Origin of the sequence: Spirosoma sp. SC4-14 (assembly GCF_037201965.1) — a bacterium.
Lineage (GTDB): Bacteria > Bacteroidota > Bacteroidia > Cytophagales > Spirosomataceae > Spirosoma.
Genome location: NZ_CP147518.1, coordinates 6,415,693 through 7,338,438, shown reverse-complemented (window position 1 = coordinate 7,338,438; position 922,746 = coordinate 6,415,693). Strand labels below are relative to the sequence as shown.

The 922,746-nt window shown below is 48.0% G+C and carries 755 protein-coding genes, 1 tRNA gene and 1 pseudogene (2 of these 757 cut by a window edge); 402 read left to right on the top strand and 355 right to left on the bottom strand.

The features are described from left to right. The 7 genes from WBJ53_RS30300 to WBJ53_RS30270 all read left to right on the top strand — a co-directional run. On the top strand, nucleotides 1–33 hold the end of the coding sequence (locus WBJ53_RS30300; protein WP_338873346.1) for an HlyD family efflux transporter periplasmic adaptor subunit. 1,068 nt of this gene lie to the left of the window's left edge; only the last 33 of its 1,101 coding nucleotides appear in the window; its start codon lies off the left edge, out of view; it ends in the stop codon at nucleotides 31–33. 1 nt (nucleotide 34) lies between these two features. Next, nucleotides 35–1,279 carry an FtsX-like permease family protein gene (locus tag WBJ53_RS30295; RefSeq protein WP_338873344.1) on the top strand — a complete coding sequence of 415 codons (1,245 nt, stop codon included), beginning with the start codon at nucleotides 35–37 and terminating at the stop codon, nucleotides 1,277–1,279. 79 nt (nucleotides 1,280–1,358) lie between these two features. After that, complete coding sequence (locus tag WBJ53_RS30290; protein WP_338873342.1) at nucleotides 1,359–2,051, top strand: ABC transporter ATP-binding protein; 693 nt, start codon at nucleotides 1,359–1,361, stop codon at nucleotides 2,049–2,051. Nucleotides 2,052–2,069: 18 nt separating this feature from the next. Then, nucleotides 2,070–2,561: a DUF6515 family protein gene (locus tag WBJ53_RS30285; protein ID WP_338873340.1), complete on the top strand. Its 492-nt coding sequence runs from the start codon at nucleotides 2,070–2,072 to the stop codon at nucleotides 2,559–2,561. 67 nt (nucleotides 2,562–2,628) lie between these two features. Then, nucleotides 2,629–3,522, top strand: a complete 894-nt coding sequence (locus WBJ53_RS30280) for a TonB-dependent receptor (protein ID WP_338873338.1) — start codon at nucleotides 2,629–2,631, stop codon at nucleotides 3,520–3,522. 65 nt (nucleotides 3,523–3,587) lie between these two features. Next, nucleotides 3,588–4,952 carry a TonB-dependent receptor gene (locus tag WBJ53_RS30275; RefSeq protein ID WP_338873336.1) on the top strand — a complete coding sequence of 455 codons (1,365 nt, stop codon included), beginning with the start codon at nucleotides 3,588–3,590 and terminating at the stop codon, nucleotides 4,950–4,952. A 17-nt stretch (nucleotides 4,953–4,969) separates the two neighbouring features. Beyond that, the gene (locus WBJ53_RS30270) at nucleotides 4,970–5,782 is read left to right on the top strand and encodes a DUF4249 domain-containing protein (protein WP_338873334.1); all 813 of its coding nucleotides are present in this window, start codon (nucleotides 4,970–4,972) and stop codon (nucleotides 5,780–5,782) included. 1 nt (nucleotide 5,783) lies between these two features. Here the strand turns inward: WBJ53_RS30270 and WBJ53_RS30265 are convergent, their stop codons facing one another. Next, complete coding sequence (locus WBJ53_RS30265) at nucleotides 5,784–6,263, bottom strand: group II truncated hemoglobin (RefSeq protein ID WP_338873332.1); 480 nt, start codon at nucleotides 6,261–6,263, stop codon at nucleotides 5,784–5,786. A 178-nt stretch (nucleotides 6,264–6,441) separates the two neighbouring features. Between WBJ53_RS30265 and WBJ53_RS30260 the strand changes: the two genes are divergently transcribed. After that, nucleotides 6,442–8,085, top strand: coding sequence for an amidohydrolase family protein (locus tag WBJ53_RS30260; RefSeq protein ID WP_338873330.1), 1,644 nt, complete (start codon nucleotides 6,442–6,444; stop codon nucleotides 8,083–8,085). A 70-nt stretch (nucleotides 8,086–8,155) separates the two neighbouring features. On the opposite strand, the gene WBJ53_RS30255 is transcribed toward WBJ53_RS30260, so the two are convergent. Beyond that, on the bottom strand, nucleotides 8,156–9,058 hold the full coding sequence (locus WBJ53_RS30255; protein ID WP_338873328.1) for a Nif3-like dinuclear metal center hexameric protein: 903 nt from the start codon (nucleotides 9,056–9,058) through the stop codon (nucleotides 8,156–8,158). A gap of 170 nt (nucleotides 9,059–9,228) precedes the next feature. On the opposite strand from WBJ53_RS30255, the gene WBJ53_RS30250 reads away from it, so the two are divergent. The 3 genes from WBJ53_RS30250 to WBJ53_RS30240 all read left to right on the top strand — a co-directional run bounded on the left by WBJ53_RS30250 (nucleotide 9,229) and on the right by WBJ53_RS30240 (nucleotide 12,403). After that, entirely contained in the window at nucleotides 9,229–11,124 is a 1,896-nt protein-coding gene (locus tag WBJ53_RS30250) for a YgiQ family radical SAM protein (RefSeq protein ID WP_338873326.1), read from the top strand. A 207-nt stretch (nucleotides 11,125–11,331) separates the two neighbouring features. Then, on the top strand, nucleotides 11,332–11,844 hold the full coding sequence (locus WBJ53_RS30245; protein WP_338873324.1) for an RNA polymerase sigma factor: 513 nt from the start codon (nucleotides 11,332–11,334) through the stop codon (nucleotides 11,842–11,844). After that, nucleotides 11,834–12,403 (top strand): hypothetical protein, encoded by a 570-nt coding sequence (locus WBJ53_RS30240; RefSeq protein WP_338873322.1) that lies wholly within the window; start codon nucleotides 11,834–11,836, stop codon nucleotides 12,401–12,403. The genes WBJ53_RS30245 and WBJ53_RS30240 overlap by 11 nt, the downstream gene beginning before the upstream one ends. A 211-nt stretch (nucleotides 12,404–12,614) precedes the next feature. Here the strand turns inward: WBJ53_RS30240 and WBJ53_RS30235 are convergent, their stop codons facing one another. Beyond that, entirely contained in the window at nucleotides 12,615–14,156 is a 1,542-nt protein-coding gene (locus WBJ53_RS30235; protein ID WP_338873320.1) for a YifB family Mg chelatase-like AAA ATPase, read from the bottom strand. Between the two features lie 222 nt (nucleotides 14,157–14,378). Then, on the bottom strand, nucleotides 14,379–15,284 hold the full coding sequence (gene rsmH, locus WBJ53_RS30230) for a 16S rRNA (cytosine(1402)-N(4))-methyltransferase RsmH (protein ID WP_338873318.1): 906 nt from the start codon (nucleotides 15,282–15,284) through the stop codon (nucleotides 14,379–14,381). Nucleotides 15,285–15,409: 125 nt separating this feature from the next. Between rsmH and WBJ53_RS30225 the strand changes: the two genes are divergently transcribed. The 3 genes from WBJ53_RS30225 (at nucleotide 15,410) to WBJ53_RS30215 (ending at nucleotide 19,893) form a co-directional block, all read left to right on the top strand. After that, entirely contained in the window at nucleotides 15,410–16,663 is a 1,254-nt protein-coding gene (locus tag WBJ53_RS30225) for a TlpA disulfide reductase family protein (RefSeq protein ID WP_338873316.1), read from the top strand. Nucleotides 16,664–16,855: 192 nt separating this feature from the next. Further along, a complete protein-coding gene (locus WBJ53_RS30220) occupies nucleotides 16,856–17,326 on the top strand; it encodes a MarR family transcriptional regulator (protein WP_338873314.1) in 471 nt (156 codons plus the stop codon). 131 nt (nucleotides 17,327–17,457) lie between these two features. Continuing rightward, nucleotides 17,458–19,893 (top strand): 3-hydroxyacyl-CoA dehydrogenase/enoyl-CoA hydratase family protein, encoded by a 2,436-nt coding sequence (locus tag WBJ53_RS30215; RefSeq protein ID WP_338873312.1) that lies wholly within the window; start codon nucleotides 17,458–17,460, stop codon nucleotides 19,891–19,893. A 69-nt stretch (nucleotides 19,894–19,962) separates the two neighbouring features. On the opposite strand, the gene WBJ53_RS30210 is transcribed toward WBJ53_RS30215, so the two are convergent. Beyond that, the gene (locus WBJ53_RS30210) at nucleotides 19,963–20,604 is read right to left on the bottom strand and encodes a VTT domain-containing protein (RefSeq protein WP_338873310.1); all 642 of its coding nucleotides are present in this window, start codon (nucleotides 20,602–20,604) and stop codon (nucleotides 19,963–19,965) included. A 101-nt stretch (nucleotides 20,605–20,705) separates the two neighbouring features. After that, complete coding sequence (locus WBJ53_RS30205) at nucleotides 20,706–22,598, bottom strand: ABC-F family ATP-binding cassette domain-containing protein (RefSeq protein WP_338873308.1); 1,893 nt, start codon at nucleotides 22,596–22,598, stop codon at nucleotides 20,706–20,708. Between the two features lie 390 nt (nucleotides 22,599–22,988). Here WBJ53_RS30205 and WBJ53_RS30200 point away from each other — a divergent pair, with 390 nt between their 5' ends. From WBJ53_RS30200 to WBJ53_RS30180, 5 genes are all read left to right on the top strand, one after another. Further along, nucleotides 22,989–23,993: a formylglycine-generating enzyme family protein gene (locus WBJ53_RS30200; protein ID WP_338873306.1), complete on the top strand. Its 1,005-nt coding sequence runs from the start codon at nucleotides 22,989–22,991 to the stop codon at nucleotides 23,991–23,993. A gap of 86 nt (nucleotides 23,994–24,079) precedes the next feature. After that, complete coding sequence (gene folK / locus WBJ53_RS30195; RefSeq protein ID WP_338873304.1) at nucleotides 24,080–24,562, top strand: 2-amino-4-hydroxy-6-hydroxymethyldihydropteridine diphosphokinase; 483 nt, start codon at nucleotides 24,080–24,082, stop codon at nucleotides 24,560–24,562. A gap of 78 nt (nucleotides 24,563–24,640) precedes the next feature. Then, nucleotides 24,641–25,858, top strand: a complete 1,218-nt coding sequence (locus WBJ53_RS30190) for a pyridoxal phosphate-dependent aminotransferase (protein ID WP_338873302.1) — start codon at nucleotides 24,641–24,643, stop codon at nucleotides 25,856–25,858. Nucleotides 25,859–26,280: 422 nt separating this feature from the next. Next, a complete protein-coding gene (locus tag WBJ53_RS30185) occupies nucleotides 26,281–26,475 on the top strand; it encodes a hypothetical protein (protein ID WP_338873300.1) in 195 nt (64 codons plus the stop codon). A 344-nt stretch (nucleotides 26,476–26,819) separates the two neighbouring features. Further along, nucleotides 26,820–27,851 carry a fatty acid desaturase gene (locus WBJ53_RS30180; RefSeq protein ID WP_338873298.1) on the top strand — a complete coding sequence of 344 codons (1,032 nt, stop codon included), beginning with the start codon at nucleotides 26,820–26,822 and terminating at the stop codon, nucleotides 27,849–27,851. An 86-nt stretch (nucleotides 27,852–27,937) separates the two neighbouring features. On the opposite strand, the gene WBJ53_RS30175 is transcribed toward WBJ53_RS30180, so the two are convergent. Both WBJ53_RS30175 and WBJ53_RS30170 read right to left on the bottom strand, forming a co-directional pair. Next, nucleotides 27,938–30,037: a cytochrome c biogenesis protein CcdA gene (locus WBJ53_RS30175; protein WP_338873296.1), complete on the bottom strand. Its 2,100-nt coding sequence runs from the start codon at nucleotides 30,035–30,037 to the stop codon at nucleotides 27,938–27,940. Nucleotides 30,038–30,184: 147 nt separating this feature from the next. After that, the gene (locus WBJ53_RS30170; RefSeq protein ID WP_338873294.1) at nucleotides 30,185–31,018 is read right to left on the bottom strand and encodes a phytanoyl-CoA dioxygenase family protein; all 834 of its coding nucleotides are present in this window, start codon (nucleotides 31,016–31,018) and stop codon (nucleotides 30,185–30,187) included. A gap of 142 nt (nucleotides 31,019–31,160) precedes the next feature. Between WBJ53_RS30170 and WBJ53_RS30165 the strand changes: the two genes are divergently transcribed. Further along, nucleotides 31,161–32,030 (top strand): AraC family transcriptional regulator, encoded by an 870-nt coding sequence (locus tag WBJ53_RS30165; RefSeq protein ID WP_338873292.1) that lies wholly within the window; start codon nucleotides 31,161–31,163, stop codon nucleotides 32,028–32,030. A gap of 52 nt (nucleotides 32,031–32,082) precedes the next feature. On the opposite strand, the gene WBJ53_RS30160 is transcribed toward WBJ53_RS30165, so the two are convergent. Further along, entirely contained in the window at nucleotides 32,083–32,388 is a 306-nt protein-coding gene (locus WBJ53_RS30160) for a hypothetical protein (protein WP_338873290.1), read from the bottom strand. Nucleotides 32,389–32,674: 286 nt separating this feature from the next. Here WBJ53_RS30160 and glyA point away from each other — a divergent pair, with 286 nt between their 5' ends. The 3 genes from glyA (at nucleotide 32,675) to WBJ53_RS30145 (ending at nucleotide 35,541) form a co-directional block, all read left to right on the top strand. Beyond that, nucleotides 32,675–33,964 carry a serine hydroxymethyltransferase gene (gene glyA / locus WBJ53_RS30155; protein ID WP_338873288.1) on the top strand — a complete coding sequence of 430 codons (1,290 nt, stop codon included), beginning with the start codon at nucleotides 32,675–32,677 and terminating at the stop codon, nucleotides 33,962–33,964. Nucleotides 33,965–34,065: 101 nt separating this feature from the next. Next, nucleotides 34,066–34,923 carry a twin-arginine translocase subunit TatC gene (tatC, locus tag WBJ53_RS30150; protein ID WP_338873286.1) on the top strand — a complete coding sequence of 286 codons (858 nt, stop codon included), beginning with the start codon at nucleotides 34,066–34,068 and terminating at the stop codon, nucleotides 34,921–34,923. Nucleotides 34,924–35,322: 399 nt separating this feature from the next. Then, nucleotides 35,323–35,541 (top strand): hypothetical protein, encoded by a 219-nt coding sequence (locus tag WBJ53_RS30145; protein ID WP_338873284.1) that lies wholly within the window; start codon nucleotides 35,323–35,325, stop codon nucleotides 35,539–35,541. 84 nt (nucleotides 35,542–35,625) lie between these two features. On the opposite strand, the gene WBJ53_RS30140 is transcribed toward WBJ53_RS30145, so the two are convergent. The 8 genes from WBJ53_RS30140 to WBJ53_RS30105 form a co-directional block, all read right to left on the bottom strand. Next, complete coding sequence (locus WBJ53_RS30140; protein ID WP_338873282.1) at nucleotides 35,626–36,987, bottom strand: DUF58 domain-containing protein; 1,362 nt, start codon at nucleotides 36,985–36,987, stop codon at nucleotides 35,626–35,628. Continuing rightward, nucleotides 36,984–37,802: a tetratricopeptide repeat protein gene (locus tag WBJ53_RS30135; protein WP_338873280.1), complete on the bottom strand. Its 819-nt coding sequence runs from the start codon at nucleotides 37,800–37,802 to the stop codon at nucleotides 36,984–36,986. The genes WBJ53_RS30140 and WBJ53_RS30135 overlap by 4 nt, the downstream gene beginning before the upstream one ends. Next, nucleotides 37,799–38,911, bottom strand: a complete 1,113-nt coding sequence (locus WBJ53_RS30130; protein WP_338873278.1) for a hypothetical protein — start codon at nucleotides 38,909–38,911, stop codon at nucleotides 37,799–37,801. Before WBJ53_RS30130 ends, WBJ53_RS30135 begins: the two co-directional genes overlap by 4 nt. A gap of 18 nt (nucleotides 38,912–38,929) precedes the next feature. Continuing rightward, on the bottom strand, nucleotides 38,930–39,904 hold the full coding sequence (locus tag WBJ53_RS30125) for a MoxR family ATPase (RefSeq protein ID WP_338873276.1): 975 nt from the start codon (nucleotides 39,902–39,904) through the stop codon (nucleotides 38,930–38,932). A gap of 123 nt (nucleotides 39,905–40,027) precedes the next feature. Then, complete coding sequence (locus tag WBJ53_RS30120) at nucleotides 40,028–41,215, bottom strand: DUF4350 domain-containing protein (RefSeq protein WP_338873274.1); 1,188 nt, start codon at nucleotides 41,213–41,215, stop codon at nucleotides 40,028–40,030. A gap of 23 nt (nucleotides 41,216–41,238) precedes the next feature. Beyond that, nucleotides 41,239–41,979, bottom strand: coding sequence for a DUF4129 domain-containing protein (locus WBJ53_RS30115; protein ID WP_338873272.1), 741 nt, complete (start codon nucleotides 41,977–41,979; stop codon nucleotides 41,239–41,241). Beyond that, complete coding sequence (locus tag WBJ53_RS30110; RefSeq protein WP_338873270.1) at nucleotides 41,963–42,862, bottom strand: hypothetical protein; 900 nt, start codon at nucleotides 42,860–42,862, stop codon at nucleotides 41,963–41,965. Before WBJ53_RS30110 ends, WBJ53_RS30115 begins: the two co-directional genes overlap by 17 nt. After that, nucleotides 42,855–43,799 carry a stage II sporulation protein M gene (locus WBJ53_RS30105; RefSeq protein ID WP_338873268.1) on the bottom strand — a complete coding sequence of 315 codons (945 nt, stop codon included), beginning with the start codon at nucleotides 43,797–43,799 and terminating at the stop codon, nucleotides 42,855–42,857. The genes WBJ53_RS30110 and WBJ53_RS30105 overlap by 8 nt, the downstream gene beginning before the upstream one ends. Before the next feature lie 146 nt (nucleotides 43,800–43,945). On the opposite strand from WBJ53_RS30105, the gene WBJ53_RS30100 reads away from it, so the two are divergent. The 12 genes from WBJ53_RS30100 (at nucleotide 43,946) to WBJ53_RS30045 (ending at nucleotide 60,048) form a co-directional block, all read left to right on the top strand. Continuing rightward, nucleotides 43,946–44,641: an RDD family protein gene (locus WBJ53_RS30100; RefSeq protein WP_338873266.1), complete on the top strand. Its 696-nt coding sequence runs from the start codon at nucleotides 43,946–43,948 to the stop codon at nucleotides 44,639–44,641. Nucleotides 44,642–44,697: 56 nt separating this feature from the next. After that, nucleotides 44,698–45,897, top strand: a complete 1,200-nt coding sequence (locus WBJ53_RS30095; protein WP_338873264.1) for a M20 family metallopeptidase — start codon at nucleotides 44,698–44,700, stop codon at nucleotides 45,895–45,897. Nucleotides 45,898–45,911: 14 nt separating this feature from the next. Next, a complete protein-coding gene (locus WBJ53_RS30090) occupies nucleotides 45,912–46,499 on the top strand; it encodes a YdeI/OmpD-associated family protein (protein ID WP_338873262.1) in 588 nt (195 codons plus the stop codon). Nucleotides 46,500–46,757: 258 nt separating this feature from the next. Further along, complete coding sequence (locus WBJ53_RS30085; RefSeq protein ID WP_338873260.1) at nucleotides 46,758–47,399, top strand: gluconate 2-dehydrogenase subunit 3 family protein; 642 nt, start codon at nucleotides 46,758–46,760, stop codon at nucleotides 47,397–47,399. A 116-nt stretch (nucleotides 47,400–47,515) separates the two neighbouring features. Continuing rightward, nucleotides 47,516–49,234, top strand: a complete 1,719-nt coding sequence (locus WBJ53_RS30080) for a GMC family oxidoreductase (RefSeq protein WP_338873258.1) — start codon at nucleotides 47,516–47,518, stop codon at nucleotides 49,232–49,234. Between the two features lie 224 nt (nucleotides 49,235–49,458). Next, nucleotides 49,459–49,962, top strand: coding sequence for a hypothetical protein (locus tag WBJ53_RS30075; protein ID WP_338873256.1), 504 nt, complete (start codon nucleotides 49,459–49,461; stop codon nucleotides 49,960–49,962). 69 nt (nucleotides 49,963–50,031) lie between these two features. Beyond that, nucleotides 50,032–51,429, top strand: a complete 1,398-nt coding sequence (locus WBJ53_RS30070; RefSeq protein ID WP_338873254.1) for an ATP-binding cassette domain-containing protein — start codon at nucleotides 50,032–50,034, stop codon at nucleotides 51,427–51,429. Nucleotides 51,430–51,776: 347 nt separating this feature from the next. Next, complete coding sequence (locus WBJ53_RS30065) at nucleotides 51,777–53,849, top strand: gliding motility-associated C-terminal domain-containing protein (protein WP_338873252.1); 2,073 nt, start codon at nucleotides 51,777–51,779, stop codon at nucleotides 53,847–53,849. A gap of 80 nt (nucleotides 53,850–53,929) precedes the next feature. After that, nucleotides 53,930–56,380 (top strand): carboxypeptidase regulatory-like domain-containing protein, encoded by a 2,451-nt coding sequence (locus tag WBJ53_RS30060; RefSeq protein ID WP_338873250.1) that lies wholly within the window; start codon nucleotides 53,930–53,932, stop codon nucleotides 56,378–56,380. 102 nt (nucleotides 56,381–56,482) lie between these two features. Further along, complete coding sequence (gene ispE / locus WBJ53_RS30055; protein WP_338873248.1) at nucleotides 56,483–57,313, top strand: 4-(cytidine 5'-diphospho)-2-C-methyl-D-erythritol kinase; 831 nt, start codon at nucleotides 56,483–56,485, stop codon at nucleotides 57,311–57,313. Between the two features lie 76 nt (nucleotides 57,314–57,389). Beyond that, on the top strand, nucleotides 57,390–57,998 hold the full coding sequence (locus tag WBJ53_RS30050) for a heme-copper oxidase subunit III (protein WP_338873246.1): 609 nt from the start codon (nucleotides 57,390–57,392) through the stop codon (nucleotides 57,996–57,998). A 73-nt stretch (nucleotides 57,999–58,071) separates the two neighbouring features. Then, on the top strand, nucleotides 58,072–60,048 hold the full coding sequence (locus WBJ53_RS30045; protein WP_338873244.1) for a M1 family metallopeptidase: 1,977 nt from the start codon (nucleotides 58,072–58,074) through the stop codon (nucleotides 60,046–60,048). 67 nt (nucleotides 60,049–60,115) lie between these two features. On the opposite strand, the gene WBJ53_RS30040 is transcribed toward WBJ53_RS30045, so the two are convergent. The 4 genes from WBJ53_RS30040 to secA form a co-directional block, all read right to left on the bottom strand. Then, the gene (locus tag WBJ53_RS30040; RefSeq protein ID WP_338873242.1) at nucleotides 60,116–61,054 is read right to left on the bottom strand and encodes a ketoacyl-ACP synthase III; all 939 of its coding nucleotides are present in this window, start codon (nucleotides 61,052–61,054) and stop codon (nucleotides 60,116–60,118) included. A gap of 136 nt (nucleotides 61,055–61,190) precedes the next feature. Next, nucleotides 61,191–62,324 (bottom strand): glycosyltransferase, encoded by a 1,134-nt coding sequence (locus WBJ53_RS30035; RefSeq protein WP_338873240.1) that lies wholly within the window; start codon nucleotides 62,322–62,324, stop codon nucleotides 61,191–61,193. Nucleotides 62,325–62,366: 42 nt separating this feature from the next. After that, nucleotides 62,367–63,446 carry a hypothetical protein gene (locus WBJ53_RS30030; protein ID WP_338873238.1) on the bottom strand — a complete coding sequence of 360 codons (1,080 nt, stop codon included), beginning with the start codon at nucleotides 63,444–63,446 and terminating at the stop codon, nucleotides 62,367–62,369. A 147-nt stretch (nucleotides 63,447–63,593) separates the two neighbouring features. Then, nucleotides 63,594–66,983 (bottom strand): preprotein translocase subunit SecA, encoded by a 3,390-nt coding sequence (secA, locus tag WBJ53_RS30025; RefSeq protein ID WP_338873236.1) that lies wholly within the window; start codon nucleotides 66,981–66,983, stop codon nucleotides 63,594–63,596. Nucleotides 66,984–67,207: 224 nt separating this feature from the next. On the opposite strand from secA, the gene WBJ53_RS30020 reads away from it, so the two are divergent. The 10 genes from WBJ53_RS30020 to WBJ53_RS29975 all read left to right on the top strand — a co-directional run bounded on the left by WBJ53_RS30020 (nucleotide 67,208) and on the right by WBJ53_RS29975 (nucleotide 79,141). After that, entirely contained in the window at nucleotides 67,208–69,595 is a 2,388-nt protein-coding gene (locus tag WBJ53_RS30020; RefSeq protein ID WP_338873234.1) for an SLBB domain-containing protein, read from the top strand. Nucleotides 69,596–69,612: 17 nt separating this feature from the next. Further along, complete coding sequence (locus WBJ53_RS30015) at nucleotides 69,613–70,689, top strand: GNVR domain-containing protein (RefSeq protein WP_338873232.1); 1,077 nt, start codon at nucleotides 69,613–69,615, stop codon at nucleotides 70,687–70,689. Then, entirely contained in the window at nucleotides 70,686–71,642 is a 957-nt protein-coding gene (locus tag WBJ53_RS30010; protein ID WP_338873230.1) for a GDP-mannose 4,6-dehydratase, read from the top strand. Before WBJ53_RS30015 ends, WBJ53_RS30010 begins: the two co-directional genes overlap by 4 nt. A 232-nt stretch (nucleotides 71,643–71,874) precedes the next feature. Continuing rightward, nucleotides 71,875–73,170, top strand: coding sequence for an oligosaccharide flippase family protein (locus tag WBJ53_RS30005; protein WP_338873228.1), 1,296 nt, complete (start codon nucleotides 71,875–71,877; stop codon nucleotides 73,168–73,170). Nucleotides 73,171–73,181: 11 nt separating this feature from the next. After that, the gene (locus WBJ53_RS30000; RefSeq protein ID WP_338873227.1) at nucleotides 73,182–73,853 is read left to right on the top strand and encodes a class I SAM-dependent methyltransferase; all 672 of its coding nucleotides are present in this window, start codon (nucleotides 73,182–73,184) and stop codon (nucleotides 73,851–73,853) included. Between the two features lie 14 nt (nucleotides 73,854–73,867). Next, nucleotides 73,868–74,728 (top strand): glycosyltransferase, encoded by an 861-nt coding sequence (locus tag WBJ53_RS29995; protein WP_338873225.1) that lies wholly within the window; start codon nucleotides 73,868–73,870, stop codon nucleotides 74,726–74,728. After that, nucleotides 74,721–75,740: a glycosyltransferase family 2 protein gene (locus tag WBJ53_RS29990; protein ID WP_338873223.1), complete on the top strand. Its 1,020-nt coding sequence runs from the start codon at nucleotides 74,721–74,723 to the stop codon at nucleotides 75,738–75,740. The genes WBJ53_RS29995 and WBJ53_RS29990 overlap by 8 nt, the downstream gene beginning before the upstream one ends. 154 nt (nucleotides 75,741–75,894) lie before the next feature. Then, nucleotides 75,895–77,106: a hypothetical protein gene (locus WBJ53_RS29985; RefSeq protein ID WP_338873221.1), complete on the top strand. Its 1,212-nt coding sequence runs from the start codon at nucleotides 75,895–75,897 to the stop codon at nucleotides 77,104–77,106. Between the two features lie 71 nt (nucleotides 77,107–77,177). Continuing rightward, a complete protein-coding gene (locus WBJ53_RS29980; RefSeq protein ID WP_338873219.1) occupies nucleotides 77,178–77,825 on the top strand; it encodes an IS5 family transposase in 648 nt (215 codons plus the stop codon). Nucleotides 77,826–78,013: 188 nt separating this feature from the next. After that, on the top strand, nucleotides 78,014–79,141 hold the full coding sequence (locus tag WBJ53_RS29975) for a glycosyltransferase family 1 protein (protein ID WP_338873217.1): 1,128 nt from the start codon (nucleotides 78,014–78,016) through the stop codon (nucleotides 79,139–79,141). A 93-nt stretch (nucleotides 79,142–79,234) separates the two neighbouring features. Here WBJ53_RS29975 and WBJ53_RS29970 read toward each other — a convergent pair whose 3' ends face one another. Continuing rightward, nucleotides 79,235–80,206 (bottom strand): IS30 family transposase, encoded by a 972-nt coding sequence (locus WBJ53_RS29970; RefSeq protein ID WP_338873215.1) that lies wholly within the window; start codon nucleotides 80,204–80,206, stop codon nucleotides 79,235–79,237. Nucleotides 80,207–80,415: 209 nt separating this feature from the next. Here WBJ53_RS29970 and WBJ53_RS29965 point away from each other — a divergent pair, with 209 nt between their 5' ends. The 10 genes and pseudogenes from WBJ53_RS29965 (at nucleotide 80,416) to WBJ53_RS29920 (ending at nucleotide 94,520) form a co-directional block, all read left to right on the top strand. Beyond that, nucleotides 80,416–82,278: a hypothetical protein gene (locus WBJ53_RS29965; RefSeq protein ID WP_338873213.1), complete on the top strand. Its 1,863-nt coding sequence runs from the start codon at nucleotides 80,416–80,418 to the stop codon at nucleotides 82,276–82,278. 215 nt (nucleotides 82,279–82,493) lie between these two features. Beyond that, a pseudogene (locus WBJ53_RS29960) lies at nucleotides 82,494–83,688 on the top strand (IS3 family transposase). A gap of 97 nt (nucleotides 83,689–83,785) precedes the next feature. Continuing rightward, on the top strand, nucleotides 83,786–85,654 hold the full coding sequence (locus tag WBJ53_RS29955) for a TMF family protein (RefSeq protein WP_338873211.1): 1,869 nt from the start codon (nucleotides 83,786–83,788) through the stop codon (nucleotides 85,652–85,654). A gap of 1 nt (nucleotide 85,655) precedes the next feature. Then, entirely contained in the window at nucleotides 85,656–86,180 is a 525-nt protein-coding gene (locus WBJ53_RS29950) for a T9SS type A sorting domain-containing protein (protein WP_338873209.1), read from the top strand. An 88-nt stretch (nucleotides 86,181–86,268) separates the two neighbouring features. Further along, nucleotides 86,269–87,417, top strand: coding sequence for a glycosyltransferase (locus tag WBJ53_RS29945; RefSeq protein WP_338873207.1), 1,149 nt, complete (start codon nucleotides 86,269–86,271; stop codon nucleotides 87,415–87,417). 52 nt (nucleotides 87,418–87,469) lie between these two features. Beyond that, nucleotides 87,470–88,999 (top strand): capsule assembly Wzi family protein, encoded by a 1,530-nt coding sequence (locus tag WBJ53_RS29940; RefSeq protein WP_338873205.1) that lies wholly within the window; start codon nucleotides 87,470–87,472, stop codon nucleotides 88,997–88,999. 181 nt (nucleotides 89,000–89,180) lie between these two features. Beyond that, nucleotides 89,181–90,560: a sugar transferase gene (locus WBJ53_RS29935; protein WP_338873203.1), complete on the top strand. Its 1,380-nt coding sequence runs from the start codon at nucleotides 89,181–89,183 to the stop codon at nucleotides 90,558–90,560. A gap of 41 nt (nucleotides 90,561–90,601) precedes the next feature. Continuing rightward, nucleotides 90,602–92,146: a capsule assembly Wzi family protein gene (locus WBJ53_RS29930; protein WP_338873201.1), complete on the top strand. Its 1,545-nt coding sequence runs from the start codon at nucleotides 90,602–90,604 to the stop codon at nucleotides 92,144–92,146. A 140-nt stretch (nucleotides 92,147–92,286) separates the two neighbouring features. After that, a complete protein-coding gene (locus tag WBJ53_RS29925; protein ID WP_338873199.1) occupies nucleotides 92,287–93,528 on the top strand; it encodes a serine hydrolase domain-containing protein in 1,242 nt (413 codons plus the stop codon). Between the two features lie 65 nt (nucleotides 93,529–93,593). Further along, nucleotides 93,594–94,520 (top strand): alpha/beta hydrolase, encoded by a 927-nt coding sequence (locus WBJ53_RS29920; RefSeq protein ID WP_338873197.1) that lies wholly within the window; start codon nucleotides 93,594–93,596, stop codon nucleotides 94,518–94,520. A gap of 79 nt (nucleotides 94,521–94,599) precedes the next feature. On the opposite strand, the gene WBJ53_RS29915 is transcribed toward WBJ53_RS29920, so the two are convergent. Both WBJ53_RS29915 and WBJ53_RS29910 read right to left on the bottom strand, forming a co-directional pair. Continuing rightward, a complete protein-coding gene (locus tag WBJ53_RS29915) occupies nucleotides 94,600–95,505 on the bottom strand; it encodes a prohibitin family protein (protein WP_338873195.1) in 906 nt (301 codons plus the stop codon). 300 nt (nucleotides 95,506–95,805) lie between these two features. Further along, nucleotides 95,806–96,246, bottom strand: a complete 441-nt coding sequence (locus WBJ53_RS29910) for a DUF1573 domain-containing protein (RefSeq protein ID WP_338873193.1) — start codon at nucleotides 96,244–96,246, stop codon at nucleotides 95,806–95,808. A gap of 245 nt (nucleotides 96,247–96,491) precedes the next feature. Between WBJ53_RS29910 and WBJ53_RS29905 the strand changes: the two genes are divergently transcribed. From WBJ53_RS29905 to WBJ53_RS29895, 3 genes are all read left to right on the top strand, one after another. Next, the gene (locus WBJ53_RS29905) at nucleotides 96,492–98,900 is read left to right on the top strand and encodes a thiamine pyrophosphate-dependent enzyme (protein ID WP_338873191.1); all 2,409 of its coding nucleotides are present in this window, start codon (nucleotides 96,492–96,494) and stop codon (nucleotides 98,898–98,900) included. Between the two features lie 69 nt (nucleotides 98,901–98,969). Next, complete coding sequence (locus WBJ53_RS29900; protein ID WP_338873189.1) at nucleotides 98,970–100,412, top strand: 4Fe-4S dicluster domain-containing protein; 1,443 nt, start codon at nucleotides 98,970–98,972, stop codon at nucleotides 100,410–100,412. 18 nt (nucleotides 100,413–100,430) lie between these two features. Further along, on the top strand, nucleotides 100,431–100,979 hold the full coding sequence (locus WBJ53_RS29895; RefSeq protein ID WP_338873187.1) for an NADH-quinone oxidoreductase subunit J: 549 nt from the start codon (nucleotides 100,431–100,433) through the stop codon (nucleotides 100,977–100,979). Between the two features lie 168 nt (nucleotides 100,980–101,147). Here WBJ53_RS29895 and WBJ53_RS29890 read toward each other — a convergent pair whose 3' ends face one another. The 8 genes from WBJ53_RS29890 to WBJ53_RS29855 form a co-directional block, all read right to left on the bottom strand. Then, a complete protein-coding gene (locus WBJ53_RS29890) occupies nucleotides 101,148–101,981 on the bottom strand; it encodes a TPM domain-containing protein (RefSeq protein WP_338873185.1) in 834 nt (277 codons plus the stop codon). Nucleotides 101,982–101,988: 7 nt separating this feature from the next. After that, nucleotides 101,989–102,426 (bottom strand): TPM domain-containing protein, encoded by a 438-nt coding sequence (locus WBJ53_RS29885; RefSeq protein ID WP_338873183.1) that lies wholly within the window; start codon nucleotides 102,424–102,426, stop codon nucleotides 101,989–101,991. Between the two features lie 68 nt (nucleotides 102,427–102,494). Then, nucleotides 102,495–103,076 (bottom strand): LemA family protein, encoded by a 582-nt coding sequence (locus WBJ53_RS29880; protein ID WP_338873181.1) that lies wholly within the window; start codon nucleotides 103,074–103,076, stop codon nucleotides 102,495–102,497. A gap of 74 nt (nucleotides 103,077–103,150) precedes the next feature. Then, nucleotides 103,151–104,614 carry a DASH family cryptochrome gene (locus tag WBJ53_RS29875; RefSeq protein ID WP_338873179.1) on the bottom strand — a complete coding sequence of 488 codons (1,464 nt, stop codon included), beginning with the start codon at nucleotides 104,612–104,614 and terminating at the stop codon, nucleotides 103,151–103,153. A 142-nt stretch (nucleotides 104,615–104,756) separates the two neighbouring features. Continuing rightward, nucleotides 104,757–106,133: a DUF3748 domain-containing protein gene (locus WBJ53_RS29870; RefSeq protein ID WP_338873177.1), complete on the bottom strand. Its 1,377-nt coding sequence runs from the start codon at nucleotides 106,131–106,133 to the stop codon at nucleotides 104,757–104,759. Nucleotides 106,134–106,233: 100 nt separating this feature from the next. Continuing rightward, nucleotides 106,234–106,881: a gluconate 2-dehydrogenase subunit 3 family protein gene (locus tag WBJ53_RS29865; RefSeq protein WP_338873175.1), complete on the bottom strand. Its 648-nt coding sequence runs from the start codon at nucleotides 106,879–106,881 to the stop codon at nucleotides 106,234–106,236. Next, nucleotides 106,878–108,623, bottom strand: coding sequence for a GMC family oxidoreductase (locus tag WBJ53_RS29860; protein ID WP_338873173.1), 1,746 nt, complete (start codon nucleotides 108,621–108,623; stop codon nucleotides 106,878–106,880). Before WBJ53_RS29860 ends, WBJ53_RS29865 begins: the two co-directional genes overlap by 4 nt. Nucleotides 108,624–108,988: 365 nt before the next feature. Next, nucleotides 108,989–109,786 (bottom strand): DUF547 domain-containing protein, encoded by a 798-nt coding sequence (locus tag WBJ53_RS29855; protein ID WP_338873171.1) that lies wholly within the window; start codon nucleotides 109,784–109,786, stop codon nucleotides 108,989–108,991. A gap of 89 nt (nucleotides 109,787–109,875) precedes the next feature. On the opposite strand from WBJ53_RS29855, the gene WBJ53_RS29850 reads away from it, so the two are divergent. Next, the gene (locus tag WBJ53_RS29850) at nucleotides 109,876–110,664 is read left to right on the top strand and encodes an SDR family oxidoreductase (RefSeq protein WP_338873169.1); all 789 of its coding nucleotides are present in this window, start codon (nucleotides 109,876–109,878) and stop codon (nucleotides 110,662–110,664) included. Between the two features lie 53 nt (nucleotides 110,665–110,717). On the opposite strand, the gene WBJ53_RS29845 is transcribed toward WBJ53_RS29850, so the two are convergent. Both WBJ53_RS29845 and WBJ53_RS29840 read right to left on the bottom strand, forming a co-directional pair. Then, complete coding sequence (locus WBJ53_RS29845) at nucleotides 110,718–111,377, bottom strand: response regulator transcription factor (protein ID WP_338873167.1); 660 nt, start codon at nucleotides 111,375–111,377, stop codon at nucleotides 110,718–110,720. A gap of 127 nt (nucleotides 111,378–111,504) precedes the next feature. Then, nucleotides 111,505–112,314, bottom strand: a complete 810-nt coding sequence (locus tag WBJ53_RS29840) for a sensor histidine kinase (protein WP_338873165.1) — start codon at nucleotides 112,312–112,314, stop codon at nucleotides 111,505–111,507. A gap of 479 nt (nucleotides 112,315–112,793) precedes the next feature. On the opposite strand from WBJ53_RS29840, the gene WBJ53_RS29835 reads away from it, so the two are divergent. The 3 genes from WBJ53_RS29835 to WBJ53_RS29825 are packed head-to-tail and all read left to right on the top strand — an operon-like array spanning nucleotide 112,794 to nucleotide 116,367. After that, nucleotides 112,794–113,165: a BlaI/MecI/CopY family transcriptional regulator gene (locus WBJ53_RS29835; protein WP_338873163.1), complete on the top strand. Its 372-nt coding sequence runs from the start codon at nucleotides 112,794–112,796 to the stop codon at nucleotides 113,163–113,165. After that, nucleotides 113,162–115,003 (top strand): TonB family protein, encoded by a 1,842-nt coding sequence (locus WBJ53_RS29830; protein ID WP_338873161.1) that lies wholly within the window; start codon nucleotides 113,162–113,164, stop codon nucleotides 115,001–115,003. The genes WBJ53_RS29835 and WBJ53_RS29830 overlap by 4 nt, the downstream gene beginning before the upstream one ends. Beyond that, nucleotides 115,000–116,367: a M56 family metallopeptidase gene (locus WBJ53_RS29825; RefSeq protein ID WP_338873159.1), complete on the top strand. Its 1,368-nt coding sequence runs from the start codon at nucleotides 115,000–115,002 to the stop codon at nucleotides 116,365–116,367. Before WBJ53_RS29830 ends, WBJ53_RS29825 begins: the two co-directional genes overlap by 4 nt. 67 nt (nucleotides 116,368–116,434) lie before the next feature. Here WBJ53_RS29825 and WBJ53_RS29820 read toward each other — a convergent pair whose 3' ends face one another. The 7 genes from WBJ53_RS29820 to WBJ53_RS29790 form a co-directional block, all read right to left on the bottom strand. After that, nucleotides 116,435–119,725 carry a M4 family metallopeptidase gene (locus WBJ53_RS29820; protein WP_338873157.1) on the bottom strand — a complete coding sequence of 1,097 codons (3,291 nt, stop codon included), beginning with the start codon at nucleotides 119,723–119,725 and terminating at the stop codon, nucleotides 116,435–116,437. Nucleotides 119,726–119,756: 31 nt separating this feature from the next. Next, complete coding sequence (locus WBJ53_RS29815; RefSeq protein ID WP_338873155.1) at nucleotides 119,757–120,254, bottom strand: FAD-binding oxidoreductase; 498 nt, start codon at nucleotides 120,252–120,254, stop codon at nucleotides 119,757–119,759. A gap of 194 nt (nucleotides 120,255–120,448) precedes the next feature. Next, nucleotides 120,449–120,955 (bottom strand): phosphoglycerate mutase family protein, encoded by a 507-nt coding sequence (locus tag WBJ53_RS29810; RefSeq protein ID WP_338873153.1) that lies wholly within the window; start codon nucleotides 120,953–120,955, stop codon nucleotides 120,449–120,451. Nucleotides 120,956–121,057: 102 nt separating this feature from the next. Then, nucleotides 121,058–123,934, bottom strand: a complete 2,877-nt coding sequence (gene carB, locus WBJ53_RS29805; protein WP_338873151.1) for a carbamoyl-phosphate synthase large subunit — start codon at nucleotides 123,932–123,934, stop codon at nucleotides 121,058–121,060. A 281-nt stretch (nucleotides 123,935–124,215) separates the two neighbouring features. Continuing rightward, nucleotides 124,216–125,058: an endonuclease/exonuclease/phosphatase family protein gene (locus WBJ53_RS29800; protein ID WP_338873149.1), complete on the bottom strand. Its 843-nt coding sequence runs from the start codon at nucleotides 125,056–125,058 to the stop codon at nucleotides 124,216–124,218. Nucleotides 125,059–125,185: 127 nt separating this feature from the next. Further along, nucleotides 125,186–125,584: a RagB/SusD family nutrient uptake outer membrane protein gene (locus tag WBJ53_RS29795; RefSeq protein WP_338873147.1), complete on the bottom strand. Its 399-nt coding sequence runs from the start codon at nucleotides 125,582–125,584 to the stop codon at nucleotides 125,186–125,188. Nucleotides 125,585–125,692: 108 nt separating this feature from the next. After that, on the bottom strand, nucleotides 125,693–126,031 hold the full coding sequence (locus WBJ53_RS29790; RefSeq protein ID WP_338873145.1) for a hypothetical protein: 339 nt from the start codon (nucleotides 126,029–126,031) through the stop codon (nucleotides 125,693–125,695). A gap of 376 nt (nucleotides 126,032–126,407) precedes the next feature. On the opposite strand from WBJ53_RS29790, the gene ffh reads away from it, so the two are divergent. Then, nucleotides 126,408–127,727 (top strand): signal recognition particle protein, encoded by a 1,320-nt coding sequence (ffh, locus tag WBJ53_RS29785; protein WP_338873143.1) that lies wholly within the window; start codon nucleotides 126,408–126,410, stop codon nucleotides 127,725–127,727. 128 nt (nucleotides 127,728–127,855) lie between these two features. Here the strand turns inward: ffh and WBJ53_RS29780 are convergent, their stop codons facing one another. Then, entirely contained in the window at nucleotides 127,856–128,632 is a 777-nt protein-coding gene (locus tag WBJ53_RS29780) for an aquaporin (RefSeq protein ID WP_338873141.1), read from the bottom strand. Between the two features lie 331 nt (nucleotides 128,633–128,963). Between WBJ53_RS29780 and WBJ53_RS29775 the strand changes: the two genes are divergently transcribed. Further along, the gene (locus WBJ53_RS29775) at nucleotides 128,964–129,401 is read left to right on the top strand and encodes a hypothetical protein (protein ID WP_338873139.1); all 438 of its coding nucleotides are present in this window, start codon (nucleotides 128,964–128,966) and stop codon (nucleotides 129,399–129,401) included. Nucleotides 129,402–129,494: 93 nt separating this feature from the next. Here the strand turns inward: WBJ53_RS29775 and WBJ53_RS29770 are convergent, their stop codons facing one another. Beyond that, on the bottom strand, nucleotides 129,495–131,225 hold the full coding sequence (locus WBJ53_RS29770; protein ID WP_338873137.1) for a S41 family peptidase: 1,731 nt from the start codon (nucleotides 131,223–131,225) through the stop codon (nucleotides 129,495–129,497). Nucleotides 131,226–131,470: 245 nt separating this feature from the next. Between WBJ53_RS29770 and WBJ53_RS29765 the strand changes: the two genes are divergently transcribed. Then, nucleotides 131,471–131,929: a regulatory protein RecX gene (locus WBJ53_RS29765; RefSeq protein WP_338873135.1), complete on the top strand. Its 459-nt coding sequence runs from the start codon at nucleotides 131,471–131,473 to the stop codon at nucleotides 131,927–131,929. Between the two features lie 67 nt (nucleotides 131,930–131,996). Further along, on the top strand, nucleotides 131,997–133,049 hold the full coding sequence (locus WBJ53_RS29760; RefSeq protein ID WP_338873133.1) for a glycosyltransferase family 1 protein: 1,053 nt from the start codon (nucleotides 131,997–131,999) through the stop codon (nucleotides 133,047–133,049). A gap of 191 nt (nucleotides 133,050–133,240) precedes the next feature. Here WBJ53_RS29760 and WBJ53_RS29755 read toward each other — a convergent pair whose 3' ends face one another. Further along, nucleotides 133,241–134,290 carry a ribonucleotide-diphosphate reductase subunit beta gene (locus tag WBJ53_RS29755; RefSeq protein ID WP_338873131.1) on the bottom strand — a complete coding sequence of 350 codons (1,050 nt, stop codon included), beginning with the start codon at nucleotides 134,288–134,290 and terminating at the stop codon, nucleotides 133,241–133,243. Between the two features lie 371 nt (nucleotides 134,291–134,661). Continuing rightward, nucleotides 134,662–135,069, bottom strand: a complete 408-nt coding sequence (locus WBJ53_RS29750; protein ID WP_338873130.1) for an Hsp20/alpha crystallin family protein — start codon at nucleotides 135,067–135,069, stop codon at nucleotides 134,662–134,664. 412 nt (nucleotides 135,070–135,481) lie between these two features. On the opposite strand from WBJ53_RS29750, the gene hemC reads away from it, so the two are divergent. The 6 genes from hemC to WBJ53_RS29720 all read left to right on the top strand — a co-directional run bounded on the left by hemC (nucleotide 135,482) and on the right by WBJ53_RS29720 (nucleotide 141,624). Further along, nucleotides 135,482–136,408 carry a hydroxymethylbilane synthase gene (hemC, locus tag WBJ53_RS29745; RefSeq protein ID WP_338873128.1) on the top strand — a complete coding sequence of 309 codons (927 nt, stop codon included), beginning with the start codon at nucleotides 135,482–135,484 and terminating at the stop codon, nucleotides 136,406–136,408. Then, on the top strand, nucleotides 136,405–136,842 hold the full coding sequence (locus WBJ53_RS29740) for a GNAT family N-acetyltransferase (RefSeq protein ID WP_338873126.1): 438 nt from the start codon (nucleotides 136,405–136,407) through the stop codon (nucleotides 136,840–136,842). The genes hemC and WBJ53_RS29740 overlap by 4 nt, the downstream gene beginning before the upstream one ends. A gap of 50 nt (nucleotides 136,843–136,892) precedes the next feature. Beyond that, nucleotides 136,893–138,104 (top strand): FtsX-like permease family protein, encoded by a 1,212-nt coding sequence (locus tag WBJ53_RS29735; RefSeq protein WP_338873124.1) that lies wholly within the window; start codon nucleotides 136,893–136,895, stop codon nucleotides 138,102–138,104. A 142-nt stretch (nucleotides 138,105–138,246) separates the two neighbouring features. Next, nucleotides 138,247–139,893 (top strand): M1 family aminopeptidase, encoded by a 1,647-nt coding sequence (locus WBJ53_RS29730; protein WP_338873122.1) that lies wholly within the window; start codon nucleotides 138,247–138,249, stop codon nucleotides 139,891–139,893. 67 nt (nucleotides 139,894–139,960) lie between these two features. Further along, nucleotides 139,961–141,064 carry an AAA family ATPase gene (locus WBJ53_RS29725; RefSeq protein ID WP_338873120.1) on the top strand — a complete coding sequence of 368 codons (1,104 nt, stop codon included), beginning with the start codon at nucleotides 139,961–139,963 and terminating at the stop codon, nucleotides 141,062–141,064. Further along, on the top strand, nucleotides 141,061–141,624 hold the full coding sequence (locus WBJ53_RS29720) for a hypothetical protein (protein ID WP_338873118.1): 564 nt from the start codon (nucleotides 141,061–141,063) through the stop codon (nucleotides 141,622–141,624). The genes WBJ53_RS29725 and WBJ53_RS29720 overlap by 4 nt, the downstream gene beginning before the upstream one ends. Nucleotides 141,625–141,672: 48 nt before the next feature. On the opposite strand, the gene WBJ53_RS29715 is transcribed toward WBJ53_RS29720, so the two are convergent. After that, nucleotides 141,673–142,068, bottom strand: coding sequence for a hypothetical protein (locus WBJ53_RS29715; RefSeq protein ID WP_338873116.1), 396 nt, complete (start codon nucleotides 142,066–142,068; stop codon nucleotides 141,673–141,675). A gap of 360 nt (nucleotides 142,069–142,428) precedes the next feature. Between WBJ53_RS29715 and WBJ53_RS29710 the strand changes: the two genes are divergently transcribed. The 3 genes from WBJ53_RS29710 to WBJ53_RS29700 all read left to right on the top strand — a co-directional run bounded on the left by WBJ53_RS29710 (nucleotide 142,429) and on the right by WBJ53_RS29700 (nucleotide 144,472). Next, nucleotides 142,429–143,820, top strand: coding sequence for a cystathionine beta-synthase (locus WBJ53_RS29710; protein WP_338873114.1), 1,392 nt, complete (start codon nucleotides 142,429–142,431; stop codon nucleotides 143,818–143,820). Between the two features lie 157 nt (nucleotides 143,821–143,977). After that, entirely contained in the window at nucleotides 143,978–144,205 is a 228-nt protein-coding gene (locus WBJ53_RS29705) for a hypothetical protein (RefSeq protein WP_338873112.1), read from the top strand. A gap of 21 nt (nucleotides 144,206–144,226) precedes the next feature. After that, entirely contained in the window at nucleotides 144,227–144,472 is a 246-nt protein-coding gene (locus WBJ53_RS29700; RefSeq protein ID WP_338873110.1) for a hypothetical protein, read from the top strand. 123 nt (nucleotides 144,473–144,595) lie between these two features. Here the strand turns inward: WBJ53_RS29700 and rsgA are convergent, their stop codons facing one another. Together rsgA and WBJ53_RS29690 are read right to left on the bottom strand one after the other, a co-directional pair. After that, nucleotides 144,596–145,522: a ribosome small subunit-dependent GTPase A gene (rsgA, locus tag WBJ53_RS29695; protein WP_338877253.1), complete on the bottom strand. Its 927-nt coding sequence runs from the start codon at nucleotides 145,520–145,522 to the stop codon at nucleotides 144,596–144,598. 68 nt (nucleotides 145,523–145,590) lie between these two features. Continuing rightward, nucleotides 145,591–146,868: a glycosyltransferase N-terminal domain-containing protein gene (locus WBJ53_RS29690; protein ID WP_338873108.1), complete on the bottom strand. Its 1,278-nt coding sequence runs from the start codon at nucleotides 146,866–146,868 to the stop codon at nucleotides 145,591–145,593. 63 nt (nucleotides 146,869–146,931) lie between these two features. On the opposite strand from WBJ53_RS29690, the gene WBJ53_RS29685 reads away from it, so the two are divergent. Next, nucleotides 146,932–147,240: a phosphoribosylpyrophosphate synthetase gene (locus WBJ53_RS29685; protein ID WP_338873106.1), complete on the top strand. Its 309-nt coding sequence runs from the start codon at nucleotides 146,932–146,934 to the stop codon at nucleotides 147,238–147,240. Between the two features lie 54 nt (nucleotides 147,241–147,294). Further along, nucleotides 147,295–147,624: a bacillithiol system redox-active protein YtxJ gene (ytxJ, locus tag WBJ53_RS29680; protein WP_338877252.1), complete on the top strand. Its 330-nt coding sequence runs from the start codon at nucleotides 147,295–147,297 to the stop codon at nucleotides 147,622–147,624. 81 nt (nucleotides 147,625–147,705) lie between these two features. Here ytxJ and folB read toward each other — a convergent pair whose 3' ends face one another. From folB to WBJ53_RS29665, 3 genes are all read right to left on the bottom strand, one after another. After that, nucleotides 147,706–148,056, bottom strand: coding sequence for a dihydroneopterin aldolase (gene folB / locus WBJ53_RS29675; protein ID WP_338873104.1), 351 nt, complete (start codon nucleotides 148,054–148,056; stop codon nucleotides 147,706–147,708). 27 nt (nucleotides 148,057–148,083) lie between these two features. After that, complete coding sequence (locus WBJ53_RS29670; protein ID WP_338873102.1) at nucleotides 148,084–148,977, bottom strand: DivIVA domain-containing protein; 894 nt, start codon at nucleotides 148,975–148,977, stop codon at nucleotides 148,084–148,086. 119 nt (nucleotides 148,978–149,096) lie between these two features. Beyond that, on the bottom strand, nucleotides 149,097–149,996 hold the full coding sequence (locus tag WBJ53_RS29665; protein WP_338873100.1) for a WD40 repeat domain-containing protein: 900 nt from the start codon (nucleotides 149,994–149,996) through the stop codon (nucleotides 149,097–149,099). 76 nt (nucleotides 149,997–150,072) lie between these two features. On the opposite strand from WBJ53_RS29665, the gene WBJ53_RS29660 reads away from it, so the two are divergent. Then, nucleotides 150,073–150,699: a 4'-phosphopantetheinyl transferase superfamily protein gene (locus WBJ53_RS29660; protein ID WP_338873098.1), complete on the top strand. Its 627-nt coding sequence runs from the start codon at nucleotides 150,073–150,075 to the stop codon at nucleotides 150,697–150,699. A 67-nt stretch (nucleotides 150,700–150,766) separates the two neighbouring features. Here WBJ53_RS29660 and WBJ53_RS29655 read toward each other — a convergent pair whose 3' ends face one another. Then, nucleotides 150,767–151,642 carry a transglutaminase-like domain-containing protein gene (locus WBJ53_RS29655; protein WP_338873096.1) on the bottom strand — a complete coding sequence of 292 codons (876 nt, stop codon included), beginning with the start codon at nucleotides 151,640–151,642 and terminating at the stop codon, nucleotides 150,767–150,769. Between the two features lie 130 nt (nucleotides 151,643–151,772). On the opposite strand from WBJ53_RS29655, the gene galE reads away from it, so the two are divergent. From galE to WBJ53_RS29635, 4 genes are all read left to right on the top strand, one after another. Then, a complete protein-coding gene (gene galE / locus WBJ53_RS29650; RefSeq protein ID WP_338873094.1) occupies nucleotides 151,773–152,804 on the top strand; it encodes a UDP-glucose 4-epimerase GalE in 1,032 nt (343 codons plus the stop codon). 102 nt (nucleotides 152,805–152,906) lie between these two features. Next, nucleotides 152,907–153,974 (top strand): dTDP-glucose 4,6-dehydratase, encoded by a 1,068-nt coding sequence (gene rfbB / locus WBJ53_RS29645; RefSeq protein WP_338873092.1) that lies wholly within the window; start codon nucleotides 152,907–152,909, stop codon nucleotides 153,972–153,974. Nucleotides 153,975–153,999: 25 nt separating this feature from the next. Continuing rightward, a complete protein-coding gene (gene rfbA / locus WBJ53_RS29640) occupies nucleotides 154,000–154,860 on the top strand; it encodes a glucose-1-phosphate thymidylyltransferase RfbA (protein WP_338873090.1) in 861 nt (286 codons plus the stop codon). Nucleotides 154,861–155,304: 444 nt separating this feature from the next. After that, entirely contained in the window at nucleotides 155,305–155,601 is a 297-nt protein-coding gene (locus tag WBJ53_RS29635; RefSeq protein WP_338873088.1) for a hypothetical protein, read from the top strand. A gap of 1,014 nt (nucleotides 155,602–156,615) precedes the next feature. Here WBJ53_RS29635 and WBJ53_RS29630 read toward each other — a convergent pair. After that, a complete protein-coding gene (locus WBJ53_RS29630; protein ID WP_338873086.1) occupies nucleotides 156,616–157,320 on the bottom strand; it encodes a LytTR family DNA-binding domain-containing protein in 705 nt (234 codons plus the stop codon). A 1,321-nt stretch (nucleotides 157,321–158,641) separates the two neighbouring features. Here WBJ53_RS29630 and WBJ53_RS29625 point away from each other — a divergent pair. After that, nucleotides 158,642–159,052 (top strand): hypothetical protein, encoded by a 411-nt coding sequence (locus WBJ53_RS29625; RefSeq protein ID WP_338873084.1) that lies wholly within the window; start codon nucleotides 158,642–158,644, stop codon nucleotides 159,050–159,052. A gap of 98 nt (nucleotides 159,053–159,150) precedes the next feature. Then, nucleotides 159,151–159,393, top strand: a complete 243-nt coding sequence (locus WBJ53_RS29620) for a hypothetical protein (protein WP_338873082.1) — start codon at nucleotides 159,151–159,153, stop codon at nucleotides 159,391–159,393. A 347-nt stretch (nucleotides 159,394–159,740) separates the two neighbouring features. Here the strand turns inward: WBJ53_RS29620 and WBJ53_RS29615 are convergent, their stop codons facing one another. After that, nucleotides 159,741–159,878: a hypothetical protein gene (locus tag WBJ53_RS29615; RefSeq protein ID WP_338873080.1), complete on the bottom strand. Its 138-nt coding sequence runs from the start codon at nucleotides 159,876–159,878 to the stop codon at nucleotides 159,741–159,743. Nucleotides 159,879–160,847: 969 nt separating this feature from the next. Here WBJ53_RS29615 and WBJ53_RS29610 point away from each other — a divergent pair. From WBJ53_RS29610 to WBJ53_RS29570, 9 genes are all read left to right on the top strand, one after another. Next, nucleotides 160,848–161,705 carry a gliding motility-associated C-terminal domain-containing protein gene (locus WBJ53_RS29610; RefSeq protein WP_338873078.1) on the top strand — a complete coding sequence of 286 codons (858 nt, stop codon included), beginning with the start codon at nucleotides 160,848–160,850 and terminating at the stop codon, nucleotides 161,703–161,705. 70 nt (nucleotides 161,706–161,775) lie between these two features. Further along, nucleotides 161,776–162,753, top strand: a complete 978-nt coding sequence (locus WBJ53_RS29605) for a type IX secretion system membrane protein PorP/SprF (RefSeq protein ID WP_338877251.1) — start codon at nucleotides 161,776–161,778, stop codon at nucleotides 162,751–162,753. Between the two features lie 417 nt (nucleotides 162,754–163,170). Next, nucleotides 163,171–163,992, top strand: coding sequence for a hypothetical protein (locus WBJ53_RS29600; RefSeq protein WP_338873076.1), 822 nt, complete (start codon nucleotides 163,171–163,173; stop codon nucleotides 163,990–163,992). Between the two features lie 777 nt (nucleotides 163,993–164,769). Continuing rightward, entirely contained in the window at nucleotides 164,770–167,040 is a 2,271-nt protein-coding gene (locus tag WBJ53_RS29595; RefSeq protein ID WP_338877250.1) for a TonB-dependent receptor, read from the top strand. Between the two features lie 388 nt (nucleotides 167,041–167,428). Beyond that, nucleotides 167,429–167,839, top strand: coding sequence for a hypothetical protein (locus WBJ53_RS29590; protein ID WP_338873074.1), 411 nt, complete (start codon nucleotides 167,429–167,431; stop codon nucleotides 167,837–167,839). Nucleotides 167,840–168,056: 217 nt separating this feature from the next. Next, a complete protein-coding gene (locus WBJ53_RS29585; RefSeq protein WP_338873072.1) occupies nucleotides 168,057–168,521 on the top strand; it encodes a hypothetical protein in 465 nt (154 codons plus the stop codon). Between the two features lie 691 nt (nucleotides 168,522–169,212). Continuing rightward, nucleotides 169,213–169,974: an IS5 family transposase gene (locus WBJ53_RS29580; RefSeq protein WP_338868759.1), complete on the top strand. Its 762-nt coding sequence runs from the start codon at nucleotides 169,213–169,215 to the stop codon at nucleotides 169,972–169,974. A gap of 277 nt (nucleotides 169,975–170,251) precedes the next feature. After that, the gene (locus WBJ53_RS29575; protein WP_338873070.1) at nucleotides 170,252–170,683 is read left to right on the top strand and encodes an Rrf2 family transcriptional regulator; all 432 of its coding nucleotides are present in this window, start codon (nucleotides 170,252–170,254) and stop codon (nucleotides 170,681–170,683) included. Between the two features lie 34 nt (nucleotides 170,684–170,717). Further along, entirely contained in the window at nucleotides 170,718–171,338 is a 621-nt protein-coding gene (locus WBJ53_RS29570) for an HAD family phosphatase (RefSeq protein WP_338873068.1), read from the top strand. A gap of 15 nt (nucleotides 171,339–171,353) precedes the next feature. Here the strand turns inward: WBJ53_RS29570 and WBJ53_RS29565 are convergent, their stop codons facing one another. Further along, nucleotides 171,354–171,809: a hypothetical protein gene (locus WBJ53_RS29565; protein WP_338873066.1), complete on the bottom strand. Its 456-nt coding sequence runs from the start codon at nucleotides 171,807–171,809 to the stop codon at nucleotides 171,354–171,356. A 128-nt stretch (nucleotides 171,810–171,937) separates the two neighbouring features. Between WBJ53_RS29565 and WBJ53_RS29560 the strand changes: the two genes are divergently transcribed. The 6 genes from WBJ53_RS29560 (at nucleotide 171,938) to treY (ending at nucleotide 183,699) form a co-directional block, all read left to right on the top strand. Next, the gene (locus tag WBJ53_RS29560) at nucleotides 171,938–172,234 is read left to right on the top strand and encodes an SCP2 sterol-binding domain-containing protein (RefSeq protein ID WP_338873064.1); all 297 of its coding nucleotides are present in this window, start codon (nucleotides 171,938–171,940) and stop codon (nucleotides 172,232–172,234) included. Nucleotides 172,235–172,320: 86 nt separating this feature from the next. Then, entirely contained in the window at nucleotides 172,321–173,751 is a 1,431-nt protein-coding gene (locus WBJ53_RS29555; RefSeq protein ID WP_338873062.1) for a Gfo/Idh/MocA family oxidoreductase, read from the top strand. Between the two features lie 301 nt (nucleotides 173,752–174,052). Further along, nucleotides 174,053–176,767: an alpha-amylase family glycosyl hydrolase gene (locus WBJ53_RS29550; protein ID WP_338873060.1), complete on the top strand. Its 2,715-nt coding sequence runs from the start codon at nucleotides 174,053–174,055 to the stop codon at nucleotides 176,765–176,767. Nucleotides 176,768–177,013: 246 nt separating this feature from the next. Next, on the top strand, nucleotides 177,014–178,912 hold the full coding sequence (locus WBJ53_RS29545; RefSeq protein WP_338873058.1) for a 7TM-DISM domain-containing protein: 1,899 nt from the start codon (nucleotides 177,014–177,016) through the stop codon (nucleotides 178,910–178,912). Between the two features lie 211 nt (nucleotides 178,913–179,123). Next, nucleotides 179,124–180,977, top strand: coding sequence for a malto-oligosyltrehalose trehalohydrolase (treZ, locus tag WBJ53_RS29540; protein WP_338873056.1), 1,854 nt, complete (start codon nucleotides 179,124–179,126; stop codon nucleotides 180,975–180,977). Continuing rightward, nucleotides 180,970–183,699 (top strand): malto-oligosyltrehalose synthase, encoded by a 2,730-nt coding sequence (treY, locus tag WBJ53_RS29535; protein ID WP_338873054.1) that lies wholly within the window; start codon nucleotides 180,970–180,972, stop codon nucleotides 183,697–183,699. The genes treZ and treY overlap by 8 nt, the downstream gene beginning before the upstream one ends. Before the next feature lie 63 nt (nucleotides 183,700–183,762). Here the strand turns inward: treY and WBJ53_RS29530 are convergent, their stop codons facing one another. From WBJ53_RS29530 to WBJ53_RS29520, 3 genes are all read right to left on the bottom strand, one after another. Next, a complete protein-coding gene (locus WBJ53_RS29530) occupies nucleotides 183,763–183,933 on the bottom strand; it encodes a DUF1059 domain-containing protein (RefSeq protein WP_338873052.1) in 171 nt (56 codons plus the stop codon). Between the two features lie 170 nt (nucleotides 183,934–184,103). Then, a complete protein-coding gene (locus WBJ53_RS29525; protein WP_338873050.1) occupies nucleotides 184,104–185,468 on the bottom strand; it encodes an NAD-dependent succinate-semialdehyde dehydrogenase in 1,365 nt (454 codons plus the stop codon). A 111-nt stretch (nucleotides 185,469–185,579) separates the two neighbouring features. After that, complete coding sequence (locus WBJ53_RS29520; RefSeq protein ID WP_338873048.1) at nucleotides 185,580–186,065, bottom strand: MarR family transcriptional regulator; 486 nt, start codon at nucleotides 186,063–186,065, stop codon at nucleotides 185,580–185,582. 177 nt (nucleotides 186,066–186,242) lie between these two features. On the opposite strand from WBJ53_RS29520, the gene WBJ53_RS29515 reads away from it, so the two are divergent. The 4 genes from WBJ53_RS29515 to acpP all read left to right on the top strand — a co-directional run bounded on the left by WBJ53_RS29515 (nucleotide 186,243) and on the right by acpP (nucleotide 190,849). Further along, nucleotides 186,243–187,355: an HlyD family secretion protein gene (locus WBJ53_RS29515; RefSeq protein ID WP_338873046.1), complete on the top strand. Its 1,113-nt coding sequence runs from the start codon at nucleotides 186,243–186,245 to the stop codon at nucleotides 187,353–187,355. 112 nt (nucleotides 187,356–187,467) lie between these two features. Further along, complete coding sequence (locus WBJ53_RS29510; RefSeq protein WP_338873044.1) at nucleotides 187,468–189,048, top strand: DHA2 family efflux MFS transporter permease subunit; 1,581 nt, start codon at nucleotides 187,468–187,470, stop codon at nucleotides 189,046–189,048. Nucleotides 189,049–189,143: 95 nt separating this feature from the next. Beyond that, nucleotides 189,144–190,472: a TolC family protein gene (locus WBJ53_RS29505; protein ID WP_338873042.1), complete on the top strand. Its 1,329-nt coding sequence runs from the start codon at nucleotides 189,144–189,146 to the stop codon at nucleotides 190,470–190,472. Between the two features lie 137 nt (nucleotides 190,473–190,609). Then, the gene (gene acpP / locus WBJ53_RS29500; RefSeq protein ID WP_338873040.1) at nucleotides 190,610–190,849 is read left to right on the top strand and encodes an acyl carrier protein; all 240 of its coding nucleotides are present in this window, start codon (nucleotides 190,610–190,612) and stop codon (nucleotides 190,847–190,849) included. Between the two features lie 113 nt (nucleotides 190,850–190,962). On the opposite strand, the gene WBJ53_RS29495 is transcribed toward acpP, so the two are convergent. The 6 genes from WBJ53_RS29495 to WBJ53_RS29470 form a co-directional block, all read right to left on the bottom strand. Further along, nucleotides 190,963–191,673, bottom strand: a complete 711-nt coding sequence (locus tag WBJ53_RS29495) for a 2-phosphosulfolactate phosphatase (RefSeq protein ID WP_338873038.1) — start codon at nucleotides 191,671–191,673, stop codon at nucleotides 190,963–190,965. Nucleotides 191,674–191,797: 124 nt separating this feature from the next. Beyond that, on the bottom strand, nucleotides 191,798–192,889 hold the full coding sequence (gene gcvT / locus WBJ53_RS29490; RefSeq protein ID WP_338873036.1) for a glycine cleavage system aminomethyltransferase GcvT: 1,092 nt from the start codon (nucleotides 192,887–192,889) through the stop codon (nucleotides 191,798–191,800). 106 nt (nucleotides 192,890–192,995) lie between these two features. Further along, entirely contained in the window at nucleotides 192,996–194,462 is a 1,467-nt protein-coding gene (locus tag WBJ53_RS29485; RefSeq protein ID WP_338873034.1) for a TonB family protein, read from the bottom strand. Nucleotides 194,463–194,511: 49 nt separating this feature from the next. Next, nucleotides 194,512–195,963 (bottom strand): TonB family protein, encoded by a 1,452-nt coding sequence (locus WBJ53_RS29480; protein WP_338873032.1) that lies wholly within the window; start codon nucleotides 195,961–195,963, stop codon nucleotides 194,512–194,514. Nucleotides 195,964–196,033: 70 nt separating this feature from the next. Further along, the gene (locus WBJ53_RS29475; RefSeq protein ID WP_338873030.1) at nucleotides 196,034–196,675 is read right to left on the bottom strand and encodes a deoxyribose-phosphate aldolase; all 642 of its coding nucleotides are present in this window, start codon (nucleotides 196,673–196,675) and stop codon (nucleotides 196,034–196,036) included. A gap of 79 nt (nucleotides 196,676–196,754) precedes the next feature. Next, the gene (locus WBJ53_RS29470; protein ID WP_338873028.1) at nucleotides 196,755–198,551 is read right to left on the bottom strand and encodes a pseudouridine synthase; all 1,797 of its coding nucleotides are present in this window, start codon (nucleotides 198,549–198,551) and stop codon (nucleotides 196,755–196,757) included. A 264-nt stretch (nucleotides 198,552–198,815) separates the two neighbouring features. Between WBJ53_RS29470 and WBJ53_RS29465 the strand changes: the two genes are divergently transcribed. Next, a complete protein-coding gene (locus WBJ53_RS29465; RefSeq protein WP_338873026.1) occupies nucleotides 198,816–200,792 on the top strand; it encodes an acetoacetate--CoA ligase in 1,977 nt (658 codons plus the stop codon). Between the two features lie 49 nt (nucleotides 200,793–200,841). On the opposite strand, the gene WBJ53_RS29460 is transcribed toward WBJ53_RS29465, so the two are convergent. Further along, nucleotides 200,842–202,407, bottom strand: a complete 1,566-nt coding sequence (locus WBJ53_RS29460; RefSeq protein WP_338873024.1) for a DUF4394 domain-containing protein — start codon at nucleotides 202,405–202,407, stop codon at nucleotides 200,842–200,844. A gap of 230 nt (nucleotides 202,408–202,637) precedes the next feature. On the opposite strand from WBJ53_RS29460, the gene WBJ53_RS29455 reads away from it, so the two are divergent. Then, complete coding sequence (locus WBJ53_RS29455; RefSeq protein ID WP_338873022.1) at nucleotides 202,638–203,456, top strand: aldo/keto reductase; 819 nt, start codon at nucleotides 202,638–202,640, stop codon at nucleotides 203,454–203,456. 54 nt (nucleotides 203,457–203,510) lie between these two features. Here WBJ53_RS29455 and WBJ53_RS29450 read toward each other — a convergent pair whose 3' ends face one another. From WBJ53_RS29450 to WBJ53_RS29440, 3 genes are all read right to left on the bottom strand, one after another. After that, nucleotides 203,511–204,212 carry a porin family protein gene (locus WBJ53_RS29450; protein ID WP_338873020.1) on the bottom strand — a complete coding sequence of 234 codons (702 nt, stop codon included), beginning with the start codon at nucleotides 204,210–204,212 and terminating at the stop codon, nucleotides 203,511–203,513. Nucleotides 204,213–204,357: 145 nt separating this feature from the next. After that, complete coding sequence (locus tag WBJ53_RS29445) at nucleotides 204,358–204,762, bottom strand: hypothetical protein (RefSeq protein ID WP_338873018.1); 405 nt, start codon at nucleotides 204,760–204,762, stop codon at nucleotides 204,358–204,360. A gap of 43 nt (nucleotides 204,763–204,805) precedes the next feature. Continuing rightward, nucleotides 204,806–205,399, bottom strand: coding sequence for a sigma-70 family RNA polymerase sigma factor (locus WBJ53_RS29440; RefSeq protein WP_338873016.1), 594 nt, complete (start codon nucleotides 205,397–205,399; stop codon nucleotides 204,806–204,808). A gap of 195 nt (nucleotides 205,400–205,594) precedes the next feature. Here WBJ53_RS29440 and WBJ53_RS29435 point away from each other — a divergent pair, with 195 nt between their 5' ends. Both WBJ53_RS29435 and WBJ53_RS29430 read left to right on the top strand, forming a co-directional pair. Further along, nucleotides 205,595–205,891 carry a hypothetical protein gene (locus WBJ53_RS29435; RefSeq protein ID WP_338873014.1) on the top strand — a complete coding sequence of 99 codons (297 nt, stop codon included), beginning with the start codon at nucleotides 205,595–205,597 and terminating at the stop codon, nucleotides 205,889–205,891. A gap of 72 nt (nucleotides 205,892–205,963) precedes the next feature. Next, a complete protein-coding gene (locus WBJ53_RS29430; protein WP_338873012.1) occupies nucleotides 205,964–206,296 on the top strand; it encodes a hypothetical protein in 333 nt (110 codons plus the stop codon). A gap of 98 nt (nucleotides 206,297–206,394) precedes the next feature. On the opposite strand, the gene WBJ53_RS29425 is transcribed toward WBJ53_RS29430, so the two are convergent. The 10 genes from WBJ53_RS29425 to WBJ53_RS29380 form a co-directional block, all read right to left on the bottom strand. Beyond that, nucleotides 206,395–206,724: a hypothetical protein gene (locus WBJ53_RS29425; protein ID WP_338873010.1), complete on the bottom strand. Its 330-nt coding sequence runs from the start codon at nucleotides 206,722–206,724 to the stop codon at nucleotides 206,395–206,397. Nucleotides 206,725–206,747: 23 nt separating this feature from the next. Next, nucleotides 206,748–207,266, bottom strand: coding sequence for a hypothetical protein (locus WBJ53_RS29420; RefSeq protein WP_338873008.1), 519 nt, complete (start codon nucleotides 207,264–207,266; stop codon nucleotides 206,748–206,750). Further along, nucleotides 207,247–207,804 (bottom strand): hypothetical protein, encoded by a 558-nt coding sequence (locus WBJ53_RS29415; RefSeq protein ID WP_338873006.1) that lies wholly within the window; start codon nucleotides 207,802–207,804, stop codon nucleotides 207,247–207,249. The genes WBJ53_RS29420 and WBJ53_RS29415 overlap by 20 nt, the downstream gene beginning before the upstream one ends. 213 nt (nucleotides 207,805–208,017) lie before the next feature. Next, nucleotides 208,018–209,202 (bottom strand): DUF748 domain-containing protein, encoded by a 1,185-nt coding sequence (locus tag WBJ53_RS29410; protein WP_338873004.1) that lies wholly within the window; start codon nucleotides 209,200–209,202, stop codon nucleotides 208,018–208,020. A 130-nt stretch (nucleotides 209,203–209,332) separates the two neighbouring features. Beyond that, entirely contained in the window at nucleotides 209,333–210,163 is an 831-nt protein-coding gene (locus WBJ53_RS29405) for a pentapeptide repeat-containing protein (protein ID WP_338873002.1), read from the bottom strand. A gap of 115 nt (nucleotides 210,164–210,278) precedes the next feature. Then, complete coding sequence (locus WBJ53_RS29400; protein ID WP_338873001.1) at nucleotides 210,279–212,816, bottom strand: DUF4132 domain-containing protein; 2,538 nt, start codon at nucleotides 212,814–212,816, stop codon at nucleotides 210,279–210,281. Nucleotides 212,817–212,832: 16 nt separating this feature from the next. Further along, nucleotides 212,833–213,228: a hypothetical protein gene (locus WBJ53_RS29395; protein ID WP_338872999.1), complete on the bottom strand. Its 396-nt coding sequence runs from the start codon at nucleotides 213,226–213,228 to the stop codon at nucleotides 212,833–212,835. Nucleotides 213,229–213,352: 124 nt separating this feature from the next. Beyond that, a complete protein-coding gene (locus WBJ53_RS29390; RefSeq protein ID WP_338872997.1) occupies nucleotides 213,353–213,700 on the bottom strand; it encodes a hypothetical protein in 348 nt (115 codons plus the stop codon). 25 nt (nucleotides 213,701–213,725) lie between these two features. Beyond that, nucleotides 213,726–214,535, bottom strand: coding sequence for a PD-(D/E)XK nuclease-like domain-containing protein (locus WBJ53_RS29385; protein WP_338872995.1), 810 nt, complete (start codon nucleotides 214,533–214,535; stop codon nucleotides 213,726–213,728). A gap of 84 nt (nucleotides 214,536–214,619) precedes the next feature. After that, nucleotides 214,620–215,279, bottom strand: a complete 660-nt coding sequence (locus WBJ53_RS29380) for a hypothetical protein (protein ID WP_338872993.1) — start codon at nucleotides 215,277–215,279, stop codon at nucleotides 214,620–214,622. 281 nt (nucleotides 215,280–215,560) lie between these two features. On the opposite strand from WBJ53_RS29380, the gene WBJ53_RS29375 reads away from it, so the two are divergent. The 9 genes from WBJ53_RS29375 to WBJ53_RS29335 all read left to right on the top strand — a co-directional run bounded on the left by WBJ53_RS29375 (nucleotide 215,561) and on the right by WBJ53_RS29335 (nucleotide 224,773). Further along, a complete protein-coding gene (locus WBJ53_RS29375) occupies nucleotides 215,561–215,920 on the top strand; it encodes an XRE family transcriptional regulator (protein ID WP_338872991.1) in 360 nt (119 codons plus the stop codon). A 135-nt stretch (nucleotides 215,921–216,055) separates the two neighbouring features. Then, nucleotides 216,056–216,532, top strand: a complete 477-nt coding sequence (locus tag WBJ53_RS29370; RefSeq protein WP_338872989.1) for a hypothetical protein — start codon at nucleotides 216,056–216,058, stop codon at nucleotides 216,530–216,532. A gap of 163 nt (nucleotides 216,533–216,695) precedes the next feature. Continuing rightward, the gene (locus WBJ53_RS29365; RefSeq protein ID WP_338872987.1) at nucleotides 216,696–217,691 is read left to right on the top strand and encodes a GHMP kinase; all 996 of its coding nucleotides are present in this window, start codon (nucleotides 216,696–216,698) and stop codon (nucleotides 217,689–217,691) included. A gap of 64 nt (nucleotides 217,692–217,755) precedes the next feature. Next, complete coding sequence (gene galU, locus WBJ53_RS29360; protein ID WP_338877249.1) at nucleotides 217,756–218,622, top strand: UTP--glucose-1-phosphate uridylyltransferase GalU; 867 nt, start codon at nucleotides 217,756–217,758, stop codon at nucleotides 218,620–218,622. 224 nt (nucleotides 218,623–218,846) lie between these two features. Further along, complete coding sequence (locus tag WBJ53_RS29355; RefSeq protein ID WP_338872985.1) at nucleotides 218,847–219,557, top strand: DUF1080 domain-containing protein; 711 nt, start codon at nucleotides 218,847–218,849, stop codon at nucleotides 219,555–219,557. A gap of 113 nt (nucleotides 219,558–219,670) precedes the next feature. Then, nucleotides 219,671–220,543 (top strand): TIM barrel protein, encoded by an 873-nt coding sequence (locus tag WBJ53_RS29350; protein WP_338872983.1) that lies wholly within the window; start codon nucleotides 219,671–219,673, stop codon nucleotides 220,541–220,543. A 104-nt stretch (nucleotides 220,544–220,647) separates the two neighbouring features. Further along, nucleotides 220,648–220,959 carry an NADH-quinone oxidoreductase subunit NuoK gene (gene nuoK / locus WBJ53_RS29345; protein WP_338872981.1) on the top strand — a complete coding sequence of 104 codons (312 nt, stop codon included), beginning with the start codon at nucleotides 220,648–220,650 and terminating at the stop codon, nucleotides 220,957–220,959. Nucleotides 220,960–221,128: 169 nt separating this feature from the next. After that, nucleotides 221,129–223,036 carry an NADH-quinone oxidoreductase subunit L gene (locus WBJ53_RS29340; RefSeq protein ID WP_338872979.1) on the top strand — a complete coding sequence of 636 codons (1,908 nt, stop codon included), beginning with the start codon at nucleotides 221,129–221,131 and terminating at the stop codon, nucleotides 223,034–223,036. 57 nt (nucleotides 223,037–223,093) lie between these two features. Further along, nucleotides 223,094–224,773, top strand: coding sequence for an NADH-quinone oxidoreductase subunit M (locus WBJ53_RS29335; RefSeq protein ID WP_338872977.1), 1,680 nt, complete (start codon nucleotides 223,094–223,096; stop codon nucleotides 224,771–224,773). A 5-nt stretch (nucleotides 224,774–224,778) separates the two neighbouring features. Here WBJ53_RS29335 and gldG read toward each other — a convergent pair whose 3' ends face one another. Beyond that, nucleotides 224,779–226,443 (bottom strand): gliding motility-associated ABC transporter substrate-binding protein GldG, encoded by a 1,665-nt coding sequence (gene gldG / locus WBJ53_RS29330; protein ID WP_338872975.1) that lies wholly within the window; start codon nucleotides 226,441–226,443, stop codon nucleotides 224,779–224,781. A gap of 66 nt (nucleotides 226,444–226,509) precedes the next feature. Then, complete coding sequence (locus WBJ53_RS29325) at nucleotides 226,510–226,749, bottom strand: hypothetical protein (RefSeq protein WP_338872973.1); 240 nt, start codon at nucleotides 226,747–226,749, stop codon at nucleotides 226,510–226,512. Nucleotides 226,750–226,912: 163 nt separating this feature from the next. Between WBJ53_RS29325 and WBJ53_RS29320 the strand changes: the two genes are divergently transcribed. The 11 genes from WBJ53_RS29320 to WBJ53_RS29270 all read left to right on the top strand — a co-directional run bounded on the left by WBJ53_RS29320 (nucleotide 226,913) and on the right by WBJ53_RS29270 (nucleotide 235,868). After that, nucleotides 226,913–227,758, top strand: a complete 846-nt coding sequence (locus WBJ53_RS29320; RefSeq protein WP_338872971.1) for a hypothetical protein — start codon at nucleotides 226,913–226,915, stop codon at nucleotides 227,756–227,758. A 56-nt stretch (nucleotides 227,759–227,814) separates the two neighbouring features. After that, the gene (locus WBJ53_RS29315; protein ID WP_338872969.1) at nucleotides 227,815–228,393 is read left to right on the top strand and encodes a sigma-70 family RNA polymerase sigma factor; all 579 of its coding nucleotides are present in this window, start codon (nucleotides 227,815–227,817) and stop codon (nucleotides 228,391–228,393) included. Next, nucleotides 228,374–229,939, top strand: a complete 1,566-nt coding sequence (locus tag WBJ53_RS29310) for a hypothetical protein (RefSeq protein WP_338872967.1) — start codon at nucleotides 228,374–228,376, stop codon at nucleotides 229,937–229,939. The genes WBJ53_RS29315 and WBJ53_RS29310 overlap by 20 nt, the downstream gene beginning before the upstream one ends. 85 nt (nucleotides 229,940–230,024) lie before the next feature. Further along, nucleotides 230,025–230,543, top strand: a complete 519-nt coding sequence (locus tag WBJ53_RS29305) for a Rieske (2Fe-2S) protein (RefSeq protein WP_338872965.1) — start codon at nucleotides 230,025–230,027, stop codon at nucleotides 230,541–230,543. Nucleotides 230,544–230,566: 23 nt separating this feature from the next. Beyond that, nucleotides 230,567–231,244: a hypothetical protein gene (locus WBJ53_RS29300; protein WP_338872963.1), complete on the top strand. Its 678-nt coding sequence runs from the start codon at nucleotides 230,567–230,569 to the stop codon at nucleotides 231,242–231,244. A 121-nt stretch (nucleotides 231,245–231,365) separates the two neighbouring features. After that, nucleotides 231,366–231,923 carry a YceI family protein gene (locus WBJ53_RS29295; RefSeq protein ID WP_338872961.1) on the top strand — a complete coding sequence of 186 codons (558 nt, stop codon included), beginning with the start codon at nucleotides 231,366–231,368 and terminating at the stop codon, nucleotides 231,921–231,923. 73 nt (nucleotides 231,924–231,996) lie between these two features. Continuing rightward, entirely contained in the window at nucleotides 231,997–233,490 is a 1,494-nt protein-coding gene (locus WBJ53_RS29290) for a serine hydrolase (RefSeq protein ID WP_338872959.1), read from the top strand. 114 nt (nucleotides 233,491–233,604) lie between these two features. Next, on the top strand, nucleotides 233,605–234,681 hold the full coding sequence (locus tag WBJ53_RS29285; protein WP_338872957.1) for an MFS transporter: 1,077 nt from the start codon (nucleotides 233,605–233,607) through the stop codon (nucleotides 234,679–234,681). Nucleotides 234,682–234,707: 26 nt separating this feature from the next. After that, entirely contained in the window at nucleotides 234,708–234,884 is a 177-nt protein-coding gene (locus WBJ53_RS29280; protein WP_338872955.1) for a hypothetical protein, read from the top strand. Between the two features lie 10 nt (nucleotides 234,885–234,894). Then, nucleotides 234,895–235,563, top strand: a complete 669-nt coding sequence (locus WBJ53_RS29275) for a hypothetical protein (protein ID WP_338872953.1) — start codon at nucleotides 234,895–234,897, stop codon at nucleotides 235,561–235,563. Next, a complete protein-coding gene (locus WBJ53_RS29270) occupies nucleotides 235,563–235,868 on the top strand; it encodes a hypothetical protein (protein WP_338872951.1) in 306 nt (101 codons plus the stop codon). The genes WBJ53_RS29275 and WBJ53_RS29270 overlap by 1 nt, the downstream gene beginning before the upstream one ends. Here the strand turns inward: WBJ53_RS29270 and WBJ53_RS29265 are convergent. Together WBJ53_RS29265 and dnaN are read right to left on the bottom strand one after the other, a co-directional pair. Next, nucleotides 235,840–237,093, bottom strand: coding sequence for a TCR/Tet family MFS transporter (locus WBJ53_RS29265; protein ID WP_338872949.1), 1,254 nt, complete (start codon nucleotides 237,091–237,093; stop codon nucleotides 235,840–235,842). The two genes, WBJ53_RS29270 and WBJ53_RS29265, sit on opposite strands and share 29 nt — an antisense overlap. Nucleotides 237,094–237,169: 76 nt before the next feature. Then, a complete protein-coding gene (gene dnaN, locus WBJ53_RS29260) occupies nucleotides 237,170–238,291 on the bottom strand; it encodes a DNA polymerase III subunit beta (protein WP_338872947.1) in 1,122 nt (373 codons plus the stop codon). 190 nt (nucleotides 238,292–238,481) lie between these two features. Here dnaN and WBJ53_RS29255 point away from each other — a divergent pair, with 190 nt between their 5' ends. The 10 genes from WBJ53_RS29255 (at nucleotide 238,482) to WBJ53_RS29210 (ending at nucleotide 251,093) form a co-directional block, all read left to right on the top strand. Then, a complete protein-coding gene (locus WBJ53_RS29255; RefSeq protein WP_338872945.1) occupies nucleotides 238,482–238,997 on the top strand; it encodes a DUF2480 family protein in 516 nt (171 codons plus the stop codon). Nucleotides 238,998–239,187: 190 nt separating this feature from the next. After that, nucleotides 239,188–241,107, top strand: coding sequence for a nucleoside-diphosphate sugar epimerase/dehydratase (locus WBJ53_RS29250; RefSeq protein WP_338872943.1), 1,920 nt, complete (start codon nucleotides 239,188–239,190; stop codon nucleotides 241,105–241,107). Between the two features lie 165 nt (nucleotides 241,108–241,272). Next, nucleotides 241,273–242,172, top strand: coding sequence for an ABC transporter ATP-binding protein (locus WBJ53_RS29245; RefSeq protein WP_338872941.1), 900 nt, complete (start codon nucleotides 241,273–241,275; stop codon nucleotides 242,170–242,172). A gap of 65 nt (nucleotides 242,173–242,237) precedes the next feature. Then, complete coding sequence (locus WBJ53_RS29240) at nucleotides 242,238–245,885, top strand: M1 family aminopeptidase (RefSeq protein WP_338872939.1); 3,648 nt, start codon at nucleotides 242,238–242,240, stop codon at nucleotides 245,883–245,885. Between the two features lie 3 nt (nucleotides 245,886–245,888). Then, on the top strand, nucleotides 245,889–246,848 hold the full coding sequence (locus WBJ53_RS29235; RefSeq protein ID WP_338872937.1) for a c-type cytochrome: 960 nt from the start codon (nucleotides 245,889–245,891) through the stop codon (nucleotides 246,846–246,848). 27 nt (nucleotides 246,849–246,875) lie between these two features. Next, entirely contained in the window at nucleotides 246,876–247,337 is a 462-nt protein-coding gene (locus tag WBJ53_RS29230) for a DsrE family protein (RefSeq protein ID WP_338872935.1), read from the top strand. A 149-nt stretch (nucleotides 247,338–247,486) separates the two neighbouring features. Beyond that, nucleotides 247,487–248,383 (top strand): LysR family transcriptional regulator, encoded by an 897-nt coding sequence (locus WBJ53_RS29225; RefSeq protein WP_338872933.1) that lies wholly within the window; start codon nucleotides 247,487–247,489, stop codon nucleotides 248,381–248,383. A 68-nt stretch (nucleotides 248,384–248,451) separates the two neighbouring features. Beyond that, complete coding sequence (locus WBJ53_RS29220) at nucleotides 248,452–249,993, top strand: M20/M25/M40 family metallo-hydrolase (protein ID WP_338872931.1); 1,542 nt, start codon at nucleotides 248,452–248,454, stop codon at nucleotides 249,991–249,993. Between the two features lie 109 nt (nucleotides 249,994–250,102). Further along, nucleotides 250,103–250,336, top strand: coding sequence for a DUF4834 domain-containing protein (locus WBJ53_RS29215; RefSeq protein ID WP_338872929.1), 234 nt, complete (start codon nucleotides 250,103–250,105; stop codon nucleotides 250,334–250,336). Nucleotides 250,337–250,589: 253 nt separating this feature from the next. After that, nucleotides 250,590–251,093: a Rieske 2Fe-2S domain-containing protein gene (locus WBJ53_RS29210; protein ID WP_338872927.1), complete on the top strand. Its 504-nt coding sequence runs from the start codon at nucleotides 250,590–250,592 to the stop codon at nucleotides 251,091–251,093. Between the two features lie 83 nt (nucleotides 251,094–251,176). Here the strand turns inward: WBJ53_RS29210 and WBJ53_RS29205 are convergent, their stop codons facing one another. Continuing rightward, nucleotides 251,177–251,572, bottom strand: coding sequence for a hypothetical protein (locus WBJ53_RS29205; RefSeq protein ID WP_338872925.1), 396 nt, complete (start codon nucleotides 251,570–251,572; stop codon nucleotides 251,177–251,179). Next, nucleotides 251,569–252,153 (bottom strand): phosphoribosylglycinamide formyltransferase, encoded by a 585-nt coding sequence (gene purN / locus WBJ53_RS29200; protein ID WP_338872923.1) that lies wholly within the window; start codon nucleotides 252,151–252,153, stop codon nucleotides 251,569–251,571. Before purN ends, WBJ53_RS29205 begins: the two co-directional genes overlap by 4 nt. Nucleotides 252,154–252,297: 144 nt before the next feature. Here purN and WBJ53_RS29195 point away from each other — a divergent pair, with 144 nt between their 5' ends. Genes WBJ53_RS29195 through WBJ53_RS29175 form a run of 5 tightly spaced genes read left to right on the top strand, consistent with a single transcriptional unit; the run spans nucleotide 252,298 to nucleotide 255,236 of the window. Continuing rightward, complete coding sequence (locus WBJ53_RS29195; protein ID WP_338872921.1) at nucleotides 252,298–252,924, top strand: ATP-binding cassette domain-containing protein; 627 nt, start codon at nucleotides 252,298–252,300, stop codon at nucleotides 252,922–252,924. A gap of 32 nt (nucleotides 252,925–252,956) precedes the next feature. Then, the gene (locus tag WBJ53_RS29190) at nucleotides 252,957–253,658 is read left to right on the top strand and encodes a peptidylprolyl isomerase (protein ID WP_338872919.1); all 702 of its coding nucleotides are present in this window, start codon (nucleotides 252,957–252,959) and stop codon (nucleotides 253,656–253,658) included. Between the two features lie 16 nt (nucleotides 253,659–253,674). Then, a complete protein-coding gene (locus tag WBJ53_RS29185; protein ID WP_338872917.1) occupies nucleotides 253,675–254,583 on the top strand; it encodes an SDR family oxidoreductase in 909 nt (302 codons plus the stop codon). After that, the gene (locus tag WBJ53_RS29180; protein ID WP_338872915.1) at nucleotides 254,580–254,969 is read left to right on the top strand and encodes a tautomerase family protein; all 390 of its coding nucleotides are present in this window, start codon (nucleotides 254,580–254,582) and stop codon (nucleotides 254,967–254,969) included. The genes WBJ53_RS29185 and WBJ53_RS29180 overlap by 4 nt, the downstream gene beginning before the upstream one ends. Before the next feature lie 3 nt (nucleotides 254,970–254,972). Then, on the top strand, nucleotides 254,973–255,236 hold the full coding sequence (locus tag WBJ53_RS29175) for a DUF167 domain-containing protein (RefSeq protein ID WP_338872913.1): 264 nt from the start codon (nucleotides 254,973–254,975) through the stop codon (nucleotides 255,234–255,236). Nucleotides 255,237–255,256: 20 nt separating this feature from the next. Here the strand turns inward: WBJ53_RS29175 and WBJ53_RS29170 are convergent, their stop codons facing one another. The 3 genes from WBJ53_RS29170 to WBJ53_RS29160 all read right to left on the bottom strand — a co-directional run bounded on the left by WBJ53_RS29170 (nucleotide 255,257) and on the right by WBJ53_RS29160 (nucleotide 259,341). Next, nucleotides 255,257–255,682, bottom strand: coding sequence for a response regulator (locus WBJ53_RS29170; protein WP_338872911.1), 426 nt, complete (start codon nucleotides 255,680–255,682; stop codon nucleotides 255,257–255,259). Continuing rightward, complete coding sequence (locus WBJ53_RS29165) at nucleotides 255,648–256,811, bottom strand: ATP-binding protein (RefSeq protein WP_338872909.1); 1,164 nt, start codon at nucleotides 256,809–256,811, stop codon at nucleotides 255,648–255,650. Before WBJ53_RS29165 ends, WBJ53_RS29170 begins: the two co-directional genes overlap by 35 nt. Nucleotides 256,812–257,271: 460 nt before the next feature. Beyond that, complete coding sequence (locus tag WBJ53_RS29160) at nucleotides 257,272–259,341, bottom strand: tetratricopeptide repeat protein (protein WP_338872907.1); 2,070 nt, start codon at nucleotides 259,339–259,341, stop codon at nucleotides 257,272–257,274. A gap of 235 nt (nucleotides 259,342–259,576) precedes the next feature. Between WBJ53_RS29160 and WBJ53_RS29155 the strand changes: the two genes are divergently transcribed. From WBJ53_RS29155 to WBJ53_RS29135, 5 genes are all read left to right on the top strand, one after another. Then, nucleotides 259,577–261,280: a trypsin-like peptidase domain-containing protein gene (locus WBJ53_RS29155; protein ID WP_338872905.1), complete on the top strand. Its 1,704-nt coding sequence runs from the start codon at nucleotides 259,577–259,579 to the stop codon at nucleotides 261,278–261,280. A 62-nt stretch (nucleotides 261,281–261,342) separates the two neighbouring features. Then, the gene (locus WBJ53_RS29150) at nucleotides 261,343–262,545 is read left to right on the top strand and encodes a serine/threonine-protein kinase (RefSeq protein WP_338872903.1); all 1,203 of its coding nucleotides are present in this window, start codon (nucleotides 261,343–261,345) and stop codon (nucleotides 262,543–262,545) included. Between the two features lie 13 nt (nucleotides 262,546–262,558). Beyond that, a complete protein-coding gene (locus tag WBJ53_RS29145) occupies nucleotides 262,559–263,560 on the top strand; it encodes a Stp1/IreP family PP2C-type Ser/Thr phosphatase (RefSeq protein WP_338872901.1) in 1,002 nt (333 codons plus the stop codon). 5 nt (nucleotides 263,561–263,565) lie between these two features. Continuing rightward, nucleotides 263,566–265,347 (top strand): protein kinase, encoded by a 1,782-nt coding sequence (locus WBJ53_RS29140; protein WP_338872899.1) that lies wholly within the window; start codon nucleotides 263,566–263,568, stop codon nucleotides 265,345–265,347. Nucleotides 265,348–265,456: 109 nt separating this feature from the next. Beyond that, on the top strand, nucleotides 265,457–266,086 hold the full coding sequence (locus WBJ53_RS29135; RefSeq protein WP_338872897.1) for a hypothetical protein: 630 nt from the start codon (nucleotides 265,457–265,459) through the stop codon (nucleotides 266,084–266,086). A 75-nt stretch (nucleotides 266,087–266,161) separates the two neighbouring features. Here WBJ53_RS29135 and WBJ53_RS29130 read toward each other — a convergent pair whose 3' ends face one another. Then, a complete protein-coding gene (locus tag WBJ53_RS29130; RefSeq protein ID WP_338872895.1) occupies nucleotides 266,162–267,514 on the bottom strand; it encodes a Gfo/Idh/MocA family oxidoreductase in 1,353 nt (450 codons plus the stop codon). Nucleotides 267,515–267,945: 431 nt separating this feature from the next. Between WBJ53_RS29130 and WBJ53_RS29125 the strand changes: the two genes are divergently transcribed. Together WBJ53_RS29125 and WBJ53_RS29120 are read left to right on the top strand one after the other, a co-directional pair. Further along, nucleotides 267,946–270,963, top strand: a complete 3,018-nt coding sequence (locus tag WBJ53_RS29125; protein WP_338872893.1) for a TonB-dependent receptor — start codon at nucleotides 267,946–267,948, stop codon at nucleotides 270,961–270,963. Nucleotides 270,964–271,196: 233 nt separating this feature from the next. Further along, the gene (locus WBJ53_RS29120) at nucleotides 271,197–272,585 is read left to right on the top strand and encodes an APC family permease (RefSeq protein ID WP_338872891.1); all 1,389 of its coding nucleotides are present in this window, start codon (nucleotides 271,197–271,199) and stop codon (nucleotides 272,583–272,585) included. A gap of 12 nt (nucleotides 272,586–272,597) precedes the next feature. Here the strand turns inward: WBJ53_RS29120 and WBJ53_RS29115 are convergent, their stop codons facing one another. Continuing rightward, nucleotides 272,598–275,150: a GEVED domain-containing protein gene (locus WBJ53_RS29115; RefSeq protein WP_338872889.1), complete on the bottom strand. Its 2,553-nt coding sequence runs from the start codon at nucleotides 275,148–275,150 to the stop codon at nucleotides 272,598–272,600. A gap of 223 nt (nucleotides 275,151–275,373) precedes the next feature. Next, nucleotides 275,374–278,334 (bottom strand): FAD-linked oxidase C-terminal domain-containing protein, encoded by a 2,961-nt coding sequence (locus tag WBJ53_RS29110; RefSeq protein WP_338872887.1) that lies wholly within the window; start codon nucleotides 278,332–278,334, stop codon nucleotides 275,374–275,376. Nucleotides 278,335–278,840: 506 nt separating this feature from the next. On the opposite strand from WBJ53_RS29110, the gene WBJ53_RS29105 reads away from it, so the two are divergent. The 7 genes from WBJ53_RS29105 to WBJ53_RS29075 all read left to right on the top strand — a co-directional run bounded on the left by WBJ53_RS29105 (nucleotide 278,841) and on the right by WBJ53_RS29075 (nucleotide 295,122). Then, a complete protein-coding gene (locus WBJ53_RS29105; protein WP_338872885.1) occupies nucleotides 278,841–281,999 on the top strand; it encodes a TonB-dependent receptor in 3,159 nt (1,052 codons plus the stop codon). 21 nt (nucleotides 282,000–282,020) lie between these two features. Further along, nucleotides 282,021–283,499: a RagB/SusD family nutrient uptake outer membrane protein gene (locus WBJ53_RS29100; RefSeq protein ID WP_338872883.1), complete on the top strand. Its 1,479-nt coding sequence runs from the start codon at nucleotides 282,021–282,023 to the stop codon at nucleotides 283,497–283,499. A gap of 203 nt (nucleotides 283,500–283,702) precedes the next feature. Further along, complete coding sequence (locus WBJ53_RS29095) at nucleotides 283,703–287,170, top strand: VCBS repeat-containing protein (protein ID WP_338872881.1); 3,468 nt, start codon at nucleotides 283,703–283,705, stop codon at nucleotides 287,168–287,170. Nucleotides 287,171–287,289: 119 nt separating this feature from the next. Further along, the gene (locus tag WBJ53_RS29090) at nucleotides 287,290–290,694 is read left to right on the top strand and encodes a VCBS repeat-containing protein (protein WP_338872879.1); all 3,405 of its coding nucleotides are present in this window, start codon (nucleotides 287,290–287,292) and stop codon (nucleotides 290,692–290,694) included. 111 nt (nucleotides 290,695–290,805) lie between these two features. Further along, complete coding sequence (locus tag WBJ53_RS29085) at nucleotides 290,806–292,161, top strand: vanadium-dependent haloperoxidase (protein ID WP_338872877.1); 1,356 nt, start codon at nucleotides 290,806–290,808, stop codon at nucleotides 292,159–292,161. 109 nt (nucleotides 292,162–292,270) lie between these two features. Beyond that, a complete protein-coding gene (locus WBJ53_RS29080) occupies nucleotides 292,271–292,930 on the top strand; it encodes a hypothetical protein (protein WP_338872875.1) in 660 nt (219 codons plus the stop codon). Nucleotides 292,931–293,076: 146 nt separating this feature from the next. Next, nucleotides 293,077–295,122 (top strand): glycoside hydrolase family 65 protein, encoded by a 2,046-nt coding sequence (locus tag WBJ53_RS29075; protein ID WP_338872873.1) that lies wholly within the window; start codon nucleotides 293,077–293,079, stop codon nucleotides 295,120–295,122. A 77-nt stretch (nucleotides 295,123–295,199) separates the two neighbouring features. On the opposite strand, the gene WBJ53_RS29070 is transcribed toward WBJ53_RS29075, so the two are convergent. From WBJ53_RS29070 to fabD, 3 genes are all read right to left on the bottom strand, one after another. Beyond that, nucleotides 295,200–295,877 (bottom strand): helix-turn-helix domain-containing protein, encoded by a 678-nt coding sequence (locus WBJ53_RS29070; RefSeq protein WP_338872871.1) that lies wholly within the window; start codon nucleotides 295,875–295,877, stop codon nucleotides 295,200–295,202. A gap of 435 nt (nucleotides 295,878–296,312) precedes the next feature. Beyond that, nucleotides 296,313–296,383 (bottom strand) — tRNA-Gln (locus tag WBJ53_RS29065). A 114-nt stretch (nucleotides 296,384–296,497) separates the two neighbouring features. Further along, nucleotides 296,498–297,388: an ACP S-malonyltransferase gene (fabD, locus tag WBJ53_RS29060; RefSeq protein ID WP_338872869.1), complete on the bottom strand. Its 891-nt coding sequence runs from the start codon at nucleotides 297,386–297,388 to the stop codon at nucleotides 296,498–296,500. A 607-nt stretch (nucleotides 297,389–297,995) separates the two neighbouring features. On the opposite strand from fabD, the gene WBJ53_RS29055 reads away from it, so the two are divergent. From WBJ53_RS29055 to WBJ53_RS29040, 4 genes are all read left to right on the top strand, one after another. Continuing rightward, on the top strand, nucleotides 297,996–298,691 hold the full coding sequence (locus WBJ53_RS29055) for a succinate dehydrogenase cytochrome b subunit (RefSeq protein ID WP_338872867.1): 696 nt from the start codon (nucleotides 297,996–297,998) through the stop codon (nucleotides 298,689–298,691). Nucleotides 298,692–298,779: 88 nt separating this feature from the next. Next, the gene (locus WBJ53_RS29050; protein WP_338872865.1) at nucleotides 298,780–300,717 is read left to right on the top strand and encodes a fumarate reductase/succinate dehydrogenase flavoprotein subunit; all 1,938 of its coding nucleotides are present in this window, start codon (nucleotides 298,780–298,782) and stop codon (nucleotides 300,715–300,717) included. Between the two features lie 44 nt (nucleotides 300,718–300,761). Further along, nucleotides 300,762–301,514 (top strand): succinate dehydrogenase/fumarate reductase iron-sulfur subunit, encoded by a 753-nt coding sequence (locus tag WBJ53_RS29045; RefSeq protein ID WP_338872863.1) that lies wholly within the window; start codon nucleotides 300,762–300,764, stop codon nucleotides 301,512–301,514. A 244-nt stretch (nucleotides 301,515–301,758) separates the two neighbouring features. Continuing rightward, a complete protein-coding gene (locus tag WBJ53_RS29040) occupies nucleotides 301,759–302,139 on the top strand; it encodes a Dabb family protein (protein ID WP_338872861.1) in 381 nt (126 codons plus the stop codon). A gap of 83 nt (nucleotides 302,140–302,222) precedes the next feature. Here the strand turns inward: WBJ53_RS29040 and prfA are convergent, their stop codons facing one another. Then, the gene (prfA, locus tag WBJ53_RS29035; RefSeq protein ID WP_338872859.1) at nucleotides 302,223–303,296 is read right to left on the bottom strand and encodes a peptide chain release factor 1; all 1,074 of its coding nucleotides are present in this window, start codon (nucleotides 303,294–303,296) and stop codon (nucleotides 302,223–302,225) included. Between the two features lie 217 nt (nucleotides 303,297–303,513). Between prfA and WBJ53_RS29030 the strand changes: the two genes are divergently transcribed. Together WBJ53_RS29030 and WBJ53_RS29025 are read left to right on the top strand one after the other, a co-directional pair. Then, a complete protein-coding gene (locus tag WBJ53_RS29030) occupies nucleotides 303,514–304,095 on the top strand; it encodes a hypothetical protein (protein WP_338872857.1) in 582 nt (193 codons plus the stop codon). A gap of 32 nt (nucleotides 304,096–304,127) precedes the next feature. Then, on the top strand, nucleotides 304,128–304,769 hold the full coding sequence (locus tag WBJ53_RS29025; RefSeq protein WP_338872855.1) for a Uma2 family endonuclease: 642 nt from the start codon (nucleotides 304,128–304,130) through the stop codon (nucleotides 304,767–304,769). On the opposite strand, the gene mnmH is transcribed toward WBJ53_RS29025, so the two are convergent. Then, a complete protein-coding gene (gene mnmH, locus WBJ53_RS29020; protein ID WP_338872853.1) occupies nucleotides 304,742–305,791 on the bottom strand; it encodes a tRNA 2-selenouridine(34) synthase MnmH in 1,050 nt (349 codons plus the stop codon). The two genes, WBJ53_RS29025 and mnmH, sit on opposite strands and share 28 nt — an antisense overlap. A gap of 76 nt (nucleotides 305,792–305,867) precedes the next feature. Beyond that, the gene (locus WBJ53_RS29015) at nucleotides 305,868–306,626 is read right to left on the bottom strand and encodes a pyridoxine 5'-phosphate synthase (RefSeq protein WP_338872851.1); all 759 of its coding nucleotides are present in this window, start codon (nucleotides 306,624–306,626) and stop codon (nucleotides 305,868–305,870) included. A gap of 132 nt (nucleotides 306,627–306,758) precedes the next feature. On the opposite strand from WBJ53_RS29015, the gene WBJ53_RS29010 reads away from it, so the two are divergent. The 4 genes from WBJ53_RS29010 (at nucleotide 306,759) to WBJ53_RS28995 (ending at nucleotide 310,529) form a co-directional block, all read left to right on the top strand. After that, on the top strand, nucleotides 306,759–307,208 hold the full coding sequence (locus WBJ53_RS29010) for a GatB/YqeY domain-containing protein (protein WP_338872849.1): 450 nt from the start codon (nucleotides 306,759–306,761) through the stop codon (nucleotides 307,206–307,208). A 100-nt stretch (nucleotides 307,209–307,308) separates the two neighbouring features. After that, complete coding sequence (locus WBJ53_RS29005) at nucleotides 307,309–307,842, top strand: CvpA family protein (protein WP_338872847.1); 534 nt, start codon at nucleotides 307,309–307,311, stop codon at nucleotides 307,840–307,842. A 92-nt stretch (nucleotides 307,843–307,934) separates the two neighbouring features. Then, on the top strand, nucleotides 307,935–308,981 hold the full coding sequence (gene rlmN, locus WBJ53_RS29000) for a 23S rRNA (adenine(2503)-C(2))-methyltransferase RlmN (RefSeq protein WP_338872845.1): 1,047 nt from the start codon (nucleotides 307,935–307,937) through the stop codon (nucleotides 308,979–308,981). Between the two features lie 126 nt (nucleotides 308,982–309,107). Beyond that, nucleotides 309,108–310,529 (top strand): inorganic phosphate transporter, encoded by a 1,422-nt coding sequence (locus tag WBJ53_RS28995; RefSeq protein ID WP_338872843.1) that lies wholly within the window; start codon nucleotides 309,108–309,110, stop codon nucleotides 310,527–310,529. Between the two features lie 64 nt (nucleotides 310,530–310,593). Here the strand turns inward: WBJ53_RS28995 and WBJ53_RS28990 are convergent, their stop codons facing one another. The 5 genes from WBJ53_RS28990 to WBJ53_RS28970 all read right to left on the bottom strand — a co-directional run bounded on the left by WBJ53_RS28990 (nucleotide 310,594) and on the right by WBJ53_RS28970 (nucleotide 316,352). Continuing rightward, nucleotides 310,594–311,289 carry a DUF1080 domain-containing protein gene (locus WBJ53_RS28990; protein WP_338872841.1) on the bottom strand — a complete coding sequence of 232 codons (696 nt, stop codon included), beginning with the start codon at nucleotides 311,287–311,289 and terminating at the stop codon, nucleotides 310,594–310,596. Between the two features lie 19 nt (nucleotides 311,290–311,308). Then, on the bottom strand, nucleotides 311,309–312,145 hold the full coding sequence (locus WBJ53_RS28985) for a formylglycine-generating enzyme family protein (RefSeq protein ID WP_338872839.1): 837 nt from the start codon (nucleotides 312,143–312,145) through the stop codon (nucleotides 311,309–311,311). 25 nt (nucleotides 312,146–312,170) lie between these two features. Beyond that, nucleotides 312,171–314,486 carry a HEAT repeat domain-containing protein gene (locus tag WBJ53_RS28980; RefSeq protein WP_338872837.1) on the bottom strand — a complete coding sequence of 772 codons (2,316 nt, stop codon included), beginning with the start codon at nucleotides 314,484–314,486 and terminating at the stop codon, nucleotides 312,171–312,173. Between the two features lie 65 nt (nucleotides 314,487–314,551). After that, the gene (locus WBJ53_RS28975) at nucleotides 314,552–315,370 is read right to left on the bottom strand and encodes a lysophospholipid acyltransferase family protein (protein WP_338872835.1); all 819 of its coding nucleotides are present in this window, start codon (nucleotides 315,368–315,370) and stop codon (nucleotides 314,552–314,554) included. 199 nt (nucleotides 315,371–315,569) lie between these two features. Continuing rightward, complete coding sequence (locus WBJ53_RS28970; protein WP_338872833.1) at nucleotides 315,570–316,352, bottom strand: DUF3050 domain-containing protein; 783 nt, start codon at nucleotides 316,350–316,352, stop codon at nucleotides 315,570–315,572. Between the two features lie 155 nt (nucleotides 316,353–316,507). Between WBJ53_RS28970 and WBJ53_RS28965 the strand changes: the two genes are divergently transcribed. Beyond that, nucleotides 316,508–317,212: a porin family protein gene (locus WBJ53_RS28965; protein WP_338872831.1), complete on the top strand. Its 705-nt coding sequence runs from the start codon at nucleotides 316,508–316,510 to the stop codon at nucleotides 317,210–317,212. A 144-nt stretch (nucleotides 317,213–317,356) separates the two neighbouring features. On the opposite strand, the gene WBJ53_RS28960 is transcribed toward WBJ53_RS28965, so the two are convergent. From WBJ53_RS28960 to WBJ53_RS28920, 9 genes are all read right to left on the bottom strand, one after another. Then, a complete protein-coding gene (locus tag WBJ53_RS28960; RefSeq protein WP_338872829.1) occupies nucleotides 317,357–318,088 on the bottom strand; it encodes an RluA family pseudouridine synthase in 732 nt (243 codons plus the stop codon). A 40-nt stretch (nucleotides 318,089–318,128) separates the two neighbouring features. Further along, the gene (gene panB / locus WBJ53_RS28955) at nucleotides 318,129–318,947 is read right to left on the bottom strand and encodes a 3-methyl-2-oxobutanoate hydroxymethyltransferase (RefSeq protein ID WP_338872827.1); all 819 of its coding nucleotides are present in this window, start codon (nucleotides 318,945–318,947) and stop codon (nucleotides 318,129–318,131) included. Between the two features lie 157 nt (nucleotides 318,948–319,104). Then, nucleotides 319,105–320,523 carry a peptidoglycan DD-metalloendopeptidase family protein gene (locus WBJ53_RS28950; RefSeq protein WP_338872825.1) on the bottom strand — a complete coding sequence of 473 codons (1,419 nt, stop codon included), beginning with the start codon at nucleotides 320,521–320,523 and terminating at the stop codon, nucleotides 319,105–319,107. A gap of 18 nt (nucleotides 320,524–320,541) precedes the next feature. Further along, the gene (locus WBJ53_RS28945) at nucleotides 320,542–321,426 is read right to left on the bottom strand and encodes a DUF4292 domain-containing protein (RefSeq protein WP_338872823.1); all 885 of its coding nucleotides are present in this window, start codon (nucleotides 321,424–321,426) and stop codon (nucleotides 320,542–320,544) included. Between the two features lie 113 nt (nucleotides 321,427–321,539). Beyond that, on the bottom strand, nucleotides 321,540–323,342 hold the full coding sequence (locus WBJ53_RS28940) for a tetratricopeptide repeat protein (RefSeq protein WP_338872821.1): 1,803 nt from the start codon (nucleotides 323,340–323,342) through the stop codon (nucleotides 321,540–321,542). A 203-nt stretch (nucleotides 323,343–323,545) separates the two neighbouring features. Beyond that, entirely contained in the window at nucleotides 323,546–323,845 is a 300-nt protein-coding gene (locus WBJ53_RS28935; RefSeq protein WP_338872819.1) for a Dabb family protein, read from the bottom strand. A gap of 89 nt (nucleotides 323,846–323,934) precedes the next feature. Further along, the gene (locus tag WBJ53_RS28930; RefSeq protein ID WP_338872817.1) at nucleotides 323,935–324,657 is read right to left on the bottom strand and encodes an RluA family pseudouridine synthase; all 723 of its coding nucleotides are present in this window, start codon (nucleotides 324,655–324,657) and stop codon (nucleotides 323,935–323,937) included. A 173-nt stretch (nucleotides 324,658–324,830) separates the two neighbouring features. After that, nucleotides 324,831–325,070 (bottom strand): 50S ribosomal protein L28, encoded by a 240-nt coding sequence (rpmB, locus tag WBJ53_RS28925; protein ID WP_338872815.1) that lies wholly within the window; start codon nucleotides 325,068–325,070, stop codon nucleotides 324,831–324,833. 60 nt (nucleotides 325,071–325,130) lie between these two features. Next, nucleotides 325,131–325,301 (bottom strand): DUF5522 domain-containing protein, encoded by a 171-nt coding sequence (locus WBJ53_RS28920; protein ID WP_338872813.1) that lies wholly within the window; start codon nucleotides 325,299–325,301, stop codon nucleotides 325,131–325,133. Nucleotides 325,302–325,456: 155 nt separating this feature from the next. Between WBJ53_RS28920 and rocD the strand changes: the two genes are divergently transcribed. Continuing rightward, nucleotides 325,457–326,704: an ornithine--oxo-acid transaminase gene (gene rocD, locus WBJ53_RS28915; protein ID WP_338872811.1), complete on the top strand. Its 1,248-nt coding sequence runs from the start codon at nucleotides 325,457–325,459 to the stop codon at nucleotides 326,702–326,704. A 99-nt stretch (nucleotides 326,705–326,803) separates the two neighbouring features. On the opposite strand, the gene WBJ53_RS28910 is transcribed toward rocD, so the two are convergent. Beyond that, nucleotides 326,804–327,886 (bottom strand): hypothetical protein, encoded by a 1,083-nt coding sequence (locus WBJ53_RS28910; protein WP_338872809.1) that lies wholly within the window; start codon nucleotides 327,884–327,886, stop codon nucleotides 326,804–326,806. A 254-nt stretch (nucleotides 327,887–328,140) separates the two neighbouring features. On the opposite strand from WBJ53_RS28910, the gene WBJ53_RS28905 reads away from it, so the two are divergent. From WBJ53_RS28905 to WBJ53_RS28895, 3 genes are read left to right on the top strand one after another with little or no spacing between them, the layout of a single operon-like run. Beyond that, nucleotides 328,141–328,692: a 2Fe-2S iron-sulfur cluster-binding protein gene (locus WBJ53_RS28905; RefSeq protein ID WP_338872807.1), complete on the top strand. Its 552-nt coding sequence runs from the start codon at nucleotides 328,141–328,143 to the stop codon at nucleotides 328,690–328,692. Next, a complete protein-coding gene (locus WBJ53_RS28900) occupies nucleotides 328,685–329,692 on the top strand; it encodes a xanthine dehydrogenase family protein subunit M (protein WP_338872805.1) in 1,008 nt (335 codons plus the stop codon). The genes WBJ53_RS28905 and WBJ53_RS28900 overlap by 8 nt, the downstream gene beginning before the upstream one ends. Before the next feature lie 28 nt (nucleotides 329,693–329,720). Next, nucleotides 329,721–331,955 carry a xanthine dehydrogenase family protein molybdopterin-binding subunit gene (locus WBJ53_RS28895; RefSeq protein ID WP_338872803.1) on the top strand — a complete coding sequence of 745 codons (2,235 nt, stop codon included), beginning with the start codon at nucleotides 329,721–329,723 and terminating at the stop codon, nucleotides 331,953–331,955. A gap of 117 nt (nucleotides 331,956–332,072) precedes the next feature. On the opposite strand, the gene WBJ53_RS28890 is transcribed toward WBJ53_RS28895, so the two are convergent. Beyond that, on the bottom strand, nucleotides 332,073–333,014 hold the full coding sequence (locus WBJ53_RS28890; RefSeq protein WP_338872801.1) for an NAD(P)-dependent alcohol dehydrogenase: 942 nt from the start codon (nucleotides 333,012–333,014) through the stop codon (nucleotides 332,073–332,075). A 320-nt stretch (nucleotides 333,015–333,334) separates the two neighbouring features. Between WBJ53_RS28890 and WBJ53_RS28885 the strand changes: the two genes are divergently transcribed. Continuing rightward, the gene (locus tag WBJ53_RS28885) at nucleotides 333,335–333,832 is read left to right on the top strand and encodes a cupin domain-containing protein (RefSeq protein ID WP_338872799.1); all 498 of its coding nucleotides are present in this window, start codon (nucleotides 333,335–333,337) and stop codon (nucleotides 333,830–333,832) included. A gap of 8 nt (nucleotides 333,833–333,840) precedes the next feature. Here the strand turns inward: WBJ53_RS28885 and WBJ53_RS28880 are convergent, their stop codons facing one another. Further along, a complete protein-coding gene (locus WBJ53_RS28880) occupies nucleotides 333,841–334,821 on the bottom strand; it encodes an AraC family transcriptional regulator (RefSeq protein ID WP_338872797.1) in 981 nt (326 codons plus the stop codon). A gap of 335 nt (nucleotides 334,822–335,156) precedes the next feature. Here WBJ53_RS28880 and WBJ53_RS28875 point away from each other — a divergent pair, with 335 nt between their 5' ends. The 4 genes from WBJ53_RS28875 to WBJ53_RS28860 are packed head-to-tail and all read left to right on the top strand — an operon-like array spanning nucleotide 335,157 to nucleotide 338,332. Further along, on the top strand, nucleotides 335,157–336,113 hold the full coding sequence (locus tag WBJ53_RS28875; RefSeq protein WP_338872795.1) for an aldo/keto reductase: 957 nt from the start codon (nucleotides 335,157–335,159) through the stop codon (nucleotides 336,111–336,113). Next, nucleotides 336,106–337,143, top strand: a complete 1,038-nt coding sequence (locus tag WBJ53_RS28870) for a zinc-binding alcohol dehydrogenase family protein (RefSeq protein ID WP_338872793.1) — start codon at nucleotides 336,106–336,108, stop codon at nucleotides 337,141–337,143. The genes WBJ53_RS28875 and WBJ53_RS28870 overlap by 8 nt, the downstream gene beginning before the upstream one ends. Then, the gene (locus tag WBJ53_RS28865) at nucleotides 337,143–337,955 is read left to right on the top strand and encodes a sugar phosphate isomerase/epimerase family protein (protein WP_338872791.1); all 813 of its coding nucleotides are present in this window, start codon (nucleotides 337,143–337,145) and stop codon (nucleotides 337,953–337,955) included. The genes WBJ53_RS28870 and WBJ53_RS28865 overlap by 1 nt, the downstream gene beginning before the upstream one ends. A 29-nt stretch (nucleotides 337,956–337,984) precedes the next feature. After that, nucleotides 337,985–338,332, top strand: coding sequence for an L-rhamnose mutarotase (locus WBJ53_RS28860; RefSeq protein WP_338872789.1), 348 nt, complete (start codon nucleotides 337,985–337,987; stop codon nucleotides 338,330–338,332). Nucleotides 338,333–338,379: 47 nt separating this feature from the next. On the opposite strand, the gene WBJ53_RS28855 is transcribed toward WBJ53_RS28860, so the two are convergent. From WBJ53_RS28855 to WBJ53_RS28840, 4 genes are all read right to left on the bottom strand, one after another. After that, nucleotides 338,380–339,405, bottom strand: coding sequence for a YCF48-related protein (locus WBJ53_RS28855; RefSeq protein WP_338872787.1), 1,026 nt, complete (start codon nucleotides 339,403–339,405; stop codon nucleotides 338,380–338,382). A 68-nt stretch (nucleotides 339,406–339,473) separates the two neighbouring features. Continuing rightward, entirely contained in the window at nucleotides 339,474–339,977 is a 504-nt protein-coding gene (locus tag WBJ53_RS28850; protein ID WP_338872785.1) for a hypothetical protein, read from the bottom strand. A gap of 14 nt (nucleotides 339,978–339,991) precedes the next feature. Next, a complete protein-coding gene (locus WBJ53_RS28845) occupies nucleotides 339,992–340,444 on the bottom strand; it encodes a hypothetical protein (RefSeq protein ID WP_338872783.1) in 453 nt (150 codons plus the stop codon). A 250-nt stretch (nucleotides 340,445–340,694) separates the two neighbouring features. Beyond that, entirely contained in the window at nucleotides 340,695–341,495 is an 801-nt protein-coding gene (locus tag WBJ53_RS28840) for a DUF2520 domain-containing protein (RefSeq protein ID WP_338872781.1), read from the bottom strand. 129 nt (nucleotides 341,496–341,624) lie between these two features. Between WBJ53_RS28840 and WBJ53_RS28835 the strand changes: the two genes are divergently transcribed. The 4 genes from WBJ53_RS28835 to WBJ53_RS28820 all read left to right on the top strand — a co-directional run bounded on the left by WBJ53_RS28835 (nucleotide 341,625) and on the right by WBJ53_RS28820 (nucleotide 346,442). Further along, nucleotides 341,625–342,311, top strand: coding sequence for a glycosyltransferase family 2 protein (locus WBJ53_RS28835; RefSeq protein WP_338872779.1), 687 nt, complete (start codon nucleotides 341,625–341,627; stop codon nucleotides 342,309–342,311). 165 nt (nucleotides 342,312–342,476) lie between these two features. Next, complete coding sequence (locus WBJ53_RS28830) at nucleotides 342,477–343,997, top strand: cellulose synthase family protein (RefSeq protein WP_338872777.1); 1,521 nt, start codon at nucleotides 342,477–342,479, stop codon at nucleotides 343,995–343,997. After that, complete coding sequence (mptB, locus tag WBJ53_RS28825; protein ID WP_338872775.1) at nucleotides 343,994–345,328, top strand: polyprenol phosphomannose-dependent alpha 1,6 mannosyltransferase MptB; 1,335 nt, start codon at nucleotides 343,994–343,996, stop codon at nucleotides 345,326–345,328. The genes WBJ53_RS28830 and mptB overlap by 4 nt, the downstream gene beginning before the upstream one ends. Nucleotides 345,329–346,151: 823 nt before the next feature. Then, nucleotides 346,152–346,442, top strand: coding sequence for a hypothetical protein (locus WBJ53_RS28820; protein ID WP_338872773.1), 291 nt, complete (start codon nucleotides 346,152–346,154; stop codon nucleotides 346,440–346,442). Between the two features lie 300 nt (nucleotides 346,443–346,742). Here the strand turns inward: WBJ53_RS28820 and WBJ53_RS28815 are convergent, their stop codons facing one another. The 4 genes from WBJ53_RS28815 to WBJ53_RS28800 form a co-directional block, all read right to left on the bottom strand. Further along, nucleotides 346,743–348,215, bottom strand: a complete 1,473-nt coding sequence (locus WBJ53_RS28815) for a SusD/RagB family nutrient-binding outer membrane lipoprotein (RefSeq protein ID WP_338872771.1) — start codon at nucleotides 348,213–348,215, stop codon at nucleotides 346,743–346,745. A 12-nt stretch (nucleotides 348,216–348,227) separates the two neighbouring features. After that, entirely contained in the window at nucleotides 348,228–351,449 is a 3,222-nt protein-coding gene (locus WBJ53_RS28810) for a SusC/RagA family TonB-linked outer membrane protein (RefSeq protein WP_338872769.1), read from the bottom strand. A gap of 202 nt (nucleotides 351,450–351,651) precedes the next feature. Further along, complete coding sequence (locus WBJ53_RS28805; protein WP_338872767.1) at nucleotides 351,652–352,785, bottom strand: hypothetical protein; 1,134 nt, start codon at nucleotides 352,783–352,785, stop codon at nucleotides 351,652–351,654. A 162-nt stretch (nucleotides 352,786–352,947) separates the two neighbouring features. Then, on the bottom strand, nucleotides 352,948–356,460 hold the full coding sequence (locus WBJ53_RS28800) for an SdrD B-like domain-containing protein (protein WP_338872765.1): 3,513 nt from the start codon (nucleotides 356,458–356,460) through the stop codon (nucleotides 352,948–352,950). 527 nt (nucleotides 356,461–356,987) lie between these two features. Between WBJ53_RS28800 and WBJ53_RS28795 the strand changes: the two genes are divergently transcribed. The 4 genes from WBJ53_RS28795 to WBJ53_RS28780 all read left to right on the top strand — a co-directional run bounded on the left by WBJ53_RS28795 (nucleotide 356,988) and on the right by WBJ53_RS28780 (nucleotide 362,329). Beyond that, the gene (locus WBJ53_RS28795; protein WP_338872763.1) at nucleotides 356,988–358,433 is read left to right on the top strand and encodes a GntP family permease; all 1,446 of its coding nucleotides are present in this window, start codon (nucleotides 356,988–356,990) and stop codon (nucleotides 358,431–358,433) included. 69 nt (nucleotides 358,434–358,502) lie between these two features. Continuing rightward, on the top strand, nucleotides 358,503–360,035 hold the full coding sequence (gene garD, locus WBJ53_RS28790) for a galactarate dehydratase (protein WP_338872761.1): 1,533 nt from the start codon (nucleotides 358,503–358,505) through the stop codon (nucleotides 360,033–360,035). A 41-nt stretch (nucleotides 360,036–360,076) separates the two neighbouring features. Then, nucleotides 360,077–360,988: a 5-dehydro-4-deoxyglucarate dehydratase gene (gene kdgD, locus WBJ53_RS28785; protein WP_338872759.1), complete on the top strand. Its 912-nt coding sequence runs from the start codon at nucleotides 360,077–360,079 to the stop codon at nucleotides 360,986–360,988. Between the two features lie 36 nt (nucleotides 360,989–361,024). Further along, nucleotides 361,025–362,329 carry an enolase C-terminal domain-like protein gene (locus WBJ53_RS28780; protein WP_338872757.1) on the top strand — a complete coding sequence of 435 codons (1,305 nt, stop codon included), beginning with the start codon at nucleotides 361,025–361,027 and terminating at the stop codon, nucleotides 362,327–362,329. A gap of 65 nt (nucleotides 362,330–362,394) precedes the next feature. On the opposite strand, the gene WBJ53_RS28775 is transcribed toward WBJ53_RS28780, so the two are convergent. Next, nucleotides 362,395–364,518, bottom strand: coding sequence for a S9 family peptidase (locus WBJ53_RS28775; RefSeq protein ID WP_338872755.1), 2,124 nt, complete (start codon nucleotides 364,516–364,518; stop codon nucleotides 362,395–362,397). A gap of 135 nt (nucleotides 364,519–364,653) precedes the next feature. On the opposite strand from WBJ53_RS28775, the gene WBJ53_RS28770 reads away from it, so the two are divergent. The 25 genes from WBJ53_RS28770 (at nucleotide 364,654) to WBJ53_RS28650 (ending at nucleotide 390,711) form a co-directional block, all read left to right on the top strand. Further along, nucleotides 364,654–365,349 (top strand): DUF3431 domain-containing protein, encoded by a 696-nt coding sequence (locus tag WBJ53_RS28770; protein WP_338872753.1) that lies wholly within the window; start codon nucleotides 364,654–364,656, stop codon nucleotides 365,347–365,349. Nucleotides 365,350–365,535: 186 nt separating this feature from the next. Continuing rightward, nucleotides 365,536–367,035 (top strand): M20/M25/M40 family metallo-hydrolase, encoded by a 1,500-nt coding sequence (locus tag WBJ53_RS28765; RefSeq protein WP_338872751.1) that lies wholly within the window; start codon nucleotides 365,536–365,538, stop codon nucleotides 367,033–367,035. Nucleotides 367,036–367,158: 123 nt separating this feature from the next. After that, the gene (locus tag WBJ53_RS28760; protein WP_338872749.1) at nucleotides 367,159–367,557 is read left to right on the top strand and encodes an FtsL-like putative cell division protein; all 399 of its coding nucleotides are present in this window, start codon (nucleotides 367,159–367,161) and stop codon (nucleotides 367,555–367,557) included. Beyond that, nucleotides 367,547–369,673 (top strand): penicillin-binding protein, encoded by a 2,127-nt coding sequence (locus WBJ53_RS28755; protein ID WP_338872747.1) that lies wholly within the window; start codon nucleotides 367,547–367,549, stop codon nucleotides 369,671–369,673. Before WBJ53_RS28760 ends, WBJ53_RS28755 begins: the two co-directional genes overlap by 11 nt. A 92-nt stretch (nucleotides 369,674–369,765) precedes the next feature. Further along, nucleotides 369,766–371,244 (top strand): UDP-N-acetylmuramoyl-L-alanyl-D-glutamate--2,6-diaminopimelate ligase, encoded by a 1,479-nt coding sequence (locus WBJ53_RS28750; protein ID WP_338872745.1) that lies wholly within the window; start codon nucleotides 369,766–369,768, stop codon nucleotides 371,242–371,244. 100 nt (nucleotides 371,245–371,344) lie between these two features. Then, nucleotides 371,345–372,553, top strand: coding sequence for a phospho-N-acetylmuramoyl-pentapeptide-transferase (gene mraY, locus WBJ53_RS28745; protein WP_338872743.1), 1,209 nt, complete (start codon nucleotides 371,345–371,347; stop codon nucleotides 372,551–372,553). 126 nt (nucleotides 372,554–372,679) lie between these two features. Further along, nucleotides 372,680–373,123, top strand: coding sequence for a 50S ribosomal protein L13 (rplM, locus tag WBJ53_RS28740; protein ID WP_338872741.1), 444 nt, complete (start codon nucleotides 372,680–372,682; stop codon nucleotides 373,121–373,123). A gap of 6 nt (nucleotides 373,124–373,129) precedes the next feature. Further along, nucleotides 373,130–373,516 (top strand): 30S ribosomal protein S9, encoded by a 387-nt coding sequence (gene rpsI / locus WBJ53_RS28735; protein WP_338872739.1) that lies wholly within the window; start codon nucleotides 373,130–373,132, stop codon nucleotides 373,514–373,516. 162 nt (nucleotides 373,517–373,678) lie between these two features. Then, nucleotides 373,679–374,512, top strand: coding sequence for a 30S ribosomal protein S2 (gene rpsB, locus WBJ53_RS28730; protein ID WP_338872737.1), 834 nt, complete (start codon nucleotides 373,679–373,681; stop codon nucleotides 374,510–374,512). A gap of 175 nt (nucleotides 374,513–374,687) precedes the next feature. Next, nucleotides 374,688–375,521 carry a translation elongation factor Ts gene (gene tsf / locus WBJ53_RS28725; protein ID WP_338872735.1) on the top strand — a complete coding sequence of 278 codons (834 nt, stop codon included), beginning with the start codon at nucleotides 374,688–374,690 and terminating at the stop codon, nucleotides 375,519–375,521. A 252-nt stretch (nucleotides 375,522–375,773) separates the two neighbouring features. Further along, entirely contained in the window at nucleotides 375,774–376,379 is a 606-nt protein-coding gene (locus WBJ53_RS28720; RefSeq protein ID WP_338872733.1) for a sigma-70 family RNA polymerase sigma factor, read from the top strand. Between the two features lie 18 nt (nucleotides 376,380–376,397). After that, entirely contained in the window at nucleotides 376,398–376,571 is a 174-nt protein-coding gene (locus WBJ53_RS28715) for a hypothetical protein (RefSeq protein WP_338872731.1), read from the top strand. A gap of 35 nt (nucleotides 376,572–376,606) precedes the next feature. Then, nucleotides 376,607–377,434, top strand: coding sequence for a hypothetical protein (locus WBJ53_RS28710; protein WP_338872729.1), 828 nt, complete (start codon nucleotides 376,607–376,609; stop codon nucleotides 377,432–377,434). A gap of 50 nt (nucleotides 377,435–377,484) precedes the next feature. Beyond that, nucleotides 377,485–378,480, top strand: a complete 996-nt coding sequence (locus WBJ53_RS28705) for a DUF3078 domain-containing protein (RefSeq protein WP_338872727.1) — start codon at nucleotides 377,485–377,487, stop codon at nucleotides 378,478–378,480. Between the two features lie 74 nt (nucleotides 378,481–378,554). Next, complete coding sequence (gene mscL / locus WBJ53_RS28700) at nucleotides 378,555–378,887, top strand: large-conductance mechanosensitive channel protein MscL (RefSeq protein ID WP_338872725.1); 333 nt, start codon at nucleotides 378,555–378,557, stop codon at nucleotides 378,885–378,887. 91 nt (nucleotides 378,888–378,978) lie between these two features. After that, nucleotides 378,979–380,334, top strand: coding sequence for a UDP-N-acetylmuramoyl-L-alanine--D-glutamate ligase (gene murD / locus WBJ53_RS28695; protein WP_338872723.1), 1,356 nt, complete (start codon nucleotides 378,979–378,981; stop codon nucleotides 380,332–380,334). Nucleotides 380,335–380,387: 53 nt separating this feature from the next. Beyond that, on the top strand, nucleotides 380,388–381,509 hold the full coding sequence (locus WBJ53_RS28690) for an FtsW/RodA/SpoVE family cell cycle protein (RefSeq protein ID WP_338872721.1): 1,122 nt from the start codon (nucleotides 380,388–380,390) through the stop codon (nucleotides 381,507–381,509). A gap of 112 nt (nucleotides 381,510–381,621) precedes the next feature. Further along, nucleotides 381,622–382,713, top strand: coding sequence for an undecaprenyldiphospho-muramoylpentapeptide beta-N-acetylglucosaminyltransferase (gene murG, locus WBJ53_RS28685; protein WP_338877248.1), 1,092 nt, complete (start codon nucleotides 381,622–381,624; stop codon nucleotides 382,711–382,713). 74 nt (nucleotides 382,714–382,787) lie between these two features. Further along, nucleotides 382,788–384,173 carry a UDP-N-acetylmuramate--L-alanine ligase gene (murC, locus tag WBJ53_RS28680; protein WP_338872719.1) on the top strand — a complete coding sequence of 462 codons (1,386 nt, stop codon included), beginning with the start codon at nucleotides 382,788–382,790 and terminating at the stop codon, nucleotides 384,171–384,173. Nucleotides 384,174–384,210: 37 nt separating this feature from the next. Further along, the gene (locus WBJ53_RS28675) at nucleotides 384,211–384,984 is read left to right on the top strand and encodes a hypothetical protein (protein WP_338872717.1); all 774 of its coding nucleotides are present in this window, start codon (nucleotides 384,211–384,213) and stop codon (nucleotides 384,982–384,984) included. Beyond that, nucleotides 384,981–386,366: a cell division protein FtsA gene (gene ftsA / locus WBJ53_RS28670; protein WP_338872715.1), complete on the top strand. Its 1,386-nt coding sequence runs from the start codon at nucleotides 384,981–384,983 to the stop codon at nucleotides 386,364–386,366. Before WBJ53_RS28675 ends, ftsA begins: the two co-directional genes overlap by 4 nt. A gap of 83 nt (nucleotides 386,367–386,449) precedes the next feature. After that, complete coding sequence (ftsZ, locus tag WBJ53_RS28665) at nucleotides 386,450–387,907, top strand: cell division protein FtsZ (RefSeq protein WP_338872713.1); 1,458 nt, start codon at nucleotides 386,450–386,452, stop codon at nucleotides 387,905–387,907. A gap of 95 nt (nucleotides 387,908–388,002) precedes the next feature. Next, nucleotides 388,003–388,701 (top strand): DNA alkylation repair protein, encoded by a 699-nt coding sequence (locus tag WBJ53_RS28660; protein WP_338872711.1) that lies wholly within the window; start codon nucleotides 388,003–388,005, stop codon nucleotides 388,699–388,701. Between the two features lie 102 nt (nucleotides 388,702–388,803). Next, the gene (gene accD, locus WBJ53_RS28655) at nucleotides 388,804–389,646 is read left to right on the top strand and encodes an acetyl-CoA carboxylase, carboxyltransferase subunit beta (RefSeq protein ID WP_338872709.1); all 843 of its coding nucleotides are present in this window, start codon (nucleotides 388,804–388,806) and stop codon (nucleotides 389,644–389,646) included. Between the two features lie 87 nt (nucleotides 389,647–389,733). Continuing rightward, nucleotides 389,734–390,711: a radical SAM protein gene (locus tag WBJ53_RS28650; protein WP_338872707.1), complete on the top strand. Its 978-nt coding sequence runs from the start codon at nucleotides 389,734–389,736 to the stop codon at nucleotides 390,709–390,711. Here WBJ53_RS28650 and WBJ53_RS28645 read toward each other — a convergent pair whose 3' ends face one another. Continuing rightward, nucleotides 390,712–391,830 carry a T9SS type A sorting domain-containing protein gene (locus WBJ53_RS28645; RefSeq protein WP_338872705.1) on the bottom strand — a complete coding sequence of 373 codons (1,119 nt, stop codon included), beginning with the start codon at nucleotides 391,828–391,830 and terminating at the stop codon, nucleotides 390,712–390,714. It lies immediately after the preceding gene. A 107-nt stretch (nucleotides 391,831–391,937) separates the two neighbouring features. On the opposite strand from WBJ53_RS28645, the gene WBJ53_RS28640 reads away from it, so the two are divergent. Then, nucleotides 391,938–392,771, top strand: coding sequence for an enoyl-CoA hydratase-related protein (locus WBJ53_RS28640; RefSeq protein WP_338872703.1), 834 nt, complete (start codon nucleotides 391,938–391,940; stop codon nucleotides 392,769–392,771). Here WBJ53_RS28640 and WBJ53_RS28635 read toward each other — a convergent pair whose 3' ends face one another. The 6 genes from WBJ53_RS28635 to WBJ53_RS28610 form a co-directional block, all read right to left on the bottom strand. Further along, complete coding sequence (locus WBJ53_RS28635; protein WP_338872701.1) at nucleotides 392,772–393,236, bottom strand: nuclear transport factor 2 family protein; 465 nt, start codon at nucleotides 393,234–393,236, stop codon at nucleotides 392,772–392,774. It abuts the gene before it with no gap. 119 nt (nucleotides 393,237–393,355) lie between these two features. Beyond that, nucleotides 393,356–394,108 carry a hypothetical protein gene (locus tag WBJ53_RS28630; protein WP_338872699.1) on the bottom strand — a complete coding sequence of 251 codons (753 nt, stop codon included), beginning with the start codon at nucleotides 394,106–394,108 and terminating at the stop codon, nucleotides 393,356–393,358. Between the two features lie 69 nt (nucleotides 394,109–394,177). Then, a complete protein-coding gene (locus WBJ53_RS28625; protein WP_338872697.1) occupies nucleotides 394,178–394,636 on the bottom strand; it encodes a hypothetical protein in 459 nt (152 codons plus the stop codon). 363 nt (nucleotides 394,637–394,999) lie between these two features. Then, complete coding sequence (locus tag WBJ53_RS28620) at nucleotides 395,000–395,104, bottom strand: DUF433 domain-containing protein (protein ID WP_338872695.1); 105 nt, start codon at nucleotides 395,102–395,104, stop codon at nucleotides 395,000–395,002. A gap of 106 nt (nucleotides 395,105–395,210) precedes the next feature. Further along, nucleotides 395,211–396,689, bottom strand: coding sequence for an FGGY family carbohydrate kinase (locus WBJ53_RS28615; RefSeq protein WP_338872693.1), 1,479 nt, complete (start codon nucleotides 396,687–396,689; stop codon nucleotides 395,211–395,213). Between the two features lie 173 nt (nucleotides 396,690–396,862). Beyond that, nucleotides 396,863–397,714: a M23 family metallopeptidase gene (locus WBJ53_RS28610; RefSeq protein WP_338872691.1), complete on the bottom strand. Its 852-nt coding sequence runs from the start codon at nucleotides 397,712–397,714 to the stop codon at nucleotides 396,863–396,865. 152 nt (nucleotides 397,715–397,866) lie between these two features. On the opposite strand from WBJ53_RS28610, the gene WBJ53_RS28605 reads away from it, so the two are divergent. Further along, nucleotides 397,867–398,862: a bifunctional ADP-heptose synthase gene (locus WBJ53_RS28605; protein ID WP_338872689.1), complete on the top strand. Its 996-nt coding sequence runs from the start codon at nucleotides 397,867–397,869 to the stop codon at nucleotides 398,860–398,862. A gap of 55 nt (nucleotides 398,863–398,917) precedes the next feature. Here the strand turns inward: WBJ53_RS28605 and hemE are convergent, their stop codons facing one another. Continuing rightward, the gene (hemE, locus tag WBJ53_RS28600; protein ID WP_338872687.1) at nucleotides 398,918–399,952 is read right to left on the bottom strand and encodes a uroporphyrinogen decarboxylase; all 1,035 of its coding nucleotides are present in this window, start codon (nucleotides 399,950–399,952) and stop codon (nucleotides 398,918–398,920) included. A gap of 166 nt (nucleotides 399,953–400,118) precedes the next feature. On the opposite strand from hemE, the gene WBJ53_RS28595 reads away from it, so the two are divergent. From WBJ53_RS28595 to WBJ53_RS28580, 4 genes are all read left to right on the top strand, one after another. After that, complete coding sequence (locus tag WBJ53_RS28595) at nucleotides 400,119–401,195, top strand: glycosyltransferase family 1 protein (protein WP_338872685.1); 1,077 nt, start codon at nucleotides 400,119–400,121, stop codon at nucleotides 401,193–401,195. Between the two features lie 135 nt (nucleotides 401,196–401,330). Then, nucleotides 401,331–403,163 (top strand): ABC transporter ATP-binding protein, encoded by a 1,833-nt coding sequence (locus WBJ53_RS28590; RefSeq protein WP_338872684.1) that lies wholly within the window; start codon nucleotides 401,331–401,333, stop codon nucleotides 403,161–403,163. Between the two features lie 312 nt (nucleotides 403,164–403,475). Next, entirely contained in the window at nucleotides 403,476–404,222 is a 747-nt protein-coding gene (locus WBJ53_RS28585; protein WP_338872682.1) for a ferritin-like domain-containing protein, read from the top strand. A gap of 12 nt (nucleotides 404,223–404,234) precedes the next feature. Then, a complete protein-coding gene (locus tag WBJ53_RS28580) occupies nucleotides 404,235–405,005 on the top strand; it encodes a ferritin-like domain-containing protein (RefSeq protein WP_338872680.1) in 771 nt (256 codons plus the stop codon). A gap of 70 nt (nucleotides 405,006–405,075) precedes the next feature. On the opposite strand, the gene WBJ53_RS28575 is transcribed toward WBJ53_RS28580, so the two are convergent. The 3 genes from WBJ53_RS28575 to WBJ53_RS28565 all read right to left on the bottom strand — a co-directional run bounded on the left by WBJ53_RS28575 (nucleotide 405,076) and on the right by WBJ53_RS28565 (nucleotide 409,770). Continuing rightward, nucleotides 405,076–406,509, bottom strand: coding sequence for a hypothetical protein (locus tag WBJ53_RS28575; protein WP_338872678.1), 1,434 nt, complete (start codon nucleotides 406,507–406,509; stop codon nucleotides 405,076–405,078). A gap of 263 nt (nucleotides 406,510–406,772) precedes the next feature. After that, nucleotides 406,773–408,479, bottom strand: coding sequence for an amidohydrolase (locus WBJ53_RS28570; RefSeq protein ID WP_338872676.1), 1,707 nt, complete (start codon nucleotides 408,477–408,479; stop codon nucleotides 406,773–406,775). A gap of 100 nt (nucleotides 408,480–408,579) precedes the next feature. After that, entirely contained in the window at nucleotides 408,580–409,770 is a 1,191-nt protein-coding gene (locus tag WBJ53_RS28565) for an outer membrane beta-barrel protein (protein WP_338872674.1), read from the bottom strand. Nucleotides 409,771–409,984: 214 nt separating this feature from the next. Between WBJ53_RS28565 and WBJ53_RS28560 the strand changes: the two genes are divergently transcribed. Both WBJ53_RS28560 and WBJ53_RS28555 read left to right on the top strand, forming a co-directional pair. Next, nucleotides 409,985–411,205, top strand: coding sequence for an NADP-dependent isocitrate dehydrogenase (locus tag WBJ53_RS28560; RefSeq protein WP_338872672.1), 1,221 nt, complete (start codon nucleotides 409,985–409,987; stop codon nucleotides 411,203–411,205). Between the two features lie 181 nt (nucleotides 411,206–411,386). Then, entirely contained in the window at nucleotides 411,387–411,794 is a 408-nt protein-coding gene (locus WBJ53_RS28555) for a Dabb family protein (RefSeq protein WP_338872670.1), read from the top strand. Between the two features lie 87 nt (nucleotides 411,795–411,881). Here the strand turns inward: WBJ53_RS28555 and WBJ53_RS28550 are convergent, their stop codons facing one another. From WBJ53_RS28550 to WBJ53_RS28540, 3 genes are all read right to left on the bottom strand, one after another. Continuing rightward, on the bottom strand, nucleotides 411,882–412,466 hold the full coding sequence (locus WBJ53_RS28550) for a Uma2 family endonuclease (RefSeq protein WP_338872668.1): 585 nt from the start codon (nucleotides 412,464–412,466) through the stop codon (nucleotides 411,882–411,884). Nucleotides 412,467–412,574: 108 nt separating this feature from the next. Continuing rightward, complete coding sequence (locus WBJ53_RS28545) at nucleotides 412,575–413,162, bottom strand: YcxB family protein (protein ID WP_338872666.1); 588 nt, start codon at nucleotides 413,160–413,162, stop codon at nucleotides 412,575–412,577. Nucleotides 413,163–413,259: 97 nt separating this feature from the next. Then, entirely contained in the window at nucleotides 413,260–413,664 is a 405-nt protein-coding gene (locus WBJ53_RS28540; RefSeq protein WP_338872664.1) for a DUF4783 domain-containing protein, read from the bottom strand. 154 nt (nucleotides 413,665–413,818) lie between these two features. Between WBJ53_RS28540 and WBJ53_RS28535 the strand changes: the two genes are divergently transcribed. After that, entirely contained in the window at nucleotides 413,819–414,331 is a 513-nt protein-coding gene (locus WBJ53_RS28535) for a phosphoribosyltransferase family protein (RefSeq protein WP_338872662.1), read from the top strand. 55 nt (nucleotides 414,332–414,386) lie between these two features. On the opposite strand, the gene WBJ53_RS28530 is transcribed toward WBJ53_RS28535, so the two are convergent. Together WBJ53_RS28530 and WBJ53_RS28525 are read right to left on the bottom strand one after the other, a co-directional pair. After that, complete coding sequence (locus tag WBJ53_RS28530; protein ID WP_338872660.1) at nucleotides 414,387–414,563, bottom strand: hypothetical protein; 177 nt, start codon at nucleotides 414,561–414,563, stop codon at nucleotides 414,387–414,389. 92 nt (nucleotides 414,564–414,655) lie between these two features. Then, on the bottom strand, nucleotides 414,656–417,628 hold the full coding sequence (locus WBJ53_RS28525; RefSeq protein ID WP_338872658.1) for a DEAD/DEAH box helicase: 2,973 nt from the start codon (nucleotides 417,626–417,628) through the stop codon (nucleotides 414,656–414,658). Between the two features lie 758 nt (nucleotides 417,629–418,386). Between WBJ53_RS28525 and WBJ53_RS28520 the strand changes: the two genes are divergently transcribed. Continuing rightward, nucleotides 418,387–424,941 (top strand): SdrD B-like domain-containing protein, encoded by a 6,555-nt coding sequence (locus tag WBJ53_RS28520; protein ID WP_338872656.1) that lies wholly within the window; start codon nucleotides 418,387–418,389, stop codon nucleotides 424,939–424,941. Between the two features lie 103 nt (nucleotides 424,942–425,044). On the opposite strand, the gene WBJ53_RS28515 is transcribed toward WBJ53_RS28520, so the two are convergent. Then, nucleotides 425,045–426,067, bottom strand: coding sequence for a LacI family DNA-binding transcriptional regulator (locus tag WBJ53_RS28515; protein WP_338872654.1), 1,023 nt, complete (start codon nucleotides 426,065–426,067; stop codon nucleotides 425,045–425,047). 466 nt (nucleotides 426,068–426,533) lie between these two features. Here WBJ53_RS28515 and WBJ53_RS28510 point away from each other — a divergent pair, with 466 nt between their 5' ends. From WBJ53_RS28510 to WBJ53_RS28460, 11 genes are all read left to right on the top strand, one after another. Continuing rightward, nucleotides 426,534–427,484, top strand: coding sequence for an RraA family protein (locus WBJ53_RS28510; RefSeq protein ID WP_338872652.1), 951 nt, complete (start codon nucleotides 426,534–426,536; stop codon nucleotides 427,482–427,484). Nucleotides 427,485–427,610: 126 nt separating this feature from the next. Continuing rightward, on the top strand, nucleotides 427,611–428,891 hold the full coding sequence (locus WBJ53_RS28505) for a mandelate racemase/muconate lactonizing enzyme family protein (RefSeq protein WP_338872650.1): 1,281 nt from the start codon (nucleotides 427,611–427,613) through the stop codon (nucleotides 428,889–428,891). A gap of 54 nt (nucleotides 428,892–428,945) precedes the next feature. Then, a complete protein-coding gene (locus WBJ53_RS28500) occupies nucleotides 428,946–430,373 on the top strand; it encodes an acetylxylan esterase (protein WP_338872648.1) in 1,428 nt (475 codons plus the stop codon). A 95-nt stretch (nucleotides 430,374–430,468) separates the two neighbouring features. After that, a complete protein-coding gene (uxuA, locus tag WBJ53_RS28495) occupies nucleotides 430,469–431,716 on the top strand; it encodes a mannonate dehydratase (RefSeq protein WP_338872646.1) in 1,248 nt (415 codons plus the stop codon). A gap of 103 nt (nucleotides 431,717–431,819) precedes the next feature. Then, complete coding sequence (locus WBJ53_RS28490) at nucleotides 431,820–433,946, top strand: alpha-glucuronidase family glycosyl hydrolase (protein ID WP_338872644.1); 2,127 nt, start codon at nucleotides 431,820–431,822, stop codon at nucleotides 433,944–433,946. Nucleotides 433,947–434,027: 81 nt separating this feature from the next. After that, the gene (locus WBJ53_RS28485; protein ID WP_338872642.1) at nucleotides 434,028–435,446 is read left to right on the top strand and encodes a Gfo/Idh/MocA family oxidoreductase; all 1,419 of its coding nucleotides are present in this window, start codon (nucleotides 434,028–434,030) and stop codon (nucleotides 435,444–435,446) included. Nucleotides 435,447–435,587: 141 nt separating this feature from the next. Beyond that, nucleotides 435,588–436,973, top strand: coding sequence for a putative oxidoreductase C-terminal domain-containing protein (locus tag WBJ53_RS28480; RefSeq protein WP_338872640.1), 1,386 nt, complete (start codon nucleotides 435,588–435,590; stop codon nucleotides 436,971–436,973). A gap of 106 nt (nucleotides 436,974–437,079) precedes the next feature. After that, a complete protein-coding gene (locus WBJ53_RS28475; RefSeq protein WP_338872638.1) occupies nucleotides 437,080–438,258 on the top strand; it encodes a Gfo/Idh/MocA family oxidoreductase in 1,179 nt (392 codons plus the stop codon). A gap of 81 nt (nucleotides 438,259–438,339) precedes the next feature. Continuing rightward, nucleotides 438,340–439,173 carry a ThuA domain-containing protein gene (locus WBJ53_RS28470; protein ID WP_338872636.1) on the top strand — a complete coding sequence of 278 codons (834 nt, stop codon included), beginning with the start codon at nucleotides 438,340–438,342 and terminating at the stop codon, nucleotides 439,171–439,173. Nucleotides 439,174–439,280: 107 nt separating this feature from the next. Next, nucleotides 439,281–440,096 carry an SDR family oxidoreductase gene (locus WBJ53_RS28465; RefSeq protein ID WP_338872634.1) on the top strand — a complete coding sequence of 272 codons (816 nt, stop codon included), beginning with the start codon at nucleotides 439,281–439,283 and terminating at the stop codon, nucleotides 440,094–440,096. A 155-nt stretch (nucleotides 440,097–440,251) separates the two neighbouring features. Continuing rightward, nucleotides 440,252–441,025: a hypothetical protein gene (locus WBJ53_RS28460; protein WP_338872632.1), complete on the top strand. Its 774-nt coding sequence runs from the start codon at nucleotides 440,252–440,254 to the stop codon at nucleotides 441,023–441,025. Nucleotides 441,026–441,271: 246 nt separating this feature from the next. Here the strand turns inward: WBJ53_RS28460 and WBJ53_RS28455 are convergent, their stop codons facing one another. From WBJ53_RS28455 to WBJ53_RS28445, 3 genes are read right to left on the bottom strand one after another with little or no spacing between them, the layout of a single operon-like run. Beyond that, nucleotides 441,272–443,551 (bottom strand): FAD-dependent oxidoreductase, encoded by a 2,280-nt coding sequence (locus WBJ53_RS28455; protein ID WP_338872630.1) that lies wholly within the window; start codon nucleotides 443,549–443,551, stop codon nucleotides 441,272–441,274. Beyond that, nucleotides 443,526–446,375, bottom strand: coding sequence for a sugar-binding domain-containing protein (locus WBJ53_RS28450; protein ID WP_338872628.1), 2,850 nt, complete (start codon nucleotides 446,373–446,375; stop codon nucleotides 443,526–443,528). Before WBJ53_RS28450 ends, WBJ53_RS28455 begins: the two co-directional genes overlap by 26 nt. 12 nt (nucleotides 446,376–446,387) lie before the next feature. After that, nucleotides 446,388–448,109 carry a sodium:solute symporter family protein gene (locus WBJ53_RS28445; RefSeq protein ID WP_338872626.1) on the bottom strand — a complete coding sequence of 574 codons (1,722 nt, stop codon included), beginning with the start codon at nucleotides 448,107–448,109 and terminating at the stop codon, nucleotides 446,388–446,390. Nucleotides 448,110–448,141: 32 nt separating this feature from the next. Between WBJ53_RS28445 and WBJ53_RS28440 the strand changes: the two genes are divergently transcribed. Together WBJ53_RS28440 and WBJ53_RS28435 are read left to right on the top strand one after the other, a co-directional pair. Next, on the top strand, nucleotides 448,142–448,582 hold the full coding sequence (locus WBJ53_RS28440; RefSeq protein WP_338872624.1) for a hypothetical protein: 441 nt from the start codon (nucleotides 448,142–448,144) through the stop codon (nucleotides 448,580–448,582). 23 nt (nucleotides 448,583–448,605) lie between these two features. After that, on the top strand, nucleotides 448,606–448,761 hold the full coding sequence (locus WBJ53_RS28435) for a hypothetical protein (RefSeq protein ID WP_338872622.1): 156 nt from the start codon (nucleotides 448,606–448,608) through the stop codon (nucleotides 448,759–448,761). Between the two features lie 76 nt (nucleotides 448,762–448,837). Here the strand turns inward: WBJ53_RS28435 and WBJ53_RS28430 are convergent, their stop codons facing one another. The 6 genes from WBJ53_RS28430 to WBJ53_RS28405 form a co-directional block, all read right to left on the bottom strand. Then, nucleotides 448,838–451,360 (bottom strand): glycerophosphoryl diester phosphodiesterase, encoded by a 2,523-nt coding sequence (locus tag WBJ53_RS28430; RefSeq protein ID WP_338872620.1) that lies wholly within the window; start codon nucleotides 451,358–451,360, stop codon nucleotides 448,838–448,840. Nucleotides 451,361–451,397: 37 nt separating this feature from the next. After that, a complete protein-coding gene (locus tag WBJ53_RS28425; RefSeq protein WP_338872618.1) occupies nucleotides 451,398–452,372 on the bottom strand; it encodes an FAD:protein FMN transferase in 975 nt (324 codons plus the stop codon). 22 nt (nucleotides 452,373–452,394) lie between these two features. Continuing rightward, on the bottom strand, nucleotides 452,395–454,203 hold the full coding sequence (locus WBJ53_RS28420; RefSeq protein WP_338872616.1) for an FAD-dependent oxidoreductase: 1,809 nt from the start codon (nucleotides 454,201–454,203) through the stop codon (nucleotides 452,395–452,397). Between the two features lie 2 nt (nucleotides 454,204–454,205). Beyond that, a complete protein-coding gene (locus WBJ53_RS28415; protein WP_338872614.1) occupies nucleotides 454,206–455,291 on the bottom strand; it encodes a hypothetical protein in 1,086 nt (361 codons plus the stop codon). A gap of 175 nt (nucleotides 455,292–455,466) precedes the next feature. After that, nucleotides 455,467–456,942, bottom strand: coding sequence for a RagB/SusD family nutrient uptake outer membrane protein (locus WBJ53_RS28410; RefSeq protein ID WP_338872612.1), 1,476 nt, complete (start codon nucleotides 456,940–456,942; stop codon nucleotides 455,467–455,469). A gap of 131 nt (nucleotides 456,943–457,073) precedes the next feature. Next, the gene (locus tag WBJ53_RS28405; protein WP_338872610.1) at nucleotides 457,074–460,103 is read right to left on the bottom strand and encodes a TonB-dependent receptor; all 3,030 of its coding nucleotides are present in this window, start codon (nucleotides 460,101–460,103) and stop codon (nucleotides 457,074–457,076) included. A gap of 276 nt (nucleotides 460,104–460,379) precedes the next feature. Here WBJ53_RS28405 and WBJ53_RS28400 point away from each other — a divergent pair, with 276 nt between their 5' ends. The 4 genes from WBJ53_RS28400 to WBJ53_RS28385 all read left to right on the top strand — a co-directional run bounded on the left by WBJ53_RS28400 (nucleotide 460,380) and on the right by WBJ53_RS28385 (nucleotide 467,698). Beyond that, nucleotides 460,380–461,402: a LacI family DNA-binding transcriptional regulator gene (locus WBJ53_RS28400; protein ID WP_338872608.1), complete on the top strand. Its 1,023-nt coding sequence runs from the start codon at nucleotides 460,380–460,382 to the stop codon at nucleotides 461,400–461,402. Between the two features lie 388 nt (nucleotides 461,403–461,790). Next, nucleotides 461,791–462,660: a hypothetical protein gene (locus WBJ53_RS28395; RefSeq protein WP_338872606.1), complete on the top strand. Its 870-nt coding sequence runs from the start codon at nucleotides 461,791–461,793 to the stop codon at nucleotides 462,658–462,660. Between the two features lie 53 nt (nucleotides 462,661–462,713). Next, entirely contained in the window at nucleotides 462,714–466,064 is a 3,351-nt protein-coding gene (locus WBJ53_RS28390; protein ID WP_338872604.1) for a TonB-dependent receptor, read from the top strand. Nucleotides 466,065–466,141: 77 nt separating this feature from the next. Next, nucleotides 466,142–467,698, top strand: coding sequence for a RagB/SusD family nutrient uptake outer membrane protein (locus WBJ53_RS28385; protein ID WP_338872602.1), 1,557 nt, complete (start codon nucleotides 466,142–466,144; stop codon nucleotides 467,696–467,698). Between the two features lie 162 nt (nucleotides 467,699–467,860). On the opposite strand, the gene WBJ53_RS28380 is transcribed toward WBJ53_RS28385, so the two are convergent. The 4 genes from WBJ53_RS28380 to WBJ53_RS28365 form a co-directional block, all read right to left on the bottom strand. After that, nucleotides 467,861–468,598, bottom strand: a complete 738-nt coding sequence (locus WBJ53_RS28380) for an alpha/beta hydrolase (RefSeq protein ID WP_338872600.1) — start codon at nucleotides 468,596–468,598, stop codon at nucleotides 467,861–467,863. 109 nt (nucleotides 468,599–468,707) lie between these two features. Then, a complete protein-coding gene (locus tag WBJ53_RS28375; RefSeq protein ID WP_338872598.1) occupies nucleotides 468,708–469,463 on the bottom strand; it encodes an SDR family oxidoreductase in 756 nt (251 codons plus the stop codon). Nucleotides 469,464–469,517: 54 nt separating this feature from the next. Continuing rightward, nucleotides 469,518–470,339: an alpha/beta fold hydrolase gene (locus WBJ53_RS28370; RefSeq protein ID WP_338872596.1), complete on the bottom strand. Its 822-nt coding sequence runs from the start codon at nucleotides 470,337–470,339 to the stop codon at nucleotides 469,518–469,520. Nucleotides 470,340–470,381: 42 nt separating this feature from the next. Next, nucleotides 470,382–471,209, bottom strand: coding sequence for an alpha/beta hydrolase (locus WBJ53_RS28365; RefSeq protein ID WP_338872594.1), 828 nt, complete (start codon nucleotides 471,207–471,209; stop codon nucleotides 470,382–470,384). A gap of 320 nt (nucleotides 471,210–471,529) precedes the next feature. On the opposite strand from WBJ53_RS28365, the gene WBJ53_RS28360 reads away from it, so the two are divergent. Beyond that, nucleotides 471,530–473,839, top strand: a complete 2,310-nt coding sequence (locus WBJ53_RS28360) for a histidine kinase dimerization/phosphoacceptor domain -containing protein (protein ID WP_338872592.1) — start codon at nucleotides 471,530–471,532, stop codon at nucleotides 473,837–473,839. Then, nucleotides 473,836–475,788: a sigma 54-interacting transcriptional regulator gene (locus WBJ53_RS28355; protein WP_338872590.1), complete on the top strand. Its 1,953-nt coding sequence runs from the start codon at nucleotides 473,836–473,838 to the stop codon at nucleotides 475,786–475,788. Before WBJ53_RS28360 ends, WBJ53_RS28355 begins: the two co-directional genes overlap by 4 nt. A 426-nt stretch (nucleotides 475,789–476,214) precedes the next feature. Here WBJ53_RS28355 and WBJ53_RS28350 read toward each other — a convergent pair whose 3' ends face one another. Then, on the bottom strand, nucleotides 476,215–477,690 hold the full coding sequence (locus WBJ53_RS28350; RefSeq protein ID WP_338872588.1) for an amino acid permease: 1,476 nt from the start codon (nucleotides 477,688–477,690) through the stop codon (nucleotides 476,215–476,217). Between the two features lie 170 nt (nucleotides 477,691–477,860). Here WBJ53_RS28350 and WBJ53_RS28345 point away from each other — a divergent pair, with 170 nt between their 5' ends. Both WBJ53_RS28345 and WBJ53_RS28340 read left to right on the top strand, forming a co-directional pair. Further along, nucleotides 477,861–478,415, top strand: coding sequence for a sigma-70 family RNA polymerase sigma factor (locus WBJ53_RS28345; RefSeq protein ID WP_338872586.1), 555 nt, complete (start codon nucleotides 477,861–477,863; stop codon nucleotides 478,413–478,415). Next, on the top strand, nucleotides 478,405–479,013 hold the full coding sequence (locus WBJ53_RS28340) for a cupin domain-containing protein (protein ID WP_338872584.1): 609 nt from the start codon (nucleotides 478,405–478,407) through the stop codon (nucleotides 479,011–479,013). Before WBJ53_RS28345 ends, WBJ53_RS28340 begins: the two co-directional genes overlap by 11 nt. Before the next feature lie 4 nt (nucleotides 479,014–479,017). Here WBJ53_RS28340 and WBJ53_RS28335 read toward each other — a convergent pair whose 3' ends face one another. Together WBJ53_RS28335 and WBJ53_RS28330 are read right to left on the bottom strand one after the other, a co-directional pair. Beyond that, entirely contained in the window at nucleotides 479,018–480,061 is a 1,044-nt protein-coding gene (locus WBJ53_RS28335; RefSeq protein WP_338872582.1) for a histidine kinase, read from the bottom strand. Between the two features lies 1 nt (nucleotide 480,062). Then, nucleotides 480,063–480,827 (bottom strand): LytTR family DNA-binding domain-containing protein, encoded by a 765-nt coding sequence (locus WBJ53_RS28330; RefSeq protein WP_338872580.1) that lies wholly within the window; start codon nucleotides 480,825–480,827, stop codon nucleotides 480,063–480,065. Between the two features lie 196 nt (nucleotides 480,828–481,023). Between WBJ53_RS28330 and WBJ53_RS28325 the strand changes: the two genes are divergently transcribed. After that, nucleotides 481,024–481,278, top strand: a complete 255-nt coding sequence (locus tag WBJ53_RS28325; RefSeq protein WP_338872578.1) for a hypothetical protein — start codon at nucleotides 481,024–481,026, stop codon at nucleotides 481,276–481,278. Nucleotides 481,279–481,369: 91 nt separating this feature from the next. After that, entirely contained in the window at nucleotides 481,370–482,191 is an 822-nt protein-coding gene (gene ubiG, locus WBJ53_RS28320; RefSeq protein ID WP_338872576.1) for a bifunctional 2-polyprenyl-6-hydroxyphenol methylase/3-demethylubiquinol 3-O-methyltransferase UbiG, read from the top strand. A gap of 34 nt (nucleotides 482,192–482,225) precedes the next feature. On the opposite strand, the gene WBJ53_RS28315 is transcribed toward ubiG, so the two are convergent. Continuing rightward, nucleotides 482,226–484,574, bottom strand: a complete 2,349-nt coding sequence (locus WBJ53_RS28315) for a family 20 glycosylhydrolase (protein ID WP_338872574.1) — start codon at nucleotides 484,572–484,574, stop codon at nucleotides 482,226–482,228. Between the two features lie 222 nt (nucleotides 484,575–484,796). Between WBJ53_RS28315 and WBJ53_RS28310 the strand changes: the two genes are divergently transcribed. Both WBJ53_RS28310 and WBJ53_RS28305 read left to right on the top strand, forming a co-directional pair. Further along, nucleotides 484,797–485,405, top strand: coding sequence for a DUF6134 family protein (locus WBJ53_RS28310; RefSeq protein ID WP_338872573.1), 609 nt, complete (start codon nucleotides 484,797–484,799; stop codon nucleotides 485,403–485,405). Between the two features lie 105 nt (nucleotides 485,406–485,510). Next, the gene (locus WBJ53_RS28305; protein ID WP_338872572.1) at nucleotides 485,511–486,806 is read left to right on the top strand and encodes a lytic transglycosylase domain-containing protein; all 1,296 of its coding nucleotides are present in this window, start codon (nucleotides 485,511–485,513) and stop codon (nucleotides 486,804–486,806) included. A gap of 66 nt (nucleotides 486,807–486,872) precedes the next feature. On the opposite strand, the gene WBJ53_RS28300 is transcribed toward WBJ53_RS28305, so the two are convergent. After that, nucleotides 486,873–487,823, bottom strand: coding sequence for a homoserine kinase (locus tag WBJ53_RS28300; RefSeq protein WP_338872571.1), 951 nt, complete (start codon nucleotides 487,821–487,823; stop codon nucleotides 486,873–486,875). Nucleotides 487,824–488,027: 204 nt separating this feature from the next. Between WBJ53_RS28300 and WBJ53_RS28295 the strand changes: the two genes are divergently transcribed. From WBJ53_RS28295 to WBJ53_RS28285, 3 genes are all read left to right on the top strand, one after another. After that, nucleotides 488,028–489,374 carry a M23 family metallopeptidase gene (locus WBJ53_RS28295; protein ID WP_338872569.1) on the top strand — a complete coding sequence of 449 codons (1,347 nt, stop codon included), beginning with the start codon at nucleotides 488,028–488,030 and terminating at the stop codon, nucleotides 489,372–489,374. Nucleotides 489,375–489,450: 76 nt separating this feature from the next. Then, nucleotides 489,451–489,807, top strand: a complete 357-nt coding sequence (locus WBJ53_RS28290; protein WP_338872567.1) for a hypothetical protein — start codon at nucleotides 489,451–489,453, stop codon at nucleotides 489,805–489,807. 116 nt (nucleotides 489,808–489,923) lie between these two features. After that, on the top strand, nucleotides 489,924–490,457 hold the full coding sequence (locus WBJ53_RS28285; protein WP_338872566.1) for a ferritin: 534 nt from the start codon (nucleotides 489,924–489,926) through the stop codon (nucleotides 490,455–490,457). 81 nt (nucleotides 490,458–490,538) lie between these two features. Here the strand turns inward: WBJ53_RS28285 and WBJ53_RS28280 are convergent, their stop codons facing one another. The 4 genes from WBJ53_RS28280 to WBJ53_RS28265 form a co-directional block, all read right to left on the bottom strand. After that, entirely contained in the window at nucleotides 490,539–490,772 is a 234-nt protein-coding gene (locus WBJ53_RS28280; protein WP_338872564.1) for a hypothetical protein, read from the bottom strand. A gap of 12 nt (nucleotides 490,773–490,784) precedes the next feature. After that, on the bottom strand, nucleotides 490,785–491,129 hold the full coding sequence (locus tag WBJ53_RS28275; RefSeq protein ID WP_338872562.1) for a DUF6686 family protein: 345 nt from the start codon (nucleotides 491,127–491,129) through the stop codon (nucleotides 490,785–490,787). 152 nt (nucleotides 491,130–491,281) lie between these two features. After that, nucleotides 491,282–491,545, bottom strand: coding sequence for a hypothetical protein (locus tag WBJ53_RS28270; protein ID WP_338872560.1), 264 nt, complete (start codon nucleotides 491,543–491,545; stop codon nucleotides 491,282–491,284). 102 nt (nucleotides 491,546–491,647) lie between these two features. After that, nucleotides 491,648–492,217 carry a DUF4136 domain-containing protein gene (locus WBJ53_RS28265; protein WP_338872558.1) on the bottom strand — a complete coding sequence of 190 codons (570 nt, stop codon included), beginning with the start codon at nucleotides 492,215–492,217 and terminating at the stop codon, nucleotides 491,648–491,650. Nucleotides 492,218–492,528: 311 nt separating this feature from the next. Between WBJ53_RS28265 and WBJ53_RS28260 the strand changes: the two genes are divergently transcribed. The 5 genes from WBJ53_RS28260 (at nucleotide 492,529) to WBJ53_RS28240 (ending at nucleotide 496,069) form a co-directional block, all read left to right on the top strand. After that, nucleotides 492,529–493,224, top strand: coding sequence for a response regulator transcription factor (locus WBJ53_RS28260; RefSeq protein WP_338872556.1), 696 nt, complete (start codon nucleotides 492,529–492,531; stop codon nucleotides 493,222–493,224). 12 nt (nucleotides 493,225–493,236) lie between these two features. Continuing rightward, complete coding sequence (locus WBJ53_RS28255; RefSeq protein WP_338872554.1) at nucleotides 493,237–494,595, top strand: ATP-binding protein; 1,359 nt, start codon at nucleotides 493,237–493,239, stop codon at nucleotides 494,593–494,595. 136 nt (nucleotides 494,596–494,731) lie between these two features. Beyond that, nucleotides 494,732–495,016: a hypothetical protein gene (locus tag WBJ53_RS28250; protein WP_338872552.1), complete on the top strand. Its 285-nt coding sequence runs from the start codon at nucleotides 494,732–494,734 to the stop codon at nucleotides 495,014–495,016. Nucleotides 495,017–495,271: 255 nt separating this feature from the next. Further along, the gene (locus WBJ53_RS28245) at nucleotides 495,272–495,634 is read left to right on the top strand and encodes a TerB family tellurite resistance protein (protein ID WP_338872550.1); all 363 of its coding nucleotides are present in this window, start codon (nucleotides 495,272–495,274) and stop codon (nucleotides 495,632–495,634) included. Nucleotides 495,635–495,679: 45 nt separating this feature from the next. Further along, on the top strand, nucleotides 495,680–496,069 hold the full coding sequence (locus tag WBJ53_RS28240; RefSeq protein ID WP_338872548.1) for a hypothetical protein: 390 nt from the start codon (nucleotides 495,680–495,682) through the stop codon (nucleotides 496,067–496,069). Between the two features lie 124 nt (nucleotides 496,070–496,193). On the opposite strand, the gene atpG is transcribed toward WBJ53_RS28240, so the two are convergent. Together atpG and atpA are read right to left on the bottom strand one after the other, a co-directional pair. Next, nucleotides 496,194–497,075, bottom strand: a complete 882-nt coding sequence (gene atpG, locus WBJ53_RS28235) for an ATP synthase F1 subunit gamma (protein ID WP_338872546.1) — start codon at nucleotides 497,073–497,075, stop codon at nucleotides 496,194–496,196. A 107-nt stretch (nucleotides 497,076–497,182) separates the two neighbouring features. After that, nucleotides 497,183–498,757, bottom strand: a complete 1,575-nt coding sequence (gene atpA, locus WBJ53_RS28230; protein WP_338872544.1) for a F0F1 ATP synthase subunit alpha — start codon at nucleotides 498,755–498,757, stop codon at nucleotides 497,183–497,185. A 386-nt stretch (nucleotides 498,758–499,143) separates the two neighbouring features. Here atpA and WBJ53_RS28225 point away from each other — a divergent pair, with 386 nt between their 5' ends. From WBJ53_RS28225 to WBJ53_RS28215, 3 genes are all read left to right on the top strand, one after another. Further along, nucleotides 499,144–499,932, top strand: a complete 789-nt coding sequence (locus tag WBJ53_RS28225) for an FKBP-type peptidyl-prolyl cis-trans isomerase (RefSeq protein WP_338872542.1) — start codon at nucleotides 499,144–499,146, stop codon at nucleotides 499,930–499,932. A 98-nt stretch (nucleotides 499,933–500,030) separates the two neighbouring features. Next, nucleotides 500,031–502,127 carry a carboxy terminal-processing peptidase gene (locus WBJ53_RS28220; protein WP_338872540.1) on the top strand — a complete coding sequence of 699 codons (2,097 nt, stop codon included), beginning with the start codon at nucleotides 500,031–500,033 and terminating at the stop codon, nucleotides 502,125–502,127. Between the two features lie 82 nt (nucleotides 502,128–502,209). After that, nucleotides 502,210–502,449 (top strand): hypothetical protein, encoded by a 240-nt coding sequence (locus WBJ53_RS28215; RefSeq protein WP_338872538.1) that lies wholly within the window; start codon nucleotides 502,210–502,212, stop codon nucleotides 502,447–502,449. 7 nt (nucleotides 502,450–502,456) lie between these two features. Here the strand turns inward: WBJ53_RS28215 and WBJ53_RS28210 are convergent, their stop codons facing one another. Next, nucleotides 502,457–503,848 (bottom strand): phosphoesterase, encoded by a 1,392-nt coding sequence (locus tag WBJ53_RS28210; RefSeq protein ID WP_338872536.1) that lies wholly within the window; start codon nucleotides 503,846–503,848, stop codon nucleotides 502,457–502,459. Between the two features lie 161 nt (nucleotides 503,849–504,009). On the opposite strand from WBJ53_RS28210, the gene dnaG reads away from it, so the two are divergent. Next, the gene (gene dnaG, locus WBJ53_RS28205; protein WP_338872534.1) at nucleotides 504,010–506,031 is read left to right on the top strand and encodes a DNA primase; all 2,022 of its coding nucleotides are present in this window, start codon (nucleotides 504,010–504,012) and stop codon (nucleotides 506,029–506,031) included. Nucleotides 506,032–506,203: 172 nt separating this feature from the next. Here the strand turns inward: dnaG and WBJ53_RS28200 are convergent, their stop codons facing one another. Next, entirely contained in the window at nucleotides 506,204–506,590 is a 387-nt protein-coding gene (locus WBJ53_RS28200) for a hypothetical protein (protein ID WP_338872532.1), read from the bottom strand. Nucleotides 506,591–506,821: 231 nt separating this feature from the next. On the opposite strand from WBJ53_RS28200, the gene WBJ53_RS28195 reads away from it, so the two are divergent. After that, on the top strand, nucleotides 506,822–507,517 hold the full coding sequence (locus tag WBJ53_RS28195) for a response regulator transcription factor (protein WP_338872530.1): 696 nt from the start codon (nucleotides 506,822–506,824) through the stop codon (nucleotides 507,515–507,517). A gap of 7 nt (nucleotides 507,518–507,524) precedes the next feature. On the opposite strand, the gene WBJ53_RS28190 is transcribed toward WBJ53_RS28195, so the two are convergent. Continuing rightward, nucleotides 507,525–508,562, bottom strand: a complete 1,038-nt coding sequence (locus WBJ53_RS28190) for a LytTR family DNA-binding domain-containing protein (protein ID WP_338872528.1) — start codon at nucleotides 508,560–508,562, stop codon at nucleotides 507,525–507,527. Between the two features lie 179 nt (nucleotides 508,563–508,741). Here WBJ53_RS28190 and WBJ53_RS28185 point away from each other — a divergent pair, with 179 nt between their 5' ends. Next, on the top strand, nucleotides 508,742–508,912 hold the full coding sequence (locus WBJ53_RS28185) for a hypothetical protein (RefSeq protein ID WP_338872526.1): 171 nt from the start codon (nucleotides 508,742–508,744) through the stop codon (nucleotides 508,910–508,912). A 12-nt stretch (nucleotides 508,913–508,924) separates the two neighbouring features. Continuing rightward, nucleotides 508,925–510,040, top strand: coding sequence for a hypothetical protein (locus WBJ53_RS28180; protein WP_338872524.1), 1,116 nt, complete (start codon nucleotides 508,925–508,927; stop codon nucleotides 510,038–510,040). 101 nt (nucleotides 510,041–510,141) lie between these two features. On the opposite strand, the gene WBJ53_RS28175 is transcribed toward WBJ53_RS28180, so the two are convergent. The 3 genes from WBJ53_RS28175 to WBJ53_RS28165 all read right to left on the bottom strand — a co-directional run bounded on the left by WBJ53_RS28175 (nucleotide 510,142) and on the right by WBJ53_RS28165 (nucleotide 513,329). Then, nucleotides 510,142–511,704: an Rne/Rng family ribonuclease gene (locus WBJ53_RS28175; RefSeq protein WP_338872522.1), complete on the bottom strand. Its 1,563-nt coding sequence runs from the start codon at nucleotides 511,702–511,704 to the stop codon at nucleotides 510,142–510,144. 393 nt (nucleotides 511,705–512,097) lie between these two features. Beyond that, entirely contained in the window at nucleotides 512,098–512,961 is an 864-nt protein-coding gene (locus WBJ53_RS28170; RefSeq protein WP_338872520.1) for a tetratricopeptide repeat protein, read from the bottom strand. Between the two features lie 65 nt (nucleotides 512,962–513,026). Continuing rightward, nucleotides 513,027–513,329, bottom strand: a complete 303-nt coding sequence (locus WBJ53_RS28165) for an HU family DNA-binding protein (RefSeq protein ID WP_338872518.1) — start codon at nucleotides 513,327–513,329, stop codon at nucleotides 513,027–513,029. Nucleotides 513,330–513,503: 174 nt separating this feature from the next. Between WBJ53_RS28165 and mutY the strand changes: the two genes are divergently transcribed. The 3 genes from mutY to gldE all read left to right on the top strand — a co-directional run bounded on the left by mutY (nucleotide 513,504) and on the right by gldE (nucleotide 516,570). Further along, nucleotides 513,504–514,559, top strand: coding sequence for an A/G-specific adenine glycosylase (gene mutY, locus WBJ53_RS28160; protein WP_338872516.1), 1,056 nt, complete (start codon nucleotides 513,504–513,506; stop codon nucleotides 514,557–514,559). Between the two features lie 74 nt (nucleotides 514,560–514,633). Then, nucleotides 514,634–515,185 carry a single-stranded DNA-binding protein gene (ssb, locus tag WBJ53_RS28155; protein ID WP_338872514.1) on the top strand — a complete coding sequence of 184 codons (552 nt, stop codon included), beginning with the start codon at nucleotides 514,634–514,636 and terminating at the stop codon, nucleotides 515,183–515,185. Between the two features lie 38 nt (nucleotides 515,186–515,223). Then, nucleotides 515,224–516,570, top strand: coding sequence for a gliding motility-associated protein GldE (gene gldE / locus WBJ53_RS28150; RefSeq protein ID WP_338872512.1), 1,347 nt, complete (start codon nucleotides 515,224–515,226; stop codon nucleotides 516,568–516,570). Between the two features lie 7 nt (nucleotides 516,571–516,577). Here gldE and WBJ53_RS28145 read toward each other — a convergent pair whose 3' ends face one another. Continuing rightward, nucleotides 516,578–517,687 carry a hypothetical protein gene (locus WBJ53_RS28145; protein WP_338872510.1) on the bottom strand — a complete coding sequence of 370 codons (1,110 nt, stop codon included), beginning with the start codon at nucleotides 517,685–517,687 and terminating at the stop codon, nucleotides 516,578–516,580. A 209-nt stretch (nucleotides 517,688–517,896) separates the two neighbouring features. Between WBJ53_RS28145 and WBJ53_RS28140 the strand changes: the two genes are divergently transcribed. From WBJ53_RS28140 to WBJ53_RS28125, 4 genes are all read left to right on the top strand, one after another. After that, nucleotides 517,897–519,006 carry a DUF3500 domain-containing protein gene (locus WBJ53_RS28140; protein ID WP_338872508.1) on the top strand — a complete coding sequence of 370 codons (1,110 nt, stop codon included), beginning with the start codon at nucleotides 517,897–517,899 and terminating at the stop codon, nucleotides 519,004–519,006. Nucleotides 519,007–519,108: 102 nt separating this feature from the next. Continuing rightward, on the top strand, nucleotides 519,109–520,821 hold the full coding sequence (locus WBJ53_RS28135; protein ID WP_338872506.1) for a GMC family oxidoreductase: 1,713 nt from the start codon (nucleotides 519,109–519,111) through the stop codon (nucleotides 520,819–520,821). Nucleotides 520,822–520,850: 29 nt separating this feature from the next. After that, on the top strand, nucleotides 520,851–521,789 hold the full coding sequence (locus WBJ53_RS28130; protein ID WP_338872504.1) for a sugar phosphate isomerase/epimerase family protein: 939 nt from the start codon (nucleotides 520,851–520,853) through the stop codon (nucleotides 521,787–521,789). Nucleotides 521,790–521,913: 124 nt separating this feature from the next. Further along, nucleotides 521,914–523,515, top strand: a complete 1,602-nt coding sequence (locus WBJ53_RS28125; protein WP_338872501.1) for a S8 family peptidase — start codon at nucleotides 521,914–521,916, stop codon at nucleotides 523,513–523,515. 201 nt (nucleotides 523,516–523,716) lie between these two features. Here the strand turns inward: WBJ53_RS28125 and WBJ53_RS28120 are convergent, their stop codons facing one another. The 6 genes from WBJ53_RS28120 to WBJ53_RS28095 all read right to left on the bottom strand — a co-directional run bounded on the left by WBJ53_RS28120 (nucleotide 523,717) and on the right by WBJ53_RS28095 (nucleotide 525,985). Then, nucleotides 523,717–523,983: a hypothetical protein gene (locus WBJ53_RS28120; protein ID WP_338872499.1), complete on the bottom strand. Its 267-nt coding sequence runs from the start codon at nucleotides 523,981–523,983 to the stop codon at nucleotides 523,717–523,719. Next, nucleotides 523,980–524,753, bottom strand: a complete 774-nt coding sequence (locus tag WBJ53_RS28115) for an HNH endonuclease (RefSeq protein WP_338872497.1) — start codon at nucleotides 524,751–524,753, stop codon at nucleotides 523,980–523,982. Before WBJ53_RS28115 ends, WBJ53_RS28120 begins: the two co-directional genes overlap by 4 nt. 20 nt (nucleotides 524,754–524,773) lie before the next feature. Further along, nucleotides 524,774–525,010 carry a hypothetical protein gene (locus WBJ53_RS28110; RefSeq protein ID WP_338877267.1) on the bottom strand — a complete coding sequence of 79 codons (237 nt, stop codon included), beginning with the start codon at nucleotides 525,008–525,010 and terminating at the stop codon, nucleotides 524,774–524,776. Then, nucleotides 524,970–525,143 (bottom strand): hypothetical protein, encoded by a 174-nt coding sequence (locus WBJ53_RS28105; protein WP_338877247.1) that lies wholly within the window; start codon nucleotides 525,141–525,143, stop codon nucleotides 524,970–524,972. The genes WBJ53_RS28110 and WBJ53_RS28105 overlap by 41 nt, the downstream gene beginning before the upstream one ends. Beyond that, nucleotides 525,061–525,240, bottom strand: coding sequence for a hypothetical protein (locus tag WBJ53_RS28100; RefSeq protein ID WP_338877266.1), 180 nt, complete (start codon nucleotides 525,238–525,240; stop codon nucleotides 525,061–525,063). Before WBJ53_RS28100 ends, WBJ53_RS28105 begins: the two co-directional genes overlap by 83 nt. A gap of 124 nt (nucleotides 525,241–525,364) precedes the next feature. Continuing rightward, nucleotides 525,365–525,985 (bottom strand): Uma2 family endonuclease, encoded by a 621-nt coding sequence (locus WBJ53_RS28095; RefSeq protein WP_338872495.1) that lies wholly within the window; start codon nucleotides 525,983–525,985, stop codon nucleotides 525,365–525,367. Nucleotides 525,986–526,241: 256 nt separating this feature from the next. Between WBJ53_RS28095 and uvrA the strand changes: the two genes are divergently transcribed. The 6 genes from uvrA (at nucleotide 526,242) to WBJ53_RS28065 (ending at nucleotide 534,133) form a co-directional block, all read left to right on the top strand. Further along, the gene (gene uvrA / locus WBJ53_RS28090) at nucleotides 526,242–529,145 is read left to right on the top strand and encodes an excinuclease ABC subunit UvrA (RefSeq protein WP_338872493.1); all 2,904 of its coding nucleotides are present in this window, start codon (nucleotides 526,242–526,244) and stop codon (nucleotides 529,143–529,145) included. A gap of 133 nt (nucleotides 529,146–529,278) precedes the next feature. Further along, a complete protein-coding gene (locus WBJ53_RS28085; RefSeq protein WP_338872491.1) occupies nucleotides 529,279–529,980 on the top strand; it encodes a hypothetical protein in 702 nt (233 codons plus the stop codon). A gap of 20 nt (nucleotides 529,981–530,000) precedes the next feature. Next, entirely contained in the window at nucleotides 530,001–530,393 is a 393-nt protein-coding gene (locus WBJ53_RS28080) for a hypothetical protein (RefSeq protein WP_338872489.1), read from the top strand. A 71-nt stretch (nucleotides 530,394–530,464) separates the two neighbouring features. Further along, complete coding sequence (locus WBJ53_RS28075; protein WP_338872487.1) at nucleotides 530,465–531,751, top strand: amidohydrolase family protein; 1,287 nt, start codon at nucleotides 530,465–530,467, stop codon at nucleotides 531,749–531,751. 162 nt (nucleotides 531,752–531,913) lie between these two features. Next, the gene (locus WBJ53_RS28070; RefSeq protein ID WP_338872485.1) at nucleotides 531,914–533,194 is read left to right on the top strand and encodes a citrate synthase; all 1,281 of its coding nucleotides are present in this window, start codon (nucleotides 531,914–531,916) and stop codon (nucleotides 533,192–533,194) included. Between the two features lie 375 nt (nucleotides 533,195–533,569). Further along, nucleotides 533,570–534,133, top strand: coding sequence for a hypothetical protein (locus WBJ53_RS28065; protein ID WP_338872483.1), 564 nt, complete (start codon nucleotides 533,570–533,572; stop codon nucleotides 534,131–534,133). Between the two features lie 69 nt (nucleotides 534,134–534,202). Here the strand turns inward: WBJ53_RS28065 and recA are convergent, their stop codons facing one another. The 3 genes from recA to WBJ53_RS28050 all read right to left on the bottom strand — a co-directional run bounded on the left by recA (nucleotide 534,203) and on the right by WBJ53_RS28050 (nucleotide 537,422). Next, complete coding sequence (gene recA / locus WBJ53_RS28060; protein ID WP_338872481.1) at nucleotides 534,203–535,297, bottom strand: recombinase RecA; 1,095 nt, start codon at nucleotides 535,295–535,297, stop codon at nucleotides 534,203–534,205. Between the two features lie 239 nt (nucleotides 535,298–535,536). Further along, entirely contained in the window at nucleotides 535,537–536,025 is a 489-nt protein-coding gene (locus WBJ53_RS28055) for a hypothetical protein (protein ID WP_338872479.1), read from the bottom strand. A gap of 155 nt (nucleotides 536,026–536,180) precedes the next feature. Next, nucleotides 536,181–537,422, bottom strand: coding sequence for an ABC transporter permease (locus tag WBJ53_RS28050; RefSeq protein WP_338872477.1), 1,242 nt, complete (start codon nucleotides 537,420–537,422; stop codon nucleotides 536,181–536,183). Nucleotides 537,423–537,721: 299 nt separating this feature from the next. Between WBJ53_RS28050 and ggt the strand changes: the two genes are divergently transcribed. Continuing rightward, nucleotides 537,722–539,533, top strand: a complete 1,812-nt coding sequence (ggt, locus tag WBJ53_RS28045) for a gamma-glutamyltransferase (RefSeq protein WP_338872475.1) — start codon at nucleotides 537,722–537,724, stop codon at nucleotides 539,531–539,533. Between the two features lie 72 nt (nucleotides 539,534–539,605). Here ggt and WBJ53_RS28040 read toward each other — a convergent pair whose 3' ends face one another. The 7 genes from WBJ53_RS28040 to WBJ53_RS28010 all read right to left on the bottom strand — a co-directional run bounded on the left by WBJ53_RS28040 (nucleotide 539,606) and on the right by WBJ53_RS28010 (nucleotide 546,180). Continuing rightward, nucleotides 539,606–540,193: a DUF4142 domain-containing protein gene (locus tag WBJ53_RS28040; RefSeq protein ID WP_338872473.1), complete on the bottom strand. Its 588-nt coding sequence runs from the start codon at nucleotides 540,191–540,193 to the stop codon at nucleotides 539,606–539,608. A 90-nt stretch (nucleotides 540,194–540,283) separates the two neighbouring features. Further along, on the bottom strand, nucleotides 540,284–541,192 hold the full coding sequence (locus WBJ53_RS28035) for a flavin reductase family protein (RefSeq protein ID WP_338872471.1): 909 nt from the start codon (nucleotides 541,190–541,192) through the stop codon (nucleotides 540,284–540,286). Between the two features lie 30 nt (nucleotides 541,193–541,222). Further along, a complete protein-coding gene (fahA, locus tag WBJ53_RS28030) occupies nucleotides 541,223–542,401 on the bottom strand; it encodes a fumarylacetoacetase (protein ID WP_338872469.1) in 1,179 nt (392 codons plus the stop codon). A 14-nt stretch (nucleotides 542,402–542,415) separates the two neighbouring features. Further along, entirely contained in the window at nucleotides 542,416–542,853 is a 438-nt protein-coding gene (locus WBJ53_RS28025) for a MarR family winged helix-turn-helix transcriptional regulator (RefSeq protein WP_338872467.1), read from the bottom strand. 162 nt (nucleotides 542,854–543,015) lie between these two features. Further along, nucleotides 543,016–543,753 carry a phenylalanine 4-monooxygenase gene (phhA, locus tag WBJ53_RS28020; protein WP_338872465.1) on the bottom strand — a complete coding sequence of 246 codons (738 nt, stop codon included), beginning with the start codon at nucleotides 543,751–543,753 and terminating at the stop codon, nucleotides 543,016–543,018. Nucleotides 543,754–543,848: 95 nt separating this feature from the next. Beyond that, a complete protein-coding gene (gene hppD / locus WBJ53_RS28015; protein ID WP_338872463.1) occupies nucleotides 543,849–544,985 on the bottom strand; it encodes a 4-hydroxyphenylpyruvate dioxygenase in 1,137 nt (378 codons plus the stop codon). A gap of 31 nt (nucleotides 544,986–545,016) precedes the next feature. Beyond that, entirely contained in the window at nucleotides 545,017–546,180 is a 1,164-nt protein-coding gene (locus tag WBJ53_RS28010; protein WP_338872461.1) for a homogentisate 1,2-dioxygenase, read from the bottom strand. Nucleotides 546,181–546,462: 282 nt separating this feature from the next. On the opposite strand from WBJ53_RS28010, the gene WBJ53_RS28005 reads away from it, so the two are divergent. After that, nucleotides 546,463–547,359, top strand: a complete 897-nt coding sequence (locus WBJ53_RS28005) for a sugar phosphate nucleotidyltransferase (RefSeq protein WP_338872459.1) — start codon at nucleotides 546,463–546,465, stop codon at nucleotides 547,357–547,359. Between the two features lie 92 nt (nucleotides 547,360–547,451). Here the strand turns inward: WBJ53_RS28005 and WBJ53_RS28000 are convergent, their stop codons facing one another. The 9 genes from WBJ53_RS28000 to nusB all read right to left on the bottom strand — a co-directional run bounded on the left by WBJ53_RS28000 (nucleotide 547,452) and on the right by nusB (nucleotide 555,307). Beyond that, nucleotides 547,452–548,852 (bottom strand): OmpA family protein, encoded by a 1,401-nt coding sequence (locus WBJ53_RS28000; RefSeq protein WP_338872457.1) that lies wholly within the window; start codon nucleotides 548,850–548,852, stop codon nucleotides 547,452–547,454. A gap of 248 nt (nucleotides 548,853–549,100) precedes the next feature. Continuing rightward, nucleotides 549,101–549,673 carry a DUF4136 domain-containing protein gene (locus WBJ53_RS27995; RefSeq protein WP_338872455.1) on the bottom strand — a complete coding sequence of 191 codons (573 nt, stop codon included), beginning with the start codon at nucleotides 549,671–549,673 and terminating at the stop codon, nucleotides 549,101–549,103. Between the two features lie 77 nt (nucleotides 549,674–549,750). After that, a complete protein-coding gene (locus WBJ53_RS27990) occupies nucleotides 549,751–551,412 on the bottom strand; it encodes an amidase (RefSeq protein WP_338872453.1) in 1,662 nt (553 codons plus the stop codon). 43 nt (nucleotides 551,413–551,455) lie between these two features. Further along, nucleotides 551,456–552,070 (bottom strand): dephospho-CoA kinase, encoded by a 615-nt coding sequence (coaE, locus tag WBJ53_RS27985; RefSeq protein WP_338872451.1) that lies wholly within the window; start codon nucleotides 552,068–552,070, stop codon nucleotides 551,456–551,458. A gap of 53 nt (nucleotides 552,071–552,123) precedes the next feature. Continuing rightward, on the bottom strand, nucleotides 552,124–552,834 hold the full coding sequence (locus tag WBJ53_RS27980) for a hypothetical protein (protein ID WP_338872449.1): 711 nt from the start codon (nucleotides 552,832–552,834) through the stop codon (nucleotides 552,124–552,126). Nucleotides 552,835–552,901: 67 nt separating this feature from the next. Further along, nucleotides 552,902–553,222, bottom strand: coding sequence for a preprotein translocase subunit YajC (gene yajC, locus WBJ53_RS27975; RefSeq protein WP_338872447.1), 321 nt, complete (start codon nucleotides 553,220–553,222; stop codon nucleotides 552,902–552,904). A 12-nt stretch (nucleotides 553,223–553,234) separates the two neighbouring features. Further along, nucleotides 553,235–553,687 carry a DUF1573 domain-containing protein gene (locus WBJ53_RS27970; protein WP_338872445.1) on the bottom strand — a complete coding sequence of 151 codons (453 nt, stop codon included), beginning with the start codon at nucleotides 553,685–553,687 and terminating at the stop codon, nucleotides 553,235–553,237. A gap of 94 nt (nucleotides 553,688–553,781) precedes the next feature. Further along, on the bottom strand, nucleotides 553,782–554,084 hold the full coding sequence (locus tag WBJ53_RS27965; RefSeq protein ID WP_338872443.1) for a YtxH domain-containing protein: 303 nt from the start codon (nucleotides 554,082–554,084) through the stop codon (nucleotides 553,782–553,784). Nucleotides 554,085–554,170: 86 nt separating this feature from the next. Beyond that, the gene (gene nusB / locus WBJ53_RS27960; RefSeq protein ID WP_338872441.1) at nucleotides 554,171–555,307 is read right to left on the bottom strand and encodes a transcription antitermination factor NusB; all 1,137 of its coding nucleotides are present in this window, start codon (nucleotides 555,305–555,307) and stop codon (nucleotides 554,171–554,173) included. 329 nt (nucleotides 555,308–555,636) lie between these two features. On the opposite strand from nusB, the gene WBJ53_RS27955 reads away from it, so the two are divergent. Together WBJ53_RS27955 and WBJ53_RS27950 are read left to right on the top strand one after the other, a co-directional pair. Beyond that, the gene (locus tag WBJ53_RS27955; protein WP_338872439.1) at nucleotides 555,637–556,332 is read left to right on the top strand and encodes a hypothetical protein; all 696 of its coding nucleotides are present in this window, start codon (nucleotides 555,637–555,639) and stop codon (nucleotides 556,330–556,332) included. A gap of 121 nt (nucleotides 556,333–556,453) precedes the next feature. Next, a complete protein-coding gene (locus WBJ53_RS27950; protein ID WP_338872437.1) occupies nucleotides 556,454–558,235 on the top strand; it encodes an ABC transporter ATP-binding protein in 1,782 nt (593 codons plus the stop codon). A 90-nt stretch (nucleotides 558,236–558,325) separates the two neighbouring features. Here the strand turns inward: WBJ53_RS27950 and WBJ53_RS27945 are convergent, their stop codons facing one another. From WBJ53_RS27945 to WBJ53_RS27930, 4 genes are all read right to left on the bottom strand, one after another. Then, nucleotides 558,326–559,915, bottom strand: a complete 1,590-nt coding sequence (locus WBJ53_RS27945) for a LysM peptidoglycan-binding domain-containing protein (RefSeq protein WP_338872435.1) — start codon at nucleotides 559,913–559,915, stop codon at nucleotides 558,326–558,328. A 150-nt stretch (nucleotides 559,916–560,065) separates the two neighbouring features. Next, a complete protein-coding gene (gatA, locus tag WBJ53_RS27940) occupies nucleotides 560,066–561,487 on the bottom strand; it encodes an Asp-tRNA(Asn)/Glu-tRNA(Gln) amidotransferase subunit GatA (protein WP_338872433.1) in 1,422 nt (473 codons plus the stop codon). Nucleotides 561,488–561,669: 182 nt separating this feature from the next. After that, nucleotides 561,670–561,873: a twin-arginine translocase TatA/TatE family subunit gene (locus WBJ53_RS27935; RefSeq protein WP_163952094.1), complete on the bottom strand. Its 204-nt coding sequence runs from the start codon at nucleotides 561,871–561,873 to the stop codon at nucleotides 561,670–561,672. Nucleotides 561,874–562,020: 147 nt separating this feature from the next. Further along, the gene (locus WBJ53_RS27930) at nucleotides 562,021–562,482 is read right to left on the bottom strand and encodes a YkvA family protein (RefSeq protein ID WP_338872429.1); all 462 of its coding nucleotides are present in this window, start codon (nucleotides 562,480–562,482) and stop codon (nucleotides 562,021–562,023) included. A 247-nt stretch (nucleotides 562,483–562,729) separates the two neighbouring features. Here WBJ53_RS27930 and mdh point away from each other — a divergent pair, with 247 nt between their 5' ends. From mdh to WBJ53_RS27915, 3 genes are all read left to right on the top strand, one after another. Then, nucleotides 562,730–563,671: a malate dehydrogenase gene (gene mdh / locus WBJ53_RS27925; protein ID WP_338872427.1), complete on the top strand. Its 942-nt coding sequence runs from the start codon at nucleotides 562,730–562,732 to the stop codon at nucleotides 563,669–563,671. 201 nt (nucleotides 563,672–563,872) lie between these two features. Continuing rightward, nucleotides 563,873–564,892, top strand: a complete 1,020-nt coding sequence (locus tag WBJ53_RS27920) for a phytanoyl-CoA dioxygenase family protein (protein ID WP_338872425.1) — start codon at nucleotides 563,873–563,875, stop codon at nucleotides 564,890–564,892. A 154-nt stretch (nucleotides 564,893–565,046) separates the two neighbouring features. Then, nucleotides 565,047–565,496: a DUF2846 domain-containing protein gene (locus WBJ53_RS27915; RefSeq protein WP_338872423.1), complete on the top strand. Its 450-nt coding sequence runs from the start codon at nucleotides 565,047–565,049 to the stop codon at nucleotides 565,494–565,496. Nucleotides 565,497–565,574: 78 nt separating this feature from the next. Here WBJ53_RS27915 and WBJ53_RS27910 read toward each other — a convergent pair whose 3' ends face one another. From WBJ53_RS27910 to WBJ53_RS27860, 11 genes are all read right to left on the bottom strand, one after another. Next, nucleotides 565,575–566,960 (bottom strand): hypothetical protein, encoded by a 1,386-nt coding sequence (locus WBJ53_RS27910; RefSeq protein ID WP_338872421.1) that lies wholly within the window; start codon nucleotides 566,958–566,960, stop codon nucleotides 565,575–565,577. Nucleotides 566,961–567,125: 165 nt separating this feature from the next. Beyond that, the gene (locus tag WBJ53_RS27905; RefSeq protein ID WP_338872419.1) at nucleotides 567,126–570,272 is read right to left on the bottom strand and encodes an efflux RND transporter permease subunit; all 3,147 of its coding nucleotides are present in this window, start codon (nucleotides 570,270–570,272) and stop codon (nucleotides 567,126–567,128) included. 121 nt (nucleotides 570,273–570,393) lie between these two features. Continuing rightward, on the bottom strand, nucleotides 570,394–571,500 hold the full coding sequence (locus WBJ53_RS27900) for an efflux RND transporter periplasmic adaptor subunit (protein ID WP_338872417.1): 1,107 nt from the start codon (nucleotides 571,498–571,500) through the stop codon (nucleotides 570,394–570,396). Between the two features lie 9 nt (nucleotides 571,501–571,509). Beyond that, entirely contained in the window at nucleotides 571,510–572,949 is a 1,440-nt protein-coding gene (locus tag WBJ53_RS27895; protein WP_338872415.1) for a TolC family protein, read from the bottom strand. A gap of 37 nt (nucleotides 572,950–572,986) precedes the next feature. Further along, complete coding sequence (locus WBJ53_RS27890; RefSeq protein WP_338872413.1) at nucleotides 572,987–573,616, bottom strand: TetR/AcrR family transcriptional regulator; 630 nt, start codon at nucleotides 573,614–573,616, stop codon at nucleotides 572,987–572,989. Between the two features lie 164 nt (nucleotides 573,617–573,780). Continuing rightward, nucleotides 573,781–576,261 carry a zinc-dependent metalloprotease gene (locus tag WBJ53_RS27885; RefSeq protein WP_338872411.1) on the bottom strand — a complete coding sequence of 827 codons (2,481 nt, stop codon included), beginning with the start codon at nucleotides 576,259–576,261 and terminating at the stop codon, nucleotides 573,781–573,783. 144 nt (nucleotides 576,262–576,405) lie between these two features. Further along, entirely contained in the window at nucleotides 576,406–577,272 is an 867-nt protein-coding gene (locus tag WBJ53_RS27880) for a tetratricopeptide repeat protein (RefSeq protein ID WP_338872409.1), read from the bottom strand. A 235-nt stretch (nucleotides 577,273–577,507) separates the two neighbouring features. Beyond that, nucleotides 577,508–578,986: a RagB/SusD family nutrient uptake outer membrane protein gene (locus WBJ53_RS27875; RefSeq protein ID WP_338872407.1), complete on the bottom strand. Its 1,479-nt coding sequence runs from the start codon at nucleotides 578,984–578,986 to the stop codon at nucleotides 577,508–577,510. A gap of 12 nt (nucleotides 578,987–578,998) precedes the next feature. After that, entirely contained in the window at nucleotides 578,999–582,184 is a 3,186-nt protein-coding gene (locus WBJ53_RS27870; RefSeq protein ID WP_338872405.1) for a TonB-dependent receptor, read from the bottom strand. 291 nt (nucleotides 582,185–582,475) lie between these two features. After that, nucleotides 582,476–583,414 carry a lipid A deacylase LpxR family protein gene (locus WBJ53_RS27865; protein WP_338872404.1) on the bottom strand — a complete coding sequence of 313 codons (939 nt, stop codon included), beginning with the start codon at nucleotides 583,412–583,414 and terminating at the stop codon, nucleotides 582,476–582,478. A 228-nt stretch (nucleotides 583,415–583,642) separates the two neighbouring features. After that, nucleotides 583,643–585,874, bottom strand: coding sequence for a S9 family peptidase (locus WBJ53_RS27860; RefSeq protein ID WP_338872401.1), 2,232 nt, complete (start codon nucleotides 585,872–585,874; stop codon nucleotides 583,643–583,645). 249 nt (nucleotides 585,875–586,123) lie between these two features. On the opposite strand from WBJ53_RS27860, the gene WBJ53_RS27855 reads away from it, so the two are divergent. Continuing rightward, entirely contained in the window at nucleotides 586,124–589,312 is a 3,189-nt protein-coding gene (locus tag WBJ53_RS27855; RefSeq protein WP_338872399.1) for a SusC/RagA family TonB-linked outer membrane protein, read from the top strand. Nucleotides 589,313–589,330: 18 nt separating this feature from the next. Further along, on the top strand, nucleotides 589,331–590,641 hold the full coding sequence (locus WBJ53_RS27850; RefSeq protein WP_338872398.1) for a RagB/SusD family nutrient uptake outer membrane protein: 1,311 nt from the start codon (nucleotides 589,331–589,333) through the stop codon (nucleotides 590,639–590,641). An 81-nt stretch (nucleotides 590,642–590,722) separates the two neighbouring features. Here WBJ53_RS27850 and WBJ53_RS27845 read toward each other — a convergent pair whose 3' ends face one another. After that, a complete protein-coding gene (locus tag WBJ53_RS27845; RefSeq protein ID WP_338872396.1) occupies nucleotides 590,723–591,787 on the bottom strand; it encodes a Gfo/Idh/MocA family oxidoreductase in 1,065 nt (354 codons plus the stop codon). 71 nt (nucleotides 591,788–591,858) lie between these two features. On the opposite strand from WBJ53_RS27845, the gene WBJ53_RS27840 reads away from it, so the two are divergent. Then, nucleotides 591,859–593,235 (top strand): DUF4932 domain-containing protein, encoded by a 1,377-nt coding sequence (locus tag WBJ53_RS27840; protein ID WP_338872394.1) that lies wholly within the window; start codon nucleotides 591,859–591,861, stop codon nucleotides 593,233–593,235. Here WBJ53_RS27840 and WBJ53_RS27835 read toward each other — a convergent pair whose 3' ends face one another. Then, entirely contained in the window at nucleotides 593,236–594,267 is a 1,032-nt protein-coding gene (locus WBJ53_RS27835) for a galactitol-1-phosphate 5-dehydrogenase (protein WP_338872392.1), read from the bottom strand. A gap of 67 nt (nucleotides 594,268–594,334) precedes the next feature. Continuing rightward, nucleotides 594,335–595,927 (bottom strand): AAA family ATPase, encoded by a 1,593-nt coding sequence (locus tag WBJ53_RS27830; RefSeq protein WP_338872390.1) that lies wholly within the window; start codon nucleotides 595,925–595,927, stop codon nucleotides 594,335–594,337. Nucleotides 595,928–596,111: 184 nt separating this feature from the next. Between WBJ53_RS27830 and WBJ53_RS27825 the strand changes: the two genes are divergently transcribed. Then, a complete protein-coding gene (locus WBJ53_RS27825) occupies nucleotides 596,112–596,975 on the top strand; it encodes a hypothetical protein (protein ID WP_338872388.1) in 864 nt (287 codons plus the stop codon). Nucleotides 596,976–597,338: 363 nt separating this feature from the next. Here WBJ53_RS27825 and WBJ53_RS27820 read toward each other — a convergent pair whose 3' ends face one another. The 4 genes from WBJ53_RS27820 to WBJ53_RS27805 all read right to left on the bottom strand — a co-directional run bounded on the left by WBJ53_RS27820 (nucleotide 597,339) and on the right by WBJ53_RS27805 (nucleotide 602,818). Then, nucleotides 597,339–597,482: a DUF433 domain-containing protein gene (locus WBJ53_RS27820; RefSeq protein ID WP_338877246.1), complete on the bottom strand. Its 144-nt coding sequence runs from the start codon at nucleotides 597,480–597,482 to the stop codon at nucleotides 597,339–597,341. A gap of 116 nt (nucleotides 597,483–597,598) precedes the next feature. Then, on the bottom strand, nucleotides 597,599–600,055 hold the full coding sequence (gene thrA, locus WBJ53_RS27815) for a bifunctional aspartate kinase/homoserine dehydrogenase I (protein ID WP_338872386.1): 2,457 nt from the start codon (nucleotides 600,053–600,055) through the stop codon (nucleotides 597,599–597,601). Between the two features lie 225 nt (nucleotides 600,056–600,280). Further along, nucleotides 600,281–600,784 (bottom strand): DUF4126 family protein, encoded by a 504-nt coding sequence (locus tag WBJ53_RS27810; RefSeq protein WP_338872383.1) that lies wholly within the window; start codon nucleotides 600,782–600,784, stop codon nucleotides 600,281–600,283. A 63-nt stretch (nucleotides 600,785–600,847) separates the two neighbouring features. Further along, entirely contained in the window at nucleotides 600,848–602,818 is a 1,971-nt protein-coding gene (locus WBJ53_RS27805) for a glycoside hydrolase family 97 protein (RefSeq protein WP_338872380.1), read from the bottom strand. 400 nt (nucleotides 602,819–603,218) lie between these two features. Between WBJ53_RS27805 and WBJ53_RS27800 the strand changes: the two genes are divergently transcribed. The 6 genes from WBJ53_RS27800 (at nucleotide 603,219) to sprA (ending at nucleotide 616,034) form a co-directional block, all read left to right on the top strand. Next, nucleotides 603,219–603,938 (top strand): ferritin-like domain-containing protein, encoded by a 720-nt coding sequence (locus tag WBJ53_RS27800; RefSeq protein WP_338872378.1) that lies wholly within the window; start codon nucleotides 603,219–603,221, stop codon nucleotides 603,936–603,938. 14 nt (nucleotides 603,939–603,952) lie between these two features. Beyond that, a complete protein-coding gene (locus tag WBJ53_RS27795) occupies nucleotides 603,953–604,696 on the top strand; it encodes a ferritin-like domain-containing protein (protein WP_338872376.1) in 744 nt (247 codons plus the stop codon). Nucleotides 604,697–604,848: 152 nt separating this feature from the next. Further along, nucleotides 604,849–606,207, top strand: coding sequence for a neutral/alkaline non-lysosomal ceramidase N-terminal domain-containing protein (locus WBJ53_RS27790; RefSeq protein WP_338872374.1), 1,359 nt, complete (start codon nucleotides 604,849–604,851; stop codon nucleotides 606,205–606,207). Between the two features lie 115 nt (nucleotides 606,208–606,322). Continuing rightward, complete coding sequence (gene ruvA, locus WBJ53_RS27785; RefSeq protein WP_338872372.1) at nucleotides 606,323–606,919, top strand: Holliday junction branch migration protein RuvA; 597 nt, start codon at nucleotides 606,323–606,325, stop codon at nucleotides 606,917–606,919. Between the two features lie 90 nt (nucleotides 606,920–607,009). After that, nucleotides 607,010–608,008 (top strand): adenosine deaminase, encoded by a 999-nt coding sequence (add, locus tag WBJ53_RS27780; protein WP_338872370.1) that lies wholly within the window; start codon nucleotides 607,010–607,012, stop codon nucleotides 608,006–608,008. A gap of 349 nt (nucleotides 608,009–608,357) precedes the next feature. Next, nucleotides 608,358–616,034: a cell surface protein SprA gene (gene sprA, locus WBJ53_RS27775; protein ID WP_338872368.1), complete on the top strand. Its 7,677-nt coding sequence runs from the start codon at nucleotides 608,358–608,360 to the stop codon at nucleotides 616,032–616,034. On the opposite strand, the gene WBJ53_RS27770 is transcribed toward sprA, so the two are convergent. Further along, complete coding sequence (locus WBJ53_RS27770; protein ID WP_338872366.1) at nucleotides 616,018–616,419, bottom strand: MerR family transcriptional regulator; 402 nt, start codon at nucleotides 616,417–616,419, stop codon at nucleotides 616,018–616,020. The genes sprA and WBJ53_RS27770 overlap by 17 nt on opposite strands. Nucleotides 616,420–616,553: 134 nt before the next feature. Here WBJ53_RS27770 and WBJ53_RS27765 point away from each other — a divergent pair, with 134 nt between their 5' ends. The 10 genes from WBJ53_RS27765 (at nucleotide 616,554) to WBJ53_RS27720 (ending at nucleotide 625,035) form a co-directional block, all read left to right on the top strand. Then, complete coding sequence (locus WBJ53_RS27765; protein WP_338872364.1) at nucleotides 616,554–617,363, top strand: SDR family oxidoreductase; 810 nt, start codon at nucleotides 616,554–616,556, stop codon at nucleotides 617,361–617,363. 107 nt (nucleotides 617,364–617,470) lie between these two features. Continuing rightward, nucleotides 617,471–618,529 carry an aldo/keto reductase gene (locus WBJ53_RS27760; RefSeq protein WP_338872362.1) on the top strand — a complete coding sequence of 353 codons (1,059 nt, stop codon included), beginning with the start codon at nucleotides 617,471–617,473 and terminating at the stop codon, nucleotides 618,527–618,529. A 78-nt stretch (nucleotides 618,530–618,607) separates the two neighbouring features. Beyond that, nucleotides 618,608–618,991, top strand: a complete 384-nt coding sequence (gene gcvH, locus WBJ53_RS27755; protein ID WP_338872360.1) for a glycine cleavage system protein GcvH — start codon at nucleotides 618,608–618,610, stop codon at nucleotides 618,989–618,991. Between the two features lie 116 nt (nucleotides 618,992–619,107). Continuing rightward, nucleotides 619,108–620,403: a dihydroorotase gene (locus WBJ53_RS27750; protein ID WP_338872358.1), complete on the top strand. Its 1,296-nt coding sequence runs from the start codon at nucleotides 619,108–619,110 to the stop codon at nucleotides 620,401–620,403. Then, nucleotides 620,400–620,951, top strand: coding sequence for a DUF4199 domain-containing protein (locus tag WBJ53_RS27745; RefSeq protein ID WP_338872356.1), 552 nt, complete (start codon nucleotides 620,400–620,402; stop codon nucleotides 620,949–620,951). The genes WBJ53_RS27750 and WBJ53_RS27745 overlap by 4 nt, the downstream gene beginning before the upstream one ends. 57 nt (nucleotides 620,952–621,008) lie before the next feature. Continuing rightward, the gene (locus tag WBJ53_RS27740; protein ID WP_338872354.1) at nucleotides 621,009–621,527 is read left to right on the top strand and encodes a DUF4199 domain-containing protein; all 519 of its coding nucleotides are present in this window, start codon (nucleotides 621,009–621,011) and stop codon (nucleotides 621,525–621,527) included. Between the two features lie 124 nt (nucleotides 621,528–621,651). After that, nucleotides 621,652–622,377, top strand: a complete 726-nt coding sequence (gene gldF, locus WBJ53_RS27735; protein ID WP_338872352.1) for a gliding motility-associated ABC transporter permease subunit GldF — start codon at nucleotides 621,652–621,654, stop codon at nucleotides 622,375–622,377. Between the two features lie 33 nt (nucleotides 622,378–622,410). Next, nucleotides 622,411–622,761 (top strand): VanZ family protein, encoded by a 351-nt coding sequence (locus WBJ53_RS27730; RefSeq protein WP_338872350.1) that lies wholly within the window; start codon nucleotides 622,411–622,413, stop codon nucleotides 622,759–622,761. 81 nt (nucleotides 622,762–622,842) lie between these two features. Next, nucleotides 622,843–623,745 carry a phosphogluconate dehydrogenase (NAD(+)-dependent, decarboxylating) gene (gnd, locus tag WBJ53_RS27725; protein ID WP_338872348.1) on the top strand — a complete coding sequence of 301 codons (903 nt, stop codon included), beginning with the start codon at nucleotides 622,843–622,845 and terminating at the stop codon, nucleotides 623,743–623,745. A 222-nt stretch (nucleotides 623,746–623,967) separates the two neighbouring features. After that, the gene (locus WBJ53_RS27720; RefSeq protein ID WP_338872346.1) at nucleotides 623,968–625,035 is read left to right on the top strand and encodes a fatty acid desaturase; all 1,068 of its coding nucleotides are present in this window, start codon (nucleotides 623,968–623,970) and stop codon (nucleotides 625,033–625,035) included. A gap of 60 nt (nucleotides 625,036–625,095) precedes the next feature. Here the strand turns inward: WBJ53_RS27720 and WBJ53_RS27715 are convergent, their stop codons facing one another. Continuing rightward, nucleotides 625,096–625,959, bottom strand: a complete 864-nt coding sequence (locus tag WBJ53_RS27715) for a DNA/RNA non-specific endonuclease (RefSeq protein ID WP_338872344.1) — start codon at nucleotides 625,957–625,959, stop codon at nucleotides 625,096–625,098. 140 nt (nucleotides 625,960–626,099) lie between these two features. Here WBJ53_RS27715 and WBJ53_RS27710 point away from each other — a divergent pair, with 140 nt between their 5' ends. Continuing rightward, nucleotides 626,100–628,112 (top strand): tetratricopeptide repeat protein, encoded by a 2,013-nt coding sequence (locus tag WBJ53_RS27710; protein ID WP_338872342.1) that lies wholly within the window; start codon nucleotides 626,100–626,102, stop codon nucleotides 628,110–628,112. A 73-nt stretch (nucleotides 628,113–628,185) separates the two neighbouring features. Here WBJ53_RS27710 and WBJ53_RS27705 read toward each other — a convergent pair whose 3' ends face one another. The 5 genes from WBJ53_RS27705 to WBJ53_RS27685 all read right to left on the bottom strand — a co-directional run bounded on the left by WBJ53_RS27705 (nucleotide 628,186) and on the right by WBJ53_RS27685 (nucleotide 632,915). Continuing rightward, on the bottom strand, nucleotides 628,186–628,812 hold the full coding sequence (locus WBJ53_RS27705; RefSeq protein ID WP_338872340.1) for an NAD(P)-binding domain-containing protein: 627 nt from the start codon (nucleotides 628,810–628,812) through the stop codon (nucleotides 628,186–628,188). A 23-nt stretch (nucleotides 628,813–628,835) separates the two neighbouring features. After that, complete coding sequence (locus tag WBJ53_RS27700) at nucleotides 628,836–629,141, bottom strand: Uma2 family endonuclease (protein ID WP_338872338.1); 306 nt, start codon at nucleotides 629,139–629,141, stop codon at nucleotides 628,836–628,838. Continuing rightward, nucleotides 629,125–629,325, bottom strand: coding sequence for a hypothetical protein (locus WBJ53_RS27695; protein ID WP_338872336.1), 201 nt, complete (start codon nucleotides 629,323–629,325; stop codon nucleotides 629,125–629,127). The genes WBJ53_RS27700 and WBJ53_RS27695 overlap by 17 nt, the downstream gene beginning before the upstream one ends. A 74-nt stretch (nucleotides 629,326–629,399) precedes the next feature. Continuing rightward, nucleotides 629,400–631,532 carry a methylmalonyl-CoA mutase gene (gene scpA / locus WBJ53_RS27690; RefSeq protein WP_338872334.1) on the bottom strand — a complete coding sequence of 711 codons (2,133 nt, stop codon included), beginning with the start codon at nucleotides 631,530–631,532 and terminating at the stop codon, nucleotides 629,400–629,402. A 12-nt stretch (nucleotides 631,533–631,544) separates the two neighbouring features. Beyond that, nucleotides 631,545–632,915 carry a methylmalonyl-CoA mutase family protein gene (locus WBJ53_RS27685; protein WP_338872332.1) on the bottom strand — a complete coding sequence of 457 codons (1,371 nt, stop codon included), beginning with the start codon at nucleotides 632,913–632,915 and terminating at the stop codon, nucleotides 631,545–631,547. 313 nt (nucleotides 632,916–633,228) lie between these two features. Here WBJ53_RS27685 and dnaA point away from each other — a divergent pair, with 313 nt between their 5' ends. Together dnaA and WBJ53_RS27675 are read left to right on the top strand one after the other, a co-directional pair. Continuing rightward, nucleotides 633,229–634,638: a chromosomal replication initiator protein DnaA gene (gene dnaA, locus WBJ53_RS27680; RefSeq protein ID WP_338877244.1), complete on the top strand. Its 1,410-nt coding sequence runs from the start codon at nucleotides 633,229–633,231 to the stop codon at nucleotides 634,636–634,638. 59 nt (nucleotides 634,639–634,697) lie between these two features. After that, the gene (locus WBJ53_RS27675) at nucleotides 634,698–635,675 is read left to right on the top strand and encodes a GNAT family N-acetyltransferase (protein WP_338872330.1); all 978 of its coding nucleotides are present in this window, start codon (nucleotides 634,698–634,700) and stop codon (nucleotides 635,673–635,675) included. A gap of 4 nt (nucleotides 635,676–635,679) precedes the next feature. On the opposite strand, the gene WBJ53_RS27670 is transcribed toward WBJ53_RS27675, so the two are convergent. The 16 genes from WBJ53_RS27670 to WBJ53_RS27595 form a co-directional block, all read right to left on the bottom strand. Beyond that, nucleotides 635,680–636,468: a DUF3108 domain-containing protein gene (locus WBJ53_RS27670; RefSeq protein WP_338872328.1), complete on the bottom strand. Its 789-nt coding sequence runs from the start codon at nucleotides 636,466–636,468 to the stop codon at nucleotides 635,680–635,682. A gap of 27 nt (nucleotides 636,469–636,495) precedes the next feature. Then, complete coding sequence (locus tag WBJ53_RS27665; protein ID WP_338872326.1) at nucleotides 636,496–637,542, bottom strand: aminopeptidase; 1,047 nt, start codon at nucleotides 637,540–637,542, stop codon at nucleotides 636,496–636,498. 169 nt (nucleotides 637,543–637,711) lie between these two features. Further along, nucleotides 637,712–639,286: a serine hydrolase gene (locus WBJ53_RS27660; RefSeq protein ID WP_338872324.1), complete on the bottom strand. Its 1,575-nt coding sequence runs from the start codon at nucleotides 639,284–639,286 to the stop codon at nucleotides 637,712–637,714. Nucleotides 639,287–639,413: 127 nt separating this feature from the next. Beyond that, nucleotides 639,414–640,016, bottom strand: coding sequence for an LUD domain-containing protein (locus WBJ53_RS27655; protein WP_338872322.1), 603 nt, complete (start codon nucleotides 640,014–640,016; stop codon nucleotides 639,414–639,416). Beyond that, entirely contained in the window at nucleotides 640,009–641,397 is a 1,389-nt protein-coding gene (locus tag WBJ53_RS27650; RefSeq protein WP_338872320.1) for a lactate utilization protein B, read from the bottom strand. Before WBJ53_RS27650 ends, WBJ53_RS27655 begins: the two co-directional genes overlap by 8 nt. A gap of 15 nt (nucleotides 641,398–641,412) precedes the next feature. Next, nucleotides 641,413–642,147 carry a (Fe-S)-binding protein gene (locus tag WBJ53_RS27645; protein ID WP_338872318.1) on the bottom strand — a complete coding sequence of 245 codons (735 nt, stop codon included), beginning with the start codon at nucleotides 642,145–642,147 and terminating at the stop codon, nucleotides 641,413–641,415. Nucleotides 642,148–642,274: 127 nt separating this feature from the next. Next, nucleotides 642,275–643,309, bottom strand: coding sequence for an L-rhamnose/proton symporter RhaT (gene rhaT / locus WBJ53_RS27640; RefSeq protein WP_338872316.1), 1,035 nt, complete (start codon nucleotides 643,307–643,309; stop codon nucleotides 642,275–642,277). 179 nt (nucleotides 643,310–643,488) lie between these two features. Next, nucleotides 643,489–644,130 carry a cysteine hydrolase gene (locus WBJ53_RS27635; RefSeq protein WP_338872314.1) on the bottom strand — a complete coding sequence of 214 codons (642 nt, stop codon included), beginning with the start codon at nucleotides 644,128–644,130 and terminating at the stop codon, nucleotides 643,489–643,491. A gap of 96 nt (nucleotides 644,131–644,226) precedes the next feature. Further along, nucleotides 644,227–645,510, bottom strand: a complete 1,284-nt coding sequence (locus WBJ53_RS27630; RefSeq protein ID WP_338872312.1) for a serine hydrolase domain-containing protein — start codon at nucleotides 645,508–645,510, stop codon at nucleotides 644,227–644,229. Nucleotides 645,511–645,613: 103 nt separating this feature from the next. After that, entirely contained in the window at nucleotides 645,614–646,174 is a 561-nt protein-coding gene (locus WBJ53_RS27625) for a GNAT family protein (RefSeq protein WP_338872310.1), read from the bottom strand. Between the two features lie 18 nt (nucleotides 646,175–646,192). After that, nucleotides 646,193–647,293, bottom strand: a complete 1,101-nt coding sequence (locus tag WBJ53_RS27620; protein ID WP_338872308.1) for a dipeptide epimerase — start codon at nucleotides 647,291–647,293, stop codon at nucleotides 646,193–646,195. Between the two features lie 51 nt (nucleotides 647,294–647,344). Further along, a complete protein-coding gene (locus WBJ53_RS27615; RefSeq protein WP_338872306.1) occupies nucleotides 647,345–648,475 on the bottom strand; it encodes an amidohydrolase family protein in 1,131 nt (376 codons plus the stop codon). A gap of 20 nt (nucleotides 648,476–648,495) precedes the next feature. Further along, on the bottom strand, nucleotides 648,496–648,975 hold the full coding sequence (ispF, locus tag WBJ53_RS27610; RefSeq protein ID WP_338872304.1) for a 2-C-methyl-D-erythritol 2,4-cyclodiphosphate synthase: 480 nt from the start codon (nucleotides 648,973–648,975) through the stop codon (nucleotides 648,496–648,498). A gap of 35 nt (nucleotides 648,976–649,010) precedes the next feature. After that, on the bottom strand, nucleotides 649,011–649,340 hold the full coding sequence (locus WBJ53_RS27605; RefSeq protein ID WP_338872302.1) for a HEPN domain-containing protein: 330 nt from the start codon (nucleotides 649,338–649,340) through the stop codon (nucleotides 649,011–649,013). Between the two features lie 20 nt (nucleotides 649,341–649,360). Next, nucleotides 649,361–649,603 carry a nucleotidyltransferase domain-containing protein gene (locus WBJ53_RS27600; RefSeq protein ID WP_338872300.1) on the bottom strand — a complete coding sequence of 81 codons (243 nt, stop codon included), beginning with the start codon at nucleotides 649,601–649,603 and terminating at the stop codon, nucleotides 649,361–649,363. Between the two features lie 123 nt (nucleotides 649,604–649,726). After that, the gene (locus WBJ53_RS27595) at nucleotides 649,727–650,962 is read right to left on the bottom strand and encodes a pitrilysin family protein (protein WP_338872299.1); all 1,236 of its coding nucleotides are present in this window, start codon (nucleotides 650,960–650,962) and stop codon (nucleotides 649,727–649,729) included. 102 nt (nucleotides 650,963–651,064) lie between these two features. Here WBJ53_RS27595 and WBJ53_RS27590 point away from each other — a divergent pair, with 102 nt between their 5' ends. After that, nucleotides 651,065–652,177 carry a hypothetical protein gene (locus WBJ53_RS27590; protein WP_338872297.1) on the top strand — a complete coding sequence of 371 codons (1,113 nt, stop codon included), beginning with the start codon at nucleotides 651,065–651,067 and terminating at the stop codon, nucleotides 652,175–652,177. 56 nt (nucleotides 652,178–652,233) lie between these two features. Here WBJ53_RS27590 and WBJ53_RS27585 read toward each other — a convergent pair whose 3' ends face one another. Continuing rightward, nucleotides 652,234–654,132, bottom strand: coding sequence for a DNA polymerase III subunit gamma/tau (locus WBJ53_RS27585; protein WP_338872295.1), 1,899 nt, complete (start codon nucleotides 654,130–654,132; stop codon nucleotides 652,234–652,236). A gap of 204 nt (nucleotides 654,133–654,336) precedes the next feature. Here WBJ53_RS27585 and WBJ53_RS27580 point away from each other — a divergent pair, with 204 nt between their 5' ends. The 4 genes from WBJ53_RS27580 to WBJ53_RS27565 all read left to right on the top strand — a co-directional run bounded on the left by WBJ53_RS27580 (nucleotide 654,337) and on the right by WBJ53_RS27565 (nucleotide 658,747). Further along, nucleotides 654,337–655,653: an extracellular solute-binding protein gene (locus tag WBJ53_RS27580; RefSeq protein WP_338872293.1), complete on the top strand. Its 1,317-nt coding sequence runs from the start codon at nucleotides 654,337–654,339 to the stop codon at nucleotides 655,651–655,653. Between the two features lie 51 nt (nucleotides 655,654–655,704). Then, nucleotides 655,705–656,556 carry a sugar ABC transporter permease gene (locus tag WBJ53_RS27575; protein ID WP_338872291.1) on the top strand — a complete coding sequence of 284 codons (852 nt, stop codon included), beginning with the start codon at nucleotides 655,705–655,707 and terminating at the stop codon, nucleotides 656,554–656,556. Between the two features lie 84 nt (nucleotides 656,557–656,640). Further along, a complete protein-coding gene (locus tag WBJ53_RS27570; RefSeq protein WP_338872289.1) occupies nucleotides 656,641–657,450 on the top strand; it encodes a carbohydrate ABC transporter permease in 810 nt (269 codons plus the stop codon). Nucleotides 657,451–657,460: 10 nt separating this feature from the next. Then, nucleotides 657,461–658,747: a hypothetical protein gene (locus WBJ53_RS27565; protein WP_338872286.1), complete on the top strand. Its 1,287-nt coding sequence runs from the start codon at nucleotides 657,461–657,463 to the stop codon at nucleotides 658,745–658,747. 172 nt (nucleotides 658,748–658,919) lie between these two features. Here WBJ53_RS27565 and WBJ53_RS27560 read toward each other — a convergent pair whose 3' ends face one another. Further along, a complete protein-coding gene (locus WBJ53_RS27560; protein WP_338872284.1) occupies nucleotides 658,920–659,732 on the bottom strand; it encodes an ion transporter in 813 nt (270 codons plus the stop codon). A 508-nt stretch (nucleotides 659,733–660,240) separates the two neighbouring features. On the opposite strand from WBJ53_RS27560, the gene WBJ53_RS27555 reads away from it, so the two are divergent. Continuing rightward, nucleotides 660,241–660,960, top strand: a complete 720-nt coding sequence (locus WBJ53_RS27555) for a GNAT family N-acetyltransferase (RefSeq protein ID WP_338872282.1) — start codon at nucleotides 660,241–660,243, stop codon at nucleotides 660,958–660,960. A gap of 86 nt (nucleotides 660,961–661,046) precedes the next feature. Here the strand turns inward: WBJ53_RS27555 and WBJ53_RS27550 are convergent, their stop codons facing one another. The 7 genes from WBJ53_RS27550 to WBJ53_RS27520 form a co-directional block, all read right to left on the bottom strand. Beyond that, nucleotides 661,047–661,922, bottom strand: coding sequence for an SDR family oxidoreductase (locus WBJ53_RS27550; protein ID WP_338872280.1), 876 nt, complete (start codon nucleotides 661,920–661,922; stop codon nucleotides 661,047–661,049). A gap of 7 nt (nucleotides 661,923–661,929) precedes the next feature. Continuing rightward, entirely contained in the window at nucleotides 661,930–662,928 is a 999-nt protein-coding gene (locus WBJ53_RS27545) for an NAD-dependent epimerase/dehydratase family protein (RefSeq protein WP_338872278.1), read from the bottom strand. Between the two features lie 50 nt (nucleotides 662,929–662,978). Then, nucleotides 662,979–663,671 (bottom strand): TIGR04283 family arsenosugar biosynthesis glycosyltransferase, encoded by a 693-nt coding sequence (locus WBJ53_RS27540; protein ID WP_338872276.1) that lies wholly within the window; start codon nucleotides 663,669–663,671, stop codon nucleotides 662,979–662,981. 79 nt (nucleotides 663,672–663,750) lie between these two features. Beyond that, nucleotides 663,751–664,851: a BamA/TamA family outer membrane protein gene (locus WBJ53_RS27535; RefSeq protein WP_338872274.1), complete on the bottom strand. Its 1,101-nt coding sequence runs from the start codon at nucleotides 664,849–664,851 to the stop codon at nucleotides 663,751–663,753. A 60-nt stretch (nucleotides 664,852–664,911) separates the two neighbouring features. Further along, nucleotides 664,912–665,673, bottom strand: a complete 762-nt coding sequence (locus tag WBJ53_RS27530; RefSeq protein ID WP_338872272.1) for a DUF4397 domain-containing protein — start codon at nucleotides 665,671–665,673, stop codon at nucleotides 664,912–664,914. A 60-nt stretch (nucleotides 665,674–665,733) separates the two neighbouring features. After that, nucleotides 665,734–667,254, bottom strand: a complete 1,521-nt coding sequence (locus WBJ53_RS27525; protein WP_338872270.1) for a SusD/RagB family nutrient-binding outer membrane lipoprotein — start codon at nucleotides 667,252–667,254, stop codon at nucleotides 665,734–665,736. An 83-nt stretch (nucleotides 667,255–667,337) separates the two neighbouring features. Beyond that, nucleotides 667,338–670,505, bottom strand: coding sequence for a SusC/RagA family TonB-linked outer membrane protein (locus WBJ53_RS27520; protein ID WP_338872268.1), 3,168 nt, complete (start codon nucleotides 670,503–670,505; stop codon nucleotides 667,338–667,340). 397 nt (nucleotides 670,506–670,902) lie between these two features. On the opposite strand from WBJ53_RS27520, the gene WBJ53_RS27515 reads away from it, so the two are divergent. Beyond that, the gene (locus WBJ53_RS27515) at nucleotides 670,903–672,045 is read left to right on the top strand and encodes a histidinol-phosphate transaminase (protein WP_338872266.1); all 1,143 of its coding nucleotides are present in this window, start codon (nucleotides 670,903–670,905) and stop codon (nucleotides 672,043–672,045) included. 33 nt (nucleotides 672,046–672,078) lie between these two features. Here WBJ53_RS27515 and WBJ53_RS27510 read toward each other — a convergent pair whose 3' ends face one another. Beyond that, complete coding sequence (locus WBJ53_RS27510) at nucleotides 672,079–673,320, bottom strand: MFS transporter (RefSeq protein WP_338872264.1); 1,242 nt, start codon at nucleotides 673,318–673,320, stop codon at nucleotides 672,079–672,081. Nucleotides 673,321–673,438: 118 nt separating this feature from the next. Here WBJ53_RS27510 and aroB point away from each other — a divergent pair, with 118 nt between their 5' ends. After that, nucleotides 673,439–674,473, top strand: coding sequence for a 3-dehydroquinate synthase (gene aroB / locus WBJ53_RS27505; RefSeq protein ID WP_338872262.1), 1,035 nt, complete (start codon nucleotides 673,439–673,441; stop codon nucleotides 674,471–674,473). A gap of 124 nt (nucleotides 674,474–674,597) precedes the next feature. Continuing rightward, on the top strand, nucleotides 674,598–675,131 hold the full coding sequence (locus WBJ53_RS27500; protein WP_338872260.1) for a DUF4136 domain-containing protein: 534 nt from the start codon (nucleotides 674,598–674,600) through the stop codon (nucleotides 675,129–675,131). Between the two features lie 84 nt (nucleotides 675,132–675,215). Here WBJ53_RS27500 and gldA read toward each other — a convergent pair whose 3' ends face one another. After that, entirely contained in the window at nucleotides 675,216–676,133 is a 918-nt protein-coding gene (gldA, locus tag WBJ53_RS27495) for a gliding motility-associated ABC transporter ATP-binding subunit GldA (RefSeq protein WP_338872258.1), read from the bottom strand. Nucleotides 676,134–676,352: 219 nt separating this feature from the next. Here gldA and WBJ53_RS27490 point away from each other — a divergent pair, with 219 nt between their 5' ends. After that, a complete protein-coding gene (locus WBJ53_RS27490) occupies nucleotides 676,353–678,035 on the top strand; it encodes an amino acid permease (RefSeq protein ID WP_338872255.1) in 1,683 nt (560 codons plus the stop codon). A 6-nt stretch (nucleotides 678,036–678,041) separates the two neighbouring features. On the opposite strand, the gene WBJ53_RS27485 is transcribed toward WBJ53_RS27490, so the two are convergent. Beyond that, on the bottom strand, nucleotides 678,042–678,767 hold the full coding sequence (locus WBJ53_RS27485; protein ID WP_338872253.1) for a class I SAM-dependent methyltransferase: 726 nt from the start codon (nucleotides 678,765–678,767) through the stop codon (nucleotides 678,042–678,044). A 77-nt stretch (nucleotides 678,768–678,844) separates the two neighbouring features. Here WBJ53_RS27485 and WBJ53_RS27480 point away from each other — a divergent pair, with 77 nt between their 5' ends. After that, nucleotides 678,845–679,243, top strand: coding sequence for a phage holin family protein (locus WBJ53_RS27480; protein WP_338872251.1), 399 nt, complete (start codon nucleotides 678,845–678,847; stop codon nucleotides 679,241–679,243). An 85-nt stretch (nucleotides 679,244–679,328) separates the two neighbouring features. On the opposite strand, the gene WBJ53_RS27475 is transcribed toward WBJ53_RS27480, so the two are convergent. From WBJ53_RS27475 to moeB, 6 genes are all read right to left on the bottom strand, one after another. Further along, entirely contained in the window at nucleotides 679,329–679,994 is a 666-nt protein-coding gene (locus WBJ53_RS27475) for a zinc metallopeptidase (RefSeq protein ID WP_338872249.1), read from the bottom strand. Nucleotides 679,995–680,246: 252 nt separating this feature from the next. Then, nucleotides 680,247–680,630: a DUF2147 domain-containing protein gene (locus WBJ53_RS27470; protein WP_338872247.1), complete on the bottom strand. Its 384-nt coding sequence runs from the start codon at nucleotides 680,628–680,630 to the stop codon at nucleotides 680,247–680,249. 291 nt (nucleotides 680,631–680,921) lie between these two features. After that, nucleotides 680,922–681,401: a D-glycero-beta-D-manno-heptose 1-phosphate adenylyltransferase gene (gene rfaE2, locus WBJ53_RS27465; RefSeq protein ID WP_338872245.1), complete on the bottom strand. Its 480-nt coding sequence runs from the start codon at nucleotides 681,399–681,401 to the stop codon at nucleotides 680,922–680,924. Between the two features lie 17 nt (nucleotides 681,402–681,418). After that, nucleotides 681,419–682,471 (bottom strand): lysylphosphatidylglycerol synthase transmembrane domain-containing protein, encoded by a 1,053-nt coding sequence (locus tag WBJ53_RS27460; protein WP_338872243.1) that lies wholly within the window; start codon nucleotides 682,469–682,471, stop codon nucleotides 681,419–681,421. Between the two features lie 109 nt (nucleotides 682,472–682,580). Further along, nucleotides 682,581–682,934, bottom strand: a complete 354-nt coding sequence (gene panD, locus WBJ53_RS27455) for an aspartate 1-decarboxylase (protein WP_338872241.1) — start codon at nucleotides 682,932–682,934, stop codon at nucleotides 682,581–682,583. Between the two features lie 166 nt (nucleotides 682,935–683,100). Continuing rightward, nucleotides 683,101–684,237 carry a molybdopterin-synthase adenylyltransferase MoeB gene (gene moeB / locus WBJ53_RS27450; RefSeq protein WP_338872239.1) on the bottom strand — a complete coding sequence of 379 codons (1,137 nt, stop codon included), beginning with the start codon at nucleotides 684,235–684,237 and terminating at the stop codon, nucleotides 683,101–683,103. Between the two features lie 453 nt (nucleotides 684,238–684,690). Here moeB and WBJ53_RS27445 point away from each other — a divergent pair, with 453 nt between their 5' ends. Further along, nucleotides 684,691–687,006: a TonB-dependent receptor gene (locus tag WBJ53_RS27445; RefSeq protein WP_338872237.1), complete on the top strand. Its 2,316-nt coding sequence runs from the start codon at nucleotides 684,691–684,693 to the stop codon at nucleotides 687,004–687,006. Between the two features lie 20 nt (nucleotides 687,007–687,026). Beyond that, a complete protein-coding gene (locus WBJ53_RS27440; RefSeq protein ID WP_338872235.1) occupies nucleotides 687,027–688,196 on the top strand; it encodes a PepSY-associated TM helix domain-containing protein in 1,170 nt (389 codons plus the stop codon). A 96-nt stretch (nucleotides 688,197–688,292) separates the two neighbouring features. Here WBJ53_RS27440 and WBJ53_RS27435 read toward each other — a convergent pair whose 3' ends face one another. Then, nucleotides 688,293–689,639, bottom strand: coding sequence for a Gfo/Idh/MocA family oxidoreductase (locus WBJ53_RS27435; protein WP_338872233.1), 1,347 nt, complete (start codon nucleotides 689,637–689,639; stop codon nucleotides 688,293–688,295). A 59-nt stretch (nucleotides 689,640–689,698) separates the two neighbouring features. Beyond that, the gene (locus WBJ53_RS27430) at nucleotides 689,699–691,414 is read right to left on the bottom strand and encodes an arylsulfatase (protein ID WP_338872231.1); all 1,716 of its coding nucleotides are present in this window, start codon (nucleotides 691,412–691,414) and stop codon (nucleotides 689,699–689,701) included. Between the two features lie 271 nt (nucleotides 691,415–691,685). On the opposite strand from WBJ53_RS27430, the gene WBJ53_RS27425 reads away from it, so the two are divergent. From WBJ53_RS27425 to WBJ53_RS27415, 3 genes are all read left to right on the top strand, one after another. Continuing rightward, nucleotides 691,686–696,566: a glycoside hydrolase family 9 protein gene (locus WBJ53_RS27425; protein ID WP_338872229.1), complete on the top strand. Its 4,881-nt coding sequence runs from the start codon at nucleotides 691,686–691,688 to the stop codon at nucleotides 696,564–696,566. A gap of 108 nt (nucleotides 696,567–696,674) precedes the next feature. Next, the gene (locus WBJ53_RS27420) at nucleotides 696,675–697,085 is read left to right on the top strand and encodes a hypothetical protein (RefSeq protein ID WP_338872227.1); all 411 of its coding nucleotides are present in this window, start codon (nucleotides 696,675–696,677) and stop codon (nucleotides 697,083–697,085) included. Between the two features lie 163 nt (nucleotides 697,086–697,248). Beyond that, on the top strand, nucleotides 697,249–697,443 hold the full coding sequence (locus tag WBJ53_RS27415) for a hypothetical protein (RefSeq protein WP_338872225.1): 195 nt from the start codon (nucleotides 697,249–697,251) through the stop codon (nucleotides 697,441–697,443). On the opposite strand, the gene WBJ53_RS27410 is transcribed toward WBJ53_RS27415, so the two are convergent. Then, nucleotides 697,440–697,814 (bottom strand): hypothetical protein, encoded by a 375-nt coding sequence (locus WBJ53_RS27410; RefSeq protein WP_338872223.1) that lies wholly within the window; start codon nucleotides 697,812–697,814, stop codon nucleotides 697,440–697,442. The genes WBJ53_RS27415 and WBJ53_RS27410 overlap by 4 nt on opposite strands. Nucleotides 697,815–698,391: 577 nt before the next feature. Here WBJ53_RS27410 and WBJ53_RS27405 point away from each other — a divergent pair. After that, the gene (locus WBJ53_RS27405) at nucleotides 698,392–698,580 is read left to right on the top strand and encodes a hypothetical protein (RefSeq protein WP_338872221.1); all 189 of its coding nucleotides are present in this window, start codon (nucleotides 698,392–698,394) and stop codon (nucleotides 698,578–698,580) included. 79 nt (nucleotides 698,581–698,659) lie between these two features. Here WBJ53_RS27405 and WBJ53_RS27400 read toward each other — a convergent pair whose 3' ends face one another. Further along, on the bottom strand, nucleotides 698,660–699,547 hold the full coding sequence (locus tag WBJ53_RS27400) for a Nif3-like dinuclear metal center hexameric protein (protein WP_338872219.1): 888 nt from the start codon (nucleotides 699,545–699,547) through the stop codon (nucleotides 698,660–698,662). 269 nt (nucleotides 699,548–699,816) lie between these two features. On the opposite strand from WBJ53_RS27400, the gene WBJ53_RS27395 reads away from it, so the two are divergent. The 3 genes from WBJ53_RS27395 (at nucleotide 699,817) to xylA (ending at nucleotide 703,766) form a co-directional block, all read left to right on the top strand. Then, nucleotides 699,817–700,503, top strand: a complete 687-nt coding sequence (locus WBJ53_RS27395; RefSeq protein WP_338872217.1) for an NUDIX domain-containing protein — start codon at nucleotides 699,817–699,819, stop codon at nucleotides 700,501–700,503. Nucleotides 700,504–700,824: 321 nt separating this feature from the next. After that, a complete protein-coding gene (locus tag WBJ53_RS27390) occupies nucleotides 700,825–702,309 on the top strand; it encodes an FGGY family carbohydrate kinase (protein WP_338872215.1) in 1,485 nt (494 codons plus the stop codon). A gap of 125 nt (nucleotides 702,310–702,434) precedes the next feature. Then, nucleotides 702,435–703,766 (top strand): xylose isomerase, encoded by a 1,332-nt coding sequence (xylA, locus tag WBJ53_RS27385; RefSeq protein ID WP_338872213.1) that lies wholly within the window; start codon nucleotides 702,435–702,437, stop codon nucleotides 703,764–703,766. A 456-nt stretch (nucleotides 703,767–704,222) separates the two neighbouring features. On the opposite strand, the gene WBJ53_RS27380 is transcribed toward xylA, so the two are convergent. Then, nucleotides 704,223–708,134, bottom strand: a complete 3,912-nt coding sequence (locus WBJ53_RS27380; protein ID WP_338872211.1) for a PAS domain S-box protein — start codon at nucleotides 708,132–708,134, stop codon at nucleotides 704,223–704,225. Nucleotides 708,135–708,558: 424 nt separating this feature from the next. Here WBJ53_RS27380 and WBJ53_RS27375 point away from each other — a divergent pair, with 424 nt between their 5' ends. Beyond that, nucleotides 708,559–708,951: a hypothetical protein gene (locus WBJ53_RS27375; RefSeq protein ID WP_338872209.1), complete on the top strand. Its 393-nt coding sequence runs from the start codon at nucleotides 708,559–708,561 to the stop codon at nucleotides 708,949–708,951. Nucleotides 708,952–709,072: 121 nt separating this feature from the next. Here WBJ53_RS27375 and WBJ53_RS27370 read toward each other — a convergent pair whose 3' ends face one another. Both WBJ53_RS27370 and WBJ53_RS27365 read right to left on the bottom strand, forming a co-directional pair. Next, a complete protein-coding gene (locus WBJ53_RS27370) occupies nucleotides 709,073–709,528 on the bottom strand; it encodes a transposase (protein ID WP_338872207.1) in 456 nt (151 codons plus the stop codon). A 44-nt stretch (nucleotides 709,529–709,572) separates the two neighbouring features. Beyond that, nucleotides 709,573–709,872, bottom strand: coding sequence for a transposase (locus WBJ53_RS27365; RefSeq protein WP_338872205.1), 300 nt, complete (start codon nucleotides 709,870–709,872; stop codon nucleotides 709,573–709,575). A gap of 198 nt (nucleotides 709,873–710,070) precedes the next feature. On the opposite strand from WBJ53_RS27365, the gene WBJ53_RS27360 reads away from it, so the two are divergent. The 5 genes from WBJ53_RS27360 (at nucleotide 710,071) to WBJ53_RS27340 (ending at nucleotide 713,808) form a co-directional block, all read left to right on the top strand. Continuing rightward, nucleotides 710,071–710,613, top strand: coding sequence for a transposase (locus tag WBJ53_RS27360; protein WP_338872203.1), 543 nt, complete (start codon nucleotides 710,071–710,073; stop codon nucleotides 710,611–710,613). A 99-nt stretch (nucleotides 710,614–710,712) separates the two neighbouring features. Continuing rightward, nucleotides 710,713–710,880 (top strand): transposase, encoded by a 168-nt coding sequence (locus tag WBJ53_RS27355; protein WP_338872201.1) that lies wholly within the window; start codon nucleotides 710,713–710,715, stop codon nucleotides 710,878–710,880. Then, nucleotides 710,846–711,343 carry a transposase gene (locus WBJ53_RS27350; protein ID WP_338872199.1) on the top strand — a complete coding sequence of 166 codons (498 nt, stop codon included), beginning with the start codon at nucleotides 710,846–710,848 and terminating at the stop codon, nucleotides 711,341–711,343. The genes WBJ53_RS27355 and WBJ53_RS27350 overlap by 35 nt, the downstream gene beginning before the upstream one ends. Nucleotides 711,344–711,422: 79 nt before the next feature. After that, a complete protein-coding gene (guaB, locus tag WBJ53_RS27345; RefSeq protein WP_338872197.1) occupies nucleotides 711,423–712,895 on the top strand; it encodes an IMP dehydrogenase in 1,473 nt (490 codons plus the stop codon). Between the two features lie 175 nt (nucleotides 712,896–713,070). After that, nucleotides 713,071–713,808, top strand: a complete 738-nt coding sequence (locus tag WBJ53_RS27340) for an ion transporter (protein ID WP_338872195.1) — start codon at nucleotides 713,071–713,073, stop codon at nucleotides 713,806–713,808. 18 nt (nucleotides 713,809–713,826) lie between these two features. On the opposite strand, the gene WBJ53_RS27335 is transcribed toward WBJ53_RS27340, so the two are convergent. The 4 genes from WBJ53_RS27335 to WBJ53_RS27320 all read right to left on the bottom strand — a co-directional run bounded on the left by WBJ53_RS27335 (nucleotide 713,827) and on the right by WBJ53_RS27320 (nucleotide 717,675). Beyond that, entirely contained in the window at nucleotides 713,827–714,630 is an 804-nt protein-coding gene (locus WBJ53_RS27335) for a polysaccharide deacetylase (RefSeq protein ID WP_338872193.1), read from the bottom strand. Nucleotides 714,631–714,823: 193 nt separating this feature from the next. Beyond that, complete coding sequence (locus WBJ53_RS27330) at nucleotides 714,824–715,555, bottom strand: metallophosphoesterase (RefSeq protein ID WP_338872191.1); 732 nt, start codon at nucleotides 715,553–715,555, stop codon at nucleotides 714,824–714,826. A 99-nt stretch (nucleotides 715,556–715,654) separates the two neighbouring features. Continuing rightward, nucleotides 715,655–716,491: a nucleoside triphosphate pyrophosphohydrolase gene (gene mazG / locus WBJ53_RS27325; protein ID WP_338872189.1), complete on the bottom strand. Its 837-nt coding sequence runs from the start codon at nucleotides 716,489–716,491 to the stop codon at nucleotides 715,655–715,657. 380 nt (nucleotides 716,492–716,871) lie between these two features. Then, entirely contained in the window at nucleotides 716,872–717,675 is an 804-nt protein-coding gene (locus tag WBJ53_RS27320; protein ID WP_338872187.1) for an aminotransferase class IV, read from the bottom strand. 82 nt (nucleotides 717,676–717,757) lie between these two features. On the opposite strand from WBJ53_RS27320, the gene WBJ53_RS27315 reads away from it, so the two are divergent. From WBJ53_RS27315 to WBJ53_RS27305, 3 genes are all read left to right on the top strand, one after another. Continuing rightward, a complete protein-coding gene (locus tag WBJ53_RS27315) occupies nucleotides 717,758–719,260 on the top strand; it encodes a TolC family protein (RefSeq protein WP_338872185.1) in 1,503 nt (500 codons plus the stop codon). 96 nt (nucleotides 719,261–719,356) lie between these two features. Further along, nucleotides 719,357–720,772, top strand: coding sequence for an efflux RND transporter periplasmic adaptor subunit (locus tag WBJ53_RS27310; protein WP_338872183.1), 1,416 nt, complete (start codon nucleotides 719,357–719,359; stop codon nucleotides 720,770–720,772). Between the two features lie 200 nt (nucleotides 720,773–720,972). Beyond that, entirely contained in the window at nucleotides 720,973–721,806 is an 834-nt protein-coding gene (locus WBJ53_RS27305) for a helix-turn-helix domain-containing protein (RefSeq protein ID WP_338872181.1), read from the top strand. A gap of 77 nt (nucleotides 721,807–721,883) precedes the next feature. Here WBJ53_RS27305 and WBJ53_RS27300 read toward each other — a convergent pair whose 3' ends face one another. From WBJ53_RS27300 to WBJ53_RS27290, 3 genes are all read right to left on the bottom strand, one after another. Further along, nucleotides 721,884–722,801: a helix-turn-helix domain-containing protein gene (locus WBJ53_RS27300; protein WP_338872179.1), complete on the bottom strand. Its 918-nt coding sequence runs from the start codon at nucleotides 722,799–722,801 to the stop codon at nucleotides 721,884–721,886. An 82-nt stretch (nucleotides 722,802–722,883) separates the two neighbouring features. Then, nucleotides 722,884–723,837: an alpha/beta hydrolase gene (locus WBJ53_RS27295; RefSeq protein ID WP_338872177.1), complete on the bottom strand. Its 954-nt coding sequence runs from the start codon at nucleotides 723,835–723,837 to the stop codon at nucleotides 722,884–722,886. 1 nt (nucleotide 723,838) lies between these two features. Next, nucleotides 723,839–723,997, bottom strand: coding sequence for a hypothetical protein (locus WBJ53_RS27290; RefSeq protein WP_338872175.1), 159 nt, complete (start codon nucleotides 723,995–723,997; stop codon nucleotides 723,839–723,841). A gap of 54 nt (nucleotides 723,998–724,051) precedes the next feature. On the opposite strand from WBJ53_RS27290, the gene WBJ53_RS27285 reads away from it, so the two are divergent. Both WBJ53_RS27285 and WBJ53_RS27280 read left to right on the top strand, forming a co-directional pair. Continuing rightward, nucleotides 724,052–725,182 carry an NAD(P)/FAD-dependent oxidoreductase gene (locus WBJ53_RS27285; RefSeq protein WP_338872173.1) on the top strand — a complete coding sequence of 377 codons (1,131 nt, stop codon included), beginning with the start codon at nucleotides 724,052–724,054 and terminating at the stop codon, nucleotides 725,180–725,182. 173 nt (nucleotides 725,183–725,355) lie between these two features. Continuing rightward, a complete protein-coding gene (locus WBJ53_RS27280) occupies nucleotides 725,356–726,750 on the top strand; it encodes an alpha-L-fucosidase (protein ID WP_338872171.1) in 1,395 nt (464 codons plus the stop codon). Here the strand turns inward: WBJ53_RS27280 and WBJ53_RS27275 are convergent. Then, complete coding sequence (locus WBJ53_RS27275; protein WP_338872169.1) at nucleotides 726,732–727,964, bottom strand: hypothetical protein; 1,233 nt, start codon at nucleotides 727,962–727,964, stop codon at nucleotides 726,732–726,734. The two genes, WBJ53_RS27280 and WBJ53_RS27275, sit on opposite strands and share 19 nt — an antisense overlap. Then, the gene (locus WBJ53_RS27270; protein ID WP_338872167.1) at nucleotides 727,961–730,450 is read right to left on the bottom strand and encodes a DUF2339 domain-containing protein; all 2,490 of its coding nucleotides are present in this window, start codon (nucleotides 730,448–730,450) and stop codon (nucleotides 727,961–727,963) included. The genes WBJ53_RS27275 and WBJ53_RS27270 overlap by 4 nt, the downstream gene beginning before the upstream one ends. Nucleotides 730,451–730,634: 184 nt before the next feature. Here WBJ53_RS27270 and WBJ53_RS27265 point away from each other — a divergent pair, with 184 nt between their 5' ends. The 3 genes from WBJ53_RS27265 (at nucleotide 730,635) to WBJ53_RS27255 (ending at nucleotide 732,683) form a co-directional block, all read left to right on the top strand. Then, entirely contained in the window at nucleotides 730,635–731,639 is a 1,005-nt protein-coding gene (locus WBJ53_RS27265; protein ID WP_338872165.1) for an NAD(P)H-dependent glycerol-3-phosphate dehydrogenase, read from the top strand. Between the two features lie 5 nt (nucleotides 731,640–731,644). After that, complete coding sequence (locus WBJ53_RS27260; protein WP_338872163.1) at nucleotides 731,645–732,127, top strand: MOSC domain-containing protein; 483 nt, start codon at nucleotides 731,645–731,647, stop codon at nucleotides 732,125–732,127. A 157-nt stretch (nucleotides 732,128–732,284) separates the two neighbouring features. Beyond that, entirely contained in the window at nucleotides 732,285–732,683 is a 399-nt protein-coding gene (locus tag WBJ53_RS27255) for a hypothetical protein (RefSeq protein ID WP_338872161.1), read from the top strand. Nucleotides 732,684–732,708: 25 nt separating this feature from the next. Here WBJ53_RS27255 and WBJ53_RS27250 read toward each other — a convergent pair whose 3' ends face one another. The 4 genes from WBJ53_RS27250 to msrA all read right to left on the bottom strand — a co-directional run bounded on the left by WBJ53_RS27250 (nucleotide 732,709) and on the right by msrA (nucleotide 736,289). Next, the gene (locus WBJ53_RS27250; protein ID WP_338872159.1) at nucleotides 732,709–733,485 is read right to left on the bottom strand and encodes a hypothetical protein; all 777 of its coding nucleotides are present in this window, start codon (nucleotides 733,483–733,485) and stop codon (nucleotides 732,709–732,711) included. 106 nt (nucleotides 733,486–733,591) lie between these two features. After that, nucleotides 733,592–734,254, bottom strand: coding sequence for an HAD family phosphatase (locus WBJ53_RS27245; protein WP_338872157.1), 663 nt, complete (start codon nucleotides 734,252–734,254; stop codon nucleotides 733,592–733,594). 78 nt (nucleotides 734,255–734,332) lie between these two features. Next, the gene (locus tag WBJ53_RS27240) at nucleotides 734,333–735,541 is read right to left on the bottom strand and encodes an MFS transporter (RefSeq protein ID WP_338872155.1); all 1,209 of its coding nucleotides are present in this window, start codon (nucleotides 735,539–735,541) and stop codon (nucleotides 734,333–734,335) included. An 85-nt stretch (nucleotides 735,542–735,626) separates the two neighbouring features. Further along, nucleotides 735,627–736,289 (bottom strand): peptide-methionine (S)-S-oxide reductase MsrA, encoded by a 663-nt coding sequence (gene msrA, locus WBJ53_RS27235; protein WP_338872153.1) that lies wholly within the window; start codon nucleotides 736,287–736,289, stop codon nucleotides 735,627–735,629. Nucleotides 736,290–736,421: 132 nt separating this feature from the next. On the opposite strand from msrA, the gene WBJ53_RS27230 reads away from it, so the two are divergent. Further along, entirely contained in the window at nucleotides 736,422–737,270 is an 849-nt protein-coding gene (locus WBJ53_RS27230; RefSeq protein WP_338872150.1) for an AraC family transcriptional regulator, read from the top strand. 188 nt (nucleotides 737,271–737,458) lie between these two features. On the opposite strand, the gene WBJ53_RS27225 is transcribed toward WBJ53_RS27230, so the two are convergent. Beyond that, nucleotides 737,459–739,294 (bottom strand): hypothetical protein, encoded by a 1,836-nt coding sequence (locus WBJ53_RS27225; RefSeq protein WP_338872148.1) that lies wholly within the window; start codon nucleotides 739,292–739,294, stop codon nucleotides 737,459–737,461. Nucleotides 739,295–739,461: 167 nt separating this feature from the next. Beyond that, nucleotides 739,462–740,475, bottom strand: coding sequence for a hypothetical protein (locus WBJ53_RS27220; protein WP_338872146.1), 1,014 nt, complete (start codon nucleotides 740,473–740,475; stop codon nucleotides 739,462–739,464). Between the two features lie 79 nt (nucleotides 740,476–740,554). Between WBJ53_RS27220 and WBJ53_RS27215 the strand changes: the two genes are divergently transcribed. After that, on the top strand, nucleotides 740,555–741,694 hold the full coding sequence (locus WBJ53_RS27215; protein ID WP_338872144.1) for a VCBS repeat-containing protein: 1,140 nt from the start codon (nucleotides 740,555–740,557) through the stop codon (nucleotides 741,692–741,694). Between the two features lie 79 nt (nucleotides 741,695–741,773). After that, nucleotides 741,774–742,181, top strand: coding sequence for a hypothetical protein (locus WBJ53_RS27210; protein ID WP_338872142.1), 408 nt, complete (start codon nucleotides 741,774–741,776; stop codon nucleotides 742,179–742,181). 86 nt (nucleotides 742,182–742,267) lie between these two features. On the opposite strand, the gene WBJ53_RS27205 is transcribed toward WBJ53_RS27210, so the two are convergent. The 5 genes from WBJ53_RS27205 to WBJ53_RS27185 form a co-directional block, all read right to left on the bottom strand. Next, nucleotides 742,268–743,761, bottom strand: coding sequence for a Gfo/Idh/MocA family oxidoreductase (locus tag WBJ53_RS27205; RefSeq protein WP_338877242.1), 1,494 nt, complete (start codon nucleotides 743,759–743,761; stop codon nucleotides 742,268–742,270). A 383-nt stretch (nucleotides 743,762–744,144) separates the two neighbouring features. Then, nucleotides 744,145–745,428, bottom strand: coding sequence for an acetyl-CoA hydrolase/transferase C-terminal domain-containing protein (locus WBJ53_RS27200; protein WP_338872140.1), 1,284 nt, complete (start codon nucleotides 745,426–745,428; stop codon nucleotides 744,145–744,147). Between the two features lie 154 nt (nucleotides 745,429–745,582). Next, nucleotides 745,583–747,037, bottom strand: coding sequence for a GH1 family beta-glucosidase (locus WBJ53_RS27195; RefSeq protein WP_338872138.1), 1,455 nt, complete (start codon nucleotides 747,035–747,037; stop codon nucleotides 745,583–745,585). A 270-nt stretch (nucleotides 747,038–747,307) separates the two neighbouring features. Continuing rightward, nucleotides 747,308–747,700, bottom strand: a complete 393-nt coding sequence (locus WBJ53_RS27190; RefSeq protein ID WP_338872136.1) for a hypothetical protein — start codon at nucleotides 747,698–747,700, stop codon at nucleotides 747,308–747,310. A 104-nt stretch (nucleotides 747,701–747,804) separates the two neighbouring features. Continuing rightward, nucleotides 747,805–748,833, bottom strand: a complete 1,029-nt coding sequence (locus tag WBJ53_RS27185) for a bile acid:sodium symporter family protein (protein ID WP_338872134.1) — start codon at nucleotides 748,831–748,833, stop codon at nucleotides 747,805–747,807. Between the two features lie 326 nt (nucleotides 748,834–749,159). Between WBJ53_RS27185 and WBJ53_RS27180 the strand changes: the two genes are divergently transcribed. After that, nucleotides 749,160–749,492 (top strand): YegP family protein, encoded by a 333-nt coding sequence (locus WBJ53_RS27180; RefSeq protein ID WP_338872132.1) that lies wholly within the window; start codon nucleotides 749,160–749,162, stop codon nucleotides 749,490–749,492. A gap of 148 nt (nucleotides 749,493–749,640) precedes the next feature. Here the strand turns inward: WBJ53_RS27180 and WBJ53_RS27175 are convergent, their stop codons facing one another. From WBJ53_RS27175 to WBJ53_RS27165, 3 genes are all read right to left on the bottom strand, one after another. Continuing rightward, nucleotides 749,641–751,344: a sialate O-acetylesterase gene (locus WBJ53_RS27175; protein ID WP_338872130.1), complete on the bottom strand. Its 1,704-nt coding sequence runs from the start codon at nucleotides 751,342–751,344 to the stop codon at nucleotides 749,641–749,643. A 195-nt stretch (nucleotides 751,345–751,539) separates the two neighbouring features. Then, on the bottom strand, nucleotides 751,540–755,001 hold the full coding sequence (locus tag WBJ53_RS27170; protein WP_338872128.1) for a methylmalonyl-CoA mutase family protein: 3,462 nt from the start codon (nucleotides 754,999–755,001) through the stop codon (nucleotides 751,540–751,542). A 55-nt stretch (nucleotides 755,002–755,056) separates the two neighbouring features. Then, a complete protein-coding gene (locus WBJ53_RS27165; protein WP_338872127.1) occupies nucleotides 755,057–756,283 on the bottom strand; it encodes an FtsX-like permease family protein in 1,227 nt (408 codons plus the stop codon). Between the two features lie 337 nt (nucleotides 756,284–756,620). On the opposite strand from WBJ53_RS27165, the gene WBJ53_RS27160 reads away from it, so the two are divergent. Then, nucleotides 756,621–757,814 carry a DUF1343 domain-containing protein gene (locus WBJ53_RS27160; protein ID WP_338872125.1) on the top strand — a complete coding sequence of 398 codons (1,194 nt, stop codon included), beginning with the start codon at nucleotides 756,621–756,623 and terminating at the stop codon, nucleotides 757,812–757,814. 22 nt (nucleotides 757,815–757,836) lie between these two features. On the opposite strand, the gene WBJ53_RS27155 is transcribed toward WBJ53_RS27160, so the two are convergent. From WBJ53_RS27155 to WBJ53_RS27145, 3 genes are read right to left on the bottom strand one after another with little or no spacing between them, the layout of a single operon-like run. Next, nucleotides 757,837–758,298, bottom strand: a complete 462-nt coding sequence (locus WBJ53_RS27155) for a hypothetical protein (RefSeq protein ID WP_338872123.1) — start codon at nucleotides 758,296–758,298, stop codon at nucleotides 757,837–757,839. 10 nt (nucleotides 758,299–758,308) lie between these two features. Continuing rightward, nucleotides 758,309–758,746: a hypothetical protein gene (locus tag WBJ53_RS27150; RefSeq protein ID WP_338872121.1), complete on the bottom strand. Its 438-nt coding sequence runs from the start codon at nucleotides 758,744–758,746 to the stop codon at nucleotides 758,309–758,311. A gap of 11 nt (nucleotides 758,747–758,757) precedes the next feature. Further along, on the bottom strand, nucleotides 758,758–762,054 hold the full coding sequence (locus WBJ53_RS27145) for a T9SS type A sorting domain-containing protein (RefSeq protein WP_338872119.1): 3,297 nt from the start codon (nucleotides 762,052–762,054) through the stop codon (nucleotides 758,758–758,760). Nucleotides 762,055–762,434: 380 nt separating this feature from the next. Here WBJ53_RS27145 and guaA point away from each other — a divergent pair, with 380 nt between their 5' ends. Then, nucleotides 762,435–763,967 carry a glutamine-hydrolyzing GMP synthase gene (gene guaA / locus WBJ53_RS27140; RefSeq protein WP_338872117.1) on the top strand — a complete coding sequence of 511 codons (1,533 nt, stop codon included), beginning with the start codon at nucleotides 762,435–762,437 and terminating at the stop codon, nucleotides 763,965–763,967. Between the two features lie 87 nt (nucleotides 763,968–764,054). On the opposite strand, the gene WBJ53_RS27135 is transcribed toward guaA, so the two are convergent. The 4 genes from WBJ53_RS27135 to WBJ53_RS27120 all read right to left on the bottom strand — a co-directional run bounded on the left by WBJ53_RS27135 (nucleotide 764,055) and on the right by WBJ53_RS27120 (nucleotide 776,300). Further along, nucleotides 764,055–769,319, bottom strand: coding sequence for a hypothetical protein (locus WBJ53_RS27135; protein WP_338872115.1), 5,265 nt, complete (start codon nucleotides 769,317–769,319; stop codon nucleotides 764,055–764,057). A 112-nt stretch (nucleotides 769,320–769,431) separates the two neighbouring features. After that, on the bottom strand, nucleotides 769,432–772,419 hold the full coding sequence (locus WBJ53_RS27130) for a sialate O-acetylesterase (RefSeq protein WP_338872113.1): 2,988 nt from the start codon (nucleotides 772,417–772,419) through the stop codon (nucleotides 769,432–769,434). 392 nt (nucleotides 772,420–772,811) lie between these two features. After that, a complete protein-coding gene (aspS, locus tag WBJ53_RS27125) occupies nucleotides 772,812–774,596 on the bottom strand; it encodes an aspartate--tRNA ligase (RefSeq protein ID WP_338872111.1) in 1,785 nt (594 codons plus the stop codon). 237 nt (nucleotides 774,597–774,833) lie between these two features. Then, the gene (locus tag WBJ53_RS27120; protein WP_338872109.1) at nucleotides 774,834–776,300 is read right to left on the bottom strand and encodes an amidohydrolase; all 1,467 of its coding nucleotides are present in this window, start codon (nucleotides 776,298–776,300) and stop codon (nucleotides 774,834–774,836) included. A 357-nt stretch (nucleotides 776,301–776,657) separates the two neighbouring features. On the opposite strand from WBJ53_RS27120, the gene dndC reads away from it, so the two are divergent. The 5 genes from dndC to WBJ53_RS27095 all read left to right on the top strand — a co-directional run bounded on the left by dndC (nucleotide 776,658) and on the right by WBJ53_RS27095 (nucleotide 783,747). Beyond that, nucleotides 776,658–778,004, top strand: coding sequence for a DNA phosphorothioation system sulfurtransferase DndC (dndC, locus tag WBJ53_RS27115; protein WP_338872107.1), 1,347 nt, complete (start codon nucleotides 776,658–776,660; stop codon nucleotides 778,002–778,004). 196 nt (nucleotides 778,005–778,200) lie between these two features. Next, nucleotides 778,201–780,318, top strand: coding sequence for a DNA sulfur modification protein DndD (gene dndD / locus WBJ53_RS27110; RefSeq protein ID WP_338872105.1), 2,118 nt, complete (start codon nucleotides 778,201–778,203; stop codon nucleotides 780,316–780,318). Further along, the gene (locus WBJ53_RS27105; protein ID WP_338872103.1) at nucleotides 780,308–781,897 is read left to right on the top strand and encodes a DndE family protein; all 1,590 of its coding nucleotides are present in this window, start codon (nucleotides 780,308–780,310) and stop codon (nucleotides 781,895–781,897) included. Before dndD ends, WBJ53_RS27105 begins: the two co-directional genes overlap by 11 nt. A 22-nt stretch (nucleotides 781,898–781,919) precedes the next feature. Beyond that, complete coding sequence (locus tag WBJ53_RS27100; RefSeq protein ID WP_338872101.1) at nucleotides 781,920–782,447, top strand: hypothetical protein; 528 nt, start codon at nucleotides 781,920–781,922, stop codon at nucleotides 782,445–782,447. Next, on the top strand, nucleotides 782,434–783,747 hold the full coding sequence (locus WBJ53_RS27095; RefSeq protein WP_338872099.1) for a DNA sulfur modification protein DndB: 1,314 nt from the start codon (nucleotides 782,434–782,436) through the stop codon (nucleotides 783,745–783,747). Before WBJ53_RS27100 ends, WBJ53_RS27095 begins: the two co-directional genes overlap by 14 nt. Here WBJ53_RS27095 and WBJ53_RS27090 read toward each other — a convergent pair. Then, nucleotides 783,707–783,901 (bottom strand): hypothetical protein, encoded by a 195-nt coding sequence (locus WBJ53_RS27090; protein WP_338872097.1) that lies wholly within the window; start codon nucleotides 783,899–783,901, stop codon nucleotides 783,707–783,709. The two genes, WBJ53_RS27095 and WBJ53_RS27090, sit on opposite strands and share 41 nt — an antisense overlap. 177 nt (nucleotides 783,902–784,078) lie before the next feature. Here WBJ53_RS27090 and WBJ53_RS27085 point away from each other — a divergent pair, with 177 nt between their 5' ends. Beyond that, nucleotides 784,079–784,327: a hypothetical protein gene (locus tag WBJ53_RS27085; RefSeq protein ID WP_338872095.1), complete on the top strand. Its 249-nt coding sequence runs from the start codon at nucleotides 784,079–784,081 to the stop codon at nucleotides 784,325–784,327. Further along, nucleotides 784,324–784,743: a PIN domain-containing protein gene (locus WBJ53_RS27080; protein WP_338872093.1), complete on the top strand. Its 420-nt coding sequence runs from the start codon at nucleotides 784,324–784,326 to the stop codon at nucleotides 784,741–784,743. Before WBJ53_RS27085 ends, WBJ53_RS27080 begins: the two co-directional genes overlap by 4 nt. 300 nt (nucleotides 784,744–785,043) lie before the next feature. On the opposite strand, the gene WBJ53_RS27075 is transcribed toward WBJ53_RS27080, so the two are convergent. The 3 genes from WBJ53_RS27075 to WBJ53_RS27065 all read right to left on the bottom strand — a co-directional run bounded on the left by WBJ53_RS27075 (nucleotide 785,044) and on the right by WBJ53_RS27065 (nucleotide 787,758). Continuing rightward, nucleotides 785,044–786,189: a cysteine desulfurase family protein gene (locus tag WBJ53_RS27075; RefSeq protein ID WP_338872091.1), complete on the bottom strand. Its 1,146-nt coding sequence runs from the start codon at nucleotides 786,187–786,189 to the stop codon at nucleotides 785,044–785,046. A 114-nt stretch (nucleotides 786,190–786,303) separates the two neighbouring features. Next, on the bottom strand, nucleotides 786,304–786,861 hold the full coding sequence (locus WBJ53_RS27070; RefSeq protein WP_338872089.1) for a DUF4136 domain-containing protein: 558 nt from the start codon (nucleotides 786,859–786,861) through the stop codon (nucleotides 786,304–786,306). A gap of 294 nt (nucleotides 786,862–787,155) precedes the next feature. Beyond that, complete coding sequence (locus WBJ53_RS27065; RefSeq protein ID WP_338872087.1) at nucleotides 787,156–787,758, bottom strand: isochorismatase family protein; 603 nt, start codon at nucleotides 787,756–787,758, stop codon at nucleotides 787,156–787,158. A 177-nt stretch (nucleotides 787,759–787,935) separates the two neighbouring features. Here WBJ53_RS27065 and WBJ53_RS27060 point away from each other — a divergent pair, with 177 nt between their 5' ends. Then, nucleotides 787,936–788,499 carry an outer membrane beta-barrel protein gene (locus WBJ53_RS27060; RefSeq protein ID WP_338872085.1) on the top strand — a complete coding sequence of 188 codons (564 nt, stop codon included), beginning with the start codon at nucleotides 787,936–787,938 and terminating at the stop codon, nucleotides 788,497–788,499. Nucleotides 788,500–788,519: 20 nt separating this feature from the next. On the opposite strand, the gene WBJ53_RS27055 is transcribed toward WBJ53_RS27060, so the two are convergent. The 4 genes from WBJ53_RS27055 to WBJ53_RS27040 form a co-directional block, all read right to left on the bottom strand. Continuing rightward, nucleotides 788,520–789,620, bottom strand: coding sequence for a hypothetical protein (locus WBJ53_RS27055; RefSeq protein WP_338872083.1), 1,101 nt, complete (start codon nucleotides 789,618–789,620; stop codon nucleotides 788,520–788,522). A gap of 20 nt (nucleotides 789,621–789,640) precedes the next feature. Beyond that, nucleotides 789,641–790,510, bottom strand: coding sequence for a methyltransferase domain-containing protein (locus WBJ53_RS27050; RefSeq protein WP_338872081.1), 870 nt, complete (start codon nucleotides 790,508–790,510; stop codon nucleotides 789,641–789,643). Then, nucleotides 790,507–792,291 (bottom strand): FAD-binding protein, encoded by a 1,785-nt coding sequence (locus tag WBJ53_RS27045; RefSeq protein ID WP_338872079.1) that lies wholly within the window; start codon nucleotides 792,289–792,291, stop codon nucleotides 790,507–790,509. The genes WBJ53_RS27050 and WBJ53_RS27045 overlap by 4 nt, the downstream gene beginning before the upstream one ends. 144 nt (nucleotides 792,292–792,435) lie before the next feature. After that, on the bottom strand, nucleotides 792,436–794,919 hold the full coding sequence (locus WBJ53_RS27040; protein ID WP_338872077.1) for a prolyl oligopeptidase family serine peptidase: 2,484 nt from the start codon (nucleotides 794,917–794,919) through the stop codon (nucleotides 792,436–792,438). 372 nt (nucleotides 794,920–795,291) lie between these two features. Between WBJ53_RS27040 and WBJ53_RS27035 the strand changes: the two genes are divergently transcribed. From WBJ53_RS27035 to WBJ53_RS27010, 6 genes are all read left to right on the top strand, one after another. Further along, nucleotides 795,292–796,923, top strand: a complete 1,632-nt coding sequence (locus tag WBJ53_RS27035) for an alpha/beta hydrolase-fold protein (protein WP_338872075.1) — start codon at nucleotides 795,292–795,294, stop codon at nucleotides 796,921–796,923. 40 nt (nucleotides 796,924–796,963) lie between these two features. Continuing rightward, nucleotides 796,964–798,886, top strand: a complete 1,923-nt coding sequence (locus tag WBJ53_RS27030) for a CocE/NonD family hydrolase (protein WP_338872073.1) — start codon at nucleotides 796,964–796,966, stop codon at nucleotides 798,884–798,886. Nucleotides 798,887–799,150: 264 nt separating this feature from the next. Beyond that, the gene (locus WBJ53_RS27025) at nucleotides 799,151–801,826 is read left to right on the top strand and encodes an ATP-binding protein (RefSeq protein WP_338872071.1); all 2,676 of its coding nucleotides are present in this window, start codon (nucleotides 799,151–799,153) and stop codon (nucleotides 801,824–801,826) included. Nucleotides 801,827–802,005: 179 nt separating this feature from the next. Further along, complete coding sequence (locus tag WBJ53_RS27020) at nucleotides 802,006–802,872, top strand: PE-PGRS family protein (RefSeq protein ID WP_338872069.1); 867 nt, start codon at nucleotides 802,006–802,008, stop codon at nucleotides 802,870–802,872. A gap of 62 nt (nucleotides 802,873–802,934) precedes the next feature. After that, complete coding sequence (crtD, locus tag WBJ53_RS27015; protein ID WP_338872067.1) at nucleotides 802,935–804,446, top strand: 1-hydroxycarotenoid 3,4-desaturase CrtD; 1,512 nt, start codon at nucleotides 802,935–802,937, stop codon at nucleotides 804,444–804,446. Between the two features lie 99 nt (nucleotides 804,447–804,545). Further along, entirely contained in the window at nucleotides 804,546–805,727 is a 1,182-nt protein-coding gene (locus WBJ53_RS27010) for a sodium:proton exchanger (protein ID WP_338872065.1), read from the top strand. 26 nt (nucleotides 805,728–805,753) lie between these two features. Here the strand turns inward: WBJ53_RS27010 and WBJ53_RS27005 are convergent, their stop codons facing one another. Beyond that, nucleotides 805,754–806,086, bottom strand: a complete 333-nt coding sequence (locus WBJ53_RS27005; protein WP_338872063.1) for a hypothetical protein — start codon at nucleotides 806,084–806,086, stop codon at nucleotides 805,754–805,756. A gap of 93 nt (nucleotides 806,087–806,179) precedes the next feature. Between WBJ53_RS27005 and nhaD the strand changes: the two genes are divergently transcribed. Then, nucleotides 806,180–807,475, top strand: coding sequence for a sodium:proton antiporter NhaD (nhaD, locus tag WBJ53_RS27000; protein ID WP_338872061.1), 1,296 nt, complete (start codon nucleotides 806,180–806,182; stop codon nucleotides 807,473–807,475). 168 nt (nucleotides 807,476–807,643) lie between these two features. Here the strand turns inward: nhaD and WBJ53_RS26995 are convergent, their stop codons facing one another. Next, nucleotides 807,644–808,507, bottom strand: a complete 864-nt coding sequence (locus WBJ53_RS26995; protein ID WP_338872059.1) for an SDR family oxidoreductase — start codon at nucleotides 808,505–808,507, stop codon at nucleotides 807,644–807,646. Between the two features lie 15 nt (nucleotides 808,508–808,522). Next, nucleotides 808,523–809,377: an SDR family oxidoreductase gene (locus tag WBJ53_RS26990; RefSeq protein ID WP_338872057.1), complete on the bottom strand. Its 855-nt coding sequence runs from the start codon at nucleotides 809,375–809,377 to the stop codon at nucleotides 808,523–808,525. Nucleotides 809,378–809,523: 146 nt separating this feature from the next. Here WBJ53_RS26990 and WBJ53_RS26985 point away from each other — a divergent pair, with 146 nt between their 5' ends. Further along, nucleotides 809,524–811,236 (top strand): GMC family oxidoreductase, encoded by a 1,713-nt coding sequence (locus WBJ53_RS26985; protein WP_338872055.1) that lies wholly within the window; start codon nucleotides 809,524–809,526, stop codon nucleotides 811,234–811,236. A 30-nt stretch (nucleotides 811,237–811,266) separates the two neighbouring features. Then, the gene (locus tag WBJ53_RS26980; RefSeq protein WP_338872053.1) at nucleotides 811,267–811,728 is read left to right on the top strand and encodes a 3-oxoacyl-ACP synthase; all 462 of its coding nucleotides are present in this window, start codon (nucleotides 811,267–811,269) and stop codon (nucleotides 811,726–811,728) included. On the opposite strand, the gene WBJ53_RS26975 is transcribed toward WBJ53_RS26980, so the two are convergent. Next, nucleotides 811,713–811,925 (bottom strand): hypothetical protein, encoded by a 213-nt coding sequence (locus WBJ53_RS26975; protein WP_338872051.1) that lies wholly within the window; start codon nucleotides 811,923–811,925, stop codon nucleotides 811,713–811,715. The two genes, WBJ53_RS26980 and WBJ53_RS26975, sit on opposite strands and share 16 nt — an antisense overlap. 246 nt (nucleotides 811,926–812,171) lie before the next feature. After that, nucleotides 812,172–813,800 carry an amidohydrolase family protein gene (locus tag WBJ53_RS26970; RefSeq protein WP_338872049.1) on the bottom strand — a complete coding sequence of 543 codons (1,629 nt, stop codon included), beginning with the start codon at nucleotides 813,798–813,800 and terminating at the stop codon, nucleotides 812,172–812,174. Nucleotides 813,801–813,906: 106 nt separating this feature from the next. Between WBJ53_RS26970 and WBJ53_RS26965 the strand changes: the two genes are divergently transcribed. Next, a complete protein-coding gene (locus WBJ53_RS26965; RefSeq protein WP_338872047.1) occupies nucleotides 813,907–815,295 on the top strand; it encodes a TolC family protein in 1,389 nt (462 codons plus the stop codon). Between the two features lie 286 nt (nucleotides 815,296–815,581). Next, a complete protein-coding gene (locus WBJ53_RS26960; RefSeq protein ID WP_338872045.1) occupies nucleotides 815,582–815,929 on the top strand; it encodes a hypothetical protein in 348 nt (115 codons plus the stop codon). A 159-nt stretch (nucleotides 815,930–816,088) separates the two neighbouring features. Here the strand turns inward: WBJ53_RS26960 and WBJ53_RS26955 are convergent, their stop codons facing one another. Next, the gene (locus WBJ53_RS26955) at nucleotides 816,089–817,162 is read right to left on the bottom strand and encodes a DNA topoisomerase IB (protein WP_338872043.1); all 1,074 of its coding nucleotides are present in this window, start codon (nucleotides 817,160–817,162) and stop codon (nucleotides 816,089–816,091) included. A gap of 76 nt (nucleotides 817,163–817,238) precedes the next feature. Then, the gene (locus WBJ53_RS26950) at nucleotides 817,239–817,814 is read right to left on the bottom strand and encodes a hypothetical protein (RefSeq protein WP_338872041.1); all 576 of its coding nucleotides are present in this window, start codon (nucleotides 817,812–817,814) and stop codon (nucleotides 817,239–817,241) included. A 162-nt stretch (nucleotides 817,815–817,976) separates the two neighbouring features. On the opposite strand from WBJ53_RS26950, the gene sucD reads away from it, so the two are divergent. The 8 genes from sucD to gldN all read left to right on the top strand — a co-directional run bounded on the left by sucD (nucleotide 817,977) and on the right by gldN (nucleotide 827,364). After that, on the top strand, nucleotides 817,977–818,852 hold the full coding sequence (gene sucD, locus WBJ53_RS26945) for a succinate--CoA ligase subunit alpha (protein ID WP_338872039.1): 876 nt from the start codon (nucleotides 817,977–817,979) through the stop codon (nucleotides 818,850–818,852). 205 nt (nucleotides 818,853–819,057) lie between these two features. Further along, the gene (locus WBJ53_RS26940; RefSeq protein WP_338872037.1) at nucleotides 819,058–820,218 is read left to right on the top strand and encodes a DUF4271 domain-containing protein; all 1,161 of its coding nucleotides are present in this window, start codon (nucleotides 819,058–819,060) and stop codon (nucleotides 820,216–820,218) included. A 103-nt stretch (nucleotides 820,219–820,321) separates the two neighbouring features. Beyond that, on the top strand, nucleotides 820,322–821,107 hold the full coding sequence (locus tag WBJ53_RS26935; RefSeq protein ID WP_338872035.1) for a uroporphyrinogen-III synthase: 786 nt from the start codon (nucleotides 820,322–820,324) through the stop codon (nucleotides 821,105–821,107). Between the two features lie 203 nt (nucleotides 821,108–821,310). Then, nucleotides 821,311–822,279, top strand: coding sequence for a type IX secretion system membrane protein PorP/SprF (locus WBJ53_RS26930; protein WP_338872033.1), 969 nt, complete (start codon nucleotides 821,311–821,313; stop codon nucleotides 822,277–822,279). Nucleotides 822,280–822,535: 256 nt separating this feature from the next. Beyond that, nucleotides 822,536–823,666, top strand: coding sequence for an SUMF1/EgtB/PvdO family nonheme iron enzyme (locus tag WBJ53_RS26925; RefSeq protein ID WP_338872031.1), 1,131 nt, complete (start codon nucleotides 822,536–822,538; stop codon nucleotides 823,664–823,666). 152 nt (nucleotides 823,667–823,818) lie between these two features. Continuing rightward, nucleotides 823,819–824,631 (top strand): gliding motility protein GldL, encoded by an 813-nt coding sequence (gene gldL / locus WBJ53_RS26920; RefSeq protein WP_338872029.1) that lies wholly within the window; start codon nucleotides 823,819–823,821, stop codon nucleotides 824,629–824,631. 29 nt (nucleotides 824,632–824,660) lie between these two features. Continuing rightward, nucleotides 824,661–826,247, top strand: a complete 1,587-nt coding sequence (gene gldM, locus WBJ53_RS26915; RefSeq protein ID WP_338872027.1) for a gliding motility protein GldM — start codon at nucleotides 824,661–824,663, stop codon at nucleotides 826,245–826,247. Between the two features lie 49 nt (nucleotides 826,248–826,296). After that, nucleotides 826,297–827,364 (top strand): gliding motility protein GldN, encoded by a 1,068-nt coding sequence (gldN, locus tag WBJ53_RS26910; RefSeq protein WP_338872025.1) that lies wholly within the window; start codon nucleotides 826,297–826,299, stop codon nucleotides 827,362–827,364. A gap of 67 nt (nucleotides 827,365–827,431) precedes the next feature. Here the strand turns inward: gldN and uvrC are convergent, their stop codons facing one another. The 3 genes from uvrC to WBJ53_RS26895 form a co-directional block, all read right to left on the bottom strand. Then, nucleotides 827,432–829,240, bottom strand: coding sequence for an excinuclease ABC subunit UvrC (uvrC, locus tag WBJ53_RS26905; RefSeq protein ID WP_338872022.1), 1,809 nt, complete (start codon nucleotides 829,238–829,240; stop codon nucleotides 827,432–827,434). 137 nt (nucleotides 829,241–829,377) lie between these two features. Continuing rightward, nucleotides 829,378–831,729 carry a transglycosylase domain-containing protein gene (locus WBJ53_RS26900; RefSeq protein WP_338872020.1) on the bottom strand — a complete coding sequence of 784 codons (2,352 nt, stop codon included), beginning with the start codon at nucleotides 831,727–831,729 and terminating at the stop codon, nucleotides 829,378–829,380. A 109-nt stretch (nucleotides 831,730–831,838) separates the two neighbouring features. Further along, nucleotides 831,839–834,085, bottom strand: coding sequence for a tetratricopeptide repeat protein (locus WBJ53_RS26895; protein WP_338872018.1), 2,247 nt, complete (start codon nucleotides 834,083–834,085; stop codon nucleotides 831,839–831,841). A 117-nt stretch (nucleotides 834,086–834,202) separates the two neighbouring features. Between WBJ53_RS26895 and WBJ53_RS26890 the strand changes: the two genes are divergently transcribed. The 6 genes from WBJ53_RS26890 to atpH all read left to right on the top strand — a co-directional run bounded on the left by WBJ53_RS26890 (nucleotide 834,203) and on the right by atpH (nucleotide 837,759). Next, on the top strand, nucleotides 834,203–834,475 hold the full coding sequence (locus WBJ53_RS26890) for an AtpZ/AtpI family protein (protein ID WP_338872017.1): 273 nt from the start codon (nucleotides 834,203–834,205) through the stop codon (nucleotides 834,473–834,475). Between the two features lie 99 nt (nucleotides 834,476–834,574). Beyond that, nucleotides 834,575–834,937: a hypothetical protein gene (locus WBJ53_RS26885; protein WP_338872015.1), complete on the top strand. Its 363-nt coding sequence runs from the start codon at nucleotides 834,575–834,577 to the stop codon at nucleotides 834,935–834,937. Nucleotides 834,938–834,956: 19 nt separating this feature from the next. Beyond that, nucleotides 834,957–836,057 carry a F0F1 ATP synthase subunit A gene (gene atpB / locus WBJ53_RS26880; RefSeq protein ID WP_338872013.1) on the top strand — a complete coding sequence of 367 codons (1,101 nt, stop codon included), beginning with the start codon at nucleotides 834,957–834,959 and terminating at the stop codon, nucleotides 836,055–836,057. A 108-nt stretch (nucleotides 836,058–836,165) separates the two neighbouring features. Continuing rightward, the gene (gene atpE, locus WBJ53_RS26875; RefSeq protein WP_083732707.1) at nucleotides 836,166–836,423 is read left to right on the top strand and encodes an ATP synthase F0 subunit C; all 258 of its coding nucleotides are present in this window, start codon (nucleotides 836,166–836,168) and stop codon (nucleotides 836,421–836,423) included. A gap of 246 nt (nucleotides 836,424–836,669) precedes the next feature. Beyond that, nucleotides 836,670–837,164, top strand: coding sequence for a F0F1 ATP synthase subunit B (gene atpF / locus WBJ53_RS26870; protein WP_338872008.1), 495 nt, complete (start codon nucleotides 836,670–836,672; stop codon nucleotides 837,162–837,164). A gap of 55 nt (nucleotides 837,165–837,219) precedes the next feature. Continuing rightward, a complete protein-coding gene (gene atpH, locus WBJ53_RS26865) occupies nucleotides 837,220–837,759 on the top strand; it encodes an ATP synthase F1 subunit delta (protein WP_338872006.1) in 540 nt (179 codons plus the stop codon). A gap of 80 nt (nucleotides 837,760–837,839) precedes the next feature. Here atpH and WBJ53_RS26860 read toward each other — a convergent pair whose 3' ends face one another. Continuing rightward, nucleotides 837,840–838,769 carry a serine hydrolase gene (locus tag WBJ53_RS26860; RefSeq protein ID WP_338872004.1) on the bottom strand — a complete coding sequence of 310 codons (930 nt, stop codon included), beginning with the start codon at nucleotides 838,767–838,769 and terminating at the stop codon, nucleotides 837,840–837,842. Beyond that, a complete protein-coding gene (locus tag WBJ53_RS26855; protein WP_338872002.1) occupies nucleotides 838,769–839,236 on the bottom strand; it encodes a GNAT family N-acetyltransferase in 468 nt (155 codons plus the stop codon). Before WBJ53_RS26855 ends, WBJ53_RS26860 begins: the two co-directional genes overlap by 1 nt. An 81-nt stretch (nucleotides 839,237–839,317) precedes the next feature. Here WBJ53_RS26855 and WBJ53_RS26850 point away from each other — a divergent pair, with 81 nt between their 5' ends. Both WBJ53_RS26850 and WBJ53_RS26845 read left to right on the top strand, forming a co-directional pair. Further along, nucleotides 839,318–840,526 (top strand): DUF6786 family protein, encoded by a 1,209-nt coding sequence (locus WBJ53_RS26850; RefSeq protein ID WP_338872000.1) that lies wholly within the window; start codon nucleotides 839,318–839,320, stop codon nucleotides 840,524–840,526. 342 nt (nucleotides 840,527–840,868) lie between these two features. Next, nucleotides 840,869–843,319: a DUF4965 domain-containing protein gene (locus WBJ53_RS26845; protein ID WP_338871998.1), complete on the top strand. Its 2,451-nt coding sequence runs from the start codon at nucleotides 840,869–840,871 to the stop codon at nucleotides 843,317–843,319. A gap of 32 nt (nucleotides 843,320–843,351) precedes the next feature. Here WBJ53_RS26845 and WBJ53_RS26840 read toward each other — a convergent pair whose 3' ends face one another. Continuing rightward, nucleotides 843,352–844,002, bottom strand: coding sequence for an oxidoreductase (locus WBJ53_RS26840; protein WP_338871996.1), 651 nt, complete (start codon nucleotides 844,000–844,002; stop codon nucleotides 843,352–843,354). 74 nt (nucleotides 844,003–844,076) lie between these two features. Here WBJ53_RS26840 and WBJ53_RS26835 point away from each other — a divergent pair, with 74 nt between their 5' ends. Beyond that, the gene (locus WBJ53_RS26835; RefSeq protein WP_338871994.1) at nucleotides 844,077–846,536 is read left to right on the top strand and encodes a TonB-dependent receptor plug domain-containing protein; all 2,460 of its coding nucleotides are present in this window, start codon (nucleotides 844,077–844,079) and stop codon (nucleotides 846,534–846,536) included. Nucleotides 846,537–846,606: 70 nt separating this feature from the next. Here WBJ53_RS26835 and WBJ53_RS26830 read toward each other — a convergent pair whose 3' ends face one another. Continuing rightward, complete coding sequence (locus WBJ53_RS26830) at nucleotides 846,607–848,280, bottom strand: amidohydrolase (protein ID WP_338871992.1); 1,674 nt, start codon at nucleotides 848,278–848,280, stop codon at nucleotides 846,607–846,609. Nucleotides 848,281–848,549: 269 nt separating this feature from the next. Here WBJ53_RS26830 and WBJ53_RS26825 point away from each other — a divergent pair, with 269 nt between their 5' ends. Further along, entirely contained in the window at nucleotides 848,550–852,638 is a 4,089-nt protein-coding gene (locus tag WBJ53_RS26825; RefSeq protein WP_338871990.1) for a glycosyl hydrolase, read from the top strand. A gap of 60 nt (nucleotides 852,639–852,698) precedes the next feature. Here the strand turns inward: WBJ53_RS26825 and WBJ53_RS26820 are convergent, their stop codons facing one another. Next, entirely contained in the window at nucleotides 852,699–854,126 is a 1,428-nt protein-coding gene (locus WBJ53_RS26820) for a Gfo/Idh/MocA family oxidoreductase (protein WP_338871988.1), read from the bottom strand. Nucleotides 854,127–854,491: 365 nt separating this feature from the next. Between WBJ53_RS26820 and WBJ53_RS26815 the strand changes: the two genes are divergently transcribed. From WBJ53_RS26815 to rodA, 4 genes are all read left to right on the top strand, one after another. Continuing rightward, on the top strand, nucleotides 854,492–855,394 hold the full coding sequence (locus tag WBJ53_RS26815) for an alpha/beta hydrolase (RefSeq protein WP_338871986.1): 903 nt from the start codon (nucleotides 854,492–854,494) through the stop codon (nucleotides 855,392–855,394). A gap of 82 nt (nucleotides 855,395–855,476) precedes the next feature. Beyond that, nucleotides 855,477–856,499, top strand: a complete 1,023-nt coding sequence (locus tag WBJ53_RS26810; protein WP_338871984.1) for an SMP-30/gluconolactonase/LRE family protein — start codon at nucleotides 855,477–855,479, stop codon at nucleotides 856,497–856,499. Between the two features lie 135 nt (nucleotides 856,500–856,634). Then, nucleotides 856,635–858,599, top strand: a complete 1,965-nt coding sequence (locus WBJ53_RS26805) for a penicillin-binding transpeptidase domain-containing protein (protein WP_338871982.1) — start codon at nucleotides 856,635–856,637, stop codon at nucleotides 858,597–858,599. Nucleotides 858,600–858,709: 110 nt separating this feature from the next. Further along, nucleotides 858,710–859,993, top strand: coding sequence for a rod shape-determining protein RodA (gene rodA, locus WBJ53_RS26800; protein ID WP_338871980.1), 1,284 nt, complete (start codon nucleotides 858,710–858,712; stop codon nucleotides 859,991–859,993). 38 nt (nucleotides 859,994–860,031) lie between these two features. Here rodA and WBJ53_RS26795 read toward each other — a convergent pair whose 3' ends face one another. The 10 genes from WBJ53_RS26795 to idi all read right to left on the bottom strand — a co-directional run bounded on the left by WBJ53_RS26795 (nucleotide 860,032) and on the right by idi (nucleotide 873,920). Next, nucleotides 860,032–860,484, bottom strand: coding sequence for a lipocalin family protein (locus WBJ53_RS26795; protein ID WP_338871978.1), 453 nt, complete (start codon nucleotides 860,482–860,484; stop codon nucleotides 860,032–860,034). A gap of 569 nt (nucleotides 860,485–861,053) precedes the next feature. Further along, nucleotides 861,054–862,868, bottom strand: a complete 1,815-nt coding sequence (locus tag WBJ53_RS26790) for a RagB/SusD family nutrient uptake outer membrane protein (RefSeq protein ID WP_338871976.1) — start codon at nucleotides 862,866–862,868, stop codon at nucleotides 861,054–861,056. Between the two features lie 14 nt (nucleotides 862,869–862,882). Continuing rightward, nucleotides 862,883–866,344, bottom strand: coding sequence for a TonB-dependent receptor (locus WBJ53_RS26785; protein WP_338871973.1), 3,462 nt, complete (start codon nucleotides 866,342–866,344; stop codon nucleotides 862,883–862,885). Nucleotides 866,345–866,574: 230 nt separating this feature from the next. Next, nucleotides 866,575–867,639 carry a FecR domain-containing protein gene (locus tag WBJ53_RS26780; protein ID WP_338871971.1) on the bottom strand — a complete coding sequence of 355 codons (1,065 nt, stop codon included), beginning with the start codon at nucleotides 867,637–867,639 and terminating at the stop codon, nucleotides 866,575–866,577. Nucleotides 867,640–867,774: 135 nt separating this feature from the next. After that, the gene (locus tag WBJ53_RS26775) at nucleotides 867,775–868,365 is read right to left on the bottom strand and encodes a sigma-70 family RNA polymerase sigma factor (protein ID WP_338871969.1); all 591 of its coding nucleotides are present in this window, start codon (nucleotides 868,363–868,365) and stop codon (nucleotides 867,775–867,777) included. Between the two features lie 47 nt (nucleotides 868,366–868,412). After that, nucleotides 868,413–869,507, bottom strand: a complete 1,095-nt coding sequence (locus WBJ53_RS26770; protein ID WP_338871967.1) for an endo-1,4-beta-xylanase — start codon at nucleotides 869,505–869,507, stop codon at nucleotides 868,413–868,415. A 699-nt stretch (nucleotides 869,508–870,206) separates the two neighbouring features. Then, a complete protein-coding gene (locus WBJ53_RS26765) occupies nucleotides 870,207–870,953 on the bottom strand; it encodes a LytTR family DNA-binding domain-containing protein (RefSeq protein WP_338871965.1) in 747 nt (248 codons plus the stop codon). A 74-nt stretch (nucleotides 870,954–871,027) separates the two neighbouring features. Next, on the bottom strand, nucleotides 871,028–872,188 hold the full coding sequence (locus WBJ53_RS26760) for an alpha/beta hydrolase-fold protein (protein ID WP_338871963.1): 1,161 nt from the start codon (nucleotides 872,186–872,188) through the stop codon (nucleotides 871,028–871,030). A 299-nt stretch (nucleotides 872,189–872,487) separates the two neighbouring features. After that, a complete protein-coding gene (locus WBJ53_RS26755) occupies nucleotides 872,488–873,075 on the bottom strand; it encodes a YceI family protein (RefSeq protein WP_338871961.1) in 588 nt (195 codons plus the stop codon). Nucleotides 873,076–873,371: 296 nt separating this feature from the next. Further along, on the bottom strand, nucleotides 873,372–873,920 hold the full coding sequence (gene idi / locus WBJ53_RS26750) for an isopentenyl-diphosphate Delta-isomerase (protein ID WP_338871959.1): 549 nt from the start codon (nucleotides 873,918–873,920) through the stop codon (nucleotides 873,372–873,374). 297 nt (nucleotides 873,921–874,217) lie between these two features. On the opposite strand from idi, the gene WBJ53_RS26745 reads away from it, so the two are divergent. The 3 genes from WBJ53_RS26745 (at nucleotide 874,218) to WBJ53_RS26735 (ending at nucleotide 877,007) form a co-directional block, all read left to right on the top strand. Continuing rightward, on the top strand, nucleotides 874,218–874,769 hold the full coding sequence (locus tag WBJ53_RS26745; protein ID WP_338871957.1) for a cupin domain-containing protein: 552 nt from the start codon (nucleotides 874,218–874,220) through the stop codon (nucleotides 874,767–874,769). Between the two features lie 136 nt (nucleotides 874,770–874,905). Next, nucleotides 874,906–875,949 carry a histidine kinase gene (locus tag WBJ53_RS26740; protein WP_338871955.1) on the top strand — a complete coding sequence of 348 codons (1,044 nt, stop codon included), beginning with the start codon at nucleotides 874,906–874,908 and terminating at the stop codon, nucleotides 875,947–875,949. A 5-nt stretch (nucleotides 875,950–875,954) separates the two neighbouring features. Next, nucleotides 875,955–877,007: a histidine kinase gene (locus WBJ53_RS26735; RefSeq protein ID WP_338871953.1), complete on the top strand. Its 1,053-nt coding sequence runs from the start codon at nucleotides 875,955–875,957 to the stop codon at nucleotides 877,005–877,007. 26 nt (nucleotides 877,008–877,033) lie between these two features. Here the strand turns inward: WBJ53_RS26735 and WBJ53_RS26730 are convergent, their stop codons facing one another. From WBJ53_RS26730 to WBJ53_RS26710, 5 genes are all read right to left on the bottom strand, one after another. Next, nucleotides 877,034–877,843: a LytTR family DNA-binding domain-containing protein gene (locus WBJ53_RS26730; protein ID WP_338871951.1), complete on the bottom strand. Its 810-nt coding sequence runs from the start codon at nucleotides 877,841–877,843 to the stop codon at nucleotides 877,034–877,036. A 156-nt stretch (nucleotides 877,844–877,999) separates the two neighbouring features. Next, entirely contained in the window at nucleotides 878,000–879,040 is a 1,041-nt protein-coding gene (locus tag WBJ53_RS26725) for a histidine kinase (RefSeq protein WP_338871949.1), read from the bottom strand. Further along, entirely contained in the window at nucleotides 879,037–880,131 is a 1,095-nt protein-coding gene (locus tag WBJ53_RS26720; protein ID WP_338871947.1) for a histidine kinase, read from the bottom strand. The genes WBJ53_RS26725 and WBJ53_RS26720 overlap by 4 nt, the downstream gene beginning before the upstream one ends. 209 nt (nucleotides 880,132–880,340) lie before the next feature. Then, complete coding sequence (locus WBJ53_RS26715; protein WP_338871945.1) at nucleotides 880,341–881,273, bottom strand: hypothetical protein; 933 nt, start codon at nucleotides 881,271–881,273, stop codon at nucleotides 880,341–880,343. Between the two features lie 137 nt (nucleotides 881,274–881,410). After that, entirely contained in the window at nucleotides 881,411–882,133 is a 723-nt protein-coding gene (locus WBJ53_RS26710) for a VOC family protein (protein ID WP_338871943.1), read from the bottom strand. Nucleotides 882,134–882,361: 228 nt separating this feature from the next. Between WBJ53_RS26710 and WBJ53_RS26705 the strand changes: the two genes are divergently transcribed. Beyond that, entirely contained in the window at nucleotides 882,362–883,699 is a 1,338-nt protein-coding gene (locus tag WBJ53_RS26705; RefSeq protein ID WP_338871941.1) for a histidine kinase, read from the top strand. 48 nt (nucleotides 883,700–883,747) lie between these two features. Here WBJ53_RS26705 and WBJ53_RS26700 read toward each other — a convergent pair whose 3' ends face one another. The 7 genes from WBJ53_RS26700 to WBJ53_RS26670 form a co-directional block, all read right to left on the bottom strand. After that, a complete protein-coding gene (locus WBJ53_RS26700) occupies nucleotides 883,748–883,933 on the bottom strand; it encodes a hypothetical protein (protein ID WP_338871939.1) in 186 nt (61 codons plus the stop codon). Between the two features lie 18 nt (nucleotides 883,934–883,951). Then, a complete protein-coding gene (locus WBJ53_RS26695; protein ID WP_338871937.1) occupies nucleotides 883,952–884,308 on the bottom strand; it encodes a hypothetical protein in 357 nt (118 codons plus the stop codon). A 26-nt stretch (nucleotides 884,309–884,334) separates the two neighbouring features. Then, the gene (locus WBJ53_RS26690; protein WP_338871936.1) at nucleotides 884,335–884,553 is read right to left on the bottom strand and encodes a hypothetical protein; all 219 of its coding nucleotides are present in this window, start codon (nucleotides 884,551–884,553) and stop codon (nucleotides 884,335–884,337) included. 948 nt (nucleotides 884,554–885,501) lie between these two features. Further along, nucleotides 885,502–886,020, bottom strand: a complete 519-nt coding sequence (locus WBJ53_RS26685; RefSeq protein ID WP_338871934.1) for a hypothetical protein — start codon at nucleotides 886,018–886,020, stop codon at nucleotides 885,502–885,504. A gap of 150 nt (nucleotides 886,021–886,170) precedes the next feature. Next, complete coding sequence (locus WBJ53_RS26680; RefSeq protein WP_338871932.1) at nucleotides 886,171–887,514, bottom strand: histidine kinase; 1,344 nt, start codon at nucleotides 887,512–887,514, stop codon at nucleotides 886,171–886,173. Between the two features lie 240 nt (nucleotides 887,515–887,754). After that, entirely contained in the window at nucleotides 887,755–889,074 is a 1,320-nt protein-coding gene (locus tag WBJ53_RS26675) for a nucleotide disphospho-sugar-binding domain-containing protein (protein ID WP_338871930.1), read from the bottom strand. A gap of 66 nt (nucleotides 889,075–889,140) precedes the next feature. Next, nucleotides 889,141–890,121 carry a c-type cytochrome gene (locus WBJ53_RS26670; RefSeq protein ID WP_338871928.1) on the bottom strand — a complete coding sequence of 327 codons (981 nt, stop codon included), beginning with the start codon at nucleotides 890,119–890,121 and terminating at the stop codon, nucleotides 889,141–889,143. A 532-nt stretch (nucleotides 890,122–890,653) separates the two neighbouring features. Between WBJ53_RS26670 and WBJ53_RS26665 the strand changes: the two genes are divergently transcribed. Continuing rightward, nucleotides 890,654–891,469, top strand: coding sequence for a methyltransferase domain-containing protein (locus WBJ53_RS26665; protein ID WP_338871926.1), 816 nt, complete (start codon nucleotides 890,654–890,656; stop codon nucleotides 891,467–891,469). An 88-nt stretch (nucleotides 891,470–891,557) separates the two neighbouring features. On the opposite strand, the gene WBJ53_RS26660 is transcribed toward WBJ53_RS26665, so the two are convergent. The 4 genes from WBJ53_RS26660 to WBJ53_RS26645 all read right to left on the bottom strand — a co-directional run bounded on the left by WBJ53_RS26660 (nucleotide 891,558) and on the right by WBJ53_RS26645 (nucleotide 894,450). Further along, on the bottom strand, nucleotides 891,558–892,277 hold the full coding sequence (locus WBJ53_RS26660) for a hypothetical protein (RefSeq protein ID WP_338871924.1): 720 nt from the start codon (nucleotides 892,275–892,277) through the stop codon (nucleotides 891,558–891,560). Nucleotides 892,278–892,328: 51 nt separating this feature from the next. Further along, nucleotides 892,329–892,700 carry a GntR family transcriptional regulator gene (locus WBJ53_RS26655; protein ID WP_338871922.1) on the bottom strand — a complete coding sequence of 124 codons (372 nt, stop codon included), beginning with the start codon at nucleotides 892,698–892,700 and terminating at the stop codon, nucleotides 892,329–892,331. A 2-nt stretch (nucleotides 892,701–892,702) separates the two neighbouring features. Then, nucleotides 892,703–893,494, bottom strand: a complete 792-nt coding sequence (locus WBJ53_RS26650) for a hypothetical protein (protein WP_338871920.1) — start codon at nucleotides 893,492–893,494, stop codon at nucleotides 892,703–892,705. A 128-nt stretch (nucleotides 893,495–893,622) separates the two neighbouring features. Then, nucleotides 893,623–894,450, bottom strand: a complete 828-nt coding sequence (locus WBJ53_RS26645; protein WP_338871918.1) for an ABC transporter ATP-binding protein — start codon at nucleotides 894,448–894,450, stop codon at nucleotides 893,623–893,625. 343 nt (nucleotides 894,451–894,793) lie between these two features. On the opposite strand from WBJ53_RS26645, the gene WBJ53_RS26640 reads away from it, so the two are divergent. Together WBJ53_RS26640 and WBJ53_RS26635 are read left to right on the top strand one after the other, a co-directional pair. Further along, complete coding sequence (locus tag WBJ53_RS26640; RefSeq protein WP_338871916.1) at nucleotides 894,794–895,054, top strand: hypothetical protein; 261 nt, start codon at nucleotides 894,794–894,796, stop codon at nucleotides 895,052–895,054. 59 nt (nucleotides 895,055–895,113) lie between these two features. Next, a complete protein-coding gene (locus WBJ53_RS26635) occupies nucleotides 895,114–895,566 on the top strand; it encodes an Hsp20/alpha crystallin family protein (RefSeq protein WP_338871914.1) in 453 nt (150 codons plus the stop codon). A gap of 79 nt (nucleotides 895,567–895,645) precedes the next feature. Here the strand turns inward: WBJ53_RS26635 and WBJ53_RS26630 are convergent, their stop codons facing one another. Further along, nucleotides 895,646–898,642, bottom strand: a complete 2,997-nt coding sequence (locus WBJ53_RS26630) for a two-component regulator propeller domain-containing protein (protein ID WP_338871912.1) — start codon at nucleotides 898,640–898,642, stop codon at nucleotides 895,646–895,648. A gap of 241 nt (nucleotides 898,643–898,883) precedes the next feature. Between WBJ53_RS26630 and WBJ53_RS26625 the strand changes: the two genes are divergently transcribed. Together WBJ53_RS26625 and WBJ53_RS26620 are read left to right on the top strand one after the other, a co-directional pair. Beyond that, nucleotides 898,884–899,591: a hypothetical protein gene (locus WBJ53_RS26625; RefSeq protein WP_338871910.1), complete on the top strand. Its 708-nt coding sequence runs from the start codon at nucleotides 898,884–898,886 to the stop codon at nucleotides 899,589–899,591. A 329-nt stretch (nucleotides 899,592–899,920) separates the two neighbouring features. After that, the gene (locus WBJ53_RS26620; protein ID WP_338871908.1) at nucleotides 899,921–902,407 is read left to right on the top strand and encodes an outer membrane beta-barrel protein; all 2,487 of its coding nucleotides are present in this window, start codon (nucleotides 899,921–899,923) and stop codon (nucleotides 902,405–902,407) included. A gap of 218 nt (nucleotides 902,408–902,625) precedes the next feature. Here the strand turns inward: WBJ53_RS26620 and WBJ53_RS26615 are convergent, their stop codons facing one another. Beyond that, a complete protein-coding gene (locus tag WBJ53_RS26615; RefSeq protein ID WP_338871906.1) occupies nucleotides 902,626–902,904 on the bottom strand; it encodes a hypothetical protein in 279 nt (92 codons plus the stop codon). 79 nt (nucleotides 902,905–902,983) lie between these two features. Between WBJ53_RS26615 and WBJ53_RS26610 the strand changes: the two genes are divergently transcribed. The 5 genes from WBJ53_RS26610 to WBJ53_RS26590 all read left to right on the top strand — a co-directional run bounded on the left by WBJ53_RS26610 (nucleotide 902,984) and on the right by WBJ53_RS26590 (nucleotide 906,286). Beyond that, entirely contained in the window at nucleotides 902,984–903,199 is a 216-nt protein-coding gene (locus tag WBJ53_RS26610) for a hypothetical protein (RefSeq protein ID WP_338871904.1), read from the top strand. 141 nt (nucleotides 903,200–903,340) lie between these two features. Next, a complete protein-coding gene (locus tag WBJ53_RS26605; RefSeq protein ID WP_338871902.1) occupies nucleotides 903,341–904,192 on the top strand; it encodes a sigma-70 family RNA polymerase sigma factor in 852 nt (283 codons plus the stop codon). 66 nt (nucleotides 904,193–904,258) lie between these two features. Then, nucleotides 904,259–904,717, top strand: coding sequence for a hypothetical protein (locus tag WBJ53_RS26600; RefSeq protein WP_338871900.1), 459 nt, complete (start codon nucleotides 904,259–904,261; stop codon nucleotides 904,715–904,717). Then, entirely contained in the window at nucleotides 904,710–905,510 is an 801-nt protein-coding gene (locus tag WBJ53_RS26595) for an NAD(P)H-binding protein (protein WP_338871898.1), read from the top strand. The genes WBJ53_RS26600 and WBJ53_RS26595 overlap by 8 nt, the downstream gene beginning before the upstream one ends. Nucleotides 905,511–906,037: 527 nt before the next feature. Next, nucleotides 906,038–906,286: a hypothetical protein gene (locus WBJ53_RS26590; protein WP_338871896.1), complete on the top strand. Its 249-nt coding sequence runs from the start codon at nucleotides 906,038–906,040 to the stop codon at nucleotides 906,284–906,286. On the opposite strand, the gene WBJ53_RS26585 is transcribed toward WBJ53_RS26590, so the two are convergent. The 7 genes from WBJ53_RS26585 to WBJ53_RS26555 all read right to left on the bottom strand — a co-directional run bounded on the left by WBJ53_RS26585 (nucleotide 906,254) and on the right by WBJ53_RS26555 (nucleotide 913,618). Further along, nucleotides 906,254–906,658 carry a LytTR family DNA-binding domain-containing protein gene (locus tag WBJ53_RS26585; protein WP_338871894.1) on the bottom strand — a complete coding sequence of 135 codons (405 nt, stop codon included), beginning with the start codon at nucleotides 906,656–906,658 and terminating at the stop codon, nucleotides 906,254–906,256. The genes WBJ53_RS26590 and WBJ53_RS26585 overlap by 33 nt on opposite strands. A gap of 133 nt (nucleotides 906,659–906,791) precedes the next feature. Further along, on the bottom strand, nucleotides 906,792–906,998 hold the full coding sequence (locus tag WBJ53_RS26580; protein WP_338871892.1) for a hypothetical protein: 207 nt from the start codon (nucleotides 906,996–906,998) through the stop codon (nucleotides 906,792–906,794). A gap of 378 nt (nucleotides 906,999–907,376) precedes the next feature. Then, a complete protein-coding gene (locus WBJ53_RS26575) occupies nucleotides 907,377–908,129 on the bottom strand; it encodes a hypothetical protein (protein ID WP_338871890.1) in 753 nt (250 codons plus the stop codon). 159 nt (nucleotides 908,130–908,288) lie between these two features. After that, nucleotides 908,289–909,839 (bottom strand): choice-of-anchor Q domain-containing protein, encoded by a 1,551-nt coding sequence (locus WBJ53_RS26570; protein WP_338871888.1) that lies wholly within the window; start codon nucleotides 909,837–909,839, stop codon nucleotides 908,289–908,291. 679 nt (nucleotides 909,840–910,518) lie between these two features. Next, nucleotides 910,519–910,959, bottom strand: coding sequence for a hypothetical protein (locus WBJ53_RS26565; protein ID WP_338871886.1), 441 nt, complete (start codon nucleotides 910,957–910,959; stop codon nucleotides 910,519–910,521). Nucleotides 910,960–911,200: 241 nt separating this feature from the next. Next, nucleotides 911,201–911,761 carry an aminoacyl-tRNA hydrolase gene (gene pth / locus WBJ53_RS26560; protein ID WP_338871884.1) on the bottom strand — a complete coding sequence of 187 codons (561 nt, stop codon included), beginning with the start codon at nucleotides 911,759–911,761 and terminating at the stop codon, nucleotides 911,201–911,203. Nucleotides 911,762–911,767: 6 nt separating this feature from the next. Next, nucleotides 911,768–913,618, bottom strand: coding sequence for a gliding motility-associated C-terminal domain-containing protein (locus tag WBJ53_RS26555; protein ID WP_338871882.1), 1,851 nt, complete (start codon nucleotides 913,616–913,618; stop codon nucleotides 911,768–911,770). 178 nt (nucleotides 913,619–913,796) lie between these two features. Between WBJ53_RS26555 and pyrR the strand changes: the two genes are divergently transcribed. Further along, the gene (gene pyrR, locus WBJ53_RS26550; protein WP_338871880.1) at nucleotides 913,797–914,336 is read left to right on the top strand and encodes a bifunctional pyr operon transcriptional regulator/uracil phosphoribosyltransferase PyrR; all 540 of its coding nucleotides are present in this window, start codon (nucleotides 913,797–913,799) and stop codon (nucleotides 914,334–914,336) included. 121 nt (nucleotides 914,337–914,457) lie between these two features. After that, a complete protein-coding gene (locus WBJ53_RS26545) occupies nucleotides 914,458–917,031 on the top strand; it encodes a DUF5686 family protein (protein ID WP_338871878.1) in 2,574 nt (857 codons plus the stop codon). 79 nt (nucleotides 917,032–917,110) lie between these two features. On the opposite strand, the gene WBJ53_RS26540 is transcribed toward WBJ53_RS26545, so the two are convergent. Then, nucleotides 917,111–917,848, bottom strand: coding sequence for a class I SAM-dependent methyltransferase (locus WBJ53_RS26540; protein WP_338871876.1), 738 nt, complete (start codon nucleotides 917,846–917,848; stop codon nucleotides 917,111–917,113). Nucleotides 917,849–918,023: 175 nt separating this feature from the next. Here WBJ53_RS26540 and WBJ53_RS26535 point away from each other — a divergent pair, with 175 nt between their 5' ends. Then, a complete protein-coding gene (locus tag WBJ53_RS26535) occupies nucleotides 918,024–918,431 on the top strand; it encodes a c-type cytochrome (protein ID WP_338871874.1) in 408 nt (135 codons plus the stop codon). 329 nt (nucleotides 918,432–918,760) lie between these two features. Here WBJ53_RS26535 and WBJ53_RS26530 read toward each other — a convergent pair whose 3' ends face one another. Then, complete coding sequence (locus WBJ53_RS26530) at nucleotides 918,761–921,214, bottom strand: outer membrane beta-barrel protein (protein ID WP_338871871.1); 2,454 nt, start codon at nucleotides 921,212–921,214, stop codon at nucleotides 918,761–918,763. A 210-nt stretch (nucleotides 921,215–921,424) separates the two neighbouring features. Here WBJ53_RS26530 and WBJ53_RS26525 point away from each other — a divergent pair, with 210 nt between their 5' ends. Next, nucleotides 921,425–922,492 (top strand): histidine kinase, encoded by a 1,068-nt coding sequence (locus WBJ53_RS26525; RefSeq protein ID WP_338871869.1) that lies wholly within the window; start codon nucleotides 921,425–921,427, stop codon nucleotides 922,490–922,492. Then, nucleotides 922,467–922,746: the 5' end (the start) of a LytTR family DNA-binding domain-containing protein gene (locus WBJ53_RS26520; protein ID WP_338871867.1), read on the top strand. Its footprint extends 425 nt past the window's final position; 280 of the gene's 705 nt are visible here — the first part of the coding sequence; it begins with the start codon at nucleotides 922,467–922,469; its stop codon lies off the right edge, out of view. Before WBJ53_RS26525 ends, WBJ53_RS26520 begins: the two co-directional genes overlap by 26 nt.

The window sequence follows — 922,746 nt, the reverse complement described above, 5'->3', positions numbered from 1 at the left end:
AAACCGGGTGAGCAAATTCTGAAAGCGTTTTAAGATGCATCTGGATATAAACACCGATATCGCGTTTACGTACCTGACGGCCCGACCTAAACAGACGGCGGTGGCGGCCATTGGGGTTATGTTCGGCATTTCGATGTACATCTTCATGAACTCGTTGATTACGGGAACAAACGATTACTTCGAAAAAGTAACCCTGAGTACTACTCCGCACCTGCGCCTGTATGCCGAAAACCCAATGGCTACGACGGCTATGCTGGATCGTTTTTTTGGTACGAAGCGGATCAATCTGCTGAGTAATCCACAACTGGTTCCGGGCGACAACCGGATTTATAATCCCGATGCGCTGATAATCAGTCTGAAACACGATAAACTGGTGTCGGCCGTATCGCCACAGGTGAATGTAAACGTAGTGTATTCGGTCGGAAGCTTTCAGGAAAACGGCAACGTGGCTGGGGTGTCAATTCTGGAACAGGATCGGATGTTCGATATTACGTCGACGATGTTGGCTGGTAACGTTGAGGAACTGGCCAATAATCCGAATGGCATTATCATCGGTGCCGAACTGGCCAAAACACTAAGTCTTCGAAAAGGCGATAATCTGCTGCTGAGTTCATCGCAGGGCGTGGCGCGCCAACTGGAGGTAGTGGGTATTTTTAAGACAACCATCAAGACAATCGATAAAGCTAAAACATATGTCAACGTGCCTGTCGCGCAGCAACTCCTTCGGCAGAATCGAAGCTACATCACCGACATCTACATCAATCTGCACAATTACGCACAGGCTGAAGACGTAAGCCAGCTTTTTGCGCAGCGAACAGGCTATACGGTCGAAAGCTGGCAGGCCGCCAATGAGCAGTCGCTGGCAGCCCGGATGATTCGGGATGTAATTGCCAATGCGGTGGTGATTACCATTCTGATCGTAGCCGGTTTCGGGATTTATAACATTCTGACGATGAGTATCTATGAGAAGATCAAAGAGATCGCTATTCTGAAAGCAACCGGTTTCGATGGGGCCGATGTTGTCGGGATTTTTATCCGGCAGGCTATCATTATTGGGTTGCTTGGAGGCCTATTGGGTGCAACAGTAGGTTGGGGGTTGTCACTACTGGCTTCCAGATACTACATCGGTATGGGCAATATAACCTACCTGCCCATGTCGTTTCACCTGCGGCATTATGTGCAGGGGTTTCTATTCGGTGTTGTCACCTCCTTTTTCGCAGGCTATATCCCCGCCCGAAAAGCCGCCAACGTCGATCCGGTCAGCATTATCAGGGGATAGGTCTTAAATGATGAATTATGAATGATAAATGCCTACTGGCGTATCGCCTATAATTCATCATTCATAATTCATCATTGACATGAGTGTCATTCTCACCGCCCAACACATCAACAAGTACTTCTACACGCCCGACAAATTTCAGGTATTGAACGAGGTTAGTATTTCGGTACAGAAAGGGGAATTTGTGTCGATTATCGGTAAGTCGGGGAGTGGTAAATCGACCATGCTCTATATCCTGTCCACAATGGATACCGACTACGAAGGTCAGTTGTGCCTGAACGGCCAATTGGTTACGGGGCAGTCGCAGCAGACGCTGGCGCATTTCCGCAACGAGCATCTGGGTTTCGTGTTTCAGTTTCACTACCTGCTTCCCGATTTCTCCTGCCTGAAAAACGTCATGATTCCGGCTCTGAGGCTGGGTAAGTACTCATTCGCCGAAATCGAGCAGCGAGCCTATGAGAAATTGACCTTACTCGGCCTGAAAGAGCAGGCACTAAAACCCGCTTCGCAACTGTCGGGTGGGCAACAGCAACGGGTTGCTATTGCCCGTGCACTCATCAACGATCCAATGATTATTATGGGCGATGAGCCAACGGGCAATCTGGATTCGCGCAATACGGCCGTTGTGTTCGATATGTTTCGGCAGTTGACCAAAGATTACGGGCAGACCATCATAACCGTAACCCACGACAACGATTTTGCCGCCAAATCAGACCGGATCATTGAAATGCAGGACGGGAAAGTCATTGCCGGGCCTATACAAGGTCATTAAGTTAAGCAAGCTATAACTATGAAAAAAAAGCAGGAAGTATTTATTGGATTCGTTATCCTATTGGCACTTAATGTTGGCATTTCATCTGCTTCATTCGCGCAGGCAGTAGTACGGGTTGCCCCTCGCAACACAACTGTTGTGGTTCATCGGGGTGTTTCGTATCGCTATGATGGTAGGGTATATTATCGACCGCATCGTCGGGGCTATGTTGTCGTAACGCCACCTGTTGGGTTGCAGGTACGTATGTTGCCCGCAGGCTACACTAGTGTGGTTGTTGGCGGCCGACCATACTTTTATTTTGGAGGAGTGTATTACATCCAACGTCAACCCAGTGTCTATGAGGTTGTGGAAATACCTAAAGATGCCTTTTTGACAACACTCCCCACAGGTACCGAAACGGTTATGATTAGCGGCAAACGCTACTACAAAATCAATAATACGTATTACGAAAAACTGATATCCGAAAACGGAGAAGAACGCTATGTGGTTGCGGGTGAGAGGATTCCGTGAGCTGACCGATTTGTCAACAGTCTTCTATTCATACAACTGGTTTTGGCCGGGTATCAATCATAAACTAATGAACAAACGATTTCTTACGATTATTTTCTACATGCTGGTGCAGGTTGTTATGGCACAGTCTAAATTCACCATTAGCGGCACGGTAAAAGATGCCAAATCGGGCGAGTTGATGATCGGTGCTACGATTCGTGTGCGCGAACTGCCATCAGTTGGTACGGTCAGCAACGAATATGGATTTTATTCGCTTACACTGCCGCAGGGGCAATATACATTACAAACCTCACTGCTGGGCTTTGCCGATCAGGCCATTCCTGTGAATCTGACCGCCAATCAAAGGCTCGATCTGGTGCTGGCCGAATCGACACAAACGCTTCAGGAAGTGGTAGTTAAAACAACGGCGGCTAATGATAACGTTTCGAATCCGACGATGGGTGTCGAAAAACTAGCCGTAAAAGACATCAAAAACATTCCGGTGCTGATGGGTGAACGCGACCCATTGAAGGTGTTGCAGTTGCTACCGGGCATCAAATCGGCGGGCGAAGGCAACAGTGGCTTCAACGTTCGGGGTGGCAACAGCGACCAGAACCTGATTCTGCTCGACGAAGCACCCGTTTATAATGCCTCGCATCTACTGGGTTTTTTCTCGACCTTCAATGCCGATGCCATTAAAGACCTGGCCATCTACAAGGGCGGGATGCCTGCCCAATACGGTGGCCGATTGTCGTCGGTGCTGGATGTGAAAATGAATGACGGCAATAATCAGGATTTTCATGCCAGTGGTGGCATTGGCCTGATTTCGAGTCGGCTGGCATTGGAGGGTCCCATTCAGAAAGATAAAAGCTCGTTTCTGCTGACGGGCCGCCGGACCTATGCCGATGCGTTTCTGAAACTGTCTAACAATTCAGCATCAATCAGAACACGCTTTATTTCTACGATGTCAATGCCAAACTAAACTATACGATTTCTGACAAAGACCGGGTCTATCTGTCGGGTTATTTCGGGCGCGACAAGTTTGGGTTGGGCGATCTGTTTGCCATCGACTGGGGCAATGCAACCGGTACGCTTCGCTGGAATCACCTCTATAATAACAAACTCTTTGGTAATACGTCGCTGATTTACAGTCAGTATGATTATCAGGTTGAGGTAGCCAATGGCAGCAATCAGTTCAGCCTCAAATCGTCGATTAACGACATTAATCTCAAGCAGGAGTTTAGCTATTTCCCGAATCCGAAAAACGCCATGCGCTTCGGTGTCAACGTGATTCATCACAGCATCACGCCCCGCACTCGCACGGCCACCGGTGAGAATTCGAGTATCAACAACACCCACGACCCTGATCGTAGGTCGTACGAAAGCGCGATTTACGTTACCAACAAATGGCAGCCAGTGGAGAAATTTACTGTTGAATACGGAATACGCCTGACGTCGTTTGCCGTAATGGGCGGCAGTAATTACTATACGCTGGATGCCAGTCAGAACATTGTCGATACGTTGAAATACGCCAAAAATCAGGTTGTTCAACACTATTTTAATGCCGAACCCCGACTATCGATGGCCTATGTGATCCGGCCCGATATGTCGATAAAAGCGTCGTATACGCGCAATGTCCAGAATCTGCACCTGCTGTCGACATCCAACGCATCGACGCCCAACGATCGCTGGATTCAAAGCAGCAATATTGTTCGGCCCGAACTTGCCGATCAGGTCGCGTTAGGCTTTTTCAAAAATCTATACGACAACGCCTACGAGTTCAGTACGGAAATCTATTACAAAGCCATGCAAAACCAGATCGACTATAAAAACGGTGCCGATTTTACGTATAGCGACAATCTGGAAACGCAGTTGCTCTTTGGCAAAGGACGAGCCTACGGGGCCGAATTTTTATTCCGTAAGAAAACCGGCCTGCTTACCGGTTGGATTGGTTACACCCTGTCGCGCACCGAAAAGCAGATTAAGGGTATCAACAACAACTCGTGGTACCCGGCCAAACAGGACCGCACACACGATGTTTCGGTGGTGGGCATCTATAAACTGTCGCCCAAATGGACATTGTCGGGAACCTGGGTCTACAATACGGGTAATGCGGTTAGTTTCCCGACGGGTAAATACCGCATCGACGGCACCGTATTTTTCAACTATACTGAACGCAACGGCTACCGAATGCCCGCCTATCACCGGCTCGATCTGGGCGCTACAGTGCAGTTCAAAAAACGACGAAACTTTGAGGCTGATCTGGCTTTTGGGCTTTACAATGCCTACGGACGGGCGAATCCATATGCAATCAACTTCGAGCAAAGCACCGACGATCCATCGGTCACGGAAGTGCAGCGCGTCACGCTATTCAAATATGTGCCCTACGTAACCTATAACTTCAAATTCTGATGGTAAACAGAAAACCGATGAATATCCGTCGCGGTACTTATTCTCGTATTCACTCAATTGCTCATTCACTCATTATACTGTTCGGTCTCACCTCCTGCATCGATACAATTCAGCTAGACCTGAAGGATGTTGGTGATCAGATCGTTATTGAAGGAAAACTGACTGATGACTCAACCGGTAACGAAATTCTGGTGACGAAAGCGGTTGACTTTCAATTGAAAAATGACTTTCCGCCTGTTACCGACGCCACCGTTACCGTGCGTGACGAAACGACAAACCAAACCGAAGTTCTCACCCAAACCTATCCGGGGGTATACAGCATTCAGCAGTTAAAAGGCATCTCGGAACATCAGTACACATTGACGGTTCAGGCCGACGGCAACACCTACACGGCTACCTCAACCATGCCTGCCAGGGTGAATTTCGATCAATTAACCTACGAATCGGTAAAACGGCTGAAAACAGTAACGCAAATGGTGGCTGTTTATCAGGACCCGGCTAGTGTAGATAATTACTACCGATGGGTCCTGGTTGCCAATCGATTGCAGTCCAACAATGTGTTTGTTCGGTCCGATGTTGCCACGAATGGGAATCTGGTCCGGCAAACGATTGTCGATGATGTTGAGATCAACCCCGGCGACACCATTACGGTCGATATGCAGTGTTTGTCAAAAACTTCGTACGATTACTTCAATGGGTTGATGAAATTGCAGGGCAATAACATCAATCAGGGTGCATCGCCTACTAACCCACAAACCAATTTGTCGGGTGGCGCATTGGGCCATTTCAGCGCCTATACATCGCAGAAACGGACGGTAGTAGTTCAGTAAGTTATGATGGCTGATAAGGCCCACCCGGAACGCCCCAACCCCATTTGGGCATGGGTTCGCCCGGCTGAACAGGATTTTCGGCACTGGTTGAGTTCAGTACGGCAATTCGGCTTCCCCATTCCAGATACCCGACCAGCGCCGACCGAAATTCGGGATCGTCGGGTACGCCCAGCTCATCGGCACTTTCCAGCAGCAGAGCCATCCAGCGTTTGCGCATGGGTTCGGTCAGGTGCTTGCCTACATGGTGCGACACCATATCGGCATGGCTACCCTGGTCGGTTTGGGTGTAGGTAGGTGGGCCACCAAATACTTCGCCAATGAAATGGGCTACATGCCGGGTATGTTCAGCCGACATATGCCGAAAGACAGGCTCCAGCAGTTCATCCTGGAAAACCTTACCATAAAACAGGGCGGTTAGCTGCTCCAGACGCTCATTGCCACCAGCCCATTCGTATAATGTTGGAATTGATTTCTGCTCCATATACTCATAGTCGGATTTAAGAAGAAAATAGTGTAGGCTGAAGCAATTTATACGAAAAATAATTCTGATTGAGCTTATAGATGCTTTCTTATTGGCCAATCGATTAGCGCATTAAGCACTGTCTTCGTATTTTTAGGCAATCTGCCAACGTGCTGCTCGTCAATCAACAACTACGCCGATGTTTACGTCCTCTGGTCGCCCGTTATGTATAATTGGAAACGTAGTTGATGCTCAGGGGCAAGAATCGCTCAAGTCAATTCTGGTTCGAAACGGTCGAATCGTTGAGATCCAGAACGGTAAGGGGCCTTTCGATTTGCCCGATTTGATTTTGCTGGAACTAGCTGACGAGGAAGTTGTTTTTCCAGGGCTAATCAATTTACACGTTCATTCGGAATACAACGTATTTCCGATCTGGCGGAGTCCGGCCGTCTGGAGCAACCGGTTTCAGTGGCGAAACAACGATCAGTATATTCGGGATATAAAAAATTTCAAGGAATACATCGATGCGGGCTGGAAGCAGGAATCGTTCGAGTTCATCGAATCGGTGCTTCGGGCGCCAGCCGCCGACAATTGGCCCCCCTTAACCAAAGCCGAACGCGCTACGGCCATGCGTGAGGTTCTGAAACTACATGGTATTGTTACAGAGCTACAGGCAGTGGCTGGTGGCACTACACTTGTTCAGCAAACAATCAGGCTGGAAGACGACGGCAAGCTGCCCAACTTTATTATCCGCGACACCACTGATCCGGGCGAATTGGGCATTCCGCAAACGCAGAAAGTGTTTTCAGTAGTCGATTTCGTACGGCCGGCCCCCAATTTCGATGTGCCCTCGGCACCTGCGCAGGCTAATGCTGATACGAGCAACTGGCCCATGATGCACCATCCTGGTCTTGCCGATTTCCTGAATTCGGTTCAGGAAGGAAACAGTCGCTATTATGCCTGTATTGCCCATATTGCCGAGGGCCGCTCGGGCTACCTTCAGCAGGGGAATCCCGATGGATTTAGTCGCCGGGAATTTAAAGAGTTTCGGCGGGCACTTTCGCAACTTAGCAATGCCCGGTTTATTAAAACGGCGAACCTGACACTGACTCATGCCTGCGGATTGGATTATTCGGACCAGGACACGCTCGATTTCCTGCGCGATAACCACATCAGCGTGGTTTGGTCACCAGTGTCGAATCTGATTTTATATCGTGATACGATTCCTGTTAAAACCTTACTGGATCATGGCATCAACGTTTGTCTGGGGTCAGACTGGGCTCCGAGTGGCAGCAAGCATGTTTGGGACGAATTCAAGTTTGCCCGTCATTTTTGTGATGCCTTATCCTTATCGATTCCTGATGCCGACTTACTGGCCATGATGACACAGAATCCGGCCAATGCATTAGGGAGTCTGAAAACGGGGGCTATCCGACCGGGCTACAATGCCGATTTTTTTATTCTACAGAAACAATCGGCAAAGCAGCCAGCCCTGACCGCTTTGCATACGCAGGACGACCGTTCGGTGCGTTGTACTATCGTGAACGGCCGGATTGTGTATGGCGATAACGAGTTATTTGATCGTACACTATCCGTCGATTATCAGCGAATTCCTCCCAGCGAAGGGCAGGTAGCAACCCAGAAAGTTGTCAGTATCAACTCGAATTTGCATTTTGATCTGATAAAGGCGTTAAGTCAGGTTGACTTGCTGATGCATCGATATACGAACACGATTGTGAATCAGCCCTGGCTTCAGCGAACCCGCATGCTGTCGGCCGATGATTTTGTTTATCAGCACTATATCAAACAACTGAAAACAGATTTTGCAGAGTTAATTCGGTAGGCTTGGATACTGTGAAACCACGACGTACACAACTTTTTGCTCTCGACGTCTTCTTTGTGACTACTTAATTTCATTCATAACTAAACGGGTTGCCCGATGGAATATAGCTGACCTTTACACCGGGAACCTTCGGCTTTAGCCACGAAACCAGCCATTCCATACCAGCGGCTTCGCTCATGATATGCCCCAGCACAACCAGTGAAATCATTTGGCCCTGCTGACGCGCATCCCGGATATATTCAGGAGTTTCCCATTCGCTGGCTTCTCCCAGAAGCACAACATCGGGTTTGGTTTTTTCGATGGCCATAATCTGATTTCGACCACCCGCAGCGCCCGGCAACAGCAAAACACGCTGACATTTCTGCGAAATATCGCCTACCAGCCGTAACTGCTTAATACCCAATTTTTGCTTAGCATGGGCAATAATCTGACCTACGGTTGTTGTTGGCAGAAGCAACACCTGTGGGTTTTCGGGATCTACATTCTTCTCCCAACCCAGTGCCGACAACATCCCGGCCCGAATGCCATCGGGCCGATGCGAATGCCAGTAGTCGTGGAACCGCCAGACGGCAATATTATTTTGGGTCAGTAAGTCGTGTTTATGTTTAAAGACAGGATCGTTGCTAAGCCAGTCGGTTTCGTCAAGGTGGTTGTAGAATGTTGGTTCATGAGCGATGATGAAGTTGGCCCCGGCAGCAATGGTTTTTTCGATCACTTCCACGGTCGTAAACATGGTCGACACAATGCCCGTAACGGTCTGCGAAGGACTGCCCGATTTTAGGGTATCGACGGTTTTTGGAAATGGAGCGCCCGGAATCGTTTTCAAGATCAGGTCCATCACCTGACCAACGGTAAATGTGGCTGTGGTTCGCGCATTGGCTTGAGTTAAAAAAGGCGTATTGATCAGGAACGACGTGCCAACGGCTTTGGTAACGGTTGTTAGAAACTGACGGCGTCCGGGAGCGTTCTTCATGGTTGTTTTCGGTTTAGAAGAGACGATAATACGCAATTTCGGTGAAAAGTGCTCGTCCGCGATTGTATCGCGGACGAGCAGCGGAGCAGTGGATATAATCGCCAACGAGCCGTTTCGATTGAATCATTTCCCTTGTTCGGTGGTTTTCAGAAAGATTAGCTCACGTATTTATGCTCGAAAGACCCCTTACCGATTGGTTGCCTCTGACGAAACAGGAAGTTGAGAAAAGAGGCTGGGATGAAGTGGATATTGTGCTGGTGTCGGGGGACGCCTATGTTGACCATCCGGCTTTCGGAACGGCCGTTATTGGTCGGATCATGGAGAGCGAAGGCTTTCGCGTAGCCATTATTGCCCAACCCAACTGGAAAGACGATCTGCGCGATTTTAAAAAATATGGTCGCCCAAAATATTTCTTTGGGGTAACGGCTGGTTGTATGGATTCGATGGTGAATCACTATACGGCCAACAAACGCCTACGCTCCAACGATTCGTACACGCCCGGTGGCGAAGCGGGTTTCCGACCCGACTACGCGACTATTGTGTACTCCAATATCCTGAAAACGCTGTATCCTGATGTCCCGGTGCTGCTCGGTGGTATCGAAGCGTCGCTACGTCGGGTAACCCACTACGATTACTGGCAGGATAAGCTGATGCCGTCGATCCTGGTCGATTCGGGTGCCGATATGCTGGTATATGGTATGGGCGAACAACCGCTGCGTGAAATTCTGAAACTGGTTCGAAAAAATGTACCGTTTTCGTCCATGCGGAACATCAATCAGGTGGCGTTCATGCACGATGCCAGTACCGAACTCCGCGATTATAACAATTGGAATACGGTTGCGCTGGCGAGCCATGAAGAGTGCCTGACCGATAAAATCAAATACGCAGCCAACTTTAAGATTGTCGAAGTTGAGTCCAATAAGTGGCAGGCTAACCGGATTACGCAGAAAGTTGGCGATCAGGTATTAGTGATCAATCCACCGTTCAAAACGATGGACGAGACTGAAATCGACAAGTCGTTCGACCTGCCCTATACCCGAATGCCCCACCCGAAATACAAAAAACGGGGACCAATTCCGGCCTACGACATGATCAAGTTTTCGGTCAATATGCACCGGGGTTGTTTTGGCGGCTGTAGTTTCTGCACCATTTCGGCTCACCAGGGCAAGTTTATTGCCTCGCGCAGTGAAAAGTCGGTGCTGAAAGAAGTAGACGAAATTACAAAGCACCCAGAATTTAAGGGGTATATTTCGGATTTGGGTGGCCCGTCGGCCAATATGTATAAGATGAAGGGTAAAGACGAGTCGATCTGCGCCCGGTGCCAGAGCCCAAGCTGCATTCATCCGGTTATTTGCTCGAACCTCGATACCTCGCACAAACCATTAACAGAGTTATACCGCAAGGTCGATGCGAATCCGAAAATCAAGAAAGCGTTTGTGGGTTCGGGGGTGCGATACGATTTGCTGGTCGATGATTTCAACAAAAACAACGAAGACGGCAACCACGACGAATACATGGAGCAACTGACCACGCGCCACGTATCGGGCCGGTTGAAAGTGGCCCCTGAGCATACCGCCGACGATACGTTGCGGATTATGCGGAAACCGTCGTTCAAGTACTTCAAACTGTTCAAGAAAAAATACGACCAGATTCAGGAGAAGCACAACCTCAAGCAACCCCTGATTCCGTACTTCATTTCGTCGCACCCTGGCTGTGAAGAACAGGATATGGCCAATCTGGCGGCCGAAACCAAAGACATGGGTTTCCAGCTCGAACAGGTGCAGGATTTTACGCCAACACCCATGACCGTGGCCGAAGTTATTTATTACTCCGGCGTGCATCCGTATACGCTGAAGCCGGTCAAAACGGCCAAAACGCGGGACGAAAAGCAGGCACAAAACCGCTATTTCTTCTGGTATAAACCCGAATACAAAGACTGGATTCGGAACCGCCTGAACAAACTCAATCGTCCCGACCTGGCCGATAAACTGTTGGGTAGTCCGAAAAAAGAAAAAACCGGTAAGCCATCGTTTAACCGCAATTTTTCGAGTAAGAAAAAGCGGTAGAACGATTTTCGAGTCCGCTCGTTCACATTGCTGGCTCATCCGCGATGTAATCGCAGACGAGCGGTGAGCATCCGGCAAAAACAAACAGCGCGAAGTCTTCCGGCTTCGCGCTGTTTGTTTTTGGTCGGTGTATTTTTTATGTTTTTCCCCTCTTCCTGTAAGAAATTAAACCCTGTCGGGTACTAATTAGCATAAACCGATGAGGCTATGACGGAATCAGAGCAGAACCATACGTTCAACCAGTGGCTTCGGCAACATAAGGTGCAGATTTTTAAAGTGGTACGGGCCTATGCTTCGGCTGCGATGGATCAGGACGATCTGTTTCAGGAGATTACAATTCAGGTCTGGCATTCGATTCCGGTTTTTCGGGAAGAGTCGTCGGTGAACACCTGGATTTATCGTATCGCACTCAACACGGCCATTAAATGGGTAAGCAAAGAACGAAAATACCAGACAAAACGCGAATCGCTGGAGAATGTTCAGGCTCTCTTGCAGGAACATAAAGTGCCACCCGATGAGCGTCTTGCCTGGCTCTACGAAGCGATTTATAAACTAGACGAAATAGACCGCTCCCTTACGTTGCTGCTGCTCGATGGATTTAGCTATAAAGAAATGGCCACCATGCTGGGTATCACTGAGTCGAACGTGGGCGTAAAAATTAACCGCATCAAGAAGCAACTGATCGCTAAATCAAAACAACTGACTACGCATGGAATTTGACGAATTGCAAAAAATCTGGGACTCACAAAATCAACAACCCATGTACATGATTAACGAAGATGCGCTGCACAACCGCATTCATACGAAAAAGGCAAAAGCCGGTCATATTACCAATTTTACCGAGCTACTCTTGATAGGAGTAAATGCTGGGGCTGGCTGTTTAGTAGTTGGTCTTAATGCATCTAAGTCGGGTACTAATCTATTTATGTACCTATTGGCAGGCTGGATGCTGATTACGGCTGTGGCCGTTCTGGTAAGTCGAATTCGTAGACTACACCGAGAAAATCGGTTCGACCGGTCATTGTTTGGCGAGTTGGACCATGCCATTGCGATGACAACCTATCAGGTCCGGCTCTCTCAACTGATGCGCTGGAATACGTTTCCTATTGCGCTACTGGTTGTGGCTGGGATGGTGGATGGTGGCAAGTCCCTGTGGATCGCGGTCGCTCTGGTTATTTTCTTCCTACTGGTCAACTGGGCGAGTGGATGGGAGCATCGCTTTTACGTATCCAGAAAAGTGGAGCTGGAAACGTTGCAGAAAAAGCTAGAGCAGGAGTAGACACAGCTCGTCCGCGATGCAATCGCGGACAAACACTAGAAGGCTCATCGGCAATGCGTAGTGTCGATTTGTATTACATGATTTTTCAACCAAGCTTTGGCGCGGTTTCAAAATTGCGCAGTACAAAAAAACAGACGTAAGCATTTCGCTAACTTTCAGGCTGGTGAGCAGGAACAGGTACCCACCTACTGATTATATCGTTTTTGGCTGATTACCCTGCCCAATTCTCGCGGTCGAGGCTGCGGTACTGAATGGCTTCGGCCAGATGTTCGATCCGAATTTCGTCGGTTCCGGCCAGATCGGCGATGGTTCGCGACACTTTCAGAATACGATCGTAGGCACGGGCCGATAGGCCGAGTCGTTCCATGGCTGTTCGGAGCAGAGCCCGTCCCGCATCGCTTATGACACAAATCTCTTTGACCATCTGCGAAGGCATCATGGCGTTGCTATAAATACCCGGGTTTTCGGCAAAGCGGTCTGTTTGTAAGGCGCGGGCTTTCATGACCCGTTCCCGAATTACTTCGCTCGACTCGGCGGGCCGGTTGGCGGTCATCTGATCGAACGAAACCGGCGTGACTTCAACGTGCAGGTCAATTCGGTCGAGGAGCGGACCACTTACTTTGGCGAGGTATTTCTGCACGACGCCTGGTCCGCAAACACATTCTTTTTCGGGATGATTATAATACCCGCAGGGACAGGGATTCATGCTGGCAATGAGCATAAAACTGGCCGGAAATTCGACCGCCCACTTGGCTCTGGAAATACTAACTTTACGGTCTTCGAGGGGTTGCCGCATCACTTCCAGCGCCGACCGTTTGAATTCTGGTAGTTCATCGAGAAAAAGTACGCCATTATGTGCCAATGAGATTTCTCCCGGCTGCGGAAAACTACCACCACCAACCAGCGCGGCATCGGAAATTGTGTGATGAGGGGATCTGTAGGGCCGATTGGCAATCAGAGTAGCCCGGCTTCCGAGCTTTCCGGCAACCGAATGAATCTTGGTTGTCTCTAATGCTTCCTGTAAGGTCAACGGTGGCAGAATACTGGGTAAACGCTTGGCAAGCATCGTTTTTCCGGCTCCTGGTGGGCCAATCATAATCACATTATGACCACCGGCAGCCGCAATTTCCATAGCCCGCTTGATGTTTTCCTGACCCTGAACATGCGAAAAATCGACCTCATAGCTATTAAGCTGGCTCATAAACAGATCGCGTGTGTCGCTCACGACCGGTTCGATGTCTTTCTTGCCGTCAAAAAACTCGACGGCTTCCTGCATGGTCGAAACCCCGATCACATCCAGATTATTGACTATTGCCGCTTCCTGTGTGTTTTCTGTAGGAAGAATAAAGCCTTTATAACCACGTTTTCGGGCTTCGATAGCAATGGGTAATACCCCTTTTATCGGCCTAAGGGTACCATCAAGGGCCAGTTCGCCCATGATCACATAATCGTCAAGATTGCGCTGGGTTGTAATTTGTTCGGATGCCTGTAGTACGCACAATGCAATGGGCAAATCATAAGCCGACCCTTCTTTCCGAATGTCGGCAGGGGCAAGGTTAACGACCACTTTCTGGCGTGGCATTCGGTAGCCGAAAAACTTTAACGAAGCTTCTACACGTTGTTCGCTTTCTTTAACGGCACTATCGGGTAAACCAACCAGATGAAAATGCAAACCCTGTGCGACCACTACTTCGATGGTGATCAGACTGGCATTGACGCCATAAACGGCCGCGCCGAAGGTTTTTGCCAACATAGCAAGTTACGGTAAACAGAAATTAGATGAATTGCTAAAACTACAGGTCATTTGTCAACTGTCATTACGAAACAGTAGAGAAATAATCGAATGGCCAATGACTATTGACGAATGGCCAACTATCAAACCGCCAAATATATCGCTTGTTGGTAAATTTTGTAACGGTTTATTCTTACCAGGATTCCTTATGGGTTGATTATCTGCTCCTGATGAGAGTTAGCCTTATAATTTCTCGGCAATGCGCAGTTTGGCGCTTCGGGCGCGTGGGTTGCGGGCAATTTCGTCGGGTGTAGCCTCAATTGGTTTTCGGGTAATGGCCCGTAGTGGCTTCAGTTCGTTTCCGTATAAATCTTTCTCGACCTCGCCCTGAAATTTGCCTTTGTTAATAAAGTTTTTTACCAGCCGGTCTTCCAGCGAGTGATACGACATAACGACCAGCCGTCCACCCGGTTTCAGTACTTCGGGCACCTGCTCTAAAAACTCTTCCAGCGCCTGAAGCTCTTCGTTTACTTCAATTCGAAGTGCCTGGAAAACCTGCGCAAAGTATTTATTTTCCTTGCCTCGGGGCGCATATCGTTGTAAGGCCGCTTTGAGGTCATTAATCGTATTGAGCGGTCGATTCGATCGGGCCGAGACAATAGCACTGGCCGCTGTTCGGGCATTGGTAATTTCGCCGTACATGCCCAGAATTCGGTGCAGGTCGGCTTCTGAATATTCATTGACCACCTCTCGGGCTGTACGTTCGGCCTGCTGATTCATGCGCATATCGAGGTCAGCCTCGAACCGGGTCGAAAAGCCACGTTCGGGCGTGTCGATCTGATGCGACGAAATGCCCAGATCGGCCAGAATCCCATCGACCTGTTCGGCTTTGTACAGACGCAGATACCGCTTCAGGTTTCGGAAGTTCGAGGCTACAAACGTTAGCCGCGAATCGCCAATCGCCTGTGCATTGGCGCGGGCATCGGCATCCTGATCGAAACCAAACAGTCGACCCCCTTCGAGCTGACGAAGAATTTCCCGGCTGTGCCCTCCTCCGCCAAACGTAACGTCAACATAGGTGCCGCCGGGTTGCAGACCTAGCCCTTCAATGCAGGCTTGTAATAAAACAGGTTCGTGGTAAGTACTCATTCAGAAACTAACCACTCAGCGTGGTCGTTATGGATGACATTGATGCTCATTTAGTGGACGTTATAAGTATATTTGAGGTAATGTCCTGTATGGTAGCTTCAATCGGCATCCTGAATTGTAAAAACATGAAAAAAATCCTTCCTATCGCAGCCATTGTACTATTTACATTACCGTCGGCCTGCTCAGGGCAATCAACTTCGGCAACCGTTAAACCTGGTATCTATCGAGCCGCTCTGAAAACACCCGGTGGCGAATTGCCCTTTGGGTTAGACATTCGGCCCGCTCCGGGCGACGCCAGGACCTATTCGGTTTTAGCAATCAATGGTAATGAACGGCTGCCTATGGACCCCGCTACGGTTGAGGGCGATTCGATTCGTATACCAATGGCACTCTTCGATTCGGAATTAATTGCAAAGATAGAGGATAATATGCTCCGTGGCTTCTGGCGTCGGCGCCGGGTTGGGCAGCAGGTACAGTCGCTACCGTTTGAAGCCCAGTATGGTGTGAAATATCGGTTTAACGTGAGCGATAAAGCACCTACCAGCAATGTAAGTGGTAAATGGGCAACCCAATTTGATTCGAAATCGGGCAAAGTCGATACGGTGAATGCGGTAGGTATATTTGACCAGCAGGGGAATCATCTGGCAGGTACATTTCTGACGCCAACCGGCGATTATCGCTATCTGGATGGTAACGTTGATGGCGACAGCCTGTTTCTGTCCTGCTTCGATGGATCGCATGTCTATCTATTTAAGGCAAAGCACAATCCGACGACAAAAACCCTTACTGGCGGTTTGTGGGCTGGCATCTCGGGCTACGAATCATGGGTAGCTACGTTCGATCCGAAAGCCGACCTGCCCGATCCGGCTTCGCTTACCTACCTGAAACCGGGCGCGAAAACGCTGGCTGTCTCGTTTCCCGAACCAAATGGAAATATGGTTTCGCTAAACGATTCTCGCTTCAAAAACAAAGTCACAATCGTGCAAATTATGGGCTCCTGGTGCCCAAACTGCATGGACGAAACCAACTTTCTGAGTCCGTGGTATAAGCGGAACAAACAGCGGGGTATCGAAATTGTGGGCCTTGCCTTTGAGCGATCGCCCGAAATGGCAATATCCGGCCCAAAAATCGAACGAATGAAGCAACGTTTTAAGATCGATTATCCAGTCATGCTGGCTGGCACAAACGATAAAGCGCAGGCTTCTAAAGCCTTACCCGATCTGAATGCGGTTGTCGCTTTCCCTACTACAATCATTATTGACAAAAAAGGACAGGTTCGCCACATTCATACGGGCTTCTCCGGCCCCGGCACTGGTAAATATTATGATCAGTACGTTGAAGAGTTTAACCGACTGATCGATAAGTTGGTAGCCGAATAGAACCGGGATTTGTGGGATTTATTGGACTGACTTTGATTTTGTTGAATTTCGCTTCTTTGAAGCGCTTTTATAGCTCAAAATCAAAGTCAGTCCAATAAATCCCACAAATCCCGGTCAAACATTATGCATGCATACTAATTTCAAAAAAAATAGTAGATTTACATCCATAAATTGGATTGTGCGACATCTACTATGAAGAAGGAGAAGACAGTAGACTTTCATATAAAGTGGGCCTGGCATGCAATTTCGCGCATGTATAACGCCTACGCAGCCCGTTTCGACATCACAATGGCGATTGGGTATGTATTACTCAACATTGATCTGGACGAAGGGACACCGGCTACTAAAATTGGCCCCTTGCTGGGAATGGAACCGCGCTCGTTGGTTCGAATGCTAAAAAATCTGGAAGAACGGGGCCTGATCCGGCGCGAAGTTGATGGAAACGATAAGCGGTTTGTCCGTATCTATCTTACCGACGAAGGGAAGATTAAGCGCGAAATGGCGCGCGAAGGCGTTATCCAGTTCAATAACATGATTCGCGAAAAAATTCCGCTCGATAAGTTGGTTGTTTTCTTCGATGTGATCAAGGAAATAAACCGGATGGTCGAAGACGAAAATGCAAAAATCAAAGCCGCCGAAACCGAAGAGTTGCCACTGGATTAACCTGTTCTGACGCACATGGCCGTAATCACAATAGGCCGCAGGTTGGCCAAAAGATCTTGGTGATGTTGACGAGTTACTTAAACTAAAAGACCGGAACGCAGACTAAACTGTGTTTCCGTTATTGCAAAACCATGGAAGCAACCCTGGAAAAACCCAAACCACAGACAAAAAACCGTACGATCCGGCGCGTAGCCGTCCTGGGCTCAGGCATTATGGGCTCGCGCATTGCCGCTCACTTTGCCAACATTGGTGTCGATGTGCTCCTGCTGGATATTGTGCCAAGAGAACCGAACGACGCCGAAAAAGCGAAGGGCCTCACAACCGATAGCCCCGCTGTGCGCAACCGGATCGTCAACGATTCGTTCCAGGCCATGCTTAAGGCAAGCCCGGCATCGCTCTACAGCCCTAAGTTTGCCGATCGGATCAAACTGGGCAATTTCGACGATAATCTGAAAGAAATTGCTACCTACGACTGGATCATTGAGGTGGTAGTGGAACGGCTGGACATCAAGCGGTCAGTCTATGAGCGGGTCGAACAGTTTCGCAAGCCCGGAACGCTGATTACGTCGAATACATCGGGTATTCCGATGCATCTGTTGACCGAAGGCCGGAGCGAGGATTTTCGTCTGAACTTCTGTGGTACGCACTTCTTCAATCCGCCCCGCTACCTGCGGTTGCTTGAAATTATTCCTGGTCCTGATACCGATCCGTCGGTTGTCGATTTCCTGATGAACTACGGTGATCTGTATTTGGGGAAAACCACCGTTTTGTGTAAAGATACGCCCGGCTTCATTGCAAACCGGCTTGGTATTCAGTCGCTGATTCAAACTATTCGGGTAGCTGAAGAACTGGGGCTAACCGTTGAAGAGGTCGATAAACTGACGGGACCCGTGGTAGGCCGCCCCAAATCCGGTACATTCCGGCTATCGGATGTGGTTGGTCTGGATACAACCGTCAATGTGGCCAGTAATCTGGTTAAAATGGAGCACGACGAGTCGCGGGCTTCGTTCGAACTGCCTTCATCGGTGCAGAAACTGATGGAGAATAAGTGGCTGGGCGATAAAACGGGTCAGGGGTATTATAAGAAAACGAAAGACGAAAACGGGCAAACACTGATTCTGGCGCTGGACCTGAACACCTTCGAGTATAAGCCGTCGCAGAAGGTTAAGTTTGCCACGCTCGAAAGCACGAAAGCGATTGACAATCTGAAAAAACGGTTTCCGGTATTGATTGCCGGAAAAGACAAGGCCGGTGAGTTTTACCGCCGGACGTTTGCCGATGGATTTCGCTACGCTACCTACCGTATCCCCGAAATATCGGACGAGCTGTACCGCATCGATGCCGCTATTACGGCGGGTTTTGGCTGGCAGATGGGGCTGTTCGAAACCTGGGATGCTATTGGTGTTAAAAAAGGGGTCGAACTGATCGAATCGTTCGGCCAGAAACCAGCTCAGTGGGTTTATGATATGCTGGCGGCTGGTTTTGACTCTTTCTATAAAGTGGAAGGGGGTAAGCGTAAGTATTACGACATCCCGACGAAGAGCTATAAGGCGATCCCTGGAACCGAAGCCTTTACGATACTGGAAAATTTAAGCAACAGTATCGTCTGGAAAAATTCGGGGGCAAACATAGTGGATCTGGGCGATGGTATTCTGAACGTTGAGTTCCGCAGTAAAATGAACACCTTCGGCCCCGAAGTGTCGGAAGCGTTGATGAAAGGCATTTCACTGGCCGAAAAAGACTTTCGTGGACTGATTGTTGGTAACGATTCAACCGAAGCATTTTCGGCCGGGGCTAACCTGGGTACCTTGTTTATGTTTGCCGTAGAGCAGGAGTTCGATGAGGTGAATCTAATGATTGCACAGTTTCAAAAACTCATCACGCGTCTACGTTATTCATCCATTCCGGTTGTGGTAGCACCACATACGCTGACGCTTGGGGGCGGTTGCGAAGCTGTATTGCACTCCGATCGGGCCGTTGCTCATGCCGAAAGCTACATTGGTCTGGTTGAGGTTGGCGTTGGTTTGATTCCGGCTGGCGGTGGCACCAAAGAAATGGCTGCCCGCGCATCGGATCTTTACCAATCGGGTGATCCGGAATTGAATATTTTGCAGAATATATTCATGAACATCGCTACGGCTAAGGTGTCGACATCGGCACAGGAAGCCCGCGAGATGAACTATTTGCGCTCAACCGATCAGATTGTGCTGAACCGAAGCCGTCTGTTATCCGAAGCGAAACAGGCCGCCATTGAACTCGCCGAAAATGGCTATACGCAGCCTAAGCCACGTACGGACATTAAGGTACAGGGAAAAACGGGCATTGCGCTGTTCAAAGCCGGTATTACGGCCATGCGGATGGGCAATTATATTTCGGAGCACGACGCAAAAATTGCCGATAAACTGGCTTATGTGATTTGCGGTGGCGATTTGAGTACGCCCCAAACCGTGTCGGAGCAGTATCTGCTCGACCTGGAGCGCGAAGCATTCCTGTCGCTGACGGGCGAAAAGAAAACGCTGGAGCGCATTCAAAGCTTGCTGACAGGCGGTAAGCCGCTGCGGAATTAAGGAGTTGGTTTATAGTTTATGGTTGCGCTGCTTGTTGAGAACCTAAATGGGCGGAGCAACCATAAACCGTTACACCTTCTCCGCTCGTTTCTCGCGTCGTGCATTCAGGTATCCCCGAATAACGGTATAAGTCGTGATAGCGAGGAAGAAAATAATGATCCAGTGAACGTAGTTGATAATCCATGGGAATCGTTCACCGAAGTAGAAACCACCACCAACCAGAACCAGTACCCAGATAGAAGCTCCGATTATGTTGTAAAGGATAAAGAACCGGGAAGGCATATGGATTAGTCCGGCCAGAATAGGAGCGAACGTTCGAACAACGGGCAGAAACCTTGCCACAATCAGCGCGCCGTTGCCGTAACGAACAAAAGCCTCGCGCGTATCGTCGATGTATTTTTGTTTAAAAAACAGCGAATCGGGCCGGTTTTTGATTCGGGCACCGAAATAGTAACCCGTCAGATAGCCCGTTAGCGAGCCAAACACAGCCGCGCCAAAGATACATAAGAGCAGAAGCCAGAGTGGAACATCCAGTATCTTCGTGCCTGCAAATACGCCTGATAGAAACAGCAAATAATCCCCCGGCAGAAAAAAGCCAAAGATGATACCATTCTCCACGAAAATAATCAGCGTAATCAGCACTAAACCACCCGTTCGGATGATTTCTTCTGAATTTAGGAGATACTGAAAGAAATCAATAATCTGATTCATAGTTAATGATTGAGTGACAGACTGATTGACTGATTGAATTGCAATCGTAATAAATATGAAGCAGCAGCAATTCAATCAGTCAATCAGTCAATCAGTCAATATTACATATATTCTGCCAGCTCGAGCCAGCGGTCCGATTTTTCGGCAATCGTTTGATCGAGTTCTTCGATTTCGCGCGCCCAGGCCGTTAACTGTTCGTGATGACCACCGGTATTGAGAAGACCAATAACTTCGGCTTTCCGTTGCTCGAGCGACTCAATTTCTTTTTCGAGGGTTTCGTACTCCCGAATTTCCTTAAAAGACAGCTTCTTCTTTGTATTACCCGCGTTGTTAACTCCCGAAGAAACCGCCGATTCGGTTGTTTGGTTCTTGCTGGCAGCCAGAACAGGTTTATCATTTTGTGAAGATTGTTTCGGCTGAGAATCACGCCATTCGCGGTAGTCGGTGTAGTTGCCCGGAAAATCGCGGATTTTGCCTGCACCCTCCATCACAAAAACGTGTTCGACGAGCCGATCCATGAAATAACGATCGTGCGTAACAATAAGAACGCAGCCCGAAAAATTCAGCAGAAAATCCTCCAGCACATTGAGCGTTGTGATGTCGAGATCATTGGTCGGCTCATCCAGAATCAGAAAGTTTGGGTTTTGTACCAATACCAGCAAGAGCTGTAACCGACGCTTTTCGCCACCGCTAAGCTTAGCTACGTAGTCGTACTGTTTCGACCGGTCGAATAAAAATCGGCTAAGTAACTGGCTGGCCGTAACCGTGTCGCCATTCGCCAGTTTCATAACTTCGGCTACTTCCTGCACTACGTCAATAACGCGCTGGCTTTCGGGTAGATCCAGTTCGTTTTGGGTATAATAGCCAAATTTGACCGTTCCACCTGTTGTAATCTTACCCGAATCGGGACGTAATTGACCCGTCAGCATATTCATCAGCGTAGTTTTACCCATGCCATTTTTGCCGATCAGTCCAACCCGGTCGAATCGTTTGAAAGTATACGTAAAATGATCGAGCAGAACCTTTTCGCCAAAGCGCTTGCTCAGATTCTCGACTTCCAGAATTTTACTGCCTAACCGGGAAGTTCGCAGATTCAGATCTAATTCACCATCATTACGTCGGCCACTAGTTTTTTCTTTCAGTTCTTCGAAAGCGTCGATTCGATATTGTGCTTTAGTGCCCCGCGCTTTCGGCTGCCGACGCATCCACTCCAGTTCCCGCCGGAATGTGTTCCGATCTTTTGCCAGCTCTGACGCTGCGGCTGTTTCGCGCTCATCTTTCTTTTCCAGAAAATACGCGTAATTGCCTTTATACGTATAAAGCTGGCCACCATCCAGCTCGGCAATCTGATTGCAAACCCGATCCAGAAAATAACGGTCGTGCGATACCATCAGCAACGTGCCATTATTAGTGTTCAGGAAATTTTCGAGATACTCGATAGCTTCCAGATCAAGATGGTTGGTTGGTTCGTCGAGAATGAGCAGGTCGGGATTTTGAATCAGCACCCGCGCCAGAGCTACCCGTTTGCGTTGCCCGCCCGACAATGACCCGACCTGTTGTTCAACGTTCTGAATACCTAACTCCCCCAGAATTTGCCGGATTTGGGCTTCATAATCCCAGGCTTCCAGCTTTTCCATATCGACCATAGCCCGTTCCAGAGCCGCATGGTCGTCGTGCGCAAGAGCATATTCATAGGCCCGAACGGCTTCAAGTGGAGCACTTTCGCCCGCCAGCACAACTTCCATGACGGTCAGCGCATCGTTGAGGTCGGGTTGCTGATCAAGATAACCGATTGTAATGTCTTTGCGATGACTAACAATACCCGAATCGGGGGGAATTGCCCCGGCCAGAATAGAAAGTAATGTTGTTTTACCAGAACCGTTGGCACCAACAATCGCAACCTTATCGCCCCGGTTCACTCCAAATGTGAGGTTGCGGAACAACATGCGGTCGCCGTATGATTTTGTTAAGTTTTCTGCTGAGAGGTAATTCATGAAGTATACGATTCTCCGATTCTTTTAGCGAGGAGGCAGAAGGATCAGATCTAATTAGGGAATGCGCTCAACTGCATTGCCGCCTGTGACAAACGATATCCACAAATAAGCCTGTAGGACTACTCATTCCTTAATTTTCGCTGGTAGGTGAGCACATCTTGCCCCACTTTAATTTACCTGCATATTTTTGAACGTTTAATCCTTTAGTAGACTTCAACTGCTGAAGTTGTTCTGCAATTTCCGCTTTCGTAGCCGCTTTGCTTTGATTAGCTTTATTGTCATTATCGATACAGGCTATACAGAAATAAAACTGTTTGCAGACAAAGGTACAACAAACCAATCGTTTGTACTTTTACACCGCAACGTAAATCCTTTCCTTATAAACTAATAATGTATCTAAAACATCTCAGCGCAGCCGTTACTATTGTCGTTAGTGCAGCAATAAGTACCTCAGCACAAACCACCACTGATTTTAAATCATATACGCAGGTTATTCCGGGCAGTAATCAGGTTTATGCAATGGTTGCTATTCCGGGAGGCTCCTTCATGATGGGTAGCCCTGCTGCCGAAAAAGGCCATAAACCTGACGAAGGGCCACAGCATAAAGTCCAGATCGAACCTTTCTACATGGGTAAATATGAAGTAACCTGGGATCTCTACGATCTGTTTGCGTTTACCAATATGGAAAAGGAAATGGCGGCTAAATACACTCAAACGGATGCCAATCTGGCTAAAACCGATGCCACAACGCGGCCAAGCCCTCCCTATGTCGATATGTCGTTTGGAATGGGTAGGGAAGGCTACCCCGCTATCAATATGACCCAGTATGCCGCTATTAAGTTTTGTGCATGGTTATATGCCAAAACGGGTGTTTTCTACCGGTTGCCTACCGAAGCAGAATGGGAATATGCCTGCCGCGCCAAAACCACTACCCCTTATTCATTCGGGGCCGATGTGAAACAGCTTGGCGACTATGCCGTTTTCAATGGCAATAGTGGTGGTGGCTATAAGAAAGTCGGCACTAAAAAGCCCAATCCATTTGGCCTCTACGATATGCATGGCAATGTGATGGAATGGACACAAGACCAGTACATCGAAGACTATTATCAGCAGGTTGCCAGCGGAAAAGTAAAAGAGCCATATGCCCCAACTACCATGCTATATCCCAACTCTGTGCGGGGCGGTTCGTGGGACGATGGACCTGAAGTGCTTCGGTCGGCAGCCCGGACTCCTTCTGCCCCGGCCTGGAAAGTACTTGATCCGCAGAGCCCCAAATCGGATTGGTGGCTGACATCGGCTTCGTTTGTTGGCTTCCGGCTTGTTCGCCCTGCCAAAACACCCACTGAGGCAGAAATTAAGGCATATTACGATATTAAAGTAATTAAAGACTACTAAGTAGTATAAGGGCGAGAGAGTGTAAGAGCGATACAGATGTTGATCGGTGTCTCTTTCGCTCTTTCACTCGTTCACTTGTTCACTCGTTGAAAACATTCCTTCTTCTTGGTGCTAACCTTGGCAACCGTATTCAAACACTACAACGAGCCGTAGGCTTAATTGCTGAACGGGTAGGTTCCGTTACTCAGCAATCGAGTTGGTATGAAACAGCCCCCTGGGGTGTTACAGATCAGCCTGCCTATGTGAATCAGGTAATTGCTGTTGAAACCGATTTGAAGCCGGACGCCCTGCTCGAACAGACGCAGGCTATTGAGCAGCAATTAGGCCGGGTGCGGTTCGAAAAGTGGGGGGCGCGGTTAATTGATATTGATATTCTGTATTACGACCAGGAAATTGTACTGACTAAATCACTGACAATTCCTCATCCCTATTTACACCAACGGCGGTTTACCCTGGTGCCTCTGGCAGAAATTGCTCCCAATTTCGAGCATCCGGTTCTGCAAAAAACATCACGGGAGCTACTGGCAGTATGTGAAGATGAAAGCGAAGTCGTAATTTTTAATTTCTGAAAAATAACGGCCCTCCGCTGAAAACATAGTACCTTTGCAGTCAGTTTGTTATAATTTTCTCAAAAATAATCACCGATTATGTCTGCCACGCTTGACACCGTGAGTTTGTTAGCCGACCGCATCAACGCGCTGGAGGAATCATCCACGCTGGGGATGACCAAAAAAGCACGTGAATTGGCCGCTCAGGGCCATAAAGTTATCAGCCTGAGCGTCGGAGAGCCGGATTTTAAAACACCTCTACACATTTGCGAAGCAGCTAAGAAAGCCATCGACGATGGTTTCCACGGTTATTCGCCCGTTGCCGGTTATCCTGATCTTCGTAAAGCGATTGCTGATAAGTTCAAGCGCGATAATAATATTGACTGGAAACCTGAAAATATTGTTGTTTCAACTGGCGCCAAGCACTCGCTGGCCAACGTTATTCAGGTATTGATCAACCCCGGCGACGAAGTGATCATTTTTTCGCCGTATTGGGTTAGCTATTCCGAAATGGTCAAATTGGCCGACGGTAAAGCTGTTGTTGTCGATGGGTCGTTTGAAAATAACTTTAAAGTAACACCCGAGCAGTTCGAAGCGGCCATCACCGATCGGACCAAAATTGTGATGTATGCATCGCCCAATAACCCAACCGGCTCGATCTATTCAGAAGCCGAGCTTCGGGCTATTGCCGACGTGGTGGCTCGCCACGAAAATGTCTATGTGCTGGCCGACGAAATCTACGAATATATCAATTTTACCCCAGAAGGCCATTTTAGTATTGGTTCGATTCCGGAAATTGCCGAACGCGTAATTACAGTAAACGGAGTTGCAAAAGGCTATGCCATGACCGGCTGGCGTATTGGCTATATTGGCGCGGCTAAATGGATTGCCGATGGGGTTGAAAAACTTCAGGGGCAAGTTACATCAGGAACTAACTCAATTGCGCAGAAAGCAGCTGTAGCGGCTCTGAATGGCTCCTTAGAACCTTCTATGGAAATGGCGAAAGCATATCACCGCCGTCGCGATCTGGTTGTGAAACTGTTGAAAGAAGTCCCAGGTTTCCGTACAAATGTCCCCGAGGGTGCATTCTACGCTTTCCCCGACATCAGCTTCTATTTTGGTAAATCGGATGGAACCACGGCAATCAATAATTCCGACGACTTTGCTATGTGGTTGTTAAATACGGCTTATGTAGCAACAGTTGCCGGTTCGGGTTTTGGCGCACCAAACTGTCTCCGTATCTCAACGGCGGCCTCAGATGAGGCTCTGGCCGAAGCCATTCAGCGGATTAAGGATGCCGTTGCAACGCTGAAATAAATTAACGAGTAATACTTTACGGAGGCCGGGTAAGTTTCGACTTTCCCGGCCTCTATTGTTTAATGACACTTGCTATTTGTAACCATTTGTGGGTAAATTGTAAGGGGTAGTTTCAGGAATAGGTTAAATTGTTCGAGGTCTTTGTTAGATTGTCCTTATTATTTTGTTAATTAGCAGACAATCAATCATATGGTTGTTTTTCTTTTGGCATCAAAATTGATACCTTCAAAAAAAAAGGACTAAACTGAGAAGAAGGCTAAAAAAAAGGCGATTTGGAACATTGCTGGTTTATTAAACATTTTAATAATAGGCTTGTTTTTGTACTGAATCAAGTTTAATTTTGAATATCAACAGATAGCAGACCTATTGAGTAACTTCTTCTTTTTACTAAAATCAAAAACCGTTAACTTAATCTAAAATTGATGATTGAACCGATGAGAAAATTGCGTTTGTACATGGTTTTCCAGTGGGTTTTCTTCCTGCCTATTATTTTGCCCCTCTGTATAATATTTGGAGCATTGCGTGGTGCAGCTCAAATGGCAGAGCGTGTAATTGAGCAAATAAAGGCAGATGTACTGCCTCAGGGAGAAACACAACCAACGATCGATCAATACTGAACTGACCAAGTCAGATTCGTATAACAAAGAGCCAGATTTCTGCTCAATAGGGAAGTCTGGCTCTTTGTATTAGCTAACAAACAGAAGTGCCTTGCCAGGGTTTACGCATAAGCTGGTATTTGCGGCTTATTATAGTTCAATTTTGTCCGCATCTTTCAGAAAGATACCCGGACTTTTTGCCCCCCAATACCGTCCAGAACCGCGTAGTAGAACCTTCACGAAAATTTTGCCATCAAGCGAGTAGGTAGATAACAATATCGTTTGAATTAGTAGACTGATAGAATCGGAAAATGTGTTAAATTTACCGTTCGTTATTCACCGAATTGTACCGGCGACACTTACCTATGGCAGTATTAACAGATTTTGTCCGCTCTAATGCCTCTGAACCGCATCGTATCCGTACGCGGCAAATCCTGAAAGCCCATCCTGAAATCAAAAAGTTAATTGGTCAGAAAAACCCTACCACATTCTGGGTCATTCTGGGCTGTGTAACCCTCATGACCGGGCTCTCCTATCTGGTTCGGGATCAGTCGTGGTGGGTAGTTATAGCCACTGCGTGGTTTATTGGCGCTTTTCCGGCGCATACGCTCTTTGTCTGTATTCACGAAGCAGCACATAATTTGATATTCCGTAAGCCAACGGCTAATATGTTGGCTGCCATTTTTGCAAATCTGCCAACTGTTTTACCAACGGCTCTATCATTCAAAAACTTCCATATCAAGCACCATGCTTTTCAGGGTGTTCATGAACTGGATGCCGATTTGCCCGACTGGTATGAGGCCCGGCTTATCAATAATTATTCGATCGGCAAAGCATTCTGGCTATTACTCTTTCCGATTTTTCAGGCGATTCGTACCATTCGTTGCCGTGAGCTGGCTGTTATCGATAAATGGGTAGCCCTAAATATTGTTGTCCAACTGGCGTTCGATGCCCTGATTGTAACGTTCTTTGGTTGGCAGTCGCTGGCGTTTCTGCTGCTTTGCCTGTTTTTCTCGGTGGGTCTGCACCCGCTGGGCGCCCGCTGGATTCAGGAGCATTACTTAACACTCGATCCAGAACAGGAAACCTATAGCTATTATGGCCAGTTGAATGGCGTGAATCTGAACGTTGGTTTTCATAATGAACACCACGATTTCCCGTCTATTCCCTGGAATAAACTACCTGAGATCAAAAAAACGGCCCCTGAATACTACGACACCCTAAAATACCATACATCGTATGTTCGCTTGTTTTTCCGTTTTCTGTTCGATCAGGAAATTTCGTTGTTCTCGCGCATTGTTCGTAAAGAACGGGGGCGGGTAACGGTCGACGATCAGTCGAAGCCTGATTTAGAATTTATTCAGACGCAGGATTCTACGCCTAAGGTAACGGCCTAACAGCAAGAATTTATACCAAAGCAGAGCGGCCCGATCAACTGATCGGGCCGCTCTGCTTTGCAAAATGTAAGTAGCAACTAGGCTACCTAAAACTTGGCCTTGCCTGTTTCCAGAAAAGCTACAAAATTCTCAACACTGCGGTCGTAGTTTTTAGGAGCGACCAGCAATTTGCCATTGCTATCGACCAGACAATAGTGTGGTTGAGCATTGTTATTATAGTTGGTGATTTGCAGATCGGCATTTTGCGCACCAATGGTTTTTTTCACCTTCTGGTCATACGTGGAGGTATACCATTCCGATTCGGGTAGTTCGGTTTTATCATCGACGTAGAGCGCCACCACAACAAAGTCGTTCTGTAGGCGCGATAACACCGCCGGGTCAGACCATACCCGTGCTTCCATCTCACGACAGTTGACACAACCATGACCGGTGAAATCGATAAACACAGGTTTGTTCACTTTTTTAGAATAGGCCAGTGCCTGTTTATAGTCGAAAAAGCCCTGCAAACCGTGTGGCAAATGAAACAGGTTCGCATATTTTGGCGTTTCGCCAAGTGAATTGGCAGGGCTCTGGCTGGCCAGCGACTGACGGCCATATAAATTGAAATCCTGCGACGTTTCGGGAGGCAGATAGCCCGATAACGATTTCAGCGGAGCACCCCACAAGCCGGGAACCATATAGACAACGAACGAGAAAGTTACAATGGCCAGAAGCAGTTTCTGAACACTGATATGCTTCACCTCACTGTCGTGTGGGAGCCGGATTTTTCCCAGGAAATAAAAGCCAAGCAAGGCGAAAATGACGATCCACAACGCCAGAAAAACCTCTCGGTCGAGCAAACCCCAGTGGTATACCTGATCGGCAACGCTCAGAAATTTCAGGGCCAGGGCCAGTTCCAGAAAGCCCAGTACTACCTTAACCGAGTTCAGCCAGCCACCCGAGCGGGGCAGATTTTTGAGCCATTGCGGGAAAGCCGCAAACAAGGTGAAAGGCACGGCAAAGGCCGACGAAAAGGCCGCCATTCCCAAAATAGGCTTAATTACTTCGCCACCTGCCGACGCTACCAGCAGGCTCCCTACAATTGGCCCCGTGCAGGAAAACGACACCAGCACCAGCGTGAATGCCATAAAGAAAATACCTGCTATTCCGCCCTTCTCAGATCGGGCATCGGCCTGATTAATGAGCGAGTTAGGTAATACAATTTCAAACAGGCCCAGAAACGAAAGCCCAAATACAAAGAATATAGCAAAGAATAGTACATTGGGCAACCAGTGTGTACTCACGAAATTGGCAAAGGCGGGCCCGTTGATTCGTGATACAACCGTACCCACAATAACGTAAATGCCAATAATGAATCCTCCGTAAAGAAACGCTTTCCACTGACCACCCTGCTGATTGGTGAAGAAACTAACCGTAGCGGGTATAATTGGAAAAACGCAGGGCGTTAACAAGGCCACCAAACCCGACAGAAAGGCTGCCAGCATGAAACCCCATAGTGATCCGCCAGAGGCCGTGGCTCCTTCATCCAGTGCCTGTTCTGGCTCCTTTAGTGCATCGGCAACACTTGGCTCGGTCTGGCTGGTGGCTTTGGCAGTTGTAACGGCAGGGGCTGGCGTTGTGGCAGCAACGGCAGTTTCGGGGACAGGTTGCGTTGCTGTCGATGTTGTGGTGGGTGCCGTAGCAACGGCTGTGGTTGTAGTGGTAGGAGTTGACGCAATGGCTTTCAGCTCCGTCGAAAACTCAACTTCCGTAGGAGGCAGGCAAACTCCGTCTTTATCAGAGCAAACCTGATATTCGGCTGTTCCAGCAAAAACAGCCATTGGTTTTAGCAACTTCACTTTCTGAACAAAAACAGCCTTATTCTTGAATTGACGGACTTTAGCGCCCCATACTTCTTCAAATACTTCTTCAACTCCAATAGGAGTTGCTTTTCCGACAAGCGAATAGGCATCTGAACCGGCAAATTTAAATGATGTTGGTACTGGTCCGATATTAGGATCAAGATCGTTTGAGTAGAGATGCCAGCCATCGGCAATGGTCACTTCAATACGGACACTAACAACATCGCCAGCTTTAGCTGGTTGTTTGTCTGTTTTGGCAGACCAGAGAGTGGGATCTTTGCGAATTTGCGCCGTTGTAGTAAAACTGATAAGCAACCCTACAACGAGTGCTAGTATTGGTTTCATACCGCTTTGGGTAAGTGATGATAATTTTATAAGGAAACAGAAATAGAGCAAAAACATTTCCCTAGTACGCAAATAGTCGCTAATCAGTGGCAGTTAATCTCTTCTTTAACTGCTATCGATTAGCGACTATTGTGTTGAAATCAGTTATTAATAGCTGAATAACACCGGATTTAGCTCATCCTGAGGGTGGCTGCCTACCGCAACGTTGTTGAGCCATTTGGCATGATCGGCTACCTGATACGGATTGCGGGGCTGAGCAATGATCTGATCTTTATCCATATAAATCATGGTCATTACCTTCCGTGGCCGATCAGATGTGTTTGGACCAGCGCGGTGGAACGTCCAGCCGGCGTGGTAGCTCACTTCGCCAAGTTCGAACGGCGTATCGTGAACTGAAAAATTCTGTTTCTGTAGTTCATCGGCCAGGAGTTGTTCGCTTTCATCACTGATTTCAATACCACGCCCGATTTCTACATGCTGACTTCCTTCGGCAAAAGCCAGTGGCCCCATTTCCATCGGTGTGTCCTGTAGCGGAATCCAGACCGTAACGGTTTTCGGCGAAGCCAGGGGCCAGTAGAACTGGTCGGCATGCCAGGGTGTAATGCCGCCCGATGGTTCTTTATACAGAGCCTGATCATGGTAGAGCCGGACGCCTTCGACACCCATCAGGTCGGTGGCAATTTTAGCCAGTCGTTTCGAGAACACAAACTCTTTGGCTTCTTCATCTTCCAGCCACAGATTCATAATTTGCAGAAAAGCCCGCTCGTATGTGGTCCGTTCGTCCATTGGCTTAATGAGCGTATTAAGCCGAAAAACCTGATCGGTAATAATCTCGCCATAATAGTTCAAAGTTGCCGGACTCAGAACGTGTTTGAGCTTGATATAACCGTTCTGCTGGTAAAAGGCAATAGCTGACTGACTAACTTCATACGGTGTATCGAGCTCCTGCCGTAGCTGCTCTTTATTGATCGTAGCCTCCATAAACAAATTCGGTAAGGGGATAAATACTACACAAAAATAGATGATGGCAGGCAGTAGAAAAGAAGCGGTTTTGTCTAATTTATATGTATTTTTGACCAAATTTTAGTTAAAATTCATTAATATGGTTAAAATAGGATGATAAATGAAGGCTTTATTTGAGAAATTACCATTTGGAGAGCAAAGTTCTGTGCTCGTCAGGCGGTTTCGGTTGCCTTATTTCGATGCGCCCTGGCATTATCATCCTGAATATGAGCTGACTTATATCGTCGAAGGCTACGGCCGGCGGTTTGTAGGTGACCATGTCGAATCCTTTCAGGCCGGTGATCTGATATTACTTGGGCCAGATTTGCCGCATTTCTGGCGAAGCGACGACGAATATTATCGGGAAGACTCCACTCGGCAAGTTCAGTCTATTGTTATACAGTTTACGGGTGAGTTTGCTCAACAGGGGCTGGCGAAAGTTCCGGAAGCGACGCTGATCCGCCAGTTGCTCGAACGTTCGCGTTATGGTTTACGGTTTGCGCAACCTATTAGTCGGCAGGTGTTAACAAAGCTGGAGGAGTTGCCCGAAAAAACAGGATTGTTACAACTGTTGGGTTTGTTAGAAATTCTGGATCTACTGGTAGCAGACCGCAATGCTGCCCTGTTAGCTAGCGAAGGGTATCAACTAGCTCCAGGGGCATCGGAAACCGAGCGAATGAAACGAGTGCTGGAGTACACGCTGAGCAATTTTCGGACGGAGATTCGAATGGAGCAGATTGCCTCGGTAGCGGGTATGGCTCCGGCGGCCTTTTGTCGTTATTTTAAGAAACGGACCCGAAAGTCGTTTGTAGAATATTTAAACGAACTCCGAATCAGTCATGCCCGGAAATTACTGGCCGAGCTGGATTTAAGTATTAGTCAGGTTTGTCTGGAGTGCGGTTTTAATAATAATTCACACTTTCATCGGCAGTTTAAACTTTATACGGGAGTTACACCACTTCAGTATCAGGTTATGTCGAAACAGAAGTAAATGAAACAGCCACCCTTGTCTTAATAGGGTGGCTGTTTTGAGTAAATAGAGATTAACGCCAGTGGCCATTGACCCAAACCGGGCCCCGGCGGGTTTGCCGCCAGTGACCAGGTGCCCAGGCTGTGTAGCGAGCCGGGGCAACCCGATAATAACCATTGACCCAGATATAATTGCGACCCCGGCGTACATAATGGCCGGGAACCCAGACATGACGAACAGATGGAGCTCTTGGAATAACCTCAACACGTGGGGGCGGAGGCCCCTGAGTGGTCGCTGTTGCGGTGCAGGCCGTAAAAACAGCCGAAAACAATAGGGCAAATACAAACAGCGCTTTTACTCGATTACTGATAGTTTTCATAGCGTTTTATGTATTTTAGTAAACTCTACATTACAATGACAATCCTAGAATTGTCTTGTTTGCCAATAGGATAAAAGTTAAAAGTGAAGGTTTAATCAGAACACGAAAAACGTATCTATAGCTGTTACAGGCGCTATATTTAATTGTAGTTTAACGGATACCAAAAATCTCCAACATCCTACCGTTTTCCGCCGTACCTTTGTGAGTAACTGCTTGTTTGGTTGCCGATTTGTTTATGTTTTTTGCAACCAGATCTTGAGAAACGAAAGCACAAACCGCTCATAGCATGACTACCGTCACCACCACCCGCGATACGCAGGTATTTGACCTGATTGCCAAAGAAAAACACCGTCAGGAGTCGGGCATTGAATTAATTGCGTCTGAAAATTTTGTGTCACCTGCCGTTATGGAAGCGGCCGGGAGCGTTCTAACTAACAAATATGCCGAAGGATTACCCGGTAAGCGCTACTACGGTGGCTGTGAGGTAGTTGATCAGGTCGAACAAATTGCCATTGATCGGGCTAAAGAACTGTTTGGTGCAACCTGGGCCAATGTGCAGCCGCACTCGGGTGCTCAGGCCAATACGGCCGTATTTCTGGCCTGCCTTCAGCCGGGCGATACCATTTTGGGTTTCGACCTGTCGCACGGTGGTCACCTTACCCACGGGTCGCCAGTTAATATTTCAGGAAAATATTTCCGGCCAACGTTCTACGGTGTAGAGAAGGAAACAGGCGTTATCAACTACGATGTTGTAGAAGAAACCGCTAAGCGCGAAAAACCTAAAATGCTGATCTGCGGTGCGTCGGCCTATAGCCGCGACTGGGATTATGCCCGTTTGCGTGCCATTGCCGACGAAGTAGGCGCGCTGTTGCTGGCCGACGTGTCGCACCCGGCCGGACTGATTGCGAAAGGGTTGCTGAACGATCCGTTGGCTTACGCACATATTGTTACAACAACTACGCACAAAACCCTCCGTGGTACGCGTGGTGGTATGATTATGATGCGTGATGATTTCGAAAATCCGTTTGGTATCAAAACCCTGAAAGGCGAATTGCGGTTAATGTCGTCGCTGCTCGATTCGGGCGTATTCCCTGGTACGCAGGGCGGGCCGCTGGAGCATATTATTGCAGCCAAAGCCGTAGCATTTGGCGAAGCTCTATCCGACGATTTCTACGATTATGCCGTTCAGGTGAAAGCCAATGCGCAGGCAATGGCCAGCGCCTTCCTGAATCGTGGTTACGACATTATTTCGGGGGGTACGGATAATCACCTGATGCTGATCGATCTGCGCTCCAAAGGCCTGACCGGTAAACTGGCCGAAAATACCCTGATTAAGGCAGACATCACCATCAATAAGAATATGGTTCCGTTCGATGATAAGTCGCCGATGGTAACGTCGGGTATTCGGGTGGGAACGGCCGCCATGACAACGCGCGGACTGAAAGAATCGGACATGGAGCAAATTGTCGTATATATCGACAAGGTGCTGATGAATCATGACAACGAAGCGACCTTAGCGACCGTTAAAGAGGAAATCAACGAGTGGATGAAAGCATTTCCGCTCTATAAAAGTTAATTGATGATTGAGGGATTGAATAAATCGTGCTCGCTGATAGGTAGATTTTTCTCATTCAATCATTCAATTATTCAGTCATTCAATCATTCGTAGTTAGAACAATGCCACTAGATCAAATGACCGATGAGGAGATCGAAGCCGATGGCAAGGAGATGTCCTTTCTTGACCATCTGGAAGAGCTTCGCTGGCACATAATTCGGGCCGTTGGCTCCATTTTTGTGTTTGCCATCATTGCCTTTATTTTCATCGAAGAAATTTTTGATGTCGTCATTATGGGGCCTAAAAACCCTGACTTCTGGACATATCGAATGATGTGTAAACTGGCAGACAAAACCGGTTATGCCGATTTATGCGTGAAGAAACTTAATTTTGAGTTGCAATCGCTGGGTGTGTCAGATCAGTTTACGATGGCCATGACATCATCGGCTATTATTGGCCTTTGCTTTGCATTTCCATATGCCTTCTGGGAGTTGTGGCGGTTCATTAAACCCGGTCTGCGATCGGTCGAAAAGCAGGCTGCCCGGGGAGCCGTATTTTATGTGTCGATCCTGTTTTTAATGGGGCTTCTTTTTGGCTATTTTATCGTATCTCCGCTGGCAATCAATTTTCTGGCAAACTTTCAAATCACTCCAGAGATCAAAAACCAATTTGATATAACCTCCTACATTGGGATACTGGTAACGCTTTCGTTAGGGTGTGCCTTAATCTTTCAGATGCCGATGGTAGCCTATGTACTGTCGAAAGTAGGCGTTTTAACACCAAAATTTATGCGTGAATATCGCAGACACGCCTGGATTGTGATTTTGGTGGTTGCCGGGATCATCACACCATCACCCGATATTTATAGCCAGGTGCTGGTAGCGCTGCCATTAACACTACTTTATGAAGTGAGTATCATTGTGTCGGGTCGGATTGAACGGAACCGGCTCAAAGAAGAACAGGAACTGGCAAAATCATAAAAAGAATACCTATTAAACAGGAAGCCCTTTCGTATGAAGGGGCTTTTTGCATTATAGCCGATTCCTGTATCTTTACTTAAAAGCCAAAACTATATGCAGGTTGTAGCGAAAATATGGCTAACCAATGAGCAGTGCTTGGGCCTAGTGAACGGGTCACTATAGCTGCATCCTGGGAGGAATTTGAGGAATTTCTTATTGAGACCGACGGCTAAACGGCCAAACTATGAAAAGGTGGCCACGGCGCGGGAACTGGTGTTTGTAGATTTGTTTACCGACAGACTGAACAACCTAATGGCTGGCTGGAAACACTTCATTGTGTATCTACTGACAGCCTGGTTACCATCGACGGATGTCAGTTTGTATAGAAGAGATTTTACCAATTTGCCTGAAGAATAAACTATGGAGTATAATTTTAAAAAATACCATTATCGGTCCATCAACGCGGTTGATAATGCCGAGCGGGCAGCGATCAATCAGGAATTAAAAGAGCTGTATGCGTCCCTTTCCGACGAAGAAAAAGACGAATTCAATCGACAGCTTCAAGTCTTTCTGGCCAAGGAAATGGGACGAATTAAGTCCGATTACGAATCGGTTAAAGGAAGCCTTGGCGATAATTAAACTGTTTATCTTGCCTTCGGCGTCACTGGTTCTTAGGAAGAGAATTTACAAATGACCAACGGCCGAAGGTAAATCACTAATTCTCTAAATCATTCCCCGCGCTTTCAATTCCAGGTATTTATTGACCGTGTTGGCTGTTAGGTTTTGGGGCGCGGTCAGAATCGTTTGAATGCCATACTGAGCCAATTCTTTCAGAATCTGCTTCTTTTCATAGGCGAATTTCTCGCCAATTGTTTTGAGGTAAATTTGTTCTGTATCGGTAGCTGGCTGATCCAGCAGGCTACGCAGTTCGGTATTCTCGAAAAAAATAACCAGCAGCAAATGATCTTTAGCAAGCCGACGCAGGTAGGGTAGCTGACGGTGCATAGCGTTGACCGTCTCAAAATTGGTAAACAGGAGCAGTAAACTCCGATGCCGTATATGCTGGCGTACGCTGGAATAAAGACTCTCGTAATCGCTTTCCAGAAAGTGGGTTTTCTGTCGATAGAGGAGTTCCAGAATTTTGAGCATATGGCCCGTTCGCCGATCAGCCGGAAGTAACTGACCTACATGATCGGAGAAGGTCAGAATACCGGCCCGGTCCTGTTTCATCAATGCGATATTGCTAAGCACCAGACTGGCATTGATGGCATAATCGAGAAGGGTTAGCCCTTCGAAGGGCGATTGCATCACCCGGCCTTTATCGATCAGGCAATAAACAGGTTGTGAACGCTCGTCCTGATAGGCGTTGACCATGAGCGTAGCCCCCTGCGAATCGGTTCGGCGCGATGTGGCTTTCCAGTTTACCGTCCGAACGTCGTCGCCAGTACTGTAAGGGCGAACCTGTTCAAATTCCATGCTATGGCCGATACGTCGAAGGCGCTTAATACCTACTTCGTTGAGCCGATTGGTGGCGGCCAGCAGTTCGTATTGACGCATTTGTAAAAACGACGGATACACAGCTACCATTTTCCCCTGCTCGAACTGATACCGGCGCTTTAGTAGGCCCAAAGGCGTCAGGACAAAAACATTGACGGCTCCAAAACTATATTCGCCCCGGCGAACAGGACGCAATTCGTAGCGGATCGTTCGGGTCTCCCGAGCATTCAATGTAGTGCGGAAAAGCACATCGCGCCGTTGAAACTGAAACGGAATTTCGTCGATCACCTCTATCTGAACCTGAAATGGATACTGGTTTTCGAGAAAAATGGTCAGTGGGTTCTCGTCGCCATTCGACAATCGTTCGGGCACTTGCCGCCGGGCGAAAAAAGCTCCACGATTCGGGGCAGACTTTGTTCGGAACAATAGCCAGCCATCGATACCGATTAGAATGATGAACATAACAAAACCGATCTGCACCAGCGGAAACAGAATTGGGAAAGCGTAGGCCGCCACAAATAAGAGCACAAAGGCCATAAGCGTGAACCACAGGCGGGCCGAAACAAACAGAGGTCGGAGAAACGTCAACGGTTCAGGGATTTAAGGTTTTGAATAGCTTCGTCAATTTCTGCTTCGTAAACTGGGTTATGATCATCTTCCTGATAGTCGCCGGTGCGTTCGGTCCGTAAGGCTTTGAAGAAAAAGGATGCATCCAGAAAAGCCGTCATGGCTTCGGCAGTCCGGTTCAACCGGAGCAACGCCCGGCCACGGTGATATTGAGCCAGCGCACTACGGTTAAAATTGCGTAAGGCTTTGTCCAAATCGGCCAGGGCTAGTTCGGGTTGCTGTACTTCAATATAACTTACGGCCCGACTAACGAACTGCCGGTAGTTGACCCATTCTGCACCGTGTTTGTTCGCCAGTGAATCGATAGCTATCGAAAATTGTTCTATCGCTTTTCGCTGATTACCCAGACCACGGTAGGCAAGTCCGCGATAATAACTGACCGGATTATGTCGAATAATATCGTCGAAGTTAGGCGTTAAGACATCATAGGCATTAAAATGCTGGATGGCAAGCGTATAATCGTGTAGTTGATCCAGATAAATTTCGCCAACAAAAGCATGTTCTTTAGGATACGTAGCCGCCGTTTTTTCGAGCCAGTAGGACGCTCGCTCATAGTTGCCCTGCCAAAGAGCGTTTAGGGCGCGATAGCGGTCATTTTGAGCGCTGGCCGAAAGGGTATCCAGCCGCCGTTGTTCTCGTTTTTCGGCAAAAAAGAACCTTGTCTGAGCCTTGCGGTTTTCTGCCAGCATGGTCTTCGACCGTTTCAGATAATATTCTCCTTCCTGCGCATAGGCAGAAACCGACAAAAACAGAAAAAGAAAGCTGATCTGTTTCATGGTAGCATGTCGATTAGTCGGCCATCTTTCAGCCGGAAGGTTAACGAAACAGCTATGTCGTTGGAGGAGTTGTCTAATGAAGGAGACCCATCGTCAGTAAAAACGCGGTCGCGGCAAAGCGCTAACAACTGATCGGTAATGCGCGAATCGAAGCGCTTAGGACAATAGTCTTCGCCATAACCACTTACCGAAAACAAGCCACGTTCGCCCTGACAGTTAACAACAAACTGAATACGAATCAGCCCGGACTGCCCAACCTGAAAAACGGGCTGATACTGCTGGAAGAATAGTTTTGTCAAATCATATCGTTTATGCGTACGACTCATTGGCACCTCCCGCCAGATTTGCCTGAAACAAACATCGCAGGTTTGAAAACCGGAAGGCTGGCAAACATCGGTTGCCGATAGCGCTCTCATGAGCTTGAACGACTTTTTATGAACTGCCTCACCATCCCAGCCAATAAGCTGAGCCTGTTGTGGGCTCACACTTGCCACTTGCCACAATGGTTTGTAATTGCCATCGCGATTATACTGATTACCGCGAATCGTCAGAAAGACCGACTGGCCAAATCGGGATAGTTGCCAGAAATGGGCCGTTCGTTGTTTGGTTCTCGTATTTTCAAGACTCACTTTGCCATCTTTATACAAGCTCACCAGTAGGCTGTCGCTCTGCCAGACCCGCCCTGCCAGTTTTTGGTAAACCAGAGCTGAATCAATGGCTATGTCGGTAAATCGTCGGAAGAGCATTGGGTAAGCTGTTCCAATACGTAACAGATCATTTTGCCGGGTAACAAGCCCAGGCGCAAAGTGTATAGTATCCAGACGAACCGAATCGCCCTCAATAGCCCAGGTCGATATGTGCGGACTGGCTGAACCATCGACCATGCCAAGCCGGTAACTACCATCGGCGTTAAGTTGCAGATAAGTTGGTAGCGGGCAAACGAAATCCAGATCCCACTCCGCGTGGACACCAATCCATGTTCCGGTCAATTGATTGCCGCGTGGAGCCTGGGCATACAGAAATGAACAGGACAGAGCGAAAAAAGTATAATGAATGGCCACGCCCCACCACGCTTGTGAGCGAAAGCCGGGAAGAAAACGACGATTCATTGTACGCTATTCATTGAACTATCGGGGAACTTCAATCTTCTGTACCAGTTGCGTAATCACTTCATCGGCGGTGCCGCCTTCCATCTCGCGCTCGGGCGTGAGCAGAACCCGATGCCGAAGTACTGGAGCCGCCAGTTCCTGAACATCTTCGGGCGTAATAAAGTCCCGACCGCGAAGCGTAGCCAGGGCTTTAGCGCTATTCATCAGCGCTACCGATGCACGCGGGGAAGCGCCCAGATATAGTGACTTATTGGCGCGGGTGGCCTGTACTATCTGGGTGATATAGTCGAACAAATGATCTTCAATATGCACCTGATGCACTCGTTGCCGAAGATCATCTAACTGATCGCCGGATAATACCGAACGAATGGCATCGAGGGCGTCGGTCAGGTTTCGGCGCTGGTGATGGCCACGCAGAATGTCGGTTTCAGCCGCCGTATCGGGGTAGCCAACTATGATTTTGAACAGAAACCGGTCGAGCTGGGCTTCGGGGAGCCGGTAGGTGCCTTCCTGCTCGATTGGATTTTGGGTAGCCAGCACCATAAAGGGGTCGCTTAGGTGGTAGGTATTGCCGTCGTTCGTAACCTGCCGTTCTTCCATGACCTCAAACAATGCCGCCTGCGTTTTGGCAGGAGCCCGGTTTATTTCATCGATCAGAACGAGATTAGAGAAAATGGGGCCGTGTTTGAAAACAAAATCACCAGTTTTCGGCATAAAAACCGACGTGCCCAGCACATCGGAAGGCATGAGGTCGGGCGTAAACTGAATTCGACTAAAACCAACGTCGATGGTTTTGGCCAGTAATTTGGCGGTGAGCGTTTTGGCCACGCCAGGTACACCTTCAATCAGGACATGGCCATTGGCTAGCAAAGCGGTTAGCAATAGATCAATGGTTTCGTGCTGACCAACAATGACTTTACCAATTTCGGCGCGAATGGCGTCGACGGCGGTTGTGAGCGGAGTTAGATCTATTCGGGTTTCTAAATTTTCCATAAACTATCCCTGACCGGGATTTATATGATTTAACTGGCTGACTCTGAATTTATTATAAAGTGCTTCTTTGACGCGAAATCAAACAAAATCAAAGTCAGTCAGCAAAATCATATAAATGCCGGTTCAGACGGTTTGGTGTTTAAATCGTTCTATGGCTCCATTGAGCGTTAATAAATCAAATTCTGAGAGCGAAATGCTTTTTTGGGCATCGCGCAGAAGCCGTACGAGTTCGTTGGCTTCACTGGGCGAAATCCCACTTTTTCGGGCCAGAGTTTCTGCAAATTCTTTGTCCAGAACAGTGGTGTTCAGGCCATAGCGTTCGCGGAGGTCGGCCAGAAAGTACAGAATCTTCTTTCGGGTCAGATTTTCGTGATCGCCCTGTTGAAAATACAACCGTCCGATCGTCTTTACAAAGTCCAGCGATGTATTCTGCAACGGCTCCATAACCGGAATAATGCGCTGGGTACGTTTTCCGGCGAAAATTGCGTAGAAAATCAGCCCGAATACTACCAGATAATAGGCCCAGTTTAGGGCTGGCTGGCTTCGAATATACCGGAAAATCGACTGCTGCTCTTCGTCGAACCGACCTTGTTTCTGATACTCGTCCCAATAGGTTGGCAGAGCTGGCAGATACGAAAGTGCTTTGAAGGCATAAGCTGAAGTCTTCGGCGATAGCACATAATAATTCGTAAATGCCAGTGGCAGATTATGAATGAAAAACTGTCCTTTGCCGTATTGCACTTTAATGAAAACCGGCTCTTTACGGGCATTTCGGCCCAGAACGGTTATGTGTTGTTTTGCCGTGATGACCAGAAAATTACGGCCATCGTCATGAAAGAAATTATAGCCTTTTGGCTGGCGGAGTGCTGGATTGACAAAATTTTGCAGCAACGTTGTGTCGCTAAGCGTTGGGTCTTTTACCTCAGCTTTGAAGCCCAGCACCGAGCCGAGCGAATCGGGAATGCCATAGGCAGAAATAAAAACGTTACTACCGTTCCGAACGTAAGAAAGCAGTTGTTTTATATCGTTACCATCGGCATTAAAGTCCCGGCATACCACAATGTAATTACTGCGCCCGGCTGGCTTGCTCTCAGTCAGAAAGTTATAGACGGGCAACCGTACGGTTTTGATCGAAGACTGCTGCACCAGATCAGGCAAAAGCGCATAGAGAACCTTGGTCCCGAACGGGATCTTGTCATCGTTTTCGTACGTTGGTGTCCAGTCAATAGGCTTGGGGCGGTAATACTCAAAAAGTATGTAGGCCGTAAGAGTCGCCAGTAGGACCAGCAGGTATTTATTACGCTTTAACAAAATTATGAGATCGTTTTCTGGAATTAGCGGGCCGAAAATTGTCTGAACTGCTGCTGAATGGTTGCAAACCGGGACTCATCAATTGGGAAATCGCCATACCAGACGAATTCAAACTGACGAGTCAGGTTTTCAAATGCGGTCGGGTCGATGTGCGTTGCCAGTTCATAAACGTATTGTCGATTTGTTTTTTCGGGTTTATACACAATACGACCGGCATCGGCCAGCCGTTTTATGGTCTGTAAATATAATAGCCGAACGGCCAGCCGAAAGTTGTGTTGGGCAACGGCATCGGCAATGGCCGAATCGAAATCAATTTCATGAATGTTTTCGGCCAGACTCTCGTAATCGAGGCTATTTCGTTCGGCTTTTTTAGGAAACAGAAAACCCAGCACTTCGGCTTTCATCAGCAAATAGACAGCAAAGCCAGCTATACAAGCCATCACTACATATTGCCAGATGTTCTGATAGGCTTCACTATTCAGAAAATTAATGAACTTCTGATAGAACCAGCTAAAAAAACGGGCAATTGGATTTTCGGGTGGTGGCGCATCGTGGTCGTACTGATAGTTGCGGTCCTCCTTGAATTCCCGAATTTTTTCGGGAGCAGGATACCGTACCCGCACTGCGGCCCGGTCGTCGGGAACCGCAACCGTTGTTTGCGGTTTAGGTTTAGTTGTCTGCGCCATGGCTGGTTTCCAGACTGCCAGCCATACGCTAAACAATACGACTACTGCCCAACGAAAGAAACTAGAAACTGCCTTCATCCGATGCGCGGGGGTGTGCTGGATTTGTGCCAATCGAATCAATAGCCGAAATCATCCCGCGGCCTTCCTGCCGCTCGACCAGATTGGTATACTGAAATCCAATTGCCGTGTAAAGTACTGCGTTTAATAGCGTTCGGCCGACGAGCGCAATCACATTACCCAGCATGAGCCATACTGTTGGCACATCGGGTAGTAGTTTGCCACCAATCAGAAAGCCAATAATGCCGCTGGGAATTGCGAAAATGAGCCCAACCAGGCCAACAATGATGCCCATGACAACAATCAGCCCAAACGTTGACCACCATTTGTCGCGGATCAGTTTGAAGCACCGTTCAAAGGTGGGGCCAAAATCGGTGCCTTCAAACATAGTCACTGCCAGCGAAAGCGATAAAACAACGGCAACATAAATCCCCGGAATGATAAAAAACAAACAGGCTACAGCCGTAAGAATTGAGCTAAGGATCGAAATAATGATAGCCCGGCCAATGGCAGGCTGTACTTCGGCCCATATGTCCGACACACTTATCGAATCGGTTGTTCCGGTTTCGCTGGCGCGAGCATACACCTTCATGTGGCCATAAGTAGTCAGAATTACGGCCACATTGGCCAGCAGGCTGAAGAACAGCGTCAGCCAAAAGGCTGGTGAGAAAAACTGGGTCATAAGCTGGAGAACAGCCATCGGGTCGTTCGACGAGTCGTTTGCTCTTCCGGCAAGCCGCAGCATGTTCGACTGCATGATACCTGAAGCGATACCAGCTATTAAGGCCATCGGTCCAACAATATAAAGCAGGGCCATGCCGAGCGTTCGGAAATTCTGACCTACATACTGGAACGTAACGTTGATTTTGTTGCCAAAATCGCGCTGCTGAAATAGTTTAATCATGACGGATGCGGTTAAGGGATATTGGGTAGAGTATGAAATACCAGATAATGAAAGCGGCCGATACAACGATAATGCTGCCACTCACCAGCGATGGCAAGGTGAGCCGGGTAACGAAACTTTCCAGAAAACCAGCCATAATAAAAATTGGTACCAGGCCAATGGCGATTTTTAGGCCCTGCTTAACTCCCCGCTTGAACGACTCCAGCCGCGAAAACGTACCCGGAAACAACAGGCTGTTGCCAACTGTCAGTCCGGCGCAACCCGCAATCACAATGGCCGAAATTTCCAGTGTGCCATGAATCCAGATTTTTAGTACAGAATCGAGCAGCAGACCCCGTTCGTAGAAAAAGTATTGAAACGACCCGAGCATGACGCCGTTGTAGAAGAGCATGGCCATTGTGCCAAATGAAGCAAATAAGCCAAAAATGAACGTTCGGAAAGCTACATAAATATTGTTCAACGTAATCTGCACGAACATAGTAGCCTGATCGCGGCTGTCATAAATACCCAATGGATCGCCTTTTTTTATGTTTTCGAGCGTCATATTCACGTATTGATCGCCCAGAATCAACCGCACAAAGGTATTGTCGTGAGCCGCCGACACCCAGCCCAGCAGGCAGGCGACTAAAAAAACGGCTGCCGATACGGCTAATAGCCGGTGCGATTTATAAAACAATAAGGGGAGTTCATACTTCCAGAACGTGATGAACCGGCTTCGGTCGTCGCGCCGGTTCTGCATCAGTCCACGGTGCATCTGGGCTGCCAGGCCGTTCAGGTAGCGGGTTACGTTCGAGTTTGGGTAGAAGGTACGTGCGTACGACAAATCGTCGGTTAATTCGATAAACCGATCAGTGAGTTCGTCGGGGTCGCGCGTTGGGTTTTGTTCAATCTCGCGCCACTTGTCGGTATTTCGTTTTACGAAAAGAGCTTCACGCATGAATCGGGTCCGTTGTGGCAATAAAAGGTTTATGGCTGGTCTGCTTCTGAAAATTGGTCATTAGTTGACAAAGAAGCAAAGAAAGGGTGCTATTTTTACCAGTTAGGAGCCTGTTAAGGTTTCGTATAAATCAATAACCATTACCGATGTCTGTTGCTGTCCGCACTTCCCAAAACGTTTTACTGGAATACGAACCCGCCAGTGTTGGCGAACGGATTCTGGCTGCCATGATCGACTACCTGGTGCTGTTTGGCTGGATTGTGCTGGTTATGGCCGTGCCGTCCCGGTTAGGTATAAAAACGGGTAATGTCTATGTTGTGGCTGTTATGTTTCCGGTTGTTGCCTACGATCTGCTGTCGGAATGGCTCCTCAATGGCCGAAGTATTGGGAAAATAGCGCTGGGCATTCGGGTGGTAATGCTCGATGGTTCGCAGCCGGGCCTGGGTGCTTACCTGATCCGGTGGCTGTTTCGGATTGTTGAGTCGGTAGCCTTTCTGGGTGGAATTGTACCGATCATTACCGTAGCCGTAAATGGCAAAGGACAGCGGCTGGGCGATATTGCGGCTGGAACCTCAGTTGTTAAACTTAAACCAGCCGTTGCGCTCGAAGATATTTTGATTCGGCCGATCGATGAAAATTATATCGTTCAGTTTCCCGACGTTCGCCTGCTCAGTGACCGTGACATAAGTATTATTCGGGAAGCTCTTCGGCTGGGCGATGAAACAATTCTACAGCGAACCGCCGATAAGGTGAAAGACGTGACGGGTCTGCAAAGTACATTGCCCAATCGAAGCTTTCTGGAAACGGTTATCAGCGATTATCAGTTTATTACCATACAATAGTACGGGCAACAACCCGTCGTAAATTTAGATCAGGTGGGTGGCAACCCGCATTACATATGCTCGAATCAATTAAATCACTAGCCCGTCAGTATGCGGCTGATATTGTTCAGACTCGCCGACACTTACATGCTCACCCTGAACTTTCGTTTCATGAGCAAAATACGGCTCGGTTTGTTGCCGATCAACTGAAAGCAATTGGAATCACACCACAGGAGGGGGTAGCCGATACGGGTTTAGTGGCCATCATTGAAGGTCGGAAAAATGGCGCATCAGGAAGCTCGAAAGTGGTTGGTTTACGCGCCGATATGGATGCGCTTCCCATTCATGAAGCCAACGATGTTCCCTATAAATCGACGGTTGAGGGGGTCATGCATGCCTGTGGACACGATGCGCATACGGCCAGTCTGTTAGGCGTTGCGCGTATTCTGCATGTATTACGCGATGAATTCGAGGGAACCGTTAAACTGGTTTTTCAGCCGGGCGAAGAGAAAGCGCCGGGCGGTGCATCGCTGATGATTAAAGAAGGTGTACTGGAAAACCCCGCGCCGGTAAGTATGCTGGGACAGCACGTAGCCCCCAACATTCCCGTTGGTAAGATCGGTTTCCGCGAAGGAATGTATATGGCCAGCACCGACGAAATTTATATGACCGTTCGCGGAAAAGGTGGCCACGCGGCTATGCCCGACAGCCTGGTCGACCCGGTTCTGATTGCGTCGCACATCATTGTATCACTTCAGCAAATCATTAGCCGAAACCGTCCGCCTGCCAGCCCGTCCGTATTGTCGTTTGGGCGATTTATTGCCGATGGCGTTACGAATGTTATTCCAAACGAAGTGACTATTCAGGGAACCTTCCGTTGCATGAACGAAGAGTGGCGGGCCGAAGGCAAACGGCGTATGGTTAAACTGGCTCAGGGTATTGCCGAAGCAATGGGCGGTTCCTGCGAATTTGATATTGTTCATGGCTATCCTTACCTGAAAAATCATCCCGAACTAACCCGGCGCGTTCGGACGCAGGCCGTCGACTATATGGGTGCCGAGAATGTTGTTGATCTGGATCTTTGGATGGCAGGCGAAGATTTTGCATTCTATTCGCAGGTTGTCGATTCCTGTTTTTATCGGCTTGGTACCCGCAACGAAGCTCGCGGCATTGTTTCGGGTGTTCATACACCTACGTTCGATATCGACGAAGCTGCGCTGGAGACAGGAGCGGGCCTGATGAGCTGGCTCGCTGTTCAGGAACTGAAAGTCATTTAAGAGGTCAATTGCAAATGGCTTCCAGCAATTCTAATACTACTTATGCCGAAAGCCAGGCTGCCTGGCGGCAATGGCTTTCGGCCAACCATGCAATCGAAAAAAACGTCTGGCTGATCATCCATAAAAAAGGAAGCCAGACGCCCAGTGTTACCTACGATGAAGCCGTAGACGAAGCGCTGTGTTTTGGCTGGATCGACAGCGCGGTTCGGAAAGGGACCGACAAGTATTATTACCAGTTCTTCGCCCGGCGGAACCCTAAGAGTAACTGGAGCCGTGTCAATAAAGCTAAAGTTGAAAAACTCACTCAGGCAGGTCTGATGACCGAAGCGGGATTGGCAATGGTCGAACTGGCAAAACAAACGGGCACCTGGACCGCCCTTGATGAGTTGGAGGAAGGCGTCTGCCCACCCGATTTACAGGCCCGCCTAAATGCAAATCCAACCGCCAAACAGTATTTCGATGCATTTCCGCGCTCTGTCAGACGCGGCATACTCGAATGGCTTCTCAATGCCAAACAAGCCGAAACCCGCGCTCGCCGTATCGACGAAATTGTAATCCTGGCCGAACGCAACGAACGCGCCAATCAATACAAATCGAAATAGTTTAGCTACTTATCGTCTGTAAGGGTCTGGTTGTAAGTAGGTTGTGGTATGTGGGTATTGTCGGATGGGAGAACAAGTAGTAGCTTTTTCAATAGAATCACTACTAGTAGATGACTAGTGACCAATGTTTTTAGTTTGAGTATAAATTACCGGTTCTGCCAAAACAGAATCTCTAAATTGCACAATCCATTCCTTGATTGTTATACATTTGTATTTCCTAATATCGTTCTATTTGAAAGTCTAACTCACTCAAAGATTATGAACAGAAGAGACGCCCTTATGCGGGTGGCTGCGTTAGCTGGAGTAACCATGTCGTTGCCTGCGCTGGCCGACACCCTCGAGGCCTCAGCAACCCGCCGTGCCCTGACAGGCAAGCCGCTCTTTTTTACGGCCGATCAGGACGCTACCGTTGCTGAACTGGCCGATACAATCATACCAACGACCAGCACCCCCGGCGCTAAAGCCGCTAAAGTCAATGAAGTGATTGATGTTATCCTGAAAGATTGTTACAAGCCCGACGACCAGCAGCGTTTTCTGGAAGGATTAATCCAAACCAATAAGCTGAGCCAGGATGCCTACGGTAAAGCCTTTGTGCAACTCGATCCGACGCAACGGATTGAAATCGTAAAAAAACTGGAAGCCGACGCCAAAGAACAACTCGCTAAAATGGCGGCTGCCAAAGCAGCCACCAAAGTCGAAAATTCGCAGGCAGATTTGCAAATGCCGACCGATTCTAAAAAGATTTATACGCCTTTCTATACCATTCTGAAAGATCTGACCCTTACGGGCTATTTTACGTCAGAAATCGGCTGTACACAGGCGCTTGAGTACGTGGCCGTTCCTGGTCGTTACGATGGTTGTGTACCACTCAAATCGGGTCAGAAAGCCTGGGCTATTTAAAATTAGTTTATTGTTTACGATTTATAGTCTACGGTTGCGTTGCCTATGAGCATATACTCTTCTTAAGCAGAGCAATCGTAAACTATAAACCGTAAGCCACAAACGTATAGAAAGACATGAACCTTAATATAGACGCAAAAAAAGATATGACCTACGACGCTATTGTCGTGGGATCGGGTATTTCGGGTGGCTGGGCCGCTAAGGAACTGACCCAGAAAGGTTTGAAAGTATTAATGCTGGAGCGCGGTCGCGATGTGAAACACATTGAGGGCTATCCTACTGCAACCAATAACCCCTGGGATTTTCCGCATCGGGGACGTATCACAACGCAGGCAGCCGAAGAATACTGGGCCAACATGCGTACAGGCTATACGGCCAATGAAGAGTGGCGCCACTTCTTCGAAAATGACAAAGAAAACCCATATCTCGAAAAACGGAAAGTCGACTGGATTCGTGGCTATCACGTTGGTGGCCGATCGCTGATGTGGGGCCGCCAGAGCTACCGCTGGAACAAAGAAGATTTCATGGCAAATGGCAAAGAAGGCATCGGTGTCGACTGGCCAATTCGCTACGAAGATCTGGCTCCGTGGTATACCTATGTCGAAACCTTTGTTGGTGTTTCGGGCAATAAAGACGGTGTGGATGTATTGCCCGATGGCAACTTCCTGCCTCCTATGCAACTCAACTGCCTGGAACGGGAAGCCAAGAAACGGATCGAGAAGGCGTTTCCGAAGCGGCTCGTAACCATCGGGCGGACGGCTCACCTGACGCAGCCTAAACAACTGCACTACGATCTGGGCCGGGCTGCCTGCCAGTTCCGCAACCAGTGTATGCGGGGCTGCCCATACGGAGCTTATTTCAGCACTCAGTCGGCAACATTGCCAGCCGCTGTTAAAACGGGTCGGTTAACACTACGCCCCGACTCGATCGTGTCGGAAGTGCTTTATGACGAAGCAAAAGGAAAAGCAACGGGTGTTCGGGTTATCGATCAGAATACGAAAGAAGTTCGGGAGTACTATGCCCGGATTATCTTCCTGAATGCATCGGCTTTCGGTAGCACATTCATTCTGATGAATTCGAAATCACACCGCTTCCCCAACGGTATGGGTAATGAGTCTGATCAACTTGGTCGCAACATCATGGATCATCACCTGGCTGCTGGGGCTGCCGGTTCATACGAAGGTATGGAAGATCAGTATTACTTTGGCCGTCGTGCCAATGGGGTATATATACCGCGCTATCGTAACTGGAATGGCGATAAACGCGATTATGTCCGTGGCTTTGGTTATCAGGGCGGTGCTGGTCGTGGTGGCTGGGGACGTGGCAACGGTATGGAAGGGTTTGGCGCAGATTTTAAAGACAGCCTGACCAAACCAGGGCCGTGGACGATGAGTCTGGGCGGTTTTGGTGAAATGATTGCTGATCCGAACAACCGCATGACGCTTTCGCCCGATCAGAAAGATAAATGGGGCCTTCCACTGATTGTATTCGATGCTGCCTATGGCGAAAATGAGCACAAAATGCGGATCGACATGATGAACGATGCTGCTGAAATGCTCGAAGCCGCTGGCTTTAAAAATGTGACCCCCTATAACGACAAGACGAAGCATCCCGGTATCGGTATACACGAAATGGGAACCGCACGGATGGGCCGTGATCCTAAAACGTCAGTCCTGAATGCACATAATCAGATCCATTCGGTGAAGAATGTGTTCAACACCGATGGAGCCTGCATGGTTTCGGCATCCTGCGTGAACCCGTCGTTGACATACATGGCACTGACGGCCCGTGCTGCTGACTTTGCCGTTAAGGAAATGAAGAAAGGCAATCTATAATTGCCTGAAATCTTCGAATAAAAAAGCTGGTAGCTCTTTAGTTACCAGCTTTTTTATTTTTAATTTACGTGGTAAATATCTGATTAGTAGGTAAATATGAAGAGGGGGTTATGGAGTTAAGCACGTTTCTATCATTAAAATAAATAGACGCAGTAAAACAATAGATTTTTAGTTGAGTTGTACTATAGACTATTGGGTAACACAATAGCAATTTAGACTCAACTATGAAAAATGTATTGAAACTGGGATTCATGCTGGCAGCCGGCCTGGCCCTCAACGCGCAAGCACAAACGACCAATTCGGGTACGACCGGGACGACGGGTACCACAAACATGGGAACAACTACCAACTCGAACGGGCAGAACAATCGCACCAATTCGGGAACGTACCAAACACAGCCCATGACCGGTACAAACACCAATCCGGCGCAACCGCCAACCAATACGATGGGTAACCCTACCGGTACCAGTACAATGGGTACGGGGACTAATACGATGGGCACCGGTACTACCACTGGAACAACCACCTATGGTACGGGCAGCACTACAAACAGCACATACTCAACCGGAACAGGTTCGATGAGCACAGGCGCTGGTACGAGTCCTAGTAATTCAACCTACAATTCGGGTACTACAGATCGTATGGGCGCTGGCTCGGTTGGAAATACGCCAACCCGCACAAGAAGCAGATCGGGCACAACAACTAAACCTTCTTCGATGACGAATTAATTGAGCGCAAAACGTCATGAGGATAAGCTGGGTGGATAACTTTGTAACGTTATCCGTCCAGCTTTTTTTATGTCCAGTACAACCGACTTGATTTCTCTGCATAACTTTTCTGTTCGGCGGGGTGGGAAGACCATTCTGACCAATTTAAATTTAACCATTCATGCTGGCGAATGTTGGGCTATAGTTGGGCCAGTAGGAAGTGGTAAAACAACCTTGTTACAGGCTCTGGCCGGACAGTTGCCGACGTTGCCCGGTACGCTTACCCGGTCGCTATCGGCTTCGTTTGTTTCCTTTAAAGAAGACTCCCGACAGTTTTCATACAGTGGCCATTTTTATCAGCAGCGCTATCATGCCACCATGAGCGATTCGAACGATAAAGTGCCTGTCATTACCGTTCGTGAGTATCTGCGTTATGCTGGGTCGCCCGAAGAAACGGCCCTGATTCAACGACTCGGCCTTGAACCTCTGCTCGATTACGCGTTCCTGAAACTATCCAATGGGCAAACCCGCAAAGCCCGTATTGGTCGGGCTTTGTTACAACATCCGCAAGTGCTTCTACTGGATAATCCATTTGTAGGTTTAGATGCTACCTTTCGCGCTGATCTGACAACCTGGCTTGCCGATCTTGTAGAACATGGCTTAACGCTTGTTATTGCTATTGAGCCCGAGAGTTTACCCAGTTTTATCACCCATGTTCTGGTTTTAGAGCAAGGGAAAATGACTTGGGCTGGCCCACGGGAGGAATTTATTCGGCCGGAAAATTCAAGTGCTTTTCCGGCCGTTCCGGTTTTGGAAACGCTTCCAAAGCCAGCCGATTTTTCGGAGGCTTTTCAACTCACAAATGTTAGCGTTCGTTATAATGAGCGTGTTATTCTGGATTCGATAAACTGGACTGTTCATACAAATGAACGATGGGCACTGATGGGCCGAAATGGAGCCGGAAAATCGGTGTTGCTAAGTTTATTATATGGCGACCACCCGCAGGCTTATGCAAACGACGTTCGGGTTTTTGGCAAACGACGCGGCAAAGGCGAAAGCATCTGGGATGTGAAACGTCGGATTGGGTTTGTCTCCCCTGAATTACACCTCTATTTCCCGCAGCACCTGACCGTAGCGCAGGTTGCTTTTACGGGACTAACCGATACAATCACGGTGCCAGCCCGGATTCCGGCCAGTACGGAAGCTGATTTGCGTCAGTTATTAGACTATTTTGGCCTTAGTGAGCTGATTGACCGGCCATTCGGGACATTATCGGTAGGAGAACAACGGCTGGCTTTATTGATCAGGGCATTGCTGAAGAATTCTCCTGTATTAATCCTGGATGAGCCTTTTCAGGCAATGGATGCCCGGAGCATGCAGTTAGCCAGAACGTTGCTGGATTCGTTAAAGGATAAAACAATTCTTTTTGTTACACATGACCGAAGCGAGTTGCCCGACCGCATTGAGAAGATTTTTGAGCTCGTTTAGCGTTAGATAGTATAGTGGCATATTATTCATTTAGAATACTTATAGATACCTTTTGTGTGCTTTAGGTAATATGGTTTTGTTGAATAGGCTGTAAGGTTGGCATGGTTTATGATTGTAATTAAGACGCTTTTTTTGGGGCTTCCTTTACTTCCATCAACTATACTTTAGCAAAATAAGCCGGGCAATATAAACCATATATTGCCGAACTCTCAGTCATGTATTACTTTCTGAAACGCTTGGCATGATATTCGTCTGTAAACGAGTAATCATGCAAGCGTATGGCAAAACGGCTACTAAGTAAATTAATACGGAATAATTTATGGATGCTATTAGTGATAGTAGCATCCATGAATGCTATTGCCAGCGCAACCATTTCTGCCGATACGTGTCAGCATCCTGAACCGCCAGTTATTGCAGGAACGGCCAAAGAAATTTGCCGTAATGACGTTGTTACCTTAACCGCAACCGGTTGTGTTGGCACGGTAGTATGGTCCAATGGTGCTACCGGAAACAGTATTGATGTTCGGCCGCAGCAAACCACAAAATATACGGCCATTTGCCGGGCCCGGCAAGGCTGCATCAGTTGTTTTGCCGATGTCTGGAAAATAACGGTCCATACGCCCGATTCACCTGCTATCACGGCTTCATCGGCACTTATTTGCGCAGGCGATGCTGTTCAGCTAACGGCAACAAATTGCAGTGGCACAGTACGATGGCCCGATCAGACAACTGGGCTAGTCTGGACCGGAAACCTTACCCAAACGTCGGTATTTACGGCTACCTGCCAACAAAACCAGTGTGTCAGTAACCCATCGACAGGGGCTCTGGTTCAGGTAGCCTCACCAGCAATACCCGTTTTGGTTGCCGATAAAACAGAAATTTGTGTGGGGCAGTCGGTTCGATTAACGGCTTCCAACTGTATTGGAACAGTTCGCTGGTCGGATGGAAACGAAGGCATAGTCCATTCGGTGAGTCCGAATCAAACAATGAGTTATCGGGCAGTTTGCCAGATCGGTTCCTGTCGGAGCGATAGTTCGGCAAGCATTCCGATTATTGTTCGGGCGTCTGACCAAAAGCTGCTGGCTACAACCAGCCTTATCAACAAATGTCCCTTTCAAACGGCCGACTTATCCACGGCAATTCAGGGAAATAGTCATGGATTGTATTATTCATTTAGAACCGGAGCCTCTTTCGATTCGCCAATTGTTCAGTCGCCGGGGGCCGTCAAAGCAGGAGTCTATTATATTTTTGGACGTAGCAGCACTGGCTGTTACACGGAGCCAGTATCCGTTACGGTGCGTATTGGCCCATGCCAGAATGCGATAACTCCGTGCATAAGCGATCCGGCTACGGTTGCTATTCGGTTAGATACGCTAAACTGGACAAAAGGCGTTGTGTATTTACGGGGAAAACTGGGCGGTTCGGCAGAATCGGCCAGTTGGTCGAGTAGCGGAGGAGGGTTGTTTACTGATGATGGACTTAATACGCGCTACCTGTTATCGGAAACGGATCGTCAGCGTGGGTCCACTACATTTACGCTAACCGTTTCGGACCCCGATGCCAGTGGGCCTTGTGTGGGTACATCAACACAATTGACAATAGGGGCACCAGCCCTTACGCAGGAAGTGGTAGGATTGAGTAAGAAAGTGAGTAAACCTGTGTGGTTAATAGAAGGAACAACAAAACTGGTAGAGCTAACATACCTGCTAACGGTTGTAAACCTTGGCAAACATGCGCTTACCAAACTCCAGATCTCTGATAATCTGGATGCTGTTTTTACGGCTACAGGAGCCAGATTATACGCCGTTTCGGCAAGAGCCGATAACGGACTGACTATTAATGAAGCCTATACGGGACAGGGTGCCGATACAACATTGCTTGCCGTAAATAACCAGTTACCTGCTGGCGCAGAAGCGCACGTCTGGCTTACAGTTCGCATGGATGTAAGTCAGGCCACAACGCTGACATTTGCCAATAGAGCAGCCGTAAACGCACTGGACACGAATGGGCGCATTTGCCGGGATATATCCACCAATGGAATCAGCACTGATCCTGACCAGAACGGCGATCCTACGGATAACAATGAGCCAACGAGCATAACCCTACATTCCTTACAGCCTGAAGAGGAAGCCACTACCGTGTTTATTCCGGAAGGATTCTCGCCAAACGGCGATGGTATTAACGATTATTTTGTTGTACAACGGCTACCAGCTGGTGTAACCATTCAATTGGAAATATATAACCGTTGGGGGAGCGTTGTTTACCGAAATAACAACTACAAAAACGATTGGGATGGGACTGCCAATCAGGGAATTAAAACCACTACAGCTATGCAAGGTTTACCTGATGGTACCTACTATTATCAGATTAAGCTAAGTGATGGCCGCGAATTCGTCCGGTTTCTGACACTGGCGCGGTAAGTTGCCGATACGAAGTAAGGCAGGGGTGTTTGCCAATTTATAAATAAGTAACCGGAAAACCGGACTTAGAAAAAGTACTGATGAAGACACATTGGTTAAAGCTGATTTTGGGCGTATTGCTGTGGACGAACTGTTCGACAATAGTTTGTGCTCAGGCCGATTCGCTATTGCGGCAGGCCGATCGCCTGCTGAATTATAAGGCGTATGGCCGGGCAATTGATGCTTACTTACAAATTCTGGACGAGCAGGGCGATCAGCTTACGGCCATACAGAAGGCAGCGGTACAACGGCAACTCGCGCAGGCCTATCGTTCGGTGGGCGATGGGGTAAAAGCAGAACGCTATTATCGGGAGGCATTGGTAAACAACCCCGACGAAGACCCCCAACAGGCCTTGCTGTTTGCACAGACACTGGCTGGAAATGGCAAGTTTCAGGAAGCTCAGAAACAGTATGAGCGGTATCTTCAAGTACGCGACAAGGCTGTAGCGAGCACACCCATAGCTGTTCCCGACGATAATACTCCGGCATTAGGGAACCGGAAAGAAACCATCCGCTACCGGCTCGAATACCTGTCTTTGAACTCCAAAGGCGAAGAGTTTAGTCCCGCTTTTTATAAAGAAGGACTTGTGTATGTAGCCGGTAAAAAAGGTGGATCGGCTATTGAGGCAACAGGCAATGGCGGAGGGGCAGGTTATCTCGACTTATTTTATGTGCCTAATCGGAACAACCTGAAGGTGAGCAGCATTATCAATGCCGATGGTAGCATCAGCAAACCAGCAAACGAACACATCAAAACAGAAAGACGCTTAGGCAGCGATGAATATACACGCCCAACGGCTAATGATTCCCGAACGGTTCCGGGTTTTTATGAGGGCATAGCTATTACCGAAGGCTTAGGCTATGAGGCTAAACCTGCCGGTGCAACCCAGCGATTTAGCAAAGCGCTTAATACAAAATACCACGAAGGGCCCGCCACGTTTTCGCACGATGGCAACCGGATTTTCTTCACACGAAATAATTATAATGAAGGCAAATCCAAGAAAAGCGCAGAGGGTATTAACAAACTCAAGATCTATACAGCACGGCAGGATAATGGCACATGGGGCGATGTTGAAGAATTACCTTTCAATAGTGATGAATACTCCGTTGGGCATCCATCCTTAAGTCGCGACGAGCAGTTGCTCTATTTTGTATCCGATATGCCCGGAGGGCTCGGCGGGACCGATATTTATGTTAGTCGTTATCTGAATGGTCAATGGGGCCGTCCGGTAAACCTGGGGCCTACCGTCAACACAAAGGGAAATGAACTGTTCCCCTTTATCGACGATGCCAACAATCTCTATTTTTCGTCCGATGGGCGGGGTGGTTTGGGAGGACTGGATATTTTCTACGCACCACTCTCGAATGGGCTGACAGCTCGTTCTATTGAGCACCTGGATGCACCAATCAACTCTAGGGAAGATGACTTCGGGCTGATTACGGACGCCAGCCGACGTGCAGGCTATTTTAGTAGTAACCGGCAGGATGGCAGCGACGATATTTATCGATTTATTCGTGAAAGTTCCCTGTATGGATGCCGTGATCTAACGATTCGTCTGTACGATTCCAGTACAGATATGCCCTTGGACAGTGTCGATATAGTGGTTAAGTCAAAAGCAGAAGGTCGCCCCGATCAGACCATCACAACCGATCAGAATGGCCTGGTCAGGATATGTCTGGAAGCCAACAACGCCTTCACATTTCAGGCCAGCCGCGATGGCTATATCAACAGCACCGTTGGTTTTACGACCCGCGCACTAACCGACGACCAGCCTTCCCGGCTCGAAATATCGATGATGAAGCCCACAGTCATTATGGATACAATTCCAGAAAGACCGGCTCCTGCCACAGCGCTGACCCGCTCGCGCATTCGTGGAATTGTTAAAAGCGAACGGGATGGGAAGCCAATCGAAGGCGTTACGGTTAGGCTTCGGAACGAATGCAACCGGTCGCAACGGGAGTACGTAACCGGCCCCGATGGTCGCTATAGTTTCGATCTCGATCCAGGGTGCGACTATACGTTGGTGGCCTCAAAACCTGAATTTGGTACGAACACAAACCGAATTAAGCGACTTCCCAAAAAAGAAAAGCCGAAAGAGTTATCGGCCGATCTGCGAATGCTGAGCGTTGGCGACGTGATTACGATCGATAATATTTACTATGATCTGGATCGTTATAGCCTGCGTCCTGATGCATCCCGGGAACTGGACCGGCTGGTAGCCACAATGCGGAAATATCCATCATTAGTCATAGAAATCCGATCGCATACCGATAGCCGGGGCGATGCCACCCATAACAAAATACTATCGACAGAACGGGCGAAAGCGGTGGCCAATTATCTGAATTCGAAAGGGATAAGTCGCAAGCGAATGGTGGCTATTGGCATGGGCGAAACGCAATTGGTGAATAATTGTACTGATGGAGTTATCTGTACCGAAGCCGAACATCAGCGCAATCGCCGAACCGAATTTAAAGTAATTGCTATAAAATAATGAACCGCCCGGCGGTGAAATTATGAATAATGGGGCCGTAGCCTTACATTCATATCATTTATTAGTACGGCGGCTGCGCACTGTCGGTGATCATTTGGGTACATGCTTGCTTTTCCTAACGCAAAAATTAATCTGGGCCTTTTCATTACCGAGAAGCGGCCCGATGGCTTTCATAATCTGCAATCGTGTTTTTATCCGGTCTCATGGACCGATATGCTGGAAGTTGTTCCGGCAACTGATTTCATTTTTAGTAGCAGTGGGTTATTGATTCCTGGCGAGACCCATACGAATCTGTGTGTACGGGCTTATGAGTTGCTAAAGACCGATTTCGATTTGCCGCCGGTTCATATTCATCTGCATAAAATTGTTCCGATTGGGGCAGGCTTGGGCGGAGGCTCGGCCGATGCTGCCTTTACGCTAAGGTTACTGGATGCCTATTTTACGCTGGGGTTACCTACCCACAAGCTGGAAGGATATGCCCGGCGATTAGGTAGCGACTGTGCTTTTTTCGTTCAGAACCGGCCAATGTATTGCCTCGAAAAAGGCGATGTATTTGAGGAAATAGACCTTGATCTGCGCGGGTACTACATCGTTCTGGTTTATCCGAACCTGGCTATATCTACTGCCGAAGCCTACGCAAAAGTGCGACCCCAACTGCCTCAACTACCGTTGCGGGTACATCTGCAACAGTCACTTGACGAATGGCGCCATACCGTGCATAACGATTTTGAAGATAGCCTGTTTCCGAACTACCCCCTGTTAGGGCAACTTAAGCAACAATTATATGATCTGGGGGCGGTGTATGCCAGTATGAGTGGTTCAGGATCAACGATCTACGGAATTTTTAATGCTCCGCCGGTGCTCTTAAACCAATTTGATCAATACAGCGTTTGGCAGGGAGAGCTTGGGCACCGTTTTTCGTTTCCGGCCTAACCCGCAACAGGTTTAAAACGCTCTCAAAATCAATTAGCTGATCAGGTGGCTAAACGTCTGGTTGAAAAAAGGTTAGATGAGTAACTTCATTACGAGACGGCGCGAACCGTTTCGCTTTATGGTTTGGTTGGGTATTGCCAGTAGCGTAATGTTATTTACGATATTGTTGGTAACCTATATCATTCGCCGTACGGGCCCCGGTTGGGTTGATGTAAAGCTACCGAATGTGTTTCTGATCAGCACCGTTGTTATTGTGTTAAGCAGCTTCACACTTCATAATGCTAATCTGGCATTTCGGCATGAGCGTTTTAGTAGCTACCGCATCAACATGGCCTCTACTCTGGTGCTCGGCACATTGTTTATTCTGCTACAGGGTTGGGGGTGGCGGCAGATGATTCTGGCAGGTGTTGGCCTCAAAAGCAATCCCGCGGGGAGCTTTGTTTACATTATTTCGGGTATTCACCTGCTTCATATTTTAATTGGATTAATTTTCCTGGTAATCGCCCTGATCGAAGCCTTACGGAGACGCATGTATGTCGACTCGTTCGTGTATAGTGTAAATCCACCAAACCAGCTTAAAATCAAACTTATTACACTTTATTGGCATTTTGTCGATATTTTGTGGGTAGGCTTATTTCTCTTTCTGCTGGCACATCACAGACTTGATTTGCAGTTGCCAATCTAAGACTGCGTCAAACAACTATCCAGTTTTATCGCTTTATTTCGTTATTTGTAGAAAATCTGTTATTTATTGCTTCATGAGAAAAATTGCTCTAGGGGCGGGGCTTTGGGCGTTAAGTTTGATTTCGTACGCTCAGAATGCTCCGTCGTCGACGTCTACGCCCGGATCGAAATACGACCCTCTTGAATTATTTCATCCGTTGTTCAATATGCAACCCGGCAACGATTATCGGGCCGGGAGTGGTGCTCCTGGCCCTCGTTACTGGCAAAACCGGTCCGATTACCAGATAAACGTTACGCTGGACGATCAGCAGAACACCATTACGGGTGAAGTTACCATCACTTACAAAAACAACTCACCCGAAGCGCTGTCTTATCTGTGGCTGCAACTCGATCAGAACGCCTTTAGTGATACATCGCGGGCCGCCAAAACAACACCTGTTTCGGGAGGTCGTTTTGGAAATATGGGATTTGCCGGAGGACTTACCATTTCGAGCGTGACCGTTGAGCAGGGGCATAACAAGTTTGCAGGTGCGCCTTATGTGATTACGGATACCCGTATGCAGATCCGCCTGGCCGAACCCGTAAAGCCTAACGGTGAGGTGGTGAAAGTGAAAGTAGCCTACTCGTTCAAGATTCCCGAATACGGTTCTGACCGTATGGGACAACTGAAACGTAAAGATGGAATCATCTACGAAATTGCACAGTGGTATCCTCGCATGTGCGTTTTCGATGACATTGAAGGCTGGAACGTATTGCCGTATCTGGGGGCGGGTGAGTTCTACCTCGATTATGGCGACATCGACTACAACGTTACCGTACCCTGGGATCATATTGTGGTGGGGTCGGGAGAACTTCTGAACCCAAACGATGTACTGACGGCCGATCAGATCAAGCGATTAGCGCAGGCCCGCCAGAGCGATCAAACCGTAATGATTCGGACTAAAGACGAAGTAACAAATCCAAACAGCCGCCCGAAAAAATCGGGCACACTGACCTGGAAGTTTCGTTGTGTAAATACACGTGATGTAGCCTGGGCATCGTCGAAAGCGTTTGTTTGGGATGCGGCTAAAATGGATCTGCCTAGTGGCAAATCTGCTCTGGCACAGTCGGTCTATCCGGCCGAAAGTGCAGGAAATGATGCCTGGGGGCGTTCAACTGAGTATGTGAAGGGTGCTATTGAATTTTACTCCAAATACCTCTACGAGTACAGTTATCCGGTTGCTACCAATGTGGCCGGCATTGTGGGCGGAATGGAGTACCCTGGAATTATCTTCTGCGATCATAAAGGCCGTAAGGATGGATTGTGGGGCGTAACCGACCACGAGTTTGGTCATAACTGGTTCCCGATGATTGTGGGCAATAATGAGCGGAAATTTCCCTGGATGGATGAGGGGTTCAATACCTTCATTAATACGCTCTCGACGGCCAATTTCAACAAGGGTGAGTATGATCGGGAGCGGGGCACCATGCACGACATTGCTCCTGCACTGTTCTACCCAACTGAGCCTATCATGACCATTCCTGATGTGCAGCAGGCACGAGTACTGGGAATTCTGGCTTACTATAAGCCCGGAATGGGGTTGAAACTGCTTCGTGAGGTAGTGTTAGGCCCTGAACGATTCGACTTCGCTTTCAAAAACTACGTTAGCCGATGGGCATTCAAACACCCTACTCCTTATGATTTTTTCAGGAGCATTGAAGATGGAGCCGGTGAGGATTTAGGCTGGTTCTGGCGTGGTTACTTCTATGAAACCTGGAAACTTGATCAGGCTGTGAAAGAAGTAAAATACGTAGATGGATCGGCCGAAAAGGGTTCGCTGATTACCATTGAAAACCTCGACAAGTTTGCGATGCCTGCCACAATTGAAGTAACAGAAAGCAATGGTAAAAAAGGTCGGGTGAATCTGCCTGTTGAGGTTTGGCAGCGGGGCGGTACATGGACATTCAAATACAACTCAACATCGCCCTTGAAAACGGTTGTGCTGGACCCGGATGAGAAACTGCCGGATATCAACGAAAAGAACAACGTGTGGCGAGCCGAAGCTCAGTAACGAAAAAAACAAATACGGGCATTGGGGTACTATGGCTCAACAGCCTTAATTACCCCAATGCCTTTTTCTATACCTCGATTAGCATAGCCCCGTAGGAATAGCCTCCGCCAAAAACCGTAACAGCAATACGCTGACCTTTCTGGAATGTATCCCAGCGTTCGGAGAGTGCAATGGCACAACCGGCACAACCCGTATTGCCGTAGCGTTGAATATTCGAAATTAACTTCTCTTCCGGCAGCTCCAGCGTTTTCATCACATTTCGGGAGATGCGCAGGTTTGCCTGGTGAGGCAACACATAATCGACATCAGCAAGCGTAAGTCCGGTTTTATCGAGAACCTGCTGAATAGCTTTAGGCATATACTGGCAGGCATTGATGAACACATCCCGGCCAAAAGGCATCGTAACGCCACCGTCGAGCGGTTTCATCATCACTCCCGTTGTGGCTTTAGGGGTGTGCGCTGCTCCACCGGTCAATAAGGCTTTTATGGTAAAGTCGTTTTCGCTTTGGCGCTCCTTCGTAATCAGCAACGCTGCTGCACCATCGCCCCAGAGGTGGCCCGATACGGTATCCAGTTCATTATTGTAGGCGGTGTTGTGTTCCGACACAATGACCAGTGCTCGCGTGGCTTTATTGAGGGCAAAATAGCCTTCAACCACTTCTATCGCATTCAGCAGCGATGAGCAGGCTGTTGAAACAGACACTACCGGAATATCCGGTATCTGGAGAAGATGCTGCGCTTCATGGGCCAGCGATACAATCGTATCGTAAGGCGTATAAGTGGCCCCAACAATCAGATCAACAGTCGACAGGTCTGCTTTGGGCATCAACCGCCGGATCACGTCGACTGTCATTGTATTTGTATTCTCGCCGGGAGCGGCTTTCCGTCGCTCCTGAATGCCAGTTCGTTCAATTATCCAGTCGCTGGAAAGGCCGTTTAGCCTTGTAAAGTGTTCATTACCAACCACCTCTGTTGGGAGGTAGTGACTTACTGCATGGATGTACATCAGGTCAAAAAAGTAAAGCTAAGACAGGCATCACCTGAATTAACGCCGAAAGTTAAACCCTTCCGGGAAAGTATGGTATTGTGCATTAGAACAATACCGTAAAGTATTGATAAGATTATATTTTAAACCAAATTACTCATTCTATTTCTTTACCAAGAACGCAGGTATAAAAGTTCAATAACTTTTCAGATTCGCTTTGCCAGCAATAATCTGTTTGTACGGCCTGATAGCCCCGTTCGCCCATTACTTTTGCCTGTTCTGGATGCTCAACCAAATATACGAGCGCATTGGCTACCTGAATCGGATTAAGCGGAGAGACGCATAAACCGCAGCGATGCCGCTCTACCACTTCCCTGTATAACGGAAAATCGGATGTTAGAACAGGTATCCCCAATGCCATGTACTCAAACATCTTGGTAGTGTAGGAGTCCATATAATCACCAACGGGCTTGAGCAATGCCAGACCTACGGTTGCATTCGTTATGTAGGGTAAGGCCAGTTGCTGATCGGTATACCCATAAAAACGAAGATTCTTCTCGATTGATGAATAACCGGGCAGAGCGTTCAGCTCCGTTTTTGAAATTCTGCAATCGCCAAACAAATGCACCGTAAAGTTTGGGTAGCGGTTTTTCAACAGCGCCAACGCCGAAACCAGCGTATCGAATGCCCGCTCGAAGCTTATTAAACCAATATAGAAGAATTCTGGTTCGATTTGGTTTGGTGCATAGGCCCGCCGAAATGGATTCAGAAACGATAATACCGGGAAGTTATAAATGACAGCATAAGGCTTAGCTAAGCCTGTATAGGTATCTAAATAACCATGTTCCGTAAAAATCAGGTAGAATCGACGGCGCGCCATTTTATCGGCCCACTGGAAGGGCTTTATGGCCCAGGCTCCCTGATTAGCCGCTTTTCCGGCTATCTTTTTGTGAAAATTCTCATGAACTTCATAGATAACAGGGATATCCAATAATAGCTGAATCAGTCGGGCTAAAGGGAGTAGTTCCGGATTATACAAGTGTAGCAACCTGGGTTGGTAACGCAGAGCATACCAGAGTACAAGTGGCTGACAGAATAAAATCCGGAGCAGTAGCTTTTTGAATTTGGGTAACCATAAGTACTGAACGTTATTTTGCTTACCAGTTGGCACGTGGGGCAAGGCGGCTAGTAACTCATACTGGAAGGATAAGCTAGGAATAACTTTTTGAGCAATTCGTGGGTCTTGGGCTGGATGGGCGGTGCTGATGTGTAAAATGCGCGTTTTTTTCATGAAATACACCGCAGCATTAGCCGATCGGACAGAGACTAACAATTATTTTTTTATCCCAAAACTACGCAATTCTGCATCAATCTTCTGATTCCATCGCTCCTGAACGTCCTGATTGATGCCATGATTGGTTTCGCCATCATACTGTTCCTGCATCCGGTGCATCTCGCGGTATGATTCAATAAATTGATACTGAATAATGCTATTGTAATCTTCCAAGGTTAAGCTGTCGGGATGAATTTTCCGTTTGAAGCGTTCGGCAATAATTTTTGTAATATCGAAATGGCGTTGTTCATGATTAAGAGAATACGCCGTACGAGCTTCCGAACGTCCCCACGACGAGTTTTTCAGCATATAGGTTTTTACAAGAAGATTAATATTGATAACGCCATTTTTAACACTGCTTTTCCCTTCATAAGCAAAGCTGGTAAACACTTCGGCAGCATAATGGCTTCCCTGGCGGGGCACAGCCCGAAAATCGTTCCAGGTGAGCTTGCGGTCAGTATTGTAGTTCACCGTGTCGTCATCCGTAATGCGCGTATCATCGGTAAACGTCACAGTGAGGCTTTTAGCAAGTTTCTCATTTTGCCCTGACTCCCGATTCATGTAGTCGTTCAGACTTCGCAGCGAGGCCACAAGCGCCTGCCGGATGGTTGTTTCAACAACGGCCGTCTGGCCCAGGGGGCGAGTATATTTGGCACTACCCCGGTATTCAGTTAAACGCGTGCTGGTTTCGTTTCCTGCATCATCTTTGCCCAACAGTTCGAATGCGACAGAAAATGTGAACTGCCCATTAACCCGATTGCCCACGGCCGTTTCATGAATCTGACATTCGCGCACACGAAGCGCTAGTGGACGAAGTGAATGGTTTTGTTTTAAGCTTTTGTCGATAAACTGCCTGAAACTACTTGCTATTCCATTTTCCAGATCGACAGGCTGAACAGCTTGATTCGGTTTTAGGGCTAACTGGGCAACCGGGCCTTTAGACGCACGCTGGTCGGTAACAATGGCAATGTAAAACTCTTTTGGGGTGAAAGGGATCGTTTCGGGAGTTAATTTAAGTGGGGGCGCTATAGACTGGAACGAGACAAGTCCAATCAGCAGCCAGCATACTAATTTATTCATCAGAAGGACTCATTGACAGGCGTTATACAGACGGCAATCTGCAAGTGTCAGAGAGGAATTATGAGCTCCCATTCGCGTTTCAACAAATACAAAAAAGCCTCCCGAATATACAATCCGGGAGGCTTTTTATCAACCTTAGTAAACCGATTATTCGATTAGCATTGCCTTACCGCTTGCCAAATCGTTTTCAACGGTCTTATACTTCACATCGCGTTTCACAGAGCCATCGGCATATTGTACGTTAACGCGGGCATTGCGGTCAAGTTTAGCTACCCGTACCGGCTGACGCGGAGGCATAGGGGGCGCGCCAGCTCCCATTGCATTGTTTTCGGCCATTCGGCGGGCATATTCTTCGGGGCCCGTGGCAAGATGATCGTCTTCGAAGTCTTCCATATTGGTATGAAGCTTCGGTTGAGGCTCTGGCCGACGCTGAGCGGGTGCCTGACGAATCTCCTGCTGTACTTCTTCGGCTTCCTGAGCTGGAATATCTGCTTTAGAAAGGAAGCTGATCGTGTCGAAATTAACTTTGCTGAGGAAACGTTTGAACAGCTCGACGGATTCAAACTTATAAACCAGCAACGGATCTTTCTGCTCAAATACCGCATTCTGAACCGACTGTTTCAAATCGTCCATTTCGCGAAGGTGCTCTTTCCACTCCTGGTCAATCACCGAGAGTGTAACGGCTTTTTCCATTTCCGTTACCAGATCGCGCCCACCCGTTTCAACAGCTTTCCGCAGATCACTCACAACAGTTAGTTCATGGATACCATCCGTAAAGGGCACAACAATATTTTTGATCTGATGCCCCTGTTCGGTCAGTACTTGCTGCAACACAGGCAATGCTTTTCCGGCTATGGCCTGATTTTTTGCCTGATAGTTCGCTTCAACCTCTTCGTAGAGCCGATGTGTCTGATCAACGAGCTTCAACCGTCCAAACTCTTCAGCCGATAAGGAAGGTACAAATCCGAGCGTTGTCAGCAACTGAAGTTTCACCTCTTCGTAATTACCCTCTGCGTTATTGACAATTTCTTCAACAACATCAAACATGGTGTTGGCAATGTCGAGCGGGAGCCGGTCGCCAAAGAGAGCATTCCGACGACGTTTGTAAATAGCCTCCCGCTGATAGTTCATCACATCATCGTATTCGAGCAGTCGTTTCCGAATGCCGAAGTTGTTTTCTTCAACTTTCTTCTGAGCGCGTTCGATCGATTTCGTAATCATCGAGTGCTGAATCACTTCGCCTTCTTCCAGGCCCATACGATCCATTACTTTCGCAATGCGCTCGGAACCAAACAAACGCATCAGACTATCTTCGAGCGAAACGAAAAACTGCGACGTACCCGGATCGCCCTGGCGTCCCGAACGACCGCGCAACTGCCGGTCGACCCGGCGCGATTCGTGGCGTTCGGTACCAATGATGGCCAGGCCACCTGCTTCCCGCGATTCGGGTGTCAGTTTAATATCCGTACCCCGCCCTGCCATGTTCGTCGCAATCGTAACCGTACCTGGCAAACCTGCCGAGGCAACAATTTCGGCTTCGCGCTGGTGATATTTCGCGTTCAGGACCTGGTGCTGAATCTTCCGGAGTGTGAGCAGGCGGCTCAGCAACTCGGAGTTTTCCACAGAGGTTGTACCCACTAGCACTGGTCTGCCTTTTTCGACCAGGCTCGTTATTTCGTCAACGACGGCATTATATTTTTCCCGAACCGACCGGTACACTTTATCTTCCTGATCCATACGGCTGATCTTCCGATTGGTTGGAATAACAACCACATCCATTTTGTAGATCTGCCAGAATTCAGAGGCTTCGGTTTCGGCTGTACCGGTCATACCAGCCCGCTTATGATACATCCGGAAGTAATTCTGAAGCGTAACGGTCGCGTAGGTTTGGGTTGCATCTTCGACCTTCACGTTTTCTTTAGCCTCTACAGCCTGGTGTAACCCGTCTGACCAGCGACGTCCTTCCATGATCCGGCCGGTTTGTTCATCCACGATTTTAACCTTACCGTCCATGATAACATATTCGGTATCCTTTTCGAACAAACAATACGCTTTCAGAAGCTGGTTAACCGTATTGATCCGTTGTGTTTTTACGGCATAGTCGCGAACGACGGCTTCTTTATGCAGAATTTTCTCCTGTTCCGATAAACTACCATCTTTATCAATCGCATTAAGGTCTATCGACAAGTCTGGCAGGATAAAGAAATTAGGGTCTTCACCTGATCCGGTAATAAAATCGATACCTTTTTCGGTAAGGTCAATACCATTGTGCCGCTCATCGATCGTAAAATACAAGGGTGCATCGGCCTCAGGCATCAATTTCTGGTTTTCGGCCAGATAAATAGATTCGGTTTTCTGGAGCAGTGCTTTGTTACCGGTTTCGCTCAGAAACTTAATCAGGGGCTTATGTTTGGGTAAACCACGATAAGCCCGGAACAACGACAGGCCTCCCTCTTTTTCGTCGCCAGCAGCTATTTTTTTCTTGGCGTCGTTCAGATAGTCATAGACCAGTTTACGCTGGGCCTCAACCACACGGGCCACGCGCGGTTTCAGTTCAATATAATCCTGTTCATCGCCACGCGGTACTGGTCCGCTGATGATCAATGGCGTTCGGGCATCATCGATCAGCACCGAGTCAACTTCATCGACCATTGCATAGTGGTGCTTTCGTTGCACCAGCTCGCCCGTTTCGCGAGCCATGTTATCGCGCAGGTAGTCGAAGCCAAATTCATTGTTGGTGCCATAAGTAATATCGGCCAGATAAGCCTGTTTACGGGCTGGCGAGTTGGGCTGATGTTTATCGATACAATCGACCCGAAGGCCATGGAACTCAAAAAGCGGAGCCATCCACTCGGAGTCACGTTTAGCCAGATAGTCGTTAACAGTTACAATATGTACGCCCCGCCCTGCCAAACCATTCAGAAACGCCGGGAATGTTGCTACCAGCGTTTTACCTTCACCGGTGGCCATCTCGGCAATCTTACCCTGGTGTAAGACAACACCACCAATAATTTGTACATCATAATGGACCATATCCCATTTAATGGGCGTACCGGCAGCGTCCCAGCGGTTGGCCCAATGGGCCAAATCGCCATCGATCACCACATTTTTCTTTCGAGAGGCAATTTCCCGGTCGAAGTCCGAAGCGGTAACCGTAAGTTGTTCATTTTCAGAGAACCGGCGAGCCGTTTCTTTCACCACGGCAAAGGCCTGAGGAAGAATATCGAGCAATACTCGTTCTAGCTCTGTATTACGGTCAGCTTCGAGTTTATCGATCTGATTGAAGAGTCGCTCTTTCTCATTAACATCCACGTCGGGATGGTTGGCTGCCTCATTAAGTTCGGCCAGCTGGTTGTCAATATCGCCAAGCTCGGTGGCGATCTGAGCTTTTAGTTCGGCCGATATGCGCCGTAACTCATCGTTTGAAAGGTCTTTTAACCGCGCAAACTCGGTATTTACCTTCTCAACGTAAGGAAACAATTCCTTAATGTCACGCTGCGATTTGGTGCCGAAAAACTTAGCTATCAGATTAATCATATATTCTGGAATAAGTAGCGATTTCGGTTTAGTAATTAGTAGAACAATATAAATCAGGGATAGATACTAACTACCAGCCACTTTTTTTCTACAAATTTAGTGCATTACAATGGGACTACAAGGTAAGCATCAGATCGACAGACACTCCTTATTATATGGGAACAGGGATTTAAGGATAATCTATTACTTTTGCGGATCAAATATTGGCCCAACAGCCACTGTTCATGCTTACCACCGACAAATTGTCACGTTTTACTCATCGTATACGACCAGTTTATATAGGTTTAGTACTATTGCTACTGACAGGGATGCAGCAGACTATTGCCCAGGCTCCTCGTTCCCGAGTAGATCAGTTAAGTGATGAAGACGTCCAGAATTTTTATCGGCGTGCCCAGGCTAGTGGTTTAACCGAAGCCCAGATTGAGCAGGCAGCCATGTCGCAGGGATATACACTCGACGATATCGCCAAAATGCGAAAACGGATCAATCAGATCCGTACACTAACTTCGTTGCCCCAAAATCAGACCCAGATCATGGGAGTTGGCCGAACCCTCCCCGACGATCTGTCGCGACGACTAGATTCACTGGCGTTAACCGAAACGGATAAAGACACCAGCAAAAAACTAAAGGTTTTTGGCGCATCGTTGTTTGAGAATGTCAATCTGTCATTTGAACCAAATTTGCGTATCGCTACTCCCCGCAGTTATATTGTTGGGCCCGACGACGAAATCAGAATCGATATAGCAGGAGCCTCTACGGGAGATTTTAATTTAAAAGTAAGTCCCGAAGGAACCGTTAAAGTGCCTAACTTACCTCCCATCTTTGTTGCAGGGCTTACTATCGACCAGGCCGAACAGCGCATTATTGCTCGCTTACGGCAAGGAGGCTACCAGGGACTTGGTCAGGCAGGGAGTGGTACAACCGCGAATATTACTTTAAGCAACATTCGGAGCATTCGGGTAACATTAGTGGGAGAAGTTGTTCGTCCAGGAACTTATACCATATCGTCATTAGGTACAGCTTTTAATGCATTGTATCTGGCTGGTGGGCCAAATCCAGAAACCGGTTCATTTCGTAAAATCAATATTATTCGGGGTAATCGCGTTATACGTACAATCGACCTGTATGATTTTATTTTGCGCGCCGACCAGCGCGACAATATTATTCTGAGAGATCAGGACGTAATCCGGGTTGCTGATTATCAGACCCGAGTTGAATTGACGGGTCAGGTTCGTCGGCCAGCCATCTTTGAAACATTGCCTGGTGAAACCCTTAAAACATTGCTTAGCTTTGCTGGTGGTTTTGCTGATGATGCTTACCGGGCCTCTATTACACTTCGGCGAAATACGGCTCGCGAACGACGAATTGTGACAATAACAGAAGAACAGATCGCGAACTTTGTGCCCCAGGGAGGAGATAAGTATTTTGTGGGTAAGATTCTGGAGCGGTACGAAAACCGTGTTCAGATAGCGGGAGCCGTAATGCGCCCTGGCGATTATGCACTTGAACCGGGGCTGGAGACCGTTAAGCAATTGGTTAGCCGTGCAGAAGGGTTGCGGAAAGATGCGTTTACCAACCGGGCGACCATCATCCGTGAACGGGCCGATATGGATCGGGAGAATTTGTCGTTCGATTTAGGGAAACTGTTGCGCGGTGAAATCGCTGATATTCCGCTTCAGCAACAGGATAGTTTGACCGTATTATCTATTCAGGATTTGCGGGAACCTTATTATGTAACGATTGAAGGGGCTATTAATAAACCTGACACAATCGACTTCGTAAACAACATGAGCGTTGCCGATTTGATTGCTCAGGCTGGCGGCTTTCAGGAAGGTGCTAAACCCAGCCTGATCGAAGTGGCCCGTCGTATTCGGCAGGATTCGGCTGGAATTCGTACCACGATGCTGGAAATTTACCGGTTTTCAGTTGACAGAAATCTGCAAATTGCGCCAATGGAAGGCAATACGCCTGGTTTCCAATTGCAACCATTTGATATTGTTTATGTTCGTACATCGGCAAACTATGAAGCCCAGAAGCAGATAAATGTAGCTGGTGAGATCATGCATCCGGGTAATTACTCTATTTTCAGCCGTGAAGAGCGAATCAGTGATATCATCAAACGAGCGGGTGGGCTTAGACCGGAAGCGTATATTGCCGGGTCGCAACTGAAGCGGAAAGGGCAGATTATCGGTAATGATTTGCGAAATATTCTGGATGATCCGGGTTCGGAAGAAAATCTCCTGCTTCAGGATGGAGATACACTCTTTATCCCACGTCGATCAGAAATTGTGACCATCCAGGGTGCAGTACTGAATCCTTCGTCGGTAAGTTTTAAGTCTGAATATAAATTTGGGGATTACATCAGTGAAGCGGGCGGATTCACCGATAATGCTAGAAAAAGCAAAGCTTATGTGGTCTATTCAAATGGAAAAAAGGACCGAACCCATAAGTTTTTATTTTTTAATTCAAGGCCAGAGGTTGAGCCTGGTTCAACAGTGGTTGTGCCATTTAAACCACTAGACACTAACCGTTTAACCTCGGGCGAACGAATTGGGATTTTCTCTCTACTAGCGACAGTGTCCATTGCCTTAATTAATGTTCTACTTCGTTAACGACTTTCTAAATAAATATGTCAGTTACTGAGGTTAAGAGAAAGAAATCTATTGATGAAGACGAAATTGAAATTCGGCTGAGTGATATTATAAAGTTTTTAAAAACTAGCCGACGCCGAGTAATAATAGGAACACTATTTGGGTTATTGGCTGGCGCTTTATATTCATTTAGTAAACCAGACCTGTATACTTCCAAAGTCACTGTAATGCCGGAAATCCAGTCGAAAGGAACTGGCAGTTTAAATGGGCTAGGGTCATTGGCAGGTTTGGCAGGTATCGATATAGGGGGAATATCCGGAGGGAGCGTTGATGCCATACGGCCAGATATATACCCAGACATATTGCGTAGTGTACCGTTTGGGCTTAAAATTTTAAAGACCCCTGTATATTCTAATCTTTTATCTAAAGAAACGTCTTTACGAGAATTTATAGAGAAGAGCAATGAAAATGTTCTGTGGAGTGGAATGGATTCAGAAAATGACGATAGTGTTAAACTTGATCGTTATAGTAATAAGCTCTTGCAAATAACTAAAGGCCAAGAATCTCTTATTGATTATCTCGATAGGGCAATAGCAGCAGATTATGACACGAAAACAGGCATAATTACAGTTTCTGCAACTTTTCCTGATGCTATCGTTGCTGCTACTGTGGCTCAACATTCGTTAGAATACTTAACGGATTATGTATCTAATTATAGAACAGAGAAAGCGCGCAAACAAGTTGCTTTTTTGGATCAGCAGGTAAGAGAGGCTAAAGAGCGCTATCAGGCTTCTGAATATGCTTTATCTAGCTATAAAGATCGAAATAACAATCTTTATCTAAATACTGCTAAAATAGAAGAACAGCGTCTACAAGCTGACTTTTTACTTGCCCAAAATGTTTTTAACGATTTGTCAAAGCAGTTTGAACAGGCAAAGGTTAAAGTCGCAGAAGAGCTTCCTATATTTAAGGTGCTAGAACCAGCCCAAGTGCCCTTAAGAAAGAGTGCTCCTAAAAGGAGTTTGATAGTAATAGGCTTTACTTTTGTAGGTGCCTTTTTAGGATTAGGGTTCCAAATAGTTCGCCTGCTTTATAATACATCGAAAGGATTGTGAAAACAGCATTAATATGTGGCGTATCTGGTCAGGATGGCGCCTATTTGGCAAAACTTTTACTTGAAAAAGGGTATAAAGTGTTTGGAGGGTCGAGGGACGCGCAAATGTCGTCATTTAGAAACTTAGGCCGCTTAAATATTAAGCAAGATGTTGAAACCGTATCAATAAGTATAAATGATTTTCGATCTGTTTTACAGACTCTTCAACGCACAAAGCCTGATGAGGTTTATAATTTGGCTGGGCAAAGCTCTGTCGGGTTATCATTTGAGCAACCTGTTGAAACCTTAGAAAGTATTAGTGTTGGTACCTTAAATTTACTGGAAGCAATACGGTTTACGGGCGATCCTATTCGATTTTATAATGCTGGTTCGAGCGAATGTTTTGGCGACACAGGGAACATGGCTGCAGATGAAACGACACCATTTCGTCCGCGAAGTCCTTATGGAGTTGCCAAAGCTGCCGCTTTCTGGCAAGTAGCTAATTATCGGGAAGCTTATCAACTACATGCAAGCACTGGAATTTTATTCAACCATGAATCACCGTTACGCCCTGAGCGTTTTGTAACTCAAAAGATAGTGTCTGCTGCTAAGCGGATAGCAAAGGGAAGTAATGAAAAGCTAATATTAGGTAATATTGAGATTGCTCGGGATTGGGGGTGGGCGCCAGATTATGTAGAGGCAATGTGGTTAATGTTACAACAAAGTATGGCTGATGATTATGTAATTGCAACCGGGCATACCAATAAATTGCGGGATTTTATAAAAACAATTTTTGAGATATTGGAATTAGATTGGGAATATAATGTTCGATCAGATACTAATTTATATAGACCTACAGATATTGCAGAAGGGCATGCTAACCCAATAAAAGCCTTTGATAAACTGGGATGGAAAGCAAAGTATAATATGGAGGGTGTTGCAAAAATGATGTTGGAAGGAGAGCTGATGGTTTGAATCGGCTTTGTTGCATGGCTCCTGATTGGACCGTAAGACCATGTTATCTGAGCCTCACACCATACCTATAAAAGGACACAAGGATTCAAAAAAGTGAAAATAGTATATTTGTGTAACCTGAGAGAGGGAGCTACTCAGAACAGTTTTAGGTCCAAATCCGCCTTTTAGGAGCCATGCAACAAAGCCGTTTGAATCTATAAGTACATATATCTTAATAAATAAGGTAGGAGATATGAGCAATTTTGTCTATAGTAAACTATCTAAAATTACTTGGATATCACTCCAAAATAATAAGATAATTGATAATTTTCTGTCCTTAATATTTATCCAAGCAACAAACATACTTATCCCTATTATCATAATACCATATATTTTACAAAAAGTGGGATTAGAAAAATATGGTATTGTGTCTTATGCATTGTCAATATATTCATATATTATATTATTTGTTGATTATGGTTTTAGCTTATCAGCTACTAAAATAATAGCTATTAATCATGATAATAAGGTTATTCTTTCTAAGGTTTTTTCTGAAGTTATGGTAACTAAGCTGCTGCTTTTTATTGCAAGCTATTTATTTTTGTTAATATGTTGTATTACTATAAATAAACTACAGGAGAATTTTATTCTATATATAATCGGCGGTAGTTATGTATTAGGGAATATGTTATTGCCAACGTGGTTTTTTCAAGGTGTTGAAAAAATGAAATACGTAAGTTACCCAAATGCAGTTGGGAAAATATTACAATTGTTATTAATATATATATTAATAAAAAAGCCTGATGATTATATATATATAATAGGCATATTCGGTATTACCACAATAGCCACAGGTATGTTTAGCATTTCACTAGCTTATAATAAATTCTATCTGGATTTTAAATGGCCTTCTAAAAAAAATATATTTGATCAATTACATGAAGGGTTTGATTTCTTTTTGCCGAACCTATCTATCTCAATTGTAAATAGTACTACAATTATTATATTAGGTCTTTTTGTTTCAAATAAAGCCTTAGGGTATTATAGCATAGCTGAAAAAATAATATTTGGAATTTGGACTATTTTAGGAGTTTTCTCACAGGCTATTTATCCAAATGCATGCAGGTTAGCTAGAAAAGGCTTTCTTAATTTAAAAATCTTCTTATTCTTTACTTGCTTCCCATTTATTATTTTGATAGGCGTTTCTTCTGTATTGATATACGTATATGCGGAAAGAATAATTAATCTGATTGCAGGCGCTCCAGAATATTCAACTATCCATTTGTTGAAAATAATGAGTATTATACCCTTAATAGTAAGTCTTAATATTCCTGCTTATCTAATCTTATTAGCCTATAATTTAAAAAATATTTATGCTAAAATATTTAATTATACAGCTATATTTAATTTACTACAAGGCGTTATAATAATTAAATATTTAGGCATAGATGGTGCGGCAATTAATATGATTAGTACCCAGTTTTTTATTACTGTATCACTTTATATTGCCGTGGTTAAAAAAAGTAATGACTTAAACATTTTAACTTGATTAATTAGAATATGCAGTACTACATTGGAAAAGAAGAAAATTACTATATTAATGTGAGAGAAGATTTGATATCCTTGCTGCCGAATAACTCTCAGCAACGTGTATTGGAGATCGGGGCAGGGGGAGGGGATACTTTAGTTGCTATAAAGGAAAGACAGCTAGCAATTGAAGTTATAGGTGTCGATTTGTTTTCCCTTAATAATACGAATCAAACCAATAGTCAAATTGATCAGTTTTTAATTGCAGATATTGAAAAAGACGATTTGCCGTTTTTAAATGGATACTTTGATGTAATTATTTGTGGGGATGTGCTAGAACATTTAGTAGACCCTTGGCTTGCAGTAGAAAAATTATCAAATTATTTAAAACAGGGAGGGAGCTTTATTATTAGCGTGCCAAATATTCGAAATTATAGAGCTTTGTTTAATATAGTATTTAAAGGTACATTTGCTTATGATCCTTCTGGGGGAATTATGGACAAAACACACCTTCGCTTTTTTTGCCGTAAAAATGTATCAGATTTATTTCATAATTCGATTTTTCTGGTAAAGGATGTATTGCCTATTACTAGATTCTCTAAATATAGATTTAGTAAAAAAGTTGAAATATTTAATTTTCTTACATTTAACTTATTAGAAGAGTTTCTTGTAAGCCAATACTTAGGAGTTGCCATACGAAAATAATATAGATGGTTTTAATGATGATGTTATCTAATAAAGTGGCTGCTGCTGTAGTAATGTATAATCCTGAAGAAGATATAGTAGAAAATATATCTTCTTATATAAATCAGGTAGAACGTATATATGTCATTGATAATTCGGAAATTCATAATGAAAATTTAATAAGAATACTCAGCTCCTATGCTAGTGTGAGTTATTATAATAATGAAGGTAATAAAGGAGTTGCAGCGGCCTTAAATCGTGCAGCTCAATTAGCTATTGATGGTGGTTACCAATTTTTGTTGACTATGGATGATGACACTCAAATGCCTGAAGATGGAGTGAAAAAGATGCTACAGTATATAATGGAAACAAAAAAAAAAATAGGCATTGTAGCAGCTCAATCTGACCCTAGATTTTTTTATAAACCTAATAGGTCTGTCTATTTTACAATTACTTCAGGTAATTTATTAAATTTAAGTGCTTACAAAAAAAATGGACCATTTTTAGATGAGTTGTTCATTGATTATGTAGATCATGAATTTTGCTTTAGACTTATTATGAACGGTTATGCAATTATTGAGCTAAATGAAGTGTGTCTTCAGCATAAACTAGGAGAGATAAAAGAAATTAATCTAGGCCCGATTAAAGTAAAATGGACTTCACATTCGCCTTTGAGAGTATACTATAAAACTAGAAATTGTTTTTACGTGCTTAAGAAATATCGTTTTTTGCCAATTACCATACGAATGTATTTTTATAAAGATGTCTTAAGAGACTTAGTGAAAATATTTTTCCTAGAGGATGAAAAATTTCCTAGAATAATTTTGTATGTAAAAGCCATTAGGGATGCGTTTTTTAATGATTTAGGTAAATTAGAGCTTACAAAAAATGCCTAAGACATACATCATAGTACTAAATTACAATGGATGGCGTGATACTATCGCTTGTATAGAATCAATCTTACATCTTGACTATAAGAATTATTCTATTATTATAGTTGATAATAATTCTTTAGATAATTCAGTTAATAATATTATTAAATATTTAGAAGGTGATATTAACCCATATATGGAAGATTTTATCTTAAACGATGTTCCTAAGACCATAATTCCCAAGCCAGTGCCGTACTGTTATTTATCCGAAGATGACGTTAATGGCACTGGTGATGTTAATAATTGTAAGATTACGATTATTAAATCAAATAGTAATGGTGGTTTTAGCGCAGGTAATAATTTAGGGATAAAATATGCTTTATTAAGGAAAGATGCTGAATATATGTGGTTATTAAATAATGATATTATAATTACTCCTAATTCTTTAAGCAGATTAATAGAATATCATATTGCAGTTAATAGCAATAATAAGGTAGGTATTGTGGGTGCTAAATTACTATATTATGGCCATTCAAATACAGTTCAATGTTTAGGCGGAGGAATATATAACAAATACTTAGGAGTATCATTACAATTATATAACGGTAAATTCGATCGGCTAAATTTGCCGAACATGAAGATTGATTATGTTTCTGGAGCATGTATGCTCGTATCGATAGATTATATTAATACGGTTGGGTTGCTTTCAGAAGACTATTTTCTTTATTATGAAGAAATAGATTGGGCTACACGTGGAAGGTTGAAGGGGTATACTATTGATTATACAGACAGAGTAGCTATATACCATAAAGAAGGTGCTACAATAGGTGCGACTTCTAGGAATAGCCAGAACAGAAACATAATGGCAGAGTATTATTATATACGAAATAAATTAATTTATACAGATAAATACTATGGATTTTTACCGAAATTGACTGTTAGAATAGGGCTATTATTAACAATAGTTCGAAGAGTAAGATATGGACAGCTTAATAATGCTAAAACTATATGGGGTATTTTATTAGGAAAACGGTAAGTTTAAATATGAGAAATTTTACCTTTAATAAATACACTTCTGTGTGCATTTTTTTTACTAAAGAACTTTGGTTATAAAATAGTGCTTTGAAAAGCATTATTTTATTGATCATATAGTAGCGTATATAAGATTGTTAGCTATTCATGAAGCTATTATGACAATTAATCTGAACCCAATACTAATCAGAGTTCGACCTCTAAACGAAGAGGTGAAGTATTTTATTGTTGCTTTCTGTATTTTATTTGCTGACTTAAAAATTTTTGAAATAAAGGTATCTGAGTTGTTAATGTTTTTGTTTTTTGTATTGTATATTAATAAATACTTTAATAAAATTTCAACACTATTGTATTTTTTTTCTCTTTTTTTAATTTTCTCTTTATTGATAACTTCATTATTAAAAATAGGCCCTTTATCTAGTATTTATAGTTTTTTGAAAATGCCTTATATTATTTCATTATCTCGTTATGTTGAATATTTATCGTGTATAGGATTTTCTTTATTTTCTTATCATATTCTTTTCAAAAAAAAATATATATACATATATAAAATACTTGACTATACTCTATTGTTTGCTATAATTTTTATTATAGAATTTGTATTAATTTATTTAGGATTTTATTCCATCTCAGAATCTTTGTTCTATTACGGCACATATAGGTTAAGAGGTTTCTATGTCGAAGGTGGACCTTTAGGTTTATGTTATGCTTTTATTATGTCTCTAGTATATCTTTTTGGGGGAAAATATAAACTGCTAAAAATATTCATTTTATTTATTGTTATTATACTTTCTCAGTCAAAAGCAGGTATCCTGTATATATTGTTGTTTGCTATTTTTATTTTATATGAAAAAGTGAAAATACCTAAATTTTACAAGCCGATCGCAATAATAATATTTACTTTTACTTTTATGTATATAGTAAGTATAGTAGTTCAGGGCTATTTATATGAAATTGCTAATGTGTCCACTAATTTGCAGTATAAGCAGAATGATACTAATTATGTTATGGGCAGGATTGCCGGTCTATTTATAATACCTAATATAGTTAAGAGTAATTATTTATTTGGCATTGGCATGGGCAATTATCCATTAGTTAGAAACTTTCCTGCTTATAGGGGGATTTTTCCAGAAGTAGAACTTTGGGATTCTAGCGGATTGGGAGGGTTTATAGATTTGTTGGTAGATGGTGGTTTGTTTTTTGGATGCATTTTTATTTATGTAATAAAAAATATTTATATTCGTTCTGCCATTCAGCATAAAAAATATTTACTATTAGCTTTTGCATTACCTTTTGCTTTAGGCTTACAATTGTATTTTTTGTATCCGTGGTTTATTATAGGTATATTTTTGAATGGTAAAAGTGACTAGTTTAGAGCGTGTTGGGGAATTGAAAAAGACTAGTAGCCGTGTCACCTTTGTGGTCGCCAAACTACAGGCAGATGACCAAACAGTTTACTAAACTGACCAGCTACCAGTGGGCTGCAATATCGCCCTTTTTCCCCCTTAAACGCAAACTTGATCTATGCGAGGTCATGAATACTATCTTATGGTTACTTCGCACGGGTTGTCAATGGCGAAATTTACTCGATGAATATCCCCATTGGCAGGCCGCATATTACTATTTCGACTGTTGGGAAACTAATGGGACGCTTGAAAGAATCAACCGGGAGTTGAATCAGCTGGATCGAAAACAGGAGGAACGCGAAGCGTATCCATCTGTTTTTTGTGTTGATAGTCAGAGCGTTAAATTAGCGCCTATGATTTGTGAATATCGAGGCCTCGACCCGCATAAGAAAGTTAACGGTCGCAAACGACAGTTATTAGTCGATGCGGGCGGGCGGCTGTGGGCGGTTCCTGTGCATGCAGCTAATGAAGGTGATGGGCCCGCTTCATTGGCTTTGGTAAGTGACGTTTTGTGGTACGGTGACCGAGTCGAAAAGGTATTTGGTGATGGAGCTTACGGTGGCGTTTTTGCAAAGGAATTAACCAAATGGGGCATTGATTTTGAGCGAGCTTCACGTCCTGAATCGGCGCAGGGCTTCGTGCCCGTTGCTAAGCGTTGGGTAGTGGAACGAACTATTGCTTGAACTAATGGCTCCGGCCATCCGGTTCTTTCGGCGAATCGTCAAAGATTACGAGTACACACTATCATCTTCGGTTGGCTGGCTACTTTTGGCTAACATTCAGTTGATGTTACAACGTATTGAACCAGTAGACCAACTATAATTCCCCAACACGCTCTTAGGGTAAATTGTTGATTTTCTCTTTTTCATTTATGAACTCTTCTATTAGAAAAACGATATGTATTGATGCTAGAATGATAAAAAACTCTGGCATTGGCTTATATATAGAAAAGTATACTCAGTATATTTTGGAATCTAACAAATGGTATGCTTACATTATAGGATCTAAGTCTACGCTATCTAATTTGTATGGTAATTTTAAAAATTGGACTTTAATAGAGGATGATTCTCCTATCTATAGCATTAGAGAACAGTTTATGCTTTTTAAGAAAATTCCTAGATGCGATATATTATGGTCTCCGCATTATAATATACCATTGCTGTATGTAAATGCTAAAAAAAGAGTTGTGACAATACCTGATATTTTTCATTTAGTTTCTAAAAGCACATATAGTTTTGAAAAAAGAATTTATGCTGAATATGTTTTAAAGAATGCGGTAAAGAAATCTGACATTGTAACCACAATATCTACCTTCTCTAGAGGAGAAATTTTAGAGAAGGTTTGTTCGGACCCCCAAAAAGTTATAGCAATACCGTTAGGAGTAGATTCAAATTACTTTAACCCAAATTCCAGCTTGCTGCATGAAAATAAGGTAATACAAAACTATTCCTTACCAGATAAGTATTTGTTATTTGTTGGTAACGTCAAACCACATAAAAATTTATTAAATCTCTTGAAGGCTTTTCAGAAAATTGCTATCTCCCAAAAAGATGTACATGTGCTTATTGTGGGTAAGAAAGAAGGATTCATTACAGGAGATAAAGAGGTGTTTAAATTTTTAAATGAGAATGCCGATATAAGTAAGCGTGTTCTGTTTACAGGCTATGTAAAGAGTGAAGATTTGCCTATTATATACAAGTTAGCATCTTTATTTGTGTTTCCATCTTTATATGAAGGATTTGGGCTCCCTCCATTAGAAGCGATGGCTTGTGGTTGCCCAGTAGTCGCATCTAATGCTGCTAGTATTCCTGAAACATGTGGAGATGCTGCATATTATATTGATCCAACTAACATTGATAGTATAGCAGAAGGAATTCTAGATGTGCTTGGAAATAGCACTACTTATAATAACCTGATTAAGAAAGGCTATAAGAGAGTAAAATTGTATAAATGGCATGAATCGGCGGCTATATTCGAAGATATATTATTTAAGCTTTAATAAATGTTTGATTGAATGACCTCGTAAACGTCTGATCTTCAACCTTTGAACGATCTATTATTTTAACTCACTTTGCTCAATAAGTACTTGGATTCAAGTTTGAAGTGCAATATTATTCTTAAGAGCAAACTGAGTTGGAGATAAGTACCCAAGCGTTTTGCGAGGCCTGTTGTTTAACTGATCTTCAATCCATTTTACATCACTTTTTTTCACAATAGTAATTGGGCAGGATTTAGGAATATACTGGCGGATTAAGCCGTTTGTATTTTCGTTAAGCCCTCGCTCCCAACTATGATAGGGATTGGCAAAATAAATATCTGCCTTGAGTGAAGCACTAATTTTTTGATGTTTGGCAAATTCTTTTCCGTTGTCAAATGTAATCGTCCTTATGGGTATTCCACATCTGGTCGCCCTAGTAATCAACGCATTAGCTAATTCATTCACATTTTTTGAGTGCAATTTTGCAACAATAGTATATTTAGTAACCCGTTCGACTAAGGTTAGTAATACGCCCTCGTGATTAGCGCCAATTATGGTATCGCCTTCCCAATGACCTACCTGGGTGTTGCTTTCAACAATAGCAGGCCTATGCTCAATGCCGACTCTATTGAGAATTGTACCCCGTTTGCTGGAATTCCCTCGTTTGCCATATTTTTTCTTGTGTCGAATTCGCAAATAGGAAATAAGACTCTCATTACCAGACTCTTTCTGGGCGTAAATGTACTTGTAGATGCTCTCATGGCTTATCTGTTTTGAACCCGCCTGTAAAGCCAGAACACCACTTATTTGTTCGGGGGAATAGCGTTCTTTTAAGAACCTCACTACTTGCTTTTCAAGCGCTGATTTCATTTTATAAGGTTCTCGCTGGCAGCGATTTGCACGCAACTTATGTGCTTCAGTGGCAACGTAATCGCCTGATAATGAAACGTTTTTCTTGATTTCTCTGCTTATGGTAGAATTGCTTACGTTTACAAACGAAGCAATTTCATACTGTTTATACTTTTGTTGTACCAGTGTCTGAATTTGGTATCTTTGCTCCAGGGTCAATTGCTTGTAGTTAGCCATTTGTTTTATGATTAGACACCACAAAACTATGGATTTACTACTTAGCAGTTGGCTCTTTTTCTGCACATACCAATAAGATGGCATTCAATATTGCACTTCAAAGCTGAATCTGCGGTAGGTATTATATTACTAGAAAGTAAATTGCATTTGGATTTTATATTTTATGTATGTTGAGTTATTAACAATTCATTATTGAATTCAGGTTTTATATGACTTATAATACAAATAAAAGGAATAGTTTTTTTTTAAAGATATATTTATTTATATCTTATACTCTTATATTGTTTTTATTTACTTTGGCGTCGCTTGGCCAATCTATCGATGACGGCAAAGACATAAGTTCGTATGCTAGATTTCGACTTAAGCCGCTTACGAAGGAAGATAAACCTTTAAAGGATTTAAAAAGTGTTATCCAAATTGTTGCTGACCACGTAGCAATTCTAGATCAACACATAGTACCTTTACTAAATCTGAGCCAAATCAGATCACTAAAAAAGAAATTGCCTGTAGCTATATACGTAACAGATGCTGGACATCAAGGCCAATTTTTACTTGATAGTATCGATCGTACTTCTCCAGATAATACAGGTACTGTTATACGAACTGCTTCAAATAAGTGTTATAAACGTGTGTTTTCTGGAGGGGTTGATGTAGGATGGTTTGCAAAAGGAGATGGTATAACGGATGATAAACATGCGTTGCAGGCTGCAATAGATTTTGCAGCTAGCCTTGGAACTTATATTTATGATACGGGTAGTGCGAGATATCGTATAACCGGCAGTATTCTTTTGCGAAAGAAGCTTTCAGGAGTTGCACTTAATGGAGTAATCGTTCCTACAGGTAATAGTTATACAGCTGTGATTACTGAAGCTGCTTCTCGTTTTAAAATATTTCAAATTGAAATAAGTGGCGACAATAATACTGTTAACGGGTTGTTATTAAACAATCCGCAAATTAGTAGATTCCAAACTATAAGGGTACACAATCTAAATGGATTTGGCCTAAAGCTTGTTAAGGTGTGGGATTGCATTTTCGAAAATATTTCTGTTGAACTATGCGGAAATGCTTCTAACTATGCTTTTTCGGTAGAAGATGGGGGAGATACAAGCAACATGGTTAGTATATTAAGGTTGCAAGTGGAGCAGTCTTTGGAGAATGCAATTTATATTTCTCCTAAAACACTTTCTTCATCTTTTAATAATGTGCACTCAGAAAGGCAAAGAGTTACAAAGGAGGGTTTAGACACGTGGTTCTTCGGAGGAGCAAGTTGTTCTTATAATAATATACGTATACATGCTTTGGAAACTAAATTGTATGCTAGGAAGGCTATAAGGTGTCATATTGATGGTACAGGTAGTTCGGTTAATGATATTAGAGTAGAAGGGAAAGTGTCTGTTGTAGCAGAATCGAGCTCTGGCGGGGATTTACGTTTGAATGGTGTGTTATTTCCCATGTTTAAAAGGATTAACTCAGGAAGAGTTTATGTTAACAATGGAGAAATAAGCTTAATTGAGGGAAATACCAACACATTATATATTTCGAATGTAAAAAGTGATACTATTAATGTGGGTTTTTCTCCAGATGACAATAATGCTTTAAATTATTCTGGAGGCACTATTGGGCTACTTACTTCTTCTGATCCTACATCTAGAATTCGTGTGATAAATTCATTTATATATAGGGGAAGCTTTGTTCAGGGGGCTACCTTTTTGAACAATACGGTCTTTACTATAGGCTCCACAAAGGCTAACTATAGGAGAGTATATTTAAATAATAGTACTCTGGTTGGAAACCTTGCAACTGATAATGGGCATTTTGAATTTATAAATGGTTCTAAGATTCAAGGAAATTTATTGATAGGGCCATCAAGGTCAGTAGTTTTTGATATAAGTTCTTATGTTACAGGTAATATAACTAATATGGGCCCCCCTGAGAGCAGTTTATATGCAGGAGGGTTTTCTATTGGACAGCGTATATGGAACCCAAAGCCTACAACTACCGATAATGTGGAATACTGGACGTGCGTAGAAGCAGGGAGGGACGGAAAAGCTGGTAAATGGATAGCCCATTGAGTGACCTCCTCCTGACCTCCTCCCAGTAAACAGGCTCTTACGCACTTTGTGTGGTTGACAATTTTAAAACCTTACTAAGTGGTCAAATGTACCATCATTATTGCGGGCATTTCATCGATGCAACACAAAGTGCGTAAGAGCCAGTAAACAGGACCGACCTAAAGTAGAGAGTTCGGGCGATTTTTGATACCTTAAAACCAATCAAACAATCGCTTATGAAGAAGACCAAATTCACCGAAGCGCAAATCGTTTTTGCCCTTCCTCAGGCTGACACCGGAACCGTTGTCGCCGAGATATGTCGAAAGATGGGTATCAGTGAGGCTACGTTTTATAATTGGAAAAAGAAGTATGGCGGCCTGGGGGTTCCCGAACTTCGACGGCTTCGTCAACTCGAAGAAGAGAACCAACAACTAAAGCAGTTAATAGCCGATTTAAGCCTGGACAAACAGATGCTTCAGGAGGTCATCAAAAAAAAGCTTTAGGGCCAATCCAAAAGCGAGCGTTGGCCAAAAGTCTAATGAATGATTATCGGATCTCGCAGCGCCGAGCCTGTGCCGTGCTTCTGTTACGACGCTCAACCTGGTTCTATAAAGCGCATCGTCGAGATGATTCTGTGCTGAGAAAACGTATTCGAGAGATCGCTGAAACACGTGTCCGATATGGTTGCCAACGTATTTTTACCCTGCTTAGGCGGGAAGGCTGGCGCGACAACCATAAACGAGTACACCGCTTATATCGCTTAGAAAGCCTTAATCTACGGAGTAAGCGGCCTAGGTGTAAGCGCTCGGCTGCTCATCGAATGGATTGACCTGAGCTCTCCAGTATTCATCAGTGCTGGAACGGTCCGCCGTAGCGGCCTGGACTTCGTGGCAGATCAGCTCTTCGATGGGCGAAAAATTCGGGCCTTAACTGTAGTCGATACCTATAGCCGCCAATGCGTAGCCATTCATGTCGGACAGTCGTTGAAAGGCGAAGATGTAGTAGCTGTGATGAATCAATTAAAAGTGGTAAATTTATCGATACCAGGCCGTATCCAGGTAGACAATGGCAGTGAACGGTCCGCCGTAGCGGTTTATTTCGAAAGCATTGGACCTAGATGCCTATGACAATGGAGTAAACCTAGACTTTTCACGACCTGGGAAACCCACTGATAATCCGTTTATTGAATCATTCAATGGAAGTTTTCGGGACGAGTGTTTGAACGCCCATTGATTCTTGTCGTTAGAAGATGCTCGCGAAAAAATTGAGTATTGGCGTCAGGAGTATAATTCATTTCGACCTCACAGTTCGCTCGGCGGACTGACGCCGGAAAAGGCCTCGAAAGAAGAACAAATGAACGTCCGATCCTCAATCTTTGAGCGATACAGTAATTGGGAGGACCTCACATTTACTTATTTAGTATTCAGCTAGCTCAATTTGTTTGATATAATTTGATAACCTTTTATATTTAGCCGGTTTATGTAAGGATAAACTCAATATGGAAAGGTTCTCTAACCAGTTACTATAAATGTACTTAGAATTTAAAATGATATTTAAAATGAGAGCATTATTTACTTGTCTGTTTTTTTTGGGAGGGGGCATTACTTGTTTGGCTCAGAGTAATTACGTTTCGACGACCCCCATATCTGTTACACCAGGTTCTGATAACACATTAGTTGGGGTTGGAGCTGGTAATCTTAATATGAGTGGAGCTAGTAACCTAATGATAGGGCGGGGAGCTGGATCTTTAAATATGGCTGGCACTCAAAACGCGTTTGTAGGGGCGCAAGCGGGAGGGCAAAATACATCCGGGCAGGGGAATGCTTTCTTCGGATATAGTGCAGGTTATAATAACACTTCTGGAAATGGGAATACATTTATAGGTGGCTATTCTGGTTATAGTAATACAACAGGTTATAATAATAATTATAGTGGTTATAATGCTGGTAGATACAATAGCACAGGAGCAAATAATTCTTTTTTTGGGGCAGGTGCAGGCTACGGTAACACTCAGGGTAATGACAATAGTTTTTTAGGGGCTGATGCTGGCCAAGCTAATACGCTAGGAAATAGTAACACTTTTATGGGGTCTCTTACTGGCAGTTCTAATACTTCTGGTTCTGGAAACGTGTTTCTTGGTTATAAAGCAGGTACATCAAATTCATCAGGTGGAGATAATGTTTTTATAGGCCAACAAGCAGGTGCCAGTAGTACATCAACAAATGGTAACATATTTATTGGTTCTAGGGCCGGCAGAGATAATACGGGGGCAAGTAATGTGTTTTTAGGTTTAGAGTCTGGAATAAGTAACACTACAGGGGGTAGTAATACATTTATTGGCTTTCAAACGGGTTATCATAATATAAATGGGACGCAAAACTTATTTTTAGGTAATCTAGCAGGCTTTAATAATATAAGCGGTAATTATAATATGTTTTTGGGTAACTTGACAGGGTATTTTAACCAGTCAGGAGGAAATAATGCTTTTATTGGTAGTGGTGCAGGGAATCGAAATCAGAGTGGTTCAAGTAATACTTATATAGGTCAGGATGCAGGGTTTTATGGGACTAATGCTACCGATAATGTTGCTATAGGTAGAGAAGCGGGTGTTCAAAATGTGAGTGGAACTTTTAATACGTTTATTGGTAGGAGTGCAGGAGTATCATCTGCTAATAACAACTTGACGAATGCCACTGCTATTGGTGCTAATACCCAAGTTACGGCCAGTAATAGTTTAATTTTAGGTAACAATGCTAATGTAGGTATTGGGAATACTGCTCCTAACGCTAAGTTAGAAATTACTCAGGGTACGGATGGAAACAGTGGGCTGCGTTTCACTAACCTGAAGAGTACAAATACGGCGACTTTATTAAGCCAGACAAAGTTTTTGACCGTGAATGCGCAAGGCGATGTCGTACTAGGGAGCACTACAGGTAGTGGCGCGCGAACATCGGCAGATGAACTGTGGACGCAAGATGGTGATAATCTGCAAAATACAAACGGTGGTGGCGTAATTATTGGATCGGGTATTCAACAGACGCCAGTAGGTTACCGGTTATATGTTGCTGATGGTATTTTGACGGAGAAAGTTAAGGTTGCTGTTAAAACAACAGATGATTGGTCAGACAAAGTTTTTGAATCTGGTTATAAACTGAAGAGCTTGTCTGAGGTTGAGACATATGTAAAACAAAACCAACACCTACCGGGAGTGCCATCTGCTGAACAGGTAGTAAAAGAAGGAGTTGACGTCGGTAAAATGGAGGCAAAATTGCTTGAAAAGGTAGAAGAGCTGACGTTATATATGATTCAGCTGAAAAAAGAAAATGAAACGCTGAAACGTAAAAGTGAACAGATGGAGAAGCAGATTAAGGCTTTACGACGCTCAAACCGAAACTAATATGCGCTATTTACTGAGTATCTTTATCTGTATGCTTGCTATTACTTCTTTTGCTCAGGAAGTTGATAAACAGCGTTATATCAAGATCAACTACGAACCTAATCAGGTGTATGTTGAAAAGGCTATTGAGAAAATAGAAGCGGTTAGTATTGTTTCTCCTAAAAGTAATGTTGAATACCGGGCCGGGCGATCTGTTGAACTTTTGCCAGGATTTCAGGCAAAGGCTGGCGCTGTTTTTGTTGCTCATATTCGAACAGAGTCGACAACTGATTTACAACTAACGGCTTATCCGAATCCATTTGATCGGTCAACGACAATTGATTTTGTACTTCCAGAATCAGGAAAAATCAATCTGTATGTCATTGATGCTAAAGGGCAGGTTATTGAACGCTTATTAGAAAGTAGCCAGCAAGAGGCTGGTAGACATACTTTAGAATGGAAAGCTGAGAACCAGTCATCCGGCATCTATATGCCTGTTCTAACAACTGAACGAAAGCAGATTAGTAGCCGTGTCATAAAAAAATAAACATTAAAGGGTTCGCAATTGCGAACCCTTTAATGTTTATAAGGAGGCTTCCTTAATTTTGTTGCTGTTTATCTCAGCAAAAATTATCATGAAAATCGCTTTAGTGCAGGATGGGCTAATGTGTAGAGCCGGTGGTGAACAAGTTGCTCTTTGTTTCCATAAAGCATTTCCAGACGCACCAATTTATACTCAGTGTTATCAGCCTGGATTGACGTTTCCAGAGTTTCAGACTTGTGATATACATACAACGTGGTTGCAATACATTGCAAAAACGGACGATACCATGAAAAAGCTTTTTTTTCCATTTGGTGTATGGGCGATGCAATCACATGATTTAACGGAGTATGATGTTGTACTCATGTCGGGTACACATTGTGCAAAGTACGTAAAGCTGAATCCAGATGCTCTGGTTATTAGTTATAGCTTTACACCTTTTCGACTGGCCTGGGATCCTACTTCCTATGCTCAATACGCTAATTCGACTGGCTTGCGCCGTAAACTTTTCGATTTCGTTGTGAAGAGGCTACGTATAATAGATTTTAAGGCTGCTCAACGGCCTGATTTCTTTGTAGCGATGACGGAAGAAACAAAAGAACGATTAAAGACGTCGTATCACTTAAAAAAAGATATACAGATTATTAACCCTCCGGTAAATGTTAATAATTTCTATGTGACAGATAAGCCTAAGGACTATTTTCTGGTGGTTTCCAGATTGGAGTATTACAAAAAAGTAGATTTGGTTATAGACGCTTTTAATGAATTAGGTTATCCGTTAGTAATTGTAGGTAAGGGGCTTCAGGCCGATGAAATTAAGGCACGAGCTAAAAGTAATGTACTGTTTATGAGTGGCTTATCCGCTCAGGAATTAGCCGATGTGTATTCCAATTGCCGGGCATTCATTTTTCCGCAACATGAGGATTATGGTATCACTCCTTTAGAAGCCAATGCGGCCGGTCGACCCGTTATTGCTTATGGTACGGGAGGGGTGTTGGCAACACAAATTCCCGTAAAAGATAATCCCTCAAAAGCAACAGCTATCTTTTTTGAAAAACAGACAACAGATGATTTGATAGCTGCTGTTAAACGATTCGAAGCAATTGAGGATCAATTTGATTCAGCTTTTATTCGCATACATGCGCAGTCATTTGATGAAGCAAAGTTTATTGAGAGTATTAGAGAATTTGTAATAGAAAAATATACTCAGCATCGAAAAGCTGAGGCACTTACAATAAAATAGGTTAGTAGCTATTATTATTGTAAGCGCTTTCAGACCTCTACTAACCTCATCAATGTCTTTTTCTTTTAAGCTACTCTGTTCATTTATTGTTATTAATGCTTTTGGTTTGATTAGGTTATGGGCTCAATCAATTCATAGGCCAGATCTCTATAGCGTAGAGGCTGGTACTTATTTTTCTTCTTCGACAGAAACTCCATTTTGGCTTAGATCGAATCAATATGGTATTGTTCCAAATCAGTCGCCAGTTTCTACCTTCAGAGCGGGTATCTACAGTAGTTACGATTCAACACGTCATAGTACAGGGAAATGGAAGGATTCGAAATATGATGTCGGCTATGGCGTAAATGTAGTTGTCAATACCTCTAAAAATCTACTTTCATACGAACATAATGTCTTATTGCCAGAGGCTTATGTTAAAGTTCGCCGGGGTATCTGGGAACTGTATGTGGGGCGACAACGAGAGAAGTTCGGGCTGGCCGATTCAACGTTATCGACCGGGTCGTATGCCTGGTCAGGGAATGCAATGCCTGTTCCCAAAATACAGATTTCTATTCCGGTCTTCACTCCAATCGGCTTTACAAAAGGCTGGGTGGCTGTTCAGGGTACATTTGCCCATGGGTATCTGGATGCTAACGGATATATCCAAAATACGATGTTACACCAGAAATCGCTTTACCTCCGTTTTGGGCGAGAACGCGATGTTGTCCGAGTTTATGGCGGGCTTAATCACCAGGCCGTATGGGGAGGACATGCTACCGATACAACCGGTATTCCAGGGGTTATTCCTAATGGGGGAAAATTGCCTACTGGATTGGTAAATTACTTCTACGTCGTCTCAACAATAAATAAAGGACGTACTGACACACAGCAGTATACCTATTTTGATTTGACGAATCGGGTTGGTAATCATTTGGGGTCTATTGACTTTGCCACTGAGATCGATCTGGTCCGTCATACCTTATATATATATCGACAGAATCTGTATGAAGATGGCTCATTGTTTTATCTCATTAATATTGCGGATGGCTTAAACGGAATTCGTATTCGACGGAATGACCCAAACGCGGTTGTTCGCGATATTTTGTTTGAATTCTTGAACACAACTAGTCAGGGAGGACCTGAATTTATTATTGATAATCCTGATAAACGAGGTAAAGATGATTATTTCAATCATCAGCAGTATCGGGATGGCTGGGCCTACCGTCAGCATACAATTGGTACTCCGTTTATTCCCCCTGCGTTGGGACCACAGGACCAATACCCTTATGGAACCTTTACACGAAATAACCGGGTATATGTGTTTCACACAGGATTGGCCGGAAATCTACCGGTAAGAAGCTCTTTATTTGCGGGACCAATTGCTTATCAGCTAAAGCTGTCTTTTAGCCGGAACCTGGGCACTTACGATTATCCGTATCAACCTATTCGGAATCAGTTTTCGGGATATGCCAGTATCGTGGCTCCGTTAGACATTCTGGGTGGGATTTTGTTTTCGGGAAGTGCCGCTGTCGATAATGGTACTTTATATCAGAATAATATAGGTGGCTATATCAGCTTAAAGAAAAACTGGACATCACATTAACCGTTTCTGGCTATAGATTTTGTCGACACATATTTATAAATTGGATAAAAATTATTACATTGCAGCCGTTTACTATAAACCGTAGGATAATTTTAAGAAGTGCCAACGGCTTCTGGCATTATCTTAGCCCTGTTAATGTGTATCTACATACCAGGAAAGTTGCACGGTAAATCAATTAAATATGAGGCATCGTTATTCCATATTGTTGTTCCCGCTCCATGTTTTTGTCGATTTCCTGAGCTTAAACATGGCTTTTGTGGGTGCTTATGGAATCAAGTTTGGCTCAATAGACCCAGTTTTTCAGCCACCTTATGCAACATTATGGTGGGTTTTTAACCTGGTGTGGTTAGCCGAGATTTTATTATTTAAGCCTTATATATTCCCTCGCCAGCTTTTTAAAGCAGACCATTTAATCAAAAAGTTGTTGGTGCTGATGGCTTTCCATGTAGCTGTAATCGCTATTTACTGGGTAGCAGTCAAAGGCTATTATTATTCCAGGGAGCATCTGGCATTCACCTATGGTTTGTTCGCCATGCTGGGTATTGCTTTTCGGATTGGTGGGTTGGTTTTTTTGAAGGAATACCGAGCCAGGGGGTATAATAATCGACGTTATATTGTAGTAGGGTACGGTAAATTAGCAACTACCATCCGAGGTTTTTACGATGCCCATCCAGAAATGGGATTTCATTTTTATGGGTACTTCGATGAACCTGCTGATGAAACGGCTGGTTTGCTCAGAGGGACTTACGATGAACTACTGGAGTATGTTCGTCTAAACCAAATCGATTGTGTTTATTGCTGTATGCCATACATTGATAATAAGCGGTTGAAACGCATTGTTGATGATGCAGAAGATGTTGATTATCAGGTAAAATTACTTGTTGACTTTAGGGGCTTTCTGGCTCGTGGGGCTTCTGTCGAATACCACGATTTTTTGCCAGTGTTGAATTTGTCTTCGCAGATGCTGGCCGATTTTCGGATCAATACGCTGAAGCGAGGATTCGATATTGCTTTTTCTGTTGGTATATTGACGGTGGGAGCACCATTTTTTCTATTGGTTGCTTTGATGACGCGGTTAAGCTCCAAAGGCCCCATCTTCTACGCGCAGGAGCGAGTTGGGCGAGATGGAAAACCTTTCCTGATTTATAAGTTTCGGAGTATGTATGTCAACGCTGAGCAGGGGGGGCCTGTGTTGTCGGCAGGCGACCAGGATCAACGGATTACACCCTGGGGACGCTTTATGCGACAGACGCGTCTGGACGAGCTTCCTCAGTTCTATAATGTGCTCAGAGGGGAGATGTCTGTGGTTGGGCCGCGACCCGAGCGACAGTTTTTTATCGACCAGATTGTTGAAGTTGCTCCAGAATATAAAAGCTTACTCAAAGTAAAACCAGGAATTACCTCAATCGGGCAGATTAAGTTTGGTTATGCCTCCAGTATCGAAGAGATGGTGCAGCGGTTGCGGTATGACCTGATCTATCCCGAACGCAGATCATTCCTGTTCGATATGTGGATCATTGCTCAAACGGTTCGGGTGATGGTTCAAGGCCGTGGCAAATAGCCGTACCGATGCCTGCCAGTGGCTTATCTGTTTCTTAATCTATGAGAATCGCTATTTTTTGTAGTTGTACTGTATGGTTCTTATGGATTAGTAATTTTCCTTCTTACGGTCAGCGAATTAATCAGTACTCAATAGAAGTCGGAAGTATGGGGGCGTCATCGCAAACGCCTTTCTGGTTACGTGCAAATCAATATGGGGCGGTTCCATTACAAGCGCCTTCTCTACGACTGAATGCAACGCTACATTCCGACTATCGGGCTGCCGATAGTACGGGGCATCGACCCAAAAGCGATTGGGGATACGGTGTAAATGTTGTAGCTAATGCTGGCCAGACAAGCCAGGTATTACTAACAGAAGCCTATGTGAAAGGCCGAATTGGTGCCTTTGAATTATACGCCGGTCGTCGAAAGGAAATAGTTGGCCTGGTCGATACGTTGTTAACTACTGGTGCCTATGCCTGGTCGGGAAATGCGCTACCAATTCCTAAAATACAAATTGGACTGCCAAACTTTACCCCAATAGGATTTACAAAAGGCGTTGTGTCCGTAATGGGAATGCTGGCTCATGGGTGGTTCGAAAATTCAGACCGAATTGTAAAAGGGTCGTACCTTCACCACAAATATTTCTACCTGCGGCTAGGTAAACCATCCTGGCGAATTCGGTTTTATGGCGGATTCAATCATCAGGTTATCTGGGGTGGTTATGCCGATCCTAAAATATTGGGCCCTGTCGTTGCCGTAGATGGTAAGCTGCCTTCAAGCCTACGTTATTATCCTAATGTATTTTTAGGCACTCGAGGTAATGATTATACAAGTGACAGCAATCTGACCTCGTTTGAGGATAATCGAATTGGTAATCATTTAGGTTCTGTTGATCTGGCAACTGATATAAGTTTTGATGGCTGGAATCTTTATGCTTACCGACAATTCCTCTACGATGATGGTTCGCTATTTTACGGTACTAACATACAGGATGGCTTGAATGGTGTACGTCTAAAAAACCTGAATCAGCCAACAGGGGCTGCTTTTTTTCTTCGCCAGTTTACATTCGAATATCTATTTACGGGTAGCCAGGGGGGCGATGAGTTCGTGATCGATGATCCGAAGCGACGGGGACGCGACAATTATTTCAACCATAGCCAGTTCGTTGACGGATGGACGTATTTTGGCCGTACGATAGGTACTCCCTTTTTGATGCCCAAAGCGGAAGTAAATTCCGAGTTGTCGACATATAGCAGCGCTATTGCCAACAACCGGGTTAGTGTCTTTCATGTTGGAATCAGCGCGTTATTATTCGATAAAATTGATCTGACATCGCGCCTGTCCTATAGCATCAATGCCGGGACCTACGATGTGCCGTTTATCAATCTGCCCCGCCAGTTTTCGGGTCTTTTCACACTTGGTGTTCCGGTCAATATGCTTGGTGGAGCCGTGGTAACGGGATCGCTTGCTGTCGATGCAGGGCAATTATTGCCAAAGAGTGTAGGAGGCTATATTAGTCTCCGTAAAACGGGCGTTCTGAACAGGAATACAGGAAATCGTACCCTTAGCCGTCCGGCTCCAAACAGGCCCAGCCACCGTTGGTAGGGGGCATTTTAGGTGACTCAGGGCCATGCCCTCAGTTTTAATCAGTTTTTATAAAAACAGATACACACCGTAGAAAGCGAATCTCTATTTTTGTAGAAATAGATTTTTTTGAGTACGACAGGAGTGCAAGGCTAGTGTGGATGAAAAAAGTGAGAAGTTGGATAAGTGCAATTGCTTGGGTTTACATCGTTATATCGTGCGGGCAAAGCACAGATAAACAGCTAAATAAATCGGCCAATGCGTTGCGGAATTGTGCCGATGAACAAGCTCTGAGTCCTGAACAGACGCAAGCGGTTCGGCAGCAGATCAATGCCGATGAGAAGACGCAGCAAATTGAGCAAATTATTCACCAGAAAGTTCGGGAAGGGCTCAACGGAAATGTGCTGATTGCACAAAAAGGTATTGTGCTTTATAAGCATTGTTTCGGATTGGGCCACTTTGAACGGGGTGAACGCGATACGCTGGTCGAGGATTCGAAATTTCAACTGGCGTCGCTTTCCAAAACATTTACGGCGGTTGGAACACTGAAATTAATAGAGCTGGGAAAGCTTACTTTTGAGGATACTATTCAGAAATTTTATCCGGATTTCCCTTATCACGGAATCACGATTCGTGAGTTGTTGTGTCACCGAAGCGGTTTGCCCAACTATCAGTATGCTTTCGATGACAGTATGAAGGTGAATTTTTATAAAAAAGAAAAGCCCTATCCAACCAATGCAACTATTATGCACTGGTTTGCAACGGTAAAACCTACGCCAAGAGCTTATAACATTCCGGGAAGGGGGTTCAGCTATAGCAACACAAACTATATGGTGCTGGCGTCGATCATTGAAAAAGTTACGGGTAGAAGCTACGAATCCTATATCCATTCAGCGATCTTTGAGCCACTAGGCATGCATCAAACGTTTGTTGCTACCACTAAGAACGAAGCCTTTAATCACCATAAAACAGCGGGCTATCAATGGAATCGCCGGATTCCGAAAGATTATTACGATGATGTTGTGGGCGACAAAGGCATTTATTCGACGGTCGATGATCTGTTTCGATGGTATCGGGCGCTTAGTGGCAATTGTGTTTTACAGAAAAAGACCCTACAGGAAGCTTTTGTTCCACGAAGTTTTGAACGAAAAGGAGCGAAAAACTACGGGTATGGTTTCCGGATGATGCTGGATGATGATAAGCAACCCGAATATATTTATCACTCGGGTTGGTGGAAAGGGTATAATACCATGTTCTGGTTCAGTCCGAAAGATGAATACGTAATCATTATGCTGGGAAATCGCTATAATAAAACGGTTTATCGGGTTAAAGAACTTATAGAGGTATTGCATGGAGGTCCGAAAGCCGACGATGTATCTGGCGATACCGAAGTTGAAATATGAGTAGAGCCGACCTACTGGTCGGCTTTTTTGTATTCATGAAATGTCCCGCTAATCCTCTTTATTCTATGCGTGCCTTATTTCTTACGATTGGTTTTACTATGCTTCTTACCCAGGTTGCTCGTTCGCAGGAAGTGCTGAACGTATGGCCGGATGGCGCTATCCCCAATGCTATTGCTGGTGTACAAATTGATGAGAAATCAGATCCGGGGAGCGATGGCATTATGCGTATCAGCAATGTTTCAGTGCCAACGCTCACGGCCTATTTGCCTCCCAAAGATAAGGCCAATGGGGTGGCCGTAATGATTTGCCCCGGCGGAGGCTATTCGATTCTGGCATCGGGACATGAGGGCGTCGATATTGCCAAATGGTTCAATGAAATAGGCGTTACCGCTTTTGTACTGAAATATCGCTTGCCCGATCCAAAACTCATGACCAATCAGCAGGAGGTTCCGCTTTTAGATGCCATGCAGGGTATGAAGTTAATCCGGCAGAATGCGGCTAAGTATAATATCGACCCCAATAAGCTTGGTGTAATGGGCTTTTCGGCTGGTGGGCATCTGGCATCGACGCTTTCAACCCATTATCATCGGGGGACTGCCGCCAGCGAACAGGCTAAGCCTAATTTTTCCATTCTGATGTACCCGGTCATTACCTTCGGCGAAAAGGCACATACGGGATCTCGCGATAAATTGCTGGGGAAACTGAATACATCACCCGATATGATTGCCTATTTTTCCAACGAATTGCAGGTATCAGATAAGACGCCACCAACGTTTTTAGTACATTCTGAGGATGATAAGGCGGTTCCCGTTGAGAATAGTATAAATTATTATCTGGCCTGTCTGAAAAACGGAGTTCCGGTTGAGATGCACTTATATCCGAAAGGGGGACATGGATATGGACTTCGGACTGCAAAATTTGGCTCACTAGCTACCTGGCCCGAGGTCTGTAAAGCATGGCTTATGGCGCTTACGATGCCCAGGCAAAACTAAAAGAACATTATAGCCAGAACCGAACTAGCCATAGTAGATAAAGAATAAGACTGTGGCTAGTTCGATTATTCCGGTCGTTTTACTTATCATTGAGAATCAGAGGTACATTTCCCCGGCTCCCCATAATCACAATTTTAGCGTTGGGCGATGCCGCCAGTTCTCGCTGGGCCTTAATTTGCTCATACTGCAATTGCTTGTCACTTAGGCCCGTAGACAGAATTTTCTGGTAATCGGCAATCCCTTGTGCTTCAACCCGTTTCCGTTCGGCTTCCTGACGTTCTTTCTGAAGAACAAACTGCATTTTCTGGGCGTCCTGTTCGGCATTTATTTTTGATTCGATTGTTTTCTTTACGGATGCTGGCAAATCAATATTTCGAATGAGTAGTTGTTCCAGCATTAATCCACGCTTACGAAAATCGGCTTCGATCGTTTTGTAAATTCGCCCCTGGAATTCATCGCGCCGGGTCGAATAAAGCGCAACGGCATCGTAATAAACGGCGTTGTCGCGGATACGGGTACGGGTAATGGGCCGAACAATTTTGTCCATGTAGTCAGTACCTATTTCGCGATAAATTCTGGGTGCATCATCAGGAACTACCCGGTACAATACCGTCAGGTCGATAACTACCTCCAGGCCATCGGCAGTGAGAACCCGAATAGCATCATCGCCCTGTTTCTGGCCTTCATCGCTCGTGGCTGCCATCGTATAATTCTGGGTTTTAATGTCAAACTCTGTAACGTTTGCTACCGGATTAACAAAGTTTAGGCCAGAATTCAGCGTTCGGTCGCTGACATTTCCAAATAGCGAAATAACGCCTACTTGCCCAGCGTCAATTTGTCGAATACTAGACATGAGCATACCAAGAACGATTAGAATAATACCGCCAACTTTTAGTGGCCGGGCAAAGCGCGAAAAAGTCAGCGCAGGTGTATTGATGGCGAACCCGGCAATGAGCGCGAATACGCCTAGAATCATGAAAAACATGGGATATACAGGTAGGTTAAGTTGAAGAATAGGAGACCGACACAGGAGTTAAATCAGGTCAGATCAACGCATTGAACCGCGCGTTCATTTGTCGTTTTCGGTAGGGGGGAGGCATAGCGAATGGGCTTGATTGTCAGGGTGAAAATACGCATTTGCCCATTGCTGGAGAAGGGAATTTACAGGGAAGGGAGCAGGCGGGGCCAGTAGGTTACTGGGTAGGATAAAGTATATGGGCAAAAAAAAAGCATCCGGTAAACTACCTGATGCCTTTCTTGACCACACTATTAACCCTTCAGCGTGTTAACGTGATTTTTTCTTGTCTTTGCTTTTATCAGTTCCTCCTGGAGCAACTGCTGTTTGTGCTTCTTTCTGCGTAACAACTTCACCCTTCAGGTACAGAACAACCGAACCCGATTCGGCATTCGACGTTACGGTAACTGATTTGTTGAATGGTCCGGCGGCAGCCGCATTATAGGTTGCCGATACAGTTCCTGTTTTGCCCGGCATTACTGGTTCGCGCGTCCAGCTTGGCTTGGTGCAACCACAAGACGCCGTAGCATCGTTGATCACAATAGGGTCGGTACCCATATTTTTAAACTCAAAAACATACGTTACCGGCTTGCCTTGTTCAACTTTACCGAAATCATGCGTTTCCTGAGCAAACTTCATGACTCCCTTCTGGGCGTAGCCAACTGCGACGAACACAAATAAAGCTACGAAAAGTGAAAAAAACTTTTTCATTGGACTAAACGGAATTATGGTTTGGTTGTTTTAATTAGATACCTAATAAATCAATACCAGTGCAAAGAGTCTGCCAAATTGTGGTTGGCTATTGATCTCCTAACAAAGAAACAGAAAAAATCGTTTTTTTGAAAGCTGGGTTGTTTTGCATTAAATTTACTTTTGCTTGACGATGGGGAAACCCGACGTTAATCATCTTCACCAACGAAACCAAATGTGAAACTCTTTCAACCCGTAGCTCTGCTGTGATAGCAAACGAACAACTCCGCTCAACAGATATTTTAACCCGCGAAAAAATCCTGGCTGACTATCAGCTGGCTTGCGAAAGCCGACAGGTAAGTTTGTTAGGACGTCGGGATGTTATGGGTGGGCGGGCCAAATTCGGAATCTTCGGTGATGGTAAGGAACTCGTCCAGATTGCTGCGGCTAGTGCATTCCAGCGGGGCGATTTTCGCTCAGGCTATTACCGCGACCAAACGTTCGTAGCTGCTTTGGGAGAGCTTCGATGGAATGAATTTTTTGCCCAGTTGTATGCCCATGCCGATCTGGCAGCCGACCCGAATACGGCGGGTAGAAATATGAATGGCCATTTTGCAACCCGCTGGCTTAATGAACAGGGACTTTGGCAAAACCAGACCGAAATGTTCAATTCGGTTTGTGATATTGCGCCAACCGCCGGGCAAGTTCCTCGATCGCTGGGGCTGGCCTATGCCTCAAAACTTTTTCGAAACAACGAAAACCTTCAATACCTGACTAATTTTTCCCGAAACGGAAACGAAATCGTTTTTGCTACCATCGGCGACGCGTCTACTTCGCAGGGAATGTTCTGGGAAACAATGAATGCCGCTGGTGTGCTTCAGGTTCCCTTGCTAATGTCGGTCTGGGACGATGGCTATGGTATTTCGGTGCCAGTCGAATACCAGACAACGAAAGGAAGCATTTCGAAGGCACTGGCTGGCCTGCAACGCGAAAGTCATGATGAAAAAGGAATCGAAATCATAACCGTAAAAGGCTGGGATTATGTCGCCTTGCTGGAAACTTACCAGCAGGCTGCCCGCATTTGTCGGGAAGAACAGGTACCCGTGCTGGTGCATGTTCAGGAACTTACTCAGCCACAGGGGCATTCGTCTTCTGGCTCCCATGAGCGTTATAAATCGAAAGAACGACTTGGCTGGGAGGCTGCCCACGATTGCAATCGGATGTTTCGAAACTGGATTCTGGAAAATGGCTACGCCACCGACGATGAACTGGATACGATCGAAGCCGAAGCGCTGCAAATTGCTAAAAAAGCACGATCGTCGGCCTGGTCAGCATTCGAACAGTCGATGAAAGCTGATGTGGAGGCTGCTGCCGATTTGATTCAACGGGCAGCACGCCATCATCCTAAGTCGGCTCAGTTGATGGCTATTCGGGAAGAGTTACGCCGAACCGTAAATCCACTACGACGTGATTCTGTTTCGGCTGTTCGGCACGTATTGCGCCTGCTCCGAAATGATTCCGAAAGTCTGCGTCGGCCATTAAAGGACTGGCTTGCGCAAGTCGATACTGAAAATGCAGACCGCTATCATTCGTATCTATACAGCCATTCGCCCGAGTCACCCATGCTGGTGAAAGGTATTCCGGCGCATTATGCAGACGATTTGCAACTGGTAGATGGATACATGCTGATGCAACGCTATTTCGACAGCCTGTTTGCGCGTGATGCCCGCGTGGTGGCGCTGGGTGAAGATGTTGGTAAAATTGGCGATGTAAATCAGGGATTTGCTGGCTTACAGGAAAAATATGGTGAGTTGCGAATCACCGATACAGGCATTCGCGAAACCACCATCATTGGTCAGGGAATTGGCCTGGCCATGCGTGGTCTGCGACCCATTGTTGAGATTCAGTATTTCGATTATATCTACTATGCGCTGGCTACACTGACCGACGATTTAGCAACGTTGTTATACCGGACAAAAGGTGGTCAGAAAGCTCCCCTGATCATTCGGACACGTGGCCACCGGCTGGAAGGGATCTGGCATTCGGGATCGCCCATGAGCGCCATGCTTGGTAGCTTACGGGGTTTACACATTCTCGTACCGCGTAATATGACGCAGGCCGCGGGTTTCTATAACACCCTTATCAAAAGCGACGATCCGGCCTTATTGATCGAATGCCTCAACGGCTATCGGCTCAAAGAACGATTGCCCGATAATCTGGATGAGTTCTGCGTACCGCTTGGCGTACCTGATAAGTTACGGGCTGGTACGGATGTTACTGTTGTAACCTACGGTTCGATGTGCCGAATTGTGATGGAGGCTGCTGTTGAGTTGGTCGAAATGGGAATCAGCATTGAGGTGATCGACGTGCAATCGCTGTTGCCATTCGATGTGCATCAGTCCATTGTTAAGTCGATCCAAAAAACGAATCGCGTTATTTTTACCGATGAAGATGTGCCCGGTGGCGCGTCAGCTTATATGCTGGAACAGGTTGTGGAAGGTCAGAAGGCCTATCGCTATCTGGATTCGGCGCCTAAAACTATTTCGGCCAAAGCGCATCGCCCACCATATGGGTCGGATGGTGATTATTTTTCAAAACCCAATGTTGATGATATTATCGATGGGGTTTACGAAATCATGAGTGAGTGCGAGCCAGACCGGTTCCCTCCTTTATAGGGCGAGCGTGAAAGAGTACTGTTTTCTATTCTTTCGCTCTTTTACGATCGCACTCTTTCGCTCTTTAAAATGTCTTATTTCGACGATATACAGTCCGGTATCCGGACAACGCTGAAGGGGTTAACGCTAACGTTTCGTCACATACGAAACGCAACCCACCGCCGAACGCCCGAAGGCATTGCCAGCGCCAATTATTTTGAGCAGCAAAACGGGCTGGTAACGCTTCAGTATCCGCACGAACAACTACCTATTCCCGACAATGGCCGTTATCGGCTTCGTAATGAAATAGATGATTGTATTGTTTGTGATAAGTGCGCTAAAATATGCCCGGTCGATTGCATTACAATTGATGCCATTAAAGCAACGGAAGAGGTCGGACGGGCCTCGGATGGGTCGCCAATTCGGTTATATGCCGCTAAATTTGACATCGACATGGCCAAGTGTTGCTACTGCGGTCTTTGTACGGCCGTATGCCCAACCGAGTGCCTGACGATGGATAAGAAGTTCGACTATAGTGAGTTCGAACTAGGAAAGCTAACCTACGAATTTTCGAATCTGACGCCCGAGCAAGCCGACGAGAAACGTGCTTTATATGAGCAGTTTCTTCGGGAGAAAGAAGAACAAAAAGCGGCACAGGTGGCTGCTAAAGCTGCAAATCAGGCGGCTTCGGCACCAGCCGCAAACCCCAAACCCGTATTTCGGCCAACAGCAAAACCGACAGTTCCATCGGCACCACCCGAAAATTCAGAAGATTCTTCGATTGAGCATCCATTGACCGATGCGTCGCCAACCGAAATGGAGCAAATTGCTCAAGGTGGACTGGAAACAACCAAACGTCCTGTTTTTCGGCCAACAAAGAAACCTGCCGTTCCTGTACCCGAATCGCCAGTTGAAGCTCGCAAGGAATTGCCAGAGCAGAAGCCGGAGAGCACAACTACTGATGAAGGACTACCCACTGTTGAGGTACTAAAACCCAAACCGGCGCCTTTCCGACCAACCATGAAGCCTCCCAAAACAACCGGAGAGGCCGTAAGGTCGGAACAAGTGGAAGAGCCTAAAGCACAGGATGTAACAGAGCCTAAGCCTACCTTTCGGCCAACCATGAAACCGGCTAAACCACCGGCTGCTGAGCCGCCTGCTCAGGCCGTTTCTGAACCAGCCCCGAAAGCCAAACCAGCGTTCCGACCAACCATGAAGCCGAAAGCAGCGTCGGCTTCGGAATCAGTAGCGGAAAAGTCGGAAAAAGAAAGCTCGCAGACACCAGATGTGCCAATAGATCCACCTGCAGAAGCACCTAAGTCTACAGTTGGTTTCCGGCCAACCATGAAGCCGAACGTTGCTACAACTCCTGCTAAAACACAGGAAATTAACCCTGCGCAGGATACGGCTGTTCGGGCACAGGAAGAGCCGGCTGCTGATACACCCAAGCCTAAGCCCGCGTTTCGACCAACCATGAAGCCTAAGGCCGCACCGCCTAAATCAGACACTGATAATAAAAATCCAACGGAGTAATTTCAGAGTAAGTAACCTGTGATTCAGATCGCTTTTTATGGGTTTGCAGCATTGGCGATAGGCGCTGCCCTTGCTATTTTACTGACCCGGAATGTACTGTATGCGGCCTTTTTTCTGCTCCTTACTTTGCTGGGGGTTGCCGGTCTTTTTGTATTGGCCAGTGCCGATTTTCTGGCAATCGCCCAAATTATGATTTATGTGGGTGGAGTGCTGGTGCTGGTAATTTTTGGGGTTATGCTTACGCATAAAAAAAACACAGGAACCGATATCAATAGTCAGACACCGAATACGATACCAGCCCTGAATCGATCGGGTTCCTATGCGTGGCTGGTAGCTGTTTTGGTAGCGGGTAGTTTGTTTATCGCGCTCTACACCTTATTGGCGCGTGCCAATTTCTCCTTACTGAACGGTTCGGGTTCGGTTGGCTGGCAGAGTAGCATAGGTACTATTGGAAAACAATTGATGACTGAATACCTGATTCCATTTGAGATTACGGGTATTCTACTGCTGGCAGCTTTAGTTGGAGCTACCTATCTGGCGGCACCGCATGTCAGAAAAAATAACTGATTTCAGTAACAACTAGCTTCCTGCATCTACTCCCTAACCATTCGCGATTGTATTGCAAGTGCCAGCGTTGTTAAGGCAAAAAGTTATCCTATCGTTATAGACAAGACCCTCATTTGGCCGCAATACAATCGCGGCCAAATGAGGGTCAAAAAATGAATGGCCAACTGCTTAGTAATCGCCACCGGCACCACCCCCGCCGAAACTACCCCCGCCAAAACCTCCGAAACCACCACCACTACCTCCGCCACTACTCCAGCCCCCACCCGAACTACCCCAGCCAGAGCCTGAAGTTGGGAAGAAGACCGGAGGGAAGAATCCTCCACCACGATTCCGATTGCTTCCCCCGCCATTATTTCGGCGAGATAGGATGAACAGGATAATGAAGACAATAAAAATCCAGATGAAAATTTCGCCCCAGCCACCATCGTCGGATTGTTGGCGCGGGTCGGCTTTGTATTCACCACTGGCTCGCTGAATAATTTCGGTAGTAGCTTCATCCAGGCCACGGTACCATTGCTCCTGTTTGAAGGCTGGTACAATCGTGTTGCTTATAATGCGCTTGGCAATGGCATCGGGAATAGCGCCCTCCAGGCCGTAACCGGTTGCAATAAAAATTTTGCGGGTTTGAGTTGCCCAGGCCAGCACCAGACCATTGTTTTTACCCTTCTGCCCTACACCCCACTTACGCCCAACCTGAAATGCAAAATCGCCAATTGGATAGGGTTCGGTTGTTTTAACGATAACGATAGTAATCTGGGTAGAGGTCGAGTCGTTGTAGGTGCGAAGTTTCTGCTCTAACTGATCGCGTTCGCTACCGCTCAGAATACCAACAAAATCGTTTACCAAACGGGGTGGATTTGGCCGGTCGGGAATAGCCGTACTGGAAGGGGAGTCGGTTGCCGAGTCCTGTGCCAGCAATACGTTGGGTAGTGTTAGGAAAAAAAGAAGTATCGCCAGACCGTAGGTTCGGACAATGCGGGATGAAAAAGTAAGTACGTTCACGGAAGTGTCAGTCAAACGAAATATCGTCGGCAAGTTCGTTGGTGTCGGTTGCTCTATCGTAGGGGAAATACTGTTGCAACTGTACACCCGCCTGCCCAATACCTCGTATTAGTCCTTCAGCATATTGTCCGGCTGAAAAATAGCTACGAAGCAAATTTTTAGTGCTTTCCCAGAAATTGCCGGACACTTTAGCGTCGATTCCCTTGTCGCCTACAATCGCGAATTTCCGGTCGACATGGGCCAGGTAAAACAACACTCCATTCTGCTGTTTGGTCTGATGCATGCCCAATTGCGCAAATACATCAATAGCCCGTTGCACAGGGTCTGGAGTAGAACAATGCGGTTCAACATGCACCCGGATTTCGCCGGATGTTGTGGTTTCGGCCTGCCGAATAGCATTCACAATGCGCTGTTGCTCGTCGGGTGTGAATGGGTTCGTTTTCATAAGAGAGGGCAGGAAACCAGGGGTATGGTGTGTGAAACGATACGCTCCACACACCATACCCCTGCTAATTAAAACTGAACCGTTGGGGCACTTTGGGCCGCTTGTGAAGCCTCAAAGAATCCTTTTACCGGAAAGCCAAAGATACCGGCAAAGATGTTGTTTGGAAATGACCGTACCGACTGATTGTAAACCTTTACGGCTCCATTAAAATCATTCCGGGCAACGGAGATCCGGTTTTCCGTACCTTCCAGTTGTGCCTGTAGTTCCGAAAAATTCTGATTGGCTTTCAGGTTTGGGTAATTTTCGGCAACTGCCAGCAGCCGCGATAGCGAGCCACTGAGCTGATCCTGAGCCGCCTGGAATTTCTTGATATTTTCGGGGGTGAGCTGATCGGCATTCAGGTTAATACCGGTAGCACTAGCCCTTGCCTGAATAACAGCCGTTAATGTACTCTTCTCAAAATTGGCGGCTCCCTGAACCGTTCGAACCAGGTTTGGAATCAGGTCGGCCCGACGCTGATATTGCGTTTGCACCTGTGCCCATTTTTCCTGTACGTTCGTATCGCTCTGAACAAGACCGTTGTAAGAGCTACACCCATACATGCCCAAAATAAGGGCAATAACCACTACAATAATTAATGTTCTTGACATGTCTGTTAAGATGGGAAAGTGTTACTGGCGCTAAAGTTCAACAAAGTTTATCGAATTGTAAACTTAAAACTAGGCTAACGGTTTTTTTCCTCTACCGTCCACTTGTTTGGATTGATGATTGGTAAAGGATACGTTTCGCCCAATAAAACGCCCGATCGGGCCTGATCGTCGGGCGAGAGAGTATAAACAGAATGAATAAATTCGGCAGGAACGTTTGCCAACTCGGGTAGCCAGTGCTTTACATACGCTCCCTGTTGGTCGTAGCGAATACCCTGACCATAAATATTAAAATACCGATGTTCGCGGGGATCGTTGCCGACCCCTGCCTGGTAGTTCCAGTTGCCCCAGTTTGTGCAGGGATCGTAGTCGATCAGTAAGCTTTCGAAGTATGAGGCTCCCCAGGTCCAGTTAAGACCCAGGTCGTTAATCAGAAAGCTACTGACATTTTGTCGTCCCCGATTCGACATAAAACCGGTTGCGTTTAGCTCGCGCATGTTGGCATCGATGAACGGAATACCGGTCTGGCCCTGAGTCCATTTTTTGAATAGATCGAGATCATTGAGCCAAATTTTGTTCAGGTTCAGGCGAATGCCGCTTGGTTTAAAAATTCTTGTTCCGTAGCGTAAGGCCACAAACCGGAAAAAGTCACGCCAGAGCAGCTCGAAAATCAGCCAATAGGTCGACTCATTCTGGACCCGCTCGGCTTCAAACCGTTTTATTTCCTGATAGATGAGTCGGGGCGATAAACAACCCATTGATAGCCAGGCCGAGAGTTTAGATGAATAATCTTCGCCAATTAAGCCGTTTCGGGTGTCTTTGTATGTTTTAATCAGTTCTTTTTCCCAGATGTAACGCTGAAGCCGTTTCAGACCAGCCGTTTCGCCACCTTCCAAGCGGATGGTGGCTCTTGGGTCGGGCTGGCTGGCAGCCTGAATCTGTTCGCTGGTAAAGCCAAGAGTTTCGAGTGTGGGTAATTCGCCCGCATCGATACCGCCCCCGAAAGGAACATGATCGGGCGTCGGTATGGGTGGGCGAACGCTGCTTTTGGCTTCTACTTCGGTGCGAAATTGGCTGAAACTATTCGGCAGACGCGAAACCCAGAAAGGCAAATCGCGGGGATAATACAGGGTTGAGTTCCAGAAGAGTTCCAGGTCAATATTGATCGGCTTCAGCCGTTTGCTTAAATCAGACTCCGTATTGGTTTCTTCCTGCGTAACCTCTTTGCTGGCATAAATGGCTTCGGCTTCACTATCTTCGGCCAGCTGGGCCAGTAGTTTGGCCGAATGCCCAACGCGAATAATCAGATCTGCACCTCTCGCCCGTAACGAATGGCGTAAATCGGCAACGGATTCGAGCAGAAATTTAGCCCGATAGATTCCGGTTTTGCGAAAATCGAGGGTTGGGAGCCCGTCAAACCAGCGGGGTTCAAAGACAAAAACAGGAAGTACTTCATCGCCCGCTTCCATCGCTCGGAAAAATCCATCATTATCGTGTAGGCGCAGGTCGTTACGGAACCAATACAGAATACGTTTAGGCATACCGGCAATATAGCAGGGTTATTTTACAGGAAAAGGCTTATTGTAAGCAATAACAATACTGGAAAAATACAGTTCCGACTGGCTCTGTAAACTGCCTATGGCCTAGTCCGGTAGTGCCTATTAGCTTCTTTGGTTGACATGATTAAAAGCCCGTGACCTGAAATAACTGCACATATCGTCCGGCAGCAGTTGATACATAGCGATTGTAAACAATTTTGTCTCCTTTGTTCGACCACACTACGGCATTTATGGGCCGCTGCTCAGCCGTTGAGCGGGGGGTAAGACGGCGGAAGTGCTTTGTCGCCAAATTGCTCACGAAAATGCTATTATCGGCCGTATAGGCAACCTGTTTCCCATCGGGGCTGAAGTTGAATGGAGTTTGGATCGAGAACGGTTGGTAGGTTAGTTGCTGAATTGGGCCACCATTGGGCGAAACCCCAAAAAGCTGGATCAGTCCAGAAGCATCTCTTGCCAGGAAACCAATGAGAGATCCGTCGGGCAGGCTACGTAGCCAGTGCCGGGGGCCTTCAATTCCATGTCTGGTGAAGGTTATCCGACGTTGCGTAATGCCCGCGGGTGGATTGGGGCGGGTCGTTGCGGTGCCTTCCAGGGGTAGGCCCGGTTTCGCCTGAGTCAGGTTTTCGGGTAAATCAGCGACGAATACTTCCGTAATGGGTTGGTTTTCCTGATTGCGAATATTACCCTGAAACGCTATGGCTCGATTTTGTCTGCTACCATCCGCTTTCTGGTATCCGTTATGACCAATCCAGGTTTCATCAAAAGCTTTCTCAATTTCGTCGCTACCTACCGTTGGGTGCTCGGTTACCTGGGCGATAACGGTAGCAAACCACTCTCCATCGAAACAGTCGGCATCGTTTGGGTCGTGAACCTTTACGGAGTGAATCGGGCTTAAAACCCCCACTGTTCGAAGGTCTTTTACGGTTGTGTTGGTTTGAGAAAGCCGCTCTATGACTTCATCATTATACGTAAAACTGATTCGCTGCCCGTCTGAACTCCACTGATGCGCATGGGTTCCTCCGCGTAAAGCACCCGGAACAAAAGGGGGAGTAGGGCATCGGGCATCCAGAAAATGGGGCTTTTGGGGCTCGCTGACTGCTACCAGCACACCCGTTCGCCGGGTTAGGGCATATGGGTTGCGGGCATCGGCATTTCGCAACCCATGTAGGAACAATACCTTAGGCTCCGTGGGCGAAAAGGTAACCGCGCCAGCCCCTGGGCCGTAGTCAGTCTGGTTAGTGGTATGGTAAAGCAGGTAGGTTTTGCCCTTGCTAACATCGAACAACTCAATGGAACTGTTTTTACCTAAACCCGTATCGTCGTTGCGGGTATCATAGACAATCCAGCGATCGTCGGGCGAAAAAACCTGAATATGATTAAGTGTATGACCTTTCGCTTCGAAAGTTAGTTGGGTTTCAATTGGCATTGTTTGTGGTGTGCCAGCCAGCAAAAGCCCTAAAAAAGCCAGCCAGCCAAGTGTCAGGGTTTCAGGAGGATACATGCAATAAATTTCGATAGGGCTTTTGCACAAAGCGGTGCCAACATTTTTTTAGAACCTATTGAGTAACGGTAGCACCGCTTTGTGCGAATATTTTTAGGCATCAACTCATATCGGCATAGTGTACGTCTGAGTCAAAGCTTAGACCAAACTGGTCCAGCACGTCCTGCGGAGGCCCAGCCCACTGGTGAGGGGTATTGCCCATATAGCCAATATCGGCGATACCGGCCTTGCTGGTGAAATACCCGGCGGCTGTCAGGTTACGCAGGCGCGAAAAGAACGCTACCCCCGGCGAAAATTCAGGTTTGGCTTTGGCTGGATAAGCAATGTCGTCGACTACGGCAATACGCTGGGACGCCGTACAGTCGGTAAAGGGTTTCTCAAAGCGGTGACGACATTCGTGATCCAGCCAGTTCAGCCCTCCTCGGATTGGAGTCTGCATATCGGGCTGATCTTTTGCCATAAACTCAATAAACTGAGGTACGCTTACCTGTGACGCACTGGGTGAATGGGCATCGGCCGGCAGAATAATATCGCATAGCAACGTAATGGTAGCCAGCTCATGGGGCGTCAGAAATTTAGCCGTTTGCAAGGCATTGTCTCTACGCTGTTCCTCGGGCGATCTTCCATTCTTGAACTCAGTTATAGCTGGCTTGGGTAGAGGGCCTGTTGGTGGAGCCTCTGGAGGAGCTGCGGTCGCTAAGCCCAGTGTAGTAAGTGGAATCGATTTTAGGATGTCCCGGCGGTTCATAAGGCTTTCTTTTTGATTTGATCGATGATATAGTCTGACGTACGCATGGATGAGGCCAGAATGGTCCAGGTCAGGTTTTTATCGCCCTGCGATGGGAAAGCAGCCGCATCGACGACAAACAGATTTTTTACCTCATGCGCTTGCTGAAAGGCGTTGAGAGCAGAGGTTTTAGAATCGTTCCCCATCCGAATGGTTCCTGCTTCGTGAATGATCCGGCCGGGCGCTTCCAGACCGTAGTTTCGGTCGGCACCCGGAGCCGGACTAACCCGCTGCCCGCCCATTGCATGAATAATTTCATCGAAGGTCTGCTGCATATGACGAGCCTGCTTGATCTCATAATCCGACCATTTGTAATGAAATCGCAATGTTGGAATACCATATTGATCAACTTTGTTTGGGTCGATTTCGCAATAGTTACTTTCCTGAGGTATGGGTTCTCCACGGCCTGCCATCGACACAAAAGCGCCGTAGTACCGACGATAATCATCCTTTAAACCAGCTCCATACCCACCGGCTTCTTTCTGTTTTCCGCTGGTATCGGCAATACGACCATTATAGGCTTCAATACCGCTCATGAAACCAGCATCGGGCATGCGCATGCCTCCGCCATATTCAATATGGTACCCACGCGGGAAATCCAGCTTTTTGTTGTCGAGCCACCAGGGAGTATAAATATGACAACTCTGAGCACCGTCTTCGTTATAGCGTTTGCGGTTCATCAGGGCCGGTACGAAGCCCGACATAGAAGATCCGGTTGAATCGTTCAGGTACTTTCCGACCACGCCTGAGCCATTGGCCAAACCTTGCTGAAACCGCGACGACTTCGAGTTTAGCAACAGCCGGGCCGACTGGCAGGTACTGGCCGCCAGTAACACAATCTTACCCTTAACGGTTCGTTCCTGTAAACTGACCTTGTCGACATAAGAGACGCCGGTACACAGGCCACTCTGCGGATCGGTCAATACCTCGCGGGCCATCGCATTATTGATAAGTGTGAGTTTACCGGTCTTCAACGCCGGGATCACTAGTGCCGACGACGATGAAAAATCGGCGTAAGCCGAGCAGGCCCGACCGCATTGGGCGCAATAAAAACAGGTTCCCCGTTCCTGATTGATGGGTTTGGTTAATACTGCCAATCGGGAAGGAAATACCGGGACGCCAATGCTGCGAGCTGCTTTGGTGATCAGCATTTCGTGCAGACGCGGTTTTGGGGGCGGCAGAAAAAAACCATCAGGCTCATTAGGCAAGCCAACATTGGTGCCAAACACACCAATGAGCTTATCGACCCGGTCGTAGTAGGGTTTCATATCGTCGTAGCCAATGGGCCAGTCGACACCAATCCCGGAAAGGCTATAGCGACGGAAATCATCGGGGCCAAATCGCAACGAAATGCGTCCCCAGTGATTAGTTCGGCCACCAAGCATCTGTGAGCGAAACCAGTGGAATTCGGTGCCTGCCTGCGCCGAATAGGGCTCTCCGTCAATTTGCCATCCTCCCCATGCTGCATCGAAATCGCCGAAGGCCCGAACGGTATTGGCTCCTCGTCGGGGTGATTCGTAAGGCCATTTGAGCTGGGTAATATACTTGGGATCAGCGGGATCAAAATAGCCTCCGGCCTCCAGCAGGCAGACATTGGCACCGGCTTGGGTGAGCTGATAGGCCGCCATGCCTCCGCCCGCTCCGGAGCCAATGATGATTACATCATACATGGCTAACTCTTTGCCATTCAGGTTACAAGACATAAACTCTTATGGATTTTAATTGGGAAAGCCCCAAGTGTATACGATAATACTCAATTTGTTGCCTGGCGATGCCGATCCTCGTCGGGTACTATGCCCGAAAACCATAAAAAAGAAATAGCCGCCCAGAACATTTTTTGTGAAAAGTCGGGACGGCTGTTGATATTCAGGGTTCTGTTCGACCATGAAAGTTTGAGGATCTAGGACTAATTCATCAGTTTATAGTATACTACTGATATAAGGCCCAATAGTACCTTCCTCTTTCCAAAAAAATAAACAGTTCAGGGGGCGGCCTGTCTGGTCGAATACGTTTCGTTTGATAGTCTGCTGGTCAGATTTGGCTAATCTGTAACTGGTGCTGTTGCCCTTTATTGCTCATTGAGTGCCCAGTTATAATCCAGAAAAGAGATTTGTGTGTCTTTGTTAATTTTGGTTTTTGAGTATTGATTCACCCAATATTCCACCGATTTATTATGCTCTTTCCAATCGCTCTTATACCAATCAAAATATTTCGAGAGGCTGGCTTTTTGCGGAGTGATAGCATTTTTGGCCGGATTATTCAGGAAATCGGTTCCCTGATCGTCGAGTTGAGCAATTAGCTTGCTGCCTTCATATGCTTCGTTGCGCAGACGCGGGCACGACCGGGCTGCACATACGAGTGCAAAGTGAATGCGGGGTTCGTCGAATTTTTTACGCAGTGTTCCATGCTCAATATTGTCGAGACTCATTTCTTCGCCACCAATCTTGAAAAACTTACTGGCCCAGGGAGTGGTTACAAATGGAATCTGAATTTTGGAGCCAATGTCTTTTATGCTGGCTACCGGATAGTGTTTCAGAATCAATTGAATGGTAAAGGCATTGTAGGCATTGATCCAGTACGCCATCTGATCGTTTTTGCTCCATTTATCGGTTGGTGGGTTGCTACTGACCATATCGAGGTACTTTTTCAATTCTTTCTCATCAGCCTTGAACGCTTTATAATTGACCAGTCCTTTATCGTTGACGTATTTTTTCAGCAGCCGCTCGAAAAGGCTATGGTCAATTGGTGCTGTAGTGAGCGGTACTAGATCGGTTACTTCGGGGCGGGGCAGGGTAAATGCCGAAAGAGCTATTAACAAAAAGCTCGTTGTGCTTATCACCATTCCTTTTATAGCGGCGTATTTCATGATTTTTCGTTTGTTTACCAATACATACGCAAGTAATATCGAAAAGTTTTAAGCTCATGTCGGATTACCGACATAATCACACAAACCAGATGAATCTCGATTTAACCGAAAAAACTGCGCTTGTAGGTGGTAGCACACAAGGGATTGGCCGGGCCTCGGCTGTTGAACTGGCATTGCTGGGAGCAAACGTTGTGCTGATTGCCCGAAATGAAGAGGCTCTCAAAGCTACCGTTGCAGAACTGGATACCTCAAAAGGACAAACGCACCGCTATCTGGTTGCCGATTTTAGCCAGCCGGGTGCCGTGTCGACAGCCATTGCGGGCTACCTGGCAGAATACCCTGATCTGCATATACTGGTCAATAACACGGGCGGCCCTGCTGGGGGGGCGCTGATCGATGCGAAGCCAGAAGAGTTTGTTCAGACCTTTCACAATCATTTATTGAACAATCAGGCATTAGTGCAGGCAGTTGTACCCGCCATGAAACGCGCAGGCTATGGCCGGATTGTAAATATTATTTCGACTTCGGTTAAACAGCCAATTGTTGGGTTGGGCGTTTCCAACACCATTCGGGGCGCGGTGGCACAGTGGGCCAAAACGCTATCGCTGGAGATTGCCCGTTTTGGCATTACAGTCAATAATGTACTGCCCGGCTATACGCGCACGGCCCGGCTGGAGTCGGTGCTGGGAATGCGTTCGAAAGCATCCGGGAAAACCGAAGAAGAGGTTTCGGCTCAGATGGAAAGCGAAATTCCGACAGGGCGTTTTGCTACGGCTGAGGAAGTAGCGGCTGCTGTTGCGTTTTTGTGTACACCCGCTGCGGCATCCATCAATGGAATCAATGTGCCAGTAGATGGCGGAAAAACGGGGAGTCTTTGAGTGATGCAGGCTGAGCGGTTACCCATACTTATAGCTAATTGCTCAGCCTGTAGTTAAACGAGGCTATTCTTAAAGGCATAGGCTACCATGCCCGCGGTATTTTTGGTGCCAGTTTTTTCGAGAATGCGTAGCCGATGACCTTCAACGGTTCGGGGACTGAGAAATATTTTTTCGCTAATCTCGTTGGTCGATAACCCTTCGCAAATGAGCCGTAAAACTTCTTTTTCGCGTTCGGAGAGCAGAATCTTACTGTTGTAGAACGCGTTGACTGGTTTAGCGACGGTGGTTTTGTTGGTCATTTTGCGGAGCATTGCTTTCGAAACAAACTCGTTCAGATAAACGCCTTCGTCCATTACTTTTCGGATCGCTTTCTCAACTTCGCCCGCTTCTGCATCTTTCAGCAGGTAGCCACTAACGCCCTTTTCGAGCAAGTGTAATACCATACGGTCTTCGTCGTGCATGGTAAGGACAACAATCTTAATTAGCGGATAGTGTTCGCGTAAAAAATCGGCAGTAGCTGTACCGTCCATTACTGGCATTTGCAGATCCAGTAGGACAACATCGGGCGTTTTGCGAGAAATTCTTTCGATAAGCTCCTGCCCATTACCTGCTTCAAGAATCAGCTCAAAATCGTGTATCTGCCCTAAAATAGTGGACATTCCGACCCGAAACAACGTATGGTCATCGCAGAGTGCCAGTTTGATTTTACGCATGAGAGTGGGAGGTAAGGTTCTGTTCAGTGATTTGTTGATCTGTTGGTCGGGTTATTGGCCCATTAGGCAAACAAACCGAATAGTAAAATAGTACGCAAACAAACAAACAACTCAACAGACAAGCAAATCAACTTAATAAAGTAGCGGGTTGCGGATTCTGTAGACGTATTTGTATGTGAATTTGGGAGCCTCGTCCGGGGGCTACATCAAACGTGGCGTGTCCGTTAACAACACTGAGCCGACTTTCAATATTTCGTAGTCCCAGGCCACCGCGCTCGTTTTCCGTAACGGCGTCGAAATCGAAGCCCACCCCATCATCCAATACCGACAAACGAACATTGTCGGTATGGCAGGCTATCTGAATTGTGATATGATGAGCCCGTGCGTGGCGAATTGCATTATTGACCAGTTCCTGCGCAATCCGGTATAGCATCAGATTGATTGAAGAGGGTAACTGGCTCATGCTTTCCGGGCAATCTAGCTGCACGTCCAGTTCGCCATCATTTGCCCGGTCGGCGAGTTCTTCGAGGGCGGCCAGTAAACCAAAACGTTCGAGGGTGGTTGGTACCAGATCGCGGCTGATGCGCCGAACGTTAGTCATGGTCTCGTCGATCATGGTGCGTGTCTTCTGAATCTGAAGGCTGGCCCGGATGTTGTCCTCATCTAATTGTCTTTCCAGTTGATTGAGGCTCATCTTGGTTACCGAAAGCATGGTGCCAATGCCGTCGTGAAGATCTTCGGCCAGACGTCGGCGTTCTTCTTCCTGCCCGCGAAACGTAGCCGTCATCAGTTCACGCCGATGACGCTCCTGCAATTCGCTCAGAGCCAGTTGTTGTCTGGCCTGTTTTTGCTGATAATAGGCCACAAAGAGGATGATGAACAGAGCCATCACCAACAGTACGGCCGTACCAACAGCTATAACAAAGCCAGAGTCCATTTGTATTCGGTCTGTCTATAAAGTGTAGTCAAATAAAGTAAAGTTGGCTAATCACCTCTTCAATCCCAACCTTTCTGGAGACGATTGAGTAAGTGGTTACGGCAAAAGTCTATATAGAACGAATTTGGCCTGTGCGATATTGGTGAATAAGTCAGCCCGATAGCGACGTTTTTCCTGGTCACTGATCAGGCGTGGAACGTGAGGATCAGGCTACTTTGAAAAATTCATTTATAGGCGTCTGTAAAGCAAATTTTAGTGTTTAGCTTATTTTTTACAACTAATAACTAATTAATTAGTTGTAAAACTAAAGTATTAGTCATACGTTTGTGCAGGGCTCGCTTACAAAAGGCCGAAGTCGGACTGGTCGATGCCACATGACAGAATAGCAAAAAGGCTGGAGTTTTCTTTTTGCCATAAAAAACCACCGCTACGCGGTTATATCCTTTATCAAAAAGCCCTATGGGCAATTAAACAGACAAATGCAGCTACGTGAACTGACAAAAGCCGAAGAAGAAATTATGCGGGTCTTATGGAAGCTTCAGAAAGGCTTTGTAAAAGATGTTCTGGCAGAGCTGCCGGAGCCGAAACCAGCCTACAATACTGTTTCGACGATTATTCGGATTCTGGAGAAAAAAGAACTGGTAGGCTATACAGCCTACGGCAAAACGCACGAATACTATCCACTCATTTCGGAAGAACAGTATCGGCGTTTTCAGACCGAACAACTAATGGTGAATTATTTCGATAATTCGCTTAAAAAGCTGGTGTCGTTTTTCGTGCAGGATAAAAACATTAGCCTCTCCGAAGCCAACGACATCATAAAGCTCCTAAACCAGAAGAAAGACCAATGAATGCACTCGACTATTTTCTGAAAGCGAATCTGTATGGACTTTTGTTTGCGAGCTGCTACTGGCTGTTACTGCGCAAACATACGTTTCTGACGCTTAACCGGAGCTATTTACTAGCGTCGGTTCTTCTAACCTTGCTTTTGCCGTTAATGAGCTTGCCCACACAAACGGTCGATACGTTGTCGATGCCGGTTGGCATTATAGCATTACCGACTACTACAGTTGTTGCGTCGGCCGAAACCGAAGTCGACTGGGAACAACTAGCCGCGATCATTTATGCAACGATTGCCCTGGGTCTGTTCATTCGACTAATTGTTCAGATCAACCGTGTAGCACAATTGATTCGGCAATTGCCCTGGAAGCCATACGGCAATTATGTTTTGGTCGAAGCCTATGATGCCAAAACGCCCACATTTTCTTTTTTTAATTATATCGTTCTTAATCCTGCCGACACTAATAACAGCCTTGTGCTGAAACATGAGTTGGTTCATGTGAAGCAACGGCATAGCATCGACGTAATGGTGGTATCGGCACTAAAAGCGCTGTTCTGGGCGTGTCCGACTCTGTGGCTAATCGACCGTATGCTGCGTCAGGTACATGAGTTTATTGCTGATCTGGAAAGCAATCCTCCTTCGGGCTATGCCCAGTTTCTGGTTGACTATAGTTTAGGCGTTCAGCCGGTTTCCATTGCGAACGGTTTCTTTAAGCCATCGCTACTCCGGCAACGAATCCAGATGCTGCACAGAAGTGCAACCACACGTTGGGCATTAGGCAAATACACGCTGGTTTTACCACTAGCCTTACTGCTATTGGCCATGACCACTGATCAGCAGCAATTGGCAACGGTTGTTGACCGGGTGACGGGCGAAGCGATTACCGTTTCGGGGCAGGTAACCAATAAAATTGATAAAAGACCGCTGCCTGGAGCTACTGTGCTCATTGCCGGTACAGAGAAGGGAGCCTCAACGGATAGCCAGGGCCGTTTCATACTGAAAAATGTACCTAAAGACGCTGCGCTGGTTGTAAGCTTTGTGGGTTTCGCAACACAGGCCGTGGATGTAGAAGCGCGTTCGAAAATTAATATTGCTCTAGCCGTTGCCAGCCCTAATGAGTTGCCTAAAATGGGTGCGACGGCCATGTATAAACGTATTAAGCCCAATTTGGCTATGCCGGTTCGGGTGCCGCCATCGTCCGAAACTATTAATGGAACGGTGTATACGGCTGTTGAAGAACCGGCTGTTTTTCCGACGGGCGTACCGGGGCTGATGCAATACATAGCTCATGCGCTGCATTATCCGGCCACGGCCCGTACGGCTGGCGTTCAGGGTGTCGTATTTGTTGAGTTTATGGTGCTACCGACGGGCCGTGTTGGTTCGGCAACGGTGAAAAAAGGCATTGGCAGTGGCTGCGATGAGGAGGCATTGCGAGTAGTTCGGCAGATGCCCAAATGGATTCCGGCTAAACAGCAGGGCAGAAACGTATCGAGTCTCTACCAGCTACCTATTGAATTTGCTCTCGAAAAAAAAGCTAGAGAAACGGGCTCACTTCATAAGGGCGATACCCTGCCGAATGCTGATAACTACGGTGCTTTTATGAATTCGGTCCGAAGACCGGTGAGCACTGTAACAGTGATTAATGGAAGAGGCCCACTAGGTCCGCTAGGCGAAAAACCACTATATATCGTCGATGAGGTAGAAGTTACTGGCGAGGCAACGGATTCTATTAATCCGAATACCATTGAAAGCGTCGAAGTGTTAAAAGATGCGGCTGCAATCGCTCAGTATGGTGAGAAAGGAAAGTATGGAGTCATTATTATCAAAACAAAGCCTAAGACAAAATGATAACGCTACCGTATCTTCTCTCAGCCAGTCTTTATCTGTTGCTATTTTACGGCTGCTACCGGTTGCTGTTTCGGCGGAATACATTTTTCGGCCTGAACCGGGCTTATTTGCTCGGCTCGATAGTCGGCTCTATATTCCTTCCTTTGCTCGAACTCCCTCAGGTTGCTGAGCCTTTGCCTCTGGGCACGATTACATTGACTGATCTGTCAATTACGCCAGCCGTCAGTAAGACCAGTGGCCTAACGACTTCAGAATGGCTTTGGCTGATTTATGGCGTCGGTACTAGCCTGATGGTTATTCGGCTGGTAGTTATGGTCCGTTCGGTGCTTCGGCTTATTGGTAGCGGTTCTGCCGAAAAGCGGGCCGCTTTTACGCTGGTTCGTTTACCCGACGACTCGTCTCCCTCATTTTCGTTTGGGTCGTATCTGGTTCTAAACCGTACCGATGCTCAGGCTGGCCCGGACTCGTTATTGCGACACGAAGAAGCCCACATTCGTCAGCGACATACGGCCGATGTGCTTTTTGTAGAAATTGTGTTAGCGGCTTTCTGGTTCAACCCGGTCGTGTGGCTTTATAAACGGGCTTTGCAGGAAGTACACGAGTTCCTGGCCGACCGGGCGGTGCTACAAACTCCTCAGCCCGATTACCCGCAACAACTGGTCGCTTATGCGCTCAATATTCCATTAGCTACACTAATAACTCCCTTTGTTTCTAAATCAACCCTTAAACAACGAATCGTTATGTTACAAAAACCCGCATCCAAAAATTGGTCGCTCTTCAGCTATGCACTGGTGTTGCCGCTGGCTGCTTTATTAGTTATGTGTACGCAATCAGAACAGGATTTACCACAAAGCAGCGGATCGTCCCGTAAGTCGGTAAAGGTCGAGGGAGCAGTGTTGACACTGGTTGAAAATAGTCCTCAATTCCCCGGCGGTATGGCGAAGTTGGGTGAATACCTCGGTGAAAATCTCAAATATCCCGAAGCAGCTCAGAAAGCCAAGGTAGAAGGCAAAGTGTTCGTTAGTTTTATTGTTACGAAAACGGGTGAAATTGCCGATATACAGATTCTGAAAGGTATTGGTTATGGAGCCGATGCCGAAGCCGTTCGGGTAGTGAAAAATATGCCAAACTGGACACCCGCTACGCAGGACGGTAAGGCTGTAAATGTAAAGTTTAACCTGCCCATCAATTTTCAACTGACAGAAAAGGCCGATAAGAGCGATGCTTTCCTAAAAGATATAAAGCACGTTTATATCAATGGTAAGGAAGTTGATCGACAAAAGATAAAAACACTTTCGCCAGATGCCATTGCAAGTATGAATGTCAATAAAGCAAAAGGCGTTATTGACATCACAACAAAGTAAAAGCCATTGGTCAGTAGTCATTGGGATGTTTGTTTTATTTTCCAATGGCTACTGACCAATGACCAATTTACTCCTTCACAATCTTCCGATTAGCTGTTCCGTTAGCCGTTTCTACCTGGAGCAGATAAAGCCCTTTAGGCAACTGACTAACATCGAGCGTTAGTGTTTTCTGATGGGCTTTGATGCCGGGTCGCACAACGGTTGCTCCGGTGAGGGCTTTCAGCGAAACAGCATCGAGCGTTTCACTAGCTGGCAATTCGACGGTCAGCGTTGAGTTGACCGGATTCGGGTAAACCGACAACGCATCGGCCCAGGTTGGTTCGGTACCCGTTACGGCCAGAATGCTAAACGTTCGGTCGACAGGTGTTGCGGCTGCATACTGGCTATTGCCATCCTGATAGGCCCGCACCGTAACGGCTCCAATGCCTGTAAATTTCAGCGTACTTCCACTAAGCGTTGCGGGGCCGCTACGTACCGAAAAATTAACCGCCAGATTAGATGATGCTGTGGCTTTCAGCGTCAGATCGCCCTGGTTCAGATAGCGGTCAGCAATAATATCGAACGTGATCGTCTGGGATGTCCTGGTTGGCAAATCGCGCGTTCCCTGCGTATACCATACCGGCCATTTGGCACTGGTATATAAGACCGTTGCATTGCCCGATGGGGTTACCTTATCGCTGGTCAGGTTAATACCAGCCACGTCTTCCCGGCCATTGGTTTCAGTGCTAAATACCATTGAATTATCCAGGCGCGAATAGCTTGGGAAACCCAGTGTATTATTTTTATAGACGTCTTTTAGGTTTCCTGTGCTTAGATCGGCAGCCAGTACATAGTAGCTATCGTCGTTTTCGTTGAAGTAGTCGAATGCAATGATGTCAGGTGAGTTTTTAGAGAACGATGGGTTTCCAACGCTTTCGCCATCTTCCAGATCCGAAAAAAGTTTCTGGATGGTGCCGTCGGAAAAATCGCTGGTTTGACTGTTCCAGACATTGATGAAGCCCACATCCCAGTAGTTTATGATTTCTCCATTACTGTTTGCTAACTCATTATACGCATCATAGACGATGTTTTCGCCCGTAAAATCCCACTCAAATGAGTCGGCATATTTTACGTCGCCAGTGGCTACCCCCTGCGAATAGGTTGGGTTGTAAAGCTTAAACTCTGCCCATTTTTTCTTGCTATAACTGTATACATAAATAGAGCCATCCTGATCGGCGGTGAGCGCGGCTAGTTTAGAGCCATCTTTTGAAATGGCTACATTGTCCCAGATGGTTTCGTCGGATATGATTGTTTCGTTAGGTGTGCCGGTCAGATTAACCGCCCGAATTCGTTTATCGGTCGTAACGTAATAGGCATACTTGCCATCGTCGGTAACACTCGGTCGGTGCACTAGCCCCAGCGATGTTTTAAGGTCGAACTGAGCCGGTTTTATGGCCGTATTAGTTGAGTATAGTTTTGCATCGCTGACATCAGACAGCAACAGCAAATCCTGGCCAGTAGCCACCGGCACATCGGGTTGCTTGCCCGGATCGGGCGATGTCTGGCCATTTTCGACAATACCAACGGCATCGAATGCATTTTTAGCGGCCGTTACTTCAGCACCACTAGCGCCATAAAGGTCGCCAGCAGCTTTAATGACTGCTAGCCGTAAATCGAGAAATTGAGATGTCCGGACCAGATAGGTTGTCAGAGCCCGGTAATAAACTTTCTCGGCTTTGTCTTTCCCGATCGTTGTGGCAAATTTATAGAAGGCAAAATTGGGGATACCACTGTTTGTATGAACGCCACCATTGTCGTCGGTTGTGTTTTCATACTGCGACATTGTTGCTGGCTGATAACCGTTCGGATCTTTGACTTTTCCTCCCTGATTAGGATTCGACAGGTTCCGGACAGCGCCCGAAGGTAATATATTGGGCGTGGCAATGTCTTCGCCCATCATCCAGTCGTCGCGGTCGATCATGGTGCCAAACACATCGGCCATCGATTCGTTAATGGCTCCCGACTGGCTTTTGTACTGAAGATTCGCCGTGTTCTCAATTACGCCGTGTGTCATTTCATGCCCGGCTACATCCAGAGCGCCAGCCAGTGGTTTCAGAAGCTTTCCGTTCCCGTAGGCCATTACTTTACCGTTCCAGTAGGCATTGTCGAGGGCTGTGCCATCATCGTCTTTTACATTGATCAACGAGATCATGGTAGCTCCGTTGCCATTCAGGGCATTCCGGTTAAAGGTGTTGCGGTAGTAGTCGTAGGCAACACCAGCATTGTAATGCGCTGAAACTGCCGTGGGCGACCAGTCGGTATTGTTGCTCGATGTGATCTGATAGATCTTCTGATTATCGCCAAAAGTATTACGGGCATCGATGGTCCAGAGCGCACCGGCCGGGCTGCTCGGCATCTTGGACGTCGATGCATTGAACATCGGCCGCGATGCGTCGATCATGTAGTAACCACTACCGTCCTGATAGGTTTGAAATGAGCGATTTTGACCATTCAAATCGCGACCCGACGCTTTGATGGGGCCAAGAAACGTGCATGTCGTATTATATTTATCGAGTACATTGCCCGTCTGAGCATCAATAATATATTCCCAGCGTTCGAGTATATTAGGCCGAACCGTAAGTTGATAGGCCAGTTTCGCCCCCCCGGTTGATGTGAAAATACACAAATCACCTTCGGTGGGCTTCATGTTGAGGATATTATCGCCGAAGGTCCGTACCTTTACCTGGCTGCGAACATCTTTTAAGGCCCGGTCCGAAGCTTCAGCAAGGGCTAGTTTAGGCGTTGTGGATAACCCGTCGGGAATGGGCTGATACCGGCCGTTCAATACTGTCACTTCGCCATTGGTGAGATGGGCCACAAGTTCGGAACCGAGCACCGGAACTCCAGCATAGGTTTGCGACATACGAACGTGCATTTGTCCCAGATCGTCGGTATCAGTACGCGAAACGGTGAAGGTAGCTTCCGGATTAGTGACTTTCAGGAGTCCTTTCACCTGTCCTAAAAACTGAAATGTTGCCGAAGTGGCTGCAGCCGCCGATAGGCGTGCGCCACTGTTTTTTTGCGAAGTTGTAGAAAGAGAGGCCGCCTTTCGTTCAATAAAAACGGGTAGTCCGGTTTTTTCGTCGTGGATAACCCGTAGGCGAATAGGCTGGATGCGCAGTTGCGAACCGCTGGTAGCCTGGAATGATTGACGAGCCGTTTGGTTTTTGGGAACCGGTACAACTACTGCATTTAACCGGGCCGCTAACCCCTTGCTGGCCGACGAGGTTTTTGCTTTTGGGGCAAAGCCTCCGGTAGGCTGTTGAGCCGCTGCTACTGTAGCCGTCAGAAGTGCTAAAACCAGTACATGTTGTTTCATAACTAATTATGCGTTGCTGTTTCTGTTCTACCTACTTGAGTCGTAGCGAAGCCGGAATCATGGCCATGAACGAATTGTAGAATTTAGGATAATTGGATGGCGCTTTTTTGCCTGTAGCCCCCCAGGTCACTTTATAACTCGTTTTCCCTTTGCGCCACTGAACAAACGTGTAGACGTTGCCGGGATGATCGAACCGCGTTTTTTTGATTTTACAACTGTTCTCGACCTTCGAAAAAATGCGCTTTGTGTTGGTGGTCGTTTGTTTGGCCAGAAACGTAAAGGTTGTATCGTGGCTCCGACGGCCAAACAACTGCCCATTTTCGAGTAAATAATAACTGGTAGATGCGCCCGTAAAACCGCCACCATTGCCTACTACAACCTGCTTTCCGGTATAGGTGGCAGGTGTAATGGCCTTTGCCGTTTTTTTGATTACTACAGGCGCAGCAGTAGCCTCTTTAATCGGTTGCGCTGAGCATAGGGGACCTGGCGAAAGCAGGTTGAGGAACAGGATACTAACAAGTCGTTTCATCCAGCTGGAAAAGTTGGCGATAAATGGCAGAAACAAAGGTATACGTCGGTACTACTGCCGTCTAAGCAGCATCTGTATGATCTGGGTAAGATGCGGGCTGAGACGTCATATAAAAGCGACCAACTGTGCTCCGAATCATATACAACAGATAGTTAGTCAGACGGAAACCTGCCATGAAAGTATCGAACCCCGGCTTATGGAGGAGTAATTTGGCCGTAGGTACTTTGTGAAAGGTCAATGGATTTAGCGAACGGGCCGCGATGAATCCGAACCCGAAGCAGATTGTCGAAATCGCCGGATTCAATTTTAGCCAGGCTAGGCGAAGTGCCAAGACCTTTGGCAATCTCCAGAATCGTGTTGCTATGCCCAACTACCAGAACGGTTTTGTTCCGAATATGTCGGACACGTTCTACAATAGCGTCAACAGGCTTGGCTGGATAGTTGGTAATGGCAACGCCCATGCGTTTGGCCAGTGGTTCGGCAGTTTGGCGGGTACGTCGGTAGGGTGTCGAGAAAATAGAATCGATGCCCCGATTGGCCAGCGTGTCGGCGAGTGCATTGGCACGGGCAAAGCCCGCTGGACTGAGGTTTGTGGAATCGCTTTCGTCTACTTTTTCGCCATGCCGTACAATGTACACCGTTGTGGTCGAACAACCTGCGATAAACGCCAGTAAGGTTAGAAAAAGTAGTGTAAGACGCATGATAAAATCCTGATTATTCGGAAATAACTCTGCAAATTACAGGAAAAACAGTTGAGCCACACCCAACGGGCGTGGCTCAACTGTACAATACTTCTACAAAAATTACCGGCTCAGATACAGATTCCGTTCGGAGTAGACTTTCTGAAAGAAGTCGTCGGTCAAATCATCGATGAAATAAATGCCTTCGCCGGTCGATTTCATTTCGGGCCCCAGTTCTTTGTTGACGTTCGGGAATTTGTTGAACGAGAAGACCGGAATCTTGATCGCATAGCCTTTCTTAACGGGCTTGAACGTAAAGTCTTTCACTTTCTTGTCGCCCAGCATCACCTTCGTCGCGTAGTTTACGTAAGGCTCCTGATACGCTTTGCAGATGAACGGTACCGTTCGGCTGGCCCGTGGGTTCGCTTCGATCACATACACCTGCTCATCTTTGATGGCAAACTGAATATTAATCAGGCCAACGGTCTTCAGTGCAACCGCTATTTTCTTCGTATATTCCTCAATCTGACGAATTACGTTTTCGCTCAAGTCAAAAGCAGGCAACACGGCGTAGGAGTCGCCAGAGTGAATACCGGCCGGTTCGATATGTTCCATGATACCAATGATGTAGGCATCTTCACCGTCGCAGATAGCGTCGGCTTCGGCTTCAATGGCATTTTCGAGGAAATGATCGAGCAGAATATTGTTATCAGGAATGTCGCGCAGGATCTTCATCACGTGCTGTTCCAGCTCGTTTTCATTGATGACGATTTTCATGCTTTGACCACCCAATACATAGCTGGGGCGAACGAGCAAGGGGAAACCTAACTCCCGCGATAGCTCGATAGCGGCTTCGGATTCACGTACAGTGCCGAATTTTGGATAGGGAATCTCAAGCTTACGGAGCATATCGGAAAAATGGCCCCGATCTTCGGCCAGATCGAGGGCTTCCCAGCTTGTACCGATAATCTTGATGCCATAGCGAGTCAATTTTTCAGCCATTTTCAGGGCTGTCTGACCGCCAAGCTGTACGATAACGCCTTCGGGCTGTTCGTGCATGATAATGGCATGAACGTGTTCCCAGAAAACGGGTTCGAAATACAGTTTATCGGCAATGTCGGGGTCGGTCGAAACCGTTTCAGGATTACAGTTAATCATGATGGTTTCATACCCCGCTTCTTTAGCTGCCAATACGCCATGTACGCAGGAGTAGTCGAACTCGATACCCTGGCCTATGCGGTTAGGCCCTGAACCCAGCACTACAATCTTCTTCCGATTGCTACGTACCGACTCGTTGCCGGGCAAATCAGAGACCGGCTCGGGCCGATCCTGCGTGATAGGCAACTGGTTGTTGAAGGTCGAGTAGTAATAGGGCGTTTTAGCCTCAAACTCAGCCGCACAGGTATCAACGCACTTATAAACGCGACGAATATTATGCTGCTGGCGGTACTGATAGATTTTGCTCTCTTTAACCTGCAAAATATGCGCAAGCTGACGGTCGGCATAGCCTTTTTGCTTGGCCATACGCAGCAATTCGGGCGGCAGGTCTTCCAGATCGTACTGTTGAATTTCGCGCTCCAGCTCGATCAGTTCTTCAATCTGATGCAGGAACCAGGGGTCGATTTTGGTTAACTGCTGAATGGTACGGAACGACATGCCCGCCTTGAAGGCATCGTAGATGTGGAACAGACGGTTCCAGCTCGGATGCGCCAGACTTTCGGTCAGCGCATCGCGGTCGGTTAGTTCGCGGCCGTCGGCTCCTAAACCATTGCGCCGGATTTCGAGCGACTGACAGGCTTTTTGCAGGGCTTCCTGGAAGTTACGGCCAATACCCATCGCTTCGCCCACCGATTTCATTTGCAGGCCCAGCGAGCGGTCGGCTCCCGGAAATTTGTCGAAATTCCAGCGCGGTATTTTCACGATCACATAGTCGATAGCGGGTTCGAAGAACGCCGATGTCGTACCGGTGATTGGGTTAATCAATTCGTCGAGATTATAACCGATGGCCATTTTGGCGGCAATCTTGGCAATTGGGTAGCCCGTTGCTTTCGATGCCAGCGCCGACGAGCGGCTAACGCGTGGGTTAATTTCGATGGCAATGATGTCGTCGGTAGCCGGATTGACCGAGAACTGAACATTACAGCCACCCGCAAACTGCCCGATGCCGTTCATCATTTTGATGGACAGGTCGCGCATTTTCTGGTAAAGCGTATCGGGCAGCGTCATAGCCGGAGCAACCGTAATACTGTCGCCGGTATGAATTCCCATCGGATCGAAGTTTTCAATCGAACAGATAATGATGAAATTACCGTTACCGTCGCGTAAGAGTTCCAGCTCGTATTCTTTCCAGCCCATTACGCTTTGTTCGACCAGTACTTCATGCACGGGCGATGCGTGCAGGCCGTTGGTCAGCGCCTTGTCGAAATCTTCGGGCCGTTCTACGAAACCACCCCCTGTGCCACCCAATGTAAACGATGGGCGGATGACGAGCGGAAAGCCAATTTCCTGAGCGATTTCTTTTCCTTCCAGAAACGACCGGGCTGTGCGCCCTTTGCAGACACCAATGCCCAGTTCGAGCATTTTCAGACGGAACTTCTCGCGGTCTTCAGTCGTCTCAATGGCCCGAATGTCGACACCAATAATCTGTACATTATACTTTTCCCAGATTCCGGCTTTATCGCAATCGATGGCCAGATTCAACGCCGTTTGCCCACCCATTGTTGGCAATACAGCATCAATGGGCCGACCCATGTCCTGGTGTTTTTTCAGGATTTCGACGATGGATTTTTTCTCCAGCGGTAACAGATAGACATGATCCGCATTGATCGGGTCCGTCATGATCGTAGCCGGATTCGAGTTGATGAGGGCAACTTCTATTCCTTCTTCGCGCAGTGACCGAGCCGCCTGCGAACCAGAATAGTCGAACTCACAAGCCTGCCCGATAACGATAGGACCGGAACCGATGATAAGAACTGAGCGGAGTTGAGCGTTTTTGGGCATTTTTCAGCGGGACAATGAACCGCGTGGCAAATCTGACCGTGGGGCAGATCGGCCGGGCGGCCCCGAATGAACGATGGACAACGACTGTGACGATTGATGGCTTTTTTTCTGATTAGCCAGCCTGGGGTCGTCAAAAATCCTGCAAAATTAGTGGATTATAAGCGAACGGAAAAGGAGAATCTTAAAAATAGATTCAGCACCAGCTTTAAGTAAACAGAAAAGCGGGTCAGAAAACGCTTGCTACCTGTTTTCTGACCCGCCTGACGAAAGTAGAACACCAATTAGTTCAGAACTACTTTGGCAACTACCGGCTGGTGATCGGATGGGTACCGTTGCTCTTTGGCGTCGGTCAGAACGCCATATTTGAGGACATCGAACTGTTTGCTGACAAAAATGTAGTCGATCCGTTTGTCCATTGGTGCATCGAACTTAAAGCTGTTGAAGGTGCCTTCTGGGCCGTAGGGCGGTTGGGCGCTAACATTATGAGCGTCGCGAAGGAGGGTCTGAATCGTTTGTACCTGTTCGGTGTCGGGCGTTGAGTTGAGGTCGCCAACCAGAATGACCGGATCGTTTTTAGCAATCTCTTTAATCCTGGCTACCATCAGCTTGCCCGACTGCCGACGGGCTTCAACGCCCTGATGATCGAAGTGAACGCTGAAAAAGAAAAATTCTTTTTTGGTTTTCAGGTCCCGAAACTTAGCCCAGGAGCAAATTCGATTGCAGCAGGTAGCATCCCAGCCTTTTCCGGGTTTGTCGGGCGTTTCGCTCAGCCAGAAATTACCCGACTCAAGCATCCTGAACCGATCCTTCCTGTAAAAAATAGCCGAATGTTCACCTGCTTCTTTTCCGTCGTCGCGACCTGCGCCAAAAAAGGCAAACTCGTTCAGTTCGGCAATGTCGTTCAATTGGCCACGAAGCCCTTCCTGCGTACCAAAAATGTCGAACTCATGAAACCTGATCAGGGCTTTTACGAACTCCTTCCGATTGGGCCAGGCATTCACACCGTCGCCTTTGTTGTTGTAGCGAAGGTTGTAGGTAGCCACGTTGATCGGCTCCGATTTCTGAGCAATCGACACCTGTGTACTCAAAACAGTAATCAGTAAAAGAAATGATAGTATGCGCATTATACGTCGGTTTTAGAAACGCTTATACAGGGTAAGGCCACAAGCCGGAAATTCTCATCAATTTTAGTTTTCAGTACTTCGCAGGAGTAGGGCTCTAAATAGGCAAAGCACTGAAAACTGTAAACCTTTACCATCCCGGATTCTGCCCTAGTTTGGGGTTAATTTGCAGATTGGCGGTTGGAATGGGGTACAGATAAAACTTGTCGTCCCATTTCCGCGTGATGTTAGTAAACCACGTTAGTTCGTCGTAGGTATCGTTTTTCAGCCGCTGCGGATTAGGTACACCGTTTACGGTTTCGGCAACGTTGACATACGTAATGCCAGGAACCTGAGTGGTAGGTTTTACTTTGTAGAAAACAACATCGTTCTTGCCATCCAGATCCAGGGGGGTATTCAGTGCCGGAACATAAAAGCCATTCCAGGTCTGCTCCATTAGCGGCCCACGATTCCAGCGAATAATATCTGAAAAACGGAAGCCTTCCAGTACCAGCTCAATACCCCATTCGCGACGAATTTCCAGCAGCACCGGGTCCGAACTATTAGGGAAGTAGTTTGCCAGACCTGATCATTTAATACTAAAAAAAGCCCCATCTACAGTTATGCATAGATGGGGCTTTCCAGTATAAAGAAGCGTTTATTGCTGACGTTTTTGATGGGCGTGGTTAACCTCCCGAACCATCTTCATTAGGCGTTTCCAGCACCGGCCAATTGTCTTTTTATCCTGCGTTTTCTGATCTTTTCCGGCAGTAGGAGCAGGCGTAGCCGTTTCGGGCTTGCTAACGGTGTTTTTGGCCAGAGCAGACGAATTCGTAGGGTTTTCGGTGTCTGATTTGGCATGTGTGTCGGCGTCGGAACGAGCAATAACAGTACCCTGCATGGGCATCGCATAGATCGAGGCCGAAAATGAAGGTAATGCTAACATAGACACGATAGCAACATAAGCTGCTACATGGCTGATTAAGTTGGTTCTCATGAGGTAGTTAAGTTAAAGTTACTCCAGCGCTGTATTAGCAATGTATGCCTGAATATAGCTTATTTGCCAATAAGATCACTAGATTAGTACAATTACCTCATAAATTTGAATTAAAGACCTATTAAATCAACTTTGCTGATAAGCATTATAACAACTATTGTGCCAAACAATATATTGTTTATTGGCAGTACGTTTGACTACTTTTTTTGTGATGGTCAAAATAGCCATTCATTTTATCTGAAGCCAATCTCTCCAGCCTTTATATAAACTGGATACTTAACCCGTAATTCAGAACACGATTTAGCCGCCTTGTTAAGTACTGGCAATTATTGCGCGCCGGAAACTGTTATCTTTGTGCTATTGTTTGTAATAGACTATGTTCGAGAACCTTCAGGATAAGCTTAATAAGGCCATCAAAACCCTCAAGGGCCAGGGCCGTATCACAGAAATAAACGTTGCTGCAACTATCAAGGAAGTGCGCCGGGCGCTCACTGATGCCGACGTAAACTATAAGGTTGCCAAAGACATCACCGACCGTATTCGCGATAAAGCGCTCGACCGGAAAGTTCTTATCTCGGTTGAGCCGGGACAACTGTTCGTTAAAATCGTACAGGAAGAGCTGACAGACCTGATGGGTGGTGAAGCCAAAGGCATTAATATTAAAGGTGACCCGGCCGTTGTGTTGATTGCAGGGTTGCAGGGGTCGGGTAAAACCACATTTTCGGGCAAGTTAGCTTCTTATCTGAAAAAACAGGGCCGGAATGTTTTGCTGGTGGCTGCCGACATCTATCGGCCAGCCGCTATCGACCAGTTAAAGGTATTGGGTGAGCAGGTGGGGGTAGAGGTTTATGCTGAACCGGAGAATAAAAACGCGGTGCAGATTGCGCAGAATGCTATTTCGCAGGCTCGTAAGACTGGCAAAAAAATCGTGATTGTCGATACGGCGGGTCGGTTGGCGGTCGATGAGCTGATGATGCAGGAGATTGAAGCCGTTAAACGGGCCATCACGCCTACCGAAACCTTGTTTGTTGTCGATTCGATGACGGGTCAGGATGCTGTCAATACGGCTAAAACCTTCAACGACCGGCTCGATTTCGATGGGGTTGTGCTCACCAAGCTCGATGGCGATGCACGTGGTGGAGCTGCGCTTTCCATTAAAACAGTAGTCAATAAGCCCATTAAGTTCATCAGTACGGGCGAAAAAATGGAGGCCCTCGACGTGTTCTATCCCGACCGGATGGCAAGCCGGATTCTGGGTATGGGCGACGTGATTTCGCTGGTAGAACGCGCACAACAGGCTTTTGACGAAGAAGAAGCCAAACGCATCAATGCCAAGATGCGGAAAAACCAGTTCGATTTCGACGACTTCCTGAGCCAGCTTCAGCAAATCAAGAAGATGGGTAATGTGAAGGACCTGTTGGCTATGATTCCGGGAATGGGTAAAATGATTAAAGACCTGGATATCGACAACGATTCATTCAAGCCCATTGAAGCGATTATCAGCTCGATGACGCCTAAAGAGCGACAGCGCCCCGACATTATCGACGGTAGCCGTAAGAAACGTATCGCGGCCGGTAGCGGCACGAACATTCAGCAAGTCAATAACCTGCTGAAACAGTTCGATGAGATGCGGAAAATGATGAAGAAAATGAATACCATGCAGGCATCAGGTAAGCTGAACAAAATGATGCGATAGCAATAAGAGTGAAAGAGCCAACTAGGGAAAGAGCAAATAAAGCGGGATGTTTATTTGCTCTTTCCCTAGTTTTTATTTTATAGGAGTACAGCCCCGCCGTATCTGCCTTTTCCGCTGTGCTTTATGAGTCAGATTGTAGCTGGGTGTTTATGTCGGCGAAGAAAACCAGTTGCGTCGTGACTGAAATGGTAAAGTTTGGCAATATCGGTTTTTAGCCACTGAAAGAAAGGGAACATCAACAGAAGCAGGGCTGCGCATGTGCCAGTTAGCGGAGCAAGCCAATATAGCCAGTGATCGGTCCAGATGCCGGTTATAAGAGCTGGCCCAAAACTGCGGGCCGGGTTTGCACTACACCCCGATAAGGGAGCTTCCAGGCCAACGAGTAGGGCAAACAAAAAAGGAATCATGTAAGGCGTATAGGCTTTTAGTCGGTCATGCCCCGTAAAGAGTAGAATCAGGCTAATCAGGCAGAAGGTGCAAACTGTTTCTCCCAGAAAAGCGGCCATTACGCTTTGCCCCGGTAGGGTGATGCCTTCATGCAAACTTTTACCCATATCACCCCAGGCCAATAGTGCTGTGGCACCAACACCAGCCCCCACCAACTGAGCCACGATATAGCTAATCATACCCCGCCAGGTCATGAGACCTCGTCCGAAAAAGGCTAGTGTGACAGATGGATTCAAATGCGCACCACTCAACCGGCCCAGGGGTGAGAGCGTGACCAGACAACCGACGCTTCCGAACAGAAAGCCGGTAATAATTCGGCGAATCAATGCATCGGGTAGCCAATTGCTAATAGGGCTCCCTGCCCCGAAATTCAGGATGACCATTGATATGCCTCCAAAAACTAACAGAGCCGTTCCTGCACATTCTGCTGCCAGTGCTTTCCATTCCTGCTGCTTCATACCAGATGGTTTGACATGAACACCAGAAATGAAATTATCGAATGCAAAAGAATAAGTTGAGTTTTTAGGGCTATTGTCCAGAAAGTTCTGATTATTATTTAATTATCCGGCCTGGAAGTAGATTGACCACCTTAACTGGCGGCATTGTTCTGATAGCCAACAGGATGATATGGGGGCTCATCTGAAAAAACGATCAGCAGACCGATTTATGCCGACTAATTTAGCATTACCAATTTACTCGTACGCCTAAGCCGCTCGCCTTATAAAGCCAATCAGTCGTTTTACCGCACGTTACCTTTGTTTCTGAATAGAAAGTTGTTGTTTTGCGGCCATGAAACACGTCTTGACCGCACTTTTTCTGAGCGTTACTGCTGCTGCCTTTGGCCAGGCTTCTGTAGCCTACTATCCGTTTAACTCTGTTGTGTCGGTCAGCTCCAATGCCGACCGTGCTTTCTGGGTCGATGCCCGATTTCAGACCAATACGGCATTTGAGTCGTTAAGTACAACACTGTGCCCTATGATCAACGTATCCCGGCGCGAACAGGTTAATTACTATACGGGTTTGGGTATCCGGGTTAACTTTCTGAATGGCCTCGATAGCCGTGATGTGCTGGAAGGATACTCCCTGCATGTTGGGGTTCGGGCCAAAGTCCCGTTTGTGCCCAATCTTCGGGCGGCTTTCGAATTGGCACCCTACTCTCGAAAGGATTTTAAATATGGTATTATGCAAACCTATCTGGGGCTGGCCTACCAGTTTAGTAAAAAGTAGTGTTCCGTGTAGAGTTTACAGGTTGCGGTAGCTCCGCCTGGTTAGAACCTCAATGCCGCAGAGCGCTGAAAACTGTAAACTCTACACGGAACACTATTTCTTATCCGGTGCGTTGTAGGTAAACATACCGTGTTCGAGCTTATTGGCTCTGTCGAAGAGTTTTAGCGCCTTCTGGTAGGTATCGTCGGCTTCGCTAATCACACGGAAGAATTCATTGTTCTGCCCGCCTTTGTTATTTTTCTGATAAATAGACCGGGCAACCAGGGCCTTGATCTGAGTCCGGATGTAGTTTTTCGAACGAGTATATTCTTTTTCGTTAAACTTAATTCCTTCGGCAGTAGCATCCTTTACCAGTTTATTCATCTGATCGTCGTTGATGGTCACGGTCCGGTCAAAATCTGAGAACGGCATTTTTTCCAGTCGGCTGCGGTTATCATTGGCGTATTCCATCGCAAACTCACGGATGATGTTTTTGCTGTAGAGTTGCACCAGATAGCTCGTCTGCCAGGTCGAATCACGGGGGATAAAGTAGTCGGGTGTGATGCCGCCACCGCCATATACGATTCGCCCACCATCAGTTTTAAATTTCAGCTTCGGATCATTTTTGATCGAGTCGGCAATGTAATATTCGCCCCGTTTCGAGCGAAGTTCGAGGTCTTTTTCGTAGTCACCTTCGTGACCCGGTACGTAGGGTTTCTGAATGCTACGTCCGCTTGGCGTATAGTAGCGGGATATAGTCAATCGAAGTTCAGACCCATCCGACAGCGTCACGGGCATTTGTACCAGCCCTTTTCCAAACGAACGTCGGCCAGCTATCAGAGCACGGTCGTGGTCCTGCAAGGCACCCGCTACAATCTCAGATGCAGAAGCACTTCCTTCATCGACCAGCACAATCAGCGGGCCTTCTTCAAACTGTCCGGCAATGCGGGCAAACGTCTGCCGGTCGTACCGGTTGTCTTTTCCGTCGGTATAAACCAGCAGTTTGTTGCCCGATATAAACTCGTCGGCAATACTGGTTGCCCGGTCCATATACCCACCCGGATTGTTTCGAAGGTCCATCAGAAGCTGGCTCATGCCCTGAGCCTTCAGTGCCGTAAGTGCCGTTTTAAACTCGTCGTAGGTTGTTTCGGAGAAGCGGTTGATTTTGATATAACCCGTTTTGTTGTCAATCATATAAGCCGCATCGACGGAGTAGGTAGGAATCCGGTCGCGGGTGATTGCAAAAATTTTAGGATCTTTTTCACCCTTTCGTAGAATTGTTAGCCGAACTTCGGTGCCTCGCTTACCACGCAGGGCTTTAAAGACAGCACTGTTTTCAATTTTTTTACCCGCCAGTGGTGTATTGTCGACTTTTATGATCTTGTCGCCACTCTGAATACCAGCCGTTTCGGACGGGCCACCCGCCAGTGGAGTTACTACATACACCGTATCCTTATAGATATTGAATTCAACGCCAATGCCATCGAATCCTCCTTCCAACTGCGACCGGGCGGCAATGGCATCCTGTGGATTCATGTATACCGTATGTGGATCTAACTTTTCGAGCATTTTTTCGATCGAATAATCAACCAGTTCGTCGGTATTGACAGTATCGACGTAGTTATTTTCGATCAACTGTAAGATTTCGCGGTATTTGGTGTATCCTCGCCCAATTGTGTTCAGGCTCTTTGCTCCCCCAAAAAACGTAGCACCAATTAGCACGCCACCAGCTAGTGTAATTCCCAGTAACATGGGTAGCCGGACCGTTGCTTTACTATTCTGAATCGTTGGACGAGCACCTTTAGGCCCCGTCTGATCCGTATTGAAGCGCTCTTCTGACTCCATTCGTTCGTCCCTTCTTAACACATTGGTATATACCCCTAAACGAATCTAATATAGCGAAATGTTTGCCAGAAGGGTGTGTTTGGTTAAAAAATATAGGGAATGTTAAGAAACCAGTAGCTTTAGGCTGATTAAAGCCGGGGAAAATAAAAATTTATTGCCCGTGCCATTGCGGTTTTTGGGCATAAACGAGCAAAAGAACAGGCGGATTTCGCTGCTTTTACGCCGTTTTTTGTTATACTCATACCATGACCGATTATTTGAAAGATGCCCTTCGTAAAGCGGCTATGTTTTGTGCCTATCAGGAGCGAACGCAGCAGGAAGTCAGAGAGCGCCTGAAAGAATGGGGTGTTCTGGGCGACGATGCCGAAGAAGTTATTGCCGAGCTAATCCAGCAGAATTATCTGAACGAAGAACGCTTCGCCAAATCGTTTGCGGGAGGCAAGTTTCGGGTTAAAGGTTGGGGAAAGCGCAAGATCAAGCAGCATCTTCAGCAGCGGGGGATATCCGGTTATAACCTCGACCAGGCTATGAAAGAAATCGAACCCGACGATTACCGCGAAACGCTGGTCGATTTGCTGGATAAAAAACGCCGGAGTCTTCGCGACGATAATCCGCTGATCGTTAAGCAGAAACTGGTTCGGTATGCCATCAGTAAAGGTTACGAAGCGGATCTGATCTGGCAGGTGCTGGGAGCCGAAGAATAAGGAGGATACTAAAAGTTGAGTTATTTATCTGATTTTTGCTCCGGAACCTTCTACCTCAAAAACCACAATGCCCCGACTTTTTCTGGAAACTGAACGAATGTCTAACCTATCAAGCGGATTGGGGCAGGTGTGTCTGCATCTGGGTCGTGAGTTGGTTCGGCAGCGGCCTCCTGGCTGGGAGTTAACCTTTCTGGTTCCGCCCGAACAGGTGGGCGCATTTGGCCCATCGGTCGAATACATTGTTGCTAAAAAATGGCACCGTATCTGGCAACCCCGAAAATTTGATGTCTGGCATTGTTTGCACCAGGGATCTAAATTTTTACCACCCCGATCGACCCGGCTGATTTATACCATTCTGGATCTTAATTATTTAGCACTACCCGAATATTCTGAAAAGCGGAAAAGCCGACAGAAAAAATACTATCAACAGTGTATCGACCAGGCGTATGTTATTACAACTATTTCGAAGTATGTAGCCGAGGATGTACGCCAAAAATTGGTTGTTCCAGCCTCCACCTGTCTTGAAGCTATCTATTGCGGAGTCGATATTCCTGCCATGCATCCGGTAAACCCACCTGCAGTTCGACCCGATGGCCCATTCCTGTTTTTTATAGGAATGCTTCAACCTTACAAAAATGTTCATACGCTGTTACCCCTTCTCGATGCCTTTCCCGACTATCGGTTAGTGCTGGCTGGGCCCGATAAGCCAGCCTATAGTCAGCAGATTCGGCAGCAGGCCGAGCAGATGGGTGTTCTGGATCGGGTGCTAATGCCAGGCCCAATTGATGAACAAACGAAGTGGTGGCTTTATGAGCATTGCGATGCTTTTTTATTCCCGTCGTTGCTGGAAGGTTTTGGTTTACCGGTTGTTGAAGCAATGGCTTTCGGGAAGCCCGTGTTTACGTCTGCTCTTACGAGTTTGCCCGAAGTAGGCGGCTCCGAAGCATTTTATTTCCCATCGTTTGATGCATCGACTATTGTCGAAACATTTCGGAAGGGGATGCAGACGTTTCGAGACGATCCGGCAATGTCCGAACGACTACGTCAGCAGAGTCGGCGGTTTCGCTGGGAAAACGTGGCCGCTGATTATTGGAGTCTCTATGAGCGGGCAATTCGCTGAGCACTCCTCTGCAAGTGTATGACCAAAATGAGTGAGGTTGGCGTCTTCGACCCGCAGGATACGGACGTAAATAGCGTCATCGAAGCGGTGTCTATCCGCAATTGCGTTGTGGGCGAATAGAACTAAACAGCCCTGCGCCAATCCCGGTATGAGATTGGCGCAGGGCTGTTTAATATAAACCGGCGTGTCGATTAAAAATCGGCGTCGAACGTAATACTTTTTGTTTCTTCGACGGTAAGAATAGGAGCCGGATTGTCGGCGTCTGGCAACTGGTTGGCAGACGCTTTTGCTGCTCTGAATTTGGCCATTACCTCGCCACGCTGATACTCCCCAACCCGTTTTTCGAAGAAATTTGTTTTGCCCTGCAATGAAATCATATCCATGAAATCGAATGGATTGGTCACGTTGTAGAGTTTTTGTAATCCCAGCGTCACCAGCAGGTGATCGGCCACAAAGGCGATGTATTGTTTCATCAGGTCGGCATTCATGCCAATCAACGATACCGGTAATGCATCGGCCACAAACTCCTGCTCAATTTCTACCGCATTACGGATAATGTCGTAAACCTGCGATTCGGGCATTTTGTTCTTGATGTGATCGGTATACAGCATGCAGGCAAAATCGCGGTGTAGTCCCTCATCGCGTGAAATCAGTTCGTTGGAGAAGGTAAGCCCCGGCATCAGACCGCGCTTTTTGAGCCAGAAGATAGAGCAGAACGAGCCCGAGAAGAAAATTCCTTCAACGGCAGCAAAGGCAATCAGGCGTTCGGCAAACGATCCATTTTCGATCCAGCGGAGAGCCCATTCGGCTTTTTTCTGCACACAGGGAATTGTATCGATGGCATTGAGAAGCCGATCTTTCTCGGCTGCATCTTTAATGTAGGTATCGATCAGGAGCGAATAGGTTTCGGAATGGATATTTTCCATCATTACCTGAAAACCATAAAAGCATTTGGCTTCGGCATACTGCACTTCTGACAGGAAATTGACAGCCAGATTTTCGTTGACAATCCCGTCGGAAGCAGCAAAAAAGGCCAGAACGTGCGAAATGAAATGACGCTCATTGTCGTTCAGGTTGTTCCAGTCTTTCATGTCCTGACCGAGGTCGATTTCTTCGGCTGTCCAGAACGACGCTTCATGTGTTTTGTAGTACTCCCAAATGTCCCAATGCTTAATTGGGAACAGCACGAAGCGGCCTTTGTCTTCCTCTAAAATCGGTTCGATTGCATCGTTATGAGCCATGACGAAACTAGCGGTTTATGTGGTTTGACCAGTTGGAGAAAACTGGCTGGTGAAGAAATCGGTGAACTATAGATTCCAACAAAATTAGGCGTTTGAGGCACTTCTGCAAGCTAGTTTGAACCCTGAATACAACCAGATAAATTGCCGAAAATGATAAACCAAACGCAATCAGCACGTTGGCTATGGGTGCATTGAGTAAGTTCTTGAAATAATTCTAATTAAATATTCTTCATTGATTTTCAGCAGGTTGCAGATTCTTCGGGTAAGAGGCTGCTGACGATAAGGCATAAAAAAAGGCCGCTTCCGTAGAAGCGACCGCATTCTCATCTATAGGCTACAGGACCCTTATGATCCCGGACAGGAAAACAGTGTCAGAATAAATCTTTAATATCGATCCGGCGGTGTAACTGCTCTTCGTCTTTGAAGGGAAGCATTACCATTACCTGACCATGTTCGTGAACGGCTTCAATATGATCGACATCAACAAACGATGGAATGTCCAGAACGCGAAGGAACATAGGAACGGCTAATCGTTGGCTGTTGCCTTCTTCATCTTTCCGGGCCGATGTACTGACCAGAAGCGTGTACAAAACCAGTTTGCTGCCTTCTATCAGCACATTGAATGCATTTGCACTAACACCCGGTGCCGATAATTTAATGATGAGTCGTTCGTCCTCACGTTCAACGTTCATTGTCGTTTGGCTCGAACCACCGTAGAGGGTATTGAGCAAATCCACTTGACCGCCCGTTCCCTGAAAAACATTTTCTATCGCTTTCATAGGAGTTGCTATTTACTGTCCAAGTACTGATTTATAGACAAACGACGTGCCTAATGGTTTAATGCTCCGTTTTTGCGTCACCCTGTCAGGGATTTAGTGCGATTCTGGGCTGGAGAGTGCCTTTTTGACGTATTGAGAATTGGTGAGCTTTTTTTTATGCCATAACGTCCAATTCCGCAAAGTGGGGAATTATGGTCGTAGTGGTTGTGGTTTTGTGTGGTTTTGCTTCCACAAAAGCCTTAAAACGATTTAACTACCTCATAACCTGTTTTGGTGGCGTCTAAGCCCTACCTTTGCATAGAGGTTTACGGTTTAGGGTTTATAGTTTATGGTTGCGTTGCCAATTAGTATCCCTTCCTGCCAAGCAACCATAAACTATAAACCCTAAACCGTAACCCATTACCTTGAACTCATGCACATCAGAATTGGCACACGCAGCAGCCGTTTGGCCGTATGGCAGGCTGAGCACATACAAACTTTATTAGAGAGCGGAGGTGTTTCGTCCGAACTGGTTTTTATTGAAACCAAAGGTGATCAGGTGCTGGACCGGTCGCTGTCGAAAATTGGTAGTAAAGGGGTTTTTACGCAGGAACTGGAGGACCAGCTTCGGGCGGGCACGATTGATATAGCGGTTCATAGTGCCAAAGATCTACCCTCCAATCTGCCCGAAGGGTTATCGATCGTTGCGTTTACCGAACGCGAACTCACGAACGACGTACTGGTTAGCCGGGATAAAACCCTGTCGTTGACCGGCGGACGCGAGTTTACGATTGGTACTTCATCAACGCGCCGGGTGGCGATGCTGAAGCATTTCTGCCCGCACATAACTACCGTCGATATGCGGGGAAACCTGCAAACGCGCCTGCGCAAGCTCGACGAAGGTCAGTGCGATGCGCTGTTGCTGGCTTTTGCGGGCGTTCATCGAATGGGCTACGACGATCTTATTGTTGAACAGTTGCCCGTGTCTGATTTTACACCAGCCGTTGGTCAGGGAAGCATTGCCATTGAAATTGCCGGTACACTGGCAATTGAGAAAGTCAATGTGGTACGGCGGTTTACCAATCATGCATTAACCGAATCCTGTTTGCGGGCCGAGCGGGCGTTTCTGGCCCGGCTGGAAGGCGGCTGTAGCATTCCGTCGTTTGCACTAGCCCGCTGGACCGATGAGCAAACCATTAGCCTGACTGGTGGGCTGGTTAGCCTGGACGGAAGCCAGCTCCTGCGGGAAACATTTACCGGCACTCCCGAAGAAGCGCCGATGCTGGGCCATGCACTGGCCGAGCGTATTCTGGCGCAGGGTGGCGACGTATTACTGGCCGATATTCGTGCAAACCTATGACTATATCAATTGCCCATTCTGATGCCGATATCCGGCGTTGTTTGCCTGCCATGCTGGCGCTGCGTTCGCACCTGACCGAAGAGCAGGCTCTCGAACAAATTCGTATTCAGCAAAATGAAGATCGTTTCGTGCTGGCTTTTGTCGACGAAGGCGATGCCCCGAAACCGTCGCCTGCCGTAGTTGGCTATCGGTTTATGAATGTGCTCTATAGCGGAAAAACCATTTATATCGACGACCTGTCGACGCTTCCCGAAGCGCGTGGGAAAGGCTATGCCAGTAAGCTGCTTGATTTTGTTATTGAGCAGGCTCGCCAGAACGGTTGTCAGTGTGTCTCGCTTGATTCGGGCCAAAATCCGGCTCGTTATGATGCGCACCGTCTGTATCTCAATAAACGATTTAACATAGTGAGTCATCATTTTAAGCTGGATTTGTAATAAGCCTGTAATTTGCCTTTTTTCTGACCAAACTGCGTTCATCAGCCACCATGAATCTCTTCCGAATTAGTTGGAGCAACCTGAAAGACAAACCTCTGAGCAGTTTCCTGAGTGGGCTGCTAATGACCTTCGGCATCACCATTATTTCGCTGCTGCTGCTGCTGAATAAGCAACTGGACGACCAGTTTCGGAAAAATATTAAAGGCATAGACATGGTGTTGGGCGCAAAAGGTAGTCCGCTGCAACTGATTCTGTCGAGTATCTATCAGATCGATTCGCCAACGGGTAATATTCCGCTCGAAGAAGCCGAGAAGCTATCGCGAAATCCAATGATCAAAACGGCGATCCCGCTGTCTATGGGCGACAATTATCGGTCATTTCGCATTGTAGGTACCAACAAAAAATACCTCGATCATTTTGGCGCCACCGTTGGCCAGGGCCGTATGTTTCAGGGCGATCTGGAAACGGTAATTGGTCCACGGGTGGCCGAAGTGGCGGGGCTGAAAATAGGCGATACGTTTGCCGGGTCGCACGGGCTCGATGCCGAAGGCGAAGAACATGCCGACTCTAAATATAAGGTGGTCGGCATTCTGAATCCCAGCAATACAGTAGCCGATCAACTCATTCTAACTCCGCTTTCAAGTGTCTGGGCGATTCACGAGCACCACGAAGCGCATGGTGAAGAACATCATGAAGAAGGCGAAGCGCACGAGGAGGAACCACGTGAAATCACCAGTATGCTGATTCAGTTCCGCAATCCACTCGGAATGATGATTGCCCGTGGAATCAATACCAATTCAAAACTACAGGCAGCACTGCCCAACATCGAAATCAACCGGTTGTTCTCACTGCTTGGGGTCGGTGTTGAAACGTTGCGCGGGCTGGCTATTGTGATCATGCTCATCTCGGGAGTCAGTGTGTTTGTATCGCTCTATAATTCGTTAAAAGAACGCCGGTATGAAATGGCCCTGATGCTGTCGATGGGCGCTACGCGGGCACAACTGTTTGGTATGCTGGTGCTGGAAGGGTTGGTGTTGGCGTTGCTTGGCTTTGTGCTGGGTATTTTACTGAGCCGCGTTGGTTTGTGGCTGTTTTCAACCAGTGTGTCGTCGGAGTATCACTACAATCTGGCTGCCTTTAGCATTCTGCCCGAAGAGTGGATTTTGCTCGGTATTGCGGTGCTGGTTGGCGTGCTGGCTGCGGCTCTGCCTGCTCTGGGTGTCTATCGCATGAATATTTCCCAGACACTAGCCGAAGATTAAGCCCGGTAGTTCGTTTTTAGACAATAAAATTTTAGTTAAGCTTTATTATTGTCCACAGAGACACAGAGGGCACAAGGTGCATATTGGGTATCTAATACTTTGTGCCCTCTGTGGACAATAATGTGTGTATATCTACTGATCAATGACTCTCTTGCGTTTTAAAATCTGTTTTCTTTTCCTTTGCCTCACAACCGGATCGTATGCGCAGTTGGCAAGCTATGCCGCCCGCTATATGCAGCCCGGCGTTGATGTGCAGAACTATGCCTTTTCGCTTACGTTGAGCGACTCAACCAATCAGATAAAAGGAGAAACAACCATTCGGTTTACCCGTGCCGACGATCGGCAAACGGTTTGGTTCGATCTGATTAGCGGCAAAGCCGATTCCAGCGGTATGACCGTGCGGGAAGTGCATCTGGCCGATGGTAAAACCGCTCCATTCAGTCAGCGCAACGATCGGGTTTTTATCAACCTTCCAACCGCTCAACCCGGTCAGCCGACTGAATTAACGATTCGCTACGATGGAACGCCCGCCCGAGGCTTAATCATTAGCCATAACAAATTTGGCGAACGTACTTTTTTCGGCGACAACTGGCCCAACAACGCACGCAACTACCTGCCCGTGGTCGATCATCCGTCCGACAAAGCAACCTGCTCGTTTGCCGTTAATGCGCCTGCCAGCTACCGGGTCATTGCCAATGGTAAATTTATGGGGGAAACCAACCTGGCTAATGGTCGTAAACTGACCCGCTGGCAGGAGAGTGCTCCCATTCCAACTAAAGTGATGGTGATTGGTGCCGCAAAATTTGCGGTGCAAGAGGTCGGCTCTGTCAATGGTGTGCCAGTACAGAGCTGGCTATACCCAAACGATAGCCAGAAAGGGTTTGTCGATTACCGACCTGCCAAAGAAATTCTCCAGTATTTTATCGATAAGATCGGGCCGTATTCCTACGAAAAACTGGCTAATGTGGAGTCGACTACCATTTTCGGCGGAATGGAAAACGCCAGTTGCATTTTCTACAACGAAAAAGTAATTGTGGGGCATAAAGATTCGGATGTTGAAGCACTGCTGGCCCACGAAATTGCGCACCAGTGGTTCGGCAATTCGGCAACCGAGGCTGATTGGTCGCAGCTTTGGCTAAGCGAAGGGTTTGCTACCTATTTTTCGGCTCTTTATCTCGAACACGCCTATGGGAAAGATACGCTGAATGCTGTGCTGAACCAGAACAAAGGCCAAATTCTACGCTATACGGCTCTGAAACCGAAAGGAACCATTGTCGACTCAACGGCTATGAATCTGATGGATCTGCTGAATCCAAACTCCTATCAGAAAGGGGGCTGGGTACTGCACATGCTCCGGCACGAACTGGGCGACGATGTGTTCTGGAAAGGCATTCGGGCCTATTACCAGAAGTTCCGTAATGCCAATGCGCAAACCAGCGATTTGCAGGCCGTTATGGAAAATGTATCGGGCAAAAAGCTGGGTACGTTTTTTCAGCAATGGCTCTATCAGCCCGGCTATCCCGAAGTGGTTTGGGGCACTAGCTACGACGCAACTAAAAAAGCATTGGTCATCGATGTCCGGCAGGCACAGCGCAACGACACGTTTTTCTCCATTCCGCTTACGTTCAGCATTCGCGATGCGCGTGGCCGCGAAGTCTCCCGCACCGCCCGCCTGACCATGACGGAGCTTAACCAGACCTTTACGGTGCCACTAGCCTCCAAACCCGCACAGGTCGTTATCGATCCCGACAACACGGTGTTGATGCGCGCCGTTCAGATGGGGAAATAGCCCAGATTGCTACAAATTGCTAACTTGCCAAAGCGCCGGACCACACGACGCCCTAACTGCTATTGCCATGCTCAAGCGCGTATCGATCCAGAATTTCAAAAGCCTGAAAGACGTAACGCTCGATCTTCAGAAAGTAAATTTGTTAATCGGCCCGAACAACTCCGGTAAAACCAATTTTCTGAAGGCACTGGAGTTTTCATATTATAATCATAATTTTTTTGAAGTAGAGGATGAAGAGTCTGGTGTGGCTTTTATGGGCTATGATCTTCTAGGAAATCATACGGAATTAGTTTTTAAGAGAAATCAGAATGCTACAATTACTCTAAAATTAGCTTTAGTAGAAGACGATATAGAAAGGGAAGTAGAAATCAATTGGTCTTCAAATAAATCAACTGTAAGACTAACTCCAAGGCATAACTATAATCTTAAGCAGGACGTTGTCAAATTTATTAGGCAATCACTAGGTGAAATAATTATATATAATCCTAATCCTAATACGTTTAACAAGCCGGGTCCGGTTGGAATGGGTGCCCAGGTTATTAATGCTGATGCGTCGAACCTGATAGCCTTTTTCGATTATATCCGTGACGAACATCCCGAGACGTTTGCTCAAATTAAAGCTGATTTGGCAAAGTGTGTTCCAGAATTTACTGAAATAAATTTTCAAAGTGTAAAACCAACAGAGGACCTTATAAAAATATCTGGGCCTGCCACATACAAGCGGATTGGCCTAACGGATGGTCGGCAAAAAACAATTTATTGGGCCGACGAACTTTCTGAAGGTACACTCTACTTTATTGCTCTTCTCTGCATCATCAATCAACCGAATCCGCCTAAATTACTGCTGCTCGAAGAGCCAGAGAAAGGCATTCACCCGCGACGGATACATGAGGTTGTTCAGTTCATTCTGCGTTTAGTGGAAGAAAAAGACATTCAGGTAATTATGACTACCCATAGTCCGGTGGTGCTGGATATGTTTTCAGAAATGCCAGAAAGTGTGTTCATTTTTGACAAAGATGAAGAAGGGGCTACGCATGTTAAGAACCTGCAACATGATGTTATTGAGCCGGATACGGAAAAAAGTAAAGAATTAGGTGTTGAGCCTCCGCATTATACGGATGCGTTAGGTGATTCGTGGACCATTGGTTTTCTGGGGGGCGTACCAAAATGAGCCAGCTTATCACGTATGGGTTTTTCGGTGAAGACATAGCCCAGCGTACCTTTTTAGCCTATTATCTTGAGCAGATACAGCCCAGTACTTTTCTTGAAAATGAAGAGTTTCGCTGGCGGGTAAAAGTTCAGAACCGTGATCAGGTAGACGCGCGTCTTCCAGAGGCTCTTTTGCAAAAAGCAAAGTTTGGATTAGATGTACTTTTTGTTGGACGGGATATTGATACCGCGCATCATCCGACGATTCTTGACCGTCGCGAACAATTTGCCAGCATCTGTCAAAATCACCACCCGGTGGTTTTAATGTTACCCGTGCAATGCATCGAACATTGGTTTTGGTACATCAAGCGTAAGCACGAAGAGCCAGGTAAACGCTCTCTGCTGGAGCCATTGCTGCGTAATGATGCGAAGCAAGCTATTTACGGGGATATTAAATCGGGAGAAAAAAGAATCGAAAAGATAAAAGAGCTACTGACTGATTTTGATGTCGACTGGCTTGAACAGCGCTCGGAAAGTTTCCGCCACTTTCATCATCAGGTTAAGGCGCTCATTGGTCAGTAGTCATTTGTCATTAGCGCTCCCAATGACAAATGACTATTGCTCATACCCTTAATTCAGCGTTAAGGTGCGTGTAACGGCTTGCGAAGGCTTCGTCGTTAGCGTTACCGGATACAAGGCTACGTCGTTGCCGCTAACGACTTCAACCGTATAGTTACCATCCTGCATATCGGACAGGTCGAACTGGAACCGAAACGTGCCCAGTTTTTTGTTGACCAGTTGCTGAGCCAGCCGATTCCCATGCGAATCTTTCAGATAAACCGCCATAGCCTGACCGGGTTGGCGTTCTACAACAACATGCAGCTTCGAGGCATTGAGCGACGGATAAACGGCAGCTTTGTAAGACGACGTTGTTACCGGATTAACCGGTTTGGCCGTTGCGTCGGTAGTGAGAGCGGCTGTGCTCAGGAGCAGAGCCGCAAGCAGTGATTGAGCAATTGTTTTCATGACTTTGTTCGTATTTGTTGTTTTTGGTAAAAGACTGGCTCAAAGGTATAGCTGCTTAAAGCCTTCATAAATAGGTGCTTGTACGAACTGCTCAAAACATGCACTGAATAGCGCAATTTCTCCGATCAAACGTAAGGGTAGGCGGTGTCGTATTCCGCTTCGTTTTAGAACCGTGCCACGGTTCCCAAACGCTCCACGATTCTAAAACGAAGCGGAATATGTGGGCATAACATACTTGAGTTTGTTCGGAAATAAAGCTAAATCGTAAACGATCAATGTCAGAAAGCTGAACGAACAGGCAATCTGCTAGTTAATCGTATGACAGCAGCAAAACCACAGTAAACCTAAAACGGCACTACAATGAACTACTACAACTCAATTATCGATACCATTGGCAACACACCTCTGGTGAAACTCAACAAGGTCACGAAAGGAATTCCGGGGACGATTCTGGCCAAAGTTGAATACTTCAATCCCGGTAATTCGGTCAAAGATCGCATTGCCATTCGGATGATTGAGGATGCCGAAGCGCGGGGCGTTTTAAAACCCGGCGGCACCATTATCGAAGGCACCAGCGGAAACACCGGCATGGGGCTGGCGCTGGCTGCCATTGGCAAAGGATATAAGTGCATTTTTACGATGGCCGATAAGCAGTCGCAGGAAAAGATCGATATTCTGCGGGCGGTAGGGGCCGAGGTTGTTGTTTGCCCTACAAACGTAACGCCCGACGACCCGCGCTCCTATTACTCTGTTGCGAAGAAACTGAACCGCGATATTCCGAATTCGCTCTATCCAAACCAGTACGATAACCTCGCCAATACAGCCGCACACTACGAAACAACGGGCCCCGAAATCTGGCGCGATACCGATGGTAAAATCACCCATTTTGCCGCTGGCGTCGGTACGGGCGGCACTATCTGTGGTACATCGAAATTTCTGAAAGAACAGAATCCCGACATCTTATCAATTGGGCTGGATACTTACGGTTCGGTATTCAAAAAATACAAGGAAACCGGCCAGTTCGACGAAGGTGAGATTTATCCGTATCTGACCGAAGGCATTGGCGAAGACATTCTCCCCCAGAACGTCGATTTTAACGTAATCGATTACTTCGTGAAAGTTACCGACAAAGACGCAGCCATAATGGCTCGTCGGCTGGCTCGCGAGGAAGGGCTGTTTGTGGGCTGGTCGTGTGGTACGGCGGTGCATGGCGCCCTGGAATGGGCCAAAGACCATCTTACGGCCGACGATGTGCTGGTAATTTTGCTGCCCGATCATGGTACCCGTTATCTGGCTAAGATTTACAATGATACCTGGATGAAAGACCACGGCTTTCTGGAAGACCGGGCTTTTAAAACCGCCCGCGACATTATTCACAGCAAGAACGGAAGCGTTTCAAACCGGCAGTCGCAACTCACTACAATTGGGTCGGGTGTATCGGTAGGGCAGGCCATTCAGGTACTGAACCGGCACAGCATTTCACAACTTCCGGTGGTTGACGAAGAGGATCATATAGTGGGTAGCCTGACCGACTCAACAGTACTGAATAAGTTAATCGAAGATCCAACGGTGAAAGACAAACCTGTGCGTGAGGTCATGGACAAGCCTTTTAAGTTCGTGGGGCTCGACAATACCATCGACTCGCTGTCGTCGCTGATCGACCGCGATAACAAAGCATTGCTCGTCCGCGACGAAAAAGAACAGGTTCACATTATTACCCAGGCCGATCTACTGGCCGCCATGACGAGTTGACGGAAAGTGAATTGGTCATTTGTCAATAGTCATTAGTTACTGGTCATTAGTCATTGATGTTGTTAGTTATCAGGCAATTATTCAACTAATGACCAATGACAATTGACCACCATTCAATTTGCTGGAATTTTGTAATATTGTGTAGACACGTACAATTATGGCAACAGAAGCAGCAGTTCCGGCGCTTGACGTCGCCCAGCAAATACCTTCCTATCTGATTTATGAAACGCTCAACGGCCGTCCGCTTTATCGGAAAGGCTACAAGGATGTATTGGCTAAACGGAAAACTCCGGGCGAAATCATCGGATGCAGCGATCTACAGGCAATTATCGTATCAGCATTACACGCTTATTTGTACAACAGCGTTAATCGTAAAAAGTACTGAGTCGTTACAAATGAGCCAGGTTTGCACATTCAGCTAGGCGACAAGCTGTCGAACGATATTGCTATCTACGAAAAAGAAAAAGTTACGGTTAAAGGTAAGTGCTTCGACGTTGCGCCAACGGTTGTGGTTGAGGTCGATATTAAAATCGATCTGGAGGCTTTCCCGGCTATGGAGCAGGACTACGTTTATACGAAAACGCAGTCCTGCTCGATTTTGGAACCGAGCGGGTCATCTGGATTACGACCCAGTCGCGGAAAGTATTTGTAGCCACCAAAGGCGACAACTGGCTTACACTCAACTGGGACGTTACGGTTCCGGTACTCGATGACGTTACGCTGAATGTGGCTGCTCTTCTGACTGAGGAAGGTGTGTTATGAAAATCTGTAAATTCTACCGTCGGTTATCTTCACCTTCTACCATACTCAGATAGCTCAGATAGCGGCTTTCGGCAATGTCGCCTTCTGAAACAGCGTCTTTAATAGCGCAGCCCGGTTCGTTTACGTGCAGGCAGTTATGAAACCGGCACTGGTTCAGACGATCGCGCATTTCGGGGAAATAATGGCTGATTTCTTCTTTCGCTGTATCAATCAGCCCCAGTTCTTTTATACCCGGCGTATCGATAAGAAACGTATCGGGGGCCAGTTCAAACATTTCAGCAAACGTGGTCGTATGAACGCCCTTGTTGGCAAACGTCGATACTTCGTTAGTGCGTAAATTCAGGGTGGGTGCAATAGCATTTACGAGCGACGATTTGCCCACTCCCGAATGGCCCGACAGCAGCGTTACCTTATGATCGAGCAGGTTGCGAAATGCATCGACTCCGTTGCCCTCAATGGCCGATGTCGATAAACACGGGTAGCCAATGCTTTCGTACATATCCATGATTTCCTGCTGATAGGCCAGTCCTTCGTCGTTCAGAATATCTGTTTTGTTAAACACAATAGCTGTCGGAATCCGAAACGATTCGGCCGATACCAGAAAGCGATCAATAAAACCGAGCGATGTGCGGGGCAGCGTAAGAGTTGCCAGCAATACGGCCAGGTCGATATTAGCGGCCAGAATATGCCCATGAGCTGTTTTATGCACCGATTGCCGGATAATATAATTTTCGCGGGGCACAATGTCGTTAATAACAGCCGTATTTTCGGTTTCATCCTCGACCTCAAACAGAACCCGATCGCCAACCGCAATGGGATTAGTGACCTTGAGCCCCTTGATCTTGAACTTGCCCTTTAGCCGCCCCTGATAAATATGTCCGTCTTCGTTCCGAACGTCGTACCAGGAGCCGGTAGAACGCATGATTAAACCGTTTTGCAATGTAACTAGAAGGAAAGACCGCATGGGCGGTCGGTGAAAGAGCGAAAGAACAGCCGCAAAACCAACGTTTAGTTGTTGGTTTGCTTTGCTGGGCTTTGGCCCATTAATTTCTTTACAACCTCCATAACCTGCGCAGTTGCGCCAATGTTCCGCTGCACATAGTTACGGCTAATTTGTTCAGCTTCTGACCGATTGGCATATTGTTTCGAAAAAGCCTCGTTCAGATCGGCTACGCTGCCTATTGGAAACGCAGCTCCTTCATTGACCAGATCGGTCGCTTCCTGAAATTTCTGATAGTCGGGCCCAAAAAATAAAGGCATCCCAAAGGTAGCTGCTTCGAGGATATTATGAAGCCCCTGCTTGAATGCACCGCCGATATAGGCAAATTCGCCATATTGATAAAGAGAGGAAAGCATCCCAACGTTGTCGATAAACAAACAATCGGCCGAGCGAAGTTGTGACTGATCAAACGATGGTACCTGCGTTTCGGAGAACCGTATCGTTTTTTTTGCCAGTTCGGCACGCCATTTCTCAATCGCTGCATCCTGAATTTCGTGCGGAGCAATAATCACTTTCAGGTTTTGGGTAAACTGATTGATAAATGGAATCAGTACGCTCATATCCTCGGGCCACGCACTGCCCACAACCAGAACGGGTTGTTGAGCCTTAAAAAGCCACGCTGTCGGAATCGCTTTCCGGGCCGAGGCTACCTGGGCTACCCGATCGAAACGCGTGTCGCCCGCCAGTGTTACGTTCGTTAACCCAATGTGGTTCAGCAACTGAACCGACTCCGCATTCTGGACCAGAATATGATCGAAATACGTCAGCATGTTTTTATAAAACCCGCCATAGGGTTTAAAAAAAAGCTGATCGGGTCTGAAAATGGCAGAGAACGAAACAATTGGCACGTTGGCTGCTTTTAGCGCACGCAGGTAGTTATACCAGAATTCGTACTTAATAAAAAAGGCCATTTGCGGCTGAACAAGTGCTACAAACTCCTGAGCGTTGGCGGGGGTGTCGGCGGGCAGATAAACAACATAATCAGCTCCTTCATAATTTTTACGGACTTCGTAGCCCGATGGCGAAAAAAAAGTAAGCAAAATTTTGTGTGTAGGATAGGCCTCCCTGAAGGCTTCGATCACCGGCCGACCCTGCTCAAATTCGCCCAGCGAAGCCGCATGAAACCAGACAACAGGTTGCTCATTGTCAGTTAGTTTGTTGCGTAAGGCAGTTGCCCAATGCTGCCGGCCAGCAACCCATTGCCGGGCTTTGGTATTAAAGGGAGCTACCAGCCGCAGTAAAATCTGGTAAGCAACGATGCCAGCATTATAAAATCCCGAAAACAAGCGATTACGTGGTTGGTTATATCTTGCAAAGCTAAACACTTGCTCTAAAACCATTCAAACACTATGCAATCATACGACACACTCTCCGAAGCACTGGACGGCCTCCGCAAGCAGGGATTTACACTCGACTATAATCTGGCCCACGATCGGCTGAAGTGCCGCGAAGGGGATCTGGAATTGCATCCCGAAGATTTTAATATCGTCGACGTCTATCGGTTTGAAGGAGAAACGAACCCAAGCGACGAATCTGTATTGTATGCAGTTGAATCGAAAGACGGGCAGCGCGGTACACTCGTCGACGCTTATGGCCCTTATTCGGAGGCTATATCCTCCGAAATGGCCGAAAAATTGACGATTCGACAGTCTGAATAACGAACTTTTCTGGATTAGAAGTACTTTTACGTCAACAGAATGCGTGTTGATACAATGGACTGGAACAAATTAACTAGCGACGCTCAGCTCGACGTCATTAAAGAAGAGTCGGCGCAGCAACCGGTGCTCATTTTTAAACATAGCACCACCTGCTCAATCAGCGCAATGGCTCTTAGCCGGATGGAACGCAACTGGAGCGACCAACTTGGCGTGAAACCTTATTATTTAGATTTGCTGGCAAATCGGCCAATTTCCAATAAAATTGAGCATGAGTTTGGGATAGAGCACGAATCGCCCCAGGTGTTACTGATTCGGAATGGCGAATGCGTATACGATGCGTCGCACATGGCCATTTCGTTTGCTGGTTTGCAGCAGGCAGTATAGAAATAAAAAAGTTGCCTAAACCCGAACGGGTATGAAAAGAAGCATAAATACCACTTATGCCTTTTCGTACCCGTTCGGGTTTTATTCTTTCAGGGTAATTTTTGCCCGGTGACACACACCGCCTATGGGCGGATTAAATTTGGATACGCTGACTTCAACCGATAGCAAGTCTGGGTACTGGAGCCGAATTTCTTCAATGATTCGATGAGCAATGTGTTCCAGCAACCGGGCAGGTTGTTTCATGACAGTTGCTGTTATCCGGTACAAATCTTCGTAGTTGACGGTTGCACTTAGCCGGTCGCGCCGGGCGGCTTCCGAAAAATCAGCCGTTACAACAATATCGACCGAATATTTATTGCCAATTTTCTGTTCCTCATCATAAAACCCATGATAGGAAAAGAATTCAAGTCCTTCTAACGCAATTGTTCCCATAATCAGCGGGGGATTGGCCCGCATTACTTAAATCTGATCGAAAAACGAACCGCCTTTCTTGGGCTGTGCTTCTTCTACGGTTTCTGTCGAAACAGCATTGGGCTCGTCGGTGTTCACCTCGGCCAGAACAGATTCTGAACCGGTTGTCTCAATAGCTGTTTCGTTAACTGACACCGATTCATGTTCAATCGCTTCGTCCAGTTTGTCGATAACCGGTTCATCGACAGGGATGGCTTCCGGAACCGAGGTTTCCCGTTCGGAGAGCGGAGGCAGTTCGGAAACGGGATCAGTTGTGTTTTCGGCCGTTTTTTCGCCTTCAGCAGCCTTTTGTTCATCGGCCTGTTTTAAATCCTGCTGGATCTGAGTAGACACTTCGTCGATTTTTCCCATCAGATTTTGTCGGGAAAATTTCTTTTCGAAGCGTTCTACGCTATCGATTGCATTGCCTGCCAGCGTCCGGATCTGAGTAGCCAGGTTTTCTTTGTAGCTTTCGAGCGCCTTAAAGTCATGCTCCAGCGTTTTCAGATCATTCAGAATATTATCTTTCAGGAAGCGGGCCTGATTTTCAGCATCCTGAACCATCAATGCTGATTTTTTGCGGGCTTCGGCCAGCATGTCGTCGGCTTTCTGGCGGGCATCGACCAAATACTGTTCAGCGGCTTTATTGGCCTGATCGGTAATTTGAGCGCTCGTATCTTCTGCTGTTTTCAACGTCCGAAACAAGGTCATTTCTACCTCCTTGAGCTTGCCCAATTCTTTTTCGGCCAGTTCAAGCTGCATTTTCAGCATTTTATATTCGTTTGTCACGCGCTCCCATTCCTGAGAGAGGGATACGAGAAATGCATCAACATCTTCGGGTTTGTAACCACGCAGCCCCCGTTCAAATGTGTGCTGCCGGATCTCGATGGGCGTAATTTTCATCGGTGCGCTTGGGTTAAGGTAATTTTGTACATACCTACTAAAGGTGAAGTAACGTCCATTATACGTATTTAACAATAAATAGCAAGAGAAATCCGCTTTTTTGGTCAAAAAACTGCGTATTAGGCTACTTTCCAGACCGAAATTGTGCGGTCGTCGCTGGCCGAAAGAAGCCGGTTCTGATAAGCAGTCCACAGTAATTTATTAACCGAGGTGCCATGACCAGCATGACGGGCCCGATCTACCACTTTCAGTAACCGAAACGTTTCGGCATCCCAAAGTTTAATGGATTTGTCCATACTAGCTGTAGCAAACAACGTACCAGCCGGATTGTAAACAACATGATTAATGGCAAACAGATGCGCAACAATATCCTGAACGGGCTTATAACCCTGCTCCACATCCCATATTTTTAGGTGAGCATCGCGCCCGGCCGTCAGCAGCATTCGAAAATCAGGCGAATAAACGGCCGTAAATACTGAATTCTGATGGGCCGGAATCATCCTTTTAAGTTCGTAGCTCATAAGGTCGAAAATACGAATGCTAGTATCACTATAGCCAACAGCAAACTCCCGCTCTACCGGATTTATGGCTATACACCGAGCCGACTGGTCGGAGGCTTTCAGGTGTTTTTTTATGGCCAGTTGTTCTGTATCTACTATCACCACAACACCGTCGGAAAGTGCTACAAGAGCGTCATTGATGTGAAATTTAATATCGAAAATGGCTGCCGAGGTTAGTTTCAGGGACTTTATCTCGCGCTTTTCCGCCGGATCGATGAGGTGTAAGCCTTCATAGTTCTGACCAACCCATAAAAGCCCCGTTGTTGGGTGCAGTGCCATTGCATAGACCGACGACGGAATGTGGGCTACCAGTTCGCCAAGATCTGGTCGGTCGAGATGCCAGCGAACAATTAACCCATCGGCACCAGCCGAAAAGAACTGGCCCGACCCGGGCCCCCGCTCCAGTGTATACACGCAGTCGCGGTGACCTCCAAACGTATCTAATTTTTCAATATTCACGGGTAGTAAACAAAAAGTAGGTCACCAAAGGTCGCTAATCCTTTCTTTTTCTCGAACGACTTCCGACTTTTGATTCGTGACAGTACCCATTACCATATCCACAGAGTGCGTAGCAGTGCTCTGGCCCATTGCCAACGATGAGGCAACACTCAGGGCCAGCCTTATGCTAACAGTTCCCGAGCAGGAAGATCTGGCCGGTATTAGCCATCCTATGCAGCGGGTCGAATGGCTTGCCTGCCGGGGGGCTATTCGGCAATTAGTTGAAGAACAGGGGCTGGTATATAGGGGGCTTTATAAAGATGAGTTTGGCAAACCACATCTTATTGGTGCGCCCTGGCACATTTCGTTATCGCATACGAGCGGATGGGCGGCAGCCGTTTTGCACCGTACGCGCCCCGTTGGTATCGACATTGAGCCCATTCGCGACCAGTTTCGGCGCGTTGTTCCGCGTGTATTGTCGGAAGCCGAAATTGCCCATGCTGCGGGCGAGCCCAGCCGTTTAGCCGTTTACTGGTGCGCCAAAGAGGCTTTGTATAAATTATACGGAAAACGCCAGCTTAGTTTTCGGGATCATTTGCATGTGGAGCCGTTTGCCGATGGAGCCGAAAAACTGATCGGGTATGTTCGTTTACCCGATCATGAAGCCGAGCTGACCATCTGTTGCTTTCAGGCGGGCCCCGGTTTGCTGGCAGTAGCCTATTAGCTGCCTATTAGCTAGCCATTAGCCACTAAATCCGGGTAGCGTCCAATGTCTGCCATCCACCATCCAGCTACCGTTGTGTATAGTCTGAGAGCGGCAAGCCGTCGCCATCGTCTTTTACCATATCCAGAATTCGTTCAACTTCCCGAACCCGGTCGCTATCGCCGTTTTTTTCGAAAGCCAGCGTCAGATTGCGAAGCACCCGACGAACGATATCGACATTGGTACAGGGTTGATAGAATGTATCGAGCCGTTTCAGATTTAACTGGTCGATGTATTGATCGATGTCTTTTTTAGTGAACACCAGCCCCCGGTTAAACACATTGATGTAGAACTGAACACCACTATCATTTTTATAGGTCAGTACAAACAAATTGGGCAGATTAACGCCATAAACGGGCAGGTTTAATCGCTGCGCAATCAGCATATACAACACACACAACGTAATGGGGTTACCCCGGCGTGTTTCCAGCACCTGATTGATCATCGAGTTGGAAGGCGAATGAAAATGCTTGGTGTTGGGAGCGAATTTTAGTTTGGTAAAAAACGCATTATTCATCGCTCTAATCTGCTCATCGGGGTGCATATCAGGCTTAATGTCGATCCAGACGTCGTAATAGAGCTGTTCAATATCCTGTTTGAGTTTGTCGAGCGAGAGGTCTGGATATTGGTAGGTGGCCACAATCCAGAGCCCTTCGAGCAAATTCATGGCACCCCCGTTTTTCCAGTCACGCATGCGTTCCAGCACCGATTCGTACTGTAAATCATGAATGATTTCTTCAATTCGTTTCTGTAGAGCGGGATTAAAGCTACCTTCCCATTCCGTCTCCAAAAGCGGAATCATTTGGCCGCCTATTCGCCGGATCTGCTGTTCGACATGCTCAACCACTTCCATGTCCTCATCGTCCAGCAACGAGATCAGCGCTTTTAATTCATTGTCGCTCATGCTTTTTTGTCGAGTTTTAGTTCGTCCCTAGAATAAATACTGCTTTCGGAAACCTCCTGAATATACTACTTTTGTCAGGTTTTACGAGCCATTATCCCAAAATAACAACAAAAATTTTATAAAAAACGGTTTGACTCCTACACGCAATTCCCCAAAGATTCTGGTAACTGGTGGAGCAGGGTTCATTGGCTCTCATACGGTTGTTTCCCTGGTTGAAGCTGGTTTCGAACCGGTGATCGTCGACGATTTTTCGAACTCGCAACAGTCGGTTCTCGATGGCCTTCGGACTATTTTGGGCCACGACGTAAGATGTTATACGGCCAACTGTAATGATGCGGCTGTTCTGGAAGAAATTTTCCAGAACGAGTCGGTTTCGGGCGTCATTCATTTTGCCGCTTACAAAGCCGTTGGCGAGTCGGTGGCGAAACCGCTGAAATACTATCGCAACAACCTCGATTCGCTGATGCTGTTGCTGGAACTGATGCCGAAATATGGCGTTAGCAATCTGGTTTTTTCGTCGTCCTGCACCGTATATGGCCAGCCCGAGCAGCTACCCGTCACCGAAAATACGCCAAGGTTGCCCGCGCAGTCGCCCTACGGCAATACCAAAGCCATCAGCGAAGATATTATTCGGGATACCATACAGGCAAACGTGCCCATTAAGGCCCTGGCGCTCCGCTATTTTAACCCAATCGGGGCGCACCCGTCGGCTGAGATTGGTGAACTGCCCCTGGGCGTTCCGGCCAATCTGGTTCCATTCATTACGCAAACGGCCGCCGGTATTCGTCAGAGCCTGACCGTTTACGGAAATGACTACAACACCCCCGATGGAACCTGTATTCGCGACTATATTCATGTTGTCGATCTGGCCGAAGCACACGTTCAGGCATTGCGGAAACTCAGTGAATCAGAAGCCGTATCCAGCTACGATGTGATTAACATTGGTACAGGACGTGGCGAAACCGTTCTGAACATTATCAATACCTTTGAAGCCGAAACGGGGGTCAACTTAAACTATACGATTGGGCCCCGCCGACCAGGCGATGTGGAACAGGTATATGCCGATGTCAGCAAAGCCAATGAAGTGTTAGGCTGGACGGCCCGCCGTTCGCTTGGCGAATCCTTGCGCGACGCCTGGCGGTGGCAACAGAAAATCAGTTAAACCGGGTTGAGGTTTATCGTTTACGGTTGCTCTGCATGAGAAGGATGTAGGTAGGCGAAGCAACCGTAAACTGAAAACTGAAAACTGAAAACTCTATAAAAAATGAAACTTCTTATTACGGGCGGAGCCGGGTTCATCGGATCGCATGTTGTCCGGTTGTTCGTTACAAAATATCCGGAGTATCAAATTTATAACCTCGATAAACTGACATATGCGGGCAATCTGGCCAATTTGTCCGATATCGAAAATGCTCCCAACTACACCTTCATAAAAGGAGACATCACAGACGCGAAATTTCTGGACGATATGTTCGCCGAAATTCCGTTCGATGGCGTTATTCACCTGGCCGCCGAGTCGCACGTCGACCGCTCCATTACCGACCCCATGGCTTTTGTGATGACCAACGTTGTGGGAACCGTCAATTTGCTCAATGCGGCCAAAAATAGCTGGAAAGCCAGCGGGGGAGAATCGGGTTTCGAAGGAAAACGGTTCTACCATGTTTCGACCGATGAGGTATATGGCTCGCTGCATAATCCGGAAGACTTCTTTACGGAAGAAACTGCCTATGACCCGCAGTCGCCCTACTCTGCTTCGAAAGCGGCTTCGGATCATTTTGTTCGGGCCTACGGCAATACCTACAAAATGCCCGTGGTGCTGTCGAACTGCTCAAACAACTACGGCCCCAATCATTTTCCGGAAAAACTGATTCCGCTCATGATTCATAATATCCAGACCAACAAGCCGCTGCCCGTATATGGTAAAGGCGAAAACGTTCGGGACTGGCTCTTTGTTGTCGATCATGCCCGCGCTATCGATGCCGTTTTCCACAAAGGACAACTGGGCGAAACCTATAATATCGGTGGGTTCAACGAATGGAAAAATATTGATCTGGTCAATCTGCTTTGCGCCATAATGGACCGTAAACTAGGCCGCCCCGAAGGCACATCGGCTCAACTGATCACCTACGTAACCGACCGGGCCGGACACGACCTGCGCTATGCCATCGACGCCCACAAGATCATGAATGAACTGGGCTGGCAACCGTCGCTTCAGTTCGAAGAAGGGCTCGAAAAAACCGTCGATTGGTTCCTGGCTAATCAGGAATGGCTCGACAACGTTACGTCGGGCGCTTATCAGTCTTACTACCAGGGAATGTACGCAAACCGATAAATTGCTCATTCACTCATTTCATACTATGAAAGGAATCATACTGGCCGGAGGCTCCGGCACTCGTCTTCACCCGCTTACACTGGCCGTCAGTAAGCAGCTTATGCCTATTTACGACAAGCCAATGATTTATTACCCGCTTTCGATTCTGATGCTGGCGGGCATACGCGATATTCTGATTATTTCTACACCCCACGATTTGCCCCATTTCGAAAAACTGCTGGGCGATGGAACCCGAATCGGTTGCCAGTTCAGTTATGCCGTGCAGCCAAGTCCCGATGGGCTGGCTCAGGCGTTTATCATTGGCGAAGAATTTATTGGCGACGATAAAGTGGCGCTCGTTCTGGGCGATAATATTTTTTATGGTTCGGGTTTATCCAAACTGTTGCAGGCCAACAACAATCCCGACGGGGGCGTTGTGTATGCCTATCAGGTGCAGGACCCCGAACGCTATGGCGTTGTTGAATTTGACGATGATTTCAACGTGTTGTCTATAGAAGAGAAACCCTCAGCACCCAAGTCGAATTATGCTGTACCCGGTTTATATTTCTACGATAACGACGTAGTTGAGATTGCCAAAAATATTAAACCATCGCCCAGAGGAGAACTGGAAATAACAGACATCAACCGCGAGTATTTGAAGCAGGGTAAACTGAAAGTAGGCGTTCTGGACCGTGGAACCGCCTGGCTCGATACGGGTACGTTTGCGTCGCTGATGCAGGCTGGTCAGTTCGTGCAGGTTATTGAAGAACGTCAGGGCCTTAAAATCGGCTGTATCGAAGAAATTGCCTATCGCATGAAATTTATTGACGCTTCGCAACTTGCTGAAATTGCCAGACCGCTCGTGAAAAGTGGGTATGGCCAGTATTTATTGAACCTGCTGAAATAACGAACAGTCTCGGAATAACATATCCGCTTGTTCCATCTAAAACGCCAGATGCATAGCTGGCGTTTTTTTGTGCCTGTCGGGAGATTTATCATCTATTTTCTATAAATTTTGTATACAGTTAAATAGGGGTTGTGTAGTTATGAAAAGAAAAATAACCGTTTAATAAATGCATTTCCGCGTGTTTGATCCCGTTGCTGCCGTTCATTTTTTAGCGATAATAAATGTATTATTTATATGCGGTTGATTTTCAGAGTCTTGACTTATGTTGACAACTTAATATACTTGTTGTAAAATGGCCTGATTACTCTTTTGTAAATTAATAGGGCAAAAATTGATATAACGAGACTACTAATGAAAACAATCGTCAAAAGCAGCAAACTCAAAACAAATAAGCACCTACGTGTAGACGCCCAATCAGTTATTAATCTTATACACGATTTATCTATGAAACACCAGGCAGATGTGCTCTTCAAAGAGCTTGAGCACTTTCGTACTAAAGCAACTGACCTAATTGAAAAGCTGTATCGTGAAAACGTTAAAGATCATAAAGGCAATGTGTTGGCAGAAGTATTGCTAACCGAAGAATGGGAATGGGAAGGGCAGGTGTTTAATGCACTGACCCGGCAGGGATTGGCTTATATTGTCGATGAGAGGCTGATCGATCAGTTTATCTGGAAAGATCTGGATGCGGAGTCGCTGGTAGAAGTCATTCGTATATTAGAAGATAAAGAGTTCGATTAGCAACTCGGCAATCGCCGGGCGCTCAGTAACCCGGTTTTTGTGCCGATTAGCTATATACGACGCGTAAGCTCAGCCTGGGGAAATGCTTATACCAGATTCGCTATTCGCTGACTATCGGCTGGTTAAAATGAAAAAAATAAACAGGGAAATTCGATTATTTACTTAAGTTGAAAGGAGAAAAATAGACTTTCATTTACGAATCAATACCGTGTTTATTTGGGGCGTAAAAATAAAATGATGCATCAATACTATTTCGACTGAATACGGATTCGAATGGGATAGCTGGCAATGGTAAACAGACGCTTCTGTTTATCTGACAGAAAAGAAAAGCACAATGATTGTTAATTGTTTTGGGGTTGATTGCTGATTGTTTTACCACCGTAACTTTTTTAATAATGAACCTGTTTGTGTTTCTTTTGCCGTAGTGGCTTTGGCCTTGCTGCACAACGTTAGCTGAGCATAATTGCCCGACAAGCGTTACATTATAGTGCTGAAATCGCTGCGGTAAAAGAAACCGGTAACTCCTTACGTCCAAAAAATAAATAGCGTATCGATAAAAATAAGCGCGTACCATGGCCCAATTAATACAAATTCAATTGGCCTGGTTTCGCTGGTATTTACATACTAAATCCTGTTAAATAGTAGTATCCGGCGGGAATTTCTTCTGGAAAATAATTTTTTGCCCATGCAGACCATCGGATTTATGTAGGTTGGTTTTTTTTAGGCTAAAATTTGGGGCCCACCCCTGTGGTTTTAGGCCCACTCCGACACCCCTGTAGTAAGCGGATTGTTCCGGCTTATTGAACAAAAAAGGCGCTTTGCAAAGCGCCTTTTTTGTTCAATAAGCTAAAGGGATTTTGCTGCTGCTATATCGTTTAAGCAAGGCATTTACCCGGCTTCGTTTATGAAAAAGGTTGAGTTTTCTTATGAAAATTTACCCCGACCTTTTGTAGGTAAATTTTTATAAGAAAACGCTGGTAGCAAAAGGCAAATAGAGCCAGCGCTATATTGCCCTTAGTCCGTAGACCCAAAAAGCCTGAATAAACCCTCCAACTGGGGCCGATAGGAAATTCCGATCGGAATCTGGTCATTTCCAACATAGAATGACTTATGGTCAAACCCAGTCACTTTATGGATGTTAATTATATACGATTTATGGACGCGTCTGAACTGATTTCGGGGCAATACTTTTTCCAGTACTGAAATCGGTTCATTGACCAGTGTTACCTGATTCTTATAAAAAATCTTGGAGTATACACCGTAGGCCGTTATATAGCTAATGTGCTCATAATCAAAGCGCATTACTTTGCGGGCTACTTTAAAAAACGCAAAATCTTTTTCAATAATAGAGTTCTCGGCAAAGCGGTTTGCCAGGGCACGATTAAGGGCTTTCTTTAATCGTTTAGGCTCTATAGGTTTTACCAGAAAATCGACAATTGAATCGATGTCGTAGGTTTCTGCCGCATATTCGGAATACGACGAATGAATAATTACGGGAGGAAGTCTGTCGAAAATATCAAAAATAGCCAGGCCCGATTCTGCTGATAAATTAATATCCAGAAAAATCAGGTCATACAATTTTTCGCGTATTTTGATAGTTGCGTCTTCAAGATTTTTGCAAACATCTATTTCAAAAAGACCAATTTGCTGAAGCTGATGACTTAAAAACTTGCTGTCGAATTCAGAATCTTCGATGAGGAGACAATTATGAATAGTCATGGTATACGGTGGTTAAATTAGTTTGCGCCCGAGGAAATACTCTGTGTTTGGTTGCGAATGTTTTTTTGCCGTTGCGGTAGCACTTCGTATGGCATTTGCCGGTTGCCGATTCTGTGAACTTTTTACACTGGAAAGTGTGCCCGGATGTGCATCGATAAATCTAGTTTTCAGGTAGTCAAAACAAGGCCGTTTACGACTCAAATTGAGCAATGGGTTCACCTCATTAACCGATAAGCCCGTCGGATAATAGCCAGACTGTGTACAGGTATTTATTTGTAACCCAATTTGCCTGTACGGCTATTTCTAGTAATTTTAAGCCTGTAAACATGAAGAGATACACGCTTACCACTAACTCATTTAAAAACCAGTATTGCGATACCACAGTAAAAAGCCAATTACAACGATTTTTAAAATTATTTAAAATGTAGTTGAGTATTAATTAAAATATGAAGAAAAGTAAACACTTTATTCTATTAAATGTAATATATATCCGTAATCGCTGAGCTAATTGATGTTTTTTTTAACGCTATGCAAGTTTACGGAATGCAGACAGTATTGGCAAATTTTATAGCCGAAAAAAGTCATTTACTACTTGAAAATTCACATTGAATAGGTGTATTTAATTATTGATACATTGAGTCGGTACGGCGCCTGAAATCGGAGGGCGATTTTGGCCTAATTTGAAATTCTTGTCGTAAAAACGTTCACTCAGCTAGTTAATCACAACATTCATTCTTTAAAGGGTTAATTAATGTGACATTGGTGAAAGAATTGCTTCTTAATCTAACCAATGAAACCTGCTAGTTTACAGAATCTGATTTATGGAAAACTTTTTAACGTAAATCATCCGACGAAGTAATTATGTATGGAATTTTGGGTTTTTTGTATATATAATGTCTCTTAGATCGACCATCTACTCATGAATTACCTACAAAAAAATTATCGCTCCTGTCCACCATTGCCTGCAGCACAGAAAGGCGTTGGTCCCGGATGTATAAAAGCACAGCAAGCGATCCGTACTCCTGCCTATTTACACAGAACAAAAACCGTTGCCAGGAGCCGCCCGCATTTGTGCCCTACCAGTTGAGTACCCACCGTGATATATAAATGGTGTTCCTGAGCAGGTCGAACCCGTTTGATTGCTATCGAGTCGATGCAATGTAAATGGGTTCCCTGCCAGGAATAGCCAGCTTTTAGCAACAGATGCCGCTTCTCTCTGTATCACAACTGATTACCAGCCCGAGCAGATCATTGCCCGTTCAACACCAGGAGCACGGTTTTCTATCGAACGCTCAACGTCACTTTTTACCAGTTAACGACTATGGAGCAAATAAAACAACTTATACAATCCTACTTCTACTTCCGGGGCGCCGTATTGCGTAAGCTGGAAGACTACCGGTTTTCAAAAGCCGATTACAAGGCAATTTTTGGCCAGGATAGCAATTCCATATACCGGCGCAGAAATAACGGCAGCTTATGGAAACCCACCGAAATTCATAACCTCGCTCTCCGAATGGGCTTATGGGACGGTAGAGTCAGCCGGTTGCAGAACCTCGCCAGTTTAATTGAACAGTTGCCCGGCCCAGAAAAAAAAGCAATATGTAAAGTGGCTGGACTGACCGATGAAAAGCTACAGCAGCATGTCCACGACCCCGACTCGTGGTGGCCTAAAGAGCTCGAAAAAATTCAGCTATGGTGTTCGCAGAAAAGATCGGCTACCAGCAAAAAGTAACAGTAGCCAACCACTACCGCAAGATCTCATACTTGACCATACATCGGGCAACCGGCAGCTAACGTCCTCATCAAATTCTATTCAATCAAACAGTAATAATGGCCATAGTAGATTTTACCGCCGTTAACCCAAATGGTATATGCAGGGATCAAAGCTATATCGATCAGGATATTGAATCCTGTTTCGAAATCCTGAGCCTGCTGGTACGCCATGGGTGGCAACTGATCAGTGCCCGGGTTTTTATGGATCATACCGAAACCGGGCTTACGCTGCCCGTTGAGGCTTTCGATGGATTGCCCATACGCGAACCGATCAGGCTGTTGCTGCGCGAATGGGAATAAACCGGTTCGTAGCCAGTTGCCCGAAAATGCGGCCGGTTACCTTCTCCTGGAAGCGTCTGCCTGTATAGCTGTTGATGCATTGTATTATTTGGCAATAATGTATAACGGAAAAAAGTAGCTGTTTTGGGTCTTACTTGTGACTTACCGGCTAATACGTTTTCAGTAAAAAAACGTATATAGACAACCGTTCGGGAAGCGAAAACAACGATAAACTGTATACCGGCTTTTGGTTGCGCCAACTGGAACGAATAGGGAAGGGTTTTTTGCTGGCAGGCAGATACGCCACTTTAGTATTTACCTATGAGTAGTCAAAGGTTACAAAATGCATATTGCTGATGATGAGCTAGTTAAGCCAATCGGGCCGGAAACGAGACGCCTGATGCCTGCCAGTACGGTAACAGCTTCATTACACTTTCCCGATTGCTGGCCGTTGTCTTCAACAGTGCCGACCGCTCGTTAACAACGTGTTCCCGGTCTGTTCTCATACACCCCATAATCTGGTTAGATGCGATATAAATTCAGTTAGCCGGTCAGGGGCGCGCCCGGCAGAAACGGTTGCTTGTCTGCGCTGTGCCTGCACACGGTCTGGGGCCAATAATCAGGTTACCACCGGTAGGGAATGAGTAAGTAAAAACTGCAACGGCTGCGGGTGGGACGGCTCAAAGCACAACCGGGTTTTTCAATTGGGGTAGTAGGCGTAAAGATGTTGGTTTCGAGGGGCAATAGCAGCCAATCGCCCGGTTGCATGCGCCTGAATTCGGTACCAGTAAATAAACTATTCAAACATAGTCTACTCATTTGGTGAACTATAAATTGGCGTAAAATTAACTAATAATATGCTTATTTGACTGATTTAATATACTAAATAGGGATTTGTAGTTTCCGGCCTCAAAAGCAGATACAATAACCGCACCAATAGCAGCAGAGCACTAGTGAAGTATTTTACTATACATTGAGCTAACTATATATTTCATTGGCTGATTCCTTGTGTTCGTTGAGTAATTGCTGTAATTGATTACTTATTTGAATATTTATCCTGCGTACAACCCAAAAGTTGGTCGAAAACTCAATTTCCTGTCCTGTAGAAGCTAGTTCTATAAGCTAAAAATCGAATTCGTTCATTTTCAAACTGTCTACTACGACTGTGGTCGAAGAATTGCACCTAATTGTTCAGAATGGAGAAGGTCTGATTGCTGGCATTCCTGTGTTTGCAGCCAACTCACCGGGAGCTAATTGTTAACATCGAACAGGTAGGCACATGAACTGGTCAGGAACCGAAAAAAAGATAATCCTGACTTTGTGCCATGCCTTCCGTCTAAGCAATAATCATTACCAGATCCAGAGAGCTGCGCTGCTGGCTCGTTTTTATACACTATGAACCACCGTTGCATTTCAGTATACATAATGATGGCTACACTATGAAACAAAGGTTTTACTTCCTACTTCTTCTGGTTTTGACTGCTGTTACTAGCTCCTTTGCTCAGAAAGGCCGTTTCTCTGTCCGTTTTTCAGTGAAATCGCTCGACTGCTCAACCGGGAAAGTAGTAATTCGCTTAGATGTTAAGGCCAGTCATCCCGACAGCACGTTCCTGATGGGCGATGCTAACTATCGGTTCGATTACGATTCCAGGGTCATTACTCACCCGCAAATCGTTAGCCAGGAAAACTTCGCCAGCGTGTCGCCCGCCAGCGATACACGCTATAATCCACAAAACCTCAATGGCACAACCGAAGGCCCAACCATCGGAACCGTTTCGCTCAATACAACCTATGGCGGCTCGGGAACCGGTGCTAAACTCGTTGGTACTGACTGGATTACCGTCTCGTGCCTCCAATTCGATATTATCAATACATCGCTCGTTACCAACAATTGCTTTGGCCTGCGCTGGCATACCGATACCGAATTCCCCGTGACGGGCTTGAGTGAAGTTGTCATTAATGCTGGTTCTGGCACAGTGGATGCTTATGTTACCAAAGCGGGGGGCTTATTTCAGAACCTGGAAATTAACTCGTTTGGGGCCATCTGTGGCGGACAGGGAATCGCTAATAATGGTGAATTGATGGTTCCGGAAGGCTTCTCTCCCGATGGAGATGGCGTAAATGATCGCTTTGTGTTATACAACCTCGGCGCCTTGAAAGCGAGTGTTACCGTTTATAATATGAGCGGTAGTGTTGTCTATACAAGTGAAAACTATCAGAACGATTGGGATGGAAAAGCTAGTGGCGGTACAGTACCGGCAGGAACCTATTTCTATAGCATTCGGCTAAGCGATGGGCGTACATTACAGCGATCGCTGACAATCAATTATTGAGTAATGATTGGTCGGGAGAGGAGTGAATGATAAGTGGGTGCTTGACCTGTGATTATTAACCGTAACAATGATGTCGAACTCGTTTTTAGCGAAAAAATGGGCAGCCTTATTCATACTGCTTTTTAGCCTTGATTGTTCTGTATGGGCTCAGCAGGACAAAATGTTCTCTCAATATATGTTCAACATGATGGCTTTAAACCCAGCTTATGCGGGTAGCCGTGAAGTGTTGAGCATGTCGGCTTTATATCGCAGCCAGTGGACCGGCATTCAGGGAGCACCGCAAACCGCAACGTTCACAATGGATATGCCGCTCAATCGGGAGCGCATAGGTGTTGGCCTCCAATTATACAGCGATAAAGTAGGTGTATTTCAGGAAGCTGGAGCATTCGCTTCCTATGCATTTCGCATTCCCGTTGGTGACCGCAGTACCCTGGCTTTAGGTTTACAAGCCGGAGCTTCCAGCTATCAGGCAAATCTGGTAGATGTTTTGGTTAACCCTGGAAATGCGGGACAACCCGATCCGAATTTTGCCAATAACATATCTAAAATGCTGCCTAATTTCGGTACAGGTCTTTATTTGAGTAGCGATCGGGCCTACATAAGCATCTCGGTACCCCGGCTCATTAAAAATAAACTGAACGAATATAATACGGGTGGGTATCGGTCAACTCAGCTTCGACAGGCTTATCTGGGAGCCGGATTTGTGGTAGAGCTTAGCCCGGATGTAAAAATGAAACCATCCACACTACTGCGGTATGCTGAAGGCAGTAATCTGGGCGTCGATGCCAATATCAATTTTTGGTTTGTCGATAAAATCGCTATTGGCGCATCCCTGCGTAAAAATCAGTTCTCTTCCTGGTCTACCTATACAACCGATGCGCTGGTGGGCTTGCTGGAAATACAACTGACCGACCAAATCCGCTTTGGCTATGCCTACGACCGGACTATGAACGCCTTTAAGGATATTGCCCCTAGTTCGCATGAATTTATGCTGCGCTACGAAATCGGGCGTTCTAAAACTCATATTATGACTCCGCGTTATCTCTAGTTGCCCTTCTGCGCAAATGCCAGGTGTTGCTGTTTTTCGGGCCTGGCATTTATTGGGCGAATTAAAGAACTTAATCTATATATAAGCAATTTTTAGGTATAGGTATATATAATCTACAATGAATTGATTGCCAGCTCGTTTTTTAGGCAAAACACCAGAGCAGGCAAAAATAAGAGTTGTGCTGATTGCCCGTATGTATCTATTCTTCCTGAGAACTAAATCCTAATAGGCCGGATGCGGAGGCATTCGGTTTGATTCGAAACGTATATGAGAGTGGCTATGTACAAATGGTTAGCAGGGGTATGTTTGTTGCTAGGTTTACCAAACGCAGGGCAAGCGCAATGGCAAGCCAAAACCCGTTTTATACACTATGATGCTATATCGTTAGGAGTGGGAACGTCAACGTATTTTGGTGATTTGGCAACGTATAGCCACCTGATAAAAGACCTGGCCACCCTACCCCGCTGGAATGTTTCATTAGGCTATACGCGTCAGTTTACGCCTAATTTTAGTGCTCGTGCTATGCTTGCGTGGGCTCGAATCGTAGGTGATGACTATACCTATAGCCGAAAGGATGCTTCAACATATGCCTTTGAGTATTCCCGTAACCTTCATTTTCGAAACGATATAAAAGAGGTGTCGTTTACGGGTATTTATACTTTCATAGCTGACGGCTATAAACCAACAATCCGGGCCAGGTTTACACCCTATCTGTTTGGAGGGTTAGCGGTTATTGCCCATAATCCAGAAGCCAGAACTCCAACCGCCACCAACGGAAATAACGGCGAATTTGCTGCCCGACAGTGGGTGAAACTACAACCATTACATACAGAAGGGCAGGGAGGGGCCGAAGCCGAAAAAGTATATTCGCTGGTGACAGTAGCTGTTCCCGTTGGTTTGGGCATGCGGTATAAACTGAACAATAGCTTCAATATAAATTTTGAAGTAGGTTTCCGCTATACATTTACAAATTATCTCGACGATGTAGGCGGCTCTTATGCACAGGGTGGATTGCAGGGCGTATCGGCATTGATGGCCGACCGTCGGTTCGAATATGATGCCGCACGGGTAAATATGAGTCGCTATGAACTAGCGCAACAGCTCTTCCGGGATCAGCCAACGTTGTTCACAACAACTGATCGGGGGAGTAATGAGCTTCATAAAGACAGTTACTTATTAACCAATTTTTCAATACAATATATATTGCCGGGACGCATAAAATGTCCGCCCGTTCGGTAAGCAGGTCGCTAGTATTCAGCTTGTAGTGGTTGATTGAAGCACTGGCGAAGTCTCTAAAATGGTCGACATTCATTTACCCCAATAGTTGGCTCGTTAACCACTTTTATTCCTGCATTGATGAGTGTTGTTGATACTTTTGTCAGACATCCGATGCATGAATGACTACCTGGTTAAAAGCCCATAACACACAACTACTGATTGGGGCACTTTGGCGGTTCTCTTCTATTTTGTGTACAGTGGCGTAAGCTGGCATTCGTTAAATTCGCATGACCATCTGATCTAGAATGGGTTAGCTTACCTGTTCTGCTGACCTTCTTTTATTTTAACTATACTGTGTTCGTGCCCCGCTGGCCGACCCTCCAATTTTCATGACCCTCCGCCCTTTGACCACAGGTTTGATGAATTTGGAGAGTCTCATTTGCCGGAAGATAGCCCTACGCCTTCAGATCGACGAGGTTCTCGTTTGAACAAATCAGCCTTTACGATGCTGCTTCCGGTGAAGCTCGCCATTTTTTCCTGCTGGGAAGTATCAGTCCGCTCATTTCCATTTCGGTACTTACGGCCAATCGGCTTCGTCGGGTAGAAAACGATCAGTTGCAGGTCGAATCAGGTGTTATGGGCGATTGCTCATGACCAATTTTAGTCGGAAAGCTAGAGTGGGTCAACGCCAACAACTACCATCAAAAAAGCTCGCTATAGGAGGTCTACGTTTCGTTAACTGCGATGAATTTCTCGATTTATGGCGAAAATGGTAACTTTATTCACCTATTTCGGAAAATGAAACGCAAGAATATACGTTCCGCACTTCTCCTTTCTCTATTAACCATCCAGACGGCTTATGCACATTTGGGTACGCTTATCGGTACCGTATTCGATGGCAACACCCATTTGCCTTTGCGAAATGTAACGGTGCAACTGGTTGGGCTGGGCAAAGCTACTCTGACCGATGAACTGGGTCGCTATCGGTTCGATGGGTTGGTAGCGTCGCCCTACAAAGTTGAGTTTTCGCATGTTGGGTATGCTTCTCTCGTGCAGGAAGTTCGGATTACGAATGACCAGACAACTCATGTTCAAACCATGCTGACGGTGGCTCCCGTAACGCTTACTGCCGTAACGGTATCGGCGATGAAAGCCAATGAACAGCAGTTGATCAGTGGATTAGATATTCGCCTGCGACCCATTACTAACTCCCAGGAGATTCTTCGGCTAGTGCCGGGCTTGTTTATTGGCCAGCATGCCGGGGGCGGTAAGGCCGAGCAGATTTTCCTGCGGGGATTTGATCTGGATCATGGCACCGACATTCGGCTAACTGTTGATGGTATGCCGGTTAACATGGTTTCTCATGCCCATGGTCAGGGGTATGCCGATCTGCATTTTGTGATTCCAGAACTGGTAGAAGGCGTCGATTTCAAAAAAGGGCCATATACAACCGATAAAGGCAATCTGGCCACGGCAGGCTGGGCAAATTTTCGGATACGGACTGCCCTCGATCGGTCGTTTGTGAAAGTAGAAGCCGGGCAGTTCGATACCTACCGGGCTGTTGCCGGGCTCAACTTGCTGGGCGAGCGTGGTAAGGCAAAAAATAAGTCGGCCTATCTGGCTTCTGAGTACTCATATTCTAATTCATACTTCGATAATCCGCAGCATTTTAAGCGAGTAAACGTACTGGGCAAATACCACAGCCATATTGCCGAAAATACGAATTTAACCCTAACGGCATCAACTTTCTGGAGCAAATGGAATCATTCGGGGCAGATACCCGACCGGGCCGTCGAATCAGGGCAGATCGGCTGGTTCGGCTCTATCGACCCAACCGAAGGGGGCGAAACAAGTCGTACGAACATAAATGCGCAACTGGTAACGGTGACGCCCAAAAACCATACCATCAAAAACCAGTTCTTCTATAGTAACTACAATTTCGAGCTGTATTCCAACTTCACCTTCTTTCTCAACGATAGTATCAACGGCGATCAGATTCGTCAGAAAGAGCACCGGAATCTGTTCGGCTACAATGGCAGTTATGCTACCCAGACCAATCTGGGCAAAACTATCTTCACAACAACGCTGGGTGCGCAATATAGACAGGACCTGACCCACGGAACCGAATTATCCCATACGCGAAACCGGGTAGAAACGCTGAACCGAATCCAGTATGGCAATGTCAATGAAATAAACGCAGCACTTTATGCGGATGAAGTCGTTCAGGTGTCAGGTCGTTTCAGCATCAATGCTGGTGTACGGGTCGATTACTTCCGTTCTCAATACGAAGACGTGCTGGCAATACCCGCCATAACGACGAAACACGTTACTCAGGCTATTGTATCGCCTAAACTGAACCTTTATTATACGTTTAGCCCTCGGCTTCAACTCTACCTGAATACTGGCAAGGGCTTCCATTCCAACGACGCTCGTGTAGTTACGGCTCAAAACGGCCGCGAAATTTTGCCCGGTGCCTACGGCTCCGATTTGGGAATCATTCTCAAGCCGTTTCCAAAACTGCTTATCAATGCGGCTGCCTGGTATTTGTGGATGGAGCAGGAGTTTGTGTATGTAGGTGACGAGGGCGTAGTTGAACCCAGTGGTCGATCGCGTCGTGAGGGGCTCGATTTATCGATTCGGTATCAACTTACGAAAAGTTTATTTGCCGATGTCGACCTGAATACGGCCCATCCTCGCTCACTTGATGCCGAAGCCGGACAAAATTATTTGCCTCTGGCCCCGGTGTTTACATCGACGGGAGGCTTATCGGTGCAAACGCAATATGGACTAAGTGGTTCACTGCGTTATCGGTACATGGCCAACCGTCCGGCAAATGAAGACAACACGGTTGTGGCCCAAGGCTATTTCGTTACAGATATGCAGGTAAATTATACCCGACACACCTATATGCTGGGCCTGTCGGTACAGAACCTGTTCAATACCCGCTGGAAAGAAACTCAATTCGATACCGAGAGTCGTTTGAAAGGCGAAGCGGCTCCCGTCGACGAAATTCATTTTACGCCCGGTACGCCCTTTTTTGCCCGGCTGAGTCTAACCTATTTTTGGTAAGAATAACACCATCGGCGCGAATTTCCGGTATCCTTACCATGTATGTGTTCGTTTTATTATTGGTTCGCTGGAGAAAATAAAAACACCTGTTAATCAATATGTTAACAGGTGTTTTTTAACCTAACCTATGAGATGAGAAAATAACGTTGCTCTGGATGCCCAGTAGCGACATTACAAAGGTAGACACGCAATGGCTATTCTGTAAGCGCAAAAACCCTGGTTTTAACCATAAAAAAATAAGCAGGCAAAAGCCCGTACTTTACTACGTAAAACTACTTGATTAGCGCTCAATCTGACCGTATAATATACTGCTCACTCTATATTCGTTGACAAGTTCGAGGTTAAATAATAGCTTTCGGAGGTTAACCATTTTCTACAGAATACACTTATGGCTTCTATTTTCACTGAAGATGCTGGCCGCTTCCTTTCCTCTAGCGAAGCTAAATCTATGACCGGTGCCTACCGCGATCGTAAACTAGCCGTTGGGCTATCGGCCGACGATTATGTGCGCTCCGAGTATTTTGGAATCAATCAGGTAAAAGAACTTCTTGCTCAACCCGGTTGTATTGGGCTACGAATTCATCAGGCCAAACGCTGGGAAGACGCCGATGGCAACCCTACCCAGGCTGGTGTTGGCCAACTGAAACCTCGCGTATTGTTAACCGCGGTTGATGCTAATGGACATGATATTGCCATGAAAAGCCATAGCCGTGGCCTGAAAGATATGCCGGGGGATGATGATGGCGGCACCCTGGGCGATGGATGGACATGCCCCAGACAGTGTGCATCAAATCAATAGATAAACAGCAATGTGGGAGAAATTCCTCTATCTGGCCCAGAGATATCCGTTAAGCCTTATTCAGCATATTCTTTTGTTGCTGCCAATTTTTATAAGTGTATATCGGTATAAATTTCTGGGCCAGGAATTAAAGATAATTTCTTTCTTTTTTTTGCTTTCTTTTATTAAAGAATCCTTATTTCTTTATTGCGCAATAAATCGTATCAATACGTTGGGGATGGAAAATGCATTTTCATGCATCCAGGCCATTATTGTCTATATAACATATGCTACTGTAATCCGTAATTCGTCTATTAAGAAAAGGCTACTCGTTGCACTCTTGATTGTTATTGTTGTGAGCATTTTTACGTTTAAAAAAGATGAAATATCGACTATTACCAATACTTTAATTAGAGTGTATTTGATTTTTTCTGTTCTATACTTTTTTGTCTATTTACTTGAAGAACTAAAAGTAGAAAATTTATTCCTCTATGGTTTTTTCTGGGTAAGTGCTGGTATATTGATTTATGCTACAGGAACTTTGTTTACTTACTTATTTAGTGAGTATGTTTTTAGCCCAAATACATCTGATGAGGCTTTTGAACTCTACTGGAATATAACCCAATTGACAAGTATTTTATTCACTTTGCTTGCTTCATTAGGTATATTTGTAAGTAAATTTGAAAACACAGCTATTGCTTAATTGAAATAAGCAGATCTTTCCTCTAAAAACCTTGGATCTGAATGGGTGGTATTTTTATAAGAAAGTCCTTTTGGAATAGTCTATAACGCAGGTTTAAATTTGAAAATAGAAATTCTAAAATTTTACCTCAATATACCGACAAAAATGGTAATAGTAACGGTAGCTGAAAAATTAAAAGATTTATAGATAAATGGGTAGACTGTTGGCAGGCCTTAGCCAAAACAGTATTAATAATTGTTGTGCTTGTTTCTAATTAATCCCCGGAAGAAGTAGATCGATTTTAATCTAAACAAAACCCCTGTTCTCATTAATTCCTGTATTTGGTAGAAAGCCCTAGCTTAATAGAACAAATAGCTCCATTCTATTTTACGGAAGGCGCTGATGGTAGTCTTAGCTTAATGGTTATTGGAACAGATACTCAATTGGATGCTGGCGAAGGGGTTACGCTTCATGCTTGCACCGGTAATTTTGCGGATGCAGGCATGAATGGTTTTCACTGCCCACTGCCTTGTGCTGAATAGCACTTATTTGCCATTTCATATTTTGCAAAAGCGATATGGATTGTATTCTATCGCTTTTTTTGGTTGAATGAATAGCCTACTGAGTGTCTGCTAAGAACGTTTAGAGCGTGTTGGGGAATTGAAAAGAGTTGAGAGTCGTGTCAACTTTGTATCGACCAAAATGCAAAGTGATGACCAAACAGTGGCAACCACTGACCGACCCTCAATGGGACGCAATTTCGCCTTTCTTTGACCTCAAACGCAAGCGAAAACATGAATTGCGCCAGATCATCAACGTTATTCTGTGGCTGCTGCGAACCGGTTGTCAATGGCGGAACCTGCCACCGCAATGGCCTAACTGGCAGGCGGTTTACTATTACTTTGACCGCTGGAAGCAGGACGGCACCTTCGAACGAATCAACGCAGCCTTGAATCAATCAGACCGAAAACGAGTGGGTAAGGAAGCTCAGCCATCTGTTCTATGCATTGATGCACAAAGTGTTAAGTTAAATCCCATGATCTGCGAACACCGGGGTATGGACGTCAATAAACGCGTCAACGGGCGAAAACGAGAGTTCGTCGTGGATACCGACGGCCGCTTGTGGGTGGTCGATGTGCATGCGGCAAATGAAGCAGAAGGACCGGCGTCAATTTCTCTGATTGGGACAATCCTTTGGCGAGTTGGGGAACGCCTGGAGAAGGTTTACGGCGATCAGGCTTACAATGGAGCTTTTGCCCAGGCATTAACCGAGTGGAGCATCGATTTCGAGAAGGCTTCGCGTCCCGAATCAACCCAAGGTTTTGTGCCTGTGGCCAAGCGATGGGTCGTTGAACGGAGCATTGCCTGGACGAATTTCTTCCGGCGCATCGTCAAAGATTACGAGTACACGCTATCTTCTTCGGTGAGTTGGCTGTATTTAGCAAACATTCAGATCATGCTACAACGCCTTTGACTGCTTCACCAAATAAAATTCCCCAACACGTTCTTACTTTTGTACTTTCCTCTAAGTTTGTATATATTGCCACTCGGAGTTATATAGTTGCTATTAAATATAACTATTTCTATAGATTTGATATTCTATTTAATAGTAACCGTAGGTAGGGTTTGTATAAATAAAATGGCAAGTAATTGAAGAAAATCTGCTTATTAATGATATTTTAAGTGAAAAATATAAGCAAAGTGCTTTATTTACAATAACCTAGAGTGAAACCATTCACAGAGAAGTAATAATGATTTCTAAAAAAGCGAAGTATGCGATTAAAGCCTTAAAAGTGCTGACCGAGCAATTTGGCAATGGCCCTGTTCTGATTTCTTATATATCGTCGCAGGAGAACATACCTAAAAAGTTTCTGGAAGCTATCTTGCTTGAACTTCGTAATCATGGCATTCTTCAAAGCCAGAAAGGAAAAGGCGGAGGCTATTTATTACGAATTGAACCCGATCGGGTCAATCTGGCGCAGGTGATCCGGATTATTGATGGCCCCATTGCACCAACTCCTTGTGTGTCATTGAATTTTTATGTCCGTTGCGACGACTGCGATGATGAGGATACGTGTACGATTCGGCCCATTATGGAGCGTGTTCGCGATGCGAATCTATCTGTCTATGAGCAAACCACCTTAAGAAGCCTGACGGCCAATACGCAGCAACAGCTATCATGATTCTACCTTAAATTGCAGCTCATACAATCGGATCATGACTTCACTCCAACCCATTAAAGCACTGTTTTTAGATATAGGTGGCGTATTACTAACCAATGGCTGGGACCGGAATGCCCGCCGACGCGCGGCTGAACTCTTTAACCTGGATTACGAACAGCTTAATGAACGGCATCACCTGACGTTCGATACCTACGAAGCGGGCAAATTAAGCCTCGATGACTATCTGAAACGCATTGTATTCTACGAAAAACGCTCCTACTCTCCACTGGAATTTACGCGGTTCATTATGGAGCAGTCGCAGCCATATGCTGATATGATTCAATTGATCAGTCAGTTGAAGCAGACCTATGGCTTAAAGCTAATTGCGGTTAATAATGAAGGCCGTGAAATTAACTCCTATCGAATTCGTCAGTTTGGATTGGATACGTTTATCGATGCTTTTGTTTCGTCGTGCTATGTGCATCTGCGCAAACCCGATGTCGATATTTTTCAGTTAGCACTCGATGTGGCCCAGGTCGAGCCAGAGCAGGTTATTTACATCGATGACCGGTATATGTTTGTGCAGATTGCCCGAACGGTGGGCATGCACTGCCTGCATCATACCAGCATCGATAGTACGCAGCAAGCTTTGGCATCGTATGGGTTAACGCTATAACCAGCGCATAAGGAACTAATGCATTTCTTTCAGATTTGTCCAGTAGAGTCCGGCAAACAAAACGCTGAAAAATACCCCGAACGACGTATTAAGGGCACCGAAACCCGACAGAGCCACTGGTAAAATGATTCCAGCGGCTACACCGGCAACATAAATCCAGAAACCAATTCGTTGTAAGCGAAACATCAGAATAGCTCCAATGAGCGTAAGGAGCGAATAAATAAACTGAGCGACCGATAACCGACGAATTTCGTCCGGGTCGCCCGGCATGGGTTGATCGCCCGTTGCTGCCCGGTCTTCGAAGTATTGTTTGGGCTTATTTTTTTGTTCCTCGGGCGTATACCGTCGTTTGACATACGACGTTTCGGCTACCGCATTTGTCTGAACAAATGAAATAACGGCGTCAAATAAGCCCCAGGCACAACTGAGGAACGAAAGAATACAGAGTACGGTGAGAAATTGAGAACGCATTACTGGGAAAGAATAAACTGACGGTTCAGTTTTTTTGGGATTGATTTCGAAATAAAAGGCCTAACCACCCTAAAAACCTTATTTTCGCGGCATAGTTTCATAATCAATCCATGAAACCTAATTTAACTATGAATCTACAGGAATTGACCGATCAGATAAGAACCAAAGCAACCCATGCCGATAGTCTTAATGCAACGGCTAAGCTCGTTACCGATCAGGGTGTTGTTTACATTGATGCTACCCAATCGCCGGTAATAGTTTCTAACGACGATAAACCCGCCGATTGCGACCTGCATGTCAGTGTCGACAATCTGGTAAAGATGGGTACCGGCGAACTAAATCCAATGATGGCTTTTATGACCGGTAAGCTCAAGGTAAAAGGCGACATGGGCATTGCCATGAAAATGGGGCAGGTTATGGCCTAAATTTTCATGGCAATTAGATATTAGATATTGGAAGTTATACTTTTTATAGTGTAGTTTAGGCTGTCAACGACCAATATCTAGTATCAATGTCTTCTAATCAGACCGTTTCCCGCCGGAAATTTCTGCAAGGCGGAGTACTGGCAACCACCAGTTTCCTGATTGTTCCTCGCCATGTGTTAGGTGGTAAAGGCTTCATTGCCCCATCCGATAAGCTCAATATTGCTGCCGTTGGATGCGGAGGGAAAGCCGATGTCAACATTCGGCTCGCTTACAATAATGGCACCGACAATATGGTGGCGTTATGCGATGTCGATGATCGTCAGGCTAAAAAATTCCGTGCCAAGTTTCCCAGCGCTCCTTATTTTCAGGACTACCGCGAAATGTTTGATAAGGTTGGTAAAACCTTCGATGCCGTAATTGTCAGCACGCCCGATCATATGCATGCCCCTATTGCAATGGCAGCCATGCAACTTGGCAAGCACGTGTATGTCGAAAAACCACTTACGCACGATATTTATGAAGCCCGGATGCTAACCGAAGCGGCCCGGAAGTATAAAGTGGTTACGCAAATGGGCAATCAGGGTAGTTCAGGCGATGCAACACGTATTATAGAAACGGCTATTCAGACAAATGTGATTGGTCATGTTCATACGGTTTATTGCTGGACCAATCGGCCGGTATGGCCACAGGGTGTAAAATCACCAAAAGATAAGGGCGAGTCGCAACCGGTTCCGCCGGAGGTAAACTGGCCACTCTGGCTCGGCACCGCTCCCTATCGGGACTATCACGAAGCATATATGCCTACGCGCTGGCGGGGCTATTGGGATTTCGGTACCGGGGCGCTTGGCGATATGGGGTGCCACTTCATGGATGTGCCGTTTCGGGCTTTAAAACTAAAATACCCTACCTCGGTCGAATGTAGCGTTGGCTCGGTTTATTCCGACTTTTTTGTGGAAGCCTTCTACGACGACGTATGTCCGCCTTCGTCGGCAATCCATCTGACTTTCCCGTCTAATGATAAGAAAGTAAAAGAAATTAAGCTTTCGTGGTTCGATGGTGGAATTCGGCCTCAGGTGCCCGAGGGCGTCGACTACAACGATATGTTTAGTGAGATAGACGGAGGAATGCTGTTTATTGGAACCAAAGGTATGCTGGCGGGCGGCTTATTTGGCAATAATCCCAAACTGTTTCCTACCAGCAAATTTTCGGACAAAGACCTGCCTGCGCCCCAAAAACCACTGGTCGAGGGAAAAACCGAAGGGCATCAGCAGCAATGGGTGAAAGCCTGCAAACAGGGCTATGGTGCTTATACATCATCGTCATTCGACGAAGCAGGGCCACTGACCGAAACCGTATTGATGGGGAATCTGGCGACGCGGTCGTATCTGGCCCGGGAAAATGATAAATTTATCGGCCGCAAGAAGCTCTTCTGGGATGGCGACAATATGAAGATTACCAATTTCGATTATGCCAATCAGTTTGTGAAGCGAAAGTACAATGGAAACTATTCGTTATAGATCATGCAGAACTAAAGGCGATTGACGAAATACGTTTTCAGTTCACGAAAAAGAAACGGCTGGCACCTTTGTCAGCCGTTTCTTTTTATACGGGTAGGTCAGATTATAATTCTATTGATTTTATAAAATATTATATATAAAAATAGGCTAATTTTGATTTTTAGTGTCATCTGTTAGCTTTTCTACTGCCTGTGCTAACCTAAGCAGGGATCATGCATGTGCTGGTAACACCGCCGGAAACTGTTGATAATTCATTCGTTATCTGTCCTGTTTTTTTACCTGATTATGACCCACCAATACCATGAAAATTGTCCTTAAATTTAGTGCCATACTGATCGTTTACTCAACGCTGATCGCATCGGCAGTTGCACAGCAGGTGCTGATGCAGGGGTTTTATTACGATATTCCTAAAGCACAATGCGGAGCCGCCTGGGCCGATACAATGGCTGCAAAAGCGTCGCAACTGGCCACGTCGGGGTTTACGCATATCTGGACTCCGCCGTTTCAGGGTAATGGGCCTAACAGTGGAGGGTATGATCCTAAAGATTTATATATCGGAACAAACAGTACCCTGACGGCTCTAGGAACGAAACAGACTATAGTGAATATGGTCTCGACTTTCAGCAGTGCCGGAATGCAGGTGGTGGGCGATATGGTGTACAATCACCGTGATGGTGGCTCGGCCGAAAACAACGATCCAGTACTGGACTATATCATCAATCATGCCGGAAATACCAGCAATCAGGGGTGTTACCAGTATTCGTATCCGTCGGATCGTTACCGGATGATTTTGCCCATTGGCGGTTCGAGCGGAAATGGCACCGGAAATTATTATATCAACATCAGTTCCCGAACCAATACTTATGCCGGAAGCCAGTATATGCTGTATGTAACAACCAATAAAATTGGGGGTTCTCGCTGGTCGCCGGTTAATGCCGCTACTGTTGTCGCTCCGGAGCAGAGTGCTGCCTATGCTATTCAGTTAGGAACAAATTACCAGGTAACGATCGACAACAACGGCGATTCGGATGAGTTTCAGGTATCGCTAAACACGGCCGATTTTAATGCGACCGATACGCTGTTTATTCAGATGATCAACATCAATCCGGGCGATATTACGTCCTATTCGAATCATCGTCCCTGGAAAATCTGGTATGACCCGCTGGGATCATCGGGCAATGGCTCGGCCCGCGATCTGGCCGATTATACTAATGTGTTTGCTGCGAGCGGTTTCAATTCAAATTATAAACTTCGGGCGCAAACGTTTACGAATTTCTGTAACCTGCCTGGTGGCGAGCCTTGCATGAACGGTAGTAATTTCCGGCCTAACTGGCTGGGCGATCCGGCGGCCGATGTTAATGCTACCTGTCTGGGGCCTGCCTATAGCCAGCAAAGCATGGATTATTTCTACGATTATGACCATCAGAATCCTGATACCAAACAAAAACTCATCGACTGGACAATCTGGAGTTGGGATCAGGTTGGCATTCGCGGCCTGCGGATGGATGCGATCAAGCACTTTCCGTCGTCGTTTGTTGGCGATATGTTATGCGCCATGCACGCAGCCGGTAAAGATCCGAGCCTGATTGTGGGCGAATGGTATGGGCAGGACCCTGGTTTGCAGGGCAACTGGCTCAATGAAGTATATAGCAAACTGAGTAGCTGCGGAGCCAGTGGGCTGAACCCTAAAGTGTTTGATTTTAACCTGCGCGATCAGCTTAAGAAGGCCAGCGATGGCGGCAACGGCGTTAGTACTTCGTCGGATTGTAACGACTCCGGGTCGTGGGATGTTCGTAATATTTTTACGGGGAGTCTGCATGATGGAAGTGGTTTTAGCGGTAATAATGTAGTTACAATGCTCAACAACCACGATTTTCGGAGTTCTGATCCTACCTACGGCGATGCGTTGGTACACGACCGGGCCGATGCACTCAATAGCTATGCCTATATGCTTACCAATAATCAGTTAGGAGTGCCTACCATCTTCTGGCCCGATTATTACGGTTACCCGTCCAGCGTCATTACCTGGAATGGTTCGTCCTGCGTACCGCAATCGTATAGTTATTTTCCTGCCTGGTCGCAGGGCGGATTAAAGACCGAAATCGATCAACTTATTGGTGTTCTGAAAACATACATCAACGGGTCAACGGGCATCGATTACCTCAATAAGTTTGGTGGGCCTGCCATTAACTATTTCAGTGGTTGTTATAAACGCTCGCTGATTTATCAGAACAATGCTACCGGGAGTGTGGGTGGTAAAGAAGTGTTGAACGTAATCAATTACGGCGATCAGGCTATGGATGTCGAAATACCGGTTATACAGCGTAATGGTGTAGCAATCGGGGTGCCTTTTTCTAACGTTGCCGGTACGACATCGACACCAGCACCCATCGTGTCGAGTGCTGGTGTACTGCGCGTAACAGTACCAGCCCATAGTTTCGGTATTTGGGTACAGGGAGCCGCTTTACCCGTAACGCTGGTTTCATTTGATGCGAAAGCATTGCCGCAAGCCGTGCGGCTGGACTGGAAATCGACTGCCGAAAACGAATTTTCGGGCTATCAGTTACAACGATCTTCCGATGCCCGCGAATTCGCTGATCTGGCCTGGGTGTCGGCCAGCACAATCAACGAACCGACTGGTACTTATAGCTATCTGGACAATACTGCGCCTGTTGGTGTATCGGTATACTATCGACTGAAAATGGTTGATCGGGACGGCAGTGTGACTTATTCTAAAATTCGGTCGGCCCGCATCGACCCAACGGCTTTGCTGACTCAGCTAGTACCAAATCCTGTGCATGGAGCAGCCCAACTGACCATCAACAATCCGATCGAGCAACTAATAACGATTAGCATTACAACTGCAACGGGTCAGCCTATTCGTCAGCATACCTACCCCCTGAAAAAAGGTCTCAATACCGTAACCGTCGATGGAACATTGCTGGCTAAGGGACTTTATCTGGTAATTGTAACGGATGGGGTTAATCGACAGACCGAAAAAATGATTGTTGAGTAAGCTGCAAGGCTGCTATGCCCAATCCACTGTTGATACCGTTAACTAGGTAAAAAGATGCTGAAAGCACTGGTTAGTAGCGATTTTCGGGGAAATGGCTTGCTACGTCTATCGTTTCAGTATGTCTCAAATTCTTAAATAAATCCCTACATTAGTGGTAATTCCTGACCACTGATGCTTCATTGTATACGTCTGATCTTCTTAATGTTGACCTGTTGTTTGGCCACTGTCCGGCTTGTCGGGCAACCCTTGAGCCGCCAGCCAGTAGAGGTCTTGCCAGAGGGAGATGAGCAAATACATTTACGGGAAAAACTCGCCTATTTTCGGGACTCGCTGGGTACTCGGCTCATTACGGATATTCTACAGCTAACAAACACCGACGCTTTTCAACCGGTTGTAACGCCGGTGCCTAATTTTGGCTTTGTTACGGGTGTCCAGGTGGCTAAACCCGTCTGGTTGCGGTTGCGTGTCCAGAACCCATCAGCGCTGCCGCAGAACTGGTTAGTCGAAGTCGACTTTTGGTGCTTTGATGAAATTCAGCTTTTTGTTGTCGATAGTCAGCATCGAATTATTTCAACATCGCCCGTTATCGGCTGGAAAACGCCAGTTGCTGAGCGTCTTCGCCATCATCGATACTATTGGTTTCCGTTCACAATACCGCAAAAGCAACTGGTAACGGCTTACGTGCGAATAGTCAAACGACGTGGAACACAAATTGTACCCATCAGCCTGGTTCGTGAATCGGCTTACGAAGCCATGTCGCAAAGGAATTATCTGTTCTGGGGCGGGGTGCTGTTTACGCTGGCATTTGTATCGGTCATGAGCCTGATTTTTTTTCTGATAACGCTCGACCGGGTCTACTCAAAATACATTTTTTGTCTGCTGGGGCTCATTGGTTTTTTTGTAATCAACGATGGGTTTCTAAATCAGTTTGCGTTCGATGCGCAATTCTGGTTGCCCCGGCAGAACGTTTATTTCCTGTTTCCATTGATTTTATTTTATTCGCAGCTAACGTTTGTACGCACCTTCTTGACCTTACGGCGCACCCCTTCGCATCGATGGCATACAATCGGAACCGTTGTATTGTGGAGCGGACTTGCCTGTCTCTCAACGCTGGTTGTGGAGCGGTTTACATCGTTTTCGTCTGCAACGGAACTAGTTCTGATTCGCATCTTCTCCGTAATTTACTGGTTGCCCATGCCGGTTATTGTTGCGTATATAGTTATCAGTATTATTCGGAACTACCACCGGAAAGAAGCCTGGCTGTATCTGGTAGCGGTTATCCCATTCTATGCGCTGAATTTGGGACAGGTACTTGCCAATTTCGGGGTGATGCCTACTTATGTGCCCGTTGCAAATTTTGTTTATTATGCGCTGGCCGCTCTCCTGGAAGTGCTGGTGCTGACCTTTGGGCTGGCCTATCGCTACAAAATGGATCGTGACCAGACCGAACGATTGATAAAAGAACGAACTGTTCAGCAAAAACGGACCTACGAAGCCGAAGTACAAACACTGGCCGTAAAAAATAGTCTGCTGCTCGAAAAAGAGCGTATTGCCCGCGATCTCCACGACAATGTGGGTGCCCATCTGGCTTTTGTTGTTACTAACCTGACACACATCAGCGATCAGGTTGAAAAGCAGCCTAAACTCAATGGGCGCCAGTGGTCCGATCAGTTGCGGACCATCGTCAGCTACACGCGCGAAGCCGTGAAACTCCTGCGCGAAACGATCTGGGCCATTCATCAGGAAAGTTTTACGGTCGAAGAATTTTCGGATCGGCTTAATCAGTATATCAACCGATACGTTCAGGAAACCGATGGCCTGCATGTCGATGTGCTGGTTACCGGAGCACCAGGCCAACGACTAACCTCGACGCAGGTGCTGAACTTATTCCGAATCGTACAGGAAGCGCTTAATAATGTGATCAAGCATGCCGGTGCTACCCGCGCCATGGTTGGTATGCAGGTTAGTGCAGGCGGCCGCATCAAGCTGCGCGTTCATGACAACGGTAAAGGGTTTACCTGGGCAAACGGAGCCGTTTCGGAGCAGCATTATGGACTCCAGAACATGAAAACCCGTGCCGAAGAACTGGGTGGAACCTTTCGGGTATTTGCCGACGAGGGCACTACGGTTGAAGTGGAAATTTAGTCCTGAAGGATCTCTCTCATAGCGCGCAACCTAACCACGACGCGTCGTATGCTGGCATGGCTTTTTGCGAAAACCCTGTCTCTTTTTCTGTAATAATTGTGTTCTGGTAGCGATAAAGTTAGGCCCGAACACGTTTTTTTCGCCTTCGAAGCCAACACATTAGCCCCATAGGATGTTAATTTCTTCGGGACTAGTTCACCATTCTCAACGTATGAACGAATTATTTACAAGTCAACGAACGCTGGGCGTAACGTTCTCCGATGCGGGAGCCTGCGTACGGGTCTGGGCGCCCCTGGTCGAAAATGTAGCCCTTCATCACTTTGGCCTGAATCAGATCATACCGCTTCAGAACGAAGGTAGTTACTGGAAAACAACAACAGATCTGCTCAAACCCGACGATCGATACACTTTTGTGCTGAACGGCAAAGTTGAACGGCCCGATCCGGCATCGCTGGCCCAGCCAGAGGGAGTTCATGGTCCATCGCAGGCTGTTGATACAACGGCTTTTGTATGGACTGATGCCGAATGGAAAAACGTACCACTGGAAGATTATCTCATCTATGAGCTTCATACAGGCACGTTTACACCCGAAGGTACTTTTGCCGGCATCGAAACCAAACTGGATTATTTGGTCGAACTGGGTATTAATGCGATCGAAATTATGCCGGTGGCTCAGTTTCCGGGTAGCCGAAACTGGGGTTACGATGGTGTTTGTCCGTATGCGGTGCAGAAATCCTATGGAGGGGCGGCTGGGTTGCAGAAATTAGTGGATGCCTGCCATCGGAAAGGATTGGCCGTTGTGCTCGATGTGGTCTATAATCACATGGGACCCGAAGGGAATTATTTTACGGATTTTGGACCGTATTTCACCAGCAAATACCAGACGCCCTGGGGACAGGCCATCAACTTCGACGATAATTATAGCGATAGCGTTCGGCGGTATTTTATCGAAAATCTGTTGATGTGGTTCCGCGATTTTCATATCGATGCGCTGCGGCTCGATGCCGCCCATGCTATCCACGATAACAGCGATTTGCATATTCTGCGCGAGTTTAAGCAGTATACGAACCTGCTCATGACGCAAACAGGTCGGCAGCATTATCTGATTATTGAATCGGATCTGAACGAACCACGTTTCATTCGGCCAATTGCTGCCGATGGCTATGGCATGGATGCCCAATGGAACGATGAGTTTCATCACGCTCTTCGCGTTACGGCTGGCGGAGAACGTAGCGGTTATTATGCCGATTATGATGGTATCCGTCACCTGGCTAAAGCCTATCGCGATGCCTATGTCTACGATGGAGCCTACATGCCCCGGCGCGCTAAAGTTGTCGGAAAATCGACGGCCGATCACCCCGGTCGGCAGTTTATCGTTTTTTCGCAGAATCACGATCAGATCGGTAACCGAATGCTGGGCGAGCGCCCGGCTGAGCTGGTTAGTTTTTCGATGCAGAAACTGATGGCCGGAGCCGTCATGAGTAGTCCATATCTGCCGATGTTGTTTATGGGCGAAGAGTGGGGAGAGCTCAATCCATTCCTGTATTTTGTGAGCCATTCCGACATGGCGCTGATTGAAGCCGTTCGGGAAGGACGTAAGCGGGAATTTGCGGCATTTCATACTACCGATGAGGCTCCCGATCCGCAGGATGAGCAAACGTTTCAGAAATCGAAACTCCAGTGGGATTTGCTGACGAAGGAGCCGCACCAAACGCTCTTTCGCTATTATCAGGCGCTGCTGGCTTTACGGAAACATTCGCCGTTGCGTCATCCAAACCGCGAAACGGTTGCGGTTATTATGGACGAAACCCAGCAAACACTTCAACTGTTGCGCCAACGGCCTCAACAGATTGCCGACGAAGTACCGATTGTATGCCTGATGAACTTTTCGACACAACCGCAGTTGCTAACGCTGCCTGCCAGCCGAGAACCCTGGCAAAAACTACTGGATTCTGCCGATCCGCAATGGCTTGGCCCCGTAGCGGCCCCGTCGCTGGTAGCGGGCGATGCCTCAGTATTTGTTCAGGCCGAATCCATTCTGATCTATAAAAGCTCGCATGTATAATCCAGTTTCCACATATCGTATTCAGTTTAATAAAGAGTTCGATTTTAGCCGGTTGAACGAACTCATTTCCTATTTCAAGGCACTGGGTATATCAACCATATATGCCTCGCCGGTTTTTGCGGCTGTTCCCGGAAGTCTTCATGGCTACGACGACACCGACCCTACCCAACTGAATCCGGAAATCGGGACTGAAGAACAGTTTCTGGCTATCCGGCAGCAATTGAGAGAGGCCGGTATAGGCTGGCTTCAGGATATTGTGCCCAACCATATGGCCTATCACTCCAGCAACGAATGGTTGATGGATATGCTGGAAAAAGGGCCATTGTCGCGCTATGCCAACTTTTTCGATACCGCTCTCATCAGTGCTTTTTTTCATGGCCGAATTCAGGCTCCCGTCATTACCCGACCATTGGATGGGGCGCTCAAAAACGGAGAAATAAAACTCTGCTACGAGCAGATGCGGTTCATACTGGAAGCAAACTGGAATAAATTTCCGTTAAAACCAGGTAGCTACGCTACGGTGTTGAAGGCTAGTGATGAGGTTGCTACCAACGATATTCAGCAGTTTTTACTTCAACTCGACCAACTCCATCATAACGAAGAACCCGAAGCTTATGCCCTTGCCTGGTATGAGCTTCGTGAACAACTGGCAGCTTTGCAGCATACGCAATCGACAGCAAACTATATTCAGAAATGCATCGATACGGTAAACAACGATCTGACTTTGTTGGCGCAACTTGCCAGTGAGCAAAATTATCGGTTTTGCCCAGAGCCCGAAACTCGGCAGGAAATGAGTTATCGGCGGTTTTTTACCGTCAATACGCTGATCTGCCTGAATATGGACGATGAGTCGGTGTTTTTATATACGCACTCGTTGCTTAAAAAATTACTCGAAACCGACGTTGTTCAGGGACTTCGTGTCGATCATGTCGACGGTTTATTCGATCCGACCCGCTATCTCGAACGATTACGCCAACTGGCTGGCAATGAGACATATATTGTTGTTGAGAAGATTTTGCAGGCTACGGAACCGCTGCCCAAATGGCCAATCCAGGGAACATCGGGCTACGATTTTCTGGCACTTGTCAATAATGTACTGACCGACCAGCGCAGCGAAACGGCTTTTCATGATTATTATCATACACTGGTTGGTAGCGATATGGCATTGCCCGATCGAATTCGCTATCGAAAGTCGTTCTACCTATCGCAGTTTATGGGGGGCGAACTGAACAATTTGAATCAGTATTTTCTCGATTTGAATCTGGCCGACGAAACCGCTTTGGCCGAGCTGACGGCTGGCGAACTGAAACTGGCTATTGCCGAACTACTGGTTGCCTGTCCGGTTTATCGGTACTATGGCAATACGCTTCCATTAGATGCCGACGAAACCGAAGCGATTCGTAGTTTGCTCGATAGTATTCGCGAAAATCGCCCTGAATTAAATTCGGCCCTTTCGTTATTAGAGAATGCGCTGTTGACGAAACCGCTGGAAGGCGATGCGTCGTACACAAATCGGGCGATGCATTTCTACAAACGACTGATGCAGTTTTCGGGCCCGCTTATGGCAAAAGGGGTAGAAGATACGTTGCTATACACCTACAACCGTTTTGTTGGGCATAATGAGGTTGGCGATTCGCCGGAGCGATTTGGCATATCGCTGAAAACCTTTCATGAGGCTATGCAGCTTCGTCAGCAAAACTGGCCACTGGCCCAAAATGCTACCTCAACGCATGATACCAAACGCGGAGAAGATGTTCGGGCGCGGCTCAATGTGCTCACCGATCTGGCTAACGAATGGCTGACCGAAGTGCAGGCCTGGAAACAGACGAATGCGTCGTTGAAGCAGGTAGGTGAATCGGGCGATCTTGTGCCTGATGCAAACGACGAGTATTTAATCTATCAGAATTTGCTCGGCGCGTATCCCATGCCCGGTCAGCCCGACGATAATTTTGCCGAACGGTTTCAGGATTATGTAAAAAAAGCACTTCAGGAATCGAAACGCCATGCCGTTGGCTGGGTCGTCGACGATGAATATGAAGAAGGGGTTCGTCAATTTATCGAGACGTTGTTCGACTCGAACCGTCCATTTTGGCGCCGTTTTGATGCTTTCCATCAGCGGATTGCCGATTTTGGCATCGTAAATTCATTGGCCCAGCTTGTTTTAAAGTTTATGTGTCCTGGCGTTCCCGACATTTATCAGGGGGCCGAAGGGTGGGAGTTAAGCATGGTTGATCCCGATAACCGGCGTCCGGTCGATTTTGGACAACGACAGCAGTGGCTGACAAATCTGAGCGCACGCCAGCAGTCGAATGATCAATCGGTCTGGCCCGATCTCTGGCAGCACCGGTTCGATGGTCGTATTAAATTCTGGCTGACACATAAACTGCTTCAGGAACGCCAGCAAACGGCTTCCCTTTTTTTGCAGGGCGATTATATTCCGCTGGCTGTTGAGGGGGCATACCGAGACCATATTCTGGCATTTGCCCGTCAGTACAATAAAGTCTGCTATATTGTGGTGGTTCCCTTACATTCGGCTCAAATTTGTCAGGAGCAGAGAGCCGATATACTGGGCGTTGACTGGCAGGATACAAGTGTTGTATTGCCTGCGACGATAAGCACTAACTGGAGCAATATTATATCGGGCGGAACCGGCGAAGGTACTAAAATCCCGGTGAAGAACGTGTTCACACAAGTGCCGGTTGCGGTGTTACGGGTGGGGTAAGTAGAAACGGGGCCGATCAGCCCGTAAGTTGGTATTGATCGGCCTCGTTCATAAGCGAAGCGCTTATTCTTCCCGGATCAATTCTTTTAACTGACCTGCCAGCTCAGGAGTGACCGTTACGCCGTGAACTTCCTGGGCATGAACAGCCGCCTGCGACAATACTTCCTCCTCCGAAGAAGCTTTAATAACGCCTTCGCAATCGAATCCTGCGTCTCGGCAATGGAGTGTTTTCATGATTGATGGTTTTTATGTGATAACGTAACCTAAAGATTGGCAAATAAGCTGATCGTAGACAGTAACACCTATCGTTAGGGAAATACCATCGGCGTTCTTGAAGGTAACACTTCTTTTGCGTAATCGATTGATTATGTGTATTGTTTGAGCTAACGGTATGATGTGATTCGTCAGCTCTTTTCAATCCATACTGTCTTCATGTTAACAAACTCTTTGATACCTGCTTCCGAAAGCTCGCGACCAAAACCGGATGTTTTAATACCACCGAACGGCACTCGCGCGTCGGAACGCATCAGGCCATTGATGAATACCGAACCTGCCTGAATTTGCCGGGCCAAATAATCGCCCTTTTCCTGATCCTGAGTCCAGATTGCTGAGCCAAGCCCAAAGTCAGACTGATTGGCCAGGCGTATGGCATCGACTTCGTCTTTGGCATCGATCAGCACCGCTAATGGTCCAAACGTTTCTTCATCAAAGGCAGGCATACCGGGCTTTACCTTATCGAGCAGCATTGGCTCAACATTGCAACCTGAGCGTTGAAGTGCACCAGAGGTTAGTGGCTTTGCCCCTTTGACAATGCTTTGGCGGTACTGCTGTTCGATGTTGTCGGCCAGATCGAGCCGGGCCATCGGGCCCATTGTCGTGGCCTCGTTCATTGGGTCACCCTGTCTGATTTGCTGAATATGGTGCATCACCAGTTCTGTAAAAGACTTCTTGATTTTCTTATCGACAATGAAGCGTTTGGCGGCAATGCAACTCTGCCCTGCATTCTGCATTCGGGATTTTACGGCGGTCTCGGCGGCTTTTTCCAGGTCGGCATCGGCCAGAACAACGAGCGCGTCGGAGCCGCCAAGCTCCAGCACTGATTTTTTAATTTGCCTACCGGCAATCGACGCTACCGATGCACCAGCACGTCCGCTACCCGTCAGCGTGACGGCTTTTACCCGCTGGTCTTTCAATAATGTTTCAACAACCGGTACGTCGACCAGCAAGGTTTGAAAAACGCCATCGGGCAGGCCCGATTCCCGAAAGATTTCTTCGATGGCCAGCGCACAACCCGGCACATTAGGAGCATGTTTGAGTAAGCCAACATTACCGGCAATCAGACCCGGAACCGCAAAACGCATTGCCTGCCAGAAGGGGAAGTTCCAGGGCATAATAGCCAGCACAGCGCCCAGCGGCTGATAAGTAATGTAGCTATGAGCCGCATCTGACTCAATAACTTCATCGGCCAGAAAGGCTTCGGCATGATCGGCATAAAAAGTGCAGGTAATGGCGCATTTTTCGACTTCGGAGATAGCTTCCTGAAGGGTTTTGCCCATTTCGGCGGTTATTAGCTCACCATAACGCTGTTTGTTCGTGTGTAAGTAGTTGCCGACTTTACGCAGATAAGCCGTGCGATCTGACAACAACAAAGCCGACCAGTCGGCAAAAGCCCGGTCGGCTTGTTTAAGCTTACGTTCAATACCAGCGGTCGTATCGGCCCGATAGGTTTTAAGTTTACGCTGGTTATAGGGATTTATAGCGGTAAACATGAGATGGATGAATTAGGGTATATGAAGTATGGTATATATATAAGACACAGGAAAGCCTGGACCTTACTTTCTACAGCATACTTCCTATCTTATCATACACCTCAGGTCGGCTTATTGTTCGTCTTTTTCCAGTTCGTTCACCAGTTTCGACATCGTGTCGATAACCTGTTCCATGCGTTCATGTCCCACAATGGTGTCGAATTTAGTGCGGGCATCCTGCATACAGGTTTCCAGTTTTACGAATAATTCTTTACCCCGATCATTCAGGAAAATAATGCTGGAACGCGAATCATTGGGGTTTTTCTGCGTATATATATAGCCTGCGTCTTCCAGTAGCCCAACAATTTTGCTCATCATCTGTTTAGTGACACAAGCTCGTTTTGCCAATTCGTTATTCGTTGTCCCATGTTCGTCAATATTTGACAGAAACATCAGATAACTCATTTTGAAATCAGCATACCCCAGCGCGTGGAGCCGGGGTTCGATATAATTACTAGTAAACCGCTTCAGCCGCCAGAACAGGCGCCCCACCGACCGCTCCCGAATCAGTTGAAACTGGTTAAAATCAAAGGAATTTTTATCTGTTTCCACGATCATGAAGGCAAAATAAAAAATTCTGAAACATTTCGCATCAAAAAATTGTACAAATATAGTCAACCTTCTTGACTTTATAGTCAACCTAGTTTACTTTTGCTGTACAATAGTCAAACAGGTTGACTACTGAAATTGTTCATTACCACAATAAGAATCGATTGAACCTGCATATATACCATCATGGCAACGACAACAACCACAGAAGTAACAACTGAAGAGGCAAGTGGAATTCGAACTTATCTACCCCGCATCATTATTGGTGTAGTGCTGATTATAGGCGGCTACTTTGGCTATCAGGCATATCACCACGGTCAGCTTTATGAGTCGACCGACAATGCACAAATTGAGGGCAACACGGCCCCCGTACTGGCTCGGGTTGCGGGCTACGTAACGTCCGTTACGGTCGACGACTACGCCAATGTGAAGCAAGGCCAGCCACTTGTAACTATTGATCCTCAGGAATATGATGTAGCGTTGGCTCAGGCCGAAGCTGATTATCAGCAATCATTGGCCGATCTGGCAACGGCGCGGGCCGATTTGCAGAACGCCGAAGCGAATGCGCGCAACGTTACACAGAATGCCCGCGTTGCTCAGTCGAATGCACAGGTGCAGGCCGCCCGTCGTGACAAAGCTCAGCAGGATTTACAGCGCGACCAGAATCTTTATAAAGAACAGTCGCTGACCAGAAAGCAACTGGAAGATTCGCAGAGCAATGTTGAGGTGCAGAGCCGTCAGTATTCGGCTAATGTTGAGCAGATTAATCTGGCCAAAACGGCCGAAAGCGTGGCGCAGGCTGGCATCGCCAAAGCACGAGCTAACATTCAGAAAATTGAAGCGCTGATCAAAGTGAAGCAGGCTGCTGTCGACAATGCGAAACTGAAAGTGGGATATGCGCACATTACGGCGCCCATTGCCGGTAAGATTGGCCGTAAAAACGTAGTACCCGGTCAGTATGTACAACCCGGCCAGACGCTGTTTACCATTGCTGCCGATTCAACGTTCTGGGTGGTGGCTAACTTCAAAGAAACACAGCTTGAGAAAATGCAGGTTGGCCAACCGGTCGACATTAAAGTAGACGCTTATCCTGATCTCGATATCAAAGGCCGCGTGGCCTCGCTGTCGGAGGCTACTGGTGCTCGTTTTGCGCTGCTTCCACCCGACAATGCATCGGGCAACTTCGTGAAAATCACCCAGCGTGTTCCGGTTAAGATTGAAATTATAAATCCGGAAAAATACAAAAACCAACTTCGCGCGGGCTTAAGCGTAGATGCCGACGTTCGGGTAGTAAATTAATCAGTAGTAGGAGCGGGGAGCGAGAAGCGAGGGAAGAGGATACAGCCATGATGCAGTATCTGCCAGACGGATTCTCACCGCTTACTACTCGCTCCTGATACTTAAAAAAATCATGGCACAACAAAGTGGCTTTGGTCGATGGATCGTTGTTATTACGGCGGTCTCGGCGGCTATTATGGAACTGATTGATACGTCGATCGTCAATGTCGGATTAAATGACATTGCCGGTAATCTGGGCGCAACAATCGAGGATGTGGCCTGGGTAGTTACGTCGTATGCTATTGCAAACGTTATTGTGATTCCAATGACGAGTTTTTTGCAGCGGTATTTTGGCCGAAAAAACTACTACATAGGCTCTATTATTTTATTCACACTGGCTTCCTACGGATGTGGCTTCGCAAGTGATTTGTGGACACTGGTGTTTTTCCGGTTCCTGCAGGGTGTAGGTGGTGGTGCTTTATTATCTACCTCACAGGGGTTAATGTACGATGCTTTTCCGCCTTCGCAACGCGCTGTTGCATCGGCCCTGTTCGGCATGGGCATCGTGCTGGGGCCAACACTTGGCCCAACACTGGGTGGCTATATTATCGACAATTACCATTGGAGCTGGATGTTCTACATCAATGTCCCAATTGGGATTATTGCCGTGATGCTTAGCTCGACGTTTATCGAAAAAAAGGAGGACGAGATCAATATCGATCGGAAATCGATTCATATTGATCAGCTTGGTATTCTGTTTCTGGCAATTGGAATTGGCAGCTTACAATATGTTCTGGAACGGGGAGAAGCCGATGACTGGTTCGACGACAGCGCCATTCGGTGGCTGACGGCTGTAGCTGCAATTACATTGCCGGCTTTCTTATGGTGGGAGCTACGTGGTACGAAAGAGCCGGTAGTTGACCTGCGGGTCATGAAAAATCGAAACCTGTTTATTGGTTCGATTTTGGTTGTGATTGTTGGTTATGGGTTGTTCACATCCGTATTGCTGTATCCGCTGTTTGCTCAGCGTATTGTTGGTTTAACTGCTACCCAGACCGGAAAATTGCTTATTCCGGGTGGTTTGGTTACGCTTCCCATGTTTGCCCTAACGGGCCGCTTGCTGGCTAAAGGCGTATCGCCCAGGTTGATTGTTAGCCTGGGTTATGTGGCCTTTGGGTCGTTCTGTTTCATTATGTCGACCTACAATATGGATGCCTCAAACGGCGACTTTATTACGGCGCTGATTATCCGTGGTATTGGGCTGGCCCTGGTAAATGTACCGCTAATTAACCAGTCGGTGTCGACCCTGGAGCCGAGTCAGATGCCAACCGGTATTGCCATCGTAAACATGATGCGACAGATTGGAGGAGCCTTTGGCGTAGCGATCACCAACACCTACGTAACGCAGCGCGCGGCCGTTCATCGGGGCGACCTGGTTGCGAACCTGCAACCTGGCGATCCAACAATGACCGAGCGACTAAATATGATGACACAGGGGCTGGTAGCGAAAGGCGTGAATGCTTTCGATGCCGTATCGGGAGCTTATCGAAATCTTGATCTGATTATTACGAAACAGGCATTGATGATTTCCTATCTGGATACGTTTAAGCTGGCTGGCTTTTTCTTCGTGGTTTCATTCCCCTTATTGTTCTTACTCAAAAGTAAAAAAATGGACCCTGCTGCTGCAAAAGCCGTAGCAGATGCCGCTCACTGATTTTGGAAATTGGTTTATGGGTGCTCCGCCTATCAGCCTACATCCTTCGATGGCAGCGCAACCATAAACCAACTACCGCAAACCGATTTCCAACCATGAATCTCAACACCATTGCACTGATTATGCTAGCTGCAACGGGCATTGCTCAGGCGCAGAATCAGGCTATACAGATACCGGACGAGTTACGAACTCTGGTTCAACAGGCCAACACCAATTATCCGATGCTGAAGCAGCAGCAGCAACAACTTCAGGCAGGCGAAGTACGGGTCGATATTGCCCGGACATCTATGCGCCCCAATGTTGCTTTTAATGGGTCTTATGCCTACATCACACCCGTACCACAATTTGCGGTTCCGCTGAACGGGCAGGAAGTGGTGGCCAAACTGGCTCCTAACAATAGTATCAATACCAATATATCGGTAGGCCAGACAATCTATGATTTTGGACGTACTGATGCTGCTGTTCGGCAGGCTACCGACAATGTCCAGATTTTACGGCGTACCTACGAACTAACGCAGCAAACGCTGGCCTACCAGGTAGCGGCTGCCTATTATGGCGTAGGATTCCTGCAACAGGGCATTGCCGTACAGGACTCGGTCATCAAAACAGCCGGGGCCAATGTAAAACTGCTCGCTGCCCGATTAGAAAATGGTGATGCACTCCAGTACGATGTGTTGTCGGAACAGGTACGGGTGAAAATAGCCATTAACCGTAAAATAGAACTGCAGAATCAGTTGGAACGACAACTGGCTACATTGACTTATCTGACAGGGAATGCGCAGCCGGGCACCGACCAGTCGGCTCAGCAATTTCAGTTGGGAACTTCTTCGGCTCCGGTTCAATTGTTCGATCTTAATGGGCAGTTTCAGACGGCCGCAGCCGGAAATAAGGATATTCTGTTAGCGCAGGATCGGGTAAAAGCGGCTGAAACAGATCTGTTGGTAAATCAACGGGCGGGCCAGCCAAGTATTGGTTTCAGCGGGTCGGCTGGGTATAAAAACGGCTATCCGCTGAATGTTGAGCAACTACGGGCCAATATGGTAGCGGGCGTAAACATTGTAGCGCCTATCTATTCGGGCAAACGCTACAAGCTACAGAATCAGGTTGCTCAGTTAAATCTGAATGCCAGCCGGTATGCTGTCGACAACGCGAATGCGCAGTTGCGTCAGAGCATCGCTTTGCTTAATGCTGATATTCGGAGCAACCAGAACCGGCTTGTTAACCTCGAAACACAGGTGTTGCAGGCCCGGAAAGCACTCGAAATTGCCAATGCTCGTTTGCGCAATGGAGTAATCACTAATGTGGAACTTCAGAGTGCCGAAACAGGCGTTGAAGAGGCTGAGCTGGGTCGCCTGAATTTTCAATATCAGCTTCTACTCAACCAACTGGAGTTGAAGCGTTTATTGGGCGAGCCTTTGTTTTAAATAACGAAATTGTCCAAAATGAGAGCAACTGGTATCCCACTTTTGGGGTCCTTCGTTAAAATGTGATTAGTAAAACAACAAAGACAGTGAACCAACCGTTACTAGCCAATGGCAGCGGACCTTATCTCAGATCTATTATGAAAGAGCGTGTTACGGAGATCTTAAAAAACTTTGGCGTAGCAGAAACCGCCATTACCAACGATGTGCACTTTGTTCGTGATCTTGGCCTCGATAGCCTCGATACGGTTGATCTGATTATGCAGTTGGAACAGGAATTTGGTATCCGAATTCCCGATGAAGACTACTCAAAACTAACATCAATGCGGGGGGTGATGGACTATCTGCAGCATGAACAACGGGTGTCGGTGGCAGCCTAACGGCACTCTTTATTGATTAGTCATTACTCACTTGCCAGTAGTGATTAACCAACCATCAACAAACGATCAGCGACCAATGTCAAAAAGCCGACCGCAAAGGGTCGGCTCTTTTTTTACAGTTTCATGCTGACGAGCGAATTGCCCCGCAACACAGGAATAACGTCGTAGAGATCGTGCTGGAGGCAATAGGTAATGTCTTTCTGAATACCCAGCCGCTGCAATCGCCGGATGTGCGATGAGTTGGACAGGTAGCTGGGCAGATTATCTTTCCCCTGGACATAGAGCCGCCATGCCATGATAGCACTGTCTTCAGCCATAGCATAACCGTCTTTTAAGCGATCGACCAGTGCCCCCGCAAACAGCGTATCTTCCATGTTGACGCGCCCTTTCCAGCCCGCACACAAAACCAGTACATCGTAGGGCTCGGTGCGCAGATACCGCGCAACAGCTTCGAGGTTCAGAAACGACCCAACCAGCACTTTTACCGCGCCCCGCGAACGGGTAATGGCCAGGGTTCCGTTGGTGGTTGTCATGGCAATATCGGCACCATAAATCTCGTCACTCATATAGGTGAAGGGCGAGTTATCGAGTTCAAAGCCTTCAACCTTGCGGGCGTTTCGCTCAGCGGCCGCCAGATAGCCGCGTTCCTGCAACAGCCGACACTCATCGACAGTAGCTACTGGAATAATGCTTTTAACGCCATAGGCAAAGGCGGTTACCATACACGAAGTAGCCCGGAATACGTCGGCCACAACCACAATCGTATTCTCAATGGTGTGTAAATTCAGTAAATCTGGCGTTAGGCAAACATCAATTTGTTTCATAAAGAGTGTCTGAACCGGGATTTATAGGATTTATCGGACCGACTTTGATTTTGTTTCGCTTCTTTGAAGCGTTTAGTTAATCAAACAAAATCAAAGTCGGTCCGATAAATCCCATAAATCCCGGTCATTTTTTCACAAAGGGTAATTTCACAACCTGCGCTTTTAGCAGCCGGTCGCGAACTTTTACAAAAATTTCGGAGCCGGGTTTGCTATAAGCAGTGGGCACATAACCCATGCCAATGCCTTTTCCCAGCGTAGGCGACTGAGTGCCCGAAGTTACTTCGCCAATGGTGTTGCCGTCGGCATCAGCTAGTTCGTAATGGCCACGCGGAATACCCCGGTCGATCATTTCGAAGCCAGCCAGTTTTTTCGGAACGCCCTGTTCTTTTTGTTGTTTCAGCACATCGGCATCCACAAAGTCGTGGCTAAATTTAGTAACCCAGCCTAGCCCAGCTTCTATCGGTGATGTCTCATCGGTAATGTCGTTACCGTAGAGGTTATAACCCATTTCGAGCCGGAGTGTGTCGCGGGCTCCCAGACCAATGGGTTTGATGCCATAGGGTTCGCCCGCTTTCATAATGGCATTCCAAACGCCTACGGCCTGCTCGTTTGCAACATAGATTTCGAAACCACCAGCACCCGTATAGCCCGTTGCCGATACAATTACATTCGCATATCCGGCAAAATCGGTTTTTTCGAACGTATAATAATCCATCGAATCGAGTTTGGCCGATGTCAGCGATTGGAGTGCCTGAGCAGCCAATGGTCCCTGAACGGCAAACAGACTCATATCGTCCGACACATTAACCAGGGTTACGTCGTAGTCGGGGGCGTATTGGTTAATCCAGTTCCAGTCTTTTTCGATGTTCGAGGCATTTACCACGAGCATATACTCAGTGGCACTGATGCGGTAAACCAGCAGATCGTCGACAATACCACCGCGACCGTTTGGCAGGTAGCTATATTGTACTTTCCCGTCGAAAAGAACGCTGGCGTCATTGGCCGAAACGCGTTGGATCAATGCCAGAGCGCCATCGCCTTTAAGTATGAATTCGCCCATGTGCGAGACATCGAATATGCCAACGCCATTACGGACGGTATTGTGTTCTTCCAGATCGGAGGAGTAGCGAACAGGCATCTCAAAGCCTGCAAAAGGCACGATTTTAGCGCCTAGCTGCTGATGAATATGATGGAGAGGTACTTGTTTGAGCGACATATGCGCAGGAGTTATCTCGCAAATTTACAAACAGATCAGAGGTTTCAACCAGTCTGCTCATAATTCGCTGTTATCGACGGCTCTTTGAATGGCTGCGAAGAAGCTGTCAATTTAAATGGAAGTTAATGGGGGCGTTGTATTTGACTCGCACCCGTTTTCCGTTACTTACGCCAGGTATCCAGTTCCCCGTTGTTTTTTTGATTACCCGTAAGGCTTCTCGGTCTAACGATGGATGAACTTTTTCGACAACGGTATAATCGCACAGGGTGCCATCTTCACAAACTACAAAACTGACCACAACCTGGCCTTCTGCTCTATCTTTTAGTGCCGACAGTGGGTATTGAATATTCTTGCTTATGAATTCTCTTAAGGCTAACATACCACCTGGAAACACGGGAGGATGGTCGTCGATTCTGTATTCGTTGGTTTCCTGACCTGCTATACTGGATTTACCCGACACCAGTACACCTCTATCGTACTGTTCTTCGTAGGAATAGGAATTGTCGGCATAATGGCCCGTCCAAAGGCCCTGTTTAAGCGAATTTTTGTAAGCTCCCTGCTCTGTAAGCAATGTTTGCTGAGTTGGAGCAGTATATGATTTTACGGATCGATAATAGGTGGCTGTACCATTGCCGTCTTTAACCGATTGTCGGCCCGTGCTGTCCCAAAACGACAGTACCCGATCAATAGTAGGAAAACCAAAGAACCCGCTAGGTGTAGTATCGGCAATAATTTCCTGAATCAGCTTAATCTGACCGTTTGGGTACCAGCCTAAAAAAGGCTGCTTATTGCCTACATACTCACGCTTTTCGGTAAGCACGCCATTCGCATAATACGTAAGCGCTACATCGGTTAGTTGCCCTTTTTCGAAATGGCGTTCTGTCAAAATCTGTCCAGTAGTGCTAACGGTGAACAAAACACCTTTTAGCTTCTGAACCGATAACTGATGCCCTATTGTGTAAACGGCCTCGCCTGCTACATCCGTAGGTTCTAGTTTACGAACCAGCGAATCGCGGGCATACTCTTCCCATTTGTTATTTATAAGCTTATAGATAACATGGTCGCCCGTTGGAATACCCAGTGAGTCAATCGGGTTTAGCTCCTTAAACCTGACGCCAGCCATACTGTCGGGAAGCAGGTTAATGTCGGCGTCAAGGTAGCTAATTTGCGCTCCCTGTTCGTAGTTGAAGGGTGTATTCGGCTTAAACATAATGGGCAAACTGATGGTTTGCCGTACCGCATTACCCTGTTTTTGGGCTGGTTTCCAGGCTCTGAACAGTTTAAATACGCGCATGGCTTCCCTGTCGCAATCGGGCCGAAAACTTTTGGTAACAGTAGCGTTCGTAATATGGCCGTCGGGTTCAAGAACACCGCTTAGCAATACAACCCCACCAGTTCCCTGTGCCTGAGCGGCAATCGGTTTTCGAAGGTTCGCCTGAATAAATGTGTTAAAGGCAGCTATGCCGCCACGGGGTGTTGCAATACTGTCTACTTCGAAAGGCTGGTAGGGTGTTTGCTGGGCAAAAACTGGAATATAGAGCAAAAACAGGCCGAAAAAGAATGGAATTCTCATAGGTGTGAACTGCATAAAAAGAACCGGGGAGGCCAGTGTTGATGAATGGTCAGTATAGTGTAAAATTGATCGGAAGATTATACTTCACCCGAGCCTTTTGCCCGCGGTGGTAACCGGGAAGCCATTTGCCACTCATCTTTTTTACTACACGCAAAGCTTCGGCATCCAAATCCTGCTGAACGCTTTTAAGTACTTCATAATCGCATAGGGTCCCGTCTGTACAGACAACAAAACTGATAAAAACCTTGCCTTCAACATTCGCCTTTTGGGCTTTACTCGGATAGTGTAGATTCGAGGATAAAAACTTGCCCAGCCCTGGCATTCCGTCCGGAAATTGCGGTTCTTTTAGTACCTCCTCGTAATGTACTGTATCTTCCTTTGCACTTTTGGCCTTACCACCCTGGCAAATTCCTTTATCGTATAGTTCTTCGTAATAGTAAGAACCATCGGCATAGCGACCTGTCCAAAGGCCCTGTTTAAAGCCATTCTCATAATTCCCCTCTTCTATAAACGCCGTATATTGAGCGGTATCGCTATAGGAATTTTCGCGAGTCTTATAAATTACCCGGCCTGTCCCGTTTTTAAGCGTTTGCTGACCCGTAGAATCCCACAAAGCCGTTACTCGTTCAGGTTCTAATAGCGGCCGGTTTTTATTGATCGTTTTTATATGTTTGATTTGCCCATTTGCATACCAGGCTATTTCGGTCGATTTTCCGTCGACGTCATCTACTTTTTTGATAACTAATCCGTTCGGATGATAAGTCAGGGACGAGCCAATTAACTTACCGTTGGTATAATGTTCTTCACTAACTCGCTTCGTATCTTCATCGACTATCAGTAAAGGGCCTACCCAGTCCTGTTTATAGGTTTGGGTACCGATTAAATAGGTCGATTTCGTAGGGGAATCTGGTACGGCTTGTTTTTTACGAAAGAATGCTAGTCGAAAATATTCTTTCCATGAGCCGGCCTTTCTTTCATAAACTACGGCATCACCCGTAGGGATGTAATTTGTATCGAGAGGAGTAATTCGTTTGTAAATAGCCTGGCTACTATCGGCAAAAAGCGGTTTGTATTCAGCATTAAAAAACTCGATTTTCACCCCATTTTGGTACATAAACGGTTCGTTAGCTCTGAACAGGATAGGCATACTAACCAGTTGCCGAACGGCTTGTCCGCCTTTGTAAGCGGGTTTCCAGGCATTGAAGAGGGCAAATACACGCGCAGCCTCTCGGTCGCAGTCAGGGCTGATTTTGTTGATTACCTTAACGTCTGTAATTGTTCCATTGGGTTCGACAACGCCACTTACAATGACGCGCCCACCAATGCCTTGGGCCTCGGCTGTGATTGGCTTTCGGAGATTTGCCTGAAGAAAGGTGTTGAAATACACCATACTGCCCCGTGGTTCGGCCACACTGTCTACTTCGAATGCCTGATAAGGAGTTTGTTGAGAAAAGGCCGAAATAGCCGAAAATAGCAAACAAAAAGGTAAGATGAACTTCATGCGGTTGACAGATAGATAGGCCTCTAAACTATGCCTAAACCCAGAATTTGTCAACGAATGTATACTGAAATTATATAAACGGTTGGTGAAATGTTAGTCGTTCAATACCGGCACGAACCAGTTGTTCGAGTTGGTTTTCCGAAGCACCGTCGGCAACGATCTTGACTCCCAGTGATTTAGGGGTTTGTTGCCGAAACTGGAGAGCATTGTCGAATGAAAAGGGTGTTTTTAATGCGCCGGTTGCATTTTTCAGGAAATCGGCTCCCGCATCGGCCGACAGTTTAATTATGTGCAGGCGTTGTTCTTCTGTTAGCAGGCTTGTTTCCAGAATAACCGTGAAAAATTTTTCCTGGGCGTGTACTTGTGCTACCAGCTTTGCCAGCTCGATTTTTAGCCAGACGGATGAGGGAGAAAAGAGGGCCGATGTGTTCAGCACTACTTCAATTTCGGTAGCACCGTCGCGTAGGGCCAGGTCAATTTCGGTTTGTTTAGCTTCGGTGCGTTGGTAGCCAAACGGATACCCAATAACGGTGGAAAGAACCGTAGGATACGTGTCGCCCAGTTCGCGCCGGAATTTCTTTACCCAGAATGGCGCAACCGTAAGGCCAGCCATACCCAACTGAGCCACCTCGTCCAGAGCCTCATATTGCTCATTGATCGTTACGCCCGGATGGAGCAACGCACGCTCAACGTAAGGGAAGAGGTGGTTCATAGGAGAATTGTTAAATGATTGAATTGTTGAATTTTAACTGAAAGTATTCAACAATTCAATCATTTAACAATTCAATCATTTATGAGTTAAAATACTTCAACTTTACAACCTCCTTCGGCTCCAGGAAGCGCCATTTGCCACGGGGCAGGTCTTTCTTGGTCAGGCCCGCGTAGGTGGTGCGGTCGAGTTTTGTTACTTCGTAGCCCAGATGTTCAAAAATACGGCGGACAATCCGATTGCGCCCCGAATGAATTTCAATACCAATCACCTGCGCATCGGGTGTAACGATACTCAACGCATCGGGTTTTATTGGTCCATCTTCCAGCGTAAGGCCATCCCGAATGGCTTCGAAATGTTCGTCGGTAATCGGCTTGTCGATTTCGACCTGGTAGATTTTACGGATGTCGTTGGACGGATGAGTCAGCTTATCGGCCAGTTCGCCATCGTTGGTCAGCAGCAACAGCCCCGTTGTGTTACGATCGAGACGACCCACCGGATACATCCTGAAATTACCCGCATCGGCAACCAGCTCCATCACGGTTTTGCGCTCTTCGGGGTCCTCAGTTGTTGTAATATAATCCTTAGGCTTGTTGAGCAGAACGTACACAAAACGCTCAGGGTTTAGAACTTTAGTGCCGTATTTTACCGTATCGCCTTCTTTTACTTTGAAACCCATTTCAGTAATGATCTTGCCATTGACCGAAATGTCGCCCCGCGCAATAAGTTCGTCGGCTTCCCGGCGTGAGCACACGCCCGAATTGGCAATGTACCGGTTAAGACGCATCAGTCCATCATCGACTGCTTTCCGTTTGGGCTGCTCATTATTATCGTACTGACGAGGCTTCCGGGGTTTATCAAACCGATCGGTGAACGAGTCTGCACGGGAGTAGTCGGGTGCTTTCTTGTACTTGCCCGCCCGGCGTTCGCTCGATTGTTTGCGTTGTTCGTGCGAAAACCGCGATGGTTCGTCCTGATCATTGCGCTCCTGGAAGCTACGGCGATCATTAGTGCGGTCGAACCGATTCCGTTCGTCAGCTTCCCTATTGAAGCCGCCTACGCGCTTAAAGGCAGGTTTTTCTGAATCTGATTCTCCCTCGCGTGAGAACCGGTTTTTTTTGTCGGCATACCGATCTTTCTTCTCATCGCGGTTGAAAGCAGGTTTGTCGTCGCGACTGAAACGAGGCCTTTCGTCGTTGTTGCGGTTGAAACGGGGCCGGTCATTCTCCGAAAACCGTTCAGACTCATTGCCAAATCGATTGCTTCCCCGGTCCGTGCGCGACCGTGGCCGATCATCGGCTCGGTCGTTGAATCGGCGCTCGTTGCCAAATCGATCGTTATTTCGCTCAAAACGTGGTTTATCGTCACGGTCGAAGCGTGGCCGTTCATTGCGTTCAAAACGTGGTTTATCATCGCGCTCGAAGCGTGGCCGTTCATTGCGTTCAAAATTGGGCTTGTCGTCCCGGCTGAACCGAGGGCGGTCGTTGTTGCGGTCGCGGTTATAGCTGGGTTTATCGTCGCGGTCGAACCGGCGGTTACCGTAATTATCGGAGCGGTTATCGTTACGATCTCGGTTGAAACGTGGGCGGTCGTTTTGATTATCGTTGCGCTCCCGGCTAAAGCGCGGGCGGTCGTTTTGATTATCATTGCGCTCCCGGCTAAAGCGCGGGCGGTCGTTTTGATTAGCATCGCGCTCCCGGTTGAAGCGTGGTCTGTCGTTATCGGGTCGGTCGTTGTTCCGGCTAAAGCGCGGACGATCACCATTATTGTCCCGCGAGTCGTCGTTGCGGTTTCTGTTGAAGCGAGGGCCGTCGTCACGACGACCGAAGGAACGAGACTCACCATCACGGCGGCCGTTCTGATCTGAATCCTGATTCATGGAAAAATACAGTAAATTGTACTGCTGTGTGTAATTGGAGTGCTGATTATCAGTCTAATTGCTGAAGCTTACCTTAAAAGGGATGCAAAGTTACGGCTTTTCCTGGTAACCTTACTATCCAACTTTCATCCACAACGCATTTTATACAAAAAACAATCCATCAGAACGATTAATCGTTAGTGGGTAGTTGAGGGTTGTTCGCAACGCTCGAACGCTGACGATTAAAGCCCTGCAACCAGCGACTGAAGACTAACCACTAATTCTATGTCCCGACCAACATTGACTCCGCTATACTTGCCCAGCCGCCGTACGATTGAACAGTCGATTCTGAAAAAATACATGGATTGGCTTTTTATAAAGAAAGGGTTGTATTTCCGTGATTATGACGATCTGTGGGATTGGTCGGTAACGGATCTGGAGGATTTTTGGGAAAGTATATGGCAATTTTTTGATGTTCAGAGCCATTCGCCCTACTATCAGGTGGTTTTTGAAACGGGGCAGCAGCGTATGATTGGCACCGAGTGGTTTCGGGGGGCTACGCTGAATTATGCTGAACATATTTTTCGGCACCGAACTAGCCAGCGCCCAGCGCTTGTTTTTGCTTCGGAACAACGGCCGCGACCAGCAATGATCAGTTGGGAAACACTGGAGCGCCGGGTTAATGCTGTGGCCACATATTTGCGCCAGCAGGGCGTTGGCGTTGGCGACCGGGTAGTGTCGGTGTTGCCCAATATACCCGAAGCAGTAATCGCTTTTCTGGCTACCAATGCCATTGGGGCTGTGTGGTCGAGCTGTTCGCCCGATTTCGGTACTGCTAGTATTGTCGACCGTTTTCAGCAGATTGAACCGAAAGTCCTGATTGCTGCCGATGGCTATACCTATAACGGAAAACCCGTTGATAAGACCGAGGCCCTGCGTGAACTGCGGATTAGTTTGCCAACGCTACAACGGGTAATCTGGCTACCGTATCTTGATCCTGATAGCCGACTCGAACGGGCTATTCTCTGGCAGGAAGTGCTCGAAACACCAACCCCCGAGGAGTTGATATTTGAGCCTGTGCCCTTTGAACATCCTATCTGGGTGTTGTATTCGTCGGGGACTACCGGCAAACCCAAGGCCATTACGCATAGTGTTGGCGGTTGTTTGCTCGAACATCTCAAAGTATTAGCGTTGCATCAGGATGTTCGGCTGGGCGAGCGATACTTCTGGTACTCGACAACCGGCTGGATGATGTGGAATTTTGCCCTGGGATCGATGCTGGTGGGTGCAACACTGGTATTATACGATGGCGCAGCCGGTTATCCCGACCTGAATATTCTCTGGAATCTGGCCGACGAAGCCCGAATTAATCACTTTGGTGGGGGAGCTGCCTATTATCTGGCCTGTATGCGGGCTGGTCTAAAGCCAATGAATACGACCAGGCTGGCCTACCTGCGAACGATTGGCTCGACAGGATCGCCCTTACCACCCGAAGGATTTCGGTGGATTTACGAAAATGTGAAATCCGATGTCTGGTTGATTTCGTTTAGTGGAGGAACGGATGTGTGTAGTGGCTTTGTGGGCGGAAATCCGTTATTACCCGTTTATGAAGGCGAAATCCAGTGCCGGTTGCTAGGCTGTAAGGTCGACGCATTCGATGAAAATGCCAGACCTGTACGCGGAGAACTGGGCGAAATGGTAATTCTGAAACCCATGCCATCGATGCCCATTTATTTCTGGAACGATCCGGGCAATGAACGATACCAAAAAAGTTACTTCGATACTTACCCCGGCATCTGGCGGCATGGCGACTATATTCGGATTACGGAGCGAAATGGCATAATTATTTATGGCCGCTCCGATGCTACACTCAATCGCGATGGTGTGCGCATTGGAACAAGTGAAATTTATAGCGCTGTGGAAAGCCTGCCCGAAATTGCCGATAGCCTGGTTGTAGGTCTGGAGCAGCCGGGAGGGCGCTATTTTATGCCGCTGTTTGTGGTATTACAGAATGGGTTTGCGCTTACCGACGAGCTGGTAGCGCGAATAAAGAAAACACTTCGGAGCCAGTTTAGCCCGCGACACGTGCCCGATGCGATCTATGCCATCAGCGAAGTGCCCTATACCATCAGCGGCAAAAAACTGGAAACTCCTGTAAAGAAAATCCTGTCTGGGGTCGATGTGTCGCTGGCCGCCAGTAAAGATACCCTCCGGAATCCGGCTGCTCTGGAGCCATTTATCACATTTACAGTAGAACGATAATGTTGTACAGAACGGTGTCATCAGCAATCGACACCGTTCTGTAAGCAACTTATAACCCCAAACCAACGGTCATTGCCCGTACCAGCATTGGGAAGTCGGCCAGTGGGATAGCCTGGCCAGTCATCAGGTTAATTTGATAAACCTTCGTGACTGGCGCCCCATTCTCATTCGCTGTTCTTAATAAGGCGTAGGCATTGTTTGTTGTGCCTCCAATGTCGAATCCAGTAGCTCCGTCAATATTTACTCCCAGCGACCCTACCGTAACCAGACCGCCTGCATTGGGTGGGTCCTGCCGAACCAGCCGGTCGAGCTGCGCATCCAGATCATAGAGCACGGTTGTGGTGGCCCCGGCAAAGCTGTTTGTGTAGGCTGCTCCCGTAATAGCCCCCTTCGATTGATCGCTATAGGCCAGATTACCGTCGATAGCTACTACCGCTCCCGTTTCGGGATGAAGCCGCAGATTTTGCCCCGTTGCGGTTACAACCCGGATACGGTCGACAGTTGGGTTGAAATCAAAACCCAGATCAAGGCTCGTAATGGCCGGTGATGTGGGGCCGTTGCCTACCATGGTTGCGGCTCCGTTCGATGTATTGATGGTGTAAAGCCGGCTGGAACTGCTGATGGCATACAACTGTCCGTTGACTGGCCGGAAATCGATGCCATAGATCATGTCGTTTGGTGGCAGACCCGTCAACGCTTTGGTGATCGGAGTACCGGGGGCGAAGGGGTTGAAAATAACCAGATTGTTGAATCGGTCGATGGCATAGGCAACGGGTTCGGCCGGAATGGCCAGCCCAACGATGCTAAATCCAGGCAAATCGCCCAGGCGTTCAGCCTGACCTGTGGTCAGATTTATCTGGTAAAGTCCCTGGGTAATGCCATTGATCAACATGGCTACTGCGTTGCCATCCGGCGAAATGTCGAAACTACCTCGTCCGGCAATATCGATCCCAAGCGATCCAACTTCTACCAGCGTGCCATTGTTAGGCGGGTCCTGCCGGTAAAGCTTATCCGTAATAGGATCGATGTCATACAGCGTGGTTGTAGTAACGCCAGCACGACTGTTGGTGTAGGCCACGCCCGAGATGGCCACGTTTGGAACACCATTGATAGCCCCATCGATAGCCGCCGTTGCCCCGGTTTCGGGATGAAGCCGCAGGTTTTGTCCCTGGTTGGTAACCAGCCGGATTCGGTCGACGGTGGGATTGAAATCAAAACCCACTACATCGCCATTGATAGCGGGTGAGAAAGGGGCCGACCCAATAACCGTAGCCATGCCGTTTGCCAGATTAATGGCATAAATACGGCTGTCATTACTGACAGCATATAGCTGACCCGTGGCGGGGCGGAAGTCGATTCCAATTAACCGTTCGTTATTCTGAATGCCCGTAACCGTAAGGGTCGACAGAATAACACCTGGGTTCTGCGTATTCAATTTGAGCAGTTGGTTGTTGTCTGTCAACGCATATACGACGAAGTCGGATGATAAGCGGGAGCTTGCATGGCCCGGATCTGCCTGAGGATCAGGTTGCGTGTTCTGGCAGGCATTGATAGTCATCAGTAAGCCGATGACCAGTAGACTGACTAGCAGGCGAAGTGGTTTTTTAGAAAACATAGAAGTTGAGAGTAGAAATAATTTTTCATAAATGAGCTCATTACCACCTTATACGGGCGGGCTTACCGAATAGATTGTCTGAGATTAAAAAAAGATTAAAATTCTATTAAGCGTGTGCTTTATGTAACTATTTTGCGAGTTGAGGCTGGCCAGGAAGAACTTCTCTACGGACCAACGGTTATAGGGCTGCTTTAATGAATGTAGTGATACACAGGGTTACTAACCAGAGCATGATTATTCCAACAGTTACACTTTCGAATGGTATCCAAATGCCTGTTTTGGGGCTTGGAGTTTATGCTCCCCAGCATATCAGCGAAACTCAACAGGCAGTTGAGTGGGCAATTGAAGCCGGGTGTCGATTAATTGATACGGCTGCTGCTTATCATAATGAACGAGAGGTAGCCTGTGCGTTGAAAGCAGCAAATCTGCCTCGTGAGGACATATTTGTTACGACCAAAGTCTGGAATGACGATCAGGGCTATGACCAAACCCTGCGCGCTTTCGATAAAAGTCTGGCGAAGCTTCAGCTCGATGTACTGGATCTTTACCTGATACACTGGCCAGTGAAAGAACTTCGGCGGGAAACCTGGAAGGCGATGGAACGATTGTATGCCGAGGGGCGTGTGCGGGCCATTGGTGTGTCGAACTATTACCCAGCGCACCTTGACGAACTTTTTGAGTTTGCAGCAGTCGCTCCGGCTGTCAATCAGTTTGAATTAAGCCCGTATTGCTATTTGCCCGATGTTCTGGAGTATTGCCGCGCCAGGAATATTCAGCCCGAAGGGTATGCACCACTCGTGCGTGGTCTAAAAAAAGATGACCCACGTTTATTGAAACTAGCCGCGAATTATGGAAAAAGTACGTTTCAATTACTGATTCGCTGGTCGTTGCAGCATAATGTTGTTACGATTCCTAAATCGGTGAAACGCGACCGTATTCGGGAGAATTTTGATGTATTCGATTTTACAATTACGGCCGACGATATGGCCTACATAAACACATTCTACGACAATACGCGCATTGCCGACGATCCAAGAACGTATCGCTGAAAAGAAAAAAGCGGCTTTCAGAGCACCTGAAAGCCGCTTTTCGTATATGAGAGCCTACCGGCGGTAGCGGCTGCGGTATTCGGGGCCAACGCCGAAGCTATAGCCCAGCGTTAGTGTAATGGTTGAATTATACACATTAGGACCACCTGGGCCTCCGGCAATTGGCTGACTTGTTATGTCGGCCAGGCCATAGGTGTAGCGGCCATCGATCAGGAAGTGCTGGCGATCGCCCCAGCCACGAAAGTTCAACTGAAAACCGGCGAATAGGCCAAGATCCAGATTTTTGAATGCTTCCGAATTGGTTACGTCTGGTTGTGAGGCACCGCCTATTTTTTGGTTGACCCGTTTGGCGCTGAGCGGAACCGCCAGCGAGGGACCAAAGAAGATGTTAGGGCGGAAATTGCCGTTGAGCGTCAGAAAATAACGGAGAGCTACGGGAATTTCGAGGTAATTGATTTTCTGAGTAAACTCAACCGGAATATTGCCCGGATCAGTGCCCGTATATTTGCCACCCCGTTGCGAATACAGCAGATCGGCCGATATACCGAAGTGATTTAGAGAGCTATACATTACAAACGCTCCGGCAACAAGGCCTGGAGTCATTTTATAGTTGGCAACATCGCCCCGTAATGTGGATAAATTTAAGCCAATACGCGGCCCTGCACTAAAGCGTTGTTGGGCGTAAGTGGTTGATAGGCAGAGAGCAAGGGCTACGCAGAGAGTGGTGAGCGATCGTAGCGAAATTGAGCGAAACATAGACTAATTGGTAGAGTTGATATGCCCCGTAAACGTTTGGGGTTTCACAAATGTTTTATTCTGCCCGATTAGTTTTACTGTTTAGGGATATTTTTTTTGCTCAAAATAGACCGACACACTGGTTTATTGGTTAGTTCAGTTCGGCTTATGCCCGCAAAAAGCCAGCCGTCAGGACTGGGTATATAATCTCTACCGTTGCCTTGGGAGAGTTAGCCGGTCGGGGTTTCTGAGCGTGTTTGGGTGCGAAGAAAATAAAATAAATAGCCATTGCCAGCATAAACAGAATGGCAGCAGTTGTGGTGGCAATCCACAGCGGCCAAAGTCGTTTTTTAGTAGCTGAAGCATGAATACGCTCCTGTAATGCATTGCGCAGACTGGCCAATTGCTCGGAGGTGGGTGTGGCGGTTTGCTGCATAGCCTCCAGCCCAGCCAGAGCATCGGCATAGAACGGGTCTTCGAGCAGTAGCCGCTCAACCCGGTGCCGTGCTGGGCCGCTCAAACGGCCTGCCTGATAAGCCCGCAAATCGTCGAATGTCAATTGGTCGTTCATGTCTATATTGCAAACAAAGCTCGGAATTAACTGGTTATCTGCGCTATTTACTCATGCAAATTTTCAGCATTCGGCGGCCGTTTTGCAAATAACTTTTCACTTGCTTTAACTCATAACCGGTCAGTTCGGCTACTTCGAGGTAGCTTTTCTGTTCCAGATAAAATAATTTCAGACAGGTTTGCTGTTCAGTTGGCAGGGTTTGCAAACACGCTTCCATGTGGTTCAGGTCTTCTTCCCGGTCGAGCATCGAATTCTCTGATTCATCGCTTCGCAGCGAGGTAAGCTGGTGCTCGTCGGCTTCATATTCGGCTGTTCCATTAAGCTGAACGGCTTTCGGGTGTGCCTGATTTTTGCGTAACAGCATCAGGCAATGATTGCGGGCTACACTGTGTAGCCAGGCCTGAAACTGCTGTACGTCATGTTTTCGGAGGTCGGTTACCAACTGTTCAAAAAGATGCATCACTGCATCTTTGGCCTCGTCTTCATCGCGCAGGTAGTTGTAGCATACTGCATACACCAACTCCATGTGCCGCTCATAAAGCTCACCCAATATGGCCAGATCGCCCGTGGCACGATAGGCTGAGACATACTCAGCATCAGTTGTGGGTTTGGATTTGCGAAACCGTTTCAGAAACATGCGCAGCCTGACATCTTATCTGTTAGATGCAAAGACAAAACAAATTCCATACGGAATTAGTATACGGGGCAAACTTGATTTTTAATCAATTGGGGACCAGAGCCTGATTTCTATTCGAAACAAGTCTGAATTTGGCGTCGTCTGATAACCTTCTGCTTTGCCATTGGTTGAATAAGAATACAAAAACTCAAGGTTATGAAACGGATCTTATTGCTCGCCAGCCTGTTGATTGCGGGTTTTGCAACAGGTGCAGCAGCACAAAGTAACCAGGCTCCGGTTTTGCAGCAGGCTACGTCTACCGAAGATAACCGTCGGGCTAATCCTCCTAAACCCATGCTTGAGAATAACTCCATGCAACAACGGATGGAGCTTGAGCGGGGATTAGATACAACGCTGCCTAAACAGAAACCAAAACGTGATCGGAAACAACGTCGGTTACGACCCGATTCGCTCCGTCGGGGAGGGGCTACCCGGATCGATACGGTCCGTTAAACAAACGATTCGCACCAGCCCAAACAAATTGCCAGGACTGGTTGTCTTGTTATAGACTAACTCACAAACGTTATGATAAAGCTAATGATCGGTGCCTTACTGATGACCACTACGGCTCTGGCACAAAATCCTCAATCGACAAAAAATACCGCCAGTCGGCCAAAATCGACCACAGAAGCGGCTACCAGCTACAAAAGTAATCGTGCTACGCAAGCGGCTGCCCGCTCGGATAAACCAATACCGAAACCATCGAAGAGCGATAATCTGGAAAGTAAAGACAATGCTATTCCCAGTTATAGACAGGCTAAAAGTGGTGCAGGCAAACATCGGGCCGACATCCGGTTTAAGCCACGGCGAAACGATGCGGGAGAACGCCTGGATACAATGACGAAAAAACAGCCTTAAGCAGTTCACGATTCGGCAAACAGGCCACTGCCAGCATGATTAGTGCCTGTTTGCCGAATCGTGAACCGGTTTTAAACAGACTGTTAGTTGATTTACAGTCAAAGGGTTAGTATCCAGTTGCTTACCTCTGTAAGTGTTCCGGAATGGGATTGAGTTTCGTTGCTGGCCGAACCATAATTGGCCGATGGAGTGAGCCGTACCCGACAGGCAACCCGGCCCGGATATTTGCGTAGATACATTTCGACCGTTTCGTTGTCGACCCAATGGACATTCGAGGCCGACCAGGGGTCGCTTTCCAGGCTAAACACGACCTCATCGTTGCCGACCCGAACCAGATAGGGCTTTTCGATCCAGTGACTCATGCGCATTTCATAAACACTGAACTCCACTTTGTAGGATTGATCGGGAGAGAATATGGCTTCTATCATCGTTTTGGAGGATTGCTGATAAATTACTGGCGAACAAACTTTCCGGCTGAGGTTAGCTGATAAGTGACTTCGTCGATTTTGTACTGACCTTCGTCGTCGTATGTCCCTGTCTGAACAATAGCCCTGCGAGCGGCCGGTACCCATTTGGTTTCGGTTTGCATCATGCCTTCGGCATTGTCGTAATAAACCTGTACTTTATCGAGCAGACGCTTGTTGGTTCGGTCAACTATGGCCAGCCAGCCAATACTCTCATTCGAATAAAGACGACTAATCAGAATAGCCTCTAATGAACCAGTTGTTGCCAGGGTATCAATTCGATAGTCAGGGCGTTCGCTGTTGACAAAGTTTTTGGCATCGTCGCGGGTAATTGGATTCGTGGCTGGGTTTAGCGGTACTCCCTGTTTAAGTACCAACTGCGTAATGGTAATGGTATCGGTAGTTGTTTGGGGAGAGCTGATATGGCTGGTGCTTTGAGGGCTTGTCTGACAGCCGCTGACCAATAGCCCTGTGGCTATCAGGTATTTAATTATATCTGTGTTCATGGTTTTGTATGGCTGGTAAAGGTCGAATCGGTTTTGGCAATTGCCTCACTTCCAGCCGGAGAATTCGATTCATTAGATTGCCTTCATCAAGTTGTTGTTCTGGAAGGTAGTATATACGCATCCACAGACCATTGCGTATGGGAAAATAAGCCGTTTCCTCATTGTGGAAGCCTGCCATTTCAATGAATCGGTGATAGCCGAACTGTATATTGCCTACCTGAAAAGCTTCGTAGCTATAGTTGGTGCGGTCGCTGGGGTCATACCAGTCTTTTCGCCAATAACCCGTTAGGAGTCCTTCTGCAACCTCATATTCGGCGGTAGTTAGCTTTTTCGCTAATCGAAAGTGATCCCAGTAAGGAATAACTATAGAAAACACGATGAACAGCAGGCTGAAGACCAGAAAGATATACCGGACAAGGGTAGAGGCTGAGAAGATAAAGCAGAGGATGGTACTTATAGCCAGCACAGAGCTAACAAGCAGAAACGTACGATTCGTGGCTGGCTGGTTCGAAATGTCGAAAATAGTAGTGTATTGCATGCGTTCATGGCAGGAAGTTGTGTAGCCTATGAAAGCAAAGATTCCGCAAATCGTATACGAAGACAAGCGTTAGTAAACGACTCGTAGCAGGTGCTGAATAAGTGGTATAAAAATGGCAATAAGCTGTTGGTCTGCTTTGGCGAATGGATGACCGAAATTTGGCTAATCGCCACTGCCCGCTGAACTTTGTTTGCGTTCGGCGGGCAGTGGCGATTAATTGGCTTTCTCTTTTTTACGTTCTTCGCGCTTTTGTTTGCGTTCGGCCCTGCGTTCTTCGCGTTTTTCCTTTCGCTCCGCTTTGCGTTCTGCTCGCTTCGCTTTATAATCTTCTTTTACGCTTTTAAGGGCATCCTGTAGTGTAATGTTATTATCGAATTCGTTTTTGAACGCCTTAATGTAGGCATTCCGCAAGACACCAAAAACAGTTGGCCAAATGGCTGTTTTAACGTCTTCGACAGTGCCGTTGAGTGGAATTCGGGTTGCTACCTGATCGTGTTTCTGGTTTTTGAGAACGGCTGTTCCGGCCTGGGCAATCAGTTCGGTAAAAAACTGCCCAACTGATCGGTGATCGTGCTCATTCAGATCGAAAATTTTCATTCCCTTGGTGAGCGGTTTCAGATAGCCATTCAGTTTGCTGTCGTACATAGCCATCTCGCTATAAATACTCACCGTGCCCCGTTCAAAGTCTAAGTTGGCATATTCGCGGGCCAGCGGATTGAGCTTGACCAGTTGCATATCGTTGAAGCGGAGATTGTAGTCGAAGTCGGGTACTAGTTTCAGTAAGTTCATATTGGCGCTGAAGGCCATAGTGCCCCCATAGCCCGGAACATTGCCCGTAGCGACTACCGGCGAAGGCAATTTCTGGTTCTTATCTTCAACGTTCCGAATGTTGCGAATTTCGCCCTGAAACTGTTTGAGCGACAAATCGGCACGAGGCTGTGTGATGAGACTTGTTAAATTGACCGTTCCGTCGATAACGGCAAAGCGGTTAATGTTGATTGGAAGCAGTTTTTTCAGATAGGCTGTCCAGTCGACCTCGGCACCGGTTTGGTTATTGGCTTCGTTTTCGCTGAACGCAAAATTGATAATCGGGTCGTAGCACTCGACCTCGCTCACCAGTCGGCCCCGAAACAAGGATTTCCATTCGACCGAAAGGTCGGTTTTAGGAATGTACAGGAAAGGCTCTTTAATGTTGCCATTGATTTTCCGAATGCGCATATCATCTATTTGATAAGCTCCCCGGATTAGTTGAATGTCAATATCATCGACATGGCCCGTGTAGTCGCCCATATCGGCCAGCGTTTTGTTGACATATCGTAACACAAAGTAAGGCAGCAACAGGCGGGCAGTAACCAGCAGGACGGCCAGAACGATCAGAATTTTTGATGTGCGTTTCAAAACGTTGCGTAATTGGTGTACTGTTTTGATAAACGCACAATTGCCTGAATTGGTTAAGCAGGCCGAAGGGGTAGCCGAGGTCTGCCCTGTTTCCTCAACTACCCCTTCGGCCTACTTATGTAGGTATTGTTTAGCGACTGCCGGGCGAAAAACGGCGACCGTCGAGGGTGGTATATTTGAAATCGGTTGACCCTTCAAAACGGGCATCATCGAAGCTGGTACCACGAGGCAGGTGCGTATATTTGAAATCGGCATTACCATTGAAACGCGCTTTGCTGAAATCGACACGCTCGTCAAATTTTGTGTATTTGAAGTCGGCGTAGCGCTCGAAAGCTACTTTCTGAAAAGCCGACGATTCGTTGAATTTTGTGTATTTGAAATCGGCATAGCCTCTGAAAGTCGAACCGCTGAAATCGGCATCGTTCTGGAACCTGGTATATTTGAACAGAGCCGTTTCGCGGAAAGTATTATTGGTGAAAATGGCTCGCTGGTCAAAGTGAGAATACTTGAAAGCAGCATCATCATCAAAGGTACAGTCTTCGAACGTTACGGCTTCGTTGAAATCGGCATTATAAACCGTATTGCTGGTTTTGAGGAGTTTGCGTTCCTGATCTTCGGTATAGTAGGCCAGGACTTTGCCTTTAAACTGGCAGTTTTTGAAGGAAATCGGTGCTTCGACGGTGCTTCGGAATTCGCGCGAGTCGCCTTTCCAGCTTCCTTCTTTTACTTCCCGACGGTTGGCCAGATCGGTCAGGTCGAGGTCGCCGTTGATCGTAACGTTCTGATAGGAGACGGATTCTTTACGATTGATTTTTGCGATGATTTCTTTGGCATCTACAGTTTTCTGAGCCAGCGTAGGTGCCAGCGCAACAACTGTTAGCAGAAGAGCGGTAATGAGTGTTTTCATGATGCGTAGAAAGCCCCCCAACCCCAAAGGGGCGTTTAGAAACAGCGTGTTCATGCCTTGGAGGTGCTTGTGCGAGCATGAACGTTTCATGATATGCTTTTGAAACTGGTTTTGGGTAAAGATGCAAACCGGGCCAACTTAGTTGCATGACTTCATTAAATAAGTCTCCTCACGGCTTGCCGATTTGCCACGTAATGGATGGATCAGTGATTTTGTCGTCGTCGGCCAGCAAAAACGCTTTACTCAGAATGATTGACAGCATCGTATCACCCTCAAATGGTAAAAAAACGTTTGTTGTTGCCTTATCAGAACTCCGGTCGGGAACAATGCAGAGATACTGATCATTAGGCTCCATCAGAATATTACCGCTACCGAGGTGAATTTTATAGGTGCGAAGCTTACCCCTTACCACTAAAAATTTGTCACGAACGGTTGCTACCCGCGCAATTTTCAGCCGTGGTAGCAACCGTTCAACGGCTTGTTTTCGTGTTTTGGCCAGTTCGCCCAAATCGCCAAATGAGTACGATTCCCAGTAGGTTCGATACTGCGCCAATCCTTCATCGCGCCAGTTCGGATCGTTGCCAACACTGGCTACACCCACAAACAGGTCGACATCGCGCATGATTTCAGAAAACACGAGGGGTGGAATGTCGATGAGAGAGAGGGGGTCGTTATTGTTTGGCCGGGTGAAACGAACCTGATCGGTTGACACGTAGAGGTAAATGCCGGTGTCGTTCCAGGCACCGTCGGCATACACTTCGCTGACCCAGAATTCGGCCTTTAAATCATACGCTGGCAGATCGATAACCGCTTTTTCGCTTTCATACCCTTTGTCGTAAGCCCCCAGCAGACTATACCGCCAGCCTCTCCCTTTGGCCAGTGTATTGAACTGATGTTGCTTCAGAATATGAGCCGCCATGCGGTTGCTATACATGCGTGTTTTGAGTTCGGCTTCGGTGAGCAGATATACTTCTCGGAATGCCTGTTTTAGCGGTTGCCGAATTTCTTTACTGGTGAAAAAATCGCGCCAGGCCAGCACGTTTTCGACCGACTGGCCAACCGGATGCCATAGGCGAATTGTTGTGTTAGTATCGAGCCCATCAATTTCTGCACCCTGCTGATCGGTCCAGGTGCCATTCTGGTACACCATATCGACACTTTGCCCGTCTTTCTCCGCTATCCAGATCAATTGTCTGGTTAGAAAACTCATTAGGCCGTGCTCAGCATAATACGTCTTGAATTGGCTCCATGTCCATCTACGGTTCAGAATCAGCGATCGGTCCAGCCGGTTGCGCTGGGCGGTTGTATTTTTAGCAATGTCGGCAACCGTGCTTTTCAGGGCTTTCAGTTCGGCAGTAAAGTCTTTCTTAACAGCGGCTGGTTCCGATTTTAACGGCGTTCCACCGGTTTTCTGCCACTGTATGTCGATTTTACCAACGCCAACGATTGTGATCATTGCCTTATAATCGCCGAACGACTTGGTTAAGGTGCCATCGACAAGGCCATAATCAGAAACGGCCATGTCTTCGATCTCGTCTGGGCTTACACCTAGTTGTGCGGAAACATTCTGGATGTATTTTTCAATGAGGTCCTGCGTGCTGGCCTGTTTGATGCGCAGTTTCAATCGCGACAGTTGGCCTACACCTGCTATCCCCGATTGTGCCAACACGTATAAGCAGGCATTGCCAACGCTGGCCGCTGCCGGACCCTGGCCAGGAATCTTCTGATAGCTTTTCTCAGCAATTGTTCCCATCAGCTTTACCAGTTCAGGATCATGTTCTGTGAGATTCGTTAGCGACCAGACGATTCCCTTGGCAATGATTGTATTCAGTTCATGCAGAAATGTGTTGGTCGTGTAGGTATATTCTGTGTTGTTGTAGGTGCTGGTATGCGTTTCGGTGCGGGTCTCCGTTTGTTTAAAACCATCCAGCCAATGCTTTGCAATGTTGATATAGGTTGCCGGTTCGCCCAGTTGTATGTAAAGCTTACAGGCTTCGTCAATGAACTTGCCCGATGGTTTGGCGCCTGATGCCTTTTTGCAATGAGCTAGTAAGCCGTAGAGAATATTGCGCTGCGCTGCTGTGGTTTGCTGAACGATCTGGTTGATAATCAGTCCGAAATGGTCGCTATCATCCAGAATCACCGGTGGATTTGCGCCTGTACCTGTCCCCTGATAGACTAGCTCCTGAAGAGCCATTTTGATCTTGTCTGCGTCTTTCGTCAGGTAATCGGGAACTGTTGTGAACTCATTGGTATTGAGCAGTTGCCTGAGGTAGTCGGTAGTTGCTGGCGCTAATGGCTGCTTAGTCGAAAATCGCTGAAATTGTTTTAGAATGAGCAGAATAGGGATATTGCCAATATTGGCTCTGCCTTGTTGAAGTGCCTTATGGATAACCGTGAGCAGATCAATAAACTCCTGTTCTGATTGAACGACAGTAGATCGGTGGAGAGCGGTTAGCAATTCGCTGATTTCCCAGACGCTGGTGAGTTTGCCGAAGTCGTAATCGCGAATAAGCGTATACGTAAAATCATATTTGAATTGAGCATCCTTTGCTTTGATCGAATCCGTGAGTTCTTTTTTCTGTTCCGTTCGGGCTTTCCAGTCAAGCGTATTGATGTGTTTAAACTGATCAAGTATTGGCTGGACAATAGTCGATTTGTCGTCGGATTTAGTAAACAACGACGAAAGTTTATTGATAAGGCTCATGGTGGAATCGAAGAAATCAGCCGCCAATCAGTGGCGTCAGCTTTATGAAACTTATGGTAGTGTTGTTGGTAAGAGAAACTAACTCGTCCAGAGTTTCGGCCTGATGATTGCCAATCAGAATAAAGAAGCCATTTTTCTGAAAGGCATCCAGCGCAATATACACCTGTTTTTCTGAGTCAATTAATCGCTTGCTGCGGATTTGGTAGCCATTTAGCACGCGCTCAGCACCAGTAGGCTGCACAAGTGCCTGGAACGTTTCGGGTAGTCGTTGGTTGTAGTCGGCTACTTCGTGTTCAACGCGCAGGCGAATAAGCTCGGCAACGGTTAGGACCTCCTGCAGTATCGGTAGCTGATATGAATTGAGGACTTTGCCCAGCGCAGTTTCGTCGTGGATGGTTAAGGTTCTGACCATATTTATGGAGAAGTGTAGACGTGTTAGAGGTAAAGATAGACTTATTGGTACAAATAGAGCCGGTTTTTAGTATCCGGCTCTATTGATGAGGAATCTGAATAGCTTATTGAAAGAAAAAAAGCGACTAATCAAGCCACATTACTTTCTCATAAGCCAGTTCGTAATCCAGCTCTTCGAGGGGAATGAGTTCAGCAAAATGCCCTGTTTCGTCGGTTCTGACGGCATTCCAGCGGCCCGATGCATCGCGCAGCAGGAGCCGGTAGCCATAGAGTGGATGCAATGTATCGCTATCGGTTCGGTGGTCCCAGCCGGTTTGCAGTTCGATGGCAAATGCAATTCGGTCCATAACTTCATCCATCTGCCCCGACAGGCTGTCGGTACTGTCGAGTTCTTCAATCCACAGCACAAGTCCATCGGTACCCCAGTCGAAGCGGAGCGGTGTAGGACTTAGGTTTATTATTGACGCGTTCATAGCGGCTGTTGGTTTATCGGGTGTTTCAGGCACTCAGGCTCCAGCCAGCCATAGGTTTAGCTGGCATTTCGTGTTCTTCACGCCATTTGCGGAGCCAGAAGCGGTATTTTTTCCGGCCGTAGTCAACAAATCCGGGAATCGACGTAGCATCTACCGCAAAAAGTCGGTGTGGACGTTGTTTCATGATGCCGATAAAAACAAACCGAAAGTGTTGGGTAGTGCCCCATTCGGCTGGCTCGCCATGGCGCGTGTCGGCATACCGTAGACTATCGAGATAAAAAGCGGCCTGCCGATCGTAATCGTAGGTGTAGCACGATTCCAGAAACTGCGACTGCGTACGCGCCGACGTGGTTTTAATGTCGATAATCAGCGCATTTCGGCGTTTAGGACTAGTATAGACCATATCGAGCCGGGCCTTACAGGCTACTCCCGTATTGGGTTCTGTAAACAAAACTACCCGCTCCCGTTCGGACATCCGCAGATACCGACGGCAAAAAGCGTCCTGCCGAATCGTACGCATAAGCGTATGAAGTTGTTCGGCCTGAGCAGGAGCCAGTTCGTCGGTTGTTGCATTGGTCAGGCCGGGTGTCAGATCGGGAAGTAATTGCTCCAGCACCGTTCCTACCGACTCCGGTTCGAGTAAATGCTGATGAAAAGCCCGGCCAAATACTTTGGTTTTTTCGGAAATAAACCGAGCCGATGGCACCGACCAATAGCCCAGATGCTCTTCTTTCAGGCGAGTCAGATCTGAATTTGATACGCGGGGAAGCATCCGATAATCGTCGCCAGAGGTCAGCAGTGGCTGGCGTGTGGTTATAATTGGTTGTGAGAGCATTCAACAGAATAGATTGCATAAGCTGAACAGGCGGGCCGAATGTTTTTCGATCGCCTGTTCAGCTTACTGGTGTGTATTGACTGACTACAACTGGCCTGCCGACAGCAATTCGGGTTCATCGGCAAGATTAGCGAACGGATTGTAGTAGTTCATTGCCGTTTTGATGTTAGCAATGTCGGTGAGCGTTTCCTGCCGAAATATTTTTACCTCGTGCGCAAACTGCTTCAGTTCGTTGGTCTGCTCAACGTCGCCCATTTTATAGGAGAATGTAGCGATGTAATACACCCCTTTAGGCTGGATTTTGGCGTTTTCCTTTTTCTCCGCAACAGCCGTAATCACCACGTCGGCCAGCGTCAGATCGTCGTAATACAGAGGTTCGATCAGCCGGAAAATATTATCGACTGAATAGCCGTGGAAAAGCACCGCCGACACGCAGTTTTTATCGTCGATAAAGAAAATTTCCGCCCAGTTTTTAGTACCCATATTCAGGATGTTGTCGGTGAATATGCGCCAGGCAATGGGTTGGAAGGTAAGCGTCCGTCCTAACTTCTCGGTACCGTTGATATTGAACACACCTTCTTTGGCATCAAAGCGATACTGACGAGGGTGACCTTCCAGATATTTGTACCGCCGGGCGGCCCCGCTACTGACGACTTCTCCAGTAAGTTCGTGAATCTTTTCATACGGTTTAGGGGGGGTACCGCTTTGAATTGTCTCGATTTGGTTTTTGTTTTGTGTGTTCATTAGTATTTGTTGTTTACTGTTCAAGCAGGGGGCCCATATTGCGGTCCCTTTTGCCTTTTCTCAGGGGGTGTTTACTGACTTAAAATTACACAGTTTTGCGTAAAAAGCAAACCCGTTTCGTCAATATTGGGTGTCAATTTTACACATTATACTGTAAAATTGGGGACGTTAAGCGATTTGAGAAGGCAATAAGCGCCTGGTGAATAGATTCCTGACCTGCTGGTTATTTTCCGACTTTCTTTTCGCGGCTTAGTCTCTTTTTCTTTTTTCTTTCTTTGCCCATGATCCATATTCGTTTGCAGCAATTAATTGATTCGCTCAATGTTAGCGTGCTGGAGTTTGCCCGTCAATTGGGTGAACGTCGTGGCGAAAAAGTGTATCATATTTTGCACGGACGGCTGAAGCCCCGCTACGATACGCTGGAAAAAATCTTGCTGGCTTATCCGCAGGTCAATGGCGATTGGTTGTTGCGGGGAGAAGGTATGATGTTTAAAACCCTTAATTCGCCGTCGGCCGCTATCACCACAGAAGAGCGTTTGCGGAACGTGGAGTTTTTGCTGTTTCAGCTAAACGAACGTATGGCCCTCTTGCAGCAAACAAACGATCAACTGGTGGCGGAACTGGTAAAAAGCAGGGGATAGCGGGGGGAGCAGGGATTGCCTGGTAGCGTTTTCTAGCCCTGCTCTCCCCGCCATCCCCCGCAACCCCCGCGCGAAGCCCCCGCCCTAAACAACTCGCTCTATTTTTGGGTTATATCGGAAACAACACTTAACGTTATGGCTACGACATCACCATTCGATCCAGATAAAGTTGATGCTGAGTTTTATTCGAAAGACCCTAACCAACACGGCGACTCTGATTTTGGCCGTGAGTCGGAAGGTGTCGGAACGAATTCATACGATAATGCAACATCGGGTATGGACATGGACACCGAAAACATGCAGATGACACACGATACGCGTGAGGCCAACCTGGGCGTTGGGCGTACGGGCGAACCGAAAGGCGAGCACTTGGGTACAGACGAAGAGTGGGATGTAGAACCTGAATCGTTTACCGACTATAATCAGCCTAAAGGAAAAATGATGAGCGATGAGGCCGCTGGTAAGCTGAGTGAGGTGGCCGAAAACCCATCTGACGATGCGCTATTTCACCGGGCCGATGCAACCTACCTTGAAGAGGGCGATAACCCAAATGAGGGGTATGATCCGCACCATATAGGATACGAAGGCAAAGACAAGAATTCGGCGCAGTAACTTCTAGTTGGTTCATATTCAGATAAGGGAGCGATTGGTAAATAACCGATCGCTCTTTTTATTACTGGCCGAAACGGTTATATAGCGGTTATGAACGGAATTCTTTCGTAAACTTGCTTTTCAATCAACTCAGCCACCGGACAAGAAGTCCGTAGTTAACGTTTTGCTTATCGAAACCCGTGCCTATGCCCGGGCGGGCCTGTTTGGCAACCCGTCTGATGGCTTTTATGGTAAAACCATTGCCATTTCTGTTCGCAACTTCGGAGCGTCCGTTACGCTTTATCAATCGCCGGAATTGACTATTGAAGCGCAACCGCAGGATACGAATATATTCCGAAGCCTGCATCATTTGCGCGATGCCGTTAGTACGCTTGGCTATCATGGCGGTGTGCCGCTCCTGAAAGCAGCCATCAAGAAATTCGCTGAATATTGTGAACAGGAGCAGATCCGGTTACCTAATCAGAATTTTTCGATCCGGTATAGCACATCCATTCCGCGTCAGGTGGGGCTGTCGGGGTCTAGTGCTATCATTGTTGCTACGTTTCGGGCACTGATGCAATTCTATAGTGTGGAGATTCCGCAGCCAATTTTGCCCAATCTGGTGCTTGCTACCGAAACCGATGAGCTAGGTATTACGGCTGGTTTGCAGGACCGTGTTATTCAGTGCTACGAAGGTTGCGTATATATGGACTTCGATCGGGAAACCATGGCCCGGCAGGGATATGGGCAGTATGAGCCAATAGATTCTCAGCTACTTCCGAAACTGTATATTGCCTACAACACCGATCTGGGAAAGCAGTCGGGGCGGGTGCATAACGATATACGGTCGCGCTGGCTGAAAGGCGAACCTCTCGTTGTCGACACAATGGCTGCTATTGCCAATGTAGCCCGCGAAGGCCGCGATGCCTTGCAAAGGCAGGATACCAAACTCCTGAACGAACTTGTTAACCGAAATTTCGATCTGCGGGCACAAATCTATAGCATCAGCGACCGGAACCGTAGTCTGATCGAAACGGCACGGGTCTGTGGTGCATCGGCGTCGTTTACGGGTTCGGGTGGGTCAATCATCGGGTTATATCGCGACGATGCCATGCTGAACCGGCTCTTTGTTGAACTCAGAAAAATTAATGCCCGCGTTATAAAGCCATATGTTGTATAGCGAAGGGCTTAGGGCATGGGGTATCTCCTGCCCTAAGCCCTTCGCCCCTTGCCCCTTGCAAAAAATGATCAAAAAAGCCGTTATTCCCGCTGCCGGACTAGGAACCCGGTTTCTGCCTGCCACCAAGGCTCAACCTAAAGAAATGCTGCCTATCATTGACCGGCCTACGATTCAATATGTCGTTCAGGAAGCGGTTGATTCAGGTATTGAAGACATTCTGATTATTACAGGCAAAGGCAAACGAGCCATCGAAGATCACTTCGACCGGAACTTCGAACTCGAAAATCGACTCGAAGAAAAGGAAGATCAGTTGTTGCTGGATGAAATGCGTCGACTGTCGGATATGGCCAATTTGCACTACGTTCGCCAGCGCGAACTGAACGGACTGGGCGATGCTATCCGGTATGCCAGGCAGCACGTTGGTAATGAGGCTTTTGCGGTATTGCTGGGCGATACCATTATGGATTCGGTAATTCCAGTTACGCAGCAATTGGTCGACACCTATGAGCAATATGGCTGTTCGGTGATTGCAGTTGAAGAAGTGCCGCACGACAAAGTTAATCGGTACGGAATTGTGGGGGGGAACTCGCTGAGCGACCGGATTCTTGAACTCGATACATTAGTAGAAAAACCGGCTATCAGCGAAGCACCGTCGAATCTGGCCATTGCCGGACGCTATGTGCTGACGCCCGAAATTTTTACGATGCTCGATCAAACACCGGTGGGTAAAAACAACGAAATTCAGCTTACCGATGCCTTGCTGCTCCTGCTCAAGCGCGAAAACCTGTATGCACACCGGATCGAAGGCAAACGTCATGACATTGGCAATAAACTCGATTTTCTGAAAACGACGGTCGAGTTTGCGCTGAAGCGTCCGGAGTTTGCTGATAAGTTTCGGGCTTTTCTGGAAGAGATTGTTCGCAACGGTTGAGGTATTTTTGGGCTTAGTATGCCTTTGTGTATTGCAGACTACAAATCTCAATATGGAGCCAAAGACTTGAGACAGTAGACGTTGGACAAAAGATAGTAGATGCTGCTGTAGCATAAATAATGATCTAGCGTCTTAGAGCCAACAGCCACTGGCTGGTACTGAGCTAATAACTTGCTTTTTTCTCGTTAGTAGTGTGTTTTTAAAATTCTAACAACTTGTTTATCATGAACTATCTGCGCTTATCTGTAGCCGGTTTACTGGCCCTTGCGCTAACTCTCAACGGACAGGCCGAACATCTTCCTAAACCTAAAAAAGGAAAATGGGAAAGCCTTTTCGATGGCAAAGACCTGAAAGGCTGGCATATTTACCTGAAATCTGGCGAGCCGGTTTCGGATAAGTGGACCGTTGACGATGGAGCTATTCATCTGAAGCAGGGTGGCGCTGGCGACCTCGTCACGGATAAAGAATACGGCGACTTTGAACTGGAACTGGAATGGAAAATTGCCGAAGGGGGCAACAGTGGTATCATTTACCACGTTCACGAAGATCCACAATTTAAAGCGACCTATCAGACAGGCCCCGAAATGCAGGTGCTCGACAACGAACGCCACCCCGATGCTAAACAGGGACGCGATGGGAACCGTACGGCAGGTGCGCTTTACGATTTGCAAAAGCCCGTTACACCAAACGCGGCCAAACCCGCTGGCGAATGGAATAAAGCTCGTTTAATTATTCGCAACGGTAAGGCAGAACAGTACCTGAATGGTAAAAAAACCGCCGAATATCCAACCAGTGGCCCCGAATGGGACAAAATGGTATCCGAGAGCAAGTTTAAGGGCTGGGAAGGCTTTGGTAAATATACTACCGGCCATATTGCGTTACAGGATCATGGCAATAAAGTGTGGTTTCGCAACATCCGAATCCGCGAATTGTAAGAAGGTTTATGGTATTCGGTTTACGGTAGCTCCGCAGCAGTATAGCTCTATCCGGCGAAGCAACCGTAAACCATAAACCGTAAACCGATATAACCCTAAACCGAAAACTGACTATGTCTTCCCGCCGGAAAGCCCTAAAAACCTTAACTGGCAGTGCATTGGCGCTGTCGTTAACTGATTCGTTAGCTGGTTCTATGACTCAGACCAATGTTGCCGCTCCTCAACTGAAGGGGCGTATTAATCACTCGGTATGCCGGTGGTGTTACAGCAAAATTCCGCTCGACGATCTCTGCAAGGCCGCTAAAGAAATGGGTATCGCGTCAATTGATCTGACCAACCCCGATGAGTGGCCCGTGTTGAAAAAATACGGCCTGACATCAGCTCTGCCGCAGGGAGCCGGAAAAGGGATTCCCGATGGCTTTAACAACCCGAAATTTCATGATGAACTGGTTGCCAGCTACGAAGCTATTTTCCCGAAACTGAAAGCGGCTGGCCTCAACACCGTGATTTGTTTTTCGGGCAACCGCCGTGGCATGAGCAATGAGGAGGGGTTAGAAAACTGTGCCGTTGGCCTGAAACGATTGATGCCCAGTGCCGAAAAACACGGCATTACCATGATCATGGAGTTGCTCAATAGCAAAGTCGATCATAAAGACTATATGTGCGACCATACAGCCTGGGGTGTAGAACTCTGCAAACGCGTAGGTTCAGACAATTTCAAACTGCTCTACGATATCTATCATATGCAGATCATGGAAGGCGACATTATTCGCACCATCCGGGAAAACAGTAAATACATTGGTCATTACCACACGGGCGGTAATCCTGGCCGTAATGAGATCGACGAAACTCAGGAGCTAAATTACCCGGCTATTATGAAAGCTATTGTCGATACGGGCTTCAAAGGATACGTAGCGCAGGAATTTATTCCCAAACGCGATCCGCTAACGAGCCTCAAAGAAGCCGTTCTGCTGTGCGATGTATAGAAAAAAGATTTCCGTTTTCAGTACTCCATTTGCTGGGGCCTTGCTTTGACGAAGCACCGCAACGGCGGACCGTTGAAAACGGAAAACTCTAACCCGAAAACTAGTTGGAACCTGTTAATAGCCACCTATTTCTGATTGTTGGTGCGGCCTTGTTTGCCATTGGTCTGGCAGTGGTGTTGCTTAAGCGACATGCCATTGTGGTACTTATGGGTATCGAACTGATGTTCAATGCTGTCAATATCAATCTGGTGGCGTTTAGTCAGTATGACCCCGACCGATTGCAGGGGCAGGTAATGAGCCTGTTTGTGATGGTGGTGGCGGCTGCCGAGTCGGCGGTGGCATTGGCTATCGTGTTGCAGGTATATCGCCATTTTCGTACCGTACAACTCGATGAGTTGAATGAAATGAAACATTAAGATAGAGCGAGTCTGGATACTGGAAATTAGGCAATGAATAACGCTAACCTCCAGTATCCACTAACTCGTATCTGAATGCTACAAACGACTTAGTTGAAAACAGCTTAGCTACAGTTTGTTTACCTTCTTTAGAATCGGGATATTTGCGGCCAATTCAGACCGTTTCTAAATGCCCGACACAACTTCCCCACTGTTTTCTGGACTGATTGCTACCTTGCTGATTCTGCCGTTTGTTGGATTTGTGGGGGTGGCAGGCATAAACCGGCAGTTTGCAGGAAAAGTGGCAGTGGCATTAACGGGCATTGGGTTAGCCTTGTCGATAGCGTTAGTTATGCAACTGCCCGAACAACCCGTTGCGTTGCGGACTGCCTGGGCAACCCTATCGGGTGTGTCATTCGGGGCCAGTTTTCGGATTGACACGCTGGCCGGGCTTATGCTGGTGCTGGTTCATTTTGTGGCCTTACTGGTGCAGATTTATTCGCTCTCCTATCTGCACAACGAACCGAAGTTATCCCGTTATTTTTCGTATCTGCAACTGTTCGTTGGGGCCATGCTGGGCATTGTGCTGGCGGGTAATTTGCTGGTGATGTACGCTTTCTGGGAGTTGGTGGGGCTGGCGTCGTTTCTGCTGATTGGCTTTTACGCTGAGCGACCTGCTGCCTCGAAGGCTGCTCAAAAGGCCTTCCTTATGAACCGCGTTGGCGACATTGGCTTTCTGCTCGGTATTTTTCTGACATATTATTACTTCGATACTCTCGAATTTGATCAGTTGACCACGAGTAGTGCTCCGGTCGCTTTACCAACCACACTGGGTTTATGCCTCTTTATGGGATGCGTAGGCAAATCGGCGCAGTTCCCATTGCTAACCTGGCTGCCCGATGCCATGGAAGGGCCTACCCCCGTGTCGGCACTACTTCATGCCGCTACCATGGTGGCGGCTGGCATTTTCCTGCTGGCTCGAATCCATCCATTGCTATCGCCTGATGCCTTAGTTGTCATTGCGTTAACGGGGGCCATTACAACTATTTGGGGCGGTTATTCTGCCGTTTTTCAGACCGACATCAAAAAAGTACTGGCATTCTCGACCATATCGCAACTGGGGCTTATGGTTGTCGGCATGGGAACCGGAAATGTTGGTGGGGCTATGTTTCATCTGTTTACACACGCTTTCTTTAAGGCAGGGCTTTTTTTAAGTGCCGGAGCCGTCATTCATGCCGTCGATACGCAGGATATGCGCCACATGGGGGGGCTACGGAAAGTGCTGCCTGCTACCTTCATCGGATATACTATTTGTGCGGCTGCGTTGGCGGGCGTTCCATTTCTGTCGGGGTTTTTATCGAAAGAAACCATTATTGGTGGAGCCTTCAACTGGTCGGCCGAACAGGGCGGTGGCTTATCGTACCTGATACCAGTAGTTCTGTTGCTGTCGTCGGTGTTGACGGCTTTGTATATGGCCCGGCAATGGCGATTGGTTTTTTGGGGTCGTTACCGCAACGAAAATGTACTGGCCTATCAGGTACATGAAGCGGACTGGCTTATGCGTGGTCCTATTCTTGTGCTGGCGGTCCTGTCGTTCTGGTTCTGGTTTTCACTAAATCCATTTTCGGCGCAGGAGGGCTGGTTTTTTAGCCTGATTCCCATTACTGACGAACCGGCTCACTGGTGGCTGGCGCCGGTTTCTGTTGGGCTGGTGCTGGCGGGCGGCTGGTATGGATTTCGTATGCATGAACCAAACCAAACCAGTAGCTATGTTCGGCTATCGCAGGAATACGGCTACCTCGATACACTTTATCACCATTTGATCATTAATCCAACGCTTAAACTGACTTCGCTGCTTAACCGGGCCGATCAGCGCATAGTCGATGGCGCTGTGAATGGCGCAGGTATTTCGACGGTTGTACTGGCGCAATTAACATCCGCCTTCGATCGGTTTGGTGTCGATGGTCTTGTGAATGGCCTGGCCTGGTTAACCGGGCAGGTAGGTAATCTGAGCCGTTCGGTGCAAAACGGTCGTGTGCAGTCGTATATCACAGCTGCCGTTGTTGGCTTATTGGTGGTACTTTGGTGGCTTTTATGAGGCAGGTATACCCCCTGTCATCAGAAATATAAATCGTGGCCAGTGGCCTCGTCAGGTATGATTCTTTCGTTACTTATTTTTCTTCCGTTGCTGGGCTCGCTGGTAGTGGCGCTGCTGCCAGATAGCCTGAAATCTCAAATTCGACTATTTGCGTTAGTGATAACGCTGATTGAGCTGATTCTGGCAGGTGCAGCCTATGTGTCGTTCGACAAAACGATTTCGGGGTATCAACTACTCGAACAGGCCGACTGGATTACATTGTCGCTGGGCAATCTGGGCGTTGCTTCGATCGATTACCTGGTAGGCGTCGATGGGTTTAGCCTGCCATTGGTTGTGTTGTCGGCGGTGGTTATGCTCATTGGGGTTATCTCATCGTGGACGATGACCCACCGGCTGAAAGCCTATTATTCGCTCTACCTGCTGCTGACGGGGACTATTATGGGGTGTTTCGTAGCGCTCGATTTCTTCCTGTTTTTCCTGTTTTTCGAGTTCATGCTCCTACCCATGTATTTTCTCATTGGGTTGTGGGGCGGGCCGCGCCGGGAGTATGCATCTATTAAGTTTTTTCTGTATACGCTGCTGGGCTCTTTGCTGATTTTGCTGGTAATGATTGGGTTATATCTATCCGTTATGGACCCCGTCAGTACGGCAGTGGTGGCGGGTCTGGTTCCCGATGTGTCGGATATGACCGACGATATGGTTCGGGTGGTGCAGACTTACCTCCAGAACGGTCAATTGAATTCGGCTCAGATTGTACATACCTTCGACATGCGCTACCTGGCCGATGGTGGCAACTACCTGCCCGATGCTTTTCTGAATCCATCGGCCGAACCAATCATTATGGGGCTTCCGGCTCGTATGCTGGCGTTTTGGGCCGTATTCATTGGGTTTGCCATTAAATTGCCAATAGTGCCTTTGCATACCTGGCTGCCCGATGCCCACGTTGAAGCGCCAACGCCCGTTTCGGTGGTACTGGCGGGAGTGTTGCTGAAAATTGGCGGCTATGGTTTCCTGCGGATTGTCTGGAATTTTTTTCCTGATGGGGCCGCTGAGTATGCACAAACCCTGGCCGCGCTGGGCACGCTATCAATTGTGTATGGTGGGCTGAATGCGCTGGCTCAGACCGATGTGAAAAAGCTGATCGCTTATTCGTCCGTATCGCACATGGGATTTGTGCTGCTGGGCGTGGCCTCACTAACGGCCGAAGGTGTTAATGGTGCTATTTATCAGATGGTTAGCCACGGCGTTTTATCGGCTATGTTGTTTCTCCTGGTTGGGGTTCTGTACGATCGCACCCACGACCGTCGGATCGATTCGTATCGGGGACTTTTGCAGCCGATGCCGCAGTATACTCTGTTGACGGCTGTAGCCTTTTTTGGGTCGCTTGGGCTGCCCGGGTTTTCGGGCTTTGTGGGCGAGTTGTTTACACTAATGGGTAGTTTTCAGTCGCAATGGATACCCGGCTGGCTGACGGCTGTTTCAACAACGGGTATCCTGCTGGCGGCCGGTTATTTTCTCTGGACACTTCAGCGCATGTTTTTTGGCCCAACCTGGATACGTCCTTTCGAGAACCATTCAGGCCCGGCCACCATATTGGATGATCTGACAGCCCGCGAAAAACTCATGCTGATTCCATTGGGGCTGATGACCCTGGCATTGGGAATTTTTCCTAATCTGGTACTGAATCTGAGCGGGGCTACCGTAGCCGAATGGCTTATTAAGTTTTCGGTCGAATAAGGGGTTTAGCGGGCAAACTTCCGGCGTCGGGCTAGTTGCCAGACAACACCAATCAGACCAATCAGGACCAGTGGCCCAATCAGATTGAGTATTTGCCAGCCTGTTCGGTTCTCGTTAATCCGAATTTTGTCGAGCGGGCGAAGCGTAACCGTACGGGCGCGGGCCGCAATTACGCCGTTTGGATCAACCAGATAATCAATCGCGTTTAGGACAAAATCCTTATTGGCATACATCGTACCTGTAAATCGGTCATAGCCAAGCGGATAAGGTACACCGCGCTTGAAATCGACATCGTTAAGCACCAGGTCGCCATCGGAGCAGACCAGCACCCGCGATGGCTCGCCTTCGGTTCGGAAACCACTGGCACGAGGGTCGTTGGGTAGAATGCGGTTGGCAAACAGCGATTTGAATGTTCCTTCCAACAGGCAGCCAACCATTCGGGAGCCGTCATTATAGGTTTTAGGATCGGGCTGCTGACGCGCTTCGTTATAGGAAATCAGGGCTGGCACCTGCACAATTTTGGTATAAGCCGATGTAAGCAGGAGTGGCGTTTTCTGAATACCTGTCGACCGAACCGTGTCGAGTGTACTGACAAATCGCCCCAGAATCCCATCCAGATTACGGACAATTGGGTTCCCCGACGTGCCAAAGTTGTTCAGGATCGGGAAAAAACGCCAGGGAATTGGTTGAATGTTGGGCTTGTCGCCGAGGTTACCGACATTGAGCGGAATAGGAGCACAATACAGATCCTTTACCACATCGCGATTGATGCGAACACCCCAGCGGAAAAACAGATCGTCGAGGCCGAGGTTGAGTGGTTGCGCATAGGTACCCTCATTGCTGACACTATCGATCCGTTGGCCATCTACAAAAAACAGGGCACGCCCACCGTTAACAACAAACTGATCGAGTTTAAAAATGTCGTCTTCCGAAAAAGGCTGATCGGGTTTCATAACCAACACGGCATCGAGACCCGTAATTGGGCCTGGTTTGGTCATGTCGATAAAAAACAGATCATAATTTTCCTGTACTGATGCCAACAGATCGGCAAAACGGGAAGGGGGCACCTGTGTATGCATAAGCAACCCCACACGGCGACGATTCTCTTTGGTCTGGGTCAGTTTTCGAATGGCCGAAGCCAGTTGAAATTCAACTCCTTCATAAGACTGATTCAACTGTTCTTCTTTTGAGGCTGCTTTATTTCCTTTCAGAAGCAACACACCGGTGTCTTTGCCCTTATATGAAACGACAACGCCCGGAAAAACCAGTTTTTCGGTTCGTTTTCCGCCTTCACTGGCAACCAGGTTGGTTGGTAGGAGGCCCTTTTGCTGAAGTTTATCGATGAGTTTATTTTTCTCGTCAACGTTCGTAATCCGATCGGGGTCAATTGTTCGGTAAGTAATCTTTCGACCCGCAACCGCCTGAAATTCATCGAGTGTTTCGCGGGTAGCATTTTCGAGCCGTTTGAAAGCAGGAGGGAGGTCGCCGGTCAGGTATACATCAACGTGAACATCGTCGGGTAAGTCGGCGAGTAGATTTTGGGTAGCTTCTGATAACGTATAGCGTTTTTCCTGGGTCAGATCGAGCCGGAAAAAGACGAATGCAGATAAGATATTGATGGCCACCAGGGCCGCAATGATACCAAGTGTACGCAAGGAAGCGGATTTCATATGGGACTATAACGTGCAACCGAGCCGGTAAAGTCTATGTGCCATCGATGGCTTGTCTTTATCGGACTAATTTAAGCGCTGGACAGGAATTGTCCGCAAAAGCTCCTGGGCATCGGCCTGAGCTATAGCTGGCGTTTCGAGCGATGTTGGTTCAATACCCAGTTCTTTCAGGATTCGGTATTGCCGGGCTTCCAGAAAGGTTAGCCGCGATACCACCTGATTGAGTCGGATTGTTTGTTCTTCCTGCTTTGCCTGCAGGAGGGCAACCTTACGTTCTAATTCATCGATGCGCTCGTGATCAGTCATAGTGGGTGTTATTTACGGTCAATTTTACAGGAATTCGCTCAGAAAATGAAGCGTTTGCATTTATTTTTCCTTGCAGACGCAACCCTTTTTTCTCCCCGGCCGTATTGGCGGCTGAACCGGTTCAACTGTTCTTTTTTTTACATTTAAAAACACAGTTGACAGAATGAAACCTTCCTTTTACAGTGTTCGTCTGCTTTCAGTAATGGCTTTACTTGGGATAATACTGCTTAGTTGTAAAGATGAGGAAAATCCGACTACGGTACCCGATGTTTCGTTGGGCACAACCGCTTTGGGGAACGTATTAACCGGTAGTGGCGGAAAAACGCTCTATTTTTTCGCTTCTGATGTTGATGGTACGTCCAATTGTTCAGGCACCTGCAAGGAAACATGGCCTGTTTACTACGAAGAAAACCTAACGCTCGGAACAGGGCTAAAGGCCAGCGATTTTGCCACCATTACCCGGGCCGATGGTGATAAACAAACTACCTACAAAGGTTGGCCGCTCTATTATTTCAAAAACGATACGAAAGCGGGCGACGTAGCGGGCGAAAACGTGGGTAATGTCTGGATGGTGGCCAAATCGAACTATACCGTCATGCTGGCGTCTCGTCAACTTGTTGGTAATGATGGCAAAAGCTATACATTTGATACGAAAGAAGGGAGTGGAAAATCATTATTTCTGACCGATAGTCTGGGCCGGACACTCTACGCCTTTGCCAACGATAAAAACAATGTAAACAAGTACACAAAAGCCGACTTAAGCAACAATGCTACCTGGCCGATTTATGAAGTGTCGTCTACGATTGGTGAAATACCATCGGCGCTGGCCAGAACCGATTTCACCACCATAACCGCAGTTGGTAAAACGCAGCTTACCTACAAAGGCTGGCCACTTTATTATTTCGGGGCCGACCAGGGGCAGCGGGGAAGTACAAAAGGGGTAAGTGTGCCACGGCCGGGTGTTTGGCCAGTTGTTAATAGTTCTTCGCCGGTAGCGCCCAACAGCTAAATGCCGCAAGCCCCCAAACGAAAGGCTGTAAACTAAAAAAACTACATCAATAGCCGTTGTCGAACGCATCGAATATACCCGCTCTACCTGAACTGCTCGCCGGTTGTCTTCGAAACAGCCGCCGTAGTCAGGAGCTGCTATACCGGCAGTTTTATGGGTATGCCATGAGCATTTGCCTGCGTTATGCACCAACGCGGGAAGGGGCGCTGGAAGTGCTGAACGACGGTTTCCTGAAGGTTTTTACCCGATTGGAACAGTACGAACAAACCCAGCCCTTTAAGGGGTGGTTACGACGAATCCTGATCAATACAGCTGTTGATCACTATCGGCAGGAGGTTCGGCATTTTTACCATGAAGATGTTGAACAGGCCGATCAGGCGGCAGTAGCGGAATCGACAGACGCTTATAGCCAACTAGCCTATGAAGAGTTGATGGGGCTGATTCAACGGCTGTCGCCCGCTTATCGATTGGTGTTTAACTTATACGTCATTGACGGATTTACACACGACGAAATTGCGTCGCAACTTGGTATTTCGGTTGGAGCGTCGAAGTCGAATCTGGCTCGCGCCCGCGAAAACTTGCGTCAGTTATTAAAACATTTGAACTACGACGAGTATGCAAGAGCTAACCGATGATCAATTGGACGGACTCTTCAGAAAGTCGGCTGAAGAGTTTGAGCCACCCTACGAACCGGCAGCCTGGGAAGCCATGACGGCTCAACTGGACGATCGCGATCGTGCCGCTTTCTGGAAAAAATGGCTGCCCCGAAGCCTGCCTGTTCTGCTGTTGCTTTTGATGGGAAGTGTTTGGTATATCTATCAGCAAACCCGCCCTGATGCCGCTGTTCGGGCAAACGGGCAATTACTAACAGCCACGGAGGCCAGGCCGCCAAAAGCCGCCCAGTCGGTGTCATTACAACAGGAGGAAGCCCCTAAAGCCATGCCAGAACCGAAACGTCTGGCTGGCTCGGTGGGCAAGGAAACCGATGAACAACCCGATAGAACGCTTGAACGCAATGCTACGGAAACAAAACCGGAGCAGCGTATCCCGGCAGAAGATCGGCATCTGAGGCCAGATGGGCAGCGGGATCAGTTCCGCCTGCCATCCAATCGGACGAAAACACACCAGCCTGCGGTAACAACTGCAGTTCCCCGCATCGGCAACGATCGGACGCAGATTGCCCAACAGGCTGGCTTAGCAACCAGCGAACAGGCTCAGTTGGCGGCAACTGATCGGGTTGATTACCGAAAGCCAGTAGTGTCTGGCCGGAAGAGCAACCGGTATGTAGTTTCCCAACCGGTCGATGTGATGGAAACTGCCAATGCAACAAGCCGGGCAAAACGCTGGTCAGCGGCTAGCGAACCAGTTATTGCTAATCCGTCGATTACCGATGGGAGGTTGTTGGTAGACCCGATCATAGCGCCGACAGAAGCAAAAGAGTTGATGGCGTTTACCCTATTCCCGGAGTTGCCTGTTCGTCCTGGTAAATGGATGAAAATGCCCAAAGAAATCAATCGGGAGATTTCGGGGCCGGAAAAACAAGCACCCGTTGTTGTAGCTACAACAACACCGCAGTCTGGCCTTAGTGTTCGGCTGGCCGTATCGCCCGATTTGAGTGCGATTGGTTTGCATAATTTTTCGCGACCGGGAACCAGTCTGGGCGCATTGCTGGAGTATCGAATGTCGTCGCGGTGGAGTGTTCAGGCTGGCGTAATCTGGAGCCTGAAAATTTATAGGGCCGACTCTTCAGAATACCGTGGTAATGACAGCTATTGGGCGAAATTTTCAACAAGGCCCAACGAAGTGAGTGGCCAATGTAACATGCTCGATATTCCGATCAATGTGCGCTACGATGTGCTGCTGCGCCCACGGCTGGATACGCGCCTGCCACCCAGCCGTTGGTTTGTAAGCGGTGGCATAACGTCGTATATCACCTTGAAGGAAGATTATTCGTACGAATATCCACCCCATACCTACAATGTTCCGTATAGTTGGCGCGCTCCTTCGGGTAGCTATGGCTTTAGTCAACTGAATCTGTCGGCAGGTTATGAGCGGGCAGTGAGCCGCCGATTGTCGTGGCAGGTGGAGCCGTTTATGAAAGTACCTCTAAAAGGCGTAGGTTATTTTAAGGTCGATCTGTTGAGTACTGGCGCCTTTTTGTCTGTGCGGTACAAGCTTTAATTCTCATTTCCACATCCTGCAAAACAAGTTCAATTTATTTAGTAAGGGTCATTAAGTGTAGCTACATTAAATTAATTTAAATCACATGAATCCAACGACTGAACCAATGAAACGGGGCGAATTTTTGCGTAGCCTTGGTATGAGTAGTGCAGCCCTGATGGCTTTTTATTGCATGGGCACGGGTCTAACGGCCTGTTCGAGCAAAAGTAACGACCCTTCGCCTTCGACTGGAGGAACGGGCACCACTACGCCCAGCACTGGCTTTACGGGCAATGCTACCGAATCGGCGGGAGCAATTAATTTTACACTCGATTTGACCGACTCAAATTTCAGTAAACTGAAAACAGCGGGGCAGTATGCAATCGTTGGCAGTATAATCGTGGCTAAAATAAAAAATGGTTCCCTGATCGCTCTGTCGAAAACCTGCACGCATGAGGGGACCGAAGTACAGTATCGATCGGCGCAGGACGATATTTACTGCAACAATCACGGCTCTGAATACAGCACCACGGGTGCTGTAGAAGTAGGCCCCGCCACTCGGGCCCTGACGCAGTACAAAACCGCGCTCAGTACAGACGGAAACACACTGACCGTTACGGCCTAATTACTTCCGATAATAGCTGCTCCATGAAACATATTCTTTTGGGCATATGCCTGTGGTGGGGAATTTCCTCACTACAGGCCCAGGATTCGACCCGTGCTGGAAAACCGGTATCGGCAGATACACTACAGAATGAGGCCGATGCGTTATTGGCCGGCCTCATCGATTCGACCGAAGCGCAGCCATTGCTGCCACACAAAATGATCTTTACGCAGCGGGTGCTGTGGGGAAAAAAAGGATTGATGCGAAGCCTGAATATTGCTCCTTTAACACCCGAGGGGCGGGCGCATGAACTGAAAGTTCGGCGGACGATGCTGGTGGCACATCAGGTGGGTGGCTTTGTAACGCTGGCCGGATTTATTGCACAGGGATTACTGGGGGCCAAGCTCTATAATGCCAAAGGCCAGGAGTATGTCGATACCAAACGCTGGCACGAACGGTCGGCCACGTTGATCAACATTACCTATGGCACCACGCTGGCATTGGCCCTGACATCTCCACCTCCAGTTGTTGGCCCAAAGCGGGGCTTCACAACCATCAAACTCCATAAATATCTGGCCATTGTTCACCTGACAGGCATGGTAGCAACAAACATTCTGGCGCATATGATCGACGATCATCCCGATCTGAAGCCCTACCATCGGGCCGTGGCCTATACTACATTCGGAGCCTATGCGGCTTCAATTGTATCGCTCACTTTTTGATAATCTGGTGATTGGGAAAGTGTAAGAAATGAAAAGCCAGAAGGAAGAATAGACGACTGATTCCCCTTCGTATTCAGCAATTCATCGCTCCTTACTCCCAATTACCTATCTACATACAACGATGAACCATCCAACTTTTCGTAGCTATGGGTTAGCTACCCTGCTGTTGTGCGCCTTTGTAAGCCCACTGGCAAAACGTAAACTGGTAGCCGATAAAAGCGTATCGACCGTAACCTATGCCGCTAAACACCCACTTCATAACTGGGAGGGCGTTAGTCACGATGTGAATTGTGCAGTGATGTATAATGATGAAACAAAAATGCCCGAAAATGTGGCTGTTTCTATTAAAGTAGCATCGTTCGACAGCCACAATAATAACCGCGATTCGCACGCCATCGAAGTACTCGACGGCCTGAAATATCCGAATGTTACGTTTGTAAGTTCCGATATTAGGCCTGACGAAAATGGTATGCTGGTCGCTAAAGGAAATCTGACGTTTCATGGAGTAACAAAACCAGTAACACTACAGACTATTCGGAAAGAGGCCGGGGGAAAATTAACATTGACCGGTGAATTTCCTGTTAACATGAGTGAGTATAATATTGAGCGCCCGTCGCTAATGGGCTTAAAGACGGAAGATGGCATGATTCTTCGTTTTTATGCCGTGTTTAATTTGTGAATATATTGCAAAGTTGCCGGCTTGCCCCATAAATTGCTGGTATATTGACCTCGCTGCAATATAACCTGCCTTTATGAACAAGCCGATTTTATTCCTCTTTTGGATTCTTACAGTTTCTGTCTTTGCTCAAAAGCCAGTCTCGCCCAAACAACTTCAGGAATTCGATGCGTATGTAGAGACCGTTCGAAAACAATGGCAGGTGCCTGGGTTATCGATTGCCGTTGTTAAAGATAATCAGGTGATTTTTAAAAAAGGGTATGGCGTACGCGAACTGGGCAAACCGGAGCCTGTTGATACGCAAACTCTGTTTGCCTGCGCGTCGACTACGAAAGCCATGACTACAACCCTGATGGGAATGCTGGTTGATGAAGGCAGGTTGTCGTGGGACGACCCCGTTTCGAAATACATTCCTGAGCTGCAACTCTATGACCCTTATGTGACACGCGAATTGAAAGTTCGCGATCTGCTCATTCATGATACGGGCCTTGGTAGTACCGACTTTCTGACGGGAGCCATGACGATTTCGGCTACTGAAATGTTCCGGAAATTAGAGCTGGTGAAACCGAGCTATTCGTTCCGGGCGGGGTTTGCCTACCAGAATACATTCTACTCGGCTGCGGGACGCGTTATTGAACGGATTGTTGGTAAAACCTGGGCTGAATACCTGAAGGAGCGGATTTTTATGCCCTTAGGCATGACCCGTACGGCTCCTAAACGTAGCTACATTAATGATTCCAACGTAACCCGTCCGCACTACAACATCAACGATACCATTCGCGTAATCGACTACGGAACCGATAGCGAAATTGGGTCGGCGGGGGCTGTCTGGTCATCGGCCGACGACATCAGCAAGTGGGTAATCTGTATGCTCGACAGTAGTAAGTATAGTGGTGGGCGTTTACTGAAACCCGAAACCTGGGCCGAGCTGTTTAAACCCCAGACGTTTTTCCCGGAAGACGAATATCCAACCATGCAGATCCTGAAGCCCAACTGGCGGACATACGGACTTGGCTGGTACCAGCATGATTATAAGGGCCACCGAGTTAATTTTCATACGGGGAGTTTGTCGGGCCTGACGGCCATTATTGGGCAGCTACCCGACGCTAAACTGGGCGTGTATGTGTTTGGAAATTACGACCATGCCGAAGTCCGTCATGCCCTGATGTATAAAACCTTCGATTGGTTTGCCTTGGGCGGTAACCGCGACTGGAGTGCCGAATTTAAAGAGCTGTATGATGGCATTCGGCAACAGAATAGAAACGCGGAACGGGCATTTGTAGCCAAACGCGTTGGCGGCACGAAACCGTCATTGCCATTGTCGGCTTATGCCGGAACCTATAAAAGCCCTTTGTATGGAGAAGCCATCGTACGTGTGGTGGACAATCAGTTGGTGTTTGCTATCAACAATACGGTAAATGCAACTCTGGCGCACTGGCATTTTGATACGTTCTATGGGCCATACCAAAAGGCCTGGTATGGCAAAGCCAAAGCGCAGTTTATTCTGGATCTTTCGGGTAAGGCCAGTACGCTCGTGTTTGCCGGAATGGATTTTAAAAAAGAATCGTAATGGGCTGCTGTAGAGAAAAATACAGGTTTATCGGCTGCGAAATATAGGTTTTCCCAGATAGGATGCCGTGGCTCATTGCCAGATCTTTGTTGTGTTCTTTCTTGTCTCGCATCCATGAACACACAAAGCAAACTCGCTACAGCTTATTCGAACTACCGAACTACGGTGCTGTTACTTGGCGTAGGCCACGGCTTGTCAGACGCGGCAGCGGGTTACCTAATTGGAAGTCTATCGCAAAACAGTAGCTTTGTTCAGATCGGTAGCGCTGTGCTGCTCTATAATGCGCTCGCTTTTGGTGGACAATTACCGGCGGGTATCTGGCTAGATCGCATTGGACATTACCGTAAACCTGCTGTGTTGTCGTTACTGGGGATGGTTATTGCCCTGGGGTTATTGTCTGTTCAGGTCATGTGGGTTGCAATCGCGCTGGCAGGGCTAAGTTCGGCTGTTTTCCACGTGGCAGGCGGTGCTACTACACTCGTTTGTTTTCCCGATAAATCGCGATTTGTCGGTTTGTTTTCGGCCTTTGGGGTTATGGGACTGGCCATGGGAGGGTGGGCTGGTGCTATGCAGTATGCCTGGGTGAGTTATGCCCTGATTGTGAGTATGAGTGCCTTAGTGCTATTGATAATTCGCGCTAAATTTCCGCTTGCTCGTCGGAAAGTGCCCGAAACCGTTAATTCAGCGCTCGATCGGCACGACTATCTGATGATTGTGTTGCTGATGGCTATAGCGCTTCGGTCTGCCATCTGGAATAGTCTGCAACTGCTATACGATCAGCAATATGACTGGCTGTTGTATATGGCACTGGCTGCCATGGTTGGTAAACTGATTGGCGGTTGGATTGCCGACCGGGTTCCCTGGAAAACCTATGCAATAATGGCGCTGACGATTGCGATTCCTGCGCTCAGTTGGGGGTATCGACAGTTGTTCTGGCTGATGCTTGGAACCGGACTGCTGCAATCGCTTACTCCGCTCAGTGTGATTGCCTTACAGCGCATTGTGCCCGATAGACCGGCTGCGGTTAGCGGGGTTGCGTTTGGCTTGGCAATTGCCGTCGGTGGGCTTTTTTTATTCGCTCCGTTTGTTGCTGATGGCTTTTTGGGGTCGCAATTTTTGCTGGCTGGAGTGCTTACTGTCGGGCTTTATTATGCCAGCCTGCGCCGATTTAAACTACCCTCAAATCATTAATCAATCCCGGTTAAAATCGTAAAACTATGAAACCAGATCTATGCCTTTTCCTGGCAATCAACTCATTTTCGGCTCCTTTTGCTGATATTGTCCGTAGTCGGCCAACTGGGGAACCCACGCTGGATTACGCGCTTTTAGCTGGGGGGCTTGCTATTGTGATACTATTGGTTGTACGCATGATTCGGAAGCGCAAACAGATGTAATTCCTTGTTTATGAGCCGATACGAATTTTTTCTCGCAGGGTGCCTGCTCTGTTCGGTAGGTTGCGCAAAAGCCGATATGATACGGCCCGGTAGCCATAGCGTACACTACTGCTTTCGGATTGCGAATAGCGACCAATATCCCGACTACGTGTTTTTAGCTTACTATACCTTTCCGTCGTATAGTTACAGCGTTATCCAACCTGGTCAATGTGTTGAGTTTTATCGGCTGAGTCGGCCAGTTCTTTGCGCAATTGCCAGGGCAGATTTTGATGAGAATATGCTCATAAACAGAAACCATGAAGAGCAGGAAGAAACTCAAAAGAGACGTCAACGCTATTTCGAAAATAATCCGGCAATGCTCCGGTCAACGATTACGATTAGCTCGGTTTCTTCCGTTGAGGAAACAGACCCCCTTAGTTCTATTGAAGATGTGTTAACGGTCAGGCGATTAACGAAGAAGAATTTTGCCATTGCTTACGAAAGTGTTCGCTATACGTTTGCCGATGGCAGTAAGGAGCGAAAAATATATATTAGACAAGACAAAAGGCCGGAGCCATCTGTAAAAGCCATCAGGCAAAAACTGGCGTTTTCGCTTAATACGGATGCGTTATGGGGAGTTGGATTCGTGTCGATTGCCGGACTTTTGTTTGTTCGATATATCCGTAACCGCAGAAAATAATGTGGGCCGACTTGATAAAAACGTGGCTGGTCGAAATCCCACTGCTCTTACTGTTCTTGTGGCGCTACGACCAGCCCGTTCGAATTGTACTGCTGGGGATGTTAATCAGTGCGTCGACATGGCCGTTTCTACTTTATTTCTACTCCCGATTTGGAGGAAACATCTACCTGCTCGAAGGGCTGGTGTCTTTTGCCGAAAGCAGTTGGATACGCTATTTATGGAAAACATCCTGGCCGTATAGTTTGCTGGTCGGTTTTACGTGCAATGCCGTGAGTTTTAGCCTGGGCTGGTTTGGGCTGGTTTAAGGTCGGTCACCACAAGGTTGCGTTTCAGGCCCCGTCGGGCCAGAATGGCACTAATCAGAATCAGAACCGAGCCCAGAAAAAACGGGGCACCGGGTAAATAGGTTGGTGCGTTGGGGGAGGTAAAAAACGAGAACAGATTGGTCATGATGAGTGGACCAAAAATAGACGTAGTACTCGTCAGGCTCGTTAGGGCTCCCTGCAATTCGCCCTGTTCGTTTGCGGGTACCTGATTAGAAATAATGCCCTGAATAGATGGCTGCGCAATGCCACCCATAGCATAAACAGCCATGAACGCGAACATCATCCAGCTTTGATTGGCAAAGCCAAACAGAGCAAACCCAATGGCACTAAACGTTAGGCCCACATATACCGATCGTAGCTGACCAAGTTTGGGAATAATAACCCGGCTTAGTCCGCCCTGTACAATGGCAAACGAAACCCCGATAGTGGCCAGCGACAGGCCAACCGTTTTTTCGTCCCATTTGAATTTCTCCATCGTGTAGAACGTCCAGGTTCCCTGTACGGCAAACCCGGCAATATAAATCAAAACCAGCGACGCTATCAGCCCCAGAATAACCGGGTATTTGCCTAATCGGAGCAGCGACCCAACCGGATTGGCACGACGCCAGTCGAACGGGCGCCGGTTTTCGGCCGGAAGCGATTCGGGCAGAATGAACAAACCGTATAGAAAATTGACCATGGTCAGACCGGCCGCTACGAAAAACGGGACTCGGGGGCCATATTGACCCAGATAGCCGCCAATGACTGGCCCCAGAATGAAGCCTACCCCAAAAGCAGCACCGACCAACCCAAAATTTTGGGCTCGTTTTTCGGGGGGACTCACATCTGCGATGTAGGCTGTGGCTGTTGTAAAGCTGGCACCAGTAACACCTGCCAGAACGCGCCCTATAAACAACCACTCAATGGTTGGAGCAAATCCCTGAAGAATATAGTCGAGGCCGAACCCAAACAGTGAGAATAGCAATACGGGCCGACGACCAAACCGATCGCTTAATCCACCCAGAATGGGCGAAAAAATAAATTGCATCAACGCGTAGGAAAACGTCAGCCATCCGCCATAACTGGCTGCCTGACTGATGTTACCATGAATAAGCTGCTCAATCAGTTTCGGAAATACCGGAATAATAATCCCGAGTCCTGTAACATCGATCAGGAGCGTAATAAAGATGAAGATAAGAGCGGGAGCCGTACGTTTGGAGGCCATAAAAAGAGGAATGAAGCATGAAGCGTGAAGAATAAATGATATAGCTAATTATTCTTCACGCTTCATGCTTCACTAACTATGCGTAAGTATTCAGCATTACTGGCATTACCAGCATCAGAATGTCTTCGTTTTCTTCTTTGTCGGCCGGAATCAGCAAACCAGCCCGGTTAGGAGCCGACAGTTCGAGTGAAATCATTTTTGCGCTGAGGTTACTCAGCATTTCAGCCATTAATTTAGCATTGAAACCAATTTCCATCGTGTCGCCATCGTAGTCGCACAACAGTTTTTCGTTCGCTTCATTGGAGTAGTCCAGATCTTCGGCCGAAATGGTCAGCGAGTTCGTTTTAAGCGATAGCCGAATCTGGTGCGTTGTCCGATTGGCGTAGATCATGATCCGCTTGAGCGAGTTGAGCAGATCGGTCCGGCCAATGGTCATTACATTCGGATTGTTGGTCGGAATGGCGTTTTCGTAGTCGGGGAATCGCTCATCGATCAGGCGGCAGATCAGTTGCGTTGGGCCAAAGGCAAACGACGCATTCGCCTGGCTAAATTCGGCCGTAACCGGTACATTATCGGGCAGCGATGCTTTGAGCAGTTGCAATGCCTTGCGCGGAATAATAATCGACGAGCTGGCCGATGCACCAAGATCGGTTCGGCGATAGCGGATAAGCCGGTGGCCGTCGGTGGCAACAAAGGTGGCATTGTCGGGACTCAGTTGCAGATAAACTCCCGTCATAGCAGGGCGCAGATCGTCGGTGCTCGTTGCAAAAACGGTATTGTTGATAGCGCCCAGCAACACTTCCGACGGAATATCGACCGACATATTTTTGTTGACGATTGGCAGTTTTGGGAAATCAATCGGGTTTTCGCCCGAGAGTTTATAGCGGCCATTGTCGGTCAGGATTTCGGTGCCAAACGTCTCCGTATCAATGTTTACCGTTACGGGCTGTTCGGGCAGGCTCCGCAGGGTGTCGAGCAATAATTTGGCTGGAATAGCTATAGCGCCGTTTTCCGATGCGTCGACCGGAATCTGCGTTGTCATGGTGGTTTGCAGATCCGATGCGGTAACGGTCAACGTTCCATCTTCGATACGAAACAGGAAATTTTCGAGAATCGGCACAATCGGGTTAGTCGCCACGACGCCGTTAATATTTTGGAGGTTTTTTAGCAGTACTGACGAGGAAACGATGAATTTCATGAGCCAATCGTTTAGGGCAATTGTAATTAGATATAAAAACAAAAGTAGCAAAAATTTACAGACTATAGGGTCGATTTTTGCCAGCGGTGACAAAGAACCTTTCGGCGGTAAAGGGTTGTTGGATAGAAAGGAACAGGCGGTTGGAGCGGTGCCTTTGGGACCATTAAATCATAGGCCGCTAACGAAACGAATGGAAACAGAAATTATCAACCGAGTTGCCAGCAGTGGCCTTATTACTCTTGATCTGGAAGAATACTATCATTCGGGCCAACGAGTTGTCTATGATTTGAAAGATAACCTCTATATGGGCCTGATTCTGAAAGAAAAAGAGTTTCGGGTCTTTCTTAAAGAACATGACTGGAGCCAGTATGCCGGCAAAAATGTGGCTATCACCTGTACCGAGGATGCCATTGTGCCAACCTGGGCCTATATGTTGCTGACCTTGCAGCTACAGCCTTATGCCAACACCGTTGTTTTTGGAACGCTGACCGACCTGGAGGAAAAACTCTATTTTGACGCCATCAGCCGTATTAATCCCGACAATTACCGCGATGCGCGTGTAGTGGTCAAAGGGTGTTCGAAAGTGCCGGTACCAACAGCCGCTTATGTTGAGCTGACGCGGGTGTTACGCCCCGTTGTGCAAAGTTTGTTATTTGGAGAGCCTTGTAGCACTGTGCCGTTATATAAGCGGCCTAAAACTAACTAATGAAAACGAAATGCATAACCAGCAAGACGTTTCGCTTTATGCATTGGGTATATATAAATTAGTTCGGTATTTCGATTATAAAGTTACTTAACGGCTTGTGTGGCTAAGTCACTCATTTATCTTTGTCGGTTGAATAGCAGCGGGCTATTGCTGCTCTGACTCACCGACTTGTAACGATAAATGAACCTGAATGAAGCAGTTATTGTCTGCGAAGGTTGCCAATCATTTTGCCCCGCGTTTGCTGGTTCTATTGCTCGATCTGACAATAACTATACTGGCTTTTATTTGTGCGTGGGCCTTACGATTTAATGTTACCATTGAGCCTGCCAACTGGCACTGGAATCATTTTTTTGGGCTCCTGGGATGTCGATTAGTGCTGTTTCTGTGGATTCGACCGTTTGCAGGGGTTATTCGGCATACGGGCGTTGAAGATGCCCTATTGGTTGGCCGGGCTGTTTCACTTAGCAGCCTGCTGGCGGCTGTGGGATCTTATGCCCTCAAGGTGGCCTATAAGAATCCATTAGTATATATCCCAATTTCTATTCTGGTGATCGAGTACTTTATCAGTATGGTACTGCTGGTTAGTATTCGATTTACCATAAAATACCTCTATCAGCTTTTAATTGCAAAACCGGTCAGTCAGGCCCGGCCCGTGCTCATCTATGGTGCCGGAGCATTAGGTATCCATACGAAGGAGGTTATCAATCGTGACCCCGATTATCGAATTCTGGGATTTATCGACGATAACTCCTCTAAAACACAGAAAACCGTACATGGTATTCAGGTTTTTAGTCCGCATGAAGCTGCCGGGCTGTTTTTAACAACGGCTATCCGGCCCGAAGTCATTCTGGCGATAAATAATCTGCCGGTCGATCGACGCAACAAAATTGCTGATTTTTTGCTTCAGCATCAGGTGGTTGTTAAAGTGGTGCCGTCCATGCAGGATTGGATAAACGGGCAACTGAGCAGCGGCCAAATCCGGGATATTCGCATCGACGATTTGCTGGGCCGACCAGCGATCCAGTTGAATAATAAAGCGATTATCCAGTTTGTGCGCGGCCGGGTTGCGATGGTAACGGGAGCGGCTGGCTCTATTGGGAGCGAACTGGTTTGCCAGCTATTGCATCATCAGCCTAAACACATAATCGTACTCGACCAGGCAGAATCGGCACTGTATGATCTGGTTTTTAAACTAAAAACGGAGTTTCGGGAGCTTGTTGCGGCCACTACACTAACTGGTCTGGTGGCCGATGTGACCGATACCATTCGGCTACGTAGTATCTTTGAACAATACCGACCCGAATTTGTCTTTCACGCGGCTGCTTACAAACACGTTCCGCTGATGGAAGAACAACCCTACGAAGCCGTCAAAGTAAACGTGTTGGGTACTAAGGCCGTAGCTGATGCGTCTGTACTGTTCGATGTCGAGAAATTTATACTGATATCGACGGACAAGGCTGTGAATCCGACCAATGTGATGGGAGCAACCAAACGCTTTGCCGAAATGTATGTGCAGAGCCTGAACGGGAGCGCAACGACCGATTTTATTATTACCCGATTCGGTAATGTGCTAGGCTCCAATGGGTCGGTTGTGCCGACTTTTAAGCGGCAGATTGAGATGAACGGACCCGTAACGGTAACGCACCCCGATATTATTCGCTATTTTATGACAATTCCTGAAGCCTGCCAGCTCGTACTCGAAGCCGCAGCAATGGGCAATAGCGGAGAGGTGTTTGTGTTCGATATGGGGCAACCTATTCGAATTGCGGATCTGGCCCGGCAAATGATTCGGCTGTCGGGTTATGAAGTCGACAAACAGATTAAACTGGAGTTTACGGGTTTACGACCGGGCGAAAAGCTATACGAAGAACTGCTGCATACCGATGAGTCAGTTTTGCCGACTCATCATCCAAAAATCAGGATAGCCCGGTTGCTACCACCCGATAAGCTACTGATCCAGCAGGCCTTCCTGCAATTTACTCCTGCTCTTCTCGACATAGATCAGCTCCAACTGGTTCGTATTCTAAAGGAAGCAGTGCCCGAATATATCAGCAACAACTCGCCCTATTCGAGCCTGGATGTGCCAACCGCTAAAGTCGATTCGAACTAGCTCCGCCGAGAAACCCGCTGTTTTTGCCTTGCTGATACACAGTTGCCGAACAATTGCTTTCCCGCCGTCGTATCGACCGTCTGCGAAAGTTTGGCTATTTGTTTTAATTATGTGTCAGAAATTTGTTTTCTTCCCAGTCAAACCGAATCATTTTTTCTTTCCGATATGAAGCTCGAAATAAACCATCTTTCCAAAACATACGCCAATGGTGTTCATGCCCTAAAAGATGTGTCACTCACAATTCCGCAGGGGATGTTCGGTTTGCTGGGCCCTAACGGAGCCGGGAAATCATCGCTGATGCGCACAATTGCCACCTTGCAGGAAGCCGATAGCGGAAATATTCGGCTAACCGGACTACCAGATGGCGATCTGGATGTGTTGATGCAGAAGGATTCGGTTCGGCGCGTACTTGGCTATCTGCCTCAGGAGTTTGGTGTTTATCCGCGAGTATCGGCCGAGGCTATGCTCGATCATATTGCAACGTTAAAGGGAATTGCCAACAGCCGCGAGCGAAAGGAAATTGTTAGCGGGCTCTTGCAGAAAGTGAATCTTTATTCGGTTCGGAAGAAAAATCTGGGTACGTATTCGGGGGGAATGAAACAGCGATTTGGCATTGCACAGGCGCTCATTGGTAGTCCACGACTGATTATCGTGGATGAACCTACGGCTGGTCTTGATCCGGCTGAGCGTAACCGGTTTCATAATTTGCTGTCGGAAATTGGCGAAAATACGATTGTGATTCTTTCGACACATATTGTTGAAGATGTAACGAACCTATGTTCGGAGATGGCGATCATTTGTCTGGGCGAAGTGGTGGCCACGGGCGATCCCAACGATCTGGTGACCGAACTAAACGGTAAAATCTGGCAGAAGTTTGTCGAAAAATCAGAAATTGAAACCTACCGGCAGAATGTGCGGGTCATTTCTACCCAGCTGAAGGGGGGTAAAACTCGTCTTCATGCTTACAGTGACTTGCCCCTGTCGGGTTTCGATCCGATTTCGCCCGACCTGGAGGATGTATACTTTGCGAAGATTACCGAGAAGATGGATGTAATAACGGTGTGAGGATAGATGCTGTTGACGCAAACCGATGTTTTTCTCCAATTGTCTTTTCTAACACCCCTTCTCCTATGTTTTTCGAATTATTCCGCTTCGAACTGGCCTACCGACTTAAGCGACCGGCTACCTACCTCTATGCCCTGATTCTGTTTCTATTTACGTTTCTGTTTGTGATTTATGGCAATGGGCCGGCTTCCGAAAAAACAAACATCAACTCGCCGTATGCCATCAGCCAGTTTGTGGTTGTGCTAACCATTTTTGGGATGCTGATTGCATCGGCTATTATGGGCGTGCCGATTTACCGCGATATAGAACACAATACAAAAAACTACTTTTTTAGCTTTCCCATCACCGAACGGGGTTATGTGTTGGGTCGTTTTTTCGGATCGTTTGTGACCTTGCTAGGCATCATGGCCATTGGCATGTTAGGTATTGTGATTGGCTCGTTACTGGGTCCCGTTTTTAACCTGGCCGACAATGTCGACCGATTTGGGCCGATTCGTTTTCGTGATTATGCCTACCCGTTTCTGCTATTTGTAGTGCCCAATATGTTTCTGGTCGGGAGTATTTTTTTCGGGCTGGTTGCGTTCTCCAGGCAGGTATTCACGACATATGCCGGTAGTATTTTGCTGTTTATTGCCTATTTGCTGGGCGCTACTCTGTCGCAGGATCTGGAAAATAAACATCTCGTCAATTTGCTCGATCCGTTTGGATCATATGCCTACGATGCGGCTACCAAATACTGGTCGCCGGTCGAACAAAATTCCTTGTTGGCACCAGTGGAAGGCGATCTGTTAACCAATCGGATAATCTGGTCGGTGGTTGGCTTGTTCGTATTTGCACTGACCCTGCTGCGTTTTGATTTTTCGCGGTTTCTGGCGGTTAAATTAGGTCGGAAGAGCAAGGCCGAAAGCATCCACGAAACAGCACCCACGCTGGCAAGTTTACCAACTCCCAAACCGATTTTTCGGACGGGAGTGTATGTTCGGCAGATGTTCCGGCAGGCCTGGCTTGAGTTTGGGAATATTGTTCGAGACCCGTATTTCATTGCTATTCTGATCGGGGCAATTTTATTTCTGTTTTTAGATGGCTGGTTTGGAAATCAGATTTACGGTACGCCCTCATTGCCAACGACCTACGCCATGCTCGAAGCTCGCAACGGTACATTTTTCTTCTTCGTTCTGATTGTTCTCATTTTCTATACCGGCGAAGTGGTTCATCGCGATAAGGTGGTTCATTACGATAGCATTGCCGATGCATTGCCCGTGCCCGACTGGATGAACTACGGTTCGAAACTGCTGTCGATGATCTATGTTTGCCTGCTGCTCTGTACACTTATTATGGTATCGGGGGTAGTTAATCAGACCGTAAAAGGCTATTTCAATTACGAGTTTCCGCTCTACATCAAAGACGTTTACGGCATTGCTTTTACACAGTATTTTCAGTTGATCATGCTGGCGTTTTTCATCCACACACTGGTCAACCAGAAGTTTGTAGGGCATATTGTTACACTGGCGACCTATATTGTTATCTGGGCTGTTCCGCAGTTTGCCGAGTTCAATTACCGACTGGCGTTGCCTTTTTCGGGAGGAGGAGTTCAGATTTCAGATATGAACGGGTTCGGGCATTACCTGACAGCTTTGTTCTCCTTCCGGCTCTATTGGTATGCCTTTGGTGGATTGCTGCTGGTGCTGGCGCTTTGGTTCTGGAACCGTGGTGCCAACACGAGTCTGAAAGCCCGCTGGCAGCTAGCCCGTCAGCGCATGGGCCGTATGTCGATGATATTGTTTGCACTATGCCTCGTCGCATTTGTGAGTATGGGCGCCTGGATCTATACCAATGTGAGCGTGAAAAACCGGTATCTATCGGCTGATGAACGACGTGAATTACAGGCTACTTTCGAAAAAACATACCATAAATACGCCAATAGATTGCAGCCTAAAATCACCAGCGCCAATGTCAATGTCGATGTCTTTCCCGATGAGTTTAAGGCCGTCGCTTCGGGGAGTTTTACGATAGTGAACAAGGGCAATCACCCGCTCGATTCGCTGCATCTGACCCTGCCTGCCGACAACTTTCATCGTAAACTCACCTCCTTTACGATCAATGGGCAGGCCCCCCGGTTAATTCTGGACGATAACGATCTGGGGTATTACATCTATCGGTTGCCTCAGCAACTAAATCCGGGCGATACGGCCCGCATGGAAATGGTCGTGACGGGTCAGTATGTCGGCTTTAGCAACAGTGGCGACAGTCGGGATGTGCTGGCGAATGGTACCTTTTTCAATGTAGGCATTTTCCCTTCGTTCGGCTACGACGAAAGCCTGGAACTGACCAGCGATAAGTACCGAAAAAAATATGATCTGCCGATAAAACAATGGGCATTGCCTGCCCAGAACGACCCGGCGGGGCTGCGCGATTTTCTGTTCACCGACGATGCCGATTGGGTAACGTTTCAGGGAACTATTTCGACCACGCCCGATCAGGTAGCTGTTATGCCGGGGCAACTCCAGAAAACCTGGGTGCAGAAAGGACCAGACGGAAAACCACGAAAGTATTTCAGGTACAAACTACCGGGCTTTTCTGATTATTTTTTCAGTATGTGTTCGGCTAAATATGGCATTAAGCGCGACACCTGGACGGGGTCTGATGGGCAAACTGTAGCGCTGGAAGTCTACCACCATCCTGGTCATGACCGCAATCTCGATCGGTTCATCGCGAGTATGAAAGCGTCGTTGAGCTATTATACTAAAAACTATGCTCCCTATCCGTATCCGGTGTTGCGGGTGCTTGAGTTCCCTCGGTATGCGTCGTTTGCACAGTCGTTTCCAACTACAGTACCTTATTCGGAGGAGTTTGGCTGGGTTGGCGATTTTCGTGATCCCGACAAGACCGACTATGCCTACTATGTAACAGCTCACGAAGTTGCCCACCAGTGGTGGGGGCATCAGATTATGCCAAGCCGAACACGCGGGGCGAATCAGATTTCGGAAACAATGGCCGAATACTCGGCGCTGATGGTGCTTAAGCAACGCTACAGTGCCGATGCGATGCCGAAATTTTTGAAGTATAGCCTGGATCGGTATCTGAGCGGACGAGCGAATGAAGACAAATTTGAAGCTACAATGCTCAACAACGATACACGATCGTATGTATGGTATCAGAAAGGGTCGATGCTGATGTATGCCCTGCAGGATTATATTGGCGAAGAACGGGTTAACCAGGCGATGAACAACTACATGAAAGCGGCCCGGTTTCGGCAAAAAGCTCCTTTTACAACCTCGCTGGAATGGTATAGCTTCCTGAAAGCCGCCACGCCCGATTCGCTAAAACCCTGGTTGACCGATAATTTCGAAAAGCTCACCCTGTATGACAATCGCATCACCAAAGCCGAGGCAAAATCAGTCGGAAACGGGCAATATAAGGTGAAATTATATGTTCGCTCGGCAACCGAATATTACGACAAAGCGGGTAAGGAAATAGCCAAAGGCAAAGCGCCGGTTATTGCCGACATTGCCGTTTTGGCCGACGATAGCAAAAACAAAGATGGGCTGACGATGAAAGTACCGCTATTTATGCAGAAGCGTAGCCTGACACCTGGCGAGCACGTTATCGAAGTAACCGTGAAAGGAAAACCCAGTAAAGCCGGTATCGACCCATACAACAAACTGATCGACCGCGTTTCCGACGATAATGTGGTAAAGGTTGATTTACTTTAAGTTATGAAAACCAACTTCCTCAAACGACAACTTAATCGACCGCTGAAAATACGCTACCGATTCGCCGGAATCGTGGTGCCCGTTTGCGGGCTTCTGGCGCTAACGCCCCCCGATTATTGGCGTCCACCCCCCGATAGCCGGATTCCGGCTGGTGAGTTGGGCAAACAAATTCGTTACGGTCGTGAGCTGGTTGCACACACCGCTAAGTATCTAGGTCCGACAGGATCGGTAAAGCACTTGTCGAATGGTATGAACTGCCAGAATTGCCATCTCGATGCCGGAACCAAAGTGCTGGGTAATAATTACTCGGCGGTGTTTTCGACTTATCCGAGGTTTCGCGAACGCTCGGGTGCAGTCGAAACCATTGTGAAGCGCATATCCGACTGTTTCGAACGGAGTTTGGGCGGAAAAGCCCCCGATAGCACCAGCCGCGAAATGAAAGCAATGGTGGCGTATATGCAATGGCTTGGTACGGATGTTCCTAAAGGAAAGCGCCCGGATGGAGTAGGACTGGTAAAATTGGCTTATCTGGATCGGGCAGCCGATTCTACCAAAGGCCGGGCAATTTATGTCGCAAAGTGCCAGGTTTGCCATGGGGCCAAGGGCGAAGGAATGAAAGTGGCAGGTGCGTCGGAGTATGTTTATCCGCCCATGTGGGGCCCACATAGCTACAACGATGCGGCTGGTTTATATCGCCTGTCGAATTTTGCGGGTTATGTTAAGAACAATATGCCGTTTGGGGCCAGTTATGCTAGCCCACAACTTAGTGATGAGGAAGCCTGGGATGTGGCGGCTTTTGTGAATTCGATGCCCCGGCCGCATAAAGACCAGAGCCACGACTGGCCTCGGCTAGCCAGTAAGCCAATCGATTTCCCAACTGGCCCCTATGCCGATCAGTTCAGTGAGCATCAGCATAAGTTTGGGCCGTTTCAGCCCATTGCCGATGCGCGAAAAGTGAAGTAGCTTTACTAAAATCAAAAACTAAAACTCATGAAGAAATTTTCCTGCTTATTCGCTCTCTTTTTTGCCTGTACCACCACCGCATCAGTACTGGCTCAATCCGATGACGCCAGTCCGTTTCATGGCGCTCAGCCAACAAAATCGCATTATCGGGCGGTTTATCAGCTCAATACAGCCGATACATCGGTTATTCGTCATGCACTGGCCAATATTCAGAATGCCCTGAACGACCCACGACTGAAGGGCAAACTGGAGGTTGAGCTGGTGGTATATGGTGGTGCTGTAGCTGCCTATAAAAAGGATAAACCTTATTTTGAGAAGGATATCAGAAAGCTGAAAGATCAGGGTGTAATTATGGCCATGTGCGAGAACACCATGCGGATGCGGAAAATAAGCCGCGACGAATTGTTTCCCTTTGTCAGCTACGTCCCGAGCGCCAATGGCGAGCTAATCATCCGTGATCAGGAAGGATGGTCTATTATTCGGCCGTAAGAGCGTAAATACTTGAATCGAAAATGTCCATTGCTGAAACCTATCGGCAATGGACATTTTTGCTTTATAGGGAGATTCCTGCGTATTTTGATAAATAACTCGTTCGGGAAATCATCTCTTAACCAACCTATTCAACGTTTAACCATACTATGCTCGATTTTCGCCTGAATGTCTTTTATACGGTGGCCAAGCGGCTTAGCTTCACCAAAGCAGCCGCCGAATTATACGTAACCCAACCCGCCGTAACGAAGCATATTCAGGAACTCGAACATCAGTTTGGAACGGCCCTCTTCGATAGGCGAGGCAACCAGATTAGTCTGACAACTGCCGGACAGTTGCTATTGCGTCATGCCGAAACCATTATGGCAACCTACCGGCAACTGGAGTTCGATATGAATGCTCTGAAGGGCCAACCCGGTGGCACGCTTCGCCTGGGAGCCAGCTCAACAGTGGCGCAATATGTGATTCCGCCCGTGCTGGCTCGCTATCATGAACATTCGGCCGATGTTACGGTCTCGCTGCTGAGTGGAAATACTGAACAGATTGAACAGCAATTGCTGAATAAAGATATCGATCTTGGGCTGGTTGAAGGCCGAACGCATCATAGCGACATTCGCTATACTCCTTTTGTGAAAGACGAACTGGTACTAGTCTGTCAGGCCGATCATCCACTGGCCGACCGCGACGAGATTACCATCGAAGAGTTAAAAGCAATACCAATTCTCTTGCGCGAACGTGGTTCCGGGTCGCTTGAGGTGATTGAACATGCATTGCGGGGTATTGGTGTTCGGCTTACTGATCTGACCATTGAGATGCAACTTGGAAGTACGGAGAGCATTAAGTCCTATCTGGGCAGCTCGCGCTGTATGGCCTTTGTTTCCATTTTTGCCGTACAGGATAAACTACGGGCGGGCATTCTGAAAGTGCTCGACGTGCAGGGGCTTTCTATTCATCGGGATTTTTATTCGATTCAGTTACAGGGCATAACCGAAGGATTGGCCGATACCTTCATGCGGTTTGCTCGCCAGCACTATAAGCGTAATTAGCAGCCGGTTGATCAGGAGATGCGATGGCCGCCGGGTTTTTTGTATTTTTACCCCGAAACCCAATCATCATGCAAACGTACTCTTTTGTAGCTGTGCTGGCGGGCCTGGCTTTGATTACCGCGTCGGTACAGGCACAGCCCCGGACGACACGCTCAACTACTGCCCGTTCGGGGGCAACCGCATCGAAACTTCCCGAATTTTCTATTACGAAAGCCGAAGTTGAAGCACAAACCCGTTTTCTGGCTTCCGACGAATTACAAGGTCGTCGGACTGGCGAAATTGGCAATCAGATTGCAGCTCGATACATTGCGGAACAATTCCGTCAATTAGGTCTGAAAACTCCTCCGGGGCAAAACGATTATTTGCAGACCATCGCTTTAGAGCGCGTCAAAGCGGCTTCGAAGGCTACATTGATAGTGGGTACAGATACGTTACGACTTGGCAAAGACCTGGTTGTGATGGCGGGTGAGCCAACCCGGATTTCGGGCGAAGTGGTTTATGCCGGTTATGGCCTGACCGATGGCGACGATGGCTACAAAGGCCGCGATGTGAAAGGGCGTATTGTGGTTCTACAGGGTGGTTCGCCGGAAGCCAAAGGGCCGGGCGAAATTTTTCGGGCCTCGGCCGAAAAACGGAAGCTGGCAGCCCAAAAAGGAGCCGCGGCAGTGCTTGAACTCTATAGCGAATCAATTCCCTGGGGGTTTGTAAATCAGTATTTTAGTCGCGAACAGATTGCCCTGCCTGTTACGGATGGTAATAGCGCTCCTGTAGCGCATTTGTGGGTCAATAATACCAATAATCAGTATAAGCAACTGAAAGAAGCCGGGCAAACAGTATCGCTTCAAACATCCGGGCGGCCCCGAACTCCGGCACCATCGGCCAATGTTGCCGGTATTATTGAAGGAACTGATCCGAAGTTGAAAGAAGAATATGTGATGCTGTCGGCTCATTTCGATCATGTTGGTGTTGGCAAACAGGGCGGTAGCCAGTATCAGCCCAGCGATAGCATTTTTAATGGAGCGCGGGATAATGCGTTCGGAACGGTAGCCATTCTGGAAGCGGCCAAAGCCCTGTCGCAGCAACGCCCGAAGCGGTCGATACTGGTGCTGGCGCTAACAGGCGAAGAAGTAGGTCTGCTGGGAAGTCGGTACTATGCCGAACACCCCTTAATTCCACTGAAACAAACCATTTTTGACCTTAACTCCGACGGCGCTGGCTATAACGATACAACTATTGTTTCGGTGATTGGGCTGGAGCGGACCGGGGCCAGGGCTGAAATTGAAGCCGGTGCCCAATCGGCAGGCTTAAGCGTATTTGCCGAACCAGCGCCCGAACAGGGGCTTTTCGACCGTTCGGATAATGTCAGCTTTGCGGCTAAAGGCGTTCCTGCACCTACATTTTCGGCTGGCTTTAAGTCCTTTGATGCCGCAATTGGTAAATATTACCATCAGGCAATCGACAATCCTGAATCGCTGGATTTTAATTACGTTCAGCGGTTCTGTCAGGCATTTGCCCATGCAGCCCGACTAATTGCTGATCGACCTACACGTCCACAATGGTCGGCCGGCGATAAGTATGAGGCTGCCGGAAAAGCCTTATATGGACAATAGCCGGTTTTTATCAGAGCAGAAAACCGGTTAACATTCCTACAAACCGTTTGCCGGATTAGAAAACTAAACGACCAGCCCCGGCGTTAATTAAATACTAACGACACCCGACATGCTGTTAAAATATCTGTTTATCATCACTTTAATCATTCTGTTCGTGCCGCCTGTCCGCCGGTTTGTGTTTTATCTGTTGGTAGGTCGGCAGCTAGTGAAAGAACAGAAACGGCCGGGAGAAGGCCGTGGAAACCGCCGGGAGGGCGAAATCCGGGTTGAAAGCCGCCCTAAAAAAGATAGCGGTTCCCGTTTTACGGGTGGTGAATACGTCGATTACGAAGAGGTTAACTAATAACCAGCATAATCAACATGGCTGGTAATGGTTGGAGTACTGTGCCTGCTATTATTAGCCATGTCGTTTAGTATATTGCCCTCTTTCTGCCTGTAAGCGGCTGAATTTAAGTGTCTTTTAATTCATTTTGCCGCTATCATAATATTCCGGTCATAATTGATTCTTCTGAAAAAGAGATCTTTGTCAGAAGAATCACGTCAACAGCGAAGGCGTTATTGGTCTTATGTTGTTGCCTATACTTGACTTATCAATTATGGCGGGGTATCCCACTCCCAGATCCATCAGCCGAGCCGCTTTTTTACGTAGCCTGGGTTTAAGTGCCGCTACCTTATCAACTCTTTATTTTTCAGGCTGTTCTAAATCGGCCGATGTATCGCCATCGCCCGTAGATGGTACTAATTCGCAGGCCGTGGCGACAGGAAACACCGATCCGGTTGCCGGTAAGATTAACTTTTCGCTCGATCTGACCCAACCCGAAAATGCCAAACTGAAAAGCAAAGGACAGTTTCTAACGGCCGGAGCGGTGGTGGTGGCCAATACCGTCAAGGGCACGTTTGTGGCGCTCCTGAACGATTGCACACACGATGGCGGGCCACTTTCGTACCGGGCCAGTCAGAATGACTTTGTATGTCAGTGGCACGGCGGAGAATTCAATATCGATGGCAGTGTAAAAATGGCACCTCCATCCCGACCCGAACAGACGTTTAACACTACGCTGAGCGCCGATGGCAATACACTACAGGTAGTGGAAGTGTAGTTGTTGATTTCCAATGACCTACAGGGCTTTTTGATAAAAATGCCTACGTGGTTATAAAGCCCTGCAATGACAAATGACTGGCGTTAGTTCTCCACTGCATATTCTTTCTTGTACTTAACGGCCAGCCCTGTCATCACATAGCCGTTTTCGGTGGCCGATGTGTAGTAAGTGTACTTAACAGCAACTAAGGCATCGGCACCAAGTTTCTTGGCCTGTACGGTTAGCCGCGACAGCATCAGTTCTTTTTGTTGCATATCGTTGCCCCGGCTGAGCATTCGGCCATTACCTGATTGGCGACCCGTGAGCGGCACTTCATCTTTGATCGTCAGATCCTCCAACGGATCAAACGGCCGTTCGGGGCGTTGGTTTTCGTAGAATACGTCGACCGGATAGTGGGTTTTGTTTTGCAGATACAGCACTGGCTTAAAACATCCGGCCATAACTACCAGCATAAAGGATAGAACAACGATCTGTTTCATGGCTTTGGTTGATCAAGGGTTGCCAGCACTTCGGCAACTATTCTTGGGTAGTGAGCGTGTTCGAGAACCTGTACACTACGCGCTACGTCGTCTGGCGAATCGGTTGGCAAAACTGCGCACGAAGCCTGAAAAATAATCTGTCCTTCGTCGTATTGCTCATTTACATAGTGGATCGTAATGCCTGATTCGGCTTCGCCTGCTTCCACAACAGCTTCGTGAACAAAATGACCGTACATACCTTTGCCCCCAAATTTTGGTAACAGAGCCGGATGAATGTTGATAATCCGATTCGGAAAAGACCGTACGATCGCTTCGGGCATTAACCACATAAAACCAGCCAGCACAATGAGGTCGATTGACTGCTTTTGTAGTAATTCATTAATACGATCAGTATCATAAAATGTTTTCCGATCAAAGAGTAATACCGGAATATGCAGACGCCGGGCCCGATCAATAACGCCTGCTTTGGAATTGTTGGAAACAATCAAAGAAATTTCCACATCAACATTAGCAGCAAAGTAGGTAGCAATTTGTTCGGCATTGGAGCCCGAACCCGAAGCAAACAGGGCGATACGTTTCAAGAGAATAGTGATTAGTAGTTAGGGACTGATGGCAACATAGCCATGCTCAAGTGGGTTCATAAGCTCCGAACCATTAATTGCCAGCCGCTAAAACACCCAAAATTACAACTTTTGCCTATTTTTGTGAGTACTCGCCCGAATCTCATGCTGGCAACTAATCAACTCACGTTCGAATACGACCCCGCGAAACAGTTCGCTTTTCCGGATGTATCCTGCGCTAATCGCGAAGCTCTTCTGATTCTGGGACGCTCTGGTACCGGAAAAACAACGTTTCTTCACCTGCTGGCTTTGCTGCTTCGCCCCAAAAGTGGTTCGGTCGTTATCGACCAAACCGATCTGACGAAACTGAGCCCGGCCGAAACCGCAGCCTTTCGTGCCAAACACCTGGGCATCGTGTATCAGAAACCACATTTTGTGAGCGCTTTGTCTGTGATGGATAACCTGTTGCTGGCGAACTATCTGGCCGGTAAGCCGCAGGACAAAAATCGCGCGCGCGATCTGGCCGGGCAACTTGGCTTTGCCGATCACCTGAACAAAAAAACGCATCAGCTTAGCCAGGGCGAACAACAGCGGGTAAGCATTGCCCGAGCTGTAATGAATCAGCCCGACACAATTCTGGCCGATGAGCCAACTTCCAGCCTTGATGATGAAAATACGAACCGCGTTATAAAACTGTTGCACGAACAGTCGGAGCAAATAGGGGCAAGTTTGGTGGTGGTTACCCACGATCAGCGGCTGAAAGATGTTTTCCAGAATCGGGTATTCCTCTAAGCTGCCATTTTACCACCGTTTTTTTGTTAGTCATGCGTAAACTTCTGCTTGTTTTTTTATTGATACCTGCGTTGGCACTGGCGCAAAACCGCAAGAAAAAAGATTACCTCGTATCGCTTATGACACCCTATGGTACTATGCACCTGGTACTGTATGATCAGACGCCCAAACACAAAGAGAACTTTATCAAACTGGTCGATCAGAAATTCTACGACAGTCTGCTTTTTCACCGGGTCATTCCTTTATTTATGATTCAGGGGGGCGACCCTAATTCACGGAAAGCGCAACCGGGCGAACCACTCGGCCGGGGCGATGTGGGCTATAAGGTTCCGGCCGAATTTGTGCCAACACTTTTTCACAAAAAAGGCGCATTAGCGGCTGCCCGTGACAATAACCCCGAGAAAGCATCGAGCGGTTGCCAGTTCTACGTGGTGCAGGGCCGTGTCTGGACCGATGAAGAACTACAAAAGCAAATTGAGCGGATCGAACGAATAAAAGGGCATCTGCCAACCGACCAACAAAAACAGGTTTATAAAACCCTCGGCGGAGCGCCCCATCTCGATGGTAATTACACTGTATTTGGCGAGGTTATTGATGGCCTTGCCGTAGTGGATAGTATTGCCAAACAGCCTCGTAATGAAATGGATCGCCCCAGTAAGGATGTCCGTATGACTATGAAGGGCGATTGGATAAAGAAAAAAAAGATTACTAAACTGTATAACTACCAGTATTAAGCATACTCATTCGCTTATGAAACGCATTCTTCTTACCGGTGCCAATGGGTTGTTGGGCCAGAAACTGGTTGGGTTGCTGGCCGATAAACCAGAAGTCGAACTCGTCGCTACAGCCAGAGGAGACAATCGTCTGCCGTTTTCGGGAGGCTATACGTACCGGTCAATGGATATTACGGACCGCCAGCAGGTTCTTGACGTCATTGCCGACGTACGACCCGACGTAGTTATCCACGGGGCTGCCATGACGGATGTGGATAAGTGCGAAACGCAGAAAGATAACTGCTGGGCGCAGAACGTTCATGCTGTCGAATACATTATCGAAGCCTGCCAGGCAACGAATGCTTTCCTGGTGCATGTATCGACCGATTTTATTTTCGATGGTGCGGCTGGCCCTTACGACGAAACCGCCGAAGGTAATCCCATTAGCTTCTATGGCTGGAGCAAACTGGCTGGCGAGTTTGCCGTTCGGCACTCTAATTTGCGCTGGGCCATTGCCCGTACTGTGCTGGTGTATGGTATTGCACACGACATGAGTCGTAGCAACATTATTTTGTGGGTAAAGAAATCGCTGGAAGATGGTAAAAACATTAAGGTTGTAACCGACCAGTGGCGTAGCCCAACCCTGGCCGAAGACCTGGCAATGGGCTGCTATCTGATTGCCGACCAGGAAGCCGAAGGGATTTTTAACATCTCGGGAAAAGAAGTGTTGACGCCTTACGAAATGGCCATCAAAACGGCCGACTATTTCGGGCTCGACAAATCGCTGATTGCCAGGGCCGATGCCTCAACGTTTACGCAGGTTGCCCGGCGGCCGCCCCGTACAGGCTTTATTCTGGACAAATCGCGTGCCGTTCTGGGCTACGATCCGCATAGTTTTGAAGAAGGCATTGCAATCCTGGCCAGCCAACTAAAACAACCCGCATGAGCCAGGTGAAACTATACGGTGTGCGGGCGCATTTGCAGCCCATCCGCGATCGCTTATCGGAGGTGGTTCATTCGTGTGTGGTCGATGCGCTTCAGTTTCCGCAGAACAAGCGGGCACATCGTTTTTTTTACCTGGAGCCAGAAGACTTTTTTCGACCGGAAACGGCTTCGGAGCGTTATGTGATTCTGGAATTTATGATGATGGAAGGCCGAACGGTCGAGACTAAAAAGAAACTGATTCATCTGCTCTACGAACGTATTTGCCCGGCGTTCAATCTGGCCGTAACGGATCTGGAAATCTGCATTCTGGAAAGCCCGGCCCCTAACTGGGGGTTTCGCGGTATGACGGGCGATGAAATTCAACTGAATTATAAGGTGACGATTTAACCCTTGACACTCCACCTGAAAGTAAAACCCGGCAGCAAAGTTGATCAGTTATTTTATGATGCTGCCGGGCAACTGACTATAAAAATCAAGGCTCCCGCTCAAGACGGTAAAGCCAATGCCTATCTGGTCGATTTTCTGGCCAAACAGCTTGGTATTGCCAAATCGGCCGTAACAATTGTAGCGGGCTTCACAAATCCGCATAAACGCATCGAGATTGATATAGACCAGGAACAACTGAAGCAGTTTCTGGCTCAGATTTCTGGTTAGCCCATTGTTATTTTGAGCGATTACGATAGTTCCGGCGTGTTGTTGAAATACTGATTAACAATCTTTTGCAGGTTTTCCAGAGTAAGCGGTTTCGGAAGATACCCTTTCAGGTTAGGCACCTGAGCTACCCGTTTCGAATCGGCAGGATTTACGGATGTTGTTAACATCAATAAAACCAGGCTGCTGCGCAGCGATTCGTCTAACTGGCCGTATTGTTCCAGAAATTCGAAACCGTTCAGGCCAGGCATATTAATATCCAGCAAAATTAAATCGGGACGGATATAGTCGGGGTCATTGGTTTGACGTAGATACGCCAACCCTTTTACACCGGTTTCAGCCACCTTCACCACCTCACAGAGGCCAGACTCTTCTATAACGAGCTGATGCAGGTAATTGTCGTCGGGGTCATCGTCAATTAAAAGAATACAATGAATCGGCCTGGGCATACTGATGTACCGTTTTGATTACTTTAGGAATGGTAAAATAAAACGTAGTACCAACACCAACGGTACTTTCCAGCCAGATATTGCCACCATAAATCTCAACTACTTTTTTGCAGGTAGCCAGTCCGATTCCGGTACCCGAATATTCATTACGGCCGTGTAGCCGCTGAAAAATGTGAAACACCCGATCGTAATATTGCTTGTCGATGCCAATACCGTTGTCGCTGATTGAAAACGTAAACTGATGCCCATCTTCCGTTGCGGCAATATGAATGATGGGCGTCGTATCCCGACGCCGGTATTTGAGGCTATTCGAGATCAGGTTCTGAAACAACTGCTTAATATCAGTCTGATGCCCCATAATGATAGGAAGCGGAGCGATTTCAATGAGGGCACCCGTTTGCTGAATTTCAACCTGTTGTTCTTCCAGAACTTCGTTGACTAACTCCGAAAGGTTAATCTGGCTAAAGGCAATTTCGGTACCAACGCGCGAAAAGTCGAGCAAATCGTTGATTAAACCACGCATTCGCTCAGCCGCAGCCGTGGTTACGCCAATGAGTCGGCGGGCGTCGGTGTCTAACTGGGAGCTATGTTTAGCTTCCAGCAGGGAGAGGTAGTTCGAAATGGTTTTCAGGGGCGATTGCAAATCGTGCGAAGCTATATACGCAAATTGCTGTAGTTCCTGATTAGAGCGGGTTAGTTCCTGCATGGCCAATTGGCGAAAGGCCAATTCGCGTTCATATTCGCGGGATGTTCGTAGACCAACAGCTTCATGGAAATAGCGAATCAGCGCAATAACGGTAGCAATTGATACAATACCCGTCATAAACCGAATCAGCGCATTAACGCGGTAGGCTGGTATCCAGAACATCATTACATCCATCAGATGCGTAAGCCCACAGAGGAGAATAAAGGCGCCGAAAAGCCAGAAAACACCCGATAGAGGCACTCCTTTTTTTATGAGAATGAAACGGACCAGAATCAGCGGAATGGCCATGTAGGCCAGCCAGATAGTTAAATCGGAAACTATATAGAGCCAGCCGTGGAAATCGGTCCAGGTGCCGCAAAACCAACGGGGAGGCCAATCGCTAGTATCGGTCAGTCGTTGGAAAAAGTCGTATAGTTCCTGCATAACACGAAACGTATCGAATGGATTGAGTAAGTAGTGGGTTGTAAAAATTGGGCCAATAGCCAGACAATATACAATAGACTTGCTTTCCCACAGCCTTAAGTCTGGTTTTTATTCAGTTTTGGCGGGTGGGATTGCACTATGACAGGACGATTAGCTTGCTTTAAAAGGCAAATTAATCATTTGTGTTTACAAAAAATACAAAACTACTATCTGTTATACTGTCGGAAAAGCAATTATCAGGCCATCTTTAGAAAAGATTATGGGATAAGTGCTTTTTCAATAGCCTGGTTTAGAAGCAGTGGCTGAAGAAATTGTTGTTGACACTACTTATGCGGCTTTGTTACTGGTTATGAGTTGATTATGGGCTATGGCTCTGGGAGTTGCTGGACGCCTTTGGCCGTTGGGCGATCAAAACTGCAATGGCTGGCGTGTTGTGAGCAGATTGGTTTATCCAGAACGCTCAGGCGGCAATGGGGACTTTTACGTTTATACAGGTGCCGCCTAATTCAGGATTCGAAATCAAATAGGTACCGCCCAAGCGTTCGAGTCGCGATTTAATGTTTTGGAGCCCCATTCCATCCTGATTCCTGTTGATTTTAATTCCCTGTCCATCATCCTGAACCGTAAGATCCAGAAAGCCATTTTGCCGCTGTAGGGTAATATCGGCCTGGCGCGCTTTGGCGTGCTTGAGGATGTTATTGACCAGTTCGAGCGTAATGGCATAAAGCTCGTAAGCTGTTTTGCCCCGCAGATCGTCGCCCGATTGCTCTACTTCGAGCAGAAAACGGGTTCTATTTTGCACATTCAGCGTTTCGGTTAACTTAATCAGGGCGGCCTGTAAGCCCTGTTTTTCAAGAATTTCGGGCATCAGATTATGAGAAATTGCCCGAATATCGTCGTACACTTCGCCCGTATGATCGAGCAGGCGCTCGTGTTCGCGCTTTTGGGCATCATCGAACTGAGACGTATCGAGTGCTTCCAGCCGCCATTTCAGGGCCGACACTTTAGCGGCTACGCTGTCGTGCAGTTCACTGGCAACTCGTTTGCGTTCAATTGTCTGACCACGATATAAAGCAGCTTCTATTTCGGCGTTCTTCTGCGAAAGCTCCTCATTTTTAGCCTTTAGCTGACGGTTGCTCCAGAACACGTAACCCAGTGCACCCGCAACACCCGCCAGCAATACAATCAGAAAGTTTCGGGTTTGCGCCAGTTGGTCATTCTCCAGCGATTGAATTCGGGCTTCCTGCTGAGCCTGTTTCAGCCGGGTTGTCTGCTGTTTCTTTTCAAAGTCGTAGGTCATACTGGCAATAGTCGCTTTCTGAATGGCTGCTTCATTTAGCATGGTATCGGCTTCGGCCTTATACCATTTGTAGTAATACAGTGCTTTGGCAGGTTGCCCCATATGGTCGTATGCTTCGGCCAGTTGCCGAAGGTATTCGGTGCGTTCGGGACGCATTTCTTTCACGTCTTTGGTCCATTCCAGACCAACCTGAGCCGAAGCTGCGGCTTTGTTATACTGTTTCAGGGCCAGATAGATTTTTCCGAAGTTTCCTTGCGCATTATGCTCTAAAGCTTCCTGCTCTTTTTCAACAGTTTTTCGGTAGATCTGCTGCGATAACTGGCTGTATTCGAGGGCTTTATTGTATTGTTTTAGTTCAATGTATATTCGGCCGGCACTTCCATATGCTCTGGCGAGCGAACCCGGCTGATATGGGTCGGAATAGGCTTTTATTAGTTCTTCATAAATAGGCAATGCCTGCGCATACAATCCCTTTTTTTCCAGTATTTCACCCTGTCTGGCTTTCAGAAACAGCTTCACCATGTTATCGTGCAGCCGATCGGCAACTTTTTCGGCTTCTTTAAAATAGCTCATGGCTTCGTCATACTTATTCAATTTTAAGTAAACGGCTCCCAGATTGGGTAGCGTAGCGCGCAGGCTTTTCCAGTCGTGCATCGACTCCTGAATCCGCCGTGCATCGAGCCAGAAATTAATTGCCGCCACATGATTGCCCTCGCCCATTTTCATAATGGCCATTTCGTTATAGGTCTGCGCTTCCCAGCGTGGGTCGGGCGCTTCCTTAAATTTCTGTAGTGCTTTTTCGAGCAGGACTCTGGCCTTGGGTAACTGATTCACTAAGTGCTCGTAGAGTTGTGCTCTGCGCAGAAACACCTGTCCCTGTAAGGATAAATCATGAATGGCAATGGCTTGCTGCTGGGCCGTGTCGAGTTGAGCGTGGGCCGATTTAGTGTCCGACAGGTAGTCGGCCTCGATTCGGGCCAGCGCCAGCCTTGCCCGAATTTCGCCGGGCCGGTAGTTGATTTGCCGGGCGAGTTTCATGCCTTCGCGAAGGGTTTCGCGGGCAACCGAATCATAGCCGTTCCACCAATAGTTGGTTGCCAGCTCGTGTAGTGTTTTTACGCGATTGCTATCGGCAGTGGAGTGGCTTAATTGATTCTTTAACGAATCGATGGTCGCGTTCTGACCAATAGCCATTGTATGGATGAGAAGTAGAGCAAAGAGGTAGCGCATAACACAGAGATCGGTACGATTGGCTTATGAATTCCTGAGAAACAGGCTTAAAGTACTTACTTAAGGCTCTCAATGACAAGCTTCTAGTTGAAAATATAGGTTTTCCTATAGAGACAAAATATAGGTTTTTGTGGGTCGAAATGGGGGCATTCCCCGATTTTCTGCCGACGTGCCACCTGCCAACTTTGTATCAGTCAAACGACGCAACTTTTTCACCGAAAGACATATAGAAATCATGGCTACCTCTATCAATCGCTACGTTATCCGTCACCTAACCGGTACCAAAGCAAACCAGGTCGAAGAGTTCGACTACAAAAAGTATTCAGAGCTAACATTTGGCCGGGCTGCCACAAACGCTATCCGGTTCGATCCTGAGCGTGAGTTCGCCGTTTCGCGCGAGCATGGCAAAATTGTACGGGAACCCGGTAAATCATTGTCGTTTAGCGTGGTCGATAATAACTCGCGCAATGGAATTTTTGTGAACAAAAGCCGCATTGCCGGATCGGCACTCATTCAACCCGGCGATGAAATTCAGTTAGGCCAGGGTGGGCCAGTATTTCAGTTCGACCTGAACCCGCGTCCGGCCGAACTGATGATGAGTACACGAGTAGTGGATATTCCGGTTTCGATTAAGCCAACCACCGAACTAAGCCTGACCGAAGCCATAGGCGACTCTGGCGACAGTGATGTGATGGTGCCGCAGAAAGTGGGACTGGGCAAACAAACCGTAGAGCGGATGATGATGACCGAACGGCGGCAAACCAAAAAATCGATGTTGCTGAGTGGAGCCGCTTTGCTGGTCGTATTGTCGGGGCTGGCGTATGCTTTCAAGGATCAGATCAGACCGCAAGAAAAAACGGTTCATGTTCATCATCATGATTCCGTTAAGGTTATTCAGCCTATTGACAATAGCTTAACAGCCGAGCAAATTGCAACCGCCAATACGAGCAAAGTCGTATTCATTGAGTTCGGTTATAAACTGATCAATACAACCACCGGCGACGATATTTATCATGAGTATATGCCCATTAAACTTGCCAATGGGCAGGTGGTTAATAAGGCGGTATATATAGAAACGGCACCCGGCAAAATTGAACCGTTGCTGGGGCTGAAGCGCAACGTATCGGTTGGCAAGCCAATTGCAATGGCTGGAGCGAGCGGATCGGGTTTTGTGGTGTCGCCACAGGGTCATATCATGACCAACCGGCACGTTGCTGCGGCCTGGAACTCATACTATAGCTTTCCGCAGGACGCGTTTCCGGGCGTATTGCTGGTGCAGGGCGCAAAAGGCTGGGAAATAAGCCCACAACCCGTGCAGGAATTCCGCTGGGTACCCTCCGAAACACAGTTCTTTGGCAAAAAACCAATGTCGGGCAAAGTGATTGAAGGCGTAAATACGTATATGGACGTAACGTTCAATAAAAATGAACAGCGTTTCCCGGCCGAGGGTAAGCCGATTGTTTCGCCCAAGCACGACGTAGCGATCATTAAAATTGACATTGCCGAAACCCTGACGCCGGTTAAACTTCGTGATGCCGATAAAACAATTGCTCCGGGTCAGGCCATTACGGTTATGGGGTATCCTGGTATTTCTCCCGATGTGTTTGTTGGTGAATACTCATCTGATTTTGCCAACCGTAATTCGCAGGTCGTAAAAGTGCCCGACGCAACGGTTACGCCCGGAAGTATCGGGAAGGTACTTCGTGGGCAGGCTACGGGCAAAGCTGCTGCGTATTATAGTGAATTTGGCGACTATTATCAGCTTACCGTCAACGCAACCGGGGCCGGAAACAGCGGTGGGCCGGTGTTCGATAAAGACGGGAATGTGATTGGCATCTTCTCGGCCAGCAGTAGTTGGCAGGATGCTACCCGGATCACCTTCGCGGTACCCATTAAATATGGTCTGGAATTAATGGGGCGTCGGCAGGTAGTTGACTAATCATTCATCTACCCCCACAAATCAGAAAATCAGAAGTTGTAAACCTCATTCCTCTTCTATCCATGCTACTCTCTCATCCGCTTCTGCACCGTGTTGTTGCTGGCTATTGCCTGACCGAATATGTAGGTGCAGGAGGGATGGGCGAGGTTTTTAAAGCCGTTCATCTGGAAATGGGTCGGACGGCCGCCGTAAAAGTCCTCTATCGGCCCGAGTTTGCCGCCCGTTTCCGTAATGAAGCCCACATTCAGGCATCGCTATCGCACCCGAATATTGCTACGCTTTACGAATATGGCCTGCTCGACAACCGCCCGGCTTTAGTGATGGAATGGGTTGATGGGCAATCGCTGGACGAACTGATTCGGCACCGCTCAAAACTAACGAACGACGAACTGCTACGGATTGCGAAACAGATTGTTGCTGCCGTTGGGCACCTCCATCAGAAAGGTATTATCCACCGCGATCTGAAACCATCCAACGTTCGGGTGCGGCCAGATGGTCAGGTTAAGTTACTCGATTTTGGTATTGCTAAAGGACGGTATACACCGCAACTTACGCAGGTTGGCCATGTAGTTGGAACAACGGAATTTATGGCCCCCGAGCAGTTTCGGGCTCAGGTGGAGCTAAAATCGGATAGTTGGGCACTGGGCGTGTTGCTCTATGAAATGGCAACGGGCTATCTGCCATTCGATGAAGCTAATCCACTTCTGCTTCGGAAAGCTATTGAACGGGGGCAGTATACTAGCCCGCTGTTGCTCAATCCAACATTGTCGCCAACAATAGTGAGTCTGATTGCAAACTGCTTACAGACCAATCCTGCCCGACGACCAGATGCTCTGGAAGTTCAGCAGATGCTTCAGGAGCAGAAAACCGGCAAGGTAGCAACGAATCTCATGCATATTGGTTCGTTCCAGATACTATCAGCCATACAATGGCCGGTAGCGTTGCGATACGGATTGCTTACGCTGGCTATTGGGCTGATTGCCATTAGTCTGTTCAAAACCGAACCGAAAAAGGAAGAAATTACTGGCGACATACCCGTTAAGCCCGTAGCGCCCTTCGAGCAGATTCGGATTGAAGTGCTCAATGCCGACTATGATCTCGAATTGGTTTTGCCCGATGGCACGGTTCAGTCGAAGGAGCCTTTTGTTGTAAAACGAACGCCCGGAAAAGCATTCCCCATTATTATTCGGCATCAGGGGGCCGAACAACAGTTCGTCATCGATCCAGACGTACGAGACTTATACCAATGTTATTTCGACCGGTAGCGACCGCACACATATGAAAAAATTCTTGAAACGTCTGTTTGGATCAACCGCGCCGGAAGCGCTGACCGACACGGCAGAATCTGTAATTCCTCAACCGACCGATACGCTGCCGGAAAACACATTGCCGATCAGCGACATCAACGCCATTGTTAGGTCGGATTTAGGGAATATTCGCCAAAATAACGAAGATACGGGCCTGTTTGTCCGATTGGCCGACGAAGGTATCCGCCGAATGAAAGGCTATCTGTTACTGGTTGCCGATGGCATGGGCGGGCATCTGGCGGGCGAAGTTGCCAGTCAGATGGCTGCCGAAATTGTTAACCGCGAATATGTTGCCCATCGGGACACGATTGAGAAAAGCCTGATGCGTGCATTTCAGGTTGCCAACCGGCAGATTTTCGATGAAGCACAGCAACACGATGCGTTTCGGGGTATGGGCACAACCTGTACTGTAATTGTTGTGCATGAACAGCAGCTTTATTTTGCGCACATAGGCGACAGCCGGGCTTATCTCTTTAAGGCCGGACAGCTTGTTCAACTTACTGAAGATCATACCTATATTCAGGAGTTGCTGCGAAATGGCGAAATAACCCCCGAAGCGGCAGCCAACCACCCCAACCGCAATGTGCTGACCCAGGCAATGGGTACCAAAGCTACCGTTCAGATCGACGTTGGCCGGTGCCTGCTCCCCTTCGATATGGGCGACCGGTTGCTGCTTTGTTCGGATGGACTGTATGAATACTGCACCGAAACAGACCTGATTCAGCTTCTAAGTCTGGAAAATCTGCCTGATGTAGCCGACAAACTAATTGAAATGGCCAAAACGCGGGGTGGCCACGACAATATTACGGTTGTGCTGGCCGAGCGGATCAGTGCCGATCAGGAGCAGACAGCGAAAGAAACCCGCGAAATTGATTTGCCCTTTACTCGTGAAATTATGCTGGAGCAGGATACCGATAGCCCTGTGCATAGTTCAGAAACGGCAGGAAAAAAAAGCGTTACTAAAAAGCCGTAATTACCATGAAAGGCCGACTCATTCATCATTACCGGATCGAATCGCTACTGGGCGAAGGCGGAATGGGTACCGTTTATCGGGCTATTGACACCCATCTCGAACGACCTGTTGCCGTCAAAATGCTACATACGCATCTGGTTAATCAGGTTTCGTTTATGGAACGATTCCGAAACGAAGCGTTGATTCTGGCCCGGCTCAACCACCCCAATATTGCCGTAGTTTATAATTTCCTGCAAGATAGCTCCGACTATTTCATGGCAATGGAATATGTAGAGGGCGACAGTCTGGAAACGCTGATTCGGAAAGGAGGGGCGTTACCTCCGGCCATAGCCGCCGAAATTACCCGGCAGGGGCTGGAAGGGTTAGCACATGCTCATCGGAAAGGTATTCTGCACCGCGACATCAAACCCGCCAACCTGATGATAACGCCCGAAGGGGCTATTAAACTGATGGATTTTGGCATTGCCCGCGTAACGGGCGAACAACGTCTGACGCAGGCAAACCGCATTGTCGGAACACTCGAATACATGGCTCCTGAGCTAGTGCAGGGGGAGTCGCCTTCGCCTGCTTCTGATATTTATGCAATGGGCATTCTGCTCTATGAGTTACTGTCGGGGAAGTTACCGTTTGCCAGCCGAACCGACTATGCCTTGATGCAGGCAATCATCCGCGAAAAACCGATTCCGCTCCGGAAACTGAATACCCAGATTCCAAAAGAACTCGAAGCCATTGTGCTAAAAGCCCTCGACAAGAATCCGGCAAAACGCTTTGCCGATGCAAAAGAGTTTCAGAAAGCCTTGTTGCCGTTTTCGTCGCAGGCACCGGCGCTCGATCTGGCAAAATTAAGTGCATCACCTCCCACTACCGACATTCTGGAGATGCAACCCATTCGTTGGTCGGTGATGCCCGAAACAAAACTGGCTGTGTCGTCGCAAAAAGCAGCAGCTACCAAACCTGTCGCCGACTGGTTAACCAACAACTGGCAAACGGCGTTAGCGGCCACTCTACTCGTTGTGGCCTTGCTATTTATTGGTTTGATCATTTTTGATCGAACAACCGAACCTACTGGGCTGGTTGCCAATCAGCTAATGCCGATAAAACCGAAGCAAAAAAGTAAGCAGGAATCTGTTTCTGAAATTCAGCAAACAGTTGCGGTTTCAGAACCCCGGCAGGCCCATATCGAGCCACCCACAGAAAAGCAAATTCCTTCGGAAGGCGATACGCCTACGCCAGCACCTACCGAAAAAAAACCAAAGGCGACAACACCCCGACGGGTTGTTGAGACTCCTGTAAGCCCAAAAACGAATGTGCCCGTTGATAAGCCGTCGCAGCCCAGGTTAGTAGAAACACCAACGGAGCAGAAAACCGAACCCGAACGTTCGGAACCCGTAACAAATCCACCTAAACCTGTTACGCACAAGTCCATTGCCATACGTCGGTTGGCGGTCAATCTGGCACTAATCGACGGTCTTTCTTCGGCAGTGGCTCGTGAAGGACAATCGATACGATTTCGGGTTACCGAGCCGGTCATAAGCAACGGCGAGGTTGTCGTAGCCGCCGGAGCTTTTGCCTATGGCGAAGTGAGCCGGGTGAAGCAGGCCGAAAATGACGTATTTCGAAAAAAGAATTTGCTGGAATTTCGAATCCACAGTGTCGAAGCCGTAAATGGGCAGCGGCTACCGCTCCGGTCGGCCACCATCAGCGACGAAGCCAAGGGCCAACCCGTTGTGTTTCGTTCGGGGCAAACTTTCGAAGTGCGTACGGGCGATGGCGTTATTACGCTATAAGCCGGTACCTGGTCATTTGTCATTTGTCCCTTGTCCCTGCTCATTAGGCATTGGCAAACAAATGACCGATGACTATTAACCAATCACTAACTACTTAAACAGTGTTATCATGAACCTACACCGATTTGCCATTCTGTTTCCCCTCGTATTGCTGACAATTACGCCGTTGGTGGGCCAGACCATTCGACAGCGATCGACTACTGAGGGCATTAGCATTACCCTGCAAGGGCATGTTCTGGGCTGGTCGTCGGATTATTTTCAGTATCTCGACGAAAATGCGGGGAGCGGTCTGGGTTATGGTGGTCGAATTGGCTATGGATTCAATCAGCGTCTTGAATTATTTGCCCAGTATGATCACACAGGCATGAAAAAAGATAATATCGATGCAAAGTCTTTTACCTTCGCTAACGCGACGGGAGGAGTTCGCTTTAACTTTTCGGCAACAACCCATGCACTTCGGCCATTTGCCGAACTGGGCTATGCGTATCGATCGGGAAAAGTGGAACAGACCTTTGTCTTTACGGCCAACGACAATCTTCAGTTTAAAGCCGGGGCGTTGCATATAGGCGCCGGGCTCAACTATTTTGTGGCTTTACCTGTAGCCATAACGCTCAATGGAGCATTGCAGGTAGGCGGAAAATCGGCAATTGCCGTTAATGGGAGCGACCTGACAGACAAAGCTGATGTGACAACATTCCGAATTTCGGCCGGTGTTGTGTTTTACTTAAGCGAATTATAGAGGAGCGCTGGGCAATTGATTCGATCCCGGTCTTATGATAGTACCCGACACTAGTGCCGGGTACTATCTTTTCAATTATACCGCTATTGTTTTACCCGGTACCGCAATCTGGTAGTATCCGTTTTCGTCGGGCAGGCTTTTCGGCATGGCATCCCAGGCCAGTTTGGCCGGAAAGAGATCGATCTGCGAATTAAGGGCTTCGTCCCATTTCACAACTTTACCCGAATAGGTCGCCATGCGGCCCATAATGGCCGTCATGGTACTTTTAGCCCCATTCTCGGCATCCGCAAATTTGTATACGCCTTTAGCGATGGCGTCGAACAATTCGTCGTGTTCGATCTGGTATGGATTACCGTCCGATTTGCCATTATGGGTATAAATTGGTTGACCGTTGTAGGCCATCAGCACGCTTTTCTGCCCAAACGAATCGACCCGTCCTTTCGTACCGAGGAACATCTCATCGACCTTGCTATAGGTACCTTCGTAGTGTCGGCATTGGCTATTGATGGTGGTGCCGTCGGCATACGTAAAATCGACAATGTGGTGGTCAAAGATTTCGCCATCGTCTTTTCCATTGCGGACCTGACGGCCACCCGTACCCTGGCAGGAAACCGGATAGCCTTTTTTGACCCAGTTCGCTACGTCGATGTTGTGGATGTGTTGTTCGTTGATATGGTCGCCACAGAGCCAATTGAAGTAATACCAGTTCCGCATCTGATAGTCCATTTCGGTCTGGTTCGGTTTGCGGGGTTTGTGCCATACGCCACCACTAATCCAGTAAACCTGTCCGCCTACAATATCGCCCAGCGCACCGTCGTGAATACGGCTAATCATTTCACGATAGTTGGGCTGGTAGTGGCGCTGTAAGCCAACCACTACATTCAGTTTTTTCTTCTTGGCTTCTTCGGCCGCAGCCAACACTCGCCGAACGCCCGGTGCATCGGTCGCCACCGGTTTCTCCATGAATATCTGCTTGCTTTGCCGAACTGCTTCTTCAAAATGGCTGGGCCGGAAACCGGGAGGAGTTGCCAGAATGACTACATCGGCCAGTGCCATAGCCTGTTTGTAGGCATCGAAGCCAACGAACTTGTGATCTTCCGGAACATCGAGCTTCGACGAACCATCGGGCGATTTTAGATTTTTCGCCGTCAGAAAATTTGTAATATTCTGATAGGATTCGTCCAGCCGGTCGCGGAAGGCATCGGCCATTGCCACAATTTTCACGTTCTGTTTGGTGCTGAGAGCTTGCTGAGCCGCACCCGTACCCCGTCCGCCACAGCCAATTAGGGCCACTTTGATGGTGTCATTTACGGAAAAATGATAGCCCGTAGCCGCTTTTGAGGCAAAAGGCAGGCTGCTAAGCAGCGCACTGCCTGTTAGCAGGCTGGATGTTTTAAGAAAGTCGCGCCGGTTCGATTCGTTCGTCATAGTCTTAAAGAGTATGGTTGAGAAACTGAATGCAAAGAAGATATTGGAGGAAAAGACACCGTACATTCAGATTTACTATTTGTTTATCATTTCCTTTCAGTGGGTTATAGCCGAAGAGGCTATTTTGTGGGAGAATTTTGTGCCGACAATTCGCTACATACGAGATGGTTAGCTTTCGCTGGAGAAACTGAGTGATTTTGCAGGGCATAGCATTGCCAAATGTGATTCATACCGAGCGACAATGACTTGATTAATTGATGGTTAACCGGGGTTTGTCTGCCTGGTAAAGTAACTTTTAGCAGACAAAAGCGTCAAAGGATTTTAGATAATTTATTAATCTGAAGATTTTTTTGTACAAAAAGCAGACTTATCCGTATGTTAGCAGCAAACTAGATGGATACACGAATCAACCATTTTTTACCAAGCCACCTATGCAAAAATCTATTACTTATTTATTGCTGTTTCTGGGCCTTTTTTGTCTGTTAAGTGCGGGTGCTATGGCACAAACGCATATTTCAGGGAAAGTTTCTGCCGAAGGCTCCAATGATGATCTGGTCGGTATTGCCATTGCTGTTAAAGGCAAGGTTATAGGCACAATCACCGATCAGAAAGGCAACTTTTCATTGACAACCAGTACGCCAACACCGTTCACTATTGCCGTTTCGTCGGTTGGATTTCAGACGCAGGAATTTGAGATTACCGGCGACCGGACCAATATGGCTATTTCGCTAAAAGAGCAGGTTACTCTTGGCCAGGAAGTTGTTGTGGCAGCATCGAGGGTCGAAGAAAGTGTGCTTAAATCGCCGGTATCAGTTGAGCGGTTAGACATACGTTCGTTTCAGTCGACTCCCTCGGCATCGTTCTACGACGCCATGCAGAACATTAAGGGCGTTGATATGAGCACGCAAAGCCTAACGTTTAAGTCGGTTAACGTACGCGGTTTTGGTGCGAATGGTAACACGCGCGTGGTGCAACTGCTCGACGGTATGGATAATCAGGCACCAGGCTTGAACTTCTCGGTCGGTAACATTGCCGGTGTTTCGGAACTGGATCTGGAAAGTGTTGAACTTCTGCCGGGTGCGGCTTCGGCCTTGTATGGTCCTAACGCGATCAATGGGCTATTGCTGATGACCTCAAAAAGCCCATTCCAATATCAGGGGCTTAGTGCCTACGTAAAAGGTGGCGTTATGAATGCCAGCAACCGAACAACCGCAACTACACCGTTCTACGATGCGGCCTTCCGGTATGCCAAAGCGTTCAATAACCGATTTGCTTTTAAGGTTGGTGTTTCCTACCTGTCGGCGAAAGACTGGCAGGCAACCGACTATCGGGACCAGAGCTTTACGAATGGGTATAATTTAGCAACCGGTAATCAAACGAATAATCCAGGGTATGATGGCGTAAATGTATACGGCGATGCCAGTGCCAACCTGTATTCGAATCTATTCGGCAACGGTCAACCCGGAACGGGTGCAAATGGTACCTCGCAAGTATTGGGGCTGATTGCTTCTACGCCCATTCCGCAGGCTGGTAATATGACACTGCCACAACTTACGGGTCTTACGCCCCAGCAGATTTTTAACTCTATTATCCCGAATCTGAATATTGCACGGACGGGGTATAAAGAAAGTGATCTGGTCAACTACGATGCTACGAACCTAAAACTGAATGGTGCCCTTCACTATCGTTTGAACGATAATGTAGAAGCCATTTTTCAGGCAAACTGGGGAACTGGAACTACGGTCTATACGGGTGCCGATCGGTATTATATCAAAGGCTTTAAACTAGGCCAGTATAAGCTCGAACTCCGTGGTTCTAATTTCTTTGTGCGGGCCTACACCACGCAGGAACGGTCGGGTGATGCGTATGCCACCGGAACACTGGGGCAGGGTATCAACGAAGCCTGGAGTGGTAGTGCCGCCAAGTGGTTCCCTACTTTCTTTGGGACCTATGCACAAACTGCTTTTACGGGCTATGCAGGAGCCTTTTTGCAGGCACTAGCTTCGGGCCAAACACCGGCAACGGCCGCAACCGCAGCACAAACCTATGCTGCAAGCCAGCAGAATACGTGGTTGAACGTAGCACGTGGCACAGCCGACCAGGGACGGTTGATACCCGGAACGGCTGCTTTCCAGCAGGCATTTGATGCGGTAGCGGGTAAACCTATTCCGGGCGATGCAACGGGCGTAGGGGCGCGGTTTCTGGATAAAACCAACCTCTATCATGGCGAAGCCATGTATAATTTCAATAAGCTGATTGATCCAAAAGTTGTTGAATTGATCGTTGGTGGCAACGTTCGGCGGTATGCGCTCAATTCGGAAGGGACGCTTTTTGCCCGCGACGAAAATGGGAAAGAGTTTACCATTGATGAATACGGTGCGTATGCCCAAGCGTCGAAAACGCTGGCCGATGTGCTGAAACTGACGGGCTCGCTTCGCTACGATAAGAACCAGAACTTTAAAGCCCAGGTTAGCCCCCGTTTGTCGGCGGTGTTGACTGTTGCCAAAGTGCATAACTTCCGGGCGTCGTTCCAGCGGGGTTTCCGTATTCCAACTACCCAGGATCAGTACATCGACCTTAACACGCCCAGTGCACACCTGATTGGTGGCCTGCCATTCCTGAAACAGCGGTATAACTTCAGCACCAACCCGGTCTATACGCTCCAGTCGGTGCAGACATTTGGCGCAACGTTGCAGCAGGGTGGAGCAGCCGCACTGCCACAGGCACTCGGGCAATTGAAGACCGCCGTTGATCCTGGTTATGATCCTGAGCGGGTCGAAACCTATGAAGTGGGGTATAAAGGATTGCTTGGCAATAAACTCTTCATCGATGCCTATTACTACTACAACCGTTTCCTGAATTTCCTCGGAACCCAAACGGTAGTGCAGGGCAAGCAACCCGTTTCCCTTACTGATCCAACCTCGGCTCTGCAACTAACCAGCTCGTCGACACGGAATGTTTACTTCTATCCGGTCAATTCGACAACGCAGTTGAAAAATGCAGGCTGGGCTATTGGTTTAGACTATGTGCTGCCGGGTAACTACATGGTTGGTGCCAACGTGTCGTCGAATTACCTGATCGATCAGAATCAGATTCCCGATGGTTTTGTGACGTTCTTCAACACACCAAAGTACCGTTACAATATTTCGTTCGGTAACCGGAACCTGGCCGGAAGTGGTTTTGGCTTCAATGTTGTATGGCGTCATCAGGATTCGTTCCTGTGGGAATCGAGCTTTGCCAATACGCTGGCCACGGCTCAGAAGCAAACAATCATTCCGGCCTATGGTACGCTCGATGCGCAGATTAGCAAGAAGGTTACATCGATCAAATCAATTCTGAAAGTGGGTGGTACAAACCTGACCAATAAACTCTATACGCAATCGTGGGGTAATCCAAGCATTGGTTCGATGTACTATATCAGCCTGACGTTCGACCAATTGCTGAATTAATTGGTCAATAGCCATTGGTCATTTGAATGGAGTTGCTAATGACCAATCACTAATTAACCAATAAGTTTACCATCGCGGCCAGCATTGATGCTGGCCGCGACTTTTTTATGAGAAAAACCCGAATGAGTTGTTACATAAATAAGACAATGGAAAAAGGGCTTGTAGAAACCGAACTTTTACGTTTGGTCAAACCGTTGCCTGTTCGTTAGGTAGATTATTATTCCTGTACGCCATTGATTGATTCTACCCCCTCCAATTCCTCGTCAGGATCGTCGGGAGCGCATGGTGTTGAGCCAGTGTTGCCGCGACGTCTGAATTTGCTTCAGGGAACGGCTCTGAACATGATCGACATGGTCGGTATTGGGCCGTTTGTGGTATTGCCGCTGGTAATTAAAACTCTGGGTGGACCACAATTCTTATGGGCATGGATACTGGGCGCACTCGTGTCGGTTATCGATGCTTTTGTTTGGGCTGAGCTGGGAGCGGCTTTCCCGCAGGCGGGAGGAAGCTATAATTTTCTGAAAATTTCGTATGGTGAACGCCGTTGGGGAAAGCTCCTGTCGTTTCTGTATGTTTGGCAAACGCTGATTCAGGCACCGTTGGTGGTGGCTTCGGGGGCAATCGGTTTTTCGCAGTATGCATCGTATCTGGTGCCGCTCGATGACTGGCAGCGTCGGGCCGTTTCGGGCGGTATTGTTGTGTTGATTATTATCCTCTTATATCGGAAAATCGACTCTATCGGCAAGATTGGCCTGGTAATGTGGGGAGCTGTGTTGATCACACTCGGCTGGATAATTGTGGGTGGACTCAGCAATTCGCGCATTCCGCTGGCAGAAACACTACAATCGATGGGCTCGGTTAGTGGCGGATTGATTGCGGCTGGTTTGGGGCAGGCTTCCGTGAAAACAATCTATTGTTATTTAGGCTACTACAATGTTTGCCATCTGGGTAGCGAAATTCAGAAGCCAACCCGCAATATTCCGGCCAGCATGTTTATCTCCATTGCTGGCATTGCTGCCCTGTATTTGCTCATGAACCTAAGCGTGGTCAGTGTGGTGCCGTGGCAAATTGCGCAAAACAGCGATTTCATTGTCAGCACATTCGTAGAAACGCTCTATGGGCCATCAGCCGCTAAACTAGCCACGGTGCTGGTATTGCTGGTTGCCTTTTCGTCTTTATTTGCCGTCTTGCTGGGTTATTCGAGAGTGCCGTACGCGGCTGCCGCCGACGGACAATTCTTCCCAATTTTTGCCCGGCTTCATCCAACCCGTCAGTTTCCCTATATTTCGCTGCTTTTTCTGGGCGGGTTGGGGTTTGTGTTCAGTCTCTTATTCCGACTGGGCGATGTCATTACGGCTATTCTGGCTATGCGGATTGTAGTTCAGTTTGTTGGGCAGGCCATTGGTCTGTTGTTGTTGCACCGTCGACGGAAAGCATCGGAATTTCCGTTTCGTATGCCGTTATATCCAGTTCCCGTGTTATTGGCCATTGGTGTCTGGCTCTTTATTTTCTTCTCAACGGGCCTTACGTTTATGCTTTCGGGCTTGCTCGTAATTAGTGCGGGCGTTGTTGCATTTCTTGTTTCGGCGGTTGTGCGTAAGCAATGGCCATTTGGGGCATAGATACGGCGTCGGTTATGAACCCACTCGCAGATCAATTGAAGCGGTGTCGTCTTCGCCGTTCAGATTATTGGCTGTTGGCGTTGCCGAACCTGGCGTTGAGTCGGGGTCTGATGGGGTCGACGACCATATCTGAGCCGAATTGATACTATGGCCCGTTGACGTTGGGGTAGCCGTAAAGACTAATCGAGCCGAGCTACCAGCGGCAATCGAAGCAATTGTAGCCTGAACAATGCTGTAGCCATTCCCACTACCTACTACGCTTACACCAGATGGCGAACCTACAAACGTCATTCCCCACAATGTATCCCGAACCACAACCGTACTGGCCGTCGAGCCGCCCGCATTGCTGACTATGACCGAAAACGTTACGGGTTGCCCTGATTTCGGTGTTCTCGTATCGACGCTTAGGGCCAGCGACAAATCGGCTTTTGTGGGGTCGGGAGCAGGCTGGTTTGACGATACAGCCGGAAGCGGTGTCTGATTCGGATTAGGAGAGGCATAAATAGCCGTACTGCTGTCGGGTGTTCGAATGTCCAGGGTTGCAGTATCATCCTGGCCGTCGCCCGTACCCGAGCCCGGTTGTGAGTCTGGATCGGTTTGGTTGCTGGTTATGATCTGAGCGGCATTCAGGTAAGTACCCGCTTGGGTAGGTTTTACCTGATAGGAAAACGTGGCCGAAGCCCCGCTGTTAATTGCAATACCACTACCACCAATTGCGGTGCCTGAGCTAACAACGCCCGCACTGCCACTAACGAAACTAAGAGTAGACGGCAGACGGTTTTGCCAACTGATTCCTGTTGCATTGTTGGGCCCATTGTTCTGAATTGTTACGGATACACTCATCGTCTGATTCACTAATGGCGTGCGGTTACTAGCCTGAATACTCAAACTCAGATCGGCCGATGGCGGGTTCACTACCAGGAGTTGATAATCTTCCGTTTCTCCGTAAGTGTAAATGCCACAGGGGTCTGATGGAACCAGGTTATAGGCTACAACCACACGTATAGCTATTGGGCCCGCCGTAAGGCTGGCCGGAAACGATAAGCTTCCCGAAAAAGGTGCCGTTGTGCTGCTGGGCGTTTGGTATAAAAGCTCGTTCTGGCTGGTTTCAAACAGGCCATTCCGGTTCAGATCGGCCCAGATCGCAACGCCTTCTGAATAGGTTGAGTTGAGTAATGTGCCCGTAAACGTAACCGACTGACCGCTGGTAACGGTGCCCGAAACCACCGTGCTGGAACTATATCCCCCCAGCGAGCAACCCGAATTTTGACTTAGTACGGTGCCATTAACAACCAGGCTTTTCAGGCCGTCGCCATCGGCACAGTTGTAATAATAAAAAGGATGGCAGGCTGGGGTTGCAATACTAACAACAGGGCTTATTCCCTGTGTTGTACTATTGGATGGGCGAACACGGTAGTAATAGGTAGTTAGTGGCGCGGCCTTCGTATCTGTATAGGTAGTCGCATCGGTAGCAACGCCACCTACCGGAACAAATCCAGTTGTTCCTGAGGTAGATCGTTCGATGAAATAGCCCATTTCATTGGTTCCATTATCCTGCCAGGTGAGTACGACATTGCCGCTGTTGATTACGGCTGAAACATTGGTGGGAGCCGCCACCACTGTCGGTGGATAATTGAGGGAATAGGAGGTATGGGTCTGGCGGAGGGCCAGTCCGGCCTGTATGCGTTCATACTGCCCTGGTGTGAAATCGTGCGTACAGGGAAAGTAATACGACATAATGTTAGTCATGGAAGGCGAATAAGGTTTGCCCTGCGCATCCTTGGCAATGCCGTTGTACGTTTCGCAACCATTGATGTAAACCGTAGTGGCTCCGGTTTTGCCGTAGGGGTCTGCTGGCGTGTCGCAGAGTTCATCGCCCGCTGTGGCACAATTGGCTCCGGTTCCGCGTGTTACCAGTTCATCGGTGCCCGAACTCAGGTTGCCGAATGTATGATACAAACTGAAGCTGTGACCAAGTTCGTGCGGTATCAGCCGATTGCCCAGATCGTTCTCGTCACTTTCATTCAGGATAAATGAGCGCGTCGATTGAATGTTATCAATGTTTGGAAAATGCGCATAACCACCCAGATTATTCTGATCGAATGCATTCACATAATATTGGTTCATGGCATTGAGCGCATCGCGACCCTCAACGGATGTCTCATTATAAGCCGGAAAACTAGTATAGAGAGCATCGTTGTCGATATAGTCGGGGGTAGTACCGGCTAAATAGAATTGAATGCCACTACCGTTGAGCAGGTAATAGCTATTTGTAAGGGCAATGATGTTGTTCAGTTTTGCCAGTGCCATGCCACCCGTTCCGTCGCTACGCCGAAAAATATGCGGACGGATTGGCACGTATTTAATTCCGGTCTGGCCAACTCCCGACGCTTGTTTAATCTTTAAGGCAAACGCTGCCTGATTATTCAACGCCTGTAGTTGAGCTGTTGTCAGATCGGGCGTAGCGCATTTGAGTTGCGTGCTGTTGGGAACACGTTGCGCCGATGCCGAAAACCAGAACAAAATACAGCTACTTATAAAAATTAGCCGTATAGAGTTTATCATTACAGAATATAAGTTTCTTTAATATGATTTTTGTTTTCTGAAATTTACAAGACGTATATTAATTATCAATGGGCAATATCACTTTTCCTCCTTTGTGGAGTCAACAGTTATATAATGGTAGCAGTGGTGGAGGAAGAAGAAAAGTAAGCGAGTGCCAGAATAGTGCCATTGTACAACGTAATTTTAACTACGCTGTACAATGGTTAAAAGAAACCCTTGAAACCTAGTTTAGGGCTTCGAATAAGATTTCGGCCGGATGTTTGGCTTTTCGTGCTGTGCCATCTTTGATCTGATGGCGGCATGAAGTGCCAGGAGCGGCAATAATCACCTCATCGGGTTGCTGGCGAACAGTCGGAAACAGGACGAGTTCACCAATTTGCATCGAAACATCATAATGTTCGGCTTCGTAGCCAAATGAACCGGCCATACCACAACAACCCGAAGGAATCAACTGTGTCGTATAATTGGCGGGTAACGACAACGCTTTTTTGCCCGGTACTAACGACGATACTGCTTTCTGCTGGCAATGGCCATGAAGTTTAATCAGCCGTTTTTCGGTCGTAAACTGTTCTGGCTTGATTCGCCCCGCATCCGATTCACGGGCAATGAATTCTTCGAAGGTCAGCGTGTTTTCGGCCAGTCGTTTGGCATCGGCCATCAGCGATTCATCGACCAGATCGGGATATTCGTCGCGGAAGGTAAGAATGGCCGATGGCTCAAGACCGACCAGCGGTGTTTCGGTCGTAACTACATCTTTTAATAAGTGAATATTCCGTTCGGCCAGCTTTTTAGCATATTTCAGCATTCCTTTCGACAAAGCCGCTCGGCCACTTTCGCCATGTTCCGGAATAATAACCGTATAGCCAAGTTGCTCGAATAGCTGAATGGCCTTCTGCCCAACCTCTACATCGTTGTAATTCGTAAACTCATCGCAGAAGAGCAAAAGGCTTCGTGCGGAGAGTGGTGGGGTGTGGCGGTCCTCTGCCCACTTTTTCAACGTCACATTGCTGAGCAAAGGCATGGTTCGGTCGGGGTGGAAACCAACCATACGGTTTGCAATGCGCCGGAGCGAAGGCGTACCCAACACGCCATTCCAGGCCCAGGGGACAACCGATGCCAGACTCGACAGGCGGGCAAAATTGGCGATCAACTGCGACCGAACCGGAACACCGTTGGTGTCGTAGTAGTGTTGCAGAAATTCGGCTTTTAGCTTGGCTACATCAACGTTTGATGGGCATTCGCTCTTACAACCTTTGCACGACAGGCAGAGGTCATACACCTCTTTGATTTCTTCATGATCGAACCGGTTTTCCTTCGGCGACCGCGTCAGCATCTCGCGCAGGATGTTGGCCCGTGCCCGGGTTGTGTCTTTCTCATTGCGGGTGGCCATGTAGCTGGGGCACATGGTTCCGCCCGATAATTGCGTTTTCCGGCAATCGCCCGACCCGTTGCACTGTTCGGCATGTTGCAGTACGTTCTGGTCCTTATAGCGAAAATAGCTCTTAAACTCTGGTGTTTGCTGGCCCGCTTCATACCGCAGGAATGTGTCCATGGGGGGCGTTTCAACAATTTTGCCGGGGTTGAAAATACCTTCCGGGTCCCACGTATGCTTGATTTGCCGCATCAACTCATAGTTGTGCGGTCCAACCATTTGCGGAATAAATTCGCCCCGCAAGCGTCCGTCGCCATGTTCACCCGACAGCGACCCGTCGTATTTTTTGACAAGGGTTGCAATTTCTTCGGCAATCATCCGATACTGCCGATGGCCTTCTTCGGTTTTTAGATTGATAATTGGTCGCAGATGCAATTCACCCGAACCGGCATGGGCATAATGTACCGAATGCATATTATGCTTGTGTAGAATCTCATTGAAGTCGCGGATATAATTGGGCAGGTCACGAACATCGACGGCCGTATCTTCAATTACGGCTACCGCTTTTTCGTCGCCGGGGAGATTTCCCAGCAGCCCCAGTCCAGCTTTCCTGAGTGTCCATATTTTCTTGGTGTCTTCGCCAAACAGGAGCGGATAGTGGTAGCCCAACCCTTCGGTTCGCAGCTCGGCCTCCATGGCACCGGCCAGGGCTTTTATTTCGGCCTGCGTATCGCGGGAAAGGTCGACAACCAGAATGATCGGAAAATGATCACTAGGCGTTTTTTGAACAAAAAAGCTGTTTTTTCGCTGCTCAGGATTTGAATCGGCCCGTTCCAGAATAATATCGTCGATCAGTTCGACGGCATAGGGCTTATAGTTGAGAGCCACCAGGGTAGCCCGTAAGGCTTCGTCGATAGAGTGGCAGTGAATACAAACCAGGCCCCCTTCTTTAGGCGGCAACGGAACCAGATTCAGCTTTATTTCGGTCAGAAAGCAAAGTGTTCCTTCGGAGCCTGCAATCAACTTTGCCAGATTGAACGGTTCTCCGCCCGATGTAAATGGCTCCATATCCAGCAGCACATCCAGGGCATAGCCCGTATTCCGTCGCTCAATGGATTTTTTTGGGAAATTTTTCCGAATTTCTCTCTGATTGACAGAATCGGCTAAAATGGCATTGGTTGTCGATAGAATTTTATCGGCCAGCGCTGCTGAACTCCGGGTTACTTCTGTCGTTTTTTGACTGGCTTCGGCAAGCTGTTTTGTGAACTCCCACCTAGTTAACGCGCCAAATTCGGCTTCTGAACCGTCGGAGAGCAAGGCTTTTACCGACAGCGTGTGTTCGCGGGTTGCCCGGTAAACAACGGAGTTAGAACCGCACGAGTTGTTGCCCACCATTCCGCCAATCATAGCCCGGTTTGCCGTAGAGGTTTCGGGGCCAAAATAGAGACCGTAGGGTTTCAGAAAGATATTCAGTTCGTCGCGTACAACACCTGGCTGCACCCGTACCCATCGTTCTTCGGGGTTAACTTCCAGAATATTGGTGAAGTGTCTGGAAACGTCAACAACAATACCATTGCCTACAACCTGCCCAGCCAGCGAAGTTCCGGCTGTGCGCGGAATAAGCGAGGTTTTATGCTCACGGGCAAAGGCAATTAATGCCTTTAAGTCATCAATAGTTTTAGGGAAAGCTACGGCAGTGGGTACTTCACGGTATGCTGATGCATCCGTTGCATAAAGAGTACGATAGGTGGGGCTGTCGTAGATATCGCCCGAGAGTTGATCAGCCAGACGGCGTATAACTTCAGAATCCATAAGTATAGAACGAGTGGCGCACGGCTCGTGGCGCATGACTAGTGGCTCAATGCCAGAATTTAGGCAAAATTAGCTGTAAATCTTTCAAAATTCTCAGACTTATTTAAGGAAATTGAGAAATAGTAGCCACCTTAAATAATTATAAAAATTAGGGGATAAGAATGTGTTTATTTGATTAATAATCAGCTTGTTGTAGTATTATACGCAGAAGCTCAAGTAAGAGAAATCGTGCTTTTGTACAAGGTTTTAAGAAATTTTATGACACAATTTTGATTCTGGTTAAGCCGATTTTAACATGGCAGATTTGTATTTTAAGGATGACATTTAGTAATTTGCCGACTGGTTCGGGTATATGTTCTATAAAATCAAGCTTAGTTACCAATTAATGTGCTAGCCCTATGAAACAGAGAGGGATAGTAGGTTTTTTCGATAAGAGCAGACCATTGTAGAGCATACCAACTTTAACCTTAACACATACCATATTATAAACTTTTTACTGCAAACCTATGATGGACAAATCCTACACAATTAACCACACTCGTGGTTACGTAGGTCTGGTTGAGCTTACTCAACCCCAGTCATTAAAACAGAAAACAATACTAGGTTTTCTGGTAATGCTGGTAATGCTGCTATTAAGCAATTCGGTTGCATGGGCACAGGGCCGCACTGTAACGGGGACTGTAACTGACCCAGCAGGAGCAAGTCTGCCTGGAGTAAGTGTACAGATTAAAGGCACACAGCGAGGAACCAACACCGATGCCGATGGTAAATATTCGATCAACAATGTTCCTGATAATGCCACACTCGTTTTCAGTTTTATCGGGTATACATCTCAGGAAGTTGCTGTCGGTAATCGGTCAACGGCTGACGTGAAATTAGCTGATGACGCTAAAGCACTCGAAGAGGTTGTTGTGGTTGGTTATGGTACAGCCAAGCGGAAAGACCTGACCGGTTCGGTAGTGCAGGTTTCTTCTAAAGACTTTAACGCTGGAGTAAACCCTAACCCGCTCCAGGCTATTCAGGGTAAAGTTGCTGGTCTGGTTATTACCGCTCCTTCAGGCGACCCGAACCAATCTCCAACTGTTCGCCTACGTGGATACACCTCATTGGCTGGTGGTTCAGATCCTCTGTATGTGGTGGATGGTATGATTGGTGTTCCAATTAATACGATATCTCCTCAGGATATTGAGTCAATGGATGTATTGAAAGATGCTTCGGCAGCCGCCATCTATGGTTCGCGTGCTGCGAATGGGGTTATTCTGGTTACCACCAAACGGGGTAAATCGGGCAAGGCAACCGTTACCTTTAATAACTATGTAGGGGTATCGGTTATTTCGAATCGGCTGAAGATGCTGGACGCAAATGGATATCGTTCAGCAGTACAATCAATCAAAGGAGATTCTGCCCTAATGGATGCCCAGCGTTTCCCTGCTGGTAACTATAATACTGACTGGATCAAAGAGATTACGCGTACCGCTGTTACGAATAACCACGATTTAGCTGTTGCTGGTGGTTCGCCTACATTTAGTTATCGTGGTTCGTTAAACTACATCAATAACCAGGGTATTATTAAGCGCACAGGTTTTGATCGTGTTACGGGTCGTATCAACCTTGATCAGAAAGCGTTTGATAACCGCTTGAATATTCAGTATAATCTGTCTTATTCTGAAACGAACCGGAATTTCCCTGATAACAATGCCAATGGTGCTCCGAATATTAGTGGCTCTGGTGGATCGAATGGCATTCTGAACCGCGCCTTAACGTTTTTGCCAACATTACCTATTCGTAATGCCGACGGTTCGTATGCTGAAGTAGGAGGTAGCTTCGATCTGTTTAACCCGGTGGCTATGCTGGAAACATCGACCAATACCGCTACCCAGCATTATTTACAGGCGGGCGCTACACTGCGCTACGAAATTATTGATGGTTTAATTTTCGGCGTAAGTGGCCAATTGCAACGCGATAATACGGTTGCCGCTTTTTCGACCGACCCGAATGTAAAAGCCTATTCCGCTAACAACGGACGTGCTGGTCGTAGCTATACCGAAAGCAACACAAAGCTGATGGAAACTACTCTGAGCTATACGAAAGGCTTTGGCGAGGGGCAAAGCAGTAATTTCAATGTGCTTGGTGGTTACTCGTATCAACAGTTCGATAACGATGGCTTTACAGCTGCTAACTCAGGGTTTATTACAACTGATGTTACCTACAACAACCTGGGCTTAGGTTCTGGTACATTGGTTAACCCTTCTAATAACTACGCCGTTTCGAACCGGAATCAGTCTAAGCTGATTTCGTTCTTTGGTCGTGCAACTGTAAACGTAAACGATCGTTATAATCTTACGGCCACCTTGCGTCGGGATGGTAGCTCTAAATTTGGTGCTAACAACAAATGGGGGATGTTCCCTTCGGTTGGTTTAGGCTGGACGATCACTAACGAATCGTTCTTCCCGAAAGGAAATGCACTTAACTATCTGAAACTACGTGCGGGCTGGGGACAAACGGGTAACTCCGAAGGTATAGCTCCTTATAACTCTGTTCAGTTGTATGGTCAGAAAGGTACCTACTACGATGGATCACTGGGTGACTTCCTGCCAGGCTACGGTATTACGCAGAATGCGAATCCAAACCTGAAATGGGAAGTACTGACAACAGCGAACGTAGGATTAGATTTCCAATTGGTTGGTGGTCGTTTCTCAGGTACGCTGGAGTACTATAATAAGCTGACGAAAGACATGCTGTATCCGTATAACGTACCTGCCGATGGTGTAACGTACTTTACCAACGTTATTCTGGCAAATGTAGGGTCGATGCGGAACTCAGGGGTTGAGTTTTCGTTTGGTGGTGATGTCATTCAGAAAGGGGCTTTTTCCTGGAATGCCAAGTTAGTAGCAGCGTATAACAAAAACACGATTGTTTCGTTATCGAACGATCAGTTTAACACAGGCTTAGTCCGGTTTAACCCATTTGGCGGTCGTGGTCTATCTGACGTTTACGGCTCTTACTTGACACCTGGTCAGCCATTAGGTGAGTTTAACAACGTTCCAACTTTCGTTGGCTATAACTCATCGGGACAGGTATTATTGAAGCCAGGTTCTGGTGACACGCCTACAACGGATGTTTCTAAAGCAGATGCTGCTGCGGCTATTGCTGCTGGATCGCCCCTAAAACAAGGTAACCCACAGCCATTTTTAAATGCTTCGTTTATTAACACATTCCGTTACAAAGGGTTTGATTTGTATTTTCAGTTGCGCGGTACATTTGGTAATAAAATCCTGAATAACCTGCGTTCTAACCTGATGATTCCAGGTTCGATTCTGGAAACGAATATGTTGCAGGACGTAACGACGATGCCCAAAAACTACGGTATTAACGTGCTGTCTACAAACTGGATCGAAAGTGGCTCATTTGTTCGCTTTGACAACTGGCAAATCGGATATAATATCCCACTGCCAGAAAGTAAATACATTTCAAATGCCCGTGTTTATCTAGGTGGTAACAACCTCTTCATCATTACCAAATATAAAGGTATTGACCCTGAATTACAGGTAAAAGGTGATTTGCCAAATAGTACAACACAGGCTCCTAACAACGTTGGCTTAGATGCTTATGGGGTTTATCCGAAAACACGCACATTCCAGCTAGGTCTCAATCTGACGTTCTAATCACTTATTGAGTATTAAGACATGAAAAGCACTAATTATAAACTAGTTCTGAGTTGTCTGGCGATGGTGTTTGCAGGACAGGCCTGTACAGATCTGACGGAGACAACCTACGACGTTATTCCAACCAGTGGTAACTTTGGTAGTACAGCTGCACAGCAGGCTGCCTTGATTGGTCCACTTTATAACGGTCTGGGCGATTACTATGGCAATTTGACCAACCTGAATACTACCACTGATGAGCAAATTGTCCCAACTCGTGGTGGTGACTGGAAAGATGGCGATAACTGGGTTCGGTTATATACACACACTTGGGACCCTGTTACGGATAACGGCCAGTTCAATGGTCCATGGAACTGGTGTTATAACAACATTACATCCATTAACCAGCAGTTAGGAACCATTACGGACGCTGGGGTTAAGGCCGAGTTACGGGCACTACGGGCCTTCTTCCACTACGAAGCAATGGATTTGTTCGGTAATGTTATTATTGCCGATGCCGTTGGTGCTACTACGCCTAAGCAGAGCACCCGTGCCGAGGTATTTGCCTGGGTCGAAAAAGAGTTGCTGGCTATTTATCCAGATTTGAGCAGCACGGTTGGTGGAGCCTATTATGGCCGCATGAATAAATATGTGGTCGATATGATTCTGGCCAAAATGTACCTGAATGCGCAGGTATATACAGGTACGGCTCGCTGGGCAGATGCAATCACACACTGTGATAATATCATCAATTCGGGGAAATTCCAGATTGTTGGTGACTTTTTCAGCAACTTCGTTACCCAGAATCAGAACTCGCCTGAAATTATTCTTGCTACGCCTTTCGACAAGTCAAAACGGCAGGGTTTTCAGGTTCAGATGCAAAACCTGCACTATCTGAACCAGCTTACCTATAACCTTGGAACGGCTCCTTGGAATGGGTTTGCAGCTGTGACAGAGTTCTACAATTCGTTCGACGATAAAGACGTACGGAAAAAAATGTGGCTGGTTGGACAGCAATATAAAGCTGATGGCACACCACTGATGGATGATGCCATTCCGCTCGCTTTCACACCTGAAGTTCCAGCTCTTGTATTGCCAGCCGGTGCACCAGGACGGGTTGCTGGGGCTCGTAGCGTGAAATATGAAATCCAGAAAAACAACAGTTTCACCAGCCAGGACAATGATTTCGTTGTCTATCGGTTAGCCGACGTTTATCTGATGCGTGGCGAAGCAAACTTTAGGCTGGGTAACATGTCTGCTGCATTAACAGATATTAATGTAATTCGTAAGCGGGCTGGTATGCCAGACTTTACCACGTTGACTCTGGACGCTATTCTGGCAGAGCGTGGTCGTGAAATGGCATGGGAATACCACCGTCGTCAGGACCAGATTCGTTTCGGTACATTTGGTAATGCGAAGCGGTTTAAAGCTGCAGATGCTGATAAGCACTGGGAACTGTATCCAATCCCACGTGACCAGCTGGCTCTGAACCCAAATTTGAAACAAAATCCTGGTTACTAAGTTAACGGGTAGTTTATGCAAAGAGCAGGCTTTTCAGCCTGCTCTTTGTTGTTTTTGGGCTGATTTAAAGTCAATTAATTGCAGGAAAATGCCTAAAATATAGGCAAGACCAGCTATATTTGTGTTCTCTTACCTGCGGCTATTCCTAAACCTTTCCTTCTCACGTTTTTATAGGCTAACGATTCATTTAGGTACTTGTGCTAATGCGGATTCGCATACTATTGATTCTATTTACTGGTTGGCTGGCCGGTTGCCGTTCCGAACAGCATACACCCACAGATCCATTGTTTCTAAAGCTCACTCCCGACGAAACAAAAGTCAATTTTACGAACACCGTCACCGATGATAAGGATTTCAATATTTTTAATTATCGTAATTTCTATAATGGTGGAGGTGTTGCTATCGGTGATGTGAATGGCGATGGCTTATCAGATTTGTTCCTGATAGCCAATATGGGCGACAACAAGCTGTATCTGAACAAAGGTAAGATGCAGTTTGAGGATGTTACAACCAAAGCAGGCGTAGCCGGAAAGCGAGCCTGGAGCACCGGGGCTACATTTGCCGACGTCAATGGCGATGGCCGACTCGACCTGTATGTTTGCAACGCAGGTATTCGCGATGGCGACGACCGGGCCAACGAACTCTTTATTAACAACGGTAACGATGCTAATGGCATTCCTACATTTACAGAACAGGCTGCCCAATATGGCCTGAATAATCGGGGATACTCAACCCACGCGGCCTTTTTCGATTATGACCGCGATGGCGACCTCGATATGTATCTGCTCAATAATAGTTTTATGCCTGTAGGTAGGTTGGTTTATGCCAATCTACGGGCCCAACGTGATTCGCTGGGGGGCGATAAACTGTTCAGGAATATGACCATGGAACGGCGGAAAAGTGCTCCGGCGGGACCAACTGCTTCGCCACTATTCGAAGATGTTTCTGAAAAGGCAGGTATCTATGGAAGTTTGATCGGCTTTGGATTGGGCATTACCATTGGCGATGTGAACGAGGATAACTGGCCTGATATTTATATCTCCAACGACTTCTATGAGCGTGATTACCTCTACATCAATAATCACGACGGAACCTTCAGGGAAACCATAAAGGAGTCGATGCCACACACAAGCCTGTCGTCGATGGGTGCCGATGTGGCCGACATTAATAATGACGGGAAACTCGATATTTTCATTACCGATATGTTGCCTGGCAACGACCGTCGGTTAAAAAAAACATCGACCTATGAAAGCCATGATCTGGAGCAGATAAAGCTTGGGCGCGATTTTCATTATCAGATCATGCAGAATATGCTGCATCTGAATCGGGGTAACGCCCCCCAGCCCCCAAAGGGGGAGGGCGCTGCTACGTTAGGGACAAACTCCCCCATTGAGGGTGGGGGAGCTGTCCCGGTGTTTAGCGATGTGGCCCGGTTTGCGGGTGTACAGGCTACCGACTGGAGCTGGGGTGCCCTGATCTTCGATATGGACAACGATGGGCTGAAAGATGTGTTTGTCGCCAATGGCATTGCTAAAGATGTTACGGACCAGGATTTTGTAAACTTTCTCGCCGACCGCGAAAATATGGCCCAGATTGCGCGCCAGCGGGCCTTTAATTTTAAAGACTTTCTTGATAAAGCGCCCTCCGAAGCGGTTCCGAATTATGCGTTTCATAACGAAGGCAATCTGAAGTTTACCAATAAAGCCTTCGATTGGGGCCTTTCGGAGCCTGATTTCTCGAACGGTGCTGCCTATGGCGACCTCGACAACGATGGCGATCTGGATCTGATTGTCAATAACGTCAATGCGCCGGTAGCGGTTTATCAGAACCAGTCGGTCGATAAACACAAGACTAATTACCTGAAGGTAAAACTGGAGGGAACGGAGCTTAACCGTAATGCCATTGGGGCACGGGTATTTCTTTACCAGTCGAAGCAAACACAGGTTTTGCAACAGATGCCCAACCGAGGTTTTCAGTCGTCGGTCGATTTGAACCTACTGTTTGGCTTAAACGGCAACCCACAGATCGATTCGGTTGTCGTAATCTGGCCCGACGACCGGATGCAGACCATACGGCAACCGAAGGCAAATCAGGTGCTTACGCTTCGGCAAACACAGGCCAATCAGCTCTGGAAAACATCGGCTAAAACCGACAAACCTATTTTTCAGGATAATACACTTGCATCCGGGATTAACTTCGTACATACTGAAAGCAATTTTGTCGATTATAACCGCGATGCGCTCTTAAAACAGCAATACTCTACAGAAGGGCCAGCGCTGGCAACCGGCGATGTGAATGGCGATGGCCTGGAGGATGTGTTTCTGGGTGGTGCCAACGGGCATTCGCATCGGCTGTATCTGCAACAGACAGGCGGACGGTTTGTCGATAAAACCCCGGGAGTGATGCGTCAGGATACGACCTACGAAGCGGTCGACGCGGTGTTGTTCGATGCCGATGGCGATAAGGATTTAGATTTGTATGTTGTTTCGGGCAGTAATGAGTTCACAAACGAAGCCGAAGAACAGCTCGACCGGCTTTACCTCAACGATGGGAAAGGAGGGTTTACACGTTCAGAAACGGGCTTGCCAAACCTAAAAGCCAGCGGCTCATGTGTAGCTGCCGCTGATTTTGATCGGGATGGCGACATCGATTTATTTGTTGGATCGAGACTCATTCCAGGGCAGTATGGTTTCAATCCGCCCAGCTATTTGCTTAGTAACGATGGCAGAGGAAATTTCAAGAACTATACCCGGCGATTTTTGCCCGAAGCCGACCAGTTAGGCATGGTAACGAGTGCCACCTGGGCCGACCTGAATGGCGACCAATATCCCGAACTAATTGTGGTTGGCGACTGGATGCCTATAACAATCTTTGAAAACAAGCACGGGCGGTTGGCGCAAAATCCGGCTATGAGCGTTGCCAGCCTACAGGGAGAAGCTCTGAAAACCAATGGCTGGTGGAACTGTGTAAAAGCAGGTGATGCCGACGGCGATGGCGATCTGGATTTGGTGGTAGGTAATCTGGGACTAAACTCCCGTATCCGGGCTACACAAACCATACCCGCCGAACTGTATGTGGGCGATTTTGATCATAGTGGAACGGTAGAGCAAATCATAAACTGCGCCGACGAAACCGGTGAGTTATACCCGATGATTCTGAAGCAGGATTTGCAGAAAGAAATGCCCAGTATCAAAAAGAAATACGTGAAGTTTACCGACTTTGCCGGTAAGAAGATCAATGAAATACTGGACGACGATCAGCTGAAGGAAGCTACTGTTCGGCATGCTTATATGGGCGCAACGACCCTACTGCTGAACGATGGAAAAGGAAAGTTTAGCTACCAGGAACTGCCTGCCGAAGCGCAGTATTCGCCCGTTTGTGGCGTTGATTTTTTCGACTACGATCATGATGGTCGTACAGACCTGATATTGACCGGTAATTTCTTCGATGTGCTGCCCGAGATAGGGCGTTATGATGCGAGCTATGGTGTTGTGTTGCATAACAAAGGCAAGGCCGCCAATGGAACCATCGAGTATGAATTTATGAATCCTGCGGTTTCGGGCTTCTTCGTTCGTGGGCAGGTACGTCATATGGCCAGACTAAAACAAGGACAGCTTATTTTGGCTAAAAACAACGATCGGGTGCAGGTTTTTAATCTCGTAAACAAGTAATAGTAAATAGAGTGATAAATGATGAATGATGAATGATGAATGATAAATGATTTTGAAAGAGTACTAGAGTCATTTATTAGTTATCATTCATCATTCATCATTCGTCATTCATCATTCCTATGGTGAAACGCATTGCTTTATTTTTAGCTGCTGGTGCCTTAACATTGGCAGGTTGCAATTCATTTAAGTCAGAAAAGCCACTTTTTCAGGTTCTTGATTCAACTCAAACAGGGGTTGGTTTCACAAACCACCTTGTTCCTACCGAAAAGTTAAACCTGCTTGATTACCTCTATTTCTACAATGGAGGTGGTGTTTCGGCTGGCGATATCAATAACGACGGTCTGACCGATCTGTACTTTGTTTCAAATCAGGGCAAAAACAAACTTTACCTTAACAAAGGAAATTTCAAATTCGAGGATATTACCGAAAAAGCGGGTGTCGGAGGGTTTTCAGACTGGCAAACCGGGGCCACGATGGCCGATGTCAATGGCGACGGTTTTCTGGATATTTATGTGTGTGCTGTTGGTAATTTTCGCTCTTTGGAAGGAGCTAATGAGCTTTACATTAACAATGGTGATGGAACTTTTGTAGAAAAAGCTGCCGACTATGGTCTTGATTTTACCGGTTTTTCCACCCAGGCTGCCTTTTTCGATTACGACCATGATGGCGACCTGGATTGTTACCTGCTCAACCATGCGGTTCATACCTCACGCAGCTATGACCGTGTGACGGCACGGAATCTTCGGCATAATGAATCGGGCGATTACCTCTACAAAAACATGACTGTGGAGCAAGGGACGAAGGGCGAAGGGCCAGGGGCAACTGCCCCGCGCTCCTTGCTCCGCGCTCCCCGCTTCATAAACGTGAGTGAGAAAGCGGGTATTTACGGTGCCGCTATGGGCTATGGCCTTGGTATTTCGGTTGCCGACCTGAACAACGACGGTTGGGAGGATCTGTATGTATCCAACGATTTCCACGAAGACGATTACTATTACCTGAATAACCAGAACGGAACCTTTACCGAAATCGGCAAAAAAGCGTTTCAGCACACTAGCCGGTTCTCGATGGGGAACGACATTGGCGATGTCAACAACGATGGCTTTGCCGACATCGTTACACTCGATATGTATCCTGAAGATGAAACTATCGAAAAGTCGTCGCTGGGCGAAGATCCGCTCGATATTTACCAGTATAAACTGGCTTATGGCTATATGAATCAGTATAGCCGAAACTGTCTTCAACTGAATATGTCTGGTAAGAAATTCATGGAAGTTGGAGCTATGGCTGGCATTGCGGCCACTGACTGGAGCTGGGCTCCGTTGCTGGCCGATTATGACAACGACGGCATTAAGGATCTGTTTATCAGCAATGGCATCGTTCACCGGCCAAACAACCTCGATTATGTGAAGTTTGCCGCCGACGATTCGCTGCGGTATGCCATGGAAACCTCAGATGCACTCGACGAACGTGCTATCAAACTGATGCCCGAAGGTAAAGTACATAACTACCTGTTCAGAGGAACGCCATCGTTGCGGTTTGAAGATAAATCCACGACCTGGGGATTTGAGGCACCGGGTTTTTCGAATGGTGCGGCTTATGCCGATCTCGACAACGATGGCGATCTGGATCTGGTCACCAACAATATCGACTCGCCCGCCAGCATTTATCAGAATAACGCCAATACTGTTTTTCCCGAGAATCATCATCTAACTATCCGGCTCAACGGTGATTTGCCTAATAGCTTCGGAGTTGGGGCTAAAGTTATTCTGAAATATGGGCCACATGCCGATACAACGCAGATGCAGCAATTAATACCGACGCGCGGTTTCGAATCGTCGGTAGCCCCTGAATTGCTTTTTGGATTGGGCCATCATGACAAAATCGACTCGCTGATTGTGATCTGGCCAAACCAGCAAATGGAAGTAAAAACCAACGTAAAGGCCGATCAGGTACTTAGCCTGAAACAAACCGATGCAAAGCTTGATGGCAAAACATATCGGTATACAAGAACAGACCCGCCACTCTTTACGGATGTGACAACGGCCGATTCGATTCCGTACCGTCATCGAGAAAATTCGTCATACTTCGATTATGTACGTGAGCCTCTTATGCCATTTCAGGTATCGACAGAAGGGCCAAGGCTGGCTATTGGCGATGTGAATGGCGACGGCCTGGCCGATATGTATGCTGGCGGGGCGAAATGGCAGGTAGGAAGTTTGCTTCTCCAGCAACCCAATGGCCGATTCAAAGCAAGTGTTCAGCCCGATTTTGTGAAAGATTCGACCTTCGAAGATGTTGATGCGACATTCTTCGACGCCGATGGCGATAAAGACCTCGATTTGTATGTTGTATCGGGTGGTAATGAATTTTATGGACAGATGCCCGAACAGTTCGACCGCCTGTATCTGAACGACGGTAAGGGCAATTTTACGCGCTCGGCCAGTGCCTTGCCACGGATGTACGACAACAAGAGCTGTGTTCGACCATTCGACATCGATCATGATGGCGACCTCGATTTGTTTGTTGGGGGTAGGGTGGTAGGGTTTGCCTATGGTAAATCGCCAAATTCATACCTGCTCATTAATAATGGTAAAGGAATGTTTACGGATCAGACCGATAAGCTGGCACCCGGACTGCGGAAAGCGGGTATGATCACCGATGCGGTCTGGACAGATTACGATGGTGATAAGGATGCCGATTTAATTCTGGCTGGCGACTGGATGCCCATTCGTATTTTCGCTAATAATAAGGGCAGGTTCGAAGCCACTAAAATCAGTACGGCTGACGAAGCTCCGTTGAATGGTTTCTATCAACGGGTTATAGCTGCCGATTTCGACCACGATGGCGATATTGATCTGATTGCCGGAAATCTGGGAACAAATACGAAGTTCCGTAAAACACCTGATTCGCAACTGCGCATGTGGGTTAAAGACCTGGATAATAATCAGACTACCGAGCAAATCATTGCCTACAATCGGGGTAAAGACTGGTATCCGCTGGCGTTTAAAGATGAATTGGGCAAGCAAATGCCGGGCATTATCAACAAACGGTTTACTGATTATGTATCCTTCGCCGGAAAACCGCTTAATGAAATAATTAAAGATGATGAGCTAAAAGGCGCTGACGAGTTTACTGTAAATCAGTTTTCGTCGGTTTATCTGGAAAACCAGAGTAGCAAAGAGGGTGAGCCGAAATTTGTTGTACACGAATTGCCAATGATGGCACAGGTTTCAAAGTTATTTGCGCTGGATGCTGTCGATATTGATCACGATGGCGATCTGGATGTGCTGGGCGGAGGGAATTTTTATGGCGTCAGCACCTATCAGGGCCGCTATGATGCCAGTTTTGGGCTGATCATGTTAAACGACGGCAAAGGCCATTTTACAGCTCCTTCACCGATTGATGCCGGATTTTTGCTCAATGGCGAAATTCGGGATATACGCCCTCTGCCAACCGCGCAGGGTACTCTGATTGTTGTGGCCCGGAACGGTGCTGGATTACAGCTATTCAGGCCATTACGCTAGTTGAAAATGGCTTGTGTTTGTAACGATTAATTAGGTATTTTTTCTGCTATTTTTGTAGACGGATTATAAATAAAATCTAAATCGTTACTGTCACAACTTCTCGTTTATCGTATGAAAGTCCCGCTTCGATCTGGCTTTTTGCTGGTTCTACTATTCGTTGCGTTTACAGGTTGTCAAAAGTCGTCTTCGCCAGCCGAGTATACGGCCAAAACGGCCAATCCCGAGTATTATAATGCAGCCCTGAATAAGCTAACAGAAGTTGTTATTCATGATATATTTTCGCCACCGGTTGCCAGCCGTATTTATGGATATGCCAATCTGGCCGGTTACGAAGCGTTGGTTCCATTTGATCCTAACTATCAGTCGTTGAGCGGGCAACTGAAGCACTTTCAGGCGGGCCCTACCCCAGAAGCCGGTAAGGACTATTGTTTCCCGCTGGCTAGCGCTCATGCCTTTCTGACCGTGGCTCGTGCGCTAACGTTCTCCGTCGAATTTTATGACGAATTTGAGAAAGCCTTTTATGAACAGTATAAGAAAGATGGCGTTCCTGATGAGGTCTACGACCGGTCGATGGCTTATGGAGAAGCAGTGGCCAAGCATGTGCTCGACTACGCTGCCAAGGATAACTATAAACAAACCCGTGGGTTTAAACATACCGTCACCAACGAAGAAGGTACCTGGGTACCCACTCCACCAGCGTATATGGATGCTGCCGAGCCCCAATGGAACCGAATTCGTTGCTGGGCTATGGATACCTGTAGTCAGTTTATGCCTCCCCGCCCCATTTCTTATAGCCTGACCAAAGGAAGCCCCTACCAAAAAGAACTCGATGAGGTTTATCTGATAGGAAAGAATCTGGATAAACAAAAACAGGATATCGCTTATTTCTGGGACGATAATGCATTTGTGATGAATGTAGCCGGGCATGTGATGTTTGCCAGCAAAAAAATGACACCGGGTGGACACTGGCTCGCCATTGCCGAAACCGTAGCTCGTCAGAAAAAACTAAACCTGATGCAATCGGTTGAAGCCTATACGCTTACATCCTTTGCGTTGAGTGATGGATTTATTTCGTGCTGGGACGAAAAATATCGTAGTAAAACGGTCCGGCCAGAAACCGTTATCAATAAATATATTGACCCCAAATGGACCCCATTTTTGCAGACTCCGCCTTTTCCTGAATATCCGAGCGGACATAGTGTCATTTCGACGGCAGCGGCTACTGTTTTAACCAATTTGCTGGGCGATACTATTGCCTTTACCGATTCAACGGAGTTTCGGTATGGGCATGGTGTTCGTTCGTTTACCTCGTTTCGGGATGCCGCCGACGAAGCCTCGGTGAGTCGTCTGTATGGCGGTATCCACTTCCGCTCGGCTGTTAGCAACGGACAGTTGGAAGGCGAAAAAGTGGGCCAGTGGGTCATCCAGAAAATTCATACCCGAAAATCGACTGTTGCCAGTCGGTAGGAATATCCAACCCTATTGAGTAACCGCCCTGCCCAGGCGGTTATTTTTTTGCGAACGAATTCGTTGTCATTACTGTGTCTAACTCAGGATTTCGGACTTCTTATTGGCTATGAAAACACGTCTATTGTTGCTGTTAATACCGATTTTACTGCTTCGAATTGTAGACGTGCGGGCTCAGGCATCGGCTGATTCGGTAAAAAGCAGAGCTGCTCAGAATGAACAAACATATCGGGCCATAAGCCGGTCGCCGGAAGATTCAACTCGGTCGGTGTTTAATTTTAAGGCTGCTCCGTGGTATGTTCGGGCTATGCCCTTCGCGATTTATGCCGGTGCCGGAAAACCCAAAGATCGTATTGCACAGAGTATCGAAATCGGCAAAACGTTCAACGTAATTGATCTGGGGATTGCCGTCGGTCGAAATTCATTGCGTCCCGATTCGACCTTGTTTCTGGAAGGTAGAGTAACGATGGATGTGGCGAATTATGGAGTTTTTGCCAACGAAATGACCATTGGCGCCGGGCGGATATTCGATAAACAGGGTAGCCTGATGCTTGAACTAACCTATAGCATCATTGCTCAAATTGCCCCCCGTTTCGGTATAGGTCTAACAACCGGCTACTACGATTTTAGCAACGAGCTTTACGATGCGTCGAAAACGTTCTACGGCGTTTATATCCGTTACGGACTCCTGCGGATGGATTCGGGCGGTTTAATTCGGATCGGTCGGCCAAGGCGTCCGGGCCGGTCTGGACATGGGCATGGTCGGTAACCAGTGGAAGAGCAAGCGCAAAAAAATTAGGGCGTTGGTTTTTATTTGCTGATAAGTGCCCAATATCTACTCGTAAATGACAAAAAAGTATTGCTTAGTACTGCTATGGTACTATTTTTAGGGTTTATTTCATCCGTGACCTACCTATGAACAAAAGACTATTGTTAGTCAAGCTTCTGTTAGCGGCCCCGATAGGCCTAACTACTTCATTCGCCCAGACCGATCATGCTGCATGGCAGATTGTTGGTCAGAACATTAATCCAGCTAATTATTACGGCATCACCGTTGCCAATGGCATGATCGGTTTAGTATCCTCGCCCGAACCGATGAAAGTGAAAGACGTTGTGCTAAACGGTGCGTTCGATACCTATGGCCGGGGGCGAGTTTCGAACATTCTGAAGGTGTTCAACTTTGCCAATATGAACCTCGATGTCGATGGGCAACGGATTGGCCCGAAAGATATTAGTAATTACCGGCAGACGCTCGATATGCAGAAAGCGGCACTGACAACCACGTTCGATTTTAAAGACAAAGTCAGCGTACGGCAAACGATGATGGCATTGCGGCACCTGCCTTTTTCGGAATTGACCATGGTCGAAATTACGGCGAAGACAGACTGCGAAATTAGTCCGATGAGTGTCATTGAAACCCCCGAAACCCTCAGGGAAGTTAAAAATTTTTATTCCGAAATCGATCGCACGCACGTAACCATCCGGCTACTTACATCAGTTGCCAAAAGTCCTACGGGTCGGCATACAGTGGCGGCCTCTACCAGTTTTATTTTTGAAGAACCCCATGGGCAGGAACCCGACGTAATTCATGAAGACTGGGACTATAATATGCATCTGGCCAAGTTTAAGAAGCGTCTGAAAGCGGGCGAAACCTATAAGTTCAGCGTAGTGGGTTCAGTATCGTCGACGGCTCATACGGCCGATCCGCATAACGAAGCCGAACGGCTTACGCTCTTTGCCGCCCTTGAACGTACAGAGCGTCTGCTGACTCGTCATAATGCCGAATGGGCAAAATTGTGGCAGAGCGACATTATTATTGATGGCGATCCTGAAGCGCAACGGGCCGTTCGTTCGGCGTTATATCATTTATATTCGTTTGTTCGGGAGGGAACCGGCTATAGCCTGTCGCCAATGGGTTTATCGGGCCTTGGCTATAATGGGCATGTTTTCTGGGATACCGAACTATGGATGTACCCCCCGATTCTGGCTCTGAAGCCTGAAATTGCCAGGTCGATTCTGGAATACCGTTTTAATCGTATAGCTATGGCGAAGCAAAATGCGTTTAGCCATGGCTATGCAGGTGTTATGTTTCCGTGGGAATCGGATGCTGATGGGCAGGAAGCAACGCCGGTCTGGGCATTGACGGGCCCTTTCCAGCAACATATTACTGGCTGTGTAGGCTGGGCGTTCTGGAAGTATTACCAGGTAACAAAAGATAAAGAATGGCTTCGTACCCGTGGTTATCCGATGTTGAAAGAAGTGGCCGATTTCTGGAGCAGCCGGGTCGAGCGGGAAGCGCCGGGTAAATTTCATATCAATAACGTGATTGGAGCCAACGAATGGCAGGAAAACATCGACGATAATGCTTTTACCAATGGAATGGCCAAGACCTCATTGCAGTATGCTATTCAGGCCGCTCAGGAGCTGGGACTTGCGGCTAATCCTGACTGGAAGCTTGTTGCCGATAATTTACCGATTCTTAAATTCCCGGATGGCGTAACAAAAGAAAATCGTACCTACGACGGTGTGATGATCAAGCAGGCCGATGTCAACCTGCTGGCCTACCCACTTCATATTGTTACCGACGAATCGGCTGTTCGGAAAGATCTGGCTTATTATGAACCACGCTATTCGCCCGAAGGCCCGGCAATGGGTTGGTCAGTATTGTCAACACTGCATGCCCGGCTAAATGAGCCCGAAAAGGCGTATGGGTGGTTTGTGAAAAGTTATAAACCGAATGAAGTGCCTCCGTTTGGCGTCCTGGCTGAAACGGCCGGTGGAACAAATCCTTACTTTGCCACTGGTGCGGGCGGCATGTTGCAGGCTGTTTTGAATGGATTCGGTGGGCTGGAAATTACCGACAATGGTATCGTGCAACTTAAAACAAAACTTCCGGCTAAATGGAAAGCGCTTACAATTAAAGGAATTGGGCCCGAAATGAAAACTATGAAGGTTCAGTAGCGTAAATGTAAAAAACAGATAGTGGCTTTGAGACAACTTGTTCTTGCTTCAAAGCCACTATCTGTTTATAAACGAACTTACCACTGGGCAATTGGCAGATTGGCCGATTGTAACTCCAGATTAACTTCTTTTGATTGGATTGCCATTTTGTTGAGCGCAATGTAGATGGTTTTAACGGCGTTCTCAATTCGTTTCCAGCCTTCTTCACTCCGCAGATCGATACTGATCATTGTACGGTCGTTCTGTGCCATAATGGTCAGATAAGTCATTGCACCCAGAACTACAGCCGAAATGGCCTGCGTATCAGCTCCTTTAACGAAAGAAAGCTGTTCTACAAGACGGGTCATCTCTTCATCCTGAGCTTTAGCAGTTGTTTCAGCGATCGAATCGTTTTCGATAACGGTTGCTTTCAGGATTTCACGAGCGGCTTTAAATGTACGGAAGTAACGGTAGGTTTGAATGACTTGTCGATACCAGATACGAGCCACATCAGACTCCTGTAATGGACGGATTTGGTCGAGAACCGCTGGATTGAACACTGGGAACAATTTACCCATTTTGACGTAATATTCCAGCAGCCCCTCCATACCGCCAAAATAACGATAGATCAGCACTTTGCTGACATTCGCTTTTTCGGCTACACGATTGACCCCCACTCCTTCTAATCCCCGCTCAGCGATTACTTCTTCTAATGCTTCAACAATGCGCTGAGTTGTCTTAGCGCGGTTACGTCTGACCTTTTCGTCCTTCTCCATGTATCTAAAATGCATTAAAATTCAAAACATTATATCAGTCTGACGTAAATAAAAAGGCGCGGTCACATTGAGACTGTATAATCTATGAAATCGTAACGATAAATTTCAGGTATTAACACGAATTAGATTAAACCTGTTGCTTATTGTAACAAAATAAATTTTAATAAATGCACTTGCAATCAAGTAAATATAGTTAATTATTGTTAATAATGAGACTATATGTTACTCAATAGGCTTTATTTGACAATAATAAGTATTTCTTGGATAAATTACAAACTAGTTTGTAAGAAAAAGGGATTTGGGGCAAAAATAGACCCTGGTTGATTGGGCTGACTATGCAAAAGAGAACAGTATGAAATAGACAGTAACCAGCTATTAATGGCCTGAAAAAGCAACAAAAAAGCCACTTAATAAGACTATTAAGCGGCTTTTTTGTTGCCCGAGAAGGATTCGAACCTCCACAAACAGAACCAAAATCTGTCGTCCTACCCTTAGACGATCGGGCAATTGTGGTGCAAAGATAACAGCTTTAATTTGGCAAAATCAAGTGCTCGTCTTAAAAAAATCTGATTTTTTGCCTTGATAGCCTGCTAGAGGCTGACTATCAGTAGGTATTTTTTTTATACTGCCAGCACTGTTACGCTGGGAACGATCTTTTTCACCAGACCTTGTAACACTTTGCCAGGGCCACATTCGATAAATTCCGTAGCTCCCGCAGCTGCCATATTTTCGACCGACTGTGTCCAGCGAACCGGTGCCGTTAACTGAGCAATTAGATTCGCTTTAATCGTTTCGGGGTCCTGGGTAGGCTGGGCGTTTACGTTTTGGTAAACCGGGCAGCGGGGTGTGCTAAATGGCATTGCCTCAACCGCCCTGGCGAACTCATCCCGAGCGGACTCCATGAACGGCGAATGGAATGCACCACCAACAGCCAGCGGTAGTACGCGTTTGGCACCAGCAGCTTTGAGTTGTTCGGCTGCCAGTTCAATTCCTTTCAGGCTTCCTGAGATAACAACCTGGCCGGGACAATTGTAGTTAGCCGGAACAATTATTTCGTCGGTGATGCCTGCGCAAATTTGTTCGATTACGTCGTCGGGCAAGCCCAATACGGCGGCCATACTAGACGGAGCCAGTTCGCAGGCGCGTTGCATAGCCGTAGCACGAATCGATGCGAGCGTTAAGCCATTTTCGAATGAGAGTACTCCTGCGGCTGTTAATGCCGATAATTCGCCAAGCGAATGGCCAGCTACCATTGAAACGTCGAACCGATCTGGCGCAAATGCATCAGTTGTTAGAGCCAGCACAACGCTATGTAGCAGAACGGCGGGCTGTGTATAAATGGTTTGCTTTAATTCTTCGTCGGTTCCTTCAAACATGATACGGGTCAGATCATAGCCCACTATCTGGTTTGCCTGGTCGAAAAGAGTACGGGCTGCTTCTGAGCTCTGATAAATGTCGAGCCCCATGCCTTTAAACTGTGAACCCTGACCCGGAAATACGTATGCTTTCATCTGAATAAAAAGCCCCCAACCCCAAAGGGGCGTTTAGAAACCGAATATTCATGCCTTGGGGAGCTTATGCGAGCATGAATGTTTCGTAAAGTAGAAGACCTGCCGCCAGTAGCAAGTTAGTTAGTCAAACCTATACAATGAAGCTGTTTAAACTTTTGTTTCAATTGCTTTTTGTCATCTCGAAGAAGGAGGGGTGACAAAAAGGACTCATTACTACTCGATTAGAAAAGTTTAAACAGCCTCAATAAGTGAAAGGGAAATTGCAAAATAACATGACATTTTGCAATTCTTCAAGAAAGCCTGAATTCGTTGTAGTAAGTGGTTGATTATCAGCGGGCCACGGTGCAGTATGTAGGCTACGGAAAAAATGTGTGGTCTTGTCGGCATTTTCTACTGTTTTTCTGGGTTGATAGCAAACAAAAAAATGGTACACTCTGTTACGAAATCAGGAGGATCAGCTAATTTTTACTGGCTCTATATTAAGCATATGTTCGCCGAAAATAGCCCCTAAAGTTGTTTGCATCGGGTTTGTGCTTTAGCTTTGATGCGCCGTTTAAATCGGCTTTTTTTCAACAGTTTACCACTAAATTTTCGTGTCATTCACCATATGGCTTGGGTAATACAAACACTATCCAGCTCCCTCGGTCGCAAGGTAATTATGTCGCTGACGGGACTCTTTCTGAGTACGTTTCTCATTGTTCACATGGCTGGTAATCTCCAGCTCTTCAAAGGTGATAACGGGCGCGCTTTCAATGAATACACTTACTTCATGACGCACAACCCGCTTATCATTACGGTATCGTATCTGCTGTACACGTCAATTTTGGTTCATGCGCTTATGGCCTGGGTACTTACGCGTCATAATCAGGCGTCGAGGCCCATTAAGTATGCGTATTCTAAACCAGAAGCAAATAGCGACTGGTCGTCGAGGAATATGGGTATTCTGGGGACCATCCTGTTGCTTTTCATTATCATTCACATGCGGACATTCTGGTACGAAATGCACTTTGGCTCAGTGCCAATGGCCGAATATGATGGCAAAGAATACAAAGATTTATATGCCGTAGTGAAAGAAGCATTCAGTCAGTGGTGGTATGTGCTGCTGTATGTTATTTGCATGGTGGCTATTGGTTATCACCTGGCTCATGGCTTCCAGAGTGGTTTTCAGACACTCGGCATTCGCCATAAGAAGTATACCCCTCTGATTGAGTTTTTGGGTAAATACTTCTTCGCTATCCTTATTCCGGCTGCATTTGCTGCTATGCCAATTTATGTTTTCTTACAGGTTCACCATATAATTTAATGAGTGAATTGTGAATGAGCGAATGAGTGAATAAAACTCAATGCGCAATTCACTCATTCGCTCATTCACTCATTCACAATTAGAACGAATGAAACTGGAATCTAAAATCCCCGAAGGTCCTCTAGCCGAGAAATGGGCACGGCATAAGTTCGCTTTGAAACTGGTTAACCCGGCAAACAAGCGTAAATACGAGATAATAGTTGTTGGTACAGGATTAGCAGGTGCTTCGGCAGCCGCATCGCTGGCCGAGCTAGGGTATAATGTTAAAGCCTTTTGCTTCCAGGATAGCCCCCGTCGGGCTCACTCAATTGCAGCACAGGGTGGTATCAATGCCGCTAAAAACTATCAGAACGATGGCGATAGCGTATTCCGGCTTTTTTATGATACCATTAAAGGGGGCGATTACCGCGCTCGCGAAGGAAATGTGTATCGGCTGGCCGAAGTCAGTGTGAACATCATCGACCAGTGTGTGGCACAGGGCGTACCGTTTGCCCGTGAGTATGGCGGATTGCTGGCTAACCGTTCATTTGGCGGTGCTCAGGTATCGCGTACGTTCTATGCGCGTGGTCAAACCGGACAGCAGCTACTGTTAGGTGCTTATTCGGCGCTGAGCCGTCAGGTTGCCAATGGTAAAGTAAAACTATACCCACGAACCGAAATGCTTGACCTGGTCATTGAAGGTGGTAAGGCACGGGGTATTGTTACGCGCAATCTGGTAACGGGTAAAATTGAGTCGCATTCGGGCCATGCTGTTCTGCTATGCTCGGGTGGTTATGGGAACGTGTTCTATCTGTCGACCAACGCAATGGGGTCGAACGCTACTGCCGCCTGGCGGGCTCATAAAAAAGGAGCCTTGTTTGCCAATCCATGCTTTACGCAGATTCACCCAACCTGTATTCCGGTATCGGGTCACTACCAGTCGAAGCTGACACTGATGTCGGAGTCGCTGCGGAACGATGGGCGTGTATGGGTGCCTAAGTCAAAAGAAGATTCGGAACGGATTCGGAAAGGCCAGGTGAAGCCGACTGATCTGGCCGATGATGCCCGTGATTATTTCCTTGAGCGTCGTTATCCTTCGTTTGGTAACCTGGTTCCCCGCGACGTAGCCTCACGTAACGCAAAATATGTGTGCGACGAAGGGCGTGGAGTTGGTAAAACAGGGCTGGCTGTTTATCTGGACTTTGCCGATGCCATCAAACGCGATGGTCAGAAAACCATTGAGGCCAAATACGGAAACCTCTTTGAAATGTACGAGAAAATCACTGGCGAAAATCCCTACGAAACGCCAATGATGATTTACCCGGCAGTTCACTACACAATGGGCGGTCTTTGGGTTGATTATAACCTAATGACAACCATTCCGGGGTTATATGCACTTGGCGAAGCAAACTTCTCCGATCACGGTGCTAACCGGTTAGGTGCTTCTGCTTTGATGCAGGGACTAGCCGATGGGTATTTCGTAATTCCATATACCGTTGGCGATTATCTGGCAACGATTGGCCCTGCCGATAAACTGCCCGCCGATGCGCCGGTGTTTAAAGAAGCCGAGCAAAAAATTCACGACCAGATTAACAAGCTGCTGTCGATTAAAGGCGAGCGCCCGGTCGATGATCTGCATAAAGAACTGGGTCACATCATGTGGGAATACTGTGGTATGGCACGTACGGCTGAAGGACTGCAAATTGCCCGTGAAAAAATTAAGGCACTTAAAAAAGAATTCTGGACCAATGTGAAAGTGCTGGGCGAATCGCAGGAGATGAACCAGGCTCTGGAGCAGGCAAATCGTGTAGCCGATTTCATTGAGTTGGGTGCACTTATGGTTGAAGACGCGCTTGAGCGGAACGAATCCTGCGGTGGTCACTTCCGCGAAGAGTATCAGACGCCGGATGGCGAGGCTCTGCGCGACGATGCGAATTTTGCCTATGTGGCGGCCTGGGAATATCAGGGCGACGATAAGCCTGAAGTGCTTAACAAAGAAGTGCTGGAATTCGAAAACGTAAAACTGACCCAGCGTAGTTATAAATAAGAAGAAGCCCCCTTGGGGGAGGGGGCTTTTAAAACCGGTCAACAATGAAAATCAATCTAAAAGTCTGGAGACAGAAAAATAGCAATACAGAAGGCAAACTGGTCGAATACCAATTGGACAACGTATCGGAAGATATGTCGTTTCTGGAGATGTTCGATGTCCTGAACGATTCGCTGACCCGTAAAGGCGAAGACCCGGTTACGTTTGACCACGACTGCCGCGAAGGTATTTGCGGAACCTGCTCGATGTATATCAATGGGCGGCCACACGGCCCCCAAACGGGAGCCACTACCTGCCAGCTACACATGCGGTCGTTTAATGATGGCGATACGATTGTTGTAGAACCCTGGCGGGCACGGTCGTTTCCGGTTATTAAAGACCTGATGGTCGACCGGTCGGCGTTCGATCGGATCATTCAGGCGGGTGGTTATGTTTCGGTGAATACGGGTTCTGCCCGCGATGCCAACGAAATTCTAATTCCGCGTACAATTGCCGACGAGGCAATGGATGCCGCTCAGTGCATTGGTTGCGGAGCCTGCGTAGCCGCCTGTAAGAATGCATCGGCTATGTTGTTCGTAGCCGCTAAGGTGTCGCACCTGGCTGTGCTGCCACAAGGGCAGGCCGAACATACCGAACGGGCCGAGCGAATGGTGGCGCAGATGGATGCGGAAGGCTTTGGCGCCTGCTCCTTTACGGGGGCCTGCTCGGTTGAGTGTCCAAAATCAATCTCACTCGACCACATTGCTCGTATGAACCGTGAATATCTGGGGGCAAAGCTGTCGTCAAATAACGCCTAACTAAGCCTATAGAGTCATAAAATGTTCGGTGCTTTTCGTAGGTGCCGGACATTTTTGTTTTTAAGCAAGTTGTATAAGCTTTAGGTATCAGTTGCGAATGAACCTTCTAAGAGGTTAGTTGGTCTATGTTTTTTTCTGGTCTGTCGATTTCTTCAAGGCTTTTATAAGGAACTACATAATTTGGTGTGATAGATTCAATAGGAAGTATATCAGGACTGGGTTATCATATCATGTATTTCTGCTTATGAAGAAACACTTAATTCTGCTAACAACAATTTTTTGCTTTCAGGCTGCTTTTACCAAAGCACAAAAAAAGCCAGAAAAGCTACTCAGGCATGTGGTTACGGTTACCTTTAAGGCAGGCTCTTCAACTAAGGCTATTCGTGAGGTGGATCAATCATTTAAGAATTTAGCCAGACTAAACGTTGTTCAGGCCTACGAGTGGGGTATAAGCCCGGCCGATGAACGCCCCAACAAAGACGTAAAGCACGTGTATGTATCCACGTTTTTGTCGGAGAAGGAGTTGGCGAGTTATGGCGCTTCGCCTGAGCATCAGCGGCATATCAAAATCGGTACATCCATCATTAAAGGAGTGGAAGCCGTTGATTACTGGGTGATGAAATAATAGGCTTGAAATGAAATATGGTCAGAGATAGCAGAATACCGTCTCTGACCATATTTCAACTGATTACGCAAAAACGACTATTCTTAGGCCGTTGCGCCTTCTTTCAGTCGTTCGGCGTTTTCGGCAATACGAAGCTGTTCGATAAACTCACCAATGTCGCCATCCATAACGGCCGGAAGGTTATAGACAGTCATACCAATACGGTGGTCGGTTACGCGGCTTTGCGGATAGTTATAGGTCCGAATTTTATCGGAACGGTCGCCACTGCCAACCATTGTTTTGCGCTGCGAAGCAATGGCTTCGTTGTGCTTTTGAAGCTCAATTTCATAGAGCCGCGAACGCAAAACGGTTAGGGCCTTGTCGAAATTTTTTAACTGTGATCGCTCATCCTGACATTGCACGACCAATCCCGTTGGGATGTGCGTTAATCGAACCGCCGAATAAGTCGTGTTAACCGACTGGCCACCCGCACCCGACGAACAGAACGTATCTTTCCGAATATCGTTCATGTTTAGTTCTACGTCTACTTCTTCGGCTTCGGGCAAAACGGCCACGCTGGCCGCCGACGTATGAATACGCCCCTGCGTTTCGGTAGCTGGTACGCGTTGTACACGGTGAACACCCGACTCAAATTTGAGCTTGCCGTATACATCCTCTCCTTCAATTTCGGTAACGATTTCCTTGTAGCCGCCCGAAGTGCCTTCGGTGTAATCGACAAGCGACATCCGCCAGCCCATTTTTTCGCAGAACCGCTGGTACATACGAAACAGATCGCCTGCAAAAATAGCGGCTTCGTCGCCACCAGTCCCCCCCCGAATTTCAAGAATAACGTTTTTACTGTCGTTCGGATCTTTCGGAATCAACATTTCCTTGAGCGTTTCCTCCATTGTTTCCCGACGTGGCAGTAGGTCGTCTAGTTCGGCTTTGGCCAGTTCCCGGAATTCTTCGTCTTTTTCGGTTGCAATGATTTGCCGGGCACCATCGATTTCGTCGAGCAGTTGTTTATAGGCCGTATATTGGTTGACGATCTTTTCGAGATCTTTATATTCTTTGCTCAGTTTCATGAAGCGTTTCTGGTCCGAAACGACTTCGGGCTGAACGATTTGCTGAGCTACTTCGTCGAAGCGTTCGCGAATGGCTTCTAATTGGTCGAGCATAGTATTGGGAAGACAATAGATATTGGATACCAGACAGCCAGACAACTTGTTTAAAAGATGTAAGCCATACCCGTCTATACGCGATGTCGGCCGTCCTAAAAAACAAAATTACGAAAATCCTGTCAGTTGGGCTTTATGTTTGCAATGTGCAACCAAGCGACAACTGAGTACGTTCTCTGGACAAATGACACAACAAAATAGTATTAAGTTCCTCCTTATGATTCGTTCCTGTTTAGTATCTGCTTTGTTAATCAGTATGTTGTCGGGTTGTGGTACCGATCGGGTTAAGTATACCGATGAACTGAAGCGAGAAATGGCCGATTCGAAAATTAAGCGAATAACCGATCCTGATTTAATCGAAACAATCGACAATATTGGTCAAAAGATTAGTGTGGCTGTGCAGAATGATTTGACTGCTGCTTTAGAAAAAACGACTGATCCAGCTAGCCGGGCAAAACTTTGCCAGCTCCAAAACCTGCCCCGTACAAAAGCCATTAGCGAGCGCTACGCTGTTGATGTTAGCCTGCTCGGTTCAGCCGATATTCAGAACAAAGCATTGAGTCAGAAAGAACGGGAGATTCTGGATGCCTATCTCTACAATGCCAAACAGAAATTGTCGCCCATTTCGAACATTCAGAAAATTAACGATACCCTGTTTGTCTATAACGTAGCGGTACCCACTAAGAATCCTATTTGCGAAGCCTGTTTTGGTAAGCAGGAGGTTCCGTTTGCCGTTTGGCGACTGGCATTTAGCCGACGTGAGGTGATCCGGCGAATGAGTGCCTCAACGAAAAAATAAGTATATTTACAGAAAGAAGCCTCCTCTAAACAATGGAAGCAGCAGCCCTGAAAATTCCGATGACGCTCCAGGAGAGCGACGAAGCCCCCGATATGATTCGTGTGCCGGCCACATGGGAGGAATATCTGGAACTAGCCGAAATTGTTCCCTACAATATTGATTATATAGACGGTGAGCTTATTGCTATGGGGCAGGCAACTGATACACACGAACAGTTAATTGCACAGCTTATTACATTATTCACTAATCAACTCGACGACCAACCCGATTACCGGGTTTTGGGGAGTAATGTGAAAATCTGTGTTGAGGAAGGCCGGGCTGACTTAAATGCTGATTTATCGGTTGTTAAAGGCTCTTCCGACTATGCCGTGTTGCCAAGCGGACGATTGTCGACTGTGCGAATTAAGAATCCGGAAATTGTGGTTGAAGTGCTGTCGAAGAGCACGAAAGCCTACGACCAATCGGATAAGCTGGACTTATACCGACTAATTCCTTCGTTGAAACATATTCTTTTTGTCAGTCAGGATGAGGTTTTTGTCCGAAGCTATTCGCGGACGGAAAAACCGACAGAATGGCTTGACGCCGACTACCGCTCGCTTGACGACACAGTTCGCTTGGGCGAGCTAACCTTGTTACTGCGTTCTATTTACCGCAAAACCTCACTTTCGGCCTGAGTATTGGCCCACTCAATTAATTGCCTGGCCGTTTGCACTGGGTTATCTTCATCCATAACTAATGGATAAACGGAGGATGAATCACGCTCCGAAAGTCCGTGTAAATACGCTTTGTCGTAATAAGCAAGTGTCAGATCGGCAACGGTTGCATAATCTTGATGGGCGAGAGCCGCCAGCGCGTCGTTAGTTGCTTTACCACCAAGCCGTTTTCTAATGCGTTCGGTTGCTGCTACCAGTAAACCATGATCGATGCCAGCATATTCGTTCACCAATCGGCAAATTCGAACGGGCTTTGGCACATCGACAAAAGCGACCGGTGCCGTTCGCATTTGTTGCCATATAGCCATCGGTACAAAACAAGCACCAACGTTGCGGCTCTCATCTTCGAGCCAGATTCGTCGTTTGCGGTCAAGTTGTTGCCATTGTGCATAAACCAGATTCTCGAACTGTTCGTTGGTGGGTTGTGCTGGTTGACCAATCGCACCGTACGATGAACCTTTGTGATGAGCTAGTCCTTCCAGATCAATAACCTGCTCGCCTTGTCGGGCCAATTCTTTCAGAATATCGGTTTTACCACTCCCCGTTTTACCGCCCAGAATAAGTAGGGTTCGGGGCTCGGAAAAAGATTCCAGAACGGCATTCCGGTAGGCTTTGTAGCCGCCTACCAGCGTCGATGCCGTTAAGCCGGCCGTATCGAGCAACCAGGCAAACGAACCGCTACGCATACCTCCGCGCCAGCAGTGTACCAGCACTTCCTTTTGTCGTGGATTAAGTTTTCGGGCCTGTTTTACAAAGCCTACCAGCTTTGGGCCAACTAAATCCAGCCCCAGCAGAACGGCCGCATCTTTACCGGCCTGTTTATATTTGGTACCAACCAGAGCCCGCTCTTCATTATCGAAGAGCGGAATGCTAATAGCACCAGGGATATGGGCATGATCATATTCGCCCGGCGACCGCACATCAATGATCGGCAGGCTTCGGGCCTTCTTAAGAAATTCTGTTACGGATAATTGCTGAACCATTGCCTGACTGGGATTTACAGGATTTGCCTGACTGACTTTGATTTATTTTCGCTTCGAAGAAGCGCTTTTGTTGCAATCAGAGTCGGTCAGGCAAATCCTGTAAATCCTGCAGGAACGTCTGGCGGTCCAGACAGCGTAAATACATCTGAATCGTATTTTCAAGACCGTAATAAAGCGCATCGCAGATGAGTGCGTGGCCAATAGAGACTTCTTTCAGATAAGGAATCTGTTCGTTGAAAAAACGAAGGTTTTCCAGACTCAGATCATGCCCGGCATTTAGCTCCAGCCCTATTTCGTTGGCGCGTTGAGCAGCTCGCACGAACGGTGCTACAGCTACCTCCCGGTTTTCGGCATAATGAGTAGCGTAAGGCTCTGTATAGAGTTCAACCCGGTCGGTACCCACGGCTTTGGCGCCTTCAATCATCCGCTCGTCGGCATCGACAAAAATCGAGACCCGAATACCATCGGCTTTAAAGGTGTCGACCAGCATCTGAAGATGATCGGCATGGCGGAGGGTATCCCAGCCTGCATTGGAGGTGATGGCATCGGGCGCATCGGGAACCAGTGTTACCTGTTCGGGCTTAACCCGCCTGACAAGTTCGATAAATCGCTCGTCGGGGTTGCCTTCAATATTGAATTCAGTTGTGACCACTTCTTTCAGGTCCAGAACGTCCTGATAGCGGATATGGCGTTCGTCGGGGCGGGGGTGTACGGTTATGCCCTGAGCGCCAAAACGTTCACAATCGATAGCTACCTGAACCAGATTCGGGTTATTGCCACCACGTGCATTTCGAATAGTAGCAATTTTGTTGATATTTACGGATAAGCGAGTCATTTTCTCAATTAGTGAATGAGCGAATGAGTGAATGAGCGAATTGCTTCGCTGGTTTTGTAACTTTGCCGACGTAATGATGGTTCATAATCTTAATTCACTCATTCGCTAATTCACTCATTCGCTCAATAAAAGATGGCTCTGAAACAACAAATTGACGCCGATATTAAACAGGCTATGTTAGCCAAAGATCAGGATAAACTGCGTGCATTACGCGCCATTAAATCCATGATTTTGCTTGAAGAAACAAAAGAAGGCGGTACGGGCGAACTCAAAGCTGAAGACGAAACCCGTATTCTGACGAAAGCCGTAAAACAGCGGAAGGATTCGGCCGACATCTATCGTCAGCAAAACCGCGCTGATCTATTGGCCACTGAAGAAGCAGAAATTGCCGTTATTGAACAATACTTGCCTAAACAATTGTCGGAAGATGAGCTTAAGGAAAAACTACAGGCCATTATTGCCCGTGTAGGTGCTTCGACCCCTTCTGATATGGGTAAAGTAATGGGTATAGCTACCAAAGAACTCGCTGGCCAGGCCGATGGGAAAGCGATCTCGGCGGCTGTGAAGCAGTTATTACAATGATTGAATTGTTGAATGATTGAATGATCGAATAGGTAGCCTGTTCTGGAGACTTCGTCAATCATTCAATCATTCAATAATTTAGCAATTCAATCATTCGCCCATGAACACCCTCGATTTGCTCATGATCATTCCCCTGGCATGGGGCGCATTTAACGGTTACCGCAAGGGGCTTCTGGTGGAGATCGTTGCGGTCATTGCGTTTATTGTTGCCATGATTGTGGGTTTTAAGTTTCTGGCTTTCGGTATTGAACTGCTTAGCCCCTATATCAGCCGTGAGCTGGCCCGTAAGCTGTTGCCCTGGCTTGGCTTTTCGGTCATATTTTTTCCTACGGTGTTCATGATCAACCGGATGGGCTTTGCTCTGCGCCGTTCTCTTAAATATACGTTGTTAGGAACCTTCGATAGCGTTGCCGGAGCCGTAGTTGGTCTTTTTACCTGGGTGTTTGGAATTAGTGTTATCCTTTGGTTGTTCAGCTACATGGGAATAAAAATACCCGCTCGCCAAACCGAAGGTGCTTTTTTGTATGAATACATTCGGCCTGTTGCTCCACAGGTTATGGACAAAGCCGCCGTATGGGTACCTAAAGGGCTGGAAGCAGGAAAGAAATGGCGAGCTGATACTATAAAAGAGTGAAAGAGCGAATGAGTGAAATCAAACCGCTGAAGCGGAGCGAAATTAATGCGCTAGCCACTCTTTCACTCATTCGCTCTTTCACTCTTTAAAAAATGAAACAAGACATCCGCAAACTTACACCGGCGCAGCTTAAGGATTGGCTCGCGCAACATGGCGAACAGGGGTTTCGGGCTAAGCAGATTTATGAATGGCTCTGGCAGAAATCGGCGCTTTCCTTTGAGCAGATGACAAATTTGTCGCTGGTGACGCGGGAGCTACTGAAAAATAATTTTGAGATTCGACCACTGTCTGTCGATCAGCAGCAGCGTAGCAGTGATGGTACCATTAAATCGTCGTTTCGATTGTTTGATGGGAATCTGGTTGAAGGCGTGTTGATTCCGGCTCTGCGCCACGACGACATCGACCGTATGACTGCCTGCGTGTCGAGTCAGGTGGGTTGTTCGCTGACCTGTAAATTCTGCGCAACGGGGTATATGGATCGTAAGCGAAATCTGGATGCTGCCGAAATCTATGATCAGGTGGTAGCTATTGACCGGCAGGCGAAAGAGAATTATAACGTACCACTGTCGAATATTGTGTATATGGGTATGGGCGAGCCGCTGCTGAACTATAAAAACGTTCTGGAGTCGGTGAACCGCATCACATCGCCCGATGGCCTGGGTATGTCGCCTAGGCGCATTACGGTTTCAACGGCAGGCATTGCCAAGATGATTCGGCAGCTTGGCGACGATGCGGTTAAATTTAATCTGGCTCTGTCGCTTCATGCTGCCAATGATCAGAAACGCGATCAGATCATGCCCATCAATGAGAGTAATACACTCGAAGCTTTGGGCGATGCGCTGGGTTATTTTTATAAAAAGACCGGCACCCGAATCACGTTCGAGTATATTCTTTTCTATAATTTCAATGATACTTTACAGGATGCGCAGGAACTCTGGAAGTTTACGAAGCGCGTTCCGGCCAAAGTGAATATCATTGAATATAACCCCATTGCCGAAGCGAATTTCAAGAATACTGATCCGCAAACGTTAGACAAATTCGCTGGCTTTCTGGATAGCAAAGGCGTAACGGTCAATGTTCGTCGGAGCCGTGGCAAAGACATCGATGCGGCCTGCGGGCAATTAGCGGGTAAAAAGTAGAGACGCGAAGAGTCGCGTCTCTACTTAACAATTTAATAACATAGCTATGGTTTGTTTGCCTTACTTTTGTGGCAATCATTGGCTTACACAAGTATTGGTAGCCTACTCACAGAAGATCACCCACCTATGTTTGGATTAGAAACGGATGTTTTTATCCTCCTCTTTATCAGCTTATTCGCTGCCTGTGCCTTCGAATTTGTTAATGGTTTTCATGATACGGCCAATGCGGTTGCAACCGTTATTTATACCAACTCCTTAAAGCCAACGGTTGCTGTTGTCTGGTCGGGTATCTGCAATTTTACCGGTGTCTTGCTGGGGGGGATTGGCGTTGCAATGGGTATTGTAAACCTGCTTCCGGTTGAGTTACTGGTCGATCAGAACGTTTATCATAGCGTTGCGATGGTGCTGGCCTTACTATTGAGTGCCATTGTCTGGAACCTGGGAACCTGGTATTTTGGCCTGCCCAGTTCAAGTTCACATACGCTGATAGGCTCAATTTTAGGCGTAGGCCTGGCGTTTGCTACCATGCCTGATAATACGGCTGGATCGGCCGTTAACTGGGATAAAGCAATTGAAACGGGCGAAGCGCTGCTTTTGTCGCCCCTGCTGGGTTTTAGTCTGGCTATTGTGTTGATGTTCCTGCTACGTCGATCTGTACCGACCGAAGCTAAAGATCAGCTTTTTAAAGAGCCCAAGAAAAACAGTCTGCCTCCCTCCTGGATTCGTGGTATTCTGATTCTTACCTGCTCGCTGGTGAGTTTCTTTCATGGCAGCAACGATGGTCAGAAAGGTGTGGGCCTGATTATGTTGATCCTGATTGGGATTGTGCCCTTTCATTTTGCTGTAAAGCCAGACCTTGACCCTCGGTTGATGCAATCGAATATTGTCGGTATTGAGCAAACAATTGCAGCGTTGGATTCGAATCAGTTGGCACCTGTAAACCGCGCTCGTCTGGCTCGTACCCGTACCGAACTGACCGAACTGAAAGCAATGATCTCGGCTCCGCTGGACGAAAATCGTATACCGAAAGAAGAGCGACTGAATGTTCGTCGGGATCTGCTGCTGATCAATAGCAATATGAATAAGATTGCCGAAGATGAAGGCGCTAACCTGAGCCCTAATCAACTGGCAGTTATGAAAAAAAGCCTGAGCGAAGAGAGCGGACTGCGTCGGTTTACCGATTACGCACCGCTATGGGTAATTCTGATGATTGCGCTTTCGCTGGGGCTTGGTACCATGATCGGCTGGCGTCGGATTGTGGTAACGGTTGGTGAAAAAATCGGTAAGCAACACCTGACCTATGCGCAGGGCGCTTCGGCTGAATTGGTCGCTGCCAGTATGATCGGATTGGCTTCAGCACTGAAATTGCCGGTTAGTACAACCCACGTTCTTTCGTCGGGCATTGCCGGAAGCATGGTTGCCAGCAAAGGCATCAAAAACCTACAGGCCGATACGGTACGGAATATTGCACTGGCCTGGATACTGACCTTACCTGTATCGCTGCTGCTGTCGTTTACCCTCTACATTTTCTTCCGCTGGTTGCTGTAATCAGCTAGTGTGTCGGCACAGAAAATCTTCTTTCATTCTGTGCCGACAACAACTCTCACCATCACTACAATTCTTTAATGGCAATATTGCGAAATCGGTGAGCGGCACCGGGTTTCCAGGAACCGGCCATGTTGAACGCTTCGGCTGCTTCTGAATAAACCGCCGACCAGTGTGCCTGCAAACCAATCATGCCCGTTGTAGCACCAGCTATAAAGTCATTTTTAGGTTCTGTAACATCCCACATCAGTTCGCCATTGACCCATAAGCGAATGCGCGGTACATCGCCTTCCATTCGGATGCGGAACGAATTCCAGTCGTTTGCCTTCCAGACTTTACCGATGCTCGTTGCCTGAGCACCTTTGCTGACATTCATCCGTTCGCCCAGGAGGTCGCCCAGACCACCGGGCGTTGCTAATTCAATCTGGTAGGCCATTCCACTTTCGCTGGAGCGAATAAAAATTCCGCCGTTGCAGAACGAGTCGACTTTTGCTTCCAGATAGAGTTCGAAATTGCCGTATTTCTTATCTGTCAGTAAGATTCCGCCTTGTCCATATGGGTGCTGCTTTAGCGTGATAGCGCCCTTTTCTACATAAAAATTGCCGGTGGTTCCCTGATGCGAGGTTCGGCTGGTATGCCAGCCTTTCAGGTCTTTGCCGTTGAAAATCGGTGTAAAACCCGCCGGGATTTTCCCGATCTGCCCAGTTGCCAGATTTACGGATAAAAGTAGCAGCAGCAGGCTGCTTATGTGCTGTGAAGACATACTGTTGGTGGTCAATAACTTAGTTCACTTCCATGACTACCCGAAAGCCAACGTCCCAACCGTTGCCCGGACCGGCAGCATGGGTCATGTAAGTAGCGTTTTTAACATCGCCCACAAACGAAGCCCCTTTCAGCACATGCTGGTGGCCTGAGTGGGGAGGAGTGGGGTCGGCAAATAGTTTTTCGTTGTAATAATCCTGTACCCATTCCCAAACATTTCCCAACATATCGTAAAGCCCCCAGGCATTGGGCGTTTTTTGGCCAACCTTAGCCGTTGTGGTCGATCCCATTTGGGCAGATGCCCAGATCGCTTTCCAGGAAATATCGTCCTGAGCACCGGCACGAGCGGCATATTCCCATTCGAATTCGGTAGGTAAACGGTAATGGTGTTTTTTATCCATCGAATTTAGTTTTGCCAGAAATGCCTGAACATCTGGCCACGTAACCTGCTCGACCGGATGCTGATCGGCATCATCGGGTACCTTATCGCCCTGAAAAGCGGATGGATTGTTGCCCATAACCTGCTTCCACTGAGCCTGGGTTACCTCAAATTTACCGATATAATAAGGATGCGTAATTTTGACCGTAAACCCTGGTCGGGCATCCTGTTTAACCATTTTTTCGGCACGCCGATAGTCTTGGGTAGTCCATTGCAAATCCGATTTCTTCGACGCTACATTGGCTGAGGTCGGTTTGGGGTACGGTGGCTGGAAACGACCAACCACCATCGTGCCTGGTCGAATAAGCACAAGCTCCATCCCAATACTATTGGTGTATGTTGGTGTTTGCGCAATAGCGTGCGGTATGTACAATGTAAGTAAGCCGCTCAGAACGCTTGTCCAGAGGTTGATTTTCATCCAATAAGTGGGCTTAGAATGCATCTTAGCGTGGTTTGTTCCAGTTGGTTCGTTCGGCGCGGCCTAACTTGAAAATTTCCAGTTCCTGCTGGGTCATACCGCCCGGAATAACGGGTGTTGTTGCCCGCACATCGGCCACCTCTTTTGCCGTAACAACCGATGCCTTGTTGCCTAGTTCGCTGCTATTTCGGATGTAACTCAATACAGAAGCAATCCATTTATCGTCATTACTACCCATTGCTGGCATCAGGTCGGGATAGGTTTTACCATCGATTGGGCCTTTCATGCCGTTTAGAAGCAACTGAATGATGAGTGTTTTGTCGCCACGGACGCGCGGAGAGCCAACTAGCGGAGGGGCGGGCATCTGGCTACTGCCTGCTACATGAATGCCTTTACCATCGGGTCCGTGGCAGGTAGCACATAACTGCTTGAAAATAGTGGCTCCGTTCGTTACCAGCGCCCGGTCGGCCGGACTCAGGTTGCGTGTGCGTTCTCGCTCGGCTTCCAGTTTCTTCTGCGATTCGGTGAATGTAGTAAACGAAAACTGCATGAGTTCGTTTTTTGGGTTATTCGCCAGCAGCGTTTTCACTAATTCTGTCGTACGCGGTGTTTTATGGCTCCGAAGCGATAACGACAACTGAATACGCACATCGGGACTTGGGTCGTTCAGGAGGCTGGCCAATTTTTCAATCACGTCTGAATCATTTTTTTTCAGAAAACCTTCGCTGATCCAGACGGCTGTTTTGCGTACTTCTGCATCTGCATCCGTCAAGGCTTTAAAAAGCGTCGGTTTGTCAATAGCCTCCATTCCTTCCAGTGTCCATAAAGCATGAATACGGCCCAGCGGACCAGGTTGGTTTGGCAGTGAGGCTTTTTCGCCAACCGCAATTTGCTTCAGCACTGGCACTACCGACCGATCATTCCGAATAACAAGTAGCAACTGGGCATTGTCGCGCCACCAGCCGTTCGGGTGGTTCAGATACGTAACGAGCCGATTACTTGGTTCATTGAGCAACGTAGGCTTTCGGTCATCTCGTTTAAAATTGTCGTGAACGACGCGGTAAATGCGACCCATTCCTCGGTTTTTATACAGCCCCTTTTGCTGAATAACTTTGCCCAGATACGAATCGGGTTTGGTCCACTCGCTTTCCTGAATAATGCCGTGATACATATCGACAATGTAAAAGCAGCCATCGGGTCCTGTATACGTATTGATAGGCCGGAAATTCATGTCGGCAGAGGCTAGCCAATCTTTTTCTTTATAGGCATCTTCAATATAGATTTTTCCGTTTCTATTGATAACCTTGCCCCGTTTGATAATGCGCCCCACTGGCTCTGGAATGAAATAATCGCCCTGCATATCGACCGGAAGCCGGTCGCCCCGGAAAATAGACTGGCCGCATCCGGCGGTGAATTTATTGAGGGTATTGTCTGCTTTTCGTAAGGCTTCCCGTCCGCCCTGAGCATCCACATTCCCGATGATAGGCCAGGGTTTAGTGAAGTCGTCGGAGTACTGATCGACAAAGTTCAGTGCACCGTAGGCTGGATTTTGCTGAATCTGCACCGCCGGAAGTCCCGGCCCTGCTTCGGAATAGAACAGTCGGCCGTAGTTGTCGGTAGTCATTCCCCACTGGCCAATCATGTTGTCGACTAATGTATCGGCCACGAGGTTGCCATTTTTGTATTTATACCGGAGATTATCGCGGGTTGGATAAATCCAGTTGTCCAGATTCCAGAGGAAACCACCATTTTGGTGTTCGAGGTTGCGGGAGTCGAGCACATCGTTTCGGAATACGATTTTCTTCTCATCCGCTTTCCCATCACCATTTGTGTCCCGATAGCTCCAGATGTGCTGCACGTTGGTGAGCCCTACTAATAACTGATCTCCAACAGGCAGAATGGTGCGTGGTAAAACAAGGCTATCGACAAAAATGGTCGATTTATCCATTCGGCCATCACCATCGGTGTCTTCCAGCCGTTTAATGCGGCTGGTTGGTGCATATTCGCCGGTGGCATTGGCGTCTTTCATGTAGGTGTTCATTTCGGCCACATACATACGCCCATTGCCGTCCCAGGCAATGGCAACCGGTTCCTGAACCATAGGTTCACTAGCTACCAGTTCAACATGGTAGCCCGGCGGCAGTTGTATTTTTTTTATGCTTTCTTCGGGCGATAAAGGCTCAACGGGAGGATTCGTATCGACAACAACCCGTGTCAAATCATTTTCGGATGCCTTATTGGAAGGTTTGTTGCAGCCCGGCACAAACAACGCAACTGACAAAAAACAGGCTGGTAGCAGACCGCTTGTAAGGACTGTTTGTAAGTTGGATGGAAATTTCATGGTAAAAGGAGTTCAGGAATACGGCTACTGATCGAGACGTATGGGCAACATAGAGGATGGGTGCTTTACTGTGGGCTCTGCTCCTGTGCCCATTTAGGAGTATCCTGCTCAATGGCGTGACGTACTTTGGCGACAATATCATCAACAGAATCGTCGGCACTAACAAGAAGAGGTGGTTTAAATTTAACAGTTAAGAGTGTATTGCGTTTCTTAAAACGAAGCCCTTTTTTATCGAAAGCCCGCCGAAAGCCATTGATTACCACAGGGATCACAATCGGTTCGTTGTTTTTGATGAGGTGGCCGGTTCCTTTGCGTACGGGCGCATAGGGGCTGGTTGTTCCCTGCGGAAAACTAACAACCCAGCCATGAGCCAGGGCTTTCGCTATTTTGTCATTGGCCGATGTATCGACCGAACGTTGAACTTCGCGGCCATCGGCCCGCCACGACCGCTCGATGGTGATGGCTCCGCCAGCCGAAAAAATTTTGGGGACAATGCCTTTCTTCATCGTTTCGGACGCGGCTACATAATATTGACGGGCTCTTGGACCGAATAAATAGACGGGAGGTAAGAGGGTGTTCTGAAACCCCCATTTCACGGCGCAGAAAATATGAAAGAAAGCAATAACGTCGGCAAAATAGGTTTGGTGATTCGAAAGAAACAGAACGTTGTTGATTGGTAGGTTTTCCAGATGTTCAGTTCCTTCAATTTGAATTCGGTTAACAACCGTATAGCGGGCATAGGTGAGCCAGCCAATAATGCCAATCAGCATCCGTCGAACCAATAATGAGTTGCCGAACGGATCGCGCTCGAAAATGCCGAGTATATCCAGGGGCATTAAAAATTTAGGGAGATAGCTAAATTTTGTGGGTTTTATGTAGTTCATCTAAGGGTCGCAGGTAGTTTCAGCGCCTTCGTCTGTTGCACTTCCGAAAAGTATACAGCTACGAAGAATAGACCGAATTAGTAAAGTTACAATTCGGCTGCAATGTTTTCAAGAAAAAGTACAACCAGACCGTCGATAAAGAAAAAACCCGAATTGGCTCAGGGGCAATTCGGGTTTTTTTAGATGCTAGATTGGTGTCTTACACAGTTTCTGGATGCGAAATTTGGGCATATACGCTATCCCAAAGCGCAATCCGCGCCTGTAGTGCTGCTTCGGCCGCCAATGTAGCTTCGTGCCATCGTTGTGGGTCAGAACCGCACAATTCAGCCGTCATGGCTTTGGCCAGGTGCGAGTGATGATCGCCATCAACTTCTATATGGCGTTCCAGGTAATACGTGAAAAGGCTTAGTTGTTGGGGCGACTGGTCGCGCAGTTGCCGAACCAGTGCAATGAACATATCGGGAATCAGATCTTCACGACCAAACGTAAATACGGCCGCAATCTCATGTAAGCGCCCTTTTTTGATCAAATCGAACGTAAAGCCAATAAACTGCCGACTGCCTTCGGGCAAATGCAGAGTTGCCAGTGTTTCGTCGATGGAACGTCCATTTTTCAATTCACTGACGAGGGCTTCACTGAGATGGGTATCGGCTCCGGCTTGTTTCATCGCTTGCAGGTAAAGCTCAAAATGGCTTACCCGATTGCCATCAGGGTCAACATCACTTTCTTCGCCAACTACAATTTCGTTGATCAGATACCGTGTTTCGGCATTGCCAACGGGGACCCACGGAACATCGACACAAGTTAGATTTCGTTGGAGCGCTTTCAATAACGACATGAAATCCCAAACCGCCCACACGTGCGATTGCATGAACAATCGCAGATCATCGGTCGACTGTACAGAAGCATATAAGGGATGATTGGTGAGCTGTTGACGAAGGGGCTCCAGTTGCTTCGATAAACTATTTACTCGCTGACTCATAATGGGTTACAAAATAATTTCAATTTCTCATTAATCTTTTTACAACCTACTCCGTCTAATCCTTGAATTACACAGAAATGCTGACTGCCTATTGCCTACACTTTACACAAACAATGTCATGCTCCTTATTTATCAATCTATTTTCCCATCAATTCATGAAACGTATTGTGTTTACCAGTGTAGTTGCGTTCGGGCTGTGTTTGGTACTTATTCAAACATCATTTGCTCAGATTCAGGTTGGCGTTCGGGCCGGAGCCAACTGGGGCTTTGCTTCTAAACCTGATTTTTTGAGTAGCCTGACGCCAACCTTATATCCGTCGGCTGGTCCTGTTGGTGCTCTGTTTTTAGACATTCCGCTGAGTGATCGGGTATCATTCCGGCCCGAAATTTCCTATGTGCAAAAAGGGTTTGCTGTTAAACAGGGACTCGACCTGAACCTTGGAGGATTTACGTTACCCCTTGGCGTTCGGATTGCTTACCAGTCGCAAACGCTCGAAATTCCACTGCTGGCAAAAGTAAATCTTACCGATGCTGAAAGTACCGTTCAGCCTTATCTGATTGTTGGACCTGCTGTAAGCTTTGCTTTCGATGGTCGTATTCGTACTCGTGGCACATCGCTCTTCACTACCCAACCGGTTGATATCGATGTCGATTATGGCAATACACTCAGTCGCTGGGATGTAAGTGCTGTGGGTGGTTTGGGTTTATCTATGAATGCCGGACGTGGTAAGTTTCTCGTTGAGGCTCGTTATACACACGGATTTACGCGTCAGGTGCAACTGCCTGTTATCAACATCAACGCCCGAAATCGTGGAGTAGCTGTATCGGTTGGCTATTCGTTTCCCATTGGCAACTATTAAGTAGTTGGTTAGTCATTGGCAATTAGACATTTGTTATGTAGCTCTGCTCTAATGATCAATTGCCAGCGGCTAATGACAAGATATTTTGTTGAATCAACCTGAATCAGCAAAGGCGGGGCTTATTAGCTCCGCCTTTCTTTTATGTTACTCAAAGATGTGATCCATGTTCTTGTCTTTGTAGTTTTCATCGTCCAGGTCCAGAAATTCTTCCCAGAATGGATCGTTGGGTAGACCCGCCTTACAGAGAATCGGTTCTTTTTTTACGGGATGAATGAAATATAACCGACGGGCGTGCAGATAGATTTTCTTATCCGGCACGGCGCGATCGTAACCGTATTTTACATCGCCCCGAATGGGACAGCCCATATGCGCCAGTTGCGACCGAATCTGATGCGGACGGCCCGTGATGGGGCTTACTTCGAGCAGATAATGTTCGTTTATTCGGCCCAGAACCCGATACGATAGCTCGGCTTTTTGTGAGCCTGGAACCTCATAATCATAAACCGTAACCTGATTTTTCTGCTCATCTTTTATGAGCCAGTTTACGAGTTTATCGGTGTTTTTAGGCGGTTTTTGGCGAACAACAGCCCAGTATGTTTTCTGAATCTGACGTTTGCGAAAAAGCTCCGTCATACGCTCCAGTGCTTTGGATGTACGAGCAAAAACAACAAGTCCGCTCACCGGGCGATCGAGCCGATGAACCAATCCCAGAAAGACCTCGCCGGGTTTGTTGTATTTTTCTTTAACGTACTGTTTCAGGACGTCTAGTAGTGTAACATCGCCCGTACGGTCGCCCTGAACCAAAATCCCTGGCTCTTTATTCACAATCAGGAGATGATTGTCTTCGTATATAACCTGAAATGGTTTCTTCTTCATAATAATTACCCCTTATCCCCAAACGGGATTCTTTACTAACTCAATATGCTTCGTTCTCGTTCGGAAAGTCGTTGGCTTTTACATCATCGACATAATGTGCAATAGCCTCAGTCATAACCGTATGCAGGTCGGCATATCGACGCAGGAAACGGGGTTTAAATTCTTTATTGATGCCTAACACGTCGTGAAAGACCAGAATCTGACCGTCGGCATCAGGCCCGGCACCAATGCCAATGGTTGGAATGGTCAGACTTTGCGAAACCGTTTTCGTTAGAGTCGCCGGAATTTTTTCGAGTACGACACCAAAGCATCCAAGGTCCTGAAGCATATGGGCATCGTCGATGAGTTTTTGGGCTTCGGCATCTTCTTTGGCCCGAACGGCGTAGGTGCCAAATTTGTAGATTGATTGCGGAGTCAGTCCCAAATGCCCCATTACTGGAACGCCAGCGCTAAGGATGCGAACAATCGATTCTCTGATTTCCTGTCCACCTTCCATTTTTACGGCGTGCGCGCCGGATTCTTTCATGATTCGTATGGCCGATCGCAGTGCTTCGGACGAGTTACCCTGGTAAGACCCGAAGGGTAAATCGACAACCACCAGCGCCCGTTTGACCCCACGCACCACTGAACTGGCGTGATAAATCATTTGGTCGAGCGTAATGGGCAGGGTTGTTTCGTGGCCAGCCATTACGTTGGAGGCTGAATCACCTACCAGAATTAGCTCTACGCCCGCCTGGTCGACAACCCGGGCCATCGAATAGTCGTAAGCGGTTAATGCTGTGATTTTTTCGCCTTTATTTTTAAGTTCCTGGATCGTATGCGTCGTAACGCGCTTGATATCGGGATTATGAACAGACATGGTAGTGACCGGTTGGCAGTTCTGAATGAGCAGTCAAATGGCTGCAAAGGTACGGCTTTTTACTAACTGCCAACGGAAGACGATTGGTGGTTAGTCATTTGTCATTAAAGATTGGAATAAAACAAATGACCAATAACTGACTATCAATAACAACCACTTAATGCGGCACAAGCCAGGTTTCGGGGTTGAGCTTGGTAAATTCTTTCCATATCTGGAATTGAAGTTCCGAGACACCGTTTTTATCGGTGGCTACGGTGCCTATGGTTTCGCGGGCTTTCACCCGTTGTCCTACCCGAACCGAAACCGTGCGCAGTTTAGCATAAACCGTAAAGTAATCGCCGTGTTGAATCGCCACCACGTTGTTCATGCCGGGCATACTGGTAACGTCCTGAACAATACCATCATAAACCGTACGAACACTTTCCCCAGCATTGGTCTGAATGTCGATTCCCTGATTTTCGACATAAATACCTTTCAGTACCGGATGGGGTTTTCGCCCGAAACGATCCGAAATAAATCCTTTCGAAACGGGCCACGGCAGATGCGCCCGCGATGCTGTAAATGAAGATGCCAGTGCCGTTTCTTCATCATTGAGGTTATTGTTCCGGCGCTCGTCGGGTTTGGGTGCAGGGGTCGTTTCCACCGGGCGTTCAACGGTGGCTACATCGGCAGGAGCTGGTTTTTCTCCCGCTTTTTCGGCGGCTGCAATGGCATCTTCGGCACGTTTTCGTTCGGCAGCTTTGCGGGCTGCCTCAATTTTGGCCAGTCGTTCACGCTCGGCGCGTTCGCGGGCTTCACGTTCGGCACGTTCTTTGGCTTCACGTGCAATCAACCGCGTAATCATTGATTCGAGTCGGCCAACTGCTCGCTGACTTTCGGCCAGTTCGGCCCGTAGTTCGGCTTCTTTGGTACTTAAGGTTTTAACAACCTGATCTTTCTCTTCCTTCAGTTTTTCCAGCTTCCGGCCTTCCTGCACCTTCGTTGCCAGTGTTCCTTCCTGCTCCTGACGTTTATGCTGCGTTGCCCGCTGTTGGTTCTGCAACATATTCTGGACATTGGTCATCTGGCGAACCTGACTTAAGCGGGCATCGGAGTATTGGCGCAGATATCGATACCGGGCAACCAACTGGTTGAAGTTGTCGGAGGCAAACAGGAAGCCCAGTGGATTTACCTGCTGACGGCGCTTGTCGGCTGCATAAATCATGGAGCCGTATTCGGCTTTGAGTTTGTTGAGATCGCGGGTGAGTCGGGTGCTGGCCTGACGAAGCTCCGCAATTTCGGCCTCCGTAAGCCTGAGATCTTTGTTGAGCAGATTTATCTGCTGCGACTGCGTGTTAATCTGTTGATTAAGCGCTTTGAGTTGCCCCATACTCACCTTTTTTTCGGAAGCTGTCTGGTTCAGAATTGTTCGGATCTGCCCCATTTTTTCCAGGTTCTGCTTTTTTTCCTTTTCCAGCGCCTGCCGATTGCGTTGGGTTTGCTGAGCTATTCCAGGCGATACGATAAAGCCAAGACCTATCAGTAAGCTCAGGCTTAGTCGTATGAGTATAGAACAGGAAAAGGTATTCGATTGCATAGTGTCGGAAATACAGAATTACGGTCTGCGTTGATAACTGGCCGGAATGGTGAACGGAAATCCCGGATTTTTATCGACGAGTTCAACTTTATTGTGCTTAATACGGAGCAATGTTTGATAAAATTGCCCATCGGTTTTCGATTGATAATCGAGCGTTACTAAGCTGGTATAGGGGAATAAAAAGTTGTTGAGCGACGTGAAATCTTCGTAATCTAATCGTAATGTGTTTTTGGTAGGTTGCTCGGTCACCATAAGTTTTTTGAGCTTACGGTCCTCCTCACCAATATAATTTTCGACCAGAACCTTGCCTTCACTTTGCCGCAGCAACAAATAATCCCGTTCGTTCTTGATTTTTTGAGCAGGTCGTTTGGGTAGGGGCAAATTACCAACAATGAGTGCCTGTAGCAATTCGAAGTTCATGTTGAAATTGAATTGCCTGCTTAGCGTTGGGAAGTCGTATACAGAGTATTCCTTATGAATCTTATCGACAATGGTAATGGAATCGCGTGTGATAAGGCCCCGAACGGCTTCTAGTCCTAACTTCGAAACCGATAGCCAGATCACACTGTCTTTCCGAACCCGGATATTAATATTGGCATTGTCGATATCCTGATTCGGGCTTTTAAACGAGATTTTCGACTTGGCCGTTAGGTATTTAAAGTCAATTTCGGCCACATTGGCACGGGCTTCTTCAATGCCGGGGCGGTTAGGGCGAGTGACTACTATCGAATCGGCTGGCAAAGTAGTAGCCGACGAATCGGACAGGGCTACCCCTGCCGAATCCGGCTTTGAAGCCGATGCCGTTGGGGTAGGCCCCCCAACTCTTGAAAGATGTCGGCGCCGACATCCTTCCGTAACTATAAATACTTCCAGTACTAATGTGAATAGCAGGTATTTATTCATTGGGTTAGTTTTCGGTCTTTCGGTTTATGAATTTCAGTTTGTAGTTTCTGTGAGCCGTTAAAACGAACATAACAGATACACTACTAACCGCCAAGTAAAACCGAGAGCCGTTTCTACAACTTTCCGGCTGCAATTTTTTTGTCTAAGTCAGGACTGCCACCGCCTTTTGTTTTGGCCAGCTTCCACTGAACGAGTGCTTTGTCGGCCTGACCAAGCTGGAACAGAACATCGCCATAATGTTCGATAATGGTGCCACTAACTGCCGGGTCGGCCATGGCTTTTTCCAGATACTGTCTGGCTTTTGTATAATCTTTCGACACATACAAAACCCAGGCATAGGTGTCTAGATACGTAGCATTGGATGGATTTCGTTCGACGAGTTTCTGGGCCAGTTGTTGTGCTCGTGGCAGATTTTCTTTTCGTAATGAGAGAAAATAACTGTAATTATTTAGCACATGGTCGTTGAGCGGATCAACTTTCAATACGGCTTCGTAAGCTTCGTCGGACTTGGCATAATCGCCAACGCCATTGTAGGCATCGCCCAACTGAGCATCAATTCCTTTTTTTATTTCGTTATTGTTGGTTACTGCCAGCAGTTTTTTACTCTCTTCGAGGGCATCGACAGCCTCCTGGTATTTCCGTTTGTAGAGATTCGCCGAACCGTTGGAGTACCAGAATAGGCCCTGAGTAGGAAACACTTCCAGTGCTTTCTGCGAGTGTTCCAATAAGCTATCGACCTGATTCAGTTCGCCATCCAGTTGAAGCAATGCACCCCACACCTCATAAATTGAGCCGTCGATTTGGGCGGCTTTCGCATAGGCATCGCGTGCTTCAACTTTTTTGCCCTGTTGCATAAGCAGGTCAGCAACCATGATCTGGGCTTTCACATCATTTGGGGAGCTTTTGGCTAAATTCTGAGCCATTGTCAGGGCATCCTGCTGAGCCGTGGGGTTTTCGCCGGTCAGGCCCACGTAGCTCGACAGAATACGGGCTTTCAGGCCTGCTTCCAGATTCGGATTGTCCAGCACCTGATTTAACTCTTTGCTGGCACGGGCCGTATCGCCTTTTTTTCGGTAGATATCGGCAAGCAGAACGTGCGCCTGGGGGAGGTCGGGATTTAGTTTCAGGGCTTTGTCGATCCAGGTAATGGCCTGATCGGTACGGTCGTTTGCAATGAGCAGTTCGGCACCTTCGAGCAGATAGTCGGGTTCGCCGGGTTCTGAAGCCACCAACCGTTCGGCTTCTTCAATGGCTTTATCGATTTTGTTCTGCTTAAGGTATATCCGTTGCTTTTGCCGCGTAATTTCTTCATTTAGCCCGAGTTCACGTTCAACCTTGTTGTATGTTTCCAGGGCTTTATCGGGCTTTTCGTCGAACAGATAGATGGCTGCCAGCTCAACACCATATTCAACATTTTCAGTACTTTTTTTCAGCAGTGATTCGTATAGCTCTTCGGCTTCACTATACCGTTTCTGCTTTACGTACAGTTCGGCCAGTAGCAACGCATAAAATTTATTCTCCTTATCGAGCGAATACGCTTTAGAGGCATAGGGAATGGCTTCGGATACTTTGCCGGTTTTTATAAGGGCATTGGCGGTCGAGTACTGAGCGGCTGCGTTGTTAGGGTATTTCTGGAGAACTTTCCCAAACTGGGCAACTGCTTTGGCAGGCTCATCGGTCATCATATACCGCATGCCTTCGGCAAACATCGTTTCTTCCTCTAACCGAACCGTGGTTGTAGAGCCCGAGCCCGGTTTGGCAATGGCAGCCTCGGGTTTGTCACGCTTCCGTTGAGCCAATGCGGGCGTTGTTGTGAGCCATAGCATCATTCCGAGGCTACCAACTAAGCCAAGCAGTGGAGAAGCAAGGAAAAATCTATGTTTGGTATTCATGTTGGTCTGCGTGTCGTGGTGCATCGTTAACGAAAAACGCGGCTCAACCCGTCTCTATTGCAACATTGCTATAAATAAACCCCTAATACAAAGGTAGTTTAAAATGACGGAATGTCGGCAATGGGAAAAGGCGGGTGCTTCGCGCGGGGATAGCGGGGAAGTTGCAGGGATTGTTCTGTAGCACTCCAAGCCATCCCCCGCTATCCCTGCGCGGAGCACCCTGCCCCCTAACTCACCGCATCATAGACCTGCACACGTTGCCATAAGTGAGCACAGTCGGCTACAAACTTCAGATGAATGGGATGTTCCTGATAAACATCGTGAGCTGCTTTGTCGGTAAAGACGAAGGTTAGCGAAAAGTCGTAAGAGTGATCAATAACAGGTCGGCGGGTGTCGGCAGGTTTGCCGATGTAGGCAGCCGAAATTTCCTGTACGCCTTTCAGCGTTTCGAGGCCAGCAGCCAGCGCACTGCGGTCGTCGTTGTTTTCGGGATGCTTAAGCCAGAAGAAAACGGTATGAACGAACATTGGAGGTAAAGTTTTTTGTTTATAGTTTTCGGTAAACGGCCGAAAATCACCGAAAACTATAAACCGAAACCCACAAACCGAACATTGGCTTAACTAAATTTTTCTAATTGCTTTACTAATACGGCAAAGTCTTTAGGATAGGGCGCTTCAAAGGTTTGTTCTTCGCCATTGAGCAAGCTGAATGTTAATGAATATGCATGCAGCGCAACTCGTTGAATCAGTGGGAGTTCTTCTGTATTTTGCTTGAGGTTGAAGTTCCGCTTGATCTGGGATAAATACACTGGCTCGCCACCATAGGTTGGATCGTTGACGATAGGAGCTTTCAGACACATCAGATGCACGCGAATCTGGTGCATTCGGCCCGTAATGGGCAAACACTCGACCAGAGTTGTTGTGCGGTAGGCGCGTAAGGTGTTGAAGATCGTTTCGGCTACTTTTCCTTTCTCCCGATCAATACGAACGGCTGTGCCGTCTTTAATGGGCGAGATAGGCAGGAAAACTGAAATGCCATCGAAATCATGCACACCATTCACAACAGCATGGTAGCGCTTGGTTAATTCCCGATGTTCGAACTGCATTGCCAGGTGCCGATAGGCGTCGGGATTTTTGGCAATAGCCAGAATCCCCGATGTTTCTTTATCGAGCCGATGCCCAAGCTGTGCATCCGGGTGGTAGGCTTTCGCCATTCGGATGATACTTTGCCCCCCCCGGTCATTTGTTCGCTCATCGAGCGAAGCTACATAGGGGGGTTTGTTAATGAGTATATAATCCTCGTTCTCGAAAACGATCAGATCTTCAAAAGTTAGTTTCATAATGGTCTATATTCGGTTTATGGTTTACAGTTGCTGGTTGCTTTGCCTATTCGCATACATCTTTTTGAGCAAAGCAACCAGCAACTGTAAACCATAAACCTGATACCGAATACTAAACACAAAAAGCCTCCTCCATGCCGGAAGAGGCTCACGAATCAATATCTTTCAAAAGACTATACCGACAGCGTACCGCGTTCGTAAGCCTTACGGAGTGTTGCTTCCAGACCGTTTTTATTGATGGTCTTGATAGCAGATGTAGCTACTTTCAGCGTAATCCACTCGCCGGTTGATTCAACGAAGAACCGCTTCTTTTGCAGGTTCGGATAAAATTTACGCTTGGTTTTATTGTTAGCGTGCGAAACGTTGTTTCCTACGCGTGTGCGTTTTCCTGTGATTTGACAAACTCTGGCCATTACCGTACTCGTTTTCCGTATGAGGGCGCAAAATTAGCTAATCAATTCATAATCTGCAATTCATTCTCCCTTTTTTTTGAATCCATACGGGCAATGACGGCAACCATTTCGGCAGCAATACCCGCGTTTTAGGTGATAGGAGGCCGTAAAGACCACAAAACCCTCAGGCGTGTAGTAGTAATCGTCGTCTGCTAAACCGGGAATTTTAGGCTTCGCTGGCTGCTGTTTCATGCGTTTGGGGGTATGAGCGAATAACCGTATTTTTGATGCAAAGGGTTCGCTGGCGGTTAGACGCTGGCTATTGGATGTTTGTCTAGCAGCCGATAGCCAGCGTCTAACCGCCAGCATCCAGCGTCTTTAAAGTTTAACTTCGTTCACTGCAAGCTATGGAAACGACTATGCCGATTTCTGCCGCCGACCAGGCCATGCAATTAGAATGGCACTACGGGGCGCATAACTATCATCCTGTTCCGGTTGTTTTGACACGGGGCGAAGGCGTTTTCGTATGGGATGTAGAAGGGAAGCGCTATTTTGACTTTCTGTCGGCTTATAGCGCCGTTAGTCAGGGGCATTGCCATCCCCGGATTATCAATGCCATGATTCAGCAGGCACAACGCCTAACCCTTACGTCGCGGGCTTTTTACAATGATAAAACCGGCCTTTGCGAAAAATTCCTTTGCGAGTATTTTGGCTACGATAAGGCTTTGCTGATGAACTCGGGAGCCGAAGGGGGGGAAACAGCCCTGAAACTAACGCGAAAATGGGCGTATAAGGTAAAAGGTATTCCACAGAATCAGGCTAAAACGGTGTATGCCGCCGGTAATTTCTGGGGACGTACGCTGGCTGCTATTTCGTCGTCGACTGATCCGAGCAGTACCAACGATTTTGGGCCGCTGCTTCCGGGCTATATTATTATCCCGTATAATGACCTGGCTGCGCTTGAAGAAACATTTAAAAACGATCCGAATATTGCCGGTTTCATGGTGGAGCCTATTCAGGGCGAAGCCGGTGTAGTAGTGCCCAATGAGGGCTATCTGCGCGGTGTTCGCGAACTATGCACTAAATATAATGTACTGTTCATTGCCGATGAAGTACAGACCGGCATCGGGCGGACAGGAATGCGGGTAGCCTGCGATCACGAAGGCGTAAAGCCTGATCTGCTTATTCTGGGTAAAGCCTTATCGGGTGGAACTATGCCCGTATCGGCCGTTCTGACTTCCGATGAGGTTATGCTGACGATTAAACCGGGTGAGCATGGTAGCACGTATGGCGGTAATCCGCTGGCCTGTGTGGTGACAATGGAGGCACTTCGGGTAGTTGAAGAGGAGAAACTGGCCGAAAATGCGATGGCAATGGGCGAAATTTTCCGTGACCGAATGATAGCCCTGAGCCAGAAAACCGAACTGGTTAAATCGGTGCGGGGTAAAGGACTGCTGAATGCCATTGTAATTGCCGAACGGCCTGAGCTTGGTTCAGAAACCGCCTGGGAAATCTGCCTGAAGCTAAAAGACAACGGGCTGATAACTAAGCCTACACACGGCGACAAAATTCGGTTTGCTCCGCCACTGGTTATTACCGAAGAGCAAATGCACGAAGCCTGCGATATAATCGAAAAAACAATTCTGGAGTTTTGATCGAGTAAAAAATCATTGTCTACAGAGGACACAAAGTAATAATTCAATGGTCGATTACTTTGTGTCCTCTGTAGACAATTCAATTGTTTTCGCCTTCCTTTACTCCACCCGCTCTCCGTCGGCGTTGTATAAAACTCCGCCTTTGAGCGGCTGACCGTTTTTGAAGATGGCTACAATACGACTGCCATCGGCAAAATAGTAGACCCCTTTTCCGTTGGGGACATTCTTCTCGAACCAGCCTTCATATTTGTCGCCATTGCGGTAGTAGTATACACCGTAGTCTGAGCGAAGGTTATCGCGGAAATTGCCTTTGTACTTTACCTTTCCATCGGCATAGTATTCAATGCCTTCGCCGTGTTTATCGCCTTCTTCAAATTCTCCGGCATAACGCTCGCGGGTCGGATACACAAAGATGCCTGTTCCGTCCTCACAATCGCCCGTAATACAGCCAACAGTAGCACGAGTTGGTGTAGTAGCAGGAGCTACTACCGGACGCGACGATGCCGTGGTAATGGTTGAGTTGGTATTGAGCTTTTTGGGAGCCATAGGCGCTGAGGTTTTCACGAGCGTATGGCTTTTGGGATACATCGCTTCGGCTTCGAGCCAGCCTTTCCGAATTGCTTCGATGCGAGCCGGTTTAGCCGGGTGTGTCGACGTAGCGTGCTCGTCGCCCAGTGTTCGTACGGCTATAGTAGCTTCATTGAGTGATGCCCCTAGCTGGTGTAGTACAAAGCCTGAAAACCGATCGGCTTCAATTTCTTTCTGAGGCTGCCCACCCCGACCATCAATCGTGTGTCCCTGAAGATGGTGCCCAATTTCGTGGGCCATAATGCTAATGGCCGACCAGTCGGTTTCGGTTTCTTCTTCGATGCTTTGCATAAAAGCGGCATCATAAATGATGAACCGTTGCCCTTTCACGACGGTAGCAAAGCAGTTGTCGGTATTAGAGCATTCCATAACCTGAAAATTCCGCATGAGACCAATAGGCTTCAGAATTTTGTCAACTACGCGTTCGGCGTGGCCTTTCGAGGTCGAATTGGAGTTGGCACAGATCACCTGCGGCCCAACGCTCCCTCCGGTATATCGACAAATAAATGTACTCTGGTCTGGCGTTTGCGCCACTACAAGGCTGTTAAGAGCTGTTCCTAGTATTAATGTTGGTAATGATAAAGCCGTTTTCATGGCATAACCGAAGAGGACTGCAAAGTAGAGGATTAATTAACGCAACATGGCAGAATAACGAATGAGAGTGTGTTGCTATTTTAAGAAGTTCAGGTAAAGTTATGAGGTAGTGAAAATAAGGGATAAGTGGTGCATGGGTCCGGTAAATAACTCCTGAAATTATTTGCCTAGTATTTCTATAGATTTTTAAACATCAACCGGAACCAGCCGTTCTACTGCTTATCTGATCGATGCCACTAACCCGCAAATGATCTATGCCGACGACAACCTTACTTCCTGAGCTTTCGGAAACACCCATTGCGTTGCCTGAGAAGCAACTTATCACACTGACCCTTAATGGTACTCAACAACAACTTGAACTGGCACCCTGGACCAGTTTGCTCGATGCGCTTCGTGAATACCTGAACCTGACCGGCACAAAAAAAGGCTGCGATCATGGGCAGTGTGGAGCCTGTACGGTGCTGGTTGATGGGAAACGGATTAATTCATGCCTGACGCTGGCAGTGATGAAAGAGGGAGCCGAAATAACAACAATTGAGGGCCTGGCGAACAGTGAAGGCGATTCAGTTGATTTGCATCCTTTGCAGACGGCCTTTATCAATCATGATGCTTATCAATGCGGTTATTGCACGCCGGGGCAGATTTGTTCGGCCGTTGGTCTTATCAATGAAGGGCGTGCCCGCACTACTGACGATATACGAGAGCTAATGAGTGGCAATATCTGCCGATGCGGAGCCTATCCGCACATTGTTGACGCTATTAGCGAGGTGATGCAAATCAATTCTAAAGCCTTACTCAATGAATAGCTTTTCGTATGTCCGTCCCGCCGAAATTGATTTGGCAGTTCGTGATGTAGCCGCCCATCAGGAGGCTAAGTTTATTGCCGGTGGAACTAACATTCTGGACCTGATGAAGGTGAATGTTGAACGGCCAAACCGGCTGGTCGACATTAATCAGTTGCCGTTAACTACTATCGAAAATACGGCTGACGGTGGTTTGCGGCTTGGTGCTTTAGTAACCAACGCCGATACGGCCTACCATGAGGAGGTCGAAAAGCGGTATCCACTCTTGTCGCAGGCTATTCTGGCAGGGGCATCGCCCCAACTGCGGAATATGGCTACCAATGGCGGCAACCTGTTTCAGCGAACCCGCTGTTATTATTTCTACGACCCGGCTATGCCCTGCAACAAACGCCAGCCGGGTTCGGGCTGTGGGGCCATAAACGGCTATAATCGCATTCATGCTATTCTGGGAACGAGCGAAAGCTGCATTGCCACGCATCCGTCGGATATGTGTGTTGCCTTGCGGGCACTCGATGCGGTGGTGCAGGTGTTGGGCCCCCTGGGTGAGCGTAGCATTCCTATTGCCGAGTTTCACCGGCTTCCGGGCGACGAACCGCAATATGATAATATCATTAAACCGGGCGAGCTGGTAACGGCAATCGATTTACCGGCAAAAGGTTTTGCCGATCATTATACCTATCTGAAAGTGCGCGACCGGGCTTCGTATGCGTTTGCGCTGGTATCTGTTGCCGTTGGTCTGGAAATAGATGGCGACCAGATTACCGATGCCCGAATCGCTTTGGGTGGCGTAGCACATAAACCCTGGCGCAGGTCAGAAGCCGAAGCTATGTTGATTGGCAAGCCCGCCCAGAAAGCCAGTTTTGTGTCCGTTGCCCAAAAATTGCTCGAAGGGGCCCGTGGCTACGGACACAATACGTTTAAAATTGAACTGGGCAAACGGGCCATTGTTCGAGCCCTGGAGCAAGCTGCTTCGGGGCCAACCAATCTGCTTCAACCCATGTAGGTTAACTGCTAAATCAGAATCTATTTGTATGACTCAATATATCGGAAAACCACTCAATCGGGTCGACGGGGTGGATAAAGTGACCGGAAAGGCAAAATATGCCGGGGAGTTCAATGTGCCTGATCTGGTCTACGGCTATGTAATATCCAGCAGCATTACGAAAGGGAAAATTGCCCGAATCGATACGGCTGATGCTCGCAGTCTGGAAGGTGTTCTGGAAATTTTTACGCACGAGAACCGTCCTAAGCTGGCCTGGTTCGATATGAGTTATAAAGATCAGAATGCGCCACCGGGTTCGCCTTTCCGACCGCTGGAAGATGCCCGGATTAAGTATAATGGTCAGCCTGTGGCGTTGGTTGTTGCCGAAACAGTTGAAGTGGCCCGCTATGCTGCTTCGCTGGTTCAGATCGAGTACGAAGAAGAGCCGCACGAAACCGATTTGCAGGCTACTAAGTCAAAAGCGCGAAAGCCTGAATCGGGTTTAATGAGCCTGCTTAAGCCACCGCCACCTAAACCGAGAGGCAATTTTGAGGGAGAGTTCAATGCGGCACCGGTGCAGGTTTCGGCGCAGTATGTGCATGGTATAGAACATCATAATCCAATGGAGTTATTTGTCACAACAGTCGTTTATGAACGAAATGGCAAACTGACCATCTACGACAAAACGCAGGGTGCCCCTAATAGTCAATTGTATGTTTCTCAGGTGTTCAATATGCCGTTCAGCGATGTACGGGTTATGTCGCCGTATGTGGGGGGCGCTTTCGGGTCGGCACTACGGCCACAATACCAGTTGTTTCTGGCAGTGCTGGCGGCCCGCCAACTGAAACGATCGGTACGGGTAACATTGACTCGGCAACAGATGTTTACGTTTGGGCATCGCCCGGCCACGATTCAGACGCTGGGTCTGGGTGCTTCGGCCGATGGGACCATGAAGGCTCTTTATCATGATGCTATTAGCGAAACATCACAGTTTGAAGACTATACCGAAACCGTTGTTAACTGGTCTGGTATGCTCTATCCACCCGAGAATGTTCGATATGATTACAAGGTTGTGCCACTAGATGTGTATACTCCGCTCGATATGCGCGCACCCGGTGGTGTAACGGGCATATCGGCGCTCGAAATGGCGGTCGACGAACTGGCCTATAAACTGCAAATGGACCCGCTCGAACTACGGCTAAAAAACTACACGAATCGGGATATGAACGAAGATTTACCCTATTCGAGTAAGGAGCTTCGGGAATGTTTTCGACAGGGTGCCGAGCGGTTTGGCTGGAGCAATCGCAATTATGAGCCACGCTCGATGCGCAACGGCCATCTGCTGATCGGCTGGGGAATGGCTACCGGCATCTGGGATGCTACGCAGGGGCCCGCTCGTGCCGAAGCCGTGCTGATGGTGAATGGTAAGCTACGCGTGAGTAGTGCTACAGCCGACATCGGTACCGGAACCTATACGGTTATGACGCAAATTGCAGCCGAAACACTGGGTATGCCGGTCGAGGATGTGCTCTTTAAACTGGGCGATTCTGAGTTGCCGTTAGCCCCCATTGAGGGTGGCTCCTGGACGGTAGCAACAGTAGGGTCGGCCGTGAAAACCGTTTGTGAAAACCTGAGCAAAACACTCTTTAAGCTGGCGAAAAACATGCCGGGGTCTCCATTTAGCAACAAAAGCTTTTCGCAGGTGGAGTTTGCCAATAAAGCCATCCGGCTGAAAAGCGATCCGGCCGTCATGGTGTCGCTACAGACGGTGGTCGATTCGAATGGTGGCCGTGCCGTGCGTGAAACCTCGACGTCGATGCCTAATATGCTCAAACAGCGCAACTATGCCCGAAATACACATTCGGCTGTATTTGTAGAGGTTCAGGTCGATGAAGAGTTAGGTGCGGTTAAGGTAACGCGGGCCGTGAGTGCCATTGCGGGTGGGCGTATCATGAATCCGAAGACTGCCCGCTCGCAAATTATTGGCGGCATGGTATGGGGAATCAGTAAAGCACTGGAAGAAGAAAGTGTTATGGATCATCGTTTCGGTCGTTTTATGAATCATAACCTGGCCGAGTACCATGTTCCCGTTAATGCCGATATTCATGAACTCGACGTGATTTTTGTCGATGAAGTCGACACCATCGTCAATCCGCTTGGAGCCAAAGGGTTGGGCGAAATCGGTATTGTAGCCATGCCAGCCGCTATCGGCAACGCTATTTTTCACGCGACCGGCAAGCGCATCCGCGAACTGCCCATTCATCTGGATAGGCTATTAAGCTGATGGCCCTATTTTCGACTTCACTGCTGAAAAATCCTACAAATGGCTGAAATCGTGAGTTTATACTTCAGCTATTTGTAGGATTTGACGTCGGCAGGCGTTCAGTAGCGAAGAAGAGCTTCAGTCAAGAACAATGACCGACTTTCCTATCAATTTACCCCGACGAGCTTCCCGGTAAGCTTCCCTGATAGTGGAGAGCGTGTATGTTTTATCCAGCACGATCTGTAGGTCGTTTTCTGCTAGCTGAGCCAGGGTGTTGAGCCCTTCGACGGTTGGTTTCAGGATCAGAATTTTATGTTTTTTACCCGAAAAGAGATTATTGACAAACGAGGAAAGAAGTGTCAGGGGAGAGGGCAGCGTACTGACAAAGATTGCTTTGGGTTTCATCAGCCGCTTTGCGTCGGTAAAGGCAAGTTTTGTGGATAAGTCAATCACTGCGTCGAACTGTTGAGTTAGCTGATTGATCGGTTGCTTTATATAATCGATTACGGTATCGGCACCCCATTTTTTTGCCTCCGCAACGCCTTTCGTACTAACAACAGCCGTTACTTGGGTACCGCGTTTTTTTGCAATCTGTATGGCAAATAGGCCAATTCCTCCGGTAGCTCCGTTAATCAACACATTCTGATTAGGGCCCACGGTAGCCAGTTGATCCAGGATCTGTAGGGCCGAGAGGCCGGTTAAAGGTAAGGCCGCTGCCTGCTCAAACGAGGTATGGGCGGGTTTTAGTGCTACATCGGTCTCATTGACGGCAATGTAATCGGCCAAAGCTCCCCCTTTGAATACGTCCAGTAAGCCAAGTATTGCGTCACCCGGCTTGAAACGCGAAACGGCGCTGCCTGTTTGCTCAACAATACCCGAGAAGTCGATGCCTACCGATTTGGGAAATTTAGAACTCGACATCAATTTCATTTCTCCACCATACACCTTCCAATCCAGGGGATTAATGGAAACCGCTTTTACGCGAATCAGTAGTTGATCCTTCTGGATAGCGGGCACCGCTTGTTCGACTAACTCCAGTACGCTTTCGTCGCCAAACTGGTTATACATTACCTTTCTCACTGTGTTTTCTTTTTTGAGGTTGAGCAAAAGGCCAATCACTTGACAGGTCGTTTTATGGTCGTGTGATCTAACTGATTACAGGGCAAAGGTGGGTTTTATGTTGAGCTATAAATAGCACAAAAAGCCTGAAAAATAGTCGTATCCGGCAAGAGAATGCTATCGCATTGACAACCGGGCCGATGTTCTTATCATAACAAGACATAAGAGGGGCGCAACCTGTATGACCCCGGTGTGTCTGATTGGACTGATTTATGGTCACATCGGATTATTTTTCAACCGGAGGCCTCCCGAAATTTGTTTAGTATTAAAAATCAAACGATATGGAAAATCACAAAAAACCGGTTGCTGTAGGGCCTGGCGAAGGGAAAAGCGTTTCTGTAGTGGGTGACACCTACCGAATCCTGATTAGTGGAAAAGAAACAAGCGGAGCTTTTGCCACGATTGACATGCTTATCCCGCCCGGCGGTGGACCTGGACCGCATGCCCATGCAGCTTTTGAGGAATCTTTTTATGTGATCGAAGGCGAAATTGAAGTCAAATCTGAGTTTGGCACCTATACAGCCACTAAAGGATCATTTGTCAACATTCCAAAAGGGGGCGTGGTACACGGCTTCAAGAATACTACCCAGCAAACGGCGCATTTGCTGTGCACTGTGGTACCAGCCGGTCTGGAAATGTTCTTCGAGGAGATCGGTCAACCGGTTGTTGCCGGGCAGTTCCTGCCTGTACCCCATTTTGATGCAGAAACCATTAAAAAACTACAGGCAATTGCCTCAAGGTATGGCCAGCAAGTTTTTCCGCCCGATTATTTGGGGTGAACAACGCATTATGAATAGGAGTACCGCTTCGGGTTTAAGCCATAATGCTTTTCAAACAGTCGGCTGAAGTGGCTCAGATTGGAAAAACCCAGCTCATAACCTACCTCGCCAACAGAATGCTTGCCCTGTTTCAGGAGGAAGGCTGCTTCTTCCATTCGGGCCTGCTGGTAATAATTGTAGATGGAAGTACCAAACGTTTGCTTGAAAAGCTGTTTTAGTTTGGTTTCGCTCATGGCTGCTACCTGCGCCAGTTCACGGATTACTGGTGGTACGCTCAGGTCGCTGAGGATCTCATTGCGTACATACAGGAGTCGTTCTACATCGGCACTGTTGATGGTTTGGTGAGCAGTGCTTTCCCGCAAGGACAGTTTATGAAAAACCAGATACAGCAATTCCTGCACCTTGATCTGCATGTAGAAGTTGCTCAGGCCATCATTCATATCCACAGCGGCCATGTTTTTAAGCAGTAGCTTGGTTTCCGCTGCCATGCTTTCGAAAAAAAGGAAAGAATTTCCACTACCGGTAACCGTCTGGAGTACCGAATTCGGGTTGTTGACCGCCAATAATTCCTTCAGCCGGGGTGGCGTTATGGCAACCACCACATAATGAATGTGTTGATGAGCGGGAAATCGTATGCTTGAACTCAAATCGTTGGAGGTAACCTGGATGGCCGACTCATCGCGCTGCGAAAACAGGACCTTGGGATCATCGTTATAAGCGATCTCAAGGTCCTGCTCGTTGCTGTAAAAAAAGACGGTAATCAGATCGTTGCCCTGGCCGGAAGCATTGCGGTTGATAACAAGATCTTCTCTGAGCACGTAACGGTGAATAGTGATCTTGAAATCTGCCCCGAAGGCTAGCTTGCGCATATAGCCCTGTCCAAGATAATCGGGCATCACCAGCAGGCCGTTCTGTACCGTTGCCTCTATATGATGGGCAAAGTACGTCATAAAATCAAAATCGGGTGTAGCAGTAAAACTGAATAGCATGATACCAGGCCTGTAGGTTGCTAATGTTCGGCAATATGGCACTGAACTTTCATAAAGTATAGACTGCCGACTTTTTGCAGAAGGGTTATAGCCTACTGGACTAAAGAAGCGGTTTAGGTTAAAATAGTTTACAATGTTGGTAATTTCTTAATTAATCTTCAGTAAAGAATAGTAGTACTTTGTGCAATCTCCATAGGCGTTTATGGTATGGTTTGATTGAATATAGCTAATTAGTAGAAATAAGAATTGGCTGTATTTGCTTTTAGAGTAGCTTTTATAAAAAGGATTAGTGAGTGGGAGTCGCTACTTAAAACTTTGTCTATAACCAATCATTCATGCAGTATCGTCAGTTAGGCAAGACGGACTTGACTGTTTCAACGCTCAGTTTTGGCGCGTCTCCGCTAGGAAATGTATTTAATGAAGTATCCGAAGAGGAAAGTATACGTGCCGTTCATGTAGCCATCGATCTGGGCATTAATTTCTTCGATGTAGCTCCTTTTTACGGCGATACACTGGCCGAAAAGCGGCTAGGCAAGGCGCTGAAAAACAAACGAAATGCTGTTTTCCTGGCTACCAAATGCTGTCGGTACGGAAATGGCGTATTCGATTTTTCCTACGAGCGGGTGCTGCGGAGTATCGATGAGTCGCTGGAGCGCCTACAGGTCGATTATGTAGACCTGCTGACCGTCCATGACATTGAGTTTGGAGACCGGCAACAGGTATTGAACGAGGCTATTCCGGCAGCTATGAAGGTCAAAGAGATGGGCAAGGCGCGTTATATTGGATTCTCGGGGCTCCCCGTACGCTATCTGTCGCAGATTGCCCGACAAGTGGAGGTCGATACAGTATTATCCTGGGGGCACTATACGCTGCTGGAAGATGAGATCAACGACGAGCTGGTGCCTCTTTCCCTTGAAAAAGGATTTGGGTTAATGAATGCCGCCCCACTGATGCAGCGGATTTTGTCGGATGCCCCAATTCCGCCCTGGCAAAGCTCCCCTCCCGCCGTGAAAGCCATCCAGCCCACCCTAATAGCATTGTGTCGGGAGTACGGTCTGGCCTTGAGCGATGTCGCGTTGAATTACGCCGTACGTCATCCGGTGATTGCTACCACCATTGTTGGCATGTCGGAGTCGCATCAGGTCGGGCAGAACCTGCGGGCGCTGCAACTCAGTGTCCCCGATGAATTATTTCAACGCATCGAAAAGCTGGTAGCGCCAGTAAAGAATCAGATGTGGTTTGAAGGAAGACCAGAAAACAATATCCCTAAACCGAACGGTCAAGATGACTAAACAACCTGCTTTGGTCCTGGTTAAGCCCGGACAAACCGAAATACGTGAGATCGACCTCCCCACACCCGGCCCGGAGGACGTATTGTTACAGGTGAATCAGGTAGGGTTCTGTGGGGGCGACCTCAATGGCTTTCGGGGTCTGTTCGAATTACAGGAATACCCAAATGTACTGGGCCATGAGGTAGGGGCTACAGTGGTGGAAACGGGGAGCCAGGTACCAGGCCAGTTCCAGCCGGGGATGCACGTTACCCTAAATCCGTATCTGAATTGTGGCGTTTGCCTTTCCTGCCGAAAAGGTCGACCCAATGCCTGCCAGGACAATAAAACCATGGGCGTTCGCCGACCCGGTGCAATGACCCGGTTGATTAGCGTTCCCTGGCAAAAGCTGCACAGTTCCGCTACCTTATCTACCCGAGAGTTAGCCCTGGTCGAGCCGCTAACGGTAGGCTTCCACGCCGTGAGCCGGGGGCGGGTCGTTGCGGGCGAAAAAGTGGCTGTTATCGGTTGCGGCATTGTGGGTATGGGGGCTGTAGCGGGTGCCGTTCATCGGGGAGCGGAGGTGATTGCCATCGACATCGACGATGCCAAAATGCGAACGGCTAGTCTGGCTGGAGCGGCCCATACCATCAACACAACCCGCGTTGATTTGCACCAGGCCCTGATGGACATCACCAACGGCGACGGTCCTGACGTGATCATTGAAGCCGTTGGGCATCCGACTACTTACCGGGCTGCTGTCGACGAGGTAGCGTATACGGGACGCGTGGTTTACATTGGTTATGCCAAAAAACCTGTCGACTACCATACGGGCACGTTTGTTCGAAAAGAGATCGAAATTCTGGGTTCCCGCAATTGTCTGGGCGAATTTCCGGAAGTGATTGACTACCTGGAAGCCGGAAAATTCCCGGTCGATGCAGTGATTAGCCGGGTTGTTTCGCTGGATGAAGCGGGAGCGGCTCTGGCCGAATGGTCGGAAAATCCCGGCCCGATCACAAAGATTATGGTCAATTTTGATACCCTGCCGAACTGATGAAATCCTGTGTCACCATTGCGCTGGTTTCCGCTATCAAAACGGGTCCCTGGATTTACTGGAATGATCTGGAAACGAGTATGGCTAAGGCAGCCGCCCTGGGCTTCGACGCTGTGGAGCTATTTACGCCCGCTGCGGATACCGTCAGCCTAAGCCTGTTAACCGATTTAACTCATCGATACAACCTGAACGTAGCGGCTGTGGGCACTGGAGCGGGAAAAGTACTATATGGCTTAACGCTGACTGACCCTGATCCGCAGATTCGGGCCAGCGCCATCGCTTTTATTGGGGCTATGATTTCGTTTGGTGCCACCGTTGGCGCTCCGGCCATTATTGGCTCCATGCAGGGCAATGTGGCTCCGGGGATTGAAAAAGAGCAAGCGTTAAACTGGCTGGCCGACGGTTTGTCCGAATTGGGCCAGCTAGCTGAATCCAAAGGAGTAAAGTTGATTTATGAACCCCTGAACCGCTACGAAACCAACCTGATCAATGATCTCAACACGGGAGTTGAGTTTATCCGGGCTCTGCCTACCAGGCAGGTCGTTCTGCTGGCCGATCTGTTTCACATGAATATTGAAGAGCAATCCCTACCAGAGAGCATTCGCGCGGCAGGCTCCTATATCGGCCATGTCCACTTTGCCGATAGCAACCGGCGACCGATTGGGCTGGGGCACACGGCTATGGAGGAAGTGGCTACAGCTCTTCGTGAAATTGGGTATACCGGGTATGTTTCAGCCGAAGCGTTTCCCTACCCCAATCCTGATCAGGCGGCCCGGCAAACCATCCAGTCGTTCAAAATGTACTTTGGCTAATCAATTCCTACAAACTCTTTACTTATTTTATGCAACGATTCTGCCTGGCACTCGACTTAAAAGATGATCCTGAACTGATTCGCCAATACGAACAATGGCATGCCAAAGGGAGTGGCTGGCCAGAAGTGCGGGCCAACGATTTGAAAGCCGGAATTCTGGATTTACAGATTTATCGGACCGGTAATCGGATGTTTATGATCCTGGAAACAGATGATGCGTTTAGCTTCGAAAAGAAGCGGGAACTGGATGCCGCCAGTCCGCACGTACAGGAATGGGAACGCCTGATGTGGCAGTTCCAGCAACCGTTACCCTGGGCCAGAGAAGGGGAAAAATGGGTGCTGATGGACCAAATCTTTCAGTTTGAAAAAGAAGCGTAGCGAAAAAGGCCAGCAGCGCACGGATCACCTCACAACCTATTCTTCTGTTATTTAAACCGCTGTATGGCAATTTTGCCTTTGGCGCCAACGGCGTAGCAGGTTCCTTTGGCGCAGGCCAGCGAATGAAATCCGTCGGTGTCGAGTTTCTGCCAGGTTTGGCCCTGATCGGCCGAAAGGCTCGTTCCCGACGGACCAACGGCAATGATGCGGTCGCCGGGAAGAAGGGCAATCGCTTCTTTAAGACCGGGCGGATCGGTTTGGGCAAGGAGTTGCCAGGTCTGGCCCCCGTCGCGGGTGATGGCGGCATTAGGACCCGGTTGCTGTTCCTGCTTGTAGTTACCTCCTACAGCAATCCCCGCTTTTTCGCTGAAAAAATGCAACCCAAATAAGCCAGTTGCATCGCCCGCCGGGAGAGGAGTGTTCGCGACACTCCAGGTCTGACCACGGTCGGTAGAGCGAAAAACGCGCCCATTTGTGCCGCCACCCGATGCAATCCAGACATTACGTTTACCCTGTACCACCAGACTCGTACCGCTGGCAGCAAAAGCAGCTTCATTGGGTTGCATGGCGGGCAAATTGCCTGCTGGTAGGGGCTGCCAGGTTTTACCGCCGTTGCCGGTAGTCAGTATAAACCATTTACCATCGATGGGGTCGCTGAATACAATACCGTGCTGTTTGTCCCAAAAGTCCATTCCATCGAAGAAAACGCCTTGCTGTTGGGTTTGATAAAGCAGGGTCCAGGTTTGGCCACCGTTGGTCGTTTTATAGATGCGGGCCTGGCCTTTTTCGGCCGGACCGGCGCTCATAAGGAAGGCAGTTTGGGCATCGATGGCCTGTACATCCCGAAAATCGCAGGTTTGAGCGTCCGGAACGGTTCCCGCTTGCCAGGTTTTACCACCATCGACGGTTCTGATAAATGTTCCTTTTGTTCCGCCAACCCAGGCGATGTCTGGACTGGCGACGCTGACGGCCCGGAAACTGGCATCGGTCTGAACGGCCTGGAACTGCCACTGAGCCAAAACGGATGTAACAGTGGCGAAATAGACTAAAAAGCTGCTGATGAGTTGCTTCATGGGGATGAAATTGACCACAAAATGGCACTTTTTGTCGATAAATGCCAGTCAATTAACCCATTCTGAGACTACGGTGTTTTGCCGGGAGTTGGCGGTGTTGTTTGTTCGGTCGCCACTTTTAAGCGATTAATTTCCTGTTCGAGGCTGTTAGCCTTAAAATAATAATAGAGCCCGAGAATGAGGAATATTTTTGATAAAACGAAGACCGCAATAAAAGCGGGCCGCCAGTATTTATGGACCCGAATGTGCGTATCGTCTACTTCAACATCAATATAATTGGGTTTAGCAGTGTCGTCGGTCTTTTGTTTTGAGCGACTATAATCGTCCTGGCTCCGTTTTATTAACTCTGTTTTATTGAGCTGATCCAGAATAGCAAATTTGAGTGCTGGAGGAGGAGGAACCGCATTTTCCTGAAAATGAAGCTCAATATCTGTTTCTAATTCGTTCAGTTGCGATCGAATTTCCGGGTCAGCAGCAATCAACTGTTCTACCTCCCGTTTCTCATCATCGGAAATGAGACCCAGCAGGTAGGATTCAAGTATGCCGTTCGTTAAATATTGATAGTTTTTCAAGGCAAGTACGGCTTTTACGGTCTACGAAGATACTGAAAATAATTACGAATAGATGCCATTACCTCCGTATAAGGTATTTTAAGGCGCTCGGCAATGATGCTGAGTTCGTAACCCTGACGAAATGATAAATCGAAAATCTGCTTCGATTTGTTTTCGTCGCTGAGATCGGTCGTATCAGGAAATGTAGATTTTGCCGATAAGGAAACTGGATTTACTTCGAGTGCTATTAGACGGGCCAGCCGAACAATGGCACAGGCTGGGCTACTGAGTGGGCCGATGCACTGTTCGAGTTGGGGGGATAAAAATAGGGTCACTAACGCTTGCTGGGCCAGCTCAGGTTGTGGAACTATCTGTAGAATAATTCCATAAGCCATGGCACCATACTTTTCGTATAAGTCAAGACGATCTATAGTTGGGCTAACGTCGTTTAATACGGGTTTCCCGTCTGGTTGTTTTAACACACCCATACCAATCAGTTAATTAAACCTACGTTTTTGCCCGTTAATAACAATTCGGAGTTCAGGCAGAAGCGTTTTTTGAGGAACACGCAAGTATATACGTAAAGAGTACTTTTGACAATAGTTGAGTAAAACTAAATCATTAATCGATTTGTTTCAAGAATTTCGTAATTTATTATATGGTGTAGATTAATATGATAATACGATATGTACACTAATGTAGTTTGTGTAACTAAAATGTGTTTTCGGTTATGGATATTTATTTTATGTAACGTTGCTGTATGTTTTCAGAAATAATCTGATAGATTTCAGCCAGCCGGGGTTGCTGTTCCAGTTGGGCAAGATGGCTTTCAATGGTTGTCAGATCGCCCCGGCGGGCCGGCCCAGTCTGAACGTCGGCCGGGTCACTGGCGGCCAGGCCTTTCCGAATCGTTTCACGAATGATCGGTTGCAGAAGGTCAAACTCCAGGCCATTGTCTGTAGTCAGATCATGGGCAATAGCCAGTAGGTGATTGGTGAAATTACAGGCAAAAACAGCGGCCAGGTGTAGTGTTCGACGTTCGGCAGAGGTAATCAGGTAAACAATATCGCTTACGTCCTGCCCTAGTTTAACAAGAAGGTCTTCGGTTTCTTTGTCGGAGGCTTCAAGGCAGAGTGGAATTTCGTTGAAATCCATAAACGACTGCCCTTTGCTAAATGTCTGTAACGCATAAAAGACTCCAGTCTGAACCGGCACGTCGCTATAAACTGTAACCCAGTTTTGCAATGCCCGCAACGATTGGCTGCCCGATGTGTGGACAAGAATAGAATTTTCGGGCAGCACCAGCCGGGCACATACTGCTTCAATGGCATCGTCGGGAACGGCCAGAATGAAAAGTTGTGATGGGCTGTCGGCAAAATTCAGATCGGAGTGCGTTCGTGCGTCGTAGAGATAGCTAACCAACTGACGAGTGTGCTGAAGCTGACGACTATACACCTCATTGATGTGGTGACCAGCGTTTTCCAGAGCTGGTGCCAGATGCCAGGCCAGGTTGCCTGCGCCAATAAAGGATATTTCCATGTGTCAAGTATATGACATTTTGATTGAATTTGACGCCCTATCTTTGGGGCGGAATAATGAAAGAGCGAATAGTTGAATTCCAATCACTCTTTCGCTCTTTCGCTCTTTCACTCTTTTACTATCTGACCTTTGCTTTCTATTCTTGTCATTATTCCGGCTTTTAATGAAGAAAATTCTGTTGGTAATGTTGTGCGGGAAATTCCTGCCAGTCTTGTCGATGAAATAGTGGTAGTCAATAACAATTCGAACGACCTGACGGCGGTGGAGGCTGCCCGGGCTGGAGCTACGGTACTGAACGAACCTATTCAGGGCTACGGGCGAGCGTGTCTGAAAGGAATTGCGTATGCTCAAAACCGCCAGCAAAAACCGGATGTGGTCGTTTTTATTGATGCCGACTATTCGGACTTTCCTGGCGAAATGCCACTGGTGGTGGCACCAATTTTGAACCATGAGGCCGATCTGGTAATTGGATCGCGGGCGTTGGGCCATCGGCAACGGGGGGCAATGACTCCGCAGCAGTTGTTTGGCAATTGGCTGGCCACCCGATTGCTGCGTTGGCTTTATGGGGTTCGGTACACCGATCTGGGGCCGTTTCGTGCTATTCGGTTCGACGCGTTGCTGGCACTAAAGATGCAGGATAAAACCTATGGCTGGACGGTTGAAATGCAGCTCAAAGCAGCTAAACAGGGCTTACGAATCACTGAAGTACCCGTCAACTACCGGAAACGAATCGGGTTTTCGAAAATATCAGGAACCGTAAAAGGAACGGTACTGGCCGGGTATAAGATTATTACAACAATTTTTAAATATTGGTGATGAATCGGCCCTAATGCAACAAATAGGCCATAAGTTTAGCGAATCTGAAAACATTAGTACCTAGACAGGCAGTTCTAAACAGGCTATTACTCCATCACCAACCACGCATTACCGAATTGCCTGATTGCTGAACTCAACGTTAAACCGATTTTGTTTTTCACCAACATGGAAATCTCGGTCCTGATTCTGTATGGGCTGGCTCTACTGTTATTGTTTCTGTATAACTGTGGGCAATTAAGCCTGATTATTATATACCTGCGTTCGGAACAAAAACGCCGGATGGCCGCTCTGTGGGCCGATGCGTGGCAGTCTCATACGCTGCCACGGGTAACTATACAATTGCCTGTCTACAACGAACTTTATGTTGTTGAACGATTGATTGATGCTATCGCCCAACTAAACTATCCGAACGATAAACTCGATATTCAGGTGCTCGACGATTCGACCGACGAGACAGTACAGATCATTGCTGCCAAAGTAAAACACTATCGGCAGCAGGGACTCGCTATTGAGCACATTCGTCGGCCCGAACGAAACGGATTTAAAGCCGGTGCCCTGGCCTACGGGCTCGAATTTGCCAGGGGGGACTATGTGGCCATATTCGACGCCGATTTTGTGCCTGACCCGGATTTTCTGCTTAAAACCATTCCGCATTTTAACGATCCGGAAGTTGGAATTGTCCAAACTCGCTGGCAACACCTGAATGAGAATTTTTCGTTACTCACCCAGTTGCAGGCTTTCGGCCTGAATGCGCATTTTACTATTGAGCAAAGCGGGCGATATGCGGCTGGTTTGCTGGCCAATTTTAACGGAACGGGTGGCGTATGGCGGAAAACGGCCATTGCTGATGCCGGAGGCTGGCAAAGTGACACACTGACCGAAGATCTGGATTTAAGCTATCGGGCGCAGCTTCGTGGCTGGAAATTTGTTTACCGCGAAGATGTAGGCTCGCCAGCCGAACTGCCCGTAGCCATGAATGCACTCAAATCGCAGCAGTATCGCTGGATGAAAGGAGCTGCCGAATGTGCCCGCAAGCTGTTTGGTAACGTGCTGCAAACACCTGGCGTATCGTTTTCGCGTAAGCTACATGCCTTTTTTCACCTGTTCAGTAGCGCTACCTTTATTCTGGTGCTGATTCTGGGCGTGATGAGCGTTCCGCTGATTTACATACGGCATCGGCACCCGGAGTGGGAAACGGTATTTTTTATCATTAATCTGTTTCAGATCAATCTGCTCATTCTGATTTCGTTCTATGGCATTCCGTTCTGGCTCCTCAAACAAGCCAGTAAAGCTAAACTAGCCTGGTATTTTCCGATGTATTCGTCGCTGATGATGGGCCTGTCGCTCCACAATACCATTGCGGTTATTGAAGGCTATATGGGGCGGAAAACCCCATTTATCCGAACTCCTAAATTTAATGTAGTCAAAGCAAACGATCGCTGGGATGCCAATAAGTATATTAATCGGCAATTGAGCTGGCTTACCTTAGTGGAAGGGATATTGGCAGTATATTTTCTGGGTGGGCTGGTGCTGGCGTTCTATATTCACGACTTTCGCATGTTCTTTCTGCATATCATGTTTATGGTTGGGTTTGGCATGGTGTTCGTATATTCGGTTGTTCATGCAGGACATCGCCCAACGAGTTCGTCGGTTGGGTTGACGCGTCCGGTGGCGGTGGGTGTATGACAACAGGCCCCGTTCGTTTTGTCTGGCTGATAGGATCGGCTGTTCTGTATTGGTTGTTAGCGTACACCGTTTCTCGTCAGCAATTCGCGACGTTGTTCGGTTTGTTAACCGTTTTGTTTGCGGGTTATGGCTGGATGCTATTCTCGACCAATCGGTTTGCTGAAAACACTGGATTACGTTCAGAAACTCCAAAGCCAGATACCTTTCTGTTTTCGGCAGCTATCTTATTCAGAGTTCTACTGCTGTTTTCTGTTCCGCAACTTTCCGACGATGTTTACCGGTTTATCTGGGATGGGCGGCTATTGGCTCATGGGTTCAATCCTTATCTGTATTTGCCTTCGCGAATTGTCGGAACCGATATAGCCACGATGGCGGGTCTGGATCAGTCGTTATTTCAGCACCTGAACTCGCCAGCTTACTTCACCGTATATCCGCCCGCCAATCAGGCTTTGTTCGGGCTGGCGGCTCTTTTGTCGCCCAATAGTTTGTTAGGTACTATTGTCTGGTTGCGGATGCCAATCCTGTTGAGCGAAGCCGGAACACTATGGCTGATGACTCGTTTGTTACGCCGATTCGGTTATGATCCGAACCGGGCGCTGCTCTATGGTTTAAACCCGCTGGTTGTGCTGGAACTGACAGGAAATCTGCATTTCGAAGCCGTTATGATTTTCTTTACGGCGCTGGCTATCTGGTGGTTGACTCGACAGCGAGACCGGGCATCGTCGGGGGCACTGGCTTTGTCTGTTGGTACTAAATTATTACCATTGATCGCTCTGCCCACTCTTGTACGCAAATTGGGCTGGAAGCGTGGGGTGATCTATAGTGTGCTGACGGGTGTGTTTACTCTGGTTCAATTTCTACCTTTTGCCAGTTGGGAGTTGGCGCAGAATATGGCATCGAGCGTGAACCTATACTTTCAGAAGTTTGAATTCAATGCCAGTGTGTATTATGTGTTGCGGGCGGTTGGCTACTGGGTGTGGGGCTATAATGCCATTGGTTTTATTGGTTTCTGGCTCTCCATTATCACCGCCGGCTGTATTTTCTGGATTTCGTTCAGGTGGCGAAACGTATCGGTTCCGAGTCGGATATTGGCCATATTGACACTCTATTTAGCTTTTGCCACAACGGTTCACCCCTGGTATATCACAACGCTGGTTGCTGTTTCGGTGTTTACGCGCTTTCGGTATCCATTGGTATGGTCGGCGCTGATTCCCTTGTCGTATTTCACCTATCAGACAATGCCCTATCAGGAAAATCTTTGGCTAACAGCTCTCGAATATGGCATTGTTGGGACTGTGCTGCTTGTGGAAATTGGTTTAAGAAGAAGATAACAGAACTTTTACTCAGAGCCTTGCCAGCGGCTCCCATTGCTCATACAACGCTACGGAAATCTGCGTAATTGCTTGCTTTCTATGGGGAAAACGAACCTCTCTCTGGCTTAATTTTTATTAGTAAGTATGGGCTATTTTGTAAGGATAATTCGGTAATATTTACTGCTCATCAGATTGCTAATTTTCTGTAATTGTCTTTGCCGACTTGTTATGCTCATCAATAAAGGCTTTTGGCACTGCCATGGCAGCCCAGCGCTACGTGATTAGAAGGTTTTATGAAAAAGCTCCGGAGCATCAATAAGTATTATTGCTTTTTGATGCCAGACAGCAAGTAAAGACGCATTTAAACTACTATGTTTCGGCAATATAAAGCCCCTTGAGTGTAACTTCATAATTGGGAAACAAACCTATAGATTAATTAATCTATTTTTTAATAGTATTTAATTTCGTATGCTGATTTTTGTAGCAGCTTTCGAGCTTACGGATAAAGATTGTATAGAGACATTCAATAAAGATTAGCTGGCTGATTAGCAGAGAAGTATCATAATTTTAGTGCATTAATCTGAGTATATACTCAAACCAATTTCATATTAGTAGTGTACAAAAGCATTCTAAGGTTTTGGGATGCTTTTGTTGTCAATAAACTCATGCGAATAGTAACGTATTTTGTCTGAAAATTAAGCATATATTCATCTTGTTTTCATTTGTAAATTAAAGTTTGCTTAAGTAGAAATACTAGGCTTGTTTTTGCTTACTATTGTGCGCCCATTATCGGCTAACCTGGGTTTGTCTGGTTATTGGAGAAAGGATAATAGTACTAGCAATGGATCAGGCCTTGGCACTTTACTATACGATTGGCTTTTCTTTAGAGCGATACGAGATTAACTCGGCCAGTACTATTATTAAATCATATGATGAACTGGCAAATCTAAACAGAAAAGAAAATACATTGGCATTGGGTATATATGATCCTCAACAACACTATTTTATCTGGAACGTTTCCCGGACTATTCAGGAAAAACATGCTAAAGAAGTAACTAGATTGTCGCGGATTCTGGACGTTCGTTATCAATTATATATACTCCAAAAGGAAGAAGCCCAGCATAAAAAATAAATAATATACATGATGATTGGTTGGTAGAGCCGACTTGTCTCTCGAATCATTTACCCTGCTTTTATGAACTATTTTTGAGCGAAGTTTTGTCAAAATGGAGACTTTGGCTTTTTATCCATATCATTATAGAAATGCTGATCGCTGATTACCCTTGATAAGCAATGAATTGGCTAACGTTGCTGATATAGGTGAGAAGAAATAGTTTTTGTTTAATCTGATATAAATAATGCCCGGCAGCTTCAGGAAAAATGATTTGCCGGGCATTATACTTGTACCAGTAACTTATTGAAAGAGCTTTTATTAATTTGCCCACCAGGCTTTATAAGTAGTCGTTTCTTTTCCGCCCATTCGAGATTGTAACTCCTGGTTATAATTCATATTATTTATTGTTCTTTCGGGATCTGGATACAGAAAACGCGTTGCAATAGAACCGCCATTTAGATTCAAATTACCCCCTGTTTCCAGACTGGGGAAGCCAGTGCGGAGATATTCGACCCAACCTTCGAAACCGACGTTGAAGTTGACGATCCATTTTTGTGTAATAATCTGCTGGATCGCTTTTGACGAATCGAAGCTGGTGTTTGGCCGTTTCAGGTACGACGCTGCCTGATCGTTTGTTAAGCCCCATTCGGCAAAGGCGCCATATATGCCTGCATTGTAGTAATCTTGCGCCGATCCAGTGATCAGGCCACGCTGAGCAGCTTCGGCCAGAATAAACTCTTGTTCGGCATAGGTAATTAATCGTTCTTTCAATAACGATGGATTATTGATGGCCAGAAAGTTACTGCTGAAATTGGAGGCTGTGTCGACCTGGGTAGCAGAGGCATCGGAAACTAAAGGCATCCCGCCATAATAATCAAAGCTAAACCCTGATTTTCCTTTTCCCTGGCTGTTGGGGGCTGCAATCAGTGTTAAGCGGTCTGAGTCGCCGGTGGTTCGAAGAACCGTGTAAAATAACTGGCTAACATACTTTACATTAAAATCACCAGACCGCTCAACCAATGACGGAAACACATAAGGAACGGCGGTCTGAAACGCTATCGATGCGCTTTGAGAAGCATTGGTCATCAGATTACCATCCTTCACAATCTGCTGAATTTCAGAAGCTACGTCCTGTTTGCCCGATACGCGCATCAGATAGCGCAGGCGCAGCGCATTCACAAATCGACGCCACGCTTTAGGATCGCCGTTGTAGAGTGGATCGCCTACAATGGTAGCCGTGCTGCTGGCAAGTAGCTGGTCGGCTTTACGGAGCGAAGCCAGAATGCCAAGATCGGGATCGTTGTAAACAACCTGCTGGCTATCGTAAGCCGGAGTGAAGTTGCCAGTGCTTGCCTGTAAGGCATTTTTGAAAGGGATGTCGCCCCATAAATCCGTTAGCTGGCCAAACGCATGGGAGCGCAGCGCCAAGGCTACGGCCTGAACCGTAGCGTTATTGCGCGAAACGCCCAGATTGTACAGAAGCTGTGCATTACGGGCATTGCCATAGGTCGAATTCCAGACCGGATCGTTAGAAACGGGTTGGTAGCGAGTGGGCAGGTTATAGTAGCTTGAACTAAAGGTCATATATTGCCCGTAGCCATTTCCTAAAGTCCAGCCATTTTCGGTCATGGCCCGCACCGAGTTAAGAACAATATTGGTCAGAAGAGGGCCAACTTCGGTTTGTTCCAGATTGTTAGGGTTTTTATTGAGTTTGTCTAACTCCGACTGACAACTGCTCAGGAGCATTAGACTGACTAGGCCAATGCTTATTTTGTATGATAACGATTTCATGTAATTTCCCGATTAGAACGATACGTTTAGCGATACACCTAAATTGCGGGTACTTGGCAGACTAAGCTGTTCAACGCCCGGCAGAATCTGAGTGCCACGCAGCGACAGGTTTTCTGGATCGACGTCTTTGTTTTTGGTAAACAACAGCAGGTTTCGGCCGATCAGCGACAGACTGGCCGAGCCTTTCCAGCCCAGTGGCCGGTTAAAGGTGTAGCCAACCCGCAACTCGCGCAGTTTTACATAGGAAGCACTGAACGTAAAGGCTTCGTTGTTGTTAGGATCGTAGTATGAGGTATAATAATTGGCGGGAGTAGCTTGTACGGTGTTTGGCGCATAGGTGCCATCGGCATTTTTCACGACGCCATTGCCCACAATACCACCACTATCGCGGCCCGGAAGGGTTTCGACCGACATACCACCGTTAAGAATACCCAGCATGGTGTAACTATAAAAGACACCACCCTGCCGCCAGTCCCAGAGCATATTGAACGTCCAGTTGCGATAGGAGAGCCGGTTCATCCAACCTAAAACAAAATTCGGATTGTAGTTGCCAAGCAGTGTACGTTCGTTTTCGCCCGTGGTTTGCGCCTGTCCGTTTGCGTATACAATGTTTCCCTGCGGATCGCGGACATAGTGACGTCCGTAGATGTTGCCCAGGCGTTCGCCAACAACAGCGTTGTATTGAATAGACCGATAATACCGGTCATACTGCGTAATTTCGGCGTACTTGTAGGTCGTTATACCACCCGGCAACGAAACCACCCGGCTGATGTTTCGGGCAAAATTGAACGTCATGTTCCAGTTCAGCCCATTTTGGGATTTGAACGGATTCACATCCAGAATTACCTCCAGACCATGGTTGCGAATGGTAGCGCCATTGACGAAGGCATTGGTATAGCCCGATGAAATCGGGATCGGTAGCTGCACAATTTCATCCTTCGTCAGCGAATTGTAGTAGGTCGTATTCAGTCCAATCAGATTGTGAAGCAAACGTAGCTCAAAACCCAGCTCATACGTAGAGGTTCGGGAGGGTTTCAGCTTTGAGTTTGCCAGCACCGGGTTAGCTCCTACCGAAGGATAACTGCCAAAAGGCGTATCGGTCAGATAGGTATTGTTGACCGAGTACGGAACCGCATCGCGACCAACCGAAGCACCGGACGCTCTGAGCTTGAGGTACGAAATGGCCTGAGGTAACTGTACCATATCGGAGGCAATAACACTTAACGCGGCCGATGGGTAGAAGTAAGAGTTCTGCCCGGCTGGCAAGGTGCTCGACCAGTCGTTGCGTCCGGTTACGTCTAAAAATACTTTTTCGTCGTAATTGAACTGCCCAAACATATAGGCACTTTCAATCGATTTATTTTGCTGCTGAAATAGGGGCAGCGTTGTATTTTGCGCATTGGTGAAATTATACAGCCCCGGCGTAATGAGCGAATTGGCAATGTTGCTATTGTAAGATAGTCGCTGAATGAATCGGTTACCACCGCCCGATACATTGACCCCAAACTTGCCGAAATCTTTGGTGTAGTTCAGCAGGAAGTCGGTGTTGTTTTCGAGGTAGGTAACAACGTCGGTGCGAAAACCACCCGTCGGAAACCGAACCGTGCTAAAGGCCCGGTGTCCTTCGCGGTTATCGTTGTAGTAATCCAGCCCCGTCCGCACCATCAGGTTTAGGTTCGGCGAGAAGCTGTACTTCAGCGAATAGTTACCAATAATTCGGTTTTTACGGAAGCTATTCGTGTTTTCGTGCAGCGTTACGTAAGGGTTATCGTGGTTGTTCCAGTACCGAAATTGTTTGACGCCTTCCTGACCTGCCTGCCACCACTTGTCTTTTAACGACTGAAGATTGATGTTGATCGGCATCCCATAAACACCAAAGAAGGTATACATCACACTCTCCGAACCGTAGCCAATATTAGGGCGGTTATCGCTCGAACTGTTGATGTAGTTTAAGAACATATTCGAGCTGAGCTTATCGGTCAACTGGTTTTCGGCCCGAACGGCAAACGTATATCGGCGAAGATCGGTGTAGGGCAGTATGCCTTTGTTGTATAAGTTGCCAACCGATATCCGTAGCGATCCTTTCTCGGAGTTAAGGTTCAGGGCTAAATTATTCTGAGTAGTTACGCCCGTTTGCAGAAAGTTTCGAAAATTGTCGGAATGCCCAACCCACGGCGTTGCTGTTGGGGTAGAGCCTGGGTTCTGGGCTCTGGCTACCAGGTCGCCAGCCTGAAACTGGCCCGCCGGACTGTCGAACTGCACAACCGTTCGGCCATCGAAAGGAGCACCGTAGTTAGGAATATTGTTTTCGTAGCTTTGGCCGCCATCGACGAACTGATAATCCTGTTTGCCATTACCAGCACCATACTGGTTCTGGATGCGCGGTGTACGGAGGGGCGTATCGATAAACGTGTTTGTGTTAAAGCTGACTCCTACCTGCCCCTTTTCTGTTTTACCCCGTTTGGTGGTCAGTACGACCACTCCATTAGCGGCTCTTGAGCCATAGAGCGCGGCTGCTGTCCCGCCCTTTAAAACGGTAATATTTTCAATATCCTGCGGATTGATTTCGGCCGCTCCATTACCATAGTCGACTTCGGCCCAGGTGCCCTGGTTTGACGAGTTATTGATGGCATTGTTGAAAAACGTTTCATTATTGATGGGCACGCCATCGACAACGAACAGCGGCTGATTGGTACCTGAGAATGAGTTCTCTCCGCGAATGACAATGCGGGAGGTCGAACCAACACCGGCCCCGCCATTGGTAATCGTAACGCCCGCAATACGACCTGCCAGATTGTTGACCAGATTGGGGTCCTGCGAATTGGTAAATTGCTTGCTGTCGATGGTTTGCGTTGCATAGCCAAGCGATTTCGACTGTTTCGAAATACCAAGAGCTGTAACAATCACTTCCTGTAGCTGTTGGGAGTCTTCAACCAGTTCGACGTTGACGACCGTCTGATTTTTGATTTCGACTTCAGTTGTCTTAAAACCAATAAAACTAAAGCTAAGCGTCGCTTTGGGAGATACGTTGTTTAACGAATAGTAGCCATCGGCGTTTGTGGTGCTACCCTGGCTGGTGCCCTTAACGAGAACGGTAGCGCCTGCTATCGGTGTTTTGGTCCCGGCTTCGACAACTTGTCCGGTAAGCCGAATCTGGGCAAGGCCTGTTATGGGTAAAAGTAAAAGGCAATAACAAACCAGCCGCCACAAAATGCCGGTATACGAATGTACCATAGTATGGGAGAAAGTAGTTGATAATCAATCGCTAATTGACGACTGATTGGTTGGGCAAAGATTTTACGCGGGGATTAAATCTAAATTATAACCGTATTAAAGGCCCTTTATGAATGTGATGTATCTATTATCTATTGAATCGTGGTGGTAATAATTATCTAATCTATACGCATAATAGCAGGCAAATGACCCCGGAGGGTCATTAACCAAAAAATGGGTCGAAATCGTCGGCTTTCCGAATTCGGTAGGTTTTCAGCCACGCTTTCATCAGCGCCGGGTCGGCCAGGTCTTTTACGTCTTTTTTAGTGGCCTTGATGCTTCGTTTCAGTTCGCGAACATCGTTGTTGAAGCTGAGTTCCAGACCGATTGCCGAACTGACCATCATAAACGGTTTGCCAAGAATACCCGACAACTGACTTTGCATGCCAAACAGTTCGTCGCTGAGTTCATCGGCCTGTTGTTTCAAAATCTTGTTATAATACTTCAACTGATCGTCGGCCAGGGTTTCGAGGTGTTGCTGGTCAATACGGTTGAATTCGAGCTGGAGCCGCAGCAGCGAAAGCAGGTCGCTTTTTTCGTAGGCTTCCGTTACGCGCTGCATAATTTCGGTTTTGCGGGTTTTTTCGGCTTCGTCGGGTTCGCGGTCGGGATGAAACGCCTTCACCAGATCCATATAAAGCGTTCGAACGGCTTTGGTAATATTCCGTTCTTCGAGTTGTTTTTTGGCTTCCCGTTCCTGCTGTTTGGCCGTTTTTGGCTTTTTTGCCCGTTTTTCTTCGGCTTCCTGCTGGCGTTGCTGTTCGGTTTCCTGCCGGGTTTGTAATTGTTCCTGCAAATAGGCCATGAACTTCTCTTTGGTACTGACATCGACGTTCTCATCGAACTCGATACCATACATCGAACTGACCATTTCTTTCATCATTTCCGAAACCTGCTGATCGGCCTCCGTATCGACAGCGTCGAAGCCTGTTTCGTCATATTTGTCGAAAATAGGCTTTAATTCCTCCATGCCGTGTTCGCTAATCAGATCATAGGCCAGATTAACAATTAGATCGGCTAGCTTTTTGCGTTCGGTTTTGGTGGCTGCGGGCCGGTCGTGAGCCTGATCGAACACGCGAACCAGATTGGCCCGAAGCTGATTGAATTCGTTCAGTAAAGGGGTGTATTCGGTATGAATGCGTTGCTGGATGGATGTTGCCGCAGTGCGAAAGTGCTTGAGTTCGTCTTCCAGTTCACTAATTTTTTTGGTCAGGCGATTGAACTCCTTCTGGGCTTTTGAGAGTGGTACTTTATCCTTGCCGGGCGTTGAAATACGAACGAGCTGGGACTTGGTCATGGTCGGGCGGTGGTAGTTGTTATGACAAAGGTAACTGATCGTTACTAAGTTGACATGATGTTAACTAGTTTCAAACACGGATAACACGGATTTTTACGGACATAAATGGCCTATGTACCCTACTTTCGCAAGGTGCTGATACCCAAACCAGAAAGACGCTAGTTAATGAATCGCGATAGTGCGCTGAGCGTTTTTGGTTTGTTTTATTACATAAGGAACACAAATCGTAGCCGGACAATCGCACTGGGCTGGCTGCAAGAGCACAATCATATCGGTATAACAACTCAACTTATTATATACCCGAACCGTATAGGATTGGATGGTCGATGGATTGGTAAGATTGTTTACCAGCACACCATCGGCAGGAATCGGTTGGGGAGGACCCGATAAGGAGGCCGCTTCGTCGAATGTCGCACCCAGCGAATATTGATAGGTATGAGTTGGTTTGAAAGTACTCAAAACGATCTGTCCATTATCGCGTGGTTTATTACCTAAGCAGGTGCCGGAGGTGGCTATGGCCTGAAAATGGGGCAGCGAATCTTCTTCGAAAATGATTGGGCAACACGAAAAGTCGGTGCATATTCCACCGGGGTTATCAACGATCAGGCTATAAGTACCGCCTTCTGTAACAATCAGCGTATTGCTGGATTGGCCGCTAATCAGCACCCCATCTTTATACCAACGGTAATTGGTTCGGCCGGTGGCTGCCGTTAGCAGAAACTGATCACCCTCGCACATCGGAACCGGCACCGTTGTGCAGACCTTAGCCGTATCGGTCGGAATGGTGGCTACGTTGTAGAGAATACCAACCGTATCGACCCGAACCTGATACGTTAATGTCAGGCTTTGCCCAATTGCAATAGCTGGAATGTTCCAAAGGCTTACTGGTTGCCCAACGGTGAAACTTGTTCCGGCCGGAGCACTGGCTGAGCCGGTAATGTAGCTAAGACCATTGCTGAGCGAATCACGAACGGTAACTGTACCGGCACCCGTGCCCGAATTGGTCAACACCAGACGGTAGGTCAACGTATCGCCTAACTTAGCTTTCGAGTGGTCGGTAAATTTAGCGAGCGAAAAGATAGGCTGACAACCTGCGGGGGCCAAATAGGTGTTTACAACGGTACTGCAATTAGGCAGGCTCGCGGTTACCGTATGGCTCATGCCATCTGAAACGATGCCCGTAAACACAGTTGTGAAACTGTTGCTACCGACCGACGTTGAAAATGTGCGGGTAGTTTGACCTTCGCGGATGCTGATCTCACTGGTTTCTTTACTCTCCGTAACAGTAGCCACTACAGTTACCGAATAGGTATTTGTTGCTGGATCGCAACTACTGGCCGTAATGGTTGTTGTGAGGCTGCATGGTACGTCGATGAGGCCAAAATCGTAGGTGTGGTTGTTTTGACCGGCACAATTCATCACAAACGAAATGGTAGGCAGACCGTTTACGATAAACGCATCGTTGTTGCCAAGCGTGTGGCCGGTGTTGAGTGTGTCGGCTCGTTCGCCCGGCGCTGGCGATACACCTGTAAGTTTCAGGCCATCGACCAGCGGATCGATCCCCAGCGAAATAACTTTCAGGGAATAGCTGGAGTCGGGGTGGAGCGATAGACCGTATTGATGACTGCCAGTTGAGGTGCCATCGGCCGATGAGAACGAGTAATTACCATTGGCATCGGTCTGCGCCGTAGCAATCGGATCGCCCGAACCGTTTGCGTATAAGGCCACAGTTACACCCGCCAGAGCTGGCTCATCAGGGTCCTGAACCCCGTCGCGGTTTGTGTCTTTCCAGATGTAATTGCCAATTTCGATAGGAGTTGGATCGCAAACCGTACTCATGCCTGTAATGGCAAAATACTTCTGATTCGTAAGGTTGGCGCTATATTTTGTGCGGCCAGTTGTCCAGTCGAAATAACGCATCCCGGCCGTGCTCACACAGCCTGCATCCGTAAAACCAACAACTACCTCTTTGGTGCCCGGCAAAATGTAGATGCCACCATTGGCCAGGTTGGCATGGTTATAGTAGGTCTGTTCGGCACCCGGCGACGAATCATATATATCGATCCCCTGCTCAAAAAACCACTTGGGGCCAGAAATGGTACCCGGCCCACCGTTATCGACCGACAGATTGGCGGGCTCGCCCGTAAAACTGTGTGTAATAGCCGCCGAACTCGTAAACGGCCCCGACTGCCGGTCCGACTCAAGCACAAACGTACCATCGTCCTGTTTCCAGGTTCGGGCCAGATAGCCCGGCTCACGGTTACTCTCTAATGAAAAGACCTTCCGGTCGACAATGCTGAAAATGATTGATCCAGTATCGTCGAAGCCAAAGTCGTTGAAAAACGGTTGTTTCTCTCCCGGATTTCCGTCGGCAACAACGGCTCTGAACGGATATTTCCACCTAACCTGAGGAAGATCTACAGCGGCTATGTCACCTGTATTGAATGTTGTCAGATCGTGCGAAAATACAACCCGGCTGTTTCCATTGACTGGATTCATTTCAATGATTTTTGCATACAGACCTGCATTATCCGTTGACAGCGAAGCATCGCAGATACCAGCGATATAGAGTTTTCCGGCATACATATGCAACGACGAGGGCCGAAACCGCCCGTTGCTACAGTTGGCTATGGCCGATGGAATGTCAATTTCGGTAATGGGTAACTGACTAGTATCGGTAAAACCTCCCGGCGGTATAGTTTGATAATCGAGGCTCCTGATGTCGACGCGAATCAGATTGCCTTTGCCCATATTGAGCACATACAGGTAGTGCTCATCTTCGCTGATGGTGATGCCACCCAGACCATATTCGCCAATGTTGTTCACGCCGGTTGCAATGGGAAACTGATTGCTGACATCAATACCCAGATTGCTTAATTTGGCGAGGAGCTTAAAGGATTTGTAGGTAAAGTCATCGCCCGAGTAGTCGACGGCATAAAGAGCACTGGCACCATCGGGAGCGGGCGGAAAATTGCTGGTGTTGGGACTTGAAATCGTTGTTAAAATGGCCAGTTTCTGACGTTTATGAATAGTCAGTGAATACGGAACGCCGATATCATATTTGGTAAGATCGTCCCGATGAGGAGGCACATCGCAGGATTGACGACCTGCCGAATGGCTTTCGTAAGGAATCGATGCCAGGGTTATATCGCCTAAAGAAGGAACACAACCTGCCAGAATACGAGGATTGGAAGTGCCACTGGAGCCGCACTGGTTCGGGACATAAATGCCCAGATCGACGTGGCTGGTGCCACCCGCTGCAAACTGAACCGACGTGTTTGAGCCACTACCAGTTGCTCCATCATTATAGCCTGCTGGCACAATAAATTCGATCCGGTAGTTAGCGCCCGTAGCAATTCCTGCCGTTATTGAATAATTGCCGTCGTTGTCGGTTGTGGCACTGCCTGCCAGGTTACCAGCCCTATAGGCGTTGACAACAACGTTAGGAAAGCCAGCCTCCTGATTGTCGCGCTGGCCGTTGTTGTTTCCATCGAAAAAAACTGTTCCCGAAATAGATTGCGCCTGCGTATAGACCGACAATAACAGGCAAAAAATTAGCAGAAGCGACACTGAACCGGCGCGAACGGAGCCATATGATGCCGAAAGCAGAAAAGTTGGTTTGTTAAGCGATGAAGAAGGTGCCCGAAGATTAAAAGCTCTGTAAAACTTTATCATATAAATAGATCAGGGAGATTTGAGGCATAAGCCATTCTTTCGCAAAACACATGCCGCTATATTGCTGACATATTTGTGTGTATGCGCCTGAAATCACCTGCTATTTATTTGATTATTAGGAAGTTATCGTATTTAATAAATATATGATGTAATTTATATGTTACCCTTATCGCTTTTTCAGTTTGTGACCGTCTTTTTAAGGTAGGACTACAACTAAATCTGGTTTCTTTTTTAGAATAATACACAAAAGATGTGCCATTTGCTGAAATTAGTAAAGTTGAAGTATAGCTATTTGAGGCTATAAACGATGAAAACGGATAGAAAAGGCGGTTTTCGATAGGAAAAAGTATGCCGGTTAATTAATTCATTACGTTGATCAATGGCTTTAAAGGAGTTGGAGTCTGCTATAAATTTCGGTGGGAGGAAGGCTTCATTGCTGTGGGAAAAAATGGGTAAAAGGCAGTAGCTCGGCTAGTTGCTGAGCTTAAGTAGGAGAAATTAATCCCATCATTTTATAACCATCGAGAATGGTAGATCCTGTACTTATTTTACTGGTTGGTGTTATTGTCGTTGTGGGTGGAATTATTGGGTTTAAACTACATCCGTTTCTGGCTCTGCTGCTGGCCGCTCTAACGGTTGCTCTGCTTACGCCCACCGAATTGGTTCAGCAATATTTTATCGGTAAGGGCATGTCGGAAGCCGAAGCGCTCAAACAGGCTCACAAAAGTATTGGCGAACGCATTGCCGCCGAATTTGGGAATACCTGTACTAAAATTGGGATTCTTATTGCAATGGCAGCGATCATTGGCAAGGCAATGCTCGATAGCGGGGCTGCTGAGAAAATTGTCCGGGCTATGCTTCGGATGACGGGGGTTAAAAATGCGCCTATCGGTTTTATACTCAGTAGTTTCTTTCTGACGATTCCGGTTTTTGTCGATACCGTTATCTTTCTGATGATGCCGCTGGCGAAGGCAATGGGCCTGCGGCTGGGCAAAAACTACCTGTTGCTGGCTCTGTCGGTCATTGCGGGGGCTGTGATGGCCAATTCGTATGTGCCGCCTTCGCCCGGACCCCTGTTTTTGGTCGGTGCGCTGAACGTACCGATCGGTCTGATGATGGTGTGTGGCGTATTGCTCGGTCTGTGTACCATTACGGTGGGGTATCTGATGGCGATTTTTCTCAACAAAAAGATACCTATTCCCCTTCGCGACTCGCCGGATGCGCGTCTGGACGATATTCGGGCTATTGCCGAAAAAGACGATAACGAGTTGCCTTCACTGGGTTGGGCCTTGCTACCAGCGGCTTTTCCGCTCACTACTATTTGTATCCGTTCGGCCATTGAGGCTTTTCATAAGTCGGGTACTCCTATTAGTTCTTCAGCCATCATCAACACTATGCTGGAAGTGCTGCTTTTTTTCGGCGATAAAAACATTGCGCTGCTGACCGGCGGAATTTTCGCACTGCTGGTACTGGCAAGCCAAAAGAAAACAACAAAAGATAAACTGACGGCTTTTGTGCAAACGGCTCTGATGAGTGGTGGGGGTATTATCCTGATTACGGCCGCTGGGGGAGCGTTTGGCGGAATGTTACAGCAGTCGGGCATTAGTGCCCGAATTGCCGACCTCACCAAAGGCTACCAGATGGCTTTGATTCCGCTGGCCTTTTTTATTTCAATGGTAGTGCGTACGGCGCAGGGGTCTGCCACGGTGGCGCTAATTACAGCATCGGGCATTCTGGCCGGTATGGCGCAAAACGCCAACCTGGGGTTTCATCCTGTTTATTTGTGTTTAGCTATTGGCAGTGGTGCCAAACTGGTGCCGTGGATGAACGATGCCGGTTTCTGGATCATGTGTAAAACCAGTAACCTGACCGAAAAGGAAGCACTCCAGACCATTGCGCCTATGCAGAGCCTGATGGGCATTACCGGAGGGGTTCTAACCATGCTCGCTGCATGGCTTTTCCCGCTGGTCTGATGAGCTCAACCGGTTAGCAAGCCCAGGCCGAAACCTGTATTGTATTACACGCTGAGGGAACTCCAAACTATGACTGACGAGCCTATTGTACTGAAAACCACATCCATCGATAACGTAGCCATTGTTGCCAATCTGGCGGGGTTGCCGCAAGGCGCGGTCGTTCTCAACGGCATCGTACTCGAAGAAGCGATTCCGATGGGACACAAAGTCGCGCTGCAATCGTTCGAAACGGGAGACGACGTAATCCGTTATGGGCAGGTAATTGGTTATGCCAATCGGCCTATCCGGGCAGGTTGCTGGGTCAATGAATGGAATATCAGTATGCCGAAGCCGCCAAATCTGACCGATATTCCGTACATACAGAAACCCATACCAGCACTGGAACGCCTGGAGGGATTTACCTTCCAGGGTTACAAAAATCCAGACGGTAGTGTCGGAACGAAGAATGTGCTGGGAATTACTACCAGCGTACAGTGCGTGGCCGGTATTACCGACTTTATCTGTCAGAAAATCAGGCGCGAATTGCTACCCAGATACCCTAACGTAGACGATGTGGTTGCCTTCAATCACAGTTATGGCTGCGGAGTGGCCATCGACGCGCCGGGAGCCATTGTGCCCATTCGAACAATCAAACACATTGCTCAAAATCCGAATTTTGGCGGTGAGATTATGATTATCGGCCTAGGGTGCGAAAAATTACGTCCCGAACGATTATTGCCGAATGACCAAAGCCCAGCCGAGAGTTCGATTCTGTATTTGCAGGACGAAGCCTTCGATGGGTTTGGCGATATGGTAGCGGGGATTATGGATCTTGCCGAAAAACATCTCCGAAAACTGAATGAACGCCAGCGCACTACCTGCCCCGCATCCGATCTGGTGGTGGGTATGCAGTGTGGTGGTAGCGATGCCTTTTCTGGCCTGACCGGTAATCCGGTGTCGGGTTTTGCGGCCGATCTGATAGTGCGGGCGGGTGGGACGGTCTTTTTCTCCGAAGTAACCGAAGTTCGTGATGCCATTCATCTGCTGGTACCCCGCGCTGTCGACGAAACGGTAGCGCAGGCGCTCAAAGACGAAATGGCCTGGTATGATGCGTATCTGCAACAGGGACAGGCCGACCGAAGCGCCAACACAACACCCGGCAACAAAGGTGGTGGGCTGAGTAATATTGTTGAAAAAGCGCTGGGGTCGGTGGCCAAATCCGGCACGAGCCCGATTGTCGATGTACTTTCGCCGGGCGAGAAAATCCGAAGAAAAGGGTTGAATTTTGTGGCAACCCCGGCCAGCGATTTTGTGTGTGGTACACTGCAACTGGCGGCCGGTATGAATATGCACGTTTTTATTACCGGACGCGGCACTCCCTACGGGCTGAGCATGGTACCCGTCATAAAGGTGAGTTCAAATTCAAAACTGGCCAACCGCTGGCACGACCTTATTGATTTCGATGCGGGGCCGGTAGCATTCGGCGCGAAAAGCATCGACCAAATGGGTTGGGAATTGTTTCATCTTATTCTGGACATTGCGAGTGGAACCCGGAACGTAGCGACTGATCTACTGGGCATTCACAACGACTTAGTACTGTTCAACCCCGGCCCGTTGACCTGATTAAAAACCCTACCCGAAAACCCTCATTTTTTAATTCAATCATGGACTTAGCCAGAATAAAATCATCCCTCGAAGACGGTCTGCTTTCGTTTCCTATTACCGACTTTACCGAGAGTGGAGCGTTCAATGCCGAAACCTATGCCGACCGGCTCGAATGGTTTGTTAGTCACGGGGTTTCTTCGGTGTTTGTGGCTGGTGGAACAGGGGAGTTTTTCTCTCTGACAGCCGCTGAATATGAGCAGATCGTTCAACTTTCGTCGAACGTTGTGGCCGGACGAGTGCCGGTTATTTCGAGTGTAGGGCGAAGCGTTTCAGAAGCGATTGCCTTTGCCAAAATGGCCGAAAAGGCAGGCATCGACGCACTGCTGTTGTTTCCGCCCTATCTGACCGAATGCCCGCAGGACGGCGTGTACGAATACGCCAGAACAATTATTCAGAACACCCAACTACCTGTTATTTATTACAATCGGGGTAACGGGGTTTTATCGGCCGAATACGTAAGAAAACTAGCCGAGGCCTGCCCAAACCTGATCGGTTTGAAAGACGGTACGGGTAATATGCAGGAACTGAACGATACGATTAAAACGGTGGGAAAACGACTTTCCTACATCGGTGGTGTACCAACTGCCGAGATTATTGCGGAGGCTTATTTGTCGATTGGTGTAAATACTTATTCGTCGGCGGCTTTCAATTTCGTTCCTGATCTGGCCAACAAGTTCTACAAAAGTCTGCGGGCAGGCGATACGGATACGGTCGCCAAAATTACCCGTAACTTCTACATCCCTTTCGTACGGCTGCGGAGCAAAAAGAGTGGTTATGCCGTCAGTCTGATTAAGGCAGGAGCTAAAATCATTGGCCGAAGCGCGGGCGACGTTCGTCCACCGCTCACCATGCCGACCGATGCCGAATTAGACGAACTGAAAAAACTGATTGAACAAAGTACTACTATCTGAGGTGCTTAACCCATAAAGCCGATAAATTTCCAGAATATGATACTTCCTAAAACCGGCCCCCGAATTCAGCAGATAACCGTTACACCGATTGCTATTGTTGACCCCCCGCTCCTGAATGCGGCTGGACTACACGCGCCCTATGCCCTGCGCACCATTGTTGAGCTGGTTACTGACGATGGTATTTCGGGAATCAGTGAAATTCCTGGCAATAGCGACACGAATCAGGCCCTGGCCGAGGCCAAAGCGTTGCTGCTGGGAAAAGACGTATTCCAGCTAGCCGCCATTCGACAGACACTCACCAGCCATTTCGGTACAGAAAGCACCGCCGAGCGCGGACTCGCGCCCTGGGACCAACGGAAGCTGGTGCATATTTTTAGTGCTGTCGAAGTAGCCTGTCTGGATATTATCGGTAAGGTTACAGGCCGACCCGTGGTCGATTTGCTGGGCGGAAAAATGCGCGACCGGGTTCCGTTTGCCGCTTATCTGTTTTACAAATACGAAGGAGCCGGTGGCGAGCTGGGGTTCGGTATCGACCCGGCCGCTCGCGGATGGGCTGCTGCCCGGCAGGCAAGTGCGCTAACCCCCGAAGAAATTGTGGCGCAGGCCAAAGCGATGTGTGCCGAGTTTGGTTTTCAGTCGATCAAGCTGAAAGGGGGCGTTTTTGAACCGCAGCAGGAAGTAGCCGCTATGTTTGCCCTGCGAGAAGCCTTCCCTGATATGCCGCTACGAGTTGATCCGAATGCTATTTGGACGGTAGAAACGGCCATTAAGTATGGTCGGCAGATGGAGCCGATTCTGGAATACCTCGAAGACCCCACCCGTGGACAGGCTAATATGGCGCAGGTTCGAAAAGCATTGAAGACTCCGCTGGCAACCAATATGTGTACGACGTCGTTTGACGATATTCCGAACAGCGTGGCTATTGGCTCCGAAGACATCATTCTGAGCGATCACCATTTCTGGGGCGGGTTGCGGGCGTCGATGACATTGGCCGGTATTTGCGATACGTTCGGGCGCGGCTTGTCGATGCACTCCAACAGCCATCTGGGCATCTCGCTGGCAGCTATGGTGCATCTGGGGGCAGCGCTTCCGAACCTTACCTATGCGCTGGATACGCATTACCCATGGCAGTCGGACGAAGTAATTGTGGGCGGTCGGCTTGTGTTTGACGAAGGGGCCGTTGCCGTACCGCAGGGGCCGGGTTTAGGCGTCGAACTGGACCGGGATGCACTGGCAAAGCTGCACCAGAACTACCTGAACTGCGGCCTGACCAAACGCAATGACGAAATCGAAATGCAGAAGGTGCAACCCGGCTGGACATTTCAGGCGGTGCGCTGGTAGAGTAGCTTATTGATGAATTAGACCTAAAAGGTTTTTAAAACCTTTTAGGTCTAATTCTCTGTTATTTACTGCCGAATACCAACCAGATTGAGCACGAAAGCATATTCGAGCGCGATTTCTTTTAGCGCCTGAAACCGTCCAGAAGCCCCACCGTGTCCGGCTTCCATGTTCGTGTGAAGCAATAACTGATTGTTGTCGGTTTTGAGCGCCCGAAGTTTCGCTACCCACTTGGCTGGTTCCCAATACTGAACCTGCGAGTCGTGCAGGCCGGTTGTAACGAGCAGGTTTGGATACGCTTTCTTTTCAACATTGTCGTAAGGCGAATACGACAGCATGTAATCGTAGTAAACCTTCTGTTTTGGATTGCCCCACTCCTCAAACTCCCCCGTTGTGAGCGGAATGCTTTCGTCGAGCATGGTTGTGACAACATCTACAAACGGAACGGCCGCCACTACACCCCGATACAACTGAGGAGCCTGATTGATTACGGCGCCCATCAGCAGACCGCCCGCGCTACCACCCATAGCAAACAACTTGTCAGAACTGGTGTATTTGTTTTTGATAAGATACTCCGATACATCTACAAAGTCGTTGAAGGTATTTTTCTTCTTCAGCATTTTGCCGTCTTCATACCACCGACGTCCCATTTCCTGCCCACCCCGGATGTGCGCAATGGCGTAGATGAACCCCCGGTCGAGGAGGCTCAGACGCGTTGAGCTAAATCCCGGATCGGTCGAGTAACCATAAGAACCGTACGAATACTGAAGAAGCGGAGAGGTGCCGTCTTTTTTGGTGCCTTTCCGATAAACCAGCGATACCGGCACCTGAACCCCGTCGCGGGCTTTCACATAAAAACGCTCCGAAACGTAATTGTTCTTGTCGAAGCCACCCAACACCTCCTGCTGTTTCATGAGCTTTTTTTCATGGGTATCCATGTTGTAGTCGAAGGTGGAGTTTGGGGTTGTCAGCGACGAATAGCCATAGCGCAGCACGTTGGTATTAAAATCTGGATTGTAGCCAATACCTGCCACATAAGCTGGTTCGCCAAAGTCCAGATACTCATCGGCCTTTGTTTGCTGATTGATCACCCGGATATTGGTTAATCCGGCTTTTCGTTCGCCTAGCACCAGGTGGTTGGCAAAGACATCCATATTGGCCAGATACACGTCGGGCCGATGGGCAATCACTTCTTTCCAGGTCGTGCGGTCGGTGGTTTTCCCTTCCGGCACTTCCATCAGACGGAAATTTTCGGCCTTCCAGTTGGTACGGACATAGAATTTGTTTTTGTAGTGAACGATGTCGTACTCATGGCCTTTCTCGCGGGGAAAGAAAACCGTAAACTCGCCCATTGGGTGACTGGCTTCCAGCAGCCGATATTCAGTAGCTACACCATTGTGGTCCGAAACAATGGTGATGTATTTTTTTGACTTCGACCGGCCCAGGCCCATGTAAAACTGGTTGTCGGGTTCTTCGTAGACCTGCACATCGGTGTTCGGATCGGTGCCCAGCGCGTGCCGATATACCTGATAGCCAAGCAGCGTCTGTGGGTCTTTTTTGATGTAGAAAAACGTTTTGTTGTCCGATGCCCAGGCAAAGCTACCCGCTTCCGTGTTGGGTATCGTTTCAGGATAAATCTGGCCCGTTTTCAGGTTTTTAATGCGTAGTGTATATAAGCGACGGCTAACGGTATCTTCGGCAAAAATGGCCAGTTCGTCGTTGTCCGATACTTCATAGCCACCAAGCTGGTAGTAGTTATGGCCTTTTGCCATTTCGTTACCGTCGAACATAATCTCTTCGGTGCCTTGCAGCGAGCCTTTTTTTCGGCAGTAAATAGGGTATTCGCCACCCGTTATGAATCGGGTGTAGTAATAATATTGTCCCTCTTTATACGGAACCGACTCGTCCTGCTGCTTGATACGGCCTTTCATTTCCTCAAACAACTTATCCTGCAACCCTTTTACTGGTGCCAGGACTTGATCGAGATACGCGTTTTCGGCTTTGAGGTAATTGATGACCTCCGGGTTTTCGCGTTCGTTGAGGTAATAGTAGTTGTCGATTCGTTTATGGCCATTGGTAATCAGTTCTTTAGGTTTAATGGCTGCCTTAGGCGTGGGGGCAGTGGGAGTTTGTGCCTGTGTCATACTATACAGCGCGAGCGTAGAGATAATGGTAAAACAAGTTCGTTTCATAACAGTCTGCTATGATAGTTCGTTTCGGAAGTTTGTCTGTAAAAATAGCGATTTGATGCTAAACCCTGCCGTCATGGATTTTTTAACGGCTTAAACCGCTTTTCTTTGTAGTAGCTGAAAAAACGTGTTTATGCTGTGTTGAGTCTTGAACTTGTTGTTGCCCGGTACACCGAAAACCTGAACTGGCTGCGGAATCTGCCGTCTGAAATCCAAAAAACGGTTTACGACAAAAGCCCCGATGGTTCGGCGGATGATAACGCTATTCGGCTCCCGAATGTTGGGCGCGAAGCTCATACCTACCTGCATCATATTGTCAGTCGGTACGATTCGCTGGCCGAATGGACTGTATTTTGTCAGGGCAAACCGTTCGATCATGCCTACGATTTCAAAAAAACGCTGCGGAGCTATGCCAATGACCCAGCGTCTATTGGTGGCCCCAATCAGGCAACGTTCCACTGGCTTGGCCACCTGATCGACACCGACGATAACCGGGGCGAACGCCTTTTTCGGCCGTGGAGTAAAAACGACGATGGTCGTGGACTCGATTTGCTGGGATTTCATCAGGCGCTGTTGCATACGCCAGGACCTGAACTATACACATTCGTATTGGGGGCTCAGTTTGTCATTCATCGTGATGCGATTCGGCAACAGTCTATTTCATTTTATGAACGTGCACTAGCCGTTTCAATCACATTTCCCGACGCGGCTCATTGCTTCGAACGGAGTTGGGACCGGGTTTTTGGCCTGGTTGGTATAGATCCTGACTGGCTGGCCGGACGACAAATGGTTTATCTGAAACCAATGAAGCACCAGTTGCCTGAAGCTGGCTAATTGAATGATGGTCATTAGTCATCGGTCATTAGTTCTTACTTCCAATGACAAATGACCGATGACTAACATCCAATGACCATTTTCGCATCCGGTCGAACGCTTTTACCGTATAATGTGTCTACAGAATCGGGTCCCGGAAATTAGCGGGCTTTTTTGTATATTTAGCGAAGAATTAATCAACCTTCTATGCACCGAACGTTTTACGTGCCTCGCTTCCGGCTCGTCCTGTTCTGTATCGGCACCGCCGGATTGCTAACCGCTTTTTATCCCAACACGCGCTCAATTTCACTCGAAAAAGCCTTCTCCCGCATCAATGAGGAGGTGATGCAGCACAGCCGCGCCTACGAAACGCTGGTCGACGCATCGAAAACAATTGGGCACCGCCTGACCGGTAGCCCCAACGGGTCTCGGGCCGAAACCTATGCCTTTGATTTGTTGTCGTCGTACGGGTTTAAGGATGTTCAGTATGAGCCTTTCGAGGTCGAAGCCTGGACCCGCGACACCGTTACACTCTCGGTTGTGCCGAATCGGAGCGATAACTTCCGTGAAGTACCAGTTGTCTCGTTAGCCCATTCGCCCGTCGAAGCCCATATCCGGGGCGAAATTATCGACGTCGGCAATGGCCTCGAAGGCGATTTTGCCGCCGTAAAAGATCAGCTCAAGGGGAAAGTTGCGCTGGTGAATATTGGGCTGGCGGCTCCCACCAAAGGTGCCCGAAACCTGCATCGCTCCGAAAAAACAGCACTGGCCATTCAGTACGGCGCTGCGGGTGTGATTATGGTTAATCTGGTGCCGGGCAATGTGTTGCTTACCGGAACGGCCTCCGTAACCGGTAAACTGATTCCGATCCCGTCGGTCTGTATTTCCTACGAAAGTGGTCAGGCATTGCGGGCCTGGATGAAAGAAGAAGCCAGTCCACTGCATGCCGTTATCGAAATGACCAATACGAGCCGCAAAATCCGGGCTCGTAATGTAATTGCTACATTGAAAGGGTCGAAGTATCCTGACGAAAAAATAATTGTTGGCGGCCACCTCGATTCGTGGGATCTGGCCACGGGTGCAATTGACAATGGTATTGGCTCGTTTGCCGTCATGGATATTGCCCGGACGTTTAAAGCCTTGAAGTTGAAACCAAAACGGACGATCGAATTTGTGCTGTTTATGGGCGAAGAACAGGGTTTACTTGGGTCGCGGGCAATGGTCGACAACCTGAAAAAGAAGAAAGAACTGGATAAGGTTCGCTATATGTTGAACCTCGACATGACCAACGACCCAACGGGGCTGAATGCATTTGGTCGCTCCGATATGGTTCCTTTTTTAACAAATGTTGGCGAAACCATGAAGCGGGTTGAGCCTGCTTTTGCCAATCAGATGAATAATCAGGCCGGGTTGCATTCCGATCATCAACCGTTTATGCTGGAAGGTGTACCGGTTGTGGGCATGAATGGTCATTTGGCGCGGGAGGTATTGGACTGTTATCATGCCGATTGCGACCGGATCAATCTGGTTAATGCCGATCAACTCAAAAATACGGTTCGTTATGCAGCCATGTTACTCTTTGCGCTGGCCGATGCCGATGACATTCCCACCCGTCGGCAGACCGATACGCAAACCCGTGATTATCTGGCTGCACAAGGGTTACGAACTCCTTTACAGATTGCCAACGAATGGCGATGGAAAGAGTAGTAAGATTGGGTTAACGATAGGAAACGATGACATTTTTTCGAAACGATGTCATCGTTTCCTATTTATAGGCTACCAGCAGCCCATCGTTTTTTGTTACTTTGTGCAGCCAATCTCTAACCCATTATGGCTAAAAATACATTTCGTGAACCCGAACGGGTCGCTAAGCAAAAAAAGCAACGGCGCCGAATTCGGATGGCGTCGTGGCTCAATGATTTCATTGGGCTCGACCGGCTATTTGGCGAAGACAATGCGTGGCCAATTCGGCACATCGACCGTATTTTATGGGTTACCTTTTTGCTGGTTGTCTATATTGGGTTGAATCATAACGCCGAACGCCTTGTTCGACGAATCCACCGCACCAAAAATCAGGTCGACGAGCTTCGGTCGCAGGCAACCGTTCTGCGGGCCGATTTCGATAAAAGTGGTAAACAATCGGAGCTTATTAAACGGGTGTCTGCTCTGGGCCTAACCGATAGCCAGAACCCTCCTCATAAAATCGTTGTGAAGACCAATGAACATTAAACAGGATATCATTCAACGGGCCAATCACGTTTTTTATATCGTTATTGCTCTTGCCATGTGCGTTGTTGTCCGCCTTGTATACGTTCAGTATTTTCAGCGGTTCAATAAAAAATTATGGCGCGAACGAGTCGCTACAACCATTATCCAGCGCGATACGATCAGAGCGCAACGGGGCAATATTTATGCGACCGATGGCAGCCTGCTGGCAACGTCATTGCCTACTTATGTAGTAGGATTAGATCCAACAATGGCCAAGCAGGACTATTTCGATAAGAAAAAAGACTCGCTTGGTTTACTATTGTCGCGGATTTTTGGCGACCGGTCGGCTCGCGACTATACCGATCTGGTTAGCGATGCCCGCGCCCGTAAACGGCGGTATGTATTGTTAAATCGGCGTCGGGTAACGTTTCAGGAGCGCCAGTATATGCGGGCCTGGCCGTTTTTCCGATCAACAGCCAAAGTGGCAGCCCGAGGGGGAGTATTGCGTCCATATTATGAACGTTACCATCCGTTCGGTCACATGGCCGAACGAACGATTGGTAATCTTGATGCAAAAACTGGTCGTGGGCTAATGGGCCTGGAAGCCAGTTTTCAGCCCGCTCTGGCTGGTAAAAATGCCGTTGGTCTGGTAGAAGTATTGTCGGGGGGCGTTCGTAAGCCCGTTAGCGACGGACCTGATATGAAGCCCGAATCGGGTATGGACCTCTATACCACCATCGATGTCAACTATCAGGATATGGCTGAGTCGGCACTGCGTTCGGCACTTGAAAAATATAATGCTGCCAAAGGCTGCGTAATTGTGATGGAAGTGGCCACTGGCGAAATCAGAGCTATGGCTAATTTAACCCGCCAGGGCCGTGGCGACGGACCGAATCATTACGTCGAAAATTTTAATCATGCGCTTGCCGGGCGTACAGACCCTGGTTCGACCTTTAAGCTGGCCACCATGATGGCTCTTATGGAAGAAAAAGCAATTTCGCTTGAGCAGCAGGTCGCTACTGGCGGAGGGTCAATGACCTACAATGGACTGGGTATCCACGATGCCAGTCGAGCGGGTCATGGTACATTGACAGCGCGGCAGGTGTTCGAAAAATCGTCAAATGTTGGCACACACCTGCTGATGAAAAGTTATTTCTATCGACGACCAGAACTCTACTGCCGGTATTTACGCCAATTTCATCTGGACAAACCAACGGGTATTCACATGAAGGGTGAAGCAATTCCGGTGGTACGCAATCCAGACATGAAAGGCTGGAGCAAGGTGTCGCTGACATCGATGTCGTATGGCTACGAAATGCAGATAACACCCCTGCAAATGCTGGCGTTTTACAACGCCGTAGCTAACAATGGCCGTTGGGTACGGCCCATGATCGTTAAGCGAATTAAGCTCGACGATCAGCTTATTGAGGAGAATACGCCTTTCGTATTGCCAGAGCCTATCTGTTCGATTCAAACCGTTCGTAAAGCGCAGGAGTTGTTGCGTGGAGTTGTGATTCGGGGGACGGCCAAACACATTAACAGTCCCAATTATGCCATTGCCGGAAAGACCGGTACCGCTCAGAAGATTATTAATGGGCGCTACCAGGTTGGTAAATACTACACATCCTTTATTGGCTATTTCCCGGCCGATAAGCCTAAGTATAGTATGATTTCGGTAGTGGATACACCCCAGGGCGATAATATCGATTTGCTTTATGCCGGTTCTGTAGCGGCCCCTGTTTTCAAAGAAGTTGCTGACCGAATTGTTGCCTACGACTATCAGATGCACGCTCCAATTCGGGCGAAAAATTCTCAGCCTCGTTCTGAAACCGGCCTGATGGCGGGATATGCCGATGATTTGCATACCATCAGCTCAACAGTGAATCTCAAAAATGTGCCAGCTACCGAAGGGTGGGTCGAAGCCTCGCCAGGTGGTCGCTGGAAATCGCGGCCTACCCGCTCGGGACGGGTGCCCGACGTACGGGGTCTGACCTTGCGTGACGCGGTTTTTTTGCTGGAAAATCGCGGGTTCAGCGTATCCGTAGAAGGGCATGGTAAGGTTAAAGAGCAATCAATTCAGCCCGGAACCAACACGGGTGAAATAAGTACAAAGGTGATCACACTAAAAATGGGGTAGTAATTGCCTATGATTACCCGAAAATTAGGTAGAACGAGCCTCAATCCGTTTTTTTGCACTCGCAAAACGGGCATGAGGCTCGTTGGTTTAGTATGCAACTAAAAGACCTCCTTTATAAGATTCCGCTGCTGGCAACGTCGGGCAGCATGGCAACCGACATTACCAGCCTAACTATGGATTCCCGAAAAGTGGGTCCTGGAAGTTTATTTATTGCCGTCCGCGGAACCGTTAGCGACGGACATACATTCATTGACAAAGCGATTCGGCAGGGAGCCGTGGCCATTTTGTGCCAGGAATTGCCGACAACTCCCGATCCGGCTGTTGCATACATACAGGTAACCGATTCGGCCCGGACAATGGGACTTGTTGCTGCTAACTTTTATAATCAGCCGTCGCAAAAGCTAAAACTCGTTGGGGTAACCGGTACAAACGGGAAGACTTCGGTGGCAACGTTGCTATTTCGGCTGTTTCGGGGACTTGGTTACCGCTGTGGCTTGCTCTCCACCGTACAAAACCAGATCGACGATCAGATTATTCCGGCTACGCACACAACGCCCGATGTAATTACGATCAATCAGTTGTTGACTCAAATGCTGGCAAACGGGTGTACTCATGTGTTTATGGAAGTGAGTTCGCACGCGGTTGTGCAGGAGCGTATTGCCGGGCTCGCCTTTACGGGTGGAATTTTTACCAACATTACGCACGATCACCTCGATTTTCACGGTACGTTCGATAACTACATTCGGGCTAAAAAAGGATTTTTTGATCAACTGCCTGCTACGGCATTTGCCCTCACGAACGTTGATGACAAACGTGGTCTGGTCATGTTACAGAATACGGCCGCTCGTAAGGAAACGTATTCGTTGCAAACGCTGGCGACTTTTAAAGGGAAAGTTCTGGCCGACAGCTTGTTTGGCCTGAATATGCTGGTCGATGACAAAGAGGTCTGGTTTAAGCTCATTGGCAAGTTTAATGCCTATAACCTGCTCAGCGTTTATGGAGCAGCCGTATTGCTGGGCGAAGACCCTGCCGAAATTTTAACACTTCTTTCGGGCATAACACCACCGCCGGGCCGCTTTGAACAGGTCGTTTCGGATGATAAAATTGTTGGCATTGTCGATTATGCCCATACGCCCGATGCACTGCAAAACGTGCTGGAAACTATCAACGAAATCCGTCAGGACGACGACCAGGGGTATCTGCCTCAGGTTATTACTGTTGTGGGCTGTGGCGGCAATCGGGATGCGGCCAAGCGCCCCATTATGGCCGATATAGCCTGCCGATATAGCAACCGCGTTATTCTAACATCCGACAATCCCCGTAATGAAGACCCGATGGTTATTCTGGAACAGATGCAGGCTGGCGTTTCGGCGGTCGACCACAAGAAAACGCTAACAATCGAGGATCGGCACGAAGCAATTCGGCGGGCAGTAGCAATGGCTAAGCCGCACGATATTATTCTGGTAGCTGGCAAAGGCCACGAAACGTATCAGGAAATCAACGGAATAAAGTACGATTTTGATGATCGGATCGTGCTGCGGAACGCTTTCGCAGAACGCGGAAATCTGTAACTTTGGCCTGATTAAAAGAGTGAAAGAGTGAAAGGCGAAAGAGCGAAAGGCTGACGCAACAAATTACTCTTTCACTCTTTCACTCTTTCGCTCTTTAAAAATGCTCTATTATCTCTTTCATTTTCTTGACGAACACTACAACTTCCCCGGCGCTGGGGTATTCCAATATATTTCGTTCCGGGCTTTAGGAGCAGTTATTACGTCTCTTCTGATTGCAGCCATTTTTGGTCGCCGTATTATCGATAAACTACGGAGTCTTCAGATTGGTGAGTCGATTCGGGATCTGGGGCTGGAAGGGCAGATGCAGAAGCGGGGTACGCCCACAATGGGAGGTTTTATTATTCTGGCCTCATTGCTGATTCCGGCGTTGCTCTTTGCCAAATTATCGAATGTGTATGTCGTGCTGGCGCTTGTTTCCACTGTCTGGACCGGGATGATTGGTTTTCTGGACGACTACATTAAAGTTTTCAAAAAGAACAAAGAAGGCCTTCAGGGTAAGTTTAAAGTAGTAGGTCAGGTTGGTCTTGGCCTTATTGTTGGCCTAACGCTTTCTTTCAATGAGTATGTAAAAATACGGAAGTATGCACCCCGGCTCCTGAGCACATCCAACGTACCGGATGTGTATACCGACATCAAATCGACCTTAACAACGGTCCCCTTTGTCAAGAACAACGAGTTTGATTACAGTTCGTTGCTGTTTGGGCTGGTTCCCGACAGCTATACCTGGATTGTATATGTTCTGATCTGCATTTTCATTATCACCGCTGTCTCGAATGGAGCCAATATTACCGACGGTATCGATGGGCTGGCGGCAGGAACATCGGTTATTATTGGGTTAACGATTGCCGTACTGGCCTATCTGTCGGGCAATAAAGTTTTCTCACAGTACCTGAATATCATGTACATTCCTAATGCGGGTGAACTGGTAATTTTCTGTGCTGCCTTTATTGGAGCCTGCGTCGGATTTCTGTGGTATAACTCATACCCCGCCCAGGTCTTTATGGGCGATACGGGTAGTCTGATGTTAGGTGGAGTGATTGCGGTATTGTTTCTGGCTATTCGAAAAGAACTGATGATTCCTATCATTTGCGGGATTTTTCTGGTCGAACTGGTATCGGTAATCGTACAGGTCAGCTATTTCAAATATACCAAGCGAAAGTTTGGAGAGGGTAGGCGAATTTTTCTAATGTCGCCCCTCCACCACCATTTTCAGAAGAAAGGCTACCACGAGGCCAAACTGGTAACGCGTTTCTGGATCATTGGCATCATTCTGGCCGTATTGGCGCTGGCTACCCTCAAACTACGATAAGTAAGGAAAACTTGGCAGCTCCTTGTTTTTCAGCATAATAACGTCTATATTTGCACTCCCGTTTGAAATCGGGAGTGCTTTTTGTTAAGCAAATCGTTAGAAATCAATTAATTAGTCTCCATAACAGTGAATACGCTCAGTTACAAAACTATCTCTGCCAACAAAGAAACGGCGCAGAAGGAATGGGTTGTGGTTGACGCTCAGGGCGAAGTGCTTGGTCGGCTGGCCAGCCAGATCGCACGTCTGATCCGCGGCAAACACAAAACTAACTTCACACCGCACGTTGACTGCGGAGATAACGTGATCGTCATCAATGCCGACAAGGTTCGTCTGACCGGCGCTAAGATGACCGACAAAGTTTATGTCCGCCACACAGGTTATCCTGGTGGTCAACGGTTCGCATCGCCCCGGTTGCTGCTTGAAAAGCACCCCGAGCGCATCATCGAACACGCCGTGAAAGGTATGTTGCCTAAAAATCGGCTTGGTCGTCGGTTGTACACCAACCTGTATGTTTACGCTGGTGATCAGCACCCGCATGAGGCTCAGCAACCTAAAGCAGTTAAATTCTAAGTCATAATGGATCGTATCAATACCATTGGCCGCCGTAAAACTGCCATCTCCCGCGTTTATCTGTCGGCGGGCAGCGGAGCCATCTCGGTAAACGGGAAAGATTACAAACAATACTTCCCAACCGAAGTACTGCAAATTATTCTGAACCAGCCTTTTTCATCGATCAACGGTGTTGGTGGCTACGACGTGAAAGTGAACGTTCGTGGTGGCGGTGTAGCTGGTCAGGCCGAAGCAACCCGCATGGCTATTGCCCGTGCATTGGTTGAGTTGAACGCCGAGTTCCGTCCGGCTCTTAAGAAAGAAGGGTTCCTGACACGGGATTCGCGTATGGTAGAACGGAAAAAACCAGGCCGGAAAAAAGCCCGTCGCCGGTTCCAGTTCTCGAAACGTTAATCGGTTATTGGTTGATCAGTCATTTGCCATCAGTAAATTAATATCACTGACAAATGACAAATTTCCAATGACTTATTACTAGTCCAGACTGCGCTTAGATGATGCCGATGCGTGGTGCTGCGTATTATTGATTACTCATTTTTTTATTGTTCATTCTCGGAAATGGCACAGATCGAATATAAAGACCTCCTCGACGCCGGTGTGCACTTTGGCCACCTGACGCGTAAGTGGGACCCCCGGATGGCTCCGTATATCTTCATGGAGAAAAACGGCATCCATATAATTGACCTTAATAAAACACTCGCTTCGCTCGAAGAAGCATCGAATGCTATCAGAGGTATCGTTCGCTCGGGCCGTAAGGTGATGTTTGTGGCAACGAAGAAACAGGCACAGGAGATCGTTTCGGAAGAAGCGCGTCGTCTGAAAATGCCTTATGTAACAGATCGCTGGCAGGGCGGTATGTTAACCAACTTCGCTACGATTCGCAAATCGCTGAAAAAACTGCAAACGCTGGACAAAATGCTGAAAGATGAGGAGACCATCAAAAGCATTGCCAAGCGGGAGCGGTTAACCCGGACTCGTGAGAAAGAAAAGCTGGAACGCGTGTTAGGTGGTATTTCTGACCTGACCCGTTTGCCAGCAGCTCTGTTTGTTGTTGACGTAAAGCGGGAACACATCGCCGTTTCTGAAGCACATCGATTGGGTATCCCCGTCTTTGCTATGTGCGATACGAACTCGAACCCCGACGCGGTCGATTTCGCTATCCCGGCTAACGACGATGCTTATAAGTCAATTTCGTTAATTACGCTCGCTATCGGTAAAGCCATAGAAGAAGGTTTGCTCGAGCGGAAACAGGATAAAGACGATCAGCGTATGCAGGAAGAAGAAGAGGCTAAACGCACAGAAGATCTTGCTCAGGCTAAGGCCGAAGGCGACGATCAGCCAGAAGCAACTTCATCGCCGGCTGCTGTTGCTGAAGACGAGCAGGAAGCATAAAACAAGTTTATAGTTTTCAGTTCTATTGCCAGCCAATTTTTACTGAAGACTATAAACCCAAAAATAGCCCGTAGCCAGCCGCTATGGGCTATTCTGTAAATACATCAGATTATCATCGTGTTACGAACCGATGAAACTGTAAATAAAAACATAATAACCGAAAACCATTTTTAAGATGGCAATTACTGCTGCTGACGTAAATAAACTTCGGCAAGAGACCGGAGCCGGCATGATGGACTGTAAAAAAGCCCTTACCGAAGCCGATGGTGATTTTGAAAAAGCAAAAGAGATTCTGCGGAAACAGGGTCAGAAAATAGCCGACAAACGGGCGGACAACGTAACCTCTGAAGGGGTCGTATTAGCACACGTAAGTCAGGACGGTAAAAGCGGTAAAGTTATTGCACTGGCCTGCGAAACCGAGCCGGTTTCTAAAGTTGCTGATTTCCAGAACCTGGCTATGGCTGTTATCAGCACGGCTGTTGCGACCAATGCTACTGACAAAGATACGCTACTGGCAACGTCGCAGGCCGATGGTCGTACACTACAGGATCATATCACCGACCTGATGGGTAAAATTGGTGAGAAAATCGATGTGGCTGCTTTCGAATCTGTGTCGGCCGATACCGTAGTATCGTATATTCACTCGAATGGTAAACTGGGTGTACTGGTTGGTCTGAGCAACACAAACGGTACTGATGTGGCCGAAGTGGGTAAAGACATTGCAATGCAGATTGCTGCTATGAAGCCAATCGCTGTTGATAAAGATGGCGTTGATGCGACTGTGGTTGAACGCGAAATCGAAATCGGTAAAGAACAGGCTCGTCAGGAAGGTAAGCCAGAAGCTATGCTGGAAAAAATTGCGCTGGGTAAACTGAATAAATTCTACAAAGAGAATACCCTGTTAAATCAGGAATTTGTTAAAGATAATTCACTGACAATTGCTCAGTTACTCGATAAAACGAGCAAAGGACTGACGGTTTCAGCATTCAAACGGGTAGCTATTGGCTAATTTTTAGCTGTAGCTTATCTAAAAAGCAAAAACCTGGCCACTGGTCAGGTTTTTGCTTTTTGGATAGAACTAATCCTGTATTGGTAATCAGTAAGCGGCAGTTTATTCATTAAACTTAATTATTGATAAAAAACCTACTATATAGTAGGTATCTTGCCATGGTTTTTCTGGTAAGAAAAACTTTCAATAGCGAATTGAACGAAATACGTTACTTTACCTATTTTTCGTGTCTCAACAAGCAATACCGATCAAATGAAGCATCTTTCGGACGAAGAATTGGTCCGGTTATATATCGAAACGCAAAAGAATACTTATTTTGAGCGTTTATACGAGCGTTATTGTGATAAAGTTTACCGAAAATGCCTTTCGTTTACGAAAGATCCATTGCAAGCTGAAGACCTGACTCATGATATTTTTCTGAAATTGGTTATTAAGCTCGGTGGGTTTAAGGAGCAGGCCAAGTTTTCGACATGGTTATACTCAATTACCTATAACCATTGCACTGATCATATGCGCTCCCCACAACGGCGTACGGAAGTCTATATGGACGAGGGTTGGGAGCGGCTAGACGTTGGAAATGATGATGGATTGGCTGAACTGGCCGAAATGGAAGCCCAGCAACTTAAGCGGGCAATGGAGCATCTCGACCCAACTGAGCAGAGTCTTTTATTAATGAAATATCAGGATAATATCAGTATCCGGGAACTTGCCGATTTGAATGGGATTACGGAAAGTGCTGTGAAAATGCGCCTAAAGCGCACGCGCGACAAACTCCGCAAATACTATCTGGAAGGAGCAGTGTTTTGGTTACTGGTGGCTATTAAAGCTGTTCTGTCAATACGGTGGCCTTTTCGTTAAACACAGCACATACGTTTTATGGAAACCCATAATCCATTTTTAGAAATAGAACCGGGCGATGAATGCCCCCCTCACCTAAAGTCGGCAATAGTATCTGAAATTGATCTGATTCGTGATTTTACAACCATCGTAGAACTCTACATAGGAGACCTCTTTGGAGTTGCCTCTGTGATGGCAGATCCCTCCAATTAACTTCCGTAGCTTATCGAAGCTTAATACTGTAACTTATGAAACGACTTCCTAATATAACTGAAGTTTTACTTAATACCTTTCAAACCCTTATTGATCAATTTGTTGAGTTTGTGCCTCGTATACTTGGTGCCCTTGTAATTTTACTAATTGGCATAGGAGTAGCGCGGCTTGTTGCATTCATTGTGCGACGAATTCTGGCCCGTGTGGGATTTGATAAAATAGGTAGCCGCCTAAACGAGATTAGCATTATCAAACAACTTAATACGGAAATTAAACTTAGTGATATTGTTGCCAAAGTACTTTACTATTTTATTCTGTTAGTATTTATTACAGCCTCTACCGAAACACTCGGTGTTGCCGCCATTACCGAAATGGTCTCGTCGCTGGTAAACTTTATCCCAAAAGTAATTGCGGCTGCCATTATGCTACAGGTAGGCGTTTTACTCGCTGATACACTGCGCGGAGCCGTTTTTAACCTATGTCAGTCGTTTAACATATCATCCGGGCGTTTGCTGAGCATGATTGTATTTGTGTTCTTTCTGATCATCACCATCATCAGTGCCCTCGGGCAGGCGGGTATCAACACCGAACTGCTCGAATCAAGCTTTAATCTGGTCATCGGCGGAGGGATTTTTGCCTTTGCAATTGGTTACGGAATAGCCTCGCGCGATGTGATGGCTAACATCTTATCCTCATTTTATTCCAGAAATAAGTATAAAGAAGGTCAGTTAATTCAGATAGATGGCGTAAAAGGAGAAATTATAAAAGTAGACAGTACATCGGTTACCCTTCAGACAGGCGATACGACTACCGTATTTCCTATGCAAATGCTACAGACAAAAAAAGTTGAAATTTTTAGCTAGGCTTTCTCTTTTTTAGTGGCTAAAAGGCACCTTCGTCGTCTATAGATGATATGAAAGACATTCTCTACACGTTCGCATGCTGGATAAGCCTGAGCTACGCGTTTGGGCAGGACTCTACCAGGGTTGTTACCAATTTTAAAGATACGATTGCCGTTAAGCCCGATACCTCCTATTGGCAAAAATCATTTAATGGAGGTGTCAACTTCAACCAGGCTTCTTTTAGTAACTGGTCGGGTGGAGGAGTAAATTCGATTGCTCTCGGAACAGTAATAGCGGCCCGGGCTCTGTATGAAAAAGGTCGAACATCCTGGGACAATACCGCTGATTTGCAGTTAGGATACGTTACACAGTTGGGTACGACCCGAAAAGCGGCCGATCAGATTATACTGATATCAGTATTAGGACATAAAATTGCGCCAAAATGGGACTTATTTGTGTCCGGTACCTTCAATACTTTTTTTGCTCCTGGCTATCGCTACGATAACCTTCCTGCTGACCGCACCCGGCTTAAAGTATCTAATTTTTTTGCCCCAGCTCAGTTTACATTTGCCGCCGGTATTGCCTACAAACCTAACGACTGGTTTTCGCTGCGCATGAGTCCGATAGCCCCACGCCTTACGTTCGTAACCGACGATGCGGTGAGGGTTCGGCAACTGGCCGATGGTACGTATATAGCCGATCCGACGCAGGTAGCGTTTGGTGTACAGCCCGGTAAAACCACGCGGACCGAATGGCTGGCTTTTCAATTACAGGCAGTGCTAAACCGGAATCTCACCGAAAATATATCGATCAACACGCGCTATCAGCTATTTACGCAGTATGCGAATTTAAACAATGTTAACCACCGGCTCGATCTAATTCTTACCGCTAAAGTTAATCGTTTCATTAGCACCACTTTTGGGCTGATTGCACTTTATAACAAAGATTTTAATGCCAGTCTGCAAATTCAGCAGACACTGGCCATTGGGCTAGTGTATAATGTAAGCTCGTTCCATAAGAAAAAAGAAGCGCAGAAAGCAGCCGATCCGCTACCCGGCCGGTTTTGATTTCACACGACGAATCAATAGCTTAACTGCCTGATTACCATAAAATAATTTTTAACCTAAAACCAAATTAGATCATGCTGAGTGAATTTCGTACGTTCATTGCCCAGGGCAATGTATTGGACCTGGCTGTTGGTGTCATCATCGGTGCCGCTTTCGGGAAAATTACTACGTCACTGGTCGAAGATATAATTAACCCAATCCTGGGGCTGGTGATGGGTGGTATTGATTTTGCCCAGATGAAATATGTTCTTAAAGAAGCCGTGGGTACAACTCCTGAGGTTGCCATCCGGTATGGTAATTTTATCAATATAGTTATCCAGTTTTTAATTATTGCCTGGGTCGTATTTCTGATTGTGAAACTGGCGAACCGGGCGCGTTTATCGAACTCGATGGCACCGAAGGAATAAGCGTTACCTGCAAAAAAATACACGAAAAGCCCCAGACTATGATCGGGGCTTTTTTATTTATGCGTTATTTTGCCAATAGTTTAATCGGGTTATGGCAGTGACAAAAATTGCAATTCTTGGCGGGGGCGAAAGTGGTGTAGGAGCCGCCCTACTGGCTCAGGCCAAAGGTTTTGACGTTTTTTTATCAGATCGGGGCGCTTTAAAAGAAAGCTACCGAACAACATTGCAAACGGCAGGAATCCCCTTCGAAGAAGGACAACACACAGACGATCAGATTCTTGATGCCGCAGAAGTGATCAAAAGTCCTGGCATTCCTGAAACGGTGCCACTAGTGCAAAAACTTAAGGCACAGGGCACGCCCGTTATTTCAGAAATTGAATTTGCCGCCCGATATACCAAGGCACGGCTAATAGGAATTACGGGAAGTAATGGCAAAACTACCACAACCTTACTAATCTACCATTTACTGAAAACAGCAGGGGTAAACGTTGGGTTAGCCGGGAACGTGGGCGATAGTTTTGCCAGGCAGGTCATCAATGATACCTTTGAGTACTTTGTGCTGGAGTTGAGTAGTTTTCAACTAGATAATATGTACAGTACGCACCTCGATGTGATGGTGCTGCTCAATATAACCCCCGATCACCTGGACCGATACGGATATAGTTTTCAGAATTACGTGAATTCGAAATTTCGTATTCTGCAAAATGCTCAGCCCCAGGATCGGTTTATTTTCTTTCAGGAAAGCCAACCTATTCTGGATGAATTGGCAAAGCGAAATCCAACCGTAAAACGTTTGCCCATTTCGCTGGAATCGTCGGTTATGCCAGGAGGCTATTTTCAGAATGGCATACTTACAGCAACCTATAACGATTCTACATTTCGGATTGCATTAACCGACACACCACTGAGAGGTCCACATAATGCTATCAATACGCTGGCGGCTATACTGGCGGCCAAATCAGTCGGCGTGTCCGACAATGCGTTGACCGAAGGGCTAAAAACGTTCCAGAACGCTGCTCACCGACTCGAACCGGCTGGAACAATCAGCGGCATACAGTTTATTAATGACTCAAAAGCCACTAATGTAGATTCTGTTTTCTATGCCCTGTCGAGCATGGAAGCACCCACGATTTGGATTGCAGGTGGACAGGATAAAGGAAACGACTATGGCCAACTCGACGAACTGGTGCGCCAGAAAGTAAAAGCACTGATTTGTCTGGGCGTCGATAACCATAAATTAGTAGCTTACTTCGGTAGGACAGTTCCCGTTCTTTATGAAACCCAAAGCGTAGTTGATGCGGTAGCCAAAGGACTCGAATTAGGACAGCCTGGCGACACGGTTTTGTTATCGCCAGCCTGTGCCAGTTTTGATCTGTTCAAAAATTATGAAGATCGCGGCAATCAGTTCAAAGTCGCCGTTAAAAACCTAATGATGAATAATCAATGATAGTTGTAGAAATACATTCATCATTGATCATTCATCGTTCATCATTAAAAACTATGGCCCTTCGCGATTGGATTCGTACCCATTTAAAAGGCGACCGCCAAATCTGGTGGATTGTTCTGTATTTATCGATCATGAGTGTTCTGGTCGTATATAGCGCGACTGGTACGAAAGCATTTCGGGAACTGGACGGGAATACTGAAGTATTTCTGTTGAAGCATGGTTCGTTGCTGATGCTGGGGCTGGTGTGTACGTACTTTGCTCATAATATTAATTACATCTACTACGCCCGTTTGTCGAAGTTTGGGTTGTGGCTCTCGATACCGCTGCTACTGTGGGCATTTTTTAAGGGAACAAACCTCAACGATGCGTCGCGCTGGGTAACAATTCCAATCATTAATCAGACCTTTCAACCGTCCGATCTGGCTAAGCTGGCCCTGATCTCGAATCTGGCCGCTATGCTGGCCAAACGGCAGCGCTTTATGAACGATCCTAGTGTGTTGTTCAACCTCATTTTGTGGATTGGCGTTATTTGCTCGCTTATTATTTTGTCGAACACATCGACTGCTCTTTTGCTGGCTGCTACCTGCTTTTTGCTGATGTATATTGGTCGTGTACCCGTGCGTTACCTGGCCTATATGGTGGGCGTTTGTGTTGTGCTGGGAGGGATTGGGCTTATGCTGGGGCAACGGTTTGGAACAGCCACCAATCGGATGAAGAGTTTTATGGATTCAGATACCGTTGTGTATCAGGTCGAGCAGTCGTATATCGCACTTGCCAATGGCGGCCTAACAGGACAAGGACCCGGAAATAGTCATCAACGAAATACACTACCGAACCCATTTTCCGATTTCATCTATGCCATCATCGTTGAAGAATATGGTTTGATTTTGGGCGGGATTCCGGTTGTGCTAGCCTATATCTGGTTCCTTTGGCGAGGAATCAAAGCAATCCAGAAAACAACCCGGCCCTTTGGTGGTCTTTTGTCGGCTGGTTTAACATTCAGTATTGTATTTCAGGCATTTGCCAGCATATGTGTGGCCATTGGTCTTGCACCCGTTACGGGGCAGCCGCTACCACTGCTCAGTATGGGAGGAACATCGTTGATATTTACCGGCTTAGCCATTGGTATTGTCCTGAGTGTTAGCCGAGACGAAGCCGATGAAAGTAAAATATAAAGTCTCCTGGGGGCTTTTATTCAAATGAAACCTTCATGCTGCACAAGCCTTCCAAGGCATGAATACTCGGTTTCTAAACGCTCCCTTTGGGGGTTGGGGGGCTTTTATTCAGATGAAGATAATTATCAGCGGTGGCGGAACCGGAGGGCACATTTACCCGGCTATTGCTATTGCCAATGAGTTGAAAACAATAGATCCATCTACCGAAATCCTGTTTGTGGGTGCGGAAGGTAAGATGGAAATGGAAAAAGTCCCACGGGCTGGTTATCAGATTGTGGGACTTCCGGTTGTTGGAATCAAGCGCGAATTAACGCTGTCGAATCTTGCTTTCCCGTTTAAGCTGGGGCGTAGCTTTGTTCGGGCGCAGCAAATTGTTCGCGATTTTAAGCCCGACGCAGCCGTGGGGGTAGGTGGTTATGCAAGTGGTCCGCTGCTGCTGGCGGCTTCGTTGAAAGGAATTCCTACACTCATTCAGGAGCAAAATTCCTATGCCGGAATTACCAATAAAGCACTGGCTCGCTGGGCTAAACGAATTTGTGTTGCTTATCCGTGCATGGACGCTTTTTTTCCTGCCGATAAAATCAAGTTGACGGGCAATCCAGTTCGTAGCGATATTCAGCTTGCCGACCAGCAAGTCGATGCTGGGCGAAAGCTGTTCGGGCTGGAACCTGATCGGCCTACGTTGCTGATCATTGGCGGAAGCCAGGGGGCCCGAACCCTGAACGAAAGCATGGAGGCTGGTCTGAAACAGTTTGTTGACGCTGGCGTGCAGGTTGTGTGGCAAACTGGACCGGCTTTTATCGAACGGGCTCGGAAAGCCGTAGCCGAGCTTAACTCACCGTTGATCAAAGCGTTCGATTTTATTTATGATATGGATAAAGCCTATGCCGTGGCCAATGCAGTCGTATCCAGGGCGGGCGCTTTATCAGTTTCTGAGCTATGTTTAGTAGGCAAACCCGCCATTTTAGTACCTTTGCCAACGGCGGCTGAAGATCACCAGACAAAAAATGCCATGAGCCTCGTCGATCGTAAGGCAGCTTTATTGGTTAACGATCGCACAGCACGCGAAGAACTGGTAACGGCGGCTTTGAAACTGCTGAATGATTCGGCCCTTCGTAAACAATTGAGCACCGAAATTAAAAAGCTGGCTAAACCAGATGCTGCCCGAGATATTGCCGAAGAAGTGATTAAATTAACAAAATAAAGTGAACCGCAGAACGAGTAGGCCGAAACGATACGCAATCCGTTCTCTGTTCTTTTCCACTTTTCCTCTTTAGGATGACTTTAGATCAGTTTAAGTACGTTTATTTTCTCGGTATTGGCGGAATCGGCATGAGTGCGTTAGCTCGCTGGTTTCGGGTTAACGGCTATGAGGTAGCTGGCTACGATAAAACACCGACCGCACTTACATCGGCGTTGCAGGCCGAAGGGATGGCCATTCACTTTGTAGAAGATGTAGAACAGATTCCAACAGCTTTTCGCGAAAACCGCGACAAAACGCTGGTCATCTATACACCTGCCGTTCCCCGAACGCATCAGGAGTACATCTATCTGACCGAAAACGGTTTTGTCTTACAGAAACGGTCGCAGGTGCTGGGTTTACTGGCTGGGCAGATGAAGACAGTTGGGGTTGCCGGAACCCACGGAAAAACCACTACTTCATCGATGGTTGCGCATATTCTGCGGCATTCGGGCGTGAACTGTGCTGCTTTTCTGGGGGGCATAACCAACAACTATGGAACAAATTTTCTATTGAATGAACCTGCCGATGAGTTGCGCTCGGTGGTTTGCGTAGTAGAAGCTGATGAATTCGACCGGTCGTTTTTGACACTGTTTCCGAATCTGGCCATCGTTACATCGACCGATGCCGATCATCTCGACATATACGGAGCCCATGAGGCTGTGCTAGAGTCTTTTGCCCGATTTGTTAGTCAGATCGAGCCAGAAGGTACTCTTTTTATGAAACAAGGATTGCTGCTGGCCGACAAAACAAAAGCACAGGTTCAGGAGTATTCACTTCAGGAGGGAGATTACCATGGGCAGAACATACGGGTCGAGAATGCAGTCTTTAAATTTGATCTGGTATATCCCGGCGGTATTATCAACGATATTGAATTGATTGTACCGGGTTTTCACAATGTCGAAAATGCAATAGCGGCTGGAGCTGTGGCGCTGAAGCTGGGAGTCGGGGCTGAGGCTATACGGGCGGCTCTGAACAGCTATACGGGCGTTCGGCGTCGGTTCGAATACGTACTCAAAACAGATGATGCCATTCTGATCGACGATTATGCGCATCATCCTGCGGAGGTTAAGGCCTTTCTAACGTCTGTAAAAGCACTTTATCCCGACCGCGAAGTAACGGCTATTTTTCAGCCTCATCTGTTTAGCCGGACGCGCGATTTTGCCGAAGGATTTGCCGAAAGTCTGTCCATTGCCGACAATGTCATTCTGTTGGATATTTATCCCGCCCGCGAATTACCCATCGAAGGGGTGTCCTCTGAATTGATTTTTCGCGATATTCGATCGAAAAAGAAACAGCAAAGTACCAAAGCCGAATTACTCGACGTTGTGCGGGAAACGAAGCCCTCTTTGCTTGTTACTATCGGCGCTGGTGATATAGATCAGTTGTTACCGGCACTTAAAAGTGTCCTAAAAGACCAATAGATAAAAATATCTGGAAGATGGCTTAGCTTATACACAGATGTTTTCTACCTTTAAATCAACCAAGAAGTGGCTCGTTGCCATAGGAGGGCTTTTAGGACTCTTTGGCCTAATTGCTTTTACCGAAGTTCGCCATGGTCAGAAACACGTTCAGGCTGTGATTGTCCATCTGGATCAGATTGATGGGCACTCCTTTTTAACGCGTCGCGATGTAACAGGCTATCTGACCAATGGTGGGGCCGATCCGGTTGTTGGCAAAAACTTCAGTGAAGTGGATTTTCATCAACTGGAAGAACGGCTTCGGCAACATGGATTGGTTAAAAATTGCCAGGTTTCCCGTGACTTAATGGGTAACCTACTCGTCACGATTGAACAACCCCAGCCAGTGGCCCGTTTGCTGGCTTCGGGCGAAGGTATTCGGACAGTAACCGGGCGGTATGTTAGCGAAGAAGGACGGTTTTTTCCGGTTTCGATGAACTATTCGGCCCGTGTACCAATTTTAACTGGCAATTATTTTGCCAAAAATCGTTCGTTGGCTAGTGAGCGTAACCGACCGCTGCTGGAACTGCTGAAACTGATTCATAATGACCCGTTTTGGCGAGCCCAATTAGTTGAAGTGTCGGTCGATGAGCAGGGAGAAGTAACGATGTGGCCTCAATTGGGAAACCATCGGATCGAAATAGGGCTACCCACCGATCTGGAGGCTAAATTTAAGAAGTTGAAACTATTTTATACGGACGTTTTACCGGCAAAAGGTTGGGACCGATACAGCCGGGTTAGCGTTCAATATCGAAATCAAATCGTGTGCGAATGACGACGACAAGCATTGGCGACAAAATTGTAGTAGGTCTGGACATTGGCAGTACGAAAGTGTGTGCAGTGGCAGGTCGGTTAGTCCGCAATAACAAAGATCAGGAAACGCTTGAAGTTCTCGGCGTTGGCGAAACGTCGCTGGCCGACGGTGTAACGAAGGGGTCGGTGGTGAATGTTAACAACACCGTGAGTGCCATTCGCCGGGCTGTGTCGGAAGCATCGAATCAGTCGAACCTGAACATTCATCTGGTTAATGTTAGCTTTAGTGGAGCTCACGTTTTATCCGTTAAATCGAGCGGCAGCATTACCCGGTCGTCATCGGGCGACGAAATTCAGGTGGAAGATATCGATCACCTGCTGAGCGATATGTACCGTACGTCTATTCCGGCGGATAAAGAAATTATTCACGTATTACCGATGGATTTTGTGGTCGATGGCGAAACAAACGTCAATCAGCCCGTCGGTCGGAATGGCGTTAAACTCGGCGCCGATTTTCAATTGATTACGGCTCAGGCAAATGCTGCACGTAATGTTCGGAAGTGCATCATGCGAAATAATCTGCAACAGGAGATTATGATGCTCTCACCGTTGGCGTCGGGGCTGGCTGTTTTGACCGACGAAGAGAAAGATGCAGGCGTTGCCCTGGTCGATATTGGCGGAGGAACAACCGAACTGGCTATTTACTATCGGGGTGTACTGCGGCACGTTGCCGTGTTCCCATGGGCAGGCAATAGCCTGACATCCGATATTCAGTCGGGGTGTAAAATTATGCCCGATCAGGCTGAGCAACTCAAAAAACGCTTTGGCAATGCTGATCCATCGGAATATAACATTAACGAAGTCGTTGCTGTACCTGGCTTGAGTAATCGTAAGCCTAAAGACGTGCTGCTGAAGAATGTAGCCGTAATTATGGAAGATCGATTACGGGAGATTGCCGCTCTTGTTCAGGCCGAGATTATGCGTTCGGGCTACGAAGGAAAATTGCTGGCAGGCATTGTGCTGACCGGTGGAACAGCTTTAGTGCCGGGCGTTGAGCATATCTTCAGCCGTGTAACCGGAACCGAGGCTAAGGTCGGTTATCCAGAAAATCTGGAACCGAACGGAAGAGCAGATCTGGTTGGCGACCCAGCCTATGCAACGGCAGTAGGACTGGTTTGGGCCGGATATAAAACCATTGATGATCGAATCTCGTTTATCAGCGATCCAACCCGAGCGGCCTACAACGAAGAACATATTCCGCAACAGCCCATTCGTCCTCAATATGGACCTCCAGTTGGCAGAGAGAAAACTCCTGAAAAGGAGCCTCCCAAAAAAGGAGGTTTGCTGGGTTGGCTTCGGGAAGCGTTGCAGCCAATACGTGGGAGCGAAACAGATCCTTATTAATATCCAAGAGGGGGTAACCGGCCTGCGCCGGTTTAATCATATACAGGCAGTTATTATTACACAAAAAGACACCACCGAATAAGATGCTGAGTCAAGGCTATAGATTCGATGTACCAGACGACAACCCAACAATAATCAAGGTTGTTGGTGTAGGTGGCATGGGCGGCAATGCTGTCAAGCACATGTACAATCTGGAAATGAAGGATGTGAACTTTGCCATTTGCAATACGGACCGGCAAGCTCTTATGAACAATCCTGTGCCGACCAAATTGCAATTGGGCGATGGACTTGGGGCCGGTACGGAAGCAAAGGCTGGTGAAGATGCGGCTCGTGCCAGCATTGAAGAGATCCGGAATCTGCTGGCTCCGCCAACCAAAATGGTGTTCATTACAGCCGGGATGGGGGGCGGTACCGGAACCGGAGCAGCACCCGTAGTGGCTGAAGTCGCCCGCGAAATGGGCCTTTTGACCGTAGCGGTCGTAACGGCACCGTATTATTTTGAAGGGACAGACAAAAAAGAACAGGCCCGCGAAGGTATTGAGAAACTCAAGAAAAGTTGCGATACCGTTCTGGTTGTGCTCAACGATAAACTGGCCGAGCTTTATAGTGAACTGACCTGGACCGATGCCTATGCACATGCCGATGATGTGTTGGCTAATGCAGTGAAAAGTATTGCTGAGATCATAACCACTCAGGGCGACATTAACGCTGACTTTGCCGACGTTAAGAAAGTGCTCGAAGGCGCTGGTCAGTCGGTAATGGGATCGGCCGAAGCAGGTGGCGAAGAACGGGCTCTGAAAGCAATTGAGGCTGCACTGAACTCGCCGTTGCTGAACGATCATGATATTCGGGGAGCCAAACGTATTTTGCTCACAATTTCATCAAGTAAGGAGCATGCCATGAAGCTGAAAGAGCAAATGGCTATTTCGGAGCACGTTGCCAAGAAAATCCAGACCGAAGCCCGAATGTTCAAGTTCGGTGCCATCACAGATAAGAACCTGGGCGAAAGCTTGCGGGTAACCATTATTGCGGCTGGTTTCGATGGTACCAATGCGTTGCTGGATCAACTTAAAAGCCCTGTTGCGCCAGAAGAAGAAAAACCGGAGCCTGTAATGGACGAGGTAGTTGATTTAGCTACAACGCCCGACGATACGGCAGAGCCAGAACAACTACTGCTGACCGATGAATTAGATCCTGTTGGCAGTGAACCGGAAGCGCCATCGCAACCGGTTGGTATCACGGCTAAAGTTGATGAGAAGCAGTTAACACCAACCAGCCTGAATGGAACAACCATCATCCGGCCCGAACTAATCAACGGATTCCGGCCTACCCATGACGACGATGGCGGAACGCTGGTGATGGATGAAGAAGAACGGTACGACGATGCTGATCTGATCAAAAAGACCATTGATACATTTCTGAAAGGACAGTATTCGGCAAGCGACCTTGACCGGCCAACGTTCGAACGCAACAAGACAGTATTGTATCCAATGCCAATGCTTCCCGAAAATGAGTTTGTTCGTTCGAAACTGAACGAGTAGCCATACATTTTTTTCCTGAAAAAGGGCTTCCGTGAAGGAAGCCCTTTTTTGTATCTTACGAACGCCCTTCGTGATTAATCAGGTAGCTAGAGACTGTGATCTATACAGATGTAAAAAATGACTTGCAGGCGCAGGCCAACCCCGAACGGGCCAAAGTGTCGGCCTGGTTTTTCAAGACCGGGCCCGGTCAATATGGAGAGGGTGACCTGTTTCTGGGTCTTTCGATGCCCCAACAACATACGATTGCTAAAAAATACCTGAACTTACCGGCAGACAATGTGGAACGGCTATTGCGAGAGCCGTATCATGAGTGTCGGATGACAGGTCTGCTGATTTGGGTATACCAGGCTCGAAAGGCAGGAGAAAACCAGCGGCTGACCCTGATGGACCATTATCTGGCAAATCGACAATACGTCAATAACTGGGATTTGGTTGATGCAACGTGCCCGCAACTGGTTGGGCGCTCCCTGCTACAGGGCGACCGATCGGTGTTGTATGACCTGGCTCAGGAAAATCACCTGTGGAGCCAGCGGATTGCCATTGTCTCAACTATGACATTTATTCGGGCCGATCAGTTTGCCGATACATTTTCTATTGCCGAACTCCTTTTAGCACATAAGCACGACCTGATTCATAAGGCAATTGGGTGGATGTTGCGGGAAGTTGGCAAACGAAATGCCGATGCGCTCGAAGAATTTTTACACGATCATATTCGCCAAATACCGCGCACAGCGCTTCGCTATGCCATTGAAAAGTTCGATCCGCCCCGGCGTAAGTATTATCTACTGCTGTAAATAGGGAAATTGGTCGCGGCTCTTCGTATCTTTACGTCCCCAATTGGCGTCAACTAAAAAACCGGCCTGTTGTTGAGCAGGCTTCAACTGTAAACTTAGACTATGTCTTGGTTCGTCCGAAAAGATAAGGGTATTCAGACCCCAACCGAAATGAAGCGGGAAGCTCCCGACGGTCTGTGGTACCAATGCCCAAATTGTAAAAAAGCAATGCACTCGCGTGAGCACAAGCTCAATGCATATACCTGCGTACATTGTAATTACCACGAAAAGATCGGCTCAGAAGCCTATTTCTCCATCCTCTTCGATGACAATGTGTTTACTGAACTCGATGCATCGATGATTTCGGCTGACCCACTTAAGTTTGTGGATACGAAAGCCTATCCGGATCGGGTAAAATCGACAATTGCGAAAACCGGCCTGCGCGATGCTGTTCGAACTGCGTATGGTGAAATGAATGGCCTGACTGTTACGATGGCTGTTATGGATTTTAATTTCATTGGTGGTTCAATGGGATCAGTTGTCGGGGAGAAAATAGCACGGGCGATCGACTTTGCCATTAAAAACAAGACGCCGTTTCTGATGATTTCACGATCGGGAGGAGCGCGGATGATGGAGGCTGGGTTCTCGCTGATGCAGATGGCCAAAACGTCGGCTAAACTTGCGCTGCTATCGGAAGCGAAATTGCCGTATGTGTCTTTGCTCACCGATCCAACCACGGGTGGTGTTACGGCCTCATATGCCATGCTTGGCGATTTCAATATTGCTGAACCTGAGGCCCTCATTGGTTTTGCCGGCCCACGGGTCATTCGGGAAACGATTGGTAAAGACTTGCCCAAAGGCTTCCAGAGTGCCGAGTTTGTCCTCGACCATGGCTTCCTCGATTTCATCATTGATCGGAAAGACCTGAAGGATAAACTGACAAGTTTGTTTAAAATGCTTGAATAATGTAGGGCGGGGGTTGCAGGGATGGCGGGGAAAGACTCTGTAACCCTCCCCGAAACTCCCCGCCATCCCTGCAACCCCCGCCATCGTATGCGTCTTGTCTCCCATCCGGTTCTGTGTAACTACTACGTGACATACCGCTGTAATGCCACCTGTAGTTTTTGCGACATCTGGGAGCGGCCTTCTCCATACGTTACGCTCGACAACGCCCGCGAAAATTTTCTGGACCTGAAACGATTAGGGGTTCGGGTAATCGATTTTACGGGTGGCGAACCGTTGCTGCACCGTCAGTTGCCCGATCTGCTTCAGGAGGCTAAAGGTCTGGGTTTTATCACAACCGTTACGACCAACGCCCTGCTTTACCCGAAATATGCCGAACGGTTGCGTGGCCTGGTCGATATGCTCCATTTCTCGCTCGATTCGCCAATAGCCCAAGAGCATGATCTGTCGCGGGGCGTTCGCTGTTTCGACAAGGTGATGGAATCTATTCAAATGGCCCGGCAACTGGGCGAACGGCCAGATATTCTGTTCACGGTGTTTGAGCATAATGTGCATCAGATTCGGCAGATGCATGAGAACATTTGCCTGCCAAATAATCTGCTGCTTATCCTGAATCCGGTTTTTGAATACAATACGGTTGAGACGGGTAAACGTTTCTCCGAAGAAGCGCTGCAACAAATGTCGTGGTGGGGAAAACAGAAAAATATTTATATCAACGATGCCTTCCTGCAACTGCGTCGGGATGGAGGTAATCATGTCGAAACGCCGATTTGCCGGGCAGGAAGTACCACCATCGTTATTTCGCCCGAAAATAAATTAGTGCTTCCCTGCTACCACTTAGGCCTGAAAGAGTTTGCCATCAACGGCCAGCTCTATGATTTGTACCGTTCCGATGAGGTTCAGAAATTAGTAGCGCTGGAGGGACGGCTACCTGCTTGCGAAGGCTGTGCGATTAACTGTTATATGCAGCCGTCATTTGCGGTCGACGTCACTAAATACTGGTGGAAAGCTTTGCCAAGTACTCTCAAATACAACTGGATAAAGGGTACCTGGAAACAGCTTGTATAATTACTTCCTGATTATCTTTTGCATTATTGAGCGGTTGCCGATAGTTGCCCGTAACAGATAAACACCTGGCGACAGGCTTCCCATATCAATCAACTGCTCATGCTGGTAGGCTGCTTTGGGGAACGACAGTTCATGCAGGGTTCTGCCTTCGACATTGAGGAGAACTATAGTCGCCATCCCTGGATTGCTGGTTTGAATAACTACCTGTAAGCGGTCGTCTACTGGATTTGGAAAAACCAACAAAGAAGCATCTTTATAACCGTATTCGGTTATTCCTGTAACAACTACTCCCTCCATAGCCGGTTCATACGGCGGAATAATACCCGGTGTAACAGGCTTATCGACTACAATCAGGGGAATTTCTTCGGACGTCTGGCTAATGAGGGTGCCGTTTCTGTATTCGCTCACCGTGATGGCTACACTAAACTGCCCTTGTTGGGTTGGCGCATCCCAGATCAGATCGCCCGTGTGGCTGTTTAGTTTAAACGTCCCCTGTTGCGTAAAATCGTTGGGGAACTGATAGCCTGCCACTTGCCGATGAGTGCATGGATCGTTGTCTGGACTTGTCAATGGACGGGCCAGTGCATAAACCAGGCTATCGCCTTCAGTGTCGGTAGCGGCCAGCGGAAAAACAACTCGTTGCTTATTCGCAATCTGAAACCCTGTCGGCGGAATCGATAGTGTTGGTGTTTGATTGAAGAGCGTTGTGGTAAAAAAAGTTGTTGAGAGCGCCAGTGGAACCTGTTGGGTAGCACTATTGGCTATGTTTAGCGACGATGTGCGATTAGTCAGTGCGGTTGCCACTGTATACGTACCGGGGCCTACATACGCATGGTTGATGCTGTAGACGTTGCGGCTCATCTGATTATTATTGAAGAAAATTCGGGTCGATCTGGGTACGTTGCCGGTTTGCCCATCGCCATAACAAACCGTTATACTGTTTGCACTACTGGCGGCTTCTTTACCCAATACTTCGTCGTAATAGACAATCACTACTATTTCGTACGTGAGTGCTGATGGGGCACTGGGCTTTATCTGAATGTAGCCGCCTAACAGATGGGTAGCATACGATACACGGAAGAAGCTGACAAACAGGAGTAGAAGCGTAAGAGTTCTCATGGATGGTTGAGCGTTAGCGATGTATTTGTCCGAATAACCTCGAATGGTGACTTTGTCGTATAATCAGGATCGGAATGTTTTTAAGCGGTATTTTTCTATTTTCGGCCATGTTATACACTGCTGATCAAGTTGCTCAATTACCCGGTCTGCATGCCGATTCTGATGGCTTTCGTTATCTTCTCGTGTCACTTCACAACCATGTGCTGACGATTACGCTGAACCGGCCCGAAAAGAAAAATGCGCTAAATCCGGCTATGTTAAATGAACTGGCTTTTGCGTTAGCCTATGCTCATTATACATCCGCCGTATGGATGGTGGTTTTGACGGCAGCCGGCGATACGTTTTGCGCCGGAATGGATCTAAAAGCATTGTCGATGGGCGATACTGAGCAGGCTCGCGTGCCTGAGCCGTTGGGGCCGGTTCGGATAGGGGAAATTATGGCCGATTTGCACAAACCCTGTATCGCGCGTGTGCAGGGGCCGGTTTATGCCGGAGGCTTCCTGCTGGTTGGGGGGAGCACCTATGTTGTAGCGGCCGATACGGCTACATTTAGCTTGCCAGAAGTGAAGCGTGGTTTATTTCCATTTCAGGTGCTGGCCGTTTTGCTGGATTGTATGTCCGCCCGAACCGCGCTCGATCTGTGTTTGCGCGCCCGGACGCTTTCGGCAACTGAGGCCAAAAATGTAGGCTTGGTAACAGAAGTTACGGTTATCAATGAGCTGGATATGGCGGTTTCGCGACTGACGGATGAATTAAAGCAGTTTTCACCAACTGCCATGCAGTTTGGCTTACGTGCTTTTCAGCAATTAAAAAGCCTGCCATCGAGCGAGCAGCAGGCTTATTTATTCGAACAGTTTCGGCAACTTCAGCAAACTGCCGATGCCAAAGAGGGAATGACGGCTTTTTTGGAAAAACGGCAACCCAAATGGCGTAGCGAATAGCTATTTTTTGGGCAGGTCGGGGCAGTTTTCGCGCCGACGGGTGTCAATAATAGTCTGGATTTTCCAGCTTCCATTCAGTTTTACCAGTGTGAAGGCATTCACTCCGCAGTGGCTTTTTTTATCCTGAAAATAGAAAACATAGGGTGTCCAGGCGGTAGCTAATTCACCATCGATTTTAATATCCATCCCCGCCAGTCGCTCATCGAGCGTACCGGCTTTGGCTTTGCCGATCGAACTGATAAAAACCGAAATGGCTTCATCACGTACCGAAATGTCGCCCTGTTTATTGACCACCGTTTGCAGACGAGCAGTTGGTGTAAAGAGCGTTTTGAGCATAGTTGAATCCACGGTTTGCATCCCCTCGAAAAGCTGATTGACCGTATTTTTCACGGCGGCTTCGTCGCCCGACTGAGCGAAAGCAGGCACGCAGGCAAGTGTTGTAAGCAGTAGTAGTAAAACGTTCATAGGCAGAGGTCGCGAAGCGTTTAAACATAATTGTGCCACGGGGTTGAGCCGTGGCACTGGTTTCGTTGACGAAATATACGGATTTGACATTAGTTCCTAACGTTCATTCGGCCTGACCTTTACTGTTGTGTTGGCAATGGCACATAAAACGCGTCGGGTTTATCGAAGACAATCGATCTGGAATAGCTTCCATCTGATAGCTGAACCGGCCCAGAAATAAGTTGGTTATAGGGCATAACTTTTACGTCCGAAGCCCAAAATTGGGTATCGATATGGAATTCCGTTTTAAAATCCTTGTCCGTCGATAGCGTAATATAGTTACGGAACGATAGTGGACTTTTTTCATCGCCGTACATAAAGGTATGGATGTTGACTGGTTTTTTGCGTTCAGGATTCCACTTTGGCTTTTCCTGAATAACTTCTGGTGTGCCAGACAGGTGTAAATTGCCGGTGGGCAATACTACAAATTGCTGTTTGTCGATTTTGGTTTTGGGCGGAATAAAGGTGACCTGCTCATCTTTAGAAACGGTGCCGACCGCTCTACCAATGGAGTAGCGACCATAGCGGCTGTTATAGGACGTCAACTCAATGCCTGACACATCGCGCCAGTAATCAACTTTATCCTGACCAACAATCAGCGACGACCGTTTCCAGTCGACATAGAGGGGCTGGTTTAATTTGTTGGTTATTGAAAAGTGAATGCGTCCACGCTCGCTGGTAAATGTATATCGAAGCGTTAGTGTATCGTTGTCTAAAATCAAACCTGTGTCGGTAGGCTTCACGTTATTTCCCCGAAGCGTGACTACCTGAACATTACGCGTACAACTTGTTAACAAAAGAAAGCTTACCCCAAGTAGATAGACAGTTCTCATAGCGGTTTTTAGAAATTATTTAGGTGCATTTTATAAATTCTAACCTAGAAATGAAAACATGAGTACTATTTACTGTTTCGTTTTTTCTTTCCCAGCTTCACTAATCGCGTGCTTTTCCTGACGCGTCATTTTTTTGACATATTCGGTCCGTCGGAAGCGGATAGCACTCCAGTCGTTGTCGATGGCTACCATCCGAACGCTCTCAAAACCCAATTGGCCTAATACGGCCCAGCCTGTGTCGCGGTTAAAATCGCAGCGGTATTTCTTCGAGCTACCTTTTGGGTAAGCGAGCCACAAAATACCATCGCCCTGTAGTTTTTGTGCCGCCTTTGTGCTTATGGCATCAACTTCCTGCTGGGTTTTCACGAACGCAATCATGAACTGACCTTGCTGGATTTGATCCAGATCGGTAACGATGCTGGTTAGCGGACGCATCGAATTGACAACGGCTCCGAACTCTTCGGGTGCATTGACAACCGCAATTTCGGGTTGTGTTTTGTAATTGAGTTTAGCGAAAATAGGGTGCATGAGGGCAGGTTATAAATTGACAGTGCTACTTTGATAGATCGCTGAACAGCTTTCATCAGTAGAAAAAAATAGCCAATGTTAGCTTTAAAGCAAACCAGTACCTCTACGATTTGGTCGTTCGATAGGTCGCCTGTTTTCAGCCAGATTATTTTAGGTGGCGTGGTTAAATTGTACAGATCTTCATCGAAAGTGATGATCGTGTCGCATTTTTGGCGACAAAATCCTCAGTTCGTTCGTATATAGACTACATTCGCGAACTCCTTCAACGATTGAGAAATGGCATTTTAGCTTTTTACGATTCGAAAAGAGATGTTCTGATCGAGCAGAAGCTTCATGATCCTATCAGGTTATTTTCTTTGGCTGCTACAAAAGCAAGTACCTTCGGGCGTTAGGAAAATCACTAGCTATCTCATTGATTGTCATGCCAGATGCTAACCAGCCAAGAACGTCGCCAACCGTGATAAGCATGCCACGAATACCTGGTTTTCACCCTAGCTTTTCGGGTTCGAGAGTGATAATTTGACGATAATCGACCACGTTGTGGTATAGTTTTATATAAGTTAGCGAAAATGGACTAATCGGTCATTAGTTTTAACCAGCGTCCGTAGGCTTCTCGATAGGCTTCCTGAGCGCGCATGTCGGGTTCGATGGTCCGCACTACATTTAAGCCTGCGAAGGCTTCGGCAGGTGTTTTGTAATAGCCTAAGCCCAAACCAGCACCGCGAGCCGCACCCTGCGCCCCGTCGGTATTATACAACTCAATGGCGGCACCGGTTAAGTTCGCCAGCGTATCGCGGAAGAGCGGACTAAGGAACATATTGGCTTCGCCCGCCCGAATCGTTTGCAGACCCACGCCTACGCTTTTCATGATCTGGATACCGTAATATAAAGCAAAAACAATTCCTTCCTGGGCGGCTCGAATTAAGTGAGGTAAGCCATGACGGGTCAATTGTAGGTTGTGAAAAGAAGCACCCAGATCGGCATTTTCGAGAATCCGTTCGGCGCCGTTGCCAAAAGGAAGGCATACAAGACCGTCGGCACCAATGGGAGCCTCATGAGCCAGTACGTTCATTTGATCGTAGTTGATTGATCGGCGCAGAACCTGATTGCGTAGCCAACTGTTTAGGATGCCGGTGCCGTTCACACACATCAAAACACCATAGCGCGGGTTTTCGGCTGTATGGCTTACGTGCAGGAACGTGTTCACGCGCGATTTTGGATCGTAACTTGCCTGATCGCTGACGCCATACACAACGCCAGAGGTTCCGGCTGTGGCCGCAATTTGGCCCGGTTCGAGCACATTGAGCGATAATGCATTGTTGGGCTGGTCGCCAGCGCGGTAGGTAACCGGTGTTCCGGCTGCTAACCCAAGTTCTGCCGCAGCTATGGAGGTTAATTCTCCCTGAGGAGCAAAGGTTGGCTTAAGGGTAGGGATTAAACGGCTATCAAATCCGAAATAATCGAGCAAAAACTGTGCGGGCTCATTGGCCTGAAAGTCCCAGAAAGCCCCTTCCGACAAACCCGATGCCGTTGTTGCAATGTTGCCAGTCATTCGGGCGGCCAGATAATCGCCAGGAAGCATAAACTTATCTACCTGGGCGTAGATGTTCGGTTCGTTGGCTTTTACCCAGGCAAGTTTGGCAGCCGTGAAATTACCCGGTGAGTTGAGCAGGTGGTGAAGTGTATAATCATGACCAAGATCGTTGAATGCCCGATTGCCGAACGGAACAGCTCGGCTATCGCACCAAATAATGGATGGACGAAGTACCGTAAAATCCTTGTCGACAACAACCAGGCCGTGCATCTGATAGGAAATTCCAATGGCTTTTACAGCCTCCGCTTTAACCTCGGCTTTGGCCAGAACAGCCTTGCTGGCCAGACAGGCATTTTGCCACCAACTATTGGGGTGTTGTTCGGCAAAACCGGCCTCTGGTGCATCAATAGCCATTTCGGTTTCAGGAAAGTAGGCAGATGCAACGGCGATGCCGCTTTCGGCATTTACTAAACACGCCTTAACAGACGAGCTACCCAGGTCGAAGCCAAGAAAATACATACGGTATAAGTTTGAGGAAGCCTGTTATAATCGGTCAGTGAGGGGCAAATCTTGCCTTCCAGTTTCCGCACCGTAAAGATTGCTGATGCGTTTATTTCTTAATAAACCTTAGCAGAATTATTTCCTGTATACTACTGAAATAATCCTGCTAAGGTTTTTCTAACAACGACAATCTACTGGAGTTGAGGAAGCGAACCTGGTGCAGCCAATAAGGCAGATGGGTCGATCCGGGAATTGTGCCAGCGCACGCCTAAATGCAGGTGCGGTCCGGTGGCACGTCCGGTGGCACCTACTTCGCCCAGTTTCTGGCCTTTTTTTACCCGGTCTCCTTTGACAACAGCAAAAGAATTTAAGTGCAGATACATGGCCACCAACCCATCGCCATGATCGACGTAAACCGACTTGCCACCAAAAAAATGATCGCCTACCAGTACCACCCGACCCGGAGCCAGACTTAAAACGGGCTGCCCTTCAGCAATCGGATAATCGACGCCGGTATGCCGATTGCGAGGCTTGCCATTGAAAGTTCGGAAAGCGCCAAAATTGTTTTCAGCTTTAGGCATCGAACTGGCGGGCGCTCCTAAGGGTAAGTCGAAATCAGCTTTGGTTTCTCGCCGAAAAAGTGGCATTACCTGACTTTGTTCGCGCCGAACCCGCGCAATGTTTCTGGGCGAAACATCTACGTATTCCGTTTTGGGGAAATCTTTAAAATCCTCTCGAATAAATTCCCGCTTAACAACATCGATATACCGTTTCTGCCGATGGCCCTGTTTGTTCCAGCGATATACAGGGTAAACACCGATGGACTTGGCCATATCGACTGGGAAGTAGCAATTGCCATCGAGCGCACGCCAATGTTTATTGCCCATGCTACAGCGTACGCAATCGCCCGCCCACCGGACCACGCCACCTTGCTCTACGTTGGGTATTGATCGCTGAGGACTGCTGGCTGGGTAAGCAAACAGATAAGCCGATGCCAGAAACGACAAGCCAATTAAGTTACTAGATAAAATATACTTTTTCATAGCAAATGTATATTTGTTAGAGCCTAAATATACGCTTTGTTTCTACAAGATGATAGATTGGCTAAATTCCCGCTTCCTCAAACTACCTGGCTCCCCTCAAAAAGCAGGAGTGATTTTTGTTTCTTTGCATTTTAAACTAGTTCTGTGCCCCTATGAATCCGGTTCTGGATATGACAATTGACGAGTTGTTTGATCAATTCGACAAACTACGTGTTCTGATTATTGGCGATGTAATGCTCGATTCCTACGTCTGGGGCCGTGTGGAGCGTATTTCGCCCGAAGCCCCCGTTCCGGTTGTGACGGTCCAGCGACGGGAGTTGCGATTGGGGGGAGCTGGCAATGTGTTGTTGAATGTGCAGGCTCTGGGGGCCGAAGCAATTATCTGTTCGGTAATTGGTACCGATGAGCCCGGCGATAAACTCGTTGCAGAACTGGGCGAGCGTAGCTTAAATTGCGATGGACTGATTCGGAGCAACGATCGCATGACTACCATTAAGGAGCGAATCATTGCAGGTTCGCAACAGGTTGTACGGGTCGATACCGAAACCGATAAATACATTACGGCGACCGAACGGGAACAGTTGGTGGCCAAGGCAAAAGAACTGATTCCGACCTGCCATGTCCTGATTTTTGAAGATTATGACAAAGGTGTTCTGAGCAAAGAAGCTATCGCCGAAATCACCGATTTTGCTAATGAACAGGGCGTTCCGACGGTGGTAGATCCTAAAAAACGAAACTTTCTGTCGTATCAGAATACCACGCTTTTTAAACCCAATCTGAAAGAGCTGCGAGAGGGACTTAAGCTGGATTTTGATGTCGATAAGCCTGCGGAGTTTAACGAAGCGGTTGATCATCTTAAGCAGCAACTTAATTTGAAAGGAGCTTTGATTACGCTTTCGGAGCGGGGTGTTTTTATTGACTTCAATGGCGAAAAACACAAACTGCCTGCGCATGTTCGCACAATTGCCGATGTGTCGGGAGCGGGCGATACGGTGGTTAGTATTGCGGCCTGTTGCATTGCCCTAAAACAATCTCCGCGTGTTATTGCCGGTTTATCGAATCTGGGTGGAGGGCTGGTTTGTGAGTCGGTTGGTGTTGTGCCAATTGATAAAAGCCAGTTGAAACAAGAAGCCAGGGAGAATTTGTGAAGCGCCCGTAAGCCGCAGACTGAATCACTTTTCTGGCTACGGCTTACGGATAAGACTACATTTCTTTCACAGCATCGACGAAACACCGTGCTTTATCGCGGTCGGTGTCGGGATAAATACCATGCCCCAGATTGGCAATATAATGTTGATGCCCAAAGGCACTCAGCATACGTTTGACTTCAGCTCTGATTTGGGCAAAATCAGCATAAAGTACACACGGGTCTAAATTTCCCTGCAACACGCGGTCGGGAATTAATTGCCGCGATTCGTGGGGGTCCATGTTCCAATCCAGTCCAACTACATCGCAACTCAACTGGCCAATTTCGTGCCGGGCAAAATAGGCTCCTTTGGCAAAAACGGTGATGGGAACGGTGCGTTCGGGTAGCCCCGTAACGAGGTCGCAGATTTGTTTGATGTAGGGCAACGAGAACGTCCGATATTGTTCGGGGGAAAGAATGCCCGCCCATGAATCGAAAATCTGTATGACATCGGCCCCGGCCCGAATCTGTGCCTGTAGGTAAGCAATGGTGCTGTCGGTGATCTGCTGAAGCAGCGCGTGGGCAAAGTCAGGATCAGTATATAAGAGCTTCTTGGCAACCGAAAATGTTTTGGAACCTTTGCCTTCGGTCATGTAACAAAAAATAGTGAACGGTGCTCCGGCAAAACCAATCAGCGGTACCCGGTTGTTCAGTTCTTTTTTAGTCAGTTTGATGGCATCGAGCACATAGCCCAGATCGCTTTCTGCATCGGCTACCCGTAATCGTTTCAGATCGTTCATTGTTCGAACCGTATCAGGGAAAACGGGACCACGACTTTCGACCATTTCGTAGGGAAGGCCCATTGCTTCTGGCACCACCAGAATATCGGAGAAAATGATGGCAGCATCAACATCGAAGGCATCGACTGGCTGAATGGTTACTTCAGCGGCTAGTTCTGGCGTTTTGGCCAGCGTGATAAAACTTCCAGCCTGCTCCCGAACAGCCCGGTATTCGGGGAGCACGCGACCTGCCTGCCGCATCATCCAGACCGGAACACGTTCGGTCAGTTCTCCGCGTGCAGTGCGGAGAAATAAATCATTTTTCAAAGTCATACTGCAAAGATAGGCTTCAACTCCGATTCGTCTGATTACTTTTGATTGTTGGAATTAGTCATTGGTCATTAGCTGGTTGTGATTGGTTTCTCTGTGTAGGCAGGTAATCGTTTCAAAAGCACTATTTCCAATGACAAATGCCTAATGACTCTTCACAATGTAACAAATGCCTTCTCTTTTTATCGATACCGAACGATTACGTGATCTCAACAGTGGTTTGGGACAGGTTTGCCTGCATCTGGGGCATGAACTGGTTCGGCAGTGTCCTAATCAGTGGCAGCTCACGTTTTTAGTGCCGAAAGGGAAATCGGGCATTTTCGGCGATTCGGTAAAGTATGTGGAAGCGTCGTGGCAGCGGAAACTTGGTATTGCTGGCCGTTACGATGTCTGGCATTGTCTGCATCAGGATTCTTCTTATTTGCCATTTCCCTTGCTAAATGGTTCGGCGCAACTTGTTCTGACAATCCATGATCTCAACTTTTTAGAACGGTCCGATTATTCGGCTACGAAAAAAGCACAGAAGCTGGCTCGCCTTCAGCAAAAAACTGACCGGGCATCGGCCTTAACGACCATTTCGGATTATACGGCATCGGTAGTAAAAGAACACCTCCGTATTTCATCGTCGAAACCAATTCGGGTGATTTATAATGGTGTCGCTGCTGATCTGAACGAAGCCCCAATAGAATTGCCTGATTCGCTCCTCCATTCAATTGCTGATTCGCCTTTCTTCTTATTTCTGGGGGTTATCCATCCCAAAAAAAACGTTCATACACTACTCCCGCTACTCGAAGCCTTTCCTGACTATCAGCTCGTGCTGGCCGGACCCGATGGCCATTCGTATGCGCAGCACATTCGCGAACAGGCGCAAAAGCTGGGTGTTGCCAACCGGTTGTTAATGCCGGGAGCCGTCGACGAAGCGACCAAACGTTGGCTCTATGCTCATTGCGAAGCGTTTTTATTTCCCTCGCTTTCCGAAGGGTTTGGGTTGCCGGTGGTTGAAGCGATGACATTTGGCAAACCCGTCTTTATGGCAAACCTGACGAGCTTGCCCGAGGTTGGTGGGAAAGAAGCCTACTATTTTGAGAATTTCGAGCCAGAAAGTATGGCTAAAATCATTCATGATGGATTACATGATTTTGGCCACAATCCATTGCGGGCCGAACGAATGAAAAGACGGGCTACCGAATTTAGCTGGTCGAATGCTGCCAAGGCGTATTGGGAAGTGTATGAGGAAGTTGTCTGAACCGGGATTTGTGGGATTTAGCTGACTGACTTTGATTTCCCTGCTTTTGAAAAACGCTTCTTTGAAGCGAAGTAAATCAAAGTCAGTCAGCTAAATCCCACAAATCCCGGTTCAGACGGTATCTTTGCATGACCAATGAAAACATACATTCGATTACTCTCCTTTGCCAGACCACTGAGTCGCTTTCTGACGCCTTTTGTGCTGACGTCGCTGATTGCCAGTGTGTTTGGTGTTTTGAATTTTACGTTGCTCATCCCACTTTTGAGCATCCTGTTCGATCAGGTGAATCCGGCTGAAATGCAAAAATTCCTGAATCAGCCGCCACCTTCGTTCGCTACTTCACCTACCGGACTTTTCAATTACTACTTCGCACGAGTTTTTCAGGAGTACGGTAAAATTGGTACGCTACAGTTCGTTTGTATTGTAATTGTGTTGTCGGTGTTGTTCAGCAATCTGTTCAAATACCTGTCGGTACGTCAGTTAGAGTCGTTTAAGGCGCGGATGGTTGCTAAACTTCGGGAAACGGTATTTGACAAAACCCTGCATCTACACCTGGGATTCTTCTCGAATGAACGGAAAGGAAATCTCATTTCGCGCATCACAACCGACGTCCAGGAAGTCGAAAATTCAATTGCCAATACGCTCTCGGCAGCCTCTAAAGAGTTTTTTCTGTTGATTGGCTACATCGTTGCCCTGCTGAGCATTTCGGTGAAGCTGACCCTGTTTGCTATCATCGTTATTCCAATTTCGGGTGGTTTTATTGCTACACTCGTTCGGCGGATGAAACGCGATGCGCAGGAGGGCCAGCAGCGATTAAGCAGTCTGGTTAGTTTGTTCGACGAAACATTTGGTGGAATGCGCGTTGTGAAGGGATTTGTAGCCGAAGGCTTCATACTCGATAAATTTCGTCGCGAAAACGAAGGGTACCGGCAGGCAGTACGGTCGCTGGCGAATCGTCGCGAACTGGCGTCGCCATTTTCGGAAGTGATGGGTGTGGCCGTTGTAGCGGGTATTCTTCTCTATGGCGGTTCGCTGGTGCTAAGCGGTCAGTCCGATCTGACGGCGGCTGAGTTTATTTCCTATATCGCTATTTTTTCGCAGGTCACGCGTCCGGCCAAAGATATTTCCAATGCCTTTAGTGGATCGCAGCGGGGCGTAGCCTCGGGCGAGCGTGTTCTGGAATTGATTGATACCCAACCGGCTGTTCAAAATAAACCAGGAGCCAGAACGCTAAGTGGTTTTCAGCAAGAGATTCGGGTCAGAAATGTTTCCTTTGCCTATAATGCCGACACCTCTGTATTGCAAAACATCAGTTTCGATCTGTCGAAAGGAAAAACAATTGCCTTAGTTGGCGCATCGGGCGGAGGTAAATCGACGATTGCCGACCTGATTCCTCGTTTTTATGATCCAACAGCCGGGCAGATACTGATTGATGGCATCGATCTGCGCGATTGTACAATGGAGTCGCTACGGGCGCAAATGGGCATTGTTACCCAGGAGAGCATTCTATTTAACGATACAATTTTCAATAACATCGCTTTTGGGAATGCGGCTACCGAAACCGACGTAATGGAAGCGGCCCGCATTGCCAATGCGCACGATTTTATTATGGCTCAGCCCAATGGTTATCAGACCATTATTGGTGATCGGGGCGGAAAACTGTCGGGTGGGCAGCGGCAACGAATCAGCATTGCCCGTGCTATTCTGAAAAACCCGCCCATCCTGATTCTGGACGAAGCTACGTCGGCGCTCGATACCGAGTCGGAAAAATTGGTGCAGGAAGCCTTAACCCGGCTGATGACTAACCGAACAACCCTGGTCATTGCCCACCGACTGAGCACTATTCAACATGCCGACGAAATTCTGGTTGTGAATCAGGGTCGAATTGTTGAGCGGGGACGACACGATGAATTGCTGACATTGGACGAAGGATTCTATCGGAAGTTAAGCACCATGCAAAGTGTGTGAGCTGTTTGTTTAAAACACGTAACGTATGTATTAGCCCGATTGTCTAAGCAACATATCGGGCTAAATTGTTTAAAACTTTTACCGGAAACGGCCCGGCTACAAGTAAAATAGGTACTTTATTTAGATACGTTGTAACTATTTCTTTTTGAGGCAATATGCTTATTAAGCGGTCGTTTTTGGCCCGTTAAATCAGATCTGATCAATATAGCTATAAAACAATAGAAAATAAAAATCCATTGAGGGGGTTTGTGCGTAGTTAATGATGTTATCCGACGTACGGAAAACAACTCCACTAAACAATTAATATACTCAATGGAAAAACTACCAAAAGACCCAACGGTGATCCCACAGGGTTTTACCGGTAAAGCTTCGGCAGCTTTAGGGCGCCGGGTATTTCTGCGTTATCTGGGCGCTACTGCAGCAGCAGGCGTTGCATTAAATGCCTGCAAAAGCGAAATCGCTGAACCGCTGGCAACTGGCTCGGCTCGGGCTGGCGAAGCCATAGACCTTGGCGATATTGGTTCAAAAGACGTTAACGTATTGAACTATGCGTATGCGCTCGAACAACTGGAAGCGGCTTTCTACACCCACGTAGTTATGAACCCATACATGGGCATGAATGGCTACGAAAAAGCTATTCTGATGGACATTCGCGACCATGAAATTGCTCACCGCGAATTGTTCAAAGCTGCGTTGGGTAGTGCTGCCATTCCGGGGCTGACCCCAAATTTCAGCAGCATTAATTTTAACAGCCGCGAGTCTGTTTTAGGAACAGCCCGTGTGTTCGAGGCCGTTGGTGTATCGGCCTACAATGGTGCCGGTAAGTATATTACCACGCCCGATTATTTGGTGCTGGCTGGCAAGATTGTTTCTGTAGAGGCTCGTCACACGGCCATTATTAGTGAAATGCTACATCCCCAAACCATGTCATTTGCGGGCGACGATATCGTGGCTGCTGCTTCGGGGCTTGGGGAGGCTCGTATGCCTGAAGAGGTGCTGGCACTGGTTCGGCCTTATGTTCAGGAAATTATCAATGGTAAAAACGGCGGGCACGCATAAACACTAACAGCCATGAATCTACAAAACATACTAAACGAAATTGAAAAGGTAGATGCTGACGTATTCGAACGGCTTGACCATGTTTCGCGTCGTCACGTTTTCCATAATTTTCTAAAGAAGGCGGTTACGGGTGTAGCGCCTGTGGCCTTCGGAGCCATCCTCAATAAAGCGTATGCCCAGAGCAGCACGGTAACCGATGTGCTCAACTTTGCGCTAACGCTCGAATATCTGGAGGCTGAGTTTTATAACATAGGTTTGGCGTCGCCCGGTTTAATTACCGGTATGGAAGGCTGGAACACATTTCAGCAAATTGCCAAACACGAAAATGCGCACGTAGCCCTGTTGAAAACGGCGTTGGGTGGTGCGGCTATCTCGAAGCCAAAATTTGACTTCTCGGCAAAAGGTGCGTACCCCGATACGTTCTCGAACTACAAAACCTTTATGGCGCTGTCGCAGGCATTTGAAGATACGGGTGTGCGGGCCTATAAAGGACAGGCTGCCAATCTGATGAGTGCCCCCGATATTCTGACTGTAGCACTGCAAATTCACTCTGTAGAGGCAATGCATGCTGCTAAAGTTCGCTATCTGGGCGGTAGCCGTGGATGGATTATGGGGGCTATGGGTATGCCATCGGCCGTTTATGCCGGTGAGGACATGCGGGTTCAGGGTGGCGTTGATGTTGTAAATCTGACAGGCCTGGGTACAGAACAGGTAACAGGTGCCTTTGATGAACCACTGACCAAAGAGCAGGTGTTGGCAATTGCAACGCCATTCTTAGCGTAGAACAAGTGGAGTAGGTAGTTTGGGTAGTTGGTTATCAGATGGTCTGATTAATCAACTACCCTTTTTGTTTTTAGGGCCGTGTGGCCGTAATACTTCGTAATCGCATCATTGAGCCTTGTTCCAGATTATTCTGCGGATTGAGCAGGCAAATCTGATTGATAACGCCCTCCCAGCCGGTTTGGCCTCCTAGTGTAACTTCATAGGTTCGAAACTGCCCGTCGCCAATAATGGGGAAATCGATATAACGCTCGGGTATGTCGTAGAAATCGATATCATCCGGCCGTCGCCAGACTAGCCTGGCCTGGGTCGCTCTGGTCGTAAAAGCTGCCTGAATATAGATTTTCGGCAAATCGGTTGCTCGCCAGAAAACCAGTGGACTACTAACCCGGAAATTGGCTTTGGTGGTGTCGAATCGTTGCCAGCGAACAGCCAGCTCGTTTTGAATGGGCCAGCCTGTATCCCGGGCGTTGTAGTAGTACCAACCTAATCGGTCGTTGGTAAACCGATAGTTAGGCACCGTAGCGGGCCTTGGCTGGCTGTATGCAAACTGCCGAATGTCGTCTAAAGACCCCAGTATAAGCGTGTATTCGTACTCATATTGCCCATTGTAGTCGATCAGAAGAAATGGGCTGCTGTTCATATAGTTGCTCTCAATATCAAATTCGCCCCCAATCCGTTTTGCGGCCGGATACCCATTGGTTTGAAACCGAAATTCGCTGGGTTTATAAAGTCCCAGCCCTCTGCCCTGAGCATTGAGAATGGCCACCCAGTTTTCGGTTCCGTAACGAGGAGTCGCTTCAACGTTGGTGTTTTCGGAGACGGCAGCGTTCGTAAAAGGCTGCATACCAACGTAAGAAACCAGGCGATACCAGGGCGCATTGACATTGATACAGGGCGTTTCCTGCGTTCGGGCTTCATATTGAGTTGTATCCCGTCGGATAACCGTAGTGCGGCTGCGAACATGAACGGTGTTATCTTTTAAGGTCATCCAGTGTTCCATTATACAGTCGGCGGGCTCGTCGAAAAGAGGCCAGATCAGCGGTACGCTTTTTACATAAAGCTGATTTTGCGTCTGCTGATAACTGACAATACGCCCTGGATGGTTATAGTAATCGCCGGTCTGAACGGGATTCCAGCCCAGATTTCGCCAGTTATAAACGGGATCTTTGCCGTTTACCGAGTACGGGTAGGGCCCGGCATAGAGTGAGGTCTGAAGCTGGCGGCCAAGGTCATAATTGTTAATCATGTTTACGGAACTGTTCGCTTCCGACAGGTAGGTCATGGCGCCCCCCATATTCAGGTCGATGCCCAGCTTGACTTTATCGTTTGAGATATACAGTCGTTTTTCGGCGGGAAGCGGATATTTGGCGGGGTCTACGCTCGGGTCGTTTGGGTTGGAAGGCGGAGTATATGGCGCCGTTGAAGGATAATCGCGCGTGCAACTGGCAATCAGCAGGCCAATCACTGCCCATAATGCGTAACGGCTAAAGGAGGTATGAGCCATAAGATCATCGGAAAAACGAATTAGTCAAAAATATCAGGCCCCTTTTCGTTTTCCAACTATACTTATCTACTGACCTGCTATTCTGATTCTGAAAAACTGTTTGCGTTAGCGGTTGGGCGCAGGCGGAGACGATCCTCAACCGTCAAATCGCACTGATTCGAACAAGTATGTTTCGAATGATACAGTAACCAGCAACAAAAAAGCGATGGATAGTCCATCGCTTTTGATAAAGGGAAAATGCAGTAAACCGGGTGTTTGCCGTATTATTCGGTACGCGACGATGATACTTTAGCGGCCGACGATTTATCCTTTTCGAGTTGTTTCTTAACGGCTTCCCGCTGATCGTCGCGAACGGTTGGGTAGGTGATGCCTAACTGTTCCAGATAGGTTTTATACTTCGACGGATCGTAGTAGAATGGCTCCAGCTTCGGCTTGAACTCAGTCATTATTTTTTTGTTCAGGTAGATGGCTGGCTGTTCTTTTGGCGAAATCAACGGCTCATACTTAATATCTTTTGTCTGCTCATCTTTGTAATACACCCAGGCTTCTTTAATAATTTCGGGTTTCATCAGCAGATCGATCAGCGTCATGGCTTCGGCTTTGGCGCCATACACAACGCCTTTGTGAGCAATAGGCGTTGCCATCGAAATAGCATTGGCCCAGTGGTGGCCCGGTAAGCCCGGAATATTGCTCGGATAGCGCAGCACAATGGTTGGCAGCGACCACGAAATGTCGGCAATATCGTCGGAACCACCCCCCATTGGTGTCATGGCCTGACCACCCATCATAACCACCGGAGCCGATGATGTTGGCATTCCCATCGAGTCCAGCTTTGTAGCTAAGCCATTGATTCGGGGAGCCTGCAATTCAATCTGCGAAGCTCGGGCCAGCAACTGATCTTCTTCTGTCCAGGTTGGCAACCCTACTTTCTTGATGTTTTCGTAGGCTGCCGCTGCAATAACCCGATTGGTATGGACGGGCCAGGCCGAGCCCAGAATTTCGTAGCTAACCTTCGTATCGGTCATCATGGCAGCACCTTCGGCAATTTTCACGCCCGTTTCGAAGAGTTTCTTGATTTTAGGATAGGTCCGCTCGCGGAAGTAGTACCAAACGGAGGCTTTCGATGGTACTACGTTGGGTTGGTCGCCACCGTCCGATACGACGTAGTGCGAGCGCTGCGTTAATTCGAGGTGTTCGCGACGGAAGTTCCAGCCGACGTTCATCAGCTCTACAGCATCCAGCGCACTTCGTCCGCGCCAGGGCGCACCGGCTGCGTGGGCTGCCTGTCCTTCGAAGTTGAATTTTACAGAAACCAGGCCATTGTTCCCATTGTCGCCCCACGATACGCCCAGGTTATTGCCAACGTGAGTGAAAATACAGGCATCTACATTTTTGAAATAGCCATCACGTACATAGAACGCTTTGGTACCAACAAGTTCTTCGGCAACACCTGGCCATAGCATGAGCGTGCCGGGAATTTTTTCGCGTTCCATCAGTTTTTTCACCGCCAGCACCGCCACAATGTTCAGTGCCTGACCGGAGTTGTGTCCTTCGCCGTGGCCAGGGGCCCCGTCAACGATTGGGTCTTTGTAGGCCACGCCGGGTTTCTGGCTGGCTTTCGGAATACAGTCGATATCGGAACCGATGGCGATGAGTGGTTTACCCGATCCCCAGGTGGCGATCCATGCAGTTGGAATACCGGCTATTCCTTTCTGTACAGTAAATCCTTCTTTTTCGAGCAGGCCCGTCAGGTATTTAAATGACTCCTCTTCCTGGAAACCCAGTTCGGCAAAGCTGAACAGCATGTCGTTGATTTGCTGCGCCATATCTTTGTTGGCTTCAACCGATGCAACGGCCTCCTGCTTTAGTTTTTCGATTTTGTCGCCCGACTTGGCTGCTTTTTTCGACTGCCCAAAAAGTAAGGCAGGAAGCAGGAGTAGAGCAACTACTAATTTTGTACAGTTTTTCATTGGGAATGCCAAATTTTATAGGGTATGATTGGGTAGTACCTCATAAAAATACGGCAAAATATTGATGTGGTAAATTATTTACTACAAAAAATCGCCAGCTTTATTTATGCTTGGCAAGTGGAATATGTAGGGTGGCCTGAAAGGATCGTGAGGTCGCCGTACGGGTTACGCCATCCAGTACTAAATGAGGCATTGTGCGAAGTTCAAAATAAAAATGACGTTTCTTTTTTAAGGTGAAATCTAATCCTATACCGGCTATATAGCCAATGCCAATGTTTGTTTTATTCAGGATAGGAATATCGTCATTATGTAGGTTCAGGTTAGTATCGGAGTACTTACCATGTACCGATGTTGATAAGGTAGGCACAATTCCGGCTTTTAAATACCAGCGGATAGCTTTATTAATGCATATATAACGGGCTGTAATGGGCAAGGCAATATAAGTTTCATTGAATGTATACAGCCGATTGCCTTGTGCTGTAGGGTCGAGTGGGTTAGTAAGAGGAACTGAGCGACTTCCTTTATACCAACTGGCTAACAGTTCTATGCCTGGTGAGAGCCGTTTTTGGGGTGCAACTGTAAAAAAGCCTCCCAGGGCTACTGCATACATTGAGCTAAATTTTCCGAAAGGGTTGTAATAGACTGTGTTTAGCTTATCCGTGTGGCCATATACCCAACTGTTTTCAACAGCACTAACCGATATGCCGGCTTCATAGCGAAAAACCTTTCTTTGTCGAGGCACCGATTGCGCTGGCCTGACGCATTCATTATAGGCTTTGATGATACGTTCAAGTTTACTGGTAGCAATATAAAAAGTCTGAGGATTTAGTAATTGTTTGAATTTAGGGTCTGAGCATTCTGTCAGATGCCTGGCTAACATGAGTAATGACAGGTTTCCGCGCAATGGCACGAATGTTTTATCGGGTAAACGAATGGCATGAGTCAAGTGATTTTCTGCTTTTTGTAAGCTATAGAGGCCAATGTAGCCATCGACTTGCTCACGCATAAAATACGTAGATACTTTCCCTTCTTCGGTGATCCGAACACTCACACGGTTCGTACCATCCGAATAATAGCTGATGAGTTGTTGGGGGGAATAAGGTTGCGCACTGGCCGACTGCCCAGGCCGGAATTCGATTAGCTGATTGCTGCGTTCCCGAACCTGCCCTGCAATGGTATCGCCGGAAGCCAGTACGATGTAGCCATCCGTAAAAAATAATTGTGAATAGGCATAATGAGAAAGGCCATAGAGCAAAAAGAAACTAGTAAGTATTCGTTTGAAAGGTTGCATGGTGGATGAATCATAAAATTCTGACACTAGTACATTTTTTGATAATAAGTGTACCAAGCTATGAAAAATGGCTTGTACTTGATAAACAAATGCCGTGACCAGCAAAAGGACGCAGTCTATATTTCACCTGTTGTCCCTAATTCACTACTTTTGCGCCGGGTCGCGGGGCGGCCAGTTTTTGTATCGTTTTCAATCGTTTATATACCCAAGTCCAATGGAAAAAATTAAGGTAGCGAATCCGGTTGTCGAACTGGATGGCGACGAAATGACCCGCATCATCTGGAAATTCATCAAAGACAAGCTGATTCTGCCCTACGTTGATGTTGACATTAAATATTATGACCTCGGCATCGAATACCGCGACGAGACCAATGATCAGGTAACGATCGACGCGGCCAATGCCATTAAAGAGTACGGTGTTGGTATCAAATGTGCCACCATCACCCCCGACGAAGCACGCGTTGAAGAGTTCGGTCTGAAACAGATGTGGAAATCGCCAAACGGCACCATTCGGAACATTCTGGACGGTACGGTTTTCCGGGAGCCAATCGTGATGAGCAATGTGCCACGGCTGGTCGTGAACTGGAAAGCACCAATCATTGTCGGTCGTCATGCCTTTGGTGATCAGTATCGCGCTACCGATTTTGTGGTGCCCGGCAAAGGTAAACTGACCATGAAGTTCGAAGGCGAAGACGGCACCGTGCAGGAATATGAAGTGTTCAACTTCAAAGGTCCGGGTGTGGCAATGGGTATGTACAACGTCGATGAGTCGATCAAAGGCTTTGCGCGTTCGTGCTTTAATGTAGCCCTGCAAAAAGGCTGGCCGTTGTATCTGTCGACCAAAAATACGATCCTGAAAAAATACGACGGGCGTTTCAAAGACATCTTCCAGGAAATTTACGATACCGAGTTCAAAGGCCAGGTTCACTACGAACACCGCCTGATCGACGACATGGTGGCTTCGGCGCTGAAGTGGGAAGGTAACTTCGTATGGGCGTGTAAGAACTACGACGGCGACGTTCAGTCGGATACAGTTGCCCAGGGCTTTGGTTCGCTGGGTTTGATGACGTCGGTACTGCTAACGCCCGACGGTAACACGATGGAGGCCGAAGCGGCTCACGGAACCGTTACACGTCACTACCGCGAATACCAGAAAGGTAACAAAACATCGACCAACCCAATTGCTTCAATCTATGCCTGGACACGTGGTCTGGCGTTCCGGGGTAAACTGGATGGCAATCAGGAACTGATCGATTTTGCCAATGCGCTCGAAGCCGTTTGCGTAGAAACCGTAGAAAGCGGCAAAATGACGAAAGACCTGGCTATTTCGGCGTTCCCGGATGTGAAGAATCTGGTTGCTGGCGAGCACTACCTCTATACCGAAGATTTCCTCGAAGCGCTGAACGAAAACCTGAAGGCGAAGCTGTCGAAGTAATCTGAATTAGTCTGAACCGCCAGGCCGCCTGGCGGTTCAGACGTATAGTAGGGTATCACTTTTATTTTCTTTGTTCCTAAACGCTATAGATTTATGAAACCTTCATGCTGGCACAAGCTCCTCAAGGCATGAATGCTGGTTTCCAAACGCCCCCTTTGGGGTTGGGGTGCTTTTTATGCAGATGAAACATATTCTTACTCTTGTGGCTCTGGTTTTGCTCTCGGTCACTACGTATGCTCACACGCTTAATGGCGATCCGCCCGTAAAATCCATGAAAAACAATGTTGTGAAGCACATTGTGCTCTTTAAATTTAAACCCGAAACTACGCCCGAAAAGGTTAAAGAAATTGTAGCCGCGTTTGAAGCGCTTCCTTCGAAAATCAAAGAAATTAAAGGGTTTGAATGGGGAACAAACAACAGCCCCGAAAACCATGCGCATGGCCTGACCCACGCATTCATTCTAACATTCGATTCAGAGAAAGACCGGGACGCCTATCTGCCCCATCCGGCCCATAAAGAGTTCGGTAAAGTGGTTGGCCCCTGGATCAGTGAACTAACCGTTGTTGACTTTACGAATCAGGCAAAGTAAGCCAGATTGCCTTTGCCTGGAATGAACAAAAAACGGAGAAAGGATATAGCCTCGCTATATCCTTTCTCCGTTTTTGAGGCAGTTTCGTCAGTAAGTTAAAACTTCCTGTATGTTTAGTGTAAAGCCAAGAAGCACGTTTTCGCCTGAAAGCGTTTCAGTGAATAGTTTTGTTTCGGGCTCTATCCCTGGTCGATAAATAGTTGTTGCCTGAGTTTGTGGGTCAACTAGCCAGCCGAGCCTCACGCCGTTCTGAACCCATTTTTGCATTTTTGCCTGCAGTTCTTTTAAATTGTCTGATTCGGATCGGACCTCAATAACGAAGTCAGGGCAAACATGGGCAAATTTTTTTAATTCTTCGGATGTTACGCTCATGAGCCGCTCTTTGCTCACCCAGCCGACATCGGGCACTCGCATTGACGAATCTGGCAGGGTATAACCGCCATTTGATTCTGATGTGCGACCTGCTTTAGTTTGACGATTCCAATTGCGGACTTCTCCAAAAAGTTCGCCACTTGTAAAACTGCTTTCTAATCCAGTGGGAGGCATAACAATAATGTGGCCTGTTTCATCACGCTCTATACGCAATTCGGGATTCGCTAAACAGAACGCATACAGTTCATCATCCGAAAAGACGTTCAGATTGGGCGGTATGGTCAGTGTAATAGCCTGCATAGGTGGTTGATATTTTACCAAATATACTAAAAAAGGGCAGTTAAGACGAAGCACTTTGGGGGGCTTCTGGTCTTAACTGCCCTAATGGCAATAGTGAATAGTGAGTGTCTACTTCACCGCTTCGGCTGGTACTGCGCTTTCGGGCAGGTATCCTTTCCGCCGAAGAATGGCATCCATAAACCGCAGGTCGTGCTCGCTGTTGAAAATGGAATAGGGTAAGTAAATAAACTGAGCCTTCGCCAGTCCTTTGGTTACGGTTTTGGCAATCCAGTTGGCCTTTACGTTTTTTAATGCTTCGGTATTGTTCAGAAAGAGAAGATACGCTTCTTTCTCTTTCGAAACCTCACTGATCTGATCCCATTTCAGTATACCGCCTTCTTTTACGTTAATGCGCATTAGAATCTGGCGGCTGTCGATCTCGTAGATGTACTTCTGAAAAAGAGCCTTACTCTGCTCCATTTGCGCAATACCCGTAATCTGAACGGCCCAGAAAAGGGCATACAGAATGGTTAGCAGCACAACAACAATATAAATCCAGTAATTTGGGTAAATGCCTGTCAGGCTTAGCACAACATTCAGAATAATAAGACCCAATGGCAAAAATCCCCACTTCCAGTTATCTCTTATCCACTGCCGCAACGCGATATTAATGTACGTTTTCTGGTCTAATGCGTATTTTTTAGTTTTAACAATCATAGTACTGCCAACGGCCAAGCGTCAAAATGAAGCACAAAGATACAGCGATTTAGCTTGTCTGATACAGGTATTTCTACAATACATTGGTCATTCGGAGTTACTCTTTTCTGAAATGCAGCGCATTGATCACATAATTCCGGTCGGCTGTCTGCCGCATCAGTATATATACGGCAAAAGTACGGCCTTCGGTGCTGTAGATGCCAGTGCTGTAGCGAAGTTTGTCGGAAGCACCCCGATAAACGAACTGAAAGTTGTGGGGAGGGTATTTTCTGAAAAAGGAACGGAGTATAAGTTCGGCATGGGTAGCTTCTACCGACGAAAAGTCTACATGTTCGGCATCGATAACCAATTCAATTGTTTTGTTGAATCGCGCCGACAGTAGCCCGGCGTTTCCTTTCCGCAATGACGTCTGTACGGTTTGAATAACTTCCGAATCGGATGTTTTCTTGACAGGGGGGAGACTCAGATTAAGTAGCAGGACGAGTGTGGTAAGGAAATTCATGTTTTAAAAAGCAGGAGAGTATGTCCCTACCTTGGCGAAAACTATGCCAAAATCATTAGTCCAGCGATGATAAATTAGCCATGCCAATTAACTTTTTTCGTTGGCTTGCTGACTTTTCTCATCTTTGCGCCTTCAATCGTATATTACTGGCTTTATGAAAACCGCTCAGCCAACACTTATTCTGAATGCAGAGCAAATTCGACAGAAAATTCGACGGATTGCTTTTCAGATTTACGAAAATAATTTTGAGGAAACGGCGCTGCTGCTGGCCGGAATTACGGGCGAGGGGTTCGTACTGGCGAAAGCATTGGCCAACGAATTGCAGCGAATTGCCCCCTTTGCTGTAGAAATCATGCAGCTCAACCTCGATAAGACACAACCGTCGCAACCAACGGTAGAACCCGACCGGGCAGATCTCGATTATACCAATAAGGTGGTTATTGTTATCGATGATGTGCTGTATACGGGACGGACGCTTGCGTTTAGTCTACAGCCTTTTCTAAACGTGCCCGTACGGAAACTACAGGTTGCCGTACTGATCGATCGAAATTACCCTCGCTATCCGGTTGCGGCCGATTATAAAGGCTATGAATTGAGCACAACCTTAACCGACCATGTTGATGTAGTGCTTAGCGACGAACAAACCCTTGGGGTCTATTTACGATAGCTACCGCAGGAGAGCAGAGAACACAACTGACCGCTGCTCTCCTGTGGCTTTTGCACTACGATTTGGTACTTCGGAGTAAACTAACGCCGGAAAAGAAAAAAACAGCGCCGATAATTACATACACAAAAGACGCCTGAGCAACACCGCCTTTTGTAAAGTCGATGCCACCATAAATCAGACCTGCCAGCCCGACCAGCGTTAAAATGATTCCGAATGTGCTTTTAACGTTCATACGTTGAGTTTTTTAGGTGAATGATAGTGTACTGGCATAATAACGATCACCAGCGCATATCTTCCCAAAAAACTCCTGAATCGTTTTGCTGCTTATTCGAGTAACACCATAATATCTTCCTTGGTGAGTGATTTCATGAAGTTTTCTTCGGTAGCAATCAGACTGCCAGCCAGTTGCTGTTTGGCGCGCTGCAGCGAAAGAATTTTTTCCTCAACGGTGTTTTTGGCAATAAACTTATACGTAAACACGGTCTTTTGCTGGCCTATCCGATGGGCGCGGTCTACGGCCTGTGCTTCAATGGCAGGATTCCACCAGGGGTCCAGAATAAACACATAATCGGCTGCCGTCAGGTTATGGCCTAAACCACCGGCCTTGAGCGAAATCAGAAATAGCTTTACTGAATCGTCGGTCTGAAATAGTTCGACCTGGCTTTGTCGATCCTGCGTGGAGCCATCCAGATAGGCATATTTGATGTTCTTTTCCCGCAGATATTGCCGAACCACATTCAGGTGTTTGATAAACTGGCTAAATACCAGCACTTTGTGATGCTCTATCATGGCTGTTTCCAACCGGAGCAGAACGTCGGAGAGCTTACCGGAGTCACCTTCATACTCATCGTCTACCATGCGCGGATGGTTGGCAATTTGCCGAAGTTTGGTCAGACCCTGCAACACGATCATCTGCGATTTGGCCATGCCATCTTCTTCGATCCGCTCCAGAATCAGATTGCGATAAAACGATTTCGCTTCTTCATATTGTTTTTCCTGATCGGGCGTCATTTCTGAATACAGGATACTCTCGACCTTTTCGGGAAGGTCGGTTGCTACCTGGGCCTTGTTTCGCCGGAGCATAAACGGTTTGATGAGACTATACAACCGTGCGGTTTTGGTTTCATCGTGTCGTTTTTCGATGGGAATCAGAAATTCGTTCCGAAAAAACGACTGGCTGCCCAGCAAACCCGGATTAATGAACGACATCTGAGACCAGAGGTCCATGGTACTGTTTTCGAGCGGTGTTCCCGTCAGAATCAGGCGATTCGCGGCATTGAGTTGCATAACCGCTTTGGTGATGTGCGACGACGGGTTTTTTATCGCCTGCGACTCGTCCAGGATGATATAGTTAAAGCGGTAGTCACTCAACAAATCAATATCAATCCGCACAATGCCGTAAGAAGTAAGAATCAGATCATACTCATCAAATTGAGCCGTATTTTTTTCCCGATAAGTACCCGTATAGACCATAACGCGGAGGTCGGGCGTAAATTTTCGGGCTTCGAGTTCCCAGTTATAGAGCAGCGAAGTTGGCATTACCAACAACGATGGTTCCATGGCACCCGCTTCTTTTTGTCCCTGCAACATGGCCAGTGTCATAACCGTCTTTCCCAACCCCATGTCGTCGGCCAGGCAACCGCCAAATCGGTATTGCCGTAGAAAATTCATCCAGTCGTAGCCAGCCTGCTGATATGGGCGGAGCGTACCTCTAAATGCTTTCGGAATAGCAAAGGACTCAATTTCTTCGAAATCGCGGAGCCGTTCGAGTTTCCGGCTCATGACGGTTGTGGCCAGGTTGTCGCGTTCCAGTTCCTGCACCAGGGCCAGGTGATGTTTTTGTAGAACGAGCCGGTCGGCATCACGAGGGTCGATGCTGTCGGGCTGTTCGATAAATCCGAACAATTCGGAATATTTGACAAACCAGACTTCCGGAATGACGGCTATTTCGCCATTCGGGAGGGTAAACTCATGCTTTTTGTTAAGAATGAGCGTCCGTAGTTTCAGGAAAGGAATCTCAAACTCGCCAAAGCGAACATTGGCATAAATATCGAACCAGTCGCGACCTTCTTCAATCGACACACTAATGCTTGAATAGCCGAGAAAGTATCGTTTGCTATCCTGCGCATTCTGTCGTAACAGAAAACCAGCTTCGTGAAGGTTAAGGGTATTGTCGGCCAGCCAGGTGAATGCTTCCGATTTGGGAATGGCCAGGCGACCATGCCGGAGATCGAGGCCCGATTCTCGCAGAAAGGCCAGCTTCTGACGTTCCAGCCGTTGGTCGCGACGGATTTTATGAAAGATGTAGTCTTCTCCTTTTTTTTCCAGACTGACATTGGCCGATGGTCCAAAGCTATCGAAGCGGAACGTGAAATCGCCGTATTGAAACGACAGATCGAATGCGATTCGTTGCCCTGATTCTTCGTCGGGCTCGGGCGAATCGTTGAGTAAACCTACCGAAACCGTTCGACTCGAGGTAACCATTTCCGATACAGTCAAAACAGGTACTGGTTCCATGGCTTCAGCCCTAATTTCGAACCCCTTGGCATATACGTCATAGGCCGCTATGAGCTGTGTTACAAACCGCTCATAATACTGTTGTTCAATATTTTTGGGGATAACGATGTGGTTTTTGGAGAAGAACGGCCGAATTTTTTTTCCATCGACGTTTTTGCTGAAATGATAGACGCGATTATTGACCATCATATAAGCTGGTTCATCGCAGATCATCAAGGCGCCTTTCGACTGAAACTCCACACGTTCGGTTTCGCCACTGTCGCCAACGGGGTAGCGGATAATTGGGAAATAATGCGTTGAATCGGCATTACGAACAAAGTGGAAATGGATTTTGGCTGGTTCGGGCATCCATTCGATGGTTGCCCAGGCTGGGTTACCATCATTTCCCATAATATAGAAAGGCTTACCGGGCAACAGTGCCATAATCTGTGCCTTAATATTTTCGAGGTAGCCACAGATTGCTTCCTGGATTAGTTTATCGCCTTTGTGCGGATCGTAGATTTTGAGAAAGAAATCGACAGCCGGAAGTTTACGGTTATTGAATTTTTTAACGATAGTGTCCTGCTGAATACTTTCGATGAGCCGCACCAGTTCGAAATCTCGTTTATCTAATTCCTGAGAAAATTCAGCAACGTTTTGGGTCGAAAGGGTTTGGTTGAGTAGAGTCAGTTCGCCCCGGCCATTCAACTGTACTACAAATGCTTCGATGAGATAGCCCAGGAATTCATGTTCTAGCAGCGAGTAAACGATTTGGAAAGGTTGGGAAGGCGAAACTTTCATGATACAGCAACAGCAAAAGGGTCAGCGTAACGATAAAAATTGGCCAGAAAAGGCCTGCAAGCGATAAAAAGAGGTTCCGGCGGGAAAAAAAGTAAGCTACTGAAAGCGAGCTAAAGAGTAAAACTTATGATCGTTTCGGTATAGCTACTGGTCTCAAATATACGAACAGAAACAACAAACTCAATCGGAGATTTAGCGGGTGGGAAAACTTCTATTCCAGTATAGCTACGACTAGCAGATGGCTTCAGTGGCAATTTGGTAAACGAATGTATATGGCTTATTATACGCTTAACGAGCAATAATTTGTAATCAAATGCAACTTTGGCACACTATTAGTAGGCACGACTAATTAGGCATTTTTGATATAACTTTATCTATATAAAATATGAACTAAAAAATATTTTTTGTCTCTTATTAAAATTTAACCTGAATATACTTTTTGGTTAGTAGTAAATATACTTTACTTACTCTGTAGAGTATATTTTAGTGGAAAATTTTGTAAAATTTAATCTATTAACTGCTTGTAAATTAATTTATTAGTATATGCGGTTGCTCCTTATTTGCTAATTGCAAGTGTTTTACAAACTTGATTAGGGTACATACTAAATTGGTGTCTCTATATATACTTTTTATTGACTTACAGATTCGAAAAAGGATACTTTATTTTATATGTGATAAACATTGGCACCTTGTTTGTCTGCTTAGTAGCGTAGTTGTGCTGCCTTCATTTAGAGCAAATAGATCCAGATAACATCCTGATGGGTTTAGGGGTCGATTCTCCAATTGATTTTGGCTTAAATGTTACTTATATGCAAGAAGACGTTTACTCGTGCCATAGTGAAAAGATACCTGGTACTGTAAGGTGCCATCTATTGTTTTTTTCTCGGATCACTGGCTTTCTAATTCTTTTTACAGTCTTATGCCAATCGGTATTCGCCCAGATATCAGGGACGGTCTATCGGGACTTTAATGAAGATGGTGTCCGTAGCTACTCGACGGCTGCTCCCCTGGCCGGAGAAATAGGGGTCGGTGGAGTAACAGTCAACTTGTATAGTAGTACTGGCTTAGTGGCAACAACTACTACTAGTTCGGCTACGGGTACAGCGGCAGGTACTTACTCGTTTACAGGGGTAACGTCTGGTACCATATACCGGCTTGAGTTTGTCAACCTGCCAACCGGTACCTATGACGGGCCCAAAGGGACAAATAGCGCTACGTCGATTCAGTTTGTTACGGCTCCAACTACTACCGCTAACTTCGGTATTAACGATCCGGCCGATTATTGCCAGGCTAGCCCTACGTTTATTTTACCCTGTTACGTAAATGGTAACTCAACGGGCACCGGAACATCGAGCACAGCCGGTGTGCTGGTTACACTTCCTTATAGTGCTACCAGCAGTGGCACTAGCAATACGACGCAGGAGTCAGCAGCCGGACTAAACAATCAGATCGGAACGGTTTATGGGGTGGCTTACCAGCGAGCTACTAAGTTTATTTATACCTCTGCTTTCGTAAAACGGCATTCTGGATTAGGGCCAAGTGGTGCCGGAGCTATTTATATCTCAAAGCCCTCTGGTACTACCTTTACCCATGCTGCATTTACAACACTTCCAACGGCCGTATCTGCCGTTTCGGCACCTTCAATCGGCGGAACAACAGTTGTTGGTACGAACTCAGGCCGTGGCCTTCCGAATGCGTTAACTGCTTTGAACCACGATGAAACTTCTTTTGATCAGGTAGGTAAAGCTGGTCTGGGCGATTTGGAAATATCGGATGATGGCACGGAGCTGTATGTTGTTAACCTTGGCGATCGGTCTCTGTATAAAATCCCCATTATCAATCCAACCAGTGCGAACCCAACCGCGGGCACACCTACCAGCTATACCTTGCCAGCAGTTAGTCAGACCTCTGGTAGTGTATTTCGCCCATTTGCCTTAAAATATTATCGTGATAAAGTCTATATAGGTGGGGTTACGACCAATGAAGCCGTGTCGACAACATTAAGTTATGGGACAGGTTCGACCGGTGGTAGCACCGCAATGAGAGCCCGCGACACAACGGGTATGAAAGCCGTTGTGTTCGAATTTAATCCATCGACCGGCAACTTCACTACGGTTTTAACATTTCCCTTAACCTATCAGAAGGGTGCGTCGGATAACGACCAGACTGGTGTAAGCCGGGCTGACCGCTGGTATCCGTGGACGAATGTTCAGGCGGGGACCGGGCTTATTCCAAACCGATATGCACGGAATGATTTGGCAAATGCCAGTTATCCGCAGCCGATTCTGGCCGATATTGAGTTCGATCCTGTCGATGGGGCTATGATTTTGGCCATTCGTGATCGCTTCGGTGATCAGTATGGCAATAACAACTATGGGACGAGTACCTCCGACAATTCGACACTTTATAGAGCCATTTCTCCGGGTGATATTTTAAGGGCTGGCAAGTGTACAACGGGCGTAAATCAATGGACTATTGAAAATAATGCCCGGATTTGTAATGGTGTACCAACGGCTGGAGCAAACACGAGTCAGGGGCCGGGTGGTGGCGAATACTATTATGGCGATGCTATTGCATTACCCAATACATCAAATCCCTATCACCTGGAGATGGCTGGGGGCGGGCTGGCGCTTTTTCCGGGCAAGGGTGAAGTCGCTTCGGTGGTCATGGACCCAACTAATAGTGTTGATGCGGGCGGTATTCGCCGGTTTAAAAACTCCGATGGGTCGGGAAGTCCCGCAACGAGTGTGCAGGTGTATGTAAGTAGCGACGTAGCAACGTATGGTAAAGCCAATGGTCTGGGCGATCTTGAATTAGCCTGCGATCTGCCTGCGGTTCAGATCGGTAACCGAGTCTGGCGCGATAATAATAACAATGGCATACAGGACCCTGGTGAACTGGGGCTGGCCGGTGTGCAGGTAGTATTGACAGGGCCTGGTGGAACTACAGTGGCAACGGCCACAACCGATACGAATGGCGAATATTATTTTTCGACAGCTACGGGGACAACTACATCCAGTTCGGTCTATAACTTAACATTGACATCAGGAGGGAGCTATACGTTAAGTTTCCCAACCAGTGTTAGTGCGTTTAACATTAGTACGCTACCAAATTCGGCCACCGGCACTAATGCTGATGCGATCGACTCTGATGCTAGTGCCGCGGGGATCATTACGTTGACCTTGGGCGCTTCCGGCGAAAATAACTTTACGTTTGATGCTGGCTATGCCTGTGCACCATTAGCGTTATCCTTAACCTCGGCTACCATTTGTGCCGGTCAAACGGTAAGCTTAACGGCAACTTCGGGCTTTAGTAGCTATACCTTCTCGTCAGGTTTAACGCAGATAGGAGCGTCCAATGTGGCCAGTGGTACGGCTACGGGAACATATACCGTAACGGCCGTCAATTCCGCAGGCTGTTACGGTACGGCAACTGGTACTATTACTGTGAACCCGTTACCCGTTGTATCTCTTTCTTCTGCTACCATTTGTGCTGGTACATCTGCAACATTAGTAGCAACGTCAGGGTATGCCAGCTACACATTCTCTGCCGGACTAACGCGAATTGGTACAACGAATATGGCCACAGGTACAACGGCTGGAACCTATTCGGTAACGGCGGTTAGTAGTGCGGGTTGTACAGGTGTTGCGTCGGGGACAGGCTTAGGGTCGATTACGATTAACACAAACCCTACAGCAGTTTTAACCTCAACAACGATTTGTGCCGGAACTCCTGCTACTTTAACTGCTAGCGGTGGTAGCAGTTATGTCTTCTCCAATGGCACTAGCAATACGACGGGCATATTAACTGTTTCGCCGACCAATACAACAGTTTACTCGGTAACAGTAACCTCAGGAGCGGGTTGTTCGGCGGTGGCCAGTGGTACGGTGACAGTCAATCCGTCGGTAACGGCCACCATGACCTCGGCGACGATTTGTTCAGGCATGTCGGCCACCTTAACGGCCAGTGGTGGTAGCAGCTACCACTTCTCAACGGGGCTGACCAATACGACGGGTATGCTAGTGGTGTCGCCAACCAGCACGACGGCTTACTCGGTAACGGTAACCTCAGGAGCGGGTTGTTCGGCGGTAGCCAGTGGAACAGTGACAGTGAACCCCTCCGTAACGGCCACCATAACCTCGGCGACGATTTGTTCAGGCATGTCGGCCACCTTAACGGCCAGTGGCGGCAGTAGTTATGTCTTCTCCAATGGCACCAGTAACACGACGGGTGTGCTAGTGGTGTCGCCAACCAGCACGACGGCCTATTCGGTAACGGTAACCTCAGGAGCGGGTTGTTCGGCGGTGGCCAGTGGTACGGTGACAGTCAATCCGTCCGTAACGGCCACCATGACCTCGGCGACGATTTGTTCGGGGGTAAGTGCGACGCTGACGGCCAGTGGCGGCAGCAGCTACCACTTCTCAACGGGGCTGACCAACACGACGGGTATGCTAGTGGTCTCGCCAACCAGCACGACGGCCTATTCGGTAACGGTAACCTCAGGAGCGGGTTGTTCGGCGGTGGCCAGTGGTACGGTGACAGTCAATCCGTCCGTAACGGCCACCATGACCTCGGCGACGATTTGTTCGGGGGTAAGTGCGACGCTGACGGCCAGTGGCGGCAGCAGCTACCACTTCTCAACGGGGCTGACCAACACGACGGGTATGCTAGTGGTCTCGCCAACCAGCACGACGGCCTATTCGGTAACGGTAACCTCAGGAGCGGGTTGTTCGGCGGTGGCCAGCGGCACGGTGACGGTGAACTCGTTTGTGACAGGCAGTCTAACCTCGGCAACGATTTGTTCAGGCATGTCGGCCACCTTAACGGCCAGTGGCGGCAGTAGTTATGTCTTCTCCAATGGCACCAGTAACACGACGGGTGTGCTAGTGGTGTCGCCAACCAGCACGACGGCCTATTCGGTAACGGTAACCTCAGGAGCGGGTTGTTCGGCGGTGGCCAGCGGCACGGTGACAGTGAACCCCTCCGTAACGGCCACCATGACCTCGGCCACAGTGTGTGCCGGTGAATCAGCAACGTTGGTCGCTACGGGCGGCAGCAGCTATACATTTAGTACTGGCGATGTGAATACAACAGGGATGTTAGTGGTTTCGCCAACCAGCACGACGGCCTATTCGGTAACAGTAACCTCAGGAGCGGGTTGTTCGGCGGTGGCCAGTGGTACGGTGACAGTGAATCCCTCCGTAACGGCTACCATGACCTCGGCGACGATTTGTTCGGGCATGTCGGCCACCTTAACGGCCAGTGGCGGCAGTAGTTATGTCTTCTCCAATGGCACCAGTAACACGACGGGTGTGCTAGTGGTCTCGCCAACCAGCACGACGGCCTATTCGGTAACGGTGAGTTCAGGAGCGGGTTGTTCGGCGGTGGCCAGTGGTACGGTGACAGTGAATCCCTCCGTAACGGCCACCATGACCTCGGCGACGATTTGTTCGGGGGTAAGTGCGACGCTGACGGCCAGTGGTGGTAGCAGCTACCACTTCTCAACGGGGCTGACCAACACGACGGGGCTGCTAGTGGTGTCGCCAACCAGCACGACGGCCTATTCGGTAACGGTAACCTCAGGAGCGGGTTGTTCGGCAGTGGCCAGCGGCACGGTGACAGTGAACCCCTCCGTAACGGCCACCATGACCTCGGCCACAGTGTGTGCCGGTGAATCAGCAACGTTGGTCGCTACGGGCGGCAGCAGCTATACATTTAGTACTGGCGATGTGAATACAACAGGGATGTTAGTGGTTTCGCCAGCCAGCACAACTGCTTATTCTGTAACAGTTGTGAATGGTAGTGGTTGTATGAATAGCGTATCAGCTACCGTGGTAGTGAATCCGTTACCAGTAGTGACCATGACTTCGGCTACCATTTGCATGGGCCAATCCACTACATTGACGGCAACAACAGGCTTTGATACCTATGTATTCTCATCTGGATTGGTTCAGATTGGTTCATCGAACATGGCTACAGGCACAACAGCAGGTACCTATTCCGTAACGGCAATTAGTAGTGCGGGCTGTTCGGCAACGGCTATGGGAAGTATTTCGGTTAGTCCTGTTGTTAATGTAACACTCACGTCTGCTACGATTTGCACAGGCCAGATGGCCGTGTTGACGGCAACACCCGGATACGATACCTATATCTTCTCAACCGGACTGACTCCTTTAGTTGGGCAACCCAATATGGCGACAGCCGTAACCGCCGGTACCTATTCCGTAACGGCAATCAGCACTGCTGGATGCTCGGGCACCGCAACCGCCACTATTACAGAGAATCCCGCTGCTGTTGTAGCATTGAGTTCGGCTACTATTTGTGCGGGACAGTCGGCAACGCTAACCGCCACGCCCGGCTTCGATACCTATGTGTTCTCAGCGGGAATCACTCAGATTGGTTCGTCGAACATGGCCGTTGGTACAGTTGCCGGAACTTATTCCGTAACAGCTACCAGCGGTGCCGGATGTACCGGTTCTGCAAGCGGAGACATTGCCGTCAACCCATTGCCAACGGCTACGATACTGGTTAGCAGCGCTACCATCTGCCAGGGCGAAAGTGCGACGATGACAGCTAGTGGAGGTGCAACCTATGTCTGGTCGACAAATGAACAGACTGCATCGATTACGGTATCGGCCGATGGTGTTTATTCAGTAACCGTGACCAGCGCCGAAGGATGTTCCGATGTGACGAGCACGACCATTACCGTCAATCCATTGCCCGTTCTGACAATCAACTCCGCAACGGTTTGTGCCGGACAGTCGGCTACGCTGACGGTTGGTGGCTGCGATGGAGGAACCATTCAGTGGTCTATGGGCGATGCAACCGTATCGGTTGTGGTATCGCCAACCTTAACTACAACCTACTCGGCAACCTGTGTACTTTCGACCGGCTGTAGCTCTACAACGTCGACAACGGTAACTGTAAATGCCATGCCGACGCTAACTGCGGGCCCTCCCCAGGCAGTAACGGCAACTTGCACAGGGGCAGTAGCCAACAATGATGCTCACATTGATCTGACAGGACTGATAAACGCCGAACGTGCCGATATTGTAATGGGCAGCACCTATGGAAATGGACCGGTGTATGGCGCACCAACAAACCTAACGGTAACGGCGGGTGCTGTGAGCTTCACGAATCTGCCGAACCCAATCACCAGTCAGCCTTATACAATCCGTTTGTATAGTTCGAATGGTACCTGTTATATAGATGTGACGGTGATTCTGGAACCTGCAATCTGCAATTGCCCAGATCCGAAGTGTGTACCAATTGTTATTCAGAAAATTAAAAGCGCGCGAACCGCTATAAGATAAAACATATAGAGAGAATATGTCGAATAGAAACCCCGGTGATAGCATTTTGCCGGGGTTTTTTGTGTAAGGTTTTCGCGTTCCGGGCGGTGCCCACTTGACCTGATTAGCTCTTTTTCTGAGACGACTCCCGAACAATCAGCTCGGAGTGCAGAATGATTGTGTTGGTCGTCTGAATATCCATAGCACCATTTAAGTGGTTAATTAGGCTCTGGGCGGCAATTTCGCCCATTTTTTCGCCAGGATAATTAATCGTCGTCAGATTCGGATCAATCACCGTCGATACTGGGTCATTGTTGAAGCCGACAATGGCAATATCGCCGGGAATGGAAAACCCGGCCTGTTTCAGCATCCGCATACAACTTACAGCGCAGAAATCATTGGTCACAAAAAGACCATCGGGCCGCTTGTCCATCGACTGGATTGTCCCGGCTGCCATCATGCCTGCATCCTGGCTCAGATCCGTTACCATAATTAGTTCGTCGTTGTAAGGGCGACCGAATTCCATAAGAGCCAGTTTATAGCCTTTAAGTCGATCGGCATACACATTCCGCTTCAGATTGCCCGTTACGTGCATAATGCGCTGGCATCCCTGTTGAATCAGATGCGCGGTTGCTTCATAGCCAGCTTTTACGTTGTCAATAACAATATTGGTCCCCTGCTTATGTTCGATTACCCGATCAAAAAAGAGTAATGGAATGCCTTTAGTAATAAAAGCATCGAAATGGTCGGTGTTTTCGGTGTCATAAGCAACCGACACCAGCAGCCCATCGACCCGGCTATTGAACATCGTTTTAGCATTGGCCATTTCTTTTTTAACCGATTCCAGCGACTGGCTAATGATCAGATTATAAGAAGCTTTATTGGCTACCTTTTCCATACCAGCCAATACGGTCGACATAAAATTGCTGTTTAGCCGGGGCACAATAACACCAATTGTATTGGTTCGCTGGCGCCTAAGATTACTGGCAAATGTATTCGACCGATAGCCCATTTCCTTTGCCGTCGCTGTAATCATACTTTTCGTATTGCTATTGATGGCTGGGTGGTCGTTAAGGGCTCTGCTAACCGTAGCTGGTGAGAGGTTCAACAATCGGGCAATGTCATAAATGGTGGTTTCTTTCTCCATAAGAGAGGGGAGCTGGCAAGTGGCATATAAGGTATAGGTAAATTTATTCTACGCCTTATATGCAATCGGTTGCGAAAATTTTTGACATTAGTAGCAACTAATTCGGGCCTTACTGATGACCGGAAGAGTAAAAGCGAGTGACTGTATGCTTTTTAACTCTAAAATAGTTATTATTTTCTGGTATTTTTTATGCAATCGGTTGAAATACTAAAAATAAATTGAAGCTTACCTGGTTGTGAAGTATAGTACCCAGCGTCGGATGGCTGATTGTCAATTTCCAACGTCCTACTTTGTTCATCATAGATAGGTAGTCAGGACTCCCTCCTGCGATTGAGCAGGAGGGATGTTTAGTGAAGGAAAGGAATTTTGTGATAAAATTTTCAATCGGTTGCATTAGGTAGAATGGATTAGCTAACGGCCTTATACTGAGTAAATACCTAAACCCTGAAAAATTAGTTACGCTATTATGAAATCAGTAGTCTTTATTATGGCTGTGCTGGCACTGGCCGGATCGGTAACCCGGTCGGTAGCGCAGCAGATTTCGAAAGAAGAACTCGTACTGCTCACGCCCGAATGGAAAGGCGATCGGTTTGCCGATGGTCGTCCGAAAGTGCCCGATGCCATTCTGAAGCGTATGAAGCTGGTTACGCTCGAAGAAGCCTGGGCGGTGCTGAAAGGTGCAAACTTTAAGTATCAGTATTCGGGCGGCTGGCAAACCATCAACCCCGACAGTGTATTGGTTGGGCGCGCACTTACGGCTACGTTTATGCCCGGTCGGCCCGATATCCATCGGGTAATCGACAAAAAAGGACACGAAAAAGATGGACGCGTCAAATCGCAGAATGCCTGGCCCATCGACATGCTCACAAAAGGCGACGTATATGTGGTCGATCAGTTCGATATGCAGGAAGATGGACCAACCATTGGCGATAACCTCGGTAACTCCATCTATGCTAAAACCGGTAATGGAATTGTCTACGAAGGGGCTATCCGCGACATTGCGGGCCTGAAAGAAATTGGCGGCTTTACGTCCTATTTCCGGTCATACCATCCCTCGCATCACCTTAACAATCCCGACGGTGATCTGAACACAACGCTGGTGGCCATCAACCACCCAACCCGCATCGGTAAAGCTACCGTAATGCCCGGCGATGTGGTGTTAGGACGCGATGGGGGCGTTATTTTCATTCCTCCCCATCTGGCCGAAAAAGTAGTGAAAACCTCGGAAATTGTACGGTTGCGCGATATGTTTGGGCACCAGCGGCTACGTGAGCAGAAGTATACGCCCGGCCAGATCGACAACCGATGGTCCGACGAGATAGAGAAGGATTTTTCACAGTGGCTCAACGCCCACCTCAACGAACTGCCCGTTCCGAAAGAGCAGATTCAGGAATATTTGAAAACCCGCACCTGGTAAACGATCCTAAACTCTGCAACCACGAAACCTTCATGCTGGCACACGCTCCCCAAGGCATGAAAACTCGGTTTCTAAACGCCCCGTTGGGACGGTCGGCCGCTGCCGGTTGGGAGCTTTTTTATTCAGATGAAAACGACATCACGCCGTTCGTTCCTGACCAAAAGTGCTATTGCCAGTGCCTTAGCGGCCTCGTCGCTATCCAGCTACGGCACTGGTCTTGAAACTGCCATCGAACGAACACCTCAATCGTCGGCCCCTTCCGACCTGAAAATTACCGACATCAAATGCGGCTACACCCGCAATGGGCATAGTCTGTTCGTGAAAGTGCATACCAATCAGGGAATCTGGGGGTGTGGCGAAGCGGTCGATGCATCGGTAGGGACGTACTACCTCGTAAAAATGATCGGCCAGCGCATTAAAGGCCGAAGTCCGCTGAATGTGCACCGCATTTTCGAAGACGTTCGGAAAGCGGGTTTTTTCGAAGGGGCGCAGGCCGGTATCTATATCTCGGTGTTGTCGGCAGTTGAAACGGCCCTTTGGGATCTGGTTGGTAAAGCCCTCGGTTTGCCCGTCTACCAGTTGCTGGGCGGAAAATTCCGGGATAAAATCCGGGTCTATTGCGACACAGGTGCTTACCGCGAAACCGATACCAGTGCCGAAGCCTTTGGCAAAAGTGCCAAACGGGCCGTCGATATGGGTTTTACGGCCGTAAAATACGACATCGACGAGCGCAATGACCCTAACAAATACGACGCCTATAACTGGACTGCCAGCCCCGGCGAACTGGAACGGATGTATAATCAGATAGCAGGTGTGCGGCAGGCGGTTGGCCCAAAAATCGATATATGCGTCGATATGCACGGGCGATATGATGTCACAACGGGTAGGCGGGTTGCCAAAATGATGGAGCCACTAAATCTGCTCTTTCTGGAAGAACCCATACCGGCCGAAAATCCCGAAGCCTACCGCCAGATCCGCGAAGCCTCGAACACGCCCATCTGTGCGGGCGAAAATCACTATCTGGCGCATGGATTTCGGCGGCTGCTCGAAATTGGCGCTGTCGACATTATCATGCCCGATTTGCAGAAGGCTGGCGGGCTGGGCGAAGCTCAACGCATTGCCAATCTGGCAAATCTCTATTATGTGCCCTTTGCCCCGCACATGGTCGCATCGTATCTGGGAGCGATGGCATCGAGTCATGTTTGTGCGTCGGTGCCCAACTTTCTGATTCTTGAATGGCAGATTTATTTCCACGAAGAACCGATGTTTAAAGAGATCGTCACGTTCGATGGACCAATGGTTGAAAAAGGCTTTATTCCGCTTTCCGAAAAGCCCGGTATTGGAGTAGAAATCAATGAGGAGGGTATGCGGAAATATGCTCCGAAAGACGTACCATTCTTTGTGTAGTCATTAGTCATTAGAATTAACCAATGACTAATCACCAATCAACCTTCCGACCTTATGCAAAAACTGCGTTCACTATACTGCGTTTGCTGGCTGCTGGGCTTTGTGCTGTTGGACAATGTAGCTCATGCTCAATCGCCCGATTTTATGAAAATGTCGCCCGAAGAGCGCCGGGCTTATATGGATAAAATGCGGGCAGCGGCTCAGGCCGACTGGGAGAAGGTAATGGCTAAATTTCATCTGAAACAGCCTGCATTGCCTGCACCTGCCGACGACCCAAAACGTCCGGCTCATGTTAAGCAGAAAGAAGGATCGACTAACTGGTATGATGAAGCCGGAAATACATACGTTCGTTCGGGCTGGGGCAATTGGACGAACTACGACGAAGCAAAGGCCAGCAGCTACACATTACCCGATCCGCTGGTACTGAAAAACGGCAAACCCGTAAAGGATGCCAGCACCTGGTGGAAACAGCGTCGGCCCGAAATTCTGAACGATTTCCTGACCGACGTTTATGGTAAAACGCCGAAAAATACACCAAAGGTGCGGTTCGAAGTTACGGAGGTTACCGATACGGCCCTGGGTAGTAAAGCCATCCGTAAAACAATTGTCGGTCATATCGATAACTCCCATTACCCAAAGGCTAAACCGAGCGTGAACATGACGCTGTATGTGCCCGCCAATGCGAAAGGGCCGGTGCCGCTGATGGTGCTGGTATGGGGCGCTTTCCCAACGCCGATGCTTACCATTAATCGGGTGATTGCCAAAGGGTGGGCCGTAGCTACCTTCCATACGGGCATGATTCAGCTAGACAGTGGAGCAGGCTTACACGAAGGTATTATCGGCCTCGTTAACGAAGGGAAAGACCGCAAACCCGACGACTGGGGCGTTTTATCGGCCTGGTGCTGGGGCCTCAGCAGGGCACTGGATTATTTTGAAACCGATAAAGCCATCAATCCCAAACAGATCGGTATTCAGGGGCATTCGCGCTGGGGGAAAACTGCCCTGCTGGCTGGCGCTACCGATCCGCGCTGGGCCATCGTGTTTGCCAGTTGTTCGGGCTCAATGGGGGCTTCGCTCGAAAAACGCAATTATGGCGAAACAATCGACAACGTAGCGGGCTCGGGCGAATACCACTGGATGGCCGAAAACTTCGTGAAATACGGCGGTAACTGGCAGACCATGCCCGTCGATGCGCATGAACTGATTGCGTTGGTTGCACCCCGCCCGATTTTCATTACGGGAGGAACTAAAGATTTGTGGGCCGACCCACATGGCGAATTTCTGGCCTGTGTAGGCGCAAGTCCGGTTTATACGTTGCTGGGTAAAAAAGGCATAAGCGCAACCGAAATGCCCAAACCCGACGAATCGGTGATGGCGGGCGATGTGGCTTTTCGAAACCACGAGGGCGGCCATACCGACGCACCCGACTGGCCGGTTTTCCTGGAATTCGCCGAACGGGAGTTTAAAAGAGCGAAAGAGTGAAAGAGTGAAAGAGTGAAAGGCTCCGCCCGGTATTAATTCTGCACTCATGCGAAGCTTTTCGCTCTTTCACTCTTTCGCTCATTAAAAACACATACATGGGAATGCTGCAGACGATGCGCTGGTTCGGGCCGAACGATCCGGTGTCGCTAATGGATATTCGGCAGGCAGGCTGTACGGGTGTTGTTACAGCCCTGCATCAGATTCCGGTTGGCGAACGCTGGCCGGTCGAGGCTATCGAAGAACGTAAACAACTGGTCGAAGCCAGTAATGATCGTTATAGTCCGCTGCACTGGGCCGTAGTCGAAAGCCTGCCGGTTCATGAAGATATTAAGAAAGGTTGGCCGGGCCGAGACTTGTATATCGAAAACTATAAGCAGTCGATTCGGAATCTGGCGGCTTGTGGCATCAAAACGGTTTGTTATAATTTCATGCCGGTGCTCGACTGGTCGCGGACGAATCTGACCTACCAAATGCCGGATGGATCGCGGGCGCTGCGGTTTGTCTGGGAAGATTTTGCTCTGTTTGATTTGTGCATTCTGAAACGGCCCGGTGCCGAAACCGACTACGAACCTGCTGTAGCCCAGGTCGCCCGGAAGAAATTTAACCAGATGACGGCTGACGAAGTGGCGCAACTGGCCAATGTGGTGCTGCTTGGTTTACCAGGGTCGGAGGAGGCTTTCTCGCTCGAAACGTTTCAGAAACTACTGGACGACTATGCTACCATCGGCGACCAGCAACTGCGTGAGAATCTTTACCATTTTATTCGGCAGGTAGCGCCCGTGGCCGATGAAGTGGGCGTAAATCTGTGTATCCACCCCGACGATCCACCCCGACCACTACTGGGTTTGCCCCGTGTAGTCAGTACGGAAGCCGATCTGGCCCAACTTATGGCGGCCTGCGATGTAGTTGCCAATGGAATCACATTCTGTACTGGCTCGCTGGGTATTCGCCCCGACAATGATTTGGTGGGAATGATTCGGCGGTTTGGTAACCGCATTCATTTTATTCATCTCCGCACAACAAAGCGCGAAGGTTTTGCCTGGAACTTTCATGAAGCCGACCACCTGGCGGGCGATGTGGATATGTATGCGGTGGTGAAAGCCATTGTGCTCGAACAGCAGCGACGCGCTCAACTGGGAACTGGCGTTACTTCAATACCGATGCGCCCTGATCATGGGCACCAGATGCTCGACGACTTGCATAAAAAGACATATCCCGGCTATTCGGCCGTCGGTCGGTTGCGGGGGCTGGCCGAAATTCGGGGGCTGGAATTTGGTATTGTCCGATCGTTGGAAGAAACAGAAGGTATTGTCACACAGCGGTCGTTTGTTATTGGTAAGTAGGCATTTGGTTGCCGATCGGCGCTACTCGTCCGCGCTTGTATCGCGCGGACGAGTAGCGCGAAGACACTAATGGCTAACCGACCAGGACTAATATTTTAAAAATATGCATTGTAAAAAACTTATCGGCTTTCTGTCTTTTCTGCTCATCGTTATCAGCAGCTATGCTAAGCCACCATTGCCCGATGATGGATACCGCTTGTGGCTTAAATACGATCGGATCAGCGATGCCAGCAAGCGAGAGGCCTACGCCCGATCGGCGCAGTTTATAGTGCTCAATAGTAGTAGTCCGATACTGAAAGCGGCTGCCGAAGAGTTGCAGATGGGCTTACAGGGGCTATTGGGCAAAAACGTGCCGATCATAGCCAGTGCTGGTAACCGAACGGGCGGTGTGGTGCTAACCAGCGGCTCCAATGCTGGGGTGCAAAGCATGAATGCCGAAGGGTACCAGGTTACCAACCGGGCCAGCAACATTGTAGTGGCCAGCAAAACCGATGCGGGTGTTCTATATGGCACGTTTGCCTTGTTGCGTCATATTCAAACCTTACAGCCACTCAATGCCCTATCGCTGACCAGCAATCCGAAAGTTCGCTATCGGATGCTGAATCATTGGGACAATACAAACGGCACCATCGAACGCGGCTATGCGGGTGAATCGCTCTGGAAATGGTACGAACTTCCTGAGCGGCTAGACCCTCGCTATCGCGACTATGCTCGCGCCAATGCCTCATTGGGAATCAACGGAACGGTTGTAAACAACGTCAATGCCAGTGCCCGATTCCTCACAGCCGAGTATTTGCAGAAAGTGGCCGCTCTGGCCAATGTCTTTCGTCCGTATGGCATTCGTGTCTATTTATCGGTCTATTTCCCGGCACCTAAAGTGATTGGTGGGCTAAAAACGGCAGACCCGCTCGATTCCGACGTTCGCAAATGGTGGGCCGATAAGACGAAAGAAATCTATAGGCTCATCCCCGATTTTGGAGGCTATCTGGTCAAGGCGAATTCGGAAGGCGAACCGGGTCCGCAGGATTACGGCCGAAACCATGCCGACGGTGCCAATATGCTGGCCGAAGCACTGAAACCCTACGACGGCATTGTGCTGTGGCGAGCCTTTGTGTATAAAGCCGATCCGAAAGCCGACCGCTTCAAGGCTGCCCTCGATGAGTTTGGTGATCTGGATGGCAAATTCGACCCGAAAGTGATCGTTCAGGTGAAAAATGGCCCTATCGACTTCCAGCCGCGCGAACCATTTTCGCCCTTATTCGGCAAGATGCCCAAAACACCGCTGGCGATGGAATTTCAGATTACGCAGGAGTACCTGGGGTTTGCCACTCATCTGGTCTACGAAGCGCCCATTTTTAAAGAATGTCTGGAGACAGATACCTATGCCGGGGGTAAAGGTTCGTCTGTTGCCCGGGTCGTGGATGGTAGCTTGCATGGCTATGCTATAACCGCCATGGCCGGTGTTGCCAACACGGGTTCTGACCGCAACTGGACGGGGCACCCGATGGCGCAGGCCAATTGGTATGCCTTTGGGCGGCTGGCATGGGACCATACGTTATCATCGGAAGCGATTGCCCGCGAGTGGGTGAACATGACGCTGACTACCGATCCACAGGCGGTTAAGCGCATAACAGATCTGATGCTCCGGTCGCGGGAAATTTATGTGAACTACAATACGCCAATGGGCCTTTCGCGGCCATGGGCAGGTGTTCATTTTGCGCCCGAACCCTGGCAGGACAAAAGCCCCCGACCCGACTGGACGGCCGTATATTATCATCGCGCGGACTCTACCGGGCTCGGCTTCGACCGAACCCAAACCGGAAGCAATGCACTGGCGCAATATAGCCCAGAGGTTCAGAAAAAGTGGAATAACCCAGAAACCTGCCCGTTGCCCTATCTGCTGTGGTTTCATCATGTGCCATGGACCAAAAAACTGGCTACCGGTCGAACCTTGTGGGACGAGTTGTGTACGCATTTTTATACCGGAGCTGATTCGGTTGGCTGGATGCAGCAGCAGTGGGTGCAGGTGAAAGGAGCCGTTGACCCGGAGACTTATGCTAACGTTGCTGGTCGGCTGGCAACGCAGCATAAAGAAGCGATCTGGTGGCGCGATGCCTGGGTGCTATATCTACAACAATATGCGCGGCAACCTATTCCTGCGCCGTTTAAAAAGCCCGACCGAACGCTGGACGACGTGAAGCAACTGGTGCACATATACCTGATGCGCTAATGAAAAGTCAGTGTGTAAGATGGATAGATATAGTGTGTAAAAAGCTTTTGACTAATAACGATCTCTAAACCCTTAAGGACCATGCAAAAAGACAATGTAGTGGATGAGTCGAGACGCAGTTTTCTGAAAACGACTGTCCAGGGAGCCTTAACTACAACGATTATGGGAGGTTTTCCAACAATTGTACCCGCTTCGGTATTTGGCAAAAATGCGCCTAGTAATCGAATTAATATCGGTGCCATTGGTACCGGACGCATTTCGCGGGGGCACGATATGCCGGGCGTCTGGCAGTATGACAATGCGCTGATTATGGCCGTTTGTGACCTGGACAGCAACCGTGCAAACGATGCCAAAAAGCTGGTAAACGGCTATTATACAAAGAAAACCGGTAAAGAGTACGACGGCGTTCGGGTATATACCGACTACCGCGAACTATTGAGTAACAAAGATATTGACGCCGTTCTGGTTAGTACACCCGACCATTGGCATGCACCCATTGTGGTTGATGCGGTTCGGGCGAAAAAGGATGTATATATGCAGAAACCTGCCTCGCTGACCATTGCCGAAGGGCGCATGATGGCCGATGCCGTGAAACAGTCGGGGCAGATTGTGCAGGTAGGCAGTCAACAGCGTTCGTCGGAGCAGTTTCGGTATGCGGCCGAACTAGTGCGCAACGGTCGGATTGGTCAGTTGAAAACGGTATATGTGGGCTTGCCGGGCGACCCATCGGGCGATGAGGAACCACAGATGCCGGTTCCCCAAAACCTGAACTACGATATGTGGCTGGGGACAACGCCGGAGGTGTATTATACCGAAAAGCGGGTGCATCCACAGGTCGGCTACGACCGACCGGGCTGGTTGCGCTGCGAGCAGTTTGGGGCAGGCATGATTACCGGCTGGGGCGCGCACCACGTCGACTCGGCCCATTGGGCGATGAACACCGAATATACGGGGCCAGTCGAGATCTGGGGTAAGGCCGATTTCCCAAAAAGCGGTTTGTGGGATGTACATGGTATTTTCCGTACCGAAGCCATGTATGAGAACGGCGTACACATGATCGTTACCAACGAAATTGCGAACGGTATCCGGTTCGAAGGCACCGAAGGCTGGATTTTTGTGTCGCGGGGCGATGCGTCGGTAACGGCCAGCGACCCTATTGAGAAACAGAATGCGGCTAAAAAGCTGGATGCCAGCGATCCGAAGATTCTTACCTCCGTTATTGGTCCCAACGAGGTTCATTTAACCGTTAGCAAAGAACATCATGGCAATTGGCTCGAAAGCATTGTGAGTCGCAAGCAGCCCATTGCCCCGGCCGAAGTTGGCCACCGGTCATGCTCGGCCTGTTTACTCCATCATGCCGCCATGAAACTGAATCGTAAGCTATATTGGGACCCGAAAAAGGAACAGTTCAAGAACGATCCCGAAGCCAACGCCCTCCTGTCGCGCCCACAACGGCCCGAATACGCCATTAAAGCGCTGGCCTCTGCGAAGGGGAGGTAGGTGGTTTATGGTTTACAGTATTCGGTTTACGGTTGCTGCGCTTATAAGTGCCCATCCTACTATTGCAGCACAACCGTAAACTGTAAACCGAATGCCGTAAACCATAAACGATAAACCGAAAACTGTAAACCGAAAATAAGAATGAAGTTATTGCCTACTGTTGGTAGTTTGTTTATGGCGGCCCTGCTTGCGGGTTGTCAGTCGTCGGAGAAAAAAGCCGGAGAAGATTCGGGAAAGGGTATGATTCACCTGATTACGCTCGATCCGGGCCATTTCCATGCGGCTCTGGTCCAGAAAACGATGTACGACGGTGTCGATTCGGTGGTGCATGTGTACGCACCAGATGGCCCTGATCTTCAACTCTATCTGGACAAAATTGAAGGCTATAACACCCGGCCCGACGATCCGACGCACTGGAAAGAGGAGGTCTACAAAGGCCCCGATTTCTTCGATAAAATGATTGCCGACAAAGCGGGCAACGTAGTCGTGATGGCGGGTAATAACCGGCTAAAAACCGATTACATTCACAAAACCATTGGGGCTGGATTTAATGTGCTGGCCGATAAGCCAATGGTGATTAGTGCCGCTAAATTCGATGAACTGAAAGATGCCTTTACCGAAGCCGACAAAAACAAGGTGATGCTCTACGACATCATGACGGAGCGGTACGAAATCACGACTATGCTACAACGGGCCTTTTCGCAGCAGGCCGATGTGTTTGGTACGCTGGAAAAAGGAACGCCCGACAATCCATCTGTTACGAAAGAGAGCGTTCACCATTTCTACAAAAACGTATCGGGTAGTGTGCTGACGCGGCCAGCCTGGTTTATGGATGTCGATCAGCAGGGCGAGGGGATTGTTGATGTTACGACGCATCTGGTCGATCTGGTACAGTGGGAATGCTTTCCTGAACAAACCATCGACTACCAGAACGACATTAAACTGACATCGGCCCGCCGGTGGACAACCGATATGAGCCTCGATCAGTTTAAGGCCATTACCAAACAGGATGCTTTCCCCGATTATCTGAAGAAAGATGTAGTCAATGGCAACACTCTGCGCGTGTATAGCAACGGCGAAATCAACTACCAGCTTCGGGGCGTCAACGCGAAGGTATCGGTTACCTGGGCCTACAAAGCACCCGAAGGCGGTGGCGACACGCACTATTCGATCATGCGCGGCACCAAGGCCAATCTGATCATTCGTCAGGGTGCCGAACAGCAGTACAAGCCAACGCTCTACATCGAGCCTGCTGGTGGCAACACATCGCTCGAAACATCGCTGAAAACCGTTTTGCCCGCTATCCAGAAGGATTTTCCGGGTGTCGATGTAAAGAAAATTGCCAAAGGCTGGGAAGTTGTAATTCCTGACAAATATAAAGAAGGGCATGAAGCGCACTTTGGCCGGGTGATGCAGAAATACCTGCAATTCCTGAAAGAAGGCAAGATGCCTGCCTGGGAAGTTCCTAACATGATCGCTAAATACTATACAACAACGCAGGCGCTGGAACTGGCGAAGAAAAAATGAGCGAAAGAGTGAAAGAGCGAATGAGTGAATGGCTTCGCCCGGTATTAATTCTGCACCTATGCGAAGCCATTCGCTCTTTCGCTCTTTGATTAACCCCCTTAACCATATGAATAATTCACAGGATAATCGACGTAAGTTTTTAAAAGAATCGGTTGCTACGGCGGCTGGTCTGATAATGGTACCGGGCTTTTCAGACGCAGCATTCAACATGCCCCCGCGAGTGGTTATGGAAGAAGATTCCCAGCCGCTGATTGCTCCGAAAGCGGGCCGCATCAAGTTTGCGGTCATCGGTATGAACCACGGCCATATTTACGGGCAGGTAGAAGCCACCATCCGGGGTGGGGGCGAACTGATTTCGTTCTATTCCAAAGAGCCCGATCTGGCGGCAGCCTTTGCCAAGCGGTATCCGCAGGCGAAACAGGCCAAAAGCGAGCAGGAGATTCTGGACGATAAGTCGATTCAACTGGTGCTCAGCTCAATCATTCCCGACGAACGGGCTCCACTGGGCATTCGGGTGATGAAGGCCGGAAAAGATTATATGTCCGACAAGCCGGGTATCACCACGCTGGAACAACTGGCCGAAGTTCGGCGGGTTCAGAAGGCGACAAAGCGGATTTATTCGATCATGTACAGCGAGCGCCTTGAAAACAAAGCGACTGTAAAAGCAGGAGAGCTCGTTCAGGCAGGGGCCATTGGCAAAGTGATTCAGACCATCGGGCTTGGCCCACACCGCATTACGCCCCAATCGCGGCCCGACTGGTTTTTTGATCGCAAACGATTTGGGGGCATCATCTGCGATATTGGCTCGCATCAGTTCGATCAGTTTTTGTTCTTTACGGGGTCTAACAAAGCCGATATTGTTGCCTCGCAGGTAGGAAATACCAGTCACCCGCAGTACCCGAACTTCGAAGATTTTGGCGATGTCATGCTCCGGGGTAATGCAGGGGTTGGCTACATCCGGGTCGACTGGTTTACGCCCGATGGGCTAAAATCGTGGGGCGACGGACGTCTGACTATTCTGGGTACGGAAGGCTTTATCGAAATTCGGAAGAACATTGATCCCGGCGGACGCGAGGGTGGCAATCACCTGTTTCTGACCGACAACAAAGAAACCCGCTACTATGATTGTAGTAAGGTCGTGTTGCCATACGGTCAATTGCTTGTCGACGATGTGCTGAATCGTACCGAAACGGCCATGTCGCAGGAGCACTGTTTTCTGGCTACCGAACTGGCGCTGAAAGCCCAGAAACAGGCTCAAATGATTCACCTGACCGCTAAAAGCTAGGCAATTGGTCAAGTTATTAGACCTAAAAGGTTTTAGAAACCTTTTAGGTCTGTTTATCAGCAACTGGCTATTTTAAGACCAATGAACCGTTCCATTCTACTTCTCTTTTTTACCCTTTTCTTTGCCCATACTGGCTGGTCGGCCAACGATGTCAACTGGAAGAAGGTGCGTGTGCTGGTCTATACTAAAAACGGTAAGGGTTATGTGCACGACAACATTCCATCGGCTGTTGCCTGCATTCAGAAGTTGGGTCAGCAGCATGGTTTTAAAGTCGATGTGTCCGATCAGCCTGCGGTTTTTACGGAAGATAATCTGAAGCAATATACGGCTCTGGTTTTCCCGAGTACGAACAACGATGTGTTCGACACCGATGCCCAGCGACTGGCGTTTCGGCGGTATATCGAAGCCGGTGGCGGTTTTGTTGGTATTCATTCTGTAATGGGCACCGAGCGCAACTGGACCTGGTTTAAACGAATGCTGGGCGGTACGTTTGCGTGGCATCCGCACTTTCAGAAACTGCGTCTTAACATCATCGATTCGAAGCATCCGTCGATGCAGGGGTTGCCCAACGTCTGGGAAAAAGAGGATGAATGTTATTTCTCGAAAGACATGACACCGGGGCCAACCGTTGTGATGGTGCATGACCTGACTTCGTTAACTCCGCAGAATCAGGAAGAAAAAGAAAAAATAACGACAAATCGGGGGTCGTTTACCGAACTCTACCCAGCCGCCTGGTACTACAATTTCGATGGTGGCTATACCTGGTGTACGGCCCTCGGACATAACAAAAAAGATTACTCCGATCCCACATTTACGCAACATATTTTTCAGGGGCTACGCTTTGTTGCTGGTCAGGTAAAGAAACTCGATTTCACAAAAGCCTACGCCGATTCACGCGATACACCGATTCGGTAAAATAGTGTATGGTTTATTGTCTATGGTTGCGCTGCTGATTCAGAACCTAATTGAGCGGAGCAACGATAAACCATAGACAATAAACCATAAACCCAACAAATTTCAACATGGAACAGCAACAGGCGGTGCCGGGCGCATCGCAATCAATATATCCTGGCGTTTTTTCGCTCGAAGGCAAGCTGGCACTAATTACGGGCGGTGGTAGTGGTATTGGGTTCGACATTGCTCGTTGTATGGTATCCGCCGGTGCGCGTGTCGTCATAACCGGTCGTCGGGAACAGCCGTTGCAGGAGGCCATTAAAACCTTGAACGATGGCAGCTCCGATACTCAGGCTCACTATATGGTCAACGATGTTACCGACCGGGCGTTGCTGGACGGTCTGGTGGAGGCCATCGAAACAACGTATGGACCCATCGATATTCTGGTCAACAATGCCGGTGTTAATATGAAAAAACCCGCCCTGGAGGTCAGCGACGAGGATTTTGACCGCATTGTGCATACTAACCTGAATTCGGTTTTTAGTCTGACGCGTGCCTGTGCGCAACGCATGATGGCCCGTCAGCGCGGATCAATTATCATGATCTCGTCGATGGCTGCCTACTATGGTATCGACCGGGTTGTGGCGTATGCAGCCTCTAAATCAGCGGTTGAAGGAATGGTTAAAGTGCTGGCGTCGGAGTTTTCGGGCAATGGCGTTCGGGTCAATTCCATTGCGCCCGGATTTATTGAAACCGCCATGAGCAAAACGGCCATGAGTGGCGATCCCGACCGGTTTGCCCGCGCCATGCGCCGTACGCCAATGGGCGCATTCGGTAAACCCGAAGATATTGGCTGGGCGGCTGTTTTTCTGGCTTCCGAAGCCGCCAAATACATTACGGGCGCGTCGCTGCCGGTCGATGGCGGTAATTCAATCGGGTTTTAGTCGTGACACAACTTTAATTGTCCACAGAGGCCACAAAGTTTACTATTGATTTTTTTGTGGCCTCTGTGGACAATTAACTATAAAACGATCCTTTATGACTCATTATGAAAAACGGTTTTCTCATCACTGTACATGCCTTAAGACCATCCCTACCTATGAACTATTTCAAAACTGCATCACTAGCTTTTCTTGTCTTCATGGCTGCTTCGCTGAAGGCTCAGTCTGTCGGCAAAACCTATACTTATCTCATTTACCATAAACTCTCGGCGGGCCTGACTATTCAGGATGCGTTACCGGTAGAGAAAGAGTGGCGGGCCATTAATCAGGCTGCGGTCGATGAGGGCAAACTGATTGGCTGGTTCATGATGGTGAAACAGATGAGTTCGAACCCCAATAACGATTATGATTATGTCACGGTGATTGTATCGCCCGAAATGAGCATGAAAGGAGCATCGGCGGAGGCAATGGCAAAACTCTACGGCGATGATGTAAAGAACCGGATGGCTGATCTGCAAAAGCGCGACCGGGCTACGGCTCCTGTCGTGAAGATGGAAATCTGGGAAACTATTGACGCTGCATTTGGTAATGCCTTTTCACCTGAAAAATCACCACTGGTTGTTGTCGACTTTATGAAACTGCGCGATCCAGCTAGCGACTGGACAACGCCATTAGCCCTATTGAAGCAACTGAATGCTAGTCGCTTGAAACAAGAAGGCGTTATCGGGGCCGGGCTGTCGTCGCTGGTTGTACCGAAAGGTAGTGAGAAGGGCTATAGCCTGATTGCTTTTCAGAATGTAACGAGCCAGAACGTTCTGGCGAATCCCAGTACGGAAACGGCCAGATTACAGACGCAATCGAATCGCTCGTTCGATGTGGTTCGGCAGGAATTGTTCCGCTTCACTGAGTTTACAACCCGACCGAAGAAGTAGCTACTTGTTCGTGATACAATCGCGGACGAACATTTTGGCATTTCAGTCTCGAAGAGATGATATTTTTATAGTGCTTTCTGCTATAGCATTCAAAGCCCCGAAGGGGAGGATAGAAAATGTTACCCCTTCGGGGCTTTGAATACGGGGAGGGCGCTATAATACGTTCATTCCTTCGGGATTATTAAGCTACTCATATATTCTGCTCAATGCCCGTCCGCGATGCAATCGCCGACGGGCGTCCCATACCTACTCATACACCCTGATCTCCATCAGGGCAGCAGGAGCGTTGCCGTTCATGGCTTTCAGATGGATGGTCAGGCTGCTTGTCTCCTGCGGCTGTTCAAACCGGATCGTGTTGCGGCTCTGATGATTTTCGGTCTGGTGATAAATTCGTTCATTGCGGTCATTACAGAGAATATATTCCCGAACGCAGAATGGCGAGGCCGTTTCGGGATGAATCATGATGACTGATTCGAGTGGATGGTCGAAATCGCTATCGAAAAATAACTCAATCCGGCTGATCGACTTCTGCTCGGGCCATTGTAACGTCAACGTCGGATTCGGGTCGTTCGGAGCGGCTACCCAGGCATTGGGTTGGCTAATGGGCCGCTGAATACCATTGCGCACATTTTCGGCCTGAAACAGCCGAATGCCATTGGCTATTTTCAGCGCAATGTTATGGCCTTTCGGTCGTCGTTCGGGGCACCAGAACTCAAACGTATCGACGCCAATATCTTCGGTTGGTTCCTGTTTGCCATAGTTCGAAACGGCTGGATTTGTTTTGTTAAATACCGACAAAACGCCCGTTACGCGCAATTGACTGTGCTGTAGCTGTATGTGTTTGTTTTTCAGGAAGCATACAAACACATAATCTGGCCGATCCAGTTGAGCATCGAAAGGCAACTCAATATCGTGCCTGCCCTTACTAATGGGCAGTGTCAGAGTCTGTAGCGTAACATCAGGGGTGTGATTACCGGATTTGCTGCTTTTCCGTAGCTCAACGACTAGTTCGGTATCCTGATCGGCCGATACAAAGGCTGTCAACTGCGGAATCGGGCCAGCCGCTAGCGGTAGCATCTGAGCCGCCGGATGATTCAGCGTAACCATCGGACCATCCGGTGGGAGGCTGTTCAGTATCAGTTCGCTGGATGCCGTCAGTTTGGCCCGATGTGCCAGATCCTGTTCATCGTGCAACCTGAGTCCGGGTATGTAATGGCCAATACGAAGCAACTCTGTTTGTAGGGAAGCCATCCGCTGCTGCTCCGTAAGATCGCGCGGTTGCAGACCTGCCTTTGCACACAAGGCAGCAGCCATACCAACTGCCTGCCCAACGTTGGCGCTGGTGCCCATTACGCGCGAGGAGCCAAAGGCAACGTGTGAGGCTGAAATAATTCGTCCGGCCAGAAACAGGTTACGGATGTTATGCGAATAGAGGCACCGGTATGGAATCTGATAAATGCCTTTGCTATGCCACTGATTGCAGCCCGGTTTTTCGCTAAAGACCCCATCGGCCGGATGTAGATCGATGCTCCAGCCACCAAACGCCACGGCGTCGGTATGTTCGCGCTGTTCTACTATGTCCTGCTGGCGTAGCATATAGTCGCCTTCGAACCGTCGGCTTTCGCGTTTGCCGGGTATTTGGCCAACCCATTCGAGCGTCATGGTTTCGGCTTCGGGAAACTGCCCCGAATTCTTAATGTAATTCCAGACCCCGTACACTACCTTCCACAATTCCCATTTAATCTCCTCCGTGTCGTGCACCGTATCCAGTCGCCCGCCGTATTCGAGCCACCACAACTGACAACCGTATTCCTGTGCATTAAACCGCCGGTAACGTGGAATTTTTGTGATGTCGTTCAGCGCATAAGCGGGAGGAACAAAGCGAACCGGGCGTCCGGTATCTTTTGTATAAAAATACATCGAGTGGCCCAGCAATTCGCCGTACTCGGCCGAGGGCGCAAATTTTTCGCCGAACTCTTCCATCGATTCGGCACCCATCCGAAAGGCAGCCCCCGCCTGAAAGCCCACAATTCCATCGCCCGATGCATCGCAGAACAAAGGAGCTATCAGCTCATAAGCTGTACTGTTCTGGCTGCAAAAAGCTTTCAGACCACTAATGGTGTCGGCGTCCGATTTTTCGACTTCATATACCGCCGTATTGAGCAGTAGCTTGATGGTAGGTTCACTAGCAACTTTTTCGAGCAGAATTGTATCGAAAATCAGCGGATTCCCTTCGGGATTTCGATACCAGTTTTCGAGAAGTAGTTCGTCGATAACGCCCCCTTCGCGGGCCCAGCGGTTATTATTGCCCATATGCGATGTAGCGCCAAGGACCCATAAGCGCACCTCGCTCGATGCGTTGCCACCCAACACGGGCCGATCCTGCACCAGTACCACCTTTGTGCCCGCCCGAGCCGCCGTAATGGCACTACATACACCCGATAAGCCTCCGCCAACTACAATCAGATCGGCCTCGTGTCGGATAGTTTTTAACGTTCGTTTATCGGTTGCGTTGGACTTTATCATTCGGTTGAACAGTTAAACTTGCTGAATAGGTTGATTGACCAGCCTGATTTAGTGTAGCAAGCCGGTACTGATATGTCTTTTTGATATCTAATCCTGTGAGGATAAACCGACCGGTTTGAGCCGTAGAAATCGGTTGCTGTTGCCACGCAGTTGACCCCGCTGGCTGGTATTGGAGCACATAGCCTGTTGCTTTGGCAACCGGTTCGAAGCAAATGACAGCATCGCGCCCAGCCCGAACGATTCCCTGCAAAACCGGAGCAACCGGGCGTTGACCTCCATCGGGCGTCACATTGCGTTCTTCCGACCAATCGCTGTCGCTCCAACTGTCGGTTACGCGCTGGAATCGGAAAAAATACGACTGACCATTGGTTAAGTTTGGCACGAACAGCGTACCGGGATCGGTGGTCTGTACCGTGCGGGCATTGGCATAATTTCCCGGTTGGGTGGTCACCTGAATTCGGTAGAGGTAGTCTGTCTCGGGACTGGCGTAGCCGACGTAGAAACCGCCGTCGGCGGGCTCAATATGCTGAATCACGGGCGGTGCGTATTGCGTTGTATCGACTTTTATCCGACGAACATCCGGCGATTGTGTTTCGCCCGCATTATTCACGTCAACGATAGCGACCTGATAGGTTTTTCCTAGTGTAAGCTTTGGGATGTCAATGTAATCGTTGCTTGTGGTTGGTGTTTCCTGGTTCAGAGTCGATTCGCCATAGCGGGCTTTATAGGCCGTTGCGGTTGGGTTTTTCTGAAAATGAACACGGATCACACCACCACCGCTTGTGCCATTGTAATAGGTTCGGCCGCCGTTAGTATAGGTTATTACTGCGGGTTTGGGTTTTTGTAAAAAAAGTGTCGTATCGGTCATCACATCGCCCGTAGCGGAGAGTAGTTCAATGCTCATCGCAAAGGCATTGTCGGGTTGCCAGTTGACGGTATAGGTTTTGGTGGCATCGCCCGGCCTAATGTCGGGCAACGCCAGCAGGCCACCCTGTTCGATTTTACCAGTCGCATCCGTTCGTTTCCAGAGCAGCCGGTAGCCATGCAATGGAAAGGCTGGCAAGTCAAGCGCTCCGCGTGGGGTCAGCATTACGGTAGCCGATGAGCTGGCCAACTGTAGGGCCAGCTCACGAACCGGACTGTACTCTTTCCGGATTGACTGATACGCCCGTTTTTTCCGTCGGTATACATCGACAACGCCCCACGGCCGGTTTTCTGAGCCTTCTTTGGTGCCATTGAACCGGCTCCGATAATCGTTAAACGTCCACAGCGATGCGCCAATCAGGTACGGGAAATTTCGGATGGAGTCGACCAGCAGATGCGCATTCAGATTTCCATCGAGGTTTTCGACCATCTGGCCAATGCCGTATTCGGTGTAGAAAAGCGTTTTGTCTGGATGCTTTTCGTGGATCTGGCGGGTGTTAGAGGCTAGATTCTGACTATAACCGTTCACCAGGCCCATATCGCCAGCATCAACAATATCGGGCGAGAATCTGCCCGTATGACTCACAACCGATAGGTAGCGAGTGCTATCTACCGTTCTGGCATACGGAATCGCTTTTTCAACATAGGGGAGCGACTTGGGGAAATAGCCGATTTCATTACCCACACTCCACATAATCACACTTGGGTGGTTATACTGATTGGTGATCAGACGTGTGAGCCAGTTACGCGATGTAGCACTGTTGGGGTCGGCAAATCGATCGAAACCCCAGAGTGGAATCTCGGAAATAATGAGCATACCGCGTTCGTCGAGATAATCCATCACTTCTTCGGGCAGGCACAGGTGCGACAGTCGGGTCATGGTGCAGCCAAGCCCTTTCAGCAGATCGATATCTTCTTTAATACGCCAGGTGGGCAAGGTATTCCCGGTCGTCCGGTCGTCGGGTACCAGATTGAAACCCATTGGCCGGATAACTTCTCCATTTAGCTTCAGCGTATAGGCTTTGTTGTCGATCTCGATCTTACGAAGCCCGAAGCGATTACGTTGTGTTTCACCGTTGGCGAGCGATGTAGTGGCCGTATATAAAAACGGATCATCGAAATGCCAGAGATGCGTTTCTTTGGGCGTAAGCGTCGTTTGTACAAGGGCTGATGCGGTGGTGCTGGCTGGTATGCTTACGTTGAAAGGCAGGGAGCGTGTAAAACCATTCGTAGCCGTTAACTGCACCGTTCCGGTCGCTTCGGCTGGTTGACTACTGTGGTTCTGGAGAAAAACCCGAACAGCTACCGTTGCCGTTTTTTTTGTTAAATCGACCGAAGGCGTAATGTGCTGCCGGACAACTCGAACCGGCTCCGAGATTATCAATGAAACAGGCCGACGAATGCCCCCCCAGTTCCAGGTGGCTCCCCGCGTGAGCGAGTTATCGGCGCAAACGACCAATGTGTTTTGACCGTTGGTATTCAGCCGCTTCGTTACGTCGAATTCAAAAGGCAGAAAACCGCTGTGGTTTTCGCCCAGTTTCTGACCGTTGAGCCACACGCTGCAATCGTGATAAACCGCTTCGAACAGTAGCCGAACTACATGCGTATTGCCAGGGTCAGGTATTGTAAATGTACGACGATACCACCCTTTCCCGACATAGTGCGCATACTCATTCCGTAAATCCCAGTTGCCAGGTACGGGCAATGAATCCCAATTTGCAGTAGCGGTTTGGGGCCGGAACCAACCTTGTTGTTCACCTTCGTTGTTCGGATCGGTCCGAAACGACCACGTACCATCCAGGGTGGTTTTCTGCGCCAGCGTGGAAGAGGCCAGGCCGACCACCAGCAGGGCAATTGTCAATAATTTATAATTCCGGCTATTAGTCATTAATGGTTGCATTTTCCAGGCTGCTTATTTCGATTGAACATCTTCGGGTAGTGGTTCGTCAATTGATTGGCTCCGCTGGCTGGCTCGCCACGGAATCAGAGCCGCGAGCAGAATTACGCCACCAATAATTGACGTGATAGAGCCGCCTGCATCGGCCAATATTCCTAAACCAAACAACATCAGCGCTGTGAACACCAGTGACCCGGCAATCACTTTTAGCCCAAATCGGTTTTGCTGAGCAATGGCTTCTTTTTCCTGATCGGATGTGGCTTCTGATACATCGTCGCGCTTGCGCTGGCGAGCAGCCTGGTACTGAAAGTGTTCTTCAGCTACCAGCCCTTTCGAGCGGGCGTAGAGTTCATAAATCATCAACAACACTAAGGTTAGCCCAACACCAATTACTGTTTCGGCCCCCCGCGACAGTTTGAAATCGAGCAGGATAGGCGACAGCACTTTGAAAAATAGGTTTACGGCCAGACCGATGCTTGTGATCCAGAGCGTAGCGCGGCTGGTCAGGCGTTTCGAGAACAGTGCCCAGAGTGGGGGAGCCAGCAACGGTCCACCCGTTATGGACGAAATACTCAGTACGACTTCTACAATACCCCCCGCTTTGGGGACGAGTAAAGCAATCCCGATCATGCCCAGACCGAAAACCCAGGACGAGCCTCGTGCTACACGAATAAGCTGGCGATCCGATGCGCCGGGGTTTAGTAAGCCCTTGTAAATGTCATTCGTAAATACCGCCGATACCACATTGAGGGCTGTATTGGCACTGGCTGACGTAGAGAAGTACATACCTGTCAGCATTAAGCCCAGCAGACCCGGCGGAAGAACTAACTGGCAGATTTTGAGATAGGCGTTTTCTGTATCAAGACCGGTCAGCGATGGGTCGATAACATGATAAATCATGGGCGGCATCATCCAGATGACCGGACTAATCAAATAAAGTCCGGCAAACAGAAAGGCTACCTTCCGCGCTGACTTCGGACTGTCGACGCTGGTATAGCGCTGCACAAATGTCCAGTTGCCGCCGATATAAGCGATGTGGTAAAAGACAAAAGCGAGTACGAAGCCGAGTGTGTATTCGCCGTTCAGGACATTGAAAAAATCATTGGGAACGGCCTGTACAAAGCCATCGAAGCCACCAACACGATCAAATGAAAGGGGGAGGAGAATGAATACGGCTGCCGATAGCACCACAAACTGGAGAATGTCAGTTACCATTACGGCCCATAAACCTCCAACGGCGGTATAGGCAATCATGAAAATACCCAGCCCGATGGTTGTGGGCACAAGCGGCAGGTTCAGCGACGAACTTACCAGCTTAGCCACCGGATAAAGCACTGAGCCCTTGATGAAAATGCTGACCAGTGTGAAGATGAAAATGTAGGCTTTCTGCACCGTTAGGCCGAGTCGTTCGCGGATAAATTCGGCGGCTGTCAGCGCTCCGGTCGCTTTCCAGCGTGGTGCCAGGTATAGGCCCGTTACCAGCGCACCAATGCACATGGTCCACTGAATGGTGATGGCAACCCAGCCATATTTATAAGCGATACTTCCCCAGGCAACGAAGGTGCCAGCCGAGAAAAAGCTCATAAACAACGACAGCCCACCAATGAACCAGGGAACGGCTTCGCCACCCGCAAAAAATGACTTCAGATTACGTCCTGTCCGGGCAAACAACATCCCGATTCCCAGCACAAAAGCCGAGAAAATGACAATGACGGCGGTATCGATAGTTGTATTCAAGTTTGTCTATTTTTGTGTAAAATTTGTTACTTGTGCAATACCCCAGCTATTCATTTCGGCAGGCTGATGAGGCCACTCAGTTCTTTTTTGAAAGCATCGGCCCGAAAGGTGTAATTCAGAAAGCAGTTATTTTTAGCCTGATCAGCGAACCCACTGTTTACAACCTCGCATTAGGAGATGTTAAGCCCAATACCGCAGAAGTCGACGACCAGTCGGTTAGCGACAATGGCGATACGGCTGTTATTCTGGCTACCATTTTTCAAATCACGCATCAGTTTTTGTCGGCTAATCCAACGTTTACAGTGCTATTCAGAGGGAATTCTGCTTCTCGAAATCGACTCTATCGGATGGCTATTAACCGAGAGAAAGAGGAACTCTTGAGCTATTTTAGTATGTTTGGTTACTATCACGATTCATGGGAAGAGTTTTGGCCTAACCGCCCTTATGTAGCTTTTCTAATTCGGAAAAAATGAGTTTTATAACAACCAGCACAGACATGAAGGCGACTAAAGAGCCCGTAACGCCCAGAATTGCACCTAAGCGCATCCTGAAAGGGAAAGATGGGCGAGTACCATTTGCTGATAAAATTGCTGCTGATAAAGCCTTTCTCGAACGTGTTGGCCTTCCCGAAGAGCTTAAGAAACCCCAATAAAATGACAATGACGGCGGTATCGATGGTTGTATTCACAATGGTTCGTTTTACGGGAAAGTCTGACAGAATTGCTCGTTTATAACCCTTTTGCGTCGACCGTAATGACATCCAGACCAAAAGCAGGTAGCTGCTTCGACATGGTTTTTCCATTCCTGATCGTCAGTTGAAAATCGCTTTGCTGAGCGCGGTTATTCAGTAAAATCACGAATAGTTTTCCACCCTCTACGGTTCTGGCCAGTATGTAGTCGATCGACGGATTATTGAGTTGAACCAGATTCTCATTAATAACCAGATTGACTTTTTCGCCATTGACGGTGCCCGGTTCGAATCCGTATGTCTGATGCGGACCTACCTTAGGCGTAACAAACCCACGTGGGAACGTAACGCGCCCGTTGGAGCGGAGGTCGGCTTCGGCCAGCAGATAATCCGTCAACCACCCAATTTGCCACCATGCATGGTGCGGATAAGGGCCTGCTCCCCGGTTCATGGCTTGCCAGTAGTACGAAGCAACGCTGGTTTTGGGATCAACAAAAGCATCGCGACCAATGGCACCAGCTCGTGCCATATCGGCAAAAATGGGTTCTTTCGTTAGTCCATACATGCGAATGAACATGCCCGCATGGCTGCACAACTGGATAGGACCGTGGCGGGCCGCCGATCCGAAAATACCACCATGCTCGAAACTAAGGCCCGTTTGGCTGATCTCCCAGTCTTCGCGTTGAGTGCCATTCACCATTTTTATGGCATGATCGGCAATTGGGTGCGTATAGATCGATGTTGTATAGATTTTGGCGGCTGTGATGGCCGCGTCTTTATAGCGTGCATCGTTGGTCAGATCATAGAGGTCCAGCAGCGCCTGCGCCGATTGACCTGTCGCAAAATCTGGCGCGTAACGGGCATCGCCACAAACGCCCAGGAAACTCCCCGTTTCAATCGCGTTTTTCAGGAACCAGTCGGCTCCTTTCCGGGCAGCGGTCAGGTATTTAGGGTCTTTCAGAATCCGATAGGCCACAATCAGCCCGTAGAATGTTGGCCGAAGATCCTGAATGTCTTTGAAGATTTCCTTCTCGGTATGACGATCGTAGGCCACCGCCCATTGCCCATTTGGTTTTTGCCAGGTAAGCAACCGATCGGCGCCAAAACGTAGTCGCTCTTTAAGTTCGGCATTGCCTGGCTCAAACAAGAGCATGTTGCCAATGTCGAGCATGGTGTAGTATGTCAGCGCAATGGGTTCAACCACTTCACCCCACTCTTCGACGAACTTTTTCGATTTGGCCAGATAATATTGGCCCTCAACCGCTCCCTTGAAAAAGTTGTTGCCCGTTTCCTGCTGAACCAACTTGAAATTCAGGGCATAAGGCAATACATTTTTTGTTAACAACGGATCTTTGGTTGCCGTAGCGAGCATCCACATCGCGCCGTAGTCGGAGTTTTTCATGGCGTCTTTATTTGAACCGACTACACCGCCCAGATACGATTGTGCCCCAATTTTCTTGCCCTCAAACTCTTCAATGTTCCACATCGACGTTTTGGGGTCGGTGAGGTAGTGGTGCATTTTCTGAATCCGGTCGGTCAGCGATTGCTTGCTCTGTCGTAAGGCCAGTGTTTCTTTGAACTTGTAGACATCATAAACAGCATGGTTCAGTGCTTTGAACCAGTCGCCATCGGTCAGGCTGTAGCGAAAGGTATAACTCACGGGCTCGCCTGTTTTTAGGCTCGACTCGTTTTCGCCCAGCACCGGATAATAGAGCGTTGGCGAAAGCTGGGCTTTTCGATTCATGTGCGATAGGCCAATTTTCCAATCTGTCTGCGTGATTTTATCCTTTGCCCAGGGGTCGCGGGCCAGGCCTGGCTCTGGAATTACGGCCAGCGTAATGCCATTTTTAGCCGTCATCATGGGGCTAAGCGTACTTGCGCACCGTTCGCGGTAAACAGCTGGCAGTGTCGGAATACCATGACCATAGGCATAAGCCAGTGCAAAGTTTTTCTGGAATTTGTTGCCCTGAAAATAGCCCGGTACAGTAGCCCAGGCCAGATTCTGTTCTGTAAGGCTGGTTAGGGTAGGAGTAGCCAGTGAAAAGTAACCGTCTTTTTTGGGCGTAATGGTTTGCTTAACCACAATGTCCGACGGAAATTTTGGGTCGAACGACCACTCGGTTCGTATCGTGGCCACGTCGGTTTCCTGCTGAAATTCAAGGCTGTTTTTACCCGATTGTTTACCTGTTTTCGGGAAAAAATAGAAAGACTGTCCGGCTTTGTTGAGCGATACGGGGTTGGTACTCTCAGCCCATTGTAGCTGCTGGTAATGATATTGCTCGCCCGGAAAGACGGCGCCGGTTATGTCTTTAAAGGTCGTATCAGGTTTATCAGACGGTTTGTCGGCGGCATAGATCAGGGTGTTTTCGCCCGATGGGGCTGGCATCGTTACCCAGGCATTCCCTTTTCGGACAGAAACCTGCCGAATCGTCCAGCCTTTGGCCGAGGATGCCCAGTCAATTTTAACCCGATCATTGGCCAGCGATAGATTTTTGGCCGATTGTGCCCAGGCTGGTAGTGTAATGGCGGTCAGTAAAATAAAAAGTCCTCTTGGGTACTTCATCGTTTTTCGGTAGTTGAACTAAACCGGCTAATCAGGATTACCGTCCTGGGCTGGTTCGTTGTACATTGGTTAAGCCTGCGGTTGCATAGGTCTGCAATTGTCCACTGGTATCGGTATACATCAGGTAGGCGTCCAGATCGGGCCGATTGGCTAAAAAGCGTTTCGTTTTTTCCAGTCCCATCACCATAAAGGCTGTATCATAGCCATCGGCCGTGATGGCATCGGCGGCAAAAACCGTTACACTCAGCAATTCGCTTTGCTCCATCATACCTGTTCTGGGGTTAATGATGTGGCTAAAAATCTGCCCATCCGATGTGTAGTGATTCCGGTAGTTTCCGGCGGTGGTCATGGCCCGGTCCAACAGGTTTAGCGTTACATATAATTGATCAGGATGAAGCGGATTGGGTATGCCTACCGTCCAGAACTGACCGTCGCCTTTTGGTCCTTTGGTTCGAATTTCACCGCCTATTTCTACCATATACTGCCTTATGCCTTTTGTTTCCAGAAATCCGGCCAGCACGTCGACCGAATAGCCCTGAGCGATTCCGTTAAAATCTAATTGTATGTTTTTCTTCTGTTTACGGACTGAACTGGAATCGAACCTAATGTTTTGTAAGCCAACGAGCCGTAACAGCGAGTCTATGTTTGTTATATCAGTTGATGCCGGTTTTTTCGGGCCAAATCCATATGCTTCAACCAGTGGTAATACGGTTGGATCGAAAGCACCATCGGTAGCCCGAAAAATTTCTTCCGATTTCTTCAAAACCGAATAGAAATAGGGCCGCTGAAACCGATGACTCATTGCTCGATTGAATTGCGACAATTCGGAGTCGGATCGGTAAATCGACAGGCACTTGTCAAATTCAGCCAGTAGCGAATCAATGCTGGGTTTCATGTTGCGTTGCCGTGAATCCCTGTATTTGATCCGGTACGTGGTTCCCTGCGTTTCGCCTTCCAGGCTGACTAGTGGCGATTGGGCCTTTATTATTGTTGTCGATAGTATAACGAACAACAGAATAAGCGCCCAGCCAGCCTTAGGGTTTACCTGCTGTGGCTGTGGGTTCGTCTTTGATAATGGCCATAAATTCTGGCAGATGATCCTGATAAACGCCACGCGGTGATGTATTGTATTTTTTAGCCACATACGATGCAAAGCCAACTACCTCACCCATCATACCGCAGGTTCGCATGACGCGCGTACTGCCAAACGCCACGTGCGTTGTGCTGATGTTGCGTCCGGCCATGAACAGGTTGGAAATATTCTTCGAGTATAAACAGCGGTATGGAATGGTGTAGGGAGCCACTTTAATGTGTTTCGTTCCGGCAAAAAACTCCTGCCCGTCAAAGTATTTGCTGTTCTTGGGGTCGGGAAAATGCAGGTCGATAGTCCAGGTGGCGGTAACGGTGCCGTCGGGATATTGTTTGCCGTCCTGAATGTCCATCTGATTCAGAATGTGATCGCCGATTATGCGTCGCGATTCGCGTTTGCCGCCGATGTAGGCTACCCAGGCGAGTTCGCGTTTGGCATATTTTTCTTTCTTGTTGTTTTTCAGATACGACCAGTTGCCAAAGATGGCTCGCAGGTTATGATCCCGGATTTTTTCGGCATCGGTAATGGTATTATAATTTCCGAAACCCGTTTCCCACTCCCAGTCGGCTTTGGGCTGGTCGATGTGGTATTCGTCGGAAAAAGGAAGTGCCCAGGGCGTTTCGGGAAACGACGATATCGTATCGCGTTCCAGCGATGCCCATAGGTTTGAGGTGCCCAGCGTGAAATCGTCGGTTTTTTCGGCCGCCAGCGATTCGCCGGTTTCGGCTTTGCTTTCGCGGCCAAATCGGTAGTCGGCACCGGCCAGGTAGCCAATGGTTCCGTCGCCGGTACAATCGGAGAAATACGTTCCTTCGAAGCGCGTTTCTTGGTTGGTAGCAATGTCGCGACCAACCACTGCCACGATTTTGTCTTTATCTTTTTCGACTTTATAAACGTGTGTATTCAAAAACAACGTGATGTTCCGTTCGGCCTTCACGATAGCTGTTTTGCGGGCATCGCCATATTCTTTTGCATCGGGGTTGCCGTTGCCGGGGTCGCCATTGTCCATTTCCCGCACAATACGACCTAGTTTCGGATAGTGGTTTTTGTCGGTGTCGCCCATCAGATGCACCCGAATTTCGGAGCTGTTGTTACCGCCCAGCACCGGACGATCCTGAATTAAGGCAACTTTCAGACCCATGCGAGCGGCCGAAATGGCAGCACAGGTTCCGGCAATACCACCACCAACTACGACCAGATCGAAATGACCGGCATCGGCTGTTTTGCCCGTTAGATTCAGGATTTTATTCCGAAAGGCATTGAGGTCTTCGAGTTTGTTGGGGGGAGTAAATTTGGCGGCATTGGTAAACAGAATTGCATCGCACCGACCGTTGAAACCCGTGAGGTCATGTAGGGCAACGGCTACCTGATCGGTTGTTATGTTGGTTTCGCCACCATAATACCATTTCCATTCGTCGGAACCACTTTCACCAAAAATCATCGGCAACGGCTGATTGTTGAGCCTGACCTGGAATTTGCCGGGGCCTTTGGGGAAAGGAGCCCAGTCTTTTGTGCGTACCCAGACCTGGTATTTGCCTTTCTTCGGAAAGTTGACCGTGGTCGTTGCGTCTTTTACCGGACGCCCCATGCCATGCGCCATCAGATACGAAGAGCCCTGAACCACAAACGATTGCTGGTCAATGACCCAGCCACCTTTGTTGGAAAAGGACTCGGTTTCCAGAAAAATGTGGTCCTGAGCCGATAAATTCAGGCATAGAAGTAAGCAAAACAGAACGTTGACTACTGTTTTCATGGCTACTTGTTGATTTGGGAAGCGGTTGTTTCAAAGGTTTTCAGATAGGTTCGTACTTCCTGATTGTGGGGATGAAGTCCCTTCAGAAGTTGGTAAATGGCAGCGCTGTTATCCTGGGTTGGGCTAGTGAGCTGGCGTGCTAGTAGTTGTTGCGTTTTATCGTTCAGTGTGGGCTGCGAGGCCAATAAATTCAGTAGCATCGTCGATTGTTCCTGATTGGCTTTAGGCAGCTCCTGGGCAATGGCTTCCGTCAGAACAGGTTTGAATGGTATGTTCGCTAATCGTTTCAGAATAACAATCTGGAGCGAATAGCCTGCTTTCTGATAGGTCTCCCAAAGCCACTTTTGCCGGGCATCGCTTAAAAAAAACGGGTTTGCAATTCGTTGTAAGGCATAGCGAGCCGTAAAAACGTTTCTTCCCTGGATGATCGTTAGAATGTCGGGCAGGAACCCATCCCATATCGTTCCCTGTGCATCAATGACCCGATCCATTGCCCAATATTGATAGTGGTGGTTGGTGCTGGTCAGAAAACTATGCAGCAACTGATCGTCCTGATAGGTTTCCGTTATTCGCCTGATTTCGTTCACTACGTTGCCATGAGCCAGATGCCAGAGCGTATAACAGGTGTATACGGCTCCGTCGATAACTTCATTTTTAACCGTTTTCAGGGTAGCCCCCGCTTTCGCATCGACCGAATCGGCCAGGTTTTCGGTGCCTTTCCCAACCAGATCGTCCATGGCTACATCTTTCAGCAGCGAATTCGGGTTTGCCAGAATATCGCGCAGTTTTTCGTAGTCCTCCGGTTTAAATTCCTTATGGTCCATTTTAGTCAGTATCTGGTTTGGCGGCAGGTCATACCGCGTGTAATTGCCCACCAGATCCCAGTAAAAATTGATATAGACCGGCTTACATTCGCCCGTCAGGCAAACTGGCGTAAACACATTTCGAAAGAAATAAACCGGTCGTCCATTATTGTCCAGAGCTAGTTTAAGCGTATACGAAGCCGTGTCGTTTTCGCGGATCGTAAACTCCCGGATTTTATTAGGGGGTGAAAGAGCGAAAGAGTGAAAGAGCGAAAGAGTGACCATGAATAACAGTGTGAAAAAGAGAGAATACGAGAACAGTACCGCACTACTGCGCTTAGGGTACTTCAATCGCCTATAGTCAGCCCAAAATCTCATTGTTCACATTTCTTATTGCATCCTAATTCACTCAATCATTCAATCATTTAATCACTCTTTCACTCTTTTACTCTTTTACTTTTTATTGCCAGTCCGGGTTTTGCTGTAGCTTGGTGTTGGCGTTCAGCTCATCCAGTGGAATTGGGAAATATTTGTTTTTCGCCTGCACAGGACGGGATGGATAAACGCTATTCACCGCTTTCGGAATCACGGTCAGGTATTTGCCGGTGCGGGTCAGGTCGTACCAGCGGTCGCCTTCGGCAAAGAATTCCCAGGCGCGCTCCTGAATCACAGCATCGATGAAGGCATCTTTGCTCAGACCCGTTTGCAGATCGGGCAGACCGGCCCGCTTGCGTACTACATTGATGTAGCCATAAGCTGCAGTAGTAGCGCCGTTGAGTCGGGCTTCTGCTTCGGCGGCAATCAGGTACATATCGGGCAAACGCAGAATCGGAATATTAGGAATAGCGCCCTGAGTCGAAACGGGGTCCTGATATTTTTTGATCAGCACAGCATCGGTCGTAATCGGCGTAATGTTGCGTTGCGCAACGATTTGGCCGCTCTTATTCACGTAGTTGGTGTCGAGCAGTTGACGGCGCTTGTCGGCTGGGTTAAACGAGTTAAAGAACGACATATAGGCGAACATCGATCCATACGTGGTTCGACCGTATTCTGGGCCAGCACTACCCGGAGGGCCACACAAGCCAACCAGTTGGTGACCACGTCCCGGTGAGATTGGGTCAACTTCGTAAGCCCACATATTTTCAATACGGGCAGCATCTTCCTGATCGTATTTGTACACATTCCGTACATCGGGCATCAGCGCGTATTTTCCCGAATTAATAACGGCCTGTGCTTTCTCCAGTGCCTTTGCCCAATCTTCGTTATACAGAGCCGCTTTGGCATACAGGGCATTGACCACTTCTTTCGATGGGCGGCCTTTATCGACAGCCGGGTACGATGGCAATCCGGCGGCAAATGCCTGATCCAGATCACTATAGATTTGCTTGTAAACCTCTGCTTTGGTGCTTTTACCCACTACGGCATCAGCTTGCGAATAGCTGGGCGTTGTTTTAATGGGGACATCGCCGAAGTTTTTGGTTAGTGCCCATTCGTAGAAGGCCCGCAGAAAATACGCTTCGCCAATAATCTGCTTCTTGCGCGTTTCGTCCATATTGGCAGCGGGTACTTTGGCGATGATCCAGTTTGATTTTTCGATGCCGTCATAGCCCGATGCCCAGATTTGCTGGGGCGATTCGTTGGTGCGTGAGTTACTCTTCTGAACCGTGTAGTTGGGGTCGTAGGAGAAGAGCGTTAACGTATTACGGCCCACTACCCCCCGTGGATAGATCAGATCGTCGCTGAAATCGGGAACCAGCGTCATGGCCGGTCCACTATACATATCGGCAAGCGGGTCATAGGCCGCAATCAGCCCTTTTTCGGCATCGGCCGCCGTCTTATAAAAGGCTTCGGTATAAATAGACGAGTAAATGGTTTCGTCCAGTTTGCAGCTTGCCAGACAGCAGGCCGCGAGTATAGGAATAAGGATTTTTTTCATGAATCGGAATGATTGACTTGTTGAATGATTGAATGATTGAATGATTGACTTGTTGGGTGGTTCAGCCGCACGGCGGACCGTCGCTACAGCGGACCTTAATTCAATCATTTATGAATTCAATCATTCAATCATTATAATGTGATCTGTAAACCGCCCAGGAATGACTTGGCTTGTGGATAAACCAGGTTGTCGATACCAATTTGTGTGTTGGAACCGGCATACGTATTCACCTCAGGATCGAAGCCGCTGTAGCTGGTAATCGTGAAGAGGTTGTTGGCGCTTACATAGACCCGAATATTTTGAATGCCTTTGATGCGGGGCAGCGTGTAGCCGAGCGTTATGTTTTTACAACGCAGGTACGACCCGTCTTCCATGACGTAGTTGGTAACCGGCAAACGACCGCCCTGCATCGGGCTCACGTATTGATTGCTGGGATTGGTTGGTGTCCAGCGGTTAACCACGCCTTTCAGCATGTTCCGCTGGCCCAGTGGCATTTCGAACGACAGACGGCTCGCATTGTAAATGTCGTTGCCCTGCGTACCGGCGAGGAAAACACTGAAATCGAATTTTTTGTAGTTCAGGTTCGTCGAGAATCCATAAATGAAGTTCGGATTCGGATTGCCCGTAATGATCTGATCGGCAGAGTTGATCACGCCATCGCCATTGATGTCTTTTACCTTATGACCACCCAACCGTCCGTCGTAACCCGGTAAAATGGCATCGCCCGTCTGGTTGATACCGTCAAAAACGTAGGTTTTGAAGAGACCGAGCGGGCTACCTACTTTCAGTATCGAATAAGCCGTCACGAAACGCTCCTGTGTGGTGCCGCCATCCAGATCCAGCAGTTTGTTGCGGTTGAAGGTTGCATTGGCCGACACATTCCATTTTAGCGGTCCATCCAGAATCCGGGCGTTTACGGCCAGTTCCAGCCCCTTATTTTCGAGCGATGCGAAGTTGCCGGTAATCGTACTGTAGCCAGAACTGAGCGGCAGCGTTTTCACATACAGCAGGTCTTTGGTGGTTTTCTTATACACGTCGGCAATCAGGCTGATGCGGTTATTCAGGAAACCTACGTCGATACCGATGTCGGTTTGAGCCGAACGCTCCCAGCGCAGATCGGGGTTGGCAATACCCGATGGGTTGATGCCCGTAACGTAGGTATGGTTAATGTTGTAATCGCTACCCGAGGCCGATACAGTTGCCAGCGATTGATAGGGAGAGATACCAGCCGCATTACCCGTGATCCCGTAACTGGCACGTAGTTTCAGATCCGAAACCCAGCTAACCGATTTCATGAACGGCTCTTCGATAATCCGCCAGCCAGCCGAGGCTGCCGGAAATAAGCCGTATTTGTGGTTGGCTCCGAATCGGCTCGATCCATCGACGCGAGCGGTCAGATCCAGAAAATACTTGTCTTTATAACCATAGTTAATCCGTCCCAGATACGAATCCAGCCGCTGTTTGTTCCGATCCGTATACACCGTGCGGTTCAGCGCCAGTTGCAGGGCTTCGTTTTGCGTAGCATCGTTCGGGAAGCCACTGGCATTGATCTGGTTCTGATTATAGGTTTGCGATTGGGTCGCAAATACAGCCGTTGCCTTGAAGGAATGGTTCTTGGCAAACGTGGTGTTGTAGGTCAGAATGCTCTCGTGCAGTAGCGACAGATTGTTGACGTTGGTTTTCGAGCCAGCACCCGAGTTATCGTTCAAGTCAGATTTGTTAACGATGGAACGGGGCGAATATGTATCACGCAGACTGCTTTGCAGATCGATGTTGAACGAAGCCCGGTAGGTAAGTCCTTTCAGGATCGAAAACTCACCGTATACATTGGATAGAATCCGATGAATGGCGGTCTGATTCAGAATAGCCGTGTAGTTCAGCGGGTTGATAACTTCCCGATACTGGCCATTGGCCTGCTCCCCAAAGGGGAAAATGCTGCCATCTTCCCGATACGGTTTCAGGGTAGGTGGAGCACCAACGGCTGCGCCCAGAACGGTTTGGGTCACTACACCTGCATCGCCAATAGACTGGCTACCGGTTGTAACGCCTGAGTTAATGACATAACTGCCCAAAATGCTGGTTCCTACTTTTACGCGATTGCTAACCCGATGGTCGACATTCAGGCGAAACGAGTAGCGTTTGAAGTTCGAGTTAATGATAATTCCATCCTGATTGAAGTAGTTAGCCGAGAGCGACATTTGTGTTTTCTCGGAACCTCCGTTGATCGAGAGCTGATGGCTCTGAATGGGTGCTTCGCGGAAGATTATGTTCTGCCAGTTGACCCCTTCGCCAAGCGACGCCGGATCGGTGTAATAATTGTTTTTGAATACGTCGTTTTCCAGTTGTGCAAATTCGGCCGCATTCAGCACGGGCAGTGTTTTATTTACCTTCTGGACACCATAATAGCTGTCGAGGGTAACGCGGGTTGCGCCCGATTTACCCCGCTTTGTCGTGATCAGTACCACACCGTTGGCCGCCCGCGAACCGTAGATAGCCGAGGCTGAGGCATCTTTCAGAATTTCAACCGACTCAATATCGTTTGGGTTAATGGTCGACAGTGGACTCACGTCATTGATGCCTCCGCTGTTCGAAATCTGAATACCATCAACTACGTAGAGCGGTTCGGAGTTGCCGTTGATTGAGTTGGTACCGCGAATCCGCACGCTGATATTACCACCGGGTGCGCCCGTGTTCTGACTAACCTGTACACCCGAAACCCGTGCCTGCAAACCCTGAGCCACGTTCGAAACAGGCGTCTGAACAAGCTCCGTCGATTTTACCGAAGCAATGGCCCCGGTTGTCTCAATTTTGCGCTGCGTACCGTATCCCACAACCACCACTTCGTTGAGCGACCGGTCGTCGGTTTGAAGTGTTACATTGAGTGTTGTACGGTTCCCAATGGCAATGTCCTGCGATACGTAACCAATAAAGGAGAAGGTTAACGTAGCATCGTTGGGTACATTTTGAACGGAATATCCCCCGTCGGCATTGGTGGTTGTTCCACGCTGCGTATTCTTGATCACGACACTTACGCCGGGAAGTGCATTGCCATCTGCACCAATAACACGTCCGCTTACGGTACGACCCTGTGCCAGAACCCTTGATGCCGCTATGAGGGTGATTACAACCAGACACAGAAATAAACGTATTCGTTTTTTCATGAGGTTAGATATAGGAATAGTTATATTTTTATTGATTTTTGCTGAAGGTTTCATAGAATGTGTATTTAGTAGGTTAAATGCGCATAAATCCACTTTTATCTATGAAATCTTCGACTTCTCCTTGAAGTTGCCTGCATAAGTGCCTTTTGTCAAGGAAAACTTTGATTATTTTTTTGGGAACATTCCCAAAACTTATTGGGAATGTTCCCAAAAAAAAGTACGTTTATGTGGCTGCTTTGGAGGGATAATGTATTAAAGTAGATAAAGTACAATTTTATGCGACAGCACCTGGCTACCATTATTGATATTGCCAGACAGTTAGGAATTTCAAAATCGACCGTGTCTCGGGCCTTGACGGGGCACCCCAACGTGAATACGAAAACCCGGCAACGGGTACTCGAACTGGCCGAACAACTGGACTATCAGCGCAATCAACTGGCCATTTCGCTGCTGACGAATCAGACGCGGACAATTGGCATTATTGTGCCCGAATTCATCAGCTTTTTCTTCCCGAAAGTGATCATTGGCGCGCAGGAGGTGCTGGCCGAAGCGGGCTACAATGTGGTTATCTGTCACTCAAATGAATCGTACGGAACCGAAATTGCTAATGCCAAAGCGCTACTGGCCAGCCGGGTCGATGGGCTGATTGTATCGCATACGAAAGAAACCCGCAATTTCGACCACTTTCGGGTTTTTCAGCGAAAAGGCGTGCCGGTTGTGTTTTTCAACCGGGTTTGCGAAGACATGAACGTATCGAAGGTGACAGTCAATGATTACGATGGGGCTTTTAAAGCCGTAGAGCATTTGATTCTGACCGGTCGGCGTCGAATTGCTCACTTATCTGGACCCGACAGTTTGCCCAATAGCCGCAGCCGACTCAATGGTTACCGCGATGCCCTGCGTCAATACGGTATCGTAGAAGATCCCGAACTCATTATCTCCTACGACCTGACACTGGAGAAGGCCAATATTTATGTCAATCACCTGCTGAATCTGCCGCAACCGCCCGATGCACTCTTTACCATCAACGACCCAACGGCCATCGAAGCCCTAAAAGTCATCAAAGGGCGTGGCTTACGGATTCCCGACGATATTGCCATTGTCGGTTTTAGCAACGATCCGATTTCGGCGCTGGTCGAGCCGGGTATTACTACCGTAGCGCAACCCGTCAGCGAAATTGGGCAACAGGCAGCCGATCTGCTGGTCGAGCAAATGACCGATAAAGACGGCAGCAGGCCACCCCGAACTGTTGTGCTGGAAACCCAGCTTATTGTGCGTGGATCGACGGTGAAGGTGTAGCCCATCGCCCGCCTGGGGGCATAATACAGAAAAAGAAGCGCAACACGGATGACACCGATTGAACGGATTTCCACAGATAAGAAAGCTTTAATCGGTGTCATCCGTGTTCTAATTTTATTTAGAACTGGGAGAACATTATTGATAAGAAGCCCTGGTGCGTAATAGTAATCTATTGAAAAAGTAGTTTTTGTTAAATTTTTTCGGGCATCAGGCCTGATTGATAATGCGCTGACAACGGTAGAGTAAAATTCAGGTAATGTTTAAGCACTTGTTTTGTGCTTCGAAAACAGCCTATGAAAACCGTTCTGCCAGTTGAGTGCCTTGGTTCTGTAAATCAACTGGTTATTGCTTTGTGTTGCTTGATTCATAGGCATTTAATTCAACGCTTATGAAGTTGCTGCTGGGCCTTATAGCCTGTTTCATTGGCATACTTCCCTTTTTGGGGTTTGATGTTAATGTTATCCTCTCTAAATCAACCACCATCGATTCGTTGGGTGCCTGCCAGGGCGTGAGCTATCAGGCGGGCAAGGTCTATCTCTACGGCGACCGCGAAGTCGGAATGATTCGTACCTATACGGTTAAAGGGGATTCGCTGACCTATACCGGGCAGGAAATAAAACTGACCGTCGATGGGCAGGATATCATCAATCACCCAACAGGAATTGCCTACAACAAAACCGGTCCTACGTTTATTGGCAACAGTATTCGGCTCAATCCCGAAGGCACCAAATGGCGGGCGGTTATTTATCTCGTCAACTGGGCCGGACTGCTGCGCTCCGGCACCCTCGATGGCAATCTGTTAAGTACCATCGAAGATGATGCCTGCATTCAGGGCACCCGGCCCGAATACGTTCAGTATCAGAACAAGTGGTATGTTGCCACAGCCGATTATGGCGATAAAGCCAATGAAGTTCGGCTCTATGACCCGATCCGGCTGGCCAAAGCCCAAAAAACCAGTGAACCAGGCGTAATGGTGAAAAAATTCACCTGCTCGCCCTGGGTTCAAAATCTCCACTGGATTCCCTCAAAAGGCATACTCGTGCTGATTCAGAATCAGATAGAAGGACGGCGCTGGCGTTTTACGTTCGTGGATTTGAAAAAGTCCATCGCTGCTGGGAAGCAGGAAGTTATAAAAGAAATTGACGTCGATAAAGCCGACGAGCTGGAAGGGTTTGCGCTCCTGAACGACCTGAAATCGGGTCTTGCCGTTACGTCGTCGCGTCGGCAAAACGTGCATTTTATGAGCCTCTTCTGGTAAGGCTCCCAACAATTTTTGAATACAACCAACTAATCCAAATTATACAACTTGAAATGAATCGCTACTCAATTGAAGGGCTCAGGTGCTTATTGTGTCTGATCCTGGCTGTCAGTCCATTGGTCTGTCAAACGACCAGGGCGGCCAATGTTCTTTTTGGCAATCTGGCAAAGCCCGCTGCCCGTATTACGGGTGTTGTAACCGACGAGCAGAAACAACCCATTCCGGGGGTGAATATTGTTGAAAAACAGACGCGGAAAGGGACCGTTACCGACGCCGATGGTCGGTTTACGATCGAGGTCAATTCGGGCGCAACGCTGGTATTTTCGTCGGTTGGGTTTACTACCCAGGAGCTTGTAGTCAGTGAGCAGCAGACGCTGAATGTGGTGTTGAAAGAAGATGTAAACCAGTTGAGTGAGGTGGTGGCCGTTGGTTATCAGACCCTTCGGAAAAGTGATCTGACGGGTGCGGTTGCCAACGTGAAAGCCCGCGAACTGAACGTATCGGCTCCAACTCTGGGTCAGGCGCTGGTAGGTAAGCTGGCTGGTGTGCAGGTTTCGCAGGTGAGCGGTGCACCGTATGTGAGCACGAAAATCCGGGTTCGGGGTATTGGTTCGATCAACGCCAGTTCGGACCCACTCTACGTAATTGACGGTTTTCCGGCCGGTAACGATGTGTTTATCAACCCGAACGATATTGAAAGTATCGATATTCTGAAAGATGCGGCTTCGGCTGCCATCTACGGTTCGCGGGCGTCGGGCGGTGTGGTCCTGATTACGACCAAACGCGGTAAGGATGGCAAAGGGAAATTCGATTACGAATATCAGTATGGCATCAACCAACTAGCCAAAAAAGTAAAACTGCTCGATGCCAGCGGTTTTGCCCAACTGGTAATCGACGGGCGGAACAACACCTACCGCGATCTGGTGCAGAATAGCGGTAAGCCCTGGAACGATGCGATGTTTTCGGACGACAACGCGACCCGTATTGCCAAAGTCGGGAATGCCAGTGCCGTAAGTATCCCGACCGATTTTTACGATTTCGCCAATCAGAAGCTTATTACGCCCAAATACAACACCGACTGGCAGAACGAGCTGTATCGGAACGCGCCCGTAAGTCGCCATAACCTGACATTTTCGGGTGGTAGCAACGGAACGCGGTATCTGATCAGTGGGGGCTATCAGAACCAGCAGGGGATTATTGTTGCGACCAGGCAGGAACGTCTGAACTTCCGGGCTAATATAGACAGCGAGATAAGCAAAAAATTCAAGGTAGGTACGAGCATTTTCGTGACAGCGACCAACAGCCGCGAAGTGCAGGAAGGTCGCTTTAACCAGGGGCCTATTCTGGGCGCATTGATTTATGCCCCTATTTTCCGGGCTCGCGATGACAACGGTAACCTGATTAAAAACGAAATGGCATCCCAGCAGTCGGCCTATGGGTATCAGACCATCGAAAACCCGGTAGCTATCGCCGAAGAAACCAACATCACGCGGAAAGGATTGCGGGGTACGTATAACGCAACGGCCAGCTACGAAATCATTCCCGGCCTGATTGCTAAAGCCAACGTGGGTTTACAGACCTATAACGAAAAATACGAATACTACCTGCCAACAAGCCTGAGCAGTGGCAACAATCCGCCCTATTCGCCCCAGGCCATTGCAGCAGCTACGGCTACGGCCTTAACGCTCAACACGCAAAACCTGCTGGCCGAATTTACGGCAACCTATGCCAAACAGTTCGGTAAACACCGGGTAAATGGCCTGGTTGGTTATACGGCCCAGAAAACCAATCTCGATCAGATCAGCGTATCGGCGCAGGGTTTCCAGAACGATGCCGTTCAGGAGATTACCGCCAAAGGCGCCGACCCGACGAATTTCTACCTGAACACGAGCACGACGACCAGTAGCGTCGGCTTTACGGGTACGGGCAAGCAGGAAGAAACGTTGCTGTCGTATCTGGCGCGTGCCGAATATAACTACGACGACCGCTACTACCTGACGGCCGCTTTTCGGACGGATGGGTCATCGCGCTTCGGGCCACTGAACCGCTGGGGTAATTTTCCGTCGTTGTCGGCTGGCTGGACCATCTCGAACGAACCGTTCTATAACGATTGGCTGGGGGCTGCTTCGACACTCAAACTGCGGGCTAGCTGGGGGCTTACCGGTAACTACAACGTGGGTAACTACAACTACCTGCAAACGATGGCCAGCCCGACCGGTGCCGTTTTTGGCTCAGGAACGATTCAGACGGCGTTTTATCCGGGACCGATCAAAGACCAGAAACTCGGCTGGGAGTCGACATCGCAATATAACCTGGGTTTGGATGTGGGCCTGCTGAACAACCGGCTGTTCCTGATTGCCAACGGTTATCTGAGCTACTCCTATAACCTGTTGTTCAACCAGCCGATCTCGGCTATTTCGGGCACAACCAGCATTCTGACCAACCTGCGCGATTCGAAAATCCGTAACCAGGGCGTTGAATTACAGATCGACGGGAAGGCCATTTCGACACCAGATTTCAAACTGGGCCTGAGCGGAAACATCTCGCTGAACCGCAACAAAGTACTGAACATGGGCGGTGCCAACACGATTCAGGTGGCGGGTGCCGAACGTTCTTACATTACGCACATTACGCAGGAAGGTCAGCCGGTGGGTATGTTCTATGGCTTTAAGGTGATCGGTATGGTTCGGCAGAGCGACATGGACAACATTGCCGCCGACAATGCCGCCTACAATGCCTCGACCCAGTCGTTTCCGGCAGGTTATGTGCTGAAAGGGCCCGCTCGTTCAACGGCGTCGACCAACCCACTTCGCCCCGGCGACCTGATTTTTCAGGATGTGAATGGCGATGGCGTAGTAAACAACGACGACAAGCAGGTAATTGGAACGCCCTATCCGAAATTTACTTATGGCTTCTCGGTCAATGCCAACTACAAAGCCTTTGATGCCAATATGTCGTTCAACGGGGTATATGGCAGTCAGGTGCTCGATGGTCAGGACTATTACCTGTTCAATATGGAAGGCTCGGGTAACCAGTATTCGGTAGTGGCCGACCGCTACCGGTCGGAGTCGCAGCCGGGCAATGGGCAAGTGTATCGGGCATCGCGGGGAGGTACGCAAAGCAACAGCACCCGTCTGTCGACATTCTATCTGCAAAATGGCTCGTTCCTGCGCTGTGCGAATATCACTGTAGGGTATAACCTGCCTGCTGCCCTCGTTAGCAAAGCGCGGGTGAGTGGTCTGCGGCTGTATGTAAACGTGAACAACGCCTTTACGATCACCAAATACAAAGGTTACAACCCAGAAGTCGATTACAACAACGGGGCTAACCTGGCACCGGGTGTCGACTATGGCAAATACCCGCTGGCACGTGGCTACAACATCGGGGCAAAAATCACTTTTTAATGCCTATCTCAACGGGGAGGTAGCTACGTCCTGCTGGCTCCCATTAATCATCACTAAACAGGTTTTTGTTAGAAGCTATGTTTTCTATTTCCAGGATAAATCAATTCATTAAAGCCCCCCTTTGGGGGGTTGGGGGGCTTTTGCTTCTGATGGTTTCGTGTAGTCAGGATTTTCTGGTCGAAACCAACCCCAATGCCATTGCCACGTCTGATTATTACAAAACAGAAAACGATGTGCTACTGGCCGTAAATGGTGTGTACAATGCGCTACGGAGTAATAGCGGTATTGCCGAAGGCAGTGCGTTATATGCCGAAGAGCGTTCGGACAATGCCGGTCGTAACGACAACCAGTCGAATGCGGGCGAGCCGTTTCAGTTCAACGATTTTTCGCTGCTGCCTAATAATTCGTACCTGCAAACGCACTGGACGGCTCTGTACCAGATCATTACGCGGGCCAATAGTGTGCTGGCCGGATCAGAAAATGTGACGTTTGCCAATGCCGATACGAAAGCGCAATATCAGGCCGAAGCCAAGTTTATTCGGGCTCTTATCTATTTCCACCTGGTTCGGAAATGGGGCGATGTGCCATTGGTAACCAAGCCGCTGAACACCGTCGATGAAGTTAACGCAAACACATTCCGGGAGAAAAAAGAGAACGTGTACAAGCAGATTGTGGCCGACTTAACCGACGTTGTGAACAGTCCGCTTCCCGACGTTCGGGCGGCTGCCGACAAAGGTCGGGTGTCGAAAGTAGCTGGAAATGCGCTGTTAGGTCAGGTTTATCTGACAATGGCTACTACGCTCGATCAGGCGAATCGGGCAACGAACCTGAATCAGGCGAAAACCTACCTGATGAATGCCTATGCTAAGCGGACATTCGGAACGCTGAAGGAAATTCCGTATGCCGATGTGTTCGATGTGGCGAAGAAAACCACCAACCCCGAAGCAATTTTCCAGATCGTTTACAAACAGGGCGATATCAACTATTCGTCGAGCATTGCGGCTAATAACCAGGCACAGGGCGAAACCATCAATTCGCTGAAAACCACAACCGGTGTAGGCGGAAACGTGAAGAGCGATCTGGTAAAAGACTATGAAACGGGCGATGCTCGGAAAGATTTTTCGATTAAGTACGCCAATGCGGCCGTAGTGAAAGACTATTTCATTACGAAGTACCGGGATGCCAGTTCGACGGCCGGAACCAGCGGCTACGGAGGTAACGACTGGCTGCTGATTCGGTATGCCGACCTGATTCTGATGCTGGCGGAGGTCAATATGTACCTGGGCGACGACGCTACGGCGATTAGTTTTCTTGATCAGGTACGCGAACGGGCGGGTTTGCCGCTCTACAATGTTGCCAAAAACGATCCGACGTACAGCGCCAAATACCCAACCCTGAAGCTGGCGATTCTGCACGAACGGCGCGTGGAACTGGCCTTCGAAAACCAGCGCTGGTTCGATCTGCTCCGGTTCTTTACGGCCGACGAACTGGTTGCGTATTTTAAGTCGAAAAGCCAGGCTGATTATGGTGCCGCTCAGCTCTCAAACTTCGGAACGAAAGATTATTATTATCCGATTCCGTTCAACGAGTATAAGCTGAATCCGACGGGGATGTATCAGAATCCGGGCTATTAATCGGCCTAACAGGCTTTTAAACCGAACAGAGCGCTGAGATTCATCGTTTTAGGCTCTCTGCAACTGAGCGTAGTGCTCTTTGCTCTACTTGTATTTCTCTGCAACCTGATCTCAATTCATCAAATCCTGCTCTTAAACTAAGAGCGGGATTTGATGCTTTATCTACAGTATGTTTGTCTGGCTGGCAGCCTCCAGAATGAAAGCGGCTACTTTCTCCGGCTGCGAAACCATGGGAACATGGCTGGTTTTGAGCGTAAGGACCGTTGCCTTTATTTTCTGCGCTAATGCCTGTTGCAGATCGGGATTGATCATGCGGTCTTCGCTGGCCGCAATATACCAGGAGGGCTTGGTTTTCCAGGCCGCTTTCGAGATCTTGTCACCCAGGGCTTTGGCCGACCAGGGCCCTTGTGTTGCGAACATCAGATGAGTTTCTGCTGCGGACAGGTCCTGCGCAAAATCGTCCTTGATTCCTTGGGCGGTTAGCGAAAGAAAACCAGACGCATCAGGTCTTATTTCCGCTGTACCCGGTGCTGCAGGAGCTAACTGGCTCATTTCGCCAAATGACTGCCCTTCATCCGGCGCGCCAGCCGCCACATAAACCAGACCCGCTACGTTGGGATCGTTGCCCGCTTCGGTAATCACCGCGCCACCCCACGAATGGCCAACCAACAATACGGGACCATTTTGCAAGGCGATGGCTCGTTTAGCGGCTGCCACGTCGTCGGCTAGCGATGTGAGTGGATTTTGCACCGAAATGACGGTAAGGCCTTTGGCTTCCAGCAGCGGAATCACTTTGGACCAGCTTGATCCGTCGGCAAAGGCACCGTGAACGAGAACTACATTGGTTACGCCCGTTTTAGTCGATTGAGCGTCTGCTTTTGAGGGGGTTGAAAGGGTCATTGTCATACTGGGGGGTGCGCCATGAGCGCGGTTAACTGTGTTTGGTTGAGATTTTTTGAATTCGGGTATTTCTACTGCTTCTGTTATTCGGCAGCTTTCTGGGTTTACATTAGCCCATCGACATGCCACCATCTACAATTAACTCGGCACCGACTACAAATGACGAATCGTCGGAGGCAAAGAACAGAACAACCTTGGCAATTTCTTCTGGTCGACCGAAGCGGCCCAGCGGAATGGCCTCAACAATTCCCTGATTCATCTGAGTTAGCTGTTGATCCGAAATACCGAGTTTAGCGGCACTATGCAGAGACGTATCGATCGGGCCGGGGCTAATGGCGTTGACACGTATCTGGCGACCGATTAGCTCTGTCGATAGGTTTTTGGCCATTGTCAACAGGGCTCCTTTTGTGGCAGCATATACGCTCGCGCCGGGGGCACCAACGTGGGCATTGATGGAGGTGTTCAGGATGATAGACCCGCCATTTTTGAAAAAAGGCACCAGCGTTTGAATGGTAAAATAAGCCGCTTTGACATTGGTGTTCATGCTTTCGTCGTAGATCGTTTCGGTCATGGCCTCGAAAGGGGCAAATTTGGCCACACCGGCATTGATGAACAGAATGTCGATAGTGGAGAAATTGGCCTGCACAAATTCTGACAAATGGTTCGCATTGCCCGGAATACTGGCGTCCCAAACGATACCAAGTGCTCTTTCCCCCAGCTCGGCAGTGATCTGGTCCAGCGATTTCTGGCTGCGTCCGGTAATCAGAACAGTGGCACCCTGGGCAATAAATTCTTTGGCTGTTGCCAGGCCGATACCGCTGCTGCCACCCGTAATAATGGTTACTTTGTTTTGAAGACGATTCATGGTTCTGTGTTGAAAAGGTTAGCATACTGTTGAACGTAAAAATCAGGAACGAGGTCAGTTGCCAAGACCTTTGGCAATGGTCTGTAACGTCGTAGTCACCTCCGTTGGCATCGACAGGAATGGGCAGTGACTGCTGTTGAGCGTATAGGTGCTTTTGATACCAGCCGCTGCCACCATTCGTTTTTGCAGAGTTAGGCCCACCGCATGATCCTGAGCCGTGTATACGTAGTATTTGGTTACTGTACCAAAATTGGCTGCCGTTAGCATAACCGGATTGGTAAAGGGAATGAACGGTTCGGCCCGGTAGTTATCGACCACTTGCTTTTTCACCGCATCCGATCCGTCCTGAATGAAGATGGGGGCTAAATTTTCAGCCTTTATGTCCAGGGTAAGCTGGTCGGCCGAAGGGATCAACGCGGGTCCCAGTTGGGAGGTGCTATCGGTAGAGGCAAGGGCTAGTAGAGATTGTCCATTGGCCGGTAAGAAAGCCCCGACATACACCAGTTTGTCGATGCGGCTGGGGATTTTTTCGGCCACGGCCGATACCACCATCCCGCCCATGCTATGGCCCACCAGAATCACATTGTCCGAAAGGGCATTAATTGCCTCCACCACTTTGTCCCGGTATACATCCATCGACAGGGTAGCGGGCGAGGTATTATCACTTCCGTGACCGGGCAGTTCGACCACAATTACATTCTGGCCTTGCTGAACTAATTGATCTTTGACGGCTTGCCAGGCATAGGGTGCCTGCCAGGCCCCGTGTACCAGCACGAACGTTTTAGGAGTAGGCGTAACTGTGTCGTTTTTGGTGCAGGACGACAGGGCAAAAATCGTAGCGACGAATAGAATTGCGGAGAAGAATATCGTTTTCATGGGAATTGATTGGTTATAAAAGTAGAGGAAGGGGAAAGTTGATTACTTGTTGGTCGTCACCGACTTATGAGTAGTTTCCGGCTGGGGTAGTCTGTTGTTAATCCAGTTCAGGATGTAGTCGGCGTCTTCTTTCCAGGTCGGTTGCCCCAGCACAAAATGATTACGTCCTTCAAATTCCTTGTAGTCCGTAATCGAGTCTGAATGCTGGTATTTGCGATAGTTGTCGTAATTGAGCGAGGCCGGAATGGTGTTGTCTGTACTACCTGAGGTAAGCAGCAGGGGGGCATGCGGTTTGCTGAAATCGACGTGAGCCGCTGCCGTTATCGTATCGCGAACGATTAGTTTGGATTCGGGTATGGCGAACTGGTAATAAGCGGCTTTCTGCTGCTCGAGCGGCATACCATTGGTGAACGCATATTGCCAGTCTTCGAAAGACATCAAAAATGTTTTCTTCGTAGAGGTGAAAAAGCCCAGCGGTCCCCAACCGGCTTTCAGAAACGACAGCTTAAACGTGAAAATGCCCTGGGGCGGAACCGAGTGAATCGCAATACCGGCTGCTCCCAATCCCCGCTGCAACAAAAGCTGCACCATTAGCCCCCCAATAGAATGCCCAATCAGGATCGGCTTTTCGGGGAGTTGCGCCACAATCTGCGCATAATAGTCGGTCAGGTCGGCCAGTCGGTTAGCGGCAATGCCAACATCGGGATGCCGGTTTCGCAATACTTCGGCCGGAGCATCTTTATGGGGCCAGGGCGGTGCGATGGTTGTATAGCCTTTCTGCTGAAAATACGTTTGCCATTCATTCCAGCAATCATTGCTAACAAAGGCACCGGTGATAAAGACGATGGTTTTGGGACGGGTGATTTTCATGATCGTTTCAGTTTATTTGGTTGAACCACCTAAACCAAACGAAATGCCGTTATTGTATATCTACTGAAAATCAATGTGTTATGCTTTTGTACCAGAAATTCGGCTACCATATATCGTTGGACAACGAACGGCACAACGATATGTCGTTGGCTATAGCTTTTTACCATTCAATACATAGCCCGACTAGATCACTGGAAAAAGTGTGATATTTATTGGCTATGTACTGATAAACAGTACGTTAATATACTTGCCGCCTTCTTTAGTCAACCTGCCAACAGCGGTGGCCTGATTTATGAACGACCAGCCGAAACGAAAACTCGATGAGGAGACTGTTATTAATAAGCTGCGTAGCAGGATGTGCATGGCTGACGGCTTCCGCCCAACCACCAACTGATAAATCGTCACGGGAATTACTGGCGCTGTTGCAGCAAAGCAAACCCGACACTCATCGTGTCCACCTGTTGCAGGATTTGGCTACCTATTACATGTTCAAACCCAACGCGCAGGCTGCCGATATGGACAGTGCCATGACCGTAGCCCGGCAGGCCGAACAGTTGAGCGTGCGGTTACACGATCCGAAAGGGCAGGCAACCAGCTATATTTTGTATGCCCGTGTATACAACCACGATGGGAAGAAGGAGCAGGCAAAGGCGCTGGTACGAAAAGCCATTGCCCTATTTTCGGCCTCTCATTACCTCGATGAATTAGGCGAAGCCTACTTTGAACTCGGCAGCTATTCGCCACTGATTGGGTCGGGGCTGGCGGAACGAATACGGATGGCAGAACTTGCCTTGTTGACGTTTCAGCAGTCAGGGAATAAACTCAAGCAGGCCAATTGTAATAAGGAACTTGGCGATCTGTATCAGGTAGAAGGAAATAATAGTAAGGCATTGGCTTCTCTTCAGCAGGCGTTGAGTTTATACAAAGCCGTGGGCCGAGGTCGCCTGCAAGGGGTATACGACTTACTGGGCCAGGTTTGTGGTGAACTGGGCGATTACAAAGAAGCGATTCGTTATGGCCTGTTGGCGGTTCAGACGGCCGAACAATCCGGCGATTCGACCATGCTGCTGGCTACCATCTATAACCGGCTGGGGATCACCTATCAGAATCTACATGACCTTAAACTGGCCAACCTGTACTTCAGAAAGTCGATTGCCATTGCAGAGACTTATCACGATGTTGGAGCGATCTGTATACTGGCCACGAATATCAGCGATACCTACGTACTGCTCCATCAACCAGTAGCCGCGCTCGATTTTTTGCGGACTATTGTCAAAAGATACACCCTTCCCGATCTGGCCAGCCAAATCTATATTACAGGACAATTTATCAATGCCTATCTGCCCGGTAAGCAGTATATGCTGGCTCAACCCTATAGCGATCGTTTAGTCAGATTATCCGAAAATAGAGAACGGATTGATAATGAAACCCAGCTTTATGCTTATGGTATGCTGATCCGGCTTTTCTTAGATACCCAGCAGTACCAGCAGGCCGATAAATATCTGCTGATTCATCGAGAGGTGGCCGAGAAAATGGGGTCGCTGCGCAGTCTGTCTACCAATCATTTATGGACATTTAAGGTGGACTCGGCGCAGGGCAATTACCGATCTGCCATTATCCATTACCAGCGCCATAAACGGTTGAATGATTCTTTATTTAGCGAGTCGAAAAGTAAACAGATCGCCCTGCTGCAAACCCAGTTCGACACCAGGAAGAAGGATCAGGATATAAAATTAAAAGGTCAACATATCGAGCTACTCAAAAAACAGAGCGAATTGCAGTTGAACGACCTGAACCAGACCAAACTCTTACGGAATGTTACGTTCATCATTATCGTGCTGCTACTGGTCATTCTCAGCTTAGTCTACAATCGGTATCGGCTCAAACAAAAAAGTAACACCGTTCTGGAGGCTCAGCAGATCGAAATCAACGATAAAAATCAGTCGCTGCAACGGCTACTGACCGAAAAAGAATGGCTGCTCAAGGAGATTCACCACCGGGTCAAAAACAATCTGCAGATTGTGATGAGCCTGCTGAATACGCAATCGGCTTACCTGACCGACGAAGCGGCCATGCTGGCCATCCGCGATAGTCAGCATCGGGTTCAGGCCATCTCGCTGATTCATCAGAAGCTCTATCAATCCGACAATTTATCGGCAATTGATACCTCGGCGTATATCCGGGAACTTGTCGAATATCTGCGGGATTTCTTCGGAGCTGGCCAGCGCATCCGGTTCGAGATGCATATTGACTCGCTTAAACTGGGGGTGTCTTATGCCGTACCTATCGGTTTAATTCTCAACGAAGCCATTACCAATAGCATCAAGTATGCATTTCCTGGCAATAGGGCGGGGCAGATTACCATTTCATTCCAGCATACGGGCAGTACGAATTATGTGCTCACCATTGCCGACAATGGAATCGGGTTGCCAGACACCATAGATAGCCAGGAACATGATTCGCTGGGGTTGAGCCTGATGCGAGGGCTGAGCGACGACATCGACGGTCAGTTTTCCGTCATCAACAATAACGGCACCCTTATTACCATCCGCTTTGTATACGAACCAACTGACAGGCCAGAGTCGGCCGGAATAACTCCTAATCTACCTTTTGAAACGACAGCGTTATGAATCAGTCAGTCCTGATTGTTGAAGATCAGTTTATTGAAGCCAATGACCTGCGGTTAATGCTGCACAAAGCAGGCTACCGGGTTACGGGAATTGCCCGTTCAGTTCCTAATGCTCTGGAACTTATTGGGCAGGAAAAACCGGATGTTGTTCTGCTGGATATTTTTCTGAAAGGTCCGCTGACCGGTATTGATCTGGCCAAACAATTGAAGGACGATTCGATTCCGTTTATCTACCTCTCGGCCAATTCCACGCAGGATGTCCTGACGGCAGCCAAAGCAACTCAACCCGATGGTTTTTTAGTCAAGCCTTTTCGGGAAAAAGATGTGCTGGTCACGCTCGAAGTGGCCCGGTATCGGTATGAACACAGTCTGGAGGCCAGTTTTCGACGGGGAACCCAGCTTCTTAAACAACTCAGCAAACTACTGCCTGAACCGATCGACTGGGAACAGAAATTGCTGAAAGTAGGGAAGGCCATTCAGCCTTTCATTCCCTTTGATTTTATGGCAGCCGGGGCTTCAACCCTCGCCAGTGCTGCCTATGCCGACCTGGGCTTTTTGCGAATCGGCTTTGACGACTACCAGCTTGTAGGGCCTAATGAACTAATGGTCATGGCCAATTTAAAACAGCACGAACTGGCCGCCTTACAAGCCAAAACATCCCTGGAAACCGAAGCGACCTGGTATGATGAGAGCGAGTTTAAGCGCATATGCCAACGGCCTTCCATCCGAAAATTGATTGCGAATACCTTTCTGATGCGCTCCCAGTTGGTGATTCCGCTTCGTTTACCGACCGGCGAATCATTTGCATTCTACTTCTATAGTCGTCGTCCGGATGCCTATAGCGAAGAACACCTGGCTCTACTGAGCCAGATAACGGCACTACTGACGGCTGCCGTTGTAGATAAATTGAGTGGGACTTCCAACCGGGCAACGGTGGCTCCTGTAGCCGGGGTGCTGGCACCATCATCAGCGAGCTATTCCAGCCCGGCCAGGTTCGAGGGGATTGTGGGCAGTAGTCACTTACTGCTGACGGTCTTCGATCATCTATCACTGGTGGCTCCTACCGATACGTCGGTCCTGATTCTGGGCGAAAGTGGCACCGGGAAAGAACGTATTGCATCTACGATTCATCAGCTTTCTCCGCGAAAACGGAAACCTTTCATCCGGGTCAACTGCGCTACCTTACCCACCAACCTGATTGAATCCGAACTGTTTGGCCATGAAAAAGGGTCGTTTACGGGCGCTACCGACAAACGCATCGGTCGGTTTGAACAGGCAGAGGGTGGAACGATTTTTCTGGACGAAATTGGGGAGATGCCAGTCGAATTGCAGGTAAAACTACTGCGGGTATTACAGGAAAAAGAGATTGAACGCATCGGAGGACAATCGTCCATTAAAATCAACGTGCGGATTATTGCTGCCACCAATCGTAATCTGGAAAAAGAAGTAGCCGAGGGTCGGTTTCGGCTCGACCTGTATTACCGGCTGAATGTGTTTCCTATTGCTCTGCCTCCGCTACGGGATCGGAAGGAAGATATACCGGCCCTTGTCGAGCATTTTATTGAGAAGTACAACCAAAAAACGGGTAAAAAAATAACGGGCTTATCGGCTCCGGTACTGAATACCTTACTGACGTATCGCTGGCCGGGCAATATTCGGGAGTTGGAGCACCTGATCGAACGAAGCATACTGCTGACAAAAGGCACCCTGATTGAGGAAGTTACTTTGCCCAACATAGGCCAGCCAGGTTTGCCAACGACGTCCGACGAGCACCGGGTCAAGACTATCGATGAAAATGAGCGGGATCATATTATTGCCGTTCTCAAGAAATGCAATGGCCGAATCTGGGGGGCAGGCGGAGCGGCTGAAATGCTAAACGTTCCTCCGACAACACTGAATTCTAAAATGAAAAAACTAGGCATTCGGAAAGAATATCTGGACCCTCGTTAGGCAAACTTGATTCCTTAAATAAGGAGGCTGTTAAAACTTTCTGGAATAACCACCAACTGCGTTCTCTGCGCTAAAAAGGCAAAAGTTTAAACAGGTTCAAGCGTAGCCCAACAGCGGTAAGCCAAATTAATCTATTGATTGACGATAGAGTATCCTTTGTTGGCATTAGCTGCAAGTGTAGGGCCTGGTTTTCCGCTCTTCGAATTTCAACGTTAGCCTTATCCGCCTGAACAGCATTTTTCTAAAAGTGAACCAGTCGTGTATTGTTCGGTTCGTTTGCTGATGGGTAGCTGATACAGAGTACTTTTCGGAATAAGACAAGCACTCTGTATCGTTCCGCATGATCTGGAAATTGCTCTTTGCTCTGCTTTTATGTGCCTTTTATTCTGCACATATTCAATCACAGAGCGGATGTTCGGAAATGTCTTATTTCTCGCGGGTACTGAGGTAATAGACCGGAATGCCCAGACCCGCGATGAGCAGACCCATGCCCGTGTTGAAGGTTTTCGTATAGAGCAGAATAATACAGATCGTTAGCCCGGCAATGATGTAAAGCGCCGGAACGAGCGGGTAACCAAAGGCGCGGTAAGGGCGCTCGGTGTTGGGTTCGGTACGGCGCAGGCGAAACAGACCGGCAATGGTAACCATATAAAACAGCAACGAGGCAAAGGTGCAGTAGTCGAGCAGATCGCCGTATTTGCCCGACAGGCAGAGCATAGATGCCCAGATGCATTGTAGCCATAGCGCCCGACCCGGCACGGCGTTTTGGTTGAGGTGTGATGCCTGTTTGATGAACAACCCATCTTTGGCCATAGCATAGTATAACCGGGCTCCCGCCAGAATCAGACCATTGTTACAGCCGAAGGTCGAAACCATGATCAGGACCGCCATAATGCCTACGGCAATGTTGCCAAAAACCGTTTCGACGGCAGCTGTGGCAACCCGGTCGGCTTCGGCAAACTGAATGCCGCGCCCAATAATATCGGTAGCGGTTGGGCTGCCTTTCAGCGGCAGGAGCGACAGATACGAAACGTTGGCCAGAAAGTAGATCGTAGTTACGATCAGCGTGCCGAAAAACAACGCCAGCGGAATGTTCCGACGCGGATTTTTGATTTCACCGGCAATGAAGGTGACGTTGTTCCAGGCATCGGCCGAAAAAAGCGAACCGATCATGGAGGTGCCAAAAGCCAGCAATAAGGCCATACCCGCTAATGGAACCACTTCGCCCGTTGCTGAGGTACTGGTTGCATCCCAGGCATCTTTAAGATTCGCCGACAGCAAACCACTACTTAGGCCAATGGCGATGCCGATAACGATGAGGCCGAGTAAGGCAATCAGTTTGGCCGATGTAAAAACGTTCTGAATTAATTTACCACTTTGCACACCCCGGCTGTTGAGCCAGGTGAGCAATACCAGACTGGCAATAGCAAAAAGCGATCCGAGTGTGATCTTAACCGGGCCGAGCGCCAGAAGTACATTATCGGGGCCAAGCGCCGGAATAAACACCGCTGTATATTTCGTGAAGGCTACGGCTACGGCTGCAATAGTGCCAGTCTGGATAACCGTAAACACCGTCCAGCCATAAACAAAACCGGTCAGGTGGCCATAGGCTCGCTGAATGTAGATATATTGCCCACCTGCCTTTGGCATCATACCGGCCAGTTCGCCGTAGCTAAGAGCCGCTGCTACGGTCAGCACGCCCGTGAGCACCCAGAGCATGAGCAGCCAGCCCGACGAACCCAGGTTGCGGGCCATATCGGCCGTAACAATAAAAACGCCCGACCCAATCATGGAACCGGACACAATAAGCGTAGAATCGATCAGGCTCAGCGAGCGCTTAAATTCGGTAGGTTCCGTGGCTACATCGGCCGGCGGAACGGAGTTGGGTAGGTTGTCTGCCATGAAGAAGGAGATATGGCCACAAGAAGCGGCTCATTACGCAAAAAAACAAACCTTTAGGCTGAAAACCATCGTTGCCGCATACTAAAAATTCTGATCAGTGCTTATCTGTCAGAATTTATTTTGTTTCTTGTAATAGGTTCGAAAAACCATCTCCGTAACTGTTACAGCTCATGAAAAAGCTACCGCCTATTCCTGAGGATGAACTGGTTGCCGCTCTGAAAGCCCGCAGCCAGAAAGCCTATTCGGTTCTCTATGATAACTATGCTCCTACACTGCTGGGCATTATCTGCAAAATTGTGAATGATGTTGACGAAGCCGAAAATCTGCTTCAGGATACTTTCGTTAAAATCTGGCGATATATCGATACGTATGATGCCAGTAAGGGCCGGTTGTTTACCTGGCTGCTAAATATAGCCCGCAATACGGCTATCAATTTTTTGCGTTCGCAGCGAAATATTGAACATACCGACATCCAAACGCTTACCGATGGTGTAGATACAGACAGGAATGCCATAACTGAGTCAGTCAACATCAGTCACATTGGAATAGCCGACAGGGTTACCGACCTCGATCCGAAACTTCGACAGATGATTGACCTGATTTATTTTGAAGGATATACGCAACAGGAAGTAGCCGACCATCTGAACATGCCGCTGGGCACGGTTAAAACCCGAACCCGTATGGCTTTGCAACAATTGAAAGACCTATTTAGTGATGAAATTTAACGAACAGGAATATATTCACTCCGGTCAGCTTGAGCAATATTGTCTGGGATTACTGGACACCAGCGAAGCCCAGGAGGTAGAACAACTGGCAAACGAGTATCCGGCTATCCGCGAAGAACTCGACCGACTGACTATGGCGCTGGCACATTACTCGGCCGATGAACCCGTTATGCCCAGAACTGGCCTTAAGAACCGTGTCATGGTAGCCTTAAGTCAGTTGGGCGAAGCTCCGGCATTCGATCTGGATAATCTGCCGCTCATCAACGCGCTGTCCGATGCCGACCAGTGGCAGCGGTCGGTGGCCACTATCGAACCACCCGCCGATTTTGGGAATGTTTTCGGGCATGTGTTGCGGCAGAACGAGGGCGTAGAACAATTTTTAGTCTGGGTGCGCCATTCCATCAATCCCGAAGATCATCATGATGAGCGTGAAAGTTTCCTGATTCTGGAAGGGCGCTGTGAGTGCTCTATTGGTGGCGAACGGATTCAGTTATCGGCAGGTGATTATCTGGATGTTCCACTCGATCTGGAACATACTGTTCGGGTTATTTCGAATACACCTGTAAAAGCTATCATACAGCGCCTGAAAACCGCCTGATGGCTCAGACTAATGCCTGTTCGGCCATTGGCGGAATCAGTGGCACACGAACCAGAAAGGTATGCTCATCGTGATGCACCAGTACCGATGAATGATCCAGAAGCTTATACTTCATCATAATGTTCTGTAGGCCGATCTGGCTGGATGGAACAGCCAGTTTTTTCTTCTGTAAATTGTTGGCTACGTGCAGATGTCCCTCTTCGGTATAGAGCCGGATTGTGAGCGGACGGTTGACCGAAATGACATTGTGCTTAATGGCGTTTTCGAATAGCAACTGAAGCGTAAGGGGCGGAATCTGATACCGCAGATAGCGAGATTCAACGCTATTTTCCAGAAAAATAGCGTCGCCGTAGCGGGTTTTTAACAAATGGAAATAAGCATTGATAAATGTAATTTCGTCGCTGAGCGGGCAAAGGTCGCGGTTGTTTTGCTGAAGCAGATACCGATAAACCGACGACAGTTCGTCCAGAAAGCGTTCGGCCTGTTCGGCGTCGCTACCAATCAGCGAAGACAATGAATTCAGATTGTTGAACAAAAAATGTGGATTGATCTGTGATTTGAGCGAATCGAGTTGACTTTGCAGATTTATTTTCTTTAGCTCCTGCGCTTCCGTATACGATAGTTTCCAGCGCTGGTATAAATAAACACCTTCATAATAGGCCGCTAGTTGAACCGTACCTACCACCGATACCAAGGTGTTGAAGAAGTAAGGCCTGAAGAGGAAGTAATTTTCGGCTGGCCAGAGACCAATAATATGGTAAAAAAATGTCTGCGTGATGCGGATAATGCTGGCAAAAATCGCAAACCAGACCAACTGATAAAGAACCCGTTGACGCGTTTGCCCAAACTCCGGGAAGCGCTGCCGCGAAAGAAGAATTCCCTGGCGATTTGCCTCCCAAACCAGCACAGTGCCCACAATAAACAGCAATGGAATACGCCAATCGTTGGGATAAGGGACGTTTGTATAGCCATACATCATCCATTGCCCGATCAGCGCCAGCAAGGGCACTCCGATAATACGCATCCACTTGTCGTTCAGCTTATGCATGTTATCTGCCAATCCACTCGTTGAACTTGTGTATGCGCTTTTGATCGACCCAAACTGGCTGCTGCCTATTGGGTCTGACATCTAGTTTAAGTTGACCACTCAGCGAGTAGTGAATGTGTACAACAGATTTTAGTTCGATAATGAACTGATCGTTCACACGGAAAAAGTGGGTCGGGTCGAGCAGGGGTTCCAGTTCATCGAGCGTAAGGTCAACAACATAGCTGGATTTATCGGTAGTGTACAACCCCGTTACCGCGTTGGTAGTGTAGAAATAGGCAATGTCGGAGGTGTAAACTACAACCATCTGTTGTCCGAATTTAGCCAGAAACTGGGTTTTATACGTTAGAGGCTGCGTTTGTTTTCGCAAATCATCGAGCAGATAATCGATAGCCATAGCACTAACTGGCCGAGCGGCCACTCGTTCAAATTTGGCAAGGGCTTCTTCTAATTCGTCGCTTTTTATCGGTTTAAGCAAATAGTCGAGGCTGTTGCCCCGGAATGACCGAATGGCCGATTCGTCGTAGGAAGTGGTGAAAATGACCGGACATGGAATAGAAACGAGGTTGAAAATTTCAAAGCTTTGTCCATCGGCCAGCTCAATGTCCATCAGAATCAGATCGGGCGACGGATTGGCTTTGAACCACTCGACGGTCGATTCAATACCATCCGTTACGCCAACGATGTGTGTTGCGTGCGAACTGGCATTAAGCAGTTTGGTTAATTTCTGGACGGCTAAATATTCGTCTTCAATGATGAGGATGTTCATAACTCCCTACAAATTAACAGACGTTGAATTAGGGATCAATGTTGCCCAAAAAAAATACAATCCTGTTTAAAACGGAATAAATGATTGATGAACTGGTAGCGTATCGTTAAAAACAGATAAGCCCTGAAATCCAGCGCTTTCTTACGTGTGTAAATAGATTAAAAAGCAACCGTTCCTAAACGTTTCTTCAGTAATCATGAAAACACTACACATACAGTTACGCTCTAAACACCAGTTGCCCAATCTGGCAGACCCGACCCAGGCAGGCACGTCCGTTTCCAAGAAGCAGCGAGCTACTTTATCGTTCATGCTATCGAGCAGTTTGCTTGCACTGATAGCCTGCGGTATTGGTTTAGGTTGCCACTGGATTTTAACACAATTGCCAGTGTTGGTCGATTCGCTGACGAGTTACGAACGAGCCTTAACTCGTTTGGGCTATCCACTGCTCTGACATAGCATGATATTAAGCCAAATGTACGATTTGGTCGTTGTTGGTTTATAGCTTGTTTAAAGCAGTTGCCATAACTGACAAATTCTGTTCTATGATCCAGCTTTCTGAACGGTTGTCTGCCAACCGGCGAATCCCAATTCCTCAGACCAATAATTCGGTCTACAATGCCTCTTACGACATCTGGTGGAATCCCGACGCATTGTTTTTTATGCTGAAAACATCCGTTAACCCAGCACGAATGGGCTATTTTAAACGGATTTTACAAGAGTTGCCCGCGCATGGTACGGGCAAAACATTGCTCGACGTTGGCTGTGGAGGAGGGATACTGGCTGAAGAATTTGCCCGGTTAGGTATGTCCGTAACCGGGATTGACCCATCGCTTTCGTCGGTAGAAACGGCCCGTCACCATGCTTATCTGCAACATCTGAACATAACCTACAGAACGGGTGCTGGTGAAAGTCTGCCCTTTGCCGATAACTCGTTCGATTATGTAAGTTGCTGCGATGTGCTGGAGCACGTTTTTGATGTAGATGCTGTATTAGCCGAGATCAGTCGGGTCCTGAAACCGGGCGGTATATTCTTCTACGATACAGTTAACCGAACGTGGCTAAGCTGGGTGTTTTTGATCAAAATCGCGCAGGACTGGAAGCGGTGGGCATTCATGAAGCCCGATCAGCATCTATACCATCGGTTTATCAGGCCATCGGAGCTAACCGCAAAAATGGTCGATGCAGGATTAATCAATCAGGAGGTGCGCGGTATGGTTGCCAGTTATAATATCTTGAAAACGCTCTACTGGCTTCGCAAACGAACCGCAGGCAAATGGACATTCCGTCAGTTGGGCGAGCGAATGAAAATGCGTGAAGGCCGCGATACGAATCTGTGTTATATGGGCTGGGCAAGAAAAGCGTAAGAGATTGGGTTTATGGCCACTCTGCCAAACGAATCTACCGCACCTCAACCTCATCGACCATAAGCTGGGCTGACCGGCCAGGGTTGCGCAGGCCAGCCGGTACGCGCCCTACGTTGCGGGCAATGATATGTACATAACGAGCCGTTGTTGGCGAAAAATCGAAGGGGAGCCGTTCAAAGGCTCGTCGGCCGTGTTCGGCCGGATTGGTTTTGGCCGTTAGTACGTGTTTGAATAATTTGCCATCTTCCGAAACCGCAATTTCGACTTGTTTGGGCAGGCAAATATTGCGGGCGGTGTATTTCAGAAACCCGATCCGAACATTCTCGACCGGCTCCGATTGCCCCAGATCAATCACCATGTTTAAATCGCCCATGAAGGCAACTACGCCTTCAACCTGGTAGCCACCCATACCGCCTGTATTACCATCGGTAAGGCTGAAATTTAGGTCGGGACGGCCATTGGTTGGTTTTGTCAGGAGCCGATACGATTTGCCCGACGCTTTCGAGACTATAAACTCTTTCTGAACTTTGGCTAGCTGGTTGAGCGGCCTTCCATTTTGAAAGGACACGGCCCGGAATGTAGTCGATTGGTCGAGCAGGATGGGCTTTTCGTAGCGGGGCGATTCAACCGAAGGTATACTGCCATCGACGGTATAATGAATTTCAGGGACCAGCTTATTGGCCGTTATGGTCACCTCAATTTTGCCATCGGTAGCCGGTTTACTGGTGAGGGCAGGGTCATAAAGCGTACGCGAAAAGTTTGTGTTCAGATTCCGTAAGCGCTGAAAATGAGTGCCGAGCCGGCGCGTAAAGTCGGTGTAGTTTTTCTGATCGAGGGGCGTCCAGACTACTTCGGCCAGGGCAGCGGCACGGGGCCAGACCATGTATTCTAGCTGTTCCTGAGTCGAAATATATTCTGTCCAGATGTTTCCCTGGCTACCCAGGATATGCGATACCTCGTCGGGCGACAAACCGGCCGGAATCGGATCGTATGAATACACTTTTTCGAGGGGTAAATAGTCGCCAAATCCGGTTGGTTCGTAGGCCGGGTTGCCTTGCAGGTGGTCCAGATAGCAGAACGTGCCGGGGGTCATAATTACATCGTGTTTCATACGGGCTGCCTGAATGCCTGCCCGAATACTGCGCCAGCTCATAACCGTAGCATTAGGTGATATCCCTCCCTGCAGGATCTCGTCCCAGCCAATAATCTGCCGACCTTTAGAGGTCACAAACTTATCGATACGGGTAATGAAATAGCTTTGCAGGCCATTTTCGTTTTTCAGGTGCTTTTGTTTGATGAGTTGCTGACAGAAGGCATTCTGTCGCCAAACCGATTTAGGACACTCATCACCACCAATGTGGATGTATTTGCCGGGAAAGAGGGCTATTACTTCGGTTAGCACATCTTCCAGAAACGCGAATGTTTTTTCTGTTGGGCAAAAAACGTCCTGAAAAACGCCCCATTTTGTGGCTGTCTGGTAAGGGCCAGGTTTGCAGGCTAGTTCGGGGTAAGAGGCCAGGGCGGCCATTGCATGACCGGGTAGCTCAATTTCTGGAATTACATTGATATATTTTGTAGCGGCATAACGCACAATTTCCCGAACGTCTTCATACGTGTAGAATCCGCCATAGGGTTGATGATCATAGATCTGTGGGTCGTAATCGTCGTAATGCCCAATTATAGTCTCGCTTCGGTGTCCGCCGACCTGCGTAAGCTTCGGATGTTTTTTGATTTCGATACGCCACCCCTGATCGTCGGTCAGGTGCCAGTGGAAGTTGTTAAGCTTATGCAGTGCCATCAAATCGAGGTATTTCTTGATGGACGGTACAGGGAAAAAATGCCGGGATACGTCAAGGTGTAAGCCTCGGTATCGGAACCGGGGCCAATCCTGAATTCGACAGGCGGGTAGGGTCAGGGTTGTCAGGTTGGTTGCTGGTACCAGAAACTGATGGGCTAGTGTAGTTGGTGGCATAAGTTGATACAACGTCTGAACCGCATAAAAAAAGCCTGGTGCGTCGAGAGCTTCGACTGTTATTAGCTGAGACGTAACATCAATTCGATAACCCTCATGGCCAAGCGTAGTATCGGCCGACACATTGAACAGAATGGCGTCGTTGAGCTGAGCCAGTGTATGAACATTATGAATAGGAACTGTCAGCCCTGTGCTCCGATTGATATGATGCGCAAACGTGTCGGCAATGGCTTTCAGGTCAGTATTGGCAGAGGGAATAACAATCCGGGTTGTTCGGCTGATAACGAAATCGCCCGTTCGGGGTGCAAGTTGAGCCGGACGGGGTATGATGGTATATCGATTAACAGACTGGCCAAAAGTGGCTAAAAACGGAACAACAAGAGCCGCTAGCAATAAAAAACGATTCAGCATACTAAGCAATCAACGGTGAGCACAGGCCCATAAATTCAACGCAGGTATATATAAAAACTGTATTGATGCAACTATGTTCTTCTACTTGTTGGCCTAATAAATCGAGGCTTATGCCGTTTTGCGTACGTAGTTTTCAGGATTTTCTGTACTCAATTAACCAGGTGGGAGAAGGTGATAATCTGCGGTAGGCAACTTTCGGAGCAAATAATGCTAAAAAAAATAATGTTCGTTCTGCTATTCGGTGCAATGGGGCTGGAGGCAACTGCACAAAAAACGACTGATCCAGACATTGCCGAAACGCACCATTATGCGATTGACATAGCAGGCATTCGGGTTGGAACAATGACCGCCGTTCGGCAGTCTAAAGCTGGCGACCGAACAACATACATACTCGTCAGCGATGTAAAAGTGAACTTATTAATCTATACCGTAAAAATTTATTACAAAGTCGTTAGCCATTTTGAAGGCAAAAAGCTAATGCTGTCTACAGTTGAAGCGCAAACAAATCGGGGCAATTACGGCTCCCGAACCGAATGGCAGGGCGATCATTACACCATTGTGGCTAATCAATATAAATACAATCGACAGGCAATCGAACCTCAGCCTATCGATTTTTCCGTTTCATCGTTGTACTTTTACGAACCAGCCGGACGGAATAAGGTGTATGCTGAGTATTTTGGCGATTATTTCACCTTTGTTCCACTAGCTGCCGGAGCGTACCGGGCAACCCTGGATGATCGCCAGGATGACTACTTTTACCAGAATGGTCGGTTGGTAAAAGTGATTAAACATAACTCAATAAAGAATTTTGTAGTGCGGCTGCTGGATTAGTGCAGCACAGGAAGAACAGGGCAGAGGAGCGAGAAGCCGCCTAGTACCGATTGCCATTCAACGTGAATGGCCGCGAAACATATCTATCGTAACGCTCTGTTGTCAATGAAGAAACTGTTCCTGCTGGTTGCAGCCGGGGTTGGCTGCTTTTTTTGCTCCTGCCGTGAGGCATATGCGCAACCCGGCGCACTATTAACGGTCAATGCGGCCCTTTCGGGAAGCCGACTAATGCTCCCCGACGATGACAAGGATAATCTGATCCATTTCTGTGGCGAAAATCTTCCCGATAATCAGCCCAAAATTACTGAGCGATGGATACGAACGCTGAGCCGTCAGGCATCGCTGGCTGGCAGCCTGGCTCTGTTGAAACGCCGGGCGTCGGTTATTTTCCCTCTCATTGAGCCTATTCTGAAGCAATACAACATTCCTTCCGATTTTAAATTTTTACCCCTGCTGGAAAGCGCCGTTACCAACCGGGCAGTATCGCGCAGGGGAGCGGCTGGTTTCTGGCAACTGATGCCGCAAACCGCACAGTCGTTGGGATTAACCGTATCGCGCAAACGCGACGATCGATTCAATCTGCTGAAAGCAACCCACGCAGCCTGCCGTTATCTCAATGATCTCTACCAGCAGCTTGGCTCCTGGATGTTGGTAGCAACGGCCTACAACGCTGGGCCAAACTATATTCAGCAGCTAAGTCGCCAGCATCCAGATCTGCATCCAATGGCGTTGCCCTACCGGTCGGCTGAAACGAAAGCATATTTGTATCAGGCCGTTGCGGTTAAAGAATTGCTGACCCGACCCGAAGCCTATCGCGATTATTTAAGCAGTCGGCATCTGGAATTGCTCGCAGAAAGTGTTGTGCTTCCCGACGAACGCGCTGCCATTCTGGCTTCATTTGATATAAGCGAAGACGCCTTTGAACAGGCAACAATACAACAACTGGCCGATGATGGCCCTACATTCGTAACCGATTCAACAACAACGGTCGTGCTCTTAACAGAAGAGGAGACAACAGAGCCCGATTCGGCGGTTGGCTCCAGCGAAAAAACGGCGCTGGCATCTGCCGACATTGTGCCGGAGGCTGTTCTGACTCCGCGAGTAACGACCCGCAACATGACCGAAGGGCAATTGGCCGAAGGTAAGCTCTATATTTTTCAGGTGGTACAGCCAATCACGCTCAACGAGCGTTCATTTGCCGTTGGCGATATGATTCATGCTCATATCGAATGGATTGATAAAGCATCGGGACGAGTCTTTCTACGAACGGATCGATTAATAACGGCCGAAACACATCAAACCATTCCGCTCAAACTTGTTGCAACCGAAAAGCCAAAAACGCCGGGCGTTGCTATGCCCATGTCTTTGGAAGGGTGGAAACTTACCTGGGAACAACTGTGATACTATTGCATAACCTTACGCTCGTCCACGCTTATGTTCTGGACGAGCGCCAATAGTCAATAGCAATTACGCTATGGTTTGTTTACTCGGCAATACTTTAGGGCCTTGCCGGTTTATTTCAGACACGTAAGCCTCGCTGGTGATGCCCACCGATAGAAAGGCCTGCTGCATAGCTGCTCCAACCTGTTCGGCGGTCTGTGCATCATGACTTAGGGCAAACATAGAAGGCCCTGAACCAGAGATACTACAGCCTAATGCGCCATTGTCTAAAGCGGCCTGTTTTACTTCGTTAAATTCTGGAATCAGGATAGAGCGAACTGGTTCGATAATGACATCGACCAGCGACCGACTGATCAGACCATAATCTGGCGTCATTAATCCGGCAATCAGGCCTGCCACATTGCCCATCTGAATGATTGTATTCTTTAACGAAACTTCATTTTTCAGAATGAACCGGGCATCTTTGGTGTTGACCTCAATGTCGGGATGAACAAGCGTACAGAATAACGTGGCCGACGTTTCGATCCGAATCACATCGAGCGGCTGGTAGCTACGGATTACGCAAAACCCACCCAATAGTGAAGGCCCTACGTTATCGGCATGAGCTGAGCCGCAGGCAATGCGTTCGCCTTCCATAGCGAAGGGCAGTAGCTTTATGGTTGGCAACGGACGATTCAACAGTTCGTTAATTGCAAAAACACCCGCAACGGCGCTGGCTGCGCTGGAACCTAGCCCGCTGCCAAGTGGCATTTGCTTATGAAGAACTACATCGACACCAACATCGGGGCGATTGATGTGCTTCAGATATGTTTCGATGGCAATGCTTGCTGTGTTACGACCCGTTTCGCGGGGTAACCGACCGTCATCGCCAATAATATCGATAATTCGGACGCCCGGTTCCGGGCTGGTCGTTAAGGTGATCTGATCGCCGGGATTGTCGACGGCAAAACCAAATATATCGAACCCGCAAGCCACATTGGCTACGGTAGCAGGAGCAAATACTGTTATTGAATCCACGGTGGAAGAGGGAACAACTTTAGCTACAAGTTTAGAAATTTTAGCCCGCAATATCAATTTTAACGCTTTTCTGCGCTAATCATTCTGCTTTGACAACGAGTTTCTTATCAAAGCATGGCTGACAAAGTTATTACAATTACTCTTATAGGCCTGTTCATGGAAAATACGTGTTCAAATAATATCGTTTAATACTATAGATTTACTATGGAAATTAAATTGAAATTTCGCCTTCCCTATATGGCTCTGGCTGTAGCTCTGCTGGAAGCCTGCCAGGGAATAGGACCGGCAACAAACCTATTTCGTCCAACATCACCCCATGATCAATATGGTCAGTCATTACGAACGGCTAAGCTTGACCAGACGGCCTTAGGGGCTGACTGGCTGGCAGCCGGTGAACGGGCTTTACAGGATTCGCTTACTATTTCAATCCCATACCGAGAGCGTGGCTATTTCCCGGCTGCGAAACCATTTGCTGTTGGGTATCGGATGAGTGCGCAACGTGGCGACCGGTTTCTTGTACAGGTAGAAACGCAGGGAAAAAAGCAAACTCAGGTATTTATTGATGTCTATGCGCTCGACGACCGAAATCGCGCCAGTTTGTTGGCCGCTTCAAAAGCCGACACCAATGTGTTGGCCTGGGAGCCGCGTCGGACACAAACTTGCCTGATTCGGATTCAGCCTGAATTATTGCGAAGTGGCAGTTATACAATTTCGATCACCCGTGAGCCCGCATTGAGTTTTCCGGTTAAAGGACGCGACAGTCGCCAGATCAGTAGTTTTTTTGGTGCTTCGCGCGATGCAGGCCGTCGGCGGCACGAAGGGGTCGATATTTTTGCTCCTCGTGGTACACCAGCGGTGGCTTCAGTCGATGGCGTCATTACGGGTGTTACAACGAACAGCCTGGGCGGGAATGTGGTGTTTTTGTCGGATAATGATCGCGCTATTCGGCTATATTATGCACATCTCGATCGCTGGAACGTCAATACGGGTCAGCGTGTAACGATTGGCGATACCGTAGGGTTTATTGGCAATACCGGAAACGCCCGCACCACCGGACCACATCTTCATTTTGGTATTTATGGGTTCAATGAAGGGGCTATCGATCCATTGCCTTTTATCCGATTGGGCCGAGGACCAGCCAGGCAAACGCTTTTGCCGGAGTCGAAGTTAGGCGATTCGGTTCGGATTTCTACAAATCGGGCGTTTGTACGAGTTGCTCCGGGTAGCGATGGGCCAATTTTGCGAGAGCTACCCAACGCAACAGCACTTACTGTTGTTGGCGGTACGGCGGCATGGCTGCGAGTCGAACTGCCTAACGGACAAATGGGCTACGTGGCCAGTAGTTCAACTGAATCGATGAAACGACCTCTTCACCGGGTAACTCTATCAACGTCGACTAAACTGTTCGATGCGGCAGATCAAAGGGCGGCTGTCGTTAAAACATTAATGCCGGGCAGTGACGTTAATGTATTGGCTAAATTTTCTGATTTTCAGTTTGTTAGAAGCCTGGATGGCCAGTTTGGGTGGCTATCTGTAGCCACAGCTCCATAAGCTAATAAGAAATATTGTTTAGAAACTATCTAAATTAGAGTTTGATTTGTATATTTGTGCATTCTTTAATGCAACCATGACGAGTAACCTACCGGCAACGTATCAGGAAGTATTTAGGACTGACAAAGGTGTTGTTTATCAGTGTGATACAACCAATCGGCTGATTCTGGAATTCTGGGATACCCATACAGCTTTATCGGCTCGCGACTTTACCTACTTTCGGCGGATGGTCGAAACCATAGATGTCCGGCAAATGGCATTGAGCACCGATGCTGCTTATGATGTTGAAATTCTGACTCCTCCCCGTTCTGAACGTTGTTATGTGCTTACCCTATGCGAAATTGTGCATTTGAGGGAACTCCTTGCTGGGGCTAAGCTCATGCTCGAATTAAATACGATCCTTCGCGAGTGCGGCTGCTCGGTAGCCGAATAAGCATACATAGACTTTGTCTAAATATTCTCATAATCAACCGGCTGCATAACAACGGCCGGTTTTTTGTTGTTTTTTTGTTACAGAATTATCTCACCGCACACGGTAGCCTTATACTTATGAAAGACTTAGCAAGACTTCGAACACCTATTAAAGAGAGCATCGAACTGGCTCTGAATCAGCAAATACAAATGGAAATGACCTCGTCATCGAAGTACCTGGCGATGGCGGGCTGGTGCGACCGTAATGGTCTGGATTATAGTGCCGGCTTTTTTTATAAACAGTCGGAAGAAGAGCGTACTCACGGCATGAAGCTATTTCATTACCTATGTGATCAGGGGGCTACTGCATACTCGCCCGAAATACCGGCTGTGAGCCAGGAGTTTGATTCACTACGGTCTGTGTTCGAAGCCGCGCTGGAGCAGGAAATTGCCGTGACGGATTCAATTAACCGGATTATCGGTATTTGCCGTCGGGAAAACGACTACGCCACCGAAGAGCTTCTGAAGTGGTATGTGAAAGAACAAATGGAAGAAGAGTATATAGCTCGTCGTTGTCTGGATCTGTTCGATCAGATTCCGGCTGATCAGCTTTTCTATCTGGATAAAAAAGTTTCCAGCGTTACCTATGATGGGAACGTATTTGATGCGTAACAGCTCGTTATAAAGTTCAAACGGGTGCCTGTTTCAGAGCAGGCACCCGTTTGGCTTATGGTAGCTAAGCAATACGGCGTCTTATCCAGACAGAACACTGCATTGTAAGCCAGCTTTTTTCAGGATTCTGATTATATCGGTTTCGGTTACCGATTCGGCTTCAACGCGTAGGGTACAATCGCAATCGTCGAGGTCAATACTCCAGCGGCAAACCGCGTGCCCCGACTGCTTTTGCAGTTTGCAGAGTTGGCAAGCTACCCGGTGCACGCGCTCGTCGGTATTGATGTTTGTTCGGAAGGCATAACGATTGAGCATCACACTTAGCATTTAATTTTGTGCCCGGCGCAGGGTTTCAATCCAGTGAAGACGGGCAACGGCCCGACTGAGCATATTGCGAAGTTCGAATAGCTCATTTGATCGGAAACTAAATGACAGATACCGGGATGGTGTACTTAAATGAATCCGATCTTCGTGCGGATGAGCCGCGAAATAAGCGTTTGTATCAATGCTTCTTACATTCCATTCCAGAGCCAGAAAGTCATCGTAGCACAGCCATTGGGTGATATTATTAAACTGCAAAGCAATATTGTGAGTATCGTCGGGGGCCGTATGACCGTATAGAATTATTCGTCCGTTAACCGAATCAGATAAGAGATGGCATTGGCATTTCATAGGAATTTCCGGTTTCAGTGTACAACTGTTTCCTACGACTAAACTAGTCTTTATTTAGAATATTTCCAAATAATATCAAAATTATTAATAATAATTCTAAATAATGATCTAGCCAACAGGGCTCAAGTCAACTGTTGACATAAGTTGCCGCTTTATTGGACAGAAGCAGGAGGAGGTGTTCCCCAGGAAGTATCAACAGGGGTGATGGTATCTATCGTATCGCAGTCTTCGAGTCTTTGCTGCAGATTTCTGATCTGGCCTTCCTGCTGCGAAATACTACGACGAAGGTCCTGAGTGGCGTCTTCGAGTCGCTGGTGCCTATAATTGGCAACACCTAATAATGCAGCTATGCCCAGCAGTAGCACGACTACTACGGTTAGGAGAGAGTAAACGACTCCTTTGCTGGTAGCTTGCATGGTAGGTAATAGTAAGAGGTGCAAATAAACAAAAAGCTATAACCATAAAAAAGCCTATGAATCAATCGACCCATAGGCTTTTCCAGAATGTGAAAAATAACGTTAGCGAACGGCGCCATAATCCTGACCAGCACTTTCAGGGAAGTTTTTCATAATGCTGGTTACCGTTTCGCGGAAGGCCTGATCGCGGTCGCGTTCTTTATTGCGGGTGTTGAGCTGACCTGTTGCCCAGCCTTGCCAGATAATGTCGTTCGTACGGGCATCAATCACGTTTACCACAACGCGGTTTTCTTCATACTGGCGAGAATAAACGTTGTTACCCATGCCACCATACCACCACGAATAAGGTGAATACATATTGTTCGACTGGATTTGCTGACGATCGCGCGAATCAGTAAAGAAGCGTACGACCAGATCGGCTTCACCCTGATTGACGGGCTTATAGCCGCGTGCTTTCAGGGATTGATCCAGCGCGTCGGCAATTCGGCGTTGGTTCAGGTTGCTACCTACAATGGGGTCTGCATTGCGCTGACGATCGGCCTCGATACGGTAGGTCGAAAACTGACGGACATTTACTTTAGGATCATAGTCGTATTTGACCGTAATGGAAGGGGCGCAGGACGCCAGCGTACCGACGATGAAAAGACTGCTAATTATGCCTTTGAGTTTCATGTGTTTTTGGATCATTATTGGGTGTCAAACCGATTAGTTAACGTTGAGCAAACGGCCATTCGTATATGACAACTAAATAACTGAATATAGGAATGGATAGTTCCGGAAATGGCCTTTGGGTAAGAGATGGTATTGGTGTTTAACTTGTTGATAATTAGTAGGTTTATGGGTTTTTATTTGTTTTTGGATGCCTGATTTTTATACGGCGGTACGAAATAGCCGGAGACCTGGTATACTGATCTTTAGAATGACCTGATGGAACCCTGTTAGATTCTTTATCACGTTGGAAAATAATTTGTATATTGACTTTTATGCTAAACCACCAAAAAACACATTTACTGGTCGTAGAAGATGAGCCTAAGGTAGCTTTGTTTATAAAAAAAGGCCTCGAAACACAGGCTTATGCTGTAACAGTAGCTGCCGACGGGCGTGAGGGAAAGCGACTCATAGGCTCTGAACGCTTCAATTTAGCGATTCTGGATGTAAACATACCCTTTGTTAGCGGTCTGGAACTCGCAACGTATATTCGGTCTAAAAAACCGGCCATGCCAATTCTGATGTTAACAGCCCTCGACACAACAACCGATAAATTGTTGGGTTTTGAGGCTGGCGCTGATGATTATCTGGCTAAACCGTTCGATTTTCTTGAATTATTGGCCCGTGTGAAAGCATTGCTTCGTCGGGCAGCTCCTCCGCAGGAAGCCGAACCTATTCTACGCTTGGCCGATCTTGAACTCGACATACCGGCCAAAGTTGCGCGTCGGGCAGGTCGAACAATTGAACTGACAGCCCGTGAGTTTTCATTGCTTGAATACCTTCTGCGCAACGCTGGGCGGGTCGTGTCGCGCGTGGATATAGCTGAGCATGTATGGGATGTGGGTTTCGATACCGGGACAAATGTAATAGAGGTATATGTCAATTATTTACGTAATAAAATTGATAAAGACTATCCCAATAAACTAATTCAGACCGTAGTGGGTATGGGTTATGTACTGAAAGAAAAATAGCGTTCCTGTTCGATGACTATCCGCAACCGCCTTACTTTTCTTTTTACGGCTATTGTATCAGGGCTGCTTATCTTATTCGGCCTTGTACTGTACATTGTAGCCGAACGGCTGCGAGAGAGCGAATATCGACAGCGGTTGCGTGCCGAAGCTACCACATCGGCCGAATTATTGTTTGGCCGTCAGGCTATTACACCTCAGCTCTATCGGTTGTTGGATAAGAACCAGATGACCGTACTGACTCAGGAAGAAATTATTATTTATAATTACCGGAATCAGATTGTTTATGAAAGTGGCACTGATTATCTGACGGTCAGCAAAGAACAGTTAGATCAGATTCGGCTGGAGGGCGAGGTATACTGGCGCGTGGGCGACCGCGAAATAGTGGGCGTTCTGTTTACCAATCATGCCGACCGTTTGGTAATACTGGCTTCGGCTGTCGATAAATATGGATTCAGTAAGCAGTGGGATTTAGCCATGCTCCTGGTCAGCGGGTGGTTTCTGGCGACGATTATTGTCTTTCTAGCCGGGCGTTTTTTTGCCGGCCGTGCGCTTAAACCCATTCGTCGGGTTATTGCCAGCGTAGATACGATTACGGCTTCGCAGTTAAGCACTCGTTTGACCGAAGGCCCTGACAATGACGAGCTCAGCCAATTGGCGCAGCGATTCAATCAGATGCTTGACCGGCTCGAAGATGCTTTTCGGCTTCAGCGCACGTTTGTATCCAATGCCTCACATGAACTCCGTACACCACTAACGGCTATTACAGGACAACTGGAGGTTGCTCTGATGGCTGGAGATACTGAAGCTGACCTGCGTATAATGGTTCAATCGGTTCTTAACGACGTACGCGACCTGAATCGATTAACCAATGGGCTTCTTAGCTTGGCTAATGTTAGCCTCGACGAATCAGTTGTGGCAATGGTGCCAGTAGCGCTGGATGAACTTGTTTGGCAAACCCGCTCCGATCTGCTTCGGGTGCGCTCGGATGCGGTTGTGGTGGTTGAAATTGGTACTACACTACCTACAAGCTGGCGGGTCAATGGCAATGAGGCTTTACTTCGAACGGCCTTGTTCAATCTGAGCGAAAACGGAGTCAAGTTCTCGCCCAACCATCGCGTGTCTATAAAATTAATGGTAGAAGCTGACTCTATTGTGCTTACTTTTCACAATCAGGGGACAGCTATTCCTCCTGCCGAATTAGCCGACATCTTCAAACCTTTCCGGCGAGGTAGCAATGGCCAGCATATTGCCGGGCACGGAATCGGTCTGTCGCTTACACAGCGGATTATTCAATTACACTACGGACGGCTTTCGGTGCAATCAGACGATACACAGGGAACAATCTTCACCCTGTCGCTCCCTCAATCCTAATCTCTTTCTAATCTGAGTCTAACCCGGTTCTAAATTGGTCGTAGCAATTTTGTTTCAACAAAGGGCAACGAACTTGGCTGCTATGCTTAATAACTATTCATAAGGCAACAAAACGCCTTCCTTTCGTACCAGGATTATGAAACAGTACACCCTTGATTATTCCAGACCCCGACCAAAAAGCTGGGCTCGGGGCCAACGGCCTAATCGTCGAATGCGACGCGCCTTTCGCCAGGTGTTTCCGCTGTTGTGTGGGTTGCTTTTCGGCATTGCTCTGGTGGGATTTCTACGGATGAGGTCGGAAGTACAGTTTCACTACAAACGCTACCAAAAACAGGTCATTCAGTATGACTCGTTATTGGAAGCCAAGATGGAGGCCGACCGGCAGTTGAATACCTTGCGTACAAGATTGTTAGAACGTTAACTCATAGCTACGCATTGATTAAATTCTGATCGTAGAGGCTTACTCCTCTGCTGATAAAAGTTAAAGCCATTGAAGCTTTCCATAAGTGCTCGACTTTACCTAACAGCAAGGCCATTGTTTCTAACGGCGGGACCCTTCTGGTGCTTTGGCCTAATTCGTTGGCGTAATTAAGTCCGTCTGGCAGGACGTGGCAGATAGCAACTGTGTCTCTCCTGCCAGTTCAATCTAAACTCATCATTCATTATTGATACACCCATGAAAACTACACAAAATCCTGATCTTGCTATGGGTATTGGCAGCGTTGTCTATGCCCTGGCCAAAGTTGATGGCCGTATCCAGCTTGCTGAAATGCAGACTGTTAAAGAAATAATGGCAAACGAGCCACATGGAGATTTAGCCCTACATGCCTTCTTTTTGAAGGAAAACTATGACGAAAGCCCCGAAGAAGCTTATGCATTTGGCTTAAGACGGTTTAAAGCCAATCGCCATAGCCTCGACAAGGCTACTAAACAGCGGTATATCGCCTTGCTGCAAAAAGTAGCCGAAGCACACGACGACATATCGCGCAAGGAGCAAGAGCTTATTCAGAATTTTCGGCGTGAGCTACGTCGGCTCTAGGCCAATCCGCTTATTCTGTTCATTTACAACAACAAAACCACAGCTATGAAACCGGTATTTTCAATTCTCATGACGGCCGCTCTTACTGCTATTTCGGCAACTATATTGGCACAAACAAGACCCGTTTGGGAGCGCGACCCAACCTATTCGGTAAACAACTATAAGCACTCAAACAAGGCGGCTTCTGTACACCATCGGCATTTTGAATCCGGTATGGGTGTTCGTGTTCCTCAATCGGGAACCAACCAGTTGGCCAGTTATAAGATGCCTAAGGTTGGTCAGCCGCCTGTAGGAGGAATTGTATTGTTGCATACTCCCAATCAGGATATAGCTAGCCGAAACTATAAAATGCCCCGATTAACTCGTCCTGTTGTTCAGTTGGCTCCCGCTTTAGCGGAAAAGCCTTCTTCGTCTAGTTCTGTTACTACCGATTGATAAGGAGCTCCACTAAGTTGCTTTCGCGTTTTTTGTTTTATGGCAGAACGCCCTTCGAGTGTTTATTACCAAAAAAGGCGAAACCAATACGGTTTCGCCTTTTTTATGTTTATACTAACGCATGTTAACTGGCCAGTGCTTCGGCACCACCCACAATTTCAAGAATTTCCGTTGTAATAGCAGCCTGACGGGTGCGGTTATACACTAGCCGTAGCTCTTTCAGCAGTTCACCAGCATTGTCGGTTGCTTTATCCATCGCCGTCATCTGCGCTCCGTAGAATGCTGCATTTGAATCCAGGATTGCTTTATAGAGTTGGATTTTAATCGTTTTTGGGATTAGTTCCGTAACGATTTCTTCCTCCGACGGTTCGAAGAGATAATTGATCGAAGCCGACGAACCAGCAGTTGGTTCAGTAGAAACAATTGGAAGCAGTTGCTCAGTCCGGATGATTTGTACGGCGGCATTCCGGAATTCGTTATAAACAACTTCCACCACGTCGTAATGGCCATTGGCAAAGCCTTCCATTGCTTCTTCGGCGGCAGCACGAACAGTAGCAAAGCTCAATGACCCATACACGTTCATATGGTTTGTATTTACCTTAAAACCACGACGTTGAAAAGCTTCTGCACCTTTTTTGCCAATAGCCATAATGTCGAGGTTTCCGGACCGTAACTGCGATGTATACTTTTCGTCGATCAGGTTCAGTGCTCCTTTAATTGCATTCGTATTGAACGCACCGCATAAGCCACGATCGGAAGTAATTACAATAAGCAATACACGGTCAATTTGCCGTGTTTGTTTATACGGACTATCTGACGCCGTTTCTGCCCCAGCCGAAACGGTTCCGAGCATCTGGCTCAGTTTCTGGGCATAAGGCCGCAATTGCGTGATGTTCTCCTGAGCCCGACGAAGCTTGGCAGCGGCCACCATTTTCATCGCTTTGGTGATCTGCTGTGTCGAATTAATCGACGATATGCGGGCGCGTACTTCTTTTAGAGATGCCATAGTCTTCTGAAAGTTTTCGGTTTCAGTTTTTAGTTTTCAGTGCATGAAGTGCAAAAACAATTTCGCGTCAGCCACTGAAAACTAAAAACTAAAGACTGAAAACTAGTTTAATATTGAGCCGAGAGTTCAGCGGCTACTTTTTTCAGGGTAGCGGTTGCTTCGTCGGTAAGTTTACCGGCACGAAGGTCGTTCAGAACTCCTGGATATTGAGCACTCAATACCATAGCAAACTCGCTTTCGAATGCTTTTACTTTGTTTACCGGCACTTTGTCGAGTAAGCCGTTGGTAGAAGCATAGATAATAGCAACCTGCTGTTCTACCGATACGGGCGAATATTGAGGCTGTTTCAGCATCTCCTGATTGCGTCGGCCACGTTCGATGGTTAGCTTCGTCGAAGCATCGAGGTCAGAGCCGAACTTGGCAAACGCTTCCAGCTCACGGAACTGGGCCTGATCAAGTTTCAGCGTACCTGCCACTTTCTTCATCGACTTGATCTGTGCGTTACCACCCACGCGCGATACCGAAATACCTACGTTAATGGCCGGACGGATACCTGAGTTGAACAGGTTCGACTCAAGGAAGATCTGACCATCGGTAATCGAAATTACGTTGGTTGGAATGTATGCCGATACGTCACCGGCCTGGGTTTCAATAATTGGAAGAGCCGTCAGCGAACCGCCCCCTTTCACCTTATCTTTCAGAGAGGGTGGCAGGTCGTTCATGTTCTTGGCGATATCGTCGTTGGCGTTGATTTTCGCAGCCCGTTCCAGCAACCGGCTATGGAGATAGAATACGTCTCCCGGATAAGCCTCACGGCCGGGTGGGCGACGCAGCAGCAGCGATACTTCGCGGTAAGCTACGGCCTGTTTCGACAGATCGTCATAAACAACCAGTGCCGGCCGGCCGGTGTCGCGGAAGTACTCACCGATAGCCGCACCCGTAAACGGTGCAAAGAACTGCATTGGTGATGGGTCCGATGCGTTGGCTGATACAATAACTGTATAATCCATTGCACCCGCTTTGCGAAGCGTAGCTTCTACCTGCTTCACGGTCGATGCTTTCTGACCGCAGGCAACGTAGATACAGAATACAGGCTGACCCTTATCGAAAAATTCTTTCTGGTTAATGATGGTATCGATGGCTACTGCCGTTTTACCGGTCTGGCGGTCACCGATAATTAACTCGCGCTGCCCCCGGCCAATGGGGATCATGGCATCGATCGCTTTAATACCCGTTTGCAGTGGCTCGTTAACGGGCTGCCGGAAAATAACACCGGGTGCTTTCCGTTCCAGCGGCATTTGAAATAATTCGCCCTGGATAGGGCCCATGCCATCGATCGGTTGGCCAAGGGTATTTACTACCCGGCCCAGAATGCCATCGCCAACGTTTACATACGCAATTTGGCTGGTGCGCTTAACGGTATCGCCTTCTTTGACGTCCGAATAATCGCCGAGCAACACGGCTCCAACGTTATCTTCTTCAAGGTTCAGGGCCATGGCCTGAAGTCCGTTGTTAAACGACAGCAATTCACCGGCCTGCACTTTCGAGAGGCCGTAGATACGCGCTACGCCGTCGCCGATTTGCAGCACCGTACCGACTTCTTCGAGTTCAGCCTCGGTTTGTGTACCGGCTAACTGCTGGCGCAGAATGGCTGATATCTCGTCGGGTCTTACGGATTCCATATAAGATAGGATGAAATTTAGAGATTGATTTTCGGCCGCAAAGGTACGATTAAAATTTAATAAAAATGTGAATGATTCTATAATTCAACTCTGAATCTTAGACTTTTCTGATAAATTGATAATAAAGATCTAAACCATTGAGCGAACAATAAAACCGTTTGTCCAAATTTGGAGTATTTTAAGAAGCTATGATTAGCAAAAGCAGCCACGATTCGTTACTTTTATTGGCTGGATAGAAAGATTATTCGGAGTAAAAGCAACTGTGTTTAGCGAATTAAAACGGAAGTAAAATTTTTGAGAAACTGACACTTGCCAAACTTTTCTTCTATCTGTTCACGTTTTATCAATAAATGACTTTATTACGTATTACCCCGTTTTCAGTTCACATGAAGTTCAATCAATGGATGCTGGCCAGTGTTGCGTCGGCCGTTTTTGTCGCCGGTACTGCGACTGCCCAAGTCAAAAAGCCAGTAGCTAAAAAGCCAACTCCGGCCAAAACAGCCGCTGTGGCAAAACCCGCTGTTGCTGCTAAAGCGCCAACAACACCTTCGTTAGCAACAACTCAGGATTCGATTAGCTATAGCATTGGCTTGTTTATGGCACAAAACCTGAAGCAGCAAGGTATCAATGATTTAAACAGCACTTTGCTGGCTCGTGGTCTGGAAGATGCCGTTAAGGGCGAGAAAACCCAGCTGTCGATGGAGCAGGCCAGTCAGGTAATGAATACCTTTATGCAGAAGCAGATGGCGTCTCGGAATGCCGAGAACAGTAAGCTGTCGGCTGAGAACAAAAAAGTGGGTGAGGCTTTTCTGGCGGAGAACAAAACCAAGGAGGGCGTAAAAACAACACCCAGTGGTTTGCAGTATTCTGTTGAAAAAGAAGGCACCGGCGCTAAACCAACGGCTACCGATCGTGTTAAAGTACATTACACAGGCCGCTTGCTCGATGGAAAAGTATTCGATAGCTCTGTAGAGCGCGGACAACCTGCCGAGTTTGGTGTTAATGAAGTAATAAAAGGATGGACTGAGGCTTTGCAACTCATGCCCGTTGGGTCGAAATGGAAGTTGTATATTCCGGCCGATCTGGCCTACGGCGACCGGGGAGCAGGGCCTGATATCAAACCTGGCTCAACACTGGTCTTTGATGTCGAATTGCTTGACATTGTTAAACAATGAGTGAATGGTGAATGAGTGATTGAGCGAATGGACAAACTCAATAGCACCATTCACTCAATCACTCATTCACTCATTCACAATTAATCTGGGTAGTGTAGATGAAGAAGTATCTGGTGACCCTTTTGCCCGTGCTGATGCTGAGCTTTCAGCCGGATTCGCCTTCTGGAGCGTTCACTCCGGGCAATGCGCTGTCGAACGTGGCGCAATCGTCGGACCCTGCCGATGAACTAAAACCTACTGTCTCTCAGGAGAAAGTAGAATCGCTGGTTGCAAAGCTGCTGACTACGTACCATTACCGGAAAGTGCGGCTCAACGATTCACTCTCGTCGGTTGTATGGGACAATTATCTTAAAGAAGTAGATAACAGCAAAACCTATCTGCTGGCGTCAGACGTAGCAGCTTTTGAAAAATACCGGTACCAGATCGATGATGCCCTGGTGAATGGTGACCTGACGGCCGCTTACGATCTGTATAATGTGTTTCGTAAACGATATCAGGAACGGAGCGATTTTATTAAGGCTCAACTGAAAAAACCGTTCTCTTTCACGGCTGATGAAACCTTCAACACCGATCGGGAGAAAGCAGCCTGGCCCAAAACGATTGAAGAACAAAACGAGCTTTGGCGTAAAATCCTGAAAAATCAGGAACTCGAACTACGCCTGGGCAACCGCAAAGACAGTGCTGTTGTGGCGCTGATGTCGCAGCGGTATGCCAACCTTGATAAGGCAATTAACCGCATGAAGAGCGCCGACGTATTTCAGATGTATATGAACTCGTTTGCCGAAGCGCTCGATCCGCATACAAACTATCTGTCGCCATCGAATGCTGACCGGTTCAATCAGGAAATGAGCCAGTCGCTGGAAGGTATCGGTGCTATGCTACGGGAAGATGGCGACTATATTCGGGTTACGGATGTGCTGCCGGGAGGTCCTGCCTTTAAAAGCAAACTGCTCAACAAAGATGATAAGATTGCCGGTGTAGCCCAGGGCGATAATGGCGCTATGGTGAATACAATGAACTGGCAGGTCGATGATGTGGTCAAACTGATCAAAGGGCCGAAAGGTACGGTTGTTCGTTTGCAAATTATTTCGCCAAATGCACTGGCCGGAGCTCCTCCTAAAGAAATTCGACTGGTGCGCGAAAAAATAAAACTGGAAGAGCAACGCGCTAAGAAAGAGGTTATTGAACTAACAGATAATGGACGCCCATTCAGAATTGGTGTAATTAACATTCCCATGTTCTACCGCGATTTTGAAGGAGCCCGTAAGCGTGAAGAAGGCTTTAGCAGCACTACCAGCGACGTTAAGAAGTTTGTAGAAGAGCTGAAAGGCGAAAAAGTTGACGGTATTGTCATCGATCTGCGCGATAATGGAGGTGGTTCTCTGACCGAAGCAATTAACCTAACGGGTTTGTTTATTCCGAAAGGCCCCGTTGTTCAGGTTCGCGAATCGACTGGCGAAACGGAAGTTTATACCGACCCAGATCCCTCTGTAACCTACGACGGGCCAATGGCAGTTCTGGTGAACCGGTTTAGCGCATCGGCATCCGAAATTTTTGCCGCTGCCATTCAGGACTACAAGCGTGGTATTATTGTAGGTGGTCAGACTTTCGGTAAAGGAACGGTGCAAACCCTGATCGATTTGAATCAGTGGCTGCCTAAAGAACCCGAGAAGGTAGGTCAGGTGAAAATGACAATTCAGAAGTTCTATCGCATCAATGGCAGCAGCACCCAACATAAAGGGGTTACGCCTGATATTGAACTTCCATCAGCATTTTCGGCCGAAGAATATGGCGAAAGCTCTCAGCCAAGTGCATTGCCCTGGGATCATATTGGATCTACTCGTTACGAGCAGTCTCATGCGCTCGACGACAAAATTTTAAGCCGTTTGCGCGAACGTTTTGAACAACGCCTTAAATCGGATCCAGAAATGAAGCAATTGACACAAGATCTGGCCGATTTTAAGAAGGCCAAGGAAAATACAGTTGTGTCGCTTCAGGAGTCGAAACGTCGGAAAGAGCGCGAAGATGCAGAACGGAAACGGGCTGCTGCCAGCAAGGTTTCGCAGATCTCTACGCCAACCGATGAAACAGGAACGGCTAATGCACCGAAGAAGAAAAAAGACCTGTATCTGAACGAAGCAGGACTAGTACTGGCCGATTATATTCTGGCTGCCAATGTAGCTGTGAATAAATAGTAGCTCTGTCGTTATAAGTAGAAAAACCCATACAACGAACTGTTGGATGGGTTTTTCGTTTTATGAAAAAACGAAAAGCGTAATGTGGTATTTTCTTGTGAGGCAAACGGTACCTGAAAGCAGTCAGTATCAAAAATTGCAGAAAAAAGCGATCCTGACCGAGGTAGAATTATTTAATGAACCTTACGAAAACTGGTATGTCTTTACGGTCGAAAGAGAGAGCTACGTGGCCTTTATGGACTATTTAGACCGTGAAGGAATCGATTATGATCTCACATCCGACCGACCAACACGGCAGGACTTGCTGCTGAAAATGCGTTAGTTATCGGCTATTTGTTCCATTCCAGCGCATTTATGTTTGCGCCAATCTTTTTGCCTTCCGTTAGCCCGGTTTCATTATCCTGCCGGGTATGAATATTTCCGTAAAAACGCGAATCGGCCGACTCCTGAGCGGCTGCTGCGAATGAGGTAAACGTACGGGCTTTGAATTCAACATTACGTTGTGCGTCTTTGACCCGGCCAACGTGCGAATCGTCGACAAACGCAAATCCTTCGCCATAGAGATCTGTCATAACGGTGGCTGCGGCCGACGATTGAGTAGCATGACCAGAAGGATAGCCCGGAAATGGTGGAGCTGGCCAGAACGGAACCCAGTTTGGGTCGATGGCTAGTCGCCCATAGGTGTAGGGACGTAGATTATTGTACGTAAACTTGCAGCGCCAGCATAGAATAAATGCATCGGCTACGGCAATGCCTGTGCGTGCAAAGGCTTCGGTTGCCCGTGCCAGATTGCTTTGGGCGGTCTTGATGGCAATATTGGCAATGCTATAGGAGTGACCTGGCGGAGTGAAAGTATCGGTTGGGTTATCGGCCCACCATACGGCAATCTCTTTTTCGGTTTGGGTCAGATTTTTAGACTTTGTGTAAACATCCAGATACTGCTGGAATATGGCCGATTTAACATCCGTTGAGTAAGGTAGCGGCTTCGGCATTGGCAACAGGTCGTTTGCCTTTACAAATGTCCGGTTTTTTCCCCAGTAGGGTTGCATTGGGATCTTCTGTCCATTTTCGGTGGGCTGCCAAAGTCCGGGACCTGTTGGTACTACATAACTAGCCGGGAAATTTCGGGAGTAGCCTTCATGCCCACCGTCGGTTTTTGACCACTCAAATAAGGCCGATGCTATTTGCTGGCCAAAGGTGATCGAACGCTGGTTAATGGCGTCGTCTGTGTCTTTAAATTGTGTCAGAAGTACCTGTTCGAGCGAGTCGACACGAGCTTTGTTGGCGGCCGATGTAGTTGGATATAGGTCGCGGATGATTGCTGCCTGGGCTGCGTTGGCACTTAGTGCCCAGTTGTAGGTCTGACCCGATTCCGGTTGTGGTAAGGCTGGAAGTCCCTGAAGCTGTCCTCCCAATGATTTTCGGTCAGCAATACCCGCAACCACAGCTTCATACATTGCTAAACCAGCATAGCCTAAAGCGCGTGAAGCGACTGGGGGCGAAAAGCCAGGGGTTGTTTGGGTTAGCTTAAGCTGAAGAGTTGCCCATTGAGTGGCAACATCATTGCCATATTGGTCGGCCGGTTTGCCTAAAGCAGCGCCTGGTTGAGTAGGATCGATTGGCTGTTTATGACAGGCGGCCAGGAGCAATAATATAATAAAAGTTACCCGTATTCCAGATCCATTAATCTGATTCAACTCTGAGGGTAAATGATTTTTCATATAGTAAACCAGACGATGTCAATAACTGAAAAAGTTAGCTATATCTACTTTAGCAAAAACGCTGCCAAAGAAAAGAAGCTTTGGCTTTTATGGCGTATAATATACTCGATGGGTCAAGTTTCGGCGTAACTTTGATATCTATTGTCTATTTGTGATTTGGCATGCGTATACCCGAAGAGACTGTTGACCGCATCAGGCAGGCTACTGATATTCTGGAAGTAATCAATGATTTTGTTTCGCTCAAAAAGCGAGGAAGCAATTATATTGCCTGTTGCCCTTTTCATAATGAGAAGACCCCATCTTTCAATGTCAATCCAACGCGGCAGATTTACAAATGCTTCGGCTGTGGCAAAGCAGGTGATGCGGTCCGTTTCGTGATGGATATTGAAAACATTGGCTATGGCGAAGCACTCCGCTATCTGGCAAAAAAATATGGTATTGAAATCGAAGAACAGGAACAAACTCCCGAAGATTTGCTTCGGCAGAATGAGCGCGAGAGTTTGCTTATTGCCCTGAACTTTGCTAAAACATTCTTTCAGGAAGCATTACTTCAATCAGATGAGGGTAAAGGTATAGGTTTGAGCTATTTCCGGGAGCGGGGCTTTTCAAATCCAACTATTGAAGCCTTTGACCTGGGCTATAGTTTTGACCAGTGGGATGCGTTGTTGCAGGAAGGGGTTCGTCGTGGCTATAGCCGAGAGATGCTTGAAAAAGCAGGACTTATCCTGATCAAAGAAGGAGGTAAGGTATTTGATCGATTCCGGGGGCGGGTTATGTTTCCGATCCATAATGTTTCGGGGCGGGTAATTGCCTTTGGGGCGCGTATTCTGAAAGTCGATAAAAGCCAGCCCAAATACCTGAACTCACCCGAAACCGCGGTTTATCATAAGAGCCAGGTGCTATATGGCATCTATCAGGCAAAACAGGCTATCCGGCAGGAGGATGTCTGTTATCTGACAGAAGGCTATACGGATGTAATTTCGCTCCACCAGGCTGGCATCAAGAATGTAGTTGCTTCGTCCGGTACTTCACTCACTACCGAACAGATTCGACTCATTGGCCGCTTTACGCAGCATGTGACCATCTTATATGATGGCGATGCGGCTGGCATAAAAGCGGCTCTTCGCGGTCTGGATATGGTTCTCGAAGAAGGACTCAATTTAAGGCTGCTGCTGTTACCCAACGGTGAAGATCCTGACAGTTACGTACATAAGGTAGGGGCCGAAGATTTCAAGGCCTATATCAGAACAAATTCTCAGGATTTTATTGATTTCAAAGCAGGGCAATGGCTTGCCGAAGCTGGCGACAATCCACTTCGGCGGGCCGAAGGAATCTCCGATGTTTGTGCCAGTATTACAAAAATACCGGACCCGCTCAAACGACAAACCCTTTCTCAGCGAGTTGCCCAGGTCTTTCACGTAAGCGAACAATCAGTGATTTCCGAAATTAACCGATTGTTGAGGAAACAGCAGGACCAAAGCCGAAAAGACTCTGAGCGGCAGCGTCAAACTCGGCAAAGCGGTACGCCTGCCCCCGAGCCCTCTGCCGATGACCTGAATGCCTTATTTGCCGACGCTGAGATTGACTCATCGGAAAGCGTAAATAAATCGGTATGGGAGCCCGATGAACGTGTTAAGCCCGTTAAAACCCCTATATCTTTTCAGGAGGAAGAATGTATCCGATTATTGATAAACTACGGGGCTCGTGAGCTTGAACCAGGTATAACGCTCTGTCAGTACATACTCAGTGAGCTTCATGAAGTAGATTTTCAAACTGCGCCGTATAATCTTATTCTTACCCTGTTTCGGGAAGCCTACAGCCGGGGCGAGATATTGACTGCGGGTGATTTTTTGAATCGTCCTACAGCCGATGAAGTTGATTTCCAGCATCACACAATTCATCTGACAACGCCCCGCTATGAAATCAGTGATGGCTGGCTAAAGCATGAAATATATGTGCCCTCGGAAGAAGAAATAAGCATCTTAGCCGATGCTGCTTATCGGAATATTTTGCGAATTAAGAAAATGCTGGCAGAGCAGCGTATGGCAGATCTACAGCAGCAGTTGCGTGACCTGAGTAGTAAATCGCCCGAAGAAGCAGACTTACTACTCACTGAGTTTATGCATTACAAACGCATTGATGTAGAGATTTCGCGCTTATTAGGCACTGTTATATCGGGCTGATGTAGGTACATCCTGTACGTTGATCTTACTTTGTTTATTTTAAATATAAAACCTATGGTTTTTATATTACCGCTTATTATTATAGGAATAGTAATTTTTTACTATAATGACCATAAAAAAAGTTCCTCAGAGTTCTGAGGAACTAACCTTTATCAATAGGGGGAGGTGAACACTATGCTTGAGCTACCGATTTGGCATTTAGCAATTCGGCATCGATTTCCCGGTTTAATTCAGCCAGCAAACGAGTATGCGAATGAAGTTGTCCGGGTTTTGAAGGCTGAGCTGAACGACTGGCCTTTTGCCCTGTCATATCCAGCATAAGCGTCATCAATACATCACTCATGTGATGACGCAGTGTAATGAGTTTTCGTAACCGTGAGCGGCTAGCACCACTAGACCGACGGCGGTCGGCAACCTGAAGAGAATTGATGACCTCAGTGAGTTGGGCATAGCGATGATGAAACTGTTCAGTCGCTTCAACCCATTCCATAATTATAGTTTGTATTTCGGCCGAAGAAGCTTCGTAGGCGGACGACAATGTTTCTTGCTGGATCATCATAAACTCGTTTCTGAAATAGAAGACAATTAGCTGATGACCAAAAGTAGTATGCTATTATAAGGTAAAACAAGCTGTTTTGCGTGAAATCACCATTTCTCCGGACGAAATCACCCATAAAGAATATGCCATTTAGGTGATTTCGTCCGGAGAAATGGTGATTTCAGTATTGAAGTATTGCTTGAACTCAGCTTTACATCGTAGATTCAACCACTCTTTTATGTATCAGCCGATATGAATCAGTCAGCTACAGGCCAGGAACCTACAAAAAACTTTGCTCTTCGTCGTCGAGACTTTTCTATTCTTGTTGCACAATCGGAAGTATTTACCTGCGAGGTGCTTAGCCAACTGTTGAAGGAACAGGGGTATAATGTAGTAGGACGCGCTGTTGAAATGGAAGATACGCTTCAACAGATTCGGGTAAAACGACCGCAATGCGTAATTCTGGAATCAGAAATTTCCGGACAGCGAAGTTTCGACATCGTGCAGGAAATGCGGGCATCGAATTATCAGACCAAATTTATTCTTTATACCAGCAAACCCGATTTTCGAATGGTCGCCAAAGCGATGCAGATGGGTTTTTTCGGGTTTTTATATGCCAGTGATGGCCTGGACGAGCTATACCGGTGCTTCCAGACAGTGAGTAATGGTGGTTGTTATTATAGTAATGGTTTCATGAGTTTGCTGAAGAATTTCGGAGTAGAAGTTCTTTCTGATGCAACTCGTGAGGAGCTGAGCCGGCTTTCAGAACGGGAAAAAGAGGTATTACGGATGATTGCTAACGGAGCAACTGCAACTGAAATAGCCGATCAGCTTGGAATTAGTTACCGAACGACCGTAAATCACAAAGCACATATTGCCAAAAAGCTGCAGTTGGATAGTTGCCGCCAGTTGCCTCGTTATGGAATATCTGTAAAAAGCTATTTATAGCGATCAACTAGCTTGCCAGCATAAATGGGTCGGGAGAAGTGTCTGCATAAGGAGTTTGAGCCGCTCCATTGCTGGTACTTCCTTGAAGCCATTCGCGAAATTCCTGCATCCGAGCGCGAGGAACCACTATTTCGTGTCGATCTGGTGTGTTCAGCCGAACAATATATTTGCCATTTTCCCAGTATGCATAGTTCAATACAGCCTGCCGATTGACAATATAGTCGCGTTTTATACGGAAAAAACGATTTGGATCTAAATCCGTATCCAATTCATTAAGGGTTTTACTAATTAAATATTGCCCTTTGTCTAATTGGGCGTAGTAATAACGTTCTTCAATCGTGAAAAAGTAAACATCTTCGACTGGAAAGTCTAATTCGCCATGCTGGTTTTTCCCTTTGAGATGCGATAAATATGGTGACGGCTGATTGGGGGCAGACGAATTTTGGGCGGCAAGCGCTGCTTTGGCATTCTCTACTGCCAGCGCTGCCTGATTTTCAGCTTCTTGCTGAGCTTCCTGACGCTGTTTAAAGTAGTCAGAAATAAGCGAGATGTTCGCAATGAAATACCCAATTAATAAAATGGGAATCAGGTATCTGAAATAGATATTGATTGTAAAAGTACCAATCAGGTACTTTTTTACATAATGTGTAAACGAATAATCCGGAAAGGATTCTAACAGAAAGCGAACTGTTTCTGTAATCGGATTGAAAACGAAGAATGAAAATAAGAGGATTGGCAATAAACTTAATTCATATCGGCTAATACCGCGCAATGTGGCCGGGACCGAATCAATTTTAAAATGATTATGATATTGATTTAATAAAGACACCAGTATGTAAGCTGTACATACTTCTGGCAAGATCATTGCCTTAAACAACGCAGTTACATATGGGACAAGACCACCATAGTTAGATAGTTTTGCAAGTTTTGCCGAGTATGCCGATGTCCACGATAATACTTCAAGAAGCAATACTAAGGCAAGCAAAATGCCTATTGCATACTGTGGCTTTTTCAAAAAAGTTCTAGTCAGCTGTATTGCTTTCATGCTCCTTTAGCAAAAATCAGGACTAAGTTATTAGTAAATATTGACTAATCCAACATGAGATATTGAGACTTTTCTTCGATTGAGTCCCCTGGCAGGCTGCTCTAATTTTGTATCAGTCAAATGACACAAACAAAAAGCCACTCAGGCAATTAACAATCGATCTAAAACAGAAAAGTCACATGAAAAAGCAATTCGCCATCAAAGCTGTACAGAATCAAAAAGGTATTATTTTATCGGCTGCTAAGAGAGAAACTGCTAATATTATGAAATTTATGAGCGATGATAAGCCTTGCTGCGATGTCTGGAACGTATTTCAAGGGCAGGCTCCTAAGACTACTTTTTCACTCTAATATTAACAGACTATGCCATCCGCACGAAGTCTTTATAAACAGGAGCTGAATCGGTGTCGTGATCATTTCAACCAGATCAACTTGCAGAAAGAACAAGGGTATCTGATGAAGTACACCACCTTTTCCGCAAATGTTGAGAATATCATACCAACCATCCCGCGCAGTCAGCATGAAGCTATGTTTCAGGAACTGCTATTGCAGCGAATGTTTACAACATTCGACCAGCAGTGCCTGACTGCGGGGGATTTGGTTAAAATTCGAGGGTCGGAAGATCTGTTGACAAATGAGGATGGCCCTAAAATTTACTGTACCTATCACCTGGGGTCGTATAGGTTATTGACCAGTGTATTGTTTCGTAGGGGTGTCGATTGTGTTTTGCTGGTAGGCAATAATATGAATCGGTCTCAGGGCGATGATATGATTGAGCATATTGACGCTCTACGTAAAAAACATGGTCTGACAAATGTTTTCCGTGTTGTTGAAACGGGCCATCAATCGGCTGGCCTTACAGTGCTGCGGGAGTTAAAGGCGGGGCGATCATTGATTGCTTATGTTGATGGAAGCCCCGAAACTGCCCCTCAGCCTGGCGAAGAAGATAAGTTTTTGCCGGTGCCACTCGGCAACCGTCGGGTGCTGACCCGTAAGGGGGTGGGTTACCTCTCTCATGCTACCGGAACACCCATTGTTCCTGTGGTAAGCTATCGGCAGGCCGACCTGACTAATGTACTACATTGTCTGGATCCAATTCGGCCAATCCGCCAGAGCGATCGGGATATGTATTGCCAGGAGGCAATGATTCAGCTTTATCAGGCTTTTTGGCCTTATTTGAAGCGATACCCGGCTCAATGGGAGGGATGGACGTATATTCATTCATTTTTGGAGCCGGAGAAACCAAAGCAGGGGCAGTTTGCTCATTGGCCCGCACGACCAACGTTCAATACAGACCGTTATTCGATTTGCGATCTTGAACAAACGCCTATTTTATTTGATCGTAGGCTATATCAGACCTATGAAATTACGGAGGATCTACGTGATCTGCTTCTTAACATCAACTCGGTTGATTCTGTAGAAGGGCTTGTCGGAAAAGAAATGTTCGGTGAGCTAATGGAAATGGAGGTTCTCCATTAAGACATTCATGAAAAATCAATGGCCCAATTCAAATTTATTTGAGTTGGGCCATTGATTTTTAGGGCGTTATAGTAAATCTGTTAAAGAATTTATTGAGTTAACTAGGCTACGCTACTAACTTCAATTTCTTCGCCGGATTTATTGAAGAATTTAAAATTAACAATCCCCAGCGAGCTGTCCCGAATTAGCTTTATCCAGGTTTTATACTTAAAAAACCATTGCATCTGTCTGGAAAACAGTCCTTTGGTATAATACGCGTATAAAAATGGGTGCATAGAAATTGAAATACCTCGCTCATTCTGTTTGGTCAGAATATAATCGAGATTATTCTCAATAACGTCAGTTACCAGAACACTTGCCTGAATGGTACCTGTTCCGCCACAAGTGGGGCAAACTTCACGCGTAACAATGTTCATTTCTGGCCGAACACGTTGGCGTGTAATCTGCATCAGACCAAATTTTGTTAGCGGCAGTATTGTAAACTTCGACCGGTCAGTCTTCATTTCATCGCGCATGATGTCTTGCAGAAGTTTTTTGTTTTCTGCTTTCTTCATGTCAATGAAGTCAATGACAATGATACCGCCCATGTCGCGCAATCGAAGCTGCCGGGCTATTTCCTTGGCCGCTTCACGATTCACACTAATTGCTGTAGCTTCCTGATCTTCTTCAGAATTCGATTTATTACCGCTATTGACATCAATAACGTGTAATGCTTCGGTGTGTTCTATGATCAGATAACCACCGCCAGGTAAACTTACCGATCGTCCAAAGAGTGATTTAAGTTGTTTTTCAAGCCCCAGGGCTTCAAAAATTTTTGTCTTAGCATTATGAAGCTTGACAATTTTCTCTTTGTCAGGGGCAATTGTGTGAATATACTCCCTAATCTCTTCATACGACTCGCGCGTATCTACAGTAATGCTTTCGAACGATTCGTTCAGCATGTCGCGTAGTATCGACGATGCTCGGTTCATCTCGCCCAGCACACGATCGCGGGGTTTGGCTTCAGAGAGTGCTTTTACGGCCTGCTCCCATTTGGCAAGTGAGTTCTGAAGGTCGCGGTCTAGCTCTTCAACATCTTTGTCCTGGGCAACAGTCCGTACAATAATGCCGAAATGTTGTGGTTTCAACGACGACATAAGCCGGAGAAGCCTCGACCGTTCGGCACGGTCGGTAATTTTCTTTGACAAATTTACGCCGTCTGAAAACGGCACGAGGACCAAATAACGGCCCGCAATCGATATGTCGCAGGAAAGGCGTGGACCTTTGGTTGAGATGGGTTCTTTTACCACCTGAACCAGAATGGGAGCATTTTTCGTCAGTACCTTATCGATTTTCCCGATTTTTTCGATAACAGGCTCCAGTTTAGTACTATTGAGCCGGCCGGTTGTGACGCGCTTGGCGATTACATCTTTAACAAATTTATTGAGCGAATTAATATTCGGGCCCAGATCCTGGTAGTGCAAAAATCCATCTTTCTCATGACCTACGTCGACAAAAGCCGCATTAAGGCCCGATGAGAGTTTTTTGACTGTTCCTAAGTAAAGATCGCCAACGGTGAAGCTGCTGTCTAACTCTTCTTCGTGATATTCCAGCAATCTCTTGTTTTGCAAGAGTGCAATACGATCACCTTTCTGAGTAGAACTGATAACTAATTCATTACTCACAAGATGAATGAACGGTTAAGAATGGCTTTATAAAAAAAAGAAGCCACGTTCGGGCTTTACAGACCGGCACGAGGCTTCAAAATAAGTTGGCAGTTGCAGTCTACAGTAGACAGTGAAGCAAGTTGGCAAGCAACCTCTCTGACTGCCTGCTGCTTACTGCGTACTGCCTACTATTTCTTCTTATGCCGGTTTTTTCTAAGCCGTTTCTTCCGCTTGTGTGTCGCAATCTTGTGACGTTTCCGTTTTTTACCGCAAGGCATAGTATGCAATACTGTTTAATGGTTGAAAATATATGTCGGCTGGCCACTCGGCCAAGCCCAAAATATCAGTTAACGGCAATCAGTCAGCAGCATATAGCGTTCCATAAACTGCTCCCTGTTTGCTGATTACTGTTCATTGTGAAAGCCGTTCCTCATATTCCTGAACTGCGGCCAGAATCTGAGGATCTTTTTCCTGCTTTTTCACCTGAGCAAATATCTTCCGGGCTTCTTCTTTCTGCCCCGATTCGGCCAGGCTGACACCCAGGTAGAACCGTGCTTTGCGGCTCGCCGGATTGGTAACCAATATTTGACGAAAGCGCTCAACGGCACGTTCATACTGACCTGACCGCATTGAAAGTAACCCTAAGTTGAACAAGGCCAACTCATTTGTCGGATCTTGCTGCAGAACTTCACGAAGAAGCATAATCCCCTGCATTGGTGTATCCGTACTGACATACGTCATTGCCATATTGGCTTTGGCTGCCAGCAGATTCGGATTCTTAGCAAGGGCTTTCTGATAAAAATCCCGGGTTTTCTGGCCCAGCGTTGCTGTTTTCTTTTCATCGACAGCGAATGTGTAGGCTTCGAAATACGCATCGCCGGCCTGAAGCAAATTCGGTTCTGTTGGTTGTTCAGTAGCGATCAAATCAGCATAGTAAGCCGCACTGTCATACTGAGTCACTTCCCGAAAGAAGGTAATTAACTTACCGCCAGCAGTTTCTTTCTTTGCCGAATTAGCCGCAAAAAAATCAGCTTTCAGCGCCTTTAATTGTTTCTGCTGTTCGACCGACAACGGTTTTGCATGAATTGCCGTCTCATCGGGCGTACTGGCAGCGGCCCCTGGCTGAGCAGCCGATGATGATTGCGTCGTGCGACTTCCCGGCGCTGAACTACTCAATTGCTTACTTTCGTTACGCACAACAACCTTAGGCAGGCTATATAAACCTGCGGTTAAGGCCGTAGCCAAAACGATAACCAGAAGCACTGATTTATTCATGGGAAGTTAGTCACGTCGCAACAATCGGGGATGACTTGCCCAGCCGTTAGGGACTGCTTTTTTGTTTACTCAGCCGCTACTTTTGCTCTGTCGCTGGTTTTTACTTGTTCAACAAAAACCTTGGCAGGTTTGAAGCTCGGGATGTAGTGCTCGTCGATCACCATAGCGGTGTTTTTCGAGATGTTCCGGGCTACTTTCTTGGCTCTTTTCTTGTTAATGAAACTGCCGAACCCTCTCACATAAATATTCTCTCCCTCGGCCAACGAGTCTTTAACCACCGAAAAGAAGGTCTCAAGGGTGTTCGTCACCTCGGCCTTATCGATTCCGGTCTTATCGGCGATCTCTGCAATTACGTCTGCTTTCGTCACGACTTCTTAAACTTTAACGTTTACTGTGTTGTTGAAAATTCGGGTGTCAAAAATGGGAGCACAAAGGTAGAGGTTTCTAAGAAATTATAAAAACTCTGCGCCCCTATTTTCCTGATCAACGACGCTTTTTCTTTTTTTATTTTGAATTGGCAATCAGACCTTAACGAAAATGAAATGGTATTTGTACCTAGTCTGGAACGCTGGTACGAGCACCATAAACGCGATTTGCCGTGGCGTCATACACGCAATCCGTACCACATCTGGTTATCCGAGGTTATTCTGCAACAAACCCGTGTAGCGCAGGGAAAACCGTATTATGAGCGTTTCATAACGGCCTATCCTACTATTCAGGATCTTGCCCGTGCCGATGAGCGCGAACTGCTGCGGTTGTGGCAGGGACTTGGGTATTATTCCCGTGCCAGAAACTTACATCAGACGGCTCGTTACATAACGGATCAATTGGCCGGAAAGTTTCCTGAAACATACCATGACCTCTTGAAAATGAAGGGGATAGGTGTTTATACGGCTGCCGCCATTGCTTCGTTTGCCTTTAGTGAACGTGTTCCGGTGGTGGATGGAAATGTATATCGGGTGTTGGCACGGATGTTTGGCATTGAAGAAGACATTACAACAACTGGAGCCAGGAAAACATTTGCTGCATTAGCCACCCGGCTTATGCAGCATGCCAATGATCCGGCTACCTACAACCAGGCCATTATGGAGTTTGGAGCAATTCAGTGTACACCTGTTGCTCCCGATTGTTTGTTATGTCCGGTTCAGCAACAATGTGTGGCCTACCTGACTGGGCAACAACATCGGCTGCCGGTTAAAGCTAAAAAAGCGCCCGTTCGGGAGCGCTTTTTCCAATATCTGGTTTTTAGAAACAACAACCAGCTCGCTATGCGTGAGCGAACAGACCGCGACGTGTGGCAAAATCTGTACGATTTTTATCTATTGGAAACTGATGAGCCTAAAACCGCGTTCCGAGAACTGCTGCTACCCGATACTGTGAACGAATTGGCTTTTCAGGGCGTTCTGGCGTCTGTGCCCACCGAGGCAATGCAGCTATTGTCGCATCAGCGAATTCGGGCGGTTTTTTATCTGATCGACTTGCCTGATACGTTTTCGGGAAGTTTGCCTACGGGTTTTAAATGGTATTCTATGGCCGAAATCAGCCATCTGCCAAAGCCCGTTTTAATTACGAACTATTTAGAAAATACGTTTGGATAAGTGCGTTTGTTTCAGTATCTTTAATCTCTTTAATCCCCACTTATTTATCATACGTAAATAACAAAACACAGCGCATGGCAAGCCTTAACAAAGTAATTATTATTGGTAATGTCGGCAATGATCCCGAGGTCCGTTATCTGGATGGAGGATCGGTTGTTGCCCGGTTTAGCGTTGCCACTAATGAACGATATACAACTCGTACTGGCGAACAGGTTGAATCAACTGAATGGTTCCGGGTTGAAGCCTGGAACGATCAGGCAAAAACAATTGAAAAATATTTACGTAAAGGGCAGCAAATTTATGTAGAGGGCCGTTTACGTACCGAAACCTATACGGATCGGGAAGGGAAAGAACGATTTTCGCTGGGTGTTCGGGCAACGACATTCCAGTTTTTAGGTGGCCCTAATGAGCGGCAGGATGGCGGATCATACGAAGCGCCTGTTCAGCAACAGGCTGCCCCGGCCCCACCGCGCCAGCAAGCAGTTCCTCAGTCAGCCCCGGCTTCACGCCCGCAGGCAGCCGCCGAACGGCCTCGGCAACAGCCAGCCGGAACATCTGACCGGCGCCGGGAGCCCGACCCCGTACCTTTTGAGAGCAACAGTGGCGACGATGATCTGCCGTTCTAACTACTGGAGGCTCTATTGTTGAACGAGATCTGATATACATGGACCCCGGTAGTGATCCTCTTCCTCGACAGGTGCTCCCAGCCATAGATGGTTGGGGCACCTATTTTGATTTATACGGCCCTTATGCGGCCCTGATTCTGCTGCTATTGGTGCTGGCCGGTTTAGTGTCGGCCTCCGAAGCGGCATTCTTTTCGCTTTCTCCTGACGATCGGGCGCGTTGCCGCAATAGCGTATTGCCCGGCGATCAGCGTATTGCCAGTCTGCTGGATCGCCCAAAGCGACTTCTGGCGTCGTTGGTCATTTTTAATAATCTGCTCAATATTGCTGTCGTTGTTATTGTTACCTATCTGACCTGGGAGTTCTCCCAGATTTCGCATGGGTCGAAGTGGGTACTTGCCACAGTGACCCTTATAACAACGCTGGCTATCGTCTTATTCGGAGAGATAGTGCCTAAGGTATATGCCAGCCAGAATAATATGGCTGTTGCCCGACGCACTGCCCCGCTGGCAAAAATTGGCCTGGCTGTTCTTCGTCCGTTAGCCATGTTGTTGGTCAGTCTTAGCAATCAGGTTGATAAACGGATTGAGCGCCGGGGGTATAAACTCTCGGCCGAAGAACTGAGCCAGGCTGTTGATCTGACCGGAAACGATGCTACAACTGAAGAAAAAGAAATCCTGAAAGGCATTGTTAATTTCGGCAACCTAACCGCGCGTCAGGTAATGCGGGCACGACTCGATATATCAGCTGTAGAAGACGATCTGCTCTTCTCCGAATTGATGAGCCAGATTAATGCATCGGGCTATTCGCGGGTTCCAGTCTACAAAGAATCACTCGATCAGATCGATGGTATACTCTATATAAAAGATCTGCTTCCACATATTCACGAAGACGATTCTTTTAGGTGGCAGTCTTTACTTCGTCCGGCTTTCTTTATTCCGGAAAACAAAAAAGTGGATGATCTGTTGCAGGATTTTCAGAAACGGCGGGTACATATGGCCATTGTTGTCGATGAATATGGCGGAACACGTGGCCTGGTAACCCTGGAAGACATCATTGAGGAAATTTTTGGTGACATCAACGACGAATTTGATGATGAAATTCCGGCAGGTTATCGGCGCGAAGATGAGCGTACTGTGGTCTTCGAAGGAAAAGTGCCAATTACGGATGTGTGCCGGATTCTGAACGTCGATGCTACAACTTTCGAAGCTGTTCAGGGCGACAGCGAATCGTTGGGGGGGCTGTTGCTGGAGCTATTCAGTCGGCTTCCCGTAGCTGGTGATCAGACTACCTACGGTGGTTTTACCTTTGACGTACTGTCGGCCGACGATAAGCGGATACATGAAGTGCGGGTTACCAAAGATGATTCGGTGGAGGTCGATTCGTAATCTATGCTTATACCCAAAGACCCCGTCCCTGGTTATAAGCAGCACCAATGCGCTGGATGTCTTCTACTGAGTAGTTCAGAAAATTGTTGGCCCGGAGCTGACGAAGCTTTTGTTTTTCAAACCAGGAGAGTTTTCCGTCAATCAATACACCAAACACAATCAATCGCTCCAGACTTCTCCGAATTTCGATGGGTGCATTATTAGCTCGTTCAATAAAGTGGCCGGTTAAGGTAACGTTCGTTCGCAAATCGAACCGATCGACCAGCGTTTCGGTCAGCAGAAAGTGGGCATAATTATACTGACGTTTCAAAATAGCAACGTATTGAAGGGCTTCCAGAATCAAGGGCCGAAACTGTTCGTTGGTGCCCCATTGGTCGTGGAGTTCATTCACAAATTCCCGAATTGTGAGCGGGGCCATAACACGCACCTGCGCTTCGTGCAGAACCTGCCAGGATGCCCAGGCATTCCAGGCGGCATAAATGGGCATTCCGGCCAGATCGGTTAGCTGACGCAAAGCAAACCGGCCTAAAAAGCGCTTTAACAAAAATTTCAGAGCCAGGTTGCTGAGTGCTGCTTTGGCAATATTGAGCAGAAAAAAAATGGTTAGGCCCCAGCGCGGCATATTCAGATAAGGGTCTATACCGAAGCGCAGAATTCCCCGATTTGTTTTTTCCAGAGCAGCGTCGGCAAGAGCCTGCAAATGTCGGTCATATTGGGCGTCATGGGCACGGGGAAACTGACAGATCTGCATAATGGCTTTCACCCCCAACAAGTTTAACCCAACCAGCAGGTTAACCTCAATGTAGACCAGCAATAATCCATAAAGTGTGGTAACAACGGGTATATAATACAGCGTACCGAACAGATTTACGGGCGTGTCCTGAAACAGATCTGGCCAGTTATACTGAGGAATGTAAAGAAGCAACACACCCATAATACCCAACAGTGCTGCGAGGGTAAGTGTTAGCACTTTTGTACGTCGGATAACCCGACTTTCTATCGGATTAAGTACATAAGGCTCATCACTTGGATGAGATGTGTCGAGAGCCTGCCGTAAGTAGCGCATAGCAAGATGGTCGAGTGGACCAAAGCCATTATTCGGTGGCCGGGTTGACATAATCGTAGCGTGACAGTGGATTTATTTCTACAACTAAAGAACCCGCCGGGTTGTTAGCAAAAATCAGGAATTGATTAAAACTTTATTAAGATTGGACACTTAATGTCTAAAATAGGCCTCTAGGCCTGTATGGACAAAAAGTCCAATTCAACGTTCAGTAAATTCAACGAGAGTAAGGCTTTACCAATAAAGCCTTACTCTCGTTGGTTATGATCCGAATCATTCTCTGCTGTTTGATAGTAGGACAAACGCTGGCCCAAAGCGTAGCCCCTGCAAAATCTAAGTCATCGACGCAAAAAATGCGCGATGAAATGCGGGAAGCCGCGCAGACGTTTCTCCAGTCACTAACGCCTGAGCAGCATAAGCAGGCCACGTTTGCCTTCGACGATGCCGAGCGATTCAATTGGCATTTCGTTCCACGAGAGCGCAAAGGCCTCCCCCTGAAACAGATGACTCCCGACCAACGCAAGGCGGCCATGGCAATTCTCAAAACGGGATTAAGCCAACAGGGGTACGATAAAGCCGCGTCAATTATGGATATGGAAAATGTGTTGCGGGTTATTGATAACCGCCCACCCAACGATACCTATCGTGATCCGGAAAATTATTCGTTTACCATCTTTGGCGATCCCGCATCGAAAGACCCCTGGAGCTGGCGGGTTGAAGGTCACCATCTGTCACTGCAGTTTATAGCGCAGACGGGTAAAATACTGGCCCAAACACCAACCTTTTTCGGAAGCAACCCGGCTGTTTTGCAATACGATCCACACATGGCCGATAAACGAATGTCGGACCCTCGGGTGAAAGATCTCCCTCAGCGAGGTCGGGAAATCCTGAAAAAAGAAACCGAGCGTGCTTTTGCATTATTGAAAACTCTAAATGCCGACCAGAAGAAGAAAGCAATACTGGCTACAGTAGCTTACCCTGAAATGGTTACGAGCAATAAACGGAGCGCCGTTCTGGAAAAAATGGATGGTTTGCGATACGATGAAATGAATGAAGACCAGCGTAAACTATTTATGAACCTGTTGCAGGCGTATCTGGATAACTACCGTATCACGCTGGCCAACCAGCAGATGGATAAGCTGAAGAAAATCGGCCTGGACAGTCTTCGGTTTGGCTGGGCTGGCGATCAGACCCCAGAACTAGGCGAGGGCAAAGGCTGGTATTATCGGATTCATGGGCCTACGATTCTGATCGAATACGACAACACACAAACCAATGCCAACCACATCCACACGGTTGTGCGCGACCTAACCAACGACTTTGGTGAGGATCTGCTTCGCGAACACTACAAAACTGCACACGGGAAAGAATAAACTAAAGAGTGAAAGTGTGAAAGAGCGAAAGAGTGCTTGACTGCGCTATTAAAGCGATCAATCATTCTTTCGCTCTTTCACACTTTCGCTCTTTCGATATATATGGCAAATCTGATTGGTGATAGTCTGGATACCCGAACATTCGACGCTATTGTGATTGGTTCTGGAATTAGTGGCGGATGGGCCGCTAAAGAGCTAACTAAAAATGGACTTCGAACGCTGGTTCTGGAGCGTGGTCGTGATGTGAAACATATTGTCGACTACCCAACCATGTTGTTAAATCCGTGGGAGGTAGAACATCGGGGCCAGTTGCCGTTGAAAGTGCGTCAGGAAAATCCGATTTCGAGTCGGAACTACGCATTTCGCGAAGATACCATGCACTTCTTCGCAAAAGACAGCGATCAGGCCTACATTCAGGAGAAACCGTTCGACTGGTTGCATGGGTATCAGGTTGGAGGACGTTCGCTAACATGGGGGCGCCAGACGCAGCGGTGGAGCGATTTCGATTTTGACGGACCCGCCCGCGATGGCTATGCCGTCGACTGGCCCATTCGCTACAAAGATCTGGCTCCGTGGTATAGCTATGTTGAACGGTTTGTGGGAATCACCGGCAACCGCGATGGACTGGCTACGCTACCCGACGGGGAATTTCTGCCTCCGCACGAAATGTCGTGTGTAGAGTCGTATTTCCAGAAACAGATTCGTAATCGTTATGCTGATCGTCATGTTATTATGGGTCGGGCGGCTCATCTGACTCAACCAGCGGCCATTCACAATCAGCAGGGGAGAGCACAGTGCCAGAACCGATTATTGTGTGAGCGAGGGTGTCCCTATGGCGGTTATTACAGCAGCAATGCGTCGACGCTGCCGTGGGCAGCCAAAACCGGGAAACTCACCCTTCGACCCTATTCGGTTGTGCATTCACTGATTTACGATGAAACTAAAAAACGCGTAACGGGCGTACGGGTAATTGATGCACACAGTCGTGAAATGACCGAATATTTTGCCCGAATTGTTTTTCTGAATGCATCAGCCCTGAACACTAATCTACTCCTGCTTAACTCCATGTCGCACCGTTTTCCGAATGGATTGGGAAATGATAATGGCCTGTTAGGTAAATTCATTGCATTTCATAGCTATCGGGGGCGGATGGCTGCCGAATATGATGGACTGCTGGAGTCAACAACCCGCAGTCAACGCCCCAATAGCTGCTATATTCCCCGATTTCGAAATGTACTAAAGCAGGAAACCGATTTCCTGCGGGGTTATGCATCAACGTTCAGCGCATCGCGGTCGGTGCTGCAAAATCCTGATATGATCGGTGCATCGCTGAAAGAAAAGCTACTCGAACGTCAGTTAGGACCCTGGCAAATTGGGTCCAGCATGATGGCTGAAACCATTCCCAAAGAAACCAGTACGGTCAGGCTCGATAAAACGCAGACGGATGCCTGGGGAATACCGCAACTACGGATTTCAGTCGCGTATGACGAGAACGACGAGAAAATCCTTAAAGACTTTTTCGAGCAGTTTACCGAAATGTACAGCCAATGTGGTTTCACCAACATTAGGACTATCGACACGCAGCGCCGACCGGGTAGCGAAAACCATGAAATGGGGGGCGTTCGGATGGGGAAAGATCCTAAAACATCGTTGCTGAACCGCTGGAATCAACTCCATAATTGTCCCAACGTGTTCGTGACCGATGGTGCCTGTATGACCTCAACTTCCACGCAAAATCCATCGTTAACCTATATGGCTCTAACGGCTCGTGCTGCTGATTATGCAGCTAAACAATTGAAAGCGGGGCAACTTTGAAAAAATATTGATTTGCTAACCATGCTGTCATGAACAACCTGACACGACGGGATTTCCTGCTCTCAACGACTGGCCTATTTGCCGCTACTGGCCTGGCAATGGCTACACAGGCAGGCAGTAAAAAACCATTGCTGGCGTTTTCAACACTTGGTTGTCCTAAGTGGACACTCAACCAGATTCTGGATGCAGCGGTAAAAGACGGTTACGACGCCATTGAAATTCGTGGGTTGGAAGGCCAAATGGACTTAACCAAAAGTCCGGCATTCGACAGTTCGGACCATATCGCCAGCACACGAAAACTTGCTGCTGCCAAGGGCATAAAAATTATTAATCTGGGAGCGTCAACGCAACTGCACCACGCCGATCCAGCTACCCGGCAACGGCATCTGGACGAAGCAAAACGGTTTATTACACTGGCCGATGAGCTTGCGTGCCCCTATGTTCGCGTGTTTCCGGATGCTTTGCCTAAAGATCAGGAACGGGAGGCTACACTCGATCGCATTGCCCAGGGCTTAGTCGAACTGGCCGATTATGCGAAAGGCAGTAACGTAAGTGTATTGCTCGAAACCCACGGCGACGGTGTGCAAACCGACGAGCTTGTCAGTATGATGCAGAAGGCTAGTTCGCCTAAAGTGGGTCTGATCTGGGATGTATTCAATATGTGGTCGGTAACAAAAGAGCCACCCGCTCAGGTGTACAAAAAGCTGAAGCCTTATATCCGGCACACGCATATCAAAGACGCAAAGATAGTCGATGGTAAACATCACTATGTGGCTCTGGGTATGGGCGATAGTCCAATTTTTGAAGCCATTGCGGCCCTGAAAAAAGGCGGTTACAGCGGTTATTACAGCTTCGAGTGGGAGAAAACGTGGCATCCTGAAATCGAAGAACCGGAGATTGTTTTCCCGCACTATCCGAAGGTGTTAAATACCTTTTTTGCAACCGGAAACCGACCCGCCCCAAAGTAGGTAAGACACTGAAAAAGGATGACTCGTTGGGTAATGCACGAAAATATGTGTGCCATTTAACAACTTTTAAGGCTCATAACCACTTGTTTCTTCGTAATTTGTGAAGATTTTTTGTTACCAATTCATGAAGAAACTCCTTATCAGCGCGTCGGTTTGCCTGCTTAGTATAGCAGCTTCGGCGCAGGAAACGCAGTGGTATCTGCAGGATAAAACCGATAAAACAGCCGGAATCAGCGTCGAACGCACCTATCGCGAACTCCTTAAAGATCGTAAACCAACACCGGTAGTGGTAGCGGTTATCGATGGTGGTATCGACACCACCCACGAAGATCTTAAACGGGTATTGTGGGTAAATCCAAAAGAAATTGCCGGTAATGGTAAAGACGACGATAAGAACGGCTACGTCGATGATGTTCACGGCTGGAATTTCATTGGTGGAAAAGATGGCCGGAATGTCAGTTACGAAACCGCCGAAGTAACTCGGCTGTATGCACAGTTGAAGCCAAAATATGAAGGGAAAGATCGGGCCTCGCTGAAACCTGCCGAACAGAAAGAATACGATCTGTATAAAAAGACCAAAGAAGAGGTCGAAAAAAATCAGGCTCAGTATAAAGCGCAGTATCAGGGTATTAGCCAGTTCTATGCGCAGTATTCGCAGGCGGTCGATGTGTTGAAAAAAGCGCTTAATGTATCGAAACTCGATACGGCAACCCTACAGAAAGCAGCCGATACGCTTTCGGATGCGACCCTGAAACGACCCGTGACCGGTATTCTTCGGTTATTACGCCAGCAGGGCGCGGCCGATACCGATGTGGTGATGAACGAACTCGAAAAAGCCAACGAGCAACTGAAATCGCGGGCCGAGTATAACTACAATCCCGATTTCGATAGCCGGTCTATTGTGGGTGATGATCCTACCGATCTGAACCAGCGCGATTATGGTAACTCCGACATTGCAGGTCCCCGTCCCGATCATGGTACACACGTTGCCGGTATTATCGGTGCCGACCGTACCAACGATCTGGGTATCAAGGGCATTTCAGATGCCGTACAGATTATGGGCGTGCGGGCCGTACCGGATGGCGACGAGCGCGATAAAGACATAGCCAATGCCATTCGCTATGCCGTAGATAATGGTGCTCAGATCATCAATATGAGCTTCGGGAAAGATTATTCGCCCCAGCGCAAAGCCGTGGAAGATGCCGAACGGTATGCTCTGTCGAAAGGTGTACTGATGGTGCATGCCGCTGGCAACGATGGTAAAGACATCGACACCGCAGCTAATTATCCTTCACCCCGATTTATAGATGGTTCGGCCATCCCGAATGTGATTACGGTGGGGGCCAGTGCCGAACCTAATGATGCCGATCTGGTTGCCAGTTTCTCGAACTACGGCAAACAGAATGTAGATGTGTTTGCGCCGGGTAAGGATATTTATTCGACCGTGCCGGGTAGCAAATACGAAAATAATAGCGGAACCAGTATGGCCTCTCCCGTTGTAGCCGGAGTTGCTGCCGTACTGAAATCGTACTTCCCTAAACTGACCTATGCCGATATTAAGCGAATTATTCTGCAATCGGCAACGCCCTATAAAACCAAGGTACACCGGCCCGAATCGACCGATATGGTTGATTTTTCGAGCCTGTCGAAAACGGGTGGTATTGTTAACCTCTACGATGCCGTAAAAATGGCATTGGCCCAGGAAGGCAGCACCAAAGGAAAATAAGAAAACGCTTTTTAACGGCCCCGTTCAGCTATTGCAAGATGCAGTAGCTGAACGGGGTCGTTTGTTTATTGATGTGAATCAAACCCTGCGTTCTTGAGCCGTCGTAGTAATGAATTGATAAATAGGAATCCATTTTGTTCAGATGATCTCTCTTGGAGCTACCACTGAACATTCATCATCTGTTATCAAATGTTGATAAGCTTAAAAATGTGGGTCGTAATACTCCTCTCGAAAGCCAATTTTTAACAAATACCCCCCGAGATAGTAGTTTCCATCTTTATGTAAATAAGCTTTTTTCACGGTTGAAGGTTGGTTGTCGCGGCTAACCACTACGTATGATTTCTTCACATCTATCACTGTGTAGGCTTGCCGATCCGACCAAAGAATAAGCGTTGCTCCATCACCTATTTTAGGTTTGCCTGGTTCTGCAGTAGCGTAAAGTTGATTTGTTAATGTGCCGTAGGTCATTTGTTGAAAATTTTATCCAAGTGGTATTCTAAAAAATCTTTACGAGGAAAAAATTTGCTTGGAGGCCTAATTTCTGTCCCTTCAAGCCTGCCAAAATGCTCCTGAAAATAAGCTTCTTTCTTTCGTTTTTTTAGCTTTTCCGCTAATACGATTTTGTAATCAGTATCTACTCCTATAAACCCTTGATCGAACGCTACATCATATAGAGCAGATAAACATAAGCCATTCTCAGGATTGACCCGATGTTGCTTATTTTTTGACCAGGGAATGATATGACTGGCACGTAACATCTGAGGAATGTCAATACCACTAATTGCACATTTCAAATCGAAATTATTGAGTACAATGCTTCTAAAGAAATTTTGCCCAACCCGTACATTGACAGATCTGGTAACATTTATCCCGTTTCTACTTTGCCATTCTTGTTCTTCCTGTTCTACTTTAGCCTCAAGTGATACACCTTGTTTTTCTGCTAAAATACGCTCACTTTCAATGGCTAACGATTCCCAATTATTGTAGAACTCGTTGAAAACTTCTTTATCAAGTTTGCTATGATGGCCTAGTCCTTTTATACCTCTTGCCTGCTGTACTGGGTCGAGACTGGCAAGATTTTGCATCTTTCGGCCAACTGATCCTAAAGACCTATCGATAATACTAGCCAATTGTTGCACTTTAGGATTACCACCATGAATAGTGCCGTAGGGAATTTTATAGTAAAGATTAAAGGCTAAGATTGTCTGCTCGCGCGTCCATAAATCATTCCTAGACATATTCTAATTTATGAGTGTGATTAAAGAATTTTTAAAGAGTTTTGTAACCCAGTATACTTTGTTTTAGGCTTCAATTTGCACCCAGATATTGTTGTGATTTTCCGACCATTGGCTACAAGTTTGGCTTCATTTTCTGCATCACGGATTTTATTACCATTAATCTTATTGAGCCACCAATCGGTACGGGTTTTTGGCACAACGAAATAACGGCAGCCCTCATGTCCATGATAAAATCGGACCGGCGCACCGGCAGCCATGAACAAATATTAATTTGGGCAGTACTACATCGGGTTTGCCGGGCAGGCCTTTATCGTGTAGCCGATACCGGAAACCGTGGGCGTGAAGAAATTTGCGGACGATTAGTTCGGGCTTTGTGTCTTTGCTTCGCACGCGGTTCATCCGGGCCGACGTTTCGGTTGTAGCTGCGTTGAGCAGGTGTGTGTACGTCGGCCATAATCATCAGGTATTTTGTTGAGTACTTGTTCACACAAAACACTTGATTTATCTAATTTGTCTTTATCGTCAAGTTTGTTCAAGCGGTGTTTGATGCTAGAGAATCGTCTCTTTATCGTAGATGCCTTGAATAACGGTTGGCATAACAACGGCTTCTTTTAATCAATTGTAATACCCTTCTTCACTAAATAAGCACCAATATTGAACGAGTGACCGTCCATAATCTCAACGTCTTTATCCCAATCAACGGTTTCGATTCGTTCGGGTGTCGCTATCAGGACAACCTGCGGGTCGGTCAGCACCCAAATAATTTTCTGAACGCCAAATTCGAATAGTTTACGGGTCTTTTTGTAGATATAGCCGTTTTCGGTCATCTCGGCCGTGTCGGCTTCAATATCAACTTCAATCGCAATCTGAGGGGGGACTGTTGCGTATTTTTTCGAAATCTTGTCAGGTGTCAGCACCGTCTGGTCATAAATGGCAATATCATTGGCCAGGTTGTTCCGATGATCGAGATGAACACCCGGCTCGCCAGTCAGAACAAAATAAGCGTTATCGTCGATGAATTTGCCTATTAGAATTACTAAATAGGATACAATAACGGATTGTAAGGTGCTGGCACCCATAATTTCTTCAAGTGTTTTTTTTCCGGATAATACATCCCGATAGCCTTTCCGATAGATAGGCTTGCCATCCATGATTTCGTAAATCAGGCTTTCCGGGATTTTGCGCCGGGGTTTGGGAAGCGGTCGGCGGGGGGTGTCGTATGCAATAGCCATAGGGTTGTCGTCGAAATACGGTCGTTCCAGCAGATTGGCCTTTTTATCTTCTATGTGTTAGCAAAAATACAACAATGTAAAATGATATTCAGGTAATCAAAGTGGCTGTAAGTCAGATTTTGCTGATACTTGCTGTCGTTGACGCAATTGTCGCTGATGCGAATTTTTGCTGACACCAATGATACGAAAGGGTCGCGTTCGCGGAAACTACACCCGGCTGTTTTACGTTGTTGTTTAGAATAACCCATTGTCAAGCGTGACAGAAGAAAAAGCTGCTGGACAACAGTCCGGTCTTACTGATATTGACCTGACGGGCTACGAGCAAATCGAGGTTCTCGGTGCCCGCGAACACAACCTGAAAAATATCGACGTTACCATTCCCCGCAACAAACTAGTGGTCGTAACCGGCATTAGCGGTAGTGGTAAATCATCGCTGGCTTTCGATACAATCTATGCCGAAGGCCAACGACGTTACATGGAAAGTTTCTCGGCCTATGCTCGTTCGTTTATCGGCGATATGGAACGGCCCGATGTCGACAAAATCAACGGCCTGAGTCCGGTGATTTCCATTGAGCAGAAAACAACGTCCAAAAACCCCCGCTCGACCGTTGGTACCACCACCGAAATTTATGACTTCCTGCGTCTGCTCTATGCGCGGGCGGGCGAAGCGTTTTCGTATGTGACGGGGCGCAAGATGGAGCGCCAGTCGCAGGATCAGATTATCGATACCATTCTGGAGCAGTATGCTGGTCAGAAGTTGACCTTGCTGGCTCCGGTTATTAAGGGACGTAAGGGACACTACCGCGAACTGTTTGTGCAGATTGCCAAGGCGGGCTACACCAAGGTTCGGGTGGATGGCGTGGTGCAGGACATTGCGCCCAAGATGCAACTGGATCGCTACAAAATTCACGACATCGAAATCGTAATTGACAGGCTGGTGCCAAAGGCCGAGGATGGAGACTCACAATCGCGTTATCGGCTGAGCCAGTCGGTGCAAACCGCGCTAAAACAGGGCAAAGGGGCTATGCAAATGCTCGATGGAACTGGAACGTTAGTCTACTTCTCGCAAAACCTGATGGACCCTGAATCGGGCATTAGCTACGACGAGCCATCGCCCAATACGTTTTCATTCAATTCGCCTTATGGAGCCTGCCCGGTTTGCAATGGTCTGGGTGTTATTGAAGAGATAACCGAAGAGTCTGTCGTGCCCGATAAATCGCTGAGTATTAGCCGGGGAGCAATTGCTCCACTGGGCGAATACCGGGAACTTTGGATTTTTAAGGAACTCGAAGCTATTCTGAAAAAGTATAAACTCAATCTGACATCGCCCGTTAATAAGTTTCCCGACGACCTGTTGCATGCGCTGTTATACGGTACCGACGAAGAAGTAGCGGACGGACCATCGAAGAAAGCTCCAGGCCATGGCAACGGATCGGAGGACTATTATAGCTTTAAGTTTGAGGGAATTATTCATTTCCTGAAACGGCAGCAGGAAAACAGCAGCGACAAGATTCAGGAGTGGCTAAAAGACTTTATGGTTGTAAAGACCTGCCCCGAATGCAACGGTGCCCGGTTGAAAAAAGAATCGCTCTACTTCAAAATCGACCAGAAAAACATTTCGGAACTGGCCCGTATGGATATTTCCGAACTGGCGGCCTGGTTCCATGGACTGGAAGACCGATTGAGCAACCGCCAGAATGTGATTGCCAAAGAAATTCTGAAAGAGATTCGCAAACGCATCGGTTTTCTGCTCGACATCGGTCTTGATTACCTCACACTCGACCGTCCATTACGTACGCTCTCGGGGGGGGAAGCACAACGAATTCGGCTGGCAACGCAGATTGGTACGCAGCTCGTTGGCGTTCTCTATATCATGGATGAACCCAGTATTGGCCTCCACCAGCGCGATAACGTCAAACTGATTGATTCACTGAAAAATCTCCGCGATTTGGGCAATACGGTGCTGGTCGTTGAACACGACAAGGACATGATGCTCGAATCCGACTTTATTCTCGACATTGGTCCGGGAGCCGGTCGGCATGGTGGTCAGGTGGTTGGCATTGGGACACCCGAAGAGTTCCTGAAAAATGGCAGCACCACGGCCGACTACCTGAGCGGTCGGCGGAATATCGACGTACCGACAGAGCGACGCAAAGGCAATGGAAAGTTTTTGATTATCAAAAATGCAACGGGGCACAATCTGAAGAACGTAACGCTGAAGCTGCCGCTCGGCAGGATGGTAACCATCACAGGCGTGTCGGGAAGTGGCAAGTCGTCACTAATTCATGAAACGTTGTTCCCGATCCTGAATCGTCATTTCTATAAATCGAAGCGCGAGCCGCTGCCGTTTAAAACCGTAGAAGGGCTGGAATATCTCGATAAAGTAATTGAAGTCGATCAGTCGCCTATCGGTCGTACGCCCCGCTCGAATCCGGCTACGTATACGGGTATGTTCTCCGAAATTCGGACGCTGTTTGCCGAACTGCCCGAAGCCAAAATTCGGGGCTACAAACCCGGTCGGTTCTCGTTTAACGTGAAGGGGGGACGCTGTGAAGATTGCGAAGGCGCAGGCATGAAAAAAATCGAGATGGAATTCCTGCCCGATGTTCATGTCATGTGCGAAACCTGCAAAGGCAAACGCTTCAACCGAGAAACGCTGGAAGTTCGTTTTAAAGGAAAATCCATTGCCGACGTGCTGGATATGACCGTGGAACAGGCGCTGGATTTCTTTGCCAGCCAGCCCAAAATTCTGCGAAAAGTGCAGACGCTGAATGATGTCGGCTTAGGCTATATTACGCTGGGGCAACATGCAACGACATTGTCGGGTGGAGAAGCCCAGCGGGTAAAGCTAGCCGAAGAACTGTCGAAGAAAGATACGGGCAAAACGCTTTATATTCTCGATGAACCAACTACTGGATTGCATTTTCAGGACATTGCTCATCTGCTCGATGTGCTGAACAAACTGGCCAACAAGGGAAATACGGTTCTAATCATCGAGCATAACCTGGACGTGATCAAAGTATCAGATCATCTGATCGATCTTGGTCCCGAAGGCGGTAACAAAGGTGGTAACATCATAGCTGAAGGTACGCCCGAAAAAGTAGCCGAAGCGAAGGGAAGCTATACCGGTAAGTTTCTGAAAATGGAGCTGGCGGGCTAATAATTCGTTTAATTGACGGGTTATATTATTAAAAGCAGAGCTTAGGCGTGTAATTAAAGAACGTTTATCGGATGCCGAAGCATTATTTAATGCGGGACGGTTTGATGGAGCCACTTATCTGTGTGGATACGTTATGGAAGTTGCTCTTAAATTAAGAATATGCAAGACACTTAAATGGGAAGGTTTTCCTGAAACAAGAAGGGAGTTTGAGGGCTTGGCAAGTTTTAAAACTCATGATTTTGATAGTTTACTACATGTATCAGGAGTTGAAGATAAAGTTAAACAACTGTATCTTTCAGAATGGTCGACCGTTAGAACATGGAATCCTGAGATGCGTTACAATCGGGTGGTTTCTATGAATAGAGCCGAGACATTACGGAAAAGAACTCAAGTTTTGGATATAATCAGGGACACTAAAACGCTTATACAAGTACTATGTATGAAGGAGTTTATTAAAAAAATAGGCGGTTTGGTTCCTGAAATTACTCACGAAAAAGGGGACTTAAGTTTTTTCGGGCTTGTGCTCCGTGAGGATGCTCTAGTATGGGATATATTGGTTGCTGCTAAATGGATTGATGAAGATCGAAAACGGGCGTTAGACTACTTAGTAAAGCGGGTGCAACATGTGCTTACTAAATCGGAGTTACTTGAAATATCAGGCATAATTTTACTACAGGATGAATATTTTGCAGGCCATTCTACTTTCGTGAGTGAAACCGGTTGGGAAGAAACAGATATTGAATTGTATGGAGTAGCGGTTAAAAAAGCATACATCTTCGTGGCGTCTGATGTCGAATTTCATGTAGAAACCCAATATATACAAAATAGAGCCTAGCGAATCAATAGAATAAGTCCATGCGTAATCCTTTCTTCTACGTTTTGCTTCTGGTGCTGGTCGTTCTGGACGGCTGGCTGCTGGCACACCCCAATCTGATCGGTCAGGCTGGGGTGTTATTTTTTGATTATGATTATCTGGCCACCTTCCCGAAAGCGCTCGGAACCGTATCGCTGGTTGTTGGACTGGCAATTCTGATTACCTGGGGAGTCGGCCGTTTGAGTCAACCAGTTGCCATTGGTATTACGGTAGCGTTGCTAGCCGCTTCGGCCTACTATCTTTTTCAAAGTTTTACGCAATACAATTCGGGCGTTTACAAATATACAGGGGCCGGTTTCCGGGCGGGGGCAATTCTGTTGCCGGGGTTGCTTGTACTGGTGTTCGGTGAGTCGCTGCTTCGGCGGCTTAGGTAGTATATTGAGTTAACACCAGATTAGGCTACTATCGGTAAGATTGGAAGCGGACTTACACAAACCTCAATATAATGACTTCATCTAACCTTCTCTTTGGCATCGGATGCTGGCGCAGGCTATTTATTTTTCTATTAATACTATACAAGTCAAATCCAGGTTTCGCTCAGGTCTACCTGCTTAAGCCTGACCGTATTTTCGATGGCGAAGTAATGCACGAAGGCTGGATTGTTCGGATCAAAGGTGATAAAATTGAAGCTGTCGGACCGGCTTCGTCGGTTTCGGAGGCAGGTGCAGAAATAGTCGATCTGAAAGGAACAACCCTGTTGCCGGGTCTGATTGAGGGGCACTCGCATATGTTTCTGCACCCCTACAACGAAACACCCTGGGATGACCAGGTTTTAAAAGAAGCCCGGTCGTTACGTACCGCACGCGCAACCGTACATGCACAAAAAACACTGCTGGCGGGTTTTACCACCGTTCGTGATCTGGGTACAGAAGGAGCGGAATACGACGACGTAGGCTTAAAACAAGCGATCAATCAGGGCGTAATTCCGGGGCCACGTATGGTGGTTGTGACGCGGGCACTCATTGCGAGTGGGAGCTATGGCCCCAAAGGCTTTAGCCCCGATATTGAGGTGCCGCAGGGAGCCGAAGAAGCCGACGGGCAGGATGCTTTGATTAAGGCGGTTCGAAGGCAAATCGGAAAAGGGGCCGATGCTATAAAAATTTATGCCGATTATCGCTGGGGCCTAATGGCCGAAGCGCGGCCAACGTTTACTGTTGATGAAATCAAACTGATTGTAGAGGTTGCTAAAAGTAGTGGACGGGGCGTTGTGGCACATGCCAGCACCGCCGAAGGAATGCGTCGGGCTATTGTGGGCGGTTGCGAAACCATCGAACATGGTGATGCGGGTACACCCGAAATTTTTGCGCTTATGAAACAACACGGTACTGCTTTGTGCCCAACCCTGGCGGCTGGCGATGCCATTCAACAATATCGGGGCTGGAAAAAAGGGCAGGACCCCGAACCGGATCGGATCAAACAGAAAAAAATAACCTTCCGACAGGCACTCGATGCAGGTGTAATCATCTGCGCCGGGGGCGATGTAGGCGTATTCTCCCACGGGGATAATGCCCGCGAACTCGATATGATGGTCGATTATGGTATGAAACCGCTCGATGTGCTCCGTTCGGCGACGTCAACAAATGCCGATGTTTTTCATCTGGCCGATCGAGGCCGGGTGAAGGCGGGACTATTGGCCGATCTAATCGCTGTGGAGGGTGATCCAACTAAATTAATTACTGATCTGCATCGCGTTAAGGCAGTTATGAAAGGCGGAAGTTTTTATAAACGATAGCATAAAACTTATTGTCTGAGGTTGCTGTTACACTTTAATATAAACGTAATACGGCTTTTTTAACATAATTTCATCCGCCGTTTAGGTTTTTGGGCTAATTTCGCCCCTACGCTCTTAAGCTGCTAATCCATTATTTCTGAATACTCTACCCTGATTTTTTATATGGCCAACACTGCTGAACTAACTGTCGATGGTAAATCGTATGAATTTCCAATCTTTGAAGGAACTGAACACGAGAAAGCCTTCGACATCTCTAACCTCCGTGACCAAACCGGCTACGTTACCTTAGACCGGGGCTATAAAAACACTGGCGCTACGAAAAGTGCTATTACATTCTTAGATGGTGAGCAGGGTATTCTGCAGTATCGGGGCTACTCGATTGAAGAATTAGCTGCTAAAGCATCGTTTCTGGAAGTAGCTTATCTGCTTATCTATGGCGAATTGCCCACTAAAGAGCAATATTCAACTTTTGAAGATTCGATTCGTCGCCATACGCTGGTAAACGAAGACATGCGGAAAATTTTCGATGGTTTTCCGGTAAACGCTCACCCAATGAGCGTTTTGTCGTCTTTAGTGAGTGCGATGAGTGCGTTTTACCCTGACTCTCAGGACGAAAAGTCTGATCCTGATGGGCATATTATCCGCTTGCTGGCTAAGTTGCCCACAATTGCAACCTGGTCGTATAAACGGTCGCTGGGGCATCCGGTCAACTACCCGAAAAACAACCTCGACTACATCTCCAACTTCCTGAACATGATGTTTGCATTGCCGGTTGAGGAGTATAAAGTTGATCCGGTTGTTGCCGAAGCATTAAACGTTCTGCTGATTCTCCACGCTGATCACGAACAGAACTGCTCAACCTCTACCGTTCGGCTGGTAGGATCGTCGCAGGCGAACCTGTATTCGTCTATTTCGGCCGGTATCAGCGCTTTATGGGGACCACTGCACGGTGGAGCTAACCAGGAAGTGATTGAAATGCTCGAAGCGATCAAAGCCGATGGGGGCGATGTAGGCAAATATGTCGACATGGCTAAAAATGCGAAGACAACGGGTTTCCGGCTGTTTGGATTTGGCCATCGGGTCTACAAAAATTTCGATCCTCGTGCCCGGATCATTAAAAAAGCAGCCGACGATGTATTGGGTAAGCTGGGCGTTAATGACCCCGTACTCGAAATCGCTAAAGGGCTCGAAGAGGCTGCGCTTCATGATGAATATTTCATCCAGCGCAAACTATATCCGAATGTTGATTTCTATTCGGGCATTATTTATCGGGCGCTGGGTATCCCAACCAATATGTTTACGGTCATGTTTGCGATTGGGCGTCTGCCTGGCTGGATTGCACAGTGGAAAGAAATGCGTGAACAGAAAGAACCAATTGGTCGGCCACGTCAGATTTATACGGGCGCAACTCTGCGTAAGTTCGTGTCAATCGAAAATCGATAAGATACAGGCTGGTAATTCGTTAGGATTAGCCAATTGACATGATTTTGAGACTCCATCTATATGGAGCCAACTGTTTATACAAAAAAGCGATAGTTTCATTCTCGAAGCTATCGCTTTTTTGTATGTCTGGCGTAATTATTGCTATTTTTATAGTAAATTAGAATACATAATTTATGTACTATTTTGAGTGTAATGATTGATAAAAGTTGTGATTACTAATAAGGCGAGCCTCTCCTCTTGCTGAGTGTTGTTGTGGCACTTTCTGAAAACCTTACTGAATCAATTTGTAGTCAATTGTAATCGATTGATCTATTGGTGTTTACGTTTAGTAGCGCCAGACGTTAGATTCTATGTTCGGTTTATCAATAAAAGGCCATGCAAAAAATTTATCTGATAGGGTGCGTAATTGCAGTAGGGCTATGGGGATGCATAAAACCAATTACACCGGCCATTCCTGCTGTGTATTCAACTGACTATTGGGGCGAAGTTTCGGGTACACTTCAGGGTTCAGCTTTAAAGAACCCACGGATTGCCGCTGCTTCACGAACGCCTTGCAGCAATAATGCCTTCGATATCACTATTACCGAATTCGGCGATAATGGGGGAAAACAAAGCCTGTTAAGCCTGCTTAATATTCCCAAAAAGGTTGGTTCGTGGTCTAAATTTAAGGTCGATTACGACTTGCTGTATTGTGGTACTGATACCATTGGCTCTATATTTAGATCTATAAGCTGGGGTGTTTACAAGCCTCTTATCAGTAGCGAAACACTAGTAACGATTCAATCCTTTGATGCGGTATCGGGCGAAATCAAAGGCTCTTTTAGTGTTAGGATGGTGCCTGACGCTCAGGTCGATAAATCGGCACCAACGATGCTTGAGATCAAAAGTGCATCGTTTACAACAAAGCTTAAGAATAGTAACGGGACCTATACTAAATAGGCTAGTTCGGCTATTGCATAAAAAAAGGTGAATGCTAAGCATCCACCTTTTTTTATGCAGGAATTCGGTTTAATCGTCAATCTCGCCTTCACCATCGGCATCAGTACCTTCCAAAACAGGATCGAGCAGAGCTTCTTCGTCTTCAGCGATTTTAGCACGGATTTTTCCTTCCAGTTCGGCCATCAGTTCAGGGTTATCGAGCAGTAACTCTTTAACAGCGTCGCGGCCTTGTGCAAGCCGACTGCTGCCATAGGAGAACCAAGACCCCGATTTCTTGATGATATCCATTTCAACGGCGAGGTCAAGTATTTCACCAACTTTTGAGATCCCCTGACCATACATGATGTCGAACTCAACGACTTTAAACGGAGCCGCCAGTTTGTTTTTAACGACTTTCACTTTAGTCCGGTTACCCACTACATTGTCGGCTCCTTCTTTAATTTGCCCAATCCGCCGAATATCGATCCGTACAGATGCGTAGAACTTCAGTGCGTTACCCCCGGTGGTTGTTTCAGGGTTGCCAAACATCACACCGATTTTTTCGCGAAGCTGGTTAATGAAAATGCAGCAGCAGCCGGTTTTGTTGATCGTACCGGTTAGTTTTCGCAACGCCTGCGACATCAGACGAGCCTGCAAGCCCATTTTGCTTTCGCCCATTTCGCCCTCAATTTCGGCTTTAGGAACCAGCGCTGCTACAGAGTCGATAACGATAATGTCGATAGCGCCCGAGCTAATCAGGTGTTCGGCAATTTCAAGCGCCTGTTCGCCATTGTCGGGTTGCGAGATAAGCAGGTTTTTGGTGTCGATTCCCAGTTTCTCGGCATATACACGGTCGAACGCATGCTCGGCGTCGATAAAGGCGGCTAATCCACCATTACGTTGCGCTTCGGCAATGCAGTGCATGGTCAACGTGGTTTTACCCGACGATTCGGGACCGTAGATTTCTACAACACGGCCACGCGGCATACCGCCGATGCCCAAAGCCAGATCGAGCCCCAGCGAACCTGTCGAAATGACTGGAACATCAACGACTTTAGTTTCGCTAAGACGCATTACGGTGCCTTTGCCAAATGCTTTATCTAACTTTTCAATGGTGGTTTGGAGGGCCTTTAACTTATTGTCATTAGCAGATGCTGTGGCTTGCGCCGTATCTGATTTTGCCATGTTGGATGGTTGTTTAAACAGATAAAATTAACCAAAAAACACTGGATTGCCAAATGCTTTCAGTAAAAAGTTAAAGCTATTGCAGGCAGTCTGAACAGGTTTTGAGTTTGTGGTTTAATTGTCTGATTGTGAGATTGATGGTTCTTTAGATGAGCCTGTGCAAATGGGCCCCTTAAAAATAAATAACAGGGCAAATATAATACAACTATATTACATTGGCCCTGCTTTTTGAAAATGAATTAGATGGTCGAATCGGCAGGCGCAGGAAGCTGTTGTTGTGGCGGGGCTTGTTGCGTATCCGGTTGAGGGTAGGGCTGGCGTTGTCCACCCGGATAAGCTGGGTTTGTACTATAGGGGGATGGCGGTGGCCCTATTACCTCAACTCCTGTGATGTAGTATTTCGTTTCGCCATTCCAGGGCAATTTCAGAATCTTTTCTTCGTAGTGTAATGTTACACGCTGGCCTGTTTTTACCGCTTCTGTTATCTGTTTGGCCACGGCTTCGTCTTTCACCGAGAAATCAAAGTACTGTGGGGTTAATGAGCCAGTTTCGCCCGAAAAGCCCCCAACGTTCAAAACACCTTCGTATGTCTTGAAAAGATAGCCCCGGCGGCTAAATTTTGAAACGGTTCCGGCACGTTCGCCATCGCTATAACTCCAGCCGGTAAGTGCGTATAGAACGCCAAAAACAACTAATAAAAAGAGCAGGAAGTACAATAACCCTCGCATGGATATGATTGGTTAAGTTGCAGTTTACACCGTGCAAATAGACAAAATTTTTGGATACGTTCAGAAAACAGAACGTGGATGAATGCGAATTGTTTACAGAGACAACACGCTCGAATGAGACGGGATTTAGGTAGAAAAGCCACCTATTAGACAAATTACTTAGCCCGAATAGCAATGACCGGATCGAGACGGGCGGCCGAAAAAGCAGGAATAATACCCGACAGAACACCAATAACACTCGATACGCCCAGGCCGAGGGCAATATTGCCGGCTGTCAGGTGGAGTTCGAGACTGCCGAGCTGCATAAAAGAAAGCAGATACACCAACCCAATGCCTGCCAATCCACCAACCAGGCTTAACAGAATGGCTTCGAACAGAAACTGAAACAGAATGACGTAATTTTTGGCACCCAGCGATTTCTGAATGCCAATGATGTTGGTGCGTTCTCTAACGCTCACAAACATAATATTGGCAATCCCAAAACCACCAATCAAAATCGAAAAACCTCCAATAACCCAGCCCGCAACAGTCAGAACCGAAAAAATACTGCTGATTGCCTGAGCGGCAGCTTCGGGCCGGTTAATGGCAAAGTTATCGTCCTGGGTTGGACGTAACCCCCGGCGGGTTCGCATGAGCCCCCGAATTTCGCTTTCAAGTTCCAGAAGCCCTTCATCTTCGTCGTAGCCTTTTACGGCAATGTCGATGCTGGGTGTAATCGAATGATACATTTTGGCAAATGCACCGAGCGGAATCAGGCATTTAACATCGGGGTTGCCTCCAAAATTGACCAGACTTTCTCCCTTTTTTTCCTGAACGCCTATAACAACGAAGCTCAAACCACTTATTTTAATGGATTTGCCAATAGGATCTTCGCCCGGAAAGAGATTTTCGGCAACGTCGGCTCCAATAATGACCACATTGCGGGCAACGTCGATTTCCTGTGGAGTGAAATAGCGGCCATCGGCTACCGGCACTTCCGAGATTTTGTTATAATCGAATGTTGTTCCCTGAATCAGCGATGTCATGCTATTGTTGTTGCGTTTCACCGTTACCCGACCTTTAAAATCCATAGCAACAATGGCCTGGGCATTTTCGAGTTTATCGTTCAGAAACCGATATTCTTTATAGCTTGGCTCGGGGCGCTGAAAATATTTCCACCATTGGTATTCGCCCCCAAACGACCAGGGCCATTTTTGTATATATACCACTTTGTCGCCAATAAACGACAGGCTGTCTTTGATGTTCCGTTCCAGCGAATCGACCAGTGTAAAAACGGCAATGATGGCAAAAATACCAACGGTTACACCCAGCAGCGAGAGCGTTGTGCGCAGAAGATTCGAACGAAGCGCCTGCCACGCAAACCGAAAACTTTCGAGAACCTGACGAATAAACTGCATGAGTGACGATCGGGTCGGATAGGCTTGTGTTGTGCCCAATCCGGTGAACGTAACAAAGTAAAAAATTAAATTGATACTAGCCCACCAATTTCGGACAAGTAGCTCGTTCCGATGGATAAATGGTTTCAGAGGGCATCGGTTTGCCAGAATCGACGCCCTGTTAATTCTGGGTGGAAAGCCATTTTGCTGAACAAAAGATTTATCAAGTTGTACTAATTCATTTGTTTGGCGAGTGGGCGTATTGCTGTAAGGCAAATTTTGTAGTTTAGTGGTTTCCAATTACCTAGCCGGAACGCTGTATGCAAAGACGCATTACTTATTTTTCTTTATCAGTTGCTTTTGCGGTGGCATTTGTCGCCTGCAAAACACAGGCTCCATCAACAACCAGTACGAGTTCATCGAAAGTTGAACAAGGGCAGGGCGTTTATCAATATCGCGACGAAGATCCGACCGTTAAGCCATTTTTCTCCGACCGCAAAGGCGTAGTTGGTCGAAATGGTATGGTCGCTTCGGCACATCCTGAAGCTTCTAATGTAGGGCTGGCCATTCTTAAAGCAGGCGGAAATGCAGTTGATGCCGCGGTGGCGGTCCAGTTTGCGCTGGCCGTAGTGTATCCGGGTGCCGGTAATATCGGTGGGGGTGGATTTATGGTATACCGGGATAAGGCCGGTCAGGCCTACACGCTCGATTATCGGGAAAAAGCCTCCGGTCAGGCTAGCCAGAACATGTACCTCGATTCGGCGGGGAATGTGCGCCCGGGATTAAGCATATCGGGACATTTGGCCAGTGGAGTACCGGGCTCGGTAGATGGAATGGCCGAAGCGCATAAACGCTTTGGTAAACTATCGTGGGCGCAGGTGTTGCAACCCGCCATCGATCTGGCTGCCAAAGGCTTTCCGCTCACCGACCGCGATGCGTTGGGCTTGAACCGTATTAAAGCCGATTTGCTTAAAATCAATCCTGGTAAAGTCTATTTTCTGAAAAGTGCGTCGCCGACCGATACGGTTAGCTGGCATAAAGGTGATTTGTTTGTGCAGTCCGATCTGGCTAAAACCCTGCAACGGATTCAGGCACAGGGGCGCGCGGGTTTCTACGAAGGTGAAACGGCTCGGCTGCTGGCCGAAGAAATGAAACGGGGGAATGGACTGATTACGGAAGAAGATCTTAAAAACTATCACTCTGTCTGGCGCAAACCCTTGGAGGCAAAATATAAGGAATATAATGTGATCACGATGCCGCCAACCTCCAGTGGTGGCGTTGCTTTGATCCAGCTTATGCGCTTTACGGAACCCTATCCGTTGCACAAATGGGGTTGGAATCGCGATTCTACTGTGCAGGTCATGATCGAGGCCGAACGGCGTGTATATGCCGACCGGGCCAAATTTCTGGGCGATCCTGATTTTGTGAAAGTGCCGGTCGATACGCTGATTAGCCCTGCTTATCTTCGCACGCGCTGGACCGACTTTTCGTTTGCCAAAGCTACTGATAGCAAAAACGTAAAAGGCGGTGTAATTCCGGGATACGAGAGTCTGGAAACAACCCACTTTTCAATTGTCGATAAAGAAGGCAATGCCGTTAGTATTACTACAACGCTCAACGGGGGCTACGGAAGCCGTGTGGTTATTGGCGGGGCAGGCTTTTTCATGAATAATGAAATGGACGATTTCAGCATCAAACCGGGTGTTCCGAATATGTTTGGTCTGATCGGCAATCAGGCAAACGCTATTGCTCCCCACAAACGGATGCTATCATCCATGACGCCGACAATTCTGGAAAAGGATGGCCGACTGTTTATGGTAGTTGGAACACCAGGCGGCTCAACCATCATTACATCGGTTTATCAAACCATTCTCAACGTGATTGAGCACGGAATGAGTATGCAGGAAGCAGTTAATGCGCTGAAGTTTCACCATCAGTGGCTTCCCGATAAAACGATCTTCGAGAATGGCGCTTTTACGGAAGCTACCATCGAGAAACTACAAAGTCGGGGCTACATCCTCGAACAGCTAACCAACACACTGGGACGTATGGACTGCGTGCTGATTCGGCCCGACGGTTCTTATGAAGGAGCTTCGGACCCTCGGGCCGATAATACGGCCCGAGGGTACTAAGTTTGTCATTGGTAAATTGGTCATTAGGGATTGTTTCCAATGCTTAATGACCAATTTACCAATGGCCAATACTTAATCCAGCACATTCTTCAACTCCCGCGATTGCTCTTTATGTTTCTTATCGTCGCTGAGGAGTTTTTTGGCGTATGATTTTACCGCGTCGTTGGGAGCATCGTCTTTCAGGTCATCGGCATCATCGAGCGCATCATCGTTTAGGTCGACCATAAACGTGAGGTATTGCAAATCGAATGCCGTGCCTTTCGACATATCGCTTAGTTTCGATAACTGATCGTTGCTCCTGGGGCTTAGCTCGGTAGGGAGCGTAAGGTTCATCTGTTTGGCCAGCGATTGAAGCGTACGGTCGTCGGCCTGATGATCGTTCATGACCCGTTGCGCGTAGGCTCTCACTTCTGGGTTGGTGGCTTTTGTGAGCGCAACCTTACTTAGCTCATACTCAGTATGGCCACTATTACTCAGCTCGACCATTTTTTTTGCCACTTCTTTTGCTTCTTTTTTGGCATCATCGCTCATGGCAACGGCCTGCCGGTCGATCCGGTCGTTGTTAATTTTCTCCGCTTTTTCGAGACTATCGGAACCCGAGAAACAGCCCAGCAGTAGCGATACCATGAAAAGTGCAGGAAGTAGGTGGTTAGCTTTCATTGGGGCAGTATGTTTAGTGAATGGTAGTTCATTAGAAAAAGCAGCAACTCCTACAAATGACTATTGACCAATAATCAGATAGTGCATTGGCTACTGCGTTTGCAATAGTGTCAACCAGGCCTCTTTTACTTTGTTCTCGGCCAGGAGTTGTTTGGCTCTGAAATGAAGCAAATCAGGTAAATACTGACACCCAAATTGTGCTTCCTCAATCAACTCATCTAACACGCCTGAGGCTTTGAACTCACTGATTTCGTCGATAGTGGGCAGTGTAGCAAAGCTGCCCAATTTTCCTAAATCGTTTCCCGTCAGTATGCTGCTAGTGCGAATCGGTTCCGGGATCTGATCGAAGCCTATTCCTATTTTGGGGCGGGCTACTTCAAATAGTGCATCGCCATGCGCACGGGCATACCAGTCGCCACCCATTCGGCCAATCAAATCAAGGCGGTGTGGGTCAATAGCGCCGGTTTCGTTGAAAATGGCATCGTTCAGGTGGGCCATCACTACTTCGCAGACAATCAGATAACCGGAGCCCGGTGGGTAAAAATCGCCCGTAGACTGTTCATGGGTTGGAATAATTTGCCGGACAATGCATTCAAACGAGGCCGGAGATTCGCCAACGCGCGGTGGCCGAATTCGCTCCGACGGAATGGCCGTGAACCCTGCTTTTTCGAATTCGTTAATGCCACGTTCAAACTCAGCACTGGCCAGCGACATTTGCTCGACCATTGCGTAATTAACGATATTGATTACAACTTCACCGACTTCTTCAACGTTAAGCAGTGTATGTTTTTTGTGCCCATGACGGTTGATGCTGGGGGCAAAAACCAGCGTAGGGGGATTATAACCGAAAATATTGAAGAAACTGAATGGGCTCAGATTGACCTGTCCGGCAGCGTCGATAGTGCTGGCAAACGCAATAGGGCGCGGGCCGATAGTGCCGATCATATACCGATAAAATTCGTTCGGTTGCAGATCGGCCGGGTTGATGGTTCTTGTCATGGCAGTGAGTCGCTTACCTCAACAAATAGGTTAGGAGGGGAGAACAGTTCCCGCAACATCGCCCAGATCGACGCGAATACCGTCTGAAAATCCCCCGCCACGCAGCAATACGGTATCGCCATCGTTCAGAAAAGTTCTTGTTTCGTGCGTGTTCAGATGCAGTGGCCGGGTTCCGTTCTGACTAAGTTCAAGTAGCGAGCCATAGCTGCCAGAATCGGTTCCTGAAATTGTACCGGTAGCCAGTATGTCGCCAATCTGCAAATTACAGCCGCCAACCGTGTGATGGACAATCATCTGTGCGAAACTCCAGTAAAGATAGCGGGCATTGGTGCGACTGATGACAATTTGTTCATAACCAACGGGTTGCATAATAACTTCTAATTCAAGATCGAAATGCGACGGCTGGGTAGTTTGTAAATACGGTAGAGGAGTTGGCTCCTGCTGTGGGCCGTTTATGCGAAACGGTTCAAGATCTTCGAACGGAACAACCCAGGCCGATAGGCTTGATGCAAAATTTTTCCCCAGAAATGGCCCTAGTGGCTGATATTCCCACCGCTGAATATCGCGCGCCGACCAGTCGTTGAAAAGCGTAACGCCAAAAATATAGTCTTCGGCTTCATCTATAGCAATCGATTCGCCCAGTGCGTTGCTTTTGCCGATGACCAGACCTAGCTCTAATTCAAAATCCAGTGCCTGCGACGGACCAAATGTGGGTTTGTTGTCGGCGTTTAAAAACTGACCGACTGGTCGGCGGATCGGTGTTCCTGATACGACAATCGACGACGCCCGACCGTGATAGGCTACGGGCAAATGACGGTAGTTAGGCAGCAGAGGGTCGGCATTGGGCCGAAACATTCGGCCCACGTTTTCGGCGTGATGGATACCAGCGTAGAAATCGGTGTAATTGCCAATCCGCACGGGCAGGTGCATCTGTACGCGCGACTCATCGATAAAAGCCTGATCATGAACATGCCTGAAAGCAATAGTTTCGTCGTTGAGTAACTCTTTCAGGTGTTGTCGAATGCGTTGATGAGCGGGTTTGCCCAGGGCAATAAAATCGTTCAGGACGGGCTTTGTAAATACAGTTGGATCAATACCCAGATCATCGAAATAGCCAAGCAGGCCGACAACTTCGAGGTCGAGAATCTGCCGACCATGTTTATAGCCAACACGGGGCGATGCAATGTCGTAACTGAAAATGCCGTACATAAGGAAAGGGGCTACTACTCGCTGATATTGCTGTAGATAGAATCCATTATCCTGACAAAATGTTGATAATCTTCTTCGCTTAGATCGCCCCAGCCTTTGCGACGCATGGCCGACACGATTGGGAGTACTTCCTGATGTTTTGCTTCGCCTGCTTCGGTCAGATACACCAGAAATTTCCGGCGGTCGTTATCGGCCATTCGGCGTTCGGCCAACCCTTTTTGCGAAAGCAAATCAATGATTCGCGTAACCGTTGGTGCATCTTTAGTTGTCATTTCCGAAATGGTATTCTGGCTGATGCCCGGATTTCGGTAGAGGTGATCGATAACAACCCATTGATCTACAGTTAGTCCAAAGTCGGCATCGTTAAATTGCTTCTGAAGCGCATTGCGAATTTTTTTGATAGTCGTATCAATCTTAAAGAAGTAGGCCCGTGTATCTGAAGGATGCGTCATAGAAACCTCCCAGCGGCTGAGGGGAGCGTTTGGCTGCTCCGATGTAGGTTGGGAGCACTAAAATTAATAAACTATGGCTATTTGTGGCCATTGTTAACAGAACTGTGGCACGGTTGCTTCGGCCATCCGACAGAATAAGCTTCTGAGAAGAAGCGATGCACTTTAATCATGCCAGAGTTCTGTTAGTAGTTCTTCCAGAGTTGCTTCAATTTCGGGTACGGAATGATACAGTTGCTCGAACGATTGAATGACGAAATATTGCTCCTGAAAATGATCGATTACATAGGGCGTTTGCAGGAGTTTGCTTACATTATAAGGCAACCGACGCGGATGTGGGCTATACAGACTGTAGGTTGTTTCGCCAACCGACGACAAAATTCCGCCACCATAGATCCGTAATTCTTCAGATTCTTCAATCAGACCGAATTCGACCGTATACCAATACAACCGCGAAATCATGTCAATGGCTGGTTCGTGATCAACAAAACGAAGCGCAATTCGGCTGAGCGATGCCAGAAAGTCACAGAATGCCTGATTCGACAGCATCGGAACATGCCCGAAGGTATCATGAAACATATCGGGTTCGGGCAAATAATCGAGTTGATTGCGCCGACGAAGCCAGGTTGTTGCCGGAAAGTTTCGGTTGGCCATCAGATCAAAAAACGCCCGATTGGGAATCAATCCTTCAACGGCCGAAACCCGCCAGCCCGTCAGTTGCTGCAAACGCGGATTTAAATCCCGTTCAAAATCAGGAATCCGATCGGCCCGAAAGCCGGTTGCCACAATCCCGTCGAGATACGCCTGGCTGGCTTTCCCCGGTAATTGTGCCATCTGCCGTTCGAACAGAAGTTGCCAAACGGCCTGGTCGTCGGCTGTATATTGTGAATAAGATTGGTTCATGGCAAATGAGTGATTGAATAAGCTTCGCCTGAAGATTCATCCAGTCAAGAGACCCCTAATTCAACCGCAACGGCGGAGCGTAATTCAATCATTAATTAAAGTGTTCCCCTTAATGCCTGTTCCCGTTCGATGGCTTCGAACAGGGCTTTGAAATTACCTTTCCCGAACGAGCGGGCTCCCTTCCGCTGAATAATTTCGAAGAAGAGAGTAGGACGAGGGCAAACCGGTTTGGTGAAAATCTGAAGCAGATAGCCTTCGTCGTCGCGGTCGACCAGAATGCCTAGTTGGCGCAATTGATCAATGGACTCATCGATTGCGCCAACCCGTTCGGCAAGCTGGTCGTAATAGGTTTCGGGTACACTCAGAAATTCGACACCCCGATCGCGCAGCGCCAGAACAGTTTCAACAATATGATCGGTAGCTACGGCAATATGCTGAACGCCGGGGCCGCCGTAGAAATCGAGGTATTCTTCGATCTGCGATTTTTTCTTTCCTTCGGCCGGTTCATTGATCGGGAATTTTACACGACCGTTGCCGTTGCTCATCACCTTACTCATTAGCGCCGTATACTCAGTCGAAATATCTTTATCGTCAAACGAAACCAGTTGCTGAAAACCCATTACATCGTGGTAAAAATTCATCCAGATGTTCATTTCATGCCAGCCTACATTGCCAACCATATGATCGATGTATTTTAACCCGACATCGGTAGGTTGATAATCGGGTGTCCAGGGCGCGTAGCCTGGCAAAAACACACCGTCGTAGGCTTCTCGCTCAACAAATACATGAACTGTGTCGCCATAAGTGCATATGCCTGAGCGGACCACATAGCCATGTTCATCGTGCTCATAGGTCGGTTCAATAAACGGCGTGGCACCGCGCCGAACTGTTTCGTAGAAGGCGCGGGCGGCATCATTGACCCATAAAGCTACAACCCGTACGCCATCGCCATGCCGATCGATATGCCGCCCAATGTCTGTGTCGCTGTGCAGGGGAGAGGTAAGCACAATCCGGATTTTCCCCTGTTTCAATACATAGGACTCCCGGTCTTTCAGGCCAGTAGCCAAGCCAGCGTGAGCGATCGGCTGAAAACCAAAGGCTGTCTGGTAATAGTGGGCGGCCTGTCGGGCATTGCCAACATACAGTTCAATATAATCAGTACCGTTGAGTGGCAAAAAATCGGCCTGCTCTGAGGCCGTTGGTTGATCTTCCAGGGTTTCTATTGCTTCCATTGTTGTTTGTTGATAAGGTGAACGCTGATCGTTACAACGCTAACCACGATTTGTAGTAGTTGCCGTCGTCAATCTGCAAAGCCTGTTCGGTTAGCATCAGCGGACGAAACGTATCGACCATGACAGCGTACTCCTGCGTTTCTTTTTTGCCAATGCTGCGCTCCATTGCACCCGGTGCCGGGCCGTGTGGAATACCGCCGGGATGCAGGGTAATATGCCCGGCGGCAATATCATTGCGCGACATAAAATCACCGTCGACATAATATATGACCTCGTCGGAGTCGATATTCGAGTGGTTATAAGGGGCAGGAATAGCCTTTGGGTGATAATCGAACAAGCGGGGCACAAACGAACAGACGACAAACGAATCGGTCTGGAAGGTTTGGTGGACGGGTGGTGGCTGATGGACGCGGCCCGTTATGGGTTCAAAATTGAAAATCGAGAAGCCATACGGAAAGTTGTATCCGTCCCAGCCCACTACATCGAACGGATGGCTGGCATAAACCAGCGAATGCAGAGCGCCCTGTTTTTTAATTTTGATCAGGAAATCACCGGTTTCGTCATGCGTTTCCAGTGAGCCGGGCCGGATGATGTCGCGTTCGCAATAAGGCGAGTGTTCCAGCAACTGACCAAACTGATTCCGATACCGCCTGGGCGTATAAATTGGCGAGTGCGACTCAACATACAGCAGCCGATTGTCGGTAGAATCGAATTCGATCTGGTAAATAGTTCCACGCGGAATAATCAGATAGTCGCCATATTGGAATGGTATTGTTCCAAACAGGGTTCGTAGCCGACCCGACCCGCGGTGAATAAACAGCATTTCATCGGAATCGGCATTCTTATAAAAATAGTTGGATAGCGATTGCTGTGGGGCCGCAAGCCCAAAAATCAAGTCGTTATTGACCAGTAGGGGTATCCGGCTCGTCAGATAGTCGTTGGCGGTCGGTATCGAAAAGCCAATGAGTTTCCGCGACAGCATATTTTTATCGACGGCAATTTTGGGGCTCATGTCCACGCTTTCGCGCACTTCGCGTACCATTGTTGGGCGGTGAACATGGTATAACAACGACGACATTCCCTCAAAACCAATGGTACCAAACAACTGCTCATAATACAGCCCTGCGGCATCTGGCTTCTCGAATTGAGTATGCCGTTTCTGCGGAATGCGACCAAGTGAATAATAGAATGGCATAATCCTCAGACAACCAAACGAACCGGTTATGCTGTTGATACCGACCCGGATTGATCGTGTTTTTATTGATGAAGAATTATAATTGTCTAAACAACTATTGTTTTACATACAATTATACTACTAAACAACATAAATTGCATATTGTTTAGAAAAAATTTTCTTATAAGTTGATTGGATGGATAAAATAAATGTAGAAGTCCTTTGTATAGGTAGCCGAAAACCTTTTACCTAATTTTGGAACCGACTGAAGAGAATTAACTACTGACTAATAACTTAAGAAGAATGCAACCTACCCTTTTAATCCTGGCGGCTGGTATGGGTAGCCGTTATGGTGGCGTAAAACAACTCGATAAGTTTGGACCCAATGGTGAGACCATTATCGACTATTCGCTCTTTGATGCTATTCGGGCTGGTTTTGGCAAAGTAGTGTTTATTATTCGTGAAGAACTACGTGCCGATTTTGACGACGTATTTGGCGAGAAATTAGCCGGTAAAATAGACGTTGATTATGCCATTCAGCGGCTGGATTCCTATGTACCTGAAGAAGCGGGCGAGGTGCGTCGGTCGAAACCCTGGGGAACGGGCCATGCCATGCTTTGCGCCAAAGATCATACAAAAACGCCTTTTGCTGTGATCAATGCCGATGATTTCTACGGCTTCGAGGCTTTTCAGTTAATCGGCGATTTCCTGAAAAACGATACTGACGACCAACTGCAGGCAATGGTTGGCTATGAGGTGAAGAAAACCTTATCAGAAAACGGTTCGGTATCGCGGGGAGTATGTACCGTAAACGAAAACGGCAATCTGACAACGGTAATCGAACGGACAAAAATTTATGAGAAAGAAGGCCGGATTGTGTATGAAGAAGCTGATGGTCTGACGCCTTTAGCGCCCGAAACGCCTGTTTCCATGAATTTTTGGGGTTTTAAGCCTTCGGTATTTCCGCTGGTGCAGCACCAGTTTGAAAGCTACGCTATTGCCAACATCAACTCGCCTAAGGCCGAATTTTATATTCCGACCGTAATGACGAATCTGATCCAGACCGACCTGGGGCATTGTAAAGTGTTCCGAAGCCGGTCAGAGTGGTTTGGAGTCACGTACCCGGAAGATAAACCCATTGTGCAGGCGGCATTGCAGCAACTGCATAACGATGGCAAATACCCGGACAAGTTGTGGTAAAAAAAAGTTTAGTGTTTATGGTTGTTCCGCCCAGGAAGTTTCCAAATGAGCAGAGTAGCCATAAACACTAAACCATAAACGGTAAGCGAAGCTTACTTCTTCGTCACGCGCACGGCAATCCGGCGGTTTTGGGCGCGACCCTCAGCGGTTGCATTCGAAGCGACCGGGTGCTCCTGGCCATAACCTTCTGCATCCAGCCGGGAGGCTGCAATACCTCGCTTAACCAGTTCGGATTTTACGGCATCGGCCCGATCCTGCGATAATTTCTTATTGACTACAGCGCTACCAGTATTGTCGGTATAACCACCCAATTTAAGGTCTACCTGTGGATAAGCTTTTAAAATCTCAACCATATTGATCAACTGCTCATGCGACGATGGCTTAAGCGTGGCTTTGCCCGTGTCGAATAGTAAGCGATCGAAGTTGAACCAGGTTGTTTTATCGACGGGTTTATTCTTGTCTTCAATAAACTGAATCAGCTTATTTTCGATACCGAGCTCTGGAATGTTAAGCTCAACACCCGATGGCAACTTGTGTTTGAAGAACGATCCGAGTTTGGCGGTAGCTTCTGCAAGTTCTTGTTCGGCAGAATCGATAGCTGCACCAACAGCACTACCAAGGCTATCGGTCGCTGCCGAAACATCAGAAGCAGTACTATCGACCGTTGCCCCCATGCTGTTTTCGGCCGACGATGTTGTAGTGGTACTATCTTTTTGGCAGGACCGCAGCACAAAGAATAGAGCTAATGCGCCAAGTGCCAATAAAAGCCAGGGTAGCCAGCGATTTCCGTTGCCTCGATTGTCATCATCGTCGTTATAAATGGGGACTGACGACGGTTTGTAAGTAGCCGTTGACTCTCTGGCAGCCGAGGTCATGTTCGACAGTTTGGCACCCAGTCCACCTAAAAGGCCCAGTCCGGGAATAGTGCTGAGTAGCGAAGCCAAACCCGATGGAACAGCAGCCTCAACAAGAGGGGCCTGGCTATTCAGTAAGTTGGTTAGACCAACGGGACCGCTGCCATCGTCAGTCATTTTTTTACCTATTAAACTTAGCAGGATTGGGCTAACCAGGCTCATTAGCGACGATGCCGACGATTGCTTTACGCCACTAAAGCTGGATATGGCTTCGGCAATAGAGGCTGCTTTGTTGCCAAACAGGCTGGAAACAAGGTCTGAGCCAACAGAAAGGAGGCTGGAAAACTGGCCACTTTTGCCATTAATCAGGTCGTCGAGCTGACCGAGTACACCATTTGTTGACCCAATTACTTCGCCTGTGTTACGATTAGGTGTGGTGAGCTGCCCAATCAGGTTCATAATTGTCGACGGGCCTCCGGGTTCCGATGCTTTCTGAATAATACCGCCCAGCACAGCGGGGAGCACGCTGTTTAGCGCTGTTTGGGTTTGGGTTGTGCTTTCGCCAAGATGGTTACTCACCTGATTCACAACAGTATTTGTAAGGTAAGCTTTCGCTAAGTCTAAGAGATTTACTGCCATTGGTATAATTTGTTTAAGTGTGCAGCTCATTAGACGGTGAATTGTGAATAAATAACTATTTTGAGAGTTTTTTTTATTTAAAGCATCCTTGGGGAGGTATTTAGGTCGGTTTGGGATTATAGATTATACCTGCCCGGTGTTTTGATGAATTCGGGCTGATAGGTCAGCAATTGCTCTTTAAACCCGTGTATGCCTATTACCAACTCAATTGAGTTGGTAATAGGCATACACGGGTTTAAGTTGTGCACTTAACTTTTTTGATCGGGATATTTTTCAACAATTCGCTGCACTTCGCGGGTTAAGTGAGCGGTTATGCGGGTTGGGTCAATCAAGGCATCTTCTACCGATCCGCGCCATACCAGTTTATGGGTGCGGGTATCGACCATGTCGACAACAAGAGTTCCGGCTTTATACTGTTGCTGAACGTATTGCTGGCCACCCCAGCCCCACCAGCCAGGCATCCATCCTCGCCATCCCCAGCGGCCCCAACCCATATATGGACCATAGATTGGAGACGACGGAGCGGCTACCGTACGGGTTTTATCTTCCACAAAAAAATGGTAACCGATCAGCAGATCAGGGTTGGCGTTAACCTCCTGAAGTCCTTTATTGGACAGCACGCCATTCATCGTATTTTCGACGCTTTCAGTGGCTAGCGAGTTATAATAAACAGGGTTTTGACCCGCCTTAACGTCGGAGTCCATCCAGGCATAGGTTTTGTATTTACTGAAATCGACCCGGTTGTTCTTATCGACAGTTACCCGTGGCGAACACGCATAAATCACTGCCAGTAAACTGGCTAACATCAGCACTTTTCTCATAACGTTGTGTTGTTTACCGTTTTTCTGGTAAACTGGCTGTTTCTGGAAAAGTTTGCAGCGGACTATTGGCTAATTGCTTACAAGGTTGGGTGCTTCTTATGCCAGTCGGTAGCATCCTGATAGGCTTTGGCTACGGCCAGTACTTTACCCTCTTCGAACAATTGTCCCATAAACGTAATGCTGCTGGGCGTATTCTGCTGGTTAAAACCATTAGGCAATACCACGCAAGGGTTGCCGGTTAAGTTTGTAAGTGTTAGGTTGCCACCCGCATAAGCTGGGCTAACATAAACATCAATCCTGGCAGCCTTCAGTCTTGCGTCCAGTTCATTGATGAGTTTTGTCCGGGCACGATTTGCCTGTATATACTCAACCGCTGGCACGAATCGCGACGAGCGGAATTTGTTAGGCCAGGCACTTTTGAGCTGACGGACCAACAGATCGTCTTTGCCCGACCGGGTTAGCTCATCAAAAGCAGCAGCGGCTTCAACACCCAGCAAAAACGAAATATGATTTGCTGGAACACTGGTTGGTAGATCGAACGGGACTAACTCAGCTCCTAACTGCCGGAGCGTTTGGAGCGTCAGTGAATCGTTCATTCTGGTAGGATAATTACTTTCAAAGGCTTTTTTTACGTAGCCAATCCGCATTCCTTTCAGTGAAGTTAATGGGCTATATTGAAAAGGAGCATCAATCACAGTAAGATCATTACCATCTGGCCCATATATGGCGTTGAAAACCAGCGCACAATCTTCTACTGTGCGGGCAATTGGCCCAATTTTATCCATGCTCCAGCTAAGCGCCATGGCACCGTGGCGACTCACCCGGCCAAACGTTGGTCGCAGTCCGGTGGTGCCGCAAACGGTGGATGGCGAAACGATAGACCCCAGCGTTTCGGTGCCAATCCCGAACGGCAACAGACCCGCTGAAACAGCCGATGCCGTACCAGCCGACGAGCCACTAGAACCTGTTTCGGGCTTCCAGGGATTGCGGGTTTTTCCCCCGAACCAGACATCGCCCATGGCCAGTGCTCCGAGTGTCGTTTTTACGCATAAAACGGCCCCTGCTTCGTCGAGCCGTTGGATAACGGTAGCATCGAGATTCAATTGCTGCTCCTTATAGGGAGTTGCTCCCCAGGTTGTTTTATAATTTTTTTGGCTTAACAAATCCTTAGCTCCATAGGGAATACCATGCAGTGGACCGCGATAGTTACCCGCTCGAAGTTCGGCATCGGCCCGAGCAGCTTGTTTAAGTGCCAGTTCTTCTGTAAGGGTTATGACGCAGAAGAGTTTGGAATTATAGGTTTTAAGCCGGTCAAGGAAAAACCGGGTTAGTTCAACCGATGAAATTTGTCGGGTTCGAATCAGTTCGCCCAGTTGCGCAACGGTGTAGAAAGCCAGGTCGTTTCGGTTCGCGGGTAAAGTGACCTTACCAACAGGGGATGCGTTAAATGATGAAGCACCCGCTGGAAGTTTGAAACCGGCCGGAAGCGGATTAAAGTACAAGGCTGGAGCTATGTCGTTCGGAAGGTCAACTTTGCGGAGCGCTTCATAATCGGTTCGAAACCCATTGAGATTGTCGAGCATGGAATCGCGCTCGGCGGCAGTGAACGTCAGGCCCAATAACTGGGCTGCCACTTCAGTCATGCTGGTCGTTATTGGTTTTTGGGCATCGTCGGTACTAAAGGCACCCAGAAAGAAACTGCCCAGGCAGGCAGCGAGGAAGAGAACTTTTTTTTTCATCAGATCAGGCTGTTGACAAAGCAATAGCCTAAATTACGGCAAGTCACGAATTAATCGGCTGTTGCCGTAAAAATTCGTCATGAATGGCCAGTACCTGCGGAATCAGCAACTGATGCTCATCATTGTTGATAACGTAATCGGCCAAGAGCAGGCGCTCGTCGTCGCTGATTTGCTGGTGAATGATGTTTCTGATTTCTTCTTCGGAGCGATGGGGGTCCCGTTTCTGGATTCGCTCGATCCGTAGTTGCAAAGGAGCCTGAACAACAATCACTTTATCGAGCGTATTGCCATGACCGGCAGCGTTCATAATTGCGGCCTCTTTAATCAGATAGGGTTTGTCGGTATGTTCCCGAATCCAGGCCTGGGTGTCGCTCAGAACACGTGGATGGATAACCTGATTGAGTTGCTGTAGCAATACAGGATCATTGAATATCTGAGAAGCGATCCAGCGCCGATTATAGTGGCCAAGAGCATCATAGGCATTAGAACCCATTAGGCGCAGAATATCGGCCTTTAGAATAGGATCATGTTCGGTGAGCCACTTCGCCCGATCGTCGGCTATGTATACTGGTATGCCAAGTGTTCTGAAAATTTGACAAACCACACTTTTGCCCGAGCCTATACCGCCCGTTACGCCAATTTGAAGGGGAATTGCCATGGCCGTTTTTGGGGTTATCGCCTGGATAAGACCAGAAGCTCGTCTGGTCTTATTTATTTTTGAGACGTAGTTGTTGAAGGGAGAGAGAGCAACTCACCCACTTCGAAACTGACCGCTACCCGATCGGTGCTAACATGCAGTAGTGGATGACGGAAATGGTTGATAGCTACTTCATTGTCATAATTATCGGCAATGCGTTTGCCGGGAATACTTAGCATAATCGTATCAGACAGGCCACGAACCAACCGGGCTGGGCCTTCTACCTGAATGGTGTGCGGAGTGAGGTTAATTATACTGGAAACAACAAAGCGAGGTGCCAGATTAATATGCAAACTGTCGGGGATCAACCGAATGGTTTTTGTCATTCGCCGATCGAAACCCATTTCGACCGTATCGGCCACAACATAATTGACATGCAATTTCTTGATATGTTCGGCCAGGGCCGCTGTTAAGGACGATGTGTTAATGATGGAGGCCTGTAATGGGTTCGGTACTGTATAGTCGATTGGATCGACCCGAAACGGAAGCCAGGAATGGCGTAGTAACCCCCAGCCATCACCCGAAACATTAACCCGGACAGTACGGGGCAGGGGTTTGGTTGGTACAAACAGCGAGTCGTTATAGATGAACCGGATGGGGTATTCAATATTTAGCGTATATCCGGTTTTGTTCAGTGCGTTTAAAAACCAGAACAGCGTAGCTGCGGCCAGACATAAGAAAGCCTTTGTAGGCTGAAACGGACGATTGTTTGACGGAATAGTCACAATACAATTAGTATAGCAGCCCCGTTGCTGAGCGTTGGAATATTTTGCTCAGCAACGGGGCTTTCTTTTATTTGTCCGATTCGGCGGGTTTTGCAGAAGCCTCGCGTGAGATCGATGACTTCTCGAATGTCATTTTAACGCCCCGGTCTACTTCAAGCGTAACGGTTGTTCCTTCTACCGATGCAATGCGCCCGTGAAGACCGCCAATCGTTACTACGTTATCGCCTTTTTTGAGATTGTCGACAAAGCTCTTCTGATCTTTCTGCTTTTTCTGCTGCGGACGAATCATGAAGAAATAAAAGACACCAATGATACCTACCCACAACAGTACGTTGTAAAGCATAGATGTATTGGAACTGCCCGAAGCCTGGAGTAAAATCGAAAACATGGAGTAGTTATATTATGATTTTTGGGTAGAATCGGCTTTGGGATTCACCAAAGCTTTGAATTGCAGATCCGTCATAGACGGATCGGTATTGGCAAAGATCGTAACCGTTTTATTTTGTTCACCACTTTTTCCCCGGCTGTTGAACCGAACCCGGATCGAGCTTGTCTGGCCGGGAGCTATCGGTTCGCGGGGCCATTCGGGAGTTGTACAACCGCAGGATGCCGTAATGTTGTTGATAATCAGCGGAAATTCGCCGGTATTGACGAATTTGAACGTGTGCTCAACGGTATCGCCTTCGGTAAGGGTTCCGAAGTCATAAATGCCTTTTTCTTCGAACGTTATTTTAGGCATCTTCCCCGATGCCGTAGCCTTTGCCGATTCGCCCTGCTTTCGGTTATCGCAGCTAATCTGTCCAAAACTTACCGCAGCCACGGCCAGAACAAAAAGCCAATTCTTCAAATACATGGGGTAGCTTATAGAGTTTATAGTATACAGTTTATGGGGTTCGGTTGTTGACAAAAAGAATACCGAACCCTGTAAACTGTGGACCTGGACGCATTTAGGCGTTTTGTTGCTTGATCTGAGCCATCAACCGATCGACATCTTCCAGCAATCGTTCTGCTTTTTCGCGGGCATCGTTTACAACGCGCTGCCCCTCATTTTTCGACAGATTTTCGGGTAGCTCTGTGGAGTTAACCAGATCGTTAATCATACTTTCGATCTGTTCCCGGTACTTCGATAGACGAAACGTCAGGCGATCGCGGGTAACTTTCCCCTTATCGGGGGCATACAGCAATCCGATAGCAGCACCTGTAGCAATTCCGGTCAGCAAAAAGGTTAAATCACGGCCAATTCTGCTCATTTTCTAGAAAAGTTTTCAGTTTTCAGTTTTAGTCTTCAGCAAGGTGATACTGAGAGCTGTAAACTGTAAACTCAATTAACTAAAGACTATTTATTATCCAGTAACCCGCGTCCGCTCTTACGCAAACGCCCGGAAGCCTGTAGCTTTTCGGAGAGGTTATCCAGTATTCCATTGACAAATTTACCGCTTTTAGGCGTACTATATGCTTTTGCCAATTCGATATATTCATTAATCGTTACCTTAACCGGAATGTTTGGAAAGTTAAGCAATTCGCAAACAGCCAGTTTAAGAATGATCTTATCGAGCATTGCTACCCGTTCAACATCCCAGTTTTTCAACTGATCGACCAGCAACTGTTCGTAATCGCTGTCATTTTCCAGCGATTTCTGAAAAAGTGTGTTCAAAAACAACTCATCTTCTTCCCAATCGTCGGTTAAAGGTTCCAGTTGCAAACCGGTTGGGCTTTGCGCCGATTTAAGCGTTCGGATGGCCAGACCACGTACGACTTCACTGTTTTCGGCCCAGCTCAAATCGATCTCGGCCAGATGGTCGCGAATAACTTCGTGCTTAAATATAAGTGTTCGGAGCAGATATTGTACCAATGTCTGATCTTCATCGGCTGTATGGGTTCGCTGAGCACAATAAGCACGGTAGGTTTCGTCGGTTTTCAATACGTCGCGCAGGGCTTTGCGAACAAAGCCTAAATCGTCGGACCACGATACATTGTAACGGAGGGCTTCGTTCTGAAGAGCCTGAAGGCCAGCCAACGTTTTAATGACCGAATTGTCGTTTAAATCGGATTCGAATGGGAAAGGAACTTCGTCGACATCGCGGTACTGGCGTTCACGATCAGTACGGGCTGCATGCCCCAGTTCGACCATGAGCAGTAGTACCCGCAGATAATCTTCGTAAATGCCATTGACCTGCCTGAGCATCATTTGTGAAAAATGCTGTCGATCTTTTTTGGCCCGAACCTGGTAAAATAAATAACCGTCGTTGGCAGCTTTAAGAACTTTCTGGGGGGCGTCGTCGTCCTGGGCGGGCTGATTGGTTTTAATGGCCTCTTCAAAGAGCAGGCCAGCAAGTTGTCGGTAGCCTTCGAGCTGCCGTTTATCCTGTGGCTGCATCGAATTCAGATCGGGCTGAAAGAGATCCGTAATGCCATCGAGGGCTAATTGTTGATTAGAGAATTCGGCCTGCTTAAGTGCATAGAGCGCCTGCATGACCTTTATTCGGAGTAGTCGCCTGTTGAGCATCCCGGATAAAACTAGTATATCTACCGATAAAAAAAAGAACTGCTTTAACTCAGCAAAATTAAGAATTATTGCCCAGATGGCCAAGCCCTGAGTGTAGTCTGTCAGAAAAGCGAGTGTTTGAATGTAAAATGTTGGAATTATCGTGCATTACATCTTGGTGTTTCTAACAATTTAAATTAAAGTTTATATTGTCTATAGATAAATAGTTAATTTGGCTTTGCAGAGTTGCAAAGCCATCATTTTATTCGTAGTTTTCCAGTTGAAACCGTATGACTTAACCTATACTGATCCTTTACATGTTTGTTGTTTTCTGGCGCCAAAATAGCCGTTTGGTATCTATTGCTATTGCTTTGCTAGGGTTTTTGTCGGGGTGCGGGCCAGCACGTTATGCTTACTTTCAGCCGCAGCAAAACAATTTTCATCGTCTTCAGAATACGGCAAGTTTTATCGTAGCTACAGATACAGTACCTGCTCAAAATGTTGCCGTATCGGAAAGCTCCGCTTTTTCTGCAACAAGCCCATTGGCTACTACCATACTGGCAACCCCGTCTGCCCAACAGCCTGCATCACTACCCTCTGCCATAAATTCGGGCATACACCGTAATCCCGATAGTTATCATAATCAGCGGTTCAGTAAGTTGTTTCGGTCGTTGCCTGTTGCACACGTAGCCCCAAAAACGCAGCTGATTGACCGGCATAGCCGAAATCGGAAAACCTATAAACTGGCGTTGGTGGCACTGGGCATGGGGATTTTGTCGTTCAGTTCGCTGTTTATTATAGGCGGAAGTACGCTTACCTGGGTATTAGGTGTAACGCTTCCGCTTGCTACAACCCTGTTGGGCGTTGCCAGTATGACTACTATCAAACGAAATCAGGATCGGTATCGGGGAAAGGGCTGGGCAATGGCCGCTATTATGCTCGGTACGGGCGTGCTTGGGCTTGCATTGGTAGCGCTGGCCGCTTTGTCGGTATCTGAAACCATAAATCGCTGACTTCGTTTTTCAGAAATAAGCCTTTTGCTAATTTCTGCCAGTCTGCTGGCGTTGGCTCAGGCCTGGGTGCAACTTTTCCCGGATTCGGACGGTTACGAAAATAAAGTTGTTGGGCCGTACTGTGAAAGCACTTTCCTACCTGAATAAATATCTCCTCAAGTATAAATGGTATCTGATTTGGGGGACGATATTCACGATTATTTCCAATCTTTTTGGCATTTTCCCGGCGCAGTTAGTTCGTTATGCGCTCGATTTGGTTCGGGAAACGCTCGATGTTTATTACCTCTACGACAAATCGCCATTGCAGTCGTCGCTGTATGAAGTATTTGCCTTCAGCCTGTTGTTGTTTGGTATAATGACACTGGTGATGGCCTTGCTGAAAGGTTTCTTTCTGTTTCTGGTTCGGCAAACGCTCATTGTTATGTCGCGCCATGTGGAGTATGATCTGAAAAATGAGATCTACGACCATTATCAGACACTACCACTGAGTTTTTATCGCCAGCACAGCACCGGCGATCTGATGGCACGTATTTCCGAAGATGTCAGTAAAGTCCGGATGTATGTTGGACCAAGCATTATGTATGGTCTGAACCTGATCGTATTGTTCATTCTGGTCATCTCCTACATGGTTAGCATCAACGCCCGCTTGTCGTTGTATGTGTTGTTGCCATTACCAATTCTGTCGGTGGCTATCTATCTGGTGAACAATATTATTATTCGTCGGTCAGAAGAAATTCAGCGTAGTCTGTCGAAACTGTCGACCTATGTGCAGGAGGCTTTTTCGGGAATTCGAGTGCTGAAAGCCTTTGTGCAGGAGAATAATTCGGCAACCCGGTTTGAGGCCGAAAGCGATCAGTATCGTAGCAAGTCACTTAGCCTCACGCGTGTTGATTCGTTGTTTTTTCCAATTGTGGCCATTCTGGTGGGATTGAGCAACGTATTGGTTGTGTATGTTGGTGGTCAGGAGATTCTGGCAGGGCGGTTAACGCCCGGTAACATAACGGAATTTATTCTGTATGTAAACATGTTAACCTGGCCCGTTATGGCGCTCGGCTGGACAACAAGCCAGACACAACGGGCGGCCGCTTCGCAACAGCGCATCAACGAATTTCTGTCTATTAAATCAGACATTGTTTCGCAGAAGAACATTCGACATTCAATTAATGGTGAGATCGAATTCAAAAACGTTCGGTTTGTTTACCCTGATTCAGGAATTGTTGCCATTAAAAACTTCTCGATGCATGTTCGGGCGGGCGAAACTGTGGCAATTCTGGGAACGACTGGTTCCGGTAAAACTACACTGGCCAATCTGCTGACCCGAATGTATGATGTTTCGTCGGGCGAAGTGCGAATTGATGACATTCCGGTCAAAGACTACCATCTGACCTCTATTCGGGAGCAGATGGGCTACGTTCCGCAGGATGTGTTCCTGTTTTCAGAAACGATCAGCAACAACGTTCGGTTTGGGAAACCCGATCTGCCGCAGGAGCGTGTAGAGCAGGCCGTTCGGGACGCTGATCTATATCAGAACATTATCGACTTCCCTGAGCAATTTGAAACACGGGTTGGCGAACGGGGTGTTACGCTTTCGGGCGGGCAGAAACAACGGCTAAGCATTGCCCGGGCTATTGCCCGCGATCCCAAAATTCTGATTCTGGACGACTGTTTATCGGCAGTAGATACCAATACGGAAAATATTATTCTCAACAACCTGAAGCGTATTATGGCCGATCGGACATCGGTTGTTATTTCGCACCGCGTTTCGTCGGCAAAGCTGGCCGATTATATCATCATGCTCGATGAAGGAGAGATTATTGAGGAAGGAACTCACGAAGAACTGATGGCCAGCAATGGGGCTTATCGTGAGCTCTATGAGAAGCAGCTACAAACCGAAGAGGTGTAACTATTGCTTATTCGGTAGCGCATGGGCAATACATATTACGACAAAGGCCCCGGCAAACAGGCTTGTTTGCCGGGGCCTTTGTCGTAATTGTTAAATAATTAGCTTCTGACCAGGTTTTAGCGAATTAGAGCGCATGTGGTTCAGCTTTTTGATGCGTTCGATCGTAAGGCCATCATAGCGCTGGGCAATGTTCCAGAGCGTATCGCCATCCTGAACCAAATGATAGCGAGGTTTGTAGCGTTTGGTTTTGGCCGCCACTTCAGCTTTTTTATGACTTTTAGTAGTACCCTGATCGGCAAGCCGCTCTGAGCGCGTTTCGGAGACTTCTTTCAGAATAACCAACTTCTGTCCGCGTTGGATACGTGTTGACCGCAGATGGTTCCAGCGTTTCAGGTCATAAAGCTCTACATGAAAACGTTCGGCAATGGTACCCAGATTATCGCCACGGCGCACAACATACGTTTGTTTCTTAGGCTTACGCAGAACAACCGTTTCCATGTCCTCGTCCGATTCCTGGTCTGATTCGGCAATGGCCAGTCTGGTTTCCGTGTCGAGTGGTTCGTCCAGCGTCATGAGCGCCAGCGGATTGCTATTCAGGTCAGACCAGCTACCGGCCGAATCGGTGCCATAGCGGATGGTTTCTGTACTGGCCAGCAACACGTGCGCCATTGCAGCAGGAATCTGACTCGACGAATCCATAATTGCTTTGCGACGGGCCGTCAAATAGGCAAACTGCTGGCGAGGAACCCGCAACGGATACCGTTGGGTATACTCGGGCAGAATGGTTGTTGTAATCGCCGGATTCATTTTTTGTAAATCCGCAAGCTCAATTTTCGTATGCCGGGCGAAGGTTTCAAGGTTAAAATAACCCGAAACCTGAATGGTATCGTGCGGAATCGGATATTCGTAGGTTTCGGCGTAGATTCCGTGGTCGTTGGCGAAATTCATCAGATACGTAAACGCAACAAACTGAGGTACATATCCACGGGTTTCTTTGGGTAGCGCATCGTAAATCGTATAAAACGAATCGCCCCCCGACCGGCGCATAGCTCGTTTAACGGCACCAGGGCCGCAGTTATAAGCAGCCATTGCCAGTTCCCAATCGCCGAAGATGTTGTACAGATCGCGGAGGTATTTGCAGGCTGCTTCAGTTGCCTTTACCGGGTCCATGCGTTCATCTACATAATCGTCCTGATATAACCGTAAGTCGCGTCCGGTTCCTGGCATGATCTGCCAGAGACCGCCTGCCCCTGCGCGGGAAATGGCCCTTGGATTCAGCGCCGACTCAACAATAGACAGGTATTTGAGCTCATCAGGTAAATTGAAATCGGAAAGCATCCGCTCATAAAGCGGGAAAAACAGCGGCATCCGCTCCAGCATTAGTTTGGTGGCACTGGCTTTGCGGAATGTGAAATAATCGACATAAGCCTGAACGGCTTTATGGTAGTTTAGCGGGATGGTTTTCTGAAGCGTTGTTAGCCGCTCCCGCAGCAAACTGTCGGGTACGGTCGATACAAAGGCAACTGTATCTTGCTTTACAATCGTACTGTCTCCGAGTTGTTGTTGACCGGCCACGGCTGGCCCGGATTGAAACGTAGTCTTGGCATGAGCTGTTATTGTCAGACCCATCACCACACTCAACAGCCCCATTCGTAACAGGCTACGGTTCAAGTGGTTCATGCAGTTTTATGGTTAGGTAATCGTTACGCACCAAAACGACGTATGAAGCGGTATTGGGTATGAAATATGATACATGAAGTATGGGTTTAGCTATATAGCCTACGTCATACCTTATACTGCTTATTTCATACCTGCTACTTCACCCATCAATCAGGCCATCGCTTTGGCCAGAGCAACCAGGGCTCCTTCTGCAAAAGGCGGAGCCAGCAGTTGTATACCAATCGGCAATCCATTATTATCGGTACCATTCGGTATCGAAATGGCTGGATACCCTACTACATTAGCCTGTACCGTAAAAATATCGGCCAGATACATCTGTAGCGGATCTTCTGTTTTCTCGCCAAGGCGAAAAGCTGGTGTTGGTGTGGTAGGAGATAACAAAAAGTCGTACTGGTCGAAAACCCGCTCGGTTTCTTCCCGAATCAGCCGACGAACCTGTTGGGCTTTTGTATAATATGCATCATAATAGCTGGCACTCAGGGCGAAGGTGCCCAGCAGAATACGCCGACGAACTTCGGCACCGAACCCCTCTGTGCGACTTTTTTTGTACAACGACAAAAGGTCCGTAACTGATGCATTCCGATAGCCATATCTGACTCCATCAAATCGGGAAAGGTTCGATGAGGCTTCGGCCGTTGTCAGAATGTAGTAGGTAGGTAACAGGTATTTCAGAAGCGACAGATCGACTGGTTCGACCGTGTGGCCCGCGGCTCTTAACTCTTCGATTTTTCGTTGGGTAGCTTCGCGGATGCTGGCCTCGATGCCTTCGCTTTCCACACCATCGCGCAGATAGGCAATGCGCAGAGGGCGGTTGGGCAGTTGTGCCTGCGAATAAGGCTGAACCGGCTGTGCCGATACCGTACTGTCGAAATCGTCGGGGCCAGCCATGATTTCAAGTAAGAGAGCCGCATCTTCGGCTGTGTTGGCAATAGGGCCGATGCAGTCGAAAGAAGAGGCATAGGCAATCAATCCCCAGCGGCTTACACGTCCATAGGTTGGTTTGAGGCCCACCACGCCACAAAAAGCCGCAGGCTGGCGCACCGACCCGCCCGTATCGGAACCAATGCTGGCAAGGCAAAGGCCAGCCTGAACCGCTACGGCCGAACCTCCGCTCGAACCACCGGGAACCCGGTTAGGGTCGGCGGCATTGCGAACAGGGCCAAAAGCAGAGTTTTCGTTGGACGAACCCATTGCAAACTCATCACAGTTCTGACGGCCAATGATGATCACATCTTCGTCGATAAGGCGCTGAACTGCCGTTGCCGTAAACTGAGCGATGAAGTTATCCAGAATGCGGCTTCCGGCCCGTACGCCATGTCCGGCATAATTCAAAACGTCTTTAATTCCGATAACCATACCCGCCAGCCGCCCTGCCGAGCCATTGCTGGCAGCTAGTTTCTGATCGATACGGTCGGCCTGCTTACGGGCTTCGTCGGCATAAACTTCGGTAAAGACATTAAGGTGGCGATGTTCATCAATGCGGACGAGGTATTGCTCTACCAGTTGGCGGCAGGTAACAATACCGTTTTTGAGATCGGCCTGAACAGTAGCGAAGTTGCGGTATAACGTCACAAGAAGGACAATTTACAGCCCCCTAGCCCCCAAAGGGGGAAGTGCTGCTTCGGCAGTCCAATGCTGCCCAGGTAAACTGAATATGACAGCACTTCCCCCTTTGGGGGCTAGGGGGCAAAAAACAGACAATCAGCCGGTTCCGAACGGGAATCGCCTGATTGTCTGTCTATTAATGAAGTTAATTATTTCTCCGACTCTTTCAGACCTTCTTCGATGTTTTCGCGAACGTCTTTCGTGGCGTCTTTGAACTCTTTGATACCTTTTCCAAGGCCGCGTGCGAGTTCGGGGATTTTCTTAGCGCCGAACAACAGGAGCAGTGCTAAGAAAATGAACACCATTTCCTGACCGCCCAAACCCATAAATGCCAAAACACTTGCCAAAATCATGATTCTTTGGATTTGAATGTATGCAAAAATAAAAAAACTCTCTCGTACAATCTAGTAAAACCAGGGGAAACTTCTGGTTTCGACAAAAAGAAAAGGCGGAACCAACACGACTCTAATGATCTTTTTCCGTTTTTCTTTTACCAGCGCTTACCCAATCTTTATTGTTTTAACCCGATGCGGAACGTCTTCAGCCATGGTGGCTGCCGAACCTTCCCACTGCCGAAACTTTTCAATATCGTCTTTTATTCCACTGAAAAGCCACAACATTAACGCAATATCGTCCGATAAACCAACAATTGGCAGAAAGTCGGGCAGAATGTCAATTGGTGATACAAAATAAATCAGCACAGCAATCATTCGAATCAGCGTTTTCCAGGGAATTTGCCGATACTCGCCCGACGCATACGCCCGAAGCAAGCGGGTAACTATGTTTAACTGTTCGCGGAAAGCCGCAATATTAGCACCCGACAGACCGCCACTTTTATCGAGGGCTTCGCGGATCAGGTTATACAGGCTACGGGAATTACGGGCATAACGAACAGCACCGACATTGGCCCGTTTGAAAAAAATAGAGTTTAGAATTCGTGATATGAGGCTCTTATTTGCCATTCGTTTAATTAGATGAGGGTTGGACGCTGGACAATTATCGGTTTAGACCAAGTATTGGATAAAAGGATACGCCTTTGGTTTAATCAGGAAGCCGGGTGTCGAACATCTAACCTTCTAACAAAAAAAATCTCTAAATAATCTATAAACTGAGTAACAGGGCCAGAAGTTTATTCCCAACTCATTGGATTGTCAGGAGCGGGGGCCTTACTTTTGCGTCGCTTGTTAACCCTTTAATTCCGAATACTGTATGAAAGTTACTGTAGTAGGGGCCGGGGCCGTTGGAGCCACCTGCGCCGACAATATTGCCCGCCGAGAGCTTGCTCAGGAAGTTGTTCTTCTAGACATCAAAGAAGGCATTAGCGAAGGAAAATCCCTCGACATGCTCCAGGCATCAACATTGCTCGACTGTGATGTTAAGCTGACAGGCTCTACTAATGATTACGAAAAAACGGCGGGTTCGGATGTGGTCGTTGTTACATCGGGGTTACCACGTAAGCCGGGTATGACTCGTGAAGACCTCATCGGCATCAACGCGGGTATTGTAAAAGGAGTAACCGAAAACATCCTGAAACACTCTCCCAACGCCATTTTTATCATTATTTCGAACCCAATGGATACCATGACGTATCTGGCTCTGAAAACGTCGGGCTTGCCCAAAAACCGAGTCATCGGTCTGGGTGGGGCATTGGATTCGGCTCGTTTCAAAACCTACCTGTCGCTGGCTATGAAGTGCTCGCCCAATGACTTGCAGGCTTCGGTAATTGGTGGTCATGGCGATACGACCATGATTCCGCTGACTCGTCTGGCTACGAAAGCGGGGGTGCCGGTGAGTAATTTCCTGGATGCCGACACGCTGAAAAAAGTAGCTGCCGATACAATGGTGGGTGGCGCTACCCTAACGGGCCTGATCGGTACATCGGCCTGGTATGCACCAGGAGCCGCCGGAGCCTATATGGTTGAAAGTATTCTGCGCGACCAGAAACGCGTAATTCCATCCTGTGTATTGCTGGAAGGCGAATATGGTCAGTCAGATATTTGCCTGGGCGTACCCGTCGTGCTGGGACGGAATGGTTGGGAAGAAATCATCGACTATAAACTGAACGACGAAGAGCAGGCTGCTTTCAATAAATCGGCAGATGCAGTTCGGAGCATGAATAGTGTGTTAAGTACGCTGAATATTGGCGTATAGGCTGTTTGGTATTCCTGATTTATACAAAAAGGCTTCAGAAATGAAGCCTTTTTGTATGCCTTTACTGAAGCATGCAGCTCCATCAGGGGGGAATTTAGCTCTAAATTAGTATAATCAGTAACCTTGCCCGTATATTTGTTGGGTACCTGCTGAGGGCGTTTTTTTACTTGTTAATCATTAAGACCGTAACGGATTATCATTATGTTAGACCGATTAAAAGCGATTGCGAAGCAGGTGCTTCGGCCTGAACCGAAACCAATAGTTGAATTTGATCAGAAATCACTTCCCTGGATCGATCAGCCTGAGGCCGACATTGATCGGTTTGTTGCGGCCTACTCCCGAAAACAGGAGTTCGCCTATGATTTAAAAGAAAAACTTACACATTGGCAGTCGAACGGCTATGTAATTCTGGAACAGGCTATTCCAGTAAGCCTGATAGATCAATTGTGGTCGGAGGCCGAAGAGTTGATCAACCACCCGGAAGACTATAAAATAAACATACGGGTCGATAAACCCGAATTTGCGGCAAGGCCAGTCCAAATGGCGAAGGAATTACCAACCGAAATAATAGGAGGTACTTATGTGAAGGTTATGGATTTTCATAATGCATCCTTAACCGGAAAAAAGATAATGCTGCACCAGCAAATTGTCGCATTTCTGGAAGCCGTTTTTAATGATCGGGTAGTGGGAATGCAAAGTCTTCTGTTTAAATATGGTAGTCAACAGGCAACTCATCAGGATTTTGCCTACGTAGTATCCGAAATTCCTAGCCATCTGGCAGCCTCCTGGGTTGCTCTTGAAGATGTTTCGATTGATGCCGGTCCGCTCTTTTACTATCCAGGATCGCATAAGGCAGCTAAATTTGATTTCGGAAATGGTATTTTCTTTAATGAGAAATCAAGCCGCAATCCGACCGATTTTGGAATCTATCTTGACAAACTGTGTACAGAAAACGGATTGAAACGGAAGACACTACTGATCAAAAAAGGTGATGTTTTATTGTGGCATGCTGCATTAGCGCATGGGGGCGATGAAATTAAAGATATTTCCCATACCCGAAAATCGTTTGTTTGCCATTACTCGTCGCAAAAAGCCTATCGCCGTCATCGGCAGGATGTTCAGGCGGAGCCTAATCGGATCTCAATTAATGGCGCTGATGTGTTTACGCATCCTGTTCTGACCGATGAGGAGGATGTTTTTCCGCTAGGACAGGCGTTTTAAAACAATTCCTAACCCTATCAGTCTGCCTGCTTTACCGGCAGCAGCACTACACCTCTGTTTTCGCTGGTAGCAATCGTGGCCTTGCCATTTAGGTTACCCAAAAAATAATATTGTTTGTGGTATTTTTGGCTGATCATTTACACTTATTTGTTTTATGAAAAAGCTATCCTTTCTCACACTGTTTTGTTTTACTCTTGCGCTTTCGGCCTTCCGAAGCGACAGCGCAAACCTGAAAACTGTCGACGATTTTGCGACAATTTATATTTACCGGGGTGGCCAATTTTTTGGCTCAGGGCTGAATTATAGCATTTACGTGAATGGCCAGAAAATCTGCAAGCTTAGCAATAACAAATACATCGAATACAAAACCAAGCCCGGAAAGCTGTCGATAACGGCCCAGCGTGGTGGGGTTGAATTGTTTAAGCGGGAAACCGAACTGGAACTGGATACCGAAGCCGGGAAAAAATACTACGTGAAGGGTGACGTAAAATCGAGCATAACCCGTACGCGACTGGAAATGTCGGAAGTAACCGAAAATACAGCCAAACGCGATATGAAAGATATGACAGTCGATAACTGTCAGGAATCGCTGGATAAGAAATAATTTTTTAGAATCGGATTCTAAAAAACTAAACGTCTAAAGCCCCATTCCGCCATGCGATGGGGCTTTAGACGTTTATTGCTAAATAAAAATCTGGTATTGCAGGATCAGTTGGCCACGGCGGCCTGCTGGTAAGTACTGCGAACCGCTTGCTTCGTAGTAAGGACGATTCTGATAATCGAGGGTTAGCTTGCTGTTGTGACCCCGAATGAAGTAGTTGAGCCCCACATTATAGACACCCAGGCTTTTGGTCAGGCGCTGATAATTGGCGAGCTGGGCCTGTACATAGGGCATAAAGGTGCCATTGCCCGCGCCGAACAGATCGCGTTTCATCAGATAACCAAACTGGCTATACACCACATTGCCCGTGCCAAACATAGGATAAGCATTTCCCTGCGTTCCGGCCGGATAGCCCGATGCAATGCCGCTGGCCGGATTCATAGAGCCATTGAAGCGCAGGTAATTTTTGCCGTAGTCGGTATGGAAATAGCCCAGGTATGCATTGATGGCGGTGCCTTTTTCGCGGTTTAGGGGCATGTCGAGGAAAGTGGCAACAGACCACAGGTTCAGATTCTGATAAAGCGTGTCGCCAGGAGCATCCACGCGAACGGTAGCGTTCTTCTGCATAATGAAACCGGCTTCGAGGTTAAGTATTTTCTTCGTGCCCAGATACGTTCCTGTGTTGTAGCCGGGCGTCTGATTGGCTTCTTTATCGAAAAACTGCCACATGAACAAGCCCTGAAACTGTTTGTGATGGCCTTTCAGCGCAAAAATAGAGTTGGGTCCATAGGTTGGCACCGAAGCCCCATTCGTCTGAATGGGGAATGGGTCAGAAAGGGCGATCCGATAGTCGAGATGGCCAACCTGCCCACGGGCGTAGAGACTTAGCTTGCGCGAAAACTCGTCGGTTTGGTCGACTGTTGCCTGGGCAAACAGTGGAACATCCATACTCATGATCGAGCTGACACTGGGCGACGAAAAGCGCGACAAACCATTAACGATGGTTAAGCCTCCGCCAATTTTGAGGTAGTCTTTATTTTTCCATACCAGATATTCACCGACTGCATCATGAAAGAACGCCTGAATTTTCCGGTTCGATGAGGACGTTGGGTTGAAACCGCCATTCAGATAATTGAAATTGTTCATGCCAAACTGAAAGTAGACAAACACATGATCGCTAAGCTGGCCGTACATCTGCATCCGTGTCCGACGTAGGCCAATATCGAACGTGTTGTTTTTCGGTTCCTGAATAACGGTTGTTCCTGGGTTGCTCTGATTGTATCGGAACCAGGCCTGATTCATGAACGTAACTCTGAAAAAGTGAGAACCCGATGCGTTCAGATTGTATTTAAGCTCGGTTTTATCGGACGCTGACGCTGGTCTGGAGGTGAGTGTATCTTGAGCAAAAGAAAGCTGGCTAATTGTCAGTAAAGGCCCCAGCAACGCAAGTTTAGCGGTCCAATTCATATGATGTCCGTTTGGTTCGAACAATTCAGTTTTCGAAAAAAGTAACTTGTTCGACGGTATGTGGAATGAGAGAATGTATAGTTTACGTCGATACGGAAGGGGTAAAATTAAAAAATCCACACGCCTATGAAGCATATGGATTTTTTAATTTTTCAGGAATTTATCTTACACCTTCGCATTGGCAGGAACCGGTTTCTGTTTCTTACCCGTCAGTCGGTTATAGAATCGACTTAACCGGTTGAAGATATTTTCGAAAGTCAAATAAACAGTCGGTACCAGTACCAGTGTCAGTAACAGCGAACTGATCAAACCGCCAATCAACACCCAGGCAAGTCCGTTTTTCGATTCCGAACCATCGCCGGTAGCCAGTGCCATTGGCAGCAGACCAATCGTCATGGCAATAGTCGTCATCAGAATGGGCCTAATCCGCTCACGACCGGCTTCAATCAGCGCATCGATTGTATTTTTACCTTCTTCTTTCTGCTGGTTGGCAAAGTCGACAAGCAGAATGGCGTTTTTAGCGACCAGCCCAATCAGCATCACCATACCCAGCATAACGAAGAATGAAATAGGCTGTTCGGCCAGCGCCAGCGCCAGGAAGGCTCCAATCACCGCCATCGGAATCGAGAACAGGACCACGAATGGCCGGAAATAGGAGTTATACAACGCTACCATCAGCAGATAAACGAAGGTAACGGCCAGCCCCAATGCAATGCCTAAGCTCCCAAAGGCATCGGACTGACGCTCCAGATCGCCTTTGAGTTTATACGTGACACCGCCCGGTAATTGTTTTGTTTTAAGGATGTTGTCGATTTCGGCACCAACCGTACCCGTTGGGCGACCAACCACGTTTGCGTTGACGAATAGCGAGCCTACCCGATTGTAACGCGTTAACTGTGTGGCGCCAGTACCCAGTTGCAGATTGGCAATCTGCCGAATTTCGACCAGATTCCCCTGACCGTCGGGCACCGTAAGATCGCCAACGTCGTCTTTACTTTGCCGATTAAACCGGTTCAGTTCGATCCGAATGTCGTAATCGCGGCTTCCAACGCGGTATTTACTATCGGTGTTGCCGGAGAAGGCAGTCTGTAGAGTTGCACCAACATTGGCCACCGAGATACCATACTGGGCCATTTTTCGGCGGTCCAGATTAACTTTCAGTTCAGGTTTTGGATCATCTACGCCAAGCTCAACATCACTGGTGCCACTTACCGATTTCACAATTTGTTTCACGACCGCAGCCGCCTGCAGGAGTTCCTGCTGCGAATTTCCCTGAAGCAGAATCTGGATTGGTGTAGCATTAGCCCCCCCAGTGATACCAACCGGCGCTGACTTCACGTTCAGACCGGGGGTTTTCATGATCTCGGCTTTGGTTTGGGCCGCAAACTGTTCAATGGAAATATCCCGTTCCTGTTTTGGGATAATGGTGACGGTGATTTCGGCCTTATGATACGGCGTTGATCCCAGACCGCCACCCGACGACGAACTGGAGTAGCCTACGTTGCTGTTTACTTTCGTAACCAGCTTGTTCTGCATAAGCTGTTTTTCAATTTTCTGACAGATTCGGTTGGTTTCGGCCAGGCTGTTGAACGGTTCGCCTTCAATCTGAACGATAAATTCGCCCTGGTCACTCTGCGGGAAGAAGGTGGTACCGATAAAGCCACCCGCTACCAGCCCAATTGAACCAACGAACAAAACAATGGCCGTAAGATATACCCACCGTTTGTGCCGTAGGCTCCAGGCCAGCAGCCGGGCATAACCATGCTTCAATGAATCGAACTGACCTTCGAACCACAACAGAAAACGTTTGCCAAGACCAGGTCCGTTCAGGTCGGTTTCCTTCGCAAACCGTGACGCCAGCAGTGGCGTGACCGTAAACGATACAATCAGCGACATCAACGTTGAGAACACAACCACCAGCGAGAATTCACGGATAATGTTGGCAATCAGCCCCTGTACAAATACCAGCGGCAGAAACACCACTACGTCGACCATCGTAATGGCCAGAGCCGTAAAGCCAATTTCATTTCGACCATCGAGCGATGCCGTTCGGCGGTCTTTACCCATTTCGAGGTGGCGATAGATGTTTTCCAGCACCACAATGGAGTCGTCGACCAGAATCCCAACCACCAGCGAAAGAGCCATCAGTGTCATCAGGTTGAGCGTAAAACCCAGCAGATACATTGGAACAAACACCGAAATGATCGACGCTGGAACCGACACCATCACAATAAAGGCATTGCGGATGCTGTGCAGAAACAGCAGCATCACCAGCGCAACGAGCACAACGGCAAACTCAAGGTCGAAAATTACGCCTTCGGCCGAGGCCAGCGTATAGGTCGATGAGTCGCTGGTCACTTCGAACTTCAGGCCAATGTTGGCATATTGCTTTTCGATACCGCCCAGAATGCTACGCACCTGCTGGCTAATTTCCACAGCGTTGGCGTCGGTCTGTTTCTGAATCGTAATACCGATCGATTCGCGTCCGTTAATCCGGTTGATGGTTGTGGCATCGGCAACGCCATCTGTTACGGTGGCAACATCACTCAATAAGACTTTCGTACCGTTAGCTGCTGTTTTTACCGCTGTATTCCGAATCTGGTTGATATCGGTAAACTTACCAGCCAACCGAATGGCATACTGGGCCTGATCAGTTTCGATACGACCGGTCGGATAATCGAGGTTTGAGGAATTAATGGCCTGCGTAACCTGCGACAACGATAAATTATAGAGCTTCAGCTTGTTGGGATCGAGCCCAATGCGGATTTCGCGTTCGCGGCCACCCGTCAGCGTTACCTGCCCTACACCGTCTACTTTGGTCAACTGCGTCCGGATCTGATCGTCGACCAGATCGTAGAGTTTGGTTGGTGCCAGATTAGCGCGTACCCCCATTCGGATAACCGGCACGTCGTCGGTCGAGAATTTAAGCAGGGTAGGTGACTCTACTTCGTCGGGCAGTTGCGACAGAATCGCGTTTACCTTTCGCTGCGCATCTTCCAGTGCCCGGTTTGGGTCGGCGCTGGCATTCAGTTCGAGCTGAATGATCGATGATCCTTCCTGACTGGTAGAGCTGATATTTTTCAGGTTTTCGAGCGATGAAACCGCATCTTCGATTTTCCGGGTTACGGAGTTTTCGACCTCGCCAGCCGCTGCGCCCGGATAGGCCGTAATGATCGTTACGACCGACGCATCGAATTTGGGCAGTAGGGTATAGTTCAGACTTTTGTAAGAAATGAACCCCAGAATACCCAGCACAGTAAAGGCCACGACAACCAGCGTTGGGCGTTTAATGGCTATCTCAGTTACTGACATTATGGATTGAGAGTTTATGGTTTATGGTTTATAGTCTATAGTTTATGGTTGCCTGCTGTATAAGGATCTATACTGATAGGCGAAGCAACGATAAACCGTAAACGATAAACCGTAAACCGAATTACTGATTAACGGCTACTGATGTGTCTGTAGTTGCCTGCGCGCTGTTGCTGCGGCTAACGGTCACTTTAGAACCGTTGCTTACGTTAAGTTGTCCATTAACAACAACTGGCTCACCTTGCTTGAGGCCGCTCAGAACCTGATATAAATCGCCGGTGTCGTAGCCTAATTGAATTTTACGCAGTCGAACCGTATTGTTGTTTTCCAGAACATAAACGCTGGCACTATCGGCCCCGCCAATCAATGCCCGACGTGGAATAAACAACCCGTCGATACCATTACGGAACGTAAAGCTGGCATTGGCCAGCGTTCCGGCTTTTAGCTGATTTTTGCTACTGTTGTTCAGATAAAGTTCAACAGGATAGTTATGTAACGCATCGCCTTTGGGGCTAATGTAATGAACGGTTCCGGTGAAGGTTACGCCTGGGAAAGCCTGAGCCGTTATGGTTGCCTTATCGCCCAGTTTAAGCTGATAAACAGCCTGTTCTGGTACGTTCACGACTAGTTTCAGGTCCTGTAAATTAATGACCGATGCCAGCACCGCACCAACCGCTACGTATTCGCCATTCTCAACCTTTTTGTCGTACACATACCCGCTAATGGGGGCAACAACAGCACCATTACCCAATACACGCTTCTGCTGTTTGGCGTTCAGAAGAGCCGTATTGTACTGATCTTTATACTTCTGGTAAGCTTCCTGGGTTACGGCTCCTCCTTTCAGGAGCCGTTCGTAGCGTTCCATTTCGCGCCGGGCATTTTCGACGTTTGTCTGGTTGTTTTCAACAACAATATCCTGTACTTCGTCTTCAATATAACCTACTTGCTGGCCTTTCTTAACGTAAGTGCCCAGTACGAGCTTGAAATTCTGGAGTTTTCCGCGAGTTTCGGCAATAATGTTGGCTTCGTTCTGCGCTTCTACCGTTCCCAGCAGCGATAAGTTCTGATCAAGCCGCTCATAGGCAACAGGCTGAACTTCCACTACCGGCGTTGTCTGGAATTGAGCCGTTGAGGTTTTCGCGGCCTCTATCTTCTTTTTGTTATTGATTAGTCGGAAGGCAATCAGCGCGATCAGGGCAGCTACCGCTCCAATAATAATAATTCGTTTCATGGTAACTGTTTATTTTTGAGTAACGTATTGAAGGATAGTTCCCTGGGCGTTTTCATAATCTAATCGGGCCTGATACAGATTAATCAGTTTATTGGCCAGGTTGTTTTGGGCGGTTGTTAAGGCATCTTTCGAGTCGATCAACGTTACCGATGTGGCAATGCCCTCTTTATATTCCAGTTGCGTAACCGTCAGAATTTTCTGCGCCAGCGTAATGTTGTCGCGTTCGCGCTGAATGTCGGTAACCAGATTCTGGTAGCTGACCTGGGCGTTGCTCAGGCTCAACTCGGCCGATTCGCGGGCCAGTATCTGTTGCAGCCGCAGGGTTTCCAGGTTCAGCCGATTTTCTCGGTCACGGTAATGACGCTGGTTACCGTCAAAGATTGTCCAGTTGAGGGTTAGGCCGACTGCTCCGCTCTGGAACCAGGGAAAACCATTTCGGAAGAAGTTAAATTCCTGCCGTTGCGCGTTCGTTCCGTAGGTGCCATATAACCCCAGCGACGGCAAATAGCCCCGGTTATTCGATAGTCGGTTTAAATCCTGTAGTTGTGTATTGATCAGCAATTGTTTGTAATCGGGACGATTTTCGAAGAAGCGGTTGCCTGGGCTTGATAAATCGGTTACGACCAACTGATTTTCTATTTCCAGCGCCTGTAGGCTAAGCGGTTCGTTCTGAGGCATTCCCATCTGGAACTTCAACTGGTTTAAGGCCAGTTCATAACGGCGCGTTTGTTGCTCAAGCTGCGATTGCAGATTATTCCGATTCAACTGAATCCGTCCAAAATCGATTTCGCGGGTTGTGCCATTTTGCAGCCGAACGCGTTCCTGCTGCAATAGCGTGTCCGATGATGTTATATCCCGAATTGTTAACCGGCGTTGCAGGTCAATCACTAAAGCCTGGTAGTATGCCTGAGCTACATTGTATGCTTGGTTTTGTTCGGCCTGGGCAGTTGCTTCTTCCTGAAGTTTGGTTGTCAGTTTAGCCGCCTTAAGGGCTAGCCCCAGCGATGGGTCATATAGTTTCTGATCGACGCGCCCAGTCAGCGTAGCCGAATACTGGGTTCCGAATTTTACGGGAATAAAGCCGTCGGAAGTGGTTCCGCCTACCGCTGTTGTGCTCCCAACACCGCCTGTGCCTGTGGTGCTGGTAGTAGATCCTGATCCCGCTGAGGCCAAACTGCCTGGCAACAGCGTAACCGGAATTTTATAGTTATCGATCAGTGATCCCGACACCGAAACCTGTGGCAGGTTTCGGCCTATGACCTGTTGGGTTTGTGTGAGCGATATTTTCTCGTTAAGTCGGGCAATTTTGACATTTGGGTGATTGGCGCGGGCATACTCAACACACTGTGCCAGTGTATAACCATCTGTAGCGGCATTTTGGGCGCTGGCAAACTGCGCCAATAATCCTAGTAGTAGTCCCGTCAGTATGGTATGCTTGATACCTTTCATGTTTGCGATTCTAAGTCTAGTGAAGAAGAGATTGGATTTATAGGCCTCGAATGAACCGACGAATAGCTCGCTCGAAAAGAAGTTTTGGTTGTTGAAACATGGCTACCATTTTGGGGTCTTCTACTTTTTTCAGCAGTCGTTCGCCCTCCTGTGGTTTTATGCTGGTAATCAGATTTATATAGCCCTGCATCAGACAGAACCAGTTAAAGATGACTTCAAAAATGGGATCTATATCGGGGCATACTTCCCGAAACAGATTTTCAATTTTTTGTTTGGCTTCGTGCATTTCTTCACGAACCATGTCGCGTTGCTGGTCCATGCGTTCGGGGTTGTGCATGAGCCGAAACACTTCGGGTTGCTCATTGGCAAAATCCCACTGCGCCATGGAGAGCCGGACAATTTTCTCTTCAGCACTGAGGTCCATGTCCAGAACTTCATCCGTATTGCGACGAAGTTGAGCATGACCTTCTTTAACGATGTTTAGTAATACATCCTCCTTGTTTTCGAAATGTTCGTAAACAATGGGAGGAGTATATTCAATGGCATCGGCGATGCTCCGAATCGTTACAGCGCTCCAGTCTTTCTCTCGGGCTATATGTCGGGCCGCATCCAGAATCCGCTGTCGGATTTCGGCTTTCTGCCGGGCACGGCGATCAATAACACTCATCTATCTAACAAGTTTCAAAATATCTAACAAAGGTAGATTTTATTTGTTTCGTTAAATCTGAATTTTTTTTAAAATTTGATAAACGGTTCTTTTTAAACGCCAAAAGGCCCTTACTAACCTAGGTTAGTAAGGGCCTTTCGTGGAAAAGTATAAATTTTAATTAGTTAGTTCCAGTCGGTCCAGTCGCAGGCAGGAGCCAGCCATTCCTGACCCGTATCGATTGGCATACCGTCGGGTGGCGTTTGCGGATTCGTTGCTTTTATATCAGCCGCGTTCTCGTCGGCACGCCGAATTTGCTCCAGCGCAAACAGATGATGAGCAGCTATTTTCGGATTTGCGTTTGACGCGCTGAGCTTTCCTTTCAACTCAGAAAGTTTTAAACCGGCAATAGCCCGAGCTTGCGAAGTAGCTCCCTGATCGCTGGCCAGATCGATCATCTTCTGCAACAGCAACTTTTCGGTCAATCGTTTCACCTCGGCCTGATAGCCATCGGCCGGATCGGCTTTATACCACGTAGCCGCCAGCAATTGATCGAGGGTGCCTTCCAGGCTCAGTTGGGCCGGATCGATAGCGGATTGCATAACCAGACGACTAACACGCTGATCATTAAACAACATTTGAAGCGTCATACCGGCAGCTGCTTCGGGAGCCGCCATTGGATCGAACGAGAGCCCCGTCCGGCGTTTGAACACCTCCCGTGGATTTGGATCGTAGCGGAAGGGATGCGGAGGAATCAGAGTCAGGACGGATTTGGGCAATGCCAGAAAAGCCGGATCGATGGTAGCAATCAACGCATCCAGTGCCCGTTTCTGTTCCTGAACCGGAACCGTCGATACTACTGGCTGGCCATCGCCACGCAATGCGTTGGTATAGAGTTGACCACCTACTACCTTAGAAGCAGCTTCGACCTGATAGCGATGGAACATATACATCGGTACGAGTACTTCTTCAAGCGTGGCCATTGGTGTGCCGACCGGAATTTTCTTCTCCGAAAAATTCGCCAGCGCAACCCGCCGAACATCCGATACGCGCTTCAGTTCATCCACCGCATTGGCGCCATTGTCCCAAAGGTGCGTACCGGGGTGAACCGAACCTTCGGGGCGTGCGTCTTTATCGGTCAGAAAAGTCAGACCAGCCTTGTGCATGTCGGTTACTAGCTTATCCAGTGCCTGTTTTTCGTCGGCACCATTCGGGAATTGCTCGTAGCCATAACGAATACTCCATTTGTCGTAAGCACCGATTCCTTTGGCATACGCATCCGACAGGTCGATGCTGGCTCCCTTTACTTTGGCAACCATTGTCGGATAATCCATTACTGAAGCCCGATCCTGTGTGCTGGCAATGTAGTTATGTGGCAGGCCAAGTGTATGACCTACTTCGTGAGCGGCCAGTTGCCGTAACCGTTCAATCGACATTTGCATCATGGGGTCCGACGAAGGAGCGGTAGCACCAGCATAATCGCCAACGAGTCCCTGCGCAATCAGATAATCCTGCCGAACGCGCAGCGAGCCCAGCGTTACTTTTCCTTTGATGATTTCGCCAGTCCGTGGGTCAATGATACTGCCACCATACGACCAGCCGCGTGTTGACCGGTGAACCCACTGAACCAGGTTGTAGCGAATGTCCATTGGATCGGCATCGGCCGGAAGCAGTTTTACCTGGAAAGCATCCTTATAGCCAGCCGCTTCGAATGCCTGATTCCACCAGGCAGTTCCTTCCATCAGCGCCGACCGAATGGGTTCGGGCGTGCCGGGATCGATATAATACACAATGGGTTTAACGGCTTCGCTCACTTTTGCCGATGGATTTTTTTTCTCCAGCCGGTGCCGCGAAATATACCGTTTGATGATGGGCTGACTTACCGGCGTTGCATAGTCGAAGTATTCGATGCCGCCATAACCGATGCGAGGGTCGAATGCGCGTGGCTTGTAATTGGCGTCGGGCAATTGCACAAACGAATGGTGCTGATGCATCGTAACGGCCGACGCTGTTGGCACTACTTCGCGCAGATAAGGCCCCGGATTGTCGCCGGTTAGTGTAATGATGGTTTCGAATTCCGTATTCTGTGGAAATGCTTTTGTTCGGGGTAAGTATAGAGCGCTGCGGCTCGCATCGAATTTGAAGCTTCCCTGCTTGGTTCGGGCAATGGCCTGAATGGCGCCAACTGCATCCTGCATCAGAAAAGGAGTCAGGTCGACCAGTACTTTGTTTCCCTCATCGACGGCAACATCGAATCCGGCATGGACCGATTTGGCAAAAGATTCTTCAACAGCCTGCCGTTCGAGCGGATCGTTGCTAATGGCCCGATACGAATAGTTCGGTTCGATCAGTAGTACTTTCGGGCCACTCCGCTGAAATTTCACAATATGTTCCTGCCCTAATCGGCCCCGGTCGAGGCCAATGTCGTTGGAGCCAACGCCCTGCGCCAATGTTGGATAATACAGGAACTCGGTGTCGAACTTATCGATTTCGAGCCAGATTTTCCCTTTTTTTGCGTCCCAGTAAAAGGTCATGAAGCCAGGATGACGCTCCATGCCGTTGGTGAAGCTGCTGATACTGGCCGAGCCTCCCTGCGACTGCTGCGCATGAAGCTGGAACCCAGTAAGTAGTAGTAAGCTAAGAAGTGAGAGTAATCGGTTAACCATTGTAAGCGAGGTTGTATTTTGCCGCTCAAGTTACACCCAAATCGCTTACGTATTGATGCCAAAAGCCCGGAATAATTGCGCAGTTGTTTTTGTAATAGTTGGCAAAGTCTTCGGTGTTAGGGCGAAAACGGAAAATTTTTTGCCTTATTGGGCCAGGGCTCGTTTCAAAACCCCGCCAATAAAACTTCCGATAAAAGTCAAAATAATTGCCCCGTATAAACCAAATGTTTCCAGGTCGCGGGCATTGTTATTTTCGGGAACAGTTGTGAAAAATGTGTAGCCGATCCAGAGCGTAGCCGCCTGAATAATGGCCAATATCCAGCCTTTGCGGGGTTCCAGAAAACCAATGATGGCAGCGGCAACGGCCGCCAGTAAATAGGGAAGGTGAATTACCGTCGATTTTTTGATGACAACTAGCAGGATAGTGCTATTGATCAGAATGAGTGCTACGTGGCTCAAAAACTTCCGATCTAAAAATGAGGTTGGGGTTGAAAGTGGTGCCGAACCGGCCGTTTCGGGTGTTTGACGGAGCTGGGCTGCCTGGTCGAGATCATGCTGTGATTCGGCCATTTGCCCAAGTTGTTGTCTGGCCAGTCCGCGCCATTCATACGGATCGGGTTGGGTACCTTTCGAATAAAAGACCGCTTTATCGAATTCCTGAAAGGCGGTGTTATAATCGCCTTGGTCGTAGAGAATCTGACCCATTTCCAGATGCAAACCCGCCACAGTGTTGTCGTAGCTTTCGCCGGTTTTCAGGGCGGTAATGGCAGCGGGGATGTTATCTAAAGCGCGATGGCAACGTGCCAGGTATAGATAGGCAACACTCGATTTTGGGTCTTTCTGGATATACTGATTAAAAAAGGCTAAGGCCTCTTCAATCTGCCCGGCTTTAAGTAATTTAATACCTATCTGTAGCTTATCGAGATCCTGTTCGGAAGACGTCCGCAAATCTGCATAATAGCGCAGGTAAATGATATAGCCAATAATAGCCGCTGTTACGAGTATTTCCATTTGTTGTTGCAATCAAAACCGCATCGGATATGGTGCGGGATGGCAAAGAACTAAACCGTTTGTTATATGATACAAGACTTTTTTAATTAAAAACATTCATTCCGATTTCTCCTTTGTCCTGGATTAACACGTCCCAAAGAGCGAATTGTTTAGGCAATGGTCCAGATAGCCAATAACAGCACAGCCCCCGATCATCTGGTCGGGGGCTGTGCTGTTATTGGCTATCTGGCTACTATTAAAGTGGATTCTGCACGATGGCCAGATTGGCATTGATTTCACGTCGCGGAATCAGAAACTCCCATTGGTTATCGCCCGCCGGAACATCGAATAATACGGCTACCGACGAACTGATGTTAGCATCGTTTCGATTCAAGGGCTGATTCAGGCGTTTTAGATCCGTAAACCGGAAGCCTTCGCCCCAGAGTTCAACACGCCGGTTGAAAAGAATCTCATCAATGAGCGCAGCGCCTGTTTTTGTCGAAAGCGTATACGAAGCATCTCGCTTGCTTACCAGATCAAACAGCACGCTGGCTGCTGCCGAGTTATTACCCAAACGGGCCTGTGCTTCGGCCTCGATCAAATACATTTCGGCAGCACGCATGTAGGGAATGTCGCCCATTGTACTGGTTGACGGTGTACCGGGCAAGCGGAACTTTTGAGTCATATAAGCAACCCGTACACCCCCCGTAGGCACAATCGAATTGGCGGTTGTGGGTGTTTTAACCCACATTTTCGAGCGTACATCCGTTGCTGGTATCTGATTGTAGAGTTTGCTGTTGATAACTTTGGGGTCAACGCGGATATTGGTTGAGTTGAAGTTGCAGGAAATATAGGAGTGATAGGCCCCAAAATACTCCGTCTGATCTTCAAGGTGATCGAAACCCCACATCCATTCGGGATTGCTGATGTCCGAAAAACCGTCCTGATACTGGGTAGCCGTCATGGGTGAATAGTTCTTACGGGCTTCGGCGGCAAACTTGGCGGCATCGGCCCAGTTTTGCTGCACCAGAGCCACCCGAGCCTGAAACCCTTTGATCACCTCCAGATTAATGTGCGACTTATAGCTACGAGTTGTAGTAAGCAGGGTAGCCGCTTCGGCCAGATCCTTATTGATCTGCGTATAAATGTCCTCCACTGTTGCGCGAGGTAAACCCTCTGTGGTAGGAGCCAGAATCAGGGGAACACCCAACTGACTGTTGGGCTTGGCGGCTGCATCGTAGCGTTTACCGAAAAGCTGTACCAGATTGAAATACGAGAAAGCCCGCAATCCCAACGCTTCGCCTTTTATCTGATCCCGCTCCGACTGTGCACCGGCCGCATTGTCGATATTGGCGATGGCAATATTTGCATTGCCAATCAGTCGATAATACAATTCGTAGGGTAACTGATCGCCGGTAGATGTTTCTGACCGGTGTGCCTGCCAGCGTGTTTCGGCGAGGTGCCAGGTGTTTGACGTGTTGGGTATAACTACATCTTCGCCCATTACATCCAGAATAATCATCATAGCCGGATGGCCGAAATGCCCCTGTGAACTCAAATAGCGGACAATCATTGCCCGATATATACCGTTGATGGCCGCAGTGGCATTTTTGGTTGTTGCATAAGCGGCACCCGCGTCAATGCTACCAGTAGGCGATGTGTCCAGATAATCTTTTTCGCACGACGTTGTAAGCAGTCCTATTGCCAACGCCAATGTCAAATATCTTTTTTTCATGCGTGTTGATGCTTAAAGCGTAAATGAAATACCTAAGATCAGGCTCTTGGCCGGGCTAAATGCGTTGCTCGTAACGCCCGAGAAGTTTTGCTGCACGTTCATGCCTTTCCGTTTCGACAGGATCAGCAGGTTTTCGCCACTGACATACACCTGGGCATTTTCAAGGAACAGTTTACGCGCCAGTGTGCCCGGCAGAGCATAGGAAAGCGTTATCGAACGAATGTTCAAATAACTGGCGTCGGTAAGCCAGCGATCCGATTGGGCATCGAAATCAGACGTACGGCCGGCGTCCATCCGGGGCACATTGGTAATGTCGCCCGGCTTCTGCCACCGTTTCAGAATATCAACGTGTTTCGCACTGCCGTATCCGCCTGCACTCATCAGCGAAGCATAGGCCGCATCGTAGGTTTTACCGCCTAACTGATAAACAACCAGTGCCGATAACGACAGCCCTTTATACCGGAACGTATTGGTGAAACCACCCGACATGGCCGGAATAGACGTGCCACTGTAATGATAACGGGCATTATTGACACTCGTCGTCAGGGTATCGCCCGCTTCCGTAATCCGAGAATTAGACGCTACATAGTTGGCGGCCCGATATTCGGCTTCGCCCGTTGTTGGGTTGACGCCTTTGTATTCCCGTAGCCAATAATCGTAGATAGAATGACCGACGGCCAGTTTCTTAGTTCCGTCAATAATTTCGGGGTTTTCGTCTGGCATCTTTGTGATCCGGTTTTTGAGCCGCGTCGCATTCAGGTCTAGGCGCCAGGTAAAGTCCTTTGTCCGGATTGGCTCAACACCCAGTTCGATTTCAATACCCCGGTTATACATCGTACCAATGTTGCGGGTAACGGTCGAAATACCCGCCGAGAGAGGAAGCGGTACGGCAAAAATCAGGTTCGACGACCGGCGATCGAAATACTCAACCGTACCCGATACGCGACCTTTGAAGAGGCTGAATTCGACAGCGGCATCGATTGCATTGCTCGACTCCCAGGCCAGATTCTGGTTTCCCAGGCTCGTTTGCAGGATGCCCGCTTCCGATGCATTGTTCCAGCCAAGCCCATAAAGCGGCTGCCAGGCATAGTAGCTAATGGTATTGTCCTGAGCCGACTGGCCGGTGTTGCCACCACCATCGTTACCCGTCTGACCATACGACGCCCGCAGTTTCAGGGCGTCGATGGTTGGAATCGCGCGCAGGAACTCTTCCTGATCTAAACGCCAGGCACCACTAACGGAGTAGAAATTCCCCCAGCGGGTGTCGCGGTAGAACTTACTCGACCCATCGCGACGAGCCGAAAGCGAAAGGAAGTACTTCTGGTCGTAATCGTAGTTGATCCGTGAAAAGTAGCCTTCTACCCGACGCATGAAAGCCACCGACGCCAGGTTTGTTGTAGTAGTGAAATTAACCAGTTCGTAGTTGCCATCCAGGATCTGCTGCGAGCGTGAACCTTCCAGATTGTTATCACCGACCTGGAAGTTCTCATGGCCGAGCAACACCTCAAGATTGTGTTTGTCGAACGTTTTGCCGTAGTTCAGCAGTTGGTTCAGGTTATAGCCCGTAATGTTCTGAAATTCGTGTGAAGCCCGTCCGGCCGGAGCGCCATCGCCAATTTCGGGGTTTCCAAATGTATAGCCGTTGTAGTTGGTAATGTCGGTTCCGATGTTTGTCGTGAACTTGAAATCCTGTAGAAACGAAACTTCGGCATAACCACGGGCGCTCAGTACGTTCCGGCGAAAGTAGTTCTGATTCAGCATGGTTTCGGCAATCGAATGGCGACCACCAAATTGAGGCCGGGCGGGTAGGCCCAGCGCGGTCAGGTTACCATAATCCCAGCGCCGGTTGCCATTTGGAAGCAGCAGGAACTGCCCCGGATTGGCAGGGTCGTAGGCATATACCGGATAGATAGGGCCTATGTTGCGGGAGAAAAAGAACGGATTGACAAACGCAGTGCTGCTGTTGGCATCGGCCTGATTCGATTTTGAAAGCGTAGTCGACAGGTTGGCACCCGCTTTGAGCCACGGCTTCATCTGCGAATTGATGTTTAGTCGACCCGTAATGCGTTCAAAATCAGACCGAATCAGGTAGCCTTTGTCGCTCAGGTACGACAATGACAGAAAATAATCGGTTTTATTCTGACCACCCGAAAAACTAACGTTCAGTTCATTCCGGTTGCCCTGCCGCATCAGTGGTTTCTCCCAGTTCAGATCGTCGGGCGAGAACTTCAGGGTTGCGTTTGGATTGACCTGGCCATTGGCGTCAACAACCTGATCGTCTGGTACGTTATAGACATTGTAGCCTACCAGGCTAATCAGCCGACTCGATGCATCGGCGTTTGCCGTTGCCAGAGCGACCGGGTTTGTGGCGCGATAGGCAATGCTGTTTCGGTAAATTTCCCACATCAGTGGATAATACTGGGAAATGCCAACCCGGTCGTATTCGGGCAGACCCCGTGTGCTGGCTCCCCGCGTATAGCGAACATTGATCGAACTACGATCCCGCTGGCCTTTTTTGGTGGTAATCATAACCACGCCATTGGCTGCCCGTGAGCCATAAAGCGCTGTCGACGCAGCATCTTTCAGAACCGAAATGTTTTCGATGTCGTTTGGACTCAGGTTGGAAATGTTGCCTGAATAGGGAATCCCGTCGACCACATACAACGGATCGTTACCCGACGACACGGAGCCAAAACCCCGGATACGAATATCGGGTGCCGAACCCGGCTGACCACTACCCGCCGTTGTCTGCACCCCTGAGATCGCTCCCGAAAGCGCCTGGCCAATGTTACTGACAGCGCGTGTTTTAATTTGATCCGGTGAAATAGTACCTGCCGAACCCGTAAACGATGCCCGCTTGGCTGTACCGAACGTTGTGATAACAACTTCGTCCAGATTGGCCACATTAGGCGCAAGGCTAACGGCAATTGTTGACTGATTGCCGACTGCAACCTCCTTCGATTCAAACCCGATAAAGCTGAACACCAGCCGTCCTGAGGCCGGAATGTTTAATCGGTAATTGCCATCCGCATCAGTGGTCGTGCCACGGGTTGACCCTTTAAGCTGGACACTCACACCAGGCAATGGAGCTCCGTCTTCGGAGGATGTGACACGACCGCTTACCGTGACATCCTGAGCTAGCACTGGCAGACAAAATAGGCAGACCAGAAGCCAGCTTAGAAGTAAACTTTTTCTCATGAAGTGTGCTAATTAAGAAATTTAACCTTTTTTTAATCGAAGCCGCAAAGGTATTAAAGGAGTATTAAAAACAATATTTTATTCTAAAAAATAAAATTTATTCTCTTATAAATGTTGAATTTGGATAAGTTTCACTAATTTGTTAGGGGTGTTAACTTGATAGGTGAAATAGCTTTCGTTATTATTTGCTGACATAAGGTGTATACAAACCAACAATAGGTATGTATTGGCATCACTTTTGTCAAACGCCAGAATGGAACAGAACGTGCTGATAATGAAAGCGTATACGGCCTAGCGACCACAATAAAACAGTAGGCTAAATCGACCCCATTGATGATCCAGTCCGTTTTTGAATTCGCTGGTTTGCAGGGTTTGATTAAACGAGAATTGCACATTTTTGTAAGCGGCAGCAACTCCCCAGTCAATCAATCCCAGAAAGTGTTTTAGCTCTACGGCTGGCAGCGCATAGTAGTTATGGGCACCATTGAACCAGCCGCCCTGTAGCAGCGAATTGTCGAGAACAGCCCGGAACGACGTTCCAAACGTGGTATATAGCTGCACCCGTCGATGCGGCCGCCCGGCCGACGAGTTATAAAGTCCCGTAGCACTCTGAAAATAATCATTGAACAGGCCAAAACGCAGAACGGTACCCATACTGGCGTAGTTACTGAGCATACCCAGATTGGCGTCTACCCGGCCAATGATATCGAACACAGGTGAAAATTGCGGAACCAGGCGGTTTTCGTAGCGGACAAAATAACTAACGGCCGGATCATTGGGCATTTGTGTTCCCCAGCCCATGGGGGTTTTAAAATTTTCGGCCAGATGAAACTGCTGCTGTACTTCGGCGGCTCCACTCAATGGGCCAATAACGCCCAGTATGAATTGTGAGGTAAGTTTGCGCCCTTTGACGGGATCGCTGGAGGTGAGCCCCCACGACAGATACAGGTAACCGGCATACGGATGATCGTTCGGATAAAGCGGGCGGTTACGAATGGTCAGGTTTTTGGGCGTGTAGATTTCCTGACCAGCACCAAAATCATACCGATATGAGTAAGACTGACCAACTCGGGAAGCAAGTTTGAGCAGCACATAACGCGTAGGCCATTTATGCCAGTAATTGCTGAAATGCTTTACATGAATGCCATTTGTATAATAACGATCGGAGGTATTTCTGGCGCGGAGTTGAAAAGCGTCGTTATCCCACGATGCCTGTAAATAGCTGCCCATAGGCAAACTGTCAGTTGGTACAGCTTGCGCAAAACTGCTGACAGTTTGCCACATCATGATCACCCACGCAAATCCAGAAAGTCTACCCGACACTTTAAAGCTATATTTGGTTTATTGTAATTTAATTTAAAAAACCAAATATATCTTTAAAGTGGAATATGGTAACATTATGTGCGAAATTACCTGTAATTGCAATTGCGGCAGTATGTATTTGCGGTAGTTGCTGAATTAGTTGAGCCCTACACTTTTCAGGTTCGTTTCAAGGTAGGAAGTGTATTGTTGGTAAAGCAGCAATTGGGTCTTTGCGCTATAGGCTACCCCATGTGCACCCGGCGGATAAATGCGTAAGTCAGCATCTTTTCCGGCATCTTCCAGCGCATTGACCAGCTGAAACGTGTTGCGAACATGCACATTCTCGTCCATTGTCGAGTGTGCGATAAACATTTTTCCTGCCAGATTGCCCGCCTTTGGCGATACTGCACTAGCCTGGTATTTTTCGTTGTTTTCGGGCAAAAGCCCCATATATCGCTCAGTATAAATGGAATCATAAAGCCGCCAGTCGGTAACGGGGGCGCCAACCAGCGAAACCCTGAACACACCCGGATGAGCCAACATAGTATAGCTGCTCATGAAGCCTCCATAGCTGTGGCCGCGAATGGCCATGCGGTTTCCATCGACCCACGGTTGTTTGGCCAGCCACGCGGCTGTCTCCGTAAAATCCAGACTTTCGTACTTCCCGAGTTGTTCGTAAACAATCTTTTCGAAATCACGACCGTAGCCCCCACTCCCCCGGTTGTTCACGCCAACCACAATGTAGCCCGTTTGGGCCAGCCACTGATGCCAGCCTGTTGTGGCAAATTCGTTATACACCGACTGCGAGCCAGGGCCACCGTAAATATCGATCACGACCGGGTATTTGCGGGTAGGGTCGAAATCGAGCGGTTTAATGATCGAAATATCGATAGGCTGACCGTCGGAGGTCGTAAAGGTTGCCAGTTCTTTGGAAGCATAGGCGTGGCTGGCCAGAAAATCTGTTACCGATTTGTTGGTTTCCAGCGCTTTAATCAATTGGCCTTTGGTATCCCGCAATTCTACCTGCGTAGGAGTCTGTACGTTGGCATAGCGGTCGATAAAATACTGGCCACTGGGCGAAAAATTGACCGTATGTCGACCCGCTACCGTTGTGAGTCGGCGTTTATTTTTCCCGTCCAGATCGGCTACAAACAGGTGCCGTTCGGTTGGTGAAACTTCGGTGGAGGTGAAATACGCTTTTTTTGCCTTTGGATCGATATGATGCACGTAGGTTACTTCCCATTTTCCGCTGGTAACGGCGTTTAGCAGGTTTCCGGTATAATCGTAGCGGTAAAGGTGGGCGTAGCCGTCGCGATCCGAAACCCAGTAAAATTCCTGAACACCTGCCGGGAAATAGAGCAAATGGTCGATACCGGCAAAGAAATCGAAGATGTCGATCCATGTATTCGATTTTTCTTCCAGAATCAGTCTGGCGTCGCCGGTGCGGGCGTTGGTCATAAACACCCGCATGTGGTTTTGCTTCCGGTTCAGGTGCATTACGGCCAGTTGGCCTTCCAGCGTAGTCCAGTAGATGCGCGGGATATAGCCATCTTCCAGATCGACCTTCATCCACTGCTTATCTTTGTTGGAAAGCTCAATAACGCCAATGCGAACGGTAGGATTTTTGTCGCCTACGCGTGGGTAAGGCAGCGAATCGAACGTTTCATCGAAACCTTTGTAATCGGTTAGTTTATAAATCGGTACCTGCCGCTCGTCCGATTGCCAGAAAGCGATGAACTTGCTGTCCGGCGACCATTCCCAGGCCTGAGCGAGGCCGAATTCTTCTTCATAAGCCCAGCCAAACCGACCGTTATAGAATGCCGGTTGAGCATCGTTGGTGAGTTGAGTTTCGGTTTTGGTGGCAAAATCGAACACAAACAGATTGCCACCCCGCTCGTAACCCACTTTCTGACCGTCGGGCGACAGTTCGGCCGTTTGAGCGTCGTTAACAACGAGCTTCAGCTTTTTATCGGCAACCGAATAGACATAATAATCTGAAATGCCTGAGTTACGGTATACAGGCCGGAAATTAGTCTGAAAGAAAATATTTTTCGAATCCTTCGACCACTGAAAAGAACGATAAGCGAAGGGTTTGTTTGTACCGGGAAACGTCAGTTGGCTGCCATCGAAAACAACCGCTTCTTTTTGATCTTTGGGCGACAGGGTTTTGATGATACTTTGGCCATCGATAAACGAAAATTTGTTTCCGCCTTCAATCCAGTTGACGCTGCGGGGCCCGGCCGAGCCATTCAACTGACCAGTTGCCGATAGTGCCTGTTGAAGTGTAGTATAACGCTCTTTCGTCTGAGCCAGAGACTGCCCCCAGAAGAGCCAGCTTAAGCCTATCGCTACGAAAACAAGTGGGCTACTTTTGGTACGAGTAATCATACGTTCGTTGACTTGGTTGAAATCGCCAAAGCTACTGAAAATTGTGTTTTAGTGGTCTGCCGAAATTGGATTTAGGCCAGATGCGAACTGGAGTTTGCCGGGATGGAAGTGTACTAAAAAACGCTTTTATTGCATCTGTAGAGGCTTTTTTTAGAATTTGGATGAGCGGTAATTGTGCAGAATTATTTATAAGTAAATTTCGTCCCTGGGAAATATTTTCTTGTTGCATCAATTAACCATTACATTCCTATGACTGATAGGTACTCACTCATCAGCCATCGCTTCCGGCAGGTCTGGATGCTATGGCTGGCTTTACTGTTTAGCGCAGGAGCTTTAGCGCAAAACACGCGTTATACGTTTACAGGGCGAGTGGTCGATGAGACCAGACAGCCCTTGCCGGGGGCTACGGTCTTGATTGTTGGAACCACGCTTGGAACCTCTACCGATGCCGATGGGAATTACACACTTACCGCAGCGCTTAAGCCTGGGCCTGCTACACTGGCGTTTATGATTATTGGCTACGAAACACTTCAGAAGGGCATTACACTGGGCAATGCCGACCAGATTACGGTCGATGCTGAGTTAGTGACCGCAACAACAAATCTTGATGAAGTTGTCGTTACAGGCTCTACACTGTCGGCTCCCAAACGTGAACTAGGGAATGCCATCAGTACCATCAAAGCATCTGACTTAGGCCAGAGTGGTTCTGGAAATCTGGTGAATTCCTTGCAGGGGAAAGTACCGGGTGCGCAGATTACGCAGAACTCCGGCGACCCGGCGGGTGGTATCACGATTCGTTTGCGTGGTATCAAGTCGCTGGTCGGTTCGTCGGACCCGTTGTATGTGGTCGATGGTGTAATTGTGAGTAATGCCAGTACCAACGTGTCGCAACTGGCGCTGTCGAATGATGTGGGCAATGCCAGTGTTGGTCAGAATCGGTTGTCGGACATCAATCCCGACGATATTGCCACCATTAACGTGATCAACGGAGCGGCTGCTGCTGCGCAATATGGTTCGCGGGCGGCTAATGGCGTTGTGATCATTACAACCAAACGCGGGCAGACGGGCAAGCCGCAGATCACCTTTTCGACCTCGTTCAACATCAACGAACTGCGGAAAAGCGTGCCTGTCAATACTTACGGCAAGCAGTTTGGCTTTGCGTCGCTGCGGTTATACCCAATTGGTGGGATTTCGGCTGCCCAGATTGCAGCCAATCCGGGCGTAACCACTACGGATGTGTATCGGGATGGAGCTTATACGCCCCTGGCTACTAACGTGGTTGACGTACAGCGCTATAATTACTTCGATCAGATTTTCCGGACGGGCTACGGTACCGACAACAACCTGTCGGTTGCGGGTGGTCGTGAGAATACACAGTATTACATCTCATTCGGTTATCTGAAAAACCAGGGCATTATTAAGGGAACGGATTTTACCCGCTATAATCTGCGTGCCCGTGTCGACCAGCGACTGGCAACCTGGGCCAAAGTGTCGGTTGGGTTGAGCTACTCAAACAGTTTTTCTGATGAGAAGGCTAACGGCAACGTATTCTACAGCCCGATCAACTCGGTTAATATCACCAATAACATCTATGATATTACCAAGCGCGATGCAGCCGGAAACCTTCAGGCGGTTGAGCCAACGCGGGTGAACCCACTGTCGACCATCGAAGACATGAAGTTTTCGCAGTCGGTAAATCGTACGATCAGTAGTGTCCAACTGAATCTGACTCCCCTGAAAGGCTTAACCGTCGATTATATTGTGGGGGTCGATGCTTATTCACAGTTCGGTAAAAACTACATTCGTCCGTATCCCTATCAGGCTGTTGCTGGTTTGCCTGCTGCCCGCTATCCAAACGGATTTGCCGCTACAGCTACCAATCAGGTGCTTCAGTTCAACAACGACCTGAACGCTCAGTACGAACGGCAGTTTAGCGATAAATTTAAGATCAATGCAGCCATAGGGTACAGCTATCAGTATTATCAGGCCGATTATTCGATCAATAGTGGGCAAAATCTGTCGCCGTTTATCGAAACGGTTAGTGGAGCCAGTAACACGACCTATCAGGTTCGGTACGATCTGGACCGGTTTAGCCTGAGCGGTATGTTTGCGCAGGCAACGCTGGGATACCGGAATCTGGCGTTCGTTACGGGGGCTGTGCGTCGCGATCAGTCGTCGAAATTTTCGCCGACTCAGACAAACCAGTACTATCCAAAAGTCAGTGGGTCGTTCATTGTATCGGACCTGGATTTCTGGAAAAATCTGTCGTTCAATGACGCCTTCAATAGCCTGAAACTACGCGCCAGCTATGGCGAAGCGGGTAATCTTTCGGGTATTGGTTCGTATGCCCGGTTCTACCAGTTTAGTCCGGTGGGTTTCCTGGGTAAAAACACTGTAGTGCCTGGTACGCAGTTGGCTAACCCCGACGTACAGCCGGAGCGCATGGCCGAACTGGAAGGCGGTATCGATCTGGCTTTCTGGGGCGGAAAGATTGGCTTAGGGGTTACGGCTTATCATCAGAAAATTAAGAATCTGGTCGTAAACCGGACATTGGCCCCCACTACGGGCGGCACGAGTATTGTGAACAACGTTGGCACGATGGAGAATAAAGGCTTTGAAGTCGTACTGGACGTTAATCCCGTCAAAACCAAAGATTTTAGCTGGGACTTCACGGTTATTTACAACCACAATCGCAACAAAGTTCTGGATCTGGGCGGTCTGCCCATCATCAGCCTCGACCCATCGTCGGCGTCGGGTACACCGGCTTACCTGATTGTTGGTCAGCCAGTTGGCGTTTTCTACGGAAGTGCGTATGCTCGTAATTCAGATGGTTCTCTATTGCTTTCTCCATCAGGCTTCCCGCAATCAGAACGGGCTGTAAATCAGGGTAATGGTGCTATTGATTTTGTTCCAGCTCGCAATGGCGACGGATCGGTTGATGTATCAAAGCCAACGGCTAATGTGATTATCGGAAATCCGAACCCAAAATGGACGGGCTCATTCAGCACCAATCTGTCGTATAAAAAACTGACTCTTCATGTTTTGCTGGATGCGGTGCAGGGGTCGGATGTGTTCAATGCCGATAAGCGGACACGGCAGGGCGTAGGGTTGGGCGATTATGCTGAGCAGGAACTTCGCGGTACGCTGAAGCGTGGCTATATTTTTGGTATCTACAATACGCAGGAGTTCCGGGTCGATCCGGGTTCGTATACCAAACTGCGGGAAATATCGCTGGGTTATACACTGCCAACGCTGGTAAAGGCCATCAGTCGGTTAAACGTTGCGCTGGTAGGACGCAATCTGTATTCCTGGGATAAATACACCGGCTTCGACCCGGAGACGAATGCGGGCGGTAATAACGACCTGTTGCGGGGTGTTGACTTCGGGAATGTACCTATTCCACGCACGTATCAGCTAAAACTGACCGCAACATTCTAACATCAGAAAACTGAACTCATGAAAAAAATTCAGACATATATCGTGTTGGCGGCTCTGGCTCTAGGGCAGTTTGCCTGTAATCAGACCTTTCTAAACCCCAGCACCATCAGCCAGTCGCAGGCAGTTAGCTCGCCCGACGGCTTAATTACCCTTTCGAATGGATTGCAGTATCGCTATACCACGGGCGGGGCTTTGAGTGTTCTCTATGCCCGTACGGCCGGTGCCGGTTTGACAACCCGCGAAGATTTCGTACTCAACGTGGGTAATGCTGATGAAGCTAACCTGGCCTTGGGTGGCGGTAATGTGAGCAATATTAACAGCGTGGTGCGCAATCTGTGGACACAAAGCCATCTGGTGCGCTCGAATGCCGAACTAATTCTTGCCAATACGGGTGTTGTTAGCGATGCCGGTACCAAAAGTGGGATTGTTGGCTATGCATCTATTTTTCGGGCGTTATCGCTTGGGACATTAGGCTTATTTTTTGAGCAATCGCCCGTTACGACCGGCAATAATGTTCCGTTTGTGCCACGGGCTCAGGTATTCAAAGAGGCCATTACAACGCTCGAATCGGCAGCAACGCAGGTGGCGGCAGCTCCTGTATCATCCGATTTCTCAGGTAAAATTGTAACGGGCATCGACATTCCCAATACGATTCAGGCGCTGATTGCCCGCTATGCACTGTTTTCGGGCGATTACGACAAAGCACTGGCGGCTGCGGCCAAAATGGATCTGACGAAAAAGTCGGTGTTTAACTTCGATGACAATACGCGGAACCCACTCTTTGAGTACACATTTGGCAACCTGAATGTATTTCAGCCAACCAACGTGAATTTGGGGCTAACGGGTAGCCTGACGCCTGATCCGGCCGACAAGCGGTTGTCGTTCCTCACCAAGCCCAGTACCAACACGGCTGTGGCTCCCGTTATCGCAACGGCGTTCTATACAGCTAACAATGCGGCTGTTCCGGTCTATTTGCCGGGCGAAATGCTACTGATTCAAGCCGAAGCCTATGCCCGCAAAGGCGATCTGACCAATGCCATTGCGCAACTGAATCGGGTGCTAACCAAAACAGCCGCTCAGGATGCGTTTGGGCTGGGTGCGGCTTTACCTGCTTACTCCGGCGCACAAACAGCGGATGCCGTTCTGGCCGAAATCTATAAGAATAGGCAGATCGAACTGGCATTCCAGGGCTTCCGGCTCGAAGATAGTCGTCGGTTTGGGCGGCCGGGACCGGGTAGTGCCAATGCCGAACGCAACCGAAATTTTTTCCCGTATCCGTTGACCGAGCGCAATAACAATACCACAACGCCACAAGATCCGGCGAATTAAGCTATTGGTCATTAGTTAGTAAGTTCTTAGGTAGAACTGATGACTAATTAACCAATGACCAATGACTAATCAACCAATGATTTAAAACTTCACCGGTAGTCCGGTTCGTGTTGATTCGTAGATGGCCTGAAACAGGGCCACTACGTTTCGGCCGTCTTCGCCCGTAACGGCAGGTGGGCGGTTTTCGCGAATGGCGTCGCAGAATTCGGCAATCTGCAACCCAAAATAGTAGACCGTTGCATCGATGGTGTTGAAGAATGCCGTGTCTTCGGCGATAAATTCGGCCAGTTTGTTTTCTTCGCCCGGAACGGTCCATAAATCGTTGACCGGCGGATCGGTGATTGACGATCGACCCGCAATAAACAAGGCACCGCCATCGGTCTGAACGCCTACCGAAGCGCCATTCTCGCCATGAACGTGGACTTTCCCAAAGATGCCGGGCTTCTGCGAGTTACTGACGATGATATTGCCCAGACCCCCATTTTTGAACTTGATGATAGCTAGTGCTGTATCATCGACTTCGATGTAAGGGTGGTTCAGATTTCGCCAAACGCCATACACTTCGTCGATTTCGCCCATATACCACAGCAGCAAATCCAACTGGTGGGGCGACTGATTCACCAGCACACCACCGCCTTCCTGGGCCCAGGTGCCGCGCCAGGCGTCACTTTTATAATACGCTTCGTCGCGCCAGCCGAGCATCTGGATAGTGCCCAGTACAGGTTTACCAATTTTCCCCTCATCGATTGCCCGGCGAATGCGCTGACTAGGTTCATAAAAACGCCGTTGACTGATCGTGCCCAGATAGCGACTGTTACGTCGGGCGGCTTCAATCATGGCATCGCAATCGTCGAGCGTCGATGCAAGTGGTTTTTCGGATAATACATGAGAACCTGCATCCAGAGCTGCTATAGTTGGCTCGCGGTGGGCGGGATGAGTCGTACAGACCAGACACAGATCGACCTTTTCGCGGGTAACCATTTCCTGCACGTTATCATAAGCGCGGATGTCATAATGCTTCGCAAACTCTTCGGCTTTTGTATAGGTACGTCCATAAACGGCTACGAGCTTCGCATCAGGAACTTGTAAAGCCGCTTTGGCATGTAGGTGGGCCACTTTTCCAGGCCCAATGATGGCAATGTTCATAAACGATGATTTGCTTTCAGGTGTATGGATTTTTCCCTAACATTCGGGACAGTTCCAGCCATAGTACCTAAATGAGAGTAATTGCTGTTTATCTACTGATCTTTTTACGAATAATTGATGGATTTGCGCAAACAAAACCAATTCCGACCATTCATACGAAGCAAAATTTCCTGATTATGTATCTGGATGGTGAACGCGATAAGCTCAATGGCATCAATCAAACTCTCAACCCATTCAGCTACAATTTCGGATTAACCAAGCCATCGGTTCCATTTAGGCTGGTTTCGGAAAAAGACTCGATTTCGATGTTCATTCGATACGGGGAAACAACCGATTTTCGCGTGATTCGGGAGGGAAAAGGTGATACGTTACTCTGTCATTTTACCAGCCATGAGTTTGTGAAAGCGGCTGTTTTTACGGATACCTACAAAAAAGCAAACGAAGGCAAAACGGTTGTAGAAATACCAGAAACGTATGAGTTATTCAATATAGTTGTGGCCCTGACTGAGTACGGCAAAACGGAAGCTGTCTACAAAAAAACGGATTATTACCAGTCGATGATGCAGCAGTTTACGCCGTATAAAAACCATCCGGCTGTTCGCACGCTCGACTCGTTGCTAGCTAAATCGGGCGACAGCTATCATCCGCTCAAGATGGATAGTTATGCCTATTGGTTCGAGGGTGATCAGATTCGTAAAGGGGGTATTTATGACCGGGTTAGCTGGGGCGACATCAATGAACTAACACCTTATGTGCCACTCCTGGAACAGTTTGCTAAACAATCGGGCTTTCGGGCGTTTTACCAGAAAAATAACCAATACTACCAAAGTCTGATCCTGGATTTTCAGAAAAATGTAGACGTGGCAGCCATGAAAATCTGGCTGGAAAAACAATTTCCAGCCACACACTATTCGGCCGTTAAGGTTATTTTTTCGCCGTTGGTAGGCTGGAATCAGTCGGCGAATCATTTCAGCGATAACGGATTCACCGAAGCTCAGATGCACATCAATTTTCCATTTATCGGGCAGAAAAGTCAGCCGGCAGCCATCGCGCGTGGGCAACGGATGACCATTGCCTTTACAGAACTGAATCATAGTTATCTGAACCCCGAAGCAGATAAGTATGACGAATCAATTTCGGCAGCATTCGGCGATCTGTCGAAGTGGACGACGCCCAATACGCCTTCGTTGTCGTATGGTAATGCGCTTTCCTGCTTTGAAGAATATATGAATTACGCGCTGGTTACACTGCTTTATTACGATTTGTTCGATACCGAAACAGCAGAGAAGCTACGTCTGTCTACCGAAAATGGCATGGTGCAAAATCGGGGATTTCGGAAGTTTCGGGAGTTTGATCAGGAGCTACTTCGGCTATACAAAACCAGAAAACCGGGCCAGACCGTTGCCGATCTTTACCCGGCTATTATCGCGTGGTCGGCAAAGCAGTGATCAGGGTTTCAACACAACTTTGATAAGCCCTTTTTCTTTGTCATAGAGTCGGCGGAACCAGTCGGCACCCTCTTCCAGTGGCACTTCGGCGCTCAGAATAGCTTCAACATTGATGCGGCCTGAGGAAATAAGCGACAGAGCCGCTTCATATTCGCCATTGATCGCACAGGAGCCCTGCAATCGGAGTTGGCGGGTTACGACGGCCTGCAATGGAATTTCGATGGTAGGAGCCAGATTGCCAACCAGGGTGACAGTTGCTCCTTTTCGGACGCACTCGATCGCGGTTTTGACCGTAGGTCCGGCACCTACAACTTCGAAGGCTACATCGGCTCCGCGCCCGTATGTGAGCGCCTGTACCTGACTGGCCATGTTGCCTGCTTTGGCATTGAACGTATGCGTAGCGCCCAGCGATGTGGCCAGGGCCAGCCGATCGTCGTCGAGGTCAATGGCGATAATGGAGCCGCAGCCCGCTAGTTTCAATGCCTGAATTACAAACAGCCCAATCATACCCGCGCCAACAACTACGGCCGAGTCGTTGACCTGAATGGGCGTTAAGCTAACAGCGTGCAGAGCCACCGCTACCGGCTCGACCAGCGCAGCCTGCGTAAACGAAACATTATCGGGAATGGCATAGAGGATATGCTGAGGAACGGCCACATATTCGGCAAAAGCCCCCTGGCGTTTAAAATCGGGAGTCGATACGCCCACTACTTCGCGCCCGTCGCTGAGGTTGTACATGCCACGTCGGCTATACCAATCATCGAGCGCATAGACTGTGGAGTCGAACGTGACGCGGTCGCCGGTTGACCAGTTTTTTACCTCGGAGCCAACGTCGGCAATGATGCCGGAGGCTTCATGCCCCATCACAATGGGTGGGATTCGTCGGCCGCTGCTGCCATCCATGCCATGAACGTCGGAGCCGCAAATACCTACGGCCTGAACCCGTACCAGCACCTCGTTCGGCTGAATCGTTGGTTGAGGCAAATCCTGAAGAGCGAATTGATTGTATTCGGTTAAAACGAGGGCTTTCATAAGTCGAAATGAGCGGTTATAAAGCCGCTTTTTATAGTAACTAAAGCAGCTTTATGACCGCTCTACTTTATTGTTTCTGGTAAATCTTGCTAAATGACTCGATTGGTACCTGATCATATTCCCCCTGGCGTAAATATGGGTTTATTTCATAGGTAACAACCTCATCGACTGTGTCGGGGATTTCGCCAAATAGATTAGTACTTGCCGAAGCGGTATAGTTCTTTTTTACCCAGATGAGCCGTTGGTCGGGTTCTTTACCCCAGGCTGGGTTGTCGCCTAATACTAACTGAATTTTGGCCCAATCGTTAAAAAAATATTCCTGAAGCAGTGGAATGATGCGATCCCGGAAGGCATCGCATAGATCGGCATGGTTTTCAATATGGATCAGGTAAGCGTGGCCAATCTGATGGTCGCGGTCGAGCAGGTATTCGATGCGTTCGTTAATGGTTCGAAGCAACTGCGGCAAATCGATGCCATCGACAATAGCCAGCACTGATGGGTCGGGCACTACCTCGCGGAAGGCGAACCGCCGACGCAGGGCAATGTCCAGCAAGGCAATCGAACGGTCGGTGGTATTCATGGTGCCGATAATGATCAGATTCATTGGAACGCCAAACCGCTCCTGCGAATAGGGTAGCGTTAGCCAGAGTTCACATTCAGCACCGAGTCGTTTGTCGGCTTCGAGCAGCGTAATCAACTCACCAAATACACTGGCCACATTAGCGCGGTTAACTTCATCGATAAGCAGATAGTAAGGTGGAGCTTTTCGAAGGCGTTGCATTCGGTTTTCGGCCGTATCGTTCAGGCAATCGGCCAGCGTGCCATAACCCGCCAGATGAACGGCGGACAGGCAGGCTTTGTAGAAAATTCCTTTACGAACCCGATAACTGATCTGATTGCCAATCACCTCTGGCCGAATCCCTTCAACAAATTCTTCATAGCTATACGATGGATGAAACGTGATGAGGCTTGAATTGCTGTCGTGCAGGTAGGGTTGTAAGGCAAAGGTTTTGCCGGTTCCCGGCGGCCCGAACATGATGAGGTTGCGGGGTTGGCTCTGCGATTCGAGCACAATTTCATAGTCTGGCTTGGGTTCTTCGACCGAGTGACCATTAGAAATTCGTTCGGCCAGCGCAGGGTCATTGGCCAGCCGAATCAGATCGCTCAGCAGTGCTTCGTCTTCGGCAGCGCGGTATACATCGGCATTATGTCGGGCCGAATGCGGGCCACGTTTGGTACTTTCGACCAGTTCGAGCAGGCAATCTTCCCAGCAGGTGCGAATGGTTGGCTGCATCAGCAGGTGCACATTCGACTGCCCGATAATAACGGCCAGGTAGTCGGATTTTTCGGTAATCGGTTCAAAAGCCAGTTCTTCGATACCTTTCAATCGGTCCTGACACGATTTTTTTATGGTTAGGTGATATTCCACTTCACCGCGTCGTGGCTTTTGAATACGTAAGGCCTGAAAGAAATTAATGTCAGCCGAAATCACGGCTTTTTCGCGCCGACCAGGTGCAAACGCCAGTCGTGCATCGCCGTTGGGCAGGTTAATAATGTCGATCAGCTCTTTCAGTAAGCCAAAGAACCGCCGGACCGCTTCAGGATGACTGATGGCCCGGATGCTTTCAATAAGTGGCTGCTGATACGTTTCTGTTAGCACGTAGTTGTCAATGGTTATTGGACATTAGTCATTGGTTAATTGGTCATGAGTTAGTGCTTTACCAATGACTAATACCAATTAACCAATGGCCAATGACAATTGCGAAACTACAATTTTTTTATGGGTATACCTTAGGTAAGACTACTTGCTAACTATACATTTGCTATTGTATATCCGGCTATTTATGAAAACTAAATTTCTACTGATTCCCCTGTTTGTTATCGTTCTGCTGGCAACGGTGCTAGGGTGTAAAGAAGACAATCCGGTCATTCAGACGTGCCTGCTAACGAGTACAACCGATCAACTGGTTGAAACAACAGGCCAACTTACCGACGAACTAAAACGAACCTTTAGTTACACAGCAGGAGCGGTGACTTCCATAGCGGAGAAGTCTAAAAATCAGGATGCCACATTTACGACCACTATGGTAAATGGCCGGATAACAACAGCCGCCAGCGCACAGGATATACTAGTACTGGCCTATGGCTCAACGACCAGCCCCACCAGTTGCACCTTTATTCGTAACAGTAAAACGATGTCGACGTTTGCGATGGACTACAACGCATCGGGACAAATGACTAAACTTACCGAAAGCCGACTCGTATTACCCACCAGTTCATTGACCCGACAGCGGGTGTACACGTTCACCTACGATAGCAATGGCAATCTGATGACCGAACGTGCTCAGTTTACACTAACCGATGGTTCAGTGGTGACACAGGAAACGGATTATACGTTCGATGCGAAGCCGTCGCCCTACAAACGGTTTTCAGAACTTCCCTTGCTCACGCTGGTGGCGCTGAGTCAGGCGGTTGAAACGTATCCGGGGCGGTTCTGGCATATCAATGCACCATTGACGTTGAAGTCCTATAATCTGACCAGTGCAGGCGTTCGGTCGAACCTGCGCGAATCGTCGACATTTACGCCTACTTACGATAGCGATAGCAAGCTGACAAGCCAGGATCAGACCGCTATGCTCTATCAGTCGAGCGTTCCTGACCCCGTAACGAAGAAAAACAAACAGACATTTACGTACCTGTGTGAGTAGCCGATAGAATGATTACTCATGGATGATTAATTCGTCATTGTTTAGTTCGATAAAGTTATAGGTTTCGAACAATTCATCAACGGTCGTAATTGTCTGTCTGAATAAGTCGAGTAAAGGCCGATTTTATATATTTCCTGTCGTTAAAAGTAATAGACGGGGAGGACGTTTGAACAATAGGTAACTGTCCTGAAAGTCAGAGTCTTTTGTTATAACAAAACGGTTATCAATTGTCGCTAGATGCTGAATCTCTGTGTCGCTTGTTTCATCTTTGCCAGGTAAATCATCCGTATGAATTACGGCATATCCTTTTTGCCGTAGTACGTCTGCCAATAAATAAGGCAGTCGTCGCATCAACTAAATAGTTCATGCGACGACTCGATGAATGCTCTTTATACTGGTTAATCGACTTGCATAAGCTAGACAGGCGCGAATATCATCTTCTTCTAAGGCAGGATAATCAGCCCGTATTTCCTGGTGAGTCATTCCAGCGGCCAGTAAATCAAGAATTAGTTCTACCGGATAACGCTTATTTCTGATAGTTGCTTGCCATGACAGATGTCGGGGTTAAGCGTAATGCGGTTCAGCAATGTATTTTCCATATTGACCGTTTTTTTTAACACAAATTACGCCAAATAGCTCCCAATACTAACCACATCGGCAAAAACACCGGAGGCCGTTACTTCGGCACCTGCGCCGGGGCCTTTCACTACCAATGGGCGATCCTTATAGCGCTCGGTTGTGAACGAAACAATGTTATCGGCTCCCGTAAGCTGATAGAACGGATGATCGACTCCAACCGCTTTCAGACCAATAGTCGCTTTGTCGTTCTCGAAACTGGCCACAAACCGTAGCTTTTCGTTCTTGGCTTCGGCCTCCGACAGCAGATTCTCGAAGTAGTTGTTGTTGCGTTCGAGTTCGTCAAAAAAGTCCTGAATCGTTGGTGCATCCAGGCAGGCTTGTGGTAACAGATTGGTGATCGTAACGTCTTCCGGTTCGAGTGGGAAACCGGCTTCTCGGGCCAGAATCAGAATCTTTCGCGCTACATCCTGACCGCTCAGGTCGTCGCGTGGATCGGGTTCGGTATAACCCTTCTCTTTCGCTTCCCGAACCACATCGGCAAAGGACGTTCCGGGTCGGAAGGTATTGAAAATAAACGACAGCGTACCGGATAGAATCGCTTCAATTTTCAGGAATTGGTCGCCTGCCGTGATTAAGCCCTGCACCGTATTGATGATTGGCAGACCTGCCCCCACGTTTGTTTCGTAGAGAAACTTGACGCCCCGGTTCAGGGCCGTACGCTGGAGCCGCCGATACTCGCTATAGGGGCCGGAGTTGGCTACTTTGTTAGGCGTTACGACCGATATGTTGGCATCCAGTAACGATTCGTAGAACTGAACAATGTCTTTGTCCGACGTGCAGTCGATGAAAACCGAGTTGGGCAGGTTGTAGTCTTTTATTTTTTCAACAAAAGCAGGCAGCGAGGTCGTAACACCTTCGGTCAGAAGCCGTTCGCGCCAGTCGTCGAGTGCAATACCTTTCGGGTCGAGCAGCATCTTTTTTGAGTTCGTCATGCCCACCACACAAACCTTCAGCAGCTTTTCAGTACGCAAAAACTCATTCTGCCGGAAAATCTGGTTCAGCAGCGTTTTGCCGATCAGGCCGGTTCCCACCAGATAGAGATTCAGTACCCGCGCTTCGGACTGGAAGAAGATGTTATGCAGCGAGTTAAGGGCTTTCGACAGGTTGTTTTTGTTGATCACTACCGAAATATTGATTTCCGACGAACCCTGCGCCACGGCTACAATATTGACCCCGTTTTTGCCCAGTACAGAAAATAGCTTTCCGGCAATACCCGAACTTTTTTTCATGCCTTCGCCTACGGTGGCAATTACCGACAGATCGCGCTCGATGGTGATATTGTCGATATGGCTATGGGCAATTTCGGTAGCAAATTCGGCATCCAGAATGGCCTTTACGGTTTCGGCTCCGCGCGGATCGATGGCAAAACAGATCGAATGCTCCGACGATGCCTGCGAGATCAGAATTACACTAATTTTATGAGCTGCCAGTACGCCGAACAATTTTGCCGATACCCCTGCTACCCCGATCATGCCGGAGCCCTGCACGTTTACAAGTGCAATATCGTCGATACTCGAAATGCCCGTAATGGTGTACTGACGGCGCTCGGCTGTGCGGCTCACTACGGTTCCGTTATGCGTTGGATTAAAGGTGTTCAGGACCCGAATCGGAATATTTCGGGCAAAGGCTGGTTGCAGGCTTGGCGGATAAATAACTTTAGCACCGAAATGCGATAGCTCCATCGCTTCGGCATAGGTAATGGTCGGAATGTTAAACGCATTCGGAACCTTACGCGGGTCGGCTGTCATCATGCCATCGACATCGGTCCAGATATCGATCAGATCGGCATTCAGAGCCGCGCCAATAATGCTGGCTGTATAGTCGGAGCCACCCCGGCCCAGTGTAGTGGTTTCGTTTTTTTCGGTCGATCCGATAAAACCCGTTACCATTTGCAGGTCGGTGGTTTTGGCAAAATGCTCCAGAATCAACTGGTTGGTGAGCGTGTAGTTTACTTCGGCCTGACCGAACTGCGCGTCGGTTTTTATGATTGTACGGGCATCGCAGAACTGGGCCGGAATGCCACGGCTTTTTGCACACTCGGTAATAACGGTTGTGGATAACCGTTCGCCAAAGCTGGTGATCAGGTCGAGCGTACGAGCCGACAATTCGCGAATCAGTGATACGCCCCGCAGCAGATCTTCCAGTTCATTAATGATGCCGCGGATGGTTGCAAAAACCTTACTTTGCTCTTTTACCGGAATCAGCGCTTTAATGACATTAAAATGCCGATCCTCGATCCGACGAACCAATTCCAGATAATCGGTATTGCCGGTAGTGGCCATCCGTCCAATTTCGATCAGTTGATTGGTAATGCCGCCCATTGCCGAAAACACTACGGCGATCTGATCGCCATTTTGGCGGTGATTTTCAATGATCTGGATGACCTGTTTTATACTCTCTACGGACCCAACCGACGTGCCGCCAAATTTCAGAACTTGCATTAGTAATGAGCGAATGAGTGAATGAGCAAATGAATGAATAGTTGGCAAGTACAGTACCAATGCACGTTTTTAGTGGGTAGTGTATCTACTATTCATAGCAAAATAGGCTGTTGATGAAGGTAGTTTTGGGAGCGCAAAGATAACAGGGGCAACAAACATTCAGGTGATTATTAACAGAAAAGGCACATCAACGATATGCCTTTTTGGGAGTTGGGTCTGGTTGGTTTATGAATTATAGGCATAAACATCCACTATTTCGCGCTGATTTATGAGTTTCCAGCCCGTTCCAACGGCAATGGCATCTTCAGCCAGCGCTACCAATGGGTCGGGCAGATCCTGTTCGTGCGTGAGCCAATGTCGGAGATGAAAAAACGCAAACGTGCCTAGCAAGGCCCCTAGCCCTCCAGCCAGCGCACCATATTCGGCCGGATGGCCATCGAGTTCGGTCAGGACCGCTCCGGAAGCCGCCCCCGACAGTATCCGGCCAGCTAAGGATATGGGCACGACCCGATCCGGTATATCCGGGATTTTATCGCCAACCAACTCACCAGCCGCCAGTACTTTCAATACAGTGGCCGTTGTGGGCGAATTTAGGATACGCAATTGGGAATCGGTAGGCAGTTGAGTGTCCATGTGGGTCAGTTTATGACTAACAAATGCGGGTGCCAGCATACTACGCATTCCGGCCACGATACCCATCTGGAAAGCGGTTAGGCAGGTTAAGATCATGTTGATTTACATTGAGTTCCTTCAGAAAAACAGTGCGTCGTCCCGTTTGTTTGATTTACGATTTTATCGCTTTCGCAACCGCATGGCCTGCCCACCTCCAGCCGCCAGTTTTAGGGTTAGTACATCGGTACGACTAAGCGTACGGGTCTCCTTTGTCAGATGGTTCGGTTCTTGTGCTACATCGGGCGCATCGGAATATATTTCGGCTGTATAGGTGCCTTCGGGCAGAAAGTCCAGACTGATTGGAAGATGGCGGGCGGTTTCGTTTGTAATGCTGCCTATGTACCAGTCGGAGCCATGGCGACGGGCAATGGTAATATGCTGGCCAACCTCGGCGGCCAGTACACGAACTTCGTCCCAGGTGGTAGGCACTTGCTGCAAAAACTCAAAACCCGGCTGATTTTTGTAGGCATCGGGATAGTCGGCAATCATTTGCAGGTAACTTTCGAGCACCACATACATGGCGAGCTGATGGCAGCGCGTACCGAACATCATTGGCCGGATATAATGCACCCGAAATTTACTGGTCGGAACAGCCCGAAACCCACCCATATGCATATCCGTTGCGCCTGCCAGCATCCGTGTGAAAGGAAAATTGATGTCGTGATCGGGCGTTACGAGCGTATCCCACTTGTTCACTTCGTAGTTAAGAGTTCCTTCGCGGGTGAGTTCATTGGGATAGGTGCGATGCATTCCGGTGGGTTTGTAGGCCCCATGAAACTGAACGTGTAGTTTGTGCTCGGCGGCTTTTTGCAGAATGCGCTCCTGAATATTCACCATTTCCTGATCGTCGCGATCCATAAAATCGACCATCATGCCATTGACTCCCCAGCGTTCATACTGCGCAAAAACCGAGTCGATATGTGGATACAGGACCGACCAGTATACCCAAACCCGAATGCCAACCCCGCGGCTTTTGGCGTAGTCGCAAACCTGTTGCATATCCAGCCCTGGAACGGGTTTCGACGCATCAGAATGGGCACCTGGCGCATACCCAATGCCATCGCTGACGTACCATTCATGCCCACCATATTCAACCACCGAATGATAGTCGATGTGGTTGTCGGCACAAAAGTCGATGTAATATTTGTTGGTTTCGAAGTTGTTGCCCGGCGCGAAATTAGTGTCAGGAACGATGGTGCCGTTCCACCACGGGAAGGTTGTTGTGCCGGGTTTTAACCATGAAATGTCTTTGATTTTTGATGGCTCGTTCAGGCTCGTCAGGATGTTCGACTCAATGAGTGTACCAACGCGGTCGCCGATGAGCATAACACGCCAGGGTGTCCGGTGTGGTAACTCCGCTTTTACTTTTATGCCTAACTGGTTCGGTAACGGCGAGAGCTGACTCATCAGCACGTTGTTTTTTTTGATGAGATACATACCTGCATAATCGCTCAGAGCTGCTTCGGTAATGGCAAGGTACTGCTTGTTGGGAAACTGAAACAGCGTGGGCATATCCATCAGCGTATCGTTTTTGATCTGGCTGAGTGGCATTGTCGTATAAAGTCCTTCGTGAGATGTGGTGAAATTGATCCTGAAGAGGGTCATGACCGTGGGGTTCTCTGCCAGCCGAAACGTAGAGTTTTCGTCCATGAGCACATAATTTGGCCAGTTGGGTTGTTTGGGAAACTCGTAGCGGAAGGCAATGCCATCATCGAATACCCGTACGGTAAGGTTGATTTGCCGGTGATTGCCCGTTTTTTCAGTTAGAGGGAAAATAGCCTCCCGGCAGTGATTACGGGCTGTTTTTACTTTCCCGACAGTCAGATCATAGGTTTCGTCGATGATGCGCAGGGCTGGCTTTTTGTAGCTAAGGTTAGGGCCGAAAAGACCGCTCCCCTGAAAATTCAGTGTAAGCTCCGAATCGTCAACGAGTGTTTTTCCATCAAAGGTAACATGATAGACTGGGGCAGCTTTTGTGAGTGTGAATGTGAAAACAATTCGCCCATTTGGCGAAGCAACACGGATTTTTTTCTGGGCCAAAACCGGCGAGAAGCAACTTATTAAGTAGAAAAGCAGATAAATGAATCTCATTGATAACCAAAGAATTAGTTGATGTATGATTGCTGACGTCAGGATTGGATACTTCTGTAGCCAGCCATCGACAACTGGCCGGTTGTGGGTATAAATCCGGTCTTTACCCAGAATAGCAAGTTTGGGCAGATCGCTGGTTGCACCTTCATGCGAGACAGATACGTAAGCAAAGGCTAAGAAATACGTTCATTTTACAATTTTTTCTGGGAAAAAGGTAGTTTGTTCAGGTAGCTACTATTCGGAATCTGATGCTCGCCTAATCGGATCGAAGTTAGGGCATTTGGTAAACCAGTCGTTCTGTTTCCTGTCTCTAATAAATCCAAGTAATGTCAGTTCCCGTAAATGTAGCGTACCGTAGAATGAAAAACGGTCTTTTCGACACATATAAAAATGATAAGTAATGCGTAAAGAACAGAACGATTCGGGCCTGACCATGCTGCCGGGTCAATTAGAACCGGTGATGGTAGGACGTCGCTTATTTCTGCGTTATGCAGGAGCCGCTGTGGCAGGAGGGGCTGTTTTGGTCTCTTGTAAAGATGAAGAGAATCCAACGACGGTGCCCACAACTGTCGATTTAGGTACGGGCGATGTCGGGATTCTGAATTATGCCTATGCGTTGGAGCAATTGGAAGCCGCTTTTTATGATCAGGTCATTAAAACACCCTATATGGGTATGACGGATGCCGAAAAGACTATGTTGACCGACATTCGCGATCACGAAATTATTCACCGGGAATTTTTCAGGGCGGCTATTCCTGCTGCCAGCCGAATTGCCGATTTAACCCCCAATTTCACCGGAATCACCTTCAGCGATCGGGCCAGTGTACTGGCAACGGCCAAAGCCTTCGAAGATTTGGGGGTTGCGGCTTATAATGGAGCTGGAAATCTTATTCAGGACGCTAACTACCTGCTGCTGGCCGGAAAAATTGTGTCGGTCGAAGCACGCCATGCAGCGGCTATTCGCGATCTGCTCAATCCAAAATCGGCCGATTTTGCGGGCGATGATGTTGTGGCTCCTACTACGGGTCTCGATGCGGCATTGAAACCGGCGGCAGTTCTGCCCACAGCTCAGCAATTTGTGGCAACGCCCTTGAGCGGAGCTAATCTTCCAACTGCATAACCTGACACAACGCTATGAATTTAGTTAAAGTAATTTCTGAACTTGAGCAGATTGACCCCGAGCTTAACGAACGGTATAGTTTCTATTCGCGCCGGAATCTGATAAAATACGGTACCAATCTGGCGGCAGCCGCTATTCCGGCATTGGTGGCCAGCACTTTCAATCAGGCATTTGCTCAGTCGACTACGCCATCGCAGGCAGCCATTGACGTGGCTAATTATGCGCTGACACTCGAATACCTTGAAGATGAATTTTACCGGATGGGCCTGGCGGCATCGGGTTTGGTTCCTGCTGCCGACCAGGCTGTTATCAGCCAGATCAGCAAGCACGAAACGGCTCACGTCAACCTGCTGAAAACCACGCTGGGAGCCTTAGCAGTAGCAAAACCAACCTTTAAGTTTCCGGCCGATACATTCACTAATTATCAGAAGTTTCTGGCTACTGCCCGTGCTTTCGAAGATACGGGGGTTCAGGCTTATAAAGGCCAGGCCGGAGCACTGATCAACGATAAAGCCATTTTGCAGGTAGCCTTACAAATTCACTCAGTCGAAGCCCGGCACGCATCAGAAATTCGCCGGATGGCGGGCCTGAAAGGATGGGTTTCCGACCCTACTCAAACAACGTTTACGCAGGGTGGCGTTAACCTTAAAAATCTTTCTGCCTTAAGTGGTAAATCGGATGATGCCCTGCGCGAAGCGTTTGATGAGCCCCTGACCAAAGAGGCAGTATTAGGCATCGTGCAACCGTATCTGGGCTAATACCAGTACGGCCACGTATAGGGAGGCCGGGAAACCGGCAAGGTGAAGGAAGGCATCGGGGATTTTCTCCGGTGCCTTTTTGTTTTCTTTTCTGATTCGCCCCTTTTTTTGTTGCTTGCGACAAATTCGCCAGCGTGGGTGGGAAAGCCGCTATGAAATTTCTTCGCATTCTTCTACGAGTCCTGCTTGGGCTTGTTATCGTACTTGCTCTTTTTCTGGCCGTTAGTCTGGCGCCAGTCGACGAAACGCCTTATCGCGAAATGCCATACTATGCCCGCACAAAACAACGACTAACCGATTTGCCAACTCCACCGCCCGGAAAAGAACCCGTGCGGGCGGGCTGGGCAAAAGTAAATATTACACCACCGTATACAACGCCTACGGGCGGGTATGGCGAACGACTCGGTAAGCACTGGACAATTGTCAGCGACTCGATCTATGCCCGCGCTATCATGCTCGACAATGGCACTACAAAAGTGGCTGTGGTGGGTTTAGATTTGGTCATTACGCCACCAACCGTAACAGAAGCGCTGAAAAAACGATTGCCGGAAGTGGGATTGCGCTGGGAGAATGTCTACATGGGGGCTATCCACTCACACAATAGTATGGGGGGATGGGCACCTCGGCTGGTAGGCCAACTGATTGCGGGGGAATACGGCGAAAAAATCGTCAACCGCATCACTGATGGGGTTCTTACGGCTATTCGGAAGGCACAGGCCACAATGGCACCGGTCAAAATTGGGTTTGGCGAAACCGATGCTACCGATCTGATCTCGAATCGACTTAGTTCATCTGGTCCAACCGGGCCGCTCGATGGAAAAATCCGGCTATTGGAGTTTCGAAAAAACTCGGGCGAATCGGCGCTTCTCTGCACCTTTGCCGGGCACCCTACACTGTTCGATGGCGACAATGCCACCTATCTTAGTCGCGACTATCCGGGGGCATTGGTTGATCGGCTGGAGAAAAAATCGGCCGATTTTGCCGTATTTCTGGCGGGTGCTGTGGGCAGTACGGCACCAAAACCAAGAGGGAAAACCGATTTTCAGGAAATTCGGAACTATGCAGGTGATCTGGCTGCCCGTATTGAACGGGTTGTGCCAAAAATTCAGCCCGAACCAGATAGCACGTTGTCGATTCTGACGTTGCCGCTCGGGCTTCGCGAACCACATCCGCGCGTTGTTGGCAACTGGCGGGTTCGGCCCTGGCTCTTTTATGCACTTTACGGCGACTATCCGTCCGATCTGAAAGCACTGCGCATTGGGCAAACCGTATTGCTTGGTACGCCCTGCGATTTTTCGGGCGAGCTGGCTGCCGAACTCAATCCATTGGCTACTCAGAAAGGGCTCAATCTGATGGTTACCAGTTTCGATGGCGGCTACATTGGCTATATTACTCCCGACCGGTACTACAATCGTCAAAGCTACGAAACCCGCGACATGAACTGGTTTGGGCCATACAATGGTGCCTATTTTGAAGAAATGATGGCTGGCCTGTTGAACAAAATCGATTAGGCCAGATCAGGGAACGACCAGCCGTTTCTGCGGGCCGTTTCTATCAAAAGTCGTACTTTTTTCGTATATTTACCTAACTATACCAGCTTCAATTCGCTGCTTTTCCGACGTCTGAATGATTGCTTATCTCGACGGAGTGCTGGCCTATAAAGAACCAACCTACGTGATTATCGACGTACATGGTGTAGGCTACGCAGTCCATATTTCGCTTCAAACCTATTCGACTCTGCCGGGCGGTGGCGAACGGGTTAAATTGTTTACGCACCACCTGTTTCGTGAAGATGCCCAAATCCTGTACGGTTTCGCCATTGCCGACGAAAAAGCGCTGTTTCTCGATCTGATCGGCGTGTCTGGCGTTGGGCCAAATACTGCCCTGGGTATGCTATCGGCCATGCAACCAAGCGATTTACGGCTGGCCATTTTGGGCGAAAATGTTCGGGCGGTGCAGGCCATTAAAGGAATTGGGGCTAAAACCGCGCAGCGAATCATTCTCGAACTGCGCGATAAGATGAAAAAAGCAGGCGTTGTTCCCGACGGACCTACCTATCGTCAGCAGGCTGCCGTAAATCCCGTTCGGGAAGAGTCGCTGGCTGCATTGGTGGCACTCGGTTTTCCGAAACCAACTGCCGAGAAGAGTGTAGACGATGCGTTGAAGGCCGACCCTGATCTGTCCGTAGAAGATGTCATTCGCAGGGCATTGCGGCAATCCTGATTGGCGTAGGATAAGTTTTTCGGCAGGATGAAGAAGATGTCAGATTCAGGCTATCCAACACAGTTTGCTCAATTACGTTGATTCGTTATAATGGATTTTACAAATTTACCCAAAGTTGAACTTCACCTGCATCTCGATTGCTCGCTGAGCTATAAGGTCGTAAAGCACCTCCGACCCGAAACCACTTTGGAGGAGTATCGGGAGTCGTTTATCGCTCCTGCCAAATGTAGCGACCTGGCCGATTTCATAACCCGGGCCATTAAGGGGATTGAGTTGATGCAGACGCCCGATGAGTTGCGCCTGGTAACGCTTGACCTTTTTGAGCAGCTAAAAGCTGACCATGTGATTTATGCCGAAATTCGCTTTGCGCCCTTGCAGCACCTCGAAAAAGGTTTGAAACCGGAAGAAGTAGTGCAGATTGTGAATGAGGCCGTTAGCGAAGGTATACAACAGACGGGGATTCAGGCCGGAGTTATTCTCTGCACACTTCGGCATTATTCGGAAGCACAGAGTATGGCAACTGTACAACTGGTGAAGCAGTTTTCTGGTACAAACATAGTCGGTTTCGATATTGCCGCCGACGAAGCAGGTTTCCCGATCGATAATCATAAAGCGGCTTTCACTTTTGCCAGCACCCATGGAATAAAGTGCACCGCCCATGCAGGCGAAGCCAAAGGAGCCGAAAGCGTCTGGGAAACGTTGACGCATTTTCACCCCCTCCGGATTGGCCATGGGGTCAGAGCAGCCGAAGATCCGGCTCTACTGGCTTATCTGAATAAAAGGCGCATTCATCTGGAAGTTTGCCCAACCAGCAATGTTCAGACGAACGTGTTCGGCTCGATTACCGATCACACGGTCGATCGCATTTACCAATCCGGGGTTTCAATGAGTATCAATACTGATGCTCGAACAATATCGAATGTAACTCTGGCGCATGAATATCAACTGCTCGAACGGGTATTCGGCTGGGGAACAGGCCATTTTCTGCATTGTAACCAGGAAGCCATCGAACATTCATTTACAACAGACGAAATTAAAGCTCGTTTGCAGGAAAAACTCGAAGCTGGATACGCAACTGCCCACCTCTGAAATTGTATTTAACAAAGGCACTAAATCGCTCAGGTGGCGTAAGCCGATGTCTGCTTTTTATGGCTTGAAACCCTGAATTGAAGGGCCGGGAATGCAAATGGGTTCGTATGGCTTCTATGAAAGTTAGATGGATAGATCATATTAATTTTTTATGCCCTGATCGGGGAGAATTAAAGTAGAGTTAAAATTGACTACTTTTACGATTGCTCGGCCAAGAACCACATCTGACGTGTGTTTGTTTGACCACTTTTAAAAAATCTATCGTTCGATTAGACGATTGGCCCGATTTTGGCCGTTTAAGGTTAGGCGTAACAACGCACTACCACTACCGAACCTGAAAGTATAGTCGATGGTGAACCCTTACCTTGTTCACAATAATTTGCTGAATACCTGTTTCCTGGCTGTTAGGAAAAGTGCGTTCGCTCGAAACGGGTCGTTGCTATGTGTACTTTGGTTAATGCTGGGTATCAATTTTAGTGTAGCCCAAAATCAGCCAACTCCGACCCGACGTGGCGCTGCTGCCCGTCGCCAACAGGCCGCTCAGGATTCTGCCCGTGCTGAAGCCCGGCGGAAGGCCGCTATGCGTACCGACTCGATCAAGCAGGCTATTCAGGCCCGAACCGACAGTATTCGGGCTGCTCGCAGCGCCAATCGTCGGCCAACGGTTAACTGGCCCGATCGTCGGGCTACGCGTTTTTCCGATCGGCCGTCGCGATCGCCGTTTATTCTGCGTGATCCCAAAGGTGTATCCACCGACTTCCTGCTCGATCCTTATGGGCAGGTAGGTGTTTCGGAGCGAGTACGCACAGGCGTGTCGTTATCGGGCCCTCCCATGCCTAACAATGTGCCGGGGCAGACCAACACATCCATTCCTGGGCCAGGTGGCACAACGGCCGTTTTCCCTGATGCCGCTACACCCAGTACAACTCCGCCCGGCATGATTTCTCCGGGTATTCCAATGCCGGGGCTGGCCTTGCCGCCGTCAATGTATGGAATGCCTTATCGGCCAGCCGAATCGATTCCTTATTCAACCTATAACGAATTACAAAACCAGCGGGTAGGGCAGACTATTCTGCGCGATTATAGTGCCCGTACTGAAGGGCAGAGTGCCGTTACGGGCCGGGGCCTGATTCCGAAACTCGACCTGCCGCCAGTCATTGATCGGTTGTTTGGCGGCAGCAATGTCGATTTTAAACCGAATGGGTTTGTGACGCTCGATTTTGGCTACCTCTATCAGTTTATCGACAACCCGGTTTTGCCCGTTCGTCAGCGTCGGAACGGGAATTTTCTGTTCAACGAACAAATCAGCATCAACTTTAATGGCAAGATTGGCGAAAAGCTGGGCGTACTGGCCAACTTCGATACCAAAGCCAGTTTCAATTTTGAAAACGCCCTGAAAGTAAACTATAAACCTGGCGGAGGATTACCGGCTTTCGGTACCGGGCAGGGGTTACCTAATTTACCTAAATTACCTAATACTCCTCAGCTACCAGGTGCCAATGGCAAGCTGCCCGGTTTTACTCCGCAGAACGAAAGTATCCTGCAGGGGCTTGAAGTGGGTAATATTAGCTGGGCAGTCAATAGTCAGTTGATTCCGGGCGTACAGAACCTGTTTGGGGTAAAATCGCAATTGCGTTTCGGTAAGCTTAATGCCACGGTCGTCTTGTCGCAACAACGGTCGCGGAAACAGGAAATCGTATTGAAGGGCGGAACATCGAACCGGCCATTCGAAATACGGGCTGATCAATACGACGAAAACCGGCACTTTTTTCTTTCTCAATTTTTCCGGAATATCTACGAGCAATCCCTGAAATCGCTGCCGCAGGTAACTTCAGGCGTAAACGTAACCCGGATTGAGGTATACGTAACCAACCGCACCAATACAACAGCCTCACTACGGAATATTGTTGGTTTCCAGGACTTAGGCGAAGGAAATCCGTATAACCAGACGAACTCCAATGTTCGGCCATTTTCGGGTAATGGCCGAACGCCTACCGATAATGCGGCCAACGGTCTGTTTGCTAAACTGACGGGTAATCAGAATGCTGCCTTCAGGCAGGTAGACCAAACAACAGACCAGCTCACAAGAATTTTTGAACTTACGAAAGGCACGGACTACGATGTACTACGGGCCTCCAAACGACTGACTGAAACCGAATATAAGCTCCAGCCCGAACTAGGTTATATTTCGCTGGTAACGCCACTCCGAAACGACGAAATTCTGGCCGTAGCCTACGAATATACTTACCAGGGGCGGCACTATAAAGTGGGTGAACTGACCGAGGACTACCAGTCGCGGAAAGACGACGAGGTGCTGGTATTGAAACTCCTGAAATCGTCGACCATTCGGAACAACCTACAGTTGCCGATGTGGAATCTGATGATGAAAAACATCTATTCGCTCAATACGTCGCAGGTGGCCCGCCAGGGATTCCAGTTGCGGATCATTTACAAAGACGACATAACCGGCATCGACAATCCGAACCTTCAGGAAGGACGTTTGACCCAGAACCGGCCGCTGGTTCAATTGTTTGGTATGGACCGGTTGAACCAGCAGTTGGATGCGCAGCCCGACGGTAACTTCGATTATGTTGAAAACATCACGATCGATAGTCGATATGGCAAGGTTATATTTCCCATACTGGAGCCGTTTGGTTCGTATCTCGACAAACAGTTTGGAGCCGATGAGGCTTCCCTGAAAGCGAAATATGTGTTCAGTACGCTCTATACATCTACCTTGTCCGATGCCCAGCAACTGGCCAGTAAGAATAAGTTTTACCTGAAGGGAGCGTTTCAGTCGAGCAATGGTGCGGAGGTGCAGTTGCCGTATGGGGTAAATGAGCAGTCGGTGTCGGTAACGGCCGGGGGTGTCCCGCTGAGTGCCGGTGTCGACTATGCCTTCGATGCACAAACCGGTCGATTGCGGATCATCAATGAGAGTGTAAGTAATTCGGGTCGCGAAATTCGGATCAGCTTCGAGCAGCCCGATTTATTCCAGAATCAGATTCGGACACTGATTGGTACACATTTAGACTATGCGTTGAGTCGCGACATTAGTTTGGGCTTCACGGCCATGCATATGAAAGAAACTCCTGCCGGGTATCTGACACGCGTGGCACTGGGTAATGAGCCAGTCAATAACACCATTCTGGGGCTTAGTGCCAATATTCGGAAAGATGCTCCTGGCCTGACCCGTTTGCTGGATAAACTGCCAATGGTGCAAACCAAGGAACTATCGACTGTGCAGTTTAATGGCGAAGTTGCCCAGTTATTGCCCGGAACAAACCAGCGAGCCCGAAATGAAAGCTATCTGGATGATTTTGAAGCAACCCGAACAATTTTCGACCTGACCCGCCAACCCATTCGCTGGCGTCTTGGGGCAACACCGCAGCAGTTCCCTCAGGGTTCGTTTCAGAACCCGTTGGAGTCGGCCTACAATCGGGCACGGATGTCGGTATATTCGGTCGACCCAACGCTATATACACCCGGTTCGCAGGGCGTTGTCTCGAACATCGACCCCGATGAGGTTAAAAAATACGTTTACGAACGCTATTTCCTGCCGCAGGATCTGTTTCCGGGTCGGTCGGTCCGGCCTGTCCAGTTGCCGGAGAGTATTCTCGACGTAGCCTATTTTCCGGCAGAGCGGGGGATGTATAACTACAATACCAACCTGAACGCCAATGGTCAATTACCTAATCCGAAACAGAATTTCGGATCGGTAACCCGAGCCATCGCTTCAGATATCGACTTCGATAACGCTAACATCGAAAACCTGACCTTCTGGCTCATGGACCCATTTGTAACGGGGGAAGCCGGTAAAATTCGGGGTAGCAGCGATCCGAATGCGCTTAATACCAACAATACAACCGGGGGTAAACTCTTCTTTAACATTGGCGACATTTCGGAGGATGTTATGAAAGACAGTCGTTATGAGTTCGAAAATGGTTTTCCAATTGATTCGACGGTTAGTTCGCGGAATCCGGGTACCGAGCAAACGGCCTGGGGGCGGGCGCCTAGCCAGCAATTTGTAACGAATGCCTTCCAGAGTGGTGATCGCAATAAGCAGGATATTGGTCTGGATGGTTTGGCAAATGCGGCTGAAAAGACCCGTTTTCAGAGTTATTTGAATACCATTAAAACCAAAGTTAGTCCAGAGGTTTTTTCTGCCATTGAGCAGGATCCGGCTGGTGATGACTTTAAGTTTTATTTGGGCGAAGAAGCCGATCAGCAGAAATACATTGTAGCACGGTACAAACAGTATATGGGCATGGAAAACAACTCGCCCGAAAATACGTCGACCAATCAGTTTCTAACCCCCGCTTCATCGACTCTGCCCGACATCGAAGACCTCAACATCGACAATACCATCAACGACAACGAAGCTTATTACGAGTACGAACTCGATCTGCGACCCGGTAAACTGGAAGTAGGCCAGAATCCGTATATCGTCGATAAGGTGTCAGTGCCATCGGAAGGCGCCCCCGGAGGTTACGTAACATGGTATCAGTTCCGGGTTCCAATTCGGCAGCCCACCCGGGCCGTAGGAGGGATCAATGGCTTTAAATCGATGCGATTTATTCGGATGTATCTGACCGATTTTGAGCAACCTGTTGTGTTGCGGTTTGCCGAATTGCAGATGGAGGCCAATCAATATCGTAAATACACCGGCGACCTGAACCAGCGTGGCCTGCAGGAAGTTCCCGAACCCTATGATGCACAATTTACTGTTTCGGCAGTTAACGTTGAAGAAAACAGTAGCCAGCAAACTTCGTCGACGGGTGCAAAATACATGTATACCGTGCCGCCGGGTTATGTTCGCGACCGCGACTATACGCAGGTAAGTACGGTGCAGCTTAACGAGCAGTCGATGCGGTTGAGCGTAACGAACCTGCGCGATGGCGATTCGCGGGGCGCTTTCCGGAACACGAGTTTCAACCTGTTGTTCCGCGAGCGGCTGAAGATGTTTATCCACATGCACAATTCCGATAACGAAAGCGGTCAGGTATCGGCTTTTGTGCGCTTAGGAACCGATTATACCGACAACTACTACGAAATCGAAATTCCGAATCTGGTAGCAACGCCGGGTAATCTGACGGGCGATCCTGAAGATGAAGGACTGCGGGCGCAGGTCTGGCCAGAAGCCAATAATCTGGACCTGGCGTTTTCAGAACTTATTACCGTAAAAGCAAACCGGAATCGGGCCCTGACTCGTCAGACATCGTTGGCTTATAGCGAACTGTCGGCCGATCAGCATTATAAAATTACGGTAGTTGGTAACCCAGATTTAAGCGCTGTTCAGTCGGTGATGATCGGGGTGCGAAACCCAAAAATTGTTGGCGATGGCGAACGGGCCAAGACCTTTACCGTTTGGGTCGATGAATTACGGGCTAATGGCTACGATCAACATGCCGGAATTGCCGCCACGGGAGTAATGAATGTGAAACTGGCCGATTTGGGAACGCTTACGGCATCGGGGCGAATAACCACGTTTGGCTTTGGGGGTGTGCAAACCCGAATTGGCGACCGGGCGCTGGAAACGACAACGGAGTTTGGATTTACATCGGCCCTGGCGCTGGATAAATTTTTTCCGCAAAGTTGGGGACTACGCATTCCGATGTATGTGAACTATGATCACCGGAATGTCGATCCGCACTTCGATCCGCTCGACCCGGATGTGCCTCTGGATATTTCGCTGTCGACAAAAACGTCGGAAGCCGAACGCGAAAATTATCGAAAACTAGTGCAGGATAACACCATAAGCCGGGGGTATAATTTCTCAAATGTTCGGAAAATAAAAACGAATCCAAATGCAAAACTGCATTTCTATGACATCGAAAATTTTTCGTTCAGCTATGCTCACAACGATACGAGACGAACAAATATTCTGACGCAGGAATATCTGCAAAATCAAACAAAAGGAGGCTTTTCCTATACGTTTAGCAGCCAGCCGAAAACGTTTGAACCATTCCGAAATAAGGCCTCATTTGAGGCTCCGTATCTGCGCTGGCTCAAAGACTTTAATCTGACGCCGTTGCCAACACTGGTATCGATTCGGAGCGATATGGACCGGAGCTTTATTAAAACTCAGTTGCGCTCATCGGATCTGACTACGAATGGTATTGTGCCGCAGTTTGAGAAGTATTTCCTCTTCAATCGTTATTACGACCTGACCTGGAACCTGACCCGTAGTCTGGTACTAACCTATAAAGCACAGGCCAATGCGATTATCGACGAACCGGCTGGCGACATCGATACCCGAGCCAAACGCGATTCGATCATCAATAGCATCAAACACCTGGGCCGGATGAAAAACTTCAATCAGGACATCAGGGCTACTTACCGCCTGCCGCTCGACAAGATTCCGCTGCTCGACTGGATGGCTGCCGACGCCGTGTATGGAGTCGGGTATCAGTTCCAGGCCAATTCATACGGCATTGCCGATTCGTCGGGGGTGCCTTTCGGGAATATAATTCGTAACAACCGCGAACGGGGTGTGACGGGCCGCGTAGACCTGATTCGGCTCTATAACAAAATCCGGTACCTTCGTTTTGTCAATACGCCCTCGCCGGTTCGGAAGAACTTTGCCCGTAACCCCGGCGATATTGAAGAAATTGAACGAAGCGAAAGCAAGGTGCTGAAAAACTTTACGCGGGTATTGCTGACGGTTCGGGGGATCAACTTCTCTTATACCATTCAGGAGTCTACCATTTTGCCGGGTTTTCTGCCTTCGCCCCGATTCTTTGGCTTGAGTAAGGAAAATGCACCGGGCCTGAATTTCGTGCTGGGTGGACAGGATTATAATATTGCCTACAAAGCCGCGCAGAAAGGCTGGCTGTCGCCGAGTACGGTGCAGAACACGGCTTTCCAGCAAAACCGCGCCAAAAATTTCAGTGCAAGAACAACGCTGGAGCCGTTTAAAGACTTCAGAATGCAGGTCGAGTGGCGGCTGACGCGCTCCGATGCCTATCAGGAATACTACCGCCCGGCTACGTCGGGAGGCCCGTTTGAAACACAGTCGCCGGTGCGGAGCGGTCAGTTTAGTATGTCGTTCTGGTCGTTCCGAACGGCGTTTATTGGGTTACGGAAAGATAATACATCGCCCATTTTCGACCGTTTCGAAGAATATCGGCAGTATTTTGTTGATCGCTTAACCAAAGCAAATCCAGATGGAGGAGGCAAATACACGACTACCTCGCAGGATGTGCTGATTCCGGCGTTTTTTGCGGCCTATAGCGGCCAGCCGAAGGAGAAAGCCCAACTGTCGCCGTTCTATAGTTTTCCGCTACCCAACTGGCGAGTCGACTATAATGGATTGTCGGGCTTAGGGTTTATTCAGAAAAAATTCAGCGCCTTTACCATCACTCATAGCTATACCTCGAACTACAGCGTAGGCAATTTTATTTCCAATCTGGATTATGGGTCGGCCTATGTGAACCTGGCGGTGCAGAATTTTGCGCCGGGGACCATTATGGATCAGAACGGCCAGATGTTGCCGCTGGCCGTAAACCAGCTTGGTCAGTACATGCCCATTCTGGCCATGAGCACCATTACTATGTCGGAGAAGTTTGCGCCACTGCTTGGGGTTCAGTTTCAGACAAAAAACCGGATCAGTGGCCGGTTAGAGTATAATCAGAGCCGCGATGTTGCGCTGAGTTTGTCGAATGCGCAGGTGGCAGAGCTAAGCAATAAAGACCTGACAGCTTCCATTGGCTTCACCCGGCAAAATGTTCGGATTCCCTTCCGAATCAATGGGGCCTACAAACGGCTGAAAAACGACCTGACGTTCTCCTGCAACGTAACCTTCCGCGATACGCGGTCTATTCAGCGCAAACTGGATGCCGAGCAAATTATTACGGCTGGTAACGTAAACTTCCAGTTGCGACCGCAGATCAGTTACGTGGTTAGTCGTCGGTTGAATTTCAATTTCTATTTCGACCGCACCTTCAATGATCCACTCGTGTCGAACTCATTCCGGCGGGCAACTACCTCTGGTGGTGTCCAGTTAAAATTCAATCTGGCAGAGTAACGAGTTGCCGGTTTTCGGTCAGGTTCGAAACCTGTAGCGAATGGCAGTGGAGTAGATCGATTTTTTTGCGTAGATACTGCCTTACGTGATCAATCTGGGCTGCCGCTTCGTCCATTTTCTGAAGCTGGGCTGTCAGAATTTCCCGTTTGTCTTCGTCTGTTAGCCGACCGGTATGCCAGTCGGCTAATTTTTCCTGTATGTCTTTTAGCGTGAATCCCATTGCTTTGGCAAACTTGATCTGAATAAGCGTCGTAATATGCGACTCCTCATATTGTCGATGTCCTTGCCGATGCTGGCGATTGCCCTGAATTAGCTTTAGTTTTTCATAGAACCGAATGGTGTCTGGCGTAAGGCCGGTTCGTTCGGATAGTTCGCGGATATACATAGCTGTAAAAAAGATAGACCGTTGGGGAATTCTGGAGTAGGCTCCAATTTGTAGGGTAAAGTAACTGACTTGAGACTGTTTGCCAATCATTCCGTCAGCATACAGGCTACAGGTAAACATAACTCGTTACTCCCATGACAAAAACAATTTTTATTACTGGTGCATCAACGGGCCTTGGCCGGGCCACTGCCATTCTGTTTTCAACTAAAGGATGGAATGTAATTGCAACCATGCGCAAACCCGAAAAGGAAGTCGAATTAGGCCAACTGCCAAACATTACGCTGCTTGCTTTGGATGTAACAAATCCGGCTCAGATCAAATCGGTAGCTCAGCAGGCTATTGAAACGAGTGGTGTCGATGTCGTATTCAACAATGCAGGTTATGGATTGGCCGGACCGCTGGAAGGTACCACCGACGAGCAGATTGTGGATGAAATTAATACCAATTTGCTGGGTGTGATTCGGGTTACGCAGGCTTTTATACCCTATTTTCGGGAAAAGAAATCGGGGTTGTTTATTACAACAACCTCAATAGGGGGTTTGGTAGCACTCCCCTTCAATTCGGTATATCATGCCACAAAATGGGCGCTTGAAGGCTGGAGCGAAAGCCTGTTGTTCGAGCTGTCGAAGTTTGGAATAGGCGTTAAAACCGTTTCGCCGGGAGGTATCAAAACCGATTTTTTGAGTCGTTCGCTGGTACTGGCCAACCATGATGCATATACAGACTATATCGATAAAGTACTGGTTGCTTTTACGAATCCAGAGCGCCAGGCGTCGTACTCTACGGCCGGGCAAATTGCCGATGTGGTGTATGAAGCTGCTACGGATGGCAAAAATCAACTGCGCTATGTTGCTGGTGAAGATGCCAAAGCCATGTATGCACAACGACAGCAGGTGGGTGACGAACTCTTCAGACAAGGAATAGATACGATGTTCTTCGGATAACTATCCGATTTGAGTAGCCTTTAAAACGCTGCTCAAATCGTTATCTTCGGTCAACAATACAATCGGTTTGCGAGTTGAGGTTGTTGAGTACTAACCAAAATAAAGCCATGAATTATAAGTATCTGGGAGACACCGGTGTGCTGGTTTCCGAAATCTGTTTGGGTACCATGACCTTTGGCGGAGAAGGCTATTGGCAGGCCATTGGCCAACTTCAGCAGGATAGCGTCAACGAAATTGTGAAGATGGCTGTCGATGAAGGCATCAATTTTGTCGATACCGCCAATGTGTATTCATTTGGTCAGTCGGAAACGTTGCTTGGGCGAGCCATAAAAGACCTTGGCTTATCGCGCGATGATCTTGTGATTGCTACCAAAGTACGTGGTCGAATGGGTGAGGGTAAAAACCAGGTTGGGCTGGGGCGCCTTCAGATTATGCAGCAACTGGAAAGCAGCTTGAAACGATTGCAGGTCGATCATATCGATTTGTACCAGATTCATGGCTTTGATGCGGCAACACCACTCGAAGAAACCATGCGTGGCCTGGAAGATGTGGTTCGGAGCGGTAAGGTTCGCTATATTGGCTGCTCCAATCTGGCGGCCTGGCAGGTGATGAAAGCCAACGGAATTGCCGATAAATATGGCTGGAGTAAGTTCGTTTCGACGCAGAACTACTATTCCATTGCCGGGCGCGATCTCGAAAACGAAATCGTGCCGATGACCCAGGATCAGCACATGGCTATTTTACCCTGGAGCCCGCTGGCTGGTGGATTCCTGTCGGGAAAATATACCCGCAACAACAAACCTACCGACGGATCGCGTCGACTGAATTTCGATTTCCCGCCAGTCAATCAGGAACGGGCCTACGATATCATTGACGTGATGGAGCGCATAGGGGCTGATCACGGCGTATCGGTTGCCCGAATTGCACTGGCCTGGGTTTTGTCTAAACCGCCCGTAACGAGCGTTATTATTGGAGCTAAAACCACAGAGCAATTGCTGGATAACCTTAAAGCCACGGATCTGAGCCTGACAACGGAGCAGCTCGAACAACTCGACGAAGTTAGTATGACGCCCAAACCGTATCCGCAATGGATGATTGAGCGCCAGAGTCGCGATCGATTGGCATCCGCCAGTTTTACCCCAACTCAATCGTCGATGATAAAGTAACAGACTCCCCTGGCTGGAATACTGTTTGCAAATCCGGCCTAGTCTACCGTATTTTGTGCGTATAAATTACACCTCGCAATGAATTTCCCCGCAGAATTGAGTTATACGCAGGATCACGAGTGGATTCGGCTAGAAGATGACGGCACGGCTGTGATCGGCATTACTGACTTTGCTCAACATGAGTTGGGCGATATTGTTTATGTAGACGTGGCAACGGTTGGGCAAACGCTCGGTCAGGGCGAGGTTTTTGGATCGGTCGAAGCCGTAAAAACAGTATCGGACCTGTTCTTGCCCATAGCAGGTGAAGTGCTGGAACTGAACGATGCTATCGAAAAATCGCCCGAACTGCTCAATAGTGATCCCTATGGCGAAGGCTGGATTGTTCGTGTAAAACCGGCTGATGCAAGTCAGACAGATGGATTGCTGACGGCCGACGCTTATCAGGAATTGGTTGGTGCCTGATTCATCAGTACTAATATTCGGGAAGGCTCCAACTGGCTAACTGCCGTGGAGCCTTTTTTTCAATTACCTTACCCCATGTCCCCCTCTTTGGTATAAGCCGAAAGGGGGTAAAGGTTATGCAACTCTTACTTCGCTCCGTTCGTATTGTTGATGCTGCTTCGTCGTTTGATGGGCAGATTTTTGATCTCTTGATTATTAATGGCCTTATTCGGCAAATCGGCACCCAGCTAACCGCAGAGGCAGGTGTTCAGGTTATCGATGTGCCTAATCTGCATGTTTCTCCTGGCTGGGTCGATATGCGTGTATCGGCACAGGACCCCGGTTTTGAACATAAAGAAGATCTGGCAAGTGTTTGTCGGGCGGCTGCGGCCGGTGGTTTTACCGACATCGTGGTGCTGCCCAATACGCAACCCATTGTCGATTCGAAAGGGATGCTTGGTTATGTTCGACGCATGGCCGAGGGGCAGCCCGTAACTATTCATGTTACGGCAGCTATTACTAAAAAAGCCGCCGGAGACGATTTTACGGAAATGCTCGATCTGCACCACGCCGGAGCTGTAGCGTTTACTGATGGGCATCATCCGCTCCAGAATCCCGATCTGCTCCTGAAAACACTGCAATACCTCCAGCCAGTCAATGGCTTGTTGATGAACCGACCCGAAGAAACCAGGCTGACGCTTTTTGGACAGATGCACGAAGGAATGCAGAGCACGTTGCTGGGGTTGAAAGGAATGCCGGCTCTAGCCGAAGAGATAATGATTGAACGTGACCTGCGCCTGCTCGATTATGTGCTCGGTGCAGAGAAGCTGGGCCAGGGGGGAGAAGCGCCTGCACTGCATTTTTCAACAATTTCGTCGGCTCGGTCGGTCGAACTGATTCGGAACGCCAAAGCGCAGGGAATGCCGGTTAGCTGCGATGTGGCTGCGCATCAGCTTGTATTCGACGATAGCGCCCTGGCCGGATTTGATACCAATCTGAAAGTGAATCCGCCATTTCGATCGTCGGCCGATGTGGCTGCCTTATGGGCAGGGCTGGCCGATAATACAATCGATGCTATCGTGTCGGACCATACACCTCAGGATGCCGAAAGTAAAAATGTAGAGTTCGATCTGGCCGAATTCGGTATGATTGGTCTCGAAACAGCTTTTGCATCTGTACTTACTCACAATCCGGTCTTAACGCTGACGCAGCTCATTGAGAAAGTAACCAGTGGGCCACGCCAAATTTTGCGATTACCTGCCGTAACCATTGCCGAAGGGCAACCCGCCTGCCTGACGTTGTTTGATCCAACTGCACGCTGGGCATATGACCACACAGTTTCAAAATCCAGAAATTCACCGTTTTTGGGGCAGACACTCACTGGCCGTGTGGTTGGCACTGTGCATCAGGGGCAATTTAACCACAATACATGAAAGACATTATTACCTATTTTAACCACCCCTTATTAAAGCTCCCGCTATTGGCCGGACTGGTAACGGGCTTTTTATGTTTTCTTTATTTTCTGGCTCTTTATGCGCTGGATGTTCCTCCACTGGGTAATATTCGGGTTCTCGATTTTGGTATTCATATTATTATGATGATCGCCACCGTGTGGTATTATCGGAAGTATATTGGTCATGGAATGCTTCACCTTTGGGAAGGAATAACCATTTGTTACGTGATCAATACGATTGCCGCACTCGTAACGGGGTGGCTAATTTATTTCTTCGTTACTCAGGTCGACACTACCGTATTTGCCGAATATATTGTAAACTCGAAAAAGCTGCTGCTGGAGGGCAAAAAACAACTGGTCGATCAATTTGGTCCTGAAACGTTTAACGATCAATGGACAAAGGTTAGCACCATGACGCCCGGCGTACTGCTGCCCGATGAACTGACGAAAAAAACAGCGCTGGCGGTGCTCCCTGTATTGATTATTTCGCTGCTTTTCCGAAAGCAGGATTATAATGTATTGCGATAAAACGGGCCATAATCACTCCCGAATCACTCATAAGCGCTCTGTCTGGGCTATCGAATTATGAACGAACAACCATCTTCTACACGCCTTGCCCTAAAATGGGGCGTCATTTTGGGTATTGTTTTGATGTTAATAACGCTGGTTCTGTACCTGACTGACCAAACCACCAATCCATGGTTCTCCGTGCTAACCTTGGCGGTAATGATAGCGGCCCTGATTCTGGCTATGCAGGAGTACCGAAAAGTAAACGGAGGGTTTATGTCGTATGGCGAAGGCGTTGGTATGGGCGCACTGCTTTCGGGAGTGGCAGGTATACTGGCTTCGGCATTTTCTACTTTCTATAACGTTGTGATTGACCCGACTATTCAGCAACGCGCATTTGAACAGGCACGCGAACGGCTGGAAAATCAGAATATGTCTGACGAGCAAATTGACCAGGCACTCGAGTTTTCGCAGAAGTTTCAATCGCCTGGTTTTACGTTTATTGCTGGCGTGTTTGGGACCATTATTATGGGCGCACTGCTTTCGCTGATTATTGCGGCATTCATACGCCGAAACAAGAATAATCCGTTTGATTGAAAATGGAATGTGGTCTATGGTTTATTGTTAACGGTTTATGATTGCTCCACAGTTGAGGGTACTAATCGGCAAAGCACCCATAAACCATAAACGATAAGCCATAAACCATAAACTGATTTAGACTATGGGGGCTATTTTTCGTAAGGAGATTAATCAATTTTTCTCGTCGCCGATTGCTTACATCATTATGGCTGTATTTCTGACGGCTATAGGGTTAATGCTTTGGGTATTCCCGGATACCAGCCTGCTCGAAAATGGCTATGCCGATATGGGGGCTTTTTTTAATCTAACCCCCTATGTCATGCTCTTTCTGGTGCCAGCCATAACCATGCGTTCACTTGCCGATGAAGTACGCACCGGTACACTGGAATGGTTGCTGACTAAACCGGTTAGTCGCTGGCGCATCGTAGGCGGCAAATTTCTGGCAAGCTGGCTATTGGTCGTGTTAACTATATTGCCAACGATCGTGTACTATATCACCCTCTATCAACTGGGCTCTCCCATAGGAAATATCGATTCGGCGGCCGTATTTGGCTCTTATATCGGACTGGTATTGTTAGCCGGGGTCTTTGTCGCTATCGGACTTTGGGCTTCGTCGCTTAACGACAATCAGGTTGTTGCTTTTGTGTTGGGGGTGTTCTTTTGTTTTCTGCTGTATGTCGGCCTAAGTGCCATAGCCAGTATGGGTGCCTTAGGCGGCTTTGGATATTACTTTTCCTATATCGCTTTGGATGAGCAATACCGGGCACTCGGAAAAGGGTTAATTGATTCCAGAAACGTGGTTTATCTGGTAACGTTAATGACGTTTTTTCTGTTGATTACAGCCAATAGACTTAAACGCAGTTTCTAGCTATAAGGAAAGCGGTATAGATTTTTTGACTAAATGAACTACTCCTCTATTGTGCGCTGGCTGGCTATTGGCTGGACCATTGTTATTCTGATTGGCTGTTTAGCTCCTCATGACCAGATCCCGGAAGTGCTGACAGATATTAGCGACAAACTGGAGCATATGGCCATTTTTGCGCTCTTCACACTACTTTGGGCGGAGGCCGGTATGCGCGTAAACCTAACCTTGATAATTGGTATTCTATTTGGTGCCTTGATCGAAGTACTTCAATATATACTCCCTATCAATCGAAGTGCCGACTGGGGAGATCTAGTTGCCGATTCGATAGGGGCAGTAGTTGGAATTGTGGTTTATTGGGGTATTCATAAAGTAATAAGAACATACTGAGCCAGTTTGCCTCTCTGCAACAGCAGATACCCAAGGGTTCAGAAAAAATCGTCAATTTGACTGATCAAATCATTGAACGTTATGCACATAGGATTCATTGGCTTAGGAAAGATGGGGTTCAACCTTGTCAGTAACCTGGTTCATCATGGCCATTCGGTCGTTGGTTACGACATTAATGAGACATTGGTTGATGCCGTAAAAACGGAAGGTGCCCAGGGAGTGAACTCGCTGGAAGATTTATATCATGCACTACCCGAAAAACGAGTTTTGTGGCTGATGATTCCGGCCGGAGCCCTTATCGACAAAGTGATTGAGCAGCTACTGGCTTTTTTGCAACCTGGTGATGTGCTGATCGACGGTGGTAATTCGCATTACAAAGATTCGCTCCGTCGACATGCTTATCTTAAAGAAAAAGGGATTGGGTTTCTCGATTGCGGTACCAGTGGTGGCATAAGTGGCGCGCTGAATGGCGCCTGTACCATGGTTGGCGGTGACCCAGACGTAATTGAACCACTACACGAGGTTTTCAGGCAGGTTTCGGTTGAAGACGGCTATCTGTATACTGGCCCGGCAGGTAGTGGACACTTCTGCAAAATGGTTCATAATGGAATCGAATATGGCATGATGCAGGCCATTGCCGAAGGATTTGAAGTGTTGGAAAAGAGCCAGTTCCCCTACGATTTTGAAGCCGTTGCCAAAATGTGGAGCCATGGTTCGGTAATTCGGGGCTGGCTAATGGAGCTTGCACAGGATGCGTTTAGCAAAGACCCCAAACTGGAGGGCATCAAAGGAAAAATGTTCTCATCGGGCGAAGGGAAATGGACGCTGGAAACGGCTCTCGATCTGGGCGTGCCTACACCAGTGATTGCGCTTTCGCTGCTAACCCGCTATCGTTCACTACAGGATGATACCTTTACTGGTAAGGTTGTAGCGGCTCTCCGAAATGAGTTTGGCGGTCACGCAGTTGAGAAAAAATTAGAGTAAGAATGTGATCTGGCATTCTTTTAATGGAAAGATAGTTTTATCTTGGAACGATTTACATATTCAACGTTTAACAAATTAATAATACGCTTAATTCGAAAACGTCCAATTTAAATTTGTTTTTTTCGTTATCCATATAATTAGGGCAGTTTCGATTGTCGATACAGACCAATCGGAACTGCCCTATTTTTTTAACTACTTAACCTTTTAACCACCGTATAGTCAATGAAAGTACTGGGTGCTATTCATGACCCGACATTTACGGGTCGAACTTATAACCAGCTTGATCAATATTTCTTAAAATATATTAAAGACGAACGTGATTTACCGTTCGTATACCTAACAATTCGTATAAGCTTAACCCTGATTCCGCTGGCAATACTGCTGTTTATGCCTTTTGTGACCGGCTGGGTCTGGTGGGCAGTAGCTGCCGTTCATTTCTATATCAGCAATTTTGTGTTTAAAGGCCCATTTGGCCTGATGCTTCATTGCACCAGCCATCGCCCATTTTTTAAACCGGAATATTCCTGGCTCAACAATTACCTGCCGTGGGTGCTGGCTCCGTTTTTTGGGCATACCCCCGAAACCTACTACAGCCATCATATCGGTATGCACCACCCCGAAAACAATCTTGAAGACGATGATAGCAGTACAATGGCGTTTCAACGAGATTCGTTCCGAAGCTTTCTGAGCTATTTTGGGCAGTTTTTTGTGCTGGGTGTGCACAATTTATTAGGCTACCTGCGCCGGAAAAATCGGACAAAACTGGCTAGTCGTGCCATGACCGGCGAAATCACGTTTGGGATAATTTGTGCCATTTTATGTTTCATCAACTGGCCGGCCACGGTGCTCGTTTTTTTGCTGCCGCTGGTTATTTATCGACTGATTGCCATGATGGGCAACTGGACACAACACGCTTTTGTTGATATAGACGACCCCGGAAATGCCTATAAAAACAGCATTACGTGCATCAATGTGAAATACAATAAAAAATGCTGGAATGATGGCTATCATATTAGCCACCACGTTAGGCCCGGTATGCACTGGACAGAACATCCAACTTTTTTTCAGAAAACGATCGATAAATATGCTCAAAATCAGGCTATTATTTTCGATGGACTGGATTTTCTGCAAATATTCTTTTTGCTCATGCGAAAGCGCTATGATGTGCTGGCCCGGCATATGGTTAATGTAAACGGAAGTTTCGCCGATGAGGCCGAAGCTATTGCCGTATTGAGGCATCGTACGCAACGAATTCCGGTAGAAGTACCCTTGGAAGTTGCTATGCCCTAACAAAAAAGCGGACGTTCGTCCGCTTTTTTGTTAGAAAACCGTTGCTGTGAAGTACGTTTTTTAACTGTTGCTGCCGTCGATTCTTGCTTCAATAATTCGCTGGATTCCAGTAGGAACATTTGAGAGAAAATTGTAGCCAGTTAACTCTTCCAGTGCATCGACGCTTGTTAGATAAGCGCGCCAGGGTTTATCGGCAGCGGTTTGATTGTTAGGAATATTTACCGCTATGATGCGGGTATCGGTAGAAACGCGTTCGGCATCGTTAGAGTCGGTTGGAAGCACAATAATAATCTTCCAGAGCGTTGCCGGAACGGTCAGCTTACCATTGGCAAGTTTGGTTGCATAGCCGTTCTGGCCGGTGCCTCCAGTACCATATGTACCAGCAATAACGTATACCTCGTTACCCGATGTGATTAGTTGGCGTTCGTAATCTTCCAGATTTTTCCAAACTTCGCGGTTGTGTCGGGGGGCTTGTGGCACGATGTTGGTTAGAAGAAAGGTAGCGGCATTGTCTTCGGGCGATCCATCACGATCGTCGGAAGGGCAGAGGTGTCCACGGTCGAAACCCGTATTGGTATACTCTGATGGCCGGGCAACATACCAGCCTGTGGGCAGAGCAGCATCGGGTCGAAAATCGTTGGTTCGTTTGCTATCGCCTTTCCAGGCTGAGCTCAGGTGCCAGCTTACCCAGTTTGCAATGCCCCGGCTTTTGCTGTACGACACTACATAAGCCGATCTGACGAGCAAATAATTGTCGGGGGTGTTGGTCGAAGCGCCACTTGGATTGCCCAGTGCCAGGTTATCATCGCGGGTAGGTTCGGTTGAGCCCCGGCCTGTCGAACCTGGTGTTGCGGTTCGTAAACAGCCGCCGAGCACCATAAGTAAACTAAGTCCAGCAAGAATACTTTTAAGATGATAAGGCATCTGGATTGATTTTACTGACATTCTTGCGGAACTTTACCTGTGAGAAAAAGAGAAAAGAATCTACTTGGCCTGTGTGATTAGCTAAGTAACTACAAATTTCCCTAAAAATTGCCCATAAAAAAGACGAGTTACCTGCTGTTATGGCTAAAAAAAAACAACCTTCAGGGCCAGGTCAGGATCGGCCAAACCGCCCGGTTGCTCCTAAACCTGCTCTGACTCCCTCTGCCAGTCGTCCGGTTGCTAATCGTACTACAGAGACTACGATGCGGCCCCCCGTTCGTCAAGCAACTCCCAAATCTGCCGATACAACTGATCTGCCTATCGAAAAACGTCCGGTGGTATGGTGGCCGCTGGCAGCGCTGGCACTACTTGGTTTTCTGCTGTATGTAAATACGTTTGGGCATCAGTATGCGCTCGACGATATTGCGGCTGTAGGCCAAAATCTGTTTGTGAAAAAAGGGCTGGCTGGAATTCCAGACTTGCTACGAACTGAGTTCTGGCACTTCAGTAATATTTCGCTGGGCTACTACCGGCCGTTGTCGCTCATCACGTTTGCTGTTGAGCAGGAATACTTTAAGGATAACCCGAATATCAGCCATGTAATTAATGCAATCCTGTATGCCATAACTGGTTTGGCAATTGGTGCTTTATTACAGAAATGGTTGCCGGGGCAAACGATTACTGCTTTTCTGATTGGGGTAGTTTTTATGGCTCATCCCATCCATACCGAAATTGTGGCGAATATTAAAGGTCGCGACGAAATCCTGAGCTTTATGTTTATTTCGTTGATGCTGCTATCGTACTGGCGGTATCTGGAAACAAAACAGCGGGGCTGGATTGCCGGAGCCTGCGTATCGCTTTATCTGGCGTTCCTCTCGAAAGAGTCGTCTATTGTCAGTTTGGCTCTGATTCCGGCCATGCAATATTGGTTTGCGCGCCGGAATGTATGGCAGTCGATGATTAGTCTGTGGCCATTTCTGCTTGTTACGGCATTATTTTTCTATCAGAAACAGAAAATGATCGGCACCCTGAGCGGCAATCCTCCCGTCGACTGGGCGAACTATCCGTATGCGATCGAAAAAACGCAGAAATCGACCACCTTTAAGTTTCTGATCTATTATCTCCGGCTGTTGGTTTTTCCCCATCCATTGGTCTATGATTATTCATACAATGTTATTCCATCGGGGGGTAAAGGCGATCTGTTAACCTGGGCTGGTTTCTTTGCCTTTGTAGGTATGGCCTGGCTTGCCTGGAAAGGTTTTATGAAGCGCACCCTCTGGGGCTTTGGCCTGTTCTGGTTTTTTGTTACGATGGCTCCCGGTCTGGGTTTTATCTGGTTGCGGGGCGGTATTTTTGCCGAACGGTTTGCCTATGCGGCTGTTATGGGCTTTGGCTTTATTCTGATCTGGGCCCTACAGAAACTATTGGTTAAACCGGCCGGGAGTACTGAATCAACGGCAAAGCCACTCCTGACCCGTTATGCGCCTGTGCTAGGCATAATGGCCCTGGTAACAGGACTTTATGCTTTCAAGACCGTTGAACGAAATCGCGATTGGGAAAACAATTTTATTCTGTTCAATTCGGCCTTGCCGTATGCGCCCAATAGCTGTCAGGTACAGCGGCATGTCGCCAACGAATGGATTGAAAAAGGACTGAAAGATCGAACCAAAGCCGATTCGATTGCCAACGCAACCAATGCCATTAAGCCCAAACCGTCTCCCGAGCAGATCAAAAAGGCGCAGACACTGATCGATACCAATATTGCCCATGCCAATAAACACGGCCGTTGGGCGCTGGATCACCTTCAGCAGTCGACCCGGATCTATCCTAATTTTGGTGAAGCCTATTTTTCAATGGCGTATGTATTCCAGAAAATTATCCCGAATGTCGATTCGGCCAAGTATTATTATAAGCAAACCATACGGGCTGCCAATGCCTATGCACCTGCCTATAACAATCTTGGCGTAATTTATCAGACTGAAGGGTTTAATCAGAATAACCGGCAGAAACTGGAACTGGCTTCGTATTACTATAACCGATCGATGGTAGTTAATCCGGCCTATGCCGATGGACCTAACAACCGGGCCAATCTGATGAAAGCAACGGGTATCGACGTGAAATTTTTGCCCGATTCAATTGTCAATAAATACTGAACGATAGCTAGTTATCGGTTTCAATGATTCGTTTGACGAAGACCGCCTTTGCAAAGGCGGTCTTCGTTGTTTATCAGAAATTGCTCAGTGCATACTGAGCTTCTGCAGGCGTTAAAATTTTGCCATATATGGGCGAATCTGGTTGAAGCTTTCGACCACCCTCGCGTAATAAGCCAGCATCTACAGCCGTAAACCCAATATTATTGATGAGGCCAGCTATAATCATTTTGGCATTTGGATCATCGCTGGCCATACAGATGCTCAGCCGTTCTTCGGCAGGTTTCGACGAGTCGCTGTGTTCGGCCAGGTGTTTATACCAGATCGTATTGAACGCCTTAACGAGCCGCGTATCGGGTAGCCGGTGGGCTATTTCTTCGCTTGATGTCGAGTCGCCTAAATCGATAATTGTTGAATCGGCTGCATAGGGGTTCATGGCGTCGATAACAATTTTATTGGCCACCAGGTCGGGGTGAGGTAATGCTTCCGGCGAACGCCAGGGAACAGCCAGTAGAATAACTTCGCCAAAGGCGGCTGCATTATCGATCGTGTCGGCGTGTGCATCAGGACCAAGCTCGTTGATAATGTCGTTCAGCGATTCCGGGCCGCGCGAATTGCTTAGGGCGACTTCGTGGCCTGCCCGAACAAATAGCCGGGCTAAGGTGTGGCCAATATGACCGGCTCCAATAATTCCGATTTTCATATTCATAGGGAGTTTGTAGGTAATCACGTAACATGAAAAAGTCGGTTAATGGTGCTAAAACTTATCGACCGTTTAGGTAGCGTGCATAAACCAGATTCAGCAGCCGAAGAGGAAATATGGACTAGTTGCTCAGTAAATTCTTCGTCCAGCCGAAACTGTTCGACCGTTTGCCGGGCTGGATCGACAAGCCAGTATTTGCGGATACCCAGAGCGGCATAATCGTCAAATTTTATATCCTCAACGGGAGTTGCTTCGTTCGCGTTTAGCTGTTCCTTTCGACAGAATCTCGACAGCCAGAGCTGGTGCCGGATGTTACACCGTTTCATCATCGAACGTATCCGCTACTTCTTTACGCCAGAAGCAAATGCCGGGCTTATAGTCATTACGAGTCAGCGAAACCATTGCCTTTTCAGAATCAACTTCGCCTAAACAATTTGCCTGTACGTAAACGCGTAATAAAGTCGTCAGGTTATGGCAAGCGCGGAGGTGCTTTCGTTTGACAGGCGCATGCATAATGACTTCGCCGTTAATAAATTCGGCTTTTTCATCGTCAGTTAGGCATCGGTGTTGGTGAAGATACGAAAAACTTAGTCCTGCATCAATTCCCTGAGTATCTTCTGGGCAGCTACCGAAATGATGGTGCCGGGGCCAAATATGCCTTTAACACCCGCATCATACAGAAACTGATAGTCCTGAGCGGGTATGACCCCGCCCGCAATAACCATGATATCGTCGCGGCCAATTTTTTTGAGTTCCTCTATCAACTGCGGAACTAGTGTTTTATGGCCTGCTGCCAGACTCGATACACCTACGATATGTACATCGTTTTCGGCAGCCTGCTTGGCAACTTCGGCTGGTGTCTGAAACAACGGCCCCATATCGACATCGAAGCCCAGATCAGCGAAGCTGGTAGCAATAACTTTGGCACCCCGGTCGTGACCATCCTGGCCCATTTTGGCAACCAGAATACGCGGACGGCGGCCATCGAGTTCGGCAAAGCGGTTGCTCAGTTCGCGGGCCAGTCGGAAATTTTCATCGTCCGACACTTCGGCCGAATAAACACCCGATACGGCGCGGATAGTGGCTTTATGACGGCCAAATGCTTTTTCCATAGCATCAGAAATTTCGCCAAGCGTGGCTCGTTCCCGAGCGGCTTCGATGGCAAGAGCGAGAAGGTTTTCGGTTTTCGATGTTCGGTTTTCGGCGGCTTTTGTAAGGGCCTCAAGAGCCTGCGCTACGTTCTGGTTATGGCGCGTTGCCTTCACATCGTTCAGGCGTTTGATTTGCGCTTCACGAACGGCCTGGTTGTCGATGTCGAGCAGCTCAATTTCGGTTTCTGATTCGGGCCTGTAGCGATTGACACCCACAATAACATCTTTGCCACTGTCGATTCGGGCTTGCTTTCGGGCTGCTGCTTCTTCGATACGAAGTTTGGGAAGGCCCGTTTCGATGGCTTTGGTCATGCCGCCAAGCTGCTCGACTTCGTCAATTAGTGCCCAGGCTTTTTCGACCAGTTCGGTTGTTAGAAACTCAACGTAGTAGGAGCCGCCCCACGGGTCGATAGCGCGGGTAATATCGGTTTCATGTTGCAGATAAAGCTGGGTATTGCGGGCGATTCGTGCCGAAAAGTCGGTAGGCAGGGCAATGGCTTCGTCGAGAGAGTTGGTATGTAGACTCTGCGTGCCGCCCAGCACAGCCGCTGTGGCTTCGATGGTTGTTCGGGCAACATTGTTAAACGGGTCCTGCTCGGTAAGGCTATAGCCCGATGTTTGGCAGTGGGTCCGCAACGCCATCGATTTTGGATTTTTCGGATCGAACTGCCGAACAATTTTAGCCCATAGCAGCCGTCCTGCCCGTAGTTTGGCAATCTCCATAAAGTGATTCATGCCGATTCCCCAGAAAAACGACAGCCGCGGGGCAAAATCATCGATTTTCATTCCAGCCCGTAAGCCTGTTCGAATATATTCGAGCCCATCGGCCAGCGTATAAGCCAACTCAAGCTGAGCGGGTGCGCCTGCTTCGTGCATATGGTAGCCACTAATACTGATGGAGTTGAACCGGGGCATGTGCTGGCTCGTATAGGCAAAAATATCGCCCACAATGCGCATCGACGGTTCGGGCGGGTAGATGTAGGTATTCCGTACCATGAACTCTTTCAGAATATCGTTCTGAATCGTACCCGATAGCTTTTCGGGGGAAACGCCCTGTTCTTGGGCAGCTACGATATAAAATGCCATGATTGGTATAACCGCGCCGTTCATGGTCATCGATACCGACATCTGATCGAGCGGAATCTGATTGAACAGAATTTTCATATCCTCCACCGTATCGATGGCTACACCTGCCTTGCCGACATCGCCCACAACGCGCGGATGATCGGAATCGTAGCCCCGATGCGTGGCCAGATCGAATGCAACCGACAGCCCTTTTTGCCCGGCCGCCAGATTACGCCGATAAAAGGCATTCGACGCTTCGGCTGTTGAAAAACCTGCATATTGCCGAATTGTCCACGGTTGCCTCACATACATACTGGCATAAGGCCCACGCAGAAATGGTGGTACTCCAGCCTGTAATGTTCCCAGATAGTAGCGCTCTACATCGTCGGCCATAAAATGCGGCTTTAGCTTAATGCCTTCGGCAGTCGTGAATGGTTTTGTGGCCGTTGGCTCCTTGCCGGTAGTTGCTGTTGAATTAAGTATCTGTGCGAAGTCGGGTTTCATGGCGGGTTGGGTTTATTCGAATTCGCTGGCTAACCGCCGAACGGGTAATGAGTCAGCCTTGGTTTCTTCTGCAATGTTGACGCTAATTCCTTCATCGGATCGGAACTTTGTGACGCCGACGATTACGTTTCCGTTGCGAATGGCTTCGACTTTTGTCTGATAGGCCTGATCGATTTTCTGCTTAATAAAACCGCTGGTCATTGTCTGTTCATAACCGCCCTGTTTTTCAACATCCAGAAACAGTAACCAGGCCGATTCTGTCAGTTGATTGGTCAGGCTTTCGATGTAGTAGGCTCCTGCCGACGGATCGGCAACTTTGTCCAGATGGCTTTCTTCTTTAAGCAGAATCGATATATTTCGAGCAATGCGGTCAGAAAACTCAGAGCCTGACTGCCCGAGAACGGTATCATACGGAGGTATGGTTAAGGCGTTGCAACCGCCTACAACGGCGGCCATGGCTTCTGCTGTGGCCCGCAGCATATTTGTATAGGGTGTTGCCGTAGCATTGTAAAACGTAGAGGTCTGTGCATGAACAAACACGCCAGGGTTGCCTGGCGTGTAGAAACTGCATAGTCGGTTAAACAGAACCCGGAGCGCCCGCAGTTTGGCAATCTCCATAAAATAACTGGTCCCGACTGCCACCGATAGCATGGTTTTGGCAATGAGTTGTTCAATTGATAACCCGGAATCAGTCAGGTAGTCGTATAAATCGGCAAGATAAGCGAGTGTAAAAGCCAACTCCTGCGAAGCCGTAGCTCCGGCATTATGAAACGAATGACTACTGGCGCAAATCGTGTAAAAGTGTGGCGAGCTGGCGGTGGCTCGCGTTACAGTAGCAATTGTCTGGCCGTATTCTTGTACCGATTGGTTTGGCAGATCGTATAGCAAACCGCCTTTGATCTGGTAGGGGGCAATATGGTCAAGTGTTTCAACCAGCTTTAGGGCATCATTTGTCTTGAAAAAAATGGGTGTTTCACTAAGTTTTATTCCATCGAGCAATCGTGCCAGCAACTGCATATCGCTACTCAGCGCGGGTCGTTTTTTCAACGATAAAACAAGAGCATCTGCACCATTCTGAATAGCCTGATGGATTGCCAGGTTACCTGCCTTTTCGTCGGTAACGGTATAGGTCGGCGCTGTTAGCCAACCCGGTGTTTGCTTTTGTGCCTGCTGAATACGGTGGAGCGGAAGAGAAGCTAAATCGTCGGGCGTGTAGTATGGCTCAACCGTAAAGCCTTCGGCAGTAGGCCAGCGTAAGGCTTCATAAATCGATTCAATTGATTCGGAAGTACCAGCACGGCTGGGTTTGCTTTCGTTCAGCACCTGATTCAGCCACACTGACTTATCGGCGGCTGGGAAAATTTCAGAAAAAAGTGATTCCATAGGTAAGGCCAGTGAAACAGCCAGGTAAAAGTAATATTTTCTATTTCCGGGGACAACCTTGCTAAATTAACCAGTTAATTACCACTGATGTTGGATTATTCGAAGGGATTACTCTGGCTCATTGACCTTCCGTTAGAAACGATTAATTTTAGCTTAATGAAGCAGGAAATGGTATGAGCAGTTAAAACAAATATCAAAAAAACGTGGCCGGGCCCGGTAGCTCCGGTCAGATAATTCCCTACATTTGTCTCCCTTTTTTGCGACACCAACGTAACAATGACGTACTCCCGTGAATGTAACTACTCAGCCAACCATGCAGCGTGAAGTAATGACGGTGTGGAATCGCTGTCTGAATGTTATCCGGGAGATTGTACCCGAACAAAGTTTTAATACCTGGTTTGAGCCCATTGTACCGCTTCGTCTGAACGGAAACGTTCTGACAATTCAGGTGCCAAGCGAGTTTTTTTATGAATGGCTCGAAGAAAACTTCGTGCATGCCCTGCGGAAAGCACTCGATACGGCCATTGGTCGGGATGGGCAGCTCGAATACTCGATCATTGTCGATAAGGGAAATGAGCAAAATCGCCCGCTGACGGTTAATGTGCCAACCACGAAAACCCCGCAGACGGCCAAACCCGACAATGTTAATCCTGATATTCTGAAGAGCCCGTTTGAGCTGAAAGATCTGGATTCGCTCACGCTCGATTCCTATCTGAACCCTTCCTATACCTTCGATAACTACGTTGAAGGCGACTGCAACCGATTGGCACGGCAAGCGGGGTATGCCGTAGCCGAGCGGCCGGGCATTACGTCGTTCAACCCACTCATGATTCATGGGGGCGTAGGGCTGGGCAAAACGCATCTGGTGCAGGCCATTGGTAACTATATTAAGAATAAGAATCAGGATAAGTTCGTACTCTACGTAACGTCGGAGAAGTTTACGAACCAGTTCCTGAACGCCATTCGAACCGATAGCATTCGCGATTTTACGGCGTTCTATATGCAGGTAGACGTGCTGGTGATCGACGATGTGCAGTTTCTGCAAAAGAAAGAAAAGACGCAGGAAATTTTCTTCCATATCTTCAACCACCTGCATCAGTCGGGCAAGCAGATCATTATGACCTCCGACCGTGCACCTCGTGCGCTCGACGGACTGGAAGACCGGCTGCTGTCGCGGTTCAAGTGGGGGCTTTCGGCCGATTTGCAGACGCCCGATCTGGAAACGCGGATTGCTATTATCCAGAAAAAGCTTCAGGCCGAAGGAATTTATATCGACAACAACGTAATCGAGTATCTGGCGCACAGCGTCAATACCAATGTTCGAGAACTGGAAGGCGTAATTGTATCGCTCATTGCACAGGCATCGCTGAACCGGCGCGAAATTGATCTGGAACTGGCCAAGCAAACCCTTCGGAACATCGTTGTCGATTCGGAGCGGGAAGTAACCATCGATTCAGTTCAGGAAATGGTTGCTGATTTTTTTGGCGTAACCATTGCCGACCTGAAGGCCAAAAGCCGGAAGCGGGAACTGGTATATCCGCGTCAGGTGGCGATGTATCTGGCGAAAGAAAAAACTGATCTGTCGCTCAAATCGATTGGCTATCATTTCGGCGGCCGCGACCATAGTACGGTGATTCACGCCGTCCAGACCATCAGCGATCTGGTGACGAAAAATGCCGAAACCCGCGCTTCAATTGAAAAGCTAAAGACCAAGTTTAAGTAACGCTTGCTATTACTTCCATACGGCGTTATACATTTGCCTGATTACCAGCCGTAGCTTTTGTGTCCGACTTCTTAGTACCCAAACGTGTGCCTCGCCATCAGATCGATACATTGGCGTGGGATGCCTGTGTAGCGTTGTCGGCGCAGCGGGTTTTGTATGGCTATTCGTGGTATCTGGATGCCGTTTTGCCCGCTCCCGACTGGCAATGGGAGGGCCTGGTGCTGTTCGATGAAAAAGGCAGTTATAAGGCTGTTATGCCAATTCCGTTACGACGAAAAGGCATTGCCGGGCTAATGCACCGATGGGTTGTCCACCAGCCGTTTTTTTGTCAGTTTCTGGCCGTGTTTAGCGTCGATGAGGTCGATACTGACCCGTTCTTGGAGGCTGTTTCGCACTTGTTTCGTTATGGAACAAAATTGTGCCTTCGCCAGGTAAGTCGTCGCCCGGTTTGGGCCGAAGTAAGTCAGCTCGCAACACATATACTGGATTTGTCGGCAGATTACGCGACGCTTTTTCAGAACTATTCGCGTGACCGGAAACTGAACCTGCGCCGGGCCGAAGCCGCTAACTGGACAGTGGTTGAATCAACTGACCTGCAACCCTTACTAAATTTGTTTCGTATCAATCATGCCGAAACCATCGACGGTGGAGTTGCCGATTGGGCTTATGCGTTATTTGATCGTTTGGGCAACGAACTAATGAGTCGCGGCTTCGGAATATTATACTATGCTGCTCAGCAGGGCAGGATCGAAGCCGGGGCGTTGTTTGTGCGCGAAGGCAACCGAATTATTTACCTGTTCAATGCCGCATCGGCAACGGGGCGCACAAAAAATGCCCGGACGCTGCTGATCGATCAGGTCATCCGGGCGTATGCGGGTACAAACAGTATATTCGATTTTGAAAGTCCGGTTAAGTCCTCCATCGTGGATTTCTACCGAAGTTTTGGCGCATCGGAAGAGCCGTTTTATAACTTACGCTGGAATCGATTAACAGCGCTGGAACGAGGATTGATACGCTTACGACACTTGCTGTCGTGAATCGTTAATAAAAATGCAGCGACTGTTTTAGGCCGCTATTACGCTTAAGATCCATCACCATTGAGCCTACCCACAAATCGACCTCCACTTTCACGGGTACTTTATTGACGTCGTCAGAAACAAAGATCCGAATCGACTCTTCATCTTTAAATAGCTTGTTTTGCGGCAGAACAGGATTTAGTTTCAGCACATTAATTTTACCCTGCTTGGTTTTGATTATGTCTTTTCCTCGATACCGAACCTTCATATTATAAACCGTATCGTCGTAGAAAGCAGGTACTTCAATCACTTGCCCACTGCTTATTTTACTAAAGTCGATGGTGCGCAGGAAATAATAACCACTAATAAGGTCATGCACATTGTCGGGCACTTTAAACACATCTTTTTCTGTGCGCTCTTCGGCTTTTACCGTGTTTGCTTCGTGGTTAAACGTAATATTCTCCTCCTTACGGTAATTATTTTCCTGTAGATTCGTATAGAATTTCTGTGGGAGAATAGCCGATGTATCGATATAGGAGCGCCAGGTATCCCGAATCCGGGTTACCAGATCGAAAGCGCCAACCGTACGACCATCGACATTGACCCGATAGCAGGGCCTGTCATTCACTTTATATAAGGTAGGACTTACATCAACAACGGCTTCGGCTGCATTGATAAAGGCATAGTGGACCCGATATTCAAGATGTTCTCCCGGACCAAAACTATTATTGACCACGCGTCGATAGGTGTTCAGTGCCGTGAAACCTGTGCCCAGAACAGAAAGAATACCGATGCTTATTACTAATTTCTTCATAGGAACAACCGCCCTTCTGGACTTCGTTTACAAAGATGGATAGGTTTGTTTTAAGTATGTTAGATACCGCTTAAAATTGCCACCGAACTGATTTTCAAACTCCTGTCGAAACCGATTTTGCTGTTTTCGATAGGTCAGATAACCAATAAAGTACGCATTATTCGGTAGGTTTAGTTTGTTCAAACGCCGTTTTTTTACTGAACGTGTAGCTGAACTACTCCGTTCGTCGCTCAATGTATCCGACGAGACCACAATTTGCCGGATGGTTTGCCACTTCAGTGAATCTTTGACTGCAAGGGCCGTTGTGGGTTTAAAACTGTGATACAAACTATCGAGTTTTCGGGTGCCTCGCAGAATATGGTCGTCATAGCGTTCATAGAATGCTTTGGTAGCCAGATAATCCCGATAAGGTGTCGAGTCTTTCCCATATTTCTGAGCCAGAAAACGTAAGGCACCATATTCGCCCACGAAATCGGCCAGATTCTCATTGTATTCTAAACTGTTTTTAACGAACAGTGTTCCGTGCGTTAACTCATGAATGATCAGTTCGGCCAGACTCCCAACACGGCGGTCGAGAAAGCTGGACAGGATGGGATCATTTAAAAATCCTAATGTCGACCAGGCCGACACTTCACTGATGCGTGTATCGTAGCCTTCTCGATTCAGTTCCGACACAGTAGAGTCGGCACGATCTTTCTCAAAAAAACCTTTGTATGAAAACGTTCCAATAATTGGGAAATGCCATTGGCGGGCAACAAGTTGATAAGGCTCGGCTGCCGTTATAACCCATAGAATTGGTTTGCCATGCTGATCGTAAAACGACTCGTAACTGCCCGACTTGTCCAGTCCAAGGCTGTCAATAGCAAAACGTTTGATTTCGCGGATAAGTTCTATTTTTTGTTTGAGTGAGTCAGGATAAGCTGGATCGGCCAGGACCTCATCGACAGGTTCGGTATTCCAGAGGATGTGTAGTTGGCCCTTTGCCTGCATCCAGCCATAGCTAATCAATTCCTGCTGCCATATCCCTACGACAACTAACACCAGCAGCACCCCTACGCCAATTTTTTTCCACATAATAAATACAGTGATCAGCTAAACGTGATCAGTTATCAGCAACAAAGTTATTGATATTGATCGCGTTTGGCTGATCACTGTTACATGTTCTTTTTTCGACAGGATTACCAGGATTATTTTTGAAAATAGCTGGCCCAACTAATCCTGGCAATCCTGTTGAAAAGATGGATTACTGTACCTGCCCCTGCAGAACAGGACGGTCGTCTTTAACGGACGAATTAAGAATGGCCAGACTTTTCCTGAATTCGACTTTCAGATTGTTGTTGTCGAATGTGCAGGTAATCGTTTCGTAGTGAGCCGTTTCAATGAACCGAACTGTCAGCACAAAGGTGTTGGGATCGGTCCAGGTGCCGCTCGAAGCGATTTTAGTTTGGGTTTCGCCCGGAATTTTTGTTGGCGTTAGTTTGAGTGGAAGGGCTGACAAGTCGGTTTCTTTTACGACCCAACGCCCCATGCCGCAGTTGATCCGGTGTTGGCCCTGATCGTCCTGTATGGTAAAGATACCGCCGTCTTTGCCAAAATTGAGCGAAACGGTTTTAACGTGCAGCGAATTTTCGGCCATAGCGAACGGCTTGCCGTCGATCTGAGCCACAATGGGCGAGGTTGATTTTACATTCAGAATCGGCAGCGCGAGTGTTGTCAGTTTTCTCTTCAGGCTTGCCTGAGCAAGGTCGTCGGCAGGTAGGACTTTACCCTTTACGGCTCCTAACAGGTGGTTCCAGACATTGTCCAGAACACCCTGCATATCGCTGGTTTCGCTGGTGATTGCCACTACCATATTTTCTTTCGGAATAACAATACAATATTGCCCGAATGCGCCATCGCCCCGGTAGGCATCATGTCGACAACGCCAGAACTGATAGCCATAGCCCTGCAACCAATCGTTCTCTTCTTTCGGGCGCGATCCACCCTTCGACTGAATCTCGAACTTAGTCGCATCTTCGATCCAATCGGCCGCTACCAGCCGTTTACCGTTCCATACGCCTTTCTGAAGGAATAGCTGCCCAAACCGGGCAATATCTTCCGTTTTCAGGCGAAGGCCCCAACCACCTGTATTAATCCCCTGTGGGTCGACCTCCCAATCGGCGCCTTCGATGCCCAGCGGGTCGAACAGGCGAGGTTTTAGGTAGGCCAGCACGGTTTGTCCGGTAAGTTTCTGCACAATGGCCGAGAGCATGTATGTAGCGATGCTATTGTAGAGAAAAAATGTGCCGGGCTTATGCTCGACAGGTTGAGCCAGAAACGCTTTAGCCCAGTTTTTTTCGGAGCGAACAGCAGGTTCCTTATCATGCCCGGTCGACATTGTGAGCAGGTCTTTTACCCGCATGGCAGCCAGATTCTCGCTAACGGTGACAGGTAGATCGTTCGGAAAAAATTTGATTACTTTATCCTCAACAGTCAGGCGTTTTTCGGCGACGGCCAGTCCAACTGCTGTTGACGTAAAGCTTTTACTGAGTGAGTAAAGAGTGTGTTTGAGATTGGGTGCATAGGGGGCCCACCAGCCTTCGGCAACAACGTGACCGTGCCGCAAAACCATTACACTGTGGACATTGAGTTTCTTTTCTTCAACAGCATTGAGGAAGTTCAGAATTTCGGTCGACGACATACCCTGGGCTTCGGGCGTACTACGGAGAAGTTTCGTAGTGCCCTTAGCCCATGTGTCGATTGGTAGCGAAGACAGAAGACTAACGCTGGCGGCACCAAAGCCTAATTGTTTCAGAAAAAGCCTGCGATTGAGCTGCATAGATTGGTTTATGAATGTATAGGCTCAAAAGCTTATTAACCGCTGATTCTCACGTTCGGGCGGAAAGATATTGGATGCTGGACATTAGTCATTGGATGTTGGTTAGTTTCTGAAAGTTGTCTAACGACTAATGTCCAGCATCCGCAAGCAGAAACACCGTTAACGTTTTGGAGCCGTGGGCGCCAATAACCAGCGATTGTTCAATGTCGGCGGTTTTAGAAGGACCGGCAATGAAAGCGCCAAAACCCACGCTGGTATCGATGCGGGGATAGGCCTGGTGCATGTTGCCTACAATGTTTTTTTCGGATACCACAAGGGCCAGATTGAGGGTAATGAACGGTAGTGCCCGAATACCCATAACTGGTTCATCGACCCAGATGGCTGCATTTTCGGCCACACCAACTTTCCCTTCCAGTACGACCAGGTGCAAATCGTCCAGCAGCCGAAGGTCTTCGGCTGGGGTGAAATTGCTAATATCGAGCCCCGAAACCCGGCTCAGTACGGGTAGTGTAAGATCGTATTCGTTGCCGAGAAAGGCGTTTACTTCATCCAGCGATGTTACCCGTATGGCTTGTCCGCCATTATTTTTTACCATCGTCAGGAAGGTATCAGCGAACTGATCGGACGCCATGTTGGGAGCGAAACCGATGGTAGCGGGCAGCGGTTGAACATCGGGTTTTCCTCGTCGAATGGCAGCCAGAATAGTATCGCGGGTGGTTGATTCAGCCATTCGTTTTTTTGTTTTGTTCTGCATACCAATCCCGGAAACTTTGGGCAGGCGGTTTGGGCATATCGCGGTGGATAGCCCAGGGGTTCAGGCTGGGTTTATTAGCCAGCGACGGAAATTTCTGCATAAGCCACCGTCCGGCACGTCCGGCAAAGCGGTATAGCCACGGATGGCTGAAGAGTACGTCCATGCCGCTCATGCCCATTTTTTTCGACGATTCAACGGCTCCGGCTTCACCCAGTACCTGCCGCCATTTGTAGAGCTGCTGATGAATGTCAATTTTGACTGGGCACACATTGGAACACGATCCGCACAGCGTAGATGCAAACGGCAGATCGGCATACTCTTTCATGTCAATATTGGGAGCCAGAATAGAGCCAATGGGGCCAGCTACAGCCGTGTGGTAACTGTGTCCACCACTACGCCGGTAAACCGGGCAGGTGTTCATGCAGGCTCCACAACGAATACACTTCAGTGAATTGCGAAAATCGGGGCTGGCCAACTGGCGCGTACGGCCATTGTCGACCAATACGAGGTGCATTTCCTGACCCGGGCCCGGTTTGCGAAAATGACTGGAAAATGTTGTGATTGGTTGACCTGTTGCCGATCGGGTTAGCAGCCGCAGAAAAACGCCCAGATGCTCAGCTTTTGGAATTACTTTTTCAATGCCCATGCAGGCAATATGAACCTTGGCCAGATGGGCACCCAGGTCGGCGTTGCCTTCGTTGGTACAGACCACAAAGCCGCCCGTTTCGGCAATGGCGAAGTTGACGCCCGTTATGGCAACATCGGCCATCAGGAATTTCTGGCGGAGGTGAATTCGGGCCGCTTCTGTCAGATACTGCGGATCTTCGGCCCCAGCTTCGGTGCCCAGATGCTGATGAAACAGATCGCCAATGTGTTTCTTTTTGAGGTGGATGGCGGGCATCACAATGTGGCTCGGTGGCTCATTGCGAAGCTGAATAATACGTTCGCCCAGATCGGTGTCGATGACCTCGATACCCCGTTCGATTAGATAAGGGTTGAGATGACATTCTTCGGTGAGCATTGATTTGCTCTTGACAATCTTGCTGGCATTGTGCTGCTGAAGAATGCTGTGAACGATTCGGTTATGTTCGTCGCCGTTGGCTGCCCAGTGAACCGTAATGCCATTTTTTTTTGCATTTTCTTCCAACTGAATCAGATAATCGTCCAGCCGGGAAAGTGTGTGGGTTTTAATCTGAGAAGCCTGTTCACGCAATTGCTCCCACTCGGGCAATGAGTGAGCAGCCCGGTCGCGTTTGCTGCGGACGAACCAGAGGGTTTCATTATGCCAATCGGCATTTTCTTCGTCGCGCAGAAAAGCTTCGGCAGCTTCGGCATGTTTTAAAGAAGCAGTTTCCATATCCGTTGTTTAGTTCTATGAAGCCAGAATTTCGGCAATATGCTTGATTTTTACCGAGCTATTCTGACGTCGTAATACCCCTTCTAACTGCATCAGGCACGACATATCGCCCCCGGTAATCACTTCGGCGCCATGACGCAGGTGATCGGCAACCCGATCTTTTCCCATTTTCGACGACAGGGCTTCCTCAAATACGCAGAAAGTCCCGCCAAAACCGCAGCATTCGTCGGGGTGAGTAAGTTCGATCAGCTCAAGTCCATCAACCATCCGCAAAAGCTGCTCAGGTTTCGAAAACGTAGGTGCTACCAGTTCCGACATCGACGAAAGGCCAAGTCCACGCTGACCATGACAACTGGTATGCAGGCCAACCCGATGCGGAAAGCGGGCGTTAGGAAGCGATTCAACTTTCAGCACATCGGTCAGAAATTCGCAGAGTTCGTAGACATTCGCCCGCAGCCGGGCGGCTTCGTCGGGGCGTTCGTCGGAGTGCAGATGGTCTTTCAGGTGCAGTACACAACTACCCGAAGGGCCAACAACAACATCACAATTGGCAAAATTCTGGATAAAGTTCTTATCGCAGCCTGCCGACAGACGCTGAAAACCTGAATTAGCCATTGGCTGACCGCAGCAGGTTTGTTCCATTGGAAACGTAACCGTAACGCCGAGCGACTCAAGCAACCGCAAGGTGGCAATGCCTACCTGTGGATAGAACTGATCGACGTAACAGGGAATAAATAAACCAACATTCATCTCATAAAACGAATCAACTACGAAAATAACGAAGACCGTTCGGAATTCGGACTTTTTCGACAGGATTTACAGGGTAGGTGAGCTGAAGTCCGAAACGTCGGCCCGGCTGTTAATCCTGCCGAACGATTTATGATTGTGTTCCTAATCCAATCAGTACGGTCGATAGTACGATCAGAAACAAACCGGCAAAGACAACGCTATAGGTTTTTCGGCTGGCCCCGCGCCATTCCCACAATACCAAGCCCCAAAGGGTGCTGAAGGTAATGATAAAGGCCATGTGCATGGTCCAGCCCGCAAACCGGATGCCATCGGGAAGGTAATTGTCGCCCATCCCGTAGAAGAAGAACTGAAAATACCAGGTTGTACCGGCCAGCAGCGCCCAGATGTAGTTGCGCAGTAGCGGTGTTTGTGCGTCTGTATAATCGCCAAACGAGCGATTCCGACGGTTTAGAACCATGCACCAGATGAAGTTGGTCGTAAAGCCGCCAAACATCAGCACCGGATAAATGGCGTTATTCTGCCAGAGTGGATTGGTTCCGTGCGTAACCGCCAGTTGGGCAATGGGCCGTCCGGCGGTCAGAGCAAACGCAAAACAGGCACTCAGAATCCCCGAAATGGTGGCAACGATAATGCCTTTGCGAAGGTCGAATTCGGCTACTGTTGCTTTCTGTTGTTCGGGATTGAGATCACGTTCTTTTAACATACCGGCCCAGCCGCACACGGCAATCCCAAGCAGGCATAGCGCAACTCCACCCAGTGTGAAATGACCCGTGCGGGTATGCAACAGCAAATCCGTTTTACCTTCCCAGATGGGTGGTACCAGAGTGCCAAAGGCCGAACAGTAGCCCAGAGCTACGGCCATGCCGAGCGAAATACCCAGATACCGCATCGTTAGGCCGAAGGTTAAACCGCCAATACCCCAGAGAACACCGAAAAAATAAGTCCAGAAAAGAGTATTGCTATCAGCCGAGGTTATACTGGGAACTAGTCCGTTGACGGTCAGGCCGCCCATTACCCAGGGCACAATAATCCAGGAGGCAACACCTCCCACAATCCAGGCACTTTCCCATGACCATTGCTTAACGTTACGGAAGGGCAAATAAAAACTGCCGGAAGCAAACCCACCGACAGCATGATAGATAACTCCCAAAATGGCATTCATAAAAAGATGGTTTAGGGCAATAGACGGCAGAAACACCGTTGGATGTCAGAAAATCTGACAGCGATTTGTAAAGATGCTGTTCTTTTTAAACATAACTTTCCTGCTCTTTCCTGCGTATGGGTGGGAAACCAACCCTAAAAGGTTTCAAAAACCTTTTAGGGTTCTCTTGATGGCGTAGCTCAGGCCGAATACCCTCTTGTTTCGATTTCCTGAACGGCTTGTCCCGTTAACTCGTCCAGAAACTGGTTGTGTGTCATAGGTTTCGAAAACATCGGGAAGTTTTTTGCGCAGGCAAAGGCTTGCTCTTCTTCGCTCAGCGTAGCGGTGCAGTCGGTGAGGGTAATGACCTCGAATCCTTTTTCGTACCCTGAACGCATGGTCGATTCAACGCAGCAGTTGGTCAGAAAACCGCCCAAGGCCATGGTTTCAATGCCTTTACTGCGCAGAATGAAATCCAGATTTGTGCTGGCGAATGCATCTAGCCCACGCTTACCTTCCAGCACAATGTCGCCGGGTTGAGGGGTTAGCACATCAACAATGTCGACGCCCCATGATCCTTTGCGGAACGACTGACTCTCGACAACGCCTTTCAGAATGCCATACGGATGCTTTGTTATTTCGAAATAACCTTCCTGAAAACTGATTGGCGAATGAATAATCACTGCTCCGGCTTCGCGGGCTTTTTGTACCAGATCAATGGTATTCTGGAGCATATTTGTCGACTCCATAACACCTTTAACAGCATCGTGCAGGCTACCTCCCGGCGACGTAAAATCATTCTGATACTCGATCAGGACAACGGCGGTTTTTTGCGGATTCATGGCTGTGATTTGTTTTAACAGATTCATAAAAAATACCTCCAGACAATGCTCTACTGCCGGTGGCAATCCTATACTAAAGTACCGTAACCAGTGGGTTTACTCCAAGGCCTGATAGACGGCAATGCGAAATTTTTTAACGAAATCGCTATAATAGGCATACGGATGTACGTTTGTGAAAATCAGCAGAATCAGATCTTCCTTTGGGTCGATGGTAAATTCGGAACAATACATTCCTCCCCACGTAAATGATCCCGGCGAAGCCTGATCGCCATAGTGCGATTGTTCGGTAATGAGTTGGAAACCCAGCCCAAATTTGTCGTGACGATCCCAGACTTCGGCGGCTCCAATCTGGTTGTGTAGCATCATTTCGACGGTTTTACGACCCAGAATCCGTTTGTTGTTGAAGGTGCCTTTGTTCAAAAACATCTGGCAGAGCCTGGCATAATCTTCAACGGTGCTAATTAGCCCAGCACCACCCGAAAAGTAGGTTTTTGCGCCTGAAATAGATGAGTTTCGATAGGCTTCGTTCTCATGTTGCGTCAAGGGTTGATCCAGGCTCGCTTTGCTGTATAGCTCAACCAGTCGGCTCGCTTTGTTGTCGGGTAGGTAAAAGTAGGTATCGTTCATACCGAGCGGATCGAGGACTCGCTCACGCATGGCTATATCGAACGGTTTACCGGATAGAATTTCAATCAACCGCCCGATAATATCGGTATTCAGGCCATATGTGAAGCCAGTGCCAGTGGAATCCGTTCCGGGATCGCGCAGGAGCGGGCGTTTGGCAAGTTTGTTAATCACATCTTCGAGCTTGTCGGGAGCCGTTGAGTTGAAGAAGGGTATTTTAAACTCGGGACGCTGGTCGAGTGGGTGTTCGTAGGGAATGCCAGCGTTGTGGCTGAGCAGTTGCCGGATGGTGATTTCGCTTTTGGCCGGCCGGGTTTCGTAAGTGCCGTTAATGGGGTTGGCTTTGTCGTATTTTACCAGCACTGTAGGGTTTTTGAAGGCTGGTATGTATTTCGAAATCGGATCGTCGAGCAAAAACTTTTCTTCTTCAAACAACGTCATGAGCGTTGCCGTTGTGATTGCCTTCGACTGTGAGGCAATCCGGTACATATCATTGCGTTTTAGCGGGGTTTTCTTTGCCAGATTGCTGTATCCAAAGGCTTTATGGTGTACAACGTTACCTTTGTGGGCAACGAAGGTAACGGCATTAGGAGCAATGCCCTGATCGATCAGGCTTTGTAGCCAGCTATCGAGTCGTTTGAGTCGTTCGGCCGAAAAGCCAGCTTCGGCGGGCGATTTGGCTGTTGTGAAGGTTTGTGGTAATGGCTGGGCAAGGAGAGAAGTAGCAAGCAGTAAGAGTGGGAGAATTAAGCGCATATTGGGTTTAGGATTTACGGTTTATGGTTGCGCTGCTCATTCTGGTCCTAATTAGGCGGAGCAACGATAAACCACAAACCGTAAACCATAAACCATCTCCTTTTTACTTACCCCAATTCCAGACAACAACCACCCAGGTTTCGCCAATGGCCGGGTCGTAGAATTCGTGCAGAGGCTCGAAACCAACACGGGCGTGGGCGCGCAGGGAGCGCGTATTGCTGGCCGAAATATCGGTGATTAGCAGTTGATATTGCTGGCCGTAAACTTCGCGGTGATGATCGAACATTCGATCGAAGACCCGTTGCCCCCGATAGCCTTCGCCAACGCACACCTGCCCCATCACATACCAGGCATACTCGCGCAAAGGCTTGTCGGTATAGGTGAGCGAATTGATTAGATCAAATAGCGGAAGTAATTCCGGCACATCGGCCCCAAATTCGGGAAGCATCGTAAGTGCATAACCAATTACCCTATCTCCGTCTTTGGCAATAATACTGGGGGCTGCCTGATTCATACGAGCCAGCACGGCCGGATCATGTTCGACCGTTACAAATCCCTGATCGAGTTGAACGTTTATCGGAACGTTTTTGCGTAGATTGGCCTGTTGCAGATCCAGAATGCCCTGCACATCGGCATTCGATTGAACGGTGGTAATCGTAATCATGCGGAACACTTACAGAGTTCAGGAGATGCTGACCGTAGGGCATTGTTTTAAGAAAGCCGAATCGACTTCAGCGCCAATGCCGGGCGTATCAGGAAGTTCGATCTGGTAGCCATTGTAGCTAATACCGCCATATATCGGATCGTCGGCATGTTCGAAACAGGCGTCCAGGTCATAGAATCGAACGTTTTGGCGAGCCGAAGCAAGATGAGCATTGGCTGTTAAAGCCAGCCGTGACTCCGACATGCAGCCAATCATACACGCAATACCGGCCGATTCGGCAATCGAATTGATTTTGAGTGCTTCAAAAATACCACCGCTCTTAGAGAGCTTGATATTGAAATAGTCGACGGCTTCCTCCCGAACAAGTCGTATGGCATCAATAGCATCGAACAAGCTCTCGTCGGCCATAATGGGTACGGTTGTCTGTTGCCGAATCTGTCGAAGTCCGGCAATGTCGTGGCGTTTGATCGGCTGTTCGCAATATTGCACATTCCAGTCGCCAATCTTACGCAAAACGGCCTGAGCCGTTACTACATCCCAGCCCTGGTTGGCGTCGGTGCGAATAGGTGTATCGGTGCCAATGGCTTCCCGAATGGCTTCAATCCGGGCAATATCATCCCGTAAGTTTGTGCCGAGCTTGACTTTAATAGCATCTGCTCCTTTTGCCTGAATTCGGAGCGCATCCTCCACCATTCGTTCGGGAGTATTGATGTAAATAGTTTCGTCGGTTACGAGTGTCTGTTTCGAGCCTCCCAGAAACTGATAAAGCGGCATTTTGGCTGTTTTGGCTGCAAGGTCATACAAGGCCATATCGAAAGCCGAACGCGTGGTAGGGTGGGCGGGTAGATAACGGATCAGCGTTGTCAGGCAACCTTCAATATCGAGCGGATTGCGGCCAATTAGCAGCCGGGCCATATCGTTGGCAGCCGCCAGACTGGAAGCTTGTGTTTCGCCAACGATCATCCAGAAAGGGGAACCTTCGCCCCAGCCCGTAATGCTTTCGTCGGTCTGAATTTCGACCAGTATGTTCCGGGCATGCTCGATGGTTCCGAGCGAAATAGCTATGGGGGCCTTTAGCGAAATGTCGTAGCGATATAGGTTGATGGTGGTAATTTTCATGGCGGTATGCTACCCAGGATTTTGTGGGCCAAACCAATGTCTGGCCCTAGATTAGTTTGGGAACTGGCTTTTGTCTAGTCCTGGAATAATCCGTAGTGCATTTTTGTAGTACACTTTCTTAAGAATTTCGTCGGGTAGGGCCATGCCATACATACGCCAGAAAGCGTGGTACTTTTTGTGGTAGGGGAAATACTCGTCGTCGGATTCCAGAACCCGGAAATAAGTAGCGTATTCAGACGGAACCCAACTGTCTTTACCGAACAGAATTCGATCCTGATATTTGTCGAAGAATTTACCGGCAGTTCGTGGCTGGCGGCCCAGTTCGGCAATAACGGCACCAATCTCGACATTCATGTTCGGGAAAACCGTCATCAGGCTATCGAGTTTTTTCAGATCGTTGGGATACCAGCCCATGTGAGCCGCAATGAAGGTTGTTTTTGGGTGTTTGCGGAACACATTGTGCTGTTCGGTAATCAGTTGATCCCAGGGAACCGGATCATTTGGGCCGCGCCGACGACCGGCATGTAACTTCAGTTCGAGCCAGCGCTCGTTATACCGATCCATTGGGTCCCAGAATGACTTAGGGTCTGCCGTGTGAATCAGCACCGGAATGCCCAGTTCGCCACATTTGGCCCAGATGGCGTCAAGGCGCGGATCGTCGACTCGTACGCGTGCACCTTTATCGTCCTTGACATTAAGGCCCAGGTTTTTGTAGATTTTCAGGCCGTGAGCGCCCTTTTTTACATCGTCTTCGAGGGTTTTTACCGCCTGCGCTGTCCAGCCTTTATCGTTTACATTGGAGAAATTAATGTTTGTAAACAAGGCCAGCCGTTTGGGGTTGCTTTTCTGAATGTTGGCCAGCGCGTCGTCGAAAAAGCGAGTGCTTTCGGCTTCGCTACTGCTAAAACCACGGCCACTCAGGTTAATCATCAGGCCCATGTTCAGGCTATCCATCTGGGCAACTAGCTTGCTCAGATCGGCATGATCCATCTGGTACTGGTGATTATGCACATCGATGAACGGATATTTGGCCCGGGTCAGTTTGTGTTCGGGTACTTTCAGCGTCGAAACGGGGTCGTATTCTTCGAAACCCAGTGGCTCGTCGGGTTTACTGGGTTTGGGTTGCGCACAGGCCACTACGCCTGTCAGGAGCAGAGCAGGGAGGTAAATCAGGGTTTTCATAAACAGATTGTATTTACGAATTAATCCTTAAAGATAAGCGCCACACAATGCGCGGCAATACCTTCGCCCCGCCCAACGAACCCGATGTGTTCGGAAGTAGTGGCTTTAATAGAAATATCGTCTTCCGGTATCGCCATAACAGCAGCCAGACAGGTTTTCATCGCCGGGATATGTGGGTTTAGTTTGGGTTCCTGCAACACAACCGTAACATCGACATTCGAAACCTCGTAACCCGCTTCCCGGACCATACGAAGTACTTCGGTTAGCAGAATCTTACTATCGACACCTTTCCAGCGAGGGTCTTTATCCGAAAAATGATAGCCAATATTACGCATGTTGGCTGCGCCCAGCAGCGCATCGCACAGCACATGGCACACCACATCGGCATCAGAATGACCAACCGGCCCGAATGAACTCGGAATCTGGATACCACCCAGCCAGAATGGTCGTCCGGCTTCGAGTCGATGAACATCGTAGCCTTGTCCTACTCGTATTTTCATGAAACAAAATCGTTTTGCCGAAGATAGGCTTCGGCCTACATAAGAAATTCGGATGCCGTTTCCAATGCATCCATCGCATCTATTTCGGTCGTTTCTTCGTCCGCATCATAATCGCTATTCTGCCGTAGCAAAAACAGTTTATGAAAGTCTTTAGCATCAGATCTTTCGCAAATACCTGTTAGAACAAAGTGTTCTCCGAATAGCATTTTGATGGATGAATGAGACTTGCTGGTTATATTTCTGGTTGCAAGCAATGCTCTTACAGCGTCGAAATAAGCATAATAGGCCCGTCCGGCGGCACTCCAATAACTGCCGTTCTGTAATAAATACTGAGCATCTCTCAAACATTCCTCTGCCAGAAGCATATAGGTATGTACGTTTCCGCTCATATAAGTTTGCCTTCACGTCGGGCGTTCTGATAAAGGAATAAATCGGAATGAAGGTACTTTTCTAATGAAGCTGGTTTGACCGAAATCAATGTATGATGCTCATCGGAAAGATCATAGACCCGGTCAACCATATAACGAATCTCTTTTCCTGATTTCACTTCGTCATCATTGAGTACCACCATATAATAGACGTCGGATTCAGCATGGAAATCACCACGGGCGTAGGAACCGTATAGCACTATCCGATTGAGCCGGTCGCCGTAGAGTTCGGTGAGCGCCTGTTTCAGGTCTTGGGATAACGCCTGGAGCGGTTCTGCCGTCAGTGCCTTTGGCCGATAGGTCGTTTCTATGCTGTTTGTTGTTTATGCCACCCGATAGTATAGCGTTGAGCAGTTGTCTTTTCGAAGTACCTGTTTCGCCATTGCACGCAAATCGTCGGGCGTTACGGCCTGAATCTGAGCGGCTTCTTCATTGACCAGATCGGGGTTACCGGCATTGGCTGCAAATGCCAGATTCATGGCCCGGTTTAGTAGTTCTACTTCCGAAAAGGCCAGGGTAGCTTCTGCCTGATTTTTTACTTTCGCCAGTTCTTCGTCCGATACTGTCTGATCGATAAACTCCTGTACAACGCTTTCAACAGCCGCGTCGGCTTCTTCCAGCGAAACACCTCCGTTAAGCGTGCCCTGAACGACTAATAGACCCGGATCAATGGAGGAGGTGATATAAGCGCCTACGTTGCTGAAAAGCGGATTGTCGCGCAGGAGCCGCTGATACAGGCGCGACGATTTGCTCCGGCCAAGCAGATCGCTCAGCAGATCGGTGGTGTGAAAATCAGGCTGAAAACGACCCGGCATATGATAGGCTTTATAGAGGCCATTTAAAGGAACTTTGGCCGAAGTTTCCAACTTGCGGGCGGCTGTTTGAGGGAGTTCGGCGGGCAGTTGCCGAATATAGTGGTCACCCGCCGGAATTGGTTCGAACCACTTGGCACACAACTGCTTTACCTCTTCTATCGTAACATTTCCGGCTACAACCAGAATGGCATTGTTGGGTAGATAGTATTTGTAGAAAAAGGCTTTTACATCGTCTAGTGTCGCGTTTTCGATGTGGCTGATGTCTTTTCCGATGGTTGCCCAGCGGTATGGGTGGGTTTGATAGGCCAGCGGACGGAGTTTGAGCCATACGTCGCCATACGGCTGGTTCAGATACCGCTGTTTGAATTCTTCAATAACAACTTTTTGCTGCACATCGAGCACTTGCGGGTCGAAAGACAGACTCAGCATCCGATCGGATTCGAGCCAGAAGGCCGTTTCCAGATTAGCAGCCGGGAGGGTAATGTAGTAGTTGGTGATGTCGGGACTGGTAAAAGCATTATTCTCCCCACCAACTTTCTGGAGCGGCTCGTCGTAGGCCGGAATATGCCGCGAACCACCAAACATCAGGTGTTCGAATAAGTGGGCAAACCCCGTTTTTTCGGGATCTTCGTCGCGCGAACCAACATTATAAAGAATATTGACGGCCGCTATCGGGGTCGATTCGTCTTCGTGGACGAAGACCCGCAGGCCATTGTCCAGTACAAACTGTTCGTAATGAATCATAAGTGAAACTTTTGCGTATAGCCATCGTTAGATAATACGCTGTTAACAAAAGTACGGTCCGGCTAGTATAGAATCAAACGATGACGCCTGACACCAACCAGAATGACGCTGAAAAAAATACTCTTTATCTTTTGTTTGCTTAGCCTGTCGGTTGTTTCGAAGGCTCAGGTGCTGACCGATCCGGCTTTTCAGCAAACGATTCTCAAAACACTGGATGCTATTTACAACTGTGAGTTTGCCGAAGCCGATGGTATGATCCGGCAAATGCAATTGCGCCACCCGCAGCATCCGGTCGGCTACATTTTGCGGGCTACCCAGTTGGAACTTCAATATCTGCCTTTGCATGAAAATAAGGCCGCTACAGCCCAGTTTGTTCAGACAGCAAACCGGGGGCTTGAGCTGGCAAAAAAAATGCTCGATAAGAACGAAGACGACCCCGAAGGTACCTTTTTTGCGCTGACTGCCCATAGCTATCTGGCTTCGCTCTACAATAACAAAGGCGAGGCCCTCAAAGCGGTTGGCGAATCGAAAAAGGCCTATAGTTATCTGAAAACGGGCTTCGGGTTAGCCAACCGGGCTCCCGACTTTCAGTTTACATCGGGTCTTTACAATTACTATATCGAACGGTATCCGATGGATCATTCGATTGTGAAGCCGTTTATGTTCTTTTTTCAGGATGGCGATATGGCGCAGGGCTTAAAGCAGATTGACATTGCCACAAAAAAAGGCATTTTTATGCGTCCTGTGGCAAACTACTATCTGGCGCATATTTATCTGAAGCACGAAATGAACCCGGCGCGGGCGTCGGTTTACACAAAATACCTGGCCGATAAGTATCCGGACAACCCTTTATTTGGGATGATTAATGCCGAAGCCCTGTTGCTGTCGGGGCGGTATGCCGAAGCGCGACCTTACGTAGAACGCCTGAAACAGATGCCGAATAAGCTGGTGCCACTGGCAGTTAATACATTCGACGGAATGCTGGCAGAGTATGACGATAAGAACGATAAGGAAGCAATGAGATTCTACGAAACCGCACTAAAGCTTCCTTTTAGTGAATCCTACACGAAAGAGTATCAGGCTTTTGCCTATTCTGGAATTGCTCGCATTGCGGCTCGCGCCAACGACCGCAACCGCGCCAAAGTGTATTATAAAAAAGCGCTGGCCGTCAGCGAATACAAGTCATTGATTCGGGAGGCAAAAGCGTATAAATGATGTCAGAATTAGTCAGAAGCGGGATTTTAACAAGATTGAAAAGATTGTTAAAATCCCTAATAGTCAACTTCCAGATTCAATACCCTTCGTAGCTCGTGCAGGGCCGGATTTTTTTCGGCCATGTAGTTGAATTTATCGAGCGAGCTATAAATCATTTTCTTCACTTCCTGAATCACCACTTTGTGTTCGATCTGAATCTGGCTGTTCTGAAGCTCTTTGCGTAGATAGCCCAGCAAATCGGGTTTGAGTTCGGTCAGAAAATCGACTTGCAACGTGTTGTCGAGTGTTAAGTGAACGGTGGTGCCGTTAAGGGTTAACTCCCGATTCAGGACAACTTGTTCCGACGTAATGTCATTCTGTTGTTTACGAAGCCGGGCAAATGTCGACCAGGCATCCTGTAGATCATCGAAGCTAAACGGTTTGTCAACGCGAACGGGCGCAGCAACTACAACCTCTTCGGTAGTTGCTACTGCTGCCTGTGCCGCACTGCTAACCAGCGGAACCGTAGGGCGCAGACGGCTATTGGCCGGACGTGTTGGTGGGGGAATGGGCGGTTTGGGCGGTGTTGTAGAAACCCCGGTAGGAGCTAAAACTGTAGCCGCCGTACCATTCCGATGAACAGCCCCGTTTGGCAAAGCTCCGTTTGTGTTAGAAACGGTTTTTTCGGCCTGATACTGATTAACAGGTTCGCTGGTGAGCGGCTGACTTTCTGTTAGCTGGCTACCACTACGGGCTGACGGCTGTTCGCTGGCTGGGCGACTGGCGTTTTTTTTTTCGTCTACCGGCTGGTTACCTGTAGGTCGATCTCCATGTGGGGAGCCATTAAGTGGCAACTCTGGCAAACTTTCCCAGTTGAGCAGATTGCGGAGGTTAGCCAGTTTCATCTGCCACAGTTCTATATGCAGCCGCTGGTCCTTAGCCTGTTTGTAGTTCATGTCGCACTGGCCGCCCAGGCTAAGTGCCGACAGCAGGAACGACATTGGTGCCCGCGCTGATTGATCGAGGTATTGCCGCCGTACGTTTTCGGTTACCTGTAGCAGTTGCACGGTTGCCGCATCTTTACAAACCAGCAGATCGCGGAAGTGGCGGCATAGGCCCACCACAAACTGATGGCCATCGAATCCTTTACGCAGGATTTCGTCGATCGTGAGCAGGCTTTGCGGTAGGTTGCCTGCCAGCAGCAAATCGGTCAGTTTAAAATAATAGTCGTAATCGAGGATGTGCAGATTATCGAGCACTTCCTTGTAGCGAATGATCCGGTCGGTAGCAAACGTAACATTCAGGTCGAACATCGACAAGGCATCCCTTAGCCCGCCATCGGCTTTCTGAGCAATCAGGTCCAGCGCTTCCGATTCGGCCGTTATGCCTTCTTTTTCGGCAATTTTGGCCAGGTGAGTGGCGATGTGTTGCGGCTGAATCCGGTTAAAATCGAAGATCTGGCAACGCGACAGAATTGTTGGCAGGATTTTGTGTTTTTCTGTAGTTGCCAGAATGAAAATCGCGTAGGAGGGGGGTTCTTCCAGCGTTTTTAGAAACGCATTGAAAGCCGCCGACGAGAGCATATGAACCTCATCGATGATATAGATCTTGTATTTTCCTGACTGGGGCGGATAGCGGACCTGATCGATCAGGTTCCGGATATCTTCAACGGAGTTGTTCGAAGCTGCATCCAGCTCATGAATATTAAATGACGCACTCTGATTGAAGCTCACACACGATTCGCAGGTGTCGCAGGCTTCGCCTTCGGCGGTCAGGTTTTGGCAATTGATTGTCTTGGCCAGAATTCGGGCGCAGGTTGTTTTACCAACTCCTCGCGGTCCACAAAACAAAAACGCCGACGCTAAATGGTTGGTCTTGATAGCGTTCTGAAGTGTGGTAGTAATATGCTCCTGCCCAACAACCGTGTCGAAGGTAGCAGGACGGTACTTGCGGGCCGAGACCACGAAATTTTCCATACTCAAAGTTAGCAAGGTCGGGGCGGATTTCAAACGGCGATTTCGGTCGGGGTACTTATATCTTCGAAAGTAGAGTGCCCCAACACGAACGACCCGCACTTCTCAGATAAGTATCTTATCGAAGACAAACGGATAGGTATAAAAAGCAATTTGTTTGGATGTTCGTACGATTATTTGTGGATTTGTCTGTATTATTACGGGTCTATGCGCCTGGATTGGAAAATAATACGTGGTTATCAACTGGGCCTTTGGTGTCTTCTTCTTGTTGGATGCACCCATAAGGTTGATTCGGACCGTCCGCTAACATTCTGGTGTTCGAACAACGCCGGGGAGATCACATTTGCAAAGGAGTTTACAACTCGCTGGCAAAAGCAGCACCCTGGCAAACCGTTGCGGTATCAGCCAATTCCCGAAGGGCAGTCGAGCGAAGAGATTATTCTGGCGTCGGTAGTTGGTAAAACCACGCCCGATATTTATGCCAATATGTGGCAGGGAAATGTGGAAATGTATGCCAAAGCAGGTGTGCTGATACCGCTGGATACGCTGGATGGCTTTCTGGATTTTATAAAGTTGCGTTGCGATAGTGCTGTAGTCCGGGAAATTACATCGTCGGATGGGCATATTTATCAGGTGCCGTGGAAAGTGAATCCGATTATGCTATTCTGCAACACACGCTCTCTCCAGCAGTGGCATACACCAACTCCACCCTATGTTTATGCCGATTACCTGAAAGCGGGCCAAGAGTTTAAGCAGGACAAAAATGGTGACGGCTATGTTGATCAATGGCTCGGCTATACCGAAGTGAAGGCAATCTGGTATCAGCGGTTGTTTAACTTTTATCCGCTCTATCTGGCCGCTTCGAACGGTGCTCCATTAATTAAAAAGACTGCCGATGGAACAATGGAGGCCGCTTTCGACAATCAATATGCCATTGAGGTGTTCCGGTTTTTGCAAACACTCTACAAAAACGACTATTTTGCCAAAGAACGCCTGTCGGCTACCCGCGACCCATTTCTGGCGCAGCGTATTGCTACCCAGTTTACGGGCCCCTGGACCGTTGAGTTTCTCGATAAATTTAAAGATCCGGGTTTCGAATATGGTATATACAGTATGCCTGTTCCCGGCAATCATACAGGACCTGTTTATACCTATGGCGATCCGAAAAATATTGTCATTTTCAACACCTGCCCCAATCCGCAGCTTGCCTGGGAGTTTGTGAAAACACTGGTCGACAAATCTGGCGACTTACGGCTGATGGAGCTGACAGGGCAGTTTCCGCGTCGGAAAGAAATTGATACCGATCCTTATTTTGCTGGTTTTCTGGCCAGGAATCCACGGTTGAAGCCATTTGCGCAACAGACGCGCTATATCAAAGGTGTAGATAACTGCGAACTGATTGTGGAAGTATTCGATATTATCTCCCAGGAGTACGAAGCCTGTGTCATATTCAACAAAAAAACGCCCGAAGCGGCCATCCACGATGCCGCCAAAGCGGTAAACGTATTATTAAAGAGTGAATGAGCGAACTCTTATAAAGCAGAGCTCATTCACTCTTTCGCTCTTTCACTCTTTATGAAAAAGTGGACACCTTATCTGCTTGTTTCGCCCTACATTTTGCACTTTTTAGTGTTTGTAGCGTTTCCGGTAGTTTTTTCAATTGTGCTGACGTTTCATCGCTGGAACATCATTTCGCCGATGCAATATGTAGGGCTTGCTAACTATGAGCACCTGCTGAATGATCGGTTGTTCTGGCAGGCGGTTTGGAATACTCTTCGGTTTTTGATGGTGCATATTCCGCTGCAAATTGCAATTGCTCTTACATTGGCCGAATTGCTAAACCGAACTATTCGGGGAGTTGCGTTTTTTCGGGCAGCGTTTTTTCTGCCTGTTATTATTTCGGGCGTTGTCGTTACAATTTTATGGCAGCAACTGTTAAGTTTCAACTCGGGAGTGCTGAACCGGATGCTTACTGCTCTGGCGCTGGGACGGATAGCCTGGCTCGATGATCCCGACATAGCCATGTACTCGATTGCGGTAATGGCTACCTGGAAAAACGTCGGATTATATACTATTCTGTTTCTGGTTGGGCTGCAATCGGTACCCATACAATACTACGAAGCCGCTGAGCTGGAAGGGGCTACCCGCTGGCAACAGTTTCGATACATAACCTTCCCGATGATCAATCCCACTATTTTTACGGTGGTTGTTCTCTCTACAATCGGTGGGTTTTCGCTTTTTGTGGAACCATATATTATGACCGAAGGAGGGCCAATGAACACAACCCTTTCGGCCGTGATGTACATTTATAAACAGGCATTTCAATACTACCACATGGGCTATTCGGCTACGCTGGGTTTTTGTTTTGCTCTCATTATTTTGTTTGTCGTAATCATTCAGCGCCGATATGTTGAACAGGAAGTGTGAGTTGGTTTACGGTTGCTCCGCACGAGAAGGATGTAAGCCAATAGGCAGAGCAACCGTAAACCGAAAATCATAAACCGACTCCCCATGAACGCTCTACTACGCTACCTACTGCTTTCGCTGGCGGCATTGTCGTTTGTTTATCCATTTATCTGGATGGTAAGCGCATCGCTGTCGTCAGAAAGTGGGCTCGGCGACGTGTTGTTGTGGCCGGTTGGTTTTACGTGGGAGAACTACGTAACCGTTTTTACGAAAATTCCGCTCGACCGGGCGTTTCTGAACAGTTCGCTGGTTGCCATACTGACCACTGGCCTGGTGCTTATATCGGGCGCGATGGTTGGCTATGCGCTGGCGCGTCTTGAATTTTTTGGGCGAAATCTGATTTTTTACCTGATTATTTTCACCATGACGCTGCCTTTCCAGATTACACTGATTCCTAACTACATTACTATCGTAAAGTTTGGCTGGATCGATACCTACCTGGCGCTCATCGTTCCCTTTGCGCTTAATTCGTTGTCGGTTCTGTTGTTTCGGCAGGCCTTTCAGGCATTGCCACAAGCGCTAATCGATGCGGCCCGAATGGATGGCGCTGGTGAGCTGAGAATTATTTTTCAGATACTCATACCCAACTGCCTGCCTACCGTTCTGACCATTACCATTCTGACATTTATGGGTTTGTGGAACGAAGCGCTCTGGCCATTGATTGTTATCCGAAACGAATCTACTATGACAATGCCCCAGTTGGTAACGTTGTTTTCGGTAGGAGGTCGGGCCGAAGGACAATTGGGGGTTAAAATTGCCGCTGCTGTTATTCTGGCTATACCAATCGTGCTATTATATCTGTTTTTTCAGAAACACTTTATTCGAAGCATGGCGTCTTCGGGTTTGAAAGACTAAGCTGCAACCTATGCGATTGTTGATATTTATTCTGCTTTCGTTGGTTGGTGAAACGCTTTGGGCTCAACCGCCAATTCAGAAGCGGTATGTTAATCTGGCTCATTTCAATCACCTCTACCAAAATGTTACCCTGGAAAACGGAGTTGAGGTCGGAACCATATACATCTACTGCGAAGCACCCGATTATAGGGTGATCAGCGACTTCGATGAAGGGTTTACCTGCGTAGATGATGTGTCGCGGGCGGCTATGTTTCTGTTGCATGAACCAGACTTATCGGCCGATCAGGACAAGCAACTCAAACTACAGAAAATGACGGAGTTTGTGCTACAGCTTCAGGCAACATCGCCCGATTCGGTGGCGGGCTATTATTATAATTTTCTGTGGCCACAACGGACCATCAATAAAACATTCAGAACCAGCATTGCCAGTGCCAATTTCTGGTCGTGGCGAGCGTTCTGGTTCCTGACCGAAGCCCACCCGTATTTTTTAAAGCATAACTCGCTGCTGGCTGAGCGGATTGGCAAAGCCAATGAGAAGCTATTGGCCGTAATGCTACGGGATTTTGGCGCAAAGCCTGCAACCTATACAACCATAAGAGGAGTGCAGGTGCCAACCTGGCTGCCATTTGGCTCGGGGTCCGACCAGGCGGCTATCATGTTGCTGGGTTTGCTGAATAGTTATTTGCAAAAGCCAGATTCGAACGTGCTCAAACTGATTGAACAGTTAGGAAACGGTATTGTGGCAATGCGTTTTGGCGGGCCAGGCCAGTTTCCCTACGGCGCTATCCTGAGTTTCGAAAACTACTGGCATGCCTATGCTGCCGACCAGTCGTATGCGCTACAGCGGGCTGGTAAACTGCTCAACAAGCCCGAATGGCAGGCCGTGGCCCGGCAGGAAATTAACCTGTTTTATCCGTATCTCATTCGGCAGGGGTATATGGAATCATTTGAACTGAAGCAGGTTGGCAATGAACGACGGTTGTTTAAACGGGGACAGTTTCCGCAAATTGCCTACGGTATTCGCCCAATGATTTCGGCCGCTCTGGAAGCCTATGAGCAGACCCGTGACCTTAAATATGCCGATATGGCAGGTCGGCTGGCGAGCTGGTTTTTGGGTAAAAATGCGGCAAAAACACCTATTTACGATCCAGCAACCGGCCGAGGCTACGACGGAATTTTGTCGCCCAAAAAGGTGAATCCGAATTCGGGAGCCGAATCAACAATCGAATCGCTGTGGGCCTTCCAGCAACTGGAACGCTATCCGGCAGCATTGAAAGCACTGGAAAAATACAAATGAAAGTTTTAGAATCTGTTTGCGTTCAATCATACTCTCAGACTATAGTCAGATGTATGCCGGACAGAGACCCGATTCCCCTTGAACGTAGTGAATACTAGCCCCGACAACTAGCCCTGCTAAGCCCAAATCACTAACTATTCTTACATACAACTTTCTGTAGCTAGTATCCTAATTAATTCGGAGACGCTGAAATCTCTTTACCGCAATGAGGGCAATAGGTTATCTTCGGTTTTTTCTGTACCCGAATGTGCTCATTGAAGCCCGATACCAGAATACCGGTCGGGAGAGCAAACAAGCCAATACCCATAATGGCCGCAATACCGCCTAACAATTTACCCAGCGGGGTTATCGGATGAATATCGCCATAGCCAACGGTGGTCATGGCCGAAACACCCCACCACATCGTTGCCGGAATACTCGAAAACTTGTCGGGCTGAGCCGGATGCTCTACATAATACATGACACTAGACACAATGATGAGCATAAAAATGACCAGTATTGTGCTGAGAACGAGTTCTTCTTTTTTTTCGGCGACCACGCTCTGGATCAGGCGGAACGCGTGCGAATAGCGCGAAATTCGGAACAGACGGAAAATTCGGAATAGTCGCAGAATCCGAACAATGGCCAGATCGGTGGCAAACAGCGAGAAATAGAAAGGAAAAATGGCCAGAAAATCGATCAACGCCGAGCCCGAAACCATATACCGAACCCGTCCCCAGAACCAGTGCCGGTATTTGTCATTTTCAACACAAACCCATAGCCGGAGTATATATTCGATTGTGAAGAATATGACGGAAAAGAGCTCGAAATCGTAGAACAACCGCGCAAATCGTTGATTATACTCTGGCACGGTATGGAGCACAATAGCAATGGCATTGAGCGTAATAATGCTAATAAGCACTAAATTGAAAATAAAACTTATACCCCGGCGTTTTCCTGCCGAAATCTCAAGAATGCGGTAGAGCGATTTGCGAAGTTGTAACATACGCTGTACGGTCGGTAGAACTGCAAGCTAATCATCAAATATTGAACTTGCGAGTAAGAAAGTTATAAAGCCATTTTTGGGCATAGAAATTTTTGTATTTAAGCCATGTGGCCATTCTTTTTATTGCCATTGGTTGTTGTAGTAGAGCACTTATGCTGAAACATTAATATTGATTTTTCCGCGAAAACACGTTCTTTTTCGAGTGAGTATGAACAATGTTTTGGCCGTTCCCGAACTATCCTAAAAAAAAACCGTTATACTATTGCAAGAGCCGGATAATCTATCTAACATTGTTCGCTTTTTCAGCATAACACCGATGGCAAAGCTCGTTTACATACCGACCTTCTTCCATACTACGCCATTTCGGTCTAGGTCCGAAAGGACCATATCACTTTGTTTGCCTATGTGGTAAACCTTTTCCGCCTTTTTTCTCGTTTTATTCATCTTAACAAACCTGTACGGATTACGCCGTCTCCGTTTGCGGTTTACTGACCGCCTTTTAACGACGATGATTACGCCCGAAATAGTAAACGATCAATACATTGTTCAGGTTGCCAACGAAAATCATTTGCGGTTGGCCGAAACAATTTGCCATGAAATGGAAGAGAGTGCGAAAGCACGAGGCACAGGCATTGCCAAACGCTCGCCCATCTATGTCATGGAAAAAATGCTCGAAGGCAAAGCCATTATTGCCCTGACGCTTTCCGGCGATTGGGTTGGGTTTTGTTATATCGAAACATGGGAGCACGGCAAGTTTGTCGCTAACTCTGGTCTTATCGTTCATCCCGATCATCGGAAAAGCGGTATTGCTACTCGTATTAAAGCCAAAGCATTCGAACTTTCGCGGAAAATGTTTCCCGATGCGAAAATCATTGGCATAACCACGAGCCTGGCCGTTATGAAAATAAATTCCGATCTGGGATATCATCCGGTCACTCTCAGCGAGCTGCCTGGCGATGAGGCCTTCTGGAAAGGTTGTTCGAGTTGTACTAACTTCGATATTCTGACGCGCACGAACCGTAAGCACTGCCTCTGTACGGGTATGCTTTATGATCCGGAAGAACATAAAAAAGAAGAAAAAACAGAGAAGTGGAATTTTCTGAAAGAATCGAAATTATATGAACGCTGGATGCGGATTAAGGAACGTATCCTTTTGCGCCTGAAACCTACTGACCGTTCGCGTACGCGCCCACGTAAGGCAAACCCCGAGCTGGAATCAGTAGCATAATAAATAGCGCCGGAATAATCATGGAAGCTCCTGACAGTCTTGTTGGGAGCTTTTTTTTACATTGCTATAAAACAACGCCATCAGCTCTATTCGTAGTAACGTGCCCAATGTTTCATTGTCCAGAGCACAATGCGATCGGCCAAACGCGGAAAATACCGATTCATTAAATAATTGAGATTACCTGCCGGCGACAGAATCGTACTCTGGCGACGGCGACGGATATGCCCTAACAGGGCCTGTGCTACTTCTGTCTGCGTCATTTGCCAGCGCGGATTTCGATAGGCTATAGGTACAGGCTGGCCAGTAGCATTCAGCACTCGTTTGTCGGGATCATTTTCGGTAAAACCAATATGAATAACCCCAAAATGGATACCGGTCGTATGGAGTTCGAGTCGAAGTGTATGAGCTAAGTTGGCCAGTGCCGCTTTGCCTGCACAATAGGCGGAGCCGCTGGGCATACCATTTAGCGCCGAAATGCTTGAAATGAACGTAACGCTACCGGCCGATTCGGTCAGATAGGGTAGGGCGGCTTTAAGTGGAAAAACGGCACCATAGACATTGCTGTCCAGTACCCGTTGAAAGACTTCGGGAGCAAGATCGGCAAAATAGGCCCGCATGGAAATACTGGCGTTGGTAATAAGAATGTCAATTCGGCCGTATGCCTGGATGGCTGTTGCCACTAAGCGTTCCGATTGGGTATAATCAGTAATATCGGCCAGACAACTGACTACAGAATAGCCGGCCTGTTCGAATTCGATTCGGGTGTGCTCCAGCCGGTCGAGATGAAGCCCGTTCAGCACCACCGACGCTCCCTGCCGACACAGTTCGCGAGCCGTAGCGCGGCCAATGCCAGACTCCGAACCGGTTACAATGGCTACTTTGCCTGCGAAAAATTTTCTGGGAGATGAAGGACTCCGTTGCTGTTTTTTCTGTTCGATCCCAATAACGGTTGCTGGAGGCAATTCAGAATCAGTTCGTACGCTTGAGGTAATTGTGCTGTTCAAACCAGTCAAAAGCCTGTTTAACGGCCATACGAATCGGTGTTTGAGGTAAGTTGAGTGCATGAATTGCTTTCGAAACAGTAAAATAATGCCCATCGTTGGCCACCATAGCCATAGCCGAATTGAGCAGACCTGGGCGACTCAGAAATCGGCTTTGCCACTCACTCAGATGCCCAATAAATGTAGCCAAAACGGGCGGAATTGAGAAGGTTGGTTTCTGAATCGTTACAACCTCCGATACAAGCGTAAAGAATTCATTATAACTCAGGTTTTCGTTGCCCAGTATATAGGATTCACCCACAGTACCCATGGTTAAGGCATTGACAGTTGCCTTGGCTACATCGGCAACGTGGACATAGTTTTTACCACCTGCCGGAATGCCAGCTACCTGCCGCCGATACAGAGCCAGCAACAAGGCGTTGGAAGTTATTTTGTAATCGAGCGGACCAATCATAAACGTTGGGTGGACCAGCACTGCGGGTAACTCATCGGCGCGAATAGCTTCCATAACAAGGTTGGTAGCAGCCCGTTTACTGTCCATGTAGTCGAGTCCATAGCGTTGGCCCATATAGGGAAATGTTTCATTGCCCGGATGGTCTTTAGGACCAAACCCAAATACATTGGCAGTGCCAACAAATACTAACCGGTCAATATGGCCCTGAACAGCAGCGGCTAAAACAGCCGCCGTACCGCTGATGTTGGTATCGACAACGGCGGCCGAACGAGCCGGATTGACCTGAGCCAGTGCTGCCGCATGGATCACATAATCGCAACCATAGGTTGCGGCCCGCACATTCGCCAGATCCCGAAGGTCGCCTTCCCAAATGTCGATGGGCAGGCCGTTCAGAACTTGTCGGTTACTGCCCGGACGCACATACGCTCTTACGGCATAATTGCGGTACAGTAACTCCCGGCAAAGATGACCTCCCAAAAAGCCATTCGCACCTGTCAGTAATACTGTTTTCATAGCATATACAAATGAGGTCTATGAAGCGAATGGGTTTGTATTGAATCTATTTAACTATTCTTCAACATGCGTTTGTAAGTCCTGGCAATCCGTACGGGAGGAATATCCATGAAAAACATCGAAAAAGCAGTCAGGTTGGCAATCTGTACACGGAGCCAACTGTTGGCTTCGTACTTGCGGGCCGATACAATAACGTCTTTAGGAATAATGCAGAAACTGGCAATTTTTCGGATACGAACAATCATATCGAAGTCTTCCATCACAACATAACGCTCCCGAAATCCGTCGAGCCGATCAAACAGCAATCGGGTAATGAACAGTGTCTGATCTCCTCCCCGACTCATTAGCCCGGCAAAACGGGTTCCGTAGCTGTTCAGGCGCAGAAGCGGATGAGAGGAGGCAAACCTGAACCGGTAACACCCGGCTTCATAACCAGCACTAACGGCCTGCAAAATGTCATGCACAAAGTCGGGGTGAACCCGAACATCGGCATGGACAAAATAGAGTATATCGCCGGTGGCAAGGCTTGCGCCGTAATTCATCTGATTGGCTCGCCCCGAGCAGGGAGCGATCACAACCCGAGCCCCGGCGTGGCTGGCACGCTCAACGGTTTGGTCGGTGCTTCCTCCATCTACAACAATAAGATCGGCCAATTTCTGCTGTCCATATAGCTGTAGGTCGTGCACTAACCGACCAATGTTTTCGGCTTCGTTTACTGTTGGAATAATAACACTGAGCGTCATAATCGGCTAGATTGTCGGTTGCCTGATACCGTATATAAACGACTTACCGGATACGTTAATTTTCTACTTTTCTGCTGGCCTAAAAAGCTTCTCCAATGGTTAAGTAAAGCCCTGACGACTTGTGGCCAAACCCATAATCGGCCCGAATGTTCAACCCTTCGTTATTAATCCGAACCCGCAGCCCTGCCCCATACGCCGTTTTAATAGCATCGGCTCGAAATAGCTTTTCGGCATCTCCGAGCATTCCTGCCGACCCGAAGACAACGCCTGTCAGTCGTTTCCAGATATGAACGCGTAGTTCTGTCTGAAAGAGGGTCATATTCTGATCTCGAAAGCGGCCTTCATAATACCCTCGCATTCGTTTGGTACCGCCCAATAATGACATGCCATTAAAAGGAGCGATTCCTCCCGTAATACTTACGACATAATTGAAAGCCGCGATTGCCCGACTACCCAATTTTTGATAAAAGGATACATCGGCAACATAGCGGTTATAACAAAAATCGCTGCCAATTCCCTGACCATGACCCAGGTACGAAAAATCGGCTACAAGGCCTTTGGATGGATAAAACACATTGTCTCGTGTGTCGTAAAACAAACCCAGCCCAGCACCTGCCAGGCGTCCGCCCTGCCCGCCCGGTACGGTGCCGCTGGCCAGAAGTCCGCCCGGCTCGACAGATACAATCTGGTAGTTTTCAAATTCATAGCGTAAGCCTGCATAGAGGTGAGGTTGTATTCGGCGTAGGGCATTCAGACGGATACGCGGAAAATTGACTTCGTAGTTTTCGCGCGGAACTTCGTGCTGGCCAACGCCAAAAAAATTATAGTTGTAACGATAATAGCCAGCTTCGCCGTAGACATAGTACATATTTTGGTCGTAGAAGACCTGAAAGGGCAGAAACAGCAGAATTTGGCGGTTTTGCGTGTATGCTGCCAGAAGCATTACGTTTGATGGGCGCGGCTTGTCGGGCGCTGAACCGGCAGGGCGCAACTGCTGGTTAGCCTTGTTGATGAGGGCATAATCTCGCTTAAATCGAAAGGTTGCCGATGCCGCCACACCATAGGCAAAGCGTGTTTCGGGCGTATAGTAAAGAATTGGGAGTGGGAAAATGCTGAACGGTTTTATGGCAGAATCGGGAGGGGCGATTAAAGCCGTAAGTAAGAGGTACACGGTGAGCATAAAAAAAGGGTCTTCACCTACATACGAGTGAAGACCCCGAAAGGTTTAGCCGTGCTATCATTATCGGTTGGTAGAACCGGTCAGGTTCACTGCTTTAGTGCCTGTTCCGCCAACAATACCTCTGGCAATGTAGGTATAGAACCGACCCGCATAGGGCTGGAGAGTTGTGACACCAACAACGGTTGTGGTTCCGGTAAGCCGGAGCTGAACCGGCACGGCCGTTGCGCCATAGGCTATAGTTGGAATGGGCACAAAAGCTGCTGTGCTCTTTAAGGGGGCAATGCCACTGACAATTACCGTACCATTGACGGCCAGGTCGTAGGTGGCACTGGCATCGGCTCCCGACACCAGATTGATCAGACGAACATACGCTTTGCTGGCATCGGTAGCGGTCAGGTTATCGGTCAGCACCAGACTGCTGTAGGTCGGTGCGGTTCCATACAGGAAAACCGAATAATAGGTATTGTCCTGTGTGGTTAGGTCGGTTGTCGCCAATGTTAGGTCTGAACTGGCCGTAGTGCTGGCCGGAGCTACAATTTTGACTTTTGCAGTACCGGGGGTTAATACGGCATAATCCAGATTAGGAAACGAATTGGTATAGCTCAGCGGGAGCGAAGTGGCTGGAGGAACTGTGTTGACGCCCGAAAATTTCTGGTCGTTTACATAGATATCGATGCCCGCCACATCGGGAGCGACATGGTAAAACTTCACCCGTGCGCCGGTTGCCGGGGCTACCGAATTGAGGAAGTTGGCTTTGTCGCCACAGGCAAACAGCAGCAGACCAGCACTGAAAAAAAGTATCGATTTTAAGAGGTATTTCATGAGTTGAAAGTCAGTAAACAGTTCCTGTAAGGGCTGTTCGGTCTTGCAGGAACTGTAGAGTTATTTCTGAGAAAACCACGGTTCAACAGTATGATAATCGAGAGCATTACCGCCGTATTTGTCGAGTGAGGCCCGGTTCCAAACGTATTCTGAGTTGTAGCGAGGCCGCACCCGATAGGCCAGTTTGCCGTTGTTGTCGGGGAAAAGCTGGTCGGCTCCGGGGGGTGTAAAGCCGGTGTAAACCTCCGATGAATAGTGATACCGGCGTAGATCGACCCAGGTTTCAATAATGCCATGGCCAACCAGCGCCAGGTATTTTTGCAGCATAATATCACTGATTTTTAAGTCGCTGGCCAATTGGGCCACGGCCGCGCTGGCCAGGTATTTTGCCTTGTCGGTTGCCGTTACACCCGCATAATCGAGAGATGCCCCAATGCCAGCCTGATAGGCACTCAGCGCTGTGGCTTTATCGCCTTTAATGAACGCTGCTTCGGCTTTGATAAACTGAATTTCGGCGTACGTTAGAATCGGAAAGGAAGCGCCATCCTTATAAATGTATTTTCCCTGCGTTGCGCTTGTGATCTGGTTCGATACTTCGCCCCAGAGCGTAGGAATCCGTTTGGTATTATTGTTCACATTGTTCGGATCGCCCTGCGTAGGAACAACACCGCGATAAATACCATCGGGTGAAGCCGTTGTCAGAATGAGCTGACGAGGGTCGATAATACCCTTGAACACACGTCCGTCCAGCAAACTAACCAGAAAATCGCTTTGCCGGTAATTGCCCAGATTGCTACGGGTTGGGCCGAAAAAGTTGGCCAGCGACGAGTTGCCCCCTGCCGTAAACGGAACATTAAAGTTGTCGGCATTGCTGGCCAGCGATTTGTTACAATAGTCGATTACCTGATCGGGGTTATAGGAGCTTTTGTTGCTGATGTGGTTAGCGTTGCGGGCCAGTATGCCATACACAAACTTGATCCATTTGCTGCGGTCGCCACCGTAAACCAGATCGCCCCGGGCCAGCGATGCCTGCGATACGCTGCCATCGGTGCGATTCAGATCCGTGATGGCATCCTGAGCCAGTTGTTGTACGTATGCATACACTTCTTCCTGCGTATCGTAGTCGAATACGTAACGGTTGGGCTCGAAGGCTTCTTTCAATATGATTTCGCCATGATAATCGGTTGTCGTTTGCCAGCTCCAGGCGAAAATAGCTTTGGCCGCTCCACTGTAGTCCCATTTCTGTTTGGCACTGGCATCGTTGAGCACGAGCTGAATATTCTGGCCCAGGTTCCAGTAGTGTGTCCGCCAGATGTTTCCCGCATTATCGGAACCAGCATTGTAGCCCATCCGATCCCAGGTTTCATTGGCCGAAGCATCGTTCCAGTTTTGAACGTATTTTCCAATAAAGCGGGAGTCGAACTGCTCACCAAATGCCATATTAGCGAACATGGGCGGTAGCAATACATAGCCTTCCGCAATCTGCGGATTCGATGGGTCGCGGTTAATATCAAGGTATTTTTCACAACTGCTTAGTGTAAACAGACTTAGTAGCAGCGTGAATAGTGTTAATCGTTTCATTGATGCTATGATAGATGGTGTATGATCTATGATGTAGATACAGGCTCAGGCTATACGTCCTACATCATATCGCCTATTATGATTTAGAAGCTAACTCGCAAACCAGCCGATAAGCCACGGGGAACCGAAAGCGTACCGTAGTCGAAACCACCCGCACCAACACCGCCCGACGTTGCTGTAGTGCCGTTTACGTTGGGGTCGGCTCCGGTATAGTTTGTGAGCAGAAACAGGTCAGTGCCATTCACGAACACACTGGCTTGTTTGAACACCTTGGTGCGGCTCAGCACCGACGAAGGCAGCACGTAGCTGATTGTTACGTCGCGCAGCCGTAGCCAGTTGATGTCTTTCTCCACGAATTCAGATTCTGGAATAGAGTTGAAATAATCGGTGGAACGAAGCGCCGGAATAACCTGAATCGTGTTGGCGGTTGGCGTGCTGGTGTCTTCTTTCCCATCGCGCAATACGCCTTTAACAACAACTGGCGTGTCGCGGTCGAGGGTTTTCTTGCTCAGTCCCGTACGCCAGAGGTACATAGCCGTTCCATTGAACACATCGCCCCCTTTCCGAATGTCGAGCAGGAATGATAAACTCAGCGACTTATAGCGGAACGAGTTGGTCAAACCAATCGTGAAATCGGGGTTACGGTCGCCAATGGGCAGAAAGTTTGCATTTGTGATGGGCAAACCATTGGTGGGGTTTATCAGAATATCGCCGTTCTGGTTGCGGGCGTAGCTGTAGCCGCCAATGGCCGTAGCCGATCCACTACCGCGCTGGTAGTAGTTGAAGTTGTAGCTTTTATAGGCCGAATTAGTGCTGGGGAAGTAATCCTGAAGATTATTCACGAACGCACTGGCGCGGGCGTTTCCGTATAGCCACGTGTCGGAGTTATAATATTCCGGCACATCGGCAGGCAGATTTTTTACATCTGTTTTTAGCTTTGAGAAATTCAGAATAATATCCCAGCCAAAGTCCGATTTTTTCACCGGCGACCCTTTCATCTGGAGCTCTACCCCCCGGTTATTGAACGTGCCACCATTGAGCAGACCGAAAATAAAACCCGTACCGTAGCTCAGCCGTTGCGTTACGATCTGTTGCGAGAGGGTTTTGTTATAGTAGGCAAAATCAAGACCGAGTCGACCGCCAAAAAACATTAACTCTGTTCCCAACTCATAACTTTCTCCACGTTCGGGTTTCAGGTTCGGGTTGCTGCCGTAGAAATCGTAGGCAAAACCACCACCCGTTGAGGTTTGTGGAACCAGCGTTGCATTAACTTTGTAGGGAGGAGCATCGCGACCAGTCTGGCCATAGCTGGCTCGCAGCTTTCCGTAGTAAAAGATATTGCCCCGGTCCTTAAACATTTGCAGATCAGAGAAATTGAAGGCCAGTGATGCCGCCGGATAGAAGAAACTCCGGTTGGCAGCAGGTAGAGTCGACGACCAGTCGTTTCGCCCGGTGAGGGTCAGAATCAGCAGTTCATCGTAATTAAGGGTCAGGCTTCCCAATACACTTTGCAGCCGCTGCTGGGTCTGTGTGTATTTATTCCGCTGCGTAGTTGGATCGGTGTTGTTGGTCGAGTTGAAATCGGGCAGATACAGTTTTTCGCCATAAGCCGTCGTAACTTTATAGTTCCGATCGTCGATAGTTGTCCCCAACAGCAGCGAAGTGCTTAGCTTACCGAAATTTTTCTTAGCCGTAGCCAGCAGGTTTCCGTTCAGCAACTGGTTGTTTTCGAGCGCATTTTCAACCGAGCCTTTTGTCGAGTAGCCACCGAGCGTTACGTCGGTACCCTGCCACGATTCGGGGCTCAGGAACAAATTGCTCTGGGTCGAATAAATATCAGCCCCAAATCGCGCTGTCAGATTTAGCCACGAAAACGGATTGTAGTTTAACTGGAAATTTGAGATAGTCCGGTTCGTTACGTCGCCACTTTTGTTCTTGTTGATCGAGAAAAATGGGTTGTCGGGCTCACCCTGACTGATGCTCCCCAGCAGAATCCGGCGCGTACCGTCTGGATTAAGATAATTGGTAATATCGTCGTTGGCAGGCCAGCTCAATAAGCCAAGCAAAAAGCCATTGTTGCCGCGAATGGCTTTCGTAACCTGCGAATTGACATAGTTGAAGGAGGTCATCACGTCGAGCTTCGGACTAATTTTAGCGGTTCCGGTTAGCCGTACCGACAGGCGTTTGTAGCCCGTAGTTGGCACTACGCCCGACTGATTGGTGTAGTTGGTCGACAGTCGGTATGTTGCGTTGTCAGTTCCTCCTTCAATGCCGAGGTTATGCACCTGTGTAAATCCTTTCTTGAAGAAACTATGCACATTATCATAAATGGGTGCATCGGCCGGATATTTAGGGCCAAAATACGTAGTTGCGTTCGGGTTGGCATAGCCAAGCGTACCGCGTCCGTAGGTAGTTTGAACTTCGGGGAATCGATAGACCTCCAAACTCTGAAAGCGGTTGTCGTATGTGACACGACCGGGACCTTTCGCGCCTTTTTTGGTGGTGATCACAATGGCCCCCGACGATGCGTCGATACCATAGAGTGCAGCCGCTTCGGGGCCTTTCAGGACCGTAATGCTTTCGATATCGTTCGGGTTAATATCGGCCGCGCGATTTAAGTAGTCGTTATCGCGGTTAGGTCGGTTGGAAACCAGTGCGCCCTGATTGAACGTCCGGTTGTCGATAGGTAAGCCATCGACAACGAACAAAGGTTGGTTATTTCCACCAATAGAACTGGCTCCGCGTAGCTGAATAGAAGCTGAAGCTCCCGGTGTGCCTGATGTAGTGGTCATGGTAAGGCCAGCAACCCGGCCCTGAAGCCCAATCAGGAAATTGTCGCGTTGGGCATTCGAAATATCAGCGCCTTTTACTTCACTTACCGTATAACCCAATGCGCGTTTCTCCTGCCGGATACCAAGAGCCGTTACTACAACTTCGTTCAGTTCAGACGACGATTCAGCCAAACTGATATTGACCTGATTGCGAGAGCCGACCTCTACGGTCTGGCTTACCATTCCGATCAGACTGACTACCAATGTGGCATTGGAACCGACCGAAAGTTTAAAGTTTCCGTTACCATCGGTGGTAGTACCCCGTGTAGAGCCTTTAAGCTGTACGTTAGCGCCGGGTAGTACTGTACCGTCAGTTGCTGAAGTGACTTTGCCCGTGATCACACGATCCTGAGCATAGGTTGTCGTCAGTACTGAAACCCCAAGCAAGAGGAGAAACAGACTGCGTACACATGTTTGCATATGCAGAATAAGATTAGGTAATATGAGATATTAAAAAACTATTAATGAAAAAGGGCTCAAAAATGAGGTTAAATCTGTAAATAAGCAACCGTATAGAATAAATCGGTTATTAATTTTTTTCAATAGAAATTAAGCGGGAAAAAATAGTCGTAAAGTTGGAGGATGATTTTAGTTTTCGTATTTAAGTAAAAATTTTATAGAGGCCTACGGTCTATTTTATGAAATTTTATTTGACGATTGAGCTGTTTTCTTATCTTTGTTAAATCGAAGTTGGTACAACAAAACAATTCCCCAAATTGAGTTCTACACTAGCTATTTATTGGTAGAAATCGATTTTGAATCAGGTTAATCATTGTTATTCTCCGTATTCTTTTTGTCCAAATACCAACGCTCTCCTATGGCAATCAATCGTCGTGACTGGCTCCGTGCCAGTATGTTATCTGGCTTAAGTCTGGCTGCTGCACCAGCGGCTTTCTGCGAACCGGAGCCAGAAATTCCTGCTGGCTATAAAGCTCCGAGGGGCGGAGTTTTAAAGGCACGTCTGTCGGCTAACGAAAATCCGTATGGCCCCTCACCAAAAGCGTTGAAAACCATCACAGAGGCAGCTCCGGATGGCTATCTGTATGCAATGGAGTATGCCCGGCAGTTTCGGAAACTAGTGGCCGAAACAGAAGGCGTTCCCGAAGATCATATTTTGCTGGGCGCTGGTTCGGGCGAATTACTGACGGCTGCTGCACTGTGGGCTGCCTATCGTCCAAATGCAGGACGGGCTATCGTTGCTCCAGACCCAACGTTCGACGCGCTTCCCCGAACCGCCATAAAGCACGGGATTACTATGGAGCGGGTTCCGCTGGTTGCGGCTGATGGGTACGATATTAATCTGAACAAACTAAATGATCGGATTGGTAGCCAGACAGGTATGGTATACATGTGTAATCCTAATAACCCAACCGCTATCATTGTTGATCCGTCGAAACTACGGGCTTTCTGCGAAGCAGTTGGTGCAAAAACACCAATTCTGGTCGATGAGGCTTACATCGATTATACGCCCGACCCGAAAGCGTATTCGATGGTCGATATGGTGAAAAAAGGCAGCAACGTGATCATTACCAAAACCTTCTCGAAGGTACATGGCTTTGCGGGCTTACGAACGGGGTATATGATTGCGAAACCGGAGCTACTGGAGCAGATCAGCAAATTTGCTACTGGCGGTGGCTGCATCAGTATGACTACCTTACGGGCGGCCATGGTTAGCCTTCAGGATAAAGACTTCATTAAGTATTCGCTGGGTAAGGCCAAAGAATCGAAAGACTATCTGCTGGGTGTATTAAAACAGCATAGCTATGAGCCACTGCCATCGGGAGCGAACTTTGTTATGTTCCCAATTCGGATGAAAGGCGAAGATTTCGTTGGTCGAATGATGGAGCAGGGGGTTAGCATTCGCCAGTGGAAGTTCGATGGGCAATACTGGTGCCGGGTCAGCCTTGGCACGATGGACCAGATGAAAGCCTTTGCCGACGGGTTGAAGGTGATTTCTTAATTCAGTTTACAGTGCTCCGGAGCACTGTAAACTTCAGTTGATAGCCACTGGTCGGGTTGGGTCGATTCGGAGCCAGAGAAGCGCACTAACCAGCAGACACCCTGCAATCATGAACAGCGGATAATTGAAATTATTCGTTTGTTCGACAATAATGCCGAACAGGATCGTAATAAAGAAGCCGCCCAACTGACCGGCAAAATTCATAGCACCAGCTACGACACCTGCATTACGCTGGCCAATATCGACACAAACGGCAAAGGCTACCGGTAGGGCCAGATCTTTTAGCAATACACACACCGCAAGCAGATAGCCCGCCGTTTGGTTATTAGTTGTCAGGCCAGCCATCAGGAAGAAGAGGCTCGACAAGCCCAGCCCTCCGATACCTACAGCCCTACGGCCAATTTTGAGTCCATACTGTTTGGTTAGCACATCGCTCAGAAAGCCGCCCGTAATACAGCCAATGGCACCCAGAAAATAAGAGAGCGAAATAAACGTCTTCGTGTCTTCTTCGGTCAGCCCTCGCCCTTCCTGAAAATAAACCGACGACCAGTTGGTGAAGAAATACGACCCATAAAAAAACAGGTGACACATAAGCATCAGTGCCCATAAATCGGGATTACGAAGGACGTTTTTCCAGGGGATCTGATGATCGGAGTATTTGATTTTGCGCCCGCGTTCAATTTCCAGAACTTCTTCGTCGCTGATGCCTTCTTTGGCGGCTGGTTCATCGCGAAACCAGACATACCAGGCCGTAGCCCACAAAATACCAACAATTCCCAGTATTCCAAACGACCAGCGCCAGCCAGCCCAGTGCACCAGCGGAATAACCAGCAGGGGAGTTAAGGCACCCCCTAATCGGCCGGCCGCCCAAATAACAGACTGTGCGCGCCCGATTTCAATGGCCGGAAACCAGCGGGCAATAACAATAGACGCATTGGGGTAGGCACCTGCTTCTCCGGCACCAAAGAGGAATCGAATCAGCAGCAACGAAATAAAATTGAATGCCGTACCCGTTAGTGCCGTAAAGCCAGACCACCACAGCACGACGCGGGCCAGAATACGACGCGGGCCAATTTTATCGCCGAGCGAACCGGTCGGCATTTCAAATAAAGCATAAGAGAGCGAAAAAGCACCGAGTATCCAGCCAAATTGCTGATTGTTCAGATGTAAATCAGCTTTTACATACTTGCTGACTACGTTCATACAAACACGGTCGAGGTAAGTTATTGTTGAAAGCAAGAATAACCCCGTAAGAACGCGGTGGCGAAACTTCATTGGCAGGAAGGTATAGGTTAAGTCTGAATAGAAATACAAAGCTATACGTTTGGTCGACAAAAAAAATACTTAGGGTAATACTTACACATTGACCGATGACTTGCTGTACTTTTACGGTATGTCTACAGTACGTATCGCTCCCATTGCCGAAAGCCTGCCTGCTTTCCTTGACTCTGCCGATTTTTCGGCCGTAGCTGTCATTGCCGACAATCATACCTTTCGGTATTGTTACCCTGAGGTAAAAGCCCTCTTGCCGAAGCATACGCTCATTCGGATCAAATCGGGTGAAGAGCAGAAGCACATTGCTACCTGCGAACTGATCTGGGATGCGCTAACTCGTGCCAGTTTCGATCGGCATTCGCTGGTGCTGAACCTTGGTGGCGGTGTTATTGGTGACATGGGCGGCTTTTGTGCGGCTACATACAAACGTGGCATTGCCTTTGCGCAACTGCCCACAACCTTATTGTCGCAGGTGGATGCCAGTGTAGGTGGAAAGCTGGGAATCGATTTTCGGGGCTATAAAAACCATATTGGCGTGTTTCAGCAGCCCCATATTGTGCTGATTGATCCAGCCTTTCTATCAACGCTTCCAGAACGTGAACTGCGTTCGGGTTTTGCCGAAGTGATCAAACATTGTCTTATTGCCGATGCGGCTATGTGGGATGAGATTCGTCGGCGCGACCTGGCAGAGCAGGACTGGTCGCTGCTGGTGGCCCATTCGGTAGCCGTAAAGCAGCGGGTTGTGGAGCAGGACCCCACCGAAAAAGGGCTGCGGAAAATTCTGAACTTTGGTCATACGCTGGGCCATGCCGTTGAAACGTATTTTCTGACCCAGCCCCGGAAGCGATTATTGCATGGAGAAGCCATTGCTGTTGGCATGGTGGCCGAAGCCTACATGGCCTTTCAGAAAAAGATGATCGACGAAACGCTACTTTCTCAAATCGAAGAGTATGTGTTTTCCGTATATGGAAATATACGACTAACAGAAGCAGATACCGAACCGATTCTGGCGCTTACCCTACAGGACAAAAAGAATCGCGGAAATCAGGTTCGGATGGCGTTGCTGGATGGCAAAGGCAGTTGCACGTTTGATGTGCCGGTAACAACGGCCGAAATGCGCCGGGGACTGGCCTTTTATAGTGGACTGACGTAATATAAAAATTTCGCCGTAGCCTATTGTTTGCCAAACAATTACGTTTATATTTGAGTTCGAGCAGAAGAATGATTTCACTACTAATTATCCTAGTATATTCATTAGAACCTTTACGAGCTGGAGTATGAAAAAGTGCATTGGTTTTTTGTTTGCATTGGCAGTAGTTGCTATGGCGGGCTGTTCGCCCAGTAGGCTGTTTGTGGAGCATGATTATAGCTACGAAGGCCATTTTAAAAACTACGAATCGTTTAATTTTCTGGAGTGCGAATTTGTTGATTCAACATTATTATGCTCCGACATTCAGGATGCGATCCGTCATCAGATGGAGGCACGCGGTTATCGGGTCAGCAATCGTAACCCAAACCTGTTGATTTCCTACAACATCTTCCGCTCCGATCTGCGGTTTCGGGGCTATCAGCAGCCAGTTATCAAAGATTGGGTTGTTCGGGAAGATGACGATGCAACCTACAAACGTATAGACTACAATCTGGACGAAGGGACATTAATGATTTCGCTGATCGATGCCGAGTCGTATCAGGTAATCTGGAAGGGATATGCGTCGAAGATGATGCGCAACCCGAACTTTAAGAATAACTACTTTAAAGGAATCGTTCGATCAATTTTTGATCAGTATCCGCTAATGGCGGCTGCGAAATAATAGAACAGATACCTGTAGCACGGGAGCAACGCTGCGAATGATGGCCTTTGGTTGGGTTTTATCATTCGCAGCGTTGCTCCCACTTTATTTTGTCAGTTCTTTAAAAATACCTTCCAGCGAGTTTTCCTGCTGACGAAGTCCTACCAGGGTAAGATTCTGGTCGGCGGCCAACCGAAAAATAGCGGCCCGCAAATCGGTAGCAGGGTTTGCCGTGATGCGATACTGACCGTTTCCTAACAAATCGACACGCTCTACACCCGCAATGGAGGCCAGCAGATCGGGATTGGTCAGGTCATGTTCAAACTCGGCAACAACCACAATTCCTGTGCTGGCCGATGCACTTCTTAGCGCACTTAATGAACTATCGGCAACGATCTGCCCCCGATTGATGATTACGACCCGGTCGCAGATGGCTTCTACTTCCTGCATTATGTGCGTTGAAAAGAGCACGGTTTTATTGCGGCCAGCTTCGCGGATAACCTGCCGAATTTCGGCCAACTGGTTTGGATCGAGACCTGTAGTGGGTTCATCGAGGATCAATACGGGTGGGTTGTGAAGCAAGGCCTGAGCAAGACCGACCCGTTGGCGGTATCCTTTCGAGAGTTGCCCAATTTGTTTATGCTGTTCGCGACCAAGGCCAATCAACTCAATCATATCAGCAATTCGGGTGTTGAGCTCACTGCCATGCAGCCCATGTAGCGAACCCGCAAACCGAAGGTATTCTTTTACGTATAGATCGAGATAGAGTGGATTATGTTCGGGCAGATAGCCTACACTGCGTCGTACATCCATCGAATGCGTACGCACATCGAAACCATTTACTTCTACGGTGCCTGCGGTTGGTTGCAAATAGCCCGTAGCAATTTTCATGGTGGTAGATTTGCCCGCCCCGTTGGGGCCCAGGAAACCAACAATTTCGCCCGGTTGTACGGCCAGCGAAATCTGATTGACGGCCCGTTGCTGGTTGTATTCTTTGGTTAGGTTTAGAACCCGTATTGACATAGTTACTGGCGAAGTTGGCAGAAAATCGGAAACTGAATTCCTGATTTTAAATCAAAAGTATAGTGCTAAGCGTATTATTCAATAGCCAGCTCAATGGCCGGGCATACTCTTCTAACGTTGCGAGTAGCTGACAGAATGTGAAAGCAACGTACAAAAAACCGGAAAGAATTTCTATTTTTAGCGTTTAACGCAAATAGACACTGTTTTCCATTCTTATACATGTCCATCTTTCGCAAAAAAACGGTAACTCAAATCCTGCGCGATGCCTCCGAAGGCGAATCCAGTAAACTGGTCAAAACCCTGGGCGTTCGTGATCTGACCTCGTTTGGTATTGCTGCCATCATTGGCGCCGGGATTTTCAGCACCATTGGGCTGGCGAGCTATAACGGTGGACCGGCGGTGTCGTTGCTGTTCGTTTTTACGGCCATTGCCTGCGTATTTACGGCCCTGAGTTATGCCCAGTTTGCCAGTACTGTTCCGGTGAGTGGCAGCGCCTACACATATGCCTATGTCGCTTTCGGCGAAATTTTTGCCTGGATTATCGGATGGGCACTCATTCTTGAATATGCGGTCAGTAATATGGTGGTAGCCATATCGTGGTCCGAATATTTCACGTCCATGCTTAGTGGGTTTGGGATTATTTTTCCGAAATACTTTGCTACTGATTATGGCTCCGCTTCCAGTGCGTTTGAGTTAGTACAACAGACTCAGCAAAGTGGTGGCGATGTAAGTACGCTCCCCGAAAATACGCGCCGATTGGCCGATGCCTACGCCAATGCGCCAATGTTGGGTAGTTTTAAACTGATTGCAAACCTGCCCGCCGGAGCCGTTACGGTGTTGATTACGGCATTGGTGTATATCGGTATTAAAGAATCGCGGACAGCCAGCAATATTCTGGTTGTATTGAAGCTGGCCGTTATTGGATTGGTGATTGCAGTGGGCGCTTTTTATGTAAAGCCCGAAAACTGGTCGCCGTTTGCCCCCAATGGCGTCGCTGGTGTATTGAGTGGCGTAGCATCCGTTTTCTTTGCGTTTATTGGTTTCGACTCAATATCGACCACGGCCGAAGAGTGTAAAAACCCCCAGCGCGACCTGCCGCGTGCAATGCTGTATTGCCTGGCGATTTGTACTGCCTTATATGTGATGATTACGCTGGTGCTGACCGGTATGGTACCCTACAAAGAACTGGGTGTCAGCGATCCGCTGGCTTATGTGTTTCAGAAAGTAAATCTCAATTTTGTGGCAGGGGTTATTTCGGTAAGTGCCGTTATTGCCATCACTAGTGCGCTATTGGTTTATCAGCTTGGCCAGCCGCGCATCTGGATGACGATGAGCCGCGATGGGCTGCTTTGGAAACGATTCGCTACCATTCACCCCAAGTTTAAAACACCTTCCTTTGCTACCATAATTACGGGCATTCTCGTTGCCATTCCATCCATGTTTATGGATCTGGCGTTTTTCGTCGATCTAACCAGCGTTGGAACATTCTTCGCTTTTATTCTGGTTTGCGCTGGTATTCTCTTTCTGGATGCGAAGGGGTTGTCGAGCCAGTCGAAGTTTAAAGTGCCTTACGTGAATGGGAAATACATTATTGGTGTAACGTTGCTGGCTGCCATGGCCTATGCTTCTACGAGCGCCAATCTGCTCCAGACAATGGAAGAAAAACCATTGCTGTTTGTTTTCTGGAGTGTCTGGATTGTGCTGGCTGTTCAGGGCTTTCGCTATAATTTTTCGCTGCTGCCAGTTGTCGGTATTCTTACCAATCTGTATTTGATGACCGAACTGGGAGCCAGTAACTGGACTATATTCCTGATCTGGCTGGCTATTGGTCTCGTTCTCTATTTTTCCTACGGTTTTCGGCAGAGTAAACTGGCGAAACAGGAAAACACTGTTGGCGTATAAGAATCGCTATCTGCCGAAAAACATAATGTGTTGCTGTGGTAGTCGTTGATCGTTTTTGATTAGCCGAAGCCCAACGGCCTTCATTTCTTTGGTGGCCTGAGCCACGCTGAGCTTGTGTAGTTCCTTGATCGGCACGTTGGGGTCTTCGGCCCGGTACTCGACCAATACAACACAACCAGTAGGTTTTAGTGCCGAAATAATGTGCTGCATCATTTCGCGTGGATACGAAAACTCATGATAGGCGTCGATCAGGATGGCCATGTCGACCCTATGGGCTGGTAGCTTTGGGTCGGCTTCGGTACCGAGTATGGGCTGAACATTAGTAACCTTACGTCTGGCTTTACCCTGATTTAAATAGTCGATCATTTCGGGCTGGATGTCAACCGCCAGCACGTTGCCTTTCGAAAGTTCTGGTGCCATCAGGAATGTGAAGAAACCCGTTCCGGCACCAATGTCGGCAACAACATCGGTAGGCTTCAGGTTAAGAGCTTTCAGCAGCAAATCGGTTCGTTCTTCCTGCTCTCGTTCGGGACGGTTAAGCCACGATGCGCCGAGGTGGCCCATAACCTGAGCAATTTCACGTCCCATATACACCTTACCCGTGCCATCGCGCGAAGCCGTTCGGTATCGATAGTAGCTACTGGTGGTTGGTATTTGTGCCGATTGTTGCTGCGACGAACCCGATTTGCAGGCCAGCAGGGCACATAAAAACAGTAGCCAGACACGATACATGAGCAAAACGGTAAGGTTTTTGTTAAACAACCTAAGGGCGAAACAGTTGTTCAGAAAAACCATTCAATCATAAACGTATGAATCTTATACTACATTTATTGGTCGATGCCGCCGTAATCTTCGGGTTGGCGAATCTGATGTCCCAGGTTCATGTAAAGAATTTCGGAACAGCATTGCTCATTGCAGTGCTGCTTGGGCTTCTTAACTTTTTTGTGGGATGGGTTATCCGGTTTCCGCTGAATCTGATTACTTTTTTTCTTCTGACCGGCATCATCCGAATTGTGGTAACAGCGATTTTGCTAAAATTAATTGATAGCTTTTTAGATAGTTTTACTATTGTGGGGTTTTGGCCTGCGCTGGTTATTGCGCTGGCTGTGGCGGTAGCTGGTTTACTAATCGATCAGTCGACACCTACCCGCGCTATGGTCGAATCGGGATACGAAGCCTTATTGACAGTGGTAAGCCTGAATGGCTAACACCTATAGATCTATAGAAGCGGGATGGGCGATTGGAAAACTACTTCCAATCGCCCATCCCGCTTCTATCCGTAGAAAGGTCAGCTTAGTCGCTGCGTCGGCCACCCATCAGGATGCTGGCATAATAGAGCAGTGTGGCTAATGAACCCAGTGCCGCCACTACGTAGGTCATGGCCGCCCACCACAGCGCATCTTTTGCAAAACCATATTCGCGCTGGTTAACAACGCCCCGGTTCTGAATCCAGGCCAATGCCCGACGGCTGGCATCAAATTCAACCGGTAAGGTCACAAAGCTGAAAATGGTGGTGAGCGCAAACATGGCTACACCAATCGTTAAGGGTATGGGGGTAGTTCGGAGCATGAAAATACCCAGCAGGATAACCCACTGTAAATACCGCGACGATACCGACAGAACCGGCACCAGTGCCGAACGCAATTGCAGAGGGGCATAGGCTACTTTGTGTTGCACAGCGTGGCCACACTCGTGGGCCGCCACAGCCGCAGCCGCTACACTACGGCCGTAATAAACATCGTTGCTCAGGTTAACGGTTTTTTCCTGTGGATTATAATTATCGGTTAGCATACCTTCGGTCGAAATGACGCGTACGTCATAAATGCCGTTTTCCTGCAACATTTGCTGCGCAATTTCGGCACCACTCAGACCGTTACTAAGCCCAATTTGTGAATACTCGCTAAACTTACTCCGCAGTCGCCAGCTAACAAAAGCGCTGACACCGAAGATAAGAATCATTAATAACCAGGGGGAAATCATTTTTTGGTCAGGTTTATATGTCAATGAACGGGCAACTTACCAGCCCATTTTCTATAAAACAATAGTTTCGCCGAAATGTCTCCCTAATCATAACCATTTATCAGGTCCAGGAGCCGTTGGCGGACCTTTAAGGGCGTATAACGCGAAAACGGCCACCAGATTTGCCTGGCGACCGTTGAAAAGAGGGCAGAAATAGCAGAATAAGGTTCTGTAAAATAGATCTTAACCCAATTACTGGGGTTTGCGGGTCAGCACAAATTCTTTACCGATCCATCGAAATCCTTTATAAACTTTGGCCGAAAGCGTTTGCGAATCGACCATTTTTATTTCAATATCGAAATGATTACCCGTTCGGGGATGAATCAGCGTTCCGCCCGACCAGCCAGTGCCATCGAAAATAAGGTCGCTCATCAATAACTGATTTTTTTGAATGCCAAATTGCTGTTTACCCGTAGAGCTAACATCGGCAATGCGGCCATAATAGCGGTTGCCCGAACGATATAATTCGACACTGGAGCCCCTGGCCGGAAATAACCAATAGCCCAGAATCTGATCGCCGGTCAGGTCTACCGATGATTTGCCCGATACGGGGAGGCAAAATAAAAAAAGACTCAAGAGCCCTAAACGGATTTGGTTACGCAGAAAAACCATTTGTACTGATTCGTTTACAAGGTTATACAAGCAAAAGCATTAACGGATTAAGCTGGTATTTACGGTGAATGTCAGGTTCTGATCAATAAAACTAAAAAATATATCGATCAATTTCTATTGATCTTATAGATTAAAAAATGTCATACATAAAAAAAACTGGCTTTGGGGCCAGTTTGTTATTTATTGTCAATCGATTGTCGTTTCGCAACCGATCGAACCGTAAGTGATTTTCTATTTATTGGTGCGAGAAAATACTCAAAAGGCTTGTCTGATTCGCTCGATGAGTTTGGTTGTCGAATAGCCTGGTACCAGGGCAATTGTGTCTACTCGTCCTCCCCGTTCTAACACAAAGTCAGCCCCTACGATGTTTGCCACCGAATAGTCGTTGCCTTTCACCAGAATGTCGGGTTTAATGGCTTCGATAAGTTCTAGCGGAGTGGGTTCGCCAAACAACGTTACCGCATCCACAAATGCCAGGGCAGCCATTAAACGAGCCCGTGCATACTCATTCACAACGGGGCGAAGCGGCCCCTTTATGCAACTGACAGATGCGTCGGTGTTGAGCCCCAGAATCAGACGGTCGCCCAGATTTCTGGCCTTTTCGAGGTAGTCGATGTGGCCAAGATGAACTATATCGAAGCAACCATTGGTAAAAACAATCTGGTTGCCTTCGGCTCGCCACTGATCGGCTTGACGGATGGCTTGCTCACGGGTAAGAATTTTCGATTCGGTCATGAAAAATAGAGACTGACTTACGGCTCCAGTTTAATAGCTCGCGGATCGTCGAGCACATCGGGGATAGTGGTGGTTTTGTTGCGTCGTAGCAGAACGATCAACAGGCTAATTATGCCCAGAATAATAACCATAAGGGTAGAAACGCCGTGGATAAATGTTGCCAGCACCTGCCCATCCTGACTGGTCAGGCCATACAACAGCGCAACCTGGCCAACCAGCAGATGAAATGACCCAATACCGCCCGGAGTAGGAGCAGCCATGCCGAGTGAGCCAACGACCAGAATCGTCAGTCCGGCCAGCGGTCCAAGATCGGCCGTGGCAGGCATTGCAAAAAAGAGGGTATACGACATCAGATAGTACATTGTCCAGATCAGTACTGTATGGGCCAGAAAAACACCCGGACGGCGAAGTTTACGAACACTCAGCAGTCCTTCCATCAGTCCGCCCAGAAAGCCTCTCACTTTCTGGTAAATGGGGTGTTGCCCTAGTGCTTCGCGGTAACGATTAAACAGGAACCAGGCCAGCATTCCTAAACCCAGCACAACGGCTATTGCCAGTATCAGGATGCTGGAACCGCTGGAACCTTTGGGGAGTTTGCCGCCCAGAAAATCCATAAAAAACTGGCTTAGCCGATTAAATTCCAGCACGAATGTCGCTCCCAATAAAATCAGCAACATAATTACGTCGAATAACCGTTCGGCCACAACCGTTCCAAAGCTAACATTGACCGGCACGCCCGACAAGCGGTAAAGCGTGCCGCAACGGGCAACCTCGCCCGCACGGGGCAGTGCCATATTGGCCAGATAGCCCGTCAATACACTAACCGTAGCATCCAGCGATGTGGGGCGTTGTGGGACAACCGGTTCCAGCAGTGTTCGCCAGCGTTCGGCGCGGCTCCAGTGCGCTACCAGCGTCAAAACGGCCGAGAGCAGTATCCACCGAAAGTCGGCGGTACTTATTTTGTGCCATAAATCAGCCGCGTCGAGATGGCTCTGCTGAAATGTGAACCAGAGCAAGCCTCCGGCAATGGCTAATGAAATGACGTATTTGAGAACGTTTTTGAAATTCATAGCGCAAAAGTAAGGAGGAAAGCGAAGAAGGATGAAAGTGGGGAGGCAATCCAGCCGGATTTCCTTCGCCTTTCATCCTTCCTGTTATCAAACGGTCTTCTGAATTTGGTTACCCTTTTACGAGCCGATTGTTATTGTCTGGAAAAACCACGGTTGGTTTATAGACTTTCGCTTCGTCGGGTGTCATCATGGCATAGGCAATAATAATGATGATGTCGCCGACCTGTGCTTTGCGGGCGGCTGCCCCATTAAGACAAATTGTGCCCGAGCCACGTTCACCTTTGATTACATAGGTAATGAGTCGTTCGCCGTTATTGTTATTCACAATATGAACCTGCTCATTCTCGAACAAACCAGCAGCATCCATCAGGTCTTCATCAATTGTGATACTGCCCACATAATTTAACTCCGCCTGCGTGACTTTGACGCGATGGAGTTTCGATTTCAATACGTTGACAAACATGATTGAGTTGGTAATTGCCGTTAACCGGTTGTAAAAGGCCAGAATTAATGGCACTCGCAGAACAGCCGAAAATAGGTGTTGGTTCCGGGCTGGATGAGGGAACAGAATAGAACAAAAAAGGCCATAACATCGGTTATCGCCTTTTTTGCTGCTAACGATATGGAAATCAGTAGATCGCCATTTCGGGTTCAATATCCCGCGCCCAGGCATTGATACCACCATCGAGGTTATACAGATTGGTAAGCCCTCCCTGAGCATATAAATAATTGACCACGTTGGCCGAGCGAATGCCATGATGGCAATAAACAACCACAGGCCGATCGGTTGGAATCCGTTTCCGGTTGTTTGGAATCATACTTACCGGAATCAGAACGGCTCCTTCGAGGTGGCAAAGTTCATATTCAGGGCGTTCGCGAACATCGAGCAGAAATATATCTTCGCCCAATGCGAGCCGATCGGCCAGCTCCTGAACCGACATTTTCTGCGGACCCGATTCGGCCGGTGTGGGCCGGTAGCCTGAGGCTAATCCCTCACGGGCCAGTTCGTCGGCATCGGCCCGACGTTTTGTTTTTATGCGTTGCTGTGTCATCGCCAACAGGTCGATCATCAGCAGATGTTCATCCAGCGACTGACCAATACCGGTGATGAGCTTGATAACTTCGTTGGCCTGATAGGTCCCGATCACACCCGGCAGAACACCCAAAACACCCGTGACGCTACAGTTCGGAATTTCGATCTCATTCGGATATTCAGGAAACAGACAGCGGTAGGTCGGGCCGCGCTGTCCAGTACCCAGATCGGCATTCAACACGGCTACCTGCCCCTCAAAGCGATGAATGGCCCCATAGACAAACGGCTTCCCGAGTGTAACACAAACGTCGTTAACCAGGTAGCGTACTTTAAAATTATCCGTGCAATCGACAACAATGTCATACGATTCGATAATGCCTCGGGCATTACTGATATCGAGCGCCATTGTATAGGTATCGAAGGAGATTTCGGGATTCAGCCGGTTCAGATGACTTACTGCAACTTTTGCTTTAGGTTTCCCCACTTCGTCGGTTGTGTAGAGAACCTGCCGTTGCAGGTTGCTCAGGTCGACCACATCGGGATCGATAACACCAATCGTACCAATACCGGCTGCCGTAAGGTACTGCAAAACAGGACACCCCAGTCCCCCTGCACCAACCACTAGTACGCGGGCATTTTTTAGCTTTAACTGACCTGCCGTACCAAGTTCGGGTAAGTTCAGGTGCTTTTGATAACGTTGTTGTTCAGCGGGTACTAACGTTGTTGCTTCCATGGGTATTAGGTGTGTTGAGCAGCTCTGAAGCTATTGCTTTATTCCAACAGATTTTTAGTCGCTAAAATTGCGCCAATGGAGAAAAAGCTTCATTATTTTTTGAGCTGTTGAACTGAATTTAGCTGACTACTTTGGTTGTTGCCACGCTTCGGCCACTAAAAAAAGTATATTTTCTTGTCTATGGATGTGTAATTCTTCGGTTGGTGGGCCAGTTTACGGGAGGAGGTAATTGGTTTTTTACTGCTCCGGCAGGCCGGTCTACTTTTCGCTGGCCATGTTAAAAAGCCCAGAATAATGAAATTATATAAAGTACTTATTTGACTTTACGTATATTCCTACTGTCAGTATAGGATTTGCTATTAGGTTTGCAATTAAGAATTAGTCTAAATAAATATGTATTGCAAGCTATATAGATCATTCACCAGTAGAACCCTATTCGGTTTGTTGCTGGCTATGGTAAGCCTTCCCCTTTTTGCCCAAACCACTACAATTACGGGCCGGGTTGTGTCGCCTTCCTCTCAGCCACTAAGTCAGGTTACTATTCGGCTGGCCGCATCACATATTGGAACCACCACCAACGATCAGGGCGAATTTACGCTCAGTAACGTACCTGCTGGAACCCATACGCTGGTTATGAGCCGGATTGGGCATGTAAGAAACCGCCAGACCGTAACGGTAGTAGCTAACGAAACCACTCGTCTGGCCGATGTAGTGCTTAGCGAAACCACCGAAACATTGCAGGAAGTGACGGTTGAGGGTAAAAACTCGTATAAAAGCGATGTGCCTTCGCCTAGCCTGCGCGTAAAAACGCCACTAATCGAACTCCCTCAGAACGTGCAGGTGGTGAACCGCCAGTTGATTGCCGATCAGCAGATTTTCGATATGCTCGAAGGCGTTTCGCGCAATGTGAGTGGGGTTACGCGGCAGGAGCACTGGGATAACTACTCCCGACTGAATATGCGCGGCTCGCGGGTTTCGCCATTTCGAAACGGTATGAACGTGACCTCTACCTGGGGGCCGCTCACCGAAGATATGTCGATGGTTGAGCGGATCGAGTTTGTGAAAGGCCCGGCCGGTTTTATGATGGCAAACGGTGAGCCTAGTGGGTTCTATAATGTCGTGACCAAGAAACCGACCGGCGTTACCAAAGGCGAAGTGAACATGACGACCGGTAGCTTCGATACCTATCGGGCTACGGTCGATCTGGATGGTAAACTTAGTCAGGACGGTAGTTTACTGTACCGGCTGAATGTAATGGGGCAGGCCAAAGGCTCGTTCCGCGATTTTGAATACAACAACCGCTACACCATTGCACCAGTGCTGAAGTATAAACTCAGCGAACAAACGACCATCACGGCCGAATATACATACCAGTATTCGCAAATGTCGCCAATGGGCTCGGCCTATGTGTTTGCAGCAACGGGGCAGGCCGTATTTCCCCGGAATATCTCGCTCACCTCGGCCAATCTCGACCCGACAAACATTCACGATCATAGCTCGTTCCTGATTCTGGAGCATCAGCTAAGTCAGAACTGGAAACTGACAGGCCAACTGGCGTATTTCAATTCGACACAGATTGGTAGTTCGCTCTGGGCCGATTCGGCAAAAGCCAACGGCGACATTTATCGGACGGTTGGTATCTGGGATGCGGCCAATGAAGGGAAATTTGCGCAGTTTTTCGTGAATGGCGACGTAACCACGGGGCCAGTTGTGCATCGTATTCTGGCGGGGCTGGATCTGGGTAATAAAAAGTATGTTGCCGACTGGAGCCAGTCGTTTCCGCTCTACGACAGTTCGTTTGTCTTCAACGCAAACAACCCAAACTATTATCTGCCTACGCAACTATTGCCTCACTTCGATCGTTCGCAGAGCCTGCGTAACCGGGCGGGGGCTAACGTGCTGAGTCAATCGTATAGTGGTATTTATGTGCAGGACGAACTGCGGTTTTTGCAGGATAAGATTCGGCTGACACTGGCCGGACGTATTACATCGACCCGCGACAGTCAGTACGGTTCCGGTACCGATGAAACCAGGTTTACGCCCCGTGTGGGAGTAAGTGTGTCGCTGGACAAACAAACGTCGGTTTATGCACTCTACGATCAGGCGTTTTTGCCACAGGCTGGCCTCGACCGGCTAGGCAATGCCTTTAAACCCATCACTGGCAACAATACTGAAATTGGCCTGAAGAAAGACTGGGCAAACGGCCGCTGGAATTCAACGATTTCGGCCTACCGAATCACGAAAAATAACGTACTGACCACCGATCCTACCAACCCGAACTATTCGATTCAGTTAGGGCAGACCCAAACCAGTGGCGTAGAGTTCGATCTGCGGGGTGAGTTGCTTCCCGGCCTGAATCTGATTGCCAATTATGCCTACACCGATTCGAAGATTAGGAAAGATACCAAATCGGAAAATGTTGGGCTACCGGTTCCCGGCTATAGCCGTCACGTGACCAATGCCTGGCTGTCGTATCGGGTACGCCGGGGGGCGGTGCAGGGGCTTGGTGTGTCACTGGGCTATCAGTGGCAGCTTGATCGCTACGGATGGTTCTCGGATGCTGTTGATAAAAATCCGACGTTGCCCGATGCTTTCCAGGCCGACGTTGCTATTTCGTGGCAGAACAATCGCTTCAGCATTGCGCTGAATGTCAACAATATTTTCGACGCTTATATCTATTCGGGGGCTTATTATTCGTGGAGTCAGGCGTATTACTGGCAAGCGCAGGCTCCGCGCAATTTCCGTCTGAGTATGGGCTTTAAATTCTAGTTGCGCTGAAGGAACCAACGATGACTACAAAAAAACTGGTTGGAAAACTTCACCTCTGGCTCGGACTCGCATCCGGGCTAGTGGTGTTTGTTATTAGCCTTACGGGTTGTATTCTAGCCTTTGAGCAGGAAATCAAAAATGCTACGCAACCGTATCGATATAGCAAGCCACCAGTGAGTGGGCGGTTGCTGTTGCCGTCGGAACTGAAAGCGAAAGCCGAAGCCGCATTGCCCGGTAAACCAGCCAATGGGGTGCTTTATGAAGAGCCGGGGCGGAGCGCCAGCGTAGGATTCTACAAAGCTGATCCTGAGTATTATTATGTCGTTTACCTTGATCCGTATACCGGCAAAGTGTTAAAAGTATGGAACGAAGACGATGATTTCTTCCATTTCATTCTGCACGGACATTATTATTTATGGCTTCCCGAAAAAATTGGCCAACCTGTTGTTGCATCGGCAACGCTCATTTTTCTGACGCTGCTCATCAGCGGGCTAGTGTTGTGGTGGCCTAAGAACAAACGTGCCGCCAAACAGCGGTTCAGCATCAAATGGAATGCGGCCTGGCGCCGACAAAACTACGACCTGCATACTGTGCTGGGTTTTTATATGCTGGCCATTGGGCTGATTTTTGCCATAACGGGGCTAGTATGGGGTTTTCAGTGGTTTTCGACGGCTGTGTATCGGGCTACGGGCGGCACCGGCTCGGTCATATACAGTATTCCACCTTCCGATACGACCGTTATGCCAAGGGTATTGTCGGCCATGACTTCTGTTGACCGGGTGTGGTTGAAGCTACGGCAGGAAAATCCGACCCAAAAGGGCATTAATCTGTCGTTTCCGCAAACGCCCGGCGAGTCGATCTATTCCTACGTTAATTATCGACCGGGGACGTATTATAAGGTCGATTATCATTACTACGATCAGCACACACTCAAAGAGCTATCAGTCGATAGCCCCTATACTGGCAAGTATGCCGAAATAAACCTGGCCCGGAAACTGCGCCGGATGAACTACGATATTCACGTTGGTGCTATTTGGGGGCTACCCGGCAAAATTCTGGCTTTTTGTGCCAGCCTGGTCTGTGCCAGTTTGCCCATAACGGGTTTCCTGATCTGGTGGGGGCGTCGCAAAAAGGCAAAACCTGCCCAAAAACGTACTACTATGCAGACGGCTGTGAAGCAGTATTTGTAGTTAAATGGCTATTTTTTTTCGACAGGATTTACGGGATGAACAAGCTTTGTAGCAGATAAAAAAACGTGTTCATCCTGTAAATCCTGTCGAAAAAAATTAAACGACGGGCAATTTCCAGCCGTTGTGGTAATGCGCCGACAATAAAGCGTTTGCCTGTGGGTCGTTTTTGAACCCTTTGGCCGCTGTATCCCAGTACAATTTGCGGCCCATTTTATAGGCGATGTTGCCCATGTGCGCGTTGATGGCAGCAATACTCCCGGTTTCGATGCCGCATTTGAGTATGGCCGGATTATTGGTTTTGATGGCCTGCACAAAGTTTTTGGTATGTTCGTTCAGGTAGTCGCCCGTGCGGGGCTGATCGGGGATGTCTTCAACCTTGTAGAGTTTGACACCGTCTTTCGTTTGCGTTTCGGGAAGTAGCGACCATCCGTCGCGGTTCAGGACGAGGGTAGCGTTGTTGCCGATAAACGCAATGCCTTCGGTGCGCCCGTAGTTGCCGCCGTCGATGCCCGTGGCATGCTCCCAGAGCATATTGAAGCCGTCGTATTCATACACCGTCTGCAAGGTGTCGGGCGTTTCTGACGCATCGTCGGGATAGGCCAGCTTCCCGCCCGATGCCATTACCGATTTTGGTGCTTTGGCATTCATCGCATACAGGGCAATGTCGATTTCATGAACACCCCAGTCGGTCATCAATCCACCAGCATAGTCCCAGAACCACCGAAAATTGAAATGGAATCGGTTGGGGTTGAACGGGCGTTTGGGGGCTGGACCCAGCCACATATCATAATCGACGCCGGCCGGTGGCGCACTGTCGGGCCGGACCGGCACGGGGTTCATCCAGCCCTGATAGGCCCAGACTTTTACCAGACGAATATTGCCCAGTTTGCCCGACCGGATGTAGTCGATGGCTTTTTCGTAATGGGCTCCGCTCCGTTGCCATTGGCCTACCTGCACAATTTTGTTGTACTTACGGGCGGCTGCCAGCATCAGATTACATTCTTCGATGCTGTTGGCCAGCGGTTTTTCGACATATACATGCTTCCCGGCCGATACGGCGTCGATCATGGCCATGCAATGCCAGTGATCGGGTGTGCCGATGATGACGGCATCAATATCTTTATTCTCCAGCAGTTTTCGATAGTCTTTAAAAAGCTGCGGGCGGTTTTGCTGCATCTTCTGCACATCGGCAGCTCGTTTGTCGAGCACGCTCTGATCGACATCGGCGATGGCTACACATTCGACATCGCTCATGAGCAGGTGCGAGCGCAGATCCGACCAGCCCATGCCATTGGCGCCAATCAGACCTAGTTGAAGCCGATCGTTTGGTGACGTTTTCTTTCGCTGTTGAGCGATTGCTTCCACAGATGGAAGCCCAACTAGGCCGGTGCCGGTGGCTGCCAGGGCTGAGTTGCGTAAAAAGTGCCTGCGTGTCGTTTTCATCGTTATCGGGGTTTATACGAATAAAAGCACCGCAGGCTTGTTCCCTAACTACAAGGCGGTTAGCCTTTTTTGCCAGGCTTCGGAAATACCTGATGTGCATTGGCCCACTGCTGCCATAGCCGTTCTAATTCCTGAACCTTGTTGGGGTATTGGGCTGCCAGGTCATGGGTTTCGGTTTTGTCGGTAGCAAGGTTGAACAAATGCCAGCTACTATCGCGGCTGGATGAAACGAGTTTCCAGTTGCCCGATCGCGCATACCGGGCTCCAAAGTGTTCGTTAAACAGCGATTTGTGGCCTTCTGAGGGAGTACCCAGAAAAGAGGGTACCAGACTGACGCCGGTTGTTGGTGTAATGGTATGCCCCCTAAAGGTTTTCGGATATGCCGCGCCCGATATCTCTACAAGCGTGCTCATGAAATCCATCACATGGCCCACCTGCGTACTGAATCCCCCTTTTTTCGCCTTGATGCCCTTGGGCCAGAAAGCAACCAACGGCGTATGAATACCGCCTTCATACGATTCAGCTTTCCAGTACTGATAGGGTGTGTTAGCTACGTTTGCCCAACGCTGACCAATGGACGCATAAGTCGTTTGCGGGCCCGGCATTATCTGCTTTTTCAGATCATAAACAATTGGGCGGCCGTCGCGGGTTTGGCTTGGCCGGTCGAAGCCGGGACCATAGGCGGCACAGTTTTCGGGGCTGGCTCCATTGTCGGACAGGAACAGAATCAGCGTGTTGTCGAGTTGACCCATTTGGCGCAGTGTTGCAATGATTCGGCCAATACCCTGGTCCATCCGGTCGATCATGGCTGCATGAACGGCCATGGCCTGGGCATCCCATGCTTTATCGGGATTAGCTTCCCAACTCAACTCATTTTGCCAACGGTCCGATAGGTTGGTTGTGGCTGGGTCAATCAGTCCCAGGCTAATCATTTTCTGATAGCGGGCTTTCCGGATCGCATCCCAACCTGTTTTGTAGGTGTTCTGGTAGTTGGCAATGTCTTGGGGCAAGGCCATCAGTGGCCAGTGCGGGGCCGTATGCGCCACATACACAAAAAACGGAGCGGTTGACTTGGCGAACGATTTGATATAGGCTACGGCCGTATCGTTGATGGCGTCGGTATGGTAATAGTTTTTCGGGACAGATTTGATGGGTTTAGTACCGCTTACGAGACTAAACGGATCAAAAAAATCGACCACGCCCCAGATATTGCCAAAATACCGGTCGAAACCACGACTCGTTGGGTATTGGCCGATGGGCGCAAAATCGCCAAAATCGTTCTGGTGGTTTAGCCAGGCCAGTTGATCCTGCGGGTTCTGCTGAACATTCGTGTTCGATACGTGCCATTTGCCCGACATGGCAGTCTGGTATCCTACCGATTTCAGGACTTCGGCCAGTGTAACGGTATTGTCGGTCAGGTGCCCCTGGTAGCCGGGTTCATCTTCGGCGTCGGTCATTTTGCCGATACCAGCCTGATGGTTATACAAGCCAGTGAGTAAGGCTGCTCGGGTTGGGCAGCAGCGCGAGGTGTTGTAAAACTGCGTATAGCGAATACCGTTCTTTGCCAGATAATCGATGTTGGGCGTATGAATTTCACCACCGTAGCAGCCCAGATCAGAAAACCCCATGTCGTCGGCCATGATGATAATGATGTTAGGCCGCTGTGGCTGATTGAGCGATAAAGACGTTGGCCGTTGCTTGTCGAATCCGCTAAATGTCAGAACAGCGATAAAAGCTACTAACAGAATCGATACCAGGAATACCCCTTTTTTCATAAATATCTGGCAAGATTGATTGTATCAACGAAGGTAAGTGACTATTGGCAAAAGGTATTGTCGGCATTGAGAATACTTGGAGGTCTGTTAGCAATTCGGGCCGCCCTCCTGCTCAATCCACATTCCTCCCAACTCAATTGCTATTTCTAACGGTTCGTCGCAGTTGTGCCTGATTTCGGAGCAAGGGCGCAATAAGTTAGCCTGCTTTTAGTCCCCGAAAGAGCAATTTGATTCACTAAACTATCCGTTCGGGGTACGGAATTATCTTTTTATGAAACAACAAATTCTATTGACATTGCTCTGGCTGCTTACCATGTTCCGAAGTTATGCCGAGCCACCGTCAACGACAGGGTTTATTCGGATCGATCAGTTTGGGTATTTACAGAATGCCCGTAAGGTGGCCGTTGTGGTGAGTCCGCAGGTTGGCTCAAATGCGGGTACGCCGTTCAATGCCAGCACAGGCGCTAACCAGTATCAGGTCCGACGCTGGTCCGACGATGCGGTTATATTTACAGGCACCATTCAGGCCTGGCGCGATGGTGCTACGCAAACCCAGTCGGGTGATAAGGGCTGGTGGTTCGATTTTTCGAGCGTTAATACGCCTGGTTCGTATTATATTTTCGATGTGGGCAACAATGTAGGGTCCTATCGCTTTGAGATTGGTGATAATGTGTACAAAGAAGTGCTGAAAGCCGCCGTGCGCACGTATTTCTACCAGCGTATCAACGCTGCCAAACAACCTCCCTATACTGATCCTAAATGGGCCGATGGAGCCTCCCACGAAGGTCCGCTACAAGACCGGCAGGCAACCAGCCGCTATGCCAAAGGCGATCTGATGACCGCTCGCGACGTACACGGTGGCTGGATGGACGCGGGCGACATGAACAAATACGTAACCTTTGCCGAAGAGCCGGTAGCGCTGTTGCTGGAAGCTTATCGGTTGAATCCGGCAGTATTTACCGATGACTTCAATATTCCGGAGTCGGGCAACGGGATTCCCGATATTCTGGATGAGGTGAAGTGGGAACTGGATTTTATGCGCCGGATGCAGGACGCAACCGGAACGGGTGGTTTGTTGTTGAAGGTGGGCGTCGATAATTATGACGAAACCAATCCGCCCAGCGCCGACCGACGGCCACGCTATTACCTGCCCGAATGCACCTCGTCGACACTATCGGGGGCAGCTATGTTTGCCGTTGCCGGAGCCGTTTTTCGGAATGTTCCGGCTCTGAACGATTATGCGCAGGATATGATAGCCCGCGCCGAACAGGCGTTTGCCCGCGCCAGAGTGACAACCAGCAATTTTACGACCTTTCAGACCGATTGCGACGACGGTACTATTCACGCGGGCGATGCCGACAAACCCGCCGATATTCAGCGGCAGTCGGCGGTGGTGGCGGCCATCTATTTATTTGAAACGACGGGCAAAGCCGAATACAAAGCCTTTGTGGAGTCGCAATATGGCCAGATTCAGCCCATTGCCAATGAGTGGTGGGGACCGTATAGTATGCATGTACATACGGCTCTGCTGCGGTATGCGGCCAATCCGGCGGCTACACCAACGGTTGCTACGCAAATCAGGAATGCTAAAAGTCAGCAGAATGGCGTATTGTCGATCAATGATTACAATGCTAAAATGGATCTGTACCGGGCCTATATGGCCGATGCACAGTACCATTGGGGAAGCAATCAGGTGCGGGGAAATGCGGGTGTCGCCAACCTTGATTTTGTGAATTTCACTATCAATACAGCCAATAAGGCGTTGTATCGGGAGGTAGCTGCCGAGTATCTGCACTGGTTTCATGGTGTGAATGCCCAAGGCAAGGTGATGCTGTCGAATATGTATGCATTCGGGGCCGACGATTCGCAGAATGAGATATATCATACCTGGTTTATGGACGGTACCGACTGGGACAACGCGCTGACGTCGCCCAAAGGCCCCGCTCCGGGTTACCTGACTGGCGGGCCTAACAACATGGATCAGTATGATGGCACCGAAGGGTACATTCGCAACGAGCCGCTCCAGAAACGCTATAAAGACTGGAATACGGGGTGGCCGCAGAACTCGTGGATTTTTACCGAAGTAGCGATTTACAACCAGGCTCCGTACATCAGCTTACTGAGCCGTTTGATGATTCCTACATCGGACCCCACCGACACCGAACCGCCAACGGCACCGACCAATCTGGTTGCTACCGACCTGTCGGCCTATTCGGTGAAACTGTCGTGGACTGGGTCGACCGATAATCGTGGTGTTACGGCTTACGAGGTCTATCAGAATGGTTCTAAAATTGCTGAAACACCCGAAACGAGCACGAATCTGACAACACTGTCGCCCAGCACCAGCTATACTTTCACGGTGCGGGCTATCGACTTTTCGGCCAATCGGTCGAATCCGAGTAACGAAGTTGCCATTACTACCCCGGCAGTCAGTCCCAATGATTTCATCATTTACGACGATGCGCTAAAAAGCACGCTCTCCGACTGGTCGTGGAATAGCACCAAAAATGCGGCCAATACCGACCCGGTGAAAATGGGGCAGAAGTCGATGAAAGTCGACATAACCGTAGCCTGGGGGGCGCTTAGCCTACGGAACAGTGAGATCATCAACACAGCCAATTATCCGGGCGGGGTGCAGTTCTGGTTTTACGGGAGTGATAAACCAGTTCGGGTAACGGTCAATCGGGTCGATACCGATCCGCCATCCAATGAATACCGAATTCCGGCCGAGCCAAATACGTGGACATTGGTGCGTATTCCCTGGAGCGAATGGGGGAATCCAACGCAGATTCAGCGAATCTCATTTATGGATGCGTCGGGTGGTGTGCAGCGGTTTTATCTGGACGACATCCGACTCGTCGCTGGCGCATCGTCAGCCGATACACAAGCACCGACCGCACCGGCCAATCTGGTAGCCAGTAACATTACGGCTACCAGCCTGCACCTGTCCTGGGCGGTTGCTACCGACAACGTAGGCGTTACGGCTTATGAAGTTTTGCAGGGAAATACGGTGCTGAACCGTAACGTATCGGCAACGGCGCTGGAGGTAACAGGCTTAAGCTGCAACACATCGTACAACTTCACCGTTCGGGCCAAAGATGCTGCGGGGAATGTATCGCCGAATAGCAATACGGTTTATGTGATGACCACTTCATGTACGGACACACAGGCACCAACCGCACCAGCCAATCTGGTAGCCAGTGCTATTTCGACAACGAGCGTGAACCTGACCTGGGCGGCTGCTACCGATAATGTAGGCGTTACTGGCTATGAAGTATACCAGGATGGTATGCTGATCAACGGCAATGTGTCGGTTCCGGCGTTGAATGTGAGTGGCCTGAGTTGCAATACCAGTTATACGTTTACGGTAATTGCTAAAGACGCTTCCGGCAATAAATCCGTCGCCAGCAATACCCTGACCATAACAACCTCGGCCTGCGCCGATAGTCAGGCTCCTACGGTTCCGACGGGTCTTATCGCCAGTAACCTAACAGCGTCGGAGCTAATGCTGACCTGGAATGCTTCGACGGATAATATAGGCGTTACGGCCTATGAAGTATACCAGAACGGTGCGCTGCTGAATGGAAATGTAACCCAGACATCACTGAACGTAAGTAATTTGTCGTGCGGTACGGTTTATACCTTTACGGTTCTGGCCAAAGATGCTTCCGGCAATAAATCGGCGCAAAGCGTAGCCGCGAGTGCCACCACCCTCAACTGCCCTCCGCCCACACCGTCGGGCAGCGAAGTAATTTACGACGAGTCGCTGAATGCGAACTGGCAGGAGTGGGGTTGGTCGATCAGCTCGAACTATGCCAATACAAATCCGGTGAAAGTAGGTCAGAAATCGCTGGCCGTTACGTATACTGATGGTTGGGGTGGATGGGCCATTACACGGAACAGCCATTTTATTACGACTCCGCAAACAACCATCCGTTTCTGGCTCTATGCAACTACCGATAAGACCATTGGCGTATGCACCAACTCCGAAAACGACAGTGGTCTTAGCCCGTATGTTTCGTTTAAACCAACGCCTAACGTATGGCAGGAAGTGGTAATTACGATGCTGCAACTGGCGAATCCGGCTAAAATCAAACGCATGACCATTCAGTCGCAGGAGTCAGGAGCAAATCTGATCTATGTTGATAATGTTCGCTTCGAAGGGTCGTTCAACGTGGTTGTCAGCAACATTACCACAACCAGCCTGCGCCTGAACTGGACTGCACCCGACCAGGCAACGAGTTACGAAGTGTATCAAAACGATACGCTGGTGAATGGGAACGTGGCCAGAACTGCACTGGATATTGCAGGTTTGCAATGTGGCACAGCCTATCGGTTCTCGGTTCGGGCTAAGGATTTCGCTGGGGCGTTGCTGGTTGCAAGTGTTCCGGTAAGTGCGTCGACTACGTATTGTGTTGGGTCGTCGGCGGTTGAGATGATCTACGACGAAGGCTTCAATACCGGCTGGGACGACTGGTCGTGGGGCGTTGCCGTCAACTATGCGAACACGAATCGGGTAAAAGAAGGTCAGAAATCGGCGGCTCTCACCTACGACGGTTGGGGTGCCTGGTCGATTTTCCGGAAGACGGCTTTAACCGTTACAGCCCAATCGACACTCCGATTCTGGATTTTCGCCACAACCGACAAACCATTGGCCATAACGCCGTATGCCGAAAATGACAGTCAGGCAGGGCTAACCTACAGTTTTCAGCCAACACCCAATGTGTGGCAGGAAGTGGTGCTGACTATGGCACAACTGGGTAATCCGACGCGTATTAAACGACTTGTGATTCAGATGCCAACGTTTGGGCCAAACCCAATTTATCTGGATAATGTGCGAATCGAAACGCCCAACGGATCGGCCCGAATGGCTGCTGTTTCGGGCGAATTTCCTACCGAAGGCCGTATGACGCTTAGCCCTAATCCAGCTAACGCGCCTGTGCGCGTACAAATCCTGACCGACCGGGCCGAACCGGGCACACTTGCAGTGGTTAGCCTGATGGGAACACTAGTTGCCAGCCAACCCGTGCAGATGCAGAGGGGGCTCAACGAATATATGCTCGATTTGAGCAACCTGGCTGTTGGAACCTATCTGGTGCAGTGGCAGACATCCACAACGCAACTGTCGCAGCGGCTTATACTGGTAAAATAAACTGGCAAATCAAGAACAGTACTGGTTCAAACTGCATTCTATTGGGTTGGACCAGTACTGTTCCAACGAATCGGTTCATAAGCGGATCTTATTGAAAAACATCCGCTTATGAAACCTCTCTCCTTACTTTTCGCCCTGTGTATAGTATTGTCGGCTTGTCGGAAAGAGTCGGCTTCACCGCTCGATGACGGAACGTTGACGGGGCGCTTTCGGCTGGAAGTCGATCCTATCCGCTGCGCCATGCCTACCACCCAACGGCTGACGATTCAGTCGACCGGTACAGATACCTACCAATTCGTCTACGATCGTTTTGGGGTGGGAACCTACCGGCGAATGGGCATCAAAGCAACAAAAATCAACGACACAAAGCTAGAACTGAGCTTAAACGGCCAGGCCATCGGGCAGTATGCCTATGAAGAACTCCGCAGCCTGACTGGTACCCAAAAGCGATGGGTGCTGATGGTGAGTCATGAGGCCAATCAATCAGACGGGCTGGAGTTTATGGGTGTAAAAGAATAGCCGGTTGCGGATTAGAATTCGGTATTTGGCAATGCTAACCTTATATCTTTAGAAACCGTTCGAAGCTGTTTGCGTTCATCAATTCGGTATAGGGCAGTAGTGAGTTGCGGACGTACTAACTATTTAGTAACTTAGCCGACATTCCAGTACTGCCCTATACTCAATGAATCAGTCTGAACATCCGGATGAACATCTTCCGAAAGCTGTTGAAAACTATGTTTTTACAGTTACCAGCCGGTATATCGACACCGCAAAACCTCCACTTCAGTCCGAGTTAATGGATCTGGTCATTCATATTGATAAACCACATACAGACGAAAGCCCCTGTATTAATTCGGATATCCGTTCGTCTAATTAAGAAGCTGAAAACGCGGCTAGTGACAGACTGGCTTCAGCTAGCAGATTTAGCTCGTTTAATGTAGATACGTGGCGGCTTAATAATTGGTATTCAGTCATGAGCGCAATGGGCTGAACTTGATTTACCTGAAGCATTTCTGCCTGGAGTTTTTCCAATTCGTGCTGCATTTTGACCAATAACTGATTTAGGTCATTCACCGAACACAGTCCTGTGTATACGTTTGCATGTTGGGAAGCTGCCTGAAAAGACCGGATGAATAAAACTATTCGCTTGTGATTGGTATCGAAGCGTTTCATAGCTTCTACCCACTGAGTAAGCGTCTGCTCCAGGCAGGCTCGCTGCAGGTGTGGCTGGTAATTTTTGATTGACATAGATTAAGTACAGTATGTAAAGAGTACGGTTTGACAAATCAAACCCAAAACTCCCCCTATGACTATTACTTAGTTAATTGTGAGTACAAATATTTATTATACGGATAGATTGCTTCTGAGATCATTAATAAATATGCTTTTTTTTGTAAAAAAATTAAAAAAGGCCTGATCTTTATCGTAATTTTTTAGAAATGGTTGCTGAGGAAAATTACTCAGTCGAATGCAGAGTATTGATTCTCAGCAACGGCTTTGGGCGCACAACGCCTTAATCGAAACCCATATCGGATTCATTTCGAAACGGATCGGTAATGGACCGAATTCGGGCCTAAATAGCTAGTTTCGGCAAACTAAGACTGATAAATTTGTTGCCTCAAGTTCAGTGGATTCAATTGCAGGCCAGTCCCAACCGGGGTCTTTGGTTGATTGCCGTTGAATAGTATACTGTTTGAGTTGACATTGAGTTGCCTTTTTAGTCTGGATGCTCTTATAAGGCAGGTCGATGAGTTGGTTATGTGGTGGATAGTTTAGTTTTATGTTACCAATACTGTAAATTGCCCTTCTAAATCCTTTCTTATAAATGGACTTTCTATCGTATAGCCTTATCACCATCGCATTGGTAGCGATAGTCATGTGCGAACGACGCATCAAACGGTATCAGACTGAACAGCAAAAATTTTACGAGCAACATCAGCTTGAAATTGATCAGTTGAACGAAAATATTGATCAGCTTTACCAGCTCTTGAAAACCAAATATCCTACTGAGTAACGCCTGCCAAAGAGCCGGATTGATTTATCTGTCCGGCTCTTTTCATTGCCAGTGTGCCAGCCTGGACAAGTAGTATAGCCTATTTTGAAGTCTGTCCGGGACGCCAGTAGGGTTCGCCTGCTGAAAGAAACTCGATAGGAACTTCGTGGATGAAACCCGATAGCCATTCTCTGCAATAGTTCATGCCTGCCTGCTCGGACAATAAATGGCCGAGTATGATTAACCCCTTTTTCTGGCCCGAGGTAATTGCATCCTGCACATATTCTACAAGCTCCCATTCGTTGGTTTCGCCAATGATCAGCACATCGCCCTGGGCCAGAAACGGCACGCCAGGATACAGGCTGCAGTTGCCCCAACTGGCCATTGCTTTTCGGATGGGTAACTGCGGGTCGCCAACCACACGCATGGTTTTGATATTAAGTTTGCTGGCCATTTCCTGCGCCAACTGGGCAAGCGTCGTTTCGGGAAAGGTAAACAGGCGGGTGTTTTGCGGATCGACATAATTTTCCCAGCTCAGTTGCCGAATCATGCCGGTTGCAATGCCATCTGGACGATGACCATGCCAATGGTCGTGGAAATGAAAAACGGATAGCGTATGCTGCTCAATAAAATCGCGCTTAAGCTGGTAGAGTGCATCCTGGGCAACGGGTTCCGTACGATCCTGGTGCGAATAGTAGGTAGGTTCGTGGGTAATTATCAGGTTCAGGTTTCGGTCAGCCGCCCGTTTTAACACATCGAGAGTGGCCATCATGGTCGATGCGATGCCTTTGACAGGCATATCCAGACGACCCGCAATCAGATTGTCGACGGTTTGTTCACGCCAGGGAATACCAACGTTGGCCTTGATTCGGTCGATAACCTGCCCTACGGTGAGTGGCTGGTTTCTGAAGGGCCGCACAAATTGGGCCGTAGTAAGGCCCAGCGAGGCCATCAGAAACGAACGACGTGAAGTTTTATACGTAGTCATAAAAGAGAACTCTGAACGAAGTAAGATTTTTTTGATTGATCAATTGCCGATAGAGAAAAAACTCAGTATCAGCCAGTATAAAATCGCTTGGTGTGCTCTGTACCTCTGTGGACAAGTGAAGGTAAGAATAAAAGAGAAAGTACTGGCTAAATTACTGCGATGACGACCGGCAACAGATAGGCAGGCCGAAGAAGCGCTGTTTTTGGCAAAAAATGCCCTGAATTCTCTACTTTCGCTTTCAATCGAAACTGTAGTCTTACCGGCGACGCATGCTAGAACAATATAAACAGCAACATCCCTACCTGGTTGCTCTGGATTCCATCATCTTTGGTTTTGATGGCGAAAGCCTGAAAATATTACTCGTGAAACGGGGTATGGGAGAAACAATCTGGTCGTTGATGGGAGGATGGCTTCAGCCCAGCGAGGGGCTGGAAGAAGCGGCCGCCCGAATCCTCTTCGAACTGACTGGTTTGTCGAATATGTATCTGGAGCAGCTCCATGCTTTTGGCAATCCGAACCGCGATCCTATTGTACGAACCGTATCGGTAGCTTATTTCTCGCTTGTTAAAGTAGCTGATTATGAATCGAAGATTTCGGAGACGTTTCAGGCCCGCTGGTTTTCGATCTATAACTTGCCTACGCTTCTGTTCGATCATGCCGATATGGTAGACCTCGCCATTAAACGATTACGCTATAAGGCCGCCCAACATCCGATTGGGTTTGAACTGCTGCCCGAAAAATTTACAATCCCGCAGTTGAAGAAGCTATACGATGCCATCTACAATACCGACTTCGATAAGCGAAACTTCAGCCGGAAAATTCTGTCGACCAATTTGCTTATTAAACTGGAGGAAAAGCAAAAAGGGTTTTCCCGAAAAGGGGCTTATTACTATCAGGTTGATCAAACAAAATACCAGCAGGCAACCGATTCCTTTCTGAATTTTATTCCCAGCTAATTCCACAATCTCGTAAGAAGGTGGCCAGCGTTTATGACGCTACATGGAACGGATGGGTTTCTAGGACACCAACCTCTGGCATTCATAAGACAATCAATCATGGCCGAGCAGCACCAGCATCGTTAAGTAGCCGCCATACCTGACGTTAGCCCGGTGAAAACAATTCATAAAAAATAGTTAGGTGTCATTTTGACATTTATAAAATAAGTGTCAATTTTACACTACTAAAATTTCCTGCTTAGACCGGATGCATAGCGCATACGATTAGTCATTGAGCAAGCAGTCTCTAACATCAATTCGCACTCGTTTAGATTCCAGATAATGGCAGCTTTATTACTGGGTTACGACATTGGCAGCTCTTCGGTGAAAGCTGCGCTGGTCGATGCACAAACCGGTCGACTCGTGGCATCGGCAACGAGCCCTGATCAGGAAATGAAAATCAGTTCGCCACAACCCGCATGGGGCGAGCAACATCCCGACGAATGGTGGCAGGAGCTGATTCGGGCAACCCAGCGGCTGAAAGAAACCTATAGCTTTGATGGTGAAGATGTTGTGGCTATTGGTATTGCCTATCAGATGCATGGCCTGGTGGTGGTCGATAAAGACGATACGGTGCTGCGGCCATCCATTATCTGGTGCGACAGTCGGGCGGTTACCATTGGTCAGCAGGCACTTCGGGATCTGGGCGAAACCTATTGCCTGGGCGAATTGCTCAACTCGCCGGGAAACTTTACCGCTTCTAAACTGAAGTGGGTTAAAGAAAACGAACCGGCGGTATATGAAAAGATACACAAAGTCATGTTGCCGGGCGACTACATTGCCCTAAAACTAACCGGAGAGGCCCAAACCACAGTGTCGGGGCTGTCGGAAGGGGTAATGTGGGATTTTAAAACAAACCAGGTTGCTCATCACCTGTTCGACTATTTTGGAATAGACGAAACCCTGCTGTCGGACATTGTACCCACGTTTGGTTTTCAGGCGGGAGTTAGTGCCAGTTCGGCTGCTCTGCTTGGCCTAAAAGCCGGAACTCCCGTGACTTACCGGGCGGGCGATCAGCCCAACAATGCGTTTTCGCTGAACGTGCTGCGGGCCGGTGAAGTTGCGGCTACTGCCGGAACATCGGGAGTCATTTATGGTATTACCCGCGAAACATCGTCCGACCGGGCCGGGCGCGTCAATACCTTCGTGCATGTAAATAGCCAGCCAGCTGATCCCCACCTTGGTGTTCTGGCCTGTGTGAACGGAACGGGCATTCTTAATAGCTGGCTGCGTCGGCTGGTTGGTAATATGCCCTATGAGCAACTCAACCAACTGGCTGCTCAGGCCCCCATTGGCGCTGCTAATTTGTTGTTTTATCCATTTGGCAACGGGGCCGAACGTATTTTAGGAAATGCCAATCCTGGCGCTAACCTGAAAAATTTAAGTCTGACAACACACCAGATTGAGCATGTGCTTCGGTCGGCTCAGGAGGGTATTGTTTTTGCTCTGTCGCTGGGGTTGCAGATCATGGAATCGGTGGGGGTATCGGCTCGGGTTGTGCGTGCCGGAGAGGCCAATATGTTTTTAAGCCCCGTTTTTCGGGAGGCATTCGTCAACACAACGGGAGCCACACTCGAATTATACAATACCGATGGTGCTCAGGGAGCCGCCCGGGGCGCTGGTGTTGGAGCAGGCATTTATGCCACGTTCGACGAAGCGTTTGCGTCTCTCGAACGCGTTGGCCTGACCGAGCCAGATCCCGTTAAACAGCAGGCTTACGCCGAAGCCTTTGACCGTTGGCATACTCAACTGTTAGCCAGCTCCTAACTAAAATCTTTGTTATTATTCAGGCCGTATTGGTTAAAAGCGCTTGATAAAGAGCTTATCTACTTGCCAATGACTACTGGCTAACCCACTAATCGACTAATTAACGCATTCTAACAAAACCAATCATGTCAACAATCACACTAGGTGACCGGGAGTTTTTTCCGGGTATCGGCGCCATCGCTTACGAAGGGCCAAAATCGAAAAACCCATTAGCGTTTAAATGGTATAACCCTGATCTGGAAATTGGCGGAAAAACCCTGCGGGATCAGCTTCGGTTTGCTATTAGTTACTGGCATACCTTCTGCGGAACCGGGGGCGATCCGTTCGGTCCGGGAACGCGCATTTTTCCGTGGGATCAGGACAGCGATGCCAACGTACGGGCTAAACTGAAAATGGACGCTGCCTTCGAATTTTTTACAAAAATTGGTGCGCCTTACTATTGTTTCCACGACATCGATCTGGTTGATGAAGGTGCTTCGGCCAGCGAGTATGAAAAACGGCTGCAAACCATTGTCGACTATGGCAAGCAGAAACAGGCTGCCAGTGGCGTAAAACTGTTGTGGGGAACGGCGAACGTATTTTCGAACCCCCGCTACATGAATGGAGCCTCCACCAACCCTGATTTTGCTGTGCTGGCTTATGCCGGAACTCAGGTGAAAAACGCCATTGATGCCACCATTGCGCTGGGCGGAGAGAATTACGTGTTCTGGGGAGGCCGGGAAGGGTATATGTCGCTGCTGAACACCAACATGAAGCGCGAAGTGGAACACCTGGCACAATTTCTGACCATTGCCCGCGATTATGCCCGTAAGCAGGGGTTCCAGGGAACGTTCTTTATTGAGCCCAAGCCTATGGAACCAACAAAACACCAGTATGATTATGATGCCGCTACTGTGATCGGATTCCTCCGTCAATATGGTCTGGACAAAGATTTTCAGTTGAATATTGAAGTAAACCACGCTACGCTGGCGGGGCATACATTCGACCACGAATTGCAGGTAGCTGCCGATGCAGGTATGTTAGGCAGCATCGATGCCAACCGGGGCGATTATCAGAATGGCTGGGATACTGATCAGTTTCCAATCAATATTTATGAACTGGTAGAAGCCGCTTTGGTAATTCATCAGGCGGGTGGCATTAAACCCGGCGGCATTAATTTCGATGCCAAAGTGCGCCGGAACTCTACCGATGCCGACGATCTATTCATTGCCCACATCAGCGGTATGGATGCTTTTGCCCGTGCGTTTATCGTGGCTGATGCGATCCTGAAAGATTCCGACTATCTGAAGTTCAGAACCGAGCGGTACAGTTCTTTTGATAATGGGCAGGGCAAAGCCTTTGAAGAAGGTAAACTAACGCTGGAAGACCTGCGTAGCTATACACTGGAAAACGGTGAACCACAACTCCGCAGCGGTAAGCAGGAGTGGCTCGAAAGCATCATCAATCAGTATATCTAGCCAATGCGGTTTAGCCAAACCCGCATCCATTCAAACCCAAATGCTACACAGCCTTAATGCCAACAGTTGTCAACCGGATTTACTGTTTGCATTAAGGCTGTATGGTTGTTAGATACTGGCAACCTTCACTGATATAGCCATTTGGAAACCAGCACGAACATAGCGGGGGAGAGTAGCCAGGGAACAAGGAGTGATAGCGGAAAAATAGCGGATAGCGTGATGAGAAATTGTTTATAAGAAGGGGCCGCTTTTCTGGATTCGGGTGGCGTAAACCAGAACTCAAGCCCCGTTTGTATGTCAACTTTTTCGTCCGTATTCAGGAAAGGGCCGTACTTCCTCCATTAGTTGTTTACGCGTGTCAGATTCCATCCAGGCGCGCAGATTGGCTTCAGACGTCAGCTTCTTATCTTCTCACTTTGGGAGGACAGGTCCTGAGCCCGCTGCTCATATGCCTACTCAATAAGGAGACGACGGCGTAAGCAGGGTTAGTAACAGCGCAATTTCATCCAGCATCTGATTCTGTAGATCGATCAGTCCATCAGGATTTATTTCTGCCGTGGTCTCCATCTGGTGCGCCAGTTGTGCCAGGTTTTCCATACCGGCACTAGAGGCAGACCCCCGAAGCTTATGGCCCAATGCCCGCAGCGTAGGTACGGATTCGGCACTGACTTCGGTCTGGAGAATGGCTACCGTTGCCTGTAACTCAAGGCGGATTGTATCGACAAGTTCGGCATAAAAATCGGGATCGCCACCAGCCATCATGTGTAAGACGTGCGGATCAAAATGCACATTGGTAGTTTCATTGACTGGCGTTATACGGGAAGAGCTTAACGGACGAATCAGCCATTTTTGTAACGCATCGGCGAGGGCTTCCTCTGAAACGGGCTTTGTCAGAAAGTCGTCCATACCGGCAGCAAAGCACTTTTCTCGCTCACCCTGAATACTGCCCGCCGTTAAGGCCAGAATAGGTACTGGTGGCTGAATACCTGACGAACGAATTTGACGGGTAGCTTCATAGCCATTCATAACCGGCATTTGCACGTCCATTAAAATCAAATCCGGACGATGCTGATGATAAGCCTCAACGGCCTGCTCGCCATTTTCGGCTTCGATAATATGCGCATTGGGAATGATTCGGCTGACGAAGGTTCGGGCCAGCAACTGATTGATTTTATTATCTTCAACCAGCAGGATTTTTACCGAATCGGAATGGATACTGACGGGCTGATCCGACAACGTGTCGATTGGTCGTTCATCCTGCTGCGTTAGCCGGGCAAGTGTCTGGTAAAGCTCATCCATTTTAATGGGCTTAACCAGCCTGTGTCGGATACCGAGTGTTTCGCAACCGCGAATGATTCGATCATCGTCCGACGAACTATGCAGTAGAATAGGAATCTGTTCATGGGAAGCCGAAACAAAATTAGCCTGGATTTTTTCTATCGTTTCCAGGCCATCCATAAACGGCATATGGTAGTCCATCAAAATAACGTCGTAATTATTATTAACGCTTAGTAGTTGCAAAGCCTCAAAGCCATTACTGGCTTCCTCGACAGTAATCTGCTTTAAGGCCAGCATATGTTTCAGAATTATCCGGTTATTAGCATTGTCGTCTACGATCAGTACCGAGTGAATTTGTTCAATGCCCTGATAGGTGACCGGTGGCCCCGATTCGACCGGTAGCGGAATTGAAAAAAAGAAGCAACTACCCTCGTTGACTTTACTGCGCAGGTTGAGCTGACCGCCCATCAAATCAACAAGTTTGTTGGAGATTGTCAGACCTAAACCCGTGCCACCATATTTTTTGGTGATGGACGGTTCTTCCTGAGCAAAGGCTTCAAAGATCCGCTCCTGCATATCTGTTTTAATGCCAATGCCCGTGTCGCGAACTTCAAACAGATACCTTATTTCGGGCTGATGAATGTCGGTTAAGGGTTTAACTTGTAGTTCGATTTCGCCCTTTTCGGTAAATTTGACTGCATTGCCCAGTAAATTGACCAGAACCTGTTTTAACCGCACCGAATCTACATAAATAAACCGGGGCAGATCGGAAGGAATATTGAGCAGAATTTCCAACCCTTTCTGCTGAGCCTGATACGTAATTATATCTGTTGCCTGCCCACAAATTTCGTAGAGATCGACACGTTCGGGAGCCAGTTCGAGTTTTCCGGCTTCAATCTTCGAAAAATCAAGAATGTCGTTTATGATGCTCAACAAGGCATTGGCCGACTGATTGACAATAGATAGGTACTGATGCTGCGTTGATGTCAGCGATGTTTTCAGTACCAGGTCTGTAAACCCAATAACGCCATTCAGGGGCGTACGGATTTCGTGGCTCATGTTGGCCAGAAACTCAGACTTGGCTACACTGGCCTGCTCTGCCAGTAGTTTGGCTTTTTTCAATTCGTCGCGTTGCAGACACATCTCCGTAATGTCCTGTGTAAACATCATGATGCCGCCAATAGATCCGTCGAACTGATACCAGGGTCTTACTTCCCAGCGTAAATACTGATCATGGTCCCAGCCTTCCGGATGCCAGATATCTTCCTCATTTTTCTCAACTGCTCCCTGCGCACATCGGGCATGAATTGCTTTCCACTCGTCAGAAATGTCCGGAAAAATGTCGTAATGCGACCGGCCAATTACGCTTTCTGTTAAGTGATAATCCTCCATCCAGCGTTTACTGACGGCTATATAGCGAATCTGACGGTCGAACATAGCTACGGCTGCCGGGGCATGCTCCACAAAAGCCATGAGTCTTAATTTTTCATTGAGCAATGCCTGTTCGCCTTTTTTGCGCTCGTCAATATCCTGAAAGGTGCCATATAGCCGCTTACAGACACCTTTTTCCAGTTCGGGGGTGCCAATCGATCGTACCCAAATCTCCCGACCCGTTGCCGTTCGTATCTGAAGTTCGAGATCATAGAGCACTTCCTGCTGAATGGCTTCCTGAACGGCGGCCCGTATACGATCTTTATGGGCTTCTGTGAAAAATGAAATGGCGATGTCAAGCGTAGGTTCAAAATCAGCGGGAACTTCGTGGATTGCTTTCGTTACCGAAGACCAGCTTAACCGATTGCCAGCAACATCGAATTCCCAGGTGCCAATGCGGGCTGCTTCATTGGTTTGCTCCAGCATTTGCTTGGTCTGTTTCAGATCGACCTCCAACTGGTGGCGCCGGGTAATATCGATGGCATTGCCAATCACATAAGCCCCATCGGTACCGGCCTGCTCCAGCACGTTATTGAACAGCCAGATCAGCAGGCTTCCATCCCGATGCCGCGTGTGCATAAGCCCACTGGCTTTGCCCGTTTCGCGGATGATTTTTAGGTAGTGTGCAAGCCCCTCATGCTGATTTGGGGGAACAATCTGATGCAATGTAAGCCCAACAAGCTCTTCGGGTTCATAGCCGAGTGCGCTGGCGCCTGCCATATTGACCGTCAATAATTTGCCCTCAAGATCATGGATGCATAAAAAACCCTGCGAGTTTTCGAAGAACGATCGAAACTTGGCCTCCGACTGGTGGAGCAGGGATTCTTTCTGTTTTTCTTCGGAAATATCGCGGGCAATGGCAAACAAATAGCCGGTATGTGGTTCGGGCGAAGCAGTCCACTGAAGGTAGCGATAGTCGCCATCCTTACATCGAATCCGATGCGCGAAGTTAATCGTAGGCTCTCCATCGGCCAACTGCTGGATCTGCTGAATGGTTAATTGCAGGTCGTCGGGATGAACAAGCTCAAAAAAAGACGTTTCCAGCAAAAACTCAGTATCCCAGCCCAGAACTTTACTAAACGCAGGGTTGATTCGTTTAAAGAACCCATCCGTACTTGCAATGCAGATCAGATCGTTGGAGAGCGTAAAGAGGTTTTCCAGATACAGCAATTCCTGTTTCTGCCGATAGGTGCTGATCAAGCCCATGGCCATATCGCCCAGAATCTGGAGGGCTTTTTGCTGATGGGGTGTAAGTTTTCTGGGCTCGCGATCGAGAACGCAAAGCGCGCCCAATGCATGGCCGTTGGAATCGGTTAGCGGATAGCCCGCATAAAAGCGAATGTGCGGATCGGTCAGTACCAGCGGATTTTCTTTGAAGCGGTTATCTTCCTGAGCGTCTTCTACTTCAAACAGCCCCTGATCCTGAATGGTATAGTTGCAAAAGGCAATGTCGCGGTGTGTTTCCTGCAGATCGATGCCAATACGGGATTTGAACCATTGCCGTTTTTCATCGACCAATGAAATCAGGGAAATGGGTGTCTGACAAATCAGGGAAGCCAGATCGGCCAGTTGGTCAAACTCTTTGTCGGGGGGCGTATCCAGAATCTGGTATTGACGGAGAGCCTCCAGACGTTTTTTTTCGGCTGTGAGTACAGGCATGAAATCAATAAAGCTTATATAGGGAGAGATACGGCCCTAAAGTAGTAAATTTACCAGTTCTATAAACTTTATTGGTATGCTAGTTTAAGCTATATAAATTTAATCTCTTAAAAGTAATTTAGTGGTAGATAGTATTAATAAGTGGTGAGGAGGGGGTTGTACGGTTTTAGAAAAGTAAATCGGAAAGCGTGCGTTTAGTTAGCTTTCCATTAGCCGACTTTCTTACTGGCAGAAGTCCCTTGGTCAGGATGTGATGGCAGGGCACACACTTAGCAGCGTATTATATGTCTGTATTTTGATATAAATATAGTTAATGGAGCTATGTAGCATGCTGGTATAGACAGGAGCAGTGGGTCAAACCAGTAGCTTTCTTAACAATGTTTCTGGATTTCTGTTGTAATCTCATAAAATGGGCCTCAACAGAATGAAAAAGAAGACGATAAAGCGATTGGCCAGAATACTTCTGGGCGGGAGTTTAGTAGTGGCAGGTGTAAGCCATCTGACATTTGCCCGAAAAGCGTTTCGGGCGCAGGTTCCCGACTGGGTTCCTTTATCAAAAGATGAAACCGTTCTTTATTCAGGATTGGTCGAAATAGCCTTAGGTAGTAGTTTGGTACTTACTCACAAAAAGCATCAAAAATTAATCGGGAAAATTGCTGCCAGCTTTTTTACGGCGGTTTTTCCTGGTAATCTGTCGCAGTATATTAATCGGAGAAGTGCATTCGGCTTAGATACAGACCAAAAAAGATTTGCTCGTTTATTCTTTCAACCCGTATTAATTTATTGGGCCTTAAAGAGTACTAATAATCTAAAGTAAAGGCTTTGTTGCATGACTCACAAACGGTAATCTGACTTATGTTAAAGGGCCTACAATAGCCGTATAAATATTTTTTTTGACGATTTGTCGTTTACTTATTCGATCTTTATTAAGAACCTGTTTAAACTTTCGCTTTACGGTTGATTTTTCGCAAGAAAATGACTGAGAATGCAATAAAATGTAGACTCATCCAGTTTTTGACTGAAAACTCAAACCGGATCAAAAGAGCTTTGAAGCCGTCCATCCAAGCATTAGCATGTTCAATCACGGAACGATCGGTGTACAAGTCGTCATCGAAAATATGGGTACCGGTTGGATAAGGCCTCTGGTCTTGATTAGATGAATTTCTGGGATTCTCTTTCACATTGGCCAGGATTTCTTCTTGCTCACAGGCGGTTCTGAAACTAGCCGAATCAAAGCCAGCGTCAGCATTGAGAAATAAGCCTTTCAAGTTGATACCTGCTTCTTTCAACAGGCTACAAATCCCATCAAATAGTACTTGAATTTGGAATAGATCCTGGTGTTGCCCTGCTTGAGGAGTAGACATGGCCAGCATAAGCCCTTGATTATCGGACATAAACAGCGCATTTGTGGTATTACAGGCTTTTCGCCCTTGGTAGCCTACGGCATCCCCCCGTTTTTGGCAGGTGTATGACTACCGTCAAACTCGACACTCGACAGGTCTAAATGCTTCAGGTTTTTGCTCAACAAATTAAGCCAAATGGCCTTCCAGCAATTGGCCTTACTCCACTTATTATGATAGTAAAAGACCGCATTCCAACTCAAGACTTTATCTGTGAAAAACTGTTTTGTAGGTAACTCACGCCATTGACACCCCGTTTTTAAGCGATGGAAACCGGGTCGCCCTTTAGGTTTGTGGGCTGGTAAGAAACCAAGATTTGAGCTTTTGCCAGTAGTCAACCAGAGAGGGTTACCCTACCGGGTCGCCGAGGAGTCAAAGACCTATGCTCCGAACGGTCCGCCGTCGCGGTCAGGTCCCTCTCTGTTTCCATTGCCATAAGACTCGAATAGAAATAAGGGATTGCAGGCCCACGAAAGGCGGTCGGCCGCTGCCGGTCGAGAAAAGCAAGGAGTTGACTACTCATTCAAAACTAAACCTTGTTATGGACTTTTGCTACCGCCCCGGCGGCCTGGTTCATTGGCATCGACATTGCCAAAGACACTTTGGATTGGGCCGTTTTTACCCAACAAGGATTGCAACTTAGTACCCATGGTGCCAACACTCTGGCGGGTATTAAGACTGCTTTAGCCGAGTTTAAAGCACTGCCTGGTTGGAATCCCAAGCTGGCAGTGTTCTGTATGGAACATACGGGCCTGTACAATGCTCATCTGCTGGAGTTACTTGACCAACAAAAGCTGGCTATCTGGCTAGAATCGTCTTTGCAGATTAAACAGGCAGGTGGCATGCAATGGGGTAAAACGGATAAAGTTGATGCCCAGCGCATTGCTCAATACGCGTATCGCTTCCGCGATCAAATGCGCCTTTGGCAGCCCCCACGCGAGGTTATTCAGAAATTAGCCTTTCTTAGTACCACCCGCCAGCGGCTCAATCAGGCGTATAATCTGTTGGCAGTTCCAGTAGCTGAGCAAGAAACGTTCATCAGCAAGGCGCTCCAAAAAAAACTCAAAGGCAACGTCTAAAAATCACTCATCGCCCTCAAAGAAGAACAAAAGGCGGTTGAGTTAGCCATCAAAGAGCTCATCGAAGCCGATGCTCGGCTGAAAGAATTGTTCGACTTGATGATTTCCGTACCAGGCATCGGGCCTGTGATCGCAACCGAACTGGTTGTGGCCACCAACGAAATGCAAACCATCAACGAGCCTAAAAAGTTGGCTTGTCACGCCGGAGTTGCTCCCTTCGACAGAGCCGCCTGTGCGGTACCGTTCAGGAACGAGTGTACGGGGTAAAACCAAAGTGAGTCACCAGGCGCGCAAGCGCCTGAAAGCGCTGGTTCATATGGGTACAATGTCGGCTATCCAGATGAAAGGGGACCTTCAGGACTACTATCAACGCAAACTCGGCGAAGGGAAGCACAAGATGCTAGTACTTAATGCAGTTCGCAACAAGCTCATTCACCGGGTTTGTGCAGTAGTTCGGCGAGGTGAAAAATATTCGGACCGCCGATGCGGACAAAAATTATACGTTAGCACTTGCTTAAGCCATAGAAATCGGAGCGATGCATTCGACAATCTGCGTAAGTGGGACTGTTGTCTCAAATCCACGTGTTCCCACTGTCAGATACGGCAAAATCCATTTTTCAATCATAGCTTTGTCGATGATCCCCATTACTATGTGTATTTAAAGTTCGCGCTTCAAAATTCACACGGTTTTGGGGATTTTAGCGAAAGTTTAAACAGGTTCATCCTGTAAATCTTAAACGTTGAATAAGTATAATTCGAAACTTATTTCGTAATTTTGTCCGGCAAATAACATCACCTGTTTATTTGCCATGAGCTTAGATACGAGCAAGTTTCTTTACGAGGCTCTCACCTACGACGATGTATTGCTGCTACCTGCCTACTCGGAGGTCCTCCCGCGCGATACAAATACCACAACCCAGCTTACCCGCACAATCCGTCTGAACATTCCGCTTATTTCGGCGGCTATGGACACCGTCACGGAGTCGGCACTGGCTATTGCGATGGCGCAGGAAGGAGGCATCGGCATTATCCATAAAAATATGAGCGTTGAAGAGCAGGCCGATGAGGTCCGCAAAGTAAAACGCTCTGAAAGTGGGATGATTATCGATCCCATTACGCTGTTAGAATCGGCGACGCTTGGCGATGCGCATAAAATTATGCGCGAATTCAAAATTGGCGGTATTCCAGTTGTCGACGGCACAGGTAAGTTGGTCGGTATTCTTACGAACCGGGATTTACGCTTCCAGAACGATCTTTCTAAGCCCGTAACGGATATAATGACCAGGGAGAAACTGATCACCGCGCGGGTTGGCTTAACACTGGAAGAAGCCGAAAGTATTCTTCAGGAATACCGAATCGAGAAATTGCCCATCGTCGATGATCACTATCACCTGGTTGGTCTGATTACCTACAAAGACATTCTGAAGAAAAAGAGCCATCCAAATGCCTGCAAAGATGAGTTGGGCCGTTTGCGCGTTGGGGCTGCTGTAGGTGTTACGCCTGACCTTCAGCGCCGAATTGAAGCGCTTGTGAAAGCAGGCGTCGATGTGATTAGCGTCGATACGGCCCATGGACACTCAAAGGGCGTTCTGGATGCCGTACGAAATATTAAGACGCAGTTCCCGAATCTTCAGGTTATTGCCGGTAATGTAGCAACTGGCGAAGGAGCCAAAGCACTGGCCGATGCTGGAGCCGACGCGGTGAAAGTAGGAGTAGGGCCAGGTAGTATTTGTACGACCCGGATTATTGCCGGTATTGGTATGCCGCAGCTAACAGCCGTCTACGAATCAGCCAAAGCGCTGGCTGGCACGGGTGTGCCGGTTGTTGCCGATGGGGGCATTCGTTTCTCGGGCGATATTACCAAAGCCCTTGCGGGTGGTGCCAGCACGGTTATGATTGGGTCTTTGCTGGCGGGTACTGAAGAAGCACCGGGCGAGATTGTGCTGTATGAAGGACGCCGGTTTAAGACGTATCGCGGCATGGGATCGGTTGAGGCAATGGAAGATGGTTCTAAAGACCGTTATTTCCAGGATGCTGAAGACGACATCAAAAAACTTGTTCCAGAAGGTATTGTAGGACGGGTACCGTTCAAAGGCAAAGTGTCTGAAATTACTTATCAACTGGTTGGCGGTCTGAAAGCGGGTATGGGCTATTGCGGTGCTGCCGATATTCCAACCCTGCAACAAGCCAAATTCGTGAAAATTACGACTGCTGGCTCGCGTGAAAGCCATCCGCACGATATTTCAATCCAGAAAGAAGCCCCCAATTATTCAGCGCGGTAAAGTTTATTAATCAACGATAATTTTTATAGCCTGCGACTCTCTGTAGAAGAGAATCGCAGGCTTTTTGGTTAAATGAGCGGGAAAAGATCAGTCTGAAAAAAACAGCTAATCTTTATGCTTTATCTTCGACGGTTAAGCTTGTTTCGTTCGCCACTGCTTACTCACTTCCTTTGCTATGCGCCGGTTGGTTTCCTCTAAATTGACACTCCACCAGATGGTTATGCTGGTTTTATCGGCTTATGTAGTCCTGGCTCTCCTGGTTCGGGAATTGGTACCGATGCATCCTGGTAGCCGTAAACTACTTGATCAGATCGATACCGGAATCTGCATCTATTTCCTGTTCGATTTCTTTCTGCGACTCTATCAGGCACCCGATAAGCTGAAATTTCTGCGTTGGGGCTGGATCGATTTATTGGCCAGTATTCCGGCACTTGACTGGTTTCGTTTGGGGCAGGTTGTGCGAGTGGTTCGTATTTTGCGGATGGTTCGGGCATTTCGGTCAATGCATGAATTTTTGGCGTATCTGTTTAGAAATCGGGCCAATGGAACGCTCTCCGCAGTATTGTTGAGTTCGGTATTGCTGATGATTTTTGGGGCCATTGCAATTTTATCGGTTGAGCGGGTGCCCGAGGCTAATATTAAAACACCGTCGGATGCACTCTGGTGGGCCTTTGTTACGATAACGACCGTTGGCTATGGCGATCGATATCCGGTAACAACACTCGGCCGATTTATTGCCGCCGTTCTGATGATAGCGGGCGTTGGCTTATTTGGTACATTTACGGGCTATGTTGCCAATTTCTTTATTGAACAGGAGCAGGAAAAAGAACAGGACGATATCCAGTCGCTTACGCGGGAAATCAGACGGTTGCGGCAAAAAATAGAATCGCTGGAAAAACGGCTTGAACAGTAGCAAGCTGTTGACACCGCTTTATTTGCCAACCGTATCGACAATGCTTGTCGGCAACTGATAAAGCAGCCATTGTTTGTTACGAATAGCACCTGAATGCTGACGAATGAGCTGAATAAAGTCAGCGATGCCTAGTGGCTCGTTCCCATTCGCATGAATCAGAACCAGACTTCCCTGACTGGGTTGCTGCTTTTTCGCTAACCAGGCATCACTGCCAATTGGAAGCAACCCAAAGGATAGTACCCGATCAAAAATAGTTTTGTTGGACACCAATCCCGGAAACCGAAAAAAAATTGAAGGAAGCAAGCCATTTTGAAGCATTGCCTGTTCGTTTAGCAGTATTTCTTTAGAAAGATTAGTGTTCGGCTCCAGCAGAAAGTTTACCGATAGCGGCAACCGTGGATCATAATGATGATAATAGGAGTGATTCACCCAGGTGATATCGAGTTGTCCGCGACTAACCAGATTTTTCAAGTAAGCCAGATCATCGGCATGACGAGCCATCCAGAGGCCGGTAATGGTTATCGTAATCGGAATGGGTTTTTCTTCAGGGCCGAAGGCCGCAATCAATTGCTCAAATACCGAACGGGTTAGCGGTTTATTGGACGGACACAGGTCTATGGTCAGACTAAAACCACGCTCGGTCGTATCGGCCCGCTCCAGACCGGCATCCTGTAGATTAGTGTCCCGCTCTTGCTCTGTTCGTATGGCCCGGAAATACGGTGTTTGCTGAAACTGCTGTTTGAGCGTTTCCCATGGAAGTGGTTTTACCGTTTGGGGCTGTAGAATTGCAACTGAGGTTTCGAGCGTTTTAGAATCAACCATAAAGTAATGCGTCTGGTTGTTCTGTTGCCACTGACGTAGAATAATTTGTTGTCCGGATTTGGTTGACGCCGTTCCAAAATAAACATGATAATTGCTACTTTGCCCAAAAAGTTGGACTGAGCAGAGCAGAGCTAGATAACTAACTGCCAGTAAACGAAGCATTTTCAGTATAAACCATTACGGAACAAGAGCTCTAAAGATAATGAACCGTACTGGTTGTGCCATGGGTTGTCAGATTGATTTCCCGAATCCCAACGTAGTAATTGTCAATCTCTATTTCCGCAGGGTCATGTTTGATCTGAACAAAGGTTGAAGGCGTTATAAGCATCATGAGATTACCACGCTGTACTACTTTCTCAACGTGATAATGCCCGCAAACGACCGTAACATGGCAGGACGATCCTTTCACCAGATCCAGAAATTCTTCACTTTGGTGGAATGAATCATGGGCATCCATATAGGTTACATCGGCCGGAATGGGCGGATGATGCATAAAAATCAGCACATTATTGTCGCGTAGGGCTGCCATGTATTCGCGAAGCCAATTCCATTGTTGGGGCGATAACTCACCTTTAGACGTGTCCAGAAAGAGGGTTGGCCTGCCTTCCAGCGGCAGTGCAAAATAAAGTTCGTTATCGTGCAGGTTATGTTTGCGGCCAAAAGCTTCGGCTACCATAACCGAATCGTCGTGGTTTCCCGGAATAACGTAGTGCGGAAAAGGCAATTGAGCCAGTTGCTGGCAGACCCATTCGTAAATAGCCGGGTCGCCAGCGGTGTTGCAGATGTCGCCACCCAGCACCAGACAGGCAGGCTTCAACTCCGATAGAAAAGCAAGGGTATTGAGGAAATTTTGCCGGACATCAACGCCTTTTGGGTTTACGCCAGCCGCATCGATGTGTAAATCTGTGATGAAGGCAATTCGCATAGGGCAATGTTTCTGAACCGCACAGCCATCGCTGTGTGATTATACGGATTGAAAGATTCGACAGATTGTTTGTTGGCTTTGGTAGAGCACACCCATAAATCAGTGCAATCCTGCCGGACTACCGGGCGGTTCGGTTTTGGCTTCGTTCCAGTATACGTCCATTTCGGCCAGCGTCATTTCGCTTAGCGATTTGCCATTGGCCCGAGCCTGTTGTTCCAGATACGTAAATCGTTTGATGAATTTTTTGTTGGTTCGTTCGAGAGCTGTTTCGGGATTGATATCGATAAAGCGGGCGTAGTTGACCAGTGAAAACAGCAGGTCGCCAAATTCGCCTTCGGCCCGGGCGGGGTCAATCGCATTGTTTGTTTCGGTGTTGAATTCAGCCTTGAACTCCTGCATTTCTTCTTCCACCTTTTCCCAGACCTGTTGTTTCTCTTCCCAGTCGAATCCGGCTCCTCGTGCTTTTTCCTGAATCCGCATTGCTTTTACCAGCGCTGGCAACGAACCCGGCACGCCCGCCAACACAGACTTGTTTCCTTCTTTGAGTTTCAATTGCTCCCAGTTGGCCTTAACCTGCTCTTCGGTCTCGGCAACGGCATCGCCGTAAATATGTGGATGACGGCTAATGAGCTTGTCGCAAACGCCGTTCAGCACGTCAGCTATGTCGAAGTTGCCCGTTTCTGATGCGATTTTGGCGTAAAAAACCAGATGGAGCTGAATGTCGCCCAGTTCTTTCCGAATCTCACCCATGTCTTTTTCGAGAATGGCATCCGACAATTCGTAGGTTTCTTCAATGGTCAGATGCCGCAGACTATCCATGGTTTGCTTACGATCCCAGGGGCACTGAGCGCGAAGTTCGTCCATAATAGTCAGCAGGCGATCAAAAGCCATCAGTTGTTCCTGACGGCGGGCGGGCAAATCTTGAAATTGCTTCATTAGATTCATAAACCCATAAGCTGTAAGAAGTCTTATTGGTTTTCGAAAAATGTAATCTTATAAAAAATGGTACGGCAGAGATGGGTTAGCGGTTTCGCTAGTTGTAGTTAAGTAAAGATAGTAACAGGGGCTTAAAAAGTATAGCTACTCACTTTTTTTGCCATTTATTGAGTTTCGTCAGGTTTTCGGATCGGGCAGAGGGTAAGCCGTTACGGCCTGTCCGATTTTGGGTAAAAAATTGTCCGGGAACGGACGAAGTGAATCAGGCTTTTCGTGTAATTATCTGTAAGTCAATGGTTAATCAGGATGGCACGGCACTTGATCTACTGGTTGCTGCTTAGCACCGATCAATACCAATCGACGCTACCCGAAAGCTTAACTTAAACAGATTTATGTATGAAAATTTCCCTGATTTGGTCTAGCCGTTTGTCGGGCCATCCTCCGCTGAACAATTGAATACCCATAACATTAGCCGCAAAAACAGCCTCAGCTTCATCGAGTATTGTTGGCAAGAATAAGCCCTCCTGGATATCGGGGAAACGGCGCATTAATTGCCGCCGGGCAATACCATCAATGCAACCCGTATGGAGAGAAGGTGTGTAGAGAAGGCCATTCTGAAACCAGAACAGGTTCGATGCCACGCACTCGGCAAGGTAACCGCCAACATTCAGTAGGGCAACATCGCTGAAACCATGTTTTTGTTTGTGTTGGCCGGCTAGCACATAAGGTAGCGCGTTCAGCGTTTTAAATGCCGAAACTGGGGATTCGTTCAGGCGGTAGGTGTCAAAAATTCCTATTTTTGTCTGCTTGCTTATCCGAAAGGGCTGTCCTTCACGAGCGGTAATCAGCCAGTTGAAATCCTGACTGGAAGGTGTGTAGAGTCCGCCCGGTTTTCGCCAGACCTGGAGCTTAATCCGGGCCGGATTAGGAGTAAGGCCATTAGCCGAAATCAACCGAAGAATCGAATGCTGAATGGTGGGTTCATTGAATCCGGCAGGCACCGATAAGCCTAATGCCAGCATGCCAGCTGTTAGGCGAGTCATGTGATCAGACCAAAACCAAAGGTGGTTGTTTTCGTAGCGAATTGTCTCGAAAAGGCCATCACCATATTGAAAAGCCCGGTCGCCGACCGGCAATTGAAACTCGTCTTCTGTAAGTATATCCGAATTATAAACCAGAAACATGCTTAGTTTGCGCCGTTTATCCCAAAATAATAGTTGCCCCGAAAGTAAGTTTGTAACATTGAACCATCAAAATCCAGCGAACATGCAAGTGGCGTGGAAATCAATCGGAGCCATTGTTGCTCTGATGCTAACAACAAGTCTTACCGGAACGTATGCCCAAACTAATCCGAATGCGGAGTCGCTCAGCGGTGCCGCAACGGCTTCATCGGCATCTACTCCGGCCAGGCTGAATTTGTTACAATGTATTGAAATTGCCCAGCAGAACAATATTACTGTTCGGCAGGGACAGCTAACAGTTGCCAATAGCGACTTGCAACTGCATCAGTCCCGGCTGAATTTGCTGCCAACCACCAGTTTTCAGACCAACCAGGGTATAAACGGTGGGTATAGCATTAACCCTCAGTCAAACGCCTTCGTTCAGCAAACGATTCATTCCAGTAACTACCAGTTAAACGCTTCGTTTACAGTATATAATGGCATGGTATTGCGGAATACGGTCAAACAAAATGAACTGACATTGCAGGCAAGCCAACAGGAACTGAATGCTACCAAAAATAATGTTTCGTTGACCGTTGCCCAGAACTATCTGAATGTGTTGACTGGTACGGAGCAGTTAGCGGTTGCCCGGCGGCAAGCCGAAGTGACCCAGGCTCAGCTCGACCGTATGCAGCGCCTGGTGAGCGCTGGCTCGGCGCCGGAAGCTAATTTATATGAACTGCGGGCTACTCTGGCCAGTAATCAGGTTGATATTGTAACCGCCCAGAATACGGTGGACCTGGCTAAAGTGGCCTTGTTACAGTCGATGAATGTGCCTATCAACCAGGATTTTGAGGTTGAGCCAGTGAATGTGCCTGATCCTGGTCTGGACCCCTATACGGCTAGTGTACAGCAATTATACGATGTAGCATCCAGCACGTTGCCCGAGATAAAAGGGGCTGATATGCGTGTAAAAAGTGCTATGCTGGGTGTACAAGTTGCTAAAGGGGGCCTTTATCCAACATTGTCATTGAATGCAGGTTTAAGTACGATCTATTCCAGCGCTGCCACTAAATCAACCCCTAATGGGCAGACAATTCAACAAACACTTGGCTATTTTACTGATCCGAATGGAAATAACCTTCCCGTCTACACTAATAGTCCCCAATATGACCGGTTGGGAGTAAGCTACGGTAACCAACTTAAAAATAACTTTAGCCAGTCAGCGTCTTTGTTCCTGCGTGTACCTATTTTTCAGGGCAATTTGTCGCGGAACCGGGTCACTACAGCCAAAATTCAGCAGCAGACAGCCGAACTGACTGCTCAGAATACCCGATTGGTCCTGCGCCAGCAAATCGAAACAGCGTATACCAATATGCGTGCTGCTGCCAACAAGTATCGGGCAACGCAGGTTCAGGTTTCATCGCTCGAAAAAGCGTTTGAAGTCGCCGAAAGCCGTTTGAATGCCGGAGCCATCAACGCAACCGATTACACGATTGCAAAAACCAATCTGGATCGGGCGCGGGCCAGTCTGGTGCAAACCAAGTATGATTACGTATTCAGAACGAAAATTTTAGATTATTATCAGAATAAACCGCTTAGTTTTTAGTGAATAGTGTGCAATGTATGATGAATAATAGAACAGCTTTTAAAAAAGAGCTACAACCATTTTACATTCTACATTATTCATTATACTTGTCACATTATGAGAAAGAAATCTAACAGAATTTGGTGGATTTTAGGTGGACTGGTTGTGGTGCTTGTCGTTGGGTTAGTAGCCGCCAAACAAACAGGAATCATTGGGAAGCCCAAACCCACCGAAGTCGATTTTGCCGAAGTTAAGCGTACTAATATCATCGAACGGGTTAGCGCATCGGGGCGCGTTCAGCCACAGGTAGAAGTAAAAATAAGTCCGGATGTGTCGGGCGAAATCATTGGCCTCTATGTGAACGAAGGTGATCCGGTAAAGGCCGGACAGTTGCTGTGCCGTATTCGGCCCGATAACTACGAATCGATGATGGCACGGGCCAAAGCCACCGTAAATCAGAGCAGGGCACAACTAGAGCAGTCGAAAGCATCGGTAGCCCAGTCGAGTGCGCGGCTGATTCGGGCAAAGGCCGACTACGAACGTAATCGCAAATTGTTTGCCGATAAAGTAGTGTCGTCGGCCGATCTGGAAACCAGCGAGGCCAACTACAATGTTGCCAAACAGGAAGTTGAAGCAGCCAATGCCAATGTTCGGGCGGCTCAGTTCAATATCCAGAGTGCTGAGGCCAGCCTGCGCGACGCCAGTGAAAACCTGCGTAAAACCACAATTTATTCGCCCGTGAACGGCACCGTTTCGAAGCTCAACATCGAGTTAGGCGAACGGGTAGTTGGTACATCGCAAATGGCCGGAACCGAAATCATGCGTATTGCCAATCTGCAAAATATGGAAGTGCGGGTCAATGTGAATGAAAACGATATTGTTCGGGTTACCCTGGGCGACACTGCCGATATTGAAGTTGATTCGTACACGACTGCCGGTCGTAAATTTAAAGGCATCGTTTATGAAATTGCCAATACGGCTAATGGGCTGGCCGGAAGCACGGGTTCGTCGGCTGCGGCTACCGTATCGACCGATGCCGTTACGGAGTTTGAAGTAAAAGTGAAAATTCTGAATAATTCTTATTCCGACCTACTGGCTCAGAAAGATAAAAAAGGATACCCATTCAAGCCGGGAATGACCGCTTCGGTCGAAATCATTACCGACCGAAAAATGGGCGTACTGGCAGTTCCAATTGCCGCCGTCACAACGCGTGGCGAAGGGGTAGATGCTACGGGTGAGAAAGAAAAACCCGATGATAACGACAACCAGCAGTCTGGCAATACCAACCAACCCGAAAAGAAAGAGAAGGTAAAAGAAATTGTTTTTGTGAATGTTGGCGGGAAAGCTGTTCAGCGCGAAGTAAAAACCGGTATCAGCGACTTCGAAAATATTGAAGTGAAATCAGGCCTGAAACCAGGAGAACAGATTGTTTCAGGACCATTTATTGCCGTCTCGAAAAAGCTGAAAGATGGTGAGCTGATTGCCAAACGGGACCCGAATAAGAACAAAAAGAAAGAGGAGAAAGAAGAATAGGCACTGACCTCAATTCGATTTCTCTATTTGCTATTAAACAGACCGAAGAGGCATAAATCAGACATAGCTCTGGATTGCCTCTTCTGGTTTTTATGCACTATTGAAAAGTAGATGATGAGGGGCTGGACCAAGACTTGTTTTGTTTAGTCATACTTTATTCTGCTAGTGTTGACGATATAGCCATAGCTTATAATCTGCCTATGCCAGCTATCTGCATGCAGCACCAGGAGTTTGAACCTCCTGAAGAGTTACGGGATACCATAAAATGCTTTTGGTATGATAGGCGTGACTTCGGAGAGCAACAATCGGGCTTTGAAGTAATACCAGATGGTTATGCCGAAATTATTTTTTATTTCGGAAGCGCCTGTAGCACCGTTTATCATGGCGACTTACTAACGCTGCCATCACCGTTTATGGTGGGTCTGCTCAATCGGCCTGTCATTTTTTACGCTCAGCACCGTTTGGAAATTATTGGTGTCAGGTGCTTTCCATGGACCGTGTTCACGCTGCTTGGGCTGCCTTCGGGAAAAGATAACGTGCGTATTTTTGAGCACCCTATTGTTCAACTTCAATCTACGCTGGCTGAGTGGATGCTGGCGGGTAAGCCAGAAGATGCACTGGCTCAGCTCATACCGTATTTCCTGAATGCGCGGTCGGGCATCGACACGGGCAGTATGCTATTCAAAGCTGGAGCTGCGATGAGAGCCGCAAACGGCACTATGCCAGTAAGCCAACTAGCAACAACGGCTCATGCAACCGTTCGTACATTGGAAAGAAAATTCAAACAATTCTCTGGGCATAGTGTGAAAGATGTATCGGGCCTGATGCGTTTTGAGCAAGTGCGAAACCACTTATGGCTGTATCCTAATGCCAGCCTTGCTGGCTTAGCGTATGAACTCGGTTATACCGATCAGGCCCACCTAAGCCGGGAGTTCAAGCGGTATAGTGGCACCACACCGGCAGTATTCGCACGGAAGAGAAAGAAGAATAAACTAGTTCTAAGCGACGATTTGATTGCGTTCACACCAGCCTGATGCAGCACGTTGAAACCTTGTGCTCCAGACGGTCGGGGGCATGAGGTTATCCATTCTGGCCCAGGCACTCTGTTGCATCAGTTAAACGCTTTACGAAACTCAAGCGGAGAAACATGCGTCTTCTGCTTGAAGAGTTTATTGAAAGACTGCGGATATTCGAAGCCCAACTGATAGGCTACCTCTGCCACCGTAAGACCAGTGTTACTCAAGAGTAGTTTTGCCCGCTCTATTATTTTCCCGTGTATATGTTGCTGAGCATTCTGCCCGGTTTGCGTACGGAGCATATCACTTAAATAGTGAGGAGAAACGTTCAGTTGTTCTGCCAGGTAGTGCACTGTAGGCCGACCGTCGGTTAGGGCCATATCTTGATCGAGGTAAGCATCCATCACCCGTTCCAGCCTGGCCAGCAGATCATTATTCAGCACTTTGCGGGTCGTAAACTGACGTTTGTAAAAACGATTGCTGTAATTGAGTAGCAGTTCTATCTGCGAAATAATTACATCCTGACTGGAATCATCAATATGCGACTCCAGTTCGTCTTCAATGATCTTAAAAACAGAAATGATCGTTGTTCGCTCCTTTGCCGAAAGATGCAGCGCTTCGTTGGCAGTATAGGTGAAGAAATGATACGTTTCGATAGTAGCTGCCAGTGGATAGCCACGCAAAAAATCTGGGTGTACAAAAAGATTGAAACCTTCATATTCATTGACATCCGACGCTGCTGTGAGCAATTGGCCCGGCGCTACAAATACCATCCCACCTTCATCGAAATCATAGTAGCTCTGGCCGTATTTTACTTTTCCACGCATGTCTTCTATGAAAGACATCTTATAAAAATTAAGGAGCAGTGCCTGAGGAAACTGGTCTTTCCTCAGGTTCACAGTACAGTTGTGTACCAGGCTCACCATCGGTTGCAGCGGTTTGGGAAGACCCAGCAGGCGGTGTAGTTCTGATATTGAATTGATCGGGTGAGGAGTGGCGGCCATCTTCTTCATGGTTTAAAGATACAAAATGAGGTATTTACAATAAGAAGCCTCCTTATCTGCCTGATCAATAAAGAGGCTTCTTACCAATGGCTTACAGTGTAGTAGTATAAAACGCAAGGAGCTTAGTAATGGCAGGCGTTACAAACTCCATTTTATCATACAGGTCTACGTGTGTGGCACCATCAATCATAAACAGCTCTTTAGGCTCTTGAGCTGTTTTTATTGCCTCCTGCGTCATCCACAACGTTTTTGCTTCCGACCCTGCAATCATCAGCAGTGGGCGAGGGGCAATCAGGTTGGCAAAGCGGAAGGCGTCGAATCCAGCAACAAGCTCTACGCTCTTCCACGTAAAAGTTTTTGCTGAACGCAGATGATATCCCCTGTCGGTGCAATAGTATTCCCATCCTTCATATACATGCTGGCCCAGGGCTTTAGCCAGTTCGGCAGTAGGGGGGAAGATAGAGAATTCGCCGGGTTCCTTTCCATTGTCTACTTCACAACGGTCTGCCGCTGCCTGCTCAAGCAGTGCCTGTATTACTTGTGGACTTTGCAATCCATCTCCTCCCTGCCGAAACTGGTGTCCGATACCAGCTGCACATACTGTTGCGAGTACTTTTATCCTATGGTCAGTTGCAGTTGCTGCCACGCCATAACCGCCAGAAGCACAGATGCCCAGCACACCAATTCTATTGGCATCTATTTCCGGCATCGAAGCCAGGAAGGTAACAGCAGCCTTAATATCTTCGATCCGTTGTGTAGGGTCTTCATAATTCCGGGGCAACCCTTCGCTCTCGCCCTGATAAGCAGCGTCGAAGGCCAGAGCAACATATCCATTGTTGGCCAGCAACCCGGCGTATAGTCCGGCAGTCTGTTCTTTTACCCCGGCGCCAGGGTGGCCTACTACTATGGCCGGACGTGGCTGTGCTGATGCGCGAAAATCGGCGGGAAGATATAACATACCGGCAATGCGGAGTCCATTTGATTTGAACGTAACGGCTTTGCTCTCTACAGCAGTGCTGGCGTCTGTTTGGTTTGTTGTGGTCATACTATTTGATTGTTTCGTATGACACAAAATTCAGGTAGTGGCGTTCGACAGGTGTTTCCTGAATGCTGATAATTGTATCCAAAATGAAGATCCGAATTTTATAGCGAGTCGGCAACCGGCGCTGGCTAACAATTTTGTCGCGTTTATACAAGAATGCCATACGAGCATTCGGGACTTTTGTGCTTCTGACTGATCATGAAAACCAGACAAAATCATGTTACTGACGCATAAACAGGTAGCCATTATCGGTGCAGGCCCCGTTGGTCTCACCATGGCAAGATTACTACAACAAGCTGGAGTCGACGTAATGGTTTACGAGAGAGATAAAGATGCACAAACAAGAATCTGGGGCGGTACGCTCGATCTGCACAAAAAATCAGGGCAGGAAGCCATGAAAAAAGCAGGATTGCTTGAACGCTACTATGCTATAGCATTACCTATGGGGATAAACATTGCTAACCCGCATGGAACTATAGTAACCACTAAAACACCCACCCCCGAAAATCGGTACGATAACCCGGAAATAAACAGAAATGATTTGCGGAAAATGTTGCTTGACAGTTTAAAAAGCAACACAGTGGTGTGGGATAGGAAGTTAATCGGGCTAGAAGCCTGTAACGGCCAATGGTTGTTACAGTTCGAAAATAAACCTGATGCCACTGCCGATTTTGTGATCGTAGCTAACGGCGGTATGTCTAAAGTAAGAAGTTATGTGACAGATTCTGAAGTAGAAGAAACCGGAACGTTTATCATACAGGGCGATGTGCCTCAACCGGAAGTAAAATGCCCGGAGTTTTATCAATTATGCAATAGCCACAGGTTGATGGCCGCTTATGAAGGAAATTTGTTGGTCGCAAACCCCTATAACAACGGTATATTAACCTACGGTGTGATTTTTGAAAAACCCCAGGAATGGAGCCACACTAATGGACTGGATTTTGAGAATACCGACAGCATTAGTACGTTTCTTCTAAACAGGTTCTCAACCTGGAGCGCACCTTACAGGCAGTTAGTTAGCGCAACCTCTTTTTTTGTTGGATTGCCGACCCGAAAACTGCCCTTAACTGAGCCCTGGAAAAATGATCGTCCTTTACCGATTACGCTTATTGGTGATGCTGCTCACCTGATGCCTCCTTTTGCGGGTCAGGGTGTAAATACCGGACTGATAGACGCATTAATTTTATCAGATAACCTCACAAACGGCAAGCATGCAACCCTGGAAGAGGCTATTAACCATTATGAACAACAAATGCTTGTTTATGCAGCAGAAGCGCAACATGAGTCGGGCGAGAATGAAATCGAGATGCGCGATCCAGCTTTTTCTTTTCAAAAGTTTATCCAGTAAGCCGCAGGATAATTGCTTTCATTGGACTCAGCGTGTTTGAACAGGCTGGCAAAAACGATCGTTTTTGATGGTTAAACATGGCAGTGCCATCCTATCAGGAGTTATCAGTCTCTAAACATTTATTTGGTATATAGTCTGCCGTTTTTGCTTTTCTGTAAAAGCAGTGACGACTCATGAAACGTTTATTGTTAGTTATTTTTTGCTGTGCTTTCCTTTCTGGCGTGAATGCACAATACAAGCCTACCTGGGAATCTATCGACAGCCGACCGGTTCCGGGCTGGTTCGAAGATGCTAAATTCGGTATTTTCATTCACTGGGGGCTGTTTTCGGTTCCGGCCTTTGGCCCAACCGCCCGCGATGGCGTTGGTGTATATGACCGGTATGCCGAATGGTACTGGTGGAAATCGACCGACCCGAAAAGCCCAGCTTATCCGATTTTTACCAAATTTCAGGATCGGGTTTATGGTAAAAATTTTAAATACCAGGATTTTGCGGAAGGCTTTACGTGCGAACTCTTCAAACCCGACGAGTGGGCCGATATACTTAAACGCTCCGGGGCACGCTATGTGGTTTTAACCAGCAAACACCACGAAGGTTTCACCCTATGGCCCAGTGCACAGTCGTGGAACTGGAATGCCGTGGATGTTGGACCACACCGCGATCTGGCGGGCGATCTGATCAAATCCGTACGCGATAAAGGTCTCCGAATGGGCTATTACTACTCGCTCTATGAATGGTTCAATCCGCTCTACAAAAGTGATGTGAATGCCTATGTGGATAACCACATGATTCCGCAGATGAAAGACCTCGTTACGCGCTACAAACCCGATATTCTCTGGACCGATGGCGAGTGGGACCACCCGAGCGAAGTTTGGAAAAGCACCGAATTTCTGGCGTGGCTCTATAACGATTCGCCCGTGAAAAACGACGTGGTTGTCAACGACCGGTGGGGTAAAGAAACCCGCTCCAAACATGGCGGTATCTTTACAACTGAATATGATCTGATTCACGATGGCAATTCGGAAGGCGTGAAGTTTGCACGCCCGTGGGAAGAGTGCCGGGGTATTGGTTCGTCGTTTGGCTATAACCGGGCCGAGATTCTGGACGATTATTCGACCTCCAGGCAACTGATCGGTATTTTGATCGATAAGGTTGCGCGGGGTGGCAACCTGTTACTCAATATTGGTCCAACCGCCGATGGACGAATTCCGGTTATTATGCAGCAACGACTGCACGACATTGGCGACTGGCTGGCTGTAAATGGCGATGCTATTTACAAGAGCCGGGCCTGGGAAAACGCACCCAAAGTAACGAAAGATACCAGGCTATTTTTTACCAGAAAGGGCAATGATTTATACGCCATCTGCACGGAGTGGCCCACACAGCCTATTGCCATACCGGCAATAAAGAAACCGACCCGTGTGTCGTTGTTGGGTTTTAACGGTACAATAGCGATGAAAGGCAATAGCATTGTTCCGCCTGCCGTTACACCGGCTACCATTCCCTGTCAATATGCCTGGGTGTTTAAACTGGAGAATGCGTTATCAGATCAACGAACGGTTCGCTGACTTACTTCATTGAGCATTCGGTATGAGAAGAAGCCAAGTAGCAACAATACCAATCCTAATACTGGCCAGATAATGCGACTGTCGCTAAACCAGAGCACCGCTTTTTTTGTGTCTGGAGAAAGTGTCGTTGTGGGGCCAACGCCAATAATAGGGGGGGCAACGGGTAGGTTTGCCCTGAAATAGGATAGGTCATACGTGGGTGCGGGGGCACCGGAAGCCGAAAAACGAAGATGATATGTGGTGCCTGCTGTTAGGCTGGCAAGTAAATAGGTTGTTAACTGATATGCCTTAATTGTCCTCAATGAAAGGGGCGGACTGTCGCCATTGTCGATAACTACATATAGATCTTTGGTTTTTATGCCCGGCAGATAGACAACGTTACTATCGGCCGAACTGAGTTCGATCGACCGGATGGGCTCAAACCATTTTTCGATATGGCCATGCTTTTTTTTTCGGGTAGTAATCAAACCCACTTCTGCCCGGCGGTGGAAAGGAGTTGATTGATTCAGGACAAAAATGAGTTTGTCGAAATGGGTAGCCGTGGCTCGGCTAAGGCGAATATAGGTCTTCTGATTGCTGCTGTCGCGTTGCGATAGCAAGAGGTTGGGTAGTACCGAATAAGTCCCCCGTTGCGCTGTTGATTGGTAATAGCCAATGCGAAGAATATTTAACGGCGTGCTGATCGAATCGTTGAGAACCAACTGATAATATTCGTAATCATTTACGGGAAAATGAATCGTAAGGGTGTCAGTTGGGGCTGCATGGCCCGAATTGGGTTCGAGCCAGATTTCATCGTCGATGGCATACCAGTTTTGAGTATCCGTACTACCGCTCAATCGCAATTTTTTGCGCACGTTCGTATTCCGAATAACCAGCGCCAGCGAGCTGATTCGGCTCTTTGCCCGATTGCGGATCAGTAGTGTTGTGCTGGCATGAGGCTGAATGGTTCTCATTGCCAACTCGTATTCTACAAATCGGGTTGCGGGAACGGGCGGTTTCTGAACCAACAGATAAGGTATTTCCTGCTGGCTGGCGAATAGCCGAATGTCGGTCAGGTTTGGGTTAAGTTGCCCAACCACATCAACCGGAAGCAGAATACGGTAATAACCCGATTGGCGAACCGTATCGACACGAGCCTGCAACCGGAACGACTGTGCCCGGATTACGGACGTTATCAACACACAACCGGCTACCAGCCAAAAACGCAGAATCATAGTTCAGGAGCAGGTGGAGTAGAATCGTTGGACAAGATAAGCCGTTTGATGCGCTGATACATAAACGAAATAATCAATAATAGTACGCCAAGCGAAATAAACGCAGCAATGCGTCCGCCTTCCGAAATACCCTGAAGATCATAAAAAAACAGTTTGAAGAGCGTTATAGCGAATAAACTAAGCGACATGATTCGGTATGCCCGATTTCGGTGCGATAAACCCAGATACATAAACCCGAAGGCGCAAAGCCCCCAGAGTATAGGTAAGCCTACCTTGCTGGTTTGGGTCAGAAGTGAATAATAGCGGTTGTTCATGGCAATACGCTGGGCAGGCTGATGCACAATGTCGACTTCCGAAAAATTGAAATAAATGATATGGGCAAACAATTCAGCACTGGCCGTATAAACAATCACAAAGCCCAGAACCCACGGCCAGCACCGATTGATCAGGGTAGGTAAGTGAGCCAGAGATCGACGGAACGTGTCGAGCAAAAACAAAATACCCGTTAAGAACAGCAGACTCAGATAATGAGCAAAATAGCCAGCCAGGCTACCTTCTGTTCCCTGAAAATATCCGCCCAGCAGTTCCATAACGGCCGGATTGAAGAGTGTAATGTAGAGCAGTACCATCAGCGCACCCAGTAGAGAGGCCTGTATCATCCAGCTCCGTACCTGATTTCGGTAGGCAAATAGCAGAATACCAAAAGCAAAGCCGAGGTTATAGGTTCCGAGCAATAAGGTATGATTGACGCTGAATCCAAACTGCTCGACCAGTTGATAATCGGTTTCGTAAGCGCCACTTAGGTAGCAAACCAGTACCAGCAGATAGCCAATAAGCCGGTTGTAGACCGTTACCGGTAAATTGCCAGGCCAAAACCGGAAGGGTTCCGTTTGTTGCTTCAGTAATCGTCTGGTTATCAGTAGGCTAAGAATGGCAATGCTGCTTGTGATAAAGGCTTTGTTCAGAATAACCGGCAGGCGAGGCTGTGCCGGAACTGCATTTGTCAGATACAACTGCGACCAATCCATTGTCAGGCTAATCAGCATTAGCCCCAGAACTATAACCGAACTGGTTGCCACCAGTGTTAGCCCCGACCGTTGGGATAGCCACAACAGCAGAACGGCTTCCAGCGCCCAGAACATAGTAATAAAATTCCCATCCAGTTGCACCGGAATGGTCAGGCTGGCAAACGTAATGACCAGACCGATCAGCAAATAGATCAGGGTGCGGTCAATGGCTTCGCGTCGGTAAAGGAACGTTGCAAGTCCCAGATTAAACACGGCCAGCCCTACCGTAAACAAACCCTGGTAGGCGCCCTGTTGCACGTTGGCCAGAATGACCATGCCAGCCGTATAATAAAAAGCCGTATTGCTCATGAGTAAACCGATCTCTACGGCTGAGAAACGCGCTTTTTCTTTTAGGTTATAAATCAGATTCATGGCCATGAAGACCAGGTAGAAAGCCGTGGCAAAGAGCAGTGCGCCAACATAAGGCGCATTCGTTACACCGGCAACCTCCAAACTGAGCCATAACCCATAGAGCAGCACCGTGAAACCATAGGCGACAAAATGAACGATGTTCCACTTCTTGAAATAAGCGAGTACCAGCATACCGCAGTCGAGGACGAGCAGATAGGTTAGCAGAACAATGTAATTTCCCTGACCCGAGCTAACCATAAACGGAGTGGCAAACCCACCCATGAGCGACATAACGGCCAGGGCCGACCGGTTGTAGATAATAGAGAGCAGTACGGCAAACCCTGTGATAACAACCATCAGAAGAAAAGCGGCCGTCTGGCTAAAAATCTTATACTCCGAAAAGGCAATGGCAATGGTAAAATATAGCACCGACAGGCCGCCTGCTACCAAAACCGAACTGAATGCCGTGAACGAATTGCGCAATCGGTGGGCTAACCCAAGCAATAAACCACCCGCCATAATGCCGATCAGGACGCGACCAATTTCGTTGATCCAGTGCTGATCGATGGCAAACTTTACGAAATAGCCAATACCCGCAACCAGAATGGCAATGCCAATTTTGTTGATAAGGTTCTCACCGATGAACTTTTCCAGATCGGGGTTTTCGGCCAGAAATCGCTGAAAAAACGAAGGAACAGGCTCGGTTCGGCGAATGGGCTGATTTACCGGAAGCTGTGGTTCAGGGTCTGGTGTAACCTCCGAAGGGAGTACTATTGGCGTTACTGGCTCGGTTGCCTGTATGATTAATGGTGGAGTCGATAGATCCGGAACAGGAATTGGCGGGATGGACGCTTCCGAAACCGATGCCTGATCGACCAGGGGTTCCGTTACGGATTCAGGCGACACAACTGACGCCGTATGAAGTAATTCATCCCGAAATTTAAGCAGGTCGGCCCGAAGGTTATTGATATCGGCACGTTGATTTTCGAGCAGGTGGCGAACAGCCCCAAAGCGACTATTTGCTACAATGACCAGAACGATCAAAACCAGCAGCAGGAATGCTTCCATGGGTAGGTAAGTGTCAGATTTATAGTAGTATTACGGCGTGAGCAGGAGCAAAGATGTGAAAAGCCAGTGAACTATCCACCGCCAGATTTTTTTAGGGTAGAATGACTTACTAATCGGTAAATGAGCAACGCGCCGGGCGATACGGAAATTTGCCCTGCACGGGCTTTCTTCCGTTCTTTACCACATGAAAGTAGCGCAACCCATTCGGCTGACGATGGTAGGGGGAGGAAGCTGGGCGACGGCACTCGTCAAAATTCTTTCTGAAAACAACGTCAGTATTAAATGGTGGCTTCGTAAAGAGTCGGATGCGGAGCACATCAAAAAATTTGGTCATAACCCAAGCTACCTGAGCGATGTTCAGATCAACACCCGGAAGGTGAAAGTCTGCACAAAAATTCGGGAAGCTTTTCGGGATAGTCAGTATGTTGTGTTGGCGGTTCCGGCCGCTTTTGTTGCCGATGCCCTAACCGGAATCAAACCCGAACACTTTAGCGGTAAATACGTTATTTCGGCCATTAAAGGGATGATTCCGGGAGCGAATAAGCTCGTTACAGACTGGGTTAGCGAGCAGTATGCCGTTCCCGTCGAACGCATGTCGGTCATTGCCGGCCCCTGCCACGCCGAAGAAGTCGCCCTCGAAAAATATTCGTACCTCACCATTGCATCCCCCGACCCAGTTTGTGCCGAAAACGTGGCTAATCTGCTTCGGTGCCGGTTCGTGAAAACCACGCCCGTCGACGATATTTATGGCATCGAATACAGCGCCGTAATGAAAAACATTATTGCACTTGCCTGCGGCATTACGCGTGGATTGGGCTATGGCGATAATTTTCAGGCCGTGCTGGTATCAAATGCAATGCAGGAGATCCGGCGTTTTGTGGATTCCATTCATGCCTGGCACCGCGATCTGAGCGGGTCGGCGTACCTGGGCGATTTGCTCGTTACGGCCTATTCGCCCTTTAGCCGTAACCGAACGTTTGGGACGCTTATTGGGCGAGGCTATACCATTCAGTCGGCGCAGGCCGAAATGAATATGATTGCCGAAGGCTATTATGCTGTTAAAAGTATCTACGAAATCAACCGTCGGTTTGCGGTTAAGATGCCTATTGTCGATGCGGTTTACAATATTCTCTACGATAAAGCGGCTCCTACTACCGAAATGAATGCGTTGAAAGAGTTGTTAAAATAGCTTGTATGGAAAACATCAAAGACTTATTCGAGGTCTTCCCTCATTCGGGACGAGTTGACTGGATCGGCATACGTCCCGAACGACGCGGGCCTATAGAGGTAGTTGATTCTATTTCGGCTTCGGAAAAGAAAGGATTGATTGGCGATCACTATAGCGGGCAAAGTGGCAATCGGCACGTGACGTTGATTCAGGCCGAGCATTTGCCCGTAGTGGCTGCTCTGACCGGCCGATCGACGCTTGACCCTGCTGTTCTACGGCGTAATATTGTGGTCTCGGGTCTCAACTTACTGGCTCTGAAAGACCATCGGATACAGATTGGCGATGTGATCCTTCTCGTTACGGGGCAATGCCATCCCTGTTCGAAGATGGAAACGGCACTTGGGCCAGGTGGCTATAATGCCATGCGTGGTCATGGTGGTATGACGGCTAAAGTTGTTCAGGGCGGTGAGATATGCGTTGGTGATTCAGTAATGGTGCTTGGTCATTAGATGGTTGCCAATACCTGATGGCAAATGACAACAAAAAAGCGTTTGATCAGGGCCTTTCGCTTCTGTTTTGCGTTTATATACAATAAGAGCCTTCATAAAATGACTTTTAGGGAAAGCTAAAGCCCTGAATTCGGCTCAAAATAGTGATATAAACGTTATGAAAAGACTAGTTGTAATACCGTTGTTAATGATGGGAGCGTCGATAACAGCGCAGAATACACCTCCTGCCACGACACCGCCGGCCGTAGTATCGGTTATTGAAAGCGTAACCGGTAAACAGTTTCAGCCCGATACGGCTTATGCGGCTCTTACGAAGGAAGACGCTTCGTTGCTGGCCGAAGCACCTGTAGCGAACTGGGGACTGGCTCAGGAATCGGGAAATATGGTGTATTATAACCTGATCATTGGCACTCGATCCTACCAGTTGCTGGTAATGCGCCCTCCTCGTTCGTCGTATCCGACGGCAACCTTGCTTCGCTTTACAACACCAAAATCAAAACCGGAAGCTATTGCCCGTGGATTGTTACGGCCTGCCAAAGAAGAGAAACCGAGGTAATTGACACCGAAACCATGAATTTGCCTTACGGTTGTTTAGGCGTGTTTTCCGGATCGGGAGCAATACGGCCAGGACGATGAACACCACTACGATAGCGATTACGAAGCTGCTGAATTGTATTGATCAGGTCGTAGTCCGATGCTTTCAGTAAAAACTCATCATCTAAGTCGCAGTAGTCGAAGAAGCGGTCTATTTCGTCGGCTTTAACGTCGGTCGATTGCTCAACCAGCAGCCGAAACCGTTCGGTCGCCAGCGCATGACGTCGGTCCTGCTGCATGATGTAATAGGCTTTACGGTCGGTTTTGGGTCGTTTGGCAAATAGCTCATAGAGTAGTGTTACCCCTGCTCCGTCGGCAATTCGGTCGAAAGCCTGTTCGCCGGTTACTTTTTTAGACGCAACAGGTTCATCGAGCAGTTGCTGAATCTCCTGCTTCACTTCTTCATAGCGTTTGCCCGTTACGGTAACCTCGTCGAGGTCTACCACGCGATAAGGCATTGGCGGAAGCGCCAGGGCTGTAATGGTCGGATTTTCGGAGCCGTCGTAGCGAATGCCAGTACGGTTATAGAGTTGGCTGGTCAGAATAAGCGAATCGCCGGGTTGGGCCGTAATAAAGAACCGACCGGTTGTGTTGGTACGGGCACGCTGACGGGTACGTTGATTGACAACCGTAACTTTATCGACCGGTTTTTTGCTGGTTTGATCCACTACCGTACCAATAACATATTTGCCTTGTGCCCATGCGGTATTCCGCTCAGCAACTATAATCAACAGGATCAGACAAACAACAGTCAGGTGACGCATACAGCTTATAAAAACAACCTGTGCCACTGCTCGGCGCGGTGGCACAGGTTCTGCACAGTTCTCCGTAAAGTTACATTTTTTGCCGTAGAAGATGGTAAAATTCACGTTAAAAAACGTTAACCAACTGCTGCGCCCGATCGAGTGACATCTCGCTAAAGTCCCGGATGACATCGTCGACAAAGGGGCGCAGTTCGTCGGGCGTTTGCGTAGTGGCTACGCCAACGACCCGTGCCCCCGAGGCTTTGGCAGCCTGAATACCGGTCATGGAATCTTCGAAAATGACACTATCAGCCGGATCAACACCCAGCATGGTCATCGCTTTCTGGTAGATTTCAGGATCGGGTTTTGGATGGCTAACCATACTTTCGTTCAGCAGTGCGTCGAAATAAGCGTTCAGACCAAGCGCTTCGATCACAAAATTGAGATTTTCGACCGGGGCCGAGGTAGCTACGGCCGTATGGATGCCGGCTGTTTTCAGCGTTTTCAGAAAATCGATCAGACCCGGAACCGGGGTAATGACCGGCCGATAGATGTCGCGAAACAGCGCTTCTTTCTCATGAGCGAGCCGAAGGGTTTCTTCAGGCGTAAGCGTTTGACCGGCAAACAGATGAGCAACAATATCGTTGTTATGTTTGCCAGAAACGTACTGAATAAAATCGCTATCGCTTAAGGTTTTTCCATTGCGCTGGTAATACTCGCGCCAGGCTGCGCGGTGATGCGGGTTCGTATCAACGATAACCCCATCCATATCAAAAATTACTGCTTTCATACTAAAGATGTGTATTGGATGGTAGTCAGTAGTTATTAGTACTGTCGGCACTAATAACTACTGATCAATGACGATTGCCTAAAAAAGTTTGACGAGTTTGCCTAATCCGGCCGAGATGAACAGCATAATAGCCACAAACCCGAGCCCATAGTAAAGTCCGAATGCTTCGGCTACGAATCCAATTAAGGGGGGACCCGCCAGAAAGCCAATGAAGCTAAAGGTAGCAAACGTGGCCAGACCAGCCGCTGGCGGAATACCCGGTACGCGCATGGAGGCTGCATACAAAACCGGTGCTCCCAGCGAACAGCCAGCTCCCAGTATGGCAAAGCCAAGCAGAGCCGTAGTTGGATAGGGCAAAACAATAGCTAACAGAAGGCCCAAAGCAGCCATTACTCCACCGATTTGAAGCCAGCGTTTACCACCAATTCGAACCAGAATAGCATCGCCTACAAACCGGAAACTGGTCATCATTAGCGAGAAACTCCCAAAGCCAAGAGCTGCTACCTGGCTGCTGGCACCAAGGGTTTCGCGCAGATAGACCGCACTCCAGTCGAAAGCTGCCCCCTCGCCCATGGCGAGCGCCAGTCCAATCAGAATCATCAGTAGCAGGTCAACATTCGGACGAACAAAGGATGAACCGCTCTTTTCGCCGGTTTCGGTTCGGCTGCTCGATGGAATCCGTGCCAGAATAGGCTGTAATGCAAATGTCAGCATCAATATCAATCCCGACATGACCGCTACGTGAACCGCAGGCAGCATATGCATCGCAATGACAACACCGGCGATCCCCGATCCGAGCAGACCGCCCAAACTCCACATACCGTGGCAGGCCGACATAATCACAATGTTTTCGGCGCGTTCGAGGTTAGTTGCGCAGGTATTCATGGCGACGTTGATGAGCGCCGTACAAAGGCCCATCAGCAACAAACCCCCAGCCAATATGAACTGGTTTGGTGCATTGATCGGAATGAGTACGCAGAGTGCCAGCCCAACTGCCGACCAGAAGCAGGCTTTGGCTTCGCCCAGTTTACTAATAACCCAGCCGGTTAGTGGGTTCATAATCAATAAGCCCACGGGCATCGCAAAGAGCGTAAGCCCTAAATCGACATCCGACAGGTGTAGTTTGGCCTTTACGTGGGGTATATGAGCTACCCAGCTACCCAACAATAGGCTATCGGAGGCAAACACCAATCCAATAGCCAGCGCACGCCGATTCAGGAAAAATGTCAGCAGGTTGCGAATAAACGGATTCCTGGGGGACTTATTGACCGAAAGGGTTGTATTCATAATGCAAAAATAGCCAGCAAACGCTGGCTATTTTGTTTATCTATTATCCGTAACTAATGGTCTATTAACCTATTTATTCCAGTGGTTATTCATTCATTGTTAACCCCGTATTATTTTTGAGGTGTCCAGCCATTGCTTTCCGAAGTTTTTCGACCTTCGGCAGCGACACCCGCTGGATGTAGGGCTGGTCGGGGTGCAGCGCAAAATAGTTCTGGTGATAATTTTCGGCTGGGTAGAAAACTTTAAACGGCTCCACCTCCGTTACAACCTTACCACTGTAATGACCCGACTCGTTGACCCGTTTGATAGCGGCCTCGATTTCGGCTTTTTCGGCGGGTGTCCGGTAAAAAATCATCGAGCGATAGTCGCGGCCAACGTCGGGGCCCTGACGGTTTAGTGTGGTGGGGTCATGGCCCGCAAAAAAGGCATCCAGCAACTGCGGATAGGTAATTACTTTAGGGTCGTAATAAACCTGTACCGATTCGGCATGACCAGTCTGGTCGGTGCAGACCTGTTCGTAAGTTGGGTTTTTGGTTGTGCCACCGGCATAGCCCGAAATAACTTTGTGAACGCCTTTAAGCTGGTTCATGCCTTCTTCCATGGCCCAAAAGCAGCCGCCTGCAAACGTAGCTACAGCTTCGCCCGATTTGGGTGCCGGAAGTTTGGCGAATGTATAGTCTTTCGACTGACCTTGTGCGCAGCCTGTCAGGATGAGCAGGCTTAGCGCAAATAAATGAATTCGTTTCATGCTGTTTCGTGTTAGCACTCTGTTGACTTATAAACGTTTTAAAGCCGTGTGCGGTTTCTTTCATTTGTCGGTGGGCCGACAAAATAGAACAAATCAGGAGCCTGAAAACGCATCGGCCAGTCACCTTCTGTTATGAAACTTCAGTTCGAAAAGATTGAACCCGAAGCGGGGAGTTCGTTCCGGGTTGTGCATCATACAGAGCCTGAAACGTGTCGGGTCTACTGGCATTATCATCCCGAATACGAAATTGTTTACATCCCGTTTGGCAATGGCCGTCGTCGGGTAGGTACCAATGTGTCGTATTATGAAGAAGGCGAACTAGCGTTTATTGGGCCTAATTTGCCGCACCTCAACTTTAGCTCTGGCAAGAAAGGCCAGTTTGAGGAAATTGTTGTGCAGCTACGTGAGGACTTTCTGGGCGAATCCTTTCTGCAACGGCCCGAACTGGCCAGCATTCGGCGCTTGTTCGAACGGTCGCACGTTGGATTGGTATTTGGTACGCATACGAAACAACTGGTGGCTCCTTCGCTAAAGCAATTGCCTGAGCAGCCGCCCTACGAACGGATGCTAACTCTCCTGCGGGTATTGAAACAATTGGCCGATGCGCTGGACGTAGAGCCTCTTCATGCCGATGGTGTTCAGTTCGACCTCAACCCCAAAGAGCAGGAACGTATCAACCGTGTGTGCCACTATGTGGAGCATCATTATGCCAGACCGTTGGATATTCGTCAGGTGGCCGATCTGGCCAGTCTGACAGTTCCGGCTTTTTGCCGTTACTTCAAGCGCATGACCCAACTGACGTTTACGGATTTTGTGAATGAGTATCGGGTCAATCAGGCCCGGCGAATGCTCCAGTCGTCGCGCACAGTTGCCGATGTAGGTTTTGCCGTTGGTTTCAACAACCTGTCACATTTTAACAAAACCTTCCGCGACGTAACGGGTCAAACGCCTAGTGCCTATCGGAAGTCGCTGGTGGGGTGAGTTATATTTTCTGTTCAGAATAGCTCACCTGTATTAGTCGATGATTGATGAAAACTGGAGACTGCTCGCGAAACAGTGGCGCGGTCGAGAAGTATGTCTAGTTATAAACGTCTTGTTACGACTATGCCATCATTAAGTGAGCAGTCTCAAAAAAGGAGTTATTTGACTAAATCGATTAGTGGATCGATTTAGTCAAGCATATAGGTCGCCAACTGGGCCAGGCCGGGTTTTCTGGGTACTCCATAAAGTACATAAATTTTGCCCGAGGCTTCGTCGATCAAAAAATTATCGCGGTCGGGCGCGGTTAGTGGCATGCTCTCCAAAGGCGTCAGGCGTTGCACCGATACGACGCCACCCCGCATACTTAGCCGGGTATTGGCCGCGTTGTTGAACACATAATCGGAACCAGCCGATCGTACAGACCGTTTGAAGCGAACCGGTTCGGGGGTTGGTTCCAGCGCAACAACGGTTTGCTCTTTTAGCTTTAGGTTCCCGTCGAAATGCAGCACAAACAGATCGCTGTAGGTTTTGCCTGATTCACTCGTTACGGTGGCTGGAGCTACCGCCCGTGTCGGCTGATTGGCAATCTGATTGAGTTTGTTAGCAAAGCCAATCAGTTTGGAGGTGGGCGAAGAGGTCGAAGGCTCCGATACCACTGCTCTGCCACCGGGCGTATCGGCCTGCCGCTGCAACAACAGCCAGACATCGCCACTACTATCCGTAAACGAGTCGATATACTGCCCTCCGGCATAATTCATCCAGCCTGTTCGCTGGCCACCATTGACCCGACCCACTGCTTTCGACAGATCAGCGATCTGGCCATACGGTAAACTATTGACCAACGTAGCTTTACCGGCTTTGTCGATGAGCCAGCTTTCTTCGGTAGGCTTGAGCATTTTCTGCCCATTTGAGCTATACACCAGCAACTTATCGTCCCGGCGAAGTACGTAAGTAGGCAGAATAGCCCGTTCGCTGCCTTCCCCATTGGTCCAGGTAAATTGGCTCCATATCCCTCCATTCTCATCAGTCACGACGACCGAGAAACGGTTTCCTTCAGGATCGCGAACCTCTTTCTTACCGCCTGCGTCAGCAAATACGGTAAAGGTACCTACAATCTGGCCCGCCGGATCATGCACGGGTAGTCGCATGGAGAGTTTACGGCTGTAGGGGAAGTCGATAACCTGATCGCTGAGCAGATTTCCGGCCTCATCGAAGGTTAGCAGACTAACTTTTTTTGCCGATGCGCCTTTATCGCCTTCCACAAAATGGGTGGCTATGCCCTCGAAGCGTGTGGGCGAGAGGGCAATGACCCGGCCGCGTTCTTCGGGCGTATCGCCCTCAACAGGAATATAGCGGGGGAGTTTTTCCTGATTGGCAGCCTGTTGCAGGGGAACATCTTCTAACCGACTCACCAGCCGCGCACTCGTTGGATCGATAAAGCGATTGATGATCCGGTACGATGGATACAGACTATAGTTAGCATAGTTTAAACCCGAACCATTGCTGGCAAAAGACACCCGTTTGACTTGTCGAGGAATCAGGGTGGGTAGTAGCAACTGATCATAAGCACCTCCAAAAGGCAACCGCAAAGGCCCATCACTGGCTTTGGTTCCCCAAACAGCCCAATCCACTGGTGTATCCTGAGCTACTTTAATACGAGCATCGGGCTGGGCAAAGACGGCGGCCTGTAAGAGTTTGGTCTGTCCTTGTGCATCAATGGCGCCGGTGTATACATACACCCCGGCGGGTGGTGCGAGGGCTCCTTTTAGCTTAGCCTCATCGGTAGTTGCAGCCATGCGTCCGCCAATGGGCATGAGCGTTTGGTAGTGTAACGTACCTTCTGGACTCAGGCTTAAACTGACTAGTTCAACCGAATGAGGAGGGAGTGAAAAGTCAGAAAGTTTGACTGAAATACTGGTGGTAGGCTGAAGCTGATCTGCTGGCTGCTGAGCAAAAATGGGTACGGTAACGCTATAGACCAATAACAAGCTACAGGTTAGGCTTGCAGGGTAATAAGTAGGCATAAATAATTAATTTCAGAATAAGCACTATAAACTCAAAAGGCAAAAGTAAAGAGAATTACCAAGTTGAGTCGTCATTTTGTTGAAGTGTATACTAAAAGGTAGCTAAGCTATGGTTTGTGTAACGTGTTATTTATTGTTGTTTTATTATATCTATTTAAACAATTGGCCTACTGCCAGCCTTTTGCCAGAACTTCCTGAGCGGGTTTATTCTGTGGGCTATACTGGTCGCCTTCGCGGTGGCGTGGTTCAACGTTCATGAACCATTTCCAGGCAAATCCACCCGCAAACCACGGTTGCGGCCAAACCGTTTCGAGCAACGCACTGTAGGCATTGGCCTGTGCTGCTGGGTTTGGCGTACAATCGGTTTCTGATTCCCAGGGGCGTTGGGCTGTGTAGTTGCAGCTTCGATAGCCAAATTCAGTAAACAGAACCGGTTTCTGGAACCGACTACTAGTTTGTTGCAACGCTTTCAGGTGCGGTTTCCAGCCCCTGGATAGTTCGCTTATGGTTGGCGCCTGCTTGCCGGAGAGCGGGAAATAAGCATCGACACCGATAAAATCCAGGTCCGGCCAGAACGGAATTTGCTCATAACGATCCCAGTTGGCGGCATAGGTTAACGGGCCTTTGTAGACCTGCTGGATTTGTTTGATCAGGTTTTTCCAGAAATGTGGCCGGGCTACGGCAAAGCGGTCCAGTTCGGTTGTGATGCAGAACAGATCGACCTTCAGCGAATCGGCCAGTCGGGCAAAATGCAGCACATACTGCGCATAGTCATGTTCGAAGGTTTGCCACTCGGTTTCGGTCGAAAATTCCAGATCGAGGTGCGAACCGCCCTGCATCCATACGTGCGGCTTGAGCATGGTTTTCAGTCCCTGTTGCTGAGCCATCCGAACCGTACCGGCTACACCCTCCGGGGTTTCGCCCCACCACTGCCACTTGCGCTGTTCTTTCGTGTTTTCACTAAAATAAAAACGCGCTTCGCCTTTCCGGCAAAAGCCATAAGGAACAATTGCGACCCATTCGGATCCCATAGCCTGCACGGGAGCCAACGCCAGTGAGTCGGGCCTGCGGGGAGGAGCCACCAGATTGACGCCTTCCAGTTTTCGACCCGTATACTGAAATGGGGGCTGTGTCTGGCAACTGATCAGCAGGCCTATAATCAGGAGAAAGCGACTACGCATGATAGGGTAGGAATTGTCCTTAAATTACTTCCAAATACAATACAATCCTATTCTCTACATACTGAAAGACAATTCGCTTATGCAACGAGTGCTGCTTAGTCTGTTTGCCCTGCTGATTTTTTGTGGATCGATACCACCCGAACCATCGCTTCATTTCAGACGCTATTTTGTTGCCGCCGAGAGCTATGAGTCGGTTGGCGTGTTTGATGTCGATAACAACGATACACTTGATATCGTATCGGGCGATTTCTGGTACGAAGGCCCCCGTTTCCGACGTCGGCATTTGATTGGCAACGAGCCCCGAAAAGACCAGTATTACGACGATTTTTCGACCATTCCTCTCGATGTGAATGGCGATGGGCGTCTGGACTTTATCACAGGAGGCTGGTTTGATCAGACGCTCCGCTGGGTCGAAAATCCGGGCAAAGGCAACAACACCTGGCCACTGCACGAAATTGGTAAAGTTGGCAATGTAGAAACAACCCGCGCCTGGGATATCGACGGCGATGGTATTGTTGAAATCGTCCCCAATAATCCTAATCATCCCTTGAAATATATAAAACTAACGGGACCTGGACAGTTCAATACCGTGACAGTTGCGCCAAAACAGGGGCATGGGCTGGGCTTTGGCGATATAAACGGCGATGGTCGGGGCGACCTGATCGTTAGTGATGGCTGGCTCGAAGCACCCGCCGACCGGACAACGACTCCCTGGACCCTGCATAACGAGTTTACGCTGGGAACTGCCAGTGTTCCTATTCTTGTGACTGACGTAAATGGCGATAAACTCAATGACCTCATTGTAGGACAAGGCCACGGTTACGGGCTGCACTGGTACGAACAAACCCGCGATGCGTCGGGTAAACGGAGTTGGTTGAAACACCTGATCGATGATAAAAATTCGCAATACCACTGTCTTGAGTGGATTGATATTACGGGCGATGGCCGTCCTGAATTAATTACGGGCAAGCGTTTTCGGGCGCATAATGGCAATGATCCTGGTTCTGAAGATCCGGTTGGCCTTTATTATTTTACCTGGGATGTGGCCAAAAAGCAATTTGCCAAACATAACATTGCTTATGGTGAGGCTGGGGTAGGCAAAGGAACCGGTATTTACTTTGCTGTAGCCGATTTGCACAAAACCGGTCGTAATGACATTATAGTGGCCGGAAAAGATGGTTTAGTAGTATTTTTTAATGAAGGTTCGCAAAAAAAATAGCCAGATGTAGTCGGTCTTTAAAGAGGTTTATTGTATTTTTATCATTCGTACAATTTCCTCTTCAGATCGATCTTGGGTTATGCAGCGTGCGCAATTGAAGGAATTCTACGGCTACGGCCTCATTTTACTCGTATTGATAGCCGCACAGGCGTATTCAATTTTTGTGGCGACTACCACCGACTTATCGCTTGGCTGGAAGCATTATCTGGGCTTTGGCGCAACATTTCTGGCTACGGTTCTCTGGGCCTTTCGGAAACCGCAGTACCTGTTTTATGCGCTGGGGTTAACGTTTGTGCTTGGTTACGAAAATCTGTTGGGCTTTACGCCAACGCTCGATTTTACAGCAACGCAGTACTACATCAATAATACCTCCTTTCCCGTATCGTACCAGAATTTTTCGATGTATATGCTGCTTATTTGGGCCTATGTTGCCAACGGCCGCCTTCGAACAATGGTGCAGGGCCTGTTTGTGAGAACCAACAGTTAGAAATACATACTCATCAAAACATGTACGGGCGATAGAGAAAGTGAGTTTCTCTATCGCCCGTACATGTTTGTTTTTAATGGTACTGGTTATGCATTCAGCGACCATCCGTCGCGGTATTGGCGTTTAACGAACTGGTTAGCTTCGTCGAAGTTCGTAATCTTCATATTCTTGCCATCCCAGGTCAGGCGTTTGCGGCCCGGATAGGTAAAGCCTTTACCATCGGCTTTTGGCTGACGGAGAGTGTAGCTGCGAATGGCCAGATTACCCATCAGTACCGATTCCGTAAGCGGTCCGGCAAAGTCGAACGACGAGGTAAGGGCCTTATGCTCTTTGCTATTGAAACCTGCTTTGCACGCTTCAGTCCACAGAACCTGGTGGCCGTTTTCGGGATATACGGTTATGCCTGAACCCGATTTTGGTTTCGGAGCCGCTTCCATTTTCTGGCCACTTTTGGTATATAGTTTTGGATCATCGCCATACATACCACAGGCAATTAGGCCTTTGTCGCCAATCAGGAACACACCATTTTCGCCATTTTCAGGGAACGGTTCACCTTCAGGCAGCATGTCTGGACGGAAGGGGCGAAGACCGCCATCCATCCAAATCATTTTTAGTTCAGATTTATTTTTGGCCGATGCCGGGAACTTCAATTCTACATGCGACGAGGGTGGGCAACCTTCCGGGATGTATTCGGGGGTCCAGTCTTTGAGGAACACCTGACCAATACTTGTTTCTACTTCGGTTGGGTAACCAATGCCCAGTACCCGGAACGGAACATCCATGATGTGGCAACCGATGTCGCCAAGTGCGCCAGCGCCAAAATTCCACCAGCCACGCCATTTGAATGGGTGATAGGCGGGTGTATACCCAACTTTCTGGGCAGGTCCCAGCCACAGATCCCAATCCAGATCAACCGGGGTTTGTTCGGCGGGCTGTGGAACAGGAATACCTTGTGGCCATACGGGCCGGTTTGTCCACAGGTAAACGGTATGAACATTACCAATCAGGCCTTTATCGAACCATTCGACCATCTGTTTCTGCTGTGGGTTCGATGAGCCCTGATTGCCCATTTGCGTCACCACTTTATACTTACGGGCCGCTTCGGTTAGAGCGCGGGCTTCGTAGATATTGTGGGTCAGCGGTTTTTGTACGTATACGTGCTTACCACGCTGCATAGCCGCCATCGCCACAACGGCGTGCGTGTGGTCGGCAGTAGAAACCGTTACTGCATCGATGGTTTTTCCTTCTTTATCGAGCATTTCACGGAAGTCTTTATAGCGTTTTGCGTTCGGGTGCTTCGTGAAGTTTTCTTTAACACGCGGCAGTCCCCAGTCTACATCGCAAAGGGCGACAATATTGTTGACTCCGTTGTTATATGAATTATTGGTGTCACTAAAACCTTTACCGCCAAAACCGACACCCGCAATATTGAGTTTATCGCTGGGCGCAATGAACCCTTTGCCGCCAAGTACATGACGCGGAACAATCAGGAAGCTGGTAGCAGCCAAAGCGCCGGTCTGAAGAAATTGACGCCGAGAAGTTGTGCCTTTATTGGTTGACTCGGCTCCAGGCATGTCCATGCCAGGCGATTCCATGCCGGTCGTTGAGTTTTCTAATTGATTCATAAAAAAGTATTGAACTGATCCGTCTTGAAAAAGCGGAAAGGTTTAGTTATTTACCCCTGCGGAAAGGTTTTTATTTCAATGCTCGTAGATAGAATACGATAAGAGTACCCATTCGGGCCATTGTTGGCACTGATAATTGCGGCTGGATTCTATACATTGATACCAAAACAAGCCCCATTAGTACCTATTTGGCCTGTACTAATGGGGCTTGTTAGTATATGGATTTCTTTATTTTAGGCTTTCCACATTTTGCTCCTGTATTTATAGCTAATAGCAGTTGAAATAATTGAGCGGCAGATAAAAAGAAAAAGTGCATGGATTAACACCATCAGTAGAACTCACAAATGCCCGAACCGTTCGAACGCCTGCTTTTCCAGTTCTTCGCGGTGGTTGGGGTGGGCAATGTTGATCAGGGCACGGGCACGCTGGCGGAGGTTTTTGCCGTATAGATCGGCAATGCCGTATTCCGTAACGATGTAGTGTACGTTGGCGCGGGTGGTTGTAACCCCGGCTCCTTCTTTCAGAAACGGAACAATTTTGCTTTGGCCTTTGCTCGTTACGGAGGGTAGGGCAATAATCGGTTTGCCGCCTTCGGAGAGTGAAGCGCCCCGCACAAAATCCATCTGGCCACCCACACCCGAATACTGGTAGGTGCCGATGGTATCAGCACAAACCTGTCCGGTCAGGTCGATTTCGATAGCGCTGTTAATGGCCGTTACTTTTGGATTTCTCCGGATAATGGATGTGTCGTTGGTGTAGCTGGCCTGTTTCATCGTTACGCCGGGATTGTCGTCGATGAAATCGTAGACCCGTTTGCTGCCCATCACAAAGGCCGACACAATGCGATAGGGGAGCACGACTTTATCTTCACCCGTGATAACCCCCCGCTCCACCAGGTCGATGACGCCGTCGGAAAACATTTCGGTATGAATACCCAGCCGTTTGTGATGAATCAGTTCGGCCAGCGTTGCGTTTGGAATACCGCCAATACCTAGTTGAAGTGTGGCTCCGTCGTCGACCAGGCTGGCGATGTATTGGCCAATCTTACGGTCGTCGGCATTGATTTCACCTGGCAGTACTTCATAAATTGGCTCGTCGACTTCAATGGCCGCGTGCAGAATAGACGCTGGAATCAGGCCGTCGCCGTGGGTGCGGGGAACGCGGGGGTTGATTTGCGCAATAATGTATTTGGCCGACTGAAGAGCTGCCAGCGATATATCGACGGAAGGGCCCAGCGAGCAATAGCCATGGGCATCGGGTGGCGATACCTGAATCAGGGCAACATCGATCGGTAGAATTTTACGACGAAACAGCAACGGAACTTCGCTCAGGAAAACCGGTACATAGTCGCCAATGCCCTGATTGAGCTGTTTCCGCATATTGGCTCCGATAAAGAACGCATTGGGTTTGAACGACTGCTGATATTGCGGGTTCAGATAGGGCAGCGGCCCTTCGGTATGCATATGACAGATTTCGACATTACGCAGCCGGTCGGCCTGGGCTACCATGGCGTTGATGAGTATATGGGGAGCCTGAGCAACGCTGTGAATAAACACACGATTGTTCGACTGAATAACAGAAACCGCTTGCTCGGGAGTGGTGATTGGCAGAGGAGCTAACATAGTGAATTGCAGGGATATACTGGCTTTTTCTGGTCATTCGGCTGAAACCGTGCTACGGTTCTCTATCAAACTCCCATAAACCGTGGTGCGGCTTCGGCCGAATGAGCTGTCTGGTTTATATGGCAAAGTAACTGGCTGATTGAGACATATGTTCTTAGCAAAATCGGTTGCCCATATGACTTAAATCATGGACAGCGGCTGAATTGTTAGTCAGCAACTGCTGAAACCACCGACCTGAGGCTTTTATGATCCGTTTTTGCGTTCGAAAATCAACATAGACCAGGCCAAAGCGAGGACGGTAGCCTTCGGCCCATTCGAAATTGTCGAGAAAAGTCCAGGCAAAATAGCCATCGACCGGATAGCCTTCCCGTTTGGCGTGAAGAACGCTATTGAGATAGTCCTGGTGATAGTGCATCCGGGCCATATCGTTTACTTTACCATTCTGCACCATATCGTAAAAAGCGGCTCCGCTTTCGGTAATGTATATTTTTTTGACCCCTTCATACTGCCCGAACTGCCGAATAATCTGAAACATACTATCGGGATAGACTTCCCAGCCCATTTCGGTAATGATAGGCACCTGCCGGCGGAGGGGCGAAACCTGAGCCGCCCATAAGTAGGGCATGAAATACGAATGTTCGACTACGGCCCGGAAATAGTGTTGCAGACCGATGAAGTCGAAATCGAAAGCGAGCCGTTCCATATCGCTATGTTTGGCTACTTTTTTGCCAATGCCCGAAAGGAATGGTAACTCGTCGGTTGGGTAGCCCAGGCCAAGAGAAGGTTCGATGAACAACCGATTCATGAGCGCATCGACGCGGGCTGCGGCTGCTTTGTCGCGGGGCGATGCCGAAAAAGGCTCGATGGGCGAACAGGAAAAGGTAGTGCCAACCCTTGCTCCGGCTACATTTTGCCGGACAACGCGGCCACCTTCGGCCTGAGCAAGGGCAGTGTGATGAATGGCTGGCAGCAAATTCCGAAAGCTCCGGCGACCAGGTGCGTGTTGCCCCGTGAAATAACCCAATACCGAAAAGGCCAGCGGTTCATTCAGAATAATCCAGTGCTTCACTTTGTGGCCAAATGCTTTCGTGCAGATATCCACAAACTCACAAAACCAGTGAACAATGTTGCGGTTGGGCCAGCCACCTTTGTTTTCCAGCGCCTGCGGTAAGTCCCAGTGGTAGAGGGTAATCCAGGGCGTGATGCCAAGCGCCAGACACTGATCGATCAGCCGGTCGTAGAAAGCCAGTCCGGCTTCGTTGATGCGGCCACCCAGCGCAGGCCCGGTACCTTCGGGTAATATGCGCGACCAGGAAAGCGAAAACCGAAATGAATCGAATCCCATTTCTTTATGTAGCCGCAAATCAGATTCATATCGGTCGTAGAATTCGCAGGCAATATCGGCCGTTTCGCCAGTTTTGATTTTGCCTTTCTGGCGGCTGAATGTATCCCAGATCGAAGGGGTACGCCCATCGCGGTCAACGGCTCCTTCGATCTGATAGGCAGCCGTAGCGGTTCCCCAAACGAAATCCGGCCCGAAGGCATGGCGATCAAAACTTAATGAGTCACTCAATGGGTCATTGGTTAATTGGTCATCGGGGTTGGGCATTGGTCTTTTGGTTAATTTGTTATTGGCCACAGAGAATACATACAACCGACTAAAAACTCTGTGTACGCTGTGCCTCTGTGGCCAATAACAAATGACTAACCCCCAATGACACCGAAGACAAATGATGTCAAAAATAACGACTACTCCTAAAAAAGCAGCCCCATCAGGTTGACGAATCAACCCAACGGGACTGCTTTTGGTTGTCTGGCTAGCTAGTAATCCGATTCCTTAACCCACTGGAACCCGATTCTACGAAGCGCTGACTATATATTAGCCTCTGCGGCCAAGAGGAGCATTGCGGTTGCCATAAGGCTGGCTGGCGAATAACCGATCGCGCTGGGCCGAAGTCAATACGGCGAGCATATCCTGACGTTTGCGGAGTTTAAGCTGACGAAGACCATCGGGCGTCATACGGGAAGTTTGCATGATGCGATCGTAGTTATCTTCGATTTTGTGTAACTGTTTTTCCTGACGGCGCGACAGGCCAACGATGGCGTCGATGCGGTCGATTTTGAGGTCGTCCTGAAACTGGTCTCTGTCGTAGCGGGAGTTGCCATATTGAGGACCGCGATTGTCGAAAGGTTTCGAATAGGCGCGTTGAGCGAACGTGGCACCAGTTGAAAGAGCGAAGAATGCGAGGGCGGCTATGATTGTCTTTTTCATGTCAGTATGTGTTTTTTTGTGCGTTACTGATTCTTAGAAGGAAATCGACAGGTAGCGTTTAATGGGCCTATGGGGTATTCTGGCCGAATGACGGTTTTTGGATGCTAAATCTCCCGGAATCGTTCCTGAGCAGCTTTCGACATGAGTTGGCGTCGCTGCATCGACTGGGCAATAATGCTGGCAACGATGAGCTGAAGCGCATGGTACATCATAATGGGCATCAGGGCTACTCCGGCAACAGAAGCTGAAAATAATACGTTTGCCATCACACTGCCCTGGATTAATGACTTTTTGGAACCGCAAAACAAAGCCGTAACGCGGTCTTCACGATTGAAATGGAGTAGTTTGCTTATCAGCGTGATAAAGCCAAAAATCAGAAAAAAAAGCCCGAGTAATAAACCCGCTAGCCAGAGCAGGTCAATTGTAGAAAGACTGGCGAACAGGTTTCGGGTAAACGACTCACAAAAAGCAGTGTAAACGATGAGCAGGATGGTTGTTTGATCGAAATAGCGCAGATAAGTCTTGTTTCGCTCGGCAAACCAGCCTAACCGCCGGTTTAGCAACAACCCCAGCAATACCGGTACAATCACCTGTATGGTCAGTTTGCCAATAACACCTGCCAGATCGTATTGCCCGTTGGTACTGCTTAGCAAAAAACTCATCCAGATTGGTGTTACAAATACTCCAATCAGGCTGGAAATGCTGGCATTAAAGATCGCTGCTGGTATGTTTCCCCCCGCAATGGAAACCATTACTACCGACGACGAAACCGTTGAGGGCAGGGCCGCTACGTAGAAAATGCCGAGCCAGAGCAGTTCTGTCTCGGGCGTCATCAGCAAACTACGGGCGGTGAGTACTACGGCCGGAAAAAGAATGAATGTTGTACTATGAATGAGCAGATGAAGCCGATAGTTTCGAAGTCCGGTTCGAAGCTGGTCGAAATTGAGCCGCAGCCCATAGAAAAAGAAGATCACCGAAACACCAAAATTGGCCAGTGATGATAAGGATAGTAAGCCCTCCTGAACACCCGGCTGGGGCCACAGTTTAGCCAGACCAATCATGGCCAGCAAAGCAAGAATAAACCAATCGAGCCCAACGCGGGCCAGCAGCGAACCGAGCGAAACGTTTGCCATACAGCAAGGTAACTGGCTAAACATCGATTTCGTTGCAGAGTAATTTGTATTTACGAGCCTATGAGCAATTGACAGAATAGCTATTCAACTTTCGTTCACAGCTTTCGCAAAAAAACGTGCCAGCATATAACGCACCAGGGTTAGCTTGTGCCTAATGAGAGAATCGTGCCACGGTTTTTGCAAAAGTCTCTTGAGTAAAAGTTTTAAGTCTATAGGATAAGTAACTATTAAGTTACTAAAATATATTTAATTGTTGTGCTTTTATGGGTTCTTTGTATTATTGCTCTGCAAACAATTTATAGCACAAAATAAAGCGTATCTATCGTATGGGCAAGTTTGTAATTTCGACAAGAACGAATGGAGAATTCCAGTTCAATCTGAAAGCAGATAACGGTCAGGTTATTCTGACTAGTGAAGGTTATTCGGCCAAAGCAGGCTGCGAAAATGGTATCGAATCGGTTCGTAAAAACTCAGCCGACGAAGGACGTTTCGAGCGAAAGACTGCATCGAACGGTAAATTCTTTTTCAATCTGAAAGCTGGAAATGGGCAGGTAATCGGAAGCAGCCAGATGTATGAAAGCGAAGCCGGCCGCGACAATGGTATCGATTCGGTGATGCGCAATGCGCCCGACGCTTCTGTTGACGATACGACTGCATAAAATTGTTCGGATAGAGGACTTTTTTATAACAATTAACAATGCTTGCACTGGCGGTCTGGTTCGGCATTGTTAATTGTTATAAGTAAGTCCTCTGTTACTGTTGGCCAGATTTGTATACAAAGCTACATAGAGATTGAACTCCTGAGCCTTAATTCGCTTTCAACCGTAGCAAACTACCAGCCTGATAAATCAGTTTTGAGCCACTGTTAAACTGGAGCGTTCCGGCCTGGCCCTGATACCCGGTTGGCATCGTAATAGTATGATTTAGCTTAACGCTATCGGACAGACCAGGGAGCCAGCCGCACGACCATACCTGCGCATTGTTCCAGTTGCCATTCTGAATCGAGTTAAATTCGTTAGGCGGGAACACACTCGGAAGGCCACTGCCAGAGCCAGTGATGGTGATCGGTTCGCTGAACTCGCCAACGTTGACTGGCGACGTCGATTTTACCCGAAACCGATAACGGCCGTTGGCCCAGCTCGGTAGTGTAACCGTAATCGGATTGCCTGTGCCTGTAGCAAGTGTTACCAGCGTGCATCCTGATTCGGTTAACAGATCGACCTGGTACTGATTGTCGGCACGGGTGGGTACCCGCGAAAAATAGGGAACCTGAACACTTTGCCCGGCACTTGTTGTGAAGGGTAAAACATAGCCTGTTGTGAGCAATACCAAACGGCTCGGAACTGAAGGTTCGCGTGAGCTAAAATAGGTTGTCGAGACGGCCTGATTCCATACATCGGTTAGCGCCGGGCAGTCGTCGGAGTCGAAGTGCAGATGAAAGTAGTCGCCTTTACGATAGGTGGGGTAAATCATGCTATCGGTGGCGGGGCCTGCCCAGTTATTTAGATTTCCGGCCAGCGTGTTTTGAGCGGCAATAATATTCGGGTCTGTTTCATGATTTACATACTCGCTACTTATGGCGGCTGGCATGTAGCTGACCCGCGACAGTACCCAGCTAAGCGTACCAAAGCCTAATTGACTACGCGATTTGTCGATCACCGTGCCAATGTTGTTCACGTAGTCGTCATAGGTCTGATAGTAGTTATCGCCTTCGCCCTGGTGCCATAAAACGGCCCGAACACCGGTGCGTTTTAGGTAATGCAGAATAGTAGCTCCCAAGGCCCGGTAGGGCATATTTTTCGTAAGTGTTCCCCACTCTTCTTCGCCATTCGCTGAATGAACCCAATGTTTGGAGTTCGTTGCCGGATACGACGCCCCGTAGAACATGGTCGGTACGCCTAGTTGAGTAACCAGCCGGTCGCCCAGAGCGCCCCAGACGTATAAATAAGCACCCGGAAACATACCTGTGTTAGTAATTCCGGTTGCTAGATCGGCGTGGCTAACGGTAAAGGGTAATGAGCTTTCTGTAAATTGCCCTTGCTGGCCTGTCCAGTAATTGATAATAGACACGCGGTCGTCGCTGGCCTGTCCGGTATAACAATTTGTTCCCCACGAATTAGATTGCCCAGCCGTAACGAACACTTCGCCAACTCCAATGCGGTCCATCGTTGTAGAAGCAATTTCGGTACTTCCAGCGTAGGCTTTCACCGTCAGATCATACCATCCGCCGGTTACGGCTGAAAACGACCCCTGAAATGTTCCGCCAGCAGGCTGACTGTCGAGAACGATCCAGCCGGTAGCGGTTCCTCCCTGCCGTACCGTTAGCTGAGCTTTAACCTGTGTCGTATTGGCGGGGCATTGCCCCGTGACCCATATGCTGGCCTGATTATTTTGATTTCGCTGGAAAACCAGTCGGCTGGTTGGGAAAGTAAGTTGTAATTGGGCTGAAAGATTGTGATAAAAAAAGAAAAAAAAGGATGAAAGGACGGTTGTTAAGTTAATTTTAATCATATCAAGTGTATAGTAGCGTGGATACCTAATATTAGTAATTGTGACATTATAAAGCAACAAAAAGCCTGTTAATCGCATCTATTTTAAATACGATCAGCAGGCTTTACTCAGATTCTAAATTACTTGTTACTATTTAAAAGGATGGATAGTAACGATTTCGTATGTATTTTTTGTAATACATGGTTGGTAGGTAGTTTACATATTTCGTCGGTACTGGCCACCCACCGCATAGAGTGCGTTCGACAATTGTCCGAGGGTACAAACTTTGGCCGCTTCCATCAAACTTTCAAAAATATTGCCATTGGCCAGCGCCGTTGCCTGTAAATTGGCCAGGGCGGTTTCGGCTTCGGTGTAATGGTGGTGCTGGAAATCCTGGCAGGATTTAACCGCATACCGTTTTTCATCGTCCGACGAACGAATCACTTCATGTGGCAGGGTAGTTGGCGATCCGGCCGGGTCGAGGAAGGTATTGACACCTACCAGGGGGAGCTGACCATTATGTTTAAGTGTCTCATAATACATCGACTCTTCCTGAATCTTGCTGCGCTGATACATTCGTTCCATTGCGCCCAGCACACCGCCCCGCTCACTAAGCGACAGAAACTCCTGATAGACTGCTTCTTCGACCAGGTTGGTTAGTTCTTCAACAACAAACGAGCCCTGAAGTGGGTTTTCGCTTTTGGTTAGCCCAAATTCCCGGTTAATGATTAGCTGAATGGCCATAGCCCGGCGTACCGACTCTTCGGTAGGCGTAGTAATGGCTTCGTCGTAGGCGTTGGTATGCAGCGAGTTGCAGTTATCGTAAATGGCCAGAAGTGCCTGTAGCGTTGTTCGAATGTCGTTGAAGGCGATTTCCTGCGCATGCAGACTCCGGCCCGATGTCTGGATATGGTATTTAAGTTTCTGCGACCGATCGTTGGCTTTGTATTTATGTTTCATCGCCTTCGCCCAGATTCGCCGGGCAACGCGGCCCAGCACGGTATATTCCGGGTCCATACCGTTTGAAAAGAAAAAAGACAGGTTCGGAGCAAAATCGTCGATATGCATACCCCGGCTGAGGTAGTATTCGACAAACGTGAACCCGTTCGACAGCGTGAACGCCAACTGTGAGATTGGGTTGGCACCTGCTTCGGCAATATGATACCCCGAAATCGAAACGGAATAAAAATTCTGGACCCGGTTATCCGTAAAATATTGCTGAATATCGCCCATCATGCGAAGGGCAAATTCAGTAGAAAAAATGCACGTATTCTGCGCCTGATCTTCTTTCAGAATATCAGCCTGAACCGTTCCACGTACCCGGCGCAGTGTATCGGCTTTAATTTGTTCATAAACTTCCTGAGGCAACACTTTATCGCCGGTGATACCCAACAGCCTCAGTCCCAGGCCGTCGTTGCCATCGGGAAGGGGAGCATTGTAGCGCGGGGATGCTTCGTGCGGGGATAGCAGGGGGGGGAAGGGGGTGGGCTCGCTCCCCGCCATTCCCTGCAACCCCCGCACGAAGCCCCCGCTCTCCCCGCGCGAAGCATTCTGCAACCATTTCTCACACTGCTGGTCGATGGCGGCATTCAGGAAAAAAGCCAGGAGCATGGGGGCAGGCCCGTTGATAGTCATTGAGACAGACGTAGCCGGATCGCAGAGGTCGAAGCCAGAATAGAGTTTTTTTGCGTCATCGAGCGTGCAAACGCTGACTCCTGAATTTCCGATTTTCCCGAATATGTCGGGCCGCATTGCCGGGTCTTCGCCATAAAGCGTAACCGAGTCAAAGGCTGTTGAAAGTCGTTTGGCAGGTAAGCCTTTCGATACATAGTGGAACCGTCGGTTGGTTCGTTCGGGGCCGCCTTCGCCCGCAAACATTCGGGTTGGATCTTCGCCTTCGCGTTTTAAGGGGAACACACCCGCCGTATACGGAAACGCACCGGGTATATTCTCCGTAAGCTGCCAGTGCAATATATCACCCCAATCATGATACTTCGGTAAACTCACTTTCGGTATCTTCAGGTGCGACAGCGTCTCAGTATACAAAGGTTGCCGGATTATTTTATCCCGAACTTTATACTCATAAAACTCGGCTGTGTAGCGTTTCTGCATATCGGGCCAGTGCTGTAACAGCGCACGGCACTCGGCACTTACGCCCTTTTCAAGATCAGTGTATAAAGCCTCCAGGAGCCCCCTAACCTCCAAAGCAGAAGCTTCAGACGCGTCGGCAGTGCCTTCTTTGGAGGTTAGGGGGCCTTTTATGACGCCGTCAAGCTGATAAAGTTGTCGCGCCAATGCTGTTTGCTCCTGAACATAAGCGTCGTATCGGCGACTCTCTTCCACAATCTCGGCCAGATAGCGCACCCGGTCGGGGGGGATGATGGTGGGAGAGCTTTGCGCGGGGATACTTCGTGCAGGGATTGCGGGGGCGGCCGGGGGGAGCAGGGGGCCTCTTCGCTCCCCATCATGCCCTGCCATCCCCGCACGAACCCACCCAAACAGCGTATTCATGCCCGGATCGTTGAATTGCGATGCAATGGTTCCGAGGATTGGTAATTCGTCGTCGGGTGTTTCCCAGAGGTTATGGTTGCGTCGATACTGTTTCCGAACATCGCGCAGTGCATCCAGTGAGCCCCGTTTATCGAATTTGTTAATGACAATCATGTCGGCGAAATCGAGCATGTCGATCTTTTCCAACTGCGTTGCTGCTCCATACTCTGCCGTCATCACATAGAGCGTTTTGTCGGCATGCTCGGTGATTTCAGTGTCTGACTGGCCGATGCCTGAGGTTTCAACAATAATCAGATCGAATCCGGCTGCTTTACAGATGTCGATGGCGTTCTGAACGTGACGGCTCAGAGCCAGATTCGACTGGCGGGTCGCCAGCGACCGCATATATACGCGTGGCGAGTTGATGGCATTCATCCGAATCCGGTCGCCGAGGAGGGCTCCGCCCGTTTTGCGCTTCGAGGGATCGACGGAAATAATCGCCAGCGTTTTATCGGGAAATGTTCGCAAAAAGCGTAAAACCAACTCATCGACCAGCGAAGACTTACCCGCTCCGCCAGTGCCTGTTACGCCCAGAACGGTCCCCATACCTCCGTTGGGGGCTTTTTGCGGTATTGGTAACGGGTGGCCTAATTCAGCCTGTGTGATGTATTGTGCAATAGTTTGACTATCATAGGGCGTTAGTAAGGCTCCCCCTTTGGGGGCAGGGGGGCTGAAATCACATTGATGCAACAGGTCGTCGATCATACCCTGCAGGCCCATAGCCCGACCATCGTCGGGGGAGTAGATACGGGCAATACCATAGGCATGTAGCTCCTCAATTTCGGATGGAAGAATGGTGCCACCGCCACCACCAAAGATCTTTATATGGCCCGCCCCCCGTTCGTTGAGCAGGTCATACATGTATTTGAAGTATTCCAGATGCCCTCCCTGATAACTCGTCAGGGCAATACCCTGTACATCTTCCTGGATGGCGCAGTCGACAATTTCGGCTACCGATCGGTTATGCCCCAGGTGAATAACTTCGGCGCCGGATGCCTGCATTAACCGACGCATCAGATTGATGGCTGCGTCGTGTCCGTCGAAAAGCGATGCCGCCGTGACAATACGGATTTTATGGCTAAAGGCTGGAGTAGCGGACTGGCTGGATTTAGGATTTTGAACGACCATGACCAACTGCTTTATAAGGTGATACGTAGGAGCGGAACGCCATAAGAAAGGAGTTCTACTTCTTAAAGGCTAAGGCTTTTACTGGCTGAATTCGATTGATGATAAAGGTTGGAATCCAGAGTACGAGTGCGATGAGCAGTATGGCCGCACCATTGAGGGCCAGAATTGTGGGCCAGTCCCAGGTGATGGGCACAAAACTCATAAAGTAGTTTTTAGGATCAAGAGGGATTAATTTAAAACGATCCTGAATGTAGCAAATTCCCAGGCCAACAACGTTGCCGATCAATAAGCCCCAGCCAACCATATTTAAGCCAACAAATAAAAACATACGGCGAATAAGCTGATCTGGGCCGCCAAGGGCTTTCAATAAACCAATCATGGGCGTTCGTTCCATCATCAATACAAGCAGTACCGATACCATATTGAATGAGGCCACAAAGGTGATCAATGCCAGCAGAATGACCATATTCCGATCGAGTAATATCATCCAGTCGAAGAGAGGACGGTATTGATCCGTAACGCGTGTCAGCCGCATATCGGGCGACATGACGTCGAAGACATTATTGGCTGTTGCATTCAGCCGGTTGAAATCGTTGACGAAAATTTCGTAGCTCCCCACCGAATCGGGACCCCATTTGTTGAGTCGCTGAATCAGCCGGATATCGCCCAGCGCAATGGTCTTATCCACTTCTTCCAGCCCCGTTTCATAAATGCCAACAATGGTCATTTTTCGGGCACGGGGCGGATTGCCCAGAAAATAAAGCGGTACATTGTCGCCAACTTTTACGCGGAGCTGGCTGGCCATATACTGGCTGATGAGCAGTTGGGTAGAACCGCTTCCGGTGTCGGCACCAACGGTCGGCACGGTGCCCGATACAATGGAGCCGCGAAACAGATTCCAGTCGTAATCGCGTCCTACTCCTTTCAGAAGAACGCCCGTAAGTTCTTCCGGTGTTTTCAGAATGCCTGCTTTCAGGGCTACGGCCTGGATGTGTTTCACGCCAGGAATGGCAGTACTGTCGCGATATACCGCCGTGTTCAGGGCTAAGGGTGTTTCCTGGTAGGAATTGTTATTCGTAAACTTGCCTACCTGAAGGTGAGCCCCAAAGAGAAAAATCTTTTGCTGAATTGTGTTTTTGAACCCGAACAGAACAGCAAAAGCAACAATCAGAATGGCTAGCCCCAGGGCAATACTAACCACCCCAACGCGGGTAACCGTTGCCGAAAAACTGCCTTCGGGTGCATGGCGAACTTTACGGGCTAAAAAAATGGGTACGTTCAAAACGGTATTCGGTTTTAAGGTGTATGCGGTTCTCCGCCGAATGGTCGTTAGTGGGAATCAGGACTGCACCAGGCTGACCGTTACGGGTTTCGAAAACGAATCTATGATAAATTAGTAAGCCACAGTTTCGCGTAACAGGTTGAGTATTGATATCAACGCAAATCTAACGGACAAGTAGCTGATCTGTCATAAAAAATTACCAGCAATACCTATTTGTTATTAGTTGATTGGCCATTCGGCACTGGCGTGTTTATTGGTTCTGCTAACAAATGCCCCTCGATAGTTGGTTAAGGTTCATTAAAAATGATGAGTTTTGTCCCAAGCACTACAAAACGATATGATGACGTTACATAAACTCTTCTTTATTGCCTGCTGTCTGCTCTTTGTGGCTTGCCAGGCTCAAACAACTCAGAAAACATCGGCTTCGCTCCAGACGGGCGCTGCTCAAATGGCGCTGTACCTGCCTGCGCTTGAAGGCAAACGGATAGGTATGGTTGTTAATCATACGTCGCGCGTTGGAACAACACATCTGGTCGACAGTTTGCTGTCGCGGGGGGTGTTGGTAAAAACTATTTTTGCGCCCGAGCATGGTTTTCGGGGTGAGGCAACCGACGGCGAAAAAATCACTAATAGCCGCGATCCGCGTACGGGTGTTTTCATTGTGTCGCTATACGGTAAGAACAGTAAGCCAACTCCGGCTCAGATGGACTCGCTCGATGTTGTTATTTTCGATATTCAGGATGTGGGCACTCGCTTCTATACCTATATCAGCACCATGCATTATGTGATGGAAGCCTGCGCCGAAACCGGCAAGCCGCTCATTATTCTGGACCGCCCCAATCCGAACGGGCACTATATCGACGGCCCTGTGCTCGACCCCAAATTCAAATCCTTCGTCGGTATGCATCCCATTCCGGTAGTGCATGGGCTAACCGTTGGCGAACTGGCCACCATGATCAATGGCGAAGGCTGGCTGGGCGGTGGTAAAACCTGTAAGCTTACGGTGGTGCCCGTCAAAAACTACACACACCAAACACCCTATGTGCTCCCCGTAAAACCGTCGCCGAACCTGCCCAATCAGCAGGCCGTGTTGCTGTATCCGTCGCTGTGTTTTTTTGAAGGAACGGTGGTGAGTGTTGGACGGGGAACCGATAAGCAGTTTCAGGTGATTGGGTCGCCCTACACCAAATATGGGCCTTATACGTTTACGCCTGTCGATAAACCCGGTGCTGTAAATCCACCGCTGGAAGGTCAGTTGTGCTACGGTCTCGACCTGTCGAACGCCAACATTTCGAAAAAGGAACTAATGCTGAATTACCTGCTGGATTTCTATAACCGGGCCAGCGATAAAACGAAGTTCTTTCTGGCTAACAATGGTTTCGACCGGCTGGCGGGTACCGATCAGCTTCGCAAGCAGATCATCGCTGGCGTATCCGAAGCCAAAATCCGGGAAAGCTGGCAACCGGCACTCAACGCCTATAGGCTCACAAGGGCGAAATACCTGCTGTATCCAGAAAGAGTGAAAGAGTGAAAAGGGGCGAAGTTTTCGCTCTTTAGTAAAATTTTACGCGCAGGGTTACCGAAACTGTATAGCTGAGCGGGTTGGTTGGTCTGGCGAGTTGACAGTTTGTTTCCAGAGGTAAAGGACAGTCATAGAAGCCTCCTATTTGTTGATAAACCTGATTGGGAAACGGAGGTAAAATCGAATAGGAGTCAATATTATCCCGCCAGGACAATAATTGGAAAAAGGCTCCCAACTGGTCGGTTTTTAGCTCGTAGGATTGTATAAGTTCAGGAATTTTTGACGTAGTGAATAACCCACCTTTGGCTGTACCTTCCAGACGTACTGTAAAATCTGGTAACGGATTTCCCAGTGAATCGGTGACGACACCTGTAAAAAGAGTGTCAGCAGCCGGAGGAAGGTTGACATAACATCCGCTAGCTAAGCCGATTAGTAAACTCAAGCCCAAAATACCTACCAATCTAGGCAGGTATTTAATCATAAAGGCTTTCATGGTTTTGGATTCAATGAAGTTTTCTTACAATAATTGTATGCCAGACAGGGGTTGGTGGTAGAGGAATACTGACCAGATCACATTCTGGCTGGTTGGTTTGCTGGTTTATTGGGCATCCCACCATAACATACCCTGTAGAAACAGGCACATAAACGTTATATTGTCTTGACGCATCCTGTACTTCTTGAGTAAACTTGCCGTTTTGATCGGTAACGATGCTGTAAGACTCTACTGTTTTTCTTCCATTTAATAAGGATAGGCTTCCTGTAGAACCTTCTAGTTCTAACGGTAATCCAGCTATTTCATGACCTGTCGAATCCTGTACAACACATTGAATAGTCGTTTTAGTCGTTGCAGGAACAATGCATCCATCCGTAAGACCAATTAGTAGACACCAACCCAAAATACATACCAATCTAAGCAGGTATTTGATCATAAATGCTTTCATAACTTTGGGATTCAGTGATTGATCACTAATTTTTTGACAGTGCTTTCTTGATCTGTTTGTAGTTTTACAACATACGTGCCGCTAGGCCATTTATGTACATCAACAACTTCCTGATGAAGGTTGCCTTCGCCCACTATCATTCGGACGTATGTTTCTCGGCCCGATGCATCTATGATAGCTAATTCAGCTAATTGTCCGGAACTGAGATAGCGTTGGACTGTAACTGACGATGCCGCTGGATTAGGGAATAATAAAATTTCTGATGAGGGTTCAGTGCTAGCTACCCGGCCGTTACTAGTACCTCCAACTACGCAAATTCGGTCTAAAACAAAGCCTTGGCTATTTCCTTGAATACGAATTGTATTGTTGCCCTGATTGAGGCTGACAGAAGTAGAAATTTCGTTATAATTCCCTGCCCAGCTTTGGGTAGTAGGGGCCGACACTATCTGTGGATTTGTGCTATTGCCATTCAAAACAATCCCAATTGTTGGATTTTCTCCTGTTGCATACCGAATTTTTAAGGTGTATGTGCCATTAGAAGGAATCGAGTTGACATTGAATTGGCGATATTCACTAGGGTTGCCAAATCCACCTACATATTGTCCGCCAGATGCATTAGCATCGTTACTGATAGTTCCAGTTCCAGTAACAGTACTCGCTTCGGCTTCGAAGCACTGATTATAAGTACCGCCAGAGCCAGGGTTACCACCACTGCCTGTTTGAACGATGTTGATTGGAACAGGGGGCGCATCAGTAATGACTCCTGAATTTGAAAAAAGTCGAGCTTGAAGAATATAAGTTCCTGGATGTGTAATTTGGTAGGCATTATTGCTTGATACAAAGTTGGTCCATTGGTTTGCCTTTAGCGTGTATGGATATGAACCACCAGCAGAGGCATTGTCAACGTACCCAATCCAGAACCAGTTGCCATTAGGGTCAACAATGTTATACTGAATTTGCATAATCCCCTGAGGATCGCATGTGTTGGTTTGAATATCGAAATAAAAAGGAAATGTTGAAGTTGTGAACGTGTTTCCGTTGGTTGGTGATACAATAGAGACAAATCTTTGGGTGCACCCATTTCCACCTCCTGAACAATTTTGGACATATATTGTCCCTGTGCTCGAATTGCTGGGGTTGCCTGAGCTTGTCTGGTCCTTCGCGCTGCATGTAAGATAGTAAACACCAGGATTAAGGTTCCACCGAATGTCTACTGGATTACCAGAAAGCGTATAGTTTCCAGGGTTAACTGTCCAGGTATAAGCAATATTACTATTTTCATAAGACAATCCAGCAAGGTACTGATATGAGCTTCCAGCGCATACAAATTGAGTCCCTGACCAGTTGGCAGGTGGTACGGTAGGACAACTGTAATTAAAATTAACGTTAAATTCATTGGCAAATAGTTGGGACCAGCTATTACCATTACCATATTGAAAATCTGTTAATACATGAGAGGAATTATTGTCATTCGCATAAACGGCTTGAAACGGAGTGCGCCCTAGACTAATAGCATTGTTAACACTAACCTGCCAGTCGGATTGGTTACTAAGTGGACCTGTATAGCTAATAGCACTCAAGCTTGGAATAAAACAAATATTGTCTTGTACGCTAACGTTATTATAACCTATATTAAAGATAGCACTGATGAAAAGCTGAGATGCACTAATAAGCATTTTGCTGCTGATTCCTCCAGGAAGAATACCTCCAGCTAGGGCATCAAAATTAGGATTAGAAGTGGTAATATCATGAGTTCGTACTGTTGTTGGCAATGCTACCAGTAAGGTTGTTAATGATGAAATTCGAGTATTCCCGCCAATGTTATGGCTACGGCTACGAACGAAGGTTGAAGCCAGTAGCGTAATATTATCAAACTGTAATAGCATAGAGCCTGGATTGAATCCCCAGCCTGTGCCATTTCGACTTCCGTTTAGTATAGCAATATTGCGACATTGGGTTGGAAAGTCAAGTGCTTGAAGTTGATTCTGTAAGTTGTAATATTCTAGGTCAGGCTGAGCATCTGGCATATTATAGTGATACCGAAGCATTTGACGAGCAGCAGGGCGCGATACATTTGTAACCTGTTGTTGAAGATCGGAAGGAGATAAATTTAGTAGATTTACCAAAGCCATACTATCAATATCAATACCCAGAAACTGCAAGCCTAATGGAACATTTGCCCCCAGGTGGGGGGTATCGAAAGATATATAATGGCTGACATGATGTTGTTGTCCATCTCGCTCCATTTCTTTAAGAGCTATACGAGCAACTAATCCTCCCATACTTTCCCCAATTACAATGTTAGGAGTAGTGCCGCTTTTAAGCTGGTTGACCCGGTTTATCAACTCTTTTAGTACTTGAGCATTGTTTTGTATATAGTCACCGCCGTCATTGAAGTTTAGGATTACTCGATCATAGCCTGCCTGATGTAGATTGTAAAAGATGCCATTAGCGCCATATTTATTACTTTGTAGTAGGTAGTTGAAATCCATAACATTAGATCCATCAAACCCTTCAACAATGATGACAGGTTTATCGAAAACCCCATCGCAACCCAAGTAAATGTTAGCTTGTCCACCCGCTAGTTGAATAGATACTCGGCCATTTGCACTCTTATCTAATTTTGTCTTGGGGGCTGTTATGTCAAGGGTCTGGCTAGGAGTGGGTATTTCTTCCATTGCGACTTCAAAGACAGAATGACAAACATAGGTACCTGCTTTTTGGGAATTAAATCGAAAGGTTACTATTTTTTCGCCTACACCAGAATAGGTAATTGTTACTTTACTGCTTTTGGTAGGTTTCCAATCTATCTTCTGAAAGCCTTTATCGTCGCCAAAATCTACTTCAAGGTCATTAAGGTCTTGTGTCTGATCTGCATATACATAATGAGGGTCAAAAATGAATGTTACCTGTTTGTTATACACACTACTGATCAGTGCTGCGGCTGCTAATATCTGAACTTGGCGGTATGTTTTATCTGAAGAAGTCTTTCCCTGAGATTTAAGGATTTTATTTTCATTTATTTCTTTATTAGATAGTTGATTCCCTGTTACATTAATAATACCAATCGGTATGACGCCTGTTTCTCGCGACTTTGTCTGGATAGCATCTAACTCAGCGTCTAAGTCAACAAACGATTTCTTTTGCTTTATATCGGATTTTAATAGACCTCTCTGTAATGTACGCCAATAATGAGCCTTAAAAACACGAGGTTTATCAAAATTTGGATCTGTGAATGGCTTTATTTGATCAGACCAAGGAAATCCCTTATTTAACAGAAAACCCGTTTTTATTCCGCTTAAATCCAATTGAGCTACATTTGTTCAATTGCTTCATTAACTGATAATTTCTGAGCGAATAGACTTCCTCCTAGCTGACAGACGTACAAGCCAACTATTAGCCAAATTCTTAATGTATTCATCTAAGTAATTAGTTTGTTTGTTTTGTATGTGAATTTATTCATTTTGGATATTAAAGGCAAGTTTACCAACAAAAAAATGTCCCTTTTTTTTATTAATGTATATTATGTTGATTTGGCTATCTAGCTATCTATTCGTTTGATACAGTTTGTAGACATTGGTAATTGATTATTGAGTACTTACGACAATTGCTAAGATTAAGGGAAGCCTATCCGCTCATTATTTGCGTACCCGTCAAAATGCCCTAACTTTGCATTTTGGAGACCAAAATGGCCACAGAACAGATTCTGATTCTGGATTTCGGTTCACAGTACACCCAACTTATTGCCCGCCGGGTGCGCGAACTGAACGTTTACTGCGAAATCCATCCGTACAATCACATCCCAACGATTACCCCTGACGTTAAGGGCATCATTCTTTCGGGTAGTCCATCGTCCGTTCGCGACGCCGACTCGCCCGAAGTTCATCTGGCAGCTTTCCGGCATAAACTTCCCGTTCTGGGCGTATGCTATGGCGCTCAATTGCTGGCGCATACCAGTGGGGGCGAAGTGCAGGCATCCGCTATTCGGGAATATGGCCGCGCCAAGCTGGGTACCGTCGATACCGATAGTCCACTGATGCGGGGCATCGATCAGCATTCGCAGGTTTGGATGTCACATGCCGATACGATTACGAGCGTACCGGATAACTTCAAGATCATTGCCTCGACTGATACCGTACGCGTTGCGGCTTTTCAGGTCGAAGGAGAGTCAACCTACGGCATTCAGTTCCACCCCGAAGTAACGCACTCGCTACAGGGCAAAACCCTGCTGCACAATTTTGTTGTCGATATTTGCGGCTGCACGCAGAACTGGACGTCCGAATCGTTTGCCGAATCGACGATTGCTCAATTGAAGCAGAAACTTGGTAATGATAAAGTCGTACTGGGGCTGTCGGGTGGCGTCGATTCGTCGGTGGCGGCAGTATTGATTCATAGGGCAATCGGACAGAACCTCTATTGCATCTTTGTTGATAACGGTGTGCTTCGGAAAGATGAATTTTCAGGTGTGCTGGAGTCGTATAAAACGCTCGGACTAAACGTAAAAGGCGTTGATGCCAAAGATCGGTTCTACTCGGCACTGGCTGGACTGACCGATCCGGAAGCCAAACGTAAAGCCATCGGCAAAACGTTTATCGATGTTTTCGATCACGAAGCGCACCTGATCGAAGGGGTGTCGTGGCTAGGGCAGGGGACGATCTACCCCGATGTAATAGAATCTGTGTCGGTAAAAGGACCGTCGGCAACCATTAAATCGCACCACAACGTAGGTGGTTTGCCCGATTTTATGAAGCTAAAAATTGTTGAGCCGCTCAATACGCTGTTTAAAGACGAAGTCCGGGCGGTTGGTCGTACATTGGGTATACCTGATGCGATTCTGGGGCGGCATCCGTTCCCTGGTCCGGGGCTGGCTATTCGGATTCTGGGCGATATTACTCCCGAGAAAGTCGACATTCTGCAACAGGTCGACGCGTTGTTCATCAACGGTCTGAAGCGGGAAGGATTATACGACAAAGTATGGCAGGCTGGTGCTATTCTGCTACCAGTTCAGTCGGTTGGTGTGATGGGCGACGAACGTACCTACGAGCGCGTTGTGGCACTTCGTGCCGTAACCAGTGTTGATGGTATGACTGCCGACTGGGCGCATTTGCCTTACGAGTTCCTGGCCGATGTGTCGAATGAGATTATTAATCGCGTTAAGGGCGTCAACCGCGTTGTGTACGATATTTCGTCGAAGCCACCCGCTACCATTGAATGGGAGTGATAACGCAATCTACTTCATATACTTTACCAAACCGCCCGGTGCATTGCTGTATCGGGCGGTTTTTGTTGATCGGTAAGATGAAATCGATTAGCGAACTCGTACACTTATGCTGGCTTCGTCGTCTTCGCCATTGCTGAAGCCGTTACCAGGGGTCGAATCAGGATCTGACTCAGCTACATCCTGAATCTGAGCTTGCAGACTGCCAGCAGCCGCCGGTTGCCACCGCACTGTTACCACCGACGACTGTCCGGCCGCTAGTTGGTTGACATAAACTTTGTAGGTCTGATTATTCACCTGTACCCAGTTAGCTGTGTTCTGGTAGTCGAAATAGCCATTCGGTAACGTTACCAGAATGATGGCACTATGGGCCGTGGCGCCCCCCCGGTTGCTAAGGGTAATGGTGCTGGTGACAATCTCATTCTGACTCGTATTGACCACGGCTTTATCGGCCACCATGGCCAGGCTAAGATCGGCCGTTGCCGGATCGGGTGTAGGCTGGCTGCTGACAACCAGGGGCAGGGCAATCTGATTGGGGTTAGGTGAGGTTGTCAACGGATTGCTGCCCGCTGGGGTTCGCAGATCGACCATAGCGGCATCGTCCTGCCCATCGCCGGTGCCCGAATTAGGCTGGCTGTCGGGGTCGGGAGTCTGGCTACTGGTGATCTGAGCGGCTGTGGCAAAGGTACCGGTCTGGGTTGGCTTAGCCTGAAAACCGACCGTTACCTGACCGTTAGCCATCACCGTACCCACATCGGCGCTGACAATACCATTGGCGAAGGTAACGCCCGGTGTGGTAGCATTGACAAAGGCAAGCCCGGCCGGTAGCCTACTTTGGAGCTTTATGCCGGTGGCGTCCTGTGGCCCATCATTGGTAGCGGTCAGGCTATAGCTAACCACATCGTTTACATTTGGGGTTCGGTTATTGACGGCCATGGCCAGCGATACATCGGCACTGCCGGAGCCGACGGTAACACTGGCCTGCCCGGAGGTGGTGCCCGTTCCGCAGGCGTTGACGAGCGAGGTGATCTGGTAGGTAGTGTTGCTGGTTGGGGTAACCGGCATAAGGTATGGATTCTGGTAGATGGCCGTGGCTGACTGTCCATTGCTGAGGGTAAACGACCAGGGCGCAGGGCCGGTGAAGGAAACCGGCAGTAGCGCAGCCTGCCCGCTGCTAACGAGCGCACTACCACTGATAGTAGCCGAGGTCGGCTCCCCAATTTTTACCTCAACGGGGTCCGACTCCGCCTGGCAGGAACCATCCTGAACCGAAACGGAATAGATGCCCGATTGAATGGCAAAGTATTGATAATAGGTTGCACCGGTAATGGCTACCCCATTACGTTTCCATTGCAATGAGCCTGTGTTGGAGTTAGCGGTTAGCTTTACTGTGTTATTGCCACAGAGTTTAGTAGTGGGTGTAGCGTTAACAGAGGGCTTCTGCGCATTCCCTATTGTTACATAAGTTTCTTTTGAGACGCCTGTACAGCCCCCATTAGTCATACGTACCGAATAAGCCCCTGACTGAGTGACTATATAAGATTGATCGGTTGCATTATTCAGAAGTGTACCGTTTCGGTACCACTGATACTGATAGCCACTGAGGTTGTATGAGTCATAAGAGCCCAAAAAAGTAGATGTACAACCTACTGGAGACGGCCCATAGAAATAAATAGAGGGTTGTAGGGCATTGCTAAAAGTGAGTGAAATAGGAGCTGAAGTAGCCGAACATGTGCCTCGGGTTAATTTGACTGTATAGTTTCCTGTTTGTGTGGCGGTATAATTAGAGCTTGTAGCCCCCGGAATGTCAACCCCATCTTTTTGCCATTGGAAACTGCCGCTGTAGCTTGAAGAAGCATACAAGTAGCGGGTTTCTCCAGGACACACACTTTTTGACCGAAAATCATATTTGATGTTTACTGTTATTGGGCCAATGTCTCTCAAAACAACTGGGTTACTCATCGTCTGGCAAGTACCCTGTTTAAGTAAGAATGTGTAAATGCCGGGTTGTCTTACCCATGTATTTTGATTTGTCTCATACGGTAAGGCTATGCCGTCGCGATACCATTGGACCTTGAAATCAGAACCATTTGACGTTGAGACGTCTGCGTAAATCAAATTATAATAGTTCGATGCAGTACAGAGTAGGGAATCGCCTGGCGACGTTAGGTAGGCTCTTGCATAGAGAGAACGCCCAAACTGGAAGTAGGAGGATGACGAAGACGTACTACATCCCCCATCGGTTACCCGATGGGCATAGGTTCCTGTTTGTGTGGCTGCATAGGTATAGCTTGTAGCCCCTGCAATATCTACCCCATCCCGTGTCCACTGGAAACTGGCATTGTTGCCATTGTATCGCGCCTGAAGTTTTAGCGGATGATCATCGCATTGTGGCTCACCATCGGACGCCGAGATGACATAGCTATAGATACTGTTTTGTACATAAAGTGTATAGTCATATCCAGTTGCCGAGCATCCTGCTTTTTTAGCGACGACAGTATATATACCAGCCTGTTGGACAGCTAGCGTAGAGGATGTAGTTATACTGATCACATTACCATTAAGGGACCAGACATAGCTTTCTGCTGTGGCCGTATTTGAGTTTGTACTACTGGCAATTGCATAAAGGGTTGTCTGACTTCCAGTACAAATTGTCCCTCCATTACTATACTGATTGAGCAAACTACTTCTGTCATTTACAGATGCATAGGTTAAATCTCCAATTGCCAGAGCACTGCTTTGCCCACTCTCAACATCTGGATTGGTGGCTATCACCTTGATTTTGTAATTAGTGCCGTAAGGGAAGGCTGAGGAGCCACTTGGCAAAGTAGCTGCAATAGGGCTAGTTGAACCCGTGCCTATACGCTGAGCATTCGTAAAATCACCAGCGGCATCGGAAATCCATACCTCGAACTGGTTGCCAGCTACAAAAGCGGGACCACTGGTGGTAAACGAAACCGAAAAGGTATTCCCTGCGCAAAGACTCATGTTTGATATACCCGTGAGCGTAATGCTGGGCAACGTATAGGGAATGGCGAAAATATCGGAGCTAAAAATGCCCCGACCGGTGGTTGCCGCTACGACCTTGCCATCGGAAGCCCGATACCGAAGCTGATTGACCCTGACATTAGCCATTCCTGCATTTGAAAACGACCAGTTCGGATTGCTGGCCGTAATGTCGTTACTCGACCATACGCCAACTTCGGTGCCTAACAAGACCTGCTTGTAGTTTTGCGGATTGACCATCACTGTATAAACAGGTATATCGGGCAGGCCGTAGCTGGCTTCGTCCTTACTGGTCCAGGTGGTCCCTCCGTCGTTGGTATACCAGACCGACTTAACACCATAGTTCGACAGAATAACAATTAGCTCATTGGCTGTAGCCCCAACCTCAATACCGGAGATAGTCGAATATTGGGGGAAAGCATTGTTGTCGATAGCTGTCAGCGTAGGAGTTGTCTGAGTAAGCCCCGTCATTTTATATAGCTTGCCAGAATAAGCTAACCCAATAAACAGAGTGCTCCGGTCTCTGCTTAGCTTGATGAATGAAGGCGAGTCGGTAACACCTGTAAGAGAAAGATACGTTGTTGTCGTTGATCCTGATCCAATACCTGCGACACGCCGGATGGCATTGGCATTATTGGCAACATCGGCTACATACAAGACGTTGGTTGGGCTATCGTAATCAGCTACGCCATAGTTGCCATTCGAATAGAAGAGATATTGTGGATAGGAATTATTGTCGTATAAATAATAATTACCCCATTGTGAGAAAAGCTGAACGTTAGGTGTTTCTTCATCAATAAAGGTTATCCCTGACTGGCTGCCTGATGCATAAATATAAGATGCAGGTGATAGATTCGCCTGCGTTAATTTGGCTAAGCCTAGTGTCGTCATCGTACCAATCAGGTACTGGCTTCCTGCACTACTTCTCATAGCTGCCGAGCTGGCTTCGCCTGCCCGATAGCCAGCATTGCGATCTAATAGAGTTGGCTGAGCTGTGGTCGTATTACCCCAATCAGCAGACCAGAAGGTTCCTTTATCATTATAGACTACAGCGCCTACACTGCTACCCGGTTGAAGAACCAGACCATGCTGATATGCATAATCTGTTGAGGACTGACTCCAGGTTGAGCCACCGTCAGTCGACCGAAACCAGAATGCTCCTCCTGCATAAATAATATTAGGATCTGTTGGATAAACAGTTAGGCTTAGAGCAGAATAACCATCGCCACCCGTAAAATGATAGATTGCTGAGTTACCGTATGTAGGAATGGTAATATCAGTCCAGGAGGTGCCACCGTTAGTGCTTTTCTTAAACCAGAGCGCATCCTGACCATAATTTGTCGAATTGTATTTTCGGGTTACCGCATATACCACCTGGCTAGTGCCGCTTGTCGAAGGAGCTAATGCCAGTTCGGTACGTTCACCCGTGGGAGAGCCAGCAGGAGTTATGTCTGTCCAGGTTGTGCCGTTTGTCGACTTGTAGAGTTTCGTTGGATTAAAAGCGGCATAGACCGTACCATCGGAGCCAATTTCCAGATCGGTCACCTTATCGTCATACGCATTTGTCGACGTGCCCGTTGCGCCTATATTTTGGGCCGGTGCCAGCGTATAGCTCCAGGTGGTACCGCCATCGGTAGATCGGGCTACACCATATTGTGTGGCAGCAAATACATGACCCGCGTTATTGACCGCGATTCGTTGTATGTAATAAAAAGCCGTACCGATAGATGGATATGAGCCGCCCGGAATGGTGCTTGTCAGGCGGTTCCAGGATTGACCGCCGTTGGTTGTTTTCCAGATGCCGCCACCGGAAGAATACTCATAAATATTGCCGGTACCTGCATACATGATTTGCGGATTCGATGGGTCGGCGGCCAAAGCGGTAATGACCAAATTAGCCCAGTCGTCGCCGACGGGCGTCCAGGATGGGTTGGTGGCCGTAATGTCGGGGCTAAACCACAAGCCGCCCGCAACGCTTCCTGCCCATACTTTTTTGTGGTTAGGGTCATTGGGGTCGAACAGTAGAGCGCGGGTGCGGCCACCGGCGTTGCTGGGGCCACGTTCCTGCCAGGTCACGTTAGGAATGCCGTTGGTTATGGCTCCCGGTGCTTTTTTTGTAGCCAATTGATCCTGAATGGGGCCTAGCCGCTCATAGGGAACGCGGCCCAGGGCCGGGTCCATAATGCGTTTTTGCTCAGCCTCCAGTTGAGCTTTCAGGGTGTCGAAGGGTGTAGCCTTAGAGGAATCAGAAGGGGAGGATGTTTGGGCAAAAACAGTGGAAGAAAATAAGAAACGTATGAGAAAAAACGAAAGGCCAAGAGCCTGACGAACAGCAGTAGAAGTGGGCATGTAAAATTAATGAATGGCGAGACGAATAAATTTGAGCCCACAATATAAAACATATTAGTTTTTTAGTTAGACAGAATGGTTATTTATGTATATAAAATATATTTTTTGGATGTTACTGCCTTAACCTTATGCTTACCTGAGTTTCGTCGTCTTCGCCATTGTTGTAGCCATTGCCGGGTGTCGAATCGGGGTCGGGCTGACTAACGCTCAGAATCTGGGCCATAACCGTAGCCGTGCTGCTTACCCGAACCGGAATGGTAACACTGTAAAAATTGCTGGCGGCAATTGTCCCGGCGTCGACCGTAACGTTCTGTCCACTGACGGTTAAGCCACTTGTACTGGCCACCTGCCATCCCGTTGGTAAAACCAGTTGAAGTTTGGTATTGGTAGCTGCTAACCCCCCCAGATTGTTAATCGTTGCCGTCAGTGTAACAGTGCCGTTCACGGGCGTTGTGAGGCTGCTGGCACTTATGAGTAGACTAAGATCAGCTTTAGCAGGGTCGGCTGGCGGCTGGTTCGACTCCACCGAGGGGAGCGGCACCTGGTCAGGATTTGGAGAAACGTAGAGCTGGCCGCTAGCGTCGGGTGTGCGAAGATCAACCGCAGCGGCATCGTCCTGACCGTCGCCCGTACCCGAATTAGGTTGGCTGTCGGGGTCAAAGCGGTCGCTGGCCATGATTTGTGCGGAAACCGAAAATGTACCCTGCTGATTGGGCTTAAGCCGTAAGACAAACGGAGCGTTCATATTACTGGCGAGCGCTCCTGCATGCATACTGACAATATTGTTGGCTACGCTGATGCCGTTGGTGCTGGCATCGACAAACTCCATACTCGTTGGTAATCGGCTTTGGATGGTCACATTGCTTGTCGATAATGGCCCTGAATTGGTCAGCACTACGGTCAGCGTAACGGGCTGGTTGGGGAGTGGCGTCCGATTGCTCAACTGCATGTCCAGTGATAGGTCGGCCCAGTTGCAGATCGCTAAAGGCGCACTGGGCGCACTCGCAACCGCCGGATTACTGGCCACCACCCGAATGCGATAGTTGTAGCCCGCTGGTAACGACGATGGAATGGTGGCATATACCGGACTGGTGCTGCTGGTACCAATTATCGTTTCGTTGGTAAATGAACCGCTGGCATCCGACAAGCGGGCACTAAAGGTATTCCCGGTATTTAGAGAGCCATCCGACACATCGATGTAAACGGTTGCGTAACTGTCCAGACAGGTAGGCGAGTTGGGTAAATCGCCCAGATTCAGAACGGGCGGGATGGACGAAACGGGCTCATTCTGGTACAGGATCGTGCGTATTCCCAAAAAATACAGATCGAACCACAAGCCCGGTCCCGTATCGCCCTGCCGTCGGATCGAGTATCGATACTGTCCTTTCGGCTCTACACCACCAACTCCGCCATAGGTAGGAGGGTAGTTACGGATATAGTTGAAATCGCCAAAATCGTCGTAGTCCGGTGCCTGCGAACTCGGCGGCATCAGATACCAATCCGAACTATCGAAACTACCGCCATCGATTCGCTGTATCCGAACCTCAACGGGGGCGGTGGTTTCGGCCATTGCATAAAAGCCATGCGAGCCCGGTTCGTATCGGTACGTAAATCGTTTGATAGCGGGATCGGCGGTGCCCCCCTGAATCGGCTGGTGATAGACAGGAAGAAGTTTTTGGGATGAAGCAGATTGCTGTACCGTAAAAGGTTCGCCCGGTGTGCCAACGATAGCCGGAGATGTAGAACGGGTTCGGAGCCGATATATATCATTCGCCAGTGTAGCCGGTAGTTTTAGCAGTATGGGGTTCTCGGTGCCGGGAGCCGATTCGTAAACAACGACACCATCGCTGGCCCGAACGAGCTGAGCAATGTATTGACTACCGGTCTGACGAGGATCACTACGTAGGGAGGCCACCGCAACCGTATCGCCCTGCCGACGGATCATTGGTAACGTATAACTCGTTGTGATCAGCGTTGCCGAATCGGTTGGCATAAAGGGGATAGCATTCTGAAAAAACTGACTGGAAAGAGACTGATCCCAGGCATTTGTAAACCGAATCAATCCTTCGCCTGTCATATGGATATTATCAGGACGGTTGGTTGGGCCAATAATACTATCGGTCGCCGGGCCCGGAAACGTATTGGGGAGATCGGCAATGAGTTGATTCTGGGCCGCAATTATAGCTGGACTTGTGAGGCCATTGTTGTAGCTCACTCGCGAGATCATCCAGGCCAGCGGGCTGGAATTAAGCTGCTGGCGGCTCTTCTGGATAACGTAGTTAAGATTGTTGTAGTAGGTTTGCTGATCGACACCATTGTAGGCATCGGTTTCTCCCTGATGCCAGAGTACGGCACGCGCTCCTGTTCTGACCACATAATGAAGCAATGCCTCGCCCAACTGACGATAAACTGATGACCGTTGTGTGGTGCCAATGTTTCCGGCTGCCGATTGCTGCCACTCAGTACTGCTGGTGCCGCCTAGCGCTGCTCCCAGAAACAGCACCGGAACATTTAACCGCTGCACGAGTTTATCGCCCAACGATCCCCACAGATGTGGAGGCTGGCTGGGACCAATGGAGGTTCCGTAATTGATATGGCTAAACTGAAGGGGTAGCAACTGGCTGCTGATACTATCCTGTCGTGAATCCAGACAAACGACCCGGTCTTCTGTTGCGCTCGACACTCGCTGCAAACCCCCGTACACATTCGATTGGCCTGCAACAACAAATACTTCGCCAACACCGACCCGGTCTACCTGATTTTCGGCAAGTACTGTCGTCCCATTTTTTGCCCGAACGCTTAAGCGATACCACCCGGCCGATACGGTAACGGTGCCGCGAAACGACGACGTGCCGGATAAAAAACTCATTGAACTCCATGCCGTTACGGCTCCCTGTCCAACGGCAAGCGGAACGAAGCGGGCTTCGACCAGCGTGGCTCCCGAAGGGGCTGTTCCCGTGATTGTAACGCGGGCCTGATTGCTCAGGTCGCGTTGGAATACCATTCGGGAGACCGGGCTGGTAACGGTAATCTGGGCTCGTAAGTGAGTTAGCTGAAAAAGTAATAGAAATAATAACGCTAAGCGTAGCGGAGGTGTCATTAGAGGCTGTTTTTAAGAATGGATAGATAACTAGCCTCTTGACAAATTGCATACCAAATGCGCGTATTTAGTCAACATTTTTGCTCTAATATTAACTTTAATACACGTTTGGGTAAATGCTGCTGTGCAGAAAGAATTTATGAAAAGAAAAGTTGCACTATTGAAAGTAAGATTTGGCTTATGGTTTTAACGAGTTGGTTTGTTGGTCGTTCAGTTCAGACACGGTTCGCCCTATTTATTGTCGACGAAAACGCTTTGGCAGGGCAGGGCGAAAAGCAATAATCAAGCCAATGGCGATTGATTTATAGCGTATTAATCTGAGAAGGCTCCGTGCCACGGTTTCGAAACCATGGCACGGAGCCTTCTCAGATTTAAGTCAATGGGTCGGCTCCTTATTTTGCTACGGTAGCAATTTTTAGCTCATCCAGTTGTGCCTGCGAAATGGTCGATGGCGAGTCGATCATCACATCGCGGCCCGAGTTGTTTTTCGGGAAAGCAATAAAGTCGCGGATGGTGTTATCGCCCCCGAAAATAGAACACAGTCGGTCGAAGCCGAATGCGATACCGCCGTGCGGAGGAGCGCCGTATTCGAATGCGTCCATCAGGAACCCAAATTGTGCTTTTGCTTCTTCGTCCGAGAATCCAAGAATGCTGAACATACGAGCCTGTAACTCCCGGTTGAAAATCCTTATCGATCCACCACCCACTTCGGTGCCATTGATAACCATATCGTAGGCATTGGCCCGGACAGCCCCCAGATCGGTATCCAGCAGCGAAATGTCTTCAGGTTTTGGCGAGGTGAACGGATGGTGCATGGCAAACCAGCGTTGCCGGGCTGGATTGCCATCTTCTTCACCGTATTCGAGCAGGGGGAAATCGAGCACCCACAGGCTACTGAACACATTTGGATCGCGCAGGCCCAACCGGCTTCCCATTTCCAGTCGAAGTTCACTTAACTGCTTACGGGCTTTAGCCGCATCACCCGAAATAATCAGCATCAGATCACCGGGTTTCGCACCGAAATGAGCCGCCCAGCCTTTCAGGTCCTCTTCCGAATAGAACTTATCGACGGATGATTTAAGGGTGCCATCTTCGTTGTATCGAACGTAAATAAGCCCTTTGGCTCCAATTTGTGGCCGTTTTACCCATTCGGTTAGTTCGTCGAGTTGTTTGCGGGTGTAGTGAGCGCAACCCGGTGCGTTGATACCGACCACCAGTTCGGCCGAATCAAAAACGCCAAAACCTTTTCCTGAGGTCATATCGACGGTATCGAACGTGCCCTTTAGTTCCACAAACTGCATCCCAAAACGGGTATCGGGTTTGTCGGAGCCGTAGAACCGCATCGCATCGGCATAGGTCATACGGGGCACTTCGTCCAGCTCGATACCTTTTACGGCTTTGAATAAGTGACGAATCAGCCCCTCAAACATATTCAGGATGTCTTCCTGCTCTACGAACGACATCTCGCAGTCGATCTGAGTAAACTCTGGCTGACGGTCGGCACGCAGGTCTTCATCGCGGAAACACTTCACAATCTGATAGTAGCGGTCGAAACCCGACACCATCAACAATTGCTTGAACGTTTGTGGCGACTGCGGCAGTGCGTAAAATTCACCCGGATTCATGCGGCTGGGTACCACAAAATCGCGGGCGCCTTCGGGCGTCGATTTGATCAGAACGGGTGTTTCGACCTCAATGAAGTTTTGCCCATCCATGTATAACCGGGTCTGCTGCGCCATCCGATGGCGTAGTTCCAGATTCCGACGAACGGGATTCCGGCGCAGGTCGAGGTAGCGGTATTTCATCCGAAGGTCATCGCCACCATCGGTATCATCTTCAATCAGGAAAGGAGGTAGTTTGGCCGGATTCAGCACTTCCAGCGCGGTCACCTTAATTTCAATATCGCCCGTAGGCAGGTTCGGGTTTTTCGACTTCCGTTCGATAACCGTTCCGGTAGCTTTCAGAACATACTCGCGACCCAGCGAGCGGGCAATGGCAAAGAGTTCGGGGGATGTCTGTCCATCTTCCAGCAGAAGTTGGGTAATTCCATAGCGGTCGCGGAGGTCGATCCATAACACGCCACCCTTATCGCGGATGGTTTGTACCCAGCCACTCAGTATTGCGGTTTTGTTGGTGTCAGTAAGGCGGAGTTCTCCGCATGTGTGCGTTCGAAGCATAGATATTGAGTGATTGAGCGAATGAGTGATTGAGTGAATGAGATCTAGCGCCAGCTATTCAATCATTCAATCACTTAATCATTCAATCATTAAGATTTTCCGCAAAGGTAGGGACTGTGGGCGCAATGGACAAGGTAATCGCTATTGCATAATGTCTAAACCCCTAAATCCCCTGAAGGGGACTTTGCTCATGCTCGGACAAAGTCCCCTTCAGGGGATTTAGTTAGGGGTATTTCTTTACTTTCTATAGTCCAATGCCGGTTTGCGGTCGCCGAGGAGGGCTTCGTATTTGAAATCGGCACCGCGCTTCTGGAGCCATTCGGCGTGTGCTTTCTCAATAAGAGCAGGAGATTTGTAGAGGTCGAGAGCCGTTAGGGCCAGGGTTTTGGCCGCTACCAGCATACCTTTCTGCCCGATACTCATGCCACTGGCGGCTGTCGATTGCCAGCTATGCGCCGATGAACCCGGCACCCAGGTCGCCGTCGAGAGGCCAACCGTCGGTACGGTCCAACTTACATCGCCCACATCGGTCGAGCCACCACTGACTGGGTTGTCCGATGCATCGCGGAAGTCTTTAATGGTAGCCGCTTCTTCGATGGGTACTTTCCTGTCGAAGGTTTCGCTGATCTTTCTGGCAAATTCTGTTTCTTCCGGGGTGTAGTGGACACCGCCCACGGTTTTCAGATTCTGGTGCATCACTTCGGCCAGGGTTACATTCGGTAGCAGGTTGAATACACCGCCCAGAATTTCCCATTCCACTTTGGTGCCGGTACCTTTAGCGGCTCCTTCAGCGGCATTTTCAATCCGTTTCCAGACACTTTGCAGAATATCCCGGTCTTTATGGCGGGCATAATAGTACACTTCGGCAAAGGCCGGAACCACGTTCGGGGCTTCGCCACCTTTTGTAATAACGTAATGAATACGGGTATCCGACGGGATGTGCTCCCGCATCAGGTTGACCATATAGTCCATCGCTTCGACACCATCCAGCGCCGACCGACCCCGTTCGGGAGCAGCCGCAGCGTGAGCCGCAATGCCCCGGAACCGGAACTTGGCATTTTTATTGGCCAGCGACGTACCCGCATCGGCTGAGTTGGTTGCGCCGGGATGCCAGTGCAATACCACATCGACATCGTTGAACAGCCCTTCGCGCACCATGTATACTTTACCCGAGCCACCTTCTTCGGCGGGGCAGCCATAAATCTTAATCGTTCCCGAATGCCCCGACTTTTTGAGCCAGTCTTTTATTTCGGTGGCAGCCGCTACCGAGGCTGTGCCGAACAGATTATGTCCGCAGCCATGCCCACCTTTCTGACCTGGGATGGGTGTAAACTCCGGCTTCGCTTCGGTAGCCAGACCGGGCAATGCATCATACTCGCCCAGGATACCAATGACGGGTTTACCCGAACCGTAGGTAGCGACAAAAGCCGTTGGAATACCGGCTACGCCCGTTTTTACATCGAAGCCTTCCTTGCGTAGTTGCTCTTCCAGAAGAGCCGAACTTTTTTCTTCCATATAACCCAGTTCGGCAAAATCCCAGATTTGTTTCGAAATACCTGCGTACTCGGGGAAGCGTTTGTCCAGATCGGCCAGGATGGTTTGTTTGTCGGCGTCTACAGCAGCGGTGGGTGTTTTCTTCGCTTTGGGTTGGGCTACGGCCAGTAACGGCACCAACAAAGCTGTTGTGAGAAATTGTGTTCTCATAGGTAAGACAATTAGAGCAGTTATATTTTGAGAAATAGGTTGTAAGCCGATAAAAATACGGGAAAAAGGTGGTCTGGGCAATCTTGATTGCAGCGAATGCGCTATTGTCAATATTCTTACTTTATTTGTCCAACTTATAGTAGCCAGCGAAAGAGCACACCTTTATGAGTTACAGGGCAATATTGTTTAGGCTCTGTGTAGCAGTCTATTAAACTGGGTAGCTTTTTGCAAGGTCTATTTATTAAGGCTGTATACCCGGTACTTGACGGTATATTTCTGCATATTTGAGAAATATTTGATGGCAAGAAGTTTATTTTTTCGGCGAATAATCCTACTTTCGCCAATACCACTACCGTTATGTCGCTCAAACTCCCTTTCATTGAGGCTGAAATCATTGATCAATATCTCTATGACGAGAACCCGCGTCCCTGGATTATTGGCTTCAGTGGTGGCAAAGATTCAACTATGCTCTTGCAGGTCGTATGGCGTGCTTTGATGAAGATTCCAGCAGACTTGCGTACTCGTAAAATATACATAGTCTGCAATGACACTCTGGTTGAGAATCCGAAAATTGTAGCGTTTATTGAGCGGACGCTGAAAGCCCTGAAAAAAGCGGCTACGCAGCAGGGGATGCCGATTGAGGTACACCGTACCACTCCCCGACTGGAAGATACATTCTGGGTAAATTTGATTGGCAAAGGCTATCCGGCTCCAACGAACTCATTCCGCTGGTGTACAGAACGGCTGAAAATTAACCCTACCACGCGCTTTATTCAGGAGAAAATCAGTGAAGCAGGTGAGGCTATTATCTTGTTGGGTACACGCTCTGATGAGAGTCAAACCCGTGCCCGGTCGATGAAACGGCATGAATTGAAAGGGCAACGGTTGCGCAAACACCTGTTGCCTAATGCGTTCGTCTACGCACCAATCTCCGACATCGACACCAATGAGTTGTGGCAGTACCTGATGCAGGTGTCGCCACCCTGGGGTGGTACGCATAAAGAGTTGGTAACGCTGTATCGGAATGCCAATTCCGGCGACTGTCCGCTAGTAATTGACGAGACAACACCGTCGTGTGGCAATAGCCGGTTTGGCTGCTGGGTTTGTACGGTAGTGAGCCGCGACAAAAGTATGGAAGGGCTCATCGGGAATGGCGACGACTGGATGGAACCGTTGGTGGAACTCCGCAATAAGATTCTTGTAGAACGGTCAAACCGTGACGCTCGTGAAATGCGCCGTCGTACGGATAGTCCTTACAAACCCGATGACCCGAATACGTGGGGGCCATATAAACCTGAATACCGAGCCGAATTTCTGACAATGCTATTACAGGCACAGAAAGAGATTCAAGAAACGCAGGGCGAAACAATGGAGCTAATCAGTCATCAGGAACTGGTTGCTATTCAGTTGACCTGGTTCCGCGACAGCATTTTTACGCCCAAAGTAGCTGATATTTATAACCGCATCTATGACACCGAAATTGATATGAGTAAACACGTTGAAAAATTACGCCGGGAAGAAGAACTGCTCCGCCAGGCCTGCTCCAATGAACCTGAACACGTCGAACTAATTCAGGAATTACTTACGCTTCAAAAAAATAAAGCGTTAAAAGTTAATAAACGTGGTTTACAGCAGGATATAGAAAAACGGCTGGAGAATTTTTTAGCGGATAAAATTCGTAGGGCTGGGTCTGAAACAAAATAAACCGTAAGATGCTCCGAGCGATACGCCGGGTTTTTATCTTGGTTTATTCTTATAATTCCGGCTGGACATAGCTAGGCAAGGAAGCACGTTTCAAGTGTAATTTTTGGATAAGGAAAAATAGATCTAAGTAGTCTAGCAGATTAATATTTGCTAGACTTTAGAGCAAAGCTCAGGTATAAAAGAGGAAAATACAGGAATGGTTATTAGTAAAATAGAACTCTATAATTTCAGAATTTACCAGGGGCTAAATGTAATCGAACTCACACCAGGTAAAGGGAAAAATATTTTCATAGTCAGCGGCAAGAACGGGTATGGAAAAACTACGTTTCTTATGTCGTTAGTTTGGTGCCTGTATGGTCGCCAAATGACAGATGTAGACGATATATACGAGAAAGAGATTAAAGAGCAAGGAACATACGGTAATTATATCAAGAATAGTATAAATCGTCAGGCACACGCTAAGGGTGATACTTCTTTTCATGTAGCTATAACAATTACGGGCACAGTCATTCCTGAACTACCTGCTAAAGAGATTGTTATCAAACGTTCGTTTAGTACCGTTAAGGGTATTGATACATTAGAGATATTAGTTGATGGCGAAGAGAAAGACTTAATAAAAGAAGAGTTGGGCGATAAGGATTTGACGGGTGAAGAAATGTTTATCCGCGAGTTTATTATGCCTATCGAAATTGCCAAATTCTTCTTATTCGATGCCGAGAAGATTGTTAATCTAGCTGAAAATACAAGCCCTGAACAAAGAAGGAAATTAAGCATTGCTTACTCTGAAATATTAGGAATTAAAAAATATGAAGATATAAAAAGAGAAGTTGAGACTTTACGGGATAGATTAAAACAATTATCAGCTAAAGCTGAGGACAAAAAACTTCTAAATACTCTACGAGCAGAGGTTGAAAATATTAATGTTGAAATAGAAAGTAACTATAAAGACATTAGTTCAGAAAAAGAAAAGCGTGATCGAATAGCGTATGAAGCCGAGCAACTTCGGGATAAGCTCATAAGGGCAGGAAATACAGTCACTGAAGCAGAATATCAAGCTCTTAAGCAGGAAGTACAAACTTGTCAAGATGCGCTAGAGGCACTTCAAAATGATTTTAAAGAGTCATTTGAAAAGATTCCGTTTGCCATAGCAGGAGGTCGTTTGCTGGAAGTCTCTCAGCAGGTCGAAGACGAAAATAACTATAAAAGTGCCTTACTGGGACAAGAGAAAGTAGATCAACGTACGGATCAGGTTTTGACCGACCTATGGTCGGAGGAACGTAATCTGAAAGAGGTTGTACCCGCATCAGTCCATCGATTCTATCATGATACGGTTAGAAATCTGATCAAAAAACATTTTTTCGCCGAAACCCCCGACTTACCTGCCGACTTTAAGCTACTACACGACTTTTCATCGTCGGAAACTCAACTATTGAACAGCTTCCTGGCTGACTTAAAACAGGACTTTCGGCTTTCATTCCGCAATCTTAATGAGCGACGTACCCAGCTACAAAATCAGTTGGCGAATGCTCGAAAGCGGCTAGCGGCTGCCGATTCCAATCAGGAAGACCCAATACTGGCGGCTGACCGGCTTAATCGTGATGCCTTAGTGTTACAGGTGATTAAAATTGATGAGCAAATCAGTGAGCATTACAAGACTATTGGAAAGTGTGAAGATCGAAGGGCTAACGCTGAAAAACAGATCAGTGAAATCACCAGGAAGATTAAGGTTGGCGAAGAACATCGGGGCAAATTTGAAGAAGCGGAAAAACTGATTGCAGAGCTACAGCAGTTTATTACCCAATTCAAAACCGACAAAAAGAAATCGCTGGAAGGCCAAATCTTACAGGGATTGACTCAGTTGATGCACAAGAAGGACTTCATTCAACGGGTCGATGTAAATATCTATGGAGAAGATATTGAGATAGAACTGTACAACAAAGCAGGTCTGAAAATTCGGAAGGATTCGCTATCGAAAGGCGAACAGCAGATGTATGCTACTGCGCTGTTGCGTGGACTGGTGGAAGAATCGCAGATTGAATTCCCGGTGTTTATCGACTCGCCAATGCAGAAATTTGATGAACAACATGCCGAAAACATTATTCGCTTCTTTTATCCAAACATTGCTGATCAGGTTATTCTGTTCCCGCTCATTAACAAGGAAATGACTCAGCGCGAGTATAAGCTATTGCTTCCCCGCGTCGCACAGGCATACCTGATTCACAACATAAACCCCGACAAATCGGAGTTCCGCGCCTGTGCGCCCAAAGCACTTATCGACACCTATACCGAATTGTACGCCGTCAATGCAGATTAACATTAAAACATCGGAAGCGAACCGCCAGCGCGTAACCGACTTAACGAACCGAATTGGCGGCTCTACTCGTATTGCTGAGAATGTCGTAGCTCGTATTGCGCTCACGTACTCACTGTCGAAGGGAAACCGACTTAGTCTGGATACTGATTTACAGGATAGTAAAGGTAAAGAATACCCCGACCAGATTTTGCTGGGGAAATATAGGTCGCTTTACATCGCGCTTGTTTGCCAGCATTACCTGATTCCTAATACCGATGGGAACCTTGCTAAGTACATCAAGATGCACCTCGATGATGGACTTGAAATGATGGACAAGCTGTTCCTGCAAAACAAGACCTACACGGGTCTCGATTTTCTGTTCGATGAAGTAGAACGTGGCATTGAAGCGCTCGAAGATGCCGATGTTCCCCTAACGTCTGTCTCCAATAATAACCAGTTGGTGAGGAAAGGCTATTATTCTGGACGGTTGGGAATTAATGTTGGATTCGATATTGAAACCGGCGAACAATTAACGGCGATTCTAAACGACATAAACCTGCACGCCAACGCACATATAGCCGTGGCTGGAGAGTCGGGTAGTGGCAAAACGCAGTTTGCGCTGAGTCTGTTACAACAGATTGTAGCGGCATCGAACGGGTCAATTAACTTTATCTATTTCGATTTCAAAGGAATGCAACCCGGCGACCTTCCCCGGCGGCAGGCATTCTTTGATGCTACACGAGCAACTTATCTCGATGTACCTCAAGCGCCGTTTCCGTTCAATCCGTTGTCGTTCATCGATAATGTGAACAACAAGAATAAGATTCAGGGCATCAACAAGTTTGTCGATATTGTGATGAAGTACGCGGCTCGCATGGGACCCGTGCAGCAGCAGCAACTCAAAGAAGCGACCCGCGCGGCTTTCGATAGCAAACGGAATGGGGAATACCCCTCACTGGCCGACGTAAACGAGCAACTACGCGAGGTTACGGGTGGCCGACCAGGTACGCTGACGCAAATTATGGACAGCCTGAGCGAACTGGATATGTTTGCTCAGGCCACCGACGCGAAAAACAGTTTCCTGAACCAGAACTATTACATCAGCTTAGGCTCCGGCCTGGACGATGCCGTGCGGTTTACGTCTACGTTCCTGATGATCAACTACATTCATAACACGTTCATGAACATGCCCGACGCGCCGGTGGAAGCAGACGAGTTCGGTAACATGCTGCAAGCCATCCGGTACGTGTTTCTGATTGACGAAGCCCACAACATCTTCAAAGAGCCAAAGTCCCGCGCTATTCTGGATACAATGCTCCGCGAAATCCGCTCTAAGGGTGTAATGGTCGTATTGGTCTCGCAACAAATCGACGAGTTTATCCAATCCGACATCGATTTCTCCGCCAACTGCGCCAACGTATTCCTGCTAAACATCAAGAACCGGAACCTCAAAATGATGACCCGTTTCCTCGGTTACAGTGAAAAAGAAGGTTTGTTACTGGCCCGCAACATGGAAAAAATCAACACCGGACAGGCCGCGACAAGTTTGAAAGAATTTAAGCGGGGTGAGTTGATAAAGTTAGAGAGATTTAATAAGTAAAAATTCAGGAAGAAGTTAAACTATGGGTACACTATATACTCCTGAGTTAACTAATGAGAAAATTTTGCAAATGGATCAGCACCGCTGGCGGACTTTTTGTGCTGATTGCCGTTTGTGGGAAGCTCCAACAAAACTGTTACACAGTCATCAGCTCAACTGGCATGAAGTTAAATTTGAGCGTTCAAATGCTGCAATACTTCCTGAATCTATGGGTGTGTATATGTTTGTATTGAGAGCTTCAAATGCCTTAATGACAAATGGCCAGCATAGCTATATTATGTATGTTGGCCAAGCAATCAATCTCAAAGAGCGCTTTACTGGGTATTTTAAGTATGTTAAGTCGAAAAAACCAAGTGACCAGTTAAAGCGAATAATGATTTTGCTTTGGCAAGAGCGACTCCAATTCCATTACTTTGAAACTCCTAATTTTACAAAAGAGGAATTAACTAATATTGAGTTTGATCTCATTGATATGACGATTCCTCCTATGAATAATTTATTTAGAGGTGAATTTGTAAACCAAAATGTAAAAGCATATGCCCCACGTTGAAATATATCTACCAGCACTAACAGGTCAATTTGGGCAATGGCGATACTATCAGATCTCTATTACAGTAGCTGATGTTGTGAAGAATTTTGGAACTATAAATGCTCCTAATTTTCGGATAAAAACAGTTGAAGAAGTAAATGAAATTTATTCCGAAAAAGGAGTTAGTAAATTGTTACAGCGTGCTTATGAAAAAAAACGGCTGATTCCAATAAAAAAATATTTGTTGATGCAGCCTGACAAATATATTAATAACCTGACTGTTGCAATATTTGGAGGGAGTCCTGATTGGTTGCCTTTGAATATTAGCCATACTGCAACTGGCTTTCCATTAAGTGAACATGATGAAGAATTTCTAGGGGATACTTTCGGGGTTATCAAGCTAACAGGAGCAGAAACATTATTTGTACTTGATGGGCAGCATCGATTGAAAGGTCTCAGAGCAGCCTATGAAGAAGATAGTTCTATTGGTGAAGAAATTATCAGTGTTACACTCATCGTACATGAAGATTCTAGCGAAGGCCGAGAGCGAACAAGGCGTCTTTTTTCTACTGTAAACCGACATGCAAAACCTGTTTCTCTTGGAGAAAATATTTTGCTTGATGAAGATGACGTTTCTGCAATTATTACACGTAAATTGATAGAGGATTATCCTTTATTACGAGATCGTGAAGCGGTCGCTTTAAATAAAACAGCTAATCTTTATGCAAATCAATATGAAGATAAATTTACTTCTGTAATTGCTTTATATCACATAAATGAATTATTGCTTGATAATCAGGCTATTTACAATAGTGTTTATGGAGATCTTGGAGAAGACTATGATAAAATAAAGATAAGGGTTCGCCCAGACAATCAGATAATTGAAGGCGCTACTGAGACAGTTTACGCATTTTGGAATACCTTTTTCGGTTTGTTTCCTGAGGCAGTTCGTTTTATAGAAGGTGATCGTAATATTGGCAGAGAACGAGACAATGGTGGACCTTTTTACCTTCGTCCTGTAGGACAAGAGGTGATAGCTATGCTTTATGTTCAATTGCAAAATGAACCAAATATCTTTGCTCGCATAAGTAATATTCCTGCGTCGATTACAGATCCTTTCTGGTTGTTTGTTATGTGGGATGGGACTAATGTAATTCAAGCAAAGAGCCATATTCGAGACTATCTGTTTTATCAATTTGGTTATCTTAACGATCCTAAAAAAATATCGACATTGAAAAGGAACTATCGGAAATACGCAAATGATGAAACTGTAGAATTGCCTATGGCCCAATTTTCGTCGACTTCAACATCAGTAAGTTGAGGCTGCGTATGTCTAAATAGCCATCTCGTTTAACGGCTTTTTCAATGTCGTCGGGATTGAGGTAATAGCCCAGTATACCAGGCCCAATAACCGACTTGACCGTACTCTTTCCTGAACCGTTAGGGCCAGCAAACATCCGCATTCGTTTAATCATGCTTTCAGTATGTGAAGGTATATGGTCTAATCACCCGCAAATTTCGTTATCTTGCTAATAATATAGATGCGTAAATAAGTTTGTAATATTTTTACTTACTCAGTCTACTGATTAACAGGACCTTGCAAGTGGACGGACATTACGAACTTACTCATGCATCAATAAAACAAAACACGTATGGAAGTGACGTTTGTAGTAAAGTCTGAGGAAGACAAGCGCGACTTTGCCGAACGACTGGCACAGTTTTTTGAAAAAAAGACTATTCGGGTGAAGGTAGAAGAGGTGAGTGATTCGGTTGCGGACCAGCAACACTTACTTCGTCGGATGGAAGCGCTACGTTTGATAACTGAACAGGTTCCGGTAATGCTATCACCAGATACCGACATTAATGACCTTATTGACGACATCAACGACAATCCGCTGTGATCTATTTTGACACCGACGTTCTCATTCACTATTTTGTTGCCTACGACCTAACTAAACATCAGCAGGCGCAAAGGTTAGTTAGTCAAGCTTTGAACGACAGTGTGTTTTATGTCTCGTTATTGTCAGTACAGGAAACGACTTACGTAATGGCTAAGTTAAAACAGACCAATCAATCAATTCAGGAGGCTGTTGACATTATGCTGGCAACTTCGCCTGTAAACTATGATATGTCCATGTTCAGGCGAGCATCCAATTTGGCCTTTGATCTTGGCTTTTTGAATATCAATGACTGTTTGCATACCGCTATAGCAGAAGCGCAAAACTGCACAGAATTGATAACCTATAACCGGAAGGACTTCTCCCGCATTCAGTCGTTAACCAGCCTCAAAATTACTATTCTAGCCAGTAAAGAGTAACTGGTTCCCGACCCGGTTCTTATCGAGGAAATACTACTTAAATACCTGCAAATTTTGTTATCCGGGGCCAGTAGCAACATTGAGGATTGTCATGTACACAGGATGTACGCGAAGGTTTTATCATGTACATAAAAGATGTATTTTCGTACATGATAGATTTCCAGCCTGCCCAGCCCTACAATCGCTTACCGCTACTGCCTCCCTCACGTGAATAAGTCGAAACAGTGGCTATTCTTCGGCAGAAAAGTCGGGTGGCACTTGAGCCACCTACACATCTATTTGACTTATTGAAGGAATAAATCATCCTACCAGCGCCCGTAGCTCCTCTACAACGCCTTTTACCCCATCAATAGCCTCCGTTATATCGTCCTCGGTCGTAAATCGCCCAAGGCTGAAGCGCAGGCACGAAAAGGCTTCGGTTTCATTCAGACCCATCGCCAGTAATACGTGCGATGGATCGATTGACGCGGCTGTACAGGCCGAGCCGTTCGATACGGCCATGCCTTCCAGCCCCATAATCAACGCATCGGAATCGCAATTCTCAAAATAGATGTTAGTGACGTTATAAAGCCTATGCTCTCGGTTTCCATTTACCCGCGTTCCCGGAATCGTCAGTAAAGCCGTTTCGAGCCGATTCTGTAGATTCGCAATACGTTGGGCCTCTTTCTGCATTTTCTGCCGTGTCAGTTCAGCCGCTTTTCCCATGCCTACAATGCCCGGCACATTCAGTGTACCACTGCGTAAGCCGCGTTCGTGTCCACCGCCGTGCAAAAGAGCTTCCAGTTTTACTTTGTTTGGTCGGCGCTGGCGAATAAATAGGCCACCAACGCCTTTCGGTCCGTAGAATTTATGGGCGGAGAAAGCCATCAAATCAATACCGAGTGTATCAACGTCAATGGGTAACTTGCCAACAGCCTGTGTTGCATCGGTCATGAATAAAGCACCCGCTTCGTGGGCTAACTGAGCGATTTCCTTGATGGGCTGGATAACGCCGGTTTCGTTGTTGACCAACATCACCGATACCATCATTGTATCGGGCCGGATGGCGGCTTTCACTACGTCTAAATCTAATAAACCGTCGGTTTGAACAGGTAGGTAAGTTACTTCGTAACGATGCCTTTTCAGGTACTCACACACATCCAGCACCGCTTTGTGCTCCGTTTGTACCGTAACAATGTGCTTCCCCCGATTCTGGTAGTTTTCTGCTACACCCTTTATTGCTAAGTTAATGGCTTCGGTCGCCCCTGACGTAAACACCAGTTCATGCGTTTCGCAACCCAGCAAATCGGCCACTTGCTGGCGGGCCGTTTTAACCGCTTCGTGGGCCGAAAGCCCAAACGGATGCGTGCTGGCTGCATTGGCGAACTGATCGGTCAGGAACGGCATCATCGCTTCCAGCACACGCGGATCGAGACGGGTTGTGGCATTGTTGTCGAGGTAAATCATACAGTAAAAATAGGCAGAAAGGCACAAACGTGTTTGTCTTGTTGATATGGATTGCAAACAAAAAAAGCGCCATTCGAGAAAATGGCGCACTAACTTACCCAGCTAATAGCGAGTTTAATAGCTATCAGCGCGGTAGGGGTATTTGTTAAAAATCAGATTGACGGCTTCCCGGATTTTTCCCTGCTGTCGGTCGAATCCATTGTCGGAAGTGAGCCCCGAAGCGAGGCCGGTCCAGATAGCCTGATCGGTTTTGGTATCGACCAAATTAATAAGAATCGTACCGGGTTGCACCTTAATATCCTGTTCGTCGCCCAGGGTTTGGATTTCGCCAGGTGTAAAGTAATCAGACCCCGCTCCGGTATATCCCTTTATGGTTGTGGGTTGATCGAATACGCGGAAATTAACGATCAGATCGGGATTCTGACGGTTGAATTTATAACCACGTCCATCCATCGAAAAAGCAACCGCATCGCGGATTTGTTTCTTCAGAACCAGATCGTTGAGAAAATAAAGACCCGGATCGAGTTTGCTATCTACCTGTGAAGCCCAGACGTAAGTTTTGTACTTACTAAAATCGGTGTTGGGCTTGGCCTCGCTATTGACTGTAACAGTTTGTGCCTGCGTCAGGCTACTGGCTAGTGCCAGTGCTGCGATAAAAAATAACCGTTTCATATGCGTTTACGTTGAGTTGATAATATGGAGCTTTGGTTGATCGGAGTATTGATAATTAGGTAAATGAGTATTACTGAAACTTTCGGCAAACAGAAAGAAACGTTGGTTTACCCACTTACCTAATTGGTTACCCTTTCAATTTAAACCCTTATATGAATAACTAACGAAAAGCTAGTCGGTTATTAAAAGCTAGTTAAAGATAACCGTATGGTCCTGATTTATAAGCTTACTAACTTTTCTATGCAGGGCTTTTTCATAAAACAGTATCACCCCGGAGTGCTGGCATCTTAGTAGCTATTTATGGACCGCTAAACGAGCAATGATGTCGTCGGTTATGGCCAGTTCGCCAATGCGGGGGAAAATGTAGGTCAGGCTGTTTGCGTGGGCAGCGGCTACTGTATCGGTCATGGCATCAGTGGCAAACGTAAGGTTATAGCCGCGTTCATTGGCTGAGCGGGCAGTGCCTTCTACACCAATGCTGGTGGAGATGCCTGCCAGCACAATACCCGTCACACCCCGCTGCTGTAGTTGCTCATGCAAGGGTGTATTATAAAAAGCATTCCAGGTTTCTTTCGTAATCAGCAAGTCATCGGCTTCGGGCATTATGGAGTCTACAATCTCGAAGAAGCCATTCGACCGCATCTTTGCCAGTGCCTGCTGCTGCCCATCTTTATCCTTTGGGAAATTGCTTTTCTCCGACCGGACCAATGACGCTGGCGCACCAATTGGTTCAACGTGAACCACAACTACCGGAAGGCCTGCCTGCCGAAATGCGGCTTTTAATCGGGCTGCATTCTGGATAATATCAGCTACCGGGTGCGCTTTTTCGCCAGTAACAATACCTTTTTGTAAATCGATTAAGACTAGAGCCGTTTGTTTGTCAAGAGTCGTAAGCATAGGCGTTGAGAGCCAGCGGCCATTTGCTGGCTGTTAGGATTATACAAAAATCAACTGGATTTGGGCGGGAGTGGTTTTGCCCGCATAGGAAACGGCTATGCTTTTGTTGGGAGAGAATCGGGGTCGTTACCTTTAGAGTGGCCTAACGTCTCACTCTGGTAAATAACATATACAAAAATGAGGAAGACACTTTGGGCTACGGCTATATTACTGGCCATTCATATTTCCGTAAACGCACAATCTCAAAATTTTCGTCCGTTTAAAGTGGATTTCTTACTGGGTTATGCTACCCCTAATGGCAATTTGAGTAATCTGCACGGAAAAGGCGGAGTTGCTATTTCGCTCGAACCAAAATATAATATCTCGGATAATCTGGCCATTGGCTTAAAAGGAGAAGTTGCCGCACTGGAAGTGGTTAGTAATTCAACAAGTACTTCTGATGAATATTCGGCCCGAACCGTAGGGTCGGTTATCGTAACGGGTGAGTATAGTTTTGGAAATGTAGTAAGACCGTTTCTTGGGGCCGGGCTAGGCATTTACAATTTTGGCAGTGTCGATGTTGTGACCAATAGCAGTAATAACTCAACGCAACGGGTGAACGGTGGATCGAATTTTGGATTTGCGCCCCGCATTGGTTTGCAGATTGGACACTTTCGGTTAGCAATTGAAGATAATATCGTGAAAGACAATAATTATCTTTCCTTTAAAGCGGGGGTTACGTTTGGGGGCGGTAGACGGTAAGAGAACGCCGTTTTTTTTGCTTAATAATCATAAACATGTTCCACCCGTATGGTTTCTCCGCTGAGAAATCGGATGGTTTTGCCGAACTCGCCAACGGGGGTTACCAGTGCAACTCGTTTTAGCCCTGGTTTAGTGAGAATCGGCTGCGTGAAAACCAGACGAAAAGCTGGCGAAACAGGTTGCCAGCTTTCGGGGGCTAGTACGGTTATCAAAATGGCCGAGTTATTTCCAGCAATTTCACGGAATGTTGCGCCATGTTGCGCCAACGTTGTTGCGGCAGGATGGAACGCTTCATATCGGGGCAAAAGCAATAGGGCCGAGCCATCGGGATACGTTTGTAAATGGTCGACCGAAGGCCCTGACCCGAAGCCCGGAGGGAACTGGTCGACTATGACGGCTGTAGTGGGCAGCGCTTCGTCATAAGAGGCTTTGGTACCCAGTTTAATTAGATAGCCATAGCCCGCTTTTATGAGCAATTCGGTCAGCAGCATGTACTTACGGTCGATTTTTCGCAGAAAATGAGGGCCGAAGAACGATGTGTTGGTAAATAAAGCCGGAATACGGGACTTGAAATCGAATTCATACCAGGGGCGAACGCGAATAAAATCGACATAGTCCTGAGTAAACTTCGCATTGAATGTGTCTTCATCCGTTACAACGCCCCCATGGGTCGGATTGGTCAAGCGCCCCACCACCGTTTCGTAGAGGGCTTTCATGGCATATTCAACTGTAGTGCTGACTCCAATTACCCAAATCATGATGTGGTAGCCGGTGTTGAATGGAAAAGCGTCTTTGATCTGGTCATAAACGACACCATAACTCTGCCATAGCTGTTTCACATGACTCATATACGGAAAAGTGGTGGTGGTATGCCCCTGAGCATAATCGGCAATTTCGGCGGGGCTATGGACCAGAAACCATTCGGGATAGGTCAGAAAAGTTTGGTCGGCGGGCCGAATGTGTTCGGCTGGTGTAACCGGATGAGGATTACTGACGAGCCAGTCTTTCGGAACAACACAGCCTTTGCCGGCTGGAATCGTTAACTGATTTCGCTTATGTCGGACAAACAGAATGATGGCCAGCAGCACCATTAGCATTGTCAGAATGGGTAGCCTGAGCATGAGTGGGTAGTTGGTTTAGCTCATTGATTTTTTGTGAACAATACCAGCGTATTGTCCGAGGGATCGTTTGCCTGTAAGAGTCGTTTGCCTGCATCCGTAAACCCCGCTTCGGTAACAATCCGGCTCCATTCATCGATGGGTTTAAATGCCTTGTAATCCTGCTGATCCGTTTCCCAACTGATGTTCAGACCAAGGTTGAAAACGGTATGTACCAGCGACACAAACGTGGCCATATCGGGGTTTTTGACGTCGTGATCGCGCAGGATAAACCAGCCCCCCGGCCGTAAAATGCGATGAATGGAACCAATAAACCCAGTTAATTTTTCGGGCCGGGCATGGTGTAATCCAATGAAGCAGGTTACCAGATCGACACTGGCATCAGAAATGGCGCTGGAATCGATTGGGGCATAGTCGTTCAGGTCGATAAAGGTACCAAGCTTACTCAACTGGCCACGCTCCATAATGTCGGCCGGACTGTTCGACGGAGCCACGTCGTTAATTAGATAAACAGGCCTGTTGATAGACATATGTTTCCGCAAATCGCTGATGTAGCGGCCAGGCGAACCAATTTCCACATAGCCGTTAATGATTGTGTTTTGGGGGAGTAGTTCCAGCGTTTGGCGGGTCATCTCCCGTTTCTGCACCTTTAGAGCCGGTAGCGAATAGGTCAGTTCTGACAGGAAGGGTTTAATGCTGGGTAAACGATTCTGGATAGTTTTGTAAATACGTTCATCCGATGTTTCAGTTTTTGTTACCTCGCCAATCAGATGGTGAAACTTGTCTTCAGGGTAGAGATGGAAAACGACCTGAAGAAATCGGTAAAAGGCATCGCGCGGTTTGGTCTGATCAAATACCGCATGGAATTCTGATGGAGCCTGAGTCATATTCATTCGTAGTTCGTAGTGTGTTGTGGTAAAGAGCGAGGCTCTGTAACAGTTGGATGATAATAGGTATCCCAGAAAACATTGCGAAACCGAAACGCAGGGTCCAGTTCTTGCTTGAGCGCGAACAAGGTTTGGGCGTTTGGATAGGCCCGATGGAACTGGTCGGGTGTAGCATGGACCTGGTAGGGGAGGTAATAGGTTCCGCCAACGGACAGAACGGCGTCGATTAGCTCGCGGGTCCAGATAGCTACCTTATTTTTCTCAACGGCGTGCGTTCGCTGTTTATAATACACCACAAAGGCAAATACTTCTTCGCGAGCCCAGGCCAGTAAAGAACCCGAATCGGGAAGGGCATGACGAACCGAAACATTGATGACGTTTACCTGATAGCGGTTAAAAATCTCGCTCATCTGCTCCGAAAAGGATTCGAAATGCCAGATGGGTACGAAGTATTCCTGAAGAACATACGTCCGTTTTTTGCGCGATCGGGGTTCTAGTTCGGCCACATCATAACCGGCTTCGTAGTTACGCCAGTGAATTGGATGGGCCAGGTACAAAAGCGGGTCTACTATATGCTCGCGACGCCATTTGCCAAAAGCCGTTTCGGTAAAAGCCCACAGAAAATAACGTTCCAGCGGATAGGACTCGCGGAGGGGCATCAGGCGTTTTTTTACGGTTGGCTTCTGCGTTGTTTTAACCCACGTAACGGCGCGCATATTCGTAAAGGAAGGTGGATACATATCTCCATTATGAAAAACGGCATCCGGGTTGTCGCGGATGGATTCGACAAAAAATGGCCGATAAGTCAGTCGGTCAAGTTTCTGGTGTTCGCGCCGTACGGCCACGTTATCTTCCAGGTCTAGTTCGGCCGTAACCATAATGCCCAGACCGTTATAACCACCAATAGCTCCGTAGAAAAGAGCCGGATTTTCGGTGCGACTGGCCCGAACGAGCGTTCCATTCGCCAACACCACTTCAATAGCCCGCACCGACAGAATAAGCGGACCGTGGCCCATGTAGCGCCCATGACAGTTGACACTCAATGCCCCACCAACCGTAAAGTTGGCGTATGTCTGCATAATTTTGATGCTGAGGTCATGTGGGTCGATGAAGCGTTGAATGTCGCACCAGCGAATGCCGGTTTGTACGGTAATGAGCCGGTTTTCTTTCGAAAAGCTGATAATTTGATTCAATTCCCGCATATCGATGTGCAGGCTCTGCTGACTAGCCGTCTGCCCTCCCATGCTAAAGCGCCCACCACCTACAGATATCGGGCCGGTAGTGGTGCGAAGGCGTTCCTGCAAATGCGCGATGGAGGTTGGCCGGAAAACCTTGGCAACAACTACCGGATTCAGTTGGGTTACGTCGTTAATGATCCGTTCTGCGGTGGGGCGGTGCGGAATCGACTGACCCCGATCGTTTTTTAAATAATCGGCGGCTTCGTTCGGAACGGTTCCGAATCCGTTTTGCTGCGGAGTGCCTTTCCGAAAGCCTAATTGATAGATGAGCCAGAGCGGGCCAAGAACCGGAACCAAAACAACCAGCAGCCAATAGCCCGATCGGTTGGTGTCGTGCAGCCGTTTGGTGGCAGTGGCTACCAATGAACCAAGCAGGAGCGGATATAAACAATAGGTTGCACCTTCGCCCACGAAGTCGCGGAGCAATGTGTGGAGTACGTAAAATGTACTCCAGATAAAGGCCGACACCAGCCAGTAGGCAGAGCGGTTAATCCGGCCCCGAGTTGTAAATAAAAGGTAGCTAAGGGGGAGTTTATCTTTTAGACGCATACAGCAGCAAATGTATGATAAGGCTTCGTATGTGTCTGATTTACAGAAGTACTTCTTAGGGAAAGGTAACGCTACGAAAACCGACACCCCGAAAGCCTGAAACTTTCGGGGTGTCGATGAAATAGCTTTTCAGAACAGAGTCGGTTATTTGCCTCCGCCAACTTTGCTGGCCTGGTTGGGTTTTCCCGTTTCGGTCGGATTTTTGACGTATTTGTCGAGCCAGCCGTTCATTTCGGAGAGCATATGCAGCAGTGATTCTTTGGAATCGTAATGATGGCTTTCATAGGGTAGGAACACTAACCGTGTTGTGGCTCCAAACCCTTTCAGCGCATTGTAGTAACGCTCCGACTGAATCGGGAACGTACCGGTGTTGTTGTCGGCTTCGCCATGAATGAGCAGCAATGGTGTTTTCATTTTATCGGCATTCATAAACGGCGACATCCGGTTATAAACATCCGGGGCCTGCCAGTAGGACCGTTGTTCGTTCTGAAAACCAAACGGAGTCAGTGTACGGTTATAGGCACCACTACGGGCAATACCTGCCTTGAAAAGTTTGCTGTGCGTCAAAAGGTTTGCCGTCATGAAGGCCCCATAGGAGTGTCCACCCACGCCCACCCGGCTCGAATCGACAACTCCCAGCCGAACGCCTTCGTCGATGGCCGCCTTGGCACTGGCTACCAACTGTTCTACGTATGTATCGTTTGGCTCTTTATCACCTTCGCCAACAATAGGAATACTGGCGTTGTCCAGAATAGCATAGCCCATCGTAACGAAAGCCGCTGCACCCCAGTAGCTGATTCGATTAAACTGATAGGGCGATCCTGATACCTGACCAGCCGCTTCCTTGCTTTTAAATTCGGCCGGATAGGCCCACAGAAAGGTAGGCAGTGTTCCCTGTTCTTTCTTGTAGCCAGCAGGCAGATACAGGGTTGCTGTCAGATCAACGCCGTCCGAGCGTTTGTAGCGAAGCTGTTGTTTCTGAATACCTTTCAGTTGCGGATATGGATGTGGGAAGAACGTTACCTGAACGGGAGCAATACGGGCTTTCAGATTACGAACGAAGTAGTTTGGGTTTTCTTCGGGTGCTTCGCGAGTAGTCAGAATCACCTGCCTCGTTGCATCCAGCACGGCCACTGGTCGCTCAAAATATGGTGCGGCCGATCGCCAAAGTTCTTTGCTTTGCTTGGTTTTCAGGTTCAGCAGGCTAACGAACGGGCGGTCGCCTTCGGGCGAAGAGCCCTGCGCATTGATCATGAAAATTTCGCCGGTAGGCAGTAAATTCAGCACTTCACGTCCATATTGGTTGTGTTTGGTGTCGGGCTGTCCAGGATTCGAATAACGATCTTCGTAGGAGCGATCAAACAATGCCGATGTTTGCCAGTTGGTCGGATTAACGATTTTGGTGATCGTTTTACGGGTCTGCCACCAGCGTTCGCTGGCCAGCGCCGTTGATTCATTACCCCAGTCGAAACCCGCAAACCGGAACTGAGCCGCATAAATTTCCTTCGGCTGTGCCGTAAACGGAGCGTCGAGCAGGAATACCTTATCCCGAATTGCTGCTTTTACTTTTGGGTCGCCGTTATCCTGGGCTACGGTATAATAAATTGAGGCTGGCGCGTCGGCCCGCCATGAAAAATTGCGCGGCCCTGTTGGGGCACCATCGCGGCTATAGGGAACACTTTCCTGAAGTGGAGAATCGTTGAGGCTTTTTGCCAGCGAACCCGTAATGGTATAAATATCGGTTTTAAGCGGAAAACGGTACACCGGAACCAGGTAGGAGAACGGTGTGTGAACTGTTTCGATCATCACAAACTGGCCATTGGGCGATGGTTCGGCCGTTAGAATGATTCCGGGCTGACCAATAGGCGTTGTTGAGCCATCGAGTCCCAGCCGAACAACCTGAGCTGTTGTATAATAGGCAAACTGCTTTTCGTCGGATGGATTTTTGAGCAGATCCTGATAAGTGGGTGCCTGACCGCGTTTGCCTCCTACGTTTTCCTGTGTGGTAGGGCCAGCAGGAACCCGGCTCATTTCGGGTGCGGGACCACGGCCAGCCGGCACGGTTTTAACGATTAGCCCTTTGCTGTCGGAGAGCCAGTAATACGGCATTCCTAATGTGGCATTGAGCGCAACCGAGCCTACTTTCTGGGCGGATGCTGTAGCTACATCGGCCACATACAGATCGATTCGGGTGTCGGTTGACACAGCAAAGGCAATTTTACTGTCATCGGGCGACCACTGAACAAAACTGATGAGCGGTTCGGCCGGGAGCCCGGTAATGGCTCTTGGCTCTTTTTCGGTTAGCCCTTTTAGTTTCAGACCCGTAATGTAATGCGTTCGGCTTGGGCCTGTGTTGGCTGGGTTTAACCGCAGACCTGCTATTTTTAGTTCGGGCTGCGCCAGCTCGGCAATGCCGGGTGCTCCGGCCTGTTCGAGCAGGAGCATAACATCGCCTTTGGCCGACATACTTACGTTGGGCGTAGGCGGCATCGTTACCAGATCGGCCAGCACCTTAGGTGGGGTCTGGTAGGTTTGCGCATCCTGTGCGTGGCCAATGAGCGGCAGACTCACCGCTAGTACCAGAAGCGTTTGGCAGCGTTTTCGAAGAGTAGTTAGGTTGTGAAGCATAAGAAGAGCGTTTTTGGGAAAGCAATAAAGATACGTTTAAAATAAATGATAAAGTAAGCATATCGGACTAATGTAGCTGAAATCCAATTTATTATTGTAAAGCGTAAACGATTGGCAATAGCGTTGTCGGCATGAGGTAGGGTTTGGCTATATGCTGAGAGGGATACAGGTTAGCTTTTGAGGTTGGCTAAAGCATGGTTTTGTTATTATTTAAAAATAAAATTTTACTATTTTAATGAATGTAAAAATATAGTTGCGTATAGAGTCGCTATGCTTTACTTTTCAATAAGCCTGGTCTATAGATAAAAACTAGTTCCTGGTATTTGTTTATTGCCTGTGTTTGCAGAATGGCCATATCGACTTAAGGATACGATGTTTACTTACCGCACGTTGTTCAACGGCCTGATTTTCTGGCTGCTGTTATCGTCATCAGCAACTACTTTGCTGGCCCAAACAGCGGCTTCGGCCCGGTTTCGTTTCGAGGTTTCCTTTCCCGCTGCTGTTAGTTCGAGTCCACTAACCGGGCGAATGTTTCTGATTATTGCCCGAAAAGACAGCCTGGAGCCACGTTTGCAGGTTGGCCGTTATGGTACTCAGTTCTTTGGCGTTGATTTTGAGAAACTGGCTCCGGCAAAATCCGTAACCATCGACGGGGCAACACTAGGTTACCCAATCAATGACCTGAAGGAGTTACCTGTGGGTGACTATTACATTCAGGCAGTACTCAGCAAATACACCGAGTTTAAACGCTCCGATGGGCACACGGTCTGGATGCATATGGATCAGTGGGAAGGGCAGGACTGGCGACGATCGCCGGGAAATGTCTATAGTGCTGTTCAGAAAATTAGAATTGACCCGGCAAAACAGCAGACGGTAAACGTGCAGGTTACGACCATCATTCCGCCAATTTCAGTACCACCGGATACTAAATGGGTGAAACACATTAAGATCCGTAGCGAAAAACTGACAAAATTCTGGGGACAACCAATTTACATTGGAGCGACAATTTTACTGCCCAAAGGCTACGATGATGAGCCGAACCGGCTTTATCCAACCGTTTATCAGCAGGGGCACTTTTCATTGGCAGCTCCGTTTCGCTTCGAAGAAAATGAAGCGAACGAGTTTTATCGGGAGTGGGTTTCTGACAGTTCGCCCCGCTTTATTGCCGTTACGCTGCAACACCCATCACCCTATTTCGACGACTCGTATGCCGTAAATTCTGTCAATAACGGCCCCTATGGCGATGCCATTCATGAAGAACTGATTCCCGAAATTGAGAAGAATTTTCGCTGCATTCGCGAAGGATATGCCCGATTGCTCACGGGTGGATCAACGGGAGGCTGGGAGTCGTTTGCGTTGCAGGTCTGGTATCCCGATTTCTATGGCGGAACCTGGTCGTTTGCGCCCGATCCGCTCGATTTCTGGAATGTTGAAGGCATCGATATCTACAGGGATAAAAATGCTTTCTACAAAGAGCATGAGTGGTATCGGGTACCAACGCCCAATACGCGCGTTCCGGCCACGGGCGAAACCCGACTGACATCGCAGCAGCGGAATACGATGGAACTCGTTAATGGGACTAAAGGGCGTTCGGGAGGGCAGCTCGACGTCTGGAGTTCGGTATTTGGGCCCGTAGGCGACGATGGCTATTTTAAACCCTTGTTCGATAAGAAAACCGGCATTATCGACCCAACCGTAGCCCAGTACTGGAAAGAACACTATGACCTTCGATACTATCTCGAAAAAAACTGGTCGACGGTGGGGCCTAAGCTAGTTGGCAAACTTCATGTAATTTGCGGCCGGATGGATGATTTCTTCCTCAATTTTGGCGTTTATAAAGTGGATGATTTTCTGACTAAGGCTCAGAACCCGGCCTATGGTGGTTCATTTACGTATGGTGAGCGGGGCGGACATAGCTGGCGACCGTATTCCAATGCCGAACTCCTGCGTATGATGGATGCACACCTGAAAAAACGGATGCCCACAAAAACAACGCCTAACTAACGTAGCAACCAATTACTAGTTTATTAGCAACCAATCTCCCATGCATTTTTTTACGCATCAACAAACCCGTCGAAAATCACTTCATCTAACGCTGGGCGTTCTTCTTTGTCTGTTTCTGGCGCTGACTACACACCGGGTAGCCGCTCAGGGGCCAGGCGTCAATAAAGAAGACTCGATTTACGTCCGCGAAAATTATACGAAAATTGAGCGGATGATTCCCATGCGCGACGGCGTGAAGCTGTTTACGGCGATTTACATGCCCAGGAGTACATCGCAAAAGTACCCCATTATGCTCGACCGGACGCCCTATAGCGTAGCGCCCTATGGCGAAGATAAATACAAGACGTCACTAGGACCGTCGATGCTATTTGCCAGGGATGGTTATATAATTGTTTATCAGGATGTTCGGGGACGATACATGTCAGAAGGGGATTTTGTAGCCGTAAAACCCTATATGCCCAACAAGAAGAAAACAGATGTCGACGAAAGTACCGATACCTACGATACCATCGACTGGCTGATCAAAAACATTCCCAACAACAACGGACGGGTTGGCACCTGGGGTATTTCGGCGCCTGGTTTTTATACAACAATGACCACGCTCGATGCGCATCCGGCCCTAAAAGCGGCTTCGCCACAGGCCCCCGTAACCGACTGGTATATGGGCGACGATCGGCATCATAATGGTGCTTTCTTTCTGATGGGTACGTTTGCCTTTCTGTCGTCTTATGGCGCTCCTCGCCCTGAGCCAAGCCCTAAAGGATCTCCCCCTTTTATGGCCTATGGCACACCAAACGCCTATGAGTTCTACCTGAATCTGGGGCCGATTAAAAATGCCAATGAGCAGATTTTCAAAGGCAAAAACGCCATCTGGAACGAGATGATGGAGCATGGCAATTACGACGATTTCTGGCAGGCGCGTACGCCCGTTCCGCATCTGAAAAACATTAAGCCTGCCGTGATGACGGTAGGCGGCTGGTTCGATCAGGAAGATTTGTATGGCCCCCTGAAAACCTATGCTGGTATTGAACGAAACAACCCGAAATCGCCTAATTTGCTGGTGATGGGTCCCTGGATTCACGGTGGCTGGGCCCGGTCGACGGGTGAAGCATTGGGGAATATTCGTTTCGATGCTAAAACAGCTCCTTTTTTCCGCGAAACTATTGAGTTTCCATTTTTTAACCATTACCTGAAAGATAAACCTGATCCGCAACTTCCGAAAGCCTACATTTTCGAAACAGGCTCAAATCAGTGGAAAAAATATGACCAATGGCCACCTAAGGCAGCCGAAGAGAAAAAACTGTATTTCCACCCAAATGGAAAGCTGTCGTTTGATAAGCCATCTGCTGCTTCGACTGCTTTCAGCGAGTATTTGAGCGACCCCAACAAACCCGTTCCGTTTACCAGCGAAATTCGGATTACGCGAGGAAGTGATTTTATGTACGAAGATCAGCGTTTTGCGGCTACCCGCCCCGATGTGCTGGTGTTTGAGTCGGATACATTGACCGAAGATGTGACCATTTCGGGCAATGTGATGGCCGATCTGTTTGTGTCTACAACCGGTACCGATGCCGATTTTGTGGTGAAACTAATTGATGTGTATCCCGATAATGCGCCCAACAACAGCCCAATTGCCGGTACAAAAATGGGCGGGTTTCAGTTAATGGTTCGGGGCGAGGTAATGCGTGCCAAATACCGCAATAGCTTCTCGAAACCGGAAGCCATGAAACCAGGTGAGGTGACAGAAGTGAAGTTTGATATGCAGGATGCGGCTCATACTTTTAAAAAAGGGCATAAACTAATGGTTCAGGTGCAAAGCTCCTGGTTTCCGCTCGTTGACCGCAATCCGCAGAAATTTGTAAACATCTATCAGGCTACTGAAGCCGATTTTCAGAAGGCAACTCATCGGGTTTATTTTTCTCCTCAGCAGGCATCGAACGTAACGGTCCGGGTTGTGAAATAGCCATGTAAAGAAACCGTATCTGCTTACTTCTTAAACAATTACCTGGCTTTTTGAGTTACACAATGCCTGCATGAGTGTAGTTGAAAAGTGAAAAACGGGCCTGTTAATCAGTATTTGATCAATTGTTTCAGCCTTAAACGAAACTTTGTTTTATTTACATAAAGCGATACCAATTTTACTTTTTTGTGGAATTGGTATCGTAGGGTTTTACCTGCCGGTATAGCTTAACGGCCCTTTTCTTTTGCTAATCGACGTTATTGACCAATGCTATTTCATCAGCCCGACACCCTGGCGTTGTCGCAACTTCTCGATGCCTTACCGGATGCCGTTGTTTGGATGAGGGCTGTTCGTAACGAAACGAATGAGATCGTAAATTTTCAGATCGAGTATTCAAATCAGGAAGCCCAGGAGCGAACCCAGGGCCAATACCAGGTTAGTGTCGGTACGCTGGTGCTAGGCAATAATGAGCATGATAAACCATACATGGAACAGGCTTTTCAGACCATGTGTGGTATTATGGAAACCGGACAAGCGCAGGAACACAGTTTCTTTAACTCAAGCCTGAATGGATGGTACCAGAACCGGCGCTCGAAACTGGACGATGGCATTCTGAGCATCACCCGCGATATTTCGCGCTGGAAAGCCGTCGATGACGAACGGCAGACACAAAATGAACTGCTACAGGCCATTCTGGATTCGTCGATCAATAACATATTTGTTTACGAAGCCATTCGGGATCTAGCGGGTCAGATTTGTGATTTTCGGGTGCGACTGGTAAATCCTGTTGGTCGGCAGGACGTAATGCATCGATACGGTAAAGACCCGCTTGTAAATACATTGCTCCAATTCAGGCCCGATTCGCGCGTGAGCGGCCAGTTTAATCTGTTTTGTCAAGTCGTTGAAACCGGGCAGCCTATTTGGGCGCAACACTACTTCGCTGATATACAGGCGTGGTACGATACTTCAATTACGAAACTGGGCGATGGATGCGTGGTTACCGGTATCGATGTTACGCAGCAGAAACTGGATCTGCTGAATTATAAACACCAGTCCGATTTAATCCACAATGTGCTGAACGGCATCTCGAATGGCATTATGGCCTTTGAAGCCATTCGGAATACCGACGGTCAGATTGAAGATTTACGGATTTCGACAGCCAATCAGATTGGCGCCAACGTAGCTGGTAAGCCTATTGACCAATTGGTTGGGCGACGGGCGCTGATCGATTTTCCGGGCATTAAACCAGCCGGACTTTTTGACTTGTTCGTCGAAACCATAGAAACGGGAGCCGAACTGCAAAAAGAGCTTTTTTATAAGGCCGATAATCTGGACGTTCGGGTGCATGTTAGTACCAGTAAACTGGGCGATGGGCTGGTTGTGACCTATAATGACATAACAGAAAGTCGACGAATTCAACAAGAAATCGTTGAAACGGCCGATCTACTTCAGACTGTTATCAATAATTCGCCTGCTGCGCTGGTGCTGTATGAACCCATGCTGGATAACGAAAACGAAATAATCGACTTTCGGTATAAACTGGTAAATCCAATAGCCGCCGAGGCAACCGGTCGAGCGCTGGACTATATGCAGGACAATACCTTGTTTAGCATGTTTCCGATGGCTGCGCAGCAAGGGTTCTTCGATCGGTTGATTCATGTGTTACAAACAGGCGAGCCTTTGCAGTATGAGCAGCATTTTTCTGGTGATGACGTTGATTTGTGGGCCGATATTACGATGGTAAAACAGGGCGACGATGTGCTGACTGTTTTTCAGTATATAACGGAACTGAAGCGAACCCAGCAGGAACTGGAGCGTTCAAGAGCTGAATTGCAGACAGTTATCGACCGTTCGCAAACCGGTATTTTTTTATTTAGTCCGGTGCGGAACGAAGCTGGCGAGATAATCGATTTCCGGTTTCGGGTGGCAAACCGGCAGGCTGTGGGGCTGGCAGGTGGAGACGTAGATACATTTATTGGCAGCTTAGGTAGCTCTGTATTTCCCGAGTACAAAAACAATGGGTTGTTCGATACCTATTATAGAGTTCATCAAACGGCTGAGAGTTGTCGATTTGAGTTCAATGCCAATTTGCGCGGAACAGAGCTCTGGCTCGATATTATGGCCACCAAAATGGGCGATGAGGTATTGGTGACGTTTAGTGACTTCACTGCCCTGAAGCAGCTTCAGCAACAACTGGAGGCTTCTGTAATTGAGCTTCAGCGATCGAACCGGAACCTGGAACAGTTTGCTTACATTGCCAGTCATGATTTGCAGGAACCGCTCCGCAAAATTCAGGCCTTTGGCGACATTATTCAGGTTCAATATGCTTCGGTAGTTGGCGAATCGGGTGCCGACATGATTCGGCGTATGCAGGTAGCAGCCGCCCGAATGCAGGTGCTGATTAAAGATGTGCTGGCTTATTCGCGGGTGTCGGCAAAACGCGAAGCGCACAAGACTGTCGATTTGAATATCATAGTGACCGAAGTATTGGTTGATCTGGAAACAAGTATTAACGATGCTCAGGCCATTATACAGATTGACCGGTTGCCGATTATTGCAGGCGACGCGCTCCAGATGCAACAGCTTTTTCAGAATTTAATCAGTAATTCCTTAAAGTTTTCGCATCCCGATCGTACTCTTGGCATTTCTATTAAAACCCGATTGGTGCGGGCAAACGAAATCGAAATGGCCGTTATGCCTTCCGACGCACAGCGGGACTTTCATCTTATTGAGTTTGCTGATAACGGAATCGGCTTTGAACCTCATCATGCCGACCGAATTTTCCAGGTATTTCAGCGACTTCACGGGCGGAGCGAATATCAGGGCACGGGCATTGGGCTGGCCATTGTTCAAAAGGTCGTTGAGAACCATCAGGGCTATATTATGGCCACTGGAAAGCCTGAACTGGGGGCTACTTTTCGTATACTATTACCCGTTCGGTAGGCTACCGATTATAGCGAATGGAAACGCCCCCGTTCTGGTACTTCTAACTGAAAACGTAGCGAAACAGAAATACCTTTTTCATTACTTTGAGTGATCGGTCAATAGTTTGTCGGGATAAGACGAATCATTTTCGTCCTGCATTTCGTTACTTTGACGACCGAATCAACCTGAAATTATTCATGCGCATACTCATCGTTGTACTTGGCTCACTGACAGTATTGTCGTGTAATCTGGGAGTTTCTCCCGATGGAGCCAAGTTTAGTAGCACGCCAACCGTAACGCCGGTTCAGCCCGGACTGATCGATGAAGCCTCGGGGCTGGCCGATAGCCGGTCGATGCCCGGTAATGTCTGGATTGAACAAGACAGTGGTAATCCGCCAGATATAACCTTGTTGGGATACGATGGAAGCGTAAAAGGTAAGATAACAGTGCCAAACGCCACCAATGTCGATTGGGAGGATATGGCCATTGGCCCCGGCCCGCAGGATGGGAAAAATTATATTTATATGGCCGATATTGGCGATAACAACGCTCAGCGGGCCAACTGCGTAATTTACCGGTTTGTGGAGCCTGCCAGTTTACAGGAATCAATTGGGCAGGTTGAGCGAATCAACTACAAATATCCTGATGGTGCCCGCGACGCCGAAGCCATTATTGTTGATCCGCAAACGCGCGATACCTGGATTATATCGAAACGGGAAGATAAAGTGCACTTATACCGGCTGCCCTATCCACAGGATGTAAATCAGGTAACCACGCTGGAAGCCTATGGTGAGCTGCCGTTTACGTATGTGACCAGTGCTGCTATTTCGCCCGATGGCTCCGAAATTCTACTACGAACCTATCTACAGGTTTATTACTGGAAACGGGAAACGGGCCAAACCGTAGCCGATGCCATGCAGAAAGGAACCGCTCAGCAACTGATCGTTAAGGCAGAACCACAGGGTGAGGCTATTGGCTTCGATAAAGAGTCGAAAGGGTTCTTTACAATTAGTGAGCGGGCCAGCGCATCGTCGGTGAATCTCTATTACTACGCCCGAAAATAGAGCCTGCCTTTGGCCGTACGGGGGATGGCCGTTCTGTAAACATTGTTTGTTCAGCGCCACCAATGCATAAGAAAGCAGTTGTTATTGGTGCAGGCATTGCCGGTATTGCTGCTGCCATTCGGTTGGCAGTCAAAGGCTATGCGGTTGATGTGTTTGAAGCCAATGCGTATCCGGGCGGCAAATTATCGACTTTCCAATCGATGGCGCCCGATGGTGGGTTTTATCGGTTCGATGCTGGCCCGTCGCTCTTTACCATGCCTGAACTGGTAGACGAACTCTTTTGGCTGGCCGGACGAAATCCTGCCGACTATTTTTCGTATAGCCGCCTTGAGGAAGTCTGTCGGTATTTCTGGAATGATGACACCCAGCTAACAGCCTGGGCCGACCGGGCGAAGTTTGGCCACGAAATTGAACAAATGCTTGGCGAACCGGCCAGCCATCTATACCGCCATCTGAACGATAGTGCCCGTAAATATGCCCTTACCGAAAAGTTGTTTCTCCATCGTTCGCTCCATAAAGCGTCGACCTGGCTGCATCGTGATGCGCTGGCAGGTTATCTGAATCTGCATCAACTGGGTGTGTTTAGGACGATGAATAGGGCTAACCAGCGTAAATTTCGTAACCCCAAATTGGTGCAGTTGTTTAACCGTTATGCTACCTACAATGGCTCCGACCCCTATCAGACACCAGCCACGATGAACATTATTCCGCATCTGGAATATAATATTGGTGCTTTTTTTCCGGAAGGGGGCATGATTAGCATTACCAATAGTTTGGTGAAGCTGGCTGGGGAGATAGGAGTTCGTTTTCATTTTAATACCCGCGTTACGCAGATCATAACCCACCAGAACCGGGTAGTGGAGGTAACGCTGGCGTCGTTGATGGACAGAGTAGGTAACAGTTACGGTAGCGGCCCGGTCGATGTGATTGTCTCGAATATGGATATTGTCGGCACTTTTCGGAAACTCCTGCCAAACGCCCGGCAGCCCGAACGAATTCTACGTCAGCCAAAATCGAGTTCAGGGCTAATCTTTTACTGGGGAATCAGGCGGCAGTTTGCCGAACTCGGCTTGCATACTATTTTTTTTAGTGACGATTATCAGAAAGAATTCGATGCCATATTCCAGCAAAACACGATTCCGAACGATCCAACCATGTATCTGAACATTACCTCAAAACTACAGGCTAACGATGCGCCTGCCGGTCGGGAAAATTGGTTTGTGTTGCTGAATGTGCCGAACAATACGGGGCAGAACTGGGATGCTCTAATAGCAAATGCCCGGCAGCAGATTATCCAAAAACTCAGTCATAAACTGCATACGGATGTGAGTTCGCTGATCGAAACAGAAACAATTCTGGACCCCCGTAGTATCGAATCGAAAACCGCATCGACGCAGGGTGCTTTGTACGGTAACAGCAGCAACAATCGCTTTGCGGCTTTTTTGAGGCATCCTAACTTTTCTCGTCAATTTGCCAATTTATACTTTGTGGGAGGTAGTGTTCATCCTGGCGGAGGAATTCCCCTTTGCCTGTTATCGGCCAAAATTGCGGTCGACTTCATTGCTGGCAGTTGATAGTAATCCGTTTTTAGTTTGCCGTTTGCTGCTACTTTTGCCAATTCAAGCCTGACTGGTTTGTGCCTGCAACTGCTATCAGCTAACTGTTCACTGCACATGGATTCTTCGATTCTGATTATTGTTTTGAGTCTGTCCGTACTGATTTCCTATGCATTTGACCTGTTAAGCAGCCGGTTCAGAACGCCGTCTGTACTGTTGCTATTGCTGTTGGGAGGCCTAACCCGACAGGCAACCAACTATTTTGAGGTTCAGCTACCGTTTGTCAATACCATTCTGCCAACCCTCGGAACCCTCGGATTAATCCTGATTGTACTGGAAAACGGACTTGATCTGGAGTTGCACAACGAAAAGCTAAGCCTCATTCGCCGAACCCTGCTGGCTTCGCTTTTATCCGTTGCCGGTGTTACTCTGTTGTTGGCGAGCGTTTTATATTTATTGTTGAACGATTCATTTTACCACTGCCTGATTGCGGCATTGCCTTTTTCAATTATTAGCAGTGCCGTTGTAATGCCGAGTGTATCGAATCTGTCGGTTGGGCAAGGCGAATTTGTGGTCTATGAATCGGCTTTTGCCGGAATCATCGGTGTATTAGTGTTTAACTTTCTGCTGCTTAGCCGACACTCTATATTGGGAGCTGTTTGGTTTTTTGCCCGCGATGTGGTCATCATGGCTTTGCTATCGCTGGGCTGTTGTTTTTTGCTACTCTACCTAATTGGACGAATCAACCACCGAATCAAATTTCTGCCAATCATATCGGTGTTATTTCTGGTTTATGCCATTGCCGAAATAAATCATTTATCGTCGTTATTACTGATCCTGATTTTTGGCCTGTTTCTGAACAATACGGAGCTGTTGATTCGAGGTCGTTTAAGCCGGATTCTGAAGAACGATCTGTTCGAAAAAGAACTGGAGCAGCTCAAAAACCTGACGGCCGAAAGCGCCTTTGTGGTTCGTACGTTTTTCTTTCTTATCCTGGGCTTTTCTGCTGTGCCCAGCGAGTTGATCGATCGGGACGCGTTGATTGTCAGTGCTATTTTTGTGGCTGCCATTATTGCCTGGCGATGGGTTACCTTACGGATTACTTACCAGGGTAATGCAAAGCCATTGCTGTGGATAGCCCCCCGTGGCTTAATCACGATTTTGCTTTATCTGAACATTCCCGAAGATTTGCGGGTGATCGGTTTTCGTGATGGTATTCCAATTCTGGTTATCGTGTTTTCACTGATTGTGATGATGGCGGGCGGGCTTGGCCGAAAACCTACTCTGAATGAAGATTAAGAAATGATACGTGGTTTTTTTTAGAATCATTTATTATTTACCATGATATATTGCCAAAAAGCCCAGAAGGATCGTTTTTTTAAGTAGTTTAAATCGGCTTCATTGGAAAAGGCTTCGCGCTCGAAACTAATGTTTCGATAGGCTTCATAATGATTTCGATAGTGAAATCGTCTGAAAAGGTATTCAATCGAATACCAGAGATAAAAAGGTAAGATGCCTAGTTCGGCCTGCTGACGCAGGTGTATTCGTTCGTGATTTAGTAAGATAGGGCCCGGATTTGGCTTGCGTACTAAAATGAACGGAAACAGTGCCATGCCATCGGGGCCAAGCGACGAAACTCGAATAATGAACTTAGACATCAGCTACGGACTTGTAAATACAGGAAATGTATTTGCCACGGGCAAAGCGTTCCCTTTTAATAGAACAGTTAGTGCCATCCTGAAATTCCCATTATGACGTTAACACTTATCCTCCTCTTTGTTGTTGGTTATGCACTCATTACACTCGAACATCCAATCAAAATTAACAAAACAGCAACGGCCCTGATTACGGGGGTCATTTGCTGGGCGGTTTATGCCTTACTGTCTCCCGAGGCCGAAACCGTTGTTGAGCACCTGAGTGAACACCTCTCCAGTATTGCCGAAATACTGTTTTTTCTGATGGGTGCAATGACGGTGGTTGAGTTAATTGATGCCCACGATGGGTTTACGGTAATAACCGATCGTGTTGCCAGCCGCAATACCCGCGTTTTGTTCTGGCTGATTAGCTTGCTTACCTTCTTTATGTCGGCCATTCTGGACAACCTTACTTCGGCTATTGTAATGGTATCTGTCTCCCGCAAATTAATTCGGAATAATGAGCAACGCCAAATTATGGCCGGGATGATTATCGTTGCTGCTAACTCCGGAGGGGCCTGGTCGCCCATTGGTGACGTTACTACTACCATGCTCTGGATTGGCGGACAGATCACGACTGTTAAAATAATGACGTCGCTGCTGCTGCCAAGTCTGGTTTCATTACTGGTGCCGCTCCTTATTTTAACATTACGATTTAAACCAGAAGAGCAAGCTACTATACCAACCGCAACCCAGGGAATCAGTCGACCCTATGTAACGCAGGAAGCCCGGCGCGACCGCCGGATTATGCTGGCCGTTGGGCTTGGTGGAATGTTGTATGTGCCTATTTTTAAGACTATTACACATTTGCCTCCCTACATGGGAACCATGCTCGTGCTGGGTGTAATCTGGGTAGTTTCTGAAATTTTACACAGTGATAAAGACGACGCCGAACGGCAGAAATTTACCCCTGCCTATGCGCTGAGTCGGATCGATACGCCGAGCATTCTGTTTTTCCTGGGCATTTTGCTGGCCGTTGGCGCCCTGGAAACAACGGGTATCTTGCGTCAGCTAGCCGAGTCGTTGAGTCGGTCGGTTGGTAATCTGGACATCATTGTGATGTTGATTGGACTAGCGTCGGCTATAGTCGATAACGTTCCAATTGTGGCAGCGGCTATGGGTATGTACGACATGCAGACGTTTCCGGCCGATAGTAAGCTCTGGGAGTTTCTGGCCTATTGTGCCGGTACGGGTGGTAGTATATTGGTTATTGGCTCGGCTGCCGGAGTGGCCGTTATGGGGCTGGAAAAACTGGAGTTTGGCTGGTATCTGCGTAAAATTAGCTGGCTGGCACTAATTGGCTATGTGGCCGGTGCGCTGGTATACCTGGCCGAGTTTTTACTGATGGAGTAAGTAAATGGGCGAAAGGATGATTGTGCGAATAAAATGCTGGTTAATAGTTTAATAAGCTTCAGGGTGGTCTAAGCAGATTCCGTACAACTACTTGATTTAGTATTCGCAGAAGGCACAGAGATTACTTTTTCATCTCTGTGCCTTCTGCAACTCTGTGGACAATCTGGTTTATGAATTGATCACCGTGCCACCGTTTACGTGCATCACCTGCCCGGTTATGTACGAAGCGTCTTCGGAAGCCAGAAAAACATAGGCTGGGGCTACTTCGGCCGGTTGCCCGGCGCGTTCCATCGGTGTATCCTTGCCGAAGTTTTCCACTTTTTCCGGATCGAACGATGCCACAATGAGCGGAGTCCAGATGGGTCCCGGTGCTACAGCATTGACCCGAATGGTACGCTCGACCAAGTGCTGCGACAGCGATCGAGTGAAGGCCGTTATAGCTCCCTTGGTTGACGAATAATCCAGCAAACTTTCGCTACCACGATACGACGTAATCGATGTTGTATTGATGATGCTATCGTATGCACCCATATGTGGTAACACTTCTTTGGTTAGCCTGAACATCGACAGAATGTTGGTCTCGAAGGTAGCTACCATATCATCATCGCGGATGTCGGTAAGTTCTTTCTGCGGATATTGCACTGCTGCATTGTTCACCAGAATATTCACCCGGTTAAACGTGCTGATCACCTGGCCAACGGCTTCTCGGATAAATGATAGTTTTCGCAGATCGCCTGCAATAAGCAGACAGCGTTGTTCTTCGGTTTCGATTAACCTTTTCGTTTTCTGAGCATCTTCTTCCTCTCGGGGATGATAGATAATAGCTACGTCGGCTCCTTCGCGGGCAAAATGAACGGCTACTGCCCGTCCAATACCGCTATCGCCCCCGGTAATGAGCGCTATTTTCTCATTTAATTTGCCCGACCCCTGATAATCGTCGCGGATGTAGATTGGCTGTGGGGTCATATCGGCTTCGATGCCCGGCTGAACATCCTGTTGCTGCGCCGGGGTTTCCATTTCCATTTGTACCATAGGAATTATTAATTGCTAGGCGTTTATGATTGTGCCACCATTGGGGTGAATAACCTGACCTGTTACGTAGGAAGCGTCGTCGGATGCCAGATAGACGTAAGCTGGGGCTACTTCGCTGGGTTGACCGGGGCGTTTCATGGGAACATCCTTGCCAAAACTGGCTACTTCTTTGGCCGAAACCGATGCCGGATTAAGCGGAGTCCAGATGGGTCCCGGTGCTACACCATTAACACGGATTTTTTTTCTGGCCAGATTGGTCGATAAAGCCCGCGTGAAGGCCATAATAGCACCTTTGGTCGACGAGTATTCGGGCAAATCGGCACGTCCCTGATAGGCCGTAACCGAGGTTGTATTGATAATGCTGTCGCCTTCGTGCAGATGTGGCAGAGCAGCTTTTGTTACCCGAAAGAACGAATAGATGTTTGTCTCGAAGGTACTGACCAGATCTTCGTCCTGCATTTCTTCGAAAACTTTATGCTGAAGCTGAAGTCCGGCGTTGTTGACTACTATGTTGAGTTTCCCGAACGTCTCCACCGTTTTTGCGACCACCTGCTCGCAGAATTCCGGTTTTTTCAGATCGCCGGAGAGTAGCAGAATCTGTCGGCCTTCGGCTTCTACAAGCTCCTTTGTTTTTTGAGCATCAACTTCTTCGCGCTCGGTATACACGATAGCCACATTGGCCCCTTCGCGGGCAAAATGAACAGCTACGGCCTGCCCAATGCCACTGTCGCCCCCTGTAATAAGCGCTACTTTACCGTTCAGTTTGTTACTGCCCCGATAGTTGTATCGGATTATTTTCGGTTGCGGAGTCAGTTCGGCCTGAATGCCTGGCTGCACATCCTGGTGTTGAGGAGGGATTTTCGATTCCATAACGTTGTTTTGGTTGTACTTTCTTGTGTTAAGCCCAAAGCAACGCTGGTTGTTTGAAGAAATCTATTAAAACGGTGGGATATTGAGTGGTTTTTGGGGTATGGGCGAATTGTTATTAATATCGCAATTCTAAAATGGCTTATTAAATGAACATCACTGGTGATGCCAAAGCGGCCCAAACCTACGACGCAATTGTGATTGGGTCGGGTATTAGCGGAGGTTGGGCAGCTAAAGAGTTGTGTGAAAAAGGACTGAAAACGCTTGTTCTGGAACGCGGGCGCGACGTACGTCACATTACCGATTACCCAACGGCTACGCTGAACCCCTGGGAGTTTCAGCACCGCAACCGAATGCCCGAAGCATTTGACCACGAAAACCCGATTGCTACCAAATGCTACGCGCTCGACGAAGCCACGCAACAGTTTTTCGTGAAAGATGCCGAACATCCGTATGTGCAGGAAAAACCGTTTGATTGGATCAGGGGCTACCAGGTGGGTGGCAAATCGCTCATCTGGGCACGGCAGACGCAGCGGTGGAGCCGGTTCGATTTTGAAGCCAACGCCCGCGATGGTGCAGTTATCGACTGGCCTATTCGGTACGACGATATTGCTCCGTGGTATAGCTATGTCGAAAAGTTTGTTGGCATAAGCGGTAACAAAGACGGGCTGGAAACACTGCCCGATGGCGAGTTTCTAAAACCCTGGGCACTGAACTGCGTTGAAAAACATATTCAAAAGCGCGTGGCCGAAGCTTATCAGGATCGCCACGTCATTATCGGTCGTTGTGCCCACCTGACCACGCCAAAGCAGATTCATTACGATCAGGGACGGGCGCAGTGTCAGGCGCGGCATCTGTGCTATCGCGGTTGCCCCTACGGCGGTTATTTCAGCAGTAATTCATCGACGATTCCGTGGGCGGCCAAAACCGGTAATCTGACCTTACGTCCCGATTCGGTGGTGCATTCCATCATCTATGATGAGCAGAAAGGCAAAGCTACAGGTGTGCGCGTTGTGGATACGCATACCAACCAAACAACAGAATATTATGCCCGCATTATTTTCGTCAATGCCGCTTGTCTGAACACCAATTTGATTCTTCTCAACTCGACATCCCGACGTTTTCCGAATGGCTTGGGTAACGATAGCGGTGTGTTGGGGCGGTATGTGGCTTTCCATAATTACCGTGGTAATATCGTTGCCGACTACGAGGGTTTTGCCGATGGGTATTACTACGGCCGACGGCCCACTACGGCATTTATGCCTAATTTTCGAAATGTCCGCAAACAGGAAACCGATTTTTTGCGCGGTTACATGGTGGCATTCAGTGCAGCTCGGTCGGGTTGGCAACGCGGAGCGGGAGAGGATGGGTTTGGAGCCGAATTTAAAGACAAGCTCAGTAGCCCCGGCAACTGGCATGTGTTTATGATGATGCAGGGCGAAACCATTCCACGCTATGACAATCACGTGCGGTTAAGCACCGACAAGAAAGACCCTTACGGAATACCGCAGCTTATCACGTCGATTGATTATACCGACAATGACCTTAAATCGATGAACGATTTTCTGGCGCAGGGCGCTGAGATGTTGGAGAAATCGGGTTGTAAGAACATCCGACCTTACGACGATCATCGAAATCCGGGGCTGGATATTCACGAAATGGGTGGTGCAAGAATGGGTCGCGATCCGAAAACGTCGATGCTTAACGCACAAAACCAGCTTCATGCAGTAAAAAATATATTTGTGACCGATGGGGCCGCTATGACTTCAACCGGCACCCAAAATCCGTCGATTACGTTTATGGCCCTGACAGCACGGGCAGCTAACTATGCCGTTAGCGAAATGAAAAAGAAAAACCTGTAGGGGCATGTTCCCAAGTACTCTACCTAACGATTGATTGAACTGGTGAACCTCAAAGGCAAGCTGATGGAGCAATGTAGAGCTTACGTTCAGCAACGAATAGAAACTTCCCGGCAGGCTATGGAAGCGGCTCAGGAGTCAGCAAACTCGGAGTCGAAAAGTAGCGCAGGCGATAAATATGAAACGGGCCGGGCAATGGCCCAGATCGAACGGGATCGCTATGCCCAACAACTCGATGCCGCTCTGATGCTAGAGCAGGAGTTAAACCGCATTAATACGGAAAAAGAGTACACGACAGTTCAGCCAGGAAGCCTGGTTACGACGAATCGGGGAGTGTTTTTTATCAGTATCAGCGCCGGAAAACTGTCTGTTAATAAAACCGAGGTATTTGCAGTATCGCCAGTATCGCCGATTGGGGTGGCTTTGGCCGGTCGGTTGGCGGGCGATCAGCTTATGTTCAATAAAATGATATATGATATTCAGCGAGTTGTATAAAATGCAACTCGCTGAACAGGCGCTTCGCGTTTTATTTTCTTAATCAATAATTCGACTTGTTCCTGTGGCATTTCGAAGGCAGCCGCAATCGTAGAAGCATTCATACCCAGTTTCAACATACCCCGAATGCCTTTTTCAATGTTCTGTTCGATACCCTGTTCAATGCCTTCGTTAAATAGTTTTTGTGCTGCTGACATCGCTATTGTTCCGGCTTGTGTTGAAAGGTTAGTGAAAATACGAATTACTTCAGGAGTAGTCAATGAACTGGCCCTGTTGAGGGAAACATATGAATCAGCCTCCTATTGCAATGAATTCATATCGACATCCGATCAAACCGATTCTGGTAAATAGGCCTGCAGGAAATCGCCTGCAATATCGGTTCCCGAAAAAGTTTCTTTAAAAAATTTCTCGTGTGGTTTATCTGGGCTCATGTTGAATTATACTTAGTAAACCCGTTCGCCCCCGATCCAGGTTTGCTTCACTTTTGTCTGGCGAAGTTCAGGGTTCGGAACGGTCATAATGTCGCGATCAAGGACAACAAAATCGGCTTGTTTCCCCGGTGCAATGCAACCTCTCAAATTGTCTTCGAAACACGCATAAGCAGCCCAGCGTGTCATGGCCAGCAAGGCCGATTTGCGGTCGACGGCATTTTCCATTTGATAGCCGCCTGCCGGATAGTTTTTGGCATCCTGCCGGGCAACGGCCGCATGGAATCCGAATAACGGATTGACGGCTTCTACCGGAAAGTCGCTGCCAAAAGCGATTAACTTGTTTTGTTTCATCAGATCGTTAAATGCATACGCCCCCTTTACCCGAATGGGCCCCAGGCGGTCGCCAGCCCAGTACATATCGGAGGTGGCATGGGTCGGTTGCACAGATGGAATTATGGAATATTGGCCAAACTTATGGACATCCTCCGGCGACACAACCTGTGCGTGCTCGATCCGCCAGCGACGATCGTTATGTCCTTTCAGCAGCTTTCCATAGAGATCGAGCATCAGGTGGTTTGCCGAATCGCCTATACAATGCGTATTGGCTTGAAATTCAGAGTTGTATAGTAGCTTGCTGACGCGTTCCAGCTCAGATGGGCTTAAGAGCAGAAAACCGCCGGTTTCGGGTCGGTCGCTGTAGGGGCGACGCAGACAGGCACCCCGTGAGCCTAATGCTCCATCGGCATAGAGTTTAAATGAACGAACCGTTAGGCGATCGGTCTGGAATGGGCCTCGTTTCAGAAAGTAGTTCAGGTTAGGTTCGCCAAGGCTAATCATAGCATAATCCCGAATTTTTAGCTGGCCCGCTTTGTGCAGGCTGTCGATGAGGTTAATTTCGTCGGGGCTGATACCGGCGTCGGAAATGGTGGTCAGGCCGTATGAAACGCAGACTTTTTCGGCTGCTCGAAGCATCCGGGCTTTGTCGGCCTTGTTGGGCTGGGGAAGTACGCGCCGGATCAGTTGCATCGCATTATCGACCAATACACCCGTTGGCTGCCCATTTTGAAGAACAACTTCGCCACCCGCCAGTTTCGATCCGGCTGTTATTTGGGCCAGGCGTAAGGCTTTCGAGTTTACCAGTAAGGCATGACCATCGACCCGCATCAGTGCTACTGGTACGTTTGGAAATGCTGCATCCAGTTTTTCTTTGGTTGGGAAGGTTTTTGTCGGCCAGTCATTCTGATCCCAGCCACGCCCGGTGAGCCATAGCACTTTTGGATTTTTCTGATAAAAGGCCTTCAGCCGTTCGAGTACTTCATCGTACGATTCGGCACCGACCAGATCGGCCTGGTCCAGCACCTGACCTAGCCCCAGAAAGTGGGCGTGCGGGTCGTAGAAACCCGGATAAACCGGCAGGCCTTTGAGGTCGGCGGTGCTATCGGCATCATACTGTTCGGTTAAGGCTTTTGTGGAGCCAACAGCCAGAAATTTACCGTCTTTAATAACAAAAGCATCGGCGGTCGAAAAGCTTGAATCAGCAGTATAAATATGAGCGTTTGTGATGAGCAGATCTGCCTTTTTTTTTGAGGTGCACCCGGCTAGTGCCAACAGAGTAAAAATTACTAAAAGAGGGCGTTTCATAAAATATCGTTTGGGAAAATGCAAATTAATAGAAAGTTGATAAGTCAACCAGCTAATCATAGATTCTTGTATTTTTGCCTTAATTGTCGTTGTCAACTTTAAATCAATGAAGCTCCTTAGCAGGATTCTTTTACTCTGCCTCTCAGTTCCGGCCTTCGCTCAACAACCTCAAAACCCCATCCAGCGTGCATTGCAGCGGTCCTACACAATTGCAACTATTCCGCAACCCGGTGAGGTGCTGACGCTTTCGCAGGCTGTGAGTCAGGCAGTCAACAAAAACTATCAGGTTCAAATCAATCGATCGCAGGAAGAAATTGCCCGCAATAACTACACAAAAGGAAATGCAGGTTATCTGCCTTCCTTTACGGCCGGAGGAACATCGAATGGGAGCTTGCAAAACTTTCGTCAGACTTACATTGGCGGAGCAACAGCCCCGCGTGAAGGTCATGGCATCTTTAACCGGACAACAAACCTGAATGCTACGCTTAACTATACCGTATTTAATGGCTATGCCCGTTCAACTACCTATAATCAGTTGCAGCAATTACTGAAAATAGCGTCTATAACAACACGGGCTAATGTCGAAGCTACTGTTGCCAGTGTTGTCACGGGTTATTATGATGTGGTCCGTCAATTGCAACGACTAATTGCGTTTAGTCAGGCACTCGATATTTCGCGCGAACGGCTTGAACTGGCGCGGGCCAATTATGAAGTTGGGACGCGGTCGAAAGTCGATTTTCTGAGCGCTCAGGTCGATTATAATACCGACAGTGCCGCTCTGCTTTCGCAGGCACAAGCTTTGCGCAATGCCAAAATAATGTTGAATACGCTGCTGGTTCGCGATCCATTAACCGAATTTGCCGTTCGCGATACCATTGTTGCCCGCCCTTCGCTGGAACTGGGATCGCTCCAGCAATCGATGGCGACCAATAACCCGTTATTGGCTTCGGCTGTGCTGAGCCGAACAATTGCTGATCTGAACGTGAAACTGGCTACAGCTCAGCAACTGCCCCTGGTAACGGCTCAGGCAGGCTATAGCTATCAGATGCAGGATAACCAGGGTGGATTTGGTGTGGCAACCGGTCGCACAGGAGGGTTAGCGTATACGGTTACAGCCTCTATTCCCATTTTTAATGGCTTTAACCTGAAACGCCAGATTCAGAATGCTCGTGTTAATACCATTATCGCCCAGAATCAGGAAAACAGTCAACGGTTAGTATTGCAACAGGCTCTTGATCAGACGTTTCAGGCATATCAGAATAGTTTGCAGTTGTTGAATCTGGAAGTGCAAAACAATCAATTGGCGAACGAGAACGTCGATATTGCGTATGACCGCTACCGAATCGGAAACTCGACGTTCGTTGAATTTCGGGATGTACAGCGCAATGCCATCGATGCACAAACACGTCTGATCGAAGCCGAGTACAGTGCCAAAGCCGCCGAAATTGAGTTGCTCCGATTGAGCAGCACCATCACTCAGGAACTAGGTTTGTAAATACGTTTGAGCATTAATACGGAATCACAAATGCCGCCATTGGCGGCATTTGTGATTTATACTGCATCGGTTACTCGTCTGCGATACAGTTTTGGTCATTGAGAATGTGGCGGAAATATATCTTTCCAGTATAATACTCTGAAGCTCATAAAACCTGCTACTATCGATTAAACGCAATCAAGCAATAGCTAGGTTGAAAAATAATGCTACTAAATATGTTTTATTGTTAATTAGAATTTCTTTATTTGGCTTAATGTTTATTAATACACTACTGATCAGATACTTTATGAAAGTAATTATTGCACTATTTCTGCTAGCTGGGCTTATAGCGTGCCAAACAAAAGAGAGCCCTAACCCTGCTATCAAACCTACTGATTTTGTTGGATCATACCAGTTTAGTGGCACGATTACTCATAGCGATGCAACGGAGGGGTATCTACAATCGCCCCAAATTCGGTCAGTAGTAAAGGTTTCAGGTCAGTTGCAAATTACTACTTTCGGTACTGGCACAGCTATTCAGATCAATGAGACATCAATCGATGGAGAAGTGAACATGCGTTATCAGGCCTCGCCTGCCACAAAACAAATGGTCCTATTTATGTGGCTGATAGGTCCGTACCTTATGCTGATTTAACTGGGAGTATTTACCTGATTAACGAAAAAGAAATTAGCCTTTCCAGAACAATTACAAATAAGAGCGGAAACACGTATTATACACAAGTGGTGTCGCTTCGTGGTGTTAGAATTTAAACCAACAGCCACTAAAAGGGTAAAAAGCTATCTCCTCCAAACCTCACTTCTTCACCACCTTTTCAGCCTGATCGGTCAGGAACTTTAGCAGTAGTTTTTCAACACTATCGAGACCGTATGGGCTGGTTTGCCGGAAGCGATTCCGGTGTTCTATGTATGGAGTTAAATCCTGGCATTCGTAAGCTTCCAGAATCTGCGGATGAACGTAGTGCTTACGGCAGACCGTGCGCGTATTGCCCAGGCGTGTCGATACTTCGTCGAGCACTGTATTGACATTTCGTTTGCGCTCTTTTTCCGATTCGCAGGGTTGCAGGTCGATCAGAAGCCGAAGGGCATTGACAGTACCGGCCCAGGTCCGAAAATCTTTAGCCGAGAAATCGTCGCCCATGGTTTCGTGGAGATAGTCGTTAACCATGCCCGAGTCGATGGAATGACGGTTTCCATTTTCATCGAGGTATTGAAATAGCTCTTTTCCCGGAATAGCGCGGCAAGCCTTCACCAGCCTGATGAGTCGTCGGTCGTGCAGGGCAATGTCGTGATAAATGCCTTTTTTACCTTTGAAACTGAACCGGATCTCATTACCTGCCAGTTTCACGTGCCGGTTTTTAAGCGTTGTAAGTCCATACGAACCATATTCTTTTTCGTAAGCCGCATTGCCAATTCGAATCAGCGTTTGTTCCATAACGCTCAGTGCAATTGCAACAACTTTTTCGCGACTGAGGGTGCGTTGTTTTAAGTCGCTGCTCAGGCGTTTGCGCAACTTTGGAAGGGCTTTGCCAAAGGCGACCAGCCGAAAAAATTTGGTCTCGCTCCGAATCGCATTCCATTTGACATGATACCGATATTGTTTTCGCTGCCTGGTGTCGATCCCTGTTGCCTGCAAATGTCCATTGGGTTTGGGGCTAATCCAGACGTTTTCCCAGGCGGGCGGCAGAGCCATTTTCTGAATACGTCTTAAGGTTTCCGGATCGTCGATTAAACTACCTTTCGCGTCAAAATACGTGAAATGATCGCCCATTGGCCGACGGCTTATGCCGGGCATGCTATCAGTTACATACACGAGTCGGGCTGCGTGGGCAGCCTTAATTGGGTCGTGTGCCAGTTCCAGTAAATCCACGGTTGCTGTCGTTAGTGGATTAGTAACTGATTCGGACCTGAATTGGTTAAAACCGATTTTGACAGATTATGCTGTGCTATCGTTCGGCGGCTTTGCCAAAAAACCAGAGAGCCAATGCGCTGGCGTAATGATAAAAATCGGTAGGATGGAAAAACGAATTGATCGACTGTGCTTTAGTTGCCAGCCCCATCATCATGGCGGCCAGCACAATCCACATTCCTCGTTTGTTGCGTTGAAGCAATGAGAAGACGGCCAGTAGCATCAGAATTAAAATGGCCATTGATGGAATTACCGGGGTAAAAATCCGCACTTGGGGAAGCAGCAATAAAACAAACACAAGTAGCCCGAACAATACTGTTGAAATAAATGTAGAGAGCGAATACATTCGCTGATGGAGGAGCCCCCACACGGCTACAACGGCGCAAACAACTCCCAAACTATCTGATAAAATGACCATCGAACGGTGCAATGGTTCGAGCGATTCGTTGCCCGCATAGTGGACAACGCCAATTAATGCAGCAAGTGACGTGGTGAGCAAAAAGAACCCCCACAAGAGCCGGTTGAACAAGCTTACCCCCTGAAAAAAATGCCAAAACACCCCTACGCCCGTCCCGGCCAGAATAGAGCCAGAGAGAATGTGTGAAAAAATCATCACGTAATTTACGAAGATTCGGCTACTTTTGCCCAACTTTTTAAGTGACACGAAGCGAATAGACGAAAGAATGAAGATTAGGGCTTCTAAAAAGGGCCTTTATTCTTTCGTCTATTAGTTTTGTGTCGAATCAACCGCATTGCCAACGATTTACTAACCGTCATGAGTGTTTTAGTCAACAAGGACTCCAAAGTTATCGTCCAGGGCTTCACTGGCTCGGAGGGCAGTTTTCATGCCCAACAGATGATTGAGTATGGTACCAATGTCGTCGGGGGCGTCACGCCTGGTAAGGGTGGACAGAGCCACCTGGACCGGCCCGTATTTAACACCGTTCAACAAGCTGTTGAAAAAACCGGTGCCGATGTTTCCATTATTTTTGTGCCACCCGCCTTTGCGGGCGATGCCATCATGGAAGCCGCCGATGCGGGTATTAAGGTGATTATCTGTATCACGGAAGGTATTCCGACAGAGGATATGGTAGCCGTGAAAAACTACCTTTCCGACAAAGACGTTCGTCTGATAGGGCCTAACTGTCCGGGTGTTATGACGGCCGAAGAATGTAAAGTAGGTATCATGCCTGGCTTTATTTTCAAGAAAGGAACGATCGGTATCGTTTCCAAATCAGGTACATTAACCTATGAGGCTGTTGACCAGTTAACCAAGGCTGGCCTGGGTCAGAGCACTGCTATCGGCATCGGGGGCGATCCAATTATCGGTACAACCACCAAGCAGGCTGTTGAACTGTTGATGAACGATCCCGAAACCGAAGCCATTGTGATGATCGGTGAAATTGGTGGGGGCATGGAAGCCGAAGCCGCTCGCTGGATCAAAGCCGATGGCAACCGGAAGCCCGTAGTTGGCTTTATTGCCGGTCAGACCGCGCCAAAAGGTCGCCGAATGGGCCACGCAGGTGCTATTGTGGGTGGAGCTGACGATACGGCAGCCGCTAAAATGGCCATTATGCGCGAATGTGGTATTTTTGTAGTAGAATCGCCAGCTCTGATTGGCGATACCATGCTGAAAGCATTAGGAAAATAAGTAAATGAGCAAATTCGCGATTGAGCAGGCCGCCAGTGCGGTGAATTAGTGGGTAACCAATTGATTTACAGCGAGTATTCTGCTCAGTTAGTCCGATTTAATTCTGCTTGATTACTTAAATTGATTTAAAAGCGTGCCGCAACGAATGTGGAAAGAGCAAATCGGGACGCCGAATCAGAGCGAAAGTATGAAAGAACGACACATAATGTCACTCTTTCATACTTTCGCTCTTTCGCTCTTTTTTTTTCTTACAGCCTTTGGCCAGTCTCGCGTCGAAGGGATTGGGCCCGGAAACCGGTATTATCCTGTTCATAATTTTCAGGATGATTTTCAGGTTTACGATGACGCGTCGAAAGCCTACGTGCCTTACATTGCAGAGCAACATGCCGACCAAACGGCTCTGAGTGCTTATGTTGATCTGGAAAGCAACCGGCACTATAATCTGCTGATTCGTACGCAAAAAAATGGCTATCTTTTTATCAATGCGTCGCTGAAACGGGAGCTTGTGGCAGGTCAGTGGACAGTGTTGAGCATCGATAGTCTGTTTCGGGTTTACCGTCAGCCCGAAATTTTTCTGACAATTTACGGAGCACCGGGTATCAGTGGTAAACGGTTGTTTATCGGTTACCCAAAATCGGCCACCCAACGGCCTGTTGTGCTACGTGACGATAATCTGAGCGTTCGGCCCCGCTCGTTTTCGGTCTACGATAATTTTCTGAGCATTGGATTGCTGTTTTTGCTGGCGACCCATGCTTTTCTGTTTTCGTTCTATCATCGGGCTTTTTTGCGCTTCTATAGCCCGCGCGATTTTTTCTCCCTGCGTGCCCAGGAGGAATCATTTCTAATAAATCGCCCACTAAGCAGCACAAACATATTGTTTGTGGTTAATCTGAGCTTTGTTGTGGCCTATCTGATCGTCTTTGTCCAAAGCCGTAACCTCGATGTATTTGTGTCGCGGCAACTGCTGGGCGAGCAAAACCTGGTATCTGTGTTATGGGAATTTATGGTGTTGAGCGGAATTTCTTTTGTGGCACTGATGGGCAAATACCTGGCGCTGGAAGTGATTGGAAGTCTGTATAAACTACAGAATATAATCAACGTTCATTTCTTCAAAGTTCTTCAGTCTTCTATGCTGTTTTTCACGATACTAGCCCTGTTGCTAGTCGTGATTGCTTATAACACAGTCATACCAATCTGGTCGGAAAGCATGCTTCTGATTCCGCTTCTGATCTTCTATACAGGGCGGCTTGCCTTCCTCTACATTGTCATCAGGAGTCAGGAATCTATCAAGAATCTCTATTTATTTTCGTACCTTTGCATCGTTGAATTGATTCCACTCATCATCGGCCTTCGTTTTGCGCTATGAGAGTGGTTTCAAGTTTATAGTTCGTGGTTTATGGTTGGTTGCCTGGTCAACGATAAACCATACCATAAGCGCAGAACTGACTATTGAAACGAGTTGAGATTCAATGAACGAGACCAGCATGCAATCCACCGAAGACCGGCTAACCAAAGTTAACCGGCTGCTAGTGACCCAATCCCGCCCTGCCGACGAAAAATCTCCTTACTTTGATTTAGTTAGCAAGTACAATATTCAGATTGATTTCCGGCCCTTTATTCAGATACAAGGGGTATCGTATAAAGACTTCCGTCGTCAGAAAATTAACATTCTGGATCATACGGCCATTATTTTCACAAGCCGGAATGCAATTGATCATTTTTTCCGGATTTGTCAGGAAGGGCGCATCGAAGTACCAGCCGACATGAAATATTTCTGTATTTCTGAGCAAACGGCCAATTACCTACAGAAATATATTGTGATTCGGAAGCGAAAAATCTTCAATGGCAACAAAACGGCTACCGAATTATTCGATCTGATCAAGAAGCATAAGAACGAGAAATTTCTGTTTCCCTGTTCTAACATCCGTCGGAACGACATTCCCGAATTTATGGATACCAGCAGTTTGTACTTCACGGAAGCCGTGATGTATGAAACAGTACCTACTGATTTGTCGGATCTGGCTATTCAGAGCTACGATATCATTGCTTTTTTCAGCCCATCGGGGGTGAGTTCGTTGCTGACAAACTTTCCCGATTTCAAGCAAAATGGTACACGAATGGCCGCTTTTGGGCCAACAACGGCTAAAGCCGTCACCGACGCTGGCCTTACCCTCGACATTGAAGCTCCGCTACCCAATGCACCTTCAATGACAGGAGCTTTGGATTTGTACATTAAAAAAGCCAATAATTCGTAAACACTTGGCTTTAAAGAAAGGTTGGTTGTTGAAAATGGGGCTTTCGTGCCTTTTTTCGGCAGCCAACCTTTCTTTTTCTGGTTCAATAAAGTAGCAGTTTCGGCGTTTATTTGTAAACTGCACTGCATAGTTGCAACGAACTCGCCGATGCGTGTCGTAATAGGCCAAAGACCATTGGCATTGGTTTCTTTCTATTTGCTTGTATGATTCGCACAGTTTACGTTTTTGCTTTTTTATTGCTGACGCTGGCTACACGGTCGGTTTTTGCCCAACAGGAGCCTCAGTTTAGCATGTATATGTATAACCCACTCTATTATAACCCGGCCGCGGCTGGGTCGGAGGGGGTATCGCGGCTGCAATTGACCCAGCGGACACAGTATCTTGGTTATCAGGCTATTGGAAGTAATGACGATGGCGTGCAGAATACCCAGTTGGTTTCGTTCAATATGCCGTTGGCCCGGATTAAAAGCGGAGTTGGTATTTATGCCTTTAACGATAAACTGGCTGCAACTACCAATCAGTCCGTTCAGGTTTCGTATGCCTATCGGTTGGCCCTGAAAAATGGTACACTGGCTTTAGGCGTTCAGGCTGGTTTATTTAACAAGTCCTACGATTATGGCAAATTTCGCCCCAGTGAACCCGGCGATCCGCTCATTCCGACTGGCCGGATCAGCCAGGCAAAACCCGATATTGGTGCTGGGGTTTATTATAATACAACCGACTACTGGATTGGGCTTAGTGTAAATCACCTGAACCAGGCTTCCTATACGCTTGGTACCGACCGATCGACCAGTCCGCTCTATCCGAATGCATATCTGAGTGCAGGGTATCGGTTGGGGCTGGGTTATGACATTGATATACAACCGTCTATTCTGATTCAGTATGCAACAAAGGGAGGGCTTCGCAATTCAACCGCCACTGTCAACGTTGTAGGTACATACGACAATCGGATATGGGCCGGAGTTGGGTATCGGTATCAGGATGCGGTGATGGTTACGGCCGGAATTAACCTAATGCGGAACAACGCATTACGGATTGGGTATTCGCTGGATCTGGTAACAGGAGCCAGTGTAAAAAGCGCAACATCGCATGAGATTATGCTGGCTTATGCACTACCCGCTCCTGACCCGCGCAAGAAACCTATCATACGGACGCCACGATTCCGGTACTAATCTAATATGACGTTGGATTGTTTTAGGTTTCATGTGGTGAATTAAAAAGACTCTGATTTTGGCAGCATTCTTGTTATGCAGTTAAGAAATAGCTGCGTATTTTTGAACGGAAAGGGGTTATGTTAAAAAGTATTAATACGCATTAATTGAGCAACGTTTTAATAAATTCTGCGTAAAGAAATTTCAACATACAATAACCAAACAGATTTTCGTTTTTAGTCTGGTCTCGCACAAGAAGAAGGTTTAAAGTCCTATAATGATGAAGTACAAATGGTTTACAGCCAACGCAACCCGTGGGGTAATGGTCGCAGCGGTGATTCTGCTGATGCAAGGTTGCGGCTTTATTAAGTCAAAATTTGGTGGTAAAGACGGCAAAGGTGGCGAAGTAGGCATTACCAATGGAGAAATTACGGCCACAGGCCGCAAAGGTTGGAAACAGCCAACTCCTTATGGCATGGTCCTGATTCCATCGGGTTCGTTTATCATGGGGCAGGCAGATGAAGATGTCGCTGCTACTCAGATCAACATGAACCGGCAGGTTACCATTAGCTCATTCTATATGGATGATGCCGAAATTTCGAACCATGAATACCGGCAGTATGTCAACGCGCTGTTGGCTGATTCTGTATCGGTCCTTGGTGAAGAAGAAATTATGGCGAAATATTATCCGGATACAACCGTGTGGAAAAACGACTTTACCTACCACAATGGTGATCCAATGCTGGAGCATTATTATGCGCATCCTGCATTTGATACCTATCCTGTCGTGGGGGTAAGCTGGATTGCCGCTAAGCATTTCTGTCAGTGGCGTACAAACACATTGGACGACTTCCGGACAAAAGAAGGTGGTTACCGTTCGTTCGGTTTCCGGTTGCCTTCTGAAGCGGAGTGGGAATGGGCAGCCCGTGGCGGTAAAAGCGGGGCTAAGTATCCCTGGGGGAACCCTTACGTAGCCAATGGTAAAGGGTGCTATCTGGCAAACTTTAAACCACAGCGTGGTAATTTCGATGCCGATGGCTATCCGTATACTGCTCCGGCTAATGCTTACAGCCCTAACGATTATGGCCTTTACAACATGGCCGGAAACGTTGCCGAGTGGTGCCGGGATGCGTATGCCGATAACTCAAACGCCATTGTATGGGATATGAACCCCGACAATCAGAATGCAGATGAGCCACGGAAAGTTGTACGGGGCGGCTCATGGAAAGATATTGCCTACTATCTGGAAACAGGAACTCGCTATTATGAGTATGAAGATCAGAAACGCTCATATATCGGTTTCCGTTGCGTAATGGATAACCTCGAAGGGCGTGCCGCATCGGGACGCGGTGGTCGTGTTGGTGGCAGCAAGAGTAGTAAAAAAGCTGCGAAGCCTAAAAAAGCATAAAGAATTTCGTGTTTCAGAGGCTGAATATCAGCATCGCTGATATTCAGCCTTTGAGCTAAAATAGTATATCATTGCTCAGATCACTCGTGTCTGGTCTGACGCCGTAATCTTAACCCAACAGTAGTTTACCTATTCCAACCAAATCGCTTGTCATGGCAGCAGCAAAATCCACGAATTTTTTTTGGGATCGTTTAGTACCAACCATTTATAGTGCCGGTGCCGCCGTCGTTATTGCCGGGGCATGGGCTAAAATTACCCACAACGAACAATTTGGCTGGTTATTAACGGCCGGTCTTCTTACCGAAGTTGTCATCTTTATTTTATACGCCGTTCAGAGTTTCACAAACCCAACCACTTCGGCAAGTGATTATGCATGGGAACGGGTATATCCGGAATTGGCCGACGATTATAAGGGCGAAGCGCGTAAGCCAACCCCACAGGCTAATGGATTGACCGGTAACATGGATCAGATGCTGGCTCAGGCCAAAGTGACACCTGAAGTGTTTGAACGGCTTGGTTCTGGCTTCCGCAACCTGAACGATACGGTCTCGAAACTAACCGACCTGACCGACGCTACGGTAGCTACCAACGACTATGCTCGTAATGTAAAATCAGCGTCGACATCGATCGGCGAAATGAATAAGTCGTATGGAGTGGCTATCACAGCTATGAATTCGATGGCCGATGCCACTACAGATGCGAAAGATTACCGCGATCAATTCCAGAAAGTGACCAAGAATATGGGCGCTTTAAATGCCGTTTATGAGCTTGAATTACAGGATGCCAACAAACACCTGAAAGCCATGAATGCTTTCTACGGCAGCCTGACAACGGCGATGGAAAACATGACCGACGCAAGCCGTGATGCACAGCAGTTCAAGAACGAAATGGCGAAGCTGACCGGTAACCTGGCATCTCTCAATAACGTATATGGTAGCATGCTGACTGCCATGCGTGGTAACTAACATTTAACCTCCGTTTTCTACCATACTTTATGGCAGGTTCAAAAGAGACACCCCGTCAGAAAATGATTGGGATGATGTATCTGGTTTTGACCGCAATGCTGGCTTTACAGGTCACGTCGGCAATTCTGGAAAAGTTTGTGCTAATAAATAATAGCCTGGAGCAATCCACCATAGCCGTAAATAAGGTAAACCAGGCAACTATCGAGAATATTCGGGCAACGGTTGAAAAGTCGGGCAATCGGGCTGCGGATCTGGAAATCGTAAAACAGGCCGACAATGTTCGGAAACTTACTTCAGATGTTATCGGCGAACTCGATAAGTTAAAAGATCGGGTTGTTGACGCTGGTGGCGGGCGCGACGAATCAGGAAATATCAAGAACCTGAGCGAAGAAGAAAAAGTAGCGCAACTGATGATTGGTACCAGCCGTAACGGTGCCGCTTTCAAACTGAAAGATGATCTGAATACATATATCGACAATATCTCGAAATATGCAGGTACGAAATATGCGCCCTTAGCACTCGATGGTAAAGATGATCCTATCGCGAATCGTTCTCCAGACCAGCGTCGGAAAGATTTTGCCGAATTGAACTTTGCCCAAACGCCCGTACCGGCTGCCTTAGCCGTACTAAGTCAGAAGCAAGCCGATGTTCGCCGTATTGAAGGCGAAGTACTCGATATTCTGGCTACTAAAGTGGGAGCGCAGGATGTGAAATTCGATAAGATCATTGCCATGCTGAGCATGGAGTCGAAAGTGGTTGTGGCCGGTACGAAGTTTAAAGGGCAAATGTTTCTGGCAGCTTCGTCGTCGGGAATTCAGCCTCGCATGAGCCTGAATGGCGCGCCAGTTCGAATGCAGGATGGCCAGGGTATTGTTGAGTTTACCGCTCAGGGCGGTGCTTATGATAAAAATGGTCTGGCTCGCCGGGTACTTACCGGGTCAATTGCTTACCAAACGCCAGCTGGTCTGAAAACGGTCCCGTTGCAAGCTGAATACTTTGTTGCAAAACCATCGTATCAGATCGAGACGGGAACCATGCCTCCTCTATATTTGGGATGTGAAAATAAACTGAGCATTCAGAGTCCACAATTAGGCGCACTATGGAATCCGACTTTCTCGGCCGATGGCGCTTCAGTTATCCAATCGGGTGAAAAGGGTAAGGTTACCATTGTTCCTAATTCTAAAACGGTGTCGCTTAATATTAATAACAGCGGTAGTTTATTAGGTACTGAACGGTTTAAAGTGAATTTAGTGCCACGGCCAACATTGGAATATTTGGTAGGTGGACAACGGACTACAGATCCACGTGGCGTTCCGGTTACATCGGCTCGTAGTATTCAGATTCGGGCTGTGGCTGATCCAAGTTTTGCGGCTTATGCGCCCAATGATGCCCGTTTCCGGCCAACAGGTGCCACCATATCGCTGGTGCGTGGAACAAAGCGTGTACAAGCTATAACCGTTGGACCAACTGGCGGATCGTTAGGTGCATTGGCTGGCGAAGCACAACCAGGTGACCGTCTGGTAATTCAGGTAGATGGGGTGCAGCGTCAGAACTTCCGTGGTGAAATCAGCGATGTTCCTATGGGTAATCCTATCTATCAGGTTTCATTATATTAATGTACTAAAGTAGCTCTTTGGCCGTTATACTTGACAACAAATAGTAGCCATGACACAAATAAGAACGATTCGATATGCTAGTGCGCTGGCCGTTGCTACGCTGGCTCTGGCAGGGGGGGATGCATGGGCTCAGGAGAAAGCAACCAATGGCACTAATTCGCTGTCGGTTCGGCCTGTTAATGAGAACGATATTATGATGAAGAAAACCCTTTGGCGTCGAATCGACCTGAAGGAGAAACAGAATCAGTCGATGTTCTCGAAGAATAATGAGATTTCGAAATACCTGATTGATGCCGTAAAAGCTGGTTTAATTGACGCCTATACGAATGACTCGTGCACGACAAAAATTACGGCCGAGAAATTTCATGAAAACATGCTGATCCCGAATACGGGAGGAGGCTTGTCGGAAGAAGAAAAAGCAGCAGGTTTTGGTACTGAAAACCAGGCAGGCGCTGATGATAGTTGGGATAAACCTAAAAAAGATGATAAAAAGAAAGTAGCTGACGATGGTTGGGGAGCACCCAAAAAAGCGACAGCCACTGCGCAACCTGCTGATGATGGCTGGGGAGCACCAAAGAAAAAATCATCTGTTGCTCAAAAAGGCAAAAAAGGCAAGAAGGGGAAAGCACTAGTTGCAGAACCGCCAGTCGTTGAACCAAAGAAAGATACGGTTGCCGTTGCGCAGGCTCCCAGTTTTTCTGGTGACGAGTATTTCCCAAAAGAGCTAAATATTCTTGAGATAAAAGAAGACTGGATCTTTGACCGTAAGCGTTCACGTTTGTATTACGATATTCAGACGGTAACACTCCTGCTTCCTGCTGATAAAAACCCGGCTGGATTTGAAGTGCCCATCGCATCGTTCAAATACAAAGATCTGGACAAGCTGTTCCGTAGCGATCCGAAGAAGTTTATCTGGTATAACCCGCAAAACCAGGCTCAACATAAAAACCTGGCCGATGCATTCGATTTACGCCTGTTCTATGGCCGTATAACGAAGGTGGCTAATCCCGGTGATCAGGATTTGGTGGGTATGTATGGCGACCGCGAAGGCCTGCTGAAATCGTACCAGACTGAATATGAACTGATGGAAACCGAGCATAGCCTCTGGGAATACTAAGAATAATACCCTATAAAAAAAGGAGCCTCTTCTGGCTCCTTTTTTTATAGGTGTATGTATTGTGATTTTACTGTTCGATCGCATCAAAATATTCTTTGAGCTTTGTCGCTCGGTCTTTGCCAACAACTTCGGCCACTTCATCGAATGAAGCTTCCCGAATTTTGGTGACGCCTTTAAAGTGTTTCAGCAACTTAGCAGCAGTTTTCTTTCCAATACCCTCTACATTCTCTAATTCGCTGATAAGACTATTTCGGCTGCGTTTGTCGCGGTGGTAAGTGATGGCGAAGCGGTGGGCTTCGTCGCGGATACGCTGGATCAATTTCAACGATTCCGATTTTTTGTCGATGTAGAGCGGAAGGCTATCTTCGGGAAAATAGATTTCTTCCAACCGTTTGGCAATACCAATAATAGGAATTTTACCATATAGATCGAGTGCCTTGAGCGCTTCGCAGGCCGCACTTAGCTGACCTTTGCCACCGTCAATCACAATAAGATCGGGTAGACCGCTCTGTTCGTCGAGTACGCGGGTATATCGGCGGGTAACCACTTCATACATACTGGCAAAGTCATTAGGTCCTACTACTGTTTTAATCGAAAAGTGCCGATATTCCTTATTGGCTGGTTTCCCATCGATGAAGCAGACCATAGCCGAAACTGGATTTGTGCCCTGAATATTGGAATTATCAAAGCATTCGATCCGGTTTGGAAGGCTTTTGAGTTGTAGATCCTGCTTCAGTCGAATCAGTACCCGGTCTTTTTTGCTGGCATTAGCCGTTGCTTCGGCAGCAGCCCGATCCTGGCGTTCGCGCCGGAAATACAACACATTTTTCAACGACATATCCAGCAATTTTTTCTTGTCGCCAATTTGTGGAATCGTTATTTCGGCCTGTAGATCGACATCCAGCGGAATGTTAGTAATAATTTCCTTGGCCTGGCTACCGTATTGCTCCCGAAACTCAACGATCAGCATAGCCAACAGGTCGGAATCAGTCTCATCCAGCTTCTTTTTAACCTCAACCGTATGCGCCTGCACAATGGTGCCGTTTACTACTTTCATAAAGTTGATATAGGCAGCCGATTCGTCGGAAGCAATCGAAAAAACGTCGGCATCAGCAATTTTGGGGTTCACAACCGTCGATTTGCTTTGGAACCGCTGCAGCACATCCATCTTTTCCTTATACTGCTGGGCTTGCTCAAATGCCAGATCATTGGCCGCTTCAACCATCCGCGCTTTAAAATATTCCTGCGCTGGTTTCAGATTACCTTTCAGAATATGATGAACCTGTTCAATGTCCTTATCATAATCGGCTTCAGGCTGCTTGCCCTCGCAGGGGCCTTTGCAATTGCCAATGTGGTATTCCAGACAGACCTTGAACTTACCAGTGGCAACATTTTCGGGCGACAGATTATAGTTGCAGGTGCGAATTGTGAACAACTGACTGAACATATCCAGCACCGTATACATGGGTTTCAGGTTCGCAAAAGGTCCGTAGAACGTACCGAGTTTCCGATCGACCCGACGAGTTGTAATCACGCGGGGGAAATTCTCATTCGTAACGCACACAAACGGATATGTTTTGTCGTCGCGGAGCAGGATGTTGAATTTAGGCTGATACCGCTTAATAAGCTGATTTTCGAGCAGGAGAGCGTCAAATTCGGTATGCACAATCGTAAACTCGATTTTACGAATCTGACTGACCAGCCGAAGGGTTTTACGATCGTGTTGTTTCGAATTCGTAAAGTAGCTGCTAACGCGATTTTTCAGATCTTTCGCTTTGCCAACGTAAATAACTTCGCCAGTTGCGTCGAAATAGCGATAGACGCCTGGTTCATGAGGAACTTTGGTTAGTTCTTGTTTATAGTCGAATTCCGCCATAAAAGCCCCCAACCCCAAAGGGGAGTTGCTAAAGCCCCTTTTTGGGGAATAGGGGCTTTCATAGAACAATCAATACAGTTGAAAGGTTGCTTGTCTTTTTTTACAAAAAAGGGTAGCCGATCGCTACCCTGATTGGTTTATTGAAGAATCTCGTCTTCATCTTCCGGCACTACTTTAGGCGGTATATACCGTTGCGATGAGTCGATATGATAGCCACCGCAGTCGATTTTAAAATTGTTCGGTTTGCGGAAGGGCTCAGGACGATACTTGGTAAGCGTAGGATCTGCATAGATCTTTTGCATATACATACCCCATGCCGGCATAGCCATACGGCCACCCTGGCCTAGCTCAATTGTCCGGAAGTGAATAGACCGATCATCGCCACCAACCCAAAGGCCCGATACCAAATGCTGGGTCATACCCATAAACCAGGCATCGGAGTAGTTCGAGGTTGTTCCGGTTTTGGCAGCAATCTCATTGCCACCTTCCAGCAGTTTATACTGTGTCCGAAGGCGCTGAGCGGTTCCGTTTGGGTCTTCGACAGCACCACGCATCAGATAGAGCATTTCATAAGCACTCTTGGCGCTGATAACCTGGTTGGCATCGGCCGTAAAGGCTTTTAATAAATTACCGTTTTTATCGGTAATCCGTAAAATCAGCATCGGCCGAACCCGAATGCCACCATTGGCGAAAGCACAATAAGCCGATACCATTTCATAGACCGACACATCACCCGTGCCCAGACATAATGTCGGATTTTCGGGTAAGTCTTTGCTCATTATACCCATATCGTGCGCATACTTAATAACTGGTTCAGCCCGGGTTTTTTTAATAAGCTGTGCACTCACGGTATTGATCGATTGACCTAAGGCTTCGCGAAGTGTCAGATCGCGGTAGCTGTATTTTCCGTTCGAATTCTTAGGCGTCCAGGCTGGTCCTCCGTTGTTATCTTCGCCGTGAGCAAAGGTTGTTGGCTGATCGGTAATGTGGGTACAGGGTGTAACAAAACCCTGATCCATAGCCGTAAGGTATACAAACGGTTTAAAGGTCGATCCTGGCTGACGTCGACTTTGACGGACGTGGTCAAATTTGATGTGTTTGAAGTTGATACCACCCACCCAGGCTTTTACGTGTCCATAACGCGGGTCCATCGACATGAAGCCTGTATTGAGCAATCGTTTATAGTACCGAATTGAATCCAGCGGACTCATTGTGGTATCTTTTTCGTTGCGACGCCCCCCATACACAAACACCTTCATTTTAACGGGTTTGCGCATTTCGCGCCATATGGCTTTTTCGTCGTTACCGAATTCTGCTTTCAATTGTTTGAACCGCGATGTTCGGCTGGCAACTCGTTCAATAAAGCCCGGAATCTCTTCGTATTTCTTTGTCTTTGAATTTTTCTGAACCCACGGATTCCGGCCCCGCCAGTGCTCATAAAACTTGCGTTGCTGATCGCGCATGTTGGCCATAACGGCTTCTTCAGCATAGGTCTGCATCCGCGAATCGATGGTCGTATAAATTCGCAGGCCACTCGTATAGAGATCTAGTTCGGCATCAGGATTGTCCTGATTATACTGATCAATAAAAGCTTTAATATCATCTTTAATGACCGATCGGAAGTAGGCCGCCATCCCTGTATTCTGGTTCTCGATACTAAAGTCGAGCTGGATGGGTTTTTGTTTATAGGTCGCAAATTGCTCTTCGCTCAGGAAAGCATATCGTTGCATTTGGCTCAGAACCACATTCCGGCGTTGTTGGGAGCGCTCTTCGAAGACTCTGGGGTTATAGCGCGATGGATTCTGTAGCATTCCTACCAGCAAAGCGGCCTCTTCAACATTCAGGTTCCAGGGTTCTTTGTTGAAATAAGTTTTAGCAGCTGTTTTTATGCCATAGGTATTGTTGCCGAACGACACCGTATTGAGGTACATCATCATGATTTCCTGCTTGGTGTAGTTTCGCTCAAGCCGTACTGACAGAATCCACTCTTTCGTTTTTTCGATGACCGTTTTAATAATCGGAATATTGCCCAGGGCTCCTCTAAGCTTTTCGCCCCGCGTATCGAACAGGTTTTTGGCTACCTGCTGCGTAAGTGTGCTACCTCCTCCCGAGCTGCTGTTGCCGGTTGCCAATCCTTTTATTACCCGAAAGAAAGACCGGGGGTCAATGCCGGAGTGCTTCACAAAACGAGCATCTTCAGTAGCCAGCAATGCCGACACAACGTTGGGCGAAACCTGGGTGATTTCGACAGGAGTGCGGTTTTCTACATAATATTTCCCTAATAGTTGATTGTCGGCGGTGTATACTTCCGAGGCAACTTCACTCTGAGGGTTTTCCAGTGCTTTCAGGCTGGGCATTCCACCAAAAAGCCATAGAAAATTGTAACTGACAGCCAGTATATAGAAAATAACCAGGACAATGCCGACAAAGGCAAATTGCCAGAGTTTTTTTATCAGGGTTCGATACCGACCGGGTGCAAATTCAATCATTATGGGTGTGTAGGAGTTTATGATTTGTTTATGAATCGCCGTTTCTAAGTAATTGACTGAATCACTTTTTGAGGGGCTCAGCCATTTACTCAATCCATAATTCGCTCACTTATTTAATCGCTGGCTTGTTGGCGGCAACCTGCATTTCCTTGACGTGAGTGAGTAATGGACTGGCTGGGTAGTCGCGAATAAATTCGTTGAGTGCCAGACGGTAGGCATCTACACCACGTAATTTACCAATAAGTATGATGCGCAGCAAAGCCAGTTTGTCTTCCAGTTGCGTACCGGCTAACGCACCCAGCGAATTTTCGGCCTGAGCCAACGCTTCGTTCAGATTGTTGGCTTTGTAAAGGTCATAAATTCGGGTGTAGGTTGCCAGGGCTTTGGCTTCGCTATCGGTCGATTGCTCCATTGTTCGACCAACTAGCCGGGCATACGACGTATTGGGATATTCGGCCAGGAGTTTGTCTTTCCAGTTCGAGGCTTTGCTTAGCTGCTCATTCGATAAGTGGAGCAGATAATAGATTTCGGGCTTTTGTAAGGTGTTGGGATAGCGTGTCAGCAACTGTTCAAATGTTGTAATGGCGTCGGTTGGCTGATTTAGCTGGAATTTGTAGAGCTTTCCAAGTTTATAGAGTGCGTTCTCGATGCGTTGATTCGCCTGAGCCTGAGCTTCGGGCGAGAACGGAATCTTGGCATAAAAAGCATCTTTTTGTGCCTTTCGGGCCGAGGGAGTTGTGGCTGTCGATGCTGTTGCGTTGCGGGCATCCTGCTGTAAAGGGGCATTGGAACTGACATTGCCAGCAGGAACAGCACCCGCAAGCGGGTTATTGGTTCCGGCAACGGCATCAACGGCTTCTTTGTTACTGCGTCGCCAGTTATCTTCGAGCGGCCGGTTTCCCCATCGGGCCGAAAATTCCTGCTTTCCCTGGCTGAGAGCTACCGGATTATAGAGCACCCACCGTTCGTTGGGCTGGAGGTCGGAATTGGTAGCACCCGGAATGGCATTGATAGTTCCATTCGATGCTTTTTCAACAATCTGACGGGCGAGTTCGGCCTGAGCTTTCTCTTCCTTTTCTTTTTGATCGATAACATGATCCAGCAATTTATCAAGTGCAGCCGGATTCATTTGAGCCAGATGCAATAAGCTATCGTCGGTTCGAATGGTCGTTTGGTATTGTACAAACTCATCCAGCGTTTTCTTGCGATTTACAAGAGCCGCATAGTCGGAAGTTTGTTTGGGCATTAGTGCCAAGGCACTATCGTAATAGACTTTAGCTTTGGCATAATCGGTTTTTTTGTCGAAATAGAGCTTCCCAATTTCCAGGTAGGTATACGGAATCTGCGTCGTATTGGAACCCGCTGCCTGGATTGACTGACTATATAACTTAATGGCTTTGTCGATATGGCCGTTTCGGGCTTCGAGCAACCCCATTGTAAAGTAGATTTTATCTTTTAGATCCACGTTTTTACGGTCGGCCAGCATATTTTCAAACGTTTCGGTCGATTGAGCCAGTCGTTTTTGATCGCCGGTCAGGCCATTGCTCTGAATTGCATACAGATTCGCATAGAATGACTGATCGTAAGTTGGCCCCGATTTTAAAACCTTTCTGTAGTGGGCAATTGCTTTGTTGGGTTGGCCAGTCAGGTCATAAAGCTGCCCCGCAATCAGGTGTAAACGAGCGGTCGATTCGCCTTTCTTGAGTAGTGGAAACGTGGCATCGAGAATACCGGCGGCAACAGCATACTCGCCCTTTCGTTCGTGCATGTAGGCCTTGGTCAGGTAAAAATTGCGGGTATTGGCTTTGTTGAGCGGTTGTGTGCGCAAATACTCGGCCACATTGAGCGCATTTGGGTAGTCGCTCGCTTCGGTGTAGGCTCGCATCAGGTTCACGAGGGCCTCATGCTTGTCGTCTTCGTTAGTACCTTTAGTATTTACGTACTTAAACACCTCAATGGCGTTGGGTAAATCCTGTTTCAAAAGCCGGGCACGACCAATCAGAATATAAGCATTATCGAGCCATTTGCTATTTTGATGCCGTTCGGGAATCAGTGAAGCTTTTTTGATTGCATCGTCTAACTGCGGTTTCATGGGCATCGCTACCAGCGAGTCGACCGGAAGTAGAATAGGCAGCAACTGATTATAATTTTCCTTCCGATTCTTAAATAAGGCAAGCTCGGTTTCTTTTATTTCATCGCGGGCAATAACATAGGCATTAAAATGAGCTGTCAGGTTATGATAGCCTTTGCTGATGGGTCTATTGCTGTATTGTGAGCACGAAACCAGCCCGCCGGTCAGTAGAGCAAGGACCGTAAACAAGACTGCATATGGACGGTTACGATAGTAGCGGGACATTCGAAAATAACACGTAGTCACTCGTATCTCAAACGTTTGGGTGTGGGTTAGCGGTATGGAACGTTAGGCCAAATTAACGAATTTTGCTCTTTACCTTGTATAAAGCCCTTGAATTCTATGGAAAACGACCCTGAACAACCAGCCCAACACCAGCCAGATAAGCCTCTACAGCCCAATTCGGTGAAGGATATGACGGAAAAAACAACCTCATTTGCCCAGTATAGCGGCATTGCCTTTCAGATGCTCGGAACCATAGGCTTAGGCGTTTGGGTTGGTTTAAAATTAGATGAATGGCAACAAAACAAGCGACCCATCTGGACCATTGTGCTATCATTAACAGCTATCGGTGCATCACTCTATTTATTTATCCGTCAATTAACCAGAAAATAACAAAAGAGCAGGGAGAGCGGGGAGTTGTTGGGATTTATAGGCGCAACTTCCCAACCTCGCCATCTGCCGCTCTTTCCGCCACACCCCACCACAGTATTCATGCTTCGCACTATCCTTGTTACATCCATTCTGGCAATTGTATTTTTCGTAGCCGAACGATATTTTGTTTCCCCCTGGTTACATCCCTACTGGAAAATTCTGCTGATTTTCTTTCTGAGTGTTTCTTTCCTGACTCACCGATTGGTGGAGACTGGTTTACAAGGCAATCGCGAACGATTTGTTCCTCTCTACCTGGCCGCAACCGTAGCCCGGCTCATACTAGGTCTGATCTTCGTTGGCTTTTTTTTGTTTCAGCATATTGAGCAACGCCGTACGTTCATTTTTGACTTTCTTGTACTATATATATTTTATACAGGCTTTGAGATTTGGCCCCTTACTCGTAACTTGCGACGCGATTCGTAAAAACGATCTGTCACATCATATGATGAGTTCTTTGTTTAAAAGATTTTTACTGGCTATAGCTCTTGTTATGAGCCCATTAGCCTTTGTTCATGCCCAAGAAGAAGGGCACGAAGGCGAAGTGCCCGGCAAACACGGCGAGAAAGAAGGGTTCAATGTGGGCGAAATGATTATGCACCACATCAAAGACGAACATGGTTGGGAATTTGCCCACGGTGTTACCCTGCATTTGCCCGTTATTCTGTATTCGCAGGATCGCGGCCTTGAGGTTTTTTCCTCGTCGAACCTGGCCGATGAGAAAGTACACAAGGGATATAAGCAGGAGCACGGTAAGATTCATCGGGTAGATGAAGCCGGAAATGTCGATCATGAAGCAAAGGTTTATGATTTTTCGATTACCAAAAATGTGGCTTCGCTGTTATTGAGTGCGCTGATTATGCTGCTGGTTTTTCCGGCCGTTAGTCGGGGATATGCTCAAAACAGAGGTAAGGCTCCTAAAGGTATTCAGTCGCTGCTCGAACCAATTATTTTGTTTGTCCGCGATGAAATTGCCAAACCGAGCATTGGACCAGCCTACGAGAAATACCTGCCTTATCTGCTGACATTATTTTTCTTTATCCTGATCAACAACCTGCTGGGTTTGTTACCGGGAGCCGCTAACCTGACCGGAAATATTGCTGTAACGCTGGTATTGGCTGTTATCACCTTTCTGATTGTTACATTCAGTGGTAACAAACATTACTGGATGCACATCGTAAAACCAACGGGGGTGCCCTGGTTTGTGTTGCCAATCATGATTCCGGTTGAGATTGTGGGCGTATTCATGAAGCCTATTTCGCTCATGGTCCGGTTATTTGCCAACATCACCGCAGGGCACATCATCATACTGAGCTTATTGGGCCTGATTTTTATGGCCAACTCAATGGCAGGTATGACAACCAGCGTTGCCATTAGTCCGGTTGTCTTGTTCTTTACGTTGTTCTTAAACCTGATCGAATTGTTGGTTGCATTTCTTCAGGCGTTCATCTTCGCCCTACTGACGGCTATGTATATCGGCAGCGCGGTTGAAGATAATCATGATGCCGATCATGGTATTGGTTACGAAGGGGCTGAAGCGCACTAAAAGTAGCCATCTGGCATTGATGCCTACCCGATAGCGAATAACCACTGATTGGTGGCTATCGATTAAAAAGCAATCTTTTGTTTCACTTATATAAACTAGTTGAGTTTTATGTTCGCAATGTTGTTTGCTCTGCTGTTAGAAGCTACTGGTAGTGTTGCCGTTATGGGTGCTGCTGTTGGCGCTGGTCTGGCTGCTATTGGTGCTGGTCTGGGTATTGGTCGTATTGGTGGTAGCGCTATGGAAGGTATCGCTCGTCAGCCAGAAGCGGCTGGTCGTATCCAAACTGCCATGCTGATCATCGCGGCTCTGATCGAGGCCGTTGCTCTGTTCGCAGCTGTTATTTGTCTGCTGGTTGCTACGGCTTAATAACGCCTGGCAACAGCAGCCTCAGAGTTTGAGTAGGCTGGCTACATTAGGTGCTGGCATCCCTACTCGCTGAATTCCCGAAAACTCCTGCCTGTTTGGGGTTGCCGACAGGCAGGAGTTTTTAAACAAAAGATTGACTGACGCTGCCACCAAACAGCATAGGGCTGTAGAGGGGGAAGCAATCAATAAAACCAGTATAAAGTCATACATCACATCATAACCAGCCGCTGAAGCGGTCGTAAATCCATGGATTTGCTAACACCCGATCTTGGTTTATTATTCTGGCAGGTAGTTGTATTCCTCGGCCTGTTTCTGATTCTGCGTGTATTTGCGTGGAAGCCTATTACCGATAGCTTACACGAGCGCGAAAATAACATTCAGAGTGCTCTTGATCTGGCCGAAAAAACCCGGGTAGAAATGACGGCGTTGAAGGCAGATAACGAAAAACTGCTGGTCCAGGCTCGTTCGGAGCGCGAAGCCATTTTGCGGGGTGCAAAAGAAACGGCCGATAAAATGGTAGCTGAAGCTCGCGATAAAGCTGCTATTGAAGGGCAGCGTATGCTGGAGCAAGCCCGCGAAGCTATGCAGAATGAACGCCAGGCACTGATAACTCAGATGAAAAAAGAAGTAGTTACGCTCTCGCTCGATATTGCCGAGAAAGTGCTTCGCAAAGAGCTCAGTGATAAGCCTGCCCAGGAAAAACTGGTTAACGATCTGGTATCTAACGCAAGACTAAACTAAATGAGTTGACCAACATCCGGTTTTGCCGAATGTTGGGTAGCTTACGACGATAACTATGGCAGTTGCTACTGTTGCATCACGCTACGCTAAATCGCTTCTGGATTTAGCTCAGGAAAAAGGCCTGACGGATGCGCTATATAAAGACATGCGGTTGTTTAAGCAAACCGTGGACCAAAGCCGTCCGCTGCTGTTGATGCTGAAGAACCCAATTGTCCGGACCGAAAAGAAAAGCGCCGTTTTGAAAGCCGTTTTTGAAAAACGGTTCAATCCGCTGACAATGTCGTTCCTGCAGATCATTACCCAAAAGAACCGTGAGCCAATCATGGACGCCATTGCAGAAGCATTTATCAGTCAGTACGATCGGCTGAAAGGTGTTGAGCGCGCAACAATTATCACAACATTGCCACTTACGGAACCTCTTCGCGAGAAATTTAAAGCAATGGTGCTGCAGGTGACCGATGGTAAACTGGTTGAACTGGACGAAAAAATTGATCCAAATCTGATAGGTGGTTATATCCTGCGGGTTGGCGATCAGCAAATTGATAGTTCGGTTCGTAACAAATTGAACGAACTGAAATTGCAGTTCATGAATTAATTGCTAATCAAAAAACTGAAATTTTTTGTATTAAACTGTTTCGAACGGCCGCTTCTCCATAGGGGAAGCGGCCGCTTTGGTTACCACCATTTTTCATAACCTTCGGCTGGTTTCCAGCTTGATTGAGGCTCAAAATAATGCCATAGTATGGCCGATACCGTACGTAAAAGCATAAAGCCTTCATTGGTCCGTTCCCAGCTTTCGTCTTTTTGGTTTTTGGTCATTACACAATACACATAGTTGCCATGGGGAGCATGAACCAGTACAACCTCCGACCGCGCCTGATTGACTGCGCCGTTTTTGCTGGCCGTTTTTATGTCGGGAGGAATCTGCGATAAACCATCATTATCCCAATACTGGCGCCCCAGATTTCGATACATTTCTTCGCTGGCGTCGGGGCTAACGGCGCGGCCTTGCCAAATATAGGTTAACAAATCGGCCAATTCATGCGGGGTTGTTTGCCCCCAGCCATAGCGGGCGCGGTTGGTCTCGCGGCCAGGTGTTCGGGAGTTGACGCGGGTTTGGTGAAATCCGTTTGTTTCCAGCCATTGATTGATAGCCGTTCCGCCACCGGCCAGTGCCTGACACCATAGGCTCCCCGTATTATCGCTGACGGTTTCCATCAGCATCACCACTTCACTCAGCGGAATTTTAGTGCCATCTTTTAGGGAGCCAACAATACCATCGTCGTAATGCAGCGAATCCTTATAAACAAGTTGCTGGTTATAGGTTAACTCACCTTTATGAATTTTATCGAATAAGCCACATTGGATGGGAATTTTGATGGTACTAGCCGTTGGGAAAAGCGTATCGGCATTGATTGCTACCCGCTGGTTTGTGCGTAAATCATGCACATAAATGCCAACATCGCCCCGAAAACCAGCAATTACAGATCGTAGCTGCTGTTCGAGGGGGGCCAGACTACGGGGCCGTTTTTTGTGGTTGGTCGATTGGGCATCTGCCGAAGCCCAAATAGTACTGAATAAAAGGCAAAAAACAATCAAACGCATTAGTGTTGTAGAGGTTTAATCAGTTTAACATGCGTGCGATGAAATAACTCCCGTTCATAGAAACGGACTGTATCAAGCCGTTTCTGATTAGTTGTTACTTCCAAATTAATAAAACCCTCCTGTTGGGCAAGGGTGTCCAGGGCTTTTACAAGCTGATGCCCAATTCGCTGATTCCGATAGTTTGCTTTTACAAACAGTTCCTGAATTTCGCCAACCTTTCCGACGTGATGCAGCAAATGTTGGACGTGGCAACTCACAAAGCCCACAACTTCGCCCGCAAACTCGGCAATGAGGTAATGTATTTGTGGGTTTGCCAGATTTTGCTCATAAATAGCATCAAAAGCCGGCCTGCTGAGTAACTCTTCTTCTAATTCACACAGAAAAGTATACACACTGTGGGCATCGGCAGGGCAGGCGGGTCGAATTATGATGGCTATTGATGGAGTAGGATTACCATTTACGCTCATTTTGGTATAGTTGCGGGAGGCTGAACCCAACCGAATGAACCGTCAATTTGAGGATTTTTGAGGACATCCTGACGAAAATGTATGAACAAAATACTGGTATTACTATTTATGAGTGGATTAATAGCCTGCACTGGACAACAGTCTGATAAAACGGACGAAAACAAACAATCGGCTGCCAACCGGCGTACTTATGCCGAAGATCGGCAGTTGCTAAAACAGTACCACCCCGAGTTGGTCGAATTAAAACTTGGTGAGGCCAGTGCGCTGGTTTGCCCAGCTTATCAGGGACGCCTGATGACGAGTTCGGCCGATGGGCAGGCCAGTTACGGCTGGATTAATTATGAACTGATTCAGTCGAAAAAAATTCTGCCCCACATGAATGCGTTTGGTGGCGAAGATCGGTTTTGGCTGGGTCCAGAAGGAGGGCAGTTTGCATTGTATTTCAAAAAAGGCGATCCGTTCGATGGCGACCATTGGCAAACCCCCGCAGCCATCGACTCAGAGGCTTTTAGGCTCGCCGACATGACCCCCAGTTCGGCCACGTTTACCCGAACTATTGAACTGATAAATTATTCCGGCACACCGTTGACTATTGGTGTCGAGCGAACCGTGTCATTGCTGCCCGTGTCTGAAATTGAGCAACTGGTAGGAACCAAAACCGACTCCCTGAAAGTGGTGGGCATTCGTTCCGATAATACAATAATCAATCGGGGGCAAAATGCCTGGACAACCAAAACGGGGATGCCTTCTATCTGGATTCTGGGGATGATGAATGCTTCGCCATCGAGCACCATTATCGTTCCCTTCAAAACCGGAACCGGTAACCCAATCAATGATAGCTATTTTGGTAAAGTGCCCGCCGATCGATTGAAAATCGGTGAAAATGCCGCCCTGTTTAAGGCCGATGCCAACTACCGCAGCAAAATTGGTGTATCGCCCGCGCGGGCAACTCAATGGCTGGGAAGCTACGACCCATCTCTAAAAACGCTTACCCTGGTTACGTATAGCTACGATCCAGCAAATCAACTGTATGTTAATTCGGCCTGGGAACTACAGAAAGACCCTTTTTCGGGCGATGTGATCAACGCTTATAACGATGGGCCTATGAAACCCGGACAACCTCAGATGGGCCAGTTTTATGAAATGGAATCGTCGTCGCCTGCGGCTGCCCTGAGCCCCAATGGGCGCCTTCGCCACCAGCACACAACAATTCATTTGCAGGGCCCAGAGTCGGCCTTGAATTCAATTGCCCAAAAACTGTTATCAATTAATCTGGCAGCGTTAGAATAATTGTCTCAACCAGTATCTGGCTGCTAGTTTTCGCTTCAATGAAGCTGTTTAAACGTTTGCTTTTTTACCGAAGAGAACACGGAGCCCTTCTGCTTAGCGGACTTTGCGTATAATCTTTGCGTTCTCTGCGGTAAAAAGGAACGCATTTGGTGATTATTCCAGAACGTTTAAACCGCTTCAATATAAACTGGAGTATCAGAAGTAAACAATCTCGTTCCGATAGGAAACCTGTGGCTTTAATCTGAATTAAAATAATTAAAAAATATGTTCTATAGATATAATAGATTTAGTTATTTATGTACATTTGATAAGCTGTACTTTACCGTAATTTTTAGCTTATTTATGAACATGCTTAATGGGTTTGCGCAGGCACCTAAAGCTGCCAGACCTATCTTACATCCACCGGCAACGCCGTTGATAACGGTTGATCCCTATACAAGTATTTGGTCTTTTGGCAGCCAGCTAAACGGCGATGCAACGCGTCATTGGACTGGTCAGTCACAGCAACTCAATGGACTGATTCGGGTTGATGGCCAAACCTTTCGATTTTTGGGGAAACCATCTTTTGCAGGCGAAACTATTGTGCCAACGGCGCAGCGACAAGCCTATCAGGCTCGCTATTCGACCGACAAACCCACATCTGAAAACTGGATAAAATCTGATTTCGACGACAGCCAATGGGCAACCGGCGAAGGTACTTTTGGTAGTCGTGATGGCGACCACACCAAGTGGACTACGCCTGATCTGTACGTACGCCGTACGGTTATGCTCGATCAAATCCCCGATGGGCCGCTGTTGGTCAATGCCATTCAGAACGACAACTACGAGCTTTTTATCAATGGCGAACGCATGACGAAAGTAAGTGGCGTTTCACCGAACTACCGACTAACGGCTACCAACCGCAAGGCATCTGAGGTGCTGCGAAAAGGAAAAAATGTTATTGCCATTCACAGCCAGAATATGTCGGGGCCAGGTTTTGTCGATCTGGGGCTGGTAGAAGAGCACGTATTAAACTACAAAGCCGCTACCCAGACCGGTTCGCGGATGACGGCTACGCAGTCGGAATATACGTTTGTAGCTGCTGGTATTGAGCTTACCGTAACGTTTATGGCTCCGTTGCTGATGGACAATCTGGAAGTGCTGTCGCGGCCGGTGCAGTATATTACCTATCAGGTTCGATCAATCGATGGCAAGCCGCATCAGGTGCAGTTATATACTGATGCATCGGCGGAACTGGCCGTCAATTCTCCCGAACAGTTGGTAAGTTGGCGACGTGGTCGGACTGGTAACCTCGACTATATGCGAGTGGGGACGCTGGAGCAGAAAGTACTGGGCCGTAAAGGCGACGATGTTCGGATCGACTGGGGGCATCTGTATCTAGCATCGGTGTCTGAGCCGGGCACAAGTCGGCGGATTGGTTCGCTGGCGAGTGCGCTGAATCAGTTCGAGCGCGAAGGCCGAGTCACTGATCTGCACGAACGAATGCCGCGCCTTGTGAGCGATAGTTTGCCTGTGCTGGCAACCAGTATCGATCTGGGAACAATTAACCGCAAACCCATAGAGCGCCATTTGCTGATTGGTTACGACGATATTAAGTCGGTTGAATACGTTGGCCAGCCGCTCAATGCCTGGTGGCGTCGGTATGGTAATAAATCAATTGAACAGGCTTTGCAGGAAGCGGAGGCCGATTACCATAAACTGAAAACAGACTGCGATGCTTTCGATAAACGGCTGTATGCCGATGCCTTAAGAGCGGGTGGCGACACCTATGCACAGTTATGCGTGCTGGCTTACCGGCAGACCATTGCCGCGCATAAACTGGTTGCCGGTCCGAAGGGAGAAGCCTTTTTCTTCTCGAAAGAAAACTTCTCGAATGGGTCTATCGGAACGGTTGATGTTACGTATCCATCGGCCCCTCTTTTCCTGCTTTATAATCCATTGCTGCTCAAAGGCATGATGGAGCCCATATTTCAGTATTCGGAAAGTGGCAGGTGGACCAAACCGTTTGCGGCTCACGATGTTGGCACATACCCGCTGGCAAATGGGCAGACCTACGGCGAAGATATGCCAGTTGAAGAATGCGGGAATATGCTGATTCTGACAGCAGCTATTGCGGCTGTAGAAGGCAATCCGAATTATGCTCGTCAACATTGGGCAACGCTCACCACCTGGACCGATTATCTCATCAAAGAAGGCTTCGATCCGGCTAATCAGCTTTGTACCGACGATTTTGCGGGACATATTGCCCGAAATGCCAATCTGTCGATTAAAGCCATTATGGGTATTGCCAGCTATGGCTATCTGGCCGGTCGAATGGGCGATAAGGCACGGGAGAGCGAGTATCTGGAGATGGCCCGCGATCTGGCCCGGAAATGGACGAAACTAGCCGACGATGGCGACCACTACACGCTCACGTTCGAGAACAAGGGCACATGGAGCCAGAAGTATAATCTGATCTGGGACAAACTGCTGAAGCTCGCTATTTTTCCGGAAGACGTGGCCCGGAAAGAAGTGGCCTATTATCTTACCAAACAGCAACCCTTTGGTCTTCCGCTAGACAGCCGCCGGACCTACACAAAGTCGGACTGGATTATATGGACGGCAACGCTGGCCGACAAGCCTGCCGATTTTGAAGCGCTGGTGGCACCTGTGCTACGATTTGTCAATGAAAGCCCCGACCGTATACCGCTCAGCGACTGGCACGAAACAACCGATGGTAAGCATGTTGGCTTTCGGGCCAGGTCGGTAGTGGGTGGCTATTTTATAAAAATGCTGGACGAGAAGTTGAAGTAGCTTTTGGGGTTGGGTTTGTGTTCAGAAAGCACTCAATACACCTGCAACTGATCCGATTCAAACACTCGTTTGCCCACAATACCCTGTTGCATAGTTGTTAGCATCGCAGTGGCCACTTTAGTGGCTTCAACACCTTTGTATTTTGCTGGAATAACCGGATTGAACAACCGCATGGCACTTTCGGCCAACTGCTCTCCAAACCGTTTTTCGCCCCGATCGCCGAGCAAAAGCGAAGGCCGAAAAATGAGTAACGTTGGATAATTAAGTGCCGTTAGGTCGCGTTCGACCTCGCCTTTAACGCGATTGTAGAAAAACATAGAGCGCTCGTCGGCACCCATAGCCGTCACAATAGCCAATTGCTTTGCTCCATTCGCTAATCCCAGCCGGGCAATCTCGAGCGGATATTGATGATCTACTTTTCGGAAAGCATCTTTTGAACCTGCTTTTTTCATGGTTGTGCCCAGGCAGCAAAAAATATCATCGGCCTGAGTGAGCAGACCGTTCGGATGATCGAAATCAAACTGCACCTCCTGCAAGCGAGGGTGCTGCCAGTTGAGCGATTTGCGTACCAGCACCTTAACTTTTTCATAACTAGGAGAATCGACCAACTGATGCGTCAGCAGATTGCCAATGAGCCCGGTTGCACCAACGACCAGCGCTGTTTTGTATGTGGATGATATCATGCTAAAGAGGAAATTTCCGCTAAATTAGTCGCTGGTTTTGGCCGATAAAGGTACTTAATGCGGAAACCTATCTTATGATCCTCACCATGCCCTACACAACCCGATTCCTGCTACTGCTTTCTGCTAGTGTATTCGTTGCGTTTAGATACAATAATAACGATGATTTGATCAAACAATTACTGGATCGTTTCCGGGCCTACAATCACCAACGTCCGGTCGAGAAAGTTTATTTGCATACCGACCGGGATGCTTATCTGACGGGAGAGACAATTTGGTTAAAAGGCTACCTGTTTAATGGAAATACACACACCATCGATTCGGTTAGCCGGGTGTTGTATGTAGAGTTGATAGCCCCTGATACCCGACGCGTTCAGTTGCAGCTTCGGGCAACGAACGGCTTTGCCTCTGGTCAGCTTCTATTACCCGATTCCCTACTGGCTGGAACCTATCAGATTCGGGGTTATACGAACTATATGCGCAATTTTCCGGAAGCGTATTTTTTCTCGAAAACCATTACCATTCTGCGGCCAGATGGCAATAGTCCGACTAAGAACCTTGTGCCTGAGCAACTGGATGTACAATTCTTGCCAGAAGGAGGGCAATTGGTCGATGGCCTGGAGAGTCGGATTGCCTTTAAAGCGGTTGACGCGTCTGGAATGAGTGTCTCCATTCAGGGGTTTGTGCTGAATGCCAGAAAAGATACGATTACGGGCTTTAGCAGCACTCACTTGGGTATGGGTTATTTTACCATGAAACCCGCAACCGGCCAGACCTATACTGCCTATGTTCGTCAGGCTGAAGACACGTATCTGGCCTATACGTTACCGGCAGCTCAGCCAAAGGGAGCGGTTATACAGGTGGATAACTTGTCTAGCAAGGACAAAATTCGGGTTTATATTCTTCATAATCTGTCTCCTGCCGACTCGGCTACGACTATGACTCTGTTTGCCCAGACTCGGGGAATCGTTGTGCAGGTTGTGAAAGTACCGTTTTCCAGAAAAGGCGTTCTTGTCCAACTTGCAAGGTCTGATTTCCCCGAAGGGATTGCCCAATTAACTTTATTCGACGGCGCCAACAAGCCAATTGCCGAACGACTGGTCTTTATCTCTAAAAATGACCAGCTTTCGGTTTCGCTAAGCTCTGCTAAATCAGTATACAAAAACCGGGAGCGCGCAGACGTAACGATTACAACAACTGTAGCCGGAAAACCAGTGCCTGCCAATTTATCGTTGTCGGTAGTCGATGCACGATTATCGCCCGAGGCCGATAGCAACACCGCAACAATTGTCTCACATCTGTTGCTGTCTTCTGACCTGACCGGCTCAATTGAACAACCTGATCAGTACTTCAATCCGACGCACGCCGACCGTTTGATTAAACTGGATCTGTTGTTGATGACACAGGGATGGCGACGTTTTATCTGGAATGACGTTCTGTCTGGAACGATCCCTACCAATAACTACCCGGTTGAGCAGGGGCTATCGTTAACCGGGCGGGTAGTACGGCCTAATCAGAAAGACATTCGCGAAAAAGTAAAACTGACCTTTGTGATTTTCCGGCAGGATAGCACTCGTGAGTTTCTGATGGGCGAAACCAACGAGCTGGGGTATTTTAGTATGTATGACCTGGATTTTACCGACACAACGAAAGTCTTTATTCAGGGCATAAAAGGAAAGGCTAATCGGGACCTCGTTATTTCGCTCGATCAGCTACTGAAGCCAACCGTTACCCTTACCCGAATTCCTTATAACGCGGTGACATTTGAGGCCAATGAATGGGCCGAATTTATTAGACGAACAAGGGAATATCAGGAAATTGAACGACAGATTCGGCAAAATGGTGAAGTTTTGCTGCAATCGGTAACCGTGAAAGCTAAAAAATACGAAGAGCGCGATTCAAGAGTAATTTATGGTACGCCCGATGCCAGTATAAAATTTGATCCCATCAGTACATCAGGACGAATGACAGTTCTGGATGTGATTCAGGGGAAAATTGCGGGGGTGCAGGTGATTGGTTCGGGAATGAATGCCCAGGTTCAGATTCGCGGTGCTGCCAATTTTAACGGAATCGTTGCGCCATTGTTTGTTCTGGACGGGATACCCGTCGACTTGCAAATGGTAACCAGCATTCCGGTACAGGATGTTGACCGGGTCGATGTGCTAAAAGGGGCCTCGGCGGCCATTTACGGGTCGCGGGCCTCGGGAGGTGTTATTTCGATATTGACCAAGCGCGGAGGCTCGAATTACGATTTCTCTAAAGACATTACGCCCGGAACGTTGGTCGCTAAACTACCCGGCTATGCGCCCATTCGTGAATTCTACGCGCCCCGTTATGAGGTCAGTAAGCCCGAACACGTACGGCCCGATTATCGGACAACGCTTTTTTGGGAGCCTATGATTCAGACTGATTCGGAAGGGAAAGCTACAATATCGTTTTTTACCTCTGATTCAAAAACTAAGCTGCGATTACGGGCTGAGGGTAGTTCCTTCAGCGGTCAGGTCGGCATAGGTCGGCAAACTGTTCTGGTCGAGTAAAAACGAAATCGGTTCGATTGCTATCAGTCGTATAGCAATCGAACCGGACTGGTAAAAGGCTCAATTGTTTCTATTTGCCTTTACTTTCAGCTTTCTTTTCCAGATCGGTACGCTGGTCGTTGCGGAGTGTTGGATATTTGATGCCAAGTTGTTCCAGATAGGTCTTGTATTTAGTCGGATCGTAGTAATACTTCTCCAGTTTGGGCTTGAATTCGGTCATGGTTTTCTGATTCAAATAAATAGCCGGAATCTCTTTCGATGAAATCAACGGCTGATATTTCGTTTCTTTCGTTTGTTCGTCGGTATAATACGCCCTGGCTTCCTGAATGATTTCGGGTTTCATTAGCAGATCGAGTAGCGTCATGGCCTCAACTTTAGCGCCAGCTACCACGCCTTTGTGGGCAATAGGGGTAGCCATCGAAATGGCGTCGGACCAGTGGTGTCCAGGCAACCCCGGAATGTTCGACGGATAGAGGAGCACAACCGTTGGTACGGCCCACGAAATATCTGAAATGTCGTCGGACCCTCCTGTCAACGGAACCATATTTTGTCCGCCCATCATCAGTGTAGGTGCCGTCGGAATGGGTGTGCCAATGGTATCCAGTTTCATGGCCAGTCCCTCGCGTTTGGGCGATTGCAGCTCTTTTTGCGTCGCCATAGCCAGCATCTGGTCTTCTGCCGACCAGGTTGGCAGGCCAATCTGTTTAATGTTTTTATACATGGTTTCGGCTATAGGCTTGTTAAAATGTCCCGGCCAGGCCGATCCCAGAATTTCGTAGGTAAATTTGGTGTCGGTCATCATGGCGGCTCCTTCGGCCATCTTTATGCCTTTTTCGTAAAGTGCCTTGATTTTCGGATACGATCGTTCCCGGAAATAATACCACACCGACGCTTTGGAAGGCACAACGTTTGGCTGGTCGCCACCATCGGAAATTACATAATGCGATCGTTGTGTGAGTTCGAGATGTTCGCGTCGGAAGTTCCAGCCGATGTTCATTAGTTCGACCGCATCCAGCGCGCTTCGTCCGCGCCAGGGAGCGCCCGCAGCGTGAGCCGCCTGACCTTCGAATGAAAATTTTACGGAAATCATACCATTATAGCCCGCATCGCCATAGGAAACACTCAGATTATCGGCTACATGCGTGAAAATGCAGGCATCTACGTTTTTAAAATATCCATCGCGTACGTAGAATGCCTTAGCCCCCAGCAGCTCTTCGGCTACCCCCGGCCAGAGCATCAGTGTGCCCGATAGTTTGTTCTTCTCCATCAATTGCTTTACCGTCAGGGCTGCCACAATATTGAGTGCCTGTCCCGAATTATGGCCTTCGCCATGCCCCGGCGCACCTTCTACAATGGGGTCTTTATAGGCCACTCCTGGCTTCTGACTAGCCTTCGGAATGCAGTCGACATCGGAACCAATAGCAATCATGGGTTTGCCCGATCCCCAGGTGGCAATCCAGGCTGTAGGCATCCCCGCAATACCTTTTTGTATTGTAAAGCCCTCTTTTTCCAGAATCGACGTCAGGTAATTAAGCGACTCTACTTCCTGAAAGCCTAGTTCGGCAAAGCTGAACAGCATATCGTTGATTTGCTGGGCCTGATCTTTACGTTGATCAATAGCACTAATTGCTTCTCGTTTTAGCTGGGCCAGCTTATCGTTCGAAGGCCCAGTTTTTTTGCTTTGAGCCAGTAGCAGAGCCGGACTAAGAATAAAGATCATTAGTAATTTTATGCTGGCTCTCATAAGGAAGGTAAAATTATATTTCATATATTGGTTAATTTGCTTTATAAATATATTGATTATCTGCAATTTATTATATCGATTTTTACGACCAGAATATACAATTAACAAGGGTCATTGTGTATTTTTTACAGAAAAGGCGATTGACTAGGAAAGTACATGATGGTGCATAGCGGCAAATTGGCAATATTTGGATTTGTGATTGTGATTTTCGCAGGTCAGTATAACCGTACACGATAAATACCTCGCTTAACCTAGTCGATAGTTTGTTCATGAAGAGACGCACGTTTCTGAAAAATAGCTCTGCTGCGGGGCTGGTTGCCCTGATTACGCCGTCGGGTATTGTGCAAATGAATAGCCAGCAAGCTCTGGCAGGACCTTTGGCCGAAAACTTTCTGAATCCGCCCGCATCGGCTCGCCCGCAAACGTGGTGGCACTGGATGAATGGCAATGTAACGGCCGATGGTATCACACGCGACCTGGAGGCTATGAAGCAGATTGGCCTGGGTGGATTTCAGAATTTCGATGCCGGAACAGGCATACCTAAAGGACCACTCCAGTATCTGAGTCCGGAATGGTTGAGGCTGAAAGAGCACACCATCAAGGAAGCCGGACGTCTGGGACTGGAGTTTACAATGCACAATTGTCCGGGCTGGTCGTCGAGCGGAGGGCCCTGGATCACTCCCGAGCTGGCTATGCAGGACGTATGCTGGAGCGAAACCTACATAACGGGCGGTAATTCGGCGACTATCTCACTGCCTAAGCCCCTAACCCGGCTCGGTTATTACCGCGATGTGTGCGTGCTGGCATTTCCGTCGCTGCCGGGCGAAAAGCCTCTGCAAGCGTTGGTGAGTAAAGCCACGGTCAGTAATGCTTCCGTCGACTTGCAGCAATTAAGTGGCGAGAAGAGTCAGGGTGTGGTTGTTCGGCCTTCCGAAGAGGGTAAACCGGCTTATTTGCAGCTAGAGTTTAACGAACCTTTTGACGCGCGTTCCCTTACCTTTCTGGCTAAACCCGTAGCCGTTAGTGCGCCATTGGGCGGGCAGGGCGGCTTTGGGGGAGGGCCGTCGTTCGCGGTGGAAGCGTCGGACGATGGTGTGAATTTTAAGAAATTCACGAATGGGAATCTGGGTCGTTCGGGCGATTATGACCTTGTTATCCAGGAGTTTCCCGCTACGAAAGCCCGCTTTTTTCGACTGGTTTTGCCCAGTGGGACCTGGAATCTTACGCAATTGCGATTGTCGGCTATAGCGAAACTGACCGACTGGCGAAAGAAAACGAATAAAACCTTCAATGGGGTAGACGTGACACCAGCATCGGCTAATTTGAATGCTATGGCTATCAGGCTGGGTTCTGTGGTGGATCTTACGTCGCAGATGGATAAAGAGGGTAAACTGACCTGGAATGCGCCGACTGGACAGTGGACGATTCTGCGAATTGGTTTTACTCCGTTGGGTGCGCTGAACCGTTCGGCTCCCGACACGGGCATTGGGCTCGAATGCGATAAATACAGCAAAGCCGCCATCGTGTTTCATTTTAATAAGATGATGGAAAATCTGTTGCCAACGCTGGGCCCACTGGCCCAGAAAGGCAAGGTTGGGTTGCTGATCGACTCGTATGAAATTGGTATGCAGAACTGGACTGCCGAATTTCCGCAGGAGTTTCGAAATCGGGCAGGATACGACCTGATTAGCTATTTGCCTGCATTGACGGGCCGGGTAGTGGAAAATGTTGACACGACCGAACGGTTTTTGTGGGATTTCCGCCGGACCCAGGCCAATCTGATGGCCGATAACTACTATGGTCAGTTCACCGACTTATGCCACCAGCACCAGATTATTGCCTATGCGGAACCCTACGACCGGGGGCCAATGGAGGAAATGCAGATTGGAGCCCGGATGGATGTTAACATGGGTGAGTTCTGGAATGGTTTGTCTACATTGTTTCAGAACAACTGGACCATGCGCCGAACCACCAAACTGGCTGCATCCATTGCTCATACGAATGGTAAAGGCGATGGAAAACCACAGGTAGTTGGGGCCGAAGCTTTTACGGGTGAGCCCGAATCGTCGCGCTGGCAGGAGTACCCGTTTGCCATGAAAGCTACCGGCGACAAATACTTTACGCAGGGGCTCAACCGAATCATTTTTCATCGGTATGCACATCAGCCGCATCCGTCGGCTGTGCCGGGTATGACAATGGGCCCCTGGGGCATTCACTTCGACCGAACCACTACCTGGTGGCCGGTTGGAACAAGCTGGATTCAATACCTGTCGCGGTGTCAATATTTACTTCAGCAAGGGCTGTTTGTAGCCGATCTGGCTTACTTTACGGGCGAGTCGGGTGGGGTCTATACCAGCGTGAGTCCCGATGAACTCAATCCGGCACCACCGCAGGGCTACGACTATGACCTGATTAATGCCGAAGTGCTCCTGAATCGGGCTAAAGTCAATAACAACCGCCTTGTGTTGCCCGATGGCATGAGCTATCAGGTTCTGATACTTCAGGATCAGAAGACCATTACGCTGGAGCTAGCCCAGAAACTTCGCGAATTTGTTCGGCAGGGCTTATGTCTGGTTGGAGCAAAGCCCGAGCGGACACCTGGGCTACGCGGCTATACAGCCGGTGATCTGGAATTTAAACAGATCGTTGATGAGCTCTGGGGAACAATCGATGGCATTACGGTTACCGAACATCTGTCTGGCAACGGACGCGTTTATTGGGGAATTCCGCTGACTGTTGTCTTGGAGAAATTAAAGGTAAAACCTGATTTTGAGGTATCGTCGCGGTCTGGCGATGCTCCCATTACGTATATCCATCGGCGAGTTGGCACAACGGATCTGTATTTTCTGGCAAATCAGCGCCGGACTTCTGAAGAACTGGTCTGCACGTTTCGAATTGATGGCCGTCTGCCAGAATTCTGGAATGCCAATACTGGACAGATTAGTCCGGTTTCGCTTTATGAATCGGCCGATGGGCGGATGCGGTTACCCGTACATATCGATCCATCGGGCTCTGTGTTCGTGGTTTTCCGGTCGCCTGCTGCGAGTAGGCGTATTCAATCGGTGCTTCAGAACAACAAACCCGTGTTAACCACCAAACCGTTTCCGTCGGTTGACCGGACACTCTACAAAGACCTTACGAATAACTTTACAATTGCGTTCTGGGCCAAACCTGAGCTGAACGTGATGTTAAGTACCCGTAACTTTATGGATACCATTGCCCACCCGTGGACGGATTATTATACAATTTATCCGCCGTCGGGCAACGGTCTATATGGCAACGGTCACGATACGTGCGGACTAGCCGTGGGCCGAAACGGTGTGGCTGTGTGGCAACATGGAGCCGGGAAACCAGTATTTATACTGGCTGCTCCAACGGCCATTTCGGGCTGGAGCCATATTGCCCTCGTTTATCAGGATGGCGCACCATCGGTTTTTGTCAATGGCAAACTAATCCAGCAGGGAAAAAGCAACGGAACAATTGTTCATCCGGGAGTGGGTCAGGCATACCTGCACGAAGGGGCGTCGTACTATAACGGCGATATGACACCGCCACACGTATTCCGGGAAGTGTTCAATGAGTCGCGCATTCGGCAACTGGCTACTAACGTTATTGCCAGCCAGCAGGAACGTCACCCTGTAGAACTAGCTGGTACAACAAAAGCCGCGTTACTTATCTGGCAGGATGGTCGATACACAACTCGTGACCAGGCTGGTCATGAAACGGCGTTCCAGATAACGGATTTGGGTAAACCTGTTGACCTAAAAGGTCCATGGCAGGTTAACTTTCCGCCAGATTTAGGTGCTCCGGCCACAATCACATTACCTGAGCTTGCATCGTTGCATAAGCATACCGATAGCGGAGTAAAGCACTTTTCGGGCACTGCAGTCTATCGGCAAACCGTGTCGGTTTCGGCCCGTCAGTTGGCTTCCAACAAGCGTCTGTGGCTGGATTTAGGGCAGGTAGAAGTTATTGCTGAAGTGCTGGTTAATGGAAAAAACCTCGGAATATTGTGGGCGCGGCCCTACCGGGTCGATATTACCGATGCCGCAAAAGCAGGAACGAATACTCTAGAAATCAGAGTGACGAATCTATGGCCAAACCGGCTCATTGGCGACGAATCGTTGCCCGAAGAAGCTACCTACACCCCCGGTGGCGGAGCCAGTGGTTTTGCGAGTTTGAGCAATGGGGCTATCGAAAAATTACCCGACTGGTATCAGCAGGGTAAACCAAAACCAACTGGTGGCCGCATAACATTCGCAACCTGGCAACATTACAACAAAGACTCACCATTGCTGGAATCGGGCCTGATTGGGCCCGTTACCCTACAATCGGCTGTGCTGAAAACCTTGTTTTAGTCATAAAGTCATTGGTCATTTGAGTGTTTTTCAAATGACCAATGACTTTATGATCAATGACTAACCCAGAATCTTCATGTTGATTGGGTCCCAGCTAATGGCTTTTTTCTGCGCATAGCTGATATTGCCACACTGCGTTGGTCCGCAGGCCCGTAAGCCAAATGTAGCATCTTCAACGTTGGGCGCACCCGTTCGAATGGAGTTGAAGAAGTTGGAAAAATGCTCGTACCGATCGCCTTTATAGTCTTTAGGGAACGAATACTTGAATTCCTTCGGACCTTCCAGCTCGGGATGCGGTGGATACATTTTGGCGTACTCCTTAATGAAGAGTTCCTTCTGATCTTTCGGGAAATTATCAATCGACATCCCCGGTGCTTTGGGGAATTTGTTGCGGTGAACCGTCAGCGAATCGAAACCGAGCGACAGGTCGCCTTCGGTGCCCACAATCCGTACGAGATAATTGCCACCACCACCATCAACAAAGTTGGAGCGGGTTGTCAGATTGAATTCTGGATGTTCGGCTGTTTTGGGATAATCGTAGATACTCAGTTGAATGTCGGGCACATCGCGACCGTCTTTCCAGTAGCGGGTGCCGCCCGTCGAATACACGCGGGTTGGACCTTTCGACCCCGTAACGCAGTGTAGCGAGGTGAGCAGGTGAACGTACAGATCGCCTGCAATACCCGTACCATAATCGGTGTAGTTCCGCCAACGGAAGAAACGGAGCGGGTCCCAGGGGCGTTTGGGCGCACTACCCAGATACGTGTCCCAATCGACGGTTTGGGGTGATGCATCGGGTGGAATCGAATATTGCCAGGCCCCCATAGCACTATGACGGTCATAAATGGCTTCGGCAAACACCAGCTCACCAATGTCGCCTGCTTTCAGAAGCTCACGTGCTTTGGCAATGAGTAACGAACTGGCAAACTGGCTACCAACCTGAAAGACCTTGCCCGTTTCTTTGGACACCTTGATCAGCGTATGGCCATCTTCAAACTTTTGCACCATGGGCTTTTCGCAATACACGTGTTTGCCCTTGCGCATAGCATCAGTCGAAATTTTCTCGTGCCAGTGGTCGGTCGTGCCGTTAATGATGGCATCGACATCGCTGCGTTCCAAAATCTCGCGGTAATCTTTGGTAACCGGTAGCTGATCGCCCCAGAGTTCTTTGGCCCGGCGCAACCGGCCATCATACAGGTCGCAGGCGGCAACCATCTCAACGCCATCGACCATCAGGGCCGTTTGCGTATCGCCGATTCCCATGCCTCCGGTACCGATGAGAGCAATACGAACTCTGTCGTTGGCGGCTGTGCTCGCGTGATTCTTGATCAAATTCAGGTACTGAGGTACGGGAGAGCTTTTGGCTTCTGCCAGTGCGGCTGGTGCTGCGGCAGCGGCTGTACCGGCAATACCGAGTGTCTTCAGGAAAGACCGGCGGGAGTTTAACCCGTTGTTCTCTGATGAAGTCGCCCGTTTGTCGTTCTTCATAATACAGTAGATTGAGGATTATAAGGGATTGTGAGCCGAAGATTCATTGGAAACAGACTAATGAGCTAGTGTTGTTCCATAAATTATGGGCTAGTTGCCAATGAATCTTCTGTAAAATTAAGGTAAGTCTTCAGTTAATTATTAAAAATTTTAAGAAATATAAAGTGAATAAATAAGGCGTTGGACACTTTTAGGATGCACACAATAAGAGATCAGAGCCGGTTTGCTTTCGTTATAACGGATTCGGCATTAAAAGTGTAGCTTGCAATCAACACATTACTACTGCTGGTAACTGTATCTGAAAACGACAAACTTCGTCAGAATGGGTATCGCTATCGGTAAAAAATCATACAACCGTAATATTCATGAAACTAGTGCTACTTACGCTTGCTGTATTGTATTCAACCTGTTTGTTTGCCCAGCATCAACCTTTAGAGATAATATATGGTCGAAAAGACGGTATGGCTTTGACCATGCAGATTCTTAGGCCGACCCATCGCAATGGAAAAGCAATTATTTCGGTGGTTAGTGGAGGCTGGCGCTCGTCTTACGACAAGGTTGCGCCTTACGTCAAAGAAGCCAAACCCTTAGTTGACCGGGGGTATACCGTATTTCTGGTGTTACACAGTTCAGTACCCCGCTATACGGTCGATGAGGCTGCTCAGGATATTCAGCGAGCCATTCGTTTTGTCCGTTTACACGCGCGGGCCTATCAGATCGACCCCGAATCAATCGGAATTATGGGAGCATCGGCCGGTGGGCATCTGGCCTTGCTTGCGGCTACAACCAACAGCCCAGTCGACACCACTCAGCAAGATCCTACCAATCGAGTATCGGCCCGAGTTCAGGCGGTAGCCTGTTTATATCCTCCTACCGATTTCCTTGATTTTGGTAAACCCGATTATAATCCTTTTACCCATAAAGCATTTTTAAAGAAGTATAACCGGGCTGCGGCATTTGATTTTAAGGAGTGGGATGAGCGCCGAAAAAAATACGTATCGATGAAAAGTGCTGAAGAAAAAACAGCTTTGTTGAAGAAGCTATCCCCCGTTTATCAGGTTTCGTCGGACGATCCGCCGGTGTTGCTTGTGCATGGCGATGCCGATCCGCTAATTCCGCTTCAGCAGTCAGAATTGCTAATCAGTAAACTAAAGCAGGCCAATGTACCTTGCGAATTACACATAAAAAAAGGTGCTGGCCACGGCTGGGATGATGAAACGGAAGAAATAAAGGCTTTTGCCGACTGGTTCGACAAATACCTCAAGTGAAAAACGGCGGCCTGTTGTCTTTTACGTAAAGCGTATTGAATCGCACGCTAAATCTAAAAGATTCCTAAACCATTCTTGATAAATGAAACCACTCGTACTTATAGGCCTGCTGCTGGCTGGATTGGGGCAGACGCTGGCGCAAACAACGCCGTATCCGACCATTGGGCAAATCGTTCGCCTTGATCCCCGTATCGATAAGCTGATTCCGAAAGATGCCCAGATTGAAGTATTAGCCAGTGGATTTGTATGGACAGAAGGCCCGGTTTGGGTAAAAAACCATGATGAGGTGGCAGGCAATTTTCTGCTGTTTTCCGATGTGCCGCAAAACACCATTTTCAAGTGGACCGAAAAGGAAGGTGTTACGTCATTTCTGAAACCGTCGGGCTACACTGGTTTGGGCGTTTATGGCGATGAACCCGGTTCGAACGGCCTTACTATTGACCGAAAAGGACGACTTATTGCCTGCGAGCATGGCGATCGACGCGTGACGGCTATGCCTCTGGATGGCATTGGTGGCAAACGTACGCTGGCCGATAATTACAATGGCAAACGATTCAATAGTCCGAACGATGTGGTTGCTCACTCCAGCGGGAGCTATTATTTTACCGACCCACCCTACGGAATGCCGAAGAAAGAGAAAGACCCTATGCGCGAGATCGATAATTTTGGCGTTTACCGGATTGCACCCAACGGTGCGGTTTCGCTGGTAGTTGGCGACCTTACCCGACCCAATGGTATTGCGCTCTCACCCGATGAAAAAACGCTCTATGTAGCGCAATCCGATCCATCCCGACCCGTTATTATGGCGTATTCGTTACTGGCCGATGGCTCCGTGGCTAAAGGCCGGGTGGTGTTTGGAGCCGATGGATTGAAAAAGCAGAATCTGGAAGGTGGATTCGATGGTATGAAAGTCGACAAAGAGGGGAACCTATGGGCTACAGGGCCGGGAGGTGTACTGGTGTTATCGCCAGCAGGCGATTTTCTGGGCCACATCAAAATTGGCGGAGCAACAGCCAATTGCGCCTGGGGCGACGACGGCTCTACGCTCTACATCACGGCCGATATGTATCTATGCCGGTTGAAAACCACAGCCAGAGGATGGTAGTGTTTAATGATGAATTATGAATGATAAATGATTAACAAAAAATAGCTTTTCCCTATATCATTTATCATTCATAATTCCTTATTAATACGTTAACTTTGTATAGAGCACGTAGCTTGGTAGTAAGAATTTATTTTCATGCTGGAGAATCGTAAGTATGTCATCATAGGTGTGTTTTGCCTTATGGCGGTGACATATCTGGCCCGGTTATTTTATTTACAGGTAGTAGACGATACCTATTCGTTAGGAGCCTCGAAGAATTCAATTAAGCGAGTTATTGAAATTCCTTACCGTGGGCAGATCTATGATCGCAACAATCAGCTCATTGTTTATAACACACCTGTCTATGATCTGTATGTGACCCCTAAGAAGGTTAACATACCGGATACGGCCGCTTTTTGCCGTCTCATGGACATTTCCCGAACCGATTTTGATAGTATAATGGGCCTGGCTCAGAACTATTCGTCGGTGAAGCCTTCGCTGTTTTTACGGCAGCTTTCCAAAGAAGATTTTGCCCGGATTCAGGATGCGTTGGTCGATTATCAGGGGTTTGAGCCCGTGATTAGCTCCATGCGAACTTACCCGGCTCACACGCTGGCTAATGCACTCGGATACGTTAGCGAAATCAGTAAAAAGCAGCTCGACAATCAGGATATTCCCTACTATCGGCAGGGCGATTATGTAGGGCATAACGGTTTGGAAGAACAGTATGAAGAACAACTGCGTGGCAAACGGGGCGTAAAGTTTGTGATGCAGAACGTTCGGGGCGTAAACAAAGGCCCCTGGAAAAACGGGGCTTTCGATACACTGGCTGTGGCCGGACAAAATCTGATTACGGGCATCGATGTAGAAGTTCAGAAATATGCCGATAGTCTGATGCAGAACAAAGTAGGAGCCGTATTGGCGGTTGAACCATCGACCGGCGAAATTCTGGTTTCCGTGTCGGCACCCACATACGACCCCAACTTGCTGTCGAGTCGGTTCTTTTCGAAAAACTATCGAACACTAATCAAAAACCCTTATAAACCCCTCATTAACCGGCCCATTATGGCTAGTTATCGGCCGGGGTCAACGTTTAAGCTAATTCAGGCGCTGATTGCCCAGCAGCAGGGGTCGCTTTTTCCGAATACGTTTTATGGTCATGCCGGGTCGCCAATGCGCTGTCACTGTAGGGGGGGGAATAACCTGCGTGGGGCTGTTCAGAACTCCTGCAACCCTTATTTTTACTATGTATTCCGGAAGTTTCTCTATTTTAATGGAAACCCAAATACGTTCAAGGCGTCGGCTATTGGCTTGCAGCAGTGGCACGATATGGTGGAGAAGTTTGGTATTGGAGCGCGGCTGGGCGTCGATTTGCCGAGTGAACTGAAAGGCAATCTGCCATCACCTGAATACTACGATAAGGCATATCATGGCGCCCTTCGGTGGAAATTCTCCAATGTTTACTCGCTTAGCATCGGCGAAGGCGAATTATTGATTAGTCCGCTCAAACTCGTGAATTTGGCGGCTACCATTGCTAACCGGGGCTGGTATATTACTCCGCATTATATTAAAGGATTTGGTAAAGCAGGGCTGAGCGTTCCGGCCGAATATCACGAGCGGCACGAAACAGGTATCGATTACAAGTATTTTCTTCCTGTTATCGACGGTATGCGCGGGGCTGTTGCACATGGCACCGTAACACCACTGGCCAACATTGAGGGCATCGACTTGTGTGGCAAAACCGGAACTTCGCAGAATGCCAAGTTTGGCCATAAATATGACCACTCGATTTTTATTGGCTTTGCGCCCATGAACGATCCTAAAATAGCGGTAGCTGTTTTTGTTGAAAATGCGGGATGGGGTGGTAAAGCTGCTGCATCGGTAGCCGCACTGGTTGCCGAACGATACCTCAAACGCAAAACGGAAGCAAAACGGCTGGAAGAACAGGTGATGGCTTCGAACTATATGCCACCTGCCAGTATGCTTATTAAGCCCAAAGCCCCTTCTTCGTCTAAAAAAGATACGACGAAAAAAGACCCAAAACCGGCTCAGCCCAAGCCTTTCATGACATCGACGAAGCCTAAAACGACAACTACGGCATCAGGCATAAGCGGAAATTAGAATATACGGTTTGCAGTTTTCGGTTGCCTTGCCATAGGAGGATGTATGCCGATAAGCAGCGCAACTGTAAGCCGTATACGGAATACCATAAATCATAAACAAATACAATCTTGTCTCGGCATAACGACCCATTTACTCAGGACATCGACTGGCTGACGCTGGTGCTATATCTCGGCTGTGTAACGCTGGGATGGCTCAACGTATATGCGGCTGTCTACAGTCCGGAAGATCATACGAGTTTATTTGACATGACCACCAACGCTGGTAAGCAGATCATGTGGATTGGCACAACGGTGATTCTGATTATCTGTATTCTGGTAGTAAATCATAAATTTTTCGACTCCTTCGCCTATTTGTTTTATGCCTTTATGATCCTGATGTTGTTGCTGGTTCTGGTGGCTGGAGCTAATATCAAAGGGTCGCACTCGTGGTTTAAGTTCGGATCTTTTCAGATTCAGCCCGCCGAGTTTGCCAAAATGGCCACGGCTCTGGCCCTGGCCAAGTACATGGATAATCCGGGTATTAACCTGACGAAGCAGAAAGATCTGATGTATATCGGAGGAATTATTATTCTGCCCTGTATTCTGATTCTGGCCTCTAACGAAACCGGCTCTACGCTTGTTTTTTCGTCATTTGCCATTATGCTATATCGGGAAGGATTGCCCGGCTGGATTCCGGCAGTTGGTATTTCGGCGGCTGCTTTATTTGTGCTGGCGCTTATTTTTCCGAAGCTCTACATCTTTATCGGTATTGTGGCTCTGCTGCTCATCGTAATTGCTCTGATGCCGCGCTATAACCGCACAACCAGCAATCTGATTTCGATGGGCATTGTGGGTGCCGTTATGATGGTCTTTGTTACGGGCGTTGATTTCTTTGTAAATAACATACTTCAAAAACACCAGCGCAACCGGATTAAAGTACTCGTCGATCCAACGATTGACCCGCTGGGCGTTGGCTGGAACGTAACACAGGCCAAAATTGCTATCGGCTCGGGCCGCCTTCAGGGGAAAGGTTTTCTGGAAGGAACGCAAACCAAGTTTGACTTTGTGCCTGAGCAAAGCACCGATTTTATTTTCTGCACCATTGGCGAGGAACATGGCTTTGTGGGCAGCGCTATTGTAATTGCGTTGTTTGTTGGGTTGTTGTGGCGCATTATTATTCTGGCCGAAAAACAGCGCAGCAAGTTTGCCCGAGTCTATGGCTATTGTGTGGCCGGAATCATTTTCTTCCATGTGATGGTAAACGTTGGTATGACCATCGGGCTGATGCCGGTTATTGGTATACCCTTACCCTTTTTCAGCTACGGAGGGTCGTCGCTCTGGTCGTTTTCCATTCTGCTGTTTATCTTCCTTAAACTCGATTCGCGTCGAACAGCTCTGTCGCGCTGGAATTAAGCTGGCGGCAGGTTTGCGGTGGCTTTGAATAAATTATGTCAAACCCGTTGATAAACAATGGTCATGTGTTTGGCATGGGTCGGATTGGGCATTTTGGGGTTGTCGGTATAGTTGAACGTCCAGGTCATCGTATTTCCCTTAATGCTGATTTCGTAGGTTGCTGGCGGAATTTCTTTCATGGAAGTAGTAACGATCAGTCTGTTGCCACTTAGTGCCCATTTGCCATTTGCATTCATCGATTCAATAGTTTTTTTCATCGCTCCACAGGCTTCCGGTACTTTGCTTTCCAGGAAACCACCGCTTTTGAAGGCGTAAATGATGTCTTTGGTACAGGGCATAGTTTGGGTCATCATCGCCATCATATCGGTAGCTTTACCGTTGCTTTCGGTAAGGGTCATGCTGGTTCGTTTCCAGTTGCCTTCAATACCGCTGACGGGTAGAGCCGCGACCGAAAGCAGAACACTACTCAAGGCAAAAAATAGCTTCATCATTTGCTATAATTGGTTTATGTGGGGTACAGTGTTTACAGAGGGCAACCTGCCTGCTGTCAGTGTATAGCCTCTCTATACGCGATAAATTTGCACAACTCCTGATTGCCAGCCTATGCTTATGACAATTTAGTTACATTTGGGTTGCAACAATAGCGCTATCCATTGAAAATGGATTACTTCTCAGGCTAATGTATCCTGGTCACTTAAACAGCAACTGGCTATGCATATATAGATCGTGCTGCCACATGGGCCATGAATGATCTCCTCGCTGTACTGGTATTTTACGCCCATCTCGTTCATGATCTGGCAAGCTAAGAAACCCAATCTGGTGGCTTTGACTACAGTGGTTTATAAGTTAGTTCGTCCGTGGTTTACTGTCGCCCGAAGGGGTCAGAAATAGTTGGACCGCCGATGTGAACAAAAGTGATGCGCCAGCCTTTGCTTAACCTATAGAAATCGGAGCGGGAACCTTCGGTAGATGCTTACCCGAAGATCCCCGCTCCTGCGTCGGTATGACAAAAAACTACTGAAAAAAGGGTTAAAGAACGCCTTCTTGTCAGTCATGCTGCTTAATAGCCCGGATTTTGTGGGAATTTAGGACCATCTACCACCCGATCTATCTGCGACTGCGGAATGGGCCGTAGCATATGAAAATCCTGAATATAAGGGGCCGCTTCCGGGTTCCAGGCTTTCACCCGACGTACCAGCGAACGGGTACGAACCAGGTCATGCCACCGTTGCCATTCGCCAAACAGTTCGCGGGTGCGCTCATCCAGGATAAAGTCTACAGTTACGTCGTCGGCCGTGATGGTCATGGCAGCCGCAGCCGCAGCGTTCTGAGCCGCCGTATTCGTTTTCCGGTAAGCCGCCCGTTGCCGCACTACATTGAGCAGAGAAGCCGCCTTAGCCGCATCGCCCGCTTTCAGATAGGCTTCGGCACCGGTCAGGTATACATCCGAAAAGCGGTATAGCACACAGGGGCGGGTAGAAGGGTCGTTGAAATTGGCACCCCGGCTAGGGTCCATGAATTTCTTCAGAGCCGGGAAAATGCCATTATCCCACATGCTGGGTGGTACCACAATGCCCTTGAATGGACGTGTGCCGATAAATTGTGGCGCTCCTTCCACTTCAAAGTCGGGTATCCAAACGGCGGTATCTGCCCCTACCACGGTTGTATAGCTAATGCCCCGTTTGTTGTTGGCCGCAGTAGCACTGTTCGTAACCGAGGTATTGGCAATATAAACCGTATAGAACGAATTCATAAACCGTGAATCGATAGTACGATTCGTAAAGGCCTGATCCAGAAAGTAGGTCTTGCCAGCGTTTGCTCCTGTGGTCCATTTATAGCTGTTGGGCCGCATCCGAACGTATGGACGACCGTACTGCGAATCACGGATCATCAGCGAAGTACCACTGTTCACGAAGCCTCCTGTGGCACTTTTGAAGGAATTGACCCCACTATTATTCGGGTAATTCCAGTTGGTAAACCAAGGGCTCAGATTTTGGGCTGCTCCACCACCAGCCGCTCCACCAACGGTATAGTAGCCATATTTTGGGTCGAGCACGTGATCGCTGACAAACATGGTTTCCTTCCCATAATCGTTAGCCGGTACGAATGCATCGCCAAAGTCCTGCCATAGATCGAGGCCGTACGATGATTTATTGGCAATAATATCAGCACAAATGGCGGCCGCCTGCGAAAAATCAGAGGCTGTGTTGTTGAGCCAGCCGCGCGTTAGGTATGCCTTTGCCAGTAGCAACTGAGCCACCGGTTTGGTAGCCGCTTTTCCCAGAAACGGAGCGGTTGGCGTATTGGGTAGATCGGTGGCCGCTTCAGTCAGGTCCTTAATGATTTGTTCATATACCTGAGCCGCCGGTTGGCGGGATGCTGCCTGAGAAGCTACCGTAATAAATTCGGTATGCAGCGGAACATCACCCCAGGTCTGTACCAGATAGAAATACCAGAAACCCCGTAAAAACTTGGCCTGAGCCAGATACTGCTTCCGGGTTGCATCTGGCAAATCGACTGTCTGGCCGTACTTCAATACCCCATTGATCGTGTTGATGTCCTGGAAGGCTATCCCCCAGGCCGCACCGAAATTACTCCCGTTCAGCCCATTATAGGTGTAGGCAGGGCCACCACCTGAACTGGCTCCCATCAAAAACTCATCGGTGCCTGCCTGCATTTCAACGGTGAAGCCTTCCGTTCCCCACTGGGATCGAATGTCATTATACACCCCGGCAATGCCCCCAAGCACCCCGGCTGCACTGTTGAAATAAGACGGAACAATTTGTGATTGCGGATTCTCTTCCAGTATCTTTTCGCAGCCTGTGCTCATCAGAGCGGTCAGGCTAACGATAAATCCAATTTTTATTGCTTTCATGGGAATGTCGACAGTTAGAATTTAAGGTTTACACCAAACGTAAATTGGCGAACGGGCGGATTGTTGAGGTTTATCGCAATCTGACGCTGCTGCGTTGCCGTATCCGCTCCCTGGGAACTTACGGTAGAGCTGGCATAGCCGTTCCCTTCTGGATCGACAGCCAGTTTATCGCGCACCAACGGCGAATACAGAATAAGCGGATTGGTGACGTTCAGATAGAGCCGGGCTGAGTTCATACCCACTTTTTTAAGAAACTGACCCGAAACCGTATAGCCCAGATTAATGCTTCTGACTTTTATGAACGAACCATCATAATACCCCAATGTTGAGGCAAAGTAGGCAACCGCGCTACCTGCATCGGGGGCTGGGAAGGCATTGGTTGGGTTGGTTTCAGTCCAGTAATCGACTTTCACCTGATTGGAACGAGCCTGGTTGAAGAAGGCAAATCCACCGCCACCGCCCGAATTACCCGTCAGGTACGGAACAACTACTTTCATCCCCATACGGGCAAACGTAACAATCGACAAATCGAAATTTTTGTAGTTGAACCGATTGGTCAGACCAGCTTCAAATTTGGGCTGGAAATTGCCCAGAATCTGCCGGTCGGAAGGGTCGATCTTGCCATCGCCGTTGACATCCTCAACCCGAATCTGGCCCGGAAACTGAACCGGCGAGGTTTGTTTGGCCAGCGTACCATTCTCTTTATCGGCCGTTTGCCAGATACCAATCTTTTTATAATCGTAGATAACCGAAAGGGGCTGTCCAACAAACCAGCCTGCGGCCACATTGGAGAGCTCGGTTGGGGTAGTGAGCTGGGTGATTTTTTCGCGGTTGAAATAGTAAACGGCATCCACGCTCCAGTTAAAGCCTTTAGGATTTCGGAAGACATCGACTGTCAGCGACGTTTCCAGACCTTTTCCTTCCGTTCTGCCCAGGTTTTTCAGCGTCGATCCGGCCCCATTACTGGCTGGGAGTGGTACCGACAGCAGAATATCCTTCGTTTTCTGGTGATAGTAATCAATCGAGCCCGTAATACGGTTGTTCAGCAGGCCAAAGTCAAGACCAAGATCGATCTGTTCTGTAGACTGCCAGCCTAAATTGGTAGCCGGAAGGCTGGTAACCGTATAAGCCAACTGCTGCCCAGCCGTGCCCGTTCCAAAATTGTAATACCCCGCCGACAAGGCTCCCAGTGTAGAGTAGGCACCTACGTTTCGGTTGCCCGAAATACCCCAGCTTCCCCGTAGTTTCAGGTTCGAAATAACTGGAACGCTTTTCATGAAAGGCTCTTCAATGATATTCCATCCTGCCCCAATGGCCGGGTAGTTAAAGTACCGATTGGCGGGCGAGAGCGTCGACGAACCATCCCGGCGCAACGTCAGGGTCAGCAGATAGCGGTCATTGTAGCTATAGTTTACCCGACCCATGTAGGAAAGCAATCCGGTTTCTGAAAAGGAGTTTCCATAGTCCGAAGCCGCAACCGGTGTTCCAGATGCCAGCGAGAAATTACCCGTTTTAATGTAATCGGCCGGAACCCCCGTGATCGTGAATCGGCTACCCAGCGAGTGATTTTTGGTGTATTCATACAGTGCCGTAGCGCCCAATTTATGTTTGCCAAACGTTTTGTCATAATACAATAAATGCTGGAGGTTGACATCCCAGTATTCGGTATTGCTGATTTCGGCGTTAGACGACGACTGAACCGTAGCAGAGTTAAAATAGGTCAGCGGGCCATTATACCCATTGAAATTCGACTGGCTGAAATTCAATCCGGCGTTGAAGCGGTAGCGCAAACCGGGCAGTAGGTTTACTTCGGCATACAGGCTGTTGAATGTTCGTAGCGAACGGGTGCTATTTAAATACGAATCTTTCTTGGTGATGATCGTCAGGGGGCTGATCCGTGCCGCATCGATGGAGCCTTCTGCCGGGAACAGGTTTAGCGAGCCATCCGCATTATAGGGCGAGGCCAGGGGTGTTAAACTCACCAGACCGCCCGGAATGCCGCCCCCGCCTGGGGTATTGGTATACGTCAGGGTATTAAGTGTGTTCAGGCCAACTCTAATCCGCTTGCCAATGCGCTGGTCTATAGTAGCCCGTATGTTCACCCGGGTAAAATTCTGGCTGGGAATAACCCCTGTTTCATTGAAATAACCCAACCCCAATGAATACTGTGTATTTTCGACACCGCCTGTCATGCCCAACTGGTGGTTAGTCATAAAGCCAGGTTTGTAAATCAAATCCTGCCAGTCGGTCGAAACACCGGCAGCCAATGCGTCCTGTTCTTTCTGAGTAAGCGGATAGGCCGTAGTGCCGGGCGCAGTCCGATTGTATTTCGCAGCGTCGGCTTTAAACTGGGCGTATTCGGGGCCATTAAAGACATTGTATTTGCCCATGATGGTGGTAACGCCATGATAGCCGTCGTAACTAAATACTGGCTTGCCCACTTTTCCCCGTTTGGTGGTTACCAGAATAACCCCGCCCGATCCTCTCGATCCATAGATAGCCGTTGCCGAAGCATCTTTCAGGATTTCCAGGTTAACAATGTCGTCGGGGTTGATGTCGTTGAGCCCGCCGTAGGGGATGCCATCGACAACAACCAACGGCCCGTCCAGGTTATCGCCCGTACCTGGGTTTGTGCTGCTGGTCAGCGTCCGGTTACCCCGGATACGGATTTGGGGCTGCGCACCGGGTGTAGTTCCATTACTCACAATAGAAACCCCTGCTGCCCGACCCTTTAGCTGATTGAGCAGGTTAGGGGCGGGAACTTCTTTTAATGTGGTCTCATTCACCGATGCTACGGCTCCGGTAATGTCGCGCTTGCGCTGCGTACCGTATCCAACTACCACGACCTCATTTAAGGTTTTGTCGTCAGCCGTCAGCGTAATATTAACCACCGACCGGGTGCCTACAGTTACCTCCTGGGTAGCATAGCCGATGAACGAGAAAACCAGTACAGTACCAGCATCCTCAGGAACAGATAAACGGTAAGTACCATTGCCGTCGGTCGTTGTTCCGCGTGTCGTATTCTTGATCTGAATATTTACGCCGGGTAAAGCTTCACTGTTTTCCCCTGTAACCCGGCCCGTAATTTGTCGGTCCTGCGGTTGTTCGGGCCGAATGTCGCCAGAGGTTTTTTCCAGTGGAGCCACCGTAGGAATCGTCTCGCGTTTGATAACGATCTGTTGCCCAACTACCTCGTAGCTCAGATTGAGAGGTGCCAGGATGTGATCCAGTACGAGAGAAAGCCGTTCGTTTTTCGCCTGATAATTGATTTTTCGTTTCGATTGAATGATTTCCCGGCTAAACAGGAATTGAACATTCGCTAGTTTTTCAATTCGTTTGATCGTTGTCTCAACATCCTCATTTTGAGCGGAGATACTAACACGACGGGTTAAGAGTTCCTGGGCCTTTCCGTCCAGGGCAAGGCTTGCATTAGCTAAAGCAAGCACGAATAGGAGTTGCAGGCTTGAAAATTTCATAATCCTGAGCCATACATTACGGTTCAATAAGCAAGAATGCATAGGTTTGTAATTGTTGTTGGTTTCTGGGAAGAACTGACAATAATTCGCTGTCCCTTTGGTAGAGGGAGAATGTGTTAGTAAGACACATTTAGGGCGATTCCGAGCGATAGTGTTGGTAGCACTATCGCTTTTTCGTGTAGAAAGCGAGACGTACTAATGCATAGAATAGGATGGGTTATGAGTTATAATTAATTGCAGCCACGACTGTGGATGAGAATCTGATTGTTAACAACTTCATACGATGACTCCGTAGTCAGACAGATAAGCCGGATTTTTTCAAGAAAAGGCACATCGTTGAGTTGACCGGTAAATGTGCAGTTGTGAAGTAAATGCTGGTCGTAGCGAATAGGCATGTGGTAGCTGGCTGCCAACTGATCAAATACCGCCGGAATAGGGGTGTAGTTAAATGTAAACTGTTGATTAACAATGGAATCTGCGCCCTCTTCTGATTGAAGATGATCGTGTTTCACCAGTTGTTTGGTGCCAGTTCCGAGTTTAACCTCTTGATTTACGGTCAGTAAAATCGGTTTATCGGGCGAATTGGCTGGCGTAACGGTTACTTTACCTGTCTTCACCTTCACATAAGCCGTTGTTTCTTTTGGAAAAGAATGTACCTGAAAACTAGTGCCTAATACCTTGGTCGTCAGGTTAGCCGTATAGACAATGAACGGTTTAGCCGGGTTCTTGGCCACTTCAAAAAAACCTTCTCCCTGAAGATACACCTCCCGCAGGGCATAGTTGGTTTGCCGACGAAACCGTAACTCACTACCGGTCGATAGAAGCACAGACGAGTTGTCGGGCAATAGTACGACCAACGACTGGCCGGTGACGTTCTTTACGATCTTCCACTCCTTAGCCGCCAGGGTCTGCTCGTCGGGTTTCGTTAATGAATTGAATACGGACTTGCCCAGTTGAAACCAGACAATTAAACCAATTACTGCGGCAGCACTTAGCCAGCGCCCCCAGTGCCAGCCCAGCAGGGGCTTGCTAACGGTAAACGTATCGGGCATCTGATCGATAATTTCCGTCGTTTTGGTCTTTACCTGCTGGTCGGAAAGCTCTACTGGTTTCCCCTGTAGTACTAACAGGGTGGCTACGGCCTGTTCATATATCTCCCTTTTGTGAGGATGCTGAATCAGCCAGGCCTGCCAGCGTATCCGATCTTCGGTACGCCTTTCCAGAACCCACGCCCGAAACGCGTCGTTCTCCAGGAAATCTTCAACGGTCGACAGATTTTCGGGTAGGTGGTCCATTGGTACTTTTCTACTATTTTTATTGATAGTATGGAGAAGTGTGGCAACGATACCCTACTTAAAGCGAATTTTTTTGAAAAAAAATGCAAATCGTTGTTTAGCAGTCGATTTGCATGTGTTAGTCAGCTACCAGAACTAAAAAAAGAGTTTATTCACAAGAATATAGAGAGCCAGAAAGGTGGGCGAAAGCCATCTGTTTCGAAGCTTATGAATGGCTTTCTGTAAGAAATTAGATACAGACTGACGGTTTACGTTCATGACCTCGGCTATTTCGGGTATGGATAGATTCTCGTAGTAGCGCAGGTAAAGTGCTTCCCGTTCGCGAGTGGGCAGGGAGGCTAGTAGCTCCTGGATCGTATTGGTCAAACTGGTTAATGATTCCCGTTGAATCAGTAAGGTTTCGGAGTCCGTTTCTTCGGCCAGTGAGCTATCCCAGTCTAGTTCCTCCACTAACGCCCGTTTCTGCGACCGTAAATGGAGAAGCACATGATGGCGTAAGGATTTGAATAGATAATGCCTGACAGATTCTGTCGGATTGATTTGGGTCCGATTTTGCCAGAGTTGTAAAAAAAGGTCCTGAATGCAATCTTCAACGACCAACTCATCGACCATGAATTTTAGCCCATAGTGTTTCAGCGAGCGATAATATCGTTCGGCCAATTGGCCCAATGCCTGCTTATCGCCCTCACGATATAACTGCCATAACGCCTGGTCCTGGAGAGTCATAAACTTTTATAAAATCGATGCGTTCCTTGTTGACGGTCGGGTAGCCATTAGAAGTTAACGACACTCCAGAAGGCTTTCTTGGGTTGGTAATTCTGATCGAACAGCAATGGATAATCCTTGCGTCCGGCCACTGGGAAATTATCGAGCCAGGTTGATTTATCCGAGACGTTCCAGAACGTAACACCCGTTATTTTGCCTTTGTAGCTTCGGAATACGTCGAATAGCAGTTTATATTGAGCTGCCTGTTTATCGGCCATCTCTGCCGTAAATTCCGATTTATCCGTATCCTTTCGCTGACGTCGTTCATGCTCTTTCGGATATACGGATAGATCCAGTTCGGTAATTTGTACGGCCAGGCCAAGGCTTGAAAATCGCTTGATGGAGGTTTCCAGTTCCTGAGCCGTTGGCTCATAAATGGACCAGTGCCCTTGTAAACCAACCCCATGAATCGGAATGTGCTTGTCTTTTAGCTTCTTGACCAGTTGATAAATCCGGTCTCGCTTGGATGGATTTTCGGTGTTGTAATCGTTATAAAACAATACCGCTTTCGGGTCGGCTTCATGCGCATACTGAAACGCCTTTTCAATGTATTCTTCTCCAGCAATGGTGTAGAATTTCGACCGGCGATAGATGCTTGTACCAGTGTCGGGAACGGCTTCGTTGACCACATCCCAGGCGTATACTTTACCTTTATAGCGGCTGACAACGTCGGTAATATGCCGTTTTAGTCGCGCCAAAAGCATTTCTTTCGTCACTTCTTTTCCTGTTGAATCCGTGAAGAGCCATCGGGGTGTTTGGTTATGCCAGCAAAGTGTGTGACCTCTCACCCGGATGCCTTTTTGCTGCGCAAAGTCCACAATGGCGTCGGCATCGTCCCAGAAATATCGATTTTCCTGGGGATGAATTGGCCCCATTTTCATGGCATTCTCGGGAGTAATGCTGTTGAATTGTTGTGTTATCAAGTCAGCTTCGGGTCCTTTGAGGTTTCGTGGAGCCACGGCAACACCCACTGGAAAATAGCTTGAGTAAGCGTCCTTCAGCGTTCGCTGGGCAACCGGGTCAATTGGTTTGAACTGGAAATTAATCAGGCAAACGCTGATTAGTATAGCAGTACCTTTCAGTGAATTTTTTAATAAAAGCATAGCTCTTGTTTTTAAATATGTTGAGGTTTTCGCTCCTGATCGGTTGTCTATTTGCCAGACAACCCTGGTCAATCCTACAGTCTCTACGTATGGGTAGTAAACATGACGTCAGTGTTCTATTTCAGAAAGTGTCTTTTTGACACTTTTATGCTTAAAAAAAATAGCTATCAAGGCATAGCTACTGTTTGTATATACTCAAACCCTGAAGCTGTTTAACACTTCACTGGCTCTATTTCGGTTAGTGGTTTTAGACCCATTTTATGGGTCTGACTTATAGTACAATTTTACAGCGGTATAATTATAAAAACTGAATGTCATTTGATGAATTCTGACTGTATTTTAACTTTTGTACCTCCACATTTATGAGATAGGGAAAAATATAGTAATGGAGTTGAATCAGTTACCCTTGTTGGTGATCCTGAGCCATCATATTGATTGGGAGTAAGTGCTGTGACAACGCATACAACAGGTCTCAACGTTTACAGGAAAATTAGCAGCAGGCCCAGCAGACCGGCCAGTAGCAGACATAGCCATTCAATAAATTGCTGTCGGGCGGAGGGTTTCATAGGTGTGTTGTTAACCCTCGAAAACTAAGCCCGCATTTTCCGACAGGCAAAAGCCAATGCGTGAACGGCGGTTACAACTTAGTAAAATGCGCGTTTGGGAGTTGACCGCTCAGAAGCGTTAGTACTATGAAAATCAGCTCCATCCAATACGTTCGAGAAAGTGCTGTTTCTCCCGCCGTGAGACTTCTACTTCGCTTCCATCGCACATAATAACCGTTCCGCCTTCGCCACGAACATACTCGTTGAGATGATGCAAATTAATCAGCGACGAGCGGTGGATTCGCACGAAGTTGAGGGGTTCGAGCATATCAGCAAAATCCTTGAGAGTTTTTGTTGCCACAATCTTGCGTCCATCGACCAGATAAAAGGTCGTGTAGTTACTATCGGCTTCGAGCCGGATAATATCCTGGATTGGTACAAAAGTCAGCCCTCGCAGCGACGATACGGCAATTTTGTTGAACAGCGCGTGGGCCGATGGAATCGACCGATTGGCATTGGGAGAAAGAAATTCGCGGTGTTGCCGTTTCTGATGTAGCCGGTCAATAGCTTGCCGAAGTTCAACTTCATGGATGGGCTTGAGCAGAAAGTCGAGTGCGCTTACCCGCAATGCATCAATGGCATACTGGCCATAGGCGGTGCAAAAGATTACTTCAAAATCGTGGGAGCCTAGTTCGCGGAGGAGCGTAAAGCCATCCATGCCCGGCATGTCGATGTCCAGAAATACAACATCGGGTTTGTAATGAGCCAGTTCAGCTACGGCTTCTGTTGGTTGCTGAAACGTTTGTATAACATCCAGATCTGGTGCTACTTTCTGGATTTTTACCCGCAACGCATCCAGGCTTGCCCGTTCATCATCGACCAGAATAGCAGAAAGCTTCATCGTTTCCGTTGATTGTCAGATACGAAAATTACGGACTTTCGATCGGAAACGATGAACCGGTTACTAAAAAGCCCCTATTTGAATAGTAATGGAGCGTATTCGTTCAGATAATGACGCCAGTTTACCCACGTATGTCCACCATCGGTTTCTTTATATTGATAGTTGATGTGGTGTTTGTCGAGCAGAGCCATTGTTTTTTTGTTGGCATCCATTACAAAGTCGTCTTTCCCGATTTCAATCCAGAACAGTTTTTTGTTTTTGTTGAAGGTAGGATCCTGCAAGCCTTTGGCATAGTAGGTCTCCGCTTCGTCGATGGTAGCGCCAAAAAAACCGGAACTGAACACGCCTACATAGTTGAAGAGTTCGGGATGGCCCAGGGTCAGGTCCAGTGTCTGGAACCCACCCATCGACAGACCTGCAATGGCCCGGTTTTCACGATTCGTCAGGGCACGATAGTTTTTTTCAACATGAGGCATCACCTCTTTCAGAAGCTCGTCGGCAAACATCGTACGCATCGACGACATGGCCTTGCTCATATCGGCTCCAGGAGTGATATCCATTGGCATACTTCCGTTGGGCATTACCACAATCATGGGTTTTGCCTTACCGGCAGCCAGCAAATTGTCGATAATGAAGCCGGCGCGCCCTACGGTGTTCCAACCCGAGTCATCATCGCCACCGCCATGGAGCAGGTAAAACACCGGGTACTTTGTCATACCTTTTTCGTAACCCGGTGGCGTATAGACATGCATCCGGCGCATCATACCCAGCGACTTCGAGTCGTACCACACTTCCCGGACTTCGCCATGCGGAACGGGCTTATTGTCTTCGAAAGCCGTTTCAGCACCCGGTACGGTCATTATATTCTCCAGGCTGCTGATCCCCTGCTTGATAATCGGATTCTTGGGGTCCATGGTCCGCACCCCGTCGACCAGTAGGGTATAGGTGTAATAATCGGGCTTTAGCGGGCCAATTACCGCCGACCATACGCCCTGATCGTTTTTGGTGAGATTCATGGGTTTGTTTTGGCTCATGAAATCGCCCGAAACCACAACTTCGGTGGCTTTCGGGGCATATATGCTAATCACAGCCCGTTTGTCGCCGAGTACTCGGGGCGACTTGAGCGTATCGTTTGGAGTAGGCTGACGCTGTGGCATCTGAGCCAGAGCCTGATTACCAAAGGTAACTGCGCCAGCTAGGCAGGCTGTGAAGAGAAGTTTAAGGATATTGGTCATGGGATTATAGGAATAAACTAACCAAGCGATTGCAACGGAAATGCACCTACTGCCAGCGGCTTAAATAGGGCTTTGGTTTATTATGTATTTATTACGTAATGATACGCACTTTTGGCTCTTTTTTACAAAGTATAGTCGAGGTTTTTTTTATTTTTTTCGCTTATAAGTACAATCGGCTACGGCTGCTCAGACATTGCCCATCCCCAATGTGATTCTGGATGAGCATAAGGGAACAAAAAAATCCCGATGCTGCTTTGGGCAGAACATCGGGATTGCAGACTAAACTAGCTAGGTTTATGTTAATTGGCAGCGTCCTGCTTCACAAATTCGCCGTTGGCTTTCACTTCAACCTCATCACTTACAACCACCACCGGAATCGTGCCTACGCCAAAATCTGAACGCTTAAGTGTAGTGCCTACTTTGAAGCCAACTTTTTCCTGTTCTTTGCCGCCTGGCCCTTTCATTTTTACGGGTCCTAGCATCGTAACATCCAGCGTTACGGGTTTTGTAACACCGTGCATGGTCAGGTTGCCAGTTGCTGCGTATTTTTTATCGGCAACTTTTTTGAACGACGTACTTTTGAAAGTCAACGTTGGGTATTTGGCCGCATCGAAAAAATCGGGGCTTTTCAGGTGGCCATCCCGACGGTCATTATCGGTGTTGATGCTGTTGATATCGGCCGTAAGCTCTAGTACTGCATCAGATAGGTCTGGTTTTGAGGAGGTTACTTTTGCGTCGAAGGTTTTAAAATTGCCGTCTACTTCTGCCAGTAGGTTGTGTGTAACGGTAAATCCGACACGCGAGTGAGCTTTGTCTACGTTCCAGGTTTGAGCCAGCGAAACACCAGATACAAAGAGGCAGGCAGCAAATACGGTAAGTGTTTTCATGGAATTGATCTGTTTATGAATTGGAAATTTAAATGTAGCAACAATTATTTACAGACAAAATCTCCTCACTGGTAAAATTACGTTAAGAATTGGGCAAGCTCTGAGTACTCAGTATGCCAACAGAAGCAGCTTTGTACTGGCCAGTTACGACTGCTTTTAATTGGCATTTTGATAGAAATAATACTTTCGAAAGTAATAAGTACAAATTGAAACCCGAATTTGAATAAGGCCGAATGCCAGTTTTTACGTGCTGAGTCGGGAAAATTTCCGGTTAAATACTTAAGTATTTATTCGGGTCATGCCGCCGTAACTGGCTGATTCGACTTTTGGAGTCGATCAAAAAGAATCTTAAACCATACTGTAAACGAATCGGGTGATTCGTTTATTTCCTGAGCCAGTGCTTCTGGTGAAATCCACCGCACTGCACTTACTTCACTGAAATTAAATGGGATGTCTCCCTGGTACTGACCCGTAAACACATGATCAATTTCATGTTCAGTGAGTCCGTTGGGTAGTTCAGCATAGTATTGAAAGACAAATAACGGGTCTAGTTCGGCCCGGAATCCCATTTCTTCGAATAACCGTTGTTGGGCCTGCGCTGCTGTGTTATCGGGCTGGCTGGGATGGCCGCAACAGGAGTTGGTCCATAAGCCACCCGAATGATATTTTTCCAGCGCACGCTGTTGAAGCAGATAGTCGCCCTGTTCGTTGAAAATCAGCACTGAAAAAGCCCGGTGGAGCGCGCCAGTCTGATGAGCAGCCAGCTTTTCGGCTGTTCCGATTACGTTATCCTGCTGGTCGACGAGTAATAGAGTAGGAGAGGAGGGAGTCAGATTATTTATCATACGTGAGTAATAGGATCGTTGCTCAGAAGTTTATGGGGCTGGGGTTTTGCGGCCAATGGCCTGCCTGCCTTATGAACGCAATCTAACCGATTGTATTTTAAGAAGTTTGCCAGGAGTAGTAAATTTTATGGTCGGGCCTTGTGGTGGCGCATTGTCTGGTTGCGAGTTTCCTGTTTGTTGGTCAATTATTCCGCTTGGTCCTTCATTTTTGTTGGTTTAACTCCTTCCGAATTGCTCTAGTTCAATACTTGTCCCAGCTTTACTTTTCGCAGGATATAAACCATTCGAACCAGTACCATGGCCTTTACCAATAAAGTTGTTCGAAACCCAATAACCGGGCAGGATATTCGGTTTGTGCGGACAGCAGCCGATACCGGCGGGAAATTACTGGAGATGGAGACGATTTATCGGCCCCATTCAGCAGAGCCAACAGATCATTATCATCCATATCAGGCCGAAGAGTTTACGGTATTGCAGGGCGAATTGACGGTACGGATCGATGGTCAGTTGGAAAAACTGAAACCGGGCGATACGCTCCATATTCCGGCCAATACGGTACACGCCATGTGGAATGCATCGGATCAAAAAACGGTCGTTACCTGGCAGGTGAGACCGGCTTTGGATACGGAGTATCTGCTCGAAACGGCCAGCGGCCTTGCTGCCGATGGTAAAGTAACGGCCAGCGGAATGCCTCCCCTGTTGCAGACGGCTTTGCTGGTTAATCGGTTTTCCGGGGTTTTCCGGGTAGCTAAACCGTCCTTTGTTGTTCAGAAAATTCTCTTTACTATCCTGGCGCCGGTTGCGTATCTTTTTGGGTATAAGTCAACCTATGGCAAATACCTCGACTGATTGAACCGGAACAGACTGATCTGACACGGCTGATTATGGCCTGACTGGTGAGCTGGCCGATAATCGGCAGATGCTATAAAATCTATATCTTTACTGGAAAGCGTCTGTTCAACAGGGTTGTCCTGAATTATAGCGTATGAAGCCACTCAACGACACAAAACTGCGAATTTTCGGCCCTCTCGCTCTGTTTGTGTTCGGAACGCTCTTTTTCAGACTTAACTGGTACTTCGAATTGCCCATTAGCGATCTTGTTAAGTCTGACCTGATTGCCATTACGGCTGGTTTTACCTGCTGGCAGGTAGCGCGGTGGGCGATTCGAGCGCTGCAATACCGTTACCCCGAACTTGCGCAGACAACGACCCGTTTTGTGTGGTTGCTGGTGCTGGCACCCTTGCTGGTCAATTTTGCCTGGTTCATACGCTATGCCATACGAAATATAATCAATAACGACGAATGGGTTTTGCCCGATCTGATTGACTATACGTATTCAATCGGGATTCAAATTTTTTACTATTGCGCATATGTAATTACCTACGAAGGTATCTATAGCCTGCAAAAGTGGAAGCAGACGCATCTGGACAAAGAAGCTTTGCGAAAGGCCAATCTGCAAAATCAGCTCGATTCGCTGAAAAGCCAGATTAACCCGCATTTTCTGTTCAACAGCCTTAATTCGCTGTCGGCACTGATTACGGAAAATCCTGCTCAGGCCGAACTGTTTGTCGATGAAATCAGCAGCGTATACCGGTACCTGCTTCGGAATAACGAAGACAAACTGACACCGCTGCGCGATGAAATGGATTTTATTGAATCGTATGTGCATTTGCTGAAAACCCGCTATGGCAGCGGACTACAGATACAAATCAGCGTCGATAGTTTGTATGATGATTACCTGCTGCCACCGCTTACCCTACAGATTCTGATCGAAAATGCGGTAAAACACAACATGATCCTGGCTGAATCGCCTTTGGAGATCGACATCTATATCGAAAATGAAGAGCTTGTTGTTCAGAACAATCTTCAGCGAAAAACCACTAAAGTCGATTCGAACCAGATTGGTTTGGCCAACATTATGGCCAAGTATACATTGCTGGGTAACTACCAGATATTGGTGCAGGATGATGAAGATTATTTCACTGTTCGGTTGCCACTACTACGGGCGCAGCAACTAACAACTACCTGATGCGTATGAACACATCTTTCAACGATAGCAGATTACGGATTTGGGGACCCGTTGTTTTGTTTGTGTTTGTGGCGTTGTTTTTCCGTCTGGACTGGTACCTGAGCCTTCCATTGCGAACCGTCATACTGAACGATATGATCGGTCTTAGCATTGGTGTGGTTTGGTGGCAGCTTGCTCGTTGGGTAGTTCTTCGGCTTCAGGCGCGCTATTCTGGGTACCCAAACAGCCGGAAGCGTCTGGTCTGGTTGCTGGTTCTTTTGCCCATAATGGCAAATCTGGCCTGGTTTATCCGGCAAATGACCCGCTTCCTGTTCGATGGCCACATCTGGTACTTTCCGCACCTGGTAGAATATTCGCGGGCTGTTGGGATGCAGTTTTTTTACCACTGCGTTTATTTTTCAATTTACGAAGGAGCATATGTGCTGAAGGAGTGGCAGAAAGCGCAACTGGAAAAAGATGCATTGACCAAGAGTAATTTGCAGAGTCAGCTCGTTTCGCTTAAAAATCAGGTAAGTCCTCATTTTTTGTTCAATAGCCTCAATTCGATTTCGTCGTTGATTACCGAAGATCCGGATCAGGCCGAAGCCTTTGTCGATGAACTGGCGAGCGTGTATCGGTATCTGCTACAGGCTGGTGAGCGCGAGCTGACCACCCTCGATGCCGAACTAACCTTTATACGGTCGTATTTTTACCTCATTAAAATGCGTTATGGCACCGGAATCGATGTTTCGATTGATGTCGATGCTGTGTATTACCCACGTTTGCTGCCGCCACTTACGTTGCAGATCTTGATCGAGAATGCGCTTAAGCACAACATATTTCTTCCTGAGCAACCCCTTCGAATATATATTCAGACACCCAGCGATGGCACCTTACGCGTCGAAAATACCATTCAGCGCCGGAATGTGCGGGTCGAAACAGTAGGTATTGGTCTGGCCAATATGGCTATTAAATATAAACTGCTCGATCAGCCTACGCCAGTAATTGACGAACAGGCTGGCTGGTTTCGCGTAACGCTACCTCTATTGACTCAAGCCCAGATTCATTTTGCTACCTGAACCGTCGATCTAGTGAGTAAGGCAATCTATTTCCCCATCCACTTTTTGAAATCGGTTGCCCGTTCGCGGCTGACCAGTACCTCATCGTCGGTAGCTGGCTTGAGCACCAGTTTCAGCTTATTATTGAAGTAAGGATGAATCTGCTGAACGGTGTTGATCTGGACAATATATTGCCGGTTTGCCCGGAAAAACTGGGCGGGGTCGAGCATTTTTTCCAGTTCGTCGAGGGTATAATCGAGCGAAAATTTCTGGTTACTGTGCGTGCGAAATAAGCTTACGCCCTCTTCCGAATAGAAATAGGCGATGTCGCTAACCTCAACCGGCACCCATTGCTGGCGATGTTTTACCAGAAACCGCCGACGGTAGTCGGCGGGCTGAATTTGCTGGCGTAGCTGCTGTACCAGTGCGTCGATGTCCATCATGCCCACGTCGCTGGGTTTACTCTCCACAACTTCGCCACTGTCGGCAACGGTACGTTTGTATTTGGCCAGACTGGCTTCGAGTTCGTGCCGTTTGATGGGTTTTAGCAGGTAGTCGATACTGTTTACCTTAAAAGCCCGTAGTGCGTATTCGTCATAAGAGGTCGTGAAAATAACCGGTGCGCCAACGGTGGTTTGCTCAAAGATTTCGAAACTCTGTCCATCGGCCAGCTCAATGTCCATCAGAATCAGATCGGGAGCCGATGGCTGACCCGGTGTGTTGGCGTTGAGCCAGGCTACCGACGAGCGCACACTGGCAGCCGTACCTACAATCTGAATGGTTGGGTCAACATCCAGCAAGAGTTTCGACAGTTTGCGGACGGCTAGTTCTTCATCTTCAATTAAAAATACATTCATGGCGAACGCTATTACCAGGTTAAGTTTTTGGCCTGCTTACACTACAAAATGATAATACAGACGCTATTTATGCAAAAAAATGTTGCTCGAATCGGTATATATTATTTATGAAGCGGATCTTTTCCTGTTTAGAGTGGCTTGCTGTATACTAACTCGTTAAGTAGAGTTTACCAGCAGGGGGAGTGTGACTATAAATGTTTGTGCTTCTTCCTCAATGAGTACGGTACCTTGCCCCAACAGTTCGTATTTAGCCGTAATGTTGGAGAGGCCAATGCGGTTCGATGGAACCCGGACACTTTTGCGCTGCAAATTATTCTGCACCCGAAGCTGGCCGTCGGGGGTGGTGTTTACCCGAATCGTAAGGGGTTGCTGCGGTAGAATGATGTTATGCTTCACTACATTTTCGAACAGAATTTGCAGGGTGAGTGGTGGTAGCAAATAAGTTTCCAGTTGCGGATCAATGGCCAGGTCGAGCCGGATACCATCGCCATAGCGCGTATTGAGCAGATGAAAATACGACTGCGCAAACTGAATTTCCTGCTGTAGGGTTGCCAGTTCGGTTTCGTTGCTGCGGAGCAGATACCGATACACACTGCTCATTTCTTCGATGAACTGCTGTGCCCGATCGGGGTCATCTTCAATCAGCGACGATAGGGAGTTCAGGCTATTGAACAAAAAATGCGGATTGATCTGACTTTTTAGCCCTTCGAGCTGGCTTTGCAGGTTTTCCTTTCGGAGTTGCTCGGTTTCGATGAGTGTTCGTTGCCAGTAGTTGAAGGCCATAATACTTTCGTAAATGGCGATAACAACCACCGTATTGATTAGCACAAAAGCAAACGCCCAGCCTAACTGGCCTGGTTTGAGCGGGAGGGTTGACGAATTGGCCCAGACGTATATGCCGTAGTCGAGAGTCACTGCCAGTGAAATCAGCAAAACGGCGCTCAAAAACAACAGCACAATTCGCTGGGGTAATTGGTGGAAGTAAGGAAAATTTCGATTGATATAGTTACCCGCAATATTGTTGGCAATCCAGTTGCCATAGCCTATTGTTCCGGCAACCAGGGTGGCAAAGGCAAATACACGCCAGTTGTGCCAGTAGGTATCTTTCAGCAGTATCCAGTTCAGGATAAACACAAACAGGGGCAATACAATGAGTTGCATCGTGCTGTCCTGTTCGGTATAGCTGAATTTTTTCATTCGACACGATTGGTAACGGTTGTATTCGACTCTGATTGCTGAGTTTTTGCCAAAGGTACACGAACAACAAATTGATGTCCATCATCTTCAATAACGGGTCTGGGTAAATCCAGCGAATCGAAGCGGGTAGCCAGTAGGGCAAGGCCTCCTAACTGTGTAGGAACCTTAAGTTTTTTACGCTGAATACGGTTACTTACTTCCAGATGCCCATCGCTGGTGGTATTAATGCAGATAGTCAGTGGTTGATCGACCAGCAGCAGATTATGCCGCAGGGCGTTTTCGATGAGTAGTTGTAAGGTCAGGGGAGGAAGCCAATATTCCAGCAACGATGGGTCGACCCACACTTGCCAGCGGAGTGTTTTGCCAAACCGGGTGTCGAGCAGGTAGCAAAACGCCGACAGAAAAGCCGTTTCGTCGCTCAGCGTTACAATTGGGCGCTGGCTCGCCTGAAGCATATACCGATACACGCTTGCCAGTTCGTCGAGAAACGCACTGGCCCGCTGACGGTCTTCGGCAATAAGTGCCGAGAGCGAATTGAGGCAGTTGAACAAAAAATGCGGATTAACCTGACTTTTAAGCCGGTCATACTGGCGTTGCAGCCCTGCTTTCTTTAGTGCTTCGGCTTCCTGAAGTGCCTGGCGGTATTTATGCAGATAATAGACAACTTCATAGATCGTGCCGACAATAACCACCCAAATCAGATTGACGATAATCAGTTTCCGGTAAGCCTGTTCCGTAACCGGTGCATTATTGAGGTGGGTTAGGTGACCAAGCCAGATAAGAGCAGCCTGTAAACTTCCCGTAATAACTGTGTAACCAGCAAATGTAGTAATCACGCGAAGCCGGGTTTGCTTAATGTAGGCATAACGTCGACGCACATACAGCATCCACTGGCGATTTACCCGCCAGATTATCCAGCCGTAAACAATGCCAACCAGCGACCAGACAATATACATCTGAGCGTTGTATTGCGTTTCCTTCAGAAAGACCAGATTGGCTAACAGCACCGCAAATGGAATGAAAATCCAGCGGACCCAGTTGCTGTTGGACTGTTCCGGTGGGGGAGTATGTTGAGCAGGCCAGGAAGTCACGATACGGATAAAATTACTATTTTTTCGATCTCACAGGTAATCAACCGCTAAGCGGTTGATGCTCAAAAGTAAAAACCCACTCGCTTAACAGAAATAGCGAGTGGGTTCATGTGGTATATTCGGCGGATGAAACGGTATTTTATGTATTAAGATGCCAGTGCGACAAGCAGGCACGAGTATTCACCTATTCTCCTTAACGGATCGAGTTATTAACGAAGTTCGGTTAGCCATTGCTGGGCAAAAGCGCGGGCTTCCATAACGGGTTCTTTTCCTAGCCGATACAGAAATTTCCATTCGGCAGGTTTGCGCTGGTAAAGCGGGTTGGCAAACTCCTGTTTTGATCCCATTGGTACCAGACGAGCCTCAAAATCAACGGAGTTGCATAGGTCAATAAACGCCTGAAGCCGCTTTTGCAGGACGGGTTTGAAGTCGGCATGAGCATCGAATTCGGCTTTGTCCCGGCGGTATTTTGCCTCGCCTTCTGCCTGAGTGGCTGATGTTTCGCTATCCGACTTAACCAGACTTCCCTGGGCCTGTTGTTTGATAAACGCCAGATATTGTTTCTTAAACTCGGCAGGAGGCAAGGTTAGCAGTTTTTTCAGACTGGCAATGGAACGGTTTTTTTCGGTTCGCTCGTCGGCGCTCAGCGAAGCCAGTTGTCGCTCTTCTTCGGCCAACTGGCTTTTTACCGCCATCTGAAGCATAGCCGGGTCCAGTTGCGCAAAAGCCTGATCCATCGACGCAAGGCTTTGCTGCGCAGCTACTTTGCCCGCTTCGTTTTCGTGGGATTTTCTGGCCAGATTTTCTGGGCTGAAGCTATCGTCGTAGGGGTACTTTTGCCGTAAATCCTGAAGCCACTCCTGCCGAAACGTTGACGACTCAACGTATGTCCGTACGGTTTTGCCGAGTATGCGAACGGTAGCCGCCCGCGACGATTCCGGAATCCGGCGGGCCATAGTGCGGATGTTTGCTGTGCTATTGAAAAAGAACCACTTAGGCTCTTTTAAGTTGATCAGCACATCCTGCCGGAGTTTATCCAGACCAATTCCCAGATCCGACAGAACATCACTCGACCGGGCGGCCATTAGCCAGTAGCCAACAGCAACCAGCCCTAGTAGCGATAATTGTTTAATTGCTTTCATTGTATTTGTTGAAAAAGAGGAAGGATTCGATACCGACAAAGTTGGCTCATGCAGCCTGATTCGAGAACGTCAATTAGCGCAGACAGGAACAAACCAACGCTCAACCGTAAGATTTTGCCCCTGAACTAACTGCTCAATTACTTAGGGCCAGGTTGTTTATTGGCTTCGAGCGAGTGTTTATAGCCCACTGGCATTTGATTGACCTCGTAGCTATAGACTATTTGGGGCTGGCTTCCCGGTTCGGACTCAAACGTAATGCGGCAATAGGAGAGAGCGGCTGATGTTTGGGTAAACAGCCAGTTGCGGCCCGCCCGTGAGAGAATGAACAGACCATTATCGTTGCCCATGGCGTTGAAATCGGGCGAAGGCGACGACCGGACAAACTGTGGTATGCCAAATTGCTGACTGAGCTGACGAGTTGTGTGTGGCACGCTTTGGGTTACAATGCCTATTTCGCTAATGCCCTGAAACAAATCGCCAATGGTCAGATTCGGATTGTCGAGATGGAGATCATTACGACCGATAAATTCGAGAATGTTACCGTTGTTGTCGTAGAAATAGCAGGCACGCGCATTCCAGTTCGGAAATTCGGCTATCGTTTGTCCAACTGCCTGCGTATCCAGATAGTCGAACTGGTAGCAATGCATAACTACTTCGAGTGTACTGGCCGGTATGTTAATGGCAAAGTGATAGGGACCTGCCGGAACGTTTACGGCCCGAAAGGTCAGGCGGGTCCAGCCGAGTTGCAGCGTAAGGTATTGGTCCGTTTCGGCAACGATGTCCAGACCTAGCCGTTGGGTATAGAACCATCGGGTTCCTGCCGGATCGTTGGTATAGAGTTCAATGTCCAGAAATTTCATGAGTTTCGTGCGTAAAAGGATTGTCGATTGCAAACCCGTTGTTGTTTACTGTGCCAAAGTTTGTTCTTAAACACAGTTCTAATCAATTACTGACCGGATGAAACGGTAAATGCCCTCCATGAATCGTAGCGTTGCAGGCATACCGTCTGCTAAACCGATTGATGAACGTATTTGTATTTTTCGTATTTTCGTTTCTGCTTTCGAGCTAGCCTAAGCAAGACACCGTCAATGACTTACGAAGCCTGGTCGCCCCTTTTTCTGGGTATGGTGGTAGCCATGTTGCTGACCAATGCCGTACAGTGGTTTATGTATAGAGAACGCATTTATGGGCTCTATACGATCTATACGCTTACATGGGCCATTTACTTCACAATCAATCATTTCGATCTGCCCCGAAATATTGCCAACTTCTATAAGTTGCTGCTGTCTTATGCGTCCTATATTTTGTATCTGGAACTGGCAAAAATCTTTCTGGAGCTACGCGGTCGACCGCGTTTTCTGGCGTGGGTGAAACGGGTTCAGTGGGTGCTTGTGTTTTATTGCGTTACCAAGACCTATATCTATTTGTTTACGGATTTCTGGCAAACGCCCCTCCACGATTTGTTGCTTCATCCGGTTCGGTTGGCGTTGCTTAGCGTAGGTGGGTATATCGTTTTTACGTTCTATCGGTCGAACGATATGGTGGCCCGTTTTTTTGTGGCAGGCACCGCATCGCTGATGATCAACCATTCGATTACGATTCTGCTGCTGATCCGGTCGTCGCACTTTAGTCAGAAAATGCTCTTCTGGCAACATCCCGATTTGTTCGTTCAACTAGGGGTTGTGCTGGATCTGATCTTCTTCTCGCTGGGTATTTCGTATCGCCATCGGCGCGAAGCCGTTCGGAAGGCTGTTGTTGAAAAAAATCTGGAAAAAGAACGCGAACAGCACCATCGCGAACAACTCGAAGCCGATCTGGCCCTGCAACAGCTTCAGCACGAAAAAACCGAAGTGCAAATGCGGGCACTGCAAAGTCAGATTAACCCCCATTTTTTGTTCAATAGTCTGAACACGCTCTCGTCGCTGATCGATGAAAGCCCTGGCCAGGCGAACGATTTTGTTGATGAACTATCGAGCGTATATCGCTATCTATTACGAAGCAACGAAAACGAACTGACCACGCTCAACCACGAACTGACTTTTATCAATTCGTATTTTCATTTGCTCCGAACGCGTTTTGGTAGTGGTGTCAATCTGGAAATTTCGGTCGAGGAAGCATATAGCAAAGCCTGGTTGCCACCACTGACGCTGCAACTGCTGGTCGAAAATGCAGTGAAGCACAACATGATTTTATCGGATTCGCCCCTATGCATTCGCATCAGGACGAATGATCAGAAACAGCTTATTGTGGAAAATACATTACAACGCAAGCAGTTGCGGGTAGAATCGAATGGCGTCGGTTTATCGAATATTGCGTTCAAATACCAGCTACTGAATCAGCCTGAGCCCATTATTGAAGAACAGGAAGGCTGGTTTCGCGTAACGCTGCCATTGCTGGTGCCGCAGACCGTGCTCGTACGCCAGTGAGGTCTGTGGGAGGGAAAGACTTTAGTAGGTGCGTATGTCTGTAAAAAGCTATCTGTTTGCCGCAAGTCGTTGCTGAATATTTTTAACAAACTCGACCGAGACTCCGGCAATATCGGCTGTTTGCTCAAGCGTTAAATTTAGCTTTTGGAGCAGGTTTTCCACAATTTTTCCTTTAGCATTGATGATCAGATAATCGTTGTCTGCATCAATGTATTTGGCCATGTTCTGAATCATGTCGTCAAATTTTAAATCTCATTTACGCAACTTTGATAAGACTCGCAATTGCCGCAGATGCTTCTGAAACGTACGCTGGTCTGGGGTAATCTCTTCAAGACGATGGATGATTTGGTTCAGTGCGTTTTCCGGGTCTTCTCCGCTGAAGTTACTCAAGACCGCTAATAGCACTTCTTCTGCACTGTCTGACTGGAAAAATCGTTGATAGTCAAATTGGGTAATGTTGATAAGCTGAAACTGGAAATAGTTTCCATCCTCAGATAAAATTGTACTCATTTTAGGCTGGCCGCTCCCAATAAAAATAACAAACTGACGGATAGGAAGCTTATACTTTGCTTTGAGTAATAGCCAATAGTCCGCCATTCGGTAGGCCATTTTAGAATAGTTATCGACCTGAAACTCTAAGTGTAGATAAATTTCTGTCCAGCAGGATCGGTAATTATTCGTAGAGCATCAGCTTCTTTTTCTTTTGTTTGCTGCAATTTCTCCTTACTTATAACAGCTTCCTTGACTCGGAACCCCAATACGCTATTCATCAGAGTCGGGATGATGCTTTCAATGTTTTCCTTGACAATTTTATCATACTGATTGGCCTCCCGCTTTTCTGTCCTCTTTTGCATGGGTGAAGCTAATTATAATACGGTGTTTTCGGGATATTTACCTTTGGGAGATACATACTGCTCGATGGAAAGATGTCTTTTGCTGAGTGAAGCTATGGGGCCCATATGGTTGATTTTATCTGTTCAACTTTCCACTGCCGTTCCGAGATTTTAGCCGCTTGACCTTCATAAATTATGGGGCTGTCCTCGCCATAAATTGACGCTTCAAAATGAAGTTTGCTAAAGTCAGTTTATGTGTAAGAAAATGAATATTTCCTATATCCTCCAATTCGTTGCATCAGTATATTATCCGATTTGGCGTGGTTAATTAAATCAAGCAAAAAAGCGGGTGTGTACTGGTTTGATACCCAACGAACAATAGTTGCCAAAATTCCTAACAAGATAGCATATATCAGGAGCTTTTGCCGTATCTCGTTTCTATTTATTTTGTCATTTTTCAAGTACTTCTGATGCTCTGGCAGTATTCAATTTTATAGGAGATTTCTACCTACAGATGCATTTAGGCGGGCTATCGGCCAGTCAATTTAAAGCACAAGAAAAAAACTTACTATAAAACCGGCTATTACAATAAATGCTTTTACTAAGCCTCTTAGCCAAATTGATTCTTTTCGAAATTGGTGTTCATAATAATTGGTCTTTTTAAAAGCCTCAAAACTGATAAAACTAATTATTGCCCACAAGAAAGAGAATCCTGCTAATAAAAGAGTTAGAAAAGGGACAAGATTGCCTCTAAACAAAAGCATACTAGCGCATTTTATATGTTATTTCCTTTTCGTGTGCCTTGTTTAATGCAGCCTTATAAGCGGTAGGGTTATATTCAATTTATAACCCGATATATTTTAAGTCTCAATTTCTTATGAAATATAACAATTTATGTTGATAGGCAACAAAAAAATGGGTAATCAGGAAAGCCCCGATTACCCATCCGCCTATCTACTAACCTAACTATCACACAACTTTCCAGGTCATGATGGCCTTGTGAGCGTCGCCATCTTCGCTAACTGAGACCTCGACCTTTAACATGCTGGCTGATGCTTCGAGTACTTTCCATTCCGATACATCCGTAAGATCGGCACTGTTGATGATACGCAGCGTTTTGGTTTTTTCGTCGTAGGTCCAGGTGCTGGGTTTCACAACCGACGGATCGGTTTCGTCGCCCGAGCAGGACAGTTGCCCGTTGCTGCCCGATAGCTTTCCACTTTTCTCGAACATAATGGTGTTGTCTTTGTCGCAGGGGCGCATGAAGACCAGCAGATCGGGGTCCAGTTTGCCGTCGCCATCCATATCAATAATAGGGTCGGTCTGGAATGAACTCATCATCAGATTTTTGCCAACGAAAACCGGCGTTCCCGAGCCTGTTGTAGTGCCATCGGGTTGCACCATCGTTTCGTTTTCTTTCTTACAGGCCGATGTTATAACCATCAGCGCGGCCGCCAGGGCCAGTATAAAGGAGGTAAACCGTTTCATAAATAGTTGTTGTTTGAAAAAGAGGATTGAGAGTGTCAACAAACGGTGGTTGCCGGTTGACGTGTCAAAGATGGCGGTTGGCAGAGCCCAAAATCAATCGGGATTCCGATGAAATGCAGTTTCCCGACCATGAATCGGTAAGAAAAGGATTCAGGCTGGATCGATCAGTTGAAGAATAACTTCGAAGTATTCGTCGGTTTCCGTAATCTGAATCGGGGGCTGATTGAGCAGCCGATATTTCTCCATAATGTTCAGCAGCCCTTTTTGCGTAGATGTGTGTTGCACACCAATTTTTCGCTGAATATTATTTCTGATACACAGTGATTTAGGTCCGTCGATAGCAATATGAATTGTGAGAGGCCGGTCGGACGAAACGACATTGTGTTTTACCGCATTTTCGATAAGTAATTGCAGTGTGAGCGGAGGTAACTGATATGTTTGGTAGGTATCGGCAATATCGACCGTCAGAACAATGCCGTGGCCATAGCGGGTTTTCAACAAATGGTAATAAGATTGAACAAACCGCATTTCGGTGGCCAGCGTAGTGAGTTCGCGGTCGTTGGCCTGGAGCAGATACCGATATACGTTAGACATCTCATCGACAAAACGCTCGGCCCGGTCGGGGTCGTCGGTAATGAGCGAGGAAAGTGTGTTCAGACTATTGAACAGAAAATGGGGACTAATCTGGACCTGTAAGGCCCGCATCTGAACTTCGGTCATTTCCTGTTTTAGTTGCTGAACAGCCAGTTCGGCTTCGGCCTGCTCGCGGAGCCGTTGTTCGCGTTCTTTTTCCAGATTTTTTTCAACAACAGCCTTTCGAATCGATTCCTGACGGTGTCGATAGGCAAGGCCCAGCGAAAAGCACAGGAGTTCAAGAAAAATGCCAATATGCAGGTACGTAAGTGGGGCCTGCCAGAACATTGCTGGATCGGGAGCGGATAGGTCGAGCCAGAAAATACTGAGCAACATGGATGCCAGTCCGCCCAGAATAAGCAGCGAAGAGCCCGTAATAAACAACCGATCGACGGCATTTCGATGGTTGTAAACCCGGACAACGGTATAAACTGAAATTAGTGCCAGTGCTACCCGTACTATCGTATGTACAATTTCGTGCACAGGTTTTGCCCACAGATCGGTAGCGAAACAGAAAATGATTTCGACCAGCACATAGGCCAGCAGACCAATCTGCGTATACCGAAAGATGCCTACCAGAGCTGGTGCCCGGCGATGCAGATCCAGAAAAGAGGTCGTAAAATCGAAATAAATGAAGTAAGCCACCATCGGGCCGACTGTTCTCAGGAAATACCAGTCATTTGTTGGCAGCTCAAGCGTCCGTGATGGATTTCGGAGCAGAAAATAAGCCAGCCACACAAGCATGTAGAGCGTGTATAGGGCATACACACGCTCTTGATACCACAACCACTGAACAGCATTGTACAGTAGCATGGCCGTAAGCATTCCCAGAAACACCAGAACCCATGTTTCGTACGTCATGCAGGGCTAACCAGGTTGTAAGCACACAAAGGTAGGGACAACTTATGAAGGTCAAACCCCTTTCTGGTGATACAAAGAGTGTTCCTGATAAAACGTATGGATTGGCCCACCAACCGGTATATAAGGGCGATGAACCGTCATGAGGTAGTAGCCAATCGCCATTGGTTATTGGTCAATTGTCATTAGCCATGCGAAAAGTAGTATCCAATGACTAACGACAATTAACGAATGATTAGGCTGTTATGCAACTAGTTCTGGAGCCTTCTCCCTGTTGGTCAATAGTTTAGCGATGGCTTTTTCGGCGAGTTCGTTGGGGTTATACTGCCGGAACTCCTGAGCAAGTTTCGCGACATTCTGGCGGTAGGTATCGTCGTGTAAAATCTGCTCCACAGCGTTACGAATCTGATTCGGTTTGGGCGTTTCGGTCTTCAGATTGATACCAAGTCTAAAATGACCAACGCGGGCGGCAATTTCGTTTTTCCCTTCGTGAATGCCGGCTACAATAACGGGCAGCTTGTTTTGCAAACCGAGCATGACACCACCATAGCCGCCATTGGTAACATACACATCGGTATGAGGCATCACGGCATTGAAATCGATAAAATCGTCAATAATGAGATTTTCATACGGAAACCGCTCGCGCAATTCGTTCGTTTTTGAGCCGCCCGTAGTGGCAATGACCAGCGTTTCGTGATCGTTTTTGAACGCTTCCAGTGTCGGCACCAGAATTTTCTCCGGGTCGCGCTCAACGGTTCCCTGCGTCACCAGTACCACACGTTTATGCAATCTGGATTTGGCCACATACCGGAATGGATGTTTTGGGCCATTGTTATGAGGGAGCATTGGGCCTGCAAACTGGATGTTGGGGCTTATATCCCGGCGCGGGTATTCAAAACCGGGTACTCCACTCTGCAAATACACATCGGCGCTATGAATGAAGGCGTCGAAAACGAATTCGGAGGTGGTCGGCAACTTATGCTGGACCAATAGCTGGTTGTATAGATCCGTGCATGGTTTTAGTAAGTGGTTAATCGTCAGGTAGCGAAGGAAGCGATGCCACTGTTTTCCCAGGAGATTCGTGGCCGGTTCCAGTCCCATGCCACTGGGGGGCGTATCCTGTGAGGTTTCACTGAGAGGGACTACCCCAACTGCCACCACCGGAACGCCAAGCAGTTGTTTGATAAACGGCGCACCCGTAAACACCGCATCGCACACCAGCAGATCGAACGGAAACTCATCATAAATGCCAAGCAAATCTTCGACAAATTCGGGTGCCCGATGCAGAAAAACGTTGTTAATATCAAACCGCAGTCGGGCAATAGTGCCTTTAATTTTCTGGCGTTCGGGCAGGGCAATGTCCAGATTGAGCTGATTAATTTCCGTAGCCTTTCGGAACGGATAATAGGGAACTCCCAGCTTTTTGATTTTGTAAGCGTAGGTTGGTCCTGTATACCACCGAACGTCATAGCCAACTTGTTGTAAGTGAACTGCAAGCCCCGTGAGCGGGTTCAGGTGGCCATCCATAGGCATAGTGGCGAAAAGAATACGTTTGTTGTTCATTGTAGTTGTTGTTAAAAAGAGGGTGTTGCTGAGGTTCCCGCCACCATAATCCAGTGGCGGGTTGGGTTAGTTGGAAGCCAGCCGGGCCTGTTTGTTTTTGGCAGCTACGTCGTTATTAATTTTGGGAATCGTTTTGAGATATTCGTAGATCGAGCCTGCTTCGTAGTCGGTAAGGGTAGTGTGCGGAGGCATAGGATAGCTCAACACCGAGCCATCGGGCCGAACGCAGTATTTTACGGCTTTGATGAATTGCTCTTTGGTGTATTTGCGGGCAATGCCCGTTTGCTCATCGAAGGTCAGGTTTGCCGTATAAATGATGTTTCCGGCTTCATCTTTCATCTCGTTACCACCGCCGTAAAAGCCTGCCGATAGCTCGGGAGTAGCCCGGTCCTGTTTCGTGAAATCGGCCGAATGACAGGCAAAACAGCTTGCCAGCCCATTGGCTACATAGCGTCCAAAGGCTACCTCGTCCGTACTATCGGGGATGGTTCTCAACTCCTGCTTGTAGGGAACTGCACCCAAAACGGTGTGAGCCAGCAGCTTAGTGACAAAACTATATTCTGAGGGAGGAGTTTCGTTCCGGCTAGGTTGTACCGAAAAGCTATCGGAGCGAAGCCAGGCTACAATCGACTCCATATCTTCGTCGGCCATGATTGGGAATTTGGGCATAACAGGTGCAAAGGACCCATCGGGTCGAACCCCTGTTCGGAGATAGTAGATAAGTTCGCCGTCGGTCCAGTTGCCAATTCCGGCTTCTTTATCCTGTGTGATGTTAACCGTATAAATTTTGCCGAAAAATGCGGGTAGGTCGGTCATTTCATTGCCTGTCAGCCGGTTCTCTTTATCGGCATGGCATTTTATGCAAAGCATCTGGGCAATGGCTTCACCGCGCTGGATACGGGCTGGCGTGCGGGCAACGGTTATCTTCGGTGTGGCCGGTGGATCGTAGGTAGGCAGGCCCGTTACGGCAACATAGGCGCAGAAACCCGCTGCTGCCAGCACCAGGCAACCCAGCACGATTCCAACAATTTTAAACACTTTTTTCATGAGTTGTTGGTAAAAAGAGTGATATGATATGGCATTCAAGCCGAGGCAAAATTGTCGCTGAGTTGATCACTCCATCAATAGCAAACGTATTGAAGCGGTAGAAACCCGTGATGAACTGATGGATATTAGGGCTAAAAAAAGAGCGGTAGGTCGATGCCCATCCGCTCTTTATTATACTACACCTGATCCCTGTATGCGTATTATCAAAAACAGCCTTCGCTGGTTCATTGCTAGTATATAAACTTGTTGTCCACAAAGGCACTGAGATCACAAAGGGGTGTTTATTAAACTGAATAACTCTTTTTGTGTCCTCTGTGCCTCTGTGGACAATAAATTGGCACACCTGATTTGCTGTCTTGTTCTTGCTGAACGATGGTCTAAAATTGGGCAAATTCGATCGGGGAAATCAATTGGGCTATGGTTGAACTGCCGATTGGATTGGCTGAAGCGACATAAACAGATGCTTAGCAGTACATGAGTCGAGTGGACTTCTGAAAGAATAAATGCGTACTTGCGGCAAACTCATACCGCAATGACCAACCAAGCCGCAACCGAACGGGCCAATATGCCTGCCGCCCACAATCCGGTTATCGAACGACGAACTGTCGACAATGCCAATCGGAATCTGTTGAAATACCTTCAGCCGGGGCTATCGGTGCTGGATGTAGGTTGCGGAACAGGAGCTATAACCCGCAGTATTGCCGAAAAAGTAGGGCCTGCTGGCCGGGTGGTCGGCATTGATCCAAATCCGGCATTGATCGAGCAAGCCACACGAAACCATATTGCCCTGCCAGGGCTTTCGTTTCGACCGGGTGATGTCTATACATTCGATACCGACGAGCAGTTCGATCTGGTGACTTGCGCCCGAACGCTTCAATGGCTGGCCGACCCGACCGCTGCCTTAGCGAACATGAAACGGCTGGTTAAACCGGGCGGCTGTCTGGCGATTCTTGATTTTAACCACGAGAAAATTAGCTGGCAACCCGAACCGCCTGCTTCCATGAAAACATTTTATGCCGCTTTTCTGCAATGGCGGACCGACGCGGGTTTCGACAATGCCATTGCCGATCATCTGGAAGCGTTAATGCGTACGGTTGGCTTTTCGGATATTCGGGTCGAACCGCAGTTTGAAGTAACGCAGCGCAGTGAGCCGTCTTTTGCAGTCGATAGTCGGCTATGGGCCGTAGTGGCTGAATTGCGTGGGCCGCAACTGGTTCAGGCAGGCTACATTACCGAAGCGTTGCGGCTACAGGCCATTGCCGATTACGACAACTGGATTGCTACGACTGGCGAGTCGATGACGGTTTATATGCTGGCCGTGGAGGCCACGCAGCCTGAGATTCTATAATTCCTGTCGTCTAAAACAAAATCCTGCTGCTTTATGCTTTATGTAAAGGCAAACGGCAAGATCTTGTTTTAGACAGGAACATAGGTCTTTATAATTTTTTCAGCAGTGCTGCGGGTACTTTAATGACGGATAAGCTGTCGTTCTGCAAGTCTAATTTGTCAAAAACATCGCGGTCGGCAACGAAACCTGTGCTGTCGTGCGAGGCAATGGTTGCGGTGCCAATGCGGTTGGAAGTGGCTGTTCGTAGCAGACTTCCCATGTCGCCAATAGAACGTAAGTCGCCTATTGTGGTTTGCTTAAGCAGCAATCGGCTGTTGTGCGCCCTGATGGCCAGTTGCTCAGTAGTTAATCCTTTCACAACGCAGGTAGAACCATTGGCAATGATCGTTTGTAGCGTCGGAACGATGATATAAGCAAATGGCTTTTCGTCAAACAGGTTATCTGTAGCAATTGGCCAGAAGGTTCGTTCGGGTTCGTAGCGGACCAGTAACGTATCGCCTACGTATCGGTACGTAAACGAACGCTTACTATTTTTTTGAAGCCGAACCTCGAACGTTTTTCCTGCCTCTATACCTAGTGTTGTCTCGCTGGTTAGTGGTTGGGCGGTGGTTTTAGTGTTGGGCACCAGTGGATAAATACCTTCGATTTTCAGCACTCGGAAGGGCTTTATGAGGGTCGACGAATAACCGTAAAACGGATCATTAAAGTCAATTTTATCATATTCAGCTCTGAGGGCCATTGTAGAGCCAACCAGTGTCAGCAGACTCACAACGAGCAGCCCAATGAGCAGTGTATTGCTTGTTTTCATGATGTTAGGCGAAGGCCGTTTTGAATTAGTTTGGAGCTATGCTGCGGGTACTTAATTGAACTCGGCTTTAACAAATTCGTCGTAGCGCTGTTCGATCTCTTTCAGGTCGATGTTGAGAAGGTAGAGCGTCCGAAAAAAAACGGGTAGCTCGGCTTCCAGAAACTGTTCCCGGCGGTAAGCCGTAATCCGATCAGGAGCATCGTCGGCAGCAAAATAGCCGAGGCCGCGTTTGTTGAAAATGATGCTTTTCTGCTGAAGAAAATCGTAGGCCCGAACCACTGTGTTGGGGTTTACTTCCAGTTCTACACCCAGATCGCGAACCGATGGGATACGCTCGCCCGGTGGCCACTGTCGCAGCAGAATCTTTTCGCACACATAGTCGGCGATTTGACTATAGATGGCTTGTTTATCGCGAAAATCCATAACTATATTTCTTTCTCTTTAAACCGAATATAAGCCGTATACCAAAGCCCCAGTGCAATCAGAAGCAGTATGCCGTTGACGGCTAGTTTGGGCAGGTCGGTGAGTTCGATTTCATACCAGGTATTATTCTGCACAAAATGAACTTCCCGAAATAGGGAAGATCCATAGTAATTGCGTTTGGGAAATAACTGTCCAACCAGTATCTCATTCAGAAATACGCTTACAAACAGAATGAGAAAGGCAATAACGCCGGTTTTAACAAAGGGCACTTTGTCGAAATAGATCGAACCCAGAAAAAAGAATGGAAGACCCAACAGAATGGCCAGGGAAAATTCGGGAGGTACGGCTGGGTTGCTTAAATCGAGTAGTTTATACGATGGCTCACCTTGTGGCAGGCGCGAATTGATAAACGAAAAAAAAGTGCCTTCAACAGTGTAAAAAACGGCTGTAGCAATCAGCATAAAAGCTGCAATCATCAGGCCGGCAACCAGAAATTTTTCGAGTTGAGAAGCCGGTAAGGTCAGGTAAGGAATACCGCGTGTAGGTGTGCTGACAACCCGAAAGGCTTCGCTGGCAAACCAGGCTCCCGCTCCGCAAAAAACAGCCCCGAAAAAAACGCCATGGGCTCGATACAGCGATTCGTGGAAGTGTGTGGTCTTGATAGCCGTTGGTGCCATCAAAACAATCCAGATGCCGAATAGCAGGCTAATGCCCATCAGATAGGTTCGGAGATGTTCGGACAGGTGCAATTTCAGGAGCAGCCCGAATCGGTGGAGGCTAAATATTTGATTCATAATAGGAAAAAACTAGAATATAGGTACGTGCCACCACATGAGGTTATGGCAAAAAGGAACAGCACTGCCCGATAGAGCCACTAGTAGCAGGCTGATCAGGGTGAGGATAGGGCGGATCGGCATACGGCTTAATGAAACAAAACTTTAATTCGTTCGCGGTTCGAAATAGTGGTATTGAATAAGCGTTCCAGATCGACTTTACTGTCTTCCTGCATCCGATTTTCCATCACAACTGCATGGCCTCGTAACGACGGTTCGGCATACAAAACGGGCTCCGTAACGGCCGAAACCGTATTGAATAGTAGCCGGTGACCAATGTCGGCCAGGGAGTGATTGAGCAGAACTTCGCTATCGTCGAGTATAATAACCGCATCAATCAAGTTGTCAAGATCGCGAACCTGATGAGTCGAAATCAACAGTAGTCGATCGGTATCCACTACCGACGAAACGACTTTTCGAAACTGCTTTTTTGAGGGAATATCGAGCCCGTTTGTTGGTTCGTCCATAATCAGGATTCGGGTGTTGGTGGCTAGGCCAAAGCTGATAATGACTTTCTTTTTCTGCCCGTACGACATAGCCGTCAGTTTCTGGTGTTGAGGAATATCGAAGTCGGTAAGATATTGGCGAAACTGAGCTTCATCGAAATTGGGGTAAAATGGCCCCAGCGTATCGATATACCGCTGGATGCTGATGGCGGGCAGGTAGATTTCTTCCGGAATGAAATACAATTCCTGCAGAAAAGCGGGCAGGCGTTTGCGTGGTTCAAAACCGGCTACAGTTAGTTGCCCCGATGTTGGATAGAGCAAGCCACCCATTAACCGCAGGAGACTCGATTTTCCGGCTCCGTTTTTGCCGAGTAGCCCATAAATAGTCCCCGGCTGGAGCGAAATGTTTAGGTTTTGAAAAAGGGGCTGCCTTCGGTTGTAGCCAAACGTCACATTCGTAAGGTGAATCATGGTTATGAGTTGTGGTGTACTACTTAACTAATACACTACAATAGTCTGAGTTTATTTTAATTATGTCAAGGAAGAGAGCTTTTATTTTTTTGTGGGGAATGAATAGTACGTTGGTATAGGTTTGTGATAGCCCAGATTTAGTTGCTGTTTATTGTTGTAATATGCTGATATACTGCATTTTAATGACGATACTGAAAAAATATTGACTTTTTTTAAAATATTTCCCCCGTCTGTTGCGACTATCCTGGTGTAGCAGCGAGTAGGGGAGCCGAAAAGAAGCGTACGATATTTCCTGATTCCACAAGCTCACTGTTTTTTAGAAAATCATTAAACAAAACAAGACATGCATATCTGGAGAATAGCGGGGTTCGCCCTGCTGGTGGGAGTGGCGTTGTTTCTGGTAACCCTCCTGTTGAAATTACTACTGGTAGCTTCGGTCGCGTTCCTGCTGGTTCGGGCCGTAGCCGGGCGACTAATGGGTCGGCGGTTTGGGAACTTACGGCACGGCGGCTGGCAATCGGCCGAAATTATCTCGATCGACAATCCTGCCTACCGTAATCCCATGCCAATGAAACGCTATGATCGTGTAATTCCGATCAGCTAAGCCGGCTAAGTATCAGCATTTTAAACAGTAAACACACAACATAACACACACAATCAATCATGTATCACAATCAGGCATTTCAATCAGAACATAAATATGGTTGCGGTCCAATGGGCCGTGGCAAATTCGGACGGGGTAAGTTTGCTAACTTCTGGCGTCGGGCGGGTGGTTTTGGCCAACCTCCTGTTAACATCGAAGAAACCGACGAAGCGTTTCAGGTTTCGCTCTTTGCAGCGGGTCTTGTGAAAGAAAATGTTACATTGTCGGTTAAAGACGATGTGCTGACAATTGCTTATCCTGGCACGGGCGAAACGGCTAATACGGAGCCGACGTCGCAGGAAAAATACACCTATCAGGAGCATATGCCGAACGGATTCGAACGCTCGTTCCGGCTAAATAACAAGGTGATTGTGGAGTCGATTTCGGCCAGTTATACCGATGGTATTCTGAAAGTAACGCTGCCGAAAAACCCGGAAACGAACAAACCGGCTCAAACCATCACGGTAGCCTAACAGGAGTAGCCAATTAAAAAGCGTGCCACGGCTCTAAACCGTGGCACGCTTTTTAATTGGCTGGCGAAGCCGAATGTGACTAGCTTAAGAGTGGAAGCCGTAAATCCACAACGGTTCCGGTCTGTTCGGATGGGTTTTGATCGGTAATCGTGCACGTGGCATCGGTGCCGTAGATTGCCTGTAGGGAGTTGATCCGTTCGGTCGTTACGGTGCTGCCCAGCGACTGAAAATGGCGGAAGTTGTTTTGGGGTTTGAAGCTCGCAGCTTTGGCTCGCCCAATGCCGTTGTCTTCGATACGACAATGGAGTTGATCGGCTTCTTTTTGAATCTGAATCTGCAATAAGCCTGGGCCATTTGTTTTGTGGCGCAGGCCGTGTAAAATGGCGTTTTCAACAAACGGTTGCAGCAGCAGCGGAGGAATCAGGTTGGCTTTCGCGTCTGGGTCGACCGTGACCCTGTGACTGAATTGATGTTCGGCCCGCTCTTCTTCCAGCTCTACATAGAGTATGAGCGTTTCCAGTTCCTGTTCAACAGAAATGAGTGTTTCGCGTGAGTTTTCGAGAACTTGTCGAACCAGTCGCGAAAATTTCTGTAAAAAGAACGATGCAGCATCCGGACGATTGGTCAGAATATAAGCGTCGATGGTATTCATACAATTGAAAATGAAATGTGGATTCATTTGCGCTCGCAGAGCCCGTGTTTCGGCTTCGGCTCGCTGGCGGATTAATTCGCTTTTTCGGCGTTCCTGACCAATTCTCATCCGGTAAAAGCCGTATAGAGTGCCTAATAAAGAGAGGACAAGCACTGCCCGGAACCAGTCGGTTTCGTACCAGATCGGGGCAATTGAAAACGAAAGCGTAATGGGATGTGGATTCCAGCGTCCGGCAGCGTCGCCGTTCTGAACAACCAGCTCATATCTCCCCGACTTCAGATTTGTTAGATTAAGTTCATTGTCCGTATTCAAATCGATCCAGGCTGGATGGCCGGTAAGCCGATAGCGGAAGTGAGTGGCATTGGCGGACTGATAACGAAGCGTTGTGAAGGTGAAGCGAAGGTCGTTTTCATTGCGGGTAAGCCCTATGGTACCCGTTGCCGGTAGCTGTCGGTATTCGCCATTGACCTGCATTCCCGAAATTAGCAACGGAGGTAAAGGAGCGGGCTGGTGAAGTCGGCGGATATCGATCAGGTTGAATCCGTTCTGTTGCCCCAGGAGCAAAAAATCGTTGGGGGTAATGGTAAATGCATTACTTACATCATCGGCAAGTAAGCCGTCGATTTCGGTGTATCGGCGCATTTGTCGGCTTCGGGCGTCGTAAACATGCAGGCCCTCGCCAGTACCGAACCAGAGCCGCCCTTCTGTATCTTCGCCCACGCCAAAACAAAAGTCGTTGGCCATCGTGTGTGCTTTGGTGGGAGAAACCGACCGAAGCGTATCGATGATTCCCTGAGCGTTCGTTACGTTAACTCCCCCTCCTCCCGCAAACAGCAACCGCCCCTGTTGTCCGGTGGCAACACGAGTGAAAAAATCGCCCACGAAATTTCGATGAAGGTTAAAGTCTGCCAGTTCCTGTAGTCGTCGTTGTTTGGGGTTATACCAGATCATGCCAAAGCTTCTCGGATACCAGGCTGCAATCCAGATACGCCCGTTGGCTGACTCGGTTATGTCGTGATAGCGATTAAGGGTCCATAAACCTCGGGCTTTCTGGTCGTTCCAAAGCTGAATGGGCTGTAGCGATTGACGATTAAATACCTGTATACCTTCTGTTTGGTGGATAACCCATAACCGCTGGTGATGATCGGCCAGCACTTTCTGAATGCTATTGGACGAAAAGCGGGTTGGCAGCCGAACCGGAATGAATGTATTGTTTTCCAGCTTAAATAGTCCCTGATCGGTGGCCGCCCAAAGGCTATTGTCGACCCACGACAGGTTGTTTGTCGTGGCCGGAACCGGGTATGGAACTAACTGGAAATCGTTGGTTTTTCTTGACCAGTGCAGCACACCCGTATGCGATAAGCCTAGCCAATAGGTATCCACAGAGTCCGGCAAAATGGACTTTACAACAACGGGAAGGTGGACTAACGATTCGGGAATGTGAATCGTTTGAATGGCCGTTAAACCAGATTGGTATTGCCACAATCCATCGCTGGTAGCTAACCACACAATGCGCCTGCGGCTATCGGTATGAATTTGGCTAATCGAAACTCCTTGTTTGGTGAGTTCGGATGGTGTAAGCAGGGTTTCGGCTGTTAGTCGAAAAATGTGCAGACCATCATTGCAGCCCAGCCATAGATTGTGCGTTGCCGTGGAGTCGTTGGCGAACGATAAGGTCTGAATAATGCCTGGTGTCGGGTATTGGTGTATCGAATCGGTGCCGGGCCTGAAGCGGACCAGGCCCGCTTGTGGACTTCCGAGCCATAGGTTACCCCTGTTGTCTTCGGTCATGGCCGAAAACGAGAGCCGACGTTGCCGCATTTTCGCTGGTGCATTGGGTCCAATTATACATGCCAGCCGGTTCCGATGGCGATCGAATTCGTAGAGTCCTGCTTCGCTGAAAACCCATAAACGGTGTTGCCGGTCTTCGAAAAAATGGTTGGCTTCGGCGTTGTAGTTCGGGTTTTTTATTGTATACAGAAATCGTTTATGGTGTTGTAGATCGTACCGACGCACCAATCCATAGCTACTCGACCACAAGTTGCCTTTGGAATCGGCAAACAGGTTTTCGAAATGGTCATTGGCCGGGTCGGCATCTTTAAAATTTACTGAATCGAGCGTAGCTACGGCCTTACCTTCGGAGTCGATCAGGAAGAGACCAGTGGTTGTCCAGTAAACTGCTAGCAGACCGTTGGGAAGTGGACAAATACCCTGAGCCGCTCCTGGTTGTTGTTTGGCCATTTTTCGGAAAACATAGCCATCATAGCGGCATAGGCCCCTTCGGGTAGCTATCCACAAATAGCCTTTGGTATCCGTAGCAATTGCGGACACAAAGTTTGAAGGTAATCCGTCTTTTGTACTGAGCTTCTGAAACGTCAGATCAGGGGTTTGCCCAGCCGCCATCTGCCTTACCAGCAGAAGCATTAACAGGAATCGAGTTGGTCTCAAAGAGGTCGTAAGCGTGCTTATGACCTCAAAATACGAATTCGTGGGCCGCTGTCTATCAGTATTTTACCGATCGGTCCGGAAAATTATCAGAAAAATTTTCGAAGCCATGCAACCGGCTATCAGGGTTCTGACATCTTCTGGGCAAATAAGACAACAAATACATGAACCATATCCGGGAGAACCCCATTCTCCCGGACTCTTTCCTTCGATTACTGCCATGAAAACGTTCAAACACCTGTTCACTGCTGCTTTAGTTGCAGCATCGGTTGCCTCCTTCGCTCAAACGACTGTTGTTATTACGACCGATTCGGTCGCTAAAACAACCAGGCCTATGAAAACGGTTGAGCGTATTACGTCTGATTTCAGTATCTATATTGGCTTCAACAGTTTTGGTGGGTCGCTGCCAACTGGTTATGATCTGAAACCGATTGGATCGCGTTTTGTCGCTCTGTCCTGGCAAAAACGTATTCCTCTCATTACGGGCAACGGGGCCAAACTGCGCCTGATTACGGGTCCCGAAGTTGCCTGGAATAATTTTATGTTTGAAGACCGAAACACGCTGGTCAATCAGAATGGTCAGCTCGTAATTGAATCGGCCAACGTCGACCTGCATCGTTCTAAACTCGTTACAACACAGCTCAATTTGCCCGTCATTCTGAATCTTCGTTTCCGATCTGGCTTAACGTTAGGCGCTGGTGCGTATGCGGGTATGCGTCTGGATAGCTATACGAAGGTGAAACCCGAAGGGGCATCGGCCGTTCGGACCCACGGCAATTATAATCTGAATCCGGTTCGCTGGGGGTTAACCAGCGAGCTAGGTTTCCGGGGCAGTGCCAAGTTATTCTTCCGCTATGAACCCAATAGCCCATTCCGCTCAGGCCAGGGCCCCAATACGAGTGTCTGGGCAGTAGGACTTAAACTGTAATCGGTATTCTGACTGGGAATTTTGTGATTTTTGTGACTGACTTTGATTTTGTTTGATTGAAGCGCTTCAAAGAAGCGAAACGAATCAAAGTCAGTCAAAAAAATCACAAAATTCCCAGTTAAAAAAAATAGGCTTTCACGCAACGTTCTGGTTTTTTCGGAGTCTTTGATCCGAAGTTGCTTTCATCAGAACGTCAATCACAAACTAAATCCACTCATACAGCCGTTCAGACCGCTTGTGTAAGAACAGGTACTTTGTGATGCATACTACCTACCTTTGCAATGTACTTCAGCGCAAACACAGGCAACCTTCTGAAAAAAGACAGTACGATGAAAACGACTTTATACTCTTGGACATTATTCCTGTTAACGATCACAACCGCTTTTGGGCAACCTTTGCCCAGAGGAATGGTAAGGGGGCAGGTAAACACAGCAGCGGGAAAACCGCTCGAATTTGCAACAATGATGCTCGTAAAAGCAAAGGATTCAACACTCGTAAAGGGAGCCATCAGTGAGGTAACCGGTAAATATGCCTTCGAAAATGTAGGAGCAGGGCAGTACCGGGTAGCCGCTCAGCAGATTGGTTTTCACAAAACGTATAGTGATGCGTTCACGATTGACGAAACGCATCCGGCTGTTGAATTGCCCGCTATGGCGATGGTGGAAGAGTCGAAAAACCTGGCCGAAGTAAATGTAGTAGCCAAGAAACCATTTATTGAACAGCAGGTAGACCGCACGGTGGTTAATGTTGAAAATAGTATTGTAGCCAGCGGAAATTCGGCGTTAGAAGTGCTGGAAAAGGCTCCCGGCGTAACCATCGACCGGCAAAACGACCAGATTCAGTTGAAAGGTAAATCGGGTGTTATTGTGTATATCGACGGAAAGCAGACCTACCTCTCGCAGCAGGAAGTATCGAACCTGCTGAAAAATACACCGAGCGATAACATTGCTACTATTGAAATCATTACGAACCCAGGCTCGAAATACGACGCAGCCGGTAATTCGGGGATTATCAATATTAAAATGAAGAAGAATAAGAATTTTGGTACTAATGGTACATTCATTGCCGGAACGGGCTATGGCTGGGTAAACAACCTGAGCGGAGTGCGCGACGACCTGCCAAAATTCAATACATCGTTGAACCTGAATCATCGCGAAGGGAAAATCAACGCTTTTGGTAACTATAGCTACGTGAATCGGCAAAGCTCGCAGAGCAACGAAATTAACCGGGCCATTCCCTACAACGGCAGCACAACTTATTTTGATCAATACTCGTTCCGGCCAAATACGTTCGTTGGTCATTCCTACAAAGCGGGCCTTGATTATTTTGTCAGCAAAAAAAGCACGATAGGTGCTTTGGTGAACGGTTTCTCGAACGACTGGCGCTCGGCCGGGCTGAACAACACAATGATCAGTGACGAAAATCATCAGTTAACCAGCCGCCCAACCACTAAAACCGATGCTCGTCAGTTTCTGTCGAACATAACCGGAAACCTGAATTATAAGTATGATTTCGATGGCAAAGGCCGCGAGTGGACAGCAGATGCCGACTATGTACACTACAATGGCTCTAGTTATAACAATCTGAGCACAACGTATTACGGCACTGGTAGCGACGTGATTCGGCCCAATCAGGATGTAAAGAACGATATGCCATCGACCATCAATATCATGGCATTCAAAACGGACTATGTTCACCCGCTGAAAAACGGTGCTAAGCTGGAAGCCGGTTTGAAAAGTAGCTTCGTAAAAGCCGATAACAACACACTCTACGATACGCTTCAGCAGGAAACCAAACAGTGGTTGCCCGATGCCAGCCGGTCGAATCAGTTCAAATACGACGAAAATATCAACGCTGCTTATGTGAACTATGCTGGCAAGCTGGGTAAGAAAACCAAAATGCAGGTAGGTTTACGGGCCGAGCACACGCACTCAATTGGGACATCGGTTACGCTGAACCAAACGGTTGATCGGAATTATCTGAACTTGTTCCCAACGTTGTTTCTGTCGCGGCAATTGGATTCGACTAATACCCTGAATCTGTCGTACAGTCGCCGGATCGATCGCCCTGACTATCAAAATCTGAATCCGTTTGTGTTCTATCTGGACCCCTATACCTATCAGAAAGGGAACCCATTCCTGCGGCCCCAATATACGAACTCAATTGAACTGACGCACGTCTATAAGAGCGCGATTTCGACTACGCTGGGTTTTAGCCGCACTACGGATTTTATCAACCGCGAAACGCCACGGCAGATTCCGGCCGAGAACGTCACGTACGTAACGCCCGAAAACCTTGGTTCGCTCGACAACATCAATCTGAATATCAGCTTCCCGGTTCAGGTAGCCAAATGGTGGAGAATGCAGAACAACATTGGTTCTTATTATACGCACTACCAGACGTTTTATTCGGGAACGCCATACGAAGTGAAACTGGTTGCCTTTAACTTATATACGTCGAACAATTTCACGATCAATAAAACACTTTCGGCTGAGTTATCGGGCTGGTATAATTCGGCATCGCAGTATGGTTTTTACCGGGCACAGCCGATGGGCGCTTTCAACATTGGCCTTCAGAAAAAAGTAATGGAGGGCAAAGGCAACATCAAACTGAATATCAGCGATCCCTTCTGGCTGAACAAATTCAACGGACGGGCCGTCGTACAGGACATTAATTTCCGGGTTCGCTCGCAATGGGAAAGCCGCCGGTTTATGCTAACGTTTACGTACCGGTTTGGCAACCAGAATGTGAAATCGGCCCGCCAGCGTAACTCGGCAACATCGGCCGAGCAGAGCCGGGTAGGAGGACAAAATTAAAAGTGGTATGATGTTCAGCATCTACCCTTAACGGTTAGTTTAGGTTAAGAAAACGTGAAAGCCATGCTCAACTTGAAGCATGGCTTTTTTGTGATTGACGTATCTGCTGTTGCTGAACGAAAGCGTGGGGTATCTTAACCAAATTTATTTTTTGCAATTCGTTCTGAGGCAGAATCCTGTCTGGCTGCCTCAGAACGAATTGCTGATGGCACTACAACTCAATTAAAATCGTATTGCGTTGTACTGACCGTTTCGACCGTTAGTAGAACTGCTCTCAGATAATCGTCGGTGCAGTAACTGGCTGTCGATCGCCACACTATACGTTCGTTTGTCAAATCAAAAATGGCAAAGGATCGAAACGATTGGTCATTGCTCTTCCGGTCCATAAACTCCACGGCTTCCTGCTGTGAGTTAAATCGTTCCGATTGGGGCATGGCGCGGCCAAAGGTATAAACGGCAATAAAATTCTTTTGAGGTTTTATTAATGTAGATAGCATGGCGATAATAAAGTTGAGGTGTTGGTGTATGGCGAACTTTTTCATTGAGGCAGCCTCTCTGTAAAAGTTCTATAATACTATGAGCATTTTTTTGTCTGAATCGTTGCAAGCGGCCATAAATTTTAATACTGAAAAGCCAAATTTTGCTTCGATGACAATACAAATCGTTGCGTTGTTGGAGCATGGCTCCGGCCTGATTGAAAATACGAAAGCAACCATTGCCCAACGCGGGGCTTATTCATATAGAACTAATCATAGTGAGGAAGGTTTGATTCTGTGTCAGGCGTTAAATTAATATAAATTCATATTTATTTGCAACCAATAGTTAATTAAAAAGTAGTGACATGGGTTTGCTGGCTGGCGAAAATGTTATATCAGTCAATGCGGTTTCTAATGAAAAAGCCATTGTTAGCGTACTTATCGCACTGTTTGCGTTATGAATTCATCTGATAGTATCGATGCTTATCGTTCTACTTTAGTAGCGGTTGCTTACCGAATGACGGGGGAGGTGATGGTTAGTGAAGATATTGTGCAGGATGTGCTGCTGAACTGGATGAACCGGTCGGGCAATGTTGTGCTGGAGCCGAAAGCATATCTGATAAAAAGTGTGATGAACGCTGCGCTGAACCATCTGGCGCAGGCAAAACGCCAGCGAGAAGCCTATAAAGGCATGTGGCTACCCGAACCGGTGTCTACTGAGCAGCGAAGGATTGATGCGAGTCTGGATATTTCATACGGATTAATGCTCCTTTTAGAAAAGCTATCACCGATGGAACGGGCTGTTTTTGTACTAAAGGAAAGTTTCGATGTTTCGTATACCGACATTGCCCAGGCGTTTGCTATTACTGAAGCCAATGGCCGCCAGCTTTATCGGCGGGCCCGCGAGAAAATGGCGAGTATAAACCGTCGGTTCGTACTTAACCCTCAGCAGCAACAGGAACTATTGACCGTGTTTTCAGAAGCTAGTCAGACGGGCGATCTGGAACGCCTGATTCAGTGGTTTAAGACCGATGTAGTGCTCTATTCAGATGGCGGAGGAAAAGTGCCGACTGCAATTAAACCGCTGGTTGGGCGCGAAACCGTTGCTATTTATCTGCGGGCGCTGGCTACTAAATGGCAGGGAAAACTGAGTTTTAAACCGATGCTGATCAATGGCCAACTTGCTCTGCTATCGACTTATACCGACAGTGGGATTCTGCATACAGTTATGGTTTTCGAACTCGATACCGACGGCATTAATACCATCTACTCGGTTCGGAATCCCGATAAACTGGCGTATCTGCAATAAATTTTAGAGGTCTTGTCACAAAAAGTAAAATTGGTTTGTCTGGCACGAAAACGAACATTCATGTCTATGCAAACTAGTCATCCTCGTTGGGTTAACGCTATTCTTGGTTACGGCTTTATCGCCAACAGCATTCCGGGCCTATGGGCTCTGTTTATACCCCACGATTTTTATGCGCATTTTCCGGGCTTTGGCCATGCCTGGGTTTCTGTCGATGGGCCTTATAACGAACACCTCATACGCGATGTGGGTGCGTTTTTTCTGGCAATGAGCGTTCTGTGCCTGCTGGCGTTTGTGCGGCCCCGTTTGGTAGCCCCCCGTGCGGTGGCTCTGTGCCTGCTGGCGTTTGCTATTCCCCACCTGATATACCACCTGAATCACCTACATATGCTGCCCCCGGTCGACCAGATTGGCAATGTAGTGGCATTGTCTTTAGGGGTAATGGTACTGATTCCGTTGTTATTTTATCGACCGACTGAACTACCCGAACCTTTATTGCCTCACAATACTACTTCTCATCATGAATAAAGTCTTAGTTATTGGTGGGTCGGGCGTGCTTGGATCAGCCGTGGTCAATGTGTTAAAAAAGCAATCAATTCCTTTTCTGATTGGAAGCCGTAGCCCAGTTAAACAAAATTCGTATAGTATGGTCAATCGATCTGCCGAAGTTCCCTGGAAGCGCGTCGATCTGGCCTCAGGCAGTGGGCTAACCGAAGCCCTTGCAGGCATCGATACCGTTATGCATCTGGCGAGTGGAAAGGGTAAAATTGGTCACGAATCGTTCGAGGCAGGTATTACACGCAATTTGCTGAATGCGATAAAGCGGTCGGACGTAAAGCATCTGATCTACAGCTCAATTGTTGGCATCGACAAGATTCCGTTTAGTTATTATCAGGCAAAGCTCGAAGCCGAGGTGTTGATTAGGCAGAGCCAGGTGCCATACACCATTTTGCGGGCAACTCAATTCCATAATCTAATCGATTTCTGGATTAGTAAACTTCTGAGCTTGCCCGTCGGGTTTGTGCCTAAGTCGATACGATTTCAGCCAATTCATGTCGATACAGTAGCGCAGAAACTACACGAACTTGCCGAAGCGGGTAATCAACAGGCTACACTTAATCTGGGTGGCCCGGACATTTGTACACTGGGCACACTGACAAAACAGTGGATGAACTATCGAAAAGTTTCTAAACTCATTGTACCAGTTCCGGCCATTGGCAGAATGATGGGCAGTCTGGTTAGAGGGGAAAATACGTGTGCAGAATCCGATTCCAGATCGAAAAGCTGGGAAGCCTATCTAAGCAGCCGGTATGGTTCCTGACAGAGCCAGGACGGTTCTAGTCCCGTTAAAACCGATCAACTGGTTTTAACGGGACTAGAAATGTCTGATTTATGGACGATCGTGATAAAAAAGGAGCACTATGGAGATAAATACAAAAATGGATAAGATACTGATGAACAGGATCTTTTTCTGTCGCGAATAATAAACATAGCGGCTATTGCCCGCCAGTAAATTCATTAGTTCGTTAATCCAGTGGGACATCATAGCCAATGGTGGTTACGCTAATGAGACTTCTGGTATCGCGGATTGTCACCGCTAGGCAAGTTATGAAATTGTTATGTTATTTCTATGGTCATCTGGGTAACGAACGGAATTGTAACGCAGGAGAACTGTTGCCAATACATAGCTTTACGTAACAGTTAAACAGCGTTTTAGTAATGTCTGCTTAACGTGCGCTAACTAGTCATAAGCTACTTTTGTCTGGCTGTTTAAACGAATTGAACGGAAGAAAAACAATTCGATATAGCTCTATTCACAAATCCCTGAAAAACACGTCTAATACAGCTATGGCGCATCGACTGAAAGTAACGATCAGCAACATTATTGGGCTTTGGTTTGGTGCCGATACGCCCATCCGCCAGTATAAAATTCTTATGAATCCTGAACTCTGGGCAGCTTGTTTGCAGGTAGCCGCCGAGTTCAGGCCCGAGTCGGGTGCTCTATGCGTTGAACAGTACCGTAAAGCGGATAAGGTGGCTTTTGCGAGAGCTGTGCAGGCCGAGTTAACTCAGACTAGAGAGGAAATAATGGCCTGAAAGAGTGGGAGTGGGCTCTACTCGGATAGATAGCCGCGACTGCGCTCTGAGCGAGGCTAATTTGACCCGTATTTGCTGAACGCGTCTACGCGCCACTACAACCGATGAATTGTTGTCGAGCATCAACTCCATCGACCGACCTGTTAAACGATCGACACTTTTTATATGTCGATGATTGATTAACGTTGATTTGTTTGCTCTCAGAAAATCGGGTAACTGATCTTCGAACAGTTTCAGGGTTTGAGTCGCTACAATCGGATTTTTAGCTCCCTGACAATAGACTCGGGTATAGTTGCCATAGCCTTCGAAGTGCGTGATCTGTTCTACGGGAATTGGCTTGGAAATACCTGGAATTTTGATTGTCTGCCCCATTGTCTGTGTCTGTCAATGACGTTAAAAGTGAATGGTGTTAGTTATATGTACTTAAATGATGTAGACTGGAATTGTAAAGAATTGTAACGGCCTATGGATGAATTAGGTCGTTTTTTTGTCGACCAGCGATATATCAGTGAGCCATTCGTTTTTTGAAGAAGTCGAATCCGGCGTACGTATACAGTACAATTGCTCCCGTTTCGAGTAGAGCTTCCGCTTCATTGGTCGCGTAAGTGCCTGTTTTAAAGTCATCTACCCAGTCAGCTAGTGCCAATAAGTATCCTGCCAGGCAAATTATGCAACCAACAACTACTCCTGTAATAACCAGTACCTGTCGCATGAGCGAAATTATGTTCGTGTCTATTGATTTCTCTTTGAACAGAGAAGGCTAGTGGGATAAACTCCTAAAACACAAAACGCTTGCCAGGGAATAATACTCAGTAGTGTCTGTTTTTTAGAATCCATGTACAAACATCGAAATGGTATGTACTTAGTCGAGAAAATAGGGTGTTTAAACCCAATAGAGAACACTATTTTCTTTTTATATTCTTTTAACTTCTGCGCTTATACCCATTCTATTTGAAAGTGTAGTTGATGGGGCTGGGTAATATTTTCTACAATATTGGGGGATTAAATAGACGTATAGTAAAACGAAGCTAATCCGGGCCAGATCTTTTTTGCTTTAGGCTTTATTCGTTCCCGTCTATATCTGTTAGGCTTACCAGATTCGGCCAGCAATCAGATTAATCGCCGTATTGACCAGAAAGGCAATTCCAAAAGCAAGAGGAACTGAAAATTCGCGGAGCAGAAAGGCTTGCAAAAACAGAAAGGTTGTAAACCCCAATAACCCGATCACTAGCCCTCGCAGGGTTGTAATGGTAGCATTGCCGCCCTGAAGAATATGCGAAAAAATAGCCAGGATCGATGTCATAATTGGAAATGGCGTCAGAATACCACTCCAGTTTGGCCCCAGAATGCTGGCCAGTCCTGTTACAACCAGTACAAATAGAGTTGTAACCAACATGCGGATCGGAATCTCGAACCGTAAACGCCGTCCGCTGTTTGGGAGGGCCGTTGGTTTAGGAAAATAGCGTAGAGTCAGAAGTACACACCCAATAACGAGTCCGTAGCTAACGACTAAATTGAGTTGAAGGTAATTGAAAAAAAGAGCCGTAAGGGTATAAACGCCATACGACAGCAGCAGGGTGGGCAACCAGCCTCGCTGTCGGCAGTAATAACAATAGCAGAAGCAAAAACTGATTAAGGCCAGAATGCCCGTCATCGTTCCCTGAATGGCCAGAATACCGAATGATTTACCTTGTTCGAGAATAAAAAAGAGGAGAATAGGCCCGGCTGTCCAGGGCATACTTCCAATTAAGCCGCCTATTTTGTTTCCCCACCTGCGAATTGCCAGCGTAACCAGTGCAATAACGCTCGGCATAAGCGTCACTTTAAGAAGAAGGATATTCATGTGTGTCGATGGGCCAATGAAGGAGCGGTTATACCGAAAAAGCACACCGACGCGTGCTACTTACGCAACCATGCCGAAGGCAAAGATAATGAACCGGTTTGAGTTATTGCATTGACTCATAAGGGCGTCTGTTGAGTGTCGGCTGTATTGCATTGGCGCTTATCTGACTCGTTGAATAACCACCGGAACGCAGCGGGAGGGTACACATGCTGGTAATTCATACGCTCCCAGATCGATCCGGCCGTCCTGAATGCGAGCCTGCCCAACCAAATCGGTTGCGGGTAGCCCCGACGTGTCCGGATCACCAGCATTGACCGCCGGGCTCTGACGACTTAATCGAAAATTGCCGTCTGTTGGATCGGCAAAGAGAGGATCGGTATTGAGGTTGTTTCCGGCATTGTAGCTTGACGGAGCGTTTACATAATCCTGAGTGAGAAAATTACCACCCACAATGGTGTTTCGGATAGCAGGATATGCGTTGAAACCAAACGATATGGATTCGTTTCTATAGGATGTATTGTTCCAGATAATACAATTTCTGAAGCCGGGATGGGGCAGATTGGCACTGCTGGTTTTGTTATACCCATCACTATAGACACTATCCTGAATGGCAATAGCTCCACCCGAATAGGACGAGGCTATATTTTGGGTAAAACTACAGTTTACGAATTCGGGATTGCTGGTGCCGTTGAAAAACGAACCATTAAAAACGGCTCCGCCACCCGTTGCCTGGTTGCCAGTAAAGAGGCAGTTATAAAACGACGGGCTACTTTGTTCATTGAAAGCATCAATGAACGTTCCGCCACCACTGCCGCCACTGTTGAAACCGGCCCGATTGTTATTGAATAGGCAATTAATCAGTTGCGGATTGCAGTTAAACACAAAAATACCTCCTCCCCAAAAGGAGCGGTTATCGGCAAAAACGCATCCCTGAATGAGTGTATTGCTCATGGAACCGATGTATATACCTCCGCCACTTCCCAAATCGAACGATTCGTTTGCCCGGAACACACAGTTGACTATACGACACTGAGGAGCTGAGCTACAGGCAAGGCCGCTACTATAGAAACCACTGCCAAAACTGGCCCTGTTTTGCTCAATTGTGCAATTGATGATGGTGGGTGTACTGCATTTTGTTACGCTGACATTATGAATTCCTCCCCCTGTTTTTCCAATATCATTCGCCTGAACTCCTTCGCCTAGTAAATAGGATGTAGGGCCGTTAGCCAGGTTGGCTACCCCACCGCTCACAGTCAGGCCATTAAGCTGAGTATTATTGTCAACATCCTGAAAATAAACAACATGGTATGAGTTGTCGGCCTGGGATGCGGGTAACGATGAGTGGTCGGTAGAGTCGAAAGGAAGTCCTATATCGCCCGATAGAATGGTTTTGTTCAGGAAGTAGTTTCGCTGGTCCAATTGCGTTTCTGTTCCTGAAAAACCTCCAAAAACCGAAACCCCCGATGCAATGCTGAATGAGGCCATCCGATTGGTTGTTACTGTGGGTTTATAGATACCGGCAGCTACCCAAAACTGGCTGCCTGAAGTAGCTGTGGACACCCGATTTGCCAGTTCCGTACCAGGCAGCGAATTAGCCCAGGAACTACCCGAGCCACTGCCCGATCCTGTAACTGTTACAAATACAACCGATTGAGCAACCGATGATAATACAACCGAAAACGCAATGAGCAGAAAGAATAGGTTTTTCATGAGGTTGGAGTAAAGCTGGTAGCAAGCATTAGGCATACATAAAATAAACTATCTTACCAGATGGGTAGCAGGTGTAACACAGGTATGTACCAGGTTAACTAAATCAATATAGCTGTGTTTTGATCAACGGTTTAATTGACCTTTCTTCCCAAGAATGCCTTTTGTATTATGACGTTGTTTTCCTATGTTGGTAACATACATAGGCTATTGAGTGGATAGGAAACTGTAGTTTAAAAACTCTACAAGAGCCTTCAGATAAAAGAATGTTGAAAGCAGGAAAAGACAGCGGAGCCGATGGAGAAAAATCAGAAAAACAACCGTAACAGTTGAGAATACCCAGCCTGTTACGGATTGTTATGAAACTCTAGTTTAGGTTAAGAAAACGCGAAAGCCTTCTGCAAAAGAAAGTTGGCTTTTAGCCAATAGCTGCCGGTAATATACAGAGGCATTTTTAGATTTACCAAATTATGTTCTATTCGGTGGTGAAGAGTCAGTCAATTGCTCATGTCATCAACGCGCTGTTGCAACGTGGAGCAGGCTATAAAAAAGATAAGGTTCCCTGATCTTTGCAGAGAACCTTATACTGACTATTCCTAAACCCTTAACCTTTTCTACATGAAAAACTAACTTTTACCCTTTTCTGTTCCAAATACTCGACTAAATCAGTATTTGATTTAAATTACTGAATGTCAGAGTGTTCGCTAAGAGACTGATTCAAATCCCAAAGGAAGTTGATCATCCGGGCCGTGTGGTTGGCCTGGCCCATCCAGCGACTGGCTTCGGCATTGTGTTGCTTTGCCAGTTGATTATTTACCTGAGCAGCTGCTTCGTTAAACTTAGCGCGGTCGGCAGGGCTGATAGTCAGCACAGCGGCCGGGTTCTGATTATAAAGCGAAACAACGCTCATAAAGTTTTGCCAATTGGTGTTGCGCACGAACTTGGTAACGTGTTGTTCGAAGTAAGAAGCAAATTGCTTTTCCGAACCGTTTACCAGCATTGCACTTGCCGGCTTGGTGGCTGCCGGGCTATCATCAGTATTGGTGGTGGTAGCCGCGTCTGCCTTAAAAGTCATCAATCCTAATCCAAGAACTAACGACGCAAAGATAACACGCGATTTCATTGTTTTGTTCTATTTTCGTTTCAGTTAATCAACGCACAAATGTCCGTAGAAGTTCTGAAAGTGCAAAACATGTATTGGGTGTGTTTCGGAATAATATTCCGAATCTAATGCGGTTTAAATTGTAAATTGTTGATAATGGTGAATTTTTTTTGATTGAAACGGAATAATATTTTGTAATAAAGTCGTTTGATTTGTATAAAATGTTCTTTTGGAAAAATGCAAAATTCTTTAAAAGTTTATACTATTGGTTGTAATTGTTCATAGCAAATTGTATTCCCATAGTACAAAATGCAAGGATAAAGCTGCCAGCGCGGTCCAAATGATCAGGTAATTGGATCAATTCCTCTTCTGGAAACTCACCCAAAACAAAATCAACCTGCCTGCCTTTCGAAAAATTATTGCCAATTCCGAACCGCAATCGGGCGTATTCCTGCGTGTTAAGAACTTCGTCAATATTGCGTAATCCGTTGTGTCCACCCGGCGAGCCCTTGGGTTTGAGTCGCAACTTGCCAAAAGGCAAATCCTTATCATCGGTAACAATCAGCAGATTTTCAATGGGAATTTTTTCCTGCTTCATGTAGTAAAGCACAGCCCGGCCACTGAGATTCATGTAGGTGGTGGGTTTCACAAAAAAAAGCTGCTTGCCTTTATGCTGCCATTTGGCCGTATAGGCTAAACGAGTCATACTGAATTCGAACCCGTATTGGGCCGCCATACGGTCGAGAACCATAAAGCCTACATTATGACGAGTGAGGGCATATTCAGGGCCGATGTTTCCAAGGCCAACAATCAGAAATTTCATTCGGAGTTAACGCAAAAGTGATACAGGTTGGCGAATCGTTGTTTGAGTGCCATCTGGAAACTCGCAGCTTAACCGATACAAATAAATACCAGCGGGAGCCAAAGAGCCACTCAGGTAACCATCCCAGACCGATTCGCCATTTGCCAGCACAAAATTAGCACGATTATAGATCACTGTGCCCCACCGGTCATAAACTGTAAACTGCATGACCAGAATCGATGTAAAACGAAAAAAGACTCGTAGTTCGTCATTCTGCCGGTCGGCATTGGGCGAAAAAGCGGTTGGAAGAGAGAGCAGATTTGGGCAGTTTGATGGAACCTGCACAAGTTCTGAAACCAGACATGCATGGCTGTCTTTAATGTAAATGGTATAACTACCTGCCTCTAGACCTGAAAACATAGTCGCCGGACCGAAGGTGACACCGTCGATAGACAGGTAAATGCTATCGGCAGGTGGTTTGAGAGTTAGATGAACTACTCCATTCCGTTGCCCACAGGCTTCCGGTTCAATTTCGGTTGTGGCAACCTGAGGCCCCGAACTGGGTGCTATACGAATCGGCTGGGTGAGTGTGCAGCCGCCACCATCTTTTGCGGTTAGCAGGTAGTTGTCTGCTTTTAGGTCAGTAAAGACATTGCTGTTCTGAAAATGCTGATTGTCGATGCTATACTGGATAGGTTGAATACCGCCAATAGTTATCGTAAACTGCCCGTTATTTTGCCCACAGGTGGTTGGTAGAACAGACAGATTTGTAATATTCATCAGATTAGGGGCGGGCAGGCTAACGGCTTTATTCACTTCGCAGCCGTTGGCATCGCGCGTTCGAACCGTATAGGCTTGTGCCGATAAGTGCTCAAAAACCGGATTTGTCTGAAAGGTATTGCCATAATCGATAGAATACATTAGCGGTGATTTGCCTCCACTGGCTTCAACAACAACCTGGCCATTGGCCGAAGCGCAATGGGGTGGCGTTACGGTTACATTACTGACAGTTGGTCCTTCTTCAAAGGTGAGTGTAACGGGCTGTTCTGCATGGCAACCGGCCGCTGTTCGGATGCTAACCACATAGTTTCCGGGAATTAGCCCCGCAAAGGTAGAATCTGCCTGCAGGATATTATTATTCAGATTATACTGCCAGTTGGCTGCATGAGCGCCCACAACGGTAATGGAACCACTGGTTCGGCCACAACCCGCCGGAATAGTATTGATTTTGAATGATGGAGCCTCAATCCTGATCGTGATCGGTATGGCAGGACTCTCAATCTGGTTGAGGGTTTGCGTTATGTAAAAAGTAGTAGTTTGGCTGATTTGCGGGGTAAACGTATTGCCGGTGGCAAGTAAATTGGAGCGGAAGGCTGTGGTGTACCACCGAATGTTTTTCCCGGTAACAGTAGCATTAACCGGACTGTCTTTACAAAAAACACTGTCGGGCTGCAAAGTAATGCGGTATAGCTCTATAGTGCCCTTGTGTTGTTGAGTACAGGCGCTGCCATTGCTAATTGATTCATAGGTGCCGGTTAAACTTTCGGTAGTAGAATGATAACTCAGATTGCCTTTCCAGAAACAGGTGGTTTTGAGTGCACCATTCTGGGAGGTTTCGCCAAACGTAATCGATGCGGCCATAAGATCTCCCGAGAGAGCGGCTGTTTCGCCAAATGATGTGCCAATAGCGGCTGTTTGGGTAATGCCCCGAATAGATGTGCCTGTTTGCGTAATGCTCATAGCGTAACTAACGGGAGCATCGGCCGAATTGTCGGAAGAGGCTATGCCAAGCCAGAAACCCGTTAGGTTCTGGGCCGAACCAGTACCGGCAACGAGTACCAGTACTACAGTTAACAGGATAGCTGCTCTTGCCTTCATGTTCAGCTTAGCACATTTGAAATAGGTGAAGCAGCTCGACTGCGCTTGATGGCTGGCAACAGCTCTGCCGCTTTTATTGGAGAACTAAAGTGCTGATCGTACAGGATTTATGCCGATGATTCCTGCCTACCGCAAAGCGAAGATCACGAATCTAATTGTAACCTCCTATTTTTACGGAATGAACCAACAACGCCTGATTCTTTCCAGTCCGCTGCTCGAAATCGTGATCAGCCGTCTGGCACAGCAACTGATCGAAAATCATCAGGATTTTGCCGATACCGTTATTCTTGGCCTCCAGCCTCGTGGTATTTACTTTGCTGAGCGCGTCGGACGCGAACTCAATCGTACTTTGGGCTATGACGTTCCATTAGGTTATTTAGATGCAACCTTCTACCGGGACGATTTTCGAAGACGCGATTCTCCCCTACGCCCGAATGCAACCCATGTGCCGTTTATTATTGAGAACAAACGGGTCATTTTAGTAGACGATGTGCTGGCTACGGGCCGAATGGTACGCGCTGCGCTCGATGCCATGACCGCCTTTGGCAGACCTCAGAAAGTGGAGTTGCTCGTACTAATTGACCGGCGTTATAACCGCGATTTGCCCATAAAACCAGATTATACAGGCAAGCGTGTCAATACACTCGAATCGCAACGAGTATTAGTAGAATGGACCGAACAGGGGGCCGATGCCGATCGAATATGGCTGGTTGGCTAAAACCGTGTTTCCGGTTAGTAGTAAGCTTTTAACAGTTAAGGACTTATTTGTGACATTTCAGAGATATGTATAAATCTGAATTGGTGAGTTTTTTGTAACTTCGCCAACCGTAATTATACGTATGAACCCTCTTCAGAAATTACTTAAATTAATTTGCTGTTTTTACTTACTGTTGAGCAGCTACCAGGTTGGTGCCCAGACGATGTATACAGTCACTGGGTTGGTCACTGATGCGCGTACAGGCGACCCTGTACCTTTTGCCAGTGTAGCCCTGGTAGGCCGTAAGGTTGGTGCCTTGGCTGATGAGCGTGGGCGGTATGTAATCAATGCCAAGATTCTTTCAGATTCGATCGTGGTTAGTTCGCTTGGCTATCTTACACAACGCCAGTTTATTGACCGGGAGCGAACATCGCAGGCTGTGGATGTTAAACTAGTGCCGGGAGGCAAATCGCTTCAGGAGGTAACGGTTCGGGCAGGCGAAAACCCGGCTTTTCGGGTGCTTCGGCAGGTTCGCAAAAATCGCGATATGAACGATCGAAAGCGGTTATCGGCCTACGAAAGTGACAACTATGTTAAAACACAGATTGCTCTGAGCCATGTTTCGGACCGAATGCGCCGAAACCCGCTGATCAAGCGGATCAACGAAGCCATGAGTAAACACGACTCCATTATCGATCGTGATGGACATCGCTTACTTCCAATTCTTGTATCGGAATCGGTGTCGCGGTATTATTATCGGGAAAGCCCGCAGCGAAAACGTGAAGATGTTCGTAAAACCCGAATTAAGGGCGTATCCGTCGATGATGCCGGATTGAGTTCACAGCTACTGGGGGGGACCAATCTGGTCAGTCAGAATTTTTACGACAATTATATTCCAATTCTGGGTAAAGACTTTGCATCGCCTATTGGCGATAACTGGAAAAACTGGTACGAGTTTTTTCTGGCCGATACTACGCAAATTGGCGACCATATCTGTTATGAAATTCAGTTTGATCCCAAGCGTAAAGAAGATCTTGTTTTTATCGGAAAAGCCTGGATCGATACCACCTCTTTTGCTTTATGCCAGATTGAAGCCCGAATTGGCGACGATGCCAATTTGAACTACGTCAGAGGTTTAACTATTGAGCAGGAACTTGAGCCAACCATCGATACAACGTCCGGATCAATGGGAACGGCTGGCTGGATACCGGTTACGCTCCGGCTCATGGCCGATCTGACAGGGGTAGGTAAACAGTCTTTGGGGTTACGGGCCGAAGTTGTTCTTCGCAGCAGTAATGTAATCGTCAATCGACCGCATCCGCTTATGTTTTATGAGCAGCCAATTGAGCCCAGCGACACCGTGGCTACCCCCAACGAAGCCTATTGGCACATGGTTCAGGGAACCCTGGCCGGATCGGATTCACTCAATAAAGATGACCTCAAAGCCCGGCAAATCATCGACAAATTACGGTCTGTGCCTGCCGTTAAAACGGCCGAAGGTATCGGTCAGGTGCTGGTTACGGGGTTCTATAAACTTGGTGGTATCGATATTGGTCCTTATCCGTATTTGTTTGCTATCAATACTGTTGAGGGGCTTCGGACCCGGATCGGTTTCAAAACAAACGATCAGTTTAGTCGAAACTGGATTTTTAAAGGCTACCTGGCCTATGGTACCTACGACCGCCGTTTTAAATACGGTGCCGAACTGAATTATCTGTTTTCGCGGCAGCACTGGACGGTGGCTGGCGTTCGGATTGCGAATGATCTGGAACGGTTGGGGCTAACTCCCGAACTAATTGGGGGTAACCGCATATTTTATGCTTTGAGCCGGTTTGGACGGTATCGGGGAGCCTACCGTAGTATGCAGAAAGAGTTATTTTTCCGCAGCGAACCTGTTCGGGGCATCATGCTAACAGCTTCGTTAGGGAGCCGGACATTCGATCCTATTTTCCCTTTCCACTACCGGATTAATCCCGATATGGGCGATTTGTCGCCTTTACGATCTGATATTTACGATACCTACTGGTCAATCGAAGCCCGACTGGCGCGGAAAGAAAAATACATTATGGACGGAAATGACCGGATTACACTGGGTACCAAACGGGCTCCGGTATTGACAATCCGTTATACTCGCGGATTAAAATCGCTCGGGGGCGATTACAATTACGACCGGCTTACGCTGCGGGCTCAGCAGTCGCTTCGGATTGGCCCATTGGGGCGAATGACCTACCTGCTATCGGCTGGGTTCATACCCTCTGTCTTACCGGCTCCGTTGCTGTTTCCGCACATCGGTAATCCAACTCCGCTGCTTACCTACAATACCTTTAACCGAATGCAGTTTTACGAATTCGTAAGCGATCGGTTTGTCGCAATTCATGTTCAGCATCGGTTCGAGGGACTGCTGTTTAATCGATTGCCCGGAATCCGAAAACTCAACTGGCGATTGGTAGTCAATGTCGATGCGCTCTGGGGGAGTATGTCGAAAGAGAATCAGGACGTTGAAACCTTCAAGCCATTGCCCGGCGGAATGCGTCCTATTCATTTTGGCGCACTCAACGGAGCAACTCCTTATGTGGAAGTGGGGTATGGTATCGAAAATATTTTCAAGCTTATCCGGATTCAGGCCATTCATCGGCTTACCTACCTGGACGGCGGTCACAATGGTATTCCGATCAGCCCATTTGCCCTGAAAGCGTCGGCTACGATTAGCTTCTAGAAAATTAATTGAGTGAATTAGTGATTGAGCGAATGCTCATAAGTCGCCGTATTATTCACTCAATCACTAATTCACTCAATTAACCTACCCGTCCGATTCGTAAAAACACGGGAAATTGGATGTCGCGCTCGTCGGGCCAGGTTTGTCGGAGCCTGGGCTCAAGGTCGGCTACTGGGTCTTCTTCGTTTTCGTGGATGTACTGACGAACGGCCGACCATGTTCGCAAATAATTCAGAAAACGGTCGAGTGACCACCGTCGGTAAATGCTGAACATTTTATAGGCAGCATTACTGAACGGAAAGGGCAGCGATGCATACGCGTTGTCGATGTGAGCGCGTTGCGGGTCCCAGTAGGGGCCAATCCAATTTCGGTAAAAATCAATTAAAACCGGATCAAGATCAGCGCCAATTTGGACTAGTCCGTATCCCCATTCGGCAATTATGGCTCCCGGTTTAGCTACCCGGCGAACTTCGGCATGAAATGCATCGACATCGAACCAGTGAAGTGCCTGGGCTACCGTTATCAAATCGAACGACTGATTGGCAAAGGGTGTTTGCTCGGCTGGGCCTGGCTGGTAAACAATGTTTGGCTTTTTGGGAGCCAGCAGCAACTGTTTTTCGCTAATATCGGTGGCATCGACCCGCTCGAACCAGTTGGCCAGCACACTGGCTACCTGACCGTTTCCGGTAGCACAATCCCAGGCCGCCTGTCGGGAGTTGACAAACGATAGCACATAATCATACAGATCGTTGGGGTAATCGATCCGGTATTGGGCATACAGATTGGCGTGGCCAGAGAAGCGGTCGAGGGGCATCATTTGAATTTTGTTTTGGCAAAGATTAAACGTTTTTCAGAATCAATTGTCTAACGATTGGTTTAGTAGGAAAAGCAAAACCAAAATTGGGTTATATGCCGGAACCGTCTAATTTTGTGGGGTTGGCCTATAGCCTGTTATTAATTTGAACTGTTCAATTATTGCTTACCCGATTCTCATGAAAAAATCGTTTGGATTTCTCCTTGCTACGGCTGCTTTAGCCCTGGCTTCAGTTGACGTAAATGCTCAGGCTCCATCCGATATTCCTGCGGACATGAATGCCCTGATGAGCAAATACACGTGTATTGCTTGCCATCGCCCCAACCAGAAGCTAGTGGGCCCTGCTTACGCAGATGTGGCTAAGAAGAATTATTCTGACGAGGAAATCGTAAACCTGATTTACAACCCTAATCCAGCTCACTGGCCGGGTTATCCTCCAATGGCTCCTATGAAGCAGGTGCCGAAGGAAGATGCTCTTAAACTGGCTAAGTGGATTAATTCGCTCGACGGGGGTGCTAAAAAATCGACAACAAAAAAGACTACAACTAAAAAATCGACAACAAAAAAGACTACCAAAAAGTCGTAGGTGCATTTAGTGCCTATCAAACAAAATGCCCTTCCTCAATGAGAAGAAGGGCATTTTGTTTGATAGAAAATTAGATTGAAATTCAGGTGAACCTAGAAAGAAAGACCCAGTGGTGGACTATTAAATTCGTCATTTGGAAGCAAAATCGGCCTCACAAACTCAATTAAAATGTGAGATTTTGAGTTTGATTCGTGAGATAACTTTATAAGACTTTATCTTATTGCGAAAGAATTTGTCACGGCATTAAGTGTCCTTATCTTAAGAATCGGGCGTTTAAAAAGACTATCAACCAGCGAGGGATAAACTGAGAAAGTATCAAGTCAAGTCATTTAATTCGTCCGCAATTTCTCATCTTCGGCACTACCTACAGTATTTCGTTTCCGGGCGTTTGCCTCTTTGCCGAAACGGTAAGTGAACGAGAGTCCTACACGGCGCGTATCACTTTGCCGGGTATAGAACGCTGAAACCTGATTCAGGGCGACGGTTTGGCCATGCACGATCATCGTATAAAAGAGGTCATTTATATTCAAACGCATCGTTCCCTGCCCCTGGATAATGGTTTTCTGAAGACCCACACTAATGTTGTAAATCGAACCACTTTGGGATTGGGCAAAGAATTGACGACCGGGGAAAAAGCCAGTCAATTCGGCACTCCAGGTTTTGCCCAACGTAAATTGATTGACCGTTTCGACTTCGTGAAGGTTCGTGGATTGGTCAATGGATACGCCATTAGCATGGCCCTGATTCTGGATGGCTAACAAAACGGCGTTGATGTTGCACGTCCACCAGAGGGTGGGCGAAATCGATACGTTCGGGATGATGCCGATGGATCGACTCTGACTAAAGTTCTGGAATCGAGTAATGAACTGCTCACCAGCAACTTTCGTAATGGGTTGGATGCCATCTTTATCCCAGCTGTAGGTTAACGTCACGCCCAGATGATGCTTGTAGGTATAGCGAAGATCAATCGACTGGCCAGAGCCAGAAATCAGGTTCGGATTACCCCCTGAATACGAATACCGATCCCGAAAAAACAGAAAGGGGTTTAGCTGCTGATAACCGGGCCGACGAATCCGTTTACTGTAGCTCATGACGAGCGTGTTATTGCCAGCTTTATCAAGTTTATAGGACAGATACAGCGACGGAAACAACCAGGTATAGTTGCGGTGAAATGTAGAATCCACCGTAGTCGGATTGGCGAGTTGATGCCCGATTGATTGCGTATTTTCCAGACGCAGGCCACTTTGTACACTCCAGCGTGCCCACTCCTTTTTCAGGTTAATATAGGCGGCAGTAATATTTTCAGCGTATCGAAAATGATTACTTTTTCCGTAATCCTGCCTGAGACCATTGTCCGTCTGATTAAACCAATCCGATTCCGTATCTGTAAGCACATAGCTTGATTTTAGGCCCGCGCTAAATTCGGCTTTATGGGCCAGAGGGCGCGTATAATCCAGTTTACCCGCGTAAATCCGAACTGTCGAGGGAATCATAAAGAGCCGACTTTGCGTGCTGATCAACTGACCATCTGGTCTATAGGTGTCAATGGGTGAAATTTGGGTCGTATTATTCTGAAATGTCAAGTAGTCTACATTGGCGGTCAAGAGTTGACCCGTACTGTCAACTTTATGAGTCAGGTTCACATTGATTCCGGTATTGGTAGACTGGTAGCGGCCATCGGTATACCCTCTCGCGATCGAATCCAGTTGCATCAAGCCATCGGATTGGTCACTGGTGTAATCAAGTCGGTCAGTTCTTGGCCGAGTAGAGCCCGAAAACAGGATGCCGACAGTGGTTTTAGGCGATGCAAAATAATCCATACCGATCCGACCGTTCCAGCCGTTTGAGGTATAGGTGGAACGGCTGGTTTGCTGGATGGTCGACTGAAGCGGTCCAGCGTCCGAATAAAAATAGCGGCTATAGGTTTCGTCGCTGAAATTCCGATCAAGGCTGTAGCTGCTGTTGGTAAAGAGATTAAATCGTTTCGTACGGTAATTCAACTGGATGGCGTGGTTATGCCGCCCGTACACGCCTTGGTTATACCCCAGATTGAGACTCCCATTGAATCCAGCAGCCCGGTTTTTTTTCAGGACAATATTGATGATAGCTCCCCCAGCGGCATCATACCGTGCGGGAGGATTACTGATTAGTTCGACCTTGTCCAGCAAGCCGCCCGGCAAGGATCGCAAGTAGTTAGCCAGATCCTGCGCCGACATATAGGTCGGTCGATCATCGATCAGCACCAGTACATTCCGTTTGCCATTCAAACTGATATCGTCATTCGAGCCAATCATCACACCAGGACTTTTCGCTAATACATCCAGCGCATGACTGCCCGCTGCGGTAAGCATCGCATCTACGTTGACAACAAGCCGATCTATCTTCTGTTCAATTAAAGGCTTTTTAGCCGTGACAACCACCTCGTTTAAGGCTTTTGGAGCGGAAGATTGAAGCACAATAATGGGCAGACGCAGGGTTGGCTGAGATGCTGTAATAGAAAGCATGCCACTTTGATAAAGCTGAAAACCAACGTAGGAACAGCGTAGCACATAGTCGCCCGGTAGCAGATTCTTAAAGCTAAACGCGCCGTCAGTATCGGAGAGAACAGCTTTCGTTGACGAAGAATCCTGCTTAGGTTGAAGGAGGATGGTAGCTCCGCGAAGTGCTCTATTTTGCGCATCGCGGATAATTCCACTAATCTTTCCGAGAGCCAATTGAGCGTAACTCGGCGTAGGAGAGATTACTTGTATGAAGAGTAGCAACAACCAAAAAAAGCGGTTCATAAGGCTAGCGTGTTCGTGAAAATTCCGCTCAAACCTCGACGAACCGCTGGATGACCTCAAGAATTGGGGATGGATAGCAGAAAGTGGAATTTGGAATGGTTTTTTCCGTATATAAGCCGCTTCGACACTACTTTGTCGCTGTTCATCCCCCAAACGGGCAGAGTGGTCCCCTGAACTTTTTTGATAATCCGATTCATCGATCTTTGATCCATGAAAACTGTTCAGCAGCTCATCAGCGGAAACAAGCTGACCTTGCACCTCATTTTCTCAATCAGTGTTCTGGCTGGTTTAGGAATAGGGGCATATTTGCTGGCTCTACAGGGGTATCGATTTGAGAATGACTGGTCGACCGCTATTGATTGTCTATTCTTCCTGCTTAGTATTTATACAGGACGCTGGCTGTTTGGTCGGTGGTATCTGGGTCAGAAGCTGGTTTATTTCATCAGCTATACATTGCTGGCGAGCCTTGGATTACTTACACTCAAGTGGTTAGTGGTCCGGTATGTATTCAATCATCCATTTGCGGAATTGTGGGAACTCGGCATTGCCATGATGCCCTTTTTCCTGATTGGTCTGATTATGGGTATGTTTTTGAAACTGATCCGGGCGACGGTCCAAAAGGAAGTGCAGGAAGCCCAGATCAAAGCCGAGCAAAAGCAAAGCGAGTTTAATGTACTGCAAGCGCAGTTAAGCCCGCATTTTTTGTTCAATGTGCTCAATAATCTATACGGCATTTCGATCGAGGAGCATGAACGGATACCGGCCTTACTGTTAAAGCTATCCAACCTCTTACGGTATTCGGTGTACAGCGCGAAAAAACCATTCGTCCCCTTGCGGGAGGAGGTAGATTATATTCGAAATTACATTGACTTTGAGCAAATTCGGATCAGCGACCGACTTGTGCTCCAAATGGATATTGAACCAGCGATTGCGCCAACGATTCAGATTGCCCCAATGGTCCTGATCGTGTTTGTTGAAAATGCATTTAAGCATGCCAAAAACACGTTGGTGCCACAAATTCAGGTAACGATCTCGCTACACATTTCCGATACCTTTATCTGTTTTGTTGTGAGCAATTCGTATCAAGCTGAAGCCCAAAGCGATCGACTCCTGGACGAAAGCTCAGGTATTGGACTAGCGAATACAATTAGGCGGCTTGAGCTCTTGTACGGACCAGATTATGAACTGAAACAGGAAGCTATGAATGATGTATATAGGATTAAGTTGCGGCTAAAACTAAAACACAAACACCATGATCAAGTGCCTGATCGTCGATGATGAACCCGTTGCCAGAACCATCATTCGCAACTATTGTAATCATCTGCCGGAGCTACACATTGTTGCTGAATGCGGTCAGGCGCTGGAAGCCAAAGCAATTTTAGCCCACCAATTGATCGATCTGATCTTTCTGGACATTCATATGCCTGTCCTGAACGGGATCAGCTTTGTCAATACCTTGAAACAGCCACCTCAGGTAATCTTTACCACGGCTTATGAAGAGTATGCCGTTACGGCGTTTGATCTGGCCGCCT

Bases quoted from the DNA above. Each gene is read 5' to 3' on its own strand.
- WBJ53_RS30295 (WP_338873344.1), top strand. From the start codon at position 35: ATGCATCTGGATATAAACACCGATATCGCGTTTACGTACCTGACGGCC.
- WBJ53_RS30290 (WP_338873342.1), top strand. From the start codon at position 1,359: ATGAGTGTCATTCTCACCGCCCAACACATCAACAAGTACTTCTACACG.
- WBJ53_RS30285 (WP_338873340.1), top strand. From the start codon at position 2,070: ATGAAAAAAAAGCAGGAAGTATTTATTGGATTCGTTATCCTATTGGCA.
- WBJ53_RS30280 (WP_338873338.1), top strand. From the start codon at position 2,629: ATGAACAAACGATTTCTTACGATTATTTTCTACATGCTGGTGCAGGTT.
- WBJ53_RS30270 (WP_338873334.1), top strand. From the start codon at position 4,970: ATGAATATCCGTCGCGGTACTTATTCTCGTATTCACTCAATTGCTCAT.
- WBJ53_RS30265 (WP_338873332.1), bottom strand. From the start codon at position 6,263: ATGGAGCAGAAATCAATTCCAACATTATACGAATGGGCTGGTGGCAAT.
- WBJ53_RS30260 (WP_338873330.1), top strand. From the start codon at position 6,442: ATGTTTACGTCCTCTGGTCGCCCGTTATGTATAATTGGAAACGTAGTT.
- WBJ53_RS30255 (WP_338873328.1), bottom strand. From the start codon at position 9,058: ATGAAGAACGCTCCCGGACGCCGTCAGTTTCTAACAACCGTTACCAAA.
- WBJ53_RS30250 (WP_338873326.1), top strand. From the start codon at position 9,229: ATGCTCGAAAGACCCCTTACCGATTGGTTGCCTCTGACGAAACAGGAA.
- WBJ53_RS30245 (WP_338873324.1), top strand. From the start codon at position 11,332: ATGACGGAATCAGAGCAGAACCATACGTTCAACCAGTGGCTTCGGCAA.
- WBJ53_RS30240 (WP_338873322.1), top strand. From the start codon at position 11,834: ATGGAATTTGACGAATTGCAAAAAATCTGGGACTCACAAAATCAACAA.
- WBJ53_RS30235 (WP_338873320.1), bottom strand. From the start codon at position 14,156: ATGTTGGCAAAAACCTTCGGCGCGGCCGTTTATGGCGTCAATGCCAGT.
- rsmH (WP_338873318.1), bottom strand. From the start codon at position 15,284: ATGAGTACTTACCACGAACCTGTTTTATTACAAGCCTGCATTGAAGGG.
- WBJ53_RS30225 (WP_338873316.1), top strand. From the start codon at position 15,410: ATGAAAAAAATCCTTCCTATCGCAGCCATTGTACTATTTACATTACCG.
- WBJ53_RS30220 (WP_338873314.1), top strand. From the start codon at position 16,856: ATGAAGAAGGAGAAGACAGTAGACTTTCATATAAAGTGGGCCTGGCAT.
- WBJ53_RS30215 (WP_338873312.1), top strand. From the start codon at position 17,458: ATGGAAGCAACCCTGGAAAAACCCAAACCACAGACAAAAAACCGTACG.
- WBJ53_RS30210 (WP_338873310.1), bottom strand. From the start codon at position 20,604: ATGAATCAGATTATTGATTTCTTTCAGTATCTCCTAAATTCAGAAGAA.
- WBJ53_RS30205 (WP_338873308.1), bottom strand. From the start codon at position 22,598: ATGAATTACCTCTCAGCAGAAAACTTAACAAAATCATACGGCGACCGC.
- WBJ53_RS30200 (WP_338873306.1), top strand. From the start codon at position 22,989: ATGTATCTAAAACATCTCAGCGCAGCCGTTACTATTGTCGTTAGTGCA.
- WBJ53_RS30190 (WP_338873302.1), top strand. From the start codon at position 24,641: ATGTCTGCCACGCTTGACACCGTGAGTTTGTTAGCCGACCGCATCAAC.
- WBJ53_RS30185 (WP_338873300.1), top strand. From the start codon at position 26,281: ATGATTGAACCGATGAGAAAATTGCGTTTGTACATGGTTTTCCAGTGG.
- WBJ53_RS30180 (WP_338873298.1), top strand. From the start codon at position 26,820: ATGGCAGTATTAACAGATTTTGTCCGCTCTAATGCCTCTGAACCGCAT.
- WBJ53_RS30175 (WP_338873296.1), bottom strand. From the start codon at position 30,037: ATGAAACCAATACTAGCACTCGTTGTAGGGTTGCTTATCAGTTTTACT.
- WBJ53_RS30170 (WP_338873294.1), bottom strand. From the start codon at position 31,018: ATGGAGGCTACGATCAATAAAGAGCAGCTACGGCAGGAGCTCGATACA.
- WBJ53_RS30165 (WP_338873292.1), top strand. From the start codon at position 31,161: ATGAAGGCTTTATTTGAGAAATTACCATTTGGAGAGCAAAGTTCTGTG.
- WBJ53_RS30160 (WP_338873290.1), bottom strand. From the start codon at position 32,388: ATGAAAACTATCAGTAATCGAGTAAAAGCGCTGTTTGTATTTGCCCTA.
- glyA (WP_338873288.1), top strand. From the start codon at position 32,675: ATGACTACCGTCACCACCACCCGCGATACGCAGGTATTTGACCTGATT.
- tatC (WP_338873286.1), top strand. From the start codon at position 34,066: ATGCCACTAGATCAAATGACCGATGAGGAGATCGAAGCCGATGGCAAG.
- WBJ53_RS30145 (WP_338873284.1), top strand. From the start codon at position 35,323: ATGGAGTATAATTTTAAAAAATACCATTATCGGTCCATCAACGCGGTT.
- WBJ53_RS30135 (WP_338873280.1), bottom strand. From the start codon at position 37,802: ATGAAACAGATCAGCTTTCTTTTTCTGTTTTTGTCGGTTTCTGCCTAT.
- WBJ53_RS30130 (WP_338873278.1), bottom strand. From the start codon at position 38,911: ATGAATCGTCGTTTTCTTCCCGGCTTTCGCTCACAAGCGTGGTGGGGC.
- WBJ53_RS30125 (WP_338873276.1), bottom strand. From the start codon at position 39,904: ATGGAAAATTTAGAAACCCGAATAGATCTAACTCCGCTCACAACCGCC.
- WBJ53_RS30115 (WP_338873272.1), bottom strand. From the start codon at position 41,979: ATGAAGGCAGTTTCTAGTTTCTTTCGTTGGGCAGTAGTCGTATTGTTT.
- WBJ53_RS30110 (WP_338873270.1), bottom strand. From the start codon at position 42,862: ATGATTAAACTATTTCAGCAGCGCGATTTTGGCAACAAAATCAACGTT.
- WBJ53_RS30105 (WP_338873268.1), bottom strand. From the start codon at position 43,799: ATGCGTGAAGCTCTTTTCGTAAAACGAAATACCGACAAGTGGCGCGAG.
- WBJ53_RS30100 (WP_338873266.1), top strand. From the start codon at position 43,946: ATGTCTGTTGCTGTCCGCACTTCCCAAAACGTTTTACTGGAATACGAA.
- WBJ53_RS30095 (WP_338873264.1), top strand. From the start codon at position 44,698: ATGCTCGAATCAATTAAATCACTAGCCCGTCAGTATGCGGCTGATATT.
- WBJ53_RS30090 (WP_338873262.1), top strand. From the start codon at position 45,912: ATGGCTTCCAGCAATTCTAATACTACTTATGCCGAAAGCCAGGCTGCC.
- WBJ53_RS30085 (WP_338873260.1), top strand. From the start codon at position 46,758: ATGAACAGAAGAGACGCCCTTATGCGGGTGGCTGCGTTAGCTGGAGTA.
- WBJ53_RS30080 (WP_338873258.1), top strand. From the start codon at position 47,516: ATGAACCTTAATATAGACGCAAAAAAAGATATGACCTACGACGCTATT.
- WBJ53_RS30075 (WP_338873256.1), top strand. From the start codon at position 49,459: ATGAAAAATGTATTGAAACTGGGATTCATGCTGGCAGCCGGCCTGGCC.
- WBJ53_RS30070 (WP_338873254.1), top strand. From the start codon at position 50,032: ATGTCCAGTACAACCGACTTGATTTCTCTGCATAACTTTTCTGTTCGG.
- WBJ53_RS30065 (WP_338873252.1), top strand. From the start codon at position 51,777: ATGAATGCTATTGCCAGCGCAACCATTTCTGCCGATACGTGTCAGCAT.
- WBJ53_RS30060 (WP_338873250.1), top strand. From the start codon at position 53,930: ATGAAGACACATTGGTTAAAGCTGATTTTGGGCGTATTGCTGTGGACG.
- ispE (WP_338873248.1), top strand. From the start codon at position 56,483: ATGCTTGCTTTTCCTAACGCAAAAATTAATCTGGGCCTTTTCATTACC.
- WBJ53_RS30050 (WP_338873246.1), top strand. From the start codon at position 57,390: ATGAGTAACTTCATTACGAGACGGCGCGAACCGTTTCGCTTTATGGTT.
- WBJ53_RS30045 (WP_338873244.1), top strand. From the start codon at position 58,072: ATGAGAAAAATTGCTCTAGGGGCGGGGCTTTGGGCGTTAAGTTTGATT.
- WBJ53_RS30040 (WP_338873242.1), bottom strand. From the start codon at position 61,054: ATGTACATCCATGCAGTAAGTCACTACCTCCCAACAGAGGTGGTTGGT.
- WBJ53_RS30035 (WP_338873240.1), bottom strand. From the start codon at position 62,324: ATGAAAAAAACGCGCATTTTACACATCAGCACCGCCCATCCAGCCCAA.
- WBJ53_RS30030 (WP_338873238.1), bottom strand. From the start codon at position 63,446: ATGAATAAATTAGTATGCTGGCTGCTGATTGGACTTGTCTCGTTCCAG.
- secA (WP_338873236.1), bottom strand. From the start codon at position 66,983: ATGATTAATCTGATAGCTAAGTTTTTCGGCACCAAATCGCAGCGTGAC.
- WBJ53_RS30020 (WP_338873234.1), top strand. From the start codon at position 67,208: ATGCTTACCACCGACAAATTGTCACGTTTTACTCATCGTATACGACCA.
- WBJ53_RS30015 (WP_338873232.1), top strand. From the start codon at position 69,613: ATGTCAGTTACTGAGGTTAAGAGAAAGAAATCTATTGATGAAGACGAA.
- WBJ53_RS30005 (WP_338873228.1), top strand. From the start codon at position 71,875: ATGAGCAATTTTGTCTATAGTAAACTATCTAAAATTACTTGGATATCA.
- WBJ53_RS30000 (WP_338873227.1), top strand. From the start codon at position 73,182: ATGCAGTACTACATTGGAAAAGAAGAAAATTACTATATTAATGTGAGA.
- WBJ53_RS29995 (WP_338873225.1), top strand. From the start codon at position 73,868: ATGATGATGTTATCTAATAAAGTGGCTGCTGCTGTAGTAATGTATAAT.
- WBJ53_RS29990 (WP_338873223.1), top strand. From the start codon at position 74,721: ATGCCTAAGACATACATCATAGTACTAAATTACAATGGATGGCGTGAT.
- WBJ53_RS29985 (WP_338873221.1), top strand. From the start codon at position 75,895: ATGACAATTAATCTGAACCCAATACTAATCAGAGTTCGACCTCTAAAC.
- WBJ53_RS29980 (WP_338873219.1), top strand. From the start codon at position 77,178: ATGACCAAACAGTTTACTAAACTGACCAGCTACCAGTGGGCTGCAATA.
- WBJ53_RS29975 (WP_338873217.1), top strand. From the start codon at position 78,014: ATGAACTCTTCTATTAGAAAAACGATATGTATTGATGCTAGAATGATA.
- WBJ53_RS29970 (WP_338873215.1), bottom strand. From the start codon at position 80,206: ATGGCTAACTACAAGCAATTGACCCTGGAGCAAAGATACCAAATTCAG.
- WBJ53_RS29965 (WP_338873213.1), top strand. From the start codon at position 80,416: ATGACTTATAATACAAATAAAAGGAATAGTTTTTTTTTAAAGATATAT.
- WBJ53_RS29955 (WP_338873211.1), top strand. From the start codon at position 83,786: ATGTACTTAGAATTTAAAATGATATTTAAAATGAGAGCATTATTTACT.
- WBJ53_RS29950 (WP_338873209.1), top strand. From the start codon at position 85,656: ATGCGCTATTTACTGAGTATCTTTATCTGTATGCTTGCTATTACTTCT.
- WBJ53_RS29945 (WP_338873207.1), top strand. From the start codon at position 86,269: ATGAAAATCGCTTTAGTGCAGGATGGGCTAATGTGTAGAGCCGGTGGT.
- WBJ53_RS29940 (WP_338873205.1), top strand. From the start codon at position 87,470: ATGTCTTTTTCTTTTAAGCTACTCTGTTCATTTATTGTTATTAATGCT.
- WBJ53_RS29935 (WP_338873203.1), top strand. From the start codon at position 89,181: ATGAGGCATCGTTATTCCATATTGTTGTTCCCGCTCCATGTTTTTGTC.
- WBJ53_RS29930 (WP_338873201.1), top strand. From the start codon at position 90,602: ATGAGAATCGCTATTTTTTGTAGTTGTACTGTATGGTTCTTATGGATT.
- WBJ53_RS29925 (WP_338873199.1), top strand. From the start codon at position 92,287: ATGAAAAAAGTGAGAAGTTGGATAAGTGCAATTGCTTGGGTTTACATC.
- WBJ53_RS29920 (WP_338873197.1), top strand. From the start codon at position 93,594: ATGCGTGCCTTATTTCTTACGATTGGTTTTACTATGCTTCTTACCCAG.
- WBJ53_RS29915 (WP_338873195.1), bottom strand. From the start codon at position 95,505: ATGTTTTTCATGATTCTAGGCGTATTCGCGCTCATTGCCGGGTTCGCC.
- WBJ53_RS29910 (WP_338873193.1), bottom strand. From the start codon at position 96,246: ATGAAAAAGTTTTTTTCACTTTTCGTAGCTTTATTTGTGTTCGTCGCA.
- WBJ53_RS29900 (WP_338873189.1), top strand. From the start codon at position 98,970: ATGTCTTATTTCGACGATATACAGTCCGGTATCCGGACAACGCTGAAG.
- WBJ53_RS29885 (WP_338873183.1), bottom strand. From the start codon at position 102,426: ATGAAAACGAACCCATTCACACCCGACGAGCAACAGCGCATTGTGAAT.
- WBJ53_RS29880 (WP_338873181.1), bottom strand. From the start codon at position 103,076: ATGTCAAGAACATTAATTATTGTAGTGGTTATTGCCCTTATTTTGGGC.
- WBJ53_RS29875 (WP_338873179.1), bottom strand. From the start codon at position 104,614: ATGCCTAAACGTATTCTGTATTGGTTCCGTAACGACCTGCGCCTACAC.
- WBJ53_RS29870 (WP_338873177.1), bottom strand. From the start codon at position 106,133: ATGTATCCTCCTGAAACCCTGACACTTGGCTGGCTGGCTTTTTTAGGG.
- WBJ53_RS29865 (WP_338873175.1), bottom strand. From the start codon at position 106,881: ATGAACCGCCGGGACATCCTAAAATCGATTCCACTTACTACACTGGGC.
- WBJ53_RS29860 (WP_338873173.1), bottom strand. From the start codon at position 108,623: ATGTCTTGTAACCTGAATGGCAAAGAGTTAGCCATGTATGATGTAATC.
- WBJ53_RS29855 (WP_338873171.1), bottom strand. From the start codon at position 109,786: ATGAAATACGCCGCTATAAAAGGAATGGTGATAAGCACAACGAGCTTT.
- WBJ53_RS29850 (WP_338873169.1), top strand. From the start codon at position 109,876: ATGAATCTCGATTTAACCGAAAAAACTGCGCTTGTAGGTGGTAGCACA.
- WBJ53_RS29845 (WP_338873167.1), bottom strand. From the start codon at position 111,377: ATGCGTAAAATCAAACTGGCACTCTGCGATGACCATACGTTGTTTCGG.
- WBJ53_RS29840 (WP_338873165.1), bottom strand. From the start codon at position 112,314: ATGGACTCTGGCTTTGTTATAGCTGTTGGTACGGCCGTACTGTTGGTG.
- WBJ53_RS29835 (WP_338873163.1), top strand. From the start codon at position 112,794: ATGCAGCTACGTGAACTGACAAAAGCCGAAGAAGAAATTATGCGGGTC.
- WBJ53_RS29830 (WP_338873161.1), top strand. From the start codon at position 113,162: ATGAATGCACTCGACTATTTTCTGAAAGCGAATCTGTATGGACTTTTG.
- WBJ53_RS29825 (WP_338873159.1), top strand. From the start codon at position 115,000: ATGATAACGCTACCGTATCTTCTCTCAGCCAGTCTTTATCTGTTGCTA.
- WBJ53_RS29820 (WP_338873157.1), bottom strand. From the start codon at position 119,725: ATGAAACAACATGTACTGGTTTTAGCACTTCTGACGGCTACAGTAGCA.
- WBJ53_RS29815 (WP_338873155.1), bottom strand. From the start codon at position 120,254: ATGAAACGACTTGTTAGTATCCTGTTCCTCAACCTGCTTTCGCCAGGT.
- WBJ53_RS29810 (WP_338873153.1), bottom strand. From the start codon at position 120,955: ATGCGTCTTACACTACTTTTTCTAACCTTACTGGCGTTTATCGCAGGT.
- carB (WP_338873151.1), bottom strand. From the start codon at position 123,934: ATGCCCAAAAACGCTCAACTCCGCTCAGTTCTTATCATCGGTTCCGGT.
- WBJ53_RS29800 (WP_338873149.1), bottom strand. From the start codon at position 125,058: ATGCGCATACTATCATTTCTTTTACTGATTACTGTTTTGAGTACACAG.
- WBJ53_RS29790 (WP_338873145.1), bottom strand. From the start codon at position 126,031: ATGAGAACCAACTTAATCAGCCATGTAGCAGCTTATGTTGCTATCGTG.
- ffh (WP_338873143.1), top strand. From the start codon at position 126,408: ATGTTCGAGAACCTTCAGGATAAGCTTAATAAGGCCATCAAAACCCTC.
- WBJ53_RS29780 (WP_338873141.1), bottom strand. From the start codon at position 128,632: ATGAAGCAGCAGGAATGGAAAGCACTGGCAGCAGAATGTGCAGGAACG.
- WBJ53_RS29775 (WP_338873139.1), top strand. From the start codon at position 128,964: ATGAAACACGTCTTGACCGCACTTTTTCTGAGCGTTACTGCTGCTGCC.
- WBJ53_RS29770 (WP_338873137.1), bottom strand. From the start codon at position 131,225: ATGGAGTCAGAAGAGCGCTTCAATACGGATCAGACGGGGCCTAAAGGT.
- WBJ53_RS29765 (WP_338873135.1), top strand. From the start codon at position 131,471: ATGACCGATTATTTGAAAGATGCCCTTCGTAAAGCGGCTATGTTTTGT.
- WBJ53_RS29760 (WP_338873133.1), top strand. From the start codon at position 131,997: ATGCCCCGACTTTTTCTGGAAACTGAACGAATGTCTAACCTATCAAGC.
- WBJ53_RS29755 (WP_338873131.1), bottom strand. From the start codon at position 134,290: ATGGCTCATAACGATGCAATCGAACCGATTTTAGAGGAAGACAAAGGC.
- WBJ53_RS29750 (WP_338873130.1), bottom strand. From the start codon at position 135,069: ATGAAAGCGATAGAAAATGTTTTTCAGGGAACGGGCGGTCAAGTGGAT.
- hemC (WP_338873128.1), top strand. From the start codon at position 135,482: ATGCACATCAGAATTGGCACACGCAGCAGCCGTTTGGCCGTATGGCAG.
- WBJ53_RS29740 (WP_338873126.1), top strand. From the start codon at position 136,405: ATGACTATATCAATTGCCCATTCTGATGCCGATATCCGGCGTTGTTTG.
- WBJ53_RS29735 (WP_338873124.1), top strand. From the start codon at position 136,893: ATGAATCTCTTCCGAATTAGTTGGAGCAACCTGAAAGACAAACCTCTG.
- WBJ53_RS29730 (WP_338873122.1), top strand. From the start codon at position 138,247: ATGACTCTCTTGCGTTTTAAAATCTGTTTTCTTTTCCTTTGCCTCACA.
- WBJ53_RS29725 (WP_338873120.1), top strand. From the start codon at position 139,961: ATGCTCAAGCGCGTATCGATCCAGAATTTCAAAAGCCTGAAAGACGTA.
- WBJ53_RS29720 (WP_338873118.1), top strand. From the start codon at position 141,061: ATGAGCCAGCTTATCACGTATGGGTTTTTCGGTGAAGACATAGCCCAG.
- WBJ53_RS29715 (WP_338873116.1), bottom strand. From the start codon at position 142,068: ATGAAAACAATTGCTCAATCACTGCTTGCGGCTCTGCTCCTGAGCACA.
- WBJ53_RS29710 (WP_338873114.1), top strand. From the start codon at position 142,429: ATGAACTACTACAACTCAATTATCGATACCATTGGCAACACACCTCTG.
- WBJ53_RS29705 (WP_338873112.1), top strand. From the start codon at position 143,978: ATGGCAACAGAAGCAGCAGTTCCGGCGCTTGACGTCGCCCAGCAAATA.
- WBJ53_RS29685 (WP_338873106.1), top strand. From the start codon at position 146,932: ATGCAATCATACGACACACTCTCCGAAGCACTGGACGGCCTCCGCAAG.
- ytxJ (WP_338877252.1), top strand. From the start codon at position 147,295: ATGGACTGGAACAAATTAACTAGCGACGCTCAGCTCGACGTCATTAAA.
- folB (WP_338873104.1), bottom strand. From the start codon at position 148,056: ATGGGAACAATTGCGTTAGAAGGACTTGAATTCTTTTCCTATCATGGG.
- WBJ53_RS29670 (WP_338873102.1), bottom strand. From the start codon at position 148,977: ATGAAAATTACGCCCATCGAGATCCGGCAGCACACATTTGAACGGGGG.
- WBJ53_RS29655 (WP_338873096.1), bottom strand. From the start codon at position 151,642: ATGAGCGACAATGAATTAAAAGCGCTGATCTCGTTGCTGGACGATGAG.
- rfbB (WP_338873092.1), top strand. From the start codon at position 152,907: ATGAAACTTCTTATTACGGGCGGAGCCGGGTTCATCGGATCGCATGTT.
- rfbA (WP_338873090.1), top strand. From the start codon at position 154,000: ATGAAAGGAATCATACTGGCCGGAGGCTCCGGCACTCGTCTTCACCCG.
- WBJ53_RS29635 (WP_338873088.1), top strand. From the start codon at position 155,305: ATGAAACACCAGGCAGATGTGCTCTTCAAAGAGCTTGAGCACTTTCGT.
- WBJ53_RS29630 (WP_338873086.1), bottom strand. From the start codon at position 157,320: ATGACTATTCATAATTGTCTCCTCATCGAAGATTCTGAATTCGACAGC.
- WBJ53_RS29625 (WP_338873084.1), top strand. From the start codon at position 158,642: ATGGAGCAAATAAAACAACTTATACAATCCTACTTCTACTTCCGGGGC.
- WBJ53_RS29620 (WP_338873082.1), top strand. From the start codon at position 159,151: ATGGCCATAGTAGATTTTACCGCCGTTAACCCAAATGGTATATGCAGG.
- WBJ53_RS29615 (WP_338873080.1), bottom strand. From the start codon at position 159,878: ATGAGAACAGACCGGGAACACGTTGTTAACGAGCGGTCGGCACTGTTG.
- WBJ53_RS29605 (WP_338877251.1), top strand. From the start codon at position 161,776: ATGTCGAACTCGTTTTTAGCGAAAAAATGGGCAGCCTTATTCATACTG.
- WBJ53_RS29595 (WP_338877250.1), top strand. From the start codon at position 164,770: ATGAAACGCAAGAATATACGTTCCGCACTTCTCCTTTCTCTATTAACC.
- WBJ53_RS29590 (WP_338873074.1), top strand. From the start codon at position 167,429: ATGGCTTCTATTTTCACTGAAGATGCTGGCCGCTTCCTTTCCTCTAGC.
- WBJ53_RS29585 (WP_338873072.1), top strand. From the start codon at position 168,057: ATGGAAAATGCATTTTCATGCATCCAGGCCATTATTGTCTATATAACA.
- WBJ53_RS29580 (WP_338868759.1), top strand. From the start codon at position 169,213: ATGACCAAACAGTGGCAACCACTGACCGACCCTCAATGGGACGCAATT.
- WBJ53_RS29575 (WP_338873070.1), top strand. From the start codon at position 170,252: ATGATTTCTAAAAAAGCGAAGTATGCGATTAAAGCCTTAAAAGTGCTG.
- WBJ53_RS29570 (WP_338873068.1), top strand. From the start codon at position 170,718: ATGACTTCACTCCAACCCATTAAAGCACTGTTTTTAGATATAGGTGGC.
- WBJ53_RS29565 (WP_338873066.1), bottom strand. From the start codon at position 171,809: ATGCGTTCTCAATTTCTCACCGTACTCTGTATTCTTTCGTTCCTCAGT.
- WBJ53_RS29560 (WP_338873064.1), top strand. From the start codon at position 171,938: ATGAATCTACAGGAATTGACCGATCAGATAAGAACCAAAGCAACCCAT.
- WBJ53_RS29555 (WP_338873062.1), top strand. From the start codon at position 172,321: ATGTCTTCTAATCAGACCGTTTCCCGCCGGAAATTTCTGCAAGGCGGA.
- WBJ53_RS29550 (WP_338873060.1), top strand. From the start codon at position 174,053: ATGAAAATTGTCCTTAAATTTAGTGCCATACTGATCGTTTACTCAACG.
- treZ (WP_338873056.1), top strand. From the start codon at position 179,124: ATGAACGAATTATTTACAAGTCAACGAACGCTGGGCGTAACGTTCTCC.
- treY (WP_338873054.1), top strand. From the start codon at position 180,970: ATGTATAATCCAGTTTCCACATATCGTATTCAGTTTAATAAAGAGTTC.
- WBJ53_RS29530 (WP_338873052.1), bottom strand. From the start codon at position 183,933: ATGAAAACACTCCATTGCCGAGACGCAGGATTCGATTGCGAAGGCGTT.
- WBJ53_RS29525 (WP_338873050.1), bottom strand. From the start codon at position 185,468: ATGTTTACCGCTATAAATCCCTATAACCAGCGTAAACTTAAAACCTAT.
- WBJ53_RS29520 (WP_338873048.1), bottom strand. From the start codon at position 186,065: ATGATCGTGGAAACAGATAAAAATTCCTTTGATTTTAACCAGTTTCAA.
- WBJ53_RS29515 (WP_338873046.1), top strand. From the start codon at position 186,243: ATGGCAACGACAACAACCACAGAAGTAACAACTGAAGAGGCAAGTGGA.
- WBJ53_RS29510 (WP_338873044.1), top strand. From the start codon at position 187,468: ATGGCACAACAAAGTGGCTTTGGTCGATGGATCGTTGTTATTACGGCG.
- WBJ53_RS29505 (WP_338873042.1), top strand. From the start codon at position 189,144: ATGAATCTCAACACCATTGCACTGATTATGCTAGCTGCAACGGGCATT.
- acpP (WP_338873040.1), top strand. From the start codon at position 190,610: ATGAAAGAGCGTGTTACGGAGATCTTAAAAAACTTTGGCGTAGCAGAA.
- WBJ53_RS29495 (WP_338873038.1), bottom strand. From the start codon at position 191,673: ATGAAACAAATTGATGTTTGCCTAACGCCAGATTTACTGAATTTACAC.
- gcvT (WP_338873036.1), bottom strand. From the start codon at position 192,889: ATGTCGCTCAAACAAGTACCTCTCCATCATATTCATCAGCAGCTAGGC.
- WBJ53_RS29485 (WP_338873034.1), bottom strand. From the start codon at position 194,462: ATGAGAATTCCATTCTTTTTCGGCCTGTTTTTGCTCTATATTCCAGTT.
- WBJ53_RS29480 (WP_338873032.1), bottom strand. From the start codon at position 195,963: ATGAAGTTCATCTTACCTTTTTGTTTGCTATTTTCGGCTATTTCGGCC.
- WBJ53_RS29475 (WP_338873030.1), bottom strand. From the start codon at position 196,675: ATGAACCACCTCTTCCCTTACGTTGAGCGTGCGTTGCTCCATCCGGGC.
- WBJ53_RS29470 (WP_338873028.1), bottom strand. From the start codon at position 198,551: ATGAATCAGGATTCAGATCAGAACGGCCGCCGTGATGGTGAGTCTCGT.
- WBJ53_RS29465 (WP_338873026.1), top strand. From the start codon at position 198,816: ATGTCCCGACCAACATTGACTCCGCTATACTTGCCCAGCCGCCGTACG.
- WBJ53_RS29460 (WP_338873024.1), bottom strand. From the start codon at position 202,407: ATGTTTTCTAAAAAACCACTTCGCCTGCTAGTCAGTCTACTGGTCATC.
- WBJ53_RS29455 (WP_338873022.1), top strand. From the start codon at position 202,638: ATGATTATTCCAACAGTTACACTTTCGAATGGTATCCAAATGCCTGTT.
- WBJ53_RS29450 (WP_338873020.1), bottom strand. From the start codon at position 204,212: ATGTTTCGCTCAATTTCGCTACGATCGCTCACCACTCTCTGCGTAGCC.
- WBJ53_RS29445 (WP_338873018.1), bottom strand. From the start codon at position 204,762: ATGAACGACCAATTGACATTCGACGATTTGCGGGCTTATCAGGCAGGC.
- WBJ53_RS29440 (WP_338873016.1), bottom strand. From the start codon at position 205,399: ATGTTTCTGAAACGGTTTCGCAAATCCAAACCCACAACTGATGCTGAG.
- WBJ53_RS29435 (WP_338873014.1), top strand. From the start codon at position 205,595: ATGAAACGGATCTTATTGCTCGCCAGCCTGTTGATTGCGGGTTTTGCA.
- WBJ53_RS29430 (WP_338873012.1), top strand. From the start codon at position 205,964: ATGATAAAGCTAATGATCGGTGCCTTACTGATGACCACTACGGCTCTG.
- WBJ53_RS29425 (WP_338873010.1), bottom strand. From the start codon at position 206,724: ATGATAGAAGCCATATTCTCTCCCGATCAATCCTACAAAGTGGAGTTC.
- WBJ53_RS29420 (WP_338873008.1), bottom strand. From the start codon at position 207,266: ATGAACACAGATATAATTAAATACCTGATAGCCACAGGGCTATTGGTC.
- WBJ53_RS29415 (WP_338873006.1), bottom strand. From the start codon at position 207,804: ATGCAATACACTACTATTTTCGACATTTCGAACCAGCCAGCCACGAAT.
- WBJ53_RS29405 (WP_338873002.1), bottom strand. From the start codon at position 210,163: ATGAACACGCTGTTTCTAAACGCCCCTTTGGGGTTGGGGGGCTTTCTA.
- WBJ53_RS29400 (WP_338873001.1), bottom strand. From the start codon at position 212,816: ATGAGCCTTATCAATAAACTTTCGTCGTTGTTTACTAAATCCGACGAC.
- WBJ53_RS29395 (WP_338872999.1), bottom strand. From the start codon at position 213,228: ATGGTCAGAACCTTAACCATCCACGACGAAACTGCGCTGGGCAAAGTC.
- WBJ53_RS29390 (WP_338872997.1), bottom strand. From the start codon at position 213,700: ATGAACGCGTCAATAATAAACCTAAGTCCTACACCGCTCCGCTTCGAC.
- WBJ53_RS29385 (WP_338872995.1), bottom strand. From the start codon at position 214,535: ATGCTCTCACAACCAATTATAACCACACGCCAGCCACTGCTGACCTCT.
- WBJ53_RS29380 (WP_338872993.1), bottom strand. From the start codon at position 215,279: ATGAACACACAAAACAAAAACCAAATCGAGACAATTCAAAGCGGTACC.
- WBJ53_RS29375 (WP_338872991.1), top strand. From the start codon at position 215,561: ATGATCCATATTCGTTTGCAGCAATTAATTGATTCGCTCAATGTTAGC.
- WBJ53_RS29370 (WP_338872989.1), top strand. From the start codon at position 216,056: ATGGCTACGACATCACCATTCGATCCAGATAAAGTTGATGCTGAGTTT.
- galU (WP_338877249.1), top strand. From the start codon at position 217,756: ATGATCAAAAAAGCCGTTATTCCCGCTGCCGGACTAGGAACCCGGTTT.
- WBJ53_RS29355 (WP_338872985.1), top strand. From the start codon at position 218,847: ATGAACTATCTGCGCTTATCTGTAGCCGGTTTACTGGCCCTTGCGCTA.
- WBJ53_RS29350 (WP_338872983.1), top strand. From the start codon at position 219,671: ATGTCTTCCCGCCGGAAAGCCCTAAAAACCTTAACTGGCAGTGCATTG.
- WBJ53_RS29340 (WP_338872979.1), top strand. From the start codon at position 221,129: ATGCCCGACACAACTTCCCCACTGTTTTCTGGACTGATTGCTACCTTG.
- WBJ53_RS29335 (WP_338872977.1), top strand. From the start codon at position 223,094: ATGATTCTTTCGTTACTTATTTTTCTTCCGTTGCTGGGCTCGCTGGTA.
- gldG (WP_338872975.1), bottom strand. From the start codon at position 226,443: ATGAAATCCGCTTCCTTGCGTACACTTGGTATCATTGCGGCCCTGGTG.
- WBJ53_RS29325 (WP_338872973.1), bottom strand. From the start codon at position 226,749: ATGACTGATCACGAGCGCATCGATGAATTAGAACGTAAGGTTGCCCTC.
- WBJ53_RS29320 (WP_338872971.1), top strand. From the start codon at position 226,913: ATGAAACCTTCCTTTTACAGTGTTCGTCTGCTTTCAGTAATGGCTTTA.
- WBJ53_RS29310 (WP_338872967.1), top strand. From the start codon at position 228,374: ATGCAAGAGCTAACCGATGATCAATTGGACGGACTCTTCAGAAAGTCG.
- WBJ53_RS29305 (WP_338872965.1), top strand. From the start codon at position 230,025: ATGAATCCAACGACTGAACCAATGAAACGGGGCGAATTTTTGCGTAGC.
- WBJ53_RS29300 (WP_338872963.1), top strand. From the start codon at position 230,567: ATGAAACATATTCTTTTGGGCATATGCCTGTGGTGGGGAATTTCCTCA.
- WBJ53_RS29295 (WP_338872961.1), top strand. From the start codon at position 231,366: ATGAACCATCCAACTTTTCGTAGCTATGGGTTAGCTACCCTGCTGTTG.
- WBJ53_RS29290 (WP_338872959.1), top strand. From the start codon at position 231,997: ATGAACAAGCCGATTTTATTCCTCTTTTGGATTCTTACAGTTTCTGTC.
- WBJ53_RS29285 (WP_338872957.1), top strand. From the start codon at position 233,605: ATGAACACACAAAGCAAACTCGCTACAGCTTATTCGAACTACCGAACT.
- WBJ53_RS29280 (WP_338872955.1), top strand. From the start codon at position 234,708: ATGAAACCAGATCTATGCCTTTTCCTGGCAATCAACTCATTTTCGGCT.
- WBJ53_RS29275 (WP_338872953.1), top strand. From the start codon at position 234,895: ATGAGCCGATACGAATTTTTTCTCGCAGGGTGCCTGCTCTGTTCGGTA.
- WBJ53_RS29270 (WP_338872951.1), top strand. From the start codon at position 235,563: ATGTGGGCCGACTTGATAAAAACGTGGCTGGTCGAAATCCCACTGCTC.
- WBJ53_RS29265 (WP_338872949.1), bottom strand. From the start codon at position 237,093: ATGGCCTCCAAACGTACGGCTCCCGCTCTTATCTTCATCTTTATTACG.
- dnaN (WP_338872947.1), bottom strand. From the start codon at position 238,291: ATGAAATTCATCGTTTCCTCGTCAGTACTGCTAAAAAACCTCCAAAAT.
- WBJ53_RS29255 (WP_338872945.1), top strand. From the start codon at position 238,482: ATGGAAACAGAAATTATCAACCGAGTTGCCAGCAGTGGCCTTATTACT.
- WBJ53_RS29250 (WP_338872943.1), top strand. From the start codon at position 239,188: ATGAAGCAGTTATTGTCTGCGAAGGTTGCCAATCATTTTGCCCCGCGT.
- WBJ53_RS29245 (WP_338872941.1), top strand. From the start codon at position 241,273: ATGAAGCTCGAAATAAACCATCTTTCCAAAACATACGCCAATGGTGTT.
- WBJ53_RS29240 (WP_338872939.1), top strand. From the start codon at position 242,238: ATGTTTTTCGAATTATTCCGCTTCGAACTGGCCTACCGACTTAAGCGA.
- WBJ53_RS29235 (WP_338872937.1), top strand. From the start codon at position 245,889: ATGAAAACCAACTTCCTCAAACGACAACTTAATCGACCGCTGAAAATA.
- WBJ53_RS29230 (WP_338872935.1), top strand. From the start codon at position 246,876: ATGAAGAAATTTTCCTGCTTATTCGCTCTCTTTTTTGCCTGTACCACC.
- WBJ53_RS29225 (WP_338872933.1), top strand. From the start codon at position 247,487: ATGCTCGATTTTCGCCTGAATGTCTTTTATACGGTGGCCAAGCGGCTT.
- WBJ53_RS29220 (WP_338872931.1), top strand. From the start codon at position 248,452: ATGCAAACGTACTCTTTTGTAGCTGTGCTGGCGGGCCTGGCTTTGATT.
- WBJ53_RS29215 (WP_338872929.1), top strand. From the start codon at position 250,103: ATGCTGTTAAAATATCTGTTTATCATCACTTTAATCATTCTGTTCGTG.
- WBJ53_RS29210 (WP_338872927.1), top strand. From the start codon at position 250,590: ATGGCGGGGTATCCCACTCCCAGATCCATCAGCCGAGCCGCTTTTTTA.
- WBJ53_RS29205 (WP_338872925.1), bottom strand. From the start codon at position 251,572: ATGAAACAGATCGTTGTTCTATCCTTTATGCTGGTAGTTATGGCCGGA.
- WBJ53_RS29195 (WP_338872921.1), top strand. From the start codon at position 252,298: ATGCTGGCAACTAATCAACTCACGTTCGAATACGACCCCGCGAAACAG.
- WBJ53_RS29190 (WP_338872919.1), top strand. From the start codon at position 252,957: ATGCGTAAACTTCTGCTTGTTTTTTTATTGATACCTGCGTTGGCACTG.
- WBJ53_RS29185 (WP_338872917.1), top strand. From the start codon at position 253,675: ATGAAACGCATTCTTCTTACCGGTGCCAATGGGTTGTTGGGCCAGAAA.
- WBJ53_RS29180 (WP_338872915.1), top strand. From the start codon at position 254,580: ATGAGCCAGGTGAAACTATACGGTGTGCGGGCGCATTTGCAGCCCATC.
- WBJ53_RS29170 (WP_338872911.1), bottom strand. From the start codon at position 255,682: ATGCCCAGGCCGATTCATTGTATTCTTTTAATTGACGATGACCCCGAC.
- WBJ53_RS29165 (WP_338872909.1), bottom strand. From the start codon at position 256,811: ATGCAGGAACTATACGACTTTTTCCAACGACTGACCGATACTAGCGAT.
- WBJ53_RS29160 (WP_338872907.1), bottom strand. From the start codon at position 259,341: ATGCGCTACCTCTTTGCTCTACTTCTCATCCATACAATGGCTATTGGT.
- WBJ53_RS29155 (WP_338872905.1), top strand. From the start codon at position 259,577: ATGGCTACCTCTATCAATCGCTACGTTATCCGTCACCTAACCGGTACC.
- WBJ53_RS29150 (WP_338872903.1), top strand. From the start codon at position 261,343: ATGCTACTCTCTCATCCGCTTCTGCACCGTGTTGTTGCTGGCTATTGC.
- WBJ53_RS29145 (WP_338872901.1), top strand. From the start codon at position 262,559: ATGAAAAAATTCTTGAAACGTCTGTTTGGATCAACCGCGCCGGAAGCG.
- WBJ53_RS29140 (WP_338872899.1), top strand. From the start codon at position 263,566: ATGAAAGGCCGACTCATTCATCATTACCGGATCGAATCGCTACTGGGC.
- WBJ53_RS29135 (WP_338872897.1), top strand. From the start codon at position 265,457: ATGAACCTACACCGATTTGCCATTCTGTTTCCCCTCGTATTGCTGACA.
- WBJ53_RS29130 (WP_338872895.1), bottom strand. From the start codon at position 267,514: ATGACGAACGAATCGAACCGGCGCGACTTTCTTAAAACATCCAGCCTG.
- WBJ53_RS29125 (WP_338872893.1), top strand. From the start codon at position 267,946: ATGCAAAAATCTATTACTTATTTATTGCTGTTTCTGGGCCTTTTTTGT.
- WBJ53_RS29115 (WP_338872889.1), bottom strand. From the start codon at position 275,150: ATGATAAACTCTATACGGCTAATTTTTATAAGTAGCTGTATTTTGTTC.
- WBJ53_RS29110 (WP_338872887.1), bottom strand. From the start codon at position 278,334: ATGGATTCTGAAGTTATACGCCGTCTGGCTGATCAACTCTCGGGCGAT.
- WBJ53_RS29105 (WP_338872885.1), top strand. From the start codon at position 278,841: ATGATGGACAAATCCTACACAATTAACCACACTCGTGGTTACGTAGGT.
- WBJ53_RS29100 (WP_338872883.1), top strand. From the start codon at position 282,021: ATGAAAAGCACTAATTATAAACTAGTTCTGAGTTGTCTGGCGATGGTG.
- WBJ53_RS29095 (WP_338872881.1), top strand. From the start codon at position 283,703: ATGCGGATTCGCATACTATTGATTCTATTTACTGGTTGGCTGGCCGGT.
- WBJ53_RS29090 (WP_338872879.1), top strand. From the start codon at position 287,290: ATGGTGAAACGCATTGCTTTATTTTTAGCTGCTGGTGCCTTAACATTG.
- WBJ53_RS29085 (WP_338872877.1), top strand. From the start codon at position 290,806: ATGAAAGTCCCGCTTCGATCTGGCTTTTTGCTGGTTCTACTATTCGTT.
- WBJ53_RS29080 (WP_338872875.1), top strand. From the start codon at position 292,271: ATGAAAACACGTCTATTGTTGCTGTTAATACCGATTTTACTGCTTCGA.
- WBJ53_RS29075 (WP_338872873.1), top strand. From the start codon at position 293,077: ATGAACAAAAGACTATTGTTAGTCAAGCTTCTGTTAGCGGCCCCGATA.
- WBJ53_RS29070 (WP_338872871.1), bottom strand. From the start codon at position 295,877: ATGGAGAAGGACGAAAAGGTCAGACGTAACCGCGCTAAGACAACTCAG.
- fabD (WP_338872869.1), bottom strand. From the start codon at position 297,388: ATGAAAGCATACGTATTTCCGGGTCAGGGTTCACAGTTTAAAGGCATG.
- WBJ53_RS29055 (WP_338872867.1), top strand. From the start codon at position 297,996: ATGGCTTGGGTAATACAAACACTATCCAGCTCCCTCGGTCGCAAGGTA.
- WBJ53_RS29050 (WP_338872865.1), top strand. From the start codon at position 298,780: ATGAAACTGGAATCTAAAATCCCCGAAGGTCCTCTAGCCGAGAAATGG.
- WBJ53_RS29045 (WP_338872863.1), top strand. From the start codon at position 300,762: ATGAAAATCAATCTAAAAGTCTGGAGACAGAAAAATAGCAATACAGAA.
- WBJ53_RS29040 (WP_338872861.1), top strand. From the start codon at position 301,759: ATGAAGAAACACTTAATTCTGCTAACAACAATTTTTTGCTTTCAGGCT.
- prfA (WP_338872859.1), bottom strand. From the start codon at position 303,296: ATGCTCGACCAATTAGAAGCCATTCGCGAACGCTTCGACGAAGTAGCT.
- WBJ53_RS29030 (WP_338872857.1), top strand. From the start codon at position 303,514: ATGATTCGTTCCTGTTTAGTATCTGCTTTGTTAATCAGTATGTTGTCG.
- WBJ53_RS29025 (WP_338872855.1), top strand. From the start codon at position 304,128: ATGGAAGCAGCAGCCCTGAAAATTCCGATGACGCTCCAGGAGAGCGAC.
- mnmH (WP_338872853.1), bottom strand. From the start codon at position 305,791: ATGGTTCAGCAATTATCCGTAACAGAATTTCTTAAGAAGGCCCGAAGC.
- WBJ53_RS29015 (WP_338872851.1), bottom strand. From the start codon at position 306,626: ATGACTCGCTTATCCGTAAATATCAACAAAATTGCTACTATTCGAAAT.
- WBJ53_RS29010 (WP_338872849.1), top strand. From the start codon at position 306,759: ATGGCTCTGAAACAACAAATTGACGCCGATATTAAACAGGCTATGTTA.
- WBJ53_RS29005 (WP_338872847.1), top strand. From the start codon at position 307,309: ATGAACACCCTCGATTTGCTCATGATCATTCCCCTGGCATGGGGCGCA.
- rlmN (WP_338872845.1), top strand. From the start codon at position 307,935: ATGAAACAAGACATCCGCAAACTTACACCGGCGCAGCTTAAGGATTGG.
- WBJ53_RS28995 (WP_338872843.1), top strand. From the start codon at position 309,108: ATGTTTGGATTAGAAACGGATGTTTTTATCCTCCTCTTTATCAGCTTA.
- WBJ53_RS28990 (WP_338872841.1), bottom strand. From the start codon at position 311,289: ATGTCTTCACAGCACATAAGCAGCCTGCTGCTGCTACTTTTATCCGTA.
- WBJ53_RS28985 (WP_338872839.1), bottom strand. From the start codon at position 312,145: ATGAAAATCAACCTCTGGACAAGCGTTCTGAGCGGCTTACTTACATTG.
- WBJ53_RS28980 (WP_338872837.1), bottom strand. From the start codon at position 314,486: ATGAAATTTCCATCCAACTTACAAACAGTCCTTACAAGCGGTCTGCTA.
- WBJ53_RS28975 (WP_338872835.1), bottom strand. From the start codon at position 315,370: ATGAACTACATAAAACCCACAAAATTTAGCTATCTCCCTAAATTTTTA.
- WBJ53_RS28970 (WP_338872833.1), bottom strand. From the start codon at position 316,352: ATGAGTCAGCGAGTAAATAGTTTATCGAAGCAACTGGAGCCCCTTCGT.
- WBJ53_RS28965 (WP_338872831.1), top strand. From the start codon at position 316,508: ATGAAACGTATTGTGTTTACCAGTGTAGTTGCGTTCGGGCTGTGTTTG.
- WBJ53_RS28960 (WP_338872829.1), bottom strand. From the start codon at position 318,088: ATGAAGAAGAAACCATTTCAGGTTATATACGAAGACAATCATCTCCTG.
- panB (WP_338872827.1), bottom strand. From the start codon at position 318,947: ATGTCTGTTCATAATCCCGATATCAAGCGCGTTACGACGCATACGATC.
- WBJ53_RS28950 (WP_338872825.1), bottom strand. From the start codon at position 320,523: ATGCAATCGAATACCTTTTCCTGTTCTATACTCATACGACTAAGCCTG.
- WBJ53_RS28945 (WP_338872823.1), bottom strand. From the start codon at position 321,426: ATGAATAAATACCTGCTATTCACATTAGTACTGGAAGTATTTATAGTT.
- WBJ53_RS28940 (WP_338872821.1), bottom strand. From the start codon at position 323,342: ATGCACCACGACACGCAGACCAACATGAATACCAAACATAGATTTTTC.
- WBJ53_RS28935 (WP_338872819.1), bottom strand. From the start codon at position 323,845: ATGTTCGTTCATACCGTTTTCTTCTGGCTTAAGCATCCCGAAAACAAC.
- WBJ53_RS28930 (WP_338872817.1), bottom strand. From the start codon at position 324,657: ATGAAACTAACTTTTGAAGATCTGATCGTTTTCGAGAACGAGGATTAT.
- rpmB (WP_338872815.1), bottom strand. From the start codon at position 325,070: ATGGCCAGAGTTTGTCAAATCACAGGAAAACGCACACGCGTAGGAAAC.
- WBJ53_RS28920 (WP_338872813.1), bottom strand. From the start codon at position 325,301: ATGAAACAGCAGCCAGCGAAGCCTAAAATTCCCGGTTTAGCAGACGAC.
- rocD (WP_338872811.1), top strand. From the start codon at position 325,457: ATGGAAACGACTATGCCGATTTCTGCCGCCGACCAGGCCATGCAATTA.
- WBJ53_RS28910 (WP_338872809.1), bottom strand. From the start codon at position 327,886: ATGAAAACGGCTTTATCATTACCAACATTAATACTAGGAACAGCTCTT.
- WBJ53_RS28905 (WP_338872807.1), top strand. From the start codon at position 328,141: ATGCCGACGACAACCTTACTTCCTGAGCTTTCGGAAACACCCATTGCG.
- WBJ53_RS28900 (WP_338872805.1), top strand. From the start codon at position 328,685: ATGAATAGCTTTTCGTATGTCCGTCCCGCCGAAATTGATTTGGCAGTT.
- WBJ53_RS28895 (WP_338872803.1), top strand. From the start codon at position 329,721: ATGACTCAATATATCGGAAAACCACTCAATCGGGTCGACGGGGTGGAT.
- WBJ53_RS28885 (WP_338872799.1), top strand. From the start codon at position 333,335: ATGGAAAATCACAAAAAACCGGTTGCTGTAGGGCCTGGCGAAGGGAAA.
- WBJ53_RS28880 (WP_338872797.1), bottom strand. From the start codon at position 334,821: ATGCTATTCAGTTTTACTGCTACACCCGATTTTGATTTTATGACGTAC.
- WBJ53_RS28875 (WP_338872795.1), top strand. From the start codon at position 335,157: ATGCAGTATCGTCAGTTAGGCAAGACGGACTTGACTGTTTCAACGCTC.
- WBJ53_RS28870 (WP_338872793.1), top strand. From the start codon at position 336,106: ATGACTAAACAACCTGCTTTGGTCCTGGTTAAGCCCGGACAAACCGAA.
- WBJ53_RS28865 (WP_338872791.1), top strand. From the start codon at position 337,143: ATGAAATCCTGTGTCACCATTGCGCTGGTTTCCGCTATCAAAACGGGT.
- WBJ53_RS28860 (WP_338872789.1), top strand. From the start codon at position 337,985: ATGCAACGATTCTGCCTGGCACTCGACTTAAAAGATGATCCTGAACTG.
- WBJ53_RS28855 (WP_338872787.1), bottom strand. From the start codon at position 339,405: ATGAAGCAACTCATCAGCAGCTTTTTAGTCTATTTCGCCACTGTTACA.
- WBJ53_RS28845 (WP_338872783.1), bottom strand. From the start codon at position 340,444: ATGGGTGTGTTAAAACAACCAGACGGGAAACCCGTATTAAACGACGTT.
- WBJ53_RS28840 (WP_338872781.1), bottom strand. From the start codon at position 341,495: ATGGAAATATCCTTTATTGGCGCAGGCAACCTGGCCTGGCATCTGGCA.
- WBJ53_RS28830 (WP_338872777.1), top strand. From the start codon at position 342,477: ATGGAAATCTCGGTCCTGATTCTGTATGGGCTGGCTCTACTGTTATTG.
- mptB (WP_338872775.1), top strand. From the start codon at position 343,994: ATGACAACAGGCCCCGTTCGTTTTGTCTGGCTGATAGGATCGGCTGTT.
- WBJ53_RS28820 (WP_338872773.1), top strand. From the start codon at position 346,152: ATGGATCAGGCCTTGGCACTTTACTATACGATTGGCTTTTCTTTAGAG.
- WBJ53_RS28815 (WP_338872771.1), bottom strand. From the start codon at position 348,215: ATGAAATCGTTATCATACAAAATAAGCATTGGCCTAGTCAGTCTAATG.
- WBJ53_RS28810 (WP_338872769.1), bottom strand. From the start codon at position 351,449: ATGGTACATTCGTATACCGGCATTTTGTGGCGGCTGGTTTGTTATTGC.
- WBJ53_RS28805 (WP_338872767.1), bottom strand. From the start codon at position 352,785: ATGACCAAGTCCCAGCTCGTTCGTATTTCAACGCCCGGCAAGGATAAA.
- WBJ53_RS28800 (WP_338872765.1), bottom strand. From the start codon at position 356,460: ATGATAAAGTTTTACAGAGCTTTTAATCTTCGGGCACCTTCTTCATCG.
- WBJ53_RS28795 (WP_338872763.1), top strand. From the start codon at position 356,988: ATGGTAGATCCTGTACTTATTTTACTGGTTGGTGTTATTGTCGTTGTG.
- garD (WP_338872761.1), top strand. From the start codon at position 358,503: ATGACTGACGAGCCTATTGTACTGAAAACCACATCCATCGATAACGTA.
- kdgD (WP_338872759.1), top strand. From the start codon at position 360,077: ATGGACTTAGCCAGAATAAAATCATCCCTCGAAGACGGTCTGCTTTCG.
- WBJ53_RS28780 (WP_338872757.1), top strand. From the start codon at position 361,025: ATGATACTTCCTAAAACCGGCCCCCGAATTCAGCAGATAACCGTTACA.
- WBJ53_RS28775 (WP_338872755.1), bottom strand. From the start codon at position 364,518: ATGAAACGAACTTGTTTTACCATTATCTCTACGCTCGCGCTGTATAGT.
- WBJ53_RS28765 (WP_338872751.1), top strand. From the start codon at position 365,536: ATGCACCGAACGTTTTACGTGCCTCGCTTCCGGCTCGTCCTGTTCTGT.
- WBJ53_RS28760 (WP_338872749.1), top strand. From the start codon at position 367,159: ATGGCTAAAAATACATTTCGTGAACCCGAACGGGTCGCTAAGCAAAAA.
- WBJ53_RS28755 (WP_338872747.1), top strand. From the start codon at position 367,547: ATGAACATTAAACAGGATATCATTCAACGGGCCAATCACGTTTTTTAT.
- WBJ53_RS28750 (WP_338872745.1), top strand. From the start codon at position 369,766: ATGCAACTAAAAGACCTCCTTTATAAGATTCCGCTGCTGGCAACGTCG.
- mraY (WP_338872743.1), top strand. From the start codon at position 371,345: ATGCTCTATTATCTCTTTCATTTTCTTGACGAACACTACAACTTCCCC.
- rpsI (WP_338872739.1), top strand. From the start codon at position 373,130: ATGGATCGTATCAATACCATTGGCCGCCGTAAAACTGCCATCTCCCGC.
- rpsB (WP_338872737.1), top strand. From the start codon at position 373,679: ATGGCACAGATCGAATATAAAGACCTCCTCGACGCCGGTGTGCACTTT.
- tsf (WP_338872735.1), top strand. From the start codon at position 374,688: ATGGCAATTACTGCTGCTGACGTAAATAAACTTCGGCAAGAGACCGGA.
- WBJ53_RS28720 (WP_338872733.1), top strand. From the start codon at position 375,774: ATGAAGCATCTTTCGGACGAAGAATTGGTCCGGTTATATATCGAAACG.
- WBJ53_RS28715 (WP_338872731.1), top strand. From the start codon at position 376,398: ATGGAAACCCATAATCCATTTTTAGAAATAGAACCGGGCGATGAATGC.
- WBJ53_RS28710 (WP_338872729.1), top strand. From the start codon at position 376,607: ATGAAACGACTTCCTAATATAACTGAAGTTTTACTTAATACCTTTCAA.
- WBJ53_RS28705 (WP_338872727.1), top strand. From the start codon at position 377,485: ATGAAAGACATTCTCTACACGTTCGCATGCTGGATAAGCCTGAGCTAC.
- mscL (WP_338872725.1), top strand. From the start codon at position 378,555: ATGCTGAGTGAATTTCGTACGTTCATTGCCCAGGGCAATGTATTGGAC.
- murD (WP_338872723.1), top strand. From the start codon at position 378,979: ATGGCAGTGACAAAAATTGCAATTCTTGGCGGGGGCGAAAGTGGTGTA.
- WBJ53_RS28690 (WP_338872721.1), top strand. From the start codon at position 380,388: ATGGCCCTTCGCGATTGGATTCGTACCCATTTAAAAGGCGACCGCCAA.
- murG (WP_338877248.1), top strand. From the start codon at position 381,622: ATGAAGATAATTATCAGCGGTGGCGGAACCGGAGGGCACATTTACCCG.
- murC (WP_338872719.1), top strand. From the start codon at position 382,788: ATGACTTTAGATCAGTTTAAGTACGTTTATTTTCTCGGTATTGGCGGA.
- WBJ53_RS28675 (WP_338872717.1), top strand. From the start codon at position 384,211: ATGTTTTCTACCTTTAAATCAACCAAGAAGTGGCTCGTTGCCATAGGA.
- ftsA (WP_338872715.1), top strand. From the start codon at position 384,981: ATGACGACGACAAGCATTGGCGACAAAATTGTAGTAGGTCTGGACATT.
- ftsZ (WP_338872713.1), top strand. From the start codon at position 386,450: ATGCTGAGTCAAGGCTATAGATTCGATGTACCAGACGACAACCCAACA.
- accD (WP_338872709.1), top strand. From the start codon at position 388,804: ATGTCTTGGTTCGTCCGAAAAGATAAGGGTATTCAGACCCCAACCGAA.
- WBJ53_RS28650 (WP_338872707.1), top strand. From the start codon at position 389,734: ATGCGTCTTGTCTCCCATCCGGTTCTGTGTAACTACTACGTGACATAC.
- WBJ53_RS28645 (WP_338872705.1), bottom strand. From the start codon at position 391,830: ATGAGAACTCTTACGCTTCTACTCCTGTTTGTCAGCTTCTTCCGTGTA.
- WBJ53_RS28640 (WP_338872703.1), top strand. From the start codon at position 391,938: ATGTTATACACTGCTGATCAAGTTGCTCAATTACCCGGTCTGCATGCC.
- WBJ53_RS28635 (WP_338872701.1), bottom strand. From the start codon at position 393,236: ATGAACGTTTTACTACTACTGCTTACAACACTTGCCTGCGTGCCTGCT.
- WBJ53_RS28630 (WP_338872699.1), bottom strand. From the start codon at position 394,108: ATGAGAACTGTCTATCTACTTGGGGTAAGCTTTCTTTTGTTAACAAGT.
- WBJ53_RS28625 (WP_338872697.1), bottom strand. From the start codon at position 394,636: ATGCACCCTATTTTCGCTAAACTCAATTACAAAACACAACCCGAAATT.
- WBJ53_RS28620 (WP_338872695.1), bottom strand. From the start codon at position 395,104: ATGCTTATCACGGTTGGCGACGTTCTTGGCTGGTTAGCATCTGGCATG.
- WBJ53_RS28615 (WP_338872693.1), bottom strand. From the start codon at position 396,689: ATGTATTTTCTTGGCTTCGACCTGGGTAGCTCGTCTGTTAAGGCGTGT.
- WBJ53_RS28610 (WP_338872691.1), bottom strand. From the start codon at position 397,714: ATGAAAAAGTATATTTTATCTAGTAACTTAATTGGCTTGTCGTTTCTG.
- WBJ53_RS28605 (WP_338872689.1), top strand. From the start codon at position 397,867: ATGAATCCGGTTCTGGATATGACAATTGACGAGTTGTTTGATCAATTC.
- hemE (WP_338872687.1), bottom strand. From the start codon at position 399,952: ATGACTTTGAAAAATGATTTATTTCTCCGCACTGCACGCGGAGAACTG.
- WBJ53_RS28595 (WP_338872685.1), top strand. From the start codon at position 400,119: ATGCCTTCTCTTTTTATCGATACCGAACGATTACGTGATCTCAACAGT.
- WBJ53_RS28590 (WP_338872684.1), top strand. From the start codon at position 401,331: ATGAAAACATACATTCGATTACTCTCCTTTGCCAGACCACTGAGTCGC.
- WBJ53_RS28585 (WP_338872682.1), top strand. From the start codon at position 403,476: ATGGAAAAACTACCAAAAGACCCAACGGTGATCCCACAGGGTTTTACC.
- WBJ53_RS28580 (WP_338872680.1), top strand. From the start codon at position 404,235: ATGAATCTACAAAACATACTAAACGAAATTGAAAAGGTAGATGCTGAC.
- WBJ53_RS28575 (WP_338872678.1), bottom strand. From the start codon at position 406,509: ATGGCTCATACCTCCTTTAGCCGTTACGCATTATGGGCAGTGATTGGC.
- WBJ53_RS28570 (WP_338872676.1), bottom strand. From the start codon at position 408,479: ATGAAAAACTGTACAAAATTAGTAGTTGCTCTACTCCTGCTTCCTGCC.
- WBJ53_RS28565 (WP_338872674.1), bottom strand. From the start codon at position 409,770: ATGCAACCTTTCAAACGAATACTTACTAGTTTCTTTTTGCTCTATGGC.
- WBJ53_RS28560 (WP_338872672.1), top strand. From the start codon at position 409,985: ATGGAAAAAATTAAGGTAGCGAATCCGGTTGTCGAACTGGATGGCGAC.
- WBJ53_RS28555 (WP_338872670.1), top strand. From the start codon at position 411,387: ATGAAACATATTCTTACTCTTGTGGCTCTGGTTTTGCTCTCGGTCACT.
- WBJ53_RS28550 (WP_338872668.1), bottom strand. From the start codon at position 412,466: ATGCAGGCTATTACACTGACCATACCGCCCAATCTGAACGTCTTTTCG.
- WBJ53_RS28545 (WP_338872666.1), bottom strand. From the start codon at position 413,162: ATGATTGTTAAAACTAAAAAATACGCATTAGACCAGAAAACGTACATT.
- WBJ53_RS28540 (WP_338872664.1), bottom strand. From the start codon at position 413,664: ATGAATTTCCTTACCACACTCGTCCTGCTACTTAATCTGAGTCTCCCC.
- WBJ53_RS28535 (WP_338872662.1), top strand. From the start codon at position 413,819: ATGAAAACCGCTCAGCCAACACTTATTCTGAATGCAGAGCAAATTCGA.
- WBJ53_RS28530 (WP_338872660.1), bottom strand. From the start codon at position 414,563: ATGAACGTTAAAAGCACATTCGGAATCATTTTAACGCTGGTCGGGCTG.
- WBJ53_RS28525 (WP_338872658.1), bottom strand. From the start codon at position 417,628: ATGAAAGTTTCGCCTTCCCAACCTTTCCAAATCGTTTACTCGCTGCTA.
- WBJ53_RS28520 (WP_338872656.1), top strand. From the start codon at position 418,387: ATGGGTTTAGGGGTCGATTCTCCAATTGATTTTGGCTTAAATGTTACT.
- WBJ53_RS28515 (WP_338872654.1), bottom strand. From the start codon at position 426,067: ATGGAGAAAGAAACCACCATTTATGACATTGCCCGATTGTTGAACCTC.
- WBJ53_RS28510 (WP_338872652.1), top strand. From the start codon at position 426,534: ATGAAATCAGTAGTCTTTATTATGGCTGTGCTGGCACTGGCCGGATCG.
- WBJ53_RS28505 (WP_338872650.1), top strand. From the start codon at position 427,611: ATGAAAACGACATCACGCCGTTCGTTCCTGACCAAAAGTGCTATTGCC.
- WBJ53_RS28500 (WP_338872648.1), top strand. From the start codon at position 428,946: ATGCAAAAACTGCGTTCACTATACTGCGTTTGCTGGCTGCTGGGCTTT.
- uxuA (WP_338872646.1), top strand. From the start codon at position 430,469: ATGGGAATGCTGCAGACGATGCGCTGGTTCGGGCCGAACGATCCGGTG.
- WBJ53_RS28490 (WP_338872644.1), top strand. From the start codon at position 431,820: ATGCATTGTAAAAAACTTATCGGCTTTCTGTCTTTTCTGCTCATCGTT.
- WBJ53_RS28485 (WP_338872642.1), top strand. From the start codon at position 434,028: ATGCAAAAAGACAATGTAGTGGATGAGTCGAGACGCAGTTTTCTGAAA.
- WBJ53_RS28480 (WP_338872640.1), top strand. From the start codon at position 435,588: ATGAAGTTATTGCCTACTGTTGGTAGTTTGTTTATGGCGGCCCTGCTT.
- WBJ53_RS28475 (WP_338872638.1), top strand. From the start codon at position 437,080: ATGAATAATTCACAGGATAATCGACGTAAGTTTTTAAAAGAATCGGTT.
- WBJ53_RS28470 (WP_338872636.1), top strand. From the start codon at position 438,340: ATGAACCGTTCCATTCTACTTCTCTTTTTTACCCTTTTCTTTGCCCAT.
- WBJ53_RS28465 (WP_338872634.1), top strand. From the start codon at position 439,281: ATGGAACAGCAACAGGCGGTGCCGGGCGCATCGCAATCAATATATCCT.
- WBJ53_RS28460 (WP_338872632.1), top strand. From the start codon at position 440,252: ATGAACTATTTCAAAACTGCATCACTAGCTTTTCTTGTCTTCATGGCT.
- WBJ53_RS28455 (WP_338872630.1), bottom strand. From the start codon at position 443,551: ATGATAAAGTCCAACGCAACCGATAAACGAACGTTAAAAACTATCCGA.
- WBJ53_RS28450 (WP_338872628.1), bottom strand. From the start codon at position 446,375: ATGCAACCATTAATGACTAATAGCCGGAATTATAAATTATTGACAATT.
- WBJ53_RS28435 (WP_338872622.1), top strand. From the start codon at position 448,606: ATGAAGGCGACTAAAGAGCCCGTAACGCCCAGAATTGCACCTAAGCGC.
- WBJ53_RS28430 (WP_338872620.1), bottom strand. From the start codon at position 451,360: ATGAAGTACCCAAGAGGACTTTTTATTTTACTGACCGCCATTACACTA.
- WBJ53_RS28420 (WP_338872616.1), bottom strand. From the start codon at position 454,203: ATGAAAACAGTAGTCAACGTTCTGTTTTGCTTACTTCTATGCCTGAAT.
- WBJ53_RS28415 (WP_338872614.1), bottom strand. From the start codon at position 455,291: ATGGTCACTCTTTCGCTCTTTCACTCTTTCGCTCTTTCACCCCCTAAT.
- WBJ53_RS28410 (WP_338872612.1), bottom strand. From the start codon at position 456,942: ATGAAAAAAATCCTTATTCCTATACTCGCGGCCTGCTGTCTGGCAAGC.
- WBJ53_RS28405 (WP_338872610.1), bottom strand. From the start codon at position 460,103: ATGAAAAAACGAATACGTTTATTTCTGTGTCTGGTTGTAATCACCCTC.
- WBJ53_RS28400 (WP_338872608.1), top strand. From the start codon at position 460,380: ATGCGACAGCACCTGGCTACCATTATTGATATTGCCAGACAGTTAGGA.
- WBJ53_RS28395 (WP_338872606.1), top strand. From the start codon at position 461,791: ATGAAGTTGCTGCTGGGCCTTATAGCCTGTTTCATTGGCATACTTCCC.
- WBJ53_RS28390 (WP_338872604.1), top strand. From the start codon at position 462,714: ATGAATCGCTACTCAATTGAAGGGCTCAGGTGCTTATTGTGTCTGATC.
- WBJ53_RS28385 (WP_338872602.1), top strand. From the start codon at position 466,142: ATGTTTTCTATTTCCAGGATAAATCAATTCATTAAAGCCCCCCTTTGG.
- WBJ53_RS28380 (WP_338872600.1), bottom strand. From the start codon at position 468,598: ATGACCCTTTCAACCCCCTCAAAAGCAGACGCTCAATCGACTAAAACG.
- WBJ53_RS28375 (WP_338872598.1), bottom strand. From the start codon at position 469,463: ATGAATCGTCTTCAAAACAAAGTAACCATTATTACGGGTGGCAGCAGC.
- WBJ53_RS28370 (WP_338872596.1), bottom strand. From the start codon at position 470,339: ATGAAAACGATATTCTTCTCCGCAATTCTATTCGTCGCTACGATTTTT.
- WBJ53_RS28365 (WP_338872594.1), bottom strand. From the start codon at position 471,209: ATGAAAATCACCCGTCCCAAAACCATCGTCTTTATCACCGGTGCCTTT.
- WBJ53_RS28360 (WP_338872592.1), top strand. From the start codon at position 471,530: ATGAGGAGACTGTTATTAATAAGCTGCGTAGCAGGATGTGCATGGCTG.
- WBJ53_RS28355 (WP_338872590.1), top strand. From the start codon at position 473,836: ATGAATCAGTCAGTCCTGATTGTTGAAGATCAGTTTATTGAAGCCAAT.
- WBJ53_RS28350 (WP_338872588.1), bottom strand. From the start codon at position 477,690: ATGGCAGACAACCTACCCAACTCCGTTCCGCCGGCCGATGTAGCCACG.
- WBJ53_RS28345 (WP_338872586.1), top strand. From the start codon at position 477,861: ATGAAAAAGCTACCGCCTATTCCTGAGGATGAACTGGTTGCCGCTCTG.
- WBJ53_RS28340 (WP_338872584.1), top strand. From the start codon at position 478,405: ATGAAATTTAACGAACAGGAATATATTCACTCCGGTCAGCTTGAGCAA.
- WBJ53_RS28335 (WP_338872582.1), bottom strand. From the start codon at position 480,061: ATGCATAAGCTGAACGACAAGTGGATGCGTATTATCGGAGTGCCCTTG.
- WBJ53_RS28330 (WP_338872580.1), bottom strand. From the start codon at position 480,827: ATGAACATCCTCATCATTGAAGACGAATATTTAGCCGTCCAGAAATTA.
- WBJ53_RS28325 (WP_338872578.1), top strand. From the start codon at position 481,024: ATGAAAACACTACACATACAGTTACGCTCTAAACACCAGTTGCCCAAT.
- ubiG (WP_338872576.1), top strand. From the start codon at position 481,370: ATGATCCAGCTTTCTGAACGGTTGTCTGCCAACCGGCGAATCCCAATT.
- WBJ53_RS28315 (WP_338872574.1), bottom strand. From the start codon at position 484,574: ATGCTGAATCGTTTTTTATTGCTAGCGGCTCTTGTTGTTCCGTTTTTA.
- WBJ53_RS28310 (WP_338872573.1), top strand. From the start codon at position 484,797: ATGTTCGTTCTGCTATTCGGTGCAATGGGGCTGGAGGCAACTGCACAA.
- WBJ53_RS28305 (WP_338872572.1), top strand. From the start codon at position 485,511: ATGAAGAAACTGTTCCTGCTGGTTGCAGCCGGGGTTGGCTGCTTTTTT.
- WBJ53_RS28295 (WP_338872569.1), top strand. From the start codon at position 488,028: ATGGAAATTAAATTGAAATTTCGCCTTCCCTATATGGCTCTGGCTGTA.
- WBJ53_RS28290 (WP_338872567.1), top strand. From the start codon at position 489,451: ATGACGAGTAACCTACCGGCAACGTATCAGGAAGTATTTAGGACTGAC.
- WBJ53_RS28285 (WP_338872566.1), top strand. From the start codon at position 489,924: ATGAAAGACTTAGCAAGACTTCGAACACCTATTAAAGAGAGCATCGAA.
- WBJ53_RS28280 (WP_338872564.1), bottom strand. From the start codon at position 490,772: ATGCTCAATCGTTATGCCTTCCGAACAAACATCAATACCGACGAGCGC.
- WBJ53_RS28275 (WP_338872562.1), bottom strand. From the start codon at position 491,129: ATGAAATGCCAATGCCATCTCTTATCTGATTCGGTTAACGGACGAATA.
- WBJ53_RS28270 (WP_338872560.1), bottom strand. From the start codon at position 491,545: ATGCAAGCTACCAGCAAAGGAGTCGTTTACTCTCTCCTAACCGTAGTA.
- WBJ53_RS28265 (WP_338872558.1), bottom strand. From the start codon at position 492,217: ATGAAACTCAAAGGCATAATTAGCAGTCTTTTCATCGTCGGTACGCTG.
- WBJ53_RS28260 (WP_338872556.1), top strand. From the start codon at position 492,529: ATGCTAAACCACCAAAAAACACATTTACTGGTCGTAGAAGATGAGCCT.
- WBJ53_RS28255 (WP_338872554.1), top strand. From the start codon at position 493,237: ATGACTATCCGCAACCGCCTTACTTTTCTTTTTACGGCTATTGTATCA.
- WBJ53_RS28250 (WP_338872552.1), top strand. From the start codon at position 494,732: ATGAAACAGTACACCCTTGATTATTCCAGACCCCGACCAAAAAGCTGG.
- WBJ53_RS28245 (WP_338872550.1), top strand. From the start codon at position 495,272: ATGAAAACTACACAAAATCCTGATCTTGCTATGGGTATTGGCAGCGTT.
- WBJ53_RS28240 (WP_338872548.1), top strand. From the start codon at position 495,680: ATGAAACCGGTATTTTCAATTCTCATGACGGCCGCTCTTACTGCTATT.
- atpG (WP_338872546.1), bottom strand. From the start codon at position 497,075: ATGGCATCTCTAAAAGAAGTACGCGCCCGCATATCGTCGATTAATTCG.
- atpA (WP_338872544.1), bottom strand. From the start codon at position 498,757: ATGGAATCCGTAAGACCCGACGAGATATCAGCCATTCTGCGCCAGCAG.
- WBJ53_RS28225 (WP_338872542.1), top strand. From the start codon at position 499,144: ATGAAGTTCAATCAATGGATGCTGGCCAGTGTTGCGTCGGCCGTTTTT.
- WBJ53_RS28220 (WP_338872540.1), top strand. From the start codon at position 500,031: ATGAAGAAGTATCTGGTGACCCTTTTGCCCGTGCTGATGCTGAGCTTT.
- WBJ53_RS28215 (WP_338872538.1), top strand. From the start codon at position 502,210: ATGTGGTATTTTCTTGTGAGGCAAACGGTACCTGAAAGCAGTCAGTAT.
- WBJ53_RS28210 (WP_338872536.1), bottom strand. From the start codon at position 503,848: ATGAAAAATCATTTACCCTCAGAGTTGAATCAGATTAATGGATCTGGA.
- dnaG (WP_338872534.1), top strand. From the start codon at position 504,010: ATGCGTATACCCGAAGAGACTGTTGACCGCATCAGGCAGGCTACTGAT.
- WBJ53_RS28200 (WP_338872532.1), bottom strand. From the start codon at position 506,590: ATGATGATCCAGCAAGAAACATTGTCGTCCGCCTACGAAGCTTCTTCG.
- WBJ53_RS28195 (WP_338872530.1), top strand. From the start codon at position 506,822: ATGAATCAGTCAGCTACAGGCCAGGAACCTACAAAAAACTTTGCTCTT.
- WBJ53_RS28190 (WP_338872528.1), bottom strand. From the start codon at position 508,562: ATGAAAGCAATACAGCTGACTAGAACTTTTTTGAAAAAGCCACAGTAT.
- WBJ53_RS28185 (WP_338872526.1), top strand. From the start codon at position 508,742: ATGAAAAAGCAATTCGCCATCAAAGCTGTACAGAATCAAAAAGGTATT.
- WBJ53_RS28180 (WP_338872524.1), top strand. From the start codon at position 508,925: ATGCCATCCGCACGAAGTCTTTATAAACAGGAGCTGAATCGGTGTCGT.
- WBJ53_RS28170 (WP_338872520.1), bottom strand. From the start codon at position 512,961: ATGAATAAATCAGTGCTTCTGGTTATCGTTTTGGCTACGGCCTTAACC.
- mutY (WP_338872516.1), top strand. From the start codon at position 513,504: ATGGTATTTGTACCTAGTCTGGAACGCTGGTACGAGCACCATAAACGC.
- ssb (WP_338872514.1), top strand. From the start codon at position 514,634: ATGGCAAGCCTTAACAAAGTAATTATTATTGGTAATGTCGGCAATGAT.
- gldE (WP_338872512.1), top strand. From the start codon at position 515,224: ATGGACCCCGGTAGTGATCCTCTTCCTCGACAGGTGCTCCCAGCCATA.
- WBJ53_RS28145 (WP_338872510.1), bottom strand. From the start codon at position 517,687: ATGTCAACCCGGCCACCGAATAATGGCTTTGGTCCACTCGACCATCTT.
- WBJ53_RS28140 (WP_338872508.1), top strand. From the start codon at position 517,897: ATGATCCGAATCATTCTCTGCTGTTTGATAGTAGGACAAACGCTGGCC.
- WBJ53_RS28135 (WP_338872506.1), top strand. From the start codon at position 519,109: ATGGCAAATCTGATTGGTGATAGTCTGGATACCCGAACATTCGACGCT.
- WBJ53_RS28130 (WP_338872504.1), top strand. From the start codon at position 520,851: ATGAACAACCTGACACGACGGGATTTCCTGCTCTCAACGACTGGCCTA.
- WBJ53_RS28125 (WP_338872501.1), top strand. From the start codon at position 521,914: ATGAAGAAACTCCTTATCAGCGCGTCGGTTTGCCTGCTTAGTATAGCA.
- WBJ53_RS28120 (WP_338872499.1), bottom strand. From the start codon at position 523,983: ATGACCTACGGCACATTAACAAATCAACTTTACGCTACTGCAGAACCA.
- WBJ53_RS28115 (WP_338872497.1), bottom strand. From the start codon at position 524,753: ATGTCTAGGAATGATTTATGGACGCGCGAGCAGACAATCTTAGCCTTT.
- WBJ53_RS28110 (WP_338877267.1), bottom strand. From the start codon at position 525,010: ATGGCTGCCGGTGCGCCGGTCCGATTTTATCATGGACATGAGGGCTGC.
- WBJ53_RS28095 (WP_338872495.1), bottom strand. From the start codon at position 525,985: ATGGCTATTGCATACGACACCCCCCGCCGACCGCTTCCCAAACCCCGG.
- WBJ53_RS28085 (WP_338872491.1), top strand. From the start codon at position 529,279: ATGGAAGTTGCTCTTAAATTAAGAATATGCAAGACACTTAAATGGGAA.
- WBJ53_RS28080 (WP_338872489.1), top strand. From the start codon at position 530,001: ATGCGTAATCCTTTCTTCTACGTTTTGCTTCTGGTGCTGGTCGTTCTG.
- WBJ53_RS28075 (WP_338872487.1), top strand. From the start codon at position 530,465: ATGACTTCATCTAACCTTCTCTTTGGCATCGGATGCTGGCGCAGGCTA.
- WBJ53_RS28070 (WP_338872485.1), top strand. From the start codon at position 531,914: ATGGCCAACACTGCTGAACTAACTGTCGATGGTAAATCGTATGAATTT.
- WBJ53_RS28065 (WP_338872483.1), top strand. From the start codon at position 533,570: ATGCAAAAAATTTATCTGATAGGGTGCGTAATTGCAGTAGGGCTATGG.
- recA (WP_338872481.1), bottom strand. From the start codon at position 535,297: ATGGCAAAATCAGATACGGCGCAAGCCACAGCATCTGCTAATGACAAT.
- WBJ53_RS28055 (WP_338872479.1), bottom strand. From the start codon at position 536,025: ATGCGAGGGTTATTGTACTTCCTGCTCTTTTTATTAGTTGTTTTTGGC.
- WBJ53_RS28050 (WP_338872477.1), bottom strand. From the start codon at position 537,422: ATGCAGTTTATTCGTCAGGTTCTCGAAAGTTTTCGGTTTGCGTGGCAG.
- ggt (WP_338872475.1), top strand. From the start codon at position 537,722: ATGCAAAGACGCATTACTTATTTTTCTTTATCAGTTGCTTTTGCGGTG.
- WBJ53_RS28040 (WP_338872473.1), bottom strand. From the start codon at position 540,193: ATGAAAGCTAACCACCTACTTCCTGCACTTTTCATGGTATCGCTACTG.
- WBJ53_RS28035 (WP_338872471.1), bottom strand. From the start codon at position 541,192: ATGACAAGAACCATCAACCCGGCCGATCTGCAACCGAACGAATTTTAT.
- fahA (WP_338872469.1), bottom strand. From the start codon at position 542,401: ATGTACGGCATTTTCAGTTACGACATTGCATCGCCCCGTGTTGGCTAT.
- WBJ53_RS28025 (WP_338872467.1), bottom strand. From the start codon at position 542,853: ATGACGCATCCTTCAGATACACGGGCCTACTTCTTTAAGATTGATACG.
- phhA (WP_338872465.1), bottom strand. From the start codon at position 543,753: ATGAACCAATCTTATTCACAATATACAGCCGACGACCAGGCCGTTTGG.
- hppD (WP_338872463.1), bottom strand. From the start codon at position 544,985: ATGGAAGCAATAGAAACCCTGGAAGATCAACCAACGGCCTCAGAGCAG.
- WBJ53_RS28010 (WP_338872461.1), bottom strand. From the start codon at position 546,180: ATGCCATTCTATTATTCACTTGGTCGCATTCCGCAGAAACGGCATACT.
- WBJ53_RS28005 (WP_338872459.1), top strand. From the start codon at position 546,463: ATGCAACCTACCCTTTTAATCCTGGCGGCTGGTATGGGTAGCCGTTAT.
- WBJ53_RS28000 (WP_338872457.1), bottom strand. From the start codon at position 548,852: ATGGCAGTAAATCTCTTAGACTTAGCGAAAGCTTACCTTACAAATACT.
- WBJ53_RS27995 (WP_338872455.1), bottom strand. From the start codon at position 549,673: ATGAGAAAAGTGCTGATGTTAGCCAGTTTACTGGCAGTGATTTATGCG.
- WBJ53_RS27990 (WP_338872453.1), bottom strand. From the start codon at position 551,412: ATGAAAAAAAAAGTTCTCTTCCTCGCTGCCTGCCTGGGCAGTTTCTTT.
- coaE (WP_338872451.1), bottom strand. From the start codon at position 552,070: ATGGCAATTCCCCTTCAAATTGGCGTAACGGGCGGTATAGGCTCGGGC.
- yajC (WP_338872447.1), bottom strand. From the start codon at position 553,222: ATGTTTTCGATTTTACTCCAGGCTTCGGGCAGTTCCAATACATCTATG.
- WBJ53_RS27970 (WP_338872445.1), bottom strand. From the start codon at position 553,687: ATGTATTTGAAGAATTGGCTTTTTGTTCTGGCCGTGGCTGCGGTAAGT.
- WBJ53_RS27965 (WP_338872443.1), bottom strand. From the start codon at position 554,084: ATGAGCAGAATTGGCCGTGATTTAACCTTTTTGCTGACCGGAATTGCT.
- nusB (WP_338872441.1), bottom strand. From the start codon at position 555,307: ATGCAGGCGCTCTATGCACTTAAGCAGGCCGAATTCTCTAATCAACAA.
- WBJ53_RS27955 (WP_338872439.1), top strand. From the start codon at position 555,637: ATGTTTGTTGTTTTCTGGCGCCAAAATAGCCGTTTGGTATCTATTGCT.
- WBJ53_RS27945 (WP_338872435.1), bottom strand. From the start codon at position 559,915: ATGAACCACTTGAACCGTAGCCTGTTACGAATGGGGCTGTTGAGTGTG.
- WBJ53_RS27935 (WP_163952094.1), bottom strand. From the start codon at position 561,873: ATGATTTTGGCAAGTGTTTTGGCATTTATGGGTTTGGGCGGTCAGGAA.
- WBJ53_RS27930 (WP_338872429.1), bottom strand. From the start codon at position 562,482: ATGGCAAATAAGAGCCTCATATCACGAATTCTAAACTCTATTTTTTTC.
- mdh (WP_338872427.1), top strand. From the start codon at position 562,730: ATGAAAGTTACTGTAGTAGGGGCCGGGGCCGTTGGAGCCACCTGCGCC.
- WBJ53_RS27920 (WP_338872425.1), top strand. From the start codon at position 563,873: ATGTTAGACCGATTAAAAGCGATTGCGAAGCAGGTGCTTCGGCCTGAA.
- WBJ53_RS27915 (WP_338872423.1), top strand. From the start codon at position 565,047: ATGAAAAAGCTATCCTTTCTCACACTGTTTTGTTTTACTCTTGCGCTT.
- WBJ53_RS27910 (WP_338872421.1), bottom strand. From the start codon at position 566,960: ATGAATTGGACCGCTAAACTTGCGTTGCTGGGGCCTTTACTGACAATT.
- WBJ53_RS27905 (WP_338872419.1), bottom strand. From the start codon at position 570,272: ATGTCAGTAACTGAGATAGCCATTAAACGCCCAACGCTGGTTGTCGTG.
- WBJ53_RS27900 (WP_338872417.1), bottom strand. From the start codon at position 571,500: ATGAAACGAATTATTATTATTGGAGCGGTAGCTGCCCTGATCGCGCTG.
- WBJ53_RS27895 (WP_338872415.1), bottom strand. From the start codon at position 572,949: ATGAAAGGTATCAAGCATACCATACTGACGGGACTACTACTAGGATTA.
- WBJ53_RS27890 (WP_338872413.1), bottom strand. From the start codon at position 573,616: ATGAGTGTTATTGATCGCCGTGCCCGGCAGAAAGCCGAAATCCGACAG.
- WBJ53_RS27885 (WP_338872411.1), bottom strand. From the start codon at position 576,261: ATGGTTAACCGATTACTCTCACTTCTTAGCTTACTACTACTTACTGGG.
- WBJ53_RS27880 (WP_338872409.1), bottom strand. From the start codon at position 577,272: ATGGAAATACTCGTAACAGCGGCTATTATTGGCTATATCATTTACCTG.
- WBJ53_RS27875 (WP_338872407.1), bottom strand. From the start codon at position 578,986: ATGAAAAAAAGATATTTGACATTGGCGTTGGCAATAGGACTGCTTACA.
- WBJ53_RS27870 (WP_338872405.1), bottom strand. From the start codon at position 582,184: ATGAGAAAAAGTTTACTTCTAAGCTGGCTTCTGGTCTGCCTATTTTGT.
- WBJ53_RS27865 (WP_338872404.1), bottom strand. From the start codon at position 583,414: ATGGGCAGCTATTTACAGGCATCGTGGGATAACGACGCTTTTCAACTC.
- WBJ53_RS27860 (WP_338872401.1), bottom strand. From the start codon at position 585,874: ATGATTACTCGTACCAAAAGTAGCCCACTTGTTTTCGTAGCGATAGGC.
- WBJ53_RS27855 (WP_338872399.1), top strand. From the start codon at position 586,124: ATGACTGATAGGTACTCACTCATCAGCCATCGCTTCCGGCAGGTCTGG.
- WBJ53_RS27850 (WP_338872398.1), top strand. From the start codon at position 589,331: ATGAAAAAAATTCAGACATATATCGTGTTGGCGGCTCTGGCTCTAGGG.
- WBJ53_RS27845 (WP_338872396.1), bottom strand. From the start codon at position 591,787: ATGAACATTGCCATCATTGGGCCTGGAAAAGTGGCCCACCTACATGCC.
- WBJ53_RS27840 (WP_338872394.1), top strand. From the start codon at position 591,859: ATGAGAGTAATTGCTGTTTATCTACTGATCTTTTTACGAATAATTGAT.
- WBJ53_RS27835 (WP_338872392.1), bottom strand. From the start codon at position 594,267: ATGAAAGCCCTCGTTTTAACCGAATACAATCAATTCGCTCTTCAGGAT.
- WBJ53_RS27825 (WP_338872388.1), top strand. From the start codon at position 596,112: ATGAAAACTAAATTTCTACTGATTCCCCTGTTTGTTATCGTTCTGCTG.
- thrA (WP_338872386.1), bottom strand. From the start codon at position 600,055: ATGCAAGTTCTGAAATTTGGCGGCACGTCGGTTGGGTCCGTAGAGAGT.
- WBJ53_RS27810 (WP_338872383.1), bottom strand. From the start codon at position 600,784: ATGATCTTAACCTGCCTAACCGCTTTCCAGATGGGTATCGTGGCCGGA.
- WBJ53_RS27805 (WP_338872380.1), bottom strand. From the start codon at position 602,818: ATGAGATTCATTTATCTGCTTTTCTACTTAATAAGTTGCTTCTCGCCG.
- WBJ53_RS27800 (WP_338872378.1), top strand. From the start codon at position 603,219: ATGCGTAAAGAACAGAACGATTCGGGCCTGACCATGCTGCCGGGTCAA.
- WBJ53_RS27795 (WP_338872376.1), top strand. From the start codon at position 603,953: ATGAATTTAGTTAAAGTAATTTCTGAACTTGAGCAGATTGACCCCGAG.
- WBJ53_RS27790 (WP_338872374.1), top strand. From the start codon at position 604,849: ATGAAATTTCTTCGCATTCTTCTACGAGTCCTGCTTGGGCTTGTTATC.
- ruvA (WP_338872372.1), top strand. From the start codon at position 606,323: ATGATTGCTTATCTCGACGGAGTGCTGGCCTATAAAGAACCAACCTAC.
- add (WP_338872370.1), top strand. From the start codon at position 607,010: ATGGATTTTACAAATTTACCCAAAGTTGAACTTCACCTGCATCTCGAT.
- sprA (WP_338872368.1), top strand. From the start codon at position 608,358: ATGGTGAACCCTTACCTTGTTCACAATAATTTGCTGAATACCTGTTTC.
- WBJ53_RS27770 (WP_338872366.1), bottom strand. From the start codon at position 616,419: ATGTATATCCGCGAACTATCCGAACGAACCGGCCTTACGCCAGACACC.
- WBJ53_RS27765 (WP_338872364.1), top strand. From the start codon at position 616,554: ATGACAAAAACAATTTTTATTACTGGTGCATCAACGGGCCTTGGCCGG.
- WBJ53_RS27760 (WP_338872362.1), top strand. From the start codon at position 617,471: ATGAATTATAAGTATCTGGGAGACACCGGTGTGCTGGTTTCCGAAATC.
- gcvH (WP_338872360.1), top strand. From the start codon at position 618,608: ATGAATTTCCCCGCAGAATTGAGTTATACGCAGGATCACGAGTGGATT.
- WBJ53_RS27750 (WP_338872358.1), top strand. From the start codon at position 619,108: ATGCAACTCTTACTTCGCTCCGTTCGTATTGTTGATGCTGCTTCGTCG.
- WBJ53_RS27745 (WP_338872356.1), top strand. From the start codon at position 620,400: ATGAAAGACATTATTACCTATTTTAACCACCCCTTATTAAAGCTCCCG.
- WBJ53_RS27740 (WP_338872354.1), top strand. From the start codon at position 621,009: ATGAACGAACAACCATCTTCTACACGCCTTGCCCTAAAATGGGGCGTC.
- gldF (WP_338872352.1), top strand. From the start codon at position 621,652: ATGGGGGCTATTTTTCGTAAGGAGATTAATCAATTTTTCTCGTCGCCG.
- WBJ53_RS27730 (WP_338872350.1), top strand. From the start codon at position 622,411: ATGAACTACTCCTCTATTGTGCGCTGGCTGGCTATTGGCTGGACCATT.
- gnd (WP_338872348.1), top strand. From the start codon at position 622,843: ATGCACATAGGATTCATTGGCTTAGGAAAGATGGGGTTCAACCTTGTC.
- WBJ53_RS27720 (WP_338872346.1), top strand. From the start codon at position 623,968: ATGAAAGTACTGGGTGCTATTCATGACCCGACATTTACGGGTCGAACT.
- WBJ53_RS27715 (WP_338872344.1), bottom strand. From the start codon at position 625,959: ATGCCTTATCATCTTAAAAGTATTCTTGCTGGACTTAGTTTACTTATG.
- WBJ53_RS27710 (WP_338872342.1), top strand. From the start codon at position 626,100: ATGGCTAAAAAAAAACAACCTTCAGGGCCAGGTCAGGATCGGCCAAAC.
- WBJ53_RS27705 (WP_338872340.1), bottom strand. From the start codon at position 628,812: ATGAAAATCGGAATTATTGGAGCCGGTCATATTGGCCACACCTTAGCC.
- WBJ53_RS27700 (WP_338872338.1), bottom strand. From the start codon at position 629,141: ATGATGAAACGGTGTAACATCCGGCACCAGCTCTGGCTGTCGAGATTC.
- WBJ53_RS27695 (WP_338872336.1), bottom strand. From the start codon at position 629,325: ATGCATGCGCCTGTCAAACGAAAGCACCTCCGCGCTTGCCATAACCTG.
- scpA (WP_338872334.1), bottom strand. From the start codon at position 631,532: ATGAAACCCGACTTCGCACAGATACTTAATTCAACAGCAACTACCGGC.
- WBJ53_RS27685 (WP_338872332.1), bottom strand. From the start codon at position 632,915: ATGGAATCACTTTTTTCTGAAATTTTCCCAGCCGCCGATAAGTCAGTG.
- dnaA (WP_338877244.1), top strand. From the start codon at position 633,229: ATGCAGCGTGAAGTAATGACGGTGTGGAATCGCTGTCTGAATGTTATC.
- WBJ53_RS27670 (WP_338872328.1), bottom strand. From the start codon at position 636,468: ATGAAGAAATTAGTAATAAGCATCGGTATTCTTTCTGTTCTGGGCACA.
- WBJ53_RS27665 (WP_338872326.1), bottom strand. From the start codon at position 637,542: ATGTGGAAAAAAATTGGCGTAGGGGTGCTGCTGGTGTTAGTTGTCGTA.
- WBJ53_RS27660 (WP_338872324.1), bottom strand. From the start codon at position 639,286: ATGCAGCTCAATCGCAGGCTTTTTCTGAAACAATTAGGCTTTGGTGCC.
- WBJ53_RS27655 (WP_338872322.1), bottom strand. From the start codon at position 640,016: ATGGCTGAATCAACCACCCGCGATACTATTCTGGCTGCCATTCGACGA.
- WBJ53_RS27650 (WP_338872320.1), bottom strand. From the start codon at position 641,397: ATGGAAACTGCTTCTTTAAAACATGCCGAAGCTGCCGAAGCTTTTCTG.
- WBJ53_RS27645 (WP_338872318.1), bottom strand. From the start codon at position 642,147: ATGAATGTTGGTTTATTTATTCCCTGTTACGTCGATCAGTTCTATCCA.
- rhaT (WP_338872316.1), bottom strand. From the start codon at position 643,309: ATGAATGCCATTTTGGGAGTTATCTATCATGCTGTCGGTGGGTTTGCT.
- WBJ53_RS27635 (WP_338872314.1), bottom strand. From the start codon at position 644,130: ATGAATCCGCAAAAAACCGCCGTTGTCCTGATCGAGTATCAGAATGAT.
- WBJ53_RS27630 (WP_338872312.1), bottom strand. From the start codon at position 645,510: ATGCGCTTAATTCTCCCACTCTTACTGCTTGCTACTTCTCTCCTTGCC.
- WBJ53_RS27625 (WP_338872310.1), bottom strand. From the start codon at position 646,174: ATGATTACGATTACCACCGTTCAATCGAATGCCGATGTGCAGGGCATT.
- WBJ53_RS27620 (WP_338872308.1), bottom strand. From the start codon at position 647,293: ATGAAAATTACCACCATCAACCTATATCGCTACGACATTTCGCTAAAG.
- WBJ53_RS27615 (WP_338872306.1), bottom strand. From the start codon at position 648,475: ATGAAAACCCTGATTTACCTCCCTGCTCTGCTCCTGACAGGCGTAGTG.
- ispF (WP_338872304.1), bottom strand. From the start codon at position 648,975: ATGAAAATACGAGTAGGACAAGGCTACGATGTTCATCGACTCGAAGCC.
- WBJ53_RS27605 (WP_338872302.1), bottom strand. From the start codon at position 649,340: ATGCTTCTGGCAGAGGAATGTTTGAGAGATGCTCAGTATTTATTACAG.
- WBJ53_RS27595 (WP_338872299.1), bottom strand. From the start codon at position 650,962: ATGATTCATTACGAACAGTTTGTACTGGACAATGGCCTGCGGGTCTTC.
- WBJ53_RS27590 (WP_338872297.1), top strand. From the start codon at position 651,065: ATGACGCTGAAAAAAATACTCTTTATCTTTTGTTTGCTTAGCCTGTCG.
- WBJ53_RS27585 (WP_338872295.1), bottom strand. From the start codon at position 654,132: ATGGAAAATTTCGTGGTCTCGGCCCGCAAGTACCGTCCTGCTACCTTC.
- WBJ53_RS27580 (WP_338872293.1), top strand. From the start codon at position 654,337: ATGCGCCTGGATTGGAAAATAATACGTGGTTATCAACTGGGCCTTTGG.
- WBJ53_RS27575 (WP_338872291.1), top strand. From the start codon at position 655,705: ATGAAAAAGTGGACACCTTATCTGCTTGTTTCGCCCTACATTTTGCAC.
- WBJ53_RS27570 (WP_338872289.1), top strand. From the start codon at position 656,641: ATGAACGCTCTACTACGCTACCTACTGCTTTCGCTGGCGGCATTGTCG.
- WBJ53_RS27565 (WP_338872286.1), top strand. From the start codon at position 657,461: ATGCGATTGTTGATATTTATTCTGCTTTCGTTGGTTGGTGAAACGCTT.
- WBJ53_RS27560 (WP_338872284.1), bottom strand. From the start codon at position 659,732: ATGTTACAACTTCGCAAATCGCTCTACCGCATTCTTGAGATTTCGGCA.
- WBJ53_RS27555 (WP_338872282.1), top strand. From the start codon at position 660,241: ATGATTACGCCCGAAATAGTAAACGATCAATACATTGTTCAGGTTGCC.
- WBJ53_RS27545 (WP_338872278.1), bottom strand. From the start codon at position 662,928: ATGAAAACAGTATTACTGACAGGTGCGAATGGCTTTTTGGGAGGTCAT.
- WBJ53_RS27540 (WP_338872276.1), bottom strand. From the start codon at position 663,671: ATGACGCTCAGTGTTATTATTCCAACAGTAAACGAAGCCGAAAACATT.
- WBJ53_RS27535 (WP_338872274.1), bottom strand. From the start codon at position 664,851: ATGCTCACCGTGTACCTCTTACTTACGGCTTTAATCGCCCCTCCCGAT.
- WBJ53_RS27530 (WP_338872272.1), bottom strand. From the start codon at position 665,673: ATGAAATACCTCTTAAAATCGATACTTTTTTTCAGTGCTGGTCTGCTG.
- WBJ53_RS27525 (WP_338872270.1), bottom strand. From the start codon at position 667,254: ATGAAACGATTAACACTATTCACGCTGCTACTAAGTCTGTTTACACTA.
- WBJ53_RS27520 (WP_338872268.1), bottom strand. From the start codon at position 670,505: ATGCAAACATGTGTACGCAGTCTGTTTCTCCTCTTGCTTGGGGTTTCA.
- WBJ53_RS27515 (WP_338872266.1), top strand. From the start codon at position 670,903: ATGGCAATCAATCGTCGTGACTGGCTCCGTGCCAGTATGTTATCTGGC.
- WBJ53_RS27510 (WP_338872264.1), bottom strand. From the start codon at position 673,320: ATGAAGTTTCGCCACCGCGTTCTTACGGGGTTATTCTTGCTTTCAACA.
- aroB (WP_338872262.1), top strand. From the start codon at position 673,439: ATGTCTACAGTACGTATCGCTCCCATTGCCGAAAGCCTGCCTGCTTTC.
- WBJ53_RS27500 (WP_338872260.1), top strand. From the start codon at position 674,598: ATGAAAAAGTGCATTGGTTTTTTGTTTGCATTGGCAGTAGTTGCTATG.
- gldA (WP_338872258.1), bottom strand. From the start codon at position 676,133: ATGTCAATACGGGTTCTAAACCTAACCAAAGAATACAACCAGCAACGG.
- WBJ53_RS27490 (WP_338872255.1), top strand. From the start codon at position 676,353: ATGTCCATCTTTCGCAAAAAAACGGTAACTCAAATCCTGCGCGATGCC.
- WBJ53_RS27485 (WP_338872253.1), bottom strand. From the start codon at position 678,767: ATGTATCGTGTCTGGCTACTGTTTTTATGTGCCCTGCTGGCCTGCAAA.
- WBJ53_RS27480 (WP_338872251.1), top strand. From the start codon at position 678,845: ATGAATCTTATACTACATTTATTGGTCGATGCCGCCGTAATCTTCGGG.
- WBJ53_RS27475 (WP_338872249.1), bottom strand. From the start codon at position 679,994: ATGATTCTTATCTTCGGTGTCAGCGCTTTTGTTAGCTGGCGACTGCGG.
- rfaE2 (WP_338872245.1), bottom strand. From the start codon at position 681,401: ATGACCGAATCGAAAATTCTTACCCGTGAGCAAGCCATCCGTCAAGCC.
- WBJ53_RS27460 (WP_338872243.1), bottom strand. From the start codon at position 682,471: ATGAATTTCAAAAACGTTCTCAAATACGTCATTTCATTAGCCATTGCC.
- panD (WP_338872241.1), bottom strand. From the start codon at position 682,934: ATGTTTGTCAACGTATTGAAATCGAAACTCCATCGCGTCAAAGTCACG.
- moeB (WP_338872239.1), bottom strand. From the start codon at position 684,237: ATGGAAGCAACAACGTTAGTACCCGCTGAACAACAACGTTATCAAAAG.
- WBJ53_RS27445 (WP_338872237.1), top strand. From the start codon at position 684,691: ATGGTAAGCCTTCCCCTTTTTGCCCAAACCACTACAATTACGGGCCGG.
- WBJ53_RS27440 (WP_338872235.1), top strand. From the start codon at position 687,027: ATGACTACAAAAAAACTGGTTGGAAAACTTCACCTCTGGCTCGGACTC.
- WBJ53_RS27435 (WP_338872233.1), bottom strand. From the start codon at position 689,639: ATGAAAACGACACGCAGGCACTTTTTACGCAACTCAGCCCTGGCAGCC.
- WBJ53_RS27430 (WP_338872231.1), bottom strand. From the start codon at position 691,414: ATGAAAAAAGGGGTATTCCTGGTATCGATTCTGTTAGTAGCTTTTATC.
- WBJ53_RS27425 (WP_338872229.1), top strand. From the start codon at position 691,686: ATGAAACAACAAATTCTATTGACATTGCTCTGGCTGCTTACCATGTTC.
- WBJ53_RS27420 (WP_338872227.1), top strand. From the start codon at position 696,675: ATGAAACCTCTCTCCTTACTTTTCGCCCTGTGTATAGTATTGTCGGCT.
- WBJ53_RS27415 (WP_338872225.1), top strand. From the start codon at position 697,249: ATGAATCAGTCTGAACATCCGGATGAACATCTTCCGAAAGCTGTTGAA.
- WBJ53_RS27410 (WP_338872223.1), bottom strand. From the start codon at position 697,814: ATGTCAATCAAAAATTACCAGCCACACCTGCAGCGAGCCTGCCTGGAG.
- WBJ53_RS27405 (WP_338872221.1), top strand. From the start codon at position 698,392: ATGGACTTTCTATCGTATAGCCTTATCACCATCGCATTGGTAGCGATA.
- WBJ53_RS27400 (WP_338872219.1), bottom strand. From the start codon at position 699,547: ATGACTACGTATAAAACTTCACGTCGTTCGTTTCTGATGGCCTCGCTG.
- WBJ53_RS27395 (WP_338872217.1), top strand. From the start codon at position 699,817: ATGCTAGAACAATATAAACAGCAACATCCCTACCTGGTTGCTCTGGAT.
- WBJ53_RS27390 (WP_338872215.1), top strand. From the start codon at position 700,825: ATGGCAGCTTTATTACTGGGTTACGACATTGGCAGCTCTTCGGTGAAA.
- xylA (WP_338872213.1), top strand. From the start codon at position 702,435: ATGTCAACAATCACACTAGGTGACCGGGAGTTTTTTCCGGGTATCGGC.
- WBJ53_RS27380 (WP_338872211.1), bottom strand. From the start codon at position 708,134: ATGCCTGTACTCACAGCCGAAAAAAAACGTCTGGAGGCTCTCCGTCAA.
- WBJ53_RS27375 (WP_338872209.1), top strand. From the start codon at position 708,559: ATGAAAAAGAAGACGATAAAGCGATTGGCCAGAATACTTCTGGGCGGG.
- WBJ53_RS27370 (WP_338872207.1), bottom strand. From the start codon at position 709,528: ATGTCCGATAATCAAGGGCTTATGCTGGCCATGTCTACTCCTCAAGCA.
- WBJ53_RS27355 (WP_338872201.1), top strand. From the start codon at position 710,713: ATGATTTCCGTACCAGGCATCGGGCCTGTGATCGCAACCGAACTGGTT.
- guaB (WP_338872197.1), top strand. From the start codon at position 711,423: ATGAGCTTAGATACGAGCAAGTTTCTTTACGAGGCTCTCACCTACGAC.
- WBJ53_RS27340 (WP_338872195.1), top strand. From the start codon at position 713,071: ATGCGCCGGTTGGTTTCCTCTAAATTGACACTCCACCAGATGGTTATG.
- WBJ53_RS27335 (WP_338872193.1), bottom strand. From the start codon at position 714,630: ATGGTTGATTCTAAAACGCTCGAAACCTCAGTTGCAATTCTACAGCCC.
- WBJ53_RS27330 (WP_338872191.1), bottom strand. From the start codon at position 715,555: ATGCGAATTGCCTTCATCACAGATTTACACATCGATGCGGCTGGCGTA.
- mazG (WP_338872189.1), bottom strand. From the start codon at position 716,491: ATGAAGCAATTTCAAGATTTGCCCGCCCGCCGTCAGGAACAACTGATG.
- WBJ53_RS27320 (WP_338872187.1), bottom strand. From the start codon at position 717,675: ATGTTTCTGGTTTATAATTCGGATATACTTACAGAAGACGAGTTTCAA.
- WBJ53_RS27315 (WP_338872185.1), top strand. From the start codon at position 717,758: ATGCAAGTGGCGTGGAAATCAATCGGAGCCATTGTTGCTCTGATGCTA.
- WBJ53_RS27310 (WP_338872183.1), top strand. From the start codon at position 719,357: ATGAGAAAGAAATCTAACAGAATTTGGTGGATTTTAGGTGGACTGGTT.
- WBJ53_RS27305 (WP_338872181.1), top strand. From the start codon at position 720,973: ATGCCAGCTATCTGCATGCAGCACCAGGAGTTTGAACCTCCTGAAGAG.
- WBJ53_RS27300 (WP_338872179.1), bottom strand. From the start codon at position 722,801: ATGAAGAAGATGGCCGCCACTCCTCACCCGATCAATTCAATATCAGAA.
- WBJ53_RS27295 (WP_338872177.1), bottom strand. From the start codon at position 723,837: ATGACCACAACAAACCAAACAGACGCCAGCACTGCTGTAGAGAGCAAA.
- WBJ53_RS27290 (WP_338872175.1), bottom strand. From the start codon at position 723,997: ATGGCATTCTTGTATAAACGCGACAAAATTGTTAGCCAGCGCCGGTTG.
- WBJ53_RS27285 (WP_338872173.1), top strand. From the start codon at position 724,052: ATGTTACTGACGCATAAACAGGTAGCCATTATCGGTGCAGGCCCCGTT.
- WBJ53_RS27280 (WP_338872171.1), top strand. From the start codon at position 725,356: ATGAAACGTTTATTGTTAGTTATTTTTTGCTGTGCTTTCCTTTCTGGC.
- WBJ53_RS27275 (WP_338872169.1), bottom strand. From the start codon at position 727,964: ATGATTCTGCGTTTTTGGCTGGTAGCCGGTTGTGTGTTGATAACGTCC.
- WBJ53_RS27270 (WP_338872167.1), bottom strand. From the start codon at position 730,450: ATGGAAGCATTCCTGCTGCTGGTTTTGATCGTTCTGGTCATTGTAGCA.
- WBJ53_RS27265 (WP_338872165.1), top strand. From the start codon at position 730,635: ATGAAAGTAGCGCAACCCATTCGGCTGACGATGGTAGGGGGAGGAAGC.
- WBJ53_RS27260 (WP_338872163.1), top strand. From the start codon at position 731,645: ATGGAAAACATCAAAGACTTATTCGAGGTCTTCCCTCATTCGGGACGA.
- WBJ53_RS27255 (WP_338872161.1), top strand. From the start codon at position 732,285: ATGAAAAGACTAGTTGTAATACCGTTGTTAATGATGGGAGCGTCGATA.
- WBJ53_RS27250 (WP_338872159.1), bottom strand. From the start codon at position 733,485: ATGCGTCACCTGACTGTTGTTTGTCTGATCCTGTTGATTATAGTTGCT.
- WBJ53_RS27245 (WP_338872157.1), bottom strand. From the start codon at position 734,254: ATGAAAGCAGTAATTTTTGATATGGATGGGGTTATCGTTGATACGAAC.
- WBJ53_RS27240 (WP_338872155.1), bottom strand. From the start codon at position 735,541: ATGAATACAACCCTTTCGGTCAATAAGTCCCCCAGGAATCCGTTTATT.
- msrA (WP_338872153.1), bottom strand. From the start codon at position 736,289: ATGAAACGAATTCATTTATTTGCGCTAAGCCTGCTCATCCTGACAGGC.
- WBJ53_RS27230 (WP_338872150.1), top strand. From the start codon at position 736,422: ATGAAACTTCAGTTCGAAAAGATTGAACCCGAAGCGGGGAGTTCGTTC.
- WBJ53_RS27225 (WP_338872148.1), bottom strand. From the start codon at position 739,294: ATGCCTACTTATTACCCTGCAAGCCTAACCTGTAGCTTGTTATTGGTC.
- WBJ53_RS27220 (WP_338872146.1), bottom strand. From the start codon at position 740,475: ATGCGTAGTCGCTTTCTCCTGATTATAGGCCTGCTGATCAGTTGCCAG.
- WBJ53_RS27215 (WP_338872144.1), top strand. From the start codon at position 740,555: ATGCAACGAGTGCTGCTTAGTCTGTTTGCCCTGCTGATTTTTTGTGGA.
- WBJ53_RS27210 (WP_338872142.1), top strand. From the start codon at position 741,774: ATGCAGCGTGCGCAATTGAAGGAATTCTACGGCTACGGCCTCATTTTA.
- WBJ53_RS27205 (WP_338877242.1), bottom strand. From the start codon at position 743,761: ATGGACATGCCTGGAGCCGAGTCAACCAATAAAGGCACAACTTCTCGG.
- WBJ53_RS27200 (WP_338872140.1), bottom strand. From the start codon at position 745,428: ATGTTAGCTCCTCTGCCAATCACCACTCCCGAGCAAGCGGTTTCTGTT.
- WBJ53_RS27195 (WP_338872138.1), bottom strand. From the start codon at position 747,037: ATGCCCAACCCCGATGACCAATTAACCAATGACCCATTGAGTGACTCA.
- WBJ53_RS27190 (WP_338872136.1), bottom strand. From the start codon at position 747,700: ATGAAAAAGACAATCATAGCCGCCCTCGCATTCTTCGCTCTTTCAACT.
- WBJ53_RS27185 (WP_338872134.1), bottom strand. From the start codon at position 748,833: ATGGCAAACGTTTCGCTCGGTTCGCTGCTGGCCCGCGTTGGGCTCGAT.
- WBJ53_RS27180 (WP_338872132.1), top strand. From the start codon at position 749,160: ATGGGCAAGTTTGTAATTTCGACAAGAACGAATGGAGAATTCCAGTTC.
- WBJ53_RS27175 (WP_338872130.1), bottom strand. From the start codon at position 751,344: ATGATTAAAATTAACTTAACAACCGTCCTTTCATCCTTTTTTTTCTTT.
- WBJ53_RS27170 (WP_338872128.1), bottom strand. From the start codon at position 755,001: ATGGTCGTTCAAAATCCTAAATCCAGCCAGTCCGCTACTCCAGCCTTT.
- WBJ53_RS27160 (WP_338872125.1), top strand. From the start codon at position 756,621: ATGATGACGTTACATAAACTCTTCTTTATTGCCTGCTGTCTGCTCTTT.
- WBJ53_RS27155 (WP_338872123.1), bottom strand. From the start codon at position 758,298: ATGAAAGCCTTTATGATTAAATACCTGCCTAGATTGGTAGGTATTTTG.
- WBJ53_RS27150 (WP_338872121.1), bottom strand. From the start codon at position 758,746: ATGAAAGCATTTATGATCAAATACCTGCTTAGATTGGTATGTATTTTG.
- guaA (WP_338872117.1), top strand. From the start codon at position 762,435: ATGGCCACAGAACAGATTCTGATTCTGGATTTCGGTTCACAGTACACC.
- WBJ53_RS27135 (WP_338872115.1), bottom strand. From the start codon at position 769,319: ATGCCCACTTCTACTGCTGTTCGTCAGGCTCTTGGCCTTTCGTTTTTT.
- WBJ53_RS27130 (WP_338872113.1), bottom strand. From the start codon at position 772,419: ATGACACCTCCGCTACGCTTAGCGTTATTATTTCTATTACTTTTTCAG.
- aspS (WP_338872111.1), bottom strand. From the start codon at position 774,596: ATGCTTCGAACGCACACATGCGGAGAACTCCGCCTTACTGACACCAAC.
- WBJ53_RS27120 (WP_338872109.1), bottom strand. From the start codon at position 776,300: ATGAGAACACAATTTCTCACAACAGCTTTGTTGGTGCCGTTACTGGCC.
- dndC (WP_338872107.1), top strand. From the start codon at position 776,658: ATGTCGCTCAAACTCCCTTTCATTGAGGCTGAAATCATTGATCAATAT.
- dndD (WP_338872105.1), top strand. From the start codon at position 778,201: ATGGTTATTAGTAAAATAGAACTCTATAATTTCAGAATTTACCAGGGG.
- WBJ53_RS27105 (WP_338872103.1), top strand. From the start codon at position 780,308: ATGCAGATTAACATTAAAACATCGGAAGCGAACCGCCAGCGCGTAACC.
- WBJ53_RS27100 (WP_338872101.1), top strand. From the start codon at position 781,920: ATGGGTACACTATATACTCCTGAGTTAACTAATGAGAAAATTTTGCAA.
- WBJ53_RS27095 (WP_338872099.1), top strand. From the start codon at position 782,434: ATGCCCCACGTTGAAATATATCTACCAGCACTAACAGGTCAATTTGGG.
- WBJ53_RS27090 (WP_338872097.1), bottom strand. From the start codon at position 783,901: ATGATTAAACGAATGCGGATGTTTGCTGGCCCTAACGGTTCAGGAAAG.
- WBJ53_RS27085 (WP_338872095.1), top strand. From the start codon at position 784,079: ATGGAAGTGACGTTTGTAGTAAAGTCTGAGGAAGACAAGCGCGACTTT.
- WBJ53_RS27075 (WP_338872091.1), bottom strand. From the start codon at position 786,189: ATGATTTACCTCGACAACAATGCCACAACCCGTCTCGATCCGCGTGTG.
- WBJ53_RS27070 (WP_338872089.1), bottom strand. From the start codon at position 786,861: ATGAAACGGTTATTTTTTATCGCAGCACTGGCACTAGCCAGTAGCCTG.
- WBJ53_RS27065 (WP_338872087.1), bottom strand. From the start codon at position 787,758: ATGCTTACGACTCTTGACAAACAAACGGCTCTAGTCTTAATCGATTTA.
- WBJ53_RS27060 (WP_338872085.1), top strand. From the start codon at position 787,936: ATGAGGAAGACACTTTGGGCTACGGCTATATTACTGGCCATTCATATT.
- WBJ53_RS27055 (WP_338872083.1), bottom strand. From the start codon at position 789,620: ATGCTCAGGCTACCCATTCTGACAATGCTAATGGTGCTGCTGGCCATC.
- WBJ53_RS27050 (WP_338872081.1), bottom strand. From the start codon at position 790,510: ATGAATATGACTCAGGCTCCATCAGAATTCCATGCGGTATTTGATCAG.
- WBJ53_RS27045 (WP_338872079.1), bottom strand. From the start codon at position 792,291: ATGCGTCTAAAAGATAAACTCCCCCTTAGCTACCTTTTATTTACAACT.
- WBJ53_RS27040 (WP_338872077.1), bottom strand. From the start codon at position 794,919: ATGCTTCACAACCTAACTACTCTTCGAAAACGCTGCCAAACGCTTCTG.
- WBJ53_RS27035 (WP_338872075.1), top strand. From the start codon at position 795,292: ATGTTTACTTACCGCACGTTGTTCAACGGCCTGATTTTCTGGCTGCTG.
- WBJ53_RS27030 (WP_338872073.1), top strand. From the start codon at position 796,964: ATGCATTTTTTTACGCATCAACAAACCCGTCGAAAATCACTTCATCTA.
- WBJ53_RS27025 (WP_338872071.1), top strand. From the start codon at position 799,151: ATGCTATTTCATCAGCCCGACACCCTGGCGTTGTCGCAACTTCTCGAT.
- WBJ53_RS27020 (WP_338872069.1), top strand. From the start codon at position 802,006: ATGCGCATACTCATCGTTGTACTTGGCTCACTGACAGTATTGTCGTGT.
- crtD (WP_338872067.1), top strand. From the start codon at position 802,935: ATGCATAAGAAAGCAGTTGTTATTGGTGCAGGCATTGCCGGTATTGCT.
- WBJ53_RS27010 (WP_338872065.1), top strand. From the start codon at position 804,546: ATGGATTCTTCGATTCTGATTATTGTTTTGAGTCTGTCCGTACTGATT.
- WBJ53_RS27005 (WP_338872063.1), bottom strand. From the start codon at position 806,086: ATGTCTAAGTTCATTATTCGAGTTTCGTCGCTTGGCCCCGATGGCATG.
- nhaD (WP_338872061.1), top strand. From the start codon at position 806,180: ATGACGTTAACACTTATCCTCCTCTTTGTTGTTGGTTATGCACTCATT.
- WBJ53_RS26995 (WP_338872059.1), bottom strand. From the start codon at position 808,507: ATGGTACAAATGGAAATGGAAACCCCGGCGCAGCAACAGGATGTTCAG.
- WBJ53_RS26990 (WP_338872057.1), bottom strand. From the start codon at position 809,377: ATGGAATCGAAAATCCCTCCTCAACACCAGGATGTGCAGCCAGGCATT.
- WBJ53_RS26985 (WP_338872055.1), top strand. From the start codon at position 809,524: ATGAACATCACTGGTGATGCCAAAGCGGCCCAAACCTACGACGCAATT.
- WBJ53_RS26975 (WP_338872051.1), bottom strand. From the start codon at position 811,925: ATGTCAGCAGCACAAAAACTATTTAACGAAGGCATTGAACAGGGTATC.
- WBJ53_RS26970 (WP_338872049.1), bottom strand. From the start codon at position 813,800: ATGAAACGCCCTCTTTTAGTAATTTTTACTCTGTTGGCACTAGCCGGG.
- WBJ53_RS26965 (WP_338872047.1), top strand. From the start codon at position 813,907: ATGAAGCTCCTTAGCAGGATTCTTTTACTCTGCCTCTCAGTTCCGGCC.
- WBJ53_RS26960 (WP_338872045.1), top strand. From the start codon at position 815,582: ATGAAAGTAATTATTGCACTATTTCTGCTAGCTGGGCTTATAGCGTGC.
- WBJ53_RS26950 (WP_338872041.1), bottom strand. From the start codon at position 817,814: ATGATTTTTTCACACATTCTCTCTGGCTCTATTCTGGCCGGGACGGGC.
- sucD (WP_338872039.1), top strand. From the start codon at position 817,977: ATGAGTGTTTTAGTCAACAAGGACTCCAAAGTTATCGTCCAGGGCTTC.
- WBJ53_RS26940 (WP_338872037.1), top strand. From the start codon at position 819,058: ATGTCACTCTTTCATACTTTCGCTCTTTCGCTCTTTTTTTTTCTTACA.
- WBJ53_RS26935 (WP_338872035.1), top strand. From the start codon at position 820,322: ATGAACGAGACCAGCATGCAATCCACCGAAGACCGGCTAACCAAAGTT.
- WBJ53_RS26930 (WP_338872033.1), top strand. From the start codon at position 821,311: ATGATTCGCACAGTTTACGTTTTTGCTTTTTTATTGCTGACGCTGGCT.
- WBJ53_RS26925 (WP_338872031.1), top strand. From the start codon at position 822,536: ATGATGAAGTACAAATGGTTTACAGCCAACGCAACCCGTGGGGTAATG.
- gldL (WP_338872029.1), top strand. From the start codon at position 823,819: ATGGCAGCAGCAAAATCCACGAATTTTTTTTGGGATCGTTTAGTACCA.
- gldM (WP_338872027.1), top strand. From the start codon at position 824,661: ATGGCAGGTTCAAAAGAGACACCCCGTCAGAAAATGATTGGGATGATG.
- gldN (WP_338872025.1), top strand. From the start codon at position 826,297: ATGACACAAATAAGAACGATTCGATATGCTAGTGCGCTGGCCGTTGCT.
- uvrC (WP_338872022.1), bottom strand. From the start codon at position 829,240: ATGGCGGAATTCGACTATAAACAAGAACTAACCAAAGTTCCTCATGAA.
- WBJ53_RS26900 (WP_338872020.1), bottom strand. From the start codon at position 831,729: ATGATTGAATTTGCACCCGGTCGGTATCGAACCCTGATAAAAAAACTC.
- WBJ53_RS26895 (WP_338872018.1), bottom strand. From the start codon at position 834,085: ATGTCCCGCTACTATCGTAACCGTCCATATGCAGTCTTGTTTACGGTC.
- WBJ53_RS26890 (WP_338872017.1), top strand. From the start codon at position 834,203: ATGGAAAACGACCCTGAACAACCAGCCCAACACCAGCCAGATAAGCCT.
- WBJ53_RS26885 (WP_338872015.1), top strand. From the start codon at position 834,575: ATGCTTCGCACTATCCTTGTTACATCCATTCTGGCAATTGTATTTTTC.
- atpB (WP_338872013.1), top strand. From the start codon at position 834,957: ATGATGAGTTCTTTGTTTAAAAGATTTTTACTGGCTATAGCTCTTGTT.
- atpE (WP_083732707.1), top strand. From the start codon at position 836,166: ATGTTCGCAATGTTGTTTGCTCTGCTGTTAGAAGCTACTGGTAGTGTT.
- atpF (WP_338872008.1), top strand. From the start codon at position 836,670: ATGGATTTGCTAACACCCGATCTTGGTTTATTATTCTGGCAGGTAGTT.
- atpH (WP_338872006.1), top strand. From the start codon at position 837,220: ATGGCAGTTGCTACTGTTGCATCACGCTACGCTAAATCGCTTCTGGAT.
- WBJ53_RS26860 (WP_338872004.1), bottom strand. From the start codon at position 838,769: ATGCGTTTGATTGTTTTTTGCCTTTTATTCAGTACTATTTGGGCTTCG.
- WBJ53_RS26855 (WP_338872002.1), bottom strand. From the start codon at position 839,236: ATGAGCGTAAATGGTAATCCTACTCCATCAATAGCCATCATAATTCGA.
- WBJ53_RS26850 (WP_338872000.1), top strand. From the start codon at position 839,318: ATGAACAAAATACTGGTATTACTATTTATGAGTGGATTAATAGCCTGC.
- WBJ53_RS26845 (WP_338871998.1), top strand. From the start codon at position 840,869: ATGAACATGCTTAATGGGTTTGCGCAGGCACCTAAAGCTGCCAGACCT.
- WBJ53_RS26840 (WP_338871996.1), bottom strand. From the start codon at position 844,002: ATGATATCATCCACATACAAAACAGCGCTGGTCGTTGGTGCAACCGGG.
- WBJ53_RS26835 (WP_338871994.1), top strand. From the start codon at position 844,077: ATGATCCTCACCATGCCCTACACAACCCGATTCCTGCTACTGCTTTCT.
- WBJ53_RS26830 (WP_338871992.1), bottom strand. From the start codon at position 848,280: ATGAGAGCCAGCATAAAATTACTAATGATCTTTATTCTTAGTCCGGCT.
- WBJ53_RS26825 (WP_338871990.1), top strand. From the start codon at position 848,550: ATGAAGAGACGCACGTTTCTGAAAAATAGCTCTGCTGCGGGGCTGGTT.
- WBJ53_RS26820 (WP_338871988.1), bottom strand. From the start codon at position 854,126: ATGAAGAACGACAAACGGGCGACTTCATCAGAGAACAACGGGTTAAAC.
- WBJ53_RS26815 (WP_338871986.1), top strand. From the start codon at position 854,492: ATGAAACTAGTGCTACTTACGCTTGCTGTATTGTATTCAACCTGTTTG.
- WBJ53_RS26810 (WP_338871984.1), top strand. From the start codon at position 855,477: ATGAAACCACTCGTACTTATAGGCCTGCTGCTGGCTGGATTGGGGCAG.
- WBJ53_RS26805 (WP_338871982.1), top strand. From the start codon at position 856,635: ATGCTGGAGAATCGTAAGTATGTCATCATAGGTGTGTTTTGCCTTATG.
- WBJ53_RS26795 (WP_338871978.1), bottom strand. From the start codon at position 860,484: ATGATGAAGCTATTTTTTGCCTTGAGTAGTGTTCTGCTTTCGGTCGCG.
- WBJ53_RS26790 (WP_338871976.1), bottom strand. From the start codon at position 862,868: ATGAAAGCAATAAAAATTGGATTTATCGTTAGCCTGACCGCTCTGATG.
- WBJ53_RS26785 (WP_338871973.1), bottom strand. From the start codon at position 866,344: ATGAAATTTTCAAGCCTGCAACTCCTATTCGTGCTTGCTTTAGCTAAT.
- WBJ53_RS26780 (WP_338871971.1), bottom strand. From the start codon at position 867,639: ATGGACCACCTACCCGAAAATCTGTCGACCGTTGAAGATTTCCTGGAG.
- WBJ53_RS26775 (WP_338871969.1), bottom strand. From the start codon at position 868,365: ATGACTCTCCAGGACCAGGCGTTATGGCAGTTATATCGTGAGGGCGAT.
- WBJ53_RS26770 (WP_338871967.1), bottom strand. From the start codon at position 869,507: ATGCTTTTATTAAAAAATTCACTGAAAGGTACTGCTATACTAATCAGC.
- WBJ53_RS26765 (WP_338871965.1), bottom strand. From the start codon at position 870,953: ATGAAGCTTTCTGCTATTCTGGTCGATGATGAACGGGCAAGCCTGGAT.
- WBJ53_RS26760 (WP_338871963.1), bottom strand. From the start codon at position 872,188: ATGACCAATATCCTTAAACTTCTCTTCACAGCCTGCCTAGCTGGCGCA.
- WBJ53_RS26755 (WP_338871961.1), bottom strand. From the start codon at position 873,075: ATGAAAACACTTACCGTATTTGCTGCCTGCCTCTTTGTATCTGGTGTT.
- idi (WP_338871959.1), bottom strand. From the start codon at position 873,920: ATGATAAATAATCTGACTCCCTCCTCTCCTACTCTATTACTCGTCGAC.
- WBJ53_RS26745 (WP_338871957.1), top strand. From the start codon at position 874,218: ATGGCCTTTACCAATAAAGTTGTTCGAAACCCAATAACCGGGCAGGAT.
- WBJ53_RS26740 (WP_338871955.1), top strand. From the start codon at position 874,906: ATGAAGCCACTCAACGACACAAAACTGCGAATTTTCGGCCCTCTCGCT.
- WBJ53_RS26735 (WP_338871953.1), top strand. From the start codon at position 875,955: ATGAACACATCTTTCAACGATAGCAGATTACGGATTTGGGGACCCGTT.
- WBJ53_RS26730 (WP_338871951.1), bottom strand. From the start codon at position 877,843: ATGAATGTATTTTTAATTGAAGATGAAGAACTAGCCGTCCGCAAACTG.
- WBJ53_RS26725 (WP_338871949.1), bottom strand. From the start codon at position 879,040: ATGAAAAAATTCAGCTATACCGAACAGGACAGCACGATGCAACTCATT.
- WBJ53_RS26715 (WP_338871945.1), bottom strand. From the start codon at position 881,273: ATGAAAGCAATTAAACAATTATCGCTACTAGGGCTGGTTGCTGTTGGC.
- WBJ53_RS26710 (WP_338871943.1), bottom strand. From the start codon at position 882,133: ATGAAATTTCTGGACATTGAACTCTATACCAACGATCCGGCAGGAACC.
- WBJ53_RS26705 (WP_338871941.1), top strand. From the start codon at position 882,362: ATGACTTACGAAGCCTGGTCGCCCCTTTTTCTGGGTATGGTGGTAGCC.
- WBJ53_RS26700 (WP_338871939.1), bottom strand. From the start codon at position 883,933: ATGATTCAGAACATGGCCAAATACATTGATGCAGACAACGATTATCTG.
- WBJ53_RS26695 (WP_338871937.1), bottom strand. From the start codon at position 884,308: ATGGCCTACCGAATGGCGGACTATTGGCTATTACTCAAAGCAAAGTAT.
- WBJ53_RS26690 (WP_338871936.1), bottom strand. From the start codon at position 884,553: ATGCAAAAGAGGACAGAAAAGCGGGAGGCCAATCAGTATGATAAAATT.
- WBJ53_RS26685 (WP_338871934.1), bottom strand. From the start codon at position 886,020: ATGAAACGGTTTACCTCCTTTATACTGGCCCTGGCGGCCGCGCTGATG.
- WBJ53_RS26680 (WP_338871932.1), bottom strand. From the start codon at position 887,514: ATGACGTACGAAACATGGGTTCTGGTGTTTCTGGGAATGCTTACGGCC.
- WBJ53_RS26675 (WP_338871930.1), bottom strand. From the start codon at position 889,074: ATGAACAACAAACGTATTCTTTTCGCCACTATGCCTATGGATGGCCAC.
- WBJ53_RS26670 (WP_338871928.1), bottom strand. From the start codon at position 890,121: ATGAAAAAAGTGTTTAAAATTGTTGGAATCGTGCTGGGTTGCCTGGTG.
- WBJ53_RS26665 (WP_338871926.1), top strand. From the start codon at position 890,654: ATGACCAACCAAGCCGCAACCGAACGGGCCAATATGCCTGCCGCCCAC.
- WBJ53_RS26660 (WP_338871924.1), bottom strand. From the start codon at position 892,277: ATGAAAACAAGCAATACACTGCTCATTGGGCTGCTCGTTGTGAGTCTG.
- WBJ53_RS26655 (WP_338871922.1), bottom strand. From the start codon at position 892,700: ATGGATTTTCGCGATAAACAAGCCATCTATAGTCAAATCGCCGACTAT.
- WBJ53_RS26650 (WP_338871920.1), bottom strand. From the start codon at position 893,494: ATGAATCAAATATTTAGCCTCCACCGATTCGGGCTGCTCCTGAAATTG.
- WBJ53_RS26645 (WP_338871918.1), bottom strand. From the start codon at position 894,450: ATGATTCACCTTACGAATGTGACGTTTGGCTACAACCGAAGGCAGCCC.
- WBJ53_RS26640 (WP_338871916.1), top strand. From the start codon at position 894,794: ATGCATATCTGGAGAATAGCGGGGTTCGCCCTGCTGGTGGGAGTGGCG.
- WBJ53_RS26635 (WP_338871914.1), top strand. From the start codon at position 895,114: ATGTATCACAATCAGGCATTTCAATCAGAACATAAATATGGTTGCGGT.
- WBJ53_RS26630 (WP_338871912.1), bottom strand. From the start codon at position 898,642: ATGCTTCTGCTGGTAAGGCAGATGGCGGCTGGGCAAACCCCTGATCTG.
- WBJ53_RS26625 (WP_338871910.1), top strand. From the start codon at position 898,884: ATGAAAACGTTCAAACACCTGTTCACTGCTGCTTTAGTTGCAGCATCG.
- WBJ53_RS26620 (WP_338871908.1), top strand. From the start codon at position 899,921: ATGAAAACGACTTTATACTCTTGGACATTATTCCTGTTAACGATCACA.
- WBJ53_RS26615 (WP_338871906.1), bottom strand. From the start codon at position 902,904: ATGCTATCTACATTAATAAAACCTCAAAAGAATTTTATTGCCGTTTAT.
- WBJ53_RS26610 (WP_338871904.1), top strand. From the start codon at position 902,984: ATGAGCATTTTTTTGTCTGAATCGTTGCAAGCGGCCATAAATTTTAAT.
- WBJ53_RS26605 (WP_338871902.1), top strand. From the start codon at position 903,341: ATGAATTCATCTGATAGTATCGATGCTTATCGTTCTACTTTAGTAGCG.
- WBJ53_RS26600 (WP_338871900.1), top strand. From the start codon at position 904,259: ATGCAAACTAGTCATCCTCGTTGGGTTAACGCTATTCTTGGTTACGGC.
- WBJ53_RS26595 (WP_338871898.1), top strand. From the start codon at position 904,710: ATGAATAAAGTCTTAGTTATTGGTGGGTCGGGCGTGCTTGGATCAGCC.
- WBJ53_RS26590 (WP_338871896.1), top strand. From the start codon at position 906,038: ATGGCGCATCGACTGAAAGTAACGATCAGCAACATTATTGGGCTTTGG.
- WBJ53_RS26585 (WP_338871894.1), bottom strand. From the start codon at position 906,658: ATGGGGCAGACAATCAAAATTCCAGGTATTTCCAAGCCAATTCCCGTA.
- WBJ53_RS26580 (WP_338871892.1), bottom strand. From the start codon at position 906,998: ATGCGACAGGTACTGGTTATTACAGGAGTAGTTGTTGGTTGCATAATT.
- WBJ53_RS26575 (WP_338871890.1), bottom strand. From the start codon at position 908,129: ATGAATATCCTTCTTCTTAAAGTGACGCTTATGCCGAGCGTTATTGCA.
- WBJ53_RS26570 (WP_338871888.1), bottom strand. From the start codon at position 909,839: ATGAAAAACCTATTCTTTCTGCTCATTGCGTTTTCGGTTGTATTATCA.
- WBJ53_RS26565 (WP_338871886.1), bottom strand. From the start codon at position 910,959: ATGAAATCGCGTGTTATCTTTGCGTCGTTAGTTCTTGGATTAGGATTG.
- pth (WP_338871884.1), bottom strand. From the start codon at position 911,761: ATGAAATTTCTGATTGTTGGCCTTGGAAACATCGGCCCTGAATATGCC.
- WBJ53_RS26555 (WP_338871882.1), bottom strand. From the start codon at position 913,618: ATGAAGGCAAGAGCAGCTATCCTGTTAACTGTAGTACTGGTACTCGTT.
- pyrR (WP_338871880.1), top strand. From the start codon at position 913,797: ATGAACCAACAACGCCTGATTCTTTCCAGTCCGCTGCTCGAAATCGTG.
- WBJ53_RS26545 (WP_338871878.1), top strand. From the start codon at position 914,458: ATGAACCCTCTTCAGAAATTACTTAAATTAATTTGCTGTTTTTACTTA.
- WBJ53_RS26540 (WP_338871876.1), bottom strand. From the start codon at position 917,848: ATGATGCCCCTCGACCGCTTCTCTGGCCACGCCAATCTGTATGCCCAA.
- WBJ53_RS26535 (WP_338871874.1), top strand. From the start codon at position 918,024: ATGAAAAAATCGTTTGGATTTCTCCTTGCTACGGCTGCTTTAGCCCTG.
- WBJ53_RS26530 (WP_338871871.1), bottom strand. From the start codon at position 921,214: ATGAACCGCTTTTTTTGGTTGTTGCTACTCTTCATACAAGTAATCTCT.
- WBJ53_RS26525 (WP_338871869.1), top strand. From the start codon at position 921,425: ATGAAAACTGTTCAGCAGCTCATCAGCGGAAACAAGCTGACCTTGCAC.